This window comes from Amycolatopsis sp. NBC_01307 (assembly GCF_035975215.1).
Taxonomy (GTDB): domain Bacteria; phylum Actinomycetota; class Actinomycetes; order Mycobacteriales; family Pseudonocardiaceae; genus Amycolatopsis.
This window is the reverse complement of the sequence record NZ_CP108403.1, coordinates 2,445,810-3,368,555: the sequence shown is the minus strand read 5'-3', so window position 1 is coordinate 3,368,555 and position 922,746 is coordinate 2,445,810. Positions and strand designations below refer to the sequence as shown.

General features: G+C 72.8%; 634 protein-coding genes, 42 pseudogenes and 2 riboswitches (2 of these 678 running past the window's edge). Of the genes and pseudogenes, 358 read left to right on the top strand and 318 right to left on the bottom strand.

The features are described 5' to 3' along the window. Positions 1–540, bottom strand: partial view of an alpha/beta fold hydrolase gene (locus tag OG439_RS13950; protein WP_326949778.1) — the 5' portion only. 339 nt of this gene lie to the left of the window's left edge; only the first 540 of its 879 coding nucleotides appear in the window; its start codon is at positions 538–540; the stop codon falls past the left edge of the window. Positions 541–688: 148 nt separating this feature from the next. On the opposite strand from OG439_RS13950, the gene OG439_RS13945 reads away from it, so the two are divergent. Both OG439_RS13945 and OG439_RS13940 read left to right on the top strand, forming a co-directional pair. Then, positions 689–1,531, top strand: coding sequence for a crotonase/enoyl-CoA hydratase family protein (locus OG439_RS13945; protein ID WP_326949777.1), 843 nt, complete (start codon positions 689–691; stop codon positions 1,529–1,531). 18 nt (positions 1,532–1,549) lie between these two features. Then, the gene (locus OG439_RS13940; protein WP_326949776.1) at positions 1,550–3,259 is read left to right on the top strand and encodes an AMP-binding protein; all 1,710 of its coding nucleotides are present in this window, start codon (positions 1,550–1,552) and stop codon (positions 3,257–3,259) included. Positions 3,260–3,277: 18 nt separating this feature from the next. Here OG439_RS13940 and OG439_RS13935 read toward each other — a convergent pair whose 3' ends face one another. Beyond that, complete coding sequence (locus tag OG439_RS13935; protein ID WP_326949775.1) at positions 3,278–3,676, bottom strand: hypothetical protein; 399 nt, start codon at positions 3,674–3,676, stop codon at positions 3,278–3,280. Positions 3,677–3,706: 30 nt separating this feature from the next. Next, on the bottom strand, positions 3,707–4,216 hold the full coding sequence (locus OG439_RS13930; protein ID WP_326949774.1) for a hypothetical protein: 510 nt from the start codon (positions 4,214–4,216) through the stop codon (positions 3,707–3,709). Positions 4,217–4,533: 317 nt separating this feature from the next. On the opposite strand from OG439_RS13930, the gene OG439_RS13925 reads away from it, so the two are divergent. The 8 genes from OG439_RS13925 to trxA all read left to right on the top strand — a co-directional run bounded on the left by OG439_RS13925 (position 4,534) and on the right by trxA (position 8,782). Beyond that, complete coding sequence (locus OG439_RS13925; RefSeq protein ID WP_247051975.1) at positions 4,534–4,737, top strand: hypothetical protein; 204 nt, start codon at positions 4,534–4,536, stop codon at positions 4,735–4,737. A 23-nt stretch (positions 4,738–4,760) separates the two neighbouring features. Beyond that, the gene (locus OG439_RS13920) at positions 4,761–5,384 is read left to right on the top strand and encodes a CDP-alcohol phosphatidyltransferase family protein (protein WP_247051974.1); all 624 of its coding nucleotides are present in this window, start codon (positions 4,761–4,763) and stop codon (positions 5,382–5,384) included. A 100-nt stretch (positions 5,385–5,484) separates the two neighbouring features. Further along, positions 5,485–5,871 carry a glycine cleavage system protein GcvH gene (gcvH, locus tag OG439_RS13915; protein WP_247051973.1) on the top strand — a complete coding sequence of 129 codons (387 nt, stop codon included), beginning with the start codon at positions 5,485–5,487 and terminating at the stop codon, positions 5,869–5,871. Between the two features lie 150 nt (positions 5,872–6,021). Further along, complete coding sequence (gene garA, locus OG439_RS13910) at positions 6,022–6,492, top strand: glycogen accumulation regulator GarA (protein WP_247051972.1); 471 nt, start codon at positions 6,022–6,024, stop codon at positions 6,490–6,492. Then, positions 6,489–7,235: a transcriptional regulator FtsR gene (gene ftsR / locus OG439_RS13905; RefSeq protein ID WP_326949773.1), complete on the top strand. Its 747-nt coding sequence runs from the start codon at positions 6,489–6,491 to the stop codon at positions 7,233–7,235. The genes garA and ftsR overlap by 4 nt, the downstream gene beginning before the upstream one ends. Positions 7,236–7,451: 216 nt before the next feature. Further along, positions 7,452–7,925 (top strand): bifunctional nuclease family protein, encoded by a 474-nt coding sequence (locus OG439_RS13900; protein ID WP_009078856.1) that lies wholly within the window; start codon positions 7,452–7,454, stop codon positions 7,923–7,925. Between the two features lie 50 nt (positions 7,926–7,975). Continuing rightward, positions 7,976–8,377 (top strand): MerR family transcriptional regulator, encoded by a 402-nt coding sequence (locus tag OG439_RS13895; RefSeq protein WP_247051970.1) that lies wholly within the window; start codon positions 7,976–7,978, stop codon positions 8,375–8,377. Positions 8,378–8,389: 12 nt separating this feature from the next. Beyond that, positions 8,390–8,782 carry a thioredoxin gene (gene trxA / locus OG439_RS13890; protein ID WP_326949772.1) on the top strand — a complete coding sequence of 131 codons (393 nt, stop codon included), beginning with the start codon at positions 8,390–8,392 and terminating at the stop codon, positions 8,780–8,782. On the opposite strand, the gene OG439_RS13885 is transcribed toward trxA, so the two are convergent. Continuing rightward, a complete protein-coding gene (locus tag OG439_RS13885; protein ID WP_247051969.1) occupies positions 8,734–9,366 on the bottom strand; it encodes a TetR/AcrR family transcriptional regulator in 633 nt (210 codons plus the stop codon). The genes trxA and OG439_RS13885 overlap by 49 nt on opposite strands. Before the next feature lie 278 nt (positions 9,367–9,644). On the opposite strand from OG439_RS13885, the gene OG439_RS13880 reads away from it, so the two are divergent. The 4 genes from OG439_RS13880 to OG439_RS13865 all read left to right on the top strand — a co-directional run bounded on the left by OG439_RS13880 (position 9,645) and on the right by OG439_RS13865 (position 16,682). Continuing rightward, the gene (locus OG439_RS13880) at positions 9,645–10,223 is read left to right on the top strand and encodes a MerR family transcriptional regulator (protein WP_305879333.1); all 579 of its coding nucleotides are present in this window, start codon (positions 9,645–9,647) and stop codon (positions 10,221–10,223) included. A 42-nt stretch (positions 10,224–10,265) separates the two neighbouring features. Next, a riboswitch (glycine riboswitch) is annotated at positions 10,266–10,365 on the top strand. A gap of 247 nt (positions 10,366–10,612) precedes the next feature. Then, a complete protein-coding gene (gene gcvP, locus OG439_RS13875; RefSeq protein ID WP_326949771.1) occupies positions 10,613–13,489 on the top strand; it encodes an aminomethyl-transferring glycine dehydrogenase in 2,877 nt (958 codons plus the stop codon). A 47-nt stretch (positions 13,490–13,536) separates the two neighbouring features. Next, positions 13,537–14,484, top strand: a complete 948-nt coding sequence (locus OG439_RS13870) for an NAD-dependent epimerase/dehydratase family protein (protein ID WP_326949770.1) — start codon at positions 13,537–13,539, stop codon at positions 14,482–14,484. Positions 14,485–14,492: 8 nt separating this feature from the next. Then, positions 14,493–16,682 carry a glycosyltransferase family 2 protein gene (locus OG439_RS13865; RefSeq protein WP_326949769.1) on the top strand — a complete coding sequence of 730 codons (2,190 nt, stop codon included), beginning with the start codon at positions 14,493–14,495 and terminating at the stop codon, positions 16,680–16,682. A gap of 220 nt (positions 16,683–16,902) precedes the next feature. Here the strand turns inward: OG439_RS13865 and OG439_RS13860 are convergent, their stop codons facing one another. Next, complete coding sequence (locus OG439_RS13860; RefSeq protein WP_326949768.1) at positions 16,903–17,403, bottom strand: GtrA family protein; 501 nt, start codon at positions 17,401–17,403, stop codon at positions 16,903–16,905. Positions 17,404–17,582: 179 nt separating this feature from the next. Here OG439_RS13860 and OG439_RS13855 point away from each other — a divergent pair, with 179 nt between their 5' ends. Beyond that, positions 17,583–18,737: an NAD-dependent epimerase/dehydratase family protein gene (locus OG439_RS13855; protein ID WP_326949767.1), complete on the top strand. Its 1,155-nt coding sequence runs from the start codon at positions 17,583–17,585 to the stop codon at positions 18,735–18,737. A gap of 51 nt (positions 18,738–18,788) precedes the next feature. On the opposite strand, the gene OG439_RS13850 is transcribed toward OG439_RS13855, so the two are convergent. Further along, a complete protein-coding gene (locus OG439_RS13850) occupies positions 18,789–19,148 on the bottom strand; it encodes a nuclear transport factor 2 family protein (protein WP_326949766.1) in 360 nt (119 codons plus the stop codon). 160 nt (positions 19,149–19,308) lie between these two features. Between OG439_RS13850 and OG439_RS13845 the strand changes: the two genes are divergently transcribed. The 3 genes from OG439_RS13845 to OG439_RS13835 are packed head-to-tail and all read left to right on the top strand — an operon-like array spanning position 19,309 to position 21,267. Next, a complete protein-coding gene (locus OG439_RS13845) occupies positions 19,309–19,590 on the top strand; it encodes a hypothetical protein (RefSeq protein WP_326949765.1) in 282 nt (93 codons plus the stop codon). 36 nt (positions 19,591–19,626) lie between these two features. Beyond that, a complete protein-coding gene (locus OG439_RS13840) occupies positions 19,627–20,436 on the top strand; it encodes a helix-turn-helix domain-containing protein (protein WP_326949764.1) in 810 nt (269 codons plus the stop codon). A gap of 42 nt (positions 20,437–20,478) precedes the next feature. Beyond that, the gene (locus tag OG439_RS13835; RefSeq protein WP_326949763.1) at positions 20,479–21,267 is read left to right on the top strand and encodes an aldo/keto reductase; all 789 of its coding nucleotides are present in this window, start codon (positions 20,479–20,481) and stop codon (positions 21,265–21,267) included. Positions 21,268–21,270: 3 nt separating this feature from the next. On the opposite strand, the gene OG439_RS13830 is transcribed toward OG439_RS13835, so the two are convergent. The 6 genes from OG439_RS13830 to OG439_RS13805 form a co-directional block, all read right to left on the bottom strand. Continuing rightward, on the bottom strand, positions 21,271–22,860 hold the full coding sequence (locus OG439_RS13830; protein ID WP_326949762.1) for a hypothetical protein: 1,590 nt from the start codon (positions 22,858–22,860) through the stop codon (positions 21,271–21,273). A gap of 111 nt (positions 22,861–22,971) precedes the next feature. Next, positions 22,972–23,868, bottom strand: a complete 897-nt coding sequence (locus tag OG439_RS13825; protein ID WP_326949761.1) for a 3-methyladenine DNA glycosylase — start codon at positions 23,866–23,868, stop codon at positions 22,972–22,974. After that, positions 23,865–24,908, bottom strand: a complete 1,044-nt coding sequence (locus OG439_RS13820; protein ID WP_247051958.1) for a hemolysin family protein — start codon at positions 24,906–24,908, stop codon at positions 23,865–23,867. Before OG439_RS13820 ends, OG439_RS13825 begins: the two co-directional genes overlap by 4 nt. Then, positions 24,905–26,260: a hemolysin family protein gene (locus tag OG439_RS13815; RefSeq protein WP_326949760.1), complete on the bottom strand. Its 1,356-nt coding sequence runs from the start codon at positions 26,258–26,260 to the stop codon at positions 24,905–24,907. The genes OG439_RS13820 and OG439_RS13815 overlap by 4 nt, the downstream gene beginning before the upstream one ends. 31 nt (positions 26,261–26,291) lie before the next feature. Beyond that, entirely contained in the window at positions 26,292–27,017 is a 726-nt protein-coding gene (locus tag OG439_RS13810) for a TIGR03086 family metal-binding protein (protein WP_326949759.1), read from the bottom strand. Positions 27,018–27,040: 23 nt separating this feature from the next. After that, a complete protein-coding gene (locus tag OG439_RS13805) occupies positions 27,041–27,625 on the bottom strand; it encodes a TetR/AcrR family transcriptional regulator (RefSeq protein WP_247051955.1) in 585 nt (194 codons plus the stop codon). Positions 27,626–27,811: 186 nt separating this feature from the next. On the opposite strand from OG439_RS13805, the gene OG439_RS13800 reads away from it, so the two are divergent. From OG439_RS13800 to pip, 5 genes are all read left to right on the top strand, one after another. Further along, entirely contained in the window at positions 27,812–28,216 is a 405-nt protein-coding gene (locus tag OG439_RS13800) for a hypothetical protein (RefSeq protein WP_247051954.1), read from the top strand. Beyond that, positions 28,213–28,869: a DUF3558 domain-containing protein gene (locus tag OG439_RS13795; protein WP_326949758.1), complete on the top strand. Its 657-nt coding sequence runs from the start codon at positions 28,213–28,215 to the stop codon at positions 28,867–28,869. The genes OG439_RS13800 and OG439_RS13795 overlap by 4 nt, the downstream gene beginning before the upstream one ends. A 3-nt stretch (positions 28,870–28,872) precedes the next feature. Then, positions 28,873–30,252, top strand: a complete 1,380-nt coding sequence (locus tag OG439_RS13790; RefSeq protein ID WP_326949757.1) for a WXG100 family type VII secretion target — start codon at positions 28,873–28,875, stop codon at positions 30,250–30,252. Positions 30,253–30,367: 115 nt separating this feature from the next. Continuing rightward, the gene (locus tag OG439_RS13785) at positions 30,368–31,096 is read left to right on the top strand and encodes an ESX secretion-associated protein EspG (RefSeq protein WP_247064315.1); all 729 of its coding nucleotides are present in this window, start codon (positions 30,368–30,370) and stop codon (positions 31,094–31,096) included. Between the two features lie 92 nt (positions 31,097–31,188). Beyond that, complete coding sequence (gene pip, locus OG439_RS13780) at positions 31,189–32,136, top strand: prolyl aminopeptidase (RefSeq protein WP_326949756.1); 948 nt, start codon at positions 31,189–31,191, stop codon at positions 32,134–32,136. Between the two features lie 45 nt (positions 32,137–32,181). Here the strand turns inward: pip and OG439_RS13775 are convergent, their stop codons facing one another. Then, positions 32,182–33,381 carry a Glu/Leu/Phe/Val dehydrogenase dimerization domain-containing protein gene (locus OG439_RS13775; RefSeq protein WP_326949755.1) on the bottom strand — a complete coding sequence of 400 codons (1,200 nt, stop codon included), beginning with the start codon at positions 33,379–33,381 and terminating at the stop codon, positions 32,182–32,184. A 118-nt stretch (positions 33,382–33,499) separates the two neighbouring features. On the opposite strand from OG439_RS13775, the gene OG439_RS13770 reads away from it, so the two are divergent. The 9 genes from OG439_RS13770 (at position 33,500) to OG439_RS13730 (ending at position 42,300) form a co-directional block, all read left to right on the top strand. Continuing rightward, the gene (locus tag OG439_RS13770; RefSeq protein WP_247051949.1) at positions 33,500–34,426 is read left to right on the top strand and encodes a LysR family transcriptional regulator; all 927 of its coding nucleotides are present in this window, start codon (positions 33,500–33,502) and stop codon (positions 34,424–34,426) included. A 120-nt stretch (positions 34,427–34,546) separates the two neighbouring features. After that, positions 34,547–35,815 (top strand): glutamate-cysteine ligase family protein, encoded by a 1,269-nt coding sequence (locus tag OG439_RS13765; RefSeq protein ID WP_326949754.1) that lies wholly within the window; start codon positions 34,547–34,549, stop codon positions 35,813–35,815. Then, a complete protein-coding gene (egtB, locus tag OG439_RS13760) occupies positions 35,812–37,146 on the top strand; it encodes an ergothioneine biosynthesis protein EgtB (protein WP_326949753.1) in 1,335 nt (444 codons plus the stop codon). Before OG439_RS13765 ends, egtB begins: the two co-directional genes overlap by 4 nt. A gap of 5 nt (positions 37,147–37,151) precedes the next feature. Beyond that, positions 37,152–37,928, top strand: a complete 777-nt coding sequence (gene egtC, locus OG439_RS13755; RefSeq protein WP_326949752.1) for an ergothioneine biosynthesis protein EgtC — start codon at positions 37,152–37,154, stop codon at positions 37,926–37,928. Continuing rightward, entirely contained in the window at positions 37,925–38,902 is a 978-nt protein-coding gene (egtD, locus tag OG439_RS13750; RefSeq protein WP_326949751.1) for an L-histidine N(alpha)-methyltransferase, read from the top strand. The genes egtC and egtD overlap by 4 nt, the downstream gene beginning before the upstream one ends. Positions 38,903–38,948: 46 nt before the next feature. Continuing rightward, positions 38,949–39,371, top strand: coding sequence for a nitroreductase family deazaflavin-dependent oxidoreductase (locus tag OG439_RS13745; RefSeq protein ID WP_326951546.1), 423 nt, complete (start codon positions 38,949–38,951; stop codon positions 39,369–39,371). A 141-nt stretch (positions 39,372–39,512) separates the two neighbouring features. Continuing rightward, positions 39,513–41,108 carry an alpha/beta hydrolase gene (locus tag OG439_RS13740; protein ID WP_326951545.1) on the top strand — a complete coding sequence of 532 codons (1,596 nt, stop codon included), beginning with the start codon at positions 39,513–39,515 and terminating at the stop codon, positions 41,106–41,108. 212 nt (positions 41,109–41,320) lie between these two features. After that, positions 41,321–42,028, top strand: a complete 708-nt coding sequence (locus OG439_RS13735) for an MgtC/SapB family protein (RefSeq protein WP_326949750.1) — start codon at positions 41,321–41,323, stop codon at positions 42,026–42,028. Positions 42,029–42,141: 113 nt separating this feature from the next. Further along, entirely contained in the window at positions 42,142–42,300 is a 159-nt protein-coding gene (locus tag OG439_RS13730; protein ID WP_326949749.1) for a hypothetical protein, read from the top strand. Here OG439_RS13730 and OG439_RS13725 read toward each other — a convergent pair. Both OG439_RS13725 and OG439_RS13720 read right to left on the bottom strand, forming a co-directional pair. Then, on the bottom strand, positions 42,297–43,088 hold the full coding sequence (locus tag OG439_RS13725) for an alpha/beta fold hydrolase (RefSeq protein ID WP_326949748.1): 792 nt from the start codon (positions 43,086–43,088) through the stop codon (positions 42,297–42,299). The two genes, OG439_RS13730 and OG439_RS13725, sit on opposite strands and share 4 nt — an antisense overlap. 70 nt (positions 43,089–43,158) lie before the next feature. Next, positions 43,159–45,990 carry an aconitate hydratase gene (locus OG439_RS13720; RefSeq protein WP_326949747.1) on the bottom strand — a complete coding sequence of 944 codons (2,832 nt, stop codon included), beginning with the start codon at positions 45,988–45,990 and terminating at the stop codon, positions 43,159–43,161. A 328-nt stretch (positions 45,991–46,318) separates the two neighbouring features. Between OG439_RS13720 and OG439_RS13715 the strand changes: the two genes are divergently transcribed. Next, positions 46,319–47,674, top strand: coding sequence for an NlpC/P60 family protein (locus OG439_RS13715; protein WP_442792303.1), 1,356 nt, complete (start codon positions 46,319–46,321; stop codon positions 47,672–47,674). A 1-nt stretch (position 47,675) separates the two neighbouring features. On the opposite strand, the gene OG439_RS13710 is transcribed toward OG439_RS13715, so the two are convergent. Continuing rightward, positions 47,676–48,071, bottom strand: coding sequence for a DUF1801 domain-containing protein (locus tag OG439_RS13710; RefSeq protein WP_247051941.1), 396 nt, complete (start codon positions 48,069–48,071; stop codon positions 47,676–47,678). A gap of 59 nt (positions 48,072–48,130) precedes the next feature. Here OG439_RS13710 and OG439_RS13705 point away from each other — a divergent pair, with 59 nt between their 5' ends. From OG439_RS13705 to OG439_RS13685, 5 genes are all read left to right on the top strand, one after another. Then, entirely contained in the window at positions 48,131–48,835 is a 705-nt protein-coding gene (locus OG439_RS13705; RefSeq protein ID WP_326949746.1) for an SAM-dependent methyltransferase, read from the top strand. A 9-nt stretch (positions 48,836–48,844) separates the two neighbouring features. Beyond that, positions 48,845–49,399, top strand: coding sequence for a molybdenum cofactor guanylyltransferase (gene mobA / locus OG439_RS13700; protein ID WP_326949745.1), 555 nt, complete (start codon positions 48,845–48,847; stop codon positions 49,397–49,399). Between the two features lie 162 nt (positions 49,400–49,561). Then, entirely contained in the window at positions 49,562–50,635 is a 1,074-nt protein-coding gene (locus OG439_RS13695) for an AAA family ATPase (protein ID WP_247051938.1), read from the top strand. Positions 50,636–50,642: 7 nt separating this feature from the next. Beyond that, entirely contained in the window at positions 50,643–51,587 is a 945-nt protein-coding gene (locus OG439_RS13690; protein ID WP_326949744.1) for a DUF58 domain-containing protein, read from the top strand. Then, positions 51,584–52,564, top strand: a complete 981-nt coding sequence (locus OG439_RS13685) for a VWA domain-containing protein (protein WP_247051936.1) — start codon at positions 51,584–51,586, stop codon at positions 52,562–52,564. Before OG439_RS13690 ends, OG439_RS13685 begins: the two co-directional genes overlap by 4 nt. Before the next feature lie 35 nt (positions 52,565–52,599). Here OG439_RS13685 and OG439_RS13680 read toward each other — a convergent pair whose 3' ends face one another. The 8 genes from OG439_RS13680 to OG439_RS13645 all read right to left on the bottom strand — a co-directional run bounded on the left by OG439_RS13680 (position 52,600) and on the right by OG439_RS13645 (position 59,117). After that, the gene (locus tag OG439_RS13680) at positions 52,600–53,112 is read right to left on the bottom strand and encodes a hypothetical protein (protein WP_326949743.1); all 513 of its coding nucleotides are present in this window, start codon (positions 53,110–53,112) and stop codon (positions 52,600–52,602) included. A gap of 23 nt (positions 53,113–53,135) precedes the next feature. Then, positions 53,136–53,603, bottom strand: coding sequence for a tRNA (cytidine(34)-2'-O)-methyltransferase (locus tag OG439_RS13675; protein ID WP_326949742.1), 468 nt, complete (start codon positions 53,601–53,603; stop codon positions 53,136–53,138). A 4-nt stretch (positions 53,604–53,607) separates the two neighbouring features. Further along, positions 53,608–54,033 (bottom strand): acyl-CoA thioesterase, encoded by a 426-nt coding sequence (locus OG439_RS13670; RefSeq protein ID WP_326949741.1) that lies wholly within the window; start codon positions 54,031–54,033, stop codon positions 53,608–53,610. Between the two features lie 22 nt (positions 54,034–54,055). Then, complete coding sequence (locus OG439_RS13665; protein WP_326949740.1) at positions 54,056–55,000, bottom strand: TAXI family TRAP transporter solute-binding subunit; 945 nt, start codon at positions 54,998–55,000, stop codon at positions 54,056–54,058. Continuing rightward, complete coding sequence (locus OG439_RS13660; RefSeq protein ID WP_326949739.1) at positions 54,997–56,385, bottom strand: sensor histidine kinase; 1,389 nt, start codon at positions 56,383–56,385, stop codon at positions 54,997–54,999. Before OG439_RS13660 ends, OG439_RS13665 begins: the two co-directional genes overlap by 4 nt. A gap of 3 nt (positions 56,386–56,388) precedes the next feature. Beyond that, entirely contained in the window at positions 56,389–57,057 is a 669-nt protein-coding gene (locus tag OG439_RS13655; RefSeq protein ID WP_326949738.1) for a response regulator transcription factor, read from the bottom strand. 7 nt (positions 57,058–57,064) lie between these two features. Next, positions 57,065–58,402, bottom strand: coding sequence for an MFS transporter (locus OG439_RS13650; RefSeq protein WP_326949737.1), 1,338 nt, complete (start codon positions 58,400–58,402; stop codon positions 57,065–57,067). 112 nt (positions 58,403–58,514) lie between these two features. Next, positions 58,515–59,117: an XRE family transcriptional regulator gene (locus OG439_RS13645; RefSeq protein ID WP_326949736.1), complete on the bottom strand. Its 603-nt coding sequence runs from the start codon at positions 59,115–59,117 to the stop codon at positions 58,515–58,517. Positions 59,118–59,171: 54 nt separating this feature from the next. Between OG439_RS13645 and OG439_RS13640 the strand changes: the two genes are divergently transcribed. The 3 genes from OG439_RS13640 to fabI all read left to right on the top strand — a co-directional run bounded on the left by OG439_RS13640 (position 59,172) and on the right by fabI (position 61,211). Further along, positions 59,172–59,426, top strand: a complete 255-nt coding sequence (locus tag OG439_RS13640) for a hypothetical protein (protein ID WP_326949735.1) — start codon at positions 59,172–59,174, stop codon at positions 59,424–59,426. A 277-nt stretch (positions 59,427–59,703) separates the two neighbouring features. Continuing rightward, on the top strand, positions 59,704–60,408 hold the full coding sequence (locus OG439_RS13635; RefSeq protein ID WP_326949734.1) for a beta-ketoacyl-ACP reductase: 705 nt from the start codon (positions 59,704–59,706) through the stop codon (positions 60,406–60,408). Positions 60,409–60,443: 35 nt separating this feature from the next. Then, positions 60,444–61,211, top strand: coding sequence for an enoyl-ACP reductase FabI (gene fabI / locus OG439_RS13630; protein ID WP_247051927.1), 768 nt, complete (start codon positions 60,444–60,446; stop codon positions 61,209–61,211). Between the two features lie 61 nt (positions 61,212–61,272). On the opposite strand, the gene OG439_RS13625 is transcribed toward fabI, so the two are convergent. Both OG439_RS13625 and OG439_RS13620 read right to left on the bottom strand, forming a co-directional pair. Continuing rightward, positions 61,273–62,439 (bottom strand): Cmx/CmrA family chloramphenicol efflux MFS transporter, encoded by a 1,167-nt coding sequence (locus tag OG439_RS13625; RefSeq protein WP_326949733.1) that lies wholly within the window; start codon positions 62,437–62,439, stop codon positions 61,273–61,275. Positions 62,440–62,507: 68 nt separating this feature from the next. After that, positions 62,508–63,089, bottom strand: coding sequence for a TetR/AcrR family transcriptional regulator (locus OG439_RS13620; protein WP_326949732.1), 582 nt, complete (start codon positions 63,087–63,089; stop codon positions 62,508–62,510). 87 nt (positions 63,090–63,176) lie between these two features. Here OG439_RS13620 and OG439_RS13615 point away from each other — a divergent pair, with 87 nt between their 5' ends. Next, positions 63,177–64,220 carry a ferrochelatase gene (locus OG439_RS13615; protein ID WP_326951543.1) on the top strand — a complete coding sequence of 348 codons (1,044 nt, stop codon included), beginning with the start codon at positions 63,177–63,179 and terminating at the stop codon, positions 64,218–64,220. Here the strand turns inward: OG439_RS13615 and OG439_RS13610 are convergent. After that, positions 64,217–64,975: a methyltransferase domain-containing protein gene (locus OG439_RS13610; protein ID WP_326949731.1), complete on the bottom strand. Its 759-nt coding sequence runs from the start codon at positions 64,973–64,975 to the stop codon at positions 64,217–64,219. The genes OG439_RS13615 and OG439_RS13610 overlap by 4 nt on opposite strands. A 47-nt stretch (positions 64,976–65,022) precedes the next feature. Here OG439_RS13610 and OG439_RS13605 point away from each other — a divergent pair, with 47 nt between their 5' ends. Further along, on the top strand, positions 65,023–65,595 hold the full coding sequence (locus OG439_RS13605; protein ID WP_326949730.1) for a TetR/AcrR family transcriptional regulator: 573 nt from the start codon (positions 65,023–65,025) through the stop codon (positions 65,593–65,595). A 4-nt stretch (positions 65,596–65,599) separates the two neighbouring features. On the opposite strand, the gene OG439_RS13600 is transcribed toward OG439_RS13605, so the two are convergent. After that, positions 65,600–66,400: a hypothetical protein gene (locus OG439_RS13600; RefSeq protein ID WP_326949729.1), complete on the bottom strand. Its 801-nt coding sequence runs from the start codon at positions 66,398–66,400 to the stop codon at positions 65,600–65,602. A gap of 100 nt (positions 66,401–66,500) precedes the next feature. Here OG439_RS13600 and OG439_RS13595 point away from each other — a divergent pair, with 100 nt between their 5' ends. Then, positions 66,501–67,898 carry an ATP-binding protein gene (locus OG439_RS13595; RefSeq protein ID WP_247051922.1) on the top strand — a complete coding sequence of 466 codons (1,398 nt, stop codon included), beginning with the start codon at positions 66,501–66,503 and terminating at the stop codon, positions 67,896–67,898. After that, entirely contained in the window at positions 67,895–69,859 is a 1,965-nt protein-coding gene (locus OG439_RS13590; protein ID WP_326949728.1) for a VWA domain-containing protein, read from the top strand. Before OG439_RS13595 ends, OG439_RS13590 begins: the two co-directional genes overlap by 4 nt. Before the next feature lie 18 nt (positions 69,860–69,877). Here the strand turns inward: OG439_RS13590 and OG439_RS13585 are convergent, their stop codons facing one another. Next, the gene (locus OG439_RS13585) at positions 69,878–72,175 is read right to left on the bottom strand and encodes a tetratricopeptide repeat protein (RefSeq protein WP_326949727.1); all 2,298 of its coding nucleotides are present in this window, start codon (positions 72,173–72,175) and stop codon (positions 69,878–69,880) included. 127 nt (positions 72,176–72,302) lie between these two features. Between OG439_RS13585 and OG439_RS13580 the strand changes: the two genes are divergently transcribed. Both OG439_RS13580 and mshC read left to right on the top strand, forming a co-directional pair. Beyond that, positions 72,303–73,061 carry a MerR family transcriptional regulator gene (locus OG439_RS13580; protein ID WP_326949726.1) on the top strand — a complete coding sequence of 253 codons (759 nt, stop codon included), beginning with the start codon at positions 72,303–72,305 and terminating at the stop codon, positions 73,059–73,061. A 70-nt stretch (positions 73,062–73,131) separates the two neighbouring features. Continuing rightward, the gene (gene mshC, locus OG439_RS13575) at positions 73,132–74,370 is read left to right on the top strand and encodes a cysteine--1-D-myo-inosityl 2-amino-2-deoxy-alpha-D-glucopyranoside ligase (RefSeq protein ID WP_326949725.1); all 1,239 of its coding nucleotides are present in this window, start codon (positions 73,132–73,134) and stop codon (positions 74,368–74,370) included. Between the two features lie 69 nt (positions 74,371–74,439). Here mshC and OG439_RS13570 read toward each other — a convergent pair whose 3' ends face one another. Beyond that, positions 74,440–76,074 (bottom strand): ABC-F family ATP-binding cassette domain-containing protein, encoded by a 1,635-nt coding sequence (locus tag OG439_RS13570; protein WP_326949724.1) that lies wholly within the window; start codon positions 76,072–76,074, stop codon positions 74,440–74,442. Between the two features lie 156 nt (positions 76,075–76,230). Continuing rightward, the gene (locus OG439_RS13565) at positions 76,231–76,707 is read right to left on the bottom strand and encodes a MarR family winged helix-turn-helix transcriptional regulator (protein WP_326951542.1); all 477 of its coding nucleotides are present in this window, start codon (positions 76,705–76,707) and stop codon (positions 76,231–76,233) included. Positions 76,708–76,852: 145 nt separating this feature from the next. On the opposite strand from OG439_RS13565, the gene OG439_RS13560 reads away from it, so the two are divergent. Genes OG439_RS13560 through OG439_RS13550 form a run of 3 tightly spaced genes read left to right on the top strand, consistent with a single transcriptional unit; the run spans position 76,853 to position 79,508 of the window. Then, positions 76,853–77,440 (top strand): ArsR/SmtB family transcription factor, encoded by a 588-nt coding sequence (locus OG439_RS13560; RefSeq protein WP_326949723.1) that lies wholly within the window; start codon positions 76,853–76,855, stop codon positions 77,438–77,440. Beyond that, on the top strand, positions 77,437–78,711 hold the full coding sequence (locus OG439_RS13555; protein WP_326949722.1) for an MFS transporter: 1,275 nt from the start codon (positions 77,437–77,439) through the stop codon (positions 78,709–78,711). The genes OG439_RS13560 and OG439_RS13555 overlap by 4 nt, the downstream gene beginning before the upstream one ends. After that, complete coding sequence (locus OG439_RS13550) at positions 78,675–79,508, top strand: metallophosphoesterase family protein (protein ID WP_326949721.1); 834 nt, start codon at positions 78,675–78,677, stop codon at positions 79,506–79,508. The genes OG439_RS13555 and OG439_RS13550 overlap by 37 nt, the downstream gene beginning before the upstream one ends. A 236-nt stretch (positions 79,509–79,744) precedes the next feature. On the opposite strand, the gene OG439_RS13545 is transcribed toward OG439_RS13550, so the two are convergent. Further along, positions 79,745–80,296: a CGNR zinc finger domain-containing protein gene (locus OG439_RS13545; protein ID WP_326949720.1), complete on the bottom strand. Its 552-nt coding sequence runs from the start codon at positions 80,294–80,296 to the stop codon at positions 79,745–79,747. 38 nt (positions 80,297–80,334) lie between these two features. Between OG439_RS13545 and OG439_RS13540 the strand changes: the two genes are divergently transcribed. Beyond that, the gene (locus tag OG439_RS13540) at positions 80,335–81,270 is read left to right on the top strand and encodes a phosphotriesterase family protein (RefSeq protein ID WP_326949719.1); all 936 of its coding nucleotides are present in this window, start codon (positions 80,335–80,337) and stop codon (positions 81,268–81,270) included. Between the two features lie 15 nt (positions 81,271–81,285). Here the strand turns inward: OG439_RS13540 and OG439_RS13535 are convergent, their stop codons facing one another. Then, a complete protein-coding gene (locus tag OG439_RS13535; protein ID WP_247051910.1) occupies positions 81,286–82,197 on the bottom strand; it encodes a PAC2 family protein in 912 nt (303 codons plus the stop codon). Between the two features lie 274 nt (positions 82,198–82,471). Between OG439_RS13535 and OG439_RS13530 the strand changes: the two genes are divergently transcribed. The 5 genes from OG439_RS13530 (at position 82,472) to hisG (ending at position 86,413) form a co-directional block, all read left to right on the top strand. After that, complete coding sequence (locus OG439_RS13530; RefSeq protein ID WP_247064304.1) at positions 82,472–83,104, top strand: HAD family hydrolase; 633 nt, start codon at positions 82,472–82,474, stop codon at positions 83,102–83,104. A 58-nt stretch (positions 83,105–83,162) separates the two neighbouring features. Next, positions 83,163–84,638, top strand: coding sequence for an AlkA N-terminal domain-containing protein (locus OG439_RS13525; protein WP_326949718.1), 1,476 nt, complete (start codon positions 83,163–83,165; stop codon positions 84,636–84,638). A 21-nt stretch (positions 84,639–84,659) separates the two neighbouring features. Continuing rightward, complete coding sequence (locus OG439_RS13520; protein WP_326949717.1) at positions 84,660–85,151, top strand: methylated-DNA--[protein]-cysteine S-methyltransferase; 492 nt, start codon at positions 84,660–84,662, stop codon at positions 85,149–85,151. Positions 85,152–85,264: 113 nt separating this feature from the next. Further along, complete coding sequence (locus tag OG439_RS13515) at positions 85,265–85,528, top strand: phosphoribosyl-ATP diphosphatase (protein ID WP_247051907.1); 264 nt, start codon at positions 85,265–85,267, stop codon at positions 85,526–85,528. Positions 85,529–85,567: 39 nt separating this feature from the next. Continuing rightward, positions 85,568–86,413 (top strand): ATP phosphoribosyltransferase, encoded by an 846-nt coding sequence (gene hisG, locus OG439_RS13510; RefSeq protein ID WP_326949716.1) that lies wholly within the window; start codon positions 85,568–85,570, stop codon positions 86,411–86,413. 59 nt (positions 86,414–86,472) lie between these two features. On the opposite strand, the gene OG439_RS13505 is transcribed toward hisG, so the two are convergent. The 3 genes from OG439_RS13505 to OG439_RS13495 form a co-directional block, all read right to left on the bottom strand. Next, entirely contained in the window at positions 86,473–87,408 is a 936-nt protein-coding gene (locus OG439_RS13505; protein WP_247051905.1) for a ParA family protein, read from the bottom strand. A 64-nt stretch (positions 87,409–87,472) separates the two neighbouring features. After that, positions 87,473–88,264 (bottom strand): thioesterase family protein, encoded by a 792-nt coding sequence (locus tag OG439_RS13500; RefSeq protein WP_247051904.1) that lies wholly within the window; start codon positions 88,262–88,264, stop codon positions 87,473–87,475. After that, positions 88,264–89,181, bottom strand: a complete 918-nt coding sequence (locus OG439_RS13495; protein WP_326949715.1) for a RecB family exonuclease — start codon at positions 89,179–89,181, stop codon at positions 88,264–88,266. The genes OG439_RS13500 and OG439_RS13495 overlap by 1 nt, the downstream gene beginning before the upstream one ends. Positions 89,182–89,393: 212 nt before the next feature. Between OG439_RS13495 and OG439_RS13490 the strand changes: the two genes are divergently transcribed. Both OG439_RS13490 and OG439_RS13485 read left to right on the top strand, forming a co-directional pair. Beyond that, positions 89,394–90,548, top strand: coding sequence for a site-2 protease family protein (locus OG439_RS13490; protein ID WP_326949714.1), 1,155 nt, complete (start codon positions 89,394–89,396; stop codon positions 90,546–90,548). Positions 90,549–90,625: 77 nt separating this feature from the next. Then, complete coding sequence (locus tag OG439_RS13485) at positions 90,626–91,456, top strand: tRNA (adenine-N1)-methyltransferase (RefSeq protein WP_326949713.1); 831 nt, start codon at positions 90,626–90,628, stop codon at positions 91,454–91,456. A gap of 1 nt (position 91,457) precedes the next feature. On the opposite strand, the gene OG439_RS13480 is transcribed toward OG439_RS13485, so the two are convergent. Further along, positions 91,458–91,907: a hypothetical protein gene (locus OG439_RS13480; RefSeq protein ID WP_326949712.1), complete on the bottom strand. Its 450-nt coding sequence runs from the start codon at positions 91,905–91,907 to the stop codon at positions 91,458–91,460. A gap of 13 nt (positions 91,908–91,920) precedes the next feature. Next, positions 91,921–92,790, bottom strand: coding sequence for a hypothetical protein (locus tag OG439_RS13475; protein WP_247051899.1), 870 nt, complete (start codon positions 92,788–92,790; stop codon positions 91,921–91,923). 361 nt (positions 92,791–93,151) lie between these two features. Between OG439_RS13475 and arc the strand changes: the two genes are divergently transcribed. Continuing rightward, entirely contained in the window at positions 93,152–94,954 is a 1,803-nt protein-coding gene (arc, locus tag OG439_RS13470) for a proteasome ATPase (RefSeq protein WP_247051898.1), read from the top strand. A gap of 57 nt (positions 94,955–95,011) precedes the next feature. Here the strand turns inward: arc and OG439_RS13465 are convergent, their stop codons facing one another. After that, entirely contained in the window at positions 95,012–95,938 is a 927-nt protein-coding gene (locus OG439_RS13465) for a DMT family transporter (protein ID WP_326949711.1), read from the bottom strand. 97 nt (positions 95,939–96,035) lie between these two features. Here OG439_RS13465 and OG439_RS13460 point away from each other — a divergent pair, with 97 nt between their 5' ends. Then, entirely contained in the window at positions 96,036–96,890 is an 855-nt protein-coding gene (locus OG439_RS13460; RefSeq protein ID WP_326949710.1) for a DUF3626 domain-containing protein, read from the top strand. Here the strand turns inward: OG439_RS13460 and OG439_RS13455 are convergent. Beyond that, on the bottom strand, positions 96,867–97,745 hold the full coding sequence (locus OG439_RS13455; RefSeq protein WP_442792331.1) for a TIGR03620 family F420-dependent LLM class oxidoreductase: 879 nt from the start codon (positions 97,743–97,745) through the stop codon (positions 96,867–96,869). The two genes, OG439_RS13460 and OG439_RS13455, sit on opposite strands and share 24 nt — an antisense overlap. An 84-nt stretch (positions 97,746–97,829) precedes the next feature. Further along, entirely contained in the window at positions 97,830–98,165 is a 336-nt protein-coding gene (locus tag OG439_RS13450) for an ArsR/SmtB family transcription factor (RefSeq protein ID WP_326949708.1), read from the bottom strand. A 93-nt stretch (positions 98,166–98,258) separates the two neighbouring features. Between OG439_RS13450 and OG439_RS13445 the strand changes: the two genes are divergently transcribed. The 3 genes from OG439_RS13445 (at position 98,259) to OG439_RS13435 (ending at position 100,221) form a co-directional block, all read left to right on the top strand. Continuing rightward, positions 98,259–98,597 (top strand): hypothetical protein, encoded by a 339-nt coding sequence (locus OG439_RS13445; protein WP_247051894.1) that lies wholly within the window; start codon positions 98,259–98,261, stop codon positions 98,595–98,597. A gap of 8 nt (positions 98,598–98,605) precedes the next feature. Next, positions 98,606–99,544, top strand: a complete 939-nt coding sequence (locus tag OG439_RS13440; protein ID WP_326949707.1) for an aldo/keto reductase — start codon at positions 98,606–98,608, stop codon at positions 99,542–99,544. A gap of 68 nt (positions 99,545–99,612) precedes the next feature. Beyond that, positions 99,613–100,221 carry a hypothetical protein gene (locus OG439_RS13435; RefSeq protein ID WP_326949706.1) on the top strand — a complete coding sequence of 203 codons (609 nt, stop codon included), beginning with the start codon at positions 99,613–99,615 and terminating at the stop codon, positions 100,219–100,221. On the opposite strand, the gene OG439_RS13430 is transcribed toward OG439_RS13435, so the two are convergent. Further along, positions 100,212–100,730, bottom strand: a complete 519-nt coding sequence (locus tag OG439_RS13430; RefSeq protein WP_326949705.1) for an NUDIX domain-containing protein — start codon at positions 100,728–100,730, stop codon at positions 100,212–100,214. The two genes, OG439_RS13435 and OG439_RS13430, sit on opposite strands and share 10 nt — an antisense overlap. A 42-nt stretch (positions 100,731–100,772) precedes the next feature. Between OG439_RS13430 and dop the strand changes: the two genes are divergently transcribed. The 4 genes from dop (at position 100,773) to prcA (ending at position 104,430) form a co-directional block, all read left to right on the top strand. Then, a complete protein-coding gene (gene dop / locus OG439_RS13425) occupies positions 100,773–102,275 on the top strand; it encodes a depupylase/deamidase Dop (protein WP_326949704.1) in 1,503 nt (500 codons plus the stop codon). Between the two features lie 86 nt (positions 102,276–102,361). Next, the gene (locus OG439_RS13420; protein WP_013226725.1) at positions 102,362–102,556 is read left to right on the top strand and encodes a ubiquitin-like protein Pup; all 195 of its coding nucleotides are present in this window, start codon (positions 102,362–102,364) and stop codon (positions 102,554–102,556) included. Between the two features lie 145 nt (positions 102,557–102,701). After that, positions 102,702–103,556 (top strand): proteasome subunit beta, encoded by an 855-nt coding sequence (prcB, locus tag OG439_RS13415; RefSeq protein ID WP_247051889.1) that lies wholly within the window; start codon positions 102,702–102,704, stop codon positions 103,554–103,556. Positions 103,557–103,614: 58 nt separating this feature from the next. Then, positions 103,615–104,430 (top strand): proteasome subunit alpha, encoded by an 816-nt coding sequence (prcA, locus tag OG439_RS13410; RefSeq protein ID WP_326949703.1) that lies wholly within the window; start codon positions 103,615–103,617, stop codon positions 104,428–104,430. A gap of 53 nt (positions 104,431–104,483) precedes the next feature. Here prcA and OG439_RS13405 read toward each other — a convergent pair whose 3' ends face one another. The 3 genes from OG439_RS13405 to OG439_RS13395 all read right to left on the bottom strand — a co-directional run bounded on the left by OG439_RS13405 (position 104,484) and on the right by OG439_RS13395 (position 107,825). Beyond that, positions 104,484–104,987 (bottom strand): hypothetical protein, encoded by a 504-nt coding sequence (locus OG439_RS13405; protein WP_326949702.1) that lies wholly within the window; start codon positions 104,985–104,987, stop codon positions 104,484–104,486. 42 nt (positions 104,988–105,029) lie between these two features. Further along, positions 105,030–106,214 (bottom strand): alpha/beta hydrolase, encoded by a 1,185-nt coding sequence (locus OG439_RS13400; protein WP_326949701.1) that lies wholly within the window; start codon positions 106,212–106,214, stop codon positions 105,030–105,032. 129 nt (positions 106,215–106,343) lie between these two features. Continuing rightward, the gene (locus OG439_RS13395; RefSeq protein ID WP_326949700.1) at positions 106,344–107,825 is read right to left on the bottom strand and encodes a bifunctional phosphatase PAP2/diacylglycerol kinase family protein; all 1,482 of its coding nucleotides are present in this window, start codon (positions 107,823–107,825) and stop codon (positions 106,344–106,346) included. Positions 107,826–107,968: 143 nt separating this feature from the next. Here OG439_RS13395 and pafA point away from each other — a divergent pair, with 143 nt between their 5' ends. Further along, complete coding sequence (pafA, locus tag OG439_RS13390) at positions 107,969–109,327, top strand: Pup--protein ligase (RefSeq protein ID WP_247051886.1); 1,359 nt, start codon at positions 107,969–107,971, stop codon at positions 109,325–109,327. 114 nt (positions 109,328–109,441) lie between these two features. Beyond that, complete coding sequence (locus OG439_RS13385; protein ID WP_326951541.1) at positions 109,442–110,467, top strand: WD40/YVTN/BNR-like repeat-containing protein; 1,026 nt, start codon at positions 109,442–109,444, stop codon at positions 110,465–110,467. A 37-nt stretch (positions 110,468–110,504) separates the two neighbouring features. Here OG439_RS13385 and OG439_RS13380 read toward each other — a convergent pair. The 3 genes and pseudogenes from OG439_RS13380 to OG439_RS13370 form a co-directional block, all read right to left on the bottom strand. After that, positions 110,505–110,691 (bottom strand): annotated as a pseudogene (locus OG439_RS13380) (IS481 family transposase); the annotation flags it as partial. Positions 110,692–110,731: 40 nt separating this feature from the next. Next, positions 110,732–111,430, bottom strand: coding sequence for an SDR family oxidoreductase (locus OG439_RS13375; protein ID WP_326949699.1), 699 nt, complete (start codon positions 111,428–111,430; stop codon positions 110,732–110,734). A gap of 20 nt (positions 111,431–111,450) precedes the next feature. Next, positions 111,451–112,377 (bottom strand): NADP-dependent oxidoreductase, encoded by a 927-nt coding sequence (locus tag OG439_RS13370; protein ID WP_326949698.1) that lies wholly within the window; start codon positions 112,375–112,377, stop codon positions 111,451–111,453. A 106-nt stretch (positions 112,378–112,483) separates the two neighbouring features. Between OG439_RS13370 and OG439_RS13365 the strand changes: the two genes are divergently transcribed. From OG439_RS13365 to OG439_RS13335, 7 genes are all read left to right on the top strand, one after another. Beyond that, positions 112,484–112,915 (top strand): winged helix-turn-helix transcriptional regulator, encoded by a 432-nt coding sequence (locus tag OG439_RS13365; RefSeq protein ID WP_326949697.1) that lies wholly within the window; start codon positions 112,484–112,486, stop codon positions 112,913–112,915. Positions 112,916–112,925: 10 nt separating this feature from the next. Next, entirely contained in the window at positions 112,926–113,918 is a 993-nt protein-coding gene (locus OG439_RS13360) for a helix-turn-helix transcriptional regulator (RefSeq protein ID WP_247051882.1), read from the top strand. Continuing rightward, positions 113,915–114,895 (top strand): helix-turn-helix transcriptional regulator, encoded by a 981-nt coding sequence (locus OG439_RS13355; RefSeq protein ID WP_247051881.1) that lies wholly within the window; start codon positions 113,915–113,917, stop codon positions 114,893–114,895. The genes OG439_RS13360 and OG439_RS13355 overlap by 4 nt, the downstream gene beginning before the upstream one ends. A 9-nt stretch (positions 114,896–114,904) precedes the next feature. Continuing rightward, complete coding sequence (locus OG439_RS13350) at positions 114,905–115,117, top strand: bacteriophage holin (RefSeq protein WP_247051880.1); 213 nt, start codon at positions 114,905–114,907, stop codon at positions 115,115–115,117. 31 nt (positions 115,118–115,148) lie between these two features. Beyond that, the gene (tatA, locus tag OG439_RS13345) at positions 115,149–115,481 is read left to right on the top strand and encodes a Sec-independent protein translocase subunit TatA (RefSeq protein WP_326949696.1); all 333 of its coding nucleotides are present in this window, start codon (positions 115,149–115,151) and stop codon (positions 115,479–115,481) included. Positions 115,482–115,567: 86 nt separating this feature from the next. After that, the gene (gene tatC / locus OG439_RS13340; RefSeq protein WP_326949695.1) at positions 115,568–116,542 is read left to right on the top strand and encodes a twin-arginine translocase subunit TatC; all 975 of its coding nucleotides are present in this window, start codon (positions 115,568–115,570) and stop codon (positions 116,540–116,542) included. After that, complete coding sequence (locus tag OG439_RS13335) at positions 116,542–117,423, top strand: diacylglycerol/lipid kinase family protein (RefSeq protein ID WP_326949694.1); 882 nt, start codon at positions 116,542–116,544, stop codon at positions 117,421–117,423. The genes tatC and OG439_RS13335 overlap by 1 nt, the downstream gene beginning before the upstream one ends. Before the next feature lie 36 nt (positions 117,424–117,459). Here the strand turns inward: OG439_RS13335 and OG439_RS13330 are convergent, their stop codons facing one another. Beyond that, the gene (locus tag OG439_RS13330) at positions 117,460–118,026 is read right to left on the bottom strand and encodes a hypothetical protein (protein ID WP_326949693.1); all 567 of its coding nucleotides are present in this window, start codon (positions 118,024–118,026) and stop codon (positions 117,460–117,462) included. Positions 118,027–118,253: 227 nt separating this feature from the next. Here OG439_RS13330 and OG439_RS13325 point away from each other — a divergent pair, with 227 nt between their 5' ends. From OG439_RS13325 to OG439_RS13305, 5 genes are all read left to right on the top strand, one after another. Next, on the top strand, positions 118,254–121,031 hold the full coding sequence (locus OG439_RS13325; protein ID WP_326949692.1) for a DEAD/DEAH box helicase: 2,778 nt from the start codon (positions 118,254–118,256) through the stop codon (positions 121,029–121,031). A gap of 158 nt (positions 121,032–121,189) precedes the next feature. After that, positions 121,190–121,981: a DUF4333 domain-containing protein gene (locus tag OG439_RS13320; RefSeq protein WP_326949691.1), complete on the top strand. Its 792-nt coding sequence runs from the start codon at positions 121,190–121,192 to the stop codon at positions 121,979–121,981. 76 nt (positions 121,982–122,057) lie between these two features. Then, the gene (locus OG439_RS13315; protein WP_326949690.1) at positions 122,058–123,260 is read left to right on the top strand and encodes a GNAT family N-acetyltransferase; all 1,203 of its coding nucleotides are present in this window, start codon (positions 122,058–122,060) and stop codon (positions 123,258–123,260) included. A 25-nt stretch (positions 123,261–123,285) separates the two neighbouring features. Beyond that, the gene (locus OG439_RS13310; protein ID WP_326949689.1) at positions 123,286–123,624 is read left to right on the top strand and encodes a DUF4333 domain-containing protein; all 339 of its coding nucleotides are present in this window, start codon (positions 123,286–123,288) and stop codon (positions 123,622–123,624) included. 55 nt (positions 123,625–123,679) lie between these two features. Beyond that, complete coding sequence (locus OG439_RS13305) at positions 123,680–124,897, top strand: GNAT family N-acetyltransferase (protein ID WP_326949688.1); 1,218 nt, start codon at positions 123,680–123,682, stop codon at positions 124,895–124,897. Here the strand turns inward: OG439_RS13305 and OG439_RS13300 are convergent. After that, complete coding sequence (locus OG439_RS13300) at positions 124,894–125,841, bottom strand: 5'-3' exonuclease (RefSeq protein ID WP_326949687.1); 948 nt, start codon at positions 125,839–125,841, stop codon at positions 124,894–124,896. The genes OG439_RS13305 and OG439_RS13300 overlap by 4 nt on opposite strands. A 131-nt stretch (positions 125,842–125,972) precedes the next feature. Between OG439_RS13300 and OG439_RS13295 the strand changes: the two genes are divergently transcribed. From OG439_RS13295 to OG439_RS13280, 4 genes are read left to right on the top strand one after another with little or no spacing between them, the layout of a single operon-like run. Then, positions 125,973–127,115: a M24 family metallopeptidase gene (locus OG439_RS13295; RefSeq protein ID WP_326949686.1), complete on the top strand. Its 1,143-nt coding sequence runs from the start codon at positions 125,973–125,975 to the stop codon at positions 127,113–127,115. Then, positions 127,112–127,567, top strand: a complete 456-nt coding sequence (locus OG439_RS13290) for an Lrp/AsnC family transcriptional regulator (RefSeq protein ID WP_247051868.1) — start codon at positions 127,112–127,114, stop codon at positions 127,565–127,567. Before OG439_RS13295 ends, OG439_RS13290 begins: the two co-directional genes overlap by 4 nt. Before the next feature lie 46 nt (positions 127,568–127,613). Next, a complete protein-coding gene (locus OG439_RS13285; protein WP_326949685.1) occupies positions 127,614–127,838 on the top strand; it encodes a hypothetical protein in 225 nt (74 codons plus the stop codon). Continuing rightward, positions 127,825–128,124 (top strand): hypothetical protein, encoded by a 300-nt coding sequence (locus OG439_RS13280; RefSeq protein ID WP_247051866.1) that lies wholly within the window; start codon positions 127,825–127,827, stop codon positions 128,122–128,124. The genes OG439_RS13285 and OG439_RS13280 overlap by 14 nt, the downstream gene beginning before the upstream one ends. A gap of 96 nt (positions 128,125–128,220) precedes the next feature. On the opposite strand, the gene OG439_RS13275 is transcribed toward OG439_RS13280, so the two are convergent. Further along, positions 128,221–129,300: a GDSL-type esterase/lipase family protein gene (locus tag OG439_RS13275; RefSeq protein ID WP_326949684.1), complete on the bottom strand. Its 1,080-nt coding sequence runs from the start codon at positions 129,298–129,300 to the stop codon at positions 128,221–128,223. A gap of 129 nt (positions 129,301–129,429) precedes the next feature. Then, positions 129,430–130,332, bottom strand: coding sequence for a LysR family transcriptional regulator (locus OG439_RS13270; protein WP_326949683.1), 903 nt, complete (start codon positions 130,330–130,332; stop codon positions 129,430–129,432). A gap of 98 nt (positions 130,333–130,430) precedes the next feature. On the opposite strand from OG439_RS13270, the gene OG439_RS13265 reads away from it, so the two are divergent. Beyond that, the gene (locus OG439_RS13265) at positions 130,431–131,270 is read left to right on the top strand and encodes an oxidoreductase (RefSeq protein ID WP_326949682.1); all 840 of its coding nucleotides are present in this window, start codon (positions 130,431–130,433) and stop codon (positions 131,268–131,270) included. Between the two features lie 55 nt (positions 131,271–131,325). Here the strand turns inward: OG439_RS13265 and OG439_RS13260 are convergent, their stop codons facing one another. From OG439_RS13260 to OG439_RS13250, 3 genes are read right to left on the bottom strand one after another with little or no spacing between them, the layout of a single operon-like run. Continuing rightward, entirely contained in the window at positions 131,326–131,988 is a 663-nt protein-coding gene (locus OG439_RS13260) for an ABC transporter ATP-binding protein (RefSeq protein ID WP_247064298.1), read from the bottom strand. 20 nt (positions 131,989–132,008) lie between these two features. Then, positions 132,009–132,701 carry an ABC transporter ATP-binding protein gene (locus tag OG439_RS13255; protein ID WP_326949681.1) on the bottom strand — a complete coding sequence of 231 codons (693 nt, stop codon included), beginning with the start codon at positions 132,699–132,701 and terminating at the stop codon, positions 132,009–132,011. After that, positions 132,694–135,270: an FtsX-like permease family protein gene (locus OG439_RS13250; protein ID WP_326951540.1), complete on the bottom strand. Its 2,577-nt coding sequence runs from the start codon at positions 135,268–135,270 to the stop codon at positions 132,694–132,696. Before OG439_RS13250 ends, OG439_RS13255 begins: the two co-directional genes overlap by 8 nt. Positions 135,271–135,563: 293 nt before the next feature. Here OG439_RS13250 and OG439_RS13245 point away from each other — a divergent pair, with 293 nt between their 5' ends. Both OG439_RS13245 and OG439_RS13240 read left to right on the top strand, forming a co-directional pair. Beyond that, positions 135,564–137,279, top strand: coding sequence for a glycosyl hydrolase family 18 protein (locus OG439_RS13245; RefSeq protein WP_326949680.1), 1,716 nt, complete (start codon positions 135,564–135,566; stop codon positions 137,277–137,279). A 141-nt stretch (positions 137,280–137,420) separates the two neighbouring features. After that, complete coding sequence (locus OG439_RS13240) at positions 137,421–137,954, top strand: carboxymuconolactone decarboxylase family protein (protein ID WP_326949679.1); 534 nt, start codon at positions 137,421–137,423, stop codon at positions 137,952–137,954. A 60-nt stretch (positions 137,955–138,014) separates the two neighbouring features. On the opposite strand, the gene OG439_RS13235 is transcribed toward OG439_RS13240, so the two are convergent. The 4 genes from OG439_RS13235 to OG439_RS13220 form a co-directional block, all read right to left on the bottom strand. Beyond that, entirely contained in the window at positions 138,015–138,875 is an 861-nt protein-coding gene (locus tag OG439_RS13235) for a dioxygenase family protein (RefSeq protein WP_326949678.1), read from the bottom strand. Positions 138,876–138,886: 11 nt separating this feature from the next. Then, positions 138,887–139,684, bottom strand: coding sequence for a citryl-CoA lyase (locus tag OG439_RS13230; protein WP_326949677.1), 798 nt, complete (start codon positions 139,682–139,684; stop codon positions 138,887–138,889). Next, the gene (locus tag OG439_RS13225) at positions 139,677–140,846 is read right to left on the bottom strand and encodes a CaiB/BaiF CoA transferase family protein (protein ID WP_326949676.1); all 1,170 of its coding nucleotides are present in this window, start codon (positions 140,844–140,846) and stop codon (positions 139,677–139,679) included. Before OG439_RS13225 ends, OG439_RS13230 begins: the two co-directional genes overlap by 8 nt. Before the next feature lie 69 nt (positions 140,847–140,915). Further along, on the bottom strand, positions 140,916–141,722 hold the full coding sequence (locus OG439_RS13220) for an IclR family transcriptional regulator domain-containing protein (protein WP_326949675.1): 807 nt from the start codon (positions 141,720–141,722) through the stop codon (positions 140,916–140,918). Positions 141,723–141,868: 146 nt separating this feature from the next. Here OG439_RS13220 and OG439_RS13215 point away from each other — a divergent pair, with 146 nt between their 5' ends. Continuing rightward, positions 141,869–143,302: an amidohydrolase family protein gene (locus tag OG439_RS13215; RefSeq protein WP_326949674.1), complete on the top strand. Its 1,434-nt coding sequence runs from the start codon at positions 141,869–141,871 to the stop codon at positions 143,300–143,302. A 3-nt stretch (positions 143,303–143,305) separates the two neighbouring features. Here OG439_RS13215 and OG439_RS13210 read toward each other — a convergent pair whose 3' ends face one another. From OG439_RS13210 to OG439_RS13195, 4 genes are all read right to left on the bottom strand, one after another. After that, entirely contained in the window at positions 143,306–146,194 is a 2,889-nt protein-coding gene (locus tag OG439_RS13210) for a helix-turn-helix transcriptional regulator (protein ID WP_326949673.1), read from the bottom strand. Positions 146,195–146,262: 68 nt separating this feature from the next. Beyond that, complete coding sequence (locus tag OG439_RS13205; protein ID WP_326949672.1) at positions 146,263–146,436, bottom strand: hypothetical protein; 174 nt, start codon at positions 146,434–146,436, stop codon at positions 146,263–146,265. Between the two features lie 50 nt (positions 146,437–146,486). After that, positions 146,487–146,666 (bottom strand): hypothetical protein, encoded by a 180-nt coding sequence (locus OG439_RS13200; RefSeq protein WP_326949671.1) that lies wholly within the window; start codon positions 146,664–146,666, stop codon positions 146,487–146,489. A 37-nt stretch (positions 146,667–146,703) separates the two neighbouring features. Then, complete coding sequence (locus tag OG439_RS13195) at positions 146,704–149,553, bottom strand: type 2 lanthipeptide synthetase LanM family protein (protein ID WP_326949670.1); 2,850 nt, start codon at positions 149,551–149,553, stop codon at positions 146,704–146,706. Between the two features lie 443 nt (positions 149,554–149,996). Here OG439_RS13195 and OG439_RS13190 point away from each other — a divergent pair, with 443 nt between their 5' ends. The 14 genes from OG439_RS13190 (at position 149,997) to OG439_RS13125 (ending at position 185,796) form a co-directional block, all read left to right on the top strand. Then, positions 149,997–150,482, top strand: coding sequence for a cobalamin B12-binding domain-containing protein (locus tag OG439_RS13190; RefSeq protein WP_326949669.1), 486 nt, complete (start codon positions 149,997–149,999; stop codon positions 150,480–150,482). Further along, positions 150,479–151,765 carry a methylaspartate mutase gene (locus OG439_RS13185; RefSeq protein ID WP_247051846.1) on the top strand — a complete coding sequence of 429 codons (1,287 nt, stop codon included), beginning with the start codon at positions 150,479–150,481 and terminating at the stop codon, positions 151,763–151,765. Before OG439_RS13190 ends, OG439_RS13185 begins: the two co-directional genes overlap by 4 nt. Before the next feature lie 35 nt (positions 151,766–151,800). Beyond that, a complete protein-coding gene (locus tag OG439_RS13180) occupies positions 151,801–152,793 on the top strand; it encodes an asparagine synthetase A (protein WP_326949668.1) in 993 nt (330 codons plus the stop codon). Then, complete coding sequence (locus OG439_RS13175; protein WP_326949667.1) at positions 152,790–154,043, top strand: glutamate synthase-related protein; 1,254 nt, start codon at positions 152,790–152,792, stop codon at positions 154,041–154,043. The genes OG439_RS13180 and OG439_RS13175 overlap by 4 nt, the downstream gene beginning before the upstream one ends. 100 nt (positions 154,044–154,143) lie before the next feature. Next, positions 154,144–155,373: an MFS transporter gene (locus OG439_RS13170; RefSeq protein ID WP_326949666.1), complete on the top strand. Its 1,230-nt coding sequence runs from the start codon at positions 154,144–154,146 to the stop codon at positions 155,371–155,373. Further along, complete coding sequence (locus OG439_RS13165) at positions 155,370–155,576, top strand: MbtH family protein (RefSeq protein ID WP_247051842.1); 207 nt, start codon at positions 155,370–155,372, stop codon at positions 155,574–155,576. The genes OG439_RS13170 and OG439_RS13165 overlap by 4 nt, the downstream gene beginning before the upstream one ends. Before the next feature lie 41 nt (positions 155,577–155,617). Then, positions 155,618–175,645: a non-ribosomal peptide synthase/polyketide synthase gene (locus OG439_RS13160; protein WP_326949665.1), complete on the top strand. Its 20,028-nt coding sequence runs from the start codon at positions 155,618–155,620 to the stop codon at positions 175,643–175,645. Beyond that, a complete protein-coding gene (locus OG439_RS13155) occupies positions 175,642–179,622 on the top strand; it encodes a non-ribosomal peptide synthetase (protein ID WP_326949664.1) in 3,981 nt (1,326 codons plus the stop codon). The genes OG439_RS13160 and OG439_RS13155 overlap by 4 nt, the downstream gene beginning before the upstream one ends. Before the next feature lie 11 nt (positions 179,623–179,633). Next, positions 179,634–180,557, top strand: coding sequence for a GHMP family kinase ATP-binding protein (locus OG439_RS13150; RefSeq protein WP_326949663.1), 924 nt, complete (start codon positions 179,634–179,636; stop codon positions 180,555–180,557). Positions 180,558–180,562: 5 nt separating this feature from the next. Further along, entirely contained in the window at positions 180,563–181,603 is a 1,041-nt protein-coding gene (locus tag OG439_RS13145) for a pyridoxal-phosphate dependent enzyme (protein ID WP_326949662.1), read from the top strand. Then, positions 181,603–182,802, top strand: a complete 1,200-nt coding sequence (locus OG439_RS13140; protein ID WP_326951539.1) for an ATP-grasp domain-containing protein — start codon at positions 181,603–181,605, stop codon at positions 182,800–182,802. Before OG439_RS13145 ends, OG439_RS13140 begins: the two co-directional genes overlap by 1 nt. Before the next feature lie 122 nt (positions 182,803–182,924). Then, positions 182,925–184,481 carry an argininosuccinate lyase gene (gene argH / locus OG439_RS13135; RefSeq protein ID WP_326949661.1) on the top strand — a complete coding sequence of 519 codons (1,557 nt, stop codon included), beginning with the start codon at positions 182,925–182,927 and terminating at the stop codon, positions 184,479–184,481. Beyond that, positions 184,478–184,663 carry an MbtH family protein gene (locus tag OG439_RS13130; RefSeq protein WP_326949660.1) on the top strand — a complete coding sequence of 62 codons (186 nt, stop codon included), beginning with the start codon at positions 184,478–184,480 and terminating at the stop codon, positions 184,661–184,663. The genes argH and OG439_RS13130 overlap by 4 nt, the downstream gene beginning before the upstream one ends. A gap of 17 nt (positions 184,664–184,680) precedes the next feature. Then, positions 184,681–185,796, top strand: coding sequence for a GntG family PLP-dependent aldolase (locus OG439_RS13125; protein ID WP_326949659.1), 1,116 nt, complete (start codon positions 184,681–184,683; stop codon positions 185,794–185,796). 104 nt (positions 185,797–185,900) lie between these two features. Here the strand turns inward: OG439_RS13125 and OG439_RS13120 are convergent, their stop codons facing one another. Further along, complete coding sequence (locus OG439_RS13120; RefSeq protein WP_326949658.1) at positions 185,901–186,110, bottom strand: hypothetical protein; 210 nt, start codon at positions 186,108–186,110, stop codon at positions 185,901–185,903. A 282-nt stretch (positions 186,111–186,392) separates the two neighbouring features. Between OG439_RS13120 and OG439_RS13115 the strand changes: the two genes are divergently transcribed. After that, positions 186,393–188,507 (top strand): DUF6351 family protein, encoded by a 2,115-nt coding sequence (locus OG439_RS13115; RefSeq protein ID WP_326951538.1) that lies wholly within the window; start codon positions 186,393–186,395, stop codon positions 188,505–188,507. 45 nt (positions 188,508–188,552) lie between these two features. Here the strand turns inward: OG439_RS13115 and OG439_RS13110 are convergent, their stop codons facing one another. Further along, positions 188,553–190,112 (bottom strand): MDR family MFS transporter, encoded by a 1,560-nt coding sequence (locus OG439_RS13110; protein WP_326949657.1) that lies wholly within the window; start codon positions 190,110–190,112, stop codon positions 188,553–188,555. Positions 190,113–190,245: 133 nt separating this feature from the next. On the opposite strand from OG439_RS13110, the gene OG439_RS13105 reads away from it, so the two are divergent. From OG439_RS13105 to OG439_RS13090, 41 genes and pseudogenes are all read left to right on the top strand, one after another. Further along, positions 190,246–190,830, top strand: a complete 585-nt coding sequence (locus OG439_RS13105) for a TetR/AcrR family transcriptional regulator (protein ID WP_326949656.1) — start codon at positions 190,246–190,248, stop codon at positions 190,828–190,830. 173 nt (positions 190,831–191,003) lie between these two features. Continuing rightward, a pseudogene (locus OG439_RS50255) lies at positions 191,004–191,696 on the top strand (polyketide synthase); the annotation flags it as partial. Then, positions 191,685–192,065, top strand: a pseudogene (locus tag OG439_RS50250) (polyketide synthase); the annotation flags it as partial. The pseudogenes OG439_RS50255 and OG439_RS50250, both read left to right, overlap by 12 nt. Beyond that, positions 192,054–192,452, top strand: a pseudogene (locus OG439_RS50245) (ketoacyl-synthetase C-terminal extension domain-containing protein); the annotation flags it as partial. The pseudogenes OG439_RS50250 and OG439_RS50245, both read left to right, overlap by 12 nt. A 48-nt stretch (positions 192,453–192,500) precedes the next feature. Next, positions 192,501–193,487, top strand: a pseudogene (locus OG439_RS50240) (acyltransferase domain-containing protein); the annotation flags it as partial. Between the two features lie 168 nt (positions 193,488–193,655). Continuing rightward, positions 193,656–196,862 (top strand): annotated as a pseudogene (locus tag OG439_RS50235) (type I polyketide synthase); the annotation flags it as partial. Continuing rightward, positions 196,848–197,318, top strand: a pseudogene (locus tag OG439_RS50230) (polyketide synthase dehydratase domain-containing protein); the annotation flags it as partial. The pseudogenes OG439_RS50235 and OG439_RS50230, both read left to right, overlap by 15 nt. After that, positions 197,307–197,840, top strand: a pseudogene (locus tag OG439_RS50225) (SpnB-like Rossmann fold domain-containing protein); the annotation flags it as partial. The pseudogenes OG439_RS50230 and OG439_RS50225, both read left to right, overlap by 12 nt. Before the next feature lie 54 nt (positions 197,841–197,894). After that, positions 197,895–198,137: pseudogene (locus tag OG439_RS50220) on the top strand (alcohol dehydrogenase catalytic domain-containing protein); the annotation flags it as partial. Between the two features lie 108 nt (positions 198,138–198,245). Continuing rightward, positions 198,246–198,830: pseudogene (locus OG439_RS50215) on the top strand (zinc-binding dehydrogenase); the annotation flags it as partial. Next, positions 198,807–199,397 (top strand): annotated as a pseudogene (locus tag OG439_RS50210) (SDR family NAD(P)-dependent oxidoreductase); the annotation flags it as partial. The pseudogenes OG439_RS50215 and OG439_RS50210, both read left to right, overlap by 24 nt. Positions 199,398–199,418: 21 nt before the next feature. Beyond that, positions 199,419–199,865, top strand: a pseudogene (locus OG439_RS50205) (beta-ketoacyl reductase); the annotation flags it as partial. 111 nt (positions 199,866–199,976) lie between these two features. Further along, a pseudogene (locus tag OG439_RS50200) lies at positions 199,977–200,675 on the top strand (beta-ketoacyl synthase N-terminal-like domain-containing protein); the annotation flags it as partial. A 36-nt stretch (positions 200,676–200,711) separates the two neighbouring features. Beyond that, positions 200,712–201,044: pseudogene (locus tag OG439_RS50195) on the top strand (polyketide synthase); the annotation flags it as partial. 12 nt (positions 201,045–201,056) lie between these two features. Further along, positions 201,057–201,380, top strand: a pseudogene (locus OG439_RS50190) (ketoacyl-synthetase C-terminal extension domain-containing protein); the annotation flags it as partial. Between the two features lie 63 nt (positions 201,381–201,443). Further along, positions 201,444–202,436, top strand: a pseudogene (locus OG439_RS50185) (acyltransferase domain-containing protein); the annotation flags it as partial. Beyond that, positions 202,428–202,871: pseudogene (locus OG439_RS50180) on the top strand (polyketide synthase dehydratase domain-containing protein); the annotation flags it as partial. The pseudogenes OG439_RS50185 and OG439_RS50180, both read left to right, overlap by 9 nt. A 66-nt stretch (positions 202,872–202,937) precedes the next feature. After that, a pseudogene (locus OG439_RS50175) lies at positions 202,938–203,381 on the top strand (polyketide synthase dehydratase domain-containing protein); the annotation flags it as partial. Between the two features lie 36 nt (positions 203,382–203,417). After that, positions 203,418–203,849: pseudogene (locus tag OG439_RS50170) on the top strand (SpnB-like Rossmann fold domain-containing protein); the annotation flags it as partial. 63 nt (positions 203,850–203,912) lie between these two features. After that, positions 203,913–204,431: pseudogene (locus OG439_RS50165) on the top strand (SDR family NAD(P)-dependent oxidoreductase); the annotation flags it as partial. Positions 204,432–204,452: 21 nt separating this feature from the next. After that, positions 204,453–204,920 (top strand): annotated as a pseudogene (locus OG439_RS50160) (beta-ketoacyl reductase); the annotation flags it as partial. Positions 204,921–204,962: 42 nt separating this feature from the next. Further along, positions 204,963–205,733 (top strand): annotated as a pseudogene (locus tag OG439_RS50155) (beta-ketoacyl synthase N-terminal-like domain-containing protein); the annotation flags it as partial. After that, positions 205,722–206,102, top strand: a pseudogene (locus tag OG439_RS50150) (hypothetical protein); the annotation flags it as partial. The pseudogenes OG439_RS50155 and OG439_RS50150, both read left to right, overlap by 12 nt. Continuing rightward, positions 206,079–206,372 (top strand): annotated as a pseudogene (locus OG439_RS50145) (ketoacyl-synthetase C-terminal extension domain-containing protein); the annotation flags it as partial. The pseudogenes OG439_RS50150 and OG439_RS50145, both read left to right, overlap by 24 nt. A 51-nt stretch (positions 206,373–206,423) precedes the next feature. After that, positions 206,424–207,497: pseudogene (locus OG439_RS50140) on the top strand (acyltransferase domain-containing protein); the annotation flags it as partial. A gap of 111 nt (positions 207,498–207,608) precedes the next feature. Then, positions 207,609–207,923 (top strand): annotated as a pseudogene (locus tag OG439_RS50135) (polyketide synthase dehydratase domain-containing protein); the annotation flags it as partial. After that, positions 207,918–217,190 (top strand): annotated as a pseudogene (locus OG439_RS50130) (type I polyketide synthase); the annotation flags it as partial. The pseudogenes OG439_RS50135 and OG439_RS50130, both read left to right, overlap by 6 nt. Further along, positions 217,185–217,637, top strand: a pseudogene (locus tag OG439_RS50125) (polyketide synthase dehydratase domain-containing protein); the annotation flags it as partial. The pseudogenes OG439_RS50130 and OG439_RS50125, both read left to right, overlap by 6 nt. After that, positions 217,617–224,600, top strand: a pseudogene (locus tag OG439_RS50120) (SDR family NAD(P)-dependent oxidoreductase); the annotation flags it as partial. The pseudogenes OG439_RS50125 and OG439_RS50120, both read left to right, overlap by 21 nt. A gap of 72 nt (positions 224,601–224,672) precedes the next feature. Next, positions 224,673–225,113: pseudogene (locus OG439_RS50115) on the top strand (beta-ketoacyl reductase); the annotation flags it as partial. A gap of 18 nt (positions 225,114–225,131) precedes the next feature. Further along, positions 225,132–225,935, top strand: a pseudogene (locus OG439_RS50110) (polyketide synthase); the annotation flags it as partial. Then, a pseudogene (locus tag OG439_RS50105) lies at positions 225,924–226,304 on the top strand (hypothetical protein); the annotation flags it as partial. The pseudogenes OG439_RS50110 and OG439_RS50105, both read left to right, overlap by 12 nt. Further along, positions 226,281–226,646: pseudogene (locus OG439_RS50100) on the top strand (ketoacyl-synthetase C-terminal extension domain-containing protein); the annotation flags it as partial. The pseudogenes OG439_RS50105 and OG439_RS50100, both read left to right, overlap by 24 nt. Positions 226,647–226,655: 9 nt before the next feature. Next, positions 226,656–227,696 (top strand): annotated as a pseudogene (locus OG439_RS50095) (acyltransferase domain-containing protein); the annotation flags it as partial. Next, a pseudogene (locus OG439_RS50090) lies at positions 227,679–228,077 on the top strand (polyketide synthase dehydratase domain-containing protein); the annotation flags it as partial. The pseudogenes OG439_RS50095 and OG439_RS50090, both read left to right, overlap by 18 nt. A 57-nt stretch (positions 228,078–228,134) precedes the next feature. Beyond that, positions 228,135–228,557, top strand: a pseudogene (locus OG439_RS50085) (polyketide synthase dehydratase domain-containing protein); the annotation flags it as partial. Beyond that, positions 228,531–234,629: a type I polyketide synthase gene (locus tag OG439_RS50080; protein ID WP_442792330.1), complete on the top strand. Its 6,099-nt coding sequence runs from the start codon at positions 228,531–228,533 to the stop codon at positions 234,627–234,629. The pseudogene OG439_RS50085 and the gene OG439_RS50080, both read left to right, overlap by 27 nt. Before the next feature lie 14 nt (positions 234,630–234,643). Further along, positions 234,644–259,276: pseudogene (locus tag OG439_RS13095) on the top strand (SDR family NAD(P)-dependent oxidoreductase); the annotation flags it as partial. A gap of 135 nt (positions 259,277–259,411) precedes the next feature. Then, positions 259,412–259,681: pseudogene (locus OG439_RS50075) on the top strand (acyl carrier protein); the annotation flags it as partial. A 108-nt stretch (positions 259,682–259,789) separates the two neighbouring features. Then, the gene (locus tag OG439_RS50070; RefSeq protein WP_442792329.1) at positions 259,790–260,584 is read left to right on the top strand and encodes a thioesterase domain-containing protein; all 795 of its coding nucleotides are present in this window, start codon (positions 259,790–259,792) and stop codon (positions 260,582–260,584) included. Next, positions 260,581–263,541 carry a non-ribosomal peptide synthetase gene (locus OG439_RS13090; protein WP_326949652.1) on the top strand — a complete coding sequence of 987 codons (2,961 nt, stop codon included), beginning with the start codon at positions 260,581–260,583 and terminating at the stop codon, positions 263,539–263,541. Before OG439_RS50070 ends, OG439_RS13090 begins: the two co-directional genes overlap by 4 nt. A 6-nt stretch (positions 263,542–263,547) precedes the next feature. Here the strand turns inward: OG439_RS13090 and OG439_RS13085 are convergent, their stop codons facing one another. Beyond that, positions 263,548–264,936, bottom strand: coding sequence for a KamA family radical SAM protein (locus OG439_RS13085; protein ID WP_326949651.1), 1,389 nt, complete (start codon positions 264,934–264,936; stop codon positions 263,548–263,550). A gap of 131 nt (positions 264,937–265,067) precedes the next feature. Between OG439_RS13085 and OG439_RS13080 the strand changes: the two genes are divergently transcribed. The 3 genes from OG439_RS13080 to OG439_RS13070 are packed head-to-tail and all read left to right on the top strand — an operon-like array spanning position 265,068 to position 269,106. Continuing rightward, a complete protein-coding gene (locus OG439_RS13080; protein ID WP_326949650.1) occupies positions 265,068–266,672 on the top strand; it encodes an amidohydrolase in 1,605 nt (534 codons plus the stop codon). 11 nt (positions 266,673–266,683) lie between these two features. Further along, a complete protein-coding gene (gene lnt / locus OG439_RS13075) occupies positions 266,684–268,312 on the top strand; it encodes an apolipoprotein N-acyltransferase (protein ID WP_326949649.1) in 1,629 nt (542 codons plus the stop codon). Positions 268,313–268,338: 26 nt separating this feature from the next. Continuing rightward, positions 268,339–269,106, top strand: a complete 768-nt coding sequence (locus tag OG439_RS13070) for a polyprenol monophosphomannose synthase (RefSeq protein WP_326949648.1) — start codon at positions 268,339–268,341, stop codon at positions 269,104–269,106. On the opposite strand, the gene OG439_RS13065 is transcribed toward OG439_RS13070, so the two are convergent. Further along, positions 269,093–269,851 (bottom strand): class I SAM-dependent methyltransferase, encoded by a 759-nt coding sequence (locus OG439_RS13065; protein ID WP_326949647.1) that lies wholly within the window; start codon positions 269,849–269,851, stop codon positions 269,093–269,095. The genes OG439_RS13070 and OG439_RS13065 overlap by 14 nt on opposite strands. A gap of 12 nt (positions 269,852–269,863) precedes the next feature. Then, positions 269,864–270,625 carry a DeoR/GlpR family DNA-binding transcription regulator gene (locus tag OG439_RS13060; RefSeq protein ID WP_326949646.1) on the bottom strand — a complete coding sequence of 254 codons (762 nt, stop codon included), beginning with the start codon at positions 270,623–270,625 and terminating at the stop codon, positions 269,864–269,866. A gap of 48 nt (positions 270,626–270,673) precedes the next feature. Here OG439_RS13060 and OG439_RS13055 point away from each other — a divergent pair, with 48 nt between their 5' ends. Beyond that, positions 270,674–271,342 carry an NUDIX domain-containing protein gene (locus OG439_RS13055; protein WP_326949645.1) on the top strand — a complete coding sequence of 223 codons (669 nt, stop codon included), beginning with the start codon at positions 270,674–270,676 and terminating at the stop codon, positions 271,340–271,342. A 163-nt stretch (positions 271,343–271,505) separates the two neighbouring features. On the opposite strand, the gene OG439_RS13050 is transcribed toward OG439_RS13055, so the two are convergent. From OG439_RS13050 to OG439_RS13040, 3 genes are all read right to left on the bottom strand, one after another. Then, positions 271,506–271,853 (bottom strand): RNA polymerase-binding protein RbpA, encoded by a 348-nt coding sequence (locus OG439_RS13050; protein ID WP_003081521.1) that lies wholly within the window; start codon positions 271,851–271,853, stop codon positions 271,506–271,508. Between the two features lie 225 nt (positions 271,854–272,078). Then, on the bottom strand, positions 272,079–272,843 hold the full coding sequence (locus OG439_RS13045; RefSeq protein ID WP_247051822.1) for a thymidine kinase: 765 nt from the start codon (positions 272,841–272,843) through the stop codon (positions 272,079–272,081). A gap of 21 nt (positions 272,844–272,864) precedes the next feature. Beyond that, positions 272,865–274,265 (bottom strand): MFS transporter, encoded by a 1,401-nt coding sequence (locus OG439_RS13040; RefSeq protein ID WP_326949644.1) that lies wholly within the window; start codon positions 274,263–274,265, stop codon positions 272,865–272,867. 245 nt (positions 274,266–274,510) lie between these two features. On the opposite strand from OG439_RS13040, the gene OG439_RS13035 reads away from it, so the two are divergent. Beyond that, entirely contained in the window at positions 274,511–275,182 is a 672-nt protein-coding gene (locus OG439_RS13035) for a transglycosylase family protein (protein ID WP_326949643.1), read from the top strand. 44 nt (positions 275,183–275,226) lie between these two features. Here the strand turns inward: OG439_RS13035 and OG439_RS13030 are convergent, their stop codons facing one another. Both OG439_RS13030 and OG439_RS13025 read right to left on the bottom strand, forming a co-directional pair. Continuing rightward, positions 275,227–276,369, bottom strand: a complete 1,143-nt coding sequence (locus tag OG439_RS13030) for a hypothetical protein (protein ID WP_326949642.1) — start codon at positions 276,367–276,369, stop codon at positions 275,227–275,229. A gap of 99 nt (positions 276,370–276,468) precedes the next feature. Continuing rightward, positions 276,469–277,251 (bottom strand): glycerophosphodiester phosphodiesterase, encoded by a 783-nt coding sequence (locus OG439_RS13025; protein WP_326949641.1) that lies wholly within the window; start codon positions 277,249–277,251, stop codon positions 276,469–276,471. Between the two features lie 66 nt (positions 277,252–277,317). On the opposite strand from OG439_RS13025, the gene OG439_RS13020 reads away from it, so the two are divergent. Further along, positions 277,318–277,698 carry a hypothetical protein gene (locus OG439_RS13020; RefSeq protein WP_326949640.1) on the top strand — a complete coding sequence of 127 codons (381 nt, stop codon included), beginning with the start codon at positions 277,318–277,320 and terminating at the stop codon, positions 277,696–277,698. Between the two features lie 458 nt (positions 277,699–278,156). On the opposite strand, the gene OG439_RS13015 is transcribed toward OG439_RS13020, so the two are convergent. Together OG439_RS13015 and OG439_RS13010 are read right to left on the bottom strand one after the other, a co-directional pair. Continuing rightward, positions 278,157–279,119: a tyrosine-type recombinase/integrase gene (locus OG439_RS13015; RefSeq protein ID WP_247051816.1), complete on the bottom strand. Its 963-nt coding sequence runs from the start codon at positions 279,117–279,119 to the stop codon at positions 278,157–278,159. 568 nt (positions 279,120–279,687) lie between these two features. Then, positions 279,688–280,203, bottom strand: coding sequence for a GNAT family N-acetyltransferase (locus tag OG439_RS13010; RefSeq protein ID WP_247051815.1), 516 nt, complete (start codon positions 280,201–280,203; stop codon positions 279,688–279,690). Between the two features lie 41 nt (positions 280,204–280,244). Between OG439_RS13010 and OG439_RS13005 the strand changes: the two genes are divergently transcribed. Genes OG439_RS13005 through OG439_RS12985 form a run of 5 tightly spaced genes read left to right on the top strand, consistent with a single transcriptional unit; the run spans position 280,245 to position 283,991 of the window. Then, entirely contained in the window at positions 280,245–280,802 is a 558-nt protein-coding gene (locus tag OG439_RS13005; protein ID WP_326949639.1) for a helix-turn-helix domain-containing protein, read from the top strand. 49 nt (positions 280,803–280,851) lie between these two features. Beyond that, on the top strand, positions 280,852–281,496 hold the full coding sequence (locus OG439_RS13000) for a DUF1345 domain-containing protein (protein ID WP_326949638.1): 645 nt from the start codon (positions 280,852–280,854) through the stop codon (positions 281,494–281,496). A gap of 16 nt (positions 281,497–281,512) precedes the next feature. After that, positions 281,513–281,746: an SRPBCC family protein gene (locus OG439_RS12995; RefSeq protein ID WP_326949637.1), complete on the top strand. Its 234-nt coding sequence runs from the start codon at positions 281,513–281,515 to the stop codon at positions 281,744–281,746. Positions 281,747–281,779: 33 nt separating this feature from the next. Continuing rightward, positions 281,780–282,385: a TetR/AcrR family transcriptional regulator gene (locus OG439_RS12990; protein ID WP_326949636.1), complete on the top strand. Its 606-nt coding sequence runs from the start codon at positions 281,780–281,782 to the stop codon at positions 282,383–282,385. After that, a complete protein-coding gene (locus OG439_RS12985; protein ID WP_326949635.1) occupies positions 282,369–283,991 on the top strand; it encodes an acyl-CoA dehydrogenase family protein in 1,623 nt (540 codons plus the stop codon). The genes OG439_RS12990 and OG439_RS12985 overlap by 17 nt, the downstream gene beginning before the upstream one ends. On the opposite strand, the gene OG439_RS12980 is transcribed toward OG439_RS12985, so the two are convergent. After that, entirely contained in the window at positions 283,988–284,524 is a 537-nt protein-coding gene (locus OG439_RS12980) for a TetR/AcrR family transcriptional regulator (RefSeq protein WP_326949634.1), read from the bottom strand. The genes OG439_RS12985 and OG439_RS12980 overlap by 4 nt on opposite strands. A gap of 77 nt (positions 284,525–284,601) precedes the next feature. On the opposite strand from OG439_RS12980, the gene OG439_RS12975 reads away from it, so the two are divergent. Further along, positions 284,602–285,819 carry an FAD-dependent monooxygenase gene (locus OG439_RS12975; protein WP_326949633.1) on the top strand — a complete coding sequence of 406 codons (1,218 nt, stop codon included), beginning with the start codon at positions 284,602–284,604 and terminating at the stop codon, positions 285,817–285,819. A 24-nt stretch (positions 285,820–285,843) separates the two neighbouring features. Here the strand turns inward: OG439_RS12975 and OG439_RS12970 are convergent, their stop codons facing one another. The 5 genes from OG439_RS12970 to OG439_RS12950 all read right to left on the bottom strand — a co-directional run bounded on the left by OG439_RS12970 (position 285,844) and on the right by OG439_RS12950 (position 291,942). Then, positions 285,844–286,422: a DinB family protein gene (locus tag OG439_RS12970; RefSeq protein ID WP_326949632.1), complete on the bottom strand. Its 579-nt coding sequence runs from the start codon at positions 286,420–286,422 to the stop codon at positions 285,844–285,846. A gap of 153 nt (positions 286,423–286,575) precedes the next feature. Further along, complete coding sequence (locus tag OG439_RS12965; protein WP_326949631.1) at positions 286,576–287,670, bottom strand: SWIM zinc finger family protein; 1,095 nt, start codon at positions 287,668–287,670, stop codon at positions 286,576–286,578. Next, entirely contained in the window at positions 287,667–290,174 is a 2,508-nt protein-coding gene (locus OG439_RS12960) for a DEAD/DEAH box helicase (protein ID WP_442792328.1), read from the bottom strand. Before OG439_RS12960 ends, OG439_RS12965 begins: the two co-directional genes overlap by 4 nt. A 62-nt stretch (positions 290,175–290,236) precedes the next feature. Continuing rightward, positions 290,237–291,019, bottom strand: coding sequence for an ABC transporter permease (locus OG439_RS12955; RefSeq protein ID WP_326949629.1), 783 nt, complete (start codon positions 291,017–291,019; stop codon positions 290,237–290,239). After that, positions 291,016–291,942 (bottom strand): ATP-binding cassette domain-containing protein, encoded by a 927-nt coding sequence (locus OG439_RS12950; protein WP_326949628.1) that lies wholly within the window; start codon positions 291,940–291,942, stop codon positions 291,016–291,018. The genes OG439_RS12955 and OG439_RS12950 overlap by 4 nt, the downstream gene beginning before the upstream one ends. A gap of 79 nt (positions 291,943–292,021) precedes the next feature. On the opposite strand from OG439_RS12950, the gene OG439_RS12945 reads away from it, so the two are divergent. Further along, positions 292,022–292,807 (top strand): TetR/AcrR family transcriptional regulator, encoded by a 786-nt coding sequence (locus OG439_RS12945; protein ID WP_326949627.1) that lies wholly within the window; start codon positions 292,022–292,024, stop codon positions 292,805–292,807. Here the strand turns inward: OG439_RS12945 and OG439_RS12940 are convergent. Next, positions 292,790–293,962 (bottom strand): cytochrome P450 family protein, encoded by a 1,173-nt coding sequence (locus tag OG439_RS12940; protein WP_326949626.1) that lies wholly within the window; start codon positions 293,960–293,962, stop codon positions 292,790–292,792. The two genes, OG439_RS12945 and OG439_RS12940, sit on opposite strands and share 18 nt — an antisense overlap. An 86-nt stretch (positions 293,963–294,048) precedes the next feature. On the opposite strand from OG439_RS12940, the gene OG439_RS12935 reads away from it, so the two are divergent. The 5 genes from OG439_RS12935 to OG439_RS12915 all read left to right on the top strand — a co-directional run bounded on the left by OG439_RS12935 (position 294,049) and on the right by OG439_RS12915 (position 298,053). Continuing rightward, on the top strand, positions 294,049–295,092 hold the full coding sequence (locus OG439_RS12935; RefSeq protein WP_326949625.1) for a TetR/AcrR family transcriptional regulator: 1,044 nt from the start codon (positions 294,049–294,051) through the stop codon (positions 295,090–295,092). A 62-nt stretch (positions 295,093–295,154) separates the two neighbouring features. Continuing rightward, the gene (locus tag OG439_RS12930; RefSeq protein ID WP_326949624.1) at positions 295,155–296,432 is read left to right on the top strand and encodes an RNA polymerase sigma factor; all 1,278 of its coding nucleotides are present in this window, start codon (positions 295,155–295,157) and stop codon (positions 296,430–296,432) included. Next, entirely contained in the window at positions 296,429–297,232 is an 804-nt protein-coding gene (locus OG439_RS12925) for an alpha/beta fold hydrolase (RefSeq protein WP_326949623.1), read from the top strand. The genes OG439_RS12930 and OG439_RS12925 overlap by 4 nt, the downstream gene beginning before the upstream one ends. Beyond that, positions 297,233–297,568, top strand: coding sequence for a YciI family protein (locus tag OG439_RS12920; protein WP_326949622.1), 336 nt, complete (start codon positions 297,233–297,235; stop codon positions 297,566–297,568). Continuing rightward, positions 297,568–298,053, top strand: a complete 486-nt coding sequence (locus OG439_RS12915) for a GyrI-like domain-containing protein (protein ID WP_326949621.1) — start codon at positions 297,568–297,570, stop codon at positions 298,051–298,053. Before OG439_RS12920 ends, OG439_RS12915 begins: the two co-directional genes overlap by 1 nt. Positions 298,054–298,107: 54 nt before the next feature. Here the strand turns inward: OG439_RS12915 and OG439_RS12910 are convergent, their stop codons facing one another. Together OG439_RS12910 and OG439_RS12905 are read right to left on the bottom strand one after the other, a co-directional pair. Continuing rightward, positions 298,108–298,560 carry an anthrone oxygenase family protein gene (locus tag OG439_RS12910; RefSeq protein ID WP_326949620.1) on the bottom strand — a complete coding sequence of 151 codons (453 nt, stop codon included), beginning with the start codon at positions 298,558–298,560 and terminating at the stop codon, positions 298,108–298,110. Positions 298,561–298,577: 17 nt separating this feature from the next. Further along, on the bottom strand, positions 298,578–299,399 hold the full coding sequence (locus tag OG439_RS12905; protein WP_326949619.1) for an NAD(P)H-binding protein: 822 nt from the start codon (positions 299,397–299,399) through the stop codon (positions 298,578–298,580). An 82-nt stretch (positions 299,400–299,481) separates the two neighbouring features. Here OG439_RS12905 and OG439_RS12900 point away from each other — a divergent pair, with 82 nt between their 5' ends. Next, the gene (locus OG439_RS12900) at positions 299,482–300,426 is read left to right on the top strand and encodes an AraC family transcriptional regulator (protein ID WP_326949618.1); all 945 of its coding nucleotides are present in this window, start codon (positions 299,482–299,484) and stop codon (positions 300,424–300,426) included. Here the strand turns inward: OG439_RS12900 and OG439_RS12895 are convergent. The 5 genes from OG439_RS12895 to OG439_RS12875 form a co-directional block, all read right to left on the bottom strand. After that, positions 300,386–300,820, bottom strand: a complete 435-nt coding sequence (locus OG439_RS12895) for a YybH family protein (RefSeq protein WP_326949617.1) — start codon at positions 300,818–300,820, stop codon at positions 300,386–300,388. The two genes, OG439_RS12900 and OG439_RS12895, sit on opposite strands and share 41 nt — an antisense overlap. Next, the gene (locus tag OG439_RS12890; RefSeq protein ID WP_247051788.1) at positions 300,817–301,245 is read right to left on the bottom strand and encodes an SRPBCC family protein; all 429 of its coding nucleotides are present in this window, start codon (positions 301,243–301,245) and stop codon (positions 300,817–300,819) included. The genes OG439_RS12895 and OG439_RS12890 overlap by 4 nt, the downstream gene beginning before the upstream one ends. Beyond that, the gene (locus OG439_RS12885; protein ID WP_326949616.1) at positions 301,242–301,586 is read right to left on the bottom strand and encodes an ArsR/SmtB family transcription factor; all 345 of its coding nucleotides are present in this window, start codon (positions 301,584–301,586) and stop codon (positions 301,242–301,244) included. The genes OG439_RS12890 and OG439_RS12885 overlap by 4 nt, the downstream gene beginning before the upstream one ends. Before the next feature lie 24 nt (positions 301,587–301,610). Next, positions 301,611–302,531, bottom strand: a complete 921-nt coding sequence (locus tag OG439_RS12880; protein WP_326949615.1) for a hypothetical protein — start codon at positions 302,529–302,531, stop codon at positions 301,611–301,613. A gap of 864 nt (positions 302,532–303,395) precedes the next feature. After that, entirely contained in the window at positions 303,396–304,316 is a 921-nt protein-coding gene (locus tag OG439_RS12875; RefSeq protein WP_326949614.1) for a class I SAM-dependent methyltransferase, read from the bottom strand. A 137-nt stretch (positions 304,317–304,453) separates the two neighbouring features. Between OG439_RS12875 and OG439_RS12870 the strand changes: the two genes are divergently transcribed. The 3 genes from OG439_RS12870 to OG439_RS12860 are packed head-to-tail and all read left to right on the top strand — an operon-like array spanning position 304,454 to position 306,543. Continuing rightward, complete coding sequence (locus OG439_RS12870; RefSeq protein ID WP_326949613.1) at positions 304,454–304,951, top strand: pyridoxamine 5'-phosphate oxidase family protein; 498 nt, start codon at positions 304,454–304,456, stop codon at positions 304,949–304,951. Positions 304,952–304,984: 33 nt separating this feature from the next. Continuing rightward, positions 304,985–305,392, top strand: a complete 408-nt coding sequence (locus OG439_RS12865; protein ID WP_326949612.1) for a YciI family protein — start codon at positions 304,985–304,987, stop codon at positions 305,390–305,392. 5 nt (positions 305,393–305,397) lie between these two features. Beyond that, positions 305,398–306,543: an RNA polymerase sigma factor gene (locus OG439_RS12860; protein WP_326951537.1), complete on the top strand. Its 1,146-nt coding sequence runs from the start codon at positions 305,398–305,400 to the stop codon at positions 306,541–306,543. Here the strand turns inward: OG439_RS12860 and OG439_RS12855 are convergent. Genes OG439_RS12855 through OG439_RS12830 form a run of 6 tightly spaced genes read right to left on the bottom strand, consistent with a single transcriptional unit; the run spans position 306,532 to position 312,119 of the window. Further along, positions 306,532–307,164, bottom strand: coding sequence for a 3,4-dihydroxy-2-butanone-4-phosphate synthase (locus OG439_RS12855; RefSeq protein ID WP_326949611.1), 633 nt, complete (start codon positions 307,162–307,164; stop codon positions 306,532–306,534). The genes OG439_RS12860 and OG439_RS12855 overlap by 12 nt on opposite strands. A 16-nt stretch (positions 307,165–307,180) precedes the next feature. Then, entirely contained in the window at positions 307,181–308,953 is a 1,773-nt protein-coding gene (locus tag OG439_RS12850; RefSeq protein WP_326949610.1) for a gamma-glutamyltransferase family protein, read from the bottom strand. Between the two features lies 1 nt (position 308,954). Continuing rightward, a complete protein-coding gene (locus OG439_RS12845) occupies positions 308,955–309,824 on the bottom strand; it encodes a PhzF family phenazine biosynthesis protein (RefSeq protein WP_326949609.1) in 870 nt (289 codons plus the stop codon). A 10-nt stretch (positions 309,825–309,834) separates the two neighbouring features. Continuing rightward, positions 309,835–310,698 (bottom strand): LLM class flavin-dependent oxidoreductase, encoded by an 864-nt coding sequence (locus tag OG439_RS12840; RefSeq protein ID WP_326949608.1) that lies wholly within the window; start codon positions 310,696–310,698, stop codon positions 309,835–309,837. Positions 310,699–310,701: 3 nt separating this feature from the next. After that, the gene (locus OG439_RS12835; protein WP_326949607.1) at positions 310,702–311,616 is read right to left on the bottom strand and encodes a hypothetical protein; all 915 of its coding nucleotides are present in this window, start codon (positions 311,614–311,616) and stop codon (positions 310,702–310,704) included. Beyond that, positions 311,613–312,119, bottom strand: a complete 507-nt coding sequence (locus OG439_RS12830; protein WP_326949606.1) for a VOC family protein — start codon at positions 312,117–312,119, stop codon at positions 311,613–311,615. Before OG439_RS12830 ends, OG439_RS12835 begins: the two co-directional genes overlap by 4 nt. Positions 312,120–312,324: 205 nt before the next feature. On the opposite strand from OG439_RS12830, the gene OG439_RS12825 reads away from it, so the two are divergent. Continuing rightward, positions 312,325–312,987, top strand: a complete 663-nt coding sequence (locus OG439_RS12825) for an O-methyltransferase (protein ID WP_326949605.1) — start codon at positions 312,325–312,327, stop codon at positions 312,985–312,987. Positions 312,988–313,063: 76 nt separating this feature from the next. Here OG439_RS12825 and OG439_RS12820 read toward each other — a convergent pair whose 3' ends face one another. The 9 genes from OG439_RS12820 to OG439_RS12780 form a co-directional block, all read right to left on the bottom strand. Beyond that, the gene (locus tag OG439_RS12820) at positions 313,064–314,596 is read right to left on the bottom strand and encodes a 4-hydroxyphenylacetate 3-hydroxylase family protein (protein ID WP_371827526.1); all 1,533 of its coding nucleotides are present in this window, start codon (positions 314,594–314,596) and stop codon (positions 313,064–313,066) included. Further along, entirely contained in the window at positions 314,578–315,129 is a 552-nt protein-coding gene (locus tag OG439_RS12815; RefSeq protein ID WP_326949604.1) for a flavin reductase family protein, read from the bottom strand. The genes OG439_RS12820 and OG439_RS12815 overlap by 19 nt, the downstream gene beginning before the upstream one ends. Further along, the gene (locus tag OG439_RS12810) at positions 315,126–316,988 is read right to left on the bottom strand and encodes an anthranilate synthase family protein (RefSeq protein WP_326949603.1); all 1,863 of its coding nucleotides are present in this window, start codon (positions 316,986–316,988) and stop codon (positions 315,126–315,128) included. The genes OG439_RS12815 and OG439_RS12810 overlap by 4 nt, the downstream gene beginning before the upstream one ends. After that, a complete protein-coding gene (locus tag OG439_RS12805; RefSeq protein WP_326949602.1) occupies positions 316,985–317,629 on the bottom strand; it encodes an isochorismatase family protein in 645 nt (214 codons plus the stop codon). Before OG439_RS12805 ends, OG439_RS12810 begins: the two co-directional genes overlap by 4 nt. 10 nt (positions 317,630–317,639) lie before the next feature. Then, a complete protein-coding gene (locus OG439_RS12800) occupies positions 317,640–318,407 on the bottom strand; it encodes a 2,3-dihydro-2,3-dihydroxybenzoate dehydrogenase (protein ID WP_326949601.1) in 768 nt (255 codons plus the stop codon). After that, the gene (locus OG439_RS12795) at positions 318,404–319,654 is read right to left on the bottom strand and encodes a 3-deoxy-7-phosphoheptulonate synthase (RefSeq protein ID WP_326949600.1); all 1,251 of its coding nucleotides are present in this window, start codon (positions 319,652–319,654) and stop codon (positions 318,404–318,406) included. The genes OG439_RS12800 and OG439_RS12795 overlap by 4 nt, the downstream gene beginning before the upstream one ends. A 51-nt stretch (positions 319,655–319,705) precedes the next feature. After that, the gene (locus OG439_RS12790; protein ID WP_326949599.1) at positions 319,706–324,127 is read right to left on the bottom strand and encodes a non-ribosomal peptide synthetase family protein; all 4,422 of its coding nucleotides are present in this window, start codon (positions 324,125–324,127) and stop codon (positions 319,706–319,708) included. A gap of 56 nt (positions 324,128–324,183) precedes the next feature. Further along, positions 324,184–325,974, bottom strand: coding sequence for a non-ribosomal peptide synthetase (locus OG439_RS12785; protein ID WP_326949598.1), 1,791 nt, complete (start codon positions 325,972–325,974; stop codon positions 324,184–324,186). A gap of 429 nt (positions 325,975–326,403) precedes the next feature. Beyond that, positions 326,404–326,886 (bottom strand): MarR family winged helix-turn-helix transcriptional regulator, encoded by a 483-nt coding sequence (locus tag OG439_RS12780; protein WP_247051767.1) that lies wholly within the window; start codon positions 326,884–326,886, stop codon positions 326,404–326,406. 224 nt (positions 326,887–327,110) lie between these two features. On the opposite strand from OG439_RS12780, the gene OG439_RS12775 reads away from it, so the two are divergent. After that, positions 327,111–329,399 carry an excinuclease ABC subunit UvrA gene (locus tag OG439_RS12775; protein WP_326949597.1) on the top strand — a complete coding sequence of 763 codons (2,289 nt, stop codon included), beginning with the start codon at positions 327,111–327,113 and terminating at the stop codon, positions 329,397–329,399. A 55-nt stretch (positions 329,400–329,454) separates the two neighbouring features. Then, positions 329,455–330,630 (top strand): LLM class flavin-dependent oxidoreductase, encoded by a 1,176-nt coding sequence (locus OG439_RS12770; protein ID WP_326949596.1) that lies wholly within the window; start codon positions 329,455–329,457, stop codon positions 330,628–330,630. 4 nt (positions 330,631–330,634) lie between these two features. On the opposite strand, the gene OG439_RS12765 is transcribed toward OG439_RS12770, so the two are convergent. After that, positions 330,635–331,822: an RNA polymerase sigma factor gene (locus OG439_RS12765; protein ID WP_326949595.1), complete on the bottom strand. Its 1,188-nt coding sequence runs from the start codon at positions 331,820–331,822 to the stop codon at positions 330,635–330,637. Beyond that, positions 331,819–332,163, bottom strand: coding sequence for a YciI family protein (locus tag OG439_RS12760; RefSeq protein WP_326949594.1), 345 nt, complete (start codon positions 332,161–332,163; stop codon positions 331,819–331,821). Before OG439_RS12760 ends, OG439_RS12765 begins: the two co-directional genes overlap by 4 nt. 70 nt (positions 332,164–332,233) lie before the next feature. Here OG439_RS12760 and OG439_RS12755 point away from each other — a divergent pair, with 70 nt between their 5' ends. Next, positions 332,234–333,280 carry a site-specific integrase gene (locus tag OG439_RS12755; RefSeq protein ID WP_247051762.1) on the top strand — a complete coding sequence of 349 codons (1,047 nt, stop codon included), beginning with the start codon at positions 332,234–332,236 and terminating at the stop codon, positions 333,278–333,280. 1 nt (position 333,281) lies between these two features. On the opposite strand, the gene OG439_RS12750 is transcribed toward OG439_RS12755, so the two are convergent. Beyond that, positions 333,282–333,446 (bottom strand): hypothetical protein, encoded by a 165-nt coding sequence (locus OG439_RS12750; protein WP_326949593.1) that lies wholly within the window; start codon positions 333,444–333,446, stop codon positions 333,282–333,284. Positions 333,447–333,471: 25 nt separating this feature from the next. Between OG439_RS12750 and OG439_RS12745 the strand changes: the two are divergent. Then, positions 333,472–333,978 (top strand): annotated as a pseudogene (locus tag OG439_RS12745) (CGNR zinc finger domain-containing protein); the annotation flags it as partial. A 116-nt stretch (positions 333,979–334,094) separates the two neighbouring features. After that, on the top strand, positions 334,095–334,871 hold the full coding sequence (locus tag OG439_RS12740) for an SGNH/GDSL hydrolase family protein (protein WP_326949592.1): 777 nt from the start codon (positions 334,095–334,097) through the stop codon (positions 334,869–334,871). Here the strand turns inward: OG439_RS12740 and OG439_RS12735 are convergent. The 6 genes from OG439_RS12735 to OG439_RS12710 all read right to left on the bottom strand — a co-directional run bounded on the left by OG439_RS12735 (position 334,851) and on the right by OG439_RS12710 (position 338,872). Then, complete coding sequence (locus OG439_RS12735; RefSeq protein ID WP_326949591.1) at positions 334,851–335,465, bottom strand: TetR/AcrR family transcriptional regulator; 615 nt, start codon at positions 335,463–335,465, stop codon at positions 334,851–334,853. The two genes, OG439_RS12740 and OG439_RS12735, sit on opposite strands and share 21 nt — an antisense overlap. Beyond that, entirely contained in the window at positions 335,446–335,922 is a 477-nt protein-coding gene (locus tag OG439_RS12730) for an SRPBCC family protein (protein WP_326949590.1), read from the bottom strand. Before OG439_RS12730 ends, OG439_RS12735 begins: the two co-directional genes overlap by 20 nt. Continuing rightward, the gene (locus tag OG439_RS12725) at positions 335,919–336,239 is read right to left on the bottom strand and encodes a metalloregulator ArsR/SmtB family transcription factor (RefSeq protein ID WP_247051755.1); all 321 of its coding nucleotides are present in this window, start codon (positions 336,237–336,239) and stop codon (positions 335,919–335,921) included. Before OG439_RS12725 ends, OG439_RS12730 begins: the two co-directional genes overlap by 4 nt. Positions 336,240–336,265: 26 nt before the next feature. Continuing rightward, positions 336,266–337,795: an FAD-dependent monooxygenase gene (locus OG439_RS12720; RefSeq protein ID WP_326949589.1), complete on the bottom strand. Its 1,530-nt coding sequence runs from the start codon at positions 337,793–337,795 to the stop codon at positions 336,266–336,268. 81 nt (positions 337,796–337,876) lie between these two features. Next, positions 337,877–338,497 carry an acyl-CoA-like ligand-binding transcription factor gene (locus OG439_RS12715; RefSeq protein ID WP_326949588.1) on the bottom strand — a complete coding sequence of 207 codons (621 nt, stop codon included), beginning with the start codon at positions 338,495–338,497 and terminating at the stop codon, positions 337,877–337,879. Between the two features lie 54 nt (positions 338,498–338,551). Further along, the gene (locus tag OG439_RS12710; RefSeq protein ID WP_326949587.1) at positions 338,552–338,872 is read right to left on the bottom strand and encodes a hypothetical protein; all 321 of its coding nucleotides are present in this window, start codon (positions 338,870–338,872) and stop codon (positions 338,552–338,554) included. Positions 338,873–339,027: 155 nt separating this feature from the next. Here OG439_RS12710 and OG439_RS12705 point away from each other — a divergent pair, with 155 nt between their 5' ends. Continuing rightward, on the top strand, positions 339,028–340,374 hold the full coding sequence (locus OG439_RS12705; RefSeq protein ID WP_326949586.1) for an MFS transporter: 1,347 nt from the start codon (positions 339,028–339,030) through the stop codon (positions 340,372–340,374). 63 nt (positions 340,375–340,437) lie between these two features. On the opposite strand, the gene OG439_RS12700 is transcribed toward OG439_RS12705, so the two are convergent. The 7 genes from OG439_RS12700 to OG439_RS12670 all read right to left on the bottom strand — a co-directional run bounded on the left by OG439_RS12700 (position 340,438) and on the right by OG439_RS12670 (position 346,042). Continuing rightward, positions 340,438–341,805, bottom strand: a complete 1,368-nt coding sequence (locus OG439_RS12700) for an SPFH domain-containing protein (RefSeq protein WP_326951536.1) — start codon at positions 341,803–341,805, stop codon at positions 340,438–340,440. Between the two features lie 88 nt (positions 341,806–341,893). Beyond that, complete coding sequence (locus tag OG439_RS12695) at positions 341,894–342,367, bottom strand: SPFH domain-containing protein (RefSeq protein ID WP_326949585.1); 474 nt, start codon at positions 342,365–342,367, stop codon at positions 341,894–341,896. A gap of 11 nt (positions 342,368–342,378) precedes the next feature. Continuing rightward, positions 342,379–342,813 carry an NfeD family protein gene (locus tag OG439_RS12690; RefSeq protein ID WP_326949584.1) on the bottom strand — a complete coding sequence of 145 codons (435 nt, stop codon included), beginning with the start codon at positions 342,811–342,813 and terminating at the stop codon, positions 342,379–342,381. A gap of 84 nt (positions 342,814–342,897) precedes the next feature. Further along, positions 342,898–343,710 carry a DUF3097 domain-containing protein gene (locus tag OG439_RS12685; protein ID WP_326949583.1) on the bottom strand — a complete coding sequence of 271 codons (813 nt, stop codon included), beginning with the start codon at positions 343,708–343,710 and terminating at the stop codon, positions 342,898–342,900. Positions 343,711–343,761: 51 nt separating this feature from the next. Next, positions 343,762–344,649, bottom strand: a complete 888-nt coding sequence (locus OG439_RS12680) for an aminoglycoside phosphotransferase family protein (RefSeq protein WP_326949582.1) — start codon at positions 344,647–344,649, stop codon at positions 343,762–343,764. After that, positions 344,649–345,464 (bottom strand): SCO1664 family protein, encoded by an 816-nt coding sequence (locus tag OG439_RS12675; protein WP_326949581.1) that lies wholly within the window; start codon positions 345,462–345,464, stop codon positions 344,649–344,651. Before OG439_RS12675 ends, OG439_RS12680 begins: the two co-directional genes overlap by 1 nt. Before the next feature lie 2 nt (positions 345,465–345,466). Further along, a complete protein-coding gene (locus OG439_RS12670; RefSeq protein ID WP_326949580.1) occupies positions 345,467–346,042 on the bottom strand; it encodes a DUF3090 domain-containing protein in 576 nt (191 codons plus the stop codon). A gap of 76 nt (positions 346,043–346,118) precedes the next feature. Here OG439_RS12670 and OG439_RS12665 point away from each other — a divergent pair, with 76 nt between their 5' ends. The 3 genes from OG439_RS12665 to OG439_RS12655 are packed head-to-tail and all read left to right on the top strand — an operon-like array spanning position 346,119 to position 349,356. Beyond that, positions 346,119–348,044 carry a prolyl oligopeptidase family serine peptidase gene (locus OG439_RS12665; RefSeq protein WP_326949579.1) on the top strand — a complete coding sequence of 642 codons (1,926 nt, stop codon included), beginning with the start codon at positions 346,119–346,121 and terminating at the stop codon, positions 348,042–348,044. After that, positions 348,041–348,946, top strand: a complete 906-nt coding sequence (locus OG439_RS12660) for a S66 peptidase family protein (RefSeq protein ID WP_326949578.1) — start codon at positions 348,041–348,043, stop codon at positions 348,944–348,946. The genes OG439_RS12665 and OG439_RS12660 overlap by 4 nt, the downstream gene beginning before the upstream one ends. Continuing rightward, positions 348,943–349,356 carry a TIGR03668 family PPOX class F420-dependent oxidoreductase gene (locus OG439_RS12655; RefSeq protein ID WP_326949577.1) on the top strand — a complete coding sequence of 138 codons (414 nt, stop codon included), beginning with the start codon at positions 348,943–348,945 and terminating at the stop codon, positions 349,354–349,356. The genes OG439_RS12660 and OG439_RS12655 overlap by 4 nt, the downstream gene beginning before the upstream one ends. A gap of 80 nt (positions 349,357–349,436) precedes the next feature. Here the strand turns inward: OG439_RS12655 and mptB are convergent, their stop codons facing one another. The 5 genes from mptB to OG439_RS12630 form a co-directional block, all read right to left on the bottom strand. Next, positions 349,437–350,972: a polyprenol phosphomannose-dependent alpha 1,6 mannosyltransferase MptB gene (mptB, locus tag OG439_RS12650; RefSeq protein WP_326949576.1), complete on the bottom strand. Its 1,536-nt coding sequence runs from the start codon at positions 350,970–350,972 to the stop codon at positions 349,437–349,439. A gap of 82 nt (positions 350,973–351,054) precedes the next feature. After that, the gene (locus tag OG439_RS12645; RefSeq protein WP_326949575.1) at positions 351,055–352,704 is read right to left on the bottom strand and encodes an ABC transporter ATP-binding protein; all 1,650 of its coding nucleotides are present in this window, start codon (positions 352,702–352,704) and stop codon (positions 351,055–351,057) included. Beyond that, positions 352,701–353,603, bottom strand: a complete 903-nt coding sequence (locus OG439_RS12640) for an ABC transporter permease (protein ID WP_326949574.1) — start codon at positions 353,601–353,603, stop codon at positions 352,701–352,703. Before OG439_RS12640 ends, OG439_RS12645 begins: the two co-directional genes overlap by 4 nt. Continuing rightward, positions 353,600–354,619: an ABC transporter permease gene (locus OG439_RS12635; RefSeq protein ID WP_326949573.1), complete on the bottom strand. Its 1,020-nt coding sequence runs from the start codon at positions 354,617–354,619 to the stop codon at positions 353,600–353,602. Before OG439_RS12635 ends, OG439_RS12640 begins: the two co-directional genes overlap by 4 nt. A gap of 3 nt (positions 354,620–354,622) precedes the next feature. Further along, positions 354,623–356,455, bottom strand: a complete 1,833-nt coding sequence (locus OG439_RS12630; RefSeq protein WP_326949572.1) for an ABC transporter substrate-binding protein — start codon at positions 356,453–356,455, stop codon at positions 354,623–354,625. Positions 356,456–356,635: 180 nt separating this feature from the next. Here OG439_RS12630 and OG439_RS12625 point away from each other — a divergent pair, with 180 nt between their 5' ends. Continuing rightward, positions 356,636–357,463, top strand: coding sequence for a M55 family metallopeptidase (locus OG439_RS12625; RefSeq protein ID WP_247051735.1), 828 nt, complete (start codon positions 356,636–356,638; stop codon positions 357,461–357,463). After that, positions 357,456–358,754, top strand: coding sequence for a M20/M25/M40 family metallo-hydrolase (locus OG439_RS12620; protein ID WP_326949571.1), 1,299 nt, complete (start codon positions 357,456–357,458; stop codon positions 358,752–358,754). The genes OG439_RS12625 and OG439_RS12620 overlap by 8 nt, the downstream gene beginning before the upstream one ends. A 93-nt stretch (positions 358,755–358,847) precedes the next feature. On the opposite strand, the gene OG439_RS12615 is transcribed toward OG439_RS12620, so the two are convergent. Continuing rightward, positions 358,848–359,492, bottom strand: coding sequence for a class I SAM-dependent methyltransferase (locus OG439_RS12615; RefSeq protein WP_326949570.1), 645 nt, complete (start codon positions 359,490–359,492; stop codon positions 358,848–358,850). Between the two features lie 41 nt (positions 359,493–359,533). After that, on the bottom strand, positions 359,534–359,734 hold the full coding sequence (locus tag OG439_RS12610; protein ID WP_326949569.1) for a hypothetical protein: 201 nt from the start codon (positions 359,732–359,734) through the stop codon (positions 359,534–359,536). Positions 359,735–359,886: 152 nt separating this feature from the next. Between OG439_RS12610 and OG439_RS12605 the strand changes: the two genes are divergently transcribed. Both OG439_RS12605 and OG439_RS12600 read left to right on the top strand, forming a co-directional pair. Then, entirely contained in the window at positions 359,887–364,197 is a 4,311-nt protein-coding gene (locus tag OG439_RS12605; RefSeq protein ID WP_326949568.1) for a GH92 family glycosyl hydrolase, read from the top strand. A gap of 84 nt (positions 364,198–364,281) precedes the next feature. Next, positions 364,282–364,821 (top strand): YciI family protein, encoded by a 540-nt coding sequence (locus tag OG439_RS12600; protein ID WP_326949567.1) that lies wholly within the window; start codon positions 364,282–364,284, stop codon positions 364,819–364,821. 64 nt (positions 364,822–364,885) lie between these two features. On the opposite strand, the gene OG439_RS12595 is transcribed toward OG439_RS12600, so the two are convergent. After that, a complete protein-coding gene (locus tag OG439_RS12595; protein ID WP_326949566.1) occupies positions 364,886–365,659 on the bottom strand; it encodes an alpha/beta fold hydrolase in 774 nt (257 codons plus the stop codon). A gap of 67 nt (positions 365,660–365,726) precedes the next feature. Here OG439_RS12595 and OG439_RS12590 point away from each other — a divergent pair, with 67 nt between their 5' ends. Continuing rightward, entirely contained in the window at positions 365,727–368,849 is a 3,123-nt protein-coding gene (locus OG439_RS12590; RefSeq protein WP_326949565.1) for a GH92 family glycosyl hydrolase, read from the top strand. Further along, positions 368,846–370,939 carry an FUSC family protein gene (locus tag OG439_RS12585; RefSeq protein WP_326949564.1) on the top strand — a complete coding sequence of 698 codons (2,094 nt, stop codon included), beginning with the start codon at positions 368,846–368,848 and terminating at the stop codon, positions 370,937–370,939. The genes OG439_RS12590 and OG439_RS12585 overlap by 4 nt, the downstream gene beginning before the upstream one ends. Positions 370,940–371,322: 383 nt before the next feature. On the opposite strand, the gene OG439_RS12575 is transcribed toward OG439_RS12585, so the two are convergent. Together OG439_RS12575 and OG439_RS12570 are read right to left on the bottom strand one after the other, a co-directional pair. Next, entirely contained in the window at positions 371,323–371,691 is a 369-nt protein-coding gene (locus OG439_RS12575; protein ID WP_326949562.1) for a VOC family protein, read from the bottom strand. Then, positions 371,691–372,092: a nuclear transport factor 2 family protein gene (locus OG439_RS12570; protein ID WP_326949561.1), complete on the bottom strand. Its 402-nt coding sequence runs from the start codon at positions 372,090–372,092 to the stop codon at positions 371,691–371,693. Before OG439_RS12570 ends, OG439_RS12575 begins: the two co-directional genes overlap by 1 nt. 105 nt (positions 372,093–372,197) lie before the next feature. Between OG439_RS12570 and OG439_RS12565 the strand changes: the two genes are divergently transcribed. Both OG439_RS12565 and OG439_RS12560 read left to right on the top strand, forming a co-directional pair. Further along, positions 372,198–372,656: a MarR family winged helix-turn-helix transcriptional regulator gene (locus tag OG439_RS12565; RefSeq protein ID WP_326949560.1), complete on the top strand. Its 459-nt coding sequence runs from the start codon at positions 372,198–372,200 to the stop codon at positions 372,654–372,656. A gap of 87 nt (positions 372,657–372,743) precedes the next feature. Further along, the gene (locus OG439_RS12560) at positions 372,744–373,724 is read left to right on the top strand and encodes a malate dehydrogenase (RefSeq protein ID WP_326949559.1); all 981 of its coding nucleotides are present in this window, start codon (positions 372,744–372,746) and stop codon (positions 373,722–373,724) included. A gap of 57 nt (positions 373,725–373,781) precedes the next feature. Here the strand turns inward: OG439_RS12560 and OG439_RS12555 are convergent, their stop codons facing one another. Further along, complete coding sequence (locus OG439_RS12555) at positions 373,782–374,645, bottom strand: Vgb family protein (RefSeq protein WP_326949558.1); 864 nt, start codon at positions 374,643–374,645, stop codon at positions 373,782–373,784. A 99-nt stretch (positions 374,646–374,744) separates the two neighbouring features. Here OG439_RS12555 and OG439_RS12550 point away from each other — a divergent pair, with 99 nt between their 5' ends. Then, positions 374,745–375,338, top strand: coding sequence for a ClpP family protease (locus tag OG439_RS12550; RefSeq protein ID WP_326949557.1), 594 nt, complete (start codon positions 374,745–374,747; stop codon positions 375,336–375,338). Between the two features lie 143 nt (positions 375,339–375,481). On the opposite strand, the gene OG439_RS12545 is transcribed toward OG439_RS12550, so the two are convergent. From OG439_RS12545 to OG439_RS12530, 4 genes are all read right to left on the bottom strand, one after another. Continuing rightward, positions 375,482–377,536 carry a M3 family metallopeptidase gene (locus tag OG439_RS12545; protein ID WP_326949556.1) on the bottom strand — a complete coding sequence of 685 codons (2,055 nt, stop codon included), beginning with the start codon at positions 377,534–377,536 and terminating at the stop codon, positions 375,482–375,484. Positions 377,537–377,631: 95 nt separating this feature from the next. Next, entirely contained in the window at positions 377,632–378,351 is a 720-nt protein-coding gene (locus OG439_RS12540) for a histidine phosphatase family protein (protein ID WP_326949555.1), read from the bottom strand. A 70-nt stretch (positions 378,352–378,421) separates the two neighbouring features. Next, positions 378,422–379,264, bottom strand: coding sequence for an undecaprenyl-diphosphate phosphatase (locus OG439_RS12535; protein ID WP_326949554.1), 843 nt, complete (start codon positions 379,262–379,264; stop codon positions 378,422–378,424). 1 nt (position 379,265) lies between these two features. Beyond that, the gene (locus OG439_RS12530) at positions 379,266–380,303 is read right to left on the bottom strand and encodes an LLM class F420-dependent oxidoreductase (RefSeq protein WP_326949553.1); all 1,038 of its coding nucleotides are present in this window, start codon (positions 380,301–380,303) and stop codon (positions 379,266–379,268) included. Between the two features lie 87 nt (positions 380,304–380,390). Between OG439_RS12530 and OG439_RS12525 the strand changes: the two genes are divergently transcribed. The 3 genes from OG439_RS12525 (at position 380,391) to OG439_RS12515 (ending at position 382,718) form a co-directional block, all read left to right on the top strand. Continuing rightward, the gene (locus tag OG439_RS12525) at positions 380,391–381,359 is read left to right on the top strand and encodes an aldo/keto reductase (RefSeq protein ID WP_326949552.1); all 969 of its coding nucleotides are present in this window, start codon (positions 380,391–380,393) and stop codon (positions 381,357–381,359) included. Positions 381,360–381,489: 130 nt separating this feature from the next. After that, the gene (locus OG439_RS12520; RefSeq protein ID WP_326951535.1) at positions 381,490–382,497 is read left to right on the top strand and encodes a hypothetical protein; all 1,008 of its coding nucleotides are present in this window, start codon (positions 381,490–381,492) and stop codon (positions 382,495–382,497) included. Next, positions 382,494–382,718, top strand: coding sequence for a DUF5703 family protein (locus OG439_RS12515; RefSeq protein WP_247051714.1), 225 nt, complete (start codon positions 382,494–382,496; stop codon positions 382,716–382,718). Before OG439_RS12520 ends, OG439_RS12515 begins: the two co-directional genes overlap by 4 nt. Before the next feature lie 43 nt (positions 382,719–382,761). On the opposite strand, the gene OG439_RS12510 is transcribed toward OG439_RS12515, so the two are convergent. The 6 genes from OG439_RS12510 to OG439_RS12485 are packed head-to-tail and all read right to left on the bottom strand — an operon-like array spanning position 382,762 to position 387,065. Continuing rightward, positions 382,762–383,259 (bottom strand): DUF2975 domain-containing protein, encoded by a 498-nt coding sequence (locus tag OG439_RS12510; RefSeq protein ID WP_326949551.1) that lies wholly within the window; start codon positions 383,257–383,259, stop codon positions 382,762–382,764. Between the two features lie 31 nt (positions 383,260–383,290). After that, the gene (locus tag OG439_RS12505; protein WP_326949550.1) at positions 383,291–384,037 is read right to left on the bottom strand and encodes an SRPBCC family protein; all 747 of its coding nucleotides are present in this window, start codon (positions 384,035–384,037) and stop codon (positions 383,291–383,293) included. Between the two features lies 1 nt (position 384,038). Continuing rightward, positions 384,039–384,638 carry an ArsR/SmtB family transcription factor gene (locus tag OG439_RS12500; RefSeq protein WP_326949549.1) on the bottom strand — a complete coding sequence of 200 codons (600 nt, stop codon included), beginning with the start codon at positions 384,636–384,638 and terminating at the stop codon, positions 384,039–384,041. 31 nt (positions 384,639–384,669) lie between these two features. Continuing rightward, on the bottom strand, positions 384,670–385,563 hold the full coding sequence (locus tag OG439_RS12495; RefSeq protein ID WP_326949548.1) for an alpha/beta fold hydrolase: 894 nt from the start codon (positions 385,561–385,563) through the stop codon (positions 384,670–384,672). Further along, positions 385,563–386,885 carry a M20/M25/M40 family metallo-hydrolase gene (locus OG439_RS12490; RefSeq protein ID WP_326949547.1) on the bottom strand — a complete coding sequence of 441 codons (1,323 nt, stop codon included), beginning with the start codon at positions 386,883–386,885 and terminating at the stop codon, positions 385,563–385,565. The genes OG439_RS12495 and OG439_RS12490 overlap by 1 nt, the downstream gene beginning before the upstream one ends. 12 nt (positions 386,886–386,897) lie before the next feature. After that, entirely contained in the window at positions 386,898–387,065 is a 168-nt protein-coding gene (locus OG439_RS12485) for a hypothetical protein (RefSeq protein ID WP_326949546.1), read from the bottom strand. A gap of 236 nt (positions 387,066–387,301) precedes the next feature. On the opposite strand from OG439_RS12485, the gene OG439_RS12480 reads away from it, so the two are divergent. After that, on the top strand, positions 387,302–387,991 hold the full coding sequence (locus tag OG439_RS12480; RefSeq protein WP_326949545.1) for a DUF4190 domain-containing protein: 690 nt from the start codon (positions 387,302–387,304) through the stop codon (positions 387,989–387,991). 79 nt (positions 387,992–388,070) lie between these two features. Here OG439_RS12480 and OG439_RS12475 read toward each other — a convergent pair whose 3' ends face one another. From OG439_RS12475 to OG439_RS12465, 3 genes are all read right to left on the bottom strand, one after another. Further along, positions 388,071–390,830: an AAA family ATPase gene (locus OG439_RS12475; RefSeq protein WP_326949544.1), complete on the bottom strand. Its 2,760-nt coding sequence runs from the start codon at positions 390,828–390,830 to the stop codon at positions 388,071–388,073. A gap of 3 nt (positions 390,831–390,833) precedes the next feature. Next, on the bottom strand, positions 390,834–393,437 hold the full coding sequence (locus OG439_RS12470; RefSeq protein WP_326949543.1) for a helix-turn-helix transcriptional regulator: 2,604 nt from the start codon (positions 393,435–393,437) through the stop codon (positions 390,834–390,836). A 178-nt stretch (positions 393,438–393,615) separates the two neighbouring features. Further along, positions 393,616–396,441: an ATP-binding protein gene (locus OG439_RS12465; protein ID WP_326949542.1), complete on the bottom strand. Its 2,826-nt coding sequence runs from the start codon at positions 396,439–396,441 to the stop codon at positions 393,616–393,618. 214 nt (positions 396,442–396,655) lie between these two features. Between OG439_RS12465 and OG439_RS12460 the strand changes: the two genes are divergently transcribed. Continuing rightward, positions 396,656–397,831 (top strand): CaiB/BaiF CoA transferase family protein, encoded by a 1,176-nt coding sequence (locus OG439_RS12460; protein WP_326951534.1) that lies wholly within the window; start codon positions 396,656–396,658, stop codon positions 397,829–397,831. 82 nt (positions 397,832–397,913) lie between these two features. On the opposite strand, the gene OG439_RS12455 is transcribed toward OG439_RS12460, so the two are convergent. Then, on the bottom strand, positions 397,914–399,314 hold the full coding sequence (locus OG439_RS12455; protein ID WP_326949541.1) for a class I adenylate-forming enzyme family protein: 1,401 nt from the start codon (positions 399,312–399,314) through the stop codon (positions 397,914–397,916). A gap of 201 nt (positions 399,315–399,515) precedes the next feature. On the opposite strand from OG439_RS12455, the gene OG439_RS12450 reads away from it, so the two are divergent. Further along, positions 399,516–400,142: a MerR family transcriptional regulator gene (locus tag OG439_RS12450; RefSeq protein ID WP_326949540.1), complete on the top strand. Its 627-nt coding sequence runs from the start codon at positions 399,516–399,518 to the stop codon at positions 400,140–400,142. A gap of 27 nt (positions 400,143–400,169) precedes the next feature. Here the strand turns inward: OG439_RS12450 and eno are convergent, their stop codons facing one another. Then, the gene (gene eno / locus OG439_RS12445; protein ID WP_326949539.1) at positions 400,170–401,456 is read right to left on the bottom strand and encodes a phosphopyruvate hydratase; all 1,287 of its coding nucleotides are present in this window, start codon (positions 401,454–401,456) and stop codon (positions 400,170–400,172) included. A 246-nt stretch (positions 401,457–401,702) separates the two neighbouring features. Between eno and fbaA the strand changes: the two genes are divergently transcribed. Further along, the gene (fbaA, locus tag OG439_RS12440; RefSeq protein WP_326945215.1) at positions 401,703–402,734 is read left to right on the top strand and encodes a class II fructose-bisphosphate aldolase; all 1,032 of its coding nucleotides are present in this window, start codon (positions 401,703–401,705) and stop codon (positions 402,732–402,734) included. Between the two features lie 57 nt (positions 402,735–402,791). On the opposite strand, the gene OG439_RS12435 is transcribed toward fbaA, so the two are convergent. Continuing rightward, complete coding sequence (locus tag OG439_RS12435) at positions 402,792–430,376, bottom strand: SDR family NAD(P)-dependent oxidoreductase (RefSeq protein WP_326949538.1); 27,585 nt, start codon at positions 430,374–430,376, stop codon at positions 402,792–402,794. Between the two features lie 256 nt (positions 430,377–430,632). Here OG439_RS12435 and OG439_RS12430 point away from each other — a divergent pair, with 256 nt between their 5' ends. Continuing rightward, the gene (locus OG439_RS12430) at positions 430,633–431,442 is read left to right on the top strand and encodes a DUF2306 domain-containing protein (protein ID WP_326949537.1); all 810 of its coding nucleotides are present in this window, start codon (positions 430,633–430,635) and stop codon (positions 431,440–431,442) included. A 76-nt stretch (positions 431,443–431,518) separates the two neighbouring features. On the opposite strand, the gene OG439_RS12425 is transcribed toward OG439_RS12430, so the two are convergent. Next, positions 431,519–432,424 carry an NADP-dependent oxidoreductase gene (locus OG439_RS12425; protein WP_326949536.1) on the bottom strand — a complete coding sequence of 302 codons (906 nt, stop codon included), beginning with the start codon at positions 432,422–432,424 and terminating at the stop codon, positions 431,519–431,521. A 119-nt stretch (positions 432,425–432,543) separates the two neighbouring features. Between OG439_RS12425 and OG439_RS12420 the strand changes: the two genes are divergently transcribed. Further along, complete coding sequence (locus OG439_RS12420; protein ID WP_326949535.1) at positions 432,544–432,999, top strand: MarR family winged helix-turn-helix transcriptional regulator; 456 nt, start codon at positions 432,544–432,546, stop codon at positions 432,997–432,999. Between the two features lie 109 nt (positions 433,000–433,108). On the opposite strand, the pseudogene OG439_RS50065 reads toward OG439_RS12420, so the two are convergent. From OG439_RS50065 to OG439_RS12400, 5 genes and pseudogenes are all read right to left on the bottom strand, one after another. Continuing rightward, positions 433,109–436,039, bottom strand: a pseudogene (locus tag OG439_RS50065) (type I polyketide synthase); the annotation flags it as partial. A 210-nt stretch (positions 436,040–436,249) separates the two neighbouring features. Continuing rightward, a pseudogene (locus tag OG439_RS50060) lies at positions 436,250–439,222 on the bottom strand (type I polyketide synthase); the annotation flags it as partial. Between the two features lie 81 nt (positions 439,223–439,303). Beyond that, entirely contained in the window at positions 439,304–459,394 is a 20,091-nt protein-coding gene (locus OG439_RS12410) for a type I polyketide synthase (RefSeq protein ID WP_326949533.1), read from the bottom strand. Between the two features lie 187 nt (positions 459,395–459,581). Further along, positions 459,582–479,774: a type I polyketide synthase gene (locus OG439_RS12405; RefSeq protein WP_326949532.1), complete on the bottom strand. Its 20,193-nt coding sequence runs from the start codon at positions 479,772–479,774 to the stop codon at positions 459,582–459,584. 23 nt (positions 479,775–479,797) lie between these two features. After that, positions 479,798–488,194, bottom strand: coding sequence for a type I polyketide synthase (locus OG439_RS12400; RefSeq protein WP_326949531.1), 8,397 nt, complete (start codon positions 488,192–488,194; stop codon positions 479,798–479,800). Positions 488,195–488,925: 731 nt separating this feature from the next. Between OG439_RS12400 and OG439_RS12395 the strand changes: the two genes are divergently transcribed. From OG439_RS12395 to OG439_RS12385, 3 genes are read left to right on the top strand one after another with little or no spacing between them, the layout of a single operon-like run. Then, positions 488,926–490,317, top strand: a complete 1,392-nt coding sequence (locus tag OG439_RS12395) for a glycosyltransferase (protein WP_326949530.1) — start codon at positions 488,926–488,928, stop codon at positions 490,315–490,317. A 25-nt stretch (positions 490,318–490,342) separates the two neighbouring features. Continuing rightward, positions 490,343–491,332 (top strand): ATP-binding cassette domain-containing protein, encoded by a 990-nt coding sequence (locus tag OG439_RS12390; protein ID WP_326949529.1) that lies wholly within the window; start codon positions 490,343–490,345, stop codon positions 491,330–491,332. Next, positions 491,322–492,089 (top strand): ABC transporter permease, encoded by a 768-nt coding sequence (locus OG439_RS12385; protein ID WP_326949528.1) that lies wholly within the window; start codon positions 491,322–491,324, stop codon positions 492,087–492,089. The genes OG439_RS12390 and OG439_RS12385 overlap by 11 nt, the downstream gene beginning before the upstream one ends. Before the next feature lie 275 nt (positions 492,090–492,364). Here OG439_RS12385 and OG439_RS12380 read toward each other — a convergent pair whose 3' ends face one another. The 4 genes from OG439_RS12380 to OG439_RS12365 form a co-directional block, all read right to left on the bottom strand. Beyond that, on the bottom strand, positions 492,365–502,015 hold the full coding sequence (locus OG439_RS12380; protein WP_326949527.1) for an SDR family NAD(P)-dependent oxidoreductase: 9,651 nt from the start codon (positions 502,013–502,015) through the stop codon (positions 492,365–492,367). A 7-nt stretch (positions 502,016–502,022) separates the two neighbouring features. After that, positions 502,023–527,498: a type I polyketide synthase gene (locus tag OG439_RS12375; protein ID WP_326949526.1), complete on the bottom strand. Its 25,476-nt coding sequence runs from the start codon at positions 527,496–527,498 to the stop codon at positions 502,023–502,025. A gap of 26 nt (positions 527,499–527,524) precedes the next feature. Next, positions 527,525–554,761, bottom strand: a complete 27,237-nt coding sequence (locus OG439_RS12370) for a type I polyketide synthase (RefSeq protein ID WP_326949525.1) — start codon at positions 554,759–554,761, stop codon at positions 527,525–527,527. 188 nt (positions 554,762–554,949) lie between these two features. Continuing rightward, a complete protein-coding gene (locus tag OG439_RS12365) occupies positions 554,950–555,984 on the bottom strand; it encodes a GDP-mannose 4,6-dehydratase (protein ID WP_247051685.1) in 1,035 nt (344 codons plus the stop codon). A gap of 195 nt (positions 555,985–556,179) precedes the next feature. Between OG439_RS12365 and OG439_RS12360 the strand changes: the two genes are divergently transcribed. After that, positions 556,180–557,238: a DegT/DnrJ/EryC1/StrS family aminotransferase gene (locus OG439_RS12360; protein ID WP_326949524.1), complete on the top strand. Its 1,059-nt coding sequence runs from the start codon at positions 556,180–556,182 to the stop codon at positions 557,236–557,238. A 178-nt stretch (positions 557,239–557,416) separates the two neighbouring features. Here OG439_RS12360 and OG439_RS12355 read toward each other — a convergent pair whose 3' ends face one another. The 10 genes from OG439_RS12355 to OG439_RS12310 form a co-directional block, all read right to left on the bottom strand. Beyond that, the gene (locus OG439_RS12355; protein WP_247051683.1) at positions 557,417–557,701 is read right to left on the bottom strand and encodes an HPr family phosphocarrier protein; all 285 of its coding nucleotides are present in this window, start codon (positions 557,699–557,701) and stop codon (positions 557,417–557,419) included. 36 nt (positions 557,702–557,737) lie between these two features. Further along, complete coding sequence (gene ptsP / locus OG439_RS12350; RefSeq protein WP_326949523.1) at positions 557,738–559,405, bottom strand: phosphoenolpyruvate--protein phosphotransferase; 1,668 nt, start codon at positions 559,403–559,405, stop codon at positions 557,738–557,740. A 36-nt stretch (positions 559,406–559,441) separates the two neighbouring features. Continuing rightward, a complete protein-coding gene (locus tag OG439_RS12345; protein WP_326949522.1) occupies positions 559,442–560,500 on the bottom strand; it encodes a zinc-dependent dehydrogenase in 1,059 nt (352 codons plus the stop codon). Beyond that, the gene (locus OG439_RS12340) at positions 560,497–560,952 is read right to left on the bottom strand and encodes a PTS sugar transporter subunit IIA (protein WP_247051680.1); all 456 of its coding nucleotides are present in this window, start codon (positions 560,950–560,952) and stop codon (positions 560,497–560,499) included. The genes OG439_RS12345 and OG439_RS12340 overlap by 4 nt, the downstream gene beginning before the upstream one ends. Then, positions 560,942–561,250 (bottom strand): PTS lactose transporter subunit IIB, encoded by a 309-nt coding sequence (locus OG439_RS12335; protein WP_247051679.1) that lies wholly within the window; start codon positions 561,248–561,250, stop codon positions 560,942–560,944. Before OG439_RS12335 ends, OG439_RS12340 begins: the two co-directional genes overlap by 11 nt. A 34-nt stretch (positions 561,251–561,284) precedes the next feature. After that, positions 561,285–562,394 (bottom strand): mannitol-specific PTS transporter subunit IIC, encoded by a 1,110-nt coding sequence (gene mtlA, locus OG439_RS12330; RefSeq protein ID WP_326949521.1) that lies wholly within the window; start codon positions 562,392–562,394, stop codon positions 561,285–561,287. A 93-nt stretch (positions 562,395–562,487) separates the two neighbouring features. Next, positions 562,488–563,423 (bottom strand): 1-phosphofructokinase, encoded by a 936-nt coding sequence (gene pfkB, locus OG439_RS12325; protein WP_247051677.1) that lies wholly within the window; start codon positions 563,421–563,423, stop codon positions 562,488–562,490. Between the two features lie 400 nt (positions 563,424–563,823). Then, positions 563,824–564,516: a helix-turn-helix transcriptional regulator gene (locus OG439_RS12320; protein ID WP_326949520.1), complete on the bottom strand. Its 693-nt coding sequence runs from the start codon at positions 564,514–564,516 to the stop codon at positions 563,824–563,826. Positions 564,517–564,874: 358 nt separating this feature from the next. Beyond that, on the bottom strand, positions 564,875–567,694 hold the full coding sequence (locus OG439_RS12315; protein ID WP_326949519.1) for an AAA family ATPase: 2,820 nt from the start codon (positions 567,692–567,694) through the stop codon (positions 564,875–564,877). Positions 567,695–567,700: 6 nt separating this feature from the next. Beyond that, the gene (locus tag OG439_RS12310) at positions 567,701–570,619 is read right to left on the bottom strand and encodes an AAA family ATPase (protein ID WP_326949518.1); all 2,919 of its coding nucleotides are present in this window, start codon (positions 570,617–570,619) and stop codon (positions 567,701–567,703) included. Positions 570,620–570,887: 268 nt separating this feature from the next. Between OG439_RS12310 and OG439_RS12305 the strand changes: the two genes are divergently transcribed. After that, positions 570,888–571,520, top strand: a complete 633-nt coding sequence (locus OG439_RS12305) for a DUF742 domain-containing protein (protein WP_326949517.1) — start codon at positions 570,888–570,890, stop codon at positions 571,518–571,520. A 52-nt stretch (positions 571,521–571,572) separates the two neighbouring features. Then, positions 571,573–572,238 carry a class I SAM-dependent methyltransferase gene (locus tag OG439_RS12300; protein WP_326949516.1) on the top strand — a complete coding sequence of 222 codons (666 nt, stop codon included), beginning with the start codon at positions 571,573–571,575 and terminating at the stop codon, positions 572,236–572,238. A 77-nt stretch (positions 572,239–572,315) separates the two neighbouring features. On the opposite strand, the gene OG439_RS12295 is transcribed toward OG439_RS12300, so the two are convergent. The 7 genes from OG439_RS12295 to OG439_RS12265 form a co-directional block, all read right to left on the bottom strand. After that, on the bottom strand, positions 572,316–573,386 hold the full coding sequence (locus OG439_RS12295) for an HAD-IIIC family phosphatase (RefSeq protein WP_326951533.1): 1,071 nt from the start codon (positions 573,384–573,386) through the stop codon (positions 572,316–572,318). Positions 573,387–573,412: 26 nt separating this feature from the next. After that, positions 573,413–574,534 carry an acyl-CoA dehydrogenase family protein gene (locus tag OG439_RS12290; RefSeq protein ID WP_326949515.1) on the bottom strand — a complete coding sequence of 374 codons (1,122 nt, stop codon included), beginning with the start codon at positions 574,532–574,534 and terminating at the stop codon, positions 573,413–573,415. Further along, complete coding sequence (locus OG439_RS12285) at positions 574,527–574,802, bottom strand: acyl carrier protein (protein ID WP_247051670.1); 276 nt, start codon at positions 574,800–574,802, stop codon at positions 574,527–574,529. Before OG439_RS12285 ends, OG439_RS12290 begins: the two co-directional genes overlap by 8 nt. Then, on the bottom strand, positions 574,799–575,662 hold the full coding sequence (locus OG439_RS12280; RefSeq protein WP_326949514.1) for a 3-hydroxyacyl-CoA dehydrogenase family protein: 864 nt from the start codon (positions 575,660–575,662) through the stop codon (positions 574,799–574,801). Before OG439_RS12280 ends, OG439_RS12285 begins: the two co-directional genes overlap by 4 nt. Positions 575,663–575,835: 173 nt before the next feature. Continuing rightward, positions 575,836–576,084, bottom strand: a complete 249-nt coding sequence (locus OG439_RS12275; RefSeq protein WP_247051668.1) for a hypothetical protein — start codon at positions 576,082–576,084, stop codon at positions 575,836–575,838. A 248-nt stretch (positions 576,085–576,332) separates the two neighbouring features. After that, positions 576,333–579,098, bottom strand: coding sequence for an AAA family ATPase (locus tag OG439_RS12270; protein ID WP_326949513.1), 2,766 nt, complete (start codon positions 579,096–579,098; stop codon positions 576,333–576,335). Between the two features lie 56 nt (positions 579,099–579,154). Next, positions 579,155–579,421: a hypothetical protein gene (locus tag OG439_RS12265; RefSeq protein ID WP_247051666.1), complete on the bottom strand. Its 267-nt coding sequence runs from the start codon at positions 579,419–579,421 to the stop codon at positions 579,155–579,157. A 186-nt stretch (positions 579,422–579,607) separates the two neighbouring features. Here OG439_RS12265 and OG439_RS12260 point away from each other — a divergent pair, with 186 nt between their 5' ends. Together OG439_RS12260 and OG439_RS12255 are read left to right on the top strand one after the other, a co-directional pair. Continuing rightward, positions 579,608–580,405: a thioesterase II family protein gene (locus tag OG439_RS12260; RefSeq protein ID WP_247051665.1), complete on the top strand. Its 798-nt coding sequence runs from the start codon at positions 579,608–579,610 to the stop codon at positions 580,403–580,405. Between the two features lie 43 nt (positions 580,406–580,448). Beyond that, a complete protein-coding gene (locus tag OG439_RS12255; protein ID WP_247051664.1) occupies positions 580,449–581,210 on the top strand; it encodes a DeoR/GlpR family DNA-binding transcription regulator in 762 nt (253 codons plus the stop codon). 6 nt (positions 581,211–581,216) lie between these two features. On the opposite strand, the gene OG439_RS12250 is transcribed toward OG439_RS12255, so the two are convergent. Beyond that, on the bottom strand, positions 581,217–582,377 hold the full coding sequence (locus OG439_RS12250; protein WP_326949512.1) for a cytochrome P450: 1,161 nt from the start codon (positions 582,375–582,377) through the stop codon (positions 581,217–581,219). A 149-nt stretch (positions 582,378–582,526) separates the two neighbouring features. Between OG439_RS12250 and OG439_RS12245 the strand changes: the two genes are divergently transcribed. The 3 genes from OG439_RS12245 to OG439_RS12235 all read left to right on the top strand — a co-directional run bounded on the left by OG439_RS12245 (position 582,527) and on the right by OG439_RS12235 (position 585,612). Beyond that, positions 582,527–582,787, top strand: coding sequence for a hypothetical protein (locus OG439_RS12245; protein ID WP_326949511.1), 261 nt, complete (start codon positions 582,527–582,529; stop codon positions 582,785–582,787). A gap of 50 nt (positions 582,788–582,837) precedes the next feature. Further along, positions 582,838–584,658 carry a glutamine--fructose-6-phosphate transaminase (isomerizing) gene (gene glmS / locus OG439_RS12240; protein ID WP_326949510.1) on the top strand — a complete coding sequence of 607 codons (1,821 nt, stop codon included), beginning with the start codon at positions 582,838–582,840 and terminating at the stop codon, positions 584,656–584,658. Positions 584,659–584,754: 96 nt separating this feature from the next. After that, positions 584,755–585,612, top strand: a complete 858-nt coding sequence (locus OG439_RS12235) for an NAD-dependent epimerase/dehydratase family protein (RefSeq protein ID WP_326949509.1) — start codon at positions 584,755–584,757, stop codon at positions 585,610–585,612. A 427-nt stretch (positions 585,613–586,039) separates the two neighbouring features. On the opposite strand, the gene OG439_RS12230 is transcribed toward OG439_RS12235, so the two are convergent. The 6 genes from OG439_RS12230 to OG439_RS12205 form a co-directional block, all read right to left on the bottom strand. Beyond that, a complete protein-coding gene (locus OG439_RS12230; RefSeq protein WP_326949508.1) occupies positions 586,040–586,672 on the bottom strand; it encodes a GntR family transcriptional regulator in 633 nt (210 codons plus the stop codon). A gap of 26 nt (positions 586,673–586,698) precedes the next feature. Further along, the gene (locus tag OG439_RS12225) at positions 586,699–587,583 is read right to left on the bottom strand and encodes a LysR family transcriptional regulator (protein ID WP_326949507.1); all 885 of its coding nucleotides are present in this window, start codon (positions 587,581–587,583) and stop codon (positions 586,699–586,701) included. 35 nt (positions 587,584–587,618) lie between these two features. After that, positions 587,619–588,371 carry an alpha/beta fold hydrolase gene (locus OG439_RS12220; RefSeq protein WP_326949506.1) on the bottom strand — a complete coding sequence of 251 codons (753 nt, stop codon included), beginning with the start codon at positions 588,369–588,371 and terminating at the stop codon, positions 587,619–587,621. A 21-nt stretch (positions 588,372–588,392) separates the two neighbouring features. Then, positions 588,393–588,761 carry a DoxX family protein gene (locus OG439_RS12215; RefSeq protein WP_326949505.1) on the bottom strand — a complete coding sequence of 123 codons (369 nt, stop codon included), beginning with the start codon at positions 588,759–588,761 and terminating at the stop codon, positions 588,393–588,395. 60 nt (positions 588,762–588,821) lie between these two features. Then, entirely contained in the window at positions 588,822–591,173 is a 2,352-nt protein-coding gene (locus OG439_RS12210; protein WP_326949504.1) for a glycosyl hydrolase family 95 catalytic domain-containing protein, read from the bottom strand. Between the two features lie 112 nt (positions 591,174–591,285). Continuing rightward, complete coding sequence (locus OG439_RS12205) at positions 591,286–592,494, bottom strand: lipase family protein (protein WP_326949503.1); 1,209 nt, start codon at positions 592,492–592,494, stop codon at positions 591,286–591,288. Between the two features lie 111 nt (positions 592,495–592,605). Between OG439_RS12205 and OG439_RS12200 the strand changes: the two genes are divergently transcribed. Both OG439_RS12200 and OG439_RS12195 read left to right on the top strand, forming a co-directional pair. Then, positions 592,606–593,217 carry a TetR/AcrR family transcriptional regulator gene (locus OG439_RS12200; protein ID WP_326949502.1) on the top strand — a complete coding sequence of 204 codons (612 nt, stop codon included), beginning with the start codon at positions 592,606–592,608 and terminating at the stop codon, positions 593,215–593,217. 36 nt (positions 593,218–593,253) lie between these two features. Further along, positions 593,254–594,684, top strand: coding sequence for a carotenoid oxygenase family protein (locus OG439_RS12195; RefSeq protein WP_326949501.1), 1,431 nt, complete (start codon positions 593,254–593,256; stop codon positions 594,682–594,684). Here OG439_RS12195 and OG439_RS12190 read toward each other — a convergent pair. The 3 genes from OG439_RS12190 to OG439_RS12180 form a co-directional block, all read right to left on the bottom strand. Continuing rightward, entirely contained in the window at positions 594,681–595,442 is a 762-nt protein-coding gene (locus OG439_RS12190; RefSeq protein ID WP_442792302.1) for an SDR family oxidoreductase, read from the bottom strand. The two genes, OG439_RS12195 and OG439_RS12190, sit on opposite strands and share 4 nt — an antisense overlap. 85 nt (positions 595,443–595,527) lie before the next feature. Beyond that, positions 595,528–599,133 carry a discoidin domain-containing protein gene (locus OG439_RS12185; RefSeq protein ID WP_326949499.1) on the bottom strand — a complete coding sequence of 1,202 codons (3,606 nt, stop codon included), beginning with the start codon at positions 599,131–599,133 and terminating at the stop codon, positions 595,528–595,530. A gap of 331 nt (positions 599,134–599,464) precedes the next feature. Further along, positions 599,465–599,899 carry a winged helix-turn-helix transcriptional regulator gene (locus OG439_RS12180; protein WP_326949498.1) on the bottom strand — a complete coding sequence of 145 codons (435 nt, stop codon included), beginning with the start codon at positions 599,897–599,899 and terminating at the stop codon, positions 599,465–599,467. A 134-nt stretch (positions 599,900–600,033) separates the two neighbouring features. On the opposite strand from OG439_RS12180, the gene OG439_RS12175 reads away from it, so the two are divergent. Continuing rightward, positions 600,034–601,230 (top strand): thiolase family protein, encoded by a 1,197-nt coding sequence (locus OG439_RS12175; protein WP_326949497.1) that lies wholly within the window; start codon positions 600,034–600,036, stop codon positions 601,228–601,230. A 49-nt stretch (positions 601,231–601,279) separates the two neighbouring features. Here the strand turns inward: OG439_RS12175 and OG439_RS12170 are convergent, their stop codons facing one another. Both OG439_RS12170 and ligD read right to left on the bottom strand, forming a co-directional pair. Then, positions 601,280–601,651: a hypothetical protein gene (locus OG439_RS12170; protein WP_326949496.1), complete on the bottom strand. Its 372-nt coding sequence runs from the start codon at positions 601,649–601,651 to the stop codon at positions 601,280–601,282. Between the two features lie 34 nt (positions 601,652–601,685). Then, positions 601,686–602,639 (bottom strand): non-homologous end-joining DNA ligase, encoded by a 954-nt coding sequence (gene ligD / locus OG439_RS12165; protein ID WP_326949495.1) that lies wholly within the window; start codon positions 602,637–602,639, stop codon positions 601,686–601,688. 39 nt (positions 602,640–602,678) lie between these two features. Between ligD and OG439_RS12160 the strand changes: the two genes are divergently transcribed. Next, entirely contained in the window at positions 602,679–603,518 is an 840-nt protein-coding gene (locus OG439_RS12160) for a PHP domain-containing protein (protein ID WP_326949494.1), read from the top strand. A gap of 194 nt (positions 603,519–603,712) precedes the next feature. Here the strand turns inward: OG439_RS12160 and OG439_RS12155 are convergent, their stop codons facing one another. From OG439_RS12155 to OG439_RS12125, 7 genes are all read right to left on the bottom strand, one after another. Then, entirely contained in the window at positions 603,713–605,752 is a 2,040-nt protein-coding gene (locus OG439_RS12155; protein WP_326949493.1) for an MDR family MFS transporter, read from the bottom strand. Positions 605,753–606,100: 348 nt separating this feature from the next. After that, entirely contained in the window at positions 606,101–606,556 is a 456-nt protein-coding gene (locus OG439_RS12150) for a GNAT family N-acetyltransferase (protein ID WP_326949492.1), read from the bottom strand. Between the two features lie 47 nt (positions 606,557–606,603). After that, entirely contained in the window at positions 606,604–607,767 is a 1,164-nt protein-coding gene (locus OG439_RS12145; RefSeq protein WP_326949491.1) for a glycosyltransferase, read from the bottom strand. After that, a complete protein-coding gene (locus OG439_RS12140) occupies positions 607,767–608,573 on the bottom strand; it encodes an alpha/beta fold hydrolase (protein WP_326949490.1) in 807 nt (268 codons plus the stop codon). Before OG439_RS12140 ends, OG439_RS12145 begins: the two co-directional genes overlap by 1 nt. Continuing rightward, the gene (locus tag OG439_RS12135) at positions 608,570–608,875 is read right to left on the bottom strand and encodes an acyl carrier protein (RefSeq protein ID WP_247051642.1); all 306 of its coding nucleotides are present in this window, start codon (positions 608,873–608,875) and stop codon (positions 608,570–608,572) included. The genes OG439_RS12140 and OG439_RS12135 overlap by 4 nt, the downstream gene beginning before the upstream one ends. After that, positions 608,872–613,182, bottom strand: a complete 4,311-nt coding sequence (locus tag OG439_RS12130; RefSeq protein WP_326949489.1) for a beta-ketoacyl synthase N-terminal-like domain-containing protein — start codon at positions 613,180–613,182, stop codon at positions 608,872–608,874. The genes OG439_RS12135 and OG439_RS12130 overlap by 4 nt, the downstream gene beginning before the upstream one ends. A 5-nt stretch (positions 613,183–613,187) precedes the next feature. Continuing rightward, on the bottom strand, positions 613,188–620,294 hold the full coding sequence (locus tag OG439_RS12125; RefSeq protein ID WP_326949488.1) for an SDR family oxidoreductase: 7,107 nt from the start codon (positions 620,292–620,294) through the stop codon (positions 613,188–613,190). 778 nt (positions 620,295–621,072) lie between these two features. Here OG439_RS12125 and OG439_RS12120 point away from each other — a divergent pair. Next, positions 621,073–622,194 (top strand): threonine synthase, encoded by a 1,122-nt coding sequence (locus tag OG439_RS12120; RefSeq protein ID WP_326949487.1) that lies wholly within the window; start codon positions 621,073–621,075, stop codon positions 622,192–622,194. Then, positions 622,191–622,808 carry a helix-turn-helix transcriptional regulator gene (locus OG439_RS12115; RefSeq protein WP_326949486.1) on the top strand — a complete coding sequence of 206 codons (618 nt, stop codon included), beginning with the start codon at positions 622,191–622,193 and terminating at the stop codon, positions 622,806–622,808. The genes OG439_RS12120 and OG439_RS12115 overlap by 4 nt, the downstream gene beginning before the upstream one ends. On the opposite strand, the gene OG439_RS12110 is transcribed toward OG439_RS12115, so the two are convergent. Then, on the bottom strand, positions 622,805–623,707 hold the full coding sequence (locus OG439_RS12110) for a glutaminase (protein WP_326949485.1): 903 nt from the start codon (positions 623,705–623,707) through the stop codon (positions 622,805–622,807). The two genes, OG439_RS12115 and OG439_RS12110, sit on opposite strands and share 4 nt — an antisense overlap. A gap of 170 nt (positions 623,708–623,877) precedes the next feature. Here OG439_RS12110 and OG439_RS12105 point away from each other — a divergent pair, with 170 nt between their 5' ends. From OG439_RS12105 to OG439_RS12095, 3 genes are all read left to right on the top strand, one after another. Further along, entirely contained in the window at positions 623,878–625,269 is a 1,392-nt protein-coding gene (locus tag OG439_RS12105) for an amino acid permease (RefSeq protein ID WP_326949484.1), read from the top strand. Positions 625,270–625,417: 148 nt separating this feature from the next. Continuing rightward, positions 625,418–628,231 carry a glycoside hydrolase family 2 TIM barrel-domain containing protein gene (locus OG439_RS12100; protein ID WP_326949483.1) on the top strand — a complete coding sequence of 938 codons (2,814 nt, stop codon included), beginning with the start codon at positions 625,418–625,420 and terminating at the stop codon, positions 628,229–628,231. Between the two features lie 61 nt (positions 628,232–628,292). After that, the gene (locus OG439_RS12095; protein WP_326949482.1) at positions 628,293–628,913 is read left to right on the top strand and encodes a hypothetical protein; all 621 of its coding nucleotides are present in this window, start codon (positions 628,293–628,295) and stop codon (positions 628,911–628,913) included. Between the two features lie 18 nt (positions 628,914–628,931). On the opposite strand, the gene OG439_RS12090 is transcribed toward OG439_RS12095, so the two are convergent. Further along, entirely contained in the window at positions 628,932–629,621 is a 690-nt protein-coding gene (locus OG439_RS12090) for a TetR family transcriptional regulator (protein ID WP_326949481.1), read from the bottom strand. A gap of 91 nt (positions 629,622–629,712) precedes the next feature. Between OG439_RS12090 and OG439_RS12085 the strand changes: the two genes are divergently transcribed. Then, the gene (locus OG439_RS12085) at positions 629,713–630,858 is read left to right on the top strand and encodes an FAD-dependent monooxygenase (protein WP_326949480.1); all 1,146 of its coding nucleotides are present in this window, start codon (positions 629,713–629,715) and stop codon (positions 630,856–630,858) included. Positions 630,859–630,878: 20 nt separating this feature from the next. On the opposite strand, the gene OG439_RS12080 is transcribed toward OG439_RS12085, so the two are convergent. Further along, positions 630,879–631,556 carry an NUDIX hydrolase gene (locus OG439_RS12080; RefSeq protein WP_247051633.1) on the bottom strand — a complete coding sequence of 226 codons (678 nt, stop codon included), beginning with the start codon at positions 631,554–631,556 and terminating at the stop codon, positions 630,879–630,881. Positions 631,557–631,640: 84 nt separating this feature from the next. Between OG439_RS12080 and OG439_RS12075 the strand changes: the two genes are divergently transcribed. The 5 genes from OG439_RS12075 (at position 631,641) to OG439_RS12055 (ending at position 636,130) form a co-directional block, all read left to right on the top strand. After that, complete coding sequence (locus OG439_RS12075; RefSeq protein ID WP_326949479.1) at positions 631,641–632,642, top strand: SPFH domain-containing protein; 1,002 nt, start codon at positions 631,641–631,643, stop codon at positions 632,640–632,642. Next, complete coding sequence (locus tag OG439_RS12070; RefSeq protein WP_326949478.1) at positions 632,639–633,508, top strand: hypothetical protein; 870 nt, start codon at positions 632,639–632,641, stop codon at positions 633,506–633,508. The genes OG439_RS12075 and OG439_RS12070 overlap by 4 nt, the downstream gene beginning before the upstream one ends. A gap of 90 nt (positions 633,509–633,598) precedes the next feature. After that, on the top strand, positions 633,599–633,901 hold the full coding sequence (locus tag OG439_RS12065; protein WP_326949477.1) for a DUF6403 family protein: 303 nt from the start codon (positions 633,599–633,601) through the stop codon (positions 633,899–633,901). Positions 633,902–633,923: 22 nt separating this feature from the next. Further along, positions 633,924–635,264, top strand: a complete 1,341-nt coding sequence (locus tag OG439_RS12060; protein ID WP_326949476.1) for a hypothetical protein — start codon at positions 633,924–633,926, stop codon at positions 635,262–635,264. Next, positions 635,261–636,130, top strand: a complete 870-nt coding sequence (locus OG439_RS12055; RefSeq protein ID WP_326949475.1) for a hypothetical protein — start codon at positions 635,261–635,263, stop codon at positions 636,128–636,130. The genes OG439_RS12060 and OG439_RS12055 overlap by 4 nt, the downstream gene beginning before the upstream one ends. On the opposite strand, the gene OG439_RS12050 is transcribed toward OG439_RS12055, so the two are convergent. The 14 genes from OG439_RS12050 to OG439_RS11985 form a co-directional block, all read right to left on the bottom strand. After that, complete coding sequence (locus tag OG439_RS12050; RefSeq protein WP_326949474.1) at positions 636,118–638,340, bottom strand: glycoside hydrolase family 15 protein; 2,223 nt, start codon at positions 638,338–638,340, stop codon at positions 636,118–636,120. The two genes, OG439_RS12055 and OG439_RS12050, sit on opposite strands and share 13 nt — an antisense overlap. Positions 638,341–638,641: 301 nt before the next feature. Then, on the bottom strand, positions 638,642–639,340 hold the full coding sequence (locus OG439_RS12045; RefSeq protein WP_326949473.1) for a TetR/AcrR family transcriptional regulator: 699 nt from the start codon (positions 639,338–639,340) through the stop codon (positions 638,642–638,644). A 35-nt stretch (positions 639,341–639,375) separates the two neighbouring features. Beyond that, positions 639,376–640,476: a glycerate kinase gene (locus OG439_RS12040; RefSeq protein ID WP_326949472.1), complete on the bottom strand. Its 1,101-nt coding sequence runs from the start codon at positions 640,474–640,476 to the stop codon at positions 639,376–639,378. After that, positions 640,473–640,850, bottom strand: a complete 378-nt coding sequence (locus OG439_RS12035; protein ID WP_326949471.1) for an allophanate hydrolase-related protein — start codon at positions 640,848–640,850, stop codon at positions 640,473–640,475. The genes OG439_RS12040 and OG439_RS12035 overlap by 4 nt, the downstream gene beginning before the upstream one ends. A 9-nt stretch (positions 640,851–640,859) precedes the next feature. After that, positions 640,860–642,314, bottom strand: a complete 1,455-nt coding sequence (locus OG439_RS12030; RefSeq protein ID WP_326949469.1) for an NCS2 family permease — start codon at positions 642,312–642,314, stop codon at positions 640,860–640,862. Positions 642,315–642,439: 125 nt separating this feature from the next. Beyond that, positions 642,440–642,922 carry a nucleoside deaminase gene (locus OG439_RS12025; RefSeq protein WP_326949468.1) on the bottom strand — a complete coding sequence of 161 codons (483 nt, stop codon included), beginning with the start codon at positions 642,920–642,922 and terminating at the stop codon, positions 642,440–642,442. Between the two features lies 1 nt (position 642,923). Continuing rightward, the gene (pucD, locus tag OG439_RS12020) at positions 642,924–645,227 is read right to left on the bottom strand and encodes a xanthine dehydrogenase subunit D (RefSeq protein WP_326949467.1); all 2,304 of its coding nucleotides are present in this window, start codon (positions 645,225–645,227) and stop codon (positions 642,924–642,926) included. After that, complete coding sequence (locus tag OG439_RS12015; protein WP_323327814.1) at positions 645,224–645,694, bottom strand: (2Fe-2S)-binding protein; 471 nt, start codon at positions 645,692–645,694, stop codon at positions 645,224–645,226. The genes pucD and OG439_RS12015 overlap by 4 nt, the downstream gene beginning before the upstream one ends. Continuing rightward, positions 645,685–646,554 carry an FAD binding domain-containing protein gene (locus tag OG439_RS12010; RefSeq protein ID WP_326949466.1) on the bottom strand — a complete coding sequence of 290 codons (870 nt, stop codon included), beginning with the start codon at positions 646,552–646,554 and terminating at the stop codon, positions 645,685–645,687. Before OG439_RS12010 ends, OG439_RS12015 begins: the two co-directional genes overlap by 10 nt. Positions 646,555–646,813: 259 nt before the next feature. Beyond that, a complete protein-coding gene (gcl, locus tag OG439_RS12005) occupies positions 646,814–648,505 on the bottom strand; it encodes a glyoxylate carboligase (RefSeq protein WP_326949465.1) in 1,692 nt (563 codons plus the stop codon). A 1-nt stretch (position 648,506) separates the two neighbouring features. Next, a complete protein-coding gene (locus OG439_RS12000) occupies positions 648,507–649,394 on the bottom strand; it encodes a 2-hydroxy-3-oxopropionate reductase (protein WP_326949464.1) in 888 nt (295 codons plus the stop codon). Beyond that, positions 649,391–650,209: a hydroxypyruvate isomerase family protein gene (locus tag OG439_RS11995; RefSeq protein ID WP_326949463.1), complete on the bottom strand. Its 819-nt coding sequence runs from the start codon at positions 650,207–650,209 to the stop codon at positions 649,391–649,393. Before OG439_RS11995 ends, OG439_RS12000 begins: the two co-directional genes overlap by 4 nt. A gap of 7 nt (positions 650,210–650,216) precedes the next feature. Beyond that, positions 650,217–650,837, bottom strand: coding sequence for an NADH-quinone oxidoreductase subunit NuoE family protein (locus OG439_RS11990; RefSeq protein WP_326949462.1), 621 nt, complete (start codon positions 650,835–650,837; stop codon positions 650,217–650,219). After that, positions 650,834–651,823: a 2-dehydropantoate 2-reductase gene (locus OG439_RS11985; protein WP_326949461.1), complete on the bottom strand. Its 990-nt coding sequence runs from the start codon at positions 651,821–651,823 to the stop codon at positions 650,834–650,836. Before OG439_RS11985 ends, OG439_RS11990 begins: the two co-directional genes overlap by 4 nt. A 248-nt stretch (positions 651,824–652,071) precedes the next feature. Between OG439_RS11985 and OG439_RS11980 the strand changes: the two genes are divergently transcribed. Continuing rightward, on the top strand, positions 652,072–652,809 hold the full coding sequence (locus OG439_RS11980) for a GntR family transcriptional regulator (protein WP_326949460.1): 738 nt from the start codon (positions 652,072–652,074) through the stop codon (positions 652,807–652,809). 31 nt (positions 652,810–652,840) lie between these two features. On the opposite strand, the gene OG439_RS11975 is transcribed toward OG439_RS11980, so the two are convergent. From OG439_RS11975 to OG439_RS11960, 4 genes are all read right to left on the bottom strand, one after another. Continuing rightward, positions 652,841–654,220: an OFA family MFS transporter gene (locus tag OG439_RS11975; RefSeq protein WP_326949459.1), complete on the bottom strand. Its 1,380-nt coding sequence runs from the start codon at positions 654,218–654,220 to the stop codon at positions 652,841–652,843. Between the two features lie 102 nt (positions 654,221–654,322). Continuing rightward, positions 654,323–656,449 carry an acetate--CoA ligase family protein gene (locus tag OG439_RS11970; protein ID WP_326949458.1) on the bottom strand — a complete coding sequence of 709 codons (2,127 nt, stop codon included), beginning with the start codon at positions 656,447–656,449 and terminating at the stop codon, positions 654,323–654,325. Beyond that, positions 656,450–657,679, bottom strand: a complete 1,230-nt coding sequence (frc, locus tag OG439_RS11965; RefSeq protein ID WP_326949457.1) for a formyl-CoA transferase — start codon at positions 657,677–657,679, stop codon at positions 656,450–656,452. An 11-nt stretch (positions 657,680–657,690) separates the two neighbouring features. Next, positions 657,691–659,421: a thiamine pyrophosphate-binding protein gene (locus OG439_RS11960; protein WP_326949456.1), complete on the bottom strand. Its 1,731-nt coding sequence runs from the start codon at positions 659,419–659,421 to the stop codon at positions 657,691–657,693. Positions 659,422–659,740: 319 nt separating this feature from the next. Here OG439_RS11960 and sucC point away from each other — a divergent pair, with 319 nt between their 5' ends. The 6 genes from sucC to OG439_RS11930 all read left to right on the top strand — a co-directional run bounded on the left by sucC (position 659,741) and on the right by OG439_RS11930 (position 665,341). Beyond that, the gene (sucC, locus tag OG439_RS11955; protein ID WP_326949455.1) at positions 659,741–660,886 is read left to right on the top strand and encodes an ADP-forming succinate--CoA ligase subunit beta; all 1,146 of its coding nucleotides are present in this window, start codon (positions 659,741–659,743) and stop codon (positions 660,884–660,886) included. Positions 660,887–660,889: 3 nt separating this feature from the next. Beyond that, positions 660,890–661,771, top strand: a complete 882-nt coding sequence (gene sucD, locus OG439_RS11950) for a succinate--CoA ligase subunit alpha (protein ID WP_326949454.1) — start codon at positions 660,890–660,892, stop codon at positions 661,769–661,771. Beyond that, positions 661,771–662,196, top strand: a complete 426-nt coding sequence (locus OG439_RS11945) for a beta-class carbonic anhydrase (RefSeq protein ID WP_305879324.1) — start codon at positions 661,771–661,773, stop codon at positions 662,194–662,196. Before sucD ends, OG439_RS11945 begins: the two co-directional genes overlap by 1 nt. After that, positions 662,196–663,140 carry a LysR family transcriptional regulator gene (locus tag OG439_RS11940; protein WP_326949453.1) on the top strand — a complete coding sequence of 315 codons (945 nt, stop codon included), beginning with the start codon at positions 662,196–662,198 and terminating at the stop codon, positions 663,138–663,140. The genes OG439_RS11945 and OG439_RS11940 overlap by 1 nt, the downstream gene beginning before the upstream one ends. A gap of 4 nt (positions 663,141–663,144) precedes the next feature. Next, entirely contained in the window at positions 663,145–664,080 is a 936-nt protein-coding gene (locus OG439_RS11935) for a LysR family transcriptional regulator (RefSeq protein WP_326949452.1), read from the top strand. Positions 664,081–664,183: 103 nt separating this feature from the next. Next, complete coding sequence (locus OG439_RS11930; protein ID WP_326949451.1) at positions 664,184–665,341, top strand: NAD-dependent formate dehydrogenase; 1,158 nt, start codon at positions 664,184–664,186, stop codon at positions 665,339–665,341. Positions 665,342–665,381: 40 nt separating this feature from the next. Here OG439_RS11930 and OG439_RS11925 read toward each other — a convergent pair whose 3' ends face one another. Together OG439_RS11925 and OG439_RS11920 are read right to left on the bottom strand one after the other, a co-directional pair. Next, entirely contained in the window at positions 665,382–666,677 is a 1,296-nt protein-coding gene (locus OG439_RS11925) for an OFA family MFS transporter (protein WP_326949450.1), read from the bottom strand. A gap of 1,217 nt (positions 666,678–667,894) precedes the next feature. Next, positions 667,895–668,305 (bottom strand): histone-like nucleoid-structuring protein Lsr2, encoded by a 411-nt coding sequence (locus OG439_RS11920; protein ID WP_247051604.1) that lies wholly within the window; start codon positions 668,303–668,305, stop codon positions 667,895–667,897. Between the two features lie 208 nt (positions 668,306–668,513). Between OG439_RS11920 and OG439_RS11915 the strand changes: the two genes are divergently transcribed. Next, a complete protein-coding gene (locus OG439_RS11915) occupies positions 668,514–669,401 on the top strand; it encodes a class I SAM-dependent methyltransferase (protein ID WP_326949449.1) in 888 nt (295 codons plus the stop codon). Positions 669,402–669,433: 32 nt separating this feature from the next. Here the strand turns inward: OG439_RS11915 and dinB are convergent, their stop codons facing one another. Continuing rightward, positions 669,434–670,624, bottom strand: a complete 1,191-nt coding sequence (dinB, locus tag OG439_RS11910; RefSeq protein ID WP_326949448.1) for a DNA polymerase IV — start codon at positions 670,622–670,624, stop codon at positions 669,434–669,436. 154 nt (positions 670,625–670,778) lie between these two features. Here dinB and OG439_RS11905 point away from each other — a divergent pair, with 154 nt between their 5' ends. Together OG439_RS11905 and OG439_RS11900 are read left to right on the top strand one after the other, a co-directional pair. After that, positions 670,779–671,198 carry a hypothetical protein gene (locus tag OG439_RS11905; RefSeq protein WP_326949447.1) on the top strand — a complete coding sequence of 140 codons (420 nt, stop codon included), beginning with the start codon at positions 670,779–670,781 and terminating at the stop codon, positions 671,196–671,198. 89 nt (positions 671,199–671,287) lie between these two features. Next, complete coding sequence (locus tag OG439_RS11900) at positions 671,288–671,800, top strand: 2'-5' RNA ligase family protein (RefSeq protein WP_326949446.1); 513 nt, start codon at positions 671,288–671,290, stop codon at positions 671,798–671,800. Position 671,801: 1 nt separating this feature from the next. On the opposite strand, the gene OG439_RS11895 is transcribed toward OG439_RS11900, so the two are convergent. From OG439_RS11895 to OG439_RS11880, 4 genes are all read right to left on the bottom strand, one after another. Further along, on the bottom strand, positions 671,802–672,857 hold the full coding sequence (locus OG439_RS11895) for a hypothetical protein (RefSeq protein WP_326949445.1): 1,056 nt from the start codon (positions 672,855–672,857) through the stop codon (positions 671,802–671,804). Positions 672,858–672,866: 9 nt separating this feature from the next. Continuing rightward, positions 672,867–673,457, bottom strand: coding sequence for a hypothetical protein (locus OG439_RS11890; RefSeq protein ID WP_326949444.1), 591 nt, complete (start codon positions 673,455–673,457; stop codon positions 672,867–672,869). Between the two features lie 27 nt (positions 673,458–673,484). Continuing rightward, entirely contained in the window at positions 673,485–673,919 is a 435-nt protein-coding gene (locus OG439_RS11885; protein ID WP_326949443.1) for an XRE family transcriptional regulator, read from the bottom strand. 461 nt (positions 673,920–674,380) lie between these two features. Further along, positions 674,381–676,513 carry a discoidin domain-containing protein gene (locus OG439_RS11880; RefSeq protein WP_326949442.1) on the bottom strand — a complete coding sequence of 711 codons (2,133 nt, stop codon included), beginning with the start codon at positions 676,511–676,513 and terminating at the stop codon, positions 674,381–674,383. A 218-nt stretch (positions 676,514–676,731) separates the two neighbouring features. On the opposite strand from OG439_RS11880, the gene OG439_RS11875 reads away from it, so the two are divergent. After that, the gene (locus tag OG439_RS11875; RefSeq protein WP_326949441.1) at positions 676,732–677,664 is read left to right on the top strand and encodes a DUF1996 domain-containing protein; all 933 of its coding nucleotides are present in this window, start codon (positions 676,732–676,734) and stop codon (positions 677,662–677,664) included. Beyond that, positions 677,661–678,233 carry a DUF305 domain-containing protein gene (locus tag OG439_RS11870; protein ID WP_326949440.1) on the top strand — a complete coding sequence of 191 codons (573 nt, stop codon included), beginning with the start codon at positions 677,661–677,663 and terminating at the stop codon, positions 678,231–678,233. Before OG439_RS11875 ends, OG439_RS11870 begins: the two co-directional genes overlap by 4 nt. A gap of 413 nt (positions 678,234–678,646) precedes the next feature. Here OG439_RS11870 and OG439_RS11865 read toward each other — a convergent pair whose 3' ends face one another. After that, the gene (locus OG439_RS11865) at positions 678,647–679,696 is read right to left on the bottom strand and encodes a LacI family DNA-binding transcriptional regulator (protein ID WP_326949439.1); all 1,050 of its coding nucleotides are present in this window, start codon (positions 679,694–679,696) and stop codon (positions 678,647–678,649) included. 165 nt (positions 679,697–679,861) lie between these two features. Between OG439_RS11865 and OG439_RS11860 the strand changes: the two genes are divergently transcribed. The 4 genes from OG439_RS11860 to OG439_RS11845 all read left to right on the top strand — a co-directional run bounded on the left by OG439_RS11860 (position 679,862) and on the right by OG439_RS11845 (position 682,686). Further along, entirely contained in the window at positions 679,862–680,260 is a 399-nt protein-coding gene (locus tag OG439_RS11860; RefSeq protein ID WP_326949438.1) for a hypothetical protein, read from the top strand. A gap of 25 nt (positions 680,261–680,285) precedes the next feature. After that, on the top strand, positions 680,286–681,392 hold the full coding sequence (locus tag OG439_RS11855) for a sensor histidine kinase (RefSeq protein WP_326949437.1): 1,107 nt from the start codon (positions 680,286–680,288) through the stop codon (positions 681,390–681,392). Next, on the top strand, positions 681,389–681,997 hold the full coding sequence (locus OG439_RS11850) for a response regulator transcription factor (RefSeq protein WP_326949436.1): 609 nt from the start codon (positions 681,389–681,391) through the stop codon (positions 681,995–681,997). The genes OG439_RS11855 and OG439_RS11850 overlap by 4 nt, the downstream gene beginning before the upstream one ends. A 68-nt stretch (positions 681,998–682,065) precedes the next feature. Next, the gene (locus tag OG439_RS11845) at positions 682,066–682,686 is read left to right on the top strand and encodes a mycothiol-dependent nitroreductase Rv2466c family protein (protein WP_326949435.1); all 621 of its coding nucleotides are present in this window, start codon (positions 682,066–682,068) and stop codon (positions 682,684–682,686) included. A gap of 3 nt (positions 682,687–682,689) precedes the next feature. On the opposite strand, the gene OG439_RS11840 is transcribed toward OG439_RS11845, so the two are convergent. The 10 genes from OG439_RS11840 to OG439_RS11795 all read right to left on the bottom strand — a co-directional run bounded on the left by OG439_RS11840 (position 682,690) and on the right by OG439_RS11795 (position 694,760). After that, on the bottom strand, positions 682,690–683,451 hold the full coding sequence (locus OG439_RS11840) for an NPP1 family protein (protein ID WP_326949434.1): 762 nt from the start codon (positions 683,449–683,451) through the stop codon (positions 682,690–682,692). Between the two features lie 217 nt (positions 683,452–683,668). Further along, positions 683,669–685,024 (bottom strand): rhamnulokinase, encoded by a 1,356-nt coding sequence (locus OG439_RS11835; protein ID WP_326951532.1) that lies wholly within the window; start codon positions 685,022–685,024, stop codon positions 683,669–683,671. Between the two features lie 44 nt (positions 685,025–685,068). Next, positions 685,069–686,490, bottom strand: a complete 1,422-nt coding sequence (locus tag OG439_RS11830) for an L-fucose/L-arabinose isomerase family protein (protein WP_326949433.1) — start codon at positions 686,488–686,490, stop codon at positions 685,069–685,071. A 19-nt stretch (positions 686,491–686,509) separates the two neighbouring features. After that, positions 686,510–688,528 carry a bifunctional aldolase/short-chain dehydrogenase gene (locus OG439_RS11825; RefSeq protein WP_326949432.1) on the bottom strand — a complete coding sequence of 673 codons (2,019 nt, stop codon included), beginning with the start codon at positions 688,526–688,528 and terminating at the stop codon, positions 686,510–686,512. A gap of 2 nt (positions 688,529–688,530) precedes the next feature. Further along, positions 688,531–689,688 (bottom strand): L-rhamnose isomerase, encoded by a 1,158-nt coding sequence (gene rhaI / locus OG439_RS11820; protein ID WP_247051587.1) that lies wholly within the window; start codon positions 689,686–689,688, stop codon positions 688,531–688,533. Between the two features lie 14 nt (positions 689,689–689,702). Then, entirely contained in the window at positions 689,703–690,047 is a 345-nt protein-coding gene (locus tag OG439_RS11815; RefSeq protein ID WP_326949430.1) for an L-rhamnose mutarotase, read from the bottom strand. Positions 690,048–690,114: 67 nt separating this feature from the next. After that, positions 690,115–691,176 carry a rhamnose ABC transporter substrate-binding protein gene (rhaS, locus tag OG439_RS11810; protein WP_326949429.1) on the bottom strand — a complete coding sequence of 354 codons (1,062 nt, stop codon included), beginning with the start codon at positions 691,174–691,176 and terminating at the stop codon, positions 690,115–690,117. A gap of 5 nt (positions 691,177–691,181) precedes the next feature. Beyond that, positions 691,182–692,195: an ABC transporter permease gene (locus OG439_RS11805; protein ID WP_326949428.1), complete on the bottom strand. Its 1,014-nt coding sequence runs from the start codon at positions 692,193–692,195 to the stop codon at positions 691,182–691,184. After that, positions 692,188–693,246, bottom strand: a complete 1,059-nt coding sequence (locus OG439_RS11800) for an ABC transporter permease (RefSeq protein ID WP_326949427.1) — start codon at positions 693,244–693,246, stop codon at positions 692,188–692,190. The genes OG439_RS11805 and OG439_RS11800 overlap by 8 nt, the downstream gene beginning before the upstream one ends. Continuing rightward, the gene (locus tag OG439_RS11795) at positions 693,243–694,760 is read right to left on the bottom strand and encodes a sugar ABC transporter ATP-binding protein (RefSeq protein ID WP_326949426.1); all 1,518 of its coding nucleotides are present in this window, start codon (positions 694,758–694,760) and stop codon (positions 693,243–693,245) included. Before OG439_RS11795 ends, OG439_RS11800 begins: the two co-directional genes overlap by 4 nt. Positions 694,761–694,934: 174 nt before the next feature. Here OG439_RS11795 and OG439_RS11790 point away from each other — a divergent pair, with 174 nt between their 5' ends. After that, positions 694,935–695,972, top strand: a complete 1,038-nt coding sequence (locus OG439_RS11790; RefSeq protein WP_326949425.1) for a LacI family DNA-binding transcriptional regulator — start codon at positions 694,935–694,937, stop codon at positions 695,970–695,972. Between the two features lie 106 nt (positions 695,973–696,078). Then, complete coding sequence (locus tag OG439_RS11785; protein ID WP_326949424.1) at positions 696,079–698,469, top strand: glycoside hydrolase family 2 protein; 2,391 nt, start codon at positions 696,079–696,081, stop codon at positions 698,467–698,469. Between the two features lie 11 nt (positions 698,470–698,480). On the opposite strand, the gene OG439_RS11780 is transcribed toward OG439_RS11785, so the two are convergent. Then, positions 698,481–698,843 (bottom strand): DUF488 domain-containing protein, encoded by a 363-nt coding sequence (locus tag OG439_RS11780; protein ID WP_326949423.1) that lies wholly within the window; start codon positions 698,841–698,843, stop codon positions 698,481–698,483. A gap of 71 nt (positions 698,844–698,914) precedes the next feature. Between OG439_RS11780 and OG439_RS11775 the strand changes: the two genes are divergently transcribed. From OG439_RS11775 to OG439_RS11755, 5 genes are all read left to right on the top strand, one after another. Continuing rightward, complete coding sequence (locus tag OG439_RS11775; RefSeq protein WP_326949422.1) at positions 698,915–699,505, top strand: hypothetical protein; 591 nt, start codon at positions 698,915–698,917, stop codon at positions 699,503–699,505. Between the two features lie 43 nt (positions 699,506–699,548). Continuing rightward, the gene (locus tag OG439_RS11770) at positions 699,549–701,123 is read left to right on the top strand and encodes an acyl-CoA synthetase (RefSeq protein WP_326949421.1); all 1,575 of its coding nucleotides are present in this window, start codon (positions 699,549–699,551) and stop codon (positions 701,121–701,123) included. Positions 701,124–701,335: 212 nt separating this feature from the next. Further along, positions 701,336–701,557 (top strand): hypothetical protein, encoded by a 222-nt coding sequence (locus tag OG439_RS11765; protein WP_247051576.1) that lies wholly within the window; start codon positions 701,336–701,338, stop codon positions 701,555–701,557. Positions 701,558–701,664: 107 nt separating this feature from the next. Then, the gene (locus tag OG439_RS11760; RefSeq protein WP_326951531.1) at positions 701,665–703,740 is read left to right on the top strand and encodes a putative Ig domain-containing protein; all 2,076 of its coding nucleotides are present in this window, start codon (positions 701,665–701,667) and stop codon (positions 703,738–703,740) included. A gap of 41 nt (positions 703,741–703,781) precedes the next feature. Continuing rightward, the gene (locus OG439_RS11755) at positions 703,782–704,639 is read left to right on the top strand and encodes a GNAT family N-acetyltransferase (protein WP_326949420.1); all 858 of its coding nucleotides are present in this window, start codon (positions 703,782–703,784) and stop codon (positions 704,637–704,639) included. Here the strand turns inward: OG439_RS11755 and OG439_RS11750 are convergent. Next, on the bottom strand, positions 704,564–704,944 hold the full coding sequence (locus OG439_RS11750; RefSeq protein ID WP_326949419.1) for an MmcQ/YjbR family DNA-binding protein: 381 nt from the start codon (positions 704,942–704,944) through the stop codon (positions 704,564–704,566). The genes OG439_RS11755 and OG439_RS11750 overlap by 76 nt on opposite strands. Between OG439_RS11750 and OG439_RS11745 the strand changes: the two genes are divergently transcribed. Next, entirely contained in the window at positions 704,943–705,704 is a 762-nt protein-coding gene (locus OG439_RS11745) for a fructosamine kinase family protein (protein ID WP_326949418.1), read from the top strand. The two genes, OG439_RS11750 and OG439_RS11745, sit on opposite strands and share 2 nt — an antisense overlap. On the opposite strand, the gene OG439_RS11740 is transcribed toward OG439_RS11745, so the two are convergent. Together OG439_RS11740 and OG439_RS11735 are read right to left on the bottom strand one after the other, a co-directional pair. Then, positions 705,701–706,369: an HNH endonuclease family protein gene (locus tag OG439_RS11740; RefSeq protein ID WP_247051571.1), complete on the bottom strand. Its 669-nt coding sequence runs from the start codon at positions 706,367–706,369 to the stop codon at positions 705,701–705,703. The two genes, OG439_RS11745 and OG439_RS11740, sit on opposite strands and share 4 nt — an antisense overlap. Before the next feature lie 89 nt (positions 706,370–706,458). After that, entirely contained in the window at positions 706,459–707,415 is a 957-nt protein-coding gene (locus tag OG439_RS11735; protein WP_326949417.1) for a hypothetical protein, read from the bottom strand. Positions 707,416–707,571: 156 nt separating this feature from the next. Here OG439_RS11735 and OG439_RS11730 point away from each other — a divergent pair, with 156 nt between their 5' ends. The 9 genes from OG439_RS11730 to OG439_RS11690 all read left to right on the top strand — a co-directional run bounded on the left by OG439_RS11730 (position 707,572) and on the right by OG439_RS11690 (position 715,591). Then, positions 707,572–708,423: an urea carboxylase-associated family protein gene (locus OG439_RS11730; protein ID WP_326949416.1), complete on the top strand. Its 852-nt coding sequence runs from the start codon at positions 707,572–707,574 to the stop codon at positions 708,421–708,423. Positions 708,424–708,457: 34 nt separating this feature from the next. Beyond that, positions 708,458–708,940: an NUDIX hydrolase gene (locus tag OG439_RS11725; protein WP_326949415.1), complete on the top strand. Its 483-nt coding sequence runs from the start codon at positions 708,458–708,460 to the stop codon at positions 708,938–708,940. A gap of 103 nt (positions 708,941–709,043) precedes the next feature. Next, entirely contained in the window at positions 709,044–710,657 is a 1,614-nt protein-coding gene (locus tag OG439_RS11720; RefSeq protein WP_326949413.1) for a sigma-54-dependent Fis family transcriptional regulator, read from the top strand. A 95-nt stretch (positions 710,658–710,752) separates the two neighbouring features. Further along, positions 710,753–711,865 (top strand): NDMA-dependent alcohol dehydrogenase, encoded by a 1,113-nt coding sequence (locus OG439_RS11715; protein WP_247051566.1) that lies wholly within the window; start codon positions 710,753–710,755, stop codon positions 711,863–711,865. A 125-nt stretch (positions 711,866–711,990) separates the two neighbouring features. After that, on the top strand, positions 711,991–712,092 hold the full coding sequence (mftA, locus tag OG439_RS11710) for a mycofactocin precursor MftA (protein ID WP_326949412.1): 102 nt from the start codon (positions 711,991–711,993) through the stop codon (positions 712,090–712,092). A 22-nt stretch (positions 712,093–712,114) separates the two neighbouring features. Beyond that, positions 712,115–712,378: a mycofactocin biosynthesis chaperone MftB gene (gene mftB, locus OG439_RS11705; protein WP_326949411.1), complete on the top strand. Its 264-nt coding sequence runs from the start codon at positions 712,115–712,117 to the stop codon at positions 712,376–712,378. After that, positions 712,375–713,556, top strand: a complete 1,182-nt coding sequence (gene mftC, locus OG439_RS11700) for a mycofactocin radical SAM maturase (RefSeq protein WP_326949410.1) — start codon at positions 712,375–712,377, stop codon at positions 713,554–713,556. Before mftB ends, mftC begins: the two co-directional genes overlap by 4 nt. A gap of 83 nt (positions 713,557–713,639) precedes the next feature. Continuing rightward, a complete protein-coding gene (locus tag OG439_RS11695) occupies positions 713,640–714,734 on the top strand; it encodes a calcium:proton antiporter (protein ID WP_326949409.1) in 1,095 nt (364 codons plus the stop codon). After that, on the top strand, positions 714,734–715,591 hold the full coding sequence (locus tag OG439_RS11690) for a cobalamin-binding protein (RefSeq protein ID WP_326949408.1): 858 nt from the start codon (positions 714,734–714,736) through the stop codon (positions 715,589–715,591). The genes OG439_RS11695 and OG439_RS11690 overlap by 1 nt, the downstream gene beginning before the upstream one ends. Here OG439_RS11690 and OG439_RS11685 read toward each other — a convergent pair. The 3 genes from OG439_RS11685 to OG439_RS11675 all read right to left on the bottom strand — a co-directional run bounded on the left by OG439_RS11685 (position 715,581) and on the right by OG439_RS11675 (position 725,430). Then, positions 715,581–717,947, bottom strand: coding sequence for a SpoIIE family protein phosphatase (locus OG439_RS11685; protein WP_326949407.1), 2,367 nt, complete (start codon positions 717,945–717,947; stop codon positions 715,581–715,583). The two genes, OG439_RS11690 and OG439_RS11685, sit on opposite strands and share 11 nt — an antisense overlap. A 13-nt stretch (positions 717,948–717,960) precedes the next feature. Beyond that, a complete protein-coding gene (locus OG439_RS11680; RefSeq protein ID WP_326949406.1) occupies positions 717,961–722,511 on the bottom strand; it encodes a HAMP domain-containing protein in 4,551 nt (1,516 codons plus the stop codon). 690 nt (positions 722,512–723,201) lie between these two features. Next, the gene (locus tag OG439_RS11675; protein WP_326949405.1) at positions 723,202–725,430 is read right to left on the bottom strand and encodes a helix-turn-helix domain-containing protein; all 2,229 of its coding nucleotides are present in this window, start codon (positions 725,428–725,430) and stop codon (positions 723,202–723,204) included. Between the two features lie 114 nt (positions 725,431–725,544). On the opposite strand from OG439_RS11675, the gene OG439_RS11670 reads away from it, so the two are divergent. The 8 genes from OG439_RS11670 (at position 725,545) to OG439_RS11635 (ending at position 733,074) form a co-directional block, all read left to right on the top strand. Then, a complete protein-coding gene (locus tag OG439_RS11670; protein WP_326949404.1) occupies positions 725,545–726,396 on the top strand; it encodes an ankyrin repeat domain-containing protein in 852 nt (283 codons plus the stop codon). Positions 726,397–726,478: 82 nt separating this feature from the next. Further along, positions 726,479–727,426, top strand: a complete 948-nt coding sequence (locus tag OG439_RS11665; RefSeq protein WP_326949403.1) for a helix-turn-helix domain-containing protein — start codon at positions 726,479–726,481, stop codon at positions 727,424–727,426. A 57-nt stretch (positions 727,427–727,483) separates the two neighbouring features. Next, positions 727,484–728,251 (top strand): MoaF C-terminal domain-containing protein, encoded by a 768-nt coding sequence (locus OG439_RS11660; RefSeq protein WP_326949402.1) that lies wholly within the window; start codon positions 727,484–727,486, stop codon positions 728,249–728,251. A gap of 11 nt (positions 728,252–728,262) precedes the next feature. Continuing rightward, positions 728,263–728,658, top strand: a complete 396-nt coding sequence (locus tag OG439_RS11655) for a nuclear transport factor 2 family protein (protein WP_326949401.1) — start codon at positions 728,263–728,265, stop codon at positions 728,656–728,658. Further along, entirely contained in the window at positions 728,655–729,827 is a 1,173-nt protein-coding gene (locus OG439_RS11650) for an ABC transporter substrate-binding protein (RefSeq protein WP_326949400.1), read from the top strand. The genes OG439_RS11655 and OG439_RS11650 overlap by 4 nt, the downstream gene beginning before the upstream one ends. Positions 729,828–729,837: 10 nt before the next feature. Further along, complete coding sequence (locus OG439_RS11645; RefSeq protein WP_326949399.1) at positions 729,838–730,698, top strand: branched-chain amino acid ABC transporter permease; 861 nt, start codon at positions 729,838–729,840, stop codon at positions 730,696–730,698. Then, the gene (locus OG439_RS11640) at positions 730,685–732,385 is read left to right on the top strand and encodes a branched-chain amino acid ABC transporter ATP-binding protein/permease (RefSeq protein WP_326949398.1); all 1,701 of its coding nucleotides are present in this window, start codon (positions 730,685–730,687) and stop codon (positions 732,383–732,385) included. Before OG439_RS11645 ends, OG439_RS11640 begins: the two co-directional genes overlap by 14 nt. After that, positions 732,382–733,074: an ABC transporter ATP-binding protein gene (locus OG439_RS11635; RefSeq protein WP_326949397.1), complete on the top strand. Its 693-nt coding sequence runs from the start codon at positions 732,382–732,384 to the stop codon at positions 733,072–733,074. Before OG439_RS11640 ends, OG439_RS11635 begins: the two co-directional genes overlap by 4 nt. 70 nt (positions 733,075–733,144) lie before the next feature. On the opposite strand, the gene OG439_RS11630 is transcribed toward OG439_RS11635, so the two are convergent. After that, on the bottom strand, positions 733,145–733,936 hold the full coding sequence (locus OG439_RS11630) for an SDR family NAD(P)-dependent oxidoreductase (RefSeq protein WP_326949396.1): 792 nt from the start codon (positions 733,934–733,936) through the stop codon (positions 733,145–733,147). A 13-nt stretch (positions 733,937–733,949) separates the two neighbouring features. Next, entirely contained in the window at positions 733,950–734,645 is a 696-nt protein-coding gene (locus OG439_RS11625) for an SDR family NAD(P)-dependent oxidoreductase (RefSeq protein ID WP_326949395.1), read from the bottom strand. A 113-nt stretch (positions 734,646–734,758) separates the two neighbouring features. Here OG439_RS11625 and OG439_RS11620 point away from each other — a divergent pair, with 113 nt between their 5' ends. From OG439_RS11620 to OG439_RS11605, 4 genes are all read left to right on the top strand, one after another. Beyond that, entirely contained in the window at positions 734,759–736,624 is a 1,866-nt protein-coding gene (locus tag OG439_RS11620; RefSeq protein WP_326949394.1) for a primary-amine oxidase, read from the top strand. A gap of 7 nt (positions 736,625–736,631) precedes the next feature. Continuing rightward, positions 736,632–737,375 carry a MoaF C-terminal domain-containing protein gene (locus OG439_RS11615; protein ID WP_326949393.1) on the top strand — a complete coding sequence of 248 codons (744 nt, stop codon included), beginning with the start codon at positions 736,632–736,634 and terminating at the stop codon, positions 737,373–737,375. Between the two features lie 3 nt (positions 737,376–737,378). Next, positions 737,379–738,989 (top strand): amidohydrolase, encoded by a 1,611-nt coding sequence (locus OG439_RS11610; RefSeq protein ID WP_326949392.1) that lies wholly within the window; start codon positions 737,379–737,381, stop codon positions 738,987–738,989. A 66-nt stretch (positions 738,990–739,055) separates the two neighbouring features. Next, a complete protein-coding gene (locus OG439_RS11605) occupies positions 739,056–739,643 on the top strand; it encodes a TetR/AcrR family transcriptional regulator (RefSeq protein ID WP_326949391.1) in 588 nt (195 codons plus the stop codon). Positions 739,644–739,689: 46 nt separating this feature from the next. On the opposite strand, the gene OG439_RS11600 is transcribed toward OG439_RS11605, so the two are convergent. Together OG439_RS11600 and OG439_RS11595 are read right to left on the bottom strand one after the other, a co-directional pair. Continuing rightward, on the bottom strand, positions 739,690–740,610 hold the full coding sequence (locus OG439_RS11600) for an alpha/beta hydrolase (protein WP_326949390.1): 921 nt from the start codon (positions 740,608–740,610) through the stop codon (positions 739,690–739,692). A 250-nt stretch (positions 740,611–740,860) separates the two neighbouring features. After that, positions 740,861–741,847: a methyltransferase domain-containing protein gene (locus OG439_RS11595; protein WP_326949389.1), complete on the bottom strand. Its 987-nt coding sequence runs from the start codon at positions 741,845–741,847 to the stop codon at positions 740,861–740,863. 227 nt (positions 741,848–742,074) lie between these two features. Between OG439_RS11595 and OG439_RS11590 the strand changes: the two genes are divergently transcribed. Genes OG439_RS11590 through OG439_RS11570 form a run of 5 tightly spaced genes read left to right on the top strand, consistent with a single transcriptional unit; the run spans position 742,075 to position 748,008 of the window. Further along, positions 742,075–743,838 (top strand): ABC transporter ATP-binding protein, encoded by a 1,764-nt coding sequence (locus tag OG439_RS11590; RefSeq protein ID WP_326949388.1) that lies wholly within the window; start codon positions 742,075–742,077, stop codon positions 743,836–743,838. Further along, positions 743,835–745,418 carry an ABC transporter substrate-binding protein gene (locus OG439_RS11585; RefSeq protein ID WP_326949387.1) on the top strand — a complete coding sequence of 528 codons (1,584 nt, stop codon included), beginning with the start codon at positions 743,835–743,837 and terminating at the stop codon, positions 745,416–745,418. Before OG439_RS11590 ends, OG439_RS11585 begins: the two co-directional genes overlap by 4 nt. Further along, complete coding sequence (locus tag OG439_RS11580; RefSeq protein ID WP_326949386.1) at positions 745,415–746,359, top strand: ABC transporter permease; 945 nt, start codon at positions 745,415–745,417, stop codon at positions 746,357–746,359. Before OG439_RS11585 ends, OG439_RS11580 begins: the two co-directional genes overlap by 4 nt. After that, complete coding sequence (locus OG439_RS11575; RefSeq protein ID WP_326949385.1) at positions 746,356–747,273, top strand: ABC transporter permease; 918 nt, start codon at positions 746,356–746,358, stop codon at positions 747,271–747,273. Before OG439_RS11580 ends, OG439_RS11575 begins: the two co-directional genes overlap by 4 nt. 12 nt (positions 747,274–747,285) lie before the next feature. Continuing rightward, positions 747,286–748,008: an alpha/beta fold hydrolase gene (locus OG439_RS11570; protein WP_442792301.1), complete on the top strand. Its 723-nt coding sequence runs from the start codon at positions 747,286–747,288 to the stop codon at positions 748,006–748,008. A gap of 55 nt (positions 748,009–748,063) precedes the next feature. On the opposite strand, the gene OG439_RS11565 is transcribed toward OG439_RS11570, so the two are convergent. Beyond that, complete coding sequence (locus OG439_RS11565; RefSeq protein ID WP_326949384.1) at positions 748,064–748,978, bottom strand: aldo/keto reductase; 915 nt, start codon at positions 748,976–748,978, stop codon at positions 748,064–748,066. A gap of 46 nt (positions 748,979–749,024) precedes the next feature. Here OG439_RS11565 and OG439_RS11560 point away from each other — a divergent pair, with 46 nt between their 5' ends. Continuing rightward, complete coding sequence (locus OG439_RS11560; protein ID WP_326949383.1) at positions 749,025–749,747, top strand: SDR family NAD(P)-dependent oxidoreductase; 723 nt, start codon at positions 749,025–749,027, stop codon at positions 749,745–749,747. Here OG439_RS11560 and OG439_RS11555 read toward each other — a convergent pair whose 3' ends face one another. Beyond that, entirely contained in the window at positions 749,748–751,040 is a 1,293-nt protein-coding gene (locus OG439_RS11555) for an amidohydrolase (RefSeq protein WP_326949382.1), read from the bottom strand. 56 nt (positions 751,041–751,096) lie between these two features. Between OG439_RS11555 and OG439_RS11550 the strand changes: the two genes are divergently transcribed. The 3 genes from OG439_RS11550 to OG439_RS11540 are packed head-to-tail and all read left to right on the top strand — an operon-like array spanning position 751,097 to position 754,006. Next, positions 751,097–752,197: a zinc-binding dehydrogenase gene (locus OG439_RS11550; protein WP_326951529.1), complete on the top strand. Its 1,101-nt coding sequence runs from the start codon at positions 751,097–751,099 to the stop codon at positions 752,195–752,197. A 10-nt stretch (positions 752,198–752,207) separates the two neighbouring features. Next, on the top strand, positions 752,208–753,158 hold the full coding sequence (locus OG439_RS11545; protein WP_326949381.1) for an aldo/keto reductase: 951 nt from the start codon (positions 752,208–752,210) through the stop codon (positions 753,156–753,158). Beyond that, a complete protein-coding gene (locus tag OG439_RS11540) occupies positions 753,155–754,006 on the top strand; it encodes an alpha/beta hydrolase (protein WP_326949380.1) in 852 nt (283 codons plus the stop codon). The genes OG439_RS11545 and OG439_RS11540 overlap by 4 nt, the downstream gene beginning before the upstream one ends. Here the strand turns inward: OG439_RS11540 and OG439_RS11535 are convergent. After that, positions 753,990–755,399, bottom strand: coding sequence for a GMC family oxidoreductase (locus OG439_RS11535; RefSeq protein WP_326949379.1), 1,410 nt, complete (start codon positions 755,397–755,399; stop codon positions 753,990–753,992). The two genes, OG439_RS11540 and OG439_RS11535, sit on opposite strands and share 17 nt — an antisense overlap. 135 nt (positions 755,400–755,534) lie before the next feature. Here OG439_RS11535 and OG439_RS11530 point away from each other — a divergent pair, with 135 nt between their 5' ends. The 6 genes from OG439_RS11530 (at position 755,535) to hpaD (ending at position 762,659) form a co-directional block, all read left to right on the top strand. Continuing rightward, complete coding sequence (locus tag OG439_RS11530) at positions 755,535–756,971, top strand: aldehyde dehydrogenase family protein (protein ID WP_326949378.1); 1,437 nt, start codon at positions 755,535–755,537, stop codon at positions 756,969–756,971. 89 nt (positions 756,972–757,060) lie between these two features. Next, positions 757,061–758,479 (top strand): fumarylacetoacetate hydrolase family protein, encoded by a 1,419-nt coding sequence (locus OG439_RS11525; RefSeq protein WP_326949377.1) that lies wholly within the window; start codon positions 757,061–757,063, stop codon positions 758,477–758,479. Continuing rightward, positions 758,461–759,138: a GntR family transcriptional regulator gene (locus OG439_RS11520; RefSeq protein ID WP_326949376.1), complete on the top strand. Its 678-nt coding sequence runs from the start codon at positions 758,461–758,463 to the stop codon at positions 759,136–759,138. Before OG439_RS11525 ends, OG439_RS11520 begins: the two co-directional genes overlap by 19 nt. Before the next feature lie 16 nt (positions 759,139–759,154). Beyond that, a complete protein-coding gene (gene dapA / locus OG439_RS11515; protein ID WP_326949375.1) occupies positions 759,155–760,102 on the top strand; it encodes a 4-hydroxy-tetrahydrodipicolinate synthase in 948 nt (315 codons plus the stop codon). Continuing rightward, a complete protein-coding gene (hpaE, locus tag OG439_RS11510) occupies positions 760,099–761,607 on the top strand; it encodes a 5-carboxymethyl-2-hydroxymuconate semialdehyde dehydrogenase (protein ID WP_326949374.1) in 1,509 nt (502 codons plus the stop codon). Before dapA ends, hpaE begins: the two co-directional genes overlap by 4 nt. After that, positions 761,604–762,659, top strand: coding sequence for a 3,4-dihydroxyphenylacetate 2,3-dioxygenase (gene hpaD, locus OG439_RS11505; protein ID WP_326949373.1), 1,056 nt, complete (start codon positions 761,604–761,606; stop codon positions 762,657–762,659). Before hpaE ends, hpaD begins: the two co-directional genes overlap by 4 nt. Here the strand turns inward: hpaD and OG439_RS11500 are convergent. Beyond that, a complete protein-coding gene (locus OG439_RS11500) occupies positions 762,637–764,436 on the bottom strand; it encodes a S9 family peptidase (protein WP_326949372.1) in 1,800 nt (599 codons plus the stop codon). The genes hpaD and OG439_RS11500 overlap by 23 nt on opposite strands. 79 nt (positions 764,437–764,515) lie before the next feature. Here OG439_RS11500 and OG439_RS11495 point away from each other — a divergent pair, with 79 nt between their 5' ends. Further along, complete coding sequence (locus OG439_RS11495) at positions 764,516–764,956, top strand: ATP-binding protein (RefSeq protein ID WP_326949371.1); 441 nt, start codon at positions 764,516–764,518, stop codon at positions 764,954–764,956. Between the two features lie 57 nt (positions 764,957–765,013). On the opposite strand, the gene OG439_RS11490 is transcribed toward OG439_RS11495, so the two are convergent. Further along, positions 765,014–765,433, bottom strand: a complete 420-nt coding sequence (locus OG439_RS11490; protein ID WP_326949370.1) for a DUF6292 family protein — start codon at positions 765,431–765,433, stop codon at positions 765,014–765,016. A 174-nt stretch (positions 765,434–765,607) separates the two neighbouring features. Here OG439_RS11490 and OG439_RS11485 point away from each other — a divergent pair, with 174 nt between their 5' ends. The 3 genes from OG439_RS11485 to OG439_RS11475 all read left to right on the top strand — a co-directional run bounded on the left by OG439_RS11485 (position 765,608) and on the right by OG439_RS11475 (position 768,603). Continuing rightward, positions 765,608–767,014, top strand: coding sequence for an FAD-binding oxidoreductase (locus tag OG439_RS11485; RefSeq protein WP_326949369.1), 1,407 nt, complete (start codon positions 765,608–765,610; stop codon positions 767,012–767,014). Between the two features lie 20 nt (positions 767,015–767,034). Beyond that, positions 767,035–768,300 carry a cyclopropane-fatty-acyl-phospholipid synthase family protein gene (locus OG439_RS11480; protein ID WP_326949368.1) on the top strand — a complete coding sequence of 422 codons (1,266 nt, stop codon included), beginning with the start codon at positions 767,035–767,037 and terminating at the stop codon, positions 768,298–768,300. Between the two features lie 99 nt (positions 768,301–768,399). Continuing rightward, positions 768,400–768,603 carry a cold-shock protein gene (locus OG439_RS11475; RefSeq protein ID WP_086680104.1) on the top strand — a complete coding sequence of 68 codons (204 nt, stop codon included), beginning with the start codon at positions 768,400–768,402 and terminating at the stop codon, positions 768,601–768,603. Between the two features lie 76 nt (positions 768,604–768,679). Here OG439_RS11475 and OG439_RS11470 read toward each other — a convergent pair whose 3' ends face one another. After that, on the bottom strand, positions 768,680–768,907 hold the full coding sequence (locus OG439_RS11470) for a hypothetical protein (protein WP_326949367.1): 228 nt from the start codon (positions 768,905–768,907) through the stop codon (positions 768,680–768,682). A 284-nt stretch (positions 768,908–769,191) separates the two neighbouring features. Between OG439_RS11470 and OG439_RS11465 the strand changes: the two genes are divergently transcribed. The 3 genes from OG439_RS11465 (at position 769,192) to OG439_RS11455 (ending at position 772,061) form a co-directional block, all read left to right on the top strand. After that, positions 769,192–770,127, top strand: coding sequence for an acyl-CoA desaturase (locus OG439_RS11465; protein WP_326949366.1), 936 nt, complete (start codon positions 769,192–769,194; stop codon positions 770,125–770,127). Between the two features lie 53 nt (positions 770,128–770,180). Continuing rightward, positions 770,181–770,726, top strand: a complete 546-nt coding sequence (locus OG439_RS11460) for a polysaccharide deacetylase family protein (protein ID WP_326949365.1) — start codon at positions 770,181–770,183, stop codon at positions 770,724–770,726. 276 nt (positions 770,727–771,002) lie between these two features. Beyond that, complete coding sequence (locus tag OG439_RS11455) at positions 771,003–772,061, top strand: LacI family DNA-binding transcriptional regulator (RefSeq protein WP_326949364.1); 1,059 nt, start codon at positions 771,003–771,005, stop codon at positions 772,059–772,061. Between the two features lie 475 nt (positions 772,062–772,536). On the opposite strand, the gene OG439_RS11450 is transcribed toward OG439_RS11455, so the two are convergent. From OG439_RS11450 to OG439_RS11435, 4 genes are read right to left on the bottom strand one after another with little or no spacing between them, the layout of a single operon-like run. After that, complete coding sequence (locus tag OG439_RS11450; RefSeq protein WP_326949363.1) at positions 772,537–775,566, bottom strand: glycosyl hydrolase 115 family protein; 3,030 nt, start codon at positions 775,564–775,566, stop codon at positions 772,537–772,539. Positions 775,567–775,581: 15 nt separating this feature from the next. Beyond that, positions 775,582–776,406 (bottom strand): carbohydrate ABC transporter permease, encoded by an 825-nt coding sequence (locus tag OG439_RS11445; protein ID WP_247051542.1) that lies wholly within the window; start codon positions 776,404–776,406, stop codon positions 775,582–775,584. Next, positions 776,406–777,374: a carbohydrate ABC transporter permease gene (locus OG439_RS11440; RefSeq protein WP_247051541.1), complete on the bottom strand. Its 969-nt coding sequence runs from the start codon at positions 777,372–777,374 to the stop codon at positions 776,406–776,408. Before OG439_RS11440 ends, OG439_RS11445 begins: the two co-directional genes overlap by 1 nt. Further along, positions 777,371–778,669, bottom strand: a complete 1,299-nt coding sequence (locus OG439_RS11435) for an extracellular solute-binding protein (RefSeq protein WP_326949362.1) — start codon at positions 778,667–778,669, stop codon at positions 777,371–777,373. The genes OG439_RS11440 and OG439_RS11435 overlap by 4 nt, the downstream gene beginning before the upstream one ends. Positions 778,670–778,802: 133 nt before the next feature. Here OG439_RS11435 and OG439_RS11430 point away from each other — a divergent pair, with 133 nt between their 5' ends. The 9 genes from OG439_RS11430 (at position 778,803) to OG439_RS11390 (ending at position 788,559) form a co-directional block, all read left to right on the top strand. Beyond that, positions 778,803–779,813, top strand: coding sequence for a LacI family DNA-binding transcriptional regulator (locus OG439_RS11430; RefSeq protein ID WP_326949361.1), 1,011 nt, complete (start codon positions 778,803–778,805; stop codon positions 779,811–779,813). A 28-nt stretch (positions 779,814–779,841) separates the two neighbouring features. Further along, positions 779,842–782,148: a beta-glucosidase gene (locus OG439_RS11425; RefSeq protein ID WP_326949360.1), complete on the top strand. Its 2,307-nt coding sequence runs from the start codon at positions 779,842–779,844 to the stop codon at positions 782,146–782,148. 252 nt (positions 782,149–782,400) lie between these two features. Further along, entirely contained in the window at positions 782,401–782,604 is a 204-nt protein-coding gene (locus tag OG439_RS11420) for a hypothetical protein (RefSeq protein ID WP_326949359.1), read from the top strand. A gap of 92 nt (positions 782,605–782,696) precedes the next feature. After that, positions 782,697–782,846: a hypothetical protein gene (locus OG439_RS11415; protein ID WP_326949358.1), complete on the top strand. Its 150-nt coding sequence runs from the start codon at positions 782,697–782,699 to the stop codon at positions 782,844–782,846. Between the two features lie 338 nt (positions 782,847–783,184). Then, positions 783,185–785,041, top strand: a complete 1,857-nt coding sequence (locus OG439_RS11410; protein ID WP_326949357.1) for a ThiF family adenylyltransferase — start codon at positions 783,185–783,187, stop codon at positions 785,039–785,041. Continuing rightward, positions 785,038–786,024 (top strand): 3-oxoacyl-ACP synthase III family protein, encoded by a 987-nt coding sequence (locus OG439_RS11405; protein ID WP_326949356.1) that lies wholly within the window; start codon positions 785,038–785,040, stop codon positions 786,022–786,024. Before OG439_RS11410 ends, OG439_RS11405 begins: the two co-directional genes overlap by 4 nt. Before the next feature lie 205 nt (positions 786,025–786,229). Continuing rightward, positions 786,230–786,979 carry an Asp23/Gls24 family envelope stress response protein gene (locus OG439_RS11400; RefSeq protein WP_326949355.1) on the top strand — a complete coding sequence of 250 codons (750 nt, stop codon included), beginning with the start codon at positions 786,230–786,232 and terminating at the stop codon, positions 786,977–786,979. Positions 786,980–787,081: 102 nt separating this feature from the next. Then, entirely contained in the window at positions 787,082–787,627 is a 546-nt protein-coding gene (locus tag OG439_RS11395; protein ID WP_326949354.1) for a hypothetical protein, read from the top strand. 5 nt (positions 787,628–787,632) lie between these two features. Beyond that, a complete protein-coding gene (locus tag OG439_RS11390) occupies positions 787,633–788,559 on the top strand; it encodes a hypothetical protein (RefSeq protein WP_326949353.1) in 927 nt (308 codons plus the stop codon). Here OG439_RS11390 and OG439_RS11385 read toward each other — a convergent pair. Genes OG439_RS11385 through OG439_RS11365 form a run of 5 tightly spaced genes read right to left on the bottom strand, consistent with a single transcriptional unit; the run spans position 788,541 to position 795,206 of the window. Then, on the bottom strand, positions 788,541–789,101 hold the full coding sequence (locus tag OG439_RS11385) for a dihydrofolate reductase family protein (RefSeq protein ID WP_326949352.1): 561 nt from the start codon (positions 789,099–789,101) through the stop codon (positions 788,541–788,543). The two genes, OG439_RS11390 and OG439_RS11385, sit on opposite strands and share 19 nt — an antisense overlap. A 53-nt stretch (positions 789,102–789,154) precedes the next feature. Beyond that, a complete protein-coding gene (locus tag OG439_RS11380) occupies positions 789,155–792,340 on the bottom strand; it encodes a helicase HerA domain-containing protein (protein WP_326949351.1) in 3,186 nt (1,061 codons plus the stop codon). Beyond that, positions 792,340–792,987, bottom strand: a complete 648-nt coding sequence (locus tag OG439_RS11375; RefSeq protein WP_326949350.1) for a hypothetical protein — start codon at positions 792,985–792,987, stop codon at positions 792,340–792,342. The genes OG439_RS11380 and OG439_RS11375 overlap by 1 nt, the downstream gene beginning before the upstream one ends. After that, complete coding sequence (locus tag OG439_RS11370) at positions 792,984–794,618, bottom strand: KGGVGR-motif variant AAA ATPase (protein ID WP_326949348.1); 1,635 nt, start codon at positions 794,616–794,618, stop codon at positions 792,984–792,986. Before OG439_RS11370 ends, OG439_RS11375 begins: the two co-directional genes overlap by 4 nt. Positions 794,619–794,621: 3 nt before the next feature. Further along, positions 794,622–795,206, bottom strand: coding sequence for a toll/interleukin-1 receptor domain-containing protein (locus OG439_RS11365; protein ID WP_326949347.1), 585 nt, complete (start codon positions 795,204–795,206; stop codon positions 794,622–794,624). Positions 795,207–795,469: 263 nt separating this feature from the next. Here OG439_RS11365 and OG439_RS11360 point away from each other — a divergent pair, with 263 nt between their 5' ends. Next, on the top strand, positions 795,470–796,447 hold the full coding sequence (locus OG439_RS11360) for an SEFIR domain-containing protein (protein WP_326949346.1): 978 nt from the start codon (positions 795,470–795,472) through the stop codon (positions 796,445–796,447). A 21-nt stretch (positions 796,448–796,468) separates the two neighbouring features. Here the strand turns inward: OG439_RS11360 and OG439_RS11355 are convergent, their stop codons facing one another. From OG439_RS11355 to OG439_RS11345, 3 genes are all read right to left on the bottom strand, one after another. Then, positions 796,469–797,512: an alcohol dehydrogenase catalytic domain-containing protein gene (locus OG439_RS11355; protein ID WP_326949345.1), complete on the bottom strand. Its 1,044-nt coding sequence runs from the start codon at positions 797,510–797,512 to the stop codon at positions 796,469–796,471. A gap of 137 nt (positions 797,513–797,649) precedes the next feature. After that, positions 797,650–798,069, bottom strand: coding sequence for a cupin domain-containing protein (locus OG439_RS11350; protein WP_326949344.1), 420 nt, complete (start codon positions 798,067–798,069; stop codon positions 797,650–797,652). An 11-nt stretch (positions 798,070–798,080) separates the two neighbouring features. Then, complete coding sequence (locus tag OG439_RS11345; protein ID WP_326949343.1) at positions 798,081–798,623, bottom strand: TetR/AcrR family transcriptional regulator; 543 nt, start codon at positions 798,621–798,623, stop codon at positions 798,081–798,083. A 62-nt stretch (positions 798,624–798,685) separates the two neighbouring features. Between OG439_RS11345 and OG439_RS11340 the strand changes: the two genes are divergently transcribed. After that, the gene (locus OG439_RS11340; protein WP_326949342.1) at positions 798,686–799,750 is read left to right on the top strand and encodes an amidohydrolase family protein; all 1,065 of its coding nucleotides are present in this window, start codon (positions 798,686–798,688) and stop codon (positions 799,748–799,750) included. On the opposite strand, the gene OG439_RS11335 is transcribed toward OG439_RS11340, so the two are convergent. Beyond that, entirely contained in the window at positions 799,728–800,315 is a 588-nt protein-coding gene (locus OG439_RS11335; protein ID WP_442792300.1) for a TetR/AcrR family transcriptional regulator, read from the bottom strand. The two genes, OG439_RS11340 and OG439_RS11335, sit on opposite strands and share 23 nt — an antisense overlap. 99 nt (positions 800,316–800,414) lie before the next feature. On the opposite strand from OG439_RS11335, the gene OG439_RS11330 reads away from it, so the two are divergent. From OG439_RS11330 to OG439_RS11295, 8 genes are all read left to right on the top strand, one after another. Continuing rightward, entirely contained in the window at positions 800,415–801,725 is a 1,311-nt protein-coding gene (locus OG439_RS11330; RefSeq protein WP_326949340.1) for a cytochrome P450, read from the top strand. Continuing rightward, positions 801,722–802,612 (top strand): alpha/beta fold hydrolase, encoded by an 891-nt coding sequence (locus OG439_RS11325; RefSeq protein ID WP_326949339.1) that lies wholly within the window; start codon positions 801,722–801,724, stop codon positions 802,610–802,612. Before OG439_RS11330 ends, OG439_RS11325 begins: the two co-directional genes overlap by 4 nt. Next, positions 802,596–803,447 (top strand): SDR family NAD(P)-dependent oxidoreductase, encoded by an 852-nt coding sequence (locus tag OG439_RS11320; RefSeq protein ID WP_326949338.1) that lies wholly within the window; start codon positions 802,596–802,598, stop codon positions 803,445–803,447. The genes OG439_RS11325 and OG439_RS11320 overlap by 17 nt, the downstream gene beginning before the upstream one ends. After that, the gene (locus OG439_RS11315; RefSeq protein WP_326949337.1) at positions 803,444–804,898 is read left to right on the top strand and encodes a flavin-containing monooxygenase; all 1,455 of its coding nucleotides are present in this window, start codon (positions 803,444–803,446) and stop codon (positions 804,896–804,898) included. The genes OG439_RS11320 and OG439_RS11315 overlap by 4 nt, the downstream gene beginning before the upstream one ends. A gap of 46 nt (positions 804,899–804,944) precedes the next feature. Beyond that, positions 804,945–805,811, top strand: coding sequence for an NAD(+)/NADH kinase (locus OG439_RS11310; protein ID WP_326949336.1), 867 nt, complete (start codon positions 804,945–804,947; stop codon positions 805,809–805,811). 199 nt (positions 805,812–806,010) lie between these two features. After that, positions 806,011–806,715, top strand: coding sequence for a DUF998 domain-containing protein (locus tag OG439_RS11305; protein WP_326949335.1), 705 nt, complete (start codon positions 806,011–806,013; stop codon positions 806,713–806,715). Between the two features lie 23 nt (positions 806,716–806,738). After that, positions 806,739–807,131 carry a hypothetical protein gene (locus OG439_RS11300; protein ID WP_326949334.1) on the top strand — a complete coding sequence of 131 codons (393 nt, stop codon included), beginning with the start codon at positions 806,739–806,741 and terminating at the stop codon, positions 807,129–807,131. 12 nt (positions 807,132–807,143) lie between these two features. After that, on the top strand, positions 807,144–807,752 hold the full coding sequence (locus OG439_RS11295) for a TetR/AcrR family transcriptional regulator (RefSeq protein WP_326949333.1): 609 nt from the start codon (positions 807,144–807,146) through the stop codon (positions 807,750–807,752). Between the two features lie 272 nt (positions 807,753–808,024). Here the strand turns inward: OG439_RS11295 and OG439_RS11290 are convergent, their stop codons facing one another. Then, on the bottom strand, positions 808,025–808,384 hold the full coding sequence (locus tag OG439_RS11290; protein WP_326949332.1) for a DNA polymerase ligase N-terminal domain-containing protein: 360 nt from the start codon (positions 808,382–808,384) through the stop codon (positions 808,025–808,027). 107 nt (positions 808,385–808,491) lie between these two features. On the opposite strand from OG439_RS11290, the gene OG439_RS11285 reads away from it, so the two are divergent. From OG439_RS11285 to OG439_RS11275, 3 genes are all read left to right on the top strand, one after another. Continuing rightward, positions 808,492–808,929: a Fur family transcriptional regulator gene (locus OG439_RS11285; RefSeq protein WP_326949331.1), complete on the top strand. Its 438-nt coding sequence runs from the start codon at positions 808,492–808,494 to the stop codon at positions 808,927–808,929. Then, positions 808,926–810,449 (top strand): catalase, encoded by a 1,524-nt coding sequence (locus OG439_RS11280; protein ID WP_326949330.1) that lies wholly within the window; start codon positions 808,926–808,928, stop codon positions 810,447–810,449. Before OG439_RS11285 ends, OG439_RS11280 begins: the two co-directional genes overlap by 4 nt. 104 nt (positions 810,450–810,553) lie before the next feature. Next, entirely contained in the window at positions 810,554–811,549 is a 996-nt protein-coding gene (locus OG439_RS11275) for a YdcF family protein (RefSeq protein ID WP_326949329.1), read from the top strand. Here OG439_RS11275 and OG439_RS11270 read toward each other — a convergent pair. Further along, positions 811,546–811,962, bottom strand: a complete 417-nt coding sequence (locus OG439_RS11270) for a RidA family protein (RefSeq protein WP_326949328.1) — start codon at positions 811,960–811,962, stop codon at positions 811,546–811,548. The two genes, OG439_RS11275 and OG439_RS11270, sit on opposite strands and share 4 nt — an antisense overlap. Positions 811,963–812,036: 74 nt before the next feature. Between OG439_RS11270 and OG439_RS11265 the strand changes: the two genes are divergently transcribed. The 6 genes from OG439_RS11265 (at position 812,037) to OG439_RS11240 (ending at position 817,124) form a co-directional block, all read left to right on the top strand. Continuing rightward, positions 812,037–812,834, top strand: coding sequence for a hypothetical protein (locus OG439_RS11265; protein WP_326949327.1), 798 nt, complete (start codon positions 812,037–812,039; stop codon positions 812,832–812,834). Then, the gene (locus OG439_RS11260) at positions 812,831–813,166 is read left to right on the top strand and encodes a transcriptional regulator (protein ID WP_326949326.1); all 336 of its coding nucleotides are present in this window, start codon (positions 812,831–812,833) and stop codon (positions 813,164–813,166) included. Before OG439_RS11265 ends, OG439_RS11260 begins: the two co-directional genes overlap by 4 nt. A gap of 461 nt (positions 813,167–813,627) precedes the next feature. Then, positions 813,628–813,960, top strand: coding sequence for a hypothetical protein (locus OG439_RS11255; RefSeq protein WP_326949325.1), 333 nt, complete (start codon positions 813,628–813,630; stop codon positions 813,958–813,960). A 16-nt stretch (positions 813,961–813,976) separates the two neighbouring features. Next, the gene (locus tag OG439_RS11250) at positions 813,977–815,686 is read left to right on the top strand and encodes a fatty acyl-AMP ligase (protein WP_326949324.1); all 1,710 of its coding nucleotides are present in this window, start codon (positions 813,977–813,979) and stop codon (positions 815,684–815,686) included. Continuing rightward, positions 815,683–815,892, top strand: a complete 210-nt coding sequence (locus tag OG439_RS11245; protein ID WP_326949323.1) for a hypothetical protein — start codon at positions 815,683–815,685, stop codon at positions 815,890–815,892. Before OG439_RS11250 ends, OG439_RS11245 begins: the two co-directional genes overlap by 4 nt. Before the next feature lie 38 nt (positions 815,893–815,930). Further along, positions 815,931–817,124 (top strand): thioesterase domain-containing protein, encoded by a 1,194-nt coding sequence (locus OG439_RS11240; RefSeq protein WP_326949322.1) that lies wholly within the window; start codon positions 815,931–815,933, stop codon positions 817,122–817,124. Here OG439_RS11240 and OG439_RS11235 read toward each other — a convergent pair. From OG439_RS11235 to OG439_RS11215, 5 genes are all read right to left on the bottom strand, one after another. Next, a complete protein-coding gene (locus OG439_RS11235) occupies positions 817,081–818,058 on the bottom strand; it encodes a YeeE/YedE thiosulfate transporter family protein (protein WP_326949321.1) in 978 nt (325 codons plus the stop codon). The two genes, OG439_RS11240 and OG439_RS11235, sit on opposite strands and share 44 nt — an antisense overlap. Positions 818,059–818,171: 113 nt before the next feature. Next, positions 818,172–818,588 carry a VOC family protein gene (locus OG439_RS11230; RefSeq protein WP_326949320.1) on the bottom strand — a complete coding sequence of 139 codons (417 nt, stop codon included), beginning with the start codon at positions 818,586–818,588 and terminating at the stop codon, positions 818,172–818,174. Between the two features lie 57 nt (positions 818,589–818,645). Next, entirely contained in the window at positions 818,646–819,038 is a 393-nt protein-coding gene (locus OG439_RS11225; protein WP_326949319.1) for an AraC family transcriptional regulator, read from the bottom strand. 64 nt (positions 819,039–819,102) lie between these two features. Beyond that, positions 819,103–820,065, bottom strand: coding sequence for an alpha/beta hydrolase (locus OG439_RS11220; protein WP_326949318.1), 963 nt, complete (start codon positions 820,063–820,065; stop codon positions 819,103–819,105). A 14-nt stretch (positions 820,066–820,079) separates the two neighbouring features. Beyond that, positions 820,080–820,979 carry an oxidoreductase gene (locus OG439_RS11215; protein ID WP_326949317.1) on the bottom strand — a complete coding sequence of 300 codons (900 nt, stop codon included), beginning with the start codon at positions 820,977–820,979 and terminating at the stop codon, positions 820,080–820,082. Between the two features lie 99 nt (positions 820,980–821,078). Here OG439_RS11215 and OG439_RS11210 point away from each other — a divergent pair, with 99 nt between their 5' ends. The 3 genes from OG439_RS11210 (at position 821,079) to OG439_RS11200 (ending at position 823,193) form a co-directional block, all read left to right on the top strand. Then, positions 821,079–821,645 carry a TetR family transcriptional regulator gene (locus OG439_RS11210; protein WP_326949316.1) on the top strand — a complete coding sequence of 189 codons (567 nt, stop codon included), beginning with the start codon at positions 821,079–821,081 and terminating at the stop codon, positions 821,643–821,645. A 186-nt stretch (positions 821,646–821,831) separates the two neighbouring features. Further along, positions 821,832–822,653: a maleylpyruvate isomerase family mycothiol-dependent enzyme gene (locus OG439_RS11205; RefSeq protein ID WP_326949315.1), complete on the top strand. Its 822-nt coding sequence runs from the start codon at positions 821,832–821,834 to the stop codon at positions 822,651–822,653. 384 nt (positions 822,654–823,037) lie between these two features. Next, a complete protein-coding gene (locus tag OG439_RS11200; RefSeq protein WP_247051505.1) occupies positions 823,038–823,193 on the top strand; it encodes a DUF6131 family protein in 156 nt (51 codons plus the stop codon). A gap of 98 nt (positions 823,194–823,291) precedes the next feature. On the opposite strand, the gene OG439_RS11195 is transcribed toward OG439_RS11200, so the two are convergent. Both OG439_RS11195 and OG439_RS11190 read right to left on the bottom strand, forming a co-directional pair. Further along, positions 823,292–825,508: a heavy metal translocating P-type ATPase gene (locus OG439_RS11195; protein ID WP_326951528.1), complete on the bottom strand. Its 2,217-nt coding sequence runs from the start codon at positions 825,506–825,508 to the stop codon at positions 823,292–823,294. A gap of 125 nt (positions 825,509–825,633) precedes the next feature. Beyond that, entirely contained in the window at positions 825,634–825,840 is a 207-nt protein-coding gene (locus OG439_RS11190; RefSeq protein ID WP_326949314.1) for a heavy-metal-associated domain-containing protein, read from the bottom strand. Positions 825,841–825,968: 128 nt separating this feature from the next. Between OG439_RS11190 and OG439_RS11185 the strand changes: the two genes are divergently transcribed. Next, positions 825,969–826,544: a sigma-70 family RNA polymerase sigma factor gene (locus OG439_RS11185; protein ID WP_326949313.1), complete on the top strand. Its 576-nt coding sequence runs from the start codon at positions 825,969–825,971 to the stop codon at positions 826,542–826,544. 21 nt (positions 826,545–826,565) lie between these two features. Here OG439_RS11185 and OG439_RS11180 read toward each other — a convergent pair whose 3' ends face one another. Continuing rightward, the gene (locus tag OG439_RS11180) at positions 826,566–827,138 is read right to left on the bottom strand and encodes a sigma-70 family RNA polymerase sigma factor (protein WP_326949312.1); all 573 of its coding nucleotides are present in this window, start codon (positions 827,136–827,138) and stop codon (positions 826,566–826,568) included. A gap of 62 nt (positions 827,139–827,200) precedes the next feature. On the opposite strand from OG439_RS11180, the gene OG439_RS11175 reads away from it, so the two are divergent. Next, complete coding sequence (locus tag OG439_RS11175) at positions 827,201–827,938, top strand: zf-HC2 domain-containing protein (protein WP_326949311.1); 738 nt, start codon at positions 827,201–827,203, stop codon at positions 827,936–827,938. A 69-nt stretch (positions 827,939–828,007) separates the two neighbouring features. Beyond that, positions 828,008–828,235 carry a hypothetical protein gene (locus OG439_RS11170; RefSeq protein WP_326949310.1) on the top strand — a complete coding sequence of 76 codons (228 nt, stop codon included), beginning with the start codon at positions 828,008–828,010 and terminating at the stop codon, positions 828,233–828,235. Here OG439_RS11170 and OG439_RS11165 read toward each other — a convergent pair. From OG439_RS11165 to OG439_RS11140, 6 genes are all read right to left on the bottom strand, one after another. After that, positions 828,216–830,720: a heavy metal translocating P-type ATPase gene (locus OG439_RS11165; RefSeq protein ID WP_326949309.1), complete on the bottom strand. Its 2,505-nt coding sequence runs from the start codon at positions 830,718–830,720 to the stop codon at positions 828,216–828,218. The genes OG439_RS11170 and OG439_RS11165 overlap by 20 nt on opposite strands. Positions 830,721–830,801: 81 nt before the next feature. Continuing rightward, the gene (locus tag OG439_RS11160; RefSeq protein ID WP_326949308.1) at positions 830,802–831,413 is read right to left on the bottom strand and encodes a DUF5134 domain-containing protein; all 612 of its coding nucleotides are present in this window, start codon (positions 831,411–831,413) and stop codon (positions 830,802–830,804) included. Further along, on the bottom strand, positions 831,410–832,741 hold the full coding sequence (locus OG439_RS11155) for a PepSY-associated TM helix domain-containing protein (protein ID WP_326949307.1): 1,332 nt from the start codon (positions 832,739–832,741) through the stop codon (positions 831,410–831,412). Before OG439_RS11155 ends, OG439_RS11160 begins: the two co-directional genes overlap by 4 nt. Positions 832,742–833,639: 898 nt before the next feature. Further along, positions 833,640–834,302 carry an NADPH-dependent F420 reductase gene (locus tag OG439_RS11150; RefSeq protein ID WP_326949306.1) on the bottom strand — a complete coding sequence of 221 codons (663 nt, stop codon included), beginning with the start codon at positions 834,300–834,302 and terminating at the stop codon, positions 833,640–833,642. Positions 834,303–834,317: 15 nt separating this feature from the next. Beyond that, positions 834,318–835,259 (bottom strand): SDR family oxidoreductase, encoded by a 942-nt coding sequence (locus OG439_RS11145; protein ID WP_326949305.1) that lies wholly within the window; start codon positions 835,257–835,259, stop codon positions 834,318–834,320. Positions 835,260–835,293: 34 nt separating this feature from the next. Next, the gene (locus tag OG439_RS11140) at positions 835,294–835,911 is read right to left on the bottom strand and encodes an NADPH-dependent F420 reductase (RefSeq protein WP_326949304.1); all 618 of its coding nucleotides are present in this window, start codon (positions 835,909–835,911) and stop codon (positions 835,294–835,296) included. Positions 835,912–835,986: 75 nt separating this feature from the next. On the opposite strand from OG439_RS11140, the pseudogene OG439_RS11135 reads away from it, so the two are divergent. Next, positions 835,987–837,011 (top strand): annotated as a pseudogene (locus OG439_RS11135) (LysR family transcriptional regulator). Between the two features lie 126 nt (positions 837,012–837,137). Here the strand turns inward: OG439_RS11135 and OG439_RS11130 are convergent. Together OG439_RS11130 and OG439_RS11125 are read right to left on the bottom strand one after the other, a co-directional pair. Continuing rightward, positions 837,138–838,988, bottom strand: a complete 1,851-nt coding sequence (locus tag OG439_RS11130; protein WP_326949303.1) for a bifunctional sugar phosphate isomerase/epimerase/4-hydroxyphenylpyruvate dioxygenase family protein — start codon at positions 838,986–838,988, stop codon at positions 837,138–837,140. Then, positions 838,975–839,919, bottom strand: a complete 945-nt coding sequence (locus OG439_RS11125) for a shikimate dehydrogenase (RefSeq protein WP_442792299.1) — start codon at positions 839,917–839,919, stop codon at positions 838,975–838,977. Before OG439_RS11125 ends, OG439_RS11130 begins: the two co-directional genes overlap by 14 nt. Before the next feature lie 119 nt (positions 839,920–840,038). Here OG439_RS11125 and OG439_RS11120 point away from each other — a divergent pair, with 119 nt between their 5' ends. From OG439_RS11120 to OG439_RS11100, 5 genes are all read left to right on the top strand, one after another. Next, positions 840,039–840,701 carry a TetR/AcrR family transcriptional regulator gene (locus OG439_RS11120; RefSeq protein WP_326949302.1) on the top strand — a complete coding sequence of 221 codons (663 nt, stop codon included), beginning with the start codon at positions 840,039–840,041 and terminating at the stop codon, positions 840,699–840,701. A gap of 135 nt (positions 840,702–840,836) precedes the next feature. Then, on the top strand, positions 840,837–841,574 hold the full coding sequence (locus tag OG439_RS11115; protein WP_326949301.1) for a dihydrofolate reductase family protein: 738 nt from the start codon (positions 840,837–840,839) through the stop codon (positions 841,572–841,574). 5 nt (positions 841,575–841,579) lie between these two features. Beyond that, positions 841,580–841,933 (top strand): YciI family protein, encoded by a 354-nt coding sequence (locus OG439_RS11110; protein WP_326951526.1) that lies wholly within the window; start codon positions 841,580–841,582, stop codon positions 841,931–841,933. Further along, the gene (locus OG439_RS11105; RefSeq protein ID WP_326949300.1) at positions 841,930–843,141 is read left to right on the top strand and encodes an RNA polymerase sigma factor; all 1,212 of its coding nucleotides are present in this window, start codon (positions 841,930–841,932) and stop codon (positions 843,139–843,141) included. Before OG439_RS11110 ends, OG439_RS11105 begins: the two co-directional genes overlap by 4 nt. 139 nt (positions 843,142–843,280) lie before the next feature. Next, positions 843,281–844,048 (top strand): glycoside hydrolase family 75 protein, encoded by a 768-nt coding sequence (locus tag OG439_RS11100; protein ID WP_326949298.1) that lies wholly within the window; start codon positions 843,281–843,283, stop codon positions 844,046–844,048. 364 nt (positions 844,049–844,412) lie between these two features. Here OG439_RS11100 and OG439_RS11095 read toward each other — a convergent pair whose 3' ends face one another. Then, positions 844,413–845,537, bottom strand: a complete 1,125-nt coding sequence (locus tag OG439_RS11095; protein ID WP_326949297.1) for an FAD-dependent oxidoreductase — start codon at positions 845,535–845,537, stop codon at positions 844,413–844,415. A 93-nt stretch (positions 845,538–845,630) separates the two neighbouring features. On the opposite strand from OG439_RS11095, the gene OG439_RS11090 reads away from it, so the two are divergent. Both OG439_RS11090 and OG439_RS11085 read left to right on the top strand, forming a co-directional pair. Continuing rightward, positions 845,631–846,332: a TetR/AcrR family transcriptional regulator gene (locus OG439_RS11090; RefSeq protein ID WP_326949296.1), complete on the top strand. Its 702-nt coding sequence runs from the start codon at positions 845,631–845,633 to the stop codon at positions 846,330–846,332. A 156-nt stretch (positions 846,333–846,488) separates the two neighbouring features. Then, complete coding sequence (locus OG439_RS11085; protein ID WP_326949295.1) at positions 846,489–848,402, top strand: LamG-like jellyroll fold domain-containing protein; 1,914 nt, start codon at positions 846,489–846,491, stop codon at positions 848,400–848,402. A 102-nt stretch (positions 848,403–848,504) separates the two neighbouring features. Here OG439_RS11085 and OG439_RS11080 read toward each other — a convergent pair whose 3' ends face one another. The 3 genes from OG439_RS11080 to OG439_RS11070 form a co-directional block, all read right to left on the bottom strand. Then, on the bottom strand, positions 848,505–849,197 hold the full coding sequence (locus OG439_RS11080; protein WP_326949294.1) for a cation transporter: 693 nt from the start codon (positions 849,195–849,197) through the stop codon (positions 848,505–848,507). Further along, a complete protein-coding gene (gene cmtR, locus OG439_RS11075) occupies positions 849,194–849,529 on the bottom strand; it encodes a Cd(II)/Pb(II)-sensing metalloregulatory transcriptional regulator CmtR (RefSeq protein ID WP_326949293.1) in 336 nt (111 codons plus the stop codon). The genes OG439_RS11080 and cmtR overlap by 4 nt, the downstream gene beginning before the upstream one ends. An 84-nt stretch (positions 849,530–849,613) precedes the next feature. Then, positions 849,614–850,570: an SDR family NAD(P)-dependent oxidoreductase gene (locus OG439_RS11070; RefSeq protein ID WP_326949292.1), complete on the bottom strand. Its 957-nt coding sequence runs from the start codon at positions 850,568–850,570 to the stop codon at positions 849,614–849,616. 62 nt (positions 850,571–850,632) lie between these two features. On the opposite strand from OG439_RS11070, the gene OG439_RS11065 reads away from it, so the two are divergent. Beyond that, the gene (locus OG439_RS11065; protein ID WP_326949291.1) at positions 850,633–851,193 is read left to right on the top strand and encodes a TetR/AcrR family transcriptional regulator; all 561 of its coding nucleotides are present in this window, start codon (positions 850,633–850,635) and stop codon (positions 851,191–851,193) included. 9 nt (positions 851,194–851,202) lie between these two features. Here the strand turns inward: OG439_RS11065 and OG439_RS11060 are convergent, their stop codons facing one another. After that, positions 851,203–851,955, bottom strand: a complete 753-nt coding sequence (locus tag OG439_RS11060) for an IclR family transcriptional regulator (RefSeq protein WP_326949290.1) — start codon at positions 851,953–851,955, stop codon at positions 851,203–851,205. Between the two features lie 78 nt (positions 851,956–852,033). Here OG439_RS11060 and asnB point away from each other — a divergent pair, with 78 nt between their 5' ends. From asnB to OG439_RS11035, 5 genes are all read left to right on the top strand, one after another. Further along, positions 852,034–853,557, top strand: a complete 1,524-nt coding sequence (asnB, locus tag OG439_RS11055; protein ID WP_326949289.1) for an asparagine synthase (glutamine-hydrolyzing) — start codon at positions 852,034–852,036, stop codon at positions 853,555–853,557. A gap of 75 nt (positions 853,558–853,632) precedes the next feature. Next, positions 853,633–854,505 carry a helix-turn-helix transcriptional regulator gene (locus OG439_RS11050; protein ID WP_326949288.1) on the top strand — a complete coding sequence of 291 codons (873 nt, stop codon included), beginning with the start codon at positions 853,633–853,635 and terminating at the stop codon, positions 854,503–854,505. 34 nt (positions 854,506–854,539) lie between these two features. After that, positions 854,540–855,355 carry an oxidoreductase gene (locus OG439_RS11045; protein ID WP_326949287.1) on the top strand — a complete coding sequence of 272 codons (816 nt, stop codon included), beginning with the start codon at positions 854,540–854,542 and terminating at the stop codon, positions 855,353–855,355. A gap of 333 nt (positions 855,356–855,688) precedes the next feature. Next, positions 855,689–856,573 (top strand): hypothetical protein, encoded by an 885-nt coding sequence (locus OG439_RS11040; RefSeq protein ID WP_326949286.1) that lies wholly within the window; start codon positions 855,689–855,691, stop codon positions 856,571–856,573. Between the two features lies 1 nt (position 856,574). Then, entirely contained in the window at positions 856,575–856,934 is a 360-nt protein-coding gene (locus OG439_RS11035) for a hypothetical protein (RefSeq protein WP_326949285.1), read from the top strand. A gap of 46 nt (positions 856,935–856,980) precedes the next feature. Here the strand turns inward: OG439_RS11035 and OG439_RS11030 are convergent, their stop codons facing one another. Both OG439_RS11030 and OG439_RS11025 read right to left on the bottom strand, forming a co-directional pair. Continuing rightward, positions 856,981–857,298 carry a hypothetical protein gene (locus OG439_RS11030; protein ID WP_326949284.1) on the bottom strand — a complete coding sequence of 106 codons (318 nt, stop codon included), beginning with the start codon at positions 857,296–857,298 and terminating at the stop codon, positions 856,981–856,983. Further along, complete coding sequence (locus OG439_RS11025; RefSeq protein WP_326949283.1) at positions 857,295–857,867, bottom strand: TetR/AcrR family transcriptional regulator; 573 nt, start codon at positions 857,865–857,867, stop codon at positions 857,295–857,297. The genes OG439_RS11030 and OG439_RS11025 overlap by 4 nt, the downstream gene beginning before the upstream one ends. A gap of 78 nt (positions 857,868–857,945) precedes the next feature. Here OG439_RS11025 and OG439_RS11020 point away from each other — a divergent pair, with 78 nt between their 5' ends. Both OG439_RS11020 and OG439_RS11015 read left to right on the top strand, forming a co-directional pair. Then, positions 857,946–858,563: an NAD(P)-dependent oxidoreductase gene (locus OG439_RS11020; RefSeq protein WP_326949282.1), complete on the top strand. Its 618-nt coding sequence runs from the start codon at positions 857,946–857,948 to the stop codon at positions 858,561–858,563. Continuing rightward, the gene (locus OG439_RS11015; protein ID WP_326949281.1) at positions 858,560–859,465 is read left to right on the top strand and encodes an SDR family NAD(P)-dependent oxidoreductase; all 906 of its coding nucleotides are present in this window, start codon (positions 858,560–858,562) and stop codon (positions 859,463–859,465) included. Before OG439_RS11020 ends, OG439_RS11015 begins: the two co-directional genes overlap by 4 nt. An 8-nt stretch (positions 859,466–859,473) precedes the next feature. Here the strand turns inward: OG439_RS11015 and OG439_RS11010 are convergent, their stop codons facing one another. Further along, positions 859,474–860,208, bottom strand: a complete 735-nt coding sequence (locus OG439_RS11010) for an SDR family NAD(P)-dependent oxidoreductase (RefSeq protein ID WP_326949280.1) — start codon at positions 860,206–860,208, stop codon at positions 859,474–859,476. Positions 860,209–860,332: 124 nt separating this feature from the next. Between OG439_RS11010 and OG439_RS11005 the strand changes: the two genes are divergently transcribed. From OG439_RS11005 to OG439_RS10990, 4 genes are all read left to right on the top strand, one after another. Next, positions 860,333–860,911 (top strand): TetR/AcrR family transcriptional regulator, encoded by a 579-nt coding sequence (locus OG439_RS11005; RefSeq protein ID WP_326949279.1) that lies wholly within the window; start codon positions 860,333–860,335, stop codon positions 860,909–860,911. A 196-nt stretch (positions 860,912–861,107) separates the two neighbouring features. Continuing rightward, positions 861,108–862,610 (top strand): alpha/beta fold hydrolase, encoded by a 1,503-nt coding sequence (locus OG439_RS11000; RefSeq protein WP_326949278.1) that lies wholly within the window; start codon positions 861,108–861,110, stop codon positions 862,608–862,610. A gap of 81 nt (positions 862,611–862,691) precedes the next feature. After that, complete coding sequence (locus OG439_RS10995; RefSeq protein ID WP_326949277.1) at positions 862,692–864,419, top strand: sensor histidine kinase; 1,728 nt, start codon at positions 862,692–862,694, stop codon at positions 864,417–864,419. Positions 864,420–864,517: 98 nt separating this feature from the next. After that, positions 864,518–865,258: a ribonuclease activity regulator RraA gene (locus OG439_RS10990; RefSeq protein WP_326949276.1), complete on the top strand. Its 741-nt coding sequence runs from the start codon at positions 864,518–864,520 to the stop codon at positions 865,256–865,258. 8 nt (positions 865,259–865,266) lie between these two features. Here OG439_RS10990 and OG439_RS10985 read toward each other — a convergent pair whose 3' ends face one another. From OG439_RS10985 to OG439_RS10965, 5 genes are all read right to left on the bottom strand, one after another. Continuing rightward, positions 865,267–866,535: a mandelate racemase/muconate lactonizing enzyme family protein gene (locus OG439_RS10985; RefSeq protein WP_326949275.1), complete on the bottom strand. Its 1,269-nt coding sequence runs from the start codon at positions 866,533–866,535 to the stop codon at positions 865,267–865,269. Beyond that, positions 866,532–868,550: an ABC transporter permease gene (locus OG439_RS10980; RefSeq protein ID WP_326949274.1), complete on the bottom strand. Its 2,019-nt coding sequence runs from the start codon at positions 868,548–868,550 to the stop codon at positions 866,532–866,534. Before OG439_RS10980 ends, OG439_RS10985 begins: the two co-directional genes overlap by 4 nt. Further along, positions 868,547–869,983 (bottom strand): extracellular solute-binding protein, encoded by a 1,437-nt coding sequence (locus OG439_RS10975; protein WP_326949273.1) that lies wholly within the window; start codon positions 869,981–869,983, stop codon positions 868,547–868,549. Before OG439_RS10975 ends, OG439_RS10980 begins: the two co-directional genes overlap by 4 nt. 95 nt (positions 869,984–870,078) lie before the next feature. After that, entirely contained in the window at positions 870,079–870,354 is a 276-nt protein-coding gene (locus tag OG439_RS10970) for a hypothetical protein (RefSeq protein WP_326949272.1), read from the bottom strand. A 49-nt stretch (positions 870,355–870,403) separates the two neighbouring features. Further along, positions 870,404–871,144 carry a FadR/GntR family transcriptional regulator gene (locus tag OG439_RS10965; RefSeq protein WP_326949271.1) on the bottom strand — a complete coding sequence of 247 codons (741 nt, stop codon included), beginning with the start codon at positions 871,142–871,144 and terminating at the stop codon, positions 870,404–870,406. Between the two features lie 72 nt (positions 871,145–871,216). On the opposite strand from OG439_RS10965, the gene OG439_RS10960 reads away from it, so the two are divergent. Continuing rightward, positions 871,217–872,374: a mandelate racemase/muconate lactonizing enzyme family protein gene (locus tag OG439_RS10960; RefSeq protein ID WP_326949270.1), complete on the top strand. Its 1,158-nt coding sequence runs from the start codon at positions 871,217–871,219 to the stop codon at positions 872,372–872,374. A gap of 55 nt (positions 872,375–872,429) precedes the next feature. Here OG439_RS10960 and OG439_RS10955 read toward each other — a convergent pair whose 3' ends face one another. Beyond that, a complete protein-coding gene (locus OG439_RS10955; protein WP_326949269.1) occupies positions 872,430–872,993 on the bottom strand; it encodes a CGNR zinc finger domain-containing protein in 564 nt (187 codons plus the stop codon). Positions 872,994–873,154: 161 nt separating this feature from the next. Here OG439_RS10955 and OG439_RS10950 point away from each other — a divergent pair, with 161 nt between their 5' ends. From OG439_RS10950 to OG439_RS10935, 4 genes are all read left to right on the top strand, one after another. Next, the gene (locus OG439_RS10950; RefSeq protein WP_326951525.1) at positions 873,155–874,426 is read left to right on the top strand and encodes an MFS transporter; all 1,272 of its coding nucleotides are present in this window, start codon (positions 873,155–873,157) and stop codon (positions 874,424–874,426) included. Positions 874,427–874,457: 31 nt separating this feature from the next. Next, positions 874,458–875,579 (top strand): epoxide hydrolase family protein, encoded by a 1,122-nt coding sequence (locus OG439_RS10945; RefSeq protein ID WP_326949268.1) that lies wholly within the window; start codon positions 874,458–874,460, stop codon positions 875,577–875,579. 68 nt (positions 875,580–875,647) lie between these two features. Continuing rightward, the gene (locus OG439_RS10940; protein WP_326949267.1) at positions 875,648–876,100 is read left to right on the top strand and encodes a hypothetical protein; all 453 of its coding nucleotides are present in this window, start codon (positions 875,648–875,650) and stop codon (positions 876,098–876,100) included. Between the two features lie 80 nt (positions 876,101–876,180). Further along, positions 876,181–876,375, top strand: a complete 195-nt coding sequence (locus OG439_RS10935) for a hypothetical protein (protein ID WP_326949266.1) — start codon at positions 876,181–876,183, stop codon at positions 876,373–876,375. On the opposite strand, the gene OG439_RS10930 is transcribed toward OG439_RS10935, so the two are convergent. From OG439_RS10930 to OG439_RS10900, 7 genes are read right to left on the bottom strand one after another with little or no spacing between them, the layout of a single operon-like run. Next, complete coding sequence (locus OG439_RS10930) at positions 876,353–877,612, bottom strand: 2-hydroxyacyl-CoA dehydratase family protein (protein ID WP_326949265.1); 1,260 nt, start codon at positions 877,610–877,612, stop codon at positions 876,353–876,355. The genes OG439_RS10935 and OG439_RS10930 overlap by 23 nt on opposite strands. Next, entirely contained in the window at positions 877,609–878,631 is a 1,023-nt protein-coding gene (locus OG439_RS10925) for a 2-hydroxyacyl-CoA dehydratase family protein (protein ID WP_326949264.1), read from the bottom strand. The genes OG439_RS10930 and OG439_RS10925 overlap by 4 nt, the downstream gene beginning before the upstream one ends. Beyond that, on the bottom strand, positions 878,628–879,866 hold the full coding sequence (locus tag OG439_RS10920; RefSeq protein WP_326949263.1) for a CaiB/BaiF CoA transferase family protein: 1,239 nt from the start codon (positions 879,864–879,866) through the stop codon (positions 878,628–878,630). Before OG439_RS10920 ends, OG439_RS10925 begins: the two co-directional genes overlap by 4 nt. Further along, on the bottom strand, positions 879,863–881,002 hold the full coding sequence (locus OG439_RS10915; RefSeq protein WP_326949262.1) for a CapA family protein: 1,140 nt from the start codon (positions 881,000–881,002) through the stop codon (positions 879,863–879,865). The genes OG439_RS10920 and OG439_RS10915 overlap by 4 nt, the downstream gene beginning before the upstream one ends. Further along, positions 880,999–881,784, bottom strand: a complete 786-nt coding sequence (locus OG439_RS10910; RefSeq protein WP_326949261.1) for an amino acid ABC transporter ATP-binding protein — start codon at positions 881,782–881,784, stop codon at positions 880,999–881,001. Before OG439_RS10910 ends, OG439_RS10915 begins: the two co-directional genes overlap by 4 nt. Next, positions 881,781–882,647: an amino acid ABC transporter permease gene (locus OG439_RS10905; protein ID WP_326949260.1), complete on the bottom strand. Its 867-nt coding sequence runs from the start codon at positions 882,645–882,647 to the stop codon at positions 881,781–881,783. The genes OG439_RS10910 and OG439_RS10905 overlap by 4 nt, the downstream gene beginning before the upstream one ends. A gap of 5 nt (positions 882,648–882,652) precedes the next feature. Next, entirely contained in the window at positions 882,653–883,573 is a 921-nt protein-coding gene (locus tag OG439_RS10900; protein ID WP_326949259.1) for a transporter substrate-binding domain-containing protein, read from the bottom strand. Positions 883,574–883,782: 209 nt separating this feature from the next. Between OG439_RS10900 and OG439_RS10895 the strand changes: the two genes are divergently transcribed. After that, positions 883,783–884,766 (top strand): PaaX family transcriptional regulator, encoded by a 984-nt coding sequence (locus OG439_RS10895; RefSeq protein WP_326949258.1) that lies wholly within the window; start codon positions 883,783–883,785, stop codon positions 884,764–884,766. Positions 884,767–884,833: 67 nt separating this feature from the next. Here the strand turns inward: OG439_RS10895 and OG439_RS10890 are convergent, their stop codons facing one another. The 8 genes from OG439_RS10890 to OG439_RS10855 all read right to left on the bottom strand — a co-directional run bounded on the left by OG439_RS10890 (position 884,834) and on the right by OG439_RS10855 (position 895,097). After that, entirely contained in the window at positions 884,834–886,039 is a 1,206-nt protein-coding gene (locus OG439_RS10890) for an MFS transporter (RefSeq protein WP_326949257.1), read from the bottom strand. Positions 886,040–886,176: 137 nt separating this feature from the next. After that, positions 886,177–887,202: a prenyltransferase/squalene oxidase repeat-containing protein gene (locus OG439_RS10885; protein WP_326949256.1), complete on the bottom strand. Its 1,026-nt coding sequence runs from the start codon at positions 887,200–887,202 to the stop codon at positions 886,177–886,179. Beyond that, positions 887,199–888,062: an ECF transporter S component gene (locus tag OG439_RS10880; protein ID WP_326951524.1), complete on the bottom strand. Its 864-nt coding sequence runs from the start codon at positions 888,060–888,062 to the stop codon at positions 887,199–887,201. The genes OG439_RS10885 and OG439_RS10880 overlap by 4 nt, the downstream gene beginning before the upstream one ends. A gap of 5 nt (positions 888,063–888,067) precedes the next feature. Beyond that, entirely contained in the window at positions 888,068–889,660 is a 1,593-nt protein-coding gene (locus OG439_RS10875) for an ABC transporter ATP-binding protein (protein ID WP_326949255.1), read from the bottom strand. Next, complete coding sequence (locus OG439_RS10870; RefSeq protein ID WP_326949254.1) at positions 889,657–890,784, bottom strand: energy-coupling factor transporter transmembrane component T; 1,128 nt, start codon at positions 890,782–890,784, stop codon at positions 889,657–889,659. Before OG439_RS10870 ends, OG439_RS10875 begins: the two co-directional genes overlap by 4 nt. Further along, entirely contained in the window at positions 890,784–891,710 is a 927-nt protein-coding gene (locus OG439_RS10865; RefSeq protein ID WP_326949253.1) for an ABC transporter substrate-binding protein, read from the bottom strand. Before OG439_RS10865 ends, OG439_RS10870 begins: the two co-directional genes overlap by 1 nt. Then, positions 891,707–892,570 carry an ABC transporter substrate-binding protein gene (locus tag OG439_RS10860; RefSeq protein ID WP_326949252.1) on the bottom strand — a complete coding sequence of 288 codons (864 nt, stop codon included), beginning with the start codon at positions 892,568–892,570 and terminating at the stop codon, positions 891,707–891,709. Before OG439_RS10860 ends, OG439_RS10865 begins: the two co-directional genes overlap by 4 nt. 4 nt (positions 892,571–892,574) lie before the next feature. Next, positions 892,575–895,097 (bottom strand): hypothetical protein, encoded by a 2,523-nt coding sequence (locus OG439_RS10855; RefSeq protein WP_326949251.1) that lies wholly within the window; start codon positions 895,095–895,097, stop codon positions 892,575–892,577. A gap of 68 nt (positions 895,098–895,165) precedes the next feature. Further along, a riboswitch (adenosylcobalamin (AdoCbl) riboswitch) is annotated at positions 895,166–895,314 on the bottom strand. A gap of 210 nt (positions 895,315–895,524) precedes the next feature. On the opposite strand from OG439_RS10855, the gene OG439_RS10850 reads away from it, so the two are divergent. Both OG439_RS10850 and OG439_RS10845 read left to right on the top strand, forming a co-directional pair. Then, a complete protein-coding gene (locus OG439_RS10850) occupies positions 895,525–896,406 on the top strand; it encodes a hypothetical protein (protein WP_326949250.1) in 882 nt (293 codons plus the stop codon). A gap of 107 nt (positions 896,407–896,513) precedes the next feature. Further along, positions 896,514–897,377, top strand: a complete 864-nt coding sequence (locus OG439_RS10845; RefSeq protein ID WP_326949249.1) for a serine hydrolase — start codon at positions 896,514–896,516, stop codon at positions 897,375–897,377. Positions 897,378–897,456: 79 nt separating this feature from the next. Here the strand turns inward: OG439_RS10845 and OG439_RS10840 are convergent, their stop codons facing one another. Next, positions 897,457–897,867, bottom strand: a complete 411-nt coding sequence (locus tag OG439_RS10840; RefSeq protein WP_326949248.1) for a hypothetical protein — start codon at positions 897,865–897,867, stop codon at positions 897,457–897,459. A 389-nt stretch (positions 897,868–898,256) separates the two neighbouring features. On the opposite strand from OG439_RS10840, the gene OG439_RS10835 reads away from it, so the two are divergent. From OG439_RS10835 to OG439_RS10820, 4 genes are all read left to right on the top strand, one after another. Further along, entirely contained in the window at positions 898,257–901,670 is a 3,414-nt protein-coding gene (locus OG439_RS10835) for a S8 family serine peptidase (RefSeq protein WP_326949247.1), read from the top strand. An 86-nt stretch (positions 901,671–901,756) separates the two neighbouring features. After that, on the top strand, positions 901,757–902,167 hold the full coding sequence (locus tag OG439_RS10830; protein ID WP_247051428.1) for a VOC family protein: 411 nt from the start codon (positions 901,757–901,759) through the stop codon (positions 902,165–902,167). A gap of 18 nt (positions 902,168–902,185) precedes the next feature. Beyond that, positions 902,186–902,782 (top strand): TetR/AcrR family transcriptional regulator, encoded by a 597-nt coding sequence (locus tag OG439_RS10825; RefSeq protein WP_326949246.1) that lies wholly within the window; start codon positions 902,186–902,188, stop codon positions 902,780–902,782. A 46-nt stretch (positions 902,783–902,828) separates the two neighbouring features. Continuing rightward, the gene (locus OG439_RS10820) at positions 902,829–904,322 is read left to right on the top strand and encodes a carboxylesterase/lipase family protein (protein ID WP_326949244.1); all 1,494 of its coding nucleotides are present in this window, start codon (positions 902,829–902,831) and stop codon (positions 904,320–904,322) included. Between the two features lie 9 nt (positions 904,323–904,331). Here the strand turns inward: OG439_RS10820 and OG439_RS10815 are convergent, their stop codons facing one another. After that, positions 904,332–906,896 carry an ABC transporter substrate-binding protein gene (locus OG439_RS10815; protein ID WP_326949243.1) on the bottom strand — a complete coding sequence of 855 codons (2,565 nt, stop codon included), beginning with the start codon at positions 906,894–906,896 and terminating at the stop codon, positions 904,332–904,334. A 148-nt stretch (positions 906,897–907,044) separates the two neighbouring features. Then, on the bottom strand, positions 907,045–907,590 hold the full coding sequence (locus tag OG439_RS10810; RefSeq protein WP_326949242.1) for an EF-hand domain-containing protein: 546 nt from the start codon (positions 907,588–907,590) through the stop codon (positions 907,045–907,047). 236 nt (positions 907,591–907,826) lie between these two features. Between OG439_RS10810 and OG439_RS10805 the strand changes: the two genes are divergently transcribed. Both OG439_RS10805 and OG439_RS10800 read left to right on the top strand, forming a co-directional pair. After that, a complete protein-coding gene (locus tag OG439_RS10805; RefSeq protein WP_326949241.1) occupies positions 907,827–908,531 on the top strand; it encodes a DUF6218 family protein in 705 nt (234 codons plus the stop codon). Next, positions 908,528–909,769 (top strand): exonuclease domain-containing protein, encoded by a 1,242-nt coding sequence (locus tag OG439_RS10800; RefSeq protein WP_326949240.1) that lies wholly within the window; start codon positions 908,528–908,530, stop codon positions 909,767–909,769. Before OG439_RS10805 ends, OG439_RS10800 begins: the two co-directional genes overlap by 4 nt. 33 nt (positions 909,770–909,802) lie before the next feature. Here the strand turns inward: OG439_RS10800 and OG439_RS10795 are convergent, their stop codons facing one another. Both OG439_RS10795 and OG439_RS10790 read right to left on the bottom strand, forming a co-directional pair. Continuing rightward, entirely contained in the window at positions 909,803–910,708 is a 906-nt protein-coding gene (locus OG439_RS10795; protein ID WP_326949239.1) for a universal stress protein, read from the bottom strand. Positions 910,709–910,794: 86 nt separating this feature from the next. After that, the gene (locus OG439_RS10790) at positions 910,795–915,468 is read right to left on the bottom strand and encodes an RHS repeat-associated core domain-containing protein (protein WP_326949238.1); all 4,674 of its coding nucleotides are present in this window, start codon (positions 915,466–915,468) and stop codon (positions 910,795–910,797) included. Between the two features lie 305 nt (positions 915,469–915,773). Between OG439_RS10790 and OG439_RS10785 the strand changes: the two genes are divergently transcribed. Continuing rightward, positions 915,774–918,866, top strand: coding sequence for an MGH1-like glycoside hydrolase domain-containing protein (locus OG439_RS10785; RefSeq protein WP_326949237.1), 3,093 nt, complete (start codon positions 915,774–915,776; stop codon positions 918,864–918,866). On the opposite strand, the gene OG439_RS10780 is transcribed toward OG439_RS10785, so the two are convergent. The 4 genes from OG439_RS10780 to OG439_RS10765 form a co-directional block, all read right to left on the bottom strand. Continuing rightward, complete coding sequence (locus OG439_RS10780; protein WP_326949236.1) at positions 918,838–919,290, bottom strand: VOC family protein; 453 nt, start codon at positions 919,288–919,290, stop codon at positions 918,838–918,840. The two genes, OG439_RS10785 and OG439_RS10780, sit on opposite strands and share 29 nt — an antisense overlap. Further along, complete coding sequence (locus tag OG439_RS10775; protein WP_326949235.1) at positions 919,287–920,129, bottom strand: alpha/beta fold hydrolase; 843 nt, start codon at positions 920,127–920,129, stop codon at positions 919,287–919,289. Before OG439_RS10775 ends, OG439_RS10780 begins: the two co-directional genes overlap by 4 nt. A gap of 388 nt (positions 920,130–920,517) precedes the next feature. Then, the gene (locus OG439_RS10770) at positions 920,518–922,050 is read right to left on the bottom strand and encodes a neutral/alkaline non-lysosomal ceramidase N-terminal domain-containing protein (protein WP_326951523.1); all 1,533 of its coding nucleotides are present in this window, start codon (positions 922,048–922,050) and stop codon (positions 920,518–920,520) included. A 50-nt stretch (positions 922,051–922,100) separates the two neighbouring features. Continuing rightward, the gene (locus tag OG439_RS10765; protein WP_326951522.1) at positions 922,101–922,418 is read right to left on the bottom strand and encodes a neutral/alkaline non-lysosomal ceramidase N-terminal domain-containing protein; all 318 of its coding nucleotides are present in this window, start codon (positions 922,416–922,418) and stop codon (positions 922,101–922,103) included. Positions 922,419–922,480: 62 nt separating this feature from the next. Between OG439_RS10765 and OG439_RS10760 the strand changes: the two genes are divergently transcribed. Next, positions 922,481–922,746, top strand: partial view of a TetR/AcrR family transcriptional regulator gene (locus OG439_RS10760; protein ID WP_247051414.1) — the start only. Its footprint extends 382 nt past the window's final position; only the first 266 of its 648 coding nucleotides appear in the window; it begins with the start codon at positions 922,481–922,483; its stop codon lies beyond the right edge, outside the window.

Below are 922,746 nucleotides of genomic sequence, written 5' to 3'. Positions count from 1 at the left end.
CACCGCCTGCACCGTGACCGGCAGGAACCGGGCCGCCATCAGCAGCGGCGCGAAGGTGAACAGGCCCGCGACGATCGCGTTGTCCAGCACCGGCATCTCGACGATCAGCCCACGCGCCCGCTCGGGGGCCGACACCGCGACCTCGAGCGAGACGTTCGCGCCCAGCGACGTCCCGCCGATCACGGCGGCGGAGACCTCGAGGTGGTCCAGCAGCGCCAGGGTCTGCTCGGCGAACGACGGCATCGAGTACAGCCACGACTCGGTCGGGCGGTCCGAGTCGCCGTGGCCGAGCAGGTCCAGCGTGACCACCCGGAACCCGGCGCGGGCCAGCCGCCGCGCGAGGGGCGCGTGCATCCGGCGGGTGAGCATGATGCCGTGGGTCAGCACGACGACCTTGTCGCCGCTGCCGAACTCGGTGTACCAGAGCCGGTGCCCCTCGTGGTCGAACGAGCCGGTGAGCTCGATCGGGCGGGACGAACGCCGTGCGGGCGGGGCCGGGGGCTCCGGCTCGATCAGGGTCGCGCTGCTGGCCGGGCTCATGTCCCACCGTCCTCCCCGTGTCGTGGTCACCTTCCTCCAGGAAAGCATCCCCTGACCACGTTGGCACAGTGGCGGACCGCACGGGATCACAGTTCAATTGACACCGTGCCAATGGCGGGTGGTCGCGGGGATGGGTCAAGATGACCTCATGACCGCTACTGCTGACAGTCTGCCCGACCTCGTCTCCCTCAAGGTCGACATCGAAGGCCACGTCGCCGAAGTGACGCTCCTCGGCCCTTCGAAGGGCAACGCGATGGGCCCGGACTTCTGGCGCGAGCTGCCGCTGGTGATGGGGGCCCTCGACGCGGACCCGCAGGTCAGGGCCGTGGTGCTGACCGGCAGCGGCGCGCACTTCTCCTACGGCCTCGACCTGCCCGCGATGATGGGCGGCTGGGCGCCGCTGCTGGCGGGCGACGCGCTGGCCGGCCCGCGCAGCGAGTTCCACACCGAGGTCCGGCGGTTGCAGGCTGCGGTCAGCTCCATCGCCGAATGCCGCAAACCGGTCATCGCGGCCGTCTCCGGCTGGTGCATCGGCGGCGGCGTCGACGTCGTCACGGCGGCCGACATCCGGCTGGCCAGCGCGGACGCGAAGTTCAGCGTCCGCGAGGTGCGCGTCGCGATCGTCGCCGACATCGGCAGCCTCCAGCGGCTCGCCCCGATCATCGGCGAGGGCCACGTCCGCGAGCTGGCGCTGACCGGCAAGGACATCGACGCCGCCCGCGCCGAGAAGATCGGCCTCGTCAACGACGTCTACCCGGACCAGGACGCGCTGCTGAAGGCCGCGCGGGAACTGGCCGGTGAGATAGCTGCGAACCCGCCGCTCGTGGTGCAGGGTACGAAGCAGGTACTGGCGGCGAACACCGAGCGCCAGGTCGCCGACGGCCTCCGGTACGTCGCGGCGTGGAACTCGGCGTTCCTGCCCAGCAAGGACCTCGGCGAGGCGGTGCAGGCCTTCATGGAGCGTCGCAAGCCGGAGTTCACGGGCGAGTAGCAAGAAGGAGGCAGCAGGGTGAGCAACGGCGCTTCGGAAGTCCACCACGCGTTCCGCGTGGCGCGGGACTACCTGCAGCAGCACCGCGAGGACTACGACACGGCGTACCGCGACTTCGCCTGGCCGGAGTTCGACCACTTCAACTGGGCGATCGACTGGTTTGACGTCGTCGCGCACGATCCGGACAACGCCGAGCGGCTGGCGTTGTGGATCGTCGAGGAGGACGGCACCGAGAACCGCTGGACCTACCCGGAGATGTCGGGCCGGTCCAACCAGGTGGCGAACTGGCTGCGCGGCCTCGGCGTGCGCCGCGGTGACCGGCTGATCCTCATGCTGGGCAACCAGGGTGAGCTGTGGGAGACGATCCTCGCCGCGATCAAGCTCGGCGTGGTGATCATCCCGGCGTCCACCCTGCTCGGCCCGGCCGACCTGACCGACCGCGTCGAGCGCGGCGCGGCCAAGCACGTCGTGATCCGCTCGGCGGACACGGAGAAGTTCGCGGACGTCGCCGGCGACTACACCCGGATCGCGGTGGGGGAGCCGGTCGAGGGCTGGCACCCGTACGCGACCGCGTTCGCCGAGTCGCCCGAGTTCGCCCCGGACGGTCCGACGAAGGCCGCCGACCCGCTGCTGCTGTACTTCACCTCCGGCACCACGGCGAAGCCGAAACTGGTGCAGCACACGCAGGTGTCGTACCCGGTGGGGCACCTGTCCACGATGTACTGGATCGGCCTGGAGCCGGGCGACGTCCACCTCAACATCTCCTCGCCGGGCTGGGCGAAACACGCGTGGAGCAACGTCTTCGCGCCGTGGAACGCCGAGGCGACTGTGTTCCTGTACAACTACACCCGGTTCGACGCGGGCGCGCTGATGGCCCAGATGGACCGCTGCGGCATCACGAGCTTCTGCGCGCCGCCGACGGTCTGGCGGATGCTCATCCAGGCCGACCTGACGGCGCTGAAGACGCCGCCGCAGAAGGTCGTCGGCGCGGGCGAGCCGCTGAACCCCGAGGTGATCGACCAGGTCGAGAAGGCCTGGGGCATCACGATCCGGGACGGCTTCGGCCAGACCGAGAGCAGCGTCCAGATCGCCAACACGCCGGGCCAGGACGTCGTGCCGGGCTCGATGGGCCGCCCGCTGCCCGGGTTCGTCGTGGCGCTGGTCGACCCGGTCAGCGGCGAACGCGCGCAGGAGGGCGAGATCTGCCTCGACCTCGACCACCGGCCGGTGGGCCTGATGACGGGCTACGCCGGCGACGACGAGCGCACCTCGACGGCGTTCTCGAACGGCTTCTACCACACCGGTGACGTCGGTTCGATCGACGAACGCGGCTACATCACCTACGTCGGGCGCACCGACGACGTCTTCAAGGCGTCGGACTACCGGATCTCGCCGTTCGAGCTGGAGAGCGTGCTCATCGAGCACGAGGCGGTCGCCGAGGCAGCGGTCGTCCCGGCCCCCGACCCGATCCGGCTCGCGGTGCCGAAGGCCTACGTCGTGCTGGCCGCCGGCCACGAGCCGACGGCGGACACGGCGAAGGCGATCCTGGCGTACTGCCGCGAACACCTGGCGCCGTACAAGCGGATCCGGCGGCTCGAGTTCGCCGACCTGCCGAAGACGATCTCGGGCAAGATCCGCCGCGTCGAGCTGCGCGGCCGCGAGAGCGACCCGGCGCGCGGCGCGGGCACGGAGTTCCGCGAGGAGGACTTCCCGGACCTCAAGGGCTGAGCGGGGCTCTGGGGGTGCTCAGCTCCGGGTGCCCTCGATCTGGCGGCCGTCTTCGGTCGAGCACACCGTCACCGGGTCGTTCGCGCCGCTGCCGCACGTCCACTCGTCCAGCACGACGGGGCCCGGGCCGTCGGCCGAGGCCGCCTCGGCCGGGGTCAGCTTCGTGAAGTAGTCCTTCAGCAGCGTCGTCGCCGCGGCACAGTCGACCTTGCCGTGCGCGACGACCGCCGTCTTGGCGCCGCCCGATCCGGTGACGTCGCCGCACGGCACGCCCGGTGCCGTGGACGCCGCCGCGGCCGCCTCGGCCGGGACCGCGCTCGAGGCGGACGGCGCCGCGGGCGCCGGGTCGGCGCCGCCGCACCCCGCCAGAGCGGCGGTCGCGGCGACGAGCAGCAGGGGGTAGGCGAGTGTCTTCATGGGCCCTTCAGAAGCGGACGGGACGGGAACTCATTCGGACGGGACGACGGCGGCGAACACCGTCTGCTCGCCCTTGGTGCAGGTGGTGCCGCCTTGTGCGGCGGGCGGCCCGGAGGTGCACAGCCAGCCGTTCACCGTCTCGTTGACCGCGTCGTTCGAGCCGGCGCCCTGGCGCCCGGCGATCTTGCGGTGGAAGTCGGTGACCAGCTGGGTCGCCGCGACGCAGCTGACGCCGGACGAACCGCTGTCGAAGACGTAGAGGGTCAGCCCGCTGGCGGCGGTGATGGTGCCGCACGCGCCGGGGACGGTCGGCGGCACGGCGGCCGGCTTCGACGCCGGGCCGGGCGCGGACGAGCCGCTCGTGGCGGGCGGCGGTGGCGGCGTCCCGGCCGTCGTGGACGCCGGCGCGGCGGACGTCGACGCCTGCGGCGGGGGAGCGGCGGCCGGGGCCGGGTCGCCGGAACAGGCGGCGAGCGCGGGCACGGCGAGGCAGGCCGCGAGCAATGGCCGCCACATCCTCGTGGTGGTCGGGTGGGGCACCGCGATCCTTCCTCCCCGGTCGGGCCGGCCAGGTCGTTCTGGCCCATCCGGGCCGGGGCCCCGTGGATCGACGCGCCCAGGGGTGTGCCGGAGATTACTCCAGCCGGGTGGCGGGCGTGTCCGGTGGCTCCCGTTTGTGTGTCCACAATGGACGGTTAACCTCCTGTTCACGCTCCGATACACAAGGCTGCCATCAAGAATCGATCGGTCTAATTCCCGCCACGGCCGTTAACAACCCGGCCCGGACTGCCGACGATCGAGGTGGAAGCCGGCGAGCTTCCCGTCCCCGACAACCGCGCCCCGACCCCGTGAGAGCGATGAACGCCGTCACCAGCACCGAAGAACCGTCCCGCCCGCCGACCGTCCCCAACACCGTCATCTGGTGCTGCGGCCGCCCCTACGTCCTCGAGTCCCGGCCCGGCCGGGCCCGCTGGGTGGGCACCGACGGCCGCGGCCGTCCCGAGGCGCTGAGCAGCGCCGAACTGCAGCGACGCGGCTGGAGCCACCGCCGCGCGTGCTGAGCCGTGAGCTCTAGGGTGGGCGAGTGAGCACAGCCGCACCCGAACCAGCTCAAGCGAACACCCCGAGCGCCGAGCCGTCGCTGCTGCGACAGGCCTTCAACGTCCCCAACATGCTGTCGCTGCTGCGGCTGGCCGGCGTGCCGGTCTTCCTCTGGCTGCTGCTCGGCCCGAAGGAGGACGGCTGGGCGCTCGCGGTGCTGATGTTCGGCGCGCTCACCGACTGGCTCGACGGCAAGCTGGCCCGCTGGCTCAACCAGATGTCGCGGCTCGGCTCGCTGCTCGACCCGGCCGCCGACCGGCTCTACATCCTGGCGACGCTCGTCGCGTTCCTGCTCCGCGAGATCATCCCGTGGTGGGTCGTGGTGCCGCTGCTGGTCCGCGAGGCCGTGCTCGGCGTGTGCGTCCTGACGCTGCGCCGCCGCGGCTTCGCCCCGCCCGAGGTCACCTACATCGGCAAGGGCGCGACCTTCGTCCTGATGTACGCCTTCCCGTTCCTGCTGCTCACCCAGGGTGGCTCGGACATCGCCGCGATCGCCCGGCCGATCGGCTACGCCTTCACGATCTGGGGCGGCGTCCTCTACGTCTGGTCCGGCGTCCTCTACGTCGTGCAGGCGCGCACCGCGCTGCGCGGGGCCGGCGACGACTGAGCGCGACCGTTCCGCCGGGTCGTTCCGGGCGGCTGCGCCGTGTGGGTGTAAGACTTCGCCCAGCACATTTCGCCAGTGAGGGCATGAAAGGGGACCGGCGGTGTCCGTTCCTGAAGAGCTTCGCTACACCGAGGAACACGAGTGGGTCGCGACCCGCGGCGAGGACACCCTCGTCCGGATCGGCATCACCGAGTACGCGCAGGACCAGCTCGGCGACGTCGTGTTCGTCGACCTGCCCGAGGCCGGCCGCCACGTCGGCGCGGGCGACGTCTTCGGCGAGGTCGAGTCGACCAAGAGCGTCTCGGAGCTGTTCGCGCCGGTCGACGGCGAGATCGTCGCCGTCAACAACGCCGTCGCCGACTCGCCCGAGCTGATCAACAGCGACCCCTACGGCGAGGGCTGGCTGATCGAGATCCGGCTCGAGGACCCGTCGGCGCTCGAGGCGCTGCTCGAAGCCGAGGCGTACGGCGCTTTGATCAAGGGCTGAAACCCCGTCCGACCTCGGAATCCGGCCGATGGGAGCGATCTGCTCACGGTTCGCCGGTACCGGGGCCCGGAGAAGCGATCAGGCACGGTACGTTGGCAGCTACACGTTCTTGAAGTACTGGTAACACAGCATGTGTGGAGGAGAGCTCAGGTGAGCACGAACGACGGGCCGGGCGGCGTTCCCCCGGAGCAGTCTCCGGAGCGGACCTCTGTCTTCCGGGCCGACTTCCTGGCCGAAGCCGAAGGCCACGAGCCCGCCCCGGCCGCCGAAGCCCCGGTCCAGGGCGTCGACGCCCTGCCCGCGGGTTCGGCGCTACTGGTCGTGAAGCGGGGCCCGAACGCGGGCTCGCGCTTCCTGCTCGACCGCGACACCACCAGCGCCGGGCGTCACCCGGACAGCGACATCTTCCTGGACGACGTCACGGTCTCGCGGCGGCACGCCGAGTTCCGCCGTGAGGGCGGGGAGTTCGTCGTCATCGACGTCGGCAGCCTCAACGGCACCTACGTCAACCGCGAGCCGGTCGACCAGGCCGTTCTCGCCGGCGGCGACGAGGTCCAGATCGGGAAGTTCCGCCTGGTCTTCCTGACCGGCCCGGGGCACGGGGGCCAGGGGGCGCAGTGACGGCGGCCGGGCGGCCACAACGGGACGGGTTGAGCATCGGGGCGGTTCTGGCGCAGCTGCGCCACGACTTCCCCGACGTCACCATCTCCAAGATCCGGTTCCTCGAGGCGGAAGGCCTGGTCCAACCGGGCCGGACACCCTCGGGTTACCGGCAGTTCGCCGCGGCGGACGTGGAGCGGCTCAAGTTCGTCCTGGCCGCCCAGCGGGATCACTACCTCCCGTTGAAGGTCATCAAGGAGCAGCTGGACGCGGCGGACTCGGGTGCCGAGCCCGCCGCGGCCATGCCGCGCCCACCACGGCGTCTGGTGCCGATCGACGGGGTCGCCGACAACGTGGGCCTGCCGGTGGCGGACGACTTCGCCGCCGGCCGGGAGCTGCGCCTGACCCAGGAGGAGCTCCTGGAACAGGCCGGCATCGACGCGGCGGAGCTGGCCGAGCTGCAGCAGTACGGCCTGGTCCGGTCCGGTCCCGCGGGGTTCTTCGACCCGGACGCGGTGCTGGTCGCGCGCACGGTGAAGGCGATGACCGAATTCGGTATCGAGCCGAGACACCTGCGTGCCTTCCGCGCCGCGGCCGACCGCGAGGTCGGCCTGCTGGAGCAGATCGTGACCCCGGTGTACCGGCATCGTGACCCGGAGGCCAAAGCACGGGCCGACGAGGTGGTGCGAGAGCTCGCGGCACTGTCGGTGACCCTGCACACGCTCCTCGTGAAGGCCGGAATCCGTGGCGCCACGGGTTGTTGAGGCGTAACGGGACGGTGAGATCCTCTTTGCGGTCCCATGTCAATGACTGAATGTTCGGCACCTCATGCCGTACCGTGAGAACAACGGTTTGCGGTAGGCGAGCCGAGAGTGTCCGACAGCGAGCACAGCGCACGGATGACGGGTAGCGTCGGTAGTGAACGGCGCGAGGCGGTTCCAGCGCTGAAGCCCGTGTGCACGAGAGGGAGGCGAAGCCCGATGAGCGAAATGCGCGTCGTCGGTGTGCGGGTCGAGCTGCCCGCGAATCAGCCGATCTTGTTGCTGCGGGAGACCGAGGGCGAACGGTACCTGCCGATCTGGATCGGCTCGGTCGAAGCGACCGCCATCGCGTTGGAGCAGCAAGGGGTCCGTCCCGCCCGCCCGCTCACCCATGACCTGCTCAAAGAGGTCATCGGGGCGTTGGGCCGCGAGCTGGAGCAGGTCGTGATCACCGACCTCAAGGAAGGCACGTTCTTCGCCGAGCTCGTGTTCGACGGAGACATCCGGGTGTCCGCCCGGCCGAGCGACTCGGTCGCGCTGGCCCTGCGGATCGGCGTCCCCATCCACGCCGTGGACGCGGTGCTGGAAGAGGCCGGCCTGATCATCCCGGACGAGCAGGAGGACGAGGTCGAGAAGTTCCGCGAGTTCCTCGACTCGGTCTCCCCGGAAGACTTCCGCGGCGCCGATACATAACGGATGCCGCGGCTTGCCTTGACGCCGACGTCAACGTCTACCGTCGGGGCATGCGGATCGGAGAGCTGGCCAAGCGCACGGGTACCACTACCCGTGCGCTTCGCTTTTACGAGGACCAGGGCCTCCTCGCGGCCCGTCGCGCGGCCAACGGCTACCGCGAGTACGACGAGGACGACCTCCAGCTGGTCACGGAGATCCTGAAGCTGCAGACCGTCGGCCTGTCCCTCGACGAGACCCGGCCGTTCGTCGACTGCCTGCGCAGCGGCCACGAGACCGGCGACGCCTGCCCGAGCTCGATCGAGATGTACCGGCGCAAGCTCGCGGAGGCCGACGCCGTCCTCGCCCGCCTCGGCGCGATCCGCGCCGACCTCGCCGGGAAGCTCGCCGACGCGCTGGCCAGGCAGGACCCCGCCTGCGCCCCCGATCCGTGCGTCGTCCCCGAACGTCTCTGAAGGAGCTCAGTCATGTCCGAAATCCCCGAAATCCCCGAAATCGCCGAAGTCACGGATGCGACGTTCGCCGCCGAGGTGCTCGGCGGTGACGTCCCGGTGCTGGTCGAGTTCTGGGCCACCTGGTGCCCGCCGTGCCGGATGATCGCGCCGGTGCTGGCCGCGCTGGCCCGCGAGCGCGCCGGCAAGTTGTCGGTGTGCAAGATCAACTCCGACGAGAACCCGGAGACGACCCGGGCGTACCAGGTCATGTCGCTGCCGACGATGATCCTGTTCCGCGCCGGCGAGCCCGTCCTGACCGTCGTGGGCGCGCAGCCCAAGGCCCGGCTCGAAGAGCGCCTCGACCGGGCCCTCGCGGATCAGGGAGCGGTGGCCCTGACGAACGTGTCCGCGACCTCGCGGCCGTAGAGCTCCAGGTCCAGCGCGGGGTCGGCCGCGTAGGCCGCCGCCACGCCGTCGATCGCCTGGGCGATCGACATCGCCATCACCTCGGGCGTGAACGCGCCGAACGTGCCCTCGGCCTGGCCCTGCTTGAGCTGGCGGGCCAGGCCGTGCACCCGCAGGTCGTCGACCAGGACCTTCGTCATCACCCAGCCCTCGGCGTCGTCGGTGTTGGCGGCCATCTCCGTCAGCACCCGCACGCAGTCCGGGTAGGCCCGCAGGAACGCGATCGACGTCTCGATGTGCGCCCGCAGGTAGCCGGCGCGGTCGGCCGGGTCCAGATCGCCGCCGGTGCGCTCCTTGAGGAACTCGTTCTTCGTCTCGACGACCGTGCTGAGCACCGCCTGCATCAGCCCGGCCTTGTTGGTGAAGTGGTAGGAGATCATCCGGGTGCTGCTCAGCCCGGCGCGTTCGCGGATCTTGGCGAACGTGGCCTTGCGGTAGCCGAGGTCGTTGATGACGCCGATCGTCGCGCCGAGGATCTGCGCGCGGCGGGCGGCCTCGGTCACGCTGAGGCCCATCTCGGCCATGAGTTCGGTCTTTACTTGCATGAGTAAAAATTAACACGGCTGAGTAAAAGTGTCCAGGAGGTTTGAACCACTGCCTCCCGGGTACGGCGAACGGCTCAAACGCTCATCCGACCGTTGAGGCTTGCCGCGCGTCGCGTTGACCGGCCTTGCCTGGGCGCTTACCGTCGGAGGAGGTAAATCGCCACGATGTGATTCACGGTCTGGGGCCGGATCGTGGCGGTTGATCTCCGGTGGGTCCCGCTCTGGGTCCTGTCCGGCTGTCATTCGCCGGCCGCCTGGTCGGGCGAGGGGAGGCTTGCGTGGTCGAGGCTGGTTCCGAGAAGCAGCCTGTTCGGTTCGCGGCTGGCGAGCAGGGTGAACTGTTCCCCGATGACTCGCTGCCCGACGAGCTCGTCGGCTACCGGGGTCCGGCCGCGTGCCAGATCGCCGGGATCACCTACCGTCAGCTCGACTACTGGGCTCGCACGAAACTGATCGCGCCCAGCATCCGCACCGCGCACGGCTCCGGCTCCCAGCGGCTGTACTCGTTCAAGGACATCCTGGTCCTGAAGGTGGTCAAGCGGCTGCTGGACACCGGGGTCTCGCTGCAGAACATCCGGGTCGCGGTCGACCACCTGTCCGTCCGCGGGGTCCGTGACCTCGCCAAGGTCACACTGTTCTCCGACGGCACCACGGTCTACGAATGCACCTCGCCGGAGGAGATCGTCGATCTGCTCCAGGGCGGCCAGGGCGTGTTCGGCATCGCGGTCAGCGGCGCGATGCAGGAAATCAGCGGCACCATCCACGAGTTCCCGGCCGAACGCGCCGACGGCGGCATCGTCGAAGCGCACGAGCCGGACGAGCTGACCCAACGCCGCAACGCCCGCCGTACCGGGTGATCATCTCCGCGGCGGCGGGAGTAAAGTGATCCACGCAGTCGACGAAACCGCGCGGGAGAGTCCGGACCACAACCTCGAGTCCGGCGCCGAAGGAGCAAGTCCTCCCCGGAACCTCTCAGGCACCCTGGACCGCGCGGTCTAGACGCCTCTGGAAAGCGGGTCGTCAGGACACAACCTGATGGCCCCGCCGACGGTGCAAGCCCGGCTCAACCTCGGGCGAAACTCTCAGGCGCCCCTTCGGGGGTACGGACAGAGTGGGGAGGGTACGGCTTCGGGCTCGCAGGCTCGCCCGTCGCCTACCTGGTGTTTTGTGGGGGCAACCCCCACACCCCGCCCGGCGGGCTCCGCCCCCGGACCCCCGGCCGTGGTCGCGTTCGCAGGAGGCCATCGTGCAGCCGTCACTCGCCTCCCTGGAACAGGGCTTTCCCTTCGCCGACCGGCACATCGGGCCCGGTCCGGCGGAACTCCGCACGATCCTCGACGTCATCGGCGTCGCCTCCCTCGACGAACTCGCCGAGCGGGCCGTGCCCGGGTCGCTGCGCGCGTCCGCCGCGCCCCTCGACCTGCCGCCGGCCGCCACCGAAGCCCAGGTGCTCGCCGAACTGCGGGCGCTGGCCGCGCGGAACCGGCCGATGGCCCAGATGATCGGCCTCGGTTACCACGACACCGTGACCCCGTCGGTGATCCGCCGCAACGTCCTCGAGAACCCGGCCTGGTACACCGCGTACACGCCCTACCAGCCGGAAATCTCGCAGGGACGGCTCGAAGCGCTCCTCAACTTCCAGACCATGGTCGCCGACCTGACCGGCCTGCCCGTCGCGAACGCGTCCCTGCTCGACGAGGCCACCGCGGCCGCCGAAGCGATGACGCTCGTGCGCCGCGCCGGCAAGTCGGCGTCCAACCGGTTCGTCGTCGACGAGGACACCCTGCCCCAGACCCTCGCCGTGCTGCGGACTCGCGCGGAACCGCTGGGCATCGAGCTGGTCGTCGAAGACCTGTCCCAGGGGCTCACCGGGCTCGGCCTCGGCGGCGACTTCTTCGGCGTCCTGCTGTCCTGCCCGGGCGCGTCCGGCGCCGTCCGCGAGTTCGACTTCACCATCGCCGACGCCAAGAAGCACGGCGCGGCGGTGATCGTCGCCGCGGACCCCCTGTCCCTGACGCTGCTGCGGCCGCCCGGTGAGCTCGGCGCCGACGTCGCCATCGGCTCGACCCAGCGGTTCGGCGTCCCGATGGGCTTCGGCGGCCCGCACGCGGCTTACCTGGCGGTCCGCCAAGGCTTGGAGCGGCAGTTGCCCGGCCGGCTGGTCGGTGTCTCGAAGGACGAAGACGGCGCCCCGGCGTACCGGCTGGCACTGCAGACCCGGGAACAGCACATCCGCCGCGAGAAGGCGACGTCGAACATCTGCACCGCGCAGGTCCTGCTCGCCGTGATGGCCTCGATGTACGCGGTCCACCACGGCCCCGACGGCCTGCGCGCGATCGCGCTGCGCGCCCACCGGATGGCGACCGTGCTCGCGGCCGGCCTCTGCGAGGGCGGCGTCGAGGTCGTGCACGGCGAGTTCTTCGACACCGTCACCGCGGCGGTGCCGGGCCGCGCGGCCGCGGTCGTCGCGGCGGCTCGCGACCTCGGTGTGAACCTGCGGCGGATCGACGACGACCACGTCGGCGTCGCCTGCGACGAGACGACCACCCGCGAGCGGCTCTCGTTGGTGTGGAAGGCCTTCGGCGTCGCGGTGTCCGATGTGGACGGCCTGGACGAGGACACGGCGGACGCGCTCCCGGCGCCGCTGCGGCGCACGAGCGGATTCCTCACCCACCCGGTGTTCCACGCCCACCGCTCCGAAACCGCGTTGCTGCGCTACCTGCGGGAGCTGTCGGACAAGGACGTCGCGCTCGACCGCAGCATGATCCCGCTCGGCTCCTGCACGATGAAGCTCAACGCCGCGGCGGAGATGGAGCCCGTCACCTGGCCGGAGTTCGCCGGGCTGCACCCGTTCGCCCCGGCCGAGGACGCGGCCGGCCTGCTGTCGGTGATCGCGGACCTCGAGGCCTGGCTGGCCCGGATCACCGGCTACGACGCGGTTTCCCTGCAGCCCAACGCCGGCAGCCAGGGCGAGTTCGCCGGGCTGCTGGCCATCCGCGCCCACCACCGCTCGCGCGGCGAGGGCGAGCGCGACGTCTGCCTGATCCCGGCCAGCGCGCACGGCACCAACGCCGCCAGCGCCGTGATGGCGGGCATGCGGGTGGTCGTCGTCCGGTGCGACGACGGCGGCGACATCGACCTCGCGCACCTGCGGTCCACAGTGGACGAGCACCGGGCCGATCTCGCGGCCATCATGATCACCTACCCGTCGACGCACGGGGTCTACGAGGACACCGTCGGCGAGGTCTGCGCGCTGGTGCACGACGCGGGCGGCCAGGTGTACGTCGACGGCGCCAACCTCAACGCGCTCATCGGCGTGGCGCAGTACGGCCGGTTCGGCGCCGACGTCTCGCACCTCAATCTGCACAAGACGTTCTGCGTCCCGCACGGCGGTGGCGGGCCGGGGGTCGGCCCGATCGGCGTCCGCGCGCACCTCGCGCCTTTCCTGCCGAACCACCCGCTGCAGCCCGCGGCCGGCCCGGCGACCGGCGTCGGCCCGGTCAGCGCGGCGCCGTGGGGCAGCGCGTCGATCCTGCCGATCTCGTGGGCCTACGTCCGGACGATGGGCGCCGGAGGCTTGCGCCGGGCGACGCTGGTGGCCGTGGCGAACGCCAACTACGTCGCGCGGCGGCTCGGCGAGCACTACCCGGTGCTCTACGCCGGCCACGACGGCCTCGTCGCCCACGAGTGCGTCCTCGACCTGCGGCCGCTGACGAAGGCCACCGGCGTCACGGTCGACGACGTCGCCAAGCGGCTGGCGGACTACGGCCTGCACGCGCCGACGATGTCGTTCCCGGTGCCGGGCACGCTCATGGTGGAGCCGACCGAGAGCGAGAACCTCGCCGAGCTGGACCGCTTCTGCGCGGCGATGATCGCGATCCGCGGCGAGATCGACCGCGTCGCGGCGGGGGAGTGGGCCCTGGCGGACTCGCCGCTGCGGCACGCGCCGCACACCGCGCGCTGCGTCACGGGCGAGTGGGATCGCCCCTACAGCCGTGAGACGGCGGTGTTCCCGGCCGGGCCGGGCGGCGCGAAGATCTGGCCGCCGGTCCGCCGCATCGACGGCGCGGCAGGCGACCGGAACCTGGTCTGCTCGTGCCCGCCGCCGGAGGCGTTCGCCTAGGTCCGGGCTTGCGCCGGCCTCACAGGGGCGGGAGGTAGGTTGGCGCCATGGCGAGTGGCAGTGGTCCGGATCGGACGTCCGTGGTCGTGACCGGGGGCAGCGGCTTCATCGGCCGCGCCGTCGTGCGCGCCTTCCGCGAGCGGGGCGTTCCGGTGACCGTCGTCGACCGGGTCCCGTTCCCGGACGAGCCGGCCGGCGTCCGCGTGGTGACCGGCGAGCTGCTCGACGCCGCCGTCCGCGAAGAGGCCGTGACGTCCGAAACGGCGGCCATCGTGCACCTCGCCGCGCTGACTTCCGTGCTGCGCTCGGTCGAACTGCCGGAGCAGACCTTCGCCGACAACGTCCTCGTGACGCAGGAACTGCTGGAACTGGCGCGGCGCCTCGAAGTGCCGGGCTTCGTGCTCGCCTCGACCAACGCCGTGATCGGCAACGTCGGTGGCGCGACCATCACGCCGGACCTGCCGCCGCGGCCGCTGACGCCCTACGGCGCCACCAAGGCGGCGTGCGAAATGCTGCTGTCCGGCTACGCGGGCGCGTACGGGATGAAGACGTGTGCCTTGCGGTTCACCAACGTCTACGGCCCGGGAATGTCCCACAAGGACAGTTTCGTGCCGCGGATGATGCGCGCGGCGCTGACCGGCACCGGCGTCCGCGTCTACGGCGACGGGCAGCAGCGGCGCGACCTCGTGCACGTCGACGACGTCGTCAACGCCATCACCCTCGCCGTCGGCAGCGGCTACTCCGGCACCGCGATCGTCGGCGCCGGGAAGTCGGTTTCGGTGCTGGAGATGGTCGAAGCCGTGCGTGAGGTGACCGGCGCCGAGCTGCCGGTGGAGCACGTCGAGGCGCCGGCGGGGGAGATGCCCGCGGTGGTCGTCGACGTCTCGGGGAGCGCGGAGACGATCGGCTACCGGCCGTCGACGTCGCTGACCGACGGGCTCGCCACGGCGTGGAAGTACTTCTCCGGTCTCGAGCGTCCGAACGCGACGGAGTGACCGCGGGCGTGTCCGGTTTCCTCCGCCGCCACTGGCTCCTGCTCCTGCTGCTGCTCCCCGCGATCGCCCTGCGGGTGCTCACCTGGCTCGCCTACCGGCCGGCCCTGCTCTACATCGACTCGTTCCGCTACATCGACAACCTGCACGCGCTGCGCGCCGACCAGCTCGACCCGATCGGCTACGACCTGGTGCTGCGGCCGCTGCTGGCGGTCGGCGGCCTGGCGTGGGTCGCGGCGGTGCAGCACATCGGCGGCCTGCTGATCGCGATCGGCGTCTACGCGCTCGTGCTGCGCCTCGGTGGCCGCCCGTGGGTCGCCGCGCTCGCCGCGGTCCCGGTGCTGCTCGACGCCTACCAGCTGCAGATCGAGCAGAACATCATGTCCGAGGTCGTCTTCGAGGCGGTGCTGCTCGGGCTGCTGTGGGTACTGCTCGGCCGCGGCGCGCCCGGCTGGAAGCGCGCCGGGGTCGCGGGCCTGCTCGTCGGGTTCGCCGTGCTGGTGCGGCTGATCGGGATCTCGCTGGCCCTGCCGCTGCTGGTCTACCTGGTCGCCGCCGGGGGCGCGTGGCGGCACTGGGCGGGCTGGCGCCGCGCGGGCGTGGGCCTGCTGGGCATCCTCGTCGTGGTTGTGCCGTACTCCGCGCGGGTGCACGCCGAGACCGGCAAGTGGGGCCTGACCGGGCCGTCGGGGAACATGCTCTACGGCCGCACCGCCGCCGTCGCCGACTGCGCGAACCTGCACCTGGCGCCCGAACTGCAGGTGTTCTGCCCGGCCGAACCGCGCGAGACGCGGCTCGTGGACAACTACACGCACGCCGACCTCGACCCGAACTGGCCCGGCCCGCTGCCGCCCGGCGCGGACAAGGCGGCGCTCGCGCACCAGTTCGCGATCGAGGTGCTCAAGGCCCAGCCCGGCGACGTCGCGGGCGCGGTGCTGGACGACTTCGCCAAGAGCTTCGCCTGGGCCCGCGAGCAGGACCCGACCGACGTCCCGCTGGACCGCTGGCAGTTCCAGCTCACGTATCCGCAGTGGGCCGACCAGTCCCTGATCGACCTGGTCACGCGGCAGAACGACGGCGTCGTCGCGAGCGTCGACGAGCCACTGGCCGCCTTCCTGCGCGACTACCAGCTCAACGGCGGCTACGTCCCGGGCGCGGTGCTCGGCATCGGCGCGCTCCTCGGGCTGCTGACGGTCGTCCGGCGGAAACGGCCGGTGGACGCGGCGCGGGCGGGCGCGCTGCTGGCGTCGACGAGCGGGCTGGTCCTGCTGTTCGCCTCGGCCGTGTTCCAGTTCTCGTGGCGCTACCAGATCCCGGCGCTCGTGCTGCTGCCCGTCGCGGGCGCGCTCGGCTTCACGACGTTGACCTCGGCGAGCCGCAAGCGCCTGGCCGCTTTCCCCGACGACGTCGACACGGGTGCGCTCGACGACTTCCGCGGCCGCCACCCCGACCTGCGGCTGTCGTCGCTGGTCGTGGTCATCGCCGCCTACAACGAGGCCGGCGGCATCGGCGGGGTGCTGGAGAAGATGCCGGACGAGTGCCTAGGCCGGCCGGTGGACGTGCTCGTCGTCGTCGACGGCGGCACGGACGACACGGCGGCCATCGCCGAGGACCACGGCGCGTACGTCTGCGTCGCACCGCGCAACCGCGGTCAGGGCGCCGCGCTGCGCCTCGGCTACCACCTCGCGGCGGCGTCCGGCGCCGAGTACATCGTGACCACCGACGCGGACGGCCAGTACGACAACAGCGAGCTCGAAGCCCTGGTCGGCCCGGTCGTCGACGGTGAGGCGGACTTCGTCACCGGCTCCCGCCGCCTGGGGCACGAGGAAGCGGACAGCCGCGTCCGCTGGCTCGGCGTCCGGGTGTTCGCGGTGCTGGCGTCGGTGCTGACCGGGCGGCGGATCACGGACACCTCGTTCGGCTTCCGGGCGATGCGCGCCGACCTGGCCTGTTCGGTCCCGCTGAACGAGCCGCAGTACCAGTCGTCGGAACTCCTGCTGGGCGTGACCGCGCGCGGCTCACGGGTCGTGGAGCTGCCGATGAGCATGCGGCTGCGCAAGGCGGGCAAGAGCAAGAAGGGCGGCAGCGTCGTCTACGGCGCCAACTACGCGAGGGTCATGACGGGGACGTGGTGGCGGGGCTACGTCCTGCGCCGCGGCCGGAAGACGGGCCGGTCGAGCAGGGTGAACACGAGCGCGTAGCCACTGGTCACGGCACGGTCGAACGGTGTTCAGCCCAGCGTGTCGTCCCTTCGATCACGCGTGTCGACTCTCTGATCACGAGTGTCGGCGTTCTGATCACGGTGCCGGCCGGACGGCACGCTTACTCCGATGGACGACGCGCGTGATCGCAGGGTCGACACGCGTGATCGAAGGGACGACACGGGGTTGGTGCCGGGCGGGGACCGGACCGACCCGCCAGTTACGACGAGGACGCGGTGGCGGCCGTTCGGGCTGCGCCGCGGCCGAACACGAGGCGGTCGAGCAGCGTGAACTTCACGACGAACACCAGCGCGTAGCTGGCGACGTACGCGCCGTCGACCAGCACGACCCACCACACGTGCGGCAGGTTCAGCGGGGTCAGCAGCGAGCCGGCCAGGGTCGTCAGGCCGACCGAGGCGAGGCCGCCCAGGCCGATCACGCCGAGGTAGGGGAGCAGCTCGCGGCGCACGCGGGGGCGGCCGGTGCGGCCCCACACCCAGCGGCGGGTGACGACGAAGTTCAGCACCGCGCCGGCGGCCCAGGCGAGCGTGCTGGCCAGTACCGGGACGCCGCCGCCGGCGAGCACGGCGAGCAGGACGACCTGGCTGAGGACCGTGGCGGCGACCGACGTCACCGCGGCGCGGCCCAGCCGGGCCCAGCCCCGGCGTCGCGTCGGTGTCTCCGCTGTGCGCTGGCGCACATCGCCGGTTACGGTCGTCATGCCCCCATCCTCCCCGCGGGTCGCGCGCGCCGCCGTCCGACCCCCCTATGCATAGGAGATTCACAGCTCATTGCCAGGTGCTCATCAGCACGTGATCGATAGCGTCGGGTTCTTGCAAGCCTCTGCTACTGAGTGGAATCAGCATGCTTGCCGCGTAAACGAGCAGGAAAGGCGGCACAATGCGAGTGCTGGTTCTCGGCGGTGACGGTTATCTGGGCTGGCCCACCGCGTTGCACTTATCGGACAAAGGCCACGAGGTGGCCGTTCTCGACAATATGGCCCGCCGTGGCTACGACGTCGAGCTCGGTGTCGAAAGCCTGGTCCCGATCGAGACGCTCCCGGACCGGATCGCCGCGTGGGAGGAGGTGTCCGGACGGCGCATCACCAGCTACGAAGGTGACCTGCTCGACGCGGACTTCCTCTTCGACGCCGTCCGCGACTTCGCGCCCGACGCCGTCGTCCACTACGCCGAGCAGCGGTCCGCGCCCTATTCGATGATCGACCGCGAACACGCGGTGTACACGCAGCACAACAATGTGGTCGGCAACCTGAACCTGCTGTACGCGATCGCCGAAATCAACCCGTCGATCCACTTGGTCAAACTGGGCACGATGGGTGAATACGGCACGCCGAACGTCGACATCGAAGAAGGCTGGCTCGACCTCGAGCACAACGGCCGCAAGGACCGCGTGCTGTTCCCGAAACGGCCCGGTTCGTTCTACCACCTGACGAAGGTCCACGACTCGCACAACATCGAGTTCACGTGCCGCGCCTGGGGGCTGCGGGCCACGGACCTCAACCAGGGCGTCGTGTACGGCCAGCGGACCCCGCAGACCGCGCTGGACCCGCGCCTGGCCACCCGCTTCGACTACGACGCCGTGTTCGGCACGGTGCTCAACCGGTTCGTCATCCAGGCGGTGCTGGGGCAGCCGCTGACGGTGTACGGCAAGGGCGCCCAGACCCGCGGCCTGATCGACATCCGCGACACCGTGGAGTGCATCCGCCTCGCCGTGGAGAACCCGGCCGAGGCGGGCGAGTTCCGCGTCTTCAACCAGATGACCGAGAGCATGTCGGTCGCCGCCATCGCCGACCTCGTCGCCGAGCGGTTCCCCGGCCCGGTGCAGATCGAGCAGCTGGAGAACCCGCGGACCGAGGCCCCGGAGCACTACTACAACGTGAAGCACACCGGGCTGGTCGGCCTCGGCCTGGAGCCGCACCTGCTGTCGGACACGCTCATCGAGTCGATGTTCGACATCGTCGGGGCCAACAAGCACCGCGTGAACATGGACAAGCTGCGCCCGACCGTCCGCTGGCGGGGCGCGCTCAAGAGCTGAGCCGGGCCGGGGCGGGCTCCTCCTCGCGGGGGGAGCCCGCCCTTTGCGCGTTCAGCCGGGCATCTTGTCGAGGAAGCCGTGGACGTCGGCGATCTTGCCGTCTTCGAGCTCCACGACGTCGAACCCGATCGCGACCGGCTCGGCGCCGGGGGTGCCGAGGTACCACTGGAACCGCGCGAGGTCGTGGTGGGCGTCGGGCTCGGCGGGCAGGCTGAAGGTGAGCCCGCCGAACTGCGCCTGCGCCCCGGCCACGAAGTGGTCGATCCCGTCGTGCCCCCGGACGGCGCCGAGCGGGTCGGTGTAGCCGGCGCCCTCGGTGAAGACGTCGGCGATGAGCGCCCTGCGCTTGCCGGAGTCGGTTTCGTTCCACACGGCGATGTACTGCTCCACAATGGTCCGCACGTCGGTCATGGGATGCTCCCTTTTGTTGGGGGACAACGGGTTGTCGTCGCCCCTCGCTGAGATCCACTGTGGCGCCCGGGCGGCGGCGCGTCGATTACGCGCGAGGTAATGCCGAGACGGCCCCGAAATCCGCTGGCGCATCCACGTGGGCGCTCGGCACACTCGGCACGTGCTGAACGAGGAAAGGCCGGAGCTGGTCGCGGACATCGTCGCCGCGGCCCGCGGCGACGAGCCGTCGGCCGCGCTCGAAGAGGTGGCCGTCGGCGGCTACGCGGCCGGTCTCACGCAGGCAGCGCTGCTGGCGGCCTGCGGCTGCGCCCTGGACACCGTCCTCGCCGGCGTGCCGGAAGGAACCGATGTCCCGGCCGACGACGCCATCCGTGACCTCATGGACCGGCTCGAAGGGTGGTGTCCGCCCGGAGCGCACATCGAGCCATTACCCCCGAAGTAATGGCCGCGCCGCGGTGATCGTCGTAGCGTCGGTCCCGTGACGACTTCGGTGCAGGCGGCCGCGCGGCAGCGGCCGGTGGGTGAGCTTCTGCGGGAATGGCGCGACCGGCGGCGGATCAGCCAGCTCGACCTGGCGATCTCCGCCGACATCTCCACCCGCCACCTCAGCTTCGTGGAGACCGGGCGGTCGCGGCCGAGCCGGGACATGGTGCTGCGGCTCGGGGAGCACCTCGACGTGCCGCTGCGGGACCGCAACCGGCTGCTGCTCGCCGCCGGGTTCGCGCCCGCCTACACCGAGAGTGCGCTGGGGGATCCCGAGATGACCGCCGTCCGCCAGGCCGTACGGCAGCTGCTCGCCGGGCACGAGCCGTACCCGGCCGCCGTCGTGGACCGGAACTGGAACCTCGTCGACGCCAACGCCGCCACCGGCCTGTTCGTCGCCGGGCTGGCGCCCGAGCTGACGGCCAACGTGCTGCGCGCGACCCTGCACCCGCGGGGCATGGCGCCGCACATCCGGAACCTGGGGGAGTGGCGCGCCCACCTGCTCGGCCGGCTGCGGCGCCAGGTCGGCCAGACCGCGGACACCGGCCTCGCCGATCTGCTGGCCGAGCTGCGCGGCTACCCCTGCGACCAGCCGGTGCCCGAGGTGGAGGTCCCCGGACCGGGTGACATCTTCGTGCCGCTGATCTTCCGCCACGAGGGCACCGACCTGACGTTCTTCAGCACGGTCGCCACGTTCGGCACGCCGCTGGACGTCACCGTGGCGGAATTGGTGATCGAGTCGTTCTTCCCGGCCGACCCGGCGACGGCCGCGTACCTGCGCGAGCGGTCGGCCCGGGTGGAATGATGGAGATCCCCGCGCAGCACCCGAAGTGAGGATCACCGGTTGATGGCCGTTCCGCCTTCGCTAGCCCTGTCCGACGGAGTCCGCATCCCCCAGCTGCTGTTCGGCGTCACCGGCCTGAGCGCCTCCGAGACCGGCCGCGCCGTCCGCATCGCCCTCGACACCGGCCACCGCGGCATCGACACCGCACCGGGCACCGAGGAGGCCGTGGGCGCGGTCCTCGCCGCGTCGGACGTGCCGCGCGAGGACGTGTTCGTCAGCGTCAAGGTGCCCGTGCAGGGGTACGACGCCGCCCGCCGTGCGGCCGACCAGGTGCTGGCCGGTCTGCAGGCCGACCGCGTCGACCTGATCCTGGTGGCCGGCACGAACGGCGCGTTCACCGACACCTGGCGCGCGCTGTCGCGGCTGCGCGCCGACGGCCGGGCCCGCGCGATCGGCGTGGCGGGGTTCAGCGCGGCCGAGCTGCGCCGGCTGATCGACGCCACCGGCACCGTCCCGGCGGTCAACCTGGTCGAGCTGCACCCGTGGCTGCAGCAGCTGCCGCTGCGGGAGTTCCACGACGCGCACGGCATCCTGACCGGCGCGTCGAGCCCGGCGGCGAACAGCGCGCTGCTGTCCGACGAGACGGTCACCGCGCTGGCGGCGAAGTACGGCAAGACCCCGGCCCAGATCGTCCTGCGGTGGCACCTGCAGGGCGGCACGGTCGCGGTGGCGGCTTCGGCCACCACGACCCGGACCCGGGAGCACTTCGAGGTGTTCGACTTCGAGCTGGCCGACGACGACCTGGCCGTGCTGGCCGAGCTCGACAACGGCACGCGCGTCGGCCCGGCCTGAGGATCAGGCGGTCTTGATCCCGGCGGCGGTGAAGTCGGCCTGCTGGGCGGGCTGCTCGAGGTACTCGCGGAACGTCTGTGCCGCGCGCAGCAGGGTGTCGTCGATGCCCGGCCCGGTCAGCCCGACGAACGGGTAGTCCGCCGACCGCGCGGTGGCGACCGACTGGGCGGGCGAGCCGATCATCTCGGGCTTCTTGGTGGTCAGCTCGCTGATCCAGTACGTCGACTCGGGCAGCCACGCGGTGGGGAGCCCACCGATCGAGTCCAGGTTGGCCCGGCCGACCAGCGCGTCGAGCACCTGCGCCGACGGCTTGGCCTCGATCGTCACGTTCACGCACTGGCCGTGGACGACGGTGGCGGCCTGGTTCCAGCGGTCGGCCGCGGCGGCCAGCGGCTTCTGCACGCTCGGGGTGACGATCACGCGCATGTGCGACGTGCCGCTGGAGCAGCTGGCGGCCTGGGCCTCGGCGCGGCTGTTGAGCTCGCTGTCGGCCCAGTTCCAGCCGACGATGCCGAGCCCGATGAGGGCGGCGAGCACGAGACAGGCGATCGGCCAGCCCGCGATCTTGCGACGCGGGGCCTTCTTGCCGACGATGCGGTGCGAGCCGGTCGCCTCGGCGACCTTGCCGAGGGTCCGCTGGGTGCCGGTGTCCTCGCTCCGGGCGGCGGTCCGGTGCGAGCCGGTGTCGTCACTCCGGTGCGGCCCGGTGCTCTCGCTCCGGCCGGGGACGCGGGAGGTGCCGGTGGTCTCGGATCGGCCGGCGGCGCGGAAGGAACCGGTGTTCTCCCCACGACGGGCGGCACGGAAGGTCCCGGTGTTCTCACCGCGACGGGCTGCGCGGAAGGTCCCGGATTCCTCGCCGCGGCGGGTGCCGTCGGCCGGCTCGGGTGCTGCGGTTTCGGGGGCCGTGTTCTGGCCGCGGCGGGTGGCGGCGGCGCGGAACATGCCGGAGTCTTCGCCGCGGCGGGTGCCGCCGGGGGTCTCGGGCGTTTCCGTTCCGTCGGGGGCCGGGAAGGTGTCGGCGTTCTTGCCGCGGCGGGCGGCGCGGAACATGCCGGAGTCTTCGCCTCGGCGCGTGGCACCGGGAGTCTCGGGCGCCTCCGGTGCGAGGGCGCTGTTCTTTCCGCGGCGGCCGGCGGTGCGGAACCGGCCCGAATCCTCGCCGCGGCCGGGGGGACGCGGCGGCTCGGGGGTCTCACTGCGGAACGTGCCGGTGTTCTCGCCGCGGCGGGGCGCGCGCGGGGCTCCGGGGGCCTCGGTCCGCCCGGCGGTCCGGAATGCCCCGGAATCCTCGGTCGGCTTGCGGAACCACCCGGAATCTTCGCTCTGGCCGGAGGCCGGGGAGGGGGCCGGGGTGGCGCCGGTGGCCGGGATGACGGTGGTGGTCTCGGTGGGGCCGGCGGCGCGGGGAGCGCGCCGGCCCGTCCGGCCGGCACCGGCGGACTCGCCGCGCCCGGTCCGTCGGGACGTGGGGGGCTCGGCCTGGTTCGGACGCTGCGGGACGGCACCCGGACCCTCGGCGGGGGGACGCTTCGCCCCGGCGCGGTCCAGCGGGTGTGGCACCGGCTCGTCGGGCCGGGCGTGTCGCCCCATCGTCATCCTTTCGGCCTAAAGAGCACGTCAAGCACGCGCTGCTATGCAATCAAACCGTTATCACCCTAACAGGTGAGCAACGGGCCGGGAATAATCTAACTCACAGTTGTGTCACGCTCGCGGAGGCCGCCCGGCTGGGCTGACCAGGCTATTGCAGTGCGCGATCAGGCGAGCACGCAAGGGTGCCGAACGGCGGGCGAACCCGGCCTGCGCGCGAGCGTACTCGGCCCGTCCCTCGGCGGTCTCGATCCGCACGGGCGGGTAGCCGAGAGCCGCGAGGTCGTACGGGCTCGCCCGCATGTCCAGCTCCCGGATCTCGGCCGCGAGCTCGAAACAGTCGGCGACGAGCTCCGCGGGCACGAACGGGTCGAGCTTGTACGCCCATTTGAACAAGTCCATGTTCGCGTGCAGGCAGCCCGGCTGCTCGAGGGTGACCTGCGTCGCCCGCGTCGGCTCCAGCTCGTTGCGGGGCCGCGCCGGCGGGGTGAAGAACCGGAACGCGTCGAAGTGCCCGCAGCGGATGTCCAGCGACTCGACGACCGCGTCGGTGCCCGTCGACCCGAGCCGCAGCGGGACCTGGTCGTGGCGCACGGAATCCGCCGGCTCGCGGTAGACCATCGCCCACTCGTGCAGCCCGAAGCAGCTCAGCCGGGGCGCGCGGGACGCCGTCGCGCTGAGCAGGCCGAGCACGAACTCCGCCGTCTTGGCCTTGCGCTCGGTGAACCCGGCCGGGTCGAGGACGACGCCGTCGCTCGTCTCGACGTAGCCCTTCCGGTCGAGGAAGCGCTGCGCCGCGGGCCCGGCGAGCGCGACGCCGGGGCCCGGCTGCCAGCGTTCGAGGTGGCCCGGCCGGTGCGAGTAGTAGGTGAACAGGAAGTCCAGCACCGGGTGCTTCTCGCCCCGGGACTTGCGGTCCTGGTGCGGGACCGTCCACCGGCGCACCCGGTCGGCGTGCGCCGCCTCCCGGGCCAGCCAGTCCGGTTCGGCGAGCACGTCGACCGCGGTCATGCGCCCACGTGGGTGCCGTCGCGCACGGTGCCCACGTACTCCTCGACGAGGTCTTCGAGCGCGACGACGCCCACCGCGTTGCCGGTGGTGTCGAGCGCCCGCGCCAGGTGGCTGCCCTCCTTGCGCATCGCCGAGAGCGCGACGTCCAGCCGGGCGTCGGCCCGCAGCTCGGTCAGCGGCCGCGTCTTCGACGCCGGCACCATCGTCGCCGGGTCCTCGCCGGCCAGGTCCAGGACGTCCTTGACGTGGATGTAGCCCGTCAGGCGCCCGTCGTCGGTGCACACCGGGAAGCGCGAGAAGCCGGTCGAGGACACCACCCGCTCGACGTCGCCGAGGGTCGGCGCGCACGGCAGGGTCGTCAGGTCGGCCGTCGGCACCAGCACGTCGGACACCGTCTTCTGCACCGAGGACAGCGTCTGGGTGAGCCGCCGGTGCTCGGACTGGTCGATCAGGCCCTCCCGGCGCGACTCGCTGAGCAGCTCGGCCAGCTCGTCGGAGGTGTAGGCCGTCTCCAGCTCGTCCTTCGGCTCGACCTTCACCGCGCGCAGCAGCGAGTTCGCGACGAAGTTCAGCAGCCAGATGAACGGGTTCGCGATCTTGACCCAGCCGACGTGCACCGGCACCAGCCAGAGCGCGAGCTTCTCCGGTTCGGCGATGGCGAGGTTCTTCGGCACCATCTCGCCGATCAGCACGTGCAGCACCGTGATGAAGGCCAGCGCGATCGCGAACGAGATCGGGTGCAGCAGGCCTTCGGGCAGGCCCAGCAGGTCGAAGAACGCCGAGAGCCGGTGCGCGACAGCGGGTTCGCCGAGGCGGCCGAGCAGCAGCGAGCAGATGGTGATGCCCAGCTGCGCGCCGGCCAGCATCAGCGACACGTGCTTGCTCGCGTTGATCACGATCTTCGCGCGCGTCTTGCCCTGCTCCAGCAGCGCTTCGAGCCGGTCACGCCGCGAGGAGATGAGCGTGAACTCCGCGCCCACGAAGAAGGCGTTGAGCAGCAGCAGGAACACCACGAGGGCGATGTTCAGCCAGTCGCTCACGAGACCACCTCGCTTTCGGCGGCCTCTTCGGCCGGCTCGGCCTCGCGGACCGGGGCCACTTCGACCTCGGCGACGCGGTGGCGGTCCATCGTGGTCACGGTGAGCCGCCAGCCGTCGACCTCGGCGGCGTCGCCCTCGGCGGGGATCTTGCCCAGCCGTTCGAGGATCAGCCCGGCGATGGTCTCGTAGTCGCCGTCCGGCATCCGGAACCCGGTGACGTCGGTGACCTCGTCCGGCCGCAGCTGCCCGGACACCAGCCAGCTGTCGGTGCCGACCTGCTGCGACGCGGGGGCTTCGCGGTCGTCGTGCTCGTCGCGGACGTCGCCGATGATCTCCTCGACCACGTCCTCCAGCGTCACGAGCCCGGCCGTGCCGCCGTACTCGTCGACGACGATCGCCAGCTGGAACCGCGAGTCGCGCAGGCGGTCGAGCAGGTCGTCACCCGGCAGGGACTCCGGCACGGTCGGCACCGGCCGCATGACCGAGCCGATCGGCACCTTCTTGCGCTCGGCGGCGGGCACGGCGAAGGCCTGCTTCACGTGCACTGCGCCGCGGACGTCGTCGAGGTCCTCGGCGTGCACCGGGAACCGCGAGAACCCGGTGCGGCTGGAGATGGCGATGAGGTCCTCGATCGTGTCGTCCACGGTGAGCGCTTCCAGCTGCACGCGCGGGGTCATCAGCTCCTCCGCGGTGCGCTCGCCGAACCGCAGCGACCGGTCCAGCAGCTCCGCGGTCGACGTGTCGAGCGTGCCGCTCTCGGCGCTCGACCGCACGATCGAGCCCAGCTCCTGGGGTGACCTCGCGGACCGCAGTTCCTCCTGCGGTTCGACGCCGAACTTGCGCACCAGGAAGTTCGCGCTGTTGTTCATCAGCGTGATGAGCCAGCGGAACAGCGCGGAGAAGCGCGAGTGGTAGCCGGTGACCGCGCGAGCGGTCGGCAGCGGCCGGGCGATCGCCAGGTTCTTCGGCACCATCTCGCCGAGGATCATCGACAGCGAGGTGGCGATGACCAGGGCGAGCACGATCGACGCGCCCGCGGCGAACGCCGTGGGCAGCCCGATGCCGGTCAGCAGCGGCCGGACGAGCTCGCCGATCAGCGGCTCGGCCAGGTAACCGGTGATGAGCGTGGTCAGGGTGATCGCGACCTGGGCGCCGGAGAGCTGGAACGACAGCGTCCGGTGGGCCTTCTGCACGGTCAGCGCGCGGCGGTCGCCGACCTGGCGGACGTTGGCGTCGACCGTGCTGCGTTCCAGCGCGGTCAGCGAGAACTCGGCCGCGACGGCGAGTCCGGTGCCGACCGTCAGCAGGACGAAGACGAGGACGCCGAGGACGGCGAAGAGGATCTGCATCATTCCGCACCCGCCGAGGTGGCGGTGGGCGAACCTATCGGACAGCCGGGTCGGTCACCCGGCCCGGTACTGTCACCGGGTGACTGCGCTGCGCGCACGAAACGGTCACTCCTAGCGGGAAATCGGCGTGTACTGCGATTATGGGATGAATCTTAACGTGTCCTTGCCGCGCGGTGCGGGCACATCGGTGTGTCGGCGCGCTCACCTCGGCCGGCGCCCCAGCAGACCGACGAGCCGGGTGGTGGAGCCGGCGCCGCGGCGGACCGCGACGGGCGGGTCGAACAGGCCGAGCCCCTGCCACTCGTCCACCCATGGGCGCACGACGTCGATCAGGCGCTCGGCCAGCGGCTCGGTGACCGGGCTGGGCAGGCCGCGCGAGGTCCCAGCTGTGCACGGCGGCGTCGATCGTCATCTGCCAGCCGTACTCCCGGGCGGGGACCAGGCCGTAGGACAGGTGGACGGTGCGTTCGAGGACGCCGTCGTCGAGGAAGGCCTCCCGCGCGCCCTCGGCGGCCGCGTCCCAGGCACCGGCCGGGTCTTCGCCGAGGACGTCGCCGTCGAAGCGGTCGCCGACGTCGTCGAGCGTGGCGCCCGCGAGCAGCGACGGCGCCCAGAGCTGCTCGGCGACGAGGTGGTTCACGAGGTCGCGGACCGTCCACGCGGTGTACGGCGTCCGGCGGCCCCAGGCGCCGTCGCCGGCGGCGTGCACGGCCTCGCCGAACGCCCGGATGGCCTGGCCGTGTGCCTCGAGGAGATCCACGCGGGCCATTTGAACACGGCCGCTCAGGTGGTGCCGGGCCGGTGCCGCCGCACCGTCTCCTCGACGAGGTCGAGCACCGGACCGAGGCCGGCGCCCGGCAGGCCCATCGCCAGGTGCGAGACGAGTCCTTCGAGGACGAGCTCGAGGAAGGCGGTGAGGACGTCGACGTCGACGTCGTCACGCAGGTTCCCGGCCTCGCGCTGGCGCAGCAGCCGCAGCCGGGTCGCGGTGGTGAGCTGTTCGGAGCGCTCGGCCCAGCGGGCGCGGAACTCCGGGTCGGTTCGCAGCCGCCGTGAGACTTCCAAGCGGGTGCCGAGCCAGTCGGCGGGGTGCTCGCCGTCGCCGGCCAGCAGGTCACGCATGACCTGGACGAGCCCTTGCTCGGCGACGACGTCGGCCATCCGGATGGCGTCGTCCTCGGCGAGGGCGAGGAAGAGCGACTCCTTGTCGCGGAAGTGGTGGAAGATGGCGCCGCGGGAGAGTCCGGTGGCTTCCTCGAGGCGCCGGACTGTGGCACCTTCGTAGCCGTAGCGCGCGAAGCACACCCGCGAGCCGTCGAGGATCTGGCGCCGTCTTGCGTCGAGGTGATCCTGGCTTACGCGTGGCATCCTCGAATCCTGGCACCGCGGACCGGCATCTCGCAATCCGTACGTACGTCTTGTGACCCGGAGTGCCCGGGAACCACCCGAAGGCTCCCGACGTCGGAAGGTTGCGGCGATTCGCTGACACGGAATGAGACGGTTGGCTAGTCTTTGCACCATCACGGTGGGTGAGCTGAGGGGAAGGTGCGGGGCGTGATCATCGGCGAAGCCGGACAGGCGGCGCAGGCGGTCTGGGGTGGCGACATCCTGGGCGAGGGCGGTCGCGTCTACGGCGGTGGGGGCGGCGGTGGCGGCCAGTTCAAGATGGAACCGGAAGAGCTCGCCTCGGTGATCAGCCTCTGGGAAGACGAGCTGGACAAGATCATCGACGACGGTCGCACGATCGACACTCTGGTGAACGCCTCGGTGGCGCCCGGCCAGGACCCCGCCAGCGGCAGCTACGAGACGACCACCTTCGAGTCGGTCACCTCGCTGCAGACGCAGAACGATTCCATGCGCAAGTACGTGCAGGGGTACATCAAGAAGCTGAAGGAAGCGCAGACGAAGACCGTCGCGACGGACCAGGGCATGTCCGGAACGTTCGGGCAGGCGACGTGAGGCTGCCGAAGTTCGCCGAAGCGAGCGTCCTCGGCGTGGTCGCCCTGTGCTTGTGCGCGTTCGCTTCGGCTTGCACGTCGACAACCGGTGGCACCGCCAACCCCGCGGACACGTCGTCCTCTCCGGCGTCGTCCGGGGAGCCGAGCCCGACCGCGGACGCACCGAAAGTCACCACTCCGCTGGACGCGACCAAGTACGTGGGCAACCCGTGCGGCCTCGTCCCGGCCGACGTTCTGACCCAGCTGCGGTACACCGAACCGGGCGAGCCGCGCCCGGGCGATGCCACTCCCGAAGGGCAGTCAGGCCCCAGTTGCGGGTGGAAGATCAGGGGCGACGGACTCAGCGTGCTGGTCATCCTCGGGACGGGCAACCGCGACCAGGGGGCCGGCGGATTGGCCGGCATCCAGGCTGCCCACGACCGTTCCGGAGCTTTGATCAAGTTCCTCGAACCGGCCCCGGAAGTCGACGGTTATCCCGCGCTGTACTTCGACACCCGCGACCGCAGGGCGGCCGGAAACTGCACCATGGCGGTCGGAATCGCCGACGACCTGGCGGTCTCCGTTTTCGCGGAAGGCTACGAGGGACAACAGGATTCTTGCGACGCAGCGCAACGCGTCGCGGCCGGAACGGTCAAAACACTCAAGGGGGCTTGACGAGTGGACGGCAAGCAGATCTACGACAACTTCAAACAGGGGGACACCGAAGGACTCCGGCAGATGTCCGAGTCGGTGGAGAAGCTCTCTTCGGCCTACATGGACCGCGCGCAGGGCATCAAGTCGCTGCAGGAGCGGATGAAGCAGGCGTGGACCGGGAGCGCCGCCGACGCCGCCAACGCCGGAGCCGGACCGCTCGAGCAGGCCTTCGCCGAGACCGCGATGCCGCTCGACATGACCAAGGCCTCGGTCGACACGCAGGCGGACGTGTTCGAAAACTCGAACAACGCCGTCGTCGAGATTCCGCCCAAGCCGGACAAGCCCAGTCCGTGGTCCGTGGGTCTCAAGGCCGCCATTCCGATCGCCGGGCCGTTCATGGCCCAGGACGAAGTCAACGACTACCAAACCGGCATCGCGAAGTACAACGCGGCCAATGAGACCAACGTCCGCGTGATGGACCAGTACAGCAGTGCCACCAGTGGTACCAAAGCCGTTCTTCCGACGGACTACGGGGTTCTCCAATCCGACGGCGCCACGATTGCCGTCAACACGCCGCAGACACCCGGGCGGATCAAGCCGCCGATCATCGATGGGCACAACTGGACGCCGGATCATCCCGGTGGGAGTGACGACCACACCTCGACCACCAGCGTCGACACCACGCACTCCGGTGGTCCCGACAAGCCGGGCGGTACGGGGGGAACGGGTGGCGCGGGAGGAACCGGCGGCACTGGGGGAACCGGTGGAACGGGCGGGACCGGGGGTACCGGCGGCACCGACACCACCCACACGACCGGCACCGGCACGACGGGCACCCCCGGCACCAACCTCCCCGGCAGGCTGCCCACCGGGCAACAGACCGGCGACCGGCCTGGCAAGACGCCGCCCGGGACGGGTGGGGTCGACTTCTACCCGACCGGCACCGGTGGGGGCGGCGGTGGTCAGAACTACTCCAACACCTTCGGCGAACCCGGCGGCTCCGGCACGGGAACCGGTCCTGGCGGGCGCGGTCCCAGCAGCGGTTCCGCGGGCGGACGGCTCCTCGACTCCAGCGGCCGCCCGATCGGCGGATCCGGCAGCGGCGGGACCGGTAGCGGCAGCGGTAGCACCGGCAGTGGTTCCGGTGCGGCGGGGGAGCGTGGGCTCGGCAGCGGGCGCGGCTCCGGCATGGGCAGTCTCGGCAACGCGGCCGCCGCGGAGGCGGCCGCGGCTCGGTCGGCCGGTGGGCGGTCCGGGCAGATGGGGCCGATGGGTGCCGGTGGGCGGCGCGGCGAGGGTGAGGAAGATGATGAGCACCAGCGGCCGGACTTCCTGATCGAAGCGGACCCGGACGCGATCTTCGGCACCGACCAGCGGACCAGCCCGCCGGTCATCGGTGAGTGAACGAGACCGGCCGACGGATCAGTCCGCCGGCCGTCGGCGAGTGAACGGCACCGGCCGGCGGACCAGTCCGCCGGTCATCGGCGAGTAAAACGAGGTGGACGTGGCAACAGGCCGGGTGGACGTTCCGGTCGAGGCGCTGGCCGCACTGGCCGAGCGTGAGCAGGTCGGTCAGTTGCACATCACCCTGCGTCCGGAGCCCCTGTGGCTCTCGGACGAGGAGCGTGACGAGGCCGACCACCGGATCGACGCCGCGCTCGCGGAGGCCGGGCTGGTCGACGCGCGGGGGCGGGCGTCGTTCGACTTCCTCGACTGGCTCCCGCTGCTGGTGACGCCGGCGCGGGAGTGCTACGGCTGGGTCGGCGCCGGCGGCCAGACCTACGGCGTGCTCGCCGCCGCGAAGGGGCTGCAGGCGATTCTCGCGGTCTCCGACGGCGCGCACGTCGGCGTCCAGGAGATCGACCGGAACCGGCTCGCCGAGTCGCTCGTCGAGCAGCTGCCGCCGGTCGGGCCCGGCGGCGGCAACCCGCGCACCGTCCGGGTGGCGGACCTGGCCGACGCCGCCCGCCGCGGTCAGGACGCCTACCCGCTGTCCCCGGCGATCGCCGACGTCGTCAGCCTGGTCCAGCGGCCGGTCACCGGCAGCGGCGAGCTCTACGTCGGACGCCGTGACGACGTCGGCCGCCACACCTGTCTGCGGCAGCCGCTGCACTACGCCGACACGGACTGGGGCCGCTACCTCAGCTACACCTCCGGCGCCGGTGACGACGAGGTCATCCACATCGGCCCGGCCGGCCCGCGCGAGCTGGCCGACACCCTCACCGAGCTGGCCGGCTCCCTGAACTGAGCCCCGCTGAGCTGATCCGAAATGGGAGCGCGTCGACCACGGCCCGGCGCTAATGTGACAGCGCTGTCGTATTCCGGTGGAAGGACGTGCTGATGGCTGGGCTGTACCCCGAGATCGAACCGTACGAGCACGGCCTGCTCGACGTCGGCGACGGGCACGAGATCTACTGGGAGACCTGCGGGAACCCCGACGGCAAGCCGGCGCTGGTCGTGCACGGCGGGCCGGGCTCGGGCTGCTCGACGAACGTACGCCGGTACTTCGACCCCGCGAAGTACCGGGTCGTGCTCGTCGACCAGCGCGGCTGCGGCCGCAGCACCCCGCACGCCGGGGCCGCGGTCGCCGACCTCTCCGCCAACACCACCGACCACCTGGTCGCGGACTTCGAACTGCTCCGCACCCGGCTCGGCATCGGGAAGTGGCTGCTGTTCGGCGGTTCCTGGGGCTCGGTCCTGAGCCTGACCTACGCGCTGCGCCACACCGACCGGGTGAGCGAGCTGGTCCTGATGGGCCTCGCGACCGACCGCTTCCTCGAGATCGAGATGCTCATCCGCGGCCTGGGCGCGTACTTCCCGGAGGGCTTCGCGAGGTTCCGCGACGGCGTCCCGGAAGCCGAGCGCGACGGCGACCTTTCGGCCGCCTACAACCGCCTGCTGCTGGACCCGGACCCCGCGGTCCACCAAAAGGCGGCCGCGGACTGGTGCGCCTGGGAGGACGCGATGCTGCCCGGCGTCCCGCCGCACGACGCCTTCGAGGATCCGGCCTACCGGCTCTGCTTCGCCCGGATCGTCACGCACTACTTCAGCAACCGGGCCTTCCTGCCCGACGGTGAGATCCTGGCCAACCTGGGCAAGCTCGCGGACGTCCCGGCCGTGCTCGCCCAGGGTGTGCTCGACACGAGCAACATGGTCGGCACGCCGTGGCTGCTGCACCACGGCTGGCCGGCCAGCGAGTTGGTCATGCTCGACAACGTCGGGCACAGCACGCAGGACGTCTCGATGCAGGACGTCCTGGTCGGCGCGACCGACCGCTTCGCGGGCTGAGGTGCCCGCGCGGCGCCCCGGTCGAGGCGCCGCGCGGACCCCGGCTCACGGGATGAGCAGCGCCGGCTCGCCCTCGGGGGTGAGCGCCACTTCGGCGCGCGCGGCCCGGTTCGCCTCCACCAGCTTCAGCCCGGTGACGCGCAGCGGCAGCCGGTCCATGTTCCACTCCGCCAGCAGGAGCGCCACCTTGGACTGCATCTCGGTGCGCAGCCGCAGGAACGAGTCGGCCGGGTCCGCGCCGACCTCGCCCAGCAGCAGCCACCACGCCCACGCCGCGGCACCGGCGTTGGCCACGAAGTCCGGCACGACGGCCACCCCGCGCGCCGAGAGCGCCGCTTCGGCCTCCGGCGTCGTCGCCGCGTTGGCCGCCTCGATGACGACCTTGGCCTTGACCAGGTTCTCGTTGTCCGGCCGCAGCGCGTAGGAGATCGCCGCCGGCACGAAGATGTCCGCGTCGGTCGAGACGACGGCGTCGCGGGGAAGCAGCTTGATCCCGGCCGGCAGCCGCTTGCGATCCACCTCGCCGAAGCGGTCGCGCAGGTCGAGCAGCGCCGGGATGTCGAGGCCTTCGGGTGCGTAGAGCGTGCCCGCGGCGTCGGCGACCGCGACGACCTTCATGCCCGCTTCGTGCAGGTACCAGGCCGCGCCGCCGCCCATGGTGCCGATGCCCTGGATCGCCACGGTCGTCTCGCGCACGTCCCAGTCCCACGCCGACGCGACGCCGAGGCACGCCTGCGCCACGCCGTAGCCGCCGACGACGTCGCCGAGCAGCAGCCCGCCGGGCACCGGGGCGTTGAGGCCGGCCTGCACCCGCCGCAGGGTGCGCTCCGGATCGGCCGACCGGCCGATCGCGGCGTGGAACGACTGCTCCAGCCCGAGGTCGGCGAACACCGCGTCGATCAGGTGCTGCGGGACGCCGAGGTCTTCCGCGGTCACCCAGTGGGCGTCCAGCCAGGGCCGGAGGAACGAGCAGAAGCGCGTCAGGACGCCGAAGGCGCGCGGGTCCTTCGGGTCGAAGTCGATGCCGCCCTTCGCGCCGCCGACCGGCAGGTTGAAGGTCGCGGTCTTGTTGGCCATGCCCCGGGCGAGGTCCTCGACCTCGCCCATGGTGCAGCCGGCCCGCATCCGGGTGCCGCCGGTGGCGACGCCGGAGACCAGGCTGTGCACGACCAGGTAGCCGTTCGCGCCGGTGAGGGGGTCGGTCCACGACAGTCGCATCAGCGGCTCGGCGTTGCGGGGGATCATCAGGCCACTCACCTCCGGGGAAGTCGGGGCGGCCTCGTGACCGCCACCACGAGCCTGCGCCCCGGGTGGCCTTCGCGTCCATTTAACGCTACTGCACGATCTCGTTTAGGTTTGGTGCATGGAGCTTTCGTTGCATCGGCTGAAGATGCTCCGCGAGCTGCACCGCCGGGGCACCGTGACGGCTGCCGCGGCGGCCCTGCACTACACCGCTTCGGCGGTGTCGCAGCAGCTCGCGCAGCTGGAACGGGACGTCGGGGCCAAGCTGTTCGAACGGCTGGGCCGGCGGGTCCAGCTCACCGAACTGGGCAAACTGCTCACCGAGCACGCCGAGGAGATCCTCGGCTCGGTGGAGCGGGCCACGCTCGCCCTGGAGGAGGCGCAGGACGCCCGGACCGTCCGGCTGACGGCCGGGGTGTGGGCCTCGGTGGCCTCCGGCCTGCTCCCGACCGCGCTGACGACGCTGGCCGGTTCGCACCCGGGCATCGAGGTCCGGACCCGGGAGCTGGCGCCGGAGGACACCGCCGAGGCGGTCCGCGACGGCGTGCTCGACCTGTCCTTCGTCATCGACTACTCCGACGCGCCGATGCCCTGGGACGCGGGCCTGGAACGGGCCGTCGTGGCCGTCGAACGCCTCCACGCGGCGGTGCCGCGCGGCGCGGTGCCCGCGGGCTCGGCGTCGCTGGACGACCTCGCCGAGCACCCCTGGATCCTGGCCAGCCCGAAGTCGCACTTCGGCCGGGCGATGCGCACGGCGTGCCGGCGCCACGGGTTCGCCCCGAAGATCAACCACGAGGTCGAGGAGCAGTCCACGGCGATGGCCATGGTGGGCGCCGGGCTGGGCATCACCCTCGTCTCCGACCTCGGCCTGCGCTTGCTGCGCCCGCCGGGGATCGACGTCGTGACGCTCACGACGCCGTTGCTCCGAACGGTGTCGATCGCCTACCGGCGCACCGCGTTCCGCCGTCCGGCGTTGCACCTGGTGATCGACGCCGTCCGGGCCTCGGCCGCCGAACTGGGGCTGGGCACGGAATCCGCTTTGCCCTGATCCGGGACTTCTTACGGAGTGGTGACCCTGTCCTGAAGGGCAGGATCAACCCTGTTTTTGTCGTACCCCGCGTGTAGCGTCCGATGTCGAGAAAGTTCCACCACACGGGACAGGATTGACATGACAGAAGCGTCTACGGTGCACGAATTCCCCGAGAAGTCGGGTAGTGCGTCGAACCGCACCGCGCGGGTCCTGGCGGACCGCGCGGCCGGGGAGGCGTACGTGGCATCGGTGTGCTTCAAGCACGGCCCGCCGCGCCTGACCGGCGTCGAGCTGGAGTTCACCGTGCACCACGCCGACGACCCGGCCAGACCGCTCGATCCCGGCCTCCTCGCCACGGCACTGGGCCCGCACACCCCGCGGACACTGCGCCCCGACAGCCCCGCTTCGCCGCTCCCGGCAGGTTCACCAGTGAGCCTCGAGCCCGGGGGCCAGGTCGAAATCTCCGCTCATCCCCAGGCCACGCTGCGCGACCTCGACGCAGTCGTCTCGGCCGATCTCCGCCACCTGGGTGAACTTCTCTCCTCCCACGGCCTCCGGTTCGGTGATTCCGGCATCGACGCGCACCGCGCGCCGCGCCGGCTGCTGGACACGCCGCGCTACGCGGCGATGGAACGCCGGTTCGCGCCGATCGGGCCCGGTGGCCTCACGATGATGTGCAGCACCGCCGGCCTGCAGGTCTGCGTCGACGCCGGGGAGGCCGAGCACCACGCGGCCCGCTGGGCGGCCGCGCACGCCATGGGCCCGCCGCTGCTCGCCCTGTTCGCCAACTCCCGCGTCCACGCCGGGCGTGACACGGGGTTCGCGTCCGCCCGCTGGCTCGCGGTGCACGACACCGAGGCCGTCCGCACGCGCACGGCGCGCGTCGCGGGGGACCCGGGGGCGTCGTGGGGCGCGCGCATGATGGACACCCCGCTGATGGCGCTGCCCCGGGAAGACCGCCCGTGGGACGCGCCGGAGGGGCTGACCTTCGCCGGCTGGATCGAGGGCCGGGGCCCGGCCGCGCTGCTGCCGAAACCCACCGAGGCGGATCTCGACTACCACCTCACGACGATGTTCACCCCCGTCCGCCCGCAGGGGTACCTGGAGATCCGGTACCTCGACGCGCAACCGCCGGACGAGTGGCTGGCACCGGCCGCGCTGGTCACCGCGCTGCTCGCCCGGCCGTCCACAGTGGACAGGGTCCGCGACCTGTGCGAGCGGGTGGCGGACCGGTGGGCCACGGCCGCGTGCCGCGGCTTGGCCGACCCGGACCTGGCGGCCGTCGCGGCCGCGCTGGCCGACCTCGGCTGCGCCGAGCTGGGCCACACCGGGCTGACGGCGGAATCCGTAACCGAGATCTGCGAGAGCGTGCAGGGGCGCGCGTACCGATCGAGGAGCGAAGCATGACCACCACGGAGTCGAAGGACCTGGGCGCGGAGGAGCTGCGTGCCCGCGCGGCCGAGGCACTGACCCGCGCCCGGGCGCGCAGCGACGCGCTGACCGACGCGGTCGACGACGAGGACCTGATCCGCCAGCACTCCAAGCTGATGTCGCCGCTGGTCTGGGACCTGGCGCACATCGGCAGCCAGGAGGAGCTGTGGCTGGTCCGCGACGTCGGCGGCCGGGAGCCGCTGCGCCCGGACATCGACGACATCTACGACGCCTTCCAGCACGCCCGCGCCGACCGGCCGGCGCTGCCGCTGCTCAGCCCGGCCGAGGCCCGCAGCTACGTCCGCGAAGTGCGCGAGAAGGCGTTCGACGTGCTGGAGCGGGTGCCGCTGGGCGGCCGCCGGCTCACCGAACAGGCCTTCGCGTTCGGCATGGTGACCCAGCACGAGCAGCAGCACGACGAGACCATGCTGGCCACCCACCAGCTGCGCCAGGGCGACCCGGTGCTGCACGCGCCCGAGCCGCCGCCCGCGCGGCCGGGCACCCTGCCCGCCGAGGTCCTGGTGCCCGGCGGCGCGTTCACGATGGGCACGTCGGCCGAGCCGTGGGCGCTGGACAACGAGCGCCCGGCGCACGAGATCGCCGTCGACGCGTACTGGATGGACACCACGCCGGTGACTTCCGGGGCGTACGCCGGGTTCCTGGACAGCGGCGGCTACGACGACGAGCGCTGGTGGAGCCCGGCGGGCTGGGCCTACCGCACCGGAAACGGCATCACCGCGCCGCGGTTCTGGAAGCGGGAGCAGGACGGCTGGTGGCGCACCCGGTTCGGGGTCTACGAGCGGATCACGGCCGCCGAACCGGTCGTGCACGTCTCGTTCTTCGAGGCCGAGGCGTACGCGGCGTGGGCCGGGCGGCGGCTGCCGACCGAGGCCGAGTGGGAGAAGGCCGCGCGGTTCGACCCGGCGAGCGGCCGGTCGCGCCGTTTCCCGTGGGGTGACGAGGAACCGGGCGCCGAGCACGCCAACCTGGGCCAGCGCCATCTGCGCCCGGCGCCCGCGGGCGCGTACCCGGCCGGCGCGTCGCCCACCGGCGTGCACCAGCTGATCGGTGACGTCTGGGAGTGGACGAGCACCGACCTCCACGGCTACCCGGGCTTCGCCGCGTTCCCGTACCAGGAGTACTCGGAGGTGTTCTTCGGGCCGGAGTACAAGGTGCTGCGCGGCGGCTCGTTCGGCACGGACGCGGCGGCGATCCGGGGCACGTTCCGCAACTGGGACTACCCGATCCGGCGGCAGATCTTCGCCGGCTTCCGCACCGCCCGCGACGCGGGCCCGGGCGAGGGTTAGGCGCCATGTGCAGGCATCTCGCCTACCTCGGCGCGCCCGTTTCGCCCGCCGAGGCGGTTTTTCGCGCGCCGCATTCACTGCTGGTGCAGGCCTACGCACCGGCGGACATGCGGGGCGGCGGCACCGTGAACGCCGACGGCTTCGGGCTGGGCTGGTACCTCGGCCCGGGCCACGGCGCCGACGGCGCACTGCCCCTGCGGCACCGCCGCTCGACTCCACTGTGGACGGACGAGGCGCTGCCGCCACTGGCCGCGGCGGTCACCACCCACGCGTTCGTCGCCGCGGCCCGCAACGGCACCACCGGCATGCCGGTGACCGAGGCGGCCGCGGCGCCGTTCACCACGGGCCGGTGGCTGTTCAGCCACAACGGCGTCGTCCGCGGCTTCCCCGACTCGCTGGCCGAACTGGCCAAGACCCTGCCGGTCACCGAGCTGCTGACGCTGGAGGCACCGACGGACTCGGTCGTGCTCTGGGTCCTGCTGCGGGCCCGGCTCGCGGCCGGGGAAGACCCGCTGTCGGCGGTGGCCTGGCTGACCAGCGCCGTCGAGGCGGCCGCGCCCGGCTCCCGGCTCAACTTCCTGCTCACCGACGGCGAAACACTGATCGGCACCGCCTGGACGCACTCGCTGTCCCTGCTGGAAACCCCGGCGGGCGTGCTGCTGGCGTCCGAACCCGTCGACGGCGACCCGCGCTGGAAAGCCGTCCCGGACCACCACGCCGTGCGCGCCACCGCCGCCGGCGTCGACCTGCTTCCCCTGACCCTGGAAGGCACTCTCCGATGACCGAACCCGATCTCGACCACCACCGCTCCGGCGACGCCGTCACCGAGGAGCTGCGCGCCGACGTCGTCGCCGGGCTCACCGCCGAGCAGAAGTGGCTGCCGCCCAAGTGGTTCTACGACGCCGAGGGCAGCGAGCTGTTCGAGAAGATCACCCAGCTGCCGGAGTACTACCCGACGCGCAGCGAGCGTGAGGTGCTGGCCGCGCACGCCGGCGACGTCGCGGAGCTGACCGGCGCGCACACCCTCGTCGAGCTCGGGTCCGGGTCGAGCGAGAAGACCCGGCTGCTGCTCGACGCCCTCACCAAGCACGGCACGCTGGCGGCGTTCGTCCCGCTCGACGTCTCCGAATCGGCGCTCGTCGACGCCGCCCGGTCGATCTCCGCGGACTACCCGGGCCTGGAGGTCCGGGGGGTCGTCGGCGACTTCACCCAGCACCTCGATCTGCTGCCCGGTGACGGGCCGCGGGTGGTCGCCTTCCTCGGCGGCACGATCGGCAACTTCCTGCCCGCCGAGCGCGCGACGTTCCTCCGGTCGGTGCGGGAGGTCCTCGACGAGGGGGAGTGGCTGCTGCTCGGCACGGACCTGGTGAAGGACGCCGAGACGCTGGAGCGGGCCTACGACGACGCCGCGGGCGTCACCGCCGAGTTCGACATGAACGTGCTGCGGGTGCTCAACGCCCGGCTGGGCGCGAACTTCGACCTCGACGAGTTCGAGCACGTCTCGCACTGGGACGCCGAGCACGAGTGGGTCGAGATGCGGCTGCGCGCCCGCCGCGAGCTGACCGTCGGGATCCCGGGCGCGGACCTCACCGTCCGGTTCGCCGCCGGGGAGCACATCCGCACGGAGATCTCGGCCAAGTTCCGCCCCGGCGGCGTCGAGGCCGAGCTGGCCGCCGCCGGGTTCGCCCTCGACCAGTGGTGGACCGACTCCCAGCAGCGGTTCGGGGTGAGCCTGGCAAGATCTGTGCGTGGCTAATCCTCTCCGGGCGCTGGCCCGGGCCCTGGGCACGAAGCCGTGGCTGATGCGCTCGGCCGGCTTCGTCGTCTGGGCGGACAAGAAACTGCACCGGGTGTTCGGCGGCCGGGTGAGCCTCGTGGCGCTCGCCGGGCTGCCGTCCCTGCGCCTGACGACGACCGGCCGCAAGAGCGGGCTGCCCCGCAGCACGAACCTGCTCTACTTCCCGCACGGCGACGACCTCGTGCTCACCGGGTCCAACTGGGGCCGCCCGCACGACCCGGCCTGGACGCTCAACCTGCGGGCCGACCCGAAGGCCGAGGTCGCGCTCGCCGGGCGGCCGGTCGCCGTCGTCGCGCGCGAGCTGACCGGCGCGGAGTACGCGGAAATGTGGCGTGAGCTGCTCGAGTTCTGGCCGGGGTACGCGATGGAGCAGGAGGAGGCCGCGCGGCCGTTGCCCGTTTTCGTCCTCAATCGGGTGGCTCGATAGATTCGCACCATCCTTTTGGACGGTGACGGCTTTCACCGGTTTGTGCCAGTCTCTCCCGGGTAACGCGCCGTGACGTCTCGACCGCGCGGCGAGTGCGTGACCTAGGGAGGAAACGTCGTGCGGAGATCCACAAGGGGCCGGGTGCGCTCGTTCGCGCTGGTGGGGGCACTGGTGGCCGGGATGGGACTGGCCGGCACGGCGGGCACCGCCACCGCCGCGCCGGAAGTCGCCGTCAAGCCGGCGGTCGTCGGCGCCACGGCGCCGGTCGCCTGGGGGACCTGCTCGGCCGCGACCCTCGCCGGGGTGCCCGCGGACCAGGTGAAGTTCTACAGCTGCGCGCGCTACCGCGTGCCGATCGACCACGACAACGCGTCGCTGGGCACGATCGACATCGCCCTGCTCAAGCGCGCCGCCCGCACCCCGGACGCGCGGATCGGCTCGCTGTTCCTCAACCCCGGTGGTCCCGGCGGCTCGGGCCTGCGGATGCCGATCAGCGGCCAGTACTACTTCCAGCCGCCGGTGCTCGACCGCTTCGACCTGATCGGCTTCGACCCGCGCGGGGTCGGGCAGAGCAACCCGCTGCGCTGCTTTACCACGCAGGAGGACGCGGACGAGATCTTCGGCGCCCAGGTCCCGGTGCCGCTGAGCCGCGCCGAGATCTCCGGCACGCTCGCCAGCTACCGCGACTACGGCCAGTTCTGCAAGAACAACGCCGGTTCGCTGCTCAACCACATGTCCACGAAGGACGTCGTGCGGGACGTCGACACGCTGCGCGCGGCGGTCGGCGACCGGAAACTGACCTACGTCGGCTTCTCCTACGGCACGCTCATCGGCTCGACCTACGCGGCGATGTTCCCGAAGCAGTCCCGCGCGATCGTCATCGACGGCAACGTCGACCCGCAGCTGCGCACCAAGGACGGCGTCGAATACGACCGCCAGCGGGCGCAGGGCTTCGAGGTCTCGCTCGACGGCTTCCTGAAGAAGTGCGCCGAGGCCGCCGCGAAGTGCGCGTTCAGCTCGGGCACCCCGCGGGCGAAGTTCGACGAGCTGCGCGAGTACCTGCGCAAGCAGCCGATCACCGTCCCCGGCGGCGGCTCGGTCGACATCAACGCGTTCACCGGTTCGGTGTCGAGCATCCTGTACTCGCCGTCGGCGTTCCCCGGCCTGGCCGAGGACCTGCAGGCGCTCTACGACACGATCCACCCGGCGGGCGCGCAGGCCCAGACCCTGCAGGCCCGGCAGCTCAAGCTGATCGTGAAGGGCAAGCAGGGGCTGGCGGACCAGAACCCGGACAGCCCGTACACCAGCGACGACTCGTACTTCGCCGTCAACTGCTCCGACAAGCCGTTCAAGATCAAGCAGGACCAGGTGCCGGACATCGCCGCCAAGTGGGAGCGCGAGTCGCGCACCTTCGGCCGCTACCAGGCCTTCGCCGACACGGCGGGCTGCCCGGTGTGGCCGGCGAAGAAGCCGGACGTCTACCGCGGTCCGTGGCAGGCGAAGACCGACGTCCCGGTCGTCGTGGTCAGCAACTACTACGACCCCGCGACGCGGTACAAGTTCGGCCAGCAGATGGCGGCCGAGCTGGGCAACTCCCGGCTGCTGTCGGTCGACGCGTTCGGCCACTGCATCCTCGGTGACGCCCTCGGCGTCGACCAGGCCGTGGCGGCGTACCTGACCGACCTGACGGTGCCGGCGAACGGCCAGGTGTTCCAGCCGAACGTCCAGCCCTTCTGAGTGTGAGCCCGGTCCCGCGGCCCGCACCCGGGCCGCGGGACCGGCTACCCTGGCTCAGGTTGATCATCACTAGTACGGAAGCGAGGTGAGCGGCACATGCCAGCGGACAGTCATCGGACGGCCGGGCGCGCGCTCACCGGAGGTTTCCGGCTGGGCTGACGTCCGGCCGCCTTCTGTCCGGCAGTGCGCGCACGCCGGAAAAGAGCCGGATCATGACCACCTTCGAAATGCTGCTGCGCGTGGGCACCGGCGTCGGCCTCGGCGCCGTCATCGGGTTCGAGCGCCAGTTCCGCGCCCGGATGGCCGGGCTGCGCACCAACGCCCTCGTCGCGGTGGGCGCGACCTTGTTCGTCCTGCTGTCCGCCCACGGTTTCGGCGGCCTGTCCGGCAGCGGTGACGCCGACCCGACGCGGGTGGCCGCGCAGATCGTCTCCGGCATCGGGTTCCTCGGTGCCGGCGTGATCATGCGCGACGGCCTCAACGTCCGCGGCCTCAACACCGCCGCGACGCTGTGGTGCTCGGCCGCCGTGGGATCCCTTGCGGGATCGGGGTTGTACGCGGTCGCCTTGGCCGGGACGGCGGTCGTGGTCGGGGTGAACGTGGTGCTGCGCCCGCTCGGCCGCGTCGTCGACCGCCGCCCGGACTCGGGCGACGAAACCCCGGCCCGCTACGAGTTCCAGGCCGTCACCCGCGACGACTCCGAGGCCCACGTCCGCGCGTTGCTCGTACAAGCCTTGGCGCGCACGGACTTCCGGCTGCTGTCGGTGCTGAGCACGGACCGTCCGGAGGACCGCACGGTCGAGGTGCGTGCCGAGCTGGCCGCCGATCAGCGGGACGACGCACAGATGGAGTCCGCGGTGTCCCGGCTGTCGCTGGAGCCTGCGGTGTCCAGCGTGCGCTGGGAAGCCGTGCCCGCTTAGGCGAGGAAATCCTCGAGCAGCTCGCCGAACCGGTCGGGTTGCTCGAGGTTCACCATGTGCGCGGCGCCGGGTACCCGGCCCCGGCGTGCGTGCGAGCCTTGCTGGTACAAGTGTTGGCGCGCACGGACTTCCGGCTGCTGTCGGTGCTGAGCACGGACCGTCCGGAGGATCGCACGGTCGAGGTGCGTGCCGAGCTGGCCGCCGACCGGCGCGACGACGCCCAGTTGGAGCCCGCGGTATCCAGCGTGCGCTGGGAAGCTGTGCCCGCTTAGGCGAGGAACTCCTCGAGCAGCTCGCCGAACCGGTCGGGTTGGTCGAGGTTCACCATGTGCGCGGCGCCGGGTGCCCGGACCCGGCGCGCGTGCGGGGCTTCGCGCTCCAGCAGGTCGGCCACCGCGAAGATGTCCGTGGCGTCCAGGTCTCCCGTGACCACCAGCGTGCGGGTGCGGATCTCCGCGACCCGGCCGATCGCGCCCAGTTCGGTGCCCGGATCGGGGGCGCCGTGGCCCTGGCCGAAGTTGTCGGCCAGCATGTCCCGGCACAGCCGCCGGACCGCCGGGTCCACCTCGGCGGGCGTGCGGTGCGGGCCGTCGACCCACAACCGCAGGACGCACTCCAGGACCGCGGCGCCGTCGCCCGACCGGGCCGCCTCGCCCGCCTCGGCCAGCAGGCGCAGCACGAACGGGTCCTGGAACTCCATCCCGCTGATCCCCGGCGAGCTGAGGAACAACCCGGCCGCCCGGTCGGGGTGGGCCAGGGCGAAGTCGAGGAACACCCGGCTGCCGAGTGAGCAGCCGACCAGCACCGGGTGCTCCACGGCCAAGGCGTCGAGCAGCTGCTTCAGGTCCTCGCGGTGGGAGAAGGGACCCGACGGGTCCGACGAGCCGCCGCTGCCGCGGGCGTCGTAGCGGATCACGCGGTGCGCACCGGCGAAGCGGGTGAACTGCCGCTCCCACATCGCGCGGGTCATCCCGCCCGCGTGCAGGAACACCACCGGCGGGCCTTCGCCGCGTTCCTCGTAGGAGAGGTGGCCGTCGTCGAGCTCGATGCGTTCCCCCATGCCCGCCACCGTAGCGAAAAGGCCTCCCCGCCGGGACCGGCGAGGAGGCCTTTCGTCAAGCGGGGAACCCTTACGCGTTCGTCATCTTCCGCAGCACGTACTGCAGGATGCCGCCGTTGCGGTAGTAGTCCGCCTCACCCGGGGTGTCGATGCGGACGTCCGCCTCGAACTCCACCTTCGTGCCGTCGGTGCGGGTCGCCGTGACGTGCACGGTGCGCGGGGTCTCGCCGTCGTTCAGCTTGGTGATGCCCGAGATGTCGAACGTCTCGGTGCCGTCCAGCTTCAGCGACGCCGCCGACTCGCCCTGCGGGAACTGCAGCGGGATGACGCCCATGCCGATCAGGTTCGACCGGTGGATGCGCTCGAACGACTCGGTGATCACCGCACGCACGCCCAGCAGCGAGGTGCCCTTGGCCGCCCAGTCGCGCGACGAGCCCGAGCCGTACTCCTTGCCGCCCAGCACGACCAGCGGCGTGCCCTGCGCCGCGTAGTTCTGCGCCGCGTCGTAGATGAACGCCTGCGGGGCGTCGTCCTGGGTGAAGTCGCGGGTGTAGCCACCCTGCACGTCGTCCAGGAGCTGGTTGCGCAGCCGGATGTTCGCGAAGGTGCCGCGGATCATCACCTCGTGGTTGCCGCGCCGCGAGCCGTAGGAGTTGAAGTCCTTCTTCTCCACGCCGTGCTCGGTCAGGTACTGCGCGGCCGGGGTGCCCGGCTTGATCGCGCCGGCGGGGGAGATGTGGTCGGTCGTGACCGAGTCGCCCAGCTTCGCCAGCACGCGCGCGCCGGAGATGTCGGTGACCGGCGCCGGCTCGGCCTGCATGCCCTCGAAGTACGGGGGCTTCCGGACGTAGGTGGACTCGGCGTCCCACTCGAAGGTCTTGCCTTCGGGCGTGGGCAGCGCCTTCCAGCGGTCGCCGCCGTCGAAGACGTCGGCGTAGTCCTTGGTGAACATCTCCTGCGTGATCGAGGAGTCGATGGTCTCCTGGATCTCCTGCGGCGTCGGCCAGATGTCCTTGAGGAACACGTCGGTGCCGTCGGTGGCCTGGCCCAGCGGCTGGTTCGCGAAGTCGAAGTCCATCGTCCCGGCCAGCGCGTAGGCGATGACCAGCGGCGGCGACGCCAGGTAGTTCATCTTGACGTCGGGGTTGATCCGGCCTTCGAAGTTCCGGTTGCCCGAGAGCACCGAGACCGCCGTGAGGTCGTTCTCCTGGATCGCCGCGGAGATCTCGTCCGAGAGCGGGCCGGAGTTGCCGATGCACGTGGTGCAGCCGTAGCCGACCAGGTGGTAGCCCAGCTTCTCCAGGTACGGCCAGAGCCCGGCCTTGTTGTAGTAGTCGGTGACGACCTGCGAGCCCGGTGCCATCGACGTCTTGACCCACGGCTTCACCGCGAGGCCCTTGTCCACGGCGTTGCGCGCGAGCAGCGCGGCGCCGAGCATGACCGACGGGTTCGAGGTGTTGGTGCACGAGGTGATCGAGGCGATCACGACGGCGCCGTGGTCGAGCACGAACTCGCCGCGGTCGGACGTCGAGACCTTGACCGGCTTGGTCGGGCGGCCCGAGGCGCCGTTCGCGGCGGAGACGATCACCGGCGCGGCGTCGTCCTCGGCGAACGACAGCGACGGCGCGTCGCTGGCCGGGAAGGACTCTTCCGAGGCTTCGTCGACCTTGGTGTGCGGGGTGGTGTCTTCGCCGTCGACGTAGTCGTGCACCGACTTGCGGAACGACGACTTCGCGTCGGTCAGCTCGATGCGGTCCTGCGGGCGCTTCGGGCCGGCGATCGACGGGACGACCGTCGAGAGGTCCAGCTCGATGTACTCGGAGAACTGCGGCTCGTGCGAGGCGTCGTGCCAGAGGCCCTGCTCCTTGGCGTACGCCTCGACGAGGGCGACCTGCTCGGCGGAGCGGCCGGTCAGCTTGAGGTAGCGGACGGTCTCCTCGTCGATCGGGAAGATCGCCGCGGTGGAGCCGAACTCCGGGCTCATGTTGCCGATGGTGGCGCGGTTGGCCAGCGGCACCGCGCTCACGCCGTCGCCGTAGAACTCGACGAACTTGGAGACCACGCCGTGGCGGCGCAGCATCTCGGTGATGGTCAGCACGACGTCGGTCGCGGTGACGCCGGTGGGGATCTCGCCGGTCAGCTTGAAGCCGACGACGCGCGGGATCAGCATCGAGACCGGCTGGCCCAGCATGGCGGCCTCGGCCTCGATGCCGCCGACGCCCCAGCCCAGCACGCCCAGGCCGTTGACCATGGTGGTGTGCGAGTCGGTGCCGACGCAGGAGTCGGGGTAGGCCTGCCCGTTGCGGGACATCACCGTGCGCGCGAGGTGCTCGATGTTGACCTGGTGCACGATGCCGGTGCCCGGCGGGACGACCTTGAACTCGTCGAAGGCGCCCTGGCCCCAGCGCAGGAACTGGTAGCGCTCGCGGTTGCGCTCGTACTCGATCTCGACGTTGCGCTCGAAGGCGTCGGGGGTGCCGAAGACGTCGATGATCACCGAGTGGTCGATGACCAGCTCGGCCGGGGCGAGCGGGTTCACCTTGTCGGGGTCGCCGCCGAGGTCCGTGACCGCTTCGCGCATGGTGGCGAGGTCGACGACGCAGGGGACGCCGGTGAAGTCCTGCATGATCACGCGGGCGGGCGTGAACTGGATCTCGATGGAGGGGTCGGCGTTCGGGTCCCACGAGCCCAGCGCGCGGATGTGGTCGGCGGTGATGTTCGCGCCGTCCTCGGTGCGCAGCAGGTTCTCGAGCAGGATCTTCAGGCTGTACGGCAGGCGCTCGGCGCCCTCGACCTTGTTCAGGCGGAACACCTCGTACGAGGCGTCGCCGACCTTCAGCGTGTCTTTGGCGCCGAAGCTGTCCTTGCTGGCAGGTGCGGTCACGTCTAACTCCAGTGGCATGGACTTCCGCGCCGGTGCGGCGGTCGAGTCCCGGGTCAGGTTCGGTCAGTTCGGGTGTCGTGCTCGGGGTCGTGCAGGTCCGCACGAGGCGGACGCGAGTCTTGCGCACCCCCACCGTAGGACCGGCTGCGGGATGGCACACCTCGCGGTGCCTCAAACAGTACGCGTGTCCTGTTTAGGGTTCAAGACGACACGCGGTGTGGGCTGCGCCATCCGCACGAGGGGTCCCTCAATAAGGGGAATTGGTGCCTACGGTGTGTAAGTTTCCGCTGAGGCTTGTGATAGTGGTGTGACTGCAGTGACGCGCGATGTGCGCAGGTGAGCGGAGGTGGCGGTCGTGCCGGAACGGCGCAAGGGCTGGTGTGTGCCGAGCGGGCGCCGTGGACTGACCGTGAGCACCCTGGCCTTGGTGATCTTGTTCGGCGCGGGGGGCACGGGGCTCGCGGCGCCCCCGCCGCCGCCCAACCCCAGCGACTCGGACATCGACTCCAGCAAGGCCCAGGCGAACGCCAAGGCCGGCGAGGTCGGCCGGCTGACCAACCAGCTGGCCCAGGCCGAGCAGAAGCTGTCACAGCTGCAGGACGACGTCGAGCTGAAGCAGGAAGAGGCCAACAAGGCCCTGGTCGACCTGCAGACCGCCCAGGACGCGGCGGCGCAGGCCGAGAACGACGCGAAGGCCGCCCGGACCGAGGCGGACGCGGCGGCCGGAGCGATCGAGAAGGCGCGCACCGACCTGAAGTCGTTCGCCGCCGCCAGCTTCCAGCAGGGCAGCACGGTCGGCTCGCTCTCGGCGTACCTGAGCGCCGACAGCCCGAAGGACATGCTGGCCCGCGCGCAGCTGCTCGACGCCGTCGGCGGCGACCGGCTCAACGCCCTCGACCGGCTCCAGCAGGCGCAGACCGAGAAGTCGAACAAGGATTCCGCGGCCCGCAAGGCCGCCGAGATCGCCCAGCAGAAGCAGGACGCCGCGCGGCAGGCGAAGAACGGCGCCGACGCCGCGCAGAACGCCGCCGTCAGCGCGCAGGACAACCAGCAGACGCAGAACTCGGCCCTCGAAGCCAACAAGTCGAGCGTCGAGCAGCAGCTCTACACCGCGCAGGCCAAGGTCAACGGCCTGCAGGGGCAGCGCCAGCGCTACCAGGACTGGCTCGCGCAGAAGCAGCGCGAGGACGACGAGCGCGCCCGGCAGGCCGCGCTCGCGTCGTCCGGGGGTGGCGGCGGTGGCCGCCCGTCCGCCGGGTCCCGCCCGTCGGCCCCGGCCGGCGCGTCGATCGAGGCCGTGATCGCCCGGGCGCTGTCCAAGCTCGGCATGCCCTACGCCTGGGGCGGCGGCAACGCGAGCGGCCCGACCCGCGGCATCCGCGACGGCGGCGTCGCCGACCGCTACGGCGACTACAACAAGATCGGCTTCGACTGCTCCGGCCTGATGATCTACGCCTTCGCCGGGGTCCGGTCGCTGTCGCACTACAGCGGCTACCAGTACACGTCCGGCCGCCGGGTCCCGCTGTCGCAGATGCGCCGCGGCGACATGCTGTTCTACGGCGGCGCGGGCGGCATCCACCACGTCGCGCTCTACCTCGGCGGCGGCCAGATGGTCGAGGCCCCGCAGTCCGGGCTCCGCGTCCGGATCGCCCCGGTGCGCTACGGCGGGATCATGCCGTACGCGACGCGCCTGGTCGGCTGACTCAGGCGTCGCGCTTCAGCTTGCGCCAGCCACCGGCCCGGTTGTTCGCGATGATCTGCCGGAACATCGCGGTGAGGGCGGGCGCGTTGATCGGCTCGCCGCGGCGGAAGGCGACCGTCCGCGCGGTCTTGTTGCCGTGCCCGGCGGTGATGATGCCGTCCGGGTCGGGCACGATGCCGCCGTCGTAGACGAAGACGTTGACGTGGTCCTTCGCCGCGAGCAGCGCGCAGATGTTGCCGTCCAGCACGAAGTACGGCTGGCGGGTGCGCTTGATCGTCTCGGTCACCTCGGGATCCGCCGCGTGGACGAGCTCGCGGACCTCGCGGCAGATCGCCTGCTGCCACTCGGGCAGGGCGTCGATGTAGGCGTCGACGCGCGGTTCGACGGTGTAGGTCACGCGTCGAGTATCGCCGAAACTCGCTCGACGGCAGCAGCGTCGCGGCCCAGGATCGCCCGGTGGACGACGAACTGAACGCGCTGCGGCGCACCCGGATGCGCTGGAACACGCCCTTGTCCGAAGCACACGCCGAGCTGCTGCTCGACCGCATGACGCTCACCGGCACGGTGACCGACCTCGGCTGCGGCTGGGGTGAACTGCTGCTGCGGGCCGTCGCCCGGACGCCGGGCCTGCGCGGGGTCGGCGTCGACACCGAGGTCACCGGCCTCGAACGCGGGCGGGCGGCGGTCGCGGGCCGCGACATCGAGTTCGTCGAGGCGGATGCCGCGACCTGGGAAACGCCGGCCGAGCGGGTGTTCTGCGTCGGCGCTTCGCACGCCTTCGGCTCGTCCCGGGCCGCGCTGGAGCGCCTCGCGACGGTGGTCCCGCCCGGAGGACGGCTGCTCTACGGCGACGGCTTCTGGGCCGCGCCGCCGGCCCCGGCGGCGGTCGGGATCTTCGGCGAGGACGTCCTGACCTTGCCGGACCTGCTCGGCGCCGCCGGTGCCGCGGGTTGGCAGGTGCTCCACCTGAGCGTCGCGGACCAGCTCGAATGGGACGACTTCGAGTCGACGTCGCGGGCCGCGTGGCAGGAGTGGGTACTGGCCCATCCGGCCGATCCGCGGGCGGCCGAGGTGCGCGCCTGGCTCGGCGAACGGCTGCGGCAGTACGTCGGGGACTACCGCGGTGTGCTGGGCTTCTCCTACCTCGTGCTGGGCCGCTAGGGTCCCGGGGTGCGGTACGCGGGGATCGTGGTGGCCGGCGGGTCGGCCCGCAGACTGTCCGGTGTGGACAAGCCGGCCCTGAACGTGGGCGGAAAACCGTTGCTGACCCGTGCCATCCACGCCCTCGAGGGCGCCGAACGGGTGATCGCGGTCGGCCCGCGACGGCCCGGTTTCGACGTCGTGTGGACCCGCGAGCCCGTGCCGGGCACCGGGCCGGTGGCCGCGGTCGCCGCCGGGCTCCTCTTCGTGCCCGAGGACGTCGAAGCGGTCGCCGTGCTCGCCGCCGATCTGCCCGGCGTCCGCCGGTCCACAGTGGACCGCCTGGTGGCCGCGGTCGGCGGCGCCGACAGTGCCGATGGTGCGGTCCTGGTCGACGCGGCGGGGGCCCGCCAGTGGCTGCTCGGCGTCTGGCGGGTGCCGGCGCTGCGGGCCGCGCTGCCCGAGCACCCGGAGAACGCGGCCCTGCGCCGGACGCTCGGCGCGCTGGACATCGTGGACGTCCCGGCCGAGCCGGGGGAGGCCGACGACATCGACACCCCCGAGGACCTGGACCGGTTGTCCTGAGCCGGTGCTTCACAGATGTCACACCGGGCACCGTGTTGGCTACCCTCACGGGCCTGCCCGTGCGTCCGCGTGCCGGACGGACGGACGACCGGGGGACGCAGTACGGTCGCACCGCGTGATCAACGTCGCGGGGGCGGCGCACGGACTCAACAAGGAGGCAGAGTGACCGAGCCCGGCTACGCCGAGGGCGGGAACGGGCAGCAGCCCGCCACGCCGGCGCGGGACGCCCAGTTGCTGGAGCGGACCGTGTTCGAGGTCAAGCGGATCATCGTCGGCCAGGACCGCCTGGTCGAGCGGATGCTGGTCGGCCTGCTGGCCAAGGGCCACCTGCTGCTCGAAGGCGTGCCCGGTGTCGCGAAGACGCTGGCCGTCGAGACGTTCGCGCGGGTCGTCGGGGGCTCGTTCTCGCGCGTGCAGTTCACCCCGGACCTGGTGCCGGCCGACATCCTCGGCACCCGGATCTACCGCCAGGGCGCCGAGCGGTTCGACGTCGAGCTCGGCCCGGTCGTGGCCAACTTCGTGCTCGCCGACGAGATCAACCGCGCGCCGGCGAAGGTGCAGTCGGCGATGCTCGAGGTGATGGCCGAGCGGCACGTGTCGATCGGCGGCCAGACGTTCCCGATGCCGGACCCGTTCCTCGTGCTCGCCACGCAGAACCCGATCGAGAACGAGGGCGTGTACCCGCTGCCGGAAGCGCAGCGTGACCGGTTCCTGTTCAAGATCCTCGTCGAGTACCCCTCCGCCGAGGAGGAGCGCGAGATCATCTACCGGATGGGCGTCACGCCGCCCACCCCGCACGAGGTGCTCAGCCCGGGCGAGCTCGTCCGCCTCCAGGGCGTCGCCGCGCAGGTCTTCGTGCACCACGCGCTGGTCGACTACGTCGTGCGGCTCGTGCTGACCACCCGCACGCCGAACGACCACGGCCTCGCCGACGTCGCCGGCTGGGTGTCCTACGGCGCCTCGCCGCGCGCCAGCCTCGGCATCATCGCCGCCTCGCGGGCGCTGGCCCTGGTCCGCGGCCGCGACTACGTGCTGCCGCAGGACGTCGTCGACGTCGTGCCGGACGTGCTGCGCCACCGGCTCGTGCTGTCCTACGACGCCCTCGCCGACGGCGTCCCCATCGACCACATCATCACCCGCGTGCTGCAGACCGTGCCGTTGCCGCAGGTCTCGGCCCGGCCGCAGGGCGGGGCCGGCCAGGGCGGCCCGGTCCCGGCGGGCGCGCCGGTCAGGTAACCCGGCGATGGCGAAGAACGAGAAGGGCGAGCGCCCTTCGTGGGCCCCGCCGGTCCTGCGCGGCGACCGGCTGGAGGCCGGGCTCCGCACGCTGGAGCTCGACGTCCGCCGCCGGCTCGACGGCCTGCTGCAGGGCAACCACCTCGGCCTGGTGCCGGGGCCGGGGTCCGAGCCCGGCGAGGCGCGGCCGTACCAGCCCGGCGACGACGTGCGCCGGATGGACTGGGCCGTCACCGCCCGCACCACGACCCCGCACATCCGCGAGACGGTGGCCGACCGCGAGCTGGAGACCTGGGTGGTCGCCGACCTGTCGGCGAGCCTCGACTTCGGCACGGCGCTGTGCGAGAAGCGGGACCTGGTGGTCTGCGCGGTCGCGGCGGTCGCGCACCTGACCGGGGGCGGTGGCAACCGGATCGGCGCGCTGCTGTCCAACGGCGCCGAGACCACCCGCGTCCCCGCGCGCGGCGGCCTCGCGCACGCTCGCGGCCTGGTCCGCAAGATCGCCGCGACGCCGCGCGCGCCCGAAGGCACCCGGGGTGACTTCGCCGACGCCTTGGAGGCGCTGCGCCGGCCGCCGCGCCGCCGGGGCCTGGCCGTGGTGATCTCCGACTTCCTGGGCGAGCCGACCTGGGAGCGGCCGCTGCGGGCGCTCGGCGGGCGCCACGAACTGATCGCGATCGAAGTCCTCGACCCGCGCGACATCGACCTGCCCGAGGTGGGCACCGTCGTGCTGGCCGACCCGGAGACAGGGAAACAGCGCGAAGTGCACGCTTCGGCCTTGCTGCGCAAGGAGTTCGGGGCCGCGGCCCACGCCCACCGGCAGACGGTGGCGGCCGGCCTGCGGCGCGCGGGTGCGGCGCACCTGACGCTGCGCACCGACGCCGACTGGATCGCCGACATGGTCCGGTTCGTCGTCGCCCGCAAGCGGCGCTGGTCCGGGGGTGTCGCGTGAGCTTGACGGGGTTCACCGCGCCCTGGTGGTTCCTGCTGCTGATCGCCGTGGCGGCGGTCGCCGTCGGGTACGTCCTGGCGCAGCGGGCGCGCCGGAAGCGGACCATGCGGTTCGCGAACCTGGAGCTGCTGGAGAAGGTCGCGCCGAAGAGCCAGGGCTGGGTCCGGCACGTGCCGGCGGTGCTGATCGTGCTGTCGCTGCTGCTGCTGACCGTGGCGCTGGCCGGCCCGACCGCCGAGCAGAAGGTGCCGCGCAACCGGGCGACCGTGATGCTGGTGATCGACGTGTCGCTGTCGATGGAGGCCACCGACGTCGCGCCGACGCGGCTGAAGGCGGCCCAGGACGCGGCGACGCAGTTCGCGCAGAACATGACCCCGGGGATCAACCTGGGGCTGATCTCCTTCGCGGGCACCGCGACGGTGCTGGTCAACCCGACCACCGACCGCAACGGCGTCATCAAGGCGATCGACAACCTGAAACTGGCGCAGTCCACGGCCACCGGTGAGGGCATCTTCGCGGCCCTGCAGTCGGTGGAGAGCTTCTCCAGCGTCGTGGGCGGCGCCGACGGACCGCCGCCGGCGCGCATAGTGCTGATGTCCGACGGCAAGCAGACCGTCCCGGAGGACCTGTACGCGGCCCGCGGCGGCTACACCGCGGCGCAGGCGGCGAAGCAGGCCGGCGTGCCGATCTCGTCGATCTCCTTCGGCACCACGCACGGCTCGGTCGACATCGAGGGCAAGGCCCAGCCGGTGAGCGTCGACGACGAGTCGCTGCGCGAGATCGCGCGCCTGTCCGGCGGCGAGTTCTACAAGGCGGCCAGCGCGGAAGAGCTGAAGAAGGTCTACGGCGACCTCGGCGAGCAGATCGGCTACGAGATCAAGGACGCCGACGCGAGCAAGCCGTGGCTGGTCGTCGGGACGCTGATCCTGATGCTGGGCGCCGCGGCGAGCCTCTTCTACGGCCAGCGGCTCCCCTGAGCGAAGGCGGCACTTTCACGTGAAAGTGCCGCCTTTCAGGCGCGGCGGACGCCGTACAGGCTCCCCGCCAAGAGGGTGACGCCGGAGAGCGTGCCGCTGACGAACGGGACCCACGGCAGCGCCGCCGTCCCGAGCAGGACCAGGCCCACGACGCCGAGCACCGTCAGGACCGCGCCGACGACGAGGATCGAGCGTGTCTTCCACGCCGACGCCAGCGCCACGAAGTGCAGCCCGACGATCGTGGCGATCCACGCGACGTTGGCCTGCACCGGCGCGTCGAGCAGGCTGAGCACGAAGAACCCGGCGATCAGCAGCACCACTTCGCCGATGACGATCACCCGGTAGCTCGGCCCGAACATCGGCCGGTCCGCCAGCGTGGGGCGCTCGCCCGCGCGGAACCCGACGACCATCACGGCGGCCAGCGCGACGACGGCGAGGCCGCGCAGGATCCAGCCGGCCACGGCCGGCAGCGGGTCACCGGAGTTGACCAGGACGAACACGGCACCGAACGCGGCGCCGATGAGCGCCCCCAGGAATTGCTGTCGCACCGGGCGAACCTACCGGACGCCGGTCAGGCCTCCGGAACGGCGAACCCGTTCTGCCGCCAGGCCTCGTAGATCGCGATCGCCGCGGTGTTGGCGAGGTTGAGCGAGCGGCTGGTCGGCAGCATCGGCAGCCGCACCCGGTCGGTCACCTCGGGCGCCTGCTGGACGTCGGCGGGCAGCCCGACCGACTCCGGCCCGAACAGCAGGACGTCGCCGGGGGTGTAGGCGACGTCGGTGTGCAGCCGGGTGGCGGACGCGCTGAACGCGTAGACGTTCGCCGGCAGCAGCGCCTGCCACGCCGCGTCGAGGTCCGCGTGCACCCGGACCCGCGCGAGGTCGTGGTAGTCGAGCCCGGCGCGGCGCAGCTGCTTGTCCTCCAGGGTGAATCCGAGCGGCTCGACCAGGTGCAGCTCGCAGCCGGTGTTGGCCGCGAGGCGGATCGCGTTGCCGGTGTTGGGCGGGATTTCGGGGTGGTAGAACAGAACGCGGAACACCGGCTCAGCCCTCGGCCAGGAACGCGGCGTACTGCTTGCGGACGGCGTCCGGCGGCGCGGCCGGGCGGATCGTCGCCGGGTCGACGAACACGTACCGCAGGGTCGCCTCGCTGATCAGCGCGCCGCCGCGGCGGATCTCGAAGTCGTGGACCATCGACGTCGTCCCGAGGCGGACGATGAACTGCGACACGACCAGTTCCTCGTCGTAGCGGGCCGGTGCGCGGAACTTCAGGTTCGCCTCCGCGACCACGACGTCCGTGCGGTGCGCGAGGAACTCGTCGTGGGAGCCGAAGAGGGCCTTCTCCGCCTCGAACGCGCACATGTCCACATAGGCCATGTAGTGGGCGTTGAACACGATGCCCTGGCCGTCGCATTCGTGGTAGCGCACGCGCAGCGGCATTTCGACGATCGGCCGGCGGGGTTCGGTCACCGCGCCAATCTAGCGAGCGGGTTCAGCCGTGCAGCACGCGGTACGCCGTGGCCGCGCCGGGCTGCAGCGGCACCGGCTGGGTGCCGATCAGCGTCCGGACGTCCAGGAACTGCGTGCCGACGGCTTCCGCGGGCACCAGGTCCGTGGCCCGCTCGACGAGGAGCCGGACCACCGCCGCGGCGACGTCGTCGGGGAGGGCGGGGGAGCAGACCAGCAGGTTCGCGACGCCGATCGTGCCGAGCGCGCCGACGCCGCGGTAGGCGCCTTCGGGGACCTGGACCTGGTCGTACACCGGCCCGTAGGTCGTGCGCAGCGCGGGGACCAGCGCGTCGAGGGGCAGCAGCGCGATCGGCGTCGTGCGGGTGAGGTCCGCGAGCTTCGGGGTCGGCACGCCGCCGGACCACAGCATCGCGTCGATCCGCCGGTCGGCCAGCGCGTGGACGGCGTCGTCGAACAGCAGGTGCCGGGCGTCGACGACGACTCCGGCCCGGGCGAACAGCCGCTCGCCCAGCTGCGCCGCGCCGGAGCCGCCCGCGCCCAGCGACACCGGGCGGCCGGCCAGGTCGGCGAGCCGGTGCGCCGGCCCGTCCGCGCGCACCACGAGCTGCAGGTAGTTCTCGTAGACGCGGCCGAGGGCGAGCAGCGGCACCTTCGCGGTGAACGGCGCGCCGCCGCCGAGCGCCGTCTGCGCGACGTCGGCCAGCACCAGCCCGAGGTCGGCCCGGCCGCCGCGCACGAGTTCGACGTTGGCGACGCTCGCCTCGGTCGGCACGGCGGTGGCGTGCAGCCGCGGTTCGGCGCGGCTCAGTTCTGCCGCCAGCAGCTCGGCGAAGGCGAGGTAGAAGCCGCCGCGCTCGCCGGCGGCGATGGTGAGCGTTCGCTCGGGACCGGCGTACCCGGACGACGAACACCCGGCCAGGGCGAGGCCGAGGCCGCCGAGCAGGGCGGTGCGCCGGGTGAGCGTCATGGCTCCTCCTGCGCGAGCGGCAGTGTGACGCGGGCTTCGAGGCCGTGCGGTTCGGCCTGGCGCAGTTCGAGGACGCCGCCGCGGGTGCGCACCTGCTGGTGCGCGATGGCGAGGCCGAGCCCGGTTCCGCGGGGGGCGCCTTCGCCACCGGCGCGCCAGAACCGTTCCGTCGCCCGGGCTCGGTCCTCAGTGGACAGTCCGGGGCCGTCGTCGCGAACCACGAGCGTCGCCGTTTCGGCGCCGGCTTCCCAGTCCGTGGTGATCTTCGCGCCGCGGCCCGCGTAGTGGACGGCGTTGTCCAGCAACACATCCAGGATCTGCGCGAGCTCGCCCTCCGGGCAGCGGACGGTCACCGGCTCGTCGTGCCCCGGCGGCGGGACGAGCGCCGCCCCGGCGTCGTCGGCGGCCGGGCGCCAGGCGTCGACGCGCTCGGCGAGCACGGACGCGAGGTCGCACGGCTCGTCCGCGGCCCCGGCCGCCACGCGGGTCGCGGTGCTTTCGGCGAGGGCGAGCGCGAGCAGGCCGTCCAGCAGCTTCTCGAGGCGTTCGACCTCGGCCACGGTCGCCCGGTAGGTGGCGCCTTCCGCTTGGCCCGCCAGGGAATCGACGCGCAGGCGCAGCGCGGCCATCGGGTTCCGCAGCTGGTGCGAGGCGTCGGCGACCAGCCGGTGCTGCTGGTCGGCGGCCTCCAGCACGGCCTCGGACATCCGGTTGACCTCACCGGCCAGCGACCGCAGCTCCCGCGGCCCGGCGCGTTCCGGGACGTGCGCGCGGTGCCCGGCGGCGACGGCCAGCACGCCGGTCTCCAGTTCGTGCAGCGGCCGCACCATCCACCGGGCCAGGAGCACGGCGAGCAGCACGAACACGACGGCGACCAGGAGCGCGCCGGCGGCGATGGTGCCCCAGCGGGCGGCGACGTCGGCGGCGGCCGCCGTCACCGACGCCCGCAGCACGACGACGCCGGCCACCCGGGTCCCGGTACCGACCGGCCGTGCGAAGTACGCCGGTTCGGTCGACAACGGCCCGAGCCGGTCGACGCGCGGGCCGGGCTCGTTGCGCATGGTCGCCTCGACCAGCGCGTGGACGGCGGGGTCGGTCGCGGTCAGCCCGCCCGCCTGCACCAGCGGCAGGCGCCGCGCGTCGACGATGACCACGCCTTCGCCGTACAGGTCGGTGTAGCGCGTCGCGTCGGCGGCCAGTGCGGCCGGATCGCGGGTGTCGACCGCTTGCTGCGCCAGCACGACGAACCGGTCGACGTCGGCGGTGCGGGAGATCATCAGCTCCTGGGTGCGCTGCTCGGCCGTGGAGAGCAGCAGCGGCACGGCGAACGCGGCCACCACCGCCAGCGCCAGGGCGACCAGGACCACCAGCAGGCGGGTGCGCACTGCTCAGTCCCGGCCGAGCCGGTAGCCGAAGCCGCGGATCGTGGTGAGCAGGCCCGGCCGGTCGAGCTTCGCGCGCAGGCCCGTGAGGTGGACGTCGAGCGAGCGCGACACCGCCAGGTAGGCGTCGCCCCAGACCTCGTCCATCAGCTGCTGGCGGCTGACCGCGGTGCCGAGGCGGCTGGCGAGGACCGCCAGGATCTCGAACTCCTTGGTGGTCAGCGCGACGTCGGCGCCGGCCACCCGCACCCGGCGGGCGGCCAGGTCGATCTCGACGTCCTCGACGTGCACGACGTCGCCGGCCGGGGCGTCCCGGGCGACCGCGCGCCGCACGACGGCGTCCATCCGGGCCAGCAGTTCCGCGAGCCGCACGGGTTTGGTCAGGTAGTCGTCCGCGCCGAGGCGCAGGCCGCGCACGACCGAGCGTTCGTCACCGCGGGCCGTCAGGACGATGACCGGCACCGGCGAGACCGCGCGGATCTTGCGCAGCACGTCGAGGCCGTCGATGTCGGGCAGGCCCAGGTCGAGCAGGACGAGGTCGGCGTCGCGGTGGCGGTGCAGGGCGTCGGCGCCGCGGCCGACGCTGGTGACCGGATGGCCGCGCGCGTGCAGCGACTCGGCGAGCGCGCCGGCGACCCCGGCGTCGTCTTCGACGAGGAGCACGCGCACGGCCATCCCTTTCTCAGCGCTCGCCCGCGGCCACCGGATCCGGCCGTTCCTCCAGCTCCGAGCTCTTCGAGGTCTCCCGCATTGTGCCGTAGACGACGAGGGAAACCAGGACGCAGCCCGCGACGTAGAAGAAGAACACCGACTCGTGCCCGGCGCTCTTCAGCGCCTGCGCGATCAGCTCGGCGGTGCCGCCGAAGATCGCGACGGTCAGCGCGTAGGGCAGGCCGACGCCGATGGCGCGGATCTTCGTCGGGAACAGCTCGGCCTTCACGATCGCGTTGATCGACGTGTACCCGGCGACGACCACCAGCCCCGCCAGCACGAGGAAGAACGCGCCGACCGGGTTCCGCGTCGAGCCCATGATCGTCATGATCGGGACGGTGAGCAGCGTGCCCGCGATGCCGAAGAACAGCAGCAGCGGCCGGCGGCCGATCCGGTCGGACAGCTTGCCCGCGAGGGGCTGCAGGATCGCCGCCAGCAGGATCGCCGAGAACAGGATGATCGTGACCGTGCGCCGCGGGATGTGGGCGGTGTTCTCGAGGAACTTCTGGCTGTAGGTGGCGAAGGTGTAGAACGCCACGGTGCCGCCCAGGGTGAGGCCGACGACGAGCGCGATCTCCTTGGGGTACTTGGCGAGCGCGCGCAACGTGCCGCGTTCCCCGGAGGCCTGGCCGGCTTCCTTGGTGAAGCTCTCGGACTCGTCCATGCCGCGGCGCAGCCACATCACGCTGAGCGCGGCGACGGTGCCGACGCCGAACGCGATCCGCCAGCCCCACGCCGTCAGCTGCTGCTCGGTCAGCAGCGCCTGCAGGATCAGCTGCAGCCCGAGCGCCAGCAGCTGGCCGCCGTAGAGCGTCACGTACTGGAAGCTGGAGTAGAAGCCGCGCTTGCCGGGAGTGGCCACTTCGGACAGGTAGGTCGCCGAGGTGGAGTACTCGCCGCCGACCGAGAGGCCCTGGATCAGCCGCGCGACGAGCAGCAGGATCGGCGCGGCGATCCCGATGGTCTGGTAGCCGGGGGTGACGGCGATCAGCAGCGAGCCGCCCGCCATGAGCGTCACCGACAGCACCAGCGCGCGGCGCCGGCCGAACCGGTCGGCGAACCGCCCGAGCATCCAGCCGCCGAGCGGCCGCATGAGGAACCCGACGGCGAACACCGCGGCGGTGCCGAGGAACGCCGCCGTCGTGTCGCTGGTGGGGAAGAAGGACTTGGCGAAGTAGGTGGTGAACGCCGCGTAGGCGTACCAGTCGTACCACTCGACCAGATTGCCGATCGAGCCGCGCAGCACGTTGCCGATCACGCGCTTCTCGCTCACGCCCGCGGCGCCGGTGCCGTTGATCCGGGTAGTCATCGTCGACCTCCTGTGTTGCGACTCACGGTGACCAACCGCGAGACGACCAGCAAGGCCGGAGAAGGGTTCCTTACACCCGCTTAGGACACATCCGCGCATCGCCCGGGCCGGGCTACCGGCCCAGGACGGGCACCATCCGCGACAACAGGTAGGTGCACGCCCAGCGCGCCTCGGTGCCCTTCGGGTCGATCGCACCCTTGGCCAGCTTCGGCGCGAGCTTCCGCGGATCGGGGATCGTCGTCGGGTCGTCGGCGCCCTGGAGCGCGACCGTCCAGTCGAGCTGGGTCAGCCGCGAGATCTCGCTCGCGACGATCAAGCGTCGGACCTTCGGATCGTTCTCCAGCACCTGCACGACCAGGTCGGCGTTCTCCTGGCCCGGCAGCTTCGCGATCACGCTCACCGAGTTGGTCCGCAGCGTCGCGGTATCACCCTCGACGGCCCATCTCCGGAACCAGTCGGCGGCTTTCCCGGAGACGACGCTGCCCAAGCTGACGTCGGTCCGGTGCGCCGTGGGCGTGTTCCGCAGGGGACCGGGGTCGCCTCGTTCGACCCCGGCGAGCAGCGCCACCCGGCTTGCCTTGTCGACGATCAGCAGGTTCGAGTGCGTGATGTCCTTGCGCCACATGTCGACCCCCAGGACGTGCTCGTACGCCTCGATCAGGTCGACCGAAGCCGTGCGCCGGCCGGTCTCGACCATGCCGAGCAGCGACTTCATCTCACTCGCTGTGCTGGCGATGTTACAGACATGCCGCACCGTCAGGGAGAAGTCGTGTCCGCAGTGATTCACATCGATCCTGATGCGATCCATCCCGTGATCGACGGGCTGTGGCACCGGACGTGGGTGCGCGGCATCCCGGTGCCTGGCGAGCCTTTGTCGATGATGTGCGGTGCCGAGGGCGTGGTGACGTTCGCGGTGCTGTCGGAACGCCGGGCGCGCGGCGACCCGCACCAGTGCCCACGCGGCGAGGTCGTCTACCAGCGCGAGCGCGGCATCGCGCCGAGCCCGGTCGCGCGGCGGTGCTGAAGGCTCGCGCTGTGGTCTGCGTCGCACTGTCGCGGAAAGTGTAAGCAACAACGCATCGACAGCCGCGACGTCACGCTCCGTCGACCTACCGGCCGGTACCCGCCCGCCGCACTCACGTTCCGCTGGCCGGAGCGCGCGCCTGTCGTGTGGTGTTGCCGACACCCGGCTCCGATGACGGCGGTTACCTGCAGGTATGGCGGGCGTGGCTGCGCGGCCGGAGTGGCCTGCCGATAGCCTCTTGCCGTCACTCACGCACGGTCGAAAGAGGGAGAACGCTGTGGGACGGTCGGTCTTGGTCACCGGGGGCAACCGGGGCATCGGTCTGGCGATCGCCCGGGATCTCGCCGAACAGGGCCACCAGGTCGCCGTCACGCACCGTGGGTCCGGGGCTCCCGAAGGGCTCTTCGGGGTGCAGGCGGACGTCACCGACACCGAGCAGATCGACGCGGCGTTCAAGCTCGTCGAAGAACACCAGGGCCCGGTCGAGGTGCTCGTGTCGAACGCCGGCCTGACCGACGACACCCTGCTCATGCGGATGAGCGACGACCAGTTCGAGCGGGTCATCAACGCGAACCTGACCGGCGCCTACCGGGTCGCCAAGCGCGCGTCGCGCGGCATGCTGCGCGGCAAGTGGGGCCGGTTCGTCTTCATCTCCTCGGTGGTCGGCCTCTCCGGTTCCGCGGGCCAGGCGAACTACGCGGCGAGCAAGGCGGGCCTGGTCGGCTTCGCGCGCTCGCTGGCCCGTGAGCTCGGCTCCCGCAACATCACCTCGAACGTCATCGCGCCCGGGTTCGTGCGCACCGACATGACCGACGACCTGCCCGAGGACCGCAAGAAGCAGATCCTCGCGCAGGTGCCCTCCGGCCGGTACGCCGAGCCGTCGGAGATCGCCGCCGCCGTGCGGTACCTGGCCTCGGACGACGCCGGCTACGTCAACGGCGCGGTGCTGCCCGTCGACGGCGGCCTCGGCCTCGGCCACTGACCTCGCTTCACACCCGAACAAGACTTGGAGGACCTGTGCCCGGACTGCTCGAAGGCAAGCGCCTGCTGATCACCGGCATCATCACCGACGCCTCGCTCGCCTTCCACGCGGCCAAGATCGCGCAGCAGGAGGGTGCGAAGGTGGTCCTGACCGGCTTCGGCCGCATGTCGCTGGTCAAGACCATCGCGAAGCGGCTGCCCGAGCCGGCCCCGGTGATCGAGCTCGACGTCACCAACCAGGAGCACCTGGCCGGTCTCGCGGACAACGTCCGGGAGCACGTCGACGGCCTCGACGGCGTGCTGCACTCGATCGGCTTCGCCCCGCAGAGCTGCCTCGGCGCGCCGTTCATGGACGCTCCCGCGGAAGACGTCAAGGTCGCCGTGGACGTCTCGGCGTACTCGTTCATGTCCCTGTCGAAGGCGTGCCTGCCGCTGCTGGGCCGCGGTTCGTCGATCGTCGGCATGGACTTCGACGCCCGGGTCGCGTGGCCGGTCTACAACTGGATGGGCGTCGCGAAGGCCGCGCTGGAGTCGGTCAACCGCTACCTGGCCAAGGAGCTGGGCCCGCAGGGCATCCGCGTCAACCTGGTCAGCGCCGGCCCGATGAAGACGATGGCCGCGAAGTCGATCCCGGGCTTCTCGGACCTCGAAGACGGCTGGGGCGACCGCGCGCCGCTCGGCTGGGACAGCTCGGACCCGGACCCGACGGCGAAGAGCGTCTGCGCGCTGCTGTCGGACTGGCTGCCGGCCACGACCGGCTCGATGATCATGGTCGACGGCGGAGTCCACGCCCTCGGCATCTGATCGTTGTCCGTGAAGGCCTCCTTACCGGCTCTTATGGCCGGGAAGGAGGCCTTCACGGCTTTCAGGCCGCGACCGGGACCGGGCGGCGGTCGTCGGCGCGCTGGACGGCGGCCGCGACCGTGAGGGCGACGACCGTCGCCGCGCCGAGGGCGATGCCCGTCCACGCGACGCTCGGGAAGCCCAGCCCGGCGCCGATCGCGACGCCGCCCAGCCACGGCCCGGCGGTGTTGCCGACGTTGAACGCCGCCGTCGTGCTGGCGCCCACGAGTGTCGGGGCGTTCCCGGCCACGGCGTAGGTGCGCACGTTCAGCGCCGGGTTGGCACCGAACCCGGCGGCGCCGAAGACGAGCACGGCCGCGACGGCGACCACCGCGTCGGTCGTCAGGGCCAGCACGAGCAGGGCCGCCAGCGCGAGCGCGACGCAGCTGTAGAGCGTGGCGAACGGGTGCCGGTCGGCCAGCCGCCCGCCGGCCGTGATGCCGATGAGCGCGCCGACGCCGAACAGCGCGAGGACGCCCGGGACCCAGGATTCCGGCAGGCCGTCCGTCTCGGTCAGCAGGGGCGCGAGGTAGCTGAACGCGGCGAAGATCATGGCCTGGCACAAGGCGATCACGCCGAGCGCGAGCCAGACCCGGCCGCGCCGGTAGAGCCGCAGCTCGGACCGGACGCTCATCCCGCCGCCGGTCGTTTCGGGCACCAGCGCGGCGACGCCGGCCGCCGCCAGCAGCGTCACCGCCGCGACCGCCCAGAACGCCGTCCGCCAGCCCGCGTGCTGCCCGATGACCGTGCCCGCGGGCACCCCGGCGACGTTCGCCACGGTCAGCCCGCCGACCAGCACCGCCATCGCGCGGCCGCGCCGCTCGACCGGCACCAGCGCGATCGTCGTGGCGACGCCGACGGCCCAGAAGCCCGCGCAGGCGAGCGCGGCGACGACCCGCGTCGCGAACAGCAGCGCGTACCCGGTGGCGAGCGCGCCCACGACGTGCGCCCCGAGGAAGACCGCGAGCAGCACCAGCAGCGTCCGGCGGCGGGGGAGCCGCAGCGTGGTGATCGCCAGCAGGGGCGCGCCGATCACCATGCCGATGGCGAACGCGGAGATCAGCAGGCCGGCGTCGGGGATGCTCACGCCGAGGTCGGTGGCCATGCCGGGGAGCAGGCCGGTGATCATGAACTCGGACGTGCCCAGCGCGAACACGCTGAGCCCGAGGACGAAGACGGCCAGGGGCACGGGTTCTCCTTGGTTGTGTATTGGTCAGTACAAAACATGGGCACGTTTCTGCCGAAAGGGGCCCGGGTTCAGGCGACGAGCGCGGACAGGGCGAGATCGGCGACGGCGTACATCGCCTCGCGGCTGGTGCCGCGCCGGGACATCACCTTCAGGCCGGTGACGGTGTTGAGGACGAACTGCGCGACGTCGGCCGGATCCCGGCCGGGGAGCAGGCTGCCGTCGAGCACGCCTTCCCGGGCGCACTGGCCGAGCATCGCCAGGTTCCGCTCGGTGTCGCTGCGCAGGGCGGCGCCGATGCCGTCGTCCGGCATGCCGAGCTCGGCGAGGGTGTTCACGACCAGGCAGCCGCGGCGGTCGCGCTCGAGTTCGGCGTCGATGGTCGTGGTGAAGAGCGCGGTGAGCCGTTCGGCGGCCGTGCCCGGGCCCTCGAGGAGTGCTTGCCGGGCCGTGAGCTGGCTGTCGGTGTAGTGCGTCAGCGACCGCTCGAACAGGGCTTTCTTGCTGGTGAAGGTGTTGTAGACGCTGCTGCGGCCCAGCCCGGTGGCCTCGCACAGGTCCTGCGTCGACGTCGCCTCGTAGCCGTGTTCCCAGAACGCGTGCATCGCGCTGTCGACGGCGGCGGACTCGTCGAACTCCCGTGGCCTGGCCATGGGATCACCGTACCAGGGTTTTGGACTGGTCGATTCATAACCGGCCCGCGTCAGCGTGCGGGGCGCCACAGCGGCAAGATGACCGAGGTGGGATACGACGCGTTGCTGTGGCTTTCGTTCGGCGGTCCGGAAGGGCCTGACGACGTCATGCCGTTCCTCGAGAACGTCACCCGGGGCCGGGGGGTACCGCGTGAGCGGCTCCTGGAGGTCGCCGAGCACTACCAGCACTTCGGCGGGGTCTCGCCGATCAACAAGCTGAACCGCGACGCCATCGCCGCGGTCGAGAAGCAGCTCGCGGCCGCCGGTGTCGACCTGCCGGTGCACTTCGGCAACCGCAACTGGCACCCGATGGTCGAAGCGACCCTGAGCGAGCTGACGGCGGCCGGCGCGCAGCGGATCCTGGTCTTCCCCACGAGCGCCTACGGCGGCTACTCGGCCTGCCGCCAGTACGACGAGGACATCGAACGCGCTCGCGCCGCGGTCGGCGAAAATGCCCCCGAAATGGTGAAACTGCGCCAGTTCTTCGACCACCCGCTGTTCGTCTCGGCGATCGCCGACGGCGTCCGCGCCGCCCACGCGTCGCTGGGGAACGTGCCGGGCATCCGCACCGTCTTCACCGCGCACTCGGTGCCGGACAGCGCGGACAAGGCGTCCGGCCCGCCGGCCGAGGGCGGCCGTCGTTACTCGCGCCAGATCGCCGAGGCCGCCCGGCTCGTCGCGGCCGAAGCCGGCGTCGAGACCTACGACGTCGTCTGGCAGTCGCGGTCCGGGCCGCCGCAGGTGCCGTGGCTGGAGCCGGACATCGTCGACCACATCGACGCGCTGCACGCTTCGGGAGTGCCCGGAGTGGTCGTCTCACCGCTCGGGTTCGTCTCGGACCACCTCGAGGTGATCTGGGACCTGGACAACGAAGCGGCCGAACGCGCGGCGGAGCACGGCATGGCGTTCGCCCGCGCGGCGACGGCGGGCAGCGACCCGCGGTTCGCCGAGCTGGTGGTGGAGCTGATCCGCGAGCACACGCACGACGTGGCGCCGCGCAAGCTGTCGCCGTTCCCGGCGGGCGGCTGCACGGTCAACGGCGCGCCGTGCGCGATCGGCTGCTGCGAGCCCGCGAAGCGTCCCGGCCGTTAGCTTTTGCGCCCCACCAGGTGGAAGACGCGGCTGAGCCGGCGGTAGGGGTCCCGCCGGCCGGCTTCGAGTTCGACCGCGGCCACGCGTTCGGTGTCGGCCGGATCGAGGTCGGCGCCGCTGAGGTCGAGCCAGTCGACGAACAGCCAGACTCCGTACCACTGCAGGGGTTCCACACCGCGGCGGCGCAGTGATTCGCTGAGTTCGTCGACGGTGCCGGCGCGGGTCGGCAGGCCCAGCACGCCGATCTCGGCGCGGGTGTCGAACGCCGCCAGCGCGTCCTCCCACCGTCGTTCCATGGCCGGGCGCACCGCGGCGGCGTCGGCGTTGCCCGCCATGATCGAGACGAGCCCACCGGGAGCGGCGCACCGGCACAGCTGGTCGAGCACGGGTTCCGGGTCCGCCAGGTAGCCGAGCACGCCGTGGCACAACACGGCGTCGAACTGCCTGCCGCCGACCGCCTCGACGGCGTCCGCGCCGTCGGCCTCCACGAACGTCACGTCCTCCGGCAGCCGCTGCCGGGCCTTGTCCAGCATCGCGGGTGACGGGTCGAGCAGTGTGATGTCGTAGCCGGCGCGGGCCAGCGGGAGCGACTGGTGTCCCGCGCCGCCGCCGACGTCGAGCACCCGGGCCGGTGGGGCCGGGAGGTGCTCCAGCAGCTGCCGGTGGATGACGTAGGTGCGCACGCGCCCCTTCGCGGTGGCGTAAGCGCCGTCGGCGAACTGGTCGGCCAGTGCGGCCCAGGTGTCCTCGACCATGGCGCCACGGTATCAGTTAGTAGTTAGTTACTGGTAACTTAGGCGCCGTGGCCACACGCATGAGCGGAACGGAACGACGGACCCAGGTACTGGGGATCGCGGCGGGGGAGTTCGCGAACCACGGGCTCCACGGCGCCTCGGTCGACGCGATAGCGCACGAAGCGGGCATCACGCAGGCCTACGTGTTCCGGATGTTCGGGACCAAGAAGGCGCTGTTCCTGGAGCTGGTCGGCACGGCCTTCGACCGGTTCAGCGACGGCATGGCCGCCGCGGCCGAGGGCACCGAGGGCCTGGCCGCGCTGACGCGGATGGGCGCGCGCTACTACGAGTCCCTTACCGACCGCACGACGCTCCTGCTGCAGCTGCAGGGCTTCGCCGCGTGCGGCGACAGCGAGGTCCGCGACCTGGTCCGGACGCGGTTCGCCCGCATGTGGGACACCGTGGCCGATCCGACGGGCCTCGACCCGGTGACGGTGAAGTCGTTCCTGGCCTTCGGCATGCTGCTCAACACCGCGGCCGCCCTCGACGTCGAGGAGCTGGCCGAGCCGTGGGCCGAAGGCGTGCGCACCCGCATCCGGCCGGGTCTGTTCGAGCACATCACGGCCGACACGAACCGCTGAGGCGTCAGCCTTCGCGCGCGGTCTGTTCCGCGAAGACCCGCACGGCCTCGTTGACGGCGGCGCAGCGAGCGATCCGCACGGCGTCCGACAGCGGCCGCAGGGCCTGGGCCCGCAGGTTCGACGCCGACGCCGACAGCGCGCCACCCGGGTCGTCCGTCTGGGCGATCACCAGGATCGCCGCGATCTCCTCGGCGCGCTGCAGCACCCGCAGCGCGCGGCCGGGTGTGCCCGCCGGCCAGTCGACGTCCGGGCGGGAGCGCAGGTGGGCGGACAGTTCCGCGCGCACTCCGGGCCGGTCGCTGGCGACGTTCAACGTCTGGAGCGCGCCGGCGCTCGCGCGGATCGCGTCGGTCAGGCCGTGCTCGGCCTCGCCCAGCGCGACGTACTCCGGCGGGGCGGCCAGGGGGACGAGCGAGAACACCGTCCAGCGCATCAGGCCCTCGGCGACCGGCTCCGGCACGATCCCGTAGCCGAGTTCGGGCAGCACCACCGCGTCACCGGCGCGCAACGCCGCCTCGGTGAACGGGCCGCCGCCCCCGAGGCCCCGGACGTCACCCGGGACGGGGAGGACCAGCCGCATGCTTTTCGCTCCCTGCGAACGCAGGGCCATCAGCAACTGGACCGGGGTGGCCGCGCGGTTGAAGGCCAGCGGGAGCTCGAACGCCTCCGCGGCGGCCGCGTCGGCGGCGACGACGTCGTGCGCCTCACCCCACGCGAGCAGGGCGTCGAGCACATCGTCGGACGCGGCGGCTCCGTTCAGCCACGCGCTGGACCAGACGGCGAAGGTCGCACTGGGTCGGCACACGACGCCCTATTTTACCGGGCCGCTCCGCAACCCGGCAGTGCGCCCACGCTGGAGTCGCTCCACATCGACGGGCCGCCGATCCGGCAGTAGCGTCGAACGGGTGAACGTAGTTCCAGACGATCTTCCCCGCACCGCCGGGGCCCTGCGCGCGGCCGGGTACGAGCCGCGGCCCATCGCGCAAGAGATCCACGACAACCTGCTGACCGCCCTCCGCACGGGGGTCGACGCCTGGCCGGGCATCGTCGGGTTCTCCCGCACGGTGCTGCCGCAGCTCGAACGCGCGCTGCTGGCCGGCCACGACGTCGTCCTGCTCGGCGAGCGCGGCCAGGGCAAGACCCGCCTGCTCCGCACCCTCTCCGGGCTCCTCGACGAGTGGACGCCCGTCATCGAGGGCTCCGAGCTGGGCGAGCACCCGCTGCAGCCGATCACGCCCGCGTCGCTGCGGCGCGCGGCCGAGCTCGGCGACGACCTGCCCGTGGCCTGGCGCCACCGCTCCGAGCGCTACACCGAGAAGCTGGCCACGCCGGACACCTCGGTCGGCGACCTGATCGGCGACGTCGACCCGGTGAAGGTCGCCGAAGGCCGCAGCCTGGGCGACCCCGAGACCATCCACTTCGGCCTGGTCCCGCGCGCCCACCGCGGCATCGTCGCCATCAACGAGCTGCCCGACCTCGCCGAGCGCATCCAGGTCGCGCTGCTCAACGTGATGGAGGAGCGCGACATCCAGGTCCGCGGCTACACGCTGCGGCTGCCCCTGGACGTCCTGCTCGTCGCCACCGCGAACCCCGAGGACTACACCAACCGCGGCCGGATCATCACCCCGCTGAAGGACCGCTTCGGCGCCGAGATCCGCACGCACTACCCGCTGGACGTCGAGTCCGAGGTCGCCGTCGTCCGGCAGGAGGCCCACCTCGTCGCGGAAGTGGGCGAGCCGCTGCTGGAGGTCATCGCCCGGTTCGTCCGGAACCTCCGCGAGTCGCCGGTCATCGACCAGCGCTCCGGTGTTTCCGCGCGGTTCGCCGTCGCGGCGGCCGAGACCGTGGCGGCCGCGGCCCTGCGCCGTTCGGCGCTGACCGGCGAGGAACCCGCCGTGGCCCGGCCGGTCGACCTCGACGCGGTGCCGTCGGTGCTGCGCGGCAAGATCGAGTTCGAGCCGGGCGAGGAGGGCCGCGAGGTCGAGCACCTCGTGCACCTGCTGCGCCGGGCGATCGCCGAGACCGCCCGCGAGCGCTTCGCCGGCCTCGACCTGCGCCCGCTGGCCGACGCGGTCGCCGACGGCCACCTCGTCGCCACCGGCGAGCGCGTGCCGGGCGAGGACGTCCTCAAGGCGCTGCCGGAGCTGCCGGTTCTGCACGAGGTCGCCGCGCGCGCCGGCGTCTCGCCCGACGAACCCGCCGGCCGGATCGCGGCCGCCGTCGAACTCGCCCTCGAATCGCTGTTCCTGGCGCGACGGCTCGCCAAGGACTCCGACGACACGACCACCGTCTACGGCCGATGACCGCGGTCCCGCTCCCCGACGGCTACTCCTACGGCCCGTTCCACGACGGGCCGGACCCGCTCGCGCCGCCGGCCGACCTGCACGACGCGCTCGACGAGATCGGCCGCGACGTGATGGCCGGCTCGTCCCCGCGCGCCGCGCTGGAGGAGCTGCTGCGCCGGGGCACCGACCGCACCTCGGGGCTCGACGAGCTGACCCGGCGCCTGTGGCAGCGCCGCTCGCAGATCCAGCGGCGCAACAACCTCGACGGCACCCTGCAGGAGGTCCAGCGCCTCCTGCAGGACGCCCTCGAAGCCGAACGGCGCGAGCTGTTCCCCGACCCGGACGACGACGCCCGCTTCCGCGAGGCCCAGCTGGACGCCCTGCCGCCCGGCACGGCCGCGGCCGTCAACGAGCTGTCCGAGTACGACTGGCGTTCCGAACAGGGCCGGGAGAACTACCAGAAGATCCGTGACCTGCTCGGCCAGGAGCTGATGGAGTCCCGGTTCCAGGGCATGAAGCAGGCGCTGCAGAACGCCGGGCCCGAGGACGTCGAGCGGATCAACGAGATGCTCTCGGATCTCAACGATCTCCTCTCGGCGCACGCCCAGGGCGCCGAGGACATCCAGGAGCGCTTCGACGACTTCATGGGCAAGCACGGCGAGTACTTCCCGGAGAACCCGCAGAACGTCGAAGAGCTGATCGACGCCCTCGCGGCCCGGTCCGCCGCGGCCCAGCGGATGCTCAACTCGATGTCCGCCGAGCAGCGCGCGGAGCTGGCCGAGCTGACCCAGCAGGCCTTCGGCGACCCGCGTCTCGCGCAGCAACTGTCCAATCTGGACGCCCAGCTGCGCGCGGCCCGGCCGGGTGAGGACTGGACGTCGTCGGAACGCTTCCGCGGCAAGAACCCGCTCGGCATGGGTGAAGGCGCCCAGGCGATGGCCGACCTCGCCGAGCTGGACGCGCTGGCCGAGCAGCTGGGCCAGTCCTACCCCGGCGCGAGCCTGGACGACATCGACCTGGAAGCGCTCGAGAGCCAGCTCGGCAAGGACGCCGGCGTCGACGCCCGGCGACTGTCCGAACTGGAGCGTGAGCTGCGCCGCCAGGGCCTGTTCGAACGCGCCGCCGACGGGTCGCTCCGGTTGTCGCCCAAGGCGTTGCGGCGCCTGGGCGAGACGGCGCTGTCGGACATCGTGAACGCGTTGCGCGGCAAGTCCGGCGACCGCGAGACCGAGTCGGCGGGCGCGGCGGGCGAGCCGACCGGCGCGTCACGGCCGTGGCGGTTCGGGGACATGCAGCCCTGGGACGTGCCGCGGACGATCCGCAACGCCGTGCTGCGCTCGGTGTCGGTGGGGGAGTCCGCGGTCCGGCTGGACGTCGAGGACGTCGAAGTGGTCGAGACCGAGCACCGGTCCCGGGCCGCGGTGGCGTTGCTGGTCGACACGTCGTGGTCGATGGTCTCGGAGGGCCGCTGGCTGCCGATGAAGCGCACCGCGCTGGCGCTGCACCAGCTGATCACCACCCGGTTCCGCAACGACGCGCTGCAGCTGATCACCTTCGGCCGCTACGCGACGTCGATGGAGCTGCCGGAGCTGGTCGGGCTGGAGGGCGCGTGGGAGCAGGGCACCAACGCCCACCACGCGCTGCTGCTGGCCGGGCGCCACCTGCGCCGTCATCCCGACGCCCAGCCGGTGGTCCTGATGGTCACCGACGGCGAGCCGACCGCGCACCTGGAACCGGACGGCGAGGCCGTCTTCGACTACCCGCCGCAGCCGCAGACCCTCCACAAGACACTGTCCGAAGTGGACCGACTGGCCAAGCTGGGTGCGTCGGTGACGGTGTTCCGCCTCGGCGACGACCCGCGGCTGACGGCGTTCGTGGACGTCATCGCCCGCCGCTCGGGCGGCCGGGTGGTGGCCCCGGACCTGGACGGCCTGGGCGCGGCGGTGGTGGGCGACTACCTGCGCACCCGGCGCCGCTGACGACACCGCCGGGTCCGGTTAGCGGCGCACCCGGCGGTGCCGGACCGGCGCCGTCAGCCCGGCGAGATCGCGCCCGGCCTGCCGGCTGTACGGGTGCGCCGGTCCGAGCACTCGCTGGTAGTCGGCGGTGACGGCGGTGAGCGTCTCGCGTGCCGGGCCCGGCTTGCCGGCCCGCGCCAACGCCAGGCCGAGGTTGCGCCGGGCGTTGAGCGTGCCCGTGTGGTCCGGGCCGAGCAGCCGGGTCCGGTCGCCGGCCGTGCGCTCGAACAGCTCCAGCGCCTCCTTGGCCTTCCCGGCGTCCAGCAGCGCCCGGGCCAGGAAGAGCCGCACCCGCACCGTTTCGAGGCTGTCGGCCGGCTGCTCGCGCTCGGCGGTGTCGCGCAGCCGCCGCAGCAGCCCGATCGCGTCGCCGTGGCGCCCGGCGGCCTGGTAGGCGGCCGCGCGGTACTGCCCCCACCACGGCGTGTCGGTCCGGGCCGCGTTCTCCTCGTGCAGCGCGATCCCCTCGGTGACCCGCCCGCACCGGACGTAGGTGCGGGCCAGCTCGCCCCGTGCGTTGACCGTCGACGGGTGATCCGGCCCGTGCACCCGGACGTTCTCCCGCAGGTTCTCCTCGAACACCGGCACCGCCGCCGCGAGCTCACCGGCCGACCGGAGCGCGCTGCCGAGGTTGACCCGGGCGTGGAGCGCCGTCTGGTGGTCGGGCCCGGCCACCCGCACCACGTCGGCGAGGTTGCCGCGGTGCACGGCGATCGCCCGGTCGAGCTGCCCGTGGCACTCGTGGTCGTAGCCGAGTGAATTGCGGGCGCCGAGCGTGCGCACGTCGTCCTCGCCGTACCAGCGGGTCCGGCGCTCGACGAGCCGCTCGGAAAGGGCCACCGCTTCGCCGGTCCGCTCGCCGCGGACGCAGACCAGCCGCAGCGATCGCACCGCGCGGTCGACGTCGGCGTGCCCGGCGAGCAGGTAGGCGTCGTGGTCGGCCAGCACCTCCCGCCCCAGCGCCCGCGCTTCGGCGAGGGCGCCCGCCGCCGCGAGGTGGCCCACCGACCAGCGCCGCAGCCGCAGGATCCGCTCGAGCCGCGGCGTCAGCTCGACCGACGGCAGCGCGCGGAAGGTCCGCCACACCGCGCCGACGTGCTCGGCCAGGTCGTCGGGTGCGGAGCCGTCGCTCTCGTCCGAGCCCCCGGTTTCCTGCTCCAGCGCGTCGAAGGCCCGATCGAGGGTGGCCGCCAGGCGTTCCTCGGCGTGCAGCCGGCTCAGGACGGCCCGCTGGGTGAGCCGGTGCATGGTGATGATCTCGCCGCTGACGTCGAAGCCGGCGATGGAGGCGCCCGTCAGGGCCCCGAGCGCGGCGTCGACCGCGACCGGATCGGGGCCGAGCCGGTGCGCCAGCTCGCGCCGGACGCCCCGGGGCGCGAGGAGGGCGACGAACTCGGCGATCGCCCGCGCCCGCCCGTCCCGGGCCGTCACCGCCCGCAGCGACTCCAGCGCCGTGTCCTCGACGCGAGCGGGGTACCCCTCGCCGGGCACCCGCTCCAGCAGCGCGTTGAGCGGCGCGTGCGACAGCCGTTCCAGGTAGGTCGCGAACGTGAGGCGCTGCCGCCGGATGACCCCGCCGGCCTGGGCGAGCGCCAGCGGCAGGCCGCCCAGCTCGCGCACGACGCCGGCCGCGGCCTCATCGGGTTCCCGGCCCGACCTCGCGCACAGGAAGCCGACGGCCTCGTCCTCGTCGAACCCGCCGACCGCGACGGTGCCGCCGAGGATCTCGAAGGCCTGCACGGTGCTCGTGACGAGCACGCGGGCGCGGGCGGGCAGCCACCGGTTGAGCGCGTCGGGATCGGTCGCGTTGTCGAACACGACGACCGGCCGCTCGACGGTGTCCAGCCACGCCATCCCGGTGCGCGCGGCGGCTTCGGCGTCGACGACGGCGTCGGCCTGCCCGGCCCGGCGGGCCAGTTCGGCGTACGCCCGGACGATGTTCGCGGGATCCTCGGCGCTGACCCAGACCACCGTGGACCGTCCGTCGGCGGCGGCCGCGTGGGCGTACGCGGCGGCGAGGTGGGTCTTGCCGGCCCCGCGCCCGCCGAGCAGGACGCAGAACCCGCCGCCGTCGAAGGCGTCGTCGATCCGGGCCAGCAGCGGGCCGCGGCGCACCGCCGAGAGCGGCGCACGGGGGAGGTCGCCGAGGACGAGCCGGGTGACCGCGGGCGAAGGCCGGTCCCGGGCCGGGGTCCGGCGCAGCCGCAGGTACGCGATGAGCGCCGCGACCAAGGCGATCACCGCACCCGCGACACCCAGCGTCACCTCGGCCTTCACCCGAGTCAGGTTAACCGCGCGGGCGGCGCGGGGCGGGCTACGGAAGGGTGACGCTTGACCCTGACGTCGCGTGAGGCACCACCGTGGTCCGGGCAAGGGCCACACCGGCCGCAGAGGAGGGGAAACGATGGGGCATCCCGTGGGCAAGGTCGCCGCACTCGCCGGGGTCACCGTCCGGACGCTGCACCACTACGACGAGATCGGCCTGCTCCGCCCGAGCGGGCGGACGGCGTCGGGGTACCGCAGCTACGGCGACGACGACCTCGACCGGCTGCAGCGCATCCTGTTCTACCGGGAGCTCGGGTTTCCCCTCGAGACGATCGCGACCCTCGTCGACGACCCCGGCATCGACGCCGACGCGCACCTCGAACGGCAGCGGGAGCTGCTGGTGGCGCGGATGGGCGAGCTGGGGCGGATGGTCGCGGCCGTCGATCGTGTGATGGAGGCGAGAGCCATGGGCAACGCGTTGACGCCCGAGGAGAAGTTCGAAGTGTTCGGTGGCTTCCAGGAGCCGGACGGTTACGCGGAGGAAGCGGCGCAGCGCTGGGGGAGCACGCCCGAGTGGCGGGGCGCGCCGGCACTGTCCAAGGAGGACTTGGCCGCGGGCGAGGCGGCGCGGCAGGAGTGGGTGGGCCGGCTGAACGCCGTCCTCGACGCCGGTGCCGCGCCGGACAGCGCCGAGGCCATGGACCTGGCCGAGGAGCACCGGGTGATGCTCGGCCGGGCGATGGGGGAGTGCTCGTACGAGACCCAGCAACGGATCGGTGAGCTGTACGTCACCGAACCGGTGCAGCTGGGCTTCCTGGTCCGCGAGGACGAGCAGCGCTCAGGCGCCGGCGCGTTCGTCCGCGACGCCATCAGGGCGAACGCGGTGCGCCGGGGCTAGCACTGCCCCGGGTGGGGGACGTGTCCCACCGGGCGGGAGGGTGGCGGGAGGAACGCTTACAGTCGAGGGTATGCAGACTTGGTCATCGGTCGACGTGCCCCGCATCCCCGGCACCCCCCGCCCGCTGCGGCTCCACGACACGGCCACCGGGCAGATCCGCCCGACCGCACCCGGCGCCACCGCCCGGATGTACGTCTGCGGCATCACGCCCTACGACGCCACGCACCTCGGGCACGCCGCGACGTACCTCGCCTTCGACCTGGTGAACCGGATCTGGCGGGACAACGGGCACGACGTCCACTACGTGCAGAACGTCACGGACATCGACGAGCCGCTGCTGGAGCGCGCCGCGCGCGACCAGGACGACTGGGTCGTGCTGGGCATGCGCGAGACGGCGTTGTTCCGCGAGGACATGACCGCGCTGCGGGTGATCCCGCCGAAGCAGTTCGTCGGCGCGGTGGAGAGCATCCCGGAGATCGTCGAGGTGATCGCGAAGCTGCTGGCCAACGGCAGCGCGTACCGGGCCGACGACGCCGACCACCCGGACGTGTACTTCGACCACACGGCGACCGGGAAGTTCGGCTACGAGTCCAACTACGACGCCGAGACCATGGCGAAGCTCTTCGCCGAGCGCGGCGGCGACCCCGACCGGGTGGGCAAGCGCCACCCGCTGGACGCGCTGCTGTGGCGGGTCGCCCGCGAGGGTGAGCCGTCGTGGGAGTCCGAGCTCGGCGCCGGCCGCCCGGGCTGGCACATCGAGTGCAGCGCGATCGCCGTCAACCGCCTCGGCCTCGGCTTCGACCTCCAGGGCGGCGGCTCCGACCTGATCTTCCCGCACCACGAGTACAGCGCGGCGCACGCCGAGGCGGTGGCCAAGGACGGCCAGTTCGCCCGCCACTACGTGCACGCCGGCATGATCGGGCTCGACGGCGAGAAGATGTCCAAGTCGCGCGGGAACCTGGTGTTCGTCTCACGGCTGCGCGCCGACAAGGTCGACCCGGGTGCGATCCGGCTGGCCCTGTTCGCCGGCCACTACCGCGGCGACCGCCCGTGGTCGGATTCCCTGCTCGCCGAGGCCCAGACGCGGCTGGCCCGCTGGCGCGAGGCCGTCTCCCTCGCGACCGGCCCGGCCGCCGAGGACACGATCACGCGGCTGCGCGACCACCTCTCCGACGACCTCGACACGCCGAAGGCCCTCGCGGCGATCGACTCGTGGGCCAACGAGGCGCTACGCCGCGACGGCACCGACCCCACGGCCCCCGGCCTGATCCGCATCGCGGTCGACGCCCTGCTCGGCATCACCCTCTGAAAGCCGTGAATGCCACATTGAGGGACATAGTGTCCCTCAATGTGGCATTCACGGACTGTGTATAACGGCCTATACCGCGGCGGGGTGGCCAGCGGCCAGCTCCAGGTGGTCGCCCGCCCAGTCCCGGCGCAGCCAGCGGTCGTGGGACGCGATGACGACGGCGCCCGGTGCCGTGTCGAGCGCGGCGAACAGCTCTTCCGCCAGGGTCAGCGAAACGTGGTTCGTCGGCTCGTCCAGCAGCAGCACGTCCGGCGGTTCGGCGAGCAGGACCGCCAGCGCCAGCCGGCGGCGTTGACCGACCGAAAGCGCGCCGACGGGTAGTCCCAGGTCGCGGGAGGCCAGCAGGCCCAGCCGGCTCAGCGGGGGAGCGTCCTCGCCGAGCGCGTCGCGGTACACCTGGTGCGCGGTCCGCGCCGGGTCCGGGAACACGACGTCCTGCTCCAGCAGGCCGACGCGCACCCCGTGTCCGAAGTGGACCGTGCCGCCCGCCGGCGTCAGCTGTCCCGCCAGGACGGACAGCAGCGTCGACTTCCCGGCCCCGTTCCCGCCGGTGACGAGCAGCCGGGCCGAGCCGTCGACGTCGAGGCGCGGCAGGTGCAGCCGGCCCGGGACGTCCAGCTCCCGCACCGAGATCGCCGGGCCGTCGCCCGCCGAGCGGCCGGTGAACGCGGCCCGGAACCGCAGTGGCGCCGGGGGTTTGCGCACCTGGTCGCGTTCGAGGTGCACGAGCCGCTGCTCGGCGTCGCGCACCCGCCGTGAGATCGTCTTCTGGACGCGGGCGCCCTTGAAGTGGTGGATGAACTTGTCGTTGTCCCGGGGCGCCCGGCCGTAGGCGACGTTCCGCGCGGTGACGGCGACCGTCTCGCGCAGCTCCTTCAGTTCCTCCTGCTCGTCGGCGAAGCGCTGCTCCCAGCGCGCCCGCTCGGCCTTCTTGTGCCCGAGGTAGCCGGTGTAGCTGCCGCCGTAGCGGACGGCGCCGCCGGCCTGGCTGTCGGCCGCGGCCGGGTCGAGGTCGACGATGTCCGTGCACACCGCGTCGAGGAAGACGCGGTCGTGCGAGGACAGCACCACGACCCCGGTCAGCTCCGCGAGGTGGCGCTCCAGGAACTCCATCGCGGCGTCGTCGAGGTGGTTGGTCGGCTCGTCCAGCAGCAGCGTCTCCGGCCGCCGGATCAGCAGCGCGGCCAGCCCGAGCCGCGAGCGCTGCCCGCCGGACATCGTGCCGAGGCGCCGGTCCGGCTCGATGCCACCGAGGCCGAGCCCGTCGCAGACGAGCTTCGCGCGGCGGTCGGCGTCCCACAGGTCGTGGGCCTGCGCCCACTCCAGGACCCGGCCGTACTCGTCGAGCACGGCCGCGTCGTCGGGCCGCGCGGTCATCGCCGTGGTCAGCTCGTCGAGCCGGACCGTGGCGGCGCGGATCTCGGCGAGGGCGTCGTCGACGACGTCGGCGAACGTCGCGTCCGGCGTGAAAGGCAGTTCCTGCAGCAGGAACCCGACGTCCGGACCGCGCAGGACCTCGCCGGAGCGGGGTTCTTCGAGCCCGGCGAGCAGTCGCAGCAGGGTGGACTTGCCGGTGCCGTTCTCACCGACCAGGCCGAGGCGCTGGCCGGCGGACGCGGTCAGCGAGACGCCGTCGAGCACCACGCGGGTGCCGTAGCCGAAGACGACGTCCTTGGCCAGCAACGGAAAAATGGGAGTGGACATGCGCGATCACCGAGCCCGGAGGAGAAGATGCGGATATCCCGCCGGGCGTCGTGGCACGCGGGAGCGTCGGCTCGACCGGGTGCCGCCTCGGAAGCGGGATGGGCGCGATCAGTTCTTCATAGTGGAGCCAGGTTAACGCAACGACTGTAGAGTTAGTCAACTCGATATGGCCTGGGTCACATCCGGCAGCTGCGTGGTCGAGCGTTCGGCCGCGGCGGTGCCGTCCGTGAGGAACCCGAGCAGGGCGGTGAGCTGGCGCCGGTCCAGGTGGGCCAGGCGCTCGCCCACGAACCGGGCCATCGGCGCGTACAGCTCCGCGAGCTCGGCCATCCGGTCCGGCAGCGGCCGGACGACGAGCCGGCGCCGGTCGGCGGGGTCGGGCGCGCGCTCGGCGAGCCGGTGCAGCGCCATCCGGTCGAGCAGCCGGGTGAACGCGCCGGTGGTCATGCCCAGCAGCCGGGCGAGCTCGGTCGGGGAGTCGCTGACGCCGCCGTGGAGCAGGTGCAGGCAGTGCAGCTCGGTGGGCGTGACGGCCATCCGCTCGGCGACCGCGGCGTGGAAGAGCGCGGTCGACCCCACGAACCGGGGGAGGGCGAGGGCGGCGGCGGTGGCGAGTTCGCGCTGGTCGGGCAACATCCATCCCAGGTTCGGTGACGACGCAGTCACTGCTTCGCGCAGTCGCTGCCCGGCGAACGATAGCGGAGCCGATTGACAAACCCACAGGCGGGATCAACTATGAAAGAACACTTTCGAAACGATCCTTTCAGATAGGTGACCGATGGCCGAGCTGCCGCCGCGCAAGCGGGTCGAGGACGTCGAACTGCTGCGGGCGCTGTCGCACCCGCTGCGGTCGGCGCTGCTGCACCACCTGACCTCCGTCGGGCCGCGCACCGCGAGCGAGTGCGCGGAGGCCGTCGGGTCGACCGCCTCCAACTGCAGCTGGCACCTGCGGCAGCTCGCGCAGTACGGCCTGGTCGAGCGGGCGGACGCCGAAGACGGCCGGGAGCGCCCGTGGCGGGCCCGGCAGGTCGGGCTCGACCTCGGCGACATCGACGACGACCCGGTCCGCCGGGCGGCCCAGCTCGGGGTGGTCGGCGCGAGCCTCGCCAACGAGCAGGAGCTGACCCAGCGCTACCTCGACTCGCTGGACGACCTCGACCCGGCGTGGCGGTCCGCGGCCGGGCTGAGCAGCTACTCGCTGCGCGTCACGCCGGAGGAGCTGACCCGGCTCTCGCACGCGATCGACGCCCTGGTCCGGCCCTACGTCGGCGCGATTCGGACGGACGTGCCGCCCGGCGCGCGCCCGGTGCACGTCGGCGTGCGCGCGTTCCCGCGCATCGAACACTCGGGGAAGGCGGAGGAATGAAGCAGCTGCTGGGGGTACCCGCGTTCGCGCGGTTGTGGGTGGCCGCGTTCTTCGGCGAGACGGCCGAGTGGATGCTGCAGGTCGCGCTGCCGGTCTACGTCTTCCAGCGCACCGGGTCCGCGGCGTCGACGGCGTTGAGCATCGTGCTGGGCCTGCTGCCCGCGGTGCTGCTCAGCCCGGTCGCCGGCGTGGTCGCCGACCGCTGGAACCGGCGGGCGGTGCTGTTCGGCGTCTGCTGCGGCCTTGCCGTCGTCGCGCTGCCGCTGCTGGCCGAGCCGGGGATCGCCGTCGTGTACGCGGTGATGGCCGCCCAGGCGGCGCTCGCGTCGGTGTTCGAGCCGACGCGCAACGCGCTGGTCCCGGAGCTGGTCGGCGTCGAGGAGGTCACCGGCGCGAACGGGCTGATGAGCGTCAACGGCAGCGTCGCCCGGCTGGCCGGCGGCTGGGCCGGGGGCGCGCTGCTGGGCTTCGGGGGACTCGCGGACGTCATCACCGGCTACCTGATCGTGCTGGTCGTGGCCGCAGGCCTGCTGGCGAAGCCGTTCCGCCGGGTGAGCGCGCCCATGCCGGCCGCGGCACCCGAACCGGTGGTGCAGGCGTGGCTGGACGGGCTGCGGGAACTGACGCACAACCGCCGGTTGTGGCGGACCGGGCTCGCCGTGGTGCTCACCTCGCTGGCCCAGGGCATGTTCCTGGTGCTGTTCGTGGTGTTCGTGCTGCAGGTGCTCGGCGGCAGCGAGGCCGACGCGGGCCTGCTGCGCGGCGTGCAGGCGGTCGGCGGGCTCGCGGCAGGCTTCGCCATCGCGACCGTGGCGCGCCGGGTGGCGCCGGCCAGGCTGCTGGGCTGGGGCTCGATCGTGCTGGGCCTGGTCTCCGCGGTGATCTGGAACCTGGCGCTGGCGACGACCGCGCTGGGCGTCTACGTGGGGTTGTTCGTGCTGGTGGGCGCCCCCGGCGTGGTCGTCGGCGCCGGCGTGCTGTCGGAGATCCAGAGCGCGGTCGCGCCGGAGCGGGCGGGCCGGGTGCTGAGCACGACGTTCGCCGTGATGGCGACGTTCAGCACCCTCGGCGCGCTGGCGGCCGGGACCCTGGTCGCGACGACCGGGCCCGCGGTGCTGCTGGACGTCCAGGCCGGGGTCTACGTCCTCGCCGGCGTCCTGGTGCTCGTGCGGAAAACCCGCCGAATCACCCGGTTCGGGGACGTCGGGGAAACGGTGGTGGCTACGGTGGAGGGGTGCCGCACCTCTTCGCCACCAGCGACCTCCACGTGACCCACGAGGGCAACGGCCCGATCCTCGACTCCGTCGTGCCCGAGACGCCCGAAGACTGGCTGCTCGTGGCGGGCGACGTCGCCGAGCGGGCCGACGTCACGATCGCGACGCTGAAGACGTTGCGCGAGCGGTTCGCGAAGGTCGTCTGGGTGCCGGGCAACCACGAGCTGTGGACCACGAAGACCGACGAGTGCCAGCTGCGCGGCCAGGCGCGCTACGAGCACCTCGTCGAGGGGTGCCGCGAGATCGGCGTCCTCACCCCCGAGGACGAGTACCCGGTGTGGCAGCACGGTTCGCGGCCGCTGACGATCGCGCCGCTGTTCCTGCTCTACGACTACAGCTGGCGGACCCCGGCGGCGGAGGGCAAGTCGCTGGAGGAGGCGCTGCGCCAGGCCCGCGAGGCCGGCGTGGTCTGCACCGACGAGTACTTCCTGCACCCGGACCCGTACCCCAGCCGCCAGGCCTGGTGCGCCGACCGGCTGAAGATCAGCACCGAGCGGCTCGACGCGATCCCCCAGGACCACGGCACGATCCTGATGTCGCACTGGCCGCTGCACCGCCACCCGACCGCGCCGCTGTACTGGCCGGAGTTCGCATTGTGGTGCGGTTCGACCAAGACCGAGGACTGGCACCTGCGCTACCGCGCGGAGATCGCGGTGTACGGCCACCTGCACATCCCGCGCACCACCGAAGCCGACGGCGTCCGCTTCGAAGAGGTCTCGCTGGGTTACCCGCGCGAGTGGCGCAAGCGCGCCCGGGGCGCGGTGCCGATGCGCCGCATCCTCTGGCCCTCCTGACCCGCCGCGAGCCGCACTTTCGCCGAGAAAGTGTTCCGGAGTTACGACCTCCGCATCCGGGTTCACCCGAATGAGTAGGGCCGGATCTGGCGCCGCGCGGGTCCCGGTCGACGTCATCGCCGCGGACGGACACCTCGGCCTGCGCCCGGATCGCGGTCACGTCGGGCCGGTCAGTGCGACCGAGGTTTCGGTCGGCGACCTCCGGTCGGTCGCGCGGACCGGCGCGGGTGCAGTCGTCAGGACTCGGCGCGGCGGCGCTCCCTGAGTGCTCGGACGCGGCCGCGGCTGGCGCACGCCGGGGAGGGGCACCAGCGGCGTCGCCCGCCCGGGTCGGCGAACACGCCCCGGCAGTCCTGCTCCGGGCAGGCACGCAGGTCGGCGCGCAGGGGGCCGGTGAGCCAGTCGGCCGCCTGCAGCGCGAGCCTGCTCAAGGCGTCGGCCACCGTCGCCGGAGCGCTGCGGTGGAGCCGGTCGAGCGCGGCCAGGTGCATCGGCTCGGCCCGGAAGAACGTCGTCAGCGACCGCACCTGATCGGCTCGCGGCGCGACCCCGTCGACCACGCCGAGCGCCAGTTCGCGCAGCGCCTCGCGCAGCCGGTGCGCCGCCTCGACGTCGGCGTCGGTGACCAGCGCGAGCGGCGTCAACCCGACTTCGGCGAGCCACTCGGCCAGCCGGTCCCGCGTCGGCATCCGTTCCACCGGGCTCGCCCCGAAGTGGCGGCCGCGGGTGGCCATGAGGTCGAGCCAGGGGGCGCCGCTGTCGAAGCGGAAGGCGTGGTCGTCGGGCATGCTCGCATTGTAACGGGTCAGCCGTTACACTCGACGGCATGACCGCTGACCCGCAGGTCCGGACGGTGCTGGGTGACATCGATCCGGCCGAGCTGGGCGTGACGAACGCGCACGACCACCTCTTCTTCGCCTCGAAGCTGCTGCCGGGCCAGGAGCTGGACGACCCGAGCGCCGCCACGGAAGCGCTCCTCGAGTTCAAGGTGTGGGGCGGCTCGGCGCTCGTCCAGTGGACGCCGTACGGCCTCACGCGCCGGACCCGGGAGCTCGCTTGGATGTCACAGGAGCTCGGTGTGCACGTGGTCGCGGCCACCGGCCTGCACCGCGCGGAGCACTACGACCCGGCGATCCTCGACCGGGTGACCGACGACCTCGTGCGCGAGTTCGTCGCCGACCTGACCGAGGGCACCCAGCCCGCCGACCTGCCGGACGAGCCGCGCACCGGCCCGCGCGCCGGGCTGGTCAAGGTCGCCGGCGCGTTCCACTCGATCGACTCCCACGCGCGGCTGACCATGACCGCCGCCGCGGTCGCCCAGCAGGAGACCGGGGCCACGATCGCCGTGCACCTGGAGCTCGGGACCGCGGCGCTCGAGACTGTCCACCTGCTGTGCGAGCAGCTGGACGTGCCGCCGGAGAGCGTGATCCTCGGGCACCTCAACCGCAACCCCGACGTGCGCATCCAGCGTGAGATCGCCGAGACCGGCGTCTTCCTCGGGTTCGACGGCCCGTCCCGGGCCAACCACGCGACCGACTGGCAGCTCTTCGACGGCCTGGAAGCGCTCGTCGAGGCCGGCCACGGCGGGCAGATCCTGCTGGGCGGCGACACGACGACCGCCGCGGCCCGGCGGCAGCCGGGGGCGTCCTACCTGCTCTCGACGCTCGCGCCGCGGCTCACCAAGGTGCTCGGCGGCGACGTCGTCACGGCCATGCTGGTGGCGAACCCCGCCCGGGCGTTCGCCACCAGCTGGCTCAAGTGACCTGGCGCAAGTGACTCAGCGGAGGCCGAAGCCTTCCTGGCCCCCGTTGCCGCCGCGGCCGCGGCGGCGCAGGTAGCGCTCGAACTCGGCGGCGATCTTGTCGCCGCTGACGTCCTGCTCCGCGACCTCGGTCTGCGCGTCGCCGCGCTCCTCGAGCCCGCGGACGTACTCGCTGATCTCTTCGTCCTCGTCGGCCATCTCGCTGACCGTGCGCTGCCACTCCTCGGACTGCTCCGGCAGCGCGCCCAGCGGGATCTCGACGTCGAGGATGTCCTCCAGCTTGTGCAGCAGCGCCAGCGTCGCCTTCGGGGACGGCGGGTGCGACACGTAGTGCGGCACCGCGGCCCAGATCGAGACGGCCGGGATGCCGGCCTGGACGCAGTAGTCCTGCAGGATCCCGACGATGCCGGTCGGGCCCTGGTAGTTGTTCAGGTCGAGCCCGTAGAGCGACGCGGTGTCCTTGTCGTACGCCGTCCCGGTGACCGGGACGGGCCGGGTGTGCGCCGTGTCGGCGAGCAGCGCGCCCAGTGTCACCACGGTCGCGACGTCCAGCTGCTGGATGTGCTCGAGCAGTTCGGCGCAGAAGGCGCGCCAGCGCATGTTCGGCTCGGGGCCCTGCACGAGGACCACGTCGCGGTCGAACCCGTCGGGGCGGCACACCGACAACGTCGTCGTCGGCCAGTCGACGCGGCGGGTGACGCCGTCGACCATGCGGACCGTGGGCCTGCTGACCTGGAAGTCGTAGTAGTCGTCCGGTTCCAGCTCGGCCAGTGGTGTGGCGTCCCAGTTGAGCTGCAGGTGCTCCACGGCGCGGCTGGCCGCGTCACCTGCGTCGTTCCAGCCTTCGAAGGCGACCACCATCAAGGGCCGGGAGGGTTCGGGGCGGTCGCCAGGCGGCCGCGGGGTCTCGTCGACGGGCTCACTCACCGGACCAGCCTACGACCACCGGGCCCAGGCTGTTCAGCACGTCCGGCGGCCTGTCGCCGCCGTTTACCGGCGTCACCCGTCCGGACGGCGCAGCGCCGGCCTTCCTCCCGGCGGTGTGGCGGGCGCCTCAGCCGCCCCGTTGGCCGTCGAGGAGTTCTCCCGGCTCGGCTACCGTGGAGTGCGGGGACCGCGCCCGGAGCGGAAACCCCGGCACTTCACCACCCGACCCCGGAGAGGATCCACTGTGGACGGTCTCGACGCCGTGTTGTTCGACATGGACGGAACACTGGTCGATTCCGAGAAGCTGTGGGACGTCGCGCTGTACGAGACGGCGGAAGCCCTGGGCGGCAAGCTCTCCGAAGAGACGCGGATGACGCTCGTCGGGTCCAACATGGACGACACGGCCGCCTGCCTGCTCGAGGTCGCCGGCCGTGAGGTGACGCCGGAGGCGATCGTCGAAGCGGGCGTGCTGATCCGGCGCCGCACGGCCGGGCTGTTCGACGACGCGCTGCCGTGGCGCCCCGGCGCCCGCGAAGTGCTGGCCGCCGTGCGCGCGGCGGGCCTGCGTTCGGCCCTGGTCACCTCCACCGAGCGGGACCTGACCGAGCTGGCGCTGAACACCATCGGCCGCGAGTTCTTCGACGTCTCCGTGTGCGGCGACGAGGTCGAGGGGTTCAACAAGCCGCACCCGCGCCCGTACCTCAAGGCCGCCGAGCTGCTCGGCGTCGCGCCCGGGCGCTGTGTCGCGATCGAGGACTCGCCGCCGGGCACCGCGTCGGCGGTCGCCGCCGGCTGCACGGTGCTGGTGATCCCGAACGACGTCGACGTCGAGCCGGGGGAGCGGCGCGTCTTCCGCGACACGCTCGTGGGTGTCGACGCGCGGGCGCTGACGGCTCTGCTCGGCTGAGCACCCCCATGTCGCTTTTCCGCTAGCCGGGGCGCGCGGACTCGGCGATGCTGGGGGCGTGCACGAGGACTTCGAGCGGTGCGTGCGGGCCGTGCAGGCGAAGGACGCCCGGTTCGACGGGTGGTTCTTCACGGCGGTCGTGACGACCCGGATCTACTGCCGGCCCAGCTGCCCGGTGGTGCCGCCCAAACCGCGGAACATGACCTTCTACCCGAGCGCCGCGGCCGCCCAGCAGGCCGGCTTCCGGGCGTGCAAGCGCTGCCGCCCGGACGCCAGCCCGGGCTCGCCGCTGTGGAACGAGCGCGCGGACCTCGTCGCCCGGGCGATGCGGCTGATCGCCGACGGCGTCGTCGACACCGAAGGCGTCCGCGGCCTCGCCGCCCGCCTCGGCTACAGCGTCCGGCAGGTCGAGCGCCAGGTACTGGCGGAACTCGGCGCCGGGCCGCTGGCCCTGGCCCGGGCCCAGCGCGCGCAGACCGCGCGGACGCTCATCGAGACGACCACGCTGCCGATGACCGAGCTGGCCCTGGCCGCCGGGTTCGGCAGCATCCGGACGTTCAACGACACCGTCCGCGAGGTGTTCGCCCTCTCGCCGACCGAGCTGCGCACCCGGGCCAAGAGCAAGCCGGGCGCCGCGGCCGGGGCGATCGAGCTGCGGCTGCCGTTCCGCAAGCCGCTCTGCCCGGACAACCTGTTCGGGCACCTGGTGGCCACCGGCGTGCCGGGCGTGGAGGAGTGGCGCGACGGCGCCTACCGCCGCACGCTGCGGCTGCCACGCGGGCACGGCGTCGTCGCGCTGCGTCCCGGAGACTCCGCCGCCGGTCACATCGCCTGCCGATTGACCCTGTCCGACCTGCGCGACCTCCCGGCCGCCACCAGCCGCTGCCGCCGTCTGCTCGACCTCGACGCGGACCCGGAAGCCGTCGACGGCCAGCTCGCCACCGACCCGCTGCTGGCCCCGCTGGTCGCGGCCGCGCCGGGCCGGCGCGTCCCGCGCACGGTCGACGGCGCCGAGTTCGCCGTCCGCGCGGTGCTCGGCCAGCAGGTGTCGACGGCCGCCGCGCGCACCCACGCCGCCCGGCTCGTCGTCGCGCACGGCACCCCGATCGAGGACCCCGAAGGCGGCCTGACGCACCTTTTCCCGTCTCCCGAGGCGCTGGCCGACCTGGACCCGGAGACGCTCGCCATGCCGCGCAGCCGCCGTCGCACGCTGCTCGCCCTGGTCGAGGCGCTGACCGGCGGCGGCCTCGACCTCGGCGCGGGCAGCGACTGGGCCGGGACCCGCGCCGCGCTGAACGCGTTGCCCGGCTTCGGGCCGTGGACCGTCGAGAGCATCGCGATGCGCTCGCTCGGCGACCCGGACGCGTTCCTGCCCACCGATCTCGGCATCAAGTACGCGGCGGAGACGCTCGGCCTCGGCGGCCCGGCGGCCGTCGTCGCGCGGTCCGCGGCGTGGCGCCCGTGGCGCGCGTACGCCACCCAGCACCTGTGGGCCACCGGCGACCACGCCATCAACCGCATGCCCGCCGCCTGACCCACCCACGACAGGAGAATCATGCGTTCCCACACGGTGGTGGACAGCCCGTGCGGCCCGCTCACCCTCGTCGCCCAGGGCAACGCGCTCTGCGGGCTGTACATGGTCCAGCAGCGCCATCGCCCGGACGAGCTCACGTTCGGCGAACCCGACCCGGGCGCGGAGATCTTCGTGCGGGCCGAAACCGAGCTGAAGGAGTACTTCGCCGGGCAGCGCCACGAGTTCGAGGTGCCGCTCACCTTCGTCGGCACGCCGTTCCAGCAACGGGTCTGGGCCGCGCTGCGGGAGATCCCTTACGGCAGCACCACTTCCTACGGCGAGCTGGCCGACCGGCTGGGGCAGCCCACGGCGTCGCGCGCGGTCGGGCTGGCCAACGGCAAGAACCCGGTCAGCATCATCGTTCCCTGCCACCGCGTCGTCGGCGCGAGTGGTTCGCTGACCGGCTACGGCGGCGGCCTCGAACGGAAGCGCTATCTGCTCGACTTCGAACAGGAGCACGAAGCCCGCTTCTGACCAGCGTCGATCCCACCCTTCGGGAGCCGATGTCCACGGAGGTGTGACATCGGCGGCACCGGGACCGGCCCGGGGCGGCGTCACCCCGGCCGGGGTGGAAGGATCTGCAGACCGTGAAGACCTTCGATGAGCTGTTCGCGGAGCTTGCCGAGCGCGCGCGTACCCGTCCCGACGGGTCCGGCACCGTCGCCGCCCTGGACGCCGGAGTGCACGCCCAAGGCAAGAAGGTGCTGGAGGAAGCCGGCGAGGTGTGGATCGCCGCCGAGCACGAGTCAGACGACCGGCTCGCCGAGGAGATCTCCCAGCTGCTGTACCGGCTGCAGGTGCTGATGCTCGGCCGCGGTCTGTCGACCGAGGACGTCTACCGCTACCTGTGACGGGTGGTCCACCGCTCGCTGAACGAGGAGAGAAGCGAAATGCTGCGTGTTGCCGTGCCGAACAAGGGAGCCCTCGCCGCCACGGCGACGGAGATGCTCGGCGAGGCGGGCTACCGGAAGCGGCATGAGCAGCGCGACCTGACGATCCTCGACACGGTAAACGAGGTCGAGTTCTTCTTTCTGCGCCCCAAGGACATCGCGATCTACGTCGGCTCCGGCGACCTCGACCTCGGCATCACCGGCCGCGACCTCGCGCTCGACTCGGGCGCGCCGGTCGAGGAGATCCAGGCCCTCGGTTTCGGCGGCTCGACGTTCCGCTACGCGGCCCCGGCGGGCCAGGACTGGAAGCCGGCCGACCTGCAGGGCAAGCGGCTCGCCACGTCGTACCCGCGGCTGGTGCGCGAGGACCTCGCCCGTCACGGCGTCACCGCCGAGGTGATCCGCCTCGACGGCGCGGTCGAGATCTCGATCCAGCTCGGGGTCGCGGACGCGATCGCCGACGTCGTCGAGTCCGGCCGCTCGCTGCGCCAGAACAACCTGGTGGCCTTCGGCGACCCGATCTGCGTGTCGGAAGCCGTGCTGCTGCAGCGCAAGGGCACCGAGCAGAGCAAGGCGAAGAGCCAGCTCGCGGCGCGGCTGCGCGGGGTCGTGTTCGCCCAGCAGTACCTGATGCTGGACTACGACTGCCCGCGGACGCTCGTCGAGCGCGCCATCGCCATCACGCCGGGCCTGGAGTCGCCGACGGTGGCCCCGCTCGCCGACGACGACTGGGTGGCGGTGCGCGCGATGGTCTCGCGCAAGGACGTCAACCGCGTCATGGACGAGCTGGCCGAGGTGGGCGCGAAGGCGATCCTGGCCTCGGACATCCGCTCCTGCCGCCTCTGAGTCCCACCGGTCGTGAGTGGTAATGCGGGTTAGAACCCGCATTACCACTCACGACGGGGTCAGCGGGGGCGGTGCGGCTTCTTGGGCAGCAGGTCGTAGAGGCCCTTGCGGGCGCCGTTGTCGTTGGCGTTGCGGGCCACCGAGACCTCGGAGATGAAGTCCTCGAAGACGAACTCCTCGTCCGCCGGGATCACCGCGGGCGCCGAGTTCTGCTCCAGGTACGTGTCGAGCGTGCCCGCGATCTCGCGGAACGACAGCGCCTGCAGCGTTTCCGGGGCGTAGGTCGTCACCGGGACGCCGTGGGCGGCGGCCTCGTTCATCACCACGCCCAGCGGCAGGTGCGACAGCATCGGGATGCCGAACTCGTACATCTCCTGCAGCGCCGCGGCCGCGTAGTGCGAGATCGGCCGCCGGTAGAGGCTCGGCACCAGCCCGAACCACGACAGCGGCTGCCGGCCGACGGTCTGCTCGACGTAGCGCACCTGATCCGCCAGCAGCCGCAGCGCGCGGATGCTCGTCTTGTCCGGCTGCACCGGGACCAGTATCCCGTGCGACGCCGCCAGCGCGTTGTTCGTCAGCACGTCGAGCGCCGGCGGGCAGTCGATGATGCAGTGGTCGTAGTTGGCGAACTGGATGACCCGGGCCAGCTGCCAGCCCGGCACGCGGAACGAGTCGAGCCGCCGGATCAGGTCGAACATCCCCGGCGACGTCGGGATGACGTCGAGCGCGCCGCCGCGGCCGAGGTTGCTGCGCGGATGCGGCACGACGAGGTCTTCGATCGGCCCCTTCCACTTCTTGGCCAGGGCTTTCGCCAGGGTCGGCGCGTCCCCGCGGACCTCGGCCAGGCCGAGCATCTCGGTCGTCGCGTGGCCCTGCGGGTCGAGGTCGACCAGCAGCACCCGCCGGCCGCGCTCGGCCAAGGCCGCCGCGGTGCCGACGCTCAGCGAGGTCTTGCCGACCCCGCCCTTCTGGTTGACCACCGAGGTGATCTGCATGCCGGAGCGCTCCTCATGTCGGTCGTTCCGCGAAGGTTATTGGATGCGGGCCCGTTGTGGTTGGCTATCCGCCCCCGGCCTGTCGCGGACGCACCATCAGCGCCTGCGCGCCGGTGGCCACCGGACCGTCGCCGTCGTGCAGGATGCTCGTCGCCGTGCCGACGCCGTGCTTGCCGACCAGCGTGACGGCGTCGAGGCCGATCCACTCGCCCGCAGGCGGCCGGCGCAGGTGCACGGTGAGCTCGGAGTTGATGAACCACCACTGCCGCGGGTCGAGGTAGTTGGACACGCCGTTGCCGGAGTCGGCGACCGCGAACAGCCGCTGCAGCCCGCTCGGCTCCTCGCCGTCGACCAGCGGGACGCGCTGGCGGGCCCACACCGCGGCCGAACCGGGCACGTCCATGCCGCCGCGGACCGCGCGCCACTCCAGCGCGTCGAGGTAGCCGCCGTTCCAGCCTTCCGGCCAGGCCGACTCCGCCACGGTGTCCGGTGCCGGCAGCAGCGGGCCGCCGTCGGTGCTCACCGCCGCGGTGTCGGACGTCGCGATGCGCCACGCCGACGCGCGCGCGACGACCCGCTCGCTCGTCGCCAGCTCGGCTTGCAGCAGCTCCACCGACCGGCCGGGCCGCTCCACCCGGGCGCGCACCAGCAGCTCGGTCACCGGTGCCGGGCCGAGGATCTCGACGGTCACCCGCGCGAGCTCCGCTGGGTGGTGCGGTTCGACGTTTTCGAGTGCCCGGACCAGCAGCGCCGACGGCGGCCCGAAGTGCTGGGAGTCCGGGGTCCACGGCCCGGCCGTGTGCGCGGTCGCGGTGAACCGGCCCTCGCCGTGGGGGACGTAGAACGCGTCGGCCATCAGTCGGCCCGGTCCAGCGGCGTCTCTTCGCCGGCGTCGGGTTCCGGCCAGCCGGGGTACGCCGGTGGGGTGCCGCCGTACTCGGGGCAGTGCGCCTGGTGGTCGCACCAGTTGCACAGCTTGCTCTTGTTCGGCCGGAAGTCGCCGGTCTTGCCCGCCTTGAGGATGGCCTGCCAGATGGCTTCCAGGGTCCGCTCGAAGCGGATCAGCTCGGCCTCGTCCGGGGTGTAGGCCAGCGACTGGCCGTCGGTCAGGTACATCAGCTTCAGCTGGCGCGGCACGATCCCGCGCAGCCGCCACAGCACCACGGCGTAGAACTTCATCTGGAACATCGCCTTGGCTTCGCCGATTTCCCGCGGCGCGGCGCCGGTCTTGTAGTCGACGACCCGGATCTCGCCGGTGGGCGCGACGTCGACGCGGTCGATGTAGCCGCGCAGCAGCACGCCCGAGCCGAGCTCGATCTCGACGTGCAGCTCGCAGGCCTCCGGTTCGAGCCGCCGCGGGTCTTCGAGGCCGAAGTAGGCGTCCAGCAGCTTCTCGGCCGACCGCAGCCAGTCGGCGTGGTCGTCCGGCTTCGCGGCGTCGAACAGCTCGGTCCACTCCGGACGGTCCTCGGACAGCTCGGTCCACGCCGGGCCCAGCAGTTCGCGGGCCTTCGGCGGCACCCGTTCGCCGGCGGGCAGCGCGAAGAGCCGTTCCAGTACCGAGTGGACGAGCGTGCCGCGCAGCTGAGCCTTCGTCGGGACCTCCGGCAGCCGGTCGACCGCGCGGAACCGGTAGAGCAGCGGGCACTGCTTGAAGTCACTGGCCCGGGACGGTGACAACGCGGGCCGCCGCCGCACCCGCGTGGCGACGGCGGAGTCCGCGGCGTCCATGGGGGTGGGCGGGTCCGTGGTGACAGTGTCGGCGTCGGGCATGGGCAGAGCGTAACGCCGGGGTCCGACAGTTCCGGCGACCGCAACGCCCGGCACCGGCACCCGTACGGCGAACTCGCGTACCCGGACGGTCGGTTCGCGTGCCCGGACAGCCGGTTCGCGTACCTGGAGGGTCGGGTCGCCGGTTACACGACCCGGTCGCGGGCGGGGCCGGATCACCCGCTCCTGACACCGGGGGCTCTAGGCTCTGCGGCATGGCCGCGACCAGTGAGCAGGGCACCGGGGGCTCCCGGCAGGCCGTCCTCGGGGACGGCGGCGGCCTCGTGCTGTTCCGCGTCGCCGGTGTCCCGGTGCTGCTGGCGCCGTCCTGGTGGATCGGCTCGCTGATCGTCGTCGTCCTGTACGCGCCGCTGGTCGGGCGGCTGCTCCCGGACGTCTCGACGCTGATGTCGTGGCTGCTGGCCGCGGCGTTCGCGCTGCTGCTGGGGTTGTCGGTGCTCGCCCACGAGCTCGGCCACTGCCTCGTCGCGTTGCGGCTGGGCATCCCGGTGCGGCGCCTGCGCTTGTTCCTCCTCGGCGGGCTGTCCGAGGTCGCCCGCACCCCGAAACGGCCGAGCGACGAAGGCCTGGTGGCCGCGGCCGGCCCGGCGGTGTCGCTGGTGCTGGGCGGGTTCTGCGGGCTGCTGATGTTCGCCGTGCCGCCGGGCGGCGCGGTCTGGCTGCTGATCGCCGAATGCTCCGTGGCGAACCTCGCCGTCGGCGTGTTCAACCTCCTGCCCGGCCTCCCGCTCGACGGCGGCCGGCTGGTCCGCGCCGGCGTCTGGGCGGCCACCGGCATCCGCGCCAAGGGCACCCGCGCCGCGGTGGGCGGCGGTGCGGTCGTGGCGGCGGGACTGCTCGTGTGGGCCCTGTGGGGCCTCGCGACGGCCAGTCCCGACCGCTGGCTGCGCCTCGGTGTCTGCGTCGTCACGGCGTGGTTCGTCATCCTCGGCGCGCGGTCCGAGCTGGCCGCCGAACGGCGGCGCGGCTGGCCCGAGGGCCTGGTGCTGGGCGAGCTGGTCCGGCCCGTGCTGCAGCTGCCGGCGGAGAGCCCGGTGTCGGACGCGCTGGCCGCGTCGGCGGGCCGGGGCGTGGTGCTGGTCCGCGCGGACGGCGTCGCGGCCGGGTTGCTGGACGAGGGCGCGGCGGAGCGGCTGGCGAGCACGTCGCCGCACGCGCCGGCCGAGCTGGCGGCCGAGCCGATCCGCGCCGAGACCGTCCTGCTGGCCTCCGAGCCGGGGGAGGAGATCGTCGAGCGGGTCCGCGAGACCCCGGCGTGGCAGTTCCTCGTGGTCGACGACGAAGGCCGCCCGGCGGGCGTGCTGCGCCGGGACGACCTGCGCGCCGCGCTGAACCGCCGTACCCGCTGACCCCGCGGCCCGGGCGGCCTGCGAAGATCTGTCGTCGGTCAAACGGCAAGAGGCCATTCGGGGTACTGGAGGAAGTGTTGTCGGTCAGCGGACCGTTTCGTGCGGGTGATCGGGTGCAGTTGACCGACTCGAAGGGGCGGCACTACACCCTGACGCTGGCCGACGGCGGTGAGTACCACACCCACCGCGGCGGCCTCGCCCACGACGACCTCATCGGCCGTCCCGAAGGCTCGGTCGTGACTTCGGTGGGCGGCTCGACGTACCTGGCGCTGCGCCCGCTGCTGCCGGACTACGTGCTCTCGATGCCCCGCGGCGCGCAGGTGATCTACCCGAAGGACGCCGCCCAGATCGTCATGTGGGGCGACATCTTCCCGGGCGCGCGGGTGCTCGAGGCGGGCGCCGGTTCCGGCGCGCTGACGTGCTCGCTGCTGCGCGCGGTCGGCCCGGCCGGGCAGGTGAGCTCGTACGAGATCCGCGACGACCACGCGGTCCACGCCGAGCACAACGTCGTGAAGTTCTTCGGCGAGAAGCCGGCGAACTGGACGCTCACGGTCGCGGACCTGGCCACGCACGAGGGCGAGGTCGACCGGGTCGTGCTGGACATGCTGGCCCCGTGGGACCAGCTCCCGAACGTCGCCGCGCACCTCGTCCCCGGCGGCGTGCTGACGGTCTACGTCGCGACGGTCACGCAGCTTTCGCGCGTCACGGAGTCGTTGCGCGAGCAGCAGTGCTGGACCGAGCCGGAGTCGTGGGAGACGCTGATGCGACCGTGGCACGTGGTCGGCCTGGCGGTCCGCCCCGACCACCGCATGGTGGCGCACACGGCGTTCCTGCTGACGGCGCGCCGGCTGGCGGACGGCACCGTCTCCCCGCGCGTGTCGCGGCGCCCGGCCAAGGGCAAGGGCTGAGCTAGCCCGGCACGCACCACTTCCCGCTCTCCTTGTGCAGCGGGAACGGGGTGTCCTTCGTGCCGCCCGCGGCCTCGACGTGCACCACCGCCGTCGCCGACTCGCCGCGCAGTTCCGGGGGTTTCGGCAGGCTCGCCTTCACCTCGCCCGCCGCGTCCCACGTCCGCTGCAGCCCGGCCAGGGCCTCGGTGGTCTGCGGGCGGCAGGTGAGCTCGCCGAACGCCGCCGAGTCGTGCCGGGAGATCGCGGCGACGATCGCGTCGGCCAGCACCTTCACCGCCGCCGCGTCGACGGCGTCCGGGGGCGGGGCCGTGGACGTGCGGGCCGGCGCGGGCGGCGTGGCCGACGGCGGGGGCGTGCTGCCGGACGGCGCCACGAGCAGCAGTCCCAGCACGACACCTGCGACCGCCACACCGGCCAGCACGAGCCCGGCGGTGAGCGCGCGGTTCACCGCCGGCGCGGCCTCACGAGCCGTCCGCCTTGACGTTGGACAGGCACCAGAGACCGGACTCCTTGGCCGCCGACATCGTGCCGACCTTGGTCGCCGCGCCGTCGGTGGCCGAGTAGCGGACCGTGGACTTGTCGCCGACGTCCTTCGGGTCTTCGGTGAGCTTCACCGTCACCTTGGGGATCTGGCCGGTCGTGCCTTCGTAGACGCTGCGGCAGATGACGTCGCCGAGCGCCTTCTCGTCACCCGCGTTGTACGCGTCGATCGTCGAGGCGAACAGCTCCTGCGAGCTGGGCTTGCCGCCGGGGGCGGGGCCGCCGACCGGCTTCGTGGTCTTCGTCGACGGGCTGCTCGGCGTGGTGCTCTTCTTCGGGGTGGTCTTCGGCGCCGACGTCGGCGCGGGGGAGCTGCTGCTCGCCGGCGGCGCGGCCGTGGTGCTGTCGTCCCCGTTGAGGGCCAGCACCAGCGCCGTCACGCCACCGCCGACGACGATGACCGCGCCCACGGCGATGCCGATGATGAGCCCGGTTTTCTTCTTCTTGGGCGGCGGCCCGTCACCGAAGCCGCCGCCACCGCCGCCGTACGGGTCGTAGCCGCCGTAGTTCTGCTGGTTCGGGTCGTACCCGCCCGGCTGCTGCTGGCCCCACTGGTCCTGCTGGCCGCCGTACGGGGGCTGAGCGCCCGGCTGGGGCGGGTAGCCGCCCTGCTGCGGCTGCTGGCCGTAGGGATCCGGCTGGCCGAACTGCTGCGTGCCGCCGTAGCCCGGCTGGGACTGGGGTCCGCTCTGGGGGTAGCCGCCCGGCTGCTGACCGTAGGGCCCGGGCTGCTGCCCGTAGCCGCCGGGCTGCTGGCCGTAGCCGCCCGGTTGCTGCGGCGGGTAGGTCATGTGTGATGCCCCCTAGCGTTCCCACGACGAGATTCGGCCATCCGGTGGCCGCGTCGGCCCGATGCTAGTCACCGCGCGTGCTCGCCGCGCGGTTAGGGCGCAACTGGCCGGAAATGCCCGGCTTCGGCACGGTTGGGCCTCCCGGGGACGGGGTACTCCCTGCGTGCTTGGTTCGTCCAGCTCCGGAAGACCCCGTTCCGACCCCGTGTCACGGCACACAAATGGCCCCTTGTGCTGCAGGAATGTCCGTGCTGGACCAGGTGAAGAAACCGCGACGCGCCGATCTTGTGATGCGGAAAGGCCTTTTCTTGTCGGTGATCGCCGGTACCGTGGAATGAAAAGCACTCCGAGGAGGTGCCCGATGCATCATGACCTTCCCGGAGGTCGGCGCGAGGAGGCCGACCCTTCAGCAACATCCGGAGCTGGGACGACGGCGGACGAGCAGGCAAGGCAGATCCGCTTTCTCGAAGAGGAAGTGGCGCTGCTGCGCCGCAAGCTGACCGACTCGCCGAGGCAGAACCGCGTTCTCGAACAGCGGCTCGCCGAGGCGTCGGAAAGGGTGAGCCAGCTCACCGAGCGGAACACCAAACTGGTCGAAACCCTGCGCGAAGCGCGAGGACAGCTCCTCGCTCTCCGTGAAGAGGTCGACCGGCTGGCCCAGCCACCGTCCGGGTACGGCGTGTTCGTCACGTCGTACGAGGACAACACGGTGGACGTGTTCACGGCCGGCCGGAAGATGCGGGTGTCGGTTTCGCCCGCGGTGGAGATTTCGTCGTTGCGACGCGGCCAGGCGCTGCGCCTCAACGAAGCCCTGACCGTGGTCGAGGGCGGCGACTTCGAGCGCACCGGCGAGGTGTGCGCGTTGCGCGAGGTGCTCGCACCGGACGTCGAGGGCGCCAGCCCTCGTGCGCTCGTGGTCGGGCACGCGGACGAAGAGCGGGTTGTGCTGCTCTCCGATCTGCTGGCGGAGCAGCCGCTGAAGCCCGGCGACTCGCTCCTGGTCGACTCCAAGGCCGGTTACGCGTACGAGCGCGTGCCGAAGGCGGAAGTCGAAGACCTGGTGCTGGAGGAGGTGCCCGACGTCCGCTACGAGGACATCGGTGGCCTCACCCGGCAGATCGAGCAGATCAGGGACGCGGTCGAACTGCCGTTCCTGCACGCCGACCTCTACCAGGAGTACCAGCTGCGCCCGCCGAAGGGCGTCCTGCTCTACGGCCCGCCGGGCTGCGGCAAGACGCTCATCGCCAAGGCGGTCGCGAACTCGCTGGCCAAGAAGGTGGCGGCGGCGCGGGGCGACAACGAGGACGGGAAGTCCTACTTCCTGAACATCAAGGGTCCCGAGCTGCTCAACAAGTTCGTCGGGGAGACCGAGCGGCACATCCGCTTGATCTTCCAGCGGGCGCGGGAGAAGGCCTCCGAGGGCACCCCGGTGATCGTGTTCTTCGACGAGATGGACTCGATCTTCCGGACCCGTGGATCGGGCGTTTCGTCCGATGTGGAGACCACGATCGTCCCGCAGCTGCTCTCCGAGATCGACGGCGTCGAAGGCTTGGAAAACGTCATCGTCATCGGTGCCTCGAACCGTGAGGACATGATCGACCCGGCGATCCTGCGGCCGGGCCGGCTCGACGTCAAGATCAAGATCGAGCGTCCGGACGCCGAAGGCGCGAAGGACATCTTCTCCAAGTACCTGGCCGAAGGCCTGCCGATCCACGCGGACGACCTCGCCGAGTTCGGCGGCGACGCCAAGGCGACGTTCGACGCGATGATCCAGCACACCGTCGAGCGCATGTACGAGGAGAGCGACGAGAACCGGTTCCTCGAGGTGACCTACGCCAACGGGGACAAGGAAGTCCTGTACTTCCGCGACTTCAACTCGGGCGCGATGATCCAGAACATCGTGGACCGGGCGAAGAAGTCGGCGATCAAGTCCGTGCTGGAGACCAACCAGCCCGGCCTGCGCGTGCAGCACCTGCTGGACGCGATCGTCGACGAGTTCGCGGAGAACGAGGACCTGCCGAACACCACCAACCCGGACGACTGGGCCCGGATCTCCGGCAAGAAGGGCGAGCGGATCGTGTACATCCGCACGCTCGTCACCGGAAAGAACACGGACTCGGGGCGGGCGATCGACACCGCCACGAACACCGGTCAGTACCTGTAGATCGAACATCCCGGTGGGGCGGTCGCTGCGGCGACCGCCCCACCGGCGTGTCCGGGGTCAGTCCCGGACCAGCTCCCCTTCGGGCGCCGGCAGTGCGGCCTTGCGGCGGACGCGCAGCCGGCCGTGCGCGGCGAGAATGCCCAGCACCACCAGGATCGCGCCGGCGGGCTGGTTCCAGCTCACCGGTTCGTCCAGGACCGCCACGCCCAGCAGCACGCCGACGACCGGTGTGAGGTAGGTCACCGCCGACGCGTTCGCCGCGCCCCAGGCCGCGATGATCCGGACGTTCCAGACATAAGCCAGGCCCGTGCCGAAGACGCCGAGCGCCACCGTGCTCAGCACGACCGGCAGCGTCGGGTGGATCGGCGTCACCGCGATCGCCGGCGCCAGCAGCCCGAGGATGACCGTCGCCGACGCCGTCTGCCCGAACGCGACGACGACCGGGTCCGCCCCGCGCGGCGAGACGAACCGGCGCATGTAGACGAAGCACGCGCCGTAACACGTGGTGGCGCCGAGACAAGCGAGCTGCGCGGTCAGCTGGTGCGACACGTCGACGCCGTGCCACACCCCGACGATCGTGAGCACGCCCAGGAACCCGAGCAGCAGGCCGAGCACCCGCGGCGGCGTGAACCGCTCCTCGGGCAGGGCGGCTGCGGCCAGCAGCATCGTGATCAGCGGCGTCGTCGCGTTGAAGATGCTGGCCAAACCGGACGAAATGTACTGTTCCGCCCACGAGAACAGCAGGAACGGCACCACGCACAGCAGCACCGACACGACGACGAGGTGGCCCCACAGCGCGAGATCGCGGGGGAGCGCCCGGCGGCGGACCAGCAGCACCGCGGCCAGCGCCAGCGCGCCCAGTGAGACCCGGGCCAGCGCGACCTGCGCGGGGGAGAGGCCGTCGAGGCCCACCTTGATGAACAGGAAGCTCGCGCCCCACACGGCCGCGAGCAAGCCGAACCGCACCGTGACCCCGAAACCCATGACGCGCAGTCAAGCCGGGCGACCGCCGCCGGAGCCAGCGATTTTCGGACGTCGTCGTGTGTATAACGACCTATACCGCCGGGGTAGGATCAAGCCCGTGGGGGCTACGAACGACGAAGAACCGCCGTGGCGGCGGGCGCTCGCGCACGTCGCCGGCCTGGTGTCGGGGCCGCCGCTCGCCGCGGACCTGGACGTCACCGTGCACTTCCACCCGGACCGGCTGGTGGGCGGGGTGCCGCTGCTGCGGCACCTGGCCGACGACGGCGTCTACCGCTCGCAGTTCGAGACCGGCACGAGCAACGGCGGCTTGACCGCCCACCCGGGCGGCGACCGCTGGCGCTGGGAGCACCGGATCTTCGGCGGCGCCTACGACGACGGGCCGCCGTCGGGGCGGCCCAAGTACGGCGCGCTGAACCACCGCCGCCGCCCGGCCGGCGGCTCGGTCCGGTTCGGCTCGGCCCACTTCCGGCTGAAGCGCGACGTGCTGCGGCGGACGACTTTCTGCTACCCGGACAGCTTCAGCGAGCCCGCCGACTTCGGCACGGCCGGCCACATGTCGCTGGTGGCCCTCGCCGACGAGGCGCCGGCGGACGTCCTCGACGACTACGTCGAGGCCCACGTGCACGGCCCGCTCCGGCTGGACACCGACGTCGCGGCCCTGGTGCTGGACCCGGCGTTCCGGGGGACCGACGTCGAGGCGGCCGCCGCCGCGCTGCCGTTCCCGACGTCGTGGCACCACGGCTTCCGGCTGCCCGTCGCGGTGCTCGCCGAGCACGCGGACTTCCGCGGCGAGGACGTCGTGCGGGCCGGCGAGGAGATCGCCGAAGACGGGTGGCTGGACGCCCGCGTCATCGGCGACGCCGTGCGGGCCGGCGCGCACGATCCGCAGATCCTCAAGCGCGTCTGGCACTGCACCGCGCGGTTCGGGCTACGCGACGGCGCCGACGGGTAGCAGCGCCTCGGCCAGCCGCCGCCAGTGCGGCAGCGCGGACTGCCCGGGCTCGATCCCGACGACCTGGACGCCGACGTGGTCGGCGCCCGCGTCGAGGTGCTCCTCCAGTCGGCAGGCGATCGTGTCGAGGTCGCCCCAGAACACCAGGTCGTCGACGATCCGGTCACTGCCGCGGCCGCCGTCGATGTCGGCTTCGGTGTAGCCGAGCCGGAGGAACTTGGCCACGTTGTACCGCTGCGTCAGGTAGGGGTGCAGGTGCTCCCGGGCGATCTCGCGCGCCCGCGCCGGATCGGTCTCGAAGAGGACGGCGTGCTCGACGCCGAGGAACGGGCGCTCGCCCAGGATCTCGCGCGCCTGCGCCGTGTGCCGCGGCGTCACGTGGTAGGTGTGGGCGCCGGCCGAGCGGTCGCGGGCCAGTTCGAGCATCTTCGGGCCGTACGCGGCCAGGACGCGCCGCATCGGCGCGGCGGGTGCGGGATTGGCGTTGGTGGCCGTGTCCAGGGCGTCGAGGTAGTCGTTCATCGCCCGCAGCGGGCTGGTCGTGCCGGGACGCCCGGCGCCGAAGCCGAGACCGAGCAGGTGGCGGTCCGGGTAGGCGTCGGCCAGCAGCAGGGCCGCGCCGCGCGTCCACCGCGGCTCGCGGGACCAGATCTGGGCGATCCCGTTGACGACGGCCAGGCGCCGGGTCGAGGCAAGCAGGAAACCGGCGTGGGTGAGGGCTTCCCGGCCGTCGCGCTCGGGGATCCAGACCGCCCGCCAGCCGAGGTCTTCCAGCTCCTGCGCGGTGTCGCGGGCCAGGCTCGCCGGCTGGTCCTCGAAGTCGAACGTCCAGATCCCGTAGCGCCCCAGGGGCATGTTGTCGATCGCGGTCATGCATCGAAGTATCGCAGAACTTCGATATGAGTCAACCGTCAGGAACTCATCGGGGGAGGGGAGTGGTCAGAGCGAGTGGCCGAGGACCTCGACGATCCGGGCGATCCGCTCTTCGTCACGGCGGTAGTGCGTCCACTTCCCGAGCCGCGTCGCGCGGACCAGCCCGGCGCGCTGCAGCGACGCCATGTAGGCCGAGACGGTCGACTGGGCCAGGCCGGCCTTCTCCTGGATGTGCGTCACGCACACCCCTTCGTCGACCACCATCGCCCCGCGCTGCTCGAGGAAGTTCTTCTCCGGATCCCGCAGCCAGCCGAGGATCCGCAGCCGCACCGGGTTCGCGAGCGCCTTGAACACGTCGAGCAACTGCTCGACCTCCGGCGGGGCCTCGGCGCGCGTCGTCACCTCTCCGATGGTAGATCACATCGCGACACTCCGATGCGACATCGGCGCGTGGGTCCCCGGACCTTGGCGTATAACGACCTATACTTCACGGCTGTGAGCGAAGAAACCGGGCGGCCGCGCGCGCCCATCACCGAAGCCGACGTCATGGCCTGGCTGGAGACGACCGCCGCCACCGTCGAAGCGGGGGAGGTCGGCCCGCAGGAGCTCATCGACATCCTCGGCGAGCTGCGCCGCGCCTCCGCGGCCTGCGCCGACGCCTCCGACTGGGCCCTGCTCGCCGCCCGCGAAGGCGGCGCCAGCCTGCGCCAGATCGCGCCGGTCTTCGGCAAGGGCTACGTGCGGGCCCCGGCCGCCCGCCTCGAGAAGCTCCACCGCCAGGCCCAGACCGCCGGCCAGTGGCTCGCCATCCTCCGGCACAAGCAGAACGGATGAGTACCCCCATGGATCGCGTGGATCGCATCGCGCTCGGCCTGGCGGCGCTGGGCCGGCCCGCGTACATCAACCTGGGCCGGGACGGGGCGCTGCCGGCCGTGCGGGACGTCGCGTCGATGCGGGCCGCGACGTTCACGGTGCTCGACGGCGCCTACGCCGCGGGGATCCGCAACGTCGACGTCGCCCGGTCCTACGGGCGCTCGGAGGAGTTCCTCGCCGGCTGGCTCGACGAGCGCGGGCACCGCGACGTCGTCGTCTCCAGCAAGTGGGGCTACGCCTACGTCGGCGGCTGGCGGCTCGACGCCGAGGTGCACGAGGTGAAGGAGCACTCGGCGACGCGGTTCGCCGCGCAGTGGGCGGAAACCCTGGCGCTGCTGGGGGACCGGGTCAGCCTCTACCAGGTCCATTCGCTCACTGTGGACAGTCCGCTGTTCACCGACGAGCCGCTGATCGAGGCGCTGGCGGAGCTGGCGGCGAACGGCGTCGCGGTCGGGTTCTCGACGTCGGGGCCGGCGCAGGCGGCCGCGATCGAGCGGGCGTTCGCGCTGGAAGTGGCCGGCCGGCCGGTGTTCTCGTCGGTGCAGTCGACGTGGAACCTCCTCGAGCCGTCGGCGGGGCCCGCGCTGGCCGCGGCGCACGCGGCCGGGAAACGGGTGCTGGTCAAGGAAACCCTGGCCAACGGCCGGCTGGCGGTCGAGGCGCCGCGGGCGCTGCTCGACATCGCCGCGGCGCACGGGACCGGGCCGGACGCGGTCGCCGTGGCGGCGGTGCTGGCGAACGACTGGGCCGGCGCGGCGGTCATCGGCCCGGCGAGCGCGCCGCAGCTCGAGGCGAACCTGCGCGCCACCATGCTTTCCCTGAGCACCGACGAGGAAGCCGCGCTGGCCGGGCTGGCGGAGGATGCGGGGGACTACTGGCGACACCGGTCCTCTTTGGGCTGGGACTGACCGGCTGCACTACTCTGCGCAGTCACAGTCGGACTACGGGAGGGCCGGAGCAGGTGCGTCATCGCCAGGTGGTTGCGTTGGCCGCGGTCGCGTTGGTCGGCCTCACGGGGTGCGACGGCCCCGACCCGAACAACCTCGAGACGTACTACGACGATCCAGTCTCGTCGGCCACGCAGTCGGCGCCCACGCCGGAAGCCCTGGCGCCGGCCCCGAAGGCGGCTCCGGTCACCCAGGCGGCGCCGGACCCCGGACTGCTCGCGGAGCGGGCGCTGCTGTCCGATCAGGACGTCGCCGAAGAGGGTGTGCAGCCCGGCTCGGGCGCGGCGTCGGGCTGCCTGACGGACGACGTGTCGGCGACCAGCCGGACCGCGAGCTGGCGGTACCCGAGCGGTTCGGTGCTGCGGCACCGGGTCGCCGCGTACCCGGACGGCTCGGCCGGCGACATCGTGGCGAACGCGCAGTGCACCGGCCACACCGTGGACGTCCCGGCCCAGGCGGGCGTCGAGCGTCAGCGGGCCTGGTGCGACGGCAAGACGTGCACCGTGCTGCTGGCGCGGGGCACGCTCGTGTCCGGGCTGACCGTTTCGGCGAGCACTGAATCGCGGGCGATCGACGCGGCGAAGCGGCTGCTGCCCGCGATGGCGGCGAAGCTGACGGCGCCGGCGGCTCAGCAGTAGCGGCGGAACCACTCCTGGACGCCTTCGCGGCCGTCGGGGATGAACGGGAGTGCCGGTGCCGGGTCGTCGACCCAGGCGCGCAGCTCGTCGAGCGGGAGCCAGCGGCCTTCGACGATCTCTTCGGCCTGGTGGTGGATCGGGCCGTCCCAGCGGACCTCGAAGGCGAAGTTGTGGCAGCGGTTGCGGCCGTCGTCGTACACCTTCGTGAACAGCGGAACGGGTTCCACCCCGTGGACGCCGAGTTCTTCGGCCAGTTCACGGCGAGCGCATTCGGCCGGTGACTCGCCGGCGGCGACGACCCCGCCGGCCCAGCAGTCCCAGGTGGACGGGAACACGTCCTTCGTGGGGGTCCGGAGGTGCATGTAGACCGCGTTTCCGTCACCCGAACGGACCAGCACGACGCCGGCGGCGTGCCACAGGCCCTCGCTGCGGAGGCGGCTGCGCAGCGTCGAGCCGACGACGGAGCCGGCCTGGTCATAGAGGGCAACGAGTTCGTCACTGCCTGGCATGGGTGCATCGTTCCACTAGGCCTACCCCGTAGGGTGGTGGACATGCGGCGGATCATGGGAACCGAAGTCGAGTACGGCATCTCGGTGCCGGGCGACGCGACGGCGAACCCGGTACTCACCTCGACCCAGGTCGTGCTGGCCTACGCGGCCGCGGCCGACATCCCGCGAGCGCGGCGGGCCCGGTGGGACTACGAGGTGGAGTCCCCCTTGCGGGACGCGCGCGGGTTCGACCTGACCGGCCCGGGCGGGCCGGGGCACGACCCGGACGTCGAGGACCTGGGTGCGGCGAACGTCATCCTGACCAACGGCGCGCGGCTGTACGTCGACCACGCGCACCCGGAGTACTCGGCGCCCGAGGTGACGAACGCGCGTGACGCGGTCATCTGGGACAAGGCCGGCGAACGGGTGATGGAGGAGGCGGCGCTGAAGGCGGCGTCCGTGCCCGGGCAGCCCCCGCTCCAGCTGTACAAGAACAACGTCGACGGCAAGGGCGCCAGCTACGGCACGCACGAGAACTACCTCTGCGCGCGCTCGACGCCGTTCACCGCCATCATCGCCGGGCTGACGCCGTTCTTCGTGTCGCGGCAGGTCTTCACCGGGTCGGGCCGGGTCGGGATCGGGCAGCAGAGCGAAGAGGCCGGGTTCCAGCTCTCCCAGCGTGCGGACTACATCGAGGTCGAGGTCGGCCTGGAGACGACGCTGAAGCGCGGGATCATCAACACCCGCGACGAGCCGCACGCGGACGCGGACAAGTACCGGCGGCTGCACGTCATCATCGGCGACGCGAACATGTCCGAGTACTCGACCTACCTCAAGGTCGGCACGACGGCCCTGGTGCTCGACCTGATCGAGTCCGGCATCCGGTTCGACGACCTGAAGCTGGACGAGCCGGTCAAGGCCGTGCACCAGATCAGCCACGACCCGACGCTCAAGGCGCAGGTGTCGCTGGCCAACGGCAAGAAGTACACCGGCCTGGACCTGCAGTTCGCCTACCACGAGATCGCTTCGCAGAACCTGGAGCGCACGGGCGCGGACGAGGCCGCCAAGGAGGTGCTGCGGGTCTGGGGCGAGATCCTGGACGCGCTGGCGCGGGACCCGCAGGAGTGCGCGGACCGGCTGGACTGGCCGGCGAAGCTGCGGCTGCTGGAGGGGTACCGCCAGCGGGACAGCCTCGCCTGGGGCGCGCCGCGGCTGCGCCTGGTGGACCTGCAGTACTCGGACGTGCGGCTGGCGAAGGGCCTGTACAACCGGCTGGTCACGCGGGGCTCGATGAAGCGGCTGGTGACCGAGGAAGAGGTGCTGGCCGCCGTCACGACGCCGCCGTCGGACACGCGGGCCTACTTCCGGGGCCGGGCGCTGGAGAAGTACGCGAGCTCGATCGCGGCGGCGTCCTGGGATTCGGTCATCTTCGACGTCGGCAAGGAGTCGCTGGTGCGGATCCCGACGCTGGAGCCGTTGCGCGGGACCAAGGCGCACGTCGGCAAGCTGCTGGACAACGCGGCGACGGCGGAGGAGCTGGTGGAGGCACTCACCGGTTCGGACTAGGCGGTACGCACGCGGATCGCGGCGGTGACCCCGAATGTCGGGGTCGCTGGGTAGGCTAGGAAACATCAGCCACACCGGGAGGCGAGATGGCCCAGGAAAAGATCGAAAAGCACGGCGGCGGCGACTCCGACGAGGAGTTCGACGACACCGGCGCGGCGGGTCAGGAACGGCGCGAGAAGCTCGGCGAGGACGTCGACACGATCCTCGACGAGATCGACGACGTGCTGGAGGAGAACGCCGAGGACTTCGTCCGGGCCTACGTCCAGAAGGGCGGCGAGTAGCCGCTCGGGCGTTCGCGCCCTTGCCGACCGTTCAGCCGGCGGCCGGGGGTTCCGCGTGGTGGTGACCGTGGTCCGTGCGGGCCGGGGTCGCCGAACGCGGGGCCACGGCCGCCAAGGCCCGCACAGATGGGATTTTTGAGCACGTATGGACAACACCAGGGGCATCTCGGGTCCCGCTCTGCCGGGGGCGTACTTCTCGTCGGCGACGTCGTCGTTTTCCGACTTCCTGCGGGTGCAGGCGCCGGAACTGCTTCCGGAGCGCCGGATGTCCGGTGGTGCGGGCGACCTGGGCGTGCCGCACGGGACGACGATCGTCGCGCTGACCTTCGCGAGCGGAGTGCTGATCGCGGGTGACCGGCGGGCGACGTCGGGGAACCTGATCGCGAGCCGCGACATGGAGAAGGTGCACGTCACCGACGAGTACTCGGCGGTGGGCATCGCGGGCACGGCCGGGCTGGCCGTGGAGATGGTGCGCCTCTACGCCGTGGAGCTCGCGCACTACGAGAAGATCGAGGGCGTTTCGCTGTCGCTGGACGGCAAGACGAACAAGCTGGCCGGGATGGTCAAGGCGAACCTCGAGATGGCGATGGCCGGGCTGGCCGCGATCCCGCTCTTCGTCGGCTACGACCTGGAGGCCGAGGACGCGCGGCACGCCGGCCGGATCGTCTCGTACGACGCCGCGGGCGGGCGCTACGAGGAGAACGGCGGGTACGCCGGGATCGGCTCGGGTTCGCTGTTCGCGAAATCCGCGCTCAAGAAGCTGCACGACCCGGACGCCGACGTCGAGAACGCCACGCGGGTGGCTGTCGAGGCGCTGTACGACGCGGCGGACGACGACACCGCTTCGGGCCTGCCGGACCTGGTGCGCCGGATCTTCCCGTCCGTCGTGACGATCACCGCCGAGCACGGCGCCGTGCAGCTGCCGGAGTCGGAGACCGCCGCCGTGGCGGAGGCCGTGATCGCCGGGCGGATCGAGCGCCAGCAGCGTCGGCTGTCCTGACGCGGGCCGGAGCTGAACCAGTGAACGATGGAACACCGAAAGACCTGGAGCGCACACCGTGACGATGCCGTTGTATGCCTCTCCCGAGCAGCTGATGCGGGAGCGTTCCGAGCTGGCGCGCAAGGGCATCGCGCGCGGCCGGAGCGTGGTGGTGCTGAAGTACGCGGGCGGCGTGCTGTTCGTGGCGGAGAACCCGTCGGCGACGCTGCACAAGGTGTCCGAGATCTACGACCGGATCGGCTTCGCCGCCGTCGGGCGCTACAGCGAGTTCGAGAACCTGCGGGTCGCCGGGATCCGGCACGCGGACCTCAAGGGCTACCAGTACGACCGGCGTGATGTGAGCGCGCGGGCGCTGGCGAACGCGTACGCGGCGACGCTGGGCAGCATCTTCACCGAGCAGCTGAAGCCTTTCGAGGTCGAGGTCTGCGTGGCGGAGGTCGGCGCGAGCGCGGCGGAGGACCAGCTGTACCGGCTGACCTACGACGGCTCGATCTTCGACGAGCCGCAGTTCATCGTGATGGGCGGCCAGGCCGACAAGATCGTCACGAAGCTGAAGGAGACGTTCGAAGACGGCCTGGACCTGCAGGCGGCCCTCGGCGTGGCGGTGACGGCGTTGCGCACGCCGATCCAGCCCGCCGCGGCGACGACGTCGTCGGCCGGCTCGTCGTCGTCCTCTTCGTCCTCGTCGGCGGCGGCGAGTGCGTCGGCCAACGGCAACGGCGAGACGGACCCGCCGATCAAGCTGGAGGTGGCGGTCCTGGACCGCGACCGCCCGCGGCGCGCGTTCCGCCGCCTGACGGGAACGGCGCTGGACGCGCTGCTGCCGGTGCCGGACCCCCAGGGTGACGAGCCGGAGAAGCCCGAAGGCGAGTAGTCCGTACGAAACGGGGCGTGGTCGGTGACCGCGCCCCGTTTTCGCGTCCGCGGTCAGGTGGCGCCGGAGCCGAAGAGGGCGGTGAGCACGAGGACGAAGGTGACGTTCCCGCCCAGCAGCCACCATGGCAGGTCGACAGGGTGTGCCCGGTGACGACCGATGGCCTGCGGGGTCCGCCCGTGAAGTCCACCGAGCCGTGGGCGGACACGCGGTCCGCCCACGAACGGCTGGCCGCGGGCGGGCTGCGCGGCTTCTCGTGCTGACGCCGCGAATCCTCCCTTGCGCTTGTCGGAGGGCAGCGGGCTCGGCGGTTTGCCGTCGCCGCAGGGGAACGCGCCCAGCACCACGCTGTCGAGGCGTTCGAGGCGGTAGTTCGCCCGGAGGAACAGCAGCCGGGCTTCGCTCGAACCGGTGCCGGTGAACCGGTCGTTCTTGACCGCGGTCGACCGGGTGTACTCGTCCAGCAGGACGGCTCGGGACGGCAGCGGGTCCGGTGTTCCGCACGCGGAGACGGCCAGTCCCGCGGACAGGGCGAGAACCAGGCGACCGAGGCGCACCCGGTGACCGTAGGCGGGGTGTGCCGGGACCCGTCCCGGCCTTCAGGACGCCGCGGACGGCTGCCGGAAGGTCTGGTCGGCGAAGGCCAGCAGGTACGGCAGCGTGGCCCGGGCGGTGTGCCACGTGTGGTTGAAGCCGCGTTCGGCGTGGACGACCGCCTCCTGGCCGCGGGCGTGCAGGGCGTCGGCGATGCGGTGGGCGGTCGTGACGTCGGTGGGCGCGCCGGTGCCGACGGCCAGCATCACCGAGATCGGGGCGGGGAACTTCATCGTCGGCAGGTAGCGGCGCGGGGTGTTGGCGGCGATGGCGGCCTGGTCGCCGCCGAGGACGCCGACGGAGTCGTTGAGGTCGTCGTAGGGCAGGGCGATGACCAGGGTGGCGAACTCGTCGACGTGGTGCAGGCCGATGTTGAGCGCGCCGAAGCCGCCGCCGGACATGCCGCCGAGGGCGCGGTGGGCGCGGTCGGCCAGCGTCCGGTAGCGGCTGTCGATCGCCGGGACGACGGTGCGGGCGAGGTAGGTCTCCAGCTGCGGGCCGCCCGGGACGTCGAGGCACTCCCAGTCGGTGCTGGGGACGCCGGCGGTCATGTCCACGCTGACCACGATCATCGGGGCGATGACGTTGGCCTGCTGCAGGGCCTGGAGGGTGCCGGGCGCGTCACCGGAGGTCAGCCAGTCGCGCGGGCCGCCGAACGGGTAGCCGTGGATCAGGTAGACGACGGGGTAGCGGCGGGCGGCGTTGGCCGGGTCGCCGTACCCGGCCGGCAGGATGACGTAGTTGCTGCCCGACGGCACGCCGTGCGCGGGGTCGGGCAGCGGGACGACGTCGATCTTCTGGCCGGCGGCCGCGACGCCGCTGCCGCCGTGGGGCGCCGGCTCGGATTCGGATTCCGGGGCTTCCCGGTCGTCGTCGAGCAGGCGGCCGGCGAGGTTGACGACGCCGGGGCCGCGCTGGAGCAGGCGGGCGAGGTCGTCGGAGGTGCGCACGTATCCGACGTAGCTGTTCACCGCCGTGACCGCCGCCAGCAGCACGAGGACGCCGAAGGCGGTGAACCCCCAGCGGCGGAGGCGGCGCCGGTGCGCGAGCGCGATCACGGCGGCGAGCACCGCGACCGCGGCGGTGGCGAAGGCGAGCCAGATGAACGGCGACTCGAACGGCCCGAGATCACGGGCGCGGGCGGTGATGTCGCCCGGCAGCACCGGATCCACCGCGACCTGCGGGGTCATCCGCACCACGCCGCGTGCCACCGCATCGAAACCCCACTCGTCCCCTGGCTGCGGGCAGGAGGGCCCGCATCTCGATCTTGACGCTAGCCAGGGGACGCTGTGGGTTCGTTGAGAGAAAGTAAACGCAGATTAAAGGCGGTAGATGGTGAGCGCGCTGGGGCGGGACTTGAAGCGGAACCGGTTGCCGAGCGGGCCGACCTCGCCGTCGGTGGCGACGCGGCGGTGGCCGTCGAGCAGCTCGACGTCCAGCTCGGCGACGTCGAGCTCCTGGTAGACGTGGCTGGCCGCGAGGCTGCGGGTGACCATGGCCAGCAGGAACCGGGCGCGGGAGTACGGCAGGTCGGCACGCAGGTAGCGGACGTCGAGCAGGCCGGTGTCGAGGGCGGGCCGCCTGCTGGGGGCGAACCCCTTCGGCGCGTACGTGCCGTTGCCCACGAACAACAGCCAGACCTGGGTGAGCTTGCCGTTGAGCCGGACGGTCAGCGGCTTGGCGTTGCGCAGCGTCCGGGTCAGCGCGATCGCGGCCGAGGGCCACTTCGGGTGCTTTTCCTGCAGCTTCTCGCGCAGCCGGACCATCTCCGGGTAGCCGCCGAGGCTCGCGGTGTTGACGAACCAGCGGTGCGCCGGGCCGTCGGGCCCCTCGACCCCGACCTCGCCGAGGTCGATGCCGACGGCGTTGCCGACCTCGGTGGCCGCGTCGGCGTCGGGCATCGAGCGGACGCCGATGTCGCGGGCGAAGTGGTTCAGCGTGCCGGCCGGGATCAGGGCGAGCGGCAGGTCCCGCTCGGCGGCGACCGAGGCGACCGCCGCGACGGTCCCGTCACCACCCGCGACGCCGAGGGCGCGGATGGTGCCGCGGGCGTCGATCTCGGCCTCGAGCTGGCCCCGCAGGTCCTGCTCGAAGTCGGGGTAGAGGATCTCGGCCTTCGGCCAGGCGAAGCGGACGTCGGCGGTCGGGTCCTGCCCGTTCACCCCGGAATGGGGGTTGACCAGCACGAGCATGTCGTCGCCGTCGACCATCTCCGGGGCGTGGGCGTCGTGGGCGGAGCGGCCCGGGATGTCGTCGTGCAGCGGCCACCAGTGCCGGGTCGCCAGGCCCACGCCGGTGCCGATGGCGAGGCCGACGCCGACGTCGGAGGGCCAGTGCACGCCGGTGTGGACGCGCGAGTAGGCGACCGCGAGCGCGAGCGGCGCGACGACGAGCCCGGCGCGCGGGGACTCCATGGCCACCGCCGTCGCGAAGGCCGCCGCGGAGGCGGAGTGGCCGGAGGGGAACGACGACGACGTCGGGCGTTTCCGCAGGCGGCGGTGCATCGGCATCTCTTCTTCGGCCGGGCGCCGGCGGGGGAAGAGCGGCTTGCCGATCAGGTTCGCGGCGGCGCTCGCGCCGGCGATGGCGACCACGCCGCGCAGCGCGCCGCGACGGGTCGCGCCCGCGCGGACCGCCAGCCCCCCGGCGACCACCCACCAGAGGCGGGACTTGTTCGCCGACCGGGACAGGGCCATCAGCGCGTCGTCGGCCTTCGTGGCCGGCAAGCGGGCGCTGCGGCGCATCAGGGCGCGGTCGGTCCGGCCGACCCGCCGGAACGCCCGGATGAGCTGGTGTGACAAGAGGTCCGCCTTCCGCGCGACGTCAAGGGATGTGCTCCAATCGTGCCTGATTCGGGGGCTTTTCACCGTCTGTGGCCTACTGGGGGCGTGTCGACGCCCGAACGGCCCACCGTCGAGGGGGGTGCAGCGCTTACTCTGGTGGAATGCAGCGGCGGATCTTTGGCATCGAGACCGAGTTCGGGGTCACGTGCACATTCCACGGCCAGCGCAGGCTCTCGCCCGACGAGGTGGCACGCTACCTCTTCCGGCGGGTCGTCTCGTGGGGCCGTTCTTCGAACGTTTTCCTGTCGAACGGCTCCCGGCTCTACCTCGACGTCGGCTCGCACCCCGAGTACGCGACGGCGGAGTGCGACGACCTGGTCCAGCTCGTCACGCACGACAAGGCCGGTGAGCGGATCCTCGAGGACCTGCTGGTCGACGCCGAGCGGCGGCTGGCGGACGAGGGCATCGGCGGCGACATCTTCCTGTTCAAGAACAACACCGACTCGGCGGGCAACTCGTACGGCTGTCACGAGAACTACCTGGTGACCCGCGCGGGTGAGTTCTCCCGGATCGCGGACGTCCTGCTCCCGTTCCTGGTGACCCGGCAGCTCATCTGCGGCGCCGGCAAGGTGCTGCAGACCCCGCGCGGCGCGGTCTACTGCCTCTCCCAGCGTGCGGAGCACATCTGGGAAGGCGTCTCGAGCGCGACGACCCGGTCGCGCCCGATTATCAACACCCGCGACGAGCCGCACGCCGACGCCGAGCGCTACCGGCGCCTGCACGTCATCGTCGGCGACTCGAACATGGCCGAGCCGACGACGATGCTCAAGGTCGGGTCGGCGAACCTGGTGCTCGAGATGATCGAGGCCGGCGTCCAGTTCCGCGACTTCACCCTGGACAACCCGATCCGGGCGATCCGCGAGATCAGCCACGACCTCACCGGCCGGCGCCAGGTGCGCCTCGCCGGCGGCCGCGAGGCCTCGGCGCTGGACATCCAGCGCGAGTACTACGCCCGCGCCGTGCAGCACCTCCAGGACAACGGCTCCAGCCCGGCGAACGACCGGGTCATCGAGCTGTGGGGCCGGGCGCTGGACGCGGTCGAGCAGCAGGACTTCGGCAAGATCGACACCGAGATCGACTGGGCGATCAAGCACCGGCTGGTCGAGCGCTACCGGCACAAGCACGACATGGACCTGTCCAGCCCGCGCATCGCCCAGCTCGACCTGGCCTACCACGACATCCGCCGTGGCCGGGGCATCTTCGACCTGCTCCAGCGCAAGGGCCTGGTCCGCCGGGTCACCGACGACGGCGAGATCGAGGCCGCCAAGGACACCCCGCCGCAGACCACCCGGGCCAAGCTGCGCGGCGACTTCATCGCCGCCGCCCAGGCCGCCGGGCGCGACTTCACCGTCGACTGGGTGCACCTGAAGCTCAACGACCAGGCCCAGCGCACCGTGCTGTGCAAGGACCCGTTCCGCTCGGTCGACGAGCGCGTCGAACGCCTGATCAGCTCGCTCTAGCCCAAAGCCGTGAAGGCCTCCTTACCGGCTCTTATGGCCGGTAAGGAGGCCTTCACGGCTTTTGACCCTACGAAAGTCGGCGGGCGGGTGCGGCAGGATCTGCCCATGCGTGTGCTGCGTGCGGTGCTTCTCGTCCTCGGTCTCCTGGTCGCGCTGGCCGTGCCCGCGTCGGCCGCAGGGCACCTGCCGAAGTGGGAGCTGAGCGCCACCGGCGTCACCGCCCAGTTCCGCGGGCTGTCCGCGGTCAGCGGCCGGGTCGCGTGGGTCAGTGGCACCCAGGGCACGGTCCTGCGCACTGTCGACGGCGGCCGGAGCTGGCGGTCCGTCGGCCCGCCCGGCACCGGAACTCTCGAGTTCCGCGACGTCGAGGCCTTCGACGCCGATCACGCCGTGATCCTGTCGATCGGCCCCGGCACCGACTCCCGCGTCTACCGGACCGACGACGCCGGCGCGCACTGGCGCCAGACGTTCCAGAACACCGACGCCGCCGCGTTCTACGACTGCCTCGCCTTCTTCGACCCGTGGCGCGGGCTCGCGATGAGCGATCCGGTGGACGGGAAGTTCCGGATGCAGGCGACCGTCGACGGCGGCCGCAGCTGGCGGCAGGTCCCCGACAGCGGCTTCCCGCCCGCGCTGCCCGGGGAGGCCGGGTTCGCCGCCAGCGGCCAGTGCGTCACCACCGCGGGCCCGTTCGACGCCTGGCTGGCCACCGGCGGCGGCGCCACGGCCCGCGTTCTGCACTCCGGTGATGGCGGCCGCCACTGGACGGCGTCGGACACGCCGTTGCCGAGCAGCCCGTCGGCCGGCGTGTTCGCCCTCGCCTTCCGCACCCCGTGGCAGGGCGTCGCCATCGGCGGCGACTTCGCCGCACCGACCGCGCCCGGCCCCGCCGTCGCGCTGTCGAACGACCGCGGCCGCACCTGGCGCACCCCGGCGCAGTACCCCGCCGGGTACCGCTCCGGGCTGGCCTGGCGCGGCGGCACGGTCCTGGCCGTCGGCCCCGGCGGCAGCGACCTCAGCCCCGACGGCGGGCGGCACTGGACGTCGTTCGACACCGGCAGCTTCGACAGCGTGGACTGCACCGCGCTCGGCAGCTGCTGGGCCAGCGGCGCCGGCGGCCGCGTCGCGCGGCTGGGTTAGCTGTATTGCCCGGGGAGGTTGGTCAGCCCGGTGATGGGTGGCCGCCGCCGTCGGGGATGTTGCCGAACTCGGTGACGTCGACGTGGATCAGCGAGCCGGGGTGTCGTGTTCGTAGCGGCGCAGCGGTTCGCCGGTGACCGGTCGACGCGCGAGAGCCGGTTGACCCGGCTGCGCACGAGGACCGCGTGCACGGTCGAGGCGGGCAGGTCGAGCCAGGCTGTTACCGCTCAATTCAACCCGGGGCAACGTCCCTGGACATCACAACTAGCGGACCTGCCCGGTCGGGCGGACCATGATCTCGTTGACGTCCACGTGCGGTGGCTGCTGCAGCGCGTAGAGCACGGCCCGGGCGATGTCGGCCGGCTCCAGCTTCGGCTTCTTGCGCTGCTCGTCGCTGAGGATGCCGGTGTCGGTGATGCCCGGCTGGACCAGCGTGACGCGCACGCCGGTGCCGACGGCCTCCTCGCGGATCGCCCCGGCCATGCCCGTCACCGCCCACTTCGTCACCGAGTACAGGCTCGCGTTGCGGATGTAGCGGCCGGCGACCGAGCCGGTGATCAGCAGGTGCCCGGTCGATTCCGCCAGGGCGGGCAGCGCCGCGCGGGCGGTGTAGGCCGCGCCCAGCACGTTGACGCGGACCATCTCCTCCCACGCCGTCGGGTCGGGGTCGGCGGTGCCGAAGAACGACGTCCCGACGCCGATCCCGGCGTTGGCGAAGGCCGCGTCGAGCCGGCCGAACCTCCGCACGGTCTCGGTGACCGCTCCGGAGATGGCCGGCCAGTCCGCGACGTCGGCGCCCAGCGCCAGCGCCCGGTCTTCGCCCAGCTCGGCCGCGAGGGCCGCGACGGACTCCGCCTGGCGCGCCACGAGCGCGACCTTGAAGCCGGCCGCGGCGGCCAGCCGGGCGGTCGCGGCGCCCAGCCCGCGGGAGGCGCCGGTGACGAGGAGAACACGATCATCCATGTCCCCAGGCTAGGGAGGATTCACGGCGTCAGCACGAGACGGCCGCGCAGCCCGCCCGCGGTCAGCCGTTCGTGAGCGGACCGCGCGTCCGCCAGCGGCAGGACGTCCGCGACGCGCAGGGGGAGGACACCCTCGGCGGCCAGCCGGGCCAGCTCGGCCAGGCGAGTGCCGTCGGCGCGGATCCAGACACCGCGGACCCGGACGCCGCGCAGCGGGATCGGCGCGGCGCCCGCGGCGAAGGCGACGAACTCGCCGCCGCCGCGGACCGCGTCGAGCGCGTCCAGGCCGAGCAGCGCGGTGTCGAGGACGGCGTCCACCCCGCCGGGCACCAGCGCGCGCACGCGGTCGCCCAGCGCCGGCCCGCGCGGCACGAACTCGTCCGCGCCGAACGCCCTCACCTGCGCTTCGTCGGCGGGGCCGGCCACCGCGACCACCCGCAGCTTCCGGGCGTGCGCGAGGGCGACGGCGTAACCGCCGACCGCACCCGCCGCGCCGGTGACCAGCAGCGTCCCGGTGGTGCCGGCGAGGTCCAGCGCCTGCGCCGCGGTCAGGGCGTTGAGCGGCAGCGTCGCCGCCTCGGCGGGGGAGACGCCGGCCGGCGCGGCGGCGACGGCGGCCGCGTCGAGCACGATCTGCTCCGCGTAGGCGCCGAGCGGCGTCGCGAGCCGGTCGCGCAGCCCGATCACCGCGTCGCCCACCCGGAAGCCGGCGCCCGCGCCGACGGCGTCGACCTGGCCGGCGACGTCCCAGCCCAGGCCGAGCACGTCCCGCGGCGGGATGATCCCGGCCTCGGTGAGCAGCCCGGACCGGGTCGCGGCGTCGACCGGGTTGACCGCGGCCGCCGCCACCCGGATCCGCACCTGACCGGGGCCCGGCACCGGCGCCGGGACGTCGACGGGCTCCAGCACTTCGGGACCGCCGAACCGGCGGACCACCATCGCACGCATCTTTCGCTCCTTCGCGGATCGGACCTTCCCCGCGAACGTATGGGGAGCTACTCTCCATTGGGAAGTACGTACTCGCAGGTTCCCCACGTACCAGGAGGTTCGCCCGGTGCCCACGCGCACGGCGGAACAGCTGCGGCAGGCCGAAAAGGCCGCCTACGACGCCTACCTCGCCGCCTGCCCGACCCGGAAGCTGCTCGACGAGATCGCCGGCAAGTGGGTCAGCCTCGTCCTGGTGGCGCTCGGTGACGGCCCGATGCGCTACAGCGACCTTTCGCGGCGCATCGCCGGGGTGAGCCAGAAGATGCTCACCCAGACCCTGCGGGTGCTCGAACGTGACGGCCTGCTGCACCGCGAGGTGACCCCGTCGGTTCCCGTCCGCGTCGACTATTCCCTTACGCCGCTTGGCGAAAGCCTCCGCGCGCTGATGTCGGCGTTCAAGGACTGGGCCGAGGCCAACTTCGACGAGGTCAGCACCGCCCGCGCCGGTTACGACGCGCGTACGCCGGACCTCACGATCGGGCCGGGCGGCGCGGGCTAGTCTCTACCGGGTGTCCACCGCACGCGCCGAACGGCTGGTCAATCTGGTGCTGGCCCTCCTGTCCACCCGGCAGTTCCTCACCGCCGAGCGGATTCGCGGCATCGTGCCCGGATACGGCGACGCGGCCAGCGACGACGCCTACTTCCGGATGTTCGAGCGGGACAAGACCGAGCTGCGCGAGCTGGGCATCCCGCTGGAAACCGGCCGCAACTCCGCCTTCGACGCCATCGAGGGCTACCGCATCGCCCGCCGCGACTACGAGCTCGGCGAGATCGACCTCGCCCCCGACGAAGCCGCCGCGGTCGCGCTGGCGTCCCGGCTGTGGGACTCGCCGGAGCTCACCGGGCAGGCCCAGGGCGCACTGGTGAAGCTGCGTGCCGCCGGCCTGGAGGTCGACGACCAGGCCCCGACCGTCGTCGAGCCCCGCGTGCGCGCCGAACCGGCGTTCGGGCCGCTGCTCGCGGCGGTCCAGAACGGCCAGGCCGTGCGCTTCGAATACCGCCGCAGCGGCTCGCCGGAACGCATCATGCGCACCCTCGAACCGTGGGGCGTGGTGTCGTGGAAGGCCCGCTGGTACGTCGTCGGGCACGACCGCGACCGCGGCGCCACCCGCTGCTTCCGGCTCTCCCGCGTCACCGGCCAGGTCCGGCCCGTCGGGAAGCCCGGCGCCGTGCAGCGGCCCGAGGGCGTCAACCTGCTGCAGCTCGTGTCGGCCACCAGCGGCGCGTCCGAACCCGCCCCGGTCACCACCGCGCGCCTGTGGGTCGCCGACGGCCGCGCCGCCGGGGTCCGCCGCCGCGGCACCGTCATCGGGCGCTCCAGCGTCGACGGCCAGGAGGGCGACCTCGTCGAGATCGGCCTCTACTTCCCGGAGTCGGCCGCCGACTGGATCACCGCGCAGGGCCCGGACGTCGTCGTGCTGGAGCCCGACGTCCTCGCCAAGACCGTCCAGGACCGGCTGGAAGCCGTCGTCGCCCGGCAGCAGCAGGGGAGTGTCCGATGAGCGGCTCCGGCGACCGGATGCCCCGGCTCCTGGCGCTCGTGCCCTACCTGCTGGCCCGGCCCGGCATCCGCGTGGACGAGGCGGCGCAGGACTTCGACGTCACGCCGAAGCAGCTGCGCAAGGACCTCGAGCTGCTCTGGATGTGCGGGCTGCCCGGCTACGGCCCCGGCGACCTGATCGACCTGTCCTTCGAGGGTGACACGATCGTCGTCACCCACGACGCCGGGATGAACCGGCCGCTGCGGCTCACCGGCGGCGAGGCGACCGCCCTGCTGGTCGCGCTGCGGGCGCTGGGGGAGACCCCGGGTGTGGTCGACGGCGACGCCGTCCGCCGCGCCATCGCCAAGATCGAGTCCGCCGCCGGGCAGGCCCAGCCGGCCGGGGTGGTCGTCGGCGGCGGCGTGCGCGAGGGCAAGAAGACCGCGCGGACCCGCGAGGAGGTCGCCCGGGCGCTGCAGGCCGGCAAGGCAATGCGGATCCGCTACTACACCGCGTCGAAGGACCAGGTCACCGAGCGCACGGTCGACCCGATGCGGGTGCTCATCGTGCAGGCGGTCGGGTACCTGGAGGCCTGGTGCCGCCGCGCCGAGGGCGTCCGGCTGTTCCGGCTGGACCGGATCGACGAGCTGACCGTGCTCGACGAGCCGTCCCGGCCGCCGGCGCACGCCCACCCGACCGACATCTCCGACGGTGTCTTCCGCGAGCGTCCCGATCAGCGGGAGGCCGTCCTGGTCCTCGACCCGGACGCACGCTGGGTAGCCGAGTACTACCCCTGCGAAGAGCTCGACGAGCTCGACGGCGGCCGCCTGCGGATCCGGATGCGCTACGCCGACCAGTCCTGGATGGTGCGCCTCGTGCTGGGCCTGAGCGGGGAAGCGCTGGTCGAGAGCCCGGCCGACCTGGCCTCCGACGTCGGCCGCCGCGCCGCCGACGCGGTGGCCCGAGCCCGTCACCTTCCGTCAACCTGCGACCACTAGGCTGACCGCGTGCCGTACCTGCCCACCATCGTGCTCGCCGCCGTCGGCCTCCTGCTGCTCGTGCTCCTGCTGGTGCGTACCGCGCGGGTCTTGCGTGGGTTCAAGCAGACCGCGAGCATGGTGGCTACGAACACCCAGGACCGGGCCGGACTCGTCCGCGCCCGGTCGGCAGCGCTGCGCGTCGCTTTCGCGCAACGCCGCCGCAAGCCGGAAAACCAGTAACATCCCTACCAGACGCAGATAGGAGGCCACCATGCTGAACGGATTGCAGCCGTGGCATTTGATCATCCTGGTGCTCGTCGTCGTGCTGTTGTTCGGGGCCAAGAGGCTTCCCGACGCGGCCCGGTCCATCGGCAAGTCCATGAAGATCTTCAAGGCCGAGACCAAGGACCTCACCGGCGAGCACAAGGCGGCGGCGCACGAAGACGCCGAGCCGGTCGAGACCCGGCAGATCCCGGTCACGCCCGTTGTGCCCGCCGCCCCGTCGGCCACCGACCAGCAGGTCGCCGACCTGCAGCGGCAGCTCGACGAGCTGAAGAAGCAGCAGCAGCAGGCGCCCGCCGCCGAGCAGAAGAACGCCAGCTGAGCGGGTAGTCCACCACCGGTCCCTGGTCCACGGAGCGCGTCGAGCCCGGCGCGCTCCGAAGGACACCGACGAGAACGGAAACTCCAGTGGCGGAACCCGCCTCCGGGAACGGGGAGAAGCGCGGCACGAAGCGGCGCAAGCGCAGCCGCCGCGCCAACCCCGACGGCACGATGACGCTCATCGAGCACATCTACGAGTTCCGCCGCCGGCTCGGCTTCGCCCTGCTCGCCGTCGTCATCGGCGGCATCTTCGGGTTCATCTGGTTCAGCACCAAGCTGGGTCCGGTCCCGTCGCTCGGCGAGATCATGAAAGCGCCGTACTGCGCGATCCCGGCGGACCGGCGGCTCAACGGCGCCCAGGGCTGCCAGCTGCTGCAGACGGTGCCGTTCGAAGCGTTCATGATCCAGATCAAGGTCGGCGTCGCCGCCGGTGCGGTCCTGCTGGCCCCGGCCTGGCTCTACCAGATCTGGGCGTTCATCGCGCCGGGCCTGTACTCCAAGGAACGCAAGTACGCGCTGACGTTCGTGTCGTTCGCTTCGGTGCTGTTCGCCTCCGGCGCGGTGCTCGCCTACATCCTGTTCCCGCACGCGCTGCAGCTGCTGATGGGCTTCGGCCAGGGCGAGTTCATCACCGCGCTGACCGCGGACAAGTACATCTCGTTCATGCTGTCGCTGCTGGTCATCTTCGGCATCAGCTTCGAGCTGCCGCTGCTGGTGGTCATGCTCAACCGCGTCGGCGTGGTCAAGTACGTCCAGCTCAAGAAGTGGCGCCGCGGCATCGTGTTCGCGCTGTTCGTCTTCGCCGCCTTCGCCACTCCCGGATCGGACCCGTTCTCGATGCTCGGGCTGGCCGCCGCGCTGACCGTGCTGTTCGAGATCTCGATCCAGATGTCGCGCTTCCACGACCGCAAGAAGGATCAGCTTCGGTCCGAAGAGGGCTGGGACAAGCTGGCCGACGACGAAGCCGCGCCGTTCGACTACACGCCGAGCAAGGTCGACGACGAGCCCTCCACGCCGACCGCCTCCGGTGGCCGGTCCGCCGGCACCGACGACATCACGTAGTGGGGATCCACGCCGCGCTCGCCGTGCACCCGGCCTCGGGGCACGGCGCCGCTGCCCGGATCGCGGACACGGTCGCCGCACGGCTCCGCACCGCCGTCGACCGCCTCGACGTCCTCGTGGCCAACTCCGTCGAGGAGTCCCGTGAGCTGATGCGGACGTCGCACGACGCGGGTCTCGACGTCCTGATCGTCCTCGGCGGCGACGGCGCCGCCCACCAGGGCGTCCAGTTCTGCGCGAACCACGACGTCGCGCTCGGCCTCGTCCCGGCGGGCACCGGCAACGACTTCGCCCGCGCCCTCGGCGTCCCCGGTGAGGCCATGGCCGCGGTCGAGGCCCTGGTGGCGGCCCTGAAGTCCGGCGCGCGCCGGCGGATCGACCTGGGCCGCGCCGGCGACACCTGGTTCGCGACGGTGCTCTGCGCGGGGTTCGACGCGAGCGTCAACGAACGCGCCAACCGGATGCGCTGGCCGTCCGGCCCGCGCCGCTACGACGTGGCGATCCTCGCCGAGCTGGCCGCGTTCCGGTCCCGCCCGGTGGTCGTCGACACCGGCACCGAACGCCTGGAGCTCGACGCGACCCTGGTGGCCATCGGCAACACCCGCTTCTACGGCGGCGGCGTCCCGATCTGCCCGACGGCCGACCCCGAGGACGGCGTCTTCGACGTCACGGTCATCGGCCACGCGACCCGCCGCGGCCTCATCCGGATGCTCCCCGGCCTGCGCACCGGCAACCATGTCACCCACCCGGCGGTCCGCACGCTCCGGGCCCGCTCGGTGACCCTGACGGGCAACACCTGGCCCGCCTACGCCGACGGCGAACCCCAGGGCACGGTCCCGGTGACGGTCACCTGCGTCCCCGGCGCGCTGACGGTCCTGGCTTAGTGAACTAACTCAGTGATCTCCTGACGACGCTGGCGCTCAGTAGCCCCCGGCTTCGCCGACCAGCTCCCGGAACCGCGCGGGCGCCATCAACGGCCCCTGCGCCAGGTAGACGCCGCCACAGCGGTGGCAGAACCACCCCTGCTCCCACAGCGCCTGCGCCGCCGGGATCCCGGCCCGCCGTCGCCGATACTCCCGCACCCGCCGGACGTAGAGCCAGATCAGCGTCCCGGCGCCGCCGAACACGCACACCGACGGCAGGGCGAGCAGCGCGAACCCCAGCACCAGCCCGCCGGTGCCGCCCGGGGGAGGGTCGTCGACCGCGGAGAACGGCAGCCACAGGAAGCAGCTCCCCACCATCAGGAGCAGCACCACGCCCGCGACGAGCCCGCCGGCGCGGCGCCGGGGCGGGAACGGATCGAGCGCCCGCGCGACCCCGGTGACGGTCACCCCGGACACCTGGCCGCTGGTGTAGATGACACCGTCACCGGCCGGCACGGCGACCGTGGGGCCCTGGCCGCGGTAGTAGGAGTGCCCGCCGTAGTAGACCGCGGGCACGTGCTGGACCTGGTCCAGCTGCCCACAGCTCGGACAGGGTGCGGTCACGACGTCCTCCTCATCGCCGCTCCGACGGCGAAACCACCGGACCGGTTCCCTCGCGATCCCGGCAGACCTGAGTGTATAACGACCTATACGGCGCGGGGTGGTTGCGAGCCTCCGGCCCGCGCACGAAGAACCAAACCGGCGAAGACCGGGGACCGGATGACCACGTCACGCCACGCCGTTGGTCACGCCGCGTGCAAACTGTCGGTGGTGTGTGGAACCCTGACGGAGTGGCCAGTAGCCCTTCTCCTTCCCCGGCCGAGGCCTATGCGGCCTCCGCGCGCCGGGGGAAGCACCCTCAGCTGACCCGCTTCGCGGCGGAATCCTCCTTCGAGTTCGACGACTTCCAGATCCGTGGGTGCGAGGCCCTCGAGGGCGGCCACGGTGTGCTCGTCTGCGCGCCCACCGGGGCCGGCAAGACGATCGTCGGCGAGTTCGCTGTGCACCTGGCCATGGCCGAGGGGCGCAAGTGCTTCTACACCACGCCGATCAAGGCGTTGTCGAACCAGAAGTACGGCGACCTGGTGGCCCGGTACGGGTCGGACGCGGTGGGCCTGCTGACCGGCGACACCTCGATCAACGGCAACGCCCAGGTGGTCGTGATGACCACCGAGGTGCTGCGGAACATGCTCTACGCCGGGTCCTCGACGATCACCGACCTCGGGTACGTCGTGATGGACGAAGTCCACTACCTCGCCGACCGGTTCCGGGGCGCGGTGTGGGAAGAGGTGATCCTGCACCTGCCCGAGCACGTCCGGGTGGTCGGGTTGTCGGCGACCGTGAGCAACGCCGAGGAGTTCGGCGAGTGGCTGGTCGAGGTCCGCGGGGACACCACCGTCGTGGTGGACGAGCACCGGCCGGTGCCGCTGTGGCAGCACATGCTGGTCGGCAACCGGCTGCTGGACCTGTTCGCCGGGGAAGACGTCCACGGCCCGAACGCCGAGCTGCGCATCAACCCGACCCTGCTGCGCCGCACCGAGGAGATCGGCCGCCAGTACGCGCCCGCGGGGTTCCACGGTCCGCGAGGGGCGCGGCGGGGCGGTCCGCGGATGCCGCGGTTCCGGCCGCCGTCGCGCGTCGAGGTCGTGGAGCAGCTGGATCGGGCCGGGTTGCTGCCGGCGATCGTGTTCATCTTCTCCCGGGCGGGCTGCGAGGCCGCGGTCACGCAGTGCGTCCGGGCGGGGTTGCGGCTCAACGGGCCCGACGAGGTCGAGGAGATCCGCCGGATCATCGATGAGCGCACGTCCGGGCTGCCCGAGGGCGATCTCGGGGTGCTCGGTTACTGGGAGTGGCGGGAGGCGCTCGAGCGGGGGATCGCCGGGCACCACGCCGGGTTGCTGCCGGCGTTCAAGGAGACGGTGGAGGAGCTGTTCGTCCGCGGTCTGGTGAAGGCGGTGTTCGCCACCGAGACGCTGGCGCTCGGCATCAACATGCCCGCTCGCACCGTCGTGCTCGAACGTCTCGTCAAGTACAACGGCGAGGCGCACGTCGAGCTGACGCCGGGGGAGTACACGCAGCTCACCGGCCGGGCCGGGCGCCGGGGGATCGACGTCGAGGGCCACGCCGTGGTCTCGTGGCAGCCGGGGGTCGACCCGAAGCAGGTCGCCGGGCTCGCCTCGACGCGGACCTACCCGCTGCGGTCGTCGTTCCGGCCGGGTTACAACATGGCGGTGAACCTGGTCGCCCAGGTCGGCGCGGCGCAGGCGCGTGACCTGCTGGAGCAGTCGTTCGCGCAGTTCCAGGCCGACCGTTCGGTGGTCGGCCTGGCCCGCCGGATCGAGCGGAACAAGGAAGCCCTGAAGGGCTACACCAACGCCGTGACCGGCGACTTCGACGAGATGCTCGAGTACGTCGAGCTGCGCGCGAAGATGTCGGCGCGGGAGAAGGCCCTGTCGCGGCAGAACACCACCGTGCGGCGCGCGGACACGGCGGATTCGCTGGAGAAGCTGCGCAAGGGTGACGTCATCGCGGTGCCCGCGGGCCGGCGGGCCGGGCTCGCCGTGGTCGTGGATCCCGGGCTCGACCCGATCCGCGAGCCGCGGCCGGTCGTGGTGACCGAGGACCGGTGGTCGGGGCCGTTGTCGGTGGCGGACTTCCCGGCGCCGGTCGAGGCGCTGGGCCGGATCAAGCTGCCCAAGCACATCGAGCTGCGCTCGCCCAAGACCCGCCGGGACATCGCCACGACGTTGCGTGGTGCCGGGATTTCCTTGCCCGGCAGGCAGAAGCGGCGCGCGGGGGCCAATGAGGACGGTGAGCTGGCGGCGCTGCGGCGGGCGTTGCGGGCCCACCCGTGCCACGGGCTGGCCGAGCGGGAGGCGAACCTGCGCTGGGTGGAGCGGTACCAGCGGCTGACCGGGGAAACCGAGCAGCTGGAGCGGAAGGTCGCGGCGACGACGCACTCGCTGGCCCGCGCGTTCGACCGGATCCTCGCGTTGCTGGGGGAGCGCGGCTACCTGGGGCCGGAGTCCGCGGGTGACGGCGAGGACCGCGTCACCGAGCACGGCCGCCGGCTGACCCGGCTCTACAGCGAGTCGGACCTGCTGGCCGCGGAGTGCATCCGCAACGGCGTGTGGGAGAAGCTCGGTCCGGCCGAGCTCGCCGCCGTCGTCTCGACGCTGGTGTTCGAGGCCCGGCGGGACACCGCGGGGGAGCCGCGGCTGCCCGGTGGTGCGGTGCCCGAGGCGTGGGAGGAGACGGCGCGGCTGTGGGTGGAGCTGACCGAGGACGAGCGGCGGCACCGGCTCGACCGCACGCGGGAGCCCGACGCCGGGTTCGCGTGGCCGGTCTACCGGTGGGCGCGCGGTGAGTCGCTGGAGAAGGTGCTCACGGCGGCCGAGGCGAACGGGCAGGAGCTGTCGGCGGGTGACTTCGTGCGCTGGTCGCGTCAGGTGATCGACCTGCTCGACCAGATCCGGGACGTGCTGGGCAAGTCCGACCGGGTCGGTGCGACGGCCGCCGAGGCGGTCAAGGCGCTGCGTCGTGGTGTGGTCGCCGCGGGTGCGGCGTGAGCTCGGTGTGAGGCTTGGTCCGTCTCGGTGCGGCAGGAGAGCGTGGTCGCGTGTGCTGGGCCCGGACCTGTGGTTGGATCGGCCACGAACCGTGCGTACGCGGCTCGGCGGCGATATCGGGCTGGGCATGAGATGAACGAAGCAGGCGGAGGCAGACGATGAGCACGCCGTATGGCGGCAACGACCCACAGCAGCCCCAGTACGGGCAGCAGCCGGGCGGCGCGTACCCGCCGAGCGGCCCGCAGGAACAGCCTCAGTGGGGCCAGCAGCAGCCGCAGCAGCCGCCGTACGACCCCAACCAGCAGCAGCAGTGGGGTCAGCCGCAGCAACCCCAGCAGCCGCAGCAGTGGGGTCAGCAGCCCGGCGGGTACACCCCGCCGCAGCAGCCGCAGTGGGGTCAGCAGCCACCGCCGTACGGGCAGCAGCCCGGTGGCGGGTATCCGCAGAGCGGCCCGCAGGCGCAGCCGGGGTACGGCCAGCAGCCGCCCGGTGGGCAGTACCCGCAAAGCGGGCCGCAGGCGCAGCCCGGGTACGGGCAGCAGCCACCCGGGGGGCAGGGCCAGTACGACTACGGCCAGCAGCAGTTCCCCGGCGGCGCCGCGGCTCCCGAAGGGGAGAAGCCGGCGAAGTCGAAGAAGGGCCTGCTGATCGGCATCGTGGTGCTGGTCGTGGTCGTCGCGGTGGTCGGCATTCTCGGTTTCGTCGCGCCCGGGTTCTTCAAGACGCAGGTCTTCAACAACACCCAGATGCAGACGGACGTGCAGAAGCTGCTGTCCGACACGTACAAGATCGACGGCGTCACCGGCGTCACCTGCCCGGCCGAGCAGAAGGTCGAGGACGGTGCGAAGTTCGAGTGCACCGCCACGATCGGCGGCAAGCCGCAGCAGATCCCGATCACGGTGAAGGGTGACGGCGGCAACTACGAGGTGTCCCCGCCCGCCACCAAATAGCGTTTGACGTCCGGCCGAGTCCGGTCGCCGCGAATTGCGGTGGCCGGACTCCGCCGTCTCCGGAGATGATCCGGGGATGACCGACTTCGAGATCCGGACGCTGCGCGACGACGAGCACCGCGCCGCGAGCACCCTCTTCCGCGCCACCGTGCACGTGCCGCCGTCCGACGACAAGGACTGGGAACGTGCCGCGCGCGCCTACCAGTCCGGCGGCACGATCGGGGTGTTCGACCCGGATTTCATCGGTACCGCCCGGGCTTTCGACGCCGAGCTGACGGTGCCGGGTGGCGCCCGGCTGCCGATGGCCGGCGTGACGGGCGTCGGTGTCCGCGCCGATCGGACGCGTCGTGGCGTGCTGCGGGCCATGATGTCCGCTCAGCTGGCGGACTTCGCCGCGCGTGGGGTGGTGTTCGCGAACCTGCTCGCGTCCGAGGCGCTCATCTACGGCCGGTACGGCTACGGCTTGGCGACGCGCAGCCGGACCTACAGCGTCGACCGGCACCGCGCGCGGGTGCGGCCGGACGCGCCCGCCGCCGGGGAGGTCGAGCTGCTGGAGCTGGACGACGCCGTCGCGGCCCTGCCGGGCGTCTACGAGCGCGTCGAGCACCGGCCCGGGATGATGACCCGCCCGGAGGTGCTGTGGCGGCTCTACGAGAACCACCTCCGCCGCAGCACCGATCCGGTGAAGGCGCTCGTGCACCACGGCCCGGACGGGCCCGACGGTTACGCCCTCTACGTCGTCGGCGGCCTGCAGGCCCACCCGTGGACCAAGACCCTGGAGGTGCCGGACATGTTCGCCGGCACGCCGGCCGCGCTGGCCGGGTTGTGGCGGTTCCTGCTCGGCATCGACCTGGTGGACCGGATCGTCGCCGAGGAACGGCCGTTGGACGAGCCGGTCGAGCTGATCCTGGCCGATCACCGCCAGGGCAACGTCGACCGCGTCGAGGACGAGCACTGGCTGCGGCTCGTCGACGTCCCGAGGGCCTTGGCCGCCCGCGAGTACGGCCACGCCGCGCCGGTCGTCGTCGAGGTCACCGATCCGTTGCTGCCGGCCAACTCCGGGACCTACCGGATCACGCCGGACGGCGCCGAGCGCACCGGGGGACCGGCCGCGCTCGCCCTCGACGTCACCACGCTCGCGATGCTCTACCTCGGCACCTGGCGCGCGTCGGCACTCGCCGACGCCGGCCGGATCGAGGTCCGCGACCCGGCCGCCCCCGCGGCCGCCGACGTCCTGTTCAGCACGCGCGTCCAGTCGTGGTGCGGTAGCTTCTTCTGAGTCCGCACCGCCGGGGGTGAGCACCGTGACCAGGCGTTTCCTCGCGTTCCTCGGGCTGTGCTGCGTGCTCTCGGGCTGCACCGCGTCGGTCCCGGCGCCGGTGCTGCCGAGCCGCGGCACGCCGGTCTCCACGAGTGCGCCGGTGAAGGTGCTCGACCCGGTCGCGGTCCGCGACGGCGTCCGGAAGATCCTCGTCGAGAGCTTCCACATCGCCGACGTCGGCGGTGTGAGCTGCCCGGTCGGTCAGCCCGTCAGTACCGGGCGCGCGTTCGTCTGCACGGCCCAGATCGGGGGGACGGCGAAGCGGGTCCCGATCACCGTGCTCGACGCGGACGGCCGCTACCGCGTCGATCCGCCGGGCTGACGGCCTGCGCTAAAAGGGGATGCCGCGTCGTGGGTGTCCCGGCATGATCAGGCGCATGGCCACCTTCGACGTCCGCCCCATCACCGAAGCCGAGCGCCGCAGCACGTTCGACCTGCTGGGTCGCTCGCTGCACAGCAACCGGATCGGCGACGAAGACTGGTCCCGCTACGGGGAGTCCTGGCCGGCGGTGCACAAGTTCGCCGCGTTCGACGGCGAGACCCCGATCGGCATCACGAGCTCCTACGAGACGGAGATCGCCGTGCCGGGCGGGCGCACGCTCGGCGTCGCGGCGGTCGACGGCGTGGGCGTGCGCGCCGACTGGACCCGCCGTGGGGTGTTCAGCGCGCTGATGGCCACGCAGCTGGCCGACGTCGCCGCGCGCGGGCTGCCGCTGGCCGCACTGCACGCGAGCGAGCCGACCATCTACGGCCGCGCGGGTTACGGCTCCGCGACGCTCGGCAAGACGGCCTGGATCCCGCGACCCGCCGCGCGCCTGCACGAGCGCCTCCCGGTCACCGGGCGGGTCCGGATGCTCACCCCGGACGAGGCCGTCAAGGAGATTCCCTCGCTGTACCAGCGGATCGGGCTGCACCGGGCCGGCATGATGGGCCGCCCGCCGGGGTGGTGGGCGTTCTCGCACGACCGGCTCGTCGGTCCGGCCGGGGACCACGTCGTGGTCGTCCACAGTGGACCGGACGGGGACGACGGCTTCGCCGTGTACGGCACCGTCAACCGCCGCACCCTCGAGGCACCGGACGAGGGCGCGGTGCTGAAGGTGCGCGACCTGCACGGGGCCGACACCGCCGCGCGCGTCGCGCTCTGGCGGTTCCTGCTGTCGGTGGACCTGGTTTCCGGGGTCCGCGCCCGGTTCCGCCCGGTCGACGAGCCGCTGGCGGCGATGATGGCCGACCACCGGCACGCCCGCACGGCCGAGGTCGAGGACGACCTGTGGCTGCGCCTGATCGACGTCGGCACCGCGCTGGACGCGCGTTCCTACCGCGACGCCGCCCCGGTGGTCCTCGCCGTGACCGACCGGCAGCTGACGGCGAACACCGGGCACTACGAGGTCGGCCCGGACGGCGCCCGCCGCACCGGGGCCGCCGCGCACCTGAGCCTGGACGTCGACACCCTGGCCATGCTCTACCTGGGGGAGTGGAGCGCGTCCGCGCTGGCCGAAGCGGGCCGGATCACGGTCCACGACCCGGCGGCGACGGCCCGGGCGGACGAGCTGTTCACCACGGTCGCCGCGCCGTGGTGCGGGACGCCGTTCTAAGAACCGGGGAGGGCTTCGATGAGCCGGTCGACGGACTTGCCGAGGTTCCAGCGCTCGGCCAGCTCGGCGACGCGGTCCGGGTCGGCCGGCGTGGCCGGGACCTTGTCCGGGCGCGACTGCTCCACCGGCGCGTCGACCGCGACCCGGACCACCGTCGGCGCGACGGCGAGGTAATCGGCGGCGTCGGCCAGCCGCAGGCGCGTCTTCAACGGGACGCGGGAGTCGCTCGCCGCCGCGGCCTTCAGGAGCGCGTCGAGGGAGCCGAACTCGGTGATCAGCTTCGCCGCGGTCTTCTCGCCGATCCCGGCGACGCCGGGCAGCCCGTCCGAGGGGTCGCCGCGCATCATGGACATGTCCGCGTAGGCGGGGCCGGCGCTCTCGCGGGGGACGCTGTAGCGCTCGGCGATCTCGTCGGGGCCGAGCGCCTCGGCCTTCGCCCAGCCCTTGCCGACGTAGACGACCAACGTCGGGGTCGGCTCGTCGCGCACCAGCTGGAACAGGTCGCGGTCGCCGGTGATGACCTCGACCGCGTCCTTCTTCTCGCGGTGGGCCAGCGCGCCGATGACGTCGTCGGCCTCGTAGCCGGCCGCCTCCGCGGTGGCGAAGCCGAACGCCTCGAGGACGTCGAGGATGATCGGCACCTGCGGGGTCAGGGTGTCGGGCACCACTTCGACGTCGGGCGCCTGGCCCGTGGTCTCCTGGGCCACCCGGTGGGCCTTGTAGCTGGGCAGCAGGTCGGTCCGGAACTTCGGCCGCCAGTCCGCGTCCATGCAGCACACCAGCCGCGAGGGGCGCCGGTCGGTGAGGATCCGCGCGATCGTGTCGGTGAACCCGCGCACGGCGTTCACCTGGGTGCCGTCGTCGGCGCGCATCGAGTCGGGCAGGGCGAAGAACGAGCGGAAGTAGAGGCTCGCGGAGTCGAGCAGCGCAAGGGGTCCGGTCACGCGTACAGCCTGCCACGCCCCGGCGCCGCCGACCGGCATGCCACGCGCCACCCAGCACGGTCGGAGGTGGCTTCGGCATGTCGCACCACCGGGCGGATGGATCACCCGGGCGGCCCGGCTAGGCTCGCCCCATGTCGCGCCGTTCCCTCCACACGCCCGCCCCCGACGCCGCAGCCCTGCGCGCCCGCCTGGACCGCGCCCGCACCGCCGCGGCCGCCGCGGACACCGACGCCCTGCTGATCGCGCCCGGTTCCGACCTGCGCTACCTGATCGGCCAGGCCGGCGGCTCGTTCGAGCGCCTCACCACCCTCGTCGTCCCCGCCGACGGCACACCCGCGCTGGTCGTGCCGAAGCTGGAAGCGCCCGGTTACGCCGACGTGCCGACCGACGAGCTCGGCGTCGAGCTGCTGACCTGGGTGGACGGTGACGACCCGTACAAGCTGGTGGCCGACCGGCTCGGCAAGACCGGCCGCGTCGCGGTCAGCGACTTCACCCCGGCCCTGCACGTGCTGGCCCTGCGCGCGGCGCTCGGCGAGGCCGAGCAGACCCTCGCCGGCCCGGTCGTGCGCGAGCTGCGGATGCGCAAGGACGCCGCCGAGATCGCGTCGCTGCGGGAGGCCGGCGCGGCCATCGACCGCGTGCACGCCCGCGTCCACGAGTGGCTGCGCCCGGGCCGCACCGAGGCCGAGGTCGGCGCGGACATCACCGCGGCGATCGTCGAGGAGGGCCACGTCCGGGCGGACTTCGTGATCGTCGGCTCCGGCCCGAACGGCGCCAGCCCGCACCACGACGTCTCCGACCGCGTCATCAACAGGGGTGACGTCGTGGTCGTCGACATCGGCGGACCGCTGCCGGCCGGCTACAACTCCGACTCCACCCGCACCTACTCGGTCGGCGCGCCGCGCGACGCCGACGTCGCCGAGACCTACGCCGTGCTGCAGCGCGCCCAGGCCGCCTCGGTCGCCGCGGTGAAGCCGGGGGTCACGGCCGAGGCGGTCGACGCCGCCGCGCGCGACGTCATCACCGAGGCCGGGTTCGGCGAGTACTTCATCCACCGCACCGGGCACGGCATCGGCCTGGACGTGCACGAGGAGCCCTACATCATCGCGGGCAACACGCTGCCGCTGGAGCCGGGCATGGCCTTCAGCGTCGAGCCGGGCATCTACCAGGCGGGCCGCTGGGGCGCCCGCATCGAGGACATCGTGATCGTCACCGCGGACGGCGTCGAGTCCGTCAACAACCGGCCGCACGAACTCGTCGTGCTGGACGCATGACCACCGGTGGCCTGGAGCCGCTCGACCAGTCGATCGTCGAGGAACTCGCGGCCGACGGGCGCCGCAGCTTCACCGACCTCGCCGAACGCGTCGGGCTTTCGGTGTCGGCGGTGCACCAGCGGGTGCGCCGCCTCGAGCAGCGCGGGGTCATCCTCGGGTACACCGCGCGGCTCGACGGCGAGCAGATCGGGCTGCCGCTGACGGCCCTGATCTCGCTGACGCCCAACGACCCCGGCGCGCCCGACGACTACCCGCAGCGGATCCAGCACATCAAGGAGATCGAGTCCTGCTACTCGGTCGCCGGCGACGAGTCCTACATCCTGCTGGTGCGCGTCCAGTCGCCGCTGGCGCTGGAGGACCTGCTGCGCCGGATCCGGGAGGCCGCCAAGGTGTCCACTCGCACCACGGTGGTCCTCTCTACGCCGTTCGAGGGACGTTCGCCTACGTTCTGACACCGGGCAGGTAGCCGGGTACCGGGGGACTGGTACGGTAAAAGGTATGGCAACACGTAAGGTGACTCTTTCGCTGGACAGCGGCGCCTTGGACTTCGCCGAACGCGCCGCGAAAGCACACGGGATCTCGGTCTCGTCCTGGCTGTCGAAGGCGGCCAGGCGCGAGGCGGTACGCACGGGCTACACCCCGCAGAAGCCGGAACCGGCCGTCGCGGACCTCGACGAGGCCGAGCGCACCGCGGCGGAAAAGGATCTGCGTGCGCAGGGGTGAAGTCTGGACGTACCACCCCCCGACCGATCCGGCCCGGCAGCGCACGGTCGTGCTGCTGTCCTCGGACGGGGTGAACGAGTCCGAGCGCCCCTGGCTGCTCGGCACCGAACTGCTCGACCGCGACCCCCAGGACATCCTCGGCGTGGCGATCGACGCCCGCTACTGGGTGTCGACGCTCAACCTCACGCGGCTCTACCGCCCGTGGTTCGACGAGCGCCTCGCGGAGATCGACCAGGAGGTCCAAGAGCGCATCGACATCGCACTGCGAGCCGCCCTCGATCTTTAAGTGTATAACGCCCTATACCGCGGGGCGACATTTAAAAATTTTGCGGTCCAGTAAGTGCAAGTGGCACGACTCAACCCTGCTCAAGAGCAGGGAAGGTCAGCGGGCGACGACCTCCGGGGTCGCGTGGAGCTTGCCGTCCGCGCCCGCGAGGCAGGAGGCGTTGCCCTCGCGGGTGGCCATGAACTCCGTGAGGCAGTTGGCGATCGCGGTGTGGCCGGCGGCGTTGGGGTGGAACGACTCCTGCAGTGCGTGGCCCGCCCGGTCGGCTTGGCCGAGGTCGGCGAGCTGCAGTGTCAGGCGGGTGAACCATTCCGTCGCGGGGTTGGCGCCGCCGCTGCACGCTTCGTGCTGCACGCCGGCCTTGGCGAGGTCCAGGAACCGGGCGCCGGTCTGCCGGGCGGCCGTTTTGATGCCGGAGGACAGGACGCCGATGCCGGTCTGGGAGATCCAGCGCAGGTCTTCGACCCGGAACGGGCAGCCGTTGAGGCTGCGCAGGTCTTCGGGGACGTCGGGGCCGATCGGGGCGGCGTAGGACTGCAGGATCAGCTGGTAGTCCGCGGGTACGTAACCGGCTTGGGCCAGTACTTTCTTGACGTCGGAGACGGCGGCGGCGACCTTCGGGACCATGGCGTCCACTTTGGACTGCCAGCTCTGCTTGAGTGCCGTGCTGCACGGCGGGCCGCCGGGGTCGAACCACGCTTTGAAGCAGTCGGTGACCTGGTTGGAGAACTTGGGGTCGTCGTTGGCGCCGACGGCGATCACGACGGCGGCGACGCGGTGGTCCTTGACCAGGGCGGCGAGCTGTTGTGCTTGTGAGCCTTCGGTCCACTGCTTGACGCCGCCGAGGGCGACCTGTTCGGCGGGGGCGCCGGAGCAGGCGAGGTTGACGTGGGCGGTGATGCCGGGGACGGCGATCTTTTCGACGAAGGCGTTGGGGGATCGGTGGCACCAGTCGCCGCCCTGGCCGTTGGTGGTGGGCGTGTACTGGCCGGCGCCTTCGCCGGAGGCGGTGCTGTCGCCCATGGCGACGACGGTGAGCGGGCCGGTGCCGGGCGGGCCTTGGCGGGGTTGGGGTTGTCCGGGTTGGCTTTCGGAGCCGAAGAAGGCGAAGAAACCCACGAGGAGGGCCACGCTGACGAGGACCAGCGCCCCCCAGTACCACCGAAGTCGTCGCATCACGGCTGATTCTACGGATCAGGTGATCGGCCCGGTCGTCGGACACCGTGCGTCACGGGTCACAGAGTCGCGGTCTCACCTGGGAAAGTTCCGGTCGCTGCGTGCGGCAGTTACTTTCGCGGGCACTTGCTAGCCGGCTTGGGTGAGGTCGGTGGTGGCGGCGAGTTCGGTGGCGACGTCGGTGATGGTGTGCCGGGCGGGGTTGTCGTTGGTGGGCAGCCAGACGAGTTCGGTTCGGGCGATGTCGCCGGTGAGGGGGACGAAGGCGACGCCGGTGCGGCGGAGGCTGTGGGAGGAGCGGGTCAGCCGGGTGACGCCGACTCCGGCGGCGACGAGGCCGAGCAGTCCTTGGACGGTCGGGGCGCGCTGGACGACGTGGGGGGTGTAGCCGGCGGTGGCGAAGTCGTCGTCGTAGCTGCGGTGCCAGGGTTCCCAGCTGCTGCGTGGGGTGAGGACCCAGGGTTCGTCGGCGAGGTCGGCGAGGGTGAGTGCCGTGCGGGTGGCCAGTGGGTGGTCTTGGGGGAGGACGGCGCAGACCTCTTCGGTCATGAGGGTCCGTGAGGTGAGGTCGTCGACGAGGGGTGGGCGGGTGAAGGCCAGGTCGAAGCGGCGTTCGCGGAGGCCGTCGACGAGGTCGGCGATGGCTGCTTCGGCGGTGTGGACCTCGAGGGCGGGGAATCGTTCGCGGGCCGCGCGGACGATGGGTGGGAGCAGGTAGTTGGCGGTGGTGGTGAGGAAGGCGAGCCGGATGGTGCCGATTTCGCCGCGGACGGCGCGGCCGAGGGTCGTGACGGCGTCGTCGGCTCGGGCGAGGACCGCGCGGGCTTCGGGCAGGAAGAGTGCGCCGACGGCGGTGAGGCGGGTGCCGCGGGCGTCGCGGTCGAACAGCCGGGCGCCGAGGGTGCGTTCGAGGACGGTGATCTGCTGGGAGAGGGATTGCTGGGCGATGTGCAGGCCGGTGGCGGCGCGGGTGAAGCTGGTTTCGTCGGCGACGGCGACGAAGTAGCGCAGTTGCCGCAGCTCGGGGGTCACAGGTTTTGACTGTAGCTGTGCCAGGTGATCGGTGTTGGCGCCGTGTGCGTGATCTTCCGCAGGATGGACGGAGGAAACGTACTGGGAGGACCACGGAGATGACGAACACCGACGGCCGCGTCTGGCTGATCACGGGCTGCTCTTCCGGCTTCGGCCGGGAGGTGGCGCTGGCCGCTCTCGCGGCCGGCGATCGGGTGCTGGCCACCGCTCGGCGGCCGGAAACCTTGAAGGACCTGGAAGTGGCGGGTGGTGACCGGGTCCGGACGGCGGCGTTGGACGTCACCGACGCCGGTCAGGTCGACGCGGCGGTGAAGACGGCGCTGGAGACGTTCGGGCGGATCGACGTCGTGGTGAACAACGCGGGCAACGGTTCGGTCGGCGCGGTCGAGGAGCTGACGATGGCGGAGCTGCGGGGGTTGATGGAGGTGATGTTCTTCGGTGCGGTCGAGGTGACGAAGGCCGTGGTGCCGCACCTGCGGGCGCAGGGTAGCGGGACGGTCGTGCAGATCAGCTCGATGGGTGGGCAGTTGTCGATGCCGGGGTTCGGGGCGTACTGCGCGGCGAAGTTCGCGTTGGAGGGGCTTTCGGAGGCGCTCGCGGCGGAGGTGGCGCCGTTCGGGGTGCGGGTGCTGATCGTCGAGCCGGGGGCGTTCCGCACCGAGTTCGGTGGCGACCGGATGCACCGTTCCCGCACGATCGACGCCTACGCGGTGTCGACGTCGGGGACGCGTGGTGCGGTCGAGGGCATGGACGGCACGCAGCCGGGCGATCCGGCGAAGGCCGCGGCGGCGATCGTGCGGGCCGTGGCGAGTGAGGACGCCCCGTTGCGGCTGGCGCTGGGCGCGGACGCCGTCGAGGCGATCCGGGGTCACCACGAGGTGTTGGCGGCGGACTTGGCCGCGTGGGAGGACGTGAGCCGCTCGACCGCCTTGGCGTAAGCCGTGAATGGCACATCGAGGGACATAGTGTCCCTCGATGTGGCATTCACGGACTTCAGTCGAGCAGGGCGGTGAGGACGCCGTCGAGGAGGCGGACGCGGCGGTCGGCTATGCGGTGGACTTCGTCGTCGTGGGTGGCGACGATGACGGCCGCTCCTTCGGCTGCGCATCGGCGTAGCAGCTTCAGGACGCGGGGGGTGCTGCCGCCGTCGAGGTGGGCGGTGGGTTCGTCGGTGAGCAGGATCCGGGGGCGGCCGGCGACGGCGCGGGCCAGGGCGACGCGTTGCTGCTGGCCGAAGGAGACTTCGAGGGGGTAGCGGTCGCCGAGGTCGCCGATGCCGAGTTCGTCGAGCAGGTCGGTGACGCGGTCCTGGATGACCTGGCGGGACGGGCGGGGGATGTCGGAGCGCAGCCGCAGGGGCAGGGCGACGTTTTCGGCGATGGTGAGTTCGTTGGCGAGGCCGAGGGCCTGGGGCAGGACCGCGCAGGTGTGCCACGGTGGTGCGCCGCTGATGGGGACGCCGTCGAGGAGCACGCAGCCGGAGTCGGGGGAGTCGAACCCGCAGAGCAGGGCCAGCAGTGCGCTTTTGCCGGAGCCGGATCGGCCGGAGACGGTGACGAGTTCGCCGGCGGCGACGCGCAGTTCGAGGCCGCGCAGGACTTCGATGTCGCCGCTGGGGTGGGCGAAGCTGCGGCGCAGGCCGACGGCTTCGAGCATGGACGGTGCGGTTTCGGCGGTCACGGCCGCGGCTCCCGTTCTTCGATGCCTTCGAGGGCGCCCTTGTGGAGGCGGGCGATCCGGGCGCCGAGGTCGATGAGGCGTTCGTCGTGTGAGGCCACCAGGACCGCGAAGTCCTGGTCCACCAGGTACTGCAGGGTGTCGAGGACGAGGTCGGCCGAGGCTTCGTCGAGCTGGGACGTCGGTTCGTCGGCGAGGATGACCGTCGAGCGGGCCGCGAGGACGCAGCCGAAGGCGAGCCGTTGCTGCTGGCCGCCGGAGAGGGCGGAGATCTTCCAGCCGCCGGTGTCGTGCAGGCCGAGCTGGGCGAGGATGTCGTCGGGGCGGCAGTGGGTGCCGGCGGCTTCGGCGGCGGCGCGGAGGTTGTCGGCGACCGAGAGGTAGCCGAGCAGGTTGTCGGAGGGGTTCTGGAACACCAGGCCCAGGTGGTGGCGCCGGAGGGCGCGTCGTTCGCGGTGTTTGAGCTTGCGGACGTCGGCGCCCTGGAACGTCAGGGAGCCGCGGGCGGGTTGTTCGAACAGCCCGAGGACGCGCAGGAGGGTGGACTTCCCGGAGCCGGACGGGCCGGCGAGGACGGTCATGCCGCGGGCGGGGACGTCGATGCTGACGTCGTCGACGCCGGTGACGATGCCGGCGGGTGTCTGGTAGTCGACGCCGATGCCGCGGAGCTGGAAGATCGGTTTCTCAGGCACGGATCAGCTCCGCGGTCCGGGCGGTGCGCACCGAGCGCACCGCGATCCAGCCGGCCAGGCCCACCACGAGGACGCCGACGGCCAGCACGGTCAGCACGAACGGCAGTGGGTCGGGCAGCTCGGAGCGGGGGGCGAGGAAGGTCGCGGGGTCGAACCGCGGCACGGAGAGGCCCGCGACGGAGATCCCGCAGACCACGCCGACGACGATGGCGAGCCCGCTGAGGACGCCGAGTTCCATGAGGTGGCTGGCGAGCAGGGTCCGTGGCCGCATGCCCATCCGCAGGACGAGGGCGCCGGCGAGGGCGTTCTGCCTTCGCCGGACTTCGACGGCGACGAGCAGCGCGAGGATCGCGACCAGGCCGAGGACGGCGCCGAGCAGGGCCACGAAGGAGAACGTCCACGAGACGACGAAGAACGGGAGGCCGTCCAGTGCGGATTCGCGGCTGACGCGGTTGGGGATGTACACCCCGGCCGAGCGGAGCGCGGTGGTGGCGTCGGCCATCGCGGTCTTGGTCAGGACGCTCCACTTGGGGATGCCGTCGAGCTGGGCGTGGCTCAGCGCGGTGCGGGACACGACGTAGCCGGGTGAGGTGCCGATCATCGGGAACACCGGCAGGTCGCCCGCGGAGACGACGTCGGGGAGGCCGCCGGGCAGGTGGGTGGACTGGCCGTCGCGGTGCCCGACCCGGATCGCGGGGGTGCCGTGCGGGTCCGGCTGGGAGATCTTCCGCAGGAGCGCGTCGAGGTCGTCGACCGGGACGCGGTCGAGTGCGGCGGCGTTGGCGAACGTCGCGGGGTCGATCACCAGCACGACGCTGCCGGTGCCGGTGAGCTCGCCGACGATGGTGCTGGTGCCGGCCAGGGCGGCGGGCATGGCGACGGTGCCCATGCCGATCGGGCTGTCGGTGTCGAGGCGGGCGTCGCTGCCGACGAAGATCGCCGATTTGGTGGCGAGGGCGTCCTCTTGGCCGTCGGCGATGCCGATCCCGGTGGCCAGGGTGCCGATGGCGAGGGTGCCGATGACGAGCACGCCGATCACCGGGGCGCGGGCGCCGGCCAGCCGGCGGATGGCCAGCTGCAGGGCGGGGTGGGACCAGAAGCGGGCGCGGTGGGAGGCGTGCAGGGCGAGCCACGCCAGCCGTGCGGTCAGCAGCCCGACGGTCAGGACGACGAACACGGGGTAGGTCAGGGCGAGCGGGTCGACCTGGGGTAATGGATTTCCGAGGCGTGAGCCGGTGCTGTAGCCGGCCAGGCGGGTCCAGCCGAGCCAGGCCATGCCCGCGGTCGCGAGTTCCCACGGGAAGTAGGCGAGCAGCCGCGCCCGGTTGCCCTTGCGGCGTACCCGGCCGAGTTCGAACTCGCGGTGCGCCCGTACGGCGACGACGAGGGCGAGCAGCGTCATGGAGAGCAGCAGGACGGCCGCGGCGACGATGCCGGCGCGCAGTTCGGCGTCGGAGTCGGGGGCGCCGGGTGGTCCGTAGACGCCGAGCAGGAGGCGGGCGGCGACCGCGCCGGCGGCGCCGCCGAGCAGGATCGGCAGGCCGAGCTCGGCGATGGCGAGCCAGCCGAGGGCGCCGGGGCCGCTGCCGCGGGCGGAGAGCAGGCGCAGCTGGGCGTGGCGGCGCTGGTACCACTGCAGGGCGACGCTGCCGAGGCCCGCGCAGCCGACGAGCACGCTGATCACCGCGAGGGGCAGGATCGAGACGAACACGTTGTCCTGGGCCTGGCGGGCGATCGTGACCGAGCGTTCGAAGGTCGGGACGTCGGCGGCGACGGCGGAGCCGAGGCCTTGGGCGGTGAGGTCCGCGCGGACGTCGGCGACCAGGTCCTGGGAGCGGCGCAGGAGGTCTTCGGCGCCGCTGAGGGTGGTGGGTGGCGGGACGTAGAACGAGATGTGGAAGTACTGCATGGTCGGCAGGCCGAGGGCGTGGACGGCGTTGTCGAAACTCGCGCGGTCGGTGGCGAAGACGATCGAGTCGATAGGGTCGTTGGCCAGCCGGTCCACGACGGCGCCGGACTGCTGGGAGCACCACCAGCGCGGTGGCGGGTCGAGCAGGTCGCGGTAGATGCCGGTGACGGGCGGCAGCGGGGTGCCCTGGACGCTGGGGCGGGCGCCGAGGCCGATGTGTTCGCCGTCGGCGACGACGTTGCCGAGCCACAGGCCGGGGGCGCGGGTGCCCTGCTGCAGGGTGAGGTGGTCGAGCCCGGCCTGGTCGCGGTAGCCGAGGCGGATCTTGTAGTGCGGGTCGCCGTTGAACTGGGTGCCGAGCAGGACGTTGGTGTACTGGCCGACGATCGGGGTGCCGAAGCCGTGGGCGGGGGCGTGGCGCTGGACGGCGGCGGTGACCGCGGGGATGGTCTCGACCGGGATGTTGCCCTTGCCGAAGACCGGGCCGTAGGCGTCCGGGCAGACGATGCCGGTCTGGTAGGTGACGGCCGCGCCGCCGGCCGCGGAGGCTTGCAGGACCGCGGCGGTGCCGAGGAAGCACGCGAGCAGCGAGGTCACCGCCGCCACGATCAGCGTCAGGGGACTGGTGAGCGCGGCTTTCGGTGCCGCACGCCACGGCATGGTCACTCTGAGTTGTTCGATCTTCCCCCACATCACCCGCATGGAGGCGCACGCTACCGGCCCACCCCAGGAGACGGAACGTTTTTGTCACGATCGTTGCTCACCCGCTGTGGTCGAAGGTGTCGAAAAGGGCGGGTGCAACCAGTACGGCCATCCGGCCGGTTTAGTGGTCTAGACCTTGACTCCTGGATTGGTCTGATCCAATCCTGGGGACGTTCCCGCCGTGCGACGCCGCAGCACGGCTCCCCGCCGGCTTTGGAGCGCTCGTGCGTCGACGCAGACCTTTCTCCCGATTGTCCGTTTCTCTTGCCCTGGCGGCATTTTCCGCCGGTTCGCTGGTCGCCGCGGCCGGGACCGCCCAGGCCGCCACGCCGCTGCCCTCGCACGTCTTCGCCCCCTACTTCGAGGCGTGGACCGGCGAAAGCCCGGCCGCGCTCGCGCAGGCGTCCGGGGCCAAGCACCTGACCATGGCGTTCATCCAGGCCGCCACCAAGGGGCAGTGCACCGTCTACTGGAACGGTGACTCCGGGATGCCGATCTCGAGTGCCACCTTCGGCTCCGACATCACCACCATCCGCTCGCGCGGTGGGGACGTCATCCCGTCTTTCGGCGGCTACACCGCCGACAACACCGGGACCGAGATCGCCGACAGCTGCACCAACGTCGACTCGATCGCCGCGGCCTACGAGTCGGTGATCACCACCTACGACGTCCCGCGCCTCGACATGGACATCGAGGACAACTCGCTCACCAATTCAGCCGGCATCGACCGCCGCAACAAGGCCATCAAGAAGGTCCAGGACTGGGCCGCAGCCTCCGGCCGGCCGCTGCAGATCTCCTACACCCTGCCCACGACCACCCGCGGCCTGGCCGACAGCGGTCTCGCCGTGCTGCGCAACGCCGTCACCAACGGCACCCGCGTCGACGTCGTCAACATGATGACCTTCGACTACTACGACAACGCCGCCCACGAGATGGCGACCGACACCCAGACCTCGGCCACCGGCCTGGTCTCCCAGCTCGCGGCGCTCTACCCGGGCAAGACCCAGGCGCAGCTGTGGGCGAGCGTCGGGATCACCGAGATGATCGGCGTCGACGACTTCGGCCCCGCCGAGACGTTCACGACCGCCGACGCGGCCACCGTCTACAACTGGGCCGTGTCCAAGGGCATCAACGAGCTGTCCTTCTGGGCGCTGCAGCGGGACAACGGCGGCTGCCCGGGCGGGGCCGCGGCGGACAACTGCTCCGGCATCAGCCAGTCCCAGTGGTTCTTCAGCCACGCCTTCGAGCCGTTCACCGGCGGCACGACCGTGCCGGGCAACGACTTCTCCCTCGCCGCGAACCCGGCCTCGGCCGCGGTGAACCCGGGCGCCTCGACCTCGGCGACGGTCACCACCGCCGTCACCTCCGGCGCCGCCCAGTCCGTGGCCCTCTCGGTCTCCGGCGCACCCGCCGGCGTCACCGCGTCGGTCAGCCCCGGCTCGGTCACCGCGGGCGGCAGCGCGACGCTGTCGGTCGCGACGACCTCGGCCGCGGTCCCCGGCGTCTACCCGCTGACCGTGACCGGCGCCGGGACCTCCGGCAGCCACAGCGCGACCTTCACCCTCACCGTCAACGGCACCGTGCCGACCGGCTCGGTCGTCAACGGCGGGTTCGAGACGGGCGCGCTGAGCCCGTGGGTCGGTGCGGGCGACTCGGTCGTCGCCTCGCCCGCGCACTCGGGCACCAAGGCTCTGCAGGTGACGGCCACGGCGTCGTCGACCGGTGAGGCCGCGCAGAACATCACCCTCGCGCCGAACCACGCGTACACGCTCAAGGCGTGGGTGCAGGGCAGCTACGCCTACCTCGGCGTCCGGGGCGGCGCGACCGCCAGCACCTGGACCTCGAGCAGCGGCTGGACGCAGCTGTCGGTGCCGTTCACGACCGGTGCGTCGGGCGCGGTGACGATCTATGTCCACGGCTGGTACGGCCAGGGGTCGGTCTACACCGACGACGTCACCCTCGGCTGAAAAGGCGGCTCCGGTCCTCCCCGCACCTGCCCGCGGGGAGGACCGGAGCCGTTCGGCCGCAGCACCACTGGGCAAAGTGGAGGTTGGCGCGGGCCCCTTCGCCGGAAAGACTGGATCTTCCGCTCGCGAGGAGGAACACCCATGCCCCACATCCCGCTCGACCCGGAGCTGCCCGGGATCCGGTCGCTGATGGCCTACCGGCCCGAGACCGCGGTCCCGCTGAACCTCCTGGCCCAGACGCTCCTGCGCGGGCCGAGCAGCCTGACGGTCGGCGAGCGCGAGCTGATCGCGACGGTCGTGTCGAACGGCAACGAATGCCGCTTCTGCACCGGCAGCCACGCCGCCACCGCGGCCGAGACCATCGAGGGTGGCCGCGCGGTGGTCGACGCGGCGTGCGCCGGGGTCGACGACGCGCCGGTGTCGGAGAAGCTCAAGGCGCTGCTGCGGATCGCGCTGGCCGTGCGGGAGACCGGCCGCAACGTCACCGACGAGCTCGTCGCCGCGGCCCGCGCCCAGGACGCGACGGACCTCGAACTGCACGACACCGTGCTGATCGCGGCCGCGTTCTGCATGTACAACCGCTACGTCGACGGGCTGGCCACGATCGCGCCCGACGACCCCGCGGCCTACGAGCAGATGGGCAAGGTCCTGGCCGCCGAGGGTTACGGGCGCTGATCAGCCGTGAAGGGCACCCTCAGGGCTTATACAGCCCTGAGGGTGCCCTTCAGGACATTGCTACGCGGGCTGCAGCACGAAGTCGTAGCGGGCTTCGATCCACGGCCCGTCGCTGTGCCCGCCGTCCGGGGTCGGGCCGGCCTCGCGCGGCTCGAACGTGACGACCAGCTCCTGCTTGGTGCCGAACACGACGTCGCTGTCCAGGTACTCGGCGCCCTCCTGGAACAGGTGCGTGATCAGCGGCTCGTAGCCGGCGGCGTTGATCAGGAAGTGCACGTGCGCCGGCCGGTAGTGGCTGATGTCGGTACCGCCGATCAGCTCGCCGACCGGGCCGTCCATCGGGATCGAGTACCCCTTCGGCGCGATCGTGCGCAGGCAGTACGACCCGTCGGCGCGGGTGGCGTACTTCGCGCGCAGCCGGGCTTCGTCGATGCCGGGGATCTGCGACTCGTACGCGCCTTCCTCGTCGGCCTGCCAGACGTCGAGGACCGCGCCGCCGACGGGGGAGCCGTCGAGGCCGGTGACGGTGCCGGTGATGTAGAGCGGCGCGCCCGGGAGGCCGTCGGACATGTCGCCGCCGAACTCCTTCTCCGGTGAGCCGTCGATGTGGAACGGGCCCAGCACCGTCGCCGGCGTCGCCTTCGCGTCGAACGCGTGGTTCATCTGCACGACCAGCATGCTCAGGCCCAGCACGTCGGAGGCGAGGATGAACTCCTCGCGCTTCTCGTCGCTGATCTGCCCGGTCTCGGTGAGCCACCGCATCGCGGCCATCCACTCGGTCTCGCTCAACCGCACCTCGCGGGCGAAGGCGTGCAGGTGCCGCACGAGCGCCGACATGAGCTCCGCGGTCCGCGGGTCGTGCGCGCTCGACCAGCGCCGCGCGGCGAGCTCGGTGATGTTGTCCTCGGTGACCAGCTGCATCGGCGTTCCTCTCAGACTTCCGGATCCGGGGCGACGGACCGGTTGTTCAGGTCCACCGACAGGAAGATGTCGTTCGCGACGGGATGGCGCAACTCCTCGGCGAGCTGCCCGATCAACCCGGCCGTGCGGGCCAGCAACGCGAACCCGCGCAGCAGCTCCAGCGGCAGCCCCAGGTCGGCCAGCGCCGCGCCGCAGACGCCCGCGCCGTTGAGCGGCAGCGTCTTGCCCAGCACCCGCGGGTGCACCCGGCCGATCGCCGCGAACAGCTCCAGGTGCGGGCCGCGCAGGCCTTCTTCGGCGGCGATCTCGAACAGCCGCGCCGTGCGTGGGTCGCCGTCCTTGTGCACGTGGTGCCCGAGCCCGGGCACGAACTTCCGTTGTGCGCGCATGCTTTCGACAGTCGTCGACGCGAGCGCGTCCCACCCGGCCTCGTCGGTCGGCGAGTTGTCGACGGTGCCGAGGACGTCGTGCAGGAACCGGCCGCAGTCCTCGGTGACGCCGAGGAAGCGCGACCCGCCGCCGAGCAGACCCGCGGCGAGCGCGCCCTGGACCGAGTCGGGGGCCGAGAGGTAGGTCAGCCGGGTGACGATCGCGGTCGGGGTGAAGCCGTGGTCGGCGAGCGCGGCCAGGACCGCTTCGAAGACCCGCGTCTCGCTCTTGCTCGGACGTCGTTGCGTGGCGAGCCAAAACGCCAGCTCGCCGAAGCCGACCTCGCCCATCACGTCCTGGGCGAGGTCCTGGCCGAGCAGGGTGATCTTGTCGCGGCTCGACGCGCCGAGCGCCGTCTCGTACGCCGGCATGTCAGCCATCGTCGTCCTCCCGGGGATTCGTCAGCCATTCCCGCAGTTCGGCGCCGTGCTCGTCCAGCTCCGGCGGCGGCAGCCGGTAGGCGGCGGGGGTGGCGGAGAAGCGGATGGGGTGGCGGGTGGTCGGCACCGCGCGGTCGCCGTCGCCGACTTCGACGATCGGGTCGAGGCCGAAGCGTTCGGCCATCGCGAAACCGCCGTCGATGGTGTTGATCGGCCCGCACGGCACGCCGACCTTCGTCAAGGCTTCGAACCACTCGACGGCGCCGCGGGTGGCGAGCCGCTCGATGAGCAGCGGCCGGAGCTCTTCGCGGTTCTTCGTGCGGTCGGCGTTGCGGGCGAAGCGCGGGTCGTCCGGGACGTCGGGCAGGTCGAGGACTTCGCAGAGCCGGCGGAACTGGCCGTCGTTGGCCGCGGCGACGATCAGGTCGTTGTCCGCGGTGGGCAGCGGCTCGTACGGGAAGACGCTCGGGTGGGCGTTGCCCATCCGGTACGGCACCACACCCCCGGCGGCGTAAGCGGAACTGTGGTTGACCAGCCCGGTCAGCGCCGAAGACAGCAGGTTGACCTCGACGTGCTGGCCTTCGCCGGTCGCGTCGCGGTGGCGCAGCGCGGCCAGGATGCCGATGACGGCGTGGTTGCCGGCCATCACGTCGAACACCGAGATCCCGGCGCGGTAGGGCGGGCCGTCCGGGTCGCCGGTGAGGCTCATCAGCCCGGAGATCGCCTGCACCATCAGGTCGTACCCGGGCACGTGCCGGCCCTCGCCCGAGCCGAACCCGCTGATCGACGCGTACACCGATCCCGGGTTGGCGGCTTGCACGCTGGCGTAGTCGAGGCCGTACTTGGCCAGCCCGCCCGGCTTGAAGTTCTCGATCAGGATGTCCGCGCGGGCCGCCAGCTCGCGGGCGACGACGGCGTCGGCCTCGTCGCGCAGGTCCAGGGCGATGGAGCGCTTCCCGCGGTTGATGCCGAGGTAGTAGGTGGAGACGTCGCCGCGCACCGGCGGCATCCACGTGCGGGTCTCGTCACCCTGCGGGCCTTCGACCTTGACGACCTCGGCGCCCAGGTCGGCCAGCAGCATCGTGGCGTACGGCCCGGCGAGCACCCGGGAGAAGTCCGCGACCAGCAGCCCGGTCAACGGACCGGCGGCGCTGTTGTCCACCCGAACCTCACCTTCGTGTCCGCCAGTCGGACGTATGTCCGCCCAGTTTGGGGGAGTGGCTCACGGCGGTCAAGACGCCGGGACCGTCACGTGCGGGACGTCGGCGAGCCGGGCGAAGTCGGCGCTGATGTCCCCGGCGGTCTGCAGCAGCAGCGGCAGGTGGTGCTCCAGCAGCCGCTCGACGGACGTCTCGGCGGCGTGGCAGTTGACGTTGACGCCGGCGATCACCCGGCCCGAGCCGTCCCGCAGCGGCGCGGCGACCGAGCGGATGCCCAGCGTGAGCTGCTCGTCGGTGAGCGCCCAGCCGCGGGCCCGGACCTCGCGCAGCTCGGCGTCGCGCTCGGCCCGGTCGGGCTGCCAGCGCGCGACCAGCCCGGAGCGGGTCGGCTCGGCCAGCACGGCCTCCAGCGCGTCGAGGGGCAGGGCGGCGAGCTGCACCTTGCCCAGCGACGTCGGCAATGCCGGGAACCGCGTGCCGATCTGCACGCTGAGCCCGACGATCTTCGGTACCGCCACGCGCGCCACGTAGACGATGTCGGAGCCGTCGAGCTGGGCGATCGAGCACGACTCGTTCGTGCGCGCGACCAGGCGTTCCAGGTGCGGGCGGGCGACGTCCCACAGGCCCGCCGAGCGCACGTAGGCGACGCCGAGGTCGAGCACGCGGGGCGTCAGGGCGAAGCCGCGGCCGTCGGAGCGGACGTAGCCGAGCTCTTCGAGGGTCAGCAGGATCCGCCGCGCGGTCGGGCGGGCCAGGCTCGTGGCCGTGGCCACCTCGGCCAGCGTCATGGCCTGCTGGTGCGGGCGGAACGCCGTGATCACCTCGAGCCCGCGGGCGAGCGCCTCGATGAAGTCGGGACCGGTTCCCTCGCGTGGCATGCGCGACCTCCCTCTGCGGTAACCCTCACCGGCAGCGTAGCGGCGGGGATTGACACCGGCGCGGCACTGGGCAAAAGTGACTGCGCCCACCCCATGTCCGTCCAGCGGACGAGTGTACGCAGAAGTGCGTGGAGAACGAGGCAGCGATGACGCAGCCCACCGACGGCCGGCCGGTCCTCCTGCGCGGCGGCACGGTCCTGACCCTCGACGACACCCGCCGGGTCCTCACCGGCACCGACGTCCTGGTCACCGGCGACCGGATCGCCGCGATCGGCCCCGCGCTGGAAGCCCCGCCGGGAGCGGTCGAGATCGACGCGACCGACGGGATCGTCATGCCGGGCATGATCGACACCCACCGCCACATGTGGCAGACGGCCATGCGCGGCTACGGTGCCGACTGGACGCTCACCCAGTACTTCGTCTGGTACTACCTGGAGTGGGGCAAGGTGTTCCGCCCCGAAGACATCCACGCGGGCAACCTGCTCGGCGCGTGGGAAGCGCTCGAAGCGGGCGTCACGACCACCGTGGACTGGTCCCACGGCCTGCAGACCACCCAGCACGCCGACGCCGCGGCCGACGCGCTCGAATCCGTGCCCGGCCGGTTCGTGCTGGCCTACGGCAACATCCAGGACTCCCCGGCCACCTGGACGGGCACGCCGGAGTTCCGCGACTTCGTCACCCGCCGCACCGGCGGCGACCTGGGCTTCCAGCTCGCCTTCGACGTCACCGGCGACCCGGCGTTCCCGGAGAAGGCCGCCTTCGAGGTGGCGCGCGAGCTGGGCGTGCCGGTGACGACCCACGCGGGCGTCTGGGGCGCGACCGGCGACGACGGCATCCGGCTGATGTACGAGAACGGCTTCATGACGCCGGAGACGGTCTACGTCCACAGCGCGTCCCTCTCGGCCGACTCCTACCACCGCATCGCGGCCACCGGCGGCTCGGTGTCGGTGTCGACCGAAAGCGAGCAGAGCGCCGGCCAGGGCTACCCGCCCACCTGGGCGCTGCGCGCGTACGGCATCCCGGTGTCGCTGTCGATGGACACGTCGGTCTGGTGGAGCGGCGACCTGTTCTCGGCGATGCGCTCGACCCTCGGCGCGGACCGCTCCCGCGAGCACCTGGAGGCCCACAAGCTGGGTGAGACCGTGACGCACGCGGCGTTGCGCGCCGAACAGGTCGTGGAGTGGGCCACCCGCGGCGGCGCGACGGCCCTGGGGCGCTCGGCCGATCTGGGCAGCCTCGAGGTCGGCAAGAAGGCGGACGTGGTGCTGCTGAAGAACGACGCGTCCCCGGTGTCGTTCCCGCTGCTGAACCCGTACGGCCACGTGGCGTTCCAGGCCCAGCGCGCCGACGTCCACACGGTCCTGGTCGACGGCCGCATCGTCAAACGCGACGGCGCCCTGGTGGGCGTCGACCTGCCGGCGGTCCGCCGCGAAGTGGAGTCCACAGTGGACTACCTGCGCGGGCAACTGGGCGAGGAAGCGTGGCGCCAGGGCATGAACCCGGACGTCCCGCAGACGAAGGTCCTGGACAACCCGTACACGTACACGACCTACCAGAGCGACTCCACCCACGGCGGCTGAGGACTACCTCGACCGCGACGCGTACTCCGTCAAGGCCGTGCGGTTCTGCAGGTTCGACTTCGCCATCAGGCTCGCCACGTGCTTCTCCACCGTGCGTGGCGAGATGTGCAGCCGGCGGGCGATGTCCTTGTTGCCCATGTTGTCCGCCAGCAGCTGCAGCACCTCGTACTCGCGGACCGTCACCCCGGCCGAACGCAGGTCGGCCGGGAGGCGGTCGGTGCCCTCGCGGCGCTGGCCCACCGGGGCGCCGATCTTGCGCAGCAGGCCCCGGCACGCGCTCGCCACCGCCGAGATGCCCGCCTGGTGGAAGTACTCCTCGGCCTCCTTCAGCCACGTCACCGGGTCGCCCCAGCCGTCGGCCGCGGCGGACTCCGCCACCATGCGCAGGCCCAGGTGCCGGCTGACCGGGAACAACGCCGCCGCGTCCACCGCCTTCGCCAGGGCCGCGTCGGCCAGGTCCGCCTCGCCCGCGCGGCCGTGCCGGACCGCCTCGCCCAGCAGGACGAACTGGCGGTTCCACCGCATCCCGCTCACCGCCGCCCGCGGCTCACCCGGCTCCGTCTCGATCCCGTCGAGGGCTTCGACCAGCAGCCGCAGGCCGTGCTGACCCGCCAGGTGGAAGCGGCTCGGCTGCCGCTCCTCCAGCGCCATCACCTGCGCCAGCTCCCGGCGCGCGCGATCGGCGTCCTCCTCCAGCAGCGAGCAGAACACCTGGGCCAGCCCGACGCTGAGCACCATCTCCTGCGCCGTCCCGCCGCCTTCGGCGCGGAAGTCGTCCAGCGCCAGCTCCATCCGCGCCCGGTCCGCCTGGTGCGCGGCGACCATCGCGCGCGTCATGTGCGTGTACTGCAGCAGCGCGACCAGCCGCAGCCGCCCGAGGACGGCGAGGTTCTCGGCCAGGATCCGGTCCGCGTGCTCGAACTCGCCGCGCATCACCGCGTGCACCGCGCGGCTCGCGTCGACCGCGCAGGTCAGCGTGATCGCCCCGGTCCGCTGGGCTTCCGCGCGGGCCAGGTCGAACGTCCGGACGTCGCCCTCGGCCAGCATCCGGTGCCCGCCGAGGCGGACCAGCACCTGGGTCCGCAGGTGCGTCAGCTGGTGGCGCTCCGCGAGCCGCCGCGCCAGCTGCAGGTAGCGCTCGGCCTCCGCGAGGTCGGTCTCCAGCGCCACCATGCCGAGCACCTGCAGCGCCTGGCACGACACGAACGGCACCCCGGCGCGTTCGGCGACCTGCCACGCCTGGTCGGCGAGCTTCCGGGCGCGTTCGGTGTGGGCCGGGCCGGGGACGTCGAGCCACAGCGTCGCTTCGACGGCGTCGACGGCCGCCCGCTGCTCCTCGGCCATCTCGTCGCCCAGCGGGGCACGGGCCTGCTCGATCTGGTTGAGGCACTCGTCGTGCCGCCCGGCGATGTAGGCCGCCCAGGCCAGCTGGATGTGCAGGTCGACCGCCCGTTCCAGGCGGCCCAGCTCGGCGAAGCGCGCGGAGAACTCGACGGCCCGGTCGAACTGCCCGGTCTGCCCGAGCGCGTGCAGCAACGCCTCCAGCGCGTCGGCCCGGTCCTCGGTCCCCGCCGCGGCCAGCAGCTCGACGGCGCGGGTCAGCATGGTGACGGCGGTGTCGGCGGCCCCGCCGTCACGCGCGCGGCGGCCGGCTTCGGCGAACAGCCGGCCGGCGCCGGGGTGGTCCATCGCGGTCAGCCGCAGCGACGCGGCCAGCGCGCACAGCTCCCCGGGCAGGCCCGGGTGCAGCAGCTCGACGGCGTCGGCGGCCTTGCGCGCCAGGTTCGCCTTCGTCGAAGGCACCAGCCGCGACAGCAGCGCCTCGGCCGTGAGGGGATGCCGGAAGGCGTACCAGCCGGGCGTGGTCTCGTCGGTGGTGACGAGGTGCGCGGCGACGCTCGCGCTGATGTGGTTGTGCAGCATCCGGTCGTCCATGTCGGTCACCGCCTGCACCACCGACAGCGGGAACCGCCGCCCGAGCACCGCGGCCACCGACAGCAGCGTCTCGCCGTCCGAGCCGAGCGCGTCGACCCGGGCGGCGATGCTGCTGATCAACGCCTCGGGCACCCGGGCCTGCAGCTCGCCGACCACCTGCCAGCCGCCCGGCCCGCCCACGAGCAGGCCGTCGCCGAGCATCCCGTGCAGCAGCTCCTCGACGACGAACGGGACGCCTTCGCTGTTCTGCCACAGCAGGTTCGCGACGGCGGCCGGGACCGCGTCCGGCTCGGTCTCCAGGCACGCCGCCGCGAACTCGCGCGTGCGGGCGGCGTCCAGCCGGGTCAGCTCGAAGGTGCGGCTCGACGACCGTTGCGACGCCGCCGTGGCCAGCCGCAGCGCCTCGCCGGGCTCGTTGCGCAGGGTGCCGATCAGCATCACCTTGCCCGACGCGAGGTTGTCCACCAGGTACTCGACGATGAACAACGTCTCGGCGTCGGCGTTGTGCAGGTCCTCCAGCACGATCAGGCAGCCTTCGGCGCGCCCGGCGACCGACAGCAGCCGGAAGACGGCCTCGGCCAGCACCATCAGCGAGCCGTTGTCGTGCGGGCGGTCACCGCGGTACCAGTCGGGCACGAGCCGGGCCAGCACCGGCACCAGCGGGTCGAGCTCCGGCGCGGCGGGCGGGTGCCCGCCGCGGAAGTGCGACAGCAGGGCTTCGGCGAGCGGCCGGAACGGCACCATCGGCCCGATCGAGCTGGCCCGCCCGCGCAGCACCGGCATCCCGGTCGCCAGTGCCCGCGCGGCGACGTCCGCGGCGAGCCGGGACTTCCCGATCCCGCCTTCGCCGACAAGGAAGAAGGCCCCACCGTGGTCGGTGCGGGCCTTCTCCAGAGCCTGGGACAGTGCGCCGAGCTCCCTGTCCCGCCCGATGAGGCGCGTCGAACGGATGCCCATGAGCGGGGACTATAGCCGGACGGATCACTTCCGGATGCCCGTCGAAATACCGGCGGGCCGGTGTCTCACTATTCGGTGAAACCCCCGGTGACGACCGTGACGTCGAACGTGGTCAGTGAATTCATCGAAGCCCTCGGGGCCCGCCCCGACAGTGCGTGGTTGCGGGCGCCGGTGCGGGCCGACGACGGGAGGGTCAAGTCGCCGATCGGGTTGTCGATGGCGGCGGTGTCGTGCTCGGTCATGCGGGTGTCTCCACTCTCGGTAGTACTGGCGGTGCGAAAAGGACGGACGGTCAGAGGGCGAAAGTGCCGTTGGTGACGACGGTGGGATCACCGAGCGTCTCCACTGTGATCCCGGACAACCGGGGCCGCGCCCCGGCCAGCGCCCGGTTGCGCGCACCGGCGCGGTTCGCGCGCGGGAGCACCAGGGCGCCGACGGTGGCTTCGACGGTCTCGGCGGTGATTTCGGGCATCGTGCGTTTCTCCTCGTGCAGGTGGGGCGGTGGCGGGTCAGCGAGTCGGGGGTTGCAGGAGCAGCGCGGACGGGACACGCGGGCCGAAGCCCAGGCGCAGCAGGCCGTAGCCGATCCCGGCCAGGCCGGTCAGCAGCCCCGGCGAAGGCACGGCGTCCGGGGTGCCGCAGCGCGCGCCGTCCTGTTCGACGGCGGTCAGCAGCTGCCCGGTCCGGCGCTCCACCGCGGCGGCGGCCCCGGCGTGGCCGTTCTCGGCCAGGACGCCGAGCACGTCGGTGATGCCGGTTTCGCCGTGGCACAGGCTCAGGTCGCGCAGCGGGTCCTGGGCGGCCAGGCGCCGGACCTGCTCGTCGAGACCACCGAGAACGCCCGGGTCACCGGCGTAGGCGAGGACCTGCCCGGCCAGGCCGGAGCACCAGCCGTGCCCGGCCGCCGCGGTCGCGGGCGGCAGGGTCGCCGTCTCACGCGGGTGCCCGAGCAGGGCCCAGTCGACGCCGGCCGCGCCGTGCGCGAACCCGGGGTCGGCCAGGTCGGGGTCGATGGAGCGGCCGGCGAGCTCGGTGGCGTAGGCGTCGGCCAGCAGGGCCGCGCTCGCGAGCCCGGTCTGGGCGGCGACCGACCGCAGCGCGACCAGACCACCGGCCAGGCCCGTGGTGAACCGCGGTGACGTCGCCGGCGTCGCGCCCGGCATCACGGCGACGGTCCGGGCGGCCAGGTCCAGCAGGTCGGGCCGGGCGAGCAGCCGCGCCAGCCGGGCCAGCGCGTAGGCGACACCGCCGAGCCCGAGCAGGCCGCCGCAGCCGGCCGCCTCCGCGAGCTCCGGGTCGGCTTCCAGCTCCGAGACCAGCCACGGCAGTCCGGCCAGGGCTTTCCCGGCGAGGTCGTGGTAGCGGTCGATGCCGGTCAGCTCCGCGAGCTGGGCCAGGAACAACGCGACGCCGGTGTAGCCCTCGCCGAGCCCGGCGCCCATCGGCAGCACGGCCCAGTACTTCTCGTCGACCAGCTCCAGCCCGACCCAGTTGACCCGGCCGCCGGCCGAGGACGCGCGGGCGATGATGGCGTCGGCGATGCCGCACGCGGCCGAGAGCAGGTGCGCGGGCTCGGGGCTCTTGCTCGGCAGGACGCCGTCGGTGACGCCGGTGCCGGCGTGGGTCTCCTCGGCCGGGCGGGTAGCCAGCGCGGCCGAGATCAGCCACTCCTGGTCACGGCGGTCGATCGTGGTCATCCCGGCGACCTTCGCCAGCACCGACGCCAGCGGCGTCGCGCTCAGCATGTCGGGCAGCCGCTTGCCTTCGGCGTCCCACAGATCGGCCGAGCCGGGCTCGCCGCTGAACATCGGGACGTCACCGGCCCACAGGTCGGTGAGCTCGGCCGCGACCAGGCCGCGGCGGACGTCGTCGGTGCTGTCGTCGTGCAGCAGCGCGAACGCCTCATCGCGCTCGGCCGCGTCGGCCAGCAGCGACGGGTGCGTCGTCTCGTCGAGCATCCGGGCGTAGAAGCTGGTCGGGCGGACCAGGACGCGGATCGTGTGTGCCGCGCAGCGCTCCAGCAGGGGAGCCAGCTCGGCCGCGCCGTCGGCGATGGTGTCGTAGCCGGCGCGGAACCCGGCCAGCAGCGCGGCACCGTGTTCGGCCGGTTCGACGTCGACGCCGCCGAGGGTGGGCCGGTTGACGCCGGCGCCGGGGCCGCCGGGGACGCGGGCCAGCCGCATCCGGTCGGTGCCCGGCTCCAGCCAGTCGACGCGCTCGAGCGCCGGGGTGGTGACGCGGCCGCCGCCGAGGCCGGAGATGTCGACCGCGCCGTGCTCGCCGACGATCATCTGCGGCAGCAGCATCGTGCGGTGCACCGAGCGGGCCAGCAGCGTCGAGGCCGGATCGGCGTTGGCGTCCTCCGCGGCCAGCAGGGGCTGGAACAGCGTCTCGATGTCGATCAGCACCGGCTGGTCACCGGCCGCGATGATGTTCTCGAAGTGCACGTCGGTGCCGTCGAGCGCGTGCAGCAGAGCCAGCAGCACGCCCTGGCGGCGGTAGAAGCGGTCGACCTCGGTCAGGTCCGCGCACGGCCGGTGCTCGACGAACCGCAGCCAGCCGTACCCGGGCCGGACCAGCACGTCGACGGTCTCCAGCTCCAGGCCGGGGACACGCGGGTTGAGCCAGGCGACGACGTCGGTGAACGCCGCGTGCAGGCCCAGCGGCCGCGGCTTGTAGACGACCCGGTCGCCGCCGTCGAACCGCAGTTCGCGCACCGAGCGGCCGCGCTGGTGCGCGTCACCGGTGCCGCCGGTGATCTCGGCCAGCCGGCCGAGATCGGCGGTGCCGATGAGCCCGGCCAGCGCGTCGCGGTCGGTGGCGTACCGGCCGAGCAGCTCCGTGGCCGACTCGATCGCGTACAGCCCGGCCTGCGCGGCGAGCCGCGCCAGCACCGGGTAGCGGTGCAGCAGATCCGTGAGCCCGGCGGTGGTGCCGGCCTGGCGGACGAAGTCGGCGAAACGTTCTTCCCCGGTCTCCCCGGCGAGCCGGCCGGCGCGGCGGGCCCGGCCCAGCTCCAGCACCAGCGTGCGGGCGGCGAGCCCGGCGAGCTGGTGGCCCAGCTGCGCGGCACAGCCGTCCGCGACCGAGACGACGTCGACGGCGGGCGCACCCGCTGCGGCGTCGGCGATCGCGGCGCGGACCGCGCCGACGAACGGGTGGAACACGGACGCGAACGCCGTGCGCCAGGTCGGGCCGGACACCGGCGCGGCCGGTGCCGCCGAAGCGAGCGCGGTCTCGGCGAAGTCCACCCACGCGGGGCGGAGGCCGTCGGACCGCCGCTCACGCGGGGTCAGGCCCGCCGCCCACCAGGTGGGCGGAAGCGTCGTCGTCGCCGGGTTCGGCTGCGGGGGAATCACGAGATCGAGCATGCCAGCGGGTGACCGCGGTTACATGGGGGTGCTACGCCCGCATTCCGGCGCCGCATGGGGGCGTACTGGGGGCTCATAGGGGCACCGCCGGGAAAACGCCTGGTCACGGAACCCCCGATTGGGCCGGACGGACGTGGCGGTTGGGCCGTTCGGCGGGCGGGCCGCATGGGGGGGTGAAGCGGCAACAAGCCCCGAACGGACGCGGTACTCCACCCACCTGGGTCACCCCGGCGCACCGGGTTCCGCACTCGCGCGCGCGGCCGCGACGCCCGCGCGCGAGGCGGTCATGGGGGTTCGCGGCGCCGCCGGAATGCGGGGACGCGGCACCCATGTGCGCCGGGCCGCCGGCGATGACTATTCGTCTCGAGAAGTTCGTGGCCGCACCCCGCCGCGCCGCGGACGTTCCCCGAACTCAAGGGAGCGAGCGCACGATGACCACCTTCCAGATCGAGCAGCACCCCGACCGGCCCGGTGTGGCCGGGCGGCGACCGCTCAAGTTCGTCCTCTCCAGCGTCCAGTCCGACTCGCACATGTGGAACCTCGTCGCCCTCCAGCTGATCATGGAGGAGATGGGCCACGAGGTGCTCAACCTCGGCGCCTGCGTCCCGGTCGAGCGGCTGCTGGCCGCCTGCCGCGACGAGCGGCCGGACTGCCTGGTGATCAGCACCATCAACGGCCACGGCCACGTCGACGGCGCCCGGGTGATCTCCGCCCTGCGCGCCGACCCCGAACTGACCGGGCTGCCCGCCGTCATCGGCGGCAAGCTCGGCGTCCGCGGCGACGCCAACAGCGAACTGCGGGCCGAACTGCTGGCCCTGGGCTACGACGCGGTGTTCCACGTCGGCGCCGGCGACTCCGGCCAGGCCATCGAGTCCTTCCGCGAGTTCATCGCCGCGAACGTCCGGACGTTGCGGTGAGCGCTGCCCGGTCGGTGTTCAGCAGCTTCGTGGCCGAGCACCGCCGCAGCCGGACGCTGCTCGTCCAGCCGCGGATGGGGTTCTCGGACCCCGCCATGATGCGCCGCGGGCTGCACGCGGTCGCCGGGGCCGGGGTGCCGGCCGTCGGCACCGTGACGCTCGACAGCTACACCCGCACCGGGCAGCACGACCTCGCCGCGATGTCGCTCGAATCCGGCGTCCAGCTCAACGGCTACCCGCTCGTCGCGCTCGGCACCGGCGTCACCGCCGAGCTGCTCGACGGGCTCTTCGGCCCGCGGTTCCCGGTCCAGGTGCGCCACGGTTCCCCGCAGCCCGAGGACATCTTCGCCGCGATGCTCGAAGCCGGCCTGGATGCCTCCGAAGGCGGCCCGGTGTCCTACTGCCTGCCTTACAGCAGCGTGCCGCTGCGCACCGCGACGGCGTCCTGGTCCCGATCGGCGACGCTGCTGGCGGCCCAGGCCGACCGCGGCGTGCTCTGCCACCTGGAGAGCTTCGGCGGCTGCATGCTCGGGCAGCTGTGCCCGCCCGGGCTGCTCGTGGCGCTCTCGGTGCTGGAGTGCCTGTTCTTCGCCGAACACGGCGTCCGCAGCGTGTCCGCCAGCTACGCCCAGCAGACCAGCCCCGACCAGGACGCCGAAGCACTGTGGGCGATGCGGCGGCTGTGCGCCGAAGAACTGGCAGGCGTGGACTTCCACATCGTCCTCTACACCTACATGGGCCTGTTCCCGGAAACCCCGGCCGGGGCACGGGAGCTGCTGGCCGAGAGCGTGCGGCTGGCCGTGCGCACCGGCACCGAGCGGCTGATCGTCAAGACCACCGCCGAGGCCCACCGGATCCCGACCGTCGAGGAGAACGTCGACGCGCTGCGGCTGGCCCACGCCACCGCCCTCGACCAGCCCGCGCCCGGCCGGCCGCCGTCCGGGGACACCGAGGTCTACCTGCAGGCCCGCCTGCTCGTCGACGAGGTGCGCTCGCTGGCCCCGACGATCGCCGAGGCGCTGCCGGCGGCGTTCGAACGCGGCCTGCTCGACGTCCCGTACTGCCTGCACCCCGACAACGGCAACGAAACCCGCTGCGTGCTCGACGACGAAGGCCGCCTGCAGTGGTGGCACACCGGGCGGATGCCGCTGCCCGCCGCGCTCGGCGGCCGCCGCAGCCGCGACCGGGTCAGCGCGACCCGGATGCTCGCCGACCTGTCCTACCACCGGCGGCGGCTCGATCCCGTCCTGCCGGGCCCGAGCACCGAACCCGCCCGCGCCTGAACCACCTCTGCCGACCAGCTGGGAGTGAAATCGCCATGGAGTACACCGATTCCGCCGTGCCGCCGGACCCGCGGACGCACCTGACCTCGGACACGACCAAGCACGTGCTGCGGCTGCAGCACCGGATGCTCACCGAGGCCCGCGCGTTCCTCGGCGGCCGCGGCTTCGTCGAGCTGCTGCCCCCGGTCATCGGGCCGGTCACCGACCCGGGCGGCCGCGGCGCGAAGCAGGTGGACATCGACTACTACGGCCACCGCTACAAGCTGATGACCAGCGCGATCCTCTACAAGCAGGCCTCGCTGCTGGGCTTCGACAAGATCTTCTACGTCGCCCCGAACGTCCGGCTCGAACCGCTGGAGACGGCCAACACCAGCCGTCACCTCGCCGAGTTCCACCAGCTCGACGTCGAGGTCTCCGGCGCGTCCCGCGACGACGTCCTCGACCTGCTGCAGGACCTCGTCGCCCACGTCGTGCGCCGGGTCGTCGACGACGCCGGCGACGTGCTGGAAGCCCTCGGCCGCGACTCGGGCGCGTTCGCCGACCTGCTCGGCGGCGCGTTCGGCCGGCTGTCGCACACGACCGCCGTCGAGACCCTGCGCGAGCTCGGGCACCCGCAGAGCGCCGACGCCGAGATCGACTGGGCGGGCGAGGCGATCCTGTCGGAGAAGCACGCCCGGCCGTTCTTCCTCGTCGACTACCCCAAGGGCTCGCGCGGGTTCTACGACCGGGAAAGCACGTCGCAGCCGGGGATCCTGCGCAACTTCGACCTGATCGCGCCGGAGGGCTACGGCGAGCTGTGCAGCGGCAGCGAGCGCGAGCACGAGTACGGCCGGATCGTCACGCGGATGCGCGAGACGGGGGAGAACCCGGCCAAGTACGCCTGGTACCTCGACCTCGTCCGCGAGGGCATCCCGGGCAGCGCCGGGTTCGGCCTCGGGCTGCAGCGGTTCACCCGCTACGTCGCCGGCCTCGACGCCGTGTGGCAGGCCACGGCGTTCCCGAAGCTGCCGGGCGTGGTGTCCCCGTGACCGCGCTGCACGCCGGGGGCTTCCCGGAGGACGACGTCCGGGCGCGCGCCCGGCTGGGTGCCGAGGCGGTGTTCCCGCCCGCGGCCGAGTACGGCACGACGTTGTTCGGTTTCTCCGCGGGCGTTTCGGGTGATTCTTTGGAGTCGGCTCGGCTGGTGCCGCCGGTGTTCATGCCGCGGCGGCTGGAGAAGCTGATCGAGCTGGGCCGCGAGCCGCTCTACGGCGACGTCGAACTGGACACCGTCATCGGCGGGTTCGCCTCGGCGCTGCCGCTGTACCTCTCGGCGTTCGGGTCGACGCAGGTGGCGGGCGCCGGGCTCGGCGCGGCGGCGAGTGCGCAGGCTGCGCGGCTCGGCATCCCGATGGTGGTCGGCGAGAACGTCGTCCCGGTCCACGGCCACGGCCGCACGGGCGGCGCCGCGGCGGGCACGCTGCTGGAGCGCCTGCGGGCCTACGGCGACGCGGTCCCGGACGGTCTCGGCGGCGTCGTCGTGCAGCAGAGCACCGAAGACGCCGACGCCGAGGTCTGGAACCTGGTGTATTCGGACCCGTCGGCGGCGCCGCTGCTGGACTCGGGGCGGCTGGCGTTCGAGCTGAAGGTGGGCCAGGGCGCGAAGCCCGGCCTCGGCGGGATGACCCTGGTCGACCCGGCGGCGGCGGACCGGCTCGCCGAGCAGTACACAGTGGACCTCACGCTGGGCGATGGCGTGCTGCGCAGCAGCAGCCCCGGGACGTTCACGCCGGAGATCCTGCGTCAGCAGATCCGCTTGATGCGCAACAACTTCCCGCGCGCCGGCGTGTGGGTGAAGCTGCTCCCCGGACGTGACGTCGCCTCGGCGGCCACGGTCGCCTGGGCGGCCGGCGCCGACGCGGTGACGGTCGACGGCGCTGAGGGCGGCACGGGCTGGGCGCCGACGGCGTTCCTCGGCGTCGGACTTCCGTTGGCCGAGTGCCTGTCGCGGATCGGCGCGCCGGCCGGCTGCCTGCTGACGTCCGGCCGGATGTGGGAAGGCACTCGGGTGGCGAAGGTCCTGGCCCTGGGCGCCCGCGCGGCGGGTCTCGGCCGCGCGGCACTGCTGGCGGTGGACACCGACCCGCGTGAGGGCCTGGTCCGGTTCGTCGAGGCTTTGTCGCTGGAACTGCGGCTCTTGGTGAGCGCGCTGGGCCAGTACCGCGCGGACGCGCTGACCCGGGACGACGTGTGGTTCCCGGACGAGGCGACCCAGGTCCGTGAGCAGGTGCTGTCGTGAGCGCCCGGTTCGCGGGTCTGCCGCGGCTTGTCGTGAGTGGTAATGAGGGTTCTAACCCTCATAGCCACTCACGACCCCTGGCACCGAGCGGGGGTCTGGCATGACCGCCGTTGTCGAGCCGCGGCCGTCTCGTGCCGCGCTGCCTGCGCCGTTTCTCGGGCTGGTGCTCGCCATGGGGTTGTCCTCCTTCGGGGATGCCGTGTGGCTGATCGCTCTCTCCGTCACCCTGGTCGGGGCCGCTGGGCCTGCGGTCGCGGGGCTGGTGCTTGCCCTCGGGTCGCTGCCCAAGGTGCTCACCCTGCTCGTCGGGGGTGCCGTCGCGGATCGGACCGGGCCTCGGCGGGTGCTCGTCGCCACTGATCTGATCCGGGCGGCCGCCATGGTCACCGGGGCCGTCTGTGTGCTGTTCGCCGGGCCTTCGCTGCCGCTGCTGACCGGGCTGATCGTTGTCATGGCCGTCGCGAGTGCCTTCTTCATCCCCGCCTCCGATGCGCTGCGGCCCAACCTGCTGCCGCCCGAGCACCTCGTGCGGGGCAACGCCGTCTACCTCGCCGCCGTCCGTGGCGGGCAGGCCGCCGGTGGGGCGCTCGGGTCGTGGCTGGCCGGGCTCGGCGGGCTCGTCACCGTCGCCGTCGTCAACGGGGTCAGCTTCCTCGTCTCCGCCGTCGCCGCCGGGAACACCAAGACCCTCGCCCCGGCGCAACCCCGCGAACGCGTCAAGGTCAAGCAGCTCCTCAAGGACGTCGGTGAAGGCTGCCGGTACGTCGCCGTCCGGCCCGCGCTGCGCACCGCCATGATCGTCACCGGGCTGCTCGAACTCAGTGGTGCCGGGCCGATCAACCTCGGGCTCGTCCTGCTCGGCGGCCAGAAAGGCGCCGGCTGGCTGCTCACCGCGATGACGCTCGGCGCGTCACTGGCCTTCATCGTCTCCGTCAAGTGGCCGCCCCGCGAACGCGCCGGGCTGCTGGCGACGTGCGGGCTCGGCGCCCAGGTCGGCTGCCTGGCCCTGCTCGCCACCGGGTCCTTGGCCGTCAGCGTCGCCGCGTTCTTCGCACTCGGCCTGGTCGCCGGGCTCACCGCGCTGGTCCTGGTGTCACTGGCGCAACGCTGGTCCGCGCCGGAGATGCGCGGCCGGGTCATGTCGATCCTCGCGCTGTTCACCCTGGCCGCCACCCCGATCGGCAACCTCCTGATCGGCCTGCTGGTCGAGACGCTCGGCGTCCCGCTCACCATGTTCGCCCACGCCGCGGTCGCGCTCGTCGCGTTCGCCCTGCTCGTCGCCACCCCGGCACTCGGCCGGGCCGCACTCACAGAGGAGAAGAAGTCATGAGCAACCCCTTCGAAGACGAGAACGGCACCTTCCTGGTCCTGGTCAACGCCGAAAACCAGCACTCGCTCTGGCCGTCCACTGTGGACGTCCCGGCCGGCTGGCGGACCGTGCACGGCGAAGACACCCGCGCCGCCTGCCTCGAGTACGTCGAGACGCACTGGACCGACCTGCGCCCGGCGAGCCTCGTCGCCTCGATGCGCTGACCCCCCTCCCCGCCGGCAGATTCGAACTGGAGCTGATCTACGTGAAGCACGACACCCGGCAGCTGCTGGCGGCCTGGAACGACACCACCACCGACGTCCCGGAGGCGGGCCGCACGCTCACCCGGCTGCTCACCGAGCAGGCGGCCCGCACCCCGGACGCGACGGCGCTGGTCTTCGAGGGCGAAACCCTCACCTACCGCGCCCTGCACGAGCGGGCCAACCGGCTCGCGCACCTCCTGATCGGCCGCGGGGTCGGCCCCGGCGTCCTCACCGGTGTCTGCGTCGACCGCTCCTTCGACCTGGTCATCGCCCTGCTCGGGGTGCTCAAGGCCGGCGGCGCCTACGTCCCGCTCGACCCCGACTACCCGGCCGACCGGCTGGCCTTCATGGTCGCCGACAGCGCCGCCCCCGTCGTCCTGACCCAGAGCTTCCTCGACGACGCCGACCTGGCTGCGTTCCCGGCCACCGAGCCGGAAACCACGACGACTGCGCAGGATCTCGCCTACGCCATCTACACCTCCGGCTCGACCGGGCGCCCCAAGGGCGTGCTGGTGCCGCACGAGGGGATCGTCAACCGGCTCGCCTGGACGCAAGCCGAATACGGCCTCACCACCGAAGACCGCGTGCTGCAGAAGACGCCGTCCAGCTTCGACGTCTCCGTCTGGGAGTTCTTCTGGCCGCTGCTGACCGGCGCCACGCTCGTCGTCGCGCGCCCCGGCGGCCACCGCGACCCCGCCTACCTGGCCCAGCTGATCCGCGCCGAACGCATCACGACCCTGCACTTCGTCCCGTCGATGCTGCAGGCGTTCCTGCTCGACCCGGCCGCGGCCGGCTGCACCGGCCTGCGCCGCGTGCTGTGCAGCGGCGAAGCCCTGCCCGCCGAGCTGCAGGCCCGGTTCTTCGACACCCTCCCCGGCGTCGAACTCCACAACCTGTACGGCCCCACCGAAGCCTCGGTCGACGTCACGTCCTGGGCGTGCCGCGCCGACGGCGGCCCGGTCCCGATCGGCCGGCCCGTGTGGAACACGCAGACTTATGTCTTGGACGCGCAGCTGCGGCCGGTCGCGCCCGGCGACGCCGGTGAGCTGTACCTCGCCGGGATCCAGCTCGCCCGGGGCTACCACCGCCGGCCCGGCCTGACCGCCGAACGGTTCATCGCGAACCCGTTCGTGCCGGGGGAGCGGATGTACCGCACCGGCGACCTCGCCCGCTGGACCGACGACGGCGCCCTGCTCTACCTCGGCCGCACCGACCACCAGGTCAAGATCCGCGGCCTGCGCGTCGAGCTGGGCGAGATCGAGACCGTGCTCGACCGCCAGCCCGGCGTCGGCGGCTCCTGCGTCCTGGCCCGCGAAGATCGCGAAGGCGACCAGCGTCTCGTCGGCTACGTCGTCCCCGACGGCGCCACCCCGGACGTCGAGGATCTGCGGACGGCCCTGGCCGCGGACCTGCCCGGGTACATGGTGCCCGCCGCGTTCGTCGTGCTCGCCGCACTGCCGCTGACCCCGAGCGGCAAGCTCGACCGCAAGGCCCTGCCCGCCCCCGACTGGACGGTGTCCCGCACCGGCCGCGCCCCGCGCACCCCGCGGGAAGCCGCGCTGTGCTCGCTGTTCTCCGAGATCCTCGGCGTGGACGGCGTCGGCATCGACGACGGCTTCCTCGCCCTCGGCGGCCACTCGCTGCTCGCCGCGAAGCTCGTCTCCCGGATCCGCGCGACGCTCGGCGTCGAGGCCGCGATCGGCGACGTCTTCCGCGCACCGACCCCCGCCGAGCTGGCCGGACTCCTCGAAACCGCCGCGCCCGCCCGCCTGCCGCTGACCCCGCGCCGTCGTCCCGAGCCGATGCCGCTGTCCTCGGCCCAGCGCCGACTGTGGTTCCTCGACCAGGCCGACACCTGGAACGCCGGCTACCACGTCCCGCAGGCCGTCCGCCTCGACGGCCCGGTCGACGCCGACGTGCTGCGCCTCGCCGTCGCCGACGTCGTCGCCCGCCACGAAGCCCTGCGGACGGTGTTCGACAGCCACGGCGACGAGCCCGTGCAGCAGATCCGGCCCGCCGGAGACGTCCCGTGGACGTTCGCGGAGTCCACAGAGGACACTCTGGCCGCCGACCTGCGCACCGCCACCGAAGCGAGCTTCGACCTCGCTCGCGAACTTCCGATCCGCGCCGCGCTGTTCACCCTCCCCGGGAAGACGTCGGTGCTGCTGCTGGTCGTGCACCACATCGCCTGCGACGGCTGGTCGATGGCGCCCCTGCTGCGCCAGGTCGGCGAGGCCTACACCGCCCGCACTCGCCACGAAGCCCCGGCGTGGGCACCGCTGCCGGTCCAGTACGCGGACTACACGCTGTGGCAACAGGAACTGCCCGTCGACAACGACCTCGCGTACTGGCGCGACGCCCTCACCGGCCTGCCCGAGGAACTGCCGCTGCCCGCTGACCGGCCCCGCCCGCCGGTGGCGAGCCACCGCGGCGGCGTCGTCCCGATGGACGTCCCCGCCGAGGTGCGCGCCAAGCTCACCGAGCTGGCCGCCGCGTCCGGCGCGACGCTGTTCATGGTCCTGCAGGCCGCCTTCGCCGCGCTGCTGACCCGCCTCGGCGCCGGCGACGACGTCCCCGTCGGCTCACCGGTCGCCGGCCGTGGTGACGCCGCCCTCGACGACCTCGTCGGGTTCTTCGTCAACACCGTCGTGCTGCGCACCGAGACCGGCGGCGACCCGACGTTCCGCGAGCTGCTCGGCCGGGCCCGCGAGACCTGCCTGGCCGCGTACGAACACGCCGAAGTGCCCTTCGAACGCGTCGTCGAAGAGCTGAACCCCGCCCGCTCGCTCGGGCGCCACCCGCTGTTCCAGGTCCTGCTGGTGCTGCAGAACAACCTCGCCGCCGAACTCGACCTCCCCGGGGTGCGCGCGACCGGCGAGCGCGTCGACATCGGCTACGCGAAGTTCGACCTGGCCGCGATCTTCGAGGAACGCGATGGCGAGCTGACCGGCCTGCTCGAATACGCGAGCGACCTGTTCGACCGCGCCACCGCCGCCACCCTGGCCACCCGGCTGCTGCGCGTCCTGGCCGCCGTCGCCGCGACCCCGGACGTCCGGATCGGCGACCTCGACCTGCTCGACGCCACCGAGACCGCCCAGGCCGTCGCGGGCGGCATGACCCGGCCCGCCGCCGCGAGCGTCACGCTGCACGAGGTCGTCGAAGGCCACGCCCGCCGCACCCCGGACCACACCGCGCTGCTGTTCGAGGACCGGATCGTCACCTACGCCGAGCTGGACGCCCGCGCCAACGGCGTCGCCGCGCTCCTGACGGACGTCCCGGCCGGCCGGATCGTCGCGATCTGCCTCGACCGCGGCCCGGACCTCATCGCCGCGATCCTCGGCGTGCTCAAGGCCGGCTGCGGCTACACGCTGCTGGACCCGTCGTTCCCCGCCGAACGCCGTCAGCTGCTGGCCGAGCAGGTCGACGCGCCCCTGGTGCTCGACGACCTGTCCACTGTGGACTCCACGGTGACCGCCCCCGGCCTCGCCGTGCCCACCACCGGACCCGCCTGCGTCATGTTCACCTCGGGCTCCACCGGCACGCCGAAGGGTGTCATCGCCTCGCACGAAGCCGTCGCCACGACCATCCTCGGCCAGGGCTACGGCGGCGCCGTCTGGCTGCAGACCGCGCCCGTCTCCTGGGACGCCTTCGCGTTCGAGCTGTTCGGCGCGCTGCTCACCGGCGCCGCCTGCGTGCTGCAGCCCGGGCCGAAGCCCGAGCCCGCGCTCATCGCCGACCTCGTCGAGCGCCACGGCGTCACCACGATGTTCGCCTCGGCCAGCCTGCTCAACTTCCTGCTCGACGAGTACCCGGGCGTGTTCACGCAGGTCAGCGACGTCTACACCGGCGGCGAGGTCGCCTCGGTCGCACACATCACCAAGGCGCTGACAACGTTCCCGGACCTCACGGTCACCAACGCCTACGGCCCGGTCGAGAACATGATCTTCGTCAGCTGCCACCGGATCACGGCGGCTGACCTCACCGGGGCGCCGATCCCGATCGGCGTGCCGCTGCACGGCAAGCGCGCCCACGTCCTGGACGAGCGGCTCCGGCCGGTCGCCCCCGGCGTCGTCGGCGAGCTGTACGCCGCGGGTGCCGGCATCGCGGACGGTTACGTCGGCCGTCCGGACCTCACTGCCGTCCGGTTCATCGCGAACCCGTTCGCGGCGGGGGAGCGGATGTACCGCACCGGCGACCTCGTGCGCCGCCGCGCCGACGGCGTCCTGGAATACGTCGGCCGCGCCGACGAGCAGGTCAAGATCCGCGGCTTTCGCGTCGAGCCGGGGGAGATCCGGACCGCGCTCGGTACCCACCCGGCCGTCACCGAATCCGCCGTCGTCGTGCGTGAGGACCGGCCGGGCCAGAAGCTCCTGGTCGCCTACGTCGTCGGCGAGCCGGCCGACTTCCGCGGGTACCTGGCCGAGCGGCTGCCCGAGCACCTCGTGCCGTCGGCGTTCGTGCTGCTGCCCGCCCTTCCCTTGACGCCCAACGGAAAGCTCGACCACCGGGCCCTGCCCGTCCCCGCGCACACGAGCACGAGCCGCGCGCCGCGCACCCCGCGTGAAGAAGTCCTCTGCGGCCTCTTCGCCGACGTCCTCGACGTCGAAACCGTCGGCGTCGACGACGGGTTCTTCACCCTCGGCGGCCACTCCTTGCTGGCCGCGCGGCTCGTCGCCCGGATCGGGTCCGTGCTGGGTGCCCGGATCGGCGTCGCGGACGTCTTCCGCGCCCCGACCGTCGCCGCGCTGGCGACCGTGCTCGACACCGCTCGCGCCGCTCGCCCGGCCGTCACCGTCCGGCCGCGGCCGGAGGTGCTGCCGCTGTCCGCGGCGCAGCGCAGCCTGTGGTTCGTCGAGCAGCTGGACGCCGCCGGTGCGGCCTACAACGTGCCTCGCGCCCTGCGCCTGAGCGGCCCGCTCGACGTCCCCGCGCTGCGGGCCGCGTTCGCCGACGTCCTCGAGCGCCACGAGTCGCTGCGGACGGTGTTCCCGAACACCGACGGCGTGCCCCGCCAGGAGATCCGCGCGCTCACCGAGCTGCCCTGGTTCGAAGACGTGGCGGACGTCGACGAGTTCGCCGCCCGGGAGTTCGACCTGGCCACCGACCTGCCGGTGCGGGCCGCGCTGCTGCGCCACGCCGACGACGACCACGTCCTGGTCATCGTCACCCACCACATCGCGAGCGACGGCTGGTCCCTCGCCCCGCTGCTGCGCGACCTCTCCACCGCCTACGCGGCCCGCACCGGCGGGGAAGCTCCCGGTTGGGCGCCGTTGCCGGTGCAGTACGCGGACTTCGCGCGGTGGCAGCAGGACCTGACCGGCTCCGCCGCCTACTGGGCCGGTGCCCTCGCCGGGCTGCCCGACGAGATCAACCTGCCCTTCGACCACCCGCGGCCGCCGGTCGCGACCCACCGCGGCGCCACGCTCCCGGTGGCCTTGGACGCGGACCTGCACGCTCGCCTCCTCGACGTGGCCCGCGGTGAGCACGCGACGTTGTTCATGGTGCTGCAGGCCGGGTTCGCGGCCCTGCTGTCCCGGCTCGGCGCCGGCGACGACGTCGCGGTCGGCACCCCGTCCGCGGGCCGGCCGGACGCCGCGCTCGACGACCTCGTCGGCTTCTTCGTCAACACCCTCGTGCTGCGCACCGACCTCACCGGCGACCCGAGCTTCGCCGCCCTGGTCGGCCGCGTCCGCGAGGCCGCCCTCGAAGCGTTCGACCACGCCGACGTTCCCTTCGAGCGCGTCGTCGAACGCCTCAACCCCGCTCGCTCGACCGCCCGGCACCCGCTGTTCCAGGTGATGCTGGCGCTGCAGAACAACGTCGCGGCCAACCTCGCGCTGCCGGGCGCAACCGCGGCCGACGTCCCGGTGGCCACCGCGACCGCGAAGTTCGACCTGACGCTGAACCTGGAGGAGAGCACCGGCCCCGACGGCGCCCCGGCCGGCATCGGCGGCTTCCTGGAGTACGCGACCGACCTGTTCGACGCCGGCACCGCCGCCGACCTCGCCGAGCGGTTCACCCGCCTGCTCGCCGCCGCCGTCGCCACGCCCGCCGTCCCGGTGTCCGGGTTGGACCTGCTCTCCGACGCCGAGCGCGTCGACCTCCTGCAGGCATCCGCCGAGACGCCGCTGCCGGACACCTCGGTGATCGAGCTGTTCGAGGCCCAGGCGGCCCGCACGCCGGACGCGCCCGCGCTGGAGTTCGGCACCGTGACGCTGACCTACGGCGAACTGAACGTCCAGGCCAACCGGATCGCCCGATTCCTCGCCGAGCGCGGGGCCGGACCCGAGCGGTACGTCGCCCTGGCCCTGCCGCGCGACGAGAAGCTGATCGTCGCGATGCTCGCCGTCCTGAAGACCGGCGCCGGCTACCTCGCGCTCGACCTCGACTACCCGGCCGACCGGCTCGCCGCGATGCTCGAAGACGCCGACCCGGCGCTCGTGCTCGTGACCGAGGCTGGCGCGGTGCCCGGCGACCCGGCCCGCCACGTCCTGCTGGCCGAGGCGGAGATCGGGACGGCGTGCAACCCGCTGCAGACCGCGTCTCCGGACAGCCCGGCGTACGTGATCTTCACGTCCGGCTCGACCGGCCGCCCCAAGGGTGTCGTTGTGCCCCGTCGGCCGCTGCTGAACTTCCTGCTGGACGTGGTGGACCGCTTCGGCATCGCCGTAGGCGACCGGCTGCTGGCCGTCACGACCGTCGGGTTCGACATCGCCGGGCTGGAGATCTTCGCGCCCCTGCTGGCCGGGGCGACCGTGGTGCTCGCCGGCCGTGACACCGTCCGCGACAGCCGCGCCCTGGCCGCGCTCGCCGAGGACGGCGTCACGCTGCTCCAGGCGACGCCGAGCCTCTTCCACGCGCTGCTGGCCGAGCCCGTCGACCTGACCGCCGTGCACGTCCTCGTCGGCGGCGAAGCCCTGCCCGACGACCTCGCCGTCGCGCTGCGGGCGCGGGCCGCGTCGGTCACCAACATGTACGGCCCCACCGAGACCACCATCTGGTCCACCACCGCCCGCGTCGGCGACGGCTCGCCGACCATCGGCACCGCGATCGCCAACACCCAGGTCTACGTCCTGGACCGCGCGCTGCGGCCGGTGCCGCCGGGTGTGCCGGGCGAGCTGTACATCGCCGGCGACGGCGTCGTGCGCGGCTACCTCGGCCGCCCCGACCTGACCGCCGACCGCTTCGTCGCCAACCCCTTCGCGACCGGTGAGCGGATGTACCGCACCGGCGACCTGGTCGCCCGCCGCCGCGACGGCGAGATCCGCTTCCTCGGCCGCGTCGACCACCAGGTCAAGATCCGCGGCTTCCGCATCGAGCTGGGCGAGATCGAGGCCGTGCTGGCCACGCACCCGGCCGTCGCGCTGCGCGCCGTCGTCGTCCGCGAGGACCGGCCCGGCGACAAGCGCCTGGTCGCCTACGTCGTGGGCACCGCCGACGTCGAGACGCTGCGACGGCACGTCGCGGCCGCCCTGCCCGGGTACATGGTGCCGTCGGCGTTCGTGCTGCTCGACGAGCTGCCGCGGACCCCGAACGGCAAGCTCGACCGCAAGGCCCTGCCCGCGCCGGCCGCGGAGAGCGTTACCGGCCGGGTGCCGCGCAACGCCCGTGAGCACGCGCTGTGCGAGCTGTTCGCCGAGGTCCTCGGCGTGCCCGAGGTCGGCATCGACGACGGCTTCTTCGACCTGGGCGGGCATTCGCTGCTCGCCACCCGCCTCGCCGGGCGGATCCGGGCGGCACTCCGCCTCGACGTCACCGTGCGGGCCCTGTTCGCGAACCCGACCGTGGCGGGGCTGAGCGACAGTCTCGGAGACGCCGTCGTGGCGCGCCCGGCGGTTGTCGCCCGGCCGCGGCCGGCGCGGCTGCCGCTGGCCCCCGGGCAGGAACGGCTGTGGTTCCTGGCCCGCCTCGACGCCGACGACACGGCCTACCACATGCCGATCGCCCTGCGGCTGCGCGGCGACGTCGACGCCTCCGCCCTCGCCGCCGCACTGTCCGATGTGGCCGGTCGCCACGAAGCCCTGCGCACCCTTTACGCCGAGGACGAATCCGGGCCGTACCAGGTGGTCCTCGACTCCTTCCGGGTCCCGTTCGAGGTCGGCACCGGCTCGGTCGCCGACGCCGCGCGCACCCCGTTCGACCTGGCCGCCGCGCCGCCGGTGCGCTCGTGGCTGTTCAGCGAGGGCGACGAGCACGTCCTGCTCGTGCTGACCCACCACATCGCCGGGGACGGCTGGTCGATCCCGGTGCTGCTGCGCGACTTGGCCGACGCCTACGCGGCTCGGCTCGACGGCCGCGCTCCGGAGTGGGTGCCACTGCCCGTGCAGTACGCGGACTACACGCTGTGGCAACGAGAACTCGACAGCGACGTCGCGTACTGGACGGACGCCCTGGCCGGTCTGCCCGAGGAACTGGCCCTGCCCTACGACCGCGTCCGGCCCGCCACCGCGGACCACGCCGGCGGGGCCGCGGCCGTCACGATCCCGGCCGAGCTGCACACGCGGCTCCTGGAGCTGGCGGCCGGGCGGCGCGCGACCCTGTTCATGGTCCTGCAGGCCGCCCTCGCCACGCTGCTGGCCCGCTTCGGCGCCGGCGACGACGTCCCGATCGGCACCCCCGTCGCCGGCCGCACCGACCCGGCGCTCGACGACCTCGTCGGGTTCTTCGTGAACACCCTCGTCCTGCGCACGGACGTCAGTGGCGCCCCGGCGTTCACCGAGCTGCTGGATCGCGTCCGGGAAGCCGACCTGAGTGCGTTCGAGCACGACGACGTCCCCTTCGATCGCCTGGTCGAGGAGCTGAACCCGGCCCGGTCGGCGTCGCGGCACCCGCTGTTCCAGGTGATGCTGGTGCTGCAGCAGGACAGCGCCGCGCCGGAACTGTCCGGTGTGGACGTCGAGCCGTACGAGGTGGACCGCGCGGTCGCCAAGTTCGACCTCACCGCCGCCCTGGAGGAACGCGGCAACGGCGGGGGGATCACCGGCGCCTTCGAGTACGCGACCGCGTTGTTCGACGCCGCCACCGCCGAGCGGCTGGCCGGCGCGTTCGTCCGGCTGCTGGAGCAGATCGCCGACGCGCCCACGACCTCGGTCGCGGCGTTCGACGTGCTCACGGCCGCCGACCGCGACCTCGTGCTGACGTCGGGCCACGCGCTCGACCTGGCTCCGACGCCACAGGACTGCCTGCACACCATCGTCGAACGGCAGGACTCCGACGCCGTCGCGATCCTGTTCGACGGCTCCTCGATGACCTACGGCGAGCTGAACGCCCGCGCCAACCAGGTCGCCCACCACCTCATCGACGACGGCGTCCAGCGCGGCGAGGTCGTCGGTGTCCTGCTGGACCGCGGCTTCGACTTCGCCGTCACCGTGCTCGGCGTCCTCAAGTCCGGCGCCGCCTACACCCTGCTCGACCCGAGCTACCCGGCCGAGCGCCTGGCCGCGGTCACCGAGCAGGCCCGCGTACAGCGGGTCCTGACGACCGCGCCGAGCCACTCCGACACCACGAACCCGGACGTCGAGCTGACCCCGGCCGACCTGGCCTGCGTCATGTTCACCTCCGGCTCGACCGGCGTGCCCAAGGGCGTCGCGACGTCGCACCGCGGGGTCGTCGCCACGATGGGCCAGGACTACGCGACCTTCGACGCCGGCCAGGTGTGGCTCCAGTGCGCCCCGGTGTCGTGGGACGGTTTTGCGCTGCAGCTGTTCGGCGCGCTGCTCTACGGCGGCCGCACGGTCCTGCAGCCCGGCCAGAACCCCGAGCCCGAGCGGATCGCGGCGCTCGTCGTCGAGCACGGCGTCACCGTGCTGCACGCCTCGGCGAGCCTGTTCAACTATCTCCTCGACCAGGAGCCCCAGGTCTTCGGCGTGCTGCGCCGGGCGATGACCGGCGGCGAGCCGGCGTCCGTCGCCCACGTGACCAAGGCGCTGCGCGAGCACCCGGACGTCGCGCTGATCAACGGCTACGGCCCGGCCGAAAGCATGGGCTACACGACGTTCCACCCGATCACCGCCGCCGACCTCGGCGGCCCGGCCATCCCGATCGGCCGCCCGGTCGCCAGCAAGCGCGCCTACGTCCTCGACACGCACCTCGCCCTCGCCGCCCCCGGCGTCACGGGTGAGCTGTACCTGTCGGGCCACGGTCTCGCCGACGGCTACCGCGGCCTGCCCGGCGCGACGGCCGAGCGGTTCGTCGCCAACCCGTTCGCGGCGGAGGAGCGGATGTACCGCACCGGCGACCTGGTGCGGTGGAATGCCGACGGCGTCCTCGAGTACGTCGGCCGCGCCGACGACCAGGTGAAGGTCCGCGGCTTCCGCGTCGAGCCCGGCGAGGTGCAGGCCGTGCTGGCCCGCCACGACGGCGTCGAGCAGGCCGCGGTCGTCGTCCGCGACGGCCGGCTCATCGGCTACGTCGTCGGCGCCGCCGAGCCCGCCGCGCTGCGGGTCTACCTCGGCGAGCGGCTGCCGGACTACCTGGTGCCCTCGGCGATCGTGCCCCTGGCCGAGCTGCCCCGGACGGCCAACGGCAAGCTCGATCGCCGCGCACTGCCCGCCCCGGACTTCACAGCGACGTCGTCCAGGCGACCGCGGACCGTCACCGAGAACGTCCTCTGTGGACTGTTCGCCGAGGTGCTCGGGCTGCCCGAGGTCGGCGTCGACGACGGCTTCTTCGACCTCGGCGGCCACTCGCTGCTGGCCGCCCGGCTGATCGGCCGCGTCCGCGCCGTCCTCGGCGTCGAGCTGGGCATCCGCGACCTGTTCCGGACGCCCGCCGTCGCCGGTCTCGCCGAGGTGCTCGGCGACGCCGCCCCCGCGCGGCCGCCGGTGACCCGCCGCGACCGTCCCGAACGGCTCCCGCTGTCGTTCGCACAGCAGCGGCTGTGGTTCGTCGACCAGGCCGAGGAGGCCAACGCCGGCTACGACGTCCCGCGTGCCCTGCGGCTGCACGGCACCCTCGACGTCGCCGCGCTGCAGGCAGCGTTGGCCGACGTCGTCGAGCGGCACGAAGCCCTGCGCACGGTCTTCCCGTCGCACGAAGGTGATCCGTGGCAGGAGATCCTGACCGCGCCTTCGGTGCCGTGGACTCTCACGCAGTCCACTGAGGACGAACTGCCGGGTGTGCTCTCGGCGGCCGCGTCGCACGTCTTCGACCTGCGGACCGAGCTGCCGCTGCGGGCCCACCTCGTCGAGATCGCCGCCGACGACCACGTCCTGCTGCTGGTCCTGCACCACATCGCCAGCGACGGCTGGTCCGCCGCGCCGATGCTGCGTGACCTCTCGGCGGCCTACGCCGCCCGCCTCGACGGCGCCGCCCCGGGCTGGGCGCCGCTGCCGGTCCAGTACGCGGACTACACGCTCTGGCAGCGTGACGTCCTCGACGAAACCGAGCTGGCCGGGCAGCTTGCCTTCTGGCGCTCCACACTCGCCGGAGCCCCCGAAGAGGTGGCCCTGCCCGCCGACCGGGTCCGCCCGGCCGTCGCCAGCCACCGCGGCGGTGCCGTGGACTTCGCTTTGGGAGCCGACGTCCACGCGGCGTTGGCCGACCTGGCCCGGGGCAGCGGAGCGACGCTGTTCATGGCTCTGCAGGCCGGGTTCGCCGCGCTGCTGTCGCGGCTCGGCGCCGGGGACGACGTCCCGCTCGGCGCCGTCGTCGCCGGCCGCGGCGACACCGCGCTCGACGACCTGGCCGGGTTCTTCGTCAACACCCTGGTGCTGCGCACCGACGTCTCCGGGCAGCCGACGTTCCGGCAGCTCCTGGACCGCGTCCGCGACACCGGCCTCGCCGCGCTGGCCCACGCCGACGTCCCGTTCGAGCGGGTCGTCGAAGAACTGAACCCCACTCGGTCGGCGTCGCGGCACCCGCTGTTCCAGGTGATGCTGGTGCTGCAGAACAACGTCGCCGGGGAACTGCGGCTGCCCGGCCTGGCCGCCGAGGCCGTCACGGTCCAGCGGGACGTCGCGAAGTTCGACCTCACCGCGGGCATCGAGGAGAACCGCGCCGCCGACGGCACCCCGGCCGGGCTGACCGGCCAGCTGGAGTACGCGGCCGACCTGTTCGACGCCTCGACGGCGGAGGCGATCGCAGCCAGGTTCGCCCGGTTCCTGACCGCCGCCGTGTCCACTCCGGACGTCCCGGTGACCGCCCTCGACCTGCTCACCGCCGACGAGCGCGCCGGGCTTCTGGCGCAGGGCACCACCGAGGTGACCGCTCCCGCGATGCGGCTGCACGAGCTGGTCGAGCGGCAGGCCGCGTGGGCGCCGGACGCGACCGCGCTCGTCTTCGAGGGTTCGCGCATGACCTACCGGGACCTCGACACCGAGGCCAACCGGCTGGCCCGGCACCTCGTCGCCGAGGGCGTCCGCCGCGGTGACCTGGTCGGCGTCCACATCGGCCGCACCCCGCGGCTGGCCGTCGCGCTGCTCGCCGTCCTCAAGACCGGCGCGGCCTACACCGTGCTGGACACGGACTTCCCGGCCGACCGCCTGGTCGGGGCGCTGCGCCGGACGTCGGCCGCGCTCGTGCTCACCGACGGACGGGAGCTGCCCTGGCGCCGGATCGACGTCGTCGCCGACGCGGCCGCCATCGCCGTCCGCGACGGCAGTGTCCTCGGCCTGCCCGGCAGCCCGGACGACCTCGCCGTCGTCATGTTCACCTCCGGCTCCACCGGCGTCCCCAAGGCCGTCGCGGCCCCGCACCGCGCGGTCGCCGGCACGCTCACCGGCCAGGACTACGCCGGATTCGGCCCGGACGACGTCTGGCTGCAGTGCGCGCCGGTCTCGTGGGACGCGTTCGGCACGCAGCTGCTCGGCCCGCTCATGGCCGGCGGCCAGGTCGTGCTGCAGCCCGGCCAGCGCCCCGACCCCGCCCTGATCGAGGACCTGGTGCTGGCGCACGACGTCACGGTTCTGGACGTCTCGGCCAGCCTGTTCAACTTCCTGGTCGACGAGCACCCCGCGGTGTTCGCGACGGTCCGCCGCGCGATGACCGGCGGCGAAGCGGCGTCACCCGCGCACCTGGCGAAGGTGCTGCACTCGTATCCGCAGGTCGCGGTGATCAACGGGTACGGCCCGGCCGAGACCATGGGCTTCAGCACCTTTCACGCCGTCACAGCGGTCGACGGCCCGGTCCCGATCGGGCGGCCGCTCACCGGCAAGCACGCCTACGTCCTCGACACGCTTTTGCAGCCCACGCCCGCCGGTGTGGTCGGCGAGCTGTACCTGGCCGGCGTCGGCACCGCCCACGGGTACCTCGGGCAGCCCGGCGCGACCGCCGAGCGGTTCGTCGCGAACCCGTTCGGCGCGGGGGAGCGGCTGTACCGCACGGGCGACCTCGCCCGGTGGAACGGCGACGGCGTGCTGGAGTACGCCGGCCGCGCCGACGACCAGGTCAAGATCCGCGGCTTCCGCGTCGAACCCGGCGAGGTCCAGGCCGTGCTGGCCCGGTACGACGGCGTCACGCAGGCCGCCGTGGTGGCCCGCGACGGGCTCCTGGTCGCCTACGTCGTCGGCACCGCCGACCCGGCCGCGGTCGCCGAGTACGCCGCCGCGCAGCTGCCGGACCACCTGGTCCCGTCGGCGATCGTGCCCCTGGAAGCACTGCCCCGGACGGCCAACGGCAAGCTCGACAAGGCCGCCCTGCCCGCACCGCGCCGGATCAGCGCCGGGCACGTCGCGCCCCGGACGGCCACCGAGGTCACGCTGGCCGCGATCTGGGCCGACGTGCTCAACATCCCGGCACCGAGCGTGGAGGACAACTTCTTCGCGCTCGGCGGTCACTCGCTGCTGGCGGCCAAGGTGACCGGCCGGATGCGCACCGAGTTCGGCGTCCGGCTGGGCGTGCGCGCCCTGTTCGAGGCGCCCACGATCGCGTCGCTGGCCCGGCTGGTGCCGGAAGCGTCCACAGTGGACTTCGAGCCGGTCCCGGCCCGGGACCGGTCGGCACGCACGCCGCTGTCGCCGGTGCAGCGCGGCCTCTGGTTCGCCGAACGGCTCGCTCCCGGGTCGGCCGAGTACCTGGTGCCGTTGGCGCTGCGGATCGAGGGTGACCTCGACGTCGAAGCACTCACCGATGCGCTGTCGGCGCTGGTGGCACGGCACGAGGTGCTGCGCAGCCGGTTCGTCGAGGTCGATGGCGAGCCCGCCCAGGTCGTCGACCCGGTGCGGCCGATGCCGCTCCCGGTCACCGACGTGACCGGCGTCGAGGCGTTCGTCCGGTCCCAGGTGGACACGCCGCTCGACATCGAGAACGGTCTGGTGTTCCGGGCCGCGCTCGGCCGGGTTTCGGCCGGCGAGCACGTGCTGGTCCTGTGCCTGCACCACATCGTCGCCGACGGCTGGTCCATGGGTGTGCTGGCCGCCGAGCTGCGTGACCACTACGCCGGGAGCCGGCCGGCCGCGCTGCCGGTGCAGTTCGGCGACGTCGCCGCATGGCAGGCCGCCGCGTCCGACGAAGCCGGGCTCGCCTTCTGGCGGGAGGCCCTCGACGGGATGCCGCACGTCGCGGAACTGCCTGCCGACCGGCCCCGGCCGCTCGTGCGGGAGATCGCCGGTGCCAAGACGCCGGTGCACGTGCCCGCGGAGGTCGTCGGCCAGCTGGCGGCGCTGGGTGCCGGGCACGGCGCGAGCCTGTTCATGACCGTGCTGGCCGCGTTCGAGGTGCTCATCGGCCGCTACACCGCCATGCGGGACTTCGCGATCGGCACCCCGGTGTCCGGCCGCAGCCACCCGCAGACCGAGGCCCTGGTCGGGCACTTCGTCAACACCGTGCCGCTGCGCGCGGACCTGACCGGCGACCCGGCGTTCACCGAGCTGCTGACCCGGGTCCGCACCAGCACGCTGGCCGCGTTCGACCACGACGACGTCCCGTTCGACCGGATCGTCGAACTCCTGCGCCCGCAACGCGACCTCACCCGCACCCCGCTGGTGCAGATCGTGTTCGCGCTGCAGAACAACGACGAGGCCGGGTGGGCGCTGCCGGGCTTGGCCGTCGAGCAGCTGGCCGTCGACACCCGGGTCAGCAAGTTCGACCTCGAACTCGCCCTCGCCCAGGACGCCGGCGGCGCCCTCACCGGCATCTTCGAGTACCCGACCGCCCTGTTCGACACCACCACGATCGAGCGGCTGGCCGGCCACTTCACCACCCTTCTGCACAGGATCGCCGACGCTCCGGAAACCCCGGTCGGTGAGCTGGATCTCCTCAGCACGACCGAACGCGAGCACCTGATCAACGGCGTCAACAACACGGTCGTGGCCTACGACGAGGACGTCTGCCTGCACCACCTCATCTCGCAGCAGGCCGCGCAGACGCCGGACGCGGTCGCCGTCGAGTACCTGAACGAGCACATCGACTACACCGAGCTGGAACGCCGGGCCGGAGTCCTCGCGGCACGGCTGAGCGAGCACGGTGTCGGCCCGGACGTCCCGGTCGGCCTGCGGATGGACCGCTCGATCGACCTGATCGTCGGCCTGGTCGCCATCCTCAAGGCCGGCGGCGCGTTCGTCCCGATCGAGACCGACGCGCCCGAACCGCGTGTCCTCGGCATCCTCGGCGACGCCAACTCGCCGGTCTGCCTGGTCAACGCGGGCGCGTCGACGCCCCAGGACAGCGAGGTCGTCTTCCTCGAAGTGTCCGGTTTGGACGGAGAAGCGCCGGAGCTGATCGACACCACCCACCCCGACAACCTGGTCTCGATCTACTACACGTCCGGCTCCACCGGCAAGCCCAAGGGCGTCGCCAGCACCCACCGCGGCTGGGTCAACCGGCTGCGCTGGCACCAGGACACCTACCGGCTCCAGCCGGGCGAGGGTGTGCTCCAGAAGACGACGCTCGTGTTCGACGATGCGGCCGTGGAATGCCTGTGGCCGCTCATCGTCGGCGGCCGCGTCGCGCTGATCCCGCCGGGCCTGCACCGCGACCCGGCCGCGATCCTCGAAGGCGCCATCCGCCACCAGGTGTCGAACCTGCAGTTCGTGCCCAGCATGCTGACGCTGTTCCTGGAGCAGTTGACCCCGGCCGACCGCGCGGCTCTCAAGCCGCTGCGCAACGTCATCACCAGCGGCGAGGCACTGCAGCCGGAACTGCTGAAGCTGTTCTTCGACCGCCTCGGCGAGAACGCCACGCTGCACAACCAGTGGGGCGCCACCGAGGTGTCGATCGACTCGACCATGCGCGAATGCCTCCGGTCCGACCTCGACGGTGCGGGCTCGGTCAGCGTCGGGTCGCCGATCGCGAACAACCAGATCCACGTCCTCGACGAGCACTTCCGGCCGGTCCCGGTCGGCGTACCCGGTGACCTCTTCATCGGCGGCGTCGGCCTGGCCCGCGGTTACCTCGGCAACCCGGGCAAGACGGCGGCGGCGTTCCTGGCCAGCCCGTTCGTCCCCGGCGAGCGGCTCTACCGCACCGGCGACCGCGGCCTGCGCACCCCCGGCGGCGCGCTGACCTTCCTCGGCCGCCAGGACTCGCAGGTCAAGATCCGCGGCATCCGCGTCGAGCCCGGCGAGGTCGAGCAGGTGCTGCTAGAGCTGCCCGGGGTGCGCGAGGCCGCCGTGACGGTGTGGCAGCCGTCGCCGGGCGACAAGCGCCTTGCCGGGTACGTCACCGCGCAGGCCGGCGTCACGCTCACCGAAGCCGAGATCCGCGAACAGTTGCGCGAGCGGCTGCCCGTCTACCTCGTGCCGACGGCCCTGAGCGTGCTGCCGGAGTTCCCGACCACCACCAGCGGCAAGATCGACCGCAAGGCGCTGCCCGCGCCGGCCGCGGCCGGCGCCGAGTACCGGCCTCCGGAAGGTCCGGTCGCGGAGCTGGTCGCCGAAGTCCTGCAGAACGTCCTGGGCGTCGAGCAGGTCGGCGCGGACGACAACTTCTTCGACCTGGGCGGGCACTCCCTGCTGGGCGTGCGGGTGGTCGCCGAGCTGCGCAAGCGGCTCTCGGCGGACATCCCGATCCGGCTGATCTTCGACTCGCCCACGGTCGCGGAACTCGCCGACGCCGTCGCCCGCGCCACCCGCCGCGAGTTCCAGGCCATCCCCAAGCGACCCGACGGCCCGGCACCGCTCGCGGGTGTCCAGGTCGGCATGTGGCTGGCCGACCGGATGGCGCCGTCGAGCGCGGAGTACCTGGTGCCCAACGCGGTCCGCCTGCGCGGCACCCTGGACGTCGACGCCCTCGCAGCGGCCCTGACCAACCTAGTCGGAAGGCACGAGATCCTCAGGACTCGGTTCGTCGAAGTGGACGGCGAGCCCAAGCAGGTCGTCGACCCCGCCGGTCCGGTCCCGCTGCCGGTCACCGACATCGACGCGGTCGAGCCGTTCCTGGCGGCGCGGCCCATCGACCTCGCCACCGGACCGGTGTTCTCGGCGGCGCTCGGACGCCTGGCCGAGCACGACCACGTGCTCGTGTTGTCGGCCCACCACATCGTGCTCGACGGCTGGTCCGAAGGCATCCTCGCCGAGGAACTGCGCGACCTCTACGCGGGCGTCGACCTGGCGCCGCTGCCGGTGCAGTACGCCGACGTCGCGACCTGGTCCCAGCCCACCGAAGCGGACGTCGAGTTCTGGCGGACGCAGCTCGCCGGAGTCCCGCAGGTCGTCCAGCTGCCCGCCGACCGGCCCCGGCCGGCGGTGCGCGACCCGCGTGGCGCGCGGTACGAGTTCAGCGTCCCGGCGGAGCTGGCCACCCGGCTCGGCGAGCTGGGCGCGGAAGCCCGGGCCAGCCTGTTCATGACGCTGCTGGCCGGGTTCCAGGTGCTCGTCTCCCGGCACACCGGACTGCGCGAGTTCGCGATCGGCAGCCCGGTCGCCGGCCGCGACCACCCGGACACCGAACGGCTGATCGGCCAGTTCGTCAACACGCTCGCCCTGCGCGCGGACCTGACGGGCTCGCCCGGCTTCACCGAACTGGTGGAACGCGTCCGCGAGACGGCGCTGAACTCCTTCAGCCACCAGGAAGTCCCGTTCGACCGCGTCGTCGCCGAACTCCGGCCCGAGCGCGACCCGAGCCGCAACCCTCTGGTGCAGCTGATGTTCGCGCTGCAGACCGTTTCCGAAGGCGGCTGGGAACTCGGTGACCTCGACTGCGAGCCCCTGGGCGTCGAGACGGGCGCGGCCAAGTTCGACCTCGCGATGGTGCTGCGCGAGCAGGCCACCGGCGCGGTCGACGGCGTCCTCGAATACCCCGTCGCGCTGTTCGACGAGGAGACGGTCGCAGCCTTCGCCGAGCGGTACGTCCGGCTCCTGACCGGGTTCGCCGCCGAGCCGCAACGCCCGGTGGACCGCGTCACGATGCTCGACGCGGCCGAGGTCATCCCGCTCGACGGCACCGCTCCCGGCGGGACGTTCGCGGGGCTGATCGAAGCCCAGGTGCGACGTTATCCGGACGCCCCGGCCGTAGTGGCCGGACCGGACTCGCTCACCTACGGCGAACTGGACGCGGCGGCCAACCGCGTGGCCCGCGTGCTGCAGGCTCGCGGTGCCGCGCCGGAGACGGTCGTCGCGTTGCTGCTGCCACGTTCGGCCGACCTGGTCGTGGCGCAGCTCGCGGTCGTCAAGACCGGCGCGGCGTTCCTCCCGGTCGACCCGAGCTACCCGGAGGAGCGCATCCGATACATGCTCGACGACGCCGACCCGGTGCTCACCCTTCGCGAGCTGCCGGAGTCCACAATGGACGACAGCCCGCTGGACGTCGAGGTCGAGCCGGAGAACGCGGCGTACGTGATCTACACGTCGGGCTCCACCGGACGGCCGAAGGGCGTCGTCGTCAGCCACGCCGGCCTCGGCACGCTGGTGGCCAACACCATCGACGCCTACCAGGTCGGCCCGGGGGACCGGGTGCTGCAGTACGTGTCGCCGAGCTTCGACGCCTCGGTGCTGGAACTGTGCGCCTCCCTGATGACGGGCGCCGCACTCGTCGTCACGCCGCCGGGGCCGCTGCTCGGTGACCAGCTGCGGGACGTCCTCGCCGAAGGACGCGTCACGCACGCGCTGATCCCGCCCGCCGCCCTGGCCACGGTGGAGGATCCGGACCTGCCGGACTTCCGCACGGTCGTCGTCGGCGGCGACGTCTGCCCGCCCGAGCTGGTCGCGAAGTGGGCACCGGGCCGCCGGATGCTCAACATGTACGGCCCGACCGAAGCCACGGTCGTCTCCACGGTCAGCGAACCGCTGGTGCCGGGCCGGCAGGTGACCATCGGCGGTGCGCTCAAGCACACCCAGGCGTACGTGCTGGACGACCGGCTCCAGCCGGTGCCACCAGGCGTCGCGGGTGAGCTGTACGTAGCCAGCCCGGGCCTGGCTCGCGGTTACCTCGGGCGTCCTGGACTGACGGCCATCAGGTTCGTCGCCAATCCGGCGGGCGGGCGGATGTACCGCACCGGCGACCTCGTCCGCCGCACCCGCACCGGGAACCTCGAGTTCCTCGGCCGGACCGACGACCAGGTCAAGATCCGCGGCTTCCGCATCGAACTCGGCGAAGTCGAGTCCGCGCTGCGGGCCCACCCGGCCCTCACGGCCGCGGTGGTGCTGGCCAAACCCGACCCGGCCGGACAGAAACGCCTGGTCGCGTACGTCGTCGGCGAGGTGAGCACGGCAGACCTGCGGACCTTCCTGAGCCAGCGCCTGCCGGAGCACCTGGTGCCGTCCGCGTTCGTCGTGCTCGACGCCATGCCGGTCAACGCCAGCGGCAAGCTCGACCGGGCCGCGCTGCCCGAACCGGCCGAGGAGACGGCGGACTACGTCGCTCCCGGCAGTCCCGAGGAGCAGCTGATCGCCGACATCTGGGCCGAGGTGCTCGGCGTGCCCCGCGTCGGGCTCGGCGACGACTTCTTCGCACTGGGCGGGCACTCCGTGCTCGCCGCCAAGGTCCGCATGCGGCTGCAGGCCGCGTTCGGGGTGGACCTCTCCCTGCCCGTGCTCTTCCAGACCACCACGGTCACCGCGCTCGCCGCGGTGGTCCACACCGAGATCGAGGCCGAGCTCGCCGGCATGTCCGAGCAGGAGCTCCTCGACTCCCTCACCGAGGAGGCCAGCGCATGACCACGTTCGACACCCGCCCCGCCGGCGACGCTGTTGACGCCGATCGGGCGGCCCGGCTGCGGGCCGCGGTGCTCGCCCGGCGGCTGCGTGGACGCACCACCGCGCCGGTCCGCACCTTCGGCCGCGCCGACCGCGACGTCCCGCTGCCACTGTCGGCGGGCCAGCAACGCCTGTGGTTCCTCGACCGCCTCGACCCGGACAGCGCCGAGTACGCCGTGCCGCTCCTGCTCCGCCTGGACGGCGACCTCGACGTCGACGCCCTCCAGCACGCCCTCGACGCCCTGGTGGCGCGGCACGAGATCCTGCGCACCACCTACGTCGCCGAGGACAACAAGCCGCGTCAGGTGATCGGCGCCCCGGCCCCGGTCGAGCTGCCGGTGGTCGAAGGCGACGTCGACGCGGTGCTCGCGGAGTACGTCGGCCGCCCGTTCGACCTGGCCAACGGCCCGGTGTTCCGGGCCATGCTGGTCCGCGAGACGCCGCAGCGGCACGTACTCGCGCTCAACGTCCACCACATCGCCTGCGACGGCTGGTCCCTGCCGGTCCTCCTCGACGACCTCCGCAAGCTCTACACCGGCGCCGAACTGCCGCCGATCGCACTGTCCTATGCGGACTTCGCCGTCTGGGAGCAGTCCCGGCTGGACGTCCACGACGCCGACCTCGCCTACTGGAAGGACCGGCTCGCCGGGCTGGAGACGCTCGAGCTGCCCGCGGACCGGCCGCGACCGGCCACCCGCGACCACCACGGCGCGTCGATCCGGTTCACCATCCCCGCACCCGCGGCGGAAGCCGTGCTGAACCAGGGCAAAGCCGTCGGCGCGACGCCGTTCATGACGCTGCTCGCCGCCGCGTACGTGGTGCTGGGCCGGCACACCGGCCGCGAGGACATCGCCGTCGGCACCCCGGTCGCCGGCCGGTCGCGGGCCGAGCTGGAGCACATGGTCGGGTTCTTCGTGAACACCGTCGTCGCCCGCGGCGACCTTTCCGGCGACCCGGACTTCGCGACGCTGGCCGAGCGCGTCAAGGTGGCGCGGCTGGCCGACCAGTCCCACGAGGACCTGCCCTTCGAGCGGCTCGTCCAGGAACTCGCCCCGGAACGCGACCTCGCGCACACGCCGGTCGTCCAGGTGATGTTCGCCGTCTACGACGCCTCCGAAGGCGAAGCCGCACTCGGTGACCTCACGGTGTCGCCGGTGGACCAGGAGTCGTCGACGGCGAAGTTCGACCTGATGATCTCCTTCGTCCGCCAGGCCGATGGTTCCGTGGCCGGTGTGCTGGAGTACGCGACGGCGCTGTTCGACCAGGTCCGGATGGCGCGGATGGGTGAGCACTTCGTCCGCCTCTTCACCGAGCTGGCCGCCCGCCCCACCGCCCGGCTGTCCGAAGTGGACATCCTCGGCGCCGACGAGCGCACGCTGCTCCTGAACACCTGGAACGCCACCGCCGAGCCCTACCTGCGCGGCACCCTGCACGGCCGGATCGCCGAACAGGCGCTGTCCAACCCGGACGCCATCGCCGTCCGCTGCGGCGCGGTCGAGCTGACCTACGCCGAGGTGGAAGCCCGCGCGACCCGGCTGGCCCAGCGGCTGCGCGCCCAGGGCGTCGGCGTGGAAACCCCGGTCGGCGTTCTCTGCGAACGCGGCCCGCTGCTGCTGCCGGTGCTGCTGGCCGTCCTCAAGACCGGCGGCCACTACATCCCGCTCGACCCGGCCTACCCGCAGGACCGCAAGGAGTACATGCTCCGCCAGGCCGGTGCCCGCGTGCTCGTCACCACCCGCCGGTACGCCGAGGAGAACCTCGGCGAGGTCGTCGTCTTCGCGGACGAGGCCGTGGCCGACGACCCGGCGCCGTGGCAGGACCCGGTCGTCGACCCGGAGAACCTCGCCTACGTCATCTACACCTCCGGCTCCACCGGCCGGCCCAAGGGCGTGATGATCAGCCACCGCGGCGTGCTGCACTACCTCGACTGGTGCCGCCAGGCCTACCGCGCCGACGAGGGCAACGGCGCGCCCGTGCACTCCTCGCTCGCCTTCGACCTCACCGTCACCGGCCTGTTCCTGCCGCTGCTGTGCGGCACGACCGTGACGCTGGTCCCGGAGGACGAGCACCCGGTCGCCGGCCTGGCGGACGTGCTGTCCAGCGGCCGGAAGTTCAGCTTCGTCAAGCTCACCCCGGCCCACCTCGAACCGCTCCGCCGCTGTCTGGAACCCGAGGCGGCGGCCGCGGCCGCGCACCTGGTCGTCGGCGGCGAGCAGCTCACCGCCGAGGCCCTGGAGTTCTGGCGCGAGAACGCCCCGGACGTCGTGGTGGCCAACGAGTACGGCCACACCGAGACGTCCGTGGCCAACGTGATCAACCTGCTGCCCGCCGCCGAGTGCGTCAGCACGCCGATCTCGGTCGGCCGGCCGATCTGGAACACCGAGGTCTACCTGCTCGACGAGCACCTGCGCCCGGTCCCGGCCGGCGTCACCGGCGAGCTGTACGCCGGCGGCGCGGGTGTCGCCCGCGGCTTCGCCGGGAGCCCGGGCCTGACGGCGGCCAAGTACGTGCCCAACCCGTTCGGCCCGGGCCGCCTCTACCGCAGTGGTGACCTGGCCCGGTACCTGCCGGACGGGCGGCTGGAGTTCGTCGGCCGCACCGACCACCAGGTCAAGGTCCGCGGCTACCGCATCGAGCTGGGCGAGATCGAGGCCGCGCTGGTCGGCGGCCCCGGCGTCACCGAAGCGGTCGCCGTGGTCCGCGACGGCGCCCTCGCCGGCTACGTCGCACCGTCCACAGTGGACGCCGATGCGCTGCGGGCCCACCTGTCCGAGCGGCTGCCCGAGTACATGGTCCCGTCGACGCTGACCACCCTGGACACGCTGCCGCTGACGTCGAACGGCAAGATCGACCGCGTCGCGCTGCCCGCCCCGGACGCCACGCCGGTCTCGACGTCCGGCGTCCTGCCGCGTGACGAGCTGGAGATGGCCCTGGCCAAGCTGTGGGAGGACCTGCTCGGCCGCCGCGTCGGCGTCACCGACGGCTTCTTCGAAGTCGGCGGGCACTCGCTCCTGGCCGTGGTGCTGGTCGACCGGATCAAGGCCGAGCTGGGCGCCACCGTCGGGCTGGCCGAGGTGTTCCGCGCCCCGACCGTGCGGGCGCTGGCCGACCACATCCGCGCCGGGGACAGCGGCGGGGGACTGGTCGTGCCGCTGTCGCCCGGCCGCACCGGCGTCGCGCCGCTGTTCCTGCTGCCGCCCACCGCGGGCAGCCCGTTCCCCTACCTGCAACTGGTCGCCGAGCTGGACCCGGCGCTGCCGGTGTTCGGCCTGCAGGCCCCCGGTTTCGCACCCGGCGAAGACCCGGTCCACACCATCGAGGAGCTGGCCGCCCGGTTCGTCGCCGACCTCCTGCCGGTCGCCGGGGACCGCCCGATCCGGCTCGCCGGCTGGTCGCAAGGCGGGTCGGTCGCCTTCGAAATGGCCGCGCAGCTGGAAAAAGCGGGCCGCGCGGTCGAGCACCTGTGCGTCATCGACGCGACCGTCCTCGGCGTCGACGACTACGGCAACCCGCTGCCCGACATCGACACCAGCGACCCGCTGGCCTGGTTCGGCGAGGCGATCCTGAAGCTCGAACCCGGGGCGGACACGCTGGACGAGATGCTCGCCGAGGCTCGTGACCGCGGCATGGTCTCGGAAGTCGCGGGCAACGCCGTCGTCGAGCAGATGGCCCGGGTCTACCTGGCCGGCAAGGACGCGGTCGAGGCCTACCGCTGCCGCGCGGTGGTCGACACCGGCATCCACCTGATCACCTCCACCGGCACCCACCCGGTGAAGGGCCGCCCGGAGGTGCGCCCGGAGAGCTGGCGCGCCCGCACGCGCGGCGAGCTGACGGTGACGCCGGTTTCGGGGCACCACTGGGACATGGTCGAACCGCCGCACGTGGCGGAGCTGGCGCGGGCCGTGCTGGCCGGGCTGGCCGTGACCGCCGACGAGTGAAGGAGAACGCCATGACCGAGGACCTCGCGGTCGCCGCACCGGCCCCCGCCACCGTCACCGACCCGCGCGCGGGCAGTTTCCGCGTCGACGCCCACCACGGCGAGATCCTGCAAGGGGTCTTCGTCACCGGCGACCGGCTGCGCCGCGGCCTGGTCACCCTGCCGTGCCCGCTCTACAGCACCCGCGCGACGTTCCTGCCCACCGAGGACACCGGCACGACCGTGCGGCCCGCGTGGCGCAGCAAGGCCCGCCGCGCCGCCGACCTCACCCTCGCCCGGCTGGGCTACCCGGTGCCCGGTGGGCTGCTCGACATCACCAGCGACATCCCGCTCTGCCGCGGTTTCGGGTCGTCGACGGCGGACGTGACGTCGGCGATCGGCGCGGTGCTCGCCGCGACCGGCCGCCGGCTCACCTCGGCCGAGGTCGGCGCACTCGCCGTCGAAGCCGAAACCGCGTCCGACTCCCTGATGTACGGCGGCCGCGCGGTGGTCTTCGCCCACCGCGAGGGCGAGCCGATCGAAGACCTCGGCGAGCTGATGCCGCTGGCCGTGCTGGGTTTCGGCACCAGCCCGGGCGGCCGCGGCGTCGACACCCTGGAACTCCCGCCCGCGCGCTACACGTCGTGGGAGATCGAGGCGTTCCGCCCGCTGCGCGGCCTGCTGCGGCGGGCCATCAACGATGGCGACGCGCGGCTGCTCGGCCGCGTCGCCACCGCCAGCACCCTGCTCAACCAGCGCCACCTGCCCATCCCGGGCCTGGACGACATCCTCGCCGTCGCCCGCGCCGCCGGGGCCGCCGGCGTGCAGGTCGCGCACAGCGGCGACGTCGCCGGCCTGATCTTCGACGCGGCCGACGCCGAAACCCCGGCCCGGCTGGAGTTCGCCGCGACCCGGCTCGACGTGACCGAAACCTGGCAGTTCGAAACCGAAAGGTGAGTCCGATGACCCTTGCCGCTCCCCTCAGCCACGCTGTCAGCCGGTCCGTCGTGGAAGCCACCGAGCTGCCCCGGATCATCCGCATCCGGCCCGGCTTCCACGTCGCCGCCTTCGGCCTGATGAAGCTCCTGCCCGCCCGGTTCATGCTCGACCGCGCCGAAGAACGCGGCGAAGTGGGCCCCGGCACCACCGTGCTCGAGACGTCGTCGGGCACCTTCGGCCTCGGCCTCGCGATGGTCTGCCGGCTGCGCGGCTACCCGCTCACGATCGTCGGCGACCCGGCGATCGACGCGCCGCTGAAGCGCCGCCTCGAGCACCTCGGCGCCCGCGTCGAGATCTGCCCGAAGCCCAGCCCGGTCGGCGGGTTCCAGCGCGCCCGGCTCGACCGGCTGGAGGAGCTGCGCGCGGAGTACCCGAACCACTGGGTGCCCGGCCAGTACAGCAATCCCGACAACCCGGCGTCCTACGCACTGGTCGCCGAGCAGCTCGCCGAGACGATCGGCGTGCCGGACTGCCTGGTCGGCGCGGTCGGCTCCGGCGGGTCGACGTCCGGCACCAGCTCGTTCCTGCGGATGCTCGCCCCCGAGCTGAACCTGATCGGCGTCGACACCCAGCGCAGCGCGATCTTCGGCCAGCCCGACGGCCCGCGCGTGCTGCGCGGGCTCGGCAACAGCCTGGTACCGCCCAACGTCGCGCACGAGAGCTACGACCAGGTGCACTGGATCGGCGCCGCGGAGGCGTTCGCCGCGACCCGCGAGCTGTACGCGCGGCACTGCCTGTTCATGGGCCCGACCAGCGGCGCGTCCTTCAAGGTCGCCGACTGGTGGTCGCGGCAGCACCCGGACGCCACCGTCGTCGCGCTGCTGCCGGACGAGGGTTACCGCTACCAGGACACCGTCTACTCCGACGAGTGGCTGCGGGCCCAGGGCCTGGCCCACCCGGGCGCGGCCGAGCCGTACGAGGTCGTCGCCCCCACCGAGCCCGGCGGCTCGTGGAGCTGGCTGAACTGGGGCCGGCGCCGCCTGGTTCCCGACGTGGCGGCGTGATGCGCACCCTGCTGCTCGTCGAAAGCAACACCACCGGCACCGGCCGGCTGTTCGCCCGCCGCGCCCGCGAGCTCGGCTACGAGCCGGTGCTGGCGGCGGCCGATCCCCACCGCTACCCGTACGCGGCCGAGGACGGCGTGCGTGTCGTCCAGTGCGACACGGCCGACGCCTGCGCGGTCCTCGCCGCCGACATCGGCGAACCGGCCGGGGTGACGACCAGCTCGGAGTACTTCATCCCGGTCGCGGCGCGGATCGCGGCGAAGCTGGACCTGCCCGGCCCGGACCCGGACGCCGTCACCGACTGCCGCAACAAGGCCCACCAGCGGGCCGCGCTGGCGGCGATGGCACCGAAGTGCACGGTCGTGACGTCGGTGGCCGCGGCCGTCGCGGCGGCCACCGAGTTCCCCGTGGTGCTCAAGCCGGCCGAGGGCTCGGGCAGCGTCGGGGTGCTGCGGTGTGAGACACCCGAGTCGGTGGCCTCCCAGGCGGCGGCGCTGCTCTCGGTGACCCACAACGAACGCGGCCTGCCGGTGCCGGCGCAGGTGCTCGTGGAGCCGTACGCGAGCGGGCCGGAGTACTCGGTCGAGCTGTTCGGCGACGTCGTCGTGGCGATCGTCCGCAAGCACCTCGGGCCGGCGCCGTTCTTCGTCGAGGTCGGCCACGACGCCCCGGCCGCGCTGCCACCCGCGGACGAAACCGCGCTGGCCGACACCGCACGGGCCGCGGTGGCCGCGCTCGGCCTCGGGTTCGGGGCCGCGCACGTCGAAATCCGGCTCACGCCGGACGGCCCGCGCCTGATGGAGGTCAACCCCCGCCTGGCGGGCGGGATGATCCCGGAACTGGTCCGCGCGGCCACCGGCGTCGACCTGGTGGCGGCGCAGGTGGCGGCGGTGCTGGGGGACGACCCGCACCTGCGGCCGGACCGGCGGGTGTGTGCCTCGCTGCGGTTCCTGACCGCGTCGTCGGCGTCGGTGGTCGCGGCGGGGGACGCGGTCGCCGAAGCCGGCGCCGTGCCCGGAGTGGTGGAAGCCCGGCTGTCCCGGCCGGACGGCACCGTCGTCCGCCCGGCCCGGGACTACCGCGACCGGGCCGGGTACGTGCTGGCCGTCGCGGACCGGCCCCGCGCCGGCCGCGCGGCCGCGGTGGCGGGGCTGAACCGGCTGCGCGCCGCCCTGATCCCCCGAGGAGAAACCCGATGACGCTGCGGTTCCTGATCGCCACCCGTCGCGCAGACCGCCGAAGCCCACGCCGACCGCGCGGGCGACGAACGGGACCCGGACGGTCCCGCACCCCACCCGGAAACCCCGGAAGGAGCACCCCGATGACCATCGCCCCCAGCGGCCTCGTGAGTGGTAATGCGGGTTCTAACCCGCATTACCACTCACGACCGGCACCGAGCAGCAGTGGCACCGGACGGCTGAGCAGCCCGGTCGCCGCCGCGGCCCGGGAGATCCTCTTCGACCGCGACACCGCCCCCGCGGCGGACCCGGTCGCCGCCGAGCTCGACCTGATCAGCCAGGTCGACCGCGCCCACGTCGTGATGCTCGCCGAACGCGGCATCGTCGACGCCGGCCGCGCCGCCGAGCTCCTCGCCGGCATCGAAAACCTGCGGGCGCACCGGTTCGCACCGCTGCACGAGGTCCCCGCACCCCGCGGCCGGTACCTCGCCTACGAGTCCTACCTGATCGACACCCTCGGCGCCGAAGTCGGCGGGATCCTCCACAGTGGACGGTCCCGCAACGACCTCAACGCCACCGTCGTGCGGCTGCGGCTGCGGGAACCGCACGAGCGGCTGCTCGCCGAGTCCGACGCCCTCGGCCGCGCCCTGCTGGAACGCGCGCGGCGCTGGGCCGACGTCACCATGCCCGCCTACACCCACCACCAGCCGGCGGTGCCGATCACCTACGGCCACTACCTGGCCGGGGTGGCGAGCGCGCTGGTGCGCGACGTCGAAGGGCTGTGGCAGGCCGGCGCGGAGCTCGACCAGAACCCGCTCGGCGCGGGCGCGGTCGGCGGGACGTCGCTGCCGGTCGACCAGCACCGCACGACGGCGTTGCTCGGCTTCGCGGAACCGCTGGCGAACTCGCTGCACGCCGTCGCGTCGCGGGACCTGGTGCTGCGACAGCTGTCCGCGGCCACCGTGCTCGGGGTGCTGCTCTGCCGCGTCTCGCACGACCTGCAGGCCTGGACCAGCGCCGAGGCCGGGCTGCTGCGGCTGGCCGACGACGTCGTCGGGTCCAGCTCGATGATGCCGCAGAAGCGCAACCCGTTCCTGCTGGAGCACGTCCAGGGCCGGGCGCTGGCGCCGCTCGGCGCGTTCACCGCGTCGGCGAGCGCGATGGCCACCGCGCGGTTCACCAACGCCATCGCCGTCGGCACCGAAGCCGTGGCCCCGGCGTGGTCGGCGCTAGAAGCGGCCACCGACGCGGTCGTCCTGCTGCGGCTGGTCGTCGAAGGCGCCGAGCCGGTGCCCGAGCGGATGTACGAACGCGCCGTCGACGGCCAGACCGCGGCCACCCACCTCGCCGAGCGGCTCGTCGACGCCGGGATGCCGTTCCGGCAGGCGCACCACGAGGTCGGCGCCATCGCCAAGGAGGCCCTCGACGCCGGGCTGCCGCTGCACGAAGTCGCCCGGACCCGGCTGGCCGGCCAGCCCGAGCACGTCCTCGCGGCGCTCGACCCGGCCGAGGTCGCCCAGCACGCCGCCCACGGTGGCGGCCCGGCGCGGGAGTCCGTGCTCGCCGCCGTCACCGAGGCCGAGACGGCGTTCGCCCGCATCCGCGCCGACGTCGAGGAACGCCGCTGGCGCTGGAGCCAGGCCGAGATCGGCCTCGACGACGCCGTCCGCTCGCTCATCGACACCCGGAGCACGTCATGACGTTCACCGTCGTCCGCAACGACGAGGACCAGTACTCGATCTGGCCCGCCGGCCGCGACCTGCCGCCCGGCTGGCTGAGCGTCGGCGTCACCGGCCCGCGTGACGAGTGCCTCGCCCACATCGACGCCGTCTGGACCGACATGCGCCCGCGGAGCCTCCGCGACCGCATGGCCACCCGCTGACCTCTTAGGAGCCTGTTGTGACGACCTTCGCCGACGACCTCGCGACCCTGCGCCCGGAAGCCGTGCCCGCCCAGGGCACGCACGTCGAACTCCGCAGCGACACCTTCACCCTGCCCACCCCGGCGATGCTCGAGGCGGTCGCCCGCGCCCCGCTCGGCGACGACGTCTACGGCGAGGACCCGACCGTGGACCGCCTCGAGCAGCTCTCGGCCGAGCTGCTCGGCAAGCAGGCCGGCTGCCTGATGCCGAGCGGCACGATGGCCAACCTGACCGCGTTGCTGGCCCACTGCCCGCGCGGCGGCAAGGCGATCGTCGGCCACGAGTCCGACGTCTACGTCTACGAAGCGGGTGGCGCGTCGCTGTGCGGCGGCATCGTCTACGACCCGCTGCCCAACCTCGCCGACGGCACCATCGACCCGGCCGCCATCGCCGAGGCGCTCGCGGTCGACCGCAGCGACCCGCAGATCGCGCCGCCGGCGGTGCTGAGCCTGGAGACGCCGCAGAACCGCTGCGGCGGGTTGCCGCTGCAGCTGGACTACCTGAGCGAGGTGTCGCGGCTGATCCGGTCGCACGGCGTCGCGTTGCACCTCGACGGCGCCCGGCTGTTCAACGCCGCGGTGGCGCTGGGCGTCAGCGCGGCGGAGATCGCCAAGCACGCCGACACCGTGCAGATCTGCCTGTCGAAGGGTCTCTGCGCGCCGATCGGCTCGGTGCTGGTCGGCGACCGCGTGACGATCGCGGCGGCCCGCCGGATGCGCAAGATGCTCGGCGGCGGCATGCGCCAGGCCGGGATGATCGCGGCCTGCGGCATCGTCGCACTGACGGAGATGACCGAGCGCCTGGCCGACGACCACGCCCGCGCCGCCCGCCTGGCGCGTGGCCTCTCGCGCGTCCCGGGCGTCCGGCTGGACCCGGGCCCGCCGGTGACGAACATGGTGTTCTTCAAGGTCCGCGACGACCGCTACACGACCCGCACCCTGATCGAGGCGGCCCGCCGCCGCGGTGTCAAGGTGGAGGAGCTGGGCACCGACCGCATCCGCGCGGTCACCCACGCCGGAGTCGACGACGACGCCATCGACCGCGCGATCACGGTGTTCACCGAGCTGCTGGGCCCGACCGCCGGCCTGCGGTGACCTGCCGGATCACTCGGGCCGCCATGAACGAGGCCCGCCTGAACCCCGCTGCGGACGGGGAAAGGCGGGCCTCGGGCGGATACTCCTTTGTGGACTGACCGCCGTCACCGGGTGGGGGTGACGGTGCCGGTCGTGGCGGTTTCCCGGCGCTTGCGCTGGATCGCTTCCTGCTGACGCTGCAACTGGTCGTGCCAAGCTCCTGAGTCGTTCATGATGGTCTCCGGGTGGGCGAGGCGTGCGGCAATCCGGCGAAAGGCGCCGCGGCCGGTGGGTTTCGCTGTGCCGCAGAAGTACCCAACGGTGCGGCGGGTCAATCAGCTTTACCCCCTTCCACCAGGCAATTAGTCCGCTCGGGCGATGCGGCCCCCACCGCCGGGCCGGTTCGGGTACCGGTCGGCGAAGGCCCCGGACCGCTCGCCCGGGTGCCGGTCCCAGCGTCCGAACCGGACTTTTCGGTTCTTCCGCAACGGATACCGGATGTTGTTCCGGCCGGGCCGCAGGTGCTATACCGGCAGCTGCCCGGTGTCGCGATGACGCGATGCCACAAGCGAGCGGGGTGTCTGGTGGCCAACCGTACTTTGCGCTCATCCGTCGTGGTGGCGGCCTTGACCGCACCCGTCCTCCTGATGGGGACCGCGACCGCGGTGGCCGGCGCTCCGCCCGGGCGGCAGCTGACGATCGAGACGGTGTCGAACCCGCGGCCCGCGCTCGTCAGCGGGGGACAGGTGCTGGTCAAGGTCGTCCCGCCGGCGCGGGCGCGGGTCACCGTGAGCGACAACGGCCACGACGTCACCTCGAGCTTCCACGCCCAGCCGGACGGCAGCCTGCTCGGCCTGGTCACCGGCCTGCGCGACGGGGCCAACGACCTGAGCGCCCGGACGACCGGGCACGGTCCGGACCAGCGGGCGAGCCTGCGCGTCACGAACCATCCGATCACCGGGCCCGTCTTCTCCGGCTCGCAGCAGCGCCCGTTCTACTGCGAGACCCAGGCGTTCGGCCTGCCCGCGGCGTCCCAGCCGTTGTGCAGCGCGCCGACCCAGGTGAGCTACCAGTACAAGACCACCGCCGGGGCGTTCGCGCCGCTGGCCGACCCGGCGACCCGGCCCGCGGACCTCGCGACGGCCACGGTCGGCGGGCACGCGGTGCCGTACGTCGTCCGCGTCGAACGCGGCACGATCGACCGCGCCGTCTACGAGATGGCGGCGCTCTACGACGGCGCGCCGTCACCCGTCGCGCCGGACAAGAGCTGGAACGGGAAGCTGGTCTACACCTTCGGCGGTGGCTGCAACGCGGGCTACCACCAGGGCAACTCGACCGGCGGGGTCGTCAACGACCTGTTCCTGGCCCAGGGTTACGCGGTCACGTCGTCGAGCCTGAACGTGCTCGACAACAACTGCAGCCCGATCATCTCGGCCGAAGCGGCGATGATGGTCAAGGAACACTTCGTCGAGACCTACGGCCCGGTCGCCCACACCATCGGCTGGGGCGGCTCGGGCGGGGCGATCCAGCAGTACGACATCGCCGAGAACTACCCCGGCATCGTCGACGGCATCATCCCCGGCGTCTCGTTCCCGGACCCGCTGAGCACCGGCGGCCCGGTGTCGGACTGCCGCCTGCTGGACCGGTACTTCGCCGGGGCGGGCGCGTCGTTCACCGCGGCGCAGAAGCAGGCCGTCGCCGGCTTCACCAGCTACGACACCTGCGTCTCCTGGGACCAGACCTTCGCCAGCCGCGCCACCGCGACCGACAGCTGCAACGCGGCCATCCCGGTCGCGGCACGCTGGGATCCGGTCAGCAACCCGCGCGGCGTGAAGTGCAACTCGAACGAGCAGCTGGCCAACCAGATCGGCCGGGACCCGAAGACCGGGTTCGTGCGCAGCCCGCTGGACACCACCGGGGTGCAGTACGGCTTGGCCGCGCTGAAGGCCGGGACGATCACCGCGGCGCAGTTCGTGGACCTCAACGCCGCGATCGGCGGCCTCGACTACACCGGAAAGCCCGTGGCGCAGCGGATCGCGGCCGACCCGAAGGCACTCAACACGGTGTACGCGGACGACCTCGTCAACTCGGCGTCGCAGGGCTTGCGGGAGACGCCGATCATCGACCAGCGGACCGATCTCGACCTGGCCGGGTTCGGCAACGACATCCACACCACCGAGTGGTCTTACGTGATGCGGCAACGGCTTCTGCGGGCCAACGGCACCGCGGGCAACCAGGTCATCATCGAAAACCACGCCACCGGCGCCGAAGCGGCGGCCGCCAGTGTCTACGAGCTCGACGCGATGGACCGCTGGCTCACCGCGATCGACGCCGACGGCTCACACCGGAGCCACCAGCAGAAGGTGCTCGCGAACCGGCCGGGCGATCTCGGCGACGGGTGTTACCTCTCCGCCACGTCGCGGATCACCGAGAAGCTGACGTACCCGGCGAGCGGCCAGTGCGGCGCGCAGTACCCGGTGGCGGCCAACACCCGGATGGTCGCGGGGGAGAGCCTGTCCCTCGACGTGCTGAAGTGCCGGCTCCAGCCGCTGAACTTCCGCGACTACCCGGTCACCTTCACGACAGCGGAGCGGACCCGGCTGCGGGCGGCGTTCCCCGGTGGCGTGTGCGACTACAGCCGTCCGGGCATCGAGCAGCGTGCCCCGATCGGAACCTGGCTGAGCTACGGCGACGAACGGACCGGCACCACGCCGCCGACGAAGCTGCGATGACGGACGGACTCGGTGAGCGTTCCGAACGGAACGCTCACCGAGTCGTCAGACTTCCTGGAGCGCCGTCTCGGCGGGAGCGCGGCCCCGCAGCGGGATCTGGCGGACGAAGAACGCGATGACGATGCCCGCCGCCGCGACCGAGGCGGCCACGATGAACATCGTGCCCAGGCTGTCGGTGACGGCGACCTTGAACATGTGCTGCGCGGCTTCGGGCAGCTTGTGCAGGATGGCGGGGGTCATCTGGTTGCCGCTCGCGGAGAAGCCGGCGCCCCCGGTGAGGGACGTGCTCAGCGAGCTGGTGTAGATCGCGCCCAGCAACGCCACTCCGAGCGAGCTGCCCATGTTGCGCAGGAAGGTCGCCGCGCCCGTGCCCGCGCCGATGTCACGCAGTTCGATGCTGTTCTGCGCGATCAGCGTGGACGTCTGCATCAGGCAGCCCATCCCGGCGCCGAGGACGACCATGTAGATCGCGGTCGTCGTCTTCGACGTGTCGATGTCCAGGGTCGCGAACAGGGCGAGCGCCGCGGTGAGCAGGATGCCGCCGATGATCGGGAAGATCTTGTAACGCCCGGTCTTGCTGATGATCGCGCCACTGGCCAGGGAGACGACCATGGCCGCGATCATCATCGGCATCAGCAGCAGCCCGCTGTTGGTCGCCGACGAGCCCTGCACGAACTGCTGGAACTGCGGCAGGAACGTGACCGCGCCGAACATCGCGAAGCCGGAGATGAACGCCAGCCCGCCGGAAAGGGTGAAGTTGACGTTGCCGAACACCCGCAGCGGCATGATCGGCTCGGCCACCCGGCGCTGCACGATCACGAAGGCGATGAACGCGGCCACGGTCACCACGGCGAGGCCGAGGATCTGCGGTGACGCCCAGTCGTACTGCGTGCCGCCCCAGCTGGTGATCAGGACGAGCGTGGTGATCCACACGGTCAGCAGGCCGGCGCCGAGCCAGTCGATGCGCGCCTTGCCGGTGCCGCGGGGGAGCTTGGCGAGGGTGAGCCAGCAGACCACCAGCGCGACCGCGCCGAGCGGCAGGTTGACGTAGAAGGCCCAGCGCCAGGAGAAGTTGTCGGTGATGAAGCCGCCGGCCAGCGGGCCGCCGATCATCGCGACCGGCATGACGGCCATCATCAGGCCCATGTACTTGCTGCGTTCCCGCGGCGGGATCATCTCGCCGATGATCGACAGCACGCCGACCATCAGGCCGCCGGCGCCGAGGCCCTGCACGGCGCGGAAGGCGACCAGCTCGCCCATGTTCTGCGACATCCCGGCCAGCGCCGAGCCCGCGAGGAACACCACGACCGACGAGACGAAGACGATGCGCCGCCCGAAGAGGTCGCCGAGCTTGCCCCAGATCGGGGTGGACGCCGTCGAGGCGAGGATGTAGCCGGTCGTCACCCAGGCGAGGTGGCTCAGGCCACCGAGGTCGCCGACGATCGTGGGCAGCGCCGGGGCGACGATCATGTTGTCCAGCATCGCCAGGAGCATCGCGATGACCAGGCCGCTCATGGTGACCATGATCTGCCGGTGGGTGAACTGGGCGGGCGCCGTGGCCGCGGTGTCGGGCGGGGCGGCCTCGCCGGTGGTCTCTGTCGTCATGGGGCGGGATCCTTCACGGGATGGTCAACTTACTTTCCGGCCGGTCAGTAGTGAGAGTACTGACCGGCCGGAAGGTAAGCAACGGGTTATCATGGACCCGCGGATCGATCGAGCAACCAGGAGAGCCACGCCCATGGCGCAGCAACGCAAGGCAGCGGGCGACCGGCGCGCCGAAATCCGGCGCGTCGCGCTGGACCTGTTCACCGTGCACGGCTACGAGGCCACGTCGTTGCGGCAGATCGCCGAGCAGCTCGACATCACCAAGGCCGCGTTGTACTACCACTTCGAAAGTAAGGAAGCGATCGTCCGCAGCCTGTTCGAAGACCGGCTGACCACGCTCGACGCGCTCATCGAATGGGCCGAGGGGCAGCCGCACTCGCCGGAGCGCTCGGCCAGGATAGCGGCCGGCTGGTTCGGCCTCATCATCGACGACGGCCTCGGCTTCGCCCGGTTCGCCATCGCCAACCAGGCCGCGCTGCGCGACCTCAAGCCCGACCACGGCGGCGCGCTGGACCGCCTGCAGAAGATCTCGTCGCTGCTGGCCGAGCCGGGCGCGTCGGAGCTGGACCGGCTCAAGATCAGGATGGCGATGATGAGCGTCAACCTCGCGGTCATGGGCTCGCACGGGCTCGACCTGACCGACGACGAGATCCTCGCCGCGGCCACCGAGACGGCCTCCCTCATCTCCCCGGGCTTCCCGGTCGTCGTGCACTCGTAGCTTTCCGGACGTTCCCACGCGGGCAAGACTGCGGTTTTCCCGGCCCCGATCAGCCGATCCTTTACCTCGACCTCTGCGATGAGCAGGCGTGCAGGTGAGCAACGGGAGACGCATTGAGCCGGGCTGGTGGCACCGTGTCCGAAACCCTCTCCGGGGATCCCCAGCCGATCGCGGTGGTGGGCCTCGCCTGCCGGCTCCCCGGCGCCGGAAGTCCCGCCCGGTTCTGGGACCTGCTGCGCGACGGTGTCGACGCCGTCGGCGACGTGCCCGCCGGTCGGCACTACCCCGACGGGCCCGGGCTGCCACGCCGGGGCGGCTACCTGCCGGACGTCGACCGGTTCGACGCGCGGCTGTTTTCCGTCTCGCCGCGGGAAGCGCGCGAGATGGACCCGCAGCAGCGGCTGATCCTCGAGCTCGGCTGGGAAGCCCTCGAAGACGCCCGGGTCGCGCCCGATGCACTGCGCGGGCACGAGATCGGCGTCTACATCGGCGTCACCTCGGACGACTACTCGATCCTGCACCACCGCGCCGGCGGGCCCGTCGGGCACTACGCGATGACCGGCGCGAACCGCGCCATCATCGCCAACCGCGTCTCGCACTGGTTCGGGTTCACCGGCCCCAGCATGGCCGTCGACACCGGGCAGTCGTCGGCACTGGTCGCCGTCCACCTCGCCTGCGCCGCCATCCGGGCCGGTGACTGCGAGTCCGCGCTGGTCGGTGGCGTGCAGCTGAACCTGGCCGCCGAAAGCACGCAGGCCGTCGCCGCGCTCGGCGCGCTGTCGCCGGACGGCCGCTGCTTCGTCTTCGACGACCGCGCCAACGGCATCGTCCGCGGCGAGGGCGGCGGAGTCGTCGTGCTCAAGCCCCTGGCCACCGCGCGCCGCGACGGCGACCACGTCTACTGCGTCGTCCGCGGCAGCGCCGTCAACAACGACGGGCCGACCGACGGACTCACCACACCCGGCCGCGAAACCCAGGAACGCGTGCTGGCCGCGGCCTGCCGCCGCGCCGGAGTGGCGCCCGCGGCCGTCCAGTACGTGGAGCTGCACGGCACCGGCACCCGCGTCGGCGACCCGATCGAAGCCGGCGCGCTCGGCACGGTCCACGGCGCGGGCCGGACCGAGCCGCTGTGGATCGGCTCGGCGAAGACCAACGTCGGTCACCTCGAAGGCGCCGCCGGCATGGTCGGCCTGCTCAAGACCGCGCTCGCGGTCGACCGGCACATCCTGCCTGCCAGCCTCAACTTCGCCCGCCCCAACCCGGAAATCCCCTTCGCCGAGGCGAACCTGCGGGTCGTCCGGGAGACGATGCCGTGGCCTTCGGACTGCGACGCCGTCCTCGCCGGCGTCTCGTCGTTCGGTGTCGGCGGCACCAACGCCCACGTCGTCCTCGGCGCCGGCGAAGCACCCGACACCGAGCCTGCCGCCGATGCGGCCGGGCCGGTGCTGTGGCCGTTGTCCGGACACTCCGAGCCCGCGCTGCGCGATCAGGCGGCCCGGCTGGCCGACCACCTCGACGCCCACCCGGGCGCGTCCGTCGCCGACGTCGGGTTCTCGCTGGCCACGACGCGGGCCTCGCTGGGCGTCCGGGCCGCGGTCGTCGGCACCGGGACGGCCGAGTTGACCGACGCCCTGCGCGCGGTCGCCGAAGACCGGCCGACGACGGCCTGCGTGCGCGCCGTCGCCGAACCGGGCCGCGCGGCCCGCGGGCGGACCGTGTTCGTCTTCCCCGGCCAGGGCACCCAGTGGGCCGGGATGGCCGTCGAGCTGCTCGACACCGCGCCCGCGTTCGCCGAGTCGCTGGCCGACTGCGACCGCGTGCTGGCGCCGCTGACCGGGTTCTCCGCGCTCGCCGTGCTGCGGGACGAGCCGGGCGCGCCGTCGATGGCCGACTCGGCCGTCAACCAGCCGGTGATGTGGGCCGTCATGGTTTCCCTCGCGGCGTTGTGGCGTGCCCACGGCGTCGAGCCGGACGCGGTCGTCGGACACTCGCAGGGCGAGCTGGCGGCGGCCTGCGTGGCCGGCGCGATGTCCCTGGACGAGGCCGCCCGCATCGTGGCGGCCCGCGGCCGGGTCGCGTCGGAGGTGATGCGCGGCGTCGGCGGCATGGTGTCGGTGGCGCTGCCCGTCGACGTCGTGCGCGAACGGATCGAGCGCTGGGCGGGCCGGCTGTCGATCGGCGCGGTCAACGGGCCCGCGTCGGTCATCGTGTCCGGCGAGAGCGAAGCGCTCGACGAGCTGATGGCGGCCTGGGACGGCGAAGACATCCGGCTGCGGCGGCTGAAGGTCGACTACGCCTCGCATTCGCCGCTGGTCGAACGCATCGAGGCCCTGCTGGTCGCCGCGCTCGGCGAGCTGCACCCGCGCAGTTCGCCCCTGCGCTTCTACTCCACCGTGACCGGTGGCCCGCTCGACACCGCCGGGCTGGACACGTCCTACTGGTACCGCAACTCGCGGGCGACGGTCGACTTCTTCGGCGCCGTCACGGCGTTGTGCCAGGACGGCTTCACGGAGTTCGTCGAGGTCAGCCCGCACCCGGCGCTGCTCGGGAACGTCCGCGACATCGCGCAGGCGGCCGGCGTCCCGCTGGTCTCGGTCGGCACGCTGCGACGCGACCAGGGTGGCCTGACGCGCTTCGCGACGTCGATGGCCGAGCTGTACGCCGCGGGCGGGCACCTCGACTGGGCGGCCGTGTACCCGGGCGCCACCCGGATCGCGCTGCCGACGTACGCGTTCCAGCGCGAGCGCTACTGGATCGACGACACCCCGCGCGTCGCCGCGACGGCCGGCGAACCCGAGGAGTTCGACGAGCCCGCCGAGCCGCAGCGGGACCTCCGTGCGCTGGTGCGGCGGGAGTGCGCGGCCGTGCTCGGAATGTCCGATGTGGACAGTCTGGAACCGGCGGCCACCTTCAAGGAGCTGGGATTCGACTCCGCCACGCTCGTCGAGTTCGCCGGCCGGCTCAGCGCCGCGAGCGGCCGCGCCCTGACCAGCAGCGTCCTGTTCGACCACCCGACACCGGCCCGGCTCGGTGAGTTCCTCCAGCCCGACGTCGAAGCGGCCGCCGTCGAACCCGAGGCCCAGCCCCGTGACGACGAGGATCCGATCGTCATCGTCGGCATCGGCTGCCGTTACCCGGGCGGCATCGATTCGCCCGAGTCCTTCTGGACCCTGCTGCGCGACGGCGCCGACGCGGTGTCGGCCATGCCGGCCGACCGCGGCTGGAGCGCCGAAGTCCTGGCCACCGGCCGCGGCGGCGGCTTCCTGCACGACGCCGGCGACTTCGACGCCGCGTTCTTCCGCATCTCGCCGCGCGAGGCCCTCGCCATGGACCCGCAGCAGCGGCTGCTGCTCGAGACGTCGTGGGAGGCCCTGGAGCGCGCCGGCATCGACCCGACGACGCTGCGGGACAGCCCGACCGGCGTCTTCCTCGGCGGCATGGCGCAGGACTACGGCACCCGGCTGCACGAAAGCTCCGGCGACACCGGCGGGTACGGCCTGACCGGGACGTCGCTGAGCGTGCTGTCCGGGCGCGTCTCCTACGTCCTGGGCACGCGCGGGCCGGCGATCAGCGTCGACACCGCCTGCTCGTCTTCGCTGGTGGCGCTGCACCTCGCCGTCCGCGCGCTGCGGGCGGGGGAGTGCTCGCTCGCCCTCGCCGGCGGCGCCACCGTGATGGCGTCACCCGGCGTCTTCGTCGAGTTCGAAAAGCAGGGCGGCCTGTCCGCGGACGGGCGGTGCCGGTCGTTCGCCGACGACGCCGCCGGCACCGGCTGGGCCGAAGGCGCCGGGGTGCTGGTGCTGCAGCGGCTGTCCGACGCGCGGCGCGACGGCCGTGACGTCCTGGCCGTGGTTCGCGGTTCGGCGGTCAACCAGGATGGCGCGTCCAACGGCCTCACCGCACCCAGTGGCGCCTCCCAGCAGCAGGTGATCGGGCAGGCCCTGGCCGACGCCGGGGTGCCCGCGGCCGAGGTCGACGCCGTCGAGGCGCACGGCACCGGCACCACGCTCGGCGACCCGATCGAGGCCCACGCACTGCTGGCCACCTACGGCCGGGATCGGGAAACCCCGCTGTGGCTGGGTTCCCTCAAATCCAACATCGGGCACACCCAGGCCGCCGCCGGCGTCGCCGGCGTGATCAAGATGGTCCTCGCCCTGCGGCACCGGCTGCTGCCGAAGACCCTCCACGCCGGGACGGCGTCGTCCAAAGTGGACTGGTCGGCCGGCGCCGTCCGGCTGCTGAGTGAACCGGCCGGCTGGCCCGACGCCGGACGGCCGAGCCGCGCGGGCGTCTCGTCGTTCGGCATCAGCGGCACGAACGCCCACGTCATCCTCGAACAGGCACCGGCCACCGAGTCGCCCGTCGAGGACACCGAACCGTCCGGCGTGCTGCCACTGGTCGTCTCGGCACGCTCGGAAGCCGGTCTGGCCGCTCAGGCCGGTCGGCTGGCCACGCTCCTCGAAGACGCGCCGGCACTCGGCGCCGTCGCGGATTCCCTGCTCGGTACCCGGGCGCGGTGGGAGCACCGGGCCGTCGTCGTCGCCGACGGGCACGCGGACGCGATCGACGGTCTGCGCGGCGTCTCGGCCGGGGAGCCGACGTCGTTCGCCGTCACCGGCGCCGCCGATCCGGCCGGGCCGGGCAAGGTCGCGTGGGTGTTCCCGGGCCAGGGCGCGCAGTGGGCCGGGATGGGCGCGCGGCTGTGGGACACCGAGCCGGTGTTCGCCGCGCGGATGGCCGAGTGCGAGGCGGCGCTGGCGCCGTTCGTGGACTGGTCGCTGGCCGACGTCGTCCGCCAGGTGCCGGGCGCGCCGACGCTGGCCCGGGTGGACGTGGTGCAGCCGGTGTCGTTCGCGGTGATGGTGTCGCTGGCCGCGCTGTGGCGGGCTTGCGGGATCCGGCCGGACGCCGTGCTGGGGCACTCCCAGGGTGAGATCGCCGCCGCCTGCGTCGCGGGCGCACTGTCGCTGGCCGACGCCGCGCACACCGTCGCGTTGCGCAGCCAGGTCATCGCCGCCCGCCTGGCCGGGCGCGGCGGCATGCTGTCGGTCGCGGTGAGCGCCGACGAGGCGGCCCGCGACCTGCCCGGCGGCGTCGAGATCGCCGTCGTCAACTCGCCGTCCGCGGTGGTGCTGGCCGGCGAACCGGCCGCGCTGGGCCGGGCCGAGGCCGCCTACCGCGAGCGCGGGGTGCGCGTGCGCCGGATCGACGTCGACTACGCGTCGCACACGTCCCAGGTCGACGCCGTGGAAGCCGAACTCGCCACGCTGCTGGCTGACGTCGGCGCGACCGCACCGGAGATCGCCTGGTACTCCACAGTGGACGGTTCCTGGGCGGATGGCCCGGTCGAACCCGGTTACTGGTTCCGCAACCTGCGTGGCCGGGTCGAGTTCGCCGACGCCGTCGACGCGCTGGCGGGCAACGGTTTCCGGGTGTTCCTCGAAGTTTCGTCGCACCCCGTGCTGACGTCGAGCATCCAGGAGGGCCTGGAGCGGGCCGGGGTGACCGGCGCGCTGGTCGGCGGCACGCTGCGCCGTGACCAGGGCGATCGCGAGCGGTTCCTGCGCTCGGCCGCCGAACTGCACGTCCGCGGTGTGCCCGTCGACTGGCGCCCGTTCCTGCCCGGCACCGGCCGGGTAGCGCTGCCGACGACGGCGTTCCAGCGCACGCGTTACTGGGCGCCCGCCTCGACCGGCACCGACCCGGAGAGCCTCGGCCAGACCGTCGTCGCGCACCCGCTGCTGGGCGCGGCGATCGACGCACCGGACACCGGCGGCGTCGTCCTGACCGGCCGGCTGTCGCTGGCCGCCCAGCCGTGGCTCGCCGACCACGCGGTGGCGGGGACCGTGCTGGTGCCCGGCGCGGCGCTGGCCGAGCTGGCCATCCAAGCAGGCGAGTGGACCCGGTGCCCGGTACTGGCCGAGCTGATCGTCGAGGCGCCCCTGCCGCTGCCGCCGACGGCGGTGGTGCGCATCCAGGTCGTCGTCGGCGCCGCCGACGATGCGGGCCGCCGCGAGGTGGCCGTCCACTCCCGCCCGGACGAGCCGGGCCGCGAATGGACCCGCCACGCCACCGGCGTCCTGACCCCCGAACCGGCGACGGTTCCCGCACCGGCCGAGTGGCCACCCGTCGGAGCCGAAACCCTTGCTGTAGATGGGTTCTACAACGACCTAGCCGCCCGCGGCTACGACTACGGCCCGGTGTTCCGCGGCCTGACCGCCGCGTGGCGGCGCGGGGACGAGTACTTCGCCGAGGTGACACTGCCGGAGCCGGCCGACCCGGCCGGGTTCGCGATCCACCCGGCACTGCTCGACGCCGCGCTGCACACCACCCTGCTGGCCGCGGGCCCGGCGCCCGAGGGCGAGATCGCCCTGCCGTTCGCGTGGCACGACGTCGTCGCCCACGCCACCGCCGCGGGTTCGGCTCGGGTCCGCGTCACACCGGCCGAGGGCGGCCACGCCGTGACGCTGACGGACATGGCGGGCGATCCGCTGCTCTCGGTGGGCGCGCTGATCACCCGGCCGATCCCGCTGACGCAGATCGTCGCGGCCCCCGCCGGCGCCGACCCGGTCTTCACGGTGGACTGGCCCGCCCTCCCGGCGAACCCCACCGAACCGCTACCCGCCGACGCCGTACAGATCATCACCGGTCCCGGCGACCTCGTCGCCCCTTGGCTCGTCTTCCCGGTCGAGCCGGACCCGGCCGACGCGCGTGTGGCGGTCAACGCCGTTCTCGCTGTGCTGCAACGCTTCCTCGCCGAACCGGAGACGCCGGGCACACGCCTGGCCATCGTCACCCGTGGTGGAGTCGCCACCGGCCTCGCCGACGCCGCACCCGACCCGGCGGCCGCCGCTGTCTGGGGCCTGGTCCGCAGCGCGCAGCGGGAGAACCCGGGCCGGATCGTGCTCGCCGACCTCGAAACCGCCACCGCGGACGTGCTCGCGGCCGTCCTGCCGGTCGTCACCGAAGCCGGTGAGCCGCAGTTCGCCCTGCGTGACGGCGAAATCCGCGTCCCCCGCCTCGCCCGGCCCGGCCCCGCCGACCTGACGCCGCCCGCCGGTGATGTGCCGTGGGTGCTCGACACCACCGGTACCGGCACCTTCGACGGCCTGGCCCTGCTGCCCTGCCCGGAACTGGCGGACCCCCTGTCCGCCGGGCAGGTGCGGGTCGGGATGCGTGCGGCCGGTCTGAACTTCCGGGATGTCCTCGCCGGGCTCGGCATGCGCCGGGGTGCGGCGGAGGTGGGCGGCGAAGGCGCCGGCGTCGTCCTCGAAACCGGGCCCGGGGTCACCGATCTCGCCGTCGGCGACCGGGTGCTCGGGCTGTTCACCCGCGGCTTCGGCCCGATCGCCGTCGCCGATGCCCGCCGGCTGGCGCGCGTGCCCGACGGCTGGACGTTCGAGCAGGCCGCGTCGATGCCGGTCGTGTTCCTCACCGCCCTCTACGGCCTGCAGGACCTGGCCGGGCTGCGGGTGGGGGAGAAGGTCCTGGTGCACGCGGCCGCGGGCGGTGTCGGGATGGCCGCCGTGCAGGTGGCCCGCCTGCTGGGCGCCGAAGTGTTCGCCACCGCGAGCCCCGGCAAGCACGACCTGTTGCGGGACATGGGCCTCGACGACGACCACATCGCCAGCTCCCGCACCCTCGAGTTCGAAGAGCGCTTCCTCGCGGTCACCGGCGGCACCGGCGTGGACGTCGTGCTGGACTCCCTGGCCGGCGAGTTCGTCGACGCCTCGCTGCGGCTGCTGCCCCGCGGCGGCCGGTTCCTGGAGATGGGCAAGAACGACATCCGCGACGCCGGGCAGGTCGCGCGCGAGCACCCCGGGGTCGCCTACCAGGCCTACGACCTGATCCAGCTCGACTCGCCGCGGGTCGCGGAACTGCTCGGCGACCTGCTGGAACTGTTCGGCTCCGGAGCGCTGCGGCTGATCCCGCTGACCGCGTGGGACATCCGGCGCGCGCCCGAGGTCTTCCGGCACATGGCCCAGGGCCGCCACACCGGCAAGAACGTCCTGACGATCCCGCGGCCGGTCGACGCGGGCGGGACCGTGCTCGTCACCGGCGGCACCGGCACGCTCGGCGGGCTGGTGGCCCGCCACTTCGTGCAGGAGCACGGCGTCCGCAGCGTGCTGCTGGCCTCCCGCCGCGGCCCGGCCGCCGACGGTGCCGCACAGCTGTGCTCGGACCTGCGCGACCTCGGCGCCCGTGTCGACGTCGTCGCGTGTGACACCGCCGAGCGCGACGACGTCCGGGCGCTGCTGGCCGCGGTCCCGGCCGACGCGCCGCTCACCGCCGTCGTCCACGCCGCCGGCGTCCTCGACGACGGTGTCCTCGCCACGCTCGACGCGGACCGGGTCGACGCGGTGTTCCGGCCCAAGGCCGACGCCGCCGCGCACCTCGACGAGCTGACCCGCGACCTGGACCTGAGCGCCTTCGTGCTGTTCTCGTCCGTCGCCGGCGTGCTCGGCACGGCCGGGCAGGCCAACTACGCCGCCGCCAACGGGTTCCTCGACGGCCTCGCCGCCCGCCGCCGGGCCGCCGGCCACGCGGCGGTGTCGGTCGCCTGGGGCCTGTGGGCCGACGCCAGCGGGATGACCGGCCACCTCGCCGACGCCGACCGGACGCGGCTGGCCCGCACCGGCATCGGCGCACTCGGCACCGCCGACGGCTTGGCCGCCCTCGACGTCGCCCTCGGCTCGGCCCGTCCCGCGCTGGTCGCGGTGACGCCCGACCTCGGCGTCCTGCGCGAGCAGGCCCGCACCGGCACGCTGCCGGCGCTGCTGCGTGACCTGGTGGGCCGCGTCCGCCGCGCCGCGCGCACCCCGGACGACAGCGGCGCCGGGACCCTCACCGCCCGGCTCGCGAACCTGGCCGGCCCCGCGCGCCGGACCGCCGTGATCGACCTGGTCCGCACCGAAGCCGGCGTGATCCTCGGCGGGGGCGGCGCGATCGCCCCGACCCGGGCGTTCCGGGACGTCGGGTTCGACTCGCTGACCGCCGTCGAACTGCGCAACCGGCTGGCCGCCCGCGCCGGCGTCACCCTCGCGACCACCGCCGTCTTCGACCACCCCAGCCCGGTCGAGCTGGCGGATCACCTGCTGGAGAAGCTGTTCGGCACGGTCGACGCACCCTCCGCGCCGGCCATCGCCGTGGCGCCCGCCGACGACCCGGTCGTGATCGTCGGGATCGGCGTCCGGCTGCCCGGCGGCGTCGCCGGCCCGGACGACCTGTGGGACCTGCTGCGCCGCGGCGGCGACGCGATGACGCCGTTCCCGGCCGACCGCGGCTGGCCCGAAGGGCTCTACGACCCCGATCCCGACGCGCCCGGCAAGTCCTACGCCCGCCACGGCGGGTTCCTGCCCGACGCCGCGATGTTCGACGCCGGGTTCTTCGGCATCTCCGCCCGCGAGGCCCTGGCCATGGACCCGCAGCAGCGGCTGTTGCTGGAAACCTCCTGGGAGGCCCTGGAACGGGCGGGCATCGACCCGGTGTCGCTGCGTGGCAGCCGGACCGGCGTTTTCGTCGGCGCGCTCGCCCAGGGGTACGGCACCGGTGCGGCCGCGTCCGGCGGTGAAGGCTACGTCCTGACCGGGACGTCGTCGAGCGTGCTGTCCGGGCGGGTGTCCTACGTGCTCGGCGCGCGCGGCCCGGCGGTCACCGTCGACACGGCGTGTTCGTCGTCGCTGGTGGCGATCCACCTCGCCGCGCAGTCGCTGCGGTCCGGCGAATGCGGGCTGGCGCTGGCCGGCGGCGTCACGGTGCTGACGACGCCGATGCCGTTCGTCGAGTTCTCGCGCCAGCGCGGGCTGGCGCCCGACGGCCGGTGCAAGTCCTTCGCCGACGACGCGGACGGCACCGGCTGGGCCGAAGGCGTCGGAGTACTGGTGCTCCAGCGGCTGTCCGACGCCCGGCGCGAAGGCCGTGAGGTGCTCGCGGTGGTCCGCGGGACGGCGGTCAACTCCGACGGCGCGTCCAACGGCCTCACCGCGCCCAACGGCCCGGCCCAGCAGGCGGTCATCCGCGACGCGCTCACCGCGGCCGGACTGGCCACTTCGGACGTCGACGCCGTCGAGGCGCACGGCACCGGCACCACCCTCGGCGACCCCATCGAGGCGCAGGCGGTGCTGGCGACGTACGGCCAGGACCGGGAAACGCCACTGTGGCTGGGTTCCCTCAAGTCCAACATCGGCCACGCGCAGGCCGCCGCGGGGGTCGCGGGCGTGATCAAGATGGTGCTCTCGATGCGTCACGGTGTACTGCCGAAGACGCTGCACGCCGACGCTCCGACGTCCAAAGTGGACTGGTCGGCCGGTGCGGTGCGCCTGCTGGCCGAGGAGACGGCGTGGCCGGACACCGGACGGCCGCGGCGCGCGGGCGTCTCGTCGTTCGGGATCAGCGGGACCAACGCGCACGTCGTGCTCGAACAGGGCCAGCCTCTTGAGTCCGAAGTGGACACGACGGTGCCGGATCTGCTGCCGGTCGTGGTGTCCGCCCGGTCGGCGGCCGGGCTCGAGGCGCAGGCCGGTCGGCTCGCGGACTTCCTGGCCGGTGCCACCGATCTCGCCGCGGCCGCCGGTGCGCTCGCGGTCAAGGCGGCGTGGGAACACCGCGCGGTCGTGGTGGCCGGGGGCCGCGACGACGTCGTGACCGGGCTGCGTGACCTGGCCGTCCGCGGGGTCGCCGACCCGGCCGGGCGCGGAGTCGGCGTGCTGTTCACCGGCCAGGGCGCGCACCGGCCCGGCATGGGCCGGGGCCTCTACGAGCGGTTCCCCGCCTACGCGACGGCGTTCGACGACGTCTGCGCCGAACTGGACATCCACCTGGCCGGCCCGGTGCCGCTGCGGGAGGCCGTCTTCGACGGGCCGCTCTACGACGCCGCGTTCGCGCAGGCCGGTCTGTTCGCCGTCGAAGTGGCGATGTTCCGGCTGGTCGAGTCGTGGGGCGTGCGGCCGGTCGCGGTCGCGGGCCACTCGCTGGGCGAGCTGGCCGCCGCGCACGTCGCCGGGGTGCTTTCGCTGCCCGACGCGGCGAAACTGGTCGCCGCCCGCGGCCGCCTGATGGGCGCGCTGCCCACCGGCGGCGCGATGGTCGCCATCGCCGCGCCCGAAGCCGACGTCGTCGCCGAGCTGGTTGACGGCGTCTCGATCGCGGCCGTCAACGGCCCCGAGGCGGTCGTCGTCTCCGGCGACGCCACCGCCGTGCACGCGGTGGCGAGCGGGTTCGCCGAGCGCGGTGTGCGGACCAAGACCCTCGACGTCAGCCACGCGTTCCACTCGCCGCTGATGGACCCGGTGCTCGACGACCTGCGCGCGGTCGCGCGGACCCTGGCCCACCGGCCGGCGGCGCTCGCCGTCGTCTCGTCGGTGACCGGTACGGCCGGCGAGCCGCTGACCGCGGACTACTGGGCCGAGCAGGTGCGCCGTCCGGTGCGGTTCGCCGACGCGGTTCGCGCCATGCCGGACGTCTCGGTGCTGCTGGAACTGGGGCCCGACGGCGTGCTGAGCGCGCTCGCCAACGCCCTCGACGACGTCGCGCCCGCCGTGTCGCTGGCCCGCCGGGACCGGCCGGAGGCCGAGACCGCGCTGGCCGCGCTCGCCGAGGTGTTCGTGCGCGGCAACGACGTCGACTGGACGTCGCTCGCACCCGCCCGGCGGTCGCTTCCGTTGCCCACCACGGCGTTCCAGCGTCGCCGGTACTGGCTCGACGCGGCTCCCGCCGCCGATGCCGCCGGTTTCGGCCTGGACGCGGCCCGGCACCCGGTGCTCGGCGTCGTCGTCGAAGACCCGGCCTCGGGCGGCGTCACGCTGACCGGGCGGGCGTCGCACGCGGCCCAGCCGTGGCTGGCCGAGCACCACATCGACGGCGTGGCCGTCGTCCCCGGCGCGGCCCTGGTCGAATGGGCCGTCCGGGCCGGCGACCACGTCGGCTGCCCGGTGCTGGACGAACTCGTCGTCGAAACCCCGCTGCCGGTGCCCGAGACCGCCGCGGTGCGGATCCAGGTCGTCGTCGGCGCGGCCGCGGCGGACGGACGCCGCGAGGTCGCCGTCCACGCCCGGCCCGACCAGGGCGGTTCGTGGACCCGGCACGCGTCCGGCTATCTGGCTCCCGCGGTGGCCGTCCCGCCGGTTTCCGGCGAGACCTGGCCACCCGCCGGCGCCGAACCGGTGGCCCTCGACGACCTCTACGACGTCCTCGCCGAGCGCGGCTACGGCTACGGCCCGGTGTTCCGCGGGCTGACCGCGGCCTGGCGCGACGGTGCGGAGCTGTTCGGCGAGGTCGTGCTCCCGGAACCGGCCGACGTCGCGGGCTTCGTGCTCCACCCGGCGCTGCTCGACGCCGCCCTGCACCTGACTGGCCTCGACACCCCGGCCGACGACGACGGCATCGCCCTGCCGTTCGCCTGGAGCCGGGTCGCCGTGCATGCCGGTGGCGCCCGCGAGGTGCGCGTCCGGCTCACCCCGGCCGACGACGGCGCGGTCTCGCTCGACCTCACCGACCCGTCGGGAGCGCCGGTCGCGTCGGTGGGCGGGCTGATCAGCCGTCCCGTCGCCCGCGCCGCCCTGTCCGGCGCGGCCGAGGTCGTCCACGGCGTGGAGTGGCGCCCACTGCCCGCCGGAACCTCTTCGGAAACCGTTGCGGTACAGGCGATATCGGGCCCGGACGACCTGACGCGCCTGGCGGCGAACCCGCCGCGGTGGCTCGTGCTCCCGGTGGTCCCGGCCGGTGCCACGGACCCGGACCGGGCCCGCGCCGCGATCGCCGGGGTCCTGGCGGTCGCACGCCCGCTCCTGACCGAGCCCGCTTGGGCGGCGACCACCCTGGTCGTGACCACCCGCAACGCGGTGGCGGACGAGACGATCGACCCCGCTGCGGCGGCCGTCTGGGGCCTGGCGCGCTCGATCGGCACGGAGAATCCCGGCCGCGTGGCGCTCGTGGACCTCGGTGCTGCCGATGCCGCCCTGCCGCTCGGCGCTATCGAGAGCGGCGAATGGCAGCTGGCCCTGCGCGACGGCGAATTCCGCGTCCCCAGACTGACCGCCCTGCCCGCCGAACCCGTCGGCGAGTGGCTCGACCCGGCCGGGACCGTGCTGATCACCGGCGGTACCGGCGCCGTCGGCGCGGCGGTCGCCCGGCACGTGGTGACCGTCCACGGCGCGCGCAGCGTGTTGCTCGCCTCCCGGCGCGGCCTCGACGCGCCCGGCGCACGCGAGCTGTGCGACGAACTCCGTGACCTCGGCGCCCGAGCCGACGTGGTGACGGCCGACGTCGCCGACCGGGCTCAGGTGCGGGCGCTGCTCGCGAGCGTCCCCGCCGATGCCCCGCTGACGGCGGTCGTGCACACCGCGGGCGTCCTCGCCGACGGTGTCGCCACCGAACTCGACGCCGCCCGCGTCGACGCCGTGTTCCGGCCCAAGGCCGACGCCGCCGTGCACCTCGACGAGCTGACCCGTGACCTCGGTCTGCGCGCCTTCGTGCTGTTCTCGTCCGTGTCGGGCGTGCTCGGCGGCGCCGGACAGGCCAACTACGCCGCGGCCAACACCTTCCTCGACGCGCTCGCGCACCGCCGTCGCGCGGCCGGGTTCCCGGCCGTCTCGCTCGCCTGGGGCCTCTGGGCGCTCGACGGCATGAACGGCGCCCTCAGCACGGCCGACACCGCCCGGATCCTCGGCTCGGGCCTCGGCCTGATCGACCCGGCCCGCGGCCTGCGCATGCTCGACACCGCCGCGAGCGCTTCACAGGCGTCGGTGGTCACCGCCGTCCTCGACCTCGCCCGGCCCGGCGCGGTCGTCTCGCCACTGCTGCGGGACCTCGCCGGTCCGGTCCGCCGCACCGTCCAAGCGAGTACCGGCGACCTGGTGACCCGGCTCGTCGAGCTGGACGCGTCCGCGCGCGTCGAGGCGCTCCTGCAACTGGTCCTCACCGAAGCCGGCGGCGCGCTCGGTGACGCCGCGGCGCTCGGGCCGGTCCAGGCGTTCCGCGACGCCGGGTTCGACTCCCTGGCCGCGGTCGACCTGCGCAACCGGCTCACCGCCGCGACCGGCGTGCGGCTGCCGCCGACCGTCGCCTTCAACTTCCCCAACGCCACCGCCCTCGCCGAGCACCTGCACAGCGAGCTGTACGCCGAACTCGAAGCGGTGCCCGAACCGGCACCGGCCGAAGCCGTCGCCGAGGACGACCCGGTCGTCATCGTCGGCATGGGTGTCCGGCTGCCCGGCGACGTCGCCGGCCCGGCCGACCTGTGGGACCTGCTGGCCCGCGGCGACGACGCCATCTCGGAGTTCCCCGCCGATCGCGGCTGGGACGAGGACCTCTACGACCCGGACCCCGACGTGCCGGGCAAGTCCTACACCCGCTCCGGCGGGTTCCTCCACGACGCGGCGCTGTTCGACCCAGAGTTCTTCGGCATCTCGCCGCGCGAGGCCCTCGCCATGGACCCGCAGCAGCGGCTGCTGCTGGAAACCTCCTGGGAGGCGCTGGAACACGCCGGGATCGCGCCCGCTTCGGTGCGCGGCCGCGACGTCGGCGTCTTCACCGGCCTGATGTACCACGACTACGGCACCGGGGCGCGCACCGAAGGCCTGGAAGGGCTGTTCGCGACCGGGTCCACCGGCAGCGTCGCCACCGGCCGGGTGTCCTACGTGCTGGGCCTGCGCGGCCCGGCGGTCACGATCGACACGGCGTGTTCGTCGTCGCTGGTGGCGCTGCACCTCGCGGCGCAGGCCCTGCGGTCGGGCGAGTGCTCGATGGCGCTGGCCGGCGGGGCGACGGTGATGGCGACGCCGTCGACGTTCGTCGAGTTCTCCCGCCAGCGCGGGCTCGCCGCCGACGGCCGCTGCAAGGCCTACGCCGAGTCCGCCGACGGCACCGGCTGGTCCGAGGGCGTCGGCGTCCTGGTGCTGCAGCGCCGGTCCGACGCACTGCGCGAAGGCCGCGAGATCCTGGCCGTGGTCAAGGGGATCGCGGTCAACCAGGACGGCGCGTCCAACGGCCTGACCGCGCCGAACGGACCGGCCCAGGAAGCGGTGATCCGCCAGGCTCTGTCCCAGGCCGGGCTGGCCGCGTCGGACGTCGACGCCGTCGAAGGCCACGGCACCGGTACCACCCTCGGCGACCCGATCGAGGCGCAAGCCCTGCTGGCGACGTACGGCCAGGACCGGGAAACCCCGCTGTGGCTGGGTTCCCTCAAGTCCAACATCGGTCACGCCCAGGCCGCCGCCGGTGTGGCCGGGGTGGTCAAGATGGTCCTCGCGATGCGCCACGGCGTCCTGCCGAAGACGCTGCACGCCGACACCGCGTCGTCCAAAGTGGACTGGACGGCGGGTGCCGTCCGCCTGCTGACCGAGCAGACGCCGTGGCCGGAGACCGACCGGCCGCGCCGCGCGGCGGTGTCGTCGTTCGGCGTCTCCGGGACCAACGCGCACGTCATCCTCGAACAGGGTCCGCCCGTGAAGGCCCCTCGCAGTGTCGGACGTCGCCAGGTCCCGCTCGTGATCTCGGCCCGGTCGGCCGAGGCGCTCACCGCGCAGGCCGGCCGGATCGCCACGCTCCTCGACGGTCCCGACGCGCCGGCCGAGGCCGCCGTGGCGGGTGCCCTGATGTCGTCGCGGGTCCTGTGGGAACACCGGGCCGTCGTGCTCGGCGACGTGCGGGCCGGGCTCGGCGATCTTGCCGCCGGTGTGCCGGGCCCGGACGTCGTGCGCGGGATCGCCGACGCCGCGGGCAAGGTCGCGCTCGTATTCCCCGGCCAAGGGGCCCAGTGGCCGGGCATGGGCGCGCGGCTGTGGGACTCCGAGCCGGTGTTCGCGGCGCGGATGGCCGAGTGCGACCGCGCGCTGGCGCCGTACGTGGACTGGTCGCTCGCCGACGTCGTCCGCCAGGCGCCGGACGCGCCGTCGCTCGACCGCGTCGACGTCGTGCAGCCGGTCACGTTCGCCGTGATGGTGTCGCTGGCCGCGTTGTGGCAGTCCACCGGGCTGCGCGTCGACGCCGTGGTCGGCCACTCGCAGGGCGAGATCGCCGCGGCGTGCGTCGCGGGCGCGCTGTCGCTGGCCGACGCGGCCCGGATCGTCACCCTGCGCAGCGCGCTGATCGGCGACCGGCTCGCGGGCGGCGGCGGGATGCTGGCCGTCGGCACGTCCGGTGCCGAAGCCGCCCGGGACATCGAGGACTGGGGCGGCCGGGTCGAGATCGCCGCGGTGAACTCGCCGTCGGCGGTCGTGCTGGCCGGTGAACCGGCCGCCCTCGCGGCCCTGAAGGAGACCTACGAGAGCCGGGACGTCCGTGCCCGGCTGATCCCGGTGGACTACGCCTCGCACACCGTCCAGGTCGACGGGATCGCCGAAGAACTCCTCGACGTCCTCGGCGACGTCACGGCCACCCGGCCCGCCACACCGTGGTACTCCACTGTGGACAGTCACTGGGTGACCGGCCCGGTCGCGGCGGACTACTGGGTCCGCAACCTCCGCCAGCCCGTCCGGTTCGCCGAGGCCGTGACGGCGCTGGGGCAGCAGGGCTTCGGTGTGTTCGTCGAGTCCAGCTCCCACCCGGTGCTCACCGCCGGCGTCCAGGACACCCTCGCGGCGGCCGGCGTCGACGCGGTCACCGGCGGGACCCTGCGGCGCGACCAGGGCGACCGGGCCCGGTTCGTCCGGTCGGTCGCTGAGCTGTTCGTCCGCGGAGTCGCGCTCGACGCGGCCACCATCGTCCCGGCCGGGCCGGCGCTGTCCGGCCTGCCGACCACCGCGTTCCGCCGCGAGCACTACTGGCTGCTGCCCGAGACGGTGACCGACGCGGCCGGACTCGGCCAGGGCGCCGTGGATCACCCGCTGCTCGGGGCCGTCGTCGAAACCGCCACCGGTGGCGGAGTCCTGCTGACCGGCCTGCTGTCGCACCGGGCGCAGCCCTGGCTCGCCGATGAGCCGCTGGTGCCCGCTTCGACGCTGGCCGAGCTGGCGATCCGGGCCGGCGACCAGGTCGCCGCGCCCGCGCTCGACCGGCTGAGCGTCCACGAGCCGCTGCTCCTGCCGCCGGACACGACCGTCCGGATCCAGGTCGTCGTCGGGGAACCGGACGACTCGGCCCGCCGGTCCGTGAGCGTCCACTCACGCCCGGACACCGGGAGTCCACAGTGGACTCTGCACGCCAGCGGCGTGCTGAGCGACGACGTCCGCCCGCCGTCGACGGAACCGGGCCCGTGGCCGCCCGCCGGTGCCGAAGAGGCGGACGCCGGTGACGGCGTGACCGCGCTGTGGACCCGGGGTGACGAAGTGTTCGCCGAGGTCCGCCTGCCGGGCGACGCCGGCGGCTTCACCATTCACCCGGCGCTGCTCGAGACAGCGCTGCAGCTCGGCCTCGGCGGCGCGTCCGTCCAGCCCACCGAGTGGACCGGGCTGATCCTGCACGCCGCGGGCGCGACGGCCGTGCGCGTCTGGCTCACCCCGGCCGCCGGTGGCGGTGTTTCGGCCGAACTGACCGACGAACTCGGCGCCCCCGTTCTGTCGCTGGCCGCGGTGACCGGCACGTCGGTGCGTCCGGCCGTCGCCCGCGCGGACGACGAACTGTACGGCGTCACCTGGACCGCCCTACCCGAAGCGGGGAGCACCCCGGACGGTTCGGTCCGGACGATCACCGGCGTGGCCGACCTCGACGGCCCGGCCGCGGACTGGCTCGTACTGCCCGTTCCCGGCGACGACGGCACGCCCGAACCGCAGCGGATCCGTACCGTGGTCGGCGACGTCTTGGCTGTCCTGCAAGCCTTCCTGAACGACACGGCTCTCGGCGCGTCCCGGCTGGTCGTCGCCACCCGGCACGCGATCGGCGTCGACGACACCGACCCGATCGACCCGGTCGCGGCGGCGGTGTGGGGCCTGGTGCGCTCGGCCCAGGCGGAGCACCCCGGCCGGCTATTGCTGGCCGACACCGAAGGCGTCCCGGCGTCCCTCGGTGACCTCGTCGGCCGCGACGAGTGGCAGGTGGCGTTCCGCGACGGCGACCGCTGGGTGCCGCGCCTGGTCCCGATCGCCGCCGAGGCGCCGGAACCGGTGCTGGACCCCGCCGGCACCGCCCTGATCACCGGCGGCACGGGCCTGCTGGGCGCACTCGCCGCCCGGCACCTGGTCGCCACCCACGGGCTGCGCAGCGTCGTGCTGGCTTCGCGCCGCGGCCCGGCGGCCGACGGCGCCACCGAACTGCAAGACGAACTGCGGGCCCTCGGCGCCCGGGTCGAGGTCGTCGCCTGCGACGTCGCCGACCGCGAGCAGGTCCGCGCGCTGCTGGCGCGGGTGCCCGCGGGCGCGCCGCTGACGGCGGTCGTGCACACCGCCGGCGTGCTCGACGACGGCGTCGTCACGGCGCTCGACGCCGACCGGCTCGACGTCGTGTTCCGGCCGAAGGTCGACGCCGCCGTCCACCTCGACGAGCTGACTCGCGACCTCGGCCTGACCGCGTTCGTCCTGTTCTCCTCGGCGGCCGGTGTCCTGGGCACCGTGGGCCAGGCCAACTACGCCGCGGCCAACGCCTTCCTCGACGCGCTCGCCGCCCGCCGCCGCGCGGCCGGGCAGGCCGCCGTGTCGCTCGCGTGGGGCCTCTGGGCCCCGGCCGGCGGCATGACCGACCACCTCGGTGACGCCGACCTGGCCCGGGTGAGCCGCACCGGCATCGGTGCCCTGGACCCGGCCCAGGGCCTGCGCCTGCTCGACAGCGCACTCTCGGCGTCCCGGCCGCTCGTCGTGCCGGTGGTGCTCGACGTCGCGGCCCTGCGCCGCCGGGCCCGCACCGAAGCGGTGTCGTCGATCCTGCGCGGCATCGTCGGCCGCGTCCGTCGTGACGCCCACACCGGATCCGCCACCGGCAGCCGGTTCGCCGGGCTGGACGCCGCCGCACGCCGGGCGTCGCTCGTGGAGCTGGTGCGCTCCGAGGCGGCGGCGGTGCTCGGCAGCAGTGCTCCGCAGGCCGCGTCGCGGGCGTTCCGCGACGTCGGCTTCGACTCGTTGACCGCCGTGGACCTGCGCAACCGGCTCGCCGCGGCGACCGGCCTGGTGCTGCCGACGACCGTGGTGTTCGACTACCCGAACCCCGGCGCGCTGGGCGGATACCTGGACGCCGAGCTGTCCGGCGTGACCCCGGCGGCCACGCCGGTGAAAGCCGCGGCGGCCGCCGACGACCCGGTCGTGGTCGTGGGCATGGGCGTCCGGCTGCCGGGTGGCGTGACCAGCCCCGAAGACCTGTGGGACCTGCTGAGCCGCGGTGGCGACGCCATTTCGGGCTTCCCGGCCGACCGCGGCTGGGACCTGGACCCGGCCGGGTCGTTCGCGCGGCTCGGCGGCTTCCTCGACGACGCCGGGCTGTTCGATCCGGAGTTCTTCGGGATCTCGCCGCGGGAAGCCGTGGCGATGGACCCGCAGCAGCGGTTGCTGCTGGAGACGTCGTGGGAAGCCCTCGAACGGGCCGGGATCGACCCGGCTTCGGTGCGCGGCCGCGACGTCGGCGTGTTCACCGGCGCAGCCGGGCAGGACTACGGCGCGCGGCTGCACGAGGTCACTGGACCGGGCGAGGGTTTCGCGCTGACCGGGACGTCACCGAGTGTCCTTTCCGGACGGGTGTCCTACGTGCTCGGCGCGCAGGGGCCGTCGCTGACGGTCGACACGGCGTGTTCGTCGTCGCTGGTCGCGCTGCACCTGGCGGCGCAGTCGCTGCGCTCGGGTGAGTGCTCGGCGGCGCTCGCCGGTGGTGTGACGGTGATGGCCTCGCCCGGTGTGTTCGTCGAGTTCGCGCGGCAGGGCGGGCTCTCGGCCGACGCGCGGTGCAAGGCGTTCTCGGACACCGCGGACGGCACCGGCTGGGCCGAGGGCATCGGTGTCCTGGTGCTGCAGCGGCAGTCCGACGCCCGGCGTGAAGGCCGGGAGATCCTGGCCGTGGTCAAGGGCACGGCCGTCAACCAGGACGGTGCGTCCAACGGCTTGACGGCGCCCAACGGCCCGGCCCAGCAGGCGGTGATCCGCCAAGCCCTGGCGAACGCCGGTCTGCGCCCGTCCGAAGTGGACGCGGTCGAAGCGCACGGCACCGGCACCGTGCTGGGTGACCCGATCGAGGCCCAGGCGCTGATCGCGACCTACGGCCAGGACCGGGACGCGTCACGGCCGTTGCTGCTGGGTGCGCTGAAGTCGAACATCGGGCACACCCAGGCCGCGGCCGGGGTCGCGGGCGTGATCAAGATGATCCTCGCCCTGCGCCACGGCACTCTGCCGCGGACCCTGCACGTCGACCGGCCGTCGGCCCAGGTGGACTGGTCGGCCGGCACCGTGCGGCTGCTGACCGAGGAGACGGCTTGGCCCGAGGGTGACGGCCCGCGCCGCGCCGGTGTCTCGGCGTTCGGCGTCTCGGGCACGAACGCCCACGTCATCCTCGAACAGGCACCGCCCGTCGAGTCCATTGTGGACGCCGAGCCGGTGGCCGGGATCGTGCCGCTGGTCGTGTCGGCCCGCAGCGAGCGGGCGCTGGCCGCGCAGGCGGACCGGCTGCTGACCGCCCTCGACACCGATCTCGGCGCTGTCGCCGGGGCGCTGGTCTCGTCACGCGCGGTGTGGGAGCACCGCGCGGTCGTCGTGGCCACGGACCGCGACCGGGCCCTCGACGGCCTGCGCACCGTCGCGTCCGCCGGGCTGCGCCGTGGTGTCGTGCGCGGTGAGGTCGATCCCGCCGTGGACGGTGTGGGTGTCCTGTTCACCGGCCAGGGCTCGCAGCGGCCGGGCATGGGCCGTGAGCTGTACGAGACGTTCCCGGTGTTCGCGTCGGCGTTCGACGCGGTGTGCGCGGAACTCGACCCGATGCTGGGGGTTTCGCTGCGGGAGATCGTGTTCGGGACCGAGCTGGACGGCACGCTGTTCACGCAGGCGGGCCTGTTCGCGGTCGAGGTCGCGATGTTCCGGCTCGTGACGTCGTGGGGTGTGCGGCCGAAGGTGGTCGCCGGGCATTCGCTGGGGGAGATCACGGCCGCGCACGTCGCCGGGGTGCTTTCCCTGGCCGACGCGGCGAAGCTGGTCGCGGCGCGTGGCCGTCTGATGGCCGACCTGCCGCCGGGTGGCGCCATGGTCGCGATCGAGGCGGCCGAGGCCGACGTGCTCGCGGCCCTCGACGGCGCGGTCTCGATCGCGGCGGTCAACGGACCGCAAGCCGTGGTCGTCTCCGGTGCCGCCGAGGCGGTGCACGCGGTCGCGGCGGAGTTCGCCGCCCGCGGCTGCCGGACCAAGGCGTTGACGGTCAGTCATGCATTCCACTCGCCGCTGATGGAGCCGGTGCTCGACGACCTGCGCACGGTCGCCGAGTCCTTGACCTACCACGAATCCACGGTCCCGGCGGTGTCCACCGTGACCGGTGCCGTCGTGACGGACGACTGGCGCTCCCCGGAGTACTGGGTCGAGCAGGTGCGCCGTCCGGTGCGCTTCGCCGACGCCGTCACCGCGATGGGACAGCTGTCGGTGCTGCTGGAGCTGGGTCCGGACGGCGTCCTCACCTCGCTCGCCGATGCCCTCGGCGTGCCTGCGGTTGTGCTGACCCGGCGGGATCGGTCCGAACCCGAGACGGCCGTCCTCGCGCTGGCCGAACTGTTCGTGCGCGGCAACGACGTCGACTGGTCCGCGCTCGTACCGGCCCCGCGCCGCGTGGTGCCGCTGCCCACCACGGCGTTCCAGCTCCGCCGCTTCTGGGCCGAACCCCCGGCGGCGCGGATCGTCGACGCCGACGCGCCGTTCTGGCAGGCCGTCGAAGCCGGGAACAGCGCGACCCACGGCGACCCCGCTGCCCTCGAAACCGCCTTCGCCGCGCTGTCACGGTGGCGGCAGGACCAGCAGGACGAGTCGACCGTGCGCTCCTGGTCCTACCAGGTCGAGTGGGAGCCCGTCAGCCACGAAGTCTCGCCGCTCACCGGCCGCTGGCTGGTGTTGTCCACCGCAGACACGACCCTCGACGCGATCACCCTCGACCCGGCTGCGGCCGATCTGGCCGAACGGATCGCCGCGGCCGGCCCGGTCGACGGCGTGGTGTGCCTGCCGGACACCGTGACGGACCTGGTGGCCGCGGTGCGCGCGCTGGTGGCCGCCGGGACGACCGCGCGGCTCTGGTGCGTCACCCGCGGCGCGGTCACCACCGGGGAAACCGACCCCGCCCCGGACCCGCACGCCGCGGCGATCTGGGGCCTCGCGCAGACCGTCGCACTCGAACACCCCGAGCTGTGGGGCGGCATCGTCGACGCCACCGACCCGGCCGAAGCGATCGCCGTGCTCACCGGCACCCCCGCCGAGGACCAGCTCGCGATCCGCCCAGCCGGCGTGTTCGCCCGCCGCCTGGTCCCGGCACCCGAAGCGACGCCCGGTGCGGGCTGGACCCCGCGCGGCACCGTCCTGGTCACCACTGCGACCGACGGCGTCGCCGCCCCGGTCCTCGAACGCCTCGCCGCCGACGGCGCGGAACACCTGGTGCTGCTGGACTTCCGCGGCGACGCGGCCACACCGCCCGCCATGCCGGACGGCGTCCGGGTGACGTTCGCGGCCTGCACCCCCGGCGACCGCGACACCGTCGCCGCGCTGCTCGCGCAGTACCCGCCGGACGCGGTGGTCCACACCGCCGCCGTCACCGGCGATGTCACCGCCGCCGTCGACCTCGTTCCGGCGGACTTCGCGGCCGGCGCGGCCGCCGCGTTGCTCGACGAACTCCTGCCCGACCTCGACGCCTTCGTGCTCTTCTCCTCGGTGGCCGGGGTGTGGGGCTCGGCGGGCCAGGGGGCCGCCGCGGCGAACACCGGCTTCCTCGACGCCCTCGCCCACTCGCGACGCGCCCGCGGCCGGACCGCCCTCGCCGTGGCCTGGGGCCCGTGGTCGGGCCCGGACGTCCGGCACGCCGGCCCCGCCGACGAGTGGGCACGCCGCGGTGTGCTGCCGATGCTGGACGCCGACCTCGCCCTGACCGCCTTGGCGCACGCGCTGCGCCACGACCGCCCGGCGGTGGTCATCGCCTCCGTCGACTGGGCGCGGTTCGTCCCGCTGCTCACCGCCCGGCGCCCCAGCCCGCTCCTGCGGGCCGTCGCCGGCGCGGACACCCCGGTGGCCGGTTCGGCCGCCGACGACCTGCGCGCCCGGCTGGCCGGCCTCGACGCCGACGCCCGGTCGGCGCTGCTGGTGGGCCTGGTGCGCACCGAAGCCGCCGACGTGCTCGGCGCCAGTGACGGCATCGGCGCACGGCGCTCGTTCCGCGACACCGGCTTCGACTCGCTCACGGCCGTGGAGCTGCGCGACCGCCTGCAGGCCGTGACCGGACTCGCGCTGTCCCCGACCGTCGTGTTCGACCACGCCGACCCGGTCGCGCTCGCCGCCCACCTCGAGGCCGAGCTGACCACCGGCCCGGCGCCCGTGACGACCGCCGAAGCCACCGTCACGGCGACCGACGAACCCATCGCGATCGTCGGCATCGGCGTCCGGCTGCCCGGCGGGATCACCACCCCGGACGGCCTCTGGGAGCTGCTGCGCACCGGCGGCGACGCGATTTCGGCGTTCCCGGCCGACCGCGGCTGGGACGTCGACGGCCTCTACGACGCCGACCCCGACGCGGTCGGCAAGTCCTACACCCGCTCCGGCGGCTTCCTGCGTGACGCGGCCCTGTTCGACCCGGGCTTCTTCGGCATCTCGCCGCGCGAGGCCCTGGCCATGGACCCGCAACAGCGGCTGTTGCTGGAGACCTCCTGGGAGGCCCTGGAACGGGCGGGCGTCGACCCGACGTCACTGCGCGGGCAGGACGTCGGCGTCTTCACCGGCCTCTCGTACCAGAACTACGGGCAGGGCGCCCGCGACGCGGACCTCGACGGCCTGCTCTCGATCGGCGGCACCGGCAGCGTCGCGAGTGGCCGGGTCTCCTACGTCCTCGGCGTCCGCGGCCCGGCGATGACGGTCGACACGGCGTGTTCGTCCTCGCTGGTCGCCATCCACCTCGCCGCGCAGGCCCTGCGCTCGGGCGAGTGCACGACGGCGCTGGCCGGCGGCGCGGCGATCATGGGCACGCCCATGCCGTTCGTGGACTTCTCCCGCCAGCGCGCGCTGTCCGCGGACGGCCGCTGCAAGCCGTTCGCGGCGGCCGCCGACGGCACCGGCTGGGCCGAAGGCGTCGGCGTGCTCGTGCTGCAGCGGCTCTCGGACGCCGTCCGCGACGGCCGCGAGATCCTCGCCGTCGTCAAGGGCACCGCCGTCAACCAGGACGGCGCGTCCAACGGGCTGACCGCGCCCAGCGGGCCGGCCCAGCAGGCCGTGATCCGCCAAGCCCTCGCCAACGCCGGACTGTCCCCTTCGGACGTCGACGCCGTCGAAGCGCACGGCACCGGCACCGCGCTCGGCGACCCGATCGAGGCCCAGGCGCTGCTGGCCACCTACGGCCGTGACCGTGAAGTCCCGCTCTGGCTGGGCTCGCTGAAGTCCAACATCGGGCACGCGCAGGCGGCTGCCGGGGTCGCCGGCGTGATCAAGATGATCCTCGCCCTGCGCCACGCCGTGCTGCCGAAGACGCTGAACATCGACGAGCCGTCCGCGAAGGTCGACTGGACGAGCGGCGCCATCGCGCTGCTGACCGAAGAGACGACCTGGCCCGAGCTGGGCCGCCCCCGTCGCGGCGCGGTGTCGTCGTTCGGCGTCAGCGGCACCAACGCGCACATCATCCTGGAACAGGGCCCCGAGGGCGCTCCGGCCGCCGAGGACGAGCCAGGCGTCACGCCGCTCGTGGTGACGGCCCGGACCGAGGCGGGACTCACGGCGCAGGCCGATCGGCTGGCCGGATTCCTGGCTGCTGACGGCGACTTCGCCGGTGTGGCCGGATCCTTGGGCGCGGCACGGGCGCGCTGGGAGCACCGCGCCGTTGTCGTGGCCGCGGACGCTGACGAAGCGGTGGCCGGGTTGCGGGCGATCACCGGACCCGAGGTCGTGCGCGGCGTCACCGGCGCCGACACCGGTCGCACCGTGCTGGTCTTCCCCGGCCAGGGTGCGCAGTGGCCCGGCATGGGCGCGGACCTGTGGGACACCGAACCGGTGTTCGCCGCGCGGATGGCCGAGTGCGAGGCCGCCCTGGCGTCGCATGTGGACTGGTCCCTGTCCGACGTCGTGCGCGGCCGGGACGCCGCGGCCCTCGACCGGGTCGACGTCGTGCAGCCCGTGTCGTGGGCGGTGATGGTGTCGCTGGCCGCGCTGTGGCGTTCGGCCGGGTTGCGTGTGGACGCCGTCGTCGGGCACTCGCAGGGCGAGATCGCGGCGGCCTGTGTGGCCGGCGCGCTGTCGCTCGCGGACGCGGCGCGGATCGTGGCGCTGCGCAGCAAGGTGATCGGCGAAGAACTCTCCGGCCACGGCGGGATGCTCTCGATCGCGACCGGCGCGGACGACGTCGAACTCGCGGCCTGGGGCGGCCGGGTCGAGCTGGCCGCGGTGAACTCGCCGTCCGCCGTGGTGCTCGCGGGCGAACCCGCGGCGCTGGCCGAGGTCCGCGACCGCTACGACGCCCGCGGGGTCCGGACGCGGCTGATCCCGGTGGACTACGCCTCGCACACCGTCCAGGTGGCCGGCGTCGCCGAGCAGCTGACCGCCGTCCTGAGCGGGACCGAAGCAGCCGCGCCCGCCATCCCGTGGTACTCCACTGTGGACGGTGCCTGGGTGACCGGCCCGCTCGAACCCGGCTACTGGGTGCGCAACCTGCGTCAGCCCGTCCGGTTCGCCGAGGCCGTGACGGCGCTGGGGGAGCAGGGCTTCGGCGTGTTCGTCGAGTCCAGCTCGCACCCGGTGCTGACCGCCGCCGTGCAGGACACGCTGGCCGGCACCGACGTCGTCGTGGCCGGGACGCTGCGGCGCGACCAGGGCGACCGCGCGCGGTTCGTCCGGTCGCTGGCCGAGGTGTTCGTCCGGGGCGTCGACCTGACCTGGGCCGGATTCCTGCCGGCCCGCCGCGCGTCCTCGGCGATGCCGACGACGGCGTTCCAGCACCGGCACTTCTGGCTGCGGCCCGAGGCGGCCACCGGCGACGCGGCCGGCGCGGGCCTGGTCGACGCCGGCCACCCGCTGCTCGGCGCCGTCGTCGACACCCCGGACACCGGCACCCTGGTGCTGACCGGCCGGCTCAGCCCGGCCCGGCAGCCGTGGCTCGGCGAGTACGTCGTCGACGGCGCGCGCCTGCTCCCGCCCGCGGTCCTGGTGGAACTGGCGATCCAGGCCGGCGACCACACCGGCTGCCCGACGCTGGAACGCTTCGACGCCGGTTCCGCGGCGGTCCTGCCGGACGACGGCGCCCTGCGCGTCCAGGTCGTGGTCGGAGCCGCTGACGACACCGGACGACGCTCGATCGCCGTCCACACCCGGCCGGAGACCGAGGACGCCGCGTGGACGTGCCACGCCAACGGCGTCCTCTCCACCGCTGTCGCCACTGCGTCACCCGCCGAAGAGTGGCCGCCGCCGGGCGCCCAGGCCGTCGACGTTCTCACCGAGCACGGCCCGGCCTTCCAGGGCCTCACGGCCGCCTGGCGCCGCGGTCGTGAACTGTTCGCCGAGGTCACGCTGCCGGAAGCGATCGACCCTGCGGGCTTCGCGCTGCACCCGGCCCTGCTGGACACCGCGCTGCAGGCGATCGACGGCGAACTGCCGGTCGCGTGGACCGGCGTCACACTGCACGCCACCGGCGCGACCGTCGTCCGGGCGCACCTCACCCCGGCGGGCGACGGCTGGTCCGCCGAGCTGACCGACCTCGCCGGGCAGCCGGTGCTGTCCGTGGCCTCGGTGACGACCGGCCGCGTCCGCGCGGTGCGGCCGGAACCGGCCGACTCGTCGTACGGCCTCGACTGGCTCGCCCTGCCGGACCTGGTCGCGGCTCCTGTCGGGCGCACGCGGACCGTGCAGGACGCCGCCGGGTTCGCCAAGCCCGCCGACTGGTACCTGCTGCCCGTCCCGGCCGAACCCGCCACGCCCGAAGGCATCCGGGCCGCGACGGGCCGGGTTCTGCTGGTGCTCCAAGCTTTCCTGGCCGACCCGAACCTCGCGGACGCGCGGCTGGCCGTGCTGACCCGCGGCGCGGTGGACCCGCTCGGCGGGGACGCCGACCCGGTCGCGGCGGCGGTGTGGGGCCTGGTGCGCGCCGCGCAGACCGAGAACGCCGGCCGGATCCTGCTGGCCGACGTCGACCGCGACCTCACCGACGCCGCTCTGCCGGCCGGTGCGGCCGCCGCCGGGGAATGGCAGCTCGCCGTGCGCGACGACGTCGTGTGGGTGCCGCGCCTGACCCGGCTCACCGCCGACGCCGAGCGCGTTGCGGTGCTGAACCCCGCGGGCACCGTGCTCGTCACGGGCGGCACCGGCACGCTGGGCGCCGTCGTCGCCCGGCACCTCGTCACCGAGCACGGCGTGCGCAGCCTGCTGCTGTCGTCGCGTCGCGGCCTCGACGCCGAAGGCGCCGAAGACTTGCGGGCCGAACTCACCGGGCTCGGCGCCCGCGTCGACGTCGTGGCCTGTGACGTCGCCGAGCGCGAGCAGGTCCGCGCGCTGCTGGCGCACGTCCCGGCCGACGCGCCGCTCACCGGCGTGCTGCACCTCGCCGGGCTCCTCGACGACGGCGTCATCGCCGCCCTGGACGCCGGCCGGCTCGACACCGTCTTCCGGCCGAAGACCGACGGCGCGATCCACCTCGACGAGCTGACCCGCGACCACGACCTGACCGCGTTCGTGCTGTTCTCCTCGGTGTCCGGCCTGATCGGCGGCCCGGGCCAGGGCAACTACGCCGCCGCGAACGCCTTCCTGGACGCGCTGGCGACCCGGCGGCGGGCCGCGGGCCTGGCGGCGACGTCGCTGGCGTGGGGTCTGTGGGCCCCGGCGAGCGGGATGACCGCGCACCTCGGCGCCGCCGACACCGCGCGGATGGCGCGCTCCGGCATGAAGGCGCTCGGCGAGGCGCAGGGCATGCGATCGCTGGACCTCGCGCTCGGCTCGGCCCGTGCCGTGCTGGCGCCGATGCTGCTGGACGTCCCGGCACTGCGAGCCCAGGCCCGCTCGGGTGCCGCGCTCTCGCCGCTGCTGCGGACCGTGGTCGGGCACGTCCGGGCCACCGCGACCAACACGGCGGCGGCCACCGGCGTGCCGACGCTGCTGGCCGGCCTCGACACCGCCGCCCGGCGCGCGCTGCTCGTGGAGCTGGTGCGGACCGAAGCCGCCGTCGTCCTCGGCGGCGACACCCCGCTGCCCGAGTCGCGAGCGTTCCGTGACGTCGGCTTCGACTCGCTGACCGGCGTCGACCTGCGCAACCGGCTGGCCGCCGCGACCGGGCTCACGCTGCCGTCCACCGTGGTCTTCGACCACCCGAACCCCGGTGCGCTGGCCGACTTCCTGCTGGCCGAGCTGTCCGGCGTGGTCCAGGAGGCCGCGCCGGTGGCCGCCGCGATGGTGACCACCGACGACCCGATCGTGATCGTCGGCATGGGCGTCCGGCTGCCGGGCGAGGTGGGCAGCCCGGCGGACCTGTGGGATCTGCTGCGCCGCGGCGGCGACGCGATCTCCGGCTTCCCGGACGACCGTGGCTGGGACGTCGACACGCCCTCCACCACCCGTTCCGGCGGGTTCCTGAGCGGCGCCACCCTGTTCGACCCCGAGTTCTTCGGAATCTCACCGCGCGAAGCCGTGGCGATGGACCCGCAGCAGCGCCTGCTGCTGGAGACGTCGTGGGAAGCCCTCGAACGGGCCGCGATCGACCCGCAGTCGTTGCGCGGCCAGGACGTCGGCGTGTTCGCGGGCGCGTCGCCGCAGGGCTACGGCGGCGCCCTCGGCGACAGCGAGGGCTTTGCGCTGACCGGGACGTCACCGAGTGTCCTTTCCGGACGGATCTCGTACGTCCTGGGCGTGCGCGGCCCGGCCGTCACGGTCGACACGGCGTGCTCGTCGTCGCTGGTGGCCTTGCACCTCGCGGCCCAGTCGCTGCGCTCGGGTGAGTGCTCGCTGGCGCTGGCCGGCGGTGTGACGGTAATGGCGTCGCCCGGCGTGTTCGTGGAGTTCTCCCGCCAGGGCGGGCTGTCCGCGGACGGCCGGTGCAAGGCGTTCTCGGCCGCCGCCGACGGCACGGGCTGGGCCGAAGGCGCGGGTGTCCTCGTGCTGCAACGGCTGTCCGACGCGGTCCGCGACGGCCGTGAGGTCCTGGCCGTGGTCAAGGGCACCGCGGTCAACCAGGACGGCGCGTCCAACGGCTTGACGGCACCCAACGGCCCGGCCCAGCAGGCGGTGATCCGCCAGGCCCTGGCCAACGCCGGTCTGGCGGCTTCGGACGTCGACGCGGTGGAAGCCCACGGCACCGGCACGGTGCTGGGTGACCCGATCGAGGCGCAGGCGTTGATCGCGACCTACGGCCAGGACCGGGACGCGACGCGGCCGCTGCTGCTGGGTGCGTTGAAGTCGAACATCGGGCACACCCAGGCCGCGGCGGGCGTCGCGGGCGTGATCAAGATGGTGCTCGCGCTCGGCCACGGCGTCCTGCCGCGGACCCTGCACGCCGCCGAGCCGTCGGCCGAGGTCGACTGGTCGGCCGGGACCGTGCGGCTGCTCGCCGAGGAAACCGCGTGGCCGGACCGCGGTGCGCCGCGCCGGGCCGGAGTGTCGTCGTTCGGCGTCTCGGGTACCAATGCCCACGTCGTCCTGGAACAGGCGCCCGCCGCCGACCGGGTCGAGTCCGATGTGGACGTTCCGGTCGTACCGCTCGTCCTGTCCGCGCGCAGCGAGGAGGCGCTGACCGAGCAGGCCGACCGGCTCGCGGCGTTCCTCACCGACCGCACCGACCGCACCGACCTCACCGCCGTCGCCGGTTCCCTGCTGTCGTCGCGCTCCCGGTGGGAACACCGCGCGGTCGTCGTGTCCCGGGACCACGCGAGTGCCCTCGCCGGGCTGCGTGACGGGACCGCCGTCCGGGGCGAGGTCGATCCCGCCGTCAGCGGCGTCGGTGTGCTGTTCACCGGCCAGGGTGCGCAGCGGCCGGGCATGGGCCGCGAGCTGCACGAGACGTTCCCGGTGTTCGCGGACGCGTTCGACGCCGTGTGCGCGGAGCTGGACCGATGCCTGGGCGACACCGTCCCGGTACGCGACGTCGTGTTCGCCGAAACGGGTTCCGCCGTCGCGGCGTTGCTCGACGACACGCTGTTCACCCAGGCCGGGCTGTTCGCCGTCGAGGTGGCGATGTTCCGCCTGACCGAGTCGTGGGGCGTCCGGCCGCAGGTCCTGGCCGGGCATTCGCTCGGCGAGATCACCGCGGCGCACGTCGCCGGTGTCCTGTCGCTCGAGGACGCGGCGAAGCTGGTGGCGGCGCGCGGCCGGCTGATGTCGGACCTGCCGCCCGGCGGCGCGATGGTCGCCATCGAAGCGTCTGAGACGGACGTGCTGGCCGCGTTGACCGACGGCGTCTCCATCGCCGCCGTCAACGGGCCGGACTCGGTCGTCATCTCGGGTGCCGCGGACGCGGTGCATGCGGTCGCGGCGGAGTTCGTCGGCCGCGGTCGCCGGACCAAGGCGCTGACGGTCAGCCACGCGTTCCACTCCGCGCTGATGGACCCGATGCTCGACGCGTTCCGCGCGGTCGCCGAAACCCTGACCTACGGGCCGCCGTCGATCCCGGTGGTGTCGATGGTCACCGGCACGCTCACCGACGACCTGCGCACTCCGGAGTACTGGGTCGAGCAGGTGCGCCGTCCGGTGCGCTTCGCCGACGCCGTCACCGCGATGGGACAGCTGTCGGTGCTGCTGGAACTGGGCCCGGACGGCGTTCTCACGTCGCTGGTCAACGTGCCCGGTGTCGTGCTGACCCGGCGTGACCGGCCCGAGGCCGAGACCGCCGTCGCCGCACTGGCCGAGCTGTTCGTGCGCGGCATCGACGTCGACTGGACCGCGCTGGTCCCGGTCCCGCGGCACGCCGTGGCGCTGCCGACGACCGCGTTCCAGCACCGCCGGTTCTGGCTGGCTCCCGTCGCTTCTGGCGACGCCACGAGCCTCGGCCAGGTGTCCCTGGACCACCCGCTGCTGGCCGCGGTGATGGAGGCCCCCGGCACCGGCGGAGCCGTGCTGACCGGCCGGTTGTCCACGGCGCTGCAGCCGTGGCTGGCCGACCACGCCATCGACGGCGTGGTGCTCGTCCCCGGCGCGGCCCTGGTCGAGTTCGCCGTCCAGGCGGGCGACCAGTGCGGCGTGCCGGTCGTCGACGAGCTGGTCGTCGAGACGCCGATGGTGCTCACCGGCGCCGCGGCGCTGCGGGTGCAGGTGATCGTCGGCGAGACCGACGAGACCGGCCGCCGCGAGGTGGCCGTCCACTCCCGCCCGGAGCACGGTGCGCCCGGCTGGACCCGGCACGCGACGGGCTGGCTGACCACCGAACCCGTCCCCGCCACGACGTTGTCCGCCTGGCCGCCCGCCGAGGCCCAGCCGGTTGACGTGACCGGCTTCTACGACACCCTCGCCGCGCGCGGCTACGGCTACGGGCCGGCCTTCCAGGCCCTGACCTCGGCCTGGACGCGTGACCGTGAGTTCTTCGGCGAGGTGACGCTGCCCGAGGTCGCGGACCCCGCCGGGTTCGCCGTCCACCCCGCGCTGCTCGACGCGATGCTGCACGTGGCGCTGGTCGGGCTCGGCCCGGACGACGGATCGCCCGTCGCGCTGCCGTTCGCGTGGAACCGCGTCGCGGTGCACGCCACCGGCGCCCGCAGCGTGCGCGTCCACGTCTCGGAACTGTCCGACGGCTCGGTGGCGATGACCGTCGCCGACCAGACCGGCGCGCCGGTACTGGCGCTGGGTTCGCTGGTCAGCCGGCCGATGCAGGCCCCGGCCGCCACCGGTGACGACGCGATGTTCGCCGTCACCTGGACGACGTTGCCGCAGGCGGAACCGCGGCCCGCAGAGGTCCGGTACGTCACGACGGCCGCCGACGTCACGGAACCGGCGCCCTGGCTGGTGCTGCCGGTCGACGTCGGCGCTCCCGAGCAGTCCGAACCCGAACGGGCGCGGACGGCCGTCGGCACGGTCCTCGCCGTCCTGCAGGCGTTCCTGGCCGACGAGTCCACAGTGGACAGCAAGCTCGTCGTCACCACGACCGGCGCCGTCGCCACGGGCACCGAGGACGTCGACCCGGTCGCCGCGGCCGTTTGGGGCCTGGTGCGGACCGCGCAGACCGAGCATCCCGACCGCGTCGTGCTCGCCGACCTCGACGCCCCGGCCGAGTTCGTGCCCGGGATCGCCGCGTTCGTCGAGACCGGCGAGACGCAGTTCGCCCTGCGTGACGGCCGGGTTCTCGTGCCCCGGCTGGTGCGGGCGGGTGCCGGTGAGCTGACCGTGCCCGCCGGGACCACGCCGTGGGCGCTGGCGACGACCGGCGGCAAGACGCTCGACGCGCTGGCCCTGCTGCCGCACCCCGAACTGCCGGAAACCCCGACAGGCAGCCAGGTCCGGCTCGCCGTCCGGGCCGCCGGCCTGAACTTCCGCGACGTCCTGACCGCGCTGGGCCTGTACCCGGGCGACACGGCCCGGCTCGGTGCCGAGGGCGTCGGCGTCGTCACGGCCGTCGGCCCGGACGTCACCGGCCTGCAGCCCGGCGACCGCGTGTTCGGCCTGATGGGTCACAGCTTCGGGCCCGTCGCGGTGACCGAGGCCGACCTGCTCGCCCGGGTGCCGGAGTCGTGGTCCGCCGAGGCGGCCGCGACCGTGCCGGTCGCGTTCCTGACCGCGTACTACGCCCTGGTCGAGCTGGCGGACCTGCGGCCGGGCGAGAAGATCCTGATCCACGCGGCCGCCGGTGGCGTCGGCATGGCCGCCGTCCAGCTGGCCCGCCACCTCGGCGCCGACGTCTTCGCCACGGCGAGCCCGGGCAAGCACGACGTGCTGCGGGAGATGGGTATCCCGGACGACCACATCGCGAACTCGCGGACCCTGGACTTCGCGGAGGCGTTCGGCACGGTCGACGTCGTGCTGAACTCCCTCGCGGGGGAGTTCGTGGACGCGTCGCTGGGGCTGCTGGCCGACGGCGGCCGGTTCCTGGAGATGGGCAAGACCGACATCCGCGACGCCCACCCCGGCGTCATGTACCGGGCGTTCGACCTCTACGACGGCGGTCCGCCGCTGATCGGGCGGATGCTGGCCAAGCTGGTCGACCTCTTCGAGGCCGGTTCGCTGCGGCTGCTGCCCTTCACCACCTGGGACGTCCGAGACGCCGTCGCCGCGTTCCGGCACATGGCCCAGGCCCAGCACGTCGGCAAGAACGTCCTGACGCTGCCGCGCACGCTCGACCTCGCCGGGACGGTGCTGATCACCGGCGCCGGTGCGCTCGGCACGCTCGTGGCCCGGCACGTCGTCGACCTCGGCGTGCGCAGCGTCGTCCTCGCCTCCCGCCGTGGCCCTTCCGCGGAAGGTGCCGCGGAGCTGGTCGCGGAACTGCGGGAGCACGGCGCCGACGTCGAGGTGGTCGCGTGCGACCTGGCCGACCGCGCACAGGTGCGGGCGCTGCTGGCGGGGATACCGGCGTTGACCGCGGTGATCCACACCGCCGGGGTCCTGGCCGACGGCGTCGTCGCCGCCCTCGACGCCGAGCGTGTGGACACCGTGTTCCGGCCCAAGGTCGACGCGGCCGTCCATCTCGACGAACTCACCCGCGACCGCGACCTGGCCGCGTTCGTCCTGTTCTCCTCCGCCTCCGGCGTCCTCGGCGGGCCCGGGCAGGGCAACTACGCCGCCGCCAACACGTTCCTCGACGCGCTGGCCGTGCGCCGCCGCGCCGCGGGGCACACCGCGACGTCGCTCGCCTGGGGCCTGTGGCGCCAGGACGGCGGCATGACCGGACACCTCGCGGCGGCCGACACGACCCGCATGGCGCGTTCCGGCCTCGGTGTCGTCGAAGCCGCCCACGGCATGGCGCTACTGGACGCCGCGCTGGTCAGCCCGGCGGCGTTGCTCGTGCCGATGGTGCTCGACCTGCCCGCCCTGCGCGCGCAGGCACGATCGGGACCGATGGCCCCGATGCTGCGCGAGCTGGCCGGCCCCGGCCGGCGCACCGCGCACACCGCCGCGCCCACCACCGGAATCCTGGCCGGCCTCACCGGGCTCGACCCCGAACAGCGGCTGGCCGCGCTCACCGACCTCGTCACCGCCGAAGCCGCGATCGTCCTCGGCGGCGGCCGCGGGATCGGCGCCGCCCGGGCGTTCCGCGACGCCGGGTTCGACTCGCTGACCGCGGTCGAGCTCCGCAACCGGCTCACCAAGGCCACCGGCGTCCGGCTGCCCGCGACGGTCGTGTTCGACTACCCGACCCCGCGCGCCCTGGCCGGGTTCGTCGACGGCGAGCTGTTCGGCGCGACCGCCGTGGCGGCCCCGGCGCACACCGCCGTGACCGACGATCCGGTCGTCATCGTCGGCATGGGCGTCCGGCTGCCGGGCGGCGTCGCGACCCCGGACGAGCTGTGGGAGCTGCTGCGGACCGGCCGTGACGCGATCTCGGCGGTCCCCGCCGACCGCGGCTGGGACCTCGGCGACACCCACCCGCACTTGGGCGGGTTCCTGCACGACGCGGGCTCGTTCGACCCCGGCTTCTTCGGCATCTCGCCGCGCGAAGCCCTGGCGATGGACCCGCAGCAGCGGCTGTTGCTCGAGACGTCGTGGGAAGCCCTCGAACGCGCCGGGATCGACCCGTCCTCCCTGGGCGGCCGAGACGTCGGGGTCTTCACCGGCCTGGCCTACCAGGGCTACGGCGCCGGGGTGCGATCGGCGGAGCTGGAAGGCCTGCTGGGCACGGGGTCGGCGAGCAGCGTCGCCGCGGGCCGGGTGTCCTACGTGCTCGGGGTGCAGGGTCCCGCGGTGACGGTGGACACGGCGTGTTCGTCGTCGCTGGTGGCGATTCACCTGGCCGCGCAGTCGCTGCGCTCCGGCGAGTGCTCGGTGGCGCTCGCGGGCGGGGCGTCGGTGATGGCGTCGCCGTCGATGTTCACCGAGTTCTCCCGCCAGGGCGCGCTGTCCGGCGACGGCCGTTGCCGCGCGTTCGCCGAATCGGCCGGGGGCACCGGCTGGGCCGAGGGTGTCGGCGTCTTGGTGCTGCAACGGCGATCCGACGCGCTGCGGGAAGGCCGGGAGATCCTGGCCGTCGTCCGCGGCACGGCCGTCAACCAGGACGGCGCGTCCAACGGCCTGACCGCGCCGAACGGCCCCGCCCAGCAGGCCGTGATCCGGCAGGCGCTGGCCAACGCCGGGCTGCGGCCGTCCGAGGTGGACGCTGTCGAGGCGCACGGCACCGGCACCACACTCGGGGACCCGATCGAGGCCCAGGCCCTGATCGCGACCTACGGCCAGGAGCGCGACGAGCCGCTGTGGCTCGGCTCGCTCAAGTCCAACATCGGGCACGCGCAGGCCGCCGCGGGTGTCGCGGGTGTGCTGAAGATGGTCCTCGCCATGCGGCACGAGACGCTGCCGCGCACGCTGCACGTCGACACACCGTCGTCCAAAGTGGACTGGGAGTCCGGTGCTGTCCGGCTGCTGACCGACACGACGCCGTGGCCCGAGGCCGGACGCCCGCGCCGGGCCGGTGTCTCGTCGTTCGGCGTCTCCGGCACCAACGCCCACCTCATCCTCGAACAGCACCCGATGGAGGTGCCTACCGCACCCGAACCCACCGGGGACGTGCTCCCGATCGTGGTGTCGGCCCGGTCGGAAGCCGGGCTGGCGGCCGAGGCGCGTTCGCTGGCCGACTGGGTCACCGGCCACGCCGACCTCGGCGCGGTGGCCGCGTCCCTGCTGTCGGATCGCGCGCTCTGGGAGCACCGCGCGGTGGTCCTCGCGACGGACGTCACCCAGGCCGCGGACAGTCTGCGCGGCCTCGCGGACGGCGTGCCGGACCCCGGCGTCGTCCGCGGCGTCACGCGGACTCCCGGCAAGACCGCGCTGGTCTTCCCGGGCCAGGGCGCGCAGTGGCCGGGCATGGGCGCGGACCTGTGGGACACCGAGCCGGTGTTCGCGGCCCGGATGGCCGAGTGCGCGGCCGCGTTGGCGCCGCACGTCGGCTGGTCGCTCGCCGACGTGGTCCGCGACCGCGACGCCCTCGACCGGGTCGACGTCGTGCAGCCCGTGTCGTTCGCCGTCATGGTGTCGCTCGCCGCGCTGTGGCGGTCCGTCGGCCTGCGGGTCGACGCCGTGGTCGGGCACTCGCAGGGCGAGATCGCCGCGGCCGTCGTCGCCGGCGCGCTGTCCCTCGAAGACGGGGCGAAGATCGTGGCCCGGCGCAGCCTGCTGATCGCCGCCCGGCTGTCCGGGCACGGCGCGATGCTCGCCGTCGGGATCTCCGGCGACGAAGCGGCCCACGACCTCGAAGACCTCGCCGGCCGGGTGGAGATCGCCGCGGTGAACTCGCCGTCGTCGACGGTCCTGGCGGGCGAACCCGAGGCGTTGAACGGCCTGCGCACGGCTTACGAAGAGCGCGGGGTGCGCGTCCGGCTGATCCCGGTGGACTACGCCTCCCACACCGTCCAGGTGGTCGGGATCGCCGACGAGCTGGCCGACGCGCTCGGCGACGTCGCCGCAGTCACGCCGTCGATCCCGTGGTACTCCACAGTGGACGATCGCTGGGTCACCGAGCCGGTGGCCGACGGCTACTGGCTGCGGAACCTACGCCAGCCCGTCCGCTTCGCCGACGCCGTGAAGGCGCTGGGGGAGCAGGGCTTCGGCCTGTTCGTCGAGTCCAGCTCGCACCCGGTCCTGACGACCGGCGTGCAGGACACCCTCGGCGAGCCCGGCGCGATCGTGGGCGGCACGCTGCGGCGTGACCAGGGCGACCGTGCCCGGTTCGTCCGGTCCATGGCCGAGGTGTTCGCCGAGGGCGCCGACGTCGACTGGACCGGCCTGGTCCCGGCACGCCGGACGGCGCTGCCCACGACGGCGTTCCAACGCAAGCACTTCTGGCTCCACGCGGCCGCCGACGGTGTTGCCGGGGCCGGGCTCGAGACCGCGGAGCACCCGCTGCTCGGCGCGGTCGTCGACATGCCGGAGACGGGCGGGCTGGTGCTGACAGGCCGGGTTTCACCGGCCGCCCACCCGTGGCTCGCCGGCACGCTCGTCGAGCTGGTGATCCAGGCGGGCGACCACGCCGGCTGCCCGGTGGTCGACGACCTGCGGATCGAGACCCCGCTCGTGGCGCCGGCTCGCCTGCGGGTGTCGGTCGGTGCCGCCGACGAGACCGGCAAGCGGCCGGTCACGGTCCACTCGCGCCCGGACGGCACGGACACCGCGTGGACCCGCCACGCCACCGCGACCCTGGGCACCGACCCGGCGCCGCGTCCAGCGTCGACGCCGGAATGGCCCCCGGCCGGAGCCGAGCCCCTCGACGTTGACGACTGCTACGACCGCCTCGCCGCTCAGGGCCACACCCACGGGCGCGGCCTGCGCACGGCCTGGACCCGCGGCGAGGACCTCTTCGCCGAGGTCACCCTGCCTGAGGACGTCGAACCCGCCGGGTTCGCGATCCACCCCGCCCTGCTCGACGCCGCGACGCACGTCGTGCTGGCCCGCGCCGGGACGGACCCGGTCGCGGCCGCCGACTGGACCGGCCTGACGGTCCACGCCACCGGCGCCACCACCGTCCGCGTCCACCTCGTGTCCACAGGGGACGGTGGGCACGCGCTCGACCTGACCGACCCGGCGGGCGAGCCGGTGCTCTCGGCCCGGTCCGTGCACACCCGGCGGATCCAGCTCACGAACGCTCGCGAGACGAGCCTCTACACCCTCGACTGGGTCCCGCTGCCCGAACCGGCCGCGGTTCCGGCGGTGGCTCCGGTGGAGCTGACCGGCGCCGCGGACCTCGCCGAGGTTACGGACTGGTTCGTGCTGCGGGTCGACACCGGCGCGTCCTCGCGAACCGAGCCGGAGCGGGTGCGGCAGGTGCTGGAGCACGTTCTGCTTGAGGTGCAAGGCTTCCTGGCCGAACCCGCCTACGCGGACGCCCGGCTGGCGGTCGTGACGCGCGGCGCCGTGAGCGTCGCCGACGAGGTGCCCGATCCGGTCGCCGCTGCCGTGTGGGGGCTGGTGCGCTCGGCGCAGTCGGAACACCCGGACCGGCTGCTGCTCGCCGACCTCGACGACGAGGCCGGCCTCGCGGCCGCGATAGCCGCTGACGAAGGGCAGGTCGCCGTCCGCGAAGGCCGTGCCTGGGTGCCGCGGCTGCGGCGCACCACCACCGACGACAAGCCAGCTGAACTGGACCCGGCGGGCACCGTGCTCATCACCGGCGGCACCGGCACGCTGGGCGCGCTGGTGGCCCGGCACGTGGTGGCGGCGCACGGCGTCCGCAGCCTGGTCCTGGTCTCCCGCCGTGGCCCCGACGCCGACGGCGCCGAAGACCTGCGGGCCGAGCTGACCGGGCTCGGCGCCCGGGTCGACGTCGTCGCCTGCGACATCGCCGACCGCGACCGGGTGCGCACACTGCTGACGCGGGTCCCGGCCGACGCGCCGCTGACCGCGGTCGTGCACACCGCGGGCGTCCTCGACGACGGCGTCCTCGCCGCCCTCGACGCCGACCGGCTCGACACCGTGTTCCGGCCCAAGGCCGACGGCGCGGTCCACCTCGACGAACTCACCCGCGACCGCGACCTGGCCGCGTTCGTCCTGTTCTCCTCCGCCTCCGGCACCCTCGGCGGGCTCGGCCAGGGCAACTACGCCGCTGCGAACGCCTTCCTCGACGCGCTGGCCGAACGCCGCCGCGCCGCCGGGCACGCCGCGACGTCGCTCGCCTGGGGCCTGTGGGCGCCGGCGAGCGGGATGACCGGCGACCTGGCCGCGGCCGACACCGCGCGGCTGGCGCGCTCGGGCATGAAACCGATCGGCGCCGAACAAGGGCTGCGGCTGCTGGACAGCGCGCTGGCCACGACCCGGCCCGCGGTGGTGCCGGTGGTGTTCGACGTCGCCGCGCTGCGGCAGCAGGCCCGCACCGGACCGGTGCCGGCGCTGCTGCGGGAGATCGTCGGGCACGTCCGCGCCACCGCGTCGGCGGCCGGGACCGGCCTGGCCGCCCGGCTGGCCGGGCTCGACGCGGCCGGCCGGCGCGAGGTGCTGGTCGAGCTGGTCCGCGCCGAAGCGGCCGTGGTCCTCGGCGGCGCGGCACCGGGCGTCTCCCGGGCGTTCCGCGACGCCGGTTTCGACTCGCTGACCGCCGTCGACCTGCGCAACCGGCTCGCGACGGCGACCGGGCTCGCCCTGCCCTCGACGCTGGTGTTCGACCACCCGAACCCCGCCGCGCTCGCCGATCACCTCGGCTCGCGGCTCGCGGGCACCGAACCGGCGGCCTACGCAGTCGTCGCCGTCACCAGCACCGACGACCCGGTCGTGATCGTCGGCATGGGTGTCCGGCTGCCGGGTGGCGTGACCAGCCCGGACGGCCTGTGGGAGCTGCTGCGCCGCGGTGGGGACGCCATCGCGGAGTTCCCGGCCGACCGCGGCTGGGACGTCGGCTCCACCGGCTCGTTCGCCCGCCGCGGCGGATTCCTCTACGACGCCGGGCTGTTCGACCCGGAGTTCTTCGGGATCTCCCCGCGCGAGGCCCTCGCCATGGACCCCCAGCAGCGGCTGCTGCTCGAGACGTCATGGGAAGCCTTGGAGCGGGCCGGGATCGACCCGGTCTCGCTGCGCGGCCACGACGTCGGCGTGTTCACCGGCGCCGCCGCGCAGGACTACGGCACGCGACTGCACGAAGGCGCCGGCAGCAGCGAGGGATACGCCCTGACCGGTACGTCGTCGAGCGTGCTGTCGGGCCGGGTGTCCTACGTGCTCGGCCTGCGCGGCCCGGCCGTCACCGTCGACACGGCGTGTTCGTCGTCGCTGGTGGCCCTGCACCTCGCGGCCCAGTCGCTGCGCTCGGGTGAGTGCTCGGTGGCGCTGGCGGGTGGCGCCACGGTGATGGCGTCACCGGGCGTCTTCGCCGAGTTCGCCCGGCAGGGCGGGCTGTCCGCGGACGGCCGCTGCAAGGCGTTCGCCGACGCCGCCGACGGCACCGGCTGGGCCGAAGGCGTCGGCGTCCTGGTGCTGCAGCGGCAGTCCGACGCCCTGCGCGACGGCCGCGAGATCCTGGCCGTCGTCCGCGGCACCGCGGTCAACCAGGACGGCGCGTCCAACGGCCTGACCGCACCCAACGGCCCAGCCCAGCAGGCCGTGATCCGCCAGGCCCTGGCCAACGCCGGACTGTCCACTTCGGACGTCGACGTCGTCGAGGCCCACGGCACCGGCACTACGCTGGGCGACCCGATCGAGGCCCAGGCGCTGCTGGCGACCTACGGGCAGCGGGACGCCGGACAGCCCGTGCTGCTCGGTGCGCTGAAGTCGAACCTCGGCCACACGCAGGCCGCCTCCGGCGTCGCGGGCGTCGTGAAGATGGTGCTGGCGCTGGGCCACGGCCTGGTGCCGAAGACGTTGCACGCCGACGAGCCGTCGTCGCAGGTGGACTGGTCGGCCGGGGCGTTGTCGCTGGTGACCGAGGAGACGGCGTGGCCGGAGCGCACGACGCCGCGCCGGGCCGCCGTGTCCGCGTTCGGGGTGTCGGGCACCAACGCCCACGTCATCCTGGAAGCGGCGCCCGCAGTGTCCGATTTGTCCACTGTGGACGCCGGACCGGCGCCGCTGGTCGTGTCGGCTCGGTCGGCCAAGGCGCTGACCGAGCAGGCCGCGCGCCTGGCCGAGTTCCTCCAGGACGGCGCCGACCTCGCCGCGACGGCGGGCTCGCTGGTGGCCGGACGGACGACGTGGGAGCACCGGCTCGTCGTCCCGGCGCTGGGCCGGGACGAGGCCGTGGCCGCACTGCGCGACGGCACCGGCGTCGTCCGCGGCGAGATCGATCCCGCCGCCGGCGGCGTCGGGATCCTGTTCACCGGGCAGGGCGCGCAGCGGCCGGGCATGGGCCGCGAGCTGTACGAGACGTTCCCGGCGTACGCGGCGGCGTTCGACGCGGTGTGCGCGCAGTTCGACCCGTTGCTGGGTATTTCCCTGCGGGAAATCGTGTTCGGTGAGGACATGGACGGCACGCTGTTCACCCAGGCCGGGTTGTTCGCCGTCGAGGTGGCGATGTTCCGGCTCGTCGAGTCGTGGGGTGTCCGGCCCAAGGTGCTCGCCGGGCACTCGCTGGGCGAGATCACCGCTGCTCACGTCGCCGGTGTGCTCTCCCTGGCCGACGCGGCGACGCTGGTCGCGGCGCGCGGCCGGTTGATGTCGGCGCTGCCGCCGGGTGGCGCCATGGTCGCGATCGAGGCCGCCGAGGCCGACGTCCTCGCCATGCTGGGTGACGACGTGTCCATCGCCGCGGTGAACGGGCCGGAGTCCGTCGTGGTGTCCGGTGCCGCCGAGGCGGTGCACGCCGTCGCAGCGGAGTTCGCCGCACGCGGCCGCCGGACCAAGGCGCTGACCGTGAGCCACGCGTTCCACTCGCCGCTGATGGACCCGGTGCTCGACGACCTGCGCGCGGTCGCCGAGACGCTGACCTTCCGGGACGCCGCGATCCCGGTCGTCTCGACCGTCACCGGCACGGTGACCGACGATCTCGGCACACCCGGCTACTGGGCCGAGCAGGCCCGGCGCCCGGTGCGCTTCGCCGACGCCGTCACCGCGATGGGACCGCTGTCGGTGCTGCTCGAACTCGGGCCCGACACGGTGCTGAGCACGTTGGCCAACAGCCTCGACGGCGTCGCACCCGCAGTCGCGTTCACCCGCCGCGACCACGCGGAGGCCGACACCGCGCGCACCGCGCTGGCCGAACTGTTCGTGCGCGGCATCGACGTCGACTGGAGCGCGCTCGTCCCGGCCCCGCCGCGTCCGGTGGCGCTGCCGACGACCGCGTTCCAGCACCGGCACTTCTGGCTCAAGCCCGCCGACACCACGGTCGTCGACGCGGCCGACGCCGCGTTCTGGCAGGCGGTGGACACCGGGGACGTCTCGTCGCTGGCGGACACCGGCGACGCCGCGGCGTGGGCGGCCGCCCTGCCGCTGCTGGCGCGCTGGCGCCAAGCCCGCCGGGCCGAGTCCGAGCAGCGCGAGTGGACCTACCGGATCGGCTGGGACCGGGTGCTGCCCGGCCGGGCCGTCGCGGGCACCTGGCTGCTGTTGACCGATCCCGGCGCGGCCGAAGACGGCGTCACGGCGGCGTTCGCGGCGGCCGGGATGACCACGAAGACTGTCGTGCTGTCGCCGCACCGCGACGAGCTGGCCGACCGCATCACCGCGGCCGGCGCGGTGGACGGCGTCCTGTGCCTGTCCGACCGGGTCGAGCAGGTGGTGGTGGCGATCCAGGCGCTGCGCGCCACCAGCACCGGCGCCCGGTTGTGGGCCTTGACCCGAGCCGCGGTCGCCGCCGGTGACGCCGACGTCGTCGCCCCGCGCGCGTCGCTGATCTGGGGGCTCGGCCAGGTGGCCGGGCTGGAGCACCCGGACCTGTGGGGCGGGCTTGTCGACGTACCGGCCGTCGCGGATTCCCGGCTGCTGGCCGACGTTGTCGCCGTGCTGACCGGCGACAGCGGCGAGGACCAGGTCGCGGTCCGGACCGCGGGTGTGTTCGCCCGCCGGCTGCACCGCGCCCCGGACACCTCGGCGTCCGACGCGGAGTGGACTCCGCGCGGGACCGTGCTCGTCACCGGCGGGACCGGGGCGCTCGGCGGGCACGTCGCCCGCTGGCTCGCCGGGAACGGCGCGGAGCACCTGGTGCTGCTGAGCCGGGCCGGCGACGCCGCACCCGGCGTACCGGCCCTGGTCGCCGACCTCACCGGCGCCGGGGCGCGGGTCGACGTCGTCGCCTGCGACATCGCCGACCGCGACGCCGTCGCCGCCGTCCTGGCCGCCTACCCGCCGGACGCCGTCGTCCACGCGGCCGGCGTCAACAGCGAAGCGACGTTGATCGAGGACTACGAGGCCGCGGACGTCGCCAAGGTGCTCTCGGCCAAGGTCGACGGCGCCGCGATCCTCGACGAGCTGCTCGGCGACCGGCCGCTGGACACGTTCCTGCTGTTCTCCTCGATCGCCGGGGTCTGGGGCTCGGCGGGGCAGGGCGCCTACGCCGCGGCCAACAGCTACCTCGACGGCCTGGCGCACGCTCGCCGCGCACGCGGGCTGGCCGCGCACGCGGTCGCCTGGGGACCATGGTCGGGCGGCGGCATGGCCGGCCACGGCGACATCGAGCGAGAGCTGCGCCGCCGGGCCGTGCTGACCATGGCCCCCGGGCCCGCACTCGCCGCGCTGGGCCGGGTGCTGCGGCAGGACCGGCCGGCGGTGGTCGTGGCGGCGATGGACTGGCCGCGGTTCGCGCCGATCTTCACCGCGGCCCGGCCGAGCCCGCTGCTCGGCGGCTTGCCCGAGGTCCGCGAAGCCCTGACCGTCGGCACCGAGCCCGGCGCGGGTGCGGACCTGCGGTCGCGGCTGGCCGAACTGCCCGCCGCCGACCGGCTCGAGGTGCTGATCGAGCTGGTCCGGGCCGAAGCGGGCGCGGTGCTGGGCAGCGTCGAGCCGATCGGCGTGCTCCGGGCGTTCAAGGACGTCGGGCTCGACTCGCTCACCGCGGTCGAGCTGCGCGACAAGCTCGCCGCGGCCACCGGGCTCACGCTGCCCGCGACGGTGGTCTTCAGCTACGCCGACGCCACGGCGCTGGCCGGGCACCTGCTGACCCGGCTCGCGCTGCCGGCCCCCGACGAACCGCCCGCACCCGAACCCGACGACGAGGCCCTGATCGCGGGCATGGACGTCGACGAACTCGTGCGCCTCGCACTGGACGGAACCGACTCATGACCACCGGAGGACCCGTGGGCACGCCCGATGCCAAGCTCGTCGAGGCGCTGCGGAAGGCGCTGCTCGACAACGCGCGGCTGACGAAGGCCAACGCCGCCCTGACCGCCGAGGCGGCCGACGACCCGATCGCGGTGGTCGGCATCGGCGTGCGGCTGCCGGGCGGGGTGACCGATCCCGCCGGGATGTGGGCGTTCCTCCGGCGCGGCGGCGACGGGATCATGTCGTTCCCGGCCGACCGGGGCTGGGACCTCGACGGGATCTACGACCCGGACCCGGACGCGGCGGGCAAGTCCTACGTGCGCTCCGGCGGGTTCCTGGCCGACGCGCCCGCGTTCGACCCCGAGTTCTTCGGCATCTCCCCGCGCGAGGCCCTCGCCATGGACCCGCAGCAGCGCCTGCTGCTGGAGACGTCGTGGGAAGCGCTGGAGTACGCCGGCATCGCGCCGACGGCGTTGCGCGGCGAGCGCGTGGGCGTGTTCACCGGGCTGTCCTACCAGGGCTACGGCGGCGGTGCGGCGCCCGTGGAGCTGGAGGGACTGCTCGCGACCGGCTCCGCGGGCAGCGTCGCGGCGGGCCGCGTCTCGTACGTGCTGGGCCTGCGCGGACCGGCGGTCACCGTCGACACGGCGTGTTCGTCGTCGTTGGTCGCGATGCACCTCGCGGGCCAGTCGCTGCGTGCGGGGGAGTGCCGGCTGGCGCTCGCCGGCGGCGCCACGGTGATGGCGACGCCCGGGGTGTTCCTGGAGTTCTCCCGCCAGCGCGGCCTGGCCGCCGACGGCCGCTGCAAGTCCTTCGCCGACGCCGCCGACGGCACCGGCTGGGCCGAGGGCGTCGGTGTGCTCGTGCTGGAGCGGCTGTCCGACGCGCTGCGCGAAGGACGTGAGGTCCTGGCCGTGGTGCGGGCCACCGCGGTGAACCAGGACGGCGCGTCCAACGGCCTGACCGCCCCGAGCGGCCTAGCCCAGGAAGAGGTGATCCGCGAGGCCCTCGCGGCGGCCAAGCTGTCCACAGTGGACGTCGACGCCGTCGAGGCGCACGGCACGGGCACCGCCCTGGGCGACCCGATCGAAGCCGACGCTTTGCTGGCCACGTACGGCCAAGACCGGGAAACCCCGCTGTGGCTGGGTTCCCTGAAGTCGAACATCGGCCACGCCCAAGCCGCGGCGGGCGTCGCGGGCGTGATCAAGATGATCCTGGCCCTTCGGCACGGCATCCTCCCGAAGACGCTGCACGTCGACGCACCGTCGTCCCAAGTGGACTGGACGGCCGGCGCGGTGCGGCTGCTGACCGAGGAGACACCGTGGCCCGCGCTGGACCGCCCGCGCCGGGCGGCGGTGTCGTCGTTCGGGGTGTCGGGAACGAACGCACACGTCATCCTGGAGCAGGCGGCCTCTGTGTCCCCTGCGCCTACGTCGGCTGCGCCGGCGATCGTGCCGCTGGTGCTCTCGGCGCGTTCACCGCAGGCGCTGGTCGCGCAGGCGGACCGGCTCGCGACCGCGCTCGAATCGCAAGATGACCTCGCGGCCGTCGCCGGTTCCCTGGTGTCGTCGCGGGCGCTGTGGGAACACCGCGCCGTGGTGGTGGCCGCCGCCCCCCTTGCCGCCCTGCGTGCTTTGGCGGCGGGTGAGTCTCACCCGGGTGTCGTGCGCGGGGAGGCCGACTCCGCCGGGGTCGGCGTCGTGTTCACCGGCCAGGGCGCGCAACGCGCCGGGATGGGCCGGGAGCTGTACGAGACGTTCCCGGCGTTCGCATCGGCATTCGACACCATCTGCGCCGACCTCGACCCGCACCTGACCGTCCCGCCGCTCGCTGAGCCTGGCGCCGACGTGGATCCGCAGGTTGCTGTACCGCCGCTCGCCGAGTCCGGCGCCGACGTGGATCCGCACGTCGGCGTCTCGTTGCGGGACGTGGTGTTCGCCGAGCCCGGCACCGACCTCGCCCGGCTGCTGGACGACACGGCGTACACGCAGGCCGCCCTGTTCGCCGTCGAGGTGGCGATGTACCGCCTCGCCGAGTCGTGGGGCGTGCGTCCGCGCGTGGTGTCCGGGCACTCGCTAGGCGAGCTGACCGCGGCGTACGTCGCCGGCGTGTGGTCGGCGGCCGACGCCGCCAAGCTGGTCGCCGCGCGCGGCCGGCTCATGTCGGCCCTGCCCGCGGGCGGCGCGATGGTCGCCGTCGCCGCGGCGGAAGCCGAGGTCCGCGCCGTCCTGGCCGAGCACGGGGGACCGGTAGAGATCGCCGCCGTCAACGGCCCGACGGCCGTGGTGCTGTCCGGCCCGGCGGACGACGTGCGCGCCGCCGCGGAAGCCCTCTCGGCCCGCGGCCACCGGACCCGCGCGCTGACGGTGAGCCACGCGTTCCACTCGGCACTGATGGACCCGATGCTCGACGAGTTCCGCGCAGTGGCGGAAACACTCACCTACCGTCCCCCGGCCATCCCGGTCGTCTCCGCGGTGACCGGCGCCCTCTCCGCCGACCTCTGCTCGCCCGAGTACTGGACCAGCCAGGCGCGCGAAACCGTGCGCTTCGCCGATGCCCTCTCGGCTCTCGGTGAACTCCCGGTCTCGGCACTGCTGGAACTCGGCCCGGACGGCGTTTTGACCGCGATGGCGAAGTCCGTCGAAGGTGCACCGCCCGCGGTCGCCCTGACCCGCCGCGACCGTCCCGAGCCCACGACCGCGCTGACCGCTCTGGCCGAGCTGTTCGTCCGCGGCGCCGTCGTCGAGTGGGGCGCGATAGTGCCTCGCCCGGCCCACCCGGTGCGCCTGCCCACGACGGCGTTCCGTCGCCGCCCCTTCTGGCTCACGGCCGAACCCACGGCCACTCTGGACCAGGGCGAGGACGCCGACTTCTGGCGCGCAGCCCGAACCGGCGACGCAGCCGCGCTGGACCCCGCGCTGGCCCCCGACGACCAGGCCGCGCTAGCAGCGGTCCCCCCGGTCTTGTCCCGCTGGCGAGCGGCCCGCCGCGACGACTCCGCGGTCCGAGACTGGACCTACGAGGTCACCTGGGACGAGATCACCGAGCCCACCACCCGTCCCGCGACCGGCCGCTTGCTGGTACTGGTCGACCCCGACGACGACGGCACACTGGCCGCAGCCTTCGCCGGGACGGCTGCCGGTGTTTCGGCGGACCGCACCCAGCTCGCCGGTGCCGGGCCCCTCGGTGTTGCCACGGTTGAACCTTCGCCGGATCGCGCGGCGAGAATTGCCGGACGCGAGCCGGTTGACGGCGTCGTCGTCGAACTCTCCCTGGATCGCGCCACGCTCGCCGCGCGGATCGCTGATGCCGGGCCCCTCGACGGCGTCGTGTGTCTGCCCCGGCGGGCGGAGCAGCTCGTCGTCGTCGTGCAAGCCCTGGCGGATGCCGGGGGCGCCGCGCGGATGTGGTGCGTTACCCGCGGTGCCGTGCGTACCGGGCCCGCCGACACCGCTCCCGACCCGCGGGCGGCGCAGCTGTGGGGCCTCGGCCAGGCGGCAGCGCTGGAACACCCGGGCCGCTGGGGTGGCCTGCTCGACCTGCCGTCCGAAATGGACGGTGACCTGCCCGCCCGCGCGGTCGCCCTGGTGACCGCGAACGGCGGCGAAGACCAGCTCGCCCTCCGCGCGAATGGCACCTTCGCCCGTCGTCTGGCCCGCGTGGAGGACACAAACGCCGAAGGCTGGCGGCCGCGGGGCACCGTCCTGGTCACCGGTGGCTCCGGCGCGCTCGGCGGCCACGTCGCCCGCTGGCTCGCCCGTGCCGGCGCCGATCACCTCGTGCTGCTCAGCAGGGGCGGCACCGCGCCGGACCTGACCGGCACCCGTGTCACGACCGTGGCCTGCGACGTCACCGATCGCGACGCCCTCGCCGCCGTGATCGCCCAGTACCCGCCCGACGCGGTCGTCCACACCGCGGGGGCGGCCGCTGATGCGACCGCGCTGACCGACCACGACGTAGCAGGGTTCAGTAAGGCCGTAGCCGCCCGCGTCGAGGGCGCGGCGATCCTCGACGACCTGCTCGACGGCCACCCGCTCGACGCGTTTGTGCTGTTCTCCTCCGTCGTCGGCGTGTGGGGCTCGGCCGGGCAGTCCGCGCCCGCCGCCGCCAGTGCTTACCTCGACGCGCTCGCCGAGGCTCGTCGTGACCGCGGTAAGCCCGCGCTCGCCGTCGCCTGGGGGCCGTGGGCTGGGACCGGTGTTGTCGGCACCGCGGCCGACACCGAACGGCTGCGCCGGCGCGCGGTGCTGACCATGGAACCCGACCTGGCCCTGACCGCGCTGAACCGCGTGCTGCGCGGTGACCGGGCCGCCGTGGTCGTCGCGGCCATGGACTGGCCCCGCTTCGCCCCGATCTTCACCGCCGCGCGGCCGAGCCCGTTCCTGCGTGGGCTGCCCGACGCGCGGGACGCCATCGACGCCGCCGAAGCGGCCGTCGCCGCCGATCGGTCGGTCACCAGTGGGCTGCGTGCCCGGCTCGAAGGCCTCGACACCGCTGCCCGGCACGCCGAGCTCACCACGCTGGTCCGTGCGGAGGCCGCGCTCGTCCTCGGTAGCGAGGACGCCATCGGCCGGACGCGTGCCTTCCGCGACGTCGGCTTCGACTCGCTGACCGCCGTCGAGCTGCGCGACCGGCTGGTCACCGCCACCGGCGTCGCCCTGCCCGCGACCGTCGTGTTCGACCACCCGAACCCGGCCGCGCTGGCCGAGCACCTGCACGCCGAAATCCTCGGCGTGGACACCGTGGTCACCGCCCCGGTCGCCGCAGTGACGGTCACCGACGACCCGATCGTCATCGTCGGCACCGGCCTGCGCCTGCCCGGCGGCGTCGACAGCCCCGAATCGCTCTGGCACCTCCTCGAAGCGGGCGGCGACGCCATTTCGGGGTTCCCGGCCGACCGCGGCTGGGACCTCGACGCGCTCTACAACCCCGACGCCGACGTCGAGGGCACGACCTACACCCGCTCCGGCGGCTTCCTGCACGACGCGGGCGACTTCGACCCCGGCTTCTTCGGGATCGCGCCGCGCGAAGCCCTCGCCATGGACCCGCAGCAACGCCTGCTGCTGACGACGTCGTGGGAAGCGCTGGAGTACGCGGGCATCGACCCGGGATCGCTGCGCGGCCAGCCGGTCGGCGTCTTCAGCGGCCTGTACTTCCAGGGTTACGGCGTCGGCTCGCGCGAGCCGGGCCTCGAGGGCCTGCTGGGCACCGGGACGGCGTCGAGCGTCGCGGCCGGGCGCGTGTCGTACCTGCTGGGCCTCGAAGGGCCGTCGGTCACCCTGGACACGGCGTGCTCCTCGTCGCTGGTCGCGATCCACCTGGCCGCCCAGGCGCTGCGCTCGGGCGAGTGCTCGCTGGCGCTGGCCGGCGGCGTGACGGTGATGGCGACCCCGGGCGTGTTCGTCGGGTTCTCGCGCCAGCGCGGGCTGAGCGTCGACGGCCGCTGCAAGTCGTTCGCCGAAGCCGCCGACGGCACGGGCTGGGCCGAAGGCGCCGGCGTCGTCGTCCTGCAACGGCTGTCCGACGCGCGCCGCGAAGGCCGCGAAGTGCTCGCCGTGGTCAAGGGCACCGCCGTCAACCAGGACGGCGCCTCCAACGGCCTGACCGCGCCCAGTGGCCGGGCCCAGCAGGGCGTCATCCGGCAGGCACTGGCCAACGCCGGGCTGTCCACATCGGACGTCGACGCCGTGGAGGCTCACGGCACGGGCACGGTCCTGGGCGACCCCATCGAAGCCCAGGCCCTGCTGGCCACCTACGGCCGGAACCGGGAAACCCCGCTCTGGCTGGGGTCGCTGAAGTCCAACGTCGGGCACACGCAGGCCGCGGCCGGGGTGGCCGGTGTGATCAAGATGATCATGGCACTGAAGCACGGCGTGCTGCCGAAGACGCTGCACGTCGACGCGCCGTCGTCCAAAGTGGACTGGACGACCGGCGAGGTGCGGCTGCTGACCGAGCCGACGCCGTGGCCCGCGCTCGACCGGCCGCGCCGCGCGGCGGTATCGGCGTTCGGCGTCTCGGGCACCAACGCCCACGTCATCCTCGAAGGCGCTCCCGAATCCACTGTGGACGAAGAGCCCAGCGTCGGACTGATGCCGTTGGTGGTGTCCGCTCGATCGGAAACCGGTCTGAACGACCAGGCCGAGCGGCTCGCGGACCATCTGACCGGACGCACAGATCTCGGCGCCATCGCCGGTTCGCTGCTCGCCTCACGCACGGTGTGGGAACACCGCGCCGTGGTCCTCGCCGCCGACGCCGACGAGGCAGTCGGACGGCTCCGCACCCTCGACGGCACCGGCGTGGTCCGAGGCGTCGCCGACCCGGCCGCACCCGGTATCGCCGTGCTCTTCACCGGCCAGGGCGCCCAGCGGCCGGGGATGGGCCGGGAGCTGTACGCCGCGTTCCCCGCGTACGCCAAGGCGTTCGACGCGGTGTGTGCCGAGCTGGACCGGGGCCTGACCGGGCTGCCGCCGGTGCGGGACGTCGTGTTCGCCGCGCCGGGCAGCGACCTCGCGGCCCTGCTCGATGACACCGTGTTCGCCCAGGCCGGGCTGTTCGCGGTCGAGGTCGCGATGACGCGGCTCGTCGAAACCTGGGGGGTGCGGCCCGAGATCGTGGCCGGGCACTCGCTGGGTGAGCTGACCGCCGCGCACGTCGCCGGCGTGCTGTCCCTGCCCGACGCGGCGACGCTCGTCGCGGCCCGCGGCCGGCTGATGTCGGCGCTGCCCGCCGGCGGCGCGATGACCGCGATCGCCGCGCCCGAGAGCGAGGTGGTCCCGCTGCTGGGCGACCGCGTCGCGCTCGCCGCCGTCAACGGCCCGGAATCCGTGGTGATCTCGGGTGACTACGACGCCGTGCACGCCGTCGCCGAGCTGTTCGCCGCTCGCGGGGTCCGCACGAAGGCCCTGACGGTGAGCCACGCGTTCCACTCGCCGCTGATGGACCCGATGCTGGCCGACTTCCGCGAGGTCGCCGCGCGGCTGACCTACGCCGAGCCGGTCATCCCGGTCGCCTCCACCGTGACCGGCGACCGCGCCGGCGCACTGTCCACCCCGGACTACTGGGTGGAGCAGGTCCGCCGCCCGGTGCGGTTCGCCGACGCGGTCGCCGCCCTCGGCCCGCGGCCGGTGCTGCTGGAACTGGGCCCCGACGGCGTCCTCAGCGGACTCGCCGCCGCCCTGCCGAGCGGGCCCGCGGCGGTCGCGCTGACCCGGCGGGACCGGCCCGAGGTGACGTCCGCGCTCACCGCGCTGGCGGAGGTGTTCGTCCGCGGCGGTGACGTCGACTGGGCCGCGCTCGCCCCGCGGCCACGCCGGTTGCGGCGGCTGCCGGCCACGGCGTTCCAGGAGCGGACGTACTGGCTGCCCGCCGGCACCGGCCTCGCCGACGTGTCGGCGGCCGGGCTCACCGCGGCCGGGCACCCGCTGCTCGGCGCCGTCGTCGAAGCCCCCGAGACCGGCGGCGTGGTGCTGACCGGCCGGATCTCGCGGTCGCTGCACCCGTGGCTGGCCGACCACGTCGTCGCCGGTAGCACGGTCCTGCCGGCCGCCGCGCTGGTCGAGCTGGCGATCCGTGCCGGCGACCACGTCGGCTGCCCGACCCTGCGTGAGTTCACTGTGGACACTCCGGTTGCGTTGCCGGAGAACGAGGTCCGGCGTGTCCAGATCGCCGTCGGCGCGGCCGACGACGACGGAAAGCGTGAGGTCAGCGTCCACTCCCGGCCCGACACCGAGGGCGCGGCCTGGACCAAGCACGCCACCGGCCGGCTCGGCGCGGGCGTCTCCACACCCGCCGCCGTGACCGGCGAATGGCCGCCGTCCGGCGCGGAACCGGTCGACCTGACCGGGTGCTACGACGGCCACGACTTCGGTGACGCCCTGCGCGGCCTGACCGCCCTGTGGCGCCGCGGCTCGGAGCTGTACGCCGAACTCACGCTGCCCGAAACGCTGTCCGCCGACGGCTTCGCGATCCACCCGGCGCTGCTCGCCGCCGCACTGCACCCGGTGCTCGTCACCGACCCCGGCACCGCCCCGCTGACCCCGGCCGCCTGGACCGACGTCGCGATCCACGCCACCGGCGCCCGCGCGGTGCGGGCCCGGCTGACCCCGGCCGGCGACGGCGTCGCGCTGCACCTGACCGACCCCGACGGCCTGCCCGTGCTCACCGCCGCCACGGTCCGCCACCAGCGGACGGAAGCGGCCGCCACCAACTCCACCGACGTCCTCTTCGGCGTCGACTGGACACCTCTCGACGTGCCTTCGGCCGCGTCTGACTCGACGTCGCAGGTCGTCACCGAACTCACCGAGACGGCCACGGCCGGGGACTACGTCCTGCTGCCGGTGCCCGCGGGTACCGGCAGCACCGAACCCGAACGCGTCCGGTCCACCGTGGACGTCGCGCTCAGAGCGATCCAGACGCTGCTCACCGAGCCGCGCTGGGCCCGGACCCGGCTCGTCCTGCTCACCCGCAACGCCGTCGCCACCCGGGACGACGAGACCGTCGACCCGGTCGCCGCCGCGGTGTGGGGGCTGGCGCGCTCCGCCCAGTCGGAACACCCGGACCGTCTCCTGCTCGCCGACGCCGACGCCGACGGGATCCCGGACACGGCGACCCTCGACGCCGCGGTCGCCGCCGGCGACGGGCAGCTCGCCGTCCGCGACACCGGCACGTGGGTGCCGCGGCTGACCCGGGTCACCACCGGCCCACCCGCCGTCGCCTTGGACCCGGCCGGCACCGCGCTGATCACCGGTGGCACCGGCGCGCTCGGCGCCGTCGTGGCCCGGCACCTCATCACCGTCCACGGCTGCGGCACCGTCGTGCTCGCGTCCCGTCGCGGCCAGGACGCCGACGGCGCGCCGGACCTCGCCGCGGAGCTGCGGGAGCTGGGCGCCCGCGTCGAGATCGTGGCCTGCGACGTCGCCGACCGCGAGCAGGTCCGGGCGCTGCTGGCCGGGCTGCCCGCGCCGCTGACCGCCGTCGTGCACACCGCCGGCGTGCTGGAGGACAGCGTCGTCACCTCGCTCGACGCCGCCGCGGTCGACCGGGTGTTCCGGCCCAAGGTCGACGCGGCCACCCACCTCGACGAACTGACCCGGGATCTTGACCTGGCCGCGTTCGTCCTGTTCTCCTCCGCCGCGGGTGTGCTGGGTGGTCCCGGCCAGGGCAACTACGCCGCCGCGAACACCTACCTCGACGCGCTCGCCACCCGCCGCCGCGCCGCCGGACACGCCGCCGTGTCGCTCGCCTGGGGCATGTGGGCCCGCGTCGGCATGGGCGGGCGGCTCGACACCGCCGACACCGCGCGGATGGCCCGCTCGGGCATCGGCGCGGTGGACGTCGAGCACGGCATGCGGCTGCTCGACAGCGCGCTCGGCGCGGACCGCGCGGCCCTGGTCCCGGTGGTCCTCGAACCGGCGATCCTGCGCGACTACGCCCGGCTCGGCGTGCTGCCCGCGATCTTCCGCGGCCTGGTCGGCGGCGTCCGCCGGGCCGCGCGCGACGGCGACCCGACCGGCGGCCTGCCGGACCGGCTCGCCGGGCTCGACCCCGCCGAACAGCTCGCGGTGCTGACCGACCTGGTCCGCGCCGAGGCCGCCGTTGTGCTCGGCGACGCCGAGGGTGTGGGCGCGTCGCGGGCCTTCCGCGACGCCGGGTTCGACTCGCTGACCGCGGTGGAGCTGCGCAACCGGCTCACCGTGAAGACCGGCGTCAACCTGCCTTCCACGGCCGTTTTCGACTACCCCAACCCGGAAGCGCTGGCCGGGCACCTGCACGCCGAACTCGTCGGGTCCGCCGCGCCCGCCACGGTGGCTTCGGCCGCGACCGCCGTCGACGACGACCCGATCGTCATCGTCGGGACCGCGCTGCGCCTGCCCGGCGGCATCGACAGCCCCGAAGGCCTGTGGGAGCTGCTGCTCGACGGCGGTGACGCGATCGCGCCGTTCCCCGCCGACCGCGGCTGGGACCTCGGCGACCTCTACGACGCCGATCCGGACGCCTCCGGCAAGACCTACGTCCGCCACGGCGGCTTCCTGACCGGCGCCGGGCTGTTCGACCCGGAGTTCTTCGGGATCTCGCCGCGCGAGGCCCTCGCCATGGACCCGCAGCAGCGGCTGCTGCTGACGACGTCCTGGGAGGCCCTGGAACGCGCCGGCGTCTCACCGGTTTCGTTGCGCGGCAAGAACATCGGCGTCTTCCACGGCGCCGCCTACCAGGGTTACGGGCTGGGCGCGCGGACCACCGGGCTGGACGGCCTGCTGGGCACCGGCTCGACGACCAGCGTCGTCGCCGGACGGGTGTCGTACGTGCTCGGGGTGCAGGGCCCGTCGGTCACGGTGGACACGGCGTGTTCGTCGTCGCTGGTGGCGATGCACTTCGCGGCGCAGGCGCTGCGTTCGGGTGAGTGCTCGATGGCCCTGGCCGGCGGCGTGACCGTGATGGCGACCCCGGCGACGTTCGTCGAGTTCTCGCGCCAGCGTGGTCTCGCGCCCGATGGTCGTTGCAAGCCGTTCGCCGAGGCCGCCGACGGCACCGCGTGGGGTGAGGGCGCCGGGGTCGTCGTGCTCCAGCGCCTCTCCGACGCGCTGCGCGAAGGCCGTCGCGTGCTGGCGGTGGTGAAGGGCACCGCGGTCAACTCCGACGGTGCGTCCAACGGCTTGACCGCCCCGAACGGTCCCGCGCAGCAGGCCGTGATCCGTCAGGCGCTGGCCAACGCCGGACTGTCCACTTCGGACGTCGACGTCGTCGAAGCCCACGGCACCGGGACGACGCTGGGCGACCCGATCGAGGCTCAGGCGCTGCTGGCGACCTACGGGCAGGACCGGCCCGACGACCAGCCGCTGTTGCTCGGCGCACTGAAGTCGAACCTCGGTCACATCCAGGCCGCGTCCGGGGTCGCGGGCGTGGTCAAGATGATCCTGGCCCTCGAGCACGGCGTGCTGCCGAAGACCCTGCACCTGGACGAGCCGTCGTCCCATGTGGACTGGACGGCGGGCTCGGTCCGGCTGCTCGGCGAGCAGACCCCGTGGCCGGAGACCGGCCACCCGCGCCGGGCCGCCGTGTCGTCGTTCGGCGTCTCCGGGACCAACGCCCACGTCATCCTCGAACAGCCGCCGCACGCCGAGGCCGCCGACCGGCCCGCCGAGCCCGTCGGCCCGGTCCCGCTGGTGGTTTCGGCCCGTTCCGAAGCCGGTCTCGCCGCACAGGCCGAACGGCTGGCGGCGCACCTGGCCGCGACACCGGACGTCCGGATCACCGACGTCGCCGGTTCACTCGTGTCCGCCCGGGCCGCGTGGGAACACCGCGCCGTGGTGCTCGCCGACGATCCCGGCCAGGCCGTGACCGTCTTGCGCGAAGGCGGCGCCATCCGGGGTGAAGTGGACCACGCCGGTGCCGGTGTCGCGGTCCTGTTCACCGGCCAGGGCGCGCAACGCGCCGGGATGGGCCGGGAACTCCACGCGGCGTTCCCGGTGTTCGCCACTGCCTTCGACGCGGCCTGTGCGGAACTGGACCGGCACCTGCCGGAACACCCGCCGGTCCGCGACGTCGTCTTCGCCGAGCCGGGTACCGACCTCGCCGCGCTGCTGGACAACACCGTGTTCACCCAGGCCGGGCTGTTCGCGGTCGAGACGGCGATGTTCGCGCTGGTCCGCTCGTGGGGCGTCCGGCCGCGCGCGGTCGCGGGCCACTCGCTGGGCGAGATCACCGCGGCCCACGTCGCCGGGGTGCTGTCCCTGGCGGACGCCGCGAAACTGGTGGCCGCCCGCGGCCGGCTGATGTCGGCACTGCCTGCCGGCGGCGCGATGGTCGCGATCGCCGCGTCCGAAGAGGACGTCGTCGCCGCGCTCGACGGCCGCGTGTCGCTGGCCGCCGTCAACGGGCCGGAATCCGTGGTGATCTCCGGTGAACACGACGCCGTGCACGCCGTCGCCGTCGCCGACGCATTCGCGGCCCGCGGTTGCCGCACGAAGACGTTGGCCGTCAGCCACGCGTTCCACTCGCCGCTGATGGACCCGATGCTGGCCGAGTTCGCGGCCGTGGCCGAGACGCTGGAGTATCGGCCGCCGACGATCCCGGTGGTCTCGATGGTGTCCGTCACCGCCGACTGCGCCACGCCCGAACACTGGGTCGAGCAGGTCCGCCGCCCGGTCCGGTTCGCCGACGCCGTCGGCGCGCTGGCCGGCCGGTCGCTGCTGGTCGAGCTGGGCCCGGACGGCGTCCTGAGCGGGCTCGCCGGCGCGCTGCCCGGCGCCCCCGCCGCGGTCGCGCTGACCCGGCGCGACCGGCCCGAGGTGCCGGCGGCGATCCGCGCGCTGGCCGAGGTTTTCGTCCGCGGCGAGGACGTCGACTGGACCGCGCTGCTGCCCGCGTCGCGGGTGCTGGTTCCGGTGCCGACGACGGCGTTCCAGGACCGGCGGTTCTGGCTGGAGCCCCAGGAGTCCGGCAGTGCCGCGGCGCTGGGCCTGACGCCGGCCGCGCACCCGCTCGTGGGCGCGGTCCTGGACACGCCCGGCTCCGACGGCGTCGCACTGGCGGGCCGGTTGTCGCAGGCCCTGCAGCCGTGGCTGGCCGACCACGCCATCGGCGGGGTCGTACTCCTGCCGGGCACCGCGCTGGTCGAGCTGGCCGTGCGCGCGGGTGACGACGTGGGCTGCCCGGTGCTCGACGAACTCGTCATCGAGGCGCCGCTGCTGCTGCCCGCGGACGCCGTGCTGCGCCTGCAGGTCGTCGTCGGCGAGCTGGACGCGACCGGTCGCCGCGCGGTTTCGGTGTACACCCGCCCGGAGACCGGCGACGCGAGCTGGACGCGGCACGCGGCCGGGTTCCTCGGCACCGCCGTGCCGGCCGCCGCCGCGGCACCCGCGGTCTGGCCGCCCGACGGCGCGCTCCCGCTGGACCTCGACGGCTTCTACACCGCACTCGCCGACCACGGTTACGGCTACGGGCCGGCTTTCCAGGGCCTGACCGCCGTCTGGTCGCACGGGCCGGAGCTGTTCGGCGAGGTCGTCCTGCCGGAAGCCGCGTCCGACGACGGGTTCGCGATCCACCCGGCCCTGTTCGACGCGGCCCTGCACACCGCGCTCGTCACCGCCGGTTCGGGCGAGCGCGACGGCATCGAACTGCCGTTCGCGTGGAACCGCGTCGCCGTCCACGCCACCGGCGCGACCACGGTCCGCGTCCGCGTCACCCCCGCCGCGGACGGCGGGATGGCGGTCGAGCTGAGCGATCCGGCGGGCACGCCGGTGCTGTCGGTGGGCTCGCTGGTCAGCCGGCCGGTCACCGCCGCGAAGCTCGACGCCGGACCCGGGATCGGCGCCCTCTACCGGGTTTCCTGGACGGAGCTGCCCGCGGCCGGTGAACAGAACGCCGTCCCCACGAAGACGATCACCGGCCCCGCCGACCTGGCGGGCGAGGGTGAAGCGGATCTGCTCCTGCTGCCGGTGACCACCGCGCAGCTCCCCGACGACGCCCGGGCCGCGGTCACCAGCGTGCTCGAGACCGTCCAGGCGTTCCTCGCCGACGACCGGTGGCGAGCCGCCCGGCTGATCGTCGTCACCGACGGCGCCGTCGACCCGCTCGGTGCGCACCCGGCCGATCCGGCGGCCGCGGCGGTCTGGGGCCTGATCCGCTCGGCCCAGCTGGAGAACCCGGGCCGGCTCGTGCTGGCCGACACCCAGGACACCGTCGGCAGTGCGCTGGCCGCGGCGATCGAGGCGGGGGAGAGCCAGTTCGCCGTCCGTGACGGCCGGATCCTGGTGCCCCGCCTGGAAAAGACGCTCCCGGACACCGACCGGCCCGCCGGGTTCGACCCGGCCGGGACGGTGCTCGTCACCGGCGGCTCCGGCACCCTCGGCGGCCTGGTGGCCCGGCACCTGGTGACCGTCCACGGCGTCCGGAGCCTGCTGCTGGCCTCCCGGCGTGGCCCGGCCGCGCCCGGCGCGGCGGAGCTGACCGCCGAGCTGCGCGACCTCGGCGCCGAGGTGCGGCTGGTGGCGTGCGACGTCGCCGACCGCGACCAGGTCCGCGCGCTGCTCGCCGACGTCCCGGCGACCGCGCCGCTGACGGCGGTGGTGCACACCGCCGGCGTGCTCGACGACGGCACCTTCGACGCCCTCGACGCCGCCCGCGTCGACGCCGTGTTCCGCCCGAAGGCCGACGCGGCGGTATACCTCGACGAGCTGACCCGCGACCTCGGCCTGAGCGCGTTCGTCCTGTACTCCTCGGTCGCCGGGGTGCTCGGCAGCGCCGGGCAGGCCAACTACGCCGCGGCCAACGCCTTCCTCGACGCGCTGGCCGCCCGCCGCCGCGCGGCCGGGCACCCGGCCGTGTCCCTCGCCTGGGGCATGTGGGCCGAGGCGAGCACCATGACCGCGGGCCTCGGCGAGGCCGACGACGCCCGCGTCGACCGCTCCGGCATGACCCGGCTCGACGCCGCCCGTGGCCTGCGCCTGCTCGACGCGGCGCTGACCGCCGACGACGCCGTGCTCGTGCCGGCCGCGCTGGACCTGCCGGTACTGCGCGGGCACGCCCGTGCGGGCGTCCTGCCGTCGATCCTCTGGGGCGTGGCCGGCCGCGGCCGCCGGACCGCCCAGGCGGCGTCGGCGTCCACCGGCCTGCTCGCCGAGCTCGCCGGCCTCGATGCCGCCGGGCAGCTGGCCGCGCTGACCGAGCTGGTGCGCACCGAAGCCGCCGTCGTCCTCGGCAGTGGTGCGGGAATCGGTGTGGCGAAAGCGTTCCGCGACGCCGGGTTCGACTCGCTGACCGCGGTCGAGCTGCGCAACCGGCTGACCGCCGCCACCGGCGTGACGCTGCCCGCGACCGTCGTGTTCGACTACCCGAGCCCGGCCGTCCTGGCCGAGCACCTGCACGGTGAACTGGCCGGCGACGCGGCCCCCGAAGCCCCCAGTACCGCGGTCGCGGTGCGCACGGCGGCGGCCGACGACCCGATCGCCATCGTCGGGATCGGCGTCAAGCTGCCCGGTGGGGTGGCCACGCCCGAAGACCTGTGGGACCTGCTGCGTCGCGGCGGGGACGGGATCACCGAGTTCCCGTCCGGTCGTGGCTGGGACGCGGAGAGCCTCTACGACCCCGATCCGGACGCCGCGGGCAAGACCTACACCCGCCACGGTGGTTTCCTGCACGACGCCGGGCAGTTCGACCCCGCGTTCTTCGGCATCTCGCCGCGGGAAGCCCTGGCGATGGATCCGCAGCAGCGGCTGCTGCTGGAGACGTCGTGGGAGGCCGTGGAGCGCGCCGGGATCGACCCGATGTCGCTGCGCGGGCAGCGGGTCGGCGTGTTCACCGGCCTGATGTACTACGACTACGGCATGGGCGCCCAGGCCGACGGCCTGGAAGGTCTGCTGGGCACCGGCGGTTCGGGCGGCGCGGCCGCCGGGCGCGTCTCCTACGTGCTCGGGGTGCAGGGCCCGTCGGTCACGGTGGACACGGCGTGCTCGTCGTCGCTGGTGGCCATCCATCTCGCCGCGCAGGCGCTGCGCTCGGGTGAGTGCACGATGGCGCTGGCCGGCGGCGCGACGGTGATGGCGACGCCAGGCCCGTTCATCGGGTTCTCCCGTCAGCGCGGCCTGGCCGCCGACGGCCGGTGCAAGTCGTTCGCCGAGGCCGCCGACGGCACCGCGTGGGGCGAGGGCGTCGGGGTGCTGGTGCTGCAGCGGCTGTCCGACGCGCGCCGTGAAGGCCGTGAGGTGCTGGCCGTGGTCCGGGGGAGCGCGGTCAACTCCGACGGCGCGTCCAACGGCCTCACCGCGCCGAACGGGCCCGCGCAGCAGGCCGTCATCCGCCAGGCGCTGGCCGACGCCGGACTGGCCGCAGCGGACGTCGACGCCGTCGAGGCGCACGGCACGGGCACGACACTGGGCGACCCGATCGAGGCGCAGGCCGTGCTCGCGACCTACGGCCAGGACCGGGAAACGCCGTTGTGGCTGGGCTCCCTGAAGTCCAACGTGGGGCACACCCAGGGCGCCGCCGGCGTGGCCGGGGTGATCAAGATGGTCCTGTCGATGCGGCACGGGCTGCTGCCGAAGACCCTGCACGTCGACACGCCGTCGTCCAAAGTGGACTGGACGGCCGGTGCAGTACGCCTGCTGACCGAAGAGACGGCGTGGCCCGAGCTGGGCCGGCCGCGTCGCTCGGCGGTGTCGTCGTTCGGCGTCAGCGGCACCAACGCGCACGTGATCGTCGAACAGGCGCCCGCCGCTGTGGTCGAGGCGGCGCCGGATGCGCCGGCGATCGTCCCGGTCGTGGTGTCGGCCCGCTCCCGGCGCGGCCTGACCGCGCAGGCGGCCCGGGTCGCCGCGCACCTGGAGGCGGGTCACGACCTCACGGCCGTGGCCGGTTCGCTGCTGTCGTCGCGGGCCGTGTGGGAACACCGCGCCGTGGTGCTCGCGGGTGACCGCGACGCCGCCGTGGCCGGGCTGACCGCCGTCGACGGCCCCGGCGTCGTCCGCGGCGAGGTCGATCCCGAGACCTCGGGTGTCGGGATCGTGTTCACCGGCCAGGGCGCGCAGCGGCCCGGGATGGGACGCGAGCTGTACGACGCCTATCCGGTGTACGCCGAGGCATTCGACGAGGTCTGTGGCGCGCTGGACGCGCACCTCGACGGCCGGCCTGCCGTGCGGGACGTGGTGTTCGCCGAGCCGGGCACCGATCTGGCCGCGCTGCTGGACGACACGGCGTTCACCCAGGCCGGGCTGTTCGCCGTCGAGGTGGCGATGTTCCGGCTCGTGCGCTCGTGGGGCGTCCGGCCGAAGCTGCTCGCCGGGCACTCGCTGGGTGAGCTGACCGCGGCCCACGTCGCCGGGGTGCTTTCGCTGGCGGACGCGGCGAAACTGGTCGCCGCTCGCGGCCGGCTGATGTCGGCGCTGCCCGCCGGGGGCGCGATGGTCGCCGTCGCGGCCACCGAGGGCGACGCGCTCAAGGCCATCGAGGCGGTCGACGGGCACGTCTCGATCGCCGCGGTCAACGGGCCCGAGTCGGTCGTGCTCTCCGGCGCGCACGAGCCGGTGCACGCCGTCGCCGGCCGGCTCGCCGCCGAGGGGCGCAAGACGTCGGTGCTCACGGTGAGCCACGCGTTCCACTCGGCGCTGATGGACCCGATGCTCGACGAGTTCCGGGTCGTCGCCGAAACGCTCACCTACCGGTCGCCGGCCATTCCGGTCGTCTCCGCGGTGACCGGCACTTTCGCCGACGACCTGGGCTCGCCGGACCACTGGACGGCCCAAGCGCGCCGGACGACGCGGTTCGCCGACGTCGTCACCACCGTCGCCGGGCGCTCGCCCGCGCTGGTGCTCGAACTCGGCCCGGACGCGGTGCTGTCGGCCTTGGTCGCGGCGGCCGGCGCCCCGGCGGTCGCGCTGACCCGGCGCGACCGGCCCGAGGTGGCCACCGCGCTGACCGCGCTCGCCGAGCTGTTCGTGCGCGACGCCGGCGTCGACACGTCCGCGCTGCTCGCCGGGCCGCGACGCGCGGTTCCGGTGCCCACGACGGCGTTCCAGCACACCGAGTACTGGGTGCGCCCGGCCACCGGCGGCAACGCCGCCGGTCTCGGCCAGGCGGCGCTGGACCACCCGCTCGCCGGCGCGGTCGTGGAGATCCCGGGTGGCGGCTTCGCGCTGACCGGGCGCGTCTCACGCGAACTGCAGCCGTGGCTGGCCGACCACGTCGTCGACGGCGTGCTGCTGGTGCCGGGGGCCGCGCTGGTCGAGCTGGCGCTGCGGGCCGGCGCGTACGGCGACTGCCCGATGCTCGACGAGCTCGTGATCGAGGCGCCGATGCTCGTCCCGGAGACCGGCGCCCTGGACCTGCGGGTCGTCGTCGCCGAGGTCGGCGACCTCGGGCGCCGCGCGGTCGCGGTGCACTCGCGGCCCGACGACGTGTCCACTGTGGACGTCGAATGGACCCGGCACGCCACCGGCTACCTGACGCCGACCGTGCCCGCCGCCCTGCCGGACGCCACGGCGTGGCCGCCCGCGGACGCGGAACCCGTTGCCCTGGAAGACTTCTACGACCTGCTCGCCGAGCAGGGTTACGACTACGGCCCGGTCTTCCAGGGGCTGACCGCCGCTTGGCGCCGCGGCCCGGAGACCTTCGGCGAACTGACCCTGCCCGAGACGGCCGAGGCGCGCGGGTTCACCCTGCACCCGGCGTTGCTCGACGCCGCCCTGCACGCCGGTTTCCTCGCCGGGGCCGAGAGCGGCGGCGCCCTCGGCGTCCCGTTCGCCTGGAACCGGATCGCGCTGCACGCGCCGGGCGCGGACCGCCTGCGCGTGCGCGTCGCCCCGGCCGCCTCCGGCATTTCGGTGGACCTGACCGACGAAACCGGGGCGCCGGTCCTGTCGGTGGCGTCCGTGGTGAGCCGCCCGCTGCAGGTCGTCACGCCGCGGCGTGACGACCTGCTGTTCGGCCTCGACTGGGTCCCCTGGGCCGAACCGGCCGTCGCCGAACCCGGCGTCGTGCGCGGCATCGCCGGCCCGGACGACCTGACCGGCGCCGACTGGTACGTCCTGCCCGTGGCCGACGGAACGTCACTGCGCGAGGCGACGGCCGACGTGCTGGCCGTGCTGCGCGCGTTCCTGGCCGACCCGGACCTGCGGGACGCGCGGCTCGCCGTCGTCACCCACAGCGCGGTCGACGCGGCCGGAACCGTCGCCGACCCGGTGCTCGCCGCCGTGTGGGGGCTGGTGCGCGCGGCCCAGGCCGAGGAACCCGGCCGCGTGCTGCTGGCCGACCTCGACACCGGGGACGCGCCGATGGACGTCCTCGCGGGTGCCGCGTCGGCGCAGGAGTGGCAGGTCGCCGTACGCGACGACGCCGTGTGGGTCCCGCGTCTGAACCGCGTCAATGCCGAACAGACGGACGTCGCCACCCTCGATCCGGCGGGCACGGTCGTGATCACCGGCGGCACCGGCGCGCTGGGCGCGGTCGTGGCCCGGCACGTCGTCGCCACGCACGGGATCCGCAGCCTGGTGCTCGCCTCCCGGCGCGGGCTCGCCGCCGACGGCGCGGCCGAACTGGCCGCGTCGCTGCGGGAACTGGGTGCGCGGGTCGACGTCGTGGCTTGCGACGTTTCCGACCGTGACCAGGTCCGCGGGCTGCTGGCCGCCGTCCCGGCCGACGCGCCGCTGACGGCCGTCGTGCACACCGCCGGCGTGCTGGACGACGGCATGATCGGCACCCTCGACCCGGACCGGCTGGCCACGGTGTTCGGCCCGAAGGCCGACGCGGCGAGCCACCTCGACGAGCTGACCCGCGACCTGGACCTGGCGGCGTTCGTCCTGTTCTCCTCCGTCGCCGGCACGCTCGGCAGCGCCGGGCAGGGCAACTACTCGGCGGCCAACGCGTTCCTCGACGCCCTCGCCGCCCGCCGCCGCGCGGCCGGGCACCCGGCGGTCTCGCTGGCCTGGGGCCTCTGGGCCGCCGAGGGCAGCGGCATGACCGGCGGGCTCGGCGCGGCGGACACCGCGCGGATGGCGCGGTCGGGCATCAAGGCGATCGACGCCGAGCAGGGCATGCGCGCCCTCGACACCGCACTGGCCGCCGACCGCGCAGTGCTGGTACCGCTCGCGCTGGACCTGCCGGTCCTGCGTGGCCACGCGCGCGCCGGCGTGCTGCCGGCGACCCTGCGCGAGATCGTCGGCAAGGTCCGCCGCCCGGCGGACCGGACCACGGCGGCCGGCGGCGTGCTGTCCCGGCTGGCCGGTCTGGACGCCGACGCGCAACGCACGCTGCTCACCGACCTGGTGCGCGCCGAAGCCGCCGTCGTGCTCGGCGGGACCGACCCGATGGCCGTCTCGACGGCGTTCCGCGACGCCGGGTTCGACTCGATGACCGCGGTGGAACTGCGCAACCGGCTGAGCACGGCCACCGGTGTCACGCTGCCCGCGACGGTCGTGTTCGACTTCCCGAACCCCGCCGCGCTCGCCGGGCACCTGCTCGGCGAACTGGTCGGCGAGGACGACGTCCGTGTGGTGACGGCGGCGGCCGGTGCGCTTGCCGACGACCCGATCGTGATCGTCGGCATGGGCGTGCGGCTGCCCGGCGGCGTGGCGACCCCGGACGGCCTGTGGGACCTGGTCCACGAGGGCCGCGACGCCGTGTCGGCGTTCCCCGAGGACCGCGGCTGGGACCTCGGGGCGCTGCTCGGCGGCGACCCGGACGCGACGGGCCGCTCGGTCACCCGTTCCGGCGGCTTCCTGCACGACGCGGGCCTGTTCGACCCCGGCTTCTTCGGCATCTCGCCGCGTGAGGCCCTCGCCATGGACCCGCAGCAGCGGCTGCTGCTGGAGACGTCGTGGGAGGCTCTCGAACGCGCCGGAGTCGATCCGACGTCGCTGCGCGGGCAGGACGTCGGCGTCTTCACCGGCCTGATGTACCAGGGTTACGGCGCGGGCGTCCGGTCCGCGGAACTGGAAGGCCTGCTGGGCACCGGTTCGGCGAGCAGTGTCGCCGCGGGCCGGGTGTCGTACGTGCTCGGTGTGCAGGGCCCGGCCGTCACGGTGGACACGGCGTGTTCGTCGTCGCTGGTGGCGATCCACCTGGCGGCCCAGTCGCTGCGCTCCGGCGAGTGCTCGGTCGCCTTGGCCGGTGGCGCGACGGTGATGGCGTCGCCGTCGACGTTCGTCGAGTTCTCCCGCCAAGGCGCGCTGTCGGCCGACGGCCGGTGCAAGTCGTTCTCGGACGACGCCGACGGCACCGGATGGGCCGAGGGCGTCGGCGTCGTGGTGCTTCAGCGGCTGTCCGACGCGCGCCGCGAAGGCCGCCCGGTACTGGCCGTGGTCAAGGGCACGGCCGTGAATCAGGACGGCGCGTCCAACGGCTTGACCGCGCCGAACGGCCCGGCTCAGCAGGCCGTCATCCGCCAAGCGCTGGCCAACGCGGGCCTGCGTCCGTCCGAAGTGGACGCCGTCGAGGCCCACGGCACCGGCACCATGCTCGGTGACCCGATCGAAGCGCAGGCCGTCATCGCGACCTACGGCCAGGAGCGCGACGAGCCGCTGTGGCTCGGCTCGCTCAAGTCCAACATCGGCCACTCCCAGGCCGCCGCGGGTGTCGCGGGCGTGATCAAGATGATTCTCGCCATGCGGCACGGCGTACTGCCGCGCACACTGCACGCCACGACGCCCTCGTCCAAAGTGGACTGGGAGTCGGGTGCCGTGCGGCTGCTGACCGACGAGGTCGCCTGGCCCGAGCCCGGCCGTCCGCGCCGCGCCGGCGTGTCGTCGTTCGGCGTCTCCGGCACCAACGCGCACGTCATCATCGAACAGGGCCCGCCGCCCGCCCCGGCCGACGCCGGCGACGGCACAGCGGTGCCCGTGGTGCTGTCCGCACGCTCGGCCCGTGGCCTGGCCGCGCAAGCCGAGCGCCTGGCGGACTTCCTGACCGCCGACGGGGACGCGTCGCTGCCCGAGGTGGCCCGCACGCTGCTGACCGGCCGAGCCGCGTGGGACCACCGCGCGGTCGTCGTGGCCGGCGACGTCGAGACGGCGATCGACGGCCTGCGCGGCGTCGCCGGCGGCCGGTCGGTGACCGGGGTGCGCACCGGGGCCGTCGTCCCGGCCACCGCGGGCGGGACCGTGCTGGTCTTCCCCGGCCAGGGCACGCAGTGGGCCGGCATGGGCCGCGACCTGCTCGGCACCGAGCCCGCGTTCGCCGCCCGGATGGCCGAGTGCGAACGCGCGCTGGCGCCGCACTTCGACTGGACGCTCTCCGACGTCATCGCCGGGGCACCCGGTGCGCCGGGCCTGGACCGCGTGGACGTCGTCCAGCCGGTGTCGTGGGCGGTGCTGGTCTCGCTGGCCGCGCTGTGGCAGGCCGCCGGCGTGCGACCTGACGCCGTGGTCGGCCACTCGCAGGGTGAACTGGCCGCGGCCTGCGTCGCCGGGGCGCTGTCCCTCGAGGACGCCGCGAAGGTGATCGCCGTACGCAGCAACCTGATCCGCGACGAGCTGTCCGGGCACGGCACCATGCTGTCGGTGCTGGCCGGGGCCGACGTGGTCGAGCCACTGCTCGGCGACCTGGCCGACCGGGTGTCGATCGCCGCGGTGAACGCACCCGACTCCGTCACGCTGTCCGGCGAATCCGAGGCGATCGACACCGTCGAACGCCGGCTGGCCAAGGCGGGGATCATGCGCTGGCGGCCGGAAGGCGTCGACTTCGCCGCCCACACGGCCCAGGTCGAGCTGCTGCGCGAGCGCGTCCTCGCGGCGCTGGCGGACCTCTCACCGCGTACCGCCGAGACCCCGCTGCTGTCCACGACGACCGGCGAGTGGGTCGACGGCGAGGAGCTGGACGCCCGGTACTGGTACGAGAACATGCGCCACCCGGTGCGGTTCGCCGACGTTACCCGGACGCTGGCCGAGCGCGGGTTCCGGGTGTTCGTCGAGGTCGGGCCGCACCCGGTCCTGACCACCGCGCTGGGGGAGACCCTGGACGACGCGGGAGTGCGTGACGCCGTCGTGTGCGGCACCCTGCAGCGCGGCCAGGGCGACCGGGGCCGGTTCCTGGAGTCCCTCGCCGAGCTGTTCGTCCGCGGTGTCGCCGTCCGGTGGCCCGCGAGCCCGGCGACCGGGTCGGTCGCGGCCGTGCCGACGTCGGCGTTCCAGCACGAGCACTTCTGGCTGGTGCCGCAGGCCGCCACCGATGCGGCCGGGCTGGGTCAGACGGCGCTCGCGCACCCGGTGCTCGGTGCCGCGGTCGAGGACCCGGACACCGGCGGTGTCGTCCTGACCGGGCGGCTCGCACTGGCCACGCACCCGTGGCTGGCCGACCACGCCGCCCACGGCGTCGTCCTGGTCCCGGGTGCGGCGCTGGTCGAGCTGGCCGTCCAGGCCGGCGACCGGGTCGGCGCGTCGGTGCTGGAGGAGCTGGTGATCGAGGCGCCGATGCTCGTGCCCGAGACCACCGCGCTGCGCGTCCACGTCGTCGTCGGCGCGGCCGCGGAACCGGACGGCCGCCGAACCGTCGTGATCCACTCGCGTCCCGAGACCGACGGCGCGGACTGGACCCGGCACGCCTCCGGGACGCTCGCAGAAACCACGGTGCCCGCCGGTGCGGGGCTGCGCGAGTGGCCGCCCGCCGGCGCGCAAGCGATCGAGGTGGGCGAGCTGTACGACGCCCTCGGCGCCCGCGGGTACGACTACGGCCCCGCCTTCCGCGGCCTGACCGCCGCCTGGACGCGCGGTGACGAAATCTTCGCCGAAGTGACGCTGCCGCCGCAGGCCGGCGGCACCGGGTTCGTCTTCCACCCGGCCCTGCTCGACGCCGCCCTGCACGCGCCCATGCTGGCGCCGGGGGACAGCGGCGAAGTCTCGCTGCCGTTCGCGTGGACCGGTGTCGCGGTGCACGCCACGGCCACCGGCGCCGTCCGCGTCCGGCTCACCCCGGCCGACGGTGGCGTCGCGATCGACCTCGCCGACACCGCGGGTGAACCGGTCCTCTCGGTCGGCTCGCTGGTGACCCGGCCCGTCTCGCCCGACCAGCTCACGACCGGCCCGGACCGCGGGACCGACGGGCTCTTCGGCATCGACTGGACGGTGCTGCCGGTCCCGGCCGGTCCGCCGGTGGACGCCGTCTTCCTCGACGGTCCGGCGGATCTGGCCGAGGCGGGCGCCCCGCCGTGGCTGGTGCTGCGGCCCGGCGCCGGTGAAGACGGCGAGCCCACACCGCGGCGGGTGCGGACCGTGCTCGCCGACGTCCTCACGACGCTGCAGACCGTGCTCACCGACCCGGCCCGGGAGGACACCCGGCTGGTCGTCACCACTCGGAACGCCGTGGCCACCGAGACCGCTGACCCGGTCGCGGCGGCCGTGTGGGGCCTGGTGCGCGCGGCGCAGACGGAGAACCCCGGCCGCGTGTTGCTCGCCGACCTCGGCACCGACGGCGACCTGCCGCCGGACGTCGTCACGCCGGTCACCGACGCGGGCGAGTGGCAGATCGTCGTCCGGGACGAGCGGGTGCTCGTGCCCCGGCTGGCGGCCGGGACGTCGGAGTCCGCCGGCGACCTCCCCTGCACGTTCGGCCCGAAGGGCACGGTGCTGATCACCGGCGGCACCGGCACGCTGGGCTCGCTGGTGGCCCGGCACCTGGTGACCGAACACGGCGTCCGCGACCTGATGCTGGTCTCGCGCCGCGGCGGCGGTGCGGACCTCGGCGCCGAGCTGCGGGAGCTGGGGGCGCGCGTCGAGGTGGTGGCGTGCGACGTCGGCGACCGCGACCAGGTGCAGGACCTGCTCGCCCGGGTTCCGTCGGACGCGCCGCTGGCCGGGGTGGTGCACGCCGCGGGCGTGCTCGACGACGGCGTGATCACCGCGCTCGACCCGGCGCGGATCGACACCGTCTTCGGCCCGAAGGCCGACGCGGCGGTGCACCTCGACGAGCTGACCCGCGACCTCGGCCTGACGGCGTTCGTGCTGTTCTCGTCGGTGTCCGGCCTGCTCGGCAGCGCCGGGCAGGGCAACTACGCCGCGGCCAGCACGTTCCTCGACGCGCTCGCGGCCCGCCGCCGCGCCGCCGGGCACCCGGCCGTCTCGCTGGCGTGGGGCCTGTGGGCGCAGGCCAGCGGGATGACCGGCGACCTCGGCGAAGCCGACTTCGCGCGGATGGCGCGGTCGGGGATGACGGCGCTGGACGCCGCGCAGGGCCTGCGGCTGTTCGACGCCGGCCTGACCGCGCCCCGGCCGCTCGTGGTGCCGGTGGGCATCGACGTCGCCGGGCTGCGGGCCCAGGCCCGCTCGAGCGGGACGGTGGTGCCGATCCTGCGCGGCCTGGTCGGGCGCGTCCGCCGCACCGCGATGGCCGCCGCGGCCGGGACCGGCCTCGCCACCCGGCTGGCCGGGCTGGACCGGGCCGGCCGGCTCGCGGTGCTGGTCGAGCTCGTCCGCACCGAAGCCGCGGCCGAGCTGGGCTACCGCTCGGTGGAGGCGATCGACGCGGACCGGCCGTTCCGGGAGCTGGGGTTCGACTCGCTGACGGCGGTGGGCCTGCGCAACCGGCTCGCCACCGCGACCGGGCAACGGCTGCCCGCCACCGTCGTCTACGACCTCGAAAACGCCACCGCCCTGGCGGACCTGCTGGCGTCCCGGGTGGACACCGCAGAGGCCCCGGCGGCCGGCGGGCCCACGTTCGGTGACATCTACCGGACCCTGCTGCAGCAGGGCAAGGGCCGGGAGATGGAGCTGCTGGGCGCCACCGCGGCCGCCGCACGGTCCACTTTCGACAGTGCGGCCGAGTTCGACGGCGGGACGCGGATCGTCCGGCTGGCCGAGGGCGACGAAGGACCGCACCTGATCTGCTTCGCGCCGCTGGCGGCGATGGACGCGGTGCTGAACTTCAGCAGGCTCGCCAACGAACTGCGGGGCGTCAGCGACCTTTCGCTGGTCGTCACACCCGGGTACGCGCCGGGCGAGCCTCTTGCCGCCGGGTTCGACGTGCTGGTGGCCGCGCTCGCGGAGGCCACGCTCCGGTGCGCCGGCGGGAAGCCGTTCGCGTTGTTCGGGATGTCGTCGGGCGGGGTGCTCGCGGCCGCCGTCGCGGCCGAGCTGGAGCGGGCGGGCACGATCCCGGCGGCCGTCGTCCTGGTCGACACCTACGTGCCGGACGAGGTGCCGTCGCGGATGCTGCGGTTCCTCAGCCACCAGTACGCGGCCATGCCGGACGCGAGCGACCTCGACTTCGAGAAGATCACCGCGTCCTCGGTGTACACGCTGATGCTGCAGGGCTGGCGGCCGAGCCCGCTCGCCGCGCCGACCCTGGTCCTGCGGCCCACCGACGCGCTGGCCGGGCCGCCCGAGCTGGAACCGCTGGCCGACGAGGAGTGGCACACGCGCTGGCCGGTCGCGCACGACGAGATCACCTTGGCCGGTGACCACTTCTCCCTGAGCAGCCGCGACGTCGCGGCGACGGCCGAGGCCGTGCGGACCTGGCTCGGCGAGCTGCCGGCCGACCCGGAAGGAACTCTCCCGTGACCGAGCGGATCTTCTTCTCCGAGCGATTCCTGCTCGCCACCCCGCCGGCCGCGCCGATGTGCATCCAGGTCGTGGTGGAGGGCACCGGGAGCCTGTCCTCGGCGGCATTGGCCGACGCGGTCGGGCGCGCCGCCCGCACCTGCCACGGGTCGCGGCTGACCCGCCGCGGCGGCCGGTGGCTCGACAGCGGCCGGGCCCCGGCCGTCCGCACCCTCGACGGCGACCGCGTCGACCGCGTGACGTTCGCGGGCGAGCCGGCCCTGGAGCGGCCGCTGACCGGAGCCGGCGGTGAGCCGATGAGCGAGGTCGTCCTGCTCACCGGCGCAAACCCGGCCGTCGTGTTCCGCGTCCACCACTCCCTGATGGACGGCAAGGGCGCGCTGCTCTGGGCGGGCGAGGTCTTCCGCGCCCTGCGCGGCGAAGCCCCGACGGGCCCCGACGCGCGCACGACGATGCGCGACGTCCAGCACCTGCTCGGTCCCCGCCCCGGGCCCGGACCGGCCAAGCCCACGGCCCCGCCGCCGTTGCGCGGGCGCGCCCCGCTGGCCGCGCGGGGGCACTTCTTCCGGCGCCGCACGGTCGACGGCCGGCACCCGGCCGCGGTGGCCAAGATCGCGACCGCGCTGACGGAGCTGTGCGGCCTCGACCCCGCGACGTTCATCGTCCCGGTCGACCTGCGCCGGCACCTGCCCGGCGGCTTCTCGACCGGCCCGCTGACGTCACAGCTGACCCTGCCCGTGCCGCCCGGCTCGACGTGGCAGCGGACGCAGGAGACGCTCCTGCGGCTGGTCGGCGACGAGCAGCACCTGACCGGCTACCCGCACCCGGCGCTGCTGTGGCTGCTCGACCGCGTGCCGCTCCCGGCCTGGCGCGCCGTGTTGTCCACTGTGGACACCGCGATGGCGGTCAAGGGCAAACCCGGACCCGCCTTCACCTTGAGCCACTTGGGCCTGGTCGAGCTGGCGGACTACACGGCCGGCGGTTTCACCGCGACGACCGTCTACTCGCTGCCGGTGTGCGGCCTGCTGATCACGCCGGTGCTCACGATCGTCGAGGTCGACGGGCGCACCGAGATCATCATCTCCGGCGACGACGTCGACGGCCTCGCGGACCGGGCGGAGGCCCTGCTCGACGGCATCGCGGAGGCGCTTTCCCCACCCGAGGCCCAACTGCGCGGCCCGGTCACCCCAGCGGTCGACGAGACGCTGGTGAGCCTGTTCGCCCGCCAGGTCGAGCGGACGCCCGGCGCGGTCGCCGTCGTCGAGGGGGACACGACCCTCACCTACGCCGAGCTGGACGCCCGGTCGGACGCCGTGGCGCACACCCTGGTCGAGCGGGGCGTGCGGCCGGGCGACCTCGTCGGCCTGCTCGCCGAGCGCACCGCCGCCACCCTCGCCGGGCTCTGGGGCGTCCTGAAGGCCGGCGCCGCCTACCTCCCGCTGGATCCGAACCACCCGGACGCGTGGCTGGCCGACCTGCTCGCCGACGCCGGGGCGGCCGCGTGCCTGCTCCCGGCGTCCCACGCCGACCGGCCGTGCACGCCCGATGGCTGCACGCGAATCACCCTGGACGATCGGCGTGCGGCGTTTCCGGGAGTGCCGGTGGCGCCTGAGGACCTGGCGTACGTGATCTACACGTCCGGGTCGACCGGGCGGCCGAAGGGCGTCGAGGTCGAGCACCGGCACGTCGTCAACTACGTGCGGTGGGCGATCCGCGAGTACCGGATCGGGCCCGCGACCCGGTTCCCGCTGTTCACCTCGCTGGCCTTCGACCTGCCGATCACCGCGATCCTGCTGCCGCTGCTCGCCGGCGGCAGCGTCGCGGTGTTCGCCGAGGAGCCCAACCACGTCGGCCTGACGCGGATGCTGCGCGACAGCGGCGTCGACTCGGTCAAGCTCACACCGTCGCACCTGGAGCTGATCGCCAGGCTCGGGATCACCGCGCCGGGCGTGCGGCTCGCGATCGTCGGCGGCGAACGGCTGGCGGTGCGGACCGCGGCCGCGGCGCGGGCGGCGTTCGGGCCGGACTGCCGCGTCATCAACGAATACGGGCCGACCGAGGTCACCGTCGGCTGCGTCGTCCACGAGTACGACCCCGCCACCGACCTCGGCGCCGCCGTCCCGATCGGCCGGCCTGCCGACAACGTCACGGTGCACCTGCTCGACGACCGGCGCGCCGCCGTCCCGGCCGGCGAGGTCGGCGCGATCCACCTGAGCGGCGCGCAGACCGTCCGCGGCTATCGCGGCCGGCCGGACCTCACCGATCGGCTGTTCGTGCGCCTGGCCGACGGCAGCCGCGCGTACGCCACCGGCGACCACGCCCGCGTCCTGCCGTCGGGCGCCCTGGACTACCTCGGCCGCGGCGACGACCAGATCAAGGTGCTCGGCCACCGCGTCGAACCCGCGGAGATCGAGCACGCGCTGGAGACCCACCCCGCGATCAGCCGCGCGGCCGTGATTGCCAGAAGCCGCCCCGGCGACGCGGACCGCGTCCCGTGCGCCTACGTCGTCTGCGCCGGGGACGTGCTACCGGCCGACCTCACGGCCCACCTGACCGCCCGGGTGCCGAAACACCTGGTGCCACCGGTGTTCGTGGCGGTACCCGACCTCCCGCTGGCGCCCAGCGGCAAGGTCGACGCCCACGCGCTACCGGACCCGTTCGCGACGGCGGACGTCCCCACGGCCGAACCGGCGGGTCCGACCGAGTCGGCGCTGGCCACGATCTGGGCCACGACGCTGAGCCTGTCCGAGCGCGACATCGGCCCGGACAGCGACTTCTACTCCCTGGGCGGCACCTCGTTGACGCTGATGGTGATGGTGGCGAAGGTGTGCGCGGAAGTGGTCGCGCCCGAGGACGAGCCGCACTTCATGGCGGCACTGGGCGAGATCATCGACCGCCCCACTCTGCGCCGGGTCGCGCACCTGGCGGCGAGCCCGGCGCGCGTCCCGATCGCGTGAGGGGCGTCAGCCGGCCTGCCCGGCCCACCACGTCCGGCCCGCCTCCGGAAGCGTCGAGATCGGGTCGTAGTACGGGTAACGGCGGTTCAACGCCTCCGGGTCGTCCAGTTCGATGCCGGTGCGGTAGTTCTTGGTCCAGTAGGAGATCCCCAGCTCCCGGTCGTAGTCGGCGAGCTGATGCACCCACCGCTTCCCGACGTACGGGACGTCGCAGACGATGCGCGGCGTCGCGTAGCCCGGGAGGTAGCCCATGATCGCGTGCTGCAGCTCCTGCGCCTCGTGCACCGAGACGCGCCAGTGTTCGGCGTTCGGGATCATGTCGCACATGTAGAAGTAGTACGGCAGGATGTTCGCCTCGCCCTGCAGTGCGAAGCACAGGTCCAGCAGCTGTGCCGGCGTCGCGTTGACGCCGCGCATCAGGACGCCCTGGTTGCGGACGTCGCGGACGCCGACGTTCAGCGCCGTCTGCGCGGCCTCCGCGACCAGCGGGGTCACCGACTGGGCGTGGTTGACGTGGGTGTGGATCGCCAGGTTGACGCCGCGGCGCTGGGCGGTGACGGCGACGCGCTCCAGGCCTTCGACGACCTTCGGCTGCAGCCAGTGCTGCGGCAGCGCGGCCAGGGCCTTGGTCGCCAGGCGGATGTCGCGGACCGTCTCGATGTCCATCAGGCGCATCAGGAACGACTCGAGCTGCGGCCACGGCACGTTGGCGACGTCGCCGCCGGAGACGACCACGTCGCGCACGCCCGGGGTCTTCTTGAGGTACGCGATCATCGCGTCCTGGCGGTCGACCGGCTTGAGCGAGAGCTTGTGCTTCTCGACCTGCTCGGTCGAGTTGCCGACCAGATCCATCCGGGTGCAGTGGCCGCAGTACTGCGGGCAGGTCGAGATCATCTCGGCCAGCACCTTGGTCGGGTAGCGGTGGGTGAGACCCTCGACGACCCACATCTCCGCCTCGTGCAGCGAGTCGCGTTCCGAGTGGGGGTGGCTCGGCCACGTCGTGTCGCGGTCGCTCTTGACCGGGAGCATGTAGCGGCGGATCGGGTCGCGGTAGAACGCCTCGGTCACCTTCGCCGGGTCGGTGCCAGCCGTCGGCGCCATCGTGTTGATCATCTGCGGCGGCAGCAGCATCGACATGGTCGCCATCTCGCGCTGGTCGGCGGCCAGGTCGTCGTAGAAGCGGTCCTCCAGCAGGTCGCCCATCAGGGCGCGCAGCTGCTTGGCGTTGCGGATGCAGTGCACCCGCTGCCACTGGGCGTCACGCCACTCCGCGTCGGTCACGCCGTGCCAGCCGGGGAAGCGGCGCCAGTCGGGTTCCACCAGCTCGGCGCGGGCGTACTCGTAGGGCTGGTCGATGGCGGCGGCAGGTGTCACAGGTTCCTGGATCGCAGTCACTTGTACTCCCAGTCGTCGGTTAGGCGTCAAAATATCCTGTCATAACGTTCTCACGGAGTAAATCTTCCTGCATGCTCGCGGATCTTCCCCCAGGTGGCGGAGGGGTCGGAAGGCCGGAGCAGACTCAGGGCGTGACGGACGAACACACCACGCTCCTGCTCGGCGGGCGCATCTACACCCCCGCCGGCCCGGACGCGACGGCCATGGCGGTCACCGGCGGCACCGTCGTCTGGGCCGGCCAGGACGGCCCGGCCCGCGCCCTGCACCCCGGCGCCGAGACCATCGACCTGGACGGCGCCTTCGTGGCCCCGGCGTTCGTCGACGCGCACGTCCACGCCACCGCCACCGGCCTGCACCTGACCGGCCTCGACCTCACCGCCGTCCGGGACCGCGCCGGGCTGCTGGCCGCCGTCCGCGACGCCGTCGTTCCCGGGCAGGTCCTGCTGGCCCACGGCTGGGACGAGACCGCATGGACCGACCCGCGACTGCCGAGCCGCACCGAACTCGACGACGCCGCCGGCGGCGCCCCGGTCTACCTCAGCCGCGTCGACGTCCATTCCGCCCTCGTCTCCACGGCGCTGGTCGAGCTGGCCCCGGCCGCCCGCGGCGCCGACGGCTGGTCGCCCGACGGCCCGCTGACCCGTGACGCCCACCACGCCGTCCGCGCGGCCGTGCGGGCCGCCGTCACGCCCGAGCAGCGTGAACGCGCCCAGCGGGCGTTCCTCGCCGAAGCCGCGAAGCAGGGCATCGTCAGCGTCCACGAGTGCGCCGGCCCCGACATCTCCGGCCGCGACGACCTCGCCGCGCTCCTGGCCCTCGCCGGCCCGGACGCGCCCGAGGTCGTCGGCTACTGGGGCGAGCTCGGCGCCGTCGACACCGCTCGCGAACTGGGCGTGCGCGGCCTGGCCGGCGACCTCTTCGTCGACGGCGCCCTCGGCTCCCGCACCGCCGCCCTGAGCGAGCCCTACGCCGACCACCACGGCTCCGGGGCGCTCTACCTCGACGCCCACCGCATCGGCGAGCACCTCGCCGCGTGCACCGAAGCCGGGCTGCAGGCCGGGTTCCACGTCATCGGCGACGCCGCGACCGCCGAGGTCGTCGAAGGCTTCCGCCTGGCCGAGAAGCAGGTCGGCCAGCGTGCCCTCGCCGCGAGCCACCACCGGCTGGAGCACCTGGAGATGGTCACGGCCGAGCAGGCCCGGATCCTCGCCGGCTGGGGTGTCGTCGCCTCGATGCAGCCGCTGTTCGACGCCGCGTGGGGCGGCACGGACGGGATGTACGCCGAACGCTTGGGCGCCGGCCGCGCGGCCGGGCTCAACCCGTTCTCCGCCCTGGCCGCCGAAGGCGTCATGCTCGCCTTCGGCTCCGACGCGCCCGTGACACCGCTGGACCCGTGGGCGAGCGTCCGCGCGGCCGCCTACCACCGGACGCCGGGTGCGGGCCTGTCACCGCGCGCGGCGTTCACCGCGCACACCCGGGCCGGGCACCGCGCCGCCGGCGTCAACGACGGCATCACCGGGAGCCTGGCCCCGGGCGCGCCGGCGCACTACGCGATCTGGGACGCCACCGACCTCGTCGTCGCCACCCCGGACACCCGGGTGCAGCGCTGGTCCACCGACCCGCGCGCCGGCGTGCCGCCGCTGCCGCGCCTCGAGCCCGGTGCGGAGCTGCCGCGCTGCCTGCGCACGGTGCGCGCGGGCGAGGTCGTCTACGACGACTTCACGCCGGGCACCTAGAGTCAGCACCTGTGGCAGTCACCGTCGCGGACCCCGAACCGGGCGCTTCGCACCAACCCACCCGAACCCGGCGCTTCCCGCGAGAGTGGCTGCTGCGGCTGACCGGCGCGCTGGTGTCCGGTTTCGCCTATTACCTGAGCTTCGCGCCCCGCCCGCTGTGGTGGCTCGCCCCGCTCGCCTTCGCCGGGTTCGCGCTCGTGCTGCGCGGCCGGAGCTTCCGGGGTGCGTTCGGTTACGGCTTCGCGTTCGGGCTCGTCTTCTTCCTGCCGCTGCTGACCTGGCTGCTGGACTTCCTCGGCCCGGACTTCGGCCCGTGGCCGTGGCTCGGCCTGTCGGGCGCGCTGGCGCTCTACTACGGCTTGGCGGGCGGGCTCATCACGCTGGTGGCCCGGCTGCCGCTCGCGCCGCTGTGGGGCGCGTTGATCTTCATCGCGATGGAGACGCCGCGCGCGTGGTTCCCCTTCGGCGGGTTCCCGTGGGGCCGGGTCGCGTTCAGCCAGCCCGAAGGCGCGTTCCTGCCGCTCGCCTCGATCGGCGGCGCGCCGCTGGTCGGCCTCGCCGTCGTCTTCAGCGGCTTCTGCCTCGCCGCGCTCGCCGGCCGGCTCTGGGACACCCGTGACGCGCTCCGGCCCGCACTGCGCGCCCGGCGCAACGTCCTGGCCGCCGTCGGCACAGTGCTGCCCGTCGTCGCGGGCCTGGCGCTGTGGCCGACCATCGGGACCGCCGCCCAGGACGGCGAGCGCACCATCGCCACCGTGCAGGGCAACGCCCCGGACATCGGCCTCGCGCTGCAGGGCGAGCGGGACCTGCTGCGCCGCAACACCATCGCCGAAAGTCAGCGGCTGCTGGACGCCATCCGCGCCGGGAAGGTCCCGAAGCCGGACCTGATCCTGTGGCCGGAGAGCGCCACCACCGTCAACGGCCCGGACCCGCAGGTCGACCAGCTCGTCGCGAACTTCGGCGTCCCGGCCCTGATCGGCGCCCTCTACGTGCTGCCGGACCGGCACATCCAGAACTCCGTCATCGTCTGGGACCCGAACACAGGGCCCGGGCAGCGCTACGCCAAGCAGCAACTGGTGCCCTTCGGCGAGTACGTGCCCGCCCGCAAGCTCGCCGCGCTCGTCACGCCGTTCGTGGACCAGGAGACCGTCGACATGGTCCCGGGCGACGGCGCCAACCAGACCCTGGGCGTCGCCGGTACCCAGGTCGGGGTGTTCGTCTGCTACGAGGCCGCGTTCGACTACCCCGCCCACGACGCCGTGCGCGACGGGGCCGAGCTGCTGGTCGTGCCGACCAACAACGCCTGGTACGGGGACAGCGAGATGAGCGTGCAGCAGCTGGCGATGTCGCGGCTGCGGGCGGTCGAGCACAGCCGGTCGGTCGTGGTGTCCGCCGTCTCAGGGGTCAGCGCCATCGTCGCGCCCGACGGCACGATCACCAGCTCAACCGGCCTTTTCACGGCCGACTCCCTGGTCGGGCGCGTGCCGCTGCGCACGCAGACTACGCTGTCGGATCGACTCGGTGCGTGGACGGAGTACGGGTTGCTGGCACTGGCGATCGCCGGGGTGGCCGGCGGGCTCGTACTCCGTTTTCGCACCCGGCGCAGCAGCGCCGGCACGGCAGGGGACACGGCGGACTGACCGCCGGGGATATCGGAGGAGCACGGATGTCGCAGGCGCCGCGGGGGGCCCGGGGAATCGAGCCGGTGCTGGTGGTGATCCCGACCTACAACGAGCGGGAGAACCTCGGGCCGATCCTGGACCGCCTGCACAAGGCACTTCCGGATGTGGACGTGCTGGTCGTGGACGACGGCAGCCCGGACGGGACCGGTGAGCTCGCCGACGAGCGCGCCGCGGCCAACGAGCGCGTCCACGTGCTCCACCGGACGGAGAAGTCCGGCCTGGGCGCCGCCTACATCGCCGGCTTCCGGTGGGGCCTGGCCCGGGAGTACAACACCATCGTCGAGATGGACGCCGACGGCTCGCACGCGCCGGAGGACCTGCCGCGGCTGCTGGACGCGGTCGGCGACGCCGACCTGGCCATCGGCTCGCGGTACGTGCCCGGCGGGAGCGTGGTGAACTGGCCGGTCAACCGGCAGATCCTCTCCCGTGGCGCCAACGTCTACTCGCAGCTCGCGCTGGGGATGCGCGTGCGCGACATCACCGCCGGCTTCCGCGCGTACCGGCGCCCGGTGCTGGAGAAGCTGGCCCTGGACGAGGTCAACTCGCACGGCTACTGCTTCCAGATCGACCTGACGCTGCGCACGGCCGACGCCGGGTTCGAGATCGTCGAGGTGCCGATCACGTTCACCGAGCGCGAGATCGGCGAGTCGAAGATGAGCGGCTCGATCATCCGCGAGGCGTTCCTGCGGGTGGCGACGTGGGGCGTGCAGCGCCGCACGCAGCAGCTGAAGCGGCTGTTCAAGCGCGGCTGAGCGCCGTCACGATCCAGGCCTTGGAGCCGAGGAAGACGCCGTCGGGGGTCTCGTGCGCGGTGAACGCCGTGCGCAGCCGATCCACGGCGGCGTCTTCGTCCTGCCCGGCGAGCAGTTCCTTCGCGTCCTTGAGGCCGAGGGTGAACTCGACCGCGGTCGCGGTGTCGGGCCCGTAGCAGACGGGTTCGCGTACCTCGGTGAACTCGACGCCGGTGAAGCCCGCGCGTTCGAGCAGCGCCCGCGTGCGCTCCGGGTGGCCGAGGGAGAAGTGCGATCCGGCGGGTGGCGCTGTCGTGCCGGGCGCCAGGGCGTCGTGGAGCACGGAGTACCACTCGTTGCGGTCGCGCTGCTGCCAGACGAGCAGCACCACGCGCCCGCCGGGCCGCAGGGCGCGCGCGATGTTGCTGAAGGCCGCGGGCGGGTCGGGGAAGAACATCGAGCCGAACCGGCTGAGCGCGACGTCGAACCGCGCGGCCGGGAACGGGTGCGTTTGCGCGTCGGCGACCGCGAACGTGGCTTCTCCGCGTTCTGAGGCCGTCGCGATCGCCGCCTCGGAGACGTCGACGCCGAGGACGGTCCCGGTCACCGACGCCCGAGCGGCCTCCCGCGTCGACTCGCCGGTGCCGCAGCCGACGTCCAGGACGTCCTCGCCGCGGGTGACGGCCACCGCGGCCCGGAAGCGCTCGTTGTGCGGCCGGACCTCGGCGTCGAACAGCGCCGCGAACTTCACCCGGTGCTCGGTCATGTGGTTTCCCCCTCAGTGGCCGGCGAGCCGCAGCTCGACGCCGAGTCCTGCAAGTTTCCGCACGTTCGGGTCGGTCTCGTCGGCGTCGGTGATGATTCCGGCGACGTCGGCGAAGGGCAACACCGCGCACCGCGACGCCGCGCCGAGCTTCTCGGCGCTCGCCAGCACGTACGTGTCGGCCGCGCGCCGGGCCAGCGTCCGCTTCATCGCGGCTTCCTCGGCGTCGCCGGTGGTCAGGCCGGCCTCGGGGTGGACGCCGGTGACGCCGAGCAGGAAGACGTCGGCGCTGATCGCCTGGGCGGCCTCGGCCGCGGCGGCGCCGCAGGTGACCGCGGAGTGCCGGAACAGACGCCCGCCCAGCAGGAACACCTCGATGCCCTCGTGGTCCAGCAACGCGGCGGCGACGGTCGGGCTGTGCGTCACGACCGTCGCCGCCAGGTCTCTGGGCAGCGCCTTCGTGACGGCCAGGGACGTGGTCCCGCCGTCGAGGATGACCGTCGACCCCGGCCGGATGAGGCCGGCGGCGAGGGCGGCCACCCGGTCCTTGCCCGCGACGGCGATCGACGTCCGGCTCGCGTAGTCGGCGACGGCGGGGGAGACGGGCAGCGCCCCGCCGTAGACGCGCTGGCAGAGCCCGGCCGCGGCGAGGTCCCGCAGGTCGCGGCGGATGCTGTCCTCCGAGACGCCGAGCTCGGCCGCGACGTCCTTGGCCAGCACCTTGCCCTCGGCGGCCAGCCGGCCCAGCAGCAGCTCGCGGCGTTCCCCGACCAGCATGCACGATCCTCCTTGTTTGTTCCGAGTCATGCACATTATGGTCGCGGCATGACCACTTCGACAAGCGCGCCCGGCCTCGACGTCCCCGACCACCGCGGCCGCACCGGCCTCGACCGGGCGGGCCGCGACCTGGAGCGCAACCCGCGGGTGCGCGTCACCGACGTCGAACTGCTCGCGGCCGGCTGGCACGTGCTGCGCCGCACGACGTTCGACTACGACCACGGCGACGGGCACCGGACGACCGAGCGGCGCGAGACCTACGACCGCGGCAACGGCGCCACCGTGCTGCTCTACGACCTCGAGGGCGCCACGGTGCTGCTGACCCGGCAGTTCCGTTACCCGGTCTACGTCAACGACCACCCCGACGGGATGCTGCTGGAGGCCGCGGCCGGGCTCCTGGACGACCAGGACCCCGAGACGGCCATCCGCCGCGAGGCGCAGGAGGAGACCGGCGTCCGCATCGGTGAGCTGGAGCACGTGTTCGACGTCTACACGAGCCCGGGCTCGGTCACCGAGCGGCTGCACTGCTACGCGGCGCCGTACCGCCCGGCCGAGCGCGGCGTAGGCGGCGGGCTCGCGGAGGAGGGGGAGGACATCGAGGTGGTCGAGCTGCCGTTCAAGGAGGCCCTGGCCATGGTGGGCACGGGGGAGATCGCCGACGCCAAGACGATCATGCTCCTGCAGTGGGCGGCCCTGGAAGGCCCGTTCAGCCGTTAGCCGTGAGGGGCACCCTCAGGGCTTGTACGTCCCTGAGGGTGCCCCTCACGACCGAAGGGCCCAGGCAGCCGGTGTGCGGGCATGCGAAAGGCCCCCGCGGGGGGAGGTCGCGGGGGCCTTTCCGTTGTGGTGGGAGCAGGCTACGAGCCGAGTCCCGAAGAGGTCACGCGGACCGGGAGGTCCGGCGGCCCTTCAGCTCGGCGAGACGTTCGTTCAGCAGGTCCTCGAGCTCGGGGATGGTGCGCCGCTCAAGCAGCATGTCCCAGTGGGTCCGCGGCGGCTTGACCTTCTTCTGCTCGGGCTGCCCGCCATCGACGATCTCGGACTCGCTGCCGTGCAGCCGGCATTCCCACACCGTCGGGATCTCGGCGTCGTCGGAGAACGGCACCTCGAACTCGTGGTTCTTGGGGCAGGCGTAGCGCACGGTGCGTCGCGGGGCGAGGTCGTGGTTGCGGTCGGTCTCGTAGCTGACCGCTCCCAGCCGGCTTCCACGAAGAACACGGTCGGCCATGATGGGTCCTTTCAGTCAGCTCCGGGGTGGAGCCAGGGTGGTGCTCACCCTATGCAACGACTCAGGGTCTCCGGGGATTCCCGGTTCACCATGTCGTTGCTCACGATGAGCTGCGTCACCCGCCGGGATCAGCTTCCACTAGTAGGAGGCATTTCGCGCTCCGGCGTGACGTCAATACGGCCTTCTTAGTGCTGATATCCCCCGGATGGGCTACTCGGGCATCTCTCAGGTCAACCGTAACTGACCGTGATGAGCGGTAACGGGCCCCAGGTCACCCGCCCGAAAGTGGCGACGACACAATACCTGATAACGCAAAGTAGCCGTTTCGGCCTCAAATCGTGCTGAAGCTGAAGTTTCAACTACGGATTGTTCGGTATCTGCCACGACCACCGTATCGCCTTCACGCACAACCTCGCCGTCGAGCACCCGCGCGTTGAACCGGCCGGTCAGCCCGCACCAGCACAGGACCTCCACCTGGACCGGCTGCAGCTCGTCCGCCAGTTCGAACAGGCGTGCGGCTCCCGGGAACAGCTTGCTCCGGAAATCCGTCGCGATCCCGAAGCAGTAGACGTCGATCTGGACCTCGTCGGCCAGCTCGGCCAGCTGGTCGACCTGTCCGGGGGAGAGGAACTGCGCCTCGTCCACCACCACGTAGTCCACGTGCTGCCCGCGCGCCCACTCCTGTCGCACCAGGTCACGCACGTCGGTGTCCTCGCCGACCTCCACCGCCTGCCGGCTCAACCCGATCCGGCTGGAGATCTGCGGCGCGCCCGAGCGGTCGTGGCGCACCAGCACCAGCCCCCGTCTGCCCTGGCGCGCGTGGTTGTGGTCGATCTGCAGCGCCAGCGTCGACTTCCCGCAGTCCATCGGCCCGTAACAGAACTTCAGCCGGCCCACCGGCGGCGTCCCGCGGCGCGAACCGGCCGCGGGAACCGACGACAGCGCGTCCGTGGGATCGGGGCCGGAGGCCCGGTCGTTCAGCGAGGTCACGACAGTCGACCCTATCGGGGACTACAGCACCTCGGGCGGACGGTTGCCCGCCGCCACGATCGCGCGCCGCACCGGGACCAGCGCGACCAGCACCAGACCGGCCACGAAGAAGATCACCAGCGCCACGATCGCCAGCCGGAACGACCCCGTCGCCTGCCCGACCCCCGCGAACACCAGCGGCCCCAGCCACGACGTCCCGCGCTCGCCCACGACGTAGAGCGAGTAGTACTGCGCGTCCTTGCCCTGCGGGATCATCTGGCTGAACAGCGACCGCGACAGCGCGTTCGTCCCGCCCAGCACCAGCCCGATCCCCACCGCCACCGCCAGGAACTGCGCCACCTTCCCCGGCTGGATGAAGTACGCCCCGACCAGCACCACGATCCACAGCACCAGGCTGCCCAGGATCGTCCGCTTCGCCCCGTACCGCCGCGCCACCAGCCCGTGCAGCGTGCCACCCAGGTACGCCACGAACTGGATCACCAGGATCGTCATGATCAGCACTTCGTCGCCGAACCGCAGCTCGTCCTTGCCGTACTGCGCCGAGACCGCCACCACCGTGGTGATCCCGTCGGTGAAGATCAGGTAGCTGCCCAGGAACGCCAGCGTCAGCGGGAACGCCTTCGCCGAGACGATCGTCCGCCGCAGCTCGCCGAACCCCGCCCGCAGCACCGACGTCCCCGGCGCGACGTCCACCGGCGTGTGGTTGCGGGGGAGCGCCCGCACCGAGGGAACGGTGAACAACGCCCACCACAGCCCCGAGGTCAGGAAGCAGATCTGCACCGCGGTGCCCTTGGACACCCCGAAGGCGTCGTGGCCGAGGTAGAACCCCAGCTGCAACGCCAGCGCCAGGCCACCGCCCAGGTACCCGAACGCCCAGCCCTTCGCCGAGATGTCGTCCCGCTCGTCCGGCCCGCCGATGTCCACCAGGAACGAGTAGTAGACGACCAGCGAGCCGCCGTACCCGATGTTCGCCACGATGAACAGCGCCGCGCCCAGCTGCCAGTCCGACCCGGCCATGAAGAACATCGCCGCCGCCGCGGCCGCGCCCAGGAACGCGAACCCGCCCAGGATCCGCCGCTTGTTGCGGCTGCGGTCGGCCACCGCGCCCGCGATCGGCAGCACCAGCACCTGCACCACGGTCGCCACCGACAGCAGGTAACCCCACGTCGAGCCGGCCGGGAAGTGCAGCCCGAACAAACTCACGTCGCAGTTGTGCAGCGTGTCCGACGCGCCGGACGCGTCGACACAAGCGTGGTCCCCGTTAAGGGTGAAGTTCGACTTCGCGTCCTCGGCCGCGATCGTGCTCATGTAGAGCGCGCCGAACACCGTCGTCGTCGACGAATAGAACGGCGAATTCGCCCAGTCGTAGAAATACCAGCCCCAGCGCTCGCGCTTGGTCGAGCGCGTTCCGGCCAGCGTCATCCACGGCTCCTCAGGGTCAAGAACGTCCAGGTCAGCGCGGAGACTACTGGGCGGTACCGCCGCCGGTCCCGAAGTTCGCCGAAACCGTGTCCGGTTCGTCGCACCGTGATCATCCGCCACTTCCGTGGCAATCACATTCGACGCGTCACGGCGTGTCGCTCAGCGGCGTGAACGGTGTTTCGTGTGAGACTCGTGCGAGCAGTGTGTCTCTTGTGGTCAAAGGGGCACCCTCTTACTGTGCTCGCATGATCCACAACCGCCGACGCACCGTGGCGAGAATCCTGCTTCTCGCCTCCGCCGCTTTGGGTCTGCAGCTGACCGTCCCCGCCATCGCCTCCGCGGACCCCGCGTCGAGCGCCTGGGCCAAGCTGCGCATGTGCGAGTCGAGCGGCCGCTACGCCACCAACACCGGCAACGGCTACTACGGCGCCTACCAGTTCGACCTCCCCACCTGGCGCAGCGTCGGCGGCGCCGGCCGCCCCGACCAGGCCGCCGCCCACGAACAGGACTACCGCGCCCTCTACCTCTACCGGATGCGCGGCTGGCAGCCCTGGCAGTGCGCCGGCATGCTCAAGCTCTCCGGCGACGGCGACGCCCGCAGCAAGCGCGTCCCCAGCTACGCCGACTCCGCCTACATCGGCGGCGGCGGACCGGCCCCCGCACCCACCCCGCCACCCCCGAGCGGCAAACCCGCCTGGCCCGGCGTCGTCTACGCCTACGGCGACTGCGCCGCCCCGCTCAAGACGTTCCAGCTCCGCATGAACGCCTTCGGCTACGGCTTCACCGGCACCGGCTGCTACCTCGAGAAGACCAAGGAAGCCGTCCTCGCCCTCCAGCGCGCCAACGGCATCAAGGACTCCGGCCTCCTCGGCCCCAAGACCTGGGACGCCGCCTGGAACGGCAAACCACCCCGCTGACGCCGGCGCCGGGCCGGGGGAGCAGCCCCGGCCCGGCCCCGACATCACGGCAGGGGATAGAAGTAGTACCCGTCCCCGTCCAGCACGTGGTTCTCCGCCAGGAACCGGGTGAACCGCCGCTGGAACTCCGCGTGGTCGGTGTCCAGCACCGGCCGCACCGTGAACGACGACGTCGCCGAAGCACCCTGCACGCTCTCGTCGACCGGATACGCACCGCACACGTTGGTCAGCCCACCCGAGTGCCGGTTCCAGAACGGCCCCCACGTACTCGCACACCTCGCCTCCGCCGCCACCCGGTGCGCCTCACGCGCCGCGACATCGTAGAACAACCGGTTCTGCGGCCCGGTGAACCCGGCCGACCCACCCGACGTCCCCGGATAACCCGCGTACCGCCCGGCCGGCGCGACGTCCCGCACGAACCGCCCCGTCTCCGCGATCGGCAGCTCACCCGCCGAGAAGTCGAACATCGGCGTGAACCACGTCCGCAGCACGCAGTCCGCACCCCGCACGTACGCCGGATCCAGCTGCCGCGCCACGTCGCACCGCACACCCGTCCCCATCGACGACCCGGTCAACGTGAACCGGCCGTCCGTCTCCGCCACCAGCCGCGACGACACCGTGTAGGACGTCCGCTTCTCCGCGGCCACCTCCGCCGAAGCCCCCGTGGCCGGCGGATCCTCGCCGTCCAGGGAGAACACCTCCGTGACGTCGGGAGCCGCCCTCCACTCCGCGATGCTCTTCACCACCGGCACGACCGACCGGTCACAGAACCCCGCGCCACCCGTCGGCGGCCCGCACAGAATCGACACCCCGAACCGCGCCGTGTCCGCCACGTTGTCCGTCCGCCAGTTCACCAGCCGGTGCGCCATCGCCACCCGCCGCGAGTCCTTCAGCACGTTCAGCGTCGAGAACACGTACGCCGACGCCGTCCCGTCCACCCCGCACGCCGGCTCCGGGCACGCGTAGTGCGCGAACTTCAGCTCCGTGAACCAGCACGCCCCGAAGGCGCTCTTCACGTAATAGCCGTGCCGCGTGTCCACATGACACTCGTCCAGCGACAACGGCTGATCCACCGGAGCCGTGTAGGGCTCCGAATTCGGCGGCGGCCCCGCCGCCGCACCCGGCACAGCGACCAGACCCAGCAACGCCGGCACGGCGCAGAGCAGCACAACAGCACGTCTTCGCATGGATTCCCTCCCCAAGGAAGCCCGGAACCGGGCGGAAACCCACGCTAGCGAGACCGGCGCGAACCGGTCACTCCGGCGAACAGGTGGACAAAATTCCCGTCACGCCTGCTGCCAGGTGCCCCGCTCGATCAGCACCTCACGCAGCAGGTCCGGCCGGTCCGTCACGATCCCGTGCACCCCGAGGTCCAGCAGCGTCCGCATCTCCGCCGGATCGTCGATCGTCCACGTGTGCACCTCGATCCCGGACCGCCCCGCCATCGACACGAACGACTTGTCCACCACCCGCAACGCCCCCTGCCGCACCGGCACCTGCGCCATCACCCCCAGCACCAGCCCGCCCAGCGGCAGCAACGGCAGCTTCCCGCGCGCCCACAGGGCCAGCACCGACCGCGGCCCGACCGCCGTCACCAGCTCCGGCCCCGCCAGCTTCCGCAACCGAGCCAGCCGCGCGTCCGAGAAGGACGCCGCCGCCACCCGGTCCCGCGCACCCGTCCGCTCCAGCACGTCCACGAACGGCTCCACGGCCTGATCGACCTTCACGTCGACGTTGAACCGCGCCTCCGGCAGCTCCTCCAGCACGTCCTCCAGCCGCGACAACGCGACCTCGCCCCCGACCTTCACGTTCTTCAGCTGCGCCCACGTCTGCGACGCGATCGCCCCCGACCCGTCCGTCGTCCGGTCCAGGTGCGTGTCGTGGTGCACGACCACCACACCGTCCGCCGTCGCGTGCACGTCCGTCTCGATGTAGCGGTACCCCTCCGCGAACGCCCGCTGGAACGCCGGCAGCGAGTTCTCCAGCCCCGCCAGCTCGTCGAGGTGCCAGCCACGGTGCGCGAAGGCACGGGGGAGCGGATCGGCCAGGTACGGGAAGGACGCGCGCATCCCCCAAGTGTGCACTTCCGCCATGACCCCGGCATGAGCAGACGATGGCCAGCTAGGGTCTCCCGGGTGAGGGAAGCCGCCGAACTAGCCCAGCCACCCGTGGACGACCTGGCCCCGGCCCGCCGCGGCGCCCCGAAGCACTGCGGCTGGTGTGGCCGACGCCTCCCCGAAGGCGGCAACGTCGGCCGCCGCCGGCGCTACTGCGGCCAGTCCTGCCGCCAACGCGCCTACGAACGCCGGACCGCCCTGCAACGCAGCGGCCTCCCCGAAGACGCGGTCGTGCTCTCCGACACGGAGATCGCCGCACTGCAAGATCGCCTGTTCCAGCTCCGCTGCGCCGCCGAGGACATCGTCACCGCGGCGGACGACGGAGCCGACGCGGGAGAGCTGCGCGGCCTCGCCGCCGACATCGCCCGCGCAGCCAAGGACCTCGAACAACTCCGCTGACCCACGGCGGCGTGCCCTGATGACTGTTCACGTGTGAGGTAGCGCTCAAGCGGACAGATGTACGGCAGTCGCGGCGCGTAGGGGCAGAGCGCAACTGGCCCGTTCGCGCGTGCGACAGGGAGCCAACGGGCGGCTCGCTCACCGGGGGCATGTCACGGACAGGCCAGGGGAGCGAGTGCTGAGGTAGCGCACAAGAAGACCACTCCCGCGAGGTCCCTTCAAAAGAGCCGAGCGGCGCGCTCGGCTCGGCGCGGCCGCTCAGGGGACTCCCGACCGACCCAGCACAAAGCTGACGGGGGACACTCGGTCAGGGCGCAGTCTGCTCTAGGCATGCGTCGGTCGCGCCTCACGTGGAGCGAACGGGCCGTTCGCGCGGCCTGCGCGACTAACCTGTTCCTGTAGTTCGCAGAACTCAGCTGACCGGGCTCGCTCGATAGCCCCAACCCGCAGAACCACGGTCAGCTCAAGCCGTCCAGGGCGCGGTACGTGCGGTTGCTCGCCGCCGCCGCGCGTTGCTCTCGGCCTGTTGCCTCGATGTAGTTCTGGCTCGTCGCCAAGCTCGCGTGACCCAGCAGCGCCATGATCTCCGATGCCGTCGCGCCGTCCTCCGCCAAGCGCGTCGCGAACGTGTGCCGCAACGCGTGCAGGTTCGCGCCCACCGGCACCCGGTCGTGCAGACCCGCGCCCCGGTAACACGACTTCACCAGGTACTCCAGCGCGCCCCGGCCGATCGGCTCGCCTGCGCGGTCCACCAGCAACGGCGAACCAGGGGAGGACCGCACCCCCGGGAACCGCACCCGGCACGACTCCCGGTACCGCTCGATCAGCTCCGCCAGCACCGGCTGCACCGGGATCGACCGATCCCGGCTGCCCTTCCCCTTCACGTGCAGCCGCAGCTCACCGGCGCGCCCGACCAGCGACCGCGGCGTCAGCGCCCGCATCTCCGCCGCCCGCAACCCCGCCACCAGCCCCAGCGCGATCACCAGCACGTCCCGCTCCGGCCACGGGTCCCGCGCCCGCCGCGAACCGGCGGCCGCCGCCGACAGGAGCTGCTCCGGGGTTTCCTCGCCCCGCAACGGCTTCGGCGTCAACGCCGGCGTCCGCGGCCGCGCCACCGCACCCATCGGGTTGCCCGCCAGCAGCCCGTCTGCCACGCAGAACGTCAGGAACTGGTTCCACGTCGACCAGGCCCGCAGCACCGAGCTCTTCGCGTGCCCGTCCGCGAACACCCCGAACACCGACCGGAGCGCCTGCCCGGTGAGGTCGGCGACCGCCAGGTCCTCGGCGGGGCGGCCGAGCTCCGAAACCAGGAGAGTGGTGATCCCGGCCAGATCCCGGCGGTAGGCGTCAGTGGTGTGCGGCGAGTCCTTGCGCGGCCGGCGGGCGGCGAAGAAGGCTTGCTGGGCCTCGGAAACCTTCATGGTGGATCTTGTACCGTACGGCACCGACAATTCCGCTCACCGGGTTCCGACATTTCATGCATAATGGCAATTATGCATGAAATGTCGGAATCGACGGGAATTCGCTCCCGGGGGATCCCGGATCTCGCCTGACGGCCTTCGAGGCCCTCTGACGGCTCATCTGACACCCCGCGGGACATGCGCACACATGTTCGACTGTCGCTTGAGGGCGTCCAGGCCTGAAAGCTGGCCGAGGGCAGACCCGGAGGATGGCTCCCGATGAGCCCGTCAAGTCCCGACGACGTGCGTTCGGCCTAGCATTGCGTGCTCTAGTTTCGTCACCGTGACGTTTTACGGTCGGGTGACGGGACATCGGATCCGCGGCTCCAGGGGATGTCTCTCGCAGTCCCAAGGAACCCTCCCTGGGCACCCCTGAGGCTCAGGAGACTCCGTACGACGACGCTGGCGCTTCACTCCCGGCCGTTCTCTCAGGAGAAGCCGTCCTGACGAAGAACCCCCGCCGAGTTCGGCTTCTTTCGCCCCTCTTGGGTGTCCGCCGCAGGCACTGCCCTAGTGCCGATAATGTACATTATGTCAAGTAACCGGGATCTGGCGCTCCCTCGTCGTCCGAGAGGTCCTTCTGGACCCAGGCGACGTCACGCCAGGCTCCGTGCTTCCAGCCCACCTTGCGGTAGACGCCCGCGGGCTCGAACCCCAGCGCGCGGTGCAGCCCGGCGCTCGCGTCGTTCGGCATCGCCATCCCGGCGAACGCCCGCCGGTATCCGCGTTCCCGCAGCCTGCTGAACAACGCCTCGTACAACGCGCGCCCGGCGCCTGTGCGGCGTCGGCCTGGTTCCAGGTAGATGCTCGTCTCGCACGACCACCGGTACGCGGCGCGTTTGGCGAACGGGCCGGCGTAGGCGAACCCCAGTACTTGTCCATCCTCCTCGAGGACGAGCCAGGCGTGCGCGCCGGCGATGCGGCGGGTCATTTCTTCGGTGTCGGGTGGTTCGGTTTCGAAGGAGATCACCGTGTCGGTGACGTAGGGCGCGTAGATGGCGGCGCAGGCGGCTGCGTCGTCCGGTGTGGCGTCTCGGACCTTCATGGCTCCTATGGTAGCCATACTGAGTCGTATAGTATCAAGTGATGACCGATCCCCTGACTCTTCGGCTGGCGGCGACCGTGCACGCGGCGCGGACGTCCCGAGGCTTGTCCGTCGCCGTGCTGGCCGAGGATTCCGGGGTGTCCCGGGCGATGATCGGGAAGATCGAGCGGGGTGACGTCCAGCCGACGGCGGCGTTGCTGGCGAAGCTGTCGTCCGCGCTGGGGATGACGCTGACGGAGCTGATCGCGCGGGCCGAGGGTGACGAGCGGCGGTTGGTGCGGGCGGCGGAGCAGCCGGTGTGGGTGGATCCGGATTCCGGGTACCGGCGCCGGTCGGTCTCCCCCGCGTCCGGGCGGCCGTTGGAGCTGGTGGAGATCGAGCTGCCGGCGGGTGCGGCGGTGCCGTTGCGGGCGAGCACGTTCCTGCACCAGCAGATCTGGGTGCTGGCCGGGCACCTGCGGATGCGGGAGGGCGCCGAGGTGCACGAGCTGGACGCCGGGGACTGCCTGCAGCTGGGGTCCGCGCCGGACCGGGTGTTCGAGAACCCGGGGTCGCTCCCCTGCCGGTATCTGGTCGCGCTGGTCCCCCGGGCCACCTGACCAGGTGATCCCGGGTGCCGTCGGGGCGTGGCGCCGTTAGTTTCGCGCGATGCGGTGGCTGCGGAGGATCTGGTACCGGTGCGCGGAGTTCCTGCTGGTGTTGCTGGGGCTGGGGTGGTTGATCGCGCCGAACACCGGGCTGGACGTGGTGTTCCTGCTGGCGTGGGACGTGTTCGCGCTGGTGGCGATCGTGTCGCGGTGGGTGCGGATCCGGCGGTACCGGCTGGTGGGCGACGAGGCGGAGCCGTCGTGGTTGCACAGTCTCCTGGGGCGTCGGTGGAACTTCGCGGCGACGCTGGTGGTGAGTGTGGTCGGGATGACGGCGGGTGGGTTGATCCTGGTGGCGAACGCGATCGCCGACGAGGACGACGAGATGGCGTCGGTGCTGCAGATCAGTGCGGTGCCGGCGGTGCTGGCGGCGTGGATCCTGCTGCACTTCGGGTACGCGGACCGTTATGCGCACCTGCATTATCAGGCCGCGCCGGAGCCGGGGTTGCGGTTCCCGGCCACCGAGCGGCCCAATTTGCTGGACTTCGCGTATTTCGCGTTCACGGTGGGGACGTCGTTCGCGACGTCCGATGTGGAGGTGCGGGCGCGGCCGATCCGGTACACGGTGCTGACGCACAGCGTGGTGTCGTTCGTCTACAACACGGCGATCCTGGGGATCGCGGTGGGTGTGGTCACCGGGAAGTAGCGAAGGCGTCGACGTCGTGCTCCCCGACAGGCCGGTTCTCCGGCCGGAGAACCGCCCGGCGCGCCGGGCGTCGACGTTCGAGGCGTCCTTCTCCTGTGTGCCGGTCGACGGCGGGATCCGGGTGACGCGGCGGATCGCGTTCGGGTTCGCCGCTCCCCTGCGCCCGCTGCTCGAGCCGATGCTGAGGCGCAAGCTGCGACCCGACGTCGAGGCGGAGGTCCGGGGCGCGAAGGCCGTCTTGGAGCGTTGACTGAAGCAATGAATCAGTGCTTCACTTCTTGACGTGCCCTACCGCCGTACCCCGAAGGTGCAGGAACGCCTCGACGCGCAGCGCGAGACGATCGTCTCCGCCGCGACGCGCCAGCTGGCCGAGCGCGGCTACAGCGGCTGTTCCGTCGCCGCGGTCGCCGAGCGGGCCGGGGTGGCCGTCGGCAGTGTGTACCGCCACTTCCCCACCAAAGCCGACCTGGTCGTGCACGTGTTCCGGCAGGTCGTGACGCGGGAGGTCGAGGCGGTCCGGGCGGCGTCGGCGGGGCTGGACGAGCCCGCCGAGCGGGTCCTGGCCGTGTTCGAGACGTTCGCCCAGCGCGCCCTGAAGGCTCCCCGGCAGGCTTATGCCCTGCTCGCCGAGCCGGTCGACGCGCTCATCGACGCCGAACGGCTCGAGTTCCGCCGTGCGTTCACCGACGTCGTCGCCGAGCACGTCGCCGCCGGCGTGCGGGACGGCTCGCTGCCGCCGCAGGACGGCCGGATCACCGCGGCCGCGCTCGTGGGGGCTGCCGCCGAGGTCTTGATCGGCCCGTTGACCAGTGGAAACGAACAGGACGTCGGCGCTCTGCGCGCGTTCGTCCTTCGCGCTCTAGGAGGTTCCGATGCCCGCCACGCATGACGTCGTCAACCAGGTCCCGCCGCTCAACGGCCACGACGTCGCCGCCGACCCGGCGCTGCTGGACGGCCTCGAGCGGGCCGGGGCGGGCTGGGCCGCGGCCGAGGTGCACGAGCTGGGCCGGCTGGCCGGCAGCGAGCTGGCCCAGGACTGGGGCCGGCTGGTCAACGAGCACGAGCCGGTGCTGCGCACCCACGACCGTTACGGCCACCGGATCGACGAGGTCGAGTTCCACCCGCACTGGCACGACCTGATGACCGTCGCGGTCGAGCACGGGCTGCACGGGACGCCGTGGCGTGACCCGCGGGAAGGCGCGCACGCGGCGCGGGCGGCGAAGTTCTTCGTCTGGGGCCAGGTCGAGGCCGGGCACAGCTGCCCGATCTCGATGACCTACGCCGCGATCCCGGCGCTGCGGGCGAACCCGGAGCTGGCGGCGCGGTACGAGCCGCTGCTGGCGGCGACCGAGTACGACTTCGGGCTGCGGGAGCCGACGTCCAAGCGCGGCCTGATCGCGGGCATGTCGATGACCGAGAAGCAGGGCGGCTCGGACGTCCGCACGAACACGACCACGGCGACGCCGTCCGCGGACGGCAGCTACACCCTGGTCGGGCACAAGTGGTTCACCTCCGCGCCGATGTCCGACATGTTCCTCACGCTGGCGCAGGCGCCGGGCGGGCTGTCGTGCTTCCTGCTCCCCCGCGTCCTGCCCGACGGCTCGCTCAACCCGATCCGGCTGCAGCGGCTGAAGGACAAGCTGGGCAACCGGTCGAACGCGTCGTCGGAGATCGAGTACGACCACGCCGTCGGCTGGCTCGTCGGCGAAGAGGGCCGCGGGGTCCGCACGATCATCGAGATGGTCAACAACACCCGCCTCGACTGCGCGCTCGGCAGCGCGTCGGGGATGCGGCTGGGCGCGGTGCGCGCGGTGCACCACGCCACCCACCGCTACGCGTTCGGCAAGGCGCTGGTCGACCAGCCGCTGATGGCGAACGTGCTGGCCGACCTGGTGCTGGAGTCCGAAGCGGCGACGACGGTGGCGATGCGGCTCGCGGCCGCGGGCGACCGGCCCGGCGACCCGCGGGAGCAGGCGTTCCGGCGGCTCGGGCTGGCCGTGTCGAAGTACTGGGTGTGCAAGCGGGCGCCGGCGCACGCGGCGGAGGCGCTGGAGTGCTTCGGCGGCAACGGGTACGTGGAGGAGTCCGGCATGCCGCGGCTCTACCGCGAGGCGCCGCTGATGTCGATCTGGGAGGGCTCGGGCAACGTCGCGGCGCTGGACGCGCTGCGGGCGATGGGCCGGCAGCCGGAGTCGGTGGCGGCGTTCTTCGAGGAGGTCGAGCTGGCCGCCGGGGGTGACGCGCGGCTGGACGACGCCGTCGACCGGGTGCGCAAGGAGCTGACCGACCTGGACGGGATCGAGTACCGGGCGCGGCGGCTGGTGGAGTCGCTGGCGCTGGTGCTGCAGGGTTCGCTGCTGGTGCGCCACGGCGACCCGGCGGTGGCGGACGCGTTCTGCGCGTCGCGTTTCGGCGGTGACTGGGGTATCGCGTTCGGCACGCTGCCGGCCGGCGTCGACACGGGCGCGATCATCGAGCGTGCCGCGGTCCGCTAGCGGCCGAGGGCGTCGAGGGCCGCGGTGACCGCCGCGGCCTTCAGTTCGTCGACGGGGGCGTCGGGGAACTGCATGCAGACGTCCTGCAGGCCGCCGAGGGCGAGGATCGCGCGGGCGGCCTGTTCGAGGGTGGGTTCGGGGCCGCTGATCAGCTCGGTGAGCCGGGTGCGCCAGGCCAGGGCCTTGTCGATGAGCCCGAGGTCGGCCAGGGTCGGCGTCTCGGTGAGCAGCATGATGACGTCTTCGCGGTGCCGGTAGTTGAAGTCGAAGAACCCCTCGATGAGCTCCCGCACCGGCGCGTCGCCCCGGGCTTCCTGCTCCACCAGGAACTTCTCGCCGTCGTCGAGCAGGGGCTGGACGATGCTGCGCACCAGGTCTTCGCGGGACTGGAAGTGGTAGTACAGCGCGGGTTTGGTGATGCCGAGGACGTCGGCGATGTCCTGGAGGCTGGTGCGCTGGACGCCCTGCTGGGTGAACAGGTCGCGCGCGGTGGCCAGGATGCGCTGCTTGGTGTCGGAGGAGGGTTTCGGCACCGGTCCAGCATAACTGACTTAACGATAGGTAAGGACTCGTGGTACACCTTACCTACCGTTAAGTCAGGGAGGTGCTCATGCGGATACTCGTCCAGGGAGCCAGCATCGCGGGTCCGGTGCTGGCCTATTGGCTCACCAGGTACGGCTTCGACGTCACCGTCGTCGAACGCGCGCCGGCGCTGCGCAAGACCGGCGGCCACGCCGTCGACCTCTTCCGCCCGGCCATGGACATCACCGAACGGATGGGCGTGCTGCCGCGGGTCGAGGCCCTGGCCACCGGCACCACCCGGATGACGCTGCACCGGGAAGGCGCGCGCCGGCCGACCCGGGTGGACCTGGCGAAGCTCTTCCAGGCCACCTCCGACCGGCACGTCGAGGTCATGCGCGACGACCTCAGCGAGATCTACTACGACGCCGGCCGCGACGACGTCGAGTACCTGTTCGGCGACTCGATCACCGCCATCTCCCCCGACGGTTCGGTGACCTTCGACCACGCCGCGTCCCGGAAGTTCGACGTCGTCGTCGGCGCCGACGGCCTGCACTCGAACGTGCGGCGCCTGGTCTTCGGCGAGGAAGCCGGGCAGACGCGGTTCATCGGCGCCTACCTCGCGGTCCTGTCCCTGCCCGACACCCTCGGCCTCGACGGTGAGACCGTCGCCCACCTCGGCGCCGGGCGCACCGCGGCGATCTACAGCGCCCGGCACATGGACGAGGCCCGCGCGGTGTTCCTCTTCCGCCGCGACGAGCCGCTCGACTACCACCACCGCGACGTCGCGCGGCAGAAGCTACTGCTCCGGGAAGCTTTCGCCGGGATGCATCCGCAGGTCGACGGCTGGCTGGCCGAGCTGGCCGGCGAGCGCACGTTCTACTTCGACTCGATCACGCAGCTGCAGCGCGACACCTGGTCCCGGGACCGCGTCACCCTGGTCGGCGACGCCGGGTACTGCCCGGGCCCGGCCGTCGGCGGCAGCACCAGCCTCGCCGTGCTCGGCGCGTACGTCCTGGCCGGCGAGCTGGCCGCGGCGGGTGGTGACCACACGCGGGCGTTCGCCGCCTACGAACGGGAGATGGGCGACCTGGTCCGCAAAAGCCGGGCCTTCGCGCTCGGCGCGGCCCGGAGCCTGATCCCGGGTTCGCGCGCCGGGGTCTGGGCGCTCGCGCGGGGCGGGCAGCTGGTGTCGGCGTTGCCGGCCGGGCTGACCCGGGCGATCGCGAAGCTCAACACCGGCGGCGTGCGGATGCACGACTCGATGACGGTCAAGGACTACGCGGTCACCCCGGTCGTGAGTGGTTAGGGCGGTTCTAACCGCCCTAACCACTCACGACCTCGGCTGGGCGTGCTGGTCGGCGGCCTCCTGGACGCGGGTGAGGTGGCGGGTCCACCAGTCCGCGTCGCCGGCGACGTCGTGGTCGGCGCCCGGGCGGCCGTCGATCGTCTCCCGGATGATGTCGGCGTGGCCGGCGTGCTGCGCGGCCTCGGCCACGACGCGCACCAGCAGGGAGCCGAACGTCGTCCGCCGGTGCTCTTCCGGCCACCACGAGACCGATGCCGGGGCGTCCAGGGGCAGCTGGGCGATCGATTCGTCGGAGTGCTGCCACGCCCGGCGGTAGAGGGTGACCAGCTCCTCGCGGGTCTGCTCGGCCGTGGCCCACATGTCCGCGCTGTCCCAGATCGACGCGTCTTCGACCCACGGCAGTGGCACCGGAGTGGGGCGGCCGACGCTGTCGCCGAGGTACCCGAACTCGACGCCGGCCAGGTGCTTGACCAGGCCCAGCAGGTTGGTCGCCGTCGGCGTCATGGGCCGGCGGACGTCGTACTCGCTCAGCCCGTCCAGCGACGCGAGCAGGCTGTTCCGCGAGTCCTGGAGGTAGCGGTGCAGATCGGCGGCGAGGTCCATGCCGCGCACGCTAGCGCCGGGCACCGACAGAAAGGACCGGGCGGGCGCGCGGGAGGAGCCCGCGCGCCCGCACCCCCAGTGGCCCGGCGGAAGCCGCCGTCACGGGACAGGAGACAGCGAGGTTCGCGCTGGATACCGGGAATTACGGCGCTTTCAGCCCAGCAGCAGACCGGGGTCGGTCTCCGGCGGCCCGGCGGGCCACCACACGCCGTCTTCGCGGCGGTAGGGGTGCCACCGTCCCTGGTGGTCCAGGCGCAGCTGCGTCTCGCCGAGCGTGCAGTGGTTGCGCTCGAACACCGGGTCGACGTCGGCGAGCGCGGCCCGCGCGGCCGCGAGCACCGGCTTCGGCGGCGTCCACGTCGTGTCGAGCACGTCGAGCCCGGCACGGCCACCGTGCGTCCACGCCGCCACTGCCCGGTCGAACTCCGGGCCGTCACCCAGCCGCGCGGCCGGGAACTCCGCCGCCAGCCGGATCGTGTCCTGTCGTCGTCCCGGCCACGGCTCCCCCGCGAGCACCGCGCCGGCCTGCGTCACGGCGTTGGCCACCAGCAGCGCGAACGCCTCGGCGGGCACCCCGGGCGCCGCCGGGATCGACGGCGCCCCCGCGGGCCGGAACTCCGCCAGGTCGGGCAGCTCTCCCGGCGTCCGGTCGGCGTCGGCGGAGACGTCTTCGCGGGGCGCGGTGCGGCTCTCCAGCTCTTCCCGGATCTCCCGCTCGCCCATGCCGCGCATCAGCAGCAGCACGAACGGGTCGGCGTCCAGCAGCCACGACGCCTGGAACGACAACGCCGCCGCGTGCTTGCACGGCAGCTCCCAGCCCGGGCAGTCGCACTCCGGGTCGAGGTCGCCGATCACCGGCAGCAGGTGGACACCGGCGTCGTCGGCCGCCGCCACCAGGTCGGGCGGCATGTCCCGGTCCAGCAACGCCGCCAGGTGCCCGGCACGCGAGGCGACCCGGTCGAGGAAGCGCACCCAGTCCCCTTCGGACAGTTCCGCCAGCGTGAGCTGGGTGCGGTACGGGCCGCCGTCCACGTCATCGACCACGGCCGCGATCCGGCCCGGGCTCACCGTGATCGGCCCGACCAGCCCGGCCGCGGCGTACCGGCGGCCCTGCTTGAGCTGCCGCAGATCCAGCGCGGTGTCCTCCATCGCGCTCACCCAGGCCCGGCCCCACCACGACGTCGCGAACCGCCCGCGCGTCCCGGTCGTCCCGAACGCGGGGAAGCCCCGCACGCGGTCGTCGTTCATCCGCGGCTCCTCAGTTCGACGAGCTCCGCGAGCTCGGTGTCGGACAGTTCGGTCAGCGCCGCCTCGCCCCCGGCCAGCACCGCGTCGGCCAGGGCCCGCTTCTCCCGCAGCATCGCCGCGATCCGGTCCTCGACCGTGCCCTCGGCGACGAGCCGGTGCACCTGCACCGGCCGGGTCTGCCCGATCCGGTACGCCCGGTCGGTCGCCTGGTCTTCGACGGCGGGGTTCCACCAGCGGTCGAAGTGCACGACGTGATCGGCGCGCGTCAGGTTCAGCCCGGTGCCCGCCGCCTTGAGCGACAGCAGGAACACCGGCACCGCGCCGGCCTGGAAGCGCTCGACCAGCTCCTCGCGCCGCGGCACGGGCGTACCGCCGTGCAGCAGCTGCGTGCCGATCCCGCGCGCGGCCAGGTGCTGCTCCAGCAGCCGGGCCATCGCGACGTACTGGGTGAACACCAGCACCGCGCCGCCCTCGGCGAGGATGGTGTCCAGCAGCTCGTCGAGCAGCTCCAGCTTGCCGGAGCGCCCGCCGGGTGCCTTGAGGTACTGGGCCGGGTGGTTGCAGATCTGCTTCAACGCGGTCAGCAGCTTCACGATCCGGCCGCGCCGCGCCATGCCGTCGCTCGCGGCGATGTCGGCCATCATCTCCCGCACGACCGCCTCGTACAGCGCCACCTGCTCCGGGCTGAGCGCCACCGGCCGGTCCGTCTCGGTCTTCGCGGGCAGCTCCGGCGCGATCCCCGGGTCGGACTTGCGGCGCCGCAACAGGAACGGCCGCAGCAACCGGCCGAGCCGTTCCGCCGTCACCGGGTCACCCGCTTCGATCGGCTTCGCCCAGCGCGCCCGGAACTCCGAGAGCGACCCCAGCAGCCCCGGCGTCGTCCAGTCGAGGATCGCCCACAGCTCCGAGAGCGTGTTCTCCACCGGCGTGCCGGTCAACGCCACCCGCGCCGACGCGGGCACCAGCCGCAACGCCTTCGCCGTGCTGGAGCGGTGGTTCTTGACGTGCTGGGCCTCGTCGGCGACCAGCAGCCCCCACCGCACGCCGGCCAGCGGCGCGGGATCGGTCCGCAGCGTCCCGTAGGTCGTCAGGACGAAGCCGCCGATGTCCTCGACGTCGTCGAGCGAGCGGGCCGCACCGTGGAAGCGCCGCACCGGCACGCCCGGGGCGAACCGCCGGATCTCGCGTTCCCAGTTGCCCAGTAGCGACGCCGGGCACACCACCAGCGTCGGGCCGGCCGCCCGGTGCAGGTGCAGCGCGATCAGCGTGACCGTCTTGCCCAGGCCCATGTCGTCGGCGAGACACCCGCCGAGCCCCAGCTCGGTGACGGTGGCCAGCCACTGCAGCCCACGCAGCTGGTAGTCCCGCAGCGACGCGGCCAGCCCGGACGGCGGCACCGGCGGTTGCGGTGGCGCGGCCAGGCGTTCCCGCAGGTCGGCCAGCCAGCCTTCGGTGACGACCTCGACGTGCTCGCCGTCGATCTCGGTGGTGCCGCTCAGCACGGCACCGAGCGCGTCGACCGGGGTCAGCGGCTTGAGCGTCCGCTCGCGGGCCTTCGCCGCGAACGCCGGGTCGATCAGTACCCAGCGGTCGCGCAGCCGCACCACCGGACGTCGCGCCTCGGCGAGGGCGTCCAGTTCGGCCTCGGTCAGGACCTCGTCGCCGAGCGCGAGCTGCCAGTCGAAGGCCAGGGCCCGGCCGCCGCCGAAGAACGACGGCAGGTCACCCGGGGCGTCCCCGGCGGCCACGACGGCCCGTGCGGTGAGCGAACCGGCCAGCTCGGCGGGCCAGTGCACGTCGATCCCGGTCGCCGTCAGCCGTGGGGCTGCGGCCGCGACCAGCTCGGTGAGGTCGTCGCCGGCGAGCGCCAGCTCGTCCGGGGCGGCCGAGGTGAGCAGCGGGCTCAGCGCCGGCCACACCTGCGCGCCCCGCCGCAACGCCAGCACGACGTCGATGCGGGCCCGCGGCCCGAACCGGCCCGTCTCCCACAGCTCCGCGGCGTCCGCGATCTGCCCGGGATCGGCGAGGCTGTGCACCTGGACCACGGCCCGGTAGCGGCCGGCGTCGAAGCCGTCGGGGGCCTCGACGCGCAACGACACCCGGATGCCCGAGTCGAGGCCCGCGGCCAGCTCGTCCGCCCAGTCGCGCACGGCGTCGGCCCGCTGGGGCGCGACCGCGGCGAACAACTTCGTCCCGGCGGCCTTCGCCGCGGCGGGCGTGCGGGGCAGTGTGTCGGCGACGGCGTCGAGGAACGCCCGCAGCAGCGGCCCCGGCGCCCGGTCATCGGCAGGCATCGCGGCGGCCAGGTCACGCAGCCACGCGGCCTCCGCCGGCTGCAGGGGGCCGACGCGCCAGGCGTCGTGCCCGGCCTCGGTGACCCCCGGCAGCAGCCGTCCCGCGGCGACCAGCCGCAGCGCGGCCTTCGCTGCCGTCGCCCAGAACACCGCGGACGGCTCCGGGTCGTCGCTCGCGAGCAACGTCCGCAGACCGTCCGCTATGGACAGTGACTTGTCGTCGAGCACCAGGTGGCCCGCTCGTGGCGGTTCCCCCGGCAGGAAATCGGCGTTCAGTTCCCCAGCCTCCCGAATCGGCGCACGGACAGCGGCACGAACACCGCGAGCAGGACCAGCGGCCAGACCACCGCCATCACCACCGGGTGCGTGCTCACCCAGGACGTCCCCACCACCCCCGGGTTGTCGAACAGGACCCGCGCCGCTGTCACCGTGGAGGACAACGGGTTCCACTCGGCCACGGTTCCCAGCCACGCCGGCATCGTCGCGGTCGCGACGAACGCGCTGGAGAGGAACCCGAACGGGAACTCCAGCGTTTGGGCGAGCGTCACCATCGACGGGTCCGTGGTCAGCAGGCCCAGGTAGATCCCGGCCCACACCAGCGCGGCCCGCAGCAGGAGCAGCAGCGCGAGCGCGGACAGCGTCTCGCCGAGGCTGCCGTGCGGGCGCCAGCCGACCGCGAACCCGCAGCCCACCAGCACGGCCAGCGCGAGGACGGCGTTGACGAGGTCCGCGGCGACCCGGCCGGTGAGCACCGCCGACGGCGCCATCGGCAGCGACCGGAAGCGGTCGGTGACGCCCTTGGTGGCGTCGTCGAGCACCGCGATCATCGTGCCCGACAGGCCGAACGCCATGGTCATGCCGAACATCCCCGGCATCAGGAACTCGCGGTAGGAGCCGCCGCCCGGCACGGTCATCCCGCCACCGAGCAGGTAGGCGAAGATCAGCACCATCAGGATCGGGAACGCCACCACGGTGACGAGCCGGGCCGGACGCCGGGCCAGGTGCGCGAGGTAGCGCTGGGTCAGCGTCCAGCCGTCGGTGATCGCCCAGGTCATCGCGTCACCCCCGTCAGCTCCAGGAACACCTCGTCGAGCGTCGGGTGCCGGAGGGCCACGTCGGCGAACGCCAGCTCGGTCACCGCCAGCTCGCGCACGACGTCGGTCAGCATCGACGGCGCCGCCGGCGCGCTCACCCGCAGCTCCTCGGTGACCGGCTCGGCCCCGGTGACCCGGGCGAGCAACGCCGTCGCCGCGCCCACGACGTCCGGATCGGTCAGCACCAGCTCGATCCGGGTCGCACCGAGGGACCCCTTCAGCTCGGCCGGGCTGCCTTCCGCGATGACGCGGCCGTGCTCGACGAGCGAGATCCGGTCGGCCAGCCGATCGGCTTCTTCGAGGTACTGGGTGGTGAGCAGGACGGTCGTGCCGTCGGCCACCAGGGACCGCACCGCGCGCCAGACCTCGATGCGGCTGCGCGGGTCCAGCCCGGTCGTCGGCTCGTCGAGGAACAGCACCCGCGGGGCCGCGAGCAGGGACGCGGCCAGGTCGAGGCGTCGCCGCATGCCCCCGGAGTACGCGGACACCGGCTTCGACCCGGTGTCCGCGAGGTCGAACCGCGCCAGGAGGTCGTCGGCGCGGCGGGTGGCCTCGCGGCGGCCGAGGTGGTGCAGCCGGCCGAACAACACGAGGTTCTGCCGGCCGGAGAGCAGTTCGTCGACGGCGGTCTGCTGGCCGACGACGCCGATCGCCGCCCGGACCTTCGCCGGTTCGGTGGCGACGTCGAAGCCGGCCACGCGCGCGACGCCGTCGTCGTGCCGCAGGAGTGTGCTCAAGACGCGGACGGCGGTGGTCTTGCCCGCGCCGTTGGGTCCCAGCAGGCCGTGCAGCGTGCCGGCCGGGACCGACAGATCGAACCCGTCGAGGGCGTACGCGGCGCCGTAGCGCTTGCGGAGTCCCTCGGCCTGGATCTGCGGAGTCATCTTCCCCCTTAATTCTGTACTGTGTACGAAGAAGAGGTTAGCACAACTCTGTACGTCGTACGGGGATCGAGTGGGCAGAATGAGCGGCGTGAGCACCGAGGACGACGGCGGCAGTGACCCGCGACGGGGGATCGAGCTGCTCTGGGGCGTCTCCGCGCCCCCGCGACGCGGCCCGAAACCCAAGCTGACCACGGCCGACGTCGTCAAGGCCGGCATCACGATCGCCGACGCCGACAGCCTCGACGCCGTCACGATCCGCCGCGTCGCCGACCACCTCGGCGTCTCCCCCATGTCGCTCTACACCTACGTCCCCGGCCGGGACGAGCTCGTCGAGCTGATGATCGACCACGCCCGTGGCGAGCTGCCGGCCCCCGAACCCGGCCTCGGCTGGCGCGCGGCGCTGACCGCCATCGCCGAAGCGGCCTGGGCCCACTTCCACCGCCACCCCTGGCTGCTGGAAGCCGCCACGACCCGCTCGGTCCTGGGCCCGCACACCTTCGCCAGGTACGAGCACGAGCTGCGCGCGATCGACGGCATCGGCCTGGACGACGTCGAGATGGACTCCGTGATCACCATCGTCAACGGCCTCGTCCGCGCCACCGCGCGCACCTCGGTCGACGCCGCCCGCCTGGTCCGCGCCAGTGGCCTGACCGACGCGCAGTGGTGGGCGCGCGCCGCGCCGGTGCTGGCCGGCATCCCGGCCGCCGACGCGGCGAACTACCCCCTTGCCTCCCGCGTCGGCCAGGCCGCCGGCGAGACGCACAACGCCGCGTCCGACGCCGCCCACAGCTTCCACTTCGGCCTCGCCCGCGTCCTCGACGGCATCGAGACGCTGATCAACGCCCGCTCAGAGGGTCAGCGGTAGCGCCGACGGCCGCCAGGTCCCGCCGTCGGGCGCGCGCGGCACGTCGTCGACCGCCAGCGCGAGGTCCGGGAACCGCGTGAACAGTCCCGACAACGCCACCTCCGCCTGCACCCGCGCGATCGACGCGCCCAGGCAGAAGTGCGGGCCGTGCGAGAACCCCAGCTGCGCCGGCCCGGACCGGGTGACGTCGAGCCGGTCGGCGCCGTCGAACACCCGCGGGTCACGGTCGGCGGCCACCATCGCCGCGGTCACCCGCTCACCCTCCCGAATCAGGGTGCCGTCGATCTCGACGTCCTCGCGCGCGAACCTCGGCGTGGTCAGCAGCTGCGGGCTGCACCAGCGCATCAGCTCCTCGACCGCACCCGGCCACAACGCCGGATCCGCGCGCAGCAGCGCGAGCTGGTCCGGGTGCGTGAGCAGGGCTTCGACGGCGTTGGCGATGAGGTTGACCGGCGTCTGCCCGGCCAGCATGAGGTGCCAGACCAGGGTGACCAGCTCGGTGTCGGTGAGCCGGTCACCGTCCTGGGCGCGGACGAGGTCGCCGATGAGGTCGTCACCCGGCTCGGCGCGGCTGCGCGCGACGACGTCCTTCGCGCCCTCGATGATCACCGGGATGGCCGCGAGGAAGTCCTGGCCCACCCCGCCGGCGACCGCGGCGCCGTACTCGCGCCAGCGCGGCCGGTCCGCCGCGGGGATGCCGACCAGCTCGCAGATGACGTCCATCGGCAGCGGCCGGGCGAAGTGCGGGACCAGGTCGACGACGCCGTCCTCGGCATGGGACGGCAGCTCGTCGAGCAGGTGTCCGGTGATGGCCGCCAGCCGCGGGCGGAACTGCGCGGCCCGCTTCGGGGTGAAGGCGGGCGCCACCAGCCGTCGCAGCCGCAGGTGTTCGACGCCGTCCTGCTCGGCCATGGTCCGCATGTACTCAAGGCAGTGCTCGGGGATGCCCGGCGGGCGCATGAAGCTCTCCGGCTTCACCTCGAACCGCGGGTCGCTCAGCATCGCGCGGGCCTCGGCGTAGCGGGTCAGCGCCCAGAACGGGCCGAAGCCGGGGATCACCAGCCGCGCCACCGCACTCGCCTCCCGCGCCTGGTCGTAGGCGGTGAACGGGTCGGTGAGCACCTTGAGGTCGGTCAGGTCGATCTCGGGGATCATCGGGGACTCCAAATGGTAAGATCAGATGGTCTTGTCATCTGGATGGTCACGGTATCTTGACCGGCAACACCGGGGCAAGGAGGACGATGGCCGGACTCAGCAGAGCGGAAACGCAGGTGCGCAACCGCGCGAAGGTGCTTTCCGCCGCCCGGGACGAGTTCGCCCGGCGCGGCTTCCGCGACGCCAAGATCGACGTCATCGCCGAGCGCGCCGAGCTCACCCGCGGCGCCGTCTACTCCAACTTCCCCGGCAAACGCGCTCTGTACTTCGCGGTACTGGCCGACCTCGCCGAACACGCACCCCGGCTCGCCACTCCGCTGTCGCACCCCAGCGCGTCGGACGCCCTGGCCGCGTTCGCCCGCGCCTGGGTGGCTCGGCTCCCCCTGGCCACCGACAGCGACAGCGAGGACGCCCGGCTCACCCGCGACCTGCTGCCGGAGATCCTCACCGACGAGCACACCCGCCGGCCGTTCGCGCAGCTCATGCGGGTCGACGCGATCCTGCTCGGCCTCGCCCTCGAACGCCTCCGCCCGGGCGGACGCCTGGTGCGCGTCGCCGAAGCCGCGTTGACCACGCTGCACGGCGCGAGCCAGCTCGCGGCCGCCGCACCGGGCTTCGGCGAGCCGTTCCACATCGTCACCGTCTGCGAGCGGCTCCTGGAGCTGGGGCTCGACGACGACTGGCCGGCCGAACCGCCGATCACCTCCCGGCCCCGGCGCGTCGACGAGCCGTGGCACCCGCCCGCCGGGACCGACCTGCTCACCGGCGAGACCGTCCGGCCCGGCGACGGCGTCGTCACCGTCCTCGGCCTGCACCGCGCCGCCGCCTTCGAGGAAGCCGTCCGCACCGGCGCCGACGTCACCGTCGCGCTCGTCACCAGCGACCGCGGCGAACTCGCCCCGCTGACCCGCCTCGCCGTCGCCGACCTGCGCGGCTGCCTCGACCAGGCTGTGGCGCCGCCCCGGGAGCCGCGGCTGCGGATCGTCTGCGACGCCTCGGGCACGCTCGCCGCGGCCGCCGGTGTCACCGCGGTCAGCGACGCCACCGAAACCGCCGTCCGCGTCGAAGGCGGCCGGATCGTCGTGCGCGCCGAAGGGTTCGGCGCCTGCCACGCCGCCGCGACCGGATAGGTGTCGAAACCGGGCCGGGCCGTTCGTCGGGAGGAGTGACAGCAACCGGGAGGAGTGTGGTGGTGGACGTCGAGACGGCCGTCGCCGAGGCGTTCCGCGAGGAGTGGGGCCAGGTCGTGGCCACGCTCATCCGGATCACCGGCGACTGGGACCTCGCCGAAGAGTGCGCGCAGGAGGCCTTCGCGCTCGCCCTGCGCACCTGGCCCCGCGACGGCGTCCCGAAGCGGCCCGGCGCCTGGCTCACCACCGCCGCGCGCAACCGCGCCACCGACCGGCTCCGGCGCGAGACCCTCGGCGCCGCCAAGCTCCGGGAGGCCGGCCGCATGCACATCCCCGAAGACCCCGACACCGGCGACAGCGACGTGCCCGACGACCGGCTGCGGCTGATCTTCACCTGCTGCCACCCGGCGCTGGCCACCGAAGCCCAGGTCGCGCTCGCGCTGCGCACGCTCGCCGGGCTCAGCACCGCCGAGATCGCCCGCGCCTTCCTCGTCCCGGAAGCGACGATGTCGCAGCGGCTCGTGCGGGTGAAGCGCAAGATCCGCCACGCCCGGATCCCCTACCGCGTCCCGCCCGCACATCTGCTGCCCGAACGCACCGCCGCCGTGCTCGGCGTGCTCTACCTGACGTTCAACGAGGGCTACTCCGCCACCGCCGGGCCCGACCTGCTCCGCCCCGACCTCGCCGCCGAAGCCGTCCGCCTCGGCCGCGTGCTGGCCCGGCTGATGCCCGACGAACCCGAAGTCCTGGGCCTGCTCGCGCTGATGCTGCTGCAGCACGCCCGCCGCACCACCCGCGTCGGCCCCGACGGCGAACTCGTCCCGCTCGAAGAGCAGGACCGCACGCGCTGGGACACCGCGCTGATCACCGAAGGCACGCAGCTGCTGGAGACGGCGTTGCGCCGCCGGCAGCCCGGGCCGTACCAGATCCAGGCCGCCATCGCGGCCTGTCACGCCACCGCCGCCACACCCGCCGACACCGACTGGGCGCAGATCGCCGGCCTCTACCGGGAGCTGCGCAAGTTCGTCCCCAGCGCGATCGTCGCACTCAACCGGGCCGTCGCCGTCGGCATGGCCGACGGCCCCCTCGCCGGGCTCGCCCTCCTCGACGAACTGACCGAGGCGCTCGAGGGCTACCACCTGCTGCCGGCCACCCGCGCCGACTTCCTCCGCAGGCTGGGCCGCCACGACGAGGCCGCACACTGGTACGCCACGGCCCGGGACTTGGCCACGACCGCTGCCGAGCGCAGCTACCTCACCCGAAGAATTTCCGAAACGGTGTCTGTTCCGGCCGATCCCATCCGTCGGGTAGGCGAACCCCGATCCGAGGAGACGCCATGACCACCCGCACCCTCGCCGTACCCGGCGCCCGCATCACCTACGACGTCACCGGCAGCGGCCCCGTCCTGCTGCTGATCCCCGGCGGCCCCGCCGACGCCACCGGCTTCGCCCCGATCCGGCCGCTGCTGGCCGAGGACCACACCGTCGTCACGTTCGACCCCCGCGGCATCTCCCGCAGCCCCCTCGACGGCGAACCCGGCGACCACACCCTGCGCGAGCACGCCGACGACGTCCACCGCCTGCTCGCCGAGATCGGCGACGGGCCGGCTGAAGTGTTTGCCAACAGCGGCGGCGCCATCACCATGCTCAACCACGTCGTGCGCCACCCCGGCCAGGTCCGCACCGTCGTCCTGCACGAGCCGCCGGTCACGCGGTACCTCGGCCCGGGCGTGCTCGACGGCCCCGACATCCCGGCGATCTACCGCGAGCACGGCATCGGCGCCGCCATCGGCGCGTTCGCGAAGATGAGCGGCTTCGACATCACCCCGCCCACCGACCCGTCGCCCGAAGAGCTCGCCCGGATGAAGGTGATGGAAGGCAACTTCGCCTACTTCTTCGGCCACCTCATGGCGGCCATCGGCGCCTACGACCCGGACCTCGACGCCCTGCGCGCGGTAACCACCCGGCTGGTCGTCGGCGTCGGCGAGAAGGCCGTCGGGCTGCCCGCCCACGAAGCCGGCCTGGGCCTCGCCGCCGACCTCGGCCTGACCGCCGAGCCGTTCCCCGGCGACCACGGCGGGTTCCTCGCCGAGCCCGCCGCCTTCGCTGTGCGCCTGCGTGAAGTCCTGGAAGGACGTTGAATGCAGTACCTGCTCATGATCTGCGGCGACGAAACCGCCGAAGGACACCAGTACGACGGGTGCGACGGCTGGGGTGAAGACCTGGACCGCCGCGGCAAGATCCGCGGCGGCGGCGGCCTGCGCCCGCCGTCGGAAGCCACCACCATCCGCGTCCGCGACGGCGAGGTCCTGCTCACCGACGGCCCGTTCACCGAGGCCAAGGAGCAGGTCGGCGGGTACGTCGTCCTCGACTGCGACAACCTCGACGAAGCCCTGGAGATCGCGGCCGAGCACCCGGCGGCGACCTACGGCAGTATCGAGGTCCGCCCGATCCGCCCGGCCGAGGAGTTCGCCTGATGCCGTCCGTCGTGGACCTGCCCGCCCAGCGCTACGTCGCCGAGCGCGCCACGCTCGGCATCGCCGAGTTCCCGCGGATCGCCGACCGGCTGCCGCCGTTGATCGGCACGCTGGCCGGTCAGGGGATCGCCCTGGCCGGCGCGCCGTTCTTCCGCTACCGCGTCATCCACCCCGGGACGCGGTTCACCGTCGAGGCCGGCGTCCCGATCGCAGGCGACTTCGCCCCGGCGGAACCGGCGTTCGCCGACGAGCTGCCGGCCGGCAAGTACGTCCTCGACACCTACGTCGGCGCGCCCGACGGCCTGGCCGCCGCCACCGCGTCGGTGCTCGCGTGGGGCGCGGAGCAGGGCGTCACGTGGGACCGCACCGAGGGACCCGACGGCGAGGAATGGGGCTGCCGCCTGGAAGTGCTGCGCACCAACCCGCTGGAGGTACCCGACCCTGCGCAGTGGGTCACCGACCTGCTCTTCCGTCTCGCCGACTGACGTGCCTCGTGAGTGGTAATGAGGGTTAGAACCCTCATTACCACTCACGACCGGTCAGCCACGGCGGGTGAGGAGCGCGGCGACCAGGCAGCCGAAACCCGCCGTGCTCGCCAGGGTGCGCAGTACGTTCCAGCGCACCCACGACGTCTCGAACTGCGCCCGCAGGGTCGCGTAGTCGTCGCCGCCGTTCTCCAGCGCGTTGTTGAGCGGGATGTTCAGCGTCGCGGTGATCACCAGCGTCGCCACCAGGAACACGAATCCCGCGATCACCCACGGCCGCGGCCCGGGGTTGAGGAAGATCGCCACCCCCGCCAGCAGCGGCGCGCCCAGGAACGTCAGCATGAAGACCGGGTTGACGATCGCCACGTTGATCCCGCGCATCGCCTCCACGAACGTCTTGTCGTCACCCCGCGCCAGGCCCGGCAGCACCGAGCACGAGTAGGCGTAGAACAGCCCCGCGAGCAACCCGGCCGCGATCACCGCGGCCACCAGCACCACCGTCGACATCGGTGTCACCTTCCCCTTCACCGGGCCCAGACCCCGGTCGCCGCCGCGTCCCGAGCGAAGTCGGCGAAGTCCGTCGCCGGGCGGCCCAGCACCCGGTCGACGTCGTGCGTCACCGACTCGTTGCGCCCGTCGAGCACCCGGGCGAACAGCTCCGTCAGCGCCTCGGCTTCCGCCGCCGGCACGCCGTAGCCGACGGCCGCGGCGGCGTAGTCCTCGGCGGAAACCGGAACATAGCGGACATCCCGCCCCGACGCGGCCGCAATGTCCGCGGCGGCGTCGGCGAAGGTCAGCAGCCGCGGCCCGGTCAGCTCGTAGAGCCGGCTCGTGTGGCCGGGTTCGGTCAGCGCCTTCACCGCCACGTCGGCGATGTCGCGGACGTCGAGGAACGGCTCGACCACCATCCCCGCGGGCAACGCGATCTCGCCGCCGCGGACGGCGTCGAGCAGGAAGTGCTCGCTGAAGTTCTGCGCGAACCAGCTGCAGCGCAGGATGGTCCAGCCGATGTCCGCCGCGGCGACGATCCGCTCGCACGCCTCGGCCTCCTCCTCACCGCGGCCCGAGAGCAGCACCAGGTGCCGGACGCCCTCGGCGATGGCCAGCTCGGTGAACGCGCGGATGTCGTCGGCCGCGCCGGGCACGACCAGGTCGGGGTAGTAGGTCAGGTAGACGGCGTCGATGCCCTCGAGCACCGGCGCCCAGGTGGCGCGGTCGGCCCAGTCGAACGGCGGCGCGCCCCGCCGGGACGCGATCCGCACCGGCAGATCCCGCTCCCGCAGCCGGTCCGCCACCCGGCGGCCGGTCTTGCCCGTGCCGCCCACCACAAGGAAGTTCGTTGTCATGGCCGTGAGTCAACCGGGCCACGGTGAGACTCTCCATAGTTCACAGCCTCGATGGCATGTTCCAACGTCTACACTCGGACGCATGGATCCGCTCGCCGCGCTGCTCGACGGCCCCCGCGCGCACGGCGCGTTCCTGCTGCGTTCGGTGCTGACCCCACCGTGGTCACTGCGCATCGAAGACCGGGCGCCGCTGACCGTCGTGTCGGTGGTGCGCGGCGAGGCGTGGATCGTGCCCGACGGCGGCGAAGCCGTCCAGCTGCGCGAAGGTGACGTCGCGATCGCGCGCGGCCCGGACCCGTACGTCGTCGCCGACCACCCCAGGACACCGCCGCAGGCGATCATCCTGCCGGGGCAGGAATGCCGCACGCCCGACGGCGGGCACCTCACCGACTACGCCGACCTCGGCGTCCGGACCTGGGGCCACGGCTCCGACGGCCCGGTCGTGCTGCTGACCGGCACCTACGGCATGGAGGGCGAGCTCAGCAAACGGCTCCTCGCGGCGCTGCCAGTGCTGATCGTCCTGCGTGCCACCGACTGGCCGACGCCGCTGGTCGGGCTGCTCGCCGGGGAGATCGGCCGGGACGTCCCGGGCCAGGAAGCCGTCCTCGACCGGCTGCTGGACCTGCTGCTCATCGCGGCGCTGCGAGCGTGGTTCGACCGGCCCGACACCAGCGCGCCCGCCTGGTACCGCGCGCACGACGACCCGATCGTCGGCCAGGCGCTGCGGCTGCTGCAGCACCAGCCGGCCGAGCCGTGGACGGTCGCGAAACTCGCCGCCGACACCGGCGTCTCCCGGGCCGCGCTGGCCCGCCGGTTCGCCACGACCGTCGGCGAGACCCCGATGGCCTACCTGACCGGCTGGCGGCTCGCGCTGGCCGCGGATTTCCTGCGCCAGCAACGGGAAGCGACGATCGGCGCGGTCGCCCACCAGGTCGGCTACGGCAGCGCGTTCGCCCTCAGCACGGCCTTCAAGCGCGAGTTCGGCGTCAGCCCGCAGCAGTACCGGACCCGGGCCGCAGCCGGGTGAGCGCTTCGCCGGTGGCGCCGTCGAACGGGACCGAGCTGTGCTCGTGGACGATCTTCCAGCCGTCATCGTCGCGGCGGAGCCCGGCAGTCGAGCGCACCCACATCGCCACGGCGGTTCCGTCGAGCATGGTGCCGCGCACGCGGAACAGGTAGGACGCGAAGGCGACATCGCCGTCGGCGACGACGTCCAGGTCGCGAATGTCCAGCTCGATCGGGGATCGGTAGGCGCCGAACCACTCCCGCAGCCGGGCCCGTTCCGCTTCACGGCCCGTGTCGCGCAACGGACCGACCGCGTCGAACAACGTGACGTCCTCGGCGTAGCAGGCCAGGAGTGCGTCGAGGTCCTTCGCCGCTACGGCCGCGACGCGGGACTCGATCAGCGCCGTCGGGGTCACTTCAGCTCCTCGCCCAGCTTGTCCAGCCAGTCGCCGGTGCCCTGCTCGCGCCAGGCGGGTTCCTCCGCGCCGTCGAGGAAGGTGCCCTGCTCGGTGAGGACGAGGCGGGTGCCGGCGGCGTCGGGGAGCAGCTCGATCGTCGTCGTCGAGACGGTGGCGAGGGTGTCGCCGCCGGTCAGCGTGGTGGAGTAGACGATCCGCTCGTCGGGGACGATGTCGTGGTAGGTCGAGGCGGCTTCCAGCTTGGTGCCGTTCGGCGCGGTGCCCGTGGTCACCTCGCTGCCGCCGGTGCGGAAGTCCAGCGCGTGGGTTTCCCCGCCGAACCAGCGGGCCTTCGCGGCGGGGTCCGCCCAGGCGTCGAACACGCGCGCGGGTGTCGCGGCGTAGGTGCGTTCCAGGGTGAACGTGCTGTGCGTGACGGTCATGACGACGTTCCTTCCGAGTCACCCGGCTCGAGGAAGTCCCCGAGCCGGTCGAGCTTGCTCTCCCACGCGGTGCGCTGGTGCCCGAGCCAGTGCTCGCCGGCGCGCAGCACCTCCGGCACGATCCGGCAGGTGCGCACCCGGCCGACCTTCTCCGAGTGCACGATCCCGGCCGTTTCGAGCACCTGCAGGTGCTGCACGACGGCGGCGAGCGACATCGGCAGCGGCGCGGCCAGCTCGCTGACCGACGCCGGACCGCGCACGAGCCGCTCCACCAGAGCCCGCCGCGTCCGGTCCCCCAAAGCGCGGAACACCAGGTCCAGCGACTCGTCATGGTTAAGCATGTACTTAAGTTAGGCTCGCTCGACTCATTGGTCAAGTAACTGCTTAAGTGTTGCTGAGACTTCTTCGGCCTTCAGGGCTGCGCGGACCTGGCTCAGCCGGTGGTCGGCGGCGTCGGCCCGGGCGGTACTGGCGCGCAGCTCGGCGCCCAGGTTCGTGGTGGTCTCGTGCATGGACCGGACGGTCTGCTCGTGGGACGCCTGCACCTCGGCGAGCCGCTGGTCGAAGCCGGCGCGGAGCCGTTCGACGTCGGCTCGGGTCCGGTCCGCGTCGGCTTGGGCGCGGTCAGCAGCTTCCTGGCGGGCTTTCGCGTGCTCCTCGCGCGCGGCGTCGAGCTTCTGTGAGACCGCTTCTGCTCGGATTTCGGCGGCGTCCGCCCGAGCCGTCGCGGCTTCCGCTCGCACGTTGGCGTCCTGACCACGGCCGCGTTCGTCGTCGAGCGCGGTCCGGGTGGCGGCGAGTTCGGCGGTGACGGTGGCGATGGTCGTGGCCCGCTCCCCGGCGAGGGTCGCGGCGGCCTCGGCCCGCTCGGCGACGCGGGCGAGCTCATCCCGCACGGCGGCCAGCTGCCCCTCGGCGCGTTGCTGCTCCTGCACGGCGGCCTTCCGGACGGCGCGCTCCTGATCCCGCTCCCGCCCGGCGGCCGTCTTCTCCTTCTCGGCGAGGGCCGCCTGCCGCACGGCTTCTTCGGCGACGTCGCGAGCCTGGGCAGCTTCGGCGTCGGCCCGGCCGCGCTGGAGCCGGTGTTCGTCGGCCTCGGCCAGGGCGGCGTCCCGCTCGGCGAGGGCGGTGGTGGTGGTCGCTTCGAGCTGGTGGCGCAGCGTCGTCAGCGTCTCGACGAGCCCGCGGGCCGGTTCGAGCACCCGGTCGACCTGCCCGGACAACGCCGTGACGGCCGTGTCGTCAAGTGCGGTGTCGCTCTCACGCAGGGACTCGGCGTCGGCCAAGACGGCTTCGGCGTCACGGCAGGTGAGGTTCCGCCGCCCCCAGGTCTTCCCGTCCTGGCAGAACCGCGCCCGGCTCCCCCGGCCCACGGCGGGCGGCAGAGCCGCCCCACACCGTCGGTACTCGCAAACCCGAGCCTGACCAGCATCTTCCGTCATGGTCAAGACTCTATCAAACCTTCTGATTAGAATTAGCAACAGCTGTTCAAAATCAAAAGCTAACTAACGGCATGCTTGAGTTCGGATAAGGTTACATATCCAAACTCAGATGAGCCTGGAGAAGCCTTGAGGCTTGGAGGGGCGCAAAGAGGCGCTCAAAACTAGGACCCCCCTCCCCAGGGCCCGCACACGCCGCCGGACGGAGCGACGGCCAACGCGCGCCGCTCGATGACGGAGGCCGCGATCTGTCCCATCCCCCGCGCGCTGACCGGGTCTGACGGCCGCGCGATCTGACTCACCCCACCGCGCCCGCGCGCTAGTCGGGTCCTGCCGCGGCTTGTCGTGAGTGTTTAGGAGGGTTCTAACCCTCCTAAACACTCAAGACCGGTACCGGTGTGGGGCGTGTGACTTCTGGTGCGGTGGGGTTGGCCTGCGATGGCTGGGTGCCGGACCTGCGTGATGCGGACCAGTAGAGTTCCGGTAGGTGGCCGAACCTTGGTCCGCTGGAAGCCGACTATCGCGACGGTGCGGAACAGCCGCCTGTCGAACGCCAGCCACACGATCCCGGCTGAACACTGACGACAAGCCGCAGCAGACCCGCCGACCGCACCAGCCTCGGCAACCACTGCAGCGGACCGGTGGGTCATCAGAAGCAGGTTCGCTCCAGCCCGGCTGAGCACTCACGACCCCTCGGCAAGGCCGTGGGTGCTAGTTCGGCGGCTCGTTGAGGGTGCCGCTGATGTAGCGCACGTTCCCCAGCCGCAGGCCGTCGGCCTTCAGGGGTGGGAGGTTGACGGCGGCCAGCAGGTCCCCGACCGTGCTTCCGGACAGGGCCCAACCCAGGCCCGCCAGGTAGGGCGCCGCCTCGTTGCGTTCTCCGAAGTAGCGCAGCTTGGCCATTCCCGGGTCGAAACCGCTCTCGCGCCAGCGCTCGGAGACGCGGTCCAGGCTTTCCTTCGTCCGGTCCTCCTCGCCCGGCTTCGGGTTGGGGCGGCTTTCGGTGGCCACGCGGCTGCCCGGCGCGCTGAGTTCGGTGATCGTGTCCAGCAGGCTGTCCTGGGCCTCCGGTGGCAGGTAGCCCAGCAGGCCTTCGGCGCTCCACGCGGTCGGCCGCGCCGGGTCGAAACCGGCTTCACGCAGGGCGGCCGGCCAGTCGTCGCGTAGGTCGGCCGCGGCCACTCGCCGGTCGGCGGTGGGCTCTGCGCCCAGCTCGGCCAGTGCGCGGGTCTTGAACTCGACGACCTGCGGCTGATCGAGCTCGTACACCACGGTCCCGGCCGGCCAGGGCAGCCGGTACGCGCGGGAATCCAGCCCCGAGGCCAGGATCACGGCCTGCGTGATGCCCGCGTTCGCCGCGTCGAGGAAGAAGTCGTCGTAGAACTTGCCGCGGACCTTGGCCACGTCGATCGCCACCTGCTCGACCAGGTCGCCCGGCGGCAGCTCACCGGACGCCAGCCGGGTGAGGAGGTCGACGCCGACCGCCCGGACTAGTGGTTCGGCGAACGGGTCGGCGAAGAGCCCACTGTCCTCACGGGTCGCGATCGCCCGGGCCGCCGCGGCGGCGGTGGCCGTGGTGCCGACGCTGGACGCCAGGTCCCAGGTGTCGCCGTCCTGCCTGGTGGAAGTCATGTTCTGCCCCCGTCTTCGGTTGGAGTCGCCGCACTCTAGGACGGGCCGCGAAAAATTTCGGGACCCGTCCCCCGCGGTGATGTCGAGAATGCGGGACCGGCTCCGTCCCAGGGGCGACAGCGACCACTGGAGGAACCGTGCACCAGACCGAGATCACCGAGATCCTGAACCGCCCGTACAGCCAGGAGCTGCTGGGCCGCGACCTGACCCGGCTGGCCTACGTCGCCAAGGACGGCACCCCGCGCACCATCCCGATCGGGTTCACCTGGACCGGCTCGCAGATCGTCCTCTGCACCCCGAAGAACGCCCCCAAGCTGCACGCCCTGCGCGCCAACCCGGCGGTCGCCCTCACGATCGACACCGAGGTGCACCCGCCCAAGATCCTGCTCATCCGCGGCCAGGCCGAACTGGACGTCGTCGACGGCATCCCGGAGGAGTACCTGCAGATGAACGGCACCTACGAGATGACGCCGGAGCAGCGCGTCGAGTGGGAGGCGGAGGTGCGTGACCTCTACGACGGTATGGTCCGGATCGTCGTGACCCCGACCTGGGCGAAGCTCATCGACTTCGAGCAGACCTTGCCCAGCGCCGTCGAGGAGCTGATGCACGAACGTGCCGCGCGGCAGAGCGCCTGAGTCCCCGAAGACCACCTCGCGAAGGAGATCACCATGACCAAGTACCTGCTGCTCAAGCACTACCGGGGCGCCCCGGCCGCGGTCAACGACGTCCCGATGGACCAGTGGACTCCGGAGGAGCTCACGGCCCACGTCCAGTACATGCAGGACTTCGCCGACCGGCTCGAGAGCACCGGCGAGTTCGTCGAACACCGGCCGCTCTCCCCCGACGGCACGTTCGTCCGGTCCGACGGCGAGGGACGGCCGCCGGTCACCGACGGGCCGTTCGCGGAGACCAAGGACCTGATCGCCGGCTGGACGATCATCGACGTCGACAGCTACGAGCGGGCGCTCGAGCTGGCCGGCGAGCTGTCCGCCGCACCAGGTGCCGGCGGGACGCCGATCCAGGAGTGGCTCGAGGTGCGCCCGTTCCTGACCGCGCCCCCGACGATCACGGAGTGACGTCCGTGGACGAAGCCCTGCTGCGGACCCTCACCCCCACCGTGCTCGGCATCCTCGTCCGGCGCGGCGCCGACTTCGCGGCGGCCGAGGACGCCGTGCAGGACGCCCTGATCGAGGCGCTGCGCACGTGGCCGGACGAGGTGCCGCGCGACCCGCAGGGCTGGCTGATCACCGTGGCGTGGCGCAAGTTCCTCGACGCCACCCGCGCCGAGACGTCCCGGCGGCAGCGCGAGGAGCGCGTCGACGACGAGCCCGCGCCCGAGCCGGGTGCGGCCGTGGACGACACGCTCCAGCTGTACTTCCTGTGCGCGCACCCGTCGCTGACGCCGGCGTCGGCCGTCGCGCTCACGCTGCGCGCGGTCGGCGGCCTGACCACGCGCCAGATCGCGCAGGCCTACCTGGTGCCGGAAGCGACCATGGCCCAGCGGATCAGCCGGGCCAAGAAGACCGTCTCGGGCGTCCGGCTCACGCGGACCGGCGATCTCACCACGGTGCTGCGCGTGCTCTACCTCGTCTTCAACGAGGGCTATGGTGGCAGTGTTGATTTGGCCGCCGAGGCGATCCGGCTCACCCGCCAGCTGGCGGTCGGGACCCACGACGAAGAGGTCGCGGGCCTGCTCGCGCTCATGCTGCTGCACCACGCCCGGCGGCCCGCGCGCACCGGGTCCGACGGCAGTCTTGTACCGCTGGCCGAGCAGGACCGGAGCCGCTGGAACACCCGCCTGATCACCGAGGGCGTCGACATCCTCCAGACGGCGCTGACCGGCGACCGCATGGGCGAGTTCCAGGCCCAGGCGGCCATCGCCGCGCTGCACGCGGACGCGCAGACGGCCGAGGAGACCGACTGGGTGCAGATCGTCGAGTGGTACGACGAGCTGGTGCGTCTCACCGGCAGCCCGGTGGCCCGGCTCAACCGGGCCGTCGCGGTCGGCGAGGCCGACGGCGCCCGAGCCGGCCTCGCGGCGTTGGCGGACCTCGACCCCGCGCTGCCGCGCTACACGGCCGTCTCGGCGTACCTCCACGAGCGCGACGGCGACGCGGCGGGCGCGGCCCGGCTCTACGCCGAGGCCGCCCGGGCGGCGGCCAGCGTGCCGGAGCGCGACCACCTCACACGGCAAGCCGCCCGGCTCAATGCCCGGCTACGCGGCTGACGCCAGCCGGGTCCGGAACCCGCGCAGCATCGCCACGCTCACCGCCGGCAACGCACACTCGCCGCGTAGCCGGTCCAGCTCTTCCGGCTTCGCGAGCCGCGTCGGGTCGGGGGGGCTGACGATGTGCGTGTACACCGCCGCCGGGCCGCAGTGGGCCAGGTCCGCCAGGTCGGACGCCGCTTCGGGGAAGCCAGCGTGGCCGACGACGCCGTCCGGGTGGGTCGCGCGGGTCATCACGTGCCCCGGCCGCTGGAAGTCCGCCGGGCCCGCGGACGGGTCGGCCAAGCGCGAGAGGGTCGTCGCGCGGTCGGTCGCCGAGATGCCCGTGGTGATGCCGTCCGCCGCGTCGACCGTGACGCAGTAGTCCGACGGCCGCTCGAACACGCCCCACATCCTCGGCAAGCCAAGGTCGTCACAGCGGCTCCGCGGCAAAGCTGCGATCAGCAGACCCGAGCCGTGGCGGACCAGGAAGGCCACTCCCGACACCGAAATCTCGGCCAGTGGCAGCACGAACACCGCCTCGCGTCCGTTGTGGACGACCGCGGGCCGGCCCCGGCCCAGCTCGTCGGTGACTTCGGCCAGCGCACGCCGGCTCGGGGACAGTTCCAGTACGGACTTCACCACGACACCTCCGGTCTCAGCGGGCGACGGCGTAGGCCTGCTGCCCGCGCGGGCTCGCCGCGGCCAGGACGAGGTCGCCGTCGAACCCCGTCGCGCAGACCTTGCCCAGGGACTTGTCCGGGGCGAGGGCGACGTCGTGGCCGCGCGCCCGCAGCTCCGCGACCACCTCCGGCGGGCAGCTGTTCTCCACGACCAGCCGGTTCGGGCGGGCCGAGCGCGGCGCGAACGACGAGGGCACCTGGTCGGTGTGGAACGCCCGCTGTTCCACGGCCGCCTGGGGACGCAGGCCGCCGTCGACGTGGCTGACGAAGAAGTTCAGCGTCCACTGGTCCTGCTGGTCGCCGCCCGGCGTGCCGAACGCCAGGTGCGGGCGCCCGTCCTTGGTGACCAGGGTCGGGCTCAGCGTGGTCCGCGGGCGCTTGCCGGGCGCGACCGTGTTCGGGTGGCCCTCGTCCAGCAACGCCATCTGCCCGCGCGTGCCGAGCGGGAAGCCGAGGCCGGGGATGACGGGGGAACTCTTCAGCCAGCCGCCGCTCGGGGTGGCGACGACCATGTTGCCGTCGCGGTCCGACGCGCTGATGCAGCACGTGTCGCCCTTGGCCGCGGTCAGCTTGACGACCGCCGGGATCCCGTCGACGAGCTGGGCGCGCCAGTCGGTGTCCGGCTCGCCGGGCAGCGGCGGTTCCGGGAACCAGCCGTCCATGCCGGGACGCAGGTCGCCGCACGCCTTCCTGCCGATCAGCTCACGCCGGGCCGCGGCGTACGCCGGGTCCAGGAGCTCCTTGAGCGGGACGTCGGTGTGGGCCGGGTCGCCGTAGAAGGCCTCGCGGTCGGCGAAGGCGAGCTTCGCGCTCTCGACGACCGTGTGGAGGTGGTCGGCGCCGCCGTGGTCCATCGCGGCCAGGTCGAAGCCCTCCAGGAGGCCCAGCTGCTGGAGGAACACCGGTCCCTGCGACCACGGGCCCGCCTTGTGCACGGTGTGGCCGCGGTAGTCGGCGCTGACCGTTTGCTCGATCGTGGGCCGCCACGCGGCCAGGTCGTCGCCGGTGAGCAGGCCGCTGTTGCGGCGGCCGGTGGAGTCGAGCGGCTCGGCCGTGGCGAGGAAGTCGGCGATCGTCTCGGCGACGAACCCTTCGTAGAACACGGTGATCGCGGCGTCGATCCGGTTCTCGCGCCCGCCCTTGGCGGCGTCGGCCTCGGCGACGATCCGCCGGTAGGTCGCGGCGAGCGGCTGGTTGCAGATCCGCGCGCCGGGCTTCGGCGACCGGCCACCGGGCAGATACACCTCGCCGGAGCCGGTCCATTCCTCGCGGAACAGCGGCGCGAGGACGTCGATCATGTCCGCCGCCTTCGGCAGCAGCGGGTACCCGTCTTCGGCGTAGGCGATCGCCGGGGCGAGCACGGTGCCTAGGTCGAGGCGCCCGCGGTCGCGCAGCAGCCGCAGCCACGCGCCGAACGCGCCGGGGACGACCGCCGGGAGCAGGCCGGAGCCGGGGATGGCGTCGACGCCGCGGTCGCGGAACGCCTGGGGCGTCGCGGCTTCCGGCATCGGGCCCTGGCCGCAGATCACCTCGACCTCGCCGGTCGCGCCGTCGTGGACCAGGATCGGGACGTCGCCGCCCGGGCCGTTGAGGTGCGGTTCGACGACCTGGATGACGAACGCCGTGGCGACGGCGGCGTCGAAGGCGTTGCCGCCCAGGTCGAACATCGCCGTCCCGGCGGCGGAGCCGAGCCAGTGCGTGGACGAGACGGCACCTCGGGTACCGAGCAGTTCGGGTCGGTCGAGCACGTCAGCTTCCCTTCTCGCGGTCCGGATCGGCCAGCTCACCCGTGCCCGCGGGCAGTACGGCGCCGGAGACCGAGGCGGACACCGGCCGGCCGTCGGCGACCTGGACCGAGCCGTACAAAGTGGACGGACGGCCCTGTTCATGGCCTTGGCGCAGGGTGAAGTCGCCTTCTGGGAGCCAGCCCGCCTCGACGAGCCAGACACCCAGGCCGAGCGCGGCCGACGAGCAGGCCGGGTCCTCGGGCATCCCGTAGCCCGGCGCGAACAGGCGGCCGTGCGCGGTGCGGGTCGCCGGGTCCCAGCTGAACACCAGGACGTCGGCGAGGTCGGCGGCCGCCATCCGGTCGAAGTCGGGTTTCGCCGCGGCGACGGCGTCGGCGCGCACCGGGAGGAAGTGGAACGCCGGGCCGAACCCGCACGCGGCGGGAAAGGCGCCGCCGGCCTTGAAGGCCACGGAGGCGGGCAGGCCGACGGCGCCGAGCAGAACCCCGGCATCCAGCTTTTCGCTGGCCAGGGGGTCTTTCGCGGTGATCTTGCCCGCTTCGGCGGAGACGTCGAGGGGCAGCAGCTTCGGGCCGCACTCCTGCACGACCCGCCCAGCGGGGATCAGGCCCAGCCGCGCGAGCGTCACCGCCGTGCCGACGCTGGAATGCCCGCCGAACGGCGACTCCGCCTCGGGTGTGAAGACGCGGACGCGGTAGTCGGCGCCGGTCCCGGTCGGGGGCAGCACGAACGCCGTCTCGGTGTGGTTGATCTCGCGGGCCAGCGCCTGCATGCCCGCGGTGTCGAGGTCACCGGCCCGCGGGACAACGCCGAGCGCGCTGCCGGCGTAGACGTGGTCGGCGAACATGTTGACGATCTCGTACGCGGGCATGCTGCTCCTTTCAGGCCAGGTCCAGCTCGTCGAGGACCCGCTCGTCCCCTTGGTAGGGCTCGGACGGCCGGGGCCAGTGCACGACCAGGTCGGTGAAGCCGAGGTCGGCGAACGTGCCCGAGGCGTCCCGGAAGGACTGCGCCGAATCCAGCACGCCCCCGACGGTCGCGCCCGTCACCAGCAGCTTCCCCACCGCCGCCGGCTCGCGGCCCGCCGCGGCACAGGCGTCTTCGAACGCCCGCAGCTGGTCCTTCAGCTCCGGCACGACCAGGTCCCAGCGCCGCGCGTCGAACCGGCCCGGCGCCCCCGCGGTGATCCACGTTTCGGCGTACCGCGCGGCCAGGCCCATCGCCTTCGGGCCGGTCGCGGCGACCGCGAACGGCAGCCGCGGGCGCTGCACGCAGCCCGGCACCATCCGGGCGCCTTCGCAGCGGTAGTACTCGCCCTCGTACGACGTCACCGGCTGCCGCAGCAGCAGGTCCGTCAGCTCGAGGAACTCCGCGAACCGCCCGGCCCGGCTGCCTTCTTGTCCAGCGCCGAAGACGCTCTCGTCGTACCCGCCGGCCCCGGAGCCGACGCCGCAGATCAGCCGCCCGCCGGCGATGTCGTCGAGCGTCATCAGCTCCTTGGCGAAGGGCACCGGGTGGCGGAACGTCGGGGTCGCGACGAGCGAGCCGAGCCGCATCTTCGACGTCACCCCGGCCGCGGCGGTGAGCGTCGGCAGGCAGCCGAACCAGGTCTCGTCGCGCAGCCAGCGCCACATCAGGTGGTCGTAGGTCCAGGCGTGGTCGAACCCGAGCTCCTCGGCGCGGCGCCAGCGGTCCCGCGCGGCGGACCAGCGCTGCTCGGGCAGCAACACGATGCCGTGGCGCACGGCTCAGTCCGCCGGGGAGCCGGCCGCGCACGCCGCGACGTCGGCGAGGAGACCGACGAACCCGGCCTCACAGGAGCGGACCTCGGGACTGGTCAGCTCGGCGGGCGGGTCCTCGGCGTCGGACACCGCGTCGACGCCGTTCTGCGTGACGTCCAGCGCCACGGCGTTGAGCCGCCGCAACAGCTGGGCCACGACGTCCGGCAGCGACGTCGGCGCCCGCAGCGTCATGAAGTAGTTGTCGTAGACGACGCTCAGCACGTCCGGGTGCGGCGCCTCGCCCGCGCCCGCCGCGTCCTGCAGCAGCGACCGTCCACTCGGCACCAGCTTGGCCGCGATCCCGCCGTGGACGCGCTGGTAGAAGCCGACTTCGTCGCGCAGGGCCTGGACGCCGGGCGAGTCGTCTTCGGGCAGGCCCTTGCCGCGGTAGAGATCGCGGACGGGGGCGAAGTCCGGCGCCCACGTGCCGCTGAACCCGCGGTGCTGCAGGAACATGCTCGGCCGGATGACCTCGTGGTAGACGTCGATCGGCGTCGAGCTGGTGTAGAGCAGCATCGCGCTGAAGCCGCGGGTGAACAGCGCCGCCGAGGCCAGCGCGGCCTCGCGGTCACGCTCGCCGCGTTCGGCCATGGCCAGTTCGCGGGCGACGAGCTGCCACAGCACGAACGTCACCTGGTGGCCGGTGATCCAGCGGAACCAGTACAGCCGGTCGGACGACTCGACGGGTTCGACCGGGCCCGGCACCCCGCTGCGCGAGATGTGCTCCAGGTGGGTGCACAGCCCGGCAAAGCGGGAGCAGGGGCCGTCGCCGCCGGGCTCGGTGCCGGCGTCGGGGATGGTCAGTGGTTCGAGGCCGTAGGGGAAGTCGCCGAAGTCCCACCCCTCGCGCACGGGGACCTCGGTCAGCACGGGAACGGTCATGACGCGGCCTCCGGAATCCAGGTGAACTCGTATTCCAGGCCGTTCACGTCGAATGCGTAGAAACTCTGCACGCCGTCGTCGTCGGTGACGATCTCCGTCGCCGGTTCGTCACGCGTGAAATGGAATCGGCCGGATTCGTACAACCGGGTCCAGTGCCGCTGCCAGGCGGACATTTCCGCCGGCGAGCCGACCTCCATGCAGACGTGCTGGAATTGCGCGTTGCCGGGCTCGGGCGGTTCGCTGCCTTCGCCCGCGCGCTCGAAGAGGTGGAACCGGGTGCCGCCGGCCCGCAGCTCGACGAGCTTGACGATGCCCGGCAGCCGGCTGGTGGTCAGCTCGGAGAACTCGTCGAGGTTCCAGTTTTCCTTGCAGCCGAAGAACTCTTGGTACCAGGAGACGCAGTTGGCGAGATCGGCGGTCTGGATCCCCAGGTGGTGGAACGCGGCCGCGCGGAGCGGGGCAAGGCGGGGCGACTCGAGGGTCGCCACGGCGTTCTCGGACATGTCGCCATCCTTTCTTCCGGCGCCGGGAAAGCATTCCCAGACGGCGCCTCGGAGAGTGGCCTTGATCGATCATCGGGGGCGGCGGCGAAACAACCGCCCGATCTCCTTCGACACTACAGTGGTTGCCTCCAGGAAATCAACCTGACGAGAAAAATAATCCATTATCCCTATAGTCGCGCGCCTTCCTCAAGTAACATCGGGAGACATGAGCGAAGACCAGTGGACGAAAATCGACACCTACACCTCGAACCTGATGGTGGAGCACGACGCCGCCCTGGACCTCGCGGCCAAGGCCAGTGCCGAGGCCGGGCTGCCGGAGATCGCGGTGGCACCCAACCAGGGCAAGTTCCTCCACCTGCTCGCCCGCACCCACGGCGCGCGCCGCATCCTCGAGATCGGCGCGTTCGGCGGCTACAGCGCGATCTGGCTGGCCCGGGCGCTGCCGGCGGGCGGCACGCTGACCACGCTGGAGGCCGAACCGTCCTTCGCCGAGGTCGCGCAGCGCAACATCGACAACGCCGGCCTGTCCGACGTCGTGGACCTGCGCGTCGGCAAGGCACTCGACACGCTGCCGCAGCTGGCGGGCGGCGAGCCGTTCGACCTCGTGTTCATCGACGCCGACAAGGCCAACATCCCGGAGTACTTCGGCTGGGCCCTGAAGCTGACCCGCCCGGGCAGCGTCATCGTCGTGGACAACGTGGTGCTCGACGGGCTCGTCATCGAGGCCGACAGCCCCAACCCGGCGGTGCAGGGCGTGCGCCGGTTCAACCAGCTGGTGGCCGACGAGCCGCGCGTCACCGCGACGACCGTGCAGACCGTCGGCAGCCGCGGCCACGACGGGTTCTGCCTGATGCTCGTCGAAAGCTGAGGAACCAGCTGACAGACGCACGACCGGAGGGCCTTCCCGCACCGCGGGGAGGCCCTCCGTCACGTCGTGGCTCACGTCAGAGCCGATCGGGGTTGATCAGGTCCGGTGCGGTCCAGCCGTCGAGGTCGTACTCGGCCAGGCACTGCTCGGCGAAGCCCTTGTAGCCGTCGACCTGCCCGGACGCCTGCTGGGCGGTGAGCATCTCGATCCGGACGTTCTCGTGGTTGCCCGAGAAGTTCCGCTCGTAGAGCTCGTTGCGGCCGGCGAACTCCGTGCCGACGGAGTCCCAGATCAGCTTCATCAGCTTGACCCGCTCGACCGCGTCGTAGCCCGACGAGCCCCGGACGTACTTGTCCAGGTAGGGCCGCAGCTCCGGGTTCTGGAAGTCGCTGGCGTGCGAGTTCAGGTAGATCAGCGCGCTGCCCAGGTCCTGGTGGATGATCTCCCGCACCCGCGGGTAGCCGATCGTCATGAACCAGCGGTAGGCCATGCCGTAGTCGAGCTTCGGCAGCACCGCGCCGTCCTTCCACGGGTCCGGGTTGAGCGCCATCGCGTCGCTCAGGCCCCAGAACATGTTCCGCCACGCGATGACCTCGCCGATGCGGGTCTGGATGCCGCGGAAGTCCTTGGTGCCGGTGACGTCGACGCCCTTGAGCAGCAGCCCGGCCAGGAAGTCCAGCTTCACGGCCAGCCGCGTCACGCCGTGGAACGTCGAGCGGTTCAGGAACCCCGACGCCGACAGGAACGTCGCCGCCTTGGCCTGGTCGCCGTAGACGAAGACGTTCTCCCAGGGGATCTTCACCTTGTCGAGCACGAAGATCGTGTCGTTCTCGTCGAGCCGGCTCGACAGCGGGTAGTCGAACGGGCTGCCCGTCGTGTCCGCCTGCAGCGCGTACGACGGCCGGCAGATCAGCTTCAGGCCCGGCGAGTCCATCGGCAGCGTCGCCACCAGCGCGAACTCGCGCTTCTTCACCGGCAGCCCGTAGTGGGCGATGAAGTTGCCGTGCGTCAGCGCCGAGCCGGTCGCGACGACCTTGGCGCCGCTGACGACCAGGCCGTCGTCACGCTCCTCCTCGACGTGCACGAACACGTCCCCGACGTCGTCGGCCGCCTTGTGCCGGTCGACGGGCGGGTTGATGATCGCGTGGTTCCAGAAGAGGACCTTCTCCTGGGCCTCGGCGTACCAGCGACGCGCGTTGCCTTCGAACTCGCCGTAGTAACCCGGGTCGACGCCGAGGGTGGCGAGGAAGCTCGCCTTGTAGTCCGGGCTGCGGCCCAGCCAGCCGTAGCTCATCTTGGCCCACTCGGCGATCGCGTCCCGGTCGCCGATGAGGTCCTGTGCGGACCTCGGCGCGCGGAAGAACCGGTGCGTGAACCCGCCGCTGCCGGTGTCGGTCGGCGTGGTCAGGACGTCCTGCTTCTCCGGGTCGTGCAACGCGTCGTACAGCCGCGCGGTCATCCGGGCGGTGTTGCGGAACGCCGGGTGCTTGGTCACGTCGTCGACGCGTTCGCCGTAGGCCCAGATCTCGCGGCCGTCGCGGATGCTCTCCAGGTACTCGTCCCCGGTCAACGGCCGGGTCGTCGTCTCGCTCACTTGCCTGCCTCCCATCGTTGGGGTGTCGGGTCGTCCAGCGACCACGACCAGTGCGGTGCTTCGGGTTCTTCGGCCAGGCGCGGGAACTCGCCGCCGAAGAACAGCAGCGGCCGCCCGCCGGCCAGGTCGAGGCCGGTCACCTCGCCGACGTGCAGCACGTGGTCGCCGCCGTCGTAGGCGCGCCACGGGGTGCACTCGACGTGCCCGACCGTGCCGCCCAGCCGCGGCACCGGCGAGTCGAGGTCGACCCACGGCACGTCGTCGTCGGCCAGCGGCTTGCCCGCGAAGTGCATCGCGACGTCCTGCTGGTCCTCGGCGAGGATGTTGACCACGAACGGCCCGTCGCCGAGGTGCTGCACCGAGCGGCTGCGCCGGTCCAGGGAGATCAGCACGAGCGGCGGGTCCAGCGACACCGACGTGAACGCGTTGACGGTCGCGCCGCGCACCATCGGGCCGCGCCGGTAGGTCACCACGGTGACGCCGGTGGTGAAGTGGCCGAGGAAGGTCCTCAGCCGGGCGCGGTCGAACGCCGGGGCGGTCGCTGTCATGAGCTGCCTCCTTCGGTCGCGTGGTCGACGACGTCGCGCAGGATCGCCGGCCCGTCCTCGGTCAGGAACGACTCGGCGTGGAACTGGATGGTCGCCAGTCCCGGCCCGCGCAGGCCGATGACCTGGTCGTCGAGCCCGCGGACGACGTCGGCGGGCTCGCGGCCGGGCACCGCCACGCGGTCGTCGGCCGTCCGCGCGGCGAAGCTGTTGTAGAACCCGACCGCGCGGCGGGTCCCGTCGATCGTCACGTGGGCCTGACGGCCCTGGTTGGGCCGCGCGAGCCGCTGGACGGGCAGCCCGAGTTCGGCGCAGAGCACCTGGTGGCCCAGGCAGACGCCGACCAGCGGACGGCCTTCGCGCAGCAGGTCCGCGGCCAGTGCGCGCAGCCGGCCGACCTTCGCGCCGCCGACGTCGTTGGGGTCACCCGGCCCGGGGCCGAGCAGCACCAGGTCGTGCTCCGGCAGTTCCCCCGCGTCCCACGGCACGGTCGTCACGTCGCAGTTCACCGACTTCAGCTGGTAGGCCAGCATCGAGGTGAACGCGTCTTCGGCGTCGACGACGGTGATCCGCACCCGGGACCCGGTGCCGGGCCGGGCGCCGTCGAGCCAGAACCGGGACTTCCCGTCGTTGCGCGCCTTCAGCGCCGAACGCACCTCGTCGGACGACGTCGACGGCGGTGGCGAGGCCGTGGCGGCGCGGGTTTCGCCGGAGAGCGACTTCAGGACGGCCGACACCTTCGCGGTCGTCTCCGCGGCTTCCGACAGCGGCGCCGACTCGCGCACGATCGTCGACCCGGCGGCCAGCCGGACGTCGCCGACCGGCGAGATGTCCGCGGTGCGGATGAGGATCGCCGAGTCCAGGGAGCGGCGGCCGTCGTCGTCGCTGCCGACGAGCCCGATGACGCCGCTGTAGTAGCCGCGTCCCTTCGGCTCGTACCGGCGGATCACGCGGCAGGCGTTGACCAGCGGGCTGCCGGTGACGGTCGGCGCGAGCAGCGTGTGCCGCAGCACCTCCGTCAGCGGCCGGCCGGTCTCGCCCTCCAGGGAGTACTCGGTGTGGGCCAGCCGCGACATGCGCCGCAGCCGCGGCCCGGACACCCGGATGCCGCGGTCGCACAGTTCGGCCATCATCTTCAGTTCCTCGTCGACGACCATGCAGAGCTCGTCGGCTTCCTTCTCGTCGTGAAGGAACTCGAGCAGGCCTTCGGCGTCGGCGCCGCCCTCGGGGTAGCGGTAGGTGCCGCTGATCGGGTTCATGGTCACCGTGCGGTCGAACAGCCGGACGTGCTGCTCGGGCGTGCTGCCGAGCAGGTAGCGCTCGCCGGTGAAGACCAGGAACGTCCAGTACGCCCCGGCTTCCGCACCCAGCAGGCGCTTGAAGACCGCCCGCGCGACGTCGTCGTCGAAGCCGGGGAACCGGCCGCGCAGGCTGCGGGAGAGCACGAAGTTCGCGCCCTCGCCGGCCCCGATCTCGTCGTCGAGGATCCGCTCGACCGTGCGGGCGTACTCGTCGTCGCCGAGGTCGAACGCGCGGTCCTCCAGCGGCGGGACGCCGTCGGGCAGCGCCGCGAGGGTCTCGGCGACGGTCAGCGTCGTCTGGGCCTCGATGTCCATCACCTGCAGCGGGACCTGGTCGTCCGGGCAGTCGTACCCGCGCTCGGCGAGCTGCCGGTACGGGAGCAGGACCAGTTTCGTGTGCCGGCCCCGGCCTTCCCACGAGCCGTCGTCCAGGGTCAGGTCGGCCAGCCGCTCGGCGGTGCGGACCGGGCCGGAGACGATCTCGACCTGGTCGCCGCGGCCGCTGCCGGGCCGGTGCAGGATCGCGTACGGCGAGCCCGCGCGGATGGGCAGGGGACTCACGTGACCACCGCCCCTTCCAGCTCGCCGACCAGCGCCGCCGTGGTGGTCGCGACGGCGCAGTTGCGGGCCGCGTAGTCCACCGCGAGCCGGTGCTCGTCCGGGCCGAAGTCGGCGACCGCGTCGGCGACGAAGAACGTCTCGATGTCATGCGTGAACGCCTCGACGGCGGTGACCAGGCAGCCGACGTGCGCGTAGATCCCGCAGACGATCAACTGGTCGCGACCGGCCGCGCGCAGCCGGTCGAGCAGGTCGGTGCGGTGGAACGCGCTGTAGCGCCACTTCGTCAGCACGACGTCCGACGGCGTCGGCGTCAGTTCGTCGATCACCTGCCGGTCGGCCGGGGTGGCCTTCATGCCCGGGCCCCAGATGTCCTGCAGCAGCCCGCGGTCCTCGGGCGTCATCGAGCCGGGCTGGGCGGTGTAGAACACCGGGATGCCCAGCCGGTCGGCCGTTTCCCGCGCCTGGACGACGTTGCGGACGAGCGTGCGCCGCAGTTCGCCGTCCTCGGGGTAGAAGCCGAGGAAGTACCGCTGCATGTCGTGGATCAGCAGGGCCGCGCGGCCCGGGTGGGGCCGCCAGGTCGCGGTGCTGGCCGGGACGGTGGTGGGCAGGTCGTACGGTTCGATCGTGATGCCGGTCATCAGGCCTCCTTCAGACGGCGCCGAGGGCCGCGCCGCCGTCGACGAGCAGGGTGGCGAGGGTGACGTGCCGGGCCTCGTCCGACAGCAGGAACGCGACGCTGCGGGCGACGTCCTCGGCCACGCCGATCCGGCCCAGCGGGATGCCGAGGCGGAACTGGCCGGGGTCGCCGTCGACCGTGGCCTGCCGCCCGGTGTCGTCCGTCCACATGGAACGCAGCATCGGTGTGTCGGTCGAGCCGGGCGCGACGACGTTGCAGCGGATGCCGAGCGGCGCGAGGTCCAGGCCGAGGCTGTGGGTCAGGCTGGTCGCGGCGGACTTCGACGCGGCGTAGGCGGCCATGTGGCTGCGGGGTACGCCCGCGGCGTTGGACGCCACCGTGACGATCGAGCCGCTCTTGCGCGCGGCCATCCGGCGGGACACCGCCCGGCAGACGTGGAACACCCCGGTCGCGTTGACCGCGAACGTCTCGTTCCAGTCCTCGTCGGACAGTTCGGCCACCCGGCCCATCCGCAGCACCCCGGCGACGTTCGCCAGGCCGTCGATCGGCCCGAACCCGGTCTCGACGTGCTCGACGGCGGCGTCGACCTCCGCGCTGGAGGTGACGTCGACGACGTGCGTCTCGACGCTGCGGCCGTCGTCCAGCAGGGGTTTCGCGACCTGGGCGAGGGCGTCCTCGTCGCGGTCGAACAAGGCGAGGGTGTGGCCGCGTTCGGCCAGGAGGGTCGCGGTGGCGGCGCCGATCCCGCTGCCGGCTCCGGTTACGAGGGTCACGGTCATGACGCCAGCTCCGTCCTGAGTTCGTGGGCCGCCTCGGGCTGCCAGTGCGCGGTCAGCGCGACGGCCTGGGTGAGGTTGAGCCGCGGGTCGCACAGCGTCGTGTAGCCGGGCCCGCGGGCGGCGGTGATGCCGGCGCCGTGGCATTCGGAGATCTCGCTGGGCGAGGCCTCCATGTGCAGCCCGGCGCACGCGCCGCCTTCCCCCGTGACGATCCGGACGAACTGGCGCAGCTCGTTCATGATGTCTTCGAGCCAGCGGACCTTGAGCCCGTCGTCGGCGACGACGGTGTTGCCGTGCATCGGGTCGCACAGCCAGAGCACCGGGTGCCCGGCGTCGCGCACCGCCCGCACCAGCGGTGCGAGCTCGCCGATGCGGGCGGCACCGAACCGCGGGATCAGCGTGAGCCGCCCGGGCGTGCGGAACGGGTCGATCTGCCCGCAGAGCTTCAGCACGTCCTCGATCGGCGCCTTCGCGCTCACCTTCGCCGCCACCGGGTTGACCACAGTGGACAGCAGGTGCACGTGGGCGCCGTCCGAGCGCCGGGTGCGTTCGCCGATCCACGGCCAGTGCGTCGAGGCGAGGTAGCTGCGGCCGCCGGGCATCCGGCGCACCAGCGGGACCTCGTAGTCCAGCAGCAGGGCTTCGTGACTGGTCCAGATCCGGCCGGCCGGCTCGGCTCCGGTCCCCCGGCCGAGGCGGCCGATCGACGCGCGGACGCCGAGCGCGGCGTCATGCGCGTCCAGGATCCGGGTGGGGTCGGGCCGCCGGGCTTCGGCGGTCGGTTCGGGGCTGTTGACGATCGGACCGCGGTAGACGGGCAGCTCGTGGCCGTCGACGTTCTCGACGTTCTGCGAGCGGGGTTTGGCGTACTGGCCGGCGATCCGGCCGACCTCGAGGACCGGGCGGCCGGAGCCGACCCGCATCACCTCGGCGAGCGTGTCGAGCATGCCGATCTTGCGGGCCACGGCCCGGACGCCGGTGTCGGCCGGGTCTTCGGCGCAGTCGCCCGCTTGAAGCACGCAGAACTCGCCTTCGGCGGCGCGGGCCAGCAGGGACCGCAGTTGCAGCACCTCGGCGGCGCCGACGACGTCTTCACGCTCGGACAGCGTGTCGCGGACGCCGGCGAGTTCGGCCGGGTCGGGCCAGTCGGGTTGCTGGGCGGCGGGGTAGTCGGACAGGGTCTCGTCGCACTGATCGGCGGCGCGGTGCAGGACCGGCCGGGCTCGTGCGGGCAGCGTCTTCCTCATCACGCATTCCTTGCTTGAGCCGGATATCGGGAGCACGGGGACGAATCGGCGTCAGCCGGTGAATTCGCCCGTTTCACGGAAATAGCCGATCATTTTCGTGAACACGGCCGGGGTGATCTCCGGCCAGCACAGGCCCAGCCGGGCGAGCTCGCGCCCGGTGCGCTCGTTGCCGTAGACGTTGTCGCCGATGTCGAGGGCCCCTTCCTGGTAGAGCGGGGCCATCGCGGACAACGGGTTGTCCCGGTCGGCCAGCGCCGCGCGCCATTCCTCGACCGGGATTTCGCGCAGCGGGTAACCCAGCTCGCGAATGGCTTCGTAAACGACGTCGAAGGTCTTGATGCCGGGGTTGAACAGGTGCCAGGTGCCGTTCTCCGCCGGGCGGGCCTTCGCCAGCCGGACCAGCGCGCGGCCGACGAAGTCGACCGGCAGCAGGTCGGTGTCGTGCTCCTCGGGCGGCGGGACGACGCCGAGGGCGAGGAAGCTCTTGACCTGCCGCCAGAGGAAGTCCTCGGACTGCAGCGCGCCGGTCTCGCTGTCGCCGGCGATCCGGCCGATGCGGTAGATCGTCACCGGCACCCCGCGGTCGCGGGCCAGCCGCGCGACCTCCTCGGCGACCCACTTGCTCTGGGTGTAGCCGATCGTCAGGTCGTGCGCGTCGTCCGGGACGTCGTCCTCGGTGATCGCCTCGGGCCGCGGCTTCGGCGAGAACACCGCCACCGTGGAGGTGTAGTGCACCGGCTTGACCGGCCCGGACGCGGCGAACTCGACGATCCGGGCCAGGCCGTCCACATTGGCCTGTTTCACCGAGGCGTACGGCGCGACGAAGTTGATGTGCGCCGCCGTGTGGTGGATGGTGCCGACGCGGTGCGCGAGGTCGTCGTAGTCCGCTTCGGACAGTCCCAGCCGCTCGGCGGCGAGGTCGCCGGGGATCGCGGTGACGCGGTCGCGGTCGAGGGACTTCCCGATGCCGTAGCGGTCGGCCGTCGCGGCGATCCGGTCCCACGCGGCATCGGCGTCGGTGGCCCGGACCAGGCAGTGCACCCGGTCGGTGGTCTCGGTGAGCAGCTCGCGCAGCAGGTGGATCCCCAGGAAGCCGGTCGCCCCGGTGAGCAGGACGTCCTCGGCGGTGGCCATCGGCGCACCGTCGGCGACGCGCACGTGGTCCGGCAGCCGGACGTCGGCCCGCAGGTCGACGCGGTCGCCGGTGTCCTCGCCGGAGCGCAGCGCGTCGATGCGCGCGGCCATCCCGCCGACGGTCGGGTTGTCGAACAGCACCCGCAGCGGCACGTCGACGTCGAACCGCTTGCGCAGCCGGTACATCAGCTCGGTGGCGAGGATCGAGTGCCCGCCCGCGGCGAAGAAGTCCTCGTCGAGGCCGACCCCGCCGGTGCCCAGCAGGTCGGTCCACGCTTCGGCGATCGCCTGCTCGGTCGGCGTCTCCGGCGGCCGCGACGCGGTCGTCGTGCCCGGGTCGAACAGGTCTGGCAGCGCCTTGCGGTCGATCTTGCCGCTGGGCGCGATCGGCAGCGCGGCGAGCCGCACGAAGTGGGACGGCACCAGGTAGTCCGGCAGCGTCCCGGACAGCGCGGCCCGCACCCGCACCGGGTCGGGTTCCCGTTCGGTGACGAGGTAGCCGACCAGGCGGCGGTCGCCGGCGCCGAACGTCACCGGGGCCACCGCGGACGCGCTGACCTCGGGCAGCTCGTTCAACGCCGCCTCGACCTCGGCCGGTTCGACGCGGTAGCCGCGGATCTTGATCTGGGTGTCGGCGCGCCCGAGGTAGTCGAACTCGCCACGGCGGTCGTAGCGGACCAGGTCGCCGGTGCGGTAGAGGCGCCCGAACGGCGTCTCCACGAACCGTTCACGGGTCTGCTCGGGCAGGCCGTGGTAACCCGGCGAGACCAGGTCGCCGCCGAGGTACAGCTCCCCCGGCACCCCGGGTGGGACGAGCCGGCCGCCGTCGTCGAGGGCCAGCATCGACAGGCCCCCGATCGGGCCGCCGATCGACGGCGCCTCCGGCCAGCCGGCCGGGTCGCCGCTCAGCTCGTGCGCGGACGCCAGGTGCGTCTCGGACGGCCCGTACATGTTCAGGAACCGGATTTCCGGCCGCCGCGCGAAGAACGCGCGGATCTGCGGGGTGATCACCAGCTGTTCGCCGACGGAGGCGACCTCCACCAGGTCGGGGAACGGCTTGTCCTCGGCGACCGCGGCCAGCTGCTGCACGGCGACGTACGGCAGGTACGTCCGGGAGATCCGGTGGTCACGCAGGAAGCCGCTGAGCCGGTGCAGGTCCTTCTGCAGGTCCTCGTCGATCAGCACGAGCGTGCCACCGGCGCAGAGCGTCCCCAGGATCTCCATCACCGAGACGTCGAACGACAAGGTCATGTACTGCAACGTCCGCCCGGTCGCGCCGATCGGCGACGTCCGGCGTTGGTACTCGACGAGGTTGGTCACCGTCGCTTCGGTGAGCACGACGCCCTTGGGACGCCCGGTCGAACCGGAGGTGTAGATGACGTAGATCTCGTCGTCGCCGGTCTTCAGCCGGCCCAGGTCGGTCTCGTCGGTGGCTTCCGCGTCCGCCGACTCCAGCACCAGCGCGACGCCGGAGTCCGCGAGCATGTACTCGATCCGCTCGGCCGGGTACGACGGGTCGACCGGCACGTACGCCGCGCCCGCCTTCAGGACACCCAGCAACGCGACGACCATGTCCGGCGACCGCGGCACGTGGATGCCGACGCGGTCACCGCGTCCGACGCCCTTCGCCCGCAGGTCACGGGCCAGCCGGTTGGCGCGGCCGTTGAGCTCGCGGTAGGTCAGGACGCGGTCGCCGTGTTCCAGCGCGGGCGCGTCCGGGGTGACCGCGGCCTGCGTCTCGAACAGCTCCGCGACCGGACGGCGGGTGGTGTCCTCCACCGGCGGCGCGCACCACGCGAGCACCTCCTGCTCCTGCGCGTCCGACAGCAGCCCCAGCTCACCGACGGTGCCGCCGGGGTGCGCGACGAGCGCTTCGAGAAGCCGGACGTACCGGTCGCCGAACTCCTCGACGGTCTCGCGGTCGAACAACGCCGTGTCGTACTCGAACACCCCGCGCAGCGCCGTGCCGTCCTGTTCGACGATCAACGAGAGGTCGTACTTCGAGCTGCGGCTGACGTAGAGGTCGAGGTCGGCGTCCAGGCCGAGCCGGTCGAGGGCCGCCCAGTCGGAGTCCGGCAGCACGAACATGGTCTGGAAGACCGGCGCGTGGCTCGGGCTGCGGGGCGGGTTGACGCGCTCGATGACCTTCTCGAACGGCGCGTCCTTGTGCCGCAGGGCTTCGGTGATCTCGGTGCCGGCCTGCGCGTACAGCTCCCGCAGCGGCAGCTCGGCGCGCACGCCGTGGCGGAAGACGACCATGTTGACGAAGTAGCCGAGCATCCCGGCCGTCTCGGGCAGGTCCCGCAGCGAGACGGGACTGCCGATGAGGACGTCGTCCTGGCGCGTGTGCCGGTGCAGGAACGCCGCGTACGCGGCTTCCAGCAGCATGAACAGCGTGACGCCTTCGTCGGCGGCCAGGGCGCGGACCTGCTCGGCCAGCTCCGGCGGGAGGTCGAACCGGACGATGTCGCCGCGGTGCGACTGCTCCAGCGGCCGCGGCCGGTCCGTCGGCAGGTCCAGCAGCGGCAGCGGCCCGGCGAGCCGCTCTTCCCAGTACCCCAGCAGGTCGGCCAGCTTGTCGTCGCGGACGGTCTCCCGCTGCCGGCGGGCGAAGTCGCGGTACTGCGGCTGAGCCGGGCCCTCGTCGAACGGGTCCCCGGCGAGCGCGGCGTGGTAGCGGGTGAACCACTCGGTCAGGAACACCCCGGCCGAGGCCGCGTCGAAGACGATGTGGTGGATGCTGCAGACGACGTGCGTCGGCCCGTCCGGCTCGGCCGCGCAGACCACCTTGACCAGCGGGCCGTTGCCCAGGTCGAACTCGGTGTCGACGACCTCGGCGACGACGTCGTCCAGCGGCCGCTCGACACTCAGTTCGACGGTCGAGAAGTCGGCGGCCGGGTCGGGGTTGACCTGCTGGAAGACCTCGCCGCCGTCGGCGGTGAACGTCGTGCGCAGGATCTCGTGGCGGGCCAGCACGGCCCGCAGGCTCTCGTGCAGCACGCCGGTGTCCAGCGGGGTCTTGACGGTGAACACGAACGGCGCGTTGTAGGCCGCCGGCCGCGGCGAGTACTGGTCGATGAACCAGATGCCGCGCTGGCCGTAGGACGCGGGGGCCGGGCCGCTGTCGTTGCTCGCGGTGAGGCCGGGCGGGCCGCCGCGCAGGTCGTCGATGTGCCGGGCCAGGTCCGCGGGGTCCTCGTGGCGCCGGACGTCCTCGGCCCCCAGCGTGATCCCCAGCAGCGCACCGAGCAGCCCGGCGAACTGCTCGTGGCCGGCCACACCGTCGACGGTGACGCCGGAACGGGCCCGGCGGATCACCGACTCGAGTGGGTTCTCCATGGTGTCAGTACCTCTCCGATCATCGCGGCCCCCCGTGCGTCGGTTCGGTCTGCCGCTCACCTGGCGGCGGCGCCGGCCCGCAAGGACTCGACGTGCTCGGCGAGCTTGCGGACGGTGCCGTGCCGGAAGACGTCCTCGGGCCGGACCTCGACCGCGAAGACCGACTGCAGGCCGGAAGCGAACTTCACGAAGTGCAGGGAATTGCCGCCGTGCCCGACGAACGGGTCGGTGACCGAATAGTCGTCACTGCCGATGATGTCGCGCCACATCTGGAGAATGACCGTTTCGAGGGGGTTCGACATGCGTTGCTCCTTTTCTGCTCGGGGATCTTCCGACGAACGGGCGCGCGGGTCGTGCAGTGCGGCCCGGTCGATCTTTCCGTTGAGGTTCGCCGGCATCGCTTCGAGCCGGCGGAAGTCCGACGGGATCATGTGCTCCGGCAGGGAATCGGCGAGCTGCGCGATCAGTTCGCCGGTGCCGATTTCCTGCCCGCTCCACGTCGTGTAGAACGCGACGAGGCTCTTTTCGTTCGCTTCGTTCCCGAACGCCTTGACCACGGCGTGCTCGACGTCGTCGAAGGACTTCAGGGCGAGTTCCACGGCGCTGGTTTCGACACGGAACCCGCGGATCTTCACGAGACTGTCGGACCGGCCGACCAGGACGACGTCACCGTCGGGGGTCAGCCGGGCGAGGTCGCCGGTGCGGTAGCGGGTGCCGCCGTCGACGAACTTCCCGGCCTGGGCCTCCGGCAGGTTCAGGTAGCCGTTGGCGACGCCGGTGCCGCCGATGCACAGCTCGCCGACGTCGCCGGGCGGGCACGGCTTGAGGTCCTGGTCGAGCACGTCCATCGTGACGCCGGTCAGCGGCTTGCCGACCGGGACGCGGTCCAGCTCGCGGACCGCCGGCGTGATCGGGTACAGCGAGGAGATCGCGGAGTTCTCGGTGCAGCCGTAGCCGTTGAAGATCGCAGCGGTGGTGTGCTCGGCCGCGGTCGCCAGGTGAGCCGGGGACGGGAAGTCGCCGCTGACCATGATCACGCGCAGCTGCCGCAGGGCGTCGAGTTCGTTGTCGACCAAGAGGTTGAACAGTCCACAAGGCAGGCTCAGCACGCTCACGCCGTGCTTGGTGATCACGTCACGCAGGTCGGACAGCGACGGCAGGCCGGGCGGCAGCAGGACGAGCTCGGCGCCGTTGAGCAGGCTCAGCCAGAACTCGTTGCCGGACGCGGCGAAGGAGAACGCGGCCAGCTGCACCAGGCAGTCGTCCGGCGTGATCGTCAGCTTCGGGTCCGCGACCGCGAGCCGGGCGAGGCCGCGGTGGGCGAGCCGGACGCCCTTGGGCCGGCCGGTGGAGCCGGAGGTGAACAGGACCAACGCGTCGTCTCCGGCGGCCGGCGCCTGGTCGAGGTCGTGGTCGTCCTGGGACGCGCTTTCCTCCATCAGGTCGGCGACGTGCGCCTGCCGGACCGGCAGGTCCGCCTCTGCCAGCGACGGCTGTCCTTGGTGGACGACCGTGCGCAGGCCGGTCTCCTCGACGATGTGGCGGATCATCTTGGCCGGGTAGGCCGGGTTGAGCGGGACGACGCAGCCGCCCGCCTTGAGCACCGCGAGCAGCGCGACGACGAGGTCGGCCGAGCGGTCCAGGTAGAGGCCGGCCGGGGCGCCGTCACGCACCTGCGTCAGGCGCAGCGTCCGGGCCAGCCGGTTGGCGCGGGCGTTGAGGTCCGCATAGGACACTTCGGGGCCGTCGCCGCTCAGCGCCGTCCGATGTGGACGCAGCGCGGCGGCGCGTTCGAACAGCCGTGGCAGCACAAGCTCGGGCACGGCCGGGTTCCCGTCGACGGGCATGGATCCCCCTGTTCGGTGCCGATGGCGATCGCCTTTACCGCAAGGAAGCGGCACTAATGATCAATTCAGGCGAGATGATTTCTTTTCAGCAACCAGTATGCAAACGGCTCGGAAGCCTGTCAACCGCGGGCAATATCAATGACCCAGCGTTGCCTTTATCGCCTGAAAACGATTACCCGAGAAATTGTTTATCGCCGCGAATTCGCGCGCGTACGGTACCGGCCATTGCGGTCACGGCAACCCGGGCGCGGGAATCCGATGTGGATTGCCGACGGTCAGCGGTGCGCACTGGTCCGATCGGCGGAGAGGCGCCGCGCGGGCACCGGCGTGCACAAGGGGTGACGTCGGCGCGAGCGCGTTTGAGCCGGTCACAGCCAGGGAAACCGTAACGGGACGTGAGCGTCTGGGGGCCAGGCGTGACCGCGCGGATCAAACGTCGCGAAGCGGGAAAGGCTGGGGTGTGGAGTGCAGTGCGTCGGCGACCTTCTGGCAGAGCTCGGCGAAGAGCTGGGCTTCGCCCGATGTGAGCGCCACGCCGGCGACCTTGGCCGTCTCGCGGCGGCCCTGAGCGGCCCGCATGAGGAACTCTTCGCCTTCGGCGGTCAGCGAGGTCGTCTGCTCGCGCCGGTCGGTGCCGCGGGAGGCCTGCTCGATCAGGAACTGGTCCTTGAGCACGCGCAGCACCTTGGACGTGCTCTGGCGCGAGATGCCCAGGGACTCGCCGATCGCCGAGGGCGTCAGCGGGCCGTGGATCCGCAGGGTTTCGAGCACGTCGTACTGCGACCAGGTGATCTTCTCCGGCGTCGCGCGCGTGCGCCGCGCCACCAGCACGCATTGCATGTACGACAACGCGTTCTCGAGTTCGCCGGGCGGACCCGGCGGAGCGGTCGGGGAACCGTGGAACTTGGTCATAACCCACCTCCGCTTTCGAGGGAAAGCGCACCGCAATCGGAAAGCCCGAGGATATCATCTTCTGTTCGCGCACAGGCCATACGGCGCTCGCGATACACCTGCCGCCGGTCCGTCACCCGGCCGTGACGGACTCGGGATGGTAAAGTGATTGCCCGAAGGCAATCAATCGTCCGATCGACCACCGGGTCGCGTGGCTTCGGCCCCGGGACGAGGAGGCGCAGGTCATGGCGAACCGGCAGACCCGCCGCACCGGCGGCCACATCGTGCTCGAAGGTGCGTGTGAGAACAACCTGAAGAACGTCTCGCTCTGCATCCCCAAGGGTGAGATCACCGTGTTCACCGGCGTATCGGGCTCAGGGAAATCGTCGATCGTGTTCGACACGATCGCGGTCGAGTCCCAGCGCCAGCTCAGCGAGACCTTCAGCTGGTTCATCCGCAACCGGCTGCCCAAGCACGAACGCCCGCGCGCGGAACGGATGTCGAACCTGTCGACGGCGATCGTGGTGGACCAGAAGCCGATCGGCGGCAACGCCCGCTCGACCGTCGGCACGATGAGCGAGATCCACGCGATGCTCCGCGTGCTGTTCTCCCGCTACGGGAAGCCGAGCGCGGGGTCGTCGAACCTCTACTCGTTCAACGACCCGCAGGGCATGTGCGAGGAGTGCCAGGGCCTGGGCAAGACCACCAAGCTGGACCTGGACCTGCTGATCGACCGCGACAAGACGCTCAACGAGGGCGCGCTGGACTCCCCGCTGTTCGCGATCGGCACCTACATGTGGCAGCTCTACGCGCAGTCTGGACTGTTCGATCCGGACAAACCGCTGAAGAAGTTCACGAAGAAGGAATGGGAGCTGCTGCTGCACGGCGGCGGCTTCCGGGTGGACCGCTCGGGCAAGCGGCAGAACTACTCGAACGAGTACGAGGGTGTCGTCGTCAAGCTCAACCGGCGATACCTCAAAAACGGCCTCGACACGCTCAAGGAGCGTGACCGCCGCGAAGTGGAGAAGATCGTCGCCGCCGGCCCGTGCGCCGTCTGCAAGGGCGGCCGGCTGAACCAGGCCGCGCTGGCGTCGAAGATCAACGGCAAGAACATCGCCGACCACTGCGCGCTGGAGGTCAGCGAGCTGATCGCCGAGCTGAAGGCGATCGACATCCCGGCGGCGAAGTCGGTGCTCGCGGGCGCGCTCGCGGCGCTGGAACGCGTCGAGTCGATCGGGCTGGGTTACCTCAGCCTCGACCGGGAGACCTCGACGCTCTCGGGCGGTGAGGGCCAGCGGCTCAAGACGGTCAAGCACCTGGGCAGCAGCCTCACCGACCTCACCTACGTCTTCGACGAGCCGAGCGTCGGACTGCACCCCCGTGACGTGCACCGGCTCAACGAACTGCTGTGCGCGCTGCGGGACAAGGGCAACACGGTGCTGGTCGTCGAGCACGACCGCGACGTCATCGACATCGCCGACCACGTCGTCGACATGGGCCCCGGCGCCGGCACGCACGGCGGTGAGGTCGTGTTCGAGGGGACGGTCAAGCAGCTGCGCCGCTCCTCGACGCTCACCGGCAAGTGCCTGACGCACATCCCGGGGCTCAAGGAGGGCTTCCGCGAGCCGACCGGGCAGCTGCCGATCGAGAAGGCCGACCTGCACAACCTGCACGACGTGTCGGTCGACGTCCCCACCGGCGTCCTCACCGTGGTGACCGGCGTGGCGGGCTCGGGCAAGAGCACGCTGATCTCGGGCTCGTTCCGCCGGCAGCACCCGGACGCGGTGATGATCGACCAGTCGGCCATCGGGGTTTCGACGCGGTCGACGCCGGCGACCTACCTCGACGTCATGGACGTGATCCGCAAGCTGTTCGCCGAGGCCAACAACGCGCAGCCGGGGCTGTTCAGCTTCAACTCCGAGGGCGGCTGCCCGGAGTGCAAGGGCCGCGGGGTCATCGAGACCGACCTGGCCTACATGGACCCGGTGACGACCGTCTGCGAAGCGTGCGACGGCCGCCGCTACTGCCCCGAGGTGCTGGACAAGACGTTGCGGGGCAAGAACATCGTCGACGTGCTCGCGCTGACCGTCGAGGAAGCCCTCGGCTACTTCACCGAAGAGCCGATCACGAAGAAGCTGGAACTGCTGACCGAGGTCGGGCTGTCGTACCTGACGCTGGGCCAGCCGCTCTCGACGTTGTCCGGCGGTGAGCGGCAGCGCGTCAAGCTCGCGCACCGGCTGCGCGAGACCGGCAACGTCTACCTGTTCGACGAACCGACCACCGGCCTGCACATGGCCGACATCGGGCACCTGCTGGACCTGCTCGACCGCTTGGTGGACGGCGGCAACACGGTCGTGGTGATCGAACACGACCTCGACGTCGTGAAGCACGCGGACTGGGTGATCGACCTGGGCCCGGAGGCCGGCCGCCACGGTGGCCGGGTGCTGTTCGAGGGCACTCCAGAGAAGCTGCTCAAGGACAAGAAGTCCTACACCGCCGAATATCTGCGCGCGGATCTCGAACACGCCAAGTGATTTCGGCGTTTCCCGTTGACCTGAAAGAAGAACAACTATCCGATAGGAGATGCGCATGTCCCGTGGCACCACGAAGGACCGCCTCCCCGACGGGCAGCTGCGATTCGGCTTCATGTGGCTCAGCTCGCCGACCCCCACCGCGACGTCCAAGGCGGTCGCCGACCGCAACCCGGACGCCCTCGACCCCGCCACGCAGATGGACCTGGCCCGCCGGGTCGAAGACATCGGCATGGACTACGTCTTCTTCGCCGACGGCTACATCACCCACGGCGAGAACAGCGCACGCATCGGGCACGCGCAGCCGCACATCTCGGCGCCGATCTACGCACCCGTCGTGATGGCCGCGACGCAGCACATCGGCGTCGTCACCACCATGCACACCCGCTACCTCTCCCCCGGCGTCATCGCCCGCCTCGGCGCCAACCTGGACGCGCTCAGCGGCGGCCGCTGGGGCTGGAACATCGTGCCCGGCTGGAAGACGCCGGAGGCCGAACTCCTCGGCGCGCCCACCGACACCGACCACGACCTGCGCTACAAGATCACCACCGAAGCCGTCGAAGCGGTCAAGACGCTGTGGGCCGCGCGCGGCGAGCACGTCGAGTTCCACGGCGAGTACCACGACCTGCGCGGCAGCCTGATCGGCCCGCACATCGAGCAGCAGCCGTGGCCGTGCCTGTTCAACGCGGGCGTCTCGGCTGCCGGGCAGGAGCTGATCGCGGGCACCTGCGACTTCGCGTTCACCCCGCTGCCCGACGACTACTCGAAGGTCCGCAAGACCGTCGACTCGCTCGCCGAGCGCACCGAGGCGGCCGGGCGGTCACCGCTGGACGTCAACATGGCCGGCGCGGTCGGCGTGCTGCTCGGCCGGACCGACGCCGAGGCGCAGGAGAAGTTCGAGTGGGTCCGCGACTCGCTCGACATGGGCGCCGCCCGCGACATCGCGACCGAGCTGATGGGCGGCAGCGAGACCTACCAGGAGAACTACGAGGGCGAGTTCGACGACATCGCCCGCACGATCGGTCTCGCGTGCGGCAGCAAGGTGCTGGTCGGCTCGCCGGAGACGGTCGCCGAGCAGCTGCTGGACCTGCACCACGAGACCGGCGTCCGCGGGTTCATGTTCCTGCCGGTGATGTACGACGCCGAGCAGATCCGGCTGATGGGCGAGGTCTTCCCGTACCTGCAGAAGGCGAACGTCTGGACGCCGCCGGCCGAACGTGGCTGGAGCTGGTGACACGCTAGCCGCACGCGGCGAGTTTTCGTTCCAGCAACGCTCTTTCCGCGGCGTTGTGAGTCAGCTCGATCGCCGTCGTGTACGCCGTGACCGCGTCCTGCCGGCGCCCGAGGCGCTCGAGCAGGTCCGCTCGGATCGCGTGGTAGAGCGGGAATCCGCCGAGGTCGAGGTCCTCGACCAGGACGAGCCCGGCGGCGGGCCCCTCGACCTCGGCGACGGCGATCGCCCGGTTCAGCGCCACCACCGGAGTCGGGGTGAGCGCGAGGAGCTGGTCGTAGAGCTGCTTGACCTGCGCCCAGTCGGTGGGGGCGTCGCTGTGGACGGCGTTGATCGCCGCCTGGATCTGGTACGGGCCCGGCTGGTTCCGCCGCAGGCAGCGGCGGACGATCCCCTGGCCCTCGGCGATCAGGCCCGCGTCCCAGCGGGCGCGGTCCTGATCGGCCAGGAGCACGAGGTCGCCGTCGGCGGTGGTGCGGGCGCCGCGCCGGGAGTCGACGAGCAGCATCAGCGCGAGCAGGCCCCAGACCTCGGGTTCGTCCGGCAGCAGGCCGGTGAGGACCCGGGTGAGGCGGATCGCCTCACGGCACAGGTCTTCGCGGACCAGGTCGGCGCCGGCGCTGGCCGTGTAGCCCTCGGTGAAGATCAGGTAGAGCACGGCCAGCACTGCCGCCAGCCGGTCGGGCAGGTCGGTGTCCTGGGGGACGCGGTACGGGATGCCGGCGTCGCGGATCTTGTTCTTCGCGCGGACGATGCGCTGGGCCATCGTGGCCTCGCCGACCAGGAACGCGCTCGCGATCTCGGCGGTGGTCAGGCCGCCGAGCAACCGCAGGGTGAGCGCGACCTGGGCGGTGGGGGCCAGCGCGGGGTGGCAGCAGGTGAAGATCAGCCGGAGCCGGTCGTCGGGCACGGCGCCCTCCTCGACGGACTCGGTCTCGGCGTGCAGCAGCGCGGCCTGGGCGTGTTTGTCTTCGCGCGCGTACTCGCGGCGCAGCCGATCGACGGCCCGGTTCCGGGCGGTGGTGATGATCCAGCCGGCCGGGCTGGGCGGCTGCCCGGACTCCGGCCACCGCCGGACGGCCTCGGCGAACGCGTCCTGGACGGCTTCCTCGGCGATGTCGATGTTCCCGAAGACCCGCACCAGCACGGACACCGCTCGCCCGTACTCGGCGGCGAAGACGCGTTCGACGCTCACGTGCCGTCGGCGAAGGGCCGCACCTCGACGGGCAGCGGCGCGACGGCGTCGGCGAGCCGGCGGCCCCACGCCAGGGCGGCGTCGAGGTCGGGCGCGGTGATGATGGTGAACCCGCCGAGGTGTTCGCGGCCTTCGGCGAAGGGCCCGTCGATGAGGAGTGGCTCCCCGGCCCGCACCACGGTGGCGCTCGACGGCGGGTGCAGTCCCCCGGCGAACACCCAGGCCCCGGCGGTCTTGAGGTCGGCGTTGAGCGCGTCGAGCTTCCCGGTGACCTCGGCGAGCACGTCCGGCGGCGGGGTCGGGCCGTCGGGCTGGTAGATGCTGAGCAGGTAGTGCGTCACGGCAGGATCATGGCACGACGACCCGCGCGGGCTCCGGCCCGCGGAGATCGACATCCCGTAACCTCGGCGGGTGCCTGGCGACCTGGAACCGGTGACCGACGCGGCCCTGGCCGCCGCGAGCCCGGAAGACCGGCTCGCGCTGCTGGACGAGGCCGCCACCCGGCACGTCGACGGGCAACGGCCGCCCAACACGCTCAAGGCCTACGCGCAGGACTGGCAGGTGTGGCAGGACTACACCGCCGAGACCGGGATCCCGCCGCTGTCGGCGTCGATCGGCGCGCTGACGGGGTTCGTCGTGTGGCTCGAACGCGGGCGGACGCTGCGCCCGGACGAACGTGTCGTGCCTGAGGTGCCGGAGCGGGCCGCCCCGGCGGCGCCGTCGACGATCGAACGGCGGCTGACCGGCGCGCTCGCGGGGCTGCGGCACCACAAGGTCGTCATCGACACCGAGGCGAGCCGCGCGGCCTGGCGGGCGTTGAAGGGCTATCGGCAGCGGCTCGCGCGCGAAGGCGTCAAGCTCGGCCGCGGCAAGGCCACCATGGTAACCCTCCCCGACCTGCGGGCGATGTCGCGGGCCTGCCCGGACACGCTCGCCGGCGCGCGTGACCGGGCGATGCTGCTGATCGGGTTCCCGATCGCCGCGCGGTGCTCGGACCTGGCGAACCTGCTGGTCACCGACGTCGAGCCGGTCGACGACCGGGGTCTGGCGATCACCGTGCGACACGGCAAGAGCACCGGTGACATGGTCGTGCCGCGGCGGGAGAGCCCGGACACCGATCCGGTCCGGGCGTGGCACGCGTGGCGTTCGGGCGCCGGGATCGGCGACGGGCCCGCGTTCCGCCGGGTCGACCGGCACGGCAACGTCGGCGTGCCGGCGCTGAGCACGACCGGCGTCAACCAGATCCTCACCCGGGCCGGTGTCCGCGCCGGGCTGCCGTACCCGGTGACCGGGCACTCCCTGCGGTCCGGGTTCGCCACGGAAGCGCGCCGCGCCGGGGCCGACGACCTCGCGATCGCCGACCAGGGCCGGTGGGTGCGCGGCAGCCGCGCGCTGTACGAGTACATCCGCCGCGTCGACCAGTGGGACGACAACGCGGCGGGCGTGCTCGACCTCTGACTCACCGGGTCAGCTGCCCTCTCGTCGCGCCGACGACTTCGCCGTCGAGGCGCGCGAGCCAGCTGCCGCAGACGCAGCGCACGTACTCGAGCCGGTGGGAAACGGGCTGGGCCGCGGGCAGTTCGGCGAGCGGCCAGCCGCAGCGGGGGCAGCGGGTGGTGTCCATGCTTCGATCGTGCTGTAATGACTCAGTGCACTTCAACCCTTACGGCGGACCGGCCGCACAGGTCGCCGCCGACCTGGTCAACGCGGGCTCGGCCAGCGAGCTGTTCGACGCGATGGTCGGCAACGGCATGTCCATCGCCGCACTGACCGGCGACGAGGCCGCGCGCATCGGCGCCTGGGCCGCCCGGCTGCGGCCGGTGTTCGCCGCGACGCCGGCCGAACGCGTCGACCTCGTCAACGCGCTGCTCACGGAGTCGGCGTGCCGGCCGTACATCGCCAGCCACGACGGCAAACCGCCCCACCTGCACTACTCCGAGGAGGACGCCGGCCCGGTCGGCCGCGTCCGCGCCTACACCTCCGGCGGCTTGGCCCACCTGGTCTGCGAAGCGCCGGACCGGCTCGGCATCTGCGGCCGCGAAGGCTGCGAAACGGCGTACGTCGACACCTCGCGCAACGGCCGCCGCCGCTTCTGCTCGACCCGCTGCGCGACCCGCGTCCACGTCGCCGACCACCGCGCCCGGCAGCTCACGGCAGCTCACGGCCTAGTTCCGCGCCCGCCAAGCGAGGACCATCAGGAAGGACGTCTCGTACCACGCCGGAGCGGAACCGGGTCTCCGGGTGATCGGCGTCGCTGCCTAGACTGGATCTCATGAGCAAGCGCTTAGTAGCACTGGGGGACTCGTTCACCGAAGGCGTCGGAGACGACGATCCGGCCGCTCCCAACGGTGTGCGCGGCTGGGCCGACCGCACCGCCGAGGAGCTCGCGGCCCACGAGCCGGGCTTCCGGTACGCCAACCTCGCCATCCGCGGCAAGCTGATGGGGCAGGTGCTCGCCGAGCAGCTCGAGCCGGCCCTGGCCATGGCGCCCGACCTCGTGACGCTCTACGCGGGCGGCAACGACCTGATGCGGCCCAAGGTCGACATCGACGCGCTGATGGACGCCTACGAGACCGCCGTCGCCCGGATTCGCGCGACCGGGGCCCGGCTGGTGCTGTTCACCGGCGTCGACGGCGTCGAGGACCCGCTGTTCCGCACGATCCGCGGACGGGTCGCGATCTACAACGAACACGTCCGCGGTATCGCGGCGCGCCACGACGCGCTGCTGGTCGACATGTGGGGCATGCGGCAGCTGCGCGACCGGCGGCGCTGGGCGCCGGATCGCTTGCACCTCAACGCTTTCGGCCACACCGAGGTCGCCATCGCGGTGCTGGACGCCCTCGGCGTGACGCACCCGCTCACCGCGGCCGTGCTGGGCCCGCGCGAGGTGCTCAGCCCCGCCGAGCGCCGCAGCCGGAACCTTCGGTGGGCCCAAGAGCACGCGGTGCCGTGGGTGCGGCGCCGGCTGCGCGGTGAGTCGTCCGGGGACACGATGACCGCGAAGCGGCCCACGCTGGAGCCGATCGGCTCAGCCGCGCTCCCCCGCTGACGCGCGGGGGCGGAGGCCGTCGAAGAGGATCGCCACGGCCCGGTCGCGCAGGTGCGCGTCCGGGCCGGCGTACTCGGCGGCCCGCGCGGTGCCGATGATCACCGTGATCAGCTCGCCGACGACGAGGTCGTCGCGGACCGCGCCGACGCCCTGCGCCCGCGAGAGCAGCACGCCGAGCGCCTCGATCAGCCGCGTGCCGATGTCGGACTCCGTCTTCGGCACTGTGACGCCGGCCGCGGTGAGCGCCTCGAAGTAGGCGTTCTTGGCGCTCGACATCTCGATCCAGCTGGTCAGGAACGCGAAGAACGCGCCACCCGGGTCGCCGGACTCCGCCGCGACGACGGATTCGGCCTCGTCGACGAACCGCTGCAGCCGCGCGTAGAGCACCGCTTCGAGGAGGGCTTCCTTCGTCGGGAAGTGCCGGAAGACGGTGCCGATGCCGACCCCCGCGGCGCGCGCGACCTCTTCGGTCGGCGCCCCGGTGCCCTTGGTGGCGAAGACGCTCTCGGCGGCTTCCAGCACGCGGGCCCGGTTGCGCCGGGCGTCGGCTCGCAGCGGCTTCGACTCGGTGGGATCAGCGGCGGCGGGGGTCACCACCCGATGGTAGCTGTGCCTCGTCGGTCAGCGTGTCCAGCAGCCGGGCCAGGGCCCGCGGCACGTGGGAACGCCAGCCGCCGCCCATGATCCGCCGGGACATCCGCTGGAACTCGTCGTCGGGGTCGAACCCCTCGTGGCTGAGGAAGAGCCGGGTGCCGGTGCCTTCGGGCTCGAGGCGCCAGGTGACCGTCCACTGCGGACCCCAGCGGATGCTGAGCTTGCGCTCGGGCTCGACTTCGAGCACCTCGCAGGCCACCGGCCCGCCGGCGAACCCGGCCGCGGGCACCGGCTCGGCCAGCAGCTGGAACCGGTGCCCCACCACGGGTTTGATGTCGTTGGGCATGCTGATCCAGCGTTCGAGCAGGTCCGGTTCGGTGAGCGCGCGCCACACCTTGCGGGCCGGGTGGGCCAGGAACTGGTCGACGTGGATCGCGGTCGGGTCGTCGTCGGTCACAGGTCCTCCTCCTGGTCGAGCAGGTCACGCAGGTTGGCGAGTTTGCCGCGCCAGAAGCGTTCGTACGGGGTGAGCCAGTCCGCGACCTCTTCGAGCGGGGCCGCCTCCAGCCGGTAGACGCGGTTGCGGCCGTGGCGCTGTTCGTCGACCAGGCCGGCCTCCCGGAGCACCCGCAGGTGTTCCGAGAGGCTGGGCCGGGCCATCTCGAACCGCTCGGCGATCGCGCCCGCGGCCATCGGGCCGTCGAGCAGCAGCCGCAGCACTTCCCGCCGGGCGGGGCTGGCCAGTGCGGCGAAGACGTCGTCGTTGACCGGCATGCGCCCGACAATACGTAGGAGATCTCCTACATGTCAACCGGGCTGCCGAACCACCGCTCCAGGGCCGCCCGCAGGGCCTTCCGATCGGCGTCGTCGGGATCTGTCGCGCTCGTCGCCCAGGCGACGTACCCGTCGGGCCGGATCAGCATCGCGGTCGCCTCCTGGTCGGCCTTCCCGGTGACGACGTCGACGCGGCCGGCCCAGCCGGTCACCTCGTCACCGAGCGAGGCCGCCGGGGTCAGGTCGAGCAGCAGCGGCCGGGCCGTCCTGGTCAGCTCGGCGAGGCGGATCCCGTTGGCCAGCACCAGATCCGGGGCCCAGCGGCCGTCGAGCGGGTGGGCGGTGCCCGGCTCGTAGCGGATGTCGGCGCCGGACATCAGGTCCGCGATGTGCTGCACGGTGCTCGGCTGCCGCAGCAGCTCGCCGAACAGCTCCCGCAGCGCCGTGACGTCACTGCCCGGCGCGATCAGCGCCGACTGGGCCTGGGAGTGCATGACGACCCGCTCCGCGACCGGGCGGCGTTCGGCCTCGTAGGTGTCGAGCAGCCCGGCCGGCGCCCGGCCGCCGATCTCGGCGGCGAGCTTCCAGCCGAGGTTGACCGCGTCCTGCAGGCCGAGGTTGAGGCCGGGCCCGCCGATCGCGGAGTGGACGTGCGCCGCGTCGCCGACCAGCAGCACACGACCGGCGCGGAACCGGTCGGCGAGCCGGGTGTTGCGGCCCTTCAGCCGGCGCAGCAGGTGCGGGCCGTCGCCTTCGGGCGGGCCGATCGGCAGGTCGAAGCCGAGGACCCGGCGGACGCTCGCGCGCACTTCGTCGAGGGTCACCGGGCGGTCTTCGTCGTCCTCGTCGTCGTCGCCCCACTCGATGGCGGTGACGCCCGTTCCCGCGGCGAGCGGCGCGTAGACGAAGAGCCCGTGTTCGGTGCGGTAGTGGAACAGCGGCGGGATCACGCCGTGGCCCGGCACGCGCAGGCCACCGGTCGCGGCGTCGATCAGGTCGGCGGGCACGGTGGCGCTCGCGCTGTAGGAGATCGTGCGATCGTCGGTGACGCCGGGGAACCCGATCCCGGCGAGCTTGCGGGTGACGCTCTTGCCGCCGTCCGCGCCGACGACGTACCGCGCGGTCAGCGCGTAGGGCCCGTCCGGGCCGGCGATCTCGACGGTGACCTGCTCGTCGTCCTGCGTCAGGCCGGTCAAGGCGTGGCCTCGGCGGATCTCGACGCCGAGTTCGGCCGCGCGCTCACCGAGTGCTGCTTCGATCCGCCGCTGCGGGACGGGGAGGATGTTCAGCGGGTTGGGTTCGGTGAGGGTGAGGTCGAGCCGCAGGGCGCCGAACACGAAGGCGGGCACGGGCGGGCCGATCGGGCCGGCCAGCCGCTCGTGCAGGCCGCGGCGGTCGAGCAGGCGCACGACCTGGCCGACGAGCCCGTTCGCGCGGGGCGTCGGGCTCGGTTCGGGCAGCGCCTCGAGGACGATCGGGTGGACTCCGGCCAGGGCCAGCTCGCAGGCGAGCATGAGGCCGTTGGGTCCGGCTCCGGCGATGACGACGTCTTCCATGGCGGAACTCCTTGTGCTGGAGCGGAAAAGGGCATGACGAACTCGCCCGGCGGGTGTCGGGCGCCCCAGTGGTGCGATAGGTCAGCGCGGTTCGGGCAGGCCGGCGGCGAGCCGGCCGAACACGTCCCGCAGCAGGGCTTCCATCGACGGCGGCGGGTCGGTACCGAGCCACTGCTGGATCACGACGTGGTGCGCGGCCCCGACCACGGCCGCCACCAGCTGCGGGTAGACGTCCGTGGCGGCGTCGGTGCCGGTGCGTTCGGCGACGGCGAGGGCGAACTCGGCCTCCCCCGCGGTCACCGCCTTGTGCATCTCGCCCTGCAGCGCGGGCTCGGCGACCATCAGCCGGACGCCCTCGATCCACGCCTGGTCCGGCGCGCGCCCCTGCCCCTGCTCGCCGAGCGCGAACCCGGTCAGCACGGCGTGGGTGACGGCCTCCCAGAGCCGCTCCCCGGCCGGCCGCTCGCGCAGCGCGGCCGCGATGGCCCGCGACCGGTCGTACTGCCGGGCCGCGATGGCCTCGCCCTTGCTGCCGAAGTAGTTGCTGAAGGTCCGGGTGGACACCCCGGCCGCGGCGGCGATGTCCTCGACCCGGACGTTGTCCAGCCCCCGTTCGACGGTGAGCCGAATGGCCGCCCAGCTCAGCGCGACGCGCGTCTCCTGCTTCTTGCGCTCACGGAGGCCGCCGGTGTCGAGGTCCATGACTCCAAGGTACAGAAACTTGCCGAATCTGCAAACCTGCCGATTCGGCAAGTTTCAGCCGCGCTCCCGGCCCGGCAGCGGCACCCCACCGAGGAACGCCTCGTACGGACCGGCTGCGTCAGCGTCGACCGCCGGCGAGCCGGGGCCGTAGCGACCGTCGGTCCGATCGCGCTTCGGCCCGGACAGCCAGAACTCTTCGCCGCTGTCGACGTCGACGAAGTTGGCGGAGGACAGGCCCCACCAGCGCCGCAGGGTGCGGCCGTGGACGTAGGCCGTCTGCCAGGTCTTGGAGAACCGGACCCACGCAATCCACGACGGGCCGCGATCGGTGTCGTAACCCGTCTTGAGCTGGAGGTACATGACCCGGCGCGCCATGAGGTGACGGTAACCGGCGCGGCATCGACCCCGCGCGAGGTTTCGCGCGCGCCGGGAGTCCTTCACGGCTTGAACAACTTCTCCGTCATCGATCGCCGAATTCGTCGAGGACCGTCACACTGTTGTGTGACGTCGGTCACCGGAGGTGTTGATAGATGGTCCTCGGAGACAATGGAATCACTCACAAGGTGGAGCCGGACAGCAAGTCAGGGCGGGTGCAAGTACGGCGTGCGGCGCTGGCGAGCTCGATCGGCACGACCATCGAGTGGTACGACTTCTTCCTCTACAACACCGCGGCCGCCCTGGTTTTCCCGCACCTGTTCTTCCCCGCGTCGAGCGCCTACGCCGGGGCGATGCAGTCGTTCGCGACCTATGCGGTCGGCTTCGCGGCCCGCCCGGTCGGGGCCGCGATCTTCGGGCACTGGGGTGACCGGATCGGGCGCAAGACGACGCTGATCGTCACGTTGCTGCTGATGGGCATCTCCTCCGGCGTGGTCGGGCTGCTGCCCGGGACGGCGGCGATCGGGTTCGCGGCACCCCTGATCCTGGTGCTGCTGCGGCTGGTCCAGGGCATCGCGATCGGCGGCGAGTGGAGCGGCTCGGTGCTGCTCGCGATGGAGTGGGGCGACCAGAAGAAACGCGGGCTGCTCGGCAGTTTCGCGCAGATCGGCGTGCCGGTCGGGCTGGTGCTCGGCACCGGCGGCATGACGCTGCTCTCGGCGACGCTCTCCCCCGCGTCCTTCGACTCCTGGGGCTGGCGGCTGCCGTTCCTGGCCAGCCTGATCCTGGTCGCGATCGGCCTGGTGATCCGGCTGAAGATCCTCGAGACGCCGATGTTCGCCAAGCTCATCGAGAAGGGCGAGACCGCGAAGACGCCGGTGCTCGACGCGATCCGCCAGCACTGGCGCGAGATCCTGCTCTCGTCCGGGGTGCGCTTCAGCGAGCAGATGCCGTTCTACCTGTTCACCAGCTACGTGCTGATCTACGTCGTGGCGCGCCACGACTTCAGCAAGACGTTCGTGCTCAACGCGGTGCTCGTCGGCGCCGCGCTGGAGCTGCTGATGATCCCGTTGTTCTCGCAGCTGTCCGACCGGTACGGCCGCAAGAAGGTCTACCTGACCGGGGTGGTGCTCACCGGGCTGATCGCGTTCCCCTACTTCGCGATCCTGACCAGCGGCGGGCACGCGCTGGTGTTCGTGATCGTCGTCGTGTCGTTCATCCCGCACGCCCTGCAGTACGGCCCGCAGGCCGCACTCATCGGCGAGAGCTTCCCGACGCACCTGCGTTACGGCGGCGCGGGCCTGGGCTACCAGCTGGCGTCGGTGTTCGCGGGCGGGCCGGCGCCGCTTCTGGCGACGTGGCTGCTGCACCAGACCGGGACGCCGTACTCGATCTCGGGTTACATCGTGCTGTCGGCGATCGTCTCGGTGGTGTGCGTGATCTGGCTGAAGGACCGCTCCCACGCCGACATCGACGACGCGAGCGTCTACCGCCGGGCCTGAAACGCCGCGAAGGCCTCCTTACCGGCCATAAGAGCCGGTAAGGAGGCCTTCACGGACCAAGCGTCAGCGGCGCGGGCCACCGAACGGGGGCTGCTGCGGGAACGGCCCGCTGCCCGGGTTCTGCTGCTGGCCACCGAACTGCCCCGGCGGCGGGGTCTGCGGCGGCGGGCCCTGGTAGGACCCACCCTGCGGCGGACCGGAGTGCTGCTGGGACTGCAGGGGCGACTGCGGCTGGGGCAGGCCGGCGGGCGGCGTCGACGCCTGCTTCGGCGGTGCGGGCGCGGGGGTGACCTCGGTGCCGCGGTCCTCGTCGGCCTCGGGTTCCGGTGCGGGAGCCTGCTGCTGTTGCGGACGCGGGATCTGCGGCCGCGCGGGCGGCGCGCTGCTCGGCACCCCGAGCGCCGGGACCTCCTGGCGCGCCACGGCTTCCGCGGCCGCGACGGCTTCGGCGACCTTCGGGTCGCTCTTCGTCTCGAACCAGTCGGCGACCTCTTCGTCCTCGAGCTCGGGCTTGGCCGGGACGTCGTCGTCCTTCGCCGGCTCGTAGCGGAAGACGCCGTCGTCGCCCGGAGCGCCGAGTGCGCGGGCGAAGCCTTCGAGAGCCTTGCCGTAGTCGCTCGGGATCATCCAGACCTTGTTCGCGTCGCCCTGCGCCATCTGCGGGAGCGTCTGCAGGTACTGGTAGGCCAGCACCTCCGGCGTCGGGCGGCCGGCCTTGATCGCGGCGAACACCTTCTCGATCGCCTTCGCCTGGCCCTGCGCCTGCAGGTAGCGCGCGGCGCGTTCACCCTGCGCCCGCAGGATGCGCGACTGCCGCTCGGCCTCGGCGGCGAGGATGGTGGCCTGACGGGCACCTTCGGCCGAGAGGATCTGGCTCTGCTTCTGGCCCTCCGCGGTCTTGATCGCGGACTCCCGCTGACCTTCCGCGGTGAGGATCATGGCGCGCTTCTCACGGTCGGCGCGCATCTGCTTCTCCATCGAGTCCTGGATGGAGGGCGGCGGGTCGATCGCCTTGAGCTCGACGCGGCCGACGCGGATGCCCCAGCGGCCGGTCGCCTCGTCGAGCACGCCGCGCAGCTGGGTGTTGATCGAGTCGCGCGAGGTCAGCGTCTGCTCGAGGCTCATGCCGCCGACCACGTTGCGGAGCGTGGTGGTGGTGAGCTGCTCGACACCGACGATGTAGTTCGAGATCTCGTAGACCGCGGCACGCGAGTCGGTGACCTGGAAGTACACGACGGTGTCGATCGACACCGTCAGGTTGTCCTCGGTGATGACGGGCTGCGGCGGGAACGAGACGACCTGCTCGCGCAGGTCGATCCGGGCCCGTACCTTGTCCAGGAACGGAACCAGGAAGGTGAGGCCCGGTGACGCCACTGTGCGGAACCGGCCCAGCCGCTCGATCACGGCCGACTGCGCCTGCGGCACGACCATGATCGCCTTGGCCACCACGATGATCACGAACAGGACCACCGCGATGACGGCTATGAGCGCTGCTGTCCCCAAGAGACCTTCTCCTTACCTAGTACCATTCTTGCGCGGTTGACGGCGTTTCGGGCGCCGCGGGCGGACGCACCGTGAGCTCGAGCTCCTTGGTGGTGATCCCCCAGCGTCCCGTGGTGTCGTGCAGGACCGTCCACACTGTACGGTGCAGGTCCTCCGGTGCGGCGACGGCACGCTCGGCGGTCGTCAGGCCGGTCTCCCGCCGCAGCGCGGTCAGGGTCAGCTGTTCGATCGCGACGGCCGGGTTGCCGATTTCGTAGGTGGCCAGCCGCGGGTCCGTGACGGCGAAGGTGACCTCGAACCCGACGAGGACCTCGTGCCCGTCACCCGCTTCGACGGCCCGCGGCGGACAGGACAGGATCTGGTCGCCGAGGTCGACGCGGGCCCGGACGCTGTCGGCGAACGGGGTCACGAAGTGCCGGCCGGGGCCGAGCACGGTGCGGAACCGCCCGAGGCGCTCGATCACCGCGGCCCGGCCTTCGGGCACGCGCACCAGGCCGAGGCTCACAGCTCGGCCGACACGACGGCGGTGGCCCCGGCGATCTCGACCACGGTGACCGCGGTCCCGGGGGCGATCGGCTCGTGCTGTTCGGAAATGCTGCGCGCGGACCAGACGTCCCCGGCGAGTTTCACCTGCCCCGCTTCGAAATCCACTGTGGACACCACGACGGCGCGGGCGCCGATGAGCGCGTCGATGCCGGTGCGGTGGCCGGTGCCGGCGAAGAACCGGCGTTTCAGCGCGGGCCGGACCAGCACGAGCATCCCGACCGAGGTCACGGCGAACACGACGGCGTCGATCAGCAGGTTCCCGGTGAGCACGTCGGAGCCCGCGCCGAACAACGCGGCGACGCCGAGCATGATCAGCACGAAGTCGCCGGAGAGGACTTCCGCGATCATCAGGGCGATGCCGACGACCAACCAGACCACTGCCCATGCCATGGCTTCATGCTCTCAGATCGTGCCGGATAGCACCGGCGGAGTGACGGGACGTGACCCACGCGTGACCTTGGACAAATCAGACATTCAGCCCTCTCCTGTCGGCTCCGTGACGAAGTCGATGAGCCGCTCCACGGCCCCGATGAGCGGGGTCTCGAGGTCGCGGAAACTGCTCACCCCGCTCAGGACACGTTGCCAGCCTTCGAAAGGTTGCCCCCAGCCGAGCGCGTCGCAGATCCCCTGCTTCCACTCGGTGCCGCGCGGGATCCTCGGCCACGCCCTGATCCCCACCGCCTCGGGCCGCACGGCCTCCCAGACGTCGATGTAGGGATGGCCGGTGACCAGCACGTTCTCGTCGCGAACGCCCGCGACGAGCCGGGACTCCTTGCTGCCGGGCACGAGGTGGTCGACCAGCACGCCGAGCCGCCGGCCGGGGCCGGTGCCGAACTCGGCGATCCGGTCGGAGAGCACGTCGACGCCGTCGAGCGGTTCCACGACGACGCCTTCGACGCGCAGGTCGTGGCCCCAGACGCGTTCGACCAGCTCGGCGTCGTGCTTGCCCTCGACCCAGATCCGCGAGTCGCGGGCAACGCGCGCCTGCAGGCCCTGGACCTTGACCGAACCGGACGCCGACACCTGCTTGACCGGCACCTGCACCGTCTTGACCGGCACGAGCGTCACCGGCTTGCCCTCCAGCAGGAACCCGGCGGGCTCGAGCGGGAACACGCGGTGGCGGCCCTTGCCGTCTTCGAGCACGACGTTGCCGTACTCGATCTTGATCACGGCACCGCAGAACCCGCTGGCCGGGTCTTCGACGACCAAGCCGGGCTCGGCGGGGACTTCCGGCACCTTCTTGCGGCGCCGGCCGGCGAGCACGTCGTCATAGGAGTGGGAGCGCACGACCAGCGAAGGTAGTGGCCGGAGCGACCCCGGTGGGTGACGCCACGCCGGTCAGCGCGCCATCTGCAGCAGGGCGTCGGTGAACGGCGTGTGCTCGCCGCGGCGCAGCGGGCCGTGCGCGAGCAGCGGGGCCAGCGCGACGCACCAGGCGTGGACGCGCTCGGCGTCGAGGTGCGGCACGTGCGGCGCGAGCGCGTTGATGCCGTCGTCGATCGTGCCGCCCGCCGCCATGGGCAGGAAGGCCCAGTCGACGGCGTCCATGGCCGGGTCGCCGACGCTGGGGCGCGGGTCGATGGCGACCACGCCGCGGCCGGGGCCGGCGTCGAGGACGTTGCCGGGGTGCAGGTCGCCGTGCACGACCGCGATCGAGCCACCGGTGGCGGCCAGGGAGAGCGCCCGGTCCCGGGCCCTGGCCAGCAGTTCGCGGGTCAGGTGGGGCTCGGCCGCGGACCCGGGGACGGTGCGGTCGGTGATGTCGTACATGAACGTCACCCGGTCGGTCAGCGACGGGAGGCCGGCCGGGGGTGCGACGCCGTGCAGCTGGGTGAGCAGGTCGCCGATCTCGGCCCACGGGACGTCCCGGCCACGCAGCTCGGTGCCGGGGACCAGGCCTTCGAGCAGGATCGCGCCTTCGTCGAGATCGGTGTTGAGGACCTGCACGGCCCGGCGGCAGCCGGTCCACGCGCGCAGTCCCGCGGCCTCGAGCCGGGCGATCTCGGGGTCCGGCGTCAGTTTCAGGACCTGCAGCTCACCGCCGGGGCCGGTGCACAGCAGCGTGCGGCCGGTGTTGCCGGGCCGGGCCTCGCGGACCTCCAGCCCCCAGCGGGCGCTCAGCCCGGCCACGAGGTCCGGGAGGGCGTCGCACCACGGGCCGGCCACGGCCGCGCCGAAGCGGGTCACGAGCCGGGCGCGCGCGGCGGCGTCGAGGACCGCCGGCATCAGAACAGGGGCCAGGGAACCGCGCGCCAGTCGTCGCCGGGCTCGGGGAAGATGCCTTCCGCGAGCAGCAGGTCGGTGCGCTCGGCCAGGGCCCGGATCTCGAACCTGGTGATGTGCTCGGCCAGCTGTTCGCCGAGCTTCCCGTCGATTTCCGAGCGCAGCTTCCGCAGCTTCTCGACGGTATCCGGCGGCACCGGCTCGCCGATCCAGCCCCAGAGCACGGTCCGCAGCTTGGGGTCGGTGTGCAGGCAGATGCCGTGGTCGACGCCGTAGACGCGGCCGTCGACGCCGGGCAGCAGGTGCCCGCCCTTGCGGTCGGTGTTGTTGACGACGATGTCGAGCACGGCCAGATCGCGCAGGCCGGGGTGGTCGGCGTGGGCCAGCACCGCGGGCTCGCCGAACCGGTCGTGGGCGTGCAGCACGACCCGCCAGCCGTCGGGCAGCTCCTCGGGGGCGCGGACCTCGACCAGGTCGTCCTCGGTCGTCTCGATCCACAGCTGGACCATGCCGGGGCCGAACGGGCCGTCGCGCAGCACGGTCGGCGGGATCCCGCCGATGCCGCTGGCCTCGGCGATGATCGCGGTGGCGACCTCGCGGCCGGCGAGCGTGCCGTCGGGGAAGTCCCACAGCGGCTTCTCCCCCGACACCGGCTTGTACACGACGGTGCCGGTGACGCCGTCGAGCTCGATGGCGCAGAACAGCGTGACGTTGGAGGCGTCGACGAGCCGGCCCTCGACGTCGATGCGGCCGTGCGTGACGAGCTCACGCGACGCCGGGTCGGCCGGGTCCGGCTGTGCCACCGGCGTGTCGACCATGGTCAGTCTTCGCCGGCGTCGGTGTCGCGCCGGTAGCCGTTCTGCCGGGGGCAGATGTGCCCGGCCGGGTCGAGCGGCTCGGCACACAGCGGACACGGCTTGCGGCCGGCGTTGACGACGCGGTCGGCGCGCTCGGCGAAGGCCCGCGCGGCGGCCGGGGTGAGGAAGACGCGGACGGCGTCCGGGCCCTCTTCGGTGTCGTCCAGCACGACCGTTTCGTCGACCTCGCCCTCGGTGATGGCGAGCAGCTCGATGACGACGGCGCTGCTGTCGGCGTCCCAGCCGAGGCCCATGGTGCCGACGCGGAACTCCTCCTCGACCGGCACCGTGAGCGGCTCGAGGTCGACGAGGTCGTCGGGCGCGTCGTCGGGCACGTCGGCACCGAAGCGGCTCGCCACCTCCTCGAGCAGCGAGCCGAGGCGTTCCGCGAGGACGACGACCTGCTGTTTTTCGATGGAGACGCTGATCGTCCGCACTTCCTCCGAGGCCTGGAGGTAGAAGGTGCGGTCGCCGGGCTCGCCGACGGTGCCGGCGACGAAGCGATCCGGCTGGCGGAAGACGTGGATTACGCGAGACATAGCACCAACGACCCTAGGCCACCGGCGCATGATCGGCATCCGCCGCCCCTCGTTCCCGGGCCGCTAGCCTCTGGGGGTGTCTCCGATCTCCCCGTACGGAACGTGGTCCTCGCCCATCACCGCCGCCGAGGTGGCCGCCGCCGGCGGCGGCCCGCAGTGGCTCGACGTCGTCGGCGAAGAAGTGTGGTGGGCCGAAGCAAGGCCTGGTGAGCAGGGTCGCGTGGCCCTCGTGCGCGCCGTGGCGGGCGGTGGGACCGAGGACGTGCTCCCGGCGCCGTGGAACGTCCGCAACCGGCTGCACGAGTACGGCGGGAGGCCGTGGGTGGCCGTCGGCGGTGTGGTGGTGTTCACGCACTGGGCCGACCAGCGGGTGTACGCCCAGCGGCCCGAGGGTGTGGTGGCGCTCACTCCGGAGCCCGCGCGGCCCCAGGCCGTCCGCTACGGCGACCTCGGACCGGGCCGGCCCGGTGAGGTCTGGGCGGTGCGCGAGCGCAGTGTCGGCGAGCGCCCGGCCGACGTCGAACGTGAGCTCGTCGCGATCGCGGTGGCCGACGGCGCCGAGCGGGTGCTGGGCGCGAGCCACCACTTCCTGACCGCGGCGAAGCTGTCCCCGGACGGGCGGCACGCGGCGTGGTTCGGCTGGGACCACCCGGCGATGCCGTGGGACGGCACCGAGCTGTGCGTCGCACCCGTGCTCGAAGACGGGAGTTTCGGGCCGCACCGGGTCGTCGCGGGCGGCGCGGACGTGTCCGTCTGCCAGGTCGAGTGGGAGTCGGCGGACACGCTGCTGGCGCTGCTGGACCCGGACGGCTGGTGGAACCTGCACCGCGTCGGCCTCGACGGGACGCTGACCAACCTCGCGCCGGTGGAGCAGGAGCTGGGCGGGCCGCTCTGGAAGCCGGGTGCGCGGTGGTTCGTGCCGCTGGGCGGCGGCCGGCACGCGGTGCTGGCGTCGAGCCGGCTGGCCGTGCTGGACGAGGCGGCCGGGTCGGTGACGACCGTGGCGCACCAGCTGACGGCGTGGTCGAGCACCGGGCTCGCCGCCTACGACGGCGGCGTCGCCGGGGTCGCGGCCGGGCCGATCCGCGAGGCCGGCGTCGTGCACTACGCGATCGACGCGGACCTGCTCACCGACCTGACCGAGCAGCCGGAGCTGGCCGTGGCCCACGTGCCGGTGCCGGACGAGCGGGTCTTCACGACGACCGGCGGCGAGACCGTGCCGGTGGTGCTCTACCCGCCGTCCAACCCGGAGTTCATCGCGCCCGAGGGCGCGGTGCCGCCGCTGCTGGTGCACGTCCACGGCGGCCCGACCGGGCAGCACCTGCCCGTGCTGGACCTGGAGATCGCGTACTTCACCAGCCGCGGGTTCGCCGTCGCGGCCGTCAACTACGGCGGCTCGACCGGGTTCGGCCGCGCCTACCGGGAGCGGCTGCGTGAGCAGTGGGGTGTCGTCGACGTCGCCGACTGCGTCGCGGTGGCCGAGGCGCTGGTGGCGGCCGGGCTGGCCGACGGCGAGCGGCTGGCGGTCCGGGGCGGCAGCGCCGGCGGGTTCACCGCGGCGGCGTCGCTGACCACGACGAAGACCTACCGCGCGGGCACGGTGATGTACCCGATCGTGGACCTCGCCGGGTGGACCGGCGACGGCGGCGAGACGCACGACTTCGAGTCGCGGTACCTGGAAGGCCTGGTCGGGTCGCTGCCCGCGCACCGGCAGCGCTACGTGGACCGGTCGCCGCTGGCGAACGCCGGGGCGCTGGCTGGGCCGGTGCTGTTCCAGCAGGGTCTGGAGGACCGGATCTGCCCGCCGGAGCAGGCGGACCGGTTCGTCGCCGGGCTGGCCGGGCGCGGGATCCCGTACGCCTACCAGCGGTTCCCCGGTGAGCAGCACGGGTTCCGCCGCGCGGAGACGATCGTCGCGGCACTGGAGGCCGAATTGTCCTTCTACGGCCAGGTGTTCGGGTTCGAGGCGCCGGGTGTGCCGCGGCTGGAGCTGTCGCGATGAGGCCGCCGCGGTTGCGGGCGGGCGACACGCTCGCCCTGGTGGCGCCGGCCGGGCCGGTGCCGGCGGATCTGCTGGAGAAGGCGCTGCCGGTGCTGCGCGGCTGGGGTGTCGAGCTGCGGATCGGGCCGTGCGTGCGTGCTTCGGCGGGGTCGCCGCCGTACCTGTCCGGTTCGGACGCCGCGCGGGCGGCGGAGTTCACCGAGGCGTGGTGCGACCCGGGGGTGCGGTGCGTGCTGGCCGCGCGCGGCGGGTACGGCGTGCAGCGGATGCTGGACCTGGTCGACTGGACGGCGTTGCGCGAGGCGGGGCCGAAGGTGCTGGCCGGGTCGAGTGACGTCACGGCGTTGCACCGGGCGGTGGACGTCCACTTGGGACTGTCCAGTTTGTTCTCCCCGATGCCGGCGAGCGTGCTGTTCGACGACGTCGCGGTGGAGCACCTGCGGCGCGCGTTGTTCGAGCCGGAGCGCAATCTCGTCGTGCGGGGCACCGCGGCGTCGACCCTGGTGCCGGGCCGCGCGTCGGGGACGCTCGTGGGCGGGAACCTGTCGTTGCTGGCGGGCGGCATCGGGACGCCGGAGCACGGGTCGGCGCGGGACGCGGTCGTGCTGCTGGAGGACGTCACCGAGAGCGTCTACCGGCTGGACCGGATGCTGACGCAGCTGCTGCGCAGCGGCTGGTTCACCGGCGTCCGCGGGATCGTGCTGGGCTCGTGGGCGGCGTGCGGCGCACCGGCGGACGTCGAGGCGCTGCTGCTGGAGCGGCTGGGCCCGCTGGGGGTGCCGCTGGTGGGCGAGTTCGGGTTCGGGCACGTGGCGTCGTCGCCGACGTTGCCGCTGGGTGTGCCGGTGACCTTGGACGCGGACCTGGGGACGCTGACGTTCGACGCCCCGGCGCTGACATGAGGCTGCCTCCCGAGGAAGCCCGCACCCGGTTCGCCGCCGCCCGGGTGGCCCGGCTGGCAACGGCGTCGGCGGCCGGTGTCCCGCACCTGGTCCCGGTGACGTTCGCGGTGCACGGCGACCGGATCGTCTTCGCGGTGGACCACAAGCCGAAGTCGACGACGGCGTTGCGGCGGTTGGCGAACATCGCGGAGAACCCGTCGGTGAGCTTCCTGACCGACGGCTACGACGAGGACTGGTCACGCCTGTGGTGGACCCGCGCGGACGGCGTGGCGAGGGTCCTCGCCGACACGGACCGCGCCGAGCCGATCTCGTGGCTGGTGGCGAAGTACGAGCAGTACGCGGAGCGTCCGCCGGAGCACGCGGTGGTCTCGACGCTGGTCCACACCTGGCGGGGCTGGGCCGGGTCGTGAGTGTTTAGGAGGGTTAGAACCCTCCTAAACACTCACGACAAGCCGCGGCAGACCCCGGTACAGCGACGGTATTCGGTCGCCTAGTCGCGGATGAACTTCTCCGGGCGGCGCCAGGCGTCGATGAGTCCGAGCGGGTCCGGGCGCAGCAGGGACGCCGCCGAGTAGAGGCTCGCCACGACGACCAGGGCGATGAACCACCAGTCGTACAGGGCCTGCTCGCCCGTCGGGTAGTAGACCAGCGTCACGAACACCACGACCGCGACCACGACCGCGAGGTGGCGGGGCTGCCACTTGAACGCCGACAGCAGCACGAAACCCCAGGTCAGGTACCACGGCAGGGTCGGCGGCATGAGGATCGCCACCGCCAGCAGCGAGATGCCGGCGCGGTAGACGGCCTCGTGGCCGCCGCCGCGGGCCAGCCACCACTGGCGGACGCCGAAGGCGACCAGCAGGAGCATGCCCGCCGCGCGGGCGACCGTGACGAACGGCGAGACCTGGACGTCCACCACCAGGTGCACGAGGTTGTAGAAGACCTCGCCGATGCCGGTGGGGATGTTGAGCCAGTTCGCGATGAGCTGCGGGGCCTTGAGGCCGGACCACCAGCCGAGGTTGAGCGACCCCAGCGAGATCCACGTGCCGGCGACGAACACCGGCAGGAACAGCCCGACCGAGGCGGCGCCGGCGCGCAGGAAGTTGCGGACCTTCGACTCGCCCGCCATGTGGTTGGCCCACATCCAGACGATGAACGGCAGCGCGATCGCCGCGGTCGGCTTGATCAGCATGCCGATCGTGACCAGGACGACCGCGAGGACGTGCTTGCGTTCCAGGGCGGCGAGGACGCCGATGGTGAGGAACGCGAGCATCATCAGGTCGTTGTGCGGGCCGCCGAAGAGGTGGATGACCATCATCGGGCTGGCCACCGCGAGCCACAGCGCGACGGGGAGCTTGCCGCCGAGGTGCTTGACCAGCCGCGGCAGCGCCCACAGCGTGCCGGCCAGGCCGACCAGCAGGACCAGGCGCATCAGGATGACGCCGAGGATCATGTTGTCGCCGGAGACGGCGACGACGCCCTTGGAGATCAGCAGGAACAGCGGCCCGTACGGCGCCGGGGTGGTCTGCCAGAGCGGGTGGACGTTCTGCACCACGTTCGGCAGCACGTCGAGCTCGGCGGGCCCGTTGGCGTACGGGTCGAGGCCGTAGAGCAGCTGGGCGCCCTGGCCGAGGTAGGAGAAGACGTCGCGGGTGAACAGCGGCGGCGAGATGAGCAGCGGCGCCATCCAGCAGCCGGCGGCGACCAGGATCGGGCGGCTGCCGACGCGGCCCTGCAGGACGTAGCGGCCGAGCCGGACCCACGCCCACACCACGAGGCCGAAGCCGGTGTAGAGGACGGCGTTGGCGAGCATGCGCCCGTGGCCGTAGCGGATCCACGAGAGCGGGCCGTGGCCGAGCACGGGGTCCTTGATCAGGATGCCGCCGGCGCCGAAGGCGGCGAGCATGAGCAGCGTGCTGCCGACGGTGCCCATCGCGATCGTGCGGTACGGGAATCGCGAGGGCACGAAGAGTCGCTCGGCCAGTCCGGTCGAGGACGTCTGCGCGGGGTCGGTGGTGGTCGCCATTTCCGTTCGGAGGTTACACACCTGGCCGAGGTGACCTTTCCGCAGTGCCGGGTTTCGGTGGGACGAGCCCGGCACCGCGGTTTCAGGCCTGCGCGGTCCGGCGCTGGGCGGTGCCGCCGGGCAGGGCGGCCAGCAGGGATTTCGTGTACTCGTGGTGCGGGTCGAGCAGGACCTGTTCGACGGTCCCGGTTTCGACGAGTTCGCCGCGGTACATCACGGCGACGCGGTCGGCGATGTTCCAGGCCAGCCCGAGGTCGTGGGTGATCACCAGGCCGGCCAGGCCGAGCTCGCGGCGCAGCCGCAGCAGCAGCCCGAGGATCTCGCCGCGGACGGACGCGTCGAGCGACGCGACCGGCTCGTCGGCGACCACCACGGACGGTTCCAGCGCCAGGGCCCCGGCGATCACGACGCGCTGGCGCTGACCGCCGGAGAGCTCGTGCGGGAGCCGGTCGGCGTACTTCTCGGCGGGCCGCAGTTCGGCGGCCTCCAGGGCCCGGTGGACGACCGCGCGCTCGTCGCGCAGGCCGTGGATCCGGGGGCCTTCGGCGACGGCCTCGTAGACGGTGTGGGCCGGGTTGAGCGCGCTGGTCGGGTCCTGCAGCACGAGCTGGACCTGGCGGCGGTAGGCCTTGAGCCCGGATCCGCCTGACGGCACCGGTTTGCCGGCGTAGCGGACCACGCCGGAGTCGGGTTTCTGCAGGCCGAGCAGGGTGCGGGCGAGCGTCGTCTTGCCGGAGCCGGACTGCCCGACCAGTGCGACGATCTCGTCGCGCGACACCGTGAGGTCGACGCCGGCGACGGCGTCGATCCGCTTGCCGGTGCGGTCGCGGAAGGACACCCGCAGGTTCTCCGCGGCCAGCAGCGGCTCACCGCCGGCCGCGCGGGACGCCGGTTCGGGCGGCAGCGGCGTGCTGGTGGCGGGGGCGAACCGGGACACCGGGTCGCCGACGGTCGGGAACGCCGCGGCCAGCGCCTGGCTGTGCGGGTGCCGCGGGTCCGACATCAGCTCGGCGCTGGGGCGTTCCTCGACGATCTCGCCGTCGTACATCACGGCGATGCGCTCGCAGGTGGCGGCGAGCACGGACAGGTCGTGGCTGATCATGATCAGCCCGATGTCCTGTTCGGCGACCAGCCGCGAGAGCAGGGCGAGGACCTGGGCCTGGACGATGACGTCCAGCGCCGTGGTGGGCTCGTCGGCGATGATCAGCCGGGGCGAGCAGGCCAGGGCCATCGCGATCATGACGCGTTGCTTCTGCCCGCCGGAGAGCTCGTGCGGGTAGGCGCCGGCGCGGCCCGGGGGCAGGTCGACCTGGGTGAGCAGGTCGGCTACGCGGGCGTCGATCTCGGCGTCGGACAGCATCTTGCCGTCGGTCGGGTGCAGCCGCAGCGGCTCGGCGATCTGCTCGCCGATCTTGCGGACGGGGTTGAGCGCGTGCATGGCGCCCTGGAAGACCACGGACGCCTCGGCCCAGCGGACCGCGCGCAGGCGGCCCCACTTCATGGCGGTGACGTCTTCGCCGTCGAGGAGGATCTCGCCGCTGATCTTGGCCGTGCGCGGCAGGAGGCGCAGGACGCTCATCGCGACCGTGGACTTGCCGGAGCCGGACTCCCCCGCCACGCCGAGCGTGCCGCCGGGGTCGAGGGTGAGGTCGACCCCGCGCACGGCGGGGATGTCGCCGCCGGCCGTCTCGTAGGTGACGGTGAGGTCCTTGAGCTGCAGCAGCGGGGTCACTTCTTCAACCTCGGGTTGAGCACGGTCTCCAGTCCCCGGCCGACCAGGGTGAAGCAGAGCACGACGAGCACGATGGCGATGCCCGGCGGGAGCAGGTTCCACCAGGCGCCGCGGGTGACGGCGCCGTTGTTGAGGGCGGTCTCCAGCATCGCGCCCCAGGAGACGGCGTTCGGGTCGCCGACGCCGAGGAAGGCCAGGGTGGCGTCGGCGATGACGGCGTTGCCGACGACCAGGGTCGTGTTGGCCAGCACGAGCGGCGCGACGCCGGGCAGGACGTGCTTGCCGACGACGTGCAGGTGTCCCCCGCCCAGGGCCCGGGCGCGCTCGATGTAGGGCCGGCTCTCGATGGTCAGCGTCTGGGCGCGGACCAGCCGCGCGGTACCGGGCCAGGAGGTCAGGCCGATCGCGACGATGACCGTGGTGACGCCTTGGGGCAGCACGGCCGAGAGCGCGATGGCCAGCACCAGAGAGGGCAGGACCAGGAAGAAGTCGGTGAACCGCAGCAGGATCGTCGAGACCCAGCCGCCGAAGTGGGCGGCGGTGATGCCGATGAGCGTGCCGATCAGCACGGACAGCACGGTCGCGGAGAACCCGACGAGCAGCGAGATCCGGGCGCCCCAGAGCGTCATGAGCAGCACGGACCGGCCGTCGATGTCGGTGCCGAGCCAGTACTGGCCACTCGGCGGGCGCAGCGCGCCGCCATCGGCCTTGGTGACGTCGAGGCCGCCCTCGTCGCTGATCACCGGCAGCAGCAGCGCCATCACGACCGTGACGGCGAGCAGGATCAGCCCGGTGAGCGCACCCTTCTGGGCGGCGAACTCGGTCCAGGTGCGCGCCGCGGACTGGCGACGCCGCCGCCAGGCGATCGCCCGCGGCGATTCGATGGACTCGGTGGTCATGAGGTGCGCACCCTCGGGTCGAGCACGCGGTAGAGCAGCTCCGCGAGCAGGTTCATCAGCACGACGGCGCCGGCGAGGACGACGAAGACCCCTTGCAGCACCGGCAGGTCCGGGCCGTGCAGGGCCTGGTAGGTCAGCTGCCCGAGGCCCGGCCAGCTGAACACCGCCTCGACCGACACGGCGCCGGCGACGACCGCGCCGAACTGCATGAACACCAGCGTCGTGGTGGGCAGCAGCGCGTTCGGCACGGCGTGGCGACGGCGGACCAGGTCGTCCTTCAGCCCCTTGGCGCGGGCCGTGGTCAGGTAGTCGGCGTTCATCTCCCCCAGCAGCGATGACCGCATGATCAGCATGTACTGGGCGTAGAACACCGCCAGCAGCGTCACGCACGGCAGCACCAGGTGGTGCAGCACGTCGAGGGTCTGGGAGAAGACGTCCGGTGCCGCGTCCGGGGAGTGCATGCCGCGGCTGGGGAACAGGCCGTTGGTCGCGACCAGCAGGATCAAGCCGAGCCAGAACTGCGGGACCGACCACAGCGTGAGCGCGATGCCGGTCTGGGTGCGGTCGAACACGCTGTCGCGGCGCCAGGCCGCACGCGTGCCCAGCCACAACCCGAGCGCGATGGCGAGCACGGTCGCGCTGCCGACCAGCAGGATCGTCGGCCAGAGGCGTTCGCCGATCATGTCCGCGACCGGGCGCTGCTCCAGGTAGGACGTGCCGAAGTCGCCGTGCAGCAGCTTCCACAGGTAGTCGCCGAACTGCTGGAACACGGGCCGGTCGACGCCGAGGCGCTCCCGGATCTCCGCGATCTGCTTCGGGTCGGTCGGCCGGTCGCGGATCATCGTGGCGACCGGGTCGCCGGGCAGCATCCGGAACAGGAAGAAGAACAGCACGATCACCAGCAGGATGCTGACGAGCGCTTCGACGACCTTCTTGAGGACGAACCGGGCGGTGCCGGTCCCGCCGCGGCGCTCGTCGGGGTCGACGAGCGCCGCGGCTTGTTCGGGGGCGGTCATGCGCTACTCGCGGTCTTCGGACGTCTTGTTGCGGCGGCTGATGATGACGAGCCCGCCGGCCACGATCACCACGACGATGACGCCGACGACGATCCACACGACCGTGCCGCTGTCGCCGGAGTCGGCCGAGGCCTCGGTGCCGGCCGGGGTGGCGCCGTAGACGCCCCAGTAGCCGGACTGCTCGAGGATCGCGCCCTCGGGCTGCGGCTGCTTGGCGAAGCCGGAGAACTTGTCCGAGCGGTACGCCTCGAGCGCGTTCTGGTAGTCGAGCACGACGTTGACGGCCTGGCTGGCCAGCCGGGCCTGGGCCTGCTTCACCGTGGCCGCACGCTGCGTGTCGTCGGTCTCGGTGAGCTGCTTGGCGCGCAGCGCGTCGAACTCGGGGTCGCAGAAGAACGTGTCGGTCGTGGCGCCCTTGCCCTGGGCGTTCGGCCGGGCCGCGCAGGTGTGCAGCTGCAGCGCGGAGTCCGGGTCCGGGTTGGTCGCGTAGCCGGAGATCGCCAGGTCGTAGTTGCCGGCCGTGGTGCGGTCGTTGAGCTCGTCGTCGGAGACGAGCTCCTGCTTGACCGTGATGCCGATGTCCTTGAGCCAGCCGGAGACGTACTGCGCGAGCCGCTGGTCGTAGGGGCGGTTCGCGTGCCCGGTCAGCCGCAGTTCCAGCTTCGCGCCGCCGGGGGCGGCGCGGACGCCGTCGGCGCCCTTGACGTACCCGGCCTGGTCGAGCGCGGTGTTGGCGCCGGCGATGTCGAACCCGACCTTGTCGGCGCCGGAGGGCTCCCAGTGGTAGGCCTGGTAGATCGGCGGGACGATGCCGGTGCCGAGCTGGGCGTGGCCGCCGGCGACCCGGTCGACGATCGTCTGCTTGTCGATGGCCTGCACGATGGCCTTGCGCAGCCGGATGTCCTTGAGGACCGGGTTGCCGTTGCCGATCGGCTGGTTCTGGTTGTTCTGGACGCCGAAGTTGAGGTTGATCTCGTCGTAGCGGCGGCTCGGGGCGGCGTTGGTCGTGATGTTCGGCTGGCCGTTGAGCGAGTCGAACTGGGTCGGGGTGAGCCGGTTGATGACGTCGACCTCGCCCTGGCGCAGCGCGTTCACCGCGGCCTCGGCGTCCTTGAAGATGAGCAGCTGCAGTTCGTCGACCTTCGGCGCGGTGCGCCAGTAGTCCTTGTTGGCCTTGAACTTGACGTACTCGTTCTGCTTGTACTCGGTGAGCTGGTAGGGCCCGTCGCTGACGCCCACGACCGAGATGTCGTCGGTCTTGGGGTCGTTGAGGTCCTTGATCGGCGCCCAGATGTGCTCCGGGACGATCGGGACGTCGAGCAGGTTCATGTCCGACTGCACGGTCTTGGTCTTGATGACCAGCGTGGTGTCGTCGGGCGCGGTGACCGTGTCGAAGTTGGTCACGTAGCTGCCGTTGGCGGTGCGGGCGTTCTCGTCGGTCAGCATCCGGTTGAACGTGAACGCGGCGTCCTTGGCCGTGACCGGCTGCCCGTCGCTCCACTTGGCGCCGGAGCGGATCTTGTACGTCCAGGTCAGCTTGTCCGCCGACGGCGTCCACGACTCGGCGAGCGCGGGCGAGGCCTGCGCGGTCTCGGCCGAGGGGATGGTGAGGAACTCGTAGATGAACCGGCCCACCTGGGTGGACGCCGCCAGTGACGCGGTGAACGGGTTCAGGTGGTCGATACCCGTGGTCAGCGCGACCCGCAGCACCTTGCCCTGCTGCGCCTGCGCCTGCGCGGCGAGCGGGATCGCCCCCAGTGTCGCGACGGCGACGATCGCCGCCACGCGGCCGAACCGGCCGGGTCTGCGTTGGAAATGCACCAAAAACCACCCCATCGTTCTCGCTGTGAGCCTCCCCAAGGACGAGAAGTAACCACATACCCGGACAACCGCGCAATATGTTGCCACCTCGGCAGGTGTCCGATCGTTATCGACCGGACAAAGTTCACGCTGCGTGACATTCGGAAGGCGGGATTCGGTGCTCGCGGGTCGCGCGGGCTGGTTAGAGTGCCCCGCATGCGCATCATGATCTCGGCGGACATGGAGGGCGCCACCGGCGTCACCTGGACCGACGACGTCGTGCCCGGTTCGCCGCAGTGGGACCGCTTCCGGCGGCTGTTCACCGGCGACGTCAACGCGGTGCTGGCCGGGCTGTTCGACGCCGGGGCCGGTGACGTCCTGGTGAACGAGGCGCATTCCTCGCAGCGGAACCTGCTGCTGGAGGACCTCGACCCGCGGGCGCGGCTGCTGACCGGGCGGCACAAGCCGCTGTCGATGATGCAGGGCGTCGACTCCGGTGTGGACGGTGTCGTCTTCCTGGGCTACCACGCCGGTGCCGGGTTCGACGGGGTGCTTTCCCACACGTACCTGGAGAACCAGATCACCGGGGTGTGGCTGGACGACGTCCCGGCGAGCGAGGGCCGGTTGAACGCGGCGATGGCCGCGGAGTATGGCGTGCCCGTCCTGCTCGTTTCGGGTGACGACGAAACGTGCGAAGACGCGCGTGATTACGCACCGGACGCGGAGCTGGTCCAGGTGAAGGAGTGCGTCAGCCGGTACGCGGCGATCTGCCTGCCGCCCGCGCGCACGGCGGAGCTGCTGACGACCGCGGCCGCCGACGCGATGGCGCAGGCCGGTCGCCTGGAGCGGCGGGTGGGGCCGCACCGGATCGAGGTCGAGTTCGACGCGAGCCACCTGGCCCAGGCCACCGCGGTGATCCCGACGGTGGAGCAGATCGGCGTCCGGCGCGTCGGGTTCGACGCGGTGACGATGACCGAGGCGATGAAGGCGTTCAAGGTCGTGACGGCGATCGCGGCGGGGGCGGTGCAGGGCATCTATGGCTGACGTGGCCGACGTTGTCGGGATCTGCGCGGACCTGATCCGGTTCGACACCACCAACCGCGGTGGGGGTGACGCTTCGCCGGAGCGGCCGGCGGCGGAGTACGTGGCCGCGTTCCTGGACGGCCTCGGCATCCCGTCGAAGATCTTCGAGGCCGCGCCGGGCCGGGCCAGTGTGATCGCGCGCGTCGCGGGCACCGACCCGTCTCTGCCCGCGCTGCTGGTGCAGGGCCACCTGGACGTCGTCCCGGCGGACGCCGCGGACTGGTCGGTGCCGCCGTTCTCCGGCGAGGTCCGCGACGGCTACCTGTGGGGCCGCGGCGCGACCGACATGAAGGACTTCGTCGCGATGGTGCTGGCCGCGCTGGCCGGCGGGGTGCGGCCGCGACGTGACGTCGTGCTGGCGTTCGTCGCCGACGAGGAGGACCGCGGCGACTACGGCGCACACTGGCTGGTCGCCGCGCACCCGGAGCTGTTCGAAGGCTGTGCGGCGGCGATCAGCGAGTCGGGCGGCTACACCTACCACGTGCCGGCGGCGGACGGCCGGATCGTGCACCTCTACCCGGTCGGGACGGCCGAGCGCGGCACGGCGCACCTGCGCCTCACCGCCCGTGGCCGCGCCGGGCACGGGTCGCGGCCCAACGACGAGAACGCCGTCACCCGGTTGGTGGACGCGTTGCACCGGATCGCGGCGCACCAGTGGCCGGTGTCGCTGACCCCGACGGTGCAGGCGTTCCTGGAGCGGACCGGCGCGGCTTTGGGCATCCCGGTGGATCTGTCCGATGTGGACGCCACGGTGGCGGCCCTGGGTCCGGCGGGCGGGCTGGTGGTGCCGACGGTCCGCAACAGCACGACCCCGACGATGCTGGACGCGGGCTACAAGGTGAACGTGATCCCGACGACGGCAACCGCCCAGGTCGACGTCCGGGTCCTGCCGGGCACCGAGGACGCGCTGTTCGCGGAGCTGGACGAGCTGCTCGGCGCGGGCGTCACGCGGGAGTTCGTCGCGCACCAGCCGCCGGTGCAGGCCCCGGTCGATTCGCCGTGGTTCGCCTCGATGGCCGCGGCTTTGCAGGCCGAGGACCCCGAGGCCGTGGTGGTGCCGTACTGCATGGGCGGCGGCACCGACGCGAAGGCGTTCGCCCAGCTCGGGATCGTGAACTACGGCTTCGCGCCGCTCTGGCTGCCGGCCGGGTTCCCGTACCGGGCGATGGCGCACGGGGTGGACGAGCGCGTCCCGGTGGAGGGCCTGCACTTCGGGACGCGGGTGCTGTCGCGGTTCCTGGAGAGCTGTTAGACGTCCCGAACCTCCGACGCGCGCCTCCGCGGCTAGACCTGCGACTCCGCGCCGACCTCGGCTGCCCGGTGAGTCGCGGGCGGGCCGGGCGCGTTACCGGGTGAAGGTGGCCCAGTGGCGGGCGCCGTCGCGGACGGTGCCCAGGCTGACCAGGCGTACGCCGTCCTGGGCGATCGACTCGATCTCCGCGCGGCTGAACGGCCACGGCGGGCTGACCCACGTCTCGACGTCCGTGCTCTCCTCCGCGACCTCGCTGACCAGCGCCGTGCCGCCCGGGGCGAGGAACCCGGCCAGCGACGTGAGCGCCGCGGGGCGGAAGTCGCGGGGCATCGCCTGGATGTTCATGATCTCGACGACCAGGTCGAACGCCTGGTGCCACTCCCCCGGCGGCTTCAGCAGATCGGCCACGACGTAGTCCACCGCGGACTCCGGGAAGCGGGCACGGGCGGCCTCGACCGCCGTCGGGGCGACGTCGAAGCCCGTCACCGCCCACCCCGCGGCCGCCAGCAGTTCGGAGTCGTCGCCGAGGGCGCTGCCGACCACCAGGGCGCGGCGGCCTTCGCCGGGGTGCTCGGCCGCCCAGGTCACCAGGTCCGCCTGGGGCTTGCCACGGGTCCACGGGACTTCCGCCTCACCGCGGGCGGCGGCGGTGTAGAGCTCGTCGAACCACGCGGTCGGGTTGCCCTCGGCGAGCGAGGCACGGGACAGGACACGATCGGCGGGCTCCGGGGTCGACATGATCACGACTTTAGCGACGACCCCGGAGCCGCGTGACCGATTTACCGCGCGACCGGGCCGGTGCCATTCGCGGCGACGATGGCGGCCGCGGTGATGTGGGTGGCGCCCGGCAGGGTGAACCCGCGGGCCGGATCGCCGCAGGCGGTGCTCGGCCGGACGGTGGAGCCGGTGGCCGCCGGGGTGAAGGCGGTGGTCACGAGCAGGGGCGTCACGACCGCGGCGAGGGTCCGGACGGTTCTCACCAGGTCCCCCGGTGGTTGGGTTGTCCAGTTCTGGCCAGGTTTGCCGACCGGTCTTGACATCGATGTCACCCGCGCGTTTGTCTTCCTACCGCGCCGCCGGTTTCCCCGTCGCGCGGTGCCGTTGTTCATCCCCTCCAGAGCTTGGAGCAATGATGCCCCGAAGCGCCAGACCACCGGTCGCCATGATGCTGGCCGCCACCGTGGTCGCCGCCGGCCTGGTCGCCCTCCCCGCGGCCGCTTACGCCGCCGAGGACGCCCTTCCCGCCGACTTCTCGTCTTCGTTCGAGCCGGGTGACCCCCAGCCGACGTGGACCGACACCGTCGACACCGACGCGGCCGGGAAGCCGCGCGCGTTCGGCGTCAACGGCGCGAACGGCACCGCGATCCCCGGCGACATCCGCGGCAAGGTCACCGAGACCAGCGCGAGCAGTGAGAACACCGACGGCGGCGAGGTCGTCGCCAACCTGGTCGACGGCACGCCGGACACGAAGTGGCTGTCCTGGGACCCGACCGCGTGGGCGCAGGTGAACCTGTCGGAGGCCACGTCGGTGACGCACTACGCGATCACCTCGGCCAACGACCACGACGAGCGCGACCCCAAGGACTGGACCCTGCAGGGGTCGGACGACGCGCAGACCTGGACGGACCTGGACAAGCGGGCCGGCCAGACGTTCAGCGCCCGGTTCCAGCAGAAGGACTACAAGCTGGCCGCGCCGAGCGCGCCGTACAAGTTCTTCCGGCTGAACGTGACGGCCAACAACGGCGGCGACATCCTGCAGGCCGCCGAGCTGCTGCTGGCCAACGACGACCCGACGCCGCCGCCGCTGCCGAACATGCGCAGCTTCACCGACTCCGGCCCGACCGGCGGGTACACGAACAAGAACCGCGCCGGCTTCACCGGGCTCAAGGCGTTCCGCTACTCCGGCAGCCAGACCGAGGCCGGGCACGGCTGGTCGTACAACAAGGTCTTCGACGTCAACGTCCCGGTCGTGGCCTCGACCGAGCTCTCGTACAAGGTGCAGCCGCAGTTCATCACCGGCGACCTGAAGTACCCGAGCACCAACGTCGCGATCGACCTGGCCTTCACCGACGGCACCTACCTGCGCAACCTCGGCGCCACCGACCAGTACGGCTTCCCGCTGACGCCGGAAGGCCAGGGCGCCTCGAAGGTGCTCTACGCCAACCAGTGGAACCTGGTGCGCTCGGCGATCGGCTCGGTCGCCAAGGGCAAGACCATCGACCGGATCCTCGTCGGGTACGACAACCCGAACGGCCCCGGCACGCTGCAGGGCTGGCTGGACGACGTGAAGGTCTCGGCCACGCCGACGCCGCCGTCGAGCACCCGGCCGAGCGACAACGTCGTGACCACGCGCGGCACGATGGCCAACAGCACGTTCTCCCGCGGCAACAACTTCCCCGCCACGGCGGTGCCGCACGGGTTCAACTTCTGGACGCCGGTGACCGACGCCGGGTCGAGCAGCTGGCTCTACAACTACAGCACCCAGAACAACGCGCAGAACCTCCCGCAACTGCAGGCGTTCAGCGTGAGCCACGAGCCGAGCCCGTGGATGGGTGACCGGGAGGCGTTCCAGGTGATGCCGTCCGCGGCCACCGGGGTGCCCGACGCCAACCGCGACGCGCGGGCGCTGCCGTTCAAGCACAGCGACGAGGTCGCGCGGGCGCACTACTACGGCGTGCAGTTCCAGAACGGGATCAAGACCGAGATCGCGCCGACCGACCACGCGGCGATGATGAAGTTCTCGTTCCCGGGCGCGGACTCGAGCCTGATCTTCGACAGCGTCAACAACTCCGCCGGGCTCACGCTCGACCCCGCCACCGGCACGCTCTCGGGGTACACCGAGACCAACGTGTACGCCGGCGCGGGCCGGATGTTCGTCTACGCGACGTTCGACAAGCCGGTCACCGCGGGCGGCAAGCTCACCGGGCAGGGCCGCGACAACGTCACCGGCTACCTGCGGTTCGCCGCGGGCGCCGACAAGACCGTGAACATGAAGATCGCGACGTCGCTGATCAGCCTGGACCAGGCGAAGAAGAACCTCGCCATGGAGATCGCCCCGGCCGCGACGTTCGACTCGGTGCGTGACGCCGCGCAGAAGGCGTGGGACGACCAGCTCAAGGTGATCGAGGTCGAGGGCGCGTCGAAGGACCAGCTCACGACGCTCTACTCGAACCTGTACCGGCTGTTCCTGTACCCGAACTCCGGGTTCGAGAACACCGGCACCGCCGCCAAGCCCGCCTACAAGTACGCGAGCCCGGTGTCGCCGAAGACCGGCCCGGACACCGCGACCCAGACCGGGTCGAAGGTGGTCGACGGCCAGACCTACGTCAACAACGGGTTCTGGGACACCTACCGCACGACGTGGCCGGCGTACTCGCTGCTCACACCGGACATGGCCGGGAAGATGGTCGACGGGTTCGTGCAGCAGTACCGCGACGGCGGCTGGATCGCGCGCTGGTCCTCCCCCGGTTACGCGGACCTGATGACCGGCACCAGCTCCGACGTCGCGTTCGCCGACGCCTACCTCAAGGGCGTCAAGAACTTCGACGTCAAGTCGGCCTACGACGCGGCGCTGAAGAACGCCACGGTGACCCCGCCGAACTCGGCGGTCGGGCGCAAGGGCCTGGACCAGGGCACCTTCCTCGGCTACACGCCCAACACCGCCAGCGAGGGCTTCTCGTGGGCGATCGAGGGGTACGTCAACGACTTCGGCATCGCCAACCTGTCGAAGAAGCTGGCCGACGAAGCGGCGCCGAACGACCCGCGCAAGGCGGAGTACCAGGAGAACTACGAGTACTTCACCAGCCGCGCCCAGCAGTACGTGAACCTGTACGACCCGAGCGTCGGGTTCTTCCAGGGCAAGGACGCGAACGGCAAGTTCACCAAGACGAAGGACCAGTACGACCCGCGTTCGTGGGGTGGCGACTACACCGAGACCGACGGCTGGGGCATGGCGTTCACCGTGCCGCAGGACGGCAAGGGCCTGGCGAACCTCTACGGCGGTCAGGCGGGCCTGGCGACCAAGCTGGACCAGTTCTTCGCCGACCAGGAGACCGCCAACTACCCGGGTTCCTACGGTGGCGTGATCCACGAGATGCGGGAAGCGCGGGACGTGCGGATGGGCCAGTACGGCCACTCCAACCAGCCTTCGCACCACCTGCTCTACATGTACGACTACGCGGGTCAGCCGTCGAAGACGCAGGCGAAGGTCCGTGAGGCGCTCTCGCGGCTCTACAACGGCGCCGAGATCGGCCAGGGTTACGCCGGCGACGAGGACAACGGCGAGATGTCCGCGTGGTACATCTTCAGCGCGCTGGGCTTCTACCCGCTGCAGATGGGCAGCCCGAACTACGCGATCGGGTCGCCGCTGTTCAAGAAGGCGACGATCCACCTGGCCGGCGGCAAGGACCTGACGATCAACGCGCCGAAGAACAGCGCGAAGAACGTCTACGTCCAGGGCGTGAAGGTCAACGGCAAGGCCTACAGCTCGACGTCGCTGCCGCAGGACGTCATCGCCAAGGGCGGCACGATCGACTTCGACATGGGTCCCAACCCGTCGAAGTGGGGCACCGCCCCGAACGACGCGCCGACGTCGATCACCAAGGACAACGCGGTGCCGACGCCGTTGCACGACGAGACCGGGCCCGGCAAGGGCACGCTGTCCACTTCGGACGGCTCCGACGCGGGGGCGCTGCTCGACAACACCTCACGCACCCAGGCCGCCGTCACCGGCGCCCTGCAGTACCAGCTCAACTCCACCGACGAAGCCGTCAGCCACTACACGCTGACGTCCCAGACCGGTGCGGGCGACCCGAAGAGCTGGACGCTGAAGGGCTCCTACGACGGCAAGACGTGGGCGGTCGCGGACCAGCAGACGAACCAGAGCTTCGCCTGGCGGCAGCAGACCCGCGCGTTCAAGGTGGCCAACCCGGCGCACTACGCCTACTACAAGCTCGAAGTCACCGCGACCAGCACCGGCGCCCCGGCGCAGCTGGCCGAGTTCGAGCTGCTGGGCAAGCCGGACGCCTCCTGCACGCAGACCATCACCGGTGAGCGCAAGGGACCGCTGAACGTCTCGAGCGGCACGGTGTGCCTGCAGGACGCGACGGTGTCGGGCCCGGTCACCGTGGGCGGCGGCGCTTCGCTGATCGTCCGCGGCGGCGAGGTCAAGGGCCCGCTCGCGGCGACGGGTGCCGCCCAGGTCGTGCTCAACCGCACGAAGGTGGACGGCCCGGTGGCGATCACCGGGGTGACCGGGCAGGTGTCGATCGAGCTGACGACGGTCGGCGGCCCGGTGGCGCTGACCGGCAACCACGGGCCGGTGCTCACGTCGAGCACGATCGGCGGCCCGCTGGCGTGTGCGATCAACTCGCCGGCCCCGACGGACTACGACCTGCCGAACACCGTCCGCGGCCCGTCCGCCGGGCAGTGCGCGAAGATCTAGTCCCGCAGTAGTCAGGTCCGTGAAGGCCTCCTTACCGGCTCTTACCGCCGGGAAGGAGGCCTTCACGGCTTTCGGAGGGGTGAGATGGAGTTCTTCTGCTACCACCGGGACCGGCCCGGCTCGGCCGGGTTGCGTCAGGAGCTGCGGGAGGCGCACTGGACCTACATGGACCGCTTCCCGATGATCGCCCGCGGCCCCACGATGGACGGGGACACGCCCACCGGCAGCGTCCACGTCCTCGACCTGCCGGATCCCGCCGCGGCCCGCGCGTTCGCCTTCGACGAGCCGGGCTACCAGGCCGGGGCGTACCGGGACGTGCTGCTGCGCCGGTGGCGCAACACCCTGGGCCGCACCATGGGCGACTTCCCGGGCGGGCGCACCGGTGGCCGCCGGTACCTGGTGCTCGGCCTCGGTTCCGGCGCACCAGCCGACCTCGAGGTCCCGCCGGGACGGGACGAGCTGATCGCGTACGGGCCCCTGCTGTCCGACGACGGCGAAGCGTGGCTCGGGACGGCGGCACTGCTGCGGGCCCCGGACCCGGACGCCGCCCGCGCCGTCCTCACCGCGGACCGCTACGCCGCGATCGAGGTGCACCCCTGGCAGTTCGGCGGCCGCCCCGCCTGAGCAAAGCCGTGAAGGCCCCCTTACCGGCCGTAAGAGCCGGGAAGGAGTCCTTCACGGCTTTTCGTCACGGGCGGCGCAGGCCGGCCAGTTCCTTGGCGAGGGCGTCGGCGAAGGGGCCCGGTTCGGACACGAAGCCGAGGTGGTCGCCGGGGAACTCGACGTAGCGGCAGGCCAGGTGCTCGGCCTGCAGCCGCGCGGCCTGGGCGTGGCAGGCGTCCCGGTTGCCGGCACCGGCGGCGGTGACCACCGGGATGCCGGTGCGGCGGACGGCGTCGAGGTCCGGGGTGGACAGGGCGATCGGCAGGAACTCCCGGCGCAGGAAGTAGTCGGCGGCCGCCGGTTCGGGGAAGTCGGCCGGGGACGCGCCGAGCAGCTCCAGTGCCGGGACCGCGCCGCGCTGTGTGTAGGTGGTCCGGACCTGCCGGGCGAACGCCAGCCGCTGCGGGGCGTCGGGCAGCAGCGCCAGGCTGGGGGCGTCGTGGACGACGAGCTCGGTGACGACGTCCGGCTGGTGCGCGGCCAGCTCGAACGCGATCGAGCCGCCGCCGCCCTGGCCGAACACCACCGCGCGGGCCGTGGCGGGGCGGGCCGAGCGGATGACCGCGGCGGCGTCCCGGGCCTGCTGCGCCAGGTCGAAGTCGGTGTCGCGGCCGGTGCTGCGCCCGGTGCGCCGCCGGTCGTAGGTCACCACGGTGTAGTCGTCCGACAGCTGCTCCGCGAGACCGGCGTAGCGCGCGGCGTCACCGCCGAGGCCGGCGATCAGGAGCAGGAGCGGGCCGGCGCCCCGGAGGTCGTAGGTGAGGTCGGCGCCCTCGTGCCGGACGGTGTGCGTGCCCACGCGCCTCTCCCCCTGCGTCGAGTCTGCCGGGCCACACGCTACGCCGTTCGGCCGATACGGTGGGCACATGTCCGACGCCGTGTTCTTCTCCTCTTTCGAAACCGGTGACCCGCAGCCGGTGGACCCCGCGCTGCGGGTCGATCGTGGGCCGGACCGGTCCCCCACGGCCAAGACCGGCGTCGGCTTCACCGGGGCCCGCGCCCTGCGCTACACCGCGCGTCCGTACGGTGTCCTGTTCGAACTCGACGCACCCGTCACCGACCGCACCGAGCTGTCCTATGTGGTCTTCCCGCGGTCCGACGGGGAGATCCCGGCCTACCACGCGACCTGGGTCAGCCTCGACATCGAGTTCGCCGACGGCACGTCGGCCGGGTTCGACCCCGTGGACGACAAGACGCTGTGGGTGGACCAGTGGAACCCCGTCCGCCGCGCGCTCGGTGCGTTCGCCGGGCGCCGGATCGCCCGGATCGTGCTGCGGACCGCGTCACCGGACGGCGAGATCACCGGCTGGCTCGACGACGTCCGGATCACCGAGCGGGAGGACGCGCCGCGCGAACCCGCCGACCTCGTCCGCACCACCCGCGGCACGCATTCCAGCGGCGACTACTCCCGCGGCAACAACTTCCCCGCGACGGCGGTGCCGCACGGGTTCAACTTCTGGACCCCGGTCACCGACGCCGGCGTCACCAACTGGATCTACTCCTACCACCGCCACAACGACGAGCAGAACCGTCCGGCACTGCAGGCGTTCGCGCTGAGCCACCAGCCGAGCCCGTGGATGGGCGACCGGCACACCTTCCACATCATGCCCGGAACCGGCCCGGTCGAACCGGACCGCCGCAAGCGCGCCCTGGCCTTCTCCCACGACGACGAGACCGACTCGCCGCACCACTACGGCGTCCGCTTCGCCAACGGCGTGACCGCCGACCTCGCCCCGGCCGACCACGCGGCGATCCTGCGGTGCACCTTCCCCGACAAGCACGGCTGGCTGCTGTTCGACAACGTCGGCCACCGCGGCGGCCTGCGGCTCAACGCCGACACCGGCGTCGTCACCGGCCACACCTGGGTCCGCAGCCGCCTCTCGGCCGGCGCGCGCCGGATGTTCGTCTACGCCCAGACCGACGCCCCGGCCACCCGGGGCACCAAGTACCGCCGGCCCTGGCGGCGCGTCTCGGGTTACTTCGAGTTCGACGGCCCCGAGGTGACGCTGCGGATCGCGACGTCGCTGATCAGCCTCGCCCAGGCCAAGCGCAACCTCGAGCTGGAGATCCCGGCCGGGACGACGTTCGAGCAGGTCCGGGCGCAGGCGCGGGAGCGGTGGCAGGAGCAGCTCGGCCGGATCGAGGTCGAAGGCGCCACCGACGACCAGCGCACCACCCTCTACTCGAACCTCTACCGGCTGTTCCTGTACCCGAACAGCGCGCACGAGAACACGCCCAAGGGGATCCGGCACGCGAGCCCGGTCGTGCCCCGGCGGTGGCCGAGCACGCGCAAGCGCACCGGCGCGAAGGTCGTGGACGGCGAGATGTTCGTCAACAACGGCTTCTGGGACACCTACCGCACCACCTGGCCCGCGTACGCGCTGCTCACCCCGGCCCACTGCGGCCGGATGATCGACGGGTTCGTCCAGCAGTACCGCGAAGGCGGCTGGATCTCCCGGTGGTCGTCCCCGGGGTACGCCGACCTGATGACCGGCACCAGCTCCGACGTCGCGTTCGCCGACGCCTACCTCAAGGGCGTCCGCGGCTTCGACGTCGAGGCCGCCTTCGACGCCGGGCTGAAGAACGCCACCGTCACCCCGCCGCACCGCGCGGTCGGCCGCAAGGGCCTCGACCGGTCCATCTTCCTCGGCTACACGCCGACGTCCGTCCACGAAGGACTGTCCTGGGCGCTGGAAGGCTGCATCAACGACTTCGGCCTCGCCAACCTCTCGACGGCACTTTCCCGTGAAAGCGACGGGCCGCGCGCCCGGATGTACGCCGACTACGCCGCCTACTTCCGCGAGCGCGCGCAGCACTACGTCCACCACTTCGACCCGAAGATCGGCTTCTTCCAGGGCCGCAAGCGCGACGGCGGCCGCAAGTTCGCCCCCGAGGGCTACGACCCCGCCGCCTGGGGCGGCGACTTCGTCGAGACCAACGCCTGGAACACCGCCTTCACCGCCCCCCACGACGGCCCCGGCCTCGCCGCCCTGCACGGCGGCAACACCGGCCTCGAAGCCAAGCTCGACACCTTCTTCGCCACCCCCGAAACCGGGCAGCGACCCGGCGCGTACGGCGGCCTCATCCACGAGATGACCGAAGCCCGCGACGTCCGGATGGGCCAGTACGGCCACTCCAACCAGCCCTCGCACCACATCCCCTACATCTACAACCACGCCGGCGCGCCCGCGAAGACCCAGCGCGTCGTCCGTGAGGTGCTGCGCCGGCTCTACCTCGGCAGCGAGCTCGGCCAGGGCTACCCCGGCGACGAGGACAACGGCGAGATGTCCGCCTGGTACCTCTTCAGCGCCCTCGGCTTCTACCCGCTGGCCGTCGGCAGCCCGCGCTACGCGATCGGCTCGCCGCTGTTCGAGAAGGCGACCGTGCACCTGGGCGACGGCAAGAAGCTCGTCGTCCACGCACCCGGCAACACCGACGAGACGGTCTACGTCCGCGGTCTCACCGTCGACGGCGCACCGCACGACGCCACGACGATCGCCCACGCCACCCTCGCCGGCGGCGCCGAGCTCGTCTTCGACCTCACCACCGAACCGACCACCTGGGGTGCCCCGCCGCCGCCCGCCGAGCAGCCGGCCCCGGTCACCGACCTCACCGGCACCGCGACCAGCTCCGACGGCACCCGCGTCACCGCGCTGTTCGACGACACCACCGGCACCCAGGTCACCTTCCGCGGCGCCGAGCCGGTCGTCGAGTTCACCGTCACCGGCGACCCCCGCGAGGTCACGATGTACACGCTCACCTCCGGCACCCGCCGCGGCGACCCCAGCGCCTGGACCCTCGAAGGCTCCGACGACGGCACCGACTGGACGACACTCGACGAACGCACCGGCGAGCTGTTCCGCTGGCGCCGCCAGACCCGCCCGTTCGTCCTCGCCACCCCGGCCACGCACGCGCGCTACCGGCTGCGGATCACCGCCACCCACGGCCGCCGGGCCACCCTCGCCCAGTGGGAGCTGCTCGCCCGATGAACCACCTCCGCACCGCCGCGCTCGACCGGTTCGCGGCGGCCGACCCCGGCCTGGTCCGGCTGCGCCTGGCCGGCTCCGCGGTCCTCGGCATCATCCTGGCCGTCGGGGCGCTGCTGCCGGCGCACCTGCCGCTGACGGTCATGCTGGTCGGCGCGATCGCAGCGATGATGACGGCGTTCACGGTCAACGACGCCACCCCCGGCGGCCAAGCCGGCACCCTGGCCCTCGCGTTCCTCACCGGCGCCGCGTCGATCACCGTCGCCAGCCTCGGCTCGGTCCTGCCGCCGCTCGACACGATCGTCTTCGTGCTGCTGATCTTCGTCGCGGTCTACGCCCAGCGCTTCGGCCCCCGCGGCACCGCGCTCGGCTCCATCGGGTTCTTCCTGTTCTTCTTCCCGATGTTCCTGCAGACCCACCTCAAGCAGGTCCCGCAGCTGCTGCTCGCGCTCGCCGTCGGCGTGCTGGCCAACACCGTCGTCCGGTTCGTGCTGCTGCGCCGCAACCCCGAGGCCGAGTTCCTCCGGGTCCGCCGCGCCTTCCGCGCCCGGCTCGCCGCCGTCGTCCGCGCCACCGAGGCCTACCTCGCGGTCAACGGCAGCGAACGCACCCGCAAGCAGCTGCGCAGCTCCATCAGCCGGCTCCACGAGTGCGTCCTGCTCATCGAGGACGCCGCCCCCGACGTCGTCGACGCCCGCGCCACCGACCGGCTCCGCCGCCGCGCCATCGAGGTCGAGCTCGCCGTCCAGTGGCTCGCCAGCACCGTGCAGCGCACCTGCTCCGACGAGCTCACCGCCGAAGTCCGCGACGACCTCATCGCCCGGCTCGCCCGCTTCCGCGCCCTGATGGAACGCGACCCGCGCGAACTGCCGCTGATCAGCCAGACCGGCGAGTACAGCCGGATGCTCGTCGAAGGCAGCCGCATCGACGAGCACGCCGCGCCCGGCGACGGCGTCCGCAAGGCCCTGGCCGAACTGGCGCTGGCCGACGACCGCGCCCAGCGCGCCGCCGACCCGGAGACCTCGACCGACCCGCTCGACGCCGAAACCGACGACGACGAACCGACGCGGAAGTTCGCCTACGACAACCAGACCCGCAGCGCCATCCAGGCCGTCGTCGGCGGCGGGCTCGCCGTGCTCGGCGGCGAGCTGGTCTCCCACCAGCGCTGGTACTGGGCCGTGCTCACGGTGTTCGTGGTCTTCATCGGCGCCTCCAGCGCCGGCGCCACCTTCGTCAAGGGCGTCCGCCGCCTCGGCGGCACCCTGATCGGCATCTTCGGCGGTGTCCTGCTCGCCCTGCTGGTCGCCGGCAGCACCCCGGCCACCCTCGCCCTGATCCTGGTCTGCGTGTTCGGGATGGTCTACACCGCGCGCGTCTCGCAGGTGGTGATGGCGTTCTTCGTCACCAGCATGCTGGGCCTGCTCTACAGCCTGCTCGGCACGTTCAGCTTCGCGGTGCTCTGGATCCGCGTCGCCGAGACCGCCGTCGGCGCCGCCGCCGGGATCCTCGCCGCGGTCGTCATCGTCCCGGTGCGCACCCGCTCGGTCATGCTCGACAACATCACCGAAGTCCTCGACGAGCTCACCGAGTTCCTCGAACACGCCGAGGGCCTGCTCGCCGGGGAGGAGAACGTCAACATCATCGAGCTCTCCCGCGACCTCGACCGCGCCGTCGAGCAGGTCCGCACCACCATCGAACCCCTCACCCACCCGGTGAACCTGCGCAGCGCCCGCCGCGACTACGGCTGGCACGTGCTCACCACGCTGGAGACCATCGCCTTCCGCGCCCGCCACGTCGCCGCCCGCGCCCAGCCCGGCCAGCTCGCCGGCGGCGACGTCGACCGGCTCCGGCTGTTCACCGGCCGGCTGCTGGCCAACATCGACGTCCTCCGCAAAGCCCTCGACTCACCCGGCGGCCCCACCCCCGGCACGCTCGTGCGCGACGACGGCACCCCCGTCTCCGACCGCATCGAGCAGGCCGAGACCCGGGCCGTCCTCTCCAGCCTCAGCCACCTCGACGAAGGCCTCGTCTCCCTCGGCCGCGTCTTCCACGTCGAAGCCACCGATCCCCGGGTCCCGGCGAAACGGCCGTGAGGGCGGCGCGGACTCGCCCGGCGAGAGCCGCGTGCTGATCGTCCTTCTCGATCTCCCCGGTACGGCCGTCCCACCTCGTCACAGTGCCGCGCGAGCACGGCCAGCTTGTGCCGGACCGTGCGCCCGCCGTCCGGGACGCCGGTTCCCCGATCGGGCGCTCCGGCCGGTAGTGCGCACCCTCGAACGGCGAGGCGTCTCCGTCCCACATCCGGAACGCCGGCCGGACGGTCTCGTCCAGCCGCTCGAACCGTTCCCCCACCGGCGGGAACGGCAGGCCCATCGCCCGCGCCTCGCCGTCGTGGTGCCCGGTGCCGATCCCGAACCGCGCCCGCCGGGCCGCGAGAAGTCCGTGATCCCGATGCCGAACCGCGCGGCAGCCTCCCTCAGGCCCGCGTGAGCAGCTCCAGGTTGTGCCCGTCCGGGTCGGCGAAGTAGACGCCCCGGCCCTCGAGCTCGTGGTTGATCTCGTCCGGCACCCGGTGGAAGGGGTCGGCCCAGAACGGCGTCCCCGACGCCCGCAGCCGAGCCAGCGCCGCGTCGAACTCCTCGTCGCCGACCAGGAACGCGTAGTGCTGACCCTGCACCGCGCCCTCGGCCGTCGCGAAGTCCAGCGTGACGCCGTTCGCCAGCCGCAGCTGGCGGAACGGCCCGGCCACCGGCCCCACCGGCAGCCCGAGGATCCCGGCCAGGAAGCCCGCCGACGCCTCCCGGTCCGACGCCCACACGATCGTGTGGTTCAGCTCCACGCCCATCACGCGGCCCCCGGCGTGAACGGCAGCGGGCCGCCGATCGTGCTGAGGTGGATCCCGGCCAGCCGCCAGCCGCCGTCCTCACGCACCAGGACGTGCGTGGCGCGGAACTTCCCGTCCGCGGGCGCGCCCTTGAACGACGCGGTCTGCTCGTGGACGCCGATCGCGATCGCCGTGTCCCCGAACTCGCGCACCTCGACGTCACGCCAGTCGAGGGACTTCGTGACCAGGTCGCCGGTGCGGTAGCGCGCCAGCCACTGCGGCCCGTCCAGGACGAACCCGACCGGGCCGACCAGCCGGAAGCCGTCGGCGACCAACGCGCCGAGCGCCTCGGTGTCACCCCGCACCTCGGCGTCCGCCCACCGGCGTCCCACGGCCCTGACCTGCTCTTCGGTACTGCTCATGATCGCGCTCCCCACCGGTCGGTGACTTGACGACACAAATGTTAGAAGTCTAACCGTTCGATGTCAAACGCTTAGACCTCTCCGCATCTGCGATACGGTCCCCCCGTGCCACCACCCACCACCGCCCCCATCGGCGTCGTCCTCGCCCGCACCGCCAAAACCGCCAGCCGCGCCTTCGACCACGCCCTCACCGCCGCCGGCAGCTCCCAGCCCATCTGGCAGATCCTCATCTCCCTCAAAACCACCCCCGTCGCCAACCAACGCGAACTCGCCGACGCCGTCGGCATCCAAGGCGCCACCCTCACCCACCACCTCAACGGCATGGAAACCACCGGCCTCGTCACCCGCCGCCGCGACCCCGACAACCGCCGCATCCACGTCGTCGAACTCACCGACCACGGCGAACAGCTCTTCCACCAGCTCGCCACCGCCGCCATCGCCCACGACAAACGCCTCCGCGCCGGCTTCACCGACGACGAGATCACCACCCTCGCCGGCCTCCTGCACCGCCTCGCCGCCAACCTCACCGACCAACCCGCCCCCGAACCGATCCGGCGAGAGTGACTGGACGCACCCGGACGGCGACCACGGAGAGGGATAGGCTCCGAGGCACAAGCCAAAGTCGTCTCGATTTCAAGCTGGAGTAGCGCTATGACCCAAGCCCCCGTCAACGTGACCGTCACCGGCGCCGCCGGCCAGATCGGCTACGCGCTGCTCTTCCGCATCGCGTCCGGTCAGCTCCTCGGCCAGGACGTCCCGGTGAAGCTGCGGCTCCTCGAGATCCCGCAGGCGGTCAAGGCGGCCGAGGGCACCGCGATGGAACTCGACGACGGCGCCTTCCCGCTCCTCGCCGGCATCGACATCTTCGACGACCCCAAGCAGGCCTTCGAAGGCACCAACATCGCCCTCCTCGTCGGCGCCCGCCCCCGCAGCAAGGGCATGGAGCGCGGCGACCTCCTCGAAGCCAACGGCGGCATCTTCAAGCCCCAGGGCGAAGCCATCAACGCCGGCGCCGCCTCCGACATCAAGGTCCTCGTCGTCGGCAACCCCGCCAACACCAACGCCCTCATCGCCCAGTCCCACGCCCCCGACGTGCCGGCCGACCGCTTCACCGCGATGACGCGCCTCGACCACAACCGCGCGCTCGCCCAGCTCTCCAAGAAGCTCGGCGTCTCCGTCACCGACATCAAGAAGCTCGCCATCTGGGGCAACCACTCCGCCACCCAGTACCCCTCGGTCCAGCACGCCGAGGTCAACGGCAAGAGCGTCGACCTCGACCAGGCCTGGCTCGAGAGCGACTTCATCCCCACCGTCGCCAAGCGCGGCGCGGCGATCATCGAGGCCCGCGGCCTCTCCTCGGCCGCCTCGGCCGCGTCCGCCGCCATCGACCACGTCCACACCTGGGTCAACGGCACCAACGACGGCGACTGGACCTCCGCCGCCGTCGTCTCCGACGGCTCCTACGGCGTCCCCGAAGGCATCATCTCGTCGTTCCCGGTCACCGCCGCGGGCGGTGAGTACAAGATCGTCCAGGGCCTCGAGATCGACGACTTCTCCCGCGCCCGCATCGACGCCTCCGTCGCGGAGCTCGTCGAGGAGCGCGACACCGTGCAGAAGCTCGGCCTCATCTGAGCCAGTACCTCGTAGCGAAAGGGTCGCCGTCCGATGTGGACGGCGACCCTTTCCGTGTCAGTACGAGATCCGCGCCAGCTTCCCGATCTCCAGCGCCGTCCACAGTGCACCGTCCGGACCCACCGCGATCCCGTGCGGCTCCGACCCCGGCGTCGGCAGCTCCACCTCGGTGATCACGCCGTCCACCGTGATCCGCCCGATCCGGTTACCACCCCACACCGTGAACCAGCAGGCCCCATCCGGGCCCGCCACGATCGCGTGCGGCCGCGACCCGCGGTCCGGCAACGGGAACTCGACGACCTCCCCGCCGGTGTCGATCCGCCCGACCTGACCCGCACCGATCTCCACGAACCACAACGCGCCGTCCGGCCCGGCCGTGATCCCCACCGGTGCCGCGGCCTCCGTCGGCAACGGGTACACCGAAACCTCACCGGACGTCGTGATCCGGCCGATCGCGTTCGCCTGGTTCAAGGTGACCCACAACGCCCCGTCGGAACCCGCGGTGATCATGGACGGGAACGCACCCGAAACCGGCAGGCGAAACTCCGTCACCTCACCCTCGACGGTGATCCGGCCGACCCGATCGGCGTTGATCTCGGTGAACCACAGCGCCCCGTCCGGCCCCGCCGTGATGCCGTACGGCGTCGGCACCGCGAACGACGACACCGCCCCCTCGGTCGTGATCCGCCCGATCCGGTTCCCCTGGTACTCCGTGAACCACAACGCGCCGTCCGGCCCCGGCGTGATCACCGTCGGCCCGGTCGTCGCCGGGTCCAGCTGATAGGTCGTCACCTCATACGCGGTGCTCATGCGGCCGATCTGCCCACTGTGGACCAGCGTGAACCACAACCCGCCATCCGGCCCGGCCACGACCCCGTACGGCCCCTGGCCCGGCACCACGAACTCTTCGATCGACGCCATCACGCGCCCCCCATCCCCGGTGATCGCCCGGAGCGAAACTCGCACGCCCACAGCGAACGACGATCACCACCACACCCCCAGCACCCTACGGTCGGGCCCATGACCCTCCTCGCCGTACCCGACATGCAGACACCCGGCCAGTCCTTCACCGACTCCGTCAACGAACAGCTCCTGCGCGACCGCATCGTGTTCCTCGGCACCGAAGTCACCGACGACGTCGCCAACCGGATCGTCGCCCAGCTGCTCCTGCTCGCCGCCGACGACCCCGAGAAGGACATCACCTTCTACATCAACTCACCCGGCGGCTCCGTCACCGCCGGCATGGCCATCTACGACACCATGCAGCTCGTCAAACCCGACGTCTCCACCTGGGGCCTCGGCTTCGTCGCGTCCATGGGCCAGTTCCTGCTGACCTCCGGCACCCCCGGCAAGCGCTACCTGCTGCCCAACACGCGCATCGTCATGCACCAGCCGTCGGCCGGGATCAGCGGCGCCGCCACGGACATCGCCATCCAGGCCGAGGTGTTCGGCAAGATGAAGCTCCGCATGGCCGAGCTCACCGCGCAACAGACCGGCCAGAACGTCGAGCGGATCACCGCCGACGCCGACCGCGACCGCTGGTTCGACGCCGACGAAGCACTGGCGTACGGCTTCATCGACCACATCGTCACCCGCGAGCAGGCGACGGCCTGACTCCCTGGTCTTTGCTGGTTTGTAACAGCTACAGAACCACTGATTTTCTTGAAATCAGCCCCGCAGTATAGGGCGTTATACACTTAGAGATGCTGCTGGACCCGGATGTGGTGGTCCGGGTCCAGCAGGGTTGGTCAGATGCCTCAGACGCCGTTGATGCCGCGGCGGATGAGCAGGGGTTCGATCTCGGGGTCGCGGCCGCGGAAGGCGCGGAAGGCGTCCATCGGGTCGACGCTGCCCCCCTTCCCCAGCAGGGTGCGGCGGAAGTGGTCGCCGTTCTCGCGGGTCAGGCCGCCGCTCTCGCGGAACCACTGGACGGTGTCGGCGTCGAGGACTTCGCTCCAGATGTAGGAGTAGTACCCGGCGCTGTAGCCGCCGCTGAAGACGTGGGCGAAGTAGGTGGTGCGGTAGCGCGGCGGGACGCTTTCGAGCGCCACACCGGCCTTGACGAGGGCGGCGGTCTCGAACCGCTGCACCTCCCCCACGTGGTCGTCGACGCCGAGGCCGTGCCAGGCCTGGTCGAGCAGCGACGCCGCGAGGTATTCGGTGGTGGAGAAGCCTTCGCCGTACTGCTGGGCGGCGAGGAGCTTCTCGATCTGCTCGGCGGGCAGCGGCTCACCGGTCACGTGGTGCTTGGCGTAGTGGGCCAGGACCTCCGGCCACAGCATCCACATCTCGTTGACCTGCGACGGGTACTCGACGAAGTCACGCGGCACGTTGGTACCGGAGAACGTCGGGTAGCGCACCGCCGAGACCAGCGCGTGGAGCGCGTGCCCGAACTCGTGGAACGCGGTGACGACCTCGTCGAAGGTCAGCAGGGTGGGCTCCCCCGCCGGCGGCTTGTTGACGTTGAGCACGTTCACCACGACCGTGCGCTCGCCGAGCAGGTCGGACTGGTCGACGAAGGTGTTCATCCAGGCGCCGCCGCGCTTGGCGTCGCGGGTGTAGAGGTCGAGCAGGTACAGCCCCAGCGCGGTGCCGTCGGCGTCGAAGACCTCGAAGGTGCGGACCTCCGGGTGGTAGACGGGCAGGTCGTGGCGCTCGGTGAAGGTCAGGCCGTACAGCTTGCTGGCGGCGAAGAAGACGCCGTCCAGGTACACCCGGTCGGCCTCGAAGTACGGCCGCAGCCCCTCGGTGTCGACGTCGAAGCGCTCACGGCGGACCTGCGCGGCGTAGTACGGCCAGTCCGACGGCCGCAGCTTCGCGCCCGGGACGTCGGCCTCCAGCAGCTTCTGCAGCTCCGCGGCTTCGGTGCGGGCGTTCGCGACGGCGGCCGGGGCGAGGCGCTCGAGCAGCCCGGCGGCCGCCTCGGCGGTCTTCGCCGTCTCGTCCGCGATGACGTACGCGGCGTGGTTCGGATAGCCCAGCAGCGCGGCGCGTTCGGCGCGCAGGTGCGCGATCTCGGCGACGACGGCGTTGTTGTCCTGGTCGTTGCCCTGGTTGCCGCGCGCCATCGACGCGGTGTGGATCCGCGCGCGCACGTCACGGTCGCTGAGCGTCTCCAGCGGCGACGCCTGGCTGGTCGGCAGCGTCAGGTTGATGACGTACTTGCCGGTCTCCCCGCGGGAAGCCGCCGCTTCGGCCGCCGTGGCGATCGCGCTGTCACCGAAGCCGGCCAGCTCGGCGCGGTCGCCGATGACGACGGCCAGTTCGTTGGTGTCCTTGAGCAGGTTCTGCTGGAACTTGGTCTGCAGCGTCGAGAGCTGCCCGTTGAGCTCGCGCAGGCGGGCCTGCTCGGCCTCGCCGAGCCCGGCGCCGGCGCGGCTGAAGTCGGTGTGCCGGCGTTCCAGCAGCCGCAGCGACTCCTCGTCCAGCCCGAGGTCTTCGCGCCGGGCGTGGAGCGCGTCGATCCGGGCGAACAGCCGCGGGTTGAGGTGGATCGCGTCGTGGTGGGCGGCCAGCTTCGGCGCGAACTCCGCCTGGATGGCCTGGATCTCGTCGGTGCTGTTGGAGCCGGCCAGGTTGTAGAAGACGCTCGCCACGCGGCCGAGCAGCTCCCCGGCGCGTTCGAGGGCCTCGACGGTGTTCTCGAACGTCGGCTCGGCGTCCTGCGCCGCGATCTGCTCGATCTCGGCGGCGTGCTCGGCCAGGCCCGCCTCGAACGCGGGCCGGTAGTGCTCGTCGGAAATCCGGTCGAAGGGCGGCAGGGCGTAGGGCAGCTCGCTGGGTGCGGCGAACGGATTGTCCGGCGAAATCATCTCGGGGCAGGCTCCTGGTCGGGGAAAACACTCGGTCCCGCCACCCTACGTGCTCCCCCGGGAGCGATGTCAGCGCTTTCCGTAGGTGGCCCGGGTCACCGGCCGGTGGTACCGCCGACGACCGCGTCGCTGCTCGAGGCGTCCTTCGCGGCCTTTTTGCCCCGCTTCGCCGGTTTCGGCGCGGGCGGCACGATGCCGCGGAAGTCACCGCTGTGGTCGTTGACGCGCAGGACGAACGGCCGGGTCTCGGTGTAGCGCACGACCGAGATCGACGACGGGTCGACGACGATCCGCTGGAAGGCGTCGAGGTGCTGGCCGAGGGCGTCGGCGATGAGGGACTTGATCACGTCGCCGTGGCTGCACAGCAACCAGACGGCGTGGTCGCCGTGCTCGGCGGCGATCCGCCGGTCGTGGGCCCGGACCGCGGCCACCGAGCGGGCCTGCATCTGGGCGAGCCCCTCGCCGCCGGGGAACACCGCGGCGGAGGCGTGCGCCTGCACGACGCGCCAGAGCGGTTCCTTGGCCAGGTGCTTGAGCTCCTTGCCGGTCCAGTCGCCGTAGTCCACTTCGGACAGCCCGGGCTCGACGGTCTTCCCGATCCCCCGCGCCGCCAGCAGCGGCGCGACGGTCTGCTTGCACCGCAGCATCGGCGACACGACCACGTCGGCCAGCGGGACGCCGTCGAGGCGTTCGACGAGCTTCTCCGCCTGGGCCCGGCCCGTGTCGTCGAGGTTCACCTTCGGGGACCGCCCGGCCAGGATGCCGGATCCGTTGGCCGTCGACTTGCCGTGCCTGACCAGAATGACCGTACTCACAGGACCCACCCTACGTTGCCGCCGATCATCCTCCCGGGTGCTGGGCGGCAACGCGGGCGAGCCGTGACGATCAGCTGCCGACCGGGCCGGCGTTCGGGTCCAGGGCGCCGGTGAAGATGAGGACGAACAGCAACACGCCCAGTACCAGGCGGTAGACCACGAACGGCACGAAGCTGCGCTTCTTGATGTAGGCCATCAGCCAGGCGATCACCAGGTAGCCGACGCCGAAGGCGACCAGCGTGGCCAGGATCGTCGGCCCCCACTGGGCCGGCACGCCGCCCGAGCCGATGTCCTTGAGCTTGTACACGCCCGAGCCGAACACCGCGGGCAGGGCCAGCAGGAACGAGTACTCGGCCGCCTCGGCGCGGGTGTAGCCCATCAGCAGGCCCGCGCTGGTCGTGCCGCCCGAGCGGGAGACACCCGGGATGAGCGCCAGCGCCTGGGCGAAGCCGAAGCCGAGGCCGTGCGGCACGGTCAGCTCGTCCAGGCCGCGCTCCTGCTTCCCGATCCGGTCGGCGACCAGCAGGATCAGGCCGAACACGATGAGTACGGTCGCGGTGATCCGCAGGTCGCGGAACGCGCTGTCGATGGCGTCCTGCAGCAGCAGGCCGAGCACCACGATCGGCAGCGAGCCGACGATGATCAGCCAGCCCAGCCGGGCGTCCGGGTCCCGGCGCCAGTCCGGTTTGTACAGCGAGAAGAACCAGGCCTGCAGGATCTTCCCGATCTTCTTGCCGAAATAGAGGATCACCGCGAGCTCGGTGCCGATCTGGGTGACGGCGGTGAACGCCGCACCCGGGTCGTCCCAGCCGACGAGCGCCGCGACGATCCGCAGGTGCGCGCTCGAGGAGATCGGCAGGAACTCCGTCAAACCCTGGACCAGGCCCAGGACGAGCGATTCGAACCACCCCACGTCAGGCCACCCCCGCCAGCTCGAGCGCCTCGACGGCCGTGCGCAGGGCGGCCCCCGGGTCGGGGCTGAACGACGACACCGACAGGGTCGTCACGCCGGCTTCGGCGAATTGGGTCATCTTCTCCGCGATCCGTTCCTTGGGTCCGAGCAGCGACGTGGCGTCGAGGAACTCCAGCGGCACCGCCGCCATCGCCCCCGCGCGGTCGCGGGCCAGGTACTTCTCCTGCACTTCGGCGGCCTCGGCTGCGAAGCCCATCCGGCAGGCCAGCTGGTTGTAGAAGTTCTTCTCCCGGCTGCCCATGCCGCCGAGGTAGAGCGCCGCGTACCCGCGGACGGCGTCCGCGCAGGCCCGCCAGTCGTCGCCGACGACCAGGGGCACGGTCGGGACGACGTCGAAGCCGTCCATCGACCGCCCGGCCGCGTCGGCGCCGGCCCGGATCTGCGCGAGCTGCTCACCCGCGTGGGCGGGCGAGAAGAACACCGGCAGCCAGCCGTCGGCGATCTCGCCGGTCAGCGCCAGGTTCTTCGGCCCGATCGCGGCCAGGTACAGCGGGATGTGCTTGCGCGCCGGGCGGACGGTCAGCCGCAGCGCCTTGCCGGGGCCGTCCGGCAGCGGGAGCGTGAAGTGCTCGCCCTCGAACTTCAGCCGCTCGCGGCGCAGCGCGCTGCGCACGATCCCGACGTACTCGCGGGTGCGGCCCAGCGGCGACGCGAACCGCACGCCGTGCCAGCCCTCGGACACCTGCGGGCCGGAGACGCCGAGGCCGAGCCGGAACCGGCCGCCCGAGAGCGTGTCCAGGGTGGCGGCGGTCATCGCGGTCATCGCCGGGGTCCGCGCCGGGATCTGCAGCACCGCGGCGCCGACGTCGATCCGCGACGTCTGCGCCGCGATCCAGGAAAGCACCGTCACGGCGTCCGAACCGTAGGCCTCCGCCGCCCACACGACGGCGTAGCCGAGTTCGTCCGCTTGTTTCGCCAGGGCCAGGTTCGCGGGGTCGTTCCCCGCTCCCCAGTAGCCGAGATTCAGTCCGAGTCGCACGGGGCCAGACCCTAACGGGGGCCCTTGTGGGCGACACGACTCACCTTGGTCAGGTCCGGCCGGGGCGGCCCACTAGGCTCGGCGGTCGTGGAAAAGCGACAGCTGGGCCGCTCGGGACTGCGGGTCTCGCGGATGGCGCTCGGCACCATGACCTGGGGTGGCGACACCGACGCGGAGGAAGCGGCGAGCCAGCTGGTCGCCTTCGTCGACGCCGGCGGCACCCTGGTGGACACCGCCGACATCTACGGCGAAGGCGAAGCCGAACGGGTGCTCGGCTCACTTCTGGGTGATCTCGTCCCGCGCGACGACATCGTCCTCGCGACGAAGGCCGTCGCCCGGCGCACCGACGGCCCGTTCGGCGGCGGCGCTTCCCGCGGCGCGCTCCTCTCGGCGCTCGACGGCTCGCTGAAACGCCTCGGCACCGACCACGTCGACCTGTGGCAGCTGCACGCCTGGGACCCGACGGTGCCGGTCGCCGAGACCCTCGCCGCCCTCGAATACGCCGTCAACAGCGGCAAGGCCCGCTACGTCGGCGTGTCCAACTACTGTGGCTGGCAGCTGGCGACGGCCGCCGCCGGGGCCGCCGCGGTCGCGCCGCTCGTCTCCACCCAGGTCGAGTACTCGCTGCTGGAACGCGGGGTGGACCGCGAGGTCGTGCCCGCCGCCGAGCACCACGGCATCGGCCTGCTGCCCTGGGCACCGCTCGGGCGCGGGGTGCTGACCGGCAAGTACCGCAGCGGCACGCCGGCCGACTCCCGCGGCGCCTCCAGCGTGTTCGCCGGGTACGTCGAGCACCACCGCACCGACCGCGCCGCCCGGATCGTGCAGGCGGTCGCGACCGCCGCCGACGGGCTCGGCACGTCCCCGCTCGCGGTGGCCCTGGCCTGGGTCCGCGACCGGCCCGGCGTGGTCGCCCCGGTCGTCGGCGCCCGCGACACCGGCCAGCTCACCGGCTCCCTCACGGCGGAGGGCATCACCCTCCCGCCGGCGATCCGGTCGGCGCTCGACGACGTCAGCGCGATCGAGGCCGGCTACCCGGAGCGGTGGCCCCGGTGATCGGCACGGTGATCGACACCGTGTCGATCACTGGGGCAGGTGTCTGTTGGGTGACATGCACGTGACGGCAAGACGATCGTGGAGGATGCTGATGAAGACCGCCCGTCGAGGGACATCTGGAGGCACCAACGTGCGTCGGCTCACCGCCGCGTCGCGGATCGCGATCCCGCTCGCCGGTGTTCTGGTGCTCGCCGGCTGCTCCTCGGCCAAGTCGGACAGCGACGACCTGCAGATCGTCGCGAACCCGGTGGCCGCGCAGCCGGCCGTCTCCCCCGCCGTCACGGTGAAGCCCGCCGGGCAGGTCCTGCCGGGCTCGGCCGTCTCCGCGGTGGCCGTTTCGGGGTCGACACTGGTCGTCGCTCTCGCTCAACAGCCGTCTTTGCAGCTCTACGACCTGGACGCGCTCGCGTCACCGCCGGTGAATATGCCGTTATACGGCACAGCTTCGCGGTTGACCGTGGCGCCCGGCCGGGTGGAGATCGCGGAGCCGGGTCAGGGTGTGGTGCAGCAGCTGACGTTGCCGGACCGGAAGCTCACGGAGACGAAGACGGGCGGGCAGCCGGCGTCGAGCATCGCCTACGGCGCCGACCGGCTGGTCGCGATGGGGGCGGCGAAGGACATCCAGGTGCTGCCCGCGAGCGGTCCGGCGCGGACGATCGGCGGGCAGATCTACAGCGCCGACGACGTCCTGGCGGCCGGCGACGGTGTCGTGGTACTGGATCGCCTGCGCACGGCCGTGTTCTCCGTGGACGTCGCCGGCGGCAAGATCAACGAGGGGCTGCGGGCGGGTGACGGCGCCGCCAACGCCGTCGCGGACTCCTACGGCCGGATCCTGGTGACCGACGCGCGGGCGGGCGCGCTGATCGCGTTCTCGGCGTCGCCGCTGATCATGCGGCAGCGCTACCCGGTGCCGGGTGGCGCGTACGGGATCGCCTACGACGCCAAGCGGAGCCTCGCCTGGGTGACGCTGACGGCACGCAACGAAGTGGTCGGGTTCGACGTCCGCGGCGGTGAGCCGGTCGAGAAGTACCGGTTCCCCACCGTGCGCCAGCCGGACTCGGTGGGGGTCGAGGACCAGAGCGGCCGGGTGATCATCGGCTCTGCCGCCGGAGAAGGGACCCAGGTGATCCAGCCATGACGACGGTCAGCGAGGCGGTGGTCGAAGGGGATTGGGAGTACCGCCGCCTGCACCTGCCCCCGGGTGTGTCCCGGCGTGCGGCGGCGATCCAGCTCTCCATCCACGCGGAGTTCGCCGGCTGGGAACTGCGGAACGTCCGGCTCTACGCCGACGGCACCCGCAAGGTCTGGCTGCGCCGCAAGAAGACGGGTGAGACCCTGCCCGGCGGCCTGCCCACCTGATCGACCGGCGCCGACCGGCCTCGGGTGGCTGCGCCCCGGGCCGTCAGACCACGCCGTCCAGCTCGGTGCGCAGGCCGATCGCCTTGACCAGCAGGTGCCGGCCCGCGAACAGGAGCAGCACCGCCGCCGTGCCCGCCACGACCGCCGCGGCCGTGCCGAGCCAGAGGCCGATGACCTCCATGCCGTCCGTGGGTGACGGGATGTCGGCGAGGGTCACGTAGGCGAAGACCGCGGCGGTGACCACGGTCGCGGCCGCCGTCGCGCCGACCACGACGTTCGCCCCGGTGAGGGCCGACGGCTGGAACACCGTGCCCCGGCTCGCCCGGCGCAGCAGCATGCCGAGGCCGACGAGCGCGAGCTGCCCGCACGCCACGAACGCGATCGCCGCGGCCACCAGGGGGAGCCGGATCGGCGCGTACGGCGGGAACAACTCGACCTGATCGGCCGCGCTCGTCGGGATCACGACGAGCTGGGCGTACAGGCCGACGAGGAACGCGCCGGCGACGACGGTCTGCAGCGAGGCGACGAGTAAGCGAGGCATGTATCGATAGTCGATGCCTACCGCTCGATTGTCAATCGAACACGCGGGCCAGCCAGTCGCTCCAGATCTTTTCTTCGACCTCGCCGTCCGCGCCGGGCGTGAAAACGTGGTGGGCCGCGACCACCGGACCGCGGAAGCCCCGCATGAACCGGATCATCGCGTCGGGCGTGCGGATGCCGACGGCCTGGTCGTCGGCCACGTAGACGACGCCCTCGACCGGCGCGCGGCCGTCGAGGTCCAGGCGCACCCGGTCCCCTTCGGCGATCCGGGCCGGAAGTCCCAGCGCGGCCCCGAGTTTCGCCCAGGCTTCGGTCCAGTCCGGGATCGGCGGCCCGAACGCCGTGACCGGGACCGCGACGCGGCCGGCGAAGTGCGTGACGTACTCGACCAGCGTGCGCAGGAACAGCGCCCGGCCCGACGTCATCGCCTCGAACTCGTCCTCCCAGTCGTCACCCGGCAGGAAGCCGCTCGTGACGCACCGGATCACCGAACTGCCGCCCTCGCGGCCCTCGATGAGGAACTCGTAGGCGATGTGCCGGCCGTCGGGCGCGGTGTCGGTGCCGTAGACCAGCCGCTCGAGCGGCTCCCACTCGCGGATCCCGCACTCGGACCGGTAGCCGCCGAAGGCGCCGCGGACCACGCCGCCGGTGCCGCCCTCGACCTCGTTGCGGCCCATGAACCACGAGTCGATGCCCGGGCCGGTGGCGATGGCCGCCCACAGCTGTTCCGGCGTCGCGTCGACGTCGGCGACGTCGGTCCGTTCGAAGTCGCGGCCCATGTCAGGACTCCTCCCCCGGCGTCGCCGGCACGCTCGGGTGCACGGCGACGATCACCCGGTGCTTGCGGCCCTTCTCGGCCGTCTCGTCGTGGTACCTCCCCACCAGCGTGGTGACGGCCGTCGCCAGCTCCTCGGCGAACGCGGCCCTGTCGGCCGCCGAGGCGAACCGCACCTCGCCGTCGAGCGCGAAGGTGGCGACCCGCTGGTTCGCCTTGGCCGCCCCGGTGATGAGCACGCCGACGTCGCGCACCAGCCGGCCGGCCACCGCCAGCAGCCAGCGGGCCGAGAGCCGGTCCGGCGACCGGGCCGGGTCCGGCTGCACCGCGGCCAGGGCCGCCGGCGAGATGACGTACGAGGACGCCGTCGCCCGCATCATCCGCTCGGTGACGTTGCCCTTCCGGCGCTCCTCGACCAGCTCCACCAGGCCGTGCGCCTCCAGCGCCCGCAGGTGGTAGTTGACCTTCTGCCGCGGCAGGTCGACCCGCCCGGCCAGCATCGTCGCGGACGCCGGTTCCGCCAGCTCGGCCAGGAGCCGGGCCCGGATGGGGTCCAGCGAAACCTCGGCCGCCGCCGGGTCTTCGATCACCGCCACGGAGAACATGCGCCCAGCATCGTGCCGAACAGAAGAATTGTCAAGAACTCTCGTCTTGTCGGTAACTCGCGTTCACCAGGGCGAGGATCCGTGGCAGCACCTGGGGCGCGGCCTCCAGCGGCACGACGTGCCCGACACCCGGCAGCACCACGGCCGTCCCGTCGTCGAGGCCCCCGGCCCACTGCTCGACGTCGGCGGCCCGGACGATGCGGTCCCGCTCCCCCACGATCGCCGTCACCGGCAGGCCGCTGACCTGCGTCAACGCCGCGTCGCGGGCGTAGGCGTCCAGGGCCGGGCGGAACAGGGAGACGGTGTGCGGCCAGTTGCCGCGGATCATCTGCACGGTCAGCTCGACCAGGTCCGGCTCGGGATCGTCGCCGAAGAGCCACCACCGCAGGCCGGCGCTCACCGCGCGGCTGGTGCGCTCGTGCACCACGCCGAACAGCTTCGAGCCGAGCACCGCTTCGAGGTCGCGGGCCAGCTTGCCCAGCGCGTTCGGCCAGGTCGCCGAGACCTCCGTCGCCAGCGTGCCCGACGACGTCGCGAGCAGCGCCAGCCCGGACACCCGGGCGCGGAACAGCTCCGGGTGCCGCTGGGACAGCGACATGATCGCCAGCCCGCCCATGTCGTGCCCGACCAGCACCACCCGCCCGGCCGGGACCTCGCGCTCCAGCAGCTCGGCGAGGTCGTCGCCGAGCTGGGCCATGGTCGCCGTCCCGCGGCGCGCCCGCCCGGACCCGCCGTGGCCGCGCTGGTCGTAGGTCAGCACGGCCACCGGCCCCTCGGCGGCGTCCGGCACCAGTGGCGCGATCCGGTCCCAGCTGCGCTGGTCGAGCGCGTAGCCGTGGACGAACACCACCGCGACCGGCGCGTCCGGGTCGCCCCGGCGGACGACCGCCAGGGGCGTCCCGTCGGCGAGCGCGAAGCCGGTCATCAGGACGTGCGCAGGAACCGGTCCAGCACGCGGGTGCCGAACTTCAGCGCCTCGATCGGGACGCGCTCGTCGACGCCGTGGAACAGGGCCGAGAAGTCGAGGTCCGCGGGCAGCTTGAGCGGCGCGAAGCCGAAGTTGCGGATGCCGAGGTCCTGGAAGGACTTCGCGTCGGTACCGCCGGAAAGCATGTACGGCAACGTCTTCGCGCCCGGGTCCTCGGCCAGGATCGCCGCGGTCATGGCATCGACGAGCGCGCCGTCGAAGGTCGTCTCGACCGGCGGCAGCTCCATCCACTCCTTCTCGATGTCCGGGCCGAGCAGCTCGTCGAGCTCACGGTCGAACGCCTCCAGGCGGCCGGGCAGGATCCGGCAGTCCACCGACGCCTCGGCCACCGACGGGATGACGTTCGACTTGTAGCCGGCGGTGAGCATCGTCGGGTTGGCCGTGTCGCGCAGGGTCGCGCCGATCATCCGGGAGATGTTGCCCAGCTTGGCGACCGAGCCCTCCAGGTCGTCCTCCGGGAAGTCCCAGCCGGTGATCTCGGTGACGCCGGCGAGGAACTCCTTCACGGAGTCGGTGAGCACCAGCGGGAAGCGGTGGTTGCCGAGCTTCGCGACGGCTTCGGCCAGCTTCGTCACGGCGTTGTCGCGGTGGATCATCGAGCCGTGCCCGGCGGTGCCGCGCACGCGCAGCTTCATCCAGCGGATGCCCTTCTCCGCCGTCTCGATCAGGTACGCGCGGACGTCGTCCTTCAGCGTGATCGAGAAGCCGCCGACCTCGCTGATCGCCTCGGTGACGCCCTCGAACAGCTCGGGCCGGTTCTCGACCAGCCACTGGGCGCCGTACTTGCCGCCCGCCTCTTCGTCGGCGAGGAACGCGAAGACCAGGTCGCGCGGCGGGACGACGTTGTGCATCTTGTAGTGCCGGGCCAGCGCGAGCGCCATCCCGCACATGTCCTTCATGTCGACCGCGCCGCGTCCCCAGACGTAGTCGTCCTGGATCGCGCCGGAGAACGGGTGGACCGACCATTCGGACGGATCGGCCGGCACGGCGTCGAGGTGACCGTGGATGAGCAGCCCACCCCGCTCGCGATCGGCCCCTTCGAGCCGCACGATCACGTTGTGCCGGTTCTTCCCACCCGACTCGACGTAGGTGATCTCGTAGCCGGCATCGGTCAGCTTCTCCGCGACGTACTCGGCCGCCGCCCGCTCGCCGACCAGGGTCTCGGGGTCCCCGGTGTTGGTGGTGTCGATGCGGATGAGCTCACTGGTCAGCGTGACGGCCTCGGCCGCGGCGGCTTCGATCAGGTTCGGTTCGGTCACCGGCCATTCCTATCATTCGCGCGACCGGGTGCGCTGATCACCGAGGTTTCCGGGATCAGTTCCGGTCGGGTGCCGAGACCACTTCGGACACGGCCGCAGGTGCCGGTCGAGGACGCCCAGGGCCTCGGCGTCGTGGCGGTCGAGCGCGGCGACCAGGGTGCGGTGCTCGGCGTCGACCACCGGCAGCCGCTCCGGCCGGCCTCCAAGCCCGCACGGCGACCCGCTGCCGGCGCGACCGCGGTGTGTCGTACGACTCGGTTAGCACGGTGTTGCCCGCCGCGTTCACGATCGCGCGGCGGTTCACGGTGGTGACGGGCTGTCCCTGAGACAACACAACACGGTAACGGGCCGATGTTCCCGTAACGACCTTCCGGAGCGGGAGCGACTAACCACTCGTTCACCGCGAAAGGATCATCGTGACTGCCCCCACGCCCTACCAGCCGGCACCGTCGCCGGTCGCCCAGCCGCCCCGCAACGGACTCGGCACCGCCGGCTTCGTCCTCGGCCTCGTCGGCTTGATCTTCTCGCCGATCCCCATCATCGGCCTGGTCGCCTGGCCGCTGGTGATCATCGGCCTGATCCTGTCGTTCCTCGGCCTCGGCCGCGCGAACAAGGGCGCGGCCACCAACAAGGGCCTCGCGATCGCCGGGATCGTGCTGTCCGCGATCGGGCTCGTCGTCTGCGTGATCTGGGTGGCCGTGTTCGGCAAGGTCGCCACCGACGCCGCGAACTCGCTCCCGACCGCGCCGCCGGCCCTGACGGGTGCGCCCGCCGCGGCTCAGCCCGGCACCGGCGGCGACCCGGCCGCCGCCAAGCACACCGTCGTGTACAAGGTGACCGGCACCGGCAAAGCCGGCAACATCACCTTCACCACCGACGGCATGACGACGACGAGCCAGGAGTCGAACGTCAAGCTGCCGTGGGAGAAGACCATCGAGCTCCCCGGCGGCCAGCCACTGCAGCTGGTCAGCATCCTGGCCCAGGGCAGCGGTTCCGGGAACCTCAAGGTGACGATCGAGGTCGACGGCAAGGTCTTCAAGGAGGCCACCGCCCAGGGCTACGGGGTCGCCACCGCGAACGGCGACATCGGGACGCTCAGGAACTGAGGGGTCGGGTGGCCGGTGCGATCATCTCGCCGGCCACGTCGGGGACCGTCGCCCTGCCAGTCAAGTGGGCGCCGCGGTGTCACTCCCCCGCGGTGCGGCCGCCCAGGGCGCCCGCCAAGTCCGGGCGGCCGTCGATCTTCAGCTTGCGGTACGAGCTCGTCAAGTGCTTCTCCACCGCTCGGCGGCTGATGCTCAGCTGCTCGGCGATCTCCGAGTTCGTCCTCCCTCGCACCGCCAGTTCCGCGACCGTCGCTTCGCCGCGGGTCAGTTCGGCTGTTGCGCGGGCCGGCTCGGTGTGGGTTACCGGGCCGGCCTCGCGGGTCAGCAGGCGGCCCATTCCGCAGGTCTCCGCCAGGGCCTGGGCGCGGGCCAGCAACCGTTGCGCCGCTTCGGGTTCCGTGGGCCTGAGCCGCTCGGCCAGGTCGGCTCGGGCCTTGGCCTCCTCCAGGTCGTCCGGTGAGCGGGCGAGCAGCTCGACCGCCTCGTGCAGCAGCCGGATTCCGTCGCGGCCGGCGTCCAATGCCGCGAGGACTCGCAGGGCGCGGCCGACCGTTGCGGGTGCGCCCCACGCGACGCAGCGGCGGTGGTGCTCTTCGGCCAGGCGCCCGGCTTCGTCGGTGCGGCCGAGGCGGTGGGCCAGCAGCGCCGCCGACGTGCGCCACGGGTAGAGGGCGGGGTTGCGCCAGCCGGCCCGGTCCAGCCGGCGCCCGCAGTCGAGGAACTGCGCCAGCGCCGCGCCGGGGTCGTCGGCGGCGGCCAGCGTCCCGCGCAGGCTCCGCTGCACGGCGAGCACGGCGAGGCCGTCGCCGGCCGGGAGGTCGTCCAGCACCGTGCGGGTCAGCGTCCGGTCGCCGGTCGCGGTCGCGACCAGGCCGAGGATCGTGGCCGGCAGCGCGAGCACGTCGTAGCCAGCGGGCTCGGCGAGCCGGAACGCCCGGCCCGCCGGTTCCCCGGCCGCCGCGGCCCGGCCGCGGGCCAGCAGCGCCAGCGCCCGGTGCACGTCCAGCAGCGCCCGGGTCGCCGCGGTGCCCGCCGCGCCGGTGGCCGACAGCCACGGCGTCACGACGTCGACGCGGCCCGCCGCGACCAGGACGACCGGGACGATCCGCAGCATGGCCCCGGCGCGGACGGACCGCGCGGGCTCGTGGTCCAGCAGGCAGGTCGCCCGGCGCGCGGCTTCCTCGGCGTCGATCCGCCCGGCCAGCGTCGCGGCCAGCAGCAGCACGGCCCGCAGCTCGCGTTCGGCCGCCCCGGGGCCGGCCGGGGTGTCGGTCAGCTCGCGCAGCCGGGCCGGCGCCGCGGCCAGCCGGGCCGGGTCCTCCAGCGCGGCGAACCAGTCGTGCGCTTCCAGCCGCAGGGCGAGGTCGCGGTCGTGCCCGGTCAGGGCAGTGGCCGGGCCGAGCTCGCCGGCGACGGCGCGCACGAGCTCGGTCACCAGCGGGCCGCGCGCGGTGATCGTGAACGGGATCCGGGTGACCGCCGCGGCCCGGTCGCGGACCGTCGGCAGCAGCGGTGCGGCCTGGACCAGGTGCCGGACAGCGGACGCCGGGTCGGGGCCGAGCTCGGCGGCGGCCAGCTCGACGAGCAGCGGTGCGCGCCCGGCGCTGCCCGGCGGCAGTTCCAGCAGCGCCCGCCGCAGGTAGCGCGCCGCGGACTCGGGCGCGCCCCGGCGCAGCGCGCCGACGGCGGCCGCCCGCAGCATCTCGATCTCCGGGCCGCCGCACAGGGTGTCGACGCGCAGCAGCTGCCCGGCGATGTCCTCCGCGGGGTAGCCCCGCGCGGTCAGCAGCCCGGCCGCGGTGCGGTGGGCGGCGGCGGTGTCCGCGGCCGACGCCGTCTCTTCGACCACCCGCACCAGCGCGGCCTCGGGTACCAGCCGGCCGTCCGCGGCGACGGTGAGCCAGGGGCCCTGCAGCGCGGCGCGCGCCGCGGCGCAGGCGGCGTCGGCCAGCCCGCTCAGCGCCGCGACGAGCGCGGGTTCGGCGTGCCGCCCCAGCACGACCACGGCCCGGGCGAAGGCCTCGACCTCCGGATCACGCCGGACGAGCACCCGCAGCCGCTCGCGGCGGAGGTCCGCGCCGAGGGCCCGCAGCCGGGCGCGGTCGTCGGCCTTCGCCGTCAACCGGTGGGAGAACGCCCGGTCCAGCAGGGCCCGCAGGTCCTTGGGACGGCCGCCGGTGAGCTCGTGGCAGGCCGCCGCGAACTCCGGGTCGTGACCGGCGTCGAAGCGCGCGGCGACCAGCCGCCCGGTCGCGGCGAGCGACAGCGGCTCGGCCCGCACGTGGTGCCGGGCGGCGGCCTCGATCTCCGGCACGAACGCGGTGCGCGCGCCCGCGCCGTCGCGCAGGACCGCGCCGATCAGGACGCGCATCCCGGACAGCCGGGCGACCAGGAAAGCCAGGGCCCGCAAGGAAAGCTCGTCCGCCCAGTGCAGGTCGTCGACGAGCACGACCACCCCGCGGGACCGGCTCAGCCGCGCCAGCAGCGCGTGCAACCCGTGCAGCAGGGACGCCAGCTCCGCCGGACCGGCCGAGCCGTCGGCCAGCGGGCCGAGCACCTGCCGGGCCACCGGCGGCAGCGCCGGGTCGTCCGGGTCGGCGAGGATCGGCAGCACGAGCTGCCGGACGACCCCGAGCGGGAAGGCCTGTTCGAGCTGCGCCCCGCTCGAACGCAGGATCCGCGCGCCGTGGGCCGCGCCGAGCTGGGCCAGGTGCCGCAGCAGCGCCGAGCCGCCGGCGCCGGCCTCGCCGTGGATCAGCAACAGGCCGCCGCTCCCGGCGTCGGCGTCGCGCACCGCCTCGTCCAGCACCGACAGGTGCGCTTCCCGTTCCAGCAGCACCGGTCAGTCCCCCAGCGTCCAGGTCGCCCAGCGCTCGGTGAGCGCGGAGCGGCCCTTGAGACCGAGCTTGCGGTACACCTTCGTCAGCCGCAGCTCGACCGTGCGCAGCGCGATCGAGAGCTCCCGGGCGATCTCGCGGTTCGGCAGCCCGCGCGCGGCGAGCGCGGCGACGTCCTGTTCGGCGGGCGAGAGCACCTCCGGCCGGCGCGGCTCGAACCGGCGTCCCGGCGGCAGCACGGGTTCGGGCACCGGCTCGGCCGGCCGCCGCTGTGCGGGCACGCTGCGCCGCAGTTCGGCGACCGCGCGTTCGCGCAGGGCGTCGAAGGCCCCGTCGGTGCCCCAGTAGCCGGCCAGCGACAGTTCCTCGGCCGAGAGCGCCGCGGCCGCCGCGCCGTCGCCGAGGCTGCGCAACGCGAAGCCGGCGATCGTGCGCCACGGGCACAGCATCGGGTTGACCCACTGCCGGGACCGCAGGATCCGGCCGCACTCGCGGGCCGCGGCGAGGGCGGCCTCCAGCTCGTCGGCGGCCAGGGCCAGCTCGGCCCGCGCGTACAGGAGGAACGCCTGCCCCGCGGTGTGCTCGCCGCCGCGCGGGAGCGGTTCGGCGGCGAGCCGGCGGGCGCGTTCGGTCCGGCCCAGCTTGAGGTGCGCGGAGATCTCGACGGCGAGGTAGGCCGGGACGAGCGCGGGGTGCCAGCACCGGACGGGCAGCTCCCGCCCGGCGGCGGTGAGGTCGTGGAGGGCGTCGTCGGGCCGGTTGCGCCGCAGGTTCACGACGGCCCGGTGCAGCAGCGCCTGCGCGGCCGCGGCCTTGGCGTCCCGACGCCGGGCCGCGGCGGCGACGGCGGTGAGCCCTTCGGCGGCGGACTCCAGTTCGTCGCAGCACAACAAGGCCCGGCAGGCGGCGATCCGCGGCATGAGCGGCGCGTCCTCACGCACGATGAGAGCCTGCTCGGCCAGGTCGAGCGCCCGGCGGCGGTCCTCGCCCCGGGTCGCGAGCCACCAGGCTTCGGCCCCGGCTTCGGCGGGACCGCCGGGCCGGGCGGTCCAGAGGAGCGGCGCGACGGGCATGACCGGGTCCACCGCGGCTTCCTCCTCGGCGATCCGGCCGAGGGCGACCAGGTCCGAGTCCACAGTGGACGAGACGGGGGCGTCCACCACGGCACTTTCCACAGTGGACACCAACGCGCGGCCGCGTAGCTCCGCCACCGCGCGGCGGGTCGTCTCGACGTCGCCGCGGGCCAGGAGGAGGTCGGCCGCCGTCACGGCCGCGGGCAACGTGCTCAGTCCGGGTTCGGCCAGGATCCTCCGCAGCCGCCCGTCCGCCGCCTCGGGGTCCCGCGTCACCTCCATCGACGCCAGGCGCAGCAGCAACGCCGCGCGCTCCGCCGGTTCCAGCGGCTCCAGCAGCACCCGGCGCAGCGCGTCGGCCGCCGCCGACGTGCGGCCCTGCAGGAACCACTGCTCCGCCGCCTCCACCAGGACCGTCCGCGCCCACGGCTCCCCCACCGCCGGCGCCGCGCAGAGCAGGTCGGCCGCCACCGTCGCGCCGGCCCCGGTGCCGTGCGCCAGTTCCGCCGCCCGCCGGTGCAGGTCGCCGCGGGCGTCGGCGTCCAGCTCCGCCAGCACTTCCGCCGCCAGGTGCGGTTCGGCGGGCCGCCCGGCGGCCACCAGGCCGCTCGCCACGAGCGGTTCCAGAGCGCCCGCCGCCGCGGTCTCCGGCAGGCCGGCCAGCCGGCCCGCGAGCACGACGTCCGATGTGGACACCGACATCGCCCGCAGCAGCGCCAGCGCGTCGGCCGGCAGGCCGCGCCGGACGCGGGCGGCGCGCGCCGACGTCACCGCGCGCCCGATCCGCACCAGGTGGGGTACCTGCTCGGGCTCGGGCGGGCGCCCGTCGGCGCTCCAGCGCGTCACGATCTCGCGCAGCACCGCGGGCCGGCCGGCCGCGATGCTCAGCGCCGCCGTGGTGAACGCCGCCCCGCCCGGGGCCCCCGGGATCTCCCGCAGCAACGCCGCGGTCTCCGCCTCGGTCAGCGGCGGCAGGTCCAGCTGGCTACCCGGGCCGTCGCCGAGGTAGCGGGCCAGCGGGCCGTGCGCGGCCGCGACCAGCAGGATCGGGCCGGGCCGGGCGGCCATCGCCGCGAAGCACCGCAGCGACCAGGCGTCCGCCCACTGGAGGTCGTCGATCGCCAGCACCAGCGGCCCGTCGGCGGCCAGCTCCGCGAACACGTCGCACAGCAGCGGCACGGTGGCGTCGCACGGGCCGGCGAAGCACCCGGTCGCCAGGTCCGCGAACCGCGCCGGCGAGTGCAGGGCGGCGACCAGCTGCGACGCCGTGCTGAACGGGATCCCGGTCTCCACCGGCGAGCACGACGCCAGGCCGGCGACGGCGCCGCGTTCGCGGGCGGTGGCGAGCACGTGGCGCAGCAGGGCCGTGCGGCCGGTCCCGGCGGCACCCGAGACGCCGGCCCGGGCGGGACGGCCCGCGAAGAGGCCGTCGACGAGGTCGTCGAGCAGGGCGAGCTGGCGCTCCCGGCCGATCAACCGCCCGGCCGGGCGGTGGTGTCCGGAGTTGATCACGGACAGTGGCCGGTGGTACGGCACGGACGACCTCCCTCGGCGCGACGACGGGCGCTCGGACTGGTGGATCCACCAGGGAGGCTAGCTCCGCACTACGGCATCCGCCGACGCCGTGGCCGCCGGACGGGCATTTCCGTCCCCCTTGGCCATTCCGGGTGGCACAAGCGGGCAATGCGTGACGGCGGGTAAGGGATACCGCGGCTCACCAGGTGCGCAGGGCCTCCGCGAGATCCGCCCGGCCCTTGATGCCGAGCTTGCGGTAGACACTGGTCAGGTGCACCTCGACGGTGCGCTGGGTGAGGAACAGCGACTCGGCGATCTCCCGGTTGGTCGCGCCGGTCGCGGCCCGCTCGGCGACCCGCCGCTCGCTGCCGCTCAGTGCGTCCGCCGGCGAGTCGGTCCCGCTGCGCATCCGCCCGCCCGCCTCGGTCAGCGCCGGCAGCGCCAGCCCGAGCTGCTGCCTGTCCCGGCTGAGCACGGACAGGTCGATCGAGCGGCGCAGCCGTTCCCGCGCGCCCTCGGTGTCGCCCCGGCGCAGCAGCCGGCGGCCCAGCAGGTATTCGGCCTTCGCGAGCTCCAGCTTGGCGGGCGAGCCGGCCAGCACGTCGGCGGCCGCCGACAGCCGCTCGATCGCCGCGTCGCCGTCGGCCAGCACCCCGCGGCCGGTCTCCAGCATGCCGAGGGCCCGCGTGGTGCCCCAGCGGCGGACCGCCGGCTCGACCTCGTCGAGCACGGCCACGCCCTCGGCCACCCGGCCGAGGCCCGCCAGCAGCTCGGCCGAGTCGTACCACCACGGCGCCAGCACCGGGTTGCCGATGCCGCTGCCGCGCAGGCTGTCCCCGCATGTACGCAGCACGGTCAGCGCGCCTTCGACGTCGCCCTGCGCCGCCCGCGCCCGGGCCCGGGCCATCAGGAACCAGTGGTACTCCAGGGTGAACTCCGACAGCCGCGGCCGGGTCACCGTGTCCAGCACCTCCTCGGCGCGGACCGGGTCACCTTGGCGGACCAGCATCGCGCCGAGCGCCGCCTGCGGCATGGAGACACCCGGGGCCCACCGCTCCTGCGTGACGACGTCGAACGAGTACTGCGCGTCCGACAGCCCTTCCGCGAGGTTCCCGGTGAACTCGTGCATCAGCGCGCGGGTGCTCGCGCCGAGGGCGTAGGTCCACGCCTCGCCGCGGCTCTGGGCGTGGTTGAGCAGCTCGTTGATCGCGGTCAGCGCCGGCTCGCCGTGGTCACCCAGGTAGAGCGAGAGGACGGCGCCCAGCACGGCCCAGCCGCCGGGGGCGACGTCGCCGATCAGCAGGACCCGGCTCGCCTGGTCGGCCACTTCGGCCGCCGGCCGGCCCTGCAGCGTGCCCAGCGACGAGAGCATGCCGAGCAGCTGGCGTTCCTCGGCGGTGTCGCCGGCCGGCGGCGTGACGTCGCGCAGCCGCGCGCTGACCCGGGGCACGCCGGACTTCTCGTCGAGGCCCGAGAGCAGCAGCGCGGACTCGAGCAGCATCCGCAGGGCCCGGTCGGCGGGCGACGGGTCCGGACCACCGGCCGCGACCAGGGCGTCCAGCGCCTCTTCGCCCAGCGCGTAGGCCCGCTGGGAGTTCTGCGCGGCCAGCGAGATCATCGTGTACTGCATGACGACCGGCACCCGGCGGCGCGGATCGGTCACCAGGCCCAGCACCCGCTCCAGGTGCCGCAGGGACGACGCCGGGTCCAGCTGCCCCTGCACCCGGGACAGGTGCACCAGCACGGCGACGTCGTCCTCGTCGGCCCGCAGCGCGCGGGTCAGGTACCGGGCGGCGGCCGAGGGCGCGCCCCGGCCCTCGGCCGAGACGGCGGCGTCGCGCAGCACGTTCACCATCCACGGCTGCGGCACCGAGTCGAGCAGCAGCAGGTGGACGGCGACCTCCTCGGCGGGCCGGCCGCGGTCGTTGAGCAGGACGGCCGCGCGTTCCCGCAGCCGGGCCAGCTCGGCGGGCGGCACGGAATCCAGCACCGCGGTGCGGATCAGGTCGTGCGCGTAGTCCAGCCGGTCCGGCGCCAGCAGCTCGCCGGCGCGCAGGGCCCGCACGGCGCCGCTCGCCGGGCCGGGCTGGGTCCCGGCGAGCGCGGCGATCGTCTCCAGGTCTTCCCCGCTCAGCACGGCGATCGCGCGCGCCACGGCGAACGCGCCTTCCGGCAGCCGGTCCAGCAGCGGCCGCGCCACGACCTCGCGGCCGATCCGTTCGAGCAGCGCGACGCGCTCGGCGCCCGGCGTCCCCTCGTCCCGGACCCGGCTGACGACCCGGTCGAGCAGGAACGGGTTCCCGCCGGTGAGGTCGAGGACGCGGGCGGCGAAGACCGGGTCCGGCGCCGCGCCGAACGCCGACTCCAGGACGTCGGCGACGGCGTCCGGGGACAGCGGCGCCAGGTCGACCGTCAGGCAGCTCAGGGCCGCGCCGATCTCGCCGAGCACCTCCGGCACGGGCTCGTCCGGCCCGGTCCGCTGGGTCATCAGCACCAGCAGCGGCAGGTCTTCCGCGCGGCGCAGCAGGAACCCCAGCCACCGCAGGGACGTCTCGTCGCACCACTGGACGTCGTCGAGCGCGAGCACCACGAGACCGCGGGCGGCCAGGCCGGCGGTGAGCCAGTGCAGGCCGTGCATCACGGAGTAGGTGTCGGCGCTGCCCTGGCCCTCGCCCAGCGCGGGCACGAGGGCCGGCAACGCCAGCCGGGCGCTGCCGGTGAGCAGGTCGGCCGCGGCGGCGCCGGCCGGCTGCAGCGGCTCGAACAGCGCCCGGACGGCTTCGTAGGCCGCGACCCCGCTGTCCGGGCAGGCCACCGTGAGCACGGTGGCGGCGATCCCGTCGAGCTCGTCGAGCGCGGCGGCGAGCAGCTTCGTCTTCCCGATCCCCGCGGGCCCGCGCAGCAGGACCGCCTGCCCCGCGCCGACGGCGGCGGCCCGGGCCCGGTCGGCGAGCAGCCGGACCTCCCACTCCCGGCCGGCCAGTTCTGTCCCGGGCAAGGCCCGGAGGCCGCTGCGTAGGGCCACGGATCTCCAGTCTCAGCTGCGATGCGGGGTTTCCGGCGCGGTGCCGGGCGGTGGGTCGCACCGCCTTGCGCTCGCGTACCGGCGCTCGGGACGCCGCCGTCGCGGCCGGCACCGAACAGGGCCGAAACCCTTCGATCACCTTACTGGCCGGACCTCGGGATCCGGTCACCCCGCCCGCGTCCGGGTGAGGTGACAGGATGCGGCGGTGTCTTCCCTGGCTTCCCTCCCGCTCGACGGCGTCACCGTCGTCTCCTGCGAGCAGGCGGTCGCGGCGCCGCTGGCCACGCGGCACCTGGCCGACCTCGGCGCGCGGGTGCTCAAGATCGAGCGGCCGGGCAGCGGCGACTTCGCGCGGGCCTACGACGAGACCGTCCGCGGGCTTTCGAGCCACTTCGTCTGGCTGAACCGGTCGAAGGAGAGCGTCACGCTCGACCTGAAGCACGAGGCCGCGCCCGAGGTGATGGGCCGGCTGATCGACGGCGCCGACGTCTTCGTGCAGAACTTCGCCCCCGGCGTCGCCGAGCGGCTCGGGCTCGGCGCCGCCGCGTTGCGGGCGACGCGGCCGGGGCTGATCACGTGCTCGATCTCCGGGTACGGCTCGACCGGCCCGTACCGCGACGCGAAGGCGTACGACCTGCTGATCCAGTCCGAAGCCGGGCTGGTGTCGGTGACCGGCACGGCGGACGAGCCGGCGAAGAGCGGCATCCCGGCGGCCGACATCGGGGCCGGGATGTACGCCTACTCCGGCATCCTGTCGGCGTTGTTCCACCGCGAACGCACCGGCGAGGGCACCGAGCTGGAGGTGAGCCTGTTCGACGCGCTGATCGAGTGGATGGGTTTCCCGCTCTACTACACGGGTTTCGGCGGCACCCCACCCCCGCGGGCGGGCACGAGCCACCCGGCGATCGCGCCGTACGGCACGTTCGCCGCCGGCGACGGCACGCAGCTGGTGCTGGCCGTGCAGAACGACCGGGAGTGGGCCGCGTTCTGCCGGCACGCGGTCGGCCGTCCCGAGTGGACGTCCGACGAGCGGTTCGCGACGGGCAGCGCCCGTGTCGCCCACCGGGCCGAGCTGGAGCGGGAGATCGGTGCCATCTTCGCCACGCTGACCGGCGAGGAGCTGGCGGCGCGGCTGAGCGAGGGCCGGATCGCGCACGCCCGCCGCCGTGAGCTGCCGGAGGTCCTGGAGCACCCGCAGCTGACCGAACGCGACCGGTTCGCCGAGGTCGGCTCGCCGGTGGGACCGCTGCGGATGACGCTGCCGCCGGTGACGGTGCCCGGCCGCCCGCCGCGCCTCGACCCCATCCCGGCGCTGGGCGAACACACGGACGCGGTGCTCACGGAGTTCGGCTTCGACGCCGCGGACCTGCGACGGCGCGGCTTGTCGTGAGTGGTTAGGGCGGTTAGAACCGCCCTGACCACTCACGACGAGACGCGGCAGACCACTCAAGCGGGCTTTCCCGGTGCTCGCGCTAGGCGGTGGCCGCCAGTTCTTCCAGGCGGCGGCCGTCCGGCTTGCCGTTGCGGTTGAGCGGGAAGCTGTCGACCACGACCACCCGGTTGGGGACCTCGTACGGCGGCAGGATCCGGGCCATCCGCTCGCGCCAGTACGCCGGGGCGTGGCCGGCCTCGTCCTCGACGAAGGCGACCAGGCGGCTGCCGTGGCGCTCGTCCGGGACCGCGACGACCTTCGCGCAGCAGCCCGCCTCCGCGACGCGTGCCTCGATCATGTCCGGGTACAGGGTGTAGCCCATCCGGTGGACCGCGCGCTTGCGGCCCAGGACGTGGAGGTTGCCGGCGCCGTCGAGCAGGCCGAAGTCGCCGGTGCGGAACCAGCCACCCGGCTCCGGTGCCACCTCGCCGGCGTCGTCCAGCACCCCGGTCGGCAGGTCGGGGGTGCGCACGAGCAGCTCGCCCACCTCGCCGGGCGCGACCGCGGCGTCGGAGTCGTCGACGACGCGGACGTCCACCCCGCGGACCGGGCGGCCGGTGGCGACCGGGTTGCCGGGCACGGCGAAGGAGATGTTGCCGAGTTCCGTGCTGCCGTAGCCGTCCAGCAGGGGCTTCCCGAACTCCGCGCGGTACTCCGCGACCAGCCGGTGGTTCAGCGGCGCCGCGCCGACGCACAGCATCCGCGCCCGCTGCAGCGCGGCCCGCAGGACCGGCCGCTGCCGGGTGATGTTCAGCATGCTGCGGTAGGTCGAGGGCGCGGCGTCGAGCACGGTAGCGCCGCGCAGCCCGGCCAGGCCGAGCGCGTGGTCGAGCCGGCGGTAGGGCACGACCACCAGCGAGCAGCGGACCAGCCAGGCGAGCAGCACGATCGACAGGCCGTACTGGTGGGAGAACGGCAGGAACGGCGCGAGGACGTCGGAACGCGTGTAGCCGAGGGTGTCCGCGGTGCGCCGGAGGTTGGCGAGGAACACGGCGCCGGACTTCACGACCACCTTCGGCCGCCCGGTCGACCCCGAGGACGACATGAGCAGGCCGTCGGGCAGCGCGGCCCACGCCGCGGCGTCGATACCGCCCGGCACCGGCCGGGCGGCCGCGGCCAGTTCCGGCAGCAGGATCGCCGGGACCGGGGCGACGCTCGCCGCCGCGGCGGCGTCGTCCACCAGGCACGCCTTGACCTTCGCACGGCTGAGGACGTCGCAGGTGGCCGCCGGGCTGTCCCGGTGGTCGATCAGCACGATCGACGCGCCGAGGTGGACCAGGGCCAGCACCGCCGTGACGTAGCCGATCGAGTTGTCCGCCTTGAGCAGCACGCGATCGCCGCGCCCGAGACCCCGCGCGGTCAGTTCGGCCGCGATCCCCGCGGCGTCCGCCTCGAGCTCGTCGAGGGTGTACGCGGCGTCGGTCCCGCAGATGGTGGCCATGGCCCGCCCCTTCGTCGCCGGCAAGCTCCTGGCCCGAGTCTCGCCGATGGGGTTCAAGGATTTGTCCAGTACCGGCCGGACGGGTGGCGAGGTGTGGGCATCGCACTAGATTTTCCGCCCGGTGCTGGGCAGCCGCCGAGAGTCCGCGATCCACTGGGTCTCCCGTGCGCGGGCAGGGAGACGGAGAAGGGGTACCGGCACATGCGGATGGCTGAGCTGAGCACGGAGTCGGGGGTGCCGGTCGCGACCGTCAAGTACTACCTGCGTGAGGGCCTGCTGCCTGCGGGGCGCCGGATCGGGCCGAACCAGGCGCAGTACTCCGACGAGCACCTCCGGCGGCTCCGGCTCGTCTGCGCGCTCCGCGAGATCGGCGGCCTTTCGCTGGCCGAAGTGGCCGCCGTGCTGGCCGCCCTCGACTCCGGCCACGCCTCCCCCGTCGTGCTGGGCGTCGCCCAGGACGGCCGGGTCAGCACGCGCCCGACCGGCGAGGCCGCCCGGGCGTGGGCGCTGGACCGGGTCCGGGCCCTGCTGGGCGAGCACGACGGCGGCACCGTGGACGCCACCGATCCCAGCATCGCGAACCTCGTGACCGTCCTGGCCACCTTCCACGCCCTCGGCCACAGCGCCGTCACCGGCAAGCTCGCCGACTACGCCGCCCTGGCCCGGGCGACCGCCGAGGTCGACGCCGGGCTGATCGCGGACGTCGGGCCCGCCCGCCGGCCCGCCGAGACGGCGTTGATCACCACCCTGCTCGGGGAACGGCTCTTCGCCGGGCTCCGCCACCTCGCGCTCGTGAACGTGGTCCGGGCGGAAACCGCGGAGGCCTGACTCGCGCCAGGCCTCCGCGGTCTTTCCTCAGCGCGCCTTCCGGGTCAGCGGGTGCCGGCCCGCGTACACGGCGGTGCTGCCGAGGTCTTCTTCGATCCGCAGCAGCTGGTTGTACTTGGCCGTGCGGTCGGCGCGGGAGAGCGAACCCGTCTTGATCTGGCCGCAGTCGACGGCGACCGCGAGGTCCGCGATGGTGGTGTCCTCGGTCTCACCGGACCGGTGCGAGAGCACGACGCCGTACCCGGCCTGGTAGGCGACCTCGACGGCCTCCAGCGTCTCGGTGAGCGTGCCGATCTGGTTGACCTTCACCAGGATCGCGTTGCCGACGCCGTTTTCGACGCCGTGCTTCAGCAGCTCCACGTTGGTGCAGAAAACGTCGTCGCCGACGAGCTGGCAGCGCTCCCCCAGCGCGCGCGTGACGAGCTGCCAGCCGGCGATGTCGTCCTGGGCCATGGCGTCCTCGATCGACGCGATCGGGTACCGGTCGACGAGGCCGGCCAGGTAGTCGACGTGCTCCTCGGCCGAGCGCTTCCGCCCTTCGCCGCGGTAGTGGTAGACGCCCTCCTCGTAGAACTCCGACGCCGCGAGGTCGAGCATGAGCACGACGTCGTCGCCCGCCACGTAGCCGGCCTTCTCGACGGCGCGGACCACGAAGTCGAGTGCCTCGTCGGCCGAGCCGAGCTGCGGGGCGAAGCCGCCCTCGTCGCCGACGTTGGTGTTGTGCCCGGCGTCGCGGAGGATCTTGCGCAGCGTGTGGAAGATCTCCGAGCCGATCCGGACGGCGTCGGCGAAGTTCGTCGCGCCGACCGGGGCGATCATGAACTCCTGGTAGTCGATCCCGTTGTCGGCGTGGGCGCCGCCGTTGACGATGTTCATCATCGGCGTCGGCAGCAGGTGCGCGTCGGCGCCGCCGAGGTGGCGGTAGAGCGGCAGCACGTGGGTCTGGGCAGCCGCCTTCGCGGCGGCCAGCGAGACGCCGAGGATGGCGTTCGCGCCGAGGCGGGCCTTGTTCGCCGTGCCGTCGAGCTCGATCATCGCGCGGTCGACGGCGGCCTGGTCGTCGGCGTCGAGGCCGATGACCGCGCCGGCGAGCTCGCCGTTCACGGCCGCGACCGCGCCGGTCACGCCCTTGCCCAGGTACCGGTGCGGGTCGCCGTCGCGCAGCTCGACCGCCTCCCGGGTGCCCGTCGACGCGCCCGAGGGCACCGCCGCGCGCCCGAACGAGCCGTCGGCCAGCTCGACGTCGACCTCGACGGTCGGATTGCCCCGGCTGTCCAGGATCTCCCGGCCCGTGACTTGGACGATGGCAGTCATTTCACTCCTCGGCGGCGGGTGCCCACGACTTCGGCGCACCCTGGGATTCGGTTACGGGAAGGTCGTCGTCGACACCACTCGCACCCGGCGGGTGCGACTTCGTCGTCGCCGGCCGCCGAGCCGACCCGTTGTACCGCGTCCCCCACTGGGGAAAACCCCAGCGATGGGTCACAGCGGCCCGGCGCGCACCGGCCGTCACGCTATGTTCGACGGGTTCCCCAGCCGGAGATCGAGAGGACCTGACCGATGCCCATCGCGACCCCCGAGGTCTACGCGGAGATGCTGGATCGGGCCAAGGCGAACGAGTTCGCCTACCCCGCCATCAACGTGACCTCGTCCGAAACCGTGAACGCCGCCATCCGCGGCTTCGCCGAAGCGGAGAGCGACGGGATCATCCAGTTCTCCACCGGCGGCGCCGAGTTCGCCTCCGGCCAAAAAGTCAAGGACATGGTCGTCGGCTCCGTCGCCCTCGCCGAATTCGCGCAGGTCGTCGCCGCTCGCTACGACGTCAACGTCGCCCTGCACACCGACCACTGCCCCAAGGACAAACTCGACGGGTTCGTCCGCCCGCTGATCGAGATCTCCGCCGAACGCGTCAAGAACGGCCAGAACCCGCTGTTCCAGTCCCACATGTGGGACGGCTCCGCCATCGACCTCGACGAGAACCTCGTCATCGCGCAGGAGCTGCTGGCCAAGACCGCGGCCGCGAACATCATCCTCGAGGTGGAGATCGGCGTCGTCGGCGGCGAAGAGGACGGTGTCGAGGCGGAGATCAACGAGAAGCTCTACACCGCCGAAGGCGACTTCCTGAAGACCATCGACGCGTTGGGTTCGGGCGAGAACGGCCGCTACCTGCTGGCTGCGACGTTCGGGAACGTGCACGGCGTGTACAAGCCGGGCAACGTCAAGCTGCGCCCGGACGTGCTCAAGGGCGGCCAGGAAGCCGCGTCGAAGAAGCTCGGCCTCGACGCCGGGTCGAAGCCGTTCGAGCTGGTCTTCCACGGCGGCTCCGGGTCGCTGCCGGAAGAAATCCGCGAAGCCGTCTCCTACGGCGTGGTGAAGATGAACGTGGACACCGACACGCAGTACGCGTTCACCCGCCCGATCGTGGACCACTTCTTCAAGAACTACGACGGCGTCCTGAAGATCGACGGCGAGGTCGGCAACAAGAAGTTCTACGACCCCCGCTCCTACCTCAAGGCCGCTGAGGGTGGCATGGCCGCCCGGATCGTGGAGGCCTGCCAGGCCCTCGGCTCCGCCGGCACCAAGCTCAAGTAAGACCACAACGACGAAGGGGCGGCACTTTCACGTGAAAGTGCCGCCCCTTCGCGCGTGTCAGTCCCAGTCGGCGCTCAGCTTCTCGTCCAGCAGTGCGAAGACGTCCTCGTCGCTGGCCGCGTCGAAGTCGAAGCCGTCGCCCTCCACGTCTTCGCGGGCGCTCCACGTGCCGCGCAGCTGCTCCAGCCGCGTCGCGATCTCCTCGTGCGAACCCGGGTCGAGCACGGCGTCCTGCAGCACCTTCTCCAGCCGTGCGAGGTCGGCGAGGATCGCCTGCTCCGGCTTCTCCTCCGGGGCGACCAGCTCGGCGAGGTAGGCCGCGAGGTCGCGCGGGGTCGGCTGGTCGAACGCGAGCGTCGCCGGCAGCTGCAGCCCGGTGGCGCCCTCCAGCCGCCGCCGCAGTTCGACCGCGGTGAGCGAGTCGAAGCCGAGTTCGGTGAACGCCTGGTCCGGCCCGACGACGTCCGCCGGCCCGTGTTCCAGCACCACGGCCACCGCGTCGGCCACGACCTCCAGGAGCACCTCGATGCGGTCCGCCGGAGACAGTCCGGCCAGCCGCGGCGCGAGGTCCGCCCGGGCCGGGGCCGCGGCCGCGGTCCGCCGCGGCGGCACCAGCTTGCGCAGCACCGGCGGGACGTCCTGGCCGCGCAGCACCGGCAGGTTCAGGTGGACCGGCACGGCCAGGGGGTCGCCGCCCGCGCGGACCGCGTCGAACACGGCCAGCCCGTCGTCGGCCGCCAGCAGCTCGACGCCGGCCCGGGCCAAGCGCCGGATCTCGGCGTCGGGCAGGGCGGCGGTCATGCCCGCCTCCGGCGTCCACGGGCCCCACGCCAGCGAGACCGCGGGCCGGCCGTGGGCGTGGCGGTGGACGGCGAGGGCGTCGAGGAACGCGTTCGCCGCGGCGTAGTTGGCCTGCCCCGCGCCGCCGAGCGTCCCCGCGAGCGAGGAGAACAGCACGAAGCCCGCGAGGTCGTGGGCGGCCGTGAGTTCGTGCAGGTGCCACGCGCCGTCGGCCTTGGGCCGCAGCACCGTCTCGAAGCGGTCCGGCGTCAGCGAGCCGAGGACGCCGTCGTCGAGCACCCCCGCGGCGTGCACCACGGCCGTGAGGTCGACGCCGTCGAGCAGCGCGGCGAGTGCCGCTCGGTCGCCGACGTCGCAGGCGGCGACGGTGACCGAGGCGTCCAGCGCACGGAGGTCGGCTTCGAGCCCGGCTTCGGCGACGCCGGATCGGCTGACCAGCAACAACTTCCGCTGACCGGCCGCGGCGAGCCGCCGCGCGACGAGGGCGCCGAGACCGCCGGTGCCGCCGGTGATCAGGACCGTGCGTTCCGGGTCCCACTCCGTGACGTCGGGGCCGGTGGTGGCGCGATCGAGCCGGGCGGCCGACGCGGCTCCGTCCCGAATGGACAGGTCCGGCTCGCCGGCACCGAGGAAGTCCCGCAAGGGCAGCGAATCGTCGGTGTCGGCCAGGACGAACCGGCCCGGGTTCTCCTGCTGCGCCGAGCGCACCAGGCCCCACACCGCGGCGGCCGCGAGGTCGTCGCCGGTCAGGGCCCCGCTGGTGCGCAGGACGAGGACGTCGTCGAACCGCGGGTCCGCCAGCCAGGCCTGCAGCAACGCCAGGACCGCGGTGGTCGCGGCGCGGGTCGCGACCGTCGGGCCGCCCGGGTACGCCGGGACGGTGACCACGACCGGGCCGTCCACGCCGAGGGCGGCCAAGTCGTCGAGCGCGCGGGCCGGGTCGGTCAGCGTGTGGTCCGGGGCGGTCACCTCGGCCGCCGGGATCGCCGACAGCGGGGTCCAGGTGAGCCGGTAGAGGTGGCTCGACCGGAGCTGGTCGGCGGCCGGTTCGCGGACCGTGAGGCCGTCGACCGACACCACGGGTGCGCCCGCCGGGTCGGTGATGGTGATGCCGATCGTGTCCGGGCCCGCCGGAGCCAGCCGGACGCGCAGGTCCGCCGCGCCGGTCTGGTGCAGCGACACGCCGCGCCAGGTGAACGGCAGGGCGGGCTTGCCGTCCGGGTCGGCCACCATGCTCGGGTGCAGGGCGGCGTCGAGCAACGCCGGGTGCAGCCCGAACGCGCTGGTCTCCGGGTCGTCGAGCCGCACCTCGGCGAACAGCTCGTCGCCCTGTCGCCAGAGCGCCGTCAGGCCCTGGAACACCGGGCCGTAGTCGAACCCACGGTCCGCCAGCAGCGAGTAGGCGTCCGTGAGATCCACCGGCGACGCTCCGGCGGGTGGCCACTCGCCCGTGTCGGACGCGGGTGCCGGGGTGGCCGGGGTGAGCACGCCGGTGGCGTGCCGGGTCCAGGTGCCGCCTTCGAGCAGGGAGTGGACCTCGACCGGCCGGTTCCCGGCATCGTCGGCCGGGCCGGCCGACACCTGGATCGTGGCGGCGCCGTCGGCGGGCAGGACCAGCGGGGCGAGCAGGGTCAGCTCGTCGACGCGGTCGCAGCCCACCTGCGTCCCGAGGTGGCGGGCCAGTTCGAGGAACGCCGTGCCGGGCAGCACGATCGAGCCGAAGATCGTGTGGTCGGCCAGCCACGGCTGGGCCGCCGCGGACAGCCGGCCGGTGCAGACGGCGGTGCCGGACGCGCCCAGGTCGAGCACGCCGCCGAGCAGCGGGTGCCCGGCGCTGCCACGCGCGTCACCCTGGCGCACGGGCGGCCAGAAGCGGCGGTGCTCGAACGGGTAGCCCGGCAGGTCGGCCCGCGGCCCGGGGGTGGACCAGGCGACGTCGACGCCGGAGACGTACAGCTCGGCCAGGGCGGTCAGGAACGTCCGCTCCTCGTCGCGGTCGCGGCGCGCCACCGGGACGACGAGCGCGCCCGGGACGTCGACCAGGCTCGCGAGCACCGCGTCCGGGCCGACCTCGACGAACCGCGTCACACCGGACTCGGCGAGCCGGTCGACCGCGTCGGCGAAGCGCACCGCGTCGCGCACCTGCCGGACCCAGTACCCGGGTGACGTCACGTCGCCCGCCGCGATCATCGGCACGGCCGGCGTCGAGAACTCCAAACCCGCGACGACTTCGCCGAACTCGGCCAGCATCGGTTCCATCAGCAGCGAGTGGAACGCGTGCGACACACGCAACCGCCGCTGCTTCTCGAACTTCGACGCGACCGCCTCGACGGCGTCTTCGAGGCCGGACAACACAACCGACTCGGGACCGTTGACCGCCGCGATGTCCACGCCGTCGCTCAGCAGCGGCAAGACGTCCGCCTCGGACGCCCGGACGGCGACCATCACGCCGCCTTCGGGCAGCGCGCCCATCAGGCGCGACCGGGCGGAGACCAGCGTGCACGCGTCTTCGAGCGTCAGCACGCCGGCGATGTGCGCGGCCGCGATCTCCCCCACCGAGTGGCCGGTGACGAAGTCCGGGCGCACGCCCTGCGACTCGAGGAGCCGCGCCGACGCGACCTCGAACGCGAACAGGCCGGGCTGGGTGTACTCCGTGCGGTCGACGAGATCGGTGTCCAACGCGGCCCGGACGTCCGGGGCCAGCAGGCTCAGGACCTCGTCGAACGCCGTGGCGAACACCGGGAACCGCTCGGCCAGCCGGCGGCCCATCCCCGGTCGCTGCGCGCCCTGTCCGGAGAACAGGAACGCGGTCGGCCCGGTCAATGCTGTGCCCTCGACGACGTCGGCGGACGGGCCCGTCTCGACGTACGCGGCCAGCGCGGCCACCGGGTCTTCGGAGACCACCGTGGCGCGGTGCGCGAACGGTGACCGCAGGGCCAGCGCCCGGCCGACGTCGCCCGCGTCCAGACGGTCGACGACGCCGGCGAGCCGCGCGGCCTGGGCCCGGACCGCCGCGGCGGAGCGCGCGGACAGCGGCCAGACGGCGAGTCCGGCGGCCGGTGCGGCGAGCGGCTCGGGAGCCTGCTCGATGATCACGTGGGCGTTGGTGCCGCTGATCCCGAACGACGAGATCCCGGCCCGCCGCGCCCGGCCGACCTCCGGCCAGCCGCGGGTTTCGCCGACCAGCTCGACGGCGCCCGCGTCCCAGTCCACATGGGACGATGGCTCGCCGACGTGCAGCGACTTCGGCACGATTCCGTGGCGCATCGCCTCGACCATCTTGATGATCCCCGCGACACCCGCGGCGGCCTGCGTGTGCCCGAAGTTCGACTTCACCGAGCCCAGCAACAGAGGCGTTTCACGGTCCTGGCCGTAGGTGGCCAGCAGGGCCTGCGCCTCGATCGGGTCGCCCAGTTTCGTGCCGGTGCCGTGCGCTTCGACGACGTCGACGTCCGAAGTGGACAGTCCGGCGCTCGCGAGGGCCTGGCGGATCACGCGTTGCTGCGAGGGGCCGTTCGGGGCGGTGAGGCCGTTGGACGCGCCGTCCTGGTTGACCGCGGAACCCCGCACCACGGCGAGGATCTCGTGGCCGTTGCGGAGCGCATCCGAGCGACGTTCCAGGACCAGCAGGCCGACGCCCTCGGACCAGCCGGTGCCGTCGGCGTCGTCGGAGAACGCCTTGCACCGGCCGTCCGGGGACAGCCCGCGCTGGCGCGAGAACTCGACGAACGTGGCCGGGGTGGACATCACCGTCACGCCACCGGCCAAGGCGAGCGAGCACTCCCCCGCCCGCAGGGCCTGCGACGCCCAGTGCAGCGCCACCAGCGACGACGAGCACGCCGTGTCCACCGTGACCGCCGGACCTTCGAGGCCGAGGGTGTAGGCGACGCGGCCGGAGGCGACGCTCGGGGCGCTGCCGTAACCCTGCTGGCCTTCGTACTCGCCGCCGGTGAGCAGGCCGCCGTAGTCGCTGTACATCACGCCCGCGAACACGCCGGTCGACGAGCCGCGCAGGCTCACCGGGTCGATCCCCGCGTGTTCCAGGGCCTCCCACGACGTCTCCAGCAGGAGCCGCTGCTGGACGTCGGTGGCGACGGCCTCGCGCGGGCTCATCCCGAAGAACGCGGCGTCGAACTCGGCCGCGGCGTGCAGGAAACCGCCTTCGCGGGTGTAGGTCGTGCCCGCGTGGTCGGGGTCCGGGTCGTAGAGCGCGCCGAGGTCCCAGCCGCGGTCGGCCGGGAAGCCGCCGATCGCGTCGGTCCCGGCGGCGACCAGGTCCCAGAACTCGGCCGGGGAGCCGGCGCCGCCCGGGTAGCGGCAGCCCATGCCGACGATCACGATCGGGTCGTCGTCGGCTGCCCGGACCGGACGCGTTTCCGCGGCCGTTTCCGTCGTGCCGACCAGTTCGGCGAGCAGATGGGCCGTCAGCGCGGCCGCGTTCGGGTGGTCGAAGACGAGCGTCGTGGGCAGCCGCAGCCCGGTCGCCGTGGCGATCCGGTTCCGCAGCTCGACGCCGGTGAGCGAGTCGAAGCCCATGGCCGAGAACGCCCGGCCGGGGTCGATCGACGTGCTGTCGGCGTGCCCGAGCACCGCGGCGACCTGCCCGGCGACCAGGTCCGCGACGACGTCCCGGCGTTCGGCCCCGGTGAGCCCGGCCAGCCGCCGGCCCAGCTCGCCGGTGCTCGCCGTCTTGGCGCGGCGGGTGGTCGCGCGGACCAGCCCCCGCAGCGGCGGCGCGACCTCGCCGGTCGCCGACGCGGCCGGCCGGACCGGTGCGAGCGCCGGGGTTCCGGCACCGAGGGCGGCGTCGAACAGCTCCAGGCCGTCCTCGGCCGTGAGGACCGAGATGCCGTCGCGGGCCATCCGGCGGACGTCGGCGTCGGTGAGGTCCGCCGTCATGCCGTCGGTGCCGGACCACGGGCCCCAGGCCAGCGAGACGGCGGGCAGCCCGAGCGCGGCGCGGTGGTGGGCCAGCGCGTCCAGGAACGCGTTGCCCGCGGCGTAGTTCGCCTGGCCCGCACCGCCGATGGTGCCGGCGATCGAGGAGAACAGCACGAACCCGGCGAGGTCGGCGGTCAGCTCGTGCAGCGCCCAGGCGGCGTCCGCCTTGGTGCGCAGGACGCGGTGGAGCTGGTCGTCGGTCAAGGTCTCGACGGTCGCGTCGTCCAGGACGCCGGCCGCGTGGACGACGGCGGTGAGCGGGTGCTCGAGGCCGTCGATCATGCCCTTGAGCGCGGCGCGGTCGGTGACGTCGCAGCGCGCGACGGTCACCTCGGCGCCGAGGTCGATCAGGTCGTCGGCGTGGCCGCTGCGGCTGACCAGCAGCACGTGCCGCATGCCGTGCTCCCGCACCAGGTGCCGGGCCAGCAGCCGGCCCAGTCCCCCGGTGCCGCCGGTGATCAGGACGGTCCCTTCGGGATCCCACGTCCACGGCTCGGATGTGACGTCGGCGCGCACCAGGCGCGGCACGGCCAGCTCGCCGTCACGCACGCGGACCTGCGGTTCTCCGGCGGCGAAGGCGAGTTCGCCGTCGACGAGCAGGAAGCGGTCCGGATGCTCGGTCTGCGCTGAGCGGACGAGCCCCCAGACGGCGGCCGCGGCGAGGTCGGTGCCGTCGGTGGCGCCGCGGGTGTGGAAGACGAGTTTCGCGTCGGCGAAACGCGGGTCGGCGAGCCAGTCGCGGACCAGGGTGAGCGCCCCGGCGGTGACCTCGTGGACGTCGTCACCGGTGATCGGGACGACGACGTGGTCCGGCACCTCCGCCAGGTCGGCCAGCGTGCCTTCGAGGACCACGGACGACGTGCTCGGCGCGGCTGTGGCCGGGATCCAGTCGAGCCGCAGCAGCGCATCCTTGACGGCGGACCGGGCGCGGGTGACCGCGGCGGGCCGGAACGTCACGGCGTCGACCGTGGCGACCGGGTTGCCGTCGGCGTCCGCGAGGGCCAGGGAGACCGTGTCGGTCCCGGCCGGGGTGATGCGGGCCTGCAGGAACGACGCCCCGGCGGCGTGCAGCCGGACGCCGCGCCAGCTGAACGGCACGTGCGGGCGGGCATGGTCCGCCGTGAGGGCCACCGCGTGCAGAACCGAGTCGAGCAACGCCGGGTGCAGGCCGAACGCGGCGGTGTCCTCGCCCAGTTCGATCTCGGCGTAGACGTCTTCGCCGCTGCGCCAGAGCCGGCGCAGGCCCTGGAACGCGGGCCCGTAACCGAGGCCGAGCGCGGCGAGGGTTTCGTAGTCGGCGTCGACCGGGATCGCGTCGGCCGGGCGGGTCACGTCGGTCGCGGCCGTGCCGGTCGACGGCTCCAGGACGCCGGTCGCGTGCCGCGTCCAGCTGCCGTGGTCGCCTTCGGGGCGGGAGAAGACGTCGACGTCGCGCAGGCCCGCGGCGTCCGGTGCGGCGACGCGGATCTGCAGGTGCGCGGCCGTGTCGAGGGCCAGTGGCTCCAGGAGGGTCAGCTCGCGGACGGCCGGGCAGCCGGCCTCGTCGCCGGCGCGGCGGACGAGTTCGACGAACGCCGTGCCGGGCAGCACCGTCGTGCCGAGGACCGTGTGGTCGGCCAGCCACGGCTGCGTCTGCGTCGAGAGCCGGCCGGTGAACAGCAGACCGGCGTCCTCGGCCAGCTCGACCGACCCGCCGAGCAGCGGGTGCCCGGGCGCGCCGAGGCCCAGCCCGGCCGGATCGCCCGCCTTGACGCGGGCGTGCGGCCAGAACCGCTGGTGCTGGAAGGCGTACGTCGGCACCGGGACGGCGCGGCCCTCGACGAAGCCGTCCCACAGCACCGGCAGGCCGGACACGTAAAGCTGGGCGAGGGCGGTCAGGAACGTGCGGGATTCGTCGCGGTCGCGGCGCAGGGCCGGGACGACGACGGCGTCCACGACGTCGGCCGCGAGCCCGGCGAGCACGGCGTCCGGGCCGAGTTCGACGTACCGGTCGACGTCCCACGCTTCGAGGGCCCGCAGCGCGTCGAGGTAGCGGACGGGCTCGCGCACCTGGCGGACCCAGTACTCGGGCGAGGTGACGATTCCCGCGGCCACCACCGGGATCGACGGCTCGTGGTAGGTCAGCTCCGCCGCGACGGCGGCGAACTCGGCGAGCATCGGGTCCATCAGCGACGAGTGGAACGCGTGCGAGACGCTGAGTCGCTTGGCGTCGTCGAACCGCTCCGCGACGGCCAGCACCGCGGCCTCCGGCCCGGCGATCACGACCGAGCGGGGGCCGTTCACCGCGGCCAGGGAGACGTCGTCGCCGAGCAGCGGGAGGACGTCGGTTTCGGTGGCGCGCAGGGCGACCATCGCGCCGCCCGGCGGGAGTGCCTGCATCAGCCGGCCGCGCGCGGCGACCAGGCGGCAGGCGTCATCCAGGGAGAACACGCCGGCGACGTGCGCGGCGGCGATCTCGCCGATCGAGTGCCCGGCGACGTAGTCCGGGCGCACGCCGCGGGCGGTCAGGGCCTGGAACAGCGCGACCTCGACGGCGAACAGCGCGGCCTGCGTGTGTTCGGTGCGGTTGAGCGCGGCCGCGTCGTCGCCCCGCATGACCTCGCGGACCGCCGGGGCGAACCCGGCGAGCACGGTGTCCAGCGCGGCCGCGAACACCGCGTCGGCGGCGGCCAGGTCCCGGCCCATGCCGAGGCGCTGGGAACCCTGGCCGGAGAACAGGAACGCCGTCCGGCCGGTGGTCTGGGTACCGGTCACGACGTCCGGGTGGGCAGCGCTCGCGCTCAAGGCGGCCAGGGCCGCGCCGTCGTGGTCCGGGCCGGCGAGGACGACGGCCCGCGCGTCGAAGCGGGACCGGCCGTGGGCCAGGGTCCACGCGACGTCGCGGTGGTCGGCTCCGGTGACGTGCTCGCGGAGGACGGCAGCCTGGGCCCGCAACGCTTCCGGGGTCTTGGCGCTGAGCAGCCACGGGACGGTCGCGGCTTCGGGCCGTGCGGCGGCCGGGGTCGGCGCTGCGGGCTGTTCCAGGATCACGTGGGCGTTCGTGCCGCTGATCCCGAACGACGAGACTCCCGCGCGGCGCGCCCGGTCCGCGTGGGGCCAGGCGGTTTCGGCGGTGGTCAGCTCGACCGCACCCGCCGTCCAGTCGACGTGCTTCGACGGTTCGGTGACGTGCAGCGTACGCGGCACGACGCCGTGGCGCATCGCCTGGACCATCTTGATGATCCCGGCGACCCCGGACGCGGCCTGGGTGTGCCCGAGGTTCGACTTGACCGAACCCAGCAGCAGCGGGGTTTCCCGGTCCTGGCCGTAGGTGGCCAGGAGAGCCTGGGCCTCGATCGGGTCGCCGAGTTTCGTGCCGGTGCCGTGGGCTTCGACGACGTCGACGTCCGAAGTGGACAGTCCGGCGCCGGCGAGCGCGGCGCGGATGACACGTTGCTGGGACGGGCCGTTCGGGGCGGTCAGGCCGTTGGAGGCGCCGTCCTGGTTGACCGCCGAGCCGCGGACGACGGCGAGGATCTCGTGGCCGTGGCGCTGGGCGTCGGAGAGGCGTTCCAGGACCAGGATGCCGACGCCTTCCGACCAGCCGACGCCGTCGGCGCTGTCGGAGAACGGCTTCGAGCGGCCGTCGGCGGCGAGGCCGCGCTGGCGGGAGAACTCGACGAACGCCGCCGGCGTCGACATCACCGTGACGCCGCCCGCGAGGGCGAGGTCGCAGTCGCCGGCCCGCAGGGCCTGGGCCGCCCAGTGCAGGGCGACCAGGGACGACGAGCAGGCGGTGTCGACGGTGACGGCCGGGCCTTCCAGCCCGAGCGCGTACGAGACGCGGCCCGAGGCGACGCTGCCCGCGCTGCCGCTGGTCTTGTACCCCTCGACGTCTTCGCTGCCGTCGAGCAGGCGGCTGTAGTCGCTGTACATGACGCCGGCGAACACGCCGGTCGCCGTGCCGCGCAGCGCGACCGGGTCGACGCCCGCGCTCTCGACCGCGGCCCACGACGTCTCCAGCAGCAGCCGCTGCTGGACGTCGGTCGCGACGGCTTCGCGCGGGCTCATCCCGAAGAAGTCCGCGTCGAACTCCGCGGCGTCGTGCAGGAAGCCGCCGTGGCGGGTGTAGGACGTCCCGGCGTGGTCCGGGTCGGGGTCGTAGAGCGCGCCGACGTCCCAGCCGCGGTCGGCGGGGAACTCGCTGATCGCGTCGCCGCCTTCGCGGACGAGCCGCCACAGGTCCTCGGGTGACGTCACGCCGCCCGGGTAACGGCAGGCCATGCCGACGATGACGATCGGGTCGCCGTCGACGACGCCCGTCGCGCGGACGGCCTCGGCCGGGGCGTCCCCGAAGATCTCCCCGACGATGTGCGCGGCCAGGGCCCCGACGGTCGGGTAGTCGAACACGAGCGTCGCCGGGAGCCGCAGCCCCGTGGCGGCGTTGAGGCGGTTGCGCAGTTCGACCGCGGTGAGCGAGTCGAAACCGAGTTCGGCGAAGGAGCGGGTCGGCGCGATCTTGCGGGTGCCGGTGTGGCCGAGGACGTGCGCGACCTCGTTGGCGACGACGACGCCCGCTTCCTGCAGCCGTTCCTCGGCGGACCGGGTCCGCAGGCGGCGTTCGAGCGCGCCTTCGGCGACCGCGAGGGTGCGGCGGGCGGGCGCGCGGACCAGGCCGCGCAGGGGGTGCGGGATGTCGTCGCGAGCCTGGAGGGCGGCGCGGTCGAGGCGGACCGGCAGCAGCACCGGCGCGGCCGCGGACAGCGCCGCGTCGAACAGCTGGAGACCCTGCTCGACCGACAGCGGCGGGAAGCCGGCGCGGGCGAGGCGGTCGAGCCCGGCCTCGCCGAGGTCTGCGGTCATGCCGGTCGTCGGGACCCACGGGCCCCAGGCGAGGGAGACGGCCGGGAGGCCCTGGGCCCGGCGGTGCGCGGCGAGGGCGTCGAGGAAGGCGTTGGCGGCGCCGTAGTTGGCCTGGCCGGGGATGCCGAGGGTGCCCGAGACCGAGGAGAACAGCACGAACGCGGTCAGGTCGCCGGTCAGTTCGTGGAGCAGCCAGGCGGCGTCCGCCTTCGGCCGCCGGACGGTCGCGAGCCGCTCGGGCGTCATCGCTTCGAGGGGCGCGTCGTCGAGGACACCGGCGGCGTGGACGACGGCGGCCGGCGGGTGGTTCGCCAGCAGTGCGGTGAGCTGGGCGCGGTCGGCGACGTCGCAGGCCTCGACGACGACGTCGGCACCGGCGGTCTGCAGTTCCGCCACGACGTCCGCGGCGCCCGGGCTGTCGGCGCCGCGGCGGCTGACCAGCAGCAGGCGACGGGCCCCGTGCTCGGTCACCAGGTGCCGGGCGAGGACGGCGCCCAGTCCCCCGGTGCCGCCCGTGATCAGGACGGTCCCCTCGGGGTCCCAGGCTCCGCCTTCCGTCGGCACGGCGGGTGCGAAACGGGCTGCGAGCAGTTTGCCGTCACGCAGCGCGACCTGCGGTTCTTCGGTCGCGAGCACGGCCTGCGGCAACGTGGACCCGTCGAGTTCGAGGAGGCCGAAGCGGCCCGGGTGCTCGGCCTGCGCGGCCCGCACGAGACCCCACACGGCGGCGGCCGGGAGGTCGCCCTCGCGGGTCACGAAGACCAGTTTCGTGCCGGCGTAGCGGTCGTTCGTGATCCAGCGCTGGGCCAGCTCGAGGGCTCGGTCGGCGAGGTCGGCCGCCGAGCCCGGCACGTCGGCCGGGTCGCCGGTCAGGCAGGTGACGACGACGTCGGGTGCTTCGGCGCGGTCGTCCAGCGCGGCCACTCCGATGCCGAAGGGGTCGTCGCCCAGGAGCGCGACCGAAAGCGAGGTCACCTCCGGGATCGGCACCGGCGTCCAGTCGAGCTGGAACAGGGCATCGTTGCGGCGCACGGCGTCGCGGCCGGCTTCGCGGACGACCAGGGAGTCGATGGTCGCCACCGGGTCGCCGTCGGCGGTGGTCAGTTCGAGACCGATGCCGGGGGTCACGCGGACCCGCAGGGCGACGGCTCCGGCGGCGTGCAGCGAGAAACCCTGCCAGGAGAACGGGAGTTCACGCGCGGCCGGGGCGTCCGGGCGGAGTGTCACGGCGTGCAGGGCCGCGTCCAGCAACGCCGGGTGCAGGCCGAATCCGGCCGCTTCGGCGTGATAGGCGGGGTCCAGTTCGACCTCGGCGAAGACGTCGTCGCCGCGTCGCCAGGCCGCGCGCAGGCCGCGGAACCGGGGGCCGTAGTCGAAGCCGTCCGCGGCGAAACTCTCGTAGAAGTCGTCCAGGGGCACCGGAATCGCGTCCGGCGGCGGCCAGGCCGTGGTGTCCGAATCAGACACAGTGGACACCGGGGTGGCCGGGCTCAGGGTGCCCGTGGCGTGTTCGGTCCAGGCGTCCGCGGTCCGCGAGTGGATGCCGACCGGGCGTCGGCCGCGCTCGTCCGGCTCGCCGACCCGGACCTGCACCTGGACGCCGCCCTGCGGCGGCACGACCAGCGGAACGGCCATGGTCAGCTCGTCGATGCGGGGGCAGCCGGTCTCGTCGCCGGCGCGGATGGCCATCTCGGCCAGCGCCGTGCCCGGCAGCAGGACCTGGCCGTAGACGACGTGCTCGGCCAGCCACGGCTGGGTGTGCAGGGAAAGCCGGCTGGTCAGCACGACCTCGTCGGAGCCCGCGAGGCGGACGGTCCCGTCGAGCAGCGGGTGCCCCGGCGCGCCGAGGCCGAGAGACGTCGCGTCGCCGCCGGTCCGGGTGGCCGGCGGCCAGAACAGCTCGCGCCGGAACGGGTAGGTGGGCAGGTCGACGCGGCGGCCGCCGGTCAGGGCCGGCGTCCAGTCGACGTCGGCGCCCGAGACGTGCAGCCGCGCGACGGCTTCGGTGAAGGCGATCTCCTCGCCGCGGTCACGGCGCAGCAGCGGCACCGCGACGGCGTCCGGCGCCACGCCCGCGACCAGCGCGGACAGCACGCCGTCCGGGCCCGCCTCGACGAACCGGGACGCCCCCGCGGCCACCAGCGCGCCGACACCGTCGGCGAAGCGGACGGCGTCACGCGCGTGCCGCACCCAGTGCTCGACGGTGGTGACGTCGGCGTCGGCACTCACGGTGGAGACGAGCGGCAGGCGCGGCTCGTGGAAGGTCAGGCCCGCGAGGACGTCGGCGAAGTCCGCGAGCATCGGCTCCATGAGCGGCGAGTGGAACGCGTGCGAGACGATGAGCCGCCGCGTCTTCTCGAACCGCGCGGCGATCGCGACGACGGCGTCCTCCTCCCCGGCGACGACGACCGAACGCGGGCCGTTCACGGCGGCGATCGAGACGTCCGCGCCGAGCAGCGGGCGCACCTCGTCCTCGGTGGCCTGCAACGCGATCATCGCGCCGCCGGCCGGCAGCGCCTGCATCAGCGCGCCGCGGGCGGCGACGAGCGTGCACGCGTCTTCGAGGGAGAGGACCCCAGCGGCGTGAGCCGCGGTGATCTCGCCGATCGAGTGGCCGGCGACGAGGTCGGGCTCGACGCCCCACGACGCGGCCAGGCGCAGCAGCGCGACCTGGAGCGCGAACAACGCGGGCTGGGCGAACTCGGTGCGGTCGAGCGCGGCTTGGTCGTCGCCGCGGACGACGTCGGCGATGCGGTCGCCGAACCGCGCGAGCACGGCGGCGTGGGCCTCGGCGAACACCGGGAACCGCTGGGCCAGCTCGCGGCCCATGCCGGTGCGCTGGCCGCCCTGCCCGCTGAAGACGACCGCGGTGCGGCCCGGGACGACCTCGCCGGTGACGGCCGCGGGGTGCGACCCGAGTGCGGTCAGGGCGTCGGCGTGGTCGGCGAGGACGACGGCCCGGTGCGTGAACCGGGAGCGGGTCGTCACCAGGGAGTGACCGACGTCGAGGGGGTCGGCGGTCAGTCCGGCCAGCTGCGCGGCCTGGGCGTGCAGGGCCTCTTCGGACTTCGCGGACAGCACCCAGGGCACGACTTCCGGCCGGGGCGCTGCGGGGGCGGTCGGTGTGGCGGGCGGCTGTTCGACGATCGCGTGGGCGTTGGTTCCGCTGATCCCGAACGACGAGACCGCCGCGCGGCGCGGGCGTCCCGTCTCCGGCCACGCGGTCGGCTCGGCGAGCAGGGTGACCCCGCCCTCGGCCCAGTCGACGCGCGACGACGGCGTCTCGGCGTGCAGAGTCCGGGGCAGCACGCCGTGACGCATGGCCAGGACCATCTTGATGATCCCGGCGACGCCGGCGGCGGCCTGGGTGTGCCCGAGGTTCGACTTCACCGAACCCAGCAGCAGCGGCGTTTCGCGGTCACGGCCGTAGGTGGCGAGCAGGGCCTGGGCTTCGATCGGGTCGCCCAGCGACGTGCCGGTGCCGTGGCCTTCGACCGCATCGACGTCTAGTGTGGACAGTCCGGCGTTGGCGAGGGCCTGGCGGATGACGCGTTGCTGCGACGGGCCGTTGGGCGCGGTGAGGCCGTTGGAGGCGCCGTCCTGGTTGAGCGCGGAGCCGCGGACGACGGCCAGCACCGGGTGCCCGAGCCGCCGCGCGTCGGACAGCCGTTCCAGCAGTAGCATCCCGGCGCCTTCGGACCAGCCGGTGCCGTTCGCGCCGTCGCCGAAGGAGCGGCAGCGGCCGTCTTCGGACAGGCCGCGCTGGCGGGAGAACTCGATGAACGTCGACGGCGTCGACATCACCGTGACGCCGCCGGCCAGCGCCAGGTCGCACTCCCCCGACCGCAGCGCCTGCGCGGCGAGGTGCAGCGCGACCAGCGACGACGAGCAGGCGGTGTCGACCGTGACGGCCGGGCCTTCCAGGCCGAGCACGTAGGACACCCGGCCGGAAGCGACGCTGCCCGCGCTGCCGCTGGTCTGGTAGCCCTCGGCGTCCTCGCTGCCGTCGAGCAGGCGGCTGTAGTCGTGGTACATCACGCCGGCGAAGACGCCGGTGGCGCTGCCGCGCAGCACGACCGGGTCGATCCCGGCGCGCTCGATGGCCTCCCACGACGTCTCCAGCAGCAGCCGCTGCTGGACGTCCGTGGCGACGGCTTCACGCGGGCTCATGCCGAAGAACTCGGCGTCGAACTGCCCGGCGTCGTGCAGGAACCCGCCGTGGCGGGTGTAGGACGTCCCGGCGTGGTCGGGGTCCGGGTCGTAGAGCGTGTCCAGGTCCCAGCCGCGGTTGGCGGGGAACCCGGAGATGGCGTCGCCGCCGTCGTTGATCAGGTCCCACAACTGCTCGGGCGTGGTGACGCCGCCGGGGTAGCGGCAGCTCATGCCGACGATGACGATCGGGTCGGTCGTGGTCGCGGCCTTGCGGACCTCGGCGACCGGCGCGTCGGCGTCGAACAGCTCGGCCAGGAGGTGCTCGGCCAGCGCCGTGACGGTCGGGTGGTCGAAGACGAGGGTGCTCGGCAGCCGCAGCCCGGTCGCCGCGGCGAGGCGGTTGCGCAGGTCGACGCCGCTGAGCGAGTCGAACCCGAGGTCGGAGAACGCCCGGCCCGGCTCGATCGCGGCCGCGTCGGCGTGGCCCAGCGCGAGGGCGACGTGCGTGGCGACCAGGCCTTTCAGGGCGTCGGCGCGCTCGGCGACGGGGAGCCGGGTGAGCGTGCCGGTGAGGTCCCCGGCGGCCGCGGTGGCCCGGCGGCGGGCCGGGCGGACGAGGCCGCGCAGGACGTGCGGGATCTCCGGCTGCCGTCGCACGGCGGCCAGGTCGAGCGGCAACGGCAGGACGGCGGGCTCGCCGGTGCCGCGAGCGGCGTCGAACAGCGCGAGTCCGTCCTCAGTGGACACCGGCGGCATGCCCGCTTCGGCGAGGCGCCGCAGGTCGGTGTCCGAGAGCGTCGCCGTCATGCCGCTGCCGGACTCCCACGGGCCCCAGCCGAGCGAACGCGCGGGCAGGCCGTCGCGGTGACGGCGGCGGGCGAGGGCGTCGAGGAAGGCGTTGGCGGCGGCGTAGTTCGCCTGTCCCGCGCCGCCGAAGGTGCCGACGACCGAGGAGAACAGCACGAAGTCGGTGAGGCCGGTGGTCAGCTCGTGGAGGTGCCAGGCGCCGTCGGCCTTGGCCCGCAGAACCTGCTCGAAGCGTTCGGGGGTGAGGGCGGCGAGGATGCCGTCGTCGAGAACACCGGCGGCGTGCACGACGGCGGTGATCTCACGGCCGTCCAGGAGCCCTTCGACAGCCGCGCGGTCGCCGACGTCGCACGCGGCGACCTCGACGTGCGCGCCCAGCGCATCCAGTTCGTCGAGCAGGCCGGGGGCGGTGCGGCCGGACCGGCTGACCAGCAGGAGGTCGCGGCGTCCACGCGCGGCGAGGTGCTTCGCGACGGCGCTGCCGAGGCCGCCGGTGCCGCCGGTGATCAGGACGGTGCCGTCGTGCTCGTCGATCTCCTGCGGTGTTTCGGTGATCCGGGCGAGCCGGGCGGCGTGGACCTGGCCGTCGCTGATCTTGAGCACCGGTTCGCCGGTGGCCACGATCGCCGTGGTCAGCGGTGTGGAGTCGTCGGTGTCGACGAGCACGAACCGGCCGGGGTGCTCGGCCTGGGCGGAGCGGACGAGCCCCGCGGCGGCCGCGGCGACCGGATCGGTGCCGTCCCACGCGCCCCGCGTCACGACGACCAGGGTGGCCGCACTGTCCCGGGTCAGCCAATTCTGCAGCTGCGTCAGGACCCGGCCGGTCTCGCGGCGCAGGGATAGCGGCACGGCACGCAGGTCTCCGGCGACCGGCCAGGCGACGAACTCCGGCGGTTCCGTCAGCGACGCGGGATCGTCGGTCTCGCGGATCGGGTCCGCAGCCGGGACCGGGATCGGCGTCCAGTCCAGGCGCAGCAGGGAGCGGGCCTGCGTTCGGACGGCCGGACCGGTGCGGCGCAGGGTGAGACGGTCCACCGTGACGACCGGGGTGCCCGACGGGTCGGCGGCGGTGACGCGGATCGCGTCGCCGTCGCCCGGGGTGAGCCGCACGCGCAGGGCGGACGCGCCGGTGGCGTGCAGGGAGACGCCGTGCCACGAGAACGGGACGCTGCCCGCGAAGTCGGGGCTCAGCAGGGAAACCACGCGCAGGGTCGCGTCGAACAGGGCCGGGTGCAGGCCGTAGGCGTCCGGCTGGTCCGTGCTCGGGAGCGCGACCTCGGCGAAGATCTCACCGTCGCGGCGCCAGGCGGCGGACGGGCCGGGGAACGCGGGGCCGTACCCGAGGCCGTCTTCGGCGAGCCGTTCGGTCAGGCCGGTCAGGTCGAGGGGTTCGGCGTCGGCGGGCGGCCACGGCTCGGAGGTGTCAGGCACGGCGGTGTCCGGGACGAGCCAGCCCGCGGCGTGGCGGGTCCAGGGTTCGTCGGTGCTGCCGTCGGTCCGGGAGGAGAACGTGAACTCGCGGGCGCCGGCGTCACCGGGGGCGCTGATGCGCAGCTGGAGCTGCCGTCCGCTCGACCCGAGGACCAGCGGGGCCCCGATGGTGAGTTCGTCGACGCGCTCGCAGCCGAGGTCGGCGCCCGCGGCGAGGGCGAGTTCGACGAACGCGGTGCCGGGTAGGACGGGCTCGCCGTGCACGGTGTGGTCGGCGAGCCAGGGCCGGGTCGCGGTGGTGAGCAGGCCGGTGAGCACGACACCGCCGTCGTCGGCGAGGTCGAGCGCCGCGCCCAGCAGCGGGTGCCCCGCGGCGGCCAGGCCGGCGCCGCGGAGGTCGCCGGTGGCGCGCGCGACGGGCCAGAACCGGCTGCGCTGGAACGGGTAGGTGGGCAGGTCGACGGTCCGCGCGCCGCGGCCGGCGAACCACGCGGCCCAGTCGACGGTGGTCCCGGCGACGTGCACCCGGGCGAGGGCTTCGAGGACGGCCACGGTTTCGGGACGGTCCCGGCGCAGCAGCGGCGTGACGACGGCGTCCGCGTCGACCATCCCGGCCAGGACGGCGTCCGGCCCGACCTCGACGTACGTCGTGACACCGGCGTCGGCGAGCCGGCCGAGGGTGTCGCCGAAGCGGACGGTGGCCCGGACGTGCTCGACCCAGTACTCCGGCGACGTCACGTCCCCGGCGGCGATCACCGGGAGCTGCGGCTCGTTGAGGGTCAGTTCGGCCACGACCGCGCGGAAGTCGTCGAGCATCGGGTCCATCAGGTGCGAGTGGAAAGCGTGGCTCACCTTGAGGCGGGTGGTCTTCTCGAACCTTGCCGCCACATCCAGCACCGCGGCCTCGACGCCGGACAGCACGACCGAGCGCGGGCCGTTAATCGCCGCGATGTCGACGCCGTCGGTGAGCGCCGCGCGAACGTCCTCTTCGGACGCTCGCACCGCGACCATCGCGCCGCCCGGCGGCAGGGCCTGCATCAGGCGGCCACGCGCCGAGACCAGCGCACACGCGTCGTCCAGGGACAGGACACCGGCGAGGTGGGCGGCCGCGATCTCACCGATCGAATGGCCGGCGACGTAATCGGGGCGCACACCCCAAGTGCCGAGGAGCTTGGCGAGCGCGACTTCGATGGCGAACAGCGCGGGCTGGGCGGTTCCGGTCTCGGCGATCAGGGCGGGATCCGTGCCCCAGATGACGTCCCGGAGTTCCGGGTCGAAATGGGCGAGGACGTCGTCCAAGGCCGTGGCGAAGACCGGGTTTTCCTCGGCCAGTTCGCGGCCCATGCCGAGCCGCTGTGCGCCCTGGCCGGTGAACAGGAAGGCGACGCTTGGTGCCGCCGCTTGTCCTCGGGCCGCCTCCCGCACGCCGTCCGGCGTCGCCAGGAGGACGGCGCGGTGGGCGAAGGTCGCGCGCGTGGTGACCAGGGAGTATCCGGCGTCGAGCGGGTCGAGCCCGGCCAGCCGCTCGGCCTGGGCGTCGAGGGCGGCTTCGGAGCGGGCCGAGAGCACCCACGGCACGACCGGCGGCACCGGGCGCGGTTCGGGGGTGCGCGCGGGCGCGGGGGCTTCGATGACGACGTGGGCGTTGGTGCCGCTGATCCCGAATGACGAGATCCCGGCCCGCCGCGCCCGGTCGACCGCGGGCCAGTCGCGGGCCTCGGCGACCAGCTCGACCGCGCCGGTGTCCCACTCGACGTGGGACGACGGCGTCCCGGCCCAGAGCGACTTCGGGACGACGCCGTGACGCATGGCGAGGATCATCTTGATGATGCCCGCGACGCCGGCGGCGGCCTGGGTGTGCCCGAGGTTGGACTTGACGGACCCCAGCAGCAGCGGGGTTTCGCGGTCCTGACCATAGGTGGCCAGCAGGGCCTGAGCCTCGATGGGGTCGCCGAGTTTCGTTCCGGTGCCGTGGGCTTCGACGACGTCGACGTCCGTTGTGGACAGTCCGGCGCTCGCGAGGGCCTGGCGGATGACACGTTGCTGCGACGGGCCGTTCGGGGCGGTGAGGCCGTTGGACGCGCCGTCCTGGTTGACCGCACTTCCCCGCACGACGGCGAGGATGCGGTGGCCGTTGCGGAGCGCGTCCGACTGGCGCTCGAGGACCAGGAGACCGACGCCTTCGGACCAGCCGGTGCCGTCGGCGTCGTCGGAGAAGGACTTGCAGCGCCCGTCGCCGGCGAGGCCGCCTTGACGGGCGAAGTCGAGGAACGTCGCCGGGGTGGACATCACCGTCACGCCGCCGGCCAGCGCCAAGGAGCACTCTCCCGACCGCAGCGCCTGCGACGCCCAGTGCAGCGCGACCAGCGACGACGAGCACGCCGTGTCGACCGTGACGGCGGGGCCTTCCAGGCCGAGCGCGTAGGAGACGCGGCCCGAGGCGACGCTGCCGGCGGTGCCGTTGACGTCGAAGCCGCGCGCGTCCGGGTCCTGCCCGGCGGTGACGGCCGCGTAGTCGTGGTACATCACGCCGGCGAAGACGCCGGTGTCGGATCCCTTGAGCGACAACGGGTTGATGCCCGCCTGCTCGAACGCCTCCCACGACGTCTCCAGCAGCAGCCGCTGCTGCGGGTCGGCGCTGAGTGCGTCACGCGGGGAGATGCCGAAGAAATCAGCGTCGAACTCGGTGGCGCGGTGCAGGAAGCCGCCGGCGCGGGTGAAGTCCGCGTCCGGGACGTGCCAGCCACGGTCGGCCGGGAAGTCGGTTATCCCGTCGCGGCCCTCGGTGAGGAGGTCCCACAGCTCGTCCGGGGTCGTCACGTCGCCGGGATAGCGGCAGGCCATGCCGACGACGACGATCGGGTCGTCGGTGCGCGCGGTGGTGACGGCCCGGGCCGGCGCCGGGCTGTCGCCCTCGACGAGGGTCTTGAGGAAGGCGCTGACCGCCTCGGGGGTCGGGTGGTCGAAGACGAGGGTCGCGGGCAGCCGGAGGCCGGTCGCCTCGGCGAGGCGGTTGCGGAGTTCGACCGAGGTCAGGGAGTCCAGGCCGAGTTCGCGGAAGGTCAGAGCGGGGTCGACGTTGGCCGCGGAGGCGTGGCCGAGGACGTTCGCGACGGTGGTGACGACGACGGCGCCGAGGTCGGTCGCGGGCTGCCCGTCGGCGACGGCGGCGCGGCGCGGGCGCGGCGGGACCAGGCGGTGCAGGATCGGCGGCACGGAATCGAGGGCCCGCAACGCGGCCCGATCGAGGTGCGCGGCGACGACGACCGGGTCCCGTCCTTCCAGCGCGGCGTCGAACCAGGCGAGACCGTCGTCGACGGAGTGCGTCGGCAGGCCGGCGCGGGCCATCCGCCGCAGTTCGGTGTCGGACAACGTCCCGGTCATGCCGCTCTGCTGCGCCCACGGCCCCCACGCGACGGCCCGGCCGGGCAACCCCGCGGCGGCCCGCCCCCGGACCAGCTCGTCGAGAGCGGCGTTGGCGGCGGTGTAGGCGCCCTGGCCGCCGTTGCCGAGCACGCCGAAGACGGAGGTGAACACGACGAAGCCGGCGAGATCGGGCAACAGCTCGTGCAGATGCCAGGCCGCGTCGACCTTGGGCGCGAGCACCCGGGCGAGCCGCTCGGGGGTGAGGGCATCGAGGACGCCGTCGTCGAGCACCCCGGCGGCGTGGACGACACCGGTGACGGCGTGCTGGGCCAGCAGCTCGGCCAGAGCAGCGCGATCGGAGACGTCACAGGCGGCGACGGTGACGTCCGCGCCGCGCTCGGTGAGTTCGGTTGCCAGGTCGGCAACACCGGGAGCAGCGCTCCCCCGGCGACCGACGAGCACGAGCCGGGTAACGCCATGGTGGGCGACAAGGTGCCGGGCGACGTGCGCGCCGAGCCCTCCGGTACCACCGGTGATCAGAACGGCCCCATCACCCCAGCCGGCCGAGGTCGGCTCGGCGACGGTCGCGGACGCGGGCACCGGGGCGAGGCGGGGTACCTCCACCCGGCCGCCGCGCACGCGGATCTCGGTCTCCCCCGACTCCGGCAACGCCGCCAGGGCAGCTGCCAGCGTCTCGTCCACTTCGGACTCGGTGTCTTCCAGTGACAGCAGGAAGAAGCGGCCCGGACGTTCCGCCTGGGCCGAGCGGACCAAACCCTCCGCAGCCGCCGCGGCTGGACCGCCGCGGGTGAGGAACACCAGCTGTGCCTCGTCCTCCAAATGGTCACGCAGGTGGCCCAGGACTGCCGACGTCACCAAGCGGATGCCGTCCGGAGCCGAGAGGCCTACCGGGTCCGGGACCGGTACCACGAGCACGTCGGCCGCTGAGGGCACAGCGCGGCGGCTCGGCAGCAGGGCACCCAGGTCGTCCGGGCCCACCGAAGCCCACGTCAGGTCCGCCGGGGCGCCCAGGTCCTTCGGCGTCCACTCGACGCGCAGCAGTGGCGGCGGGCCCGCCGGGGCCGGGTCGGCCGGTGGGCGCAGGACCAGGGAACCCACCGTCGCGACGGGGGCGTCGGCGGTGTCGGTCAAGGACAGCGTCACGGTATCCGGGCCCAGCCTGCGGATGCGCAGCCGCACGGCCGAAGCGCCCACCGCGTGCAGTGCGACGTCCGACCAGACGAACGGCAAGCGAGCCCGCGGTTCGGCGTCCAGGCCCAGGAACGGGACCAGGTGCAGCGCCGCGTCGAACAGCGCCGGGTGCAGCAGGTAGCCCTCGGCGTCACCCGCCGCGGACGGCAGGGTCAGGTCCGCGCACAGGTCGTCGCCCTCGTGCCAGGCCGCCTGGACGCCGCGGAACGCGGGGCCGTAGTCCAGGCCGGCCGCGGACAACGTCCGGTACATCTCCTCGACGTCGAGCGGCGAGGCGGCGGGACCTGACGACGTCAGGACCGGCGCGGCGGCTGAAGGGGCCAAGCGACCGGTGGCGTGACGCGTCCACGCACCGCCTTGCGTGCGCGAGTGGATGGAGACCTCACGGCGTCCCGCCGAGTCGGGGCCGCCGACGCGGACCCGGATGCTCACACCGTCGCGTTCCAGGGGCAGGGGTGCGGTCACCGTCAGCTCGGTGAGCGCGCCGCAGCCCAGTTCGACCCCCGCGCGCAGCGCCAGCTCGACGAAACCGGTGCCGGGGAACAGGATCCGCTCCTCGACGACGTGGTCGGCCGGCCACGGCAGCGACGACGGCGAGAGGTGCCCGGTGAACACCGAGCCGTCGTCGCCGGGCAGCTCGACGGCCGCGCCGAGCAGCGGGTGCCCCGGCCGGTCCAGGCCCAGCTCCACCGGCGCGGGGCGCGCGGTGACCCAGAACCGCTCGTGCTGGAAGGGGTACGTCGGCAGCGCGACGCGGCGCGCGCCCGTCCCGGCGAAGTAGGCGTCCCAGTCCAGGGGGACGCCGAGCAGGTGCAGCCGGCCGAGCGCGGTGGCGACGGCGGGTTCCTCGGCGCGGTCGGCGCGCAGCAGCGGCACGGTCGCCGCGCCCGGCAGGGCCCGCGCGATCATGCCCGACAGCGTGGTGTCCGGGCCGATCTCGACGAACGCCTCGGTCCCCGCGGCCTGCAGCGTGGTCACGGCGTCGGCGAACCGCACGGTCGCGACGACCTGCTCGACCCAGTACCCGGGGTCGGTCAGTCCGGCTTCGATCCGGCCGGTGACCGTCGAGACGACCGGGATCGACGGCTCGTGGAACGTCAAGCCTTCGGCGACGCGGCGGAAGTCGTCGAGCATCGGGGCCATCAGCGGCGAGTGGAACGCGTGCGACACCGAAAGCCGGCGCGTGTCCTCGAACGCCGACGCGACCTGCAGAACCGCCTCCGCGACGCCGGAGATCACCAGCGACGTGGGGCCGTTGATCGCGGCGATCGTGACGCCGTCGGCCAGCAGCGGCCGGACCTCGTCCTCGGACGCGCGCAGCGAGACCATCGCGCCGCCCTCGGGCAGCGCCTCCATCAGCCGGCCGCGCGCGGCGACCAGCGTGCACGCGTCGGCCAGCGACAGCACACCGGCGACGTGGGCCGCGGCCAGCTCGCCGATCGAGTGCCCGGCGACGTGGTCGGGTCGCACCCCGAGCGACTCGGCGAGGCGGAACAACGCGACCTCGAGCGCGAACAACGCGGGCTGCGCGGTGCCGGTCCGGTTCAGGACCGCGGCGTCGTCGGTGCCGATCGCGGCGTCGAAGTGGCTGATGACTTCCTGGTACGCGGCGGCGAACACCGGGAACCGGGCGGCGAGCCCGGCGCCCATGCCGACGCGCTGGGTGCCCTGCCCGGCGAACAGCACCGCGACGAGTGGTTCGACCGGCGGCGCCGTCCCGCGGGCGACCTCGGCGAGCCCGTCGGGCCCGGCGAGCAGCACGGCCCGCCGGTCGAACGACGAGCGCGTGGTGACCAGCGAAACGCCGACGTCGAGCGGGTCCGCGTCGACCGCGCGCAGCTGCTCGACGGCCACGTGCAGGGCGTCGTCGGATTGCGCGGACACGACCCACGGCACGACGGCCGGGACGACGTCGCGCGCCGGTTCGGCCGGCTCGAAAGCGGGCGCCTGCTCCAGGATGAGGTGGGCGTTGGTGCCGCTGATGCCGAACGACGACACCGCGGCCCGGCGCGGCCGCTCCCCCGCCGGCCAGTCACGCGCCGCCGTCGCGAGGTCCACCGCGCCGGCCGTCCAGTCCACATGGGACGACGGGACGTCGGCGTGCAGCGTGCGCGGCACCGAGCCGTGGCGCATCGCGAAGATCATCTTGATCACACCGGCCACGCCGGCCGCGGCCTGGGTGTGCCCGATGTTCGACTTCACCGAGCCCAGCACGAGCGGGCTCGGCCGGTCCTGGCCGTAGGTGGCCAGCGCCGCCCGGGCCTCGATCGGGTCGCCCAGCCGCGTGCCGGTGCCGTGCGCTTCGAGGACGTCGACGTCCGAAGTGGACAGTCCAGCGTCGCCGAGGGCCTGGCGGATCACACGTTGCTGCGCGAGGCCGTTCGGGGCGGTGAGGCCGTTGGACGCGCCGTCGGAGTTGACGGCGGAGCCGCGGACCACGGCGAGGACGTCGTGGCCGAGTTCGCGGGCACGGGAAAGCCGTTCGACGACGACCATGCCGACGCCTTCGGCCCAGCCGGTGCCGTCGGCGCCGTCGCCGAACGCCTTGCAGCGGCCGTCCTCGGACAGGCCGCCCTGCTTCGCGAACTCGACGAAGATGCCGGGTTCGGCCATCACCGTGACGCCACCCGCGATGGCCAGGGACGTCTCGCCCGACAGCACCGACCGGACGGCCAGGTGCAGCGCGACCAGCGACGACGAACACGCCGTGTCCACCGTGACCGCGGGTCCTTCGGTGCCCAGCACGTACGCGAGGCGGCCGGAGACGAGGCTCGGCGAGGTGCCGGTGAGGACGTACCCCTCGGCGTCGCCGGTCGCTTCGGCGAGCTTCGGGCCGTAGTCCTGGGCGGTCGCGCCGACGAACACGCCGGTCGGCGTGCCGCGCAGGGACAGCGGCGCGATGCCGGCGCGCTCGAGGGCCTCCCAGGCGACTTCCAGGACCAGCCGCTGCTGCGGCTCCATGGACTGCGCTTCGCGCGGTGAGATGCCGAACAGGCCGGCGTCGAAGCCCGCGACGTCGTCGAGGAACCCGCCGGGACGGCCGGTGTCCAGGACAGCGGCGGGCCAGCCGCGGTCGCCCGGCATGGCCGCGATCGCGTCGACCTCGCTGTCCACGAGGCGCCACAGGTCTTCGGGCGAGCGGACGCCGCCGGGGTACCGGCAGCCGATGCCGACCACGACGACCGGGTCGGCCGCGCCGCCGGCCGCCGGAGCGGGGCCGGTGGGCTCGGCGACGAAACCGGCCAGGTAGCCAGCCAGGTCGCGGGCCGTGGGGTGGTCGAAGACCTCGGTCGTGGCCAGCGTCCGGCCGGTGGCCGCGCCGACGCGGACCGCGAGGTCGACGTTCATCGCCGAGTCGAAACCCAGTTCGCGGAAGGAGGTGTCGGGGTCGACGCCGCCGGTGACGCCGAGGACCGCGGCGGCCTCGCCGCGCACCAGCCGCAGCAGGTCGCGGCCGGCCGGCGGCGCGGGCGTGGCCCGGGCGGGCTCGGCGGCGTCGAACCAGTGCCGCTCCCGGTCGAACGCGTAGGTCGGCAGGTCCAGCACCGCACCGCCGCCGATCACGGCGGTCCAGCCGACGTCGAGGCCGTGCACGTACAGCCCGGCCAGGGCGGCGACGGCGCCGTGGTCCTCGGGCCGGCCGGACAGCGAGGCCCGCACGGTGACGGGTTCGCCGTGGCCGTCGAGGGACGCGCGGACGAGCGAGGTGAGGGTGCCGTCCGGGCCGAGCTCCAGGAACGCCGTGACGCCTTGGCGCCACAACGTCGTCACGGCGTCGGCGAACCGGACGGTCTCGCGCGCCTGCCGGACCCAGTAGTCCGGCGACTGCAGCTGCGCCGCGCTCAGCGGGCGGCCGGTCACGGTCGAGACGACCGGCAGCGCCGGCGGGCGCAGGTCGAGCTGGTCGACGACGCCGCGGTACTCCGCCAGCATCGGGTCCATCAGCGGCGAGTGGAACGCGTGGCTCACCGGCAGCCGCGTCACCTTGCGGCCGTCGGCCTCGAACCGGGCGGCCAGCGCCAGCACCGGCGCTTCGGGCCCGGCGATGACGACCGACGCGGGCCCGTTGATCGCGGCCAGGACGACGTCGCCGGTCAGGTGCGGCTCGACCTCGTCGGCGGCGGCGCGGATCGAGACCATCGCGCCGCCGGCAGGCAGCGAACCCATCAGCCGGCCGCGGGCGGTGACCAGCATGCAGGCGTCGTCCAGCGACAGGACGCCGGCGACGTGCGCGGCGGCCAGCTCGCCGACCGAGTGCCCGGCGACGAACGCCGGGGTGATACCCCACGACGCGAACAACCGGTACAGCGCGACTTCGAACGCGAACAACGCGGGCTGGGTGTGCCCGGTCTCGTCGAGGACCGCGGCGTCGGCCGAGCCCTCTTCGGCGAACAGGACGTCCCGCAGCGGGCGTTCGGTGTCGCAGCGCGCGCAGATCTCGTCGATCGCGTCGGCGAAGACGGGGAACCGCGTGTACAGCTCGCGGCCCATGCCGGGCCGCTGGGCGCCCTGGCCGGGGAACACGACGGCCAGGCGCGGGGCGTCGGCGGCGGTGCCCGCGACGACGTCGGCGGCCGGGTCGCCGGCGGCGAGGGCGGCCAGCGCGGCCGCCCGGTCGGCGGCCAGGACGACGGCGCGGTGCGGGAACGCGCTGCGGGTGGTGACGAGCGAGTGCGCGACGTCGAGCGGGGCCGCGTCGAGGGCGGCCAGCCCGGTGGCCTGGCCGCGGAGGCCGCCCGGGGTCCGGGCGGACAGCACCCACGGGACGACCGCGCCCGGACCGTCCACACGGGAGCGTCCGGTCGTCTCGACCCGCTGCGGCGGGGCGGAAAGCACGAGGTGGCAGTTCGTGCCGCCCATGCCGAAGGACGAGACACCCGCGTAGGCCGTCGCCTCGGGCCACGGCCGGACGTCGGCGGTGACGCGCAGGCGCCACTCGTCGAACCGGATGGCCGGGTTCGGGTGCTCGTGGTTGCGGCTGGGCGGCACCTCGCCGTGGGCCAGGGACAGCGCGACCTTCAGCAGGCCGGCGATGCCCGCCGCGCCTTCGAGGTGGCCGATGTTCGTCTTGACCGAGCCGACCCACAGCGGGTCGTCGCCGGGGCGGCCGGGCGCGAACACCGCGCCGAGCGCGGCCGCTTCCAGGGGGTCGCCGACGCGGGTGCCGGTGCCGTGCAGCTCGACGTAGCGCACCGCGTCCGCCGGGACGCCCGCGCGGCGCAACGCGGCTCGGACGACGGCTTCCTGCGCCTGCGCGCTCGGGGTGGTGAGGGTGTCGCTGAAGCCGTCGTTGTTGACCGCGCCGCCCTCGATGACGCAGTGGATGCGGTCGCCGTCGGCCAGCGCCGCCGCCAGGGGCTTGAGCACGACGAACCCGCCGCCCTCACCGCGGACGTAGCCGTTGGCGCGCTCGTCGAAGGTGTAGCAGCGGCCGTCGGGCGAGAGGCCGCCGAACCGGTCGGCGGCGACGGTGCTCTCCGGGGCGAGGTTGAGCTGGACGCCGCCGGCCAGGGCCAGGTCGGCTTCCCCGCTGCGCAGGGCCTCGCAGGCCAGGTGCACGGCCACGAGCGAGGACGACTGCCCGGTGTCGACGGACATGCTGGGCCCGCGCAGGCCGAACGTGTAGGAGATGCGGTTGGCGACGACCGCGCGGCTCTGGCCGGTGAGCGTGTGGTGCCCGATGGCGGCGGCGCCGCGTTGCTTGAGCAGGGTCGCGTAGTCGTCCGCGCTGGAGCCGACGAACACGCCGGTCGCGCTGCCTTCGAGGCGGGCCGGGACGATCCGCGCGTCCTCCAGGGCCTCCCAGCCCAGTTCCAGGGCGAGGCGCTGCTGCGGGTCCATCGTCGCGGCTTCCCGCGCCGGCACGCCGAAGAAGGCGGCGTCGAAGGTGTCCACATCGGACAGGAAGCCGCCGCGGCGGGTCTCCGGCGGGACCGAGGCGCGGCGCTCCGGCGGGACGTCGGTGGTGCCGTCGGCGCCTTCGCGCAGCAGCGTCCAGAACGCGCCGGGCCCGTCGGCCGACGGCAGCCGGCAGGCGAGGCCCACGACCGCGACGGCACCTGCACGGGCAACGGCACGCTCGTCAGGCACGTGCTCGGATCGTTCCACCGCGGCGCTCCCAAGGGTTCGGACGGGGTCCGTTCCGGCGTGCGATGGGGAAGCCGCGGTACGCCGCCGCCCGAACCACCGCCGACACGGAGGTCAGGCAGACTATGCCGCCGGACGGACCCTGTTTTCCCTAGCTGTTGCGGCCGATCCGGGATCGGTGGCGAGCGAACTCTACGGTTTTCCCCACTGTCTTCGCGCCACACTCTTCGCGCCGGTTCCTCCCACGGAAGGCCCACCCATGTCACGCATCGGAACGGCGCTGAGACGCCCCTGGATCGTCCCCTTCTACTTCCTCGCGTTCGGTTTCCTCGCGTTCCGGCTGCCCAACTACGTCGGGCTGGATCCGAGCAAGTCGACGGCGGCGACCCGGCTCGACGTGCCGTTCTACTACCCGCTGCTGGTGACGCACATCTTCTTCGGCTCGGTCGCGTTCGTGACCGCGGCGATCCAGGTGTGGCCTCGCCTCCGGAACAAGTTCCCGAAGCTGCACCGCGTGTCCGGCCGGATCTACGTCTTCGGCGGCGCGCTACCGGCCGGGATCGCGATCCTGACGATCACGCCGCTGCTGACCCACGGCCCCGGCCAGAAGGTCGGCAACGCGATCCTCGGGCTGCTGTGGCTGATCACCACGATCACCGGGTTCCGCCGCGCCCGCCAGGGCCGCATCGTGGAGCACCGCGAGTGGATGCTGCGCAGCTTCGCGCTGTGCTTCTCGATCCTGGCGTCGCGCTTCTGGCTCGGCCCGGCGATCCTTTGGCTGGAGCCGGAGGTCTTCACGATGGGCGTCGACGGCCCGGCGGCGGTGCAGGACCAGGTGTCCACGCTGACGTCGTGGGTGCCCTGGGTGGTCAACCTGCTGATCGCGGAGTTCTTCATCAACCGCGCCCGCTACAAGAAGCTGGGCGAGCAGGCCGCGAAGCGCAAGGCGGCCCAGGCTCGCGCCGTCGCGTCGGAGACGGCCGATGTCACTCCCACGGAGGCGACCCTGGTCCCGGACGCGAAGACGCCGCTGCTGGACGCACGGCCGTCACCCGATCCGGTGGCCTGACCCCGAGAACGCGCCTTCCCCGGCGGCGGACGAGCCCGGCACCATCCCCCGGTGCCGGGCTCGTCCGCGTGTCCCGTCAGACGAGGACGACGATCTTCCCCTGCGTGTGGCCGCCTTCGGAGTCCCGGTGCGCGTCGGCGATGTCGTCCAGCGCGTAGGTCGCGGCGAGGTGCGGCGTGTACCCGCCCCGGGCGCCCAGCGCGGCGCCTTCGGCGAGCAGCGCGGAGTTGTTCTCCGAAGAACGGGCCCGGACGCCGAGGTCACCCGCACGGGCCGCGTCGGCGACCGTCACGACGCGGTCCGCGTCGCCGGCGATGGCGACGAGGTCGGGCAGCGAGCCGGACGCGGCCGTGTCGAGCACGGCGTCCACCCCGCCGGGGGCGAGTTCGCGGACGCGGTCGGCCAGCCCTTCGCCGTAGGTGGTGGGCAGCGCGCCCAGCTCGCGCAGGTAGTCGTGCTTGCCCGCGCTCGCCGTGCCGATGACGGTGGCGCCGCGCGCCACGGCCAGCGCGACGGCGGCACTGCCCACCCCGCCGGCCGCGCCTTCGATCAGCAGCGTGCGGCCGGCCAGGTCGCCGAGCGCGTCGAGCCCGCTGCCGGCGGTGTCGACGGCCAGCCCGGCGCCGGCGGCCTCCGCCAGGGTCCACTCGTCCGGCACGGACGCCCACGCGGACAGCGTGGCGTACTGCGCGGACGCCCCGAACACACCGCCGAGCCCGAACACCCGGTCACCGACAGTGACACCGGTGACGCCTTCGCCGACCTCGTCCACCACGCCGGCGGCGTCGCGGCCGGGGATCGCCGGGAAGCCGACCTCGAACATCGCGCGGGCCGCCCCCGAGCGCACTTTCCAGTCGACCGGGTTCACACTGGCGGCGGCGACGCGGATCCGGACCTCGCCGGGCCCGGCGTGCGGTTCCGGGACGTCCTCGACGACGAGCACCTCCGCCGGGCCGTAGTCGTGGTAGCGGGCTGCGCGCATGGTGACTCCTTGATCTGCGGATGCTTTCCCTGGAAACTAACTTAGAGTCAGTTACTTTCCATGGCAAGTGTCTCGCAAATCACTTTCCGCGGAAAGTGACTGCGTGTACAGTCACGCCCGTGGAAGCGGATGACGGCTTCGCCCCGGCCGAGGCGGACACCTGGGAGTCGCTGCTGTCCGTGATCCTGTGGCTGCCCGCGGCGCTGGAGGGGCGGCTCAAGCAGGAGGGCCTGAGCCACGCCGAGTTCCTGATCCTGTGGTGCCTGTCGCAGCACCAGGACCGCACCATGACGTCGCTGGCGGAGATGTCCCGGGTCACGCCGTCGCACCTGTCCCGCATCGCCTCCCGGCTGGAGAAGCAGGGCTGGCTGGTCCGCAAGTCCGACCCGGCCGACACCCGCTACACGATCGCGTCACTGACCCCGGCGGGGTCGCGGAAGTACGACGAGGCGGCACCCGGCTACTACGCGACCCTGCGCGAGCACGTCTTCGGCCTGCTGACCGAGGAGCAGCTCGGACAGCTCGGCGGGATCACCGGGATCGTCGCGCGCTCCCTCGACCCGACCGCGGACTAGCGGCCGAGCCGAGCCCGCGGCCTGGTGAGTCTGCCGCGGCTTGTCGTGAGTGTTTAGGGCGGTTCTAACCGCCCTAAACACTCACGACAAGCCTGGGCGCTGCAAACCGTCAGCCGACGTCCGGGAGCCAGGCCCGGACTGCCGCCACCGCCTCCGCGATGTGTTCCTCCACGATCGTGAAGTGGTTGCCCGGTACGTCGGTCACGGTGTCCGCGTGGGCCCAGGCCGAGCGCCACTCGACTTCCGCCTGCTCCGCCACGATCGGCTCCGACGCGCGGACGAGCAGCGTCGGGCACGGCAGCGGGCCCAGGTCCCAGCCCTCCATCAGGTCGAAGCACCACGCCATCGCCGACAGCCCGGCGCTCGTGACCTCGGTGTACTGCTGGTTCCGCTTGTACAGCCCCGTCATCAGGCCGCCGCCCGCGCTGGCGACGAACTGGCTGTCCACCGCGTACGGGTCCAGCAGCGCGACGCCGGCCGGCGGAGTCCCTCGGCGGGTCAGTTCCGTCGCGATCGCGTGCACCAGCAGGCCACCGGTGGAGACGCCGAGCACCACGAACGGCTCCCCCGCCGCGTACGCGAAGATCGCGTCGGCTTCGGCCGCCACCAACGATTCCCGGTCGGCCGGGAGGGCTTCGCCGTCGGTGAAGCCTGGGATCGGGACGGCCGAGACGTCGTACTGGCCGCGACAGGACGCCGCGAACAGCGAGTACTGCTGCACCCCGGCCATCGCGACCAGCGCGGGGACGCAGATCAGGTGCGGGCCGGGTGCCGCGTCCGGGTCACGCCGGGCCAGGCGCAGCGGGCGGATCGGCCGGGTCAGCTCGGCCGACGTGCGGAACTTCGGGCGCAGGGTCGCCGCGGCGCGGAGGAAGTCGATCGCGTCGGCTTGCTGGCCGTTGTACAGCGCCTGCGTGAACAGGCCGGAGATCGTCTCGTTCGCTTGCGCGGACACGGTTTCCGGCGCCGACGACTCGGCCGGCCGGGAAACCCGGTCCAGCTCGGCGCCCAGGTGGCCGGCCAGCTCGAGCGGGGTCGGGTGGTCGAAGACCACACCGACCTGCAGGATCAGGTCCGTCGCCGCCTGGAGACGGTTGCGCAGGTCCATCGCCGTCAGCGAGTCGAAGCCGAGTTCGGGGAAACCGCCGTCGACGGCCACCGCGGCCGCGCTCGGGTGCCCGAGCACCGCGGCGGCAAGCGTGCGGACCAGGTCCAGGACAGCCGCGGCACGGTCATCCTCCGCGAGGCCCAGGTACGTCTTGGCGAACGAGCCCGCAGCCTCGGCCGACACCGCCGACCGGCGGGACGGCGGCGGGACCAGCAGCCGCATCATCGGCGGCACCTCGCCCGACGCGCGCATCGCGGCCAGGTCGAGGCGGATCGCGGCAAGCACGGGGTCGGCCGGGCGGGCCATGACGGCGTCGAACAGGGCGACGCCCTGCTCCCCCGTCAGCTCCAGGGCCCCGCCACGCGCTTGACGGCGGCGGGCCGCGTCGTCGAGCTGCGCGGCCATCACGCTGTCGGCGCGCACCCAGCTGCCCCAGGCCACCGACGTGCCCGGCAGGCCGAGGCCGCGGCGGTGCCGGGCCAGCGCGTCGAGGAAGCTGTTGGCGGCGGCGTAGTTGCCCTGCCCGGCGGTGCCGGCCAGCCCGGCGAACGACGAGAACAGGACGAACGCCGCCAGGTCGCGGTCACGGGTCAGGTCGTGCAGGTGCCAGGCCGCGTCGAGCTTCGGCGCGAACACCGTCTCGAGCTTCTTCGGCGTCAGCGAACCGAGGACGCCGTCTTCGAGCGCCCCGGCGGTGTGGACGATCGCCCGGACCGACGGCTCGGCGTCGAGCAAGCGGGCCAGTTCGTCCCGGTTGGACACGTCGCAGGCGCGGTACTCCACCACGGCGTCGAGTTCCGCGGCGAACTTCGCCGCGCCCGGCGCCGAGCCGCCGCTGCGGCTCACGAGCAGCAGTTCGCGGACGCCGTGTTCGACGACCAGGTGCCGCGCGATGGTCCGGGCGAGCGCGCCGGTACCGCCGGTGACGAGGACCTTGCCCGCGTCGCGCCAGACCTCCGTCGGCGAGGCGTCGCCGCGCACGCGGGCCAGGCGGCCGACGTGCGGGACGCCGTCGCGCAGCGCCACCTGGGGCTCGCCCGAGGCGAGCAGGCCGGGCAGCATCGGGAGCAGGTCGCGGATGGACTGGTCGCCGGACTCGTCGAGGTCGACGAGCACGAGCCGGCCCGGGTTCTCGGTCTGCGCGGAGCGCAGCAGGCCCCACGCCGCGGCGGCGGAGAGGTCGGTGTCGCCCGTGGCGCCGCGGGTGACGAAGACGAGCCGGGTGGTGCGCAGCCGGTCCTCCTCGAGGAACGCCTGGACCTGGCCCAGCACCCACTTCGTCAGCAGGTGGGCCGATTCCCGGGGGTCCTCGGGCCGCACGTGCACCAGCGGCACCAGGATCAGCTCGGGCGGCTCGAGGCCGTCGTCGAGGGCGGCGGACAGCGTGCCGATGCCGAGGAACGTCTCGACCGCGCGGCCGAGGGTGTAGACGGCGCCGGTGAGGCCGAACTCGTCGGCGCCGGCCACGACCCAGCTGCCGTCGGCCAGGCGGCCGGGTTCCGGCGCGGGCACGGCCTGCCACTCCCAGCGGAACAGGCTGTCGCCGAAAGGGGATGCGACGGCGACAGCGTCCGTGGCGGCCGCGCGCAGCAGCAGCGAGCCGACCGACGCGACGGGTTCCCCGGTCGCGTCGGCGAGGTCGATGCGGACGCTGCCGGTGCCGGACGGCACGATCCGGACCCGGGCCCGCGACGCGCCGACCGCGTACAGCTCGACGTCGGTCCACGAGAACGGGAGCCGGCTCTGGCCGCCGTCGCCGGTGAACGACGTCGCGTGCAGCGCGGCGTCGAGCAGTGCGGGGTGCAAGGCGCACGCGCCCGCTTCGGCGCGGTTCGCCTCGGGCAGCGCGACTTCGGCGTAGACCTCCTCGCCGAGGCGCCACACGGATTCCAGGCCGCGGAAGAGCGAGCCGTAACCGAAGCCGTTTTCGGCGGCCTGGTCGTAGAAGCCGGTCAGGTCGACGCGCTCGGCGCCGGCCGGCGGCCACTCGGCGGGGAACTCCCCCGCCGTCGGCTGCTCGCCGGCGCGCAGGACGCCGTTGGCGTGGCAGGTCCACGGCTCGTCGCCGTCGGTGTCGGGCCGCCCGTAGACGGCGAGGGTGCGGCGGCCGGCCGGGGTCAGCGGACCGAGCACGAGCTGCGTCCGCACGGCCTGACCTGGGGGAACGATCAGGGGCACGGCGAGGGTCAGCTCTTCGACGACCGGGCAGCCGGCCTCGTCGCCGGCACGGATCGCGAGTTCCAGGAACGCCGTGCCGGGCAGCAGGACCGAGCCACCGAAGGTGTGCTCGGCCAGCCACGGGTGCGTCGCCACCGACAGCCGCGAGGTGAACAGGAAGCCTTCGGTGTCCGGCAACGCCGTCACCGCGCCCAGCAGCGGGTGGTTCGCCGCGCCGAGGCCCAGCGCGGTGACGTCGCCGGCCGGGAGCAGGCTGGTCTGCGGCCAGATGTTCGTGCGCTGGAAGGGATACGTCGGGAGCGGGACCCGGCTGCCGGCAGGCACGTTCCAGTCGACGTCGGCGCCGCGGGTGAAGGCGGCTCCGACGGCGACCAGGAACCGGTCCAGGCCGCCGTGGCCGAGCAGGAGCGTGGCCGACGCCGTGGCGCCGGTGCCCGACTCCTCGAGGATCGCCTGCAGCCCGAGGCTCAGCACCGGTTGCGGGCTCACCTCGACGAAGTGCCGGCCGCCGCGCTCCAGGGCGGCGTGGACGCCGGCGTCGAACCGGACGGTGCGTTCGAGGTTGCGGTACCAGTACTCGGCGTCCAGCTCCGGGCCGTCGAGCCACTTCTCGTCGGCGGTGGAGAAGAACGGGATTTCCGACGTCGCAGGGTGCAGCTCGCCGAGGAGGGACACCAGTTCGTCGTGCAGCACGCGCACCTGCGGGCTGTGCGCGGCGAAGTCGATGCCCTCGACGCGCCAGCGCATCATCCCGGCCGCCGAGAGGCGCTTCTCCAAGGTGGTCAGCGCGCCCGGCTCGCCGGCGACGGTCACCGTGCGCGGGCCGTTGACGGCGGCGATCGACAGGGTGCCGTCGAAGTCGCCGAGCAGCGCGCGGACGTCCTCTTCGGACGCCATCACCGACAGCAGGCCGCCGTGGCCGGCGAGCCGGTCGCCGATCAGGCGGCTGCGCAGGGTCACGATGCGCGCGGCTTCGGGCAGCGGCAGGGCGCCGGCGAAGCAGGCCGCGGCGATCTCGCCCTGCGAGTGGCCCAGCACCGCGGCCGGGCGGACGCCGTAGGAGCGCCAGAGGTGCGCGAGCGACACCATCACCGAGAACAGGACGGGCTGCACGACGTCGACCCGGTCGACCGAGGGCGCGCCGTCGACGCCGCGCAGGACGTCGAGCAGCGACCAGTCGACGAAGGGGGCGAAGGCTTCCGCGCACTCTTCGATGTGGCGCCGGAACACCGGCGCGGTGTCGAGGAGGCTCGCGGCCATTTCCGGCCACTGCGAGCCCTGGCCGGGGAACACGAACACCGGGCCGGGCCCGGCGGTCGCGGCGCCGGTGGCCGCGTACGGCGACGGCACGCCGGCCGCCAGCGCGGACAGGCCTTCGCGCAGGGTGGCGACATCGGTGCCGGCCACGACGGCGCGGTGGTCGAAGCGGCTGCGGGCCAGCAGGGTGCGGGCGATCGCGGCCGGGGGCTGCCCGGTGTGCTCGTCGAGGTGGGCCAGCAGGCCCGCGGCCTGGGCGGCCAAGGCCTCCGGCGACTTGGCCGACAGCACCCACGGCACCGCGGGCGGCTCGGCGGAAACGGCCGGTGCCTCGGCGGGCGGGGCTTGTTCGAGGACGACGTGGGCGTTGGTACCGCTGACGCCGAACGACGAGACGGCGGCCCGGCGCGGGGCCCCGGTGCGCGGCCAGGGCCGGGACGTCGTCAGCAACTCGACCTCGCCCGCGGCCCAGTCGACGCGCGACGACGGCGTCTCGGCGTGCAGGGTGCGCGGCAGGACGCCGTTGCGCATGGCCAGGATCATCTTCATCACGCCGCCGACGCCGGCGGCGGCCTGGGTGTGCCCGATGTTGGACTTGAGCGAACCCAGCCACAGCGGGCGGCCCTCGGGCCGGTCCTGGCCGTAGGCCGCGATCAGCGCCTGGGCCTCGATCGGGTCGCCGAGCGACGTGCCGGTGCCGTGGGCCTCGACGACGTCCACTTCGGACGGTGAGAGTTTCGCGTCGGCCAGCGCCTGGCGGATCACCCGCTGCTGGGACGGGCCGTTGGGGGCGGTGAGGCCGTTGGACGCGCCGTCGGAGTTCACGGCCGAGCCGCGCAGCACGGCCAGGACCTCGTGGCCGTTGCGCCGCGCGTCGGACAGCTTTTCGAGCGCGAGCATGCCGACGCCTTCGGACCAGCCGGTGCCGTCCGCGCCCTCGGCGAACGCGCGTGAGCGGCCGGTCGGCGACAGCGCGCCCTGGCGGCTGTACTCGATGAACACCATCGGCGTCGACATCACGGCGACGCCGCCGGCCAGCGCCAGCGAGCACTCGCCGCGGCGCAGCGCCTGGGCCGCGAGGTGCATGGTGACCAGCGACGACGAGCACGCGGTGTCGACGCTGACGGTCGGGCCCTCGAAGCCGAACGTGTAGGAGATCCGGCCGGAGGCGACGCTGCCGGCGCTGCCGTTGCTCTGGTAGCCCTCGAGGTCTTCGGTGACGCCCTGCAGCGCGATCGCGTAGTCGTTGTACATCACGCCGACGAACACGCCGGTGTCGCTGCCACGCAGCGTGTGCGGGTCGATCCCGGCGGACTCGCAGGCCTCCCAGGAGGTTTCGAGCAGCAGCCGCTGCTGCGGGTCGGTGGCCAGCGCCTCGCGCGGGCTCATCCCGAAGAACGCCGGGTCGAAGCCGCCGGCGCCGTGCAGGAAGCCGCCCTCGGCGGTGGCGGACGTCCCGGGGGCGCCGGGTTCGCCGAGCAGGCCGGCCAGGGGCCAGCCGCGGTCCTCCGGGAAGCCGGAGATCGCGTCGACCCCGCCGTCGACCAGCCGCCACAACGCCTCGGGCGTGTCGACGTCGCCGGGGTAGCGGCAGCTCATGCCGACCACCGCGATGGGTTCACCGCCCGCGGATTCCGCCTCCACCAGCCGCTCGCGCGTGCGGGTCAGGTCGGCGGTCACCCGCCGGAGGTAGTCGAGGAGTTTGGCCTCGCTCATCGAACCATCCGTTCGGTCCGGCTGCGGCGTCTCGGTCGCCACTGGTCACCTCACACCCAGGTCGTTGTCGATGAACGCGAACAGGTCGTCGGCGGTGCTGAGCTCCGGGACCGACGAGTCGCCGGCGTCGCGGGCGTCGCCCGAGCCGGTCCACTTGACGAGCAGGGCCTGCAGCCGCACGGTGATCGCGGCGCGGGCGTCGTCGTCGGCGTCGACCGCGGACAGCAGGTTTTCGAGCTTCTGGAGTTCCGCCAGTGCCGGGCGGGCGGCCGCGCCGTCGCCCAGCGCGGACGTGACGAGCAGGTCCGCCACGCGCGTGATGGTCGGGTGGTCGAAGACGAGCGTCGCCGGCAGCCGCAACCCGGTGCGGGCTTCGAGGCGGTTGCGCAGTTCCACCGACGTCAGCGAGTCGAAGCCGAGTTCGGTGAAGCTGCGGTCGGGCCCGACGGCGTCGTCGTGGCCGAGCACGGCCCCGACCTGCTTGCCGACCAGCCCGATCGCGAACGGCAGCCGGTCGTCCTGGGGCAGTTCGGCCAGCCGGGTGGCGAGGTCCGCTCCCCCGGGTTCGAGGGCCGCGGCGGCCGCGCGCCGCGGTGCGGTGGTGACGAGACCGCGCAGGGCCGGCAGGAGCGGGTCCTGCCCGCGCAGCACGGCGAGGTCGAGCCGCAGCGCCGCCACCGCGGGCGACGTCGTGGCGAGGGCGGCGTCGAACAGCGCGACGCCTTCTTCGGTGGCCAGCGGGGGCATGCCGGATCGCTGCATCCGCGCCAGTTCGGCGTCGGTGAGCGCGCCGGTCATGCCGCTGCCGGCGTGCCAGGCGCCCCAGGCGATCGAGACGGCCGCCTGGCCCGCGGCGGCCCGCCGGTGGGCGAGCGCGTCGAGGAAGGCGTTGGCGGCGGCGTAGTTCGCCTGCCCGGCCGCGCCGAGCGTGCCCGCGATCGAGGAGAACAGGACGAACGCCTTCAGGTCGCGGTCGGCGGTGAGCTCGTGCAGGTGCCAGGCGGCGTCGACCTTCGGCGCGAACACCGTGCCGAGCCGCTCGGGCGTCAGGGCTCCGAGCACGCCGTCGTCGAGGACGCCGGCGGCGTGCACGACGGCGGTCAGGTCGGGCACCGTGCCGAGCACGGCGGCCAGGGCCGCGCGGTCGGCGGCGTCGCAGGCCGCGACGCGGACGTCCGCGCCCAGCTTGGCGAGTTCGTCGACCAGGTCGGGGACGCCGGGGGCGGCGTCGCCGCGGCGACCGAGCAGCAGCAGGTGCCGCACACCGCGTTCGGTGACGAGGTGCCGGGCGAACGTCGCGCCGAGCCCGCCGGTGCCGCCGGTGATGAGGACAGTGCCGTCGGGGTCCCACAGTGCGGGTTCGGCGGCGGGTTCGGCGGCGGCCAGGCGGGCCGTGTGGAGGTGACCGTCGCGCAGCGCGACCTGGGGTTCTCCGGCCGCGAGGGCACCGGCCACGGCGGCCGACGGGAGGTCGCCGTCGTCGAGGTCGAGCAGGACCAGGCGGCCCGGGTTCTCCAGCTGGGCCGCGCGGAGCAGGCCCCAGACGGCGGCCTGCGCGAGGTCGACGTCTTCGGAGCCGACCGCGACGGCGCGGCGGGTCACGACGACGAGGACCGCACCGGCGGCCCGGTCGTCGGCGAGCCACTGCTGGGTCTGGAGCAGGACGTCGGTCGTGACGGTCCGGACGGCGGTCGGCACCGGCATGCCGGGCGGAGCAGCGGTGACCGGCAGCAGGACGACCGGCGGCACCGGCTCGGCGGACTCCAGCAGCGCCGCCAGGCTCGCGTACGCGTCGGCGCCTTCGGCCGTCAGGCCCGGTCCGGCGATCGCCGACGTGCCGGCGGCGACCAACGTCGCTTCCGGCAGCTGCGGCCAGGTGAGCCGGTAGCCGGTCGTGGTGCGCGCCGGGGCGGCGATCCCGGTCGGGACGGCGCGGAGCGCCAGCGACTTCACCGCCACGACGGGCGTGCCGTCCACAGTGGACGCGGTGAGGGCGATGGCGTCGCCCTCCTGCGGCGTGATCCGGACCCGCAGGCCGGTCGCGCCGGCCGCCAGGAAGGACGCGCCGGACCAGCTGAACGGGAGCCGTCCGGCACCGTCCGCGGACAAGCGGGTGAGCGACGCGGCGTGCAGCGCGGAGTCCAGCAGCGCGGGGTGGACGACGAACGACGCGGCTTCGTCGCGGTCGTCCTCGGCGAGGGCGACTTCGGCGTAGACGTCGTCGCCGTGGCGCCAGGCGCGGGTCAGGCCCTGGAACATCGGGCCGTACCCGAGGCCGCGCTCGGCCATCGTGTCGTAGAAGCCTTCGAGGTCGACGGCTTCGGCGCCGTCCGGCGGCCAGGCGATCGGGTCGGCGGGCTCGACGTCGGCGGCGGGCACGAGCGTGCCGCTCGCGTTCCGGATCCAGGCCGCGTCCGGGTCACCGTCGGCCCGCGAGTAGATCCGCAGCGAGCGACGGCCTTCGTCGTCCGCTCCGGCCACCGCGACCTGCAGGACCACGCGGCCCGCGTCCGGCACGACCAGCGGGGCTTCGAGGGTGAGCTCGTCGACCTGCGGGCAGCCCGCCTGGTCGCCGGCGCGGACGGCGAGTTCGAGCAGCGCCGTGCCGGGGACCACGACGGCGCCGCCGACGGTGTGCCCGGCCAGCCACGGCTGCGCCGCGACCGAAAGCCGGCCGGTGAACAGCAGCCCACCGGTGTCGGGCAGCTCCACGGCCGCCCCGACCAGCGGGTGCCCGGCCGCCCACAGCCCGGCGGCGGAGACGTCGCCCGCCTGGGCGAGCAGGCCCTGCGGCCAGATGTGCTGGTGCTGGAACGCGTAGGTGGGCAACGGGACGGTGCGCGCGGGGCCGAACACCGCGGGCCAGTCCGCGGTGACGCCGGCGACGTGCAGCCGCCCGAGCGCCTCGGTCGCCGCGGTGGCTTCGGGCCGGTCGCGGCGCAGGAGGGCGACGGTGGTCTGACCGGCGTCGAGCGACTCGGCGGCCATGGCCGCCACGGTGCCGTCCGGACCGATCTCGGCGAAGACGGTGACGCCCAGCTCGGCCAGGCGGCGCACGGCGGGCCCGAACCGGACCGGGCGGCGGACCTGCTCGACCCAGTGGTCGGCGGACGCGAGGACGTCGGCGGTGACCAGGTCGCCGGTGACCGTCGAGACGATCGGCACCGTCGGCGCGGCGGCCGTCAGCCCGGCGACGACCTTGCGGAAGTCGTCGAGCATCCCGTCCATGCGCGGCGAGTGGAAGGCGTGGCTGACGCGCAGGCGGCGGATCTTGCGACCGTCCGCGGCGAACCGCGCGGCGATCTCCTCGACGCGCCCGGCCTCGCCGGAGAGGACGACCGACGACGGCCCGTTGACCGCGGCGAGGGCGACCTCGTCCTCGCGGCCGTCGAGCAGCGGCCGGACCTCGTCCTCGGTGGCCTGGACGGCGATCATCGCGCCGCCTTCGGGCAGCTGCTGCATGAGCCGGCCGCGCGCCGCGACCAGCGTGCAGGCGTCGTCGAGGCTGAAGACACCGGCCACGTGCGCGGCGGCGATCTCGCCGACCGAGTGCCCGGTCAGGTACTGCGGCTCGACGCCCCAGGAGCGGACCAGCCGGTAGAGCGCGACTTCCAGCGCGAACAGCGCCGGCTGCGCGTAGCGCGTCTCGTCGAGCGCGGCGGCGGCTTCGGTGTCTTCCTCGGCGAAGAGCAGCTCCCGCAGCGGGCGATCGAGTTCGCGGTCGAGCCGCGTGACGACCTCGTCGAGCGCGTCGGCGAACGCCGGGAAGGCGTCGGCCAGCTCGCGGCCCATCCCGGCTCGCTGGCTGCCCTGGCCGGCGAACAGGAACGCCGGCACGGCTTCCCCGGACGTCCCGGTGACGAGACCGGCCGAGGAGCCACCACGGGCCAGAACCTCAAGCCGCGCTTGGAGTTCTTCGCGGGTGCCGCCGACGATGACGGCCCGCTCGGCGAAGTGCGTCCGGGTCGTGGCCAGCGCGAGGCCCAGGTCGGCGGCGGACGCGGGGTGGACCTGGGTGTGCGCGAGCAGCCGTTCCGCTTGGTCACGCAGGGCGTCCGGGGTGCGGCCGGACAGCAGCCACGACACGACGGCGGGTTCGGGCCGGACGGTTACGGGCGCCGCCGCGACGGCGGGCGGCTGCTCGATGACGGTGTGGGCGTTGGTGCCGCTGATGCCGAACGACGAGACGGCGGCGCGGCGCGGGCGGCCGCGGTCGGGCCAGGCGCGGGACTCGGTGAGCAGCGCGATCGTGCCGTCCGACCAGTCGACGTGCGTCGACGGCTCGGTGACGTGCAGGGTGCGCGGCAGCGTGCCGTGCCGCATGGCCTGGACCATCTTGATGATCCCGGCGACGCCGGAGGCGGCCTGCGTGTGGCCCAGGTTCGACTTGATCGACCCGAGCAGCAGCGGGTCGGCGTCGCCGCGTTCCCGGCCGTAGGTGGCCATCAGCGCCTGGGCCTCGATCGGGTCGCCGAGGGTGGTGCCGGTGCCGTGCGCTTCGACGACGTCGATGTCCGAAGTGGACAGTCCGGACGCGGCGAGGGCCTGGCGGATCACGCGTTGCTGCGACGGGCCGTTCGGCGCGGTGAGGCCATTGGACGCGCCGTCGGAGTTGACGGCCGAGCCCTTCACCACGGCCAGGATGTCGTGACCGTTGCGGCGCGCGTCGGACATCCGTTCCAGCACGAGGATGCCGGCGCCTTCGGACCAGCCGACGCCGTCGGCGGTGTCCGAGAAGGACTTGCAGCGGCCGTCGGCGGAGAGGCCGCGCTGGCGGCTGAAGCCGATGAACGTGCTCGGGGTGGACATCACGGTGACGCCGCCGGCGAGCGCGAGGGAGCATTCCCCGTTCTGCAAGGCGCGGGCCGCGAGGTGCAGTGCGACCAGCGACGACGAGCACGCCGTGTCGACGGTCAGCGTCGGGCCTTCGAGACCGAGCGCGTAGGCGACGCGGCCCGAGGCGACGCTCGGCGCGCTGCCGTTGCCCTGGTAGCCCTCGGTGTCCGGGCTGCCCTGCAGCAACATGCCGTAGTCGGAGTACATGACGCCGACGAACACGCCGGTCCGGGAGCCACGCAGGGACGCCGGATCGACACCCGACCGCTCCACGGCTTCCCACGACACTTCGAGCAGCAGCCGCTGCTGCGAGTCCGTGGCCAGGGCCTCACGCGGGCTCATGCCGAAGAACGCCGGGTCGAACTCCCCCGCCTCGTGCAGGAAACCGCCGCTGCGGGTGTAGGACGTGCCGGGGTGGTCGGGGTCCGGGTCGTAGATGCCTTCGACGTCCCAGCCGCGGTTGGCCGGGAAGTCCGAGACGGCGTCGACGCCGCCGTCGACCAGGCCCCACAGGTCCTCGGGCGAGGTGACCCCGCCCGGGTAGCGGCAGCCCATGCCGACGATGACGATCGGGTCGTCGTTGACAGCCTTCGCCGGGACGACCACCTGGGCGGGCACGTCGGCCTCACCGGCGATCTCGCCGATCAGGAACGCGGCGAGCGCGGCGGGGCTCGGGTAGTCGAAGGTGAGGGTCGCGGGCAGGCGCAGGCCCGTCGCGGCGTCGAGGCGGTTGCGGAGTTCGACGGCGGTCAGCGAGTCGAAGCCGAGTTCGCGGAACGGGCGGTCGGCGGACACGCCGGCCGACGTGCTGTGCCCGAGCACCGCGGCGACCTGCCCGCGGACCAGGTCGAGCACCGCGCGGGACCGTTCGGCGGGGTTCATCCCGGCGACCGGGTCGTCCAGCCGCGGCAGGTTGGCCGCGGTCTGGCGGACCGGCGTCCGGACCAGGCCGCGCAGCAGGTGCGTGACCTCGGGCTGGACGCTGAGCGCGGCGAAGTCGAGCCGGACCGGCAGCACGGTGTCGAGACCGGTGGCGCAGGCCGCGTCGAACAGGGCCAGTGCCTGCTCGGGTTCGAGGGCGGGCATGCCGGACGCGGCCATCCGCCGCAGGTCGGTGTCGGTGAGGGTGGCGGTCATGCCACCGGCGCGGGACCACGCGCCCCAGCCGAGCGACAGCGCCGGGAGGCCGGCCGCGCGACGGCGCCGCACGAGCGCGTCGACGGCGGCGTTGGCCGCGGTGTAGTTCGCCTGCCCGGCCGCGCCGAAGGTGCCCGCGACCGAGGAGAACACGACGAACGCGGCGAGGTCGCCGGTCAGGTCGTCGAGGTGCCAGGCGGCGTCGAACTTCGGCGCGAACACCGTGTCGAGCCGCTCGGGGGTGAGGGAGCCGAGGATGCCGTCGTCGAGGACACCGGCGGCGTGCACGACCGCGGTCAGGGGATGCGCGGCCGGGATCTCCGACAGGACCCGCGCGAGGTCGGCGCGGTCGGCGACGTCGGCCGCGGCGGCCGTGACCTCGGCGCCCGACTCGGCCAGCTCGGCGATCAGGTCCGCCGCGCCCGGGGCGTCCGGGCCACGACGGCTGACGAGCAGCAGCCGCCGGGTGCCGTGCGTGGTCACGAGGTGCCGGGCCAGGGTCGCACCCAGTCCCCCGGTGCCGCCGGTGATCAGGACGGTGCCGTCGCCGTCCCAGGCGATCGGCGTGACGTCGTCACGGCGTGGAGCGCGGGCGACGCGGGCGGCGGTGATCTCCCCGGCACGCACGCGCACCTGGGGCTCCCCAGTGGCGAGGACTGCGGCAAGGGAGTCGGTTTGATCTACGTCAGCCAGCACGAACCGGCCCGGGTTCTCCCGCTGCGCCGAGCGCACGAGGCCCCAGACGGCGGCGGCCGCGAGGTCGGTGTCGGCCTCAGTGGTGACGAAAACCAGCCGCGAGCCGGTCAGTTCCGGCGCCACCGACCAGGCCTGCAGCAGGGCGAGCGCGTCGGCTGTCGCGGCGCGGACGCCCTCGGGGTCGCCAGCGCGGGCCTGAACCGGGTAGACGACGACTTCGGGTGCGGCCGCGACGACCGCGGCGAAGTCCGGCAGGTCGGCGCCGAGGACGGCCCAGTCCGGGCCCGCTTCGACGTCCGGGCGGGGCACCGGGATCCAGTCGAGGTGGTAGAGCGAGTCGGTGTCGTGGCCGACCTTCGCGACGGCCGCGGGGCGCAGCACCAGCGAGTCGACGGTGGCGACCGGGTCGCCGGCCGCGTCACGCAGCTCGATGGCGACGGAGTCCTCGCCGCGCCGGGTGATCTTCGCCCGGACGACCGCGGCGCCGCTCGCGTGAAGAGTGACGCCGCTCCAGGCGAAGGGCAGGCGGCCACCGTCCACATCGGTCAGTCCGGCGTGTTCGGAGGCGTGCAGGACGGCGTCGAGCAGCGCCGGGTGGACGCCGAACGCCGCCGCGTCGCGCTCGGCTTCCTCGGGCAGGACGACGTCGGCGAACACCGCGTCCTGACCGCGCCAGACGGCCTTGAGGCCGCGGAACAGCGGGCCGTAGGCGAACCCGCCGGAGGCGAGGCGTTCGTAGAAGCCGTCCAGGGAAACGGGTTCCGCGTCGGTCGGCGGCCAGGTGCGGTCGCCGTCGGCGGGCTGGGTCGTGGCGGTGCCGAGGCGGCCGCTCGCGTGGCGCGTCCACGGCTGTTCGCCGCCGCCGGCGGGGCTGGAGTAGACGGCGAGGTCGCGGTCGCCCGCGGACCCGGCCGGGCCGACGACGACCTGCAGGCGCACGGCGCCCTCGGGCGGCAGGACCAGCGGGACTTCGAGGGTGAGCTCGTCGACGCGGGCGCAGCCGACCTGGTCGGCGGCGCGGATGGCGAGGTCGAGGTAGGCGGTGCCGGGCAGCAGGGCCGCGCCGAGCACGAAGTGGTCGGCCAGCCACGGGTGCGTCCGCAGGGAAAGCTGGGCGGTGAACAGGAACCCGCCCGAATCGGGCAGTTCGACGCCGGCACCGAGCAGCGGGTGCCGGGCGGCGGTCAGGCCGACCGAGCCGAGGTCGCCCGGGACCGCGCCGGTGGTGCGGGGCCAGTAACGCTCGCGCTGGAACGGATACGTGGGCAGGTCCGGGCCGGGACCGGCGGCCGGGCCGAAGAAGGACGTCCAGTTCACGGCCACGCCGGCGACGTGCAGGCGGCCCAGCGCCCGGACGAACGCGGTTTCTTCGTCTTGGTCGCGGCGCAGCAGCGGGACGCACGCGACGTCGGTGTCCAGGGACGCGGCGGTGGCGGCGGACAGCGAGCCGTCGGGGCCGAGTTCGACGACGGCACCGGCGCCGTACTCGCCGAGCGCGGCGACGGCGTCGGCGAACCGGACGGGCCGGCGCACGTGGTCGACCCAGTACTCCGGCGAGCGCAGTTCGGCCGGGTCGGCGAGGCGGCCGGTCACGGTGGACACGATCGGCAGCCGGGGCTCGCCGAACTTCAGGCCCGCCAGGACGGCGGCGAAGTCCTCGAGCATCGGGTCCATCAGCGGCGAGTGGAAGGCGTGGCTGACCGTGAGCTGCCGGACGCGGTACCCAGCGGTGGTCAGGGCGGTGCTGCTCTGCTCGACGGCGTCGGCGGTGCCCGCGATGACGACGGCGTCGGGGCCGTTGACGGCCGCGATCGACGTGCCGTCGGTGAGCAGCCCGCGGACGTCGGCCTCCGGCGCGCGCACCGAGGCCATCGCCCCGCCGGCCGGGAGCGCGGCCATCAGGCGGCCGCGAGCGGCGACGAGGGTGCCGGCGTCGGCGAGGGACAGGACGTCGGCGACGTGGGCCGCGGCGATTTCGCCGACGGAGTGCCCGACGAGCCAGGACGGCTTGACACCGAAGGACTCCAGCAGCCGGAACAACGCGACGCTCAGGGCGAAGGTGGCGGGCTGGGTCCAGTCGGTCCGGTCGAGCAGGGTGGCCTCGGGCGTGCCCGGCTCGGCGAACAGGACGTCGCGCAGCGGGCGGTCCAGGTGCGGATCGAGGTGGGCGCAGACGGCGTCGAGCGCGTCGGCGAACACCGGGAACCGCCGGTACAGCTCGTGGCCCATGCCGGGACGCTGGGCGCCCTGACCGGCGAAGACGAACGCGCTCTTGGCCCGCGACCGAGCGGGTGCCGTGGCCGGGGTCTCCCCCGCGGCGAGGGCGGCCAGTTCGGCCAGCGGGTCGTCGCCGACGATGGCCGCGCGGTGCTCGAACGCCGTGCGCGTGGTGGCCAGCGCCCGGGCGAACCCGACGGGCGTGGGCTCCGAGGACAGAAGGTCGTGCAGCTGTCCGGCCTGGGCGGCGAGAGCCTGCGGGGTGCGCGCGGAAAACAGCAGCGGCACGGTCGCGGGCTCCGCCGCGACGGGAGCTTCCGGTGCGGGCGGGGCTTGTTCGAGGATCGCGTGGGCGTTGGTGCCGCTCAGGCCGAACGACGAGACACCCGCGCGGCGCGGGCGGCCGGTCTCGGGCCAGGTCTGGTGCTCGGTCAGCACCTTCACGGCCCCGGCGGTCCAGTCGACGCGGCTCGAGACCTCGTCGACGTGCAGCGTCCGCGGGAGTTCGCCGTGGCGCAGGGCCAGGATCATCTTGATGACCCCGGCGACACCCGCCGCGGCCTGGGTGTGGCCGAGGTTGGACTTGACCGCGCCGAGCCACAGGGGCTCGCCGTCGCGGTCGCGGCCGTAGGTGGCCAGCAGGGCCTGGGCCTCGATCGGGTCGCCCAGCACCGTGCCGGTGCCGTGGGCCTCGACCGCGTCGACGTCCGATGTGGACAGTCCGGCGTCGGCCAGGGCCTGGCGGATGACGCGTTGCTGGGCCGGGCCGTTGGGGGCGGTGAGGCCGTTGGACGCGCCGTCGGAGTTGACGGCCGTGCCGCGCAGCACCGCCAGCACCGGGTGCCCCAGCTCGCGGGCGGTGGAAAGCCGCTCCACCACGAGCATGCCGGCGCCTTCGGACCAGCCGGTGCCGTCGGCGGCGTCGGCGAAGGGCTTGCAGCGGCCGTCCGCGGCGAGGCCGCCCTGGCGGGCGAACTCGGCGAAGGAGTTCGGGGTGGACATCACGGTGACGCCGCCGACGAGCGCGGCGCCGCACTCGCCGCGGCGCAGGGCCTGCGCGGCCCAGTGCAGCGCGACCAGCGACGACGAGCACGCGGTGTCGACGGTGACCGACGGCCCTTCCAGCCCGAGCGTGTAGGACAGCCGCCCGGACATCACGCTCGCGGTGTTGCCGGTGGCGAGGTGGCCCTGGACGTCTTCGCCGGAGGTGGCGAGCAGGTTCACGTAGTCCTGGCCGTTGGTGCCGACGAACACGCCGGTGTCACCGCCGCGCAGGGTCGCCGGATCGATGCCGGCGCGCTCCAGCGCTTCCCACGAGACTTCCAGCAGCAGCCGCTGCTGCGGGTCCATCGCGACGGCTTCGCGCGGCGAGATGCCGAAGAAGTCGGCGTCGAAACCCGCCACGCCGTCGAGGAAACCGCCGGTCAGCGCGTATTCGTACCCCGAGGCCAGCATGCCCAGGTCCCAGCCGCGGTCGGCCGGGAACGCCGTGATGCCGTCCTCGCCGCCGGCGAGCAGGCGCCAGTAGTCCTCGGGCCCGTCGACGCCGCCGGGGAACCGGCAGCCCATGCCGACGATGACGATCGGGTCGTCGTCCGCCGCCGCTCCGCCGGTCACCGAGCGGACCGGCGTTTCGAGGGTGCCGGCCAGCTCGCCGAGCAGGTACTCGGTCAGGACTTCCGGGGTCGGGTGGTCGAAGACCAGCGACGGCGGCAGGTCGAGCCCGGTCGCCAGGGTCAGCGTGTTGCGGAGTTCGACGGCGGTGAGCGAGTCGAAACCGAGGTCGCGGAACGCGCGGTCGGCCGCGACACCGCCGGTCCCGGCGTGCCCGAGGACCAGGGCGACCTGCTCCAGCAGCAGGCCGAGCAGGAAGTCGAACCGGTCGTGCTCGGGCACGGCCGCCAAGCGGGCGCGAAGGCCTTCGTCGCCGCGCGGCGACGAGCCGCGCAACGCCGCCAGGACGTCCTTCGCCGCCGGGATGCCGCTGAGCAGCGGGCTCGGCCGCAGCCCGGAAAGCACTGGTGCGTAACGGTTCCAGTCGATGTCGGCGACGGCGACCGTGGTGTCGTCGTGCCCGAGCGCGCGCTCCAGCGCGGCGCCCGCGCGGTCCGGGTCCATCGGCGCGAGGCCGCCGCGACGGGCGCGCTCGGCGACCCCGGCTTCGAGCATGCCGTCGCCGGCCCACGGGCCCCACGCGACCGAGGTCGCGGTCAGGCCGAGGCCGCGGCGGTGCTCGGCGAGCGCGTCGAGGGTCGTGTTCGCGGCCGCGTAGACCGCCTGGCCGGCCGATCCCAAGGTGCCGGCGACCGAGGAGAACAGCACGAAGTTCGCGAGGTCGGCGGTGCGGGTCAGCTCGTGCAGGTGCACCGCCGACGTGACCTTGGCGCGGTGCACGGCGGCGAACCGCTCGGGGGTGAGCGAGTCGAGAACGGCGTCGTCGAGCACACCGGCGGTGTGCACGACCTCGGTCAGCGGCCGGTCCTCGGGGATGGTGGCCAGCACGGCGGCGAGGGCGGCGCGGTCGGCGACGTCGCACGCGGCGATCGTCACCTCGGCGCCCAGCTCGACCAGCTCGTCACGGAGTTCCGGCGCGCCGGGCGCGTCGGTGCCGCGGCGGCTGAGCAGCAGCAGGTGGGCGCGGCCGGCGCGGGCCAGCAGCCGGGCCGTCACGGCGCCGAGGGCGCCGGTGCCGCCGGTGATCAGGGTGGTGCCACCGGTGACGTCGGCGCGGGACCGGCGGGTGGTGACCGGAGCGGCGACGAGGCGGCGGCCGAACACCCCGGCCGGGCGGATCGCCAGCTGGTTCTCGCCGTCGGCACCGGCCAGCGCGGCGGAGAGACGTCGAGGCACCTCGGCGTCGAGGTCGCCCGGGAGGTCGATCAGGCCGCCCCAGCGCTGGGGCAGTTCGAGCGCCGCGGCACGGCCCAGGCCCCAGACGGCGGCCTGGGCGGCGTGGGCGACCGGCTCGCCGGGCGAGACGGCGACGGCTTCGCGGGTCACGCACCACAGCGGCGCGCCGACCCCGGCGTCCCCGAGGGCCTGCAGCAGCGTGGTCGTCGCGGTCAGCCCGGCCGGGACGCCGGGGAAGCCGGATTCGTCCAGCGCCAGCAGGGAAAGCACCCCGGTGGCGTCGTTCGGCAGGAGCGCGGCGACCTCGGTGCGATCCAGCGCCGGGTCGAGGGCCAGGGGTTCCGTGCCGAAGTAGCCGGCGACGGTCGCGACCCACGGGTCGTCGGCCAGTGTGGCCGGGACGACCACGAGCCACGAGTCGAGGGTGCCGGAGCGGCCGGCGTTGACCGGGGTCCAGGTCGCGCGGTAGCGCCATCTGTCCACAAGGGACTCGTCGGCGCGGGAGCGGCGGTAGGACGACAGCGCGGGCAGGATCGCGCCGAGCGAGGCGTCGTCGACGTCGAGGCGGGCGGCCAGGCCGGTGACGTCGTGGCGGTCCACGGCGTCCCAGAACTCGGCGTCGCCGCCGCCGGCCGGCTGGGCCGGGGCGGTCGGCGGCCAGAACCACTCGTGCTGGAAGGCGTAGGTCGGCAGCGCGACGCGGCGGGCGCCGGTGCCGGCGTAGAAGGCGGGCCAGTCGACGCGGACGCCCTCGACGGACAGCTGCCCGAGGGCGCCGACGAGTGTCTCGACGTCGTCGCGGTTGCGGCGGGCCACGGCGACCGCGGGCACGTCGGGGAGGATCTCGGTGACCATCGCGGACAGGACGGCGTCCGGCCCGACCTCGACGAACAGGCCGGTCCCGGCCTCGCGCAGCCGGGTGGTGACGGCGCCGAAGCGGACGGGTTCGCGGACGTGGGCGACCCAGCGTTCCGGGTCGGTGACGTCGCCGTCGGCGATCAGCGGTACCGCCGGGGCGCTGAAGGTCAGTCCCGCCACGACCTCGCGGAACGCGGGCAGCATCGGGTCCATCAGCGCCGAGTGGAACGCGTGCGAGACCGTCAGGCGTTTGGTCTCCTCGAAGTGGCTCGCGGCGGCGAGCACGGCGGCCTCGGTGCCGGAAAGCACGACTGAGCGCGGCCCGTTGACGGCCGCGAGCGCGACGTCGTCGCCCAGGTACGGCGCGACCTCGTCCTCGGTGGCGCGGACGGCGACCATCGCGCCGCCCGGTTCGAGCTGCTGCATCAGCGACGCGCGCGCCGTGACCAGCGTGCAGGCGTCGTCCGGAGACAGCACCCCGGCGATGTGCGCGGCGGCGATCTCGCCGACGGAGTGGCCGGCGACGAAGTCGGGCCGGACGCCCCAGGCGGTGAGCAGCTTGGCCAGCGCGACCTCGACGGCGAACAACGCGGGCTGGGCGAACTCGGTGCGGGACAACGCTTCGGCGTCGTCCGACCACAGGACGTCCCGCACGCGAGAGTCGAGGCGGTCGAGCAGCTCGTCGAGGGCGGTGGCGAAGACCGGGTACCGCTCGTAGAGCCCGCGGGTCATCCCGGGCCGCTGGGCGCCCTGGCCGGTGAAGACGAACGCCGTCTTCGGGATCGACTTGGCCTCACCCAGGCTGACCAGCGGAGACGGGCGTCCGGCGGCCAGCGCGGCCAGGCCGACGGCGGCCGACGCGGTGTCGGTCGCGCGGACGACGGCGCGGTGGTCGAACGCGGAGCGTGTGGTGGCGAGCGAGAACCCGAGGTCGGCCAGCGGGGTCGCGCCGACGACGTCGAGCAGGCGGGCGACCTGGTCGCGCAGCGCGTCCGGCGTGCGGCCGGTGACGACCAGCGGGACACAAGCCGGTTCGGCCGTTTCCACGACGGCGGGCGTCGGGGCGGGCGGCTCTTCGATGATGGTGTGGGCGTTGGTGCCGCTGATGCCGAACGACGAGATGCCCGCGCGGCGGGGGCGGCCGGGCGAGGGCCACGGCTGGGCGTCGGTGAGCAGCTCGACGTTCCCGGCGGCCCATTCGACGTGCGTCGAGGGCTCGGTGACGTGCAGGGTGCGCGGCATTGTTTCGTGGCGCATCGCCTGGACCATCTTGATGATCCCGGCGACGCCCGCGGCGGCCTGCGCGTGGCCGATGTTGGACTTGATCGAGCCCAGCCGCAGCGGGGTCTCACGGTCCTGGCCGTAGGTGGCGAGCAGCGCCTGGGCCTCGATCGGGTCGCCCAGGGTGGTGCCGGTGCCGTGCGCCTCGACGACGTCGACGTCCGAAGTGGACAGTCCGGACGCGGCGAGCGCCTGGCGGATCACGCGTTGCTGCGAGGGGCCGTTGGGGGCGGTCAGGCCGTTGGACGCGCCGTCGGAGTTGACCGCCGAGCCGCGCACGACGGCGAGGATGTCGTGGCCGTTGCGACGCGCGTCCGACATCCGCTCCAGCACGAGGATGCCGGCGCCTTCGGACCAGCCGACGCCGTCGGCGGTGTCCGAAAAGGACTTGCAGCGGCCGTCTTCGGCGATGCCGCGCTGGCGGCTGGAGGCGATGAACGAGCCGGGCGTCGACATCACGGTGACGCCGCCCGCCAGGGCCAGGGAGCACTCCCCCTGCCGCAGCGCCTGCGCGGCCCAATGCAGCGCGACCAGCGACGACGAGCACGCGGTGTCGACGGTGACCGTGGGTCCTTCGAGGCCCATCGTGTAGGCGATCCGGCCCGACGCGACGCTCGGCGCGCTGCCGTTTCCTTGGTAGGCCTCGGCTTCCGGGCTGCCCTGCAAGAGCATCCCGTAGTCGGAGTACATCACGCCGACGAACACGCCGGTCCGGGAGCCGCGCAGCGACACCGGGTCGACCCCGGCACGCTCGACGGCTTCCCAGGAGACCTCGAGCAGCAGCCGCTGCTGCGAGTCCGTGGCGATGGCTTCGCGCGGGCTCATCCCGAAGAACGCCGGGTCGAACTGCCCCGCGTCGTGCAGGAAACCACCGCTGCGGGTGTAGGACGTCCCCGGGTGGTCGGGATCGGGGTTGTAGAGGCCTTCGACGTCCCAGCCGCGGTTGACCGGGAAGCCGGACACCGCGTCGACGCCGCCGTCGACCAGACCCCAGAGGTCTTCCGGCGAGCCGACGCCGCCCGGGTAGCGGCAGCCCATGCCGACGATGACGATCGGGTCGTCGGACACCGGCCGCAGCGTCGTCGGCGTGTCCGTGGTCTCTGCGGCGGCGCCGGTCAGTTCCCGGTCGAGGTGGGTGGCCAGGGCTTCGGGCGTCGGGTAGTCGAAGACGAGCGTCGCGGGCAGGCGCAGACCGGTCGCGGCGTCGAGGCGGTTGCGCAGCTCGACCGCCGTCAGGGAGTCGAAGCCGAGGTCCTTGAACGCGCTGCGGACGTCGACGGTGTCGGTCGCCGCGTAGCCGAGCACGAGGCCCGCTTCGGCGCGGACGAGGTCTTCGAGGACGCGGGCCCGGTCGGCCGGGTCCAGCGCGCCGAGGCGTTCGGCCAGCGCGGACGCCGGGACCGCGCCGGCGGCCGGCCGGCCGCCACCGGGCACGAGCCCGCGCAGCAGCGGCGGGATGCCCGGGCGGCCGCGCAGGGCGGCGAGGTCCACGCGCATCGGCAGCACGGCGGGTTCGTTCTCGGCCAGCGCGGCGTCGAACAGCGCGAGGCCCTGGGCGGGGTCGAGGGACGGCAGGCCGGCCGCGGCCAGGCGGCGGTGGTCGGCGTCGGACAGGTGCGCGGCCATGCCCGCGTCACCGGCCCAGGCGCCCCAGGCCAGGGACAGGCCCGGCAGCCCGAGCGCGCGGCGGCGCTGGGCGAGCGCGTCGAGGAAGGCGTTGGCGGCGGCGTAGTTGCCCTGGCCGGGGCTGCCGAGCACGCCGGCGGCCGAGGAGAACAGGACGAACGCGCCGAGGTCGTGGTCGCGGGTCAGTTCGTGCAGCGCCCAGGCCGCGTCGACCTTGGCGCGGAAGACGGTGGCGACGCGCTCGGGTGTCAGGGTTTCGATGACGCCGTCGTCGAGGACGCCGGCGGTGTGCACGACGGCGCCGAGCGGGTGCTCCGCCGGGATCGAGCCCAGCAGCGCGGTCAGCGCGTCACGGTCGGCGGCGTCGCACGCCACCACGGACGCCTGCGCGCCGAGCGCGGCCAGGTCGGCGACGAGGTCGGCCGCGCCGGGCGCGTCCGGGCCGCGGCGGCCGGCGAGCAGCAGGTGCCGGACGCCGTGTTCGGTGACCAGGTGCTTCGCGACCAGCCCGCCCAGTCCCCCGGTGCCGCCGGTGACGAGGACCGTGGCGCCGTCCGGGATGCGCGGTGTGGTGGGCTCGGCGCCGACGGGCAGGCGGGCCAGCCGCGGCAGCACGATGCCGCCGTCGCGGATCGCGGCCTGGGACTCGCCGGAGCCGAGCAGCCGCGGCAGGACCGCGGCCAGGTCGTCGGGGTCGGTGACGTCGACCAGCACGAACCGCTCGGGGTGCTCGGCCTGGGCCGCGCGCACGAGGCCCCAGACCGCGGCGGCGGCGGGATCGACGTCGTCGTCCGGGAGGACCGCCTCGGCGCCGCTGGTGACGAACACCAGCCGCGAGCGGGCGAAGTCTTCGTCGGCCAGCCAGCTCTGCAGCAGTTCGAGGGCCCAGGAGGTGGCGGCGTGGGCCGCGGCCGCGTCGCCCTCGCCGGTCGGCGGGAGCGGGGCCAGCACGACGGCGGGCGGGGTGTCGGCGGCGATCCGGATCGTGCGCAGGTCGTCGAACACGGCCGGGGCGGAGAAGCCGAAGTCCGCGCCGTGGCCCAGGAGCACCCAGTCCGCGTCGTCGGCGGGCTTGGTCATCGAGACGGCCGGGACCGGCGTCCACACCGTGCGGAACAGCGAATCGTGGCGGGTGGCGCGGACTTCGCCGGCGCTGACCGCGCGGAAGGTGAGCGACTCCGCCGCCAGCACGGGGTTGCCCGCGGTGTCGGTGACCTCGACGGATACCGCGTTGTCGCCCGCCGGGGCGAGCCGGGCCCGCAGTGTCGAGGCGTGCGAGGGGTGCACGCCGACGCCGCGCCAGGAGAACGGGAGGCCGTCGCGGTCTTCGTAGTGGGCCGACGCGTGCAGGACCGCGTCCAGCAGCGCCGGGTGCAGGCCGAACGACGACGCCTCGGCCTCGTGCTCCGGCGGCAGCGCGACCTCGGCGTAGATCTCCTCGCCGACGCGCCAGGCGGCACGCAGGCCGCGGAACGCCGGGCCGTAGTCCAGGCCCTGGTCGACGAGCCCGTCGTAGAAGCCGTCGAGGACGATCGGCTCGGCCCCGGCGGGCGGCCACTGCGGGCCGACCGTGGCGACCACGGCGCCGCCGACACCGAGGCGGCCGCTCGCGTGCCGCACCCAGGTCTGGGCGTCGCCGTCGTCCTGCTGTGAGAAGACGCTCAGCGAGCGGCTGCCGTCGACGTCGAGCGGGCCGACGACGACCTGCAGCCGCACCCCGGTCGTCGCGGGCAGGACCAGCGGGGCCGCGAGGGTCAGCTCTTCGACGCGGGCGCAGCCGACCTGGGCACCGGCGCGGCCGGCCAGCTCCAGGAACGCCGTGCCGGGCAGGAGCTTCGCGCCGAGCACGACGTGCTGGCCCAGCCACGGCTGGCGGTTCACCGACAGCTGGCCGGCGAACAGGAACCCGCCCGATTCGGGCAGCTCCACGGCGGCGCCGAGCAGCGGGTGCCCGGCCGCGTCGAAGCCGAGCCGGCTGAGGTCGCCGCCGGTGCCGGCTTCGAGCCAGTAGGTGCGGCGCTGGAAGGCGTACGTCGGCAGCTCGATCGTCCGGGCACCGGTGCCCTCGTGCCACGCCGTCCAGTCGAACTTGCCGCCGCGGACGTGCCAGCGCGCCAGGGCGGAGAGCAGCGTGGTCGTCTCGTCGCGGCCACGGCGTGACGCGGGGATGCAGTCGGTGTCGAGCGCGGGGTCGAGCAGCTCGGCCGTCATCGCGGACAGCGTCGCGTCCGGGCCGACCTCGAGGAAGGTGCGGGCGCCGCGGGACACGAGGTCCGCGACCGTGTCGGCGAACCGGACGGCGTCGCGCACGTGCGAGACCCAGTAGTCCACAGTGGACACGTCACCGTTCGCGGCGAACGGGATCGTCGGGGCGGCGAACTTCAGCCCGAGCAGCACCCCGCGGAACTGGTCGAGGATCGGGTCCATCAGCGGCGAGTGGAAGGCGTGGGACACCTTGAGCCGCTTGGTCTTCTCGAACTGCCCGGCCACGGCCAGCACGGCGTCCTCGGTGCCGGAGAGCACCACGGCCTGCGGGCCGTTGACGGCCGCGATCGCGACGCCGTCGGTCAGCAGCGGCAGCACGTCGGCCTCGGCGGCCTGCACGGCGACCATCACGCCGCCGTCCGGCAGGGCCTGCATGAGCCGGCCGCGGGCGGAGACGAGGGTGCACGCGTCGGCCAGGGACAGCACCCCGGCGACGTGGGCCGCGGCGATCTCGCCGACCGAGTGGCCGGCGACGAAGGCGGGACGCACGCCGAGGGATTCGAGCAGGCGGTAGAGCGCGACTTCGAAGGCGAAGAGGGCGGGCTGAGCGACGCCGGTACCGTCCAAAGCGGATTCGCCGTCGCCGGTCAGCGCGTCGCGGACGGCCGGGTCGAGCAGCGCGAGGATCTCGTCGAGGGCCGCGGCGAACACCGGGAACGCGGCCGCGAGGGTGCGGCCCATCCCGGCCCGCTGCGAGCCCTGGCCGGTGAACAGGAACGCCGCGTCGCCGGTGTGCAGCGCCGAACCGGCGTGCACCCCGGGGGCGACGTTTCCGGCGGCGAGCGCGCGCAGGCCGTCGAGGAGCTCGTCGCGGGTGGCGCCGGTGACGACGGCCCGCTGCGGGAACGCGACGCGGGTGTCCGCCAGCGAGCAGGCGACGTCGAGGGCGGTGACGTCGGCGTGGTCGTCGAGGTGCGTGAGCAGGCGCGCGGCTTGATCGCGGACGGCGTCCGCGATGCGCCCGGAGATCGGCCACAAATACCCGGCGGGCGCGCGCTGCGGCTCGGCGGCTTCGACGGGGGTGTCGCCGGGTTGTTCGAGGATGATGTGCGCGTTCGTGCCGCTGATGCCGAACGACGACACGGCCGCGCGGCGCGGTTTCCCGGTCTCCGGCCACGGCCGCTGCTCGGTGAGCAGCGAGACGGCGCCGGCGGTCCAGTCCACATGGGACGTCGGGGCGTCGACGTGCAGGGTCTTGGGCAGGACGCCGTGGCGCATCGCCATGATCATCTTGATGATGCCGCCGACGCCGGCCGCGGACTGCGTGTGACCGACGTTCGACTTGAAGGAGCCCAGCCACAGCGGCCGGTCGGTCGGCCGGTCGCCGCCGTAGGTGGCCAGCAGGGCCTGGGCCTCGATCGGGTCGCCGAGCACCGTGCCGGTGCCGTGGGCCTCGACGGTGTCGATGTCGGCGGGCGCGAGCCCGGCGTTGTCGAGGGCCTGGCGGATCACGCGCTGCTGCGACGGGCCGTTGGGGGCGGTGATGCCGTTGGACGCGCCGTCGGAGTTCACCGCGGACCCGCGGAGCACGGCGAGCACCTGGTGGCCGTTGCGCCGCGCGTCGGACAGCCGTTCCAGCAGGAGCATCCCGGCGCCTTCGGAGAACCCGGCGCCGTCGGCCGCGTCGGCGAACGACTTGCAGCGGCCGTCGGAGGCGAGGCCGCCCTGCCGGTCGAACTCCCCGTACAGGCCGGGCGTCGCCATCACCGTGACGCCGCCGGCCAGGGCCAGCGAGCACTCGCGGGCCCGCAGCGAACGGGCGGCCCAGTGCAGCGCGACCAGCGACGACGAGCAGGCGGTGTCGACCGTGACGGCCGGGCCTTCCAGGCCGTAGAAGTAGGCGATCCGGCCGGAGATGACCGAGCATTCGGTGCCGGTGACCAGGTAGCCCTCGACGCCGTCGGGCAGCGCGGCGAGGCCGCGGCCGTAGTCCTGGGACGCCGCGCCGACGAACACGCCGCCGGTGCTGCCTTCGAGGCTGCCGGGGTCGATCCCGGCCCGCTCGAACGCTTCCCAGGCCAGCTCCAGCACGATCCGCTGCTGCGGGTCCATCGCCAGCGCTTCCCGCGGCGAGATGCCGAAGAACGCCGGGTCGAAGTCACCGGCCTGGTGCAGGAACCCGCCCTGGTGGGCGCTCTCGGGCCAGCCGCGGCCGTCCGGGAAGCCGGACACCGCGTCGACCCCGTCGGCGACCAGCCGCCACAGCTCGTCCGGGGATTCGACCCCGCCCGGGTAGCGGCAGCTCATCGCGACGATCGCGACGGGCTCGCTCGACGTCGAGAGGAGATTCTGGTTCTGTCGCCGCAGCTGCTGGTTCTCCTGCACCGCGACGCGCAACGCCTCGACAACTCGATCGGACCCGGCCGGCATAGTCTTCTCCACGGTGAGCGCATCGGTGTTGACGGTTACCTGGGTAGCGCCACCGCGTCGGCGTTCTCCTCTGGACCGGCGGCGGGCGAACGTCCTTCTTGGCGAGTGAGTCAACCGCACGGCAGACCCGGAAACGTCTAGTTGTTGCCCGTCACCGGGGCCGCCATCCGGCCTAGACCCGCTGCTCTCAGTCCTGTCCGCCCAGCACGAAGCGGACGAGATCGTCCGCATCCATGTCGCCGATATCGCCGTCGTCGCCGGTCTCCGCCGCGGATTCCTCGTCGTAGGTCCGCTCCGACCGGTCGACCGCCTCCACGAGCAGGTCCATCAGGCCCAGCGAGCGGAGCTGGTCGAACGAGACCGCCGCCAGGAACTTCCGGACGCGGGTCTCCTCCTCGGACAGCGGAACGTCGTCGACGTCACCGAACAGCTCGCGGTGGAGGTGCCCGGCGATGGCGTTCGCGGTCGGGTAGTCGAACACGAGCGTCGAGGCCAGCCGCACGCCCGTCCGCTCCGCCAGCACGTTCCGGACCTCGACGGCGGCGAGCGAGTCGACGCCCATCTCCCGGAACGCCTGCGCCGGCTCGATGTCCGACCCGTCGCCGTAACCGAGCAGCTCGGCGGCGATCGAGCGCACCAGCGTCAGCAGCGCCTCGCGCCGCTCCGCCGGTTCCAGGTGGGTCAGTTCCTCGTGCAGGGTCGCCTCGGCCACGACGGCGTCGCGTTCGACGATCGTGTCCGCGCCCAGCGCCTGCCGGACCTCGGGCAGCTCGCTCAGCAGCGCGCTCTGGCGGGGCAGGGTGAACGTCTGGGCGAAGCGGCTCCAGTCGAAGTCCGCGGCCAGCACGGAGCCCTGGAAGCCCAGGGCGCGGCCGAACGCCGTCATCGCCTCGGCCGGGGCCAGCGGGACCAGGCCGTGGCGCTGCATGTGGTCGAGCATGTCGCCCTGCATCGCCATCCCGGTCTCGCCCCACAGGCCCCAGCCGAGTGAGGTGCCGCGCAGCCCGCGGCGCACCCGGTCTTCGGCCAGCGCGTTCAGGTAGGCGTTGGCCGCGGCGTAGGCGCTCTGCTTGCCGCTGCCGAGCATGCCGGCGACCGACGAGTACAGCACGAAGAAGTCGAGCTCCCGGTCCCCGACGAGCTCGTCGAGCAGCCGGGCCCCGGCCACCTTGGACTTGAGGACCGCTTCGACGTCGTCGAGGGTCAGGGCGACGACGTCGGCGCCGCCCTGCGGGACGCCGGCGGAGTGGACGACACCGCGCAGCGGGTGCTCGGCCGGGATCGCGTCGAGCATCGCGGCGAGCTGGTCGCGTTCGGCGACGTCGCAGGCCACGACGGCCGCCTCGGCGCCCCGCGCGGCCAGGTCTTCGACCAGCTCGGCAGCACCCGGTGCGTCCGGGCCGCGGCGGCTGGTCAGCACCAGCCGCTTGACACCGGCGTCGGCGAGCCAGCGCGCGGTCTCGGCGCCGAGCGCGCCGGTGCCGCCGGTGACCAGGACCGTGCCGGGCCCGGCCAGCGCCGGGGTGATGACCGGAGTCTCGGCCGCGGTGGTGCGGCGCAGCCGCCGGCCGAGGATCCGGCCGGTCCGCAGGCACACCTGGTCCTCGCCGTCGATCCCGGCGAGCACGAGCGGCAGGTTCTTGAGGTCGGCCTCGCTCGGGTCGGCCGTGAGGTCGACCATGCCGCCCCAGGCCGCGGACAGCTCCAGCGCGACGGTGCGGCCGAAGCCCCAGACCGCGGCCTGCTCGACGGTGTCCGGCGCCGCCGGATGGTCCTCGACGCCCAGAGCCTCACGGGTCAGGCACCACAGCCGGACCCCGGCGCCGAACCGGTCGACCTCCTGGACCAGCGCCTGGACCAGGACGGCGGTGAGCGTCATCCCGGCCGGGGCCGTCGGTGCGCCCGGCAGCGGTTCGGAGCGCAGGGCCAGCAACGAGACGACGCCGTCGAACGAGCCGGGCAGCGCCTCGATCCGGGCCGCCAGGGCGACCGGGTCGGGTTCGGCGACCGGCAGCACCGTGACGTCACCGGGCAGCGCGCCGAGCACCCGGCCGACCCACGGCTGGTCCTCGGTGCCCTCGGCGATTACGGCGAGCCACCGGCCCGGCACCGCGGCTTCCGCCGGCACCTTCAACGGCGTCCAGTCGATCCGGTACCACCAGCGGTCGATCGCGGCGTCGCTGCGCAGCTTCTCCCGCCACGACGTCAGCGCGGGCAGGACGGAGTCCAGCGCCGTGCGGTCGACGTCCAGCACCGAAGCCAGGGTGTCGACGTCGGCGGCGGCGACCGTGCTCCACAGCCGCGCGTCCGCCGCGCTCTCCCCCGCTTCGGGCGCGGCCTTCGCTTGGGCCTCGGGCCAGTAGTTCTTGCGCTGGAAGGCGTACGTCGGCAGCGGGACGCCGGTGGTGACGCCGGCGCGGTCGAAGTAGGCACGCCAGTCGATCGTGACGCCCTGGGCGTGCGCCCCGGCGACCGCGGTCACCATCCGGCGCCAGTCACCCTCGCCGGTGCGCAGGGTCTCCTGGAACACTAGCGGCTCGCCGGTGGGGTCCATGGTCTGCTCCAGCGCCATCTTCAGCACCGGGCTCGGGCTGGGCTCGATGAACGCCGCGGTCCCGTCGGCGACCATCGCCGCGGACGCGTCGCCGAACAGCACGGTCTGGCGGATGTTGCGGTACCAGTACCGGGCGTCCAGCTCGGCCGTGTCCAGCAGCCCGCCGGTCACGGACGAGTAGAACCGCACGGTGCTGCTGCGCGGCGTGATCGGCGCCAGCTGCTCCAGCAGGTCGTCCTCGAGCAGTTCCACCTGCGGCGAGTGCGCGGCGAAGTTCACCCCGGCCAGGCGCCAGCGCATCATGCCGGCGGCCGAGAGGCGCTTCTCCAACGCGGTCAGCGCGCCTTCGTCGCCGGAGACGGTGACCAGCTTCGGCCCGTTGACCGCGGCGATCGAGACCTCGTCACCGAGGTCCGCCACCAGGGCACGGACGTCGTCGGCCGGCGCCACGATCGACAGCATCACGCCGGTGCGGGCGAGCTTCTGCCTGATCAAACGACTGCGCAGGGCAACTACCCGGGCGCCGTCGGACAGGCTCAGGGCGCCCGCGACGCAGGCCGCGGCGATCTCGCCCTGCGAGTGCCCGACCACGGCGGCGGGCTCGACGCCGAACTCGCGCCACAGCGCGGCCAGCGACACCATCACCGCCCACAGCGCGGGCTGGACGATGTCGACCTCCTGCAAGGCCTCGTCGTCCTCCAGGACTTCGAGCAGCGACCAGTCGACGAACTCGGACAGCGCCGCGGCGCACTCGGCCATCGTCCCGGCGAAGACCGGGGACGCGGCCAGCAGGTCGCGGGCCATCCCGGCCCACTGCGAGCCCTGGCCCGGGAAGACGAACGCCGGGGCGCGGGTGCCGAAGGTGCGGCCGGTCACGACGTCCGGCGCGGCCTCCCCGGCGGCGACGGCGGTGAGCGCGGCCGTCAGCCCCGCCCGGTCCTCGCCGACCAGGACGGCCCGGTGCGCGAACGCCGAACGGCCGGCCAGCGCGCGGCCGATCGCGGCCGCGTCCGCGTGCTCGGGTAGGTGCGCCAGCACCCGCTCCGCCTGACCGCGCAGGGCGGCCGACGTCCGGCCCGAGAGCACCCACGGCACGATCGCCGGCGGTGTCTCCGAAGCGGGCGCGGGGGCCGGCGCGGGGGCGGCTTCGAGCACGGTGTGGGCGTTGGTGCCGCTGATGCCGAAGGACGACACCGCCGCGCGGCGCACGCGGCCGGCGTCCGGCCACGGCCGGGCCTGCGACAGCACCTCGACGCCGCTGTCCTGCCAGTCCACGTGGGACGACGGGGTGGCCGCGTGCAGCGAGCGCGGCAGGACGCCGTGGCGCATGGCGAGGACCATCTTGATGATCCCCGCCACGCCGGCGGCGGCCTGCGTGTGCCCGATGTTGGACTTGACCGAGCCGATCGGCAGCGGGTGCTCCCGGTCGCGGCCGTAGGTCGCGATGAGCGCCTGCGCCTCGATCGGGTCGCCGAGCTTGGTGCCGGTGCCGTGCGCCTCGATCGCGTCGATGTCCGAAGTGGACAGTCCGGCCGCGGCCAGCGCCTGGCGGATGACCCGCTGCTGCGACGGCCCGTTGGGCGCGGTGAGGCCGTTGGACGCGCCGTCGGAGTTGATCGCCGAGCCGCGGACGACCGCGAGGATCTCGTGGCCGTTGCGCCGCGCGTCGGACATCCGCTCCAGCAGCAGCATCCCGACGCCCTCGGCGAAGCCCAGGCCGTCGGCGTCGTCGGAGAACGCCTTGCAGCGGCCGTCGGTGGCGAGGCCGCGCTGGCGGCTGAACCCGACGAACGTGCCGGGCGTGGCCATCACGGTCGCGCCGCCGGCCAGCGCCAGCCCGCACTCGCCGTTGCGCAGCGCCTGCGCGGCCAGGTGCAGGGTGACCAGCGACGACGAGCACGCCGTGTCGACGGTCAGGGTCGGGCCTTCGAAGCCGAAGGTGTAGGCGACCCGGCCCGAGGCGACGCTCGGCGAGCTGCCGTTGCTCTCGTAGCCGTCGGTGTCGGCCATGTGGTTCAGCGTCAGGCCGTAGTCGTTGTACATCACGCCGACGAACACGCCGGTGCGGCTGCCGCGCAGGGTGGCCGGGTCGATCCCGGCGCCCTCGACGGCCTCCCAGCCGGTCTCCAGCAGCAGCCGCTGCTGGGCGTCGGTGGCCAGCGCCTCACGCGGGTTCATCCCGAAGAACTCCGGGTCGAACTCCCCCGCGTTGTGCAGGAAACCGCCTTCGCGGGTGTAGGTCGTGCCGGGGTTGTCGGGGTCCGGGTGGTAGAGCGAGGCGATGTCCCAGCCGCGGTTGGCCGGGAACGCCGTGATCGCGTCCCGCTCCTCGGTCAGCAGCTGCCACAGGTCTTCGGGCGAGGAGACCCCGCCCGGGAACCGGCAGCTCATGCCGACGATGACGATCGGGTCGCCCGCGACGGCGGCGGGCACGGCGGTTTCGTCGGTCACCGCGCCGGAACCGAGCAGCGCTTCCAGGAGGTGCCCGCCGAGCGCGGCGATGGTCGGGTAGTCGAACACGGCGGTGGCGCTGAGCCGGACGCCGGTCGCGCCGTCGAGCCGGTTGCGCAGCTCCAGGGCGGTCAGCGAGTCGAAACCGAGCTGCTGGAACGTCTGGTCGGCGTCGAGCCCGCCGGTGTCGGCGTGCCCGAGGACCTGGGCGACCTGCGCGGTGATCAGCTCGCGCAGGGCCCGGACGCGCCCGGCCTCGTCGAGCGCGCCGAGCCGGCGGACGAGACCGACCGCGGCTTCGCCACCCGCCGCGGCGGCGGACCGGCGCAGCGGGACGCGGATCAGGCCGCGCAGGATCGGCGGGACCTCGCCCATGGCCCGCAGCACGGGCAGGTCGAGGTGGACCGGCGCGAGGTCGGGCACGCCGGCGGCCAGGGCCGCGTCGAACAGCCGCGTGCCCAGCTCCGCCGGGATGGCCGGGGTACCGGCGCGGGCCATCCGCGCGAGGTCGGCGTCGGTCAGCGCGCTCGTCATGCCGCTGCCCGCGGCCCACGGGCCCCAGGCGAGCGAGGTGGCGGGCAGGCCTGCGGCTTGGCGGCGGCGGGCGAGCGCGTCGAGGAACGCGTTGGCCGCGGCGTAGTTCGCCTGGCCCGCGGTGCCGACGGTGCCGGCGACCGAGGAGAACACCACGAACGACGTCAGGCCGAGGTCCTTGGTCAGCTCGTGCAGGTTCCACGCGCCCTGGGCCTTCGGCCGCAGCACGCGGTCGAAGCGGTCGGCGGTCAAGGAGTCGAGGACGCCGTCGTCGACGACGCCCGCACTGTGCACGACGGCGGTCAGCGGGTGCTCGGCCGGGATCCCGGCCAGCAGCGCGGCGAGGGCGTCCCGGTCGGCGACGTCGCACGCGGCGACGCTCGCTTCGGTGCCGTGCGCGGCGAGTTCGGCGATCAGCGCGGTGACCTCGTCGACGTCGCCACCGCTGCGGCTGACCAGCAGCAGCCGGCGCATGCCGTGTTCGGAGGCCAGGTGCCGGGCGAACAGCGCGCCCAGTCCCCCGGTGCCGCCGGTGATCAGGACGGTGCCGTCGGGGTCGCCGAAAGCCTCGGCTTCGGCCACGGCGACGCGGGCGAGCCGGCCACCGTGCACCTCACCGTCGCGCAGGACGACCTGCGGTTCGTCCGTGGCGAGAGCAGCGGCCAGGCCGGTTGTGTCGTCGGCGAGGTCGACCAGCGTGACGCGGCCCGGGTGCTCGGCCTGCGCGGAGCGCACGAGCCCCCAGACGGCGGCCGCGGCGGGGTCGCCGTCGGTGGCCCCGCGGGTGAGGACGACGAGCCGGGTCTCCCGGAGCCGATCCTCGGCGAGCCACTCCTGGAGGAGAGCGAGGGTGCGGACGGTCAGGGCCCGGGCGGACTCGGCCGCGTCGTCGTGCGGCTGGTCGAGAAGCGGGAGGACCACCAGGTCTGGTGCGGCCACTGCGGCCGCTTCGACGTCGGCGAAGGCCGTCTCGATTCCCGCTGTGGTCAGGACTTCGGTCGTGTCGCCCAGGACACCGGCCGTGGCGAAGCCGGACGGCGTCGCGGTCAGCGGGGTCCACGTGAGCCGGTACAGGTGTTCCTGGCCCACCGGGCCGGGACGCGACGCGGTCAGCGGGCGCAGCCGCAGCGAGGCGGCCTCCGCGACCGGCTGCCCGGCCGGGTCGGCGACGGCGATCGCGACACCCGCGCCGGACCGGGAGATCCGGACCCGGACGGTGGCCGCGCCGGTCGCGTGCAGCTGGACGCCTTCCCAGGCGAACGGCAGCTCGGCGGCACCGCTCTCGGTGCCCAGCAAGCCGATCGCGTGCAGGCAGGCGTCGAACAGGGCCGGGTGCAGGCCGAACGCGCCCGCCTCCCCCGCCTCGTCGCTCGGGAGCGCGACGTCGGCGAAGACGTCGTCACCGAGCTGCCACGCGGCGGTCAGGCCGCGAAAGGCTCCGGTGTAGGCCAGACCGGCGTCGGTGAGACGCTCGTAGTGGCCGTCGAGGTCCACTTCGGTGGCGCCGGCAGGCGGCCACTCCGCGGCGTCGAAGGTGGCCGCCGGACGGGCCGGGCCGAACACACCGGTGGCGTGCTGGATCCACGCCAGGTCGTCGGCGTCTTCGGGTCGCGAGTAGACGGTGAGTGCGCGACGTCCGTCGCCGGCCGGCTCGGCCACGCGCAGCTGCACCTGGACGCCGCCGCGGCCGGGCAGGACCAGGGGCGCGGTGAGCGTGAGCTCTTCCAGGCACGGCGTCCCGGCTTCGTCGCCGGCCCGCAGGGCGAGTTCGGCGAAGACGGTGCCGGGCAGCACCACGCTGCCGCCGACGACGTGCCCGGCCAGCCACGGGTGCCCGGACACGGACAGCCGGCTGGTCAGCAGGATCTCGCCCGACCCGGCCGGGCGCACCACGGCGCCGACCATCGGGTGGCCGCCGACGCCGAGGCCCGCGGCGGTGGCGTCGCCGCGAGGCGTCGCGCCACCCTTCGGCCAGAAGCGTTCCCGCTGGAACGCGTACGTCGGCAGCGCGGTCCGCCGGCCGCCGGCCAGCACCGCGGCCCAGTCGACGCGGACGCCGGTGACGTGCAGGCCGCCCAGCCCGGCGAGCGCGGCCCGCGGCTCGGGGACGTCCTTACGCAGCAACGGAACCGTGACGACGTCGGACGGGAGGGTCCCGGCGGTCATCGCCGACAGGACGCCGTCCGGGCCGAACTCGGCGAAGACGCGGACGCCGCGCCCGTGCAGCGCCGTGACGCCGTCGGCGAAGCGGACGGTCCGGCGGACGTTGTCGACCCAGTGGCCCGGACCGACGTCTTCCAGCAGCTCGCCGGTCACCGTGGACACGAGCGGGATCCGCGGCGTGGCGTAGGTCAGGGACTCGGCCACCGCGCGGAACTCGTCGAGCATCGGGTCCATCAGCGGCGAGTGGAACGCGTGGCTCACCTTGAGCTGTGTCGTCTTCTCGAACTGCGCGGCGACGGCCAGCACGGCGTCCTCGAGGCCCGCGAGCACGACGGCTTCGGGGCCATTGACCGCCGCGATGGCGACGTCATCGCCCAGCAACGGGCGCACTTCGTCTTCGGTGGCCCGCACGGACACCATCGCGCCGCCTGCCGGCAGCGCGCCCATCAGCGAGGCGCGGGCCGCGACCAGCGTGCAGGCGTCGGCCAGGGACAGCACACCCGCGACGTGCGCGGCCGCGATCTCCCCCACCGAGTGCCCGAGCACGTAGTCCGGGCGCACGCCCCACGACTCGGCGAGCCGGAACAGGGCGACTTCGAGCGCGAACAGCGCGGGCTGCGCGGCGGCGGTGCCGGCCAGCGCGCGGGAGTCCTCGCCCCAGACGATCCCGGACCAGTCGCCGGGCAGCAGCTCGACGACCGCGTCCCAGGCCTGGGCGAACGCGGGGTACCGGGCGTAGAGCCGGCGGCCCATGCCGAGACGCTGGGCGCCCTGGCCGGCGAACAACGCGGCGAGCTTCGCCGTCTCGTCGGCGTGGCCGGTGACGACGGCCGGGTGCGGCTCCCCCGCGGCCAGCGCTTCGAGCGCGGCGGCGAGTTCGCCGCGGTGCTCGGACAGCACGACCGCGCGCTGGTCGAAGGCGGTCCGGCCGGTGGCGAGGCTGTAGCCGGCGTCGACGCGGTTCAGGTCGGTGGCTTCGGTCGCGTGCGCCGCCAGCCGGGCGGCCTGCGCCCGCAGAGCGGGTTCGGTGAACGCGGACAGCGGCCACGGCACGACACCGGCGTCCGGCGGCGCGTCCGGCAGGTTCGCGTCCGGGGCCTGCTCGATGATCGTGTGGGCGTTGGTGCCGCTGATACCGAACGACGACACCGCCGCGCGGCGCGCCCGGCCGGTCTCCGGCCAGGGCCGGTTCCCGGTGACGACCTCGACGTCGCCGGCGGCCCAGTCGACGTGCGTCGACACTTCGCCGGCGTGCAGGCTCGGCGGGACGACGCCGTGCCGCAGCGCCTCGACCATCTTGATGATCCCGGCGACACCGGCGGCGGCCTGGGTGTGGCCGATGTTGGACTTGACGGATCCCAGCAGCAGCGGGGTTTTCCGGTCGCGGCCGTAGGTCGCGAGCAGCGCCTGGGCCTCGATCGGGTCGCCCAGGGTGGTGCCGGTGCCGTGGCCTTCGACGACGTCGACGTCCGAAGTGGACAGTCCGGACGCGGCCAGCGCCTGGCGGATCACGCGTTGCTGCGACGGGCCGTTCGGGGCGGTGAGACCGTTGGATGCGCCGTCGGAGTTGACGGCGGAGCCCTTGACCACGGCGAGCACCGGGTGGCCGTTGCGGCGCGCGTCGGACAGCCGTTCCAGCAGGAGCATCCCGGCGCCCTCGGACCAGCCGACGCCGTCCGCGTCGTCGGAGAAGGACTTGCAGCGGCCGTCGGCGGAGAGGCCACGCTGGCGGGAGAACCCGACGAACGTGCCCGGGGTGGACATCACGGTGACGCCGCCGGCGAGGGCGAGCGTGCACTCGCCGGAACGCAGCGCCTGCGCCGCCCAGTGCAGCGCGACCAGCGACGACGAGCACGCCGTGTCCACGGTGACCGCGGGGCCTTCGAGGCCCAGCACGTACGAGACGCGGCCGGAGGCGACGCTGCCCGCGCTGCCGTTGCCCTGGTAGGCCTCGAGGTCACCGCCGGAGACGAGGCTGTTGTAGTCGTTGTACATCACGCCGGCGAACACGCCGGTCCGGCTGCCGCGCAGGACACGCGGGTCGATGCCGGCCCGTTCGATCGCCTCCCACGAGACTTCCAGCAGCAGCCGCTGCTGGGTGTCGGTGGCGACGGCTTCGCGCGGGCTCATCCCGAAGAACGCGGCGTCGAACTCGGCCGCGTCGTGCAGGAACCCGCCGTGACGCGTGTAGGACGTGCCCGGGTGGTCCGGGTCGGGGTCGTAGAGGGAGTCGACGTCCCAGCCGCGGTCGGACGGGAACTCCGTGATGGCGTCGGTACTTCCGGCGACGAGGTCCCAGAGCTGCTCGGGCGTGGTGACGCCGCCCGGGTAGCGGCAGCTCATCGCGACGATCGCGATCGGCTCGTCGAGCAACGGCGCAGTCACCCGTGCCGCGTCCTGGTGGTCGTCGTCCGCGCCGGCCAGCTGGCCGGTCAAGTGCCGGGCCAGCGCGGTCATCGTCGGGTAGTCGAAGACGGTCGTGGCGGGCAGCGCGACGCCGGACGCGGCGGTCAGCTTGTTGCGCAGGTCGACGGCGGTCAGGGAGTCGAAACCGAGCTCCTGGAACGTCTTCGCGGCCGGGATCGCGGCGGCGTCGGCGTGCCCGAGCACCAGCGCGACCTGGCCACGCACGAGGTCGAGCACGGCCTCGGCCCGCTCGTCCTCGCTCAGCCCGGCCAGGCGGCGCACCAGGCCCGCGGCGGCCGGACCGCCGCCGGCGAGACGGCGCCCGGACACCCGCACCAGGCCGCGCAGCAGCGGCGGGATCTCCGGCTGGGTCCGGATCACCGGCAGGTCGAGGCGCACCGGCAGCAGCACGGCGCGGTCGGTGCTCAGCGCGCGGTCGAACAGCCGGATGCTCTGCTCCGGCTGCAGCACCGGCATGCCGAGCCGCGCCATCCGCTCGATGTCGGCGTCGCTCAGCGCCCGGGTCATCCCGGTCGCGGCGGCCCACGGGCCCCAGCCCAGCGACTGCGCCGGGCGTCCTTCGCCGGCGCGGCGCAGGGCGAGCGCGTCGAGGAAGGCGTTGGCGGCGGCGTAGTTGGCCTGCCCGGCGCCACCGAAGGTGCCGGCGACCGACGAGAAGGAGACGAACGCGGCGAGGTCGAGGTCGCGGGTCAGCTCGTGCAGGTTCCAGGCCGCGTCCACCTTGGGGCGCAGCACGGTCGCGAGCCGCTCGGGGGTCAGCGACCCGAGGACGCCGTCGTCGAGCACACCGGCGGTCTGCACGACGGCGGTCAGCGGGTGCTCGGCCGGGACGTCTTCGAGCAGGGCTCGCAGCGCGTCGCGGTCGGCGATGTCGCAGGACCGGACGTCGACGTCGGCACCGGCCTCGGTGAGGTCGGCGACCAGTTCGGGGGCGCCGTCGGCGGCCAGGCCGCGGCGGCTGACGAGCAGCAGGTGCCGGGCGCCGCGCTCGGTGACCAGGTGGCGGGCCAGCAGCCCGCCGAGCCCGCCGGTGCCGCCGGTGATGAGCACAGTCCCGTCGGGGTCCCAGGAGGCGGCACTTTCACGTGAAAGTGCCGCTTCGGCGCGGGTGAGGCGGGCCGCGCGCAGGTCGCCGTCGACCAGCGTGACCTGCGGTTCGCCCGTGCCGAGGGCCGAGGGCAGTGCGGCCAGGGACTCGGCGGTGTCATCGAGGTCGACGAGCACGATGCGGCCCGGGTGCTCGACCTGGGCGGTGCGGGCTAGGCCCCAGACGGCGGCCGCGGCCAGGTCGGCCCCGGTCGTCGCGCCGCGGGTGACGAGCACCAGCCGCGCCGCGGCGAACCGCTCGTCGGCCAGCCAGTCCTGCAGCAGGGCCAGGACGTGCGTGGTCAGTTCGTGCGTCTCCTGGACGACCTCGGCGTTCTCGTCGCCGGCAACCGGGTACACGACGAACGGCGGGACGTCACCGTCGAACGCGAGCGGGCCGGAGACGCGCGCCGCGTCCGGGAAGACCCCGGCGACGCCGAGCTGGTCGACGCCCGCGACGGCGACCGCGCCGGACTCGGGGGCGCCGGGGGTGAAGGGGATCCAGTCGAGCTGGAACAGGGAGTCGCGGTCGGCGGTGTCGTCGATCGCGCCCGAGGGCAGCGGCCGGAGCACCAGCGAGCGCACGGACGCGACGGGGTGGTCGTCGGCGTCGGTGACGTACAGGGAAACCGCGTCGTCGCCGGCGGGTGAGATCCGCACGAGCACCGCGGTCGCGCCGGCCGCGTGCACGGAGACGCCTTCCCACGAGAACGGCAGCGAGCCGGGGCGGACGGCGGTGCTGAACGACGTCGCGTGCAGGCAGGCGTCGAGCAGCGCGGGGTGCAGCCCGAACGACGCCGCGTCGGCGTGTTCGTCCTCGGGCAGCTCGACCTCGGCGAAAACGTCGTCGCCGTGCCGCCACACCGCGGTCAGGCCGCGGAAGGCCGGGCCGTACTCGAAGCCCTGGTCGGCGAACCGGTCGTACAGGTCGGCCAGGTCCGCTTCGGCCGCGCCGTCGGGCCGGCGGACCGGCTCCGGCGCGGGTTCGGCGGTGGCCAGCAGCGTGCCGCTCGCGTGCCGCGTCCACGGCTGGTCGATGGCGTCTTCGCGGCGCGAGTAGACGGTGATCGGCCGGTCGCCGGCCTCGTCGGGCGGGCCGACGGCGACCTGGACGTGCGTGCCGGCCTCGTCGGCCAGCACCAGCGGCGCTTGCAGGGTCAGCTCGCCGACACCCGGGCAGCCGAGCTGATCGCCCGCGCAGACGGCGAGCTCGAGCAGCGCGGTACCGGGCAGCAGGACCGAACCGGCGATGCGGTGCCCGGCCAGCCACGGGTGCGTGGCCAGCGAAACCCTTGCGGTGAACAGGAATCCGCCCGACTCGGGCAGTTCGATGCCGCCGCCGAGCAGCGGGTGGGCGACGGCGCCGAGGCCGATCGCGCCGACGTCGCCGGGCAGCGTGGCCATCCGCGGCCAGAAGCGTTCGTGCTGGAAGGCGTAGGTGGGCAGGGCGAGCTGGTGGCCCCCGACGAAGTAGGCGTCCCAGTCGACGTCGACGCCGTGCGCGTGGACCGCGGCGAGCGCGTCGACGAGCGTCTCGACGTCCTCACGGTCGCGGCGCAGTGCCGGGACGGCGACGGCTTCGGCGGGGAGAGTGTCGGCGGCCATGGCGCTGAGCACGCCGGCCGGGCCGACCTCGAGGAACGCCGTGACGCCGTCGGCAACCAGGGCCGCGACGCCGTCGGCGAACCGGACGGCCTCGCGGACGTGACGCACCCAGTAATCCGCCGTGCCCAGCTCGTCGCCGGCGATCGCGCCGGTCAGGTTCGACACCACCGGCAGCTCGGCCGGGGCGTACTCGACGGTCTCCGCGATCGCGCGGAAGTCGTCGAGCATCGGGTCCATCAGCGGCGAGTGGAACGCGTGGCTCACCTTCAGGCGGCTGGTCCGGTGACCAGCCGAGGCGAAGGTCGCGGCGATCTCCGTGACGGCGGCTTCGTCGCCCGACAGGACGACCGACTCCGGCCCGTTGACCGCGGCGATCGACACTCCGGCGCGGCCGTCGATCGCTCCGGCGACAGCCGCTTCGGTCGCGTTGATCGCGACCATCGCGCCGCTTGTGGGCAGCGCGGCCATCAAGCGGCCGCGCGCCGCCACCAGGCGGGACGCGTCGGCGAGGGAGAAAACGCCGGCGACGTGCGCCGCGGCCAGCTCGCCGATCGAGTGGCCGAGCAGCAGGTCCGGCGTGACGCCCCACGAGCGCAGCAGGCGGTACAGGGCAACCTCGATCGCGAACAGCGCGGGCTGCGCGACGTCGGTCGATTCGAGGGACGCGTCGGCGTCGAACATGCGCTCCCGCAAGGAGAACCCGAGTTCCGGGTCGAGGTGCGCGCAGACGTCGTCGAGGGCCGCGGCGAACGCCGGGAACCGCTCGTACAGCTCACGTCCGGCGCCGGCGCGCTGGGCGCCCTGGCCGGTGAACAGGAACGCGGTCCGGGCGCCCGGGCTGGCCGGGGCGGGCACGTCCTCCCCCGCCGCGAGGGCGGTGAGCGCGGCGACCGGGTCGCCGGTGAGGACCGCGCGGTACTCGAACGCCGTCCGGGTGGTGGCCAGTGACCAGGCGACGTCGCGGGGGTCGGCGTCGCCGATCGCCGTCAGGAGCCGCTCGGCCTGGGCACGCAGGGCTTCCGGGGTCCGGGCGGCCAGCAGCCACGGCGCGGGCCGGTCGTCCTGGGTCACCGCGGGTGCCGGTTCGGCGGCCGGGGCCTGCTCCAGCACGACGTGGGCGTTGGTGCCGCTGATGCCGAACGACGACACCGCGGCCCGGCGCGGCCGGCCGGTTTCGGGCCACGGCCGGGTGTCGGTGACGAGCTGGATGTCACCGGCCGTCCAGTCCACGTGGGACGACGGCGCGTCGATGTGCAGGCTCTTCGGGACGATCCCGGCGCGCATGGCGAGCACGGACTTGATCACGCCCGCGACGCCGGCGGCGGCCTGGGTGTGGCCGAGGTTCGACTTGACCGAGCCGAGCAGCAGCGGCTGGAACTCGTCGCGTTCCTGGCCGTAGGTGGCCAGCAGCGCCTGCGCCTCGATCGGGTCACCGAGGGTGGTGCCGGTGCCGTGGCCTTCGACGACGTCCACTTCGGACGGTGTCAGCCCGGCGGCGCCGAGCGCCTGGCGGATGACGCGCTGCTGCGACGGCCCGTTCGGGGCGGTGAGGCCGTTGGACGCGCCGTCGGAGTTGACGGCCGAGCCGCGGACCACGGCGAGCACGGGGTGGCCGTTGCGGCGCGCGTCGGACAGCCGCTCCAGCACGAGGACGCCGACGCCTTCGGACCAGCCGACGCCGTCGGCACTGTCCGCGTAGGACTTGCAACGGCCGTCCGCGGCGAGGCCGCGCTGGCGGCTGAAGTCGATGAACGTGCCCGGCGTGGCCATCACGGTGACGCCGCCGGCCAGGGCCAGCTCGCACTCGCCGCGTTGCAGGGCGGTCGCCGCCATGTGCAGCGCGACCAGCGAAGACGAGCAGGCCGTGTCGACGGTGACCGACGGGCCTTCCAGCCCGAAGACGTAGGAGATGCGGCCGGACAGCACGCTGCCCGCGTTGCCGGTGCCGAGGTACCCGAGCGAGTCGGCCGGGAACTCGACGTTGGCGCCGAGGTAGTCGTGGTACATGATCCCGGCGTAGACGCCGGTGCGGCTGCCGCGCAGGGTGCCCGGCCGGATGCCGGCGCGTTCCAGGGCCTCCCACGACGTCTCCAGCAGCTGACGCTGCTGCGGGTCCATCGCCAGGGCCTCACGCGGCGAGATGCCGAAGAAGCCGGGGTCGAAGCCCGCTACGTCGTCGAGGAAGCCGCCGTCGCGGGTGTAGCTGGTGCCGGCGTGGTCGGGGTCGGGGTGGTAGATGGCCTCGACGGGCCAGCCGCGGTCGCCGGGGAAGCGCGAGATGCCGTCGCCGTCGCCGACGACGAAGTCCCACAGCTCGTCCGGGGACGTGATGCCGCCCGGGTAGCGGCAGCCCATCGAGACGATGACGACGGGGTCGGACTCGACGGCGGCCGCCGTGCGCACCGGCGTCCGGTCGACGGCATCCAGGGAGCCGACGAGCTCGTCGTGCAGGTGGCGGGCCAGGGCGAGGACGGTCGGGTAGTCGAAGACGAGCGTCGCGGGCAGCCGCAGGCCGGTCTCGGCCTGCACGGCGTTGCGCAGCTCGACCGCCGACAGCGAGTCGAAACCGAGGTCGGAGAACGACTGGGCCGGCTCGACCTGGCTGATCGAGCTGTAGCCGAGCAGGCCGACGACGTGCGTGCGCACCAAGTCGACCAGCGCGCGCTGCCGGTCGGCCGGGGCCAGCGCGGCGAGCCGGGCGGTGAGGCCCGAGTCGGCCTTCGGACGGCGGCGGGCCGAGCCGCGTACCAGGCGTCGCAGCAGCGGCGGGACCTCGGGCGCGCCCGAGAGCGTGTCGAGGTCGAGGCGGACCGGGGCGAGCAGGGCGTCGTCGGCGCCGAGCGCGGCGTCGAACAGGCTCAGCGCCTGGTCGAGGGCGAGCGGCGGGGTGCCGGCGCGGGTCATCCGCTCGATGTCGGCGTCCGCGAGGGTGCCGGCCATGCCGAGGTTGCCACCCTCGGACTCCCACGGCGCCCACGCGCCCCAGGCCAGCGAGACGGCCGGAAGTCCTTGTGTGCGGCGGTGGTCGGCGAGGGCGTCGAGGAAGGCGTTGGCGGCGGCGTAGTTGCCCTGCCCGGCCGCGCCGAAGACGCCGGCGACGGACGAGAAGAGCACGAACGCCGTGACACCCGGCCGGTCGGCGGTCAGTTCGTGGAGGTGCCAGGCGGCGTCGACCTTGGGCCGCAGGACGGCGTCGACCTGCTCGCCGGTGAGTGACGGGAAGGTCGCGTCGGCGAGGACGCCCGCGGTGTGGACGACGGCCGTGATCTCGTTGCCGGCGAACACCGCGGCCAGGGCGTCGCGGTCGGCGACGTCGCACGCGATCGCCGTGGCGTCGGCGCCCAGTTCGGCGAGGTCGGCGCACAGGCGGTCGGCGCCCGGGGTGTCCGGGCCGCGGCGGCCGAGCAGCAGCAGCCGCCGGACGCCGTGTTCGGTGACGAGGTGCCGGGCGACCTGGCCGCCGAGCCCGCCGAGGCCACCGGTGACGAGCACCGTCGACGTCTCGTCGAACACCGGCGTCGCATCGGTGGTGACGGCGGCCCGCGCGAGCCGGGGCACGCACAGCTTTCCTCCGCGGATGGCGATCTTGGGCTCGCCCAGCGCCACCGCGGCGCTCAGCAGCTCCGCGGACGCGGGATCGTCGTCCAGCTCGACCAGGGTGATCCGGTCCGGCTGCTCGGCCTGGGCGGAGCCCAGCAGACCCCACAGCGGTGCCGTGACGAGGTCGCCGTGGGTCACGACGACCAGCCGCGAGCGGGTGAACCGGTCGTCGGCCAGCCAGTCCTGGACGGTGCTCAGGGCCGTGTGGACGGCTTCCCTTACCGCACTGGGAGTTTCGCCGTCCGGCACGACCGGGGTGTAGCGGACGAGCGCCGGGATCTCCGGGCCGAAGTCGGCGCCGAGCGCGGGCCAGTCCGCGACGGCGGGGGCCGCGCCGGCCGGAACCGGGACCCACTCGACCGTGAAGAGCGATTCGTGGCGTGCCTTGCGTCCGGTGTTCGTCGAAACCGGGCGCAGGGCGAGGGAATCCACCGTCGCCACGGGCTCACCGGCGGCGTCGGAGACGTGCAGGGAGACCGAAACCGGGTTGGTCGCGTCGATCCGGACGCGCAGCGCGGACGCGCCGGCGGCGTGCAGGGTGACGCCGGACCACGCGAAGGGCAGCAGCCGGTCCGCGTCCTCGGCCCGGCCCGCCGCGCCGAGCGCGTGCAGGGCGGCGTCGAGCAGGGCGGGGTGCAGGCCGTAGGAGTCGGCGGCGGTCGCCTGACGCGGGCGCGAGACTTCGGCGAACACCTCGTCGCCGCGGCGCCACACGCGTTCCAGGCCCTGGAACGCGGGCCCGTAACCGAACCCGACGGACGCGAGGCCGTCGTAGAAGCCGGTGATGTCGACCTCGTCGGCGCCGGCGGGCGGCCAGGCCTCCGCGGCCGGGACCGTGACCGGCTCCCCCGGAGCCAGGACGCCGCTGGCGTGGCGCTCCCAGGCCGTGTCCTCGGGTTCGTCGTCGAGTCGCGAGTGGACGGTGATCGGGCGGCGGCCGGCGTGGTCGGCCGCGCCGACGATCAGCTGCAGCCGCACCCCGCCGCGCTCCGGCACGACCAGCGGCGCTTCGAGGGTGAGTTCGGCGACCTGCGGGCAGCCGACGCTGTCGCCGGCGCGCACGGCCAGCTCCAGGAACGCCGTGCCCGGCAACAGGATCGAGCCCATGATGACGTGGTCGGCGAGCCACGGCGTCGCCGCCGCGGTGAGCCGGCCGGTGAACAGGTAACCCTCGCCGTCGGCCAGGCCGATCGCGGTGCCGAGCAGCGGGTGCCCGGCCGCGGTGAGGCCCAGGCCGGCCGGGTCGGTGGCCGCCGCGCCCGGCGGCGTCGCCTCGGGCCAGTAACGCTCGTGCTGGAACGCGTAGGTCGGCAGGTCCACCCGCTCGGCGCCGGTCCCGGCGTAGAACCCGGCCCAGTCGACGGGCACCCCGGCGACGTGCAGTGTGGCGAGCGCTGTGGCGGCGGAGAGTTCCTCCGGCCGGCCCGAGCGCAGCAGCGGGACGCAGCGGACGTCGTCGCTCACGGTCTGCTGGGCCATCGCGCTGAGCACGCCGTCCGGCCCCAGTTCGACGAAGCGGGTGACGTCGCGTTCGGCCAGCCAGCGGACGCCGTCGGCGAAGCGGACGGCTTCGCGGACGTGCGAAACCCAGTACGCCGGGTCCTGCAGCTCACCCGGGGTCGCGACGCGGCCGGTGCGGTTCGAGACCACCGGCAGCCGGGCTTCGCCGTAGGTGATGCCGCGGGCCACGGCGGCGAACTCGCCGAGCATCGGCTCCATCCGCGGCGAGTGGAAGGCGTGGCTGACGCGCAGCCGCTTGGTCCGGCGGCCGCGCGCGGTCAGCTCGGCGGCGAGCTCGTCGATCGCCGTCTCGTCGCCGGAGAGCACGACGGAGTCCGGGCCGTTGATCGCGGCCAGCGAGACCGCGGCCTCGCGACCGGCGATCAGTTCGAGGGCTTCGGCTTCCGGGATCTCGGCGGCGAGCATCGCGCCGCCGGCCGGGAGGGCCTGCATGAGCCGGCCGCGCGCCGAGACGAGCGCACAGGCGTCTTCAAGGGAGAACACGCCCGCGACGTGGGCCGCGGCGATCTCGCCGACGGAGTGGCCGAGCAGGTAGTCCGGGTGCAGGCCCCACGACTCGGTCAGCCGGAAGAGCGCGACCTCCAACGCGAACAGGGCGGCCTGCGCGTACTGGGTGTCGTCGAGGTTGCCGGTGCCGCGGACGACGTCGGTGAGCGCGGGGTCGAGGTGGGCACAAGCGGCGTCCCAAGCCTCGGCGAACACCGGGAACGTCTGGTACAGCTCGGTTCCCATGCCGACACGCTGGGCGCCCTGGCCGGTGAACAGGAACGCGACGGCGCCCGCGGCGGCCACGCCGGAGGGACCGTCGCCCGCGGCGAGGGCGGCCAGACCCTGGCGGAGGTCGTCGAGGCCGGCGCCGGTGACGACCGCGCGGTGCGGCAACGCGGCGCGGGTGGTGCCGAGCGAGTACGCGAGGTCCAGCGGCACGACCTCTTCGTCCACAAAGGACAGCAGACGCGCGGCCTGCGCCCGCAGCCCGGCCGCGTTCTTGCCCGCCAGGGGCCAGTTCAGCACGCCCGGGACGCGGACGTCCGGCGACGACTCCCGCTCGGGGATCGCCGGGGCCTGCTCCAGGATGATGTGGGCGTTCGTGCCGCTGAGGCCGAACGACGAGACGCCGGCGCGGCGCGGCCGGCCGGTCGCCGGCCACTCGCGGGTGCCGGTGACCAGGGCCAGGCCGCTGGAGTCCCAGTCGAGGGCCGGGGTCGGCGCGTCGACGCCGAGGGTCTCGGGCAGCACGCCGTGCTGCAGGGCGAGCACCATCTTCAGCACACCGGCGACGCCGGCGGCGGCCTGGGTGTGCCCCAGGTTGGACTTCACCGAGCCGAGCCACAGCGGCTCACCCTGGCGGTCACGGCCGTAGGTGGCGGCCAGGGCGCGGGCCTCGATCGGGTCGCCGAGGGTGGTGCCGGTGCCGTGGGCCTCGACGGCGTCGACGTCGGCCGGGGTGAGCCCGGCGCCGGCGAGCGCGGCGCGGATCACGCGTTCCTGCGCGGGCCCGCTCGGGGCGGTCAGGCCGTTGGACGCGCCGTCCTGGTTGACCGCGCTCCCCCGCATGACCGCGAGGATGCGGTGGCCGTTGCGTTCGGCGTCGGACAGCCGTTCCAGGACGAGGACGCCCGCGCCCTCACCCCAGCCGGTGCCCTCGGCGCCGGCGGCGAACGAGCGGCAGCGGCCGTCGGGCGCGAGGCCGCGCTGGCGGCTGAAGGCGATGAACAACGTCGGGGTGGCCATGATCGTCGCGCCGCCGGCCAAGGCCAGCGAGCAGTCGCCGCGGCGTAGCGCGTGCGCGGCCAGGTGCATCGCGACCAGCGACGCCGAGCACGCGGTGTCGACGGTGATCGCGGGGCCCTCCAGGCCGAGCGCGTACGCGACCCGCCCGGACAGCACGCTGGAGGCGTTCGCCGTGGACAGGTAGTCCTCGGCGCCCTCGGCCGCACTGGCCGCGAGGTGGATGTAGTCCTGGAAGTTCGTGCCGGTGAACACGCCGGTCGACGAGCCGCGCAGCGCGGCCGGGTCGATCCCGGCGCGTTCGATCGCCTCCCAGGAGATCTCCAGCATCAGCCGCTGCTGCGGGTCCATGACCAGCGCTTCGCGCGGCGAGATGCCGAAGAACGCGGGGTCGAAGTCACCCGCGTCGTGCAGGAAACCGCCGTGCCGCACGTACGACGTGCCGCGGGTGTTGCCCTCGGCGTCGTGCAGCCGGTCGACGTCCCAGCCGCGGTCGTCCGGGAACTCCGTGATCGCGTCGCGGCCCCCGGACAGCAGCTCCCACAGCGCCTCGGGACTCGAGGCCCCGCCGGGGAAGCGGCAGCCCAGGCCGACGATCGCGATCGGCTCCTGGTCCGCCGTCTCGGCTTCGCGCAGCTTTTCGCGGGTCTCCTGCAGTTCTACGGTGACGCGCTTGAGGAAGTGCCGAAGCTTCTCTTCGTTGTCCATGAACCCTCGCCCATCGTGGCTGTTCACGAGATCCCGAACTCCTTGCCGAGCAGGTCGAACATTTCGTCGTCCGAAGCCGCGAGGACGACGTCGCCGGCGACGCGGTCGGACCGCATCCCGTCGAGCAGCCCGTGCAGCCGGCGGGTGAGGTCGTCCTTGCGGACGTCGCTGAGCTGGGCGCCCGCCAGCGCCCGTTCCAGCCGGTCCAGTTCTTCGGTCAGCGGATCGGCCGCCGGCCGGTCCGCCGGCACCAGCTCGGTCCGCAGGAACTGCGCGAGCGCGAGCGGCGTCGGGTGGTCGAAGACGATGCCCTGCGCCAGGTTCAGCCCGGTGCGGCGAGCCAGGAGGTTGCGGAACTCGACCGCGCTCAGCGAGTCGAAGCCGAGACCGCCGAACTTGGCCTCCGGCTCGATCGCGTCCGGTGACGCGTGCCCGAGGATCATCGCGGCCGCCGTCCGCACCGCGCGGGACAGCGTGCTGACCCGCTCCGGCTCGGACATCGCGGCCAGCTCGTCCACGAGCGACGTTTCCGCGGCCTCCGGTTCACGCCGCGCGGCCTCGACGGCGGCGCGGGCGGCCGGGACCCCGTCGAGCAGGTGCGTCATCCGCATCAGCGCCATGCCCGGCGCGTAACGGCTCCAGTCGATGTCGGCGACGGTCAGCGAGACGTCGCCGCGGCGCAGGGCCTCGCCGAGGGCGAGGATCGCGCGTCTCGGCGCGAGGGCCGCGGCACCACTGCGGCGCATGCGTTCCTGGATCGCCGGGTCGGCGGCCATGCCGACCTCGCCCCAGGCGCCCCAGGCGACCGACGTCGCGGCCAGCCCGTCCCGGGCGCGTTGTTCGGCGAGGGCGTCGAGCACGGCGTTGGCGGCGGCGTAACTGCCCTGGCCGGGCCCGCCGACGGTGCCGGCGATCGAGGCGAACAGCACGAACATGCTCAGGTCGTGGTCCGCGGTCAGCTCGTGCAGGTTGAGCGCGGCGGCCGTCTTGGGCCGCAGCACGGTCTCGAACCGGCCCGGGTCGACGGCGTCGACCACGCAGTCGTCCAGCACACCGGCGGCGTGCACCACACCGCGCAGCGGGAACTCGGCCGGCAGTCCCTGGATGAGGCCGGCCAGCGCGGTCCTGTCGGAAACGTCGCAGGCGGCGACGGTCACGCGGGCCCCGGACGCCGTCAGGTCGTCGGCGAGTTCCCGCGCACCCGGCGCGTCGAGGCCGCGGCGGCTGGTGAGCACGATGTGCCCGGCACCTTCGTCGGCGAGCCAGTGCGCGAGCTTGCCGCCCAGCGCGCCGGTACCACCGGTGACGATGACCGTGCCGTCCTTCGGGACGGCGGCCCGGTCCGGCACCGGCGCTCCGGCCGGGGCTGGCACGAGACGGCGGACGTGCGCGCCGCCGGGGCGCAGCGCGAGCTGGTCCTCCTCCCCCGCCGCGGCCAGCGTCGCGGGCAGGCGGGTGAGCGCACGGGGGTCGAAGTCGGCGGGCAGGTCGACGAGGCCGCCCCAGCGGCCGGGGTACTCCATCGCGGCCACCCGGCCCAGGCCCCAGACGGCGGCCTGCGCCAGGCTCCCGGCCGCGTCGGCCGGGCCGATCCGGACGGCGCCGGTGGTGACGCACCACAGCGGCGCGTCGACCCCGGCGTCGCCGAGGGCCTGGACGAGCGCGGCCGTCGTCGCCAGCCCGGCAGGCACCGACGGCGTGTCGGCCGCGGGTTCCTCGTCGAGCGCGAGCAGGGACAAGACTCCTGCCGGGCGCGGGAAGCTTTCGAGCAGCGCGGTGATCCGGTCGTGGAGGACGTCGCGGTCCGGGGTGTCGACGACCAGCCGGACGGTGTCGGCACCGAGCGCGTCCACGATGACGTCGATGCGCTCGTCGCCGTCGAGGGCGGCGGGCACGGCGACCAGCCAGTCTTCGCGGCGCGGCGCGGCGGTGGCCGTCAGGGGCTGCCAGTCGACGCGGTAGCGCCAGCCGTCGGTGATCGTGCGGTCCACGTGTCCCTTGCGCCGCGCGGACAGCGCGGGCAGGACACGGGCGAGTTCGTCGGCGTCCGCGTCGAGTTCCGCGGCCAGCCCGGTGAAGTCGGCGCCGTCGAGGGCGGCCCAGAACTCTTCGTCACCGCCGCTTTCCACCGGCGTCGCGACGGCCACCGGCTGCGGCCAGAACCGCTCCCCCGCGAACGGGTAGGTCGGCAGGGCGACGCCCCGCGCGTCGGCGCCGGCGAAGAACGCGGGCCAGGCCACGTCGACGCCGTCGGTGTGCAGGCGGGCCAGCGCGGTGACGACCGTGGTCTCTTCGTCGCGGCCCGACCGCAGCAGCGGCACGAGCACGGCGTCGTCGAGGATTTCCGCGGCCATGCCGGACAGCACGCCGTCCGGGCCGACCTCGACGAACCGGGTGACACCACGGGCGGCGAGATCGGCGACGACGTCACCGAAGCGGACGGTCTGGCGGACGTGGTCGACCCAGTACTGCGCGGTGGCCAGCAGCTCACGCTCGGGCCGCCCGGTCACGCCGGACACGATCGCCCGCCGCGGCACACGCAGGTCGAGCCCGGCGACGACCTTCGCGAAGTCGTCCAGCATCGGCTCCATCAACGGCGAGTGGAACGCGTGGCTGACGGTGATCCGCCGCGCCTTCTCGAAGTGCGCGGCGACGGCTTCGGCGGCCGCCTCGGTCCCGGCGATCACGACGGACGCGGGCCCGTTGACCGCGGCGAGCGAGACGTCCGGGCCGAGCAGCGGCAGCACCTCGTCGGCGCTCGCCCGCAGCGCGATCATCGCGCCGCCCTCCGGCAGCTCCTGCATCAGCCGGGCGCGGGCGGCGACGAGCGTGCACGCGTCTTCCAGGGACAGCACCCCGGCACCGTGCGCGGCGGCGATCTCGCCGATCGAGTGGCCGGCGAAGTGGTCGGCCCGCACGCCCCAGGACTCGATCAGCCGCAGCAGCGCGACTTCCAGCGCGAAGATCGCGGGCTGCGCCCAGCCGGTGGTGTCGAGCAGCGCCGCGTCGTCGCCGAAGACGACCTCACGCAGTGATCCCTCGAACTGCGCGCAGACCTCGTCGAAGGCGTCGCGGAAGACCGGGAAGCGGGTGTGCAGCTCGCGGCCCATGCCGAGCCGCTGTGCGCCCTGCCCGGTGAACAGCAGCGCGAGGCCACCGTCGCGGGCCGTGCCCTCGACGACGTTCCCGGACTCGTCCCCGGCGGCCAAGGCGGCCAGGCCGGACCTGAGCGCGGCCGGGTCGGCGCCGACGACGACCGCGCGGTGGGCCAGCGCGGCGCGTCGGGTCGCGAGGGCGAGCCCGGTGGCGGCGAGCGGCGTGGTCTCCGCGTCGATCAGCCGGGCGGCCTGGGCCTGCAGTGTGGACCGGCTCGCCGCGGACAGCACCCACGGGACGACCGCGGGTTCCGGGTCCGGCTTCCGCGCCGGGGCGGCCGGGGCCTGTTCCAGGACGACGTGGGCGTTCGTGCCGCTGACGCCGAAGGCGGAGACGCCGGCGCGGCGCGGGCGCTCGGCGGCGGGCCACGGTGTCGGCTCGGTGACCAGCTCGATGGCGCCGGTCGTCCAGTCCACATGGGACGACGGGGCGTCGACGTGCAGGGTCGGTGGCACGACGCCGTGGCGCATCGCCTGGACCATCTTGATGATCCCGCCGACCCCGGCGGCCGCTTGCGTGTGGCCGATGTTGGACTTGAACGAGCCGAGCAGTAGGGGGTTCTCGCGGTCCTGGCCGTAGGTGGCCAGCAGCGCCTGGGCCTCGATCGGGTCACCCAGCGTGGTGCCGGTGCCGTGCGCCTCGACGACGTCGACGTCCGATGTGGACAGTCCGGCGTCCTCCAGCGCGGCGCGGATCACCCGGCGCTGGGACGGGCCGTTGGGGGCGGTGATGCCGTTGGACGCGCCGTCGGAGTTGACCGCCGAGCCGCGCACCACGGCGAGGACCTCGTGGCCGTTGCGGCGGGCGTCGGAGAGGCGTTCGACGACGAGCATGCCGACGCCTTCGGCCCAGCCGGTGCCGTCGGCCGCGTCGGCGAACGCCTTGCAGCGCCCGTCCGGGGCGAGGCCGCCCTGCTGGCTGGTGCCGAGGAAGTAGTTGGCGCTGGACATCACGAGCACGCCGCCGACGACGGCGAGCGAGCACTCGCCGCCCCGCAGCGCCTGGCTCGCGAGGTGCAGCGCGACGAGCGACGACGAACAGGCCGTGTCGACGGTCATCGACGGGCCTTCGAGGCCCAGCACGTAGGACACCCGGCCGGAGACGGCGCTCGCCGCGTTGCCGAGGCCCGCGTGCGCGCCGACGTCGGCGTCGCTGCCGGCGAGCACGCTCGCGTAGTCCTGGCCGTTGGTGCCGACGAACACGCCGGTCGCGCTGGCGCGCAGGCCGAGCGGGTCGATCCCGGCGTCTTCCAGGGCCTCCCACGACGTCTCGAGCACCTGGCGCTGCTGCGGGTCCATGGCGAGGGCCTCGCGGGGCGAGATGCCGAAGAAGGACGCGTCGAAGCGGTCGATCTCGTCGAGGAAGCCGCCGTACGTCGTGGCGGACGCGCCCGCGGCGAGCGTGGCGAGGTCCCAGCCGCGGTCGGCGGGGAACGGGCCGACGGCGTCGTCGCCGTTCGAGACCATCGTCCAGAGGTCGGCCGGGGACCGGACGCCACCGGGGTAACGGCAGCTCATCCCGACGATGACGACCGGGTCGTCACCGCGCGCCCGGGTGCGGCGGACCGGTCCGGTGCGCTCGGCTTCGCCGAAGAGGCCGGCGAGCAGCAGCTGGGCGACGTCGGCCGGGGTGGGGTGGTCGAACACCAGCGTGGCCGGGAGCTCCAAGGTCGTCGCGGCGGTCAGGCGGTTGCGGAGTTCGACCGACATCATCGAGTCGAAGCCGAGGTCGGTGAACGGCTGGCCGGTGCCGACCGCGCCGGTGTCGCCGTGGCCGAGCACGGCGGCGACGGTGGTGCGGACCAGGTCTTCGGCCGCGCGGGTGCGGTCGGCCTCGCCGAGCTCGGCCCAGTTCCCGGCCAGCGGGGTGGCGGCGACGCGCGCGACCGGCCCGGCGGCGAGGTCCGACAGGTCGGCCAGGCCGGTGCCGCCGGCGAACTCGACCGCACCGGCCAGGAACACGGGCCGATCGGCGGAGTCGAGCAGGGCCAGGCTCACGGACGCGTCATCGAGCGGCGCCACCCGCAGCCGCAGCCGGGTCATGCCCTGGGCGTGCAGCGAGACGCCGCGCCAGACCCGGGGTTCCGGGGCGGGCTCGCCGTCGGCGACGCAGGCGCGCAGCGCCTCGGCCAGCATGAGCGGGTGGAGGTCGAAGTGGCCGTCGAGGGTGTCCGGCAGGGTGATGTCCGTGCGGTACGCGCCTTCGGTGAGCACCGCGGGTTCCGGGCCGGGCCCGGCGGCGAGGGTGCCGGTGGCGTGGTGGGTCCAGTCCGGCACGTCGGTGCCGGCGGGCGCGCTGTGGACGTCGATCGGGCGGCGGCCGTCGGCCTCGGGCGAGCCGACGCGCACCTGCAGGACCAGGGCGTCGGACGGGCCGAGCACCAGCGGCGTGGTGAGCGTCAGTTCGGTGATCTCCGGGCAGCCGAGGTTGCGGGCCGCGCGCAGGGCGAGTTCGAGGAACCCGGTGCCGGGGAAAGTGATCCGGCCGGCGTCGAGATGTGCGGCGAGCCACGGCTGGGTGGCCAGCGAGAGCGTCCCGGTGAGCAGGGACTCGGTCGTTCCGGCGACGTCGAGGGCGGCGCCGAGCAGCGGGTGGCGGACGGCCGCGAGGCCGAGCCCGGCGGCGTTGCCGGCGCGGACGGTGAGCGTGGGCCAGTACCGCTCGCGCTGGAACGGGTAGGTGGGCAGGTCGACCAGGCGGGCCCCGGCGAGCACGGCCGTCCAGTCGACGATGCCGCCGCCGACGTGCAGCGCGGCCAGGCCGGTGACCAGCGTGGTGTCCTCGTCGTGGTCACGGCGGGACAGCGGCACGACGACGGCCGCGTCGACCAGGCCGGACAGCACGGCGTCCGGGCCGACCTCGGCGAACCGCGTCACGCCGGCTTCGGCGAGCCGGGACAGGGCGTCGCCGAAGCGGACGGTGTCGCGGACCTGCCGGACCCAGTACTCCGGGTCGGTGACGTCGCCGGCCGAGACCACCGGAACGCGCGGGGTGGCAAAAGCGAGGTGCGCGACGACCTGGCGGAAGTCGTCCAGCATCGGCTCCATCAGGACCGAGTGGAAGGCGTGCGAGACGCGCAGGCGGCGGTGCTTGGCGAACTTCGCGGCGACCGCGACGACGGCGTCCTCGACGCCGGAGAGCACGACCGACTCCGGGCCGTTGACGGCGGCGATGTCGACGCCGTCCGCCAGCACCAGCTGAACGTCCACTTCGGACGCGCGCACGGCGACCATCACGCCGCCCTCGGGCAGCGCGCCCATCAGCCGGGCGCGGGCCGCGACCAGCGTGCAGGCGTCGTCGAGGGTGAGAACGCCGGCGACGTGCGCGGCGGCGATCTCGCCGACCGAGTGCCCGGCGACGTGGTCCGGACGCACGCCCCAGGTGTCGAGGAGCTTCGCCAGCGCGACCTCGAACGCGAAGAGCGCGGGCTGCGCGAACTCCGTCCGGTCGATCCGCTCGTCGCCGAGGGCGTCACGCAGATCCGGGAACCGCTCGACGATCTCGTCGAAGGCGGCCGCGAAGGCCGGGTAGACCTCGGCCAAGCGGCGGCCCATGTGCTGGTGCTGCGCGCCCTGGCCGGAGAAGAGGAACGCCGTCTCGCCGCGGACCGCGGACGCCGTTGTGACGCCGGGAGCCGCGCCCTTGTCGAGCCAGCCGCGCAGCGCTTCCCGCAGGGTCGCGGAGTCCGGGCCGACTGCGGCCAGGCCGTGTTCGAACCCCGCGCGCGTCACCGCCGAGGACAGGGCGACGTCGGCAGCGGGTGTCGTGTCGGTGGTGGCGGTGAGAAGGCGCTCGACCTGGGCCCGCAACGCCGTCTCGGAGCGGGCCGAGGCGAACCACGGCACCGGACCCGGGGTGGTCGTGAGCTCGACGGTTTCGGGTTCGGGGGCCTGTTCGACGATGGTGTGGGCGTTGGTGCCGCTGACCCCGAACGACGACACCGCCGCGCGGCGCGGGCGGTCGGTCTCGGGCCAGGACACCTGCTCGGTGACCGGGGTGACGGCGCCGGCGGACCAGTCGACCTGGGACGACGGCGTCTCGGCGTGCAGCGTGCGCGGCACTTCGCCGTGCCGGATCGCCATGACCATCTTGATGATCCCGGCGACCCCGGCGGCGGCCTGGGTGTGGCCGAAGTTCGACTTCACCGAACCCAGCAGCAGCGGGGTCTCGCGGTCCTTGCCGTAGGTCGCGAGCAGCGCCTGCGCCTCGATCGGGTCGCCCAGCTTCGTGCCGGTGCCGTGGGCTTCCACGACGTCGACGTCGTTCGTCGTCAGGCCGGACGCGGCGAGCGCGGAGCGGATCACGCGCTGCTGCGACGGTCCATTGGGGACGGTCAGGCCGCTGCTGGCGCCGTCGGAGTTCACGGCGGTGCCGCGCAGCACGGCGAGCACCGGGTGGCCGTGGCGCTGCGCGTCGGAAAGCCTTTCCAGCACGAGGATGCCGGCGCCTTCGGACCAGCCGACGCCGTCGGCGCCGTCGGCGAACGCCTTGCAGCGGCCGTCCGGCGCGAGGCCGCCCTGCTTGCTGAACTCCGCGAACGCCTCGGGCGTCGCCATCACCGTGACGCCGCCCGCGAGCGCCAGGGAGCACTCACCGGAGCGCAGGGACTGCGTCGCCCAGTGCGCGGCGACCAGCGAGGACGAACAAGCCGTGTCGACGGTGACCGAGGCGCCTTCGAACCCGAAGGCGTAGGCGATCCGGCCGGACAGCACGGCGGCGGTGTTGCCGGTGCCGGTGTGCCCTTCGACGGTCTCGCCGGAGGCGGCGAGGAGCTTGCCGTAGCTCTGGCCGTTGGTGCCGACGAAGACGCCGGTGCGGCTGCCGCGCAGGCTCGCGGGGACGATCCGGGCGCGTTCGAGGGCCTCCCAGGTGACCTCCAGCAGCACGCGCTGCTGCGGGTCCATGGCGAGGGCCTCGCGCGGTGAGATGCGGAAGAAACCGGCGTCGAAGCGGTCGGGCTCGTCGACGAAGCCGCCGCGCCAGGCGTCGACGTCACCGAGGCTGACGGTACTGCGGTCGACGCCGGCGAGCAGCGCGTCCCAGCCGCGGCCCGCGGGCAGCGGCCCGATCGCGTCGGTGCCGGCCGCGACGAGGTCCCACAGCTGCTCCGGCGAACAGACGCCGCCGGGGAACCGGCAGCCGATCCCGATCACGGCGATCGGCTCGGACGCGGCCGTCTCGAACTCGCGCACGCGCTGCCGGGACCGGTGCAGGTCGGCGGTGACGCGCTTGAGGTAGTCACGAAGCTGGCTCTCGCTAGCCATCCTGGCCTCTCGGTGTCGTCCGGACGGGTCCGGCGGCGCCGGATCCCGGGGCCGGGTCCGGATTCCGCATCGCGTGAGTCAAACCCACCCCACGCCCGCAAACCCTTAGTCTTTCCGGCCGCCCCCGGCGGCCGGAGCGGCCAACACACGCGCGGGAGTGGCCGACACGCCGACGCCCCGGCCACTCCCGGCGGCGTGTTGGCCGCTCCGGGCACCGAAATCGCCCCTCCGGCGCCGAGTCCGCAGCTCCGGGCGCTGTGTCGGCCGCTCCCCGGCACCGAGCCGGCGACTCCGCGCACCAAGTTGGCCCTCCCGGCACCGAGGTGGCCGCCTTGGGCTGAAAGTCGGCCCTTACCGGCCGCGAGCCGGCCGCACCCGATGCTGTGTCGGCCACTCCGGGCACTGTGTCGGCCACTCCCGGCGGGGAGTCGGCCACCACCGGCACCGAGTTCGCCGCGCCGAGCGGCAAGTCGGCACACCGCGCGCCGCAGCCGACCGTTCCCCGGCGCCGTGTCAGCCGCACCGGGCACCGAAATTCGCCCTTCTGGCGCCGAGTCCACGGCTCCGGGCGCGGACTCGGCCACTCCCGGCGCCGAGTCAGCCGCACCGGGCACCGTGGCGGCCGCTCCCCCGCGTCCCCGGGACCGCGCGCAACAGTAGGTAAATCACGGAAACTCCGCTGTTACGGTCGCCCGGTCCGCGCGCTCCCCGTCCGTGAAAGGTGCTCGACCATGAGCCGAGATCGGCGCCCGATCCTCTTCGTCAGCTCGCCGGACAGCGGACTGATCAACCCCCAGCTGGTGCTCGCCGCCGAGCTGTCGCGGCGGGGCGTTCCCGACCTGTACTTCGCGACGAGCGACAACCGCCGGGACGAGGTGGAGGCGATCGGGACCGTCGCGTTCCGGTCGCTCGGTGCGCCGATCCCCGAGCTGTCCTCGGGTGCCTGGGACGACGAGACCTACGCGGCCGTCACCCAGCAGTCCCGCTGGAAGGCGCACAAGGCGCTGATGCGCCAGACCTTCGACACCCGCTTCCGCAACGCGACCTACCGCGCGCTCGAGGAGATCGTCCGCGAGGTCGAGCCGGCGCTGATGGTGATCGACTCCCTGCTGCACGCGGGCTTCGAGCTGGCCGTCACCTACGGGATCCCGTACGTCGTCAGCGCGCCGTTCTCGCCGAGCAACCTCGTCAACAAGCTCCCGAAGACCTACCCCGCCCCGCACTCCGGGCTGCCGCAGGACATGACGCCCAGGCAGCGCCGGGAGAACAACGCCTTCCGCCGCCGCCGCGGCCGTCTGTTCATCGCGGACTCGCTGCTGCGCAAGCGGGTCGTCGAGTACGTCAAGTCCAACAAGGAGCTGGGCGTGTCGCGGCTGGCTGCGAAGTACACGTCCCGCATCGACCAGGCCCGGCTCGTGTTCAGCTACACCCTGGCCGAGCTCGACTACCCGCTCGAGATCCCGGAGCACTTCCGGATGCTCGGCGCGATCCTGCCGCCGATCCCGGAGCTGCCGGACGAGCAGGACGTCAAGGGCTGGCTCGACCGGCACGAATCCGTGGTGTACATGGGGTTCGGCACAGTCGCCCGGCTGGGCGCGACCGAGGTCGCGAACCTCGTCGAGGTCGTGCGGCGCCTCTACGGCGACCACTCCGTGCTGTGGCGGCTGCCCGCCGCGGCCCACAAGCTCCTGCCCGACGACCTGCCCGCGAACCTGCGGATCGAGAAGTGGCTGCCGTCGCAGCTGGACGTCCTCGCCCACCCGCACGTGCGCGCCCACTTCACCCACGGCGGCGGCAACGGGTTCGTCGAGAGCCTCTACTTCGGCAAGCCGCTGCTGACCCGTCCGCTGTTCGTCGACTGCTACGACCAGGCCGTGCGCGGCCGGGACCTCGGCGTCGGCCTGGTGGTCGACCGGCCCGAGATCGTCGACGTCGACGACACCGTCGCGAAGCTGACCGAAGTGCTGCGGAACCCCGAGTTCACCACCCGGGCCCGGGAAATCGCCCGGCTGCAGCACGAACCCGGCCGCGGCCGCGAAGCCGCCGCCGACCTGCTGCTGTCCCTCGTCGCAGACGAGCCGGCCGCGCAGTCACCCACCCCGTCGGCCCGGCTCGCCCGGTGACCGGCCGGCGCACCCGGAGGTATCGATGATCAAGGCCCAGGGGCTGGCCCGGACGTTCACCGCGCAGGGCCGCACGGTCGAGGCGGTGCGCGGTGTCGACCTGGACGTCGGCGCCGGCGAGATCGTGGCGTTCCTCGGCCCGAACGGCGCCGGGAAGACCACGACCATGCGCATGCTGACGACGTTGATCAAGCCGACGGCCGGCACCGCCACCATCGCCGGCGCCGACCTGCTCACCGAGCCGACGAGCGTGCGCCGCCACATCGGCTACGTCGCCCAGGGCGGCGGCACGGTCGAAGAGCGCAAGGTCAGCGAGGAGCTGGTGCTGCAGGGCCGGTTGTACGGCCTGAACAAGTCCGACGCGCTCGAGCGGGCGCGGGACATCTCGCACCAGCTCGACCTCGACGGCCTGCAGGACCGCCTCACGGTGACGCTCTCGGGCGGCCAGCGACGCCGGCTCGACCTGGCGCTCGGCATGGTCCACAGCCCGACGCTGCTGTTCCTCGACGAGCCGACCACCGGCCTCGACCCGCAGAGCCGCGCCCACCTGTGGAGCCACATCCGGCGGCTGCGCGACGAGCAGGGCGTCACGGTGTTCCTCTCGACGCACTACCTCGACGAGGCCGACGCGCTGGCCGACCGCATCCAGATCATCGACAACGGCGTGATCGTCGCCGAGGACACCCCCGACGCGCTGAAGTCGCGGCTGCTCGGCGACGGCGTCGAGGTCACGGTGCCCGAGGAGCTCGCGGACCACGCCGAGCTGGTCGTCGCCGGCCTGGGCTCGGCGGAACGGCTGCGGCGCGACGGCGCGACCCTGCACTTCCAGGTCGCGCACAGCGAGGAGGTCCTCTCACCGCTGGTCCGGGCGCTGGACCGGGCCGACATCCCGCTGGTCGCGCTGCGCGTCCAGCGGCCGACGCTCGACGACGTGTTCTTCACCCTGACCGGCCGGAGCCTGCGCGAGCCGGCCGCCGCCGGACTCGAACCCGACGGAGTCACCGATGCTGCGTGAAGCGATCCTGATCTACCGCAGCGAACTGGCCGTCACGCTGCGGAACAAGCCGTACCTGATGATGGGCATGATCCAGCCGGTGCTGTACCTGGTGCTGTGCGGGCCGCTGCTGGCGGTGCTGGTGACGCGCGCACCGGGCACCCCGGCGGGCACGTCGTGGGTGGACCTGACCCCGGCGCTGATCGTCCAGATCGCGGCGACCAACGGCATCTACGGCGGCTACATCCTGCTGAGCAACCTCCGCAACGGCACCCTGGACCGGCTGCGCGTCACCCCCGTCAGCCGGACGTCGCTGAGCCTGGGCAAGGCCCTGCCGTCGGTGACGCTGTCGCTGATCCAGAGCGTGATCATCCTGGTACTGGCGGGCGGCGTCTTCGGCGTCTCGCTGAGCATCGTGGGCGTGCTGCTGGTACTGGCGATCGCGGCGCTGACGTCGATGACGATCGCCTGCTGCTCGCACGCGATCGTGCTGAAGCTGAAGAACGAGGACGCGTTCTCGTCGCTGGTGAACATCGCGATCCTGCCGCTGACGCTGCTGTCGGGCATCCTGCTCCCGATCACCCCCGACCGCGCCCCGACGTGGCTGTACGTCCTGTCGCGCTTCAACCCGCTCGCGTACATCGTGGACATCAGCCGCGCCAGCTTCCGCGAAACGCTCCCGCTGGTCCCGACCCTGATGGGCGCGGTGGTCATCATCGCCCTGGCGGCGTTGGCCCTGCGCTGGAACACCCGCACCTTCCAAACCGAAACCGCTTAAGCTCCAACCGAAAGCCGGGCCGGGGACACGTTCCCCGGCCCGGCTTTTGTGTGCCCGCACGCGTGTCGTCGCTCCAATCACGTGTCGTCGCCCCAATCACGCGTGTCGACCCTCTGATCACGCGTGTCGACCCTCCAAGCACACGATGACCGTTCCCGCTCCTTGTGATGGAAGCGCCGACACGCGTGATTGAGGGGTCAACTCGCGTGATTAGGAGGTCGACACGACGAAACCGGGGCCGTCGGCGTTAGCCGGCGGCCCCGTTTCGCGTCTGGTTACGAGAGTTCGGAGTCGATCAGGCGGAACAGCTCGCCGTCGCTGGCGGAGTCCAGGGAATCGAGGAACTCGTCGCCGCCGGCGTCCAGGCGGTCCAGTAGGGAGCGGAGGCGGGTGGTCAGGGTGGTGACGGCTGATGGGGTCAGGGCCGGGTTTTCCGCCAGTTGCTCGAAGCGGGTCAGCTCCGACAGGACGCGCTCCGCGGGGTCGGTCTCCTCCGGGCTCAGGAGGTCGCGCAGGTGCTCGCTCAGGTCGCGGGGGTTGGGGTGGTCGAACAGGACCGTCGCCGGGAGGGTGAGGCCCGTCGCGTAGCTGAGGCGGTTGCGCAGCTCCACCACCGTCAGCGAGTCGAAGCCGATCTCGGTGAAGCCGACGTCCGGGTCGATCGCCTGCGGGGTGTTGTGGCCCAGCACGCTCGCCGCCAGTTCGCGGACCAGGCCCAGCAGCTCCTTCTGCTGCGCCGCGGGCTCGAGGTCGCCCAGCTGCGGCACGAACGACCGCAGGCCCTCTTCGCTGATCTTGGCCGTGCGGCGGACCTTCGGGACCAGCCCGTGCAGCACCGGCGGGACGACGTGGCCGCGCAGGATCGCGAGGTCCAGGGCCACCGGGACGATGGTCGCGGTACCGGCGCGAAGAGCCGCGTCGAACAACGCCAAGCCCTCCTCCGGACGCAGGCGCCGCATGCCGGACTTCTCCAGCCGCTGCGCGTCGACGTCGGCGAGCGTGCCCGCCATGCCGTCCGCCTGGGCCCACGGGCCCCACGCCAGCGACAACGCCGGCCGCCCTTCGTCACGCCGGAGTTCGGCCAGCGCGTCCAGGAACGAGTTGGCCGCCGCGTAGTTGCCCTGTCCGACGCCGCCGAGCAGGCCGCTCGCCGACGAGTACAGGACGAACGCCGAGAGGTCGAGTTCGCGGGTCAGGTCGTGCAGGTTCCAGGCGCCGTCCACCTTGGGACGCAACACCTTCTTCAGCCGCGCCGGGGTCAGCGAGCCGACGACGCCGTCGTCGAGGACGCCGGCCGTGTGCACGATCGCCGTCAGCGGGTGGTCGACGGGCACCGACGCGAGCAGGTCCACGACGTCCTCGCGGTCCGATGTGTCGCACGCGGCGACCCGGACGTCGGCGCCGAGTTCCTTCAGCTCCGCCACCAGTTCCGCGGCCCCGGCGGAGCCGAGACCCCGACGGCCGGCGAGCAGCAGGTGCCGGACGCCGTGGGTGGTGACGAGGTGCCGGGCCAGCAGCCGGCCCAGTCCCCCGGTGCCGCCGGTGACGAGCACCGTGCCGTCGCCGAGGCCGAAGTCCGCGCCCGCGGTGACCGCCCGCACCAGGCGAGCGCGGTGCGGGACGCCGTCGCGCACCGAGATCTGGGTCTCCCCCGACGCCACGACGACGGGCAGTACACCCGCATCCGACGTCCCGAGGTCGGCCAGCAGGAACCGGCCCGGGTTCTCCGACTGCGCGGCCCGGACGAGCCCGTGCACGGCCGCGGCGACCGGGCCGCCGTCACGGGTGACGAACACCGCCTGGACGCCGTCAAGACCATCGGAAGCCAGGAGGAACTGCAGCTGGTCCAGCACGGTCGCGGTCGCGCGGTGCGTGACGGCGGCCAGGTCGTCGCCTTCGGTCGCGACCGGGATGACGAGCATGGCGTCGTCGCTCGCCGCGGCCACCAGGCCGGGCAGGTCGGCGTGCGCCTCGGCGTCCGGGAAGCCCGCGGAGTCGCCGAGCACGAGCCAGCGCGCGGCCCGAGGCGACGGCGTCTCGGGCAACGGCGTCCACTCCAGGTGGAACAGCGAGTCGGAGCCCGATTCCCGCGGCGCGACAGCGGCTTCGCCGAGCACCACCGTCTCCGCCGACGCGACGAGCGCGCCGGTGGCGTCGGTGAGGTCGAGCGCGATCGTGTCCTCGGCCGTCCGCCGGACGTGGACGCGGGCGGCCGCGGCACCGGTGGCGTGCAGTGCGAAGCGCGTCCAGCCGGTCGCCGCGCGGGGCGTCGAATCCAGCAGCGACACGGCCTGCAGCGCCGCGTCGAGCAACGCCGGGTGGAGCCCGAACTTGACGGCGTCGTCCTGCCGCTCCGCGGGCAGCGCGATCTCCGCGAACACCTCGTCCGCGGCCAGCCACGCCGTCCGCAGGCCGCGGAACGCGGCGCCGACGACGTGCCCGCGCTCGGCGAGCCCGTCGTAGAAGTCCGCGAGATCGACCTCGGTCGCGTCCGGCGGCCACGTCGTGTCGACCGCGGGTTCGCCGGCGCCCATCGAGAGCCGGCCGGACGCGGTGCGCGTCCACGACGCCTCGCCGACACCCTCGGGCCGGGTCCAGATGGTCAGGTCCCGGTCCCCCGCGGGGTTCGCGGCGGCGACGACGACCTGGGCGTGCACCCCGCCGACCGGCGGCAGCGTCAACGGCGTCTCGACGGTCAGCTCGGCGACGACGTCGCAGCCGACCTCGTCGCCCGCCCGCACGGCGAGTTCGACGAACCCGGCCTCCGGGAACACGATCGTCCCCTCGACGGTGTGGTCGGCCAGCCACGGCTGCACCTGCGGCGACAGCGCGCCGGTGAACAGGAACCCGCCGGATTCCGGCAGCGCGACCCCGGCGCCGAGCAGCGGGTGCTCGGCGGAGTGCAGGCCGGACAGGCGCAGGTCGCCGCCCGCGCCGTGGAAACCCTCGGGCCAGTACCGATCGGCGGCGAAGGGGTAGGTGGGCAGGTCGACCGGGACACCGCCGCCGAAGAACGCGGCCCAGTCCAGCGGCACGTTGCGGGCGTGCAGGCGGGTCAGCGCGGTGGTCAGCGCGCGGCACTCGTCGCCGTCGGCGCGAACGGCCGCGACGACCTCCCCCGCGTCCTCGGCCAGGCTGTCGGCCGCCATCGCGGCGGCGACGCCGTCCGGGCCGACGTCGAGGAACGTCGTCGCGCCCGCCTCGGCGAGCGTGGTGACGGCGTCCGCGAACCGGACGGCCTCGCGAGCCTGGCGCACCCAGTACTCCGGCAAGTCCAGCTCGGTCGCGAGAGTGCCGGTGACACCCGAGACGACCGGGATCGACGGCGCCGCGAACTCCAGCTCCGCCACGACCTTGCCGAACTCGTCCAGAGCGGGCTCGATCAGCGGCGAGTGGAAGGCGTGGGAGACCGACAGCCGCCGCGTCTTCGCGAAGTGCGCACCCAGCGCGAGCACGGCTTCTTCGGTGCCGGAGACGACGACGGACCGCGGGCCGTTGAGGGCGGCGATGGCGACGTCGCCGGTGAGCAGCGGCCGGACCTCGTCCTCGGTCGCCACGAGCGACAGCATCGCGCCGCCGGGCGGCAGGGCCTGCATGAGCCGGCCGCGCGCGGCGACCATCCGGCACGCGTCGGCCAGGCTCAGCACGCCGGTGACGTGCGCGGCCGCGATCTCGCCGATCGAGTGTCCCGTCACGAAGTCCGCCCGCACGCCCCACGACTCGAGGAGCCGGTAGAGCGCGACCTCGAAGGCGAAGATGGCGGGCTGCGCGTAACCGGTCTCGTCGAGCAGCTCGGTGTGGTCGCCGTGCAGTACGGAGCGCAGCGGGCGGTCGAGTTCGACGTCGAGGTGGGCGAGCACGGCGTCGAGCGCGTCGGCGAACACCGGGTACGCGGCGGCGAGGTCACGGCCCATGCCCGGACGCTGGCTGCCCTGCCCGGCGAACAGGATCGCGAGCTTCCCGCCGGCCGGTCCGGCCGCGGTGGGCGCCCGGGTTCCGCGCGCCAGCACGGTGAGGCCGTCGAGGAGTTCGTCCCGGTCGCCCGCGACGAGACCGGCGCGGTGGTCGAACCGCGCGCGGCCCGCGAGCGCGGCGGCCAGGTCGGCGACGGCGACGTCCGGGTGTTCGGTGACGAACGCGGCCAGGCGCTCGGCCTGCGCCGCGAGCTGGTCGGGTGTGCGAGCCGAGACCACGACAGGCACCGGACCGGCGACCGACGCAGGCATCGATTCCACAGCCGTGGCCTGTTCCAGGATCACGTGTGCGTTGGTGCCGCTGACGCCGAACGAAGACACGCCCGCGCGGCGCGGCCGTCCCGTTTCGGGCCAGTCCTGCTGGTCGCCCAGCAGGGTGACGGCGTCGGGCTGCCAGTCCACTTTGGACGTCGGTGCGTCGAGGTGCAGGGTCTTCGGGAGCACGCCGTGGCGGATGGCCTCGACCATCTTGATCACCCCGGCGACGCCGGCGGCGGACTGCGAGTGGCCGATGTTGGACTTGATCGAGCCGAGCAGCAGCGGCCGTTCGCGGCCGCTGCCGTAGGCGGCGATCAGGGCCTGGGCCTCGATCGGGTCGCCCAGCTGGGTGCCGGTGCCGTGCGCCTCGACGGCGTCGACCTCGGTGCCGGTCAGGCCCGCGTTGGCCAGGGCCTGGCGGATGACGCGCTGCTGCGACGGCCCGTTCGGGGCGGTGAGGCCGTTGGACGCGCCGTCGGAGTTGACCGCGGTCCCGCGCACCACAGCCAAAGGCGTGTGGCCGTTGCGGACGGCGTCGGACAGGCGCTCCAGCAGGAGCAGGCCGGTGCCCTCGGACCAGCCGGTGCCGCCCGCGGCCTCGTCGAACGACCGGCAACGGCCGTCCGCCGCGAGCCCGCCCTGGTAGCTGAACTCGACGAACGCGCTGGGCGTCGCCATCACCGTGACGCCGCCGGCGACGGCCAGGGAGCACTCCCCGGACGCCAGGGCGCGCGCGGCCATGTGCAGCGCGACCAGGGAAGACGAGCACGCGGTGTCGACGGTGACCGACGGGCCTTCGAGGCCGAACAGGTAGGAGATCCGGCCGGACAGGACGCTCGTGGCCGCGCCGGTGAGCAGGTGCCCGGCCAGCTCCGGCGGCGGCGAGTAGCCGTTGCCGGAGCCGCCGACGTAGACGCCGGTGTCGCTGCCGCGCAGGCTGTCCGAGGCGACGCCGGCGCGTTCGAACAGCTCCCAGGCCGTTTCGAGGAGCTGGCGCTGCTGCGGGTCCATGGCCAGGGCTTCGCGGGGTGAGATGCCGAAGAAGCCGGCGTCGAAGTCGGCGACGCCGTCGACGAACCCGCCTTCCTGGACGTAGGACATGCCGCCGCTGAGGCCGAGGAGGTCCCAGCCGCGGTCGACGGGGAACTCGGTGATCGCGTCGGTGCCGTCGGCGACGAGGCGCCACAGGTCCTCGGGCGAGCGGACGCCGCCCGGGTAGCGGCAGCTCATGCCGACGATGACGATCGGGTCGCCGTCGACGATCCCCGACGCCGCCGGGGCGGCCGTGAGGTCGCCGCCGCCGAGCAGCTCGGTCGCCAGCAGGCGCGCGACGGCGTCCGGGCGCGGGTGGTCGAACACGAGCGTGGAGGGCAGCGTGAGGCCGGTCGCGGCGTTGATCCGGTTCCGCAGCTCCACCGAGGTGAGCGAGTCGAAGCCGAGGTCGCGGAACGGCCGGCGGGCCTCGATGGCGGCGCCGCCCGCGTAGCCGAGCAGGCCCGCGACCTGGTCGCGGACGAGGTCGAGCAGCGTGTCTTCGCGTTCACGCTCGGACAGGCCACGCAGCCGGTCCAGCAGCGCCGACGCGGTCGAGACGGCGTCGGCGGACGGGCCTTCCGCCAGTTCGCGCACCTCGGGCAGCTCGTCGAGCAGCGTGCCGGACCGGCGGGAGGTCAGGGCCGGGACGAACCGGTCCCACCGGACGTCGGCGAGCACGACGGCGGTGTCGTCGTGGGCGACGGCTTGGCCCAGGGCAAGCAGCGCCTGGTCAGGGTCGAGGGGCGGCAAACCGCGCGCCCGCAGGAATTCGGCGGTCTCCTCGTCGGCGGCGACGCCGGTACCGGCCCACGCGCTCCAGGCGATCGACGTCGCGGCCAGACCGCGGTCCCGGCGGTGGCGGGCCAGGGCGTCAAGCCCGGTGTCGACGGCGGCGCGGTCGCGCTGGCCTTCGGCGCCCCAGATCGCGGACACCGACGAGAACAGCACGAACGCTTCGAGGTCGTGGTCGGCGAGGACGTCGTCGAGCAGGACGGCGGAGTCGTAGGCACCGGCTTCCGCCATCCCGGCGGTGTGCAGCACGGCGGTCAGGGGCCGATCCTCGGGCACGGTGGCGAGCAGGGCGGTCAGCGCGTCGCGGTTGGCGAGGTCTTCCGGGCCCGCGTGCAGGACGTTGACGTCGGTGAGCCAGCGGGTGACGTGCTCGCCGAACCCTTCGTGGCCGCCGGTGACCAGGACGGTCCCGTGCGGGCGCCACGGTTCGGCCGCTCCCCCGGCCGCGGAGCGGACCAGACGGCGGCCGAACAGGCCGGACGCGCGCACGGCGACCTGGTCCTCGGGCCCGCCGACGGCGGCGCCGAAGCGGGCCGCGGCCCGGGCGTTGAGCGTCTCGGGCAGGTCGATCAGGCCGCCCCAGGCACGCGGGAACTCCAGGGCCAGCACCCGCCCGGCGCCCCAGAGCGCGGCGCGGGCGGGGTTGTGGACCGGCTCGGAGCGGCCGACCGACACCGCGCCGCGGGTGACGCACCACAGCGGCACCACGGCCTCGGCTTCGGCCAGCGCCTCGGTGAGCGCGGCCGTGGTGGTGAAGGACGTCCCGTCGAGGTCGAGCAGCGAGAGGACGCCGGTGTAGTCCTGGCCCGGCAAGGCTTCGCGCAGGACGTCGACGGCGTCGGTCTCGACGCGGACCTGGACGGCGTTCAGCGTGTCGAGGGCTTCCGCGATGTCGGCGGGCAGGTCGGTGGGGACGAGCGCGAGCCACCGGCCCGGCGCGGACGTCTCGGCCGACAACGGCTTCCACGTGATGCGGTAGCGCCAAGCGTCCACAGCGGACTGTTCGCCACGGCGGCGGCGCCACGACGAGAGCGCGGGCAGCACGCGGGTGAGCGCGTCCTCCTCGACGTCGAGGGTGGTGCTGAGCGCGGCGAAGTCGGCGTCGTCGACGGCCGTCCAGAACGCGGCCTCGGCCGGGTCCGCGGCCGCGTCGGCCGACGCCGGCTCGGGCCAGTAGTACTCGTGCTGGAAGGCGTAGGTGGGCAGCGGGACGATGTGCGCGCCGGTGGCCAGCAGCGCCTTCCAGTCCGGGCTGACGCCGCGGACGTGTGCCTCGGCGACCGACGTCAGGAACCGGTCGAGGCCGCCGTTGTCGCGGCGCAGGGTGCCGGTGACGACCGCGCGGGCGTCGGCGGACTCGGCGGTGTCCTGGATCGCGACGGCCAGCACCGGGTGCGAGCTGATCTCGAAGAACACCTGGTACTGCAACGAAAGCAGCTCGCGGACGGCGTCTTCGAAGCGGACGCGCTGCCGCAGGTTCCGGTACCAGTAGGCGGCGTCCATCTTGGTCGTGTCGAGCCAGTCACCGTCGACCGTGGAGAAGAACGGGATGTCCGACTGCCGCGGCGCAAGGCCGGCCAGCGCGGTGTGCAGTTCCTGCTCGATCAGCTCGACGTGCGCGGAGTGCGACGCGTAGTCGACGTCGACGCGGCGGACGCGGATCTCGGCCGCGGTCAGCTCGGCGATCAGCTGGTCCCCCGCCTCCGGGTCCCCGGCGACGACGACGGACGACGGGCTGTTGACCACGGCGATCGACAGCTTGCCTTCGTACGGCGTCAGCCGCGCTTCGACGTCGGTGACCGGCAGGGCCACCGAGATCATGCACCCGGCACCGGCCAGGCGGCGGGCGATGGCCTGGCTGCGCAACGCGACGACGCGGGCGGCGTCGGCCAGGCTCAGCGCACCGGAGACGCAGGCGGCCGCGATCTCGCCCTGGGAGTGGCCGGCGACGGCGTCCGGCCGGATGCCGGCGGACTGCCAGAGCGCGGCCAGGCCGACCATGACGGCGAACGACGCGGGCTGGATGACGTCGACCCGGTCCAGCTTGGGCGCGTCGTCGTCACCGCGCAGGACGGCGGTCAGGGACCAGTCGACGTGCGCGGACAGGGCTGCTTCGCACTCGGCGATCCGGGCCGCGAACACCGGCGACTCGGCCAGGAGCCGCGCGCCCATGCCGGCCCACTGCGCGCCCTGGCCGGGGAAGACGAAGACGATCTGGCCGTCGACGTCGGCGGCGCCGGTGGTGACAGCCGGGTCCGGGGTGCCGGCCGCGAGCGCGGCGAGGCCCGCACGCGGGTCGTCGGCGACGATCACCGCGCGGTGGTCGAGGGCGGCGCGGGACGCGGCCAGCGACCACGCGACGTCGGGCGCGTCGAGGGCGCCGTCGCCGAGGTGCGCGAGCAGGCGCGCGGCCTGGGCCTTCAACGCGGCTTCGGTGCGCCCGGCCAGGACGAACGGGCGGACGCCGGCGGGCGCGGTTTCCCCGGCTGTCGCTTCGGCGGGTTCGGCCTGTTCGAGGATGACGTGGGCGTTGGTGCCGCTGATGCCGAACGACGACACGGCGGCGCGGCGCGCGCGGTCCACCTCGGGCCAGGCGGTGTTCTCGGTGACGACCTCGACGGCACCCGCAGTCCAGTCCACTTGGGACGACGGGCCGTCGAGGTTGACCGACTTCGGCACGACGCCGTGGCGCAGCGCCTGGACCATCTTGATCACGCCCGCGACACCCGCGGCGGCCTGGGTGTGGCCGATGTTCGACTTCACCGAGCCGAGCAGCAGCGGCGTCTCGCGGCCGCGGCCGTAGGTGGCCAGCAGGGCCTGCGCCTCGATCGGGTCGCCCAGGGGCGTGCCGGTGCCGTGGCCTTCGACGACGTCCACATCGGACAGCCCCAGGCCGGCGCCGGTCAGCGCCTGCCGGATGACACGTTGCTGCGACGGGCCGTTGGGGGCGGTGATGCCGTTGGACGCGCCGTCCTGGTTGACCGCGGAGCCGCGGAGCACGGCCAGGACTTCGTGGTCGTTGCGACGCGCGTCCGTCAGACGCTCCAGCATGATCAGGCCGACGCCCTCGGACCAGCCGACGCCGTCCGCGGCGTCCGCGTAGGACTTGCAGCGGCCGTCGCGCGCGAGGCCGCCCTGCGCGGAGAAGTCGACGAACGAGCCCGGCGTCGCCATGATCGTGACGCCGCCGGCGAGGGCCAAGTCGCAGTCGCCCGCGCGCAGCGCCTGCGCGGCCCAGTGCATCGCGACCAGCGACGACGAGCACGCCGTGTCGATCGTGACAGCGGGGCCTTCGAGGCCCAGCGAATACGAGACGCGGCCGGACATGACGCTGCCCGCGGTGCCGACGCCGAGGAAGCCGAGGGCCTCGTCGGGGAACTGCGCACCCTGGCCGTAGTCGTGGTACATCACGCCGGCGAAGACACCGGTTTTGCTGCCGCGCAAAGAAAGCGGGTCGACGCCGGCGCGTTCGATGGCCTCCCACGACGTCTCCAGCAGGAGGCGCTGCTGCGGGTCCATCGCCAGCGCCTCGCGCGGCGAGATGCCGAACAGGCCGGGGTCGAACTTCCCGGCGCCGTCGACGAAACCGCCTTCGCGGACGTAGGAGCGGCCGCGCTCGTCGCCGAACAGCGAGTCCAGGTCCCAGCCGCGGTCCTCGGGGAACCCGGCGATGCCGTCGCCCCCGGACAGGACGAGGTCCCAGAGGTCCTCCGGCGACCGCACCCCACCCGGGTAGCGGCACGCCATCGACACGATCGCGACCGGCTCCTGCTCCGCCGACTCCAGCTCCTCGACCCGCTTGCGCGTCTTGGCGAGGTCGGCGGTGACCCACTTGAGGTATTCGACGAGCTTCTTGTCCTCGGTCATGGCGGCCTCAGCCTTCCTGGTCGAAGGGGGACCCGGGTGCGTCACCGAGCCGGCCCAGTTCGTTGTCGATGAAGGCGAACACCTCGTCGGTGCTGGCCGCGTCGATCCGGTCGGTGACGTCTTCGGGCGCGGCCGCACCGCCGATCTTCGCCAGGATCCGGCGCAGCCGGGCCGCGACCTCCGCCTGGGCGACGTCGTCGGCCGAGCTGGCCTCCATCAGCTCGTCGAGCCGGTCGAGCTCCGCCGGCAGCGACGTCGCCGCGGCGGGAGCGGGCGCGAGCTCGGTCCGCAGGTGCCGGGCGAGCCCGGCCGGGGTCGGGTAGTCGAAGACGAGCGTCGCGGACAGCGTCAGGCCGGTGGCCGCGGCCAGGCGGTTGCGGAACTCGACGGCGGTCAGCGAGTCGAAGCCGAGCTCGCGGAACTCGAGGCCGCCGTCGATCCGGTCGGCCGGGTGGCCGAGCACGGCCGAGACCTGGGCCCGCACGAGCGTCAGCAGCGTCCGGTCCTGCTCGTTCTCCCGCATCCCGGCGAGCTTCAGGCGCAGGTCGCCGGCCGCGGCCCGGTCGGCACCGGCGGCGGCGCTGCGCCGGCCGGGACGGCCGATCGGCCGCAGCAGCCAGGGCAGCTCGCCACGAGTGCGCAGCACGGGCAGGTCGACGAGCACCGGCACGAGCGCCGATTCCGTCGACGCGACAGCGCGGTCGAACAGCTCCGCGCCCTGCTCGCGGCCCAGCGGCGGCATCCCGCCGCGGACCATCCGCTCGCGCTCGGCGTCGGTCAGGTCGCCCGTCATCCCGGTGTCCCACGCGCCCCAGGCCAGCGAGAGCCCGGCCAAGCCCTGGTCGCGGCGCAGGTCCGCGAGGGCGTCGAGGAACGCGTTGGCCGCCGCGTAGTTCGCCTGACCCGGCGTGCCGATGGTGCCGGCGACCGAGGAGAACAGGACGAACCCGGCGAGGGGCAGGTCGGCGGTCAGCTCGTGCAGGTGCCAGGCCGCGTCGAGCTTCGGCGCGAACACCGTGTCCAGGCGCTCGGCCGTCAGCGAGCCGACGACGCCGTCGTCGACGACCCCGGCGGTGTGCACGACGGCGGTGAGCGGGTGCTCGGCCGGGATGCCCGCGAGCAGCGCGGCCACGGCGTCGCGGTCGGCGACGTCGCAGGCCTCGACGCGGACGTCGGCCCCGGCCGTCTCGAGTTCCGCGACCAGTTCGGCGACGCCGTCGGCGCCCGGGCCGCGGCGGCTGGCCAGCAGCAAGTGGCGGGCACCGCCGGTGACGAGGTGCCGGGCGAAGACCCGGCCCAGGCCACCGGTACCGCCGGTGATGAGCACGGTGCCGTCGGGATCCCAGGTCGTCTCGGTGGTGTCGAGGGTCGCGCGGGCCAGGCGGGCGACGTTCAGCACGCCGTCACGCAGGACCAGCTGGGGTTCGCCGGTGGCGACCGCGGCACGCAGCGCGTCCGCATCGGGCACGTCGACGTCCAGGAGCACGAACCGGCCCGGATCCTCCGACTGGGCCGAGCGCACCAGGCCCCAGACGGCGGCGGCCGCGACGTCCGTGCGGCCCGGGCCCGCGGCACCGCGCGTCACGAACACGACCTTGGTGGCCGAGTCCGTCTGGAGCTGTTCGAGCACCGACGCGGTGAGCGCGTGTGCGGAGGCTCCGGCGTCGGCGTCACCGGACACCGGGACGGCGACCACTCCGGCACCGGACGCCACGGCGGCGGCCAGGTCAGGGTGCGTATCGCAGCCCAGGGTCTCGGCCAGGCCGAAGCCGTCGCCGACGACGGCCCATGTGCTGTCGTCCGGCTCGGGGACCGGGACCGGCAGCCAGTTCAGGCGGAACAGCGGGTCGGCCGCGTCCGGCGCGGTGGCCGCGCGGAGGGTGACGCCGGTGGCCGAGAGCACGGGCTTGCCCGCCTCGTCGGCGATGGCGAGGGAGACGGAGTCGCCGCCGACCGGGGAGATCCGGACGCGGGCGCGGCTCGCGCCGGCCGCGTGCAGCGACACTCCCGTCCAGGCGAACGGCAGTCCGGCGGGGGCGCCTTCACCGAAGCCGATGGCCTGCAACGCGGCGTCGAGCAACGCCGGGTGCAGCCCGAACCGCGCGGCTTCCTGGCCCGCGGGCAGCGCCAGTTCGGCGAAGACCTCGGCGCCGTCCTGCCAGACCCGGCTGAGGCCCTGGAACGCGGGCCCGTAACCGAATCCGGCTTCGGCGGACGTCTCGTAGAAGCCCGTCAAGTCCACTTCGGACGCTTCGGCGGGCGGCCAGGTCTCGGGCACCGGCTCGGCAGCCACCGCCTGCGGCGCCAGGGTGCCGGTAGCGTGGCGGACCCACTCGTCGGTGTCGTCGGCGCGGGAGGAGATCGTCAGCTCACGACGGCCGGACTCGTCCGGCTCCCCCGCGGCCAGCTGCAGGACGACGGCGCCGTCCGGTTCGAGGACCAGCGGCACGGACAGGGTCAGGTCGGCCACCGACGCACAGCCGACCTCGTCGGCCGCACGGACGGCCAGTTCGAGGAAAGCCGCTCCCGGGAACAGGATCCGGCCGCCGATGACGTGGTCACGCAGCCACGGCTGGGTGGCCGCGGAGAGCCGCCCGGAGAACAGGACGCCGAGCGAATCGGCCAGCGTCACGGTCGCGCCGAGCAGCGGGTGGCCCGTCGGCGCGAGACCGAGCCCGGTGGCGTCGCCCCCGGCGGCCGGCAGCGGCCAGAACCACTCGTGCTGGAAGGCGTAGGTCGGCAGGGCGACGCGCTGCGCACCGGCGAAGTAGTCGTCCCAGCCGACGCCGACGCCGGCGACGTGCAGCCGTGCGATCGCCTCGGTGACCGCGGCCGCCTCGTCACGGTCCTTGCGCAGCAACGGAATGACGCTCGCGGACGGTTCGTCGACGGACGCGGACAGGGTCGCGTCCGGGCCCACCTCGGCGAAGACGGTGACGCCGGCTTCGGTGAGCCGCTCGACCGCGTCGCCGAAGCGGACGGTGTCGCGGATCTGGCTGACCCAGTACTCCGGCGACGTGACGTCCCCGGCCGAGACGACCGGCACGCGCGGCTTCGCGAACTCCAGGTTCGCCACGACCTCGCCGAACTCGGCGAGCATCGGCTCCATCAGGACGGAGTGGAAGGCGTGCGACACCCGCAGACGGCGCTGCTTGGCGAACTTCGACGCCACCGCGACGACCGCGTCCTCGTGCCCGGACAGGACCACCGAACCCGGGCCGTTCACGGCCGCGACGTCGACGCCCTCACCCAGCAGCGGCAGGACGTCCGACTCGGACGCGCGCACCGCGACCATGACGCCGCCGGTCGGCAGGGCGCCCATGAGCCGGGCGCGGGCGGACACCAGGGCGCACGCGTCGGGCAGGGACAGCACGCCGGCCACGTGGGCGGCGGCGATCTCGCCGACGGAGTGCCCGGTCACGAAGTCCGGGTGCACGCCCCACGACTCCAGGAGGCGGAAGAGCGCGACCTCGAAGGCGAACAGCGCGGGCTGCGCGAACTCCGTGCGGTCGATCAGGTCCGCGTCGCCAAGAGCGTCCCGGACGGCCGGGTCGAGCAGGGCCAGGATCTCGTCGAACGCCCCCGCGAACACCGGGTACACCTCGTGCAGGCGGCGGCCCATCCCGATCCGCTGTGAGCCCTGCCCGGCGAAGAGGAACGCGACCGGCGGGGCGACCCGCGCCTCACCACGCACGACTCCGGCGGGGGTCTCGCCGGCGGCCAGGTCACGCAGGCCGCTGACCAGGCCGTCGAGGTCGTCGGCGACGACGGCCGCGCGCTGGGCCAGCGCCGCGCGCGTCACCGCGGCGGAGTAGGCGAGGTCGGCCGGGACGAGGGTCTGGTCGGCCTCGATCCGGGCGGCCAGGCGCGCGGCCTGGGACCGGAGCGCCTCCGGAGTCCGTCCGGAGACGACGACCGGCACCGGGCGGGACAGCGGCGCGGACGGACGCGGCGCGGGCCGGTCGGCCGGGGCGGGCTGCTCCAGGATGACGTGGGCGTTGGTGCCGCTGATGCCGAACGACGACACCGCCGACCGGCGGACGCGGTCCACCTCGGGCCAGGACGTGTTCTCCGGCACCAGCGAAACCGCGCCTTCGGTCCAGTCCACATGGGACGACGGCTCGGCCGAGAACCGGGACTGCGGGACGACGCCGTGGCGCATGGCCTGCACCATCTTGATGACGCCCGCGACACCGGCAGCGGCCTGGGTGTGGCCGATGTTCGACTTCACCGAGCCCAGCAGCAGCGGCGTTTCGCGGTCACGGCCGTAGGTGGCGAGGAGGCTTTGGGCCTCGATCGGGTCGCCCAGCGGCGTCCCGGTGCCGTGGCCTTCGACGACGTCCACATCGGACACGCCGAGCCCGGAGACCGACAGCGCCTGGCGGATGACACGCTGCTGCGACGGGCCGTTCGGGGCGGTCAGACCGTTGGACGCGCCGTCCTGGTTGACGGCGGAGCCGCGCAGCACGGCGAGGACTTCGTGGCCGTTGCGCCGCGCGTCGGACAGGCGTTCCAGCATGACCAGGCCGACACCTTCGGCCCAGCCGACGCCGTCGGCGGAGTCGGAGAACGACTTGCACCGGCCGTCACCGGCGAGGCCGCCCTGGGCCGAGAAGTCCACGAACGCACCCGGCGTCGCCATCACGGTCACACCGCCGGCGAGCGCCAGTTCACAGTCACCGGCCCGCAAAGCCTGCGCGGCCCAGTGCATCGCGACCAGCGACGACGAGCACGCCGTGTCGATCGTGACGGCCGGACCTTCCAGCCCCAGCGCGTAGGAGACACGGCCGGACATCACGCTGCCCGCGGTGCCGATCCCGAGGAAGCCGAGGGCCTCCTCCGGGAACTGCACCCCCTGGCCGTAGTCGTGGTACATCACCCCGGCGAACACGCCGGTCCGGCTGCCCCGCAGCGAAACGGGGTCGACGCCGGCGCGTTCGATCACTTCCCAGGACGTCTCCAGGAGGAGGCGCTGCTGCGGGTCCATCGCCAGCGCTTCGCGCGGCGAGATCCCGAAGAGCCCAGGATCGAAGCTTCCCGCACCACCGAGAAAACCGCCTTCACGAACATAAGAACGTCCCCGATCCGCCCCGAAGAGGCCACTCAGGTCCCAGCCGCGGTCGGCCGGGAAGGGTCCGACGCCGTCGCCGCCGGTCAGGACCATGTCCCACAGGTCTTCCGGCGACGTGACGCCGCCCGGGTAGCGGCAGGCCATCGACACGATCGCGATCGGCTCGTCGGCGACCGGCGTGGTCGTGGTGCGCGATCGCAGCACCGGCGCGGCGTCCGCGCCGGACAGCTCGTCGCGGAGGTACCCGGCCAGCACGACCGGCGTCGGGTGGTCGAAGACGAGCGTCGCGGGCAGCCGCAGGCCGGTGGCCGACGAGAGGTGGTTGCGGAACTCGACGGCGGTCAGCGAGTCGAAGCCGAGGCCGCGGAACTCGCGGGCGACGTCGACGGTGGCGGCGTCGAACCCGAGCACCGCGGCGACCTGCGTGCGGATGACGTCGAGCAGCACCTTCTGCTGCTCGCCCTCGCGCAGGCCGGAAAGCCGGTCGCGCAGGGCGTTCGCGGTCGGTGTCGACCGGCCCGCACCGCGGCGGCCCGGGCGGCCGACCGGGCGCACCAGCCACGGCGGCTCGGCCTGCGAGCGGATCAGCGGCAGGTCCATCAGCACCGGCACGAGGGCCGGTTCGCCGGAGTCCAGGGCGCGGTCGAACAGCTCGCAGCCCTGCTCGACGGGCAGCGGCGGCATGCCCGCGCGGGTCATCCGGTCGCGGTCGGCGTCGGTCAGGGTGCCGGTCATGCCGCTCTCCCACGCGCCCCAGGCCAGGGACGTCGCGGCCAGGCCGCGGTCGTGCCGGTGGGCGGCGAGCGCGTCGAGGAAGGTGTTGGCGGCGGCGTAGTTCGCCTGGCCCGGCGAGCCGATCGTGCCGGCCACCGAGGAGAACAGCACGAACGCGGCGACGTCGCCGGCCAGCTCGTGCAGGTGCCACGCGGCGTCGGCCTTCGGGCGCAGCACCGTGTCGAGGCGAGCGGCGTCGAGCGAGCCGATGACGCCGTCGTCGAGCACACCGGCGGCGTGCACGACGGCGGTGAGCGGCCGGTCGGCCGGGATGCCGGCCAGCAGCGCGGCGACGGCGTCGCGGTCGGCGAGGTCGCACGCCTCGACGCTGACCTCGGTGCCGTGCGCCGCGAGTTCGGCGACCAGCTCGACGAGCCCGTCGGCGGCCCCGCCGCGACGGCTGGCGAGCAGGACGTGCCGGGCGCCGTACTCGGCGGCGATGTGCCGGGCGAACACGCGCCCCAGGCCACCGGTGCCGCCGGTGATGAGCACGGTGCCGTCGGGGTTCCAGGCGGCACTTTCACGTGAAAGTGCCGCATTGGGACGGCCGAGGCGGGCGACGCGGGCGGTGCCGTCGCGCAGCAGCAGCTGGGGTTCGCCGGTGGCCAGTGCGGCGGGCAGGCCGGGCAGGGACACGTCGTCGGCGTCGGCGAGCACGAACCGGCCCGGGTCCTCCGACTGGGCCGAGCGCACGAGGCCCCAGACGGCGGCCGCGGCGAGATCCGTCGGCGCGGTGCCGACGGCGCCGCGGGTCACGAAGACGACCCGGCCCAGGCCGCGTTCGCTCGCGGCCTGCACGACGGCCAGGACGTCGGCGGTGACGCGGCGGAGAGCGCCGGGGACGTCGCCGGTGCCCTGGACCGGGACGACGAGGACGTCCGGGTCCGCGGCCAGCGCGGCGTCGAGGTCCGGGTACTCCGGGCCGAGTTCGCCGAGGCGGGTGTCGTGGCCGAGCACGGCCCACTGGCCGTCCGGCTCTCCGGCGGGCACCGGCAGCGGCACCCAGTCCAGGCGGAACAGCGGCTCGGGACCGGCGGCGGCCTGGGTCGTCGCGCGCAGCGTCAGGGCGTCGACCGAGAGCACGGGCGCGCCGGACTCGTCGGTCAGGGTGAGCGCGACGGCGTCGTCGGCGGCCCGGGTGATCCGGGCGCGGACCTTCTCCGCGCCCGTCGCGTGGAGCACGGCACCGGCCCAGGAGAACGGCAGGCCGCCGGGCACGGAGTCCACAAAGGACACCGCTTGCAGGACCGAGTCGAGCAGGGCCGGGTGCAGGCCGAACGCGTCGGCGTCCTCACCGGGCAGCTCCGCCTCGACGAAGACTTCGCCGTCGCGCAGCCAGACGCGCCGCAGGCCCTGGAACTCCGGGCCGTACGCGAAGCCGGCGCCGGCGAAGTTGTCGTAGAACGCGGTGAGGTCGACGGGTTCGGCGCCGGACGGCGGCCACTCGGTGTCCGGCGCGGCGGTCGGCAGCGTGCCGGGCGCGACGATGCCGGTGCCGTGGCGGACCCAGTCGGCGTCCGGGCCCTCGGCCCGCGACGAGACGCCGACCTCGCGACGGCCCGAAGCGTCGGGCGCGCCGACGACGAGCTGCACCAGGCTGGCGGTGTCGCCGAGCACGAGCGGCGCGGCGACGGTGAAGTCCTCGACCTGGCCGCAGCCGACCTGGTCACCGGCCCGCACGACCAGCTCCAGGAAACCGGCGCCCGGGAACAGGACCTGACCGCCGATGACGTGATCGCCCAGCCACGGCGTCGTCTTCAGCGACAGCCGGCCGGAGAACACCAGGTCACCGGACCCCGCGACCTCGGTGATCGCGCCGAGCAGCGGGTGCCCGGCCGCGGTCAGCCCGAGGCCGCCGAGCTGGCCCGCGCCGGCCACGAGCCGCGGCCAGAAACGCTGCCGCTGGAACGGGTAGGTGGGCAGTGCGACGCGCTGGGCGCCGGTGCCTTCGAACAGCGTGGCCCAATCCACCGCGACGCCGCCGGTGTGCAGCGCGGCCAGCGCGGTGACGGCGGCCGTCTCCTCGTCGCGGCCGGCGCGCAGCACCGGTGCGAGGACCTGGTCGTCACCGTCGACGAGGGCGGTGAGCACGGCGTCCGGGCCCAGTTCGACGAACGCGCTGACGCCCGCCTCGGTGAGCCGGGTGACGGCGTCGGCGAAGCGGACGGTGCCGCGGACCTGGCCGACCCAGTACTCCGGCGACGTGACGTCTCCGTCGCACACCACCGGGACGTCCGGCTCGGCGAAGGTCAGGGTCTCGGCGACCGCGCGGAACTCGGCCAGCATCGGGTCCATCGCCGCGGAGTGGAAGGCGTGGGACACGGTGAGCCGCTTGGTCTTCTCGAACCGCGCGGCGACGGCCAGCACGGCGTCCTCGACACCCGAGAGCACGACGGCCTCGGGTCCGTTGACCGCGGCGAGCGAGACGTCGTCGTTCAGGAACGGCCGGATGTCGTCTTCGGCGGCCCGGATCGCCACCATCGCGCCGCCCGCGGGCAGGGCCTGCATCAGGCGGGCGCGGGCGGCGACCAGAGTGCAGGCGTCGGCGAGGGACAGCACACCCGCGCAGTGGGCGGCCGCGATCTCGCCGACCGAGTGCCCGGCGAGGAACGCGGGCCGCACGCCCCACGACCGCACGAGCCGGAACAGGGCCACTTCCAGCGCGAACAGCGCGGGCTGCGCCCAGCCGGTCTCGTCGAGCGCGGCCGCGTCTTCGCCGAAGACGACGTCGCGCAGCGGCTGCGGGAGGGCGGTGTCGAGGTGGGCGCAGACGGCGTCGAAGGCGTCGGCGAACACCGGGAAGCGCTCGTAGAGCCCGCGGCCCATGCCGAGGCGCTGCGAACCCTGGCCGGTGAAGAGGAACGCGGCCGTGCGCTCGCGGGCGACGCCGCGGGCGACCTGGTCGCCGGGGGCGAGCAGCACCGCGCGGTGCTCGAACGCCGCCCGCGTCGTGACCAGGGAGAAGCCGGTGTCGATCGGGTCGAGGTCGCGGGGCAGGGCCGCGAGCTGCGCGTCGAGGGCGGCTTCGGACCGGCCGGACAGCACCCACGGCACCACGCTCGGCGTGACGTCCCGGCGCGGTTCGACCGGCACGGAGACGGGCGCCTGCTCGATGATCACGTGGGCGTTCGTGCCGCTGAGGCCGAACGACGAGATGCCGGCGCGGCGCGGGTGGCCGTTCTCGCGCCACTCGGTCGCCTCGGTGACCAGCCGGATGTCGCCGCCCGTCCAGTCCACGTGGGACGACGGCTCGGTGACGTGCAGTGTCGCGGGCACCAGTTCCCGTTGCAGGGCCAGGACCATCTTGATGATCCCGGCGACACCGGCCGCGGCCTGGGTGTGCCCGAGGTTCGACTTGACCGAGCCGAGCAGCAGCGGCCGCTCGCGGTCGCGGCCGTACGCGGCGAGCAACGCCTGGGCCTCGATCGGGTCGCCCAGCGTGGTGCCGGTGCCGTGGCCTTCGACGACGTCCACTTCGGACGGCTGCAGCCCGGCCGACGCGAGCGCCTGGCGGATGACGCGCTGCTGCGAGGGCCCGTTGGGGGCGGTGAGGCCGTTGGACGCGCCGTCGGAGTTGATGGCCGAGCCGGCGACGACCGCCAGGACGTCGTGACCGTGGCGGCGCGCGTCGGACAGCCGTTCCACGACAAGGACGCCGATGCCTTCGGACCAGCCGGTGCCGTCGGCGGAGTCGGAATAGGCCTTGCAAAGACCGTCCGGGGCGAGGCCGTTCTGGCGGCTGAAGCCGACGAAACTGACCGGCGTGGACATCACCGTGACGCCGCCCGCGAGGGCGAGTTCGCACTCGCCGGCGCGCAGGGCCTGGACGGCGAGGTGCAGCGCGACCAGCGACGACGAGCACGCGGTGTCGATCGTCATGGCCGGGCCTTCGAGGCCGAGGGCGTAGGACAGCCGGCCGGACACGACGCTCGCCGCGACTCCGGTGCCCGCGTGGGCCTCGACGTCGGTGGCGGAGTTGACGATCACCCCGGCGTAGTCCTGGCCGTTGGTGCCGACGAAGACGCCGGTGCGGCTGCCGCGCAGGCCGCTCGGGTCGATGCCGGTCCGCTCGACGGCCTCCCACGACGTCTCCAGCAGGAGCCGCTGCTGCGGGTCCATGGCGAGGGCTTCGCGTGGGGAGATGCCGAAGAACTCCGGGTCGAACTCGGCCGCGTCCGGCAGGAAACCACCGCGGTCGACGTAGCTGCTCCCCCGGCCCTGACCGCCGAGGGCGGTCATGTCCCAGCCGCGGTCGGCCGGGAACCCGGTGATGGCGTCGCGGCCGTCGGCGAGCAGGTCCCACAGGTGTTCCGGGGTGCGGACGTCGCCGGGGAAGCGGCAGCTCATGCCGACGATGACGATCGGGTCGCCGGTGCCCGCGGCCGCGTTCGGCAGGAGCGCGACGGGCAGGTCGGTGCCGTCCCCGATCAGCTCGCCCAGGAGGAACTCGCCCAGCGCGGCCGGGTTCGGGTGGTCGAAGACGAGGGTGGCGGGCAGGCTCAGCGCGGTCGCGGTCTCCATCCGGTTGCGCAGTTCGATGGCGGTCAGCGAGTCGAAGCCGAGGTCGGAGAACGCGCGCGTGGCGCCGATCTCACCGGTGCCGGTGTGGCCGAGGACGGCGGCGACGTGGTCGCGCACCAGGTCCAGCAGGACGGTGCCGCGCTCGGCCGTGGGTGTGGTGAGCAGACGCGTGGCCAGCGCGCTGGTGCCGGGCGCGGGGGCCGCGTCCAGTTCGGCGACCACACGGCGGACCGCGGGGAGGTCGGCCAGCAGCGGGCTGCGGCGGATGCTCAGCAGCGAGCGCAGGACGTCGGCGTTCTGGATGTCGGCGACGACGAGCTGTGCGGCGGGCCCGCCGGCGTCGGCGAGGACGGTGGCGGCCAGGTCGGGGTCGAGGCCGCCGCCGAGGCCGGCGGCCATGCCGTCGCCCGCCCAGGCGCCCCAGGCGATCGACGTCGCGTTCTGGCCGCGGGCGCGCCGGGTCTCGGCGAGCGCGTCGAGAACGGCGTTGGCGGCGGCGTAGTTGGCCTGGCCGGGGTTGCCGACGGCGCCGGCGACCGAGGAGAACAGGATGAAGGCGTCGAGGTCGCCGGCTAGCTCGTCGAGCAGGACGGCGGACTCGACCTTGGCGCGGAACACCGCGGCGAAGCGGTCGGGCGTCAGGCTGCCGAGGACGCAGTCGTCGAGCACACCCGCGGCGTGGATCACGGCGCCGGGGCGGTGGTCGGCGAGCAGCGCGGTGAGCTGGTCGCGGTCGGCGACGTCGCAGCGGGCGACGACGATCCGCTCGTCGTCGCCGGGTTCGCCGCCGGAACGGCTGGCCAGCACGACCCGCTCGGCCCCCTGGGCCAGGAGCCACTTCGTGACGTGGCGGCCGAGGGCGCCGGTGCCGCCGGTGACGAGGACGGTGCCGCGGGGCTGCCACGGCGAAGGCGCGGCCGCCGCCGGAGCGAGCCGACGTCCGTAGACGCCGGAAGCGCGGACGGCGATCTGGTCGTCGTCGCCTTCCAGGGCCCCGGCGAAGCGGGTGAGCAGCCGCGCGTCGAGCTCGGCCGGCAGGTCGGCGAGGCCGCCCCAGCGGCGCGGGTATTCGAGGGCCGCGACGCGGCCGAGGCCCCAGGTCGCGGCCTGGGCCGGTGCGGTGAGGCGGTCGGCCGGGCCGGTGGTGACGGCGCCGCGCGTGACGCACCAGAGCGCGGTGTCCGCGCCGAGGTCGTCGAGGGCCTGGACGAGGGCGGTGTTGCCGGTGAGGCCGGCGGACTCGTCGAGGGCGAGCAGCGAGACGACGAGCCCGGTGACCTGGTCGCGCAGGAGGTCGGCGAGGGTGTCGCGGTCGGCGCCGGCGGGGATTTCGACGGTCGTGCCGAGGGCGTCGGCGACCTGCCGCGCCCACGGGTCATCGATGTGGGACGCGGGGACGAGCACCAGCCGCTCCCCCGCCGTCGCCGGGGTCGCGTCCAGCGGACGCCACTCGACGCGGTAGCGCCAGCCGTCCACAAGGGACTGACGCTGCCGCCGGGCCCGCAGGGCGGACAGCGCGGGCAGGACGGTTTCCAGGGCCGGGGCGTCGACCTGGAGGTCGGCGGCCAGCTCGGCGAGGTCGCCGCCTTCGACGACCGCCCAGAAGGCGTCGTCACCGGTCGAGGCGCGGACGGCCGCTTCCGGCCAGTAGCGGCGGTGCTGGAAGGCGTAGGTGGGCAGATCGACGGGCCGGGCGCCGGTACCGGCGAACCACGCGGTCCAGTCGATCCGGACGCCGGCGACGTGCAGGGCTGAGACCGCGGTGGCGACGGCGGTGCGCTCGTCCCGGCCGCGGCGCAGGACGGGGACGGCGGTCGCGCCGGGCACGTCGACCAGGCCGGTGAGGACGGCGTCCGGCCCGACCTCGACGTACGTCGTGACCCCGGCGTCGGCCAGCTTCCCGACGGTGTCGCCGAAGCGGACGGTGGCCCGCACGTGCTCGACCCAGTACTCCGGCGACGTCACGTCCCCGGACGCGACGACCGGCAGCTGCGGCTGCGCGAACTTCAGGGCCGAGACGACCTGGCGGAACTCGGCCAGCATCGGGTCCATCAGGTGCGAGTGGAACGCGTGGCTCACCTTGAGCCGCTTGGTCTTCCCGAACCGCGCCGCGACGTCGAGCACGGCGGCTTCGACGCCGGACAGCACGACCGAGCGCGGCCCGTTGACCGCGGCGATGTCGACGCCGTCGGTCAGCACCGCGCGAACGTCCGCTTCGGACGCTTCGACCGAGACCATGGCGCCACCGGCCGGCAGCGCCTGCATGAGGCGGCCGCGCGCCGAGACCAGCGCGCACGCGTCGGCCAGCGACAGCACCCCGGCGACCTGCGCGGCGGCGATCTCGCCGATCGAATGGCCGGCCACGTAGTCGGGGCGGATGCCCCACGCGTCCAGGAGCTTGGTCAGCGCGATCTCGATGGCGAACAGGGCCGGCTGGGCCCAGCCGGTCTCCGCGATCACGCCCGCGTCCGTGCCCCAGACGACGTCGCGCAGGTCCGGGTGGAAGTACGCCAGCACCTCGTCGAAGGCCTCGGCGAACACCGGATACGTCTCCGCCAGCTCGCGGCCCATGCCGAGCCGCTGCGCGCCCTGGCCGGTGAACAGGAACACCTGGACGGGCTGGTGCGCGGTCTCACCGGTGAGCGCCCCCGCGGCGGGCTCACCGTCGGCGAGGGCCCGCAGCGCACGGACGGCGGTGCCGGTTTCGTCGGCGACGATCGCCGCGCGGTGCGCGAAGCTCGTGCGGGTGGTGGCCGCCGCGAAGGCGACGTCGAGCAGGTTCGAATCGTCGGCCAGGACACTCAGGAGGCGTCCCGCCTGGGCGCGGAGGGCGTCCTCGGTCCGGCCGGAGACCAGCAGCGGCACGGTGGTCGCGGCCGGTGTCTCGCGCGGCACCTCCGGCGTCACGTCGGGGGCCTCGATGATGATGTGGGCGTTGGTGCCGCTGATGCCGAACGACGAGATCCCGGCGCGGCGCGCGCGGTCGGCGGCGGGCCAGTCGGTGGCCTCGGCCACGACCTCGACGGCCCCGGCGTCCCAGTCCACATGGGACGACGGTTCGCCGACGTGCAGCGACTTCGGCACGATCCCGTGCCGCATCGCCTCGACCATCTTGATGATCCCGGCCACGCCGGCGGCGGCCTGGGTGTGGCCGAAGTTCGACTTGATCGAGCCCAGCAGCAGCGGCGTTTCCCGGTCCTGACCGTAGGTCGCCAGCAACGCCTGGGCTTCGATCGGGTCGCCCAGCACGGTCCCGGTGCCGTGCGCCTCGACGACGTCGACGTCCGAAGTGGACAGTCCCGCGTTGGCGAGAGCCTGGCGGATGACCCGCTGCTGTGACGGCCCGTTCGGAGCGGTCAGGCCGTTGGACGCGCCGTCCTGGTTGACCGCGGAACCGCGCACCACGGCGAGGATCCGGTGGCCGTTGCGGATCGCGTCGGACTGACGCTCGACCACGAGCAGGCCGACGCCCTCGGACCAGCCGGTGCCGTCGGCGTCGTCGGAGAACGCCTTGCACCGGCCGTCCGGTGCCAGGCCGTTCTGGCCGCTGAAGCCCACGAACCCGCCCGGCGTCGCCATCACGGTGACGCCGCCCGCGAGCGCGAGGGAGCACTCGCCGGAGCGCAGCGACTGGGCCGCCAGGTGCAGCGCGACCAGCGACGACGAACACGCCGTGTCCACCGTCATCGCCGGGCCTTCGAGCCCCAGCACGTACGACAGGCGGCCCGACGCGACGCTCCCGGCGATGCCGGTGCCCGTCTGCCCGCGCAGCTCGGCGTCCGTGCTCATCAGCAGGTCGGAGTACGATTGCCCGTTGGTCCCGACGAAGACGCCGGTCCGGGAGCCACGCAGTGTCGACGCGTCCAGGCCCGCGCGCTCGAACGCCTCCCACGAGACTTCCAGCAGCAGGCGCTGCTGCGGGTCCATCGCGACCGCTTCGCGCGGCGAGATGCCGAAGAAACCCGCGTCGAACTCGGTGGCGTCGTAGAGGAACCCGCCCGCCTGGGTGTCGCTCCCGGCGAGGGAGGCGACGTCCCAGCCGCGGTCGGCCGGGAAGCCCGAGACGGCGTCGCCGCCCGAAGCCACCAGGTCCCACAGGTCGTCGGGGCCGGTCACGCCGCCCGGGAAGCGGCACGCCATCCCGACCAGCACGATCGGGTCGCCTTCCACCGCCGCGGTCGTCACGACGGCGTCGGCGCCGCGGGCGCCGAACAGCTCGCCCAGCACGAACCCGGCCACCGCGACCGGTGTCGGGTAGTCGAAGACCAGCGTGGACGGCAGCCGCAGGCCCGTCACCCCGGCCAGCCGGTTGCGGAACTCCACCGCCGTCAGCGAATCGAAGCCCAGTTCGCGGAACTCGCCGGTGGTGTCGACGTTCTCCGGCGCGTGGCCGAGCACGGTCGCGACCTCGGCGACGACGCGGCCGGTGAGCACACGCAGCTGCTCGGGCTCGCGCATCCCGGCGAGCTGCTCGCGCAGCGAGCCGCGGACGTGCGCGGCGTCGCCGCCGGCGCGGCGGCGGCCGGGCTGGGTGACCGGGCGCAGCAGCCACGGGAGCTCGCCCTGGGCGCGCATGGCCGTCATGTCCACGCGCATCGGGACGACGACGGCGCTCGGCGAGCGCGTGGCGCGGTCGAACAGCCGCATGCCGTGCTCGACGGTCAGCGGCGGCACGCCACCGCGTGCCATCCGCTCGCGGTCGGCGTCGCTCAGCGTGCCGACCATGCCGGTTTCCCAGCCGCCCCAGGCCAGGGAGGTCGCGACGCGGCCTTCGGCGTGGCGGTGGACGGCGAAGGCGTCGAGGAAGGCGTTGGCGGCGGCGTAGTTGCCCTGCCCGGCCGAGCCGACGGTGCCGGCGACCGAGGAGAACACGACGAACGCGGCGAGGTCGAGGTCGCGGGTCAGCTCGTCGAGGTGGACGACGGCGTCGGCCTTGGGCCGCAGCACGTGGTCGAGCCGGTCGGCGTCCAGGGACGCGACGACGCCGTCGTCGAGGACACCGGCGGTGTGCACGATCGCCTTGAGCGGGTGGGCGGCCGGGATCCGGCCGAGGACGGCGGCGAGCTGGTCGCGGTCGGCGGCATCGCAGGCCTCGACCGTGACGTCGACACCGAGAGCGGTCAGCTCGTCGCGCAGCTCGGCGGCACCGGGCGCGTCCACACCGCGGCGGCTGGTGAGCACGAGGTGCCGGATGTCGTAACCGGCGACGAGGTGGCGGGCCAGCTCGCGGCCCAGGCCACCGGTGCCGCCGGTGATGAGCAGCGTGCCTTCGGGGTCCCAGCGCGGCGGCAGCGTCAGCACGATCTTGCCGATGTGCCGGGCGCGGCTCATGAACCGGAACGCCGCGGCGCTCTGGCGCAGGTCCCAGCTGCGGATCGGCAACGGCGTGAGCACACCCTCGCCGAAGAGCCGCAGCAGCTCGCCGAGCAGCTCCTGCGTCCGGTCGGGGCCGGCCTCGCCGAGGTCGAACGCGCGGTAGCGGATCCGGCTCAGCGCGGCGGCGTCGCGGACGTCGGTCTTGCCCATCTCGAGGAACCGGCCGCCGTCGGCGAGCAGGTTCAGCGACGCGTCGGCGAAGTCGCCGGCCAGGGCGTTGAGCACGACGTCGACGCCCTGACCAGCGGTGACCCGGCGGAAGGCGGCTTCGAAGTCGAGGGTCCGGGAGGAGGCGATGTGGTCGTCGGCGACTCCCAGCTCACGCAGGACGTGCTGCTTGCCGGAACTGGCCGTCGCGAAGACCTCGGCGCCGAGGTGATGGGCGAGCTGGATCGCGGCCATGCCGACTCCGCCGGCACCGGCGTGGATCAGGATCTTCTCGCCCGGCCGCAGGTCGGCCAGGTCGACGAGCGCGTAGTAGGCGGTGAGGAAGACCAGCGGCACCGACGCGGCGGTCCGCGAGGACCACTCGGCCGGCACCGGGGCCACGTACCGGGCGTCGAGGGTGGTGTACGGGCCGAACGGGCCCGGCATCATGCCGAAGACGCGCTCGCCGACGCGGGCCGGGTCGACGCCGGGGCCGGTGGCCTCGATGACGCCCGCGCCCTCGGCGCCGAGCTTGCCGGCCTCGCCGGGGTACATGCCCAGGACGTTGAGCACGTCGCGGAAGTTGAGGCCGGCGGCCTCGACGCGGACGCGGATCTCGCCGGGTGCCAGATCGTCGAGGACCTCGGGGCACGTTTCGGCGGTCAGGCCGTCGATCCCCGCGGCACCGGCGGTGAGCCGCCACGCCGGTACCGCGGGAGGCAGGATGTCGCCGTTGCCGGCGAGGCGCCCGAGCCGGGCGACGCGGATGCTTTCGCCGCGGACGGCGAACTGCGGTTCGCCGGAGACGACGAAGCCGGTGCCCGGCAGCGCCGCGCCGGGTTCCAGGTCGACCAGGACGAACCGGTCGGGCTGCTCGGACTGGGCCGAGCGGATCAGGCCCCAGGCCGCGGCGGCGGCGAGGTCGGCGATCCGGTCGCCCGGGTCGACGGCCACGGCGCCGCGCGTCACGAAGACGATCCGGCCGGCGCGCTCGTCGGTGAAAGCGTGCTGCAGCACCGAAAGGACCCGCGCGGTGACCTCACGGACGGCGGTGAGGACGTCGCCGACACCCGCGACGGGCACGAGCAGGACGTCCGGTTCAAGGGAAAGCGCCTGCTCGAGGTCGGCGCAGCGCCGGGCGACGGGCGCCAGCAGCGGGTCGTCGCCGAGCAGCGCCCACGTGCCGGCCGGGGCGTCCTTGGCCAGCGCGGCCGGGACCCAGGTGGTCTGGAACAGCGACTCGTCGTCGGCGCTGCGAGGCGCGGCTTCGCGCAGCTGCAGGGATTCCGCCGACAGCACCGGCGCGCCCGTCTCGTCGGCGACGGCGATGGCCACCGACTCCTGGTCGACCGGGGTGATCCGGGCGCGGATCCGGGTCGCGCCGGTCGCGTGCAGGGAGACGCCGGACCAGGCGAACGGCAGGCCGGGGGCGATCGAGTCGAGCCGGTGGATGGCGTGCAGCACCGAGTCGAGCAGCGCGGGGTGCAGGCCGAACGCGTCGCCGTCCTCGGGCAGCGCGGCTTCGACGAGCAGGTCTTCGCCGTCGTGCCAGGCCTTGACCAGCCCACGGAAGGCGGGGCCGTAGTCGAGACCGTTGTCGGCTAGTTCGTTATACAGCGTCGTGACGTCCACTTCGGACGCGTTCGCCGGTGGCCAGTCACCGACCGTGGCGGCCGGGCGTTCGCCGACCGCGACGACGCCGGCGGCGTGCTGCGTCCACTCCGCGTGCGGGTCGGTGCCGCGGGAGGAGATGGTCAGCTCGCGCAGGCCCGCGTCGTCGGGACCGCCGACGGTGACCTGCAGCAGGGTCGGCTCGTGCTCGCGCAGCCACAGCGGCGCGGCGACGGTGAGGCTTTCGACGGCCGAGCAGCCGACCTGGTCGGCGGCGCGGACGGCGAGGTCGAGGAACCCGGTGCCGGGGAACAGCACGTGCCCGCCGACGACGTGATCGGCCAGCCACGGCTGCCCGGCCAGGGACAGCAGGCCGGAGAAGACGACGCCGCCGGAGTCGGCGAGGTCGACGGCGAAGTCGAGCAGCGGGTGCCCGGCCGGGGTGAGGCCGAGGCGCTCGACGGCGCCGCGGCCCGGCGTCACGCTGGGCCAGTAGTGCTGGCGCTGGAAGGCGTAGGTGGGCAGGTCGACCGTCCGGGCGCCGGTGCCGGCGAACCAGGGCGTCCAGTCGACGTCGACGCCGGCGACGTGCAGCCGGGCCAGCGCGCCGAGCACGGCGTCGGGTTCCGGGCGGTCCTTGCGCAGCAACGGCGTGACGACGGCGTCCGGCGCGTCGACCATCGCCGAGAGGACGCCGTCCGGGCCGATCTCGAGGAAGGCGGTGACACCGGCCTCGGTGAGCCGGCCCAGGGCGTCGGCGAACCGGACGGTGTCGCGGACGTGGCGGACCCAGTACTCCGGCGAGGTGACGTCGCCGGTGGTGACGAACGGGATGCGCGGCTGCGCGAAGGTCAGGCCCGAGACGACCTCGCGGAACTCGTCGAGCATCGGGTCCATCAGCCCGGAGTGGAAAGCGTGGCTGACCTTGAGCCGCTTGGACTTCGCGAACCGGCCGGCGACGGCCAGGACGTCGGCCTCGACTCCGGACAGCACGACCGAGCGCGGGCCGTTGACGGCGGCCAGGGAGACGCCGTCGGTGAGCAGCGGGCGGACGTCGGATTCGGACGCTTCGACGGCGACCATCGCCCCACCGCGCGGCAGGGCCTGCATGAGGCGGCCGCGGGCGGTGACCAGGGTGGCCGCGTCGGCCAGCGACAGCACGCCGGCGATGTGGGCGGCGGCGATCTCGCCGATCGAGTGGCCGGCGACGTGGGCGGGCCGGACGCCGTGGGCCTCGGCCAGGCGGGCCAGGGCGACCTCGATGGCGAACAGCGCGGGCTGGGCCCAGCCGGTTTCGGCCAGCAGGCTCGGGTCGTCGCCCCACAGGACGTCGCGGACGCCGGGGTCGAGGTGGCCGAGGACCTCGTCGAGGGCCGCGGCGAACGGCGCCGACGTGGCGTGCAGCTCCCGGCCCATGCCGAGCCGCTGGGAGCCCTGGCCGGTGAACAGCAGCGCGACCGAGGGGGTCGTGGTGGCCCCGCCGGTGGCGGCTTCGCGGACGCCGGCGGGGGTGGCGAGGAGGACGGTGCGGTGCGGGAAGCTCGCGCGGGTGGTGACCAGCGAGTGGCCCACGTCGAGACGGTCGAGGCCGGTCTCGGTGATCCGGGCGACCTGCGCGGCGACGGCGGCTTCGGTCTTGCCGGAGACGACCCACGGGACGACCGGCAGCTCACGACGTGCGGTGTCCGGCTCGGCGACGGGCTCGGGCGCCTCGATGATGACGTGCGCGTTGGTGCCGCTGATGCCGAAAGACGAAATCCCGGCACGGCGAGCACGGTCGGCGACGGGCCAGTCGACGGCTTCGGAGACGACCTCGACGGCGCCCGCGGTCCAGTCCACATGGGACGACGGCTCGCCGACGTGCAGCGACGGCGGCACGGTCCCGTGCCGCATCGCCTCGATCATCTTGATGATGCCCGCGACACCCGCGGCGGCCTGGGTGTGCCCGAAGTTCGACTTGATGGAACCCAGCAGCAGCGGGGTTTCCCGGTCCTGACCGTAGGTCGCCAGCAGGGCCTGGGCCTCGATCGGGTCGCCCAGAACCGTGCCGGTGCCGTGCGCTTCGACGACGTCGACGTCCGAAGTGGACAGTCCCGCGTTGGCCAGGGCCTGGCGGATCACGCGCTGCTGCGACGGGCCGTTCGGGGCGGTGAGGCCGTTGGACGCGCCGTCCTGGTTGACGGCCGAGCCGCGGAGCACGGCGTGGATCCGGTGGCCGTTGCGGAGGGCGTCGGACTGGCGTTCCAGCACGAGGACGCCGACGCCTTCCGACCAGCCCGTGCCGTCGGCGTCGTCGGAGAACGCCTTGCAGTGACCGTCCGGGGCGAGGCCGTTCTGGCCGCTGAAGCCGACGAACCCGCCGGGTGTCGCCATCACGGTGACGCCGCCGGCGAGCGCGAGGGTGCACTCCCCCGAGCGCAGCGACTGGGCCGCCAGGTGCATCGCGACCAGCGACGACGAACACGCCGTGTCGACGGTCATCGCCGGGCCCTCCAGGCCCAGCACGTACGAGAGGCGGCCGGAGACGACGCTGCCGGCGATGCCGGTGCCCGTCTGGCCGCGCATGTCGACGTCGGCGGTGAGGAACAGGTCGGAGTAGGACTGGCCGTTGGTGCCGACGAACACGCCGGTCCGGGAGCCGCGCAGGCCGGTGGCGTCGAGGCCGGCGCGTTCGAACGCCTCCCACGACACTTCCAGCAGCAGGCGCTGCTGCGGGTCCATCGACATCGCCTCGCGCGGCGAGATGCCGAAGAAGCCCGCGTCGAACTCGGCCGCGTCGTAGAGGAAACCCCCGGCGCGGGTGTCGGAGGCGGCGAGCGCCGCGACGTCCCAGCCGCGGTCGACCGGGAAGCCCGAGACGGCGTCGCCGCCCGAGGCGACCAGGTCCCACAGGTCCTCGGGACCGGCGATGCCGCCGGGGAAGCGGCACGCGACGCCGACCACGACGACCGGGTCGTCCGCGAGCGCGCCCGTGTTCGCCACGACGTCGTCGACGCCGCGGGCGCCGAACAGCTCGCCCAGCACGAACTGCGCGACGGCCGTCGGGGTCGGGTGGTCGAAGACGAGCGTCGCGGGCAGGCGCAGGCCCGTGATGGTGGCCAGCTTGTTGCGGAACTCGACCGCGGTCAGCGAGTCGAAACCCAGGTCGGAGAACGACTTCCCGGCACCGACCGCGGTGGCGTCGGCGTGGCCGAGCACCGTGGCGGCGCGGCTGCGGACGAGGTCGACGACGGCGGTGAGCCGGTCGGCCTCGGACAGCGCGCGCAGGCCGCGGGCGAGGTCGCCGGCGGCCGCGGAGGTGGCGACGGCGGCCGAGCGGCGGGTGCCGCCGACCAGGCCGCGCAGCAGCGGCGGAAGCTCGTCGAGCAGGCGCAGCGCGGCGAGGTCGACGGCGACCGGGACGACGAGCGCGTGCGGCAGGGTCAGGGCGGTGTCGAAGAGCGCGAGGCCGTGGTCGAGTTCGAGGGGCGGCATGCCGGTGCGGGCCATCCGCGCGCGGTCGGCCTCCGACAGGGAACCGGCCATGCCGCCTTCGACGGCCCACGAGCCCCACGCCAAGGACAGTCCGGGCAGGCCGGTGGCGCGGCGGTGGGCCGCGAGGGCGTCGAGGAAGCTGTTGGCGGCGGCGTAGTTGCCCTGTCCGGCGCCGCCCATGATCCCGGCGACGGAGGAGAACAGCACGAACGCGGCGACGTCGCCGGCCAGCTCGTGCAGGTGCCACGCGGACGCGGCCTTGGCGGTCAGGACACGAGTCAGCCGCTCGGGGGTGAGCGCGGTGACGACGCCGTCGTCGAGGACACCGGCCGCGTGCACGACGGCGGTCAGCGGGTGCTCGGCCGGGATCGCGGCGAGAGCGGTTTCGAGCGCCGCACGGTCGGCGACGTCGCAAGCGGTGACGGTCGCGTCGACCCCGAGAGCGGCCAGGTCGTCGCGGAGGTCCTGTGCGCCCGGAGCGTCCGGGCCGCGACGGCTGAGCAGGAGCAGGTGCCGGACGCCGTGCTCGCGCACGAGGTGCCGGGCCAGTTCCGCGCCGAGACCGCCGGTGCCGCCGGTGATCAGGACAGTGCCGTCCGGGTTCCACGCGCGCGCTTCGGCGCCGGTCGTCCGGGCCCGGGCGAGTCTCGCCGCGCGGACGTCGTCGCCGCGCAGCGCGAGCTGCGGTTCGTCGAGCGCGAGGGCCCGCGCCACCGCGTCGGCCGACGTCTCGGCGTCGACGTCCACCAGCACGAACCGGCCCGGGTTCTCGGCCTGGGCGGTGCGGATCAGGCCCCAGACGGCCGCCGCGGCGAGGTCGTGGATCGGCTCGCCGTCCTCGGCCGCCACAGCGCCTTCGGTCACGAACGCCAGCCGGGCGTGGGCGAACCGTTCGTCGGCCAGCCACTCCTGGGCCAGCACCAAGGCCCGCGTCGCCAAGCCGGCCAGGGGGTCCGACGCCGTGAGCCGGGCCGTGACGACGGCCGGGACGTCGGCCAGGCCGGCGAGCGGGCCGGTCAGGTCGGTGACGACGACGGCGTCCGGCGGCAGCACCACCGGCGCCCAGCGCGGCTCGAACAGCGAGTCCGCACCGGTGAACGTCACGGTGCCGACGTCTTCCGCGTGGACGGACCCGACCGACGCGACGGGCTGCCCGGCCGCGTCGGCCAAGGCCAGTGAAACGCCGTCCTCGCCGTGGCGGATCCGGACGCGCACCCGGGCCGCGCCCGCGGCGTGCAGCGTCACCCGGGTCCACCGCGCCGGGTAGCCCCGCAGCCCGGCCGCGTGCAGCGCGCCCTCCAGCAGCCGCGGGTGCAGCCCGAACGCCGTGGTCTCGTCCTCGCCGAAGGCGACCTCGGCGAACACGTCGTCGCCACGGCGCCAAAGCCCGCGCAGCTCCGGGACGTCCGACGTCAGTTCTTCGGCGTCGGCCGGCGGCCACTCGGCCGTCGCGAAGTCTTCGTGTTGCCCGCCGGTGGCGAGCACGCCTTCGGCGCGGCGGACCCAGCTGCCGACGACCGACCCGGCGGGCCGGGTGTGGATGTCGAGGCGGCGGCGGCCGGTCGCGTCCGGCTCCCCCACCGACAGCTGCAGGTCGACGGCCTCGTCGGCGGCCAGCTCCAGCGGCGCGCCGAGGGTGAGTTCCTCCACCAGGTCGCAGCCCAGGTCGAGGCCGGCCCGCAGGGCCAGCTCGAGGAACCCGCTGCCGGGGAACCGCGTGTCGGTCAGCCACGGGTGGGTGCGCGCGGACAGCCGGCCGGTGAGCAGCAGGCCGTCGGACTCGGCGAGGGTGAGCGACGCGCCGAGCAGCGGGTGCTGCACCGGCGTCAGGCCGAGCCCGGCCGCGTCGGCGACGGCGTCCACAGTGGACGGCCAGTATCGCTCGCTCTGGAACGGGTAGGTCGGCAGGGCCACGAGCCGCGCGCCGGTGCCGGCGAAGAAGGCCGTCCAGTCGATCCGGACGCCCGCGGTGTGCAGGGCGGCCAGCGCGGCCGTCAGCGTCTCGGGCTCGTCGAGGTCCTTGCGCAGCACCGGGATCGCGGTGACGTCGTCGGCGGTCAGGCCGACCAGCGGGGTGAGCGCGGCGGCCGGGCCCAGCTCGGCGAACACCGTCGCGCCCCGCTCGGCGAGGCGGCGCACGGCGTCGCCGAAACGGACCGGTTCGCGGACGTGGCTCACCCAGTACTCGGCCGAGGTGACGTCGCCACCGGCGACGAACGGGAGCACCGGCTCGGCGAAGGTCAGGCCGGTGACGATCTGCCGGAAGTCGCCCAGCATCGGGTCCATCAGCCGCGAGTGGAAGGCGTGGGACACGGCCAGCCGACGCGGCCGGTCGAACCGCTCGGCCACCGCGAGCACGGCGTCTTCGGTGCCGGACAGCACGACGGACGTCGGTCCGTTGACCGCGGCGACGCACACGTCGTCGCCCAGGTACGGCCGGACGTCGGCTTCGGACGCCCGCACCGCGACCATCGCGCCGCCCGCGGGCAGCGCCTGCATCAGCCGGGCGCGCGCGCTGACCAGCACACAGGCGTCGTTCAGGGACAGCACGCCGGAGACGTGCGCCGCGGCGATCTCGCCGACGGAGTGCCCGGCGACGAAGTCGGGCCGCACGCCCCAGGACTCCAGCAAGCGGAACAGGGCCACTTCCACGGCGAACAGCGCGGGCTGCGCGTGCCCGGTCTCGTCGAGGGCAGCGGTGTCGGCGCCGGCCAGCACCTCGCGGACGCGCGGGTCGAGCAAGTCGAGCGTCGCCGACAGGGCGTCGGCGAAGACCGGGAACCGGGCGGCGAGGGTGCGGCTCATGCCGAGCCACTGCGCGCCCTGCCCGGAGAAGACGTAGGCGAGGGCCGGGGGCTGGTCGGCCGAGCCGGTGACGACGCCGGCCGCTTCACCGTCGTCCAGCCAGGACGCCAGGGCGGCCCGCGGGTCGCCGCCGACGACCGACAGCCGCTCTTCGAACGACGAGCGGGTGGTCGCCAGCGACCAGGCGACGTCCAGGGGTTCGCGGTCTTCGGTGGCCGAGAGCACCTGGGCGACCTGGGCCCGCAGCGCGGCCGGGGTGCGCCCGGACAGCAGCCACGGCACCGGAATCGGGGCCCGCGGGGTCTCCTCGGCGACCGGCGCGGGCGGGGCCTGCTCGATCAGCGCGTGGGCGTTGGTGCCGCTGACGCCGAACGACGACACACCGGCGCGACGCGGGCGGCCGGTCTCCGGCCACGGCGTCTGCTCGGCGGCCAGGACGACAGCGCCGGACTTCCAGTCCACATGGGACGACGGCTCGGCGGCGTGCAGGGTCTGCGGCACCACGCCGTGCCGGATCGCCTCGACAGTCTTGATGATCCCGGCGACCCCGGCCGCGGCCTGGGTGTGGCCGATGTTGGACTTGACGGACCCCAGCAGCAGCGGCGTCTCGCGGTCCTGGCCGTAGGTGGCCAGCAGGGCCTGTGCTTCGATCGGGTCGCCGAGTTTCGTGCCGGTACCGTGCGCTTCGACGACGTCGACGTCCGAAGTGGACAGTCCGGCGCTCGCCAAGGCCTGGCGGATGACACGCTGCTGCGACGGGCCGTTCGGTGCGGTGAAGCCGTTCGACGCGCCGTCGGAGTTGACGGCGGTGCCGCGGACGACGGCGAGGACCTCGTGGCCGAGGCGCTGGGCGTCGGACAACCGCTCCAGCACCAGCACACCGACGCCTTCGGACCAGCCGGTACCGTCGGCGTCGTCGGAGAACGCCTTGCAGCGGCCGTCACCGGCGAGCCCGCCCTGACGGCTGAACTCCATGAGCGAGCCGGGCGTCGACATCACGTTGACGCCGGCGGCGAGCGCCAGCGAGCACTCCCCCGCCCGTAGGGCCTGCGCGGCCAGGTGCACCGCGACCAGCGACGACGAACACGCCGTGTCGATGGTGACGACCGGACCTTCCAGGCCCAGCGAGTACGCGAGCCGGCCGGAGATCGCGCTCGCGGCGATCCCGGTGCCCACCGAGCCGTCCGCGTCGGCGAGCGAGCGGACCATCAAGTAGGCGTAGTCCTGGCCGTTCGTCCCGGCGAAGACGCCGGTCTTGCTGCCCCGCAACCGTTTCGGGTCGATCCCGGCCCGCTCGATGGCCTCCCAGGACACCTCCAGCAGCAGCCGCTGCTGCGGGTCCAGGGACACCGCCTCGCGCGGCGAGATGCCGAAGAACCCGGCGTCGAAGTCGGCGACGCCGTCGAGGAACCCGCCGGCCTGGCTGACGCTCATGCCGCGCTCGTCGACGCCGGCGCCGGTGACCGCTTCGAGGTCCCAGTCGCGGTCGGCGGGGAACGGCCCGATGGCGTCCCCGCCGTTCGCCACCAGGTCCCAGAGGGCCTCCGGGGAGCGGACGCCACCGGGGAACCGGCAGCTCATGGCCACGATCGCGATCGGCTCCGTCGACGCGGCCAGCAACTCCTGGTTCTGCCGCTTGAGCCGTTCGGACTCCTTCATGGCGGCACGGAGTGCTTCGACGACCCGGTCGTTCGGCGTGGACATGTGTCAGCTCCGTAGGTTCATCGGGATCAGGTGGCCTCACCGTCGAGCGCGGCGCGGACCAGGTCGTCGAGCGACATCCCGTCGATGTCTTCGCTCGCCTTCCCGGTGCCGCCGACCGGGTCCGGGACCTGCCCGGCCAGGCGCCGCAGGGGTTCCAGCACGCCGATCTCACGCAGGCGGGCCAGGGGTACCGTCGCGAGCAGGGCTCGCAGTTCGGCGTCGTCGTCGGAATCCGTGGCCGGCACCAGCTGCCGGACCAGGTCCGCCGCCAGCACCGCCGGGGACGGGTGGTCGAACACCAGCGTCGCGGGCAGTTCCAGTCCGGTCGCCGCCGCGAGCTGGTTGCGCAGCTCGATCGCGCTGAGCGAGTCGAAGCCCAGTCCGGAGAACGGCCGTTCCGGGTCGACCGCGTGCGGCCCGGCGAAGCCGAGCACCGCGGCGACCTGGGTGCGGACGACGTCCAGCGCGGCCTTCTCGCGGTCCGAAGCGGGCAGCTTCGCCAGCTTGTCCCGCAGGGCCCCGGAGACGTCGACCGGTGCCTCGGCGGTGAGCCGGTGGTACTCGGGCAGGTCGGTCAGCAGTGGGCTCGGGCGGGCCGCGGTGAACGTGCGCAGGAACGTGGCGTGGTCGATGTCGGCGACCACCGGGGTGGCGTCGCTCGCGAGCACGACCTGCGCGAACGTGGTGAGCGCGAGGTCCACCGGCACCGGCCGCGTCCCGGTGCGCTTGGCCCGGGCGGCGGCGTCGGCCGTCTCGGCCATGCCGGCCTGCCAAGCGCCCCAGGCGATCGACGTGCCCGGCAGCCCGGCGCGGGTCCGGTGTTCGGCGATCGCGTCGAGCACGGCGTTCGCCGCGGCGTAGTTGGCCTGCCCGGCGTTGCCGACCGAGCTGGACGCCGAGGAGAACAACGCGAAGACGTCGAGGTCGAGGTCCAGTTCGCGGGTGACCTGGTCGAGCACCCGCGCCGAGTCGGCCTTCGCCGCGAAGACGGCGTCGAACCGGTCGGCGTCGTAGCTTTCGAGGACTCCGTCGTCGAGCACGCCCGCCGCGTGGACCACGGCGGAGAGAGGCGCGTCAGCCGGGACGTCGGTCAGCAGGGTGCGCACGGCGGCCGCGTCGGTCAGGTCGCACGCCACGATCGACGCGCGCTCGCCCAGCTCGGCCAGCAGTTCCGTGCCGTCGGGGGTGTCCGGGCCGCGGCGGCCGGTCAGCACGACCTTGGCCGCGCCTTCGTCGAGCAGCCAGCGGGCCAGCCGCCGGCCCAGCGCACCGGTGCCGCCGGTGACGACGACAGTGCCGTGCGGGCGCCAGGCCTTCGGGGCCGCACCGGACGGCGTCCGGACGAGCCGGCGCGCGAACACGCCCGCGGCCCGGACCGCGACCTGGTCCTCACCGCCGGCGAGGATGCCGCCGAGCCGTGCGACCGCGTGGTCGTCGAGCTCACCCGGCAGGTCGATCAGGCCGCCCCAGCGGCCCGGCTGTTCGAGCGCGGCCACCCGGCCGAGGCCCCAGAGCGCGGCCTGCGCCGGCGAGGTGAGCCGGTCGGACGGGATCGCGGTGACGGCGCCGCGGGTCAGGCACCACAGCGGTGCGGTGCTGCCGGTCCCGGCGAGGGCCTGCAGCAGCGCGGTGGTCGCCGCGACCCCCGCCGTCGGCGAGGATTCGTCCAGGCCCAGCAGGGAAACGACGCCGGCGACGTCGTCGAACCCGCTGAGCGCGGCGGTCAGCGTCGCGCGGTCGGTGCCGGTGACGTCCATGCGCTCGGCCCCGAGGGCCTTGACCACACCGGCGGCCCAGGCGTCGTCGGTGCACCCGGTGGGCACGAGGACCAGCCAGGTGCCGTCCGGGACGACGCCGAGGGAGCCGCCGAGCGGCTTCCAGGCGATCCGGTAGCGCAGGTCGTCCACAGTGGACTGAGTGGCCCGGCGGTGCTTGAGGTCCAGCAACGCGGGCAGGACGGCGTCGAGCGCGGCGCGGTCGACGCCGAGGCCGGCCAGGGACTCGGCGTCCAGCTCCGCCCACAGGTCCTCGCTGGTACCGGCGGTGACCTGCGTCTGGTCCGGCCAGAAGCGTTCGTGCTGGAACCGGTAGGTGGGCAGGTCGACCGGCCGCGCGCCGGTGCCGGCGAAGAAGTCCGCCCAGCGGACCGGGGTGCCGGCGACGTCGAGGCGGGCCAGCGCGGCGACCACGGACGACTCGTCCGAGCGGCCCTTGCGCAGGGCGGCGGTGACCGTCGCGGCCTCGCCGGCGAACGAGCGGGTCAGCGCCGCGAGGGTGCTGTCCGGCCCGAGCTCGAGGTACTTGGTGACGCCGAGGGCGCCGAGGGCGGAGATCGCGCCGGTGAAGAGCACCGGACGGCGGGCGTGGTCCACCCAGTACCGCGCGTCCTGTATCTCCGGCCCGGCCGGGGAGGCCGTCACCGTGGACACGATCGGGAGCACCGCGGGGGCGTACACCACCCCCGCGGCGACCCGCCCGAAGTCGTCCATCATCGCGTCCATGTGGGACGAGTGAAACGCATGGCTGACCCGCAAATGTCTAGTCTTTCCGCCCGCCGCCGCGACGACCCCGGCCACTTCGGCCACGGCGTCCTGGTCGCCGGAGACGACCACCGCGTCGGTCCCGTTGACCGCCGCGATCGACAGCCGGCCGGCGAACCCGGCGACGAGGCGCTCGGCTTCGGCCTCGGTGGTCTGCAGCGACACCATCGCCCCGCGCGGCAGCTCCTGCATGAGCCGGCCGCGGGCGGCGATCAGCGTGCAGGCGTCGGCCAGGGACAGCACCCCGGCGACGTGCGCGGCGGCGAACTCGCCGATCGAGTGCCCGACGAGGTAGTCGGGCCGCACGCCCCACGACTCGACGAGCCGGAACAGCGCCACTTCCAGCGCGAACACCGCGGGCTGGGCCCACCGGGTCTCGGCCAGCAGGTCGGCGTCGTCGCCGAACATCGCCTCGCGCAGCGAACCGGGCAGTTCCAGGTCCAGGTGCGCGAACACGGCGTCGAGCGCCTCGGCGAACACCGGGAACCGCGTGTAGAGGTCACGGCCCATGCCGGGACGCTGGGAGCCCTGCCCGGAGAACAGGAACGCGAGCTTCCCGCCCGTCTGCGGGCCCGTGAGCACCAGCGGCGACGTCGTCCCGGCGGTGATCGCGGCGAGCCCGGTCAGCAGCTCCTCGCGGTCCTCGGCCACCACGGTGGCCCGCGACTCGAGCCACGCGCGGGTGGTCGCCGCGGAGTACGCGACGTCGGGCAGTGCCAGCTCCGGGCGCGCGGCGAGGTGGTCCCGCAGCGCGCGGGCCTGGGCCCGCAGGCCCTCGGGCGTCCGCGCCGACAGCTTGACCGGCACGGCCACGGCTTCGGCGGGCTCCCGCGTCGGCGTCGGCGGGGCCTGTTCGAGGATGAGGTGCGCGTTGGTGCCGCTGGCGCCGAAAGCCGACACCGCCGCGCGGCGCGGGCGGCCGGTGGCCGGCCACGGCGTGCTCTCGGCCAGCAGCGACACCGTGCCCGCCGACCAGTCGACGTGCTCCGAGGGCCGGTCGACGTGCAGGGTCCTGGGCAGCAGCCCGTGCCGCATGGCGAGCACCATCTTGATCACCGCGGCGGCGCCGGCGGCGGCCTGGGTGTGGCCGATGTTGGACTTGACCGAGCCGAGCAGCAGCGGCCGGTCCCGCTCGCGGCCGTAGGTGGCCAGCAGGGCCTGCGCCTCGATCGGGTCGCCGAGCTTGGTCCCGGTGCCGTGCGCCTCCACGGCGTCCACTTCGGACACCGTGAGCCCGGAAACGGCCAGCGCGCGGGTGATCACGCGCTGCTGGGCGGGGCCGCTGGGGGCGGTGAGGCCGTTGGACGCGCCGTCGGAGTTGACGGCCGAACCGCGCACGACGGCGAGGATCGTGTGCCCGTTGCGCCGTGCGTCGGATTCGCGTTCCAGCACGATCATCCCGACGCCCTCGGACCAGCCGGTGCCGTCGGCGGCGTCGGCGAACGCCTTGCAGCGCCCGTCGGCCGACAACGCGCCCATCTCGCCGAACTCGACGAACCCGGCCGGGCTGGACATGATCATCACGCCGCCGGCGACGGCGAGTGAGCACTCCCCCGCCCGCAGCGCCTGCGCCGCGAGGTGCATCGCGACCAGCGAAGACGAGCACGCGGTGTCGACGGTGACCGACGGGCCTTCCAGCCCGAAGGTGTAGGAGACGCGGCCGGACAGCAGGCTGCCGGCCTGGGCCGTGGACTGGTGGCCCGCGGTGTCGGTCGGCGGCCGGTAGTCGCCGGAGCCACCGCCGATGTAGACGCCGGTGTCGCCGCCGCGCAACGCGGTCGCGTCGACGCCGGAGCGTTCGAACGCCTCCCACGCCACTTCGAGGACGAACCGCTGCTGCGGGTCCATCACGATGGCCTCGCGCGGCGCGATCCCGAAGAAGCCGGGGTCGAACTCGGCCGCGTCGTGCAGGAAGCCGCCTTCCTTGGCGGCGCTGCTGCCCGGCCCGTCGCCGGTCAGGGTGGCCAGGTCCCAGCCGCGGTCGGCCGGGAAGCCGCCGACGACGTCACGCTCGTCGACGATCGCCCGCCAGAGCTCTTCCGGCGAGCCGATGCCGCCGGGGTACCGGCAGCTCATGCCGACGATGACGATCGGGTCGCCCGCGACCGGCGCGGCCACGCTCACCGCTGTCTCCTCGGCCTCGCCGATCAGCTCGCCGAGCAGGAACGCGGCCAGCTCGCGGGGGGTCGGCCGGTCGAAGACCAGCGTCGCCGGGAGCCGCAGGCCGGTCTCGGTGCTGAGGGCGTTGCGGAGGTCCATCGCGGTGAGCGAGTCGAAGCCCAGCGCGGAGAACGCGCGGTCGGTGTCGATCTCGGTCGTGTCCGGGTGCCGCAGCACCTCGGCGACGGCCGTCTTCACCACGTCCAGCACGACGTCGGCCCGGTCGCCCGCCGACTGGGCGAGCAGCCGGTCGCGCAGGCCGTGGGTCCGCTCGCCGGCCTCGGCCGGGCTGTGCAGCTGCGCCAGCAGCGGGCTCGGGCGCCGCGCGGTGAACGCCGGGCCGAACCGCTCCCACCGGACGTCGGCCACGACGGTGGTGACGTCGTCGGCGCGCACGGCCGTCGTGAGCGCCGTGACGGCAGTCGCCGGGTCGAGCGCGGGCAAGCCGCTGTCACGCAGGTGGTCGAGGTCCTCGTCGGCGCCTTCCCACGCCGAGAACGCGACGACCGCCGCCTTCTCGCCGCGGTCCCGGCGCTGCCGGGCGAACGCTTCGAGCGCGGCGGCCTCGGCGGCTTCGTCACCGCGGCCGCGCACGCCCCACACCCCGGCGATCGAGGTGAGCAGCACGAACGCGTCGAGTTCCTTGCTGTCCAGCAGATCCGCGAGGTGCCGGGCACCCGCGAGACCTTCGCCGTGGATGACGGCGTCGGGCGGGAACTGCGCCAGCAGGTCGCGCAACGTGTCGGGGTCGGCCGTCGCGCCGCGGACGACGTGGACGCCGTCGCGCTCGGCGAGCCGGTCCGCGATCGCGGCGGCCGGGCCGTCGCCGGTGACGAGCACGGTGCCGAACGGCTCCCAGCGCTCACCGGGCGCGCCGGCGCGGGTCAGGCGGCGGCCGTAGGCCCCGGCCGCCCGGACGGCGACCTGGTCCTCGTCGCCGGCGAGCACGCCGGCCAGCCGGGCCGCGGTCCGCGCGTCCAGCTCGGCGGGGACGTCGACGAGCCCGCCCCAGCGCACCGGGTCGTGCAGCGCGGCGACGCGGCCGAAGCCCCACAGCGCGGCCGTTTCCGGCGACGCGATCCGCTCGGCCGGGGTCACGGCGACCGCGCCCCGGGTCACGCACCACACCGGCGCGTCGAGGCCGGCGTCGTCGAGCGCGGCCAGCAGCGCGCGGGTGTCGGCCACGGTGTCGAGCAGCGAGACGATCCTCGTGGCTCGCACCTGGGTCAGGTCGGCGTCCGGGCCGTGGAGGTCGGCGCCGAGCGCGTCGGCGAGGGTTTCGGCCCATTCGGTGTCCGGACCGCTGATCACCGCGACGTCGGCGGCGTCCGCCGCGCCGACGGTGACGGGCTGCCAGGTGATCCGGTAGCGCAGGTCGTCGGCGGCGGATTCGGCGTCGCGCTTGCGGCGCCACTCGGCCAAGGCGGGCAGTACGGCGGTGAGTGCCGCCGGGTCGACGTCCAGGGCGGTCGCCAGCTCGGCGCCGTCGGCGCGGTCGACCGACGCCCAGAACTCGGCGTCGACGGCGGTCCCGGCCACGGCCGTGGCGGGCGCGTCGGGCCAGTAACGACGGCGCTGGAAGGCGTAGGTGGGCAGTTCGGCCCGTCGTGCGGCGGTGCCGGCGAACCAGGCCGTCCAGTCCGGGTCGGCCCCGGCGGTGAACAGCGTGCCGAGCGCGGCCGCCGCACTGTCCTCTTCGGACTTCCCGCGGCGGAGCACCGGCACGACGACGCGGTCGTCCGCCTCGGCGACGAGCGGCATCAGGACGGCGTCCGGCCCGATCTCGACGTACAGCGAGACGTCGGACTCCGCGAGCCGGTCCAGGGTGTCGCCGAACCGGACGGTGTCACGCACGTGCCGCACCCAGTACTCCGGCGACGTGACGTCACCCGACGTCACGACCGGGATCGACGGCGCCGCGAACCGCAGGCCCGCGACCACCGTGCGGAACTCGTCGAGCATCGGCTCCATCAGGTGCGAGTGGAACGCGTGCGAGACCGAAAGCCGTTTGCTGCTCTCGAAGTTCGCCGCGACGGCGAGCACGGCGTCCTCGACGCCGGACAGCACGATCGACTCGGGCCCGTTGACGGCGGCGAGGTCGACGCCGTCGGTGAGCCGGACGTCCGCTTCGGCCGCGCGGACGGCGACCATCGCGCCACCCGTCGGCAGCGCCTGCATGAGCCGGCCGCGAGCCGCGACGAGCGTGCAGGCGTCGTCCAGGGACAGCACACCGGCGACGTGGGCGGCGGCGATCTCGCCGATCGAGTGCCCGGCGACGAAGTCGGGGCGGATGCCCCACGACTCCAGGAGCCGGAACAACGCGACCTCGACCGCGAACAGCGCGGGCTGGGCCCAGCCGGTGTGGTTCAGCTCGGCCGCGTCGTCGCCCCAGGCGACGTCCCGCAGCGAGCCGGGCAGCCCGGCGTCGAAGTGGGCGCAGACCTCGTCCCACGCCTCGGCGAACACCGGGAACCGGTCGTACAGCTCGCGGCCCATGCCGAGGCGCTGGGCGCCCTGGCCGGAGAACAGGAAGGCGCTGACGCGTTCGCGGGCGACACCGCGAGCCACGACCCGGCCGTCGGCCAAGACGGCGCGGTGGTCGAGCGCGGCACGTCCGGTGGCCAGGGTGAACCCGGCGTCCAAGGCGTCGGCTTCGACGTCGGCCAGCAGGGCGAGCTGCGCGTCGAGCGCGGCCGCCGAGCGGGCCGACACCGGCCACGGCACGACCGCCGGGCGAGTGCCGGTGACGCCCTCGCGAGCGGGCGGCGCCTCCAGGATCACGTGGGCGTTGGTGCCGCTGACGCCGAACGACGACACGGCGGCGCGACGCGGGCGGCCGGTCTCGGGCCACGCGGTCGCCTCGGTGACGAGCCGGACCGCACCGGCCGTCCAGTCCACGTGGGACGACGGCTCGCCGACGTGCAGCGTCTTCGGGACCGTGCCGCGGCCCAGGGCCAGCACCATCTTGATGACGCCGGCGGCACCGGCGGCGGCCTGGGTGTGACCCAGGTTCGACTTCACGGAACCGAGCAGCAGCGGCTCTTCGCGCTCGCGGCCGTAGGTGGCCAGCAAGGCCTGGGCTTCGATCGGGTCACCGAGGGTGGTGCCGGTGCCGTGCGCTTCGACGACGTCGACGTCCTCAGCAGCCAGTCCGGCGTTGGCCAGGGCCTGGCGGATCACGCGTTGCTGCGACGGGCCGTTCGGGGCGGTGAGCCCGTTGGACGCGCCGTCCTGGTTCATCGCCGAACCCCGCACCACGGCGAGGACGTCGTGGCCGAGGCGGCGCGCGTCGGACAGCCGCTCGACGACCAGCACACCCGCGCCTTCGGACCAGGTGGTGCCGTCGGCGTCGTCGGAGAAGGCCTTGCAGCGGCCGTCGGCGGCGAGGCCGCCTTGGGCGTCGAACTCGACGAACGAGAACGGGCTGGTCATCACCGTGACGCCGCCGACCAGGGCCAGCGAGCACTCGCCCGAGGCGAGCGACTGAGCCGCCCAGTGCAGCGCGACCAGCGACGACGAGCAGGCCGTGTCGACCGTGACGGCCGGGCCTTCCAGGCCGAGGGTGTAGGACAGCCGGCCGGACAGCACGCTCGCCGTCGTGCCGGTGGCCATGTGCCCGGCGACGTCCGCGCCCGAGGTGAGCAGCAGGCCGGTGTAGTCCTGGCCGTTGGTGCCGACGAACACGCCGGTGTCGGAGCCGCGCAGGGTCGCCGGGTCGATCCCGGCGTGCTCCAGGGACTCCCACGACGTCTCCAGCAGCAGCCGCTGCTGCGGGTCCATCGCGAGCGCCTCGCGCGGCGAGATGCCGAAGAACCCGGCGTCGAAGTGCCCGGCGTCGGGCAGGAACCCGGCCTGGCCGGCGCTGATCGTCGAGAGGTCCCAGCCGCGGTCGGTGGGGAACGGCCCGATCGCGTCGCCGCCGCCGTCCAGGAGGTCCCAGAAGGTGCGCGGCGAGGTGACGCCGCCGGGGAAGCGGCAGCCGATGCCGACGATGACGACCGGATCGGTCGCGTCGGCCCGGGTGGCCGCCGTGGTCGTGATGAGTTCGGTGGTGCCGACCAGTTCGCCGAGCAGGAACGCGGTCAGTGCGCGCGGGGTCGGGTGGTCGAAGACCAGCGACGACGGCAGCGCGAGCGCGGTCGCCGCGCCGATGCCGTTGCGGAGTTCGACCGCGGTGAGCGAGTCGAAGCCGAGGTCGGCGAACGCGGCATCCGGTGCGACGGCACCGGCGTCGGAGTGCCCGAGGACCATCGCGACCTGCGTGCGCAGCAGGCTCAGCAGGTGCTTCTCGCGGTCCGCGTCGGGCAGCCCGGCCAGGGTGGTGCGCAGGTCGCCGCGCTCCCCCGCCTCGCGGGCCTGGCTGAGGACGGCCTTCGCCGCGGGCAGGTCGGCCAGCAGCGGGAACGGGCGGCCGATGCTGAACGCCGGGATGAAGCGGGTGAAGTCGATGTCGGCGACGACGACTTCGGCGTCGCCGGCGCCGATCGCGCGACGCATGGCCGCGATCGCGCGGTCCGGCGGCAGCAGGGCGAGCCCGCCGCGGCCGACGCGGTCCTGCACCCCGGCGTCCCCGCCGAGCATGCCGGCTCCTGCCCAGGGACCCCAGGCGATCGACGTCGCGGGCTGGCCCGCGGCCCGGCGCCGGGCGGCGAGGGCGTCGAGGTAGGCGTTGGCGGCCGCGTAGTTGCCCTGCCCGGCCGCGCCGAACGTGCCCGCGGTCGAGGAGAACAATACGAAGGCGTCGAGGTTCTCGGTCAGTTCGTCGAGGTTCTCGGCACCGGTGCACTTCGGGCCGAAGACGGTCACGAACTGGTCCGGGGTCAGGGAATCCGTGGTGCCGTCGTCGACGACACCGGCGGTGTGCACAACGGCGTTCACCGTCGGGAGCGACGCGATCAACCCGGCCAGGGCGTCGCGGTCGGCGACGTCGCAAGCCGCGATCGTCACGCGCGTGCCGCCCTCGGTGAGTTCGGCTTCGAGGTCGGCCGCGCCGGGCGCGTCCGGACCGCTGCGGCTGACGAGCACCAGGTGGTCCGCACCGGCCGTGGCGAACCGGCGCGCGACCTCCGCGCCGAGCCCGCCGGTGCCGCCGGTGATCAGGACGGTGCCACGCGGGGTGTAGGCCTCGACGGTCGTCATGGGGGCTGTGGCGAGGCGTCGGGCGAAGACCCCGGACGGCCGGACGGCGACCTGGTCCTCGTCGCCGATCCCGGCCAGGACGGCGAAGAGCCGGTTGACCGCGCGGGTGTCGAGGGTTTCGGGCAGGTCGACGAGCCCGCCCCAGCGCTGCGGCTGCTCCAGCCCCAGCACCCGGCCCAGGCCCCACAGGGCCGCACCACGCGGGTCCGCCGCGGGGTCGACGGCACCGACGCTGACGGCGCCACGAGTCGCCCACCACAGCGGCGCGGCGATCCCGGCGTCACCGAGCGCCTGCGCCACGGTGAGAGCGCGGTCGGTTTCTCCCAGCAAGGAAAGCACAACGTCTGTGTCTACTTCGGACAGTCGTGCAGCCAAGGTTTCGCGGTCTTCGTTGCCGACCTCGAACCGGACACCGTCCACAGCGGACAGGACCGACTCGGCCCACGCGCCGGGTTCGGCGGGCACGACGACCAGCACGCGACGCGGGGTCGCGGCCTCGGTGCGGACCGGCGTCCAGACGACGCGGTAGCGCCACGCGTCGGCCTCGGACTCCGTCCGGACCTGGCGCCGCCACGCGGTGAGCGCGGGCAGCACGGTGCCGAGCGCGTCGCGGTCGACGTCGAGCGTGGTGGACAACGAGGTGACGTCGGCGGCTTCGAGAGCCGTCCAGAAGCCGGTGTCGGCTTCGGCCGCGGCCTCCGCCGGAGCGGGCTCCGGCCAGTAGCGGGCGCGCTGGAAGGCGTAGGTGGGCAGGTCGATCCGGCGGGCGCCGGTGCCGGCGTAGAAGGCGGCCCAGTCGGGGCGGACGCCGTGCGCGTGCAGCTCGCCGAGCAACGCCGCGACGGTCTCCCCCTCCGGCCGGTCGCGGCGCAGCACGGGCCGCACCGCGACGGCCGTGTCGGTGACGATCTCGCCGACCATCGCCGACAGCACGCCGTCGGGCCCGAGTTCGACGTAGGCGGTGACGCCGGCGTCGCGCAGCGCGGTGATCGTGTCGCCGAAGCGGACGGCTTCGCGGGCGTGACGCACCCAGTAGTCCGGAGTGGACACCAGGTCCGCGTCGCCGAAGCCGCCGGTGATGCCGGAGACGAGCGACAGGTCCGGCGCGGAGTAGGTCAGCCCGGCGACGGCCGCGCGGAACTCGTCCAGCATCGGGTCCATCGCCGCCGAGTGGAAGGCGTGGGACACAGTGAGGCGACGGGTCTTCGGGAACTGCTCGGCGAACGCGAGGACGGCGTCCTCGGGACCCGCGACGACGGTCGCCCGCGGCCCGTTGACCGCCGCGATGTCGATGCCCTCGGGCAGCAGTGCCCGCACGTCCGCCTCGGACTCGCGGATCGCCACCATGGCGCCCCCGGACGGCAGCGCCTGCATCAGGCGCCCGCGAGCGAGCACCAGCGTGGCGGCGTCGGCCAGGGAGAACACCCCGGCGACGTGCGCCGCGGCGATCTCGCCGACCGAGTGGCCGGCGACGTGGTCGGGCCGCACGCCCCACGACTCCAGGAGCCGGAAGAGCGCGACCTCGATCGCGAACAACGCGGGCTGGGCGTAGCGGGTTTCGTCGAGCAGCGCGGCTTCCGGCGTCCCCGGCTCGGCGAACAGCAGGCCGTGCAGCGGGTGCTCGAGCCCGGCGTCCAGGTGCGAGACGACCTCGTCGAGGGCCTCGGCGAAGACGGGGAACCGCTCGGCCAGCTCACGCCCGGCACCCGGGCGCTGGCTGCCCTGGCCGGTGAACAGGAACGCCGTGCCGGGGCCACCGGTGGTGCCGCGCAGCACGGACGCCGCGGGCTGGTCGGCGGTGACGGCGGCGAGCCCGTCGAGGACGTCGTCGTGCGTGGCGGCCAGGACGACCGCGCGGTGGCTCAGGTCGGCCCGGGCCGTCGCGAGCGAGAAGCCGAGGTCGGCGAGCGCGGGCTCGGGCTGGTCGGCCAGCCAGGTGCGCAGGCGGGCCGCCTGGGCGCGCAGGGCTTCCGGCGTCCGGGCCGACACGACCAGCGGGACGGTCCCGACGGTCTTGGGCTCGGCTTCGGCTTCCTCGAGTTCGGCGGCGGGCGCCTGTTCCAGCACGGTGTGGACGTTGGTGCCGCTCAGGCCGAACGACGAGACGGCGGCGCGTCGCGGCGCACCGGTCTCGGGCCAGTCGGTCTGCTCGTCGAGGAGCGAGATCGTCCCGCTCGACCAGTCGATGTGCGACGACGGCGTCGCGGCGTGCAGCGTCTTCGGCAGGACGCCGTGGCGCATCGCCATGACCATCTTGAGGACGCCGGCGATGCCGGACGCCATCTGCGTGTGGCCGATGTTGGACTTCACCGAGCCGAGCAGCAGCGGCCGTTCGCGCTCGCGGCCGTAGGTGGCCTGCAACGCCTGGACCTCGATCGGGTCGCCGAGCGCGGTGCCTGTGCCGTGACCCTCGATGACGTCGACGTCCGAAGCGGCCAGTCCCGAGTTGGCCAGCGCCTGCTTGATCACGCGCTGCTGGGACGGCCCGTTCGGCGCGGTCATGCCGTTGGACGCGCCGTCGGAGTTCATCGCCGAGCCGCGGACGACGGCCAGGATCTCGTGGCCGTTGCGCTGCGCGTCGGACAGGCGTTCGACGAGGACCAGGCCGATGCCCTCGGCGAGGCTCATGCCGTCGGCCTCGTCGGAGTAGGCCTTGCAGCGGCCGTCGGGCGCCATCGCGCGCTGGCGGCTGAAGCCGATCCACGGCGCGGGCGTCGCCATCACGGTGACGCCACCGGCGAGCGCCATCGTGCTCTCGCCGTTGCGCAGGGACTGGCAGGCCAGGTGCAGCGCGACCAGCGACGACGAGCACGCCGTGTCGAGCGTGACGGCCGGGCCTTCCAAACCGAACAGGTAGGCGACCCGGCCGGACAGGACACTCGACACCGAGCCGGTGATCATGTGGCCTTCGGAACCCTCGGCCGCGTTGAGCACGGTCGAGCCGTAGTCCTGGTAGCTGGAGCCGATGAAGACGCCGGTGCGGCTCCCCCGCACGGTCGCCGGGTCGACGCCGGCGCGTTCGAGGGCCTCCCAGGACACTTCCAGCAGGAGCCGCTGCTGCGGGTCCATCGAGAGTGCCTCGCGGGGCGAGATCCCGAAGAAGCCGGCGTCGAAGTCCGCGGCACCTTCGAGGAAGCCGCCGAGCGTCGAGTAGGTCTTGCCGCTGCGGTCCGGGTCGGGGTCGAACAGCCCGGCCGCGTCCCAGCCGCGGTCGGCCGGGAACGACGAGATCGCGTCCCCGCCGACGAGCACGAGGTCCCACAACGCTTCCGGCGACGCGACGCCACCGGGGAAGCGGCAGCTCATGCCGACGATGGCGATCGGCTCGTCGACCATCGCCCGCGTGACGACGGTCTCGGCGGTGTCCGATCCGTCCAGAGTGGACAGGATGAACCCGGCCAGCGCGTCGGCGTTCGGGTAGTCGAACACGACGGTGCTGGGCAGGCTCAGCCCGGTCACGACTTCGAGGCGGTTGCGCAGGTCGACGGCGGTGAGCGAGTCGAAGCCGAGGTCGCGGAAGGCGCGGTCGGCCTCGACGGCGTCCCCACCGGCGTGGCCGAGCACGGTCGCGGCTTCGGCGCGGACGAGGTCGACGACGAGCCGTCGTCCGGCCGCGGCGGGCAGGGCGCGAACCCGGCCGGCGAACGCGGCGACGTCGGCCGTCTCCGGGGCGGCCTCGGCGAGCTTGCGGACCGCGGGCAGCTCGGCGAACAGCGGGCTGGGCCGCACCGACGTGAAGACCGGGTAGTACCGCTCCCAGTCGAGGTCGGCAATCATCAGCGACGTCTCGTCGTCCTCGAGGGCGCGCTTCAGCCCGGCGAGCGCGAGGCGCGGTTCCATGAACTGCAGGCCACTGCGCAGGATCCGGCCCGGGTCGACCCGGCCCAGCTCGCGGTCGTCAGCCCAGATGCCCCAGGCGATCGTGGTCGCCGGGACGCCACGGGCGCGCCGCTGCTCGGCCAGGGCGCCGAGGTGGGCGTTGGCCGCGGAGTAGGCGCCGTGGTCGCCACTGCCCCAGACGCCGGCGGTCGAGGAGTACATCACGAAGTGCTCGAGCTCGCCCTCGTCGAGCAGGTCGTCGAGAACGGCGTCGAGGTTGGCCGCGCCGGTGACCTTGGCGTCGAGAACCTCGGCGAAGGCGGCGGGGTTCGTGCCGGTCAGCGGCGCGAGCGCGATGTGCGCGGCGGTGTGCACCACGGTGGTGATGCGGCGGCCTTCGCCCTTGAGCCGGGTGACCAGGGCGGCAACGGCTTCCCTGTCGGTGACGTCGAGAGCAACCACTTCAGCCGACGCGAGTTCGGCCTGGAGAGCCTCGGCACCAGGCGCGTCAAGACCACGACGGCCGGTCAGCACGACGTGCTCGACACCCTCACCGGCGAGCCAGCGGGCGAGGTGCGGGCCGAGGGTGCCGGTACCGCCGGTGACGATGGCGGTGCCGTGGGCGCGCCAGGTCCGTTCCGGACGACGCCCGGCCACGGGAGCGGGCACGATCCGGCGCGCGAACACGCCGGACGCCCGGACGGCGAGCTGGTCCTCATCGCCGGACCCGGCCAGCACCGCGGCGAGCCGCCGAGCGGCCGCGGCGTCGAGGGTTTCGGGGAGATCGATGAGCCCGGCCCAGTGCCCGGGGTGTTCGAGGGCGGCGGACCAGCCGAGGCCGTGCACCTGCGCTTGGGCGGGGTCGCGGACGGGATCGGCGGGCCCGGTGGAGACAGCGCCGCGGGTCAGCGCCCAGATCGGGATGGCCGGGTCGATGTCGGCGACGGCCTGGACGAGGGAGAGGGTCCGCAGCAACCCGCGGTCGAGACCGGGATGCGTGGTCGGAGTGTGATCGGCGGCCAGCAGCGACACGATGCCGGTCACACCGTCGGTGTCCCCGAGTGCGGTCGTCAACGCCTCGCGATCGGAGTCGTCGGCGAGGACAACCGGACGTACCTCGGCGCCTTGGCTGCGCAGGGCCTCGGCGACCTCGCCATCCGCGTCGTCGCCGAGGACCATCCAGGTGCCGGACAGGGTGCCGCCTGCTGGGCGGGACGGGCGCCACGCTACGCGGTAGCGCCAGGCGTCCACAGTGGACTCCTCGTCCCGGCGGGCGTGCCAGGCCGACAGGGACGGCAGCAGGTCGTCGAGCGCTCCTCGCTGGTGCTCGTCCAGGTCCAGCAGGCGGGTCAGCTCGCCCGTGTCGGCGCGGCCCACCGCCTGCCACAGCTCGTCGTCGGCCGGGGCGCCCGCCACCGCCGACGCGGCTTCTTCGATAGCCCAGTAGTGCTCGTGCTGGAACGCGTACGTGGGCAGGTCGGCGCGGCGGCCGCCGGTCAGGGTGTCCGCCCAGTCGACCGCCACCCCGCGGGTGTGCGCCTCGGCCAGGGACTTCAGGAACCGGTCGGGCCCGCCGTCGTCACGGCGCAGCGTGCCCAGTGCCGCGACCGGCACGCCGGCCGCCTCGGCCAGTTCGCCGATGGCCATGCTGAACACCGGGTGCGGGCTCGACTCGACGAACACCGGGTGGCCGTCGGCGACCGCCGCGGACAGCGCGGCGCCGAACTCGACGGTCCCCCGCAGGTTGCGGCACCAGTAGTCGCCGGTCAGCTCGGTCGGCTCGACGAGCCCGCCGGTCACCGTCGAGTAGAACCGGACGCCGGTCTCGCGCGGCGCCACCGGTGCGAGCAGCTCGGCGAGTTCGCCGGCGATCTCGTCGACCTGCGGCGAGTGCGCGGCGAAGTCGACGCCGTCCAGCCGCCAGCGCATCATCCCCGCCTTGGCGAGCCGCCGTTCCAGCACGGCCAGGGCGTCCGGGTCGCCGGACACGGTGACCGAACGCGGCCCGTTGACCGCCGCGACGGCGATCCGGTCGGCCAGCTCGGCGATCAGCTCGCGGACGTCGTCCGCGGCCGCGACGACCGACAACATCGCCCCACGGCCGGACAGCCGTTCGGCGATCAGCCGCGACCGCAGCGCCACGATCCGGGCGCCGTCCTGCAGCGTCAGCGCCCCGGCCACGCAGGCCGCGGCGATCTCCCCCTGCGAGTGCCCGATCACGGCGACCGGCTCGACGCCGTGCGCGCTCCACAGGCTCGCGAGCGACACCATCACGGCCCACAGCACCGGCTGGATCACGTCGACCCGTTCCAGGGCTTCGTCGTCGCGCAGCACGTCCGGCAGCGACCAGTCGGTGAACTCCGCGAGCGCGGCGGCGCACTCGGCCATCCGGCCGGCGAACACCGGCGACGACGCCAGCAGCTCGCGGGCCATGCCCGGCCACTGCGAGTCCTGGCCGGGGAAGACGAACACGGGTGCGGCGGTGCGCTTGGCGACCCCGCGCACGAGCGCGGCGTCGGCGGCGTTCCCGGCCAGGGCGGCGAGGCCGCGGCGCAGGTCCAGCGGGTCTTCGCCGACGACGACCGCGCGCTGCTCGAACACCGACCGCGTGCCGGTCAGGGACCAGCCGACGTCGACCGGCCGCGTCGCGGGGTGCTCGTCGAGGTGGTGCAGCAGCCGCAAGGCCTGGGCCTGCAGGGCCGGCGCGGTGCGGGCGGACAGCGGCCAGACGACCGGTCCGGACGAAGCCTCGGGCTCCGCCGGGACGTCTTCCGGCGCCGGGGCTTCGATGATCGCGTGGGCGTTGGTGCCGCTGATGCCGAACGACGAGACGCCGGCCCGGCGCGGACGTCCGGTCTCCGGCCACTCGGTCTGTTCGTGCAGCAGCTGGACGGCGCCCGCCGACCAGTCGATCTTCGTCGACGGCTGGTCGACGTGCAGGGTGCGCGGCAGCACGCCGTGGCGCATGGCGTGCACCATCTTGATCAAGCTGGCCACGCCGGCGGCGGACTGCGTGTGCCCGATGTTGGACTTCACCGAGCCGATCAGCAGCGGCCGCTCGCGGTCGCGGCCGTAGGTGGCCTGCAGCGCCTGGACCTCGATCGGGTCGCCGAGCGCGGTGCCGGTGCCGTGCGCGTCGAGCGCGTCGACCTCGGCGGCGTCAAGCCCGGCGTTGGCCAGGGCCTGGCGGATGACGCGCTGCTGCGAGGGGCCGTTGGGCGCGGTGAGGCCGTTGGACGCGCCGTCGGAGTTGACCGCGGTGCCGCGCACCACGGCGAGGACCTGGTGGCCGTGGCGGCGGGCGTCGGACAGCCGTTCCAGCACGAGGATGCCGACACCTTCGGCGAGGCTCATGCCGTCGCCGGCTTCGGAGAACGCCTTGCAGCGGCCGTCGGCGGCCAGCGCGCGCTGGCGGCTGAACGCGACGAACGGGTCGGGCGACGCCATGATCGTCGCGCCACCGGCAAGGGCGAGAGAGCTTTCCCCGGCACGCAGCGACTGGCAGGCCAGGTGCAGCGCGACGATCGACGACGAACACGCCGTGTCGACGGTGACCGACGGGCCCTCGAAGCCGAACAGGTACGACAACCGTCCGGAAAGGACACTCGGGATGGTGCCGGTGACGAGGTGGCCCTCGGAGCCTTCGCCAGTCGAGGTGCCGTAGTCCTGGAAGCTGGAGCCGATGAAGACGCCGGTCCGGCTCCCCCGCACCGAAGCGGGGTCGACGCCGGCGCGTTCCAAGGCCTCCCACGAGACTTCGAGCAGGAACCGCTGCTGCGGGTCCATGGACATGGCTTCACGCGGCGAGATCCCGAAGAACCCGGCGTCGAACTCGGCGGCGTCCTCCAGGAACCCGCCGAGCGTCGAGTACGTCTTGCCGCCGCGGTCGGGGTCCGGGTCGAACAGGCCCGCGATGTCCCAGCCGCGGTCGGCGGGGAACGACGAGATCGCGTCGACTCCGCCGGCGACGACGTTCCAGAGGTCTTCCGGCGAGCCGACGCCGCCGGGGAAGCGGCAGCCCATGCCGACGATGGCGATGGGCTCGTCGACCGCACCCGGCGTGACGACGACGTCGCCGACGGCCGGGCCGTCGATCTCCTCGCGCAGGAACGCGACGAGCGCGAGCGGGGTCGGGTAGTCGAAGACCAGCGTCGCGGGCAGGGACAGACCGGTGGCGTCGACGAGACGGCGGCGGAACTCGACGGCGGTCAGCGAGTCGAAGCCGAGGTCGCGGAACGCGCGATCCTCGTCGATGGCGTCGGCCGTCACGTGGCCCAGTACTTCGGCGGCCTCGACGCGCACCAGGTCCAGCAGCGCGCGGTCGCGTTCGGCCTCGGACATCCCGGCGAAGCGTGCGGCGAACGCGGTCACGGCGGTGGCCGCGACGGGCTCGGGCTTGCTCTCGACGAGTTCGTCGAACAGCCGGGTGGCGCGGGTGGCGGTGAACACCGGCAGGAAGGTGTCCCAGGTGATGTCGGCGACGACGACGGCCGTGTCGTCGCGCAGCAGCGCGCGTTCCAGCTCGGCGAGCGCGGGCGCGGTCGGCAGGAAGCCGAGGCCGCGGCGGCTCAGCTGGCCGGCGACGTGCTCGTCGGTGGCCATGCCTTCCTCGGCCCAGGCACCCCAGGCGATCGACGTCGCCTTGCGGCCGCGAGCCCGGCGGGCCTCGGCGAGCGCGTCGAGGTAGGCGTTGCCGGCGGCGTAGGCGGCCTGGCCGCCACTGCCCCAGACACCGGCGACGGACCCGAAGAGCAGGAAGAAGTCGAGGTCGTGCCCAGCGAGGAGGACGTCGAGGTGCGCGGCGCCCTCGGTCTTGGCGGCCATGACGCGGGTGTACTCGGCGAAGTCGGCGCCGTGGATCGGGTCCATCGCCTGCGCGATGCCCGCCGTGTGCACGACCCCGGTCAGCTGCAGACCGTCGAGCAGCTCCTCGACGGCGGCGCGATCGGCGATGTCGCAGGCGGCGATCGTCACCCGGGCGCCGGCCGCGGTGAGTTCGGCTTCGAGTTCGGCGGCGCCGGGTGCTCCCGGGCCGCGACGGCTGACGAGCACGAGGTGCTCGGCCCCGGCGGCGGCGAGCCACCGCGCGACGGACGCGCCGAGCGCACCGGTGCCACCCGTGACGAGCACGGTCCCGGAGGCGCGGAAGCGTCCGGTGGGCTCGGCGGGCAGGTACCGCCCGACCCGGCGGCCGAAGGCCCCCTGGGCCCGGATGGCGACCTGGTCTTCCCCACCGGATCCGGCGAGGACGGCGGCGAGCCGTCGCCCGGCGGCGGGATCGAGGGTGGCGGGCAGGTCGATCAGCCCGCCCCACAGCGCGGGCAGTTCGAGCGCGGCGGTCCGCCCCAGCCCCCACACCCGCGCGGCGACGGGATCGGGCGCCCCTTCCCCCGCGGTGACGACGGCACCGGAGGTGAGGGTCCACAGGCGAAGGCCGAGGTCGGCGTCGCCGAGGGCCTGGACGAGGGTGAGCAGCTCCCGCAGCCCGCCATCCCCGGCGGCGGGCAGGTGCAGGACCCCGTCAACGGGCCCAGCCGCAGCCAACGCCGCGGCCAGCTGCGCCCGATCGGCCAAGTCCGTGAATGCCACATTGAGGGACGTAGTGTCCGTGGATGTGGCATCGACGGACTCAGCGGCCGTGGATGTCCCATCGAGGGACTCGGAGTCCGTGAATGCCACATTGAGGGACCTAGTGTCCGTGGATGTGGCATTCACGGACTTCGGGGCCTCGGCGGCGTCGAGAGTCGAGAGGGCGATGCGCTTGATCGTCGCGCCGTGAGCCGTCAGGGCTGTGGCGATCTCCGTGCCTTCGTCGGTGGTCGACGTCACCAGCAGCCACGTTCCCGGCAGGGAAGGGTTCTCCGCCGTGCGGAACGGGTGCCACTCCGTGCGGTAGCGCCAGGACTTCGCCTTCTCCTCCGCCGCCCGGCGGTCGCGCCAGCCCGACAGGGCCGGGAGCAGCGTGGTCAACGATTCCTGCTGGTCGTCGCCGAGGTCGAGCAGGCCGGCCAGCTCCGTCGGGTCGCCGCGGCCGATCGCTTCCCACAGGGGGCCGTCCGCGGTGGCGGCCACCGGCCGCGCCGGGGTGGCGGCAGCCCAGTAGTGCTCGCGCTGGAACGGGTACGTCGGCAGCTCGACCGGCGCGCCCGCGCGGCCGAGGTAGGCCGGCCAGTCCACCGCGCAGCCGCGCGTGTGCAGCACCGCCAGGGCCGCGACGGCGGACTCCACCTCCGGACGGTCCTTGCGCAGCAACGGGATCGCACCCGGCTGGTCGATCATGGCCGACAGCACCGCGCCCGGCCCGAGTTCCAGGAACGTGACGGCGTCCGAACGCACGATCGTCTCGGCGAACCGGACCGTCGCACGCACGTGCTCGACCCAGTAGCCCGGCGACCGGACGTCGCCCTGGGCGACGAACGTCAGCGACGGCTCGGCGAAGTCCAGCCCCCGCACGACCTCGCCGAACTCCGCCAGCATCGGGTCCATCAGGTGCGAGTGGAACGCGTGTGAAACCTGCAGCCGCTTCGTCCGCTCGAAGCGCGCGGCGACGGCCAGCACGGCGTCCTCGACGCCCGAGAGCACCACCGAGTCCGGGCCGTTGACCGCCGCGATGTCGACGCCGTCGGTCAGGCCTGCGCGAACGTCCTCTTCGGACGCCTGCACCGACACCATCGCCCCGCCGGTGGGCAGGGCCTGCATCAGGCGGGCCCGCGCGGCCACCAGCGCGCACGCGTCGTCCAGCGACAGCACGCCCGAGACGTGCGCCGCCGCGATCTCGCCGATCGAGTGCCCGGCCACGAGGTCCGGCCGGACGCCCCACGACTCCAGCAGCCGGAACGCCGCCACGCCGAAGGCGAACAACGCGGGCTGCGCGGTCCCGGTCCGCTCCAGCGCGGCCGGGTCGTCGCCCCACACCACGTCCCGCAGGCCCGGCTCGCACCGGTCGAGGACGTCGGTGAAGACGTCGGCGAACACGGGGAACCGCGCCGCCAGCTCACGCCCCATGCCCAGGCGCTGGGCGCCCTGACCGGGGAAGACGAACGCGAGCCCACCGGCGGCGGCAACCCCGGTGACCAGCCCGGGTGCCGTGCTTCCGGCGGCGAGCGCGGCCAGCGACGACGAGACGTCGTCACCGAGCACCACGGCCCGGTGCTCGAACGCGGTGCGCGTGGTCGCCAGCGACCACGCGAGGTCCAGCCGGCCGGCGTCGATCGACGCCAGGTTCGCGGCCTGCTCACGCAGCCCACCGGCGGTCCGCGCGGACAGCAGCAGCGGCGCGGCCACGGCGTCCAAGGGGGTCACAACCGGCGAGGCCTCGACGAACGGCGCCGCTTCGAGGACGACGTGCGCGTTGGTCCCGCTGATGCCGAACGACGACACCGCGCCACGCCGGGCGCGCCCGGTCTCCGGCCACGGCGACGGCTCGGCGAGCAGCGAGACCGCGCCCGCGGTCCAGTCCACATGGGATGACGGTGCGGCCGCGTGCAGCGACTGGGGCACGGTGCCGTGCCGCATCGCCATGATCAGCTTGATGACGCCCGCGACACCCGCGGCGGCCTGCGTGTGCCCGATGTTGGACTTCACCGAACCCAGCAGCAGCGGGGTTTCCCGGTCCTGGCCGTACGTCGCGAGCAGCGCCTGCGCCTCGATCGGGTCGCCCAGCGTCGTGCCGGTGCCGTGGCCTTCGACGACGTCGACGTCCGAAGTGGACAGTCCGGCGCCGGCCAGCGCGGCGCGGATGACACGCTGCTGTGACGGGCCGTTGGGCGCGGTGAGGCCGTTGGACGCGCCGTCCTGGTTGACGGCGGAGCCGCGGACCAGGCCCAGCACGCGGTGGCCGTGGCGGCGGGCGTCCGAGAGCCGTTCGAGCACGAGCACGCCCGCGCCCTCGGACCAGCCGACGCCGTCGGCTTCGTCCGAATAGGACTTGCACCGGCCGTCGGGCGACAGGCCGCGCTGGCGGGAGAACTCGACGAACGAGTTCGGGGTGGACATCACGGTGACGCCGCCGGCCAGGGCCAGCGTGCAGTCGCCGGACCGCAGGGCCTGCATCGCCCAGTGCATGGCCACGAGCGACGACGAACACGCCGTGTCGATCGTGACGGCCGGGCCTTCGAGGCCGAGCGAGTAGGCGACGCGGCCGGAGACGACGCTCGACGCCGTGCCGCTGCCCTGGAAGCCTTCGAAGTCGCCGCCGGCCATGACGAGGCCGTAGTCGTTGTACATCACGCCGGCGAACACGCCGGTGGAGCTGCCGCGCAGGCGTCGCGGGTCGATCCCGGCGCGCTCGATCGCCTCCCACGAGACCTCGAGCAGCAGGCGCTGCTGCGGGTCGGTGGCTTCGGCTTCGCGCGGGCTCATCCCGAAGAACGCCGGGTCGAACTCGCCGGCGTTGTGCAGGAAGCCGCCTTCGCGGGTGTAGGAGGTGCCCTTGTGGTCGGGGTCCGGGTCGTACAGCGCGCCCAGGTCCCAGCCGCGGTTGACCGGGAACGTCGACGTCGTGTCGCGGCCCTCGGCCACCGCCGCCCAGAGGTCTTCCGGCGAGGCGATCCCGCCGGGGAAGCGGCAGCTCATCCCGACGATGGCAATCGGGTCGTCGTCGGCCGCGACGGTCCGGGTGACGACCGGGCCGCGGGCGTCGTCGCCCAGCAGCTCGGCCAGGATGTGCGCGGCCAGCGCGGCCGGTGTCGGGTGGTCGAACGCCGTCGTGGCGGGCAGGCGCAGCCCGGTCGCGGCGTCGAGGCGGTTGCGCAGCTCGACCGCGGTGAGGGAGTCGAACCCGAGTTCGGAGAACGAGCGCTCCGGGTCGACGGCCGCGGCCCCGGCGTGCCCGAGCACGCCGGCGACCTCACGGCGGACCAGGTCGGCGACCCGTGCCGCGCGGGCGGCGTCGTCCAATGTGGACAGCTGGTGCGCCAGCCGGCCGGCCCCACCGGCGGTCCGCACGGCCCGGCGGCTGCCGCCGACGAGCGACCGCAGCACGGCGGCCGGCTCCGGCCGGGCGCTCAGCACCGGCAGGTCGAAGCGGACCGGGACGACGACGGGCTCATCCGCGGCCAACGCGGCGTCGAAGAGCGCGACACCTTCGGCCTCGGTGAGCGCGGGGATGCCCATCCGGGCGAACCGGCGCAGGGTGCCGTCGCCGGCCATGCCCGCTTCACCGGCCCACGGCCCCCAGGCGAGGGACACCGCGGGCAGGCCGGCGTCGCGGCGCACCTGGGCGAGCGTGTCGAGGAAAGCGTTGCCGGCGGCGTAGTTGGCCTGCCCGGCGGCGCCGAGCGTGCCGGCCAGGGAGGAGAACAGGACGAACGCGGTCAGGTCCTGGTCGCGGGTCAGCTCGTGCAGGTTCCAGGCCGCGTCGGCCTTGGGCGCCAGCACGGTGGCGAGCTTCGCCGCGTCGAGGGTGCCGAGCAGGCCGTCGTCGAGGACGCCCGCCGCGTGCACGACGGCGGTCAGCGGGTGGGCGGCGGGGATGTCCGCGAGCAGCGCGGCCAGCGCGGCGCGGTCGCTCGCGTCGCAGGCCACGACGCTGACGTCGGCGCCCTGACCGGCCAGCTCGGTGAGGAGGTCGTCGGGCGCGACACCGCGGCGGCTCGCGAGAACCAGGTGCCGGACGCCGTGCTCGCGCACGAGGTGCCGGGCGATGATCCGGCCCAGACCGCCGGTGCCGCCGGTGATCAGGACGGTGCCGCCGGCGTCCCAGCCGCGCGGCTCGGCGGGCACGGCCCGCACCAGCCGGGGCACGAGCACGCGCCCGGCGCGGATCAGGGCGCGCGGCTCGCCGGTCGACAGCGCGGTCGTGACGGCGTCCGCGGACGCCGGCTGCTCGTCGGTCTCGATCAGGACGAACCGGCCGGGGTGTTCCTGCTGAGCGGCCAGGACGAGCCCGCGCACGGTCGCCGCGGCGGGCACCCCGGCCGGGATGACCAGGGCCAGCCGCCGGTCGTCGGCCGCTTCGACGCGCGCCTGCAGCAGGCCGAGGGCGTGCGCGGCGAGGTCGCGTGCCGCTGCCGGGGTCTCCCCCGCCGGGACGTCGAGGGAGACGACGTCGGCGTCGGCCGGGTCGGTGATCCCGGTGACCGGCTCGGTCCAGTCGACCCGGTATAGGCCACCGCTGGTGCCGGCGGCGAAGGATTCGGCGGCGATCGGCCGCACGGACAGTCCGCCGGCGACCGCGACCAGGTCGCCTTCGGGCGTCGACAGGACGAGCGACAGCGAGTCGTCACCGGTCTTGCGCAGCTCGGCCCGCAGCACCGTCGCGCCGACCGCGCGCACGGCGACGTCCCGCCAGGAGAACGGCAGGCCGCCGTCACCGGCGAGGAACGCCGTGGCGTGCAGGGCCGCGTCGAACAGCGCGGGGTGCAGGTCGAACGTCTCGGCTTCGACGTCGTCGGGCAGCGCGACCTCGGCGAAGACGTCGTCGCCGCGACGCCAGGCGGCACGCAGGCCACGGAACGCCGGGCCGTACTCCCGGCCGTCGTCGATGCCGTCGTAGAACCCGGCCAGCTCGACGGGGGTGGCGTCCGCGGGCGGCCAGACGGCCTCCGGGATCACGATTTCCCGGGTGACGGCGGTCAGCCGGCCGACCGCGTGGGACGTCCAGTTGCCGCTGACTTCGCCGTCCGGGCGTGAGTGGACGGCAACCGCGCGGCGGCCGTCGTCGTCCGGGGCGCCGACCCACACCTGGACGACGACGCGCTCGTCCGCGCCCAGCACCAGCGGCCGGGTGAGGGTCAGCTCTTCGACGTCCGGGCAGCCGGTCTCGGCGCCGGCGCGGACGGCCAGCTCCAGCAGCGCCGTGCCGGGCACGACGACCACGCCGCCGACGCGGTGGTCGGCCAGCCAGGCGTGCGTGCCGGCCGACAGCCGGCCGGTCAGCAGCAGGCCGCGGGCGTCGGCGACCTCGACGGCGGTGCCGAGCAGCGGGTGGTCGACGCTGCGCAGGCCCGCGGACCGCAGGTCGCCGCGGCCGCGGCCGGTGTCACGCGGCCAGAACCGCAGGCGCTGGAAGGCGTAAGTGGGCAGTTCGGTCCACGCGGCGCCGGTCCCGGCGAAGAACGCGGTCCAGTCGATGGCGACGCCGTCGCCGTGCAGCCGGGCGACGGCCTCGGCGGCGGAGGTGTGCTCGTCGCGGTCCTTGCGCAGCACCGGCACGGCGAGCGCGTCCGGGACGTCGACCAGCGGCGTCAGCGCGGCTTCCGGCCCGACCTCGACGAACCGGTTGGCCCCGGCCTCGGCGAGGCGGGCGAGGACATCGCCGAAGCGGACGGTCTCGCGGACGTGGCGCACCCAGTACTCCGGGTCGGTCACCTCACCGGCGACGACCAGCGCACGCGTGGGCTCGGCGAACGTCAGTCCGGTGACGACCTCGCGGAACGCGGGCAGCATCGGGTCCATCAGGTGCGAGTGGAACGCGTGGGACGCGCGCAGCCGCGTCGTCCGCTCGAAGCGGGAAGCGACGGCCAGCACGGCGTCTTCGGTACCGGACAAGACAACCGCGCGAGGGCCGTTGACGGCGGCGATACCCACACCGTCGACGAGCGCGGCGCGGACTTCGGCCTCGGTGGCCCGGACGGCGACCATCGCGCCGCCGGCGGGCAGGTCCCGCATCAGCCGGGCGCGCGCGGACACCAGGGCACAGGCGTCGTCGAGCGACAGCACGCCCGCGCAGTGGGCGGCGGCGATCTCGCCCGCCGAGTGCCCGGCGAGCAGGTCGGCGCGGACCCCCCACGACTCCAGCAGGCGGAAGAGCGCGACCTCGACGGCGAAGATCGCCGGTTGCGCCCAGCCGGTGTCGGCGAGTGTGCCGGCAGCGTCGGCACTGGTGCCCCAGACGACGTCCCGGAGTCCGGGCTCGAGCCGCTCCAGGACCTCGTCGAACGCGGCGGCGAACGCCGGGTGCGCGGTGTACAGCTCGCGCCCCATGCCCAGGTGCTGCGAACCCTGGCCGGTGAACAGGAACGCGGTCTTGGCCCGCGCACGCGGCGAGCCGACAACCTCAGACTCCCCCGCGGCGAGCGCACGCAAGGCGTCCGCCACGGCATCGCGGTCAGTGCCGACGACGGCAGCACGACGCTCGAACGGCGTCCGCGCGGTGGCCAGGGAGAACGCGACGTCGGCGAGCGGCGCGTCGCCGTCCGCCAGCTGCCGCGCGAGACGTCCGGCCTGCTCGCGCAGTGCCTCGTCGGTCTTGCCGGAAACCACAAAAGGCACCGGCCGCTCGACGACGTCACGCGGCTCGACGTCCTCGGCCGGGGCCTGCTCGATGATCGCGTGCGCGTTGGTGCCGCTGAGCCCGAACGACGACACACCCGCGCGACGGGGCTCGCCGGTCTCCGGCCATTCGGTGGCCTCGGTGACCAGGTCGACCCGGCCCGCGCGCCAGTCCACATGGGACGACGGCGCGTCGACGTGCAGCGTGGGCGGGACGACGCCGTGGCGCATGGCCAGGACCATCTTGATCACACCGGCGACGCCGGCGGCGGCCTGGGTGTGGCTGATGTTGGACTTGATCGAGCCGAGCAGCAACGCGCGTTCGCGGTCCTGCCCGTAGGTCGCCATCAGGGCTTGGGCCTCGACGGGGTCGCCCAGCCGGGTGCCGGTGCCGTGCGCCTCGACGACGTCGACCTGGCTCGGCGAAAGCCGGGAGCTCTTCAGCGCTTCACGGATCACCCGCTGCTGGGACGGGCCGTTGGGGGCGGTCAGGCCGTTGGTGGCGCCGTCCTGGTTGACGGCGCTGCCGCGGACCACCGCGAGCACGGGGTGGCCGTTGCGGCGGGCGTCCGACAGGCGTTCGAGCACGAGCACACCCGAGCCCTCGGCCCAGCCGGTGCCGGCGGCCGAGTCCGCGAACGAGTGGCAGCGGCCGTCCGGGGACAGGCCGCCCTGGCGGCTGAACTCGACGAACGTGGTCGGGGCCGACATCACCGTCACGCCGCCCGCGACGGCGAGCGTCGACTCCCCCGACCGCAGCGACTGCGCGGCCAGGTGCAGCGCGACGAGCGACGACGAGCACGCGGTGTCGACGGTGACGGCCGGGCCGACCAGGCCCAGCACGTAGGAAAGGCGGCCGGACAGGACGCTGTTCGTGTTGCCGGTCAGCAGGAAGCCCTCGGACGGCCCGGCGGCGCCGGTCAGGTACTCCTGGGCCATCGCGCCGACGAACACGCCGGTCCGGGTGCCCTTGAGCGACGACGGCGCGATGCCGGCGCGCTCGATCGCCTCCCACGTCGTCTCGAGCAGGATCCGTTGCTGTGGGTCCATTTCGGCCGCCTCGCGCGGCGAGATGCCGAAGAACCCGGCGTCGAACTCGGCGGCGTCGAGCAGGAACCCGCCGGACATCGCCGCCTCGCCGCCGGCCTCGGCGAGCGCGCCGAGGTCCCAGCCGCGGTCGGCGGGCAGCCCGGTGACGCCGTCGCGCCCGGAGCCGACCAGCTCCCAGAGGTCTTCGGGGCTGGCGACCCCGCCGGGATAGCGGCAGCTCATCCCGACGATCGCGATCGGTTCGACCGCGCGGGTCTCCAGCTCCTCCAGCCTCTGCTGGGTGCGCACGAGGTCCGCGCTGGCCCGCTTGAGGTAGCTCCGGAGCTTCTGTTCGTTGTCCATGAATCAGCAACCCATCCCGACACGACGGCGAGCGGTGGCGCCCCGGGACGGCTGCTGCGGTGGCAGTCCGGCGCACGGCCGGCTGCCGCCCGGGGCGCGGAAAATGGTTTTCTGCGGCGGAAATCGTCCTCGGCGGCACTTCGCCCGGGCCGCGACCGCCGAGTTCATCCGGGACCGGCCTGGGCCGGTTACCAGACGGCGGCGGTCAGCGCCTCGCCGAGGTCCAGCTCCCGGGCGGTCTGGTGCAGGTCGGATTCGACCATCATGCGCATCAGCTCTTCGAACGGCACCGACGGCTTCCAGCCCAGATCGGCGCGGGCCAGCGTGGCGTCGGCGCACAGCGTCTCGACCTCGGCGGGGCGCACCAGGCTCGGGTCGACGACGACGTAGTCGCGCCAGTCGAGATCGGCGGCGGCGAACGCGATGTCGGCGGCGTCGCGGACGGTGTGCATCCGGCCGGTGCCGATCACGTAGTCGCACGCCTCGTCGCGCTGCAGCATGAGGTGCATCGCCTGGACGTAGTCGCCGGCGAAGCCCCAGTCGCGCACGGCGTCGAGGTTGCCGAGGCGCAGCTCGTCCTGCAGGCCCAGCTTGATCCGCGCGACCGCGTTGGAGATCTTGCGGGTGACGAACTCGATGCCGCGGCGCGGCGACTCGTGGTTGAACAGGATGCCCGAGACGCCGTACATCCCGTAGGACTCGCGGTAGTTGCGCGTGATGTAGTGGCCGTAGGCCTTCGCGACGCCGTACGGGCTGCGCGGGTGCAGGATCGTCTTCTCGTTCTGCGGTGTCTCGGCCGCCTTGCCGAACATCTCCGACGACGACGCCTGGTAGAACCGGATCTGGCTGCCCGGCGCGGTGGTCCGCGACTTGTCCAGCCCGGAGACCATCCGGATCGCCTCCAGCACGCGCAGCACGCCCATGCCGTTGACGTCGGTGGTGAGCTCGGCCTGCTGCCACGACATCGGCACGAACGAGATCGCGCCCAGGTTGTAGACCTCGTCCGGCTGCACCAGGTCCACGGCCCCGACGAGACTCGCCTGGTCCAGCAGGTCGCCGTGGACGAAGTTCAGCTCGGCGGCGATCCGGCTGACCCGGGACTTGCGCGGGTTCGCCTGACCGCGCACCAGGCCCCACACGTCGTAGCCCAGTGCCAGCAGGTGCTCGGCCAGGTAAGAGCCGTCCTGTCCCGTGACACCTGTGATCAATGCTCGTTTCGTCATAGCTCTCCCACGTTCACCGGCCAACCGGCCGTGCTCGCGGCCGCCCGGCACCGCCGCTGATCCGCTCGATCACACACCCGCCCCGCCCTGGAAAACATTGGACAATCCGTGCCCCCATCGGGAACTACTGGTGATTTCCCGTCTTCAGCGGGTCCATCCTGCAGCTTTCCGGTAGCCGAGGCATGCGAGGACCTGATGGCATTCCGATATCCCGTCTCCCAGCCCCATCTCACCGGCCGTGAGATCTACTACGTCACCGAAGCGGTGACGACGGGCTGGATCTCCTCCCAGGGCCCGTTCGTGCAGCGTTTCGAAGAGACCTTCGCCGACTGGAACGGTCAGGGCCACGGCGTCGCCTGCTCCTCCGGGACGACGGCGCTGACCCTCGCCCTGCGCGCGCTCGGCATCGGGCCCGGCGACGAGGTACTGGTGCCGGAGTTCACCATGATCGCGTCGGCCTGGGCGGTCACCTACACCGGTGCCACACCGGTCTTCGTCGACTGCGGCGACGACCTCAACATCGACGTCGCACTCCTGGAGTCGAAGATCACGCCGCGCACCAAGGCGATCATGCCGGTGCACATCTACGGCCGGCGCTGCGACATGGACGCGATCATGGACCTCGCCTACCAGTACAACCTGCGGGTCGTCGAGGACTCGGCCGAGGCCCACGGCGTCCGCCCGGTCGGCGACATCGCGTGCTTCTCCTTGTACGCCAACAAGATCATCTCGTCCGGCGAGGGCGGTATCTGCCTGACGAACGACGCGCGGCTGGCCGAGCAGATGAAGCACCTGCGCGGCATGGCCTTCAGCAAGGCCCACGACTTCGTCCACAAGAAGCTGGCCTACAACTTCCGGATGACCAACCTGCAGGCCGGCGTCGCGCTGGCCCAGGTGGAGCGGATCGACGAGATCCTCGAGCTGCGGTCCCGGATCGAAAAGCAGTACGACGAAAGGCTTTCCGGCATCCCCGGGATCACCCGCATGCCCGGCCGCGACGTCCTGTGGATGTACGACCTGCTGGCCGAGGGCCGCGACGAGCTGCGTGCCCACCTGAGCGCCGCCGGCGTCGAGACGCGGCTGTTCTTCCAGCCGATGAGCCGCCAGCCGATGTACCTCGACCCGAAGTGGCCGGAGCTGAACGCGGCCCGCCTGGCCGCCCAGGGCTTCTACCTGCCGACCTACGTCGGCCTGGAGGAGAGCGACCAGGACTTCATCGTGGACCGCGTCGCGGAGTTCTACGGCAGCAACTGAGACGACGGAAGCCCGCCGGGAAACCGGCGGGCTGTGTCAGGTTTGGGGGTCAGGTTTGGGGACCGGTGAGCCGCCCGGACAGTGACCAGGACGGCTCACCGGCGTTCGTGGGCCGGAGGGGCACTCCGGCGCGGCGGTGGGCCGGCAGACCAGGGGGTCGCCTGCCGGACCACCGACGTCAGCCGGCCGGCTGCTCGGCCGAGTCGAGATCGCGCGCCAGCAGCTCGGCGATCTCCGTCACGGCGGCGTCGGCGCCTTCGCCCTCGGCCGAGATCAGCACCTCTTCGCCGCCGCGGACACCGAGCGCCATGACGCCCAGGATGCTGGTGGCGTCCACCAGCTTGTCCTCGGTGCGGCCGATCTTCACCGGCACCGGCTGCCGGCCCGCGGCCTCGACGAGCAGCTTGACCGGACGCGCGTGCAGCCCGACGGGCGAGCCGATTACCACCTTTTTACTGGACATTCCCGATTCCCATCTCGTGGAGAAAGCTGTGACGCGTCAGCCGGCCGTCTTGGCGGAGAATTCCTCCGCGATCCGGCGCGCCGTCGGCACGTCGGACGCGGAAAGCACCTCGCGGGCGAGGGTTTCGCACTGTTCGAGGGTGTAGTCCTTCAACGCGGCGCGGACCGCGGGGACCGCGGACACCGACATCGACAGACTGGTGATGCCCAGGCCGGCGAACACCGGGGCCAGGCCCGGGTCGCTGGCCGCCTCGCCGCAGATGCCGGCGGACTTGCCGGCCTCCTTGGCCGCCGCCGCGACGTTCGCCACGAGCGCCAGCAACGCCGGCTGCCAGGGGTCGAGCAGGTCCCCCAGCTCACCCAGCATCCGGTCCGCGGCGTAGGTGTACTGCGAAAGGTCGTTGGTGCCGATGCTGACGAAGTCGACCTCCGCCAGGATGTCCGCCGCCCGGATCGCCGCGGCGGGCACCTCGATCATCACACCGGCCTGGCCGATCCCGTGCTCACGGGCGAGGTCGCGGAACGCCGCGGCCTCCGCCGGCGTGGCGATCATCGGCGCCATCACCCGCACGTCGGCCTCGTGGTCGGCCGCCGCCAGACTGATCGCCTCCAGCTGCGCGGTGAGCAGCCCCGGGTTGCGGACGCCGACGCGGTAACCGCGCACGCCCAGCGCCGGGTTCGGCTCGTCCTCGGTGTTCGCGAACGGGATGTACTTGTCGGCGCCGGCGTCCAGCGTGCGGATGACGACCGGCCGGCCGCCGAACCCGCGCAGCACCTCGCCGTAGGCCGCCCGCTGCTCCTCGACCGTCGGGGCCTCCGTGCGGTCCAGGAACAGGAACTCGGTGCGGAACAGCCCGACGCCCTCGGCGTCGGCCGCCGCGTCCTGCTCCACCCCGCCGGCGCTGCCGACGTTGAGCAGCAGCTTGACCGGGTGGCCGTCCGCGGTGGCGCCGGGGCCGCTGTGCGCCGCCAGCTTCTCCTTCAGCGACGCCGCTTCCGCCTCGACCTGCCGGACGTAGTCGTCCGTCGGGTCGACGACGACCGTGCCGCGCCCGCCGTCGACGGCGATCCGCTGCCCGTCCGCCAGGCCCGCGGCGCCGGCGCAGCCGACCACCGCCGGGATCCCGAGTGCGCGGGCGACGATCGCCGTGTGGCTGGTCGGGCCGCCCTTCTCGGTGACGATGCCGAGCACCTTCGCCGGGTCGAGCAGCACCGTGTCGGCCGGCGCGATGTCCTGGCCGACGAGGACGAACGTGCCGTCGACGTCCGGGATGCCGGGCTGGGCCAGCCCCAGCGCGGCGGCGATCGCCCGGTCCCGGATGTCGATCAGGTCGGCCGCCCGCTCGCCGAGGTAGCCGCCGATGGCCTCCAGCGCGGCCACGTGCTTGCCGAACGCGTCGCGGATCGCCCAGGCGGCGGGGCGGCCGGCGGCCACCCCCTCCTGGATCCCGGTCCGCAGCGTCGGGTCCTGCGCCATCATGATCTGGGTGTCCATGATGGACTTGGACTCGCCCGAAACCGTCGCCGCGCGCTTCTCCAGGTCCGCCACCGCCGCGTCGAGCGCTTCGGTCGCCGCCGCCAGCTCCTCCTCGGGAGCCGACGGCGTGTCCCAGTGCTCCGGCAGGACCGGGGGCGGCGTCAGCCGCACCACCGGCCCGGCGGCCGCGCCCGGGCTCGCCGGGTTGCCGCGCAGTTCGTCAACCACCGTTGGTCGCCTCCTTGGGATTCGGGCCCTCACCGCTCACGCGGGGACGGCCGCGCCCGGCTCGATCGTCACCTTGATCGCCTCGCCGCTGCTGACGATGTCGATCGCCTTCAGCACGTCCGAGAGCGGGAGGTGGTGGGTGATCAGGTCGTCGACCGGGACCTTGCCCGACGAGATCAGCTCGAGCGCCTGGCGGTTGTGCTCGGGGCTGGACCCGTTGGCGCCGTAGATGGTCAGCTCGCGGTAGTGCACCAGGTTCGAGTCGCACGCGATGATCGGGTTGTCCTTCGGCAGGCCGCCGAAGAAGCTGATCCGGCCGCGGCGCGCGGTCATCTTGAGCGCGTCCTCCTGGGCCTTGCCCGCCGCCGCGGCCGTGATGACCACGTCCGCGCCGTCGCCACCGGTGAGCTCGAGGACCTTCGCGACCGGGTCCTCCTCGGCGCCGCAGATCGCGGCGTCGGGCTTGACCAGCTCGGCGGCCATGTCGAGCCGGCCGCGGTTGAGCTCGACCAGGTAGACGGCCGCCGCGCCCTTGGCGCGGGCGAGCCGCACGTGCAGGCAGCCGATCGGACCGGCGCCGACGACCACGACGACGTCGCCCTCGCCGACCTGCGCGAAGCTCTGTCCATTCAGGACACACGCCAGCGGCTCGGCGACCGAGGCCTCCGCGTAGCTGACGCCCTCCGGGATCCGGTTGACGCCGTCGACCTTGAGGACCTGCTTCGGCACGATCATGTACTCGGCGAAGCCGCCGTCGAAGTGGTACCCCATCGACAGCTGGTTCGGACACACCTGCTGCAGGCCCTTGAGGCACTGCTTGCACTCACCACACGGGATCGCGGCGATGACCTGCACGCGGTCGCCCGACTCCCAGCCGGAGACGTTCGCGCCGGTCTCGACGACCTCGCCGGCGATCTCGTGCCCGATCACGCGCGGCGGGTCGATGTGGTGGTGCCCGTGGCGGAAGATCTTCAGGTCCGTGCCGCACGTCGAGGTGTTGTGCACCCGGATCTTGATCTCGTCCGGGCCCGGGCTGGGCTCGTCGGCGTCTTCGACCCGCAGGTCACCTGGCGCGTAGAAACGTGCCACCTTCATTCGGAGAACTCCTCGTCCATCTGGTTCAACAGTCGCAAGATCGTCTCGGCGTCCGGTGCTTCCCGCAGCTGCCGGACCTGCTCGCCGTCCATCAGGATCCGGGCGAGCGAGGACAGGATGCCGACCTGCTCGGACCCCTTGGCCGCGATGCCGACGCACAGCCGGACCTCGTTGCCGTCCCAGTCGACCCCGTCGGGGAACTGGAGGATCGCGAGCGCGGTCCGCTTCACGAAGCGGCGGGACTCGTCGGTGCCGTGCGGGATCGCGACGCCCTCGCCCAGGAAGGTCGAGACGGAGCGTTCGCGCTCGTGCATCGCGTCGAGGTAGCCCGGCTCCACCGCCCCCAGCTCCAGGAGCTTCCGGCCGACCTGCGTGATCGCGTCGGCCTGGTCGGGGGCGGTGCAGCCGATGAGGACCGACTCGGCGCTGAGGATGGAAGCGTCAGTCGGCAAGGGAACCGCCGTCCCTGATCGCCTGCTCGACCTGGTCGAACACCGGGTCACCCAGGAAGCTCTGGAACCCGAGGATCACCGCCGTGGTGTTGGCCTTGCGGGCCCGCTTCACGAGGGTGCTCTGGCAGAGCACGACCTGGGCGTCGCCCGGGATCTCGTTGACCGGCGTGTGCTCGACCTTGACCGAGTAGGGCTTCAGCCGCTTGGCCAGCTGGGACGCGACCATCACGCTGCTGCCCATCCCGGCGTCGCAGGCGATGATGACCTTCTTGACTTCCTTGCCTTCGATGCTGCTCACAACCGCACTTCCTTCCTTCGATCGACGATGATCGTCAAGCCACCGCTCCGCCTTCGGCGACGGCCAGTTCCCGCTCTTCCCTGCGGGCATCCTTGCCGAACTTCAGCAAGGCCGCAGCGACGACGAACGATACGGCCGCGGCGATCAGGACACCCAGGACCACGCCCAGGTAACCGCCCTTCGGCGTCACCGCGAGGACCGCGATGATGCTGCCCGGCGACGGCGTCGCCGTCAGGCCGGCGTCGAAGATCGCGAACGTCGCGACACCCGCGGCGCCACCGGCGATCGCGGCCAGGATCAGGCGCGGGGTGGCCAGGATGTACGGGAAGTAGATCTCGTGGATACCACCCAGGAACTGGATGACGATCGCGCCCGGCGCGGTGGCCCGCGCGCTGCGGGCGCCGAAGAACGTCAGCGCCAGCAGGATGCCGAGACCGGGGCCGGGGTTCGGCTCGATCAGGAACTCGATGGCCTTGCCGTCCTTCAACGCGTCGGCGACGCCCAGCGGGCTCAGCACGCCGTGGTTGATCGCGTTGTTGAGGAACAGCACCTTGGCCGGCTCGACGATGATCGAGACCAGCGGCAGCAGGTGGGCGTCGATCAGGGCCTGCACGCCGTTGCCGAGGCCCTTGGTGATGCCCTGCACGACCGGGCCGATGCCCAGCAGGCCCAGCACCGCCATGATGCCGCCGATGATGCCGGCGCTGAAGTTGTCGACGAGCATCTTGAAGCCCGGCGCGGTCTTGCTGCCGACCTTGTCGTCCCACAGCTTGATCAGGAAACCACCGAGCGGGCCGACGATCATCGCGCCGAGGAACATCGGGATGGAGGCACCGACCGCGATGCCGACCGTCGCGACCGCACCCACGACCGCACCGCGCTGGCCGTGCACCAGCCGGCCACCGGTGTAACCGATCAGGACCGGCAGCAGGAAGTTGATCATCGGGTCGACGAGCTCGGCGATGTGCGCGTTCGGTGTCCACCCGCTCGGGATGAACAACGCGGTGATCAGGCCCCAGGCGATGAACGCCCCGATGTTCGGCATGACCATGCTCGCGAGCTGACCGCCGAAGCGCTGGATCGAAACCCGCGCGCGCTCCGCCCTCGACGGAGTTTCGTCGTCGATCTCCGTGGTGGTTGTCATCGTTGGCTTCCTCTTCTGGAAAGGTGATTTGAGGGTTTCGCCATCACCGGATGGCGGTGGTCGGGGCGAGCCGCTTCGCGTGGTGCCCCAGGGCTATTCGCGAATCTTTTCGTCCCAGCCGGGATGCGGGTCCACCCGCACTCGTCGTGCCCCCACGTCTTCGGGACCCGGCATCGTGCTTCCCGGGAGCGACACCGCGGCCGCACCCCAGGCGACGGCTGTGGCCAGCGCTTGCGGGCCACTCCCCCCTGCCGCCAGGAAACCGGCGAGCATCGCGTCGCCGGCACCGACCGAACTGCGCGGTTCGGCCGATGCGTTGGCGCACCAGATCCCCGCGTCTTCGACCAGCACGGCACCTTTGCTGCCGAGACTGGCCAAAACCGTGCCCGCGCCCAGAGAGCGCAGTTCCTGTGCGGCGTCCACGACGTCCCGCACCGTGTCGAGCTGACGGTCGACCGCTTCCTCGAGCTCGTCGAGGTTCGGCTTCACCAACGCCGGCCCGGCTTTCACCGACGTCCGGAACGCCGGGCCGCTGGTGTCGACGACGACCCGGACCCCGCTGGGGGCCAGGCGCGCGATGAGCTCCGCGTAGAAGTCCTCGTTCACACCGGGCGGCAGACTTCCCGCCGCCACAACCCATTCCGCGTCGGCCACGTTGGCCAGCAGGACGTCGCACAGGGTTTCGATCTCCCGCCCCGTGAGGTGCGGGCCGATCTCGTTCACCTTCGTCACGGTGGCGTCCGGCTCGACGACGCTGATGTTGCTGCGCACGGACTCTTCCGTGCGAACCCGGACCACATCGATGTTGTAGTCCTCGAGCAAGCTGATCAGCTGGTCGCCTTCGGCACCGCCGGCGGGAACCACCGCGCGGGCCTTGAGTCCGTTGCGCACCAAGGCACGCGCCACGTTGATGCCTTTTCCACCCGGCTGCACGCTGGCGCCCGAAGCGCGGTGGAGACCGCCCCGGTTCAGCCGGTCGACCTCGACCGTGCGATCGACGCTCGGGTTCGCCGTCAGAGTCACGAACACTTCAGTACACCTCCGCCGGAACCTCTTTGGTTTGAGTGATATTGCCTGTGTTCGCCTGCGTTTGCAAGACCCGATCTCGAGGAGTATCGAACCGTTACCATCAGATGACCGGCGGACTGTCACCTTGTGCAGCCAAAACACTCTGATCCGTGCCCACTCGGGGACGCCGTGTGACCATCGGGTAAAGCCACATAAAGCCACACCAGGGCGGTGACCCGGGTCACGAGCCAACATTGGGTGTCCGCAGACAGCCGCTTTCGGGGGTTCCGGGTGGCGGAGCCCCCGGCCCGGGACGAAGTCCCGGTTGACACAGCGAAGCGGGCCGCACGCCCACCCGTCTCGCGAGTGCGCCTGCGGCCCGCCCTCGGCGTCACCGGTCCGGCCCGTCACCACCGGCGTGTCACCGGACGAAGTCCGGCAGCGCGCGCGGCGGCCAGGAACCGACCCCGAAGATGCCCATGGAATAGGCCTTCGAGATCAGCGCGGGGCGGTTCTTCACCTTCATCTTCCGCAGCAGCGTCGTCACGTGGTATTCGACGCCGCCCCGGCTCATGTAGAGATTGGCCGCCAGCTGAATCGTCGAAACACCCGACGCGACGCCCTCGAGAATGCGGGCGTCCATCTCGGTCAGGATTTTCTTCCGCGTGACGGCGACCTGGTTGTCCCGGTCGGACTTGTCCGGCCGGAAAACCACGGTGAGGCTGTCGAGCCGGTCACCGACACTGTGCACGGTCGAGCCCAGGAAATCGCCGCTGAGCGTCGTGCCGTTGTCCCGCATGACCAGGATCCGCTCGGCGAAGCGGGTGCGCTCACCGCGCACCAGCAGCCGGAGCTGCTGCTCGACCTTGTCCCGCACGCTGGGGTGGAGCAGGTCGCACAGGCTGGTGCCGGTGACGCCGTCGGAAGTGCGCTCGAACACGCGGAAGAATTCCATGCTGGCCGAGACAATGCGCAGCCGGTGGTCGACGTTCACCATGCACATTTCCGGGGTGACCGGTCGGGGAGCCGGCTTCCGCGGCGCGGGGCGGCTGATTCGCTCCAGCGCCGAAGCCAGGCTCACGCCTGTGACCGCATCTGCAACGTCTGCACTCATGAAGGGATTCCTCTCTTCGGCGAGAAGCACTCCGACAAGAAAGCCGGGTACTGGTGGCGATCGTGCGAGCCACATCTCCGGGGTGACGCAGATCATGTTAGGCACGGCCGATTAGCGGGGGCAACAGGTTGCGGACACCCGGCCTTAACACTGTGGTGCGCCCCCGTTGGGGGTACGGAGGTACGGAGTGCGGTGCGGTGCGGTTCGGTACCGAACGCCGGTGGTGACCCCTGTGCGGGCACGTCTTGGCCTGGGCCAGGGGATTCGCAGGTGAATGGGGGTCCGAACCCCCGCACCGCACGCCGCGTGCGGTCCGTACCCCGGGTGCGGAACCGCACCGGGGTCCGTACCCCGGGGGTCAGTCGCGCTCGGACTCGCCGAGGTGCTCGATGAGCTCGGCGCGGCCGCTGACCTCGAGCTTGCGGTAGGCGCCGGTCAGATTCTTCTCGACCGCGCGCCGGGTTACCCCCAGAGAGTCCGCGATCTGCTGGTTGGTCCAGCCACGCACGACGAGGCGGGCCACCGCGGCCTCGGCCTTCGTCAGGTTTTCCAGGCCGCCGCCGGAAAACCGCAGCACGGGCCCGTTCAGCTCGGTCTCCCCCGTGCCGTCGAGCCACGTCGCGCCGATGGCCTTGGCCAGTTCCCGGCCCTCCGCAAGGAATCCCGCCGCGTCCGGCTCACCGGAGTCGAGCAGCCGGGTCCCGAGGACCACCGACGTCCGCGCCCGTTCGGCGAGGTCTTCCGACTCGCGGATGATGCCCGCGGCCTCGTAGAGCAGGCCGATGCCGTCGGCGCCGCCGGTCAGCATGCCCTGCAACCGCAGGGAACGCCCGACGCTCAGCGGGCTCCCCCACTGCTGGGCGACGACGTCTTCGGCCGCGGCATGCGCCTGCGCGGCCGGCAGGTCGCCCATCCGCTGCCGCACCAGCGCGGCCCAGGTGCGCCACGGGTACTGGGGCGTGTTGACCCAGCCCTCGCGCTCGAGCCGCCGCCCGCAGTCGAGGAACCGGCCCAGCGCCGTGGCCGGATCGCCGCGCACCAGGTCGATCATGCCGCGGGTCAGCCGGCGCGCGGCGAACACGCGGTGATCGGTGCTGTCCATCGGCACCGCCAGCAGCCGCTCGCCGAGCTCGGGATCCTGGGTCTCCAAGGCGATCTGGGCCAGCGTGGTGACCGACAGCGCGAGCGCGTCGGGCCAGGTTTCGTGGTCGGCGCCTTCGAGGACGCCCAGCGCGATCCGCCGGGCCTTGGCGAGATCCCCTTGCGCGCGCTTGACTTCCGCGGTCTCCGCGGCGATCAGGTGCGCGGTGTCCTGCCACCGGCGCTGGGTCGCCTGCTCCGCCGCCGCGGCCAGCGCCGGTTCGAGCACGCTCGCGGTGTCGGCGGCCACCAGCGTGGTGACCAGCAGGGGCAGGGCGGTGTAGGCGTGCGCCGGGTCGAACGGCTCCTCGGTGACGAGTCGCTTGAGGACGGTCTCGACCTCGTCGGCCGCGACACTGCCCGACAACGCGGCGGAGTGCAGCAGCACGACGGCGAGTTCGCGGCCGGCGGGCGAGTCGAGCCGTTCGGCCGTCTCCAGCTCGCGCAGCCGCGCCAAGGCGGCGTCACCCTGGCCCGGCGGGCGGGCCCCCGGGTACCAGGTCCGCGCCTCCGCCCGCAGCTCCAGGTCCGTGCCGGCGGCCGGGTCGGCGTCGCGCAGCACGGAGTCGACGGCGGTGCGCACGGCCGCGCCGAGCGCGGGCACCGTCACCGCGAGCGCGGGCGGGATCCACAGCGCCGCTTCCGCCTGCGCGGGCCCGGCGGGCAGCAGGGACAACGCCTGCGAGACGTGCCGCGCCGACGCGATCAGGTCGAACCCGCGTTCCGCCGCGGCGAGCTCCACCATCAGGCGGCCGCGTTCCTCGCTGTCGGGCGAGGTGTTGAGCAAGGCCCGGCGCAGGTAGCGCGCGGCCAGGTCGCCGGCGCCCCGCTCCAGCACGGTTCCCGCGGCGGAGCTGAGGATGCGGACCTCCCACGGGTCCTCCGCCGCGCCGACCTTCATCAGCTTTTCCGCGACGCGCTCGGCGGGCCGGCCGTGCTCGTAGAGCAGCCGCGCCGCCCGGCGGTAGAGGACTTCGCGCAGTTCCACCGGGATCGCCGGCTCGACGCCTTCCCGGACCGTGGCGTTGGCGAAGCCGATCCGGCGCTCGTCGTGGACGAGCAGGCCGAGACGTTCGAGGCTCTGCAGCGCCGACTTGTACTCGACCTCGTCGAGGCCGGCCAGGTCGGCGGCGAGCTGCGGCTCGGCGAGGTCGCCGAGGACCGCGACCGCGCGCACCAGCGCGAGCACCGCGGGCGGCTGCGAGCCGAGCGACAGCATGATGCGGTGGTCGAGCAGGCGTTCGGCTTCGGCCGTGGCCGCCGTGATCTGCGCGGCGATCGGCCGCAGGCCTTCGCCGACCAGTCCGGTGAGGACGGTCGCGACGTTGGCCGGGTTGCCGCCCGAAACCCGGTGCAGCATGGCGGTGAACGGTTCCTCGGCGCGTTCGCCGAACGCGACCTCGGCCATCGACGCGACGCCGTCGGGCGACAGCGGCGCCGGGACGACGATCCGCGCGGCCGCGGTGACGAGCTCGTGCACCAGCGCGTACTTCGGCGCCTCGCACTCCTCCGCCACGGCCAGCGCGAGCAGGATCCGCGACCCGCTGAGCCGCTTGGCCAGGTAGGCCAGCAGCCGCAGCGAGCCGTGGTCCGCCCACTGCAGGTCGTCGACGATCACCACGACCAGGTCGTCGTGCGACATCGCGTGCACCACCGTGTGCAGTCCATAGAGGACGGCTTCGGTGGGCAGGTTGTGCTCGTGGCCGTTGGTGACGAGCCGCTCTTCGGTCAGCGCGCGCAGGATCTGCTCGGACGCGCCCTGGAACCAGCGTTCCCGCTCGGCCGTGCCGGCCGCGACGAGCACCGGGCGGCACAGCTGCTGCGCGATGCCGAAGGCGAAGTCCTCTTCGAGCTGGGTGGCGTCCGCGCGCAGCACGCGGGCGCCGGCGGCCAGCGCCGACGCGGTCGCGTCCCGCAGCAGCGCCGACTTGCCGCTGCCCGCCGGCCCGCTGATCAGCAGCAGCGAGCCGTCGTTGCCCGCGGCCGCGTTCAGCGCGGTCGCGATCGCGGCCCGCTCGGCGTCACGCTCAAGTAGCACCGGTCATCAACTCGCCGCGGAATCGGGGCTCATGAGCTCGGTCAGCTGGCGCCGCCCGGTCACCGTCAGCTTCCGGTAGATCCGCGTGAGCCGGAGTTCGACGAGCCGGCCGCTCAACCGCAGCGACCGCGCGATCTCCGAGTTCGAATGACCCGCGGCGGCGAGGGCCGCGATGCTGGCCTCCTCTTCGGACAGTGAGCCGACGGGGTCGCCCGCCACCGGCTCGACGGCGGCCGTGCCGGTGCTGCGCGTCAGCCGGCCGGTCACGTCGCGGATCTTGGCCACGAGACCGGCGGGCAGCAGCAGCGGGCGGATCGTGGAAACCCGGCCCAGCAGCGCCGCCGCCTCCACCGGATCGCCGTCGTCGAGGCAGGCGCCGGCCAGATCGGTCACCGCGGTGAGGAACTGGACCCGCAGCGGCGATCCCTCCAGCAGGGCGACCGCCGCTTCCAGCCGGGCCCGGGTTTCGGCACCGCCGAAGACCTCCGCCAGGTAAAGGTTCGCCGTGCCCCGGCCGCTCGAGGCGCCCCAGGTCTCCGCGCGCGCCAACGCTTCCCGCGCGATCTCCGCGGCCGCGGCGGGCTCGCCGAGCCGGGCCAGCGCGATCGCCACACCGGTGCGCCACGGCAGGTCGACGGGGTTGCCTTCGCGCCGGGCGCGGGTGCCGCGGCCGGCCGCGCGGAAGTCTTCGAGCGCCGCCGCCGGCTCGCCGCCGGCGAGGCGCACGGCGCCCCGCTGCACCAGGAAGTACGCGGCGGCCATGCCGTCTTCGGCGCCGGCGGGAAGCGGGTCGGCGACGGCCTTTTCGGCCTCGTCCAACCGCAGGCCGGCCAGGGCGAACTCGGCCCGCACGGCCAGCAGCCGCGAAACCGAGCGCGGGTGCCAGGCCGCTTCCGGCAGCCGGGTTTCCGCCGCCTCGATGTCGGCCTCGGCCTGGCCGAGGTTGCCGCGCCGCAGTTCGCAGCGGGCCCGCATCAGCAGCGCGTTGGCCGCGGCCGCCCGGGCGCCGACGCGGGTGGCGTCCTGCAGCACGTCGGTCAGGCCCAGCACGGCTTCGGTGAGGTCGTCGGTGCAGAACAGCACCCAGGAGGCCTGGATCCGCAGGCTGGACGGGAGTTTCCCGGACCGCGGCGCGAGCGCCAGCCGGGCCAGTTCGCGGGCCCGGTCGAACTCGCGGCCCCGGCCGGCGAGCTCCGACGCGATCGTCGCGGCGCGCGCCGCGTCGGGCGGGCCGGGCTGCGCCGCGGGCGCCCCGAACACCGGCGTCGGCACGACCGGGCCAGCCACGGAGTCCTCCTGCGCCAGCCAGCCGAGCGCGGCGAGCGCCGACGTGCCGGCGTCGAACGCGCTGCGCCGCCGCCAGGTCGCCGCGATCGCGCGGTGCGCGGTGCGGGTGTCGCCCCGCGAGAGCAGGTGGTCGGCCGCGTCGAGCAGGACGGCGCCGGAGACCTCGGGCCCGGCGTCGAGCAGCACCCGCTGCAGCCGCAGGTCGCTCAGCTCGGGCTGGTCGGCGACCTCGGCCAGGGCCAGGCCCAGCATCAGCTTCCGGCGTTCAGCCTGGCTGACCGGTTCGCGCAGCGCCCGCGTCAGCAGCCGCGCCGCGCCGTGCCGGTCGCCGACCGCGCGACGCTGCTCGGCGGCGCGCCGCAGGGTGGCGACCGCCCAGGTCGTGCCGATCGGCCGGATCGTGGTCAGCAGCTCGGCGAGCTGGTCGTCCGGCACCGCCGCGCGGTAGGCCAGCTCGGCCGCGCGGGTCGCGAGCGCGGCGCGCTCGGCGGAGTTCAGGGTGCCCAGTGCGGCGTCCGCGGTGACGTCGTCGGCGACCTTGGGCTCCGCGCCGCCGAACACGAGACCGAACCCGCTGAGCATGCGCAGGGCGACTTCGGCCGAGCCGGTGAGCGGGCCGGCCAGGGTCGTCACGAGCTCGAAGTCGAGCAGGCCGCGGCAGATCGCGATGGCCCGCAGCAGGTGCAGGGCGTCGGCCGGCAGGGCGGCGATCGAGACGGCGAGGTCGGCGTCGCGCAGGTCGGCCAGGTGCGCGATGACCGCGGGCAGGCGCTCGGCGACCGGCTCGAGCCCGGCGGCGGACAGCCGTTCGAGGACCGGGGCCACCAGTGCCGGCTTGCCGCCGGTGGCGAGGTGCAGCCCGGCGGCGAACCGCGCGTCCGGGCGGGTGCCCGGGAAGCGGTCCGCGACCAGCTGCCGCAGGCCGTCTTCGGTCAGCGGGCGGACGACGACGGTGTCCACCCCGTCGGCCCGCACGGCGAGCGGCCGGTGACCGGCCTGCATGACGGCGCGGACCAGCAGGATCGGCGCCTGCTGCAGGCGGTGTTCCATGGCCTCGAGCCAGGCCCGCGAGCCCGGGTCGGACCACTGCGAGTCGTCGACGGCGATCAGGAGCGGCCCTTGGCTCGCGACCCCCACGAAGTCCCCGCACAACGTCGGGATGGTCCGCTCGGTCTGCGTCCGGCCGCAGGTGCGCGTGCCGCTGTCCAGCCGGCAGCCGGCGCCCGCGATGTCCGCGGAGAGCTGGTTGATCACGCCGCGGTGGACGGTGGACTCGGCGGGCGTGCAGCGGGCGAACGCCGTGATCATCCCGGCGACGCGCGCTTCGCGGACGGCCGCGGCGAGCAACGCGCTGCTGCCCGCGCCACGCGGGCCGACGACGACCACCCGGCCGGACCGGCCGGCGACCGCGCCGCGGATCCCGCGGCGCAGCACGGCGATCTCGTCTTCGCGTTCGACCAAGCGGACGTTCCCGGCGCGCCGGGCGCGGCGTTCGAACTCGCCCCGCCACGGGAGGGTCAGCACCGACGGCGCCGCGGGGCCGTCACCACCGGCCGGGCGATCCCGGACGGCGGGCGCCGCGACAGGGCGGACGAGCGCGTCCGCCATCGCCGGTTCGGCCCTACCTGGTCCGGGCAACACCATCACCCTCCGACCCACACAGCGGCTCGTCGCCGCCGCTCACCCATCGTTGCGTCGAGCGACTTGGCCTCCCAGCGTAGGACGCAGAATGTTGGTTTAACAAGCCCAACGCCTTCGTTTTGTCTGTACTTGGGCCTCGTGGACAACGCACTACCCACGAAGTCCCAGGAAAACCCACGTCTCTGGCGGTGATACTTGACAGGCCTGACCGCCCGGTGGCCAGGCTGTGCGCCGCGCCGCACACGGACTTTACGGGGCCAGAAACATGAATAAGAATCGTAAACGCCGCCCCAGCAAGATCGAATACCACCCGCTGTCCTTCGGCGGCTGGGGTGAGTACGAGCTGTGGGTCGAACATGGGTTCACACCCAAACCCAAGTCCGAGCCGGCCGCCGCGAGCCCGGATCCGGGCACGAACGGGGCCGAAGCGGGCACGGCGGCCACAGCCGTGCTCGCCGGACCACCCGAAACGCCCGCCGCCGAGCCGCCCGAGCCGTCCGAGCCGTCCTGGCCGGCGGCGGAGAGCCCCGCCCGCGAGCCGCTCGGCATGCGCGAGCCACTCCGCCCGCGGCCCTACGTCCGCGGCACCCGGCCGCCGCGGCCGGGACCGCGGCACCCCCTGCTGCCCGAGGTCATGCTGACCACGACCGGGCGGCACCGGACCACCACCGGCCTCGACCCCGACCTCGTGGCCGTCTGCCGGATGTGCCAGATCCCGACGTCGGTGGCCGAGGTCGCCGCCTACCTCATGCGGCCGCTCGACGTCACCCGCCCGCTCGTCCTGCAGGGCATCCGGGACGGCCTGCTGCTCGCGCGCGGGACCGACCTCGGGCGCACCGACCGGCCGCCGCTCGAGCTGCTGCACCGCGTCCACGCGGGCCTGCTGCGGCTCGGCTGAGCGGCCCGACTTACTAGACAGTTCCAGGTAGCCGCGCCCCTACGCTCACGCCATGGCGAGCCAACTACTGGCGTCCTCCGACGTGCTCACGTACGTGAGCGACCATTCCCGTGCCGAGGACGAGATCCTGCGCGAGTTGCGAGAAGAAACGGCGTCGCTGCCGATGGGTGCGGCGATGCAGGTGTCCGCCGAGGAGGGCCAGTTGCTCGCGCTGCTGGTCAAGCTCACGCGGGCGCGGACGGTGGTGGAGGTCGGCACCTTCACCGGCTACAGCTCACTCTGCATGGCCCGGGCGCTGCCCGACCGCGGCCTGCTGATCACCTGCGACGTCACCGACCGCTGGCCGGCGTTCGGCCGGCCCTACTGGAAGCGGGCCGGCGTCGACGACCGGATCGACCTGCGGATCGCCCCGGCGACCGCGGTGCTCGACTCGCTCTTCGCCGAATACGGCCCGGGCTCGATCGACCTGGTCTTCATCGACGCCGACAAGGCGGGTTACGCCGCCTACTACGAGGCCGCCCTGATGCTGCTGGCACCGGACGGGCTCGTCGTCGTCGACAACACCCTGTTCTTCGGCCGGGTCACCGACCCGGACGCCCAGGACCCCGACACGGTGGCCATCCGCGAGTTCAACCGCTTCGTGCGGGACGACCCGCGCGTGGAGATGTCGCTGCTGCCGGTCGCCGACGGCATCACCCTCATCCGCAAGGCGAGCTGAACCCCCGACGACATGCACAAACCGAAGGCCGCCGCGGGATTCCCGCGGCGGCCTTCGGTTTTGTCTTGCTACGGCGCTCAGTGCACGCTGATCGCCTCGGTGAGGTCGGGGGCGACCAGGGCCACCGTCGTCGGCTCCTCCTGCGGCACCGGCTCGAGGTGCAGGCGCTGCAGGCCGTCCAGGCCCGGGTCGGCGAGCACCGCCTGGCACGCGCACGCCTCGTCGGCGAACCCGGTGAAGCGGTAGGCGATCTCCATCATCCGGTTGCGGTCGGTCGGCCGGAAGTCGGCCACCAGGTGCGCGTCGGCGGTGGCGGCCTGGTTGATCAGCCAGCGCAGGATGATCGAGCCGGCCCCGAACGACACGACCCGGCAGGACGTGGCGAGCAGCTTCAGGTGCCAGACCTCGGACCCGGTCTCCAGCAGCAGCACGCCGACGGCGCCGTGCGGGCCGAACCGGTCCTGCATGCTCACCACGAGCACCCGGTGCCCGGGGTCGTCGATCAGCGCGCTCAGCGCCTCGTGGGAGTAGTGGACGCCGGTCGCGTTCATCTGGCTCGTGCGCCGGGTCAGCTCCTCGACGCGCGTCAGCTCGGAGTCGGTCGCCGGGCTGATCGTCATCTTCAGTTCCAGCGACCGCAGGAAGTCCTCGTCCGGGCCGGTGAAGCCGGCCTGCGCCTCCTGGCGGCGGAACGACGCCTGGTACATCTGGCGACGGCGGCGCGAGTCGACGGTGACCGTCGCCGGGCTGAACTCCGGCAGGCCGGCCAGCTCCAGCACCTGCTCGGCGCGGTAGGTCCGCACCTGCGGGAGGTGGAAGGTCACCTCGGCGAGCTCGGCCTCCTGGTCGTCGACGAAGGCGATGGTGTCGAGGGCGAACTTCAGCTCGTCCGCGATCGACCGGATGGACTCCGACTTCGGGTTCCAGCCGATCCGCGGCAGCACGAAGTACTCCGCGAGACCCAGCTCCTCCAGCCGCGCCCAGGCGTGGTCGTGGTCGTTCTTGCTCGCGACGGTCTGCAGGATGCCGCGCGCGTCCAGGGTCCGCACGAGCTCCCGGATCGGCTCGGGGATCTCGACCGAGCCGTCCTCCAGCAGTGTCCCGTTCCACAGCGTGTTGTCGAGGTCCCACACGAGACACTTGACCATTTGCGTGCTTGCCACCGGACTCCTCCTTAGCCGCCGCTGTTCGCGAGGACACGCGTGTGCCCCGCCAGGATCAGCTGGCAGATTTCGTTGCTGCCCTCGATGAGTTCCATGAGCTTCGCGTCGCGGTGCGCGCGGGCGACCACGTGGCCGTCCTGCGCGGCGGCCGAGGCCAGCACCTGCACCGCCGCCGCGGCACCGCGTGCCGCACTCGTCGAGCTGACGTACTTCGCCAGCACGGTCGAGACCACCATCTCCGGGGAGCGCTGGTCCCACGCCCGGCTGGCGTGCTCGCACACCCGGGTCGCGGCCTGCTCGTCGGCGAACAGGTCGGCGAGGTGCCGGGCCACCAGCTGGCGGTCGGCCAGCGGGATCCCGCCCTGGTGCCGCTTGCCCGCGTGGTCGCCGGCCGCCGTCAGGCAGGCCCGCAGGATGCCGACGCACCCCCAGGCGACCGAGATCCGGCCGTACGCCAGCGCCGTCGTGACCAGCATGGACAGGTCGACGCCGCCCCCGCCCAGCAGAGCGGAGCGGGGCAGCCGGACGTTGTCGAGCCGCACGGTCGAGTGCCCCGCGGCCCGGCACCCGCTCGGGTACGGGATGCGTTCGATCGACACGCCTTCCGCGCGCGCCGGGACGACCACCGCCGCGCCCAGGCCGTCGAGCTCGCCGACGACGACGAGCAGGTCGGCGTAGGCCGCCGCGGTGATCCAGACCTTCTCGCCGCTGATGACGATGTCGTCGCCGTCGGTGCGGACGGTGGTCGCGACCGAGGAGAGGTCGCTGCCCGCGGCGGGTTCGCTGAACGCGACCGCGGCCAGGTCACCCGACGTCAGGCGCCCGAGGTACCGGGCCCGCTGGGCCCGGTCCCCGAACCGCTGGATCGTCCACGCCGCCATGCCCTGCGACGTCATCACGCTGCGCAGCGAGCTGCACAGCGCGCCGGCGTGCGCGGTGAAGTGTCCACTGTGGAGACTGCCCGCGCCGAGGCCGCCGAAGTCGGCGGGCACCTCGGCGCACAGCAGGCCGCGGGCACCGAGACCGCGCAGCATGTCGACGGGCAGCAGGCCCTCGACGTCCCAGCCGGCCGCCCGGTCGGCGACCAGCGCGGTCAGCTCGGCGGCGGCGCCGGCGAGCGGGTCCTCACTCATCGAGCAGGCGCCGGACGAGTGCGGACATGCCGTCGACGGTGCGGAAGTTGTCCAGCTTCAGGTCCGGGCCGACGATCGCGATGCCGTAGGTCTGCTCGAGGAACACGACCAGCTCCATGGCGAACATCGAGGACACCAGCCCGGTGCGGAACAGGTCCTGGTCGGAGGGGACCTCCTGGTTGATGCGGCCGGCCAGGAAGTCCTTGATCTGCTGGGCGACGACCTCCGGCGTCCGCGCCGGGGTTTCGGTGGTGGAGACGTCGTTCACTGGAACACCTTCCCGTACTCGTAGAACCCTCGTCCGGACTTCCGGCCGAGGTGGCCTTCGGCCACTTTGGACTCCAGCAGCGCGCACGGCAGGTGCCGCGGGTCGCCGGTGCGTTCGGACAGCAGCCGCAGCGCGTCGGCCAGGTTGTCCAGGCCGATCAGGTCCGCGGTGCGCAACGGGCCCGTCGGGTGGCCGAGGCAGCCCTGCATGAGCTCGTCGACCGACTCGACCGACGCGGTGCCCTCTTCGACCAGCCGCGCCGCGTCGTTGATCTGCGGGTGCAGCAGCCGGCTCGTGACGAACCCCGGGGAGTCGTTCACGACGATCGGCCGCCGCTTCAGCCGCTCCAGCAGCGCGAGGACTCCTGCGAGCGTGTCGCTCCCGGTCCGCGGGCCACGCACCACCTCGACGGTCCGGATGAGGTACGTCGGGTTCATGAAGTGCGTCGCGAGCAGGTCCTCCGGGCGCTCGACCGCGTCGGCGAGCTCGTCGACCGGGATGCCGGAGGTGTTGGTGATCAACGGGGTCCGCGGGGCGACGAGCCCCGCGATCCTGGCCAGTACGCCGGCCTTGCTCGACGCGTCTTCGATGATCGCTTCGACGACGGCCGTGGCGCCCTTGGCCGCGGTCAGGTCCGTCGTCGCCGTCAGCTCGCCTGGTTCGACGTCGGGGAACGCGCCCATCAGGCGGCCGTGCCGCAGCTGCTGGTCCACCCTCCGCCGCGCCAGGGCCAGTGCTTCTTCGCCGGCTTCGACCAGTGTGACCGGAACACCGTGTCCCAGTGCCATCGCCGTGATGGCCGATCCCATCACGCCGCCACCGATCACGGCCGGGTGATCCTGCGTTTGTCCGCCCACCACCGCGCCTCCACAATCCTCGGGACATTCCCTCGTGCGTTGGGAGGGTCTGTCACGGAGGCGTGGGTGGTCAACGAGCCGGAGCCAACTCTAGGGTTTTTCCGCCGGACACGGCGGTTTCCGCGTGGAGAGCCGACTATCCATTCAGAACGGAAACCATTGCCGGCGGGGCGTGGTCAGGACTCCAGCACGCCGATCGCGGCCAGGTCACCCATCCACGCGCGGATGGAGTCGGCCAGCTCGTTCGGTTCGAGGTCGCATTCGGGCGCGAGGGTCAGCGCCGCTTCGCCGGGGTCCCAGTCGTGCTGGGCCAGCGCGATCCACATGGCCGCGCCGATGCCCTGCGCGAGGACCCGCTGCTCACCGGAGGGCAGCGACATCTCGAGCACGCCGGCGTCGTCCACGACCACCGCCAGTCCCGCCACCGGCCGCATTCCGCTCCCCGTTTTCTCCCGCGTCGGATCCCCGCGGATCCCCCTGCCGGATCCCATCGTCAGCGCCCTCGAACGACTTCCCCTCGAACGCTATCACCGCAGGTCGGGAACAGACCAGGACGTTTGTCACCTATTGTGGTTCCCAGCCGGCGGGACACCCGCGCATTCTCGCACGCGTTTACGCGGACCGGATGGGAATATCCCCACCGCACGCGGAGCCGATTATTCCCCGCTGTCCGTCAGGACAATTCGGGACCGGCCAGTGCGGGCTCCGGCGCGAGCAGGCCCCGCGAGAAGCTTTCCTGCAGGTGAGCGCGGCCGTTGACGCCGAGCTTGCGGTACACGCTCGTCAGGTGGATTTCCACCGTCCGCAGGGCCAGCAGGAGCCGGTCCGCGATCTCCCGGTTGGTGGCGCCGGTCGCGGCCAGGTCCCCGACCCGCCGCTCCCCCACCGTCAGCACGTCGGTGACGTTGCCGGTCACGGCGTAGTTCCGCCCGCCCGACGCCGTCACGCCGGCCCGGGCCCGATCCGCCCGGCCCCAGAACCCCGCACGCACCGAGAGGTCGACGGCGGCCCGGAAGTGCTTGCGGGCGCCGGGGTGGTCGCCCGCGTCCAGGAGCGCCTGCCCCAGCAGGATCTCCGCCTCCGTCCGGTACCAGGACGCCGGTGTGCCGGCCAGCACCTCGGCGGCCGCGGCCAGCCGGTCGACGGCCGTGCCGCCGTCGGCGGTGAGGCCGCGGCCCAGCAGGGCCAGGCCCCGCGCGGACGCCGTTCCCCAGCTCCGGGCCAGGTCTTCCCCCTGGTCTACGAGCTCGATCGCCTCGGCCCGCCGGCCGAGCCGGACGAGCACGCGGGCGGCGTCCAGCCACCACGGCGCGAAGACCGGGTTGCGCACGTCCTCCTCCCGCAGGAGCCGCCCGCAGCGCAGGAGGTGGCCGAGCGCGGTTTCGGCGTCGTCGCCCAGTTCGCAGAGCCGGGCGCGGGCCAGCAGCAGGTGCGGCAGCCGGAGGACCGCGGTGTCCGGGCCCTCCCGTTCGGCCCGGGCGAGTGCGTGTTCCGCGCCGCCGACGTCCCCTTGGCGCAGCAGGATCTGCGCCTGGGAGACCAGCGGTGCCCCGGCGAGTTCCGGGCGGCCGTCGCCGTCGGCGAGCCGGACGGCGGCGGTCGCGTCGGACAGGGCCCTGGCGAGGTCGCCGGCCCCGCACATGAGCCAGGACTGCGCGGTCAGGGCGGTGATCGCGGCCCAGCCGGCTTCGTCGCGCGGCGCGTCCGGTACGACGTCGTCGAGCGCGCCGGTCGCCTCGTCGACCTCGTCGGCGAGGTAGAGGACGTAGGCGGCCAGCGAACCGGACCAGAGCACCGCGGGTTCCGGCCGGTCCAGGGCCCGGCGCGCGCAGGACACGGCGGTCTCGCGGTCGGTACCCGCCAGCATGTGGGCCACCGAGGCCAGGGCCAGCACGCTCGTCTCGGCCGGCGTCTGGCCGCCCAGGCCGGACATCCCGGCGAGCCGGCCGTCGAGGAGGCCGAGGGTCCCCGGCTGTTCGAAGGCCACCACGAGCAGCGTGGCCTCGAGCTCGGTGCGCAGGCCGCGGCCGTCGTCCGCGGTGCCGGGCGGTTCCGCGTCGAGCTCGGCCAGCGCCGTGGTCAGCAGCCGGGTCGCCTCGCCCGGCTCGCGGGCCGTCAGCGCGGCCTTGGCCAGCTGCAGGGAGATCCGGGCCCGGCTGCGGGTGTCCCCGGCCAGCACCGACGTCCCGGCGAGCGTCGCGTACGCGGCCAGCGGGTCGCGCACGCCGACCACGCGGGCGAACTCGATCCGGGTCGGCACGTCCTCGGGGCGGTCGGCGACCAGCACGCCGAGGAAGCGCGCCGCGTCGGTGTGCCGGCCGGCCCGCTCCGCGACGCGCGCGGCCTCGGCGAGCACGTCCCGCATCCACTGTTCGGGCAGCCGCCGTCGGCCGAGCAGGTGCGTACCGACGTCCTCCGCGGGCCGGCCGCGGTCGTTGAGCAGCCGGGCCGCGGTCAGCCGCGACGCCGTCAGGCGCCGTTCGGACAACCCGGCCAGGACGCCGGCCCGTGCCTCGGCGGAGGTGAACCCGTGGCCGGCCGGGCCGAGGACGTGCTCGGCGGCCAGCACCCGGACGGCGTCGCCGACCAGGGGTTCGGGCACGCCGCTGAGCAGGGCGACCAGTTCGACGTCGGTCCGGTCCAGCACGGCGGCGGCCTCGGCGACGCGGCCGACGTACGCGGGGCGGCCCGCGAGGATCCGTTCGACGAGACGGGCGTGGGCGCCCGGGGCGAGCAAACGGGCGCGTGCCGCACCGCGGTGGTCCGGCTCGAAGCCTTCGGCACGCAGCGTCCGGCACACCTGGCCCAGCAGCGACGGGTTTCCCCCGGTCAGCTCGGTGAGGTCGGCGGCGAAGCCGGGCTCCGGCCGGATCGGCCAGAGCTCGGTGACCACCTCTTCGACGGCCGCCTCGCCGAACCCGGCCAGGTCGATCGTCGCGACGTCACCCGGCGGCAGCGCCAGCGGCGGCCAGACGGGCAGGTCGGCCGGCCGCTGCGCGACCACCAGCAGCACCGGCAGCTCGGCCGCGCGGTGCAGCTGGTGGGCCAGCACCCGCAGCGAAGCCTCGTCGCAGCAGTGGAAGTCGTCGAGCAGGAGCACGGCCGGCCGGGTGGCGGTGACCTCGGCCAGCCACCGGCCCAGCCGCCGCGACACGAGCGCGACCGGCGTGCCGTCACCACTCGCGCCGCCGGGCAGCAGTTCCTCGACGGCGCGTTCGGCGTTCGCGCGGCCGGGACGGCGGCACGTGCCGCGCAGGACCGTCGCGCGGTCCTCGACCTGCTCCGCGAACGCGTCCAGCACCGTGGTCTTGCCGGTGCCCGCGGCGCCGCGGACGCGCACGAGCGTGGCCGCGCCGGCGCGCGCGTTGGCGAACGCCGAACTCAGGATCTCCAGCTCACGCCGGCGCCCGGTCGTCCGCGCCGTGGTCCCACTCGCCACACCGGGCATCCCGCACCTGCTTCCCGCACCGTCGAGGTCAGCGTTTCGAGGTCAGCTCACTGGTGCCGGCGGCCGCCGAGCCCTTCGTCGTCCGCGCCGTGCCACATGTCCAGCCGGTAGGGCGTGTCGGGTACGACGATCCGTTCGATGCCCTCGCACGCGGCGGCGGCCGGCAGCTCACCGAGGCCGGCGTCGATCCAGTCGAGGTCGCTCAGCAACCGGCGCATCGAGTGCGTGTCACCGTGGATCCGGTGCAGGGACTGGACGGCCCGGCGCAGCTCGGTGGCCTTGCGCCGGGCGAGGGCGAGCGCGTCACCGGTCATCGGAGCTCCTCTCGGGGCGGTCGGGCGCGGCCGGGAAACGGCCGTACGCGCAGGCTAGGCGGGCCCTGACCCGGAAAACCGTGGATCTCACGCGTTCCGTCGCGGGTGACCGGCAACACTAAGGTTTCCGTTGCGGCGGCCTGGGTTTACTGGTGACCCGTAAGCACGCCGAAAGGAACACGCCTCGTGAACATCGCGGACAACGCCACGACGCCGTGGATCCGCCGCTACCACCAGGCGGCCGAAGCACGGACCCGGCTGGTGTGCTTCCCGCACGCCGGCGGTTCCGCCAGCTACTTCCACCCGGTCTCCGCCCGGTTCGCACCGGACGTCGACGTCGTTTCCCTGCAGTACCCCGGCCGCCAGGACCGCCGTCGCGAACCGTGCGTCGACACCATCACCGACCTGGCCGACCTGGTCACCACGGAACTGCTGGCCCTGTCGGCGAAACCGACGGTGTTCTTCGGCCACAGCATGGGCGCGGTGCTGGCCTTCGAAGTCGCGCTGCGGCTGGCGGACCGCGGCGCGCCGGGGCCCGGCGCGCTGATCGCGTCCGGCCGCCGCGGTCCCTCGACCCACCGCGACGAACGGATCCACGAACGCGACGACGACGGGATCATCGCGGAGGTCAAGGAGCTCAACAAGCAGGACCTGACCGTGCTCGGCGGCGACGAGATCCTCCGCATGGCCCTGCCGGCCATCCGGAACGACTACCGCGCCATCGAGACCTACACCTGCGCTCCCGGCCGCCGCGTCCCGTGCCCGCTCACCGCCCTGATCGGCGCCGACGACCCCAAGGTCACCGCCGAGGAAGCGGAAAACTGGCGCGAGCACACCGACGGCGCGTTCCGGCTGGAGGTTTTCCCCGGCGGCCACTTCTTCCTCGCGCGTCACCAGGGGGCCGTCAACGGCGAGATCCAGCGGGAACTGCGGGCCCTGGCCACGGAGACCCCGGCGTTGCTTTCCGGACGTGATTCAACATAAACTCACATCGCCGGCAACACACACCGACATGGAGGGGGCGGCGATGTACGCGGAGGAGCGTCAGCAAATGATCCTCGAGCGTGCACGTACGCGGGGCAGAGTCGACGTCGCCGAGCTGGCGGGCGAGTTCACCGTCACCACCGAAACCATCCGCCGCGACCTCACCACGCTGGAGCGGCACGGATCGCTCCGCCGCGTGCACGGCGGGGCGATCCCCATCGAGCGGCTGGGTTTCGAACCGGCGTTCACCACGCGGGAAAGCGTGATGACGGCGGAGAAGAAGCGCATCGGCAAGGCGGCGCTGGCGGAACTGCCGTCGGAGGGCGCGATCCTGCTCGACGCCGGCACGACCACCGCACACCTGGCCGAGGCCCTGCCGATCGACTGCAACCTCACGGTCGTCACCAACTCCGTCAACATCGCGCTGTCGCTGTCCAAGCGCCCCAACCTGACGGTCATGCTGGTCGGCGGCCGGCTGCGGGCCCGCACGCTCGCGTCGGTGGACGCCTGGGCCCTGCACGCGCTGAGCGAGACGTTCGTCGAAGTGGCGTTCATGGCGACCAACGGCCTGTCGGTCGAGCGTGGCCTGACGACCCCGGACCCGGCCGAGGCGATGGTCAAGCGCGCCTCGATCGCCGGCGCCCGCCGCGTGGTCCTGCTCGCCGATCACACCAAGGTCGGCAACGACCACTTCGCCCGCTTCGCCGAACTGTCCGAAGTGGACACCTTCATCACCGACGGTGGCATCGATTCCACCGTGGCGGCGGAAATCGAGCGTGAAGGCGTCAACGTCCTGACCGCCTGACGCGCCCTACCACCGCGCCGGCAGCTCGTACAGTCCGAAGAGGACACCGTCGTGCTTGAAGTTCAGCTCGTCGGCCGGCACCGCCAGGCGCAGCCGCGGGATCCGGGCGAACAGCGTCGTCAGCGCGACCTCCATCTCCAGGCGCGCCAGGTTCTGGCCGATGCACTGGTGGATGCCGTACCCGAAGGCGACGTGGCTGCGCGCGGACCGCGCCGGGCAGAACTCGCCCGGGTCGTCGAACACCGTGCCGTCGTGCCCGGCCGCCAGCCCGAGCGGCGCCACGCCCTCGCCGCGGCGGATCAGCTGGCCCGAGATCTCGAGGTCCTCGGTGGCGACGCGCAGGCTGACGACGTCGGAGATCGAGTAGAACCGCAGCAGCTCCTCGACGACACCCTCGTGCCCGATCCACTGTGGATTCTCCAGCAGCGTGACCACGCCGAGGGACAGCATGTTCGCCGTCGTCTCGTGGCCGGCGACCAGCAGCAGCATCGCGACGCCGCGCAGCTCGTCGTCGTCCAGCGTGCCGCCGGCCAGCAGCCGGCTGATCAGGTCCTCCCCCGGCTCCGCCCGCTTCGCGGCGATCAGCTCGGTGAGGTAGGTGTTGATCTCGCCGAGCGCGACCTCGCGCTGGCGCGCCGTCGAGGCCAGGCTGACCAGGACGCGGGTGCGCGACTCGAAGTGCTCGTGGTCCCCGTACGGCACGCCCAGCAGCTGGCAGATGACCAGCGAGGGCAGCACGAGGCAGAAGGCGGACACGAGGTCGGCGGCGTTGCCGGCGGCGAGCATCGCGTCGATCCGGTCGTCGACGACCTGCTGGATGCCCGGCCGCAGCTCCCGCACCTTGCGGACGGTGAACTCCGGGATCAGCAGCTTGCGGTACCGCGTGTGCTCCGGCGCGTCCATCGCGACGAACCACCCGGGAACCGCTTCGGGTGCCCCGCCGGTGGCCGGGAAGCCGGGCAGCGCCGGGTTGGAGCTGAGCCGCGGGTCGGTCAGCGCGGCCCGGACGTCTTCGTGCCGGGTGACGAGCCAGACCAGGTTCCCGCCGGGCAGCATGGTCCGGCACAGCCCGGGCTTCCCGCGCAGCGCGGCGTAGCCGTCGGGCGGGGAGGTCTGGCCGGGCGCGCGCCGGGGGAAGCTCACCACGCCGGATTCCGTGCTCACCATGCGGATTGTTGTACCGCCCGGCGGCCCGTCAAGGCTGCTGCGACGGCGGAAGTCTGCAAGAACCCCTAGTCTCGTCCGAGCGAGCCTGTTCTTGCCCGATATCGGGCAAGAATTTGGTGTTCACGACGTCGCCATGCATGATGAGCGCCATGGAGGACGCCTCACTCATCGACCAGGTCGCGCTGTCCACGGGCCTGTCGCCCGCGGTGGCCGGGCGCGTGGTCGAGGACGTGCTGGCGTTCTACCGGGAGACCGCCGAGCAGTACGTCCGGCGCCGGCACGCGGAGCTGCAGACCGAGGGAAAGAAGAACCCCGAGATCTTCCCGCTGCTCGCCGGCGAGCTGGACGGCAGGCTCGTCGCGCCGCCCACCCTGTCCGAGCGGCAGCTGCGCCGCATCGTCTACGGCTGACCGGGCCCGCCCCGGTCCCCCGTCCCCTGCTCCAGTGAGGTCACCCCGGCATGTGCGGAATCGTCGGATACATCGGCACCCAGAACGCGGCCCCGATCCTGCTCGAAGGGCTCACCCGCCTCGAGTACCGCGGCTACGACTCGGCCGGGATCGCCGTGCTCGGCACCGGCGGCCAGAGCGTGCACCGGATCACCGGCCGCGTCCGCAACCTGACCGCCGCGCTGCCCAAGCGGCTGGCCGGCAAGGCCGGCATCGGGCACACGCGCTGGGCGACGCACGGCGGGCCGACCGAGGCCAACGCCCACCCGCACGTCTCCGAAGACGGCCGGATCGCCGTGGTGCACAACGGGATCATCGACAACGCCGACGCGCTGCGCGAGCAGCTCACCCGCGCCGGCGTCACGCTCGCCTCCGACACCGACACCGAGGTGCTCGCCCACCTGATCGCCCGCTCGGCGGCCGAGACCCTGGAGGACGCGGTCGTCGAAGCCGTCTCCCGGATCTCCGGCACGTACGCGATCGCCGTCACCGACGCGAGCCGCCCGGACCGCGTCGTCGTGGCGCGCAACGGATCCCCGCTGATCGTCGGCGTCGGCGACAAGGAGATGTTCGTGGCCAGCGACCTGGCCGCGCTCGTCCGGCACACCTCCAGCGTCGTGCACCTCGCCGACGGCGAGTTCGCCAGCGTCACGGCCAAGGGCTACCGCACGTTCACCGTCGAGGAGGCCGACACCGGCCGCCCGCCGACGGCGATCGACATCGAGGCCGACGACCTCGACCTCGGCGAGCACAGCCACTACATGTACAAGGAGATCCAGGAGCAGCCCGAGTCGGTGGAGCGGATGATCCGCGGCCGCCTCGACGAGCGCTTCGGCGTCTCCCGCCTGGACGGGCTGAACCTGACGCCGCGGGAGCTGCGCGGGTTCGCGCGGGTGAAGATCCTCGGTTGCGGGTCGGCGTACTACGTCGGGCAGATCGGCGCGACGATGATCGAGGAGCTGGCCCGGATCCCGGCCGACGCCGAGGCCGCGTCGGAGTTCCGCTACCGCAACCCGATCATCGAGGCGGACACCCTCTACATCGCGGTCAGCCAGTCCGGTGAGACGGTCGACACCGCGTTCGCCGTCGAAGAGGTCAAGCGCAAGGGCGGCCGGGTCATCGGGCTGGTGAACGTGGTCGGCTCGGCGATCGCGCGGGCCTGCGACGGCGGGCTGTACCTGCACGCCGGGCCGGAGGTCGCGGTCGCGTCCACGAAGGCGCTGACGAACATGGCCGTCGGGTTCGCGATGCTCGCGCTGGCGCTGGGCCGCGTCCGGGACCTGTCCAACGCGTCCGGGCAGCGGATCGTCGCGGCGATCCGCGCGCTGCCGGACCAGATCCGGGCGGTGCTCGCCGAGGAGAAGCTGATCGAGGAGCACGCCCGCGCCTGCGCCGACGCGAAGAGCCTGTTCTTCGTCGGCCGCGTCCGCGGCTTCCCGGTGGCGCGCGAAGGGGCCCAGAAGTTCAAGGAGGTCTCCTACCGGCACGCCGAGGCGTACCAGACCTCCGAGCTCAAGCACGGCCCGCTGGCGCTGATCGACGCGTCGGTGCCGACCGTCGCGATCGTGCCGGCGGACGAGCTCGCCGAGCGCAACCTCGGTGCGCTGCAGCAGATCCGGGCCCGCTCGGGGCCGGTGCTGGCCGTCACGCACGAAGACGTCGACTTCGGCGCGCTGGACGTCCCGCGCCTGGTGGTGCCGCGGACCGAGCCGGAGCTGGACCCGATCCTGCTGACCATCCCGCTGCAGCTGCTGGCCTACCACGCGGCGCTGGCGCTGGGCCACGACATCGACAAGCCGCGGAACCTGGCGAAGTCCGTCACCGTGGAGTGATGCCCCGCGGGTATCACAGCGGCCGGAAAGGGTCTTGGACGCGGGCGCGGATCGGGCCGAGAGTCGGAGGGGAACCACGACGAAAGGTCCCTTGCGATGAAGGTCTTCCTCACCGGCGGCTCCGGCTACGTCGGCTGCCCCACGATCCGGGCCCTGATCCGGCACGGCCACGAGGTGAGCGCACTCGCCCGCAGCGACGCCGCCGCCCGGACGGTCACCGACCTGGGCGCCCACCCGGTGCCCGGCACCCTGACGGACACGGCCGTCCTGCGCGAAGCGGCCGCGTCCGCCGACGGCGTCATCCACCTGGGCCAGCACTACGGCGACGACACGGCCGCCGTCGATGACGCGGCGGCGTCGGCGATGCAGGACGGCCTGGGCGACCGGGGCGCCTACGTGCACACGGGCGGCGTCTGGGTGTACGGCGACACGAACGGCGTCGTCACCGAGGACGCGCCCCAGAACCCGCCACGCATCACGGCGTGGCGCCGGGCGAACGAGGAGCGCGTCCTGTCCCGAGGCGGCCGCCCGGTCCTGGTGATGCCAGGCCTGGTCTACGGCCACGGCGGCGGCCTGGCCGAGACGTTCTTCGCGGCCCCGGCCCGCGAACACGGCGCGGTCCCCGTGATCGGCGACGGTCACAACCACTGGGCGCTGGTGCACGCGGACGACATCGCGGAGCTGTACGCACTGGCGCTGCAGGCGCCCGCGAAGTCGGTGTACGCGGGCGTGAGTGGCGAGAACGTCCGCCTGGCGGAGATCGCCGAGGCCCTCAGCTCGGCCGCCGGCTGCCCAGGCCGCTTTGAACAGCTCACCCTCGCGGAGGCCGAGGACCGGATGGGCCCGATCGCGGAGGCGTTCGCCCTGGACCAGCAGCTGACGCCGGACCGCGCCCGCTCCGAGCTGGGCTGGCGGCCGTCCCACCTGGGCGCGCTGTCGGACCTGCGCGGGTAAGGGGCCGGCGCGGCGGAAAGGTGCGTGATCACCCGATGCCGCGCCGCCTCCCTCAGGCCGATCCTCGAAGCAGGAACCAACGGCCGAGAGGAACGCCATGCGAGGCGACTGGATCTACGACTGGGTACAGGTGGAGATGGCCTACCGAACGGGCGCAGCCACACGGCAAGCCCCCGTCCGCCGCACACGCCCGTCCCGCGCGTGGGCAACGCTGCGGGCAGCGTTGTTCACCACCCCAAGCCAAACGCCCGAGCACCCGCGCCGCCTGGCGCTACCCCAGGGAAGGTAACCACGACGGCCCACCGATCGCCGGCGGCTCGGAGGCCCTCGCGATCGGCGCCGCCGTGCACTTGGCGCGCCGCCCAACGGGCAGTCGCCGAGAAACCCCCGCGCCAAGACTTCGCAGGCCGCATCGGGAGCGTCCGCGTCAGCCTGCGGTCAGGCTCTTCAGCGCTCGCTCGAGGTGGTCTTTTGCCTCGGCCTCCGCGCCGGCCGGGTTGCCCGACTCCACCGCCTCCAGCAAGCGGCGGTGCTCCGCCGCCAGTTCGGCCGGGTCCGGGTGGGCCTCCCGGAGCTGTGCGAGGCACACCTGCATCTCCTCCTGCAACGGCGGGTAGATGCGGCTCAACCGTGGACTGCCCGCCGCCTCGACCAGCGCGACGTGGAAGGCCGTGTGTGCCTCCACCCGCTCCGCCCAGCTCGCCGACGCCGGCAGCGCCTCCAGCACGGCCAGTGCCGCCTTCGGCCCGGCGAGGGAACCACCGTCGGTCACCACGGCACGGACCGCCGCGACCTCCAGCGGCAGCCGGACCCGGAACAGGTCGCGGACGTCCGCCTCGGTCAGCACCGGAACCCGCAGCGAGCGGCCGTCGGCCCGCTCCGCCAGGTGCCGCGCCTCCAGTTCCTGCAGCGCCGACCGCACCGTCGGACGCGCGACCCCGAACGTCGTCGCCAGCCCCTGCTCCGTCAGCGCCGTGCCGGGCGCCAGTTCCCCGCTCAGGATCTGCTGCCGCACCTCGGCCACCAGCGCGTCCCGCATGTTCGTCGTCCGCAGCGCCATCGGTCCCCCTTTTCGCAGGTCACAGGCTAGCAGCCAGACTGACCAGACCCGTCGAACCACGACGCCGCGATCTCGGCGAACTCGAAGATCACCCGCGACCGGCGAGCGGCCACCCACGCCAGGCACACCTCGTTCGGCGGCAGGTCCGAGACCGGCACGTGCGCGACGTCCGGGCGGGTGTAGTACTCCGACGTCGAGAGCGGCACGACCGCGATCCCCGTTCCCGCCGCGACGTGCTCCAGCTTCTCCTCCACGCTCCGAAACCCACGAAAGGGCAGAGCCGTACCGTCCCGCAGCTCGACGGCGACCTCCCGCCACTCCGGCACCGCGCCCGGGTCGTTGAGCAGGTGCTCGCCGGCCAGGTCGGCGACCGTCACCGACTCCTTGCCGGCCAAGCGGTGGTCGGCGCGCAGTACCGCGACCCGCGGCTCTCGGAACAGCGGCCGTAGCGTCAGGCCGCGCGGGTCCACCGGCAGCCGGACGACGCTGACGTCCGCGCGGCCGTCGTGCAGCACCTCGATCTGGTCGTCCCACGTCGTGCGCACCAGGCCGACGTCCAGGGTCGGGTGCTGTGCGGTCAAGTCGCGTACCGCGCCCGTCACCGTGATCCCGGGCATGAACCCGATCGTGAACGCCGACGTCCCCCGCGCGGCCAGCGCGACCCGGCGCCGCAGGGCTTCGGCGGCGGCCAAGAGCGGGCGGGCGTCCTCCAGCAGCTGAAGGCCGGCCTCGGTCAGCTCCGTGGATCGCCTGTCCCGCACGAAGACCTGCGCTCGTAGTTCCGACTCAAGCGCGCGGATCTGCCGGGAAAGGACCGGCTGCGCGATGTGCAGCCGCTCCGCGGCCCGGCCGAAGTGCAGCTCTTCGGCGACCGCCACGAAGTACCGCAGCTTCCGCAGATCGACGTCCACCAGCGGCCTCCCGTCCCGGTGAGACCTCCAGGGTATTAGGCGTGCGCGTCCAGGAAGCGCCGCAGGTGGGGATTCACCTCGTCCGGGTGGGTGTAGCTCAGGAAGTGCGCCCCGTCCTCGACGACGACCAACGACGCGTCAGGCAGCGCCGACGCCAGTTCGGCCGCCCGGTCCACCGGGTACGCCAGATCCGCCGTGCCGTGCAGGACCAGAGCTGGGCACACGATCTCCCCCGCCCGGTCCAGCACGGCGTCGCGGTCGACGAGGGCCGTCATCGCGTACGTCAGCTGGTCCGCCGGAACCGACGCCCAACGCCGCTTCCACTCCCCCACCTCCGCCGGGCCGAAGCAGATCGTCGCGACGCCGTCGAGGACCTCCGGCGGAGCGCCGCCCGACACCCAGGCGTCCAGGACGGCCCGGTAGCCCGTCGCCACCGCCGGGTCCTCCGCCGCGGCCGAGGTGCCGAGCACCGCCAGCGCACGAACCCGGGAAGGCGCCAGCAGCGCCATCCGCAACGCGACGAACCCGCCCTGGCTCGTCCCGACCACCGCCGCGGACGAGACGTCCAAGTGGTCCAAGACCGCCAGGACGTCGCGAGCCACGTCCCAGTAGTCGAACGGGCCCGAAGCGGGCGTGCCGCCGTGGGCGCGCTCGTCGACCGTGATGCAGCGGAAGCCCTTCAGGGCCGGCAGCTGCGCGGCGAACATGCGGCGGTCCATCAGGAAGCTGTGCAGCAGCACGACCGCCGGGCCCGGGCCGCCGTGATCCGTGAAGGCGGGGAGCGTCATCGATCCTCCGAAAGGGGAAGGTCAGCCGGCGAACCGGCCCACGGCGACGAACGCCGCCAGCACCAGCAGCACGACGTTCATCGGCAGCGCCTTGGTCTCCTTGCGGCGCGCGTGGACGATGATCGCACCGATCTGGACGATCGCCAGTCCGGTGGCGGCCAGCGGGGTCAGCACCGGCGCGATGTCCAGCGCCCACGGCAGGATCAGGCCGATCGCGCCGACGATCTCGATCGCGCCGATCCCCTTGATCGCCGCCGCCGAGAAGTCCGCCGTCCACCCCATGTTGGGGTTCTCCAGAAGCTTCTCCCGCGGCGTGGCGAGCTTCATGCCCCCGGCGCCGAGGTACAGAACAGCCAGCAGGCCGGCGGCGATCCACAGGACGACGTTCACGGTGACTCCAAACTCCGGAATAAGTGATTGAACACTACGTCACTTTCCGGAGGAAAGACCTCAACTTGGCGTGATCGTGATCGACGCGCCGGGCCGCAGGGAGATCGTGCGCTTCCAGGCGCCGGCCCGCACCTCGGTCCGGGTCCCGCCGACGCTCCGGATCACCGCCCGGGTCACCTTGCCGTCGCGCCACGCGACGTCGACCTCGAACCCGCCGCGCGCGCCGATCCCGGTCACCCTCCCCGAGCGAGCCCACGCCGAGGGCAGCGCGGGCAGCAGTTCCAGCACGCCCGGCCGCGAGTACAGCAGCATCTCCAGCGCCGCGGTGGGCGCGCCGAGGTTCGCGTCGATCTGGAAGATCGTGTAGCTGCCCTGGCTGTACATGTCGAAGAAGTTCGGCGCGGTGCCGTTGCCGTTGGCCACCGACGGCCGCATGACCGTGAGCAGCAGCTGGTACGCCTTGTCCGCGTCCTTCAGCCGCGCCCAGCACGCCGACCGCCACGCGGTCGCCCAGCCGAAGCTGTCCATCCCCCGCGCGGTCAGCAGGGCACGCACCCCGCCGAGCAGCTCGGCGGACGACGTGTCCGTCGCGATGCGGTCGCCCGGGAAGAACCCGATCAGCGGAGACAGGTGCCGGTGCGTGGTCTCGCCCAGGTTGTCCGGCGACATCCACTCCTCGAGCCAGCCGGTCGCCGGGCTCACCTTCGGCAGGTACAGCTTCCGCTGCAGCCCGGCGACCCGGTCGCCGTACGCGCGGTCGCGTCCCAGCGTCGTGACCGCCGCGCGGTAGTGCTCGAACAGGTCCCAGACGATCTCCTGGGAGTACGTGTTCCCGAGCGTGTCCTGCGGGCCGTGCTCGGGTGACCAGTCGTGGTCGTCGACCAGCACCTCGCGGCCGTCGACGGTCGTGGTGACGAGCCGCGCCTCCCAGAACTCGGCGGCCCCCTTGAGCAGCGGGTAGATCCGCGCGAGGTAGGCCTTGTCCTGGGTGAACGCGTAGTGGTCCCACAGGGAGTTGCACAGCCACGCGTTGCCGGCCGGGTGCCACCACCAGCCGGAGCCGCCGTAGATGTTGGTGGAGAACGCGATGGCCCAGCCGCCGATCTTGCCGCTCGTGTTGCGGAAGCGGTTTCTCGGGTCGTTGAACAGCTTCTTCGTGGTGTCCGTCCACACGGGAAGCTGCGAAAGGCAGTAGTCGGCCAGCGCGGTGAAACTGCCCGGCAGCGCCGCGCGGTCGGCCAGCCAGTAGTTCATCTGGACGTTGATGTCGGTGTGGTAGTCGCTCATCCAGTCGGGCGTGTTGTTGTTCTGCCACAGGCCTTGCAGGCCCATCGGCAGGCCGTCGCGCGAGCCGGTGATCGTCAGGTACCGGCCGTACTGGAGGTAGGACGCCTCCAGCTCCGGGTCCGGCGTGGCCGGGTCGTCGTGCCGCGCCACCAGCCGCGCCCACGTGTCCAGCGAGCGCTTCGACGCCGGGGACGCGCCCAGGTCGAGCGTCATCCGGTCGTAGAGCCGCCGGTAGTCGGCGACGTGCGTCGCGAGCAACGCGCCACCGCCGGCCCGCAGCGCGCGAGCCGCCTTCTGCTTCGACAGCGCCAGCGGATCCACCGACGCGTCGAGGAACTTCCGCGCCGCATCGGGCACGTAGTTCGTGCCACCCGACAGCACGATGACGACTTCACGGCAGCCGGCGAAAGCGACCGTGCTCCCCTGCTGCGACACCTTTCCACCCTGACTCGACGCCGACGCCGCGCACGCGTACTTCAGCCCGTTGGCGAAGGTCGCCGCGAACGCGGGGCCGCTCAGCACCTCGTCCCGCGTCGGCTCGAGGACGACCGTCCCGGTCAGCGTCCCGCGGCCTTCGCTGGTCAGCCGGACGACCACGACGTCGTCGGGGTGGCTCGCGTAGACCTCCCGCCGGTACCGGGTGCCCTGGCACGCGTAGGTGACGGTCACCAGGCCGTTGCTCAGGTCGAGCGTGCGCCGGTAGTCCGTGACGCCGGTGTGCGCGGGCACCGAGATCCGGGCCTTCGCCAGCAGCCCGAGCGTGCCGAACTTCTCGCGCTCGTACGGGAACTGGCCGTCGTCTTCGAGGACGTCGTTGGCGCCGCCGGTCCAGAGGGACGCGTCGGCGAGGTACAGGAAGTCGGCGGCCGGGTCGCCGCCGACGAGGGCACCGATCCGACCATTGCCGATCGGCAGGCCCTGCTCGATGATCTTGTCCTCCGCCGCGGGCGACGGGTACCACAGCGTCGTCGCCCGGCTGCCGGGGACAAGATCCGCGACAGCCGGACGGACGACGTCTGCGCTTGCGACGAAAGGACGAACGCCACTCAGGGCGATCCCGGCGCCGACCGCGCCACCGAGCTTGAGGAACGCGCGGCGCGAGGGCGGGAGGGAAGGGTTCGACATGTCGGATCCGTTCGGCGTTGAAGGCGGGGACCGGCGTGAAGCCCGCCAAACATATGACCTATCCGGATCCGAGGTCAAGATTCTTCGTAATTAATCCGATAATACGAACAGCTCAGCAGCTCGACGGCGCGGGCTTCCCGGCCAGCCGGTCGTGGATGTAGGCGAGCGCCCCGGGCGCCCCCTGGACCGCGACGGTGACGTGGCCGCCGATCGGGATCCGGTTGTACTGGATCGTCACGCCTTCGGCGCAGTACTTCCGCACCAGCGCGTCCACCGGCGGCGTGAGCGCCAGCTCGTCGAAGATCCCCTGGTAGAAGTACGTCGGCGAGCCGGGTTTGCGGGTGCCCATCACGTTCTGGGCGATCACGTTCCGCACGGCCGGCACGTCGAGCAGCTGCGGCACGGTCGTGTAGTCGCTCATCCGGTGGAACGCCTGGGCGACGCTGAACTGGGCGATGCACTGCTTGCCGACGTCCTCGAACGCCTGCTTGCCGCGCGTGTTGAGCAGCGTGGCCGTGTCGATCTCCGGGTACGCGCGGCTCAGGCCGACCGCGGCGCCGATGTAGATCCCGGCGAACGGCCCGCCGTCGATGCGGCGGGCAACGTACTCGATGTCCGCGGGCACACCACCGGCGGCGACACCGGCGAACTTCAGTTCCGGCGCGTAGGTCGGCTGGACCTCGTTGGCCCACTGACTCGCCAGCGCCCCGCCCGAGTAGCCCATCAGCGCCGTCGGCGTCGTGGGCCCGGACAGCCCGGCGGGCGCGAACGACTGGGCCGCGCGGATGCCGTCGAGGACGCCGTGCGCGGTGTTGAGCCCGGCCGTCCACTCGGACCGCGGGCCCTCGTAGTCGGCGGTGACGACGGTGTGGCCCGCGGCGAGCAGCGGCACCATCAAGGCCAGCTCTTCGGCGGGCAACGCCGTCCCGGTGGCCAGCACGTACGACGGCGCGCAGTCGAGGCTGAGCCCGTCCTGCGCGGTCTGGTACGAGACCAGCGTCTTCGAGGTGGACGACACCGGCTGCATGACCGTCGCGACGTCGGCGATGGCCGCGCCGCGGGTGTCCGACGAGCGGTACTTGACCTGCCAGGCCCGGATCGGCACCGGCAGGGTGAGCGCCCGGATCGTGATCGGGCGCGAGTCGAGGATCGTGCCCGGCGCGACGTCGGGGAACGGCGACGGCTGGGCGTAGAAGGGATCGGCGGCGGGGTTCGGCGGCAGCCCGGTGGCGGACGCCGTAGCGGCGGGGGCGACGAGAGCGGCCGCGGCGAGGACCACGACGGTGAGGGTTCGGCGGATGTCGGCGCTGACAGTGGGCACGGGACCTCCCAGTTTCGATACCGACCGGTATCGTGTGTCCGATTTACCAGATGACCCGCGTCACAGTCAACGAAGGACGCCCAGGTGAGGGAGGCGGTAGCGTTGCGCTCCATGACCGGTCCCGCACGCCGCCGCCCGAGCCGCGCCGAGACCCGGCGGCGGATCATCGACGCCGCCACCGCGGTGTTCGCCCGCCAGGGCATCGCCGCGACGTCGCTCAACGACGTCGCGGCCGAGGCCGGCCTGACCAAGGGCGCCGTCTACTCCAGCTTCACCGGCCGCGACGACCTGGTGCTGACGATCATGGAAGAGCACATCGTCGAGCGGATGGCGGGCGCGACGACGGCGTTCGCCGACCTGGCCGACCTCGACGAGGCCACCACCGAAGCCGGCGCGCGGCTGCTGGCCGGGATCGACTCGGACGCCACCTGGCACCGGCTGCTGCTGGAGTACTGGGGCCTGGCCATGCGGAACCCGGCCGTCCACAAAGGACTGGCCGAGCGCCGGGCCCGGCTGCGCGAGGCGGTCACCGCGGCCATCGGCAACGTCGCCGACCGGCACGGCATCACGCTGCCCCTGGCGCCCGAGCACCTCGCGGTGGTGGTGCTCGCGCTGTCCAACGGCCTCGCGGTGGAACGCGGCGTCGACCCGGACGCGGTCCCGTCGTCGCTGTTCAGCGACGTGCTCAAACTGCTCGTGACGCCCCGGCCGGCCGACGTCTAGGGGTTTCCAGGTGCGACGAAAGGTCTACTACCGGTGATGACCAATCCCTTCCTCGAAGGCAACTTCGCCCCGATCAGCCAGGAGCACACGCTCACCGAGCTCGAGGTCACCGGCACCATCCCGGACTTCCTCGACGGCCGCTACCTGCGCAACGGCCCCAACCCGCTGTCCGAAGTGGACCCGGCGGCCTACCACTGGTTCATGGGCGACGGCATGGTCCACGGCGTCCGCCTGCGCGACGGCAAGGCCGAGTGGTACCGCAACCGCTGGGTGCGCAACCCCTCGATCGACGCGATCCTCGACGGCGACAAGCCGCGCCGCACCCCGCACGGCCTCAGCGCCAACACCAACGTCATCGGCCACGCCGGCAAGACGCTCGCGCTGATGGAGGCGGGCGCCACGATCTGGGAGCTGTCCGACGAGCTCGACACCGAGGGCCGCTGCGACTTCGACGGCACCCTCTCCGGCGGCTACACCGCCCACCCCAAGCGCGACCCGCTGACCGGCGAACTGCACGCCGTCTCGTACTCGATGGCCAAGGGCAACAAGGTCACCTACTCCGTGATCGACGCGGCCGGCCGGGTCCGGCGCGAGGTGGACGTCGAGGTCACCGGCGCGCCGATGATGCACGACTTCTCCCTCACCGAACGGCACGTCGTGTTCTACGACCTGCCCGTGACCTTCGACGCCGGCATGGCGACCGCGGCGATCCCGTCCCGGCTGCTGCGCTCCACCGCCCGGCTCGTGCTGTCGGCGGTCATCGGCCGGGTGCGGATCCCCGACCCGATCACCGCCCGGCTGGCCACGAAGATCGCGGCCAACGGCGGCCTGCCCTACCACTGGAACCCGAAGTACCCCGCGCGGATCGGCGTCATGCCGCGCGAAGGCGGCAACGCCGACGTCCGCTGGTTCGACGTCGAGCCCTGCTACGTCTTCCACCCGCTCAACGCCTACGACGACGGCGACAGCGTGGTGCTCGACGTCGTCCGCCACCCCCGGATCTTCGACCGGGAGCTGCACGGTCCCGACGAGGGCGTGCCGACGCTCGACCGGTGGACGGTCGACTTCTCCTCCGGCAAGGTCATCGAGGAGCGGCTCGACGACCGCGGCCAGGAGTTCCCGCGCGTCGACGAACGCGTGGTCGGCCGCCCGCACCGCTACGGCTACGCACCGTCGGTGACCACCGGCGCCAGCCCGGCGGACTCGTTGTACAAGCACGACTTCTCGAACGGCTCGACGCAGGTGCGGTCCTTCGGGCCCGGGCGCTCGCCCGCGGAGTTCGTCTTCGTGCCGCGCGCCGCGGACGCCGCCGAGGACGACGGCGTCCTGGCCGGTTTCGTCCACGACGCGGCGACCGAGCGCAGCGAGCTCACGCTGCTCGACGCCGGCACGCTCGAAACGGTCGCCGCGATCCACCTGCCGGACCGGGTGCCGATCGGCTTCCACGGCAACTGGCTGCCCAGCTAGCGCTTCCGGTACCCCAGCACCCCGGCGTCGGCCTGCTCGGACAGGTACCGCGCGAACGTGATCGCGCCGTCGAGGTGGTCCGGTGCGAGGTGCCCACCGCCGGCGTACGCCCGGAACGTCTCCCCCGGCACCTTCACCGAGACGATCCGGCGACGCCGCCCGCTCGCCTCCGCGACCGCCTGGGCCAGCTCGGCCGCGGCCAGGATCTCGGGGCCGCCGAAGTCGTCGACGTGGCCCGCCGGATCACCGGTGGCCAGGTCGGCGAGGCGCGGCGCGAGGTCGCGGACGTCCACCGGCTGGAACCGCACCCGCGGCACGGGCAGCACCGGCAGCCGGGACGCGCCCGCGAACAGCGTCCTGACCAGCGCGTGGAACTGCGTCGCCCGCTGGATCGTGTACGGCAGGCCCGACGCGGCGATCAGCTGTTCGGTCGCGAGCTTGCTCTTGTAGTAGCCCAGCGGGACGCGGTCGACGCCGACGATCGAGACGTAGACGAGGTGCGGCCCGCCGGTCCAGCGCGCGGCCTCCAGCAGCGTCCGCGCGAGCGCCGTCTCGTGCCGGAAGTCGGTGGCGCAGTGGACGACGGTGTCGACGCCGGCCAGCGCGCTGTCGACGCCGCGCCCGGTCCGCAGGTCGCCGGGCACGACGTCCGGCCCGGGCCGTCTGCTGAGGACGCGGACGTCTTCGCCCGCCGCGCGCAGCCGCGCGGCGACCACCCTGCCGAGCTGCCCGGTGCCGCCGGTGACCAGGATCCGCACGAGGCCCACCTCCGCCCATCAACGCCGTCAAGGCCACCTTACGGGCGTCTGTCACCCGTAAGGTGGCCTTGACGGCACTATTCGATCAGTTGCGGACGATGGTGAACGTGCTCGTCGTGTTCCGGATGTCCTGGACGTTATTGCTCAGCGTGAGCCCGGTGAACGTCGCCGAGCCGACGGCCGGGCCCTGACCCGGTTCCGGCAGCTCGTTGGCCCAGATGCCGATCCCGGACTTCGCGTCGAAGGCGTCCCCGCTGCGCTGGGCCCCGCTGATGTTCACGTTGGTGAACACGGTGTCCTGCACGGAGTTCTGCGGCTGCCCGCCGACGTAGTTCGTCTGGAACATGATCCCGCTGTAGGTCGGGCTCTGGATGTCCACATCGGACACCCGGATCCCACGGAACTCCTTGGAGGCGGAGAACATCCAGATCGCCGGGAAGGTCTGCTGGCCCCAGAAGTGGCCACCCGCCCGGACGAGCGAGGCGTTCTGGACCGTCGTCGGCTGCGGCCCGAACCCGAGGAACGGGTAGCCGAAGTCGAGCGAGCTGATCGTGATCGCCGAGTACGTCAACGTGTCAGCGATGTAGAGGTTGCGGAAGGTGTTGTTGTACCCGCCGTAGACCGCCAGCCCGGCCGCGCGCCACGGGGTGAGCGCGGTCAGGTTCTCGAACACGTTGTCGTACTGGTTGCCCTGGTTGATGTCCGTGGCGGCGAACAGCGCGAAGCTGTCGTCACCGGTGGACCGGGCTTCGTCGTTGACGACGTGGTTGCCGGTGCTCCCGTTCGTGAGGTTGATCCCGTCGGCGTAGGTGTCGCGGATCCGGGAGTTCTTGATCGTGGTGTTGTCCACGTTGGTGCCCCACACCATGACCACCTGGTGCTCCACCCAGATGTTGTCGATCGTCAGGTTGGCGACGTTGGCCAGGTTGAACACCTTGCCGGGGCCGTCGATGCGGGAGGTGTAGTTCCCGAACACCGCGAACCCGCTGACCGTCGACCCGTTGGCGGTCGACTGGACGTCGAAGCCGATGTCGGTGTTCTCCTGCCCGGCGGGCGCGGAGAACTTCGTGAACCACGGCCCGGCGCCGATCAGCGTGATCGCCTTGCCGTAGACGTTCACCTTGCTCGAGAGCGAGTAGTTCCCGGCCGGCAGGTAGACCCCGGTGAGGGTGGCGTCCTGCCGGACCTTGTCCAGGGCGGCCTGGACGTCCTGCTGCGTGAACCCGGCCGGGACGGCGAAGTGCGCCGGGTCCGGGTTCGCCTGCGCGGTGGCCTGCTCGAAGTTCACGAAGTCGATCGCGTAGTTCGTGCTGTTCGCCGCGTCCTTCTGCAGCTTGATCTTGCTGCCCGCCGGCACCGTGGTGCCCAGCAGCGCGCTGGCCTCGTCGTAGATGTGGCGCGGCCCGGTGCCCGGCGAGTTGCCCGGGCCGGTTTCGGCGCCGTAGAGCCACGCGTAGTGCGAGGTCAGGTCGATCGCCTTGAGGAAGGTGCCGTTGACGTAGACGTCGATCGTCGAGTTGATCCCGCCACCACCCGCGGAGTCCGGGATGGAGAAGCGCGTGACCAGTGTGTTCGTCGCCGCCCGCGTGGTGAACTCCACCGAGGAGCCGGTCGAGTTCAGCGTGACGGCCTTGCGTCCGGACGCCTCACCGGCGAGGTCGCCGATGGTGCGGTTCGGGCCGACCACGGCCGCGCCGCCCGCGAGGACGCCGTCCTCGGCCTCGTACATGTCGTAGGGCATGTTCGCGCCCTGGCCGACGAACAGCGTCTGCGTGCTGGTGTTGTTGGCCTGCTTCACCGGCAGCTCGTTGGCGTCGTTCGCGACGACCGTCTTCACGGTGTACTTGCCGTTGGCCGCCGTCCACGTGCCGACGTTGACCGGCGACGCCGTGGCCCCGGCCGCGATGGCGCCGCTGTACGAGCCGGTCAGCGTCTTCACGACGGCGCCGCTCGTGTCGGTGAGCGTCACGGTCACGCCGTGCGCACCGGACGCCGACGCGATCGTGCCCTGGTTGCGCAGCGTCACGCTGAAGGTCACCGTGTTGCCCGCCGACGGGGAGTTCGGCGACCAGCCGGTCGCCGCGACGAGGTCGGAGCTCTGCACCGGGCTGACGACGAGCGCCGTCGAGCCGGTGAACGAGTTGTTGTTCTCGTTCTGCTCGAGCACGGCGTTGGCCTCGTCGACCTTCGCGGTCAGCTGGTAGCTGCCCGCGTTCTGGGCGCCGATGTTCGCCGACACCGTCGTCGACGCTCCGGCGGCCAGCGCGCCGACCGCGGCGGTGCCGACCTTCGTGGTGCCGAGGTAGAGGTTGACGTTCGTCGCGCCCGCGGCCGCCGTGCCGGCGTTGCGGACGGTCGCCGACGCCGTGATCGCGTCGGTCTCCACCGGGTTCTGCGGCGACCAGGACACGCCCGAGACCGTCAGGTCCGGGTTGGGCGCGGGGACGCCGATCACCTGGAACTCCGCGGCCTGCCCACCGCCGGCGCCGGAGTTGGCGGTGACGCGCAGCCGGACGTCGGCGACGCGGCCGCTCAGCGGGATGGTGACGCTGTTCCCGCTGCTGGGGTTGAAGTTGTACGTCTGCGCGGCGGCCAGCGTCGTGAACGTCGAGGACGCCTGCTCACGGCCGTCGACGGCGATGGTCTGGGTGCGCGGGCCCCACGAAGCGTCCGGGTTGAGCTTGACGACGACCTGGCTGAGGTCGGCGTTGGAGCCGAGCCCGACGGTCAGCAGGTTCGGGTAGGTCCCGCCGCCACCCTCCCAGTACGTGCTGGTCGAGTTGTCGTTCGCGTTCGTGGCGACGAACGTGAACTCCGTCGACGACGCCGTGATCGGCTTGCCGACCGCGAGGTTCGTGCCGACCTGGGTCCCGTTGCGCGTCACCGTGTTGCTGTTCGCCGACTGGTTGCCCGCGGCGTCGTGCGCGCGGACGTAGTAGGCCACGGTCGTGCCGTCGGGCTGGTTGTCCGTGTAGGTCAGGACGGTGCCGGCGACGCTGCCGCGCAGCGCGTTGTTCGCGTAGACGTCGTAGCCGGTGACGCCGATGTTGTCGGTCGAGGCCGACCACGTCAGCCGGAGCTGGCCGCTCGCGGGCGCGGTGTAGGCGAGGTTGCCGGGCGCGGACGGGGCCTGCGTGTCGCCGCCGGAGGTGCTGCCGTGCACCTCGAACTCGGACAGCTGCGCGGCGGGCCAGCCCGTGTTGGCGGTGACGTTCAGCCGCACGTAGCGGGTGCTGCCGGTGACGTTGATCGTCACCGTGTTGGCCGTGGCCGGGTCGAACCGGTAGCCGGCCGAAGCGACGAGGTCGCTGAAGCTCGTGCCGTTCGTGCTGCCCTGCACGGTGAGGGTCTCGGTGCGCGCTTCCCAGCCGGCCGGCAGCTTCAGCACGAGCTGCGCGAGGTTCGTGGTGGCACCGAGGTCGGCCTGGATCCACTGCGGGAACTGGTTGTTCGCGCTTTCCCAGTAGGTGGCCTGGTTGCCGTCGCCGACGTTCGAGGCGGGGTACTCGGCGATCTGGCTGCTGGCCGTGTAGGTCGCCGAGGCGGCCTGGGCGGCGGGCTGGACCGCGGCGGCAGCGGCGGGGACGGCGGTCGCGGCCGGGGCGCCGCTCGCCGCGACGGCGGGTGCCGCCAGGAGCAGGGACAGGGCGGCGTAGGTCGCCGCGCGCGACAGGAGTCGCTTCGTTCTCATGGGGTTCCTCTGATCCGGGGAGGACGGGGAGACGACAGGAGCGAGGACCGGCCCGCGGAGCACGGGCACGGCGGAAACCGGGGAACGGACGGGCGCGACCGGCCGGACCGGAGGCGCGCGTGGGCAGGGCGAAGCAGCCGTCATGGACACCTCGGCGTTGAGGAGCTGGGCGGGATCTTCCTGACTGCTGCCGCGATTTCTCGCGCTGCTGTCAGGTTCTTGCACTGATTCGTTCAAGAGTTACAGTGACGGGGGTCTCAAGTCAACGCCCAAACGGCCGGAAGGCCCCTCGCGAGTGCGAAGGGCCTTCCGGGAGACGGAGGTGCGGACGTCAGTGCACGGCGCCCAGCCGGATCGCGTGCGTGCCCGGCGCGTTGACCGGCTCGCCGCAGTGCTCGCAGACCGTCACCGCGCGCAGCTCGGCGCCACAGGCGTGCCGCCACAACGTGGGCGGTTCGCCCTGGTGGACGTACTTGTCGCCCCAGGCCATCAGGCCCAGCAGGATCGGCTGCAGCGCGCGGCCGGCTTCGGTCGGGTAGTACTCGTGCCGCGGCGGGTGCGCCTCGTACTGGACCTTCTCGAGCACGCCGGCGTCGACGAGCTTGCGCAGCCGCGCGGCGAGGATGTCCCGGCTGGCGCCGGTGTTCTCGGCGATCTGGTTGAACCGCCGCTCCCCCAGCATGATCTCGCGCAGGGCGAGCAGGCTCCACCGCTCGCCGACGACTTCGAGGGCTTCCGCCACCGAACACTCGCGACCACGCCGCACGACGTCACCTCCACGGGGTTGAAAATCCAACCTAGCACGTCAAGAACGTGTGACCTGGCGAACAGGTCAGTTGTGCAATCCAACTCACCGGGCGTATACCGAGGGTATCCCCGATCTGCGAGGAGGCAGACGCCATGACGGACGCGGTGATCGTCGACGCGGTACGGACCCCCATCGGCAAGGGCAAGCCGAACGGGACACTGGCCGGGGTGCACCCGGTCGACCTGCACGCCCACGCGCTCCGCTCGCTCGTCGAGCGCACCGGCGTCGACCCGGCCCGGATCGACGACGTCATCAGCGGCGCCGTCGGCCAGATCGGCGAGCAGAGCATGAACACCGCCCGCTGGGCCGCGCTCGCCGCCGGCCTGCCGGAGTCGGTGCCCGCCGTGACCGTCGACCGGCAGTGCGGCAGCAGCCAGCAGGCCGTCCACTTCGCCGCGCAGGGTGTCATCGCCGGCGCGTACGACGCCGTGATCGCGTCCGGCGTCGAGTCGATGAGCCGGGTGCCGATGGGCAGCCAGGTCGCCGGACGCGACCCGTTCGGCCCGCAGGTCGCCGCCCGCTACCCGGACGGCCTGGTGCCGCAGGGCATCAGCGCCGAACTGATCGCGGCCAAGTGGGGCCTGACGCGGGAGCAGCTCGACGCGTTCTCCGCCGAAAGCCACCAGCGCGCCGCGAAGGCGTGGGCCGACGGGAAGTTCACCCGCGAGGTCGCACCGCTCAAGGCTCCCGGCCCCGACGGCGTGCTCGTCGACGTCATGACCGACGAGACGGTCCGGCCGGGCACCACGCCGGAGATCCTGGCCGGGCTGAAGCCCGCGTTCCGCGCCGACGTCTGGGAGCAGCGCTTCCCGGACCTGGACTGGCGCGTCACGGCGGGCAACTCGTCACCGATCAACGACGGTGCCGCCGCGCTCATGATCACCAGCAGCGAGACGGCCGCGGCGCTCGGGCTCCGGCCGCGAGCGCGGATCCGCAACTTCGCCGTGGTCGGCGACGACCCGCTGTACATGCTCACCGGCGTCATCCCGGCGACCCGCAAGGTCCTGGACCGGGCCGGGCTGAGCGTGTCCGACATCGACGCCTTCGAGGTCAACGAGGCGTTCGCCAGCGTCGTGCTGGCCTGGCAGGCCGAGATCGGCGCGGACCTGGCGAAGGTCAACGTCCACGGCGGCGCGATCGCGCTCGGCCACCCGCTCGGCGGCAGCGGCGCCCGCCTGATGACGACGCTGCTGTCGGTGCTGGAGGAAACCGGCGGCCGCTACGGCCTGCAGACGATGTGCGAGGCGGGCGGCCTCGCCAACGCGACGATCATCGAGCGCCTCGACTGACCGGGTCTGCCGCGGCTTGTCGTGAGTGTTTAGGGCGGTTAGAACCGCCCTAAACACTCACGACAACCCGACCCAGGTACAGCCGCAGCAACACGACCGCTTGCCCCGGCGCGTCCGTGGTGGCCGGGAAGGCCTCGTCGAAGCCGAGCGCGAGCAGCTCGCGGCGAGGCAGGTCCAGGCGACCCGCGATCACTGTCGGCAGCCGAGTCAAGGCCGGGTTCGCGCGGACCCGGGTGATCACGTGCGCGCAGTCCGCGCCGCCGTCCGTCGCGGACAGCACCAGGCAGTCCGGCTGTTCACGGCGGCACGCCTCGAGCACGTCGGCCGCCACGCACACGACGTGGCCTTCGCGTTCGAGGATCACCTGCAGCGCGACCAGGCTCCACGCCCCGGCGTCCACACCGGACAGCACGACTTTCATACCGGGCGGAGGCGCGAGGCCACCCGGAAATACGTCAGTCTCCGGGTGGTTCCTCGACAGCCTTTTCGATGCCGTCGCGGTCGGCCCACTCCAGCAGCGGGTCGAGGGAGAACACGGCGTCGTCGATGCCGGCGTGGAGGTCGCCCAGCTCGGCGAAGCGGGCCGGGACGGTCGCGATGGTGAAGTCGCCGGGCTCGGCGTCGTCGATCTCGTCCCAGCGGATCGGCGTCGAGACCGTGCCTTCCGGGTTGCCGCGCACCGAGTACGCGCTGGCGATCGTGTGGTCGCGCGCGTTCTGGTTGTAGTCGACGAACAGCGTGCGCGGGTCGCGGTCCTTGCGCCACCAGGTCGTCGTCACCTCGTCCGGGGCCCGGCGTTCGACCTCGTGCGCGAAGGCCAGCGCGGCGCGGCGGACGTCCTGGAAACCCCAGCGCGGCTCGATCCGGACGTAGACGTGCAGCCCGCGGCCGCCGGACGTCTTGGGCCAGCCGACCGCGCCCAGCTCGTCGAGGATCTCGTGGGCCACGTGCGCGACCCGGCGGACGCGGTCGTAACCGCAGTCGGGCATCGGGTCGAGGTCGATGCGCCACTCGTCGGGCTTTTCGGTGTCCGCGCGTCGCGAGTTCCACGGGTGGAACTCCACAGTGGACATCTGCACCGCCCAGGCGACGTGCGCCAGCTCGGTGACGCACAGCTCGTCCGCGTGCCGCTTGTAACGCGGGAACTCGACCCGGACGGTCTCCAGCCACGGCGGCGCGCCGTTCGGGACGCGCTTCTGGTGCACCTTCTCCCCCGCGACGCCGGACGGGAAGCGGTGCAGCATGCAGGGCCGCTCGCGCAGCGCGTTGACGATGCCGTCGCCCACCGAAAGGTAGTAGTTGACCAGGTCGAGCTTGGTTTCGCCGCGGGCCGGGAAGTACACCCGGTCCGGGTTCGAGATCCGCACCGTGTGCGGCCCGACCTCCAGCTCCACCGCCTTCTGCGCCATACCGAGACGCTAGCTCAAATCCGGCGTTACGGTGGTCCGGTGAGTCTGCCGACGGACGGCCACGTCCACACCGAATGGTCCTGGGACACGGTCACCGGGTCGATGATCGGTTCGTGCCCACGCGCGCTGGAGCTGGGGCTGCCGTCGGTCGCGTTCACCGAGCACGCGGACCTGACGCCGTGGCTGATCCCGGAGCCGATCCGCCCGCAACTGCCAGACCACTTCCGGGTGCGGCTGCGCCCGGACGGCGTCCTGGAGCCGCCGGAGCTCGACGTCGAGGGCTACCTGGCGTCGGTCGACGAGTGCCGCGGCCGGTTCCCGGACCTGCGGATCCTGTCCGGAGTGGAGCTGAGCGAGCCGCACTGGCACCGCTCCCGCGCCGACGCGCTGCTGGCGTCCCATGACTTCGATCGCGTGCTGGGCTCGGTGCACTCGCTGCCGGGCGACGACGGGCACCACCAAGAGCTGACGATCGTGTCGGACCGCCCGCCCGGCGAGATCCTGCGCGCGTACCTGTCGGAGGTACTGGGCTTGGTGGAGTCCACGGCGGACTTCGCCGTGCTGGCGCACATCGACTACGCCCTGCGTTCGTGGCCCGGCGAGGGCCCGCCGTTCGTGGCGGCCGACTACGAGGAGGAGTTCCGCACGGTGCTGCGCGCCCTGGCCGGCAGCGGACGCGCGCTGGAGGTCAACACCAAGGTGCCGCTGCCGGGCGAGGTCGTCCGCTGGTGGTTCGAGGACGGCGGCGACGCGGTCGCGTTCGGCAGCGACGCCCACGAGCCGGGCCTGGTCGGCCACGGCTTCGCGACGGCCGCGGCCTTGGTGGAGTCCTGCGGCTTCCGCCGGGGCCGCACCCCACACGACTTCTGGCGCCGCTGACGGCACTTTCACGTGAAAGCGCCACCCCCAAGTGGTCACTTTCACGTGAAAGCGCCGCGCCCCGAACCTGCCCCCGCCGGTGACCGTCCGGACGCCACTTTCGCTAGGAAAGATGCGTCCGAAGGGCGCCTGGACGCATCTTTCCTAGCGAAAGCTCCGCTTTGCGGAGCAAAGCCTCACTCGAAGGTGACGGGTCACGCCAGGGCGTGGCGGCCGTAGGCGCGGACCTCCGTGCTCTGGTCGAGCAGCCGCGTGGCCACCCGGCCGATCGCCGCGTCCAGCTCGGCCCGGTCGCCCGTGCCCCAGTCGCCGAGGCGGGACGCCAGCCAGTCGTGCCACGCCCGGACCACCTTGGCGAACTCCTCGCGGCCCGCCTCCGTCAGCTCCCAACCGCCGCTCGCGTAACGCAGGTGGCCGGTCAGCTCCAGGCGGTTGAACGCCGGTTCCAGCACCGGCGCCGGGACGCCGAAGTGCTCGCCGATCGCCCGGAGTGTGGCCGGCTCGCCGCGGCGTTCCCGCAGGTGGACCTGCAGCAGGCACCAGATGCCGCCCTCGTCGAGGTCGCTGCCGGCGCGTTCGACGATCGCCGGGGCGACCTTGCGGCGCTCGCGGAAGAAGAGCGTCGCGACGGCGCGTTCCAGCTCGCGGTCGTCCGTGCGGGCCTCCGGCATCGCGAAGCCGTCGCCGAGGTCCGGCGCCGCGGCGCGCGCGGTGTCGCGCAGCGGGACCTCCTTGAGGAAGAACGCCAGCGCGAACGCGACGAGGCCGACCGGCGCGGCGGCGAGGAACACGACGTGCAGCGAGTCGCTGTAGGCCTGGATCACCGGCGCCGACACCGCGTCCGGCAGCGCGTGCAGGGCGCTCGGGATCTGCGTCACGCGCGGGTCGACGCCGGGTGGCAGCGGATGGGCGGCCGCCGCGGCGGCCAGGTTCGGCGCCAGCTGGTTCGCGTACACCGTCCCGAAGATCGCCGCGCCGAACGAGCTGCCGATCGACCGCAGGAACGTGACGCCCGAGGTGGCGACGCCGAGGTCGGCGTAGTCGACGGTGTTCTGCACGGCGATGGTCAGCACCTGCATGCCCAGCCCGATGCCGAAGCCGAGCACGGCCATGTAGGCCGACGCCTCCCAGAACCCGGTGTCGGTGTCGAGCCGCGAGAGCAGGTACAGCCCGATCGTCATGCCCGCGGCGCCGACCAGCGGGAAGATCTTGTAGCGGCCGGTCTTGCTGACGGCGTTTCCGGCGGCGATCGACGCCACCAGCAGCGCCAGCACCATCGGCAGCAGCCGCACCCCCGACGTCGTCGCCGACGTGCCCTGGACGTACTGCATGTACGTCGGCAGGTAGGACAGCGCGCCGAGCATCGCGAAGCCGACGACGAAGCTCATGATCCCGCCGACGGTGAACACCGGGTTCCGGAACAACCGCATCGGCAGCATCGGTTCCTTGGCTCTCAGCTCCACGAAGACGAACGCGCCCAGCAGCACCACCGAGCCGATCGCCATCCCGATGATCGTCGGCGACCCCCACGCGTATTGCGTGCCGCCCCAGCTGGTGACGAGCGTCAGGCCGGTCGCGGCCAGGCCGATGAGCAGGATGCCGAGGTAGTCGATCACCGGCTTGACCGCGGCACGCGCGTTCGGCATCGCCGAGGACGCGACGATCAGCACGACGATGACCAGCGGGATGTTGACGTAGAACGCCCAGCGCCAGGACAGGTGGTCGACGAAGAACCCGCCGAGCATCGGGCCGGCCACGGTCACCACGCCGAACACCGAGCCGAGCACACCCTGGTACTTGCCGCGTTCGCGCAGCGGGACGACGTCGGCGATGAGCGCGGTCGAGGTGACCATCAGCCCGCCGCCGCCGAGGCCCTGCACCGCGCGCCAGACGATCAGCCAGACCATGCTGTCGGCGAACCCGGCGCAGAACGAGCCGATGCCGAAGACGATCACCGACAGCTGGAACATCAGCTTGCGGCCGAACAGGTCACCGAGCTTGCCGACGACGACGGTCATGATCGTCTCGGCGAGCAGGTAGGACGTGACGACCCAGGACAGGTGCCCGGCGCCCCCGAGGTCACCGACGATGGTGGGCAGCGCCGTGCCGACGATGGTCTGGTCGAGCGCGGCCAGCAGCATGCCGAGCAGCACCGCGCCGAAGACGGCGTTGACCCGGCCCTTGCTGAGCTGCGCGGGCGCCGGCTCGTGGGCGACCTCAGCGGTGGCCGTCATGGCACCCTCCCTCGCTCGGCCTCCCAAGCTAGTGCGCGGGAGCGGCCGGCGCGGAGTCCACTGTGGAGAGTCACCCGTTCCGGTGAAACGATCAGAACGTCCGGCGGTCCCGGGGCGGCGCAGCGGCCTCATGAGTCTGCCGCGGCTTGTCGTGAGTGTTTAGGGCGGTTAGAACCGCCCTAAACACTCACGACAAGTCTGGGCGCTGTCACCTCGGCGATGTGCTCCTCCACGATCGTGAAGTGGCTGCCCGGCACTCCGTCACCGCGCCTTCGGACGCCGAGTAGGCCGCGGTGCCGCAGTTGAGCGGGCCGAGCACGTTGGTCTCGACCAGGGCCCGAGTACGACTCAGGAGGTTCGCCGCAGGATCACCTCGAACGGCTCGAAGCCCTGCGCCCGGTAGAACTCCAGCGCGCCCTCGTTGGCCGCGAAGGCCTTGACCTTCGTCTCGGTCGCCCCGTTTTCCTTCGCCCAGGCGAAGAAGGCGGCCACGAGTTCGGCGCCGATCCCGGCGCGCCGGTGCCGGGTGTCGACCCGCAGGCTCTCCAGATCCGCCGTCACCACGCCCGGCCGCAGCGGGTTCGGCCGGCACAGCCGCCCGACCAGGTGGCCACCGCCACCGGGGACCAGCAGGCAGAGGACGGCCGGATCCTCGACGAGCGCGGCGTAGTAGGACTCACCCTCGCGGGCGGGCCAGCCGACGTCCACGGACGGGTCGTGGCGGCCGCCGTCTTCGGCGAACAACCCCACCGCCGACGCCACGAGCTGCGGGACTTCCTCGGCCGTGCACACGGAAACTGTCATGCCGAGCACGGTAACCCGGATGATTTTTCGAAGTAAACAACATTCTTTCAGGGCCGCAGGTGCGCCAGGCTCTCCAGCGCCAGCTGTTCCAGGTGGCCCGCCGCGGCCGGGCTGCCGCCCGCGGCGTGGAACGACGCCGACAGCGTCTCCGCGGCCCGGCGGTACGACGGCTCGGTCAGCACCTCGTCGACCGCCGCGCCGATGCGACCGACGTCCGCGCGGCCGAACCGCAGGCGGACGCCCGCGCCGGCCGCGACCACCTGGGCGGCCACGATCGGCTGGTCGTCGCGGATCGGCGCCACGACCAGCGGCTTGCCGTGCCAGAGCGTCTCGCAGACGGTGTTGTGCCCCGCGTGGCAGACCACGGCGTCGACGTGCGCGAGCAGCGGCAGCTGCGGGACACGCGGGCGCACCAGGACGTTCGGCGGCACGGCACCGAGCACCCCGCCCGGGTCCACGACGACGGCCCGGGCTTCCCGGTCGGCGAAAGCGTCCACTGTGGACGTGAGGAATCCCGTGCCCGCGTCGGTGTTCGCGGTGCCGAGCGAGACGAGCACCGTGGGCCGCGGCGGGTCGAGCCACTCCCACGGGAAGTCCGTTGTGGACGGCCGGCCGGAGATGGACGGGCCGACCAGCCGGACGTTCGGCGGCAGCGCGACCGCGCCGAGCAGCTCGCGGGTGGTGAAGGCGAGCACGCCGTGCGGCGAGAACCGGGGATCCGCCGTGCCGCCGCCGATCCGCGCGCGCAGGCCGTCGAGCAGCTCCGCCACCCAGTCCGCGACCTTCGGCATGCCCGCGAGCGGGTCGACCAGCTCGGCGGACGTTGTCGCGGAGGTGACCCACGGCAGGCCGCGCGCGTCGGCGAGCAGGCCGCCGGCGAGGGCCTGCTGGTCGGCGACGACCACGTGCGGTCCGAACGCGTCGATGGCCGCGGCGACCCCGGGCGCCATCGCGTCGGCCAGCGGGACGAGGAAGTCCTGCCAGAGGAACCGCAGCGCGGCGGGCCCCTTCAGCTCGGGCGGGCGCTCCGGCGCGTCCGGCGGCAGGGCGCACGAGAACACCAGCGCGTCCGGGCCGGCCAGGTGCCACAGCAGCTCGTCGTGCCCGGCCCAGGCGACCTCGTGGCCGCGCGCGGTGAGCTCGGCGGCCACCCCGGCGGCCGGGTTGACGTGCCCGACCAGCGGCGGGACGACGAACAGGAACCGGGCCACTACCGCACCCGGGCCGGGAGCCGGGAGACGTCGCGGACCCAGTCGAAGATCAGCTCGATGGTCTCGGCGGTCCGTTCGACCAGCACCGAGTGCCCCTGGTCGGGCAGCACGACGGTGCGGCAGTGGTCGAGGTGCTCCTCGAAGTGCGGCACCTGCGCCGCCAGCCCCGAGTCGCCGCCGAAGAGGGCGAACACCGGGCAGTGGACGTCCGAGAGGTCCGCGTTGATGGTCGCGCTGCGCGGGATGTCGTCGGCCATCGTGGTCGTCTGGAGGATCCGGTTGGCCGCCTTGGACAGCCGCGCGGTGTGCGCGCCGTGGTTGTCCTTGATCCAGCCGATCACCTCGTCGATGGCGAGGCGGGTCTTCGCGTCGGCGAGGCCGTCGGCCATGTGCCGCGTCCACGCCGCGGTCGGCGGCTCGGCCTCGATGGCGATGACGCTGGCGACGCGGTCGGGCCGGGCGGCGGCCAGTCCGAAGGCCACCGAGCCGCCGAACGAGTTGCCGATCACGTGCACCGGCCGGGTGATGCCGAGCGCGTCGAGGACGTCGACCAGGTCGACGACGAACGATTCGAGGTGGTAGCCGCTCTCCGGCCGGGTCGTGCGGCCGTGTCCGCGCAGGTCGTACATCAGCACGTCGAGGCCGCGTTCGGCGAAGGCGGGCCCGAGGGTGAAGTAGTAGCTGGCGAGGCTGTCGGTGAGCAGGCCGTGGACGCACACCACGATGGGCGCGTCGCCGTCGAGCGGGACGTCGGGGGTCAGGCGCTGGACGTGGACGTCCAGCTCGCCCGCCCGGATCCGGCTCACGGCCGGTCCCGCAGCGAGGCGACGATGTACCGGACCAGCTCGCCGACGGTCAGCGCGATGATCTCGTCGAGGTCGCGCTCGGCGATGAACGTCGCGAAGTTGACGCGCTCGCCGTAGTGCTCGCGCAGCTGCCCGGACAACGCCACGAGGTCGACGCTCTCCAGCTCGAGGTCGTCGTGGAACGTCGTGTCCATGGTGATCTCCGCGTCGTCGAGGCCGTACTCCTCGAGCAGCTCACGCAGCATTCCGCCGAGCTGAGCGAGCACCGCCGCCTCGCCGGTGGCCGTCGTCTCGATGCTCATTCCGCAGTCTCCTTCGTCTCCTCGGTCCAGGCCACGACGTACCGGCGCGGCGGTGCGCCCGGCAGGTTCGCGGTCTCGGTGCAGCGGACGTGGTGGTCGTGCCCGGCCACCCGGACGGTCAGCGCTTCCGGCGTCGCCGCGACGACTTCGAAGTCGCGGGGCTCACCCCGCAGGCCGGTGCCGCGAAGTTTCGCGACCGCTTCCTTCGCGGTCCAGAACCGGGCGAACCAGACGTCCGGATCGCCCTCTTGGGCCGCGAACAGCGCTCGTTCGGCCGGCCCGAACGCCGCGTCCACAGTGGACTCCACGCGCGGTGCGACCTCTTCGACGTCGATCCCGCACGGGCCGAACCGCGCGATCGCCACGCCGGTCTCGGCGCGGTGGGCCACCGAGATCGTCACCTCAGGCAGCTCCCGGCCGTACGCGCCGGTCGCGCAGGGGCGGCCCGCGTCGTCGTTGCCGATGCTCAGCTCGGCCGGGAACATCTCGGGTTCGCCGCGCGCCCAGAGGAACTGGCGGACGGCGTCCTTCGCCGCGATCCGGCCGAGCAGCCACTGACGGCGGCCGCGCGGCGGGCGCCGGTCGTAGGCGCCGCGGTCCGGGCCGGCGAGGTAGTTGCGCATGATCAGCTCACGCGTCGCCAGGTCCGGCCACTGCTCGTGCACCAGCGCCCAGCCGCCGGGCTGTTCCTTCGACAGCGTCGAGCGCTCGGGCGTCCGGTCGGCCTGGCGGATCTCCGGGTTGCTGTCGAACCGGCGGTCGCGCCAGCCGGTGAACTCGGCCCAGACCTGTCCGTTGTGGACGAGCTGCATGTCGGCGTCGAGGAACTCGCCGGTCAGCGACGTGATCTTGACCAGGCACTCCAGCCGCTCCCCCGGCGCCGGGTGCGGGCCGTGGAACCGGATCTCGCGCATCGCGACCGGGAAGACGGTGGTGCGTTCCGGCAGCCGGGACATGATCCAGTAGCCGAGCACCTGGCCGACGTTGTCCAGCAGCGCGCCGGGCGCGGCCGGGGTGGTGAGCACGGCGCGGACGTGCCGCTCGCCCACGGCGGTCAGCTCGGTGACGCCCTGGAAGCGCGGGCCGTGGAACATCCACCGGTCGTCGTACAGCTCGCGGGCCTGGGTCTCGGGGACCTCCTCGGCCGACGCCGGGAAACGCCACGGCGCAACGCCGGCGGCCGGATAGGACCCGGCCAGCTCGACGACGGCTTGGGAGTAGCTGCCCAGTGCGGCGAACACCCGGTCATGACCTCGGGGCACGACGTGCACCGGCACGGTGACCGCCGGGATCGCCGTGATCCACTGGTTCAGCCGGACGTCGTGCACCGCGACCGCGCGCCGGCCGGGCGCCGCCTGCTCGGCGAAGCCCATCAGGTGGTCGATCACCGTGGTGGCCGGCACGACCGGCCAGCGGTCACCCGCGTCGGCCCGCGGTGGCTGCTTGAAGAAGCAGTGGTCGAGCAGGTACGGCATCGCGTCGACCGAGACGTCCAAAGTGGTCCGCAGCTCGACCGGCGGCGGCGTGCTGGTCTTGCGCCCACCGAGCACAGTGGACGCCAGGTTCGCCGTGTCCTGCAGCAGTGCCGCGAACTCGGCCGCGAGGGGTCCCTTCCCGGCCAGGACGTCCACAGTGGACCCTTGGGCCAGCCGGGCGCCGACCTGGGCTCGGGTCCGGTCGTCGAGGGTGATGACGTGCCCGCCGAGGTCCAGCTTGACGGCCTTGCGGGTCACGGCGCGGGTCTGGCCCGGCAGCGCCGTGCCGTCGAGGGCCGCGCCCTCGGCCCACAACGCGGTGGCGACCCGCAGCAGCTGCGCGAGCCCGGGCCGGTGCGGCGAGTGCGCCGCGACGACGAGGTGGTCCTCGCCGTGCAGGGTGTCGCCGATGAGCGAGCCGAGCTGACCGGCGCCGACCTGCACGAACGCCCGGAACCCGGCCGCGTGCAGCGTCTCGGCGAGCGGGCGGAACCGGACCGGTTCGAGCAGGTGCCGCACGAACAGCGCGCGGACGTCGGCCTCGGCGGCCGGGTACTCCGACACCGTCGTCGCCGACCAGATCGGCACCCGTGGCGGGTGCAGCGTGAAGCCGTCGGCCGCCGCGCGGATCGGGCCGAGGTAGGGCCGCAGCATCGGGGTGTGGAAGCCAGAGCGGAACGGCAGGACCTGGGACACGGTCCCGGCTGTCCGGAACGTCTTCACGAGCGCGTCGACGGCCGCGGCGGGGCCGCAGACCATCGCCTGGTTCGGCGAGTTGTCGTGGGACAGCACAATGTCGTCACGGCCGGCCAGCTCGGCCAGCACCTGCGTGGCGGGTGCGCCGATCGCGGCGAACGCCAGGCCCGGCACGACCAGGCTGTCCGGGTCGAACCCGGCGAGGAAGGCGTCGATCTCGGCCGTCGCGTGCATCCCGGCCGCGGCCATCGCGGTCCATTCGCCGAGACTGTGGCCGGCGACGGCGTCCGGCGTCACGCCCATCCGCCGCAGGGCGGCTTCCAGGAGCCGGCCCAGCTCGAACACGGCGGCGCCCTGGCGCCCGACGTCACCGACCGCGGCGTCGGAATGCTGCCACGGGAGGCCGAAGTGGCGGGCGACGTCTCCGCAGTTCAGGGCCAGTTCGGCTTCGAGGCCGGGGAAGACGAACGCGACCTTGCCGCCGCCCGGGCCGAGCAGCGGCTTGTCGGTGAACCAGACGTCGTTGCGGCCGCGCCACGGCCGGCCCCGGCCGACGGCCTTGCGGGCCAGGGCCAGGCGTTTCTCGGTCGGGTCGACGATGCCGAGCCGCACGGGCCCGGTGCCTTCGGGCGCGGTGAGCACCGCGCGGTCCGGTCCGGAAAGGACGTCACGCAGCGCTTCGACGGTCGGCGCGGCGAGCCGCAGCACGCGTTCGGCCTCGCGCACGACGACCGGGGCGGCCCGGTCCGGGGCCTGCTCCAGCACGACGTGGGCGTTGATCCCGCCGAACCCGAACGCGTTGACCCCGGCGCGGCGCACCGCCGCGTCCCAGGGGCGCGCGGTGTCCAAAGTGGAGAAGCGCGTCTTGCCGAGGGCGGGGTTCGGGTCGTCGCAGTGCAGCGTCGGCAGCAGGACGCCGTGGTGGACGGCGAGGGCGGCCTTGACCAGCCCGGCCACCCCGGCCGCGGGCATCGTGTGGCCGATCATCGACTTCACCGAGCCGAGCACCGCGCTCCCGGCCTGGCCGAACACCTCGGCGAGCGTGGTGAGCTCGGCCGCGTCGCCGGCCGGGGTCGCCGTGCCGTGCGCTTCGAGCAGCCCCAGCGAGTCCGGGTCCCGCGGGTCGAGCCCGGCCGCGGCCCAGGCCTGGCGGACGGCGCGGACCTGGCCGCCGGAGTCCGGGTTGGCCAGGCTGGCGGTCCGCCCGTCGGAGGCGACGCCGGTGCCGGTGACCACGGCGTAGACGCGGTCGCCGTCGCGCTGGGCGTCGACGAGCCGCTTGAGCACGACGACGCCGGTGCCCTCACCGATCAGCACACCGTCGGCGTCGCGGTGGAACGGCCGGATGCGCTCGGACGGCGACAGCGCGCCGAGCTGGGTGAACACGCTCCAGAACGTGATGTCGTGGCAGTGGTGCACGCCGCCGGCGAGCACGACGTCGCAGCGACCGGACGCGAGTTCGCGCACGGCGTGGTCGACCGCGATCAGCGAGGACGCGCACGCGGCGTCCACGGTGTACGCCGGGCCGCGCAGGTCGAGGCGGTTGGCGAGCCGCGAGGCGGCCAGGTTGGGCACGAGCCCGATCGCGGACTCGGGCGCCTCCGGGCCGAGCTGATCGGTGAAGGCCTGGCGGACGGCGTCGAGGCGGTCGGCGTCCAGCTCCGGCAGCAGCTCGCCGAGGGTGCGCACGAGCTGGCTCGCGGTGCGGACGCGCTGATCGAGCCGGACCAGACCGGGTGTCAGGTACCCACCGCGGCCGAGGATGACGCCGACGCGGGAGCGGTCGGCGGGCAGCCGGTCCGGGCCACCGGCGTCGGCCAGGGCCTGGGCCGCGACCCGCAGCGCGATCAGCTGGTCGGGTTCGGTGGCGGGGATCGAGTTCGGCATGATCCCGAAGCCGGTGACGTCCACTTCGGCCAGTTCGTCGACGAACCCGCCGCGCCGGCAGTAGATCCGGTCGGCGCGCCGCTCGGCGTCCGGGGCGTAGTGCGCGCTGTCCCACTTCTCCGGCGGCACCTCGGTGATCGCGTCGACGCCGCCGACGAGGTTGCGCCAGTACGTGTCGAGGTCCGGCGCGCCGGGCAGCAGCACCGACATGCCGACGATCGCGAACCTGCTGGCCGTGGGATCCGGCATCCGCGTCACCAGCCCGAGGCGGTGTGGACGACGGCGGCGGTCTCCGGGCGGCCCCAGGCGAGTTCGCGCAGCAGGCCGAGGGTGCCTTCCTCCGGGTCGATCAGCTCGATGCCGCGGCGGGCGTACTCCCGCATCAGCTCGGGGGTGACCATGCCGTCGTTGGTGCCGGTCGGCGCCCACGGTCCCCAGTGGACGGTCACCGCGCGGCCGGCCGGCCAGCGGCGGCCGAGGGATTCCAGGGCGTCGTTGGCGGCGGCGTAGTCCGACTGGCCGCGGTTGCCGAGCGCCGCGGCGATGCTGCCGAAGAGGACGACGAACTTCGGCTCGTCGGGCAGGTCCGCCGTCGCTTCGAGGAGGGTTTTGGCCCCGTCCACTTTGGTCCCGTAGACGCGGGCGAACGACTCGGGCGTCTTCTCGGCGACGAGCTTGTCCTCGATGACGCCGGCCGCGTAGACGATGCCGTCGAGGCGGCCGTGCTCGGCGTGGATCTCCTTGACCGCGCGGTGCACGGCCTCGGCGTCGAGCATGTCGACGGACTGGTAGCGCACCGGGCTGCCGAGCGCTTCGAGCCGTTCCAGCGTCCCCCGGACCTCGCGTTCGCCGAGGATGCGGCGCACTTCGCGTTCGATCTCGGCCGGGTTCTTCAGGCCGCTCGCGATCAGGGCGGCCCGCAGTTCCCTGGCGTCCGTCGCCTGCGGGTATTCGTCCTCGGTGGACGGCACGGGTGTCCGGCCGACCAGTTCGAGCCGGCAGCGGGACGCGGCGGCGAGCGTCGCGGCGAACCGGGCGGTGATGCCCTTGGCCCCGCCGACGAGCAGCACGACCGACTCGCGGTCCAGCCCGGCCGCGGCCGCTTCGGCGGTGCCGTCGCCCGCCGGACCCGCACCGCTGCTGCCGAGCAGACCGAGGCCCTGTTCGGTCATCCGGAGCCCACTGCGCTTCTCACCGTCCCGGAGCACGACGGGCTCGCGATCCACAGTGGACAATTCTTCGACGATCTTTTCCGCCTGGTCGGCGACATCCGTGCCCAGCGGCTGCTCGACAACCCGGGCGATCGTGTCCGGGTATTCGCGCGAGACGCTGCGGTAGAAGCCGCGGAGCCCTTCGCCGGGACCGGCGGTCAGCAGCCAGGTGGGGTTCCCCGCGAGGGCGTCACGGTAGCGGGGGAAGGCGGCGGGCAGCACCAGCCCGGCGTCGGCGTCGGGCAGGTCGATGACACCGTCGAAGCCCGGGCGGACGGCGTCGGCGATCTCGGCCGTGGCGCCCAGGTCGGTCAGCCGAATCCGGACAGCCTCGGCCAGCGGGCCGGTGCCGAGCACCAGGAACGTCCGTCCGCCGACGTCGGGAGTGGCGGCGGGCGCGAGATCGAATTCGGCCATGACCAGGCGCTTCGGCGCCACGATCACCGGCTGCGGCCCGGCCGGGGTGGCGGGCTGTGGCCCGGCGCTCGGCTCGGCTGCGCCACCGACCAGGACCGGCTTCGGCTCGGCCGCCCCGCCCACGAGCGCGGCGATCGCGGCGGCGGTGCGGGCCTTGGCGAGTTCCTCGACGTCACCGTCCGGGTCGAGGCCGAGGCGCGTGGCCAGTTCTCCGGCGATCTCGGCGCGCTTGATGGAGTCGATGCTCAGGTCGGCTTCGAGATCGAGGTCGGGCTCGATCATGTCCCCGGGATAACCGGTCCGGTCGGCGATCACGTCGATGACGGTGTCCAAAACAGACCGCTCAGCCACAACAACGACCGGCGCGACAGGCTGCGGCACCCCAGCCCCGATCAACTCGGCGATCGACGCCGCGGTCCGGGCCTTCGCGAACGTCTCAATGTCCTCACCGGCATCGAGGCCCAGCCGGGTCGCCAGCTCGCCTGCGATCTCGGCGCGCTTGATCGAGTCCACACTCAAGTCGGCTTCCAGATCGAGATCAGGCTCGATCATGTCCACCGGATACCCGGTCCGCTCCCCGATCACCTCGATGACGGTGTCCAAAACAGACTGCGCGGCCACGACAACGACCGGCACCGCGGGCTGCGGAGCCCCGGCCCCGATCAACTCGGCGATCGACGCCGCGGTCCGGGCCTTCGCGAACGTCTCAATGTCCTCACCCGCGTCGAGGCCCAGCCGGGTCGCCAGCTCACCCGCGATCTCCGCCCGCTTGATCGAATCCACGCTCAGATCGGCTTCCAGATCGAGATCCGGCTCGATCATGTCCACCGGATACCCCGTCCGCTCCCCGATCACCTCGATCACCGTGTCCAAAACGGACCGCACGGGCGCCGGGACCGCAACCGGCAACACCTCGACCACCGGTGTGACGACGATCGGGGCGACGGCCGCCGGGATGTCGGTGCCGAAGTAGCCCAGCAGTACGTCGCGCTGGGCCGCGATCATCTCGCGGCTCGTGCGCAGGAAGTCCGCCACCATCGCGTCCGATGTGCCCGCCGCCACCGGGGTGGCGGCCGGGGCCAGGACCTGCGGGAGGCGTTCCGCGGGCCGGAGGGCGCCCGCCGGGATCGTGCCGTCCGCGGTGCGGAGCAGGTGGCCGTCCACCGTCCATCCCGGACGCTTCGGGCGTGGGACGGACGCCGCGTCGACGGCGTCGCGGCCGCGGAACAGCCAGCCCGTCTCGATCGGCACGCCGGAGACCGCCAGCTGCGCGAGCGCGCTGAGGAACCCCGGCACGCCGCGGCGGCCCGGCTGCTCGAACCCGACCGTCCGGTGTGGACGGTCACCGAGGATCGCCGCGACCTGCTTCGCCAGCACCGCGCCAGGACCCGCCTCGACGAACACCCGGGCGCCCGCGGCGTACATCGCTTCGATCTGCTCGACGAACCGGACCGGCGAACCGATCTGGGCGGCCAGTTCGCCGCGGACATCGTCCGGGTAGGGCGCCGCAGTGCGGTTGCCGTACACCGGGATGGTGGGACGCACGACGCCGATCGCGCCTAGGGCCCGGCCGAACGTCTCCCCCGCGGCCGCGACCAGCGGGCTGTGGAACGCGCACGCGACCGTGAGCCGTTTCGCGCCGAGCCCGGCGGCCCGCAGCAGCCCGACCGCCGTCTCGATGTCGGCGGTCGGCCCGGAAATCACCGTCTGCGTCGGCGAGTTGTGGTTCGCCAGGACCACAGTGCCCAGGTCGGCGATGACCTCGCCGACGGCGGCGGCGGACGCCGAAACCGCGGCCATCGCGCCCGGGTCCGACGCCGGGATCGCGTCGAGGATCGCTTCGGCCCGGGCGTGGCTGGCGTGCAGCAGCGCTTCCGGTGTGAGGGCGCCGGCCGCGGCCAGGGCGATCAGCTCGCCGTAACTGTGGCCGCCGGCCATCGCGGGCCGGACGCCGGCGCGGGTCAGCAGCCGGAACGCGGCCAGCCCGGCGAGGCCGAGCGCGGGCTGGGCGACGCGGGTGTCGGTCACCCGGTCGGCAAAGGCGTGCCGCGCCGGTTCGCCGAACACGGCCGGGCCGAACACCGTCGCGGCGGTGGCCGGGTCGAGCCGCAGGTAGCGCTGCAGCTCGGGGAACGTGACGAACAGCTCGGCGAACATCCCCGGCCGCTGGCTCCCCTGGCCGGGGAACAGCACCGCGACCTCACCCGGCTCGAAGTCCCCGACGCGGTACACACCCGGCGCGTCGGCGCCGGACAAAGCTTGACGCAGCAACGCGGTCAGTTCGTCCACTGTGGACGCGACGACGGCGAGCCGGACCCGACCGGCCGCCTCGGACCGGCGTGACGCGCTCAGTGCGAGGTCCCGCAGGCGCCACGGCTGCTTGCCCGCCGGGACGTCCTCGGCCAGCGCCAGCAGGTCCCGCGCCGCCGCGTCCGTCGCGAAGGTGAACAGCTCGGCCGGCCACTCGTCGCCGACCTGGGCGGGCGGGACGCCGTCGTGCGCGCCGAGCACGACGTGGAAGTTGGTGCCCCCGAAGCCGAACGCGCTGACCCCGGCGATCCGCTCGGCGGGCGGCGCGCTCCACGGCTGCGGCGCCGACTGGAACACGAACGGGCTGGTCGCGGCGTCCCACGCCGGGTTCGGCGCGGTCACGTGCAGGGTCGGCGGTTTGACGCCGGTGTGCAGCGCCATCGCCGTCTTGATCAGCCCGGCGAGGCCGGCGGCGCACTTGGTGTGGCCGATCTGGGACTTCACCGAGCCGATCGTGCAGCCACCCGGCGCGGCCCCGGCCTCGGTGAAGACCTTGGTCAGCGTGCTCAGTTCGGTCCGGTCGCCGACGACGGTGCCGGTGCCGTGCGCCTCGACGAGCCCGACCTGCGCGGGTGAGACGCCGGCGTTGCGGTAGGCGCGGGTCAGCGCGGTGTGCTGGCCCTCCGGCCGGGGCGCCGTCAGCCCGAGCGCGCGCCCGTCGGACGCCGCGCCGACGCCCTTGATCACGGCGTACACGCGGTCGCCGTCGCGTTCGGCGTCGGCGAGGCGCTTCAGCGCGACGCAGCCGACGCCTTCGCCGAGCGCGATGCCGTCGGCCGCGCTGTCGAACGTGGCCGAGCGCCCGGTCGGCGAAAGGGCGTGCGCGGAGGCGAAGAGCAGGTAGTCGTTGATGCCGTTGTGCAGGTCCGCACCGCCGCACAGGACGAGGTCGCTGGTGCCGGCGGTCAGTTCCTTGCAGGCGACGTCGACGGCGGTGAGCGAGGACGCGCAGGCCGCGTCGACGGTGTAGTTCGCGCCGCCGAGGTCGAGCCGGTTGGCGATCCGGCCGGCGATGACGTTGGCGAGCACGCCGGGGAACGAGTCCTCGGTGATCTTCGGCAGCCGCTCGTCGAGCCCGGGCGGCAGCTCGCCCACGTAGGACGGCAAAACGGTCCGCAAGCTCATCGCGTTGGACAGGTCGCTGCCCGCCTCGGCGCCGAACACGACGGACGTCCGCGTCCGGTCGAAGGCGCGCTCGCCGTAACCCGCGTCGGCGAGCGCCCGGTGCGCGGCTTCGAGCGCCAGCAGCTGGACCGGCTCGATGCTGGCCAGCGACGACGGCGGGATGCCGTAGCGCAGCGGGTCGAACCCGATCTCGGGCAGGAACCCGCCCCAGCGTGACGGCGTCTTCTCGCCTTGGCCCTCGGGATCGAAGTAGAGGGTGGTGTCCCAGCGCTGCGGCGGGACCTCGGTGACGGCGTCCGCGCCGGCCAGGACGTTCGCCCAGAACGACGCCAGGTCCGGGGCCTGCGGGAACATGCAGGCCATCCCGACGATCGCGATGTCCAGGGGTTCCGGCGCGGGCGGCTCCGGCGTCGTGACGCCGGCCGCGGCGGCCCGCGCGCGCAGGAAGGCGTTCGCGCCTTCGCCGACCGCGGTGTGCAGCTCGGCGATCGTGGTGACGGCCGAGCGCAGCACGGCGACCTCGCCCGCCATGAACATGCCTTCGGTGAGCTGCCGGTCTTCGCCGACCGGCCGCAGGTCGGCGCCGACGCGCTCGATGCCCTTGCTGGCCAGGCGGAGGCGGCCGACGTTGAGCGTCTCCAGCTGCTCCCACGCGTCGCGGCTGGGCACGCCCTGCTCGGCGAGGTCCGCCTTGAGCGCGGCGTACTCCTCGGTGAACGGGCTGCGGACGCAGCGGGTGGCGTGGCCGGGCGCGGTTTCGAGCAGGTCGGTGTGCCGGGCTTCGAGCAGCTGCCGCTGGAAGAGCGGGAGCACCGCGCCGGCGTCGACGGCTTCGTGGGTGAAGAGGTAGGCGGTGCCCATGAGGACGCCGATGGCGGCGCCGCGGGCGGCGACCGGCGCGGCGAGGGCGGCGACCATCGCGGCCGAGCGTTCGTCGTGGATGCCGCCCGCGAACAGGATCTGCAGCTCCGCGGCGGCGTCCGGGGTGCTGGCGAGGAAGTCGCCGAGGACGCCGAGCTGGGCCTCCCAGAGCGGGAAGCTGGTGCGCGGGCCGACGTGGCCACCGCACTCCGAGCCTTCGAAGACGAACTTGCGCGCGCCGGCATCGAGGAACTGCTTCAGCAGGCCGGGTGAGGGCACGTGCAGGAAGGTGGCGATGCCGGCGTCTTCCAGGGCCGCGGCCTGGGCCGGGCGGCCGCCGGCGATGATCGCGTGGGTGGGTCGCAGCTCGCGGATCACCTCGAGCTGCGCGGTTTTGACGTCGTCGGCGGCGAAGCCGAGCACGCCGACGCCCCACGGCGCGCCGCCGACGGCTTCGCGCGTGCGTTCCAGGACTTCGCGGGTCTGCTCCGGGCCGGACAGCGCGAGCGCGATGAACGGCAGTGCCCCGCCCGCGGCGACCTCGGCGGCGAAGGCGGCCTGGTCGCTCACCCGGGTCATCGGGCCCTGCGCGACCGGCTGGGTGGTGCCGAACGCGCGGCTGCCGGCGGTGCCCGGGCCGAGCACGGTGACGTCCGCGCGCAGCGCGTCGCCGATCGCGTCGCCGAGGCCGCGCACGGCCGCGGTCACCGTGCCCCAGCGGTCGCGGAAGCGGGTGGCGAGGAAGACGTCCTGGCCGGCCTCGATCGACGTCACGGCTGTCCCGCGGCGGGACAGCACGCGGACGCCGTCGACGACCGCGGTCTCGGAGCCGTCGAGGCCGGTGACGGCGGTGGTGAGAGCGGACGGCAGTTCCGCCTCCGGCAGGAGCGCGAGCTGGGTGTCGACGACGACGCCGGCCGCGCCGCCCGCGATGGCGGCGGCCGCGGTGTGCGGGCCGATCCCGCCCGCCGCCCAGACCGGGACGGTCTTGTCGGCCAGCAAGGCCTGGAGCAACACGAAAGTGCTCAGCTCACCCGTCCGGCCGCCGCACTCGTGACCGCGGGCGATCAAGCCGTGGGCGCCGCCGTCGACCGCCCGCGCGGCCGACGCGCGGCTCGTGACCTCGGCCAGCACCCGTCGTCCCGGGAAGTCGCGCGCGGTGCACGGCGAGTCCTCGGTCAGCAGGACGGTGCCGGCGGCTTCGGGCAGCTCCGTGCCCGCGGCCAGGCGCGTGAGCCGGATCCCGAAGGCCGGGATCCCCCATTCCGCCAGGAGGGCGAGCTCTTCCGAAGCGGTGCCGCCCGGGCCGGTGAGGTCGAGCACGCCGAGCCCGCCACCGCGCGCGGCGGCCGCGACGCCCCGCGCGGAAGGCCACGCGAGCGGCGAGACGGCGACGACCGGCACAGCCGGTTCGCGAACGTCTTTCGAGACACGCATGGGAACTCCCGCTACGCACGAAAGGGGGTGATGGGGTAACGGGGAGTACTTAAGCGCGTTCATCCCGTTCCGTCAACAACCCACCACGAATTCGTGGTGGTTGTGCAGAAAATTCGGGAGCGACCAGGCTGGAGACGCAAGAATTTAACGCGGCCGTCACGTACCACGGGACGGGATCGGACGCGGGATTGCCTTGTACGGCGGTCAATAGTCATACCTCGTGGTACACGTGTCCCACACCTCCATACGGGGCAAGCCATCTCACCCGGTGGACGCAGCGGGACTGGCCACACCGGACCACTCCGTCCGGCGGGTCCACTGTTTCCCGGGAGCCAACGCGAAGTGTCGTGACGGTAAAATCGGCCACGCGCCGAAGCCGTCACGGCATTAACCCGGAACCGTGCCGCAGATCACGTGGGGACTATTCACCCGGCAATTTTGCGGACGCCCCGTAAGAATAATCGTAAAAGACCGGACCGGGCTCGCCACACCCCCGCGAGTCCACTGTGGATTCGCTACACTCCCGGATTCCCCGTGTTCACACGACCCGGAAGAGCCGAGTCCCCGCGCCCGGACACCAGGGCGCACCCGCCCGCGCAGGCGACTGCGGGTATTCGCCCGGACACCATCGGTACCCCCGGATACCGGTCCCCGCGCGGCCGAGATCGAAATCTCCGCCACGCGCGTTACGGATCTTTCCTGAGAAGAAGCTGAAAACATTTCGCGTACTTGTCGGTAACCGTAGACACGACGTCTACTCTTGGACCAACTGTCCAACGTGGAGGTGGTCGTGGAGTACTGGTACGCCGACGAGCGATCCGGGACGCGCTACCCGGGCGACCCGCGGCGCTGGCGGGGTGACGACGGCGCCCCGCTCACCGTCGCGCCACGGCCCGGCCTGACGCCCGGCGACGTCGACACCGGCGTCCGGTCGCTCTGGCGCTACCGCGCCGCCCTGCCCGGCGACCTGCGTCCGCTCTCGCTCGGCGAGGGCTGCACTCCCCTGGTCCGGCAGCCGTGGGGCGAGGCCGAGGTCCGGTTCAAGCTCGAGTGGTTCAGCCCGACCGGCAGCTTCAAGGACCGCGGATCCAGCGTGATGGTCGCGGCGCTGGCCGGCGCCGGCGTCACGGAACTGCTGGAGGACAGCTCGGGCAACGGCGGCTCGTCGGTCGCGGCCTACAGCGCCGCCGCCGGGATCGCCGCGACCGTCCTGGCCCCCGAGGGGACGTCCGCCGCCAAGGTCCTGCAGACCCGCGCGTACGGCGCGACCGTCGAGCTCGTGCCCGGCACCCGCGACGACACCGCCGCCGAGGCGGTCCGGCGCTCGGCGTCGACGACCTACGCCAGCCACAACTGGCACCCGTTCTTCCTGCAAGGCACCAAGACCCTCGCCTACGAACTGTGGGAGGACCTGGGGTTCCGCGCGCCGGACGCGGTCGTCACGGTCGCCGACGCCGGCAGCATCGTGCTGGGCCTCGACCTCGGGTTCGGCGAGCTGCTGGCCGCCGGTTCGATCGCGCGACGGCCGCGTCTGCTCGTCGCGCAGCCCCGCAACTGCTCCCCGATCGACGCCGCGTTCCACGACCGGCAGCCACCGCCGTTCGCCCCGACCGTCGCCGAAGGCACCGCGATCCGGCACCCCATCCGGCTCCCCGAGGTCGTCGCGGCGATCCGGCGCTCGGGCGGCGACACGGCCGCGATCGAGGAAGACGCCATCGCCGCGGCCGCCCGGCGCCTCGCGTCCCTCGGCCTCTACGCCGAGCCGACCAGCGCGAGCGCCGCCGCGGCGATCGACGTGTTCCGTGAACGCGGCGCGATCCGGCCGGGCGAGACCACCGTCGTCGTGCTCACCGGATCCGGGCTGAAGGCGCCGGACAAGCTGCGGGAGCTGCTCGGATGACCGAGGACGAGCTGCTGCTGCGCGAGGCGGAGAAGATCGCGCACGCCGTCGGCCGGATGTTCCCCGGGCTGTGCGAGGTCGTGCTGCACGACCTGCGCGACCCGGCGCACGCGGTGCGCGCGATCGAAGGCGGCCTGTCCGGGCGCGCCGTCGGCGACCCGGCGACCGAGCTGGGCCTGGCCCGGATCGCCGACCCCGCGTTCCCGGACGTGCTGCAGAACTACCCGAACCGCTTCCCCGACGGCCGCCCGGCCAAGAGCACGTCGATCGGCCTCCGCAACGCGGCCGGCGAGTACGTCGCGGCCCTGTGCCTCAACCTGGACGTCTCCGTGCTCGGCTCGGCCGCCCACGCCCTGACCCGCCTCACCCGCACCGACGACCCGGCACCCTTGACCGAGACCCTGCGGGCCCGCACGGCCGACGAGCTGCGCGCGCTGGTCGAGGACTACGCGGCCGACCGCGGCCACACCCCGCGCACCCTCCCGGCGGCCGGGAAGAAGGACCTCGTTCGGTTGCTGAAGGCGCGCGGGTTCCTGGAGCTGAAGAACGCGGTGCCGGCGTTGACCGAGTTGCTGAGCATCTCGCGGGCGAGCGTCTACAACTACCTGCGTTAGAAGACCGACCAGCCGGTCAGCGTCGTGAAGCGGTCGAGGGCCGCGACGCCCGCCACCGAGTTGCCGCGGGCGTCCAGACCCGGGCTCCAGACGCAGACCGCGCAGCGGCCCGGGACGATCGCCACGATGCCGCCGCCGACGCCGCTCTTGCCCGGGAGGCCGACGCGGTAGGCGAACTCGCCCGCGGCGTCGTAGGTGCCGCACGTCAGCATCACGGCGTTGATGCGCTTCGCCGAGCTGAGCCCGAGCAGGCGGGTGCCGTCGTTGCGGATGCCGTGGCGGGCGAGGAACAGCGCCGAGCGGGCGACGTCGCGGCAGGACATCGCGATCGAGCACTGGCGGACGTACTGGTCCAAAACGGACGGTACCGGGTTGCGCATGTTGCCGTAGGAGGCCATGAAGTACGCGAGCGCGCGGTTGCGGTCGGCGTGGCCGGCCTCGGACGCGGCCACCTCGGCGTCGACGTCGATGTCCGCGCGACCGCTTTCCGCGCGCAGGAAACCGAGCAGCGCGCCCACGGCGTCGCCGTGGCAGGTGAGCTCGTCGGTCACCACCAGCGCACCCGCGTTGATGAACGGGTTGCGCGGGATGCCGTCCTCGTGTTCCAGCTGCACCAGGGAGTTGAACGGGTCTCCGGACGGTTCGCGGCCCACGCGCGTCCAGACGTCGTCGCCGCGGGCCAGCACCAGGGCGAGGGTGAAGACCTTCGACATGCTCTGCACGGAGAACGGCCGCAGCCAGTCGCCGGCGCCGTGCACGGCACCGTCCACATCGGCCACCGCGATGCCGAACCCCGGCCGGACCCGGGCCAGGGCGGGGATGTAGTCCGCGACGGCGCCGCGGCCGACCTCGGGTGCGACGTCGTCCGCGATCCGGTCCAGCAGCGCCGCGAGATCCACGGCCGTAGCGTAGAGGCGGGCGGGACGCGCGAGGATTCGGGGTCGAAGGTGATCTTGTCAAATCGAAACGGGAAACACGCGGGAAACCATCGAGGTGATCTCTCGCACACCTTAAGTCTTCCTTAGTGTGCTTGGTCACTTGCGGCTAACGCCTCTAGCGTCTGGCAACCATGGATTCCTCGCTGCTCACCGAAAAAGGTGAAAGCTACTCGAAAGCGCTCGGCAACCGCCAAGTGCAGATGATCGCCATCGGCGGCGCGATCGGTGTCGGGCTCTTCCTCGGCGCCGGCGGCAAGCTCCACCAGGTCGGTCCGTCGCTGGTCCTCTCCTACGCGATCTGCGGGGTGGCCGCCTACTTCGTGATGCGCGCGCTCGGCGAGCTCGTGCTGCACGAGCCGAGCTCCGGCAGTTTCGTCACCTACGCCCGGAAGTTCATCGGGCCGTGGGCCGGCTTCGCCTCCGGCTGGATGTACTGGGTGAACTGGGCGATGACCGGCATCGCGGAGATCACCGCGGTCGCGATCTACGTCCACAAGTGGCTGCCGGACGTGCCCCAGTGGATCACCGCCCTGGTCGCCCTCGGCGTCCTGCTGGCCGTGAACCTGGTCTCGGTGAAGCTGTTCGGTGAGCTGGAGTTCTGGTTCTCGGTGGTCAAGGTGCTGGCCATCGTCGTCTTCCTGATCACCGCGCTCGGGCTGGTGTTCACCAGCGCCGACATCGGCGGTACCCCGGCGGGCGTGCACAACCTGACCGACCACAGTGGATTCTTCCCGGCCGGCATCGGCGTCGCCCTGATGACGCTGCAGGCGGTCATCTTCGCCTACTCGGCCATCGAGGTCGTCGGCATCGCGGCCGGCGAAACGAAGAATCCGCGCCAGGTCCTGCCCAAGGCGATCAACGGCGTGGTCTGGCGGATCGGCGTGTTCTACGTCGGTTCGGTGCTGATGCTGGCGATGCTGCTGCCCTGGCCGTTCTACAACGGCGACGAGAGCCCGTTCGTGACGGTGTTCAGCCGCCTCGGCATCCCGGGCATCGGCGACGTGATGAACGCCGTCGTGCTGACCGCGGCGCTCTCCAGCGTCAACTCCGGGCTCTACTCGACCGGCCGGATCCTGCGCTCGCTGGCCGACAAGGGCGAGGCGCCGGCGTTCGTCGGCCGGATGAACCGCCGGCAGGTCCCCTACGGCGGCATCATGTTCACCTCGATCGCCTACCTGCTCGGCGTGGTGCTGAACTACCTGGTGCCGAAGGAGGCGTTCGACATCGCCATCGCGATCGCGTCACTGGGCGTGATCACGACGTGGGCGACGCTGATCTTCTGCCAGATGCGGCTGCGCCAGGCGGCGCTGCGCGGCGAGCTGGAGCGGCCCTCGTACCGGATGCCATGGGCGCCGTACTCCGGCTGGGCGACGCTGGCGTTCCTCGCCCTGGTGGTGGTGCTGATGGGCTTCTCCGACGGCGCCGAGAAAATCGCGTTCTACTCGATCCCGGTGCTGGCGATCGTGCTCGCGGTCGGCTGGCGGGTCATCTCGAAACGCCGCGAACGCGTCCCGGCCGAATAACAGCCGGGTGAGCGAAGGCCTCCTCGACGGCAATCCCGAGCCGCCGAGGAGGCCTTCCCGCATTCCGGCGGGCATACTCGGACGTCGGCAGGTGGGGATCCACGACGTCGCCCGCACGGCCGGCGCCATGAAGGGCTGAAGGGACGTCATGTCGTACGTCGAAGACCCGGGCCCCGGCCACGGCTCGGTGCCGCCGCGCGCGGCCTTCACCTCCGACGCGCCGGCGCTGTCGCTGAGCGGCACCTGGCGGTTCCGGCTCTTCTCCGCCGTCGCCGCCGCGCCGGCCGGCGTCGAGCGCGACGACTTCGACGACTCGGCGTGGGACGAACTCCCGGTGCCGTCGATGTGGCAGCTCCACGGGTACGGCAAGCCCGCCTACACGAACGTGCGGTACCCGTTCCCGGTCGACCCGCCGCACGTGCCGTCGGCCAACCCGACCGGCGACCACCGGCGGCGGTTCGACCTGCCCGCGTCGTGGCCCGCCGGGCCCGCGATGCTGCGCTTCGACGGGATCGACTCGTGCGCGCGGATCTGGCTCAACGGCGTCGAGCTCGGCGTCACGAAGGGCAGCCGGCTGCCCGCGGAGTTCGAGGTCGGGCCGCTGCTGCGGCCGCGGGACAACGTCCTGGCCGTGCGCGTGCACCAGTGGTCGGCCGGCAGTTACCTCGAAGACCAGGACATGTGGTGGCTGTCGGGGATCTTCCGCGACGTCACGCTGCTCGCCCGGCCGGTCGGCGGGATCGGCGACTACTGGCTCCGCGCGGATTACGACCACACGACCGGCCTCGGCACGGTCCGCGTCGAGATCGAGGCCGACGCGCTGCTCGCTATCCCCGAGTTGGGGGTGTCGGCTCACCCGGCCGGGTTACCGCTGGAGCTGCCGGTCGAGCCGTGGAGCGCGGAGTCGCCGCGGCTGTACGACGGCTCGCTGTCGACGTCGGCCGAACGGGTGCCGGTGCGGATCGGGTTCCGGACCGTGGCGATCGACGACGGCCTGCTGAAGGTCAACGGCCGCCGGCTGCTGCTGCGCGGCGTGAACCGGCACGAGCACCACCCGCGCACCGGCCGGGCCGTGCCCCGCGACGTCGCCCTGGCCGACGTCCTGCTCATGAAGCGGCACAACGTCAACGCCGTCCGGACCAGCCACTACCCGCCGGATCCGGCGTTCCTCGAGCTGTGCGACGAGTACGGCCTCTGGGTGATCGACGAGTGCGACCTGGAGACGCACGGCTTCGAGCCGCTGGAGTGGGAGCGCAACCCGAGCGCCGACCCGGCGTGGGAAGACGCCTACCTCGACCGGATGCGGCGCACGGTCGAGCGGGACAAGAACCGGCCGAGCGTGATCCTCTGGTCGCTCGGCAACGAGAGCCACACCGGGCCGAACCTCGAGCGGATGGCCGAGTGGACGCGCCACCGTGACCCGACCCGGCCGGTGCACTACGAAGGCGACCACGACTGCTCCTATGTGGACGTCCACAGCCGGATGTACGCGACCCACGCCGAGGTCGAGTCGATCGGGCTTCGCGAGGACGTCGACCCGCGGCGGCGTGACCTGCCGTTCCTGCTCTGCGAATACGGTCACGCGATGGGCAACGGCCCGGGCGGGCTGCTGGAGTACCGGGAGCTGTTCGAGCGGTACCCGAACTGCCAGGGCGGGTTCGTCTGGGAGTGGCTCGACCACGGGTTGCTCGTCGGCGACCACTTCGCCTACGGCGGCGACTTCGGCGAAGCGATCCACGACGGCAACTTCGTCATCGACGGGCTCGTCTTCCCGGACCGGACGCCGTCGCCGGGGCTGGTGGAGTTCGCCAAGATCATCGAGCCGGTCCGGATCGAGGCCGCTCCCGGCGGGATCCGGGTGTCGAACTACTACGACTTCGTGAGCACCGCGCACCTCACGTTCACCTGGGTCTTGGAGTCCGAGGGAATCCCGGTCGAGGAAGGCATTCTCGACGTTCCGACCGTCCAATCCGGACAAAGCGCGCTGGTGCCCCTCCCTCGGTTGCCCGCGACCGGCGGTGAATCCTGGCTGACGGTTTCGGCGTCGCTGACGTCGGGTGCTTCGTGGGCTCCGGCCGGACACGTCGTCGGCTGGGGTCAGCTGCCGGTGTCGCCCGCGCCCGCTGTGGTGTGGCCGGTGGGTCGCGGCCCGGTGTTCCGCACCGGCGGGCGGCTGCGGCTGGGCGTCGGCGAGTTCGACCCGGTGACCGGCCGGCTGATCGCGCTCGGCGGCCATCCGGTGCGGGGGCCGCGGCTGGACGTCTGGCGGGCGACCACGGACAACGACCGCGCCGAGTCGGCTTCGGAGTGGTGGGAGGCGGGACTGCACCGGCTGCAGCACCGGGTGATCGCCGTCGACGCCGACGGCGACGACCTGGTCGTGCGGACCCGGGTGGCGCCGCCGGCGCAGGCGTCCGGGCTGCTCACGGACTACACGTGGACGGCGCTCGGCGATCGGCTGCGGCTGCGCGTCGAGATCACGCCCGACGGTCTGGCGGGCACGCTCCCCCGGCTCGGCCTGACGATGGCCGTCCCGGGCGCGTTCGGCTCGGCCGAGTGGTTCGGCGGCGGCCCCGGCGAGGCGTACCCGGACAGCCGCCAGGCGGCGCGGATCGGGCGGTTCTCCCGCGGCGTCGACGACCTGCAGACGCCGTACGTCTTCCCGCAGGAGAACGGCAACCGCGTCGACGTCCGCTGGCTGCGGCTGACCGACGCGGAAGGCACCGGAATCCGCGTCGACGGCGATCCGGCGTTCGACTTCACGGCCCGCCGCTGGACGTCGGCCGCGCTCGAAGCCGCACGGCACACGTCCGATCTGGTGGCCGGCGACCTGGTGCACCTCACGCTGGACGTCGCCCAGCACGGCCTGGGGTCGGCGTCCTGCGGGCCGGGGGTGCTGCCGCGGTATCGGCTTCAGGTGCGGAAGACGGAGTTCACGCTCGGGTTCGGTGTCGCAAATTGAGACCGCCGGGGCGCGCCGGATGCGGTGTGGTGGAGGCTCAGACCGTCAGGAGCGTGCCCGGATGACCCAGCCCACGACCGCCCCTTCCACCGCCCGGTTGCTGGCGACGCCCGGCGCCTTGGGCCTGGCCGACCTCGTCGGGATCTTCGACGACCTGCAGTTCGTGCTCAAGTGCTGCGAACGTCTCGTCGCCGAGCTGGAACGGCCTCCGGGCCGGCTGGACGCCGTGCTGATCGAGTCGCTGTGGGTGTCCGCGCTGAACTCGTACGCGCGCTGCTTCCACACCGGCGACCGCGGCATGGGCCTGACCGTTGAGGACGTCAAGGCCACCGAGGTGCCGGGGGAGGTCGCCGAGTGGCACGAGCTGCTCGGCCGGATCCGCGACTTCGCGATCGACGGCGCGACCAACCCGCGTGAGGACTACTCGGTCGGCGTCTCACAATCCGAGTCCGGCCAGGCCGCGGGCATCGTCATCACGTCGGCCGTCCGGCCGCTGGTGGACGACGTCACGGTCCGCCAGACCGGCCGGCTGGCCTTCGAGCTGAGCCGGCTGGTCGACGAGCGGATCAAGGAACAGCAGCAGAAGGTCTTCACGGCCGCCGAGCGGATGACGCCGGAGCAGCTCACGGCGCTGCCGGCCATCGAGGTCGCGGTGGACCCGGCCACGGCGCCGTCTCAATAAGTCTCATAAGTCGTCTCACTATTCCGCGTCCGGCAGGTGCCGGTAGATCGTCGCGCGGGAGACGCCCAGCGCCGTCGCGATGTCGGCTGCCGAGTGGCCGGCGTCGTAGAGGCGGTGGGCCGCCTCCACCGTCTCGGGGCTCATCACGCTCGGTCGCCCCCGGCGGCCGCGAGCAGCCGCCGGCGTGCCGAACAGCCGGGCGACGCCGTCGAGGATCGTGGCTCGCAGCTCGTCGGTCGGGGCGTCGGCGAACAGGACCACCGGGTCGCTGAGCATCGCGATCGCCTGTGCCGCGCGGACCCGCGCCGCCAGGTCCGCGGCCGGGCCCGCGACCAGCACGTTCGCCTTCAGCATGCCGTCGCGGAAGCGCTCGAACACCGCTTTCGACGCCGTCAGGCCGAGGTCGCGCAGGTTCATCCGCAGCAGGTACCGGTGGCTCAGCCACACGTCGAGAACCCCCTCGATCGCCGCGGCGCGCGGGTCGGCGGCGGCCTCGGCCTTCCCCATCGTCGCTTCGAGGTCGTCGAGCAGCGGCTCGGCCAGCGCCGTCACGATGTCGGCCTTGCCGGGGAAGTGGTAGAGCACCGCGGTCTTGGTCACGCCGACGCGTTCGGCCAGCTCACGCACCGAGGTCGCGTGGTAGCCGCGCTCCGAGAACTCCTCCAGTGCGGCGCGCAGGATACGGGCGCGGGTGTCGGCCTCCGTCATCCCCCGAGCCTAGCCGCTTGCCTGACCGTCGGACAGTGGCGTACCTTCGGGACTGACCGATGGTCAGGAACATCATCCAGGGGGTACCACCATGAACGAGCAGACGGTATTGATCTCCGGCGCCGGCATCGCCGGGCCGACACTGGCCTACTGGCTGGCCCGCGCGGGCTACCGGCCGACCGTCGTCGAACGCGCCAAGGGGCTGCGGTCGAGCGGCAGCCCGGTCGACGTCCGCGGCCCCGCCACCCACGTCGCGGCCGAGATGGGCCTCACCGGGAAGCTGCGCGAAGCGAGCACCGACGTCACGGCGTTGAAGTTCGTCGACGACGCGGGCCGGCGCACCGGCCGGGTGGCCATGAGTGTGCTGGGCAGCGGCGACGACGTCGAGCTGTCGCGCACGGACCTCGCGGCCATCCTTTATGAGACGGCCGCCGACCGCGCCGAGTTCGTCTTCCACGACTCGATCACCGAGCTGCACCAGGACGACGGCGGCGTCGACGTCACCTTCGAGCGGGGTGCCCCGCGGCGGTTCGACCTGGTGATCGGCGCCGACGGCCTGCACTCGGGCGTGCGGCGGCTGGCGTTCGGGCCGGAGCACGCGTTCGTCGAGCACATGGGCGTCTACATCGCGACGCTGCCGCTGGCCGAGCCGCCGGCCGACCGCACGGAACTGGTCATGTACAACTCGCCGGGCCGCGCGGTCGCCGTCCACCCGTCGCGCGGCCACGCGATCGCGGCGTTCATGTTCCGCGGCGCCGAGGTGCCGGGCTTCGACTACCGGAACACCGCGCTGCACAAGGAAATGCTCGCCGAGGCGTACGCGGGCACGGGCTGGCGCGTCCCCGAGCTGCTGGCGCAGGTGCGCGACGCGGACGACCTGTACTTCGACTCGGTGAGCCGTGTCCGGATGGACAGCTGGGCGGCGGGCCGGATCGTCCTGGCGGGCGACGCGGCCTCGTGCGTCTCCCTCTTCGGCGACGGCTCGACACTGGCGATGGCGGGCGCGTACACCCTGGCTCAGGAGCTGGGCCGGACGCCGGGCGACCCGGCGGCGGCGTTCCGGCGGTACGAAGCCGAACACCGCAAGCTGGTGGAACCCAAGCAGCGCAACGTCTCGGCGGCCGCGGCCATGCTGATCCCGGCTACGCGCCGGGGTCTGGTGGCCCGCAACCTCGGCACGCGCCTGATGCCGCTGGTGTCCGCGGCCCGCCGGCTCGTGCCCGCGCGGGCGGCGTAGCCGGACCAGAAGGCTGAGCGTCAACCGCGCAGCATCGGTGGGTAGAGCAGCTCCGCCTTGCCCCGCCGGTACAGCTGGGCCGGGCGGCCGCCGTCGCGGGTGGTCGTCCGGCCCGTCGGCTCCAGGAGGCCGTCCGCGCCCGTCACCTTGCGGTGGAAGTTGCGGGGGTCGAGGCGGGTGTCCCAGACCAGCTCGTACACCCGGCGCAGCTCCGCGACCGTGAACTCCGGCGGGCAGAACGCCGTCGCCAGCGGTGAGTACTCCAGCTTCGCGCGGGCGCGCTCCAGGCCGTCGGCGAGGATCCGGTCGTGGTCGAACGCCAGGCTTTCGCCCGCCAGGGAGCGGACCGGGGCCCAGCGCGCGTCCGCCGCGTCGGTGCCCGCGCGCGGGGTCGGGAGGTCCGGGGCCAGCGCCAGGTAGGCCACCGTGACGACGCGCATCCGCGGGTCGCGGTCCGGGGCGCCGTAGCCGGCGAGCTGTTCGATGTGGACGGTGCCCGGCGCCAAGCCCGTCTCCTCCGCCAGTTCGCGGCGGGCCGCTTCCTCGAGGTCCTCGTCCGCGCGGACGAAGCCGCCGGGCAGCGCCCAGCCGCCGAGGAACGGCGCCACTCCCCTGCGGACCAGGAGGGCGCACAGCTCGTCCCCGGTCAGGGTGAGCACGACGAGGTCGGCGGTAACGGCGAACGGTGGGTGACCCATGCCACCACCCTAGCCGGTAATCGTCAGCTTGACGATTAGACCGTCCACCCCATATCGTCAGGCCGACGATAAGAGGAGGTCCTCATGGCCGACATCAACCGCCGGTTCGGGTTCCGGCACCTGCGCGGCGCCCCGACCGTGCACATCCGCCACTACCGCCGCGGCAAGCTCGCGCACGACGGGCTCGGGCTGTCGTTCTGGTACCGGCCGCTCACGGCGGTCGTCTCGGAGGTCCCGGTCGACGACCGCGAGCTGCCGCTGCTGTTCCACGCCCGCACGGCCGACTTCCAGGACGTCACCGTGCAGCTCGCGCTGACCTTCCGGATCGTGGACCCGGCGCTGGCCGCGCAGCGGATCGACTTCTCGATCGACCCCGACACCGGGCGCTGGAGAAGCGACCCGCTGGCCCAGATCAGCGGGCTGCTCACCGAGAACGTCCAGCAGTACGCGGTCGAGGTGCTCACCCGCACTCCCCTGGCCACCGCGCTCGTCGACGGCGTCGGCGCGGTCCGCGACCGGATCCGCGCCGCGCTCGCCGACGAGGACACACGCCTCTCGCAGACCGGCTCGGCGGTCCTCGACGTCCGCGTCGTCTCCATCCGCGCCGAGCCGGAGGTCGAGAAGGCCCTACAGACGACCGCGCGGGAGAAGGTGCAACAGGAAGCCGACCGGGCGACGTTCGAGCGGCGCGCGCTGGCCGTCGAACGCGAGCGGGCGATCAGCGAGAACGAGCTGCAGAGCCAGATCGAGCTGGCCCGCCGCGAGGAGCAGCTGCTCGCCCAGCGCGGCGCGAACGCCCGGCGTCAGGCCGAGGAGGCCGCGCAGGCGAACCGGATCGACACCGAGGCGCAGGCGTCGCGGGAAGAGCGGCTGACGCAGGTGAAGGCCGACGGCCAGCGCGCGCTCGGCGAGGCCGCGGCGGCCGGCGAGGCGGCCCGGCTCGCGGCGTACCGCGACCTGCCCGAAGGCGTGCTCACCGGGCTGGCGCTCAAGGAGCTGGCCGGGAACCTGCCGAAGATCGACAGCCTGGTGCTCACGCCGGACCTGCTCACGCCGCTGCTGACCAAGCTCGGCGTGCGGTCGTGAGCCTCGCCCCGCGCGTGGTGCTGGTGCACCGGCGCACCGAGCTCGACGAGCTGCTCGCCCGGCACGGCACCCGCGGCCAGGCCGAGTTCTTCCTGCGCACGCGCGGGCGTGACCTGGCCGAGGTGACGGAGGCGGACGCCGCAGTACGCACGGCTCTGTCCACGGCGTCGGCGGCGATCCCGCTCGACTGGCGCCGCGGCGAGGTCGAACGCGGCGACCTCTCGCGGTTCCTGTTCACCCCGGAGGACGTCGTCGTCGTGGTCGGTCAGGACGGGCTGGTCGCCAACGTCGCCAAGTACCTCGACGGCCAGCCGGTCGTCGGGATCGCGCCGGGCGCGCCCGGGGTGCTGGTGCGGCACCCGGCCGCGGCGGTCGCGGACCTGGTGCGCGCCACCGGGAACGTCGAGCACCGGACGATGGCCGAGTTCACCGCGGACGACGGCCAGCGACTGCTGGCGCTCAACGAGATCTACCTCGGCCACGCCGGGCACCAGACGGCCCGCTACCGGCTGGGGGTCGGTGGCAGGCCGACGGAACGCCAGGCGTCGTCGGGGATCCTGGTCGGGACGGGCACCGGCGCGACGGGCTGGTGCGGCTCGGTGTGGCAGGAACGCCGCAGCCCGCTGCGCCTGCCCGCGCCCGGCGAGGCGCGGCTGGTCTGGTTCGTGCGCGAGGCGTGGCCGTCGCCGACGACCGGGACGTCGCACACCGAAGGCGAGCTGACGTCGGCGCCGCTGACGATCGAGGTCGAGTCGGACCGCCTGGTCGCGTTCGGCGACGGCCTCGAGACGGACAGCGTCACCCTCACCCGCGGCCAGAGCGCGAGGTTCGTCCCGGCCGCGAAGACCGTCCACTTGGTCCGGTGATCTTCTGGGACACGATGCGGCAACGTTGTCACATTCCCCAGCCACGCCAGCCAGAATGATCTCCTCCCCGACTAGCGGAGGTGGACCGGGATGACGTGGGTGGTGTGGGTGGTCGCCGTGGTGGTGGTCGTCGTCGCCGGGGCCGGGGTGGTCGCCGTGCCGCGGCTGCGGGACCGGGACCTGCGCCGGCGGACCGCCTGGTCGGCCGCGCGGGCCGCGATCGACAGCGCCGCCGTGAGCCGCGACGCCGCGACGACGTCCCAGCCGGAAGCCGAGCAGCTCCTCGCCCGCGCCGAGACCCTCGCCGCCGCGCACGGCGGGCCGCGGGCGGCCGAGTCGGCCCACGACCACGCCGTCCGGGCCGACGAACTGTGGCGGGCCGCCCGTGACTGAGCCGACTGTGACGAAGCAGCCCGTGATTAGGCACTGGCCGGACCGGGTGCGGTGGATCCTGCTCGCCGTGGCCGTCGTCGTGCTGGTGGCGTTCCTCCTGGTGCAGAAGCAGAGCACCCAGGTCAGCTACGGCCAGGCGCCCGCCGGCGCCGACCCGATCCCGGAGGGTTCCGCGGGTGAGCTGAGCGGCGCGACCATCCCGTCCACCGAGCAGCTGACGGCGATGGTCAAGGCCGCGCCCGTCGTGCGGCTGCCCGGCTCGATCGCGACCTGGGACGACCAGGCCGTGAAGGCCGCGGCCGGCAGCGCCGGGGCCCGCATCCTCGTCGCGCCGCCCGGGCTCAAGAAGGACGACAGCGCCCGGCTGCGGGACGTCGACGACGCGACCGTCCGCGTCATCGGCACCGAGGTCAGCGGCGGCGTCCTCCAGGCCTCGGCCGACCGCGCGGGCGAGTGGATCCGGCAGTTCGCCACCGGCGACGTCACCGAGTCGCTGACCACCCTGGTCGCCCACCTCAACCACCAGCCGGACGCGCCCGACCAGCCCGCGCTCGCCCGGCGCGACCCGACCGCCGGCGAACTGACCGCGGCCACCGCGGCGCTCCAGAGCACCGGCCGGTTCATCGCGCCGGGAGCGACGATGAAGGACGTCCCGGCGTCGACGGCGGCGTTCCCCGGCGCCCAGCCGCTGTACGTCGCACTGCCGCAGCAGCCGGCCGGTCAGCCGCTGATCCACTACGGCCCGGCGCTGGCCAAGGAGTTCCCCGGCCGCCCGATCGTGGCGATGTACGGCTCGTGGGTGGAGTACGACGGGCCGTCGGCCGCCGCGTTCGCCGACGTCGCCACGGCCAGTTTCTACGGCCAGTTCGGCGACCGGCTCAGCGAGTACGCCTACCCCCAGCGCAACGTCCTGGGCGCCTGGCTCGACCGCGTCACGGCCATCCGCTACGCCGGGCTGTTCGACCGCCCGCTGCCCTACGTGCCGTTCGACCCCGTCCGCGTCGCGCTGCCCGCGCTGCCGTGGCTCTTCGCCGCCTGCGCGGTCGGGTTCCTCGCCCTGTCGGCGCGCAAGGTGCTGCGGCCCGGCCGGCCCGGCACCGGGGTCGGCGTACCCGCCCGGCTCGCCGGTCTGACCGCACTGGCCGTGGAGATCTCGGGCCTCACCGGCGGCGCGTCGGACGCGTCGCTCACCCGCGGGATCACCCAGCTGACGGCGGCCCGCGAAGCGTTCGACCAGAAGCTGCCGGACAAGCACGTACACGGTCTGCTCGACGCGGCCGAGTCCGATTTGGACACCACCGCCGAGCTGCTGGGCCGCGCGGACTACCGGCCGGCCGCGTTTCTGCAGGGGAGGCTCGCGTGAAACGGTTCTTCCGCAGCGCGTTCGGCGTCGCGGTGCTCGGCTGCCTCGTGCTGGCGGGCTGGGCGGTGTGGTCTGCGGGCGTGTTCGACTCACCCGTCGCCCGGCAGCTGCGGACGTCGTCGGTGTACGCCGCGCCCGGCGTCGCGATCGACCAGGCCGCCGCGGAACGCGTGATCGGCAACCGGCGGCTGACCGTCGCGTTCCTCGAGCCGGGCACCGACCTGAGCGACGCGTGCGACAGCGTGTCCGGCGCGGCCGACGGCACCCTCGCCCTGATGCTCAGCCGCGATGGCGACGACTTCGAGAAGTACGGCTGCTCCCAGCTGCCGGACAAGGACGACGAGAACTTCGGCAAGGCGTTCGTCGCGGAGTCGATGATCGGCAACGGCATCGACGCGTTCACGAACAACCCGGTCGACGCGCTGAAAGTGGCGGTCGTCAACTACGACCTGCTGGTCCGCTCCGGCGCGATCCCCGACGGCGGCCGCACGGTCAGCCCGTCCCTGCCGCGCTACCTCGTCGCGGTGGCCGCGATCGCGGCCGTGCTCCTGGGTGCGGCCGCGCTCTACCTGGCCGCCCGCCGGACCGCCCGCACGGCGCTGGCCCGTCAGGAACGCCGTGACGCCGAAGCGGACGCGCGAACCGAACTGTCGGCGGCGGCCGCGGTCCTCGCCCAGGAGATCATCGACCTGGACAAGCGGTACGCGCGGGAGAAGGCCAAGAGCAAGTTCGTCCGCGGCTACCGGAGTCTCGTGTCGGACTACACGAATCTGCTGCCGGACCTCGGTCAGGAGACGCCCGAGCTGCGGGCCCGGGTCGAGAAGCTGCTGACCCGGGCCCGGAAGCTGGCCGCTCAGGTGCCGTAACGGGCCTTGACGATCGACGGCGTGTCGAGGTTGTGGCCCGCGTCCATGTTCTGCGCGAGCCGGAGGTACTGGCCCTCGGCCCACATCAGCGGGCCCGCGCTGCCGGTCGGGCGGCCGAGGCCGAAGCAGCCGACGTCGGCGCGGTCCCAGACCTGCTCGGGCACGAAGTAGCCGTCGTTGGCCGAGTCCGCCATCGACTTGAGGTACACCGCCGCCGAGCGGCCGTTGGCCAGCTCGTACTGGCCGCGCTCCCCCGACAGCACCGGCCACAGCCGGCCGAACCGCTGCGCGCCGCCCGCGGGCCAGCCACTGCAGTTCGACGTGCTCTCGCCGTAGTTGTCGTGGGCGTACCGGTGGAAGTAGACGTCGCCGTTGGGCAGCGTCACCTGCACCGTCGAGTTGCCGTCGGACGCGGCGGCGGTCGGGGCGACCGAGTTCGCGATCGTGGTGTCGTTCGCCGACCGGATGCCGAGGCGGACCAGGTCCAGGAACCCGAAGTCCGTGACGTCGTGCTCGTAGAAGCAGCCTTCGTCGAAGCAGATCGTGCCCGTGTCGTTCGGGTTGCCGCTGCGGTCGAGGCGTTCGTAGTAGGTGTGGCCGCCCCAGTAACCGGACGTCGTGACCGTCCAGCCCACCAGGGAGTTGCGCCAGGAGTCCGCGGTGGACTCCCACGACGTCGCGCTCGCGGTGTCGCCGTTGGCCCGCGCGATCGCGCCGGCCGCGACGAGCCCGGCGATCTCGGCGGCGATCGACGACGGCGACTTGCCGTACTGCTCCTCCCACCGCTCGGTGGTGTCCGGGCCGGTCGCGACGATGTGATTGGCCGTCGTCTTGACCTTGGCGTAGGTCGAGGCGTCGGTGACGCCGGTCAGCCAGGCCAGCAGGATCGCGTCGGCGTCCTGGTCGAGCTGCTCGCAGCAGCCGAGCTGCTGCGCACTGGCCCCGGCGACGCCGGAAACCGGGCTGTAGCGCGGGAACGAACCGGCCGGGTACGTCACGCCGTCACCCGCGGTCGGGCTGCCGATCCACTGGGAGTTCCAGAGGAACTGGGCCATCCGCTTGGCCTGCGCGGCGTCGCCGGCGGCGAGCAGGCCGGTCGCCTGCTGGTAGAGGTCACGGCCCCAGACGCGGTGGTAGCCGTCGTTGAGCTGGTCGCCGTTGGTGTAGTCGCCCCACGGCGTCGCCAGGCCCGCGACGCTCGCGCCCGGGTGCTGCTTGTCCTCGGCGGTCTTGAGCGCCATCGCCGCGACGTAGTAGGCGCGACGGCGTTGGGTGTCCCCCGAAACGCTGGCAGGGGCGGGTTTCAGGCTGCCGACGTAGGAGTTCCAGCCGCTGCGATAGGCGCTCGAGGTGGCGGCGAACCCGCTGCTCAGCGACCCGCTCGCGGCCGACGTCGCGGCGGCCGCGGTGCCGCCGTAGCCGAGCGCGACGGTGAACGTGGTGTCCGCGCCGACCGGAATCTGTCCACATTGGACGACGTTGCCGGTGCCGGAGATGGTGTCGAACTGGTTGTTCAGGGTCTTGTCGGCACGCAGGTCGGTCAGGCAGTCGCTGCCCGCACCGGTGTAGCCGTCGTCGTGCGCGGTGAAGCCGGTCGAGACGCGCAGTGCGGAGACGACGGTGGTGGCCGCGCCGCCGAAGAGCGTCTCGGTGCCACTGGCCAGGAGGCCGCTGCCGTCCCACCAGGCGTTATCGTGGGCGCCGCCGCCGGCCATCGACGGGTTGGCCAGGAGGTAGAGCCGGTAGCTGCCGCCGTCGAGGGACTGGAACCGGGTGTTGGTGACGAGCGTGGCGCGGGCCGGGTCGGTGACGTAGTCGGTGGTGATCCGGTACTTCCCGCTCTTGGCGGTGTTGGTGACGGTGTATTGCAGCGCCTTCTCGTCCGGCATGGTGACGACGTGGTTGGTGTTGTCGCGTTCCAGGTCGACGAAGCTGCTCCCGTCGGTGACGACGTACTGCATGTCCTGCATGTTCGGGACGTCGGCGCGCGGGTAGAACACCTCCGACGTGACGCCGTTCGCCACGGTGAACCACACCGGGCTCGCGCTGGTCGTCGACGTGCCGAGGGCGGATTTGTTGCCCGTGGCCCAGGACGCACCACCGCCGCAGCAGTCCGTCGCCGTGCCACTCGCCAGCGCCGTGCCGGGCAGTGCGCCGGCGAGCAGAACGCTCACTCCAGCGCAGGCCAGGACCGCTTTCCAGCTGATCATCGGGACCCTCCGACGTCGTTGTCGCAATATGTTGCGGGCCGCAACATATTGGGCCACGGAGCGATGACAGGCAATGTCCGATAGTTCTGAACCGATCCAGCCCTGACGGCCGACTCGGCAACCACCCCGACACCCGAACGCCGTGTCGTCCCTCCGATCACGCGTGTCGGCTTCCTGATCACGCGTGCCGGCGTTCCCGTCACAAGGTCCACCGGGCCAGCCGTGATCAGAACGCCGGCATGCGTGTCTGGAGGGTCGACACGCGTGATCAGCGAGACGACACGGTGATTCGGTTGCCGCCTCAGGCGTCGGCGATGCGGTCCAGCCACTCGGAGAGCAGGACCCGCTCGGCGTCGGTCAACGCCGTCGTCCCGGCCAGCCCCGCCCGCAGGGCGATCGCCCGGCCCGGGAGGTCGTCCGCGCCCGACGGCGTCGACTCCTCCGTCAGGATCCGGGCCAGTACCGTCTCGCGGGCCGTCACCGACAGCTCGGGATCGCGTTCTTCGAGCGGCGTCGCGATCTGGTTCAGCACCACGCCCATGCCGGTCGCGTGGACCAGCCGCGCCGCGCGCTCGACGCTCATCCGCAGCCGGCCCGCTTCGGCGACTCGCGTGACGATGGCGTGCAGCATCGCTTCGGCCTCGCGCGCCGCCGGGGAGGTGCGGCCCGGGCGGGCGTCGCCGTACATCAGGACGTAGAACTCCGGGCGGGACAAGCCGAACTCGATGTGGAGGTCCCAGCCGCGCCGGAGGTCCTCGACCGCGTCGCCGGTCGAGCCCAGCTCGCGCTTGCTCGTCAGGTACTCGTCGAAGCCGTACGCCGCGACCGCGTCGAGCAAGCCGTCCTTGTCGCCGAACAGCCGGTACAGCGCCGGCGGCTGGACGCCCGCGGCCGCGCTCACCGCTCGGGTCGACAAACCGTCGCGGCCCTCGGCGACCAGCAGGGCCGCCGCGGCCTCGAGGATCCGCTCGCGGGTGTCCGCCGCTGTCTTCGTCGCCATGGTTCCGATGATAACAAAACCGGCGTAACGGCTGTTCAGAGCCGATCGACCGCGACCCGGTGGGCCAACCGCCGCAGCAGCGTGGAAGCGTCGGCCATGCAGCGGGCCGGGTCGGGTTCGAGGTCCGTCAGCGCGTAAGCGGCCGAAATGCCCGCGCCCGAAAGCTCCTCAGTGGACAGTTGACAGCGTCCGGCGACCGCGACGCACGGGATACCCTTGTCCGCCGCCGCCCGGGCGACGCCGGCCGGGGCCTTGCCGGACAGCGTCTGCCGGTCCAGTGATCCCTCGCCGGTGACGACCAGCGACGCACCGGCCAGGGCATCGTCGAAGCCCAGCAGCTCCAGCAGCAATCCGATGCCCGGACGCATCCGGGCACCGAGCACCGCCATCGCGGCGAACCCCACTCCCCCGGCCGCGCCCGCGCCCGGCCGCTCGGCGAACTCCGGGCCGGCGTGGGACGCCCAGTGCCGCAGCGCCTCGTCCAGCACCTCGACGTCGTCGGGCGACGCACCCTTCTGAGGCCCGTAGACCACAGCGGCACCGTTGAGACCGAACAGCGGGTTGTCGACGTCGCTCGCCAGCTCGATGTCCACTTCGGACAACCGCGGGTCCAGACCGGACAGGTCGAGCGCGGCGAGCCGGCTCAGGGCCGCCCCGCCGGGCGGCAGCTCGCGACCCGCGCCGTCCAGGAGCCGGGCGCCCAAGACCGCCAGCATCCCGGCACCGCCGTCGGTGCAGGCGCTGCCGCCCACGCCGAGGACGATCCGGCGGCACCCCGCGCGCAGGGCGGCCGCGATGACGTCACCGGTGCCCGCGCTGGTGGCCTCGAGCGGCGCCGGCGCACCGGGCAGGCGGTGCAGCCCGGACGCTTCGGCCAGCTCGACGACGGCGGTGTCGCCGCGCACCGCGTAACAGGCGGTCAGCGGCCACCCGGTCGGCCCGCGCGCCGGCACCCGGACCCGGCGGAAGCCGGCGGCGACGGCCGCGTCGACCGTGCCGTCACCGCCGTCCGCCACCGGGAGGCACTGCACCTGGAGGGCCGGGTGGACGTCGGCGAGGCCCTGGGCCACCGCCGACGCCACCTCGGCCGCGGTCAGCGACCCCTTGAACTTGTCGGGCGCGACCAGGACCCTCACGCGCTCGCCTTGTACGCCCGCCAGTCGCCGACCTCGGTGATGTCCCGCAGGGCGACATGCGAGGTGTAGGGCCGCCGCAGCAGCATCGCGAACGCCGAGCTGCCGTCGGCCAGCTCCACCACACCCAGCTCCAGCTCGTGCGGTTCGGACGGGAGCACCTTGTCCCGCAACGCGTCCAGCGAGACGTCGTACACCTCGCCGGTCACCGCCGCGCCGCCGTGCGACACCGGGTACAGCGCCGGGCACTGCTCGCCGACGGCGTAGAACCGGTACTTCGGCGCGGTCTTGGCGCTCGTCACGAAGGGCGAGCCGTCGAGCAGGTGGTGCAGCGGTTCGCCGCGCATGGCGCCGCCGTTGAAGAACATCAAGGCCACCGGGAACTCCTAACGGAAGAGGGCTTCGACGCCGTCGACGGCGAAGTACACCGCGAACACCAGCGCCAGCAGGGAAAGCAGCCAGCCGGCTTCGCGCCACTTGCCGCGGCCGATCTTGATCAGCACGAACGCGATCAGGCCCGCGCCGACACCGTTGGTGATCGAGTAGGTGAACGGGATCAGGGCCGCGGTCAGGAACACCGGGATGGTGTAGTCCGGGTCGTGCCACGGGATGTTGCGGCACTGGGCGACCATCATGCCGCCGATGACGACCAGCGCGGGCGCCGCGGCCTGGGCCGGGACGACCCCGGCGAGGGGCGTGAACAGCAGCGTCCCGGCGAACAGCAGCCCGGTGACGACGCTGGCGAGGCCCGTCCGGGCGCCCTCCCCGACACCGGCCGCGGACTCCAGGAAGACCGTGTTCGGCGACGAGCCGGTGACCCCGCCGGCGATCGCGCCCGCGCCGTCGACCAGCAGGATCCGGCCCATCCGCGGGACCTTGCCGTTCTTCGACAGGCCGGCCTCGTCGGAGACGCTGGTGATCGTGCCCATCGCGTCGAAGAACCCGGACAGCACCAGCGTGAACAGGAAGACCGTGGCCGCGAGCGCACCCGCTGAGGCGAACCCGCCGAAGAGGTCGATGTGGCCGAACAACCCGAAGTCCGGCGCCGCGACGACGTGGTCGGGCAGGGCCGGGGAGGTGAGGCCCCAGCCGCCGACGCCGAACCCCTCGTGCAGCACGACGGCGAACACCGTCGCCACGCCGATGCTGATCAGCACCGCGCCCGGCACCTTGCGGGCCATCAGCACGATCATCAGCAGCAGGCCGAAGCAGAACACCACGATCGGCCAGCCGTGCAGGTGCCCGCTCGCCCCGAGGCGCACCGGGACGGTGGTCTCCGCCGCGTCCGGCACCCGGGTCACGAACCCGGCGCTGACCAGGCCGACCAGCGCGATGTAGAGCCCGATGCCGACGGTGATCGCCGTCTTGAGCGGCCGCGGGATGGCGTTCATGATCCGCTCGCGGACGCCGCTGACGGCCATCAGCACGATGCAGACGCCTTCGAGCACGACGAGCCCGAACGCCTGGGGCCAGGTCATCGTCGGCGCCATCTGGAACGCGACGATGCCGTTGATGCCGAGGCCGGCGGCCAGCGCGAGGGGCGCGTTGCCGACGAGTCCCATGAGGATGGTCATCACGGCGGCGGCCAGCGCGGTCGCCGTCGTGACCTGCGCGGCGGACAGCCGGGCGCCGGTGATGTCGGTGGCGGCGCCGAGAATGAGCGGGTTGAGCAGCACGATGTACGCCATCGCGACGAACGTCGTGAGGCCGCCGCGGACTTCGCGGCCGATCGTGGTCTGCCGGGCGCGGATCTCGAAGAGCCGGTCCAGCAGCGTCCTGCGGCCGGGTGGCGGTTCGGGTACTTCGTCGCGTACGGGGTCCTTGGTTTCTGCCTGGGTCATGCGTCCTGCCCTTGCCGGTGGGTGTGCTCGGCCAGGCCAAGGCACAACACCGTGCCTGGGCGAGCGGGACGTTCTCTTCGGGAATGCTCCGGTCAGCTGGCCTTGTGGGTCAGTAAGCGGTGAGGTCAGTAGTCGGTGCGGTCGCTCTTGTCGAGCCAGGCCGCGAAGGGCGCGAAACCGTCCTTTGCGGACAGTCGCGTGACGGGGACGGTCCACGTGTCGCGGGGACGGTCGAAGAGTTCGTAGAAGGCACGGTCGTCGAAGCCGGCCTTGGCCGCGTCGTCGCGGTCGGCGGCGTAGACGACCTTGTCGACGCGCGCCCACAGCGCCGAGGACAAGCACATCGGGCACGGCTCGCAGCTGGAGACGAGCACGCAGCCGTCCAGCGTGAAGGTGCCCAGCGCCTGGCAGGCCGCGCGGATGGCGACGACCTCGGCGTGCGCGGTCGGGTCGAGGTTCGCGGTGACGCGGTTGACGCCGGTGGAGACGATCTCGCCGTCCTTCACGATCAGCGCGCCGAAGGGGCCGCCGCCGTTCGCGACGTTCGTTTCCGCGATGCGGATGGCTTCCGCCAGCCACTCCTGCTCGGCGGAAATCGACGTGGTCATCTCAAACTCCAGTGATGTGTTCGGGGCGGATGGGGACGCGCGGCAGCTCGAGGCCGGTGGCCGCGCGGATGGCGTTGGCGATCGCCGGCGTGGCGGAGATCGTGGGTGGTTCGCCGACGCCGCGGACGCCGTAGGGCGCGTGCGGGTCGGGCCGCTCCAGGACGTCGACGCGCATCGGCGGCATGTCGAGGATGGTCGGGATCAGGTAGTCGGTGAACGACGGGTTCCGCACCTTCCCGTCCTTGACCAGGATCTCCTCCATCACCGCGAGCCCGAGGCCCTGGGCCGAGCCACCCTGGATCTGGGCGACGACGGCGTCCGGGTTCATCGCCTTGCCGACGTCCTGGGCGCAGTCCAGCTGCACCACCTTGACCAGGCCGAGATCCAGGTCGACGTCGACGACCGCGCGGTGGGCGGAGAAGCCGTACTGCACGTGGGCGTCACCCTGGCCGGTCTCCGGGTCGAGCGGATAGGTCTTGCGGTGGTGGAACTCGCGGGTCTCCTCGATGGCCGTCTCGCCCAGCAGGTCGGCCAGGTCGGCGACGACCTCGCCGTCCGCTGCGACGATCTTGCCGCCGGCCAGGGTCGCGCCTTCGACGGCGCGGCCGAGCCGGAGCGCGGCGAGCGCGTACACCGCGTCGGCGACCGCGCGGCAGGCGTTGCGGACCGCGCCGCCGGTGACGTAGGTCTGGCGTGACGCCGAGCTGGAGCCCGCGTCGCCGACGCTCGTGTCGGCCGGGTGCACGCTTACGCGCGTCAGGCCCAGCTCGGTGCGGGCGATCTGCTGCTGCAGCGTCACCAGGCCCTGGCCGACCTCGGCGGCCGCGGTGTGCACCAGCGCGACCGGCTCGCCGCCGATCACCTCCAGCCGCACGCGGGCGGTCGAGTAGTCGTCGAGGCCCTCGGCGTAGGAGATGTTCTTGATCGTGACGCCGTACCCGACGCCACGGACGACGCCTTCGCCGTGGGTGGTGTTGGACGCGCCGCCGGGCAGCTCCCGGATGTCGCGCTCGCCCGTGGGCTCCGGCGGCAGCGGCAGGTCACGGACGCGCTGGACCAGCTCGGCCACCGGCGCCGGGAAGTCGACCACCTGGCCGGTGACCACAGTGGACCCTTCGCTCATCGCGTTGCGGATACGCAGTTCCGCCGGGTCCAGGCCGAGCGCGGCGGCCAGTTTGTCCATCTGGGACTCGTAGGCGTACGTCGGCTGCACCGCGCCGAGCCCACGCATCGCGCCGCAGGTCGGGTTGTTGGTGTAAACGCCCCAGCCCTCGATGTGCGCGTTGGGCACGTCGTACGGGCCGACGCTCAGCGTGGTGCCGTTGCCGACCACGACCGGGGTCTTCGACGCGTACGCGCCGCCGTCGAAGTACATCTTCGCGCGGACGTAGACGAGCTTGCCGTCACGCGTGGCGCCGTGCTCGTAGTACATCTTCGCCGGGTGGCGGTGGACGTGCCCGAAGAACGACTCCAGCCGGTTGTAGCTCATCTTCACCGGGCGGCCGGTGCGCAGCGCGAGCATGCACGAGTGGATCTGCATCGACAGGTCCTCGCGGCCGCCGAACGCGCCGCCGACGCCCGACAGCGTCAGCCGCACCTTCTCCAGCGGCAGACCGAGCGCCTTCGCCGTCTGCCGCTGATCGACGTGCAGCCACTGGGTGGCGAGGTAAAGGTCGACGCCGCCGTCCTCGGCCGGGACCGCGAGGCCCGACTCCGGGCCGAGGAACGCCTGGTCCTGCATGCCGATCTCGTAGACGCCGGAGACCACGACGTCGGCCGTCGCGGCCGGGTCGCCCTTGACGATCCGCTGGTGGCGGACCAGGTTCCCGCCGGGGTGCAGCTTCGGCAAGGTGTCGTCGTGCGCGGCCCGCTCCGGGTCGGTGATGGGCTCGAGGACGTCGTACTCGACGACGATCTCCTTGAGCGCCTGCCGCGCGATCTCCGGGTGGTCGGCGGCGAGGATCGCGACCGGTTCGCCCTGGTAGCGGACCAGGTCACCGGCCAGCGCGGGGGTGTCCTGGTACTTGAGGCCGTAGACGTTCTCGCCGGGCACGTCCTCGTGGGTGAGCACCGCGTGCACACCCGGCTGGGCCAGCGCGCGGGAGACGTCGAGGCGGACGATCCGGGCGTGCGGGTGCGGGCTGCGCAGGGTGGCGCCCCACAGCATGTCCTCGTGCCACAGGTCGGAGGAGTAGGCGAACTCGCCGCGCACCTTGAGCGTGCCGTCCGGGCGCAGCGGGCTCTCGCCGATGCCGCCGGCGATCGTGTCCTGCATCCCCTGCGGGGAGCGGGCCGGGGCGCTCATCGGAGCGCCTTCTTCGCGGCGGCGTCGCGGACGGCGTCCAGGATCTTCTCGTACCCGGTGCAGCGGCAGAGGTTCCCGGCCAGCGCCTCGCGGATCTCGACGTCGCTGGGGTCGGGGACGCGCTCGATCAGGTCGTGCGCGGCGACCAGCAGGCCCGGGGTGCAGAAGCCGCACTGGACGGCGCCCTGCTCCACAAAGGACTCCTGAACCGGGTCGAGCGCGTCGCCCTCGGCGAGGCCTTCGACCGTGACGACGTCGCGGCCCTCGGCCTGCCCGGCCGCGACCAGGCAGGCGCAGGCGGGGACGCCGTCGACGTAGACCGTGCACGAGCCGCATTCGCCCTGCTCACAGGCGTTCTTCGAGCCCGGCAGGCCGAGCCGCTCGCGCAGCACGTAGAGCAGGCTTTCGCCTTCCCAGACGTTGTCCGCCCGGCGGGGTTCGCCGTTGACGGTGACGTTCACGCGCACTTCGCGCTCCCTTCGCAGTATTCGCCCCAGGCCCAGGTCAGGGTGCGCCGCGCCATCACGCTCAGCGCGTGACGGCGGTAGGCGGCGCTCCCCCGGACGTCGTCGATCGGCGCGGCGGCCGCCGCGACCAGGTCGCCGAAGCGGCGTTTCACGGAGTCTGTCAGCGCTCGGGGTGAGTCCCAGTCCAGCTCGCCGGCCAGGAACTCCTCGGCGTCGAACGCCCGCCGCGGGGTCGGCGCGGCCGAGCCGACGCCGGTGCCGACGCGCCTTTCGGCGGGGTGCAGCGCCAGCCCGAAGGCGGCGACGGCGATGACCATGGCGTTGCGGGTGCCGATCTTGCTGAACTGCTGGGGTCCGGTGGCCGGTTCCAGCAGCACGCCCGTGATGAGTTCGTCCGGCTCCAGGACGTTCTTCCTGACCCCTACGTAGAAGTCCTTCGCCGCGACGATCCGGGTGCCGCGCACCGAGGCGATCTCGACCTCCGCGTCGGCCGCGAGCAACGCCGGGTGTGAGTCTCCCGCGGGCGAAGCCGCGCCGAGATTGCCGCCCACGGAACCGCGGTTGCGGATCTGCGGCGAGCCGACGGTCCGCGACGCCATCGCGAGGCCGGGCAGCTGCGCACCCAGTTCGGTGATGATCCGGGTGTAGGGCACGGCGGCCCCGATCCGGATGCGGCCGCCGTCGGTGCCGTGCTCGTGCAGCTCGCCGACGCGGCCGAGGTCGAGCAGCGCTTCGGGCCTGCGGTGGTCGAAGTTGATCTCGACCATCACGTCCGTGCCGCCGGCGAGGGGGACCGCGCCGGGGTTCGCGGCCTTCGCGGCGAGCGCGTCGGCCAGCGAGGCGGGTCGGAGGAATTCCACTGTGGACGTCCTTTCGGGGGTGCTTCGTGAAGAAGTACACACGCTCGGCTGTGGCCGGGACCACGGCAAAACCCCTGAAAGAGGGGTGAATTTCGGGCCCGCGTTTGTACTTTCCGACAACCGCCGTCCCGCGGACGCGGAAAGGCCGCCGCGCGAGGTCGGGGGTCTCGCACGGCGGCCGGGGTCACGCTGGGGGGTCGTGAGTGCGTAACAGTGTTAGAACACTGTTACGCACTCACGACGAGCTGCGGCAGACTGCTCAGCCCGCCGGTTCGAACTCGCGGACCGAGTCGAGCGCGGCGCCCATCGCGGCGTTGCCCTCGCGTTCGATCATGATCTCCACCAGGACCGGGCGGCTGGTGCGCTCGGCCTCCTTGCGGGCCCACTCCAGCGACGTCCGGATCTCCCCGGGCTCGTGCACGCGGGTGCCCGAGCAGCCGTAGGCCTCCATGATCTTCACGTTGTCCGTGCCGATCGCGTCGTAGTGGATGTCGACCTCGAAGTTCATGTCGTAGCCGGTCTCGGCCTGGCGGATCAGGCCGAGGTACTCGTTGTTGAGCATGATCAGGACGAACCCGACGTCGTACTGGGCGGCCACGGCCAGCTCCTCGACCAGGAACTGGAACGAGTAGTCGCCGACCACGCCGACGACCTCGGCCTCGGGCCGCGCCTTCTTGACGCCGATCGCGGCCGGGATCTCCCAGCCGAGCGGGCCGGCCTGGCCGCACACCTGGTAGTGACGCGGCTTGTGCGCCTTCTGGAACTGGCCCGACCAGATCTGGTAGAGCCCGATCGCCGTGACGAAGTAGGTGTCCTCGCCGAAGGTTTCGTTGATCTCCTTGAACACCCGGGGCGCCTTGATCGGCAGGGTGTCGAAGTCCTCCCGGCGGGGAAGCGCTTCCTTCAGCTCCGCGATCCGGCCGACCCACTCGCGGCGCGGCTCGATCGAGCGGTGGTCCAGGGCCGCCAGCAGCGCGTCGAGGAACTCGCCGGTGTCCGAGACGATCCCGAGGTCCGGGCCGAACACCTTGCCCAGCTGGGTCGGCTCGATGTCGACGTGGATGAACTTCCGGTCACCCCGGTACACCGACAGCTCACCGGTGTGCCGGTCGCCGAAGCGGGCACCGAGCGCCAAGACCAGGTCGGCCTCCAGGAAGGCGGCGTTCGCGTAGCGCTGCGACGTCTGGATGCCGGCCATCCCGGCGAACAGTTCGTGATCCTCGGGGAAGCTCCCCTTGCCCATCAGCGTGACCTGCACCGGGACGTCGAGCCGCTCGGCCGCGGCCCGCAGCTGCTCGCTCGCCTCGCCGAGCACGACCCCGCCACCCGCCAGGATCAGCGGGCGCTCGGCCGCCAGCAGCAGGTCGAGGGCACGCTCGACGCGCGCGGGCGCCGGGCTGATCGTCGGGACCGGCAGCGCCGAGTCGATCGAGGAGTCCCACTCGATGTCCTGCTTCTGGACGTCGATCGGCAGGTCGATGAGCACCGGGCCGGGGCGCCCCGAGCGGGCGATCCGGAACGCCTCCCGGAAGATCCACGGCAGCTGCGCCGCTTCCTTGACCTGCACCGCCCACTTGGTGACCGGCTTGGCGATCTCGACGATGTCGACCGCCTGGAACGCCTCGGTGTGCAGCTTGTCCGACGCCGCTTGCCCGGTGATGCAGATGATCGGGATCGAGTCCGCGTGCGCGGTGTAGAGGCCGGTGATCATGTTCGTGCCGGCCGGGCCGGACGTCCCGATCGCGACGCCGACGTTGCCGGTCGTGCGCGACCAGCCGTCGGCCATGTGCGTGGCCCCTTCTTCGTGCCGGACGATCAGGTGCTCGATCGCGCGGCCTTGTAGGGCGTTATACAGCGGGAGGATCGCGGCGCCGGGGCAGCCGAAGACGGTGTCGACGCCTTCGCTCTCCAGGACGTCGACGACTGCCTGCATGACGGGGATCCGGGGCATGTCACACCTCCGCCGGGACGCGGCCCGACAACTGTTCGACGACCTTGAGCAGGGCCGAGTGGTCCAGGGAGCCGTACCCCATGGCACGGCCGGCGGCGACGAGCTGGGCGACCAGGCCCGTCAGCGGGAGCGCGACGTCGGCCTGCCGGGCGGCGGCCAGCGCGATCCCCATGTCCTTGTGGTGCAGGTCGATCCGGAAGCCGGGCGCGAACTGGCGGCCGACCATGGACTTGCGCTTGAGCTCGAGGATCCGGCTGCCGGCCAGGCCGCCGGCGAGCACGTCGAGGCCCGTCGCGGCGTCCACTCCGGACGCTTCCAGCAGCACGATCGCCTCGGCGACCAGGCCGTAGATCCCGCCCACCACGAGCTGGTTGGCGGCCTTCACGACCTGGCCGGCGCCGTGCGGCCCGACGTGCACGATGGTCTTGCCGAGCGCCTCGAACAGCGGCTTCGCGGCCTCGAAATCGGCCGCATCGCCACCGACCATGATGGACAGCGCGGCCTGCTCGGCGCCGGCCTGGCCGCCGGACACGGGCGCGTCGAGCACACGGATCTTCTTGTCCCGCGCGACGTTCGCGACCTCGATCGACGTCTCGGGCCGGATCGTGCTCATGTCGATCAGCAGCGTGCCGGGCGCGGCGGTGGCGAGGACCCCGCCGTCGCCGAGCGCGACCGCTTCGACCTGCGGGTGGTTCGGCAGCATCGTGATCACGACGGCCGCCCCGGCGACGGCGTCGGCCACGTCGGTGGCGGCGCGCCCGCCGGCGGCCTGCAGCTTCTCGCCGGCCGCGGCGGTGACGTCGAAGCCGCTGACGTCGTGCCCGGCCGCGACCAGGTGCGCGGCCATCGGCGCGCCCATCACGCCCAGTCCGATGAATCCCAGTTTCATGCTCGTCCCCTTCGGGTGATCGGCAGCCAGTCCAGCGAGGCGAGGGTGTCGGGTTCCGGGACGTACTCGATCCCGACGAACCCGTCGTAACCCGCGGCCTGGAGTTTGTGCAGGTGGCCGTCGAGGTCGACGGTCCCGGTGCCGGGCTGGTGGCGCCCGGGCGCGTCGGCGATCTGCACGTGCCCGATCCGGGCGATGTGGGTCGTCGACAAGGCGTCCAGGTCGTCGCCGTTGACTGCCAGGTGGTACAGGTCGGCCAGCAGCCGCGCGTTGCCGCGCCCGAGGTCGTCGAGCACGGCCACGGCGTCCGCGGCGGTCTTGAGCGGGTAGCGGTCCGCGCCGGAAAGCGGTTCGAGGACCAGCTGCGCGCCGATCTTCGCCGCGCCTTCGGCCGCGTTCGCCAGATTGACCAGCGCCAGGTCGTCCTGCTTGGCGGGGTCTTCGCCGTCGAGCCGGTTGCCGTAGAGCGCGTTGAAGCTGCGGCACCCGGTACGTTCGGCGATGCCGAGCGCGACGACGAGGCTGTCGGCGAACTCGGCTTCCCGGCCGAGCCACGACACCAGGCCGCGCTCCCCCGCCGCCATGTCGCCGGCGTAGAAGTTCAGCCCGCGCAACGCCACCCCGGCCTGCTCGATCGACGCCACGAAGGCGTCGACGTCGTCCCGCGCCGGGACCGCCACGTCGAATGGCCACCAGTACTCGACGTCGGTGAAGCCCGCCGCGCGCGCCGCTCCCGCCCGGTCGAGCAGCGGTACCTCCTTGAACAGGATCGACAGGTTCGCGACGTACGGCAGGGTGTGCCCCTCTTCTGGCATCGTGTCCTCAAATTTCGCTATCCGGAATTTTTCTTTCGCATATCGAGAATAGCCCGCGACCTGCACTGAGGTCAACGGGTGCCGGCCCGCCCTCGACCGCGAAGCACGTGTGCGCCCAGGAGCCGTCCACATCGGACTCGGGGACCAGCGGGCGTCGGGTGCTCAGTACCGCCGACGCGCCCGTCGCCGGGGCGAGCCGTTCGGTCACCGGCGGGTCGCCGGCTTGGAACGCCAGCGCCGCGGGGGCTTCTTCGCAGGCGCCGAGGCACGGGCTCCGCAGCCACATGACCCCGGCGACCGCCTTCCCCGCGGCGCCGACGTGCTCGGTGAGGACGTCGCACACGGTGTCCGCTCCGGCGTCCCGGCAGGCGACATCCGTGCACACGCGCAGCTGCCGTCCCGGACGTTCCTCCAGCGAGAACCGCGGGTGCGTGCGGACGACCGTCGCCACCTCGGCCGGCCGGACGCCCAACGTCGACGCGATGAGACTCAGGGCACGCGGGCTGATCCAGCCGATCCGGTCGGTGACCGCGTGCAGGACGGGCAGCAGCTGGTCGTGGGCGGTGAACCCGCCGATCACCTCGCGTTCCTCGCGGGCCTGGCGGACGTCGGGGAATTCGACGGTCATCCGACCGGGACCGGGGCGTTGACCGTGCGGTCGAGCAGGCCGACGGCGGCGTGGACGTGCCGCAGCGCGGGTGCCGTGACGCCGGTCAGCTCGGCCAGCTCGACGACCGCGCCGATGATCGCGTCGATCTCCAGGGGCTTGCCGGCTTCGAGGTCCTGCAGCATCGACGTCTTGTGGTGGCCGACGCGCCAGGCGCCGTCGATGCGCTTCTCCACCGACACCTGCGGGTCGCTGCCCGCCGCGCGGGCGATGTCGAGGGCCTCGGTCATCATCGTGGCGACGAGCGCGCGGGTGTCGTCGTGCTCGCACATCTGCGCCATGGTCGCCCGGGTCAGCGCCGAGAGCGGGTTGAACGCGACGTTGCCCATCAGCTTGACCCAGATGTCGTTGCGCAGCGCGGGTTCCACCGGCGCCTTGAGGCCGCCGGCGACCATCGCCGCGCTCAAGTCCGTGCAGCGCGCGGAGATCTCGCCGTCCGGTTCGCCGAGGGAGAACCGGGTGCCCTCCAGGTGCCGGATCACGCCGGGTTCCTCGATCACCGTCGAGCAGTAGACGACGCAGCCGATCGCGCGACGCAGCTCCAGCACGGCCGTCACCGCGCCGCCCGGGTCGACCGTCTCGACGCGGCGGCCTTCGAGCGGATGCCCCTTCAGGCCGTGGAAGTACCACCACGGGATGCCGTTCTGCGCGGCGACGACCGCCGTCTCCGGGCCCAGCAGCGGCGCGAGGAGCGGACCGCTCGTGGCGTAGGAATTCGCTTTCAGGCCAAGGAAAACGTAGTCGACCTCGCCGACGTCGGCCGGGTCGTCCGTGACGTGCGGGTGCGCGGTGAAGTCGCCACGCGGGCTCAGCACGCGGACGCCGTGCTCGCGCATCGCCGCGAGGTGGGCCCGCCGGGCGATCAGGTGCACCTCGGTCCCACCGCGGTGCAGTGCGGCCCCGACGTAGGCGCCGATCGCCCCGGCTCCGAGAACAGCCACCTTCATGATGTGCCTCCCACTTCGGTCGAGCACGTGATTGCATACAGTATCCTGAATCCACTATCGGAACCAGGCGCACCACCCAGGCGGCGCAGCGAAGCGTGACAATCCGGCACAACCGGTCATTTCCGCTGGTGAACACTGATCCACATCGACCGAAAACGCCCACTCCGGGTGAGATTCCGGGATTTTGCATACCAAAACCTGTATCCTGAGAACAGACAGCCGTGTTCCACTCCGTTTCGAGGTGTCCCGTGAGCCAGCCCGCTTCCCCGCTCCCCGACCGCGGCCCGACCGGCCGCCGCACGGCCAAGGGCGCGCTCGGCTCGACCCCCGCCAAGCGCGTCGAACGGCCCGCGCCACTGCGCCAGGTCGTCTACGAGGCCCTCGCCGAGCTGATCATCAACCGCACCCTCGAACCCGGGCAGCACCTGGTCGAAGCCGACCTGGCCGAGTACCTGGGCGTCAGCCGCCAGCCCGTCCGCGAGGCCCTGCAGCGGCTGCAGAGCGAAGGCTGGGTCGACCTCCGCCCCGCCCAGGGCGCGTTCGTGCACCTGCCCACCGACGAAGAGGCCGACCAGCTGCTGAGCGTCCGCAGCGTGCTGGAGACGCACTCCGCGAAGCTGGCCGCCGGGCGGGCCACCGCGGACGACGTCAAACGCCTGTGGGATCTGCAGAACATCGGCGTCAAGGCGCTCGCCGACGAAGACACCGAGGGGCTCGTCGCCGCGAACGCCGCCCTGCACGCGTACATCACGGAACTGTCCGGTAACGCCGTGCTCGCGGAACTCATCGGCCTGGTCGACCGCCGGGTCCGCTGGTACTACACGCCGATCGCCCGCCCCCGCGGCCAGGACGCGTGGCACGAACACGAAGAGCTGATCAACGCCATCTCGGCCAAGGACACCGGTGCCGCCGAGCAGATCATGACCAAGCACACCGAACGGACCCGCCAGGCCTACCACGAACGTCCGGACGCGCCCCGGTCCTGATGTCCGCAGGACCGGGGCGCGGGCTACCGGACTAGCCGCCAGTGGCGGCGGACGGTCGCGCCACCAGCTCGGTTTCGGCGAGCTGGTGGTGCGTCCGCTTGGGCTGGCGCAGGAAGAGCGTCAGCACCGCGGACAGCAGCGCGATGCACCCGGCGAGGATGTACGCGCCGGTGTAGCCCCACGCGCTGATGACCCCCGCGGCGAGGCCACCGCCGCCGACGCCACCGATCAGTTTCGCGCTGTAGACCAGGCCGTAGTTCGACGCGTTGTTGTTCTCGCCGAAGTAGTCCGGCACGAGCGCGGCGAACAGCGGGTAGAACGCCCCGCCGCCGAACCCGGTCAGGAACGCGAACACCATGAACAGCACAAGGTTGTGCGTGTTCCCGGCGTACATCACGCCGAACTGCGCACCACCGGCGATCACCAGCACGACGGTGAGCGTCTGCCGCCGGCCGATCCGGTCCGACACCCAGCCGACCACGGCGCGGCCGGTGCCGTTGACGATCGAGAGCACCCCGGCCGACGACGCCGCGACGAACGCCCCGAACCCGCTCTCCTTGGCGAACGGCACCTGGAAGTTGATGCCGAACAGGGAAACCCCGCCGATGATCACCAGGCACACCCACATCAGCGGGAGCATGCCGGTCCGGATCGCCTCCATCGGGGAGAACTGCTTGACCGCGGGCGGGTTCTTGGCCAGCCCGCCGCTCTTGGTCCGCCGGTTCGCGGCCCAGTTCTTCGGGTCGACCTCCTGGGGCCACCAGCTCTTCGGCGGGTCCTTGAACAGGAACCCGCAGACCCCGACGACGAGCAGCATGTAGACGCCGATGACGTCGAGGATCACCGTGTAGTTCGTCGGGGTGAGGAACGCGGCGAACACGTAGATGAACGGGACGGCGCCGTAGGCGAACCCGCCGTTGACGAAGCCCGTCCTCGCACCCCGTTTCTCGGGGTACCACTTGCCGACCATGTTGATGCAGGTCGCGTACACCAGCCCGGCCCCGGTCCCGCCGAGCATGGAATACCCGATGAAGGCCACGGCCAGGTTGCCGCTGTGGGAGATGGTGAAGTAGCCGATGCCACTGCACACCGCGCCGGCCAGCATGGCCGTCTTCGCCGAGACGATGTTCTTCTCGCGCAGCCGGCCCGCCGGGAACGCGACCCCGGCCTGGAACACGGCCCAGATGCTGGCCAGCCAGAACGCGTCGCTGAGCGACCAGCCGTACTTCTCTTCCAACGTGCCTTCGACGGCGCCCCAGCCGTATTCGAAGACACTGACCGCCATCATGGCGATCCAGGGCAGCCACACCATCCAGCTTCGCGAACGCCCCATGATGTCCTGCGGCGTCTCGCCTACTCGGTAGACCCGTCCGTTCTCGTCAACGATCTCCTGGTACGTCGCTGCGGTCATAAGAGTTCTCTTTCGTCACCGTTGACTCATGTCCCTCTGCGTGCAGTCGTGCGGTGGATCTTCGTCCTTTCCTCGTCGGTCGGACAGCCCCTGTGGAGTACTTCAAAGCAGTCCCGCGGCCCGGGCCCAGCGGTACTTCGCGCCGAGCACCGCGACCGGCTTCTCGGTCGTGTACGGATAGGCCACGACCCCGTGCTGGTAGAGGTGGTCGCTGGCTTCCTCGACTTCGACGTCACCCGAGAGCGACGCGACGACGGGCTTGTGGATGCCCTTCGCGCGGTACTCGGCGACGACCTCGGAAACCAGCTCGGCGAACACCATGGGCGGGGTGACGATGGTGTGCCAGTAGCCCAGGATCAGGGCGTGGATGCGGTCGTCCTCGAGGCCCAGCGCGATCGTGTTGCGGTAGGTCGAGGGCGGCTCGCCGCCGGTGATGTCCACCGGGTTGCCCGCCGCGCCGAACGGCGGGATGAACTTCCGGAACGCCGTGTCGAGGTCCGGCGGGATCTCCATCAGGCTCAGGCCGTTGTCGACGCAGGCGTCGGAGAGCAGCACGCCGGATCCGCCCGCGCCGGTGATGATGACGACGTTCTCGCCCTTCGGCGTCGGCAGCAGCGGGATGCCCCGGGCGTACTCGAGCATGTCGTTCAGCCCGGGCGCCCGGATGACGCCGCTCTGGCGCAGAATGTCGTCGTAGACCTTGTCGTTCCCGGCCAGCGCGCCCGTGTGGGAGCTCGCCGCCTTCGCGCCCTGCGACGTCCGGCCCGCCTTGAGCACCACGACCGGCTTGCGCCGCGACACCCGCTTCGCCGTCTCCGCGAACGACCGGCCGTCCTTGAGGTCTTCGAGGTGCATGGCGATGAGCTCGGTGTGCTCGTCCTGTTCGAAGAAGGTGAGCAGGTCGTCCTCGTCGATGTCGGCCTTGTTCCCTACGCCGACGATCGAGGACACGCCCATCTTCGCCGAGCGGCTGAACCCGAGGATCGCCATCCCGATACCGCCGCTCTGCGACGAGAGCGCCACGCCTCCTTTGACGTCGTACGGCGTGCAGAACGTCGCCGACAGGTTCTCCGGCGTGTAGTAGTAGCCGTAGATGTTCGGCCCGAGCACGCGAACGCCGTGCTTGCGCGCGATCGCCACGACCTCGTCCTGCAGCGCGATGTTGCCGGTCTCGCCGAAGCCGGACGGGATGAGGATGGCGCCGGCGACACCCTTCGCCCCCGCCTCCTCCAGCGCGGCCGCGACGAACTTCGCCGGGATGGTGAAGATCGCGACGTCGACGTCGCCGGGGACGTCGGTGATGCTCGCGTAGGCCTTGCGGTCGAGGATCTCGGTGGCCTTGGGGTTGATCGGGTGGATCTCCCCCGCGTACCCGCCGTTGACCAGGTTCTTCATCACCGAGTTGCCGATCTTCCCGGCCTCGGCCGACGCGCCGATCACCGCGATGGACGCCGGTTTCATGATCCGCGTCATCGACGCGAGGATCTCCTCCTGGGTGAACCGCACCGGCTCCTTCGCCGCGTCCGGGTCGATCAGGATCCGGACGTCGACGGCGGTGGCGCCCGACGGCGTGGCCAGCACCGGGTTCAGGTCCACTTCGGACAGCTGCGGGAAGTCGGTGACCAGCTGCCCGAGGGCGTGAATCACCCCCGACAGCGCGTCCCGGTCGACCGGTTCGGCGCCGCGGACCCCGCGCAGGATCTCCGCGGCCTGGATGCCGTCGAGCATCGAAAGCGCTTCCTCGGTGCTGGTCGGCGCCAGCCGGAACGTGACGTCCTTGAGGACTTCGACGAGCACGCCGCCGAGCCCGAAGGCGACGATCTTGCCGAACGTCGGGTCCGTGACCGACCCGATGATCACCTCCTGGCCCTCGGTGAGCATCCGCTGCACCTGGACGCCGAGGATCTCCGCGTCGGCGTTGTACGCCTTGGCGTTCTCGACGATCTTCGCGAACCCGGCCGACACCGCCTCCGGATCCTTCAGGCCGACGAGGACGCCGCCGGCCTCGGTCTTGTGCAGGATGTCCGGTGAGACGATCTTGAGCACCACCGGCAGCCCGATCTCCAGGGCCTGCGTCACGGCTTCCTCGGCCGTGGCCGCCAGCCGCTCGGCCGGCGTCGGGATGCCGTACGCCTCGCACACCGCACGCCCCTCGGGCGCGGTCAGCGAAGACCGTCCCTCGGCCGCCGCCTGTTCGAGGATCTTCTCGACCGCCGCGCGATCCGCCACTCAGATCACCCCGGCCGAACGGAGCTTGTCCAGCTCGGCTTCGCCGTAACCGAGTTCGCCGAGCACTTCGTCGGTGTGCTCGCTCAGCAGCGGCGAGCGTTCGATCTCGACGGGCGAGTCGGACAGCTTGAGCGGGCAGCCGACGGTCTTGAAGCTGCCCCGCTCCGGGTGCGCGACCTCGACGACGGAGCCGAGCGCGGCGAGGGTCTCGTCCTCGATCAGCTCCTGCGTCGACAGGATCGGGCCGCACGGGATGCTGTGGGCGTTGAGCGCCTCCATCACCTCCCACTTGGTGTGCGTCTCGGTCCACTCCTCGACCAGCGCGAACACCTTGTCCAGTTTGGACAGCCGGACCTCCGGGGTGGACCACGCCGGGTCTTCGGCCAGCTCGGGTTTGCCGAGCAGCAGGGTGAGCGGGGCCCAGCCGACCGGCTGGATGATGACGTAGATGTAGTCGTTCGGTCCGCCCGGCGCGCACTTCACCGCCCAGCCCGGCTGGCCGCCGCCGGACGCGTTGCCCGAGCGCGGGACCTCGTCGCCGAAGTGGTCGTTCGGGTACTCGCCGAGCGGCCCGTGCGCCAGCCGCTGCTGGTCACGCAGCTTGACCCGGCACAGGTTGAGCACGGCGTCCTGCATGGCGACCTGGACGCGCTGGCCGCGGCCGGTACCCGTGCGCTGGTACAGCGCGGCGAGGATCGCGGCCACCAGGTGGATGCCGGTGCCGGAGTCGCCGATCTGCGCGCCGGTCGCGGTCGGCGGGCCGTCCTCGAAGCCGGTCGTGCTCATCGCGCCGCCCATGGCCTGCGCGATCACCTCGTAGGCCTTGAAATCGGCGTAACGGCCGGGGCCGAATCCCTTGATGGAGGCGTAGATCAGCCGCGGGTTGAGCGCGGCCAGCTTCTCCCACGGGTAACCGAACCGGTCGACGACACCCGGGCCGAAGTTCTCGACCAGGACGTCCACGCCGGAGACGAGCTTCTCGAAGACTTCCTTGCCCTCGTCGCTCTTCATGTTGAGGGTGATGCTGCGCTTGTTGGCGTTCAGCATCGTGAAGTAGAGGCTGTCCACGCCGGGCAGGTCGCGCAGCTGGCCGCGTGTGATGTCGCCTCGGCCGGGGGTTTCCAGCTTGATCACGTCGGCGCCGAGCCAGGCGAGCAGCTGCGTGGACGACGGACCGGACTGCACGTGCGTCATGTCGAGGACACGGACGCCCTCCAGTGCCTTACCCATCTTGTCTCCGCTCACTTGTACATGGTCTGGTTCATGGTTCCGGGGGCGTACACGTCCGGGTCGACCCAGACGTTGATCAGCGACGGCTTGCCCGACTCGCGGGCCCGCTGCAGCGCTGGCGCGATGTCGGCCGGGTCGCGGACCTCTTCCCCGTACCCGCCGAGCATCCGGGCGAACTCGTCGTAGCGGACGTCGCCGATGGTGTTGCCGACGCGTTCGCGCGGGAGGCCGTACTTGGCGGCCTGGCCGTAGCGGATCTGGTTCATCGACGAGTTGTTGCCGACGATCCCGACGAACGGCAGGTCGAACCGCACCAGCGTCTCGAAGTCCCAGCCGGTGAGGCTGAACGCGCCGTCGCCGAACAGGGCGACGACCTCCTTGTCGGGCCGGGCGTGCTTGGCGGCCAGGACGAACGGGATGCCGACGCCGAGTGTCCCGAGTGGACCGGGGTCCATCCAGTGGCCGGGCGACTTGGGCTGGACGACCTGGCCGGAGAAGGTGACGATGTCGCCGCCGTCGCCGATGTAGATCGAGTCCTCGGTGAGGAACTCGTTGATCTCGTGGACGAGGCGGTACGGGTGGATCGGCGTCGCGTCGGAGTGCTGCAGCGGCAACCGCTTCTGCTTCGCCTTCTCCTCCACGGCCTGCAGTTCTTCGAGCCAGACCTTGCGCCCGACCGAGCCGTTGTCGCTGCGGCCGGACGCGGCCTCGGCGACGGCGGCCAGCACTTGGCCGGCGTCGCCGACGATGCCGAGGTCGATGTCCCGGTTCTTGCCGACGGTCCGGTAGTCGAGGTCGATCTGGACGACGGTGGCGTCCGGGGACAGCCGCTTGCCGTAGCCCATCCGGAAGTCGAACGGGGTGCCGACGATGACGATGACGTCGGCGTTGTCGAAGGCGTACCGGCGTGACAGCTGGAAGTGGTGCGGGTCGCCCGGCGGCAGCGTGCCGCGGCCGGCGCCGTTCATGTACGCCGGGATGTTCAGCGTCCGCACGAGGTCCACGGCGGGTTCGGTGGCGCGGGTCGTCCAGACCTGGCTGCCGAGCAGGATCGCCGGTTTCCTGGCGTGCACCAGCAGATCGGCCAGCTTCTCGATGTCGGCGGGGTCGCCGGCGTTGCGCGTGGACGCGCGGTAGCGGCCCGACTCGGGGATGCGCGCCTGGGACAGCGGGACCCGCGCGTCGAGGACGTCGCGCGGGATCTCCAGGAACGACGGCCCGGGCGCGCCGGCGTAGGCCTCACGGAACGCCATCGACACCAGGTCGGCGACGCGGGCGGTGTGCGGCACGGTGGCGGCGAACTTGGTGATCGGCGTCATCATGTCCACGTGCGGGAGGTCCTGCAGGGACCCCATCTTGTGCTGGGTGAGCGCGCCCTGGCCGCCGATCAGCAGCATCGGGCTCTCCGCGCGCAGGGCGTTGGCGACGCCGGTGACCGCGTCGGTCGTGCCGGGCCCGGCGGTGACGACCGCGCAGCCCGGCTTGCCGGTGATCCGCGCGTAGCCGTCGGCCGCGTGCGCGGCGACCTGCTCGTGCCGGACGTCGATGACCTTGATGCCTTCGTCGACGCAGCCGTCGTAGATGTCGATGATGTGGCCGCCGCAGAGCGTGAAGATGGTGTCGACGCCTTCGGCCTTGAGGGCCTTGGCCACCAGGTGGCCGCCCGAGATCTCCGCCGGCGCGGGTTCCGCGCCGTTCGTCGACCGGGCGCTCTCCCCCGCGGTGGTGCCTGTGGTTGTCATTCGCTCGACTCCTCTGGTCCACGCCGGGTCTCTCTGGCCCGGCGTTCGCTCGTCGCCGCTCCCCTGTCCGGTCCTTCGGGGGTTCCGGGTGGCGGAGCCCCCGGCCCGGGCCGAAGGTCCGGTTGTTACAGCCGAGGTCAGCGGCCTTTTCGCGGCAGACTGTAGATTGCATACCGTATGGGGTAGGCATATAGTCACCCTTCAAGCAGCCCGTGTCCAGGCCCATCCGCAGGGTTTTTCCCAGCCCCGCGGGGTGCGATCGCCTGCCCCGGACACGGCGGACCTCCTTGCCCTGCAGCACCGCGGAAGGACGCCCCGCATGGACCTCTTCGAACACGAAGCCCGAGATCTCTTCGAGAAACACGGCGTGCCCGTCCCCCGCGGCCGCGTCGCCGCCGATCCCGCCGCCGCCCGCGACGCCGCCGTGTCCCTCGGCGGGCCGGTGGTGGTCAAGGCCCAGGTGAAGACCGGCGGCCGCGGCAAGGCGGGCGGCGTCCGCGTCGTGCGCACGGCCGACGACGCCGAGCAGGCCGCCGACGACATCCTCGGCATGGACATCAAGGGGCACACCGTGCACCGGGTGCTCGTCACCGAGGCGAGCGAGATCGCCGAGGAGTACTACGTCTCGTTCCTGCTCGACCGCGCCGGCCGCACGTTCCTGGCCATGGCGTCGACCGAGGGCGGCATGGAGATCGAGGAGGTCGCCGCGACGAAACCCGAAGCACTGCTGCGGGTTCCGGTGAACGCCGTGCACGGAGTGGACGCTTCGGCGGTGGCCGAAGCCTTCCCGGCCGACGTCCGCGAGGAGGCCGCGGAGGTCGTCCAGAAGCTGTGGGACGTCTTCGTCGCCGAGGACGCGACGCTCGTCGAGGTGAATCCCTTGGCGAAGACCGCCACCGGGATCGTCGCCCTGGACGGCAAGATCACCCTCGACGACAACGCGGACTTCCGCCGCTCGGCGGCGTTCGACGACCCGCACGACGGCGACCCGCTGGAACGGGCCGCGCGCGAGAAGGGCCTCAACTACGTCAAGCTGGACGGCGACGTCGGCGTGATCGGCAACGGCGCCGGGCTCGTCATGTCCACATTGGACGTCGTCGCGGCGGCCGCCGCGGCCGCCGGCGCGCGCGGACCGGCGAACTTCCTCGACATCGGCGGCGGCGCCTCGGCCGAGGTGATGGTCGCCGGGCTGAGCGTCATCCTCGGGGATCCGCAGGTCCGGAGCGTGTTCGTCAACGTCTTCGGCGGCATCACCGCCTGCGACGCCGTTGCGACCGGGATCGTGCGCTCGCTGCAGGTCCTCGGCGAGCGGGCCACGAAACCGCTCGTCGTGCGGCTCGACGGCAACAACGTGGCCGAGGGCAGGCGAATCCTCGAACAAGCCGCGCACCCGCTGGTCACCGTGGTGGCCACCATGGACGACGCCGCGCGCGAAGCGGCGAAGCTCGCGATCGCGGAGGTCTGACCCGTGGCCATCTTCCTGGACGAGAACAGCCGGATCGTCGTCTCGGGCATCACCGGCACCGAGGGCGCGAAGCACACCGCGCGGATGCTGGCCGCCGGCACGAACGTCGTCGGCGGGGTGAACCCGCGCAAAGCCGGGCAGCACGTCGAGATCGCCTCGGCGACGCTGCCGGTCTTCGGCAGTGTCGCCGACGCGATGGCCGGGACCGGCGCCGACGTCTGCGTGCTCTTCGTGCCGCCGCCGTTCGTCGAGGACGCCGTCGTCGAAGCCGTCGACGCCCGGATCGGCCTCGCGGTGGTGATCACCGAAGGCGTCCCGGTGCACGACACCGCGCGGCTGTGGGCGCACGCCGTCACCGCGGGCGGGCGGACCCGGATCATCGGGCCGAACTGCCCGGGCGTCATCTCACCCGGCAAGGCGAACGCCGGGATCATCCCCGCCGACATCACCGGGCCGGGGCGGATCGGGCTCGTCTCGAAGTCCGGCACGCTGACCTACCAGCTCATGCACGAACTGCGCGACATCGGGTTCTCGACGTGCGTCGGGATCGGCGGCGACCCGATCATCGGGACGACGCACATCGACGCCGTCGAGGCGTTCGAGAAGGACCCGGACACCGACCTGATCGTGCTGATCGGCGAGATCGGCGGCGACGCCGAAGAGCGGGCCGCGGAGTACGTGCGCGCCCACGTGTCCAAGCCGGTCGTGGGTTACGTCGCGGGCTTCACCGCGCCCGAAGGCAAGACCATGGGCCACGCGGGCGCGATCGTGTCCGGCTCGTCCGGTACCGCGGAGGCGAAGAAGACGGCGCTGGAGGCGGCCGGGATCCGCGTCGGCCGGACGCCGAGCGAGACCGCGGCCCTCGCCCGCGAAATCCTCGGCTGATGTCGGCGAGACCGCGGCTCGGACTGGCGGTGCTCGCGTGCATGGACGCGAGGATGAACGTCTACCGCCTGCTCGGGCTCCAGGAAGGCGACGCGCACGTCATCCGCAACGCCGGCGGCGCCGTCACCGACGACGCGATCCGGTCGCTGACCGTCAGCCAGCACCTGCTCGGCACCCGCGAAATCGTGCTGCTGCACCACCACGACTGCGGGATGCGCACGTTCACCGACACGGAGTTCGCGCGGCGGCTGGAGGAACGGACCGGGATCCGGCCGGGCTGGGCGGCGGAGTCGTTCACCGACCCGGCCCAGGACGTCCGGCAGTGCATCGCGCGGCTGCGGGCCAGCCCGTTCCTGCCGCACACCGGCGCGGTGCGCGGGTTCGTCCTCGACGAGCGGACCGGCGTGCTGGACGAGGTGACGTGATGGACCTGCGCCAGCTCGCGGTCGTGGTGGCGGTCGCCGAGGAAGGCGGCTTCACGGCGGCCGCGCTGCGCCTGCACACCGTGCAGTCGACGGTGTCCACCGTCGTGCGGGCGCTGGAACGCGACCTCGGCACGCCGCTGTTCCACCGCACCACGCACCGTGTGGCGCTGACGCCCGCCGGCGAGGCCTTCGTGCCCGCCGCGCGGGCGGCCCTCGAAGCGGTGGAACGCGCCCGCGCGGCGATCTCCCCCGTCCACGGGCGGGTCCGGCTGGGCCTGGCCCCCGGGTTGCTGCTCGACCTGCACCGGGTCCTCGCGGCGTTGCGGCAGGCGCACCCGGGCCTGGACCTCGAGGTCCGCCAGCTGCCGGCGGACCGGCTGGGGTGCGCGCTCGCCGAGTCCACAGTGGACATCGTACTGAAGGTGTTCACCAGGCCCGGGTTCGCCGATCCTCGGGACACGGCCGGCGCCAAGCCGGGATCCTGCGGCGCTCCCAGCCCGGCCGAGGGCGCACCGGATCCCCGCACCGGGACCGGCTCGGGTGGGCTCGGATCCGCGTCGCTGCCGGGTTCCAGCGGCCTGGTCACCACTCCCCTGGCGTGTGAAGAACTCGTCCTCGCCACCGCCCCCGGCGGCTCCCGCTCCGCGCCCGGCGACCTCTCCGGGCTCTCGCTCGTCGACTTCCCGGCCGGGTGGGCGATCCGGGAGGTCGTCGACCGCGCGTTCGCCGACCGCCGGGTCAGCCTGGAGGCCGACGACCTCACCGCCGCCGCTTCGCTGGTGCGGGCCGGACTGGCCGCCTGCGTCCTGCCGGCGTCGGCCGCGGCGCGGTTTCCCGAGGTCACCGCGCGGCGGTTCGCCGCTCCCCCGCTCTGGCAGCTCGCCGCGAGCCACCACGAAGAGCCGCCGGCGCCCGTCGTCGCCGTGCTCGCTCACCTAGGCTGAACCCATGCTGCTGCGCCAGCTCGAATACCTCGTCGCGCTGGCCCGTGAGGGACACTTCGCCCGGGCCGCCGAGGCGTGCCACGTGTCCCAGCCGTCGCTCTCGGCCGGGATCCGGAAGCTCGAACGCGAGCTCGGCACCCAGGTCGTCCAGCGCGGCGCGCGGTATGCCGGGTTGACGCCCGAAGGCGAGCGCGTCCTGGTGTGGGCGCAGCGGATCCTGGCCGAGCGCGACGCGCTCAACGAGGACCTCTCGACGATGCGCGACAGTCTCTCGGGGGTGCTGCGCGTCGGCGCCATCCCCACCGCGCTCACCGCCATGTCGATGCTCACCGCGCCCTTCTGCGAGCGGCACCCGCACGCCCGGGTGACGCTGGAGTCGTTGTCCTCCGACGAGATCGCCCGCCGGCTGACCGCGTTCGAGCTCGACGCCGGACTGACCTATGTGGACGAAGAACCACCGCACGGGCTGCGCTGCGTCCCGCTCTACGAGGAGCGGTACCTGCTGCTGACGCCGTCCGACGGCGAGCTGGCCGGACGCCGGCTGGTGCGCTGGGCCGAGGTCGCCACGCTGCCGCTGTGCCTGCTCATGCCGCACATGCGCAACCGCCGCGTGCTCGACGCGCTGTTCGCCGAGGCCGGCGCCACCGTCGTGCCGGCGATCGAGACGGACACCGTCTCCGCGCTCTACTCGCACGTCGCCACCCACCACTGGTCGAGCGTCATCTCCCACGCCTGGCTGCACCTGTTCGGCGTGCCGCCGGGCATGCGGGTGGTGCCGCTCGAAACGCCGTCGCGATCGCACCGGATCGGCCTGATGGTGACGGCGGGTTCGCCCGAGCCGATCCTCGCCCGCGCGCTGCTGGAGGTCGTCCGCGGCGTCGACGTCCGCGGCACCCTCGACGCGCTGCTGCACCGGCACCTCGCCGAGCAGGCCCCATAGCCGGTGCCTATCCCGGGATAGAAACCTTCACGTTGACCCGCTCGCGCGCGCGGAGGACGGTGAAAGTACTTGTCCCGCAACAAAAAACCTGGAGTGTGACGCCGTGGCAAAGGTGCTGTGCGTGCTCTACGACGACCCGGTGGACGGCTACCCGAAGACCTACCCGCGAGACGACCTGCCGCACCTGGACGGCTACCCCGGCGGCCAGACCCTGCCCACCCCGCAGGGTGTGGACTTCACGCCCGGGCAGCTGCTCGGCAGCGTCTCCGGTGAGCTCGGGCTGCGGAAGTTCCTGGAGTCGCGGGGACACACGCTCGTCGTCACCTCGGACAAGGACGGCGACGGCTCGGAGTTCGACCGCGAGCTCGCCGACGCCGAGATCGTGATCTCCCAGCCGTTCTGGCCCGCCTACCTCACCCCCGAGCGGATCGCCCGGGCGCCGAAGCTGAAGCTGGCCGTCACGGCCGGGATCGGCTCGGACCACGTCGACCTCGACGCGGCCATCGCCCACGGCGTCACGGTCGCCGAAGTCACCTACTGCAACAGCATCAGCGTCGCCGAGCACGTCGTGATGATGATCCTCTCGCAGGTGCGCAACTACCTGCCGTCGCACCAGGTCGTGCTGGACGGCGGCTGGAACATCGCCGACTGCGTCGCGCGCTCCTACGACGTCGAGGGCATGCACATCGGCACGGTCGCGGCCGGGCGGATCGGCACCGCCGTGCTGCGGCGGCTGGCCCCGTTCGACGTCCACCTGCACTACACCGACCGGCACCGGCTGCCGGCCGAGGTCGAGCGGGAACTGAACCTGACCTTCCACCCGAGTGCCGCGGAGATGGTGCCGCACTGCGACGTCGTGACGATCAACGCGCCGCTGCACCCGGAGACCGAAGGCCTGTTCGGCGACGAGCTGATCGCGTCGATGAAGCGCGGCGCGTACCTGATCAACACGGCGCGGGCGAAGATCGCCGACCGCGACGCCGTGGTCCGCGCGCTGGAGAGCGGGCAGCTGGCCGGGTACGCGGGCGACGTCTGGTACCCGCAGCCCGCGCCGGCCGACCACCCGTGGCGGACGATGCCGTACCAGGGCATGACCCCGCACATCTCCGGGTCGTCGCTCTCGGCGCAGGCGCGCTACGCGGCGGGGACGCGCGAGATCCTGGAGGACTACTTCGGGGGGTCGCCGATCCGCGACGAGTACCTGATCGTCGACGGCGGCAAGCTGGCCGGCACCGGCGCGCACTCCTACTCGACGCGCTGAGCCCGCGTCCGGTGGGCGGGGAGGTCCCCGCCCACCGGGCCTACGCCGCGGGCAGCAGGGACTTCGGCCGGCCGGGCTGGGTGAGACGGCCGGTGAGCAGCGCCCCGGCGAGGCTCAGCACCCCGGCGACGGCGAACGCGCCCAGCAGACCGACCGCGGCGAGCCCGACCCCGACGACGGCGCCGACGGCCTTGGCGCTGTACAGGATCCCGAAGTTCTGCAGGGCCGACTCCTCACCGAAGTACTCGCGGACCAGACCGACCAGCAGCGTGTAGCAGCAGCCGTTGCCGAGCCCGGCCAGCGTGACACCGAGCAGCAGGCCGACGGCGTGGCGGTGCTCGCCCGAGTAGTAGAGGACGAACTGCGCGACGCCGCCGGCGAGCAGGGCGAGGCGCAGGATCCGGCGGCGGCCGAGCCGGTCGGCGAGCCGTCCGATGAGCAGCCGGCCGGACCCGGTGGCCGCGGCGAGCAGGGCCAGCGCGGCGGCGGCGAGGCCGGGTCCGCTGCGCTCGGCGACGAACGTCGCCAGGTACGCGAGGTCGAACAACAGCACGGCGGCGGCGAGCACGACGACGAGGTACAGCGCGAGGGTGGTGCCGCAGCGGAAGAGCTCGGCAGGCCGGTAGTGCCGGATCGCCGGGTGCCGGTTGTACGTCCTGTCCAGGGCCCACGCGCGTGGTTCCGGCGTCGCGGGCCACCAGTGCCGCGGCGGGTAGCGCAGCAGGGCGCCGCACCCGGCGATGACGACGAGCACCACGGCGGCGGTCGCGTCGAGCAGCACCGGGCGGACGTCCGGCAGCAGGGCGGCCAGCACGACGAACGGCACGCTCCCCCAGGCGAAGGCGCCGCTGACGACACCCGCGCTCGGGCCGGAGCGGTCCGGGAACCAGGCCAGCACGGCGCCGACGCAGGTGGCGTAGACGAGGCCGGTGCCGAGGCCGCCGAGCACGGAGTAGCCGAGGAACACGGTGAGCAGGCTGCCGGCGTGCCCGAGCGTGACCAGCCCGGCGGCGCACAGGACCGCGCCGAGCGTCATCGCGGCGGGCGCGGGCAGTGTGCCGCGTTCGCGCAGCCACGCGGCGGGGAAGGCGACCCCGGCCTGACAGATCGCCCACAGCGCGAAGGTGAGGACGATCGCGCCGAACGTCCAGCCGTGCGCCCGGCTCAGCTCGGGCACGATCGCGCCGAAGCCGTACTGCTGCACCCCGGCGGCGAGCATCCCCGCCGCGGCGAGCCAGGTGATCCGGCCGCGCGGCCGGCCGAGCAGTTCGAGGTCGGTCTCCCCGACCCGGTACCGCCGTCCGTATACGTCCCGGAGCTCGCGGACTTGGGACATCACGACCACCACCCGTTCGACTGCCGATTGTATGCAGTATGGAGTAGTCAGAGTGTGCGCCTTTGACGGCGGCGATGTCCACCCACCGGACCCGTTCGGCGGTCCGTGCTGCGAATTTCGTGAGCCGGACGCGCCGCGAGCACGGGTTTCGGTGCGGTGCGGGGATTCCGGGGTGGCCCGCGCCTGGCGCCGGACGGAAAGGCGGCCCGGTGGCCATCGAGGGAGGAGGCGGCCACCGGGCCGGTGCTCCGGCGCGGTACCGGCCGCGTAGGAGCACTGACAGTCTGGCCAGCGGAGACCCCCTCCGACAAGCCTTTGGGCACCTGGGAAGTGCCGGTTTTCCAGCCGATCATCGCAGGCCGGACCGCCAGAGGGTCCGATGTGGTCACGCCGAGGAAGCAGCAGACTTCAGTCCGACACGACGTCCGGAGCGGGACACCGTGAGAGGCGTGGCTCGGGAGCGGGTTTGACGACGGCCGCATCGGCCTGCAGCGGCGACTCGGTCGGCGTGGCGCTCAACTTGCCGGCCGGGCACCCATGGCGCCGGACTACTCGCCCTACAACGACAACTCGATCGGCGGGGCACTCAGGTAGCCCACCGGACACCTCGGCCCCGGGCCCTTCTCGGCCTGCAGCAGCACCTCGATCGACGGCACGCTCAGCCTGCCCGCCGGGGACCATCGCGCCGGACTCCTCGATCTACAGCGGCAACCCGGTCAGCGGAACATTCAGCCTGCCCGCCGGGCGCCATCGCGCCGGACTCTCGGCCTACCGCAGCAATTCAATCGGCGGAGCACTCAGCCTGTCGGCCGGGCACCATCGCGGCGGACCCTCCACGGCCAGCAGCAACTCGATCAGCGGAACGCTCCGCCTGCCCACCGGACACCATCGTCATGGCCTGAAACCGCGCCGCGGTCGTGCCGGCGCGTGCCGCAGCAGCCCTGCGGAAGCGGCGATCGCCTCCTCAAGACGTGGCGGCGCGCCGGGCTCTTCTCGGCCGACCGGCCTTGCGCGCCGGACCGATCGACTTTCCCGACGCTCAACTCAATCATCCAGCAGGATGAGACAAGCAGTTCGCCGGGTGCCTACCGGGATCCGCGCTGTGGGCAGCGCTTTTCCAGGCCGGCACCCGGCGTCCGGAACTTCCTTGACGCGACCGCGCTTCGGGTGGCCGGCGCCCTCAGGCGCCGGACCCCTTGCACAGCACGGGATCCGCGTCAGGCCTTCTTGCGGGTTGCGCGCTTGCGGGCCGGCTTGGCTTCTGCCGGTTCGGCCGCCGCGGCCTGGTGTTCCTCGAAACCGGCGATGATCTCGCTGGAGAGGCGGCCGCGCTCGGCTACCTCGTAGCCGTTGTCCTGCGCCCACTCCCGGATCTGCCGGTTGCGCTCGCGGTCGGTGCCCGAGCCCGACGCGCCCGTCAGCGACTGGCCCGTCGCGAGGCGGACCTTGCGGCCGCCGATGCGCCGTGCGGCGCCGACGTAGCGGGCGAGCTCGTCCCGCAGCGCCGAAGCGTTCTCCTCGGAGAGGTCGATCTCGAAGCTCACCCCGTCGAGAGCGAAGGGGACGGTCTGGTTCGCCTCGCTCCCGTCGAGGTCGTCCACCATCTCGACGTGCACCCGTTGCGCCATGGTTCGTCGTTCCTCATCTTCTCCAGAACACGGTCGGACAGACCCTAACCTGTCGAATCCCGTCAAGCACGCGGGGCGTCCACAATGGCCGCTCGGGCGCCGGGGCCGCCCGCGTACAGACGTGATCGCAACCTAGTCGAAATGGGCGTGATCTTGTAGACTTTTTGTTTTCGTGATATGCTCGAAATCAAATCGGTACCGTTGCGGCATGACTTCGCCCGATTCCCCCGGCAATGCGCCCGGTGTCAGCCGCACGGCGTTCACGGCGGCCGCCGCACGGGCCGCACATTTGCTCGTCGACGCCGCACCGCCCCTCTTCTCGGACCCGCTCGCCGCGCCGCTGCTCGGCGCCCGCGCGGAGGAACTGCTGGCGTATCACCGGCTCCACGGCACCCATCCGGTCCTCGCCGGCGCGCGAGCCGAGGCCGTCTGCCGCAGCCGGTTCACCGAAGAGCGTCTTCTGCGCGCCAATTCCGGTATATACCAGTATGTGATTCTCGGCGCCGGACTCGATTCGTTCGCTTATCGGACACCGCCCGTCCGGTTCCGCGTGTTCGAGGTCGACCGGGCCGCGACCCAAGCGGCCAAACGCGCACTCCTGGAAGCCGCGGGCATCACCGAGCCGCCGTCGGTGACCTTCGTCGCGGTCGACTTCGAAACCGACACGCTCGCCGACCGGCTCGTCCAGAGTGGACTCGACCCGCGCCATCCTGTGTTCGTCAGCTGGCTCGGCGTCACCATGTACCTGACCAGGGCGGCGATCCTGACGACCTTGACCGAGCTCGGCGGCCTCGCCCCCGGCTCGGAAATCGTGGCCGACCACCTGCTCCCCGCGGAACTGCGCGACGCGGCCGGAAACGGTTACGCCGAAGCCGTCGCGCCGATGGCCGCCGAAGAGGGTGAGCCCTGGCGGACGTTCCTCTCCCCCGCCGTCATGGCGGATCTCCTGCGCGGCACCGGTTTCGAAGTGATCGAACAGACCGGTCAGCGCGGCAGCGTGGGCGCGGATGAGTGGAATCGCGACGACGCGCTGAAGCCGAGCCGGCTTTCCCACCTGACCCACGGGCGCATTCCCGCACCACCCCGGGAAAGCTGAACACTTTCCCGACGCACCGTCGCGCTTCTCTGTCAATCGGGCAGCAGCGGCATCTCCGGCTCGGCCGGACGGCCCAGCAGAACCGCGCGGGTGACGGCCGCTTTCCCGAACCGGTCCCGCACCGAGTCCACGGCCGTGTCGAGCTGGGTGGCCCGCTGGCGTTCGAACGGGAGGGCCAGCTGGACGTGGTCGTCACCGGTCAGGTTGGACAGGGACGCGCCGAGCAGCGTGATCCCGCGGTCGGCGATCAGCGGCAGCGCGGCCTCCAGGAGCTCGCGCGCCGCGGCGAGCAGCCGGCCGGTGCCCTCGGTCGGCTCGGTCAGCGTGCACGAGCGCGTCGCCCGGGTGAAGTCGGCGAAGCGCAGGCGGATCGTCACCGTGCGGCAGATGCGGTGGGCGGCGCGCAGCCGCCGGGCGATGCGGTCGATCAGGGCCACGAGGACGACGTCGAGTTCGGCGGGGGTCCGCCGGCCGCGCCCGAGGGCCCGCTGGGCGCCGATCGACCGGCGCCGCACGCCGGTCTCGACCACGCGCGGGTCGCGGTTGTGCGCCAGCGCGTGCAGGTGCCGCCCGGCGCCGCGGCCCAGCAGGCCGGCGAGGTCCACCGGCTCGGACGCGGCCAGCTGGCCCACCGTGGTGATCCCGCACGCGCGCAGCTTCTCCTCGGTCACCTTCCCGACGCCCCACAGCGCGCCGACCGGCAGCGGGTGCAGGAACGCCAGCTCCGCGTCGTGCGGCACGACGAGCAGGCCGTCCGGCTTCGCCACCCGGCTGGCGACCTTGGCGAGGAACTTCGTCCGTGCAACGCCGACGGTGATCGGCAGCCCGGCCCGCTCGGCGACCGCCCGCCGCAGCCGCTCGGCGACCGCGCTCGGCCGTCCGGCGATCTTGGCCAATCCGCCGACGTCGAGGAAGGCTTCGTCGATGGAAATGCCCTCCACCAGCGGGGTGGTGTCGCGGAAGACCTCGAACACCGCCTTGCTCGCGGCCGAGTAGGCCGACATCCGGGGCGGCACGACGACGGCGTGCGGGCACAGCCGCCGGGCCTGCGCGCCACCCATCGCGGTGCGCACGCCGTAGGCCTTGGCCTCGTAACTCGCGGCCAGCACCACCCCGCCGCCGACGATGACCGGCCGGCCCTTCAGCCCCGGGTCGTCGCGCTGCTCGACCGACGCGTAGAAGGAGTCGAGGTCGGCGTGGAGGATGGGGCCCTCGGCGGTCATAGAACATATGTTCGCATATCCGCGCGCCGAAATCCGCTCGTCCGTCCGCCGTCACCGTCGCGCCGTTGGGCGAAACTGAGCGTTTTCCCGGTAGTCCCCGTGCGTGACCGCGCCCACACTCGAAGACATCGACTTACCGGAACTTGGGAGCGACATGACCGAGAAGTGCCGCTGCGGCGACCACCACGCGTGGGCCGGGCCGAACCCGCAGGACAGGCCGGCCGCCCCGCGCCAGCCGCTGCTGGCCACGACGCTGGCCCGCGAGGACCGGGTGGAGGACACCGGCGGGCTCGACCCGACCGACCGGGTCACCTGCCGGACGCACCGCCGCTGGCTGCACGAGTGCGTCTCGTCCCCGGTGCACGCCAACTCCGCGATCGGCTACCGCTGGTGCCGCCGGTGCGACCACCAGGCCCTGGTCGCGGTGGACGAGCTCACCGGCGAGGTCGCCATCCGCTGCGGGCTCTGCGGCCGCAGCCCGCGCAGCCGCGCGAACGACGAGCTGGTCGCACTGTGCCGCCGCAGCCTGGCCCTGTCCCGCGCGAGCCGGTTCCCGGAAAGCGCCGCCGCCTGAGCGGGTTCCGTTCCGAGGGACCCCGCTGGTCCGCGCGCCTGTGCTGCCGCGGGCGGCGGCCCGACCGGGCGCACTGCCATGATGCGAAGGTGCCCCGACCCGGAACCACCGCGCTGGTGATCCTGCTGCCCGCCGCCGAGCCCGTGGTCGCCGCGGCCCGGCGCACCGCCCCCGAGCTGGTCCGCCCCGGCCTGCCCGCGCACGTGACGGCGCTGTACCCGTTCCTCCCCGCGTCCGAGGTGACCGACGAGGTCCTCGACGCCGTGCGCGCGCTGGCCGCCGCCGCCGCGCCGGTCAGCGTCCCGCTCACCGAACTGGTCACCGCGCCGGGTTTCTCGGCGATCCCCGTGCCCGCGTTGCAGGCGATCGCGGACGCGGTCTGCGCGCGCTGGCCGGACGTCCCGCCCTACGGCGGCCGGTTCGGCGCGACGCCCGACGCTCACCTGACCGTCGCGATGGGCGGGACCGACGCCGACCTCGAGCGGGTCGCGGCCGAGGTCCGGCCGCTGCTCCCGCTGGCCGCCCGCGCGGAGGCCCTGCACCTGGTCGCTCTCGACGACGAGGGCTGGGAAACCCGACTCACCGCGCCGTTCGGCACGTGACTCACCCGGTGGTGCCGCTCCGGTAGGCCTGCGCGATCGCCCGCAGCCGCGCGACGTCCGCGGCGAACGGTTCCGCACCGGCGACCGGCGGCGCGGTCTCCCCCGGCTCGTCCGGCAGGTCGCGCACCAGCCGCGCGGCCGCCGTCGCCGCCAGCTCCGGCGTCACCCCGGCGAGGATCAGGCCGTCGTTGGTCTCGCTCATCGCCGTCAGCAGCCGTTCGCGGCGCGACGGGCCACCCGGGTCGATGCGGACGATCTCCGGGAACCGGCGGGTGAGGTGCTCACGCAGCGGCCGCAGCACACGCAGGGTCCGCGCGTCGCGGCGGCCGGCCGCCAGCCCCGGGATCGACGGGATCGTCAGCCCCAGCACGATCAGCAGCACCGACACGGCCGGGAAGCCGACGTCGAGCGCGCACGGCAGCGTCGAGAACGGCCCGGCGCACAACGCCTTGGCCGGGTGGTCGGCCTGCAGGGCCTTGATCGTCGCGACGACCTTCCCGCCGAGGTAGGCGACGGCGAACGCGGACGCCAGCAGCAGCAAGGCGAGCCCGGCGCGCAACGCGCCGCCGCTCGCCCGGATCGTCACCGCCGACACGATCCCGATGTCGAGCACCGCGAACCCGAGGTAGACGGTGTAGGCGAAGACGTACACGACGAGCGTCGGGTGGGTCCGGTACAGCTCGTCGAACAACCCGATGCCGCGCGGCAGGTCCGGCGTGCTGAAGAACATCACCACCAGCAGGGTCAACGCCGTGGCCAGTGCGACGAGCCGGGTGCGCCGGCCGCGGTCGCGGGTGCCGCTGATCTCCGCGACGGTCAGCCCGATCCCGTAGGCCGCGACCATGGTCGCGAGGTTCGAGAGCAGCCGCCCGAGGCTCGGGTACAGCTCGCTCTCCAGGACCTGCGCACGATTGGAGAGGAAGCAGAACGCCGCGCCGAGCGCGATGAGCGAAACGGCGAGCCCCGCACCGGCGCCGGTCCGCCGCGCCCGCACGGCGCGCCAGATCCCGACGGCCAGCGCGAAGAGCCCGACCCCGAGGAACAGAATGTCGATCACGGGACCGGACTATCCCAGCAGCGCCGCCAGCCGTCTCGCCTGGTCCGCCGCACGGCCGGACGCACCGGGCTGGACGGCGAGCGGTTCGCTCGTCGCCGCGCTCATCAGCAGCACGGCGATCAGTTCGGCCTCGTACTCGTCGCGGCCGCTCGTCACGCGCGTGAGCAGGTGCGACAGCGCGCGCGGCGCCAGATCGGGGGCGAGCTCGGCGGCTTCGGACTCCGACATCAGGCAGCTGCCGGTGTGCGCGCACAGCATGTGGGCGAGCTCGTGGGCGATGATGTGGTCCTGGTGCAGCGCCGACGTGTGCTCGGTGTAGGCGATCAGGTCGTAGGCCGGGCGGGCCTGCCAGGCGCCGGACGGCTGGCCGGGCCGGTACTCGACCGGCACGAGGTCGATTTCGCGGCCGCGCCACGCCTCCAGGCCGTCGACCCAGCGGTTCATCGACCACGGCCGCGGCAGCGGGACGGCGGTGAGCACCGCCAGCACCCGGGCGCGGGCCCCGGCTCGCAGCTTCGTCAGGCCGTGCGCGTCGATGGGCCCTCCCCGCTGAGCGGGCGCCAGCCGGGTGCACCGGGGCGCGATCACGGACGACGTCATCGTAGCCGACCGTTCACCGCACGCACGTCACTCAGGCTTCCGGCGCCGGCCCTCGCGGCGGCGGGTCTCGTCGTAGCTGCCGAGCTGGTCCATCAGGGCGGTCACGGTCTCGCGATCGCGCGGCGAGAGCTGCATCGCCCGCTGCGCCATCTTCCGGGCCTCGCCGTCACGCCAGGCCACGACGTCCTCGACCTGCTTGTCGACCTCGCCGGCCACCTCGTCGTCGAAGAAGTAGGTCACCGGCACGCCGAAGAACTGGGCCAGCGCCTGGATGTGGGACCGCTTGGGGTCCTTGCGCGCGCCGACGGCGAGCTGCTGCACGTGGGTCGCCGACATCGTGACGCCGGTCTGCTCCGCGACGCCGTGCGCGATCTCCCGGTAGGAGTAGGGCTTGCGGTCCGGCGGGTGCACGGTCGCGATCAAGTGCGCCAGCCGTTCGGCGAAACTGCGCTCCTCGCTCACCGCACACCACCCTCAACCGCGAAACGTGACAACAGCCAGCCTAGCTGTCCCGAAAACTTGACACAGCATGTACCGGAAAGACTACGATACCGACGGTAGGTGTTTCGGAAACGGAACACCAGCCCGGGCCGGCTCGGCGGCCGCGAGGTGACTCACGTGGCCGCTGGGGGTGGCCACGCGCCGAACCCGCGACCCCGCGCCGGCCCTCTTCCGTTCAGTGCGCGCCCGCCGGCTTCGTGAGGTCGTCGCGCAGCCGTGGCAGTTCGACGACTTCGCGGTCGAAGTCTGCGGCGGGGCGGAGCGCGACGATCAGCCCGCCCAGCGCGGGACGACGGCACGATAGGGGTCACGGTGTCCGCCATGGCGGACCACGCAGTGTGGCGCGGCAAAGTGCCGCCGTCCCCCACGGATCCGACGACAGTGGCCCCTCCCGGCGCGGGAGGGGCCACCACCGTCTGTCATCAGCTCCGGTAGACGCCGAACTCGTACACCGAATACCCGTACGCCGTCCCGCGCTGGGTGGCGTTCACCCGCACGTACCGGGCGGTCGCCGAGACCGCGAGGTCGTCGGCGCCGCCGTCCCCGGTCGTGGTGCCGTAGACCGAGCGCCAGTTCGCCCCGTCGTCGCTGACCTGGATCTCGTACGCCTTGCCGAACGCCGACTCCCAGACCAGCTGGACGTGGTTGAACGCCTGCCGGCTGCCCAGGTCGACCTGCAGCCACTGCGGGTCGGCCCACGCGCTCGCCCAGCGCGTCGCCTGGTTGCCGTCGGTCGCGGCCTGCGGCGGGTAGGGCGCGCCGGGGCCGTCGGCCTGGTAGGTCGACGCCGTGGTCGCCGCGCCGCGGGCCAGGTTGGTGCCCGGCACCGGCGGCGCGACCACGCGCAGCGAGCGCGTCTCGATGCCGACGTTGCCGTGCCCGTCGCGGGCGTAGAGGTAGATCTTCCAGACGCCGAGGTCCTGCGGCGCGGTCACGGTGAACGTGCCGTTGCCGGTGAACTGCGCCGGGATCAGGCCGGCCGCGTTGTTGATGTACTTGCTGTTGTAGCCCATGGTGTAGGTGATCGAGTCACCGTCCGGATCGGACACGTTCGCCGTCACGGTGAAGGTGCCGCCGGCCGGGACGTCGGTGGTGCGGCTGAGGTTCATCGACGAGATCACCGGGGGCGTGTTGCCGCCGGTCTGTCCACTGTAGATCTTGCGGACGGCGTACCAGGAGAGCCGCTTCTCGTTGCCCGTGGTGATGTTGAACCAGACGCCGCCGAAGTCGCCTTCGCTGCCGTAGTGGAACAACGTCGCGCCGAGCGCCACGCCCGGGTGGGCCAGCACGCAGTTCCAGGCGTTCGTGTAGCCGTCGCGCTTCTGCTGGTCGGTGGGCTCGGCCGGGACGCCGTTGACGTCGTTCGGGACCTCCCACTCGCCGGCCGGGCCGGTCTCGGTGATGATGTAGGGCTTCGTGTAACCGCCGTTGATCCAGTCCTGCTTGACCTGGCAGACCTGCGCGTAGGAGTTCACGGAGTACAGGTCGAGGTTCGGCGTGTAGGCCTTGTAGTACGGCCACGCGCCGGTCCAGGCGTCGGTCGAGGTGACCGGGTGGTTGGCGTCGATCGCGTGGATCGCCTGCGCGGCTTGGTCGACGAACCGGGCGTAGGCGATGCGGTTCTGCTCCAGCAGCGTGCCGGAGTAGCAGTTCTGCATGCCGAGGATCGACTCGTTCCCGACGTTCCACATGAGCACGCCGGCGTTGCCCTTGTACGCGTTGACCCACTTCTGGATCTCGCCGAGCATCGTGTTCTTGTAGGTCGTGTCGGTGGTGTAGTCGACGCAGCCGCCGCTGCCCGGCCCGCCGCCGGGCTGCAGCCAGAAGCCGGCGACGACCTTGATCCCGTTGGCCGCGGCGGCGTCCAGCAGCGGCTGGCTGCTGCCGTCGGTGCCCCAGGTGCGGACGGTGTTGACGCCGATCGAGTGCAGCTCCGGCATCCGCGACGCGGCTTCGCTCACCGGCGGGCCCCAGGTGAGGCCCTTGACCGTCCACGGCTGGCCGTCGACGCTCAGCTGCCAGTTGCCCTGGCTGCCGGTCACCTTCGTGACGCCGGGGCCGCCCGGCGTCGTCGTGCCCGGGGTGCCGCTGACCTGGAACTCCCAGAGCGAGTAGCCGTAGCCGCCGACCCGGTGGGTGCCGTAGAAGCGCACGTACCGGCCGTGGCCGCTGACGGCGAGGTTCTGCACGCCACCGGTCGCCGTCGTCGTGCTGTAGATCGAGGTCCACGACGACGCGTTGTCGGACACCTGGATCTCGTACGCCGTCGCGTAGGCGGATTCCCAGTTCAGGGTCACCTGGCTGATGTCGGCGGCGGCGCCGAGGTCGACCTGCAGCCACTGCGGGTCGCTCCAGGCGCTGGCCCAGCGGGTGCCCGCGTTGCCGTCGACCGCGGCGGACGCCGGCGTCGACGCGCCTTCGCTGCTGGAGGCGGTCACGGGTCTGCCTTGGGATAACAACGTCGCGGCGTGTGCCGGGGTCGGGCCGGCTAGCAGGCCCAGTACCAGCAGGACCACGAGTGCCGGGACGGCACGAAGGGGCAACGGTCGGTCCACGATGACTCCCGCGCGAAAGGGGGACGGAGGTTGGAGAGCGCTCTCCGGCACGGCCGATCGTTCGTCACGGCGGCCCGCGTTGTCAAGCTTCCCGTCTGGAAACGGACAATGCCCGTCCGCGCCGGGATGCGGGTACTCCTTGACAGGGTGGCAGCACGGTGCGCATGCTCTTGGAGAGCGCTCTCCCATTCCTCAGGCACCCTCACCGTGGAGGACCCTTGGCATCGAAAGCCGCGCTCCTCGCCTGCACCGCCGCCACCGTGCTGGCAGGCGCCTTCCTGACCGCGGCGACGTCGTCGCCGGCCGGAGCCGACAACCTGGTGACGCACCACGAGTTCCAGGTCAACTGCTCCCCCAGCCACCACCAGCCGGACGACCCGATCGTTTTTCCCGGGCTGCCCGGCGCGTCGCACGACCACACGTTCATCGGCAACAAGACCACCAACGCGGCCACGACGACCCAGTCGCTGCAAGCCGCAGGCGTGGGCAACACGACCTGCCTGGCGCCCGACGACCTGTCGGCGTACTGGTTCCCGACGGTCTACAACGGCAACCAGGTGATCCTGCCGAACTTCGCGCAGGTCGTGTACTACAAGTCCGGCATCCTCGACTACACCAAGGTCGTGCCGTTCCCGCCCGGCCTGCGTTACGTCGCCGGGACGGTCACGGCCACGCAGGACCAGTTCCAGAACGCGCCCGGCGCGATCGAGGGCTGGGAGTGCGGGGACAGCTTCCACAACTGGGACATCCCGGTGCAGTGCACGCCGGGCAGCCAGCTGAACATCCGGTACCAGGCCCCGAGCTGCTGGGACGGCGTCCACCTGGACTCCGCCGATCACAAGAGCCACATGGCCTACCCGGACAAGACGACGCTGACGTGCCCGGCCGACCACCCGGTCGCGGTGCCGATGCTGGAGTTCAAGATCGCGTTCCCGGTCAGCGGTGACATGTCCGGCGTCCACCTGGCCAGCGGGCGCGGGTATTCGTGGCACTACGACTTCTTCAACGCGTGGGACCCGCCCACCCTCGCCGCGCTGGTCACGCACTGCATCAACGGCGGGCTCCAGTGCGACCCGCGCGGGTTCGACCTCTACAAACCGGACCGCGGCACCGTCCTCGGTCCGAACTACCGGCTGCCCGGCCGGCCGTGAGGCGGCGGACGCCGGTGGTCGCGGTGGTGGTGGTGGTGGCGATGTCCATGGGCGGGTGTGCCACCACCGCCGTGCCGGCGGCCCCGGCGCCGCCGCCCGGCCCCGGGGCGGGTTCCGGCTCCGGGGCGTTCAACCCGACCGACATCGCGTGGTTGCAGCTGACCGTGCCGATGACGGAGAACGCCGTCACCGCGGCCCACCTGGCGGCGGACCACGCGGCGAGCACCGCCGTGCGGTCCGCCGCCTCGGCGCTCGAGCCGGCCCAGGACGGGTTCCTGACCCGCCTGCGGGCGGCTCGTGACCGGGCGGGGTTGCCGGCCGGAAACGTCCACAGTGGACACCAGATGCCGGGGATGATCACCGAAGCCGACCTGGTCGCGCTCCGGACCAGCCACGGCGGCGACTTCGACCAGCGGCTCGTCGCGTTGCTGCGGGCGCACTCGAAGCAGATCGTGGTGCTGGCGAAGGGCGAACAGACCGCGGGCGCCGACCCGGCGACCCAGGCGCTGGCCCGGGACCTCGCCACCGCCGCGACGCGGGAAGCGGAGGTCCTGGACCGGACGAGCTGACCGGAGACCGCCGCCCGGCCCCACTGCCGGGCCCCGGCCGGCCACGGGAGCGGCTCGGCCGGGAGCGCGGACTCCGGTGCAGGTACTCGGCGACGAGTGACGGCAACCCGTCACTCGTCGCCGAGTTGCCGTCGTGCCAAGGTCCCCCACCGCCCGACCCGCGTACCCGGAGGGTCGACTCGCGTACCTGGAGGGTCGGCTCACGTACCCAGGGAGTCGGCTCGCGTGCCTGGACGGTCGGTTCACGTGTTTGGAGGGTCGGCTCGCGTGTTTGGGGAGTCGACACGTGTGATTGGAAGGACGACACGGCAAGGCGAACTCGGGCAGCGTGTCGTCCGGCGGAGTTCGCGAGCCGACTGTCTGGGTACGCGAGCCGACTGTCTCGGTACGTGGGCCGACTGGTTGGGTACGGGTCAGGCGGAGTCTCGGACCACCAGTTCCGGGTCGAAGATCACCGATTCTGCGCGCAGCGCGGGGTTCGCCATGCGGTCCAGGACCATCCGCGCCATCGCCGCGCCCATGGCCTCGACCGGCTGGCGGATCGTCGTGAGGCGGGGGCGGCAGCTCAGCGCCACGCGGCTGTCGTCGAAGCCGATGACCGCGATGTCGTCCGGGACCCGGCGCCCGGCGTCGGAAAGCACCGACAAAGCTCCGTACGCCATCAGATCATTGGCGACGAACACGCCGTCCAGGTCCGGCTCGGCCGCCAGCAGCCGCTCCATCGCGAGCTCGCCGCCGTGCTGGGTGAAGTCGCCCTCGGCGACGGCCACGTACGCGTGGCCGTGGCGGGCCATCGCGTCGCGGAAGCCCGCCAGCCGGTCGTGGCCCGCCGGGGTGCCGCCCGGGCCGGCGATCGTCGCGACCCGCCGGCAGCCGCGGGCGATGAGCCGGTCCGCCGCGATCCGGGCGCCGTCCTGGTGGGCGACGTCGACGTAGCACACCGGCGCCGGGCGGGCGGGCCGCGCGAACAGCGCCGTCGGGACGCCCGCCTCGGTCAGCATGAGCGGCAACGGGTCCCGGTCGGGGGCCAGCGAGATCAGCAGCACTCCGCTGACCTGCTCCTGCCGCAGCTTCGCCACGAGCGAGGCGCGTTCGTCCTCGCTGTCGACGAGCATCAGCAGCGGGTGCCGGCCGTGCGGGCGCAGGTGCGCGACAACGCCCTCGACCACCCGGCCGAAGAACGGGTCGCCGAACACGCCGCCGGTGAACGCCTCGGCGTCGACGTGCCGCTCGGGTTCGGACACCACCAGCGCGATCCCGCCGGTGTGCCGCGTGACCAGCGACCGCGCGGCCCGGTTCGGCACGTAGCCGGTGTCGGCGATGGCGCGTTCGACGGTTTCCCGCAGCTTCGGGTCGACGTTGCGCACGCTGTTCACCACCCGCGACACCGTGGCGCGCGAGACGCCGGCGACCCGCGCGACGTCTTCGAGGGTCGGTGGCGCCGGAGGCGGATGCGTCGTCACCCGTTCTTTGTAGCACCTGTGAGAGCGCTCTCCCAGTCCTGGGCCGACAACACGATGACAAATGTCATGAGCGCCCGGTGCGGGACGGCACTGCCCACCGGGAGCCCGCGCGACGAGCATTTCCGGGGCAAGCAACTCCGTTCCGCACTCCCCGGGGAGAACACCGTGACCGTCCAGACCACCGCGCCGGCCTTCCGCCGCGTGCTCGCCCTCGTCGGCACCTACCTCGGCGTCAGCGTCCTGACGCTCGGCGCGATCGTCCTGCTCCGCGACAACCCCTCGATGGTGACCGACGCCGTCTGGGTGCGCGCCACGATCGTCGTCGCCAGCGCGCTCCTGACGCTCTCCTTCGCCCGCCGGGCGGCACGCGGGTCGAAGAAGGCGTTCCTGCGGCTGCGGATCGTCTCGGGCGTGATGCTGGTGGCGATCGCCGTCATCGTCGCGCTGCCGGGCGCGTTCCCGGTGTGGCTGCGGCTCGAGCAGGCGGTCTGCGGGCTGCTGCTGCTCGGCGTCGCCGTGCTGGTGAACGGCCGCGAGCTGCGGTCGCGGTTCGCGGCCCGCTGAGGCCGGGCGCGGTAGCGTGCCGCTGATGAACGACTCGACGGCACCCGCCGACGCGCAGCGGTGGGTGCACGGCTGGCGGCGGCTGGTCCTCGACGCGGGCCTGCTCGCCTTCCCGATCGTCACGGTGCCGGCGGTGCTGGAGCACTCGAGCGGCGCCGCCGCGGTGGCCGGCTGCGTGATCGTGGCCGCCTTCGCCGTCGCCTACGTCGTCGGCGCGATCGCCGCCGCCCGCCGCACCTGGCGGCGGTACTGGGTGTCCCTCGGCGTCTGCACGGTGCTCTTCGCCGCGGCGCTCCCCTTCGCCCACGGGGAGGCCTTCTTCCTCGCCGCGGTCGTCGTTTCGCTGGTCGCGCCGCGCATCGGCCGCTACGCCCCGGCGCTGGGTGCCGTCGTCGCGCTGGCCGCCGTCCTGGTCCCGTTGGCCGTGCCGTCGTGGCGGGCCGAACCGGGCTGGCCGCAGGCGATCGCCCTGTTCTTCACCGTGCTCGTGGTCTACGCCTTCGCCGAAGCCATCCACGCCAACATCGCCCTCGTCGAGGCCCGCGCCGAGGTCGCGCGGCTGGCGTCGGAGGCCGAGCGCACCCGGATCGCCCGCGACCTGCACGACCTGCTCGGCCACTCGCTGACCGCGATCACCGTCAAGAGCACGCTGGCCCGGCGGCTGCTCGGCACCGAGACCGCGCGGGCCGGCGAGGAGATGGCCGCCGTCGAGACACTCGCCCGCCAGGCGCTGACCGACGTCCGGGCCGCCGTGTCGGGCTACCGGGACGTCACCCTCGCCGGCGAGCTGGCTCGCGGCCGAGAGCTGCTGCGCGCGTGCGGGGTCACCGCCGACCTGCCCACCGCCGTCGACGTCGTCGGCCCGGACCACCAGGAGCTGTTCGGCTGGGTCGTGCGCGAAGGGCTCACCAACGTGGCCCGCCACGCCCGCGCGACCCGCTGCGCCGTCACGCTTTCCGCGTCCTCGGTCGAGGTGCTCGACGACGGCGTCGGCGGCGCGACCACCGAAGGCAGCGGGCTCGCGGGGCTCCGCGAACGGGTCGCGGACGCGGGCGGGCGCGTCGAAGCCGGGCCGGCGAGCCCCCGGGGCTGGCGGCTGGCCGTGTCCCTGACCCCGGTGGAGGTGCCGTGACCATCCGGCTGTTGCTGGCCGACGACCAGGAGATGGTCCGCCAAGCTCTCGGCACCCTCCTGGACCTGGAGGACGACTTCGAGGTCGTCGCGTCCGTCGGGCGGGGCGACGAGATCGTCGCGGCCGCACGGGAGCACCGGCCCGACGTCGCGCTGCTCGACATCGAGATGCCGGGCCTCGACGGGCTGGCCGCCGCGGCCGTGCTGGCCGCGCAGGTGCCGGACTGCCGCGTCGTCATGCTCACGACGTTCGGCCGCGCCGGCTACCTGCGCCGCGCGATGGAGGCCGGGGCGGTCGGGTTCGTCGTCAAGGACGCGCCGGCCGACGCCCTCGCCGACGCGATCCGCCGGGTCGTGAAGGGCGAGCGCGTGGTCGACCCGGCGCTCGCGGTGGCGACGCTCGCCGCGGGCGAATCCCCGCTGACGGCACGCGAACGCGACGTCCTCATCACCGCGCGGACCGGCGCGACCGTCGCCGAGATCGCGTCCCGGCTGTACCTGTCCGAAGGCACCGTGCGGAACTACGTCTCCGCGGCGATCACCAAGACCGGCGGGCGCAACCGCGTCGACGCCGTCCGGATCGCCGACGACCGCGGCTGGCTCTGATTGGCCCGGTCCGCTGACGTGGAATTGGATCTTCTGCCGGGCCGGTCGCCGGGCTTAGCGTGCGGGGCGTGACCGAAGTGAAGACCGTCGACCTGTGGTTCGACCCCGTGTGCCCGTGGGCCTGGATCGGCTCGCGGTGGCTCCTCGAAGTGGAACAGGTGCGCGACGTCCGGACGCGGTTCCACGTGTTCAGCCTGGCCGTGCACAACGAAGGCCGCGAAGTGGACGCCTGGTACCGGGAGTGGCTCGACGAGCGCTGGGGCCCGGCCCGCGTCGCGCTGGCCGCCGAGCGGGCGCACGGCAACGACGTCCTGCGCGGCTTCTACACCGCGTTCGGCACCCGCGTGCACCGTGACAAGGCGCCGGTCGACCGGGCCACGCTCGAAGCCGCCCTCGCCGAGGCGGGACTGCCCGCCGCTCTCGCGGACGCGGCCGACAGCAAGGAGTTCGACGCGGATCTGCTGAAGAGCAACCGCGCGGCGCTCGACCCGATCGGCGAGGACCTCGGCGTCCCGGCCCTCCACCTGCCCGGAGACGACGGCGCGGTGAACGCGTTCTTCGGCCCGGTCGTCAGCCCGGTCCCCCGCGGCGAGGCGGCCGGACGGCTGTGGGACGGCGTCGTGCTCGTGACCGGCACGGCGGGCTTCTTCGAGCTGAAGCGCGGCCGCGGCCGGCCGGTCACGAGCTGAGCGTCAGGCGTTCTCGTCGAACGGGATGCCGCCCGGCTTGGCCTTGCCGAGATTGCCGTTGAACTGGCCGTCCTTGATGCCGAAGGTCGCGCTGCCGAAGTCGGCGGCGACGAGCTTGTCGCGGAGCCCGGCCGGGTAGCCGTCCCAGCCGACCAGGGTCGGGTACTGCCAGACGCCCTTGTGGTTCTCCGGCGGGTCGTCGTTGCCGTTGGCCGAGCGGAAGCAGTGCGTCGAGCCGCCGTCCTTGTGGTAGACGACCTTCGCGTGCGTACCCTCGAACAGCAAACTCGCGCGATCGTGCACCGCGAAACCGCCGTGCTGCGACGTCGCGACGTACTCGACCTGGTTGTCCTTGACCCACACGACGATGTGTTCCCAGTCGTTGCGGTGCCCGGCGCTGCCGGGGCCGAGCGAGGCCTGGTCCTTCTCGAAGTAGAGCGTGTACATCACCGCGCACCAGCCGTTGTTGCACTTCTGGCGCGAGTAGGAGTTGGTGTTGTCGAGGTCCCAGGAGTCGCGGCAGTGGCCGTTGGTGTCGCCGCCGAGGGACAGGCCGGGCGCGATGGTCCCGTCCGGCCCGATCGCCGGGGTCGGGTAACAGCCGTCCTTGTCGTAGTCGAAGGCCGGCTGGAAGGTCTTCTCGAAGTCGCTCGCGTTGGCGGGAAGGGCGCCGGGCGGGTCGGCGAACGCCGTCGCCGGGAAGGCCACCGCGAGGCCGAGCGCGGCGGCGGCCACAGCGGCCAGGGTGCGGGATCGGTGCGCCATACGTACTCCCTCGTTCGCGGTCGGAAATTTTCCGACAAGAGATCCGCAGTCAGCCTCGCCAGGTCCCCCGGGGTCCGCAACGGTACCCACGGCGAGTCTGCCCGCCGGGGACCGTCGCAAGGGGACGAACGCGCACTCCTGCCCCGATCACTGGCACGTCACGCCGGGGGTCGTGAGTGGTAATGAGGGTTCTAACCCTCATTACCACTCACGACCCTCAGCCGAGCCGGGACTCTGCGGCGGCCCAGTCGGCTCGGCCGGAGGGTTCGTAGCGCTTCAGGGTCTGGGTTTCGCGGACCAGGGCTCGCATTGACGGCAGGTCCGGGAGGTCGTCGCCCAGGGCTCGGGCCTGGACCAGGACGTTGCCCAGCGCGGCGGCCTCGACTGGGCCCGCGAGGACCGGGACGCCGCACGCGTCCGCCGTCAGCTGGCACAGGAGTTCGTTGCGGGCTCCCCCGCCGACGATGTGGACCACGTCGAACGTGCGGCCGGAGACCTCGGCCGCCGTGCGGAGGGTGCGGCGGTGGGCCAGGGCCAGACTGTCCACAATGCACCGGACGACCTCGGCCGGCCGCGACGGCGGGCGCTGGCCCGTGGCGCGGCAGGCCGCCGCGATGCGGGCGGGCATGTCACCCGGCGGCAGGAACGCGGGCGCGTCGATGTCCACGACCGCCGCCAGGGCAGGGGCCGACGCGGCCGCCGCCAACAGGTCCGGCAGGTCCGTGCGGGACCACGTGCGGAGCGTCTCCGACAGCACCCACAGGCCCATCACGTTGCGCAGGAAGCGGATCGTGCCGTCGACGCCGCCCTCGTTGGTGAAGTTCGCGGCCAGGGCCGCGTCGCCCAGCTCCGGTTCGGGCAGCTCCAGCCCGGCCAGCGACCAGGTGCCGCAGGAGATGTAAGCGAAATTGCTCCCGGGTGACGCCGGGACCGCGACCACCGCCGACGCCGTGTCGTGCGAGCCGACCGCGATCACCGGCACGCCGGACAACTCCCGCGCCGGGCCCACCACCGTGCCGGGGTCGCGCAGCGGTGGCAGCAGCCTCGGCGGGATGCCCACGCGCGAAGCCAGCGAAAACGCCCAGGTCCGCGCGCGGACGTCGTAGAGCTGGGTGGTGGACGCGTTGGTGCGCTCGGCGCCGATCTCGCCGGTCAGCCAGTAGTTCAGCAGGTCCGGGATCAGCAGCATGGTGTGAGCCGCGGCCAGCCGGTCCGGTTCGGACACCAGCTGGTACAGCGTGTTGAACCGCAGCTGCTGCAGCCCGGTGACGTCGTACAGCTCGCGGGCGGAGATCGAAGCGGCCACCTTCTCGGGCACGCCGTCGGTGCGGGCGTCGCGGTGGTGCACGGGGTTGCCGAGCAGCGCGCCGGAGGCGTCGAGCAGCCCGTAGTCGACGGCCCAGGAGTCGATGCCGATGCCGTCCACCGCGCCGGCGTCCCGGATCCCGGTGAGGGTCTCCCGGTACAGGCCCAGGACGTCCCAGTACAGCGCCGGCCCCGCGCGGACCCCGCCGTTGGGGAACCGCCGGACCTCCTCCAGGCTCAGGCGGCCCGGTCCCGCGGTCCCGGCCATCACGCGCCCGCTGGACGCGCCGAGGTCGACGGCCGCGACCCGCGTCACGCCCGCACCACGGTCAGCTCCAGCCCGAGCAGGTCCGCCACCGCCGTCAGCTCGGCGACGCGGTGGCCGGTGCCCAAGGCCCAGTGGTGCGCGATGCCGCTGGCCGACCACGCGTCGGTCCACTCCCCCGGGTCGCACCCGAAGTCGACGCGGGACGTCGTGTTGCCGATCCGCAGCAGCGGCCCGGGCACGACCGTGCCTTCGGACGCGACGAGCGAGAACGTGCCGTCGAGCGCCTGCGCCAGCCCGCAGAGTGTCACCGGCCCCTGCTTGACGTCGAACTCGACCGAGACGCCCCAGCCGCGCTTGCCGTGGTAGACGCCGAGGCCGCGCAGCAGCGGCTTGCGGGCGCTGATGCCGAGGTGCGCCGGGCCGTCGTGGCCCATCTCGACCACGTTGTCGTGGAAGTTCAGCGCCTGCAGCTCGGTGAACGAGCCGCCCGCGCCGAGCCGGTCCATCAGCAGCATGGCCAGCGACGTCCGCAGCTCGTACTCGCCGACGGCCGGGATGCCGCGGGCGGTGAGCAGCGACGCGCCGAGGATGAACCCGGCGCCGACGCGCTCGTGGGTCTCGCCGTCGAGCCCGCGGTGGTAGTAGGCCAGCGAGTCGAGCGAGAAGTCCTCCACGAGCCGGTCGAGTGCCACCGAAACCCGCGCGCCCCAAGCGAAGTCTTCGTCCACAACGGACTCGTCCACAGTGAACACATCGCAGGCCAGGGCGACGCGGTCGGCCGTCTCGCTTTCGGTCACCTTCTCGACGCGCACGCGCAGGTCGTCGATCTCCAGGATCTCGACGTGCCCGCCGAGCTGGCCGGACACCAGCGTCGGATCGGTCGAGACGTCCATCATGCCCGGGTAGAGGTGCCCGAGCAGGCCGTGGCGGCCGTTGCGGAACGCCGCCCGCACGCCCGCCGCCTTGATCCAGCGCTCGATCCGCGTCCAGGCGCGCGTGTCTTCCAGGTACCCGGACACCGAACGGAACTCGACGCCGAGCCGGCGGAACGTGTTGGCCATCTCCGGCAGCGGGCAGGCGCCGCAATAGGCCAGCCACGCGCCGGTGTCGAAGGACTCGTGGTCCATCGCCTCGGTGGGCTGCAGGTTCAGCAGCAGCACCGGCGCGCCGGACCGCTGGGCGACCGGCGCCAGCATGCTGGACGTCAGGTACGTCGTGAGGAAGCCGATGATCAGGTCGCAGCCGGCGACCCGCAGCTCCTCCGCGGCGGCCGCGCCCTCCTGGGCGTCCGACACGAACCCGACGTCGACGACCTCGCAGTCCATTCCGGACAGTCGTTCGGCCACCCGCCGGGCGGACGCCTGCAGCTGCGGCAGCAGCTTCGGGAACTGCGGCCAGTACGCGCCGAGCCCGCCCGCGACGAGCCCGACGCGGGTCTTGCGCGGCGTGATGCGGTCGAGGGTCATCGCTCTCCTTCAGCCGGGATCAACGCAGGAACGCCGCGGCCACCCCGGCGTCCACCGGCACGTGCAGGCCGGTGGTGTGGGTCAGGTCGCCGCCGGTGAGGGCGAACACCGCGGCCGCGACGTGCTCGGGCAGCACTTCGCGCTTGAGGATGGTCCGCTGGGCGTAGAACTCGCCGAGCTTCGCCTCCTCGACGCCGTAGACGGCGGCGCGTTGCGCGCCCCAGCCGCCGGCGAAGATGCCGGAGCCCTGGACGACGCCGTCCGGGTTGACGCCGTTGACGCGGATGCCGTACGCGCCGAGCTCGGCGGCCAGGAGCCGGACCTGGTGGGCCTGGTCGGCCTTGGCCGCGCCGTAGGCGACGTTGTTGGGGCCCGCGAACACGGCGTTCTTGGACGAGATGTAGACGATGTCGCCGCCGTTGTCCTGGTCGATCATGGCCTTCGCCGCGGCGCGCGCGACGAGGAACGAGCCCTTGGCCATGACGTCGTGCTGCAGGTCCCAGTCGCGCTCGGTGGTCTCCAGCAGCGGCTTGGAGATGGACAGCCCGGCGTTGTTGACGACCAGGTCGAGGCCACCGAAGGCCAGCACGGTCGCGTCGATCGCGGCCTGCACGGCCTCGGCGTCGGTGACGTCAGCGGTCACCGCGAGGCCGCCGATCTCCGAAGCCACCTCCTCGGCCGCCGAGGTGTTCAGGTCGGCGATCGTGACGCACGCGCCCTCGGCGGCGAGCCGCAGCGCGATGGCCTTGCCGATTCCCGAGCCGGCGCCGGTCACCAGGGCGATCCGCCCGGCGAGGGGCTTGGCCTTCGGCATCCGCTGCAGCTTGGCCTCTTCGAGGGCCCAGTACTCGATGCGGAACTTCTCGCTCTCGGCGATCGGCGCGTACGTCGAGACGGACTCCGCGCCACGCATGACGTTGATCGCGTTGACGTAGAACTCCCCCGCCACCCGGGCGGTTTGCTTGTCCTTGCCGAAGGAGAACATCCCGACGCCGGGGACGAGCACGATCGCCGGGTCGGCGCCGCGCATCGCGGGCGAGTCCGGGGTCGCGTGCCGCTCGTAGTAGGCGCGGTATTCGTCGCGGTACTCGGCGTGCAGTTCCTTCAGCCGCGCGACGACGTCCTCCAGCGACGCGGTCGCGGGGAGATCCACCACCAGGGGCCGGACCTTGGTGCGCAGGAAATGGTCCGGGCAGGACGTGCCGAGCGCGGCCAGCGGCGCGAGCTTCTCGCGGGCCAGGAATTCGAGGACGGCGTCGCTGTCGGTGTAGTGCCCGACGACACGCTGGTCGGTCGACGCGAGCCCGCGCACCACCGGCGCGAGTGCGGCCGCGCGTGCACGCCGCTCAACCGACGGCAGGGCCTCGAAGCCGGGGACGACGGGGCCGAACGGCTCGGCGGAACCGCGTGCGGCCAGGAACTCCTCGGCCGTGCGGATGATGTCCAGGGAGTTGCGCTCGCACTCTTCCGAGGTCGCGCCCCAGGCGGTGATGCCGTGGCCGCCGAGGATGACGCCGATCGCCTGGGGGTTGGCCGCCTTGACGGCCGCGATGTCCAGGCCGAGCTGGAAGCCCGGACGCCGCCAGTCGACCCACGCGACGCGGTCGCCGAAGCACTCCTTGGTGAGCGCGGCGCCGTCGGCCGCGGTGGCCAGCGCGATGCCGGAGTCCGGGTGCAGGTGGTCGACGTGCGGGGCCTCGACGAGCCCGTGCATCGCCGTGTCGATCGAGGGGGCCGCGCCGCCGCGGCCGTGCAGGCAGTAGTCGAACGCCGCGACCATCTCGTCTTCGCGCTCGACACCCGGGTAGACGTCGACCAGCGAACGCAGCCGGTCGAGCCGCAGCACGGCGAGCCCGGACTCCTTGAGCGTCCCGAGGTCGCCGCCGGAGCCCTTGACCCACAGCACCTCGGTCGGCGCGCCGGTGACCGGGTCCGTGAGGTCGCCCTTGGCGGAGGTGTTGCCGCCGGCGTAGTTGGTGTTCCGCGGGTCGGCGCCGAGCGCGTTGCTGCGCGCTACCAGGTCCTCCGGCACGGTCATGCTCATGCTCCCCATCCGGCCTGCGTGCCGCCGGCGCGCTCGGCCACGATCTTGTCCTGGTACCCACTGCGGTGGTAGGCCGCGACCGGGTCCGGGTCGAGCCCGTCTTCTTCGCGGATCTCGGCCAGCAGCGGCCGGACGTCGGTGTTGTAGGCGTCCATCAGGACGGCGTTGGCTTCGAGGACGTTGCCGGCCTGCTGGGCGGCGCGCAGGTCGTCGCGGTCGACGAGCAGGGCCTTGGCCGTCGCCTCCTGGACGTTGAGCACCGAGCGGATGATCGCCGGGATCTTGGCCTCGATGTTGTGGCACTGGTCGAGCATGAACGCGATGCCGTAGGCCGGGTCGAGGGCGTCGCCGCGGACGATCTCGTACATGATCCGGAACAGCTGGAACGGGTCGGCCGCGCCGGCCATCAGGTCGTCGTCGGCGTAGAAGCGGGAGTTGAAGTCGAACGCGCCGAGCTTCCCGGCGCGCAGCAGGAACGCCACGATGAACTCGATGTTCGTGCCGGGCGCGTGGTGGCCGGTGTCGATGCAGACCGTGGCCTTCTCGCCCAGCTCCATGCAGTGCGCGTACGACGTGCCCCAGTCGGGGACGTCGGTGGCGTAGAAGGCGGGCTCGAACAGCTTGTACTCCAGCAGGATCCGCTGGTCGTCCCCGAGCCGGTCGTAGGTCTCCTTGAGGGCCGCGGCGAGGCGGTCCTGGCGGTCGCGGATGTCGTCCTGGCCCGGGTAGTTGATGCCGTCGGAGAACCACAGCTTCAGGTCGCGGGAGCCCGTGGCGTCCATGATGGAGATCGCCTCGAGCAGGTGGTCGGTCGCCTTGCGGCGGATGCCGGCCTCGGGGTTGGTCACCGAGCCGAGCTTGTAGTCCTCGTCCTGGAAGACGTTGGTGTTGATGGCGCCGATCTCGACGCCGAGGTCGCGCGCGTACGCGGTGAGGGCGCCGTAGTCGTCGACGCGGTCCCACGGGATGTGCAGCGCCACGCTGGGCGCGATGCCGGTGAACCGGTGCACGGTCGCGGCGTCGGCGATCTTCTCTTCGGCCGTGCGCGGGACGCCGGGCTGCGGGAACACCTTGAAGCGGGTGCCCGAGTTGGCGTACGCCCACGACGGCGTCTCGATGCGCTGCGCCCGCAGGGCCTGTTTCACGGCCGTCATGTCGCGCAAGACGATCACTGTCCTTCCCGGACGGAGGGGGTTTCGAGGTGGAAGACCTCGTGCAGCAGCCGGAACCCCTCGTCGGGTGGGCCGCCTTCGAGGCCGGTGAAGAACTCCGCCATCGCCGCCTGCCAGCGGGTGTTGACCTCGGTGCGGGCCATCGCGGCCTGCGCGGCGGCGAGGTCGTCGGCTTCGACGTAGCCGACGAGCAGGCCGTCCTCGCGCAGGAAGAGCGAGTAGTTGCGCCAGCCCGTGTCGTGCAGGGCCTGGCGCATCTCCGGCCACACCGCGCGGTGCCGTTCGGCGTACTCGGCCGCGCGGTCCGGCTTCACCTGCAGGCAGAAGCAGTAACGGGGCATCTTCCGTAGTCCTTTGTGGACCCGCGGCCGGACCGGGGCGGCGATCCGGTCCGGCCGCGGGAGCTGATCAGAAGTTGAACTTGTCGATGTTGTTCGCGTCGAAGGTCGTCGGCGGGCCGAGGACGATCTCACCGCTCGCGCCGATGGTGTACTCACCGAGCTTGCCGGCCTTGAACTTCTCGCCTTCCTTGCCGCTGATCTGGCCCGAGGACAGCGCGACGCCGGCGTACGCGGCGAGGTAGCCGATGTCGGCCGGGTTCCACAGCGCGAACTGCTTCACGGTGCCGTCCTTGACGAACGCGCGCATCTGGTTCGGCGTGCCCAGCCCGGTCACCGCGACCTTGCCCTTGTAGCTCGACGAGCTGACGTAGCGCGCGGCGGCCGCGATGCCCACGGTGGTCGGCGAGACGATCACCTTGAGGTTCGGGAACGACTGCAGCAGGCCCTGGGCCTCCTGGAACGACTTCTGGTCGTCGTCGTTGCCGTAGGCGATCTTGTCCAGCTTCAGGCCCGCGTAGTCCGGCTTGGCGAGCTCCTTCTTGAGGACCTCGATCCAGGCGTTCTGGTTGGTGGCGTTCGGCGTCGCGGACAGGACCGCGATCTCGCCGGAGCCGCCGGAGAGGTCCTTGGCCTGCTTGGCCAGCGCCTCGCCGATGCCCTGGGTGGTGGCCTGGTTGATGAAGACGTCGCGGCAGTCCTTGGCGGCGTCGGAGTCGAAGGCGACGACCTTGATGCCCGCGGTGCGGGCTTGATTCAGCGACGGGCAGACCGCGTTCGGGTCGTTCGCGGCGATGCCGATCACGTTCTGCTGCTGCTGGATCAGCGTGTTGATGTAGCTGACCTGCGACGACGCGCTCGCGTCGTTCGGGCCGACCAGCTTGTACTCGCCCTTCAGCTCGTCGAGCGCGGTCTTGCCGCCACTGACCTCGATGTCGCTGTAGGGGTTGTTGAGCTGCTTGGGGAGGAACGCCATCTTGACGCCCTCCTTGGCCGCGGCGTTCGGGTTCGCCGCCGCCGTGGACTGCTGGGCACCGGCATCGGTGCTGTCGTTCTTCGTCGTGCCGCTGCAGGCGGCCAGGACGAGCACCAGCCCGGCCGACACTGCGCCGGTGATGAACCGTCGGGACATCTTCGTCACCTTTCTGGGGATACCGCGCCGGTAGCTGTGGCCCGGTTCCGCCGCCGGAGCGCCGTTCGGGCCGAGGACACGATGTTGGGGAGCAGGACCGACACGATCAGGAGCACGCCGGTCACGATGTTGAGCGCCTCGTTCGAGACGTCCTGCAGGCGCAGGGCGTTCTGCAGGGAGGCCAGCAGCACCACGCCGGCGAGCACGCCGGGCAGGGTGCCCTTGCCGCCGAAGATGGACACGCCGCCCAGCAGGACCGCGGCCACGACGGCGAGTTCGAGGCCGAAGCCGTTGTCCGCGCGGGCGCTGGAGTAGCGCAGCGTCCACAGCACCCCGGCGACCCCGGCGACCGCGCCGCTCACGACGTAGAGCCAGAACTTGAGGCGCCCGGTGCGGATGCCGGCGAACCGCGCGGCCTGCTCACCGGCGCCGGCCGCGAAGACGCTGCGGCCGACCGGCGTCGCGTGCAGCACGAGGCCGAACAGCGCCGCCACCACGATCAGCGGGATCAGGACGTTCGGGATCGGGCCGTCGCCGATGGTCCCGGTGACCCAGCTCGTGTAGTCGCGCGGGAAGTCGGCCACGGCGCCGTCGCCGAGGACGACGAACGCCAGGCCGCGGTACAGCGCGAGCGTGCCGATCGTGACGGCGAGGGCGGGCAGTTTCAGGACGGTGACGAAGAAGCCGTTCACCGCGCCGAGGATCGCGCCGAGCAGGATGCACAGCGGGATGATCATCTCGATCGAGAGGCCCGCGTCCCACAGCGAGCCCATCACCGCGGACGTCAGCCCGAGCGTGCTCGCCACCGAGAGGTCGATCTCGCCGGTGACGATGATGAACGTCATCGGCAGCGCGATCAGCGCGATCGGCAGCAGGTCGAGCAGCAGGAACGTGAAGTTGCGGCTGGTGCCGAAGTTCTCGACGGCGCCGGAGGCCACCAGCACCACGACGACCGTCACGAGCACGACCGCGGCGTCCCAGCTGAGCAGCCTGCCGAACCGGTTCCCGGTGTCAGACATGGGAATCCCTCTCCTGCGTTCCTAAGCGCCTTCGCAGTGTCTTCTCAATCCGGACGGCGACCAGCCGATCCGCCCCGATCGCGAGCAGGATCAGCGCGCCGACGATCGCCTGCTGCCAGAACTGGTTGATGTCGAGCACGGCCAGGGCGCTGCCGATGACCGTGAGCAGCAGCGCGCCGAGGCCCGCGCCCCAGACCGAGCCGCTGCCGCCGAACACTGCGACCCCGCCGACCACGGCCGCGGCGACGACGTTCAGCTCGTAGCCGGTGCCCGCGGCGGCGTCGACGGTGCCGAACCGCGCGGCGAACAGGACCCCCGCGAGGCCGGCGAGCGCGCCGCTGACCAGGAACGCGGCGCTGGTGTTGCGGCCGACCTTGATGCCCGCGAGCTTCGCGGCCTGCGGGCTGGAGCCCATGGCGTACAGCTCGCGGCCGGCGCGGTAGCTGCGCAGCACGATCCCGGCGAGCACCAGCACGACCACCGCGATCAGCACCAGCCACGGGATCCCGAGGATCGACGCCGTGCCGAAGTCCAGGAAGGACTGCGGCAGCTTGTCGGCGTTGATCTGCTGGCCGCCGGCCCAGAAGAAGCTGACCCCGCGGAAGGCGTAGAGCGTGCCGAGCGTGACGACCAGCGCCGGCACCTGGCCGAACCGGACGAGCACGCCGTTGAGCAGGCCGCAGACCGCGCCGACGACGATCCCGGCGAGCACCGCGACGATCACCGGCAGGCCGGGGTTGTCGCGCATCAGCGAGCCGACGGCGAACGCCGAGAGCCCGAGCACGGACCCGACCGACAGGTCGATGTTGCGGGTGATGATCACGACCGCCTGCCCGACGGCCAGCACCGCGAGGATCGCCGTGCCGAGCAGGATGTCGCGGATGCTCTGCCCGGACAGGAACCGGGAGTTCTGCGTCGCGGTGAACACGACCAGCACGATCAGGGCCAGCACGATCCCGGACTCGCGGGCCTTGAAGACGTTCGCGGTCCACGACTGCCGGTCCCCGGTCACCGGTCCGCGGGGAGGTGCGGCCACCTTGGTCGCGTTCACGCGGCGGCCCCCTGTCCCATCGCGGCGAACATGACCGAGTCTTCGGTGGCCTCGGCGCGCGGGAGCTCGGCGACGATCCGCCCCTCCCGCATCACCAGCACGCGGTCGGCCATGCCCAGCACCTCCGGCAGTTCGGACGACACCATGACGACGGCGACGCCTTCGGCCGCGAGCGACGACATCAGCCGGTGCACCTCGGCCTTCGTGCCGACGTCGATGCCGCGGGTCGGTTCGTCCACGATCAGCACCTTCGGCGCCATCGCGAGCCACTTGGCCAGCACGACCTTCTGCTGGTTGCCGCCGGACAGCGTGCCGACGGGGTCGCCGAGGCGGCGGTACTTGGTGCGCAGCCGCTCGGTCCAGTGCCGCGCCTCCTGCCGTTCGGTCCCGCCGCTGAGGAACCCGAAGTTCGCGAGCGCGCCGGAGCGCGGCAGCGTCACGTTGCGTTCGATCGAGAGGTCCATGATCAAGCCCTGCTGACGCCGGTCCTCGGGGACCAGCGCCATCCCCGCGTTCATCGCGGCCCGCGACGAGTGCGCCTTGAGCTTCTTCCCGTTGACGCGCACGACTCCGGCGTCGCGTTCGTCCACCCCGAACACGGCCTGGACGACCTCGGAGCGACCGGACCCGACGAGCCCGGCGAACGCGACGATCTCGCCGGCGCGCACCGAGAAGGAGATGTCGCGGAAGACGCCTTCCCGGGCCAGGCCTTCGACTTCGAGGACCACGGCGCCGGGTTCGACGTCCTGCTTGGGGAAGAGCGCGTCGAGGTCGCGGCCGACCATGCGGTGGACCATCTCGTCGACCGTGACGTCGGCGACCAGGTCGGTGGAGACGTGCTTGCCGTCGCGCATGATCGTGACGCGCTGGCAGAGCTCGGTGATCTCCTCGAAGCGGTGCGAGATGAACATGATCGCCGCACCCTCCTCGCGCAGCGTCCGCGCGACCGTGAACAGCCGTTCGACCTCGACGCGGCTCAGCGCGGCGGTCGGCTCGTCCATGATCAGCACGCGGGCGTCCGCGCTGAGCGCCTTGGCGATCTCGACGATCTGCTGGTCGGCGATCGACAGCCCGCGGGCCGGGCGGGCCGGGTCGATCCGGACGCCGAGCCGCGTGAACAGCCGGTCGGCTTCGGCGCGGATCGCGGCCCGGTCGATGCGGCCGAAGCTCTTGCGCGGGTGACGGCCCATGACGATGTTCTCCGCCACCGAAAGATCGGGGAACAGCGTGGGTTCCTGGTAGATCACCGCGATGCCGGCGGCCTTGGCGTCGGCCGGGGAACCGAACGTGACCGGTTCGCCGTCGAGCAGCAGCGTGCCGTCGTCGGGCTTGTGCACGCCGGCCAGCATCTTGACGATCGTCGACTTGCCGGCGCCGTTCTCCCCGACCAGCGCGTGGGCCTCTCCGGCGTGCAGGGGGAACGACACTCCGGCGACCGCCGCGACGGCGCCGAACGACTTGCTCACGCCGCGCACCTCCAGCAGAGGGGCTCGGCCCGGGTCCTGCCGCGTCATCGCGACCTCCGGTTCGAAGGGCTATTGAAAGGTTTCACAAACCTGGCGCGGTGACGCTACTATGCAGCCGAAGAACAAGTCAATGCATCCACCGAACCGTGGCCAAACGTCGTCGGGACCACGCAGTTGGTGGCGATGTTACGTTTCAACGGTGCGTGCTCAGGAGGGGGTCAGATGACGGTCCAGGAGTCCGGCGCCGAGCCGAGAGCGGCGGGCATGAAGGACGTCGCCGCGGCCGCGGGCGTCTCCCTCGGCACGGTGTCCAACGTGCTGAACCGGCCCGGCCGCGTCAGCCCCGCCACGCGCGCGAAGGTCGAGGCCGCGATGGCCGAACTCCGCTTCGTGCGCAACGAATCCGCGCGGCAGCTCCGGGCGGGCCGCAGCCGTGTGCTGGCCTACGTGATGCTCGACGGCAGCAACCCGTTCTTCACCGACGTCGCGGCCGGCATGGAAGACGCCGCCGACGAGAGCGACCTGTCCCTGTTCCTCTGCAACAGCGCCCACCAGCCGTCCCGGGAAGAGGCCTACCTCGGCCGCCTCGAACAGCAGCGCGTGCAGGGCATCCTCATCACGCCGGTCGACCCGGACGCGCCACTGCTGCACGAGATCGCCCGCCGCGGCACGCCGGTGGTCGTCGTCGACCGCACCCCGGACGGCACCGCGCACTGCTCGGTCGCGGTCGACGACGTCTACGGCGGCGAGATCGCCGTCCGGCACCTGATCGAGCAGGGCCACGAGCGGATCGCGTTCATCGGCAACCACACGACGGTCGGCCAGGTGCGCGACCGGCGTCAGGGCGCGCTGCGCGCGCTGGCCGCCGCCGGCCTGGCCCCGGACCACCTGGTCGACCTCACGACGACGGCGCTGACGGTCGCCGACGGCCGCGGCGCCGGCGAGCGCCTGGCGGGCCTGCCGTCGGCGATCCGCCCGACCGCCGCGTTCTGCGCCAACGACCTGGTCGCCCTCGGCCTGCTGCAGACGTGCGCCACCCTGCGCATGCGCGTCCCGGAGGACCTGGCGATAGTGGGCTACGACGACATCGAGTTCGCCGCGGCGGCCGCGGTCCCGCTGACGTCGGTCCGCCAGCCCCGCCACCGCCTCGGCCGTACCGCGGCGGAACTGCTACTGGCCGAAACCACCGAAACCGCCCACGAGCACCGGCAGGTCGTCTTCACCCCGGAACTGGTGGTGCGCACCTCGACCCTGCGCTGACCTGGCCCCCGTAATGGCGTGTTGATCAGGTGCGATGCCAGAGTGGGTCCGTTGGGGACACACTGGAGCCGACGAGCGCGGTGCTCGCCCGGGCACGGAGGTCGGCATGGCGGACGGACGGCGGCTCTCGCGGCGCGGGTTCCTCGCCGCGGGCGGGGCCGCGCTCGGGGCCGCCGTCGTGGGGACCACCGTTGCCGGGTCCGCGGGGATGGGGGAACCGGACCCGGATGCGGTGCGGCTGGGCGATTTCTGGCTGTTCGGGCGGTACGAGGACGGCTGCGCCGATGCCGATTTCGACGAAGAAGACCTTTCGCCCGTACAGCTCCCCCACTGCGTGACGCCGTTGTCGTGGACCGGCTGGGACCCGGCGTCGTGGCAGGACCGGTGGATCTACCGCAAGCACTTCACGGTGTCCCCGGCGATGGTCTCCGAACGCGTCCGGGCTCGCTTCGACGGCGTCATGACCAATGCGGCCGTCTACCTCAACGGCACGCTCGTCACCTCCCACAGCGGCGGCTACCTGCCCTTCGAGGTGGAACTGCCGCAGGTCACCGCGGGCGACAACATCCTCGCCGTGGTGGTCGACGGGCGGTGGCAGCTCGACGTCCCGCCCAACCTGCCGCGGATGGCCGGCCCGTCGGTGATCGACTTCTACCAGCCGGCCGGGATCTACCGCCCGGCCACGATCGGCACGGTGCCGCGCACCCGCCTCACCGACGTCTTCGCCTGCCCCACCGACGTCCTCACTCCGGCCCGGTCGCTGCGCCTGACCTGCGAACTGGACACGACCGCCGCGATCGCCGAACCGCTGCAGCTCACGGCGTCGGTGAGCCAGGCCGAGCGCGAGCTGGCCCAGGCCGTCACGACCGTCGGACCGATGCCGGTCGGGACGAAGACCGTCACGTTCGAGGTGGGCGGGCTCGGCGCGGTCCGGCTGTGGGACGTCGCGGACCCCGCGCTGTGCGACGTCACGGTGAGCGTGCGTTCCGGGCCGCGCCGGCTCGACCAGCGCGTGGTGCGCGTCGGGTTCCGCGAAGCCAAGTTCACCCCGGACGGCTTCTTCCTCAACGGCAGCCGGCTCAAGCTGTTCGGCCTCAACCGCCACCAGTGGTACCCGTTCGCCGGCGGCGCGATGCCCGACCGCGTCCAGCGGCGCGACGCCGAGATCCTGCGCCGCGAGCTGAACTGCACGATGGTCCGCTGCTCGCACTACCCGCAGTCGAGCGCGTTCCTCGACGCCTGCGACGAGCTGGGCCTGCTGGTGTGGGAGGAGATCCCGGGCTGGGGCCGGGTCGGCGACGCCGCCTGGCAGCAGCAGAACCTGCGTGACGTCTCCGCGATGGTGATCCGGGACCGCAACCACCCGAGCGTCGTCGTCTGGGGCACCCGTGTCAACGAGGCCGCCGGGACGACCGAGATGTACCTGAAGACCGGCAAGCTGGCGAAGCAGCTGGACCCGTCGCGCCCGACCAGCGGCGCGCTGGCCAGCACCACCGGCGCGCGGCTGGCGCTGCCGCCGGGCACCGACGAGCAGGTCTTGGCCTACAACGACTACACCGCGCACCGCGGCGCGCCGTTCCAGCTCAAGGCGCCGCGCCCCGGGGTGCCGTACCTGGTGACGGAGTCGATCGGCACGCTCGCCGGCGTCCGCGCGTACCGCCGCACCGACCCGAACGCGGCCCAGCAGCTGCAGGCCGAGCTGCACGCGAAGGCCCACGACCTGGCCGCGGCCGACGACCACTACAGCGGGCTGCTCGCGTGGTGCGCGTTCGACTACCCGTCGGGCTGGCAGCGCTCGCTGGGCGGCTCGAAGTTCGCCGGCGTGTCCGACATCTTCCGGATCCCGAAGCCGGCCGCGGCGTTCTACGCCTCGCAGGGCGACCCGCGGGTGCGCGCGGTCGTCGAGGCCGGGTTCGCGTGGGACGACGGGGCCCCGCTGCCGGGCCCGGGCGCGACGGTCTGGTCGAACTGCGACCGCCTGGAGCTGTTCCTCGGCGGCCGGCACGCGGGCCCGGCCCGCAGCCGCCGCGCGGACTTCCCGCACCTGGCGCACCCGCCGTTCGCGGTGGACTTCCCGCTGACCCGGGCCGAGCTGCGCATCGACGGCTACCTGGGTGACCGCCTGGTCGTGACCCGGCGCTACAGCGGCGACCGGAGCCGGGACGCGCTGAGCTGCGTCCCGGACGACACGGACCTGCGGGCCGACGGCGCCGACGCGACCCGCGTCGTCGTGGCGGTGACGGACCGCTACGGCACCCTGCGCGCGTCGGCGGGCGGCAAGGTGACGCTGGCGCTGACGGGCCCGGCCGAGCTGGTCGGCGACACCACGCTGGACCTCGCCGCGACCGGCGGCGCGGCGGCGGTGTGGCTGCGCCCGTTCGCGGGACCGGCGGGGACGCTCACGCTGACGGCCCGCCACGACACGCTGGGCACCACGACGGCCACGGTGACGACCCGCGCCCCGGGCACGGCCCCCACCGCCGCCACCCGGCCGTGACGGCCCGCGGGTCAGGCGTCGCCGGTGAGCACGGCGGCGAGGACGGCCACCTGGCTCAGCGGCAACGTCGGGCTCGCCGTCAGCAGCGTCAGGGGGCCGCCCGCCGCGAGGTCCACCAGCCTCGCCAGGGCCGCCAGCTGGTCCGGCTCGCGCAGTTCCGCGCGGTAGCGCTGCGCGAACTCGGGGAAGCGGTCCGGGTCGTGGCCGTACCAGGTGCGCAGCTCGTCCGAGGGCGCCAGCTGGCGGTACCAGCCGTCCAGCTCGACCGCCCGGGACGCGCCCCGGGGCCAGAGCCGTTCCACGAGCACACGGGTACCGTCGGCGGGCCCGGCCGGGTCGGTCAGGCGCGCCACGCGGACCGGCGTGGGGTGCATGCGCGCATTCTGCGTCGCGCCCGCCCGCTCCGCCACTCCGGACGCCACCACCCGAGACCTGGGACAACGCCGTGCGCAACCGCGTGACGCCGACCGGCGAGATCGTCGACGTCCCCCTGCGCGGCGCGTGGACCGGCAACCGCGGGGTGCTGCACGAGGGTCGCGACATCGTCCGCTTCCACGCCGGCGACCTGTGGATCACCTGCGTGCTCGAGTTCCGCGGCCGCTGGCGCGAGCAGTGGCTGCCGGGCCGCTACACGCACCTGTACTTCCACGACGAGGCCGTCTCGTTCGCCGCCGGGCACCGGCCGTGCGGCGAGTGCCGCCGCGCCGGCTACACCGCCTACCGCGACGCCTGGGGCGGCGGGCCGTCCGCGACGGCGATGAACCGGCAGCTGCACCGCGAACGCCTCCACCGCGGCACCCACCGCCGCCGCCTCCACGAGCTGCCCTGGACCGGCCTCCCGGACGGCGCCTTCGTCCGCCGCGGCGACCACCCGGAACTTGTCCTCGGCGATCACCTCACGGAGTGGACGACCACGGGCTACGGCACCCGGCGGCCGCGTCCCACCACCGGCACCGTCCCGGTCCTCACTCCCCCGGCGACGACCGCCGTGCTGCGTGCCGGTTACCCCGTGCAGATCGACGACACCGCGCGCTGAACCGAGGCTTGCGGGCCGGACCGTCCCGACCGAGACTGCCGGGATGGATCAGGTCACCGCCGCCCTCGTCGACCGCGCCCGGCAGCACGCGCTGGGCGATCTCCTCCGCCGCACCGCGCTGCGGCTGCCGGACAAGCTCGCCGTCGTCTCCGGGGACACCCGGCTCACCTTCGCCGAGTTCGAAGCCGCCGCCAACCGCTGCGCCCACGCCCTCGCCGCGCGCGGCCTCCGCAAGGGCGACCGGCTCGCGCTGCTGAGCCACAACTGCTGGCAGTACGGCGTGCTGGCCTTCGCCACCGCGAAACTCGGCGTGCTCCTGGTCCCGGTCAACTTCATGCTCGGCGCCGACGAGGTCGCCTACATCCTCCGCCACGCCGAAGCCGCCGCCTTCGTCAGCGAGGACGCCCTCGAAGCGACCGCCGCCGAGGCCCTCGAACTGTCGGAGTTGAAAGACGTCGTCCGCGGCCGGATCGGCTCCGGCGGCAGCTGGGAGGACATCGGCACCTGGCTGTCCGAAGGAGACGATCAGGCCCCGGACGTCGTCGTCGCCGACGACGACCCGCTGCGGCTGATGTACACCTCCGGCACCGAGTCGCGGCCGAAGGGCGTGCTGCTCTCGAGCCGGTCCCTGATCGCGCAGTACGTCTCGTGCGTGATCGACGGCGGGATGAGCGCCGACGACGTCGAGGTGCACTCGCTCCCGCTCTACCACTGCGCGCAGCTGGACTGCTTCTTCTCCGTCGACGTCTACCTCGGCGCCACCAGCGTCGTCCTGCCCGGCCCGGACCCCGCGGCGCTGCTCGCGGCCGTCGAACGGGAGCGGGCGACGAAGCTGTTCGCCCCGCCGACCGTGTGGATCTCCTTGCTGCGTCACGAAAACTTCGACCGCACCGACCTGTCGAGCCTGCGAAAAGGGTACTACGGCGCGTCGGCGATGCCGGTCGAGGTCCTGCGCGAGCTGCAACGACGGCTGCCGGACGTCGCGTTCTGGAACTTCTACGGCCAGACGGAAATGGCACCGCTGGCCACGATCCTGCGCCCGGACGAGCAGCTCCCCCACGCCGGCTCGGCCGGGCGGGCGTCGCTCAACGTCGAGACGCGCATCGTCGACGACGAGGACAACCCGGTGGCGCCGGGCGTCGTCGGCGAGATCGTGCACCGCAGCCCGCACACCACCCTCGGCTACTACCGGGACGAGGAGAAGACGGCGGAGGCGTTCCGCGCGGGCTGGTTCCACTCCGGCGACCTGGGCGTGGTCGACGAGGACGGCTACCTGTCCGTCGTGGACCGCAAGAAGGACATGATCAAGACCGGCGGCGAGAACGTCGCGAGCCGCGAGGTCGAAGAAGCCCTGTACCTGCTGGACGGCGTCGCCGAGGTCGCGGTGTTCGGGATCGGCCATCCACACTGGATCGAAGCCGTCACCGCGGTGGTGGTGCCACGCGAAAACGTCGAACTGACGGCGGCGCAGGTGATCGACCACGCCCGTACGCGGCTGGCCGGTTACAAATGTCCCAAGTACGTCGTGTTCGCGGACCGGCTTCCCAAGAACCCCAGCGGAAAGATCGTGAAGCGCGAACTGCGGGAGCGACACGCCGGACTGGCCAAGCAGGACTGAACGACCGAATTCCTCTTGAGTGACAAGGAAAGCCACGGTTAACGCTGTACAAGAACGCGTCGGCGCCCGGGAACACCAGCCCGACCGTCCACCAGGGCCGACCGGCCCGGGACCGGGATGTCCAAAAGCCGTGGCGCGGCCCGTCCGTCGGGTCTAGTAATGAGGCCGTCGTCGTTTCCGGCGGCGGAACCCGAGGGGAAGAGGTACAGATCGTGTCCGTTTTCATCGCCGTCCTGCTCGCGCTGGGCGCCGGGCTGCTCGTCGGCGGCCGGGTCCACCACGCCAGGGAGGCCCGCTCCAACTACTCCGCCTACCGCGCCCGGACGGCCAAGGGCTTCGGGGAGATGATCCGCAGCGTCGTCGCCGCCGGCATCGCGGTGATCGGCGCCGTCGCGCTGCTCGTCATCCTGCTCAACGTGCTCCAGCAGGCGTAACCGCACGAACCCGACTCATGGCGGGTTGTTGCCACCGGACCCGCAGAGGACGCTTTCCAAGGCTCCGAGGTGCGGGGCCGCGAAAGGACGACCTCATGAGATCGAGGGTGCTTTCCGCTGCGCTCGGTGTGGCCGCAGGCCTGCTGGGCACAGTCGCCGTCGCCGCGCCGGCGCAAGCCGCCGCCGCGGTCTGCGGCGACCAGCTCGTCGGCAACGGCGGGTTCGAGAGCGGCACCACGCCGTGGACCCAGACCAGTGGTGTCATCTCCGCGGCGACCACCGCGGAACCGGCCCACGGCGGGACGATGGACGCCTGGCTGGACGGCTACGGCACCACCCACACCGACACCCTGTCCCAGGCCCTGACGCTCCCGGCCGGCTGCGCGACGGCCAGCCTGACCTGGTGGTCGCACGTCGACACCAAGGAGACGTCGACGACGACCGCCTACGACAAGCTCGTGGTGCAGGCCGGGACCGACACCCTCGCAAGCTACTCGAACCTCGACAAGAACACCGGCTACGTCCAGCGCACCGTGGACGTCTCGCGCTACCTCGGGCAGACCGTGACCCTCAAGGTCACCGGCACCGAGGACTCGAGCCTGGCCACCAACTTCCTGCTCGACGACTTCGCCCTGACCACGACCGGGACGTCGAACCCGCAGTCCCCGGTCGTCACCTCGCCCGGCAGCCAGACCACCGCCGCCGGCCAGGCGGTGTCCCTGCAGGTCCAGGCCACCGACCCGCAGAACGACGCGCTGACCTGGACCGCGACCGGCCTGCCCACCGGGCTGGCCATCGGCGCGAGCACCGGGAAGATCACCGGCACGCCGACCACCGCCGGCACGTCGTCGGTCACCGTCACGGCCAAGGACCCGGGCGGCAACAGCGGCAGCGCCACGTTCTCGTGGACGATCGGCTCGGCCCCCGCCGACTCGACGCGCACGCCGATCAACCCGGCCTACACCGTGAACCTGACGTCGAACACCGCCGGCGACACCTGGAACGGGCACCAGTCCGTCAGCTTCACCAACGGCTCGCCGACCGCGCTGCCCGAGGTCTACCTGCGGCTCTGGGACAACTACCACGGCACCTGCCCGACGACGCCGATCACGGTCACCAACGTCACCGGCGGCACGGCGTCTGCCCTGAGCGTCAACTGCACCGCGCTGAAGATCACGCTGCCCTCGCCGCTGGCCCAGGGCCAGTCGGCGTCGATCGGGTTCGACCTGAAGATCGTCGTGCCCAGCGGCGCCGACCGGTTCGGCCACGACGGCGCCTTCAACATGATCGGCAACGCCCTGCCGATCCTGGCGGTCCGCGACGGCGCGGGCTGGCACCTCGACCCGTACACCAACAACGGCGAGGCGTTCTACAGCCTGATCAGCGACTTCGACGTCACCCTCGTGCACCCGAGCACGGTGCTCACGCCGGCCACCGGCACGTCGACCGAGACGACCAGCGGCAGCACGACGACCACCCACGCCGTCGCGAACAAGGTGCGTGACTTCGCCTGGGGCGCCGGGCCGTTCGCGAAGATCAGCACGACGTCCGGCAAGGGCGTGCGGGTCAACGTCTACTCGGTCAGCGGGATCTCCACGAGCAGCGCGAACCAGATGCTGAGCCTGGCCGCCGACTCCATCGACGTCCACTCGGGCCGCTTCGGCGACTACCCGTACGGCGAGGTGGACGTGGTGCTGGACAACAACTTCTGGTTCGGCGGCATGGAGTACCCGGGCTTCGTGATGGACCTCGTGTCGACCACGGCGCTCCCGCACGAGCTGGCCCACCAGTGGTTCTACGGGATCGTCGGCGACGACGAGTACAACTCGCCGTGGCTCGACGAGAGCTTCACCGACTACGCCACCGACCTCTACCGCGGCATCACCGGCAGCGGCTGCGGCATCACGTGGCAGTCGAGCGCGGAGAAGCTGACCAACTCGATGGCGTACTGGGACGCGCACTCGTCGCGGTACTCCACCGTGGTCTACAACTACGGCAAGTGCACCCTGCACGACCTGCGGCGGCTCATCGGCGACACGCCGATGGCGAACCTGCTGAAGTCGTACGCGCAGTCGCACTGGTACGGGGTGTCGACGACGGCCGAGTTCAAGGCCGCGGCGCAGGCGGCGGCCGGGTCGACCGACCTGACGTCGTTCTGGGCCTCGCATCGGGTGGAAGGCTAAATCGGTTGGTTCCCCGCCCGTGCGTCCGGCACGCTGGGCGCATGGGCGGGGACCGGCTTTTCTGCGACACCGCGCTGGCGGCGCGGATCGAACGCGCCGAGGCGCGGCTGATCGAGGCGTGCAACGAGGCCGGACGCGCACGGCGCGGCGCCGGGTTCGCGCGCCCACTGGCCGGCGGGGTCGCGAGCCTCGCCGAAGCGGACTCGCCGTTCACCAAGATCGCCGCACTCGGTTTCGACGGCCTGCCTGACACCGCCGAGCTGGCCGAGGTCGAGCAGGCCTTCGCGGAGCTGGGCGCGCCGGTCCAGGTCGAGCTGTGCCAGCTGGCCGATTCCGCGGTCGGCGTGTTCCTCACCGAGCGCGGCTACCGGCTGGAGTCGTTCGAGAACGTCCTCGGGCGGCGGCTCGGCGACCCGGACGTCCCCGAGGACGTCCGGCTGTGCCGCGACGACGAGCTGGAGCGGTGGCTGGCCGTGGTCGCCGAGGCCAGCGCCGTCGCCGACACCGAGGGGCTGCCCTCGCACGAGGACTTCCCGCGGGAGGCGCTGGTCCGCGCGTTGCGGGACATGGCCGGGGTCCGGCGGTACGTCGCGGTGCGCGACGGCGAGTTCGCGGGCGGCGCCAGTTTCCGCGTCACGGACGGGATCGCGCAGTTCACCGGCGCGGCCACGCTGCCCGCGCACCGCCGGCGTGGCGTGCAGACGGCGTTGCTGCGGGCCCGGCTCGCCGCGGCCACCGAAGCCGGGTGCGACGTCGCCGTCGTCACCACGCAGCCGGGGTCGAAGTCGCACCAGAACGCGCAGCGGCAGGGGTTCGACCTGCTCTACACCCGGGCGATCCTGGTGAAGGGCACCTCGGCGACCAGCTCTTCGGGCGCCGACAGCCGCCAGGCCTCGTAGATCAGCTCGGCCAGCTCGTCGGCCTCGATGCCGTCCAGGTGGACGACGACCCAGCCGAAGCCGCCCATGGTGAACTGGACCTCGAAGACGTCCGGGCGCTCGGCGACGAGGGCCAGCTGCTCGGAGATCGTCTGCTTGAGGCCGACGGTCCGCGTCCGCGGCCAGTAGTAGCCGAACCGCTTCCCGCGCACGCTGAACGACGAATAGTCGCGCGCCTCGGAGCGTTCCACGTCCGCCAGCGCGCCGAGCACCCGTTCGAAGTCCTGCACCGGCCCACCGTAGCGCGCCGGTACCGTGCGGGTCATGAGCGACCTGACCGAGGCCGTACTGGACGACGGCCGCGCCGTCGTGGTCAAACGCGGCACCGGGCCGCGCGCGACGGCGGCCGAGGTGGCGGGCCTGCGCTGGCTGGCCGCGGCGGGCGCGGTCCCGGTGCCGGAAGTGCACAGCCACGACGACGAGCGGCTCGTCATCGACCGCGTCCCCGCCGGACGGCCGGATGCGGCCGCCGCCGAGCGGTTCGGCCGCGGGCTGGCCCGCCTGCACGCGGCCGGCGCGCCCGCGTTCGGCGCCGCTCCCCCGGGTGGGCCCGGCGACGCCTGGATCGGCCTGGCGCCGATGGCGAACGTCCCGGGTGAGGACTGGCCGTCGTGGTACGCGGCGCACCGCGTCCTGCCCTACGTCCGGCAGGCCGTGGACGCCGGTCTGCTCGAAGCCGCGCCCTTCGAGCGCGCGTGCTCCCGGTTCGCCGCGCCCGACGAGCCACCGGCGCGGCTGCACGGCGACCTGTGGAACGGCAACGTCCTCTGGGACGGCCGCGACGCGTGGCTGATCGACCCGGCCGCGCACGGCGGCCACCGCGAGACGGACCTGGCGATGCTGCACCTGTTCGGCTGCCCGCACCTGGACCGGATCGTCGCCGCGTACGACGAGACCGCGCCGCTGGCCGACGGCCGGCGCGACCGGATCGGCATGCACCAGCTGTTCCCGCTGCTGGTGCACACCGTCCTGTTCGGACAGTCCTACGCCGCGCAGGCCCTCGCCGCGGCCCGGTCACTGGGTTAACACTTGGCGAGCATGGTCTCCAGGGCGGTCTTCTCCGGCACGGTGATCGTGAGGCCGTAGTTGCGCTTCACGACGATCCAGTCGGTGGCGTAGGTGCACCAGTACGACACGAGCGGCGGCTTCCAGGCGTCCGGCGCCTTGTCGCTCTTCTGCTCGTTGAGGTTGTCGGTCACCGCGTGCAGCTGCGGGCGGACCAGGTCGTTCGCGAACTGCTCGCGGCGTTCCTTCGTCCACTTCTTGGCGCCGCTGATCCAGGCCTGCCCGAGCGGCACCATGTGGTCGATGTCCACATCGGACGCCTTCGTCCAGGTCTGGCCGTCGTAGGCGCTGACCCAGGTGCCGGATTTGGCGGCGCACTGGGCGTCCACCGAGACGTTCTTGCCGTCCCGCTTGAGGACCTGTTCGCGGGTGTCGCAGGCGCCGTCGACCTTGTCCCAGTGCGGGAACTCGTCGCGGGAGTAGCCGTCCATGGTCCCGCGGACGGCGACCTGCAGCGCGTTCAGCTCGGTGCGGGCCTCGGCGGGCGCGACCGGCGCCGCGGCGGCCGTCCCGCCGGGTTGGCTGCCCTGGCCCCCGGCGGCCAGGTCTTCCGGCTTGCACCCGGTCAGCGCGCTGCCCGCCACGGCGGCCAGCAGGACCAAGGAGAGCGCTTTGGTGCGCGACATCGTGAGCCCCTTTCACGTCTACCGGGTGATGCCCAGGAGACGCGCCGGGGAAACGGTGCAATCGGCCTAGTTGGCGCGAACCGAGCGCGTCAGCCGCCGTGGAAGACCTGCGCGACGAACACCGCGGCGACGAGACCGATCGTCACGAGCAGGCTCAGCACCACGACGAGCCCCCACGGCACCTGCCGGATCGGCCGCTGCCGGGGGAACACAGCGGAGACCGGGCCTCGTGGCCGGAGCGGCGTGGGCTCTTCGACCTCGGGCTCTGGCGGCACCACCACCTCGGCGGCCACCTCCCGCAGCTCCGGGACCGGCTGCAGGACCCGGGCCGCGGTGGGCAGCCGCAGCGGGAACCGTTCGGCCAGCAGCGCGGCCCGCGGCGGCGCGAGGTGGGCCAGGGACAGGGCGTAGCAGGCTTCGAGCACGTCGTCGGCGGTCCAGACGGTCCGCCACCGGTTGTGCTGCGCGATGATCCGCCGCAGCCCGCGCGGATCGGCGAGCACGGTGGCGACGCCCGCTTCGGGTTCGTGCATCGGCAGCAACGGCCACGCGTGCCGGATCCCCGGGAGGCCCGCCGGTGGTGGCGGGGCGGGCAGCGTCCGCTCACCGGGGAACGCGCCGTGGCCGGGTGCCACCAGCTCGGGCCGCCGCAGTTCGACGTCGGCGGCGGCTTCGGTTGCGGCCCAGGGGGAATCCAGCTGCCGCGCCGGCGGCACCACCACGACGAGCCCGGTCACGTACTCGCCCCCGCCGAGCGCGCCCAGCGCACCTTTCACCGCCGCCACCGCCACGCCCACCTGCGGCCCCGGCTCGGCGCCCGTCACCAGGCCCGGCTCGTGCGCCGCGAGCACCACCACGCCGCTGCGCGTGAACACCAGCGCGTCGATGAACCGGGGTCCGGCGCGGCTCGGCACGCTGATCCCCGCCAACGCCAGGCCCCGCAGCTGGTCCGGGCCCCAGGACCGCAGCAACCCCACGAGATGCTCCGCGGCGACGGGCAGGCCCTGGTCGCCGGTGCGCTGCTGCGCGACGAGCACGCCGGTCACACCTCCATGACGAGAACGGCGAACGGTCCCTCGACGGTAGGAGGCGGACCGCTTTCCTCCCAGGCGCCGAACGAGTGGTCGATTGCGACGAACCGGGCACCGTCCGTAGCGGGGCATGCTGGACGGGCACCCCGAAGCCGACCAGGGAGATCGCCGATGGGCTCACCGCCACCCGCCTACCGGGCCACCGCCGGCGGCGCGCTCGACGTCGACCGGCCCTTCTACCAGCGGCTCGCCGGCGAAACCGGGCGCGAGCTGGTCGAGCGCCTCGAGGTCCCGATCCGCTCGGGACGCGCGTGGCGGGTGCCGCGCGGGCACCTGTGCCGGCTGCGGACCATCGACGGCCCGCAGGTCGGCGACCTCAACCTGTGGAACGCCGACGACCCGCGCGAGCGCTTCTGGGCCGCGCGCACCCGGCAGCTGCAGCGCGCGCACGTCAGCACGTTCGACCGGCTGTGGTCGACGCTGCCGTTCCTGCGCCCGCTGGCCACCATCACGTCCGACACGCTGGCGGACTACGGCGTCGACGGTGAGGGCGGCCGGGTGCACGACCTGCTCGGCACCCGCTGCGACCCGTACGTCAACCGGATGCTCACCGGCGAGGACTTCGACTTCCACTGCCACTCGAACCTGGTCCGGGCGGTGGCGCCGTTCGGGCTCACCGAGTTCGACGTGCACGACGTGCTGAACGTCTTCCAGTGCACCGGCCTCACCGAGGACGACCGGTACTTCATGAAGGCCTGCCCGGCCCGCCCGGGCGACCACTTCGAGTTCTTCGCCGAAGTCGACCTGCTGTGCGCACTCTCGACGTGCCCGGGCGGCGACCTGTCGATCCCGCTGTGGGGCCCGGACGCCCGCGACCCGCTGGAGGTCTGCCGCCCGATCGGCGTCGAGGTCTTCGCTCCACCGTCGCACCTGCTCGAGGGCTGGTCGTCCCCGCCGCGGGCGGCTTATCGCGGCCTGCACGGCGTCCGGCAGCCGGAATGGGGTGAACCGGGCTCGACCTAGACCGGGGGCGACGGGGCCGGGTTACGTTGCCCGGGTGGAACTACTGCCCTTCGACGAGTACGTCCGCTCCCTCGACCGCAAGCGGACGGCGGCCGGGGTGCTTCTGCGCGACACGGCGGATCGTGTGCTGTTCGTCCGGCCGTCGTACCAGCCGTTCTGGGAAATCCCGGGCGGCGCCGGCGAGGCGGGTGAGGCCCCGTGGCACACGGCTGTGCGTGAACTGCGCGAAGAACTCGGGCTCGACCGGCCGGCGGGACGCCTCCTGGTGCTCGACCACCAGCCGGCGGGCCGGCTGCCCGAGGGCCTCAACTTCGTCTTCGACGGCGGCCTGGTGACCGAGGACGACGTCGCCCGCCTGACGTTCACCGACGCCGAGATCGTCTCGGCCCACCTGCTCTCGCTCGCCGACGCGACACCCGGACTCCAGCCGGTCCTCGCCCGTCGGGTGGCCGCCGCGCTGGCCGCCGTCCGATCGGGCGAGCTGCTCCTGTGTGAAGACGGCCACCCGGTCCGATGATCACCGAACCCTTGGGCGGGAACGGTTTGAGCGGTTCACCCCGCGCGCGGTCCGTGTGATGATGGGCGGCGGGTACCCGATCGGCTCGACGAGGAGTGCGAAGGTGGACCTGCGGACCGAGATCGCGCAGTCGTGGCGGCGGGCCGAGCTGTCCGGGCTCTCCCCCGGGGCGGCCGTCGACCGGCTGGACGTCACCGACGTCGACAGCCGCAGCCGGCTGCTGCGTGCCGCGTCGCCGGTGCTCGACGAGCTGGCCCGGCAGCTGGCCGGCACCCGGTTCTGCGTCGTGCTGGCCGACCACGAGTGCCGGATCGTCGCGCGGCGGTTCACCGAGCGGTCGGTGGAGCTGGCCCTGGAGGACATCAGCGCGGTGCCCGGCTGCCAGTTCCTGGAGGAGCGGACCGGGACGAACGCCCTCGCGACGCCGTTCGAGACCCGCCGCGGCGTCGCGGTCGACGGCGGTGAGCACTTCCTCGAGGCGATGAAGCAGTTCACCTGTTACGGCCACCCGGTGACGCACCCGGCGACCCGGCGCCTGGCCGGCGTCCTCGACATCACCGGTCCGGCGGGCGACGCGAACCCGCTGCTCGGGCCGTTCCTGCGGCGCGCGGTGTCCGACATCGAACGGCGGCTGCTCGACGGCGCGAAGCTCGCCGAGCAGCAGCTGCTGGCGGCGTTCCAGTCGGTGCAGCACCGGGCGGGCGCGGTGCTGGCCCTCGGCCAGAACGTCGTGCTGGCCAACACCGCGGCGACCGAGCTGGTCGACACCGCCGACCACCGGCTGCTGCAGGAGCTGGGCCGCACCCGGCGCGGCGTCCGGCGGATCCGGCTGACCTCGGGCACGCCGGTCGAGGTGCGGGTCGAGGCGGTGTCGGCGAACGCCGGGCTGCTGTTCGAGCTGGCCCCGGTCCGCCCGGCGAGCCCGGTGGTGTCCCGCCCGCGCGGCACGCGCGAGCTGTTCCCGACGGCGGTGGAGGACCGCCTCCGCAACGCCGGCCGCGCCCGGCGGCGGGTCCTGATCTGCGGCGAGCCCGGCGCCGGCCGCAGCACGGCGGCGCGGGTCGTCGCCGGCGACGCACCGGTGGTCGAGTTCGACGCCTCGGACGTCGTCTCCGGAGCGGCGTCGTGGTGCGCCGGCGTGGAGGCCGCGGCCGGTACGCCCGGCCTGCTGGTGATCGACGGCATCCAGCTGCTGCCCCCCTTGGCCGCGGTGCGCCTGTCCCGGCTCCTGGACACGACCACGGCGTGGTTCGCCCTGGTCAGCGGCCCGCCAGCGGAGCTGCACGGCGAGCAGGCGACCCTCGCGGCACGCGTGCACCGGCGCATCGAGCTGCCGCCGTTGCGGGAGCGCCGCGACGAGATCCCGTCGATCGCCCGCGCGTTGCTGCGGGACTCCGGCGCGTCGTTGCGACTGACGCCGGGCGCGCTGGAGCTGCTGGGCTCACAGCAGTGGCCGGGCAACCTCCGCGAGCTGGCCGGAGTCCTGTCGGCGGCCGCCGACCGCCGCTCGGCGGGCGACCTGACCGCGGAGGACGTCGCCCCGGGCTGCGCGTCGACCGCCCCGGGCGCGGCCCTGAGCGGCTGGGAGCAGGCGGAGTACGACGTCATCGTCCGGACGCTGAGAGCGTGCGGCGGCAACAAGGTCCACGCGGCCAAGCAGCTGGGCATCAGCCGCTCCACGCTCTACAACCGGATGCGCGCGCTGCGGGTCCGCTGACCACGCACTGTCCGGGAATCGGACACTTCGCGGCCCTTCCCGCTGCACACAATCGGCTGCGTAGGGGTGCACCGCCGCACGTTGAGGAGATGGCCGTGAAGACCAAGGCAGCCGTACTGTTCGATGCCGGGAAGCCGTTCGAGCTGATGGAACTCGACCTCGACGGGCCCGGGCCGGGCGAGGTGCTGATCAAGTACACCGCCGCCGGGTTGTGCCACTCGGATCTGCACCTGATCGACAACGACCTCGTGCCGCGGTTCCCGATCATCGGCGGGCACGAGGGCGCCGGGATCATCGAGGACGTCGGCCCCGGCGTCACGAAAGTGCAGCCCGGCGACCACGTCGTGTGCAGCTTCATCCCGAACTGCGGCACCTGCCGCTACTGCTCCACCGGCCGCCAGAACCTGTGCGACATGGGCGCCACCATCCTCGACGGCCACATGCCGGACGGCACCTTCCGCTTCCACGCCGGCGGCCAGGACTTCGGCGCGATGTGCATGCTCGGCACGTTCTCCGAGCGCGCCACCATCTCGCAGCACTCGGTCGTCAAGGTCGACGACTGGCTGCCGCTGGAGACCGCCGTGCTCGTCGGCTGCGGGGTGCCGACTGGGTGGGCCACGGCCAACTACGCCGGCGGCGTCCGGGCCGGCGACACGACCGTCGTCTACGGCATCGGCGGCATCGGCATCAACGCCGTGCAGGGCGCCGCGCACGCCGGCGCGAAGTACGTCGTCGCCGTGGACCCGGTGGAGTTCAAGCGGGAGGCCGCGCTCAAGTTCGGCGCCACCCACGCCTTCGCCACCGCCGCCGAGGCCGCGGAGAAGGTCAACGAGCTCACCTGGGGCCAGCTGGCCGACCAGGCGCTGATCACCGTCGGCACCGTCGAGGAGGACGTCGTCAGCCAGGCCTTCGACGTCGTCGGCAAGGGCGGCACCGTCGTCATCACCGGGCTCGCCAACCCCGAGAAGCTCACCGTGCACGTCTCCGGCGGCGTGATGACGCTGTTCGAGAAGACGATCAAGGGCACGCTCTTCGGCTCGGCGAACCCGCAGTACGACATCGTGCGCCTGCTGCGGCTCTACGACGCCGGGAAGCTCAAGCTCGACGAGCTGGTGACCCGCAAGTACACCCTCGACCAGGTCAACGAGGGCTACCAGGACCTGCGCGACGGCAAGAACATCCGCGGCGTCATCGTCCACGCCCAGTAGGCCGCTACCGCGAAAGACCTGTCACCACACCTGCCCGACCGGCCGGGACCACAGCACCCGGCCGCACGGTGGCCGCGGCCGCCGTGGCGGTTAGCGTCGGAGCAGGCCGACCCGAGGAGGACAGCATGGCCGAGCAAACCCCGGACATCCAGGAGCCGATCGAGGAGCCTGTCGAAGAGCTGCTCGTCGAAGAAGTCTCGATCGACGGTATGTGCGGTGTCTACTAAAACGTCCACAGAGGACACTCAGGTGAACCTCGACGCCGCGTACCGGCTCAACCCGCAGGTGGCGCTGCGCCCCGAACCGTTCGGGGCGCTCGCCTACCACTTCGGGAACCGCAAGCTGTCGTTCCTCAAGTCCCCGGACCTCGTCGCGTTCGTCCGCGAGCTGGCGACCCACGCCAGCCTGCGCGACGCGCTCGACGCGGCCGAGCTCGGGGAAGCCCGCCGGGCGAGCTTTCTCACCGCCCTCGAATCCCTCGTCGCCACCGACATGATCGTGGAGGACCCGTGAGCGTCCCGGCCCTGGTCGACCAGTTCAAGTACGGCCTCACGGCACCGATCTGCCTGACCTGGGAATGGACCTACGCCTGCAACCTGGCGTGCGAGCACTGCCTCTCGTCCTCGGGCCGGCGCGACCCGCGCGAGCTGTCGACCGCCGAGATCAAGGCGGTGATCGACGAGCTGGAGCGGATGCAGGTCTTCTACGTCAACGTCGGCGGCGGCGAACCGACCGTCCGGAGCGACTTCTGGGAGCTGCTGGACTACGCGATCGCCCACCACGTCGGGATCAAGTTCTCCACCAACGGCGTCAAGATCACCCCGGCGCGGGCGGAACAGCTGGCGAGCACGGACTACGTCGACGTCCAGATCTCGCTCGACGGCGCCACCCGCGAGGTCAACGACGCCGTGCGCGGCCCGGGCTCCTACGACATGGCGATGCGGGCGCTGCGCAACTTGGCCGACGCCGGGATGAAGGACTTCAAGATCTCCGTCGTCATGACCCGGCACAACGTCTCGCAGCTCGACGAGTTCAAGCGCATCGCGGACGACTTCGGCGCGCAGCTGCGGATCACCCGGCTGCGCCCGTCCGGGCGCGGCGCCGACGTCTGGGACGACCTGCACCCGGCCGCCGACCAGCAGCTCGAGCTGTACGACTGGCTGGTGGCCCACGGCGAGGGCGTGCTGACCGGCGACTCGTTCTTCCACCTCAACGCGCTCGGCTCCACGCCCCTGCCCGGGCTGAACCTGTGCGGCGCGGGCCGGGTCGTCTGCCTGATCGACCCCATCGGCGACGTCTACGCCTGCCCGTTCGCCATCCACGACGCGTTCAAGGCCGGCAACGTCCGCGGCGCCGGGTTCGGCCCGGTGTGGCGGGACTCGGCGCTGTTCGCCGACCTGCGCCGGCCGCAGACGGGTGGCGCGTGCTCCTCGTGCGCGGCCTACGACAGCTGCCAGGGCGGCTGCATGGCGGCGAAGTTCTTCACCGGCCTGCCCCTGGACGGCCCGGATCCCGAGTGCGTCAAGGGCCACGGCGAACACGCACTGTCCACACGCGACACTGCCGGGCTGCCGAAGGCGGGCCAGGACCACTCCCGCACCGGGAAGCGCAAGAGCGTCCTGCTCGGCCTGCCGGCGGTGCGGATCCCGGACCGGGCGTGCGACACCAGCCCGCTGGCCGGCCGCCACTGACCGTCCACACTGGACAGCTGCCGGAAATGTGAGAATGGCCTTACGACCACGCAAAGTGACCGGTGGTGTGACAGAGTGGAGGCATGGCCGCCCTGAGATCCTTCCTGACGTCCTGGACCTCCGTCACCCCGGTGCTGGGGGTGCTCGTGCTGGTCGTGGCCTGGGGTCGCGACCTCGGGCCGGTCTTCGTGGCCGTCGTCGCGATCGCGCTCGGCGCGACCGTGCTCTCGGCGGTGCACCACGCGGAGGTCGTCGCCCACCGGGTGGGTGAACCGTTCGGGTCGCTGGTGCTGGCGGTCGCGGTGACCGTCATCGAGGTCGCGCTGATCGTCACGATGATGGTCTCCGGCGGCCCGGACGCGACGTCGCTGGCGCGTGACACCGTGTTCGCCGCGGTGATGATCACGACCAACGGTATCGTCGGCATCTCGCTGCTCGTCGGCGCGCGTCGCTACGGCTCGACGCTGTTCAACCCCGAAGGCAGCGGCGCGGCGATGGCCACGGTCGCGACGCTGGCCACGCTGAGCCTGGTGCTGCCGTCGTTCACCTCCAGCACGCCCGGCCCGGCGTTCTCGAGCGCCCAGCTGACCTTCGCCGCGCTCGCGTCGCTGGTGCTCTACGGGATGTTCGTGCTGACCCAGACCGTCCGGCACCGCGACTTCTTCCTCCCGGTGGCCGCCGACGGCGAGGTCAAGGAGGACGACCACGCCGACCCGCCGACGAGCAAGGCCGCGCTCGGCAGTCTCGCGTTGCTGCTGGTGGCGCTGGTCGCGGTGGTCGGCCTGGCCAAGGTGGAGTCCCCGGCGATCGAGGCGGGCGTGCGCGCGGCCGGGTTCCCGCAGTCGTTCGTCGGCGTCGTGATCGCGTTGCTGGTGCTGCTCCCGGAGACCCTCGCCGCGACCCGCGCGGCCCAGCGCGACCGGATGCAGATCAGCCTCAACCTGGCCTACGGCTCGGCCATCGCGAGCATCGGCCTGACGATCCCGGCGATCGCCCTGGCGTCGATCTGGCTGCCGGGTGAGCTGCTGCTCGGCCTCGGCTCGACGCAGATCGTGCTGCTGGCCCTGACCGTGGTGGTCAGCGTCCTGACGGTCGTCCCCGGCCGCGCGACCCGCCTGCAGGGCGGCGTCCACCTGGTCCTGCTGGCCGGGTTCCTGGTGCTGGCCGTGAACCCCTGATGCGGATCGTCTCGCTGCTGCCCGCCGCGACCGACATCGTCGCGACGCTCGGCCTGCTGCCCGACCTCGCCGGCCGCACCCACGAGTGCGACTGGCCGCCGGGCGAGGTCGAGCACATCCCGGTCGTGACGCGGGCGGAGTTCGATCCGGACGCGCTGTCCAGCCGCGAGATCTCCGAGGCCGTCGGCGGCGCGCGGCACAGCGGCTCGGCGCTCTACACCCTCGACGGCGACACGCTGGCCGCGGCGAACCCCGACGTCATCCTCACCCAGGACCTCTGCGACGTCTGCGCGGTCTCCTACGAGCGGGTGTCCGAAGCGGTGCGGACCCTCGACACCGGGCCGCTCGTCGTCAGCCTCGAACCGGCGACGATCGACGGCGTCCTCGACTGCCTCCGCCGCGTCGGGGACGTCCTCGGCGTCCCGGAGCGGGCCGAAGCCGAGATCGCCGGGCTGCGGAACCGCCTCGACGCCGTCCGGCAGGCCCCCGGAACGCCCCGCGTGGTCGCCTTGGAGTGGCTCGACCCGATCTGGCCGGCCGGGCACTGGGTGCCCGAGCAGATCGCCCTCGCCGGTGGCGAGCCGCTGCTGGCGAAGGCCGGGGAGCACACGCGGCCGATCGCGTGGGACGCCGTCGTCGACGCCCGGCCCGACGTGCTGCTCCTGCTCCCCTGCGGCTTCACCCCGGAGCGCACCCGCGCGGAACTCCCCCGGCTGGCGAATCGGCCGGGCTGGGCGGAGCTGCCCGCCGTCCGCGACGGCCGGGTTCACGTCCTCGACGGGCCCGCGTTCTTCAACCGTCCCGGGCCGCGGGTCGTCGACGGCGCCGAGATCCTCGCCGACGTCTTCAGCCGGTGACCTCGATGCCGACCACGCAGGTGTCGTCGTCGGTGTCGGCCGTGCTGTAGGTGAGCAGCGTGTCGAGCTGGTGCTCCAGCCCGCCTTCGTGGCCCTCGACCAGCGTGACCAGCCGCGCCACCGACTCCTGCACGGGCGCGTCGCGGCGCTCGATCAGGCCGTCGGTGTAGATCAGCAGGATGTCGCCGTCGGCCAGCTGGACGGTTTCCTCCTGGTAGACGACGTCGCGGAGCGCGCCGAGCAGCGAGCCGCGGATCAGCGGCAACGTCGTCGCCGTGCCGTCGCGGTGCCGCACGATCGGCGGCAGGTGCCCGGCCCGCGCCCAGCGCAGCTTCCGGGTCGCGGGGTCGAACACGGCCGCGACCGCGGTCGCCGTGACGTGGTCGGTGAGGTGGTAGGCCACCAGGTTGAGCCAGGTCAGCAGCTGCGCCGGCCCGGCACCGGTGGCCGCGAGGCCGCGCAGGGCGTTGCGCAGGCTGACCATGCCGGTGGCGGCGTCGATGCCGTGCCCGGCGACGTCGCCGACGCACAGCAGGATCTCCCCGGTCGGCAGCGCGACGGCGTCGTACCAGTCGCCACCGACCAGGTGCTCCTTCTCCGCGGGCCGGTAGCGGACGGCGGCGCGCAGGCCCAGCATGTCGAGCGGGCCCTTCGCGGGCGGCATGATCGCGTGCTGCAGCTGCAGCGTGAGCCGGTTGCGCTCGATCGCCTCCTGCTCGGTCTCGGCCAGCCTGTCGCGGGTCGCGGCCAGCGCGACCTCGGTCCAGTGCTGCGACGAGACGTCCTGGTAGGCCCCGCGCACCGCGACCAGCTCGCCGCGGCCGTCGACCACCGGCTCGGCGACCACCCGGATGTGCCGGGCGACGCCGTCGGAGCGCTGCAGCCGGAACGCCGTGGACCCCGGGCGCTTGTGGTGCAGGACCGTGCGCAGGAACCGGCCGATCGCCTGGGCGTCGTCGGGGTGCGCGTACCCGGTCAGCTGGTGCAGCGACAGCGGCGAGGCGGTGGGCGGCAGGCCGTAGAGCGCGAACAGCTCGGTGTTCCAGGTGATCGCCCCGGTGACGACGTTCTCCTCGAAGCCGCCGATGCGCCCGAGGCGCTGGGCGTGCTGCAGCAGCACCGCGAGCTTCGCGGCGTCGTCCTGGATGCGCAGGATGAGCAGCACGTTGCCGGCGAAGCGGGTGATGCTGACGTCGGTCAGCACGGTCAGCGGCACCTGGTCGACCAGCGTCGTGACGGCCATGTTGTCGGCGCGGAACGGCTCGCCGGTGGCGTAGACGCGCCGGATCTTGTCCAGCAGCCCGCTTTCCTCGGCCGCGAGCGGGTACGCCTCCAGCAGCCTCGACCCGACGAGCAGGCTGCGCGGCCGCCCGCCCGGGTCGGCGAACCGGACGTTCGCGTGGTGGATGCGGAAGTCGCTGAGCCGGTCGCCGCCGTCGAGGCACGGCGAGAGCAGCACGGCCGGGTCGTGCAGGCCGTCGACGAAGTCCACCAGCTCGCCCAGCAGGTCCCCGACGCCGCCGGTGGCCGGCGGCGCGACGACGCCGTCCCAGGTGTCGAGGGTGTGCGCGCACAGCTCGGCCAGGGCCTCCAGCTGACGGCGTTCGCGCCCGGGCTCGGCGGGCAGCGGTTCCGGCCAGCACATCTCGACGACGCCGATGATGCGCCCGCCGGTGCCGGTGGGCACCGCGACCCGGCCGCCGCCGGCGAGGGTGTGCTGCCCGATCGACGGCAGCCCGGACGAGGCGAGCGTGGTGAACCATTCCGTGTCACGCTCGATCAGCGCGCTGCGCGCCGGCGTCGCGACGCCGGGCGGGACGTAGCGCCAGCGCGCGGCTTCCTCGGCCGAGAACCCGGCCGAGCCGGCCAGCGTCAGCGAGCCGTCCGGTCCGGCTAGCCAGACCGCGACGGCGGTCGCCCCGAGCGGCCGCAGCGCGTGCTCCAGGATCGACTCCGCGACACGCTGGGTGTCCCCCGCCGCCAGTGCGCCGCTTTCCGCCGTGCGCAACCGGACCGCGACGGAGTCCGCTTCCGTGCGGGCGAGGAAGTCCTGCGCCACGTCGGTGATGCGGTCCTCGGCGGCCTCGCCGACGACGTCCGCCGCGAACTCCAGCGGCGTCAGCCCGGACCGCTGCGCGAGCGACTCCAGCTGCTTCGCGGCGTCGGCGGGCGAGCAGTGCAGGCGTTCCATCAGGACGCCCTTGGCCAGCTCGATCAGCGCGCGGCCGTCGGCGACGGCGTGCGCGTGGTCGACCTCCGCCCGCAGGCGGGCGACGGTGTCGGCGAGCCGGGCGAGGTTCGCCGACACCTCGGCGGGCGGCGCCAGCACGGGCACGCCCGGTTCTTCGGAAGGCAAGCGGGCTCCCCGATCAGGCCGTCAGGTGCCGTTTGATGCGGGCGACCAGGTCGTCCGCGTCGACGGGCTTGGTCACGTAGTCGGTGGCGCCCGACGCGAGGCTCTTCTCGCGGTCTCCCGGCATCGCCTTCGCCGTCACCGCCACGATCGGGATCGTGGCGTGCTCCGGCATCGCGCGGATCTTCGCGGTCGCGGTGTAGCCGTCCATCTCCGGCATCATCACGTCCATCAGGATCAGGTCGATCCCGGGGTGCGCCGCGACCGTCTCGACGCCCTTGCGGCCGTCCTCGGCGTGCAGCACCTGCATCCCGTGCAGCTCCAGGATCCCGGTGAGCGCGTAGACGTTGCGCGGGTCGTCGTCGACGATCAGCACCGTGCGCCCGGCCAGCGTGGTGTCCACCTCGCGCGCCGCCACCGGCGCGGCCGGCTCGTCCGCGCGGACCAGCGGCAGCACCGCGCCGGGCTTCTCCGCCGACAGGTGCAGCGCGATCCGCTCCCGCAGCTCGTCGAGGCCGGACAGGACCTCCAGGGCGTGGACGTCCGACCGGGACTGCAGCAGCTGCTCCAGCTCGGTGTCGAGGCGGCGGCTGTTGTGCGCCAGCACCGGGACGAGCCGCAGCGCGGCGTCGCCCTGCATCGCGTCGAGGAAGCCGAACGCGGCCCGCTCGGGCAGGTCCAGGTCCAGCACCACGCAGTGGTAGGCGTCGGTGGCCAGCGCGGCCGCGGCCTCCTGGGTGCCGACCGCGGTGACGACCTCGACCTCGGCGGGCGAGATGCCGATGTCACGGCTGTCGGCGAGGTCCGCGGCGGCGCTCTCGGCCACGAGCGTCAGCAGGCCGTGCTGGCGCTCCTCGACCACCAGCAGCCGCCGGTGGGTGCGCGCCGCCGGCACCACGAGCCCGGCGCCGGTGTCCCCGGCCGTCACCGCGGCCCGGGTCTCCTCGCCCGGCGGGCGCGTCTCGAAGTCCGGCCGCGCGACCGGCAGCGAGAAGGTGAACGTGCTGCCCTCGCCGGGGGTGCTCTCCGCGGTGATGAACCCGCCGAGCAGCTGCGCGATCTCACGGCTGATCGACAGGCCGAGCCCGGTGCCGCCGTACTTGCGGCTGGTGGTGCCGTCGGCCTGCTGGAACGCGCCGAAGATCGACTCCAGCTGGTGCTCGGCGATGCCGATGCCGGTGTCGGCGACGCGGAAGGCGACGGCGGGCCCGTGCGCGCGCAGCGGCCGCGGCAGCCGGTCGGGCTCCACCCGCTCGATGTGCAGCTCGATCACCCCGACCTCGGTGAACTTGACGGCGTTGGACAGCAGGTTGCGCAGCACCTGCCGCAGCCGCGAGTCGTCGGTGAGCAGCTCGGCAGGCGACCCGGGCGCGACGGTGATCCGGAAGTCCAGGTTGCGCTGCGACGTCATCGGCCGGAACGTCGCCTCGACGTAGTCCAGCAGCTGCCGCAGTGCCACCCGCTCCGGGGTGACGTCCATCTTCCCGGCCTCCACCTTGGACAGGTCGAGGATGTCGTTGATCAGCTGCAGCAGGTCCGACCCGGCGGAGTGGATGATGCCGGCGTACTCGACCTGCTTCGCGGTGAGGTTGCGGGTCGGGTTCTGCGCGAGCAGCTGGGCGAGGATGAGCAGGCTGTTGAGCGGGGTGCGCAGCTCGTGGCTCATGTTGGCCAGGAACTCCGACTTGTACTTCGACGCCAGCGTCAGCTGCTGGGCGCGGGCCTCCAGCTCCTGGCGGGCCTGCTCGATCTCCAGGTTCTTCGTCTCGATGTCGCGGTTCTGCGTGACCAGCAGCGCGGCCTTCTCCTCCAGCTCGGCGTTGGACGACTGGAGTTCTTCCTGGCGCGCCTGCAGCTCCTCGGACCGGGCCTGCAGCTCCGCGGTCAGCCGCTGCGACTCGCCGAGCAGCTCGTCGGTGCGGGCGTTGGCGACGATGCTGTTGACGTTGACGCCGATCTGCTCCATGAGCAGCTCGAGGAACGCCCGGTGCACCGCGGTGAAGCCGTGCATCGAGGCCAGCTCCAGCACGCCGAGCACCTGGTCCTCGACCACGATCGGCAGCACGATCAGGCTGGCCGGCGCGGTCCGGCCGAGACCCGACGAGATGGTGGCGTAACCGGGCGGGACGTCGTCGACCGCGATCGGGCGGCGGCTGCGCGCGGCCTGCCCGACCAGCGACTGGCCGACCCGGAACCGCACCACGGGACCGGCACCGTCGTCCGGGTGGCCGTACGCGCCGACCAGCCGCAGCTCCGGGATCTCGGCCGTGTCGTCGGCGAGGTAGAACGCGCCGTACTGGGCGTTGACCAGCGGGACGAGCTCGTCCATCACCGCGGCCGCGACGACGGCGAGGTCGCGGCGGCCCTGCATCAGCCCGGTGATCGTGGCCAGGTTGGACTTGAGCCAGTCCTGCTCCTGGTTCGCCCGCGTCGTCTCGCGCAGCGACTCGACCATCGAGTTGATGTTGTCCTTCAGCTCGGCGACCTCGCCGGAGGCGTCGACGGTGATCGAGCGGGTCAGGTCGCCCTCGGCGACGGCGCTGGTCACCTCGGCGATCGCGCGGACCTGGCGGGTGAGGTTCCCGGCCAGCTCGTTGACGTTCTCGGTCAGCCGCTTCCAGGTACCGGACACGCCTTCGACCTCGGCCTGCCCGCCGAGCCGGCCTTCGCTGCCGACCTCGCGCGCGACGCGGGTGACCTCCGCGGCGAACGCGGAGAGCTGGTCGACCATCGTGTTGATCGTGGTCTTGAGCTCCAGGATCTCGCCGCGGGCGTCGACGTCGATCTTGCGGGTCAGGTCGCCCTGCGCGACGGCGGTGGTCACCTGGGCGATGTTGCGGACCTGCCCGGTGAGGTTGTTCGCCATCGAGTTGACGTTGTCGGTGAGGTCCTTCCAGGTGCCCGCGACGTTCGGCACGCGCGCCTGCCCGCCGAGCATGCCCTCGGTGCCGACCTCGCGGGCGACGCGGGTGACCTCGTCGGCGAACGCCGAGAGCGTGTCGACCATCGTGTTGATGACGTCGGCGAGCGCCGCGACCTCGCCCTTGGCCTCGACGGTGATCTTGCGGGACAGGTCGCCGCGGGCGACCGCCGTCGCGACCTGGGCGATCGAGCGGACCTGGCCGGTCAGGTTGGACGCCATCACGTTGACGTTGTCGGTGAGGTTCTTCCAGGTCCCCGAGACGCCGCGGACCGTGGCCTGGCCGCCGAGGTTGCCCTCGGTGCCGACCTCGCGCGCGACGCGCGTGACCTCGTCCGCGAACGCGGAGAGCTGGTCCACCATCGTGTTGATGGTGTCCTTCAGCTCGAGGATCTCGCCGCGGGCGTCGACCCGGATCTTCTGGGACAGGTCGCCGCGGGCGACGGCGGTGGTGACCTGGGCGATCGAGCGGACCTGCGCGGTCAGGTTGTCGCCCATGACGTTGACCGACTCGGTGAGGTCCTTCCAGGTGCCGGAGACGCCCTTGACGTCCGCCTGGCCGCCCAGCCGGCCCTCGGTGCCCACCTCGCGGGCCACTCTCGTGACCTCGTCCGCGAACGCGGACAGCTGGTCCACCATCGTGTTGATGGTGTCCTTCAGCTCCAGGACCTCGCCGCGGGCGTCGACCCGGATCTTCTGCGACAGGTCGCCCTTGGCCACGGCCGTCGCGACCTGGGCGATGTTGCGGACCTGGTCGGTCAGGTTGCCGGCCATGAAGTTGACCGAGTCGGTGAGGTCGCGCCAGGTGCCGGAGACGCCCTTGACGTCCGCCTGGCCGCCGAGGCGGCCTTCCGTGCCGACCTCGCGCGCGACGCGGGTGACCTCGTCCGCGAACGACGACAGCTGGTCGACCATCGTGTTGATCGTGCTCTTGAGCTCGAGGATCTCGCCGCGGGCGTCGACCGTGATCTTCTGCGAGAGGTCGCCCTTGGCCACCGCCGTCGTCACCTGGGCGACGTTGCGGACCTGGTCGGTCAGGTTGCCGGCCATGAAGTTGACCGAGTCGGTGAGGTCGCGCCAGACGCCGCCGACGCCGGGGACCTGCGCCTGCCCGCCGAGCCGGCCTTCGCTGCCGACCTCGCGGGCGACGCGGGTGACCTCGTCCGCGAACGACGACAGCTGGTCCACCATCGTGTTGACGGTGTCCTTCAGCTCCAGGATCTCGCCCCGGGCGTCGACGTCGATCTTCTGCGACAGGTCGCCCTTCGCGACGGCGGTCGCCACCTGGGCGATGTCGCGGACCTGGGTGGTGAGGTTGCCGGCCATGGCGTTGACGGAGTCGGTGAGGTCCTTCCAGGTGCCGGACACGCCGGGGACCTTCGCCTGCCCGCCGAGCTGGCCCTCGCTGCCGACCTCGCGCGCGACGCGGGTGACCTCGGAGGTGAACAGGGACAGCTGGTCGGCCATGCCGTTGAAGACGGTGGCGATCTCGCCGAGCAGGCCGTCGGTCTCGCCCGGCAGCCGGATGCCGAAGTCGCCGTCGCGCACCGCGGTCAGGCCGGCCAGCAGCCGGCGCAGCTCCTGCTCGCCCGCCTCGCCCACGCCCGAAGCGTCCGCCCCCGCACCCGGGCGCACGCCTTCGACCATTGCCCCACCCATCCGCCACCCGTTTCTCCGGTTGCCGGCGCCCCGTGCGCCGGGCCCGGCGCACGCCGGATGGTCCAGCATAGTGCAGGGGCACTAAGCTGAGCGGCAACGGTTGAGCAACCAGCCGCGCCCGGACCCGGATGCGCAGTCGAGGCGGTGCTCGCGAGCCTTTCCCTTCCCCCGCAGGCCTTCCGGCCCGGTTGACCCGTTCGGCTGAACGCCGCGGCGACGTCCCCCCGGACACGTCGCGGGCTTCGTCGCGCACGGGTACGTGAGTCTATTGTGGACACTCCGTGCGTCCACTGTGGAGGGTCGGCGACGCCGCCCGGCCGGCCGCGGGTGCTCGGGGGTGAACCACAGTTGTAGAGGTGCTTTGTAGAGGTTGTCGCTGTCGCGTCCGGCGGCCCGCCGCGAAGATCGGCGTGCCGTGAAAGTCCCGGACGAGGAAGGCATCGGTGACGACCTCCTGGAGGCTCCTTTCGGCCGCACTGCTCGCGGCCACCTCGCTCGCCGGCGTGCCCGGAACCGCGGCGGCCGCCGCGCCGCCACAGACGCGGCTGCTCTACGTGCAGCGCGTCCGCGACACGATCCTGCTGACCTGCGCCACCGGGAAAGCGGACGTCGTCGCCTGCCACGCCGTGCACCGGCCGCGGCCGTTCCTGACCGCCGGGCTCGTCGCCGGGGCCGGCGCTACAGCCGTTCCAGGTCCGCTCGGACCGCTGCGACGCGCTCCTCGCCCCCGTACTCCCGCATCATCGCCAGCGCCTCCGTGAGCACGTCCCGCGCCTGCTCGCGGTCCCCCGCCTCCAGGTGCGCGCGGCCCAGCTCGGCGAGCGCCATCGCCTCGTACAGCCGGACACCCGCGACGCGCCAGAGCCCGGCGCTGCGGCGGAGTTCCCCGAGAGCTTCGGCGGGCCGGCCCGCCTCGCGGTGCACGATGCCGGCCCGCATGCAGCCGTAGGCCATGCCCCGCACGTCACCGGTGTCGCCGGCGACGGCCACCGCGTCGGTCGCGTAGACCAGCTCGCGCTCCCGGTCACCCCGGCGCCCGTACAGGATGCCGAGGTTGACCAGGTTCAGCGTCTCGACGTGCCGCAGGCCCAGCGACCGGTTGAGCTTCAGGCCGCGCTCCCCGAACTCGATGGCCGAGTCCAGGTCGTCGCCGAGGCCGAACACGAAGCAGAGGTTGTTGAGGCTGCTCGCGAGCTGACGCGGGTCCCCGATCGCCTCCCAGTCCGCGAGGCTGCGACGCATGTGCGCGTGGGCCCGCCGGAAGTCCGGCGCCTCACCGCCGTGGACCAGCTCGGCCTCGGCGACGCCGAGGTCGTTGCGCAGCGTCGCGGCGGCCACCCGGTCGACGCCGTCGACCAGCTCCAGGGCCAGCTCGTCGACGTGGACGGCGTCGCGCCACCGCGCCCGCGCCCGGTGGTACTCGAACAGGCCGAGCCCGATCGCGGCGATCGACTCGGCGGGCACCCCCGGCGTCGCGGCGGCCTGCCGCACGACGGTGACCAGGTGCGGCTGGTGGGCGTCGAGCCAGCCGAACACCTCTTCCGTGGACGCCGGCGCCGGCTCGACCGACCAGCGGCCCGCGGCCCAGTCGTGTCGCTGCGAGGCCGCCGCGACCAGCGCCATGCTCCGCCAGGCCATCGCCGCGCACAGCTCGACGACCCGGGTGATCGCGCCGGCCCGCTCGGCCGTGGTCAGCCGCTCGGCGTGTTCGCGGGCGTAGAGCCGGAGCAGGTCGTGCAGCCGGTACCAGCCGGGCGCGGGCGTGGTCAGCAGGTGCTCGTCGGTGAGCCGTTCCAGCAGTTCTTCGGTCTCTCGTTCGGGCGCGTCGAGCAGCCGGCTCGCGACGGCCACCGACAGCTCCGGGACGTCGAGCAGCGACAGCAGCGGGTACGCGCGGGCGGCGGCCGGGTCCCCGGCTTCCAGCCGGCCGAACGCGAGCTCGAAGCTCGTCCGGACGCCGGTTTCGTCGAGGCGGCGGCGCTCGTCGTCGAGGCGGTGCGCGAGGTGGGCGACGGGCCAGTTCGGCCGGGTCGCGAGCCGGGCCCCGGCGAGGTGCAGGGCCAGCGGCAGGTACCCGCACAGCCGGGCGACCGCGCGCGCCGCGGCGGGTTCGGCCGCGACCCGCTCGGCGCCGATCTCCGCGGCCAGCAGCCGCAGCGCGTCGGCCTCGGGCAGCACGTCGAGCAGGACCTGGTGCGCCTGCGGCAGGTCGGGCAGCGCGGCGCGGCTGGTGACGATCGCCCCCGAGCCGCCGCCCCCGGGCAGCAGCGGCGCGACGTGCGCGGCGTCCCGGGCGTTGTCGAGCAGGAGCAGCACGCGTTTCGCGGCGAGCAGCGACCGCAGCCGCGCCGTCGCGGTGTCGAGCGCGAGCGGCGTCGGCGCTTCGCCGCCGAGCTCCCGGATCACGCGGTCGACCAGGTCGAGCGGGTCCGGCGGGTCGGCCGCGTGCCCGCGCAGGTCCAGGTGCAGGGAGCCGTCGGGGAAGCGCCGCGCGAGCCGGTGCCCGGCGTGCAGGGCCAGCGCCGTCTTCCCGATCCCGGCCATCCCGGCGACGGCGACCACGACCCCCGGCCGGTCCTCGCCGAAGCAGGCCAGGACGCGCTCGATCTCGGCTTCCCGCCCGGTGAACGCGGCGATCTCGCCGGGCAGCTCGCGTGGGACGACGCCCGGTTCCGGCTTGGGCGTGCCGGGCCGGGCGGCGGCCGCGACGAAGGCGTCCCGCTCGTCGCCGTCGAGGTCGAGGGCGTCGGCGAGCCGGTCGAGGGTGGCGCGGTGCGGGAACCGCCGGTCCCCGCGCTCGAGCGCGCCGACGGCCTGCCCGCTGAGGCCCGACTTCTCGGCCAGCGCCTCCTGGGTCAGCCCGAGGGCGCGCCGAAGACGGCGCAACCGCGCCCCGAACGAGTCCATCTCCCCTCCCCCTCCGGTACCGAGCATCACACGTGGGCTCCGTGCCGCGCTACCCGTCGAATTCGTCGGTGCCGCCCGCTACGGTCGCCGCGAACCGACTTCGAGGGGGAACCGATGACCGCGCTGCAGAACGCCGCCGAACGCGGCACGCCGGAGCAGGTGGCGGAGCTGGCGCGCCAGGCCGCCGACGTCGACGCCGAAACCGAGGGCCACACCGCGCTGTGGTGGGCGGTGCACGCCCGCCGGCCGGAGAACGCCCGCGTGCTGGCCGGCGCGGGCGCGGATCCGTGGCGGCCGGACCCGGCCGGCTGGCCGCCCGGGCGGCTCGCGCTGGCCGGGCCCACCCCGGACCTGTTCGGCGCCGCACCCGCCGGGGTCGTGCTCAGCGACGCCGAGGCCGTCATCGTGGCGGCGGCGGCCGGTCTCGGCGACGCGCTGCACGGCTGCCTGCTCGAAGGCACCGGCCTCGCGTGTGTCGCGGGTGTCGACGCGGCGGAAGCGGCGCGGCGGCTCGACGCCGTCCCCGCCGATCCCGCGGTCGGCCGGGCGCTGTCCGCGGATCCGTGGGCGCCCGAGGGCACCGACCAGATCGTGGGGGTCACCGACGTGCCCGGCGGCTGCGTCGTCACCCAGCCGTGGGGCTACCTGCCGCAGACCCCGGTCGTCACCGGGCTCCTGTCGGCGGGCACGGTCTGTTACGGCGTGTACTCGAACCCGAAGAGCGGCAACCAGGGGTGCATCGTCCGCGACGGCGTCACCGAAGGGTCGGACCTGCACCCCGGCGGCGCACCGTACGTCGATTCCTCGGCCGTGGAGGTGCTGCTTTCCTATCTGTACCCGGGAAACGCCGCGGCCTACGCCTGTGCGTACGCGGGGCTGCGGCCGGTCGACGCGCGGGCGATCACCGGGCCGCCCGACACCTGGCTCATGCTGCCCGAGCGGGACTACTGGCACCACTCAGCGTAACCGGAATGGTACCGCGGGAGCATTGCCGGGCAAGATCGTATCGCTTATCGTATACGACACTCCCGATGCTGCGAGGTGACCCGTGCCCGCCCCCACGACCCTGATCGCCCGGGACTTCACCGAGTTCCGCGCCGCCGTCACGCAGTCCTTCGTGCCGCTGCACGTCACCGCCGGCGCCGGGGAGGCCTTTCGCGGCCGGATCCGCTCGTCGACGGCCGACGAGGTGCAGGTCTCGGAGATCTCGGCGTCGCCGCACGTCGTCCGGCGCACGCCGGAGCTGATCGCGCGCGGCGAACGCCGGTACTACAAGCTGAGCCTGATCCTGGCCGGCACCGGGCTGCTGGTGCAGGACGACCGGCAGGCCGTCCTGCGGCCCGGCGACGTCGCGCTCTACGACACGCACCGGCCGTACTCCCTGGAGTTCGCCGAGGACTTCCGCACCCTGGTGGTGATGTTCCCGCAGCGGCTCATCGACCTGCCCGCCGAACTCGTCGGGCGGCTGACGGCGGTGCGGATGTCCGGCAAGGAAGGCGTCGGCAACGTCGTGGTGCCGTTCCTCGCCCAGCTCGGCAGCAACCTCGAGCAGCTGGCCGGCCCGGCGGGCGCGCGGCTGGCGCACAGCGCCGTCGACCTGCTGAGCACGATGGTCGCCACCGAGCTCGACCTCGCGCACGCGGGCGCCGACCCGCACCACGAGCTGATGCGCCGGATCCGCGCGCACATCGACGCCAACCTGCACTCCCCCGAGCTGAACCCGGCGCGAATCGCCGCCGAGCACTTCATCTCGACGCGGCACCTGCACGGGCTGTTCCAGGAGCAGGGCACCACGGTCGCCGGCTGGATCCGCACCCGGCGCCTGGAGCACTGCCGCCGTGACCTGCTCGACCCGGTGCACGCCGGGCGCCCGGTCGCGGCCATCGCGTCACGCTGGGGGTTCGTCGACGCCGCGCACTTCAGCCGGGTGTTCAAGACGGCGTTCGGGCGCGCGCCGAGCGAGCTGCGCCGCGAGTTGACCGTCAGCGACCGGTAGTTGCCCCCCAGCGCGTGACCGCTCGCTCGCCGCCGGGCGCCGCTCGACGATGAGCCCATGCCCGAAGCCCCCACCGACGGCTGGCGCACCTACGACGAGTTCGCCGCCGGGATCGCCACCTACCGCTTGCCGAACGCCGACCTCACCGGCCACTCGGTCACGATCACCCTCGACGACGGCGCCTCGCTCGCGCTGAGTTTTCCCGACGCGGACCACGTCATCTGCAACGGCGTCGAAGATCCCTACGACGCGGTGGCCGTCCGCGACGACGTGTACTTCGTCAACATCCCGCTGACCAGCGTCGAAGGCGAAGCCCTGACGGTCGTCTATTCGACGTCGACCCACCGCGCGCTCGCCGTCCGGTCGGTGATCGGCGCGGAGGACGTCGACGGCGTTCCCCGGGTGTCCCAGAGCTTCCGGGCCGGGACGACCGGCGGCGGCGAGCCGTCCGGTGCCGTGCCCGGGCCGTCGCGGGACCTGATCGGCAAGCGCAACCTCTACCGCTACAGCCCCGACCACCTCTACGAGCACGTCTACGTCTCGTCGGAGCGTTACGCCTGGCAGTGCCTGGAAGGCGTGCAGCGCGGCCACGGCGACATGGACCTGTCGACCGTGTGGAAGTTCCAGGACGGCCTGTACCTGTTCTGCTTCCGCGAGTTCCGGATCGCCGTGGCGAGCGTGTGGCTGCACGACCTCGGTTACGCGCTGCGCACCACCGGCGTGTTCCTCGGCCTCACCGGCGACGGCCGGTCCGAGCACTCCCGTGCCGGCGGGCACGTCTACCCGCTCGGCTCGGTCGCCTACCCCGACGCCCAGCCCGTCTGAAGGAGCTTCCCGTGTCCCATGTGGACGTCATCCGCGCGCACTACGACGCCAGCGACCGCGGCGACCTGCCCGGCATGCTGGCCCCGCTCGGCCCCGCCACGACGTGGACGGAGGCCGCCGGTTTCCCTTACGCCGGCACCTACACCGGCCCGGACGAAGTCCGGCAGCACGTCTTCGAGGCCATCGGCCGGGACTGGGACGGCTACCGCTTCACCCTCGCCGACCTCCTCGACGCGGGCGACACCGTCGTCGGCGTCGGCACCTACACCGGGACCCACCGCGGCACCGGGAAGTCCTTCACCGCCCGCGTCGCCCACGTGTGGCGGTTCGCCGCGGGTGCCGTCGCGAGTTTCGAGCAGATCGTCGACTCCGCGCCCGTCGTGGCCGCAACCCGGGAGCACTCATGAGAAAGACCCTGCCCGCCCTGGCGATCGCCGTGGTGCTGGCCACCGCCGGGTGCGCCGGCGCCGGGTCCGGTACGAACGGGCCGATCGTCGTCGGCTCGGTCAACGCGCTGAGCGGCGCGGCCACCTTCCCGGAGGCCTCCCAGGCCGCGAAGGCCGTGTTCGACGCGGCCAACGCGGCCGGCGGCGTCAACGGGCGGCAGATCGAGTACAAGGCGATCGACGACAAGGGTGACCCCTCGGCCGCCGCGGCCGCCGCCCGCGAGGTGGTCGGCGGCGACGAGGCCGTCGCGCTCGTCGGGTCGTCGAGCCTCATCGAGTGCGAGATCAACGCGAAGTACTACGAGCAGCAGAAGATCCTTTCGGTGCAGGGCATCGGCGTCGACCCGGCGTGCTTCTCGAGCCCCAACATCGCGCCGGTCAACGTCGGCCCGTTCCACGACATGACGCTCACCCTGCTCTACGGCTCGGAAGTGCTGAAGCTGAACGACATCTGCGCGCTGCTGGAGATCGCGGGCAACACGCTCCCGGCGTACCAGGCCGCGATCGACGAGTGGACGAAGATCACCGGCAAGAAGCTGAAGTACCTCGACGCGACCGTGCCCTACGGCGGCTCGGACTACACCTCCTACGTCGTCAAGGCGCGGGCCGCGGGCTGCAAGGCCATCACGGTCAACCCGGTCGAGCCCGACTCGATCGGCCAGCTCAAGGCCGCGCAGGCGCAGGGCTGGAACGACGTCACGTGGCTGCTGCTGACCAGCGTGTACAGCGAGAACTACGCCAAGGCGATCTCGGACGCCGGCGCCGGGGTGTACGTGCCCGCCGAGTTCTACCCCTTCACCGACGCCGGCAGCCCGCAGACCAAGGACTGGCGTGACCTGATGACGAAGAACAAGATCCCGCTGACGTCGTTCAGCCAGGGCGGTTACCTGGCGGCGAAGTACTTCCTCGACGTCGTCCGCGGGATCCAGGGGGACGTCACCCGCGAGTCGGTGACGAAGGCGCTGCGCGAGATGAAGCCGGTCACCGACCCGATGGTCGGCACGCCGTACGTCTTCGGCCCGGCCGCGACGCACCACGACAACACCGCCGGCTGGCCGATCAAGCTCGCCACCGGCACGAACAAGTGGGAGCTGGCCGGGCAGGACTGGCTCCGGATCCCTCGCTCGTAGGAGGATGTCGATGCTGCAAGGTGCGCTGGCCGGGCTGGCCGCGGGCGGGCTCTACGCGGTGCTCGCGGTCTGCCTGACCCTGATGTCCCGGCTGGTGCGGGTGGTCAACTTCGCGCAGTCCGCCACCGGGATGTTCGGCTGTTACGTCGCCGTCTTCCTCGCGGTCCACTTAGGACTCCCGGAGTGGGCGGCAACGCTCGCCGGGATCGTGCTCGGTGGCGCGCTGAGCGCGGTGCTCGGCTGGATCGTGTCCACCTGGCTCGCCGAGGCCGACACCGGGACGCGCTCGGCGGTCACGGTCGCGGTGCTCCTGCTGCTGATCTCGCTGGCGTTCATCCTGTTCGGGAACAAGCCGCAGCCGTTCCACCCGCTGCTGGCCGGCCCGGCGTTCACCGTCGGCGGGGTGGTGATCAGCCAGGTCACCGTGGTGACGGTCGCGCTGGCGATCGTGGTGGCGCTCACCTGCCGCGCGGTCCTGGCCCGCACCACGCTCGGCGTCCGCCTGCGGGCGTTGTCCGAGCGGCCGACAACGGCGGAGCTGCTGGGCATCCCGGCCCGCCCGCTGGCGGTCGGCGTCTGGACGGCGACCGGGGTGATCGCGACGCTCGCGGTGTCGATCGTCGCGCCGTCGCAGTCGAACGACCCGACGTCGCTGGCGATGCTGGTGGTCCCGGCGGCCGCGGCGGCGTTGCTCGGCGGCTTCCGGCGGCTCGACCTGGCCGTGGCGGGCGGCCTGGTGCTGGGCATGGCCCAGGGCGCGGTCGCCCAGTCCGACCGGCTGTCGGTGCTGCGGTACTTCCTCCCGTTCCTGGTCATCGTCGCGCTGCTGCTGTGGACGCAGCGCAAGGAGGTGTGGGATGCGGCTCGCTGAACGACTCCTGCCGGTCCTCGTCGCGGCCGCCGCCGTCGGCGTCGGGTATGCGCTGAGCGTCGGGCTCGCCGGGTACTTCGTCTACCTCGGTGTCAGCGCCGTAGTCGCGGCGATCGCGCTGCTCGGCCTGGGTGTGGTGACCGGTACCGCCGGGATGATCTCCCTGTGCCAGCTGACCTTCGGCGCGGTCGGGGCGTTCGTCGTGTCGGCGTGCAACGTCGCCGGGGTGCCCGGCGGGTTCGTGGTGTGGCTGGTCCTCGGCGGGCTGGCCGCGGCCGTGGCCGGGGTGCTCGTCGGGCTGCCCGCGTTGCGGCTGCGCGGCATCACGCTCGCCGTCGTCACCCTCGGGCTGGCCGCGGCCGCCGACCTGACGCTGGTGCAGATCCAGTTCCCCGGCGCCACCGAAGGCACGGCGGTCGAGCGGCCCGACGCGTTCGCCGACGACCGGTCGTACTTCCTGTTCGCGGTGCTGGTGCTCGTCGCCTGCGGGCTGGTCGTGCACTTCCTGCGCCGCGGGCGCTGGGGCAGCAGCTGGCACCTGGTCGCCTTCTCCGAGCGCGGCACGGCGGCGGTCGGTGCCGGGGTGCGGACGTCGAAGCTGACGGCGTTCGCGGTCAGCGCCGCCCTCGGCGGGATCAGCGGCGGCCTGCTCACCGGGCAGGTCGGGCTGGCGTTCCCGGCCAGCTTCACGGCGATCCAGTCGCTCGCGCTCTACGTGCTGGCCATCATGTCCGGCGCGCACCTGATCGACATGGCGGTGTTCGGTGCGCTGCTCTGGGTGGCCGTGCCTGAGCTGCTGAAACGCTGGGGCGTGCCGCAGGACTGGGGCTTCGTCATCTTCGGCGTGCTCGGCGTCCAGGCCCTCGCCGGGCGCGGCAACCTCGGCACGGCCTGGCGCAACCTCTGGTACCGCCGCCGGTCCCGCACCACGGCCGGGGTCGGCCTCACCGACGTCGCCGACGTCGAAGCGCTGCCGCCCGGGGACCCGGTGCTAGAGGTGCGCGGGCTGAGTGTCTCCTTCGGACACGTACGCGCACTGTCCGATGTGGACATCGTGGTGCCGGAACACGGCGTGCTGGGCGTGATCGGGCCGAACGGCGCCGGGAAGTCGACGCTCGTGGACGTCATCAGCGGGTTCCTGCCACGAGCCACCGGGACCGTGACGCTCGACGGCCGGCCGCTGGCCGGCTCCCCCACACGCCGGGCCCGCGCCGGGCTGCGGCGGACGTTCCAGCAGGACCGCGTCCCGCCCGGGCTGACGGTCGGCGCGTACGTGCGGTTCGTCGCGCGCCGCCGGATCACGGCCGCCGAGGTCGCCGACGCGCTGGAGTTCTTCGGCTGCCCGCCCGCGCGGACGCCGTTGTCGCGCGTGGACGCCGGCGCGCGGCGGCTCGTCGAGGTCGCCGGGCACCTGCTGGCGCGGCCGCGGGTGCTGCTGCTCGACGAGCCGGCGGCCGGCCTGCCGCACGAGGAGCACGTCGCGTTCGGGCGGCGGCTGCGTCAGGTGCCCGCGCGGTTCGGGGTGTCGGTGCTGCTCATCGAGCACGACCTGGACCTCGTGCGGTCGGTGTGCGACAGCCTGACCGTGCTCGACTTCGGGCAGGTCCTGGCGAGCGGGCCGCAGGCGGACGTGCTGGCCGACCCGGCCGTGCTGAAGGCGTACATGGGCGAAACGGAGCTGCTGTGAACGCGTTGCGGGTGCACGGACTGACGGTCCGGCGCGGAGCGGGCCCGGTGATCCGGGACGTCGACCTCGTCCTCGAGCCGGGCCGGATCACGGCGCTGGTCGGGCCGAACGGCGCCGGGAAGACCAGCCTCCTCGAAGCCGTCTCGGGCGTGGTCGCGCCGGCCGCGGGGAGCGTCCACCTCGGCGGGGTGAACGTCACGCGGCACTCGCGGGTCGCGCGAGCACGGCTCGGCCTGGCGCACATCGAGCAGGGCCGCGCGGTGTTCCCGGGCCTGACGGTGCTGGAGAACCTCCGCCTGACCGCCCGCACCGCGGCCCGCGTCGACGAGGTCCTGGAGCTGTTCCCCGAGCTGGACAAGCGCCGCGACTCCCCCGCCACGCTGCTGTCCGGCGGCGAGCAGCAGATGGTGGTGCTGGCCCGCGCGTTCGCGGCGCGCCCGGCGTTCCTGCTCATCGACGAGATGTCGCTGGGCCTGGCACCGGTGGTCTTCACCCGCCTGCTGCCGGTGGTGACGCGCTTCGCGGCCGAAGGCGCGGCGATCCTGCTGGTGGAGCAGTTCACCCACCTAGCGCTGGGCGTCGCCCAAGAGGCCCTGGTCGTCTCCTCAGGCCGCGTCACGTACTCAGGCGACGCCCAGTCCCTGCTGGACTCCCCCACGACCCTGCACGCCGCCTACCTGGGCAACTAGAAGAAGTCCGTGAATGCCACATTGAGGGACACTATGTCCCTCAATGTGGCATTCACGGACTTTGGCCGTGTCACATGCCGGCGCGCTCGAAGGCCAGCGTGGGGAGGTCGACGCAGTGGGCGCCGCCGTCGGCGACCAGGACGGCGCCCGTGATGTATGACGACTCCGGTGAGCCGAGGAACCGGATGATCGACGCGATCTCCGCCGGCTCGGCCGGGCGGCGCAGCGGGACGTCGGCCGTCACGCGGCGGTAGCCCTCGTCGTGGCCGCCGGCGAAGCCGGCCGCCGCGGCGAACTGGTCCATCTCACCGTCGGCCATCGGGGTGCGGACCCAGCCCGGGCAGACGGCGTTCGCGCGGACGCCGCGGGGGCCGAAGTCGCGGGCGATCGAGCGGGTCAGGCCGATCAGCGCGTGCTTGGCGACGGTGTAGCCGGCGACGTTCGGCCCGGCGAACAGCCCGGCCAGCGACGACACGACGACGACCTGGCCGCCCGTCTCGACCAGCGACGGCAGCGCGGCCCGGCAGAACACGAACGCGCTCGACAGGTTCGACCGCAGCGCGAGTTCCCACTCCTCGTCGCCGGTGTCGGTGACCGACGAAAGGCCGTGCCCGCCGGCGTTGGCGACGACGACGTCCAGCCGCCCGAACCGCTCGACGATCTCGGCGACGGCGTTCTCGGCGTCCGCGCGCACACTCGCGTCGCAGGTGACGAGGTGCGCGCCGGTCTCGGCGGCCACCGCCTCCAGGGGTTCGCGACGCCGGCCCAGCACGACGACCCGGGCGCCTTCGCTCGCGTAGCGGCGGGCGGCCGCGGCGCCGATGCCGGTGCCTCCGCCGGTGATGGCGACAACTGAGTCCACTGTGGATCCTTTCCTAGGCGGGGAACGCCGAACGGGCCGACAGGCCGAAGTCGGCGAGCAGGGCCTGGCCGTTGACCGGCCGCGAAGCCGGGGACGCGAGGAACAGCACCTGCCGGGCGACGTCGGCGGCGGCCTGCACCGGGAACGCCGGGTCGTCGAGCACGTCGCCTAGGTCCGCGCGCGCCATCGGCGTGTCCACGACCGACGGGCACACGCAGTTGACCCGGATGCCTGGCAGCTCGACCGCCAGGGCCCGGGTCAGCGCCACGACCGCACCCTTGGACGCGCAGTAGGGCACCATGCCCGGCGCGGCCGTGAAGGCGGAGTCGCTGCCGAGTAGCACCACGGCACCGCCCTCGGCCAGCCACGGCCGCGCGTGCTTGACCAGCAGGAACTGCCCGGTGACGTTGACGGCGAGCACCGCGGCGACGTCGGCGGCGGTGATGGCGGCCAGTGGGGTGCCGACCGGGCCGGAGATCCCGGCGCAGCCGACGACGACGTCGAGACCGCCGAACCCGCGGGCAACCGTCTCCACCGCCGCGGCCAGGGCCGCTTCGTCGGTGACGTCGGCCCGGACGTCGGCGCCGGGCGCCCGGTCGATGACCGCCACCCGGGCACCTTCGGCGCGGAACGCCAGCACGCAGGCCAGCCCGATGCCGGACGCCCCGCCGGTCACCACGACCGCCTTCCCGGCGAGATCGGTTCGCATGCGCCCATCCTCACCGCGGGCGCCCGCCGGGCGGTTGGCCGAGAGCGCAGTTCTGTTGTCCGCGCCCGCACGCGCGGTCGCGGACGACGCCGCGCGGGCCGAGACTGACCGGGGTGAGCACCCCGCACCCCCTCGACCCGCTGACCGCCGCCGAACTGTCCGCCGGCCGCGCGATCCTCGCCGGCGCCGGACTCACCGGGGAGACGATCCGCTTCCCGCAGGTGCTGCCGGTCGAACCCGCCAAGGCGGACGTCCGCGCCGGCACCGGCGACCGGCGCATCCGCTACACGCTGCTCGACACCGCCACCGGCCGGGCCGGGGAGGCCGTCGTCTCGGTGACCGCGCACGAACTCGTCTCCTGGGACGACTGGGCCGAAGCCGACGGGCAGCCGTCGTACCTGTTCGAGGAGTACGCCCTCGCCGAGCAGCTGACGAAGGCGTCCGACGGCTGGCGGGCCGCGATGGCCCGGCGCGGCCTCGCCGACCACGTCGAGCACGCCTTCTGCGCACCGCTGGCGCCCGGCCACTTCGGCCGCGCCGACGAAACGGGGCGCGTGATCCGCTCGCTGACCTTCCTCCGCGACGACGACGGCGACAGCCCGTGGGCGCGGCCCGTCGAGGGCCTGGTCGTGCACCTCGACCTCACGACGCGGCGGGTCCTGCGCGTCGAGGACGAAGGCGACGTCCCCGTCCCACCCGAGCACGGCCGCTACGGCGACGTCCCGGCGCGGACGTCGCTGAAGCCGATCGAGATCACCCAGCCCGACGGGCCGAGCTTCACGGTCGAGGGCACCGAGGTGGTCTGGGAGGGCTGGCGGCTGCGCGTCGGCTTCAACACCCGCGAAGGTCTGACGCTGCACCAGGTGGGCTTCCAGGACCGGCCGGTCCTGTACCGGGCCTCGGTCCCCGAGATGGTGGTGCCCTACGGCGACGTCGCGCCCGGCCGGTTCTGGATCAGCTACTTCGACGCCGGCGAGTACCAGTTCGGTAAGAACGGCAACGACCTGCGGCTCGGCTGCGACTGCCTGGGCGTCATCCACTACTTCCCGGCCTGGGTCGCCGACGACCACGGCGAGCCGGTCGAGATCCCGCGGGCGATCTGCCTGCACGAAGAGGACGACGGGATCCTCTGGAAGCACACCGACCTCGGCGGGCACCCGGAAGTGCGCCGCTCGCGGCGGCTGGTCGTCTCGTCGATCTCGACGATCGGCAACTACGACTACGGCCACTACTGGTACCTCTACCTCGACGGCACCATCGAGTTCGAGGCGAAGGCCACCGGCGTCGTCTTCTGCGGCGCCGGCACCCCGGGGCAGGAGCAGCCGCACGCGACCGAGATCGCGCCCGGCCTCTTTGCTCCGGTGCACCAGCACCTGTTCTGCGCCCGGCTGGACGTCGAGGTCGACGGCGAGCGCAACAACCTCCACGAAGTCGACGTCGTGGGGGTGCCGACCGGCCCCGAAAACCCGTACGGCAACGCGTTCACCTGGCGCAGCACGCCGCTGCGCACCGAGCACGACGCGATGCGCCTGGCCGATCCGGCGCGCGCCCGGGTCTGGGAGATCCGCAGCGCCGACCGCGTCAACCGGCTCGGCAAGCCGACGGCCTACCAGCTCGTGCCGCGGCCGTCGGCGACGCTGCTGGCGCGGCCCGAGGCGTCCGTGCACGCCCGGGCGACCTTCGCGACGAAGCACCTGTGGGCGACGCCGTACCGCGACGACGAGCGGTTCCCGGCGGGCGAGCGGCCCAACGCCCACCCCGGCGGCGCGGGCCTGCCCGCCTGGACCGCCGCGAACCGCGACCTGACCGACACCGATCTCGTGCTGTGGCACGTGTTCGGCCCGACCCACGTGCCGCGCCCCGAGGACTGGCCGGTGATGCCGGTCGACAAGTCCGGGTTCCTGGTGCGGCCCTATGGCTTCTGCGACCGCAACCCGGCCCTCGACCTGCCCGCCGGCGCCCACCACTGCGAACCCTAAGGACGTCATGACGCTCTCCGACACCTCGACCTGGCTGCCGCTCGACGGCCTCGCGCCGGGTTTCGACGCGAACAAGGCCCCGCTCACCGGCGACATCGACGGCCGCGCGTTCGTGCTGCGCGACGACGCCGGCGGCCCCGGCTTCACCTGGGACGGCACCGAAGCCGAGACGTTCCTCGTCGACGACGGCCTGTACTACGTCCAGCCCCACCCCGGCGCCGCGCGCGAGGCCGTGTCCCTGATCCTCGACGTCCGCGACGGCCGCGCCCTGGTCGTCACCACCCGGATCGGTGACGCCGGCACCCCGCGCGTCACCCAGGAGTTCCGGCCCGCCACGATCGACGGCGCCGAGGTGCGTGGTGCGGCGATGGCGCCGAGCACCGCGCTGATCGGGCGCCGCGTGGTGTGGGTGTACAGCGAAGACCACGCCTACGAGCACGTCTACCTCAGCCCGCACTGGTACACCTGGCAGTGCCTGGCCGGGCCCGAGCGCGGGCTGGCCGACACCGACGAGAACTCCGTGTACCAGATCCGGCCCGGGATCCACGTGTTCGCCTGGCGCGAGAAGGTGATCTCGTGCGCGTCGGTGACGATCGCCGACCACCGCAACGCCCGCGCGCTGCGCTCCCACGGTGTCCTCTTCGGACTCGACCACACCGGCGAGGACACGACCTGCTTCACGTTCGGCGCGCATGGGCGGCTGCTGAGCACCACCGTCCACCCCGCGGGCCTCGACCCGGCGGAGCACTGAGCCGTGGCCGCCGACCTGATCCTCACCAACGCCGTCGTGTACACCCTGGACCGGGTACGGCCGTGGGCGTCCTCGCTGGCCGTCACCGACGGGAAGGTCCTGGCTCTCGAAGACGTCGAGCGCGGGCCGAAGACCGAGGTGCTCGACCTCGGCGGCGCGTTCGTCCTGCCCGGGCTGGTGGACGTGCACAACCACCACGCGATGGCCGGCCGCGCCGAGCTGTTCGAGCTCACCTTCGGCGCGGACGCGGGGTTCGCGGACATCCTCGACGCCGTCCGCGCGCGAGCGCGTGACCTCGGCCCGGACGACTGGCTGATCGGCGGCGCCTGGGCGTCGACGCTGGTCGAGACGCTTTCGCACGCCTCGGCGCGGCGCGCGCTCGACGACGCCGCGGGCGGCCGGCCGGTCGCGCTGGCCGACGACAGCCGCCACAACCGCTTCGTGAGCACCCGGGCTCTGGAGCTGGCCGGGATCACCGCGGCGACGCCGGACCCGCCGGGCGGGGTGATCCACCGGGACGGCGGCGAGCCGAGCGGCCTGCTGCTGGAAGCCGCGGGGGTGCTCGTCGAGTACGTCGCCGGCGGCCTGACGCCGCAGCAGCACCGCCGGGCGTCCCAGCGGGCGATCGAGATCCTGCACGGCTTCGGCGTCACCGCGTTCCAGGACGCGGGCGTCTCGACCGACATCCTCGGCGCGCTGAAGTCCCTCGACGACGCGGACGAGCTGGACGCCTGGGTGGTGTCGTCGCTGCTGGTCAACGACCCGATCTTCGGGTTCGACCCGGTCGGCGCGCCGCTGCTGGAGGTCGCCGGGCGCTACCGGACCGAGCACCACCGGCCCGACTTCGTGAAGATCTTCCTCGACGGTGTCCCGCCGACCCGCACGGCCGCGTTCCTCGAGCCCTACCTGCCCGACGACGTCCACGGCGGCTGCTTCCACGGCGCGACGACGATGTCCGCCGAGGAGCTGACGGGCTGGCTGCGCACGGCGGCTGCCGCGGGCCTGTCGGCCAAGGTGCACTGCACCGGCGACGCGTCGGTCCGGCTGCTGCTCGACGCCGTCTCGAAGCTGCGCGCCGAGGGGTACACCGACGTCCGGTTCCAGGTGGCGCACGGCCAGTTCGTGCACCCCGACGACCTGCCGCGGTTCGCCGAACTGGGTGTCGCGGCGGACATCTCGCCGTTCCTCTGGGTGCCCGGCGTCATTCCGGAGGCCATCGCCGGGGTGCTGCCCGCGGCCCGCGCGGCCCGGATGCAGCCGAACCGCGCGCTGCTGGACAGCGGCGCGCTCGTGGCCGGCGGCTCGGACTGGCCGGTCAGCCCGTCGCCGAACGCGTGGGAGGGCATCGCGGGCCTGGTCACGCGCGAGGACCCGCACGGCAGGCGGCCGGGCGCGCTCTGGCCGGAGCAGGCGATCACCCTGGCCGAGGCGATCGAGGTGTTCACCCTCGGCGGGGCCCGCGCGTGCGGCCTCGACGACGTCGCCGGGGCGCTGACCCCGGGCCGCTCGGCCGACTTCGTGGTCCTCGACCGGGATCCGTTCCGGACCGCCGACGTGGCCGGCACGCAGGTCGTCGAGACCTGGTTCGCGGGACGGCGGGTGTTCCGGCGCTGACCCGATCCGGTGCGTTCGGGTAGTTTCTCCTACACTGGTAGAGAAAACCAGTGCGGGAGGTGCCGGGTGCCCAAGATCATCGACCACGACCAGCGGCGCAGGGACATCGTCGACGTCACCTGGGACCTGATCGTGCGCGGCGGGATCGAAGCCGCCACGATGCGCGAGATCGCCGCGGCGGCCGGGTTCGCGAACGGCGCGCTCAAGCTGTACTTCGCCGGCAAGGAAGAGATCATCGCGGCGACCTACGAGCGGGCGCTGGACATGATGCGCGAGTACGTGGCCCTCGACGGCCTGCGCGGGCTGGCCGCGCTGCGCGAGCTGTGCGTGTCCTCGATGCCGATCGACGAAGCCCGCATCACGGCCGGGCGCGTGCTGCTGATCTTCTGGCAGATGTCCCTGTCGGACCAGGGGATGCACGACAAGTACCTCGAGCACGTCCGCGAGTGGCGCGGGCTCCTGCACCGCTTCCTGGCCGAAGGCCGCGAGGACGGCGACATCGTCACCGAGACGCCGGACGAGCAGCTGGTGGACGAGGTCATCCTGGTCAACGCGGGCGCGAACGTGATGAGCCTGGTCGCGGGCGAGTTCTCCACCGTGGCCCTGCAGCACCGCCACCTGGAGTCGTTCCTGGCCCGGCTCACCAAGCCGTGAGGGGCACCTTCAGGGCGTCAAGAGCCATGAAGGTGCCCCTCATGCGCTACGCGGTGAAGATCCCGCGCAGGTAGGCCGCCACCTCCGCGTGGGACTTCGGGGACGCGGGCAGGTCCGTGTACAGGCCGTAGAAGCCGTGGATCTGGCCCGCGTAGCGGGTGAGGTCGACGGCCACGCCCGCGTCGGTCAGCTGCCGCGCGAACGCTTCGCCCTCGTCGCGCAAGACGTCGTACTCCGCTGTCAGCACCAGCGCCGGCGGCAGGCCCGACAGGTCCTTCGAGCGCGACGGCAGCAGGTACGGGTCGGTCAGGCGTGCCGGGTCCGGGGCGTACTGGGCGAAGAAGAACCGCATCGCGTCGGCCGTCATGCCGTAGCCCGTCGCGAAGTCCGCGTAGGACGCGAAGCCGTCGTCGGGGTGGGCGAACACCGGGCAGATCAGCACCTGCGCGGAAATCGACGGCCCGCCCCGGTCCCGGGCCATCAGAGAGACCACAGTGGACAGATTGCCGCCGGCACTCTCGCCACCGACGGCGATCCGGTCCGGCGAGACTGCCGGCCCGGCGCCGCCCGCGGCCAGCCACTCCAGCACGGCGTAGCAGTCCTCGGGCGCGGCCGGGTAGGGGTCTTCCGGCGCCAGCCGGTACTCGACGGCGGCCACTGCGACCGACGCCCCGGCGCACACCGCGCGTGAGGCGACCTCGTTCTCGTCGACCGAGCCGATCGTCCAGCCGCCACCGTGGATCCACAGGAAGAGTGGCACCGGCCCCTCCGCCTCAGGCAGGTACAGCCGGACCCGGAGGTCGCCCACCCGGCGTTCGGTCACCGCCGCGACCGGCGCCACCGCCCCCGGCGCCGGCCGGGACGCGGCGAACGCGGCCCGCAGCTCCACCGCCGTCGGCGGCCGTTCGGGCACCGGCGCGTCGGCGGCCAGGGCGAGCAGCTCCTGAACCGCGGGGTCGAGGGTCATGCGGACACCGCCTCGGGGGAAAGACCGGGCAGCTCGAGCGCTGCCGGATCGAGAGTCGCCGGGGAGCCGCTTCGGCGACGAGGATCGGCGAGGGCCATGTGGGCACCTCCTCGGCCACGAGAGCCCGCGGGCCCGAAGGCCACGCAGACCTCGCCTCGAAGAGCCCGCAGCGCAAGAAGACAACCTGCGCGGCCGAAGGCCATCCCGGCACCGCTTCGGCGGGAAGAACCCGCAGGATCGAAGGCCATGCTCACACCGCCTCGGCGACGAGGACGCGCGGCGATCCGGGCAGGGTCAGCCGGTCCACCGGCCGCCACCCCGCGTCCGCCAGCCAGCTCCGGACGTCGGCCTCGGGGTACACGACCGTGCCGTCGATGACCAGGTACTCCCCCGCGTGCAGCGCGTCGAGCGACCGCGGCACGGCGTCGCCGTCCAGGAAGAAGTCCAGCAGCAGGAGACGCGCGCCCGGCGCCGCCGCGGCCCGCGCGTGCCGCAGGATCGCGCGGTTCTCCTCGACGCCGAACCGGTGCAGGACGTGGTTCACCATGACGAGGTCGTACTCGCCGTCGGGCTCGGCCTCCGGGGTCGGCGCGCCCACGATCCGCGTCCGGTCCGCGAACTCCGCCACCGCCTCGGTCACCGACGGCACCGACCGCGGGTCGTAGACGAACGTCGTGTGCAGGACGTCGTTGGCCCGCAGGGCTTCCAGGGCGAAGGCGGCCGACAGGCCGCCCAGGTCCAGCAACCGCTTGGCCGACCCGAAGTCGAACGCCCGCACCAAAGCCCGAGCGTGTAGGGCGTTATACACCATGACCCCGCCGATGAAGGTGGTCCAGCGGTCGCCGGTGAGGTCGAGCTCGCCGGGTTCGCCGGTGTCGGCGGTGTGCGGGAACTGCTGCCAGTGGGGGTAGCTGATGGTTTCGAGGAAGGTGAGGAACGGCGCGAGGTCCGGCTCCTCCCCCGTGCCGCCGAGGTAGGCGGCGGTGTCCGGCGTCAGCGCGTACCGGCCGTCCACTCGCGACAGCAGGCCCAGTGACGACAGCGCGTCACCGAGGATGCGCGTGATGTTCTCCGGCCGGCCGGTGCGTTCCGCGAGTTCCGCCGCGTCGAGCGGCCCGGGCGCGAGTGCGCGGAACAGGCCGATGCGGTTGGCGGCGAACAACTGCCCGGCGGCCATGTAGCCCACGGCGACGTCCACGATGCGCTGGGGCGTGGCTGGTGTTTCCGTCCCGGTCACGGTGACCCTCCTTCTGTTCGACTGGGACACTCTACATCCGTAGATAAAAGAGTCCAGCGCCGATTTCCCACGCGCAGCAAGGGAAATCCGTCGTGTTTCAACTTCCTACGTTCGTAGAATAAAACCATTGACAGCGCATGACGGGAGTGTCAACATGCGTAGAACTACCCCTGCCGGTACCGGCAGTCCGGCCCGCCCGTCGCGGCGGGCGCGAGGAAGGGGAACCCATGACGCTGCTCGAAATCCGGGACCTCACCGTCGGCGTCGTCACCAAGGACGCCGAAGACGCCGACCGCGAGCTCGTGCGGGAGCTGTCCTTCGATCTCGATCAGGGACGGACACTGTGCGTGGTCGGCGAGAGCGGCAGCGGCAAGACGGTCACCGCGCTGTCGATCATCCGCCTGCTCGAGTTCGTCGCCCCGGTCCGCACGCGCGGCGAGATCGCGATCGACGGCGTGGACGTGACGAAGCTGCCGGCCGACGCCATGCGCGCCTACCGCGGCCCGCGGATCGGCATGATCTTCCAGGAAGCCCTGGACTCGCTCAACCCGGGCCGCCGGGTGGGCGGGCAGCTGGTCGAGGCCTACCGCGAGCCCGGTTCCCTGCCGGGCCAGGCGGCCCGGCGCGGCAGCCCGCTGCACCGCAAGGCCGAGGCCAAGGCCCGGCAACTGCTCACCGAGGTCGGCCTCGCCGACACCGACCGGATCCTGCGGCTCTACCCGCACCAGATGTCCGGCGGCATGCAGCAGCGGGTGATGATCGCGCTGGCCCTGATGGCCGATCCGGACCTGCTCATCGCCGACGAGCCGACCACCGCGCTCGACGTCACCACGCAGGCGGAGATCCTGACGTTGTTCGACCGGGTCCGCCGCGACCACGGGACGGCGTGCGTGTTCATCACCCACGACATGGGCGTCGCGGCTCAGGTGGCCGACCGGATCGCGGTGATGTACCGCGGCCGCCTGGTCGAAACGGGCTCGCGCGACGACGTCCTGACACGCCCGCGGCACCCCTACACCCGGGCCCTGCTGAGCTGCGTGCCGCAGCTGGGCGTCAGCCGGCGCGACGGCTTCCCGACCATCTCCGCCACCCGGCTCGCCGCCGCCATGGCGGGCGAAGCGACCGAAGCCGTCGAAACCCGGACGCTGAAGCCGCCACCGCGGAAGGACCACGAAGGCGCCACGCTCAGCATCGCCGGAGTGTCCAAAGTGTACGGCCGAAAAGGACGGTTCGGCCGCGCGGGCAGCGAGGTGCACGCGGTCCGGGACGTCTCCCTCGACATCCCGCCGGGCGAGTTCTTCGGGCTGGTCGGCGAGTCCGGCTCCGGCAAGACCACCCTCGGCCGCTTGGTGACGGCCTTGGAGCCGCCGGAGTCGGGCACGATCACCTTCGGCCCGCACACCGTCACCGCGTCCGGGCTCGACGGCGGTGAGCGCGCATTCCGCCGCCGCGTCCAGCTGATCTTCCAGGACCCGCAGAGCTCCCTCGACCCGCGCCACACCGCCGCGCGGATCATCGCCGAGCCGCTCAAGGAGCTGACCGGGCTGCGGGGCGCCGAGCTGGACCGCCGCGTCGCCGACCTGATCGACGAGGTCGGCCTCCCCCGCGACACCGCGGGCAAGCTCCCGTCGCAGCTGTCCGGCGGGCAGCGGCAGCGGGTGTCGATCGCCCGCGCGATCGCCGCCGAACCGGAGCTGATCGTCGCCGACGAGCCGACGTCGGCCCTCGACGTCTCGGTGCAGGGCCAGGTGCTGAACCTGCTGCTCGACCTGCGCCGCACCCGCACGCTCAGCCTGCTGTTCATCACCCACAACCTCAGCCTCGTGCTGTCGGTCGCCGACCGCGTCGGCGTGATGTACCGGGGCGAGCTCATCGAGGTCGGCGACCCCGACGCCGTCCGCCTCACCCCGCGCCACGACTACACGCGGCGGCTCCTCGCCGCGAACCCCGACCTGCCCGCCCTCCCCCACACAGGATCGACGCGCCCATGAAACGAACTCCTTTGCTCGCCGCCCTCGCCGCCGCGGGCGCGCTCCTCGCCGGCTGCATGGGCGCCACCGCCACCGGTGGTGCCGCGGCGGACGGCCCACCGGTCCGCGGCGGCAACCTGACCGTCGCCGTCCCGACCGACCCGCAGTCCCTGGACATGGTGGCCAACCCCGGCCAGGTGACCGCCCAGATCGGCAACATGATGTACGAGAAGCTCTTCGAGGTCGACCAGGGCTTCGTCGCGCGGCCGATGCTGGTCGACACGTTCACGACCAGCCCGGACCGGCTCACCTACACGTTCAAGCTGCGCCAGGGCGTCACCTTCCAGGACGGCAACCCGCTCACGGGCAACGACGTCGTCGTGAGCCTGCAGCGCTGGCAGAAGAGCCACCGGACCGGCCAGCTCGTCACCCCGGACATCGACACGATCACCGCGCCGGACGCGGCGACCGTGAGCATCCACCTCAAGCGGCCGCGCTACCCGCTCGTCGACGAGCTGGCCGGCGCGGGCACCGAGATCTACGAGGCGAAGAACCTCACCGGGCTGCCCGCGACCGGGTTCGAGCAGGACAAGGCGATCGGCACCGGGCCGTACAAGCTGAAGAGCTGGGACATCGGCCAGCAGCTGGTCCTGGAACGCTACGACGGCTACAAGTCGCGCACCGAGGAGAACTGGGGCGGCCAGGCCGGCGCGAAGCACGCCTACCTCGACACGATCACCTACAAGATCGTCGGCGACCAGGACGCGCTGATCAGCGGCCTGCAGACCGGCCAGTGGGACCACGCGATGCCGGCCAACGACCAGTACGAGACGCTCAAGGCCAACCCGAACCTGGTCGTGCACAACCTGCCGGGCGGCAACGAGAACGTCATCATCCCCAACTTCAACCCGGGTTCGAAGTTCGCCGACCCGCGAGCGCGCCAGGCGCTGAACCTGCTGCTCGACAAGCCCGCGATCAACGCGGCGACCGGCGGCAGCAAGGACCTGACGATCGAGACCGGCGCGTTCGCCTCGCCGGACAACAAGGCGTCGTACTCGGCCGCCGGCGACGACGTCTACCGGCAGCACGACCCGGAGAAGGCGCGGCAACTGCTCGCCGAAGCCGGCGTCCCCGCCGGGTCGACCATCCACATCGTCACCACGAACTCCTACCCCGAGTTCGGCAAGTGGGCCGTGCTCATCCAGGACGAGCTGTCGAAGATCGGGCTCACCGCCAAGATCGACACCTACGACTTCGCCACCATGCTCGGCACGCTGACCAAGAACCCGGGCGGCTGGGACATCACGACGTTGTTCTTCGACTCGTCGCTGTCCTCGCCCGCGCAGATGCCCGCGCTCACCCTGGGCACGCTCAACGGGTCGTCGTCGCCGGAGATGGACGGGCTGCTGACCGAGTTCAACGCGGCCACGACGCCGGAGCAGGCCAAGGCCGTGATCGACAAGCTGCAGGCGTACACGTGGAAGCAGCTGTCGGTGATCACGCTGAGCCAGTCCAAGCTGTACGCGGCCTACACGCCGCGGTTGAAGGGCTACGGCGACTTCTACCGGATCTTCTGGAACTCCTGGCTGGCGGCGGCATGACCGGAGTCCTGCTGCGCCGGCTGCGCGACCTGGCGATCATCCTGGTCATCGTCGGCACGATGATGTTCTTCGTCATCCGGCTCATCCCCGGCGACCCGGCCCAGGCCATCCTGGGCCCGACCGCGCGGCCGGCCGACGTCGCCACGCTGCGGGCGAGCATGGGCCTCGACGGCTCGCTCTGGCAGCAGTACCTGACCTGGGCCGGGCACGTGCTGCGCGGTGACTTCGGGACGTCGATCACCTACCACCAGCCGGTGCTGGACGTGGTCGCCGGCCACATCGTGCCGACGCTGACGCTCGCCGTGCTGTCGACGATCATCAGCTTCGTCCTGTCCGTGGCGATCACGGCGTGGCAGGCGGTGTCGCCGCGCAACCCGGTGGCCCGCGCGCTCGACCGGCTCTCGTCGCTCGGCATGGCGCTGCCGGACTTCTGGATCTCGCTGGTCCTGGTGCTGGTGTTCTCGGTGACGTTGCGCTGGTTCCCCTCCAGCGGTTACCACGACCTGCTGACCGACCCGGCCGGCGCGGTGCCGGCGCTGGTGCTGCCGCTGGCGGTGCTCGTCATCGGCCAGACGGCGTTGTTCGTGCTCACCCTGCGCGAGAGCGTGCTCGGCGAGCTGCCGCTGGCCTACCTGCGCACGGCGCGCGTCAAGGGCCTGCCCGAGCGCCGGGTGCTGCTGAAGCACGTGCTGCCGAACGCGCTGATGCCGCTGATCACCCAGCTGGGCAGCAACTTCGCCATGCTGGTCGGCGGGATCGTGATCATCGAGTCGATCTTCGTCGTGCCCGGGCTCGGCCACCTGCTCATGGGCGCGGTGTCCACCCGCGACTTCCCGCTGATCCAGGGCGTGACGTTGTTCGTCGCGGTGCTGTTCGTCGTGGTCAACCTGCTGGTGGACCTGTCGTACGCGCTGCTCGACCCGAAGGTGCGTGTCGCATGAGCCTCGCCCTCGTGGACCAGGCGCCCGCCGTGGCCACTCCCCCGCCGCGGCGCGTGGCCCGGGTGTTCCGCCGCAACCGCACGCTGGTCGTCTGCTCGGCGCTGCTCGGGCTCATCGTCCTCGCGGTGGTGGTGCTGCCGGTCTTCCTGCCGAGCGTCAGCGCCACCGACCCGGTGCACCGGCTGCTGCCGCCGTCGCCGGGGCATCTGCTCGGCACGGACTCCTACGGCCGCGACGTCCTCGCGCGGCTGGTGTCCGGCGGGCGGGCGTCACTCGGGCTGTCGGCGCTGATCACGCTGTGCGCGGCGTTCTCCGGCATGGTCATCGGCCTGGTCAGCGGCTTCTACCGGGCCGCGGGCGCGGTGCTGATGCGGCTGATGGACGCGTGGATGTCCTTCCCGGCGATCATCCTCGCCATGGCGCTGGCCATCGCGCTCGGCGCCAGCATCTGGACCGAGCTGATCGCGCTGACGGTGATCTTCACGCCGTTCACCGCCCGGGTCATCCGCAGCCGCGTGCTCGGCATCGCCGGGCGCCAGTACATCGGCGCCGCGCGGGTGTCCGGGATGAGCCGCGGCAAGATCCTGCTGGTGCATGTGTTCCCCAACGTGCTGCCGCTCGCGCTGGTCCAGGTCGTCATCCTGGCCGCGGCCGCGATGCTGGTCGACGGCGCGCTGAGCTTCCTCGGCCTCGGCATCGCCCCGCCCACGCCGACCTGGGGGAACATGATCGCCGAAGGCCGCTCGTACCTGGTCGTCGCGCCGTGGCTGATGCTCGTGCCGGGCGTGACGATCGTGCTCTGCGTGCTCCTGCTCAACCTGATCGGCTCCGCGCTGCGGATCGCCGTCGACCCCCGCGCCCGCACCCTCGGCGAGCTGCAGCGCCTACGCGTCCGCCGTCCCGCCCGTTCGTGAGAGAGGATCTCCTTGACCGTCCCGACTTCCCTGGCCGTGCGCCGGTTCGCCCCCGACGGCGCGCCCGCCGGCCCGCCGGTGCTGCTCCTGCACGGGTTCGCCTCCGACGGCCCGACCGATTGGATCGGCACCGGCTGGCCCGCGGCCCTCACGGCCGCGGGCCGCCCGGTCCTCGTGCCGGACCTGCCGGGTCACGGCTCGAGTCCGGCGCTCGCCGACGCCACCCCGAAAGCCGTCACCGAGGAGCTCGTCCTCGCGGTCGGCGACGTGTCCGAAGTGGACGTCGTCGGCTACTCTCTGGGGGCGCGGCTGGCCTGGGAGCTGCCCGCGCTGCTGCCCGTCCGGCGGCTCGTGCTGGCCGGGATCAGCCCGCACGAGCCGTTCGGCGCCGTCGACGTCGAGGCCGCGCGAGCCTTCGCCGACGGCGGGCGGCTGCCGGCCGACCCGCTGACCGCGGCGATCGCCCGGATGATCACCGCACCGGGCCGCGACCCCGCCGCCCTGCTCCGGTGCGTCGAAGGTCTGCGCCGGGAGCCGTTCGCGCCTCAGGTGGGCACGATCGGCGTGCCGACGCGGTTCGTCGCGGGCCGCGACGACCCGATCAGCCAGGGCATCGAGACCCTGGTCCCGCTGGTGCCGGGCAGCGACCTGCTCCTGGTGCCCGGCGACCACGGCGGCGCCCTGCGCGGCGCCGCCTTCAAGACCGCGGTGCTCACCTTCCTCGACACGCCCTGACCCGGTCGTGAGTGGTAATGCGGGTTAGAACCCGCATTACCACTCACGACAAGCCTCACCAGGATCCGTCGGGGCTTACTCCTCGGTCGGCTTGGAGGTGGCTGACCGCCGCGCGGATCTCGGTGCCGTGGGTGCGGGCCAGGTCCAGGGCGCCGAGGTTGTCCGTCAGCTGGTCCACGCGGCTCGCGCCGAACAGGACGTTCGCCACCGGCTCGTAGGCCAGGCAGAACGCGAGGGCCAGCTGCGCCCGGGTCGCGCCGAACTCCGCGGCGATCGTGGCCAGCTCGGCGGACACGTCCACAATGGACGCCCGGATGCCGCCGACGTCCGCGCCGATCTTCCGGGTGGGCGCGTGGTTGCCCAGCAGGACGCCGCCTTCGAAGACGTCCGACGCCTGCAGCGCGAGCCGGCCCCAGTGCTTGCCGTAGTGCGGGCCTTCGGCCATGGACCGGCGGGCGATCGAGTACTTCAGCTGGGCGAACTCCGGCGCCGGCAGGCCTTCGCGGTCCGCGAAGGCCAGGGCCGCGTCCAGGTCGCCGGCCCGCCAGTTGTTGACGCCCCAGCCGCCGATCCGCCCGGCCCGCACCTGCTCGGCGACCTCGGTGACGAGCCGCGGGACGTCCGGGCGGTCGAGGTAGTCGCCCACGACGACCAGGTCCGCGTGGTCCGTGCCGATCCGGCCGAGCGACGTCTCCAGCTGCCGCGCGAACCCGGTCCGCGGGTGGTCCCACAGCCAGAGTTTCCCGCACAGCACGTAGTCTTCGCGGGCGATTCCCGCTTCCCGCACGGCTTTGCCGAAGATCACGTCGGTGTCCGAACCCTCGGCGTGCGGGCCCATGTCGTAGTGCGCGACGTCGAACAACGTCACGCCGGCGTCGACGGCCGTCCGCAGCAGCGCGACGGCGTCGCCGAAGTCCATCCGGTCCCAGGTGTTCCACGAGCCGAGCCCGAAGGCCGATCTGCCGATCATGCTGTTTCCCTTCTCTGACAACCTATCGTTAGTCTACGATTGTAGAATGAAACAGCGAATCGTGGTGGTGACCGGCGGCGCGAGCGGGATCGGCCGGGGCGTCACCGAAGGCTTCCTCGCCGCGGGCGACCGCGTGATCGTCGCCGACGTCGACGCCCGCGCGGCCCACGACACCGGCCGGGACCACGTCGAGCTCGACATCTCCGACCCGGCGTCCGTCGACGCGGCGGTTTCGCTGGTGACGCGGCAGTTCGGGCCGATCGACGTGCTGGTCAACAACGCCGGGCTGGCGGGTGGCGGCGGCCCGGTGACCGCGCTCGACGTCGAGGTGTTCGACCGTTGCGTGCGCGTCAACTTCCGCGGCACGTTCCTGATGACACGCGCGGTCGGCGCGCACATGACCGAAGCGGGCACGCGGGGCGCGATCGTGAACGTCTCGTCGATCGGCGCCCGCCAGCCGACCCCCGGGCTGGGCCACTACGAGGCCACCAAGGCCGCGGTCGACGCGCTGACCCGGTCCGCGGCCCTCGAACTGGCACCGCACGGGATCCGGGTCAACGCCGTCGCGCCCGGCCCGGTGCTCACGCCGATGACCGCCGGGTTCGCCGCCGACACCGCGGCCCGCGCGGCCTGGGAGTCGCGGATCCCGTTGGGCCGCATCGCCTCCGTCGAGGACGTCGTGCCGGCGGTGGTGTTCCTGGCCTCGCCCGCCGCCGGGCACATCACCGGGGTGAGCCTGGCGGTCGACGGCGGCCAGCTGCTCACCTGACTATCCCTTGTGGACGATCCGGCCGGCGGTCACGGTCAGCTCGACCGCGACCGACGGCAGGTCGGCCAGGGCGACGTCGAGCGGGTCCGCCGCCAGGACGCAGAAGTCCGCGGCCATCCCGGGCGCGAGGGTCCCCTTCCAGCTCGCGGACCCGTCCTGCACCGCGGCTTCGGTGGTGTAACAGCGCAGCAACCGTGCCGTCAGCTCCGGCGTCACCCCACGCGCCCCCAGCAGCTCGCCGGCCGCGGCGAGGTGCACCCGCCAGTCCGGGGTGACGACCGGCGCGTCGCTGCTCAGGGTCAGCGGACCGCCGGACGCGAGGATCTCCCGCAGCGGCCACGCGTTCGCGGCGACGTCGGCCCCCAGCGCGGCCGCGACCATCGGACGCATGGCCGTGGCGATGGCGGGCTGGGTGGTCAGGCCGACCCCGCGGGCCGCCATCCGGCGCAGCTGCGCCGGCGTGACGAGGTCGCCGTGCACGAGGTGGTCACCGCGGCGCAGGTGCGCGAGCGCGGTCTCGATGCTGCGCTCCCCCGTCGCGTGCACGCCGACAACCAGGCCGGCCTCGTGCGCCGCACTGATCATCGCGCCCAGGTTGCCTACGCGGGCGTCGTCGTCCGGGCCGTCGACGAGCAGCGCGCCGTGGCCGCCGTCGGCGTAGCAGTGGTGTGTCCAGGCCGTGCCCATCGGCGGGATGCCGTCGGCGAAGATCTTGACGCCGGTGACGGCCAGCCACTCCGGATCCGCCCGCGGCACGGGCGTTTCGAGACCGCGCTTGAAGTTCGGCAGCGAACTGACGCCGTCCAGGAGCCCGAACAGACGCAGGACGGTGACCCGCGCCCGCAGCAGCCCTTCCCGGTGCAGGGCGGCGTATTCGTCGAGGACCGCCGCCGAGAAGCAGCCGGTTTCGCCGGGGCCGAGACCGGGTTCGGTGTAGCTGGTGATGCCCAGCGACGCGCAGAGGCCGCCCGCGCGCAGGATCGCCGCCCGCCGCTCCGCCGAGGTCGTCACCGGCGCCTCGTCGTGCGGCGGTCCGAGCAGCGGGTGCGGCCAGCGGGCGCCCAGCCAGGTCGCGTGCAGGTGGGCGTCGTTGATCCCGGGCAGCACCGTGCGCCCGGCGAGGTCGACGACCTCGGTGTCCGGTCCGATGCAGGCGGTCAGGTCGGCACCGGCCGCGACGATCCGGCCGCTGTGGACAGCGAGGCCGTCCGCCACCGTGCCCAGCCGGTCGAAGGTGTGCACGGTGCCGCCGCGCACGACCAGCTCCGCCGGGTGGATCCGTTGGCTCGTCATGGTTTCCTCCCGGATCTGGACTTTTTCTTCCACGACTGTAGACTAAAAAGATGGCACTGCCCACCCGCACCGAGGCCGCGGTCCTCACCGGCCACCACGCGCCCCTCGAACTGCGCGAACTCCCCCTGCCGGAACCGGAACCCGGCGCCGCGCTGGTCCGGCTCACCTGCACCACGTTGTGCGGCACCGACGTCCACCTGTGGGCCGGGCAGATGAGCTTCCCCGGCATGCTCCCGATGGTGCTCGGGCACGAGATGGTCGGCGAGGTCGTCGCCACCGGAGCCGGCACCACCGACACGCTCGGCCGGGAGATCAAGCCGGGCGACCGGATCGGCTGGTCGGAGTCGGTCTGCGGGAAGTGCTTCGGCTGCACGATCCTGCGCGAGCCCGTCGCCTGCGAGTCCCGTGGTTACGGCTTCCTCCAGCGGTCCGACCGGTTCCCGTACGCGACCGGCGGGCTCGCGCGGCACTGTTACGTCACGCCCGGCGCGGCGAAGCTCCTGCTGCCCGACGACGTCGCGGACACCTGGGCGTCGATGTCGGGCTGCGCGGGCAAGACCGTGCTGCGGGCCGTCGCCCGCTCCGGCGGGATCCGTCCGAACGCGACAGTCGTCGTCCAGGGCGCCGGCGCGCTCGGCGTGTTCGCCACGGCGGTCGCGCGGCTCTGCGGCGCGGGCACGGTGCTCACCGTCGGCGGCCCGGCGGGCCGTCTGGAGACGGCGGTGCGCTTCGGCGCCACGGCGACGATCCCCGTCGACACCTCGGCCGAAGAACGCATCGAGCGGGTCAAGGAACTGACCGGCGGCCGCGGCGCGGACCACGTCTTCGACTTCGCCGGCGGCCCGACGATCGGCGAGGAGGCGGTCGCCTTCGCCGCGCAACGCGGCACGGTCGCGATCGTCGGGTCGACCGGTCCGGCGCCCGCCCCCGTGCCGCTGGGCACGGTAATGGGCAAGGAACTGACCATCGTGGGCTCGCTCAACGGCGACATCGCCGACTACCACCGCTCGGTCGGGTTCTTCCGCGCCTTCGCCGGGCGGATGCCGTGGGACGAGCTGTTCAGCCCGCCCGTCGGGCTGGCCGGCGCGTCCGCCGCCGTCGAGTCGATGTCCCGGCTCGGCGAGCTCAAAGCCGTCATCGACCCCCGACTGCCCTAGGAGGGTTTTCGTGAGCATTCCCCAGCGCCGCATCGGCCGCGACGGCCCGCACACCGGCGTCCTGTCGCTCGGCTCGTGGCACACCTACGACCGGATGGACTTCCGCGAGGCGGTGACGCTGCTGCGCACCGCCGTCGACGCCGGGATCACCCTGTTCGACGTCGGCGTCTACGGCTTTCCCGGCAGCGACCCGGTGTTCACCGACGTGCTGTTCTCCGCGATGGTCCGCGCCGCGGGCCTGCGCCGCGACGACTACCTGCTGTCATCGAAACTGTGGCTCGAGGGTTATCCCGGGCACAGCCTGCGCGAGCAGCTGGAGAACGCGTTCTTCCGCGCCGGCGTCGAGCACGCCGACCTCGTGATCCTCGGCGACCTCCGCCGCGACGACACGGACCTGCACGCGCTCGTCCGCGATCTGGCCGAGCTGCACGAGGCCGGGCTGATCCGGCAGTGGGGCGTGAACAACTGGTCGGCTTCGACGATCCGCGCGGTACACGACTTCGCGCTCGCCGACGGCGTGCCCGGACCGGCCATCGCCCAGCTGAAGTACAGCGTCGCGCGACGGTCCATTCCGGACGGTGCGCCGTTCGCCGCGGTGTTCGACGACCTCGGCGTCACGCTCCAGGCGTCGGACGTCTTCGAGGGTGGTGTGCTGCTCGGCAAGGGCGGCCGCCAGGTCGGGCGCGACCCGGGTGACGTCCGGCAGCGCATCGCCGACTCCGCCGAGGGGATCCGGAAGGTCGCCGGGAGCCTCGGTGCGACGGCCGCCCAGCTGTGCCTCGCCTTCACCCTCACCCACCCGGCCACCACGACGACGTTGTTCGGCGCCACCAGCGTCCGGCAGCTGGAGGACAACCTGGCCGCGGTCGGCCTCCTGGAGCGGGTGGGAGCCGCCGAGCTGCGGGCGCTCGTGGAGCCGTTCTGGGCCGACCGCGACGCCGTCGACCCGGAGGGGCCGTGACCGGCCCGCAGCTGCCGCTGTCCGCGTCGACGCTGCCCGCGATCCGGGAGGCGATGCGCAACCCGACCTGCGCGGAGGCGGTCGGCGACCGGGACATCACCTGGTCGGACCACGTCGTGCCCGGCACCGGCGTCGTCGTCACCGTGCTGCGGCCGCGCGAGCCGAAGGCCGCGCTGTTCAGCATCCACGGCGGTGGCATGGTCATGGACGACCGGTTCGCCGACCTGCCCCGGCTGGTCGCGCTGATCGAGGAGTTCGGGTTCGTGGCCGCGACCGTCGAGTACCGGCTGGCGCCGGAACACCCGCACCCCGCGCCCCTCGACGACTGCTACGCGGGCCTCGTGTGGTTCGCCGCGGAGGTGGGCCTCGACCGCCTGGTCGTGGCAGGTGGCAGCGCGGGCGGCGGGCTCGCCGCCGGGTGCGCGTTGCTGGCCCGCGACCGCGGCGGCCCGGCACTGGCGGGCCAGCTACTGCTGTGCCCGATGCTCGACGACCGCACGGCGGTGGACGTCCCGGACGCGGTGTGGACCCGCGAGGCCAACGACTTCGGCTGGCGAAGCCTGCTGGCCGGGCAGACGTCGCCCTACGCGGCGCCGGCCCGGATGACGGACCTGGGCGGCCTGCCCCCGGCGTTCGTCGAGGTGGGCGGGGCGGAGATCTTCCGCGACGAGGACGTCGCGTACGCCCAGCGGCTGGCCCGGGCCGGGGTCCCGACGGAACTGCACGTCTGGGCGGGCGCCCACCACGGCTTCGACCGCTTCGCCCCGGACGCGGAGGTGACCCGCGCAGCCCTCGCGGCCCGGTCGTCGTGGCTGCGGCGCCTGCTGGGCGCTACAGGCCGAGGATGAACCGCGCCGCCTGCTCCCCCACCAGCACCGCGGGCGCGTTGGTGTTGCCCGTCGGCACCCGGGGCAGCACCGACGCGTCCGCGACCCGCAGCCCCTCCAGCCCGTGCACCTTGAGGTCCGGGCTCACCACGGTCCCCAGTCCGCACGTGCCGACCTGGTGGTGGTAGGTGATCGCCGTGCGGCGGACGTATTCGCGCACGTCGTCGTCCGGTGCCGGGTACAGCTGCCGCGCGCCCCACCCGGCGGCCAGGGCCGGGGCTCGGCCGACCGCGAGACACTGCTCCACCGACGCCACCAGGCTCTCGAAGTCCGCCGGCGCGGACAGCACGCCCAGGTCGATCAGCAACCCGCCGTCCGGTGACAGCCGGACGCTGCCGCGGCTCTCCGGCGTCACCATGCCCGCCATCAGCGAGAACCCGGTCGGCGGCCCGGTCATCCACGGCTCGTACATCGGCACGCTGAAGCAGATCGGCTGCGTGTCGGGCACCGCGAGCCCCGGACGGCTGCGCCAGAACCAGTGGACCTGCGTGACTGACCGGCCCGCCACTGGCGGCTCGACAGGACGATCCGTCGCGAAGATCACCGGTGCGAGCAGGTGATCGTGCAGGTTGCGCCCGACGGGCAGATCGGCGACGACGTCAACGTTCAGTTCGTCCGCCGGGCCGACGCCGCTGCGCAGCAGGATGGCCGGCGACGCCAGCGCGCCCGCCGCCAGCACGACCAGATCGGCGGACAGCTCCCGCACCGCACCACCGATCGAAACGACCACCCCGGTGGCACGCGAGCCCTTGAACACGACCCGATGCACCAGCGCTCCCGTGTGGACGGTCATCCGGGAAGCCACCGGCGAAGCGTAAGCGCGCCACGTGGTGACACGACGGCCGTCGCGAGCGGTGATCCGCTCGACCGAGACGCCGTCCTGCGTGGCACCGTTGTAGTCCGGGTTGAGCGGCAAGCCGACCGAGACCGCGGCGTCCACAATGGACTGCTGGATCGGGTGCAGCGGCTCGTTCGGCACGATCGTGAGGAGGTCCTTCTCGACGCGCTCGAACACCGGGCGGACGTCGTCCCAGGTCCAGCCCGGCACACCCCAGCCGTCGTAGTCGGCGGGCGCGCCGCGGACCCAGATCATCGCGTTGAGCGCGTGCGAACCGCCGAGCACCTTGCCCCGCGGCAGGTGCAGCCGCCGGTTCGCCGCGTGCGGCTGCGGAACCGTGTGGTGGTCCCAGTCCTCCGGGCCGTGCCACAGCTCCCCGGCCCGCGCCGGGTCGTGGACGGCGGGGTTGACGTCCGGACCGCCCGCCTCCAGCAGCGTCACCGCCGCACCCGCGTCGACCAGCCGCCGGGCCACCACGCACCCGGCCGAACCCGCGCCCACCACGATCACGTCCATGGGCCCAGCCTGACGCGCGTCCCGGCCGCCGGGGCGGATCCCTTCGCCGTCAGTCAACCGGCATGCGTGAGCGGACAAGACCCGCGGCCGCCTCGCGCCCGATACTCGGTCCACCCCACGAAGGAGGAACCCGGGATGGCGACACGCCTGTGCATCGACGGCCAGTGGACCGAGGCCGGCGGCGGTGCCCTTCCCACGCTCGACCCGGCCACCGGCCGCGTGCTCGAGGAGGTCGGCACCGCGTCGCGGGCCGACGTCGACGCCGCCGTCGCGGCCGCCCGGCGCGCGCTGACCGCGCCGGCGTGGGCCGGGCTGCTCCCGGTGCAGCGAGCCGCGCTGCTGTTCCGGCTCGCCGACCTGATCGACGCGCACCACGAGGAGCTGGCCCAGCTGGAGACCCGCGACCAGGGTCAGCCGATCGGGGTGTCCCGGCAGGTGAGCGCGACCGGCGCGGCCGAGCACTTCCGGTACTTCGCGGGCTGGGTGACGAAGCTGCAGGGCACCACGAACCCGGTGTCGTTCCCGGACACGCTGCACTACACCCGCCGTGAGCCGGTCGGGGTGAACGCGCTGATCACGCCGTGGAACTTCCCGCTGATGATCCTCGCCTGGAAGCTCGCGCCGGCGCTCGCCACCGGCAACACCGTGGTGATCAAGCCGAGCGAGGTCACGCCCCTGACCAGCATCCGCCTGGTCGAACTGGCCCACGAAGCCGGGATCCCGCCGGGTGTCGTCAACCTCGTCACCGGAGACGGCGCCGTCGGCGCGATGCTCAGCGAGCACCACGGCGTCGACCACCTCTCCTACACCGGCTCGACGGCCGTCGGGAAGCTGATCACCGCGGCGAGCGCGGCGTCCAACCTCAAGCGGCTCACCTTGGAGCTCGGCGGCAAGGCGCCGAGCATCATCGCGGCCGACGCCGACATCGACGCCGCCGTCGCGGGCAACCTCGCCGGGGCGACGCTCAACACCGGCCAGGTCTGCGCGGCCTACACGCGCTTCTACGTCGACCGCAAACGCGAGCAGGAGTTCGTCGACAAGCTCGCCCGCGGCCTCGAAGGCCTGCGGCTCGGCCCCGGCGCCGAGGAAAGCACCCAGCTCGGGCCGCTGGTGTCGGCGAAGCACCGCGAGCACGTCGACTTCCTGGTCACCACCGGCCGCGAACAGGGCGCCGACCTGGTGACCGGCGGCGGCCCGGTCGACGGCGACGGCTACTTCTACCGGCCGACCCTGTTCGCCGGCGTCACCGACGGGATGGCGGTCATGCGCGAGGAGATCTTCGGGCCGGTGCTCGCCGTCACCGCCTACGACGACGGCGACGACGTGCTCGGGCGCGCCAACGACACCGAGTACGGCCTGGCCGCGACCATCTGGACCCGCGACATCCGCACCGCCCAGCGCTACGCCGACGGGATCCGGGCCGGCGCGGTGTTCGTCAACATGCCCCCGGTCCCCGACATGGCCGCGCCGTGGGGTGGCTACAAGGCGTCCGGCTGGGGCCGCGAGATGGGCCCGTGGGCCCTCGACGTCTACACCGAGACCAAGTCGGTCTGGCTGCACTACGGCTACTGAAAGCGGGCTGCTGAACGGGGGTTTCCCCGGGCGTCAGATCGTATATTATTTGGGATATCTTCGCCCGAACCGGCAGGCAGGAACCACGGATGACCAGCATCGCGCGGCCCGGCAAGATCATCGCGCTGCACCTGAACTACCGCTCCCGCGCCGCGCAACGCGGCCGGGTCCCCGAGCAGCCGTCGTACTTCCTCAAGCCGCCGACGTCGGTCGCGGCGAGCGGGGACGTCCTCGAGCGCCCGGCCGGCACCGAGCTGCTCGGCTTCGAAGGCGAGATCGCGCTGGTCATCGGCCGGCTCGCCCGCCGCGTCTCCCCCGAAGACGGCTGGTCCTACGTCGGCGGCGTCACCGCGGCCAACGACTTCGGCGTCTACGACCTCCGCTACGCCGACAAGGGCAGCAACCTGCGCTCGAAGGGCGGCGACGGCTTCACCCCGCTCGGCCCGGCCGTCCTGCCTGCCGCGGACGTCGACCCGGCCGCGCTGCGGCTGCGGACCTGGCTCAACGGCGACCTCGTCCAGGACGACACCACCGCCGATCTGCTGTTCGGCTTCGGCCGGCTGGTCGCCGACCTCTCGCAGCTGATCACCCTCGAACCCGGCGACGTCGTGCTCACCGGCACCCCGGCGGGCGCCTCGGTGGCCGGCCCGGGTGACGTCGTCGAGGTCGAGGTCAGCGCCGGAGGACACACCACCGGCCGCCTGGTCACGCCGATCGCGACCGGCACCGTCGCGTTCGGACCGTTCGGCGCGCTCCCCCGCGTCGACGAGCAGCAGCGCGCGGACGCCCACGGGACGGCCGAGCCGGAGTTCACCTTGACGCCGGAACTGCGGGCGCGGATCGAATCCGTCGGCACCGCGACACTTTCCGTCCAGCTCCGCAAGCGCGGGTACCACGACGTCTTCATCGAGGGCCTCACCTCGACCCGGCCCGGCGCCCGGCTGACCGGCCGCGCGCGGACCCTGCGTTACCTGCCCTACCGCGAAGACCTGTTCCGCGCACACGGTGGCGGCTACAACGCGCAGAAACGCGCGATCGACGCCCTCGGCCCGGGTGACGTCCTGGTCATGGAGGCCCGCGGCGAACGCGGCACCGGGACCGTCGGCGACATCCTGGCGCTGCGCGCCCAGGTCACCGGCGCGGCCGGGATCGTCACCGACGGCGGCGTCCGCGACCTGGCCGCGGTGTCCGCTTTGGACATTCCCACCTACCACGCCGGGCCGCACCCGGCGGTGCTCGGCCGGCGGCACGTGCCGTGGGACGCCGACGTCGCGATCGCCTGCGGTGGCGCGGCCGTCTGCCCCGGCGACGTCATCGCGGGCGACGGCGACGGCGTGCTCGTCATCCCGCCGCACCTGGTCGAGGAGGTCGTCGACGCGGCGATCGAGCAGGAGCGGCAGGAGACGTTCATCGCCGAGCAGGTCGCCGCGGGCGAGCGCGTCGAAGGCCTCTACCCGCTGGACGAGCACTGGCGCGGGAGGTACGCCGCATGGCTCGCGCAACGGTGACCGGCGCCGCGCTGAGCAAGTCGCGCATCGCCTACGAATGGATCAAGGCCCGCATCGGCGACGGCACCTTCTCCCCCGGCTACCGCCTGGTCCTCGGCCAGCTCGCGCAGGAGCTCGGCGTCAGCGTGGTGCCCGTCCGCGAAGCGATCCGGCTGCTGGAGGCCGAAGGACTCGTCACGTTCGAACGCAACGTCGGCGCGCAGGTCGCGATGGTCGACGAGCGCGAGTACCAGCACACCATGCAGACCCTCGCGCTGGTGGAGGGCTACGCGGCCGCCCTGGCCGCGCCGCTGCTGCCGGCGGGCGCGCTCGACGAGGCCCGCGCGCTGAACGCCCAGCTGGCGGACTGCCTCGGGCACTTCGAACCCGCGCGGTTCACCGCGCTCAACCGGGACTTCCACGCGGTGCTGTTCGGCGCCTGTCCCAACCCGCAGGTGCTCGACCTGGTCGAGCGCGGCTGGAACCGGCTCAGCGGCCTGCGGACCTCGACGTTCAGCTTCGTGCCCGGCCGCGCCCACGAGTCGGTGGCCGAGCACGACGCCATCCTCGGCCTGCTCGACGCCGGCGCCCCCGCGGCCGACGTCGAGCGGGCCGTGCGTGACCACCGGCTGGCCACCCTGAACACGTTCCTGGCCTTTCAAGCCCACCGCCACCCCTGACGCAGAAGGGAAACCCATGCGATTCCGCTCCGACCCCCAGGCGATCCGCGGGTCGATCGCGCCGCTGATGACGCCGTTCACCGCCGACGGCGCGGTGGACCACGACGGCCTCACCAACCTCGTGCGCTGGCAGCTCGCGTCCGGCACCCACGGCATCTCGATCGGTGGGTCCACCGGCGAGCCCGGGTCCCAGACGGTCGCCGAACGTGCCGCGGCGATCCGCACGGTCGCCGCGGCCGTCGGCGACCGCGTCCCGATCGCCGCGGGCACCGGCTCCGCGAAGCTGGACGAGACCCTGGAGCTGACGGCCGCCGGGCGCGACGCCGGGATCGACGCGGCGCTCGTCATCACGCCGTACTACGCGCGCCCGACCCAGGACGCGTTGTTCGTCTGGTACCGCACGGTCGCCGACGAGTTCCCCGACCTGCCGATCGTCGCCTACAACGTGCCCAGCCGCACCGCCGTGGACCTCGCGCCGGAGACCGTCGCGCGGCTGTTCCGCTCGTGCGACAACTTCGTGGGCATCAAGGAGACGACCAAGGACTTCGAGCACTTCTCCCGCGTGCTGCACCTGTGCGGGCGGGAGCTGATCGTGTGGTCCGGGATCGAGCTGCTCTGCCTGCCGCTGCTGGCCCTCGGTGGCGCCGGGTTCGTCAGCGCGACGGCGAACATCGCCCCCGCCGCCTGCGCGGAGATGTACGAGGCCTGGCAGGCCGGCGACCTCGAACGCGCGCGGGAGATCCACTACGGCCTGCACCCGCTGGTCGACCTGCTGTTCGTCGAGACCAACCCGGCGCCCGGCAAGTGGGTCCTCGAACACCGCGGGCTGATCGGGTCCGGCCACGTCCGGCCGCCGCTGCTCCCGCCGTCCGAAGCCGGCGTCGCCCGGATCAAGGACTTCCTGGCCGAAGGCGCGAAGTACCTCTCGCCGGCCGAAGGCTTCACCGTGGAGGGAAAGTCATGAGTCACCACGTCCCGGAAGGACTGCCGGGCGAGCTGAAGCACTACATCGGCGGGCAGCTCGTCGACAGCGTCTCGGGCAAGACCTTCGACGTGCTCGACCCGGTGTCGAACACCCCGTACGTCACCGCCGCCGCGGGCCAGGCCGAGGACGTCGACCGGGCCGTCGCCGCGGCGCGCACGGCGTTCGTCGAAGGCCCTTGGCCACGGCTGGCGCCGCGCGCGCGGGCCCGGGTGCTGAACAAGATCGCCGACGCCGTCGAGGCCCAGGACGCCCGGCTGGCCGAGCTGGAGACGTTCGACACTGGCCTGCCGATCACCCAGGCCCTGGGCCAGGCGCAGCGCGCGGCCGAGAACTTCCGGTTCTTCGCCGACCTCGTCGTCGCCCAGGCCGACGACACCTACCAGGTGCCCGGGCGGCAGGTGAACTACGTGCACCGCAAGCCGGTCGGCGTCGCCGGGCTGATCACGCCGTGGAACACGCCGTTCATGCTGGAGAGCTGGAAGCTCGCGCCTGCGCTGGCGTCGGGCTGCACGGTGGTGCTGAAGCCGGCCGAGTTCACCCCGCTGTCGGCCAGCCTCTGGGCGGCGATCTTCGCCGGCGCGGGCCTGCCCGACGGCGTGTTCAACCTGGTCAACGGCTTCGGCGAGGAAGCAGGCGACGCGCTCGTCAAGCACCCCGACGTCCCGCTGATCTCGTTCACCGGCGAGTCCACGACGGGCCAGACGATCTTCCGCAACTGCGCGACCGGGCTCAAGGGCATGTCGATGGAGCTGGGCGGCAAGTCCCCGGCGATCGTCTTCGCCGACGCCGATCTCGACGCCGCGCTCGACTCGACGTTGTTCGGCGTGTTCTCGCTCAACGGCGAACGCTGCACCGCGGGCAGCCGGATCCTGATCGAGCGCCCGATCTACGACGAGTTCTGCGAACGCTACGCCGAGCGCGCGCGGAACATCGTCGTCGGCGACCCGCACGACCCGGCCACCGAGGTCGGCGCGCTCGTGCACCCCGAGCACTACGCCAAGGTGATGCGCTACGTCGAACTCGGCAAGTCCGAGGGGCGCCTGCTCGCCGGCGGCGGCCGTCCGTCCGGTGTGGACAGTGGCAACTACGTCGCGCCGACGGTGTTCGCCGACGTCGCGCCGGACGCCCGGATCTTCCAGGAGGAGATCTTCGGCCCGGTCGTCGCGCTGACGCCGTTCGACACCGAGGCGGAGGCTCTGGCGCTGGCCAACGACGTCAAGTACGGGCTGGCCGCCTACCTGTGGACGTCGAACCTGGAGCGCGCGCACACCTTCGCGCAGTCGGTCGAGGCCGGGATGGTCTGGCTGAACTCGCACAACGTCCGCGACCTGCGCACGCCGTTCGGCGGGGTCAAGGCGTCCGGCCTCGGCCAGGAGGGCGGCTACCGCTCCCTCGACTTCTACACCCACCAGCAGGCGATCCACGTCTCGCTCGGGCCGGTGCACACGGCCCGCTTCGGCAGCGTCCGGAAAGGACAGTCATGACCGCCACCCCGCCGGACGTCCTGCGCTGCGCGTACGCCGAACTCGTCGTCACGGACCTCGCCGCGTCACGCGACTTCTACGTCGGCGTGCTCGGGCTCGTCGTGACGCACGAGGACGACGAAGCGCTGTACCTGCGGGCGTTCGAGGAGTACCTGCACCATTCGCTGGTGCTGCGGAAGGGCGCGACGCCCGCGCTGGCCGTGCTCGGCTACCGCGTCCGGAGCGCGGCCGACCTCGACCTCGCCGAGGCGTACTACCGCTCGCTCGGCTGCCGGGTCGAGCGCCGGGCGGCGGGCGCGACCCGCGGAATCGGCGAGGCGGTCCGCGTCGAAGACCCGCTCGGCTTCCCGGTGGAGTTCTTCTGCGAGGCCGAGCACGTCGAGCGGTTCACCCAGCGCTACGACGTCCACGGCGCCGGCGCGCTATCCCGGCTGGACCACTTCAACCTCGACACCCCGGACGTCCCGGCGGCCCGGAAGTACTACGAGGGCCTGGGTTTCCGCGTCTCGGAGGACATCCAGGACGACGAGGGCACGGTGTACGCGGCGTGGATGTTCCGCAAGCCGACGGTGCACGACGTCGCCCTCACCGGCGGCGACGGACCGCGGCTGCACCACATCGCGTTCGCGAGCCACGAGCGGACGCAGATCCTGCACCTCTGCGACCACCTCGGCGCGCTGCGCCAGTCCGGCATGATCGAACGCGGGCCGGGCCGCCACGGCGTGTCGAACGCGTTCTACCTCTACGTCCGCGACCCGGACGGGCACCGGATCGAGATCTACACGCACGACTACTACACCGGCGACCCGGACAACCCGGTGATCACCTGGGACGTGCACGACAACCAGCGCCGCGACTGGTGGGGCAACCCGGTGGTGCCGAGCTGGTACGCCGACGCGTCCGCGGTGCTGGACCTGGACGGGAAGCCCCAGCCGCTGGTCGCCCGGGCCGAGGCGCGCGAAGCCGACGTCACCATCGGCGCCGACGGCTTCTCGTACACGTCGAAGGACACATCGAAGGACGCCGAATTCAAGCTGGGCGACCAGGTTTGAGCCACCGGGTGAACCACTCGCGGGTGCGGTGCAGGAAATCGAGCTGGTGCTCGCGGCCGCGCAGCGAGTGGTTCTCCCCGGGGTAGACGGCGAACTCGTGCTCGACGCCGAAGTGGCGCAGCGCGCGGTGGAGGAACTCGGCCTGCGAGAGCGGGACGTTCGTGTCGTCCGCGCCGTGCAGCAGCAGGATCGGCGTCCGGATGTCGGCGGCGTAGGAGATCGGGCTGTTCCGGTCGTGCCGGTGCGGGCCCGGGCCCTCCCAGCCGATGCTCCCGCCGTACGCCGCCTCGAAGGGGGCGCCCTGCTCGCCGGAGGCGGCCAGCATGCCCCAGTCGCTGATGCCCGCGTTGACGAAGGCCGCGGCGAAGCGGTCGCTGCGCGCGGCCGCCCAGGCGGCGAGGAACCCGCCGTGGCTCCCGCCGCCGATGCCGAGCCGGTCCGGATCGGCGACACCGGCGTCGATCAGCAGGTCGATGCCGGTGAGGATGTCCGTCCACTCCGCGCCGCCGACTTCACCGGCGACGGAAACGGCGAACGCGTGGCCGTGGCCCTGGCTGCCGCGCGGGTTCGGCAGGAAGACGGCGAACCCGTCGTCGGCCAGCCACCGCGCCTGCCGGTGCCAACCGACGATGAACCGGTCGGCCCAGCGGTCGTACGGGCCGCCGTGCGCGAGCGTGACCAGCGGGAACGGGCCGTCCTGGCGGGTGGTGCCGGGCGGGAGGACGAGCAGGCCGTCCAGCTCCAGGCCGTCTTCGGCGCGGTAGGAGAGGCGCTCCTGCGGGCCCCAGGTCCTGGTACGCAGCTCCGGGCTGCAGTCGGTGAGCCGGATCAGCGGGCCGCCCGGAGGTCCGGTGTGGACGTCGTCGGGCTCGGTCGCGGTGCTCGCGACCACGGCGACGACACCACCTCCGTGGCTCAGGAACTCGAGGGAGCCCGGCGCGTGGGCGAGCTCGGTGAACCTGCGCGTGGCCGGGTCGAGCCGCCGGATCGTGGTGTCGAGGCCTTCGGCGAACAGCGCGAGCGGCGGGCCGTCGTCGACCTGGACGAGGTCCACCGGGCAGACGTCCATCCCGGCGGTGAGGTTGGCGTCGTTCTCGGCGTCGAAGATCGCGTAGCCGCCGACGAGCCCGGGCCGGGTCACGCCGCGGTAGAGGAGGCGGTCGCCCCACCAGGTGAGCGCGGACGCCTCGACGGCCGGGGCGGGCAGGTCGCGGCCGCCGACTACGTGGAGCCGCGGTTCGAGCATGCCGGGATCGGGGTCGGCGACCGGCCAGGTCAGCACGGCGAGCGGGCCGCCGCCGGGGTGGGCCGCGACCTCGACGACGTGCCGGTCACCGAGGTCGCCGTGCGGCCGGACGTCGCCGGTGGCCAGGTCGAGCAGCCACAGCCGGTCGGGCAGGCTCGGCACGCGCAGGTACGGGTCTTTCGCGGGCTCATCGCCGGGCCCGACGAGGACCACGAGATCGCCGGGCAGCGGGACGCAGGCGGTGACGGCCCGGTCCGTGAGGCGTTCGGCGTTCCCGCTGAGCGGGACCCGGTGGAGCCGCTCGGCGGCCAGGTAGAACACCGAGCCGGAGTCCGGGGCCCACCGGGGTGCCTCGGCCGTGCCGGCCAGCCGGCGCGGTGGCGCACCGCCGCCGGCGGCGACGAGCCACAGGTCACCGGCCGTCCGGCCCCGGGTCGTCGTCAGGTACACGACCCAGCGGCCGTCGGGGGAAACCCGCGGCTCCCTGGGCACGATCCGGTCGACGACGGCTACGGCGCTCAAGTTCCCCATGAACGCAGTCTGGCAGCCATCCGCGCGACCGGTGGCGCCGAACTCCTGGTGGGCGTGTCCGGGTGCGAGGGAGCGATGGATGGACGGCGAAGCACTGCCCCCGGGCTGGGACCTGGTCGTGGAGCGGCTCAGCCTGCGGGTCGCCACGGCCGCGGAGCTGACCGTCGACCTCACGACGCGGCCGGCGCTGCGCCGGATCCGCTCGACCGTCGCCGGCTGCCTCGGCTTCGGGCGGACGAAGGACGAGCCGCTCGGCGCGCTGCTGCTCGTGGTCGACGAGCTGGTCGGCAACGCCTACGACCACACCCCGCGCCCGTCCTGGCTGCGGGTGACGCGCGAACTGCGCGGCCTGCTGGTCGAGGTCGTCGACGAAGACCCGTCGGTCGAGCGCGTCGCGGCCGGCGGCGGCCACGGCCTGCAGCTGGTCGAACAGCTGTCGCTGGGGTGGGGCGTGCGCGCGACCGAACCGGGCAAGACGGTGTGGGCGCTCGTCCCGGCCCAGCTGTTCCGCGAACACTGACCGCTCACGGCCCGTTCCCCGGCGTGAGATCGCGGACGGCCCGGACCCCGGCTGCGGTCATTCCGCCGGCAGCGCGCCGAGCAGCTCCTCGTGGTGGCCCGCCGCCCGCAGGACCGGCGCGTCGAGCAGCCCCGCGGCGGGGTCGCCGGCGCGCACGGCGGCGAGGAACCGCACGACGGCGCGGGGTTCGGGCAGCACTTCGCCGCCGAGGTAGGCCAGCACGACGGCGTCGCCGCCGGAGTCCTCCAGCGCCACGGCCCAGCCGTGCACCTCGTCCCAGACGAGGGCGAGATCGTGCCCGGGGAACCGGCGCAGCCGCCAGTCCAGGGCGACGTAGGCCGACACCGGGGTGTCGAGGTCGATGGTGCCGGACTCCGGCCCGACCCCCACGGCCCGGGCGACCGCCCCCAGGTAACCGCGCAACCGCCGCTCGAACGAGAACTCCGTGTCGCGCCCGAAATCGATGGAAATGCTCAACGCCGCCTCGCTTTCCCCGTCTGCGCGGGATCTTCCGCGCCCTCGTTCGGGACCCGATCGCGGATACCCCACGCCCCCGTGGATCAACCACGGGATCGGGGCCGGTTCCGGCCAACGGGACAACGAGCGGACAGGCACGGTGCGCTGACTTCCCCCGTGAGGCAGGATCGGGGTGTGACGATCGATCAGGCCGGTGCGCCCCAGGCCCGCCCGGGCCCGGCCTTCCCCGAACACGAATCCCGCGTCGACGACCTCAGGCGGCAGCTGGCGGCGGTCGCCGGCGAGGCCACGGTCCGGCTGGCGAAGCGGACGTCGAACCTCTTCCGCTCCCGCACCTCGGCCGGGCACCCCGGCCTGGACGTCTCCGGGTTCACCCACGTGCTGCGCGTCGACCCGGAGACGCTGACCGCTGACGTCGAAGGCATGGTCACCTACGAGCAGCTGGTCGACGCGACGCTGCCGCACGGGCTGATGCCCCTGGTGGTGCCGCAGCTCAAGACGATCACCCTCGGCGGCGCGGTCACCGGCCTCGGCATCGAGTCGAGCTCGTTCCGCAGCGGCATGCCCCACGAGTCGGTGCTGGAGCTGGAGATCATGACCGGCGACGGCGGCATCGTCGTCGCCACGCCGGACAACGAGCACCGCGACCTGTTCCACGGCTTCCCGAACTCCTACGGCACGCTCGGTTACGCGCTGAGCCTGCGGATCCGGCTGGAACCGGTGAAGCCGTTCGTGAAGGTGCGCCACGTCCGCCACCACGACCGCGAGGCGCTGTTCGCGGCCCTCGGTGAGGTCTGTACCACTCGGACGTACGAGGGCGAAGCGGTCGACTTCGTCGACGGCACCGTGTTCGGCCCGGACGAGCTGTACCTCACGCTGGGCACGTTCACCGACACCGCGCCGGCGACGAGCGACTACACCTGGCTCGACATCTACTACCGCTCGATCCAGCGCCGCGAGACCGACCACCTCACCGTCCGTGACTACCTGTGGCGCTGGGACACCGACTGGTTCTGGTGCTCGCGCGCCTTCGGCGTCCAGTCCCGGCTGCCCCGGCTGCTGATGGGCCGCCGGTTCCTGCGCTCCTCGGTCTACTGGAAGCTCGTCGCGCTCGACCGCCGCTTCGGGATCGCCGCCAAGCTCCTCAAGCTCCGGCGGATGCCGCCCGAGGAGACGATCGTGCAGGACATCGAGGTGCCGCTGAGCCGCGCCGCGGACTTCCTCGAGTTCTTCGAGCGGGAGATCCCGATCAGCCCGGTGTGGATCTGCCCGCTGCGCCAGCGCCCCGGCGGGGTGCGCTGGCCGCTCTACGAACTGGACCCCGAGGAGCTCTACGTCAACTTCGGATTCTGGTCTTCGGTACCCCTGGACCCGGGCGAACGCGACGGCGTCCACAATCGGCTGATCGAAGCCGAGGTCACCCGCCTCGGCGGCCACAAGTCGCTCTACTCGGACAGCTTCTACTCCGAGGAAGAGTTCTGGCGCCTCTACAACGGCGACGCCTACCGGGAGCTCAAGCGGGCCTACGACCCGGACGGCCGGTTGCTCGGCCTCTACGAGAAGTGCGTCCGGCGCCGGTGAACGCCCTGAAAGGAACGAACGTGACCAAGGCAACCATCCCGGTCGGCGAAGTCTTCGCACGCCTGCTCGGCCCCAGCTCCACGGTGTCCATCACCGCCTACGACGGCACCGGCACCGGCCCGGCCGACGCGCCGGTGGCCATCGAGGTCCGCTCGCCGCTCGCGCTGGACTACCTGATCTCCTCCCCCGGCGACCTCGGCCTGGCCCGCGCGTACGTCGCCGGCGCCATCGACGTCAAGGGCGACCTCTACACGGCGCTGCACGCGCTGGCGGCCCAGGTCGACCAGCTGACCCCGGCCGACCGCGTCTGGCTGCTGCGCAAGCTCGGGCCCGCCCACCTGCGCCGCGTCGAGCCGCCCGCCGAGGAGCTGCCCGGCCGGTTCCGGCGGAGCCTGTCCGGCCTGCGGCACTCGAAGGAGCGCGACAGCAGCGCGATCTCGAACCACTACGACGTCTCCAACCGGTTCTACGAGCTGGTCCTCGGGCCGTCGATGGCCTACACCTGCGCCGTGTTCCCCGAGGACGGCGCCACGCTGGAGCAGGCCCAGGAGCACAAGTTCGACCTGGTCTGCCGCAAGCTCGGCCTCAAGCCCGGCATGAAGCTGCTCGACGTCGGCTGCGGCTGGGGCGGCATGGTCGCGCACGCCGTCCGCCACTACGGCGTCGAGGCGCTCGGGGTCACACTTTCGCGTGAACAAGCGCAGTGGGCGCAGAAGAACATCGTCGCCCTCGGCCTGGCCGACCGCGCCGAGATCCGGCACCTCGACTACCGGGACGTCACCGAAACCGGGTTCGACGCGATCTCGTCGATCGGCCTGACCGAGCACATCGGCGCCCGCAACGTGCCCGGCTACTTCCGCTTCCTGGCCGCCAAGCTCAAGCCGCACGGACGGCTGCTCAACCACTGCATCACCAACCCGGACTCGAGCGTCGCGCACCGCTCCCGGGGCTTCATCGACCGCTACGTCTTCCCGGACGGCGAGCTGGAGGCCCCCGGCGAGCTGATGACGGCCATGCACGACAGCGGCCTGGAGGTGCGGCACTCGGAGAACCTCCGCGAGCACTACGCGACCACCCTGGCCGGCTGGTGCGCCAACCTCGACGAGCACTGGGACGAGGCCGTCGCCGAGGCCGGGGCGGGCCGGAGCCGGGTGTGGGCGCTCTACCTCGCGGCCTGCCGGTTGGCGTTCGAACGGCGGGAGATCGAGCTCCACCAGATCCTCGGCGTACGCACCGACAACCAGGGCGGAATGGGGATGCCGCTGCGTCCCGACTGGGGCGTTTGAGACCGGGCGTGCCTCTCGCGCGCACTTCTGCGAGGATAGTCACGAGACCGGGCGTCCGAACGGGGCGGCCAGGCTCACTGATGAGAAGTAGGTATGGGTATGGCTCAGGGCAGTGTCAAGTGGTTCAACGGTGAAAAGGGCTTCGGCTTCATCGCTCAGGATGGCGGGGGTCCGGACGTGTTCGTCCACTACTCCGAGATCCAGGGCACCGGCTTCAAGTCGCTCGACGAGGGCCAGCGTGTGGAGTTCGAAATCGGCCAGGGCCAGAAGGGCCCCCAGGCCCAGCGGGTCAGCGTCATCTGAACCACGCGACATTGGAATGCCCTCGCCCCCTCCGGGGCGGGGGCATTCCCCTTTTCCGGGGTTCCCCGACGCCCCGTCAGCGGTTGGACGTCGGGAACCGGCGGCCGGGGGTGCCGAGGGCGACGAGCTCGGTGTATTGGGCCTGCCAGGACTGCTCGGTGGCCAGCAGGTCGGCCAGGCGCTGGGTCCAGCCGGCGTCGACGGTGGCCTCGGCGGTGCCGAGGTGCCGGTGGGTCTCGTCGCGGGCCTTGAGCCATTCGGAGAGGGTCGGGTCCAGGGCGGGTCCACCTGCTCGTTCTGCCATCCGCCCACCGTACTGCGCCGGTGCGCGCCCCAGGTCTCCCTCGTTCGCCACACAGCGGGCTCACACGCGGCTCAGGTAGCCTCGGAAGCACGGGAGCACCTCGTAGGCCGGCGCAGTGCCGGGCGCACTCCCGTCCCTCGGCCCTTGACGGCCGGGCGCCGGCAGGAGCGGCGACCGTGCGGCGGGCCGCGCGTACACAGCTGATCGAGCCGGGTGTCCCGCGTCCCCGGCCTCCCGCGCAGGACCCCCTCCGCGCGTGGCGAAGACCTCGAAACGAGTGGTGCATGACCTCACCCACCCCGGTGAAACCCCGACCTGCCCCGAAGCCGGTCCTCTCCGGCAAGCAGACCATCCCCGAACTGCTCACCATCCGCGCCTTCCTCCTCATCCCGTTCCTCGCGCTCGCCGCGGCGGTCCCGGTGTTCTGGGGCTGGGGCGTCAGCTGGCTGGACCTGGCGATCGGCGGCGGCTTCTTCGTCGTCTCGACGCTCGGGATCACCATCGGCTACCACCGCTACTTCACGCACGGAGCGTTCCGCGCGAAGCGGGCGCTGCGCATCGCGCTCGCCGTCGCCGGCGGCCTCGCCGCCCAGGGCCCCGTGATCACCTGGGTGGCCGACCACCGCCGCCACCACGCGTTCTCCGACCGCGAGGGCGACCCGCACTCCCCGTGGCTGTTCGGCACGTCCCCGGTCGCGCTGGCCCGCGGCTTCTGGCACGCGCACATGGGCTGGCTCTTCGGCCGCGACAAGACCAACATCGAGCGGTTCGCCCCCGACCTGGCCGCCGACCGCGACATCCGCGTCGTCGACCGCCTGTTCCCCGTTTGGGTCGTGACGAGCCTGCTGCTCCCGGCGCTGCTCGGCGGCCTGATCACGCTGTCGTGGTGGGGCGCGCTGACCGCGTTCCTGTGGGCCGGGCTGGCCCGGATCTCCTTCCAGCACCACGTGACGTGGTCGGTGAACTCGATCTGCCACATGATCGGCGAACGGCCGTTCGCGAGCCGGGACCGCTCGGCGAACTTCTGGCCGCTGGCGATCCTGTCGATGGGCGAGTCCTGGCACAACTCCCACCACGCGGACCCGACGTCGGCCCGCCACGGCGTGCAGCGCGGCCAGATCGACATCTCCGCCCGGGTGATCTGGGCGTTCGAGAAGCTCGGCTGGGCCTGGCAGGTCCGCTGGCCGACGGCCAAGCGCCTCGCCGCCATGGCGCGCTGAAAGCCCGCCGAAACTCCTTGCCGGTCGTCGCGGGCGGGGTGGACCGTGGACGGATGGACACGGTCGCCCTGACCTTCGACGACGGCCCCCACCCGGAGACGACGCCGGCGCTGCTCGCCGCACTGGGCGACGCGCCGGCGACCTTCTTCCTCCAGGGCTCCTGCGCGGCTGATCACCCGGACCTGGTCCGCGCCATCGCCGCGGCCGGGCACACCATCGGCAACCACAGCTGGACGCACCCGCGGCTGCCGTCGCTCTCCCCCGCGGCCCGGGAGCTAGAGGTGGCGCGCACGCAGGACCTGCTCGCCGGGATCACCGGCACCCGGCCCGCGCTGTTCCGCCCGCCCTACGGCGACACGGACGCTTCGGTGGCGGCCACGATCGCCGGGCACGGGCTCACCGAGGTTCTGTGGACGGTCGACACCCGCGACTGGGCCGGGGTTTCGACGGGTGAGATCGTCGACGCCGCAGCCGCGGTCGAGCCGGGCGGGATCATCCTGATGCACGACGGCGGCTACGCGTCGACGGTCGCCGCCGTCCCCCGCATCCTGGCCGCGCTCGCTTTACGGGGCCTGCGCGCGGCCGCGGTCACGGGTTGATGCGCGAGTAGGCCGGCTTCGGCCTCGACCGGGCCCCATTCCTCTCGTTCTCCGGCGTCACGTTGTCGAATTCCCGGGCGAGGACGGCGCGAACGCCACCACCGCGACCAGGGCGCGTTCGATCGGAATTACGTGCACCATCTCGGGACTCCTCGGGGAAATAGGGAGATTCCGACGATAGGAGCCGCCGTCGACGGTGGTCAAGGTACCTTTCGGAGCAATGCTCGAAAGTTTCGAGCGTGTCCATCCCGCGCCTGATGACCTAGAATCCCCTTCATGCCAGTGAAATCCGACGATCTCGAACCCGCAGCGTCGCGGGTCACCATCGCCCGGATCGCCGCCGAGACCGGCGTTTCCGTGCCGACCGTTTCGAAGGTGCTGAACGGGCGTCCGGACGTCGCCGAAAGCACGCGCGCCCGCGTCGAAGCCGTCATCGGGAAATACGGCTACCGGCGGCGCGCCGACGAGCGTTCCCGCCGTTCCCGGCTGCTGGAACTGATGTTCCACGAACTCGAAAGCACGTGGGCGCTCGAAATCATCCGCGGGGTCGAGTACGTCGCCCGCGAAAACGGAATGGCGGTCGTGCTGGCGGAATCGTCGGGGCGGCACACGCCGGGGCAGAGCTGGCTGGAGAGCGTGCTCGCCCGGCGGCCGGTCGGCATCGTTTCGGTGTGTTCCGACTTCACGAGCGGGCAGCTGGCGAAACTGCGCGCGCGGGACATCCCGCTGGTGATCGTCGATCCCGCCGGCGCGCCCGGCCCGGAGACGCCCTCGATCGGGGCGACGAACTGGCAGGGCGGGCTGACCGCGACCCGGCACCTGGTGGAGCTGGGCCACCGCCGAATCGCGATGATCGGCGGCCCGGACGGCGTGCTGTGCAGCCGCGCCCGGATCGACGGCTACCGCACGGCGCTGGAGACGGCGGGCCTGGCGTTCGACCCGGCGCTGGTCCGCAAGGGCGACTTCCACGTCCGGTCGGGCTACCGCGAACTGGCATCACTGCTCACCCTCCCCGACCGCCCGACGGCGGTCTTCGCCGGCAGCGACCTGCAGGCCCTGGGCGTGTACGAGGCAGCCCGCGACGCGGGCCTGAAGATCCCCACCGACCTGAGCGTGGTCGGCTTCGACGACCTCCCGGTGGCCAGGTGGCTGACCCCGGAGCTGACGACGATCCGCCAGCCCCTGCAGGAAATGGCGGCGGCGGGCGCCCGGCTGGCGATCGCACTGGCCCGCGGCATGGCCCCGGAGGCGAGACGGCTGGAGCTGGCGACGAGCCTGGTGGTCCGCCACAGCACCGCGGCCCCGGCGGAGCACGTGATCCCCGCACCGCGGTGACCGGGCTGGAGCCGGACGGCAGCCCGCCGGGCCCGGCCCACCGGCACGCGACATGGTCGCCCCGCCGAAAGCGCCATGCCGCGCTCCGCCGACGACTGGACCCCGCACCTCTGGCCGGGTGTCGCCGCCCCGGCAGAGCACGCGATCGCCGCACCGCGGCAGCCGGGTCGGCGCCGCCCGGCAGCCCGCCGGGCCCGGCCCACCGGCACGCGACGAAAGCGCCAAGCCGAAAGCGCCAGGCCGCGCTCTGCCAGCGACCGGACCCCGCGACCCTGGCTGACTGTCGCCGCCCCGACGGAAGGTGTGATCCCCGCACCGCGGTAGCCGGGCCGGTGTCGCCCGGCAGCACGGCCGCCGATCACGGCGGACGATCTCCGGACCGCGCGCCGCGACAAGGCGCAGCGGTCGGTCACGGCGGCCGCCCGCCGGACCGTGGCCCGCCCGCCGCGACCAGGCGGTCTGGCGCAGCGGCCGGTCACCTTCCCAGCCTCGTGCTCTCCGGTGGTCCGAGGTAGCTCGGCCGCAGGCCGCCCGTGTCGACCACCAGTTTCTGCACCACCACCGCCGGGTCGATCATCCAGAGCTTCAGCACGTGCGGGCCCGGTGCGGCGACCACGTGCCGCGTCGAGGTCAGGTTCACGTTGTCCGACGTCGTCCGTTCCCACTGGCGGTTCATGGTCGTGTCGTCCGCGCCCGACGCCTTCGTGATGTTGACGACCTGCGGGGCCGCGTCGTCCAGCGAGACCGCGTAGCGCAGCCCGTCGCCCTGCAGCACGTTGTTGCGCGGCGAAAGGTACGCCCAGACCGTCACCGGGCCGGTCGTGAACAGCGTCATCCGGTACTCCAGCCGCGGGCCCGCGCCCGCCGCGCGGCTCGGCGCCGTCACCGGGAACGGTGTCATCCCGGCGCCCGTGCGGCCGAGGTCCGGGATCCGCCGCCACGACACGCCCGCCGCGGGCACGGCGTCGCCGTGGTCGGCCTCCATCGAGACGTGTCCCCCGGCCTCGACGAACCCGTGCCGCCACGTCACCGGGAGCGAGCGGTTGACGACCATCGCGTCCACGACGACCGTGCGTCCCGCACCCGACACCGTGATCGGCACCGTCGTGGTGCCCTTCGGCGCGCGGGCCCAGTCGATCCGCACCGTCATCCGCAGCTCCTCGTCCACCCGGCCGCCGCGCGGCTCGACGCGTACCCACGGCGCCCCGGCCGTGACGGTGCAGCGGAACGGCGTCCGCCCCCGGTTGAACACGTCCACGTACTGCGCCGGCGTGCTCTGGAACGGGCTGAACTCCGGCAGCACCGGACGTCCCGGCGCCGCGGGCCACCACTGCTCGGACCCGTCGACCGCGACCCCCATCTCGGCGGCAGCGGGAACGGAAACCCGTTGTACCGCCGGGAAGATGACGTCCGGCAGCGCGACGTTGTCCTTCTCCGGCTGCTGCCACGGCGCGTTCGGGCCGTAGCGCGCGACGTCGCCGTAGTCGATGTGCGGCTGGGTCTGGAACCCGTTCCACTTCCCGCCCGCGATGCCGGTGTTGTACTTCGCCGCCAGCGCGAGGTCGTCGGCGAACCGGGCCTCGGTCAACGCGGCCAAGCCGTTCGCCGACGCGCGCCCCTGCGCCGCGTACAGCAGGTTCGTGAACTCGGCGCGCCGCAACGCGTACAGGTTCGCCGTCGCCCCGACCTCGTAGAGCACCAGCTCGTAGTAGGCGTCCCGGTACACCGCGGGCAGTCGCGAAGAGATCTTCGACGCACGCGCGGCCAGTGCCTGCCACTCGTCGGTGACCGTGTCCAGCTCGCGGTAGTTGACCAGGCTGAACGGCGTCGCCTGGTCGTCGTACACGATCGTGCCGTCGGCCTGCAGCGTGATCTTCCGGTTCAGCAGCTCCGGCTTCCGGCGCGACTGCAGCCGTCCGTAGTCGTGCAGCACCGACGCGATGTCCGACGCCGGCGCGGCACCGAAGTTCGTCGCCGCGAAGTCCCGCTCCCAGGTGGACAGTCGCGACGCGGGCAGCGCCGACGGATTCCACGCGTAGTCGAGGAAGAACTGCAGCGGCAGCTCGTTGCCCTTCAGGTCACCGACGTTGACGACCCACAGCCGGTCGTTGCCGTAGGAGACGGCCTGGTTCAGCTGCTCCCAGGTGTTCGCGATCAGGCTGGTGTCGACCCACTTGTAGTTGCGGCCGCCGCCGACGTAGTCGAAGTGGTAGTACAGCCCGTACCCACCCGGATGCGGCGGCAAGGAGAGATCCGGGTGCTTGCGGATGTTGCCCCAGTTGTCGTCGGTGAACACGACGATGACGTCGTCGGCCGGGCGCAGGCCCTGCGCCCAGTAGCGCTGGACCTCCTTGTAGAGCGTCCACACCTGCGGGACGTCCGTGCTCAGCTCGCGCGCGAGGATTTCCCGTTCGGTGGCCAGGATCTCGCGCATCAGCTCGATGCCGTCGCCGTCGGGCAGGCTGACGTCGCCGTTGCCGCGCATGCCGAGCGTGACGACGCCTTCGAAGTCCTCGCGGGCCATCCGGCGGATCCCGTCGGCCCAGTAGGCCTTGATCGCCTCGCCGTTGCGGCGGAAGCTCCACTCCCCCGTGCCGCCGTACGGGTCGTGGCCGGGCGTGACGATGGTGCCGGCCGCGTCGCGGACCGCGGCGACGGCGTGCCGGTTCCACTCCTCGATCCCGCGCATCATCGGCGCCTCGTGCGAGGTGCCCATGACGACGCCGTACTCCTTGGCCGTCGCGTGGTTGAGCGGGTCGTCCTCGGCGAACGCGCGGCCCCACACCGCCGGCCACAGGTAGTTGGCCCGCAGCCGCAGCATGGTCTCGAAGACCTTCGCGAAGAACTCGTGGGTGAAGCCGCCCGGGTAGCCCGGCGCCTTGCCCGGCCCGAAGTACGCCGGTGCCCAGGTGCCGAGCGCCGGGTTCTCGTCGTTGATGAAGAACCCGCGGTACTTGACGCGGGGCGTGCCCAGGCTGAACCGCTCGCCCGGCAGGTGCAGCTCCGCGCTGCGCCGCGGCGGGACGTCGGCCCACCAGTACCACGGCGAGACGCCGATGCGCCGCGAGATCTCGTAGACGCCGTAGATCACGCCGCGCTGGTCGCTGCCGGTGAGCACCAGCGTCCCGTCGACGGCCTGGCTCAGCGACGTCTCCCACTTGCCCGTGATCCCGGTGACGTCGAGGCGGCCCGCGCGGACCAGGTCGTCGACCAGCGGGCTGTGGCCGAGGGTGCCGATCAGCACCACCGGCCCGTGCGCGGGGACGACGTCGATCGAGACGGCGGGCCGCACGCCCGTGACGCGCTCGACGTCGGCTGCGAGGTCGCCGGCGACCCTGCGCACCCCCGGCCGGTCCCCGGAACCCACCACGATGGTCGCGGCTTTCCCGCGCTCCACCAGGGGAAAGCCCGTGCCGGCTTCGGCCGTTCCCGGCAGCACGGCGGTTCCGGCACCGGCCACGGCCAGCAGCTGGAGGAAGGCACGGCGGTGTACCTCGGACGTCACGGGAGACCTCCTGAGTCAGCCCTTCACGGATCCGGTGAGCCCGCCGACGATGCGTCGTTCGGCGAGCACGAAGAACGCGAGCGCGGGGATCATCGACAACGCGGTGAACGCGAGCACCCGGGCGGTGTCCTGGGAGTACTGGGACTGGAACGTGGCGACACCGAGCGGGAGCGTGAAGTGCGCGGAGTCGTTGAACACGAGCAGGGGCAGCAGGTAGGCGTTCCAGCTGGTGACGAAGGCGAGCACGCCGACCGTCGTCAGCGCGGGCGCCGACAGCGGCAGCAGGATCCGCCAGAAGAACCCGAGCCGGCTCGCGCCGTCGAGCACCGCGGCGTCCTCCAGCTCGCCGGGGATGGCGTGCATGAACGGGCGGAGGATCACGATCGTCACGGGCAGCGAGAACGCCGCCTCGGGGATCGCGACGCCCCAGAAGCTCTCCAGCATGCCGAGCTGGCGCAGCCACAGGTACAGCGGCAGCGTCGCCACGGTGAGCGGGAACAGCAGACCGAGCGTGAACAGCGTGTACAGCGCTTCACGGCCCTTGAAGTGGTACCGCGACAGCGCGAACCCGGCCATCGAGCCCAGGCCGACGGCCACGGCGGTCGCGATCACCGCGATCAGCGCGCTGTTGCCGAGGAACGTCCAGAACGCGCTCGAGCCGAGGACCGAGGCGTAGTTCTCGGTGATCCACGGCCCGGGCAGCCCCGCCGGGTCGGAGTTGATCTGCGCGTTGCTGCGGAACCCGCCGAGCACCACGAACAGCAGCGGCACGAGAGTCACACCGACCACGACGATCGCCGCGAGATACCCCATCGACAGGCCGAACCGGCGCGAGCGCATCAACCCACCATCCTGGTCAGGGCGCCCTGGGTGTCCCGGCGCAGCGCGAACCGCTGGTACAGCAGCGCGAACACGAAGCAGATGACGAAGAGGATCACCGCGACGGCGGAGCCGAACCCGAACTCGTAGCGCTTGAAGCCGTGGTCGACCAGGTAGGTCGCCATCGTCGTCGACGCGTTCGCGGGCCCGCCGAGCGTCATGATCCACACGATGTCGAACAGCTGCAGAGAGCCGATCACCGACAGGAAGATCCAGATCCGGATGGTCGGCCCGAGCAGCGGCAGCACGACGTGGCGGGTGGTCTGCCACGCCGACGCGCCGTCGAGCGCGGCGGCCTCGCGCAGCTCGGCCGGCACCCCCTGCAGCCCGGCCAGCAGCAGGATGATGCCGAAGCCGATGAACTTCCAGGTGATCACCGCGAACAGCGTGTAGAGCACGATGCCCGGGTCGGCCAGCCACTGCCGGACCAGGCCGCCGAGCCCGGCGCCTTCGAGCACCTGGTCGGCGAACCCGCTCGGCTGCAGCATGAGCACCCAGATCACCGCGGTGATCGCCTCGGACAGGACGTACGGCGCGAACACCAGGGACCGCAGCACCGCCCGGCCGCGCAGCTTCCGGTTGAGCAGCAGCGCCAGGCCGATCGACAGCGGCAGCTGCACCACGATCGACAGCCCGGCGATGATCAGGTTGTGCACGATCGCGCTCTGGAACACGTCGCCGCCGAAGGCGTCGACGTAGTTGTCGAAGCCCACGAAGTCGTCGAGCGCGCCGAACCCGTTCCAGTTGAACAGGCTGTAGAACGCGGCGATCCCGATCGGCACCAGGACGAACCCGGCGAACAGCAGCAGCGCCGGGCCGAGCAGCAGCGCCAGCTCGAGCCGCTTGCGCAGGCTCGACCGCCGCTTCCGGACCGGCACCGCCGGTGCGGGCGGTCGCGCCGCCCGCACCGGGCTGGTGGTCGTGGTCACTTGTTGCCCGCCGCGGCCTGGTTGACGGCCGCCACGATGCCTTCGGGGGTGCCCTGGCCGGCGAACATGTTGGCCACCGCGTCGTTCAGCGCGGCGCCGACCGCCGTCGGGAACGCCCGGTCGAAGTACATCTGCAGGTACGGCGACTTCGTGCCGTAGTCGTAGACGGCCTTCAGGGTGTCGGTCTTCAGCGCCTTGGCGGCGACGGTGTTGACGGGCAAGCCGGCGCCCTGCGCGGCGAGCTGCGTCTGCACCGGCTCGCTGCCCAGGTACTGCAGGAAGTCCGCGCACGCCTTCGACGCGCGGGTGGTGCAGGCGAAACCGTCACCGCCGCCGAGCACGGCCGCGGGGTCGCCCGCACCGCCTGCCACGGACGGGAACGGGAACCAGCCGACCTTGGAGTCCAGCTGCTTGTCCTCGGTCAGCGCCGACATCGTGCCGGGCTCCCAGTCGCCCTGCAGCTCCATCGCCGCCTTGCCGTTGGCGACCAGGCCGGCCGAGCTGCCCGCGCCCTGCTGGGCGGCGGTGCCGGCGAACCCGGTCTGGAACGGCTGCGTGGCCAGGAAGTTCTTCAGGTCCTGCCCCGCCTTCGTCCAGCACGGGTCCTCGAGCTTGATCGCCTTCACCGACTGCTTGAGCACGTCGACCGAGCATTCGCGGACGGCGAAGTAGTTGAAGTAGAAGGCATCCGGCCAGCGGTCCTTGCCACCCACCGAAATCGGCGCGACGCCCTTGGCCTTGAGCTTGGTGACGGCGGTGTTCAGGTCGTCGATGGTCTTCGGCGGCTCGGTGATCCCGGCGTCGGAGAACAGGTCCTTGCGGTACCAGAAGCCGACGAAGTGCTGCTCGAACGGCACGCCGTACTGCTTGCCGTCGACCTGCCAGTTTTCGCCGAACTTGCCGGTGGTCGCGGAGATCCACGACTTCGTGGCGTCGGTGATGTCGGCGACCTTGCCCGAAGTGATCTGCGAAGCCAGGTCGCCGGCGCCCCAGGACTGGTAGACGTCCGGTGGCTCGGCCCCCTGCAGGGCGAGGGGCACCTTGGTGGGGAAGTCCTCGTTCTGCAGCGGCTGGGCCTTGATGGTGACGTCCGGGTGTGCTTGGTGGTAGTCGGTGACCACCTTCTCCCAGATCGACTTGATCGGGTCGGTGGTGCCGTTGTGCCACCAGGTGAGGGTGACCGGGCCGCTCGGCTGCGCGGGCGCGTCACTCCCCCCACCGCTGCACGCCGCGAGGGCGAGCGGTACGACCGCCGCGAGCGCGGCGACTACGGGGATTCGGCGTTTCACAAACATCTTGGGTCCACTCCTGACGACTTCGGCCGAGTTGGACGGGGCGTGACAACGCCCGGGTTGGCGAAGAGTCTGCGCCAGCGAAAAACGGATGTCAATCGTTGTCGATAACGTTTTACATGGCTAGTCTGAGCCGATGCAGCCCAGTTCCAGGGTGACCATCCGTGACGTCGCGGCCCGCGCCGGCGTCTCGGTGGCCACGGTCTCCAAAGTGATCAACGACCGCTACGGCGTCTCCGCCGCGACGCTCGCGAAGGTCCGGGCGGTGATCGAAGAACTCGGCTACGAAGCGAGCCTCGTCGCGCAGAGCCTGCGCAACCACCGGACCAACGTGATCGGCATCCTGGTCGCCGACCTGGAACCGTTCTCGACCGAGCTGCTCAAGGGAGCCGCGGACGCGATCCGCGGCAGTGGCTTCGAGCTCGTCGTCTACTCCGCGGGCGGGCGCACCGGCGACCCGAAGGGCTGGGAGAAGCGCTACCTCTCCCGGCTGAGCGGCACCCTCGTCGACGGCGCCGTGCTGGTCACGCCGGCCGTCTCGCTGGAGGCCGTGCCCGGCACGCCGGTGGTCGCGGTCGACCCGCACACCGGGCCGTCGCACCTGCCCACCATCGACTCGGACAACCTGCGCGGCGCGCAGCTGGCCACCGAGCACCTCCTCGAGCTGGGCCACCGCCGGATCGGCTTCCTCGCCGGCCGGCCCGACCTGCAGTCCGCCGAGCTGCGCAAGACCGGCTACCTGCGCGCCCTGACGGCGGCGGGCGTCGCGGTGGACGAGGCCCTGATCCGGGACGGCGCGTACGACCCGGAGATCTCCGCGGCCTCGGCGCACGAGCTGCTGACCGGGCCCGACCGGCCGACCGCGGTGTTCGCCGCGAACGACATCTCGGCCATCGCGACCGTCGGCGCGGCCCGTGAGCTGGGTCTCTCGGTGCCCGAAGACCTTTCCGTGGTGGGCTTCGACAACGTGCCCGAGTCGGCGCTCTGCAGCCCGCCACTGACCACAGTGGACCAGCCGATCCGCGAGATGGGCCACCGCGCGATCAGCATGCTCATCGCGCTGATCAACGGCGACGCCGTCGAGCGCACCCACCTCACCCTGGACACCGGCCTGGTGGTGCGGCGCTCGACCCGCGCCCTCCCCTGATCTTCTCCCCTACGAAGGGCGGACAGCCTTGACCACGCAGCCCACCGAGGCCCCCAAATCAGCGGAGCCCTGGCGTGACCCCACCGCCGACCCGGCCGAGCGCGTCCGCGCGCTGATGGGGCGGATGACCCCGCGCGAAAAGCTCGGCCAGCTCTACGGCGTCTGGGTCGGCATCGACGCCGGCGGCGAGATGGCCCCGCACCAGCACGAGTTCGTCGACGCCGTGATCGACCTCGACGACCTGGCCCGGCACGGGATCGGCCAGCTGACCCGGGTGTTCGGCACCCGCCCGGTCGACCCGGTGATCGGCGCCCGCAGCCTGGCACGCACCCAGCGGCAGATCATCACGAGCAGCCGGTTCGGGATTCCCGCCATGGTGCACGAGGAGTGCCTCACCGGGCTCGCCGCGTGGCAGGCCACCATCTTCCCCGCGCCGCTGTCGTGGGGCGCGAGCTTCGATCCGGACCTGGTGCGCCGCATGGCCGAACGGATCGGCCGGACCATGGTGGGCCTCGGCGTGCACCAGGGCCTCGCGCCGGTCCTGGACGTCGCCCGCGACCTGCGCTGGGGCCGCGTCGAAGAGACCATCGGCGAGGACCCGTACCTGGTCGGTACGATCGGCAGCGCCTACGTCGCGGGCCTCGAGTCGGCCGGCGTCGTCGCCACGCTGAAGCACTTCGTCGGGTACTCCGCCTCCCGCGCGGGGCGCAACCTCGCGCCGGTTTCCGTGGGCCCGCGCGAAATCGCGGACGTCCTGCTCCCGCCGTTCGAGCTGGCCCTGCGCGCGGGCGCCCGCTCGGTGATGAACTCCTACACCGACGTCGACGGCGTCCCGGCCGTCGCCGACCAGGCGCTGCTGACGGATCTGCTGCGCGACACCTACGGGTTCACGGGCACGCTCGTCGCCGACTACTTCTCGGTGGCGTTCCTGCACCGGCTGCACGGCGTCGCCGCCGACCGCGGCGACGCCGCCGGCCAGGCCCTGACCGCGGGCGTCGACGTGGAACTGCCCACCATGGACTGCTACGGCGAGCCGCTGCTCGCCGCGGTGGAAGAGGGCTCGGTCGATGCCGCCGTCGTCGACCGGGCCCTCGAACGCGTGCTGCGCCAGAAGTGCGAGCTGGGCCTGCTCGACGCGGACTGGGCGCCCGAGGTGCCGGAGGAGATCGACCTCGACGACGCGGAGTCCCGGGACCTGGCCCGTGAGGTGGCCGAACGCTCCATCGTGCTGCTGCGCAACGACGGCGCGCTCCCGCTGGCCCCCGGCCGCCGGGTCGCCGTCGTCGGCCCGCGCGCGGACGCGGCCGGCGCGATGATGGGCTGCTACTCGTTCCCGCTGCACGTCGGCGTCCACCACCCCGACGTCCCGTTCGGCGTCGAGGTGCCCACGGTCGTCGAGGCCTTGCGGGCCGACCACGACGTCACCTACGCGCTGGGCTGCCCGGTGGTCGGCGGGGACGACGACGGGATCGCCGAGGCCGTCTCGGCCGTGGCGGCCGCGGACGTCTGCGTCGCCGTGCTGGGCGACCGGGCCGGGTTGTTCGGCGGCGGAACGTCCGGTGAGGGCTGCGACGCGCCCGACCTGCGGCTGCCCGGCCGGCAGGAGGAACTCCTCGAAGCCCTGCTCGCGACGGGCAAGCCGGTGATCCTCATCCTGCTGTCCGGGCGACCGTACGAGCTGTCGCGGCAGGCAGAGAGGCTGGCCGCGATCGTCTGCGGCTTCTACCCCGGCGAAGAGGGCGCGCCCGCGCTCGCGAGTGTCCTCAGTGGACGGATCAACCCCTCGGGCCGGCTGCCGGTCGGCTTCCCGGCGGCCGGCGCGAGCCAGCCGTCGACGTACCTGGCGGCGCCGCTCGGCCGGCGCAGCGAGGTCAGCACGGTCGACCCGACACCGCTGTACCCCTTCGGGCACGGGCTTTCCTACGCGCCCGCGACCTGGCAGGACGTCAGCGCGACGGGATCGCTGTGGCCGACCGACGGCACCTGCCAGGTCCGGGTGACGCTGCGCAACGACCACGACCGGCCGACGTCCGAAGTCGTCCAGGTGTACCTGCACGACCCGGTCGCCGAGGTGGCCCGCCCGGAGCGTCAGCTGATCGCCGCGCGCCGGGTCGACCTCGAGCCCGGTGAGGCGAAGGTCCTGGACATCGGCCTGCACGCGGACCTGACGTCCTACACCGGCCGCGCGGGTCACCGCCTGGTCGAGCCGGGCGACGTCGAACTGCGCGTCGGCACGTCGAGCGAGCAGATCGTCGCGACGTTGCACTGCACGCTGTCCGGGCCCCGCCGGGAGGTCGGGTTCGATCGCGTACTGGCGCCGGAGTTCTCGGTGTGAAGCGCCCCTTCGACGCTTCGCTGCGCCAGACCGCCCGCCTCTCCGCAGGCGGCCCCGGATCTGCCTGCGGCTGAGCACACCCCGGAAGTCCGTGAATGCCACATCGAGGGACTTAGTGTCCCTCGATGTGGCATTCACGGACTTCGGCGGGCCCTGACGATTCTCCCGAACGCCTTCCACGGCAAGCCGTCGACGACGGTCACCTCCCACCCGGGCTCGCTCACGCCGTCGTATCTGGCGCCGGGTGATCAGGTGACCGCCGCGGACCTGCCGGGCGCGACCCCGGCCGACCACTGGTACTTCCTGAGCGGCGTCGAATGGGCCATCGTCTTCGAAGGCGTGAACGACATCGGCACCGCGGCCACCGGAGCCGCCGCGCAGACCGCGGACGACCTGATCGACGCCTACGACCAGATCATCACGCGCGGGACATCCGCGTCTACGGCGCAACGCTGACGCCGTTCGGCGGCAACGCCCCCTACGACACCCCCGGGCGCGAAGCGCCTCGGCAGCGGGTCAACACGTGGATCCGCGGCCACTTCGACGCGGTGCTCGACTTCGACCGCGTGGCCCGCGATCCGGCCGCGCCCGGGCAGCTGCGGCCCGCCTACGACGCCGGCGACCACCTGCACCTCAAGCCGGCCGGGTACCGGGCGCTCGCGTCGAGTGTCCCTTTTGGACTGTTCGGCCACCGTTGACGCTCCCCCGCGGGGGTGAAGACGCGCTTGTGAAGCCGACCACAATCCTCTGTGGAGCGTAGCCGGCTTGATCTTCTCTCCGTCGCCCTGCGAGAGACACCGCCACTCCATCGGGTGGCGGTGTCTCTCGATCTTCATCATTCGTGGTCGTCGTCTGTGACACACCGTAGATTCTCCTGCGAGTAAAGGATTTCCCGGCTGGGCCGAGCGGGAAGATCGCCGCGGCGCACCGCCGGGCCGGGCCGTCCGCCCGCTGCTAGTGTCCCGCCTGCCCTGGTCCGGACCACGCTCGCCGCGGCCGGACAGGTCCCCCGGAACTCCTTGAGAAAAGACGGAACTTGACCGACCTGAACCACCCCGGCCCCCGCGAATCGTGGTCCCCGCAGCCCGGCTCGCCGGACTGGCACGTCACCGCGTTCCTCGGGCCACAGCCGGGCGCCGGCGACCACACTCTGATCGACGCGGTCCGCGAGCTGCGCGCCCGGATCCTGTTCGACCACGGCCGCCGCCCCGCGTTCCTCCGCTCGGACGGCTCCCACGCCGACGACCAGGACCTCGACTTCGGCGCGTGGCACTTCATCGCCCGCCGCAGTCCCGGTGGTGAGCCGCTGGGCTACATCCGGCTGTCTGCACCGGACTCCGGTGAGCGGTTCCAGTCCCGGGCCTACCTCGGCGACGCGAGCTACGAGGAACTCCTGGCGGCCGAAGGCATTCCGCTGTCCGAGGTGTTCGAGCACAGCCGGCTCGTCGTCGAGCACCGGGCCCGCAAGCTCGGGCTCGGGCAGTACCTCAACGCGCTGGCGATCGGCGCGGCCCACCACCTGGGCGCGCGGGCGATGATCGGCACGTCCGGCACGAAGGACGGCCAGGACCGGTTCCACGAACGGTTCGGCTTCCGGCCGGTGCCCGGTACCCGCCGCTACGTCCCGCGCTACACCGAGGACGTCGTGATCATGTTCCACCGCGTGCTCGACGGCGCGGGCCGGCAGCACGACCTCGTGACGCGGCTGCGGGACGAGTTCCCGCTCATCGCGGCGAGCGGCCCGTCGCCGCTGCTCCCCGCACCGCGGGCGCCCCGCGCGGCGCCGCTCACGCTGACCGAGGCCGCCACGCCCGACCGCGACGTCTGGCGGCCGGTGCTGTTCACCGCGGCCGACCACGACGCGCTCACCCGGCTGCTGGCCTCCGGCGACGTCCGCGAAGTCCACGACACCCTCGACGAGCAGCTCACCGAACTGGTCCGCAGCCGCGAACCGGCGTGCCGGGACGACGCCGAGATCGACCGGAAGAAGCGCGAGCAGCTGACCGGCGTCGCGGCGTGGGAGTACGGCACCTGGGTGTGGTACCCGTGGTCGGGACGGCTGGTGCACGTGCTGCCGCGCGAGGAGTTCCGGCTCGTCCGCACCGACCGCAACCGCGGCCGGATCGAGCGCCCGGAACAGCGTGACCTGTTCGGCAAGCGGATCGGGATCATCGGCCTTTCGGTCGGCAACAGCGCGGCGCTGACGTTCGCGCTGGAAGGCATCGGCGGCGCGTACCGCCTGGCCGACTTCGACGACTTCGGGCTGTCCAACCTGAACCGGCTGCGCGCCGGCGTGCACCACCTCGGCGTCAACAAGGCCGTGCTCTCCGCGCGGCAGATGTTCGAGATCGACCCGTACCTCGACATCGAGATCGAGCGCGACGGGCTGACCGCGGACACCATCGAGGACTTCTTCGCCGGCGGGATCGACCTGCTCGTCGAGGAGTGCGACACGCCGTGGGTGAAGATCGCGGCCCGCGAGTACGCGCGTGACCTCGGCATCCCGGTGGTGATGGACTGCAACGACCGCGGCATGCTCGACGTCGAGCGGTTCGACCGGGAGCCCGACCGGGCGCTGCTGCACGGCTTGCTCGGCGACGTGAAGTCCGTCGATCTGGCCGACCTCGGCTACCAGGAGAAGGTCGACCTCATCCTGGCGATGGTGGACGCCGACCGGATCAGCCCCGAGCTGGCCGCGTCGTTCAACGAGCTCGGGCGCACGCTGAGCAGCTGGCCGCAGCTGGCGTCCGGCGTCGCGCTCGGTGGCGCGCTGTGCGCCGAGGCGGCCCGCCGCATCCTGCTCGGCCGCCCGTGCGAGTCGGGCCGGTTCTACACCGACCTTTCCCAGCAGCTCAGCCCGGCGCGCAGCGTTTTCGCGGGCGGTGCGGTGTGAGCGCGCTGGCCGTCCCGGTCACGATCACCGGCACCGGCGTCCACCTGCCGCCGGACATCGTCACGAACGCGGAGCTGGCCGCGACGCTCGACACGTCGGACGAGTGGATCATCAGCCGCACGGGCATCCGCGTCCGCCGCCGGCTCGCGCCGGACCGCGCGACGTCGGACATGTGCGTGGCGGCGGCCCACTCCGCGCTGGCCGCGGCGGGCATCACCGCCCGCGACGTCGACGCGATCATCGTCGGGACCTACACCTACGACCAGCCCCTCCCCTCGACGGCACTGATCGTGAAGGAGCTGCTGGGCGCGGACCGCGCGCTGACGCTGGACATCACGCAAGCGGCGTGCGCGAACGGCGTCCAGGCGTTGTTCCTCGCGGCGCACCTGCTGCAGACGTCGGCGGCGTCGACGGTGCTGGTCATCGCCGCGGACTGCGCGTCCCGCGTCACCGACCCGGCCGACCGCACGACGCGCGTGTTCTTCGGAGACGCGGCGGGCGCGGCCGTCCTGACCCACGCGTCGTCGTCCGGCGGGCTGCTGGGCTGGGACTTCGGCACGGAGCTGTCGTACGACGTCGAGATCCCGGCGGGCGGTTCGCGCCTCCCGCCGGCCGCCGCGTCGGCGTCGGACCACTACCTGAAGATGGACGGCCGCGCGGTCTGGAACACCGCGACCCGCTGCCTGCCGGACAGCATCCTGCGGGCGGTCGACGACGCCGGCTTGTCGGTGGAGGAGATCACGCACTTCTTCCTGCACCAGGCGAACTTGAACATCATCACGGCGGCGCTGGACAAGCTGGGCGTGTCACGCTCGCGGGCGCCGATCACGGTGGACCGCCTGGGCAACACCGGTTCGGCCGGCGTGTTCACGTCGCTGCACTCGGCGTTCGGCCAGGGCGCGGTCCGCCGGGGCGACACGTACGTGGTCTCGTCCATCGGCGCGGGCTTCCAGTGGGGGACGCTGTGCTTCCGCCACGGGTGAGCTGAGCGGGCGCGGCCCCGGCTCCCGAGCCGGGGCCGCGTCACCGCCCGACCACCGCGAGTGACGTCGCGCGGATTGTGGACATCTTTGGGACACAAGGGAAAACCCGACGGCGGGGTACGTGATCGGGGTCACGGTCATGCCCTATAGTGGCGCCGTCTTGTTCGTCCCCACCCGAAGTCGTCGCTCCCGAAAAGGGGAACCCATGTCCGACGTCATCAACAGCATCTTCGGCCGCCCCAACTCCGGCACCCCCGCCACCGGCGGGTACCCCCCGGCCGAAAACACTCCCGAAGTCGTTGCCACAGAAGAGATCGAGGCCGACGCGGCCGAGACCACCGAACCCGCTGAGGACGCCGAGGACGTCGCGACCGAGGACGCTTCGGTCTCCGCCTCCGAAGACGCCGAGGCCGTCGACACCGAAACCGACGAGGCTTCCAGCGACGTCGAAGACGAGGCGGCGGACGACGTCGAAGACGAGGCCGTCACCGAGGAGTCCGACGAGGCGGCCGCGGACTCTGTCGTCGAGGTGCCCGAAGAGGAAACCGACCGAGTCGCGACGCCGGTCGAGACTGAGGCCGTGGTGGTCGAACCCGTAGCGGCGGTCGAGGTCGTAGACGAGGCGGAGCGAGTAGTCGCGGCCGCCGCCCGCCCCGCCGCCGGCACCCGCGGCGCCACCACCATCGGCGACGACGTCGTGGTGAAGATCGTGTACCGGGTGGCCCGCAAGGCCGAGGGCGTCCACGAACTCACCAGCGACGACGTCGAGGTAGCGGTAGACGGCGACGTCGCCACGATCACCATCTCCGTGGTGATCGACTTCGGCCACGCCGTCAAGGCCCTGGCCGAGAAGATCCGCACCGACGTGATCGACGCGGTGGAAAAGTTCCTCGGCCTCGACGTCGAGGGCGTCGACGTCCACATCGCCGACATCCACTTCCCCGACGCCGACTGACATCGACCGCGTTCGGTCCCGGGGTCGTGCCCCGGGACCGGGCCAGCGGAGTCTACTGTCGTACTTCGTCACTGAAACGATCGATGTCGGCAGGGTGGATCCGTGAACTTCGTCGATGATTCCGGGAAGTTCGTCGGAAATTATCCGAGATTTCCCGAAGACAGTCTCAAACTGACATTCGTCGATGAAGTCTTCGGCATATCCCGCGAATTGCCGAAGAACTACGTCGAGCGCGACAAGGTCGACAACAAACTCTTCCTCGCGTTGAACCAGAACCACCACATCGTCATCCACGGCTCGTCGAAGCAGGGTAAGACCTGCCTGCGCAAGTGGAACATCAACGACAAGCCCCACGTCGTGGTGGCCTGCATCGAGATCGCCAGCCTGTCGGAGTTGAACGCGGCGATCCTGAAGGCCGTCGGGTACCGCGTCGAACGCTCGAGCTCGACCAGCGTTTCCGGGAAATCGAAGATCAACGCGAAGATCGACCTGAACTTCAAGATCTCCGCGTTCGGCCTGACGACCTCGACCGGCGAGGAGCTCGAGAATTCCCAGGAGCGAACGCGCACCACAGAACCGCTGGAGCTCGATCCCGAAGACATCAACGACATGATCCGAGCACTCGAGTCCATCAAGTCACTTCCCTGATCATCTTGGAAGACTTCCACTATCTGCCGAACAGTGTGCAGAAGTCTTTCTCAAGAGCCTTGAAGGGCTACTTCGACTATTCGATCCATCGGTTCATCATGATCGGCGTCTGGCTGGACGACAACAAGCTGCTCAGGTTCAACGGCGACCTGGGCAGCCGGATAGCCACGGTCAACGCCGATCACTGGTCGAAAGCCGAACTGGAGGACGTGATCGAAAAAGGTGAAAATCTGATCGGTCTCAAGTTCGACGATCACTTCCGCGACCACATCCTGGAGAACTGCCTGGGCAGCGTCTGGGTTGTGCAGCAGGTCTGCTACCAGGCGTGCGTCGCCGCCGGAATCATCGGCGACTCCGAGGGCAAGGTCCGTCAGGTAGGGTCCCTGGAACTCGCGAAGAAGCTGATGCAGGACATCGTTCGCGACCAGTCGAGCAGGTCCACGAGTTTCATCGACAGCTTTTCTGCCGGACCGAGCGCCGACCTGGCCGAGATCTACCAGTGGACGTTGTACACCGTGATCGCCAGCGATGTCGCCCGGCTCAAAGGCGGCCTCCAGGTCACAGAGATCGTCAACTTCATCGAATTGTTCGGCCTGGGGACCGGTCCGAGCGCTCGCGACCTCCTCAAGGAACTGCCGAACATCGCCGAATTCCAGATGCACCACCTCGAGATCAGCCCGATCGTCCTCGACTACGACTTCGGCGCCCGGCGGCTGAACGTGGTGGATCGCTCGTTCCTGATCTGGCTGAACGGCCAGGACCGGGTCGAGATCCTCCGAGAAGCCGACATGCCGGGCGCGTCCATCCGGCACTGGCAGCGAGTCGTGCGAGAGGTGCAGAACGTCCACCACAAGTCGGACGTGATCATCACGGAAGGCCGGCACCGAATCGGCGACGACGCTCAGCCCTCTGCTCAACCGGAAACTGCGTAGCGGAGGTGGGTCACGCCGTTCCCGTCGAGCCGCCGGACGACGTCCAGCTCGACCCGCTCCGACTCCGCGAACAACCGCCGGCCGCCGCCGAGCAGGACCGGGACCAGGTGGATCTCCAGCTCGTCGAGCAAACCCGCGCGCAGCAACGATTGCGCCGCCCCCGCGCCGTGCACCATGACCGGCCGGCCGCCGGCCGCCTGCACCGCTTCGGTCACACACGCGACGACGTCCGTGTAGAACCGCGCGCTTCCGGGCGGCTCGTCGCCGGGGTCCACGTGGTGCGTCAGGACGTGGATCGGAACGCCGTCGTGGTGGTCGCCCCGCCACCGACCGGCCAGCTCGAACGTCCGGCGGCCCGAGATCACCGCGCCGGTGGCCAAAGCCTCGCGGTAGACCTGACCGTTCACCCCCTCCCCCAGCCGCTCGTCCAGCCAGTCGAACAACCGCCCGCCACCACGGCCGAGCTCCTGGCCGGCTCGGTCGTCCGGACCGGCGATGAAGCCGTCGAGGGACATCGACATGTACAAGATCACCTGGGACACGGGAGAACCTCCTTCACCCACGCGTCGAACGAGCGACGCCCGGATCGACAGGTTCAGGCTTCCCGGGCCCGGCTGATCACCTCCTCCAGGCGCAACGGGCTCGCCGGGTGGTGGGTCAGGCACAGCGGTGTCGCCACCTGCCGGAAGCCGAACGCCTCCCCCGCCACGTAGAACTGCGCGCGCTCCAGCCGCGAGATGTCCGCGACCGGGCTGCCCTTCGCGCGGGCCAGCTCGTTGGCCGCCGCGATCTGGGCCGGGCTGTTGAGGCGGCCGAAGAACTGCGTCATCGCGTTGCCGACCACCTGGTTGTGCAGCCCCTTCGGCGCCTGCGTCGCGAACAGCAACCCCAAGCCGTACTTCCGCGCCTGGGACGCGAGCACGATCGTGCTGCGCGTGCTCGCCGTCAGCGTGCCCGACGCCGCGAGCATCTGCGCCTCGTCCATCACGAACAACGCTCCCAGCGGCCGGTCGCCCGCCGGGTTGCGTTTGATCCAGGCGAACAGCTCCATCTGCAGCTGGTTGACGAAGTTCTGCCGCTGTTCCTCCGCCGGCAGCCCGACAAAACTGATCACCGACACCCGCGCCCGGTGCCCCGGCGCCGGCGTCAGCAGCACGCCCGGGTCCACCGGCTCACCGCCGCCGGCGAACAGCGGGTCGTTGACCATCGCTGCCTTCAGCACCTCGGCCAGGTCGGCCGCGATCCGCCTGGCGTCGTTGAGGTTGCTGACGTCGTCGGGCAGGTCCGACAGCAGCTCGATCAGGTCCGGCAGGCTGCGCGACCCGGTCCGCGCGTGATGGATCACGGCCTGGCGCAACACCGCCAGGCCGATGTTCGCCTTGACCGTGGTCCCGGTGAGCCGGGCCTGCGGCGCCAGCGTCGCCACCGCCACCTCGACGGCCGCCGTGAACTCGTCGGCGTCGTCGAGGACGCCGCCGAAGTCCGGCAGGGGCTGGAACGCGAGCGGCCGCCCGGTCGCCCGCCCGGGCGTCCACACGACGACGTCCGTCTCCGCCAGGTACCGCTTGGCCAGCTGGGCGTCATCGGGCCCCCACCCGGCCGGCGGCTCGGGCCAGGCGTCCCCGAGACGCGAGAGGTCGTTGTTCGGGTCCAGGACGATCGCGGAAACCCCCAGCAGAGCGCACTCCTCCACGATCCGCCTGAGCAGCACGGTCTTCCCCGACCCGGACCCGGCGAAGATCGCGGCGTGCTTGCGCAGCGCCGAAAGCCCGATCCGCACCGGCACCCCCGACCCGACAACCGTGCCGAGCGTGATCTCCCCTTCAGCGGGCGGCGGGTGCGCCTCCTCGGCGCGCTTTCCGTCCACCGGCGGCGGATGCTTTTCGTCCCCACGCTGCTCACCCACCACCGGCGGCGGATGGGTCCCTTCGGCAGGCTGCCCCGGCGACGGCCCCTTCACCTCGGAGCGCTGCCCGTTCGACGGCGGCGGCAACACCGCCGACAACAGCTCCGAGCGGCTGGCGGGGCGCCGGTCGACGAGCCATTCGTGCAGCTCGCGACCACCGGTCTCCAGCATCCGGTCGAGCGCCCAGAACGTACGCACGTCCGGGTCGGACAACGGCTTGGTGCGTCCTCCCGCGGTCTCGAAGGCGCCGACCTCCTCCCGGGTCTTCTTGCCCTGCGACCATTTCAGCGCCCGGATGATGACGAGGTGCCGGTTGTCCGCGCCCGGTCGCTGTCCCGCCGCCGACCGGGCCTTGCGGAAGCGGCTCAGCGCGGCCCGGGCGTCGCGGGCGGCGATCGCCCGGAATCCCCAGTGCTCCTGGAGATCCGACGCCTCGTCGACCGTCCGGGTGAGCCAGGCGTGCAGTTCGCCGCGCCCGTTCTGGTGCTCGCACACCCATTCCAGGTTGTCGTCCCCGACTTCGGTGATCCAGCTGCGCAACGCGGCCGACAGCAGGTTGGGCATGACCTTGTCTTCGGTCTTCTCGTTGCGCAGCTTCTCGGGATCGGCCTCGGCCTTCAGCTTCTCGAACTCGGCGTCGAGCGCAGCGAACTGGTCTGTTTCCAGTACGGTCCGCAACGGAGCGACCGGCACCGGAGGTTGTTCGTCGAAGGACGTGAGCTCTGTGACCTGCCCGGTGCGCAGGCACGTGTCGATGTGAGCCACGATGCGTTGCAACAGGACTCGCGGGGTCCACTGCTCCCAAGGCCGTTCGAAGGCTTCGAGCGCCACCGGCCAGGTCGGGTGGGGCGGCGTGAACTCCATGGCCCGGTAGGCCACGCCGAGCCGCTTTTCCACCAGGGCCCGGCCGAGCCGGGCGTCGGTGATCCGGCCGAGCGTCACCGACTCGCGGAAGCGATCGGGCACGGTGCCGGCGGCCTTCGTCTTGATCTGCTCCCACGTGCTGGGCAAGCAGGCCAGCACCGTCAGGGTCTTGTGGGTGACTTCGCGCAGCCCCATGAGCCCGTCGGCGATCTCCGCCACGAGCAGGTCTTCTTCGGTGCTGTCCCCGATCTGCTGCGTCCGCTTCACCGACCGCGCGACGAGGGTGTCGAGCTGGTCCACGGCGATCACGACCGGACCGGTCAGGGCGAGCAGCCGGGTGATCTCCTGCACGAGGGCGCGAGCGGGTTTCGGGCGCGGCCGGATGCCCCAGTCCTTGGCATCGGACGTGAGCTCGTCGTCCCCGTCGAGGTAGTCCTCGCCGATGTACCGGGCGCTCCGGTCCCGGCTCGCGAGGAGCACGAGCGCACGGGCCGTGTCACCGCAGTCGTAGGCGACCGTCTCGTCGAGATGCGCTACCCCGTCGACAAACGCCTCGACATCGTCCGAGGTCACCCCGCGGCCCCGCCGGAGCCTCGTCGTGACCTCGGCGTCGACCTGAGCCCGCAGGCACACACGCAGCAGGAAGCTCTTCAGCTGCGACTCGCCCGACTCGTCCGGCCGGGACAGCCCCCGGCGCAACGCCTCGGCCGTGTTGTCCCAAAACGCGTCCGCGGCGGTGACCTCGGCGAGGAAGAAATAGCCACGCGCGCGGTGCACCTGACGGCGGACCAAACCCAGCAGGTGGGTCTTGCCGACGCCCTTCAGCCCACGCAGCACCAGGCCGATCGGGCTCGGGCCGTCGCTGGCCGCGGCGTCGCGGATGCCGGTGTCGAGCGCAGTGAGGGCGTCGGCGTGCAGCCCGTCGACGTGGTACGGCGAATCCCGCCAAACGTGGTCGGGGGTGTCCGCCCAGTCGAACCTCAATGCCGCCAACGCTGCCAGTTCGTCCATCACAGCGCCTCGATCGAGAGCAGGTGGTTGTCCTCACCACCGATCCGGATCGCCGCCTCGTGGTCGGCGGCGGTGAGGGCCTTGCGGTTGTCCTCCGGCACCAGGTGGATCTTCCCGGCCCCGCTCAGCTGCTTCAGCACGGCGTCGACCTCGTCTGCGGGCGCGCCGAGCTTGAGCCGCAGGTCGACCAGCCCGATCCAGCCGCGCGGTTCCTTGACCAGTTCCCGGTAGGCGATCCGGATCCGGCCCTCGAGGTCTTCCGACTCCGGTTCGAGCTCCGGTTCGACATCGGCCTCGACGCCGAAAACGTCGGCAGGCCGGAGCTTCTCCTGGCGCAAGAACCCACTGAGGCCGCCCAGGACGAGGTACAGCGCCGAACAGAGAACGCTCTGCGGCCGCGGCGGTGGCGGGGTCTGTTCCTGCATCTCCGCCTCACACCATGCCCATCCGCTGTCGGTCAGCTGGTGGACGAACGTGCGGCCGACCTTCGCGCTGGCGACGTACCCGGTGTCGTTCAGCTGGGTGCGGTCCTTGCCGGTCAGGGTGAACCCCACTCGTTCCTGCAGTTCGGGGTTGGGCACCTCCCGGCCCAGCACCATCAGCGTCAACATCGCCGCGGTCTGCTTGTGTCCCAAGCGGTCGGTCATCCGAGGTCCTTCCGGTGGTTCGTGTGCTGAAACGTGGTCTTCGCCCGGGCGTCGAGGACGTGGAGAAGCATGTCGATCGACTTGCGGGTCTCGAGCGGAACGCCGTGGTGGCGGTCGCCGTTCGGGGAACGGGGTTTGATGACGAGTGCGAGGTCCGCCGCGAGGTCCTTGACCCGCGCGTCATCGCCGCCGCCGGCGGCCGCGCGCAGGTCCTGGACCACCTCGTCGACGAGGTCCCACAGCGGTGGGCGCAGCCACGCCTGGAGGGTCTGGCGCAGCAGCGCGGCGAGATCGGGTTCGTCCGCGTCGACGAGCGGGGTGAAGCCCTGGAGCTGGCCCACCAGGTCGCGGGCCACCTCGGCCGGGCCGCGGGACGGCCCCAGCCGCAGATAGCGGAGGTTGCCGACGTAACCGGGGAGTGCGTTGGGCTCGGTGCCCGGGGTGAGCACCGGGATGACGCGGCGGTCCTGGCCGAGCGTCCGGTGCAGGAACAGCTCGATCTCCGCCGACTGCCAGCGGCTGACCTTGCCGTCGATGACCAGGCACAGGTGCCGGGCGTCGTCCTCGGCCCGGGCGAGCAGGGAACGGTCGCCCGACAGCGACTTCCCGACCCGGACGTCGAGCCGCTCCAGCTCGGCGACCAGCGCGTTCGCGACCTTCACGCTGGACCGCGGGATGCTGACCCGGACCTCGTGCGCGAACTCGCGCCGGACTTCGCGGACCGTCGCGACATACGCGTCGCGGTTGCCCGCCAGCAGGTCGGTGCGGTCCAGCCGGTGCCCGATCACCGCGGCGACCGTCTCCAGGGCGAAGCCGATCTGGTCGGCGCTCGGCGTCGCCTCCTCCAGGACCGGCAGCTGCTCGCCGAAACTCCAGTACGAGACGTAGGGCAGGGTCAGGTGCCGGGACATCGTGTCGGCGTCCACGGTCTGGTCGAGCCACGTCCGGTACAGGTCCGCCGTCTCCTCGACGCAGATGCGCCGCCACTTCTCCGACCGGTCGTACTCTTCGCGGTTGTCGAACCGGGACAGCACCGGGAGCACGGTCAGGCGCGGCCGGTCGAACGGCATCCGGTCGCGGGCGACGTCCGCGCGCCGGGCGAGGTCGACGGCCCCGCGGACGCTCTGCATGTTCGCGGTGAACAGGACCACGAGGTGGTCCGGGAGGTGCGCGGTGCAGATGCCGCCGATGTCGGAGATCCCGGTGCGGCTGTCGATCAGGACGAAGTCGTACTCGGCCGTCCACCACTCGCGGCACCGCTCGAGGTAGTCGCCGAACCCCTCGTCGTAAAGGCCTTCCCAGTCGATGTCCTGGACGCGCCCGGCGTACCCGGCTCCTTCGCGCCCGGCGGCGACGAAGTCGAGCGCGCCGACTCCGGTCAGCCGGGTGATGTGCATCGCCGGGTCGAACCGGCCGGCGCGGAAGTCGTCGACGAGGTCGACGACCCCCCGCAGGGGCGGACCGGTCAGCTTCTCCCGGAAGTAGTCGCTCAGGCCGGGGGCCTCCAGGTCCCAGTCCAGGCACAGCACCCGGTTCCCCCACCGCGCCAGCAACACGGCGACGTTGGCCAGGGTGAAGCTGCGGCCGACGCCGCCCTTGTAGGAGTAGAAGGTGAAGACCGACCCCGGCATGCCTCAGAACCTCGGCATCCGGGGCCGGTTCGGCGGCTCCGGCATCGGGGTGTCGACGGGCCAGTCCGGCCGCCAGTCCGGCGCGAGGTCGATCAGCACTTCGAGCTCCTCGGCGATCTTCTCGATCTGCTGGTGGAACTCCAGGTACGCCGGCGAAGCTTGGAAGTGCTCGTAGGGCAGATTCCACTTCTTCAGATCCCACATGCTGCGTTCGTGCGCGTACGCCGGGAAGTTCCGCGAGTCGCAGAAGATCACGGGGTAGATCAGCCGTCGCGGTCGCTCCGGCGTCGCGCGGCCGACCAGTTCCTCACGTTTCGCCATCGAGTGCCATTCGGCGAGGCACCACTCGCTCTGGAAGTACTTCGGAGAACACACCGGCACCAGGATCCGCGTGCGTTGCAGCGCGGTCCGCAGTTCCGCCGGCCAGTGCGAACCGGTGGGCAGGGTCTCGTCGAAGAAGACCTTCACCTCACGGTCGAGATTGCTGTCCAGCAATTCCGACAGCCGTGGGTGAAAATGATTCCTGACCCAGGCCGGAACCACCCGGTCGCCACGTTGGTAGCTGATGAAGACGTCGTACTGGTACACGCGTGCCGTCGCTCCTTCACCGCTCCCCACCAGGCGGATCACAGCCTAGATCGACACACCTCGCCGAGATAGACGAGAAACCTGACAGATTCTGGACATTTACTGGCCACGAAACCGGAAGGTCACCGATCAAACCTTGACAGATCCACGGAAAATGGATAGATGACTGCGTAGCGATCAAGTCCGACCGCTCGATAAATGTTTCCGGAAAGACGATGGTCCGGCTCGGTGAATCTCCGACCCGCCCTTCAAGAGGAGTGTCGATGCCCGACGACGAGGCGCCGCGGGTGTTCGTCAGCTACTCCCACGACACCCCGGAGCACAAAGAACAGGTCCGGCGGTTCGCGACGTTCCTGCACGGCCGGATCGGGCTCGAGGTCGTGCTGGACCGGTGGTACGACAACGAACGCCGGGACTGGTCCCTGTGGGCGACCGAGCACCTGCGCGACGCGGACTTCATCCTGGTCGTGGCGTCGCGCCTCTACAAGGACCGGGCCGAGGGGCTGGCGCCGCCGGACGAGGGGCGCGGGGCCCAGTTCGAAACCGCGATCATCCGCGACAAGCTGACCAAGGACCTCCGCGACGGCGCCAAACGGGTCCTTCCCGTCGTGCTCCCAGGGCATTCGATCGAGGAGATCCCGACCTTCCTGAACGCCTACTCGACGACGAGGTACGAGATCGAGGAGTTCACGGAAGCCGGAGTGACCGAACTCCTGGCGGCGATCACCGGGCGGGGTCAGTACTCGATTCCCCAGCGGGGGCAGTGGCGCGGAAACGGCGAAGCGCCCGTGAAACAGGTATCGGCCAGTGAGCTGCCGTGGGTCGTCGCCAGCAACGGAATTCGCCGTGGCAGCGCCCTGATCGACGGGATCCGCTACGACAACAGCATCGTGCTGCGGCCCACCAAGCGCCCGACCGGCTCGGACGGGTACGTCGAGATGGATCTCGGCGGCCACTACCAGCGGCTGACCGCGGTCGTCGGGGTGCTCGACGATGCCGCCGACCCGTTCCAGGTCGGGCACTTCCAGGTCTTTCTCGACGGCGCTCCGCAGTCGACCCACCAGGTGGCGCTCGGGAAGCCGGCCACGATCGACCTCGACGTCACCGGGGCGCTCCGGCTGCGGCTGGAGATGTCCCGTCCCGGCGTGGGCGGCTCGCCCTTCGGCGGTGCCGCCGTTTCGGTGCGGCCCCGGGCGGGGCGGCCGGCGGAGCTGGCCTGGGGCGACCCGACGATGACCTGACGCCGAGCCGCCCACCGCGCGTCAGGGGGTGATGACCACCTTCAGCGCCGAGTTGGCGGCCGCGTTGGCGAAGACCTCGTACGCCTCGTCCATCTCCGCGAAGGTGAACGTGTGCGTGCCCATCTTCTCCGCCGGGATGCGGCCCGAGGACACCATCTTCAGCAGGGTCGGGATCGAGACCGTGTCCACCAGGCCCATCGTCAGCGTGACGTTCTGGATCCACATCTCCTGCATCGGCAGCTCCACCGGGACGCCGTGGACGCCGATGTTCGCGATGCGGCCGCCCGGGCGGACCAGGGACGCCGCCGTCTGCAGGGTCTGGGGGTAGCCGACCGCCTCGATCGAGACGTCTACGCCCAGGCCGTCCGTCATGGCCAGGACGTCGGCCTTCGTGTCCGGGCCGGCTTCGATCGCGTCCGTCGCGCCGAAGTCCAGGGCCTTCTCGAGGCGGAACTTGTTGGAGTCCACCGCGATCACCTTCGACGCGCCCCACAGGCCCGTCGTCAGGATCGCCGACAGGCCGACCGCGCCCGCGCCGACCACCGCCACCGTGTCGCCCGGGCGGACGCGGCCGGCCAGGACGCCGACCTCGTAGCCCGTCGGCAGCGAGTCGGCCAAGAAGATCGCCTGCTCGTTCGTGACATCGTCCGGGACCGCGTACAACGACGTGTCCGCGAACGGGACGCGCACCAGCTCGGCCTGGGTGCCGTCGATGAGGTGACCGAAGATCCAGCCGATCCCGCCGACCGTCTGGCAGTGCGACGGCATCCCGCGCCCGCAGTATTCGCAGCGGCCACACTGGGTGATCGCCGGGACGAGCACCCGGTCGCCGACGGCGAACGCGCGGACCGCGTCGCCGACCGCCGTCACCGTGCCGACCGCTTCGTGGCCGAGGATCCGGCCGTCGGTCACCGCGGCGACGTCACCCTGCAGGATGTGCAGGTCGGTGCCGCAGATCGTGGTCGTGTCGACGCGCACGACCACGTCGGTGGGCTCCTGGACGGCGGCGTCCGGGACGTCTTCCCAGGCCTTCGCGCCCGGACCGTGGTAGACCAGCGCCTTCATCGTCGCCTCCGGCGACCGCCCGGCACCCGCGTCCGGGCACGGCCGCCCACCGAACCTAGGACGGTCGCGGCCGCCCGGCTGTCGCAATTAGAGACAGTGGCTCAGCTGGACGTCCGGACATCGCGAGCTGGGAAACGTCAATCGCCGTCGGCGTTGCGGGCCATGAAGCTCTTCGCGTCACCCGCGGCGGGGTCGACGAAGACGATGTCGTCCGGGCGGCGGCGGGGGACGTCGATCGCCAGGACCACCAACGGCTCCGCGGTGATGCTCGGGAAGCCGTGGACCTTGCGCCGCTCGAAGGCCAGGAACATGCCCGGCCTCGCCTCGAACTCCTCGCCGTCCAGGTGGAACGTGCCGCCGCCGCTGAGCAGGTAGAGGTGCTCGTCGCAGTCGTCGTGGTAGTGCAGCGGGACTTCGCGGTAGATCCGGAAGATCCGCGCACTGGCCGAAGCCTTGTCGACGAAGTACTTGTCCACCAGCATGGTTTCGGCGGTCCCGGGCAGCGCCGCGGCTTCCGCGAGGACGTCGAACACGCTCTGGGTGTTGTCGCTCTCCATGACCTTCGAACCTAGCCGACCAGCGGCAGGAGCACCTCGTCGACGATCGCGGCGACCTCGGCCTCGGAGACCGGCCCGGCCTCGATGTGCGCGACGAGGACCAGCCGCGGCCCGACGGCGGCGAGGCGAGCGGTGCCGGTCTCCCCCAGCAGCTCCAGGATCAGCTCCTGCCGCGGCCGGAACACGAGGTCGCGGACCCGCTCGAACAGCGCCGGGTGCCGCCGGCGCTGCGTGATCAGCTGGACCAGCGCGCGTCCGTGCGGCTCGTCGAGCACCCGGGCGAAACCGCCGAGCAGCACCAGCAGGTCGGTACGCAGATCACCGGTGCCGGGCGGCGGGGTCTCGCCGAAGCCGGCGACCGGGTCGGTCAGGGCGGCCAGCACCAGCTCCGCGGGCGTCGACCAGCGCCGGTAGAGCGCCGCTTTGCCGGTGTGGGCGCGAAGGGCGATTTTCTCGAAGCTCAGCTCCTCGAAGCCGGCCTCCGCCAGCTCGGCCAGCGTCGACGCGTAGATCGCCCGCACCAGGTCGTCGCCCCGTCGCCGCGTGTCCGGCATCGCCCGCCCTTCCCGTGTACCGTGCTTAGTGAACAGTACCGTTCCTTATCGGGGAGTGTCGCATGAGCAGGACCGCCGTCACGAACGTCCGGGTCTTCGACGGCGCCGGGCTCACCGAGCCGCGCACGGTCGTGATCGACGGCGGCACGATCGGCACCGACCCCGCCGGGGCCGACACGGTCGACGGCGGTGGCGGCGCCCTGCTGCCCGGGCTCATCGACACCCACATCCACCTGCACGGACCCGAGAACCTCGAACAGCTGGCGCGCTACGGCGTCACGACGGCCCTCGACATGGCCACCTTCTCGGCCGAACTGCTCGCGTCATTGCGCGACCGGCCGGGCCTGACCGACATCCGCAGCGCCGGGATCCCGGCCATCGGGCCGAGCGGGATGCACGCCCGGATCCCCGGCATGCCCGCCGAAGCCGTCATCACCGATCCCGGGCAGGCCAAGGACTTCGTCGCCGCCCGGGTCGCGGCGGGGTCCGACTACCTGAAGATCGTCCTGGAGGCGCCCGGTGGCGGCGGCCCGGAGCTGCCCGCCGCCCGCGCGCTCACCGACGCCGCGCACGAGGCCGGCCTGCTGGTCGTCGCGCACGCCACTTCCGCCGGGGCCTACACGATGGGCCTCGACGCCGGCGTCGACGTCCTCACGCACGCACCGCTGGGCGCCCCGATCACGACGGACGACGTGGCCCGCGCCCGGATCGTCGCGCCGACGCTGACCATGATGAAAGGCGTGTCCACGACGGTCGGGCAGCCGCAGCTCTACGAAGGCGCGAAGGCGTCGGTGACCGCGTTGTACCGCGCGGGCGTGCCTATCCTCGCCGGGTCGGACGCCAACACCGAGCCCGGCGTGCCGGCCACCGTCGAGCACGGCGTGAGCCTGCACGACGAACTCGAGTTACTCGTCGACGCCGGCCTGTCCACTGTGGACGCCCTTCGCGCGGCGACGGCGTTGCCCGCCAAGCACTTCGGCCTCGACGACCGCGGTGCCATCCGCCCCGGCCTGCGCGCCGACCTGGTCCTGGTCGACGGCGACCCGATCGCGGACATCCGGGCCACCCGCGCGATCACCCGGGTCTGGTGCGCCGGTACCGCAGTCACGGCCCCAGCAGGGCGATAGACGCGCGGACCGCGACCTCTTTGACGTCGCCGGCCCGGCCGCCGTCCTCGACGGTCGTCGCGATCAGCTCGCGCAACCCGCCCAGCAGCATAATTGCCAGCTGCCGGGACAGCGGCCGGATCCCCGCCGCCCGCATCTCGGCCGTGTCGGTCAGCCGCAGCGTCATCGCGATGAAGCCCTCCATCGCCTCGCGCTGCAGCTCGCGGGTCGAGGCGCCGAGCGCGGGGACGTCGCGGATCCAGCTCAGGGTGATCTCCGGCTGCGACTCCGCGGCGGCGATCCACGCCTCGATCGCCTGGCGCACCTGATCGGCCCACGGCGCGCGCGGGTCGACGGCTTCGGTGATCTGCCGGATCATCTGGCGGTTCGCTTCGGCCAGCAGCGCGACGAAGCACGCTTCCTTGCTGGAGAAGTGTTCGTAGAACGTGCGGCGCGAGGTCCGGGCCCGGCGGACGATGCCGGCGACCGTCGTGTCGCGGAAGCCGTCCTCGGTGATCGAGGCGGCCAAGCCGTCGAGCAGCCGCTGCCGGAACCGGTGGGTCTCGACCGTGGTCACCGTCGTCACGCTATACCCCTTCCGCGGCCGGAGCCCCTTGAAACCGGATGGTACCCCGGCGTACCGTACCGACGGTACGTTCGCGTACCACCGAGCGGGGAGATGTCGATGACGACCGTGACACGCCCAGGGCCCGTGACGCTGCCGCCGGGGCCGGCCGCGCCCCGCGCCGTCCAGGGCGCCTACGCGCTGACCAGCCCGCTGCGCGGCATGCGCCGGCTGCGGGAGAAGTACGGGGACGCCTTCACGGTGAACGTGCCGATCTTCGGCCACGCCGTCGTGATCAGCGGCGCGGCCGAGATCAAGCAGCTGTTCATGTCCGGGCCGGACCTGGTCGACAACCAGGAGGTCAACCTCGGGCGCGTGCTCGGCCCGCGGTCGCTGTTCGCCCTCTCGGGCGAGGAACACCGCCGGCAGCGCAAGCTCCTGGTGCCGCCGTTCCACGGCCGCCGGCTCGCCGCCTACGAGAAGATCGTCGAGGAAGAGACCGTCCGGGAGCTGGCGAGCTGGCCGGAGGGCCGCGCGTTCGCGACGCTGCCGTCGATGATGCGGATCACCCTCAACGCCATCCTCCGCGCGGTGTTCGGTGCGGAAGGGGCCGAGTTCGCCGAGCTGCGGGCGCTGCTCCCGCCGTTCGTGACGCTCGGTTCACGCCTGGCCGTGCTGCCGATCTCCAAGAAGGGCCGCCTGAACCCGTGGCGCCGCTTCGAACGGCTGCGCCGCGACTACGACGCGATCGTCGACCGGCTGATCGCCAAGGCCCGCGCCGACGAGCGCCTCGACGAGCGTGACGACGTCCTCGCGCTGATGCTGCAGAGCCGCTACGACGACGGTGCCGAGCTGAGCCGCGAAGAGATCGCCGACCAGCTGCTCACCCTGCTCACCGCCGGGCACGAGACCACCGCGACCACGCTGGCCTGGGCGGTCGAACGGCTCCGGCGGCACCCCGGCGTGCTGCGGGAGCTCGCCGAAGCGACCGACAGCAAGCTGCTCGACGCGACGATCCTCGAGGTCCAGCGCACCCGCCCGGTCATCGACCTCACGGCCCGGCAGGTCAAGCAGGACGGCTTCCGGCTGGGCCGGTGGACGCTGCCGAAGGGCTACGTCGTGCTCGTCAGCATCGCCCTGATCCACGACGACGACACGCTCTTCCCGCACGCCGCGACGTTCGACCCGCACCGCTTCGCCGGCGCGCGACCGGACCTCTACCAGTGGATCCCGTTCGGCGGCGGCACCCGCCGCTGCATCGGCGCCGCGTTCGCGACGATGGAGATGACCGTCGTCCTGCGCACCCTGCTGCGCGACTTCACGCTCGAGCCGACCACCGAAGCGGACGAGCGCTGGCACTCCCGGGGCGTCGCCTTCGCCCCGGCCAAGGGTGGGCGCGCGGTCGTGCGCCGCCGGGGAGGAATCGCGTGAACGAACAGATCGCCGACGCCGGCCGGGGGATTTCCCTGGCGTACGAACGGATCGGGGACGACGGCGCCGAGCCGCTGGTGCTCGTCGCCGGGCTGGGCCAGCAGCTGCACAGCTGGCCGGACGCCTTCTGCGCCGAGCTGGCCGGGCGCGGGTTCCAGGTCGTCCGCTTCGACAACCGCGACGCCGGGCGCTCGACGCACCCGCGGTTCCGGCCGGCGAAGCTGCCCGCGATGTTCGCCGGCCGCTTCCCGCCGGAGCAGTACGACCTGAGGGACATGGCCGCCGACACCGTGGGCCTGCTCGACGCGCTGGGCCTGGACCGCGTGCACCTCGCGGGCGTGTCGATGGGCGGCATGATCTCCCAGTCGGTGGCGGCGCTGCACCCGGCGCGGGTCCGGACCCTGACGTCGATCATGTCGACGACCGGGTCCCGCCTGATCGGCCGCCCGGCGTTCTCGACGTTGCGGCTGATGGGCGCGAAGCCGCCGAAGTCGCGCGAAGAGGCCGTCGAAAGCGCCGTGAAGATGTTCCGGCACATCAGCTCGCACGGCTTTCCCTTCGACGAGGCCTGGGTGCGCGAAACGGCCGGGACGGGCTGGGACCGCGACCCGACGGCGGGCGGTGTGGGCCGTCAGCTCGGCGCGATCCTCAAGTCCGGCAACCGGACGGCGTGGCTGAAGAAGATCACCGCGCCCACGCTGGTGGTGCACGGCGACCGCGACCGGATGGTGCACCCGACCGGCGGCGCCGCCACCGCGCGGGCGATCCCCGGGGCCCGCCTCGAAACCGTCCGCGGCATGGGGCACAACCTGCCCGAAGGCGCGTGGCCCGCGCTGCTCGACCTGATCGCCGGCCACGCGAGGAGCAGCGATGTCCCGACCACCTAGCCTCACCGGCCGCCCGGTCGTGATCACCGGTGCGGCGTCCGGCATCGGCCGTGCCCTCGCGACCAGGTTCTCCCGGCTCGGCTCCCCCGTCGCCATCGCCGACGTCGACGAAGCCGGGCTCAAGGCGACCGCGGCCGGCCTGCGCGGACACGTGCTGACCCGGGTCCTCGACGTCCGCGACGCCGCCGACCAGCTCCGCTTCGCCGGTGAGGTGCGCGACTGGCTCCCGGCGCCGCTGGCCGCCGTCTTCAACAACGCCGGCGTCGCGGTGACGTCGACCGTGCTCGACGCGGTGCCCGAGGACGACGACTGGCTGCACGACATCAACTTCCGCGGGGTCGTGCACGGGACGCGCGCGTTCCTGCCGATCCTCGCCGAGCAGGGTTCGGGTGCCGTGGTGAACACCTCCAGCGTGTTCGGCCTGGCCGGGATGCCGCACCAGAGCGCCTACTGCGCGGCGAAGTTCGCCGTCCGCGGCTTCACCGAGTCGCTGCGCCACGAGCTGCGCGGCACCGGCGTCCGCGCGATCACCGTGCACCCGGGCGGGATCACCACGAACATCGCGCGCAACGCCCGGGTGCGGCGCGACCCCGAAGGCCGCGGCCGCACCAAGGACGAGATGGCCGCGCAGTTCGAGGCGATGACGATGACGTCGCCCGAACGGGCCGCGGAGATCATCCACACGGGCGTCGACCGCGGGAAAGCCCGTATCCTGGTCGGGCCCGACGCCCACCTGTTCGACGCGCTCACCCGCGTCACCCCGACCCACTACTACGCCGTGCTCTCCCGCCTGCAGAACCGCATGCGTGCCCGGCAGACGGAGGCCGTGAAATGACCGAGCACGTCGACGTGCTGATCGTCGGGGCCGGGCTGTCCGGTGTCGGTGCCGCCCACCACCTGCGGGAGGCGTTCCCGCGCAAGACGTACACGATCCTCGAGGCGCGCGACGCCATCGGCGGCACGTGGGACCTGTTCCGCTACCCCGGCGTGCGGTCCGACTCGGACATGCAGACGCTCGGGTACCGGTTCCGGCCGTGGACCAGCGAGAAGGCCATCGCCGACGGGCCGTCGATCCTGCAGTACGTCCGCGACACCGCGACCGAGGCGGGCATCGACCGGCACATCCGCTTCGGGCACAAGGTGATCCGCGCGGAATGGTCCACAGAGGACGCGTTGTGGACGGTCGAGGCGACGCACGACGGCGAGCCCGTGCGCTTCACGGCGAAGTTCCTGTACCTGTGCAGCGGTTATTACGACTACGAAGGCGGCCACACGCCGCAGTTCCCCGGCGTCGAGGAGTTCGGCGGCACCGTGGTGCACCCGCAGCACTGGCCCGAGGACCTCGACTACGCGGGCAAGAAGGTCGTCGTGATCGGCAGCGGCGCGACGGCCGTGACGCTCGTGCCGGCGATGACCGACCGCGCCGAGCACGTCACCATGCTGCAGCGCTCCCCCACCTACATCCTGTCGCTGCCGTCGGAGGACGCGCTGGCCAACCGGCTGCGCGGCCTGCTCGGGCCGAAGCTGGCCTACCCCATCGCGCGCTGGAAGAACGTCGCCGTGAGCACGCTGATCTACCAGCTCAGCCGGCGTCGTCCGGGTGTGGTGAAGGCGATGATCCGCAAGGCCGCGATGAAGCAGCTGCCGGCCGGGTACGCCGTGGACACCCACTTCAAGCCGAAGTACCAGCCCTGGGACCAGCGGCTCTGCCTGGTGCCGGACGGCGACCTGTTCCGCTCGATCAAGCACGGCGACGCCTCGATCGTCACCGACCGGATCGCGTCGTTCACGAAGACCGGGATCCGGCTGGAGTCCGGCGACGAGCTGGAAGCGGACGTCGTCGTGTCGGCCACCGGGCTGCGGCTGCTGGCCTTCGGCGGCATCGAGCTGGCCGTCGACGGGCACGTCGTCAAGCTGCCGGAAACCATGGCGTACAAGGGGATGATGCTCAGCGGCGTGCCGAACTTCGCGTTCACCATCGGCTACACGAACGCGTCGTGGACACTCAAGGCCGACCTCGTCGGCGAGTACGTCGTGCGGCTGCTGCGTCACCTCGACCGGACCGGGCAGGACCAGGCCGTCCCGGTGAACGACGACCCGGCGGTCACCGAGCGGCCGCTGCTCGACTTCGACGCCGGGTACGTGCTGCGGGCGATCGACGCGTTCCCCAAGGCCGGGTCGCGGGCGCCGTGGACGCTCGGCATGAGCTACGCGCACGACGTCGTCAAGCTGCGGCACGGCCGGATCGACGACGGCGCGCTGCGGTTCTCGCGGCGGCCCGCCTGAACGTGCAGACTGGGCGCATGACGCCTTCGCCCCGCCGGGCCCGCTGATGCACAGCGCGGGCCTGGTCCTGCACCCCCGCCGCGACTCCGCGGCCGCCGTCGAGGCGGTGCTCGGCTGGGCCGGGAACCGCGGCATCGAGATCCTCGGCATCGCCGACGAGATCGTCCGGCTGAAGTGCGCCGCCGTCGGCGTGACGTCGGAGGAGCTGGGCCGCCGCTCGGACCTGCTGGTCAGCCTGGGCGGCGACGGCACGATGCTGCGCGCCATGCGGCTGGCCGACGGGCAGCGCGCGCCGGTGCTCGGGGTGAACCTGGGCAAGCTCGGGTTCCTCGCCGAGGTCGACGTGCCGGACCTGCCGGACGCGCTGTCGGCCATCGACGGCAACGAGTTCACGGTGGAGCCGCGCCTCGCCGTCGACGCCGTGTTCGACGGCCAGCGGATCACGGCGTTCAACGACATCGCGGTGGTCCGCGTCCCCGGCGACGGCAGCGCGGTCGTCGCGGTGCGCGTCAACGGCCAGCCGTTCGTGAGCTACTCGGCGGACGCGGTGATCGTCGCGACCCCGACCGGTTCGACGGCGTACAGCTTCTCCGCGGGCGGCCCGATCACGAGCCCGTCGGTGGAGGCCCTGCTGGTGACGCCGGCGGCGCCGCACTCGGCGTACAGCCGGGGCGTGGTGCTCTCGGTGCACGACACGGTGGCGCTGGAGGTCCTCCCGACGAGCGGCCGCCTCGCGGTGGAGGTGGACGGCCAGGTCGCGGGCTACGTCAACCCGGGCGACCGCCTGGACCTGCGAGGCCGCCCGAGCGCGGCCCGGGTGGTCCGCCTCGGCATGACGACGTTCTACCAGCGGGCGCGCCGCAAGCTGCGCCTGACGGACTCGGCCGAGATCCCCCAGGACGGCGACCACTGACGCATCTTTCCTGGGGAAAGTGCAAGTTTGCGGAACAAAGCGGCACTTTCACGTGAAAGTGCCGCTTGGGGTCGGGCCGAGGCACTGGAGCGTGGGGTGCGTCACAGCGTGGGCGCGTCTGCGATGGTCACGGAATGGTCACGGGTAGCGTCGCCGACTTCGCCTGAACCCGTTGAGCGTCCCCGGAGTGAACCTAGGCATGCTGGCCCCCGCACCGACCCACCTTTCCCTTCGCGCCCGGCTGCTCGTGCCCGGTGCGCAAGCCGCGTTCGCCGCGGCCGTCGTCCTGCTCGCTGTGCTGCACCTCGATCGGCGGCTCGCGCCGCTCGATCCGGTCACCGCGATGCTCAGTGACTACGCCCTGGTTCCCGGCCGCTGGATGTGGGACGGTGCGCTGATCCTCACCAGCACCGGCTCGGCGTTGCTGCTCGTCGCGCTCTACCGTCGCGGGCTGCTGGCCAACCCGGCGCTCGTCGCCGCGAAAGCCCTCTGGTGCGTCAGCCTGCTCACCGTCGCGATCTTCGCGAAGGATCCGCAAGGCGGGGCGATCACGACCACCGGCAAGATCCACCTCTACGCCTCCGCCGTGACGTGCCTCAGCCTGCCCGTCGTCGGCTGGGCGCTGGGCCGGCGGCACCGCGACGACCCGCGCTGGCGCCGGTTCGCCACCTGGTCGCGCCGGCTGGCGCTGGCCGCGATCCCGTTCTACCTGCCGTTCATCGTCCCGTTCGCGGTGAACGTCGTGCTCGGCGGCCACCTGCCGACCGTGGCGACCGGCCTGGTCGAACGCCTGATGATGCTCCTGGAGATCGCCCTGCTCGCCGTCCTCGGCGTCTGGGCACACCGCGCGGCGACTGCGCCCACAAAGCGTAAGCCACTTACGCTATCGCCTGCGGCACGCTAGACGCCCTGCTGGTCGGCCCGTCGATGGCGTGGCTCGCGGCGGCGCCGTCCTCGCCGTGGCTGATCGCGCCGCTGGTCCTGGCCGGCGCCGGGATCGGGTTCTTCGTCCGGGTTTCGCTGCCGGCCGGGCAGAACGCCGTCGCCTACCGGGACTTCGGCGTCGCGACCGGCGCGCCGAACTTCTTCAAGAGCGTCGGCGGCGGGTTCGGCGCCGCGGTGTTCGGCGCGATCCTCACCGCGGCCGGCGCGGCCACCGCGCACGGCTTCTCGGTCGTCTTCCTCGGCACCGTCCCGATCGCGGCCGTCATGCTGGTGCTCGCGCTGGTCATGCGGGAAGCCGCTGTCGGAAGAGATGCGCGAAATCGCCGACGGCACGGCCGAAGCGCCCGAGTACTGATCGTTTCCGGCCGCCTGTGAAAGGGTGAGGGCATGACCGAGGAGCCGCGCGAAGGACTGCGGGAGCGCAAGAAGCGCCTGACCCGCGAGACGCTGGCCGCCAACGCCGAGCGGATGTTCCGGGAGCGCGGCTTCGACCAGGTGACCGTGGCCGAGGTCGCCGGGGCGTCCGACGTGTCGGTGAAGACGTTGTTCGTCTACTTCGACAGCAAGGAGGACCTCGTCTTCGCCGACGAGTACTCCCTGCTCGACCGGATCGAGCAGCGGCTGGCCGATCGCCCGGCGGGCACCTCGCCCGCCGAAGCCGTCCGCCGCCTGGCCCACGAGCTCATCGACGAGACGCTGCCCGGCGACGACGCCGAGGGCATCGTCGCGTTCGCGCGGCTGATCGGCGAGAACCCGGCGCTGCACAGCCGGCTGCAGCTGATGTGGGAACGCTACGAGCAGCGCCTCGCGGCCACGCTCGCGGCCGAGGCGGGCGGCTCCCCGTTCGACCCGGCGACGCGCGCGGCGGCGGCGTTGCTGATCACCCCGTTCCGGGTGCTGACCAGCTCCGACGTCCGCGGCCGCATCCCCGACGACGGCGCCGCGACCTGGATCGACGCCTGTTTCTCGCTCATCGAGAAGGGGCTGCCGGGCTAGGCGGGCTCAGTGAGCGGCACTGAAGCAGAGCCGAAGCCGCTGTCCGCTACGAAGCCATCGCCTGCATCGACGAATGGCTATGACCAGCCGTTACTCTCGGCGAACCGAGAGCCCGCACCGTGCGGGGTTTCACCAAAGCTCGGTACGGGCGCGAGTGACGGAAACTCCCGGTATCCGGCACCCGATCGCCCGTCTTTGCAGCACCGGGATTGCAGCCGCCGGCAAGATTACCCCTCAGCCGAAGCCGCTGAGAACCCACTTCTGAAGCGAGCCTAGCTCCGCGCGGGCTGTTCCTTGGTCCGGTGCAGCAGCCAGTCGCGGCCCGTGTCGATCAACGCGTAACGGACGTCACCTTCCCGGCCGTGCAACGTGAACAGCATTCGCTTGGGCGTGCGGTCGTGCTCCTCCCACCAGCCGGTGTCGGCGACCTTCTTGTGCTCGTCCTCGTAGCCGAGGTGGTCGAGCGCGTGGTCGGGGACGGCGATCGCGAGGCGGTTGCCGCCCGCGGTGGCGGGCAGGCCGCGCGGGACGGCCCACGACCGCAGTACGCCGTTCTCCTCCAAGCGCAGGTCGAAGTGGTGCCGGGGCCGCCAGTGCTCGTGCAGCACGAACGCCGGGCGCGGGTCTTCCATCCCGCTCACGATGCCAGAAGTTCCTGGCGTGTACCCGGTTTCACCCCTTCGAAACCGTCCTTCCGTGGACTTGACCCAGTCCAGAAACAGGCGCACGGTGGGGAGTCATGAGCGATGCGGCCGGCATGTTACGAGCGGCGGGTCTGCGGGTAACCGCGCCCCGGCGGGCGGTGCTGACCTGGCTGGCGCAGCACCCTCATTCCACTGTGGACGCCATCGGCACCGGCGTCCGCGCCATGTTGGACTCCGTGTCCACCCAGGCGATCTACGACGTCCTGGGCGCGTGCACGGAAGCCGGCCTGATCCGGCGGATCGAGCTGCCGGGGCACCCCGCCCGGTTCGAGCGGCGAGCCGGGGACAACCACCACCACGTCGTGTGCCGCGGGTGCGGGCGGACCGAGGACGTCGACTGCGCGGTCGGCGCCACACCCTGCCTCACCCCCGGCACCGGGCACGGCTTCACCATCGACGAGGCGGAAGTGGTGTTCTGGGGCTTCTGCCCCGGGTGCACCGCGAACCACCACGCAGAAAGAGGACCGCAGTGACGCAGATCCATCCCGAACCGACCACCACCGACGCCGGCATCCCCGTCGAAAGCGACGAACACTCGCTCACCGTCGGGGCGGACGGCCCGATCCTGCTGCACGACAACTACCTCATCGAGCAGATGGCGCAGTTCAACCGCGAGCGCGTCCCCGAGCGGCAGCCGCACGCCAAGGGCAGTGGCGCCTTCGGGCGGTTCGAGGTGACCGGCGACGTCAGCGCGTACACGAAGGCCGCGGTGTTCCAGCCGGGGACGAAGACCGACCTGCTGATCCGGTTCTCCACCGTCGCCGGCGAGCGGGGCAGCCCCGACACCTGGCGCGACCCGCGCGGCTTCGCGGTCAAGTTCTACACCAGCGAAGGCAACTACGACATGGTCGGGAACAACACCCCGGTGTTCTTCCTGCGCGACCCGTTGAAGTTCCAGCACTTCATCCGCTCGCAGAAGCGCCGCGCCGACAACAACCTGCGCGACCACGACATGCAGTGGGACTTCTGGACGCTGTCACCGGAGTCGGCGCACCAGGTGACGTGGCTGATGGGCGACCGCGGCATCCCGCGGACCTGGCGCCACATGAACGGCTACAGCTCGCACACCTACATGTGGGTCAACGCCGGTGGTGAACGCTTCTGGGTGAAGTACCACTTCAAGACCGACCAGGGCGTCGAGACCTTCACCCAGGACGAGGCCGACCAGATGGCCGCCGCCGACACCGACTACCACACGCGCGACCTGTACGAGTCGATCGAGGCCGGCGACCATCCCAGCTGGACGCTCAAGGTCCAGGTCATGCCGTTCGAGGACGCCAAGACCTACCGGTTCAACCCGTTCGACCTCACGAAGGTGTGGCCGCACGCCGACTACCCGCTCATCGACGTCGGCCGGATGACGCTCGACCGGAACCCGACCGACCACCACACCGAGATCGAGCAGGCCGCGTTCGAGCCGAGCAACCTGGTGCCGGGGATCGGCGCGAGCCCGGACAAGATGCTGCTGGGCCGGCTGTTCTCCTACCCGGACGCGCACCGCTACCGGATCGGCGCGAACTACAAGCAGCTGCCGGTCAACGCGCCCGTGTCGCCGGTGCACAGCTACAGCAAGGACGGCGCGATGCGCTACACCAAGGTCGCCGACCCGGTGTACGCGCCGAACTCGAAGGGCGGCCCGCACGCCGACGTCGCGAAGTACGGCCAGCCCGCGGGCTGGCACACCGACGGCGACATGGTCCGCACCGCGTACACGCTGCGCGAGGAGGACGACGACTGGGGCCAGGCCGGCACGATGATCCGTGAGGTCTTCGACGACGCCGGCCGCGAGCGGTTCGTCGACAACGTCGTGGGTCACCTGCTGAACGGCGTGACCGAGCCGGTGCTGCAGCGCGCCTTCGACTACTGGCGCAACGTCGACAAGGACATCGGCGACCGGATCGAGTCGGGCGTCCGCGCGAAGGCCGACGAGAAGGACCCGAAGGCGGCGAAGCAGGCGAACCCCGCCCGGTCGAGCATGCAGAAGAAGGCCTGACGAACGGGGCGAGTCACTCTCCCGGGTGACTCGCCCCGGTTCGCGGCCCCGAAGTCCCTCGGCTACGTTGACTTCCTCGTGGGGGAACAGTCAGGGGAGGCCGGGTGAACTTCGCCGGAGCCGCGCTGCCCTTGGCCGCCGGGGTCGCACTGCTCGTCTTCCTGATCCGGCTCGCGCGTGAACCGCGCCGGCTCGGGAACGCCGTCTGGCTCGGGGTCGCGTTGCTGCTGACCGGCGCCTGGCTGCTGCGCGAGGCCCTGCACCTGGAGTGGCTGACCCCGGTGGTGGCCGTGCTGCTGGCGGCGATCGCGGTGATCGTCGCGCTGGTGCTGCCCGCCGCGCTGATCTTCAACGGCGCGCAGATGTGGCGGAAGGAAGGCCGCAGCAAGGGGAACCTGCTGTCGCTGGCCCTCGGCGCCGGGCTGATCACGCTCGAAGTGCTCTTCTTCGTCCCGCTCGGCCGCTGGGGCACGGCGCTCGTGGCGATCGCCATCGTGCTCACGAGCTACTTCGGGTTCCTGCTCGCGTCGCTGCTGGTCTACTCCGTGCTCTACAGCCGGGTCGGGCGCCACCGGGACGTCGAGGCGATCATCGTCCTCGGCTGCGGGCTCGCCGGCGACCGCGTCCCGCCGCTGCTCGCCGGCCGCCTCGACCGCGCGATCCGGCTCTACGAACGGGAACCCGCGCACCCGCCGCTGCTGGTCGTCTCCGGCGGGAAGGGCCCGGGCGAGAGCGTCACGGAGGCCGACGCGATGCACGGCTACCTGCGCGAGCGCGGCGTCCCGGAGGACCGGATCCGCCGCGAGGACCAGGCGACGACGACCGAAGAGAACCTGCGGCTGTCGGCGGCGCTGCTTCCCCAGTCCGATCGGGCGGGCCGTGTGTTGGCCGTGACGAGCAACTACCACGTCTTCCGCACGGCGGTGGAGTGCCGCCGCCTCGGGCTGCCGATCCACGCGACCGGCTCCCCCACCGCGAGCTATTTCCTGCCGAGCGCCCTGCTGCGTGAGTTCGCGGCGCTGATCCTGCACTACCGCCGCACGACGATCGCGGCGTGCGTCCTGATCACCGGGGCGGGCGTCGCACTCGCCGTCGTCTAGTCCCCCGCCGGGACGGCCGCGACCGCTTCCACCTCCGCCGTGTAGTCCGGCCCCGCCAGGGCAGCCACCACGGCCAGCGACTGGGCCGGGAAGTCGCCGTCCGGGAACCACTTCGCGAACGCCTCGGCCTGCGCGGCCCGGTAGCCGGGCAGGTGGTCCGTGCCGGACACCAGGGTCAGCAGTTTCACCAGGTGCTCGGGCCCGGCACCCTGCGCGGCCAGCAGGGTCCCGAGGTTGACGAAGATCTGCCGCGCCTGCGTCTCGGCGTCCGGTCCGGCGAGGGTCCCGTCCGGGAGAACGCCGAGCTGCCCCGAGACGAACACCAGCCGGTGCCCCGGCGGCACCTCGGCCAGGTGGCTGTAGCGGCCCAGCGGCGGCGCGACGGTCTCCGGATTCCAGCGGCGTGGCTTCATCCGGCCATGATCGCATGGTAGGTTCACCGCCGGATCTGGTTTGCCAAATAAACTAGTTACGAAGTGGGGACCGCGTGACCGACCTGCCGCCGGCCGTCCTGCTCGACGAGCTGACTCGCCTCAAGACGCGGACCCGAGTGGACCGGCACGCGTACGTGCCGCCGGTGCTGCTGTTCGGCGTGCTCGTGCTGCTCGCCCCGCTGTGGCCGTCCGGCGGACCGGCACTCTTCGGCGTCGCCGGCGTCTGGTTCGGCACACCCCTCGACCTGTACTGGCTGGTCGCGGCGACCGGCGGGTTCCTCGCCACGGCGGGCTGGTACCTCCACCGCGGCCGGCGTCGCGGGGTGCGGACGCCCATCGGCGCCCACCTCGCCGTCGGCTTCACCGGGGTCGTCGCGATCTGTCTCGGCATGCCGGTGGTGGCGTCCTTCGCCTACCGGGTCGCGCGGTCGCCGTACGCCCAGGGGCCCGTCCTCGGGCCCGTCATGATCGTCGCCACCGTGGTGCTGGGTGGCCTGCTGTGGCTGCGGTCCGCCCTCACGGGCCGCACCGCCCGGGGCGTCGTCACGGCCGCCGCCGTGCTGTCCGGCCTCGTCGCACTGAGTGCGCTCGACCTCCGGTTCGCGCCCTACCGGCCCTACGCGTCGCTCGTCACCATCGGGCTCGGCCTGATCGGGCTGGCGTGGCTGGAGCGGAGCAGGCTGCTGGGCGTGATCACCGGTCTCTTCGCCGCCTCGGCCCTGCTGGCGAACCTCGGCGTTTTCGCGCACTACGAAACGGCGCACGTGTTCAGGAGCTCGCTGCTGCCGGGCCTCATCCTGGTCGCGGGCGGCGTCGTGGCGTGGTTCCACGAGCGAGGGGCACGCGCGTGAGCGACCACCCCGCCGCGGGCCTCGACGAGACCGTGCACCAGCGCCACCGGCTCGGCATCCTGACCATCGCCGCCGAGGCGGGCCAGGTCGACTTCGGTTACCTGCGCCGGACCCTGGACATGACGGCCGGGAACCTGTCCCGGCACGTCACGATCCTCGACGAGGCCGGCCTGATCGACGTCGAGAAGGGCTACGAGGGCAAGCGCCCGCGGACGTGGATCTCGATCAGCCCGGCGGGCCGCAAGGCCCTCGCCGCGGAGCTGGCGGCGCTGCGAGCCCTGGTGGCCGCCGTCGAGGGAGCCATCCCGGCGATCCGGCCGCGGACCACTTAGTACTGGGCGCCGCGGCGCCCGCCGGCGGGCGATTCCTGCGCATGCGTATTCCTTCTCCGGTCGATCGATCGAATTCGAAAAGTGACGGCGATCACCCGTAAAACGTCCGAGACATGCATACAAGCCGGCCGGGGCAGCAATTGTCTTGCCCGCCACTCGGTCGGACAATATGGAGGAGAGAGGACAGAAAGCGAACACTCCCCCACGCGGGTGGGCCTGCGATCACCCACGGTGATCACCGTCGTCGTACCCACGGGTAACCCTTGCGCTTCACCAGCCGAATCACGGCGATTTCGCAGGTCACCCCCAGTAGATGAATAGCTTTTACGTTTTCTTGACACTCTTCCGGTAACCGATTACTTGTCGTAGCGTTCGCCCCGTGCCGCCGGGCCGACGGCCACCGCACACGCCGTTCCACCGCGGGACCGCGAACCCTCGAATCCACCGGAAAGGGCGTGTCCATGACTGCCCGAATTCGTCGCCCGTCCCGTTTTCCGCTGGCGCGCGTCGCGGCCCTGCTGATTATCGCCGCCGCGGCCGGGACCATTTCCGGCTCGGCGGGGAAACCGGAAACAATGCCTCCGGTTTCGCTTCCGCCCACTGTTCCCGTGTCCGTTCCGCTGCCACCCGGCGTGGTTCCGCTCGCGCCACGCGACACCTTCGACGTCGCCAGCGCGAGAACCCTTTCCTACCAACAGGTTCTGCCGCGGCTGCGCACCGTCGCCGGAGCCACCGACCTCGACACCCCGGCCGTCACCGCGTGGCAGCACGCGACGCTGCGGCTGGGCCGTTAGACCGGAGGAGAACCCCATGAACCTGGCCCCGGAAAGCCCGGCGGGTGACACCCTGATCGCGTGCCTGCGGCACTGGGCGACGGTCAAGGCCGACGACCCCGCGCTGACCTTCGCCGACTTCAGCGGCGACCGCGACGGGCGGCGGACCCTCACCTGGCGGGAGTTGGCCCGGCGCGTCGACGCCGCGGCGGGCGCGCTGCCGGTCCGGCCCGGCGACCGGGTGGCCGTGCTCTGCCCGCAGGGCATCGACTACGTCGTCGGGTTCCTCGCCGCGATCGCCGCGGGCGCGATCGCCGTGCCGCTGTTCGCCCCCGGCCTGCCCGGGCGCGCCGGGCGGCTCACCGCGGTGCTCGCCGACTGCGCGCCCGCGGCCGTCGTCACGACGTCCGCCGCGCGGGCCGCCGTCGAGGAACTGCTCGGAGCCGGCGTGGAGGTCGTGGCCGTCGACCGCGTCGACGCGGTCCGGACCCGGCCCGCCCCGGAAGCGAAGGCAAGCGACGTCGCGTACCTGCAGTACACGTGCGGCTCCACCCGCTCTCCCGCCGGCGTGGTGCTGACCCACGCGAACGTGCTCGCCAACGTGCGGCAGGCCACCCGCGGGCTCGGCCTCGACCCCCAGGAGGCCACGACGGTCTCGTGGCTGCCGCTGTTCCACGAAATGGGCCTGGTCCTCGGCCTGATCACGCCGCTGGTGCTGGGCCTGCGCTCAGTGCTGATGGACCCGCTGGCCTTCATCGAACGCCCGATCCGCTGGCTGGAACTGCTCGGTGACCGGCCCGGCTCGTGGACCGCCGCGCCGAACTTCGCCTTCCGCTACTGCGCGAGCCGCGTGCGGGAAACCGACCGCGCCCGGCTGCGCCTCGGCGGCGTCGCCGGGATCATCAACGGGGCCGAGCCGATCAACCCGGACTTCCTCGACCGCTTCCACGCGGCCTTCGCCGTCGCCGGCTACCGGCCGCGGCAGACGCGCCCGTCCTACGGCCTGGCCGAGGCGACCGTCTTCGTGACCACCGCCGACGCCGCTCCGCGCGTCACGACGTTCGACCGCGACGCGCTCGGCGAGGGCGTCGCGGTCGAGGCGGGTGACGGCGTCCGGCTGGTCGCCTGCGGTGCGCCGGCGGGGCAGCACGTGGCACTCGTCGACCCGGACACCGCCGTCGCGCTCCCGGACGGGGCGGTCGGCGAGATCTGGGTCCACGGCCCCAACGTCGGCGACGGGTACTGGCAGCAGCCGATCGACAGCACGGAAACCTTCGGCGCCCGGCTGACCGGCGACCACCCCGGGCTGCCCACCGGTCCGTGGCTGCGCACCGGCGACCTCGGCGTCCGGCACGACGGCGCGCTCTACATCGCCGGCCGGCTCAAGGACCTCGTCGTCGTCGACGGCCGCAACCACTACCCGCAGGACGTCGAGGCGACCGTCGCGGGCGCGAACCAGGCGATCCGCCCGGGCAGCGTGGCCGCGTTCGCCGTCGCGGCGGCTGACACCGAGGGCGCAGTCGTCGTCGCGGAGCACCGCGACCACGCCGAGCTGTCCGAGCAGTCCGAACGGGACCTGACCGCGACGGTCCGGCGGCTCGTGACCGCCGCGCACGGCCTGGCGCTGCGCGACGTCGTCCTCGTGCCGCAGGGCCAGGTCCCGCGGACGTCCAGCGGCAAGATCGCCCGCAGCGCCTGCCGCGACCGCTACCTCGCCCACGCGTACGGAAAGGCCTTGGTGCGATGAGAAACCTCTCGCCCGACGCGCTGCCGCGGGACAGCCCGGCCATCGACCACCTCGCCCGCAGCCGCACCGGCGGCGAGCCCGACGTCGCCCCGGCCACGTGCGCGGGGCCGCGCGACGGGGCCCGGCTGGTGGACGTCCCGCCGATGCGGTGGCGCCACGAGCGGCGCTGGTTCACCTCGACGGCCGGGGGGGGCCTGCCGAGCTGAACCGCGGTTCCGGATCGGGGTCCGGAACCGTGCCCGCCGTGGCGCCACCGGGCCCGCTCGGGCCGGCACCACGCGCGGAGCCCGGCCTCGCCGCCGCCGTCCTGCGGGCCGTCACCCTCGCCGACCTCAACCGCGATCTCGCGCTCCGGCAAGGCGAGTCCCCGCGACCGGCGCGCGGGCGCGCCTGGGACGCCGCCGACCGGCTGGTCCTGCGGCTGTGGGCGGCGCACACCGGGTCCGAGCCGAGCGGCACACACGTCCTGCTGTCCGGCACCGACCGGCCCGCACGCCTCGCCCGGCTGCTCGCCGACGGGCTCACGGCCGAGCTGGACACCCCGGTCGACGCCGCCGACCTGCTGCAGCACGACTCCCTGGCCGCCGTCGCCGACGTCGCGCGGGCCGTCCTCGACACCCGGGAGGAACGCGGGCCCGTCCACGTCCTCGCGCGCGGGACCGCCGGCGTCGCGCCGCTGCTGCTGCTCCACCCCGGCGGGAGCACGTGCACGGTCTACCGGCCGCTGCTGGAGCGGCTGCCTGAAGCGCTGCCGTGCGTCGGCTTCGAACGCGTCCCCGGCGGCAGCGTCGCGGAGCGCGTCGACCGGCTGCTGCCGCTGGTCCGCGAGGCCCAGCGGGACGGGCCCTACCGGCTGGCCGGCTGGTCGTTCGGCGGGACGCTGGCCTACGGCGTCGCCGCGCGGCTCGCCGAGGAGGGCGCGGACGTCGACCTCGTCGCGCTCATCGACACCACGCTGCCGCTGCCGGAACCGGACCTCGACCCGCGGGCGTCGTCGGCGCGGCGGTTCCTGCGGTTCACCGGGTACGTCGAAGGCACCTACGGCCGGGCCGTCCGCCTCGGTCACGACGAGCTCGCGCCGCTGCCCGAAGAGGAGCAGATCGAACTGACCGTGCGACGGGTCGCCGAGGCCGGGCTGCTCGGCCCCGGCGTGCTGCGGCACCAGCGTCAGTCCTTTTTGGACACTCTCGCCGCCGAACGCGCGGTGCCGCCACCCTACGACGGCCGGGTCGTGCTCTACCGGGCGACCGAGCCGTACGCCGCCGGGCTGGCCATGGAACCGCGGTACTCCCGCACCGACGCCGCGGCGGGCTGGGCGGACCTGTGCCCGCGGCTGGAGATCGTGCCGGTGCCCGCGCACCACCTGTCGGTCGTGGACCCGCCGCACGTCGACGTCATCGCGCGGCACCTGGCGGGCCTGCTGCGGCAGCGCGGTTGACGGCGCGGGCGAGCGCGATCCCGGCGACGATGGCGGCCACGACGACCCACGACGCCACGTTGAGCTGCGCGACGCCCGAGAGCCCGTGACCCAGGTTGCAGCCACCGGCGATCCAGCCACCCGCACCGAGCAGGAAGCCGCCGGCGACCAGCCGGACGTAGCGGACGGGACGTTCGCCGCGGACGTGGAACTCGCCGCTTACCCGCGCGGCGACCGCGGCGCCCACGACGATGCCCAGCAGGAACGCCGTCAGCCACCAGTTCGGCGCACCGGCGGCAAAGCCGGCCACCGCGCCGACCGTGCTGGGACCGAAACCCGCGCCACCGACGCCGGCGAGCACCCAGCCCGCGATCGTCACCGCGCCGAGCGCGACGCCCGTGACCGGCCAGTCCCACTGCCCCGGCCGCGGGCGCTCCGCGGCGCGCCACCGCCACAGGACCACACCCACGACGGCCAGGAACACGACCGCGAACGCCAGGCGAGGGACGCCGAGCAAGGCGGGGAAGGTGGCTCCGGCTCCCACCGGCAGGACAGTCGGCCCGGGAAGCACCACCTGCCGGGCGGCGAGTTCACCGGCCGCCCAGCCGCCGAGTCCGGCGAGGCAGCCGAGCATGCCCGACCCGAGCTTGAAGAACAGCCCCGAGACGCACGTCGCGGCGACGGCCATCCCGACGCCGATCACCACACCGCCCACCACATCGGCGACCGGCGCGAACGGGAGGCCCCGGTTCAAGCCGTCGCCGAGCGGGGTCAGGAACAGCACCGACAGGCCCACGGAGCTGATCGCCACACCCAGGAGCCAGCCGCGGGCCAGCAGGAAGCGTCTCGCGAGCGCTCCGGAGAACGTGGCGTGGAAGCACAGCTGGGCGCGTTGCAGCACGTAGCCCATCCCGACGCCGGCGACCCCACCGGTGACCAGGGCGATCGTGATCACCGGCGGTCGCCTCCTCCGTCATGCTCCGGGTGTCCGCTGGTGGTTCGGGGCTCGGCCGGTCCCGGCTCGGTCGTCATCCGGGTGATCGCGCCGTCCCCTCCGCGTGAGCCGCGTCAGGAACCGGACAGCGGCTGGTTGAAGCGGATGCTGTTGCCGAACGGGTCACGGAGGCCGCAGTCGATCCCGTACGGGCGTTCGGTCGGCTCGTCGGTGAACTCCACGCCCTTGGCCAGCAGCGTTTCGTACGTTTTGCGGCAGTCGTCGCTGCTGAAGTACAGCGACCCACCCATCGCCCCCTTGGTCAGCAGGTCCCGGACCTGCTCGGCCGTCGCCTCGTCCAGCCTCGGCGACCCGGGCTTCTCCAGGAGGATCTCCCGGTCGGGCTGACCGGGTACGTGGATCGTCAACCACCGCATGAAGCCGAGGTCGGCGTCGGTGCCGACCTCCATGCCGAGCTTGCCGACGTAGAAGTCGAGCGCCTCGTCCTGGTCGAGTACGAAGATCTGGGAAATCGTGATCGCGTTGAGCATGCCGGCGACGGTAGTTCAGATGCGCGCCGGGACGCTTATCCGAAATGATCGTCCCGCTCAGCCCCGCGGCCGCATCCAGGCCATGGCGAAGCAGGTCGGCACGTCCGCCACCGGTCCACGCCGCCGGTACGCCGTCGGCGACTCGCCGACGATGTCGCGGAACGTCCTGCTGAAGGTCCCGAGGCTGGTGAAGCCGACCTCCAGGCAGATGTCGGTGACGCTCCGATCCCCCGAGCGCAGCAGGAACATCGCCCGCTCCACGCGCCGGCGTTGCAGGTAGCGATGCGGGGTTTCCCCGAAGGTCGCGCGGAAGGTCCGGATGAAGTGCACCGGCGAGACGTGCGCGACCCCGGCCAAGGCGGCCACGTCCAGCGGCTTCGCGTAATCCCGGTCCATGGTGTCGCGTGCGCGCAGCAGGCGACGGTTGCTCTCTTCCCCGGCCCGGCTCACAGAGCACACCCTATGCCGGGCGCACCGAGACACACCGACCCCGATGCGGCCCGTGCGCCGCCTCTCACTCGACCGGTTGCTGCTCGCTCAGCAGCGCCTTCACCCATGCGTTGATCCGGTGCTGCGCCGGCAGCCCGGTCGGCGGGGTCATTCCGACGAAACCGTGTGGGGACTCCGGCCACACCGCCAGTTCGCTTTGCCCGCCCGCGGCGCGCCAGCGTGCGGCCATGAACAGCGAATCGTCCAGCAGGGGGTCTCGTTCTCCCACGGTGAACAGGGCCGGCGGCATTCCGTGCAGGTCGGCGTAGAGCGGGGAGACTGCGCTGTCGCGGAGCTTCTCCTTGTCCAGCTCGGGGAACGCCAGCCCGACGAACTGGTCCAGCCAGCGCGGCGGCAGCACCGGGGTGTCCGGCGTGGCCGAACGTGAACTCGGCGTCCGCGACAGGTCGTAGACGCCGAACACCAGGCTCGCTCCCACGACTCGGCCGAACAGCTCGGGGTAGCCGTCTCGCAGGCGCAGCAACGTGTGCGCCGCAAGGTTGCCGCCCGCCGAGTACCCGGACACCACGATCCGGTCGGTGCCGAACTCCTCCTCCACCGCGCCCGCCAGCCACACCGCTGCCGCGAGGCAGTCCTCGATCGGCGCGGGAAACGTGTGCTCGGGTGCGAGCCGGTAGCGGGTGGACACCACGGCGACGCCGGCCGTGCGCGCCAGCAGGTCGTTGATCGCGTCGTCGTCCGCGGGCGCGCCGAGCACAAAACCGCCGCCGTGCACGTGGAACACGACGCCCGTCACCGGGCCGGCCGGCCGGATGATCCGCACGGTCGCCTCGCCCGCGGGACCGGAGACCGTGCGGTCGAACGGAACCAGCTCGGTCGCCGCCGGCACCTGGAACGTCGTTCCGCGCATCACCGCCAGCCCTTCGGCGGTGGTGGGGTCCGGGAGGTCGGCGGCGGCGAGCTGCGCGTTGATCTCGCGCATCTGGTCCAAAGTGGACTCGGGCACGGATTCGAACCGGAAGGTCATGACGGAAAGCCCTTTCACTGGAAGGAGTAGGTGACGTGCGTCAGCTGTTCGGACAGTTCCCACAACCGACGTCCGACGGCGGGATCGGTGGCGGCCGGGGGCATCTCGGCGACGTGCGGGGCTCCGCGTAGCTCGGCGCGCCCCTGCGGCACGACGAAGTCACCCGCCTTGACGCCGGAGTTCGTCGCGGCGTAGAGGGACGGCCGGGCCGCATCAGCCGGGCTCTGGCCCACGAATCGCTCGAGCACCACGGACGCCATGACCTGCATGTACTTCGGCAGGTGCTGCTGGAGCCCCGTGTTGCTCGTGCCCGGGTGCACGGCGACGGCGGTGATCCCGGTTCCGGCCGCCCGTCGCGCCAGTTCCAGCGTGAAGACCACGTTCGCCAGCTTCGACTTCGTGTACGAGGCCATCCCCGAGCCGTAGGACTGCGCGCTCAGCGGATCCTCGAGCGTCGCGCCCTTGTTCCGCGCCACCTTCGCGCTCACCGTCACCACCCGGGCCGCGGGCGCGGCCAGCAGGGCCGGCAGCAGGCGCCCGGTCAGCGCGAAGTGCCCGAGGTGGTTGGTCCCGAAGGTCAGCTCGAACCCGTCGGCGGTCTCCCGGCGCTCGGGGACGGCCATGACGCCCGCGTTGTTGATCAGCAGGTCCAGCGGCCGCCCGCCGGCGAGGACGGCGGAGGCGGCCCCGTCGATCGAGGCCAGCGAGGCCAGGTCGAGCACCAGCCCCTCCACCTTGGCGGAGCCGACGGCCTCGCGCACCGCGGCGACCGCCTGGTCGACCTTGGCCGTCGCCCGGCCGGCGACGACCACCTCGGCCCCGGCCCCGGCCAGCGCCAGCGCCGTCTCGAACCCGATCCCGCCGGTGCCCCCGGTGACCAGCGCACGCTTGCCGACCTGCGAAGGGATGTCCATCCCAGCTCCTAAGTGAACGTTCATTCAATTCGACACGTTCAGGTAAGCACGGTCCGTCCCGCCTTGTCAAATGAACGTTCACTCAATAGATTGGGACGCATGGCACCCCGAGATCCCGAGGCGAAGCGCCGCGCGCTGCTGGAGGCCGCGCTGGCCGAGTTCGCGGAACACGGCATCGCCGGCGCGCGGATCGACCGGCTCGCCGGCCGGGCCCGGTGCAGCGTGGGCCTCGTCTACACCTACTTCGGCGGCAAGGAGGAACTCTTCCACGCCGTGTTCGACCAAGTCGTCGTGCGGACGACGGAGCAGGCCCCGCTCTCCCCCGACGACCTGCCGGAGTACGCGGGCGCCCTCTTCGACGGGCAGACCGCCCACCCGGAGGTGATGCGCCTCGCCGCGTGGCACCGGCTGGAACAGCCGGGCCGCCGGCCGGCGATCGAGGCCATCACCAAGGCGAACCGGGCGAAGATCGACGCGATCCGGCAGGCCCAGGAGGAAGGCAGGCTGTCCACGCGCTTCTCCGCCCCGGAATTGCTGATGCTCACCATCAACACGGCCTCGATGTGGGCCCACCAAAACCAGGAGATCAGCGACCTGGGCCCCCACGAGCACGCGGCCAGACGGGCCACGATCGTCGAAGCCGTACGCAGGCTGGTCGAGCCGTAGCCGTTGGAGGGCCGCCACTTCTTCGAAAAAGCTTTATGTGGACGGCGGGTCCGCGATTGTCGGCTGAACCGTTTGCGGCAGCGCGCGGAGCGGTACACCGTCAGTCAGGACGCGGTGGCGAGTTCGGCGATCCCCGGAGCGGGCGAGCCGTGAACTCGAGCTGATGGAGCACGGAAGGGCGAACACATGATTCCCGAGCTGAACGCGGAACGCTGCCGGCTGGCACTCGAGGACCACGTGCTGCGGCTGGCGAAATCCGCTGTCACGGCCGGTGCCAGGACTTCGGTGCCGACCTGCCCGGACTGGACGGTGAAAGACCTGGTCCAGCACGTCGGCCAGACGCTGCACTGGGTGTCCGAGCTCGTCGAGCGCCGGGTCAGCGACCCGACCGAGCTGCCCGGCGCCGAGAAGCCCAAGGCACCCAAGGTCGCGGAGTGGCAGGACTGGCTGTCCGACGCCGCCGCCCGCGCCGTCGCGGCCTGCTCCGACGAAGCGCTGGCGGACTCGGTGTTCAACGCCGCCGACGACAAGCGGACCGGCGCGGAGTTCTGGCTGCACAGCCTGCTCAACGAGGCCGTCATCCACGGTTACGACGCGGCCGCGGCCGCGGGCGACGACTACGACCTCGACTACGACCTCGACGCCGCCACCGCCGCGGATCTCATCACCAACCACCTGGCCATGCTCACCTCGCCGACGTGGGAGCAGCAGAGCCCGGTGTCGGCGAAGGCGATCCGCGGTGGCGGCGAGGTCCTGCACTGGCACGCCACCGACGAACCCGGCCTCGGCAACTCCGGCGAGTGGTACGTCGAGCGCTACGCCGAGGGCACGCGCTGGGACCGCAACGGCACGGCCGACGTGACCGTCAGCGGTCAGGCGAAGTCGCTGCTGTTCGTCATGACACGCCGGATTCCCCTGACGGGCAAGAAGGCCGGCTACGTCATCACCGAGGGCAAGGTCGCGCTGGCCGAGCACTGGCTGAAGCACACCGCCCACGTGTCGGAATAGCCGCACGGTGCGGCGGACGTGCTGCCAGAAACGCCGGCGAATGCCCTGCTGGTCGGTGAGCGCCTCGATCGTGACGTTGCGCAGGACGTAGAGACGTCGCCCTTCTTCCTGGCGATCTCGAGTTCGGAGATCGGCTTCGGGGTGACCTCGTACAGGTTCCACCGCAACTGGTACGGGAAGACAGTGCACAGGTACACCGAGCCGAACTCCGCCGCGGCCTGGGTCTTGTCGTGCTTCAGGTCCGTCCTGCCAGCCTGTCCCCCGTGGACCGATGGGATGAAGACGTGTGTTTGACCGCGGAGATCCCTGGGCACTCCGGGCCCGGGCGAGCGGCCACCACATCCCGGTGCCCGGCCCTCCGTGAGCAGAAGGAGCTTCCCGACCGTGATCATCCTCGGCGTCATCCTGATCGTCCTCGGCTTTCTCATCGGCATTCCCGTGCTGTACACGATCGGCATCGTGCTGGCCGTCGCCGGCGTCATCCTCGCCGTCCTGGGTGGAACCGGACGCAAGGTCGGCGGCCGCGGGCACTGGTACTGAGCGGATCCTCCGGTGAGGACCGGCGGTCCGCGTCCGGCACGCACTGACGCGGGGCCGGGAGCTGCTGCTCCCGGCCCCGAACGCCGAAGCGGACCGCGTCACGCCCTCGGATCGGGTACCGGTGGCCCCACCGCGGTGCCCTGGAACCGCGTCAGGCGCAGGCTGTTCGACACGACCAGGCAGCTCGACGCGGCCATCACCGCACCCGCGATCATCGGGTTCAGCAGGCCCGCCGCCGCCAGCGGCAGCGCCGCCACGTTGTAGGCCAGGGCCCAGAACAGGTTCGCCTTGATCGTAGCCAGCGTGCGGCGGGACAGCCGGATCGCGTCGACCGCGGCCATCAGGTCGCCGCGGACCAACGTCAGGTCCGCGGCCTCGATCGCCGCGTCCGTGCCGGTGCCGATCGCCAGCCCGAGATCCGCTGTGGCGAGCGCGGCGGCGTCGTTCACGCCGTCGCCGATCATCGCGACGACCCGGCCCTGCGCCTTCAGGTCCGCGATCACCTCGACCTTCTGCTCCGGCGACACCCCGGCGATCACCTCGGTGATCCCGGCCTCCTGGCCGATCGCCTGCGCGACGGCCTCGTTGTCGCCGGTCAGCAGCACCGGCGTCAGGCCGAGGCGGCGCAGCTGGAAGACCGCCGGAGCCGACGTCGGCTTGACCGTGTCGGCCACCACCAGCACCGCGTGCGCGAAACCGTCCCAGGCCAGCAGGACCGCGGTGTTCCCGGCCCGTTCGGCCCGCTGCTTCACCTTGAACAGCGCCGACGGCACCCGCACCGACATCTTCTGCAGCAGCTCGGGCCGGCCGACGACGACGCGGTGGCCGTCCACCCGCCCGAGCACGCCGTACCCCGCGACGGCCCGGAACTCCCGCACCTGGCCGACGTCGCCGAAGCGACGGCGGGCCGCTTCGGTGACCGCGACCGCGATCGGGTGCTCCGACGCGCTTTCCAGCGCCCCGGCCAGCTGCAGCGCCAGATCCTGCGGCACGCCGTCGACGGTCTTCACGGCGGCCAGGGTCATCTTGCCGGTGGTCACCGTGCCGGTCTTGTCGAGCACGACGGTGTCGACCCGCCGCGTCGACTCCAGCATCTCCGGGCCCTTGACCAGCACCCCGAGCTGGGCGCCGCGGCCGGTGCCCACCAGCAGCGCCGTCGGCGTCGCCAGCCCCAACGCACACGGGCAGGCGATGATCAGCACGGCGACCGCGGCGGTGAACGCGATCCCGGTCCCGGCGCCGGACACGAGCCAGAATCCCAGCGTGGCCACGGAAAGACCCATCACGATCGGCACGAACACCGCGGACACGCGGTCGGCGAGCCGCTGCACGCCGGCCTTGCCGCTCTGCGCGCGTTCCACCATCGCGGCGATGCGCGCGAGCCGCGTTTCGGTGCCGACGCGGGTGGCCCGCACGACGAGCCGTCCGCTCATGCTGACCGTCGCACCGACCACGTCGGCACCGACGCCGACCTCGACCGGGACGGCTTCCCCGGTGACCAGGCTGAGGTCGACCGCGGACGCGCCGTCGACGACCACGCCGTCGGTCGCGATCTTCTCCCCCGGCCGGACCACGAAGTGGTCGCCGACGCGCAGCCGGTCGACCGGGACGCGCTCCTCGCGCCCGTCGCGCAGCACGGAGACGGACTTGGCGCCGAGGTCGAGCAGCGCCCGCAGCGCCGCCCCGGCCCGCCGTCGTGACCGCGACTCGAAGTAGCGGCCCGCCAGGATGAACAGCGTGACGCCGGTGGCGACCTCGAAGTAGATGCCGTCGACGTCGTGGTCGGTGTAGAGGGTGAGCGCGAACTCGTGGCGCATGCCGATGACCCCGGCGCCGCCGAAGAACAACGCGTAGAGCGACCAGAGGTACGCCGCGGCGACACCCATCGACACCAGCGTGTCCATGGTCGCGGTGGCGTGGCGCAGGTTCGTCCAGGCCGCGCGGTGCAACGGCCACGCGCCCCAGAGCACCACCGGGGACGCCAGGACGAGGGAAACCCATTGCCAGGCCGGGAACTGCAGCACGGGCACCATCGCCAGCAGGATCACCGGCGCGGCCAGCGACGCCGACAGCTGCAGCCGGCGGCGCAACGCGTCGGCCGGCAACGGCTCGGGTGCAGTTTCCGCGGGCTGCGGCGGTGCGGGCGGCGCGGCGGTGTAACCGGCCGCTTCGACCGCCTGGATCACGTCGTCGACCGTCATCGACGGCGGCACCCGCACGAGCGCCTTCTCCGTCGCGTAGTTGACACTCGCCTCGACGCCGTCGAGCCGGTTGAGCTTCCGCTCGATCCGCGCGGCGCACGACCCGCAGGTCATGCCGCCGACCACCAGCTCGAACTCCGCACCGGCCGGCGCGGGCGGGACCACCGCGGCGCGGACGTCGACGCGGCCGAGGGCCCGGATGGGGGCGGTGACGGGGTCGGCGGGACGGCCTCCGGTGGTCATCGGACGAGCTGGTAGCCCGCGACCCGGACCGCCTGCTCGACCTGCCCGAGCTCGAGGGCCGTCTCGCTGGTGACCAGGACGTTGCCGGTGCCGAGGTCGACGTCGACCTCGCGGACGCCGGACAGCTCGCCGAGCTCCTCGCGGACCGAACTGGCGCAGTGCCCGCAGGTCATCCCGGTCACCGCGTACGTCGTCTGGGTCATCGTCGTCCACCTTCCCGGCCCACGGCCGTGTCGTGGCGGGAAGGTCGGGTGCGGGAAGCGTTTGGTTCCCGCCGGTTTTCTTCAAGATCGTTTTCAACCGGATCGGCGTGGGCGACGTAGTAGCGGGTGTGAGGCCAGAACGCGCGAACGACGCCGACATCACGCGGTGGGCCCTGCTCGCCGGCCACGGCGACGGCCCGGCTCTCGAGCAGTTCCTCCGCGCCACCCAGCCCTTCGTCTGGCGGTTCGTCGCCGGGCTCTGCGACGCGCAGTCCGCGGACGACCTGAGCCAGGAGACCTACCTGCGGGCACTGGGCAGCCTGCACCGGTTCAAGGGCGACTCCTCGGCCCGGACCTGGCTGCTGTCCATCGCGCGGCGGACGGTCGCCGACCACATCCGCGCGCTGCAGGCCCGGCCACGGCGCTCGTCGGTGACCGACTGGGAGGCCGCGGCGGAGCGCACCGAGCCGTCCCGCGCGGCGCGGTTCGACGAGCAGGTCGTGCTCGACCAGCTGGTCCAGGCCCTCGACGTCGACCGGCGCGACGCGTTCGTGCTGACACAGACGCTGGGACTGTCCTATGCGGACGCCGCGGAAGTCTGCGGGTGTCCCGTGGGAACGATCCGCTCCCGGGTCGCCAGGGCGAGGGAAGACCTTTTGGCGGCCATGGCCGGAGTCCGGCCGGGCTATCCGGCGGTCAGCTGACCGAGTCCACTGTGGACTCGGTCAGATGACGTTGCCGCGCTCGTCGCGCGCGGTCAGCAGGTCCTCGCGGGCCCGGGCGACGCGGGAGCGCACGGTCCCGATCGGGCAGCCGCAGATCTCGGCGGCCTCGGCGTAGGTGTAGCCGAGCAGCTGGGTCAGCACGAGCGCCTCGCGCCGCTCGCCGTCCAGGTCCCGCAACAACAGCCCGACCTCGACGACCTCTTCGAACCCGGCGGAGTCCGCCCGGCTGCGGGCGGACTGTTCTTCCGCGGCCGCCGTCCAGTCCTGACCGGACAGCCGCGGTCGCGCCGAGCGCGCCCGGAAGTGGTCGACCACGGCCCGGCGGGCGATCGACAGCAGCCAGGTGCGTGACGACGACCGCCCGGCGAACCGGGTGAGCGAGGTCACCGCGCGGGCGTACGTTTCCTGCGTCAGGTCGTCGGCGATCACCGAGTCGGTCAGGTGGGCCACGAACCGCCAGACGTCGGCCTGGGTCGAGCGCACCCAGTCCGCGTAGGCGCGCTGGTCACCGCGCGCCGCGGCGAGGGCGAGCGCGGTGATCCGTTCGTCGTCACGATCCCGGCTGGAGTTCACGGAACGACACCGTAACCCACACCCCCGGGAACTCCGACGGGTCTCCGCGCGACTATGTGGAGGTGAACTGCTCCGACTTCCGCGAAGCGCTCTCGGCCCGGATCGACGGTGAAGCGGGTTCGCTGCCGGACGCGGTGGTGGACCGCCACCTCGCGGGCTGCCCGCACTGCCGGGCGTGGCACGACGACGCCGTGCGGCTGCGGCGGCTGCTGCTGGTCCGCGAGGCACCGCAGGTGCCCGACCTGACCGAGCGCATCCTCACCGAGGTCCCGGCCCCCTCGGCCCAGCGCTGGGGCCTGCGGATCGCGCTGGCCCTCGTCGCGCTCGTCCAGAGCGGCCTCGGGTTCGCCGAGCTCCTCGGCGCGGACGTCGGCCACGCCGGACACGGCGGGATGATGGCGATGGCGGTGCACCTCGGCAACGAGAGCGCGGCCTGGAACCTCGCGATGGGCTTCGGCCTGCTCTGGGCGGCGCTGCGCCCGGCGACGGCGTCGGGGCTGCTGCCCGCGCTGGCCGGGTTCGTGGCCGTCCTCGGTCTCGTGTCGGGCATCGACCTCTTCGACGGCGACGTGACCGTGTCCCGGGTGCTGTCCCACGGCCTGCTCGTGGCCGGGGTCGGGCTCCTCTACGGCGTCCGCCGCCAGCACCGCCGCACGTCGACGCCGGGCACGGGCGCCCGCGTCGAGCCCGCGGCACACGACGACGTCACGCTCGGCTGGGAACCCCGCGCCGAGGACGGCGGCCCGGCCCGGCGCCGCCGGTTCCCGCACCTGCCGGCCAGCCGTCGCCGCGCGGCTTGACGATCGCGGGAACCAGCCCGCCCCACCGGACGACTACCTCGGAGCCACTCAACTCCCGAGGAGCCGACGATGACCTCACGGCCTGACGACCTGCGTCACATCGCGACCTTCTGCGGCCAGTGCAACTGCGGCTGCCCGGAGCTGTACGTGGCCGAAGGCGCTCCGCCGGAGCGCGCGATCGTCATCACCGACGACTTCGGCCAGCGGATCGAGATGAGCCTCGAGCAGCTCGAGGTACTCGTCGCCGACGTCAAGGCCGGAGTGCTGGACAAGGTCCTCACCCCGTCGGCCGGCTGAACGATCGCAGCCGCAGGCTGTTGGAGACCACCAGGACCGACGACAGCGACATCGCGGCGCCGGCGATCAAGGGGTTGAGCAGGCCGAGTGCGGCCAGCGGGAGCGCGGCCACGTTGTAGCCGAAGGCCCACACGAGATTGCCGCGGATCGTCCGCAGCGTGTGGTCGGCGAGCCGGATGGCGTCCGGGACGACCCGCAGGTCCTCCCGCACGAGGACCACGTCGGCCGAGCGCAGCGCGATGTCGCTGCCGTGGGCCATGGCCATGCCGAGGTCGGCGGTCGCGAGCGCCGGGCCGTCGTTGACGCCGTCGCCGACCACGGCGACCCGGGCGCCCGCCCCGCGCAGCTCCTCGACCACACGGGCCTTGCCGGCCGGCAGCACGCTCGCCCGGACCTCGTCGACGCCGATCTCGGCGCCGACGGCCCGCGCCGGGATCTCGTGGTCGCCGGTGAGCAGCACGGTCCGCAGGCCCAGCTCGCGCAGCGCGGTCACGGCCGCCGCGGCCGAGGGCTTCACGACGTCGCGGACCACGAGCAGCCCGGCGACCTCGCCGTCGACGGCGACGAGCACCGGCACCGTGCCGGCCTGGTGTGCGGCGTCGACGTGCGCCTCGAACTCGGCGTCGAGGACGACGGCGCGTTCGGCGAACAGCTTCGGGCTGCCGGCCAGGACCACACAACCGTCCACTGTGCCCTGGGCGCCCAGCCCGGGCAGCGCCGTGAACCCGGTGACGTCGGGAAGATCGGCGAGTTCCGCGCGCGCCGCCGTCACGACGGCCGCGGCGATGGCGTGCTCGGAGCCGGCTTCGGTCGCGCCGGCGAACCACAGCAGGTCGCCGCGGCTGCGGCCGGGCGCCGGGTGGACGCCGGTGACGGTCATCCGGCCGGTGGTCACGGTGCCGGTCTTGTCGAGCACGACGGTGTCGATCCGCCGGCTGGCCTCCAGCGCGTCCGGGCCCTTGATGAGGATGCCCAGCTGAACACCGCGGCCGACCCCGGCCATCAGCGCGGTCGGCGTCGCCAGGCCCAGCGCGCACGGGCAGGCGATGATCAGCACCGACACGGCCGCGGTGAACGCGTCGCGCACCGGGTGCCCGGTGAGCAGCCACCCGCCGAGGGTGAGCAGCGACAGCACGAGCACGACCGGCACGAACACCGCGCAGATCCGGTCCACCAGCCGCTGCACCGACGCCTTGCGCGCCTGGGCCCGCTCGGCGAGCGCGGTCATCTGCGCGAGCTGGGTGTGGGCGCCGACGGCCGTGGCGCGCACGACCAGGCGGCCGTCCCGGTTCACCGACGCGCCGATCACCCGGTCACCCGGCCCGGCCTCCGCGGGCACCGGCTCGCCGGTCACCGCGCTGACGTCCACAGTGGACCGTCCACTGTCGACCACGCCGTCGGCGGCGAGCGCCTCCCCCGGCTTCACCACGAACAGGTCGCCGACGGCCAGCTCCCCCACCGGCACCATCCGCTCGACGCCGTCGCGCAGCACCCGCACGTCTTTCGCGGCGAGCGCGTCCAGGGCGGCCAGCAGCCCGGCGGCGCTTCGACGTGACCGGCTCTCGAAGTAGCGGCCGGCCAGCAGGAAGGTCGTCACCCCGGCGGCGACGTCGAGGTAGATCGCGTCCGCGCCGGCCGCGGTCGGCCCGAACCCCACCCAGTAGCCGGGGTCGTGGCCGCCGGCCAAGGTCGCCCACGCCGACCACGTGAAGGAAGCCAGGACACCGAGCGACACCAGCGTGTCCATACTGGACGATCGGTGCCGCAGGTTGCGCAACGCCGCCCGGTGGAACGGCAGCGCCGCCCAGAACACCACCGGCACCGCGAGGCCGAGGCAGAGCAGCTGCCAGCCGGGGAACCGGAGCGACGGGACCAGGGCCAGGGTGATGGAGAGGTTGCCCAGCGGCACGGCCAGCACCGCCGCGACGACCGACACGTGCCCGACGGCGACCAGCGGGAGCAGCCCGGCGGCGGCGACCACGGCGGCCGCGACGACGGTGCGCCAGGCCATCGCGGGCCAGGCCAGCGCGGTCGCCACCGCCGCCGCGACCGCGACGCAGAGCCAGGCCTTCGGTTCCTCGGTGGCGCTCAGCGTCGGCAGGAACACCTCGGGCCGCAGCACCCGCGCGACCGGCAGCCCCGCCGCAACCGCCGCCGAGAACGGCACGGCGACCACGGCCGCCGCCAGCCAGCACGCGGCACAGCCCGCGGCGAACCGGGAGGCCGCGAAGGCGTCGGCCGACAGGGCCCCGCCCTGTCGTCCAGGCGCGACGAACGCGGCGAACACCAAGCCACCGAACGCTCCCGCGGCCGCGGCGTCGGCCACGAACCGGACCACCGCGAAGCCGTAGGTCGTCAGCGGTCCCGGGTCGGCGTTGCCCAGCGGGCCGTACACGTCGCCCGCGGTGGCGACCACGAACAGCAGCAGCGCCAGCCCGGCCACCACCGCCGTCACGACCACGGCGCGGAACCCGGACGTCTTCACCCCTCAGACGTCGGCCGGAGACCACCCGGGGTTCCGCACTGTGATCCAGCCCACTTCGGACGTCCACTTCGGACGGTCGCGTCACGCCATGGTCAGCAGCATCAGGCCCATGCCGAGGGCCATCGCGCCGTCGGCGCCGCGACCCAGGAACCGCAGGGGCGGCCCCGACGCCCGCGCGTCGTCGAACGCGCGGGACAGGAAGACCAGGCCCGCCACCACGAACGCGGCCAGCAGCACGAGCGCGACGACGCGCACGTCGACCGGAGTGCCGCCGCCGGAGCCGGCGACGGGCATCGACATCCCGGGATGCCCCGGCATGTCCATCATCCCGCCGCCGGACATACCGCTCATCGCCCGCGGCATCACGAACACCATCCACGCCATGGCCGCCATCATCACCACGTGGTAGCCCGCCGCCCGGCGGCCGCCGTGGTCGGCGTGCGCGGCACCGGTCACCGCCACACCGGCGAACCACACCGCCGCGAGTCCGAACAGGACGGTCTGCGGCAGCCGCGCGAAGCCCATGCCCGCCGGCCACGCCATCACGACCATCGCCACGCACATGACGACGTGGAGGACGTCGCCCACCCGCTCCGCGGCGGTCCCCTGCCGCGCGCACCGGTAGGCGCAGAACGCCCCGGTGAGCACGAACAACACCGTCAGGATCCAGCGCAGGCCTTCCGCCGTGATCATGCGTCCACCTTCCGCCGCCGCAGCTCCAGGAGGCCGTCCACGACGACGAAACCCAGCAGTGACAACCCGAACAACGGCAGGTAGTAGCCGACGACGGCGACCACGACAACCGCCGGTGCCAGCACCCGTCCCGGGATCCGCCGCCACGCCCCTCGCGCCGGCGGCCGGCCGAACCGGGCCTCGCCGCGCGTCGGCCGCCGCAGCCACCACATCCGGTAGCCCCAGACGATCACGGCGACCAGCGCGACCGCCAGCAGCGTCAAGGCGATCTGGTTCCAGATCCCGAAGAGGAAGCCCATGTGGGCGTCGATCCCCCACGTGCTCAGCTTCGCCGCGAGGTTGTAGTCCGCGAACCGCAGGGTGTCGGTGACGGTCCCGGTCGCCGGGTCGACGGCCATCGAATCGGCCCGCACCGGCCAGCTCCGGCCGACCTGCGCCACGACGTAGGCCTCGCCGGGCCCGGCCGGCGGGCGGACCTCGACCGGGTCGGCCAGCCCGGCCCGCAGCGTGGCCTCGCGGGCGCCGTCGAAGCCGATGTCACGCCCGCTCGACGCGGGGACCGTGGCCGACACCGAAGGTGAGGTCCAGTCCAGTTGCGAGCGCAGTTCGCTGATGCTGTCGCCGGCGTACTGCGACCACGTCAGGCCGGTGGCGGACAGGAACAGCAGCCCGATCGCGAGAACCAGGCCGGTGCGGCCGTGCCAGGTCAGCAGCTTGACCCGGGGGCTCGGCGCCGACGCGCGCTTGCGGCGACGCCGGCCGAGCCAGAGCGCCAGCCCGGCCAGCGCGACGACCCACAGCCAGCTGGCCGCCAGTTCGCTGTACAGGCGGCCGAAGTCGCCGAGGTGGAGGCTGCGGTGCAGGACGTCGATCCAGCTGCGCAACGGCATCGCCTGTCCCGAGCCGTAGGTCTCCAGCTGGCCGCGGACGTCACCGGTGTGCGGGTCGACGAACACCGTCCAGTGGTAGCTGGCTTCCAGGCCGGGCCGGTCGAAGATCACCTGGGTCGTGTCGGTCGGCGTCATCCCGGGCCGCACCCCGGTCAGCGTGCCGTCCGGCACGAGGGCCCGGGCCGCCGCGGCCTGCTGGTCCAGCGGGACGGCGCCCGGCGCCGCGGGAACGTGCAGTTCCCGGTCGTAGACGGCCTGTTCCGCCTGCGGTGCCCAGACGTACGCCAGCCCGGTGACCGCGGCCACGAGCAGGAACGGGCTGATGAAGACGCCCGCGTAGAAGTGCAGGCGCAGCACCAGCGGCCGGATCGACGCCCAGCCGGCCCGCGGCTCGGCAACCGGCTCCGGTACGAGCTTTTCGCGCTCTTCGATGGACATCGGGCTCCCTTCAGCCGCCACGTCAACAGTCGGGTCCCGAGCGGCCGGGGTTCCCGGCCACACTGTGACGCGCCTCACTGCGCCGGATCATCGACAGTCCACTGTGGACTGTCGCAGCGGCTCATGCCCGCGCCGCAGCGACCCGTCACCTCGTCGCAGTCGTCCTCGTGGAGTAGTCGGCTGCCGGGCCGGGACGGTTCCCACCGACTCGCGCTGGATCGGCGGGCCACGCCGGTGCCGGAACAGACGTTCCGAAGGTCGGGTTCGAGCCGGACCAGCGTTCGGCTACCGACACCGCCGGCCCGCGTCACGCGGGCCCGGCACCAAGCCACCGCAAGCCAACCCCGCCGCACCAGAAGTCACACGCGCCACGCCGGTACCGGTCGTGAGTGTTTAGGAGGGTTAGAACCCTCCTAAACACTCACGACCCCCAGCCGCAGCGCCCGCGAGTCCCGACAGCCACGCAAGCCTCGGCGGTTCCCGTGGGCGGCCGAAGCCGACCGGAGTGGCCAGCACGGTGACCGGGGTGGCCGGGTTGGTGGTCAGGCGGCGGAGCCGTGGCGAGGCCGGGCTTTCGGGCCAGTCGGCCGATCCGAGCCGACGCGGCGACCGGGGTTGCCGGGTTGGTGGTCAGGCAGCGAGGGCCGTGGCAAGGCCGAGCTTTCCGACCAGCCGGCCGATCCGGGCCGACGCGGCGACCGGGGTTGCCGGGATGTGTGGTTAGGCGGCCAGGGCCGTGGCAAGGCCGAGCTTTCCGGCCATCCGACCGATCCGAGCCGACGCGGCGACCGGGGTTGCCGGGATGTGTGGTCAAGCGGCGGAGCCATGGCGAGGCCGAGTCTCCCGGCCAGTCGGCCGATCCGGCCGACACTGACGTGACTGCCGTACGGCGTCGGCGTTACCGCGTCGCGGCGGCCAGTGCCGCGCGGATGGCGTTCTCGCCGGCCGGCGACCCTTTCTCGTTCGAGAACGGCCCGTACGGGGTTCCCCATACCGGCGTGCCCGTCGCTTGTCGCCAGCCGTCTGGCAGCGATCCCGTGTCCACCACGCCGTACCCGATGGACTCGACGAACTCGGTCACCTTCGCCTTCGCGGAGTTCCCGGCGATCGGCAGGTACGAGCGGTCGGCCGCCCCCACCGGCCGGGCGAGTGCCCGCAGGTGCTTGTGGAAGATGTTGTTGAACGCCTTCACGAGCAGGGCGTCCGGGAGGTACCGCAGCAACAGTTCGCTCGAGGTCAGCGATCCGCTGTCGAGCTCGGCGATGTGCCCGTCACGCTCGGGGCCGTAGTTGCACGTGTCGATGACCGTCTTCCCGGCCAGTGCCGCGGCGGGCAAGTCGGGGAACGCCGTGACCGGCACCGTGACCACCACGATGTCGCCGGCCGCCGCTGCCTCCCCGCTCGTCGCCGCGGACGCCCGCGGCCCCAGCTCCGCGACCGCGTCCGCGAGCGTTCCGGGACCGCGTGAGTTGCTGAGCACGACCTGGTGCCCGGCGTCGACCGCGAGCCGCGCGACGGCGCTGCCGATGTTGCCACTTCCGATGAATCCCACCGTCGTCATGGTCGGCGCCTTCCTTCAGCTGGCGGGAAAGTAGTGGCCGTTGTCCAGATCGGCGAGCAGGTCGGGCTGACCGGGCTCCCAGCCGAGGGTCCGACGGGTGATCCGGCTGGACACCGGCAGGTCCAGCGTGACCACGGCCGCGAGGAACCCGAAATAGCCCGGCAGCATCAGCTCGTCCAGCGGAATGCTCACGGCGGGCACACCCACACGGCTGCCGATGGCCTCCGCGATCGCGCGGAACGGGATGCCGTCGCTCTCGACGGCGTGCCAGTACCGGCCGGCCGCGCCCTTCTCCAGCGCCAGACGGAACACGGACGCGGCGTCGCGGACGTGCACCGCGTTCCACCGGTTCGCGCCGTCTCCGGGGTAGCCGGCGAAGCCCTTTTCCTTCGCGACGGCGATCAGTGCGGTGAGGAAGCCCGCGTCGGTCGTGCTGTGCATGATGGTGGGGAGCCGCACGACCGAGGACCGCACTCCCCGCTCGGCGAGGCCGGCCACGGCGGTTTCCACGACGTTGCGAGCCCGCAGGGTGCCCCTGTGCTCGTCGCCGGCCGGCAGGGCCGGGTCGTCCTCGGTGGCCGGGCGGTCCAGCGTCCTGCCGTTCCCGGGCGAGCCGATGCTCCCGGCCGTGACCAGCGGCTTTCCGGTTCCCGCGAGGGCCTCGCCGTACGCGAGCACGATCGGCAGCTCCGCGGCGGCCACGGCGTCCATCCCGCCGGCCGGCAGCAGGTCCTGCCGGTGCGCGACGTGGATGACGCCGTCGGAACCGGCGGCCGCCTCCTTGAGCCCGTCGAGGTCCTCGAGGCTGCCGCGACGCACCTTCGCGCCGAGTGCGGACAACGCCGCCGCGGCGGCGTCCGATCGGGCCAGGCCGGTGACCTCGTGCCCGGCGGCGATGAGGTCCGGGACGAGGTACGAGCCGGCGTGGCCGGTCCCGCCGGTGACGAAAACGCGCATGTTCTTGGTGCTCCTTAAAGGGATTGTGCTCCGCTTATCCGAGGATCGTGACGCCGAGCGCGACGTCGAACCCCGCGCCGCTGCGGGCCAGGCCCATCAGCAGCAGGCCGGCGCCCTCCAGCCAGTGCGCCATCGCCAGGCCGCCGGCGTCCAGCGGCCGCAGCCCGAGGCTTTCGACGAACGCCGACACGCTCGCCTTGGCTCCCGCGTCGTCGCCGGCGACGAGCACGTCCAGCGGGCCGCCCTTGGCCAGGACGTGCCCGAAGACGGTGTTGAACGCCTTGACCACGTGCGCGCTCGCCGGGGCGGCCTCGGCGATCTCCTGCGCGGCGGAACTGCCCTCGGGGGTGACCAGCACGGTGTCGTCGGGGCCGGCGAACGTGTTGGAGATGTCGACGATGACCTTGCCGGCCAGCGCGTCCCCGTACTGGGTGACCACGGGCACGCCGCCGGCGTGCGGCACGGCGAGGATGACGAGGTCGCCGGCCGGGGTGGCGCCGAAGGTCCCCGCTGTGGCGCCGAGGGCCGCGGCCACCTCCTTGGCCTTGACGGCGTCGCGGCCGATGACCTCGACGGTGTGGCCGCTCTCGACCGCGCGGGCGCCGATCGCGCGGGCCATGCCGCCCAGGCCGATGATGCTGATGTTGTTCATGATGTGCTGCTTCCCGGAGCCGGACAGGACGCGCAGTCCCGTCGTCGTCCACTGTCGAGCCGTCGACGCCGCCGGATGACGTGCCTGAACGGCGTCCTGATCCCGAGGCTGCCAGCGGCCCGAGTGCGTGTCCAAGACCTCTTTCAGCTGCTGCGATACCCTGGAGGCATCGCCGGACCGGGAGGCTCCATGGATCTGGACCTGCGCAAGCTGCGCTACTTCGTCGCCGTCGCCGACAAGCTGCACTTCGGCCGCGCCGCCGATGAGCTGCACATCGCCCAGCCGGTGCTCAGCCGGCAGATCCGCGCGCTGGAGAAGGATCTCGGTGCCGCACTGCTGGCCCGGGACAGCCACGGCGTCACACTGACCGACGCCGGCCGGCAGCTGCTGGCCGACGCCGGCCCGCTGCTCGCCTCCGCGCAGGCGGCCCGCCACCGGGTGACCGTGGCCGCACGGGGCAGCCGGCGGCTGATGGTCGGCTTCCGGGCGGGTGTCGCGACGGCCCCCGCGGTGAACCTGTTCGCCGCCCGCCATCCGGACGTCCCCGTTGACGTACAACGGATCGAGAGCGACGACCAGGCCCCGATGCTGCTCGACGGCCGCATCGACATCGCCTACGTACGACTGCCCATCGACGAGGCAGGCTTGCGCGTCGCCCCGCTCTACACCGAACCCCGGGTAGCGGTACTGCCCGCCGGCCATCGGTTGGCCGGCAAGGAGGAAGTCACCGAAGCCGACCTGGCCGGCGAGCCGCTGATCTGGCCCGCCGACACCAGCACGCAGCCGACCGGACGCCCCACCCCAACGCCGGCTATGTGGTACGCGGAGTGGACGAAACCCTCGAGCACGTAGCGGCCGGCCGGGGCATCTCGTTCCTGGCCCGCTCGGCGACGGTGTTCTACTCCCACCCGGACATCAGCTACGTGCCCATCCCGGATCTGGCACCGGAACAGGTGTGCCTCGCGGTGGCGGCATCCCGCACCTCGCCAGTGGTCGACGACTTCTTCGCCGCGGCCCAGGAGGCAGCCGACATCACGGCGGAGTGCGGCAACTACGACATGTGGCAACGCGGCGGCGCTGCCGCGGCAAAGCACGATTGAGCAGTCCGGCCGATAACAGCCATTGCGGCGTACAGCGGCTGGTGCTGACCACGTTCGACGTGATGAGGCCGGATCGCTGCCGGTCGGGGGCAACCTCAAGCGCCGTACTACGAAGCCAAAGCCACGTCAGTCCTCTGTGGACGCCTCGCCCTCCCTCGCGGCCCGCTGGCCGCGGTGTGCGGCCATCCGGATCGGGGAGTTCGCCGCGCCGTCACCCGCGTAGCCGCCGATTCGTTGCACCACCTCGAAGAAGACCCGGCCACCGAGCACCAGCGTGAAGAAGTGCAGCAGCTCTCCATGCTCGTCGCGGTCGTAGAGCACCGACTGCCGCCTCAGGGCCGTGAGCAGCTCGGGGTCCGGGGCCAGGCGGGCGTCGAGGTCGTCGTAGTAGTTGCCCGGGATCTCGAGCAGCGGCGCGCCGAGTTCCCGCATCCGGCGGGCGCTCGCGAGCGCGTCGTCGCTGGTCAGGGCGATTCGCTGGGGCTCCCGTACGCTCGGTGCCCACTCCCCTCGCCGCAGCAGCGCCGACTCCAGGGCGATGCGGACGCGGCCGGACGGGTCCGTGACCGTGCGGCTGCGCACGAGGCCGAACGGCGCCGCGAACTCCGTCACCGGCTCCGGCTCGAGGCCGAGCACCGCGCGGTAGAACAACGTCGCCTCGTCGAAGTGGTCGAACGGCTGGGTGAGGCCCAGGTAGCCGATCCCGGTCACCCCGGCACCCGGGCCGGGAGCGTCGGACAGCGTGAAGTCGCCGAGCCAGCTGTCGCCGGTTTCCGCGCCGGTGCGGCAGAAGAAGACCGACGTCCCGTCCGGCGCGGCGATCGCCGAGAGGTCCGCCTCGTCCGCGCGGTGGTCGCGCGGCAGGATCGGCGCCCGCAGCCGCTGGGCGCGCCGGGCCGAGGCGACCGGGTCCGCGCTCTCGACGGCGACCGCGCCGACCGACGCGCTCCCGGTGGGGCCCGAACCGTCGGTGTTGAGCAGGATCCGCGCGTCGCCCTGCTGCCACAACCGGACGGGCTTGGACCGGTGCCGGCCCGTCTCCGCGAAACCCAGTCCGCGCAACGCGTCCGCCACCCGCGGCGCCGACACGTCGTCGACGGCCAGCTCGACGAACGTGTGCCCGGCCAGCGCCGGGGCGGGCGGCAGGTCCGCGACCCCGAGGTTCTCCTGCAGGGCCAGCAGGGAGCGCATCGCGTCGACGGCGGCCGGTGCCGGGTCGGCCTGGCGGAAGACGTCGTTGAACACCTCCAGCGACAGCGGCCCGCGGTACCCGGCCGCGAGCACGTGCCCGGTGAAGGCGGTCAGGTCGAACGAGCCCTGGCCCGGAAACAGCCGGTGGTGGCGGCTCCACTGCAGCACGTCCATCTGCAGCCGCGGCGCGTCGGCCAGCTGCAGGAAGAACAGCTTCTCGCCGGGGATCGTGCTGATCGCGGCCGGGTCGCTGCCGCGCGAGAGGATGTGGAAGCTGTCGAGGCACAACCCCAGGGCGGGGTGGGCGGCCCGGCGCACGATCCGCCAGGAGTGCTCGTAGGTGTTGACGAACCGGCCCCAGGCCAGCGCTTCGTAGGCGATCCGCAGGCCCCGCGCGGCGGCGTGCTCGGCCAGCAGGTGCAGCTGCTCGGCGGCGAGATCGTCGTCGTCGACCGCGTCCGGCGACACCGTCGAGCAGACCAGCATGGTGGCGGTGCCCAGCTGCTCCATGACGTCGAACTTCAGCTCCGCGCGCCGGAGGTTCCGCGCGAGCACGGGCGGCGACACCGCCTCGAAGTCCCGGAACGGCTGGTACAGGTCGATCGACAGACCCAGCTCGGCGCAGTGCTCGCCGACCTCCTTCGCCGACCACGGCGACGCGACGAGGTCGTTCTCGAAGATCTCGACGCCGTCGAACCCGGCCCGGGCGGCCGCGGTCAGCTTGTCTTCGAGCGTCCCGGAGAGGCAGACGGTGGCGATCGAACGGCGGGAGTCAGTCGAGGACATCGGCGGGCTGCCTTTCACGTGGGGTGTCTCCGGTCAGCACGCCGAGGTGACGCAGCATCCGCCCGGCGTCGGGCTCGGCGCCGGTGAACAGGGTGAACGCCTCCGCCGCCTGGAACACGGCCATCCGGCCACCCTCGAGCACCGGCGCGCCGAGGGCGCGGGCGGTGCGGACCAGCTCCGTTTCGAGCGGCCGGTAGACCACCTCCGCGACCCACAGGCCGGGACGCAGCAGGCCGGCGGGAAGCGGCAGGCCGGGGTGGGCGGCCATCCCGGTCGGGGTGGCGTGCACGAGGCCGTCCGCGGCGGCGACGTCCGTCGCGAGGTCCGTGCCCGCCGACGCGCGGTCGGCCCCGAAGCGGCCGGCGAGGGCGGCGGCGAGCGCTTCGGCGCGGCCGGCGTCGACGTCGAAGACCCGGACGCGCTCCGCCCCGGCGGTGAGCAGGCCGTGGGTCACCGCGGCACCGGCGCCGCCCGCGCCGAGCACCACGACGGTGCCGAGGTCGACGTCCGGCAGCCCGGTCCGGAGCGCGCGGGCGAAGCCGGACCAGTCGGTGTTGTGCCCGATCGCCCGGCCGTCCCGGAAGACGACGGTGTTGACCGCCGCCAGGGCCGCGGCGTCGGCGGACAGCTCGTCGAGGTGCTCGAGCACCAGCTGCTTGCACGGGTGGGTGATGTTGAGCCCGCGGTAGCCGGCGTCGCGGGCCGCGGCCAGCAGCGGACCGACGGCGGTGGCCGGCACCGCGTGGTCGTCCAGGTCGAACCGCGCGTAGACCAGCTCCAGCCCGAGCCGGCGGGCCTCGGTCTCGTGCAGCGGCGGGCTCAGCGACGGCCCGATGCCCGCGCCGATCAGCCCCGTCAGCACCGTGCCCGGCCGCGCCCGCGACGCGGTGGCGCGGATCGCCTCGACAGCCGAAGACAAGAACACGACCACTCCCGTAATGTACGAACTAGTACGTTATTTGTACCTCATGGCACCGGTGCCGTGAAGGGGCTTCGATCCCCCACGACGTCCTAGAGTGGGCACACCAGCCGAAGCGAGGAAGGACGTCCGTGGCCGCACCAGCACAGGACGAGGTGGCGAAAGGCGGGCCCGAACGCATCCGCGACGCGGACCGGACCCGCGCCGAGATCCTCGACACGGCCGCCCGCGAGTTCGCCGAAAAGGGCTTCGACGGCGCGCGGGTGGACGAGATCGCCGCGAAGACCCGCACCACCAAGCGGATGATCTACTACTACTTCACCAACAAGGACCAACTGTTCGTCGAGGTCCTCGAACGGGCCTACACCGTCATCCGCTCCCTCGAGCGGAACCTCGACGTCGACCACCTCGACCCCGCTGAGGCCATCCGGCAGCTCGCGGGGCTCACCTTCGACCACCACGAGTCCCACCCGGACTTCGTGCGGCTGGTCAGCATCGAGAACATCCACCGCGCCGAGCACATCGCCCGCTCGAGCGCGCTGTCCAACCTGGCCAACCCGGCCCTCGACGTGCTCACCCGCATCCTCGCTCGCGGCCGCGAAGCCGGGCAGTTCCGTGACGACGTCGACGCGCTCGACGTGCACATGACGATCAGCGCGTTCTGCGTGTTCCGCACCGCGAACCGCTACACGTTCAACGCCATCTTCGACCGCGACATGCTGGACCCCGCGCACCGCGAGCACCACCGGCGCATGCTCGCCGACATGCTCGTCAGCTACCTGACGACGCGCTGAGCCCGCACGCGATCCGACCGGCGGGCACTTCTCCCCCAAAGTTTCTCCCCGGCGCGTGTCGAGAACGGACGGCCGGCTCCGACCAGTGGGCACCGGCGGCCGAACAGGGCCGCCACCACGGCAGGAGCACGAACGATGACCAAGGTGACCGCGCAGATGTCGATATCCCTCGACGGCTTCTACACCGGACCACGCGACACGCAGCACCCCCTGGACATGAGCGGCTGGATGCGGGGCCCCGAAGCGCCCGGCTTCTTCCGGGTCACCCGCTGGGTCGTCGACGCCGCGGCCTGGCGCGAGCGACAGGGCTTCGACGGCGGTGAGCAGTCGGTCGACTCGGAGATCATCGAGGAGACGTTCGCCGCGGCCGGGGCCTACGTCATGGGCCGGCGCATGTTCGACGCCGGCGAGTTCCCCTGGGGCGACGAGCCGCCGTTCCACGCGCCGGTGTTCGTCGTCACCCACCGTCCCCGCGAGGTGCTCGAACGCGAGGGCGGCACCTCCTTCACGTTCGTCACCGACGGGCTCGAGCGGGCCGTCGAGCTGGCCCGCGCCGCCGCCGGCGACAAGGACGTCGCGGTGGCCGGCGGCGGGGAGCTCCTGCAGCAGGTGCTGCGCGCCGGGCTGCTCGACCAGCTCGAGCTGCACATCGCCCCGGTCCTGCTCGGCGACGGCCAGCACTTGCTCGGCGCCGGTCTCGGTCTCGGCGCGGACGACGGCATCGAGCTGGTCCCGACCCGGGTTGCCGCGACGCCGGGGGTCACCCATATTCGCTATACCGTCACCGGGCGGTCGAAGCTGGTGCTGGACGATCGCGGGGCCAGCGGCGAGCTGGTCGGACCGGGCCGGCCGGAGCAGAGGAGCGCGCTGTGAAGTACATGCTGCTGATCTACGGCAACGAGGAAGCCTTCACCTCGATCGGCGCGGAGGCCCTCGCCGAGCTCATCCGCGAGACCGACGCCCTCAACCAGGAGCTGTTCGAGTCCGGCGAGCTGGTCGGCGCCTACGGGATGGCCGACCAGATGAACTCCAAGATGGTCCGGGTCAGCGGCGGGACGCCGGTGGTGACCGACGGCCCCTTCGCCGAGGCCAAGGAGTACCTGGGCAGCTTCACGATCCTCGACTGCGACAGCCTGGACCGGGCCCTGGAGATCGCGGCCCGCAACCCGTCGGCGCGCCACTGGGGTGTCGAGGTCCGGCCGCTCATGCACGAGGCCGACGTCGAGCCGTGACCGACTGGCAGGCCGTCCGGCGGCTGGTCCCGGAGGTGCTCGGTGCGCTGGTGCGCCGCTACGGCCTGTTCGACGCCTGCGAGGACGCCGTCCAGGAGGCCCTGGTGGCGGCGACGACCCAGTGGCCGGTCGAGGGGTGGCCGGAGAGTCCCCGGGCGTGGCTGACGACGGTGGCGACGCGGCGCCTCGCCGACCAGGTGCGCAGCGACGTCGCCCGGCGCCGGCGGGAGGAGGCGGACGCGATCCGCACGCCGCCTCCGCCCGCCGGCGGCGAGGTGCGCGCCGGCGACGACACCCTCACGCTGCTGTTCCTGTGCTGCCACCCGGTGCTGACCGCCCCGTCGCAGATCGCGCTGACCCTGCGGGCCGTCGGCGGTCTGTCGACCGCCGAGATCGCCCGGGCCTTCCTCGTGCCCGAGGCGACCATGGGGCAGCGCATCAGCCGGGCGAAGCAACGCATCAAGGCCGCCGGCGCCGGCTTCGCCCTGCCGCCGCCGGCCGAGCAGGCGCAGCGGCTCGGCGTCGTGCTCCACGTGGTCTACCTCGTCTTCAACGAGGGCTACACGGCCACGTCGGGGGCGCGGCTGGTGCGGGCCGAGCTGACGGCCGAGGCCATCCGGCTGGCCCGCGAGCTGCACCGGCTGGTCCCCGGCGACGGCGAAGTGGCCGGGCTGCTGGGCTTGCTGCTGCTGACCGACGCCAGGCGCCGGGCCCGCACGGCCCCGGACGGGTCGCTGGTGCCGCTGAGCGAGCAGGACCGGACGCGCTGGAACGCCGAGGCCATCGCCGAGGGCGTGGCGCTGGTGACCGGCGCCCTGTCGCGGGGCCCGATCGGGCCGTACCAGCTGCAGGCCGCCATCGCCGCCGTCCACGACGAGGCCCCCACCGCCGCGGCCACCGACTGGCCGCAGATCCTGGCCCTCTACACGGTTCTCGAGCGCGTGGCCCCCAACCCGACGGTGACCCTCAACCGGGCGGTGGCGGTCGCCGAGGTGCACGGACCCGCGGCCGGGCTGGCCCTGCTCGACGCCGTCTCGGCCGACGAGCGCATCTCCGCGTCCCACCACCTCGTGTCCGTGCGGGCCCACCTGCTGGAGCTGGCCGGCGACCACGACGCGGCCCGCGCCGGCTACCACGAGGCGGCCCGGCGCACCACCAGCGAACCCGAGCGGCGGCACCTCCTGACCCGCGCCGCACGGCTGGGGTGACCTCACCCCGCCGTCGTGAGCGTGCCCCGAAGACCGGGACATTTCTCCAAAATGTTGGTAAAACTTTCACGAGATCGGGGTCACAGGTGGTTTCCTCTGTTAGGTAACTTTCCTAACTAACCAGGGAGGGTCCCCGCTCATGTCATCCCGCAAGCGCTTCGCTGTGGTAGCCGCCGCGGCTCTGACGCTCATCGCGCCGCCGCTCGGCGTCAAGGTCGCCGAGGCGGCCACCGCTTCCCCTGCCTCAGTAGACAAGACGTACACGGCCGCCGAAGTACTGGCCGGCGTCCAGAAGAACAGCACGACCGCGAACAAGGTCAACTCCAAGCCCCACATCAACACCATGACGCGGTCGCAGAACGTGAACGTGTTCCAGGTGTCGTCGGGCGTCTACGCCTACAGCTCGTCCCTGGCCGTCGACGACGACGGCAGCGACCCCGATTCCGACCCGGACCACCAGGACGAGACGACCTTCCAGGACAGCAACGGCGACCAGCTGGCCGCGCACCACGTGCCGTTCTACGTGCTGGGTGACGACTGCTACGACCGCAAGAGCCCGTGCCCGCACTTCTTCTACAAGGAGCACGGCATCAAGGGGCGCCAGTTCGCGCTGATGTTCTACAAGAGCAAGGTGATCGGCGCGATCTTCGGCGACACGCAGACGGGCAACGACCAGACCACATCGGACAACGACTCCCGCGAACTGGGCGAGGCGTCGGTGAAAGCGGCCTCATCGCTCGGCATCCCCAGCAGCGGCACCACGGGCGGCGTCGACAACGGCGTGACCGTGGTGATCTTCTCCGGCTCGTCCTGGGTCGTCAACGGCGCGAACTCCAGCCTGAACGCCAACGCCCAGGCCTTGGTCCAGAAGGCCCTGGACAGCCTCGGCACCAGCATGGGCATCTGAAGTCCTTGCGAGGAAACAAAGTCGACCGTGACCACCGCCAGGAAGACGAACATGGCGGTGGTCGCGGTTTTCGTAGCGGTCCGCGTGTTCAGCGCGTAGGCCGGGACGGCGAAGCGCGGCTCACGCCTACGTCCGTGCGGGACGAGGTCCACCATGTCGCGGTCGGTACCGCCGATCCAGGCCTGCCGGCTCGGCTCTCGCTTCAGCGGCACCGAGCCGTGTGACGACGTCGCCGCGCGCAGCGTGATCCGGGTGCCGTCGCGGTACACGACGTCGATATCCGGCAGGACGTATCCGGTCATGCACCCGTCCGATCGGTTCGCCCCGCCCGCCACGAGGAGAATACGTGCGCGGTGGTGCCGCCTCAGGACAGTTTTGCCTCGGGGGCGAAGGCGGGCAGCTTCTCGAGACTGCTGTGCACGGCCTCGGCGCCGTACTCGAACATCTGGCGCTCGTAGTCGTCGACCGCGTCGAGCAGGTTCTGACGGCCTTCGGCTGCCTCGATCAGGTTGCGGCGTAGCAGGTCGGCGTCGCGTAGGGCGGTGTTCGCTCCGTTGCCTCCCGTCGGGGAGGTGGCGTGGATTGCGTCGCCCAGCAGGGTGACCGGGCCTGGTGCCCAGCGTGCGCCCGGCTTGACCACCCGGATGGACAGCAGCGTGCTGTTGTCCGGGTCGGCCTGCTCGATCAGCGCTCGCAGCTGCGGATGCCAACCGTCCATTCTGGACAGCACGGCGTCCTGCGGGGTCAGGTCCGCCGTCGAGCTGTTCGGCGGCAGGATCATGGCCCAGCGCACGTAGTCGCCGATGTCGGGCAGCGTCACTTCGGGGGCCAGGCGCTCGGCGGCCTGCTTCGGCGGGGTGCGGAACCGCATCGCGCCGAGCAGGAGGCTGACGCCGTCGCCCGCGATCTTCGAGCCGTACGCCTTGGACAGGCCGGCGAACTCGTCGGTCAGCGGGGTGCGGCCGATGACGAACCGGACGCCGGTGTCGGTCGGGGTGGTCTGCGGCGACAGCACCCCGCGGACCGCGGAGGTGACGCCGTCCGCGCCGACGACCAGGTCGGCGGTGGCCGGGTCGCGGTGGGCGAACCGGGCGCGGACCTGGCCGCCGGGCAGCACGTCGTAGCCGGTCAGCGCGGCGTCGGCGTGCACGGTGAGGCCGGTCAGCAACAGGTGCCGCAGCACCTGCCGGTCGACCACGATGCCGGTCCGGCCCGCGCCGAGCCTGCCGATCTCGTTGAGCCGCGGGTCCAGGACCAGCTGCTCGGCCGAGGCGTCCATGACGATCTCGTCGAGCAGCGGGTGCCAGCGCGCCGGCAGGCAGTCGCGCACCGCCTGGAACCCGATCGGGTTCAGTACGAGCCGGTAGCCCTGGAACCGGGCGACGATCCCCGGGTCGCGCTCGAACACCTCGGCCTCGATCCCGGCACCACGCAGACCCTGCGCGAGAGCCAGACCTCCCAGACCGGCTCCGACCACGGAAACTCGCACCACACACCTCCGGAACTCAGGGACGAACTTAGTTCGTCTACCTCTCAAGTAGTACCTAGCGAACTTAGTTCGTGTCAAGTTATAGTGACCGGCATGCCCGCCGATCCCCGCCCGCGAAGCGCCCGACCAACGGCGAAGGCACCGCGCAAGAAGCCGATCACCGTCGACCGGATCACCGACGCCGCCCTGGAAGTCGTCGCCACCGAGGGGTACGACGCGCTGACCATCCGCCGGGTCGCCGCCGTGCTCGGCACCGGTCCGTCGTCGCTGTACGCGCACATCACCACCAAGGACGACATCGACGACCTGCTGATCGGCCGGCTCTACGCCGCGGTGGTGCTCCCCGAACCGGACCCGGCGGCCTGGCGCGGGCAATTGCTCGACGTGTACTCGCAGATCCGCGACCTGTACCTGGACTACCCAGGAGTCTCGCGCGCCGCGCTGGCCACGGTGCCGACCAACCGGGAAACGCTGCGGGTCGGCGAAGGGATCCTGGCGATCCTGCTCGCGGGCGGCGTCGCGCCGAGGCCGGCCGGCTGGGCCCGCGACGCGATGTCCCTCTACGTCAGCGCCTACGCGCTGGAGCAGTCACTGGTCCGGCAACGACGCCGGCACCAGGACCAGGAATGGGTGCTCAGCCACGAGGAGCTGCTGGACCGCTTCACCGCATTGCCCGCCGAGGAATTCCCGCAGACCCGACGGCACGCCGCCGAGCTGATCTCCGGTACCGGACACGATCGCTTCGAGTTCGCCCTCGGCCTGCTCATGGACAACCTGCGGCCCGAATCCGGGTGAATTCCCCGGACAGGACAGGAATTGTCACCAGTTCCAGGGTCGCGCCGTAAGGGAGCCGACGTGAGCAGGCCACCTGGTGTTCGCGTCGGCTCAAGCAGACGGGAATAGCGTCCGGGTCGCTGAAGAATTCCCCGGCAATACCGAATGAGGCAGATCATGCGCGAAAACCCGGCGGGCCCGAACCGGCGGTCCTTCCTGCGGAACGCGGGGCTGGCCGGCGTCGGCGCGACGGCGCTGGGCGCGCTCGGCGCCGCACCGGCCGAAGCCGACACCGCGGGCAGTGCCGACAAAAGCAGGTGGAATCCGGACGGCGAGAGCCGCCAGTTCACCGTCGCGGTGATGCCGGACACCCAGTACCTCTACTGGGGCAGCCAGAACAGCATCAACCCGGAGCCGCAGGAAGCGTCGCTGCGGTACGTGATCGCCAACAGCGGCACACCGGACCGCAACATCGTCTTCCTGGCCCACCTCGGCGACCTGACGCAGGACGCCGACGTCACGTCGTTCCAGGCCGTGGACAAGACGTTCAGGCCGGCCGACTCGGCCGGCCTCGCCTACAGCGTCCTCGCCGGCAACCACGACGTGTCCGGTGACGACACCCGCGGCACCACGCCGTACCTGCAGACGATGGGCCCGCAGCGGTTCCGCCGGCAGAAGTCGTTCCTCGGCGCCGACGCGAGCGGCTACAACACCGCGCACGTCTTCCGCGCCGCCGGGCGCGAGTGGCTGCTGCTGGCCATGGACTGGCGCACCTCGGCCGCCGGCTTCGCCTGGGCCAACGACGTGATCAAGAAGCACCCGAAGCTGCCGGTGATCCTCACCTGCCACGAGATCGTCGCGCCGACCTACGGCGACGAGGTCTACCCGTACGAGTCGGGCGACGCCGAGGACAACGCCGAGATCACCGACTACGGCCAGACCGTGTGGGACTCGCTGATCAAGGACAACGACCAGATCTTCCTCACGCTCAACGGCCACTACTGGCCCTCGGGCCGCACGACGAAGAAGAACGCCGCCGGCCACGACGTGCACCTGCACATCACGAACTACCAGAACCGGTACATGAGCGGCGGCGGCATGCTGCGCCTGTACCACTTCGACCTCGAGCGCGACACGATCGACGTCGAGACGGTCTCGCCGTGGATCCTCGAGAAGGACCCCGCGAAGCGCAATCGCATGGAGGTACTGGAGTCGCGGCTCACCACGGCCGTCGACCGCTTCTCGATGCCGTTCGACTTCGAGCGGCGCTTCGCCGGCTTCATCCCCGTGCCGGTCCGCCCGGCGCGACCTGCCGGCCGGGTGCTCGTGCCGGGCACGCTCGCGTACTGGCGCTTCGACGGCGTCGGCGCGAACGGCAGCGCCGTCACGGCCGGCCAGCAGGTGCGCGACCTGTCGGGTCACGGCAACGACCTCACGCTGCAGTCCGTCGCCGGCACCGCCCCCGATGCCCTGACCTGGACCGACGACCACCACCCCGACCAGCCGGGCCACGCCAGCCTCCGGTTCGCCGGCGGCCGGAGCCCGCTGCACGGCGCGTACCTGACCACGGGCCCGGGCGCGCCGCTGAACACCGAGACGTTCAAGCGCGGCTACACCATCGAGACGTTCGTGAAGATCCCGCGCGACTGGGACGGCGGCACCAACGGCAACATGCCCGTCCTGGTCCGCCGCGGCGCGTCCGGCGACGCGGGCAAGCACGGGAAGAACACCGACCCGAAGGAGCCGGTGGCCCAGCTCATGACCACGAACAACGGTCGTGAGGTGCAGTTCAACTGCTACCCGCTCAGCCAGACCTACCCGACCACCAACTGGAGCCACGGCCTGGCCGAAGACCAGTGGTGGCACCTCGCGGTCGTCAACGACGGGCACCGCACCAAGGTCTACGTCGAAAGCTCCCCCGTGGCCGACAACCCCTTCACCGATTCGGTCGGCATCGCCTCCCTCGGCCTCGCGTGGCTCCTCGGCGGCCACGAATACGGCGGCGCGCTCGACAACGTGTTCCACGGCTGGATCGGCGACGTCCGGATCGTCGGCCGGGCACTGCGGCCGGACGAGTTCCTGACCAAGTGATCCGCCGGTAGCCGCGGTCGAAACCGGAGGATGCCGGTGGGCCCGGTCACCGCGATCGCGGATGCAGCGCTGTGGATGCGGGCAGCGGGATTCACGACGGTTTCAGCAGCAGTGCTCGCCGCGCCACGCCTCGCGCCCTTCCCGCAGCGCGACGGCGGCGATCACCAAGGCCACGACCGGATCGGCCCACGACCAGCCGAACAACGCGTTCACCAGCAGCCCGAGCAGCAGGACGCCGGAGAGGTAGGTGCACAGCAGCGTCTGCTTCGAGTCCGCGACCGCGCTCGCCGAGCCCAGCTCGCGTCCGGCCCGGCGTTGCGCGTGGGACAGGAACGGCATCACCAGCAACGACACCGCCGCCAGCACGATCCCGACGGTGGAATGCCCGGCCGGCTCCGCGCCGAACAGGGCGCGCACCGACTCGACCGTGACGTACGCGGCGAGCGCGAAGAACGACGCCGCGATCACCTTCAACGCCGTCCGTTCGCGCGCCTGCGGATCCGCGCCGGAGAACTGCCAGGCGACGGCCGAGGCGGAGGCGACCTCGATGACCGAATCGAGCCCGAACCCGATCAGCGCCGTCGACGAGGCCACCGACCCGGCCGAGATCGCGATGACCGCCTCGGCCACGTTGTAGCCGATCGTGGCGGCCACCAGCAGCCGCACCCGGCGCGACAGCACCGCCCGGCGGTCGGCGTCCACCTGCGGCGCCGCTTCGACAGCGCAACATCCGTCGGCGCAGCCGCCTTGCGCGATCGGTAGCAGCTCGACGCGCGGTTCGGCGTCGCCGCTCATGCCTTCACCGGCTCGTGGTCGTCCACGCAGGGCTGCCCGGGATCGACTGCGAGCACCAGCTGGACCAGCTCGCGGAGAGCGCGGGCCAGGTGCTCGTCCGCCAGTCCGTAGTGGACCTGACGCCCCTGGTAGGTCGCGACGACCAGGCCGCACCCGCGCAAGCAGGCCAGGTGGTTCGAGACGTTGGAGCGGCTCAGGCCCAGCTCCTTGGCGAGCTGACCGGGGTAGTTCGCCCCGTCCAGCAGGGACACGAGGATCTTGCACCGCGTCGGGTCGGCCAGTGCGCGCCCCAGCCGGGCCAGCGCCGCCCCCCGCGTCTCACACGTCAGCATGCATCGGACAGTACAGCCACGGCTGACACGACAGCAAGGACGCTGATTCCACGCCTCGCCGGCGCACGGGCTCGCCGATCGTCCTCAGCCGTGGATCAGCTCGGTCGAGACGTCCCACAGGCGCTTCGCGGCGGCCGGGTCGAGCGCCCACTCCTTCACGCCGTGCGGGTGGTCGGCGAGGGTGGCGTCGTCCGGCACGGTGTACGCCTCCTGGGCGTCGTCGAGGTAGTGGCCGCCCGTGCGGGCGAACTGCGGCGCGACGGCGGCGACGATGGTGGTCGCGGCCCCCTGCCCGACGGTCTTGTAGGTGAAGGTGCCGGCGGCTTCGGCCGCGTCGAGGGACGCCTTCTGCGCCGGGGTGAAGTTCCGCTGCAGCCCGGTCGCGATGCCGCCCGGGTTGACGGCGTTCGCGAAGACGCCGTCGGCGGCCCAGCGGCGGGTCGCTTCGACGGCGAACAGGGAGTTCGCGGTCTTCGACCGGGCGTACGCGAGCTGCGGGTCGTAGGCCTGGCGCGCGAAGTGCGGGTCGTCGAAATCGACGTTCGCGCGCATGTGCGCGGTCGAGCTGAGCGAGACGACGCGCGCTTCGCCGCGGTCGGCGGCGCCGCGGGCGAGCGCGTCGTGCAGGCCGGTGGCCAGCGCGAAGTGGCCGAGGTGGTTCGTCGCGAACTGCAGCTCCCAGCCTTCCGACGTCCGCTCCAAGCCGCCGGTGACGACACCGGCGTTGGCGACGAGCAGGTGCAGCGGCCCGTCCCAGCCGCCGGCGAAACGCCGGACCGCCGCCTGATCGGCGAGATCGAGCGCCGCGACACGCGTCGTGCCGGTGATGACGTCGGCGACGGCGTGGCCGGCAGCCATGTTCCGGACGGCGAGGGTCACCTCGGCGCCGGCGGCCGCGAGCACCCGGGCCGTTTCGGCACCGATGCCGGAGGACGCCCCGGTCACGATCGCGCGGATCCCGGCGAGGTCGACGCCCGCCAGCACCTCGTCCGCGGTGGTGGTGGCGGAGAACGGGGTGGTGATGAGTTCACGTGTGGTCATGGCGCCACTATACGTACTAGTCAGTTCTTGTATAGCGAGTCTACGAGTCGTAGGATCGGCGCATGGTCGCCCCCGAGACGTCGAACGTCGGCACCGCGGCTCGTCGTGACGCGGTGCTCGGGTCGGCGCTGCTCACCTTCGCCCGCCACGGCTACCGCAAGACGTCCATGGAGGAGCTGGCGCGCACGGCCCGGATTTCTCGGCCGGGCCTGTACTTCTTGTTCGAGTCGAAGGAAACGCTGTTCCGGGCCGCGTTCACCCGGGCACTGGAACAGGACCTCGCCGCAGCGCAGGCACTCCTCGCCGCCACAGATCGGCCGTTGCGCGAGCGGCTGGCCGGCGCGTTCGACCGCTGGGCCGGCCGCTACGTCGGGCCGCTGGGCCGGGACGTCACGAGTGTCATCGAGCAGAACCCGGACCTGCTCGGCGAGATCGTCGAGACCGCCCCGGTCCGCTTCGCGGAACTCGTCACCGACGCGATCGCCGAGACGTCGGGGCAGGCGGCCGCGGTCCCGGTCGCGCAGACGCTGATCAGCGTGTCGATCGGGTTGAAGCACCAGGTCGAGACGCGGGAGGCGTACCTCGCACGCTTGACCACCGCGGTCGGCCTGCTCGTCGGGTGACGACCCGGCTCACGCCCGGGCGCCGGGCGACAGGTCCGCGGCCGTGGCGGTCACCGCCGCCACGATCCGCGCCAGGCCGTCCTCGGTGAGCCGGAAGGTGGGCACCGACACGTTCACCGCGGCCAGCGGCGTGCCGCGGAAGTCGAGCACGGGGGCAGCGACCGCGGTGAGGCCGATCTCGTACTCCTCCGCGGCGACGACGTGGCCCGCCACCCGCTCCTCGCGCAGCCGCTTCAGCACCGCGGCGACGGTCCGCGGGGCCCGGCGGGTGCCGGGCAGCGCGCCCGGCCGGGCCGCGAGCAGGGTGGTGATCTCGGCGTCGGCCAAGCCGAACAGCAGCGCCCGCCCGCTGGACGTGCAGGTCAGCGGCGTGCCCCGGCCGATCCACTCGCGTGCCTGGACGCTGCGTCCGGCCTGCTCGCTCAGCACGGTGAGGGCCGCGTCACCCTCCCGGACGGTCAGGTACGCCGCTTCCCCCAGCTCCTGGACCAGCGTGCGCAGCGCCCGGGGCGCGTCCTGCCGGAGCCGGCCGTCGCCGGCCGCGCCGGCGAGCGCGTAGAGCTGCCAGCCGAGGCGGTACTCCAGGGTTTTCGGGTCGCGCTCGGCGAAACCCTCCTCGAGCAGCACCTTCAGCGTCCGCGAGATCTGGGTCTTCTCGGCCGCCAAGGCTTCGGCGACCGCCTGGACCCCGAGCGGGCCCGCACCGAGCGTCCGCAGCACGTCGAGCGCCCGGTGCACGCTGGTCAGACTGTCGTTCGCCATCGGCCCAGTGTCCGACGGCCGTGCGCGGAGCGCAACTACGGTTGTCACCGACGCACGGACCGACCTAGCGTGACCTGCATGTGCGGAATAGTCGCGTGGTACGCCCCCTCGTCCGAAGCGATCACCTCCGACGTCGTGGCCACCGGCCGGGCCATGCTCACCCGGCTGGCCCACCGCGGCCCCGATGACACCGGCCAGGCCCGCGTCGGCGAGCACGTCTGGCTCGGCCACAACCGGCTGTCGATCGTGGGGCCCGCCAACGGACGGCAGCCGCTCGGCGAAGCCGGGCCGTGGTCGCTGGTCTGCAACGGGGAGATCTACAACGACGCCGAACTGCGCGAAAGCCTGCCCGGCCACCACTTCACCACCGCGTCGGACAGCGAATCGGCGCTCGCGTTGCTGACCGCCGAAGGGCCGCGCGCGCTCGACCGGCTGGAGGGGATGTGGGCGCTGTGCGCGGCGACCCCGGACGGACGCTTCGTCGCGGCCCGCGACCGCCTCGGCATCAAGCCCCTGTACTGGGCGCGGACCGGCGGCCGGTACTACTTCGCGTCCGAGATGCGCGCCTTCCCGGTCACCGTCCAGCACGCGGTGGAGATGTTCCCGCCCGGCTGCTGGTGGACGCCGGAAGACGGCCTGGTCCGGTTCGCCACCGCCGTCACCTTCGCCCCCGTCCAGGACGGCCTCACGGCGGTGGAGCTGGAGAGCCGGACGCGCGCCGTGCTCGTCGACTCGGTCCGCCGGCACCTGATGGCCGACGTCGAGGTCGGCGTCTTCCTCTCCGGCGGGCTCGATTCCAGCATCGTCGCCGCCGTCGCCGCGGCCGAGTACGCCCGCGAAGGGCGGCGGCTGAAGACCTTCGCCGTCGGCGTCGAGGGATCCTCCGACCTGCTCGCGGCCCGGGAAGTCGCGGAATTCCTCGGTACGGAGCACCGCGAAACGGTCTTCGACGCCGCGCAGGCCGTGGCGGCCCTCGACGACGTCGTCGCGTCCGTCGAGTCGTTCGACGCCGGCCTCATCCGCAGCGCGGTGCCGAACTGGTTCCTCGCCGAGCTGGCCGCACAGCACGTCAAGGCGGTGCTGACCGGCGAAGGCGCGGACGAGCTCTTCGCCGGCTACAGCTACTACCACGAACGTCACCGCGACCCGGCGGCGCTGCACCGCGAGCTGCGGCGCACCATCGAGCAGCTGCACGGGCTCAACCTCCAGCGCTGCGACCGCGTCACGATGGCGCACGGGCTGGAAGCGCGGGTGCCCTTCCTCGACACCCGCGTGGTCGACCACGCGATGTCCTTGCCGGACAACGTGAAATCACTCGAAGCCGACGGCCTCGAGAAGGGCCACCTGCGCCGCGCGTTCACCGGCTGGCTCCCCGAGCGGCTGCTCTGGCGGCCCAAGCTGGAGTTCGGCACCGGCAGCGGCGCCGCGGACCTGCTGACCCCGTACTGGAACCGGCACATCGGCGACGCCGAACTGACCGAGCGGCGCGACCCGGCCACCTCGTTGCGGTCCAAAGAGGAACTCGCCTACTACCGCGCGTTCCGCCGGGCCCTGCCCGAGGTCCGGCCGGCCGCGGTGCTGACCCGCTTCGCCGTCGCCTGATCCGGCTTCCCCGACGAGCGCCGCACGGGGGACCTGGCAGAGCTACCCGGCTCCGGTGATCCCCGGCTAGCGTCGGTGAGGTCGAAGATCCGCGACGGACAGGAGGTGGTGACCGTGGCGCACGCGGCACCCCGGCTGGGCGAGTTCCTCCGGGCCCGGCGCGCCCTGACCCGGCCGGACCGGCACGGCATCCCGGACGGCGACCGGCGCACGCCCGGGCTGCGCCGGGAAGAGGTCGCCATGCTGGCCGGCGTCAGCACGGACTACTACACCCGGCTGGAACAGGGCCGCGACACCCACCCCTCGCCGCAGGTGGTGACGGCCCTCGCCGACGCCCTGCTGCTGGACGACGAGGCCGCCGCCTACCTGCGCGGCCTCGCCGCACCGGCGAAACCACGCAAAGCCCGGCCCGAGCACCCGGCACCGGGACTCGTGGCCCTGCTCGACGCCTGGCCCCACACCCCGGCCCTGGTCTACGGCCGGTACTTCGACCTCCTGGCCGTCAACCCGCTCGGCGAAGCGCTGTTCTCCTGGCTGCGCGGCGAACGGAACCTGCTGCGCGGCATCTTCCTCGAGCCCGGCGCCCGCGTCTTCTACCGCGACTGGGCGAAGATCGCCGAAGGCTGCGTCGCCGCCCTCCGCGCGGCCAACCCGGACCCCGACGACGCCCGGCTCACCGAACTGGTGGGCACGCTGTCGGTCGGCAGCCCCGACTTCGCCCGCCTGTGGGGCAAGCACGAGGTCCGGGCCAAGACCGCGACGGTCAAGCACTTCCACCACGAACTCGCCGGAGACCTGACCCTGCGGTTCGAGAACCTGGCCGTCACCAGCGCGCCGGGGCAGCACCTCGTCGTCTACCACGCCGAGCCGGGCAGCCCGGCCGCCCACGCGCTCGCCCTGCTGGCCGGCTACGCCCTCTCCCCCGCGGACGACCCGTCCGGCCGATAACCGGCCTGCGGTCGCACGATCACGGAGCACACTCATGTCTGTCTGGTTCATCACCGGCGCGTCCCGCGGCTTCGGCCGGGCGCTCACCGACGCCGCCCTCGCCGCGGGCGACCAGGTCGCCGCCGCCGCGCGGAACCCACCGCCTGGCGACCCGGCCGGGCCGCGGCTCGACGTCCGCCTCGACGTCACCGATCCGGCCCAGGCCGAGGCCGCCGTCGCCGCGGCCGTCGACCGGTTCGGCCGCATCGACGTGCTCGTCAACAACGCCGGTTACGGGCTCTTCGGCGCCGTCGAGGAGGTGCCGGACGCCGACGTCCGCGCGCTGTTCGACACCAACGTCTTCGGGCTGCTGAACGTCACCCGCGCCGCGCTGCCGGTGTTGCGGGCCCAGGGCGCGGGTCACATCGTGAACATCAGCTCCAGCGCGGGGTTCGCCTCCGGCGCGGGCCGCGGCCTCTACAGCGCGGCCAAGTTCGCCGTCGAAGGGCTCAGCGAGGCGCTGCGCGCGGAGGTCGGGCCGCTCGGGATCGACGTCACCGTCGTCGAGCCCGGCTCGTTCCGCACGGACTTCCTCGCCCCCGCCAGCCGTCGCCAGGTCGCGGTCACCGTGCCCGCCTACGCCGGCAGCGTCGGCGCCGTGACGTCGGCGATCGAGAAGAACGACGGCCACCAGCCCGGCGACCCGGCCCGCGCGGTCACCGCCATCCGCCGCCTGGTCACGACCGCGGAGCCGCCGCTGCGGCTGCAGCTGGGCAGCGACTGCGTCCGGCTCGTGGAGGACAAGCTGGCCACGGTCGCCGGCGAGCTCGACCGGTGGCGTGAACTGGCCACCTCCACCGACTACCGGTGAGCCGAGCGGCGTTCCACTGGGTGGACCGGCACTAAACCGGATCAGCCCGGCGCGCGTGCACCGGTCGTCAGCACGACCGGACCCGGAGGCACGACCATCAGCAGTGATTTCCACGCCGACCCCGAGGCGATCAAGAAGCTCGGCGCGCTGGCCGGGCGGGCCGGCGCCGCGGCCGGGCTCTACCGGGCGGCCGCCACCGCCGGGCCGAACGAGTGGGGTGAGGGGCTGCTCGGCAAGCTCGCCGCGCCGCTCGACCGGTGGCAGGAGCTCGCCGTCGCCAACGGGGGCAAGGCCGAGTCCCTCGCGGACTCCTACGACACCACGCTCGTCGCCGTGGCGAAGCTGTACCGCGAGACCGACCACGAGGCCGCCGCGAAGGCCGACGCGGCCTACCCGGACTCGCTGTCCGAACGGGTCGCGCCCGACGACGTCGCCTCACCCGAAACCGCGGCGTCCTTCACCGACTTCGACAACGCGTCCCGCAACCCGCGCCATCCCGAGTTCGAGTACACCGGGCCGGACAACCCGGGCGAGGACGCGTTCGGCGGCTGGAACATCGAGGTCCAGCGCATCGCCGACGACATCGCGGGCGGGGCGTCGATCTCCGGGGCGGCGCGGGGGCTGCTGACGAAGCTGGTCGGGATCGACCTGCTGACCGTCGTCGAGAAGCTGGTGGCCGGCGACTGGGACGCGCTGCTGCGGCAGGGCATGGTGTTCGAGGACACCGGGCTCGCGTTCGCCAAGATCAAGCAGAACGTCGACCGCGGGCGTTTCGGCATCCAGGAGCGCTGGACCGGGCACGCCGGCGAGGCCGCGCGCGCCTGGCTGACCGACTACTCCCACGCCTGCGCGGAACACGCGAAGTTCTGCACGGAGGCCGGCCAGAAGATCAAGAACTTCGCCCGCGCGGCCTACGACGCCATGCAGGCGCTCGACATCGCGCTCGAAGGGCTGCTCGACGCGTTGCTCGGCAAGGTCTTCAAGCTCGGCAAGGCCCTGGAGATGTTCCTGCTGGGCATCGCCGGCCTGGGCGACGGCGAGTCCGTGCGCCAGGCGATCGCCGGGATCATGACCGAGGTGACCCCGCTGCGCACCGCCATCGACGCGCTGAACACGCTGGCGCACACGATCGCGTCGATCTCCGAGCTGGTGGCGGGCAACGGCGAAATCGCCGCGAAGGCCTGGCCGGGCGAACCGTACAAGCACCCGGGGACGTGACGTGGAGATCTCACCGTGGCGAACGGAACGGGGCCGACTCGCGAGGCACAACCAGCTGGTGCTGCTGGCCCGCGGCGAGGGCGACCTGGCCGACTTCGCCCGCGACGTCCTGGCGGGCCACGCGAAGCCGGAAGACCTGCTGTACCGCTCGTACCTGTCCGAGGAAACGCTGGAGGCGGCCCACGCGGGCATCGACGAGTGGCACGCCCTGCCCGAAGCCGAGAAGCAAGCAGCCCTCGACGGCGCGGAAGCCGGAGTCCGGGAGGAGATCGCGGCGTTGGCGGCGCTCGATCTTGCGGAGCCGGAGGTCGGCCCGGAGGAAGACGACTATGACGGCGGGTTCCGGAGATCCACCTGGTGATCAGGCCGGACTTGCCGAAGTCCCTGCCAGCGGCCCGTGAGCGGGCCTACCCCAGCCGACCGATGTCTGCTCGGTCGATCGAGCGCAGGGCATCGGCGGGCGTACGGTCCGTCGCTTCGGCGAGGGCCGTGACCGCAGCTGCCGCCAGCGCGGTCAGGTTCAACGCCGCTACCACCGCGTTCTCCCGGACGGCGGCGTCGATGATGTTGTAGACGTCTGCGTCCTCGTCGGCGAGGTAGGCCGCTACGCCTTCGACCGCGGCGCGGCGCATGGCTTCCCGGTTCCTTCGTTCGCTGCTCGGCACTCCGCCAGCTTCCTCCTCGGCGCCTTCGCCGGCCGCTGACCGGTCGTCCGGCGTGCTCACCGGTCCGCGGACCAGTCGCCCAGGGCGGCGATGGCGGCGTCGATGAGGGTGGCGTCGGTCGGGGCGTGCTCGATGGTGCTGCGGTAGTACAGCGGGCCGATCGTCAGGGCTGCGGCGTTGCGGCTCGCCAGTGCCAGGGTGAGCTCGCCGCGCGTCTGGGCGTCGTCCAGGGCGGTTGCCAGGCGGTCGGTGAGGATGGCGGCGAACTGTGCTCGGCGGGCGTCCATGTTCTCGTCCCATAGGGCCGTGTTGGCCAGGGTCGTGGACACGGCGCGGACGTCGTCGAGCTCAAGCTGGCGGGCGATGGCGGTCAGCTCCCGGCGCAGCCACTCCCGGGTGGGCGTGGTGGGCTGGTCGAGGAACGGCATCGGGACGGTGGCCATGGCCTCGAGGAGCAGCGGTTCGGCCTGCGGCCAGTGGCGGTAGACCGTGGCGCGGCCCACCCCCGCGCGGTCGGCGACCTGCACGTGCGTCACCGCGGTCGGGCCGCTCTCCAGCAGCAGCTCGCGGGCGGCGTTCAGGATCGCTTCCCGGCTTCGCACGGATCGGGGGTCTGTCTCACTGGTCACGTGCCGATCCTATGAGACAACTTGACTCGAAGCACGACGAGTGTGCATGATGGCGGTATGAGACATCCTGTATCACAGATGACCGTGGCGGTACTCGGAGCGACCGGGGCCACCGGACGCCACGTGGTGTCCACGGCGCTCCGGCGCGGATACCGCGTGGTCGCGCCGGTCCGCCGGGCGGGGACGTTCGCGCCGCACGCGCGGCTTGACGAAGTGAGCTGGCCCGAGGTCACCGACGTCCCGGCCCTCACCCGCGCCCTGCCGGGCACCAGCGTGGTCATCAGCGCGCTGGGCGGCGCCGGCACCGGGCCGACGACGGTGTGCACCGACGGCGTCCGCTCCGCGGTCACCGCGATGAAGGCGACGGGGGTGGACCGCCTGATCGCCCTCAGCGCACACGGCGTGCTCGAGACGCACGACAAGTCGCTGTACTCCCTGGCCGTGTGGGCGAACGTCGCCGAACGCATGCGCGACAAGGAAACGATGGAACCGCTCATCACCGCCTCCGGCCTGGACTGGACGATCGTGCGGCCGCCGAAGCTGGCGGACCACGACGAGATCGGGAAGTACCGGGCCGGCACCGACCTGCGGATCCGGCTGTGGAGCTCCATCGGCCGCGCCGATCTCGCCGCGTTCCTCCTCGACGAGGCCGAAACCCCGCGGTACGCCCACGCCTACCCGCGGATCAGCCGGTGAGCGCCGCCATCCCCGACCTGACCGGGAAGGTCGCCGTCGTCACCGGCGCGACCGGCGGCATGGGCCAGGTCATCGCCGCCGACCTCGTCCGCGCGGGTGCGCACGTGCTCACCGTCGCCCGCGATCCCGCTCGTGCCCACGCTTTGCGCGCACTCCTCGGCGCCCAGGCGAACCGGCTCGACGTCATCCCCGGCGACCTGTCCCGGCGCGCCGACGTCGTCACCGCGGCGAAGACCATCCTGGACCGGCACGACCGGATCCACCTCCTCGTCAACAACGCCGGCGCGCACTTCCCCGAACACCGCGTCTCGGCCGACGGCGTCGAGATGCACATCGCCCTCGACTACCTCGCCGCCTTCGGCCTCACCACCCTGCTGGACGCGGCGCTGCGCCGCGGCGGGGCCCGCGTGGTGAACGTCGCCAGCGACACCCTCAACGACACCCGGCAGGTCAAGCTCGCCGGCAAGCCGCGGCCGGCGACCCTCGACCTGACCGGCGTCGACGACCTCGCGGAACTCAACCCCGCGGCCGGTTTCGCGCCGTTCGAGGCCTACGCACGCGCCAAGCTGATGACCGTCACCGCCGGCTACGCCCTCGCCCGCGACCTCGCCGCCGACGGAGTGACGGTCAACGCCCTGCACCCGGGCATCGTCGCCACCGACATCATCGACGACCTCGTGCCCCCGTTGCTACGCCCCATGCGTGCCCTCATCCGCCGCAGCCTGCTCACCCCCGCCGAAGGAGCGCGAAGCGCCACACGCATCGCGACCGACCCCGCCATGGCCGGTGTCACCGGCCGCTACTTCAATCGTGACAAGGAAACGAGCACTCCCCCGGTGTCCCACGACCCCGCCACTCAGCGGAAACTCCTTGCGCTGAGCCAGAACCACTTCGCCGGATGACGACGCGCTCAGATCACCGTGGTGCCGCCGTCGACAACCAGCTCCATGCCGTTGACGTAGCTCGAGTCGTCCGAGGCGAGGAACAACGCGACCGACGCGATCTCTTCGGGGCGGCCCATCTCCCGCCGCGGGATCACGGACTCGAACTGCGCCTTCGTCGCCTCGTCCATCACGTCCGCCAGGATCGGCGTGGCGACCTGGCCGGGGGTCAGCACGTTCACCCGGATCTTCCGGTCCCGCAGCTCGGCCACCCACACCCGGGCGTAGGCGGGCAGCACGGCCTTGCTCGCCGCGTACACACTCCACTCGGGATAGCCCCGCAGCGACGCGTTCGACCCGGTCATGACGATCGAGCCGCCGTCGTTGAGCAGCGGAAGCGCTTTCTGGATCGTGAACAGCGTGCCGCGCGCGTTCAGCGAGAAGGCGGCGTCGAACTGCTCCGGGGTGATCTCGCCGAGCTTGCCCTGCTCGCCCGTCCCGGCACTCGCCCACACCACGTCGACCGAGCCCTTCTCCCGCTTGACCGTCTCGAACAACCGGTCCAGGTCGTCGAGGTCGGCCGAATCGCCCTGCACGCCGGTGACGTTCCGGCCGATCAGCTTGACGGCGTCGTCCAGCGCGTCCTTCCGCCGGCCCGAAATGAAGACGTACGCCCCTTCGTCGACGAACAGCTTCGCACCGGCCAGCGCCATCCCGCTCGTCCCGCCGGTGATCACCGCGACCTTGCCATCGAGCTTTCCCACGACTGCTCCATCCACTCGCATGCCGATGTTATGTACACCGATCTGAGTACCTAACGTAGCGGGCAGCCGGGTAGGACGCAAGCTATGCACACCGAGCGGTACCCAAGTGCGCTAAGCTGGGGACGTGACAGAGGTGGAGAAGGGACCGCGAGGCCTGCGGCGCGGCCGGGGCGCCCGCGAGCGCATCCTCAGCGCGTCACAGCAGCTGTTCCGCGACCAAGGCATCAACGGCACCGGCATGGACCAGCTCTGCGCGGTGGCCGAGGTGTCCAAACGCACGCTGTACCAGCACTTCGCCGGCAAGGACGAGCTGATCGCCGAAGGCCTGCGCCGATTCGACCCCGAGATCCTGCCCGAAGTGTTCGACCGCACCGACCTCACACCTCGCGAACGGCTCCTCGCCGTGTTCGACGTGCACTCGCCCCTGTGCCCCTTCATCGCGGCGGCCGTCGAGATCCCCGACCCGGGCCACCCGGCGCGCGTCCACGCCCGCGACTACAAGCTGGGCTTCGCCGCCCGGCTCGCCGAGGCCGCCCGCGAGGCCGGCGCCACCAGCCCGGAACAGCTCGGCGAGCAACTGGCGCTGCTCCTGGACGGCGCCTCGGCCCGCAGCCGGGTCCTCGACACCGAAGCGTTCACCACAGCCGCCACCGTCGCGGCCGTCCTCGTCGACAACGCGATCCCCGCGGCAGCGGCCGAGTAGCACGGCCAACGCCGGTCGCCCACGGCGTTTTCATCCGGGCCGTTGTCCCCCGGGAGAGCTACTCGGGCTGCCCACTCCGGGGTGACGTTCGCGCGGTCCCGCCCTCGCTACCTTCAGCGCCGTCAAAACCATTGAACGGCGGAGGGCGAGCACCATGAGGAAGACACGCGGGTCACGGTTCGCAGCGGCTTTGGCGGTGACCACGCTGACCGTTCTCGGCGTGGCGGCGTGCGACAGCGCGGACGACGAAGACAGCCCGGCCCAGCCCGCGGCGCTCGCGTGGGGACCGTGCCCGGCGGCGGCGCCGGGCACGACCCGGGATCCCCGGCTCACCTGCGCGAAAGTGAAGGTACCGCTGGACTACAGTCAGCCGGACCGCGCGTCGATCGAGGTCGTCATCTCCCGGCTGGGGGCCGCCGATCCCACCAAGCGCCACGGCGTCCTGCTGCTGAACCCGGGTGGTCCGGCGCTGCCGGGGCTCGACACACCCAGCACGATGGCCCCGACGCTGCCGAAACCCGTCCTGGACGGCTACGACCTGATCGGCTTCGACCCGCGCGGCGTCGGGACCAGCACCCCGCAGAGCTGCGGCCTCGAGAACCCCAGCGTCGCCGCCCTCTTCCCCTACCCCGCCGCCGACGGCTCGATCGACGCGAACGTCCAGGCCGCCCGGGCCACGGCCGCCAAGTGCGCCGCCACGGCCGGGGAGAACCTGCGTTACTTCACCACCGCCAACACCGCCCGCGACCTCGACCGCGTCCGGGAGGCCTTGGGTGAAGCCAAGATCTCGTACTGGGGCCAGTCCTACGGCACCTACCTCGGCACCGTCTACAGTGCACTGTTCCCGGACCGGACCGACCGCGTGATCCTCGAAGGCAACGTCGATCCCGCCCACGTGTGGGCCGGCGAAGCGGCGAGCTGGAGCAAGGGCATGGCCGAGCGGTTCCCGGACGCGGCCGCCGTCGCCGCCGCGCAGAACGGCGCCCTCGGGCTCGGCGCCACCCCCGCCGAGGTCACCCGGACCTACCTCGCGCTCGCCGACCGGCTCGACCACCAGCCGGCGTCGGTCCCCGGCACACCACAGTCGTTGAGCGGGGCGATGCTGCGCGGCGTCACCTACGCGCTGCTGATCCACAACAACACCCTGCCGGTGCTCGCCCAGGTCTGGAAGGCCGCCGGCGACCTGGCCGACGGGCGGGTCACCGACGCCGACGGTGCGGTGCTCAAGCAGGTGTTCGCCGACGGCCCGGCCGCCCCGGGTGTCCCCGCGGACAACCAGGCGACCATGTTCCTGGCCCTCACCTGCGGCGACGCCGAGTGGTCCCACGACGTCGGCGCCTACGCCCGGGCCACCGCCGCCGACCGCACGGCCTGGCCGCTGACCGCGGGCATGCCGGCGAACATCTGGCCGTGCGCGTTCTGGCCGCAACCGGTCGAGAAGCCGGTCACCGTGACCGGCCAGGGCCCGCGCAACACCCTGATCCTGCAGAACCGCCGTGACCACGCCACACCGTGGGACTCCGGCCTCGGGCTGCGCCACGCGCTGGGCAACCGCGCCGCCTTCGTCGGCGTCGGCAACGGCGGGCACTACGTCTACCACGAAGGCTCGGCCTGCGCGGACACCGCCACCACGGCCTTCCTGGACACCGGCCGGCTGCCGGAGAAGGACCTCGACTGCACCGACGTCACGACGCAGTGATCGCCCCGGCGCGGGCGGCCTGCCTCGACGCGCCGCCCGCGCCCTTGACTCTCAACCCGCTCGAGATCCCATAGTGGCGGTATGAAAGAGCTTTACGCCATCGGAGACGCGCCCGCCGCGCTCACCGAGGGCGGCTTCCGGCAGTACGACGTGCACGCCATCGCCCGCCTTGAACTCGTCCGCACCCTGCCCGACCTGGCTCGCACCCACCTGCGGCTGGTCGAGGACCAGCTGCGGCAGTTCCGGGCCCGCCGAGCCGTGCTGCGGACCGTCGTGCGGCAGCAGACCACGACGGAACAGGTCAGCCTGCTGCACAAGCTCGTGTCGATGGCCGAGTCGACCGGGCTGAAACTGCTGACCAGGTACCACTCCCTGGTGGCGGCGATCAACGGCACGACCCAGCCGGACCGGACCCGGATCCGCGCAAGGCGGCGGCGCTGCGCGAGTGGCTGGCCGCCGCTCTGCGGTGCTCAGCGGAATCCGGACCGAAGTGCCCTCGCCGCAGCTGATTCACGCGCTCGCGGGCAGCCGAGGTCCGGCGCACCTCCGCTTTCCCGAGCGCCGCAACGGGAACGGCCCGGTATCGCTAGGCTCCCGGCCATGCCGACACCGGACCGTCTCCGGAACCGCTGGGCGCGCGTGCCGCCGGAGATCCGGGACCGGGCGCTCGCCGCGAGCGTCACGGCCGCCGCGTTCGTCCCGGCACTGGCGATGCTCGGGGCTCAGTTCGGCGATCTGCCGCGCCACGACGGCGGTTTCGCGGCGGTCGTGCTGGTGCTCGGGCAGACGCTCCCGCTGGCCGTCCGCAGCCGGTGGCCGGCGGCGACCCTGGCGGTCATCGCGACCTCGTTCGCCGCGCACGAAGTGCTCGCCTACTCCCCCACCATCGCCAGCCTCGCGCTCTACTTCGCGCTCTATTCGGCGGGGGCGCGCGAAGAGCGGTTCCGCTGGGCCCTGCCCGCGGCGGTGTCGACGGGGTACGTCGTCTTCGCGGTCCTGGTCACCTGGCGCGGGTCCCCGTCGGGTGTGCTGATCTACCTCGTCTACTACGGGGTGCTGGCGCTGTTCTGGCTACTGGGCACGGTGGTGCGGCAACGGCGCTGGCAGGAGGTGCAGCGGCGGCGGCTCACCGCCCGGGCCGCGGCGGCCGAGGAACGCACGCGGCTCGCCCGCGAACTGCACGACGTCGTCACCCACCACGTGACGGCCATGGTGGTCCAGGCCGACGCCGCGCGGTACCTGCCACCCGAGCGCTTTCCCGCGGTACTGGCCACCATCACCGGCTCGGGCCGCGACGCCCTCACCGAACTGCGGTTCCTGCTCGGTGTTCTCGAAGCGACCGGCGCGCGCACGCCGGGCCTGGACGCGTTGCGCGGCCTCGCCGACCAGCCGGGGCGGGTGGTCGAGCTGGTGGAATCGGGCGAACGCCGGGCGTGGCCGGCGGACACCGAGCTCACGGCGTACCGGATCGTGCAGGAAGCGCTGACCAACGCGGCCAAGTACGCCGCCGGCCGGCCCGCCACGGTGCGCGTCGGTCACGGCGTGGACCACCTCGAGATCGAGGTGACCACCCGAGGCCCGGCGACCGACGCCGGTGTGCTCGGCTCCGGCGGCCGCGGGCTCGCCGGGCTGCGCCAACGCGTCGACGCGCTCGGCGGCCGGTTCACCGCCGGACCGTCGGGCGACGGGTTCCGCGTCAGCGCCGCGTTCCCCACGGCCGAAGCGCCGCAACGACGGGGGAACGCGGCCCCAGCGGACCGTGGGGTCGGTGTTCTGTTGGCACGGAGGGCAAAACCGCCACCCGGATGACGTCGCGGAAGCAGGTCCGCCGGACTAGGCTCGGATCCGGAGTCCCAGCGAAACTCTTCGACAGTCACGGTAACCGCGGACCCGAGGGAGCTATCGACGTGGTCGAGACGCACGACATCGTTCGCCCGCCCGCCGAACTGAGCGCGGCCCTCGCGGCCATCGGCAGCGCGACGGCCAGCGGCGAGCTCAGCCGCATGGGCATCCGCAGCGCGTTCATCAGCGGCCCGGTTTCGGTGACCCCCGGCGTGCGCGTGGCCGGACCGGCGCTGACGCTGCAGTTCCTGCCGAAACGGGAAGACCTCTACCCCGTCGAGGAGTACGAAGAACCGGAGAAGCAGCTGCACCGGCACGTCATGTACCACGCCCAGCCCGGCGACATGATCGTCGTCGACGCGCGCGGCGACATGACCAGCGGGGTGTTCGGCGAGATGATGCTGACCTACTTCAAGGGCCGCGGCGGCGCCGGCGTCGTGGTCGACGGCTGTCTGCGCGACACCGGCGAGGCCAAGCAGCTCGGCCTCGGGCTGTGGATCCGGGGCGCCACACCGAACTTCCACACCCAGACCGGCATCGTCCCGGCCGCCGTCAACGTGCCGGTTGCGTGCGGCGGCACGCTCGTCGAGCCGGGCGACATCGTCGTCGCCGACGACGACGGGGCGGTCGTGGTGCCGGTCAAGCTCGCGCCCGCCCTGGTGGCCCACGCCCAGGAACACGCGGAATGGGAGGAGTTCTCCCGGATCCGGCTGGCCGAGGGCGGCGACATGCGGCTGTACTACCCGCTGTCGGACGAGGCCCGGCCCGAGTACGAGAGGTGGCGCGCCCGGCGGGGCCCGGCCTGACAGCGCTTTCAGCTCCACAACCGGTCGTGGCTCGACTCCCCGTCCCAGTGCGTCGTCTCGGCGAAGAACACCGGATCGCGGGGGTCGAGGTGGCGGCGCAGCAGCTCCTCGTCGACGTCGCCGAACCCGAGTCCCGGCGTGTCCGGCACCGTGATGTGGCCGTTCCGGATCAGCGGGCGGGGCAGGCCGGTGACGAGGTCGCTCCAGAAGCCCACCTCGGCCGCGTGGTGTTCGAGGGCGAGGAAGTTCTCGGTGGCGGCGGCCAGGTGCACGCACGCCATCGTCGCGATCGGCGACGCCGCCAGGTGCAGCGCCATCGCGATCCCGCGTTCCTGCGCGTGGTCGCCGATCCGCTTGGTCTCCGCGATCCCGCCCGCCGTCGCCGGGTCGGGGTGCGCGACGCGGATGGCGCCGGCGTCCAGCAGCGGCCGGAAGCCGTCGAGCAGGTAGATGTCCTCCCCCGTGCACGTCGGGACGTCGACGGCGGTGGTGAGCTGCCGCCACTGGTCGGTCAGCTGCCACGGGATCAGGTCCTCGATCCACGCCAGGGTGAACGGCTCCAGCGCGCGGGCGATCCGGATGGCGGAGTCGAGGGCGATGTGACCGAAATGGTCGGCGGCGAGCGCGATGTCGTAGCCGACCACGGAGCGGACGATGTCCACATAGGACACCAGGTGGTCGACGCCCTTCGCGGTGACCTGGACGCCGGTGAACGGGTGCATCGTCGTGGCGTCCTCGCGGGCACCCGGCGGCGCGATCAGCGCGCCCGGCACGTCCCACAGCAGGTCGATGCCCACGTCCATCTTCAGCATCGTGAACCCGCGCTGCTTGCGGTCCAGCAGCCGGACGCCCATCGCGCGCGGGTCCGGCAGCGACGGCGTGTCCGCGTAACAGCGGATCTCGTCCCGGAACCGGCCCCCGATCAGCGCGTACGCGGGCACACCGTACGCCTTGCCCGCCAGGTCCATCACCGCCATCTCGACGCCCGAGACCCCGCCGCCTTGGCGGCCGTGGAACCCGAACTGCTTGATCTTGCGGAAGATCTTGTCGACGTTGCAGGGGTTCTCACCGACGAGCCGGCTCTTGAGCATCAGCGCGTAGGTGGCACTGGCCCCGTCGCGCACCTCCCCGTAACCGACAAGCCCCTGGTTGGTGTCGATCCGGATGATCGACGAGCGGAACGGCACGCCGGCCAGGTTGGCCACCCGCAGGTCGGTGATGCGCAGCTTGCTCGGCCGGGACGCCGTCGCGACGTGCTCCTCCGTGATCCCGCTCATCCCTTCACCGCTCCCGCGGTGAGGCCCTCGGTCAGGAACCGCTGCCCGAACCCGTACATGAGCACGACCGGGATGCTGACCAGCAGCGACGCGGCGGCCAGCTGCCCCTGCGGGACGACGTCGCCGAAGATCATCGACTGCATGCCGACCGGCAGCGTCTTGTAGTCGTCCTTGGTGATGAACACGAAGGCGAACAGGAACTCGTTCCACGCGTTGGTGAGCGTGAACAGCGCGACCGCGAGCAGGCCCGGTTTCGCCAGCGGCAGCACGATCCGGCGGAACGCCCCGAACCGTGTGCAGCCGTCGACCAGCGCGGCCTCCTCGAGCTCGGCCGGGATCGACTTGAAGTAGCCGACGAGCAGCCACGTCGCGAACGGCAGGGTGAACGTGGGGTAGGCGAGCACGAGCGACCACAGCGAGTCGTTGAGCCCGATCCCGCTCATCAGCTGGTAGAGCGGAATGAACAGCAGCGCGCCCGGCATCACGTAGGTGAGCAGGATCGTCACCGTGAAGCTCTCCGAACCCCGGAACTTCAGCCGGGCCAGCGCGTAACCGGCCAGCGCCGCGCAGACCAGGGCGATCACGGTGGACGCCACCGACACCAGGATCGTGTTGAGGTACCAGGTGCCGAACGCCCGGCCCGAGAACAGGTTGGTGAACTGCTCGGTGCTCCACGGCGTCGGCCACAGGTCGTCGCCGCGCGCGACGATCTGGTCGTCGGACTTGAAGGCCGTGACCGTCATCCAGTAGATCGGGGCGAGCACGAAGCCCAGCAGGCCGGCGAGCGCGACCCCCGAGCCGCCGCCGGCGACCAGGCGAGCGGCCAGCCGGTTGCCGCGCGCGGCGAGCGTCGAGACGACCCGGCCGACGGCGGCCGCGAGCACCACGAACACGCCCAGCACGAGCGCGGCCTTCCAGACGATCTGCGGCGACGCCCAGACCAGCACGAGCACCGAGCCTGCGACGATCACCCACGGCAGCGCCCGGCGCTGGACCGGGGTCAGCCGCCGGCGCCCCATATCGGCCGCGCCCGGCTGGTCGCTGCGGCGCATCATCCGCACGAGGATCACCACGAGGACGGCGATGATCGGCAGCATCACCAGCGTGACCGCGGCGCCCGCGCCCAGCTGCAGCTGCTGGATGGCCTTCGAGTAGGCCACCATCACGTACGGGGCGGTGGCGTCGCCCGGTCCACCCTGGGTCATCAGCCAGATCAGGTCGAAGTTGTTGAACGTCCAGATCGACGACAGCAGCACCGTCACGATCATGACCGGGCGCAGCCCCGGCAGTGTGATGTGGACGAAGCGCTGCCACGACGAGGCGCCGTCCACCATCGCCGCCTCGTGCAGGCCGCTGTCGATGGCCTTGAGGCCGGCGAGGAACGTCACCGTGAAGAACGGGACGCCCTTCCAGACGTTGACCAGGATGACCGCCGGCAGCGCGAGCGCGGGATCGGACAACCACTCCGCCGGCCACTTGTCGACGAGCCCGATCGCGGCGAGGGCGGGCCCGATCCCGGAGTCGGTGAGCAGGACGTTGACGCTGCCGAAGATCGGGTCGAGCAGCGAACGCCAGGTGAAGGCCGTGACGACCGTCGGGATCACCCACGGCAGCAGGATCACCCCGGCGATGATCGCCCGGCCGCGGCGCATGTGGTGCAGCATCAACGCCGCGATGAGGCCGAAGACCACCTTGAAGATCTCGGCGTAGGCGGTGAAGACGAACGAGTTGAGCACGCCCTTGTGGAACACGGCGTCGTCGATGAGGGCGGTGTAGTTGTCCAGCCCGACGAAGACCGTGTCCGCACCGTGGCGCTCGGTGGCGCTGGTGACGACCGAGCTGATGATCGGGACCAGGATCAGGCCGGCGACCAGCACCAGCGTCGGCCCGATGAACACCGCCGCGAGGCGCCAGTCGCGCCCGAGCCGCCGCTGGGTCGGGGTGAGCGAGGACGACGCGCCCGGCGCCGGACGGGCCGGCGCCGGGGGTGTCCTCTTCGGACGCAGGACGGTCACTGCCGGTAGCCCTGTTGCTCGAAGATCTGGACGATCCGGGTGTGGGTCGAGGCCACGGCGTCGGCCGGCCGGGTGCCCTGGATGACCGACTGCATCATGTCGGTCAGCAGGTAGGCGGCGGTGGCGGCCTGCTCGCCGGGGCTCGGCGCCTGCGGGAAGGCGTACCCGGTCTTGGTCTTGATCGGGAGCGCCGCGCGGGTCTGCTCGCGCAGCGCGGCGAAGGCCGGGTCACCAGTGGTGTAGTACGGGTCGGAGTCCCACACCTTGTCCCACGAGGGATTCACCAGGCACGGCGCTTCCTTCGCGACACCGAGCAAGGCGCTCCCGCCGACCATGAACTTCGCGACCAGCTTGGCGAGGTCGGGGTTCTTCGCCCCCTTGAACACGACGAACGAGTTGGACTCGCCGTACGCGAGCGGCCGGTCGAGCGCCGGTCCGGTGGCGCCGTTGAACGGGTGGGTGTTGGCGTAGACCGGGTTCTTCTTGGTCTTCGAGTCGGCGTAGACACTGAACTGGTTGAGCGTGAGCCCCAGGATCTGGGCCAGCCAGTTCTCGTTGTTGCTCGAGTCGGTCCAGCTGCCGATCCCGGGCGGCAGCATCGGCGCGTACTTCGGGTTCGTGTAGATGTCGCCGATGAACGTGACGGCTTCGACGGTTTCCGGCGAGTTGAACGTCACCTTCGTGCCGGTGTTGTCCGCGATCGCCCCGCCGTAGGTGTTGATGACGTTCGCGATGAAGCCGTTGGCGTCGCCGGAGCGGTTCACCGTGAGCCCCCAGCCGAAGCGCCGCTTCGCCGGGTCGGAGACGGCCAGCGCGTTGTCGCGCAGCTCTTCCCACGAGTAGTACGGCTTGAGCGGGAGACCCTTTTCCTGGTACCAGTCCTTGCGCAGGTACATCCCGGTCGCGATGAAGTGGTACGGGATCGCGAACCAGCGCCCGTCGAACACGCAGTAGTTGGCCGCCTCCGTCGCGGGCTCCCCGTAAAGCGCTTTCATCTCGGTGACCACGTCGGTGACGTCGGTGAGGGCGCCGAGGTTGTGGAGCTGGCCGACGAACCGCCGGTCGCTCATGAAGGCCAGGTCGCGGTTGGTGCCCGCCTTCACCTCGGCGTCCATCTTCGCGACCATGTCACCGGCGTCGCCGGAGACCAGGTCGTTGCGGACCGTGGTGCCGGTGGCCTGCGCGAACACCTGCAACGACTTGTCCAATGCCTTGTTCGCGGCCTCGGAGTACAGCTTCTGCGAAAGCATCCCCGCCGACCCGCCGCGCAGCGCGGCCGCCTGGTCGAGCAGCGCCTTCGGCACCTGGACGTCGACCTGCGGCGCGGGTGCGGGGCCGCTCCCGCACCCGGCGAGACCGAGCACGCCCAGCGCGCTCACTCCCGCGCTCATCCCGAGGAACGTGCGTCTCGACAGGTCCGTTTTCTCTTCCATGACAACTCCTCTCGCGTCCGATCGAGCGGACGCGTACCGACGGGGCGACGGTGCAACCGGCGGGACAGCGAGGCGAGCGCCCCGCTGCGGGTCGTTCATGCGGCGAAGGACGCCGAACTGTTGTGTGCGGTGTGGAGAACACCGAAGTAGAGCGAGGTGCGGGCGTCGCGGTGGAAGAAGTTCTCGCCCAGCACCAAGGTTCGGTCCGGATGTCCGGCCGCCGGTGCGGGGAAGGGCGCGTCGACGTGTTCGCGGGCGAGCGGGCGACGGCGCTCGACGTCACGGGCCGGCGGCCGGCGGCCCGCACGCGCGACGTCCGGTCCGGGGCCGGTCGGTCCCGGCCGGATCGGCGGGATCGCGGGTGCTGCCATGCCTCGTCCGTCCTCGTCGTCGGTTCCGGATCCCGGTCGTGCGGTGTGGCTAGCGCCGCCGGGTGGCCCGCTTGGTTCGCTGCGTCTGGGCGATGAGCGTGGAGTTGTTGCTCAGGTGCTTGCGCATCGCCGCGCGGGCCCGTTCCGGGTCGCGCGCCACGAGCGCCTCGTAGATGTCCGTGTGGTCGGTGGTGGCGCAGCGCAGCGCGGCCGGCCCCTCGTTGGTGATGCGCCGGCTGGCCGTGCCGAGCCAGCGGGCGGAGTACATGATCCGGTCGAGGATGCGGTTGTCCGCCGCCCGGCAGATCTCCATGTGGAACTCGTGGTCGACCTCGAGGTAGGCCTCGGGATCCGCCTCCAGCACCGACATGCGGTCGATCTCGGCCCGGAGCCGGGCCAGCGTCGCGTCCGTGACGGTGGCCGCGGCCATCGCGGCGAGTTCCGGTTCGAGCAGCACGCGCAGCTGGTGCAGCTCCTGCAGCAGCTCGCCGACGATCTCCGCGGGCAGCCACTCGATCAGCAGCGGGCTCAGGTAGTCCCACTCCGCGCGGGGACGCACGACGACGCGGCGGCCCTGCGCGACATCGACGATGTCGAGTGAGGCGAGGATCTTGAGCGTCTCCCGCGCCACCACACGGGACACCCCGAACTCCTGGGAGATGTCGAGCTCCGACGGGGCCCGGCCTTCTTCGAACTCGCCGCTGACGATGCGCCGGGTCAGGTGGGCCGCCACCTGCACCGGCAGAGTCCGGACCTTGACAGCGTCCTGTGACTCTTGTCTCCTTTGCATGTCATCAGCTTATAGGACAAGTTGGACCTCGCGACAGTCCATTCGTACGCACTACCCGGCGGCGGGAGAACAATGCGGATCGTGAACGTCACGACGGCGGTGGTGGCCTACCACGGTCAGGCCACGCTGGTGCGGATCGACACCGACGAGGGCATCAGCGGGTTCGGCGAGGCCAATCCCGACGCCGGCGCGGGCGCCGTCGTCGGGATGATCGGCTTCCTGGCGCCCCTCCTGATCGGCGAGGACCCGCGCAACGTCGAGCGGTGCTGGGAGAAACTGCGCCGTAGCAAGGTTTTCGCGGGCGTCCAGGGCGGAGTGTCCGTGATCGCGCTGTCCGGGATCGAGCTCGCGCTGTGGGACATCGCGGGCAAGGCCGCGGGCCAGCCGGTCTACCGGTTGCTCGGCGGGAAGTTCCGCGACCGCATCCGCCTCTACGCCGACTGCGGCGACGGCGACGACCCGGCGGGCTCGATCGCCGGGTGCGTCGACCGGGCCCAGCGGATGGTCGCCGAAGGCTTCACCGCCATCAAGTTCGACATCGACAACCTGCGTCACCCGGCCAAGTTCGACGATTTCAACCACACGATCAACGCCGCCGAGCTGCGCTCGATGGTCGAGCGCGTGGCCGCCGTCCGGGAGGCGATCGGACCGGACGTCGATCTGGCCATCGACCTCCACGCGCGCTACGACGTGCCGAGCGCGTGCCGGATTTCGTGGGAGCTCGAGCCGTTCCACCTGATGTGGCTCGAAGAACCGCTGCCGGCGGAGAACATCGACGCGCTGGTGCGGGTGCGGGAGCAGACCCGCACGCCGATCTGCGCGGGTGAGAACCTCTACCTGCGGTGGGGATTCCGCGAACTGCTCGACCGCGGCGCCGTCGACGTCATCGAACCGGACGTGCCGAAGTGCGGTGGTCTCGCCGAGGCCAAGAAGATCGCCAACCTCGCGGAGCTGCACTACATCCCGTTCGCACCGCACCTGGTGTCGACGCCGCTGGGCACGATGGCCACGTCGCACATGTGCGGCGCGATCCCCAACTTCCTGGTCCAGGAATGGCACGCTCTGGAGGAGCGCGCGGTGTGGGACAGCTACGTCCACGCCCCCGACGGGAGCGGCTCGATCGTCAAGGACGGCTACATCACGCTTCCCGACACCCCCGGCATCGGCGTGGAGCTCGACATGGACGGCGTCCGGGCCCACGCCGTCGCGGGTTACGGGGTGTTCGAGTAGCCGGTCACGCGAGCCGGCCCGGGCACCGTCCGCGCGGTCAGTACACAGTGGAGGGTCAGCCCCGGGCGTTCCGGCTCCGGTAGGCCGCGACGCTGGCCCGGTGCGCGCAGGTCCGGGTGCAGTACTGCTTCGAGCCGTTGCGTGAGAGGTCCACGAAGGTGCCCCGGCAGTTCGACCCGGCGCACACGCCGAGACGAGCCGGGCCGAGCGTGGCGATCACGGCGGCGAGTGCGCTGAGCGTGGTCGCGGCCAGGTGCGCCGAGCAGCGGTCGGAGTCGGCGGTGACCTCGGTCCACCAGCGGTCGTGCTCGTGGCGCAGCGCCGGGGTGGCGCGGCTGCGACGCAGGCCGTCGTTGATCAGGGCCGCGGTTGCAGCCGCGTCGGTGGTGGCTCGTTCGAGCACGGCGCGCACCGTCTCGCGGACCTCGCGGACCTCCACCAGGTCGGTGCCGGTGAGCCGTCGCGGACCGGTCGCCTGGCCTGCTGGGGAATGGGCGTCGAGGAAGTCCCGGAGCTGCGCCACGGTCTCGAGCGCGTCCTCCCCCTTGATCGGCTTCCAGGTGTTGGCGAGATCGACGGCCGTCTGGACCGCCGCGTCGGTGTAACACGCATCGAGCATTTGACGTGTCTCCTCACCGTTCCGTAACGTGACATCCAAAGCGGCTGTCACGTGTCACACCATACCGAGAGGAGACGACGATCCGAGCGGACGGGGCCCTCAGCGGCGAAACGGACCACTCCCCGGACGGGCGCCGGCTGGGGCTGGTCCTGGGGTTGCTGGTGCTGCCCCAGTACGTCGCACTGGGCGCGCCGTCGGTGGCACTGCCGGCCATCGGCCGCGGGCTCGCGGTGCCGTTCGGCGCCACGGCCTGGATCCTCGCCGCGTGGTCGCTGACCTCCGCGCTCGCGATGCCGGTCGCAGGCCGGCTGATGGGCCGGTGGAGCCCCTTCCGGGTTCTCGTCGCCGGGGTCGTGACCCTCGCCGCGGGCTCGGCGCTCGCGGGAGCCGGGCCGACGCTGCCGGTCGTCATCGCCGGCCGGCTGCTCGGGGGCGCCGGGGCGGGCGCGACCGTGATCGCCGTCTTCGCCGCGGTCACCGCCCTTCCCGGGCGGGAACGGATCCGGGCGCTGGGGATCATCGCCGCCGCCAGCGCGACGGCGTCGGCGTGCGGGACCCTGCTGGGCGGGGCGGTCACCGCCTGGCTGGGGTGGCGTGCCGTGCTCGCGATCCCCGTCGTCGCGCTGCCCCTCCTGCCGGCCGCGTGGGCGAGCAGGCGCTCGTTCGCGCCTACCGGCGGCGAGCCGGCCGGTCGGTTCGACGTCGCCGGCGCGGCCGTCCTGTCGGTGCTCGCCGGCGCGGTGATCACACTGCTGCAGGCGCACTCGGTCGGTCTCCCGGCTGCGGTGACGCTCGTCGTGGCCGCCGCCGGGGCGCTCGCCGCCGTCGGGCTGTGGTGGCGCGTGCGGCGCACGCCCGACGGGTTCGTGCCCCGCCGGGTGATCACGGCCCGCGGTTTACTGCCCGCCGGGGTCATCGGCGGGACGGTCTTCGCCGGCTACTACGGGGTGCTGTTCCTCGCCCCGTCCCTGATCGAGCAGGCCACGGGCGGCGGCGCCCTGGAAGCCGGCGCGCTCCTGGTCCCGGCCGCCGCCTGCTCGGTACTGGCCGGGCGGCTGGTCGGCACCCTGACCGGCCGGTTCCCCGGCTGGCGGATCTCGGCCGGGCTGGCGGCCCTCACCGTCGTCGGCGTGCTCGTGGTCGCGGTCTTCACCGGGCCGGTTCCGGTCGTCGCCGGCACGGCGCTGACCGTGTGCGGGTTCGCCGGCGCGCAGGCCGTGCTGGTGGGCCTCGCACCGGAACTGGTCGACGCGCGCGACCGCGACACCGCACAGGGCCTGCTCACCTTCATGATCTTCCTGGGCGGCGGGATCGGCCCGGCCGCGGTCGCGGGCCTGTCCGGCGTCGTGCCGGTGCCGGTGGCCCTCGCCGCGCTCGCGGCCCTGCCGCTGGCCGGGCTCGTCCTCAGCCTGACCCGGCGCCCCGGCGCCTGACCCGCATCCGATCCGAGGAAAGGGGCCCGCTGTGGCCGCCGAACCGTTCGAAGTCAGCGTCACCGAAGCCGAGATCGCGGATCTGCGTGACCGGTTGCGCCGGACGCGGTGGCCCGATCCCGAGCCGGTGGACGACTGGTCGCAGGGCTTGCCGCTGGCCTACGCGCAGGAACTGTGCCGCAGCTGGGCCGAGGACTACGACTTCGGGTTCGCCGAGCGGCTGAACGTCTTCCCGCAGTACCGCGACACCGTCGACGGGCTGGGCGTCCACTTCCTGCACGTCCGCTCGCCGGAGCCGGGCGCGTTCCCGCTGGTGCTCACGCACGGGTGGCCGGGTTCGGTGCTCGAGTTCCTGGACGTCCTCGGCCCGCTGACCGACCCGCGCGCGCACGGCGGGGACCCGGCGGACGCGTTCCACGTCGTCGCGCCGTCGCTGCCCGGCTACGGCTGGAGCGACAAGCCGTCGACGACCGGCTGGGGCGTCAAGCGCATCGCGCGCGCCTGGGACACGTTGATGGTGTCGCTGGGCTACGAGCGGTACGGCGCGCAGGGCGGCGACTGGGGTTCGGCGGTGTCCGGCGCGCTGGGCGAGGTGGCACCCGAGCGGGTCGCCGGCGTGCACGTGAACCTCGGGTCCGTCGCGCTGGGCACGTTCGACGACCCGACGCCCGCGGAGCGCGTGCACCTCGCGGCCGCGAAGGAGTTCCAGCGCACCGGCCGAGGGTATTCGGGACAGCAGGCAACCCGGCCGCAGACGCTCGGCTACGGCCTCACCGACTCCCCCGCGGGCCAGGCCGCCTGGATCGCCGAGAAGTTCCGGGCCTGGACGGACAACAACGGCCACGCCGAGGACGCGGTGTCGCGGCAGCAGATCCTCGACGAGATCTCGGTCTACTGGTTCACCGCGTCGGCCACGTCGTCGGCGCGCCTGTACTGGGAGAGCTTCGCCGACTTCCGGGACACGGTCACCGCGCCGTCCGGGGTGTCGGTCTACCCGCGCGACATCACGGTCCCGTCGCGCCGGGAGGCCGAGCGGCGGTTCACCGACCTGCGCTGGTTCGAGGAGCTGCCGCGAGGTGGCCACTTCGCCGCGCTGGAGCAGCCGGAGTCGCTGGTCGAGCAGGTGCGCGGGTTCTTCCGCCTCTTCCGCTGACGCCACGGGAAGCCCGCGCGGTTCCGTGCAACCGCGCGGCCGGGCACTTCCGTCTGGGGAGCGTGCCCATGCGAAGACGGCCCGCCGTGGCCGGCGTCCTGCTCCTCCTCGTCGCCGCCACGGCGTGCGGCCGCGCCGAACCGGGGTCCGGAGACCTTCCGGCGCTGTGCTCCCCCGGCTACGAACCCCGGGAACTCGTCGACCGCCCCCTCCAGGTGGCGCTTCCCAGCCTCTCCGGCCGCACCCCGGCCGAAGCCCGCACCACCGACGCGGCGGCGATCAAGAAGATCGCCGCCGCCGCGTGCTCCCTGCCGGCCCCGCCGGCGGACATCGCCTGCACCCTCGAACTCGGACCGAGCTACGAACTCCGCTTCCTCGACACCCAGAACCGGCCCACAACTCTCACCGCTGCCGGTTTCGGCTGCCAGTTCGTCGAAGGGCCGGGCTTCCACCGGTACGACGCGAAGCCCCTCTGGGACGCCCTGGCCGCCGCCGGTCTCCCCGCGCCGCAGCCTCGCTAGCGCCCGTCGGGAGCTCACCACCTGTAACGGCCTCGCCACCGCTTGCGACCTACGAAGACCAACGCAGCGAGGAGTGATCGATGGCCGTCGAGGTAAGTACCAGCCGCAGCTACGAAGACAAGTATCCGAACGGCGAGCACTTCGAAGCCTCGCGGCCGGAAGGGATCCTCTACGTCTACGGCGGCAAGGACCCCCAGGGCGACGACAAGGTCCTCGCCATCTACGCGCCGGGGAACTGGCAGTCCGTGAAGATCACGGAGGGCAAGGAGAAGTAAGCGCCCGCCGGAGTTCGTCGAGCCACGCGGTCATCTGCGCGCTCAGGTCGTCTCCGGTGCGGGCGTCGACGTTGTCCGCGTGCAGTTCCAGCACGGGGATCCCCGCGGCGCGCAGGGCGCGGGTGGTGAAGTAGCCGCCGCGGGCGTCGTCGGAGACCAGGTGCACGACGCCGTCGACGCCGTGGTGGCGCGCTTCCTTGACGTACCACTCGGCCGACCACGGCGGCGTGTAGAGCTGGTCGCTGAAAGCGGCGAAGCGGGCGGCGAGGGCGCGCAGCGGGTCGTCGCCGTAACGCAGGTAGCCGTCCGCGGCGATCGCGAGGTACATGGACCAGACGAAGACCGCGCCATGTGACCGCTGGAACCGCTGGTAGAACTCGAGGTCGAACCACAGGCCGCGGCCGATCCACATCAAGCGCAGCCGCTCGTCCGGGCACGCCGCGACACCGGCGTCGATCCGGTCGCGCACCTCGTCGTGGAACGCGCGGGCGGCGTCGCGGGCCCACTCGGTGCCGCGGTGCCACTGGGGCACCATGACGCTCGGGATGCCGTCGGTGACGGCGATCGGGCACGGCCGGGCCGCGGCGATCAGGTCGCGGGTGCGGCGGTTCCACTCCTGCTGCTCGTTGACCAGAGCCATGACTTCCCGGAACCGGGTCTCGGAGAACACCCGGCCGGTGGTCTGCTCCAGGAATCGGATCAGGCCGGTCAGCTCGCCGGTCAGCAGGTCGAGCCGGTCGCTCCCGATGGCCTCCTCCCAGCGGTGCGGCATCAGCTCCCACCACCGCTCGGGCACCGCGTTCTCCGCCGCGCTCTCCAGCGGGTAGTACGTGACGCCGGGTTGCGCGTCCCAGACGTCGAAGATCTTCCGGGACGCGTCGCCGGTGGTCTCGCCGAGCACGATCGACGGCTTCGGCAGGCCGCCCCACGGCGCCTGGCCGGGATCGTCCTCGAACGCCGACGCCAGCGACGTGGCGCTGTACTGCTCGATGTAGTCGGGGTAACCGCGCTCGCGCAGCAGGCCGAGGTAGCGCTGCGTCTGGCGTTTCGCCGCGACGATCGAGGCCCACCACTGGTTGACGACGTACGGGATGCCCATCGCGCGGAAGATCTCCTGGGGCGCGTCCGCGTTGACGAGCGCCAGTGGCGCACCGGCGGCGACGTCGTCGCGCATCCCGGCGAACCACTCGCGCTGGTAGCCGGTCGCGGTGGTCGCCGAGGTCAGCCGGCCGGTCATCCCGCGACCCCGGCCGGCAGGAGCGCCGCGAGGGCGTCGCCGGTCAGCTCGCCGTACGGTTGCCGCTCCGCCGGCACCGCCCGCAGTCCGGTGGCGGCCCGTTGCGCCGGGAAGTCCCACGGTGGGGCGTCGTCGTGGACGCGTGCGTAGGAGAACAGGACTTCCGCGTCGCAGGCCCGGGCGGCCGCGGCCGTGTGGGCGGCGCGCTGCCGGATGGACGCGCGGGGCGCGGCCGGGCCGTTGTGCTGGTAGCGCTCGGCCAGCGCGAGTTCCGTCGGCGCCGCGCACGTGCGCGCGAAGAGCAGTTCGCCCCAGTCGTGGTCCTCCCCCACGACGAGGAAACCGTTGTCCTCCAACGTTTTGTAGACGCCGGGGTCGTCGTGGGAGCTGCCGGTGAGGAACAGCCGCACCCCCTCGACCTCGGGCGAGCCGGCGGCCACGCGGTCGGCGAGCGCGGTGGCCGCCGTGACCGGCAGCCTGGTGGTCGCGGCGACCAGGGTGAGGAACTCGGTGCCGCTCAGCCGGTTCGCCCGGCGCAGAACAGCGCAGCGGCCGAGCGACCGCCGCAGGGTGTCGTGCGCGGTGATCGCCGCGGCGAGGTCGTCGTCGCCGATGGGCCGCCACCGGCCGAGCCATTCGCGCAGCTGGGCGATCTTCGCGTGGACGTACCGGGTGGTCGTGTGGTGCGGCAGGTGCAGGACGTCCACCAGGCGCACCGGCGGCAGCCGCAGCTCCGGCTCGACCCGGTGCAGCTCGCGCAAGGCGTAGAACAGGCGCAGCGAGGCTTCGCAGTCGCGGGAGACGACGACGGCTTCGAGCGGCCCGTAGCCGCCGGTGAGGATCCGCGTCAGGATCGACCGGGCGACCGGATCCACGCCGCGGCCGAGGTAGCGGTCGCCAAGCGTGCTGTCCTCGCCCGGCTTCCCGGCCAGCCGCAGCGGCAGCAGCCCCGCCGCGGTGATCAGCTCGACCGGGACGTCGGCCCCGACGTAGCCCACCGCGGGCAGCCCGGCGCTCAAATCACCGCCTCCGCCACCAGGTCCGCCAGCTGCTGTTCGGTGTAGCCGAGCAGCTCGCGGTAGACGTGCTCGTTGTGCTCGCCGAGCGCGGGCGCGGGCCGGTCCAGGGCGACGCGGGCGGCGGAGAACCGGATCGGCACGCCGGTCCCGGCCAGGTCGGCCACCGCGCCGTGCTGCGGGTGCCGCAGCGGCACGACTTCTTCGCGCGCCAGGACCAGCGGGTCCCGGACCGCCTCGCGCGGCTCGCGGACCTCGGCCGCGGGCACCCCTTCGGCGGTGAACGCGGCGAGGATCTCCGCCAGGGGCCGCACCCGGCACCACTCGCGGATGAGGTCGTGCAGCTCGTCGGCGGCACGCACGCGCTGGTCGCGCGTGCGGTAGCGGTCGTCCTCGGCCAGGTCCGGCCGGCCGATCGCCCGGAGCACGCCGTGGGCGAACGCGTCGGTCGGCGCGCAGAGGGCGAGATAGCCGTCGAGAGCGGGCAGGATCCCGAACGGCGCGAGGCGCGGCACCATCGAGCCGGTGCGCTGGGGCAGGCCGACCGCGTCGAAGGCGTCGAACGGCTCGCACGCGACGAGCGAGGTCAGCGCGCCGAGCATCGACACGTCCACGCGCTGGCCCTCGCCGGTGTGCTCGGCCTGCAGCAACGCGGACACCGTGCCGACCACGGCGAACAGCGGCGCCAGCAGGTCACCGATCGGCAGCCCGAACCGGACCGGGCCCTCGTCGGGCTCCCCGGCGGTCATCATCACCCCGCTCAGCGCCTGGATGATCGAGTCCATCGCCTTGCCCGAGCCCGGGCCGCCCTGGGCGCCGAACCCGCTGATCGAGGTGTAGACGAGCCGCGGGTTGATCTCCCGGACGCTCTCGTAGGAGATGCCGAGCCGCTCGGTGACGCCCGGGCTGTAGTTCTCCACCAGCACGTCGGCGTCGCGGACGAGGTCGGTGAACACGGCCCGGGAGCGCGGGTTCTTCAGGTCGAGGGTGACGCTGAGCTTGTTGCGCCCGCGCAGCAGCATCGACACCGACAGGTCGTCGTCGTGCCGCCGGGCCAGGTTCAGGCCGTCGCGCCCGACGTAGGGCGCGTTGTTGCGCGACGAGTCGCCGCCGGTGGCCGGGTTCTCGACCTTGATCACGGTGGCCCCGAGCCCGGCGAGCAGCAGCGTCGCGTACGGCCCGGCGAGCGCGGTGGTCAGATCGACGACGACGCGGCCGGCCAGTGGCTGGTCGGTCATGTGGCAGCTCCCTCGGAGAGATCGACGAGCACTTCGGGGCCGCGGGTGGTGAACCGGCCGTTGAGGCCCGCGCCGCGGGTGATGTCCTCGACGTACTTCGCCACGGCTTCGCCTTCCGGGGTGCCGCCGACCGGCACCGGACGGCCCTGGTCGTCGACCCGGCAGGGCACGAAACCGGCTTCGTGCAGCCCGGTCTCGTCGAAGCGGCAGAAGGCGATGGCGGTGTTGCGGCTTTCGGGGTGGAACGGGAAGAACGGCATGTCCGGGTCGGGCGCGAAGCCGTAGAGCTTGGTCCGGCGTTCGGCCCACGCGCGGAGTTCGTCGGCCCCCACGCCCGCTCCCGGCGTCAGCGCGTGGGTGACCGTGACGAAGTTGCCGAGCCCGTGGAACACCGGCCGTCCTTTGTAGACCTCGATGCCGCGCATGATGTGCGAGTGGTGGGAGAACACCGCGTCGGCCCCGGCGTCGACCGCGGCGCGGGCGACCGGGCTCTCGTACATCGCGACCACGACCGGGGTGTGCCCGACGCCCTTGTGCAGCGACACGAGCACGATGTCGGCCTCCGCGCGCAGCCGGCGCACGTCGTCGGCCATCGCCTCCAGGCTGTCAGGATCGGCGAAGGTGTAGATCTTCGGCGGGCCGCCCGGGCTCGCGTGGTCGAGCTCGTAGTGGGTGAGCACGTGCACGTACGCGCAGCCGGGCTTGCGGGAGGCGGCCCAGGAGTCGCGCGGGCCGACGCAGTTGTAGGACAGCACGCCGATCCGCAGGCCGCCCCGCTTCACGATCGCCGGGCGCCGGGCCCGCGCGAGGTCCGGCCCGGCGCCGGCCGTCAGCAGGCCCGCCGCGCGGGAGTAGGCGATCGTGTCGGCCAGTCCCCCGTCGCCGGCGTCGCAGACGTGGTTGCCCGCCAGGGTGACCACCGCGAAACCCGCCTCGGCCACCGCCTTCAGCGCCATCGGGTCCGCAGGCGGCGCGGGGACGTCGGTGCTGCTCTGCACCGACGTCGTCGAGTGGGGTACCTCGATGTGCCCGATCGCCAGGTCCAGCTCCCGCAGCACCGGCGCGGCGGGCGCGAGGAAGAACTCCGGGTCCGGTTCGTCCAGGATGAGGTCGCCCACGGCGCCGACAGTGATCACGAAACACCCTCCTCGTGGGACAGATGACGGGACAGGAAGGCCCGCAGCCGGTCGGTCCGGGGCCGGGTGAACAGCTCCTCCGGCGGCCCTTCCTCGACGATCCGGCCGGCCTCCATGAACACGCACCGGTCGGCCACTTCCCGCGCGAACGCCATCTCGTGGGTGACGACCACCATCGTGGTGCCCGCCGCCGCGAGGTCCCGCAGCACGGCCAGGACCTCGTCGACCAGCTCCGGGTCGAGTGCGCTGGTCGGTTCGTCGAACAGCATGATCCGCGGCCGCACCAGCACGGCCCGCGCGATCGCGACCCGCTGCTGCTGCCCGCCCGAGAGCTGCCGCGGGTAGTGCTCCTCCCGGCCGGCCAGGCCGATGCGCGCCAGCAGCTCCCGCGCCTCACCCTCCACAGTGGACCGATCGCGGCGGTGCACGCGGATCGCCGCGTCGGTCACGTTGCGCAGCACGGTGAACTGCGGGAAGAGGTTGAACTGCTGGAAGACCATGCCCATCCGGCGCCGCTGGGCGGCGATCCGCCGCTCGCTCAGCGGGCGCAGGCCGCCGGGCGAGCGCCGGTGGCCGAGCAGCTCGCCGTCGAGGTACATCGCGCCGCCGTCGACGGACTCCAGCTGGTGGGCGCAGCGGACGAGCGTCGACTTGCCCGAGCCCGACGGCCCGATGACCACGACGGTCTCGCCTTCGTGGACGTCGAGGCTGACCCCCGCCAGCGCGTCCACCGTGCCGAACCGCTTGCGGACGTCGCCGATCCGCAGCACCGGGGCGCTCACCGGGCACTCCGGTGACCACGGGAGAACCGGCGTTCCAGCCGGCGTTGCCCGGCCGTCAGGACGGTGACCACGACCAGGTACCAGAAGCAGGCGACCAGCAGCATCGGCACGATCTCGTAGGTGCGGTTGTAGATCACCTGCACCGAGTGCAGCAGGTCCGACATCGCGATGACCGACACCAGCGCGGTGCCCTTGAGCACGTTGATGAACTGGCTGCCCGCGGGCGGGATGATCACGCGCATCGCCTGCGGCAGCACGATCCGCAGCAGCGTCTGCCCCGGCGGGTAACCCATCGCGCGGGCCGCGTCGCGCTGGCCGGGATCGACCGACGACACCCCGGCGCGGAAGATCTCCGCGAGGTAGGCCGATTCGACCAGCGACAGGCCGATCACCGCGGCGGTCACCGGTGTGATCACCGCGTTGGCGTCCCAGCTGCCGAAGACCGGGCCGAACGGGATGCCGATCGACAGCCGCGGCAGCAGGTAGGCCAGGTTGAACCAGAAGATCAGCTGGACCAGCGGCGGGATGCCGCGGAACAGGCCCACCCACAGCGTCGCCACCCACCGCGCGGGCCCGAACCCGCTCAGCTGCATCGCCGCGACCACCCCGCCGGCCAGCGACCCGAGCACCATCGCCGCGATCGCGAGCACCACCGTGGTGCCCAGCCCCGCCAGGACGCTCTTCTCGAAGAGGTACTTCGCCACGACGTCCCACTGGAACCGGGAGTTGCCGACCAGGAAGACGGCCAGCTGCGCCGCGAGCACCGCGAGCACGAGCACGAACAGCCAGCGCAGCGGCCGGAAGCGGCCGCGCGCGGACGCGACGTCGTCCTGGGCCGCGGCCGTCTCCGCCACAGTGGACATCGCGGTCATTTCGCGGACGCCGCGTCGAACAACGGCTGCGGGACCGTGACGTCGGCCAGGGCCCACTTCTGCATGATCCGGGTGTAGGTGCCGTTGCGGAACAGCTCCTCGAACGCCTTCTGCAGCACCGGGCCGAGCTTCCCGGCCTTCGGGGTGTACAGCGCGAGGTTGTCCGTCGTGGCGCCCTGCTCCTCGGTCTGCGTCACGTACTCGTACTGCCCCTTCTGCTGGTCGGTCACGTCGATCGCCGCGGCCTGGGTCATGCCGGCGGCCTCGACCCGGCCGGACTTCGCGGCCAGCAGGATGGCGTTGGTGTCGTCGAGCCCGATCACCTGCACCCCCGGCCGCTGTTCGCGCTCGCAGAACGCGGACAGCTTGGCGAGCTGGCCTTCCACGACGCTGGCGGTGACCACGGCGACGCGCTTGCCGCACAGGTCGGCGGTCTGCTTGATGCCGGCGGCGGACCCTTCGGGCACCACGTAGGCGGTGCGGGTGGTCATCCAGGTGACGGTGTCGAACTGCTTCTCGCGCTCGGCGGTGGCCTTGACGGGCCCGTTGAAGGCGTCGTACCGGCCGCTGAGCATGCCCTGCAGCGCGGCCGGGAGCCCGGCGACGATGGTGGTTTCCGTGCGCACGCCCAGGATCTGGCCGAGCGCCTGCTGGAAGTCGGGGTCGATGCCGGTGACGGTCTTGCCGTCCGGCCCGACGGTGCGGTACGGCGGGTGGGAGTCCCCGGCGAACCGGAGCACCCCCGCGTCCTTGATCGCTTGCGGCAGCTGGTCGTGCAACGCCGCGACGACGGTCAGCGCGGCCGCGGAGGGCGCGGGCGCCGCCCCGTCGTCGACCGTGCAGCCGGCCAGGACGAGTCCCGCGGCGGCGGCCACGGCGAGCGGGCTTCGACGCCATTGACGAAGTGAGGAACCCATGTCGTTTCTTCCTGAGGAAGGCCGTCCGAACCGGGCGGCGCGAGAACCCGAGGGGAGATTGGTTGCTATCTGGGCGCCGATCGTCGCATGATGTGTCGTGTGATTCAACCCCTCGATTCGGGCACCGGTCCGGCACTGCCACCATGGACACCGGCGGCGGACGACTCCGGCCGATCGCCGGCCCGAACCCCGGAAGAGGCGAGCGCGCGATGACGACGGGCCCGCTGCCCCGCTCCCAGCAGGGAGCCGAACCGCAGCTCCTCCTGACGTCCCTGCTCGGCGACTTCTGGTACTGGCGCGACGAGCACATCCCCTCGGCCGCCCTGGTGGAGCTGCTCGGCGAGTTCGAGATCAGCGCGGCCAGCGCGCGGGCCGCGATCCGCCGCCTCGCCGCGCGCGGCCTGCTCACCGTGTCGCGGAGCGGGCGGACCACGGCGTACGGCATTCCCGCCCGCACGTCCGAGGTGATCATCGAGCGCACCCACCGGATGCTGACCTTCGGCACGACCGCGCCGGAGTGGGACGGGCAGTGGACGGTCGTCACCTTCTCCGTGCCGGAGCAGGACCGCGGGCTCCGCACCGCACTCCGGTCACGGCTGCGGGTCCTGCGGTTCGCCGCCCTCTACGACGGCGTGTGGGTCAGCCCGCACGACCTGGCCGCCCCCGCGCTCGCCGCGCTGCGCGAACTCGGCCTCCGCAGTGCGACGGTCTTCCGCGCCACCGAGGTCCCAGGCGACGCCGGCAGCCCCGTCGCAGCCTTCGACCTCGAGCCACTCGCCCGGGAGTACGAGCAGTTCGTCGAGCGGTACGAACGGGTGCTCACCGGCCTCGACGCCGGCCTGGTCAGCCCGGCGCAGGCGTTGCGCACCCGCACCGAGCTGCGCGTGGACTGGCGCCGGTTCCCGGAGACCGACCCCGACCTGCCCGCCGAGCTGCTGCCCGCCGGCTGGGCGCGCGACCGGGCCCAGAAGGTGTTCCTGCAGATCTACGACCGGCTCGGGCCGCTCGCCGAGCTCCGGTTCCGGCAGGTGCTGGCGGCCACCGACCCGGCGCTGGCCGACTTCGCCGCCCACCACGACTCGGTGAAGGTGGCCGCCCTGTTCGCCGGCCTGGGCGACCACCACGCGGCAGGCGACACGCCGTTCGAACAGGCCGCGCAGGCGCGTCGGCTGGACGAAGCGGGCCACCAGTAAGCGGCACTTGCCGGGACGCACGTCCCGGGACATGCGTCAAGGATTGACATCGTCGGGCCGCGGCGCGTCACCGGGTGCCCGGCCCGGCGCGCTGGGGCCGGGGTATCCACCGCCACAACGCGCCCGCCGCCGCGAAGCCGACCAGGCCGCTCGCCACGATTCCGGCGCCGAGGCCGGCCAGCGCGGTCACCGCGGACAGGATCAGCGGGCCGGCGCCGGCCCCGATGTCCGCGAGCTCGTTCCAGATGCCGATGTGCGTCGGCCGTCCGACCGGCGGCGACACGTCGGCGCCGAGCGTCATCACGATGCCCGACCCGATGCCGTTGCCGAAGCCCATCACCATGGCCACCACCACCAGCGCCACCGCGCCGCCCGCGAACGGCATGACGACGAAGGAGACGCCCAGCACGAGCGTCGCGGGCACGGCCACCCACCGCCGCCCGTGGCGGTCCATCACCTTGCCAGCCGGGTAGAACGTCAGCGCGTCGATGGCACCGGCGACGCCGTAGACGATCGAACTGGCGGTCGGCGACAGTCCGATGTGCGCCGCCCACAACGGCACCACGGTCTGGCGGGTCTGCCGGATCGCCGACAACAGCAGGATCCCGAGGCCCAGCGTCGCGTACACCCGCCACCGCTGCCGGAGCATCCCCCGCGTCGTGACGGCGGCCGCGTCCACCCGCTCGCCGGCGGTGACCTCCAGGTCGGGCACCCGGAACACCAGCGCGGCCGCCGCCACGATCGCGGCCAGGCTCACGTAGTACGCGCCCGGCAGCCCGGCAACCTGCATCGCCCCGGCCCCGGCGAACGGCCCGAGGAACACGCCCACGCGGATGCTCCCGCCCAGCGTCGACAGCGCCCTGGCGCGCATGTGCGCCGGGACGATCTCGGTCAGGTACGACTGGCGGGCCAGGCTGTAGACCGCGCTCGCCGCCCCGATCAGCAGGATCCCGCAGCCGTAGAGCAGCAGCGACGCCGGTCCGCGGCCCAGATCGACCAGGCAGGTCACGACGCCCGCGACCATGACGGCCGACGCCAGGAGCATCGACCGGCGCTCGCCGATCCGGGTCGCCAGCATCCCGGCCGGGATGTTCGCGACCAGTGACCCGACGCCGAGCAACGCGGCGATCAGCGCGGCCGTCGAGGTGCTCGCCCCGCGGTCGATCGCGCTCAGCACGACGACCGGCAGCACGGCCCCTTCGGACAGTCCGAACAGGACGGCCGGCCCGTACGCCGCCGCGGCGACCGAGCGCAGGCGGAAGTCCTCAACCATTTCCGGCCATCATGCGTGACCGACACGGGCGGCCGGAGCCGGGAGTGATCAATGTCGCTTCACGAATTCGCGCGTTGACCAGGGCACTCCGAACCGGCAGGAGCCCGGCACCTCGTGGGCGCCGGGCTCCCCCGTGGTCACGGGCAGGCCGGCGCCGGCTCCGCGGCGGACGACCCGGCCGAAGTCAGCTGGGCCAGGCCGCGGCCGCCGAGACCGAGGACGGCCTGGGTGGTCGCGCGCACGACGGTGCCGGCGTTGTAGCCGGTGGCATCGTAGGCGATCGCGCCGCGGTTCGCGGCGACGCCCGCGCAGCCGACCTGCAGGCCGGTGAGGAACGTCTTCGCCTTCTGGGCCGCGGCGAGCCGCAGGCCCGCGCGGAACGCCTGGCTAGCCAGGCCGGTCGTGTTGGCGTTCGGCGCGACCGCCGGGTCACCGGTGCCGACCGAGATCCCGCCGTTCGCCTGCTGCTTCCCGGCCAGCCAGGTCAGGCCCTGCTGGGCCTGGCCGAGCCGGCCGGTCGCCTGCAGCGCCTGGGCGGCCATCGCCGTCGAGTCGGTGTCGCTGACGCAGGGCGTCACGCCGAAGTCGAGGGGGAAGCCGCCGTCCGCGCACTGCGTCCCGGCGAGGAAGCTCACCGCGGACGCGGGTGCGCCGCCCGGCGTCCGGTCGAGGGCGATGAGCGCGAGCGACTGGCTGAAGGCGTTGCTGTAGTCCCCGTACTGCGACTTGTCCGAGAACCGCCCGGACGGCGCCAGCAGCGCGCGCAGCCGGGTGGGCAGGTCGGCGCCGCCGAAGGTGGCCGGGTTCTGGCCGCGGACCTCCGCGGCCAGAGTCGCCTTCGCGGTGGCGCCGGCGTAGGACTCGGTGACGCCGTCGCCGACGTAACCGGCGAGGTTCGTCGCGACGTACGTGGTCGCGCGGCCGGCGGCGGTGTTCGCGACGCCGGCGGACGCGAAGGCGAGGATGCCGTCGATCGTCAGGCCGGTGTCCGGATAGGACACTCCGCCGAAGACGGTTTCGAGGTGGTCACCGCCGGTCAGCTGTCTGGCGAGCCAGCCGGCGGCGACGTCGGCGGTGTGCTGCGCCGGGGTCGTGGCGGACGCCGTCGCCGGGACCAGGAGCGTGGCGGCGGTGACGACTGCGGCGAGCTGACGGAGTTTCACGGTTTCTGCCTTTCCGGGATTCGTTCGGGGAGTTCGGCGAAGGTCGGGGCGACGCCGTAGGAGGCCTTGCGCGAGGCCCGCCGCAACGTGGCGAGCACCGCGGGGCCGAGCACGACGATCGCCACGGTGTTGGTGATCGCGCGGCCGGTGTCCCAGCCCGCGGTCGACGTCAGCAGCGTGAACACGGCGAAGCGGTGCAGGTTCTCCCACACCGGATCCCCGGCCACGTACGAGATGTGCCCGTCGTGGTACGGGACTTCGGCACCGGTGATGAACGGCCAGAACCACAGGTTCATCAGGAACCCGAACAGGTAAGCGACGACGATGCCGTAACCGACCAGCATCGCGATCTCGGCCTTGCCCGTCACGCGACGCGGCAGCAGGCCGGCACCCATCCCGATCCACGCCGAGCACAGCATCTGGAACGGCAGCCACGGCCCGACACCGGCGGTCAGCAGGGCCGAGGCGAACAACGACGTGCAGCCCAGCACGAACCCGAACCCGGCACCGAACACGCGGCCGGCCAGGACGAGCACGAAGAACACCGTCTCGATCCCGGCCGTGCCCGCACCCAGTGGCCGCAGCGCGGCGTTGACGGCCGAGAGCACGCCGAGCATCGCGAGGGCCTTCGCGTCCATGCCGCCTTCCGACAGCTCGGCGAGCACGATGGCGATCAGGATGGGCAGGATGCCGAAGAAGATGAACGGCGCGTCCGGCCCGTGCTGCATGCTCTGCGGTTCGACCCGCACCAGCAGCGGCCAGACGAACATCATCAGCCCGGCCAGCGACGCCAGCCCGAGCACGACGGCCGAGCGCGGGCCGACGCGCACGGCCTGGTCGGCGCGCCCCCACTGGCGCAGGCGCGTCACGAGACCGCCGCCTCGACCTCGGCGACGGTCAGCCAGCCGCCGCCGAGGATCTTGGCCACCTGCGTCGCGAACGCCGGCGATCCGCCGAGCACCTCCGCGGTGGCGCCGTCGGTGACGATCTCGCCCTCGGCCATGACCACGACCCGGTCGGCGACCGTCGCGACGAACTCGACGTCGTGCGTCGCCACGACCACCGCGCACCCCCCGGCGGTCATCGCGGCGATCATCCCCGCCAGCGCCGCCTTGGCCGGGTAGTCGAGCCCGCGGGTCGGCTCGTCGAGCAGCATGATCGACGGCGACGCGGACAGCTGCACCGCCAGCACCAGTGCGAGCCGCTGCCCCTCGGACAGGTCGCGCGGGTGCCTGGCGCCGTCGATCCCCGGGGCCAGCCGGTCGAGCAGTCCCCGGCAGGAGCCGGGCTCGGCACCGGTCTCGGCATCGGCCGCGGCGCATTCGGCGGCGACGGACTCGAGGTAGAGCAGGTCGCTCGCGGTCTGCGGAACGAGCCCGACGACCTTGCGCGCCTTCGCGCTCGGCAGTTCCCCGGGATCGACCCCGGCGGCACGGACCTTCCCGCCCTGCCGCGGCCCGGAACCCTGCAAGGCCCACAGCAACGACGACTTCCCCGAGCCGTTGCGGCCCATCATCGCGACCACCCGGCCGGGGTGCAGGTCGAGATCGAGCCCGCGGACCGCGACCACCGGCCCGTACCGGACGACCACGCCGGCGGCGGTCAGCACCGGTTCCCCCGGCTCGGCCCCGGCCGGCTCCGGGCGCGAGCCGAGGCGCTCGCGCAGCGGGCGGGCGACGCGGCGGGCGTCGCGCACGGACATCGGCAGCGGGTCCCAGCCGGCGAGCCGGCCGAGCCGCACGATCGGCGGCGCGATGGGCGTCGTCCGCAGGATCTCCGGTGGGGTGCCGTCGGTGACGCTGCCGTCGCCCGGGACGTAGAGCATCCGGTCGGCGAACGGGATCACCCGTTCCATCCGGTGCTCGGCCAGCACGACGGTGGTGCCGAGGTCCTGCACCAGCCGCGCGAGCGTCGCGAGGACCTCCTCGGCCGCGATCGGGTCGAGGGCCGACGTCGGCTCGTCGAGCACGAGGACCTTCGGGTGCATGGTCAGCACCGAGCCGACGGCGACGCGTTGCTGCTGCCCGCCCGAGAGTGTCCTCAGTGGACGGCGGCGCAGCTCGGCGATGCCGAGCAGGTCGAGTGTCTCCTCGACGCGGCGGCGCATCACCTGCGGGGCCAGGCCGAGCTGTTCCATGCCGTAGGCGAGTTCGTCTTCGACGACGTCGGTGACGAACCCGGCCAGCGGGTCCTGTCCGACGACGCCGACGAGGTGCGCGAACTCCCGCGGCGGCCGGTCCCGCGTCACGGCGTCCTCGACCGACACCGTGCCTTCGAGGTGGCCGCCGGTGAAGTGCGGGACCAGGCCGTTGAACGTGCCGAGCAGCGTCGACTTGCCCGAGCCGGTCCGCCCGGCGACGAGCACCAGCTCGCCCTCCCCGATCGACAGCGACACGTCGGCGAGGACGGGTTCCGGTTGCCCGTGGTACCAGAAGGAAACGCGGTCCAGCTCGATCATGCGGGGACTTTCTCGGTCTCGGGCACCGGTTCCGCTTCGAACGGCAGCGCGGGCGGCGGAGTCAGGAAGGCGGGCAGGACGCCGAGGAGCACGCCGGCGAGCGGCACCCAGGACAGCAGCGGCCAGGACAGCGTGCTCAGCGACGGGTTGAGGTTCGTCGGGTCCACACTGGACGTCGCGAACAACGCCACGGCCACCGCGGCACCGCTCGCGGCGGTGACGAACTCGGCCGGGTGCCAGCGATCCGGCCGGTACCGGGTGCGCCGCACGCGCGTCCCGGCGGTCCGGAAGCCGATCAGGCCGAGCACGAGCCCGCCCACCAGGAACGGCGTGGCGAGGAACCGCGGGGTCGAGCCGTCGAGCGTCGCGTAGACCCCGACGCAGACGCCGATCAGGCCGGTGATCATCAGCACGCCGGTGAGCAGCCGGGCGCGGGCCCGCACCACCCCGGCGCGGCCGTAGCCGCGGGAGTCCATCGAGGACGCGAGCTGCAGCGACCGGTCGAGCGCGTCCTCCAGCACCGGGATGACGACCGCGTGCAGCGCCCGGAACCGGCGGCCCTTCGCGCCGCCGCGCAGCTTCCGCGCCCGGTGGACGCGCTGGACGCTCTCGGCCAGCTGCGGGAACACCGACAGCGCGACGATCACGGCCGTGCCGACCTCGTAGAGCGCCGGTGGCATCGCCTTGAGCAGCCGTTTCGGGTTGGCCAGGGCGTTGGCCGCGCCGAGGCAGAGCACCATCGTGGCCAGCCGGAGCCCGTCGTAGAGCCCGCCCAAGACGGACTCCGCGGAGACGTCGCCGAGCAGCCGGATGCCCGCGGCCCAGGCGGGCAGCGGGACTTCGGGCAGGCGCAGGATGATCGTCGAGCCTTCGGCGCCGCCGAAGACGATCCGGAAGAACACCCGCACCCCGATGATGACCGCGGCGAGGTAGGCGTACATCCGGAACGCCATGGCCCACGGCGCGTCCGCCCGCCGCGCGATGACGACGTGACAGAGCACCGCGACGATCGTCAGCAGCAGCCACGGGTTCGTCGTCCGGCTCGCCGCCACCGCCAGCCCGAGCGCCCACACCCACCACGCGGCGGGGTGCAGATCACGCGGCAGGAACCAGGAAGCGAGCATCAGCTGTCCCGGGCGCGTTTGCGGCGCCGCGCGGTGAACCACGCCGCGGCGGCGAGCAGCACGACCGCCGCGCCGGCCACCCAGGGCGCGTAGTCACTCGCCCCGGCCTGCTCCTTGATCGCCTGGTCGACGTCGGCAGCCTGCTCGCCGCCGGTGAACGCGACGTTGCCGGCCGGATCCGCGGCCTGCTGGCCACCCCCGCCGGGCCGCGGCTTGGGCGGCGGCAACGGACGGCCGCTCGCGCCGGGCTGGTCCGGCTGTCCCGGCGGCCCGGCCGTGGTGGCCTGCGTTCCCGAAGGCGGCGCGGCCGGGGCGGTCGTGGCGCCAGGCTGCTTTTCGTTGATGTCGTCGGATGTCGGCGCCGGCTCCGCCGCGGTGACGCACGGCCCCGCGGTGCCGGGCCGGACCGCGGCGATGCGCGGCACCGGGTTCGAGTCGGCCGTCGCGTTCAGCGAGAACGACCAGCCTTCGAAGCCGCCCGCGGTGAAGTCGCGATTCTTCACGCCCCACTGGCTGTACTCCCACGCGCAGTTGTTCCCGGCGTGCCAGTACGACCAGTAGCCCGCCGCGGGCGGTGTGTCGACGCAGGTCTCCTTGTAGTGCTCGTTGCCCTTGACCGGGATCTCCTCGACCGCGGACGGCCGGTTCTCGATGCGGCAGATGAACGCCTCGCCCCAGCGCTGGACCCCGGCGACCTGGAAACCCGCGTTCTTCAGCGCGTCCAAGCCGGTGCCACGGCCGGTCTGCGGGTCGCAGCGCACGATCGTCGTGCCGCCCAGCTGCTGGAAGTCGAGCACGACGGTGACCCCGGCGCCGTCGGTGCAGAACCCGGGATGGCCCTTGCCCTGGTCGACGGCGTGCGCGACGCCCGGGGCGAGGGCGGCCGTCAGCACCGCGACGGCCGCACCCGCGAAGATCGGCCTCACTGCACGGTCAGGGTCGCCGTCGAGTACACCGTGCCGCCGGTGCCGACCGCCTTGACCGTGTACGTGTAGGTGCCCTTGGCCGTCGGCGTGATCGTCTTCGTCCCGCCCGGCACGGCCAGCGACCCGGACCAGGCGCCGCCGCCGGTGGCCGGGGCGACCGACTGGGCGGTGAGCGTCGTGGAGTTGGTGGACGTCCAGGTCAGGGTGGTGCTCTGCCCCAGGGTGATCTTGTGGTCGAGGTCGTCGGCCGACAGGCTCACGGTCGGGTTGCTCGCGTTGACGGCCGGGTTGAGCGGGGTCACCCGCGGCACCGGGTTCGAGCCGGCGGACCGGTTGAGGGAGAACGACCAGCCTTCGAAACCACCGGGGACGACGTTGCGGTTGAGCGCGCCGTAGCTGCTGTAGGTCCAGGTCGAGGTGGCGCCGGTGGCGGTCCAGTACGACCAGTACGCGGCGCCCGGCGGCGTCCGCACGCAGGCTTCCTTGTAGGTCGGGTTGCCCGAGACCGGGATCGACTCGGTCGCCGAGGGCCGGCCCTCCAGCCGGCACACGAACCCGAGCCCCCACTGCGCGACACCGGCGACGGCGATCCCCGCGTCCTGCAGGGCCTGGATGCCGGTGCGGTCCGTGCCGGGAGCGGCGTTCGGCGAGCAGCGGGTGATCGTCGGCGCGGCGGTGCCGCCGTTGCCGTTGAGCTCCTGGAAGTCGACGACGACGGTGACGCCGCTCAGCGCGTCGTTGCCGGTGCAGATCCCGGCGTAGCCCTTGGCCGGGTCGACCGCCGACGCCGGTGTCGCCGACGACACGACGAGCCCGGCCATGACGGCGAGACCGGCCAGCAGCGAAGGAAGACGTCTCATGGTGTTACCCCCTGGTGCGTGGTGTGCGGGTGATCAGGTGGCGCAGGCCGGCGGCCAGCGCGAAGGCGAGGACGAGCGCGGCACCGGACAGGCGGAAGGCCAGCCAGAGCGCCGGACTGCCGAGGGCGGCCGGCGCCGGGACGACACCGCCGTGGCTACCTGCGGCGAGCGGCTGGGCGAGTGGCAACCGGACCGCCGTCGTGAGCGGGGAGCCGTCCGCGTCGAGCCAGGTCCGCCCGGCGATCCCGGTCGCCGCGGCGATGCTCGCGCCGGGGTCGCCCGGCCCGCCCGGGGTCTTCGGGAACCCGCCGTCGGCCAGCACCAGCGCGCCGAGGGCCTGTGCGGCCTTGCTCGCGTCGAGCCCGGCCGCGCTGAACCCGCCGGCGACGGCCGCCGTCAGCACGGGATCGGGCTGCCCGCCCGCCGCGGCGACCGTGCCGTCGGGTCCGGTCCGGGTGGTCAGCGCCGCGGCGGCGGACTCGAGGGCCTGCCGGTGTTCGGGCGTCCAGCCGGCCGGCGGGACGTTGCCCGGCGCCCGGCCGTCGCGTGGGACGGCGTTCAGCGCCTCGACCGCGGCGGCCGTCGCGGTGAGATCGCCGGTGGCGCACGGCTTTCCGGTCAAGACGGCCGGGAAGAGCCCGTCCGCACACTGGTGCGCGATCAGCATGCCGGTCGGTGCCTCGGTGAGGTCGGCGCCCGCCGTGGTCGCCAGCGCGGCCCAGGTGTGCCGCCGCAGGGTGCCGGTGGTGTCGGCGAACTCGCCGGTGTCGGTGAACTCGCCGGACGCGGTCCGCAGCGCGGCGAGGTCGGTGCGCAGCTGCCCGACGGCCTCCGCGTCCGCGCCGGATTCCGGGAACCGGGCGACGATCTGCAGCTTGGCCAGCGGTTCGGCGTAGGCGGCCTGGCCTTGCTCGTAGGGCGCGCCGTGGGCGTAGGCCCGGATCGAGTCCGGGCTCAGCAGGAACCGTGACGCCCGGGCCGCGGCGTCCGGCTGCTGCCCGAGGGTGTGCAGGGCGAGGACGAGATCCGCCGTCAGGTCGTAGTCGACGAAGGTCTTGCCGTCCTGGGCGACCTCGACGTGGTCGCCGTCGACGAGCCGGCTCGCGAGGTAGCCGCCCAGCCGGTCGGCCGGGGTCGGGCCGGTCACCGGCGCCGGGGCATCGACGGGGACGACCACGGTGCCGCGCGGCGAACCGGGCCGCACCGCCGGGGTGCCGGCCTTCGGGCTCAACGGCGGCTTCACGGCGTGATCCCCCGTCGGCGCGGGCTTTTCGCCGGGCGGCGGTGGCGGCGGACCGGGCGGGCTGCAGCCGGGGTCCGGTGGCCCCTGCGCTCCGGCGTGGCCGAGGGTGAGGTCGTGGAACCCGACCTGGGACAGGCCGAGCGCGGCCTGTGCGCTCGCGCGGATCCAGGTGTCGAGCCCGCCGATCCCCGTGGTGCGCGCGGCTTGGTACTCGGCCGGGGTGTAGGCGATGGCGCCGAGCTGATCCCCGAGCGGGGTGCCCGCGTCGGCCGCGGTCGCTTCGGCGGACCGGAGGAAAGCGGTCCCCGAGGCCATCGCGGCGTCCGCGCACCCGGCGTCGGCGAGCGCCTGCACGATCAGGCCGGTGCTGTTGGTGTTGGGCGCTTCGGTGCCGACGCCGCCGCCCCAGCCGCCACTCGCGGTCTGGTGCGCCTTCAGCCACCGCACGGCCTTGGTGATGGGCGCGTCGAGGTTCGCCGCACCGGCGTCGCGGGCGGCGAGCATCGCCGAGAGCGCGATACCGGTGGCGTCGCCGTCCGGCGTCGACTGGTCGAACGGCTTGCCCTCGTCACACGTCGAGATCCGGTGGCCGTCCGGCGTCACCTGGTCGCCGGTCTCGGTGGTGGGGATGAGGCCGAAGAAGATCCGGAAGAAGCCGTCCGAGCACTGCTGTTTCAGCATCGTGTCGATCACGAGCCGATCGGCGAGGCCGGCGCCCGCCAGCCCGATCACGGCCAGGGCCTGGCCGAACACGTTGGCGTTGTTGCTGACGAAGTCCTTGAAGTCGGGGTTCTTCGAGTAGTCGCTGACGCGGCCTTTGTCGACGCCCGAACGCGCGATCGTGCCGAGGGTCTCGGCGACCATGTCGTGCCCGCCGAAGGACCTCGGGTCCCGCCCGGCGATTTCCGCGGCGACCAGCACTTTCGCCGCGGCGCCACCGGTGATGATCGCGTCGTAACCCTGGCCGGGGACGAGGCCGTCCCACGTGTAGTAGTCGGTGGCGTGGTGGTCGTCGTCGAGGTACTTCACGATGGACGCGGCCAGCGCGCCGTCGCCGGAGGCGTACATCGCGAAGAGCGTGTCGATCATCAGGCCGTGGTCGGGCAGCGCGCCACCGAGCGGGTTCTGCAGGGTGCCGTCGGGCGCGAGCTGCGCGGCGAGCCACTTCGACGTCGGCTTCGAGGCCGCGAGATCACCGGCGAAGGCCGGGGTCACCGAGCCGACGGTGAACACGACGACGGCGGACACCCAGGCCGCGATGGGCCTGAACCGCTTGCCGGCCACGTGATACTTCCTCTCCCCAGACGCCGGCGCGACACACACAGGGAGAGACCGGCCCCCCACGGGAGGCCGGGCGTCCACCCACTGCTGGCGCGACAGCGGTTCGACAAACACCTGCCCGAGGCGGTAATCCGACTCGTCACCCCAAGGTGACCCACGGTTGCGCGACAGTGCCGGACTTCGACCGGCTTCCCCTGCCACGGGCAGAAAACATGAAGTTGTACTGACTGAGCGAGCCGACACTAACACCTGGTCAGCCGAACGGGAACGGCAGAACTCACGTCGCCTTCACCACACCGGGGACGCGCGCGGCCATCCGGACGATCTCGAAGACAACTGCAACAGAACGCGGGGCAGGTGGCCTCTTGAGAGGTGTGCGGTGCTTGAGCGCGCTGCACGTCCAGCTCGACGAAGGCAAGGAGACCGTGCCATGACCGACCTCGACGAGGTGCGCCGCGCGCCGGACGCCCAGGAGCCGCCGGCGTCCGATCCCGACGCCGTGGTGACCGTCGCCGGACGCCGGGTCCGGCGGCGCCACACGGCCAGCGTCGCCGCGGTGACGCTCGCGGTGGCCGCCGTCGGCGCGGGGGTCTTCTGGGCGCAGGACCGCGGTACCGCCGCGGTGCCACCGGCCACGCTCGCGAGCCCGCCGTCCGCCACGGTGACCCAGCCGCCGGCCGCCGGGAAGGTGCCCCCGGCCGCGCCGGCGATCAGCCTGGAGGACAGCTCCTGGGACTTGCTGTTCTGGGCCGTCCAGCCGCACTTCGCCGGCCTGCACTACGCGCAGGATCACCGGTACGCGTTCGAGATCGACGTCCGGGACGGCACCGCGCCTCACAGCGCCCTGGCCACGAAACCCTCGGCCGCCGACCAGATTCCGCACCCGCAGTCGGTCATGTGGCAGGACGGCCCGGACCGCTGGATCCGGGTGACGACCACAAAACCGGTGACAGCGGTGGAAATGCTGGCCCTGCTCGGGAAGATCCACACCACACCGCCGGTGATCGCGTCGCCGCTCAAGTCGCTGCACGTCCCCGACGGGCAGCAGGTCGGCACGTTCACCAGCGAGCCCGACACCAACACCCTCGTGCTCTGCCCCGCCTCCGAGGTCGGGAAGGCCCCGCTCGACAGCCGATGCTTCTCGCTGACGGTGTCGCTGACCAGCAGAGCCGCGGACAGCAGCTTTCCGCAGGACCCGCTGCCCGTGCACCAGCACCGGACGCTCGGGGCCTACACCCTCGAAATCGACAGTTCGCGTGCCAACGAACAGGCCGCGCTGGCGTTGCTGAACTCCGTTCAGCTCAATCGCTGAGAATCCGCGTCACCGCCGGATTCTGATATGTTCCGCATTTCCGAAAAGCGCACTCGAATTGCCGTGATTCCGCGGCATCGGTCCATGGCCCAGGCGAGGGAGTTTCGATGCGCAATTCCGCGCTCGTCGTCGTCCTGGTCGGTGTCATCCTCGGCGCGCTCGCCGCGGCGGTCTGCGTTCGTTCCGCGAACGTGCCCGCCGCGGCGGGCACGTCACCGGCGCCGGACGTCCCGCCGTCGTTCCCGAGGACGCGGGCGGCCACGCCGGTTCCGGGGGCGGCCGAGGTGGCGGTCGACGTCCGGGGTGAGTGGTCCTGGGCGTTGCGCGAGACGGCCACCGGCACCGTGGTCGGTGCTGGAACCTTGCGCACCACGACCGAATCCATGATCAAGAGCTGGCTCGCGGTCGACTACGTGGCCTCGCGGGAGTCGCGGATCTCGGCCGGGGACGAGGATCGGGTGACCCGGATGATCCGGTCCGGCGACGATCGTGCCGCGCAGACGCTCTACCTCCGGCTCGGCGGCGACGATTCGATCGCCCGGATGATCCGCACCTGCGGCCTGCACGACACGACCATTCACCCGAACTGGTGGTCCAAGACCACGATGCCGGCGACCGAGGCCACCCTGCTCGGCCGGTGCGTGGCCCGCGGTCCGGGCTTGAGCCCGCGGTGGCGGGCCAAGCTGCTGGACCTCATGCGGTCGGCCGACCCCGCGACCGCGTTCGGCATCCCGGAGGCCCCGGCCCTGGCGGGCCTGCACCCGGCCGTCGAGAACGGCTGGACCCGCCACGGCACCTGGTGGACGGTGAACTGCCTGGCGATGTGGGACCACTGGGTGCTCGCGGTCATGGTGCACTACCCGGACCAGGGCGACGAGCACCACTACGGTGCCGAAGTGTGCAAGTCCGTGGCCCAGCAACTGTTCGGCCGGATCGACATCGGTTCGACCACGGGCGCGGGAGGCAAGTGACCGCAGGAAACGGGGATCAGACCCGCCCGGCGCCGACCAGGTCGAGCAGGTTCTGCACCAGAGAACGGACGGCAGCCGGTCAGCAGTAGACGTTGCCGCAGACTGCCAGGATGAACGCCGTTGCGGTCAGGGTTTCGGTGGCGCCGGCCTGGGTCAGGGTGACCGAGACGGTGACTTCGTCGTCGCCGGTCAGGCCGTCGACCCGGCAGCCGGACGTCGTGCCGCACAGGCCGGGTGCGGTCTGGTAGCCGGCCGGGACGTGCCAGGTGTAGGTCGTGCCGGCGGCCGCGCCGCCGACGGAGAATCCGGCCGAGTAGGGGCCGTGGAACTTCGCGCTGTTGTGGCAGTTCCCGGTGTAGGAGCCCACCGGGCCCGGTGAGACCTGGCACCCGTACGTCTCGCCGCCCAGGGCCGCTGCGGGTCCGGCGGTCAGCACACCGATGCCCGCCGCCAGCAGGACGGTCGAAACCAGGGCCGCACTCTTGCGCATGGGTTACCTCCGGAACTGGTGGTTCCTCTGTACGACACAGGGACGATACCCAGCGCGACATCCCGCAGGTAGCGCCGGACGAGTGCGGGGAATTCCGCCGGACGAGTGGGAAACGGACGCCCCGCCGACGCCCCTCGGGCCGCAGCGGGCGGGCGAATTCGTCGATGGGTGTCAAGAATTTTCCAACTCGCCGACAGCCACTCATGACATCGGTCAATGCGGATGTAACGCCCGTTGCGGCACGGAATCGCGCGGAATCGCCGACCATTGTCGCTTGTGGACGGGACGTCGAACCGCAATAGTCGCCAGGCGACGAAATCGAGTCTCGAAAGGGAGTCCGATTTAGTCGGATCTGCTGGATTTGAACCCCTACGACCAGGGAGCTGCATATGCGGCGTTCGTCGCTCATACTCCGGCCGGCGATTCTGGCCGCCGTCGGTGGCTTGGTGCTGGCCGGATCCATTCAGCCGGCCGGTGCGGCCGTGCCCGCGGCGAACGCCGGGACCGCGTCGCAGGCGGTGATCGTGGTGCTGGGCGACCAGATCGCGTCAGCGCCACCGACAAAAGCGGCGTCCGGGAGCAGACGCGACCAAGCGACCAGAGCGCAGAACGCGGTGCTGGGCAAGCTCACCGGCCCGGCGCCGGCGAACGTCAAGCACTTCGCGGTCGGCAACGCCTTCTCCGCGACCGTCAGCCCCGCGCAGGCCGCCGCGCTCGCGCAGGACCCGGCCGTGGCGTCCGTGCTGCCCGACAGCAAGGTCACGCTGCCCACGCCGAGCACACCGCCGGCGGCGGCGAGCGGGGCGGCGCCGAGCGCGCAGCCCCGGACGTCGACGGCGCCCGGCGCGATCTGCCCGGCCGACCCCGCGAAGCCGCTGCTGGAGCCGGAAGCGCTCACCTCGATCCACGCCTACAGCACCGACGGCTCGAAGAGCGCGTCCGATCTCGCCGACGGCTCCGGCGTGAAGGTCGCTTTCCTCGCCGACAACATGGACCCGAACTACGCCGACTTCATCCGGCCCGACGGCTCCAAGGTGTTCGCGGACTACCAGGATTTCTCCGGGGACGGCCCGGCGACCACGGACGCGGGTGCCGAGGCGTTCGGTGACGCGTCGTCGATCGCCGCGCAGGGCACCGTGGTGCACGACCTGTCGAAGTTCGTGAACCAGGCGCACCCGCTGCCGCCGGGCTGCACCATCGTGGTCAAGGGCGTCTCGCCGGGTGCGAGCCTGGTCGGGCTCAACGTCTTCGGCTCGACCGCGACGAACTCCGCGGTGCTGCAGGCCATCGACTACGCGGTGACGGTCGACCACGTCGACGTCATCAACGAGTCGCTCGGCCTCAACCAGTACCCGGACACCAGCTCGCGCGAGCTGTTCCAGGTGTTCAACGACGAGGCCGTCGCCGCCGGCGTCACGGTCACCACCTCCAGCGGCGACGCGGGCACGACGTCCACCATCGGCAGCCCGGCCACCGACCCGCTGGTCATCTCCGCCGGCGCGACCACGGACAACCGGCTGTACGCGCAGACCACGTACGCGGCTTTCCCGTTCTCCAACGGGAAGTGGGTCAGCGACAACATCTCCGCGTTGTCCTCCTCCGGCATCACGCAGAACGGCCGCACGATCGACCTGGTCGCGCCCGGCGAGGGCAACTGGGCCGACTGCGAACCGGGTTACGCGGAGTGCCAGACGTTCCAGTCGCCGCCGCAGGGCGCGGACCTGGAATCCTTCGGTGGCACCAGCGAATCGGCGCCGCTGACCGCGGGTGTCGCGGCGCTGGTCATCCAGGCCTACCGCGGCACGCACCACGGTGCGTCGCCGACGCCGGCGCTGATCAAGCAGCTGATCACCGGCACCACGCGCGACCTCGGCCTGCCGGCCGACGAGCAGGGCTCCGGCCTGCTGGACGCGCGCGCGGCCGTCGAGGCGGCGTCGACCGCGCCCGGCACCACCGGCGCCCCGGCCGGGGTGTCGTCGAACATCGCGCTCTCGACCGACCAGCTGACCCTGGACGGCGCGCCCGGCAGCACCCAGACCGCGACGGTCAAGGTGTCGAACGTCGGCGCCAAGCCGCTCACGGTGTCCACCGGCACGCGCGGGTTCGCGACGGCGTCGACGCAAACCCAGACCGTGCCGTTCGACGCGGCCAAGCTGCCGACGTTCACCTACTACAACGGCGCGCAGTGGGCGCAGAAGACGGTGAAGTTCAGCGTCCCGCCGGCCACCGACCGGCTGCTGTCGAGGATGGCGTGGCAGGGCAGCCCCAAGACGGTCAACGGCGCTTCGGTCACCCCGGTGGTGCGGTTGACGCTGCTCGCGCCGGACGGCACGTTCGTCGCGAACAGCCGCCCGCAGGGTGGTGCGGCGACGGCGAACTACGCCAACGTGGACGTCCGGCACCCGGCCGCGGGCACCTGGACGGCGGTGCTGTACTCGGTCGCCGGCGCGTCCGGGTACACCGGTGACATCCAGCTGGCCGCGGACGCGCAGCGCGCCGTGCCCTACGGCCAGGTCTCGCCCCAGCTCCTGACCCTGGCCCCGGGCCAGACCAAGCCGGTCAAGATCGCCCTGCCGACCCCGGCCTCGGGCGGCGACGCGGACTACTCGGTGACCTTCGGCAGCTCCGACGGCCACCAGACGTCCGTGTCCGCGGTGCTGCGCTCGCTCATCCCGACCGGCAACGGCCCGGGGGCCTTCAGCGGCACCATCACCGGTGGCAACGCCCGCGCGTTCTCCCCCGCGCAGACGTTCAGCTACGAGTTCGACGTGCCCCACGGCAAGAAGGACCTCGACGTCGCCGTGCACCTGGCCGACCCGGGCACCGTCGTCGACGGCGTCCTGGTCGACCCGAACGGCGAGCTCGGCGACGTCACCAGCAACATTTCGCTCGCTTCGCCGACGACCGTGTCGCAGGGCACCGGGCTGCAGCTGACCGACGCGAACCCGCTGCCCGGGCGCTGGCACCTGGTGCTGGTGGCGCAGAACCCGGTGACGGGCAAGCAACTGCAGCAGCCGTTCACCGGCACGGTCGCCTTCGACCGGGTGTCGGTGTCCGCGCCGGCGCTGCCGAGCGGCGGCAAGCTGGCCGCCGGCAAGGCGGTCACGGTGCCGGTGACCGTGCACAACACCGGCATCGAGCCGATCGCGATCGGCGTCGACGCGCGCACCAACACCGCGCAGACGCTGCAGCCGGTCCCGGTCGGCGGCCAGACCGAGGTCGACCTGCCCGAGCCGGGCGCGATCGCGCCGGTCTACGAAGTGCCGCCGGACACGAGCAAGCTGACGGTGGCCACCTCGTCGAGCAGGCCGGCCCAGGTCGAGCTGCAGAGCTCGGCCGCCGGGATCGACGTGCTCGGCGACCTGAAACAGGCCCAGGCCGGCAGCACCGTCTCGGTCGCCACGATCGGGGAGAAGAAGGGCTACGTCACCAAGGGCATCTGGTTCGCCGACGTGCAGGAGCTCGGCCCGTTCGGGCCGTCCGGCGCCCCCGCCGGGCACGCGAGCTACACCTCGTCCCTGGTGACCGCGGGCTTCGACCACGCCGTGACCTCGTCCACCGGAGACCCGTACGACCAGGCGATCGACCCGGCGGGCACCGGCGGCACGCCGGTGATCATCCAGCCGGGCCGGACGGCCACCATCCAGGTGACGATCACCCCGGCCGGCGCCCGCGGCACCGACGTCACCGGCCACCTCAACCTGGTGACCGTCCCGACCCTGCCCACCGGCTCCACCGGCCTGCCGGAGGAGGGCACCGGCGAGGTCATCACGACCCTGCCGTACCACTACCGGATCGGCTGAGCCGAGCACCGGGCCGCCGGTTCCCCCTCGGGAGCCAGCGGCCCGTCGCCGTCCGGGGCGCGGAATCGCGGGCTAGCGTGAGCGCCATGGACATCACCATCCACACGACGGTCCTCCCCCACGACGACCCGGACGCCTCGCTGGCGTTCTACCGTGACGTCCTCGGCTTCGAGGTCCGCAGCGACGTCGGTAAGGGCAAGATGCGCTGGATCGCGGTCGGCCCGCCCGGCCAGCCCGGCACGTCCCTCCTCCTCGCTCCCCCGGGCGCCGACCCCGGCATCACGGACGCCGAGCGCGGCACCATCTCCGAGATGATGGCCAAGGGCACCTACGGCTGGATCATGCTCGCCACCCCCGACCTCGACGCCACCTTCGAGAAGGTGCAGGCCGCGGGGGCCGAGGTCGTCCAGGAGCCGATCGAGCAGCCCTACGGCGTCCGCGACAGCGCCTTCCGCGATCCCGCCGGCAACCTGATCCGCATCCAGGAACAACGCTGAGCCCGTTAACCTCGGGCCATGGCCACCTCGCAGCCCGCGCCGCTGCCCGTCCAGAAGCGGGCCTGGGACACGCGTGAGCGCATCCTGGCCGCCGCGGTCGCCTGCCTCGCCGAGGACGGCTACGCCGCGACGACGACTTCGCGCATCCAGGAACGCGCCGGGGTGTCCCGCGGGAGCCTGCTGCACCAGTTCCCCTCGCGCGACGACCTGCTGATCGCCGCCGTGCAGCACCTCGCCATCCAGCGTGCCGGCCAGGTCGACGTGCCCGAGGCGGCCGGCACGATCGACGACGCCGTCGAGCAGATCTGGCTCACCTTCCACGGCCCGCTCTTCACCGCCGCCCTGCAGCTGTGGGTCGCGGCGCAGCACAACCCGCAGCTCGCGGCGGCGCTGCGGCCGCCGGAGCACGAGCTGGGCCGGCACATCCGCGAGCTGATCACCGGCCTGTTCGGGCCGGAGCGCGTCGCGCACCCCGGCTTCGCCGACCTCGCGCCCGTGCTGCTGGCGAGCATGCGCGGGGTCGCCCTGACCTACACCTTCGAGCCGCGCGACCACCGGAGCGACCCGAACCTCGCGGCGTGGAAGCGGCTGGCCCACCGCATCCTCGACGCGTAAATTAGTACGGCTTGACTAATTGCCGTCGAGTCGGGAGGCTGCGGAGATGACGAGCGTCGCCTTCCCGCGGGTCCGCACCGAGAACGGCGTGGTCCGGGGTCTCGAGATCGACGGCCTGCACCACTTCCGCGGCATCCCTTACGCCGCCCCGCCGTTCGGGCCGCGCCGGTTCCTGCCGCCGCAGCCCGCCGCGGACTGGGACGGCGTCCGCGACGCCACCGCACCCGGGCCCGCCGCGCCGCAGGTCGCGGAGGAGAACCCGCTCGGCGCGGTCTACGCGGCGACCGAGACCGGCGAGGACTGCCTGACCCTCGAGGTGTGGACCCCCGACCCCGGCCGCGCGAACCTGCCGGTGGTGGTGCACATCCACGGCGGCGGGTACATCTACGGCGCCGGTTCGCTGCCCGGCTACAGCGGCAGGAACTTCGCGCGCGACGGCGTCGTGCACGTCGGCATCAACTACCGGCTGGGCATCGACGGCTTCCTGTACCTCGGCGAGGGTCACGACAACCTCGGGCTGCGCGACCAGTCGGCGGCGCTCGCCTGGGTGCAGCGCAACATCGCCGCGTTCGGCGGGGACCCCGCGCGGGTGACGATCTTCGGCCAGTCCGGCGGCGGCGTCAGCGTGATGAACCACCTCGCACTGCCCGCTTCGCGCGGCGCGTTCGCCGGGGCGATAGCCCAAAGCGGGTGTTCGATGGCGTCCGTCGACGTCGATGAGGCGTGGCGCGTGACCCGGCAGGTGGCGCGCGACCTCGGGGTCGCGCCGACCGTGGCGGGCCTGTCGGCGGTCGGCCTGGAGCGCACCGCGGCGGCGTCGTTCAAGGCGCTGAAGCGGTACGCACTAGGCCTGGTCAAGGGTGATCGCCGGGCGCTGCTGCTCAGCCCGTTCCGCGGGGTGCACGGCACGGAGTTCCTGCCGGCGAACCCGGTCCGGTCCGCCGGTGCCGCGCCGGGCGTCCCGCTGCTCGCCGGGACGGTGCGCAACGAGGCCGCGCCGCTGATCGAGGGCATCACGAGCGTCGCCGGCCCGGTGGCGCCGCTGATCCGCCTGGGCCTGCGCCGCACGCTGGGGATGGACGCCCCGACGGTGCGCGCCTACCGCGACGGCCCCCGCCACGTCCGCGGGCTGGCCGCCCTGGTCGAGGCCGGCTGGACGGACTGGGGGTTCCGGATCCCGACGATCCGCCTGCTCGAAGCGCGTCCCGAGCCGTCGTGGCTCTACGAGTTCCGCTGGCAGCGTGAGGGAATCCCGCCGGGCTCCGGCGCGTTCCACGCCGTCGACCTGCCGTTCGTGCGCGACGACCTGGAAACGGTCATGGCGCTGGGAGCGCCCGCGATCGACCGGTTCGGCAGCCGTCCCCCGCGGGAACTGGCGCGGCGCGTGCACGCCGACTTCGTCCGCTTCGCCACCACGGGCGATCCCGGCTGGCCCCGGTACGACCGCGACGGGCGGACGACCATGGTCTACGACGAGCAGACCCGGGTCGTCCAGGACGCCGCGGGCGCCGAGCGAGCCGCCTGGGACGGCCGCCGGTAGCGGCCTGCCTCAGCCGAAGGCGAACATGAAGATGGTCACGATGCCGAGGAGGTAGACCGGATAGCCGATGCGCGCCGCCCGGCGCAGGGTCTGTTCCGCGTCGTCCCGTTTCAGCGTGGCGAAGCGCTTGCGCAGCATCGCGATCAGCACACAACCGGCGGCCAGCAGGATGAACGCGTAGTAACCCCATTCGAGCGCCACGATGTAGCTGACCGACGGCAGCTGGGACGTCACGTTGTTGAGCAGGACCGCGGTGCTGAGGATCGCGGTCACGCCCATCGACACCGGTGCGCTGCCGTCGGCGGCCTTGAAGAACAACGACAGGTACGTGACGCAGATCAGCAGGATCAGCGGGAGCAGGTTCTTGATCAGGAACGGCAGCGTGTCCCGCTCGATCTCGATCTCGGCCGCGTACTGGCTGTAGTAGATCCCGGTGGCGGCGCCGGCGGACTGGCCGTCGCCCAAGGCGTCGCTGCTGCCGACCGTCTGGCGGAAGAAGTGCACCGAGGACGCGACCCAGTTGGGGACCTGGTTGATGGTGGCCTCGGCGTCGGCGCCGCTGCGCAGGTAGGCGCGCGGGTCCTGGTCGAGGATCTCCTTGTCCGTCACGTAGGAGACCTGGTCCGCGGTCTGCGTCCGGTTCTGCAGCAACACGGTGAGCCGCTGGTGGTCGAACGGGAAGTCGTGGAACTCGAAGCTGCTCTTGAAGCGGTCGGCCACCCGGTAGAGCCGGTAGGTGCGCCCGTCCTCGGTGACGTCGCGCAGCGGCTCCCCCAGCTTCAGGTCGGGTTTGACGGCGTTGACGAACTGCACGTCGGCCGCGCCGTTGTTGCCGGTGTACTTGAGCCAGACGAAGAAGTCGACGAAGTACGTGCCGTCGGTCGTGTCGAGGTCGCGGACCTCGTTGAGGTTGATGCCGGTCGCCACCACCTGGCGCCGGCTGAGGTACCGGTTCTTGACCGCGATGACCTCGCCGTCGGCCAGCCCCGCCTGCAGCGCGTCACCGGACGGCGGTTCGTAGATCGTGAACTGGACGGGCGCCGAGACGAACCGGGCGCCGTCGCTCGTCACCACCGACACGGCCATCTGCGCCGACCCGCTCGCGTTGAAGTACAACGGCCCGAGCAGTGCGGGGAAGGAGTTCTTCCGGTCCTTCAACGACGCCACGGAGTCACGCACCCGCTGCCGGTCGTCAGCCCGGTGGTTCCCGTCGAAGCCCAGCCCGCCGACCTCCATCGCGTGCAGCCCGACGTTCAGCGCCTGCCGGGCCGTCGCGGCCTGCCACAGCGGGCGTTCGCCGTAGCGCTGCTCGAAGGCGTCGGCCCACACCTGCGCGGGGCCGGACAGCGAATCCTGGGCCAGCGGCGTCGCCATGAACAGGTTGCCGGTGAGCGCCCCCGGCCGCCCGCTCTTGCGTTCGGCTCCGGTCAACGCGTCGTGGAAGGCCCGGGAGCTCAGCGAAGAGGTGCCGAGGACGGGCGCCGTCACACCGGCGGACCGGAGCCGGTCGATCACCTCGAGGCCGCTCTTCTCCTTCAACGCCAGCACGATCGGCTCACGCGGGTCGTGCGCCTCGAGCGCGGCGACCGCGGCGTCGACCGACGCGGCGCGGCTCGCGGGCGCGGCGGAGATCGGCAGCTCGGCGGTCACCCGGCCGAACTCGCCGAAGGACTCCAGGAAGGTGTCGTGCGCCGACCGGCCGTCCTCGTCGTCGTCGTAGATCACGGCCGCGGTCTTCGAGCCCAGGACGTGCGAGGCGTACACCGACATGAAGTCGCTCTGCGTCCGGTTGCCGAACATGCTGCGGAAGTACCACTCGCTGCCGTCGGTGATCCGCGACGAGCTGGCCGACGGGGTGATGGCCGGGATCCGGGCCCGCTGGTAGATCGGCGACGCCGCGAGCGCGGTGTCGCTGCTCCCGTGCCCGACGACGTAGAGGACCTTGTCCTCCCGGACGATCTGCTGCGCGATCCCGATCGCCTTGTCGACCCGGTCCGCGTCGTCGTAGACGAGCAGCTCCACCGGGTGCCCGTGGATCCCGCCCGCCGCGTTCACGGTGTCGAGGTGCATCCGCACGGCGTGCTCCATGTGGGCCGAGGTCACCGCGTTGTCCCCGGTCATCCCCGCCACCAGCGCCACGTAGACGGGCTCGCCCCGCTCGGCTCCCGCCGCCGTCCAGACGCCCAGCACCGAGGCCAGGACCACGGCCGCGCCGACGGCGATCCAGATCTTCTTCCAGCCGCCCTTCGCCCGGCCGGCGCGGACGTTGGCCGGCGGCCGCTCCGGTTCCACCAGGTCGGCGACGTCGGCGGGCGTGCTCGGCGGCGTGGTGCGCACGGCCTTGAGCGCCCGACCGGTCTCGGGATCGGCTTTGATCTCGTAAGCCCGTTCGAGGCAGAACCGCCGTTCGCCCTCGGTCGCCACCAGTTCGGCGAGCCACCGCCACGCCGGCTCGTAGCCGTCGTCCTTCGCCAGCGCGACACCCAGCAGTTCCCGGGCCCGCGCCGGGTCCGAGGCCCGGAGCCCGATCGCCCGATGGGTGAGCGCGACCGCGGTGTCGGGTTTCTCCGGCACGGGGACAGACCTCCGAAATCGGTTTTCGCTGAGCACCCCACAGTAGGCAGCACCCGCTTACCCGATCGATGAACCTCTGTCCCCCGATGCGGTCACCACCGCGGTGCCGCCGGCCGACCATTGTGGACGGTCAGCGGCACCCGGGGCGTCAGGCGAGCGGCCCGTAGAGGCTGTTGCCCGGCGCGTCGGCGTCGGTGCTGGTGAAGTACTGCCGGGTGGCGGCCGAGATCTCGTCGTGCGAGAGGTAGCCGCTGCCGTCGGTGTCGAGCAGGCCGAACGTGTACTCCGCGTCGGTCTCCGGAGTGCCGTAGCCGACCTGCAGGCGCACCCACTCCGACCGGCTGAGCTGCCCGTCGCCGTCGGCGTCGCCCATCGCCAGCAGCGCGTCGATCGCCGGCTGGAACAGGTCCTGGTAACGGTCTTCGCCGGCGAACACCGTCATGCCGCCGGTGAACTCTTCGCGCGACACCCGGCCGTCACCGTCGGCGTCGAGGTTGCCCACCAGGGACTCCCAGACCCGCTGGAAGCCCGCGGTGACGGCCTGCGCGGCGGCTGTCTCACTGGCGTACCCGAACGCGGCGGCCACCTGCGCACCACGCTGCACGAAGTCTTCGTGCTCGATGAAACCGTTGCCGTCGGCGTCGAAGTGCCGGAAGAAGTTCGACCACTTGCGCTCGAGGAGATCCTGGGACACGAAGGTCCTTTCGTCGGGGAAACCTTGCGGCGCGTCACGATAATCGGGACCCACCCACCCCGGCCGAGAACGGTGATCACCACCCAGCGCAACCACAAGCGACCGGCAACACGCTGACGCATGACCCGTTGGGGAAAGAACCAGGGGAATCGGGCGACGCGGCCTCACCGGATCGATGGGTTGTAACAACCGCTGCGCACCGACGACTTGATGTTGGTCGACGAAGGAGGCGCACAGTGACGGACCCGGTCACGGTGGAACCGCTCGAAGAACTGACAGCGTTGTGGGCGCCCGGAAGCGCGGTGCTGTGCGTGGGGGAAGGCGACGACGGGATCGAGTCGGTGGCGACCTGGCACGTCAGCCCGCCCGGCGACGCGACGGGAGCGTGGATCTACCCCGCCGACGACGTGTTCGGCTCCCAGGACGCGGCACGACGTGTCCTGACGTTCGTCGAGCGCCGGGCGATCGCCGCCGTGCACCCGCAGAAACTGCGGGAATGGCTCGACCGGCTGACCACGACGGCGAAGGTGGACATCGAGGACGGCGGGTGGGAGCGGCACCTGTTCTCCCCGGTGGACGCGTTCCGTGAGACGGCCGAGCGGCGGCAGCAGTACGCCGCGACCGTCGAAGCCGCACGCCAGGACAGCAAGACGATCACTCCCCTGGAGTGGACGCACGACCTTCCCGACGACGCCGAGGTCCAGGACTTCGCTTCCCTGCAGCGGGTTGCGCGCATTTCGGCCGCACCCGGGACGCCCGTGGTGTCCGAGGTCCTGTCGATCGCCCGCACGCTGAGGTGGCTGGTGTCCGTCTGGGCGGAGACCGAGCAGGTGAAGAACCGGCGCCGCTACGTGCGGGCCGCGCACGGGGATCCCGATCCGCTGCCGCCCCGGTGGCTGGCCGCGGTCCGATCCGCCAGCACCAACCGGCTGCCGCTGTGAAAGCCGCGCACGGCTACGCCGTCATCGACACCGAGACCACCGGGATCCTCACCGGCTGGCACCACCGCATCGCGGAGATCGCGATCGTCCACGTGGACCCGCGCGGCACCGTCACCGACGAGTGGGTGACGTTGGTCAACCCCGAGCGCGACCTGGGCCCCCAGGCCATCCACGGCATCCGGGCGGCCGACGCCCGCCGGGCACCCCGGTTCGAGCACCTCGCGAGCGAGCTCGTCGAGCGGCTGAGCGGGCGCGTGGTGGTGGCGCACAACTGGACCTTCGACGCGATGCACCTGCGTGCCGAGTTCAGCCGGCTGGGCATCGACACGCCGTTCGAACCCGACGCCGGGCTGTGCACCATGCGAGCCGCGGGCCGGGCGCGGCTGGGTTCCGGGCGGTCCCTGGTCGACTGCTGTGCGGCCGCGGGCCTGCCCGAACGTGCGTGGCACACCGCGCTCGCCGACGCGCAAGGCGCGGGCGAGCTGCTCGGCTTCCTCCTGCGGCACGCGCCGGACGCCGTGCGCGTCACCGATGCCCAGCTGCACGCCGCGAACTGGACCTGGCCGCACCTCGAGCGACGCCACACCCCGGCGGCGCACCGCACGGCGATCGGGCACGTCGAACCGCACTTCCTGGCCAAGCTCGTCGAGCGGATGCCGCGAGACGGTGAACCGGCCGTCGACGCGTACTACGCGATGCTCGACGACGCCTTGCTCGACCGGCAGATCTCGGCCACCGAAGGCGACGCGCTCGTCGAGATCGCCCACGACCTCGGCCTGCACAAGAACGAAGTCGTGGCCCTGCACCTGAGCTACCTGCGGGACCTGGCGCGCGAAGCCTGGGCGGACCAGGTGGTGACCGACGAAGAGCGGAACGATCTGCTCACCGTCGCCATCCTCCTGGCGCTCGACCCGGCGATCGTCGAAACGATCCTCGACGAGGAACGCGACGCCGTCCGGGAACCGACGCCGGGGCCGGAACGCCAGGTCGGCGGACTCGTCCTGCGACCGGGCGACAAAGTGGTCCTCACCGGTGCCATGCGGCGCGAACGCGCCGACATCGCGGCCGAAGCCGCCGCGGCCGGCGTCCGCGTCACCGGATCGGTCAGCAAGCAGACGCGCGTCCTCGCCGCCGATCCGGACTCCATGTCGGGCAAGGCCAAGCGAGCCCGCGAATGCGGCGTCCCGGTCGTCTCGGAGCACGCTTTCCTGCAGGCGCTCGCGCGGCTCGTCGGCTAGGCCGGTCTTTCGCTGCTTCGCCGGTCCGGTCGGCTACTCCGCCGCCGGGTGGGTGCCGCCGCGGGCCACTACCACCGGGCAGAGTGCGTACGACATCATCGCCTGGCTGGTCGAGCCCAGGGCCAGCGCCGCCAGGCCGCTGCGGCCGCGGCTGCCCACCACCAGCAGCTGGGCCCGGTCGGCCAGATCGAGCAGGGCCTGCGCCGGGCGGCCGCGCTGGACCAGCCGTTCCACCCGGACGTCCGGATATCGCTCCTGCCAGCCCGCCAGGCGCTCGTCGAGCAGTTCGTTCGCGGACTGCTCGATCGCGGTGCCGTCCATGGTGCGGCGGCCTTCTTCGAAGACGGCCGCCAGGAACGTGTCGTGCCAGGCGTGGACCGCGACCAGCGGTGCGCCGCGCCAGGACGCTTCGTCGAACGCCACCGCGATCGCGTCTTCGCTCGCCGGGGTGCCGTCGACGCCGACGACCACCGGGCCTTCGGTGGGCGCGTCGTCTTCGGCGACGTGGGGGCGGATCAGCGCGACCGGGCACTCCGCGTGCGCGGCCAGCGCCAGCGACGCCGAACCGAGCAGCACCCGCGCGGCCGTCGAGAGCCCCGGCGTGCCGAGCACGACCATCGCCGCGGACGCCGACTCGGCGATCAGCCCCTCCGCGGGCTGTTCCGGGCGGAGCACGACTTCGGGGGTCAGGTCCGGCGCGACCCCGGCCACGGCGGCCCGGGCCGCGTCGAGCAGCCGCTGCCCGCGCGCGCCGACCAGTTCGTAGAGATCGTCGAACGTCCCGCCGGCGTGCGGATAGGCCACAGGCAGCTCTTCCGTGGCGTGCACGAGCCTGAGCCCGCGGCGGCGCGTCGCGGCGGCCCGCGCCGCCCAGCGGACCGCCGTCAACGCCGGCTCCGACCCGTCGACTCCGACCACCAGGTCTGTCGCGCTCGCCATCCGCGTCCCCGCCTTCCTCGTCCGGGACCCGAGTAAAGCACCGAACGCCGCCCGCGGCTCGCGGACGACGCCCGGTGGGGTGACGGCTACTTCTGCCACTGCCCCGGTTTCGGCACCCCCGGCAGCGCGGTGGTGTTGTTCCAGCTGGTCTGCGGGTTGGCCAGGCCGCCGCCGGGCTGCTTCCACAGCTGGAGGTTGATCGGGCGGCCGCTCTCCATCGCCGCGGCGAAGCTGTGGTGGCCGTCGCCGGCGAGCTTGAGCTGGTTGGAGCCCGGCGGGTAGTAGACCTTGACGTCCAAGGGCTTGTCCATCAGGCCGTCCGCCTTCCACTTCGCGATCTTGTCGTCGATCACGCCCTGGAAGACGTGCTCCTGCATCGGGGTCACGTCGCCGTAATTGCTACCGCTGATCTTCTGCGGCTCCGGCTTGAACGTGTACTCCCCCTGCAGCTTGCCGTTCGCGCCCGGCGGCGGCTGGTGGAAGTCGTCCTTGCCCGGCGGCGGCTTCGACGCCGGGTTGCCCGTGGTGCCCGGCGCGCCGCCCGCGTCCGGCTTCGGGTTCGACGGCCCGGGGGTGTCCGGCTTCGGCTCGGCCGAGGTGTCGGGCTTCGGTTTCGTGCTCTGCGGCGGCGGTTCCGGCCGGGGCGGCTTGCTGCTCGACGGCGTCGTCGTGTCCGGCTTGGGCTTGGGCTTGGGTGGCACGATGGGCCTGCCGTCCGGCCCGAGCTGCGGCTTCGGTTTCGGCTTGGGCGGCACGATGGGCCTGCCGTCGGGCCCTAGCTTCGGCTTCGGCTTGAGCGGCGGCGGTGTGGGCTTCCCGTCACTGCCACCCGTGTTCCCGGCGTCGTGCCCGCCCCTCGGGGTCTGCGGGGCACCGTTGCCCCCGCCCGCGGACTGCGAGCTGGTGCCGCAGTTCATCAGGCCCAGCGCGTCGAACTCCGCGTACGGATCGGGCACGTAGGCGTACGGGTCCGGTCCCGGTTCCAGGCCCAGCGGGTCCTGGCTCAGGTACCGCGCCGTCGCCGGGTCGTAGTAGCGGAAGACGTTGTAGTGCAGTCCCGTTTCGGCGTCGGCGTACTGACCGGGGAACCGCAGCGGCGTCGGCGCGGCCGTCAGCTCCCGGCCGTGCGCGGTGCGGCGGCTGGTCCACACCAGCCCGCCCCGCTCGTCGAGCAGGTCGGTCGGCGTGCCGACGGCGTCGGTGACGAACGTGCGCAACCGCGTGCCCTGGGCGTCCCGCTCACGCTGCACGACCGGGGTGACCGTGCCCGGCAGGTGGTCCCACGTGACGATCCGGCCCGGCCCGGCCTCCTCGATGAGCGTGGTGCCGTCCCAGGTGTAGATGGTGGTGGCGGTGCTGCCGTCGGCGCCGTGGCGGGTCTTGCCGACGCGGCGGCCGAGCGGGTCGTAGTGGTAGCGCCACACCGTGCCGTCCGGCGTGGCCGCCGCCGTGAGGCGGTCGCCGGACCACGTGAACTGCACCGCGCCCTGGGTGACCCGCCGGCCGTAGCCGTCCTCGGTCACCGCGAGGTCCGCGGGCGGGAGCAGCGTGCCGCCGTTGTCGTAGCGGTACTCCTCGCGGCCCTGCGCCGAGGTGACGCCGACGACGCGCCCGGCGGCGTCCCGGGTCAGCGCGGTGGTGCCGGTGACGTCGTCGTGCAGCGTCGCGAGCGTCCCGTTGGCCTGGTAGCCGAACGCCCGCCGCTGCACCGGGACGCTCCCGGCGGCGACGGCCTGCGTGGCGAGCTCGCCCTGGCCGCCGTAGGTCTGGCCGAGCTGGGCGGCCCCGTCGTGGCGGCCGATCACGCGGGACGCGGTGTCGTGGCGGTAGACGATCGCGTGCGGGCCGGCCAGCAGCCCGATCGGCCGGGCGAGGTCGTCGAAGAACCAGGTGCTCTCGGCGTCGCCCGGGGTGCGGCGGTGGATGTAGCCCGACTCGTCGTACTCGAAGCTCACGCTGCGCCCGTCGACGGTCTCGCGCACGACGCGGCCCAGCTCGTCCCGCTCGAACTCCACTGTGGACTCGCCGTTCGCGGCGTGCGCCAGGTGGCCGACGGGGTCGTACCGGTAGGTGGTGGTGCGCTCCGGCGCCCGCACCTCGACGAGGTTGCCGATGACGTCGTGGCGGTAGGTGGTCACCAGCCCCGCCGGGTCGGTGGAGCGGACCAGCTGCCCGGCCGCGTCGTAGGCGTAGGTGCGGGTGCGCCCGGCGAAGTCGGTCTGCGCCTGCAGCCGCCCCAGCTCGTCGTAGCGGTAGAGCCAGGTGCGGCCCTGCGGGTTGGTCACCGAGGTCAGCCGCAGCTCGGTGTCGTAGCCGTACACCGTGCGCGCGCCCGCCGGGTCGGTGAGCGCCGTGAGCACGTCGAACGGACCGTACTCGCGGCGGGTGACGCGGCCCAGCTCGTCGACGTGCTCGGTCTCGTTGCCTTCCCCGTCGTAGCGCCAGGACGCGCGTTCCTGCCGCGGTCCGACCCGGGCGGCCGAGCGGCCCTCGACGGTCCAGCTGAGCGCGACCGTCCCGGTCGCGGTCGGCAGCGCCCGCGGCCGGCCGAACTGGTCGGGCTCCACGCCTTCGGGCGCGGGCGGCTCGTCGCCGCTCAGCGAGATGGGCGTGGCGACGCCCATCGGGGTGGTGCGCGGATCCGGCGCGTCGTCTTCGTACCGGCGGTGCCAGGTCGTGTCTCCACTGTGGACGGTGATCGCAGCGGGCCCGCCCGCGGCACCCTCGACGAGCACCACGGAGCCGTCCGGCCGGTGCACCTGGGTCAGGGTGCCGTTCTCGTCGTAGCCGTAGCGGGTGGTGCGGCCCAGCGGGTCGGTGCGGGAGAGCAGGCGGTCGTAGCGGTCCCATTCGGAGAGCGTCACGCCACCGATCGGGTCGACCTCGCGCACGACCTGGCGCGCGTCGTTGAGGTGGAACTCGGTGACGTGCCCGAACGAGTCGGTGTGGCGCGTGAGGTGGTCGTCGTAGGCGAACGTGCCGTCGAGGAAGCCGCCGTCACCGGTGGTGCGGACGCACCGGCCCCGCTCGTCGTAGGTGTAGGCGTAGTGGACGTCGTTGCGGTCCTGCCACGACGTGAGGCGCCCGGCCTCGTCGTAGCCGAACCGCTGCGCCTGCCCGGAGGAGTTGGTCACCGCGGACAGGTGGCCCTGCGGGGAGTACTCGAAGCGCAGCGCCGTGACGTCCGGCAGGCCGTCGCCCAGGACGACGACCTCGCTCACCCGGCCGCGCCGGGTCCGCAGGGCGACGCGGACGCCGTCCTCGCGGCGCAGCAGGGTCGGGGTGCCGAAGTCGTCGTAGAAGACCTCGACCCGCTGCTCACCCTCGAAGGCACGCAGCGGCACCACGCGCCCGGAGCCGGAGAACTCCAGCACCGCGTCGTCGGTGGTGAGGGTGAACGTGTCGCCGTCGCGGGTGAGCGGCCAGCGCGCGCCCTCCAGCGGCAGCTGCTCGCCCTCGCCGCGCGGGTAGACGAGGATCGTGCCGGCGGGTGAGAAGTAGCAGACGTGCTCGTCGTCCACCTCGAGCCGCTGGTCCACAGTCGACGACCACGAGACGCCGAACCAGTGGCCCGCCCGGTAGGTCGACACGTGCGTGCGCGCCAGCACCAGCGAACCGAGCTCGAGGTCGAGCTGTTCGAGGATCACCTCGCCGCTCGCGATGTCGACGGGGTCGTCCTTGCAGACGCGGTTGTCGGGGTCGGGAGCGGTGTCGCGCGGGTTGTCCGGCTTGTTCGACGACGGGCTGGTGCCGCCGCCCCCGGACGAGCCCTTCCCGCCGCCGCCGTTCCCGTTGCCACCGCCGTGGCCGCCAGGTGGGGTGTCGCCGTTGGTCCCGTTACCGGACGGCGACGTGCCGTCGTTCTTGGGCGGCGGGCCGTCGTGCTTCGGCGGCGGCGTCCCGTCCGCGCCGGAGGTCGTGGTGCTGTCGCCGCCCTTGGGCTTGGGCTCCGGCGCCTTCGGCGTGCCGTCGATCTTCGGGGGCTTCTTCGGCGCGGACACCTTGCCGGGCTTGATGTTCTTCAGCGCCTTCGCGGCGTCGCCGAACAGCGAGCCGGCCCGCTTCAGCAGCGGGATGAGCGCTTTGAGGGCCTTGACGAGGCGGGTGACGAGGTCGGCGATCTTGGACGCCGTCTTGGCGACCGCGCCGATCACCTGCGGCACGACCCAGGTCAGGCCGATGCCGAGGGTGAACACGACCTGAAGCGCCCAGCTGATCAGGTGCCCGACCAGCTCGGCGATGATGTCGCGCACCAGCGACCGGACCGCGCCGACGACCTCGCCCGCGGTCTTCACGCCGCTGGAAGCGCCTTCACAGCCCTTCTGCGCGCTCCCCAGCAGGGCGACGAGGTCCTGCGACTGCTGCCGGTAGGCGTCGGACGCCGGACCCGTCCACGACTGCAGGTCGGCCTTGACCATGTCGCCGAAGTCGGTGCCGACGCTCTGCAGCTCGCCCGCGATGTTCTTCCACGTCTCCGACTGGGCGGCGATCTCGTCGGCGTTGCCGGTGAGGCCGTTGAGCGCTTCCTTCAGCGGCCCGACGTGCTCGATCAGCCAGCCCACCCCGGCGGCGAGGATCGCGCCGAAGGGGTCCATGGCCATCGACAGCGCGTCGAGGGCGGTGCCGACCGCCCCCATCGCGACCGAGGCCCAGTCACCGCTCTCGATCGCGGACTTCAGGTCGTTCGCCGTCTCCAGCAGGGAGATCCCCGAGTACGCCTTCGTCGAATCCTGCGTCGGCGCGATCAACGGGTTGCTCATGTGGTGGAACCATCCTCAGTGGGGGGACCGCTCGCCGGCTCACTCTGCCCGGCCCGAGATCTTTTCAAGCTACCAACTTCCCGGGAACCGGCGCCGGGACCTCCGGATCGGGTTGCCCGTCCGATCACCCACGGATGCCCGCGGACCCTCCTATTCGGGCGAACCAGCAGTCGAACTCGTCGAACCGGGTCGATCGAGCAGATCGGGCAGCCGACGTCACGAGAGGTGTTCCCTTTTGCGCGCTCTTGGGCGATAGTGGTCGAAGCTGTGTTTTACAACGTTGTAAACCCTCTCGTGGAGGTCCGATGCGCGGGCGGCTATCCTGCAAACGCACCCGGTCGGCGATGACCTGGGTGGCCGCGCTGAGCCTGGCCGCGCAGCTCGCCCTCAGCGGCGTCGCGGAAGCGGCCGGGGACTCCTCGCCGCATCCGACACCAGGCGCGGGGACCCACTTCCTCGACCACGCCGCCGCCCTCGCCGGGTACTCGGATCCCGCCTGGTACGAAGCGAACATCCCGTTCGTGGACCTGCCCGACGCCACCATGCAGAGCGTCTACTACTACCGTTGGCGCGTCTACAAGGAGCACCTGCGCTACACGAACCCCACCGACGGCTGGATCTCGACGGAGTTCCTCGACTGCTGCGGGTACGCCGCGCCCTACCAGGCGATCGACGCCGCCGCCGGGCACCAGCTGACCGAGGGGCGCTGGCTGCGCGATCCGGGCTACGGCCAGGACTACCTCAAGTTCTGGCTCACCGGCCCCGGCGCGGGCCCCAAGCCCGCCACCGACGACGTCAACGCCGACACGACCGACTGGGCGCACGAGTACAGCGTCTGGCTGGCCACCTCGGCCTACGGCCAAGCCCAGGTGACCGGGGACTTCGCGCCGTTGCGTCAGCTGCTCCCGGCGCTCGTGCGCCAGTACCGCGGCTGGGACAAGCAGTTCAACCCCGGCCTCGGCCTCTACTGGTCGGTGCCCGTCTGGGACGCCATGGAGTTCTCCGCCTCCTCCTACGAATCCGCCGAGCCCTACCACGGCGGCGCCGGGTACCGGCCGACGCTCAACTCCTACCAGTACGGCGACGCCGTCGCGATCAGCCGCATCGCGGACTCGGTCGGCGACCACCGGCTCGCCGCCGAGTACGCCCAGCGCGCCACCCGGGTGCAGGCCGCGATGCAGAAGTGGCTGTGGGACCCGGAACGGGGCTTCTACTACGCCATGGCCCGCGACGACAACCCGGGCCACCGGCTGTCCGGCAGCCGCGAGCAGATCGGCTACCTGCCCTGGACGTTCGGCGCCGCCGGCCCGGCCGACACCACCGCCTGGTCCCAGCTGCTCGACCCCCAGGGCTTCGCGAGCACCTACGGCCCGACCACGGCCGAGCGCCGCAGCCCGTTCTTCATGAAGGACGCCGGTTCGTGCTGCCGCTGGGATGGACCGAGCTGGCCCTTCGCCACCTCCCAGACCCTCACCGGCCTCGCCAACCTGCTGGACGACCACCCGGCCCAGCGCACGGTGTCCAAAGAGGACTACGCCGCCGCGCTGGCCACCTACGCCCGGACCCAGACCAGGAACGGCGAGCCCTACGTCGCCGAGGCGCACGACCCGGACCGGGACGCGTGGATCTACGACGGGCAGAACCACAGCGAGGACTACAACCACTCCACCTACACCGACCTGGTGCTGTCCGGGCTGCTCGGCCTGCGCCCGCAGTCCGGCGACACCCTCGAGGTCAAGCCGCTCACCCCGGCCGGCTGGGACCACTTCGCCGCCGAGAACGTGCCCTACCACGGACACAACGTCAGCGTGCTGTGGGACCGCGACGGCAAGCACTACGGGCAGGGTGCCGGGATGCGCCTCTACGTCGACGGAAAGCTCGTCCAGCGCTCTGCGACGCTGCGCGACACCACCATCGACGTCGGGCGCACTGTGGTGCCCCAGCGGGACGACCTCGTCAACGACGCCGCCAACCCGCTGCGCACCGGCTACCCGCGGCCGATCACCTCCTACACCTGGCCGAACGACAACGCGTGGAACGCGCTCGACGGCAAGGTCTTCTACAGCGAGGTGCCCGAGAACACGCGGTGGACCAACTACGGTTCGCCGAACCCGGGCGACTTCTACGGCGTCGACTTCGGTGCGCCCACGCCGGTCGGCGACATCCGCTGGAGCGGTTATGACGACGGCGGCGGCGTCCGACCGGCCGCGGCCTACAGCCTGCAGTACTGGACCGGCGCGGCCTGGCAGGACGTCCCCCGCCAGGTCCGCGCGCCGGCGAGCCCGGTGGGCAACGGCGTCAACCGCGTCACCTTCCCCACGCTCACCACGAGCAAGGTCCGGCTGGTGTTCACCAACCCGCCGGGCGCGTTCGTCGGCGTCACGGAGCTGCAGTCCTGGACGCCGTCGAGCCCGGACGCGCGGATCGCCGTCGGGCCCGCCAACGCCAACGGCGTAGTCATCGTCGGCCGGAGCACCCCGCTGACCGTGACGGTGCGCAACACGACGTCGAGCCCGCTGGTCTCGCCGCGGGTGAGCCTCGCCGTGCCGGCCGGCTGGGCGGTCACGCCGACCGGGCGGCCCGCCGCCGCGATCCCGCCCGGGCAGTCGCGGACGTCGACGTTCACCTTGGCGGCGCCACCGGACGCGGAACCGGGCAGTGCGGCGACGCTGACCGCGACCGCGTCCTACCGCGGGCCCGGCGGCCGGGCGGAAACCACGCACCAGCGCCAGAACCTGCAGATCCCCCACCCGGCCGGGCAGCACGACGCGGTCGGCGCGTGGGGCCTCGACGAGGGCAGCGGCACCGTCGCCCACGACAGCGCGGGCATCCACGACGCCGCCCTGACCGGCGCGCCCGGGTGGGTCCCCGGCGTGACCGGCACCGCGCTGCAGCTGGACGGCTCGAGCCAGTACGCGCAGACCGGCGGACCGGTGCTGGACACCACCGGGAACTACTCGGTCAGCGCGTGGGTCCGGCTGGACCGCACGGGTTCGTGGGCCACCGCGGTCAGCCAGGACGGCGACCCGAGCAGCGGTTTCTACCTCCAGTACTCCGCGGCCGACGACCGGCTGGCCTTCTCGACCAGCGCGGGCCGGGCCCTGGCGGACGTCGCCCCGCAGCCGGGCCGCTGGTACCGGCTGGTCGGCGTGCACGACGCCGACGCGGGCACCTACGTGCTCTACGTCGACGGCGTGGCGCAGGCCAAGACCTGGAGCCAGGCGACCGGGGACGCGTCGCCCGGCCCGCTGGCCATCGGCCGCGCCGTTTCCGGCGGGCAGCACAGCGACCTGTGGCCGGGCAGCGTCGACGACGTCGAGGTGTGGAACCGGGTCCTGACCGCGGCCGACGTCACCGGCGGGGCGAACCTCAGGCGTCCGGCTCCAGCGGGGCCGTGAGTTCGAGCTGGATGCCGTCGGGGTCGGTGATCGACAGCACCGCGATGCCGAACGGCGCCAGCTCGGCGAGTTCGCCGTGCTCGTGCCCGCCGGCGGCGCAGCGGTCACGGATCTCGGCCAGTTCGGCACGGCCGCCGACCGAGAAGCTGACGTGGTCGAGCCCGACGCGCAGCGGGTCGAACCGGTCGCCGGCCCGGCGGCGCGGGTCGTCGCAGGGCCGGAGCCCGAGCTGCAGCTGCCCGTTGGTCAGCACGATCCCGCCCTGCAGGTTGTGGACCATCAGCCAGTGGTCCGGATCGTCCTGGGGCGGCACCGCGTCCACCGCCACCGAGAAGCCCAGCACGCGGGTGTAGAACTCCCGCGCGCGGGCGACGTCGGTGACGGTCAGCCGGATGTGGTGGACCGCGCCGGCCGCCGCTGTCACGCGGTGCCCCGGGCCAGGAACGCCAGCAGCGCGTCGTTGAACTCCTGGGCGTGGGAGGCGTTGATCGCGTGCGGGCCACCCTTGATCACGACCAGTTCACTGTCCTCGATGGACTCCGCCGAGCGCTTGCCGCTGACCTCGAAGGGCACGATCGCGTCCGCGTCACCGTGGATCACCAGGGTGGGCACGCCGATCTTGGCGATGTCGGCGCGGAAGTCCGTGCGGCCGAACGCCGCGATGCAGTCGAGGGTGCCCTTCGGCGACGCGAACGCCGCGATCTCCTGGGCGTACGCGCGCTGGTCCTCGCTCACGAGCAGCTTGCCGTTGGCGCTGAAGAAGTCCGTCGTGAACTGCTTCAGGAACGCCAGCCGGTCACCGCGGACGCCGGCTTCGAACTGGCCGATCGTCGCGTCGTCGAGACCGCCGTCGGGGTTGTCGTCGCTCTTGTACAGGTAGGGCGGGACGGCCGCCGCGAGCACGGCCTTGGCGACCCGGCCGGCCCCGTGCGTGGCGAGGTGGCGGACGACCTCGCCGCCGCCCATCGAGAAGCCGACCAGCGTGACCTCACGCAGGTCCAGGTGGGTGAGCAGGGTTTCGAGGTCGGCGGCGAAGGTGTCGTAGTCGTAGCCGCCCCACGGCTGTGAGGACCGGCCGAAACCGCGCCGGTCGTAGGTGATGACGCGATAGCCCGCGTCGACGAGCACCGGCACCTGCGCCTCCCAGGAACGGCCGCTCAGCGGCCAGCCGTGGATCAGCACGACCGGTTTCCCGGTGCCGTGGTCCTCGTAGTACAGGTTGATCGGCGCGGAGTTCTCGTGGCCGACGGTCACGCTGGGCATCTGTTCTCCCGACGGTTGAAATTACCTCGTCCACAATTCGAGTGCCCGCAACTCATCTGCCTCAAACACCGCGAGCACCGTTGATCGTTCGGGGCGGACCCCGCACCGGATTGGCGTCAGCAGTCGTCCTTCGCCATGTCGCGGACGACGAGCAGGCTGGTGAGACCGGTGCCGTGCACCTGGGAGGGCAGGTTGCCGGGCACGCCTTCCAGCCGGTTCGCCTCGCGGGCTGGGTGCCGGCCGCCAGGACGGCCGAGGTGACCACCCAGGTCGCCGGGCCCTGCCCCGTGAACGGCTGGAACTGGTCCTGCACAGCGGAGACGAACCCGACACCGGGGCCGAGCACGGTCACCATGGCGCCGAAACCGGTCCCCTACCGGGGCTCCCGTCAGCCGATCACGAAGACGTCGGACGCCGCGGTGAACGGCTCGACGTGGCCGGCCGGGTCCTTCGCGTCGCCGTGGTAGCGGATGCGGTGCGGGCCGGTCGTGCCGGGTGGGATGTCCCAGGTGATCTGCACGACCGGGCCGGTGCTCTGGCCCCGCGACCAGTGGAACTTCGTGGACCAGTCGCCGTCGTCGGCGATCGTGTGCCAGGCTCCGTCCACTTCGGACTCTACCGTCAGGTACGTGCGGCCGCGGCGGAGGTCGTTGTTCGGGTTGGCGGCCACGAAACTGACGCCAGCCTGCTCGCCGGGGTGGTAGCTCGGCGCGGGCTGGGTCAGGACCCGGCCGGGCGACGGGCCGTCCGCGGTCTTGTCCTCGGCGGGCCGGATCCGGCCGGAGTGGCCGGGTTCCGGCGTGCCCCGCTCCACCGGCGTCCCGTCGCGCAGGGCGACGGCCAGCCTCGCCGCGGTCTGCCGCAGGGCGTCGAGCTGCCAGCGCCCGAACAGCGTGCTGCCGCCCTCGTACCGCTGCGCCTCGTACTCCTCGGGCGTGGTCACGTAGTGGAAGTAGCCGTTGCTGTAGCCGGCGACCAGCACGTTCTCGAGGTCGGCGCCCACGAGCTCGGCGACCGTGCGGCGCAACCGGAGGCCGGCCACGATCGTGACCTCGCCGGGGATCCCGATCAGGTACAGCGGGCCGACGCGCAGCAGCTGCACCGGGAACCGGGTGGCGATGAACGGGCGCAGCCGGTTGAGCAAGCGGCCCGGCAGCGTCATTCCCTTGGGGGCCTGGGCATCCCGCAGTCCGGGCGCGAGCCGGTACAGCACCGCGGACAGCGCGTCCCAGAAGGGGTTGCGCTGCTGGCGGAACCCGGCGAAGCCCTTGCCTTCGTCGGTGCCGGCCAGCGCCGCGGCGCCGCCGATCGGGCCGCGGGTCCGGTGGGCGCGCCCGTCACCGCAGAACTCCGCCGAGACGGCCGTCGCGGACAGGTCGACGTGGGTCAGCCGGTGGTCCACCCCGCCGCGCACCGGGACACCGGGTTGCTTCAGCAGCGAGGCCGCGGCCTCGTACTGGCGCAGGCCGATGATCCGGGTGTTCTCGAACTCGTCGCCGGTCGGGCCGCTGCCGGGCCGCCCGCCGACGTTGGGCGACATGTCCCCCGCGTTGGTCTGCGCGAACGCGGCGACGAAGCCCGGCGGCTCCGGCGCGAGGTAGTCGCCGCCCTCGACCTCGCGTTCCCAGTGCAGCGCCGCGTATCCCTTGTTGTCCGAGCTGATCAGCAGGTTCCGGTTGGTCATGCTGGTGCCGTGCGTGGCGAACCAGTTGATCACCCCGACGACCCGGCCGGCCCGCTCGACGCGCAGCACCGTCGTCTGCGGGTCGACGCCGTCGGGGAAGAACTCCCGGTCCGCGCGCGGGTTGCGGTCGAACGCCACGCGCGACCGGTTGGTGCTGGCGTCGCGGAGCTCCCCGTGCGCCAGCGTCAGGTCGGCGGGCGCGAGGTCGGCGTGCGCCCGCTCGACGGCTTCGGTGATGCCGTCGACGATCGCGGTGAACGTCTTGGGGTGGAAGCCGTTGGACAGGTTTAGAGGTGGTGGTGCCCGTAGCCGCCCGGGCCGCAGTGCGTGTGGGTCACGGTGATCATGACGTTGGACTCGGTGTACCGGCCGTCCAGGCGGGCCAGCACCGCGCGGTGCACGCTGGGGAACATCAGCGGCAGGTCGCAGACGATCAGCAGCACCCGGCGCGCGCCGTCGTCGATGACGAAGGCCCGCGCGCGCAGTCGCGTGTGGAGCCCGGCGCTGCGCTGCCAGGACTTGCCGTAGCCCATCAGTTCGCAGCCGGCGGCCTCGCCGGTGATGTCGGCGATCCCGCGGCCGACCAGGAAGTCCCTGTCCGTCAACGGCTGTCCCCTCCCGGTGGCTGCGCGGTCGCCCGCCTCGCTCCGGACGGTACTGTGCGCTGGTGACCGAGCCAGGACCGGACCGCGCCCTCAAGGGGCTGCGCAAGGAACCCCAGCAGGCCCGCAGCCGCGCGCGGGTGCGGGCGATCGTCGCCGCGGCCGACCGGATCCTGGCCGGCGAAGGCGTCGAGGCGCTGACCATCCGCCGGATCGCCGACGGCGCCGGCGTGCCGACCGGCACGGTCTACCAGTTCTTCGAGGACAAGGCCGCGGTGTTGTCGGCGCTGGCGCAGCACTACATGGACAGCTTCGGCGAGACCATGGCCGA

What these genes read in the sequence shown, in the direction of transcription:
- OG439_RS11615 (WP_326949393.1), top strand. Translation starts at nt 736,632, where the DNA reads ATGACGCTCTCCGACACCTCGACCTGGCTGCCGCTCGACGGCCTCGCG.
- OG439_RS11210 (WP_326949316.1), top strand. Translation starts at nt 821,079, where the DNA reads ATGGCACCCCGAGATCCCGAGGCGAAGCGCCGCGCGCTGCTGGAGGCC.
- OG439_RS11535 (WP_326949379.1), bottom strand. Translation starts at nt 755,399, where the DNA reads ATGGACGTGATCGTGGTGGGCGCGGGTTCGGCCGGGTGCGTGGTGGCC.
- OG439_RS13155 (WP_326949664.1), top strand. Translation starts at nt 175,642, where the DNA reads ATGACCACGTTCGACACCCGCCCCGCCGGCGACGCTGTTGACGCCGAT.
- OG439_RS10825 (WP_326949246.1), top strand. Translation starts at nt 902,186, where the DNA reads ATGGCCACCTCGCAGCCCGCGCCGCTGCCCGTCCAGAAGCGGGCCTGG.
- OG439_RS11345 (WP_326949343.1), bottom strand. Translation starts at nt 798,623, where the DNA reads ATGCCGGACACGCGGCGACGGGGCGACGACCTGGTGCGGGCGATCTAC.
- OG439_RS13010 (WP_247051815.1), bottom strand. Translation starts at nt 280,203, where the DNA reads ATGAAGGTCCGAGACGCCACACCGGACGACGCAGCCGCCTGCGCCGCC.
- OG439_RS11520 (WP_326949376.1), top strand. Translation starts at nt 758,461, where the DNA reads ATGGCTCGCGCAACGGTGACCGGCGCCGCGCTGAGCAAGTCGCGCATC.
- sucC (WP_326949455.1), top strand. Translation starts at nt 659,741, where the DNA reads ATGGACCTCTTCGAACACGAAGCCCGAGATCTCTTCGAGAAACACGGC.
- OG439_RS11740 (WP_247051571.1), bottom strand. Translation starts at nt 706,369, where the DNA reads ATGTCGCGCACCAAAGCGCTCTCCTTGGTCCTGCTGGCCGCCGTGGCG.
- cmtR (WP_326949293.1), bottom strand. Translation starts at nt 849,529, where the DNA reads ATGCTGACGTGTGAGACGCGGGGGGCGGCGCTGGCCCGGCTGGGGCGC.
- trxA (WP_326949772.1), top strand. Translation starts at nt 8,390, where the DNA reads ATGTCCGAAATCCCCGAAATCCCCGAAATCGCCGAAGTCACGGATGCG.
- mptB (WP_326949576.1), bottom strand. Translation starts at nt 350,972, where the DNA reads ATGGCGACCACCACCGACCCCGCGCAGACGTCCTCGACCGGACTGGCC.
- OG439_RS12265 (WP_247051666.1), bottom strand. Translation starts at nt 579,421, where the DNA reads ATGACCGGTGACGCGCTCGCCCTCGCCCGGCGCAAGGCCACCGAGCTG.
- OG439_RS12430 (WP_326949537.1), top strand. Translation starts at nt 430,633, where the DNA reads ATGTCACGCATCGGAACGGCGCTGAGACGCCCCTGGATCGTCCCCTTC.
- OG439_RS11475 (WP_086680104.1), top strand. Translation starts at nt 768,400, where the DNA reads ATGGCTCAGGGCAGTGTCAAGTGGTTCAACGGTGAAAAGGGCTTCGGC.
- OG439_RS13520 (WP_326949717.1), top strand. Translation starts at nt 84,660, where the DNA reads ATGCGTTCCCACACGGTGGTGGACAGCCCGTGCGGCCCGCTCACCCTC.
- OG439_RS12640 (WP_326949574.1), bottom strand. Translation starts at nt 353,603, where the DNA reads ATGACCACCGAGTCCATCGAATCGCCGCGGGCGATCGCCTGGCGGCGG.
- OG439_RS12100 (WP_326949483.1), top strand. Translation starts at nt 625,418, where the DNA reads ATGTCGTACGTCGAAGACCCGGGCCCCGGCCACGGCTCGGTGCCGCCG.
- OG439_RS11935 (WP_326949452.1), top strand. Translation starts at nt 663,145, where the DNA reads ATGCTGCTGCGCCAGCTCGAATACCTCGTCGCGCTGGCCCGTGAGGGA.
- OG439_RS13065 (WP_326949647.1), bottom strand. Translation starts at nt 269,851, where the DNA reads ATGACCGAGCACCGGGTGAAGTTCGCGGCGCTGTTCGACGCCGAGGTC.
- OG439_RS11160 (WP_326949308.1), bottom strand. Translation starts at nt 831,413, where the DNA reads ATGATCACGGCGGAAGGCCTGCGCTGGATCCTGACGGTGTTGTTCGTG.
- OG439_RS13495 (WP_326949715.1), bottom strand. Translation starts at nt 89,181, where the DNA reads ATGCCCGACGCCGACACTGTCACCACGGACCCGCCCACCCCCATGGAC.
- OG439_RS12970 (WP_326949632.1), bottom strand. Translation starts at nt 286,422, where the DNA reads ATGGACCTCGCCGCCGATCTGCACCGCTACCTCCAGGACTCGCGGAAC.
- OG439_RS13500 (WP_247051904.1), bottom strand. Translation starts at nt 88,264, where the DNA reads ATGGCCGACGCGTTCTACGTCCCCCACGGCGAGGGCCGGTTCACCGCG.
- OG439_RS13230 (WP_326949677.1), bottom strand. Translation starts at nt 139,684, where the DNA reads ATGGCTGACATGCCGGCGTACGAGACGGCGCTCGGCGCGTCGAGCCGC.
- OG439_RS13475 (WP_247051899.1), bottom strand. Translation starts at nt 92,790, where the DNA reads ATGACCTACCCGCCGCAGCAACCGGGCGGCTACGGCCAGCAGCCCGGC.
- OG439_RS13140 (WP_326951539.1), top strand. Translation starts at nt 181,603, where the DNA reads ATGCGCACCCTGCTGCTCGTCGAAAGCAACACCACCGGCACCGGCCGG.
- OG439_RS12750 (WP_326949593.1), bottom strand. Translation starts at nt 333,446, where the DNA reads ATGGACACCACCCGCTGCCCCCGCTGCGGCTGGCCGCTCGCCGAACTG.
- OG439_RS13265 (WP_326949682.1), top strand. Translation starts at nt 130,431, where the DNA reads ATGACGAACACCGACGGCCGCGTCTGGCTGATCACGGGCTGCTCTTCC.
- OG439_RS13275 (WP_326949684.1), bottom strand. Translation starts at nt 129,300, where the DNA reads ATGCGACGACTTCGGTGGTACTGGGGGGCGCTGGTCCTCGTCAGCGTG.
- OG439_RS12245 (WP_326949511.1), top strand. Translation starts at nt 582,527, where the DNA reads ATGGAGGACGCCTCACTCATCGACCAGGTCGCGCTGTCCACGGGCCTG.
- OG439_RS10895 (WP_326949258.1), top strand. Translation starts at nt 883,783, where the DNA reads ATGACGACGGGCCCGCTGCCCCGCTCCCAGCAGGGAGCCGAACCGCAG.
- OG439_RS13295 (WP_326949686.1), top strand. Translation starts at nt 125,973, where the DNA reads ATGTCGCGCCGTTCCCTCCACACGCCCGCCCCCGACGCCGCAGCCCTG.
- OG439_RS11140 (WP_326949304.1), bottom strand. Translation starts at nt 835,911, where the DNA reads ATGAACAACATCAGCATCATCGGCCTGGGCGGCATGGCCCGCGCGATC.
- OG439_RS13570 (WP_326949724.1), bottom strand. Translation starts at nt 76,074, where the DNA reads ATGTCCACTCCCATTTTTCCGTTGCTGGCCAAGGACGTCGTCTTCGGC.
- OG439_RS11990 (WP_326949462.1), bottom strand. Translation starts at nt 650,837, where the DNA reads ATGACCGTCGAATTCCCCGACGTCCGCCAGGCCCGCGAGGAACGCGAG.
- OG439_RS11115 (WP_326949301.1), top strand. Translation starts at nt 840,837, where the DNA reads ATGACCAAGGTGACCGCGCAGATGTCGATATCCCTCGACGGCTTCTAC.
- OG439_RS12655 (WP_326949577.1), top strand. Translation starts at nt 348,943, where the DNA reads ATGAGGCTGCCTCCCGAGGAAGCCCGCACCCGGTTCGCCGCCGCCCGG.
- OG439_RS11575 (WP_326949385.1), top strand. Translation starts at nt 746,356, where the DNA reads ATGAGCCTCGCCCTCGTGGACCAGGCGCCCGCCGTGGCCACTCCCCCG.
- ligD (WP_326949495.1), bottom strand. Translation starts at nt 602,639, where the DNA reads ATGGCGCAGAAGGCGGTGGAGCTGGAGGTCGGGCCGCACACGGTGCGG.
- OG439_RS12450 (WP_326949540.1), top strand. Translation starts at nt 399,516, where the DNA reads ATGCGGATGGCTGAGCTGAGCACGGAGTCGGGGGTGCCGGTCGCGACC.
- OG439_RS11600 (WP_326949390.1), bottom strand. Translation starts at nt 740,610, where the DNA reads ATGACCCTCGACCCCGCGGTTCAGGAGCTGCTCGCCCTGGCCGCCGAC.
- OG439_RS13850 (WP_326949766.1), bottom strand. Translation starts at nt 19,148, where the DNA reads ATGACCGACGTGCGGACCATTGTGGAGCAGTACATCGCCGTGTGGAAC.
- OG439_RS11790 (WP_326949425.1), top strand. Translation starts at nt 694,935, where the DNA reads ATGACGGTCCAGGAGTCCGGCGCCGAGCCGAGAGCGGCGGGCATGAAG.
- OG439_RS11060 (WP_326949290.1), bottom strand. Translation starts at nt 851,955, where the DNA reads ATGGCGAACGACAGTCTGACCAGCGTGCACCGGGCGCTCGACGTGCTG.
- OG439_RS10835 (WP_326949247.1), top strand. Translation starts at nt 898,257, where the DNA reads ATGCGGCGTTCGTCGCTCATACTCCGGCCGGCGATTCTGGCCGCCGTC.
- OG439_RS10995 (WP_326949277.1), top strand. Translation starts at nt 862,692, where the DNA reads ATGAAAGAGCTTTACGCCATCGGAGACGCGCCCGCCGCGCTCACCGAG.
- OG439_RS10820 (WP_326949244.1), top strand. Translation starts at nt 902,829, where the DNA reads ATGACGAGCGTCGCCTTCCCGCGGGTCCGCACCGAGAACGGCGTGGTC.
- argH (WP_326949661.1), top strand. Translation starts at nt 182,925, where the DNA reads ATGACCATCGCCCCCAGCGGCCTCGTGAGTGGTAATGCGGGTTCTAAC.
- OG439_RS11290 (WP_326949332.1), bottom strand. Translation starts at nt 808,384, where the DNA reads ATGGAAGACCCGCGCCCGGCGTTCGTGCTGCACGAGCACTGGCGGCCC.
- OG439_RS11745 (WP_326949418.1), top strand. Translation starts at nt 704,943, where the DNA reads ATGAGCGACCTGACCGAGGCCGTACTGGACGACGGCCGCGCCGTCGTG.
- OG439_RS13000 (WP_326949638.1), top strand. Translation starts at nt 280,852, where the DNA reads ATGCGGTGGCTGCGGAGGATCTGGTACCGGTGCGCGGAGTTCCTGCTG.
- OG439_RS12410 (WP_326949533.1), bottom strand. Translation starts at nt 459,394, where the DNA reads ATGCCGGCCGGGTCCGATCGAGTTGTCGAGGCGTTGCGCGTCGCGGTG.
- OG439_RS13025 (WP_326949641.1), bottom strand. Translation starts at nt 277,251, where the DNA reads ATGCGCGCGTCCTTCCCGTACCTGGCCGATCCGCTCCCCCGTGCCTTC.
- OG439_RS11315 (WP_326949337.1), top strand. Translation starts at nt 803,444, where the DNA reads ATGACCGAGCACGTCGACGTGCTGATCGTCGGGGCCGGGCTGTCCGGT.
- OG439_RS12050 (WP_326949474.1), bottom strand. Translation starts at nt 638,340, where the DNA reads ATGATCAGCTGGAAAGCGGTCCTGGCCTGCGCTGGAGTGAGCGTTCTG.
- OG439_RS11110 (WP_326951526.1), top strand. Translation starts at nt 841,580, where the DNA reads ATGCTGCTGATCTACGGCAACGAGGAAGCCTTCACCTCGATCGGCGCG.
- dapA (WP_326949375.1), top strand. Translation starts at nt 759,155, where the DNA reads ATGCGATTCCGCTCCGACCCCCAGGCGATCCGCGGGTCGATCGCGCCG.
- OG439_RS13170 (WP_326949666.1), top strand. Translation starts at nt 154,144, where the DNA reads ATGACCGCCGTTGTCGAGCCGCGGCCGTCTCGTGCCGCGCTGCCTGCG.
- OG439_RS11245 (WP_326949323.1), top strand. Translation starts at nt 815,683, where the DNA reads ATGAGAAACCTCTCGCCCGACGCGCTGCCGCGGGACAGCCCGGCCATC.
- OG439_RS11190 (WP_326949314.1), bottom strand. Translation starts at nt 825,840, where the DNA reads ATGACCCAGACGACGTACGCGGTGACCGGGATGACCTGCGGGCACTGC.
- OG439_RS11640 (WP_326949398.1), top strand. Translation starts at nt 730,685, where the DNA reads ATGCGGCTCGCTGAACGACTCCTGCCGGTCCTCGTCGCGGCCGCCGCC.
- OG439_RS13885 (WP_247051969.1), bottom strand. Translation starts at nt 9,366, where the DNA reads ATGCAAGTAAAGACCGAACTCATGGCCGAGATGGGCCTCAGCGTGACC.
- OG439_RS12200 (WP_326949502.1), top strand. Translation starts at nt 592,606, where the DNA reads ATGACCGGTCCCGCACGCCGCCGCCCGAGCCGCGCCGAGACCCGGCGG.
- OG439_RS11985 (WP_326949461.1), bottom strand. Translation starts at nt 651,823, where the DNA reads ATGAAGGTGGCTGTTCTCGGAGCCGGGGCGATCGGCGCCTACGTCGGG.
- OG439_RS11625 (WP_326949395.1), bottom strand. Translation starts at nt 734,645, where the DNA reads ATGCGAACCGATCTCGCCGGGAAGGCGGTCGTGGTGACCGGCGGGGCG.
- OG439_RS12025 (WP_326949468.1), bottom strand. Translation starts at nt 642,922, where the DNA reads ATGACCACGTCGATTTCCGCCGAGCAGGAGTGGCTGGCGGAAGCCATC.
- egtC (WP_326949752.1), top strand. Translation starts at nt 37,152, where the DNA reads ATGTGCAGGCATCTCGCCTACCTCGGCGCGCCCGTTTCGCCCGCCGAG.
- OG439_RS12800 (WP_326949601.1), bottom strand. Translation starts at nt 318,407, where the DNA reads ATGACCGTGACCCTCGTAACCGGAGCCGGCAGCGGGATCGGCGCCGCC.
- OG439_RS11940 (WP_326949453.1), top strand. Translation starts at nt 662,196, where the DNA reads ATGGACCTGCGCCAGCTCGCGGTCGTGGTGGCGGTCGCCGAGGAAGGC.
- OG439_RS11195 (WP_326951528.1), bottom strand. Translation starts at nt 825,508, where the DNA reads ATGACCTGCGGGTCGTGCGCCGCGCGGATCGAGCGGAAGCTCAACCGG.
- OG439_RS13560 (WP_326949723.1), top strand. Translation starts at nt 76,853, where the DNA reads ATGGCCGAGCTGCCGCCGCGCAAGCGGGTCGAGGACGTCGAACTGCTG.
- OG439_RS11525 (WP_326949377.1), top strand. Translation starts at nt 757,061, where the DNA reads ATGACCAGCATCGCGCGGCCCGGCAAGATCATCGCGCTGCACCTGAAC.
- OG439_RS11170 (WP_326949310.1), top strand. Translation starts at nt 828,008, where the DNA reads ATGACCTCACGGCCTGACGACCTGCGTCACATCGCGACCTTCTGCGGC.
- OG439_RS11340 (WP_326949342.1), top strand. Translation starts at nt 798,686, where the DNA reads ATGAGCAGGACCGCCGTCACGAACGTCCGGGTCTTCGACGGCGCCGGG.
- OG439_RS13240 (WP_326949679.1), top strand. Translation starts at nt 137,421, where the DNA reads ATGCCCCACATCCCGCTCGACCCGGAGCTGCCCGGGATCCGGTCGCTG.
- OG439_RS13430 (WP_326949705.1), bottom strand. Translation starts at nt 100,730, where the DNA reads ATGCCAGGCAGTGACGAACTCGTTGCCCTCTATGACCAGGCCGGCTCC.
- OG439_RS12955 (WP_326949629.1), bottom strand. Translation starts at nt 291,019, where the DNA reads ATGACCTGGGCGATCACCGACGGCTGGACGCTGACCCAGCGCTACCTC.
- OG439_RS12675 (WP_326949581.1), bottom strand. Translation starts at nt 345,464, where the DNA reads ATGGTCGACACGCCGGTGGCACAGCCGGACCCGGCCGACCCGGCGTCG.
- OG439_RS11555 (WP_326949382.1), bottom strand. Translation starts at nt 751,040, where the DNA reads ATGACGAGCCAACGGATCCACCCGGCGGAGCTGGTCGTGCGCGGCGGC.
- OG439_RS50070 (WP_442792329.1), top strand. Translation starts at nt 259,790, where the DNA reads ATGGAGCTGCTGGGCGCCACCGCGGCCGCCGCACGGTCCACTTTCGAC.
- OG439_RS12630 (WP_326949572.1), bottom strand. Translation starts at nt 356,455, where the DNA reads ATGGGGTGGTTTTTGGTGCATTTCCAACGCAGACCCGGCCGGTTCGGC.
- OG439_RS12820 (WP_371827526.1), bottom strand. Translation starts at nt 314,596, where the DNA reads ATGGGAGGCAGGCAAGTGAGCGAGACGACGACCCGGCCGTTGACCGGG.
- OG439_RS10975 (WP_326949273.1), bottom strand. Translation starts at nt 869,983, where the DNA reads ATGGAAGAGAAAACGGACCTGTCGAGACGCACGTTCCTCGGGATGAGC.
- OG439_RS12150 (WP_326949492.1), bottom strand. Translation starts at nt 606,556, where the DNA reads ATGACAGTTTCCGTGTGCACGGCCGAGGAAGTCCCGCAGCTCGTGGCG.
- OG439_RS13835 (WP_326949763.1), top strand. Translation starts at nt 20,479, where the DNA reads ATGGCCGTTCCGCCTTCGCTAGCCCTGTCCGACGGAGTCCGCATCCCC.
- OG439_RS11780 (WP_326949423.1), bottom strand. Translation starts at nt 698,843, where the DNA reads ATGCACCCCACGCCGGTCCGCGTGGCGCGCCTGACCGACCCGGCCGGG.
- OG439_RS12815 (WP_326949604.1), bottom strand. Translation starts at nt 315,129, where the DNA reads ATGACAGCGACCGCCCCGGCGTTCGACCGCGCCCGGCTGAGGACCTTC.
- OG439_RS13655 (WP_326949738.1), bottom strand. Translation starts at nt 57,057, where the DNA reads ATGGCCGTGCGCGTGCTCCTCGTCGAAGACGACGCCGGGGTCGCCGGC.
- OG439_RS12230 (WP_326949508.1), bottom strand. Translation starts at nt 586,672, where the DNA reads ATGGCGCTGCGGACGACGAACATGCGGGACGCGCTGGTGGCCGAGGTG.
- OG439_RS13555 (WP_326949722.1), top strand. Translation starts at nt 77,437, where the DNA reads ATGAAGCAGCTGCTGGGGGTACCCGCGTTCGCGCGGTTGTGGGTGGCC.
- OG439_RS11750 (WP_326949419.1), bottom strand. Translation starts at nt 704,944, where the DNA reads ATGACCCGCACGGTACCGGCGCGCTACGGTGGGCCGGTGCAGGACTTC.
- OG439_RS11650 (WP_326949400.1), top strand. Translation starts at nt 728,655, where the DNA reads ATGAGAAAGACCCTGCCCGCCCTGGCGATCGCCGTGGTGCTGGCCACC.
- OG439_RS12235 (WP_326949509.1), top strand. Translation starts at nt 584,755, where the DNA reads ATGAAGGTCTTCCTCACCGGCGGCTCCGGCTACGTCGGCTGCCCCACG.
- OG439_RS11580 (WP_326949386.1), top strand. Translation starts at nt 745,415, where the DNA reads ATGACCGGAGTCCTGCTGCGCCGGCTGCGCGACCTGGCGATCATCCTG.
- OG439_RS13375 (WP_326949699.1), bottom strand. Translation starts at nt 111,430, where the DNA reads ATGGATGATCGTGTTCTCCTCGTCACCGGCGCCTCCCGCGGGCTGGGC.
- OG439_RS11835 (WP_326951532.1), bottom strand. Translation starts at nt 685,024, where the DNA reads ATGGCCGGGACCGCGGGACCGGGCCGCCTGAGCCTGGAGGAGGTCCGG.
- OG439_RS12915 (WP_326949621.1), top strand. Translation starts at nt 297,568, where the DNA reads ATGCCGTCCGTCGTGGACCTGCCCGCCCAGCGCTACGTCGCCGAGCGC.
- OG439_RS13900 (WP_009078856.1), top strand. Translation starts at nt 7,452, where the DNA reads ATGAGCGAAATGCGCGTCGTCGGTGTGCGGGTCGAGCTGCCCGCGAAT.
- OG439_RS13825 (WP_326949761.1), bottom strand. Translation starts at nt 23,868, where the DNA reads ATGACCGCGGTCGACGTGCTCGCCGAACCGGACTGGCTGGCCCGGGAG.
- OG439_RS13540 (WP_326949719.1), top strand. Translation starts at nt 80,335, where the DNA reads ATGACCGCTGACCCGCAGGTCCGGACGGTGCTGGGTGACATCGATCCG.
- OG439_RS12220 (WP_326949506.1), bottom strand. Translation starts at nt 588,371, where the DNA reads ATGACGCTCCCCGCCTTCACGGATCACGGCGGCCCGGGCCCGGCGGTC.
- OG439_RS13130 (WP_326949660.1), top strand. Translation starts at nt 184,478, where the DNA reads ATGACGTTCACCGTCGTCCGCAACGACGAGGACCAGTACTCGATCTGG.
- OG439_RS11670 (WP_326949404.1), top strand. Translation starts at nt 725,545, where the DNA reads ATGACCGCGCTGCAGAACGCCGCCGAACGCGGCACGCCGGAGCAGGTG.
- OG439_RS12090 (WP_326949481.1), bottom strand. Translation starts at nt 629,621, where the DNA reads ATGACGGAGGCCGACACCCGCGCCCGTATCCTGCGCGCCGCACTGGAG.
- OG439_RS11145 (WP_326949305.1), bottom strand. Translation starts at nt 835,259, where the DNA reads ATGCGCGTTTTCGTCACCGGCGGGACCGGCCACGCCGGCTCGTACCTC.
- frc (WP_326949457.1), bottom strand. Translation starts at nt 657,679, where the DNA reads ATGGGTAAGGCACTGGAGGGCGTCCGTGTCCTCGACATGACGCACGTG.
- OG439_RS13610 (WP_326949731.1), bottom strand. Translation starts at nt 64,975, where the DNA reads ATGGTCGAGGACACCTGGGCCGCACTGGCCGACCAGTTCGCCGACGGC.
- OG439_RS13215 (WP_326949674.1), top strand. Translation starts at nt 141,869, where the DNA reads ATGACGCAGCCCACCGACGGCCGGCCGGTCCTCCTGCGCGGCGGCACG.
- OG439_RS13855 (WP_326949767.1), top strand. Translation starts at nt 17,583, where the DNA reads ATGCGAGTGCTGGTTCTCGGCGGTGACGGTTATCTGGGCTGGCCCACC.
- gcl (WP_326949465.1), bottom strand. Translation starts at nt 648,505, where the DNA reads ATGCCCCGGATCCCCGTCATGCAGGCAGTCGTCGACGTCCTGGAGAGC.
- hpaD (WP_326949373.1), top strand. Translation starts at nt 761,604, where the DNA reads ATGACCGCCACCCCGCCGGACGTCCTGCGCTGCGCGTACGCCGAACTC.
- OG439_RS13420 (WP_013226725.1), top strand. Translation starts at nt 102,362, where the DNA reads ATGGCCCAGGAAAAGATCGAAAAGCACGGCGGCGGCGACTCCGACGAG.
- OG439_RS12785 (WP_326949598.1), bottom strand. Translation starts at nt 325,974, where the DNA reads ATGCCCGTCGACGGGAACCCGGCCGTGCCCGAGCTTGTGCTGCCACGG.
- OG439_RS10860 (WP_326949252.1), bottom strand. Translation starts at nt 892,570, where the DNA reads ATGAGACGTCTTCCTTCGCTGCTGGCCGGTCTCGCCGTCATGGCCGGG.
- OG439_RS11960 (WP_326949456.1), bottom strand. Translation starts at nt 659,421, where the DNA reads ATGACAACCACAGGCACCACCGCGGGGGAGAGCGCCCGGTCGACGAAC.
- OG439_RS11785 (WP_326949424.1), top strand. Translation starts at nt 696,079, where the DNA reads ATGGCGGACGGACGGCGGCTCTCGCGGCGCGGGTTCCTCGCCGCGGGC.
- OG439_RS13650 (WP_326949737.1), bottom strand. Translation starts at nt 58,402, where the DNA reads ATGACTACCCGGATCAACGGCACCGGCGCCGCGGGCGTGAGCGAGAAG.
- OG439_RS12400 (WP_326949531.1), bottom strand. Translation starts at nt 488,194, where the DNA reads ATGGCTAGCGAGAGCCAGCTTCGTGACTACCTCAAGCGCGTCACCGCC.
- OG439_RS11350 (WP_326949344.1), bottom strand. Translation starts at nt 798,069, where the DNA reads ATGGAGAGCGACAACACCCAGAGCGTGTTCGACGTCCTCGCGGAAGCC.
- OG439_RS11295 (WP_326949333.1), top strand. Translation starts at nt 807,144, where the DNA reads ATGACCGAGGAGCCGCGCGAAGGACTGCGGGAGCGCAAGAAGCGCCTG.
- OG439_RS13110 (WP_326949657.1), bottom strand. Translation starts at nt 190,112, where the DNA reads ATGACGACAGAGACCACCGGCGAGGCCGCCCCGCCCGACACCGCGGCC.
- OG439_RS10905 (WP_326949260.1), bottom strand. Translation starts at nt 882,647, where the DNA reads ATGTCCACTGTGGCGGAGACGGCCGCGGCCCAGGACGACGTCGCGTCC.
- OG439_RS10955 (WP_326949269.1), bottom strand. Translation starts at nt 872,993, where the DNA reads ATGCTCGATGCGTGTTACACCGACGCGGCGGTCCAGACGGCCGTCGAT.
- OG439_RS13145 (WP_326949662.1), top strand. Translation starts at nt 180,563, where the DNA reads ATGACCCTTGCCGCTCCCCTCAGCCACGCTGTCAGCCGGTCCGTCGTG.
- OG439_RS13490 (WP_326949714.1), top strand. Translation starts at nt 89,394, where the DNA reads ATGGCCGCGACCAGTGAGCAGGGCACCGGGGGCTCCCGGCAGGCCGTC.
- OG439_RS12375 (WP_326949526.1), bottom strand. Translation starts at nt 527,498, where the DNA reads ATGTCCACGCCGAACGACCGGGTCGTCGAAGCACTCCGTGCCGCCATG.
- OG439_RS13055 (WP_326949645.1), top strand. Translation starts at nt 270,674, where the DNA reads ATGACCACTTCGACAAGCGCGCCCGGCCTCGACGTCCCCGACCACCGC.
- OG439_RS10985 (WP_326949275.1), bottom strand. Translation starts at nt 866,535, where the DNA reads ATGAGCGGGATCACGGAGGAGCACGTCGCGACGGCGTCCCGGCCGAGC.
- OG439_RS10790 (WP_326949238.1), bottom strand. Translation starts at nt 915,468, where the DNA reads ATGAGCAACCCGTTGATCGCGCCGACGCAGGATTCGACGAAGGCGTAC.
- OG439_RS11805 (WP_326949428.1), bottom strand. Translation starts at nt 692,195, where the DNA reads ATGTCTGACACCGGGAACCGGTTCGGCAGGCTGCTCAGCTGGGACGCC.
- OG439_RS11445 (WP_247051542.1), bottom strand. Translation starts at nt 776,406, where the DNA reads ATGCGCTCGCGCCGGTTCGGCCTGTCGATGGGGTATCTCGCGGCGATC.
- pucD (WP_326949467.1), bottom strand. Translation starts at nt 645,227, where the DNA reads ATGAGCGCCCCGGCCCGCTCCCCGCAGGGGATGCAGGACACGATCGCC.
- OG439_RS12425 (WP_326949536.1), bottom strand. Translation starts at nt 432,424, where the DNA reads ATGCGCGCAGCCCGCTACCACGACTACGGCCCGGCGGAGGTGCTCGTC.
- OG439_RS13745 (WP_326951546.1), top strand. Translation starts at nt 38,949, where the DNA reads ATGCGCTCGGCCGGCTTCGTCGTCTGGGCGGACAAGAAACTGCACCGG.
- OG439_RS11975 (WP_326949459.1), bottom strand. Translation starts at nt 654,220, where the DNA reads ATGACCGCAGCGACGTACCAGGAGATCGTTGACGAGAACGGACGGGTC.
- OG439_RS13545 (WP_326949720.1), bottom strand. Translation starts at nt 80,296, where the DNA reads ATGCCCGACGACCACGCCTTCCGCTTCGACAGCGGCGCCCCCTGGCTC.
- OG439_RS12945 (WP_326949627.1), top strand. Translation starts at nt 292,022, where the DNA reads ATGAGCGGCGTGAGCACCGAGGACGACGGCGGCAGTGACCCGCGACGG.
- OG439_RS12950 (WP_326949628.1), bottom strand. Translation starts at nt 291,942, where the DNA reads ATGACTCCGCAGATCCAGGCCGAGGGACTCCGCAAGCGCTACGGCGCC.
- OG439_RS13355 (WP_247051881.1), top strand. Translation starts at nt 113,915, where the DNA reads ATGAGCGGCTCCGGCGACCGGATGCCCCGGCTCCTGGCGCTCGTGCCC.
- OG439_RS12300 (WP_326949516.1), top strand. Translation starts at nt 571,573, where the DNA reads ATGGCGAGCCAACTACTGGCGTCCTCCGACGTGCTCACGTACGTGAGC.
- OG439_RS12365 (WP_247051685.1), bottom strand. Translation starts at nt 555,984, where the DNA reads ATGACGAAACGAGCATTGATCACAGGTGTCACGGGACAGGACGGCTCT.
- OG439_RS13530 (WP_247064304.1), top strand. Translation starts at nt 82,472, where the DNA reads ATGGACGGAACACTGGTCGATTCCGAGAAGCTGTGGGACGTCGCGCTG.
- OG439_RS12185 (WP_326949499.1), bottom strand. Translation starts at nt 599,133, where the DNA reads ATGAGAACGAAGCGACTCCTGTCGCGCGCGGCGACCTACGCCGCCCTG.
- OG439_RS11430 (WP_326949361.1), top strand. Translation starts at nt 778,803, where the DNA reads ATGCAGCCCAGTTCCAGGGTGACCATCCGTGACGTCGCGGCCCGCGCC.
- OG439_RS12170 (WP_326949496.1), bottom strand. Translation starts at nt 601,651, where the DNA reads ATGAAAGTCGTGCTGTCCGGTGTGGACGCCGGGGCGTGGAGCCTGGTC.
- OG439_RS13925 (WP_247051975.1), top strand. Translation starts at nt 4,534, where the DNA reads ATGAACGCCGTCACCAGCACCGAAGAACCGTCCCGCCCGCCGACCGTC.
- OG439_RS12105 (WP_326949484.1), top strand. Translation starts at nt 623,878, where the DNA reads ATGGATTCCTCGCTGCTCACCGAAAAAGGTGAAAGCTACTCGAAAGCG.
- OG439_RS13400 (WP_326949701.1), bottom strand. Translation starts at nt 106,214, where the DNA reads ATGACCCCGCAGGTCGCGGTGGATCCGGTGCTGCCGGGCGACATCACC.
- rhaI (WP_247051587.1), bottom strand. Translation starts at nt 689,688, where the DNA reads ATGACGGCCGTGAAACAGGCCCTGCGGGCGCAGCGCATCGAGACGCCG.
- OG439_RS12910 (WP_326949620.1), bottom strand. Translation starts at nt 298,560, where the DNA reads ATGTCGACGGTGGTGCTGGTGGCCGCGGTGATCGCGGCCGGGTTGCTC.
- OG439_RS11465 (WP_326949366.1), top strand. Translation starts at nt 769,192, where the DNA reads ATGACCTCACCCACCCCGGTGAAACCCCGACCTGCCCCGAAGCCGGTC.
- OG439_RS11890 (WP_326949444.1), bottom strand. Translation starts at nt 673,457, where the DNA reads ATGACGTCGTCCGTGATCGCGCCCCGGTGCACCCGGCTGGCGCCCGCT.
- OG439_RS13690 (WP_326949744.1), top strand. Translation starts at nt 50,643, where the DNA reads ATGGCGAAGAACGAGAAGGGCGAGCGCCCTTCGTGGGCCCCGCCGGTC.
- OG439_RS13105 (WP_326949656.1), top strand. Translation starts at nt 190,246, where the DNA reads ATGGCGCAGCAACGCAAGGCAGCGGGCGACCGGCGCGCCGAAATCCGG.
- OG439_RS13945 (WP_326949777.1), top strand. Translation starts at nt 689, where the DNA reads ATGACCGCTACTGCTGACAGTCTGCCCGACCTCGTCTCCCTCAAGGTC.
- OG439_RS13870 (WP_326949770.1), top strand. Translation starts at nt 13,537, where the DNA reads ATGGCGAGTGGCAGTGGTCCGGATCGGACGTCCGTGGTCGTGACCGGG.
- OG439_RS11215 (WP_326949317.1), bottom strand. Translation starts at nt 820,979, where the DNA reads ATGGACATCCCTTCGCAGGTCGGCAAGCGTGCGCTGGTCACCGGGGGC.
- OG439_RS13205 (WP_326949672.1), bottom strand. Translation starts at nt 146,436, where the DNA reads ATGACCGAGCACGACACCGCCGCCATCGACAACCCGATCGGCGACTTG.
- OG439_RS13050 (WP_003081521.1), bottom strand. Translation starts at nt 271,853, where the DNA reads ATGGCCGACCGTGTTCTTCGTGGAAGCCGGCTGGGAGCGGTCAGCTAC.
- OG439_RS11205 (WP_326949315.1), top strand. Translation starts at nt 821,832, where the DNA reads ATGATTCCCGAGCTGAACGCGGAACGCTGCCGGCTGGCACTCGAGGAC.
- OG439_RS11130 (WP_326949303.1), bottom strand. Translation starts at nt 838,988, where the DNA reads ATGTCCTCGACTGACTCCCGCCGTTCGATCGCCACCGTCTGCCTCTCC.
- OG439_RS12890 (WP_247051788.1), bottom strand. Translation starts at nt 301,245, where the DNA reads ATGACCGTCACGCACAGCACGTTCACCCTGGAACGCACCTACGCCGCG.
- OG439_RS10930 (WP_326949265.1), bottom strand. Translation starts at nt 877,612, where the DNA reads ATGACCGGCCGGCTGACCTCGGCGACCACCGCGACCGGCTACCAGCGC.
- mshC (WP_326949725.1), top strand. Translation starts at nt 73,132, where the DNA reads ATGCAGACTTGGTCATCGGTCGACGTGCCCCGCATCCCCGGCACCCCC.
- OG439_RS12940 (WP_326949626.1), bottom strand. Translation starts at nt 293,962, where the DNA reads ATGATCCCCGAGATCGACCTGACCGACCTCAAGGTGCTCACCGACCCG.
- fbaA (WP_326945215.1), top strand. Translation starts at nt 401,703, where the DNA reads ATGCCCATCGCGACCCCCGAGGTCTACGCGGAGATGCTGGATCGGGCC.
- OG439_RS13935 (WP_326949775.1), bottom strand. Translation starts at nt 3,676, where the DNA reads ATGAAGACACTCGCCTACCCCCTGCTGCTCGTCGCCGCGACCGCCGCT.
- OG439_RS11100 (WP_326949298.1), top strand. Translation starts at nt 843,281, where the DNA reads ATGTCATCCCGCAAGCGCTTCGCTGTGGTAGCCGCCGCGGCTCTGACG.
- OG439_RS11220 (WP_326949318.1), bottom strand. Translation starts at nt 820,065, where the DNA reads ATGACCTTCCGGTTCGAATCCGTGCCCGAGTCCACTTTGGACCAGATG.
- OG439_RS12660 (WP_326949578.1), top strand. Translation starts at nt 348,041, where the DNA reads ATGAGGCCGCCGCGGTTGCGGGCGGGCGACACGCTCGCCCTGGTGGCG.
- glmS (WP_326949510.1), top strand. Translation starts at nt 582,838, where the DNA reads ATGTGCGGAATCGTCGGATACATCGGCACCCAGAACGCGGCCCCGATC.
- OG439_RS11020 (WP_326949282.1), top strand. Translation starts at nt 857,946, where the DNA reads ATGACCGTGGCGGTACTCGGAGCGACCGGGGCCACCGGACGCCACGTG.
- OG439_RS11355 (WP_326949345.1), bottom strand. Translation starts at nt 797,512, where the DNA reads ATGAAGGCGCTGGTCTACCACGGTCCGGGCGCGAAGGCCTGGGAAGAC.
- OG439_RS12705 (WP_326949586.1), top strand. Translation starts at nt 339,028, where the DNA reads ATGGTCCTCGGAGACAATGGAATCACTCACAAGGTGGAGCCGGACAGC.
- OG439_RS12635 (WP_326949573.1), bottom strand. Translation starts at nt 354,619, where the DNA reads ATGACCGCCCCCGAACAAGCCGCGGCGCTCGTCGACCCCGACGAGCGC.
- OG439_RS12000 (WP_326949464.1), bottom strand. Translation starts at nt 649,394, where the DNA reads ATGAAACTGGGATTCATCGGACTGGGCGTGATGGGCGCGCCGATGGCC.
- OG439_RS12075 (WP_326949479.1), top strand. Translation starts at nt 631,641, where the DNA reads ATGGCCGACATCAACCGCCGGTTCGGGTTCCGGCACCTGCGCGGCGCC.
- OG439_RS11825 (WP_326949432.1), bottom strand. Translation starts at nt 688,528, where the DNA reads ATGACCGTGCCGGAGGACCTGGTAGCGCGCAGCAACGCGCTCGGCGCC.
- OG439_RS11660 (WP_326949402.1), top strand. Translation starts at nt 727,484, where the DNA reads ATGCCCGAAGCCCCCACCGACGGCTGGCGCACCTACGACGAGTTCGCC.
- OG439_RS11690 (WP_326949408.1), top strand. Translation starts at nt 714,734, where the DNA reads ATGCGGATCGTCTCGCTGCTGCCCGCCGCGACCGACATCGTCGCGACG.
- OG439_RS11995 (WP_326949463.1), bottom strand. Translation starts at nt 650,209, where the DNA reads ATGCCAGAAGAGGGGCACACCCTGCCGTACGTCGCGAACCTGTCGATC.
- OG439_RS11915 (WP_326949449.1), top strand. Translation starts at nt 668,514, where the DNA reads ATGACTTCGCCCGATTCCCCCGGCAATGCGCCCGGTGTCAGCCGCACG.
- eno (WP_326949539.1), bottom strand. Translation starts at nt 401,456, where the DNA reads ATGACTGCCATCGTCCAAGTCACGGGCCGGGAGATCCTGGACAGCCGG.
- OG439_RS13015 (WP_247051816.1), bottom strand. Translation starts at nt 279,119, where the DNA reads ATGAAGGTTTCCGAGGCCCAGCAAGCCTTCTTCGCCGCCCGCCGGCCG.
- OG439_RS12305 (WP_326949517.1), top strand. Translation starts at nt 570,888, where the DNA reads ATGAATAAGAATCGTAAACGCCGCCCCAGCAAGATCGAATACCACCCG.
- OG439_RS11065 (WP_326949291.1), top strand. Translation starts at nt 850,633, where the DNA reads ATGGTCGCCCCCGAGACGTCGAACGTCGGCACCGCGGCTCGTCGTGAC.
- OG439_RS12845 (WP_326949609.1), bottom strand. Translation starts at nt 309,824, where the DNA reads ATGCCCGCGTACGAGATCGTCAACATGTTCGCCGACCACGTCTACGCC.
- OG439_RS11920 (WP_247051604.1), bottom strand. Translation starts at nt 668,305, where the DNA reads ATGGCGCAACGGGTGCACGTCGAGATGGTGGACGACCTCGACGGGAGC.
- OG439_RS13590 (WP_326949728.1), top strand. Translation starts at nt 67,895, where the DNA reads ATGACCGCGGTCCCGCTCCCCGACGGCTACTCCTACGGCCCGTTCCAC.
- OG439_RS12620 (WP_326949571.1), top strand. Translation starts at nt 357,456, where the DNA reads ATGGCTGACGTGGCCGACGTTGTCGGGATCTGCGCGGACCTGATCCGG.
- OG439_RS11695 (WP_326949409.1), top strand. Translation starts at nt 713,640, where the DNA reads ATGGCCGCCCTGAGATCCTTCCTGACGTCCTGGACCTCCGTCACCCCG.
- OG439_RS13200 (WP_326949671.1), bottom strand. Translation starts at nt 146,666, where the DNA reads ATGCCCGAAATCACCGCCGAGACCGTCGAAGCCACCGTCGGCGCCCTG.
- pafA (WP_247051886.1), top strand. Translation starts at nt 107,969, where the DNA reads ATGCAGCGGCGGATCTTTGGCATCGAGACCGAGTTCGGGGTCACGTGC.
- OG439_RS10870 (WP_326949254.1), bottom strand. Translation starts at nt 890,784, where the DNA reads ATGCTCGCTTCCTGGTTCCTGCCGCGTGATCTGCACCCCGCCGCGTGG.
- OG439_RS12680 (WP_326949582.1), bottom strand. Translation starts at nt 344,649, where the DNA reads ATGCCGGCGGTCCTCGACGCCGCCGCGCGCGCCCGGCTCGTGACCCGC.
- rhaS (WP_326949429.1), bottom strand. Translation starts at nt 691,176, where the DNA reads ATGTCCCGACGGTTCATCACCGGCGCAGTGTCGGCCGGGCTGGTGCTC.
- OG439_RS11905 (WP_326949447.1), top strand. Translation starts at nt 670,779, where the DNA reads ATGACCGAGAAGTGCCGCTGCGGCGACCACCACGCGTGGGCCGGGCCG.
- OG439_RS13150 (WP_326949663.1), top strand. Translation starts at nt 179,634, where the DNA reads ATGACCGAGGACCTCGCGGTCGCCGCACCGGCCCCCGCCACCGTCACC.
- OG439_RS10850 (WP_326949250.1), top strand. Translation starts at nt 895,525, where the DNA reads ATGACCGACCTCGACGAGGTGCGCCGCGCGCCGGACGCCCAGGAGCCG.
- OG439_RS10830 (WP_247051428.1), top strand. Translation starts at nt 901,757, where the DNA reads ATGGACATCACCATCCACACGACGGTCCTCCCCCACGACGACCCGGAC.
- OG439_RS12590 (WP_326949565.1), top strand. Translation starts at nt 365,727, where the DNA reads ATGTCCGACGCCGTGTTCTTCTCCTCTTTCGAAACCGGTGACCCGCAG.
- OG439_RS12885 (WP_326949616.1), bottom strand. Translation starts at nt 301,586, where the DNA reads ATGCTTAACCATGACGAGTCGCTGGACCTGGTGTTCCGCGCTTTGGGG.
- OG439_RS13725 (WP_326949748.1), bottom strand. Translation starts at nt 43,088, where the DNA reads ATGGGGGAACGCATCGAGCTCGACGACGGCCACCTCTCCTACGAGGAA.
- OG439_RS12455 (WP_326949541.1), bottom strand. Translation starts at nt 399,314, where the DNA reads ATGGCCACCATCTGCGGGACCGACGCCGCGTACACCCTCGACGAGCTC.
- OG439_RS12805 (WP_326949602.1), bottom strand. Translation starts at nt 317,629, where the DNA reads ATGACCGGCATCACGATCGAACCGTACGACCTGCCCACCACCGTCCCG.
- OG439_RS11830 (WP_326949433.1), bottom strand. Translation starts at nt 686,490, where the DNA reads ATGACCCTCGACCGCATCACGCCGCGCAAGACCCGCGTCGGGCTCGTC.
- OG439_RS11795 (WP_326949426.1), bottom strand. Translation starts at nt 694,760, where the DNA reads ATGACGCGGCAGGACCCGGGCCGAGCCCCTCTGCTGGAGGTGCGCGGC.
- OG439_RS12875 (WP_326949614.1), bottom strand. Translation starts at nt 304,316, where the DNA reads ATGACTTCCACCAGGCAGGACGGCGACACCTGGGACCTGGCGTCCAGC.
- OG439_RS12615 (WP_326949570.1), bottom strand. Translation starts at nt 359,492, where the DNA reads ATGTCGACCCCGGAGCCCGCCGATCGTGTCCTGTCCCGTGCCTCGCTC.
- OG439_RS12385 (WP_326949528.1), top strand. Translation starts at nt 491,322, where the DNA reads ATGCTGCGTGAAGCGATCCTGATCTACCGCAGCGAACTGGCCGTCACG.
- OG439_RS11150 (WP_326949306.1), bottom strand. Translation starts at nt 834,302, where the DNA reads ATGACGACGGTGGGATTCATCGGAAGTGGCAACATCGGCAGCGCCGTC.
- OG439_RS11855 (WP_326949437.1), top strand. Translation starts at nt 680,286, where the DNA reads ATGAACGACTCGACGGCACCCGCCGACGCGCAGCGGTGGGTGCACGGC.
- OG439_RS11470 (WP_326949367.1), bottom strand. Translation starts at nt 768,907, where the DNA reads ATGGCAGAACGAGCAGGTGGACCCGCCCTGGACCCGACCCTCTCCGAA.
- OG439_RS12130 (WP_326949489.1), bottom strand. Translation starts at nt 613,182, where the DNA reads ATGCCGGATCCCACGGCCAGCAGGTTCGCGATCGTCGGCATGTCGGTG.
- OG439_RS12030 (WP_326949469.1), bottom strand. Translation starts at nt 642,314, where the DNA reads ATGACCCAGGCAGAAACCAAGGACCCCGTACGCGACGAAGTACCCGAA.
- OG439_RS12925 (WP_326949623.1), top strand. Translation starts at nt 296,429, where the DNA reads ATGACCACCCGCACCCTCGCCGTACCCGGCGCCCGCATCACCTACGAC.
- OG439_RS12390 (WP_326949529.1), top strand. Translation starts at nt 490,343, where the DNA reads ATGATCAAGGCCCAGGGGCTGGCCCGGACGTTCACCGCGCAGGGCCGC.
- OG439_RS12355 (WP_247051683.1), bottom strand. Translation starts at nt 557,701, where the DNA reads ATGTCCAGTAAAAAGGTGGTAATCGGCTCGCCCGTCGGGCTGCACGCG.
- OG439_RS12255 (WP_247051664.1), top strand. Translation starts at nt 580,449, where the DNA reads ATGTACGCGGAGGAGCGTCAGCAAATGATCCTCGAGCGTGCACGTACG.
- OG439_RS12065 (WP_326949477.1), top strand. Translation starts at nt 633,599, where the DNA reads ATGACGTGGGTGGTGTGGGTGGTCGCCGTGGTGGTGGTCGTCGTCGCC.
- OG439_RS13370 (WP_326949698.1), bottom strand. Translation starts at nt 112,377, where the DNA reads ATGCGTGCGATGGTGGTCCGCCGGTTCGGCGGTCCCGAAGTGCTGGAG.
- OG439_RS12495 (WP_326949548.1), bottom strand. Translation starts at nt 385,563, where the DNA reads ATGACCGGCTTCGCGCTCGCCGACGGGACGCCCCTGGCGGTCGTCCGC.
- OG439_RS11320 (WP_326949338.1), top strand. Translation starts at nt 802,596, where the DNA reads ATGTCCCGACCACCTAGCCTCACCGGCCGCCCGGTCGTGATCACCGGT.
- OG439_RS10845 (WP_326949249.1), top strand. Translation starts at nt 896,514, where the DNA reads ATGCGCAATTCCGCGCTCGTCGTCGTCCTGGTCGGTGTCATCCTCGGC.
- OG439_RS11270 (WP_326949328.1), bottom strand. Translation starts at nt 811,962, where the DNA reads ATGAAGCCACGCCGCTGGAATCCGGAGACCGTCGCGCCGCCGCTGGGC.
- OG439_RS13305 (WP_326949688.1), top strand. Translation starts at nt 123,680, where the DNA reads ATGGCCACCTTCGACGTCCGCCCCATCACCGAAGCCGAGCGCCGCAGC.
- OG439_RS13190 (WP_326949669.1), top strand. Translation starts at nt 149,997, where the DNA reads ATGACCACCTTCCAGATCGAGCAGCACCCCGACCGGCCCGGTGTGGCC.
- egtD (WP_326949751.1), top strand. Translation starts at nt 37,925, where the DNA reads ATGACCGAACCCGATCTCGACCACCACCGCTCCGGCGACGCCGTCACC.
- prcB (WP_247051889.1), top strand. Translation starts at nt 102,702, where the DNA reads ATGGACAACACCAGGGGCATCTCGGGTCCCGCTCTGCCGGGGGCGTAC.
- OG439_RS11730 (WP_326949416.1), top strand. Translation starts at nt 707,572, where the DNA reads ATGGGCTCACCGCCACCCGCCTACCGGGCCACCGCCGGCGGCGCGCTC.
- OG439_RS11590 (WP_326949388.1), top strand. Translation starts at nt 742,075, where the DNA reads ATGACGCTGCTCGAAATCCGGGACCTCACCGTCGGCGTCGTCACCAAG.
- OG439_RS11945 (WP_305879324.1), top strand. Translation starts at nt 661,771, where the DNA reads ATGTCGGCGAGACCGCGGCTCGGACTGGCGGTGCTCGCGTGCATGGAC.
- OG439_RS13895 (WP_247051970.1), top strand. Translation starts at nt 7,976, where the DNA reads ATGCGGATCGGAGAGCTGGCCAAGCGCACGGGTACCACTACCCGTGCG.
- OG439_RS13030 (WP_326949642.1), bottom strand. Translation starts at nt 276,369, where the DNA reads ATGCGAAGACGTGCTGTTGTGCTGCTCTGCGCCGTGCCGGCGTTGCTG.
- OG439_RS12715 (WP_326949588.1), bottom strand. Translation starts at nt 338,497, where the DNA reads ATGGACCTCGACACCGGCGGCCTCCGTGAGCGCAAGAAGCAGGAGACG.
- OG439_RS12085 (WP_326949480.1), top strand. Translation starts at nt 629,713, where the DNA reads ATGAACGAGCAGACGGTATTGATCTCCGGCGCCGGCATCGCCGGGCCG.
- OG439_RS12585 (WP_326949564.1), top strand. Translation starts at nt 368,846, where the DNA reads ATGAACCACCTCCGCACCGCCGCGCTCGACCGGTTCGCGGCGGCCGAC.
- OG439_RS10920 (WP_326949263.1), bottom strand. Translation starts at nt 879,866, where the DNA reads ATGACCGACCAGCCACTGGCCGGCCGCGTCGTCGTCGATCTGACCACC.
- tatA (WP_326949696.1), top strand. Translation starts at nt 115,149, where the DNA reads ATGCTGAACGGATTGCAGCCGTGGCATTTGATCATCCTGGTGCTCGTC.
- OG439_RS11565 (WP_326949384.1), bottom strand. Translation starts at nt 748,978, where the DNA reads ATGATCGGCAGATCGGCCTTCGGGCTCGGCTCGTGGAACACCTGGGAC.
- OG439_RS11840 (WP_326949434.1), bottom strand. Translation starts at nt 683,451, where the DNA reads ATGGCGCACCGATCCCGCACCCTGGCCGCTGTGGCCGCCGCCGCGCTC.
- OG439_RS11495 (WP_326949371.1), top strand. Translation starts at nt 764,516, where the DNA reads ATGGACGGCGAAGCACTGCCCCCGGGCTGGGACCTGGTCGTGGAGCGG.
- OG439_RS12865 (WP_326949612.1), top strand. Translation starts at nt 304,985, where the DNA reads ATGACCAAGTACCTGCTGCTCAAGCACTACCGGGGCGCCCCGGCCGCG.
- OG439_RS12095 (WP_326949482.1), top strand. Translation starts at nt 628,293, where the DNA reads ATGACCCAGCCCACGACCGCCCCTTCCACCGCCCGGTTGCTGGCGACG.
- OG439_RS11250 (WP_326949324.1), top strand. Translation starts at nt 813,977, where the DNA reads ATGAACCTGGCCCCGGAAAGCCCGGCGGGTGACACCCTGATCGCGTGC.
- OG439_RS12835 (WP_326949607.1), bottom strand. Translation starts at nt 311,616, where the DNA reads ATGACCGTTCCCGTGCTGACCGAGGTCCCCGTGCGCGAGGGGTGGGAC.
- OG439_RS10875 (WP_326949255.1), bottom strand. Translation starts at nt 889,660, where the DNA reads ATGATCGAGCTGGACCGCGTTTCCTTCTGGTACCACGGGCAACCGGAA.
- OG439_RS11675 (WP_326949405.1), bottom strand. Translation starts at nt 725,430, where the DNA reads ATGGACTCGTTCGGGGCGCGGTTGCGCCGTCTTCGGCGCGCCCTCGGG.
- OG439_RS12125 (WP_326949488.1), bottom strand. Translation starts at nt 620,294, where the DNA reads ATGCGTGTCTCGAAAGACGTTCGCGAACCGGCTGTGCCGGTCGTCGCC.
- OG439_RS10935 (WP_326949266.1), top strand. Translation starts at nt 876,181, where the DNA reads ATGGCCGTCGAGGTAAGTACCAGCCGCAGCTACGAAGACAAGTATCCG.
- OG439_RS12570 (WP_326949561.1), bottom strand. Translation starts at nt 372,092, where the DNA reads ATGAGCAGTACCGAAGAGCAGGTCAGGGCCGTGGGACGCCGGTGGGCG.
- mtlA (WP_326949521.1), bottom strand. Translation starts at nt 562,394, where the DNA reads ATGACAACCACCACGGAGATCGACGACGAAACTCCGTCGAGGGCGGAG.
- OG439_RS12515 (WP_247051714.1), top strand. Translation starts at nt 382,494, where the DNA reads ATGACGACGGTCAGCGAGGCGGTGGTCGAAGGGGATTGGGAGTACCGC.
- OG439_RS12135 (WP_247051642.1), bottom strand. Translation starts at nt 608,875, where the DNA reads ATGAGCATCGAGACGACGGCCACCGGCGAGGCGGCGGTGCTCGCTCAG.
- OG439_RS11435 (WP_326949362.1), bottom strand. Translation starts at nt 778,669, where the DNA reads ATGTTTGTGAAACGCCGAATCCCCGTAGTCGCCGCGCTCGCGGCGGTC.
- OG439_RS10775 (WP_326949235.1), bottom strand. Translation starts at nt 920,129, where the DNA reads ATGCCCAGCGTGACCGTCGGCCACGAGAACTCCGCGCCGATCAACCTG.
- OG439_RS12670 (WP_326949580.1), bottom strand. Translation starts at nt 346,042, where the DNA reads ATGTCTCGCGTAATCCACGTCTTCCGCCAGCCGGATCGCTTCGTCGCC.
- OG439_RS13860 (WP_326949768.1), bottom strand. Translation starts at nt 17,403, where the DNA reads ATGACGACCGTAACCGGCGATGTGCGCCAGCGCACAGCGGAGACACCG.
- OG439_RS13805 (WP_247051955.1), bottom strand. Translation starts at nt 27,625, where the DNA reads ATGCCACGCGTAAGCCAGGATCACCTCGACGCAAGACGGCGCCAGATC.
- OG439_RS12155 (WP_326949493.1), bottom strand. Translation starts at nt 605,752, where the DNA reads ATGACGGCCACCGCTGAGGTCGCCCACGAGCCGGCGCCCGCGCAGCTC.
- OG439_RS13315 (WP_326949690.1), top strand. Translation starts at nt 122,058, where the DNA reads ATGACCGACTTCGAGATCCGGACGCTGCGCGACGACGAGCACCGCGCC.
- OG439_RS13210 (WP_326949673.1), bottom strand. Translation starts at nt 146,194, where the DNA reads ATGGGCATCCGTTCGACGCGCCTCATCGGGCGGGACAGGGAGCTCGGC.
- OG439_RS12725 (WP_247051755.1), bottom strand. Translation starts at nt 336,239, where the DNA reads ATGCCGGTCAACGACGACGTCTTCGCCGCACTGGCCAGCCCCGCCCGG.
- OG439_RS13290 (WP_247051868.1), top strand. Translation starts at nt 127,112, where the DNA reads ATGACCACCGGTGGCCTGGAGCCGCTCGACCAGTCGATCGTCGAGGAA.
- dinB (WP_326949448.1), bottom strand. Translation starts at nt 670,624, where the DNA reads ATGACCGCCGAGGGCCCCATCCTCCACGCCGACCTCGACTCCTTCTAC.
- OG439_RS13815 (WP_326949760.1), bottom strand. Translation starts at nt 26,260, where the DNA reads ATGATGCAGATCCTCTTCGCCGTCCTCGGCGTCCTCGTCTTCGTCCTG.
- OG439_RS12770 (WP_326949596.1), top strand. Translation starts at nt 329,455, where the DNA reads ATGTCCCGTGGCACCACGAAGGACCGCCTCCCCGACGGGCAGCTGCGA.
- OG439_RS13260 (WP_247064298.1), bottom strand. Translation starts at nt 131,988, where the DNA reads ATGCTCGAAGCCGTCGGCCTGCGCCGCAGCTTCGCCCACCCCAGCGGC.
- OG439_RS13465 (WP_326949711.1), bottom strand. Translation starts at nt 95,938, where the DNA reads ATGGGTTTCGGGGTCACGGTGCGGTTCGGCTTGCTCGCGGCCGTGTGG.
- OG439_RS10890 (WP_326949257.1), bottom strand. Translation starts at nt 886,039, where the DNA reads ATGGTTGAGGACTTCCGCCTGCGCTCGGTCGCCGCGGCGGCGTACGGG.
- OG439_RS11045 (WP_326949287.1), top strand. Translation starts at nt 854,540, where the DNA reads ATGTCTGTCTGGTTCATCACCGGCGCGTCCCGCGGCTTCGGCCGGGCG.
- OG439_RS11230 (WP_326949320.1), bottom strand. Translation starts at nt 818,588, where the DNA reads ATGCTCAACGCGATCACGATTTCCCAGATCTTCGTACTCGACCAGGAC.
- OG439_RS13040 (WP_326949644.1), bottom strand. Translation starts at nt 274,265, where the DNA reads ATGACGCTGGCCGGAACGCGCTCGACCAAGCGCGAGCGCTGGGGCTGG.
- OG439_RS12720 (WP_326949589.1), bottom strand. Translation starts at nt 337,795, where the DNA reads ATGGAAGACGTCGTCATCGCCGGAGCCGGACCCAACGGCCTCATGCTC.
- OG439_RS12830 (WP_326949606.1), bottom strand. Translation starts at nt 312,119, where the DNA reads ATGTCCGAGAACGCCGTGGCGACCCTCGAGTCGCCCCGCCTTGCCCCG.
- OG439_RS11090 (WP_326949296.1), top strand. Translation starts at nt 845,631, where the DNA reads ATGCCCGCCGATCCCCGCCCGCGAAGCGCCCGACCAACGGCGAAGGCA.
- OG439_RS12985 (WP_326949635.1), top strand. Translation starts at nt 282,369, where the DNA reads ATGCCCGCCACGCATGACGTCGTCAACCAGGTCCCGCCGCTCAACGGC.
- OG439_RS12625 (WP_247051735.1), top strand. Translation starts at nt 356,636, where the DNA reads ATGCGCATCATGATCTCGGCGGACATGGAGGGCGCCACCGGCGTCACC.
- OG439_RS12175 (WP_326949497.1), top strand. Translation starts at nt 600,034, where the DNA reads ATGACGGACGCGGTGATCGTCGACGCGGTACGGACCCCCATCGGCAAG.
- OG439_RS12935 (WP_326949625.1), top strand. Translation starts at nt 294,049, where the DNA reads ATGGCCGGACTCAGCAGAGCGGAAACGCAGGTGCGCAACCGCGCGAAG.
- OG439_RS12295 (WP_326951533.1), bottom strand. Translation starts at nt 573,386, where the DNA reads ATGGTCAAGTGTCTCGTGTGGGACCTCGACAACACGCTGTGGAACGGG.
- OG439_RS13645 (WP_326949736.1), bottom strand. Translation starts at nt 59,117, where the DNA reads ATGAAGTCGCTGCTCGGCATGGTCGAGACCGGCCGGCGCACGGCTTCG.
- OG439_RS12975 (WP_326949633.1), top strand. Translation starts at nt 284,602, where the DNA reads ATGCGGATACTCGTCCAGGGAGCCAGCATCGCGGGTCCGGTGCTGGCC.
- OG439_RS12740 (WP_326949592.1), top strand. Translation starts at nt 334,095, where the DNA reads ATGAGCAAGCGCTTAGTAGCACTGGGGGACTCGTTCACCGAAGGCGTC.
- OG439_RS11285 (WP_326949331.1), top strand. Translation starts at nt 808,492, where the DNA reads ATGAGCGATGCGGCCGGCATGTTACGAGCGGCGGGTCTGCGGGTAACC.
- OG439_RS10960 (WP_326949270.1), top strand. Translation starts at nt 871,217, where the DNA reads ATGCGGATCGTGAACGTCACGACGGCGGTGGTGGCCTACCACGGTCAG.
- OG439_RS13765 (WP_326949754.1), top strand. Translation starts at nt 34,547, where the DNA reads ATGACAGAAGCGTCTACGGTGCACGAATTCCCCGAGAAGTCGGGTAGT.
- OG439_RS12080 (WP_247051633.1), bottom strand. Translation starts at nt 631,556, where the DNA reads ATGGGTCACCCACCGTTCGCCGTTACCGCCGACCTCGTCGTGCTCACC.
- OG439_RS12345 (WP_326949522.1), bottom strand. Translation starts at nt 560,500, where the DNA reads ATGAAGGTGGCACGTTTCTACGCGCCAGGTGACCTGCGGGTCGAAGAC.
- OG439_RS12360 (WP_326949524.1), top strand. Translation starts at nt 556,180, where the DNA reads ATGGCATTCCGATATCCCGTCTCCCAGCCCCATCTCACCGGCCGTGAG.
- OG439_RS12370 (WP_326949525.1), bottom strand. Translation starts at nt 554,761, where the DNA reads ATGGACAACGAACAGAAGCTCCGGAGCTACCTCAAGCGGGCCAGCGCG.
- OG439_RS11360 (WP_326949346.1), top strand. Translation starts at nt 795,470, where the DNA reads ATGCCCGACGACGAGGCGCCGCGGGTGTTCGTCAGCTACTCCCACGAC.
- OG439_RS13250 (WP_326951540.1), bottom strand. Translation starts at nt 135,270, where the DNA reads ATGCCGTGGCGTGCGGCACCGAAAGCCGCGCTCACCAGTCCCCTGACG.
- OG439_RS12510 (WP_326949551.1), bottom strand. Translation starts at nt 383,259, where the DNA reads ATGCCTCGCTTACTCGTCGCCTCGCTGCAGACCGTCGTCGCCGGCGCG.
- OG439_RS12250 (WP_326949512.1), bottom strand. Translation starts at nt 582,377, where the DNA reads ATGGTGAGCACGGAATCCGGCGTGGTGAGCTTCCCCCGGCGCGCGCCC.
- OG439_RS12920 (WP_326949622.1), top strand. Translation starts at nt 297,233, where the DNA reads ATGCAGTACCTGCTCATGATCTGCGGCGACGAAACCGCCGAAGGACAC.
- OG439_RS13035 (WP_326949643.1), top strand. Translation starts at nt 274,511, where the DNA reads ATGATCCACAACCGCCGACGCACCGTGGCGAGAATCCTGCTTCTCGCC.
- OG439_RS11375 (WP_326949350.1), bottom strand. Translation starts at nt 792,987, where the DNA reads ATGACCGACCGCTTGGGACACAAGCAGACCGCGGCGATGTTGACGCTG.
- OG439_RS13235 (WP_326949678.1), bottom strand. Translation starts at nt 138,875, where the DNA reads ATGCAGCTGGTCACCGAGGACAACATCACCGAGCTCGCCGCGCGGCGC.
- OG439_RS11925 (WP_326949450.1), bottom strand. Translation starts at nt 666,677, where the DNA reads ATGTCCCAAGTCCGCGAGCTCCGGGACGTATACGGACGGCGGTACCGG.
- OG439_RS13070 (WP_326949648.1), top strand. Translation starts at nt 268,339, where the DNA reads ATGTCGCAGGCGCCGCGGGGGGCCCGGGGAATCGAGCCGGTGCTGGTG.
- OG439_RS13180 (WP_326949668.1), top strand. Translation starts at nt 151,801, where the DNA reads ATGGAGTACACCGATTCCGCCGTGCCGCCGGACCCGCGGACGCACCTG.
- OG439_RS12600 (WP_326949567.1), top strand. Translation starts at nt 364,282, where the DNA reads ATGGAGTTCTTCTGCTACCACCGGGACCGGCCCGGCTCGGCCGGGTTG.
- OG439_RS13720 (WP_326949747.1), bottom strand. Translation starts at nt 45,990, where the DNA reads ATGCCACTGGAGTTAGACGTGACCGCACCTGCCAGCAAGGACAGCTTC.
- OG439_RS11460 (WP_326949365.1), top strand. Translation starts at nt 770,181, where the DNA reads ATGGACACGGTCGCCCTGACCTTCGACGACGGCCCCCACCCGGAGACG.
- OG439_RS12195 (WP_326949501.1), top strand. Translation starts at nt 593,254, where the DNA reads ATGACCAATCCCTTCCTCGAAGGCAACTTCGCCCCGATCAGCCAGGAG.
- pip (WP_326949756.1), top strand. Translation starts at nt 31,189, where the DNA reads ATGGCTGGGCTGTACCCCGAGATCGAACCGTACGAGCACGGCCTGCTC.
- OG439_RS11455 (WP_326949364.1), top strand. Translation starts at nt 771,003, where the DNA reads ATGCCAGTGAAATCCGACGATCTCGAACCCGCAGCGTCGCGGGTCACC.
- OG439_RS11255 (WP_326949325.1), top strand. Translation starts at nt 813,628, where the DNA reads ATGACTGCCCGAATTCGTCGCCCGTCCCGTTTTCCGCTGGCGCGCGTC.
- OG439_RS11770 (WP_326949421.1), top strand. Translation starts at nt 699,549, where the DNA reads ATGGATCAGGTCACCGCCGCCCTCGTCGACCGCGCCCGGCAGCACGCG.
- OG439_RS13320 (WP_326949691.1), top strand. Translation starts at nt 121,190, where the DNA reads ATGAGCACGCCGTATGGCGGCAACGACCCACAGCAGCCCCAGTACGGG.
- OG439_RS11310 (WP_326949336.1), top strand. Translation starts at nt 804,945, where the DNA reads ATGCACAGCGCGGGCCTGGTCCTGCACCCCCGCCGCGACTCCGCGGCC.
- OG439_RS13005 (WP_326949639.1), top strand. Translation starts at nt 280,245, where the DNA reads ATGACCGATCCCCTGACTCTTCGGCTGGCGGCGACCGTGCACGCGGCG.
- egtB (WP_326949753.1), top strand. Translation starts at nt 35,812, where the DNA reads ATGACCACCACGGAGTCGAAGGACCTGGGCGCGGAGGAGCTGCGTGCC.
- OG439_RS11070 (WP_326949292.1), bottom strand. Translation starts at nt 850,570, where the DNA reads ATGACCACACGTGAACTCATCACCACCCCGTTCTCCGCCACCACCACC.
- OG439_RS11085 (WP_326949295.1), top strand. Translation starts at nt 846,489, where the DNA reads ATGCGCGAAAACCCGGCGGGCCCGAACCGGCGGTCCTTCCTGCGGAAC.
- OG439_RS10795 (WP_326949239.1), bottom strand. Translation starts at nt 910,708, where the DNA reads ATGGCGAGCGCGACAGACCTGGTGGTCGGAGTCGACGGGTCGGAGCCG.
- OG439_RS13285 (WP_326949685.1), top strand. Translation starts at nt 127,614, where the DNA reads ATGGCAACACGTAAGGTGACTCTTTCGCTGGACAGCGGCGCCTTGGAC.
- OG439_RS11815 (WP_326949430.1), bottom strand. Translation starts at nt 690,047, where the DNA reads ATGCCCCGTTACTGCTTCTGCCTGCAGGTGAAGCCGGACCGCGCGGCC.
- asnB (WP_326949289.1), top strand. Translation starts at nt 852,034, where the DNA reads ATGTGCGGAATAGTCGCGTGGTACGCCCCCTCGTCCGAAGCGATCACC.
- OG439_RS11330 (WP_326949340.1), top strand. Translation starts at nt 800,415, where the DNA reads ATGACGACCGTGACACGCCCAGGGCCCGTGACGCTGCCGCCGGGGCCG.
- hisG (WP_326949716.1), top strand. Translation starts at nt 85,568, where the DNA reads ATGCTGCGTGTTGCCGTGCCGAACAAGGGAGCCCTCGCCGCCACGGCG.
- OG439_RS12380 (WP_326949527.1), bottom strand. Translation starts at nt 502,015, where the DNA reads ATGACCGAGGACAAGAAGCTCGTCGAATACCTCAAGTGGGTCACCGCC.
- OG439_RS12900 (WP_326949618.1), top strand. Translation starts at nt 299,482, where the DNA reads ATGGATCCGCTCGCCGCGCTGCTCGACGGCCCCCGCGCGCACGGCGCG.
- OG439_RS10785 (WP_326949237.1), top strand. Translation starts at nt 915,774, where the DNA reads ATGCGCGGGCGGCTATCCTGCAAACGCACCCGGTCGGCGATGACCTGG.
- OG439_RS11300 (WP_326949334.1), top strand. Translation starts at nt 806,739, where the DNA reads ATGGCGTGGCTCGCGGCGGCGCCGTCCTCGCCGTGGCTGATCGCGCCG.
- OG439_RS11755 (WP_326949420.1), top strand. Translation starts at nt 703,782, where the DNA reads ATGGGCGGGGACCGGCTTTTCTGCGACACCGCGCTGGCGGCGCGGATC.
- OG439_RS11155 (WP_326949307.1), bottom strand. Translation starts at nt 832,741, where the DNA reads ATGTCCATCGAAGAGCGCGAAAAGCTCGTACCGGAGCCGGTTGCCGAG.
- OG439_RS12290 (WP_326949515.1), bottom strand. Translation starts at nt 574,534, where the DNA reads ATGAGTGAGGACCCGCTCGCCGGCGCCGCCGCCGAGCTGACCGCGCTG.
- OG439_RS13770 (WP_247051949.1), top strand. Translation starts at nt 33,500, where the DNA reads ATGGAGCTTTCGTTGCATCGGCTGAAGATGCTCCGCGAGCTGCACCGC.
- OG439_RS13505 (WP_247051905.1), bottom strand. Translation starts at nt 87,408, where the DNA reads ATGCAGATCACCTCGGTGGTCAACCAGAAGGGCGGGGTCGGCAAGACC.
- hpaE (WP_326949374.1), top strand. Translation starts at nt 760,099, where the DNA reads ATGAGTCACCACGTCCCGGAAGGACTGCCGGGCGAGCTGAAGCACTAC.
- OG439_RS13455 (WP_442792331.1), bottom strand. Translation starts at nt 97,745, where the DNA reads ATGCCCCTGGGGCGCTACGGGATCTGGACGTTCGACTTCGAGGACCAG.
- OG439_RS11080 (WP_326949294.1), bottom strand. Translation starts at nt 849,197, where the DNA reads ATGAGCGGCGACGCCGAACCGCGCGTCGAGCTGCTACCGATCGCGCAA.
- OG439_RS12575 (WP_326949562.1), bottom strand. Translation starts at nt 371,691, where the DNA reads ATGGGCGTGGAGCTGAACCACACGATCGTGTGGGCGTCGGACCGGGAG.
- OG439_RS12905 (WP_326949619.1), bottom strand. Translation starts at nt 299,399, where the DNA reads ATGACAACGAACTTCCTTGTGGTGGGCGGCACGGGCAAGACCGGCCGC.
- OG439_RS13440 (WP_326949707.1), top strand. Translation starts at nt 98,606, where the DNA reads ATGGATCGCGTGGATCGCATCGCGCTCGGCCTGGCGGCGCTGGGCCGG.
- OG439_RS12210 (WP_326949504.1), bottom strand. Translation starts at nt 591,173, where the DNA reads ATGTCGAACCCTTCCCTCCCGCCCTCGCGCCGCGCGTTCCTCAAGCTC.
- mftA (WP_326949412.1), top strand. Translation starts at nt 711,991, where the DNA reads ATGGCCGAGCAAACCCCGGACATCCAGGAGCCGATCGAGGAGCCTGTC.
- OG439_RS13060 (WP_326949646.1), bottom strand. Translation starts at nt 270,625, where the DNA reads ATGCTGGTCGGGGAACGCCGCGAGCTGCTGCTGGGCCGGCTGGCCGCC.
- OG439_RS12045 (WP_326949473.1), bottom strand. Translation starts at nt 639,340, where the DNA reads ATGGCGACGAAGACAGCGGCGGACACCCGCGAGCGGATCCTCGAGGCC.
- OG439_RS10965 (WP_326949271.1), bottom strand. Translation starts at nt 871,144, where the DNA reads ATGCAAAGGAGACAAGAGTCACAGGACGCTGTCAAGGTCCGGACTCTG.
- OG439_RS11400 (WP_326949355.1), top strand. Translation starts at nt 786,230, where the DNA reads ATGTCCGACGTCATCAACAGCATCTTCGGCCGCCCCAACTCCGGCACC.
- OG439_RS12780 (WP_247051767.1), bottom strand. Translation starts at nt 326,886, where the DNA reads ATGACCAAGTTCCACGGTTCCCCGACCGCTCCGCCGGGTCCGCCCGGC.
- OG439_RS12965 (WP_326949631.1), bottom strand. Translation starts at nt 287,670, where the DNA reads ATGAACGACGACCGCGTGCGGGGCTTCCCCGCGTTCGGGACGACCGGG.
- OG439_RS12710 (WP_326949587.1), bottom strand. Translation starts at nt 338,872, where the DNA reads ATGGCGCGCCGGGTCATGTACCTCCAGCTCAAGACGGGTTACGACACC.
- OG439_RS12775 (WP_326949597.1), top strand. Translation starts at nt 327,111, where the DNA reads ATGGCGAACCGGCAGACCCGCCGCACCGGCGGCCACATCGTGCTCGAA.
- OG439_RS13165 (WP_247051842.1), top strand. Translation starts at nt 155,370, where the DNA reads ATGAGCAACCCCTTCGAAGACGAGAACGGCACCTTCCTGGTCCTGGTC.
- OG439_RS10840 (WP_326949248.1), bottom strand. Translation starts at nt 897,867, where the DNA reads ATGCGCAAGAGTGCGGCCCTGGTTTCGACCGTCCTGCTGGCGGCGGGC.
- OG439_RS11370 (WP_326949348.1), bottom strand. Translation starts at nt 794,618, where the DNA reads ATGCCGGGGTCGGTCTTCACCTTCTACTCCTACAAGGGCGGCGTCGGC.
- OG439_RS12605 (WP_326949568.1), top strand. Translation starts at nt 359,887, where the DNA reads ATGCCCCGAAGCGCCAGACCACCGGTCGCCATGATGCTGGCCGCCACC.
- OG439_RS11585 (WP_326949387.1), top strand. Translation starts at nt 743,835, where the DNA reads ATGAAACGAACTCCTTTGCTCGCCGCCCTCGCCGCCGCGGGCGCGCTC.
- OG439_RS12690 (WP_326949584.1), bottom strand. Translation starts at nt 342,813, where the DNA reads ATGGCATGGGCAGTGGTCTGGTTGGTCGTCGGCATCGCCCTGATGATC.
- OG439_RS12320 (WP_326949520.1), bottom strand. Translation starts at nt 564,516, where the DNA reads ATGAGTGCAGACGTTGCAGATGCGGTCACAGGCGTGAGCCTGGCTTCG.
- OG439_RS13665 (WP_326949740.1), bottom strand. Translation starts at nt 55,000, where the DNA reads ATGACGCTCACCCGGCGCACCGCCCTGCTCGGCGGCCTCGGCCTCGCC.
- OG439_RS12545 (WP_326949556.1), bottom strand. Translation starts at nt 377,536, where the DNA reads ATGATTTCGCCGGACAATCCGTTCGCCGCACCCAGCGAGCTGCCCTAC.
- dop (WP_326949704.1), top strand. Translation starts at nt 100,773, where the DNA reads ATGCGGCGGATCATGGGAACCGAAGTCGAGTACGGCATCTCGGTGCCG.
- OG439_RS10940 (WP_326949267.1), top strand. Translation starts at nt 875,648, where the DNA reads ATGCGAAGACGGCCCGCCGTGGCCGGCGTCCTGCTCCTCCTCGTCGCC.
- OG439_RS12795 (WP_326949600.1), bottom strand. Translation starts at nt 319,654, where the DNA reads ATGAGGAAGACGCTGCCCGCACGAGCCCGGCCGGTCCTGCACCGCGCC.
- OG439_RS11305 (WP_326949335.1), top strand. Translation starts at nt 806,011, where the DNA reads ATGCTGGCCCCCGCACCGACCCACCTTTCCCTTCGCGCCCGGCTGCTC.
- OG439_RS12115 (WP_326949486.1), top strand. Translation starts at nt 622,191, where the DNA reads ATGACCGAGGACGAGCTGCTGCTGCGCGAGGCGGAGAAGATCGCGCAC.
- OG439_RS12500 (WP_326949549.1), bottom strand. Translation starts at nt 384,638, where the DNA reads ATGTTCTCCGTGGCGGTGATCGAAGACCCGGCGGCGGCCGAGGTTTCG.
- OG439_RS11500 (WP_326949372.1), bottom strand. Translation starts at nt 764,436, where the DNA reads ATGGGGAACTTGAGCGCCGTAGCCGTCGTCGACCGGATCGTGCCCAGG.
- OG439_RS10900 (WP_326949259.1), bottom strand. Translation starts at nt 883,573, where the DNA reads ATGGGTTCCTCACTTCGTCAATGGCGTCGAAGCCCGCTCGCCGTGGCC.
- OG439_RS12550 (WP_326949557.1), top strand. Translation starts at nt 374,745, where the DNA reads ATGACCCTCCTCGCCGTACCCGACATGCAGACACCCGGCCAGTCCTTC.
- OG439_RS12790 (WP_326949599.1), bottom strand. Translation starts at nt 324,127, where the DNA reads ATGGAGAACCCACTCGAGTCGGTGATCCGCCGGGCCCGTTCCGGCGTC.
- OG439_RS12505 (WP_326949550.1), bottom strand. Translation starts at nt 384,037, where the DNA reads ATGGGCCGCGACTTCGAACGGACCGACGTCGCCGACGTCGACGCGACG.
- OG439_RS12395 (WP_326949530.1), top strand. Translation starts at nt 488,926, where the DNA reads ATGAGCCGAGATCGGCGCCCGATCCTCTTCGTCAGCTCGCCGGACAGC.
- OG439_RS13620 (WP_326949732.1), bottom strand. Translation starts at nt 63,089, where the DNA reads ATGGCCAGGCCACGGGAGTTCGACGAGTCCGCCGCCGTCGACAGCGCG.
- OG439_RS11530 (WP_326949378.1), top strand. Translation starts at nt 755,535, where the DNA reads ATGGCGACACGCCTGTGCATCGACGGCCAGTGGACCGAGGCCGGCGGC.
- OG439_RS11645 (WP_326949399.1), top strand. Translation starts at nt 729,838, where the DNA reads ATGCTGCAAGGTGCGCTGGCCGGGCTGGCCGCGGGCGGGCTCTACGCG.
- OG439_RS12405 (WP_326949532.1), bottom strand. Translation starts at nt 479,774, where the DNA reads ATGGACAACGAAGAGAAGCTTCGGCACTTCCTCAAGCGCGTCACCGTA.
- OG439_RS12700 (WP_326951536.1), bottom strand. Translation starts at nt 341,805, where the DNA reads ATGGTCGTGCCGCAGGCGCAGTCGGCCGTGATCGAGCGGCTGGGCCGG.
- OG439_RS13735 (WP_326949750.1), top strand. Translation starts at nt 41,321, where the DNA reads ATGACCACCTTCGAAATGCTGCTGCGCGTGGGCACCGGCGTCGGCCTC.
- OG439_RS12560 (WP_326949559.1), top strand. Translation starts at nt 372,744, where the DNA reads ATGACCCAAGCCCCCGTCAACGTGACCGTCACCGGCGCCGCCGGCCAG.
- OG439_RS12825 (WP_326949605.1), top strand. Translation starts at nt 312,325, where the DNA reads ATGAGCGAAGACCAGTGGACGAAAATCGACACCTACACCTCGAACCTG.
- OG439_RS13580 (WP_326949726.1), top strand. Translation starts at nt 72,303, where the DNA reads ATGGGGCATCCCGTGGGCAAGGTCGCCGCACTCGCCGGGGTCACCGTC.
- OG439_RS13775 (WP_326949755.1), bottom strand. Translation starts at nt 33,381, where the DNA reads ATGATCCCCCGCAACGCCGAGCCGCTGATGCGACTGTCGTGGACCGAC.
- OG439_RS12555 (WP_326949558.1), bottom strand. Translation starts at nt 374,645, where the DNA reads ATGGCGTCGATCGAAGAGTTCGTGGTGCCGGGCCAGGGGCCGTACGGG.
- OG439_RS10970 (WP_326949272.1), bottom strand. Translation starts at nt 870,354, where the DNA reads ATGGCAGCACCCGCGATCCCGCCGATCCGGCCGGGACCGACCGGCCCC.
- arc (WP_247051898.1), top strand. Translation starts at nt 93,152, where the DNA reads ATGCATCATGACCTTCCCGGAGGTCGGCGCGAGGAGGCCGACCCTTCA.
- OG439_RS13830 (WP_326949762.1), bottom strand. Translation starts at nt 22,860, where the DNA reads ATGGGGCGACACGCCCGGCCCGACGAGCCGGTGCCACACCCGCTGGAC.
- OG439_RS13220 (WP_326949675.1), bottom strand. Translation starts at nt 141,722, where the DNA reads ATGCCACGCGAGGGAACCGGTCCCGACTTCATCGAGGCGCTCGCCCGC.
- OG439_RS11560 (WP_326949383.1), top strand. Translation starts at nt 749,025, where the DNA reads ATGAAACAGCGAATCGTGGTGGTGACCGGCGGCGCGAGCGGGATCGGC.
- OG439_RS11680 (WP_326949406.1), bottom strand. Translation starts at nt 722,511, where the DNA reads ATGGTCGAAGGCGTGCGCCCGGGTGCGGGGGCGGACGCTTCGGGCGTG.
- OG439_RS11380 (WP_326949351.1), bottom strand. Translation starts at nt 792,340, where the DNA reads ATGGACGAACTGGCAGCGTTGGCGGCATTGAGGTTCGACTGGGCGGAC.